At 71.4% G+C, this 907167-nt stretch carries 847 protein-coding genes, 19 tRNA genes, 3 rRNA genes, 1 other RNA gene and 17 pseudogenes; 412 read left to right on the top strand and 475 right to left on the bottom strand.

Features of this window, described 5'->3' with window-relative positions:
* Window positions 1–239 precede the first annotated feature (239 nt).
* The 8 genes from fahA to OIE75_RS22085 all read left to right on the top strand — a co-directional run bounded on the left by fahA (window position 240) and on the right by OIE75_RS22085 (window position 9735).
* Complete coding sequence (gene fahA / locus OIE75_RS22120) at window positions 240–1466, top strand: fumarylacetoacetase (RefSeq protein WP_329471924.1); 1227 nt, start codon at window positions 240–242, stop codon at window positions 1464–1466.
* Window positions 1467–1682: 216 nt separating this feature from the next.
* On the top strand, window positions 1683–2621 hold the full coding sequence (locus OIE75_RS22115; protein WP_307014463.1) for a M56 family metallopeptidase: 939 nt from the start codon (window positions 1683–1685) through the stop codon (window positions 2619–2621).
* Window positions 2622–2870: 249 nt separating this feature from the next.
* Window positions 2871–3659: a GntR family transcriptional regulator gene (locus OIE75_RS22110; protein WP_307014462.1), complete on the top strand. Its 789-nt coding sequence runs from the start codon at window positions 2871–2873 to the stop codon at window positions 3657–3659.
* 34 nt (window positions 3660–3693) lie between these two features.
* Window positions 3694–3921, top strand: a complete 228-nt coding sequence (locus tag OIE75_RS22105) for a 4Fe-4S dicluster domain-containing protein (RefSeq protein WP_030145386.1) — start codon at window positions 3694–3696, stop codon at window positions 3919–3921.
* Between the two features lie 13 nt (window positions 3922–3934).
* A complete protein-coding gene (locus OIE75_RS22100; RefSeq protein ID WP_329471922.1) occupies window positions 3935–5302 on the top strand; it encodes an ABC transporter substrate-binding protein in 1368 nt (455 codons plus the stop codon).
* Window positions 5299–6183: an ABC transporter permease gene (locus tag OIE75_RS22095; protein ID WP_329471921.1), complete on the top strand. Its 885-nt coding sequence runs from the start codon at window positions 5299–5301 to the stop codon at window positions 6181–6183. Before OIE75_RS22100 ends, OIE75_RS22095 begins: the two co-directional genes overlap by 4 nt.
* Window positions 6161–6994 (top strand): ABC transporter ATP-binding protein, encoded by an 834-nt coding sequence (locus OIE75_RS22090; RefSeq protein WP_329471920.1) that lies wholly within the window; start codon window positions 6161–6163, stop codon window positions 6992–6994. Before OIE75_RS22095 ends, OIE75_RS22090 begins: the two co-directional genes overlap by 23 nt.
* 11 nt (window positions 6995–7005) lie before the next feature.
* The gene (locus OIE75_RS22085; RefSeq protein WP_443078383.1) at window positions 7006–9735 is read left to right on the top strand and encodes a fumarate reductase/succinate dehydrogenase flavoprotein subunit; all 2730 of its coding nucleotides are present in this window, start codon (window positions 7006–7008) and stop codon (window positions 9733–9735) included.
* A 62-nt stretch (window positions 9736–9797) separates the two neighbouring features.
* On the opposite strand, the gene recQ is transcribed toward OIE75_RS22085, so the two are convergent.
* Complete coding sequence (recQ, locus tag OIE75_RS22080; protein WP_443078382.1) at window positions 9798–11795, bottom strand: DNA helicase RecQ; 1998 nt, start codon at window positions 11793–11795, stop codon at window positions 9798–9800.
* A 232-nt stretch (window positions 11796–12027) separates the two neighbouring features.
* On the opposite strand from recQ, the gene OIE75_RS22075 reads away from it, so the two are divergent.
* Window positions 12028–12627, top strand: coding sequence for a Uma2 family endonuclease (locus OIE75_RS22075; protein WP_329471918.1), 600 nt, complete (start codon window positions 12028–12030; stop codon window positions 12625–12627).
* A 76-nt stretch (window positions 12628–12703) separates the two neighbouring features.
* Here the strand turns inward: OIE75_RS22075 and nuoN are convergent, their stop codons facing one another.
* From nuoN to OIE75_RS22005, 14 genes are read right to left on the bottom strand one after another with little or no spacing between them, the layout of a single operon-like run.
* Entirely contained in the window at window positions 12704–14359 is a 1656-nt protein-coding gene (nuoN, locus tag OIE75_RS22070; protein ID WP_307014454.1) for an NADH-quinone oxidoreductase subunit NuoN, read from the bottom strand.
* Complete coding sequence (locus OIE75_RS22065; protein WP_122615678.1) at window positions 14356–15927, bottom strand: NADH-quinone oxidoreductase subunit M; 1572 nt, start codon at window positions 15925–15927, stop codon at window positions 14356–14358. Before OIE75_RS22065 ends, nuoN begins: the two co-directional genes overlap by 4 nt.
* A gap of 5 nt (window positions 15928–15932) precedes the next feature.
* The gene (gene nuoL, locus OIE75_RS22060) at window positions 15933–17897 is read right to left on the bottom strand and encodes an NADH-quinone oxidoreductase subunit L (protein WP_329471917.1); all 1965 of its coding nucleotides are present in this window, start codon (window positions 17895–17897) and stop codon (window positions 15933–15935) included.
* Window positions 17898–17911: 14 nt separating this feature from the next.
* Window positions 17912–18211, bottom strand: coding sequence for an NADH-quinone oxidoreductase subunit NuoK (gene nuoK, locus OIE75_RS22055; RefSeq protein WP_329471916.1), 300 nt, complete (start codon window positions 18209–18211; stop codon window positions 17912–17914).
* Window positions 18208–19065 carry an NADH-quinone oxidoreductase subunit J gene (locus OIE75_RS22050; protein WP_307014452.1) on the bottom strand — a complete coding sequence of 286 codons (858 nt, stop codon included), beginning with the start codon at window positions 19063–19065 and terminating at the stop codon, window positions 18208–18210. Before OIE75_RS22050 ends, nuoK begins: the two co-directional genes overlap by 4 nt.
* Entirely contained in the window at window positions 19062–19703 is a 642-nt protein-coding gene (nuoI, locus tag OIE75_RS22045) for an NADH-quinone oxidoreductase subunit NuoI (protein WP_307014451.1), read from the bottom strand. The genes OIE75_RS22050 and nuoI overlap by 4 nt, the downstream gene beginning before the upstream one ends.
* Complete coding sequence (gene nuoH / locus OIE75_RS22040; RefSeq protein ID WP_329471915.1) at window positions 19696–21072, bottom strand: NADH-quinone oxidoreductase subunit NuoH; 1377 nt, start codon at window positions 21070–21072, stop codon at window positions 19696–19698. Before nuoH ends, nuoI begins: the two co-directional genes overlap by 8 nt.
* Window positions 21069–23573: an NADH-quinone oxidoreductase subunit G gene (locus tag OIE75_RS22035; protein WP_329471914.1), complete on the bottom strand. Its 2505-nt coding sequence runs from the start codon at window positions 23571–23573 to the stop codon at window positions 21069–21071. Before OIE75_RS22035 ends, nuoH begins: the two co-directional genes overlap by 4 nt.
* Window positions 23570–24922, bottom strand: coding sequence for an NADH-quinone oxidoreductase subunit NuoF (gene nuoF, locus OIE75_RS22030; protein WP_206328600.1), 1353 nt, complete (start codon window positions 24920–24922; stop codon window positions 23570–23572). Before nuoF ends, OIE75_RS22035 begins: the two co-directional genes overlap by 4 nt.
* Window positions 24919–25791 carry an NADH-quinone oxidoreductase subunit NuoE gene (gene nuoE / locus OIE75_RS22025; protein ID WP_329471913.1) on the bottom strand — a complete coding sequence of 291 codons (873 nt, stop codon included), beginning with the start codon at window positions 25789–25791 and terminating at the stop codon, window positions 24919–24921. The genes nuoF and nuoE overlap by 4 nt, the downstream gene beginning before the upstream one ends.
* Window positions 25788–27110: an NADH-quinone oxidoreductase subunit D gene (locus OIE75_RS22020; protein ID WP_307014444.1), complete on the bottom strand. Its 1323-nt coding sequence runs from the start codon at window positions 27108–27110 to the stop codon at window positions 25788–25790. Before OIE75_RS22020 ends, nuoE begins: the two co-directional genes overlap by 4 nt.
* A complete protein-coding gene (locus tag OIE75_RS22015) occupies window positions 27107–27862 on the bottom strand; it encodes an NADH-quinone oxidoreductase subunit C (protein WP_329471912.1) in 756 nt (251 codons plus the stop codon). Before OIE75_RS22015 ends, OIE75_RS22020 begins: the two co-directional genes overlap by 4 nt.
* A complete protein-coding gene (locus OIE75_RS22010) occupies window positions 27859–28413 on the bottom strand; it encodes a NuoB/complex I 20 kDa subunit family protein (protein ID WP_018528252.1) in 555 nt (184 codons plus the stop codon). The genes OIE75_RS22015 and OIE75_RS22010 overlap by 4 nt, the downstream gene beginning before the upstream one ends.
* Before the next feature lie 12 nt (window positions 28414–28425).
* Window positions 28426–28785 (bottom strand): NADH-quinone oxidoreductase subunit A, encoded by a 360-nt coding sequence (locus OIE75_RS22005; protein WP_003974383.1) that lies wholly within the window; start codon window positions 28783–28785, stop codon window positions 28426–28428.
* Window positions 28786–29529: 744 nt separating this feature from the next.
* Here OIE75_RS22005 and OIE75_RS22000 point away from each other — a divergent pair.
* Complete coding sequence (locus OIE75_RS22000; RefSeq protein WP_122615668.1) at window positions 29530–30357, top strand: C40 family peptidase; 828 nt, start codon at window positions 29530–29532, stop codon at window positions 30355–30357.
* Window positions 30358–30876: 519 nt separating this feature from the next.
* Complete coding sequence (def, locus tag OIE75_RS21995) at window positions 30877–31515, top strand: peptide deformylase (protein ID WP_307014442.1); 639 nt, start codon at window positions 30877–30879, stop codon at window positions 31513–31515.
* On the opposite strand, the gene OIE75_RS21990 is transcribed toward def, so the two are convergent.
* A complete protein-coding gene (locus tag OIE75_RS21990) occupies window positions 31516–32850 on the bottom strand; it encodes a geranylgeranyl reductase family protein (protein WP_307014441.1) in 1335 nt (444 codons plus the stop codon).
* 47 nt (window positions 32851–32897) lie between these two features.
* Here OIE75_RS21990 and OIE75_RS21985 point away from each other — a divergent pair, with 47 nt between their 5' ends.
* Window positions 32898–33413, top strand: a complete 516-nt coding sequence (locus OIE75_RS21985; RefSeq protein WP_307014440.1) for a GNAT family N-acetyltransferase — start codon at window positions 32898–32900, stop codon at window positions 33411–33413.
* A gap of 93 nt (window positions 33414–33506) precedes the next feature.
* Window positions 33507–33887: a PASTA domain-containing protein gene (locus OIE75_RS21980; protein ID WP_307014439.1), complete on the top strand. Its 381-nt coding sequence runs from the start codon at window positions 33507–33509 to the stop codon at window positions 33885–33887.
* Here the strand turns inward: OIE75_RS21980 and OIE75_RS21975 are convergent.
* From OIE75_RS21975 to OIE75_RS21955, 5 genes are all read right to left on the bottom strand, one after another.
* Window positions 33874–34569, bottom strand: a complete 696-nt coding sequence (locus OIE75_RS21975) for a demethylmenaquinone methyltransferase (protein ID WP_329471911.1) — start codon at window positions 34567–34569, stop codon at window positions 33874–33876. The genes OIE75_RS21980 and OIE75_RS21975 overlap by 14 nt on opposite strands.
* A 30-nt stretch (window positions 34570–34599) precedes the next feature.
* Window positions 34600–35199 (bottom strand): imidazolonepropionase-like domain-containing protein, encoded by a 600-nt coding sequence (locus OIE75_RS21970; protein ID WP_329471910.1) that lies wholly within the window; start codon window positions 35197–35199, stop codon window positions 34600–34602.
* Window positions 35200–35206: 7 nt separating this feature from the next.
* Window positions 35207–36406 (bottom strand): cyclic dehypoxanthinyl futalosine synthase, encoded by a 1200-nt coding sequence (gene mqnC, locus OIE75_RS21965; RefSeq protein WP_122615659.1) that lies wholly within the window; start codon window positions 36404–36406, stop codon window positions 35207–35209.
* A 78-nt stretch (window positions 36407–36484) separates the two neighbouring features.
* Window positions 36485–37222, bottom strand: coding sequence for a prepilin peptidase (locus tag OIE75_RS21960; RefSeq protein WP_329471909.1), 738 nt, complete (start codon window positions 37220–37222; stop codon window positions 36485–36487).
* A 35-nt stretch (window positions 37223–37257) separates the two neighbouring features.
* Window positions 37258–40272 (bottom strand): BTAD domain-containing putative transcriptional regulator, encoded by a 3015-nt coding sequence (locus tag OIE75_RS21955; RefSeq protein WP_329471907.1) that lies wholly within the window; start codon window positions 40270–40272, stop codon window positions 37258–37260.
* 300 nt (window positions 40273–40572) lie between these two features.
* Between OIE75_RS21955 and OIE75_RS21950 the strand changes: the two genes are divergently transcribed.
* Window positions 40573–41211 (top strand): hypothetical protein, encoded by a 639-nt coding sequence (locus tag OIE75_RS21950; protein WP_329471906.1) that lies wholly within the window; start codon window positions 40573–40575, stop codon window positions 41209–41211.
* Window positions 41208–42293 (top strand): hypothetical protein, encoded by a 1086-nt coding sequence (locus tag OIE75_RS21945; protein WP_329471905.1) that lies wholly within the window; start codon window positions 41208–41210, stop codon window positions 42291–42293. Before OIE75_RS21950 ends, OIE75_RS21945 begins: the two co-directional genes overlap by 4 nt.
* Here OIE75_RS21945 and OIE75_RS21940 read toward each other — a convergent pair.
* The 3 genes from OIE75_RS21940 to OIE75_RS21930 are packed head-to-tail and all read right to left on the bottom strand — an operon-like array spanning window position 42283 to window position 43889.
* Complete coding sequence (locus tag OIE75_RS21940) at window positions 42283–42528, bottom strand: hypothetical protein (protein WP_307014428.1); 246 nt, start codon at window positions 42526–42528, stop codon at window positions 42283–42285. The two genes, OIE75_RS21945 and OIE75_RS21940, sit on opposite strands and share 11 nt — an antisense overlap.
* Window positions 42528–43430: a hypothetical protein gene (locus tag OIE75_RS21935; protein ID WP_307014427.1), complete on the bottom strand. Its 903-nt coding sequence runs from the start codon at window positions 43428–43430 to the stop codon at window positions 42528–42530. Before OIE75_RS21935 ends, OIE75_RS21940 begins: the two co-directional genes overlap by 1 nt.
* 33 nt (window positions 43431–43463) lie before the next feature.
* A complete protein-coding gene (locus OIE75_RS21930; protein ID WP_307014426.1) occupies window positions 43464–43889 on the bottom strand; it encodes an ATP-binding protein in 426 nt (141 codons plus the stop codon).
* Between the two features lie 216 nt (window positions 43890–44105).
* Between OIE75_RS21930 and OIE75_RS21925 the strand changes: the two genes are divergently transcribed.
* From OIE75_RS21925 to OIE75_RS21900, 6 genes are all read left to right on the top strand, one after another.
* The gene (locus tag OIE75_RS21925; protein ID WP_329471903.1) at window positions 44106–44957 is read left to right on the top strand and encodes a helix-turn-helix domain-containing protein; all 852 of its coding nucleotides are present in this window, start codon (window positions 44106–44108) and stop codon (window positions 44955–44957) included.
* Window positions 44954–45157, top strand: coding sequence for a DUF397 domain-containing protein (locus OIE75_RS21920; protein WP_329471902.1), 204 nt, complete (start codon window positions 44954–44956; stop codon window positions 45155–45157). The genes OIE75_RS21925 and OIE75_RS21920 overlap by 4 nt, the downstream gene beginning before the upstream one ends.
* Before the next feature lie 75 nt (window positions 45158–45232).
* On the top strand, window positions 45233–46771 hold the full coding sequence (locus OIE75_RS21915) for a putative T7SS-secreted protein (RefSeq protein WP_329471900.1): 1539 nt from the start codon (window positions 45233–45235) through the stop codon (window positions 46769–46771).
* Window positions 46772–46773: 2 nt separating this feature from the next.
* Window positions 46774–47094: a hypothetical protein gene (locus OIE75_RS21910; protein ID WP_329471898.1), complete on the top strand. Its 321-nt coding sequence runs from the start codon at window positions 46774–46776 to the stop codon at window positions 47092–47094.
* A gap of 29 nt (window positions 47095–47123) precedes the next feature.
* Entirely contained in the window at window positions 47124–47750 is a 627-nt protein-coding gene (locus tag OIE75_RS21905; protein ID WP_329471897.1) for a hypothetical protein, read from the top strand.
* 25 nt (window positions 47751–47775) lie between these two features.
* Entirely contained in the window at window positions 47776–48108 is a 333-nt protein-coding gene (locus OIE75_RS21900; RefSeq protein ID WP_329471896.1) for a hypothetical protein, read from the top strand.
* Window positions 48109–48121: 13 nt separating this feature from the next.
* Here the strand turns inward: OIE75_RS21900 and OIE75_RS21895 are convergent, their stop codons facing one another.
* The 14 genes from OIE75_RS21895 to OIE75_RS21830 form a co-directional block, all read right to left on the bottom strand.
* Complete coding sequence (locus OIE75_RS21895; protein WP_329471895.1) at window positions 48122–48727, bottom strand: hypothetical protein; 606 nt, start codon at window positions 48725–48727, stop codon at window positions 48122–48124.
* Window positions 48724–49335, bottom strand: coding sequence for a hypothetical protein (locus OIE75_RS21890; protein ID WP_329471894.1), 612 nt, complete (start codon window positions 49333–49335; stop codon window positions 48724–48726). The genes OIE75_RS21895 and OIE75_RS21890 overlap by 4 nt, the downstream gene beginning before the upstream one ends.
* Window positions 49332–50666, bottom strand: coding sequence for a hypothetical protein (locus tag OIE75_RS21885; protein ID WP_329471893.1), 1335 nt, complete (start codon window positions 50664–50666; stop codon window positions 49332–49334). The genes OIE75_RS21890 and OIE75_RS21885 overlap by 4 nt, the downstream gene beginning before the upstream one ends.
* Window positions 50663–52087, bottom strand: coding sequence for a putative T7SS-secreted protein (locus OIE75_RS21880; protein WP_329471892.1), 1425 nt, complete (start codon window positions 52085–52087; stop codon window positions 50663–50665). Before OIE75_RS21880 ends, OIE75_RS21885 begins: the two co-directional genes overlap by 4 nt.
* A complete protein-coding gene (locus OIE75_RS21875) occupies window positions 52084–52410 on the bottom strand; it encodes a hypothetical protein (protein WP_329471891.1) in 327 nt (108 codons plus the stop codon). Before OIE75_RS21875 ends, OIE75_RS21880 begins: the two co-directional genes overlap by 4 nt.
* Before the next feature lie 47 nt (window positions 52411–52457).
* Complete coding sequence (locus OIE75_RS21870; protein ID WP_307014408.1) at window positions 52458–52919, bottom strand: TadE/TadG family type IV pilus assembly protein; 462 nt, start codon at window positions 52917–52919, stop codon at window positions 52458–52460.
* Window positions 52916–53347: a TadE/TadG family type IV pilus assembly protein gene (locus tag OIE75_RS21865; protein ID WP_329471890.1), complete on the bottom strand. Its 432-nt coding sequence runs from the start codon at window positions 53345–53347 to the stop codon at window positions 52916–52918. The genes OIE75_RS21870 and OIE75_RS21865 overlap by 4 nt, the downstream gene beginning before the upstream one ends.
* Window positions 53348–53854: a TadE family protein gene (locus tag OIE75_RS21860; protein ID WP_329471889.1), complete on the bottom strand. Its 507-nt coding sequence runs from the start codon at window positions 53852–53854 to the stop codon at window positions 53348–53350.
* Between the two features lie 55 nt (window positions 53855–53909).
* On the bottom strand, window positions 53910–54170 hold the full coding sequence (locus tag OIE75_RS21855; RefSeq protein ID WP_031035077.1) for a hypothetical protein: 261 nt from the start codon (window positions 54168–54170) through the stop codon (window positions 53910–53912).
* 65 nt (window positions 54171–54235) lie between these two features.
* On the bottom strand, window positions 54236–55156 hold the full coding sequence (locus tag OIE75_RS21850; RefSeq protein ID WP_161326767.1) for a type II secretion system F family protein: 921 nt from the start codon (window positions 55154–55156) through the stop codon (window positions 54236–54238).
* Window positions 55153–56163 (bottom strand): type II secretion system F family protein, encoded by a 1011-nt coding sequence (locus OIE75_RS21845; protein ID WP_307018065.1) that lies wholly within the window; start codon window positions 56161–56163, stop codon window positions 55153–55155. The genes OIE75_RS21850 and OIE75_RS21845 overlap by 4 nt, the downstream gene beginning before the upstream one ends.
* 49 nt (window positions 56164–56212) lie before the next feature.
* Complete coding sequence (locus OIE75_RS21840; RefSeq protein WP_161326768.1) at window positions 56213–57520, bottom strand: CpaF family protein; 1308 nt, start codon at window positions 57518–57520, stop codon at window positions 56213–56215.
* On the bottom strand, window positions 57517–58392 hold the full coding sequence (locus OIE75_RS21835) for a hypothetical protein (protein ID WP_307014405.1): 876 nt from the start codon (window positions 58390–58392) through the stop codon (window positions 57517–57519). Before OIE75_RS21835 ends, OIE75_RS21840 begins: the two co-directional genes overlap by 4 nt.
* 15 nt (window positions 58393–58407) lie before the next feature.
* Complete coding sequence (locus tag OIE75_RS21830) at window positions 58408–59127, bottom strand: hypothetical protein (RefSeq protein WP_329471888.1); 720 nt, start codon at window positions 59125–59127, stop codon at window positions 58408–58410.
* Between the two features lie 499 nt (window positions 59128–59626).
* Between OIE75_RS21830 and OIE75_RS21825 the strand changes: the two genes are divergently transcribed.
* Window positions 59627–60523: a hypothetical protein gene (locus OIE75_RS21825; protein WP_307014402.1), complete on the top strand. Its 897-nt coding sequence runs from the start codon at window positions 59627–59629 to the stop codon at window positions 60521–60523.
* Between the two features lie 62 nt (window positions 60524–60585).
* Window positions 60586–61329: a hypothetical protein gene (locus tag OIE75_RS21820; RefSeq protein ID WP_329471887.1), complete on the top strand. Its 744-nt coding sequence runs from the start codon at window positions 60586–60588 to the stop codon at window positions 61327–61329.
* Between the two features lie 669 nt (window positions 61330–61998).
* Here the strand turns inward: OIE75_RS21820 and OIE75_RS21815 are convergent.
* The gene (locus tag OIE75_RS21815) at window positions 61999–62598 is read right to left on the bottom strand and encodes a hypothetical protein (RefSeq protein ID WP_329471886.1); all 600 of its coding nucleotides are present in this window, start codon (window positions 62596–62598) and stop codon (window positions 61999–62001) included.
* A 250-nt stretch (window positions 62599–62848) separates the two neighbouring features.
* Here OIE75_RS21815 and OIE75_RS21810 point away from each other — a divergent pair, with 250 nt between their 5' ends.
* From OIE75_RS21810 to OIE75_RS21750, 13 genes are all read left to right on the top strand, one after another.
* Entirely contained in the window at window positions 62849–63505 is a 657-nt protein-coding gene (locus OIE75_RS21810; protein ID WP_329471885.1) for a hypothetical protein, read from the top strand.
* Window positions 63493–64536 (top strand): hypothetical protein, encoded by a 1044-nt coding sequence (locus OIE75_RS21805; RefSeq protein ID WP_329471884.1) that lies wholly within the window; start codon window positions 63493–63495, stop codon window positions 64534–64536. The genes OIE75_RS21810 and OIE75_RS21805 overlap by 13 nt, the downstream gene beginning before the upstream one ends.
* 40 nt (window positions 64537–64576) lie before the next feature.
* Complete coding sequence (locus OIE75_RS21800; protein WP_329471883.1) at window positions 64577–64876, top strand: hypothetical protein; 300 nt, start codon at window positions 64577–64579, stop codon at window positions 64874–64876.
* Between the two features lie 4 nt (window positions 64877–64880).
* Window positions 64881–66236, top strand: a complete 1356-nt coding sequence (locus OIE75_RS21795) for a hypothetical protein (RefSeq protein WP_329471882.1) — start codon at window positions 64881–64883, stop codon at window positions 66234–66236.
* A gap of 9 nt (window positions 66237–66245) precedes the next feature.
* Window positions 66246–66659 (top strand): hypothetical protein, encoded by a 414-nt coding sequence (locus OIE75_RS21790; protein ID WP_329471881.1) that lies wholly within the window; start codon window positions 66246–66248, stop codon window positions 66657–66659.
* A complete protein-coding gene (locus tag OIE75_RS21785) occupies window positions 66646–67278 on the top strand; it encodes a hypothetical protein (RefSeq protein WP_329471880.1) in 633 nt (210 codons plus the stop codon). The genes OIE75_RS21790 and OIE75_RS21785 overlap by 14 nt, the downstream gene beginning before the upstream one ends.
* A 39-nt stretch (window positions 67279–67317) precedes the next feature.
* Entirely contained in the window at window positions 67318–67959 is a 642-nt protein-coding gene (locus OIE75_RS21780; RefSeq protein WP_329471879.1) for a hypothetical protein, read from the top strand.
* A gap of 134 nt (window positions 67960–68093) precedes the next feature.
* Complete coding sequence (locus OIE75_RS21775; protein ID WP_329471878.1) at window positions 68094–68399, top strand: hypothetical protein; 306 nt, start codon at window positions 68094–68096, stop codon at window positions 68397–68399.
* A gap of 2 nt (window positions 68400–68401) precedes the next feature.
* On the top strand, window positions 68402–69622 hold the full coding sequence (locus OIE75_RS21770) for an enoyl-CoA hydratase/isomerase family protein (protein ID WP_329471877.1): 1221 nt from the start codon (window positions 68402–68404) through the stop codon (window positions 69620–69622).
* Between the two features lie 54 nt (window positions 69623–69676).
* Window positions 69677–70591, top strand: coding sequence for a hypothetical protein (locus OIE75_RS21765; protein ID WP_329471876.1), 915 nt, complete (start codon window positions 69677–69679; stop codon window positions 70589–70591).
* 181 nt (window positions 70592–70772) lie between these two features.
* Window positions 70773–71339: a hypothetical protein gene (locus tag OIE75_RS21760; protein WP_329471875.1), complete on the top strand. Its 567-nt coding sequence runs from the start codon at window positions 70773–70775 to the stop codon at window positions 71337–71339.
* Between the two features lie 72 nt (window positions 71340–71411).
* On the top strand, window positions 71412–71864 hold the full coding sequence (locus OIE75_RS21755; protein ID WP_329471874.1) for a hypothetical protein: 453 nt from the start codon (window positions 71412–71414) through the stop codon (window positions 71862–71864).
* 15 nt (window positions 71865–71879) lie between these two features.
* The gene (locus OIE75_RS21750; RefSeq protein WP_329471873.1) at window positions 71880–72560 is read left to right on the top strand and encodes a hypothetical protein; all 681 of its coding nucleotides are present in this window, start codon (window positions 71880–71882) and stop codon (window positions 72558–72560) included.
* Between the two features lie 36 nt (window positions 72561–72596).
* Here OIE75_RS21750 and OIE75_RS21745 read toward each other — a convergent pair whose 3' ends face one another.
* Window positions 72597–72899 (bottom strand): WXG100 family type VII secretion target, encoded by a 303-nt coding sequence (locus OIE75_RS21745; protein ID WP_234958084.1) that lies wholly within the window; start codon window positions 72897–72899, stop codon window positions 72597–72599.
* A gap of 286 nt (window positions 72900–73185) precedes the next feature.
* Between OIE75_RS21745 and OIE75_RS21740 the strand changes: the two genes are divergently transcribed.
* A complete protein-coding gene (locus OIE75_RS21740; RefSeq protein WP_329471872.1) occupies window positions 73186–77760 on the top strand; it encodes an FtsK/SpoIIIE domain-containing protein in 4575 nt (1524 codons plus the stop codon).
* A 44-nt stretch (window positions 77761–77804) separates the two neighbouring features.
* Here OIE75_RS21740 and OIE75_RS21735 read toward each other — a convergent pair whose 3' ends face one another.
* Window positions 77805–79559 carry a serine/threonine-protein kinase gene (locus OIE75_RS21735; protein WP_329471871.1) on the bottom strand — a complete coding sequence of 585 codons (1755 nt, stop codon included), beginning with the start codon at window positions 79557–79559 and terminating at the stop codon, window positions 77805–77807.
* Between the two features lie 84 nt (window positions 79560–79643).
* Window positions 79644–80492: a menaquinone biosynthetic enzyme MqnA/MqnD family protein gene (locus OIE75_RS21730; protein WP_122615625.1), complete on the bottom strand. Its 849-nt coding sequence runs from the start codon at window positions 80490–80492 to the stop codon at window positions 79644–79646.
* Window positions 80493–80783: 291 nt separating this feature from the next.
* Here OIE75_RS21730 and OIE75_RS21725 point away from each other — a divergent pair, with 291 nt between their 5' ends.
* Window positions 80784–80987, top strand: a complete 204-nt coding sequence (locus tag OIE75_RS21725) for a cold-shock protein (protein ID WP_003974443.1) — start codon at window positions 80784–80786, stop codon at window positions 80985–80987.
* A gap of 105 nt (window positions 80988–81092) precedes the next feature.
* Window positions 81093–81734 (top strand): class I SAM-dependent methyltransferase, encoded by a 642-nt coding sequence (locus OIE75_RS21720; RefSeq protein WP_329471869.1) that lies wholly within the window; start codon window positions 81093–81095, stop codon window positions 81732–81734.
* Between the two features lie 295 nt (window positions 81735–82029).
* Here OIE75_RS21720 and OIE75_RS21715 read toward each other — a convergent pair whose 3' ends face one another.
* Together OIE75_RS21715 and OIE75_RS21710 are read right to left on the bottom strand one after the other, a co-directional pair.
* The gene (locus OIE75_RS21715) at window positions 82030–83958 is read right to left on the bottom strand and encodes an AMP-dependent synthetase/ligase (protein ID WP_329471868.1); all 1929 of its coding nucleotides are present in this window, start codon (window positions 83956–83958) and stop codon (window positions 82030–82032) included.
* 223 nt (window positions 83959–84181) lie between these two features.
* Entirely contained in the window at window positions 84182–85468 is a 1287-nt protein-coding gene (locus OIE75_RS21710) for an acetyl-CoA C-acetyltransferase (protein WP_307014367.1), read from the bottom strand.
* 98 nt (window positions 85469–85566) lie between these two features.
* On the opposite strand from OIE75_RS21710, the gene OIE75_RS21705 reads away from it, so the two are divergent.
* Both OIE75_RS21705 and OIE75_RS21700 read left to right on the top strand, forming a co-directional pair.
* Window positions 85567–86868: a 3-oxoacyl-ACP reductase gene (locus OIE75_RS21705; protein WP_307014365.1), complete on the top strand. Its 1302-nt coding sequence runs from the start codon at window positions 85567–85569 to the stop codon at window positions 86866–86868.
* Complete coding sequence (locus OIE75_RS21700) at window positions 86868–87767, top strand: MaoC/PaaZ C-terminal domain-containing protein (RefSeq protein WP_329471867.1); 900 nt, start codon at window positions 86868–86870, stop codon at window positions 87765–87767. Before OIE75_RS21705 ends, OIE75_RS21700 begins: the two co-directional genes overlap by 1 nt.
* Here OIE75_RS21700 and OIE75_RS21695 read toward each other — a convergent pair.
* The 10 genes from OIE75_RS21695 to OIE75_RS21650 form a co-directional block, all read right to left on the bottom strand.
* A complete protein-coding gene (locus OIE75_RS21695) occupies window positions 87752–88429 on the bottom strand; it encodes a TetR/AcrR family transcriptional regulator (RefSeq protein ID WP_329471866.1) in 678 nt (225 codons plus the stop codon). The genes OIE75_RS21700 and OIE75_RS21695 overlap by 16 nt on opposite strands.
* 140 nt (window positions 88430–88569) lie before the next feature.
* Window positions 88570–89910 carry a dicarboxylate/amino acid:cation symporter gene (locus OIE75_RS21690; protein ID WP_307014359.1) on the bottom strand — a complete coding sequence of 447 codons (1341 nt, stop codon included), beginning with the start codon at window positions 89908–89910 and terminating at the stop codon, window positions 88570–88572.
* Between the two features lie 72 nt (window positions 89911–89982).
* Window positions 89983–90084: a putative leader peptide gene (locus OIE75_RS21685; protein ID WP_312023977.1), complete on the bottom strand. Its 102-nt coding sequence runs from the start codon at window positions 90082–90084 to the stop codon at window positions 89983–89985.
* 141 nt (window positions 90085–90225) lie between these two features.
* Window positions 90226–90537 carry a DUF4229 domain-containing protein gene (locus OIE75_RS21680; RefSeq protein ID WP_307014358.1) on the bottom strand — a complete coding sequence of 104 codons (312 nt, stop codon included), beginning with the start codon at window positions 90535–90537 and terminating at the stop codon, window positions 90226–90228.
* Window positions 90538–90619: 82 nt separating this feature from the next.
* On the bottom strand, window positions 90620–91144 hold the full coding sequence (locus OIE75_RS21675; protein ID WP_307014356.1) for a GNAT family N-acetyltransferase: 525 nt from the start codon (window positions 91142–91144) through the stop codon (window positions 90620–90622).
* Window positions 91145–91336: 192 nt separating this feature from the next.
* Complete coding sequence (gene mqnE, locus OIE75_RS21670) at window positions 91337–92500, bottom strand: aminofutalosine synthase MqnE (RefSeq protein WP_307014355.1); 1164 nt, start codon at window positions 92498–92500, stop codon at window positions 91337–91339.
* 60 nt (window positions 92501–92560) lie between these two features.
* Window positions 92561–93016, bottom strand: coding sequence for an Lrp/AsnC family transcriptional regulator (locus OIE75_RS21665; RefSeq protein ID WP_064729209.1), 456 nt, complete (start codon window positions 93014–93016; stop codon window positions 92561–92563).
* A gap of 105 nt (window positions 93017–93121) precedes the next feature.
* Window positions 93122–93778: a UbiX family flavin prenyltransferase gene (locus OIE75_RS21660; RefSeq protein ID WP_329474031.1), complete on the bottom strand. Its 657-nt coding sequence runs from the start codon at window positions 93776–93778 to the stop codon at window positions 93122–93124.
* Between the two features lie 55 nt (window positions 93779–93833).
* Window positions 93834–94739 (bottom strand): menaquinone biosynthesis prenyltransferase MqnP, encoded by a 906-nt coding sequence (mqnP, locus tag OIE75_RS21655; protein ID WP_307014351.1) that lies wholly within the window; start codon window positions 94737–94739, stop codon window positions 93834–93836.
* The gene (locus OIE75_RS21650) at window positions 94736–96193 is read right to left on the bottom strand and encodes a menaquinone biosynthesis decarboxylase (protein ID WP_234958097.1); all 1458 of its coding nucleotides are present in this window, start codon (window positions 96191–96193) and stop codon (window positions 94736–94738) included. Before OIE75_RS21650 ends, mqnP begins: the two co-directional genes overlap by 4 nt.
* Before the next feature lie 86 nt (window positions 96194–96279).
* Here OIE75_RS21650 and OIE75_RS21645 point away from each other — a divergent pair, with 86 nt between their 5' ends.
* Window positions 96280–96681 (top strand): PLD nuclease N-terminal domain-containing protein, encoded by a 402-nt coding sequence (locus tag OIE75_RS21645; protein WP_329474030.1) that lies wholly within the window; start codon window positions 96280–96282, stop codon window positions 96679–96681.
* An 18-nt stretch (window positions 96682–96699) separates the two neighbouring features.
* Here OIE75_RS21645 and OIE75_RS21640 read toward each other — a convergent pair whose 3' ends face one another.
* From OIE75_RS21640 to OIE75_RS21630, 3 genes are all read right to left on the bottom strand, one after another.
* On the bottom strand, window positions 96700–98520 hold the full coding sequence (locus tag OIE75_RS21640; RefSeq protein WP_329471864.1) for a serine/threonine-protein kinase: 1821 nt from the start codon (window positions 98518–98520) through the stop codon (window positions 96700–96702).
* Window positions 98521–98619: 99 nt separating this feature from the next.
* Window positions 98620–100368, bottom strand: a complete 1749-nt coding sequence (locus OIE75_RS21635; RefSeq protein ID WP_329471863.1) for a protein kinase domain-containing protein — start codon at window positions 100366–100368, stop codon at window positions 98620–98622.
* Window positions 100369–100425: 57 nt separating this feature from the next.
* Window positions 100426–100833 (bottom strand): VOC family protein, encoded by a 408-nt coding sequence (locus OIE75_RS21630; RefSeq protein ID WP_329471861.1) that lies wholly within the window; start codon window positions 100831–100833, stop codon window positions 100426–100428.
* Between the two features lie 133 nt (window positions 100834–100966).
* On the opposite strand from OIE75_RS21630, the gene OIE75_RS21625 reads away from it, so the two are divergent.
* The gene (locus tag OIE75_RS21625; RefSeq protein ID WP_329471860.1) at window positions 100967–102004 is read left to right on the top strand and encodes a helix-turn-helix transcriptional regulator; all 1038 of its coding nucleotides are present in this window, start codon (window positions 100967–100969) and stop codon (window positions 102002–102004) included.
* Between the two features lie 14 nt (window positions 102005–102018).
* On the opposite strand, the gene OIE75_RS21620 is transcribed toward OIE75_RS21625, so the two are convergent.
* A complete protein-coding gene (locus OIE75_RS21620) occupies window positions 102019–102381 on the bottom strand; it encodes a DoxX family protein (RefSeq protein ID WP_307014344.1) in 363 nt (120 codons plus the stop codon).
* The gene (locus OIE75_RS21615; protein WP_329471858.1) at window positions 102378–102944 is read right to left on the bottom strand and encodes a cupin domain-containing protein; all 567 of its coding nucleotides are present in this window, start codon (window positions 102942–102944) and stop codon (window positions 102378–102380) included. Before OIE75_RS21615 ends, OIE75_RS21620 begins: the two co-directional genes overlap by 4 nt.
* An 80-nt stretch (window positions 102945–103024) precedes the next feature.
* On the opposite strand from OIE75_RS21615, the gene OIE75_RS21610 reads away from it, so the two are divergent.
* Window positions 103025–103903 (top strand): LysR family transcriptional regulator, encoded by an 879-nt coding sequence (locus OIE75_RS21610; protein ID WP_329471857.1) that lies wholly within the window; start codon window positions 103025–103027, stop codon window positions 103901–103903.
* Here the strand turns inward: OIE75_RS21610 and OIE75_RS21605 are convergent.
* Complete coding sequence (locus tag OIE75_RS21605; RefSeq protein ID WP_329471856.1) at window positions 103900–105756, bottom strand: serine/threonine-protein kinase; 1857 nt, start codon at window positions 105754–105756, stop codon at window positions 103900–103902. The two genes, OIE75_RS21610 and OIE75_RS21605, sit on opposite strands and share 4 nt — an antisense overlap.
* 199 nt (window positions 105757–105955) lie before the next feature.
* On the opposite strand from OIE75_RS21605, the gene OIE75_RS21600 reads away from it, so the two are divergent.
* The 3 genes from OIE75_RS21600 to OIE75_RS21590 all read left to right on the top strand — a co-directional run bounded on the left by OIE75_RS21600 (window position 105956) and on the right by OIE75_RS21590 (window position 109158).
* Entirely contained in the window at window positions 105956–106558 is a 603-nt protein-coding gene (locus OIE75_RS21600; protein ID WP_307014336.1) for a TetR/AcrR family transcriptional regulator, read from the top strand.
* A 232-nt stretch (window positions 106559–106790) separates the two neighbouring features.
* Window positions 106791–107693, top strand: coding sequence for an alpha/beta fold hydrolase (locus tag OIE75_RS21595; RefSeq protein ID WP_329471855.1), 903 nt, complete (start codon window positions 106791–106793; stop codon window positions 107691–107693).
* Window positions 107694–107886: 193 nt separating this feature from the next.
* The gene (locus OIE75_RS21590) at window positions 107887–109158 is read left to right on the top strand and encodes a hypothetical protein (protein ID WP_329471854.1); all 1272 of its coding nucleotides are present in this window, start codon (window positions 107887–107889) and stop codon (window positions 109156–109158) included.
* On the opposite strand, the gene OIE75_RS21585 is transcribed toward OIE75_RS21590, so the two are convergent.
* Complete coding sequence (locus OIE75_RS21585) at window positions 109127–109264, bottom strand: hypothetical protein (RefSeq protein ID WP_329471853.1); 138 nt, start codon at window positions 109262–109264, stop codon at window positions 109127–109129. The two genes, OIE75_RS21590 and OIE75_RS21585, sit on opposite strands and share 32 nt — an antisense overlap.
* A 147-nt stretch (window positions 109265–109411) precedes the next feature.
* Here OIE75_RS21585 and OIE75_RS21580 point away from each other — a divergent pair, with 147 nt between their 5' ends.
* Entirely contained in the window at window positions 109412–110845 is a 1434-nt protein-coding gene (locus OIE75_RS21580; protein WP_307014332.1) for a condensation domain-containing protein, read from the top strand.
* A 96-nt stretch (window positions 110846–110941) separates the two neighbouring features.
* The gene (locus OIE75_RS21575; RefSeq protein ID WP_329471852.1) at window positions 110942–111916 is read left to right on the top strand and encodes an SDR family NAD(P)-dependent oxidoreductase; all 975 of its coding nucleotides are present in this window, start codon (window positions 110942–110944) and stop codon (window positions 111914–111916) included.
* On the opposite strand, the gene ccsB is transcribed toward OIE75_RS21575, so the two are convergent.
* From ccsB to hemL, 7 genes are all read right to left on the bottom strand, one after another.
* Window positions 111898–113022 carry a c-type cytochrome biogenesis protein CcsB gene (gene ccsB, locus OIE75_RS21570; RefSeq protein WP_329471850.1) on the bottom strand — a complete coding sequence of 375 codons (1125 nt, stop codon included), beginning with the start codon at window positions 113020–113022 and terminating at the stop codon, window positions 111898–111900. The two genes, OIE75_RS21575 and ccsB, sit on opposite strands and share 19 nt — an antisense overlap.
* Entirely contained in the window at window positions 113019–114737 is a 1719-nt protein-coding gene (gene resB, locus OIE75_RS21565) for a cytochrome c biogenesis protein ResB (RefSeq protein WP_307014327.1), read from the bottom strand. The genes ccsB and resB overlap by 4 nt, the downstream gene beginning before the upstream one ends.
* A 3-nt stretch (window positions 114738–114740) precedes the next feature.
* The gene (locus tag OIE75_RS21560) at window positions 114741–115511 is read right to left on the bottom strand and encodes a cytochrome c biogenesis CcdA family protein (RefSeq protein ID WP_307014326.1); all 771 of its coding nucleotides are present in this window, start codon (window positions 115509–115511) and stop codon (window positions 114741–114743) included.
* 1 nt (window position 115512) lies between these two features.
* Complete coding sequence (locus OIE75_RS21555; protein WP_307014325.1) at window positions 115513–116193, bottom strand: TlpA family protein disulfide reductase; 681 nt, start codon at window positions 116191–116193, stop codon at window positions 115513–115515.
* A 66-nt stretch (window positions 116194–116259) separates the two neighbouring features.
* Window positions 116260–117558: a hypothetical protein gene (locus OIE75_RS21550; protein WP_307014323.1), complete on the bottom strand. Its 1299-nt coding sequence runs from the start codon at window positions 117556–117558 to the stop codon at window positions 116260–116262.
* A gap of 122 nt (window positions 117559–117680) precedes the next feature.
* Window positions 117681–118370, bottom strand: coding sequence for a histidine phosphatase family protein (locus OIE75_RS21545; RefSeq protein WP_307014321.1), 690 nt, complete (start codon window positions 118368–118370; stop codon window positions 117681–117683).
* Window positions 118367–119683, bottom strand: coding sequence for a glutamate-1-semialdehyde 2,1-aminomutase (hemL, locus tag OIE75_RS21540; protein WP_329471849.1), 1317 nt, complete (start codon window positions 119681–119683; stop codon window positions 118367–118369). Before hemL ends, OIE75_RS21545 begins: the two co-directional genes overlap by 4 nt.
* 351 nt (window positions 119684–120034) lie before the next feature.
* Here hemL and OIE75_RS21535 point away from each other — a divergent pair, with 351 nt between their 5' ends.
* A complete protein-coding gene (locus OIE75_RS21535) occupies window positions 120035–120661 on the top strand; it encodes a hypothetical protein (RefSeq protein WP_307014318.1) in 627 nt (208 codons plus the stop codon).
* A gap of 47 nt (window positions 120662–120708) precedes the next feature.
* Here OIE75_RS21535 and OIE75_RS21530 read toward each other — a convergent pair.
* Window positions 120709–120813 (bottom strand): annotated as a pseudogene (locus OIE75_RS21530) (flavoprotein); the annotation flags it as partial.
* A 264-nt stretch (window positions 120814–121077) separates the two neighbouring features.
* Between OIE75_RS21530 and OIE75_RS21525 the strand changes: the two are divergent.
* Window positions 121078–122280 (top strand): alpha/beta hydrolase family protein, encoded by a 1203-nt coding sequence (locus OIE75_RS21525; RefSeq protein WP_443078449.1) that lies wholly within the window; start codon window positions 121078–121080, stop codon window positions 122278–122280.
* An 85-nt stretch (window positions 122281–122365) separates the two neighbouring features.
* Here the strand turns inward: OIE75_RS21525 and OIE75_RS21520 are convergent, their stop codons facing one another.
* Both OIE75_RS21520 and OIE75_RS21515 read right to left on the bottom strand, forming a co-directional pair.
* A complete protein-coding gene (locus OIE75_RS21520; RefSeq protein ID WP_307014289.1) occupies window positions 122366–123187 on the bottom strand; it encodes an SDR family NAD(P)-dependent oxidoreductase in 822 nt (273 codons plus the stop codon).
* Window positions 123188–123376: 189 nt separating this feature from the next.
* Window positions 123377–124882 carry a SulP family inorganic anion transporter gene (locus OIE75_RS21515; RefSeq protein ID WP_329471847.1) on the bottom strand — a complete coding sequence of 502 codons (1506 nt, stop codon included), beginning with the start codon at window positions 124880–124882 and terminating at the stop codon, window positions 123377–123379.
* Window positions 124883–125140: 258 nt separating this feature from the next.
* On the opposite strand from OIE75_RS21515, the gene OIE75_RS21510 reads away from it, so the two are divergent.
* The gene (locus tag OIE75_RS21510; RefSeq protein WP_307014281.1) at window positions 125141–125638 is read left to right on the top strand and encodes a MerR family transcriptional regulator; all 498 of its coding nucleotides are present in this window, start codon (window positions 125141–125143) and stop codon (window positions 125636–125638) included.
* Between the two features lie 79 nt (window positions 125639–125717).
* On the top strand, window positions 125718–126947 hold the full coding sequence (locus tag OIE75_RS21505; protein WP_329471846.1) for a cation:proton antiporter: 1230 nt from the start codon (window positions 125718–125720) through the stop codon (window positions 126945–126947).
* Window positions 126948–127013: 66 nt separating this feature from the next.
* Here OIE75_RS21505 and OIE75_RS21500 read toward each other — a convergent pair whose 3' ends face one another.
* Window positions 127014–127472 (bottom strand): DUF4396 domain-containing protein, encoded by a 459-nt coding sequence (locus OIE75_RS21500; protein ID WP_307014278.1) that lies wholly within the window; start codon window positions 127470–127472, stop codon window positions 127014–127016.
* A gap of 249 nt (window positions 127473–127721) precedes the next feature.
* On the opposite strand from OIE75_RS21500, the gene OIE75_RS21495 reads away from it, so the two are divergent.
* From OIE75_RS21495 to OIE75_RS21480, 4 genes are all read left to right on the top strand, one after another.
* Window positions 127722–128456: a hypothetical protein gene (locus tag OIE75_RS21495; RefSeq protein WP_329471845.1), complete on the top strand. Its 735-nt coding sequence runs from the start codon at window positions 127722–127724 to the stop codon at window positions 128454–128456.
* Between the two features lie 5 nt (window positions 128457–128461).
* Window positions 128462–130039, top strand: coding sequence for a hypothetical protein (locus OIE75_RS21490; protein ID WP_329471844.1), 1578 nt, complete (start codon window positions 128462–128464; stop codon window positions 130037–130039).
* Entirely contained in the window at window positions 130036–130764 is a 729-nt protein-coding gene (locus OIE75_RS21485) for a nucleotide-binding protein (protein ID WP_329471843.1), read from the top strand. The genes OIE75_RS21490 and OIE75_RS21485 overlap by 4 nt, the downstream gene beginning before the upstream one ends.
* 245 nt (window positions 130765–131009) lie before the next feature.
* Window positions 131010–132437: a macro domain-containing protein gene (locus tag OIE75_RS21480; RefSeq protein WP_329471842.1), complete on the top strand. Its 1428-nt coding sequence runs from the start codon at window positions 131010–131012 to the stop codon at window positions 132435–132437.
* Window positions 132438–132598: 161 nt separating this feature from the next.
* Here OIE75_RS21480 and OIE75_RS21475 read toward each other — a convergent pair whose 3' ends face one another.
* The 5 genes from OIE75_RS21475 to OIE75_RS21455 form a co-directional block, all read right to left on the bottom strand.
* Window positions 132599–134050 (bottom strand): sensor histidine kinase, encoded by a 1452-nt coding sequence (locus tag OIE75_RS21475; protein WP_329471841.1) that lies wholly within the window; start codon window positions 134048–134050, stop codon window positions 132599–132601.
* Window positions 134051–134791 carry a response regulator transcription factor gene (locus OIE75_RS21470; protein ID WP_329471840.1) on the bottom strand — a complete coding sequence of 247 codons (741 nt, stop codon included), beginning with the start codon at window positions 134789–134791 and terminating at the stop codon, window positions 134051–134053. It lies immediately after the preceding gene.
* A 71-nt stretch (window positions 134792–134862) separates the two neighbouring features.
* Entirely contained in the window at window positions 134863–135474 is a 612-nt protein-coding gene (locus OIE75_RS21465; protein ID WP_329471839.1) for an FMN reductase, read from the bottom strand.
* Window positions 135471–136610, bottom strand: coding sequence for an LLM class flavin-dependent oxidoreductase (locus tag OIE75_RS21460; RefSeq protein ID WP_329471838.1), 1140 nt, complete (start codon window positions 136608–136610; stop codon window positions 135471–135473). Before OIE75_RS21460 ends, OIE75_RS21465 begins: the two co-directional genes overlap by 4 nt.
* Window positions 136611–136695: 85 nt before the next feature.
* Window positions 136696–137286 (bottom strand): TIGR03086 family metal-binding protein, encoded by a 591-nt coding sequence (locus tag OIE75_RS21455; protein ID WP_329471837.1) that lies wholly within the window; start codon window positions 137284–137286, stop codon window positions 136696–136698.
* A gap of 79 nt (window positions 137287–137365) precedes the next feature.
* Between OIE75_RS21455 and OIE75_RS21450 the strand changes: the two genes are divergently transcribed.
* Genes OIE75_RS21450 through OIE75_RS21440 form a run of 3 tightly spaced genes read left to right on the top strand, consistent with a single transcriptional unit; the run spans window position 137366 to window position 139387 of the window.
* A complete protein-coding gene (locus OIE75_RS21450; RefSeq protein ID WP_307014263.1) occupies window positions 137366–138220 on the top strand; it encodes a helix-turn-helix domain-containing protein in 855 nt (284 codons plus the stop codon).
* Between the two features lie 5 nt (window positions 138221–138225).
* Window positions 138226–138564 (top strand): YnfA family protein, encoded by a 339-nt coding sequence (locus OIE75_RS21445; protein ID WP_125492924.1) that lies wholly within the window; start codon window positions 138226–138228, stop codon window positions 138562–138564.
* A 43-nt stretch (window positions 138565–138607) separates the two neighbouring features.
* Window positions 138608–139387 carry an SDR family NAD(P)-dependent oxidoreductase gene (locus OIE75_RS21440; RefSeq protein WP_307014260.1) on the top strand — a complete coding sequence of 260 codons (780 nt, stop codon included), beginning with the start codon at window positions 138608–138610 and terminating at the stop codon, window positions 139385–139387.
* A gap of 20 nt (window positions 139388–139407) precedes the next feature.
* Here the strand turns inward: OIE75_RS21440 and OIE75_RS21435 are convergent, their stop codons facing one another.
* Window positions 139408–140601, bottom strand: coding sequence for an RtcB family protein (locus OIE75_RS21435; RefSeq protein WP_329471836.1), 1194 nt, complete (start codon window positions 140599–140601; stop codon window positions 139408–139410).
* A 224-nt stretch (window positions 140602–140825) separates the two neighbouring features.
* Here OIE75_RS21435 and OIE75_RS21430 point away from each other — a divergent pair, with 224 nt between their 5' ends.
* From OIE75_RS21430 to OIE75_RS21410, 5 genes are all read left to right on the top strand, one after another.
* Window positions 140826–141686, top strand: coding sequence for a DUF3558 domain-containing protein (locus tag OIE75_RS21430; RefSeq protein ID WP_329471835.1), 861 nt, complete (start codon window positions 140826–140828; stop codon window positions 141684–141686).
* Between the two features lie 117 nt (window positions 141687–141803).
* Window positions 141804–142691 (top strand): DUF3558 family protein, encoded by an 888-nt coding sequence (locus OIE75_RS21425; protein ID WP_329471834.1) that lies wholly within the window; start codon window positions 141804–141806, stop codon window positions 142689–142691.
* 89 nt (window positions 142692–142780) lie between these two features.
* Window positions 142781–144088, top strand: coding sequence for a DUF2637 domain-containing protein (locus OIE75_RS21420; protein WP_329471833.1), 1308 nt, complete (start codon window positions 142781–142783; stop codon window positions 144086–144088).
* Between the two features lie 305 nt (window positions 144089–144393).
* Window positions 144394–147777: an ALF repeat-containing protein gene (locus OIE75_RS21415; RefSeq protein ID WP_307014253.1), complete on the top strand. Its 3384-nt coding sequence runs from the start codon at window positions 144394–144396 to the stop codon at window positions 147775–147777.
* A gap of 107 nt (window positions 147778–147884) precedes the next feature.
* Window positions 147885–148268, top strand: coding sequence for a hypothetical protein (locus OIE75_RS21410; RefSeq protein ID WP_307014251.1), 384 nt, complete (start codon window positions 147885–147887; stop codon window positions 148266–148268).
* 31 nt (window positions 148269–148299) lie between these two features.
* On the opposite strand, the gene lysS is transcribed toward OIE75_RS21410, so the two are convergent.
* Complete coding sequence (gene lysS / locus OIE75_RS21405) at window positions 148300–150042, bottom strand: lysine--tRNA ligase (protein ID WP_329471832.1); 1743 nt, start codon at window positions 150040–150042, stop codon at window positions 148300–148302.
* Window positions 150043–150211: 169 nt separating this feature from the next.
* Between lysS and argS the strand changes: the two genes are divergently transcribed.
* Window positions 150212–151969: an arginine--tRNA ligase gene (argS, locus tag OIE75_RS21400; protein WP_307014247.1), complete on the top strand. Its 1758-nt coding sequence runs from the start codon at window positions 150212–150214 to the stop codon at window positions 151967–151969.
* A 7-nt stretch (window positions 151970–151976) separates the two neighbouring features.
* Here the strand turns inward: argS and OIE75_RS21395 are convergent, their stop codons facing one another.
* The 3 genes from OIE75_RS21395 to OIE75_RS21385 all read right to left on the bottom strand — a co-directional run bounded on the left by OIE75_RS21395 (window position 151977) and on the right by OIE75_RS21385 (window position 155834).
* Window positions 151977–152942, bottom strand: coding sequence for a hypothetical protein (locus OIE75_RS21395; RefSeq protein WP_329471830.1), 966 nt, complete (start codon window positions 152940–152942; stop codon window positions 151977–151979).
* 182 nt (window positions 152943–153124) lie between these two features.
* Complete coding sequence (locus OIE75_RS21390) at window positions 153125–154360, bottom strand: aminotransferase-like domain-containing protein (protein WP_329471829.1); 1236 nt, start codon at window positions 154358–154360, stop codon at window positions 153125–153127.
* A 94-nt stretch (window positions 154361–154454) separates the two neighbouring features.
* Window positions 154455–155834 carry a helix-turn-helix domain-containing protein gene (locus tag OIE75_RS21385; protein ID WP_329471828.1) on the bottom strand — a complete coding sequence of 460 codons (1380 nt, stop codon included), beginning with the start codon at window positions 155832–155834 and terminating at the stop codon, window positions 154455–154457.
* A gap of 210 nt (window positions 155835–156044) precedes the next feature.
* On the opposite strand from OIE75_RS21385, the gene OIE75_RS21380 reads away from it, so the two are divergent.
* On the top strand, window positions 156045–156794 hold the full coding sequence (locus OIE75_RS21380) for a DUF4232 domain-containing protein (protein WP_329471827.1): 750 nt from the start codon (window positions 156045–156047) through the stop codon (window positions 156792–156794).
* Window positions 156795–156843: 49 nt separating this feature from the next.
* Here the strand turns inward: OIE75_RS21380 and hemB are convergent, their stop codons facing one another.
* Window positions 156844–157836: a porphobilinogen synthase gene (gene hemB, locus OIE75_RS21375; protein ID WP_307014239.1), complete on the bottom strand. Its 993-nt coding sequence runs from the start codon at window positions 157834–157836 to the stop codon at window positions 156844–156846.
* A gap of 101 nt (window positions 157837–157937) precedes the next feature.
* Between hemB and OIE75_RS21370 the strand changes: the two genes are divergently transcribed.
* Entirely contained in the window at window positions 157938–158396 is a 459-nt protein-coding gene (locus OIE75_RS21370; protein ID WP_307014237.1) for a MarR family winged helix-turn-helix transcriptional regulator, read from the top strand.
* Window positions 158397–158451: 55 nt separating this feature from the next.
* Window positions 158452–158871: an SRPBCC family protein gene (locus OIE75_RS21365; RefSeq protein ID WP_307014235.1), complete on the top strand. Its 420-nt coding sequence runs from the start codon at window positions 158452–158454 to the stop codon at window positions 158869–158871.
* Here OIE75_RS21365 and OIE75_RS21360 read toward each other — a convergent pair.
* Window positions 158868–159719 carry a nitroreductase/quinone reductase family protein gene (locus OIE75_RS21360; RefSeq protein WP_329471826.1) on the bottom strand — a complete coding sequence of 284 codons (852 nt, stop codon included), beginning with the start codon at window positions 159717–159719 and terminating at the stop codon, window positions 158868–158870. The genes OIE75_RS21365 and OIE75_RS21360 overlap by 4 nt on opposite strands.
* A 225-nt stretch (window positions 159720–159944) precedes the next feature.
* A complete protein-coding gene (locus tag OIE75_RS21355) occupies window positions 159945–160937 on the bottom strand; it encodes an NAD(P)-dependent alcohol dehydrogenase (protein WP_329471825.1) in 993 nt (330 codons plus the stop codon).
* 116 nt (window positions 160938–161053) lie between these two features.
* On the opposite strand from OIE75_RS21355, the gene OIE75_RS21350 reads away from it, so the two are divergent.
* Window positions 161054–161710, top strand: a complete 657-nt coding sequence (locus OIE75_RS21350) for a TetR/AcrR family transcriptional regulator (protein ID WP_329471824.1) — start codon at window positions 161054–161056, stop codon at window positions 161708–161710.
* A 16-nt stretch (window positions 161711–161726) separates the two neighbouring features.
* Here the strand turns inward: OIE75_RS21350 and OIE75_RS21345 are convergent, their stop codons facing one another.
* Complete coding sequence (locus tag OIE75_RS21345; RefSeq protein ID WP_329471823.1) at window positions 161727–162731, bottom strand: helix-turn-helix domain-containing protein; 1005 nt, start codon at window positions 162729–162731, stop codon at window positions 161727–161729.
* Window positions 162732–163370: 639 nt separating this feature from the next.
* On the opposite strand from OIE75_RS21345, the gene OIE75_RS21340 reads away from it, so the two are divergent.
* Window positions 163371–164936, top strand: a complete 1566-nt coding sequence (locus tag OIE75_RS21340) for an alpha/beta hydrolase (protein ID WP_329471822.1) — start codon at window positions 163371–163373, stop codon at window positions 164934–164936.
* Between the two features lie 150 nt (window positions 164937–165086).
* Here OIE75_RS21340 and OIE75_RS21335 read toward each other — a convergent pair whose 3' ends face one another.
* The 4 genes and pseudogenes from OIE75_RS21335 to OIE75_RS21320 all read right to left on the bottom strand — a co-directional run bounded on the left by OIE75_RS21335 (window position 165087) and on the right by OIE75_RS21320 (window position 166980).
* Window positions 165087–165227, bottom strand: a complete 141-nt coding sequence (locus OIE75_RS21335; protein ID WP_329474171.1) for a hypothetical protein — start codon at window positions 165225–165227, stop codon at window positions 165087–165089.
* Window positions 165228–165233: 6 nt separating this feature from the next.
* A pseudogene (locus OIE75_RS21330) lies at window positions 165234–165816 on the bottom strand (IS256 family transposase); the annotation flags it as partial.
* Window positions 165817–165938: 122 nt separating this feature from the next.
* Window positions 165939–166277: pseudogene (locus OIE75_RS21325) on the bottom strand (transposase); the annotation flags it as partial.
* Window positions 166278–166542: 265 nt separating this feature from the next.
* Window positions 166543–166980, bottom strand: coding sequence for an ATP-binding protein (locus OIE75_RS21320; protein WP_443078381.1), 438 nt, complete (start codon window positions 166978–166980; stop codon window positions 166543–166545).
* A 144-nt stretch (window positions 166981–167124) separates the two neighbouring features.
* Between OIE75_RS21320 and OIE75_RS21315 the strand changes: the two genes are divergently transcribed.
* Both OIE75_RS21315 and OIE75_RS21310 read left to right on the top strand, forming a co-directional pair.
* A complete protein-coding gene (locus OIE75_RS21315; protein WP_329471820.1) occupies window positions 167125–167958 on the top strand; it encodes a helix-turn-helix domain-containing protein in 834 nt (277 codons plus the stop codon).
* Window positions 167955–168134 (top strand): DUF397 domain-containing protein, encoded by a 180-nt coding sequence (locus OIE75_RS21310; RefSeq protein ID WP_329471819.1) that lies wholly within the window; start codon window positions 167955–167957, stop codon window positions 168132–168134. The genes OIE75_RS21315 and OIE75_RS21310 overlap by 4 nt, the downstream gene beginning before the upstream one ends.
* A gap of 46 nt (window positions 168135–168180) precedes the next feature.
* On the opposite strand, the gene OIE75_RS21305 is transcribed toward OIE75_RS21310, so the two are convergent.
* The 5 genes from OIE75_RS21305 to OIE75_RS21285 all read right to left on the bottom strand — a co-directional run bounded on the left by OIE75_RS21305 (window position 168181) and on the right by OIE75_RS21285 (window position 173914).
* Window positions 168181–169878 (bottom strand): bifunctional uroporphyrinogen-III C-methyltransferase/uroporphyrinogen-III synthase, encoded by a 1698-nt coding sequence (locus OIE75_RS21305; RefSeq protein ID WP_307014226.1) that lies wholly within the window; start codon window positions 169876–169878, stop codon window positions 168181–168183.
* Window positions 169875–170834 (bottom strand): hydroxymethylbilane synthase, encoded by a 960-nt coding sequence (hemC, locus tag OIE75_RS21300; RefSeq protein ID WP_307014224.1) that lies wholly within the window; start codon window positions 170832–170834, stop codon window positions 169875–169877. Before hemC ends, OIE75_RS21305 begins: the two co-directional genes overlap by 4 nt.
* The gene (locus tag OIE75_RS21295) at window positions 170831–172537 is read right to left on the bottom strand and encodes a glutamyl-tRNA reductase (RefSeq protein WP_307014223.1); all 1707 of its coding nucleotides are present in this window, start codon (window positions 172535–172537) and stop codon (window positions 170831–170833) included. The genes hemC and OIE75_RS21295 overlap by 4 nt, the downstream gene beginning before the upstream one ends.
* Window positions 172534–173298 carry a redox-sensing transcriptional repressor Rex gene (locus OIE75_RS21290; protein ID WP_125494775.1) on the bottom strand — a complete coding sequence of 255 codons (765 nt, stop codon included), beginning with the start codon at window positions 173296–173298 and terminating at the stop codon, window positions 172534–172536. The genes OIE75_RS21295 and OIE75_RS21290 overlap by 4 nt, the downstream gene beginning before the upstream one ends.
* A gap of 274 nt (window positions 173299–173572) precedes the next feature.
* Window positions 173573–173914 (bottom strand): glutaredoxin family protein, encoded by a 342-nt coding sequence (locus tag OIE75_RS21285; RefSeq protein WP_307014221.1) that lies wholly within the window; start codon window positions 173912–173914, stop codon window positions 173573–173575.
* 96 nt (window positions 173915–174010) lie between these two features.
* Here OIE75_RS21285 and OIE75_RS21280 point away from each other — a divergent pair, with 96 nt between their 5' ends.
* The 3 genes from OIE75_RS21280 to OIE75_RS21270 all read left to right on the top strand — a co-directional run bounded on the left by OIE75_RS21280 (window position 174011) and on the right by OIE75_RS21270 (window position 177533).
* Complete coding sequence (locus OIE75_RS21280; RefSeq protein ID WP_307014220.1) at window positions 174011–174940, top strand: HAD family hydrolase; 930 nt, start codon at window positions 174011–174013, stop codon at window positions 174938–174940.
* A gap of 312 nt (window positions 174941–175252) precedes the next feature.
* Window positions 175253–176056, top strand: coding sequence for an ECF subfamily RNA polymerase sigma factor, BldN family (locus tag OIE75_RS21275; RefSeq protein ID WP_122615548.1), 804 nt, complete (start codon window positions 175253–175255; stop codon window positions 176054–176056).
* Between the two features lie 232 nt (window positions 176057–176288).
* Entirely contained in the window at window positions 176289–177533 is a 1245-nt protein-coding gene (locus tag OIE75_RS21270) for a DUF5667 domain-containing protein (protein WP_329471818.1), read from the top strand.
* A 45-nt stretch (window positions 177534–177578) separates the two neighbouring features.
* Here the strand turns inward: OIE75_RS21270 and OIE75_RS21265 are convergent, their stop codons facing one another.
* The 12 genes from OIE75_RS21265 to OIE75_RS21210 all read right to left on the bottom strand — a co-directional run bounded on the left by OIE75_RS21265 (window position 177579) and on the right by OIE75_RS21210 (window position 190590).
* Entirely contained in the window at window positions 177579–178646 is a 1068-nt protein-coding gene (locus OIE75_RS21265; protein ID WP_329471817.1) for a lysophospholipid acyltransferase family protein, read from the bottom strand.
* A gap of 14 nt (window positions 178647–178660) precedes the next feature.
* On the bottom strand, window positions 178661–179722 hold the full coding sequence (locus OIE75_RS21260; protein ID WP_307014216.1) for an NAD-dependent epimerase/dehydratase family protein: 1062 nt from the start codon (window positions 179720–179722) through the stop codon (window positions 178661–178663).
* A gap of 221 nt (window positions 179723–179943) precedes the next feature.
* Window positions 179944–180042, bottom strand: a complete 99-nt coding sequence (locus OIE75_RS21255; RefSeq protein ID WP_003948845.1) for a 30S ribosomal protein bS22 — start codon at window positions 180040–180042, stop codon at window positions 179944–179946.
* Window positions 180043–180150: 108 nt separating this feature from the next.
* On the bottom strand, window positions 180151–180363 hold the full coding sequence (locus OIE75_RS21250) for a helix-turn-helix domain-containing protein (RefSeq protein WP_004984898.1): 213 nt from the start codon (window positions 180361–180363) through the stop codon (window positions 180151–180153).
* 129 nt (window positions 180364–180492) lie between these two features.
* A complete protein-coding gene (locus OIE75_RS21245) occupies window positions 180493–181308 on the bottom strand; it encodes a phosphatase (RefSeq protein ID WP_307014215.1) in 816 nt (271 codons plus the stop codon).
* 247 nt (window positions 181309–181555) lie between these two features.
* Window positions 181556–182728 carry an acetoin utilization protein AcuC gene (locus tag OIE75_RS21240; protein WP_329471816.1) on the bottom strand — a complete coding sequence of 391 codons (1173 nt, stop codon included), beginning with the start codon at window positions 182726–182728 and terminating at the stop codon, window positions 181556–181558.
* On the bottom strand, window positions 182679–183914 hold the full coding sequence (locus tag OIE75_RS21235; protein WP_307014212.1) for an MFS transporter: 1236 nt from the start codon (window positions 183912–183914) through the stop codon (window positions 182679–182681). Before OIE75_RS21235 ends, OIE75_RS21240 begins: the two co-directional genes overlap by 50 nt.
* Window positions 183915–183937: 23 nt before the next feature.
* Window positions 183938–184648, bottom strand: coding sequence for a VC0807 family protein (locus OIE75_RS21230; protein ID WP_329471815.1), 711 nt, complete (start codon window positions 184646–184648; stop codon window positions 183938–183940).
* Between the two features lie 68 nt (window positions 184649–184716).
* On the bottom strand, window positions 184717–185364 hold the full coding sequence (locus tag OIE75_RS21225; RefSeq protein ID WP_122615540.1) for an HAD family hydrolase: 648 nt from the start codon (window positions 185362–185364) through the stop codon (window positions 184717–184719).
* A gap of 63 nt (window positions 185365–185427) precedes the next feature.
* Window positions 185428–185544, bottom strand: a 5S ribosomal RNA gene (rrf, locus tag OIE75_RS21220).
* Between the two features lie 87 nt (window positions 185545–185631).
* A 23S ribosomal RNA gene (locus OIE75_RS21215) occupies window positions 185632–188753 on the bottom strand.
* 311 nt (window positions 188754–189064) lie between these two features.
* A 16S ribosomal RNA gene (locus OIE75_RS21210) occupies window positions 189065–190590 on the bottom strand.
* Together the 16S, 23S and 5S rRNA genes form the textbook arrangement of a ribosomal RNA operon.
* A gap of 821 nt (window positions 190591–191411) precedes the next feature.
* Between OIE75_RS21210 and trpS the strand changes: the two genes are divergently transcribed.
* Window positions 191412–192422, top strand: a complete 1011-nt coding sequence (gene trpS / locus OIE75_RS21205) for a tryptophan--tRNA ligase (protein WP_329471814.1) — start codon at window positions 191412–191414, stop codon at window positions 192420–192422.
* Here the strand turns inward: trpS and OIE75_RS21200 are convergent.
* Complete coding sequence (locus OIE75_RS21200) at window positions 192377–193381, bottom strand: GlxA family transcriptional regulator (protein WP_307014207.1); 1005 nt, start codon at window positions 193379–193381, stop codon at window positions 192377–192379. The genes trpS and OIE75_RS21200 overlap by 46 nt on opposite strands.
* A 74-nt stretch (window positions 193382–193455) precedes the next feature.
* On the opposite strand from OIE75_RS21200, the gene OIE75_RS21195 reads away from it, so the two are divergent.
* Entirely contained in the window at window positions 193456–194040 is a 585-nt protein-coding gene (locus OIE75_RS21195; RefSeq protein ID WP_307014206.1) for a cysteine hydrolase family protein, read from the top strand.
* A 5-nt stretch (window positions 194041–194045) separates the two neighbouring features.
* Here OIE75_RS21195 and proC read toward each other — a convergent pair whose 3' ends face one another.
* The 6 genes from proC to OIE75_RS21165 all read right to left on the bottom strand — a co-directional run bounded on the left by proC (window position 194046) and on the right by OIE75_RS21165 (window position 198426).
* Window positions 194046–194858, bottom strand: coding sequence for a pyrroline-5-carboxylate reductase (gene proC / locus OIE75_RS21190; RefSeq protein ID WP_114528673.1), 813 nt, complete (start codon window positions 194856–194858; stop codon window positions 194046–194048).
* Window positions 194859–195085: 227 nt separating this feature from the next.
* The gene (locus OIE75_RS21185) at window positions 195086–195877 is read right to left on the bottom strand and encodes an ABC transporter permease (RefSeq protein WP_329471813.1); all 792 of its coding nucleotides are present in this window, start codon (window positions 195875–195877) and stop codon (window positions 195086–195088) included.
* Window positions 195874–196686: an ABC transporter ATP-binding protein gene (locus OIE75_RS21180; protein WP_307014203.1), complete on the bottom strand. Its 813-nt coding sequence runs from the start codon at window positions 196684–196686 to the stop codon at window positions 195874–195876. Before OIE75_RS21180 ends, OIE75_RS21185 begins: the two co-directional genes overlap by 4 nt.
* A gap of 32 nt (window positions 196687–196718) precedes the next feature.
* Complete coding sequence (locus OIE75_RS21175) at window positions 196719–197516, bottom strand: class I SAM-dependent methyltransferase (RefSeq protein WP_307014201.1); 798 nt, start codon at window positions 197514–197516, stop codon at window positions 196719–196721.
* A gap of 24 nt (window positions 197517–197540) precedes the next feature.
* Complete coding sequence (locus OIE75_RS21170; RefSeq protein ID WP_329471812.1) at window positions 197541–198053, bottom strand: EamA/RhaT family transporter; 513 nt, start codon at window positions 198051–198053, stop codon at window positions 197541–197543.
* Window positions 198054–198096: 43 nt separating this feature from the next.
* Window positions 198097–198426 (bottom strand): SH3 domain-containing protein, encoded by a 330-nt coding sequence (locus OIE75_RS21165; RefSeq protein WP_307014199.1) that lies wholly within the window; start codon window positions 198424–198426, stop codon window positions 198097–198099.
* A 182-nt stretch (window positions 198427–198608) separates the two neighbouring features.
* On the opposite strand from OIE75_RS21165, the gene OIE75_RS21160 reads away from it, so the two are divergent.
* Entirely contained in the window at window positions 198609–200717 is a 2109-nt protein-coding gene (locus tag OIE75_RS21160) for a serine/threonine-protein kinase (RefSeq protein WP_329471811.1), read from the top strand.
* 18 nt (window positions 200718–200735) lie between these two features.
* Here the strand turns inward: OIE75_RS21160 and ilvD are convergent, their stop codons facing one another.
* From ilvD to OIE75_RS21140, 4 genes are all read right to left on the bottom strand, one after another.
* Window positions 200736–202589 carry a dihydroxy-acid dehydratase gene (gene ilvD, locus OIE75_RS21155; RefSeq protein WP_307014196.1) on the bottom strand — a complete coding sequence of 618 codons (1854 nt, stop codon included), beginning with the start codon at window positions 202587–202589 and terminating at the stop codon, window positions 200736–200738.
* A 121-nt stretch (window positions 202590–202710) separates the two neighbouring features.
* Window positions 202711–203322, bottom strand: a complete 612-nt coding sequence (locus OIE75_RS21150; RefSeq protein ID WP_307014195.1) for a TetR/AcrR family transcriptional regulator — start codon at window positions 203320–203322, stop codon at window positions 202711–202713.
* Window positions 203319–204164: a sugar phosphate isomerase/epimerase family protein gene (locus OIE75_RS21145; protein WP_307014194.1), complete on the bottom strand. Its 846-nt coding sequence runs from the start codon at window positions 204162–204164 to the stop codon at window positions 203319–203321. The genes OIE75_RS21150 and OIE75_RS21145 overlap by 4 nt, the downstream gene beginning before the upstream one ends.
* Before the next feature lie 154 nt (window positions 204165–204318).
* Window positions 204319–205251 carry a Ppx/GppA phosphatase family protein gene (locus OIE75_RS21140; protein ID WP_307014193.1) on the bottom strand — a complete coding sequence of 311 codons (933 nt, stop codon included), beginning with the start codon at window positions 205249–205251 and terminating at the stop codon, window positions 204319–204321.
* 71 nt (window positions 205252–205322) lie between these two features.
* Between OIE75_RS21140 and OIE75_RS21135 the strand changes: the two genes are divergently transcribed.
* Window positions 205323–206135 carry a hypothetical protein gene (locus tag OIE75_RS21135; RefSeq protein WP_307014192.1) on the top strand — a complete coding sequence of 271 codons (813 nt, stop codon included), beginning with the start codon at window positions 205323–205325 and terminating at the stop codon, window positions 206133–206135.
* 28 nt (window positions 206136–206163) lie between these two features.
* Here OIE75_RS21135 and OIE75_RS21130 read toward each other — a convergent pair whose 3' ends face one another.
* Window positions 206164–207921: a BACON domain-containing protein gene (locus tag OIE75_RS21130; protein ID WP_329471810.1), complete on the bottom strand. Its 1758-nt coding sequence runs from the start codon at window positions 207919–207921 to the stop codon at window positions 206164–206166.
* 175 nt (window positions 207922–208096) lie between these two features.
* Between OIE75_RS21130 and radA the strand changes: the two genes are divergently transcribed.
* Both radA and disA read left to right on the top strand, forming a co-directional pair.
* Complete coding sequence (radA, locus tag OIE75_RS21125) at window positions 208097–209506, top strand: DNA repair protein RadA (RefSeq protein ID WP_307014189.1); 1410 nt, start codon at window positions 208097–208099, stop codon at window positions 209504–209506.
* An 81-nt stretch (window positions 209507–209587) separates the two neighbouring features.
* Window positions 209588–210712 (top strand): DNA integrity scanning diadenylate cyclase DisA, encoded by a 1125-nt coding sequence (gene disA / locus OIE75_RS21120; RefSeq protein ID WP_307014187.1) that lies wholly within the window; start codon window positions 209588–209590, stop codon window positions 210710–210712.
* Window positions 210713–210761: 49 nt separating this feature from the next.
* Here disA and OIE75_RS21115 read toward each other — a convergent pair whose 3' ends face one another.
* Entirely contained in the window at window positions 210762–211604 is an 843-nt protein-coding gene (locus OIE75_RS21115) for a hypothetical protein (protein ID WP_329471809.1), read from the bottom strand.
* 175 nt (window positions 211605–211779) lie between these two features.
* On the opposite strand from OIE75_RS21115, the gene OIE75_RS21110 reads away from it, so the two are divergent.
* Entirely contained in the window at window positions 211780–212424 is a 645-nt protein-coding gene (locus OIE75_RS21110; RefSeq protein WP_307014183.1) for a phosphatase PAP2 family protein, read from the top strand.
* A 46-nt stretch (window positions 212425–212470) separates the two neighbouring features.
* On the opposite strand, the gene OIE75_RS21105 is transcribed toward OIE75_RS21110, so the two are convergent.
* Both OIE75_RS21105 and OIE75_RS21100 read right to left on the bottom strand, forming a co-directional pair.
* On the bottom strand, window positions 212471–213145 hold the full coding sequence (locus OIE75_RS21105; protein ID WP_307014182.1) for a response regulator transcription factor: 675 nt from the start codon (window positions 213143–213145) through the stop codon (window positions 212471–212473).
* Window positions 213142–214851: a sensor histidine kinase gene (locus tag OIE75_RS21100; RefSeq protein ID WP_329471808.1), complete on the bottom strand. Its 1710-nt coding sequence runs from the start codon at window positions 214849–214851 to the stop codon at window positions 213142–213144. The genes OIE75_RS21105 and OIE75_RS21100 overlap by 4 nt, the downstream gene beginning before the upstream one ends.
* A 118-nt stretch (window positions 214852–214969) precedes the next feature.
* Between OIE75_RS21100 and OIE75_RS21095 the strand changes: the two genes are divergently transcribed.
* The 5 genes from OIE75_RS21095 (at window position 214970) to cseC (ending at window position 219848) form a co-directional block, all read left to right on the top strand.
* Entirely contained in the window at window positions 214970–215902 is a 933-nt protein-coding gene (locus OIE75_RS21095; RefSeq protein ID WP_329471807.1) for an A/G-specific adenine glycosylase, read from the top strand.
* 309 nt (window positions 215903–216211) lie between these two features.
* Window positions 216212–216751: a SigE family RNA polymerase sigma factor gene (locus OIE75_RS21090; RefSeq protein ID WP_329471806.1), complete on the top strand. Its 540-nt coding sequence runs from the start codon at window positions 216212–216214 to the stop codon at window positions 216749–216751.
* Entirely contained in the window at window positions 216739–217404 is a 666-nt protein-coding gene (locus OIE75_RS21085) for a hypothetical protein (RefSeq protein ID WP_393568543.1), read from the top strand. Before OIE75_RS21090 ends, OIE75_RS21085 begins: the two co-directional genes overlap by 13 nt.
* Window positions 217405–217557: 153 nt before the next feature.
* Entirely contained in the window at window positions 217558–218262 is a 705-nt protein-coding gene (gene cseB, locus OIE75_RS21080) for a two-component system response regulator CseB (protein WP_161326591.1), read from the top strand.
* A 17-nt stretch (window positions 218263–218279) separates the two neighbouring features.
* Window positions 218280–219848, top strand: coding sequence for a two-component system sensor histidine kinase CseC (gene cseC, locus OIE75_RS21075; RefSeq protein WP_329471804.1), 1569 nt, complete (start codon window positions 218280–218282; stop codon window positions 219846–219848).
* Here the strand turns inward: cseC and OIE75_RS21070 are convergent.
* The 3 genes from OIE75_RS21070 to OIE75_RS21060 all read right to left on the bottom strand — a co-directional run bounded on the left by OIE75_RS21070 (window position 219845) and on the right by OIE75_RS21060 (window position 222603).
* Window positions 219845–220291 carry a VOC family protein gene (locus tag OIE75_RS21070; protein WP_307018055.1) on the bottom strand — a complete coding sequence of 149 codons (447 nt, stop codon included), beginning with the start codon at window positions 220289–220291 and terminating at the stop codon, window positions 219845–219847. The genes cseC and OIE75_RS21070 overlap by 4 nt on opposite strands.
* Before the next feature lie 62 nt (window positions 220292–220353).
* Window positions 220354–220764 carry a helix-turn-helix transcriptional regulator gene (locus tag OIE75_RS21065; RefSeq protein ID WP_329471803.1) on the bottom strand — a complete coding sequence of 137 codons (411 nt, stop codon included), beginning with the start codon at window positions 220762–220764 and terminating at the stop codon, window positions 220354–220356.
* A 240-nt stretch (window positions 220765–221004) separates the two neighbouring features.
* The gene (locus OIE75_RS21060; RefSeq protein WP_329471802.1) at window positions 221005–222603 is read right to left on the bottom strand and encodes an MDR family MFS transporter; all 1599 of its coding nucleotides are present in this window, start codon (window positions 222601–222603) and stop codon (window positions 221005–221007) included.
* A gap of 167 nt (window positions 222604–222770) precedes the next feature.
* Between OIE75_RS21060 and OIE75_RS21055 the strand changes: the two genes are divergently transcribed.
* The gene (locus OIE75_RS21055) at window positions 222771–223388 is read left to right on the top strand and encodes a TetR/AcrR family transcriptional regulator (protein ID WP_329471801.1); all 618 of its coding nucleotides are present in this window, start codon (window positions 222771–222773) and stop codon (window positions 223386–223388) included.
* 25 nt (window positions 223389–223413) lie between these two features.
* Here OIE75_RS21055 and OIE75_RS21050 read toward each other — a convergent pair whose 3' ends face one another.
* Complete coding sequence (locus tag OIE75_RS21050; protein WP_329471800.1) at window positions 223414–224091, bottom strand: M23 family metallopeptidase; 678 nt, start codon at window positions 224089–224091, stop codon at window positions 223414–223416.
* Window positions 224092–224491: 400 nt separating this feature from the next.
* Between OIE75_RS21050 and OIE75_RS21045 the strand changes: the two genes are divergently transcribed.
* The 4 genes from OIE75_RS21045 (at window position 224492) to OIE75_RS21030 (ending at window position 233537) form a co-directional block, all read left to right on the top strand.
* The gene (locus OIE75_RS21045; protein WP_329471799.1) at window positions 224492–227086 is read left to right on the top strand and encodes an NACHT domain-containing protein; all 2595 of its coding nucleotides are present in this window, start codon (window positions 224492–224494) and stop codon (window positions 227084–227086) included.
* Window positions 227087–227094: 8 nt separating this feature from the next.
* A complete protein-coding gene (locus tag OIE75_RS21040; RefSeq protein ID WP_329471798.1) occupies window positions 227095–229653 on the top strand; it encodes an NACHT domain-containing protein in 2559 nt (852 codons plus the stop codon).
* A 133-nt stretch (window positions 229654–229786) separates the two neighbouring features.
* Window positions 229787–230455: an HAD family acid phosphatase gene (locus OIE75_RS21035; protein WP_329471797.1), complete on the top strand. Its 669-nt coding sequence runs from the start codon at window positions 229787–229789 to the stop codon at window positions 230453–230455.
* 43 nt (window positions 230456–230498) lie between these two features.
* The gene (locus OIE75_RS21030) at window positions 230499–233537 is read left to right on the top strand and encodes an NACHT domain-containing protein (RefSeq protein ID WP_329471795.1); all 3039 of its coding nucleotides are present in this window, start codon (window positions 230499–230501) and stop codon (window positions 233535–233537) included.
* A 76-nt stretch (window positions 233538–233613) separates the two neighbouring features.
* On the opposite strand, the gene OIE75_RS21025 is transcribed toward OIE75_RS21030, so the two are convergent.
* Window positions 233614–236139 (bottom strand): ATP-dependent Clp protease ATP-binding subunit, encoded by a 2526-nt coding sequence (locus OIE75_RS21025; protein WP_122616868.1) that lies wholly within the window; start codon window positions 236137–236139, stop codon window positions 233614–233616.
* Window positions 236140–236569: 430 nt separating this feature from the next.
* Here OIE75_RS21025 and OIE75_RS21020 point away from each other — a divergent pair, with 430 nt between their 5' ends.
* Entirely contained in the window at window positions 236570–237229 is a 660-nt protein-coding gene (locus OIE75_RS21020) for an SCO3374 family protein (protein ID WP_329471794.1), read from the top strand.
* Between the two features lie 44 nt (window positions 237230–237273).
* Here OIE75_RS21020 and OIE75_RS21015 read toward each other — a convergent pair whose 3' ends face one another.
* The 10 genes from OIE75_RS21015 to OIE75_RS20970 form a co-directional block, all read right to left on the bottom strand.
* Window positions 237274–237609 (bottom strand): histone-like nucleoid-structuring protein Lsr2, encoded by a 336-nt coding sequence (locus OIE75_RS21015; RefSeq protein WP_064729127.1) that lies wholly within the window; start codon window positions 237607–237609, stop codon window positions 237274–237276.
* A 205-nt stretch (window positions 237610–237814) separates the two neighbouring features.
* Window positions 237815–238324 carry an amino-acid N-acetyltransferase gene (locus OIE75_RS21010; protein ID WP_122616866.1) on the bottom strand — a complete coding sequence of 170 codons (510 nt, stop codon included), beginning with the start codon at window positions 238322–238324 and terminating at the stop codon, window positions 237815–237817.
* Window positions 238325–238333: 9 nt separating this feature from the next.
* Window positions 238334–238732: a BlaI/MecI/CopY family transcriptional regulator gene (locus OIE75_RS21005; protein ID WP_122616865.1), complete on the bottom strand. Its 399-nt coding sequence runs from the start codon at window positions 238730–238732 to the stop codon at window positions 238334–238336.
* Window positions 238733–238865: 133 nt separating this feature from the next.
* On the bottom strand, window positions 238866–239045 hold the full coding sequence (locus tag OIE75_RS21000; protein WP_329471793.1) for a hypothetical protein: 180 nt from the start codon (window positions 239043–239045) through the stop codon (window positions 238866–238868).
* A 23-nt stretch (window positions 239046–239068) separates the two neighbouring features.
* Complete coding sequence (locus tag OIE75_RS20995; protein WP_329471792.1) at window positions 239069–239689, bottom strand: hypothetical protein; 621 nt, start codon at window positions 239687–239689, stop codon at window positions 239069–239071.
* A gap of 199 nt (window positions 239690–239888) precedes the next feature.
* Entirely contained in the window at window positions 239889–240686 is a 798-nt protein-coding gene (locus OIE75_RS20990) for a type III pantothenate kinase (protein ID WP_122616862.1), read from the bottom strand.
* Window positions 240687–240690: 4 nt separating this feature from the next.
* Entirely contained in the window at window positions 240691–241671 is a 981-nt protein-coding gene (gene nadC, locus OIE75_RS20985) for a carboxylating nicotinate-nucleotide diphosphorylase (RefSeq protein ID WP_329471791.1), read from the bottom strand.
* 5 nt (window positions 241672–241676) lie between these two features.
* Window positions 241677–243410: an L-aspartate oxidase gene (locus OIE75_RS20980; protein ID WP_329471790.1), complete on the bottom strand. Its 1734-nt coding sequence runs from the start codon at window positions 243408–243410 to the stop codon at window positions 241677–241679.
* The gene (gene panC, locus OIE75_RS20975) at window positions 243407–244408 is read right to left on the bottom strand and encodes a pantoate--beta-alanine ligase (RefSeq protein WP_329471789.1); all 1002 of its coding nucleotides are present in this window, start codon (window positions 244406–244408) and stop codon (window positions 243407–243409) included. The genes OIE75_RS20980 and panC overlap by 4 nt, the downstream gene beginning before the upstream one ends.
* Window positions 244405–245553, bottom strand: a complete 1149-nt coding sequence (locus OIE75_RS20970) for a Rossmann-like and DUF2520 domain-containing protein (protein ID WP_329471788.1) — start codon at window positions 245551–245553, stop codon at window positions 244405–244407. Before OIE75_RS20970 ends, panC begins: the two co-directional genes overlap by 4 nt.
* A gap of 190 nt (window positions 245554–245743) precedes the next feature.
* Between OIE75_RS20970 and OIE75_RS20965 the strand changes: the two genes are divergently transcribed.
* Window positions 245744–246931: a threonine aldolase family protein gene (locus OIE75_RS20965; protein ID WP_329471787.1), complete on the top strand. Its 1188-nt coding sequence runs from the start codon at window positions 245744–245746 to the stop codon at window positions 246929–246931.
* A 13-nt stretch (window positions 246932–246944) separates the two neighbouring features.
* On the opposite strand, the gene OIE75_RS20960 is transcribed toward OIE75_RS20965, so the two are convergent.
* A complete protein-coding gene (locus tag OIE75_RS20960; protein WP_307014150.1) occupies window positions 246945–247160 on the bottom strand; it encodes a hypothetical protein in 216 nt (71 codons plus the stop codon).
* A gap of 168 nt (window positions 247161–247328) precedes the next feature.
* Here OIE75_RS20960 and OIE75_RS20955 point away from each other — a divergent pair, with 168 nt between their 5' ends.
* The gene (locus OIE75_RS20955; RefSeq protein WP_307014148.1) at window positions 247329–248435 is read left to right on the top strand and encodes a DUF5937 family protein; all 1107 of its coding nucleotides are present in this window, start codon (window positions 247329–247331) and stop codon (window positions 248433–248435) included.
* A gap of 42 nt (window positions 248436–248477) precedes the next feature.
* Here the strand turns inward: OIE75_RS20955 and OIE75_RS20950 are convergent, their stop codons facing one another.
* From OIE75_RS20950 to OIE75_RS20940, 3 genes are read right to left on the bottom strand one after another with little or no spacing between them, the layout of a single operon-like run.
* Window positions 248478–249128, bottom strand: a complete 651-nt coding sequence (locus OIE75_RS20950) for an AAA family ATPase (protein ID WP_329471786.1) — start codon at window positions 249126–249128, stop codon at window positions 248478–248480.
* Between the two features lie 53 nt (window positions 249129–249181).
* Window positions 249182–249856 carry a response regulator gene (locus OIE75_RS20945; protein ID WP_122616854.1) on the bottom strand — a complete coding sequence of 225 codons (675 nt, stop codon included), beginning with the start codon at window positions 249854–249856 and terminating at the stop codon, window positions 249182–249184.
* A gap of 53 nt (window positions 249857–249909) precedes the next feature.
* A complete protein-coding gene (locus OIE75_RS20940; RefSeq protein WP_329471785.1) occupies window positions 249910–251115 on the bottom strand; it encodes a sensor histidine kinase in 1206 nt (401 codons plus the stop codon).
* Window positions 251116–251233: 118 nt separating this feature from the next.
* Between OIE75_RS20940 and OIE75_RS20935 the strand changes: the two genes are divergently transcribed.
* Window positions 251234–252322, top strand: a complete 1089-nt coding sequence (locus tag OIE75_RS20935; RefSeq protein ID WP_329471784.1) for an SAM-dependent methyltransferase — start codon at window positions 251234–251236, stop codon at window positions 252320–252322.
* Here OIE75_RS20935 and OIE75_RS20930 read toward each other — a convergent pair.
* Window positions 252287–253438: an NADH-quinone oxidoreductase subunit D gene (locus tag OIE75_RS20930; protein ID WP_329471783.1), complete on the bottom strand. Its 1152-nt coding sequence runs from the start codon at window positions 253436–253438 to the stop codon at window positions 252287–252289. The genes OIE75_RS20935 and OIE75_RS20930 overlap by 36 nt on opposite strands.
* Window positions 253439–253469: 31 nt before the next feature.
* On the opposite strand from OIE75_RS20930, the gene OIE75_RS20925 reads away from it, so the two are divergent.
* Together OIE75_RS20925 and OIE75_RS20920 are read left to right on the top strand one after the other, a co-directional pair.
* On the top strand, window positions 253470–253991 hold the full coding sequence (locus OIE75_RS20925; protein WP_307014143.1) for a PH domain-containing protein: 522 nt from the start codon (window positions 253470–253472) through the stop codon (window positions 253989–253991).
* Window positions 253988–255346: a PH domain-containing protein gene (locus OIE75_RS20920; RefSeq protein WP_373462989.1), complete on the top strand. Its 1359-nt coding sequence runs from the start codon at window positions 253988–253990 to the stop codon at window positions 255344–255346. The genes OIE75_RS20925 and OIE75_RS20920 overlap by 4 nt, the downstream gene beginning before the upstream one ends.
* Before the next feature lie 25 nt (window positions 255347–255371).
* Here the strand turns inward: OIE75_RS20920 and OIE75_RS20915 are convergent, their stop codons facing one another.
* The gene (locus OIE75_RS20915) at window positions 255372–256604 is read right to left on the bottom strand and encodes a hypothetical protein (protein ID WP_329471782.1); all 1233 of its coding nucleotides are present in this window, start codon (window positions 256602–256604) and stop codon (window positions 255372–255374) included.
* Window positions 256605–256732: 128 nt separating this feature from the next.
* A complete protein-coding gene (locus OIE75_RS20910) occupies window positions 256733–257863 on the bottom strand; it encodes an alpha/beta hydrolase (protein ID WP_329471781.1) in 1131 nt (376 codons plus the stop codon).
* A 180-nt stretch (window positions 257864–258043) separates the two neighbouring features.
* Between OIE75_RS20910 and OIE75_RS20905 the strand changes: the two genes are divergently transcribed.
* The 6 genes from OIE75_RS20905 (at window position 258044) to OIE75_RS20880 (ending at window position 263122) form a co-directional block, all read left to right on the top strand.
* Window positions 258044–259843: a phosphatidylglycerol lysyltransferase domain-containing protein gene (locus tag OIE75_RS20905; RefSeq protein ID WP_329471780.1), complete on the top strand. Its 1800-nt coding sequence runs from the start codon at window positions 258044–258046 to the stop codon at window positions 259841–259843.
* A 152-nt stretch (window positions 259844–259995) separates the two neighbouring features.
* A complete protein-coding gene (gene folP / locus OIE75_RS20900) occupies window positions 259996–260865 on the top strand; it encodes a dihydropteroate synthase (RefSeq protein WP_329471779.1) in 870 nt (289 codons plus the stop codon).
* Window positions 260862–261362: a nuclear transport factor 2 family protein gene (locus OIE75_RS20895; RefSeq protein ID WP_307014136.1), complete on the top strand. Its 501-nt coding sequence runs from the start codon at window positions 260862–260864 to the stop codon at window positions 261360–261362. The genes folP and OIE75_RS20895 overlap by 4 nt, the downstream gene beginning before the upstream one ends.
* 244 nt (window positions 261363–261606) lie before the next feature.
* The gene (gene folB, locus OIE75_RS20890; protein ID WP_307014135.1) at window positions 261607–261966 is read left to right on the top strand and encodes a dihydroneopterin aldolase; all 360 of its coding nucleotides are present in this window, start codon (window positions 261607–261609) and stop codon (window positions 261964–261966) included.
* Complete coding sequence (gene folK, locus OIE75_RS20885) at window positions 261963–262574, top strand: 2-amino-4-hydroxy-6-hydroxymethyldihydropteridine diphosphokinase (RefSeq protein WP_307014134.1); 612 nt, start codon at window positions 261963–261965, stop codon at window positions 262572–262574. The genes folB and folK overlap by 4 nt, the downstream gene beginning before the upstream one ends.
* Before the next feature lie 59 nt (window positions 262575–262633).
* Entirely contained in the window at window positions 262634–263122 is a 489-nt protein-coding gene (locus tag OIE75_RS20880) for a DUF3180 domain-containing protein (RefSeq protein ID WP_122616844.1), read from the top strand.
* Between the two features lie 367 nt (window positions 263123–263489).
* Here the strand turns inward: OIE75_RS20880 and folE are convergent, their stop codons facing one another.
* The 6 genes from folE to dacB all read right to left on the bottom strand — a co-directional run bounded on the left by folE (window position 263490) and on the right by dacB (window position 271104).
* Complete coding sequence (gene folE / locus OIE75_RS20875; RefSeq protein ID WP_161326147.1) at window positions 263490–264095, bottom strand: GTP cyclohydrolase I FolE; 606 nt, start codon at window positions 264093–264095, stop codon at window positions 263490–263492.
* Window positions 264096–264215: 120 nt separating this feature from the next.
* The gene (gene ftsH / locus OIE75_RS20870) at window positions 264216–266255 is read right to left on the bottom strand and encodes an ATP-dependent zinc metalloprotease FtsH (RefSeq protein ID WP_329471778.1); all 2040 of its coding nucleotides are present in this window, start codon (window positions 266253–266255) and stop codon (window positions 264216–264218) included.
* Window positions 266256–266449: 194 nt separating this feature from the next.
* A complete protein-coding gene (gene hpt, locus OIE75_RS20865) occupies window positions 266450–267010 on the bottom strand; it encodes a hypoxanthine phosphoribosyltransferase (RefSeq protein WP_307014132.1) in 561 nt (186 codons plus the stop codon).
* Between the two features lie 27 nt (window positions 267011–267037).
* Window positions 267038–268084 carry a tRNA lysidine(34) synthetase TilS gene (gene tilS / locus OIE75_RS20860; RefSeq protein ID WP_307014131.1) on the bottom strand — a complete coding sequence of 349 codons (1047 nt, stop codon included), beginning with the start codon at window positions 268082–268084 and terminating at the stop codon, window positions 267038–267040.
* Window positions 268085–268276: 192 nt separating this feature from the next.
* Window positions 268277–269404, bottom strand: coding sequence for a zinc-dependent metalloprotease (locus OIE75_RS20855; protein WP_329471777.1), 1128 nt, complete (start codon window positions 269402–269404; stop codon window positions 268277–268279).
* 101 nt (window positions 269405–269505) lie between these two features.
* On the bottom strand, window positions 269506–271104 hold the full coding sequence (dacB, locus tag OIE75_RS20850) for a D-alanyl-D-alanine carboxypeptidase/D-alanyl-D-alanine endopeptidase (RefSeq protein WP_329471776.1): 1599 nt from the start codon (window positions 271102–271104) through the stop codon (window positions 269506–269508).
* An 82-nt stretch (window positions 271105–271186) separates the two neighbouring features.
* Between dacB and OIE75_RS20845 the strand changes: the two genes are divergently transcribed.
* A complete protein-coding gene (locus OIE75_RS20845; protein ID WP_064731883.1) occupies window positions 271187–271678 on the top strand; it encodes an inorganic diphosphatase in 492 nt (163 codons plus the stop codon).
* Window positions 271679–271791: 113 nt separating this feature from the next.
* The gene (locus OIE75_RS20840; protein ID WP_329471775.1) at window positions 271792–273498 is read left to right on the top strand and encodes a threonine/serine ThrE exporter family protein; all 1707 of its coding nucleotides are present in this window, start codon (window positions 271792–271794) and stop codon (window positions 273496–273498) included.
* A gap of 118 nt (window positions 273499–273616) precedes the next feature.
* On the opposite strand, the gene OIE75_RS20835 is transcribed toward OIE75_RS20840, so the two are convergent.
* Complete coding sequence (locus OIE75_RS20835; protein WP_329471774.1) at window positions 273617–274423, bottom strand: DedA family protein; 807 nt, start codon at window positions 274421–274423, stop codon at window positions 273617–273619.
* Window positions 274424–274555: 132 nt separating this feature from the next.
* Here OIE75_RS20835 and OIE75_RS20830 point away from each other — a divergent pair.
* A pseudogene (locus OIE75_RS20830) lies at window positions 274556–274920 on the top strand (YbjQ family protein).
* A gap of 21 nt (window positions 274921–274941) precedes the next feature.
* On the opposite strand, the gene OIE75_RS20825 reads toward OIE75_RS20830, so the two are convergent.
* Window positions 274942–275703 carry a MerR family transcriptional regulator gene (locus tag OIE75_RS20825; protein ID WP_307014125.1) on the bottom strand — a complete coding sequence of 254 codons (762 nt, stop codon included), beginning with the start codon at window positions 275701–275703 and terminating at the stop codon, window positions 274942–274944.
* 99 nt (window positions 275704–275802) lie between these two features.
* On the opposite strand from OIE75_RS20825, the gene OIE75_RS20820 reads away from it, so the two are divergent.
* The gene (locus OIE75_RS20820) at window positions 275803–277224 is read left to right on the top strand and encodes a glutamate decarboxylase (RefSeq protein ID WP_329471773.1); all 1422 of its coding nucleotides are present in this window, start codon (window positions 275803–275805) and stop codon (window positions 277222–277224) included.
* A gap of 8 nt (window positions 277225–277232) precedes the next feature.
* Here OIE75_RS20820 and OIE75_RS20815 read toward each other — a convergent pair whose 3' ends face one another.
* From OIE75_RS20815 to OIE75_RS20795, 5 genes are all read right to left on the bottom strand, one after another.
* Window positions 277233–277991, bottom strand: coding sequence for an ABC transporter permease (locus tag OIE75_RS20815; protein ID WP_307018048.1), 759 nt, complete (start codon window positions 277989–277991; stop codon window positions 277233–277235).
* 29 nt (window positions 277992–278020) lie between these two features.
* The gene (locus tag OIE75_RS20810) at window positions 278021–278962 is read right to left on the bottom strand and encodes an ATP-binding cassette domain-containing protein (protein WP_329471772.1); all 942 of its coding nucleotides are present in this window, start codon (window positions 278960–278962) and stop codon (window positions 278021–278023) included.
* Between the two features lie 73 nt (window positions 278963–279035).
* Window positions 279036–279686, bottom strand: coding sequence for a PadR family transcriptional regulator (locus OIE75_RS20805; RefSeq protein ID WP_329471771.1), 651 nt, complete (start codon window positions 279684–279686; stop codon window positions 279036–279038).
* 33 nt (window positions 279687–279719) lie between these two features.
* A complete protein-coding gene (locus tag OIE75_RS20800) occupies window positions 279720–281180 on the bottom strand; it encodes an aldehyde dehydrogenase family protein (protein ID WP_307014121.1) in 1461 nt (486 codons plus the stop codon).
* A gap of 71 nt (window positions 281181–281251) precedes the next feature.
* The gene (locus OIE75_RS20795; RefSeq protein ID WP_122616934.1) at window positions 281252–282076 is read right to left on the bottom strand and encodes a helix-turn-helix domain-containing protein; all 825 of its coding nucleotides are present in this window, start codon (window positions 282074–282076) and stop codon (window positions 281252–281254) included.
* Between the two features lie 377 nt (window positions 282077–282453).
* Here OIE75_RS20795 and OIE75_RS20790 point away from each other — a divergent pair, with 377 nt between their 5' ends.
* Window positions 282454–282954 carry an ATP-binding protein gene (locus OIE75_RS20790; RefSeq protein WP_307014120.1) on the top strand — a complete coding sequence of 167 codons (501 nt, stop codon included), beginning with the start codon at window positions 282454–282456 and terminating at the stop codon, window positions 282952–282954.
* A gap of 74 nt (window positions 282955–283028) precedes the next feature.
* On the opposite strand, the gene OIE75_RS20785 is transcribed toward OIE75_RS20790, so the two are convergent.
* The 5 genes from OIE75_RS20785 to rpmG all read right to left on the bottom strand — a co-directional run bounded on the left by OIE75_RS20785 (window position 283029) and on the right by rpmG (window position 285542).
* A complete protein-coding gene (locus OIE75_RS20785; protein WP_122616831.1) occupies window positions 283029–283298 on the bottom strand; it encodes a DUF397 domain-containing protein in 270 nt (89 codons plus the stop codon).
* 307 nt (window positions 283299–283605) lie between these two features.
* Window positions 283606–283848, bottom strand: a complete 243-nt coding sequence (gene rpsR, locus OIE75_RS20780; protein WP_329471770.1) for a 30S ribosomal protein S18 — start codon at window positions 283846–283848, stop codon at window positions 283606–283608.
* Window positions 283849–283851: 3 nt separating this feature from the next.
* Window positions 283852–285123 carry a GTP-binding protein gene (locus tag OIE75_RS20775; protein ID WP_329471769.1) on the bottom strand — a complete coding sequence of 424 codons (1272 nt, stop codon included), beginning with the start codon at window positions 285121–285123 and terminating at the stop codon, window positions 283852–283854.
* Window positions 285120–285371 (bottom strand): type B 50S ribosomal protein L31, encoded by a 252-nt coding sequence (locus OIE75_RS20770; RefSeq protein ID WP_329471768.1) that lies wholly within the window; start codon window positions 285369–285371, stop codon window positions 285120–285122. The genes OIE75_RS20775 and OIE75_RS20770 overlap by 4 nt, the downstream gene beginning before the upstream one ends.
* Before the next feature lie 6 nt (window positions 285372–285377).
* The gene (gene rpmG, locus OIE75_RS20765) at window positions 285378–285542 is read right to left on the bottom strand and encodes a 50S ribosomal protein L33 (RefSeq protein WP_122616828.1); all 165 of its coding nucleotides are present in this window, start codon (window positions 285540–285542) and stop codon (window positions 285378–285380) included.
* 72 nt (window positions 285543–285614) lie between these two features.
* On the opposite strand from rpmG, the gene rpmB reads away from it, so the two are divergent.
* The 3 genes from rpmB to OIE75_RS20750 all read left to right on the top strand — a co-directional run bounded on the left by rpmB (window position 285615) and on the right by OIE75_RS20750 (window position 286843).
* Window positions 285615–285851: a 50S ribosomal protein L28 gene (gene rpmB / locus OIE75_RS20760; protein ID WP_307014117.1), complete on the top strand. Its 237-nt coding sequence runs from the start codon at window positions 285615–285617 to the stop codon at window positions 285849–285851.
* Window positions 285851–286156 carry a 30S ribosomal protein S14 gene (gene rpsN, locus OIE75_RS20755; protein ID WP_307014116.1) on the top strand — a complete coding sequence of 102 codons (306 nt, stop codon included), beginning with the start codon at window positions 285851–285853 and terminating at the stop codon, window positions 286154–286156. Before rpmB ends, rpsN begins: the two co-directional genes overlap by 1 nt.
* Before the next feature lie 81 nt (window positions 286157–286237).
* Window positions 286238–286843: a hypothetical protein gene (locus OIE75_RS20750; RefSeq protein WP_329471767.1), complete on the top strand. Its 606-nt coding sequence runs from the start codon at window positions 286238–286240 to the stop codon at window positions 286841–286843.
* A 24-nt stretch (window positions 286844–286867) separates the two neighbouring features.
* On the opposite strand, the gene OIE75_RS20745 is transcribed toward OIE75_RS20750, so the two are convergent.
* Window positions 286868–288007, bottom strand: a complete 1140-nt coding sequence (locus tag OIE75_RS20745) for a DUF2786 domain-containing protein (protein WP_329471766.1) — start codon at window positions 288005–288007, stop codon at window positions 286868–286870.
* 124 nt (window positions 288008–288131) lie between these two features.
* Between OIE75_RS20745 and OIE75_RS41460 the strand changes: the two are divergent.
* Window positions 288132–288269 (top strand): annotated as a pseudogene (locus OIE75_RS41460) (LysE family translocator); the annotation flags it as partial.
* Between the two features lie 221 nt (window positions 288270–288490).
* The gene (locus OIE75_RS20735; RefSeq protein ID WP_329471764.1) at window positions 288491–290182 is read left to right on the top strand and encodes a bifunctional 3'-5' exonuclease/DNA polymerase; all 1692 of its coding nucleotides are present in this window, start codon (window positions 288491–288493) and stop codon (window positions 290180–290182) included.
* A gap of 667 nt (window positions 290183–290849) precedes the next feature.
* On the opposite strand, the gene OIE75_RS20730 is transcribed toward OIE75_RS20735, so the two are convergent.
* Window positions 290850–292361 carry an alpha/beta hydrolase gene (locus OIE75_RS20730; RefSeq protein WP_329471763.1) on the bottom strand — a complete coding sequence of 504 codons (1512 nt, stop codon included), beginning with the start codon at window positions 292359–292361 and terminating at the stop codon, window positions 290850–290852.
* Between the two features lie 166 nt (window positions 292362–292527).
* On the opposite strand from OIE75_RS20730, the gene OIE75_RS20725 reads away from it, so the two are divergent.
* Window positions 292528–293277: a helix-turn-helix domain-containing protein gene (locus OIE75_RS20725; RefSeq protein ID WP_329471762.1), complete on the top strand. Its 750-nt coding sequence runs from the start codon at window positions 292528–292530 to the stop codon at window positions 293275–293277.
* Between the two features lie 219 nt (window positions 293278–293496).
* Here the strand turns inward: OIE75_RS20725 and OIE75_RS20720 are convergent, their stop codons facing one another.
* A complete protein-coding gene (locus OIE75_RS20720) occupies window positions 293497–294237 on the bottom strand; it encodes a MerR family transcriptional regulator (RefSeq protein ID WP_329471761.1) in 741 nt (246 codons plus the stop codon).
* A gap of 1763 nt (window positions 294238–296000) precedes the next feature.
* On the opposite strand from OIE75_RS20720, the gene OIE75_RS20715 reads away from it, so the two are divergent.
* From OIE75_RS20715 to OIE75_RS20685, 7 genes and pseudogenes are all read left to right on the top strand, one after another.
* Entirely contained in the window at window positions 296001–296651 is a 651-nt protein-coding gene (locus OIE75_RS20715; RefSeq protein ID WP_307014106.1) for a GOLPH3/VPS74 family protein, read from the top strand.
* Between the two features lie 70 nt (window positions 296652–296721).
* A complete protein-coding gene (locus OIE75_RS20710; RefSeq protein WP_329471760.1) occupies window positions 296722–297456 on the top strand; it encodes a DUF3159 domain-containing protein in 735 nt (244 codons plus the stop codon).
* A gap of 66 nt (window positions 297457–297522) precedes the next feature.
* Window positions 297523–298743, top strand: coding sequence for a phthiocerol/phthiodiolone dimycocerosyl transferase family protein (locus tag OIE75_RS20705; protein WP_329471759.1), 1221 nt, complete (start codon window positions 297523–297525; stop codon window positions 298741–298743).
* Between the two features lie 150 nt (window positions 298744–298893).
* On the top strand, window positions 298894–300336 hold the full coding sequence (locus OIE75_RS20700) for an FAD-binding oxidoreductase (protein WP_329471758.1): 1443 nt from the start codon (window positions 298894–298896) through the stop codon (window positions 300334–300336).
* Between the two features lie 1142 nt (window positions 300337–301478).
* Window positions 301479–302327, top strand: coding sequence for an oxidoreductase (locus OIE75_RS20695; RefSeq protein WP_329471757.1), 849 nt, complete (start codon window positions 301479–301481; stop codon window positions 302325–302327).
* Window positions 302327–302941: a TetR/AcrR family transcriptional regulator gene (locus tag OIE75_RS20690; protein WP_307014100.1), complete on the top strand. Its 615-nt coding sequence runs from the start codon at window positions 302327–302329 to the stop codon at window positions 302939–302941. Before OIE75_RS20695 ends, OIE75_RS20690 begins: the two co-directional genes overlap by 1 nt.
* A gap of 36 nt (window positions 302942–302977) precedes the next feature.
* Window positions 302978–303175: pseudogene (locus OIE75_RS20685) on the top strand (transposase); the annotation flags it as partial.
* Window positions 303176–303211: 36 nt separating this feature from the next.
* Here OIE75_RS20685 and OIE75_RS20680 read toward each other — a convergent pair.
* From OIE75_RS20680 to OIE75_RS20670, 3 genes and pseudogenes are all read right to left on the bottom strand, one after another.
* A pseudogene (locus OIE75_RS20680) lies at window positions 303212–303487 on the bottom strand (transposase); the annotation flags it as partial.
* 1 nt (window position 303488) lies between these two features.
* Complete coding sequence (locus OIE75_RS20675) at window positions 303489–304433, bottom strand: SDR family NAD(P)-dependent oxidoreductase (RefSeq protein WP_329471756.1); 945 nt, start codon at window positions 304431–304433, stop codon at window positions 303489–303491.
* Window positions 304434–304447: 14 nt separating this feature from the next.
* Window positions 304448–305353 carry an oxidoreductase gene (locus tag OIE75_RS20670; protein ID WP_329471755.1) on the bottom strand — a complete coding sequence of 302 codons (906 nt, stop codon included), beginning with the start codon at window positions 305351–305353 and terminating at the stop codon, window positions 304448–304450.
* A gap of 65 nt (window positions 305354–305418) precedes the next feature.
* Here OIE75_RS20670 and OIE75_RS20665 point away from each other — a divergent pair, with 65 nt between their 5' ends.
* On the top strand, window positions 305419–306036 hold the full coding sequence (locus tag OIE75_RS20665) for a TetR/AcrR family transcriptional regulator (protein WP_307014096.1): 618 nt from the start codon (window positions 305419–305421) through the stop codon (window positions 306034–306036).
* A 289-nt stretch (window positions 306037–306325) separates the two neighbouring features.
* On the opposite strand, the gene OIE75_RS20660 is transcribed toward OIE75_RS20665, so the two are convergent.
* The 4 genes from OIE75_RS20660 to OIE75_RS20645 form a co-directional block, all read right to left on the bottom strand.
* Window positions 306326–307516, bottom strand: a complete 1191-nt coding sequence (locus tag OIE75_RS20660; protein ID WP_443078380.1) for an ABC transporter permease — start codon at window positions 307514–307516, stop codon at window positions 306326–306328.
* A gap of 119 nt (window positions 307517–307635) precedes the next feature.
* On the bottom strand, window positions 307636–308325 hold the full coding sequence (locus tag OIE75_RS20655) for an ABC transporter ATP-binding protein (protein ID WP_307014095.1): 690 nt from the start codon (window positions 308323–308325) through the stop codon (window positions 307636–307638).
* Window positions 308322–309719 (bottom strand): peptidoglycan-binding protein, encoded by a 1398-nt coding sequence (locus tag OIE75_RS20650; protein ID WP_329471754.1) that lies wholly within the window; start codon window positions 309717–309719, stop codon window positions 308322–308324. Before OIE75_RS20650 ends, OIE75_RS20655 begins: the two co-directional genes overlap by 4 nt.
* 22 nt (window positions 309720–309741) lie before the next feature.
* Complete coding sequence (locus tag OIE75_RS20645; RefSeq protein ID WP_329471753.1) at window positions 309742–310392, bottom strand: hypothetical protein; 651 nt, start codon at window positions 310390–310392, stop codon at window positions 309742–309744.
* A 145-nt stretch (window positions 310393–310537) separates the two neighbouring features.
* On the opposite strand from OIE75_RS20645, the gene OIE75_RS20640 reads away from it, so the two are divergent.
* From OIE75_RS20640 to OIE75_RS20615, 6 genes are all read left to right on the top strand, one after another.
* Window positions 310538–311281: a response regulator transcription factor gene (locus OIE75_RS20640; protein WP_307014090.1), complete on the top strand. Its 744-nt coding sequence runs from the start codon at window positions 310538–310540 to the stop codon at window positions 311279–311281.
* Entirely contained in the window at window positions 311271–313055 is a 1785-nt protein-coding gene (locus OIE75_RS20635; RefSeq protein ID WP_443078379.1) for a sensor histidine kinase, read from the top strand. Before OIE75_RS20640 ends, OIE75_RS20635 begins: the two co-directional genes overlap by 11 nt.
* Window positions 313056–314205: 1150 nt before the next feature.
* On the top strand, window positions 314206–315498 hold the full coding sequence (locus OIE75_RS20630; RefSeq protein ID WP_329471751.1) for a helix-turn-helix domain-containing protein: 1293 nt from the start codon (window positions 314206–314208) through the stop codon (window positions 315496–315498).
* 60 nt (window positions 315499–315558) lie between these two features.
* Window positions 315559–316806 (top strand): restriction endonuclease-related protein, encoded by a 1248-nt coding sequence (locus OIE75_RS20625; protein ID WP_329471750.1) that lies wholly within the window; start codon window positions 315559–315561, stop codon window positions 316804–316806.
* Window positions 316803–320114: a hypothetical protein gene (locus tag OIE75_RS20620; protein ID WP_329471749.1), complete on the top strand. Its 3312-nt coding sequence runs from the start codon at window positions 316803–316805 to the stop codon at window positions 320112–320114. Before OIE75_RS20625 ends, OIE75_RS20620 begins: the two co-directional genes overlap by 4 nt.
* A 15-nt stretch (window positions 320115–320129) precedes the next feature.
* Window positions 320130–322949, top strand: coding sequence for an RNaseH domain-containing protein (locus OIE75_RS20615; RefSeq protein WP_329471748.1), 2820 nt, complete (start codon window positions 320130–320132; stop codon window positions 322947–322949).
* 147 nt (window positions 322950–323096) lie between these two features.
* Here OIE75_RS20615 and OIE75_RS20610 read toward each other — a convergent pair whose 3' ends face one another.
* On the bottom strand, window positions 323097–326177 hold the full coding sequence (locus OIE75_RS20610) for an N-6 DNA methylase (RefSeq protein WP_329471747.1): 3081 nt from the start codon (window positions 326175–326177) through the stop codon (window positions 323097–323099).
* Between the two features lie 224 nt (window positions 326178–326401).
* On the opposite strand from OIE75_RS20610, the gene OIE75_RS20605 reads away from it, so the two are divergent.
* Window positions 326402–326965 carry an HD domain-containing protein gene (locus tag OIE75_RS20605; RefSeq protein WP_329471746.1) on the top strand — a complete coding sequence of 188 codons (564 nt, stop codon included), beginning with the start codon at window positions 326402–326404 and terminating at the stop codon, window positions 326963–326965.
* Here OIE75_RS20605 and OIE75_RS20600 read toward each other — a convergent pair.
* Complete coding sequence (locus tag OIE75_RS20600; RefSeq protein WP_142199944.1) at window positions 326953–327420, bottom strand: NUDIX hydrolase; 468 nt, start codon at window positions 327418–327420, stop codon at window positions 326953–326955. The genes OIE75_RS20605 and OIE75_RS20600 overlap by 13 nt on opposite strands.
* Window positions 327407–328180 carry a helix-turn-helix domain-containing protein gene (locus OIE75_RS20595; RefSeq protein WP_186777808.1) on the bottom strand — a complete coding sequence of 258 codons (774 nt, stop codon included), beginning with the start codon at window positions 328178–328180 and terminating at the stop codon, window positions 327407–327409. Before OIE75_RS20595 ends, OIE75_RS20600 begins: the two co-directional genes overlap by 14 nt.
* 98 nt (window positions 328181–328278) lie before the next feature.
* On the opposite strand from OIE75_RS20595, the gene OIE75_RS20590 reads away from it, so the two are divergent.
* The 9 genes from OIE75_RS20590 (at window position 328279) to OIE75_RS20550 (ending at window position 334944) form a co-directional block, all read left to right on the top strand.
* Window positions 328279–329004, top strand: a complete 726-nt coding sequence (locus tag OIE75_RS20590) for an HAD family hydrolase (RefSeq protein WP_329471745.1) — start codon at window positions 328279–328281, stop codon at window positions 329002–329004.
* Window positions 329005–329076: 72 nt separating this feature from the next.
* Complete coding sequence (locus OIE75_RS20585; protein ID WP_329471744.1) at window positions 329077–329979, top strand: radical SAM protein; 903 nt, start codon at window positions 329077–329079, stop codon at window positions 329977–329979.
* Window positions 329972–330613, top strand: coding sequence for a hypothetical protein (locus OIE75_RS20580; RefSeq protein WP_329471743.1), 642 nt, complete (start codon window positions 329972–329974; stop codon window positions 330611–330613). The genes OIE75_RS20585 and OIE75_RS20580 overlap by 8 nt, the downstream gene beginning before the upstream one ends.
* Window positions 330531–331193, top strand: a complete 663-nt coding sequence (locus OIE75_RS20575) for a class I SAM-dependent methyltransferase (RefSeq protein WP_329471742.1) — start codon at window positions 330531–330533, stop codon at window positions 331191–331193. Before OIE75_RS20580 ends, OIE75_RS20575 begins: the two co-directional genes overlap by 83 nt.
* 12 nt (window positions 331194–331205) lie before the next feature.
* Entirely contained in the window at window positions 331206–331793 is a 588-nt protein-coding gene (locus tag OIE75_RS20570; RefSeq protein WP_329471740.1) for a class IV adenylate cyclase, read from the top strand.
* Between the two features lie 715 nt (window positions 331794–332508).
* The gene (locus tag OIE75_RS20565; protein ID WP_329471739.1) at window positions 332509–333462 is read left to right on the top strand and encodes an FAD-dependent oxidoreductase; all 954 of its coding nucleotides are present in this window, start codon (window positions 332509–332511) and stop codon (window positions 333460–333462) included.
* Window positions 333463–333746: 284 nt separating this feature from the next.
* A complete protein-coding gene (locus OIE75_RS20560) occupies window positions 333747–334322 on the top strand; it encodes a DUF6907 domain-containing protein (protein ID WP_443078378.1) in 576 nt (191 codons plus the stop codon).
* A complete protein-coding gene (locus tag OIE75_RS20555) occupies window positions 334319–334525 on the top strand; it encodes a hypothetical protein (RefSeq protein ID WP_329471737.1) in 207 nt (68 codons plus the stop codon). Before OIE75_RS20560 ends, OIE75_RS20555 begins: the two co-directional genes overlap by 4 nt.
* The gene (locus OIE75_RS20550) at window positions 334522–334944 is read left to right on the top strand and encodes a hypothetical protein (protein WP_329471736.1); all 423 of its coding nucleotides are present in this window, start codon (window positions 334522–334524) and stop codon (window positions 334942–334944) included. Before OIE75_RS20555 ends, OIE75_RS20550 begins: the two co-directional genes overlap by 4 nt.
* Window positions 334945–335080: 136 nt before the next feature.
* Here the strand turns inward: OIE75_RS20550 and OIE75_RS20545 are convergent, their stop codons facing one another.
* The 5 genes from OIE75_RS20545 to OIE75_RS20525 all read right to left on the bottom strand — a co-directional run bounded on the left by OIE75_RS20545 (window position 335081) and on the right by OIE75_RS20525 (window position 340735).
* Window positions 335081–336793 carry a relaxase/mobilization nuclease domain-containing protein gene (locus OIE75_RS20545; RefSeq protein ID WP_329471735.1) on the bottom strand — a complete coding sequence of 571 codons (1713 nt, stop codon included), beginning with the start codon at window positions 336791–336793 and terminating at the stop codon, window positions 335081–335083.
* Window positions 336790–337350, bottom strand: coding sequence for a MobC family plasmid mobilization relaxosome protein (locus OIE75_RS20540; RefSeq protein WP_329471734.1), 561 nt, complete (start codon window positions 337348–337350; stop codon window positions 336790–336792). Before OIE75_RS20540 ends, OIE75_RS20545 begins: the two co-directional genes overlap by 4 nt.
* 322 nt (window positions 337351–337672) lie before the next feature.
* Complete coding sequence (locus OIE75_RS20535) at window positions 337673–338524, bottom strand: DUF2637 domain-containing protein (protein ID WP_329471733.1); 852 nt, start codon at window positions 338522–338524, stop codon at window positions 337673–337675.
* A gap of 445 nt (window positions 338525–338969) precedes the next feature.
* A complete protein-coding gene (locus OIE75_RS20530; protein ID WP_329471732.1) occupies window positions 338970–340271 on the bottom strand; it encodes a DUF3631 domain-containing protein in 1302 nt (433 codons plus the stop codon).
* A 233-nt stretch (window positions 340272–340504) separates the two neighbouring features.
* On the bottom strand, window positions 340505–340735 hold the full coding sequence (locus OIE75_RS20525) for a hypothetical protein (RefSeq protein WP_030404206.1): 231 nt from the start codon (window positions 340733–340735) through the stop codon (window positions 340505–340507).
* 94 nt (window positions 340736–340829) lie between these two features.
* On the opposite strand from OIE75_RS20525, the gene OIE75_RS20520 reads away from it, so the two are divergent.
* Together OIE75_RS20520 and OIE75_RS20515 are read left to right on the top strand one after the other, a co-directional pair.
* Window positions 340830–341531: a helix-turn-helix domain-containing protein gene (locus OIE75_RS20520; RefSeq protein ID WP_329471731.1), complete on the top strand. Its 702-nt coding sequence runs from the start codon at window positions 340830–340832 to the stop codon at window positions 341529–341531.
* Window positions 341528–343186, top strand: a complete 1659-nt coding sequence (locus tag OIE75_RS20515) for a tyrosine-type recombinase/integrase (protein WP_329471730.1) — start codon at window positions 341528–341530, stop codon at window positions 343184–343186. Before OIE75_RS20520 ends, OIE75_RS20515 begins: the two co-directional genes overlap by 4 nt.
* Before the next feature lie 125 nt (window positions 343187–343311).
* Here OIE75_RS20515 and OIE75_RS20510 read toward each other — a convergent pair.
* The 11 genes from OIE75_RS20510 to bldG all read right to left on the bottom strand — a co-directional run bounded on the left by OIE75_RS20510 (window position 343312) and on the right by bldG (window position 359534).
* Window positions 343312–343388, bottom strand: a tRNA-Thr gene (locus OIE75_RS20510).
* A gap of 118 nt (window positions 343389–343506) precedes the next feature.
* Window positions 343507–345123, bottom strand: a complete 1617-nt coding sequence (locus OIE75_RS20505) for an alpha/beta hydrolase (protein ID WP_329471729.1) — start codon at window positions 345121–345123, stop codon at window positions 343507–343509.
* Window positions 345124–345228: 105 nt separating this feature from the next.
* Complete coding sequence (locus tag OIE75_RS20500; RefSeq protein WP_307014087.1) at window positions 345229–346434, bottom strand: DNA polymerase III subunit delta'; 1206 nt, start codon at window positions 346432–346434, stop codon at window positions 345229–345231.
* A 132-nt stretch (window positions 346435–346566) separates the two neighbouring features.
* A complete protein-coding gene (gene tmk, locus OIE75_RS20495; RefSeq protein WP_329471728.1) occupies window positions 346567–349908 on the bottom strand; it encodes a dTMP kinase in 3342 nt (1113 codons plus the stop codon).
* A 164-nt stretch (window positions 349909–350072) separates the two neighbouring features.
* Entirely contained in the window at window positions 350073–352916 is a 2844-nt protein-coding gene (gene topA, locus OIE75_RS20490) for a type I DNA topoisomerase (RefSeq protein ID WP_329471727.1), read from the bottom strand.
* A 270-nt stretch (window positions 352917–353186) separates the two neighbouring features.
* Complete coding sequence (locus tag OIE75_RS20485; protein ID WP_122616931.1) at window positions 353187–353384, bottom strand: hypothetical protein; 198 nt, start codon at window positions 353382–353384, stop codon at window positions 353187–353189.
* Window positions 353385–353588: 204 nt separating this feature from the next.
* Window positions 353589–355103, bottom strand: coding sequence for a class I SAM-dependent methyltransferase (locus tag OIE75_RS20480; RefSeq protein WP_329471726.1), 1515 nt, complete (start codon window positions 355101–355103; stop codon window positions 353589–353591).
* A 53-nt stretch (window positions 355104–355156) separates the two neighbouring features.
* Entirely contained in the window at window positions 355157–355747 is a 591-nt protein-coding gene (locus tag OIE75_RS20475; protein ID WP_307014080.1) for a small secreted protein, read from the bottom strand.
* 207 nt (window positions 355748–355954) lie between these two features.
* Window positions 355955–358360 carry a sodium-translocating pyrophosphatase gene (locus OIE75_RS20470; RefSeq protein WP_307014078.1) on the bottom strand — a complete coding sequence of 802 codons (2406 nt, stop codon included), beginning with the start codon at window positions 358358–358360 and terminating at the stop codon, window positions 355955–355957.
* Between the two features lie 295 nt (window positions 358361–358655).
* Window positions 358656–359087, bottom strand: coding sequence for an ATP-binding protein (locus OIE75_RS20465; RefSeq protein WP_307014076.1), 432 nt, complete (start codon window positions 359085–359087; stop codon window positions 358656–358658).
* A gap of 105 nt (window positions 359088–359192) precedes the next feature.
* Window positions 359193–359534, bottom strand: a complete 342-nt coding sequence (gene bldG / locus OIE75_RS20460) for an anti-sigma factor antagonist BldG (protein ID WP_003975386.1) — start codon at window positions 359532–359534, stop codon at window positions 359193–359195.
* Window positions 359535–359616: 82 nt separating this feature from the next.
* Here bldG and OIE75_RS20455 point away from each other — a divergent pair, with 82 nt between their 5' ends.
* Entirely contained in the window at window positions 359617–362157 is a 2541-nt protein-coding gene (locus OIE75_RS20455; protein ID WP_329471725.1) for a DEAD/DEAH box helicase, read from the top strand.
* 112 nt (window positions 362158–362269) lie between these two features.
* On the opposite strand, the pseudogene OIE75_RS41455 reads toward OIE75_RS20455, so the two are convergent.
* From OIE75_RS41455 to OIE75_RS20420, 7 genes and pseudogenes are all read right to left on the bottom strand, one after another.
* Window positions 362270–362467, bottom strand: a pseudogene (locus tag OIE75_RS41455) (Rv3654c family TadE-like protein); the annotation flags it as partial.
* A 65-nt stretch (window positions 362468–362532) separates the two neighbouring features.
* Window positions 362533–362862, bottom strand: coding sequence for a TadE family type IV pilus minor pilin (locus OIE75_RS20445; protein WP_393564643.1), 330 nt, complete (start codon window positions 362860–362862; stop codon window positions 362533–362535).
* 70 nt (window positions 362863–362932) lie between these two features.
* Entirely contained in the window at window positions 362933–363160 is a 228-nt protein-coding gene (locus OIE75_RS20440; protein WP_307018043.1) for a DUF4244 domain-containing protein, read from the bottom strand.
* Window positions 363161–363250: 90 nt separating this feature from the next.
* Entirely contained in the window at window positions 363251–364051 is an 801-nt protein-coding gene (locus tag OIE75_RS20435) for a type II secretion system F family protein (protein ID WP_329471723.1), read from the bottom strand.
* On the bottom strand, window positions 364048–364926 hold the full coding sequence (locus OIE75_RS20430; RefSeq protein WP_329471722.1) for a type II secretion system F family protein: 879 nt from the start codon (window positions 364924–364926) through the stop codon (window positions 364048–364050). Before OIE75_RS20430 ends, OIE75_RS20435 begins: the two co-directional genes overlap by 4 nt.
* A pseudogene (locus OIE75_RS20425) lies at window positions 364923–365603 on the bottom strand (ATPase, T2SS/T4P/T4SS family); the annotation flags it as partial. The pseudogene OIE75_RS20425 and the gene OIE75_RS20430, both read right to left, overlap by 4 nt.
* Window positions 365604–365685: 82 nt before the next feature.
* Entirely contained in the window at window positions 365686–366291 is a 606-nt protein-coding gene (locus OIE75_RS20420) for an HNH endonuclease signature motif containing protein (protein WP_329471721.1), read from the bottom strand.
* A 56-nt stretch (window positions 366292–366347) separates the two neighbouring features.
* On the opposite strand from OIE75_RS20420, the gene OIE75_RS20415 reads away from it, so the two are divergent.
* Entirely contained in the window at window positions 366348–367805 is a 1458-nt protein-coding gene (locus tag OIE75_RS20415) for a recombinase family protein (RefSeq protein WP_329471720.1), read from the top strand.
* Here the strand turns inward: OIE75_RS20415 and OIE75_RS20410 are convergent.
* Both OIE75_RS20410 and OIE75_RS20405 read right to left on the bottom strand, forming a co-directional pair.
* Complete coding sequence (locus OIE75_RS20410; RefSeq protein ID WP_329471719.1) at window positions 367802–368488, bottom strand: hypothetical protein; 687 nt, start codon at window positions 368486–368488, stop codon at window positions 367802–367804. The genes OIE75_RS20415 and OIE75_RS20410 overlap by 4 nt on opposite strands.
* Window positions 368485–368916, bottom strand: a complete 432-nt coding sequence (locus OIE75_RS20405) for a helix-turn-helix domain-containing protein (RefSeq protein ID WP_329471718.1) — start codon at window positions 368914–368916, stop codon at window positions 368485–368487. Before OIE75_RS20405 ends, OIE75_RS20410 begins: the two co-directional genes overlap by 4 nt.
* A gap of 177 nt (window positions 368917–369093) precedes the next feature.
* On the opposite strand from OIE75_RS20405, the gene OIE75_RS20400 reads away from it, so the two are divergent.
* The 48 genes from OIE75_RS20400 (at window position 369094) to OIE75_RS20165 (ending at window position 401013) form a co-directional block, all read left to right on the top strand.
* Window positions 369094–369372, top strand: coding sequence for a helix-turn-helix domain-containing protein (locus tag OIE75_RS20400; protein ID WP_329471717.1), 279 nt, complete (start codon window positions 369094–369096; stop codon window positions 369370–369372).
* A 14-nt stretch (window positions 369373–369386) separates the two neighbouring features.
* A complete protein-coding gene (locus OIE75_RS20395; protein ID WP_329471716.1) occupies window positions 369387–370076 on the top strand; it encodes a DUF6907 domain-containing protein in 690 nt (229 codons plus the stop codon).
* Entirely contained in the window at window positions 370073–370285 is a 213-nt protein-coding gene (locus OIE75_RS20390; protein WP_329471715.1) for a hypothetical protein, read from the top strand. The genes OIE75_RS20395 and OIE75_RS20390 overlap by 4 nt, the downstream gene beginning before the upstream one ends.
* Window positions 370282–370452, top strand: coding sequence for a hypothetical protein (locus OIE75_RS20385; protein ID WP_329471714.1), 171 nt, complete (start codon window positions 370282–370284; stop codon window positions 370450–370452). Before OIE75_RS20390 ends, OIE75_RS20385 begins: the two co-directional genes overlap by 4 nt.
* Window positions 370449–370694: a hypothetical protein gene (locus OIE75_RS20380; protein ID WP_329471713.1), complete on the top strand. Its 246-nt coding sequence runs from the start codon at window positions 370449–370451 to the stop codon at window positions 370692–370694. Before OIE75_RS20385 ends, OIE75_RS20380 begins: the two co-directional genes overlap by 4 nt.
* Before the next feature lie 82 nt (window positions 370695–370776).
* The gene (locus tag OIE75_RS20375; protein ID WP_329471712.1) at window positions 370777–371634 is read left to right on the top strand and encodes a toprim domain-containing protein; all 858 of its coding nucleotides are present in this window, start codon (window positions 370777–370779) and stop codon (window positions 371632–371634) included.
* The gene (locus OIE75_RS20370) at window positions 371589–373265 is read left to right on the top strand and encodes a YfjI family protein (protein WP_329471711.1); all 1677 of its coding nucleotides are present in this window, start codon (window positions 371589–371591) and stop codon (window positions 373263–373265) included. Before OIE75_RS20375 ends, OIE75_RS20370 begins: the two co-directional genes overlap by 46 nt.
* Window positions 373266–373307: 42 nt before the next feature.
* Window positions 373308–373526: a hypothetical protein gene (locus OIE75_RS20365; protein WP_329471710.1), complete on the top strand. Its 219-nt coding sequence runs from the start codon at window positions 373308–373310 to the stop codon at window positions 373524–373526.
* Window positions 373523–373831, top strand: a complete 309-nt coding sequence (locus OIE75_RS20360; protein ID WP_329471709.1) for a hypothetical protein — start codon at window positions 373523–373525, stop codon at window positions 373829–373831. Before OIE75_RS20365 ends, OIE75_RS20360 begins: the two co-directional genes overlap by 4 nt.
* A gap of 22 nt (window positions 373832–373853) precedes the next feature.
* Window positions 373854–374192, top strand: coding sequence for a DUF3846 domain-containing protein (locus OIE75_RS20355; protein ID WP_329471708.1), 339 nt, complete (start codon window positions 373854–373856; stop codon window positions 374190–374192).
* 101 nt (window positions 374193–374293) lie between these two features.
* On the top strand, window positions 374294–374797 hold the full coding sequence (locus OIE75_RS20350; RefSeq protein WP_329471707.1) for a single-stranded DNA-binding protein: 504 nt from the start codon (window positions 374294–374296) through the stop codon (window positions 374795–374797).
* A 13-nt stretch (window positions 374798–374810) separates the two neighbouring features.
* The gene (locus OIE75_RS20345; RefSeq protein WP_329471706.1) at window positions 374811–375017 is read left to right on the top strand and encodes a hypothetical protein; all 207 of its coding nucleotides are present in this window, start codon (window positions 374811–374813) and stop codon (window positions 375015–375017) included.
* Complete coding sequence (locus OIE75_RS20340; RefSeq protein ID WP_329471705.1) at window positions 375014–375406, top strand: hypothetical protein; 393 nt, start codon at window positions 375014–375016, stop codon at window positions 375404–375406. The genes OIE75_RS20345 and OIE75_RS20340 overlap by 4 nt, the downstream gene beginning before the upstream one ends.
* On the top strand, window positions 375403–376023 hold the full coding sequence (locus OIE75_RS20335) for a hypothetical protein (RefSeq protein WP_329471704.1): 621 nt from the start codon (window positions 375403–375405) through the stop codon (window positions 376021–376023). The genes OIE75_RS20340 and OIE75_RS20335 overlap by 4 nt, the downstream gene beginning before the upstream one ends.
* A gap of 41 nt (window positions 376024–376064) precedes the next feature.
* Window positions 376065–376298, top strand: coding sequence for a hypothetical protein (locus tag OIE75_RS20330; RefSeq protein ID WP_329471703.1), 234 nt, complete (start codon window positions 376065–376067; stop codon window positions 376296–376298).
* A gap of 95 nt (window positions 376299–376393) precedes the next feature.
* Window positions 376394–376555 carry a hypothetical protein gene (locus OIE75_RS20325; RefSeq protein ID WP_329471702.1) on the top strand — a complete coding sequence of 54 codons (162 nt, stop codon included), beginning with the start codon at window positions 376394–376396 and terminating at the stop codon, window positions 376553–376555.
* On the top strand, window positions 376552–377280 hold the full coding sequence (locus OIE75_RS20320; RefSeq protein ID WP_329471701.1) for a DUF6907 domain-containing protein: 729 nt from the start codon (window positions 376552–376554) through the stop codon (window positions 377278–377280). The genes OIE75_RS20325 and OIE75_RS20320 overlap by 4 nt, the downstream gene beginning before the upstream one ends.
* Entirely contained in the window at window positions 377277–377495 is a 219-nt protein-coding gene (locus tag OIE75_RS20315) for a hypothetical protein (RefSeq protein ID WP_329471700.1), read from the top strand. Before OIE75_RS20320 ends, OIE75_RS20315 begins: the two co-directional genes overlap by 4 nt.
* Window positions 377492–378589, top strand: a complete 1098-nt coding sequence (locus OIE75_RS20310; protein ID WP_329471699.1) for a conjugal transfer protein — start codon at window positions 377492–377494, stop codon at window positions 378587–378589. Before OIE75_RS20315 ends, OIE75_RS20310 begins: the two co-directional genes overlap by 4 nt.
* Window positions 378589–378777: a hypothetical protein gene (locus OIE75_RS20305; RefSeq protein ID WP_329474027.1), complete on the top strand. Its 189-nt coding sequence runs from the start codon at window positions 378589–378591 to the stop codon at window positions 378775–378777. The genes OIE75_RS20310 and OIE75_RS20305 overlap by 1 nt, the downstream gene beginning before the upstream one ends.
* The gene (locus tag OIE75_RS20300; RefSeq protein WP_443078448.1) at window positions 378774–379082 is read left to right on the top strand and encodes a FeoB-associated Cys-rich membrane protein; all 309 of its coding nucleotides are present in this window, start codon (window positions 378774–378776) and stop codon (window positions 379080–379082) included. Before OIE75_RS20305 ends, OIE75_RS20300 begins: the two co-directional genes overlap by 4 nt.
* 2 nt (window positions 379083–379084) lie before the next feature.
* Window positions 379085–379261, top strand: coding sequence for a DUF6257 family protein (locus OIE75_RS20295; protein WP_329471697.1), 177 nt, complete (start codon window positions 379085–379087; stop codon window positions 379259–379261).
* 85 nt (window positions 379262–379346) lie between these two features.
* The gene (locus tag OIE75_RS20290; protein WP_329471696.1) at window positions 379347–381539 is read left to right on the top strand and encodes an FtsK/SpoIIIE domain-containing protein; all 2193 of its coding nucleotides are present in this window, start codon (window positions 379347–379349) and stop codon (window positions 381537–381539) included.
* A gap of 123 nt (window positions 381540–381662) precedes the next feature.
* A complete protein-coding gene (locus OIE75_RS20285) occupies window positions 381663–381863 on the top strand; it encodes a hypothetical protein (protein ID WP_329471695.1) in 201 nt (66 codons plus the stop codon).
* A gap of 314 nt (window positions 381864–382177) precedes the next feature.
* Window positions 382178–382675 carry a hypothetical protein gene (locus OIE75_RS20280; RefSeq protein WP_329471694.1) on the top strand — a complete coding sequence of 166 codons (498 nt, stop codon included), beginning with the start codon at window positions 382178–382180 and terminating at the stop codon, window positions 382673–382675.
* 186 nt (window positions 382676–382861) lie between these two features.
* On the top strand, window positions 382862–383155 hold the full coding sequence (locus OIE75_RS20275; RefSeq protein ID WP_329471693.1) for an HNH endonuclease: 294 nt from the start codon (window positions 382862–382864) through the stop codon (window positions 383153–383155).
* A 10-nt stretch (window positions 383156–383165) separates the two neighbouring features.
* Entirely contained in the window at window positions 383166–383426 is a 261-nt protein-coding gene (locus OIE75_RS20270) for a hypothetical protein (RefSeq protein WP_329471692.1), read from the top strand.
* A gap of 158 nt (window positions 383427–383584) precedes the next feature.
* Window positions 383585–383860, top strand: coding sequence for a hypothetical protein (locus tag OIE75_RS20265; RefSeq protein WP_329471691.1), 276 nt, complete (start codon window positions 383585–383587; stop codon window positions 383858–383860).
* Entirely contained in the window at window positions 383823–385385 is a 1563-nt protein-coding gene (locus OIE75_RS20260) for a terminase large subunit domain-containing protein (protein ID WP_329471690.1), read from the top strand. Before OIE75_RS20265 ends, OIE75_RS20260 begins: the two co-directional genes overlap by 38 nt.
* Before the next feature lie 12 nt (window positions 385386–385397).
* Window positions 385398–386612, top strand: coding sequence for a phage portal protein (locus OIE75_RS20255; RefSeq protein WP_329471689.1), 1215 nt, complete (start codon window positions 385398–385400; stop codon window positions 386610–386612).
* Window positions 386609–387283, top strand: a complete 675-nt coding sequence (locus OIE75_RS20250) for an HK97 family phage prohead protease (RefSeq protein WP_329471688.1) — start codon at window positions 386609–386611, stop codon at window positions 387281–387283. The genes OIE75_RS20255 and OIE75_RS20250 overlap by 4 nt, the downstream gene beginning before the upstream one ends.
* Before the next feature lie 137 nt (window positions 387284–387420).
* Complete coding sequence (locus OIE75_RS20245; RefSeq protein WP_329471686.1) at window positions 387421–388812, top strand: phage major capsid protein; 1392 nt, start codon at window positions 387421–387423, stop codon at window positions 388810–388812.
* Between the two features lie 73 nt (window positions 388813–388885).
* A complete protein-coding gene (locus OIE75_RS20240; protein WP_329471685.1) occupies window positions 388886–389137 on the top strand; it encodes a hypothetical protein in 252 nt (83 codons plus the stop codon).
* 1 nt (window position 389138) lies between these two features.
* Entirely contained in the window at window positions 389139–389741 is a 603-nt protein-coding gene (locus OIE75_RS20235) for a phage gp6-like head-tail connector protein (RefSeq protein ID WP_329471684.1), read from the top strand.
* 11 nt (window positions 389742–389752) lie between these two features.
* Window positions 389753–390202, top strand: coding sequence for a hypothetical protein (locus OIE75_RS20230; RefSeq protein WP_329471683.1), 450 nt, complete (start codon window positions 389753–389755; stop codon window positions 390200–390202).
* Entirely contained in the window at window positions 390202–390402 is a 201-nt protein-coding gene (locus tag OIE75_RS20225) for a hypothetical protein (protein WP_329471682.1), read from the top strand. Before OIE75_RS20230 ends, OIE75_RS20225 begins: the two co-directional genes overlap by 1 nt.
* On the top strand, window positions 390395–391132 hold the full coding sequence (locus OIE75_RS20220) for a hypothetical protein (protein ID WP_329471681.1): 738 nt from the start codon (window positions 390395–390397) through the stop codon (window positions 391130–391132). The genes OIE75_RS20225 and OIE75_RS20220 overlap by 8 nt, the downstream gene beginning before the upstream one ends.
* 81 nt (window positions 391133–391213) lie before the next feature.
* Window positions 391214–391615 (top strand): phage tail tube protein, encoded by a 402-nt coding sequence (locus OIE75_RS20215; protein ID WP_329474025.1) that lies wholly within the window; start codon window positions 391214–391216, stop codon window positions 391613–391615.
* 8 nt (window positions 391616–391623) lie between these two features.
* Complete coding sequence (locus OIE75_RS20210) at window positions 391624–392130, top strand: hypothetical protein (RefSeq protein WP_329471680.1); 507 nt, start codon at window positions 391624–391626, stop codon at window positions 392128–392130.
* A 15-nt stretch (window positions 392131–392145) separates the two neighbouring features.
* A complete protein-coding gene (locus tag OIE75_RS20205; protein ID WP_329471679.1) occupies window positions 392146–392535 on the top strand; it encodes a hypothetical protein in 390 nt (129 codons plus the stop codon).
* A 173-nt stretch (window positions 392536–392708) separates the two neighbouring features.
* Window positions 392709–394988 (top strand): phage tail tape measure protein, encoded by a 2280-nt coding sequence (locus tag OIE75_RS20200; protein ID WP_329471678.1) that lies wholly within the window; start codon window positions 392709–392711, stop codon window positions 394986–394988.
* Window position 394989: 1 nt separating this feature from the next.
* Window positions 394990–398274: a carbohydrate binding domain-containing protein gene (locus OIE75_RS20195; protein ID WP_329471677.1), complete on the top strand. Its 3285-nt coding sequence runs from the start codon at window positions 394990–394992 to the stop codon at window positions 398272–398274.
* 9 nt (window positions 398275–398283) lie between these two features.
* Window positions 398284–398799 (top strand): hypothetical protein, encoded by a 516-nt coding sequence (locus OIE75_RS20190; RefSeq protein WP_329471676.1) that lies wholly within the window; start codon window positions 398284–398286, stop codon window positions 398797–398799.
* 11 nt (window positions 398800–398810) lie between these two features.
* Window positions 398811–399062, top strand: coding sequence for a hypothetical protein (locus OIE75_RS20185; RefSeq protein WP_329471675.1), 252 nt, complete (start codon window positions 398811–398813; stop codon window positions 399060–399062).
* Window positions 399063–399128: 66 nt separating this feature from the next.
* Window positions 399129–400040, top strand: coding sequence for an N-acetylmuramoyl-L-alanine amidase (locus OIE75_RS20180; RefSeq protein WP_329471674.1), 912 nt, complete (start codon window positions 399129–399131; stop codon window positions 400038–400040).
* A 15-nt stretch (window positions 400041–400055) separates the two neighbouring features.
* Entirely contained in the window at window positions 400056–400313 is a 258-nt protein-coding gene (locus OIE75_RS20175) for a hypothetical protein (protein ID WP_329471673.1), read from the top strand.
* Window positions 400313–400741, top strand: coding sequence for a hypothetical protein (locus OIE75_RS20170; protein WP_329471672.1), 429 nt, complete (start codon window positions 400313–400315; stop codon window positions 400739–400741). Before OIE75_RS20175 ends, OIE75_RS20170 begins: the two co-directional genes overlap by 1 nt.
* Window positions 400741–401013, top strand: a complete 273-nt coding sequence (locus OIE75_RS20165) for a hypothetical protein (protein ID WP_329471671.1) — start codon at window positions 400741–400743, stop codon at window positions 401011–401013. Before OIE75_RS20170 ends, OIE75_RS20165 begins: the two co-directional genes overlap by 1 nt.
* A 73-nt stretch (window positions 401014–401086) precedes the next feature.
* Here the strand turns inward: OIE75_RS20165 and OIE75_RS20160 are convergent, their stop codons facing one another.
* The gene (locus tag OIE75_RS20160) at window positions 401087–401341 is read right to left on the bottom strand and encodes a GntR family transcriptional regulator (RefSeq protein ID WP_329471670.1); all 255 of its coding nucleotides are present in this window, start codon (window positions 401339–401341) and stop codon (window positions 401087–401089) included.
* A gap of 156 nt (window positions 401342–401497) precedes the next feature.
* On the opposite strand from OIE75_RS20160, the gene OIE75_RS20155 reads away from it, so the two are divergent.
* Window positions 401498–401689 (top strand): hypothetical protein, encoded by a 192-nt coding sequence (locus OIE75_RS20155; RefSeq protein ID WP_329471669.1) that lies wholly within the window; start codon window positions 401498–401500, stop codon window positions 401687–401689.
* Window positions 401690–402315: 626 nt separating this feature from the next.
* On the opposite strand, the pseudogene OIE75_RS20150 reads toward OIE75_RS20155, so the two are convergent.
* Window positions 402316–402882 (bottom strand): annotated as a pseudogene (locus OIE75_RS20150) (ATPase, T2SS/T4P/T4SS family); the annotation flags it as partial.
* Window positions 402883–403094: 212 nt separating this feature from the next.
* Window positions 403095–404243: a septum site-determining protein Ssd gene (gene ssd / locus OIE75_RS20145; protein ID WP_307014027.1), complete on the bottom strand. Its 1149-nt coding sequence runs from the start codon at window positions 404241–404243 to the stop codon at window positions 403095–403097.
* A gap of 585 nt (window positions 404244–404828) precedes the next feature.
* On the opposite strand from ssd, the gene OIE75_RS20140 reads away from it, so the two are divergent.
* Window positions 404829–405674: an HAD family hydrolase gene (locus OIE75_RS20140; protein ID WP_329471668.1), complete on the top strand. Its 846-nt coding sequence runs from the start codon at window positions 404829–404831 to the stop codon at window positions 405672–405674.
* A 345-nt stretch (window positions 405675–406019) separates the two neighbouring features.
* Here OIE75_RS20140 and OIE75_RS20135 read toward each other — a convergent pair whose 3' ends face one another.
* Entirely contained in the window at window positions 406020–406844 is an 825-nt protein-coding gene (locus OIE75_RS20135; RefSeq protein WP_329471667.1) for an oxidoreductase, read from the bottom strand.
* A 111-nt stretch (window positions 406845–406955) separates the two neighbouring features.
* On the opposite strand from OIE75_RS20135, the gene OIE75_RS20130 reads away from it, so the two are divergent.
* Window positions 406956–407936: an ATP-binding protein gene (locus OIE75_RS20130; protein ID WP_329471666.1), complete on the top strand. Its 981-nt coding sequence runs from the start codon at window positions 406956–406958 to the stop codon at window positions 407934–407936.
* A 22-nt stretch (window positions 407937–407958) separates the two neighbouring features.
* Here the strand turns inward: OIE75_RS20130 and OIE75_RS20125 are convergent, their stop codons facing one another.
* Entirely contained in the window at window positions 407959–409239 is a 1281-nt protein-coding gene (locus tag OIE75_RS20125) for a polysaccharide deacetylase family protein (RefSeq protein ID WP_329471665.1), read from the bottom strand.
* Between the two features lie 318 nt (window positions 409240–409557).
* Here OIE75_RS20125 and OIE75_RS20120 point away from each other — a divergent pair, with 318 nt between their 5' ends.
* The 6 genes from OIE75_RS20120 (at window position 409558) to OIE75_RS20095 (ending at window position 417553) form a co-directional block, all read left to right on the top strand.
* Entirely contained in the window at window positions 409558–411927 is a 2370-nt protein-coding gene (locus tag OIE75_RS20120; RefSeq protein WP_307014018.1) for a bifunctional SulP family inorganic anion transporter/carbonic anhydrase, read from the top strand.
* 207 nt (window positions 411928–412134) lie between these two features.
* Window positions 412135–414090, top strand: coding sequence for an acetate--CoA ligase (acs, locus tag OIE75_RS20115; protein ID WP_307014015.1), 1956 nt, complete (start codon window positions 412135–412137; stop codon window positions 414088–414090).
* Between the two features lie 166 nt (window positions 414091–414256).
* Entirely contained in the window at window positions 414257–415681 is a 1425-nt protein-coding gene (nhaA, locus tag OIE75_RS20110) for a Na+/H+ antiporter NhaA (protein ID WP_307014013.1), read from the top strand.
* Between the two features lie 114 nt (window positions 415682–415795).
* Window positions 415796–416284 carry a phage holin family protein gene (locus tag OIE75_RS20105; RefSeq protein WP_053142649.1) on the top strand — a complete coding sequence of 163 codons (489 nt, stop codon included), beginning with the start codon at window positions 415796–415798 and terminating at the stop codon, window positions 416282–416284.
* Window positions 416281–417234, top strand: coding sequence for an alpha/beta fold hydrolase (locus OIE75_RS20100; RefSeq protein WP_443078377.1), 954 nt, complete (start codon window positions 416281–416283; stop codon window positions 417232–417234). The genes OIE75_RS20105 and OIE75_RS20100 overlap by 4 nt, the downstream gene beginning before the upstream one ends.
* A 127-nt stretch (window positions 417235–417361) precedes the next feature.
* Window positions 417362–417553 (top strand): hypothetical protein, encoded by a 192-nt coding sequence (locus tag OIE75_RS20095; protein WP_161328747.1) that lies wholly within the window; start codon window positions 417362–417364, stop codon window positions 417551–417553.
* A 16-nt stretch (window positions 417554–417569) separates the two neighbouring features.
* On the opposite strand, the gene OIE75_RS20090 is transcribed toward OIE75_RS20095, so the two are convergent.
* The 3 genes from OIE75_RS20090 to nth are packed head-to-tail and all read right to left on the bottom strand — an operon-like array spanning window position 417570 to window position 420552.
* Window positions 417570–418769, bottom strand: a complete 1200-nt coding sequence (locus tag OIE75_RS20090; protein WP_307014012.1) for a MarP family serine protease — start codon at window positions 418767–418769, stop codon at window positions 417570–417572.
* Between the two features lie 45 nt (window positions 418770–418814).
* Window positions 418815–419528: an NUDIX hydrolase gene (locus tag OIE75_RS20085; RefSeq protein WP_122616798.1), complete on the bottom strand. Its 714-nt coding sequence runs from the start codon at window positions 419526–419528 to the stop codon at window positions 418815–418817.
* Window positions 419529–419580: 52 nt separating this feature from the next.
* Window positions 419581–420552, bottom strand: a complete 972-nt coding sequence (gene nth / locus OIE75_RS20080) for an endonuclease III (RefSeq protein ID WP_443078376.1) — start codon at window positions 420550–420552, stop codon at window positions 419581–419583.
* A 369-nt stretch (window positions 420553–420921) separates the two neighbouring features.
* Between nth and OIE75_RS20075 the strand changes: the two genes are divergently transcribed.
* Window positions 420922–421596 carry a Crp/Fnr family transcriptional regulator gene (locus OIE75_RS20075; RefSeq protein WP_064729047.1) on the top strand — a complete coding sequence of 225 codons (675 nt, stop codon included), beginning with the start codon at window positions 420922–420924 and terminating at the stop codon, window positions 421594–421596.
* Window positions 421597–421602: 6 nt separating this feature from the next.
* On the opposite strand, the gene OIE75_RS20070 is transcribed toward OIE75_RS20075, so the two are convergent.
* From OIE75_RS20070 to OIE75_RS20050, 5 genes are all read right to left on the bottom strand, one after another.
* Entirely contained in the window at window positions 421603–422445 is an 843-nt protein-coding gene (locus OIE75_RS20070; RefSeq protein ID WP_329471663.1) for an MBL fold metallo-hydrolase, read from the bottom strand.
* Window positions 422442–423359, bottom strand: a complete 918-nt coding sequence (locus OIE75_RS20065) for an NUDIX hydrolase (RefSeq protein WP_329471662.1) — start codon at window positions 423357–423359, stop codon at window positions 422442–422444. Before OIE75_RS20065 ends, OIE75_RS20070 begins: the two co-directional genes overlap by 4 nt.
* Window positions 423360–423431: 72 nt before the next feature.
* On the bottom strand, window positions 423432–424502 hold the full coding sequence (locus OIE75_RS20060; RefSeq protein ID WP_329471661.1) for an alpha/beta fold hydrolase: 1071 nt from the start codon (window positions 424500–424502) through the stop codon (window positions 423432–423434).
* Window positions 424503–424693: 191 nt separating this feature from the next.
* Entirely contained in the window at window positions 424694–425161 is a 468-nt protein-coding gene (locus tag OIE75_RS20055; protein WP_122616794.1) for a RidA family protein, read from the bottom strand.
* Window positions 425158–425319, bottom strand: coding sequence for a DUF4177 domain-containing protein (locus OIE75_RS20050; protein WP_003975360.1), 162 nt, complete (start codon window positions 425317–425319; stop codon window positions 425158–425160). Before OIE75_RS20050 ends, OIE75_RS20055 begins: the two co-directional genes overlap by 4 nt.
* A 106-nt stretch (window positions 425320–425425) precedes the next feature.
* On the opposite strand from OIE75_RS20050, the gene OIE75_RS20045 reads away from it, so the two are divergent.
* Window positions 425426–426403 carry an ArsA family ATPase gene (locus OIE75_RS20045; protein WP_329471660.1) on the top strand — a complete coding sequence of 326 codons (978 nt, stop codon included), beginning with the start codon at window positions 425426–425428 and terminating at the stop codon, window positions 426401–426403.
* Entirely contained in the window at window positions 426400–427806 is a 1407-nt protein-coding gene (locus OIE75_RS20040) for an ArsA family ATPase (RefSeq protein ID WP_307014006.1), read from the top strand. The genes OIE75_RS20045 and OIE75_RS20040 overlap by 4 nt, the downstream gene beginning before the upstream one ends.
* Before the next feature lie 37 nt (window positions 427807–427843).
* On the opposite strand, the gene wblA is transcribed toward OIE75_RS20040, so the two are convergent.
* The gene (wblA, locus tag OIE75_RS20035; protein WP_064729040.1) at window positions 427844–428182 is read right to left on the bottom strand and encodes a transcriptional regulator WblA; all 339 of its coding nucleotides are present in this window, start codon (window positions 428180–428182) and stop codon (window positions 427844–427846) included.
* 460 nt (window positions 428183–428642) lie between these two features.
* Between wblA and OIE75_RS20030 the strand changes: the two genes are divergently transcribed.
* Window positions 428643–430931, top strand: coding sequence for a transglycosylase domain-containing protein (locus tag OIE75_RS20030; protein ID WP_329471659.1), 2289 nt, complete (start codon window positions 428643–428645; stop codon window positions 430929–430931).
* Between the two features lie 106 nt (window positions 430932–431037).
* On the opposite strand, the gene OIE75_RS20025 is transcribed toward OIE75_RS20030, so the two are convergent.
* Window positions 431038–431502, bottom strand: a complete 465-nt coding sequence (locus OIE75_RS20025; RefSeq protein ID WP_329471658.1) for a GatB/YqeY domain-containing protein — start codon at window positions 431500–431502, stop codon at window positions 431038–431040.
* A gap of 142 nt (window positions 431503–431644) precedes the next feature.
* Between OIE75_RS20025 and OIE75_RS20020 the strand changes: the two genes are divergently transcribed.
* The 10 genes from OIE75_RS20020 to OIE75_RS19975 all read left to right on the top strand — a co-directional run bounded on the left by OIE75_RS20020 (window position 431645) and on the right by OIE75_RS19975 (window position 440019).
* Complete coding sequence (locus tag OIE75_RS20020) at window positions 431645–432574, top strand: metallophosphoesterase (protein WP_307014001.1); 930 nt, start codon at window positions 431645–431647, stop codon at window positions 432572–432574.
* Between the two features lie 161 nt (window positions 432575–432735).
* The gene (locus OIE75_RS20015) at window positions 432736–433485 is read left to right on the top strand and encodes a Pr6Pr family membrane protein (RefSeq protein ID WP_329471657.1); all 750 of its coding nucleotides are present in this window, start codon (window positions 432736–432738) and stop codon (window positions 433483–433485) included.
* A gap of 67 nt (window positions 433486–433552) precedes the next feature.
* A tRNA-Pro gene (locus OIE75_RS20010) sits at window positions 433553–433626 on the top strand.
* Between the two features lie 242 nt (window positions 433627–433868).
* Complete coding sequence (locus OIE75_RS20005) at window positions 433869–434558, top strand: DUF488 family protein, N3 subclade (protein WP_329471655.1); 690 nt, start codon at window positions 433869–433871, stop codon at window positions 434556–434558.
* Between the two features lie 122 nt (window positions 434559–434680).
* Window positions 434681–435466, top strand: coding sequence for a hypothetical protein (locus tag OIE75_RS20000; RefSeq protein WP_329471654.1), 786 nt, complete (start codon window positions 434681–434683; stop codon window positions 435464–435466).
* 323 nt (window positions 435467–435789) lie between these two features.
* The gene (locus OIE75_RS19995) at window positions 435790–436377 is read left to right on the top strand and encodes a hypothetical protein (protein WP_329471653.1); all 588 of its coding nucleotides are present in this window, start codon (window positions 435790–435792) and stop codon (window positions 436375–436377) included.
* A gap of 122 nt (window positions 436378–436499) precedes the next feature.
* Window positions 436500–438302, top strand: a complete 1803-nt coding sequence (locus tag OIE75_RS19990) for a hypothetical protein (RefSeq protein WP_329471652.1) — start codon at window positions 436500–436502, stop codon at window positions 438300–438302.
* Between the two features lie 56 nt (window positions 438303–438358).
* Entirely contained in the window at window positions 438359–439255 is an 897-nt protein-coding gene (locus tag OIE75_RS19985) for a phosphorothioated DNA-binding restriction endonuclease (RefSeq protein WP_329471651.1), read from the top strand.
* Between the two features lie 63 nt (window positions 439256–439318).
* On the top strand, window positions 439319–439597 hold the full coding sequence (locus OIE75_RS19980; protein WP_329471650.1) for a CopG family transcriptional regulator: 279 nt from the start codon (window positions 439319–439321) through the stop codon (window positions 439595–439597).
* On the top strand, window positions 439594–440019 hold the full coding sequence (locus OIE75_RS19975) for a PIN domain-containing protein (RefSeq protein WP_329471649.1): 426 nt from the start codon (window positions 439594–439596) through the stop codon (window positions 440017–440019). Before OIE75_RS19980 ends, OIE75_RS19975 begins: the two co-directional genes overlap by 4 nt.
* A 402-nt stretch (window positions 440020–440421) precedes the next feature.
* Here OIE75_RS19975 and OIE75_RS19970 read toward each other — a convergent pair whose 3' ends face one another.
* From OIE75_RS19970 to OIE75_RS19955, 4 genes are all read right to left on the bottom strand, one after another.
* Window positions 440422–440874, bottom strand: coding sequence for a hypothetical protein (locus tag OIE75_RS19970; RefSeq protein WP_329471648.1), 453 nt, complete (start codon window positions 440872–440874; stop codon window positions 440422–440424).
* Window positions 440846–442375 carry a nuclease-related domain-containing protein gene (locus tag OIE75_RS19965; RefSeq protein ID WP_329471647.1) on the bottom strand — a complete coding sequence of 510 codons (1530 nt, stop codon included), beginning with the start codon at window positions 442373–442375 and terminating at the stop codon, window positions 440846–440848. The genes OIE75_RS19970 and OIE75_RS19965 overlap by 29 nt, the downstream gene beginning before the upstream one ends.
* 258 nt (window positions 442376–442633) lie before the next feature.
* A complete protein-coding gene (locus tag OIE75_RS19960; protein WP_329471646.1) occupies window positions 442634–443869 on the bottom strand; it encodes a cation:proton antiporter in 1236 nt (411 codons plus the stop codon).
* 129 nt (window positions 443870–443998) lie between these two features.
* On the bottom strand, window positions 443999–444280 hold the full coding sequence (locus OIE75_RS19955; protein WP_307013995.1) for a DUF3040 domain-containing protein: 282 nt from the start codon (window positions 444278–444280) through the stop codon (window positions 443999–444001).
* Window positions 444281–444571: 291 nt separating this feature from the next.
* Between OIE75_RS19955 and OIE75_RS19950 the strand changes: the two genes are divergently transcribed.
* On the top strand, window positions 444572–444880 hold the full coding sequence (locus OIE75_RS19950) for a zinc-ribbon domain-containing protein (protein WP_307013994.1): 309 nt from the start codon (window positions 444572–444574) through the stop codon (window positions 444878–444880).
* Window positions 444881–444926: 46 nt separating this feature from the next.
* On the opposite strand, the gene OIE75_RS19945 is transcribed toward OIE75_RS19950, so the two are convergent.
* Both OIE75_RS19945 and OIE75_RS19940 read right to left on the bottom strand, forming a co-directional pair.
* Window positions 444927–446474 carry a flotillin family protein gene (locus OIE75_RS19945; protein ID WP_307013992.1) on the bottom strand — a complete coding sequence of 516 codons (1548 nt, stop codon included), beginning with the start codon at window positions 446472–446474 and terminating at the stop codon, window positions 444927–444929.
* 77 nt (window positions 446475–446551) lie between these two features.
* Complete coding sequence (locus OIE75_RS19940) at window positions 446552–447061, bottom strand: hypothetical protein (protein ID WP_329471645.1); 510 nt, start codon at window positions 447059–447061, stop codon at window positions 446552–446554.
* 233 nt (window positions 447062–447294) lie between these two features.
* On the opposite strand from OIE75_RS19940, the gene OIE75_RS19935 reads away from it, so the two are divergent.
* Window positions 447295–449247, top strand: a complete 1953-nt coding sequence (locus tag OIE75_RS19935) for an NAD-binding protein (RefSeq protein ID WP_329474023.1) — start codon at window positions 447295–447297, stop codon at window positions 449245–449247.
* Window positions 449248–449386: 139 nt separating this feature from the next.
* Here the strand turns inward: OIE75_RS19935 and OIE75_RS19930 are convergent, their stop codons facing one another.
* Window positions 449387–451246: a S9 family peptidase gene (locus OIE75_RS19930; RefSeq protein ID WP_307013988.1), complete on the bottom strand. Its 1860-nt coding sequence runs from the start codon at window positions 451244–451246 to the stop codon at window positions 449387–449389.
* A 143-nt stretch (window positions 451247–451389) separates the two neighbouring features.
* Between OIE75_RS19930 and OIE75_RS19925 the strand changes: the two genes are divergently transcribed.
* Window positions 451390–452241: an SURF1 family protein gene (locus OIE75_RS19925; RefSeq protein ID WP_307013986.1), complete on the top strand. Its 852-nt coding sequence runs from the start codon at window positions 451390–451392 to the stop codon at window positions 452239–452241.
* 11 nt (window positions 452242–452252) lie between these two features.
* On the opposite strand, the gene OIE75_RS19920 is transcribed toward OIE75_RS19925, so the two are convergent.
* The 4 genes from OIE75_RS19920 to OIE75_RS19905 form a co-directional block, all read right to left on the bottom strand.
* Entirely contained in the window at window positions 452253–453482 is a 1230-nt protein-coding gene (locus OIE75_RS19920; protein ID WP_329471644.1) for a hypothetical protein, read from the bottom strand.
* On the bottom strand, window positions 453479–454054 hold the full coding sequence (locus OIE75_RS19915) for a SigE family RNA polymerase sigma factor (protein ID WP_161332525.1): 576 nt from the start codon (window positions 454052–454054) through the stop codon (window positions 453479–453481). Before OIE75_RS19915 ends, OIE75_RS19920 begins: the two co-directional genes overlap by 4 nt.
* A gap of 494 nt (window positions 454055–454548) precedes the next feature.
* Entirely contained in the window at window positions 454549–455616 is a 1068-nt protein-coding gene (locus OIE75_RS19910; RefSeq protein ID WP_122616779.1) for an aspartate-semialdehyde dehydrogenase, read from the bottom strand.
* Entirely contained in the window at window positions 455616–456893 is a 1278-nt protein-coding gene (locus tag OIE75_RS19905) for an aspartate kinase (RefSeq protein ID WP_122616778.1), read from the bottom strand. The genes OIE75_RS19910 and OIE75_RS19905 overlap by 1 nt, the downstream gene beginning before the upstream one ends.
* Before the next feature lie 302 nt (window positions 456894–457195).
* Between OIE75_RS19905 and OIE75_RS19900 the strand changes: the two genes are divergently transcribed.
* Complete coding sequence (locus OIE75_RS19900; protein WP_329471643.1) at window positions 457196–459430, top strand: FG-GAP repeat domain-containing protein; 2235 nt, start codon at window positions 457196–457198, stop codon at window positions 459428–459430.
* A 46-nt stretch (window positions 459431–459476) separates the two neighbouring features.
* On the opposite strand, the gene OIE75_RS19895 is transcribed toward OIE75_RS19900, so the two are convergent.
* The 10 genes from OIE75_RS19895 to OIE75_RS19850 form a co-directional block, all read right to left on the bottom strand.
* Window positions 459477–459866 (bottom strand): twitching motility protein PilT, encoded by a 390-nt coding sequence (locus OIE75_RS19895; RefSeq protein ID WP_329471642.1) that lies wholly within the window; start codon window positions 459864–459866, stop codon window positions 459477–459479.
* Window positions 459863–460114 (bottom strand): hypothetical protein, encoded by a 252-nt coding sequence (locus OIE75_RS19890; RefSeq protein ID WP_329471641.1) that lies wholly within the window; start codon window positions 460112–460114, stop codon window positions 459863–459865. Before OIE75_RS19890 ends, OIE75_RS19895 begins: the two co-directional genes overlap by 4 nt.
* A gap of 47 nt (window positions 460115–460161) precedes the next feature.
* Window positions 460162–461049 carry a hypothetical protein gene (locus tag OIE75_RS19885; RefSeq protein WP_329471640.1) on the bottom strand — a complete coding sequence of 296 codons (888 nt, stop codon included), beginning with the start codon at window positions 461047–461049 and terminating at the stop codon, window positions 460162–460164.
* Between the two features lie 286 nt (window positions 461050–461335).
* The gene (locus tag OIE75_RS19880; RefSeq protein ID WP_329471639.1) at window positions 461336–461521 is read right to left on the bottom strand and encodes a DUF397 domain-containing protein; all 186 of its coding nucleotides are present in this window, start codon (window positions 461519–461521) and stop codon (window positions 461336–461338) included.
* Entirely contained in the window at window positions 461518–462330 is an 813-nt protein-coding gene (locus OIE75_RS19875) for a DUF5753 domain-containing protein (protein WP_329471638.1), read from the bottom strand. Before OIE75_RS19875 ends, OIE75_RS19880 begins: the two co-directional genes overlap by 4 nt.
* 69 nt (window positions 462331–462399) lie before the next feature.
* Window positions 462400–462687 carry a hypothetical protein gene (locus tag OIE75_RS19870; protein WP_329471637.1) on the bottom strand — a complete coding sequence of 96 codons (288 nt, stop codon included), beginning with the start codon at window positions 462685–462687 and terminating at the stop codon, window positions 462400–462402.
* A gap of 107 nt (window positions 462688–462794) precedes the next feature.
* The gene (locus OIE75_RS19865; RefSeq protein WP_329471636.1) at window positions 462795–465185 is read right to left on the bottom strand and encodes an ATP-binding protein; all 2391 of its coding nucleotides are present in this window, start codon (window positions 465183–465185) and stop codon (window positions 462795–462797) included.
* A gap of 70 nt (window positions 465186–465255) precedes the next feature.
* Window positions 465256–465915: a DUF5063 domain-containing protein gene (locus OIE75_RS19860; protein ID WP_307013974.1), complete on the bottom strand. Its 660-nt coding sequence runs from the start codon at window positions 465913–465915 to the stop codon at window positions 465256–465258.
* Window positions 465908–466507: a recombination mediator RecR gene (gene recR, locus OIE75_RS19855; protein WP_122616772.1), complete on the bottom strand. Its 600-nt coding sequence runs from the start codon at window positions 466505–466507 to the stop codon at window positions 465908–465910. Before recR ends, OIE75_RS19860 begins: the two co-directional genes overlap by 8 nt.
* Before the next feature lie 73 nt (window positions 466508–466580).
* Window positions 466581–466925 carry a YbaB/EbfC family nucleoid-associated protein gene (locus tag OIE75_RS19850; protein ID WP_079163602.1) on the bottom strand — a complete coding sequence of 115 codons (345 nt, stop codon included), beginning with the start codon at window positions 466923–466925 and terminating at the stop codon, window positions 466581–466583.
* A 230-nt stretch (window positions 466926–467155) separates the two neighbouring features.
* On the opposite strand from OIE75_RS19850, the gene OIE75_RS19845 reads away from it, so the two are divergent.
* A complete protein-coding gene (locus OIE75_RS19845) occupies window positions 467156–467920 on the top strand; it encodes an SLATT domain-containing protein (protein ID WP_307018038.1) in 765 nt (254 codons plus the stop codon).
* Window positions 467921–468105: 185 nt separating this feature from the next.
* On the opposite strand, the gene OIE75_RS19840 is transcribed toward OIE75_RS19845, so the two are convergent.
* The gene (locus tag OIE75_RS19840; RefSeq protein WP_443078375.1) at window positions 468106–469938 is read right to left on the bottom strand and encodes a serine/threonine-protein kinase; all 1833 of its coding nucleotides are present in this window, start codon (window positions 469936–469938) and stop codon (window positions 468106–468108) included.
* Between the two features lie 197 nt (window positions 469939–470135).
* Here OIE75_RS19840 and OIE75_RS19835 point away from each other — a divergent pair, with 197 nt between their 5' ends.
* The 3 genes from OIE75_RS19835 (at window position 470136) to OIE75_RS19825 (ending at window position 473110) form a co-directional block, all read left to right on the top strand.
* Entirely contained in the window at window positions 470136–471491 is a 1356-nt protein-coding gene (locus OIE75_RS19835) for an aspartate aminotransferase family protein (protein WP_307013970.1), read from the top strand.
* Window positions 471492–471628: 137 nt separating this feature from the next.
* The gene (locus OIE75_RS19830) at window positions 471629–472363 is read left to right on the top strand and encodes a GntR family transcriptional regulator (RefSeq protein WP_307013968.1); all 735 of its coding nucleotides are present in this window, start codon (window positions 471629–471631) and stop codon (window positions 472361–472363) included.
* A 96-nt stretch (window positions 472364–472459) separates the two neighbouring features.
* Window positions 472460–473110, top strand: a complete 651-nt coding sequence (locus OIE75_RS19825) for a hypothetical protein (RefSeq protein ID WP_125495468.1) — start codon at window positions 472460–472462, stop codon at window positions 473108–473110.
* Between the two features lie 20 nt (window positions 473111–473130).
* Here OIE75_RS19825 and OIE75_RS19820 read toward each other — a convergent pair whose 3' ends face one another.
* From OIE75_RS19820 to OIE75_RS19800, 5 genes are all read right to left on the bottom strand, one after another.
* Window positions 473131–473421: a hypothetical protein gene (locus OIE75_RS19820; protein WP_307013964.1), complete on the bottom strand. Its 291-nt coding sequence runs from the start codon at window positions 473419–473421 to the stop codon at window positions 473131–473133.
* Between the two features lie 68 nt (window positions 473422–473489).
* Window positions 473490–474362, bottom strand: a complete 873-nt coding sequence (locus OIE75_RS19815; RefSeq protein WP_329471635.1) for a sigma-70 family RNA polymerase sigma factor — start codon at window positions 474360–474362, stop codon at window positions 473490–473492.
* 116 nt (window positions 474363–474478) lie between these two features.
* Window positions 474479–474676, bottom strand: a complete 198-nt coding sequence (locus tag OIE75_RS19810) for a hypothetical protein (RefSeq protein ID WP_307013959.1) — start codon at window positions 474674–474676, stop codon at window positions 474479–474481.
* Window positions 474677–474735: 59 nt separating this feature from the next.
* The gene (locus OIE75_RS19805) at window positions 474736–475257 is read right to left on the bottom strand and encodes a DUF3515 family protein (protein WP_329471634.1); all 522 of its coding nucleotides are present in this window, start codon (window positions 475255–475257) and stop codon (window positions 474736–474738) included.
* Window positions 475258–475323: 66 nt separating this feature from the next.
* Window positions 475324–476607: an adenylosuccinate synthase gene (locus OIE75_RS19800; RefSeq protein WP_329471633.1), complete on the bottom strand. Its 1284-nt coding sequence runs from the start codon at window positions 476605–476607 to the stop codon at window positions 475324–475326.
* A 185-nt stretch (window positions 476608–476792) separates the two neighbouring features.
* Here OIE75_RS19800 and OIE75_RS19795 point away from each other — a divergent pair, with 185 nt between their 5' ends.
* A complete protein-coding gene (locus tag OIE75_RS19795) occupies window positions 476793–477710 on the top strand; it encodes a diacylglycerol kinase family protein (protein WP_329471632.1) in 918 nt (305 codons plus the stop codon).
* A gap of 358 nt (window positions 477711–478068) precedes the next feature.
* On the opposite strand, the gene OIE75_RS19790 is transcribed toward OIE75_RS19795, so the two are convergent.
* Complete coding sequence (locus OIE75_RS19790; RefSeq protein WP_307013952.1) at window positions 478069–478575, bottom strand: GbsR/MarR family transcriptional regulator; 507 nt, start codon at window positions 478573–478575, stop codon at window positions 478069–478071.
* 73 nt (window positions 478576–478648) lie between these two features.
* Here OIE75_RS19790 and OIE75_RS19785 point away from each other — a divergent pair, with 73 nt between their 5' ends.
* Genes OIE75_RS19785 through OIE75_RS19775 form a run of 3 tightly spaced genes read left to right on the top strand, consistent with a single transcriptional unit; the run spans window position 478649 to window position 481483 of the window.
* Window positions 478649–479563, top strand: a complete 915-nt coding sequence (locus OIE75_RS19785) for an ABC transporter ATP-binding protein (protein WP_329471631.1) — start codon at window positions 478649–478651, stop codon at window positions 479561–479563.
* Window positions 479560–481167, top strand: coding sequence for an ABC transporter permease (locus tag OIE75_RS19780; protein WP_329471630.1), 1608 nt, complete (start codon window positions 479560–479562; stop codon window positions 481165–481167). Before OIE75_RS19785 ends, OIE75_RS19780 begins: the two co-directional genes overlap by 4 nt.
* A 46-nt stretch (window positions 481168–481213) precedes the next feature.
* On the top strand, window positions 481214–481483 hold the full coding sequence (locus OIE75_RS19775; RefSeq protein ID WP_307013947.1) for a hypothetical protein: 270 nt from the start codon (window positions 481214–481216) through the stop codon (window positions 481481–481483).
* Here OIE75_RS19775 and OIE75_RS19770 read toward each other — a convergent pair.
* From OIE75_RS19770 to OIE75_RS19670, 21 genes and pseudogenes are all read right to left on the bottom strand, one after another.
* Window positions 481466–482689, bottom strand: coding sequence for a cytochrome P450 (locus OIE75_RS19770; RefSeq protein ID WP_329471629.1), 1224 nt, complete (start codon window positions 482687–482689; stop codon window positions 481466–481468). The two genes, OIE75_RS19775 and OIE75_RS19770, sit on opposite strands and share 18 nt — an antisense overlap.
* Window positions 482690–482773: 84 nt before the next feature.
* Window positions 482774–483448 carry a response regulator gene (locus OIE75_RS19765; RefSeq protein ID WP_122616757.1) on the bottom strand — a complete coding sequence of 225 codons (675 nt, stop codon included), beginning with the start codon at window positions 483446–483448 and terminating at the stop codon, window positions 482774–482776.
* Window positions 483445–484788 (bottom strand): sensor histidine kinase, encoded by a 1344-nt coding sequence (locus tag OIE75_RS19760; RefSeq protein ID WP_307013941.1) that lies wholly within the window; start codon window positions 484786–484788, stop codon window positions 483445–483447. Before OIE75_RS19760 ends, OIE75_RS19765 begins: the two co-directional genes overlap by 4 nt.
* Window positions 484789–484901: 113 nt before the next feature.
* Window positions 484902–485588: a response regulator gene (locus OIE75_RS19755; RefSeq protein WP_307013939.1), complete on the bottom strand. Its 687-nt coding sequence runs from the start codon at window positions 485586–485588 to the stop codon at window positions 484902–484904.
* Window positions 485585–486979, bottom strand: a complete 1395-nt coding sequence (locus OIE75_RS19750) for a sensor histidine kinase (RefSeq protein WP_329471628.1) — start codon at window positions 486977–486979, stop codon at window positions 485585–485587. The genes OIE75_RS19755 and OIE75_RS19750 overlap by 4 nt, the downstream gene beginning before the upstream one ends.
* Window positions 486972–488210 carry an acyltransferase family protein gene (locus OIE75_RS19745; protein WP_329474021.1) on the bottom strand — a complete coding sequence of 413 codons (1239 nt, stop codon included), beginning with the start codon at window positions 488208–488210 and terminating at the stop codon, window positions 486972–486974. Before OIE75_RS19745 ends, OIE75_RS19750 begins: the two co-directional genes overlap by 8 nt.
* A 67-nt stretch (window positions 488211–488277) precedes the next feature.
* A complete protein-coding gene (locus OIE75_RS19740; protein WP_329471627.1) occupies window positions 488278–489264 on the bottom strand; it encodes an alpha/beta hydrolase in 987 nt (328 codons plus the stop codon).
* A 183-nt stretch (window positions 489265–489447) separates the two neighbouring features.
* Window positions 489448–490347, bottom strand: coding sequence for an alpha/beta hydrolase (locus OIE75_RS19735; RefSeq protein ID WP_307013931.1), 900 nt, complete (start codon window positions 490345–490347; stop codon window positions 489448–489450).
* A 226-nt stretch (window positions 490348–490573) separates the two neighbouring features.
* Window positions 490574–491788, bottom strand: a complete 1215-nt coding sequence (gene kynU / locus OIE75_RS19730; RefSeq protein WP_329471626.1) for a kynureninase — start codon at window positions 491786–491788, stop codon at window positions 490574–490576.
* Window positions 491781–492596 carry a tryptophan 2,3-dioxygenase family protein gene (locus OIE75_RS19725; RefSeq protein ID WP_329471625.1) on the bottom strand — a complete coding sequence of 272 codons (816 nt, stop codon included), beginning with the start codon at window positions 492594–492596 and terminating at the stop codon, window positions 491781–491783. Before OIE75_RS19725 ends, kynU begins: the two co-directional genes overlap by 8 nt.
* A gap of 145 nt (window positions 492597–492741) precedes the next feature.
* Window positions 492742–493155: a DUF3151 domain-containing protein gene (locus tag OIE75_RS19720; RefSeq protein ID WP_122616749.1), complete on the bottom strand. Its 414-nt coding sequence runs from the start codon at window positions 493153–493155 to the stop codon at window positions 492742–492744.
* Between the two features lie 536 nt (window positions 493156–493691).
* A complete protein-coding gene (locus OIE75_RS19715; RefSeq protein ID WP_307013926.1) occupies window positions 493692–495146 on the bottom strand; it encodes an MFS transporter in 1455 nt (484 codons plus the stop codon).
* A gap of 78 nt (window positions 495147–495224) precedes the next feature.
* The gene (gene fbaA / locus OIE75_RS19710) at window positions 495225–496256 is read right to left on the bottom strand and encodes a class II fructose-bisphosphate aldolase (protein WP_307013924.1); all 1032 of its coding nucleotides are present in this window, start codon (window positions 496254–496256) and stop codon (window positions 495225–495227) included.
* 133 nt (window positions 496257–496389) lie between these two features.
* The gene (pyrE, locus tag OIE75_RS19705) at window positions 496390–496938 is read right to left on the bottom strand and encodes an orotate phosphoribosyltransferase (protein ID WP_307013923.1); all 549 of its coding nucleotides are present in this window, start codon (window positions 496936–496938) and stop codon (window positions 496390–496392) included.
* 10 nt (window positions 496939–496948) lie between these two features.
* Complete coding sequence (locus OIE75_RS19700) at window positions 496949–497737, bottom strand: aldose epimerase family protein (RefSeq protein WP_329471624.1); 789 nt, start codon at window positions 497735–497737, stop codon at window positions 496949–496951.
* A 70-nt stretch (window positions 497738–497807) separates the two neighbouring features.
* Window positions 497808–498641, bottom strand: coding sequence for an SRPBCC domain-containing protein (locus OIE75_RS19695; protein ID WP_329471623.1), 834 nt, complete (start codon window positions 498639–498641; stop codon window positions 497808–497810).
* Between the two features lie 52 nt (window positions 498642–498693).
* Window positions 498694–499157: pseudogene (locus OIE75_RS19690) on the bottom strand (response regulator transcription factor); the annotation flags it as partial.
* Entirely contained in the window at window positions 499130–499372 is a 243-nt protein-coding gene (locus OIE75_RS19685) for a hypothetical protein (protein ID WP_329471622.1), read from the bottom strand. The gene OIE75_RS19685 and the pseudogene OIE75_RS19690, both read right to left, overlap by 28 nt.
* 265 nt (window positions 499373–499637) lie before the next feature.
* The gene (locus OIE75_RS19680; RefSeq protein WP_329471621.1) at window positions 499638–501293 is read right to left on the bottom strand and encodes a polyamine aminopropyltransferase; all 1656 of its coding nucleotides are present in this window, start codon (window positions 501291–501293) and stop codon (window positions 499638–499640) included.
* 135 nt (window positions 501294–501428) lie between these two features.
* Window positions 501429–501965, bottom strand: coding sequence for a DUF2617 family protein (locus tag OIE75_RS19675; RefSeq protein WP_329471620.1), 537 nt, complete (start codon window positions 501963–501965; stop codon window positions 501429–501431).
* Between the two features lie 397 nt (window positions 501966–502362).
* Window positions 502363–502650, bottom strand: coding sequence for a hypothetical protein (locus OIE75_RS19670; RefSeq protein WP_329471619.1), 288 nt, complete (start codon window positions 502648–502650; stop codon window positions 502363–502365).
* 183 nt (window positions 502651–502833) lie between these two features.
* On the opposite strand from OIE75_RS19670, the gene OIE75_RS19665 reads away from it, so the two are divergent.
* Complete coding sequence (locus OIE75_RS19665; RefSeq protein ID WP_329471618.1) at window positions 502834–504036, top strand: pyridoxal phosphate-dependent aminotransferase; 1203 nt, start codon at window positions 502834–502836, stop codon at window positions 504034–504036.
* A gap of 81 nt (window positions 504037–504117) precedes the next feature.
* Here the strand turns inward: OIE75_RS19665 and OIE75_RS19660 are convergent, their stop codons facing one another.
* Window positions 504118–504654, bottom strand: a complete 537-nt coding sequence (locus OIE75_RS19660; RefSeq protein ID WP_122616738.1) for a YbjN domain-containing protein — start codon at window positions 504652–504654, stop codon at window positions 504118–504120.
* 138 nt (window positions 504655–504792) lie between these two features.
* On the opposite strand from OIE75_RS19660, the gene OIE75_RS19655 reads away from it, so the two are divergent.
* Window positions 504793–505353 carry a hypothetical protein gene (locus OIE75_RS19655; protein ID WP_329471617.1) on the top strand — a complete coding sequence of 187 codons (561 nt, stop codon included), beginning with the start codon at window positions 504793–504795 and terminating at the stop codon, window positions 505351–505353.
* Between the two features lie 58 nt (window positions 505354–505411).
* Here the strand turns inward: OIE75_RS19655 and clpB are convergent, their stop codons facing one another.
* Entirely contained in the window at window positions 505412–508012 is a 2601-nt protein-coding gene (gene clpB, locus OIE75_RS19650) for an ATP-dependent chaperone ClpB (protein WP_307013910.1), read from the bottom strand.
* Window positions 508013–508309: 297 nt separating this feature from the next.
* Window positions 508310–508645 (bottom strand): hypothetical protein, encoded by a 336-nt coding sequence (locus OIE75_RS19645; protein ID WP_125494939.1) that lies wholly within the window; start codon window positions 508643–508645, stop codon window positions 508310–508312.
* A 315-nt stretch (window positions 508646–508960) separates the two neighbouring features.
* Here OIE75_RS19645 and OIE75_RS19640 point away from each other — a divergent pair, with 315 nt between their 5' ends.
* Both OIE75_RS19640 and OIE75_RS19635 read left to right on the top strand, forming a co-directional pair.
* Window positions 508961–509977: a helix-turn-helix transcriptional regulator gene (locus tag OIE75_RS19640; protein ID WP_307013908.1), complete on the top strand. Its 1017-nt coding sequence runs from the start codon at window positions 508961–508963 to the stop codon at window positions 509975–509977.
* Window positions 509967–510989, top strand: a complete 1023-nt coding sequence (locus OIE75_RS19635) for a helix-turn-helix transcriptional regulator (RefSeq protein WP_307013906.1) — start codon at window positions 509967–509969, stop codon at window positions 510987–510989. The genes OIE75_RS19640 and OIE75_RS19635 overlap by 11 nt, the downstream gene beginning before the upstream one ends.
* Here the strand turns inward: OIE75_RS19635 and OIE75_RS19630 are convergent.
* The 7 genes from OIE75_RS19630 to OIE75_RS19600 all read right to left on the bottom strand — a co-directional run bounded on the left by OIE75_RS19630 (window position 510952) and on the right by OIE75_RS19600 (window position 519049).
* Entirely contained in the window at window positions 510952–511989 is a 1038-nt protein-coding gene (locus tag OIE75_RS19630; RefSeq protein WP_307013904.1) for a helix-turn-helix transcriptional regulator, read from the bottom strand. The genes OIE75_RS19635 and OIE75_RS19630 overlap by 38 nt on opposite strands.
* Before the next feature lie 150 nt (window positions 511990–512139).
* Window positions 512140–513258, bottom strand: a complete 1119-nt coding sequence (locus OIE75_RS19625; RefSeq protein ID WP_307013903.1) for a sugar ABC transporter substrate-binding protein — start codon at window positions 513256–513258, stop codon at window positions 512140–512142.
* 253 nt (window positions 513259–513511) lie between these two features.
* Window positions 513512–513967 (bottom strand): heat shock protein transcriptional repressor HspR, encoded by a 456-nt coding sequence (locus OIE75_RS19620; protein ID WP_122616728.1) that lies wholly within the window; start codon window positions 513965–513967, stop codon window positions 513512–513514.
* A 5-nt stretch (window positions 513968–513972) separates the two neighbouring features.
* Window positions 513973–515169, bottom strand: a complete 1197-nt coding sequence (dnaJ, locus tag OIE75_RS19615) for a molecular chaperone DnaJ (RefSeq protein WP_307013902.1) — start codon at window positions 515167–515169, stop codon at window positions 513973–513975.
* Between the two features lie 30 nt (window positions 515170–515199).
* Window positions 515200–515877 (bottom strand): nucleotide exchange factor GrpE, encoded by a 678-nt coding sequence (grpE, locus tag OIE75_RS19610; protein ID WP_307013901.1) that lies wholly within the window; start codon window positions 515875–515877, stop codon window positions 515200–515202.
* Window positions 515874–517733, bottom strand: a complete 1860-nt coding sequence (gene dnaK / locus OIE75_RS19605) for a molecular chaperone DnaK (protein WP_122616724.1) — start codon at window positions 517731–517733, stop codon at window positions 515874–515876. Before dnaK ends, grpE begins: the two co-directional genes overlap by 4 nt.
* Before the next feature lie 95 nt (window positions 517734–517828).
* Window positions 517829–519049, bottom strand: a complete 1221-nt coding sequence (locus tag OIE75_RS19600) for an MraY family glycosyltransferase (RefSeq protein WP_329471616.1) — start codon at window positions 519047–519049, stop codon at window positions 517829–517831.
* 252 nt (window positions 519050–519301) lie between these two features.
* On the opposite strand from OIE75_RS19600, the gene OIE75_RS19595 reads away from it, so the two are divergent.
* From OIE75_RS19595 to OIE75_RS19585, 3 genes are all read left to right on the top strand, one after another.
* Window positions 519302–521584 carry a (Fe-S)-binding protein gene (locus OIE75_RS19595; RefSeq protein WP_329471615.1) on the top strand — a complete coding sequence of 761 codons (2283 nt, stop codon included), beginning with the start codon at window positions 519302–519304 and terminating at the stop codon, window positions 521582–521584.
* Between the two features lie 123 nt (window positions 521585–521707).
* Window positions 521708–523009 (top strand): FG-GAP repeat domain-containing protein, encoded by a 1302-nt coding sequence (locus tag OIE75_RS19590; protein ID WP_329471614.1) that lies wholly within the window; start codon window positions 521708–521710, stop codon window positions 523007–523009.
* A 71-nt stretch (window positions 523010–523080) separates the two neighbouring features.
* Window positions 523081–524088: a Yip1 family protein gene (locus OIE75_RS19585; protein WP_307013894.1), complete on the top strand. Its 1008-nt coding sequence runs from the start codon at window positions 523081–523083 to the stop codon at window positions 524086–524088.
* A gap of 84 nt (window positions 524089–524172) precedes the next feature.
* Here the strand turns inward: OIE75_RS19585 and OIE75_RS19580 are convergent, their stop codons facing one another.
* Window positions 524173–524670, bottom strand: coding sequence for a phosphoribosyltransferase (locus tag OIE75_RS19580; protein WP_307013893.1), 498 nt, complete (start codon window positions 524668–524670; stop codon window positions 524173–524175).
* Window positions 524671–524695: 25 nt separating this feature from the next.
* Entirely contained in the window at window positions 524696–525271 is a 576-nt protein-coding gene (gene dcd, locus OIE75_RS19575) for a dCTP deaminase (protein ID WP_064728971.1), read from the bottom strand.
* A 502-nt stretch (window positions 525272–525773) separates the two neighbouring features.
* Here dcd and OIE75_RS19570 point away from each other — a divergent pair.
* A tRNA-Gly gene (locus OIE75_RS19570) sits at window positions 525774–525847 on the top strand.
* Between the two features lie 118 nt (window positions 525848–525965).
* Here OIE75_RS19570 and OIE75_RS19565 read toward each other — a convergent pair.
* A pseudogene (locus OIE75_RS19565) lies at window positions 525966–526154 on the bottom strand (transposase); the annotation flags it as partial.
* A gap of 116 nt (window positions 526155–526270) precedes the next feature.
* On the opposite strand from OIE75_RS19565, the pseudogene OIE75_RS41450 reads away from it, so the two are divergent.
* The 4 genes and pseudogenes from OIE75_RS41450 to OIE75_RS19545 all read left to right on the top strand — a co-directional run.
* Window positions 526271–526615, top strand: a pseudogene (locus tag OIE75_RS41450) (TerC family protein); the annotation flags it as partial.
* A gap of 126 nt (window positions 526616–526741) precedes the next feature.
* On the top strand, window positions 526742–528466 hold the full coding sequence (locus tag OIE75_RS19555) for a SpoIIE family protein phosphatase (protein ID WP_329471613.1): 1725 nt from the start codon (window positions 526742–526744) through the stop codon (window positions 528464–528466).
* A gap of 393 nt (window positions 528467–528859) precedes the next feature.
* Window positions 528860–529315, top strand: coding sequence for a DUF5994 family protein (locus OIE75_RS19550; RefSeq protein WP_329471612.1), 456 nt, complete (start codon window positions 528860–528862; stop codon window positions 529313–529315).
* A 100-nt stretch (window positions 529316–529415) separates the two neighbouring features.
* A complete protein-coding gene (locus OIE75_RS19545; protein ID WP_329471610.1) occupies window positions 529416–530456 on the top strand; it encodes a fatty acid desaturase family protein in 1041 nt (346 codons plus the stop codon).
* On the opposite strand, the gene OIE75_RS19540 is transcribed toward OIE75_RS19545, so the two are convergent.
* Window positions 530453–530731, bottom strand: a complete 279-nt coding sequence (locus tag OIE75_RS19540) for a hypothetical protein (RefSeq protein WP_307013879.1) — start codon at window positions 530729–530731, stop codon at window positions 530453–530455. The genes OIE75_RS19545 and OIE75_RS19540 overlap by 4 nt on opposite strands.
* A gap of 5 nt (window positions 530732–530736) precedes the next feature.
* On the bottom strand, window positions 530737–531327 hold the full coding sequence (locus tag OIE75_RS19535) for a DUF5994 family protein (RefSeq protein WP_329471609.1): 591 nt from the start codon (window positions 531325–531327) through the stop codon (window positions 530737–530739).
* 310 nt (window positions 531328–531637) lie between these two features.
* Here OIE75_RS19535 and OIE75_RS19530 point away from each other — a divergent pair, with 310 nt between their 5' ends.
* Window positions 531638–532033, top strand: coding sequence for a DUF5994 family protein (locus OIE75_RS19530; protein ID WP_307013877.1), 396 nt, complete (start codon window positions 531638–531640; stop codon window positions 532031–532033).
* Here OIE75_RS19530 and OIE75_RS19525 read toward each other — a convergent pair.
* The 5 genes from OIE75_RS19525 to OIE75_RS19505 form a co-directional block, all read right to left on the bottom strand.
* The gene (locus OIE75_RS19525; RefSeq protein ID WP_329471608.1) at window positions 532001–532534 is read right to left on the bottom strand and encodes a DUF5994 family protein; all 534 of its coding nucleotides are present in this window, start codon (window positions 532532–532534) and stop codon (window positions 532001–532003) included. The genes OIE75_RS19530 and OIE75_RS19525 overlap by 33 nt on opposite strands.
* Before the next feature lie 335 nt (window positions 532535–532869).
* Window positions 532870–533301, bottom strand: a complete 432-nt coding sequence (locus OIE75_RS19520; RefSeq protein WP_329471607.1) for a DUF7144 family membrane protein — start codon at window positions 533299–533301, stop codon at window positions 532870–532872.
* 224 nt (window positions 533302–533525) lie between these two features.
* A complete protein-coding gene (locus tag OIE75_RS19515) occupies window positions 533526–534029 on the bottom strand; it encodes a GNAT family N-acetyltransferase (protein WP_329471606.1) in 504 nt (167 codons plus the stop codon).
* Window positions 534026–534388 (bottom strand): arsenate reductase/protein-tyrosine-phosphatase family protein, encoded by a 363-nt coding sequence (locus OIE75_RS19510; RefSeq protein ID WP_373463081.1) that lies wholly within the window; start codon window positions 534386–534388, stop codon window positions 534026–534028. The genes OIE75_RS19515 and OIE75_RS19510 overlap by 4 nt, the downstream gene beginning before the upstream one ends.
* A 63-nt stretch (window positions 534389–534451) precedes the next feature.
* On the bottom strand, window positions 534452–534859 hold the full coding sequence (locus OIE75_RS19505; RefSeq protein ID WP_307013870.1) for an ArsR/SmtB family transcription factor: 408 nt from the start codon (window positions 534857–534859) through the stop codon (window positions 534452–534454).
* A 79-nt stretch (window positions 534860–534938) separates the two neighbouring features.
* On the opposite strand from OIE75_RS19505, the gene OIE75_RS19500 reads away from it, so the two are divergent.
* A complete protein-coding gene (locus OIE75_RS19500) occupies window positions 534939–535409 on the top strand; it encodes an ArsI/CadI family heavy metal resistance metalloenzyme (protein ID WP_307013869.1) in 471 nt (156 codons plus the stop codon).
* Between the two features lie 189 nt (window positions 535410–535598).
* Here the strand turns inward: OIE75_RS19500 and OIE75_RS19495 are convergent, their stop codons facing one another.
* Window positions 535599–535847: an SCO4226 family nickel-binding protein gene (locus OIE75_RS19495; protein ID WP_329471605.1), complete on the bottom strand. Its 249-nt coding sequence runs from the start codon at window positions 535845–535847 to the stop codon at window positions 535599–535601.
* 110 nt (window positions 535848–535957) lie between these two features.
* A complete protein-coding gene (locus OIE75_RS19490; protein ID WP_329471604.1) occupies window positions 535958–536614 on the bottom strand; it encodes a redoxin domain-containing protein in 657 nt (218 codons plus the stop codon).
* A 484-nt stretch (window positions 536615–537098) separates the two neighbouring features.
* Here OIE75_RS19490 and OIE75_RS19485 point away from each other — a divergent pair, with 484 nt between their 5' ends.
* Both OIE75_RS19485 and OIE75_RS19480 read left to right on the top strand, forming a co-directional pair.
* The gene (locus tag OIE75_RS19485; RefSeq protein WP_443078374.1) at window positions 537099–537956 is read left to right on the top strand and encodes an alpha/beta fold hydrolase; all 858 of its coding nucleotides are present in this window, start codon (window positions 537099–537101) and stop codon (window positions 537954–537956) included.
* 13 nt (window positions 537957–537969) lie between these two features.
* Window positions 537970–539514 (top strand): fused MFS/spermidine synthase, encoded by a 1545-nt coding sequence (locus OIE75_RS19480; protein ID WP_443078373.1) that lies wholly within the window; start codon window positions 537970–537972, stop codon window positions 539512–539514.
* A 16-nt stretch (window positions 539515–539530) separates the two neighbouring features.
* Here OIE75_RS19480 and OIE75_RS19475 read toward each other — a convergent pair whose 3' ends face one another.
* The gene (locus OIE75_RS19475) at window positions 539531–540142 is read right to left on the bottom strand and encodes a DUF2848 family protein (RefSeq protein ID WP_329471602.1); all 612 of its coding nucleotides are present in this window, start codon (window positions 540140–540142) and stop codon (window positions 539531–539533) included.
* A gap of 2 nt (window positions 540143–540144) precedes the next feature.
* On the opposite strand from OIE75_RS19475, the gene OIE75_RS19470 reads away from it, so the two are divergent.
* Window positions 540145–540684 carry a hypothetical protein gene (locus tag OIE75_RS19470; RefSeq protein WP_329471601.1) on the top strand — a complete coding sequence of 180 codons (540 nt, stop codon included), beginning with the start codon at window positions 540145–540147 and terminating at the stop codon, window positions 540682–540684.
* 3 nt (window positions 540685–540687) lie between these two features.
* On the top strand, window positions 540688–541629 hold the full coding sequence (locus tag OIE75_RS19465) for an SRPBCC family protein (protein WP_329471600.1): 942 nt from the start codon (window positions 540688–540690) through the stop codon (window positions 541627–541629).
* A gap of 77 nt (window positions 541630–541706) precedes the next feature.
* Here OIE75_RS19465 and OIE75_RS19460 read toward each other — a convergent pair whose 3' ends face one another.
* Together OIE75_RS19460 and OIE75_RS19455 are read right to left on the bottom strand one after the other, a co-directional pair.
* Complete coding sequence (locus tag OIE75_RS19460; RefSeq protein WP_307018325.1) at window positions 541707–541979, bottom strand: hypothetical protein; 273 nt, start codon at window positions 541977–541979, stop codon at window positions 541707–541709.
* 51 nt (window positions 541980–542030) lie between these two features.
* Window positions 542031–542504 (bottom strand): Asp23/Gls24 family envelope stress response protein, encoded by a 474-nt coding sequence (locus OIE75_RS19455; RefSeq protein ID WP_373463080.1) that lies wholly within the window; start codon window positions 542502–542504, stop codon window positions 542031–542033.
* A 226-nt stretch (window positions 542505–542730) separates the two neighbouring features.
* Here OIE75_RS19455 and OIE75_RS19450 point away from each other — a divergent pair, with 226 nt between their 5' ends.
* The 6 genes from OIE75_RS19450 to OIE75_RS19425 all read left to right on the top strand — a co-directional run bounded on the left by OIE75_RS19450 (window position 542731) and on the right by OIE75_RS19425 (window position 546919).
* Window positions 542731–543288 (top strand): RNA polymerase sigma factor, encoded by a 558-nt coding sequence (locus OIE75_RS19450; RefSeq protein ID WP_307013860.1) that lies wholly within the window; start codon window positions 542731–542733, stop codon window positions 543286–543288.
* A complete protein-coding gene (locus tag OIE75_RS19445) occupies window positions 543279–543944 on the top strand; it encodes a hypothetical protein (RefSeq protein WP_307013858.1) in 666 nt (221 codons plus the stop codon). The genes OIE75_RS19450 and OIE75_RS19445 overlap by 10 nt, the downstream gene beginning before the upstream one ends.
* Window positions 543941–544351 (top strand): hypothetical protein, encoded by a 411-nt coding sequence (locus OIE75_RS19440; RefSeq protein WP_329471599.1) that lies wholly within the window; start codon window positions 543941–543943, stop codon window positions 544349–544351. Before OIE75_RS19445 ends, OIE75_RS19440 begins: the two co-directional genes overlap by 4 nt.
* 134 nt (window positions 544352–544485) lie before the next feature.
* Window positions 544486–545295, top strand: coding sequence for an alpha/beta fold hydrolase (locus OIE75_RS19435; RefSeq protein ID WP_329474019.1), 810 nt, complete (start codon window positions 544486–544488; stop codon window positions 545293–545295).
* Window positions 545295–546563 carry a PP2C family protein-serine/threonine phosphatase gene (locus tag OIE75_RS19430; RefSeq protein ID WP_329474018.1) on the top strand — a complete coding sequence of 423 codons (1269 nt, stop codon included), beginning with the start codon at window positions 545295–545297 and terminating at the stop codon, window positions 546561–546563. Before OIE75_RS19435 ends, OIE75_RS19430 begins: the two co-directional genes overlap by 1 nt.
* Entirely contained in the window at window positions 546560–546919 is a 360-nt protein-coding gene (locus tag OIE75_RS19425; protein WP_307013855.1) for an STAS domain-containing protein, read from the top strand. Before OIE75_RS19430 ends, OIE75_RS19425 begins: the two co-directional genes overlap by 4 nt.
* Window positions 546920–546932: 13 nt before the next feature.
* On the opposite strand, the gene OIE75_RS19420 is transcribed toward OIE75_RS19425, so the two are convergent.
* Both OIE75_RS19420 and OIE75_RS19415 read right to left on the bottom strand, forming a co-directional pair.
* Window positions 546933–548222 (bottom strand): LPXTG cell wall anchor domain-containing protein, encoded by a 1290-nt coding sequence (locus OIE75_RS19420; RefSeq protein ID WP_329471598.1) that lies wholly within the window; start codon window positions 548220–548222, stop codon window positions 546933–546935.
* 237 nt (window positions 548223–548459) lie between these two features.
* Window positions 548460–549029 (bottom strand): DM13 domain-containing protein, encoded by a 570-nt coding sequence (locus tag OIE75_RS19415; RefSeq protein ID WP_307013853.1) that lies wholly within the window; start codon window positions 549027–549029, stop codon window positions 548460–548462.
* 251 nt (window positions 549030–549280) lie between these two features.
* Between OIE75_RS19415 and OIE75_RS19410 the strand changes: the two genes are divergently transcribed.
* Both OIE75_RS19410 and OIE75_RS19405 read left to right on the top strand, forming a co-directional pair.
* A complete protein-coding gene (locus OIE75_RS19410) occupies window positions 549281–550054 on the top strand; it encodes a polysaccharide deacetylase family protein (RefSeq protein ID WP_329471597.1) in 774 nt (257 codons plus the stop codon).
* A complete protein-coding gene (locus OIE75_RS19405; protein ID WP_329471596.1) occupies window positions 550051–550857 on the top strand; it encodes a TetR/AcrR family transcriptional regulator in 807 nt (268 codons plus the stop codon). The genes OIE75_RS19410 and OIE75_RS19405 overlap by 4 nt, the downstream gene beginning before the upstream one ends.
* Here OIE75_RS19405 and OIE75_RS19400 read toward each other — a convergent pair.
* The 3 genes from OIE75_RS19400 to OIE75_RS19390 all read right to left on the bottom strand — a co-directional run bounded on the left by OIE75_RS19400 (window position 550823) and on the right by OIE75_RS19390 (window position 553935).
* A complete protein-coding gene (locus OIE75_RS19400) occupies window positions 550823–552013 on the bottom strand; it encodes an NAD(P)/FAD-dependent oxidoreductase (protein ID WP_329471595.1) in 1191 nt (396 codons plus the stop codon). The two genes, OIE75_RS19405 and OIE75_RS19400, sit on opposite strands and share 35 nt — an antisense overlap.
* Window positions 552014–552151: 138 nt before the next feature.
* Window positions 552152–553096 carry an RNA polymerase sigma factor SigJ gene (gene sigJ / locus OIE75_RS19395; protein ID WP_307013849.1) on the bottom strand — a complete coding sequence of 315 codons (945 nt, stop codon included), beginning with the start codon at window positions 553094–553096 and terminating at the stop codon, window positions 552152–552154.
* A 59-nt stretch (window positions 553097–553155) separates the two neighbouring features.
* Complete coding sequence (locus OIE75_RS19390) at window positions 553156–553935, bottom strand: Fpg/Nei family DNA glycosylase (protein ID WP_329471594.1); 780 nt, start codon at window positions 553933–553935, stop codon at window positions 553156–553158.
* 110 nt (window positions 553936–554045) lie between these two features.
* On the opposite strand from OIE75_RS19390, the gene OIE75_RS19385 reads away from it, so the two are divergent.
* The 5 genes and pseudogenes from OIE75_RS19385 (at window position 554046) to OIE75_RS19365 (ending at window position 557772) form a co-directional block, all read left to right on the top strand.
* Window positions 554046–554441, top strand: coding sequence for a TOBE domain-containing protein (locus OIE75_RS19385; RefSeq protein WP_125493920.1), 396 nt, complete (start codon window positions 554046–554048; stop codon window positions 554439–554441).
* A 26-nt stretch (window positions 554442–554467) separates the two neighbouring features.
* Window positions 554468–554860: pseudogene (locus tag OIE75_RS19380) on the top strand (TOBE domain-containing protein); the annotation flags it as partial.
* A 202-nt stretch (window positions 554861–555062) separates the two neighbouring features.
* Window positions 555063–555896: a molybdate ABC transporter substrate-binding protein gene (gene modA / locus OIE75_RS19375; protein ID WP_329471593.1), complete on the top strand. Its 834-nt coding sequence runs from the start codon at window positions 555063–555065 to the stop codon at window positions 555894–555896.
* Window positions 555893–556702: a molybdate ABC transporter permease subunit gene (gene modB, locus OIE75_RS19370; protein ID WP_329471592.1), complete on the top strand. Its 810-nt coding sequence runs from the start codon at window positions 555893–555895 to the stop codon at window positions 556700–556702. The genes modA and modB overlap by 4 nt, the downstream gene beginning before the upstream one ends.
* On the top strand, window positions 556699–557772 hold the full coding sequence (locus OIE75_RS19365) for an ABC transporter ATP-binding protein (RefSeq protein WP_329471591.1): 1074 nt from the start codon (window positions 556699–556701) through the stop codon (window positions 557770–557772). The genes modB and OIE75_RS19365 overlap by 4 nt, the downstream gene beginning before the upstream one ends.
* 11 nt (window positions 557773–557783) lie before the next feature.
* Here the strand turns inward: OIE75_RS19365 and OIE75_RS19360 are convergent, their stop codons facing one another.
* From OIE75_RS19360 to OIE75_RS19350, 3 genes and pseudogenes are all read right to left on the bottom strand, one after another.
* Window positions 557784–559136: a phosphatase PAP2 family protein gene (locus OIE75_RS19360; RefSeq protein ID WP_329471590.1), complete on the bottom strand. Its 1353-nt coding sequence runs from the start codon at window positions 559134–559136 to the stop codon at window positions 557784–557786.
* Between the two features lie 106 nt (window positions 559137–559242).
* Entirely contained in the window at window positions 559243–559857 is a 615-nt protein-coding gene (locus OIE75_RS19355; protein WP_307013843.1) for a glyoxalase, read from the bottom strand.
* 66 nt (window positions 559858–559923) lie between these two features.
* Window positions 559924–560097 (bottom strand): annotated as a pseudogene (locus OIE75_RS19350) (DNA-binding response regulator); the annotation flags it as partial.
* Between OIE75_RS19350 and OIE75_RS19345 the strand changes: the two are divergent.
* The 4 genes and pseudogenes from OIE75_RS19345 to OIE75_RS19330 form a co-directional block, all read left to right on the top strand.
* Window positions 560092–560310: pseudogene (locus OIE75_RS19345) on the top strand (aldo/keto reductase); the annotation flags it as partial. The pseudogenes OIE75_RS19350 and OIE75_RS19345 sit on opposite strands and share 6 nt — an antisense overlap.
* Window positions 560311–560507: 197 nt before the next feature.
* Window positions 560508–560711, top strand: coding sequence for a cold-shock protein (locus OIE75_RS19340; protein ID WP_019324834.1), 204 nt, complete (start codon window positions 560508–560510; stop codon window positions 560709–560711).
* A 220-nt stretch (window positions 560712–560931) separates the two neighbouring features.
* On the top strand, window positions 560932–562491 hold the full coding sequence (locus tag OIE75_RS19335) for a DEAD/DEAH box helicase (RefSeq protein ID WP_307013842.1): 1560 nt from the start codon (window positions 560932–560934) through the stop codon (window positions 562489–562491).
* 46 nt (window positions 562492–562537) lie between these two features.
* Complete coding sequence (locus OIE75_RS19330) at window positions 562538–562858, top strand: SCO5918 family protein (protein ID WP_307013841.1); 321 nt, start codon at window positions 562538–562540, stop codon at window positions 562856–562858.
* A 16-nt stretch (window positions 562859–562874) separates the two neighbouring features.
* Here OIE75_RS19330 and OIE75_RS19325 read toward each other — a convergent pair whose 3' ends face one another.
* Entirely contained in the window at window positions 562875–563228 is a 354-nt protein-coding gene (locus tag OIE75_RS19325) for a DUF952 domain-containing protein (protein ID WP_122616680.1), read from the bottom strand.
* Window positions 563229–563267: 39 nt separating this feature from the next.
* Here OIE75_RS19325 and OIE75_RS19320 point away from each other — a divergent pair, with 39 nt between their 5' ends.
* A complete protein-coding gene (locus tag OIE75_RS19320) occupies window positions 563268–563588 on the top strand; it encodes a hypothetical protein (RefSeq protein ID WP_307013839.1) in 321 nt (106 codons plus the stop codon).
* 90 nt (window positions 563589–563678) lie between these two features.
* Here the strand turns inward: OIE75_RS19320 and OIE75_RS19315 are convergent, their stop codons facing one another.
* Genes OIE75_RS19315 through OIE75_RS19305 form a run of 3 tightly spaced genes read right to left on the bottom strand, consistent with a single transcriptional unit; the run spans window position 563679 to window position 565233 of the window.
* A complete protein-coding gene (locus OIE75_RS19315; RefSeq protein WP_122616678.1) occupies window positions 563679–564170 on the bottom strand; it encodes an RNA polymerase sigma factor in 492 nt (163 codons plus the stop codon).
* 41 nt (window positions 564171–564211) lie between these two features.
* A complete protein-coding gene (locus OIE75_RS19310) occupies window positions 564212–564850 on the bottom strand; it encodes a class F sortase (RefSeq protein ID WP_307013838.1) in 639 nt (212 codons plus the stop codon).
* Entirely contained in the window at window positions 564847–565233 is a 387-nt protein-coding gene (locus OIE75_RS19305; RefSeq protein WP_329471589.1) for a sortase-dependent protein, read from the bottom strand. Before OIE75_RS19305 ends, OIE75_RS19310 begins: the two co-directional genes overlap by 4 nt.
* A gap of 183 nt (window positions 565234–565416) precedes the next feature.
* On the opposite strand from OIE75_RS19305, the gene OIE75_RS19300 reads away from it, so the two are divergent.
* Window positions 565417–566418 (top strand): NAD-dependent epimerase/dehydratase family protein, encoded by a 1002-nt coding sequence (locus OIE75_RS19300; protein ID WP_307013836.1) that lies wholly within the window; start codon window positions 565417–565419, stop codon window positions 566416–566418.
* A 9-nt stretch (window positions 566419–566427) separates the two neighbouring features.
* Here OIE75_RS19300 and OIE75_RS19295 read toward each other — a convergent pair whose 3' ends face one another.
* Complete coding sequence (locus OIE75_RS19295; protein ID WP_307013835.1) at window positions 566428–567540, bottom strand: sensor histidine kinase; 1113 nt, start codon at window positions 567538–567540, stop codon at window positions 566428–566430.
* Window position 567541: 1 nt separating this feature from the next.
* Window positions 567542–568315, bottom strand: coding sequence for a response regulator transcription factor (locus OIE75_RS19290; protein ID WP_307013834.1), 774 nt, complete (start codon window positions 568313–568315; stop codon window positions 567542–567544).
* Between the two features lie 114 nt (window positions 568316–568429).
* Here OIE75_RS19290 and OIE75_RS19285 point away from each other — a divergent pair, with 114 nt between their 5' ends.
* The 3 genes from OIE75_RS19285 to OIE75_RS19275 all read left to right on the top strand — a co-directional run bounded on the left by OIE75_RS19285 (window position 568430) and on the right by OIE75_RS19275 (window position 570823).
* Window positions 568430–569158, top strand: a complete 729-nt coding sequence (locus OIE75_RS19285) for a glycosyltransferase family 2 protein (RefSeq protein WP_329471588.1) — start codon at window positions 568430–568432, stop codon at window positions 569156–569158.
* Between the two features lie 5 nt (window positions 569159–569163).
* On the top strand, window positions 569164–569793 hold the full coding sequence (locus OIE75_RS19280) for a TIGR04282 family arsenosugar biosynthesis glycosyltransferase (RefSeq protein WP_307018029.1): 630 nt from the start codon (window positions 569164–569166) through the stop codon (window positions 569791–569793).
* A gap of 184 nt (window positions 569794–569977) precedes the next feature.
* Complete coding sequence (locus OIE75_RS19275) at window positions 569978–570823, top strand: methyltransferase domain-containing protein (protein ID WP_329471586.1); 846 nt, start codon at window positions 569978–569980, stop codon at window positions 570821–570823.
* Here the strand turns inward: OIE75_RS19275 and OIE75_RS19270 are convergent.
* Both OIE75_RS19270 and OIE75_RS19265 read right to left on the bottom strand, forming a co-directional pair.
* Window positions 570709–571212, bottom strand: a complete 504-nt coding sequence (locus tag OIE75_RS19270) for a hypothetical protein (protein ID WP_329471585.1) — start codon at window positions 571210–571212, stop codon at window positions 570709–570711. The genes OIE75_RS19275 and OIE75_RS19270 overlap by 115 nt on opposite strands.
* Window positions 571209–572447, bottom strand: coding sequence for a molybdopterin-dependent oxidoreductase (locus tag OIE75_RS19265; protein WP_329471584.1), 1239 nt, complete (start codon window positions 572445–572447; stop codon window positions 571209–571211). The genes OIE75_RS19270 and OIE75_RS19265 overlap by 4 nt, the downstream gene beginning before the upstream one ends.
* A gap of 113 nt (window positions 572448–572560) precedes the next feature.
* On the opposite strand from OIE75_RS19265, the gene OIE75_RS19260 reads away from it, so the two are divergent.
* Window positions 572561–573904, top strand: a complete 1344-nt coding sequence (locus tag OIE75_RS19260; protein WP_329471583.1) for a hypothetical protein — start codon at window positions 572561–572563, stop codon at window positions 573902–573904.
* A 169-nt stretch (window positions 573905–574073) separates the two neighbouring features.
* Here OIE75_RS19260 and OIE75_RS19255 read toward each other — a convergent pair whose 3' ends face one another.
* Complete coding sequence (locus OIE75_RS19255; protein WP_307013828.1) at window positions 574074–575324, bottom strand: sensor histidine kinase; 1251 nt, start codon at window positions 575322–575324, stop codon at window positions 574074–574076.
* Between the two features lie 193 nt (window positions 575325–575517).
* Between OIE75_RS19255 and OIE75_RS19250 the strand changes: the two genes are divergently transcribed.
* The 3 genes from OIE75_RS19250 to OIE75_RS19240 are packed head-to-tail and all read left to right on the top strand — an operon-like array spanning window position 575518 to window position 579037.
* Window positions 575518–575757 (top strand): hypothetical protein, encoded by a 240-nt coding sequence (locus OIE75_RS19250; protein WP_329471582.1) that lies wholly within the window; start codon window positions 575518–575520, stop codon window positions 575755–575757.
* Complete coding sequence (locus tag OIE75_RS19245; RefSeq protein ID WP_329471581.1) at window positions 575754–576509, top strand: ABC transporter ATP-binding protein; 756 nt, start codon at window positions 575754–575756, stop codon at window positions 576507–576509. Before OIE75_RS19250 ends, OIE75_RS19245 begins: the two co-directional genes overlap by 4 nt.
* Window positions 576510–576511: 2 nt before the next feature.
* Window positions 576512–579037 carry an FtsX-like permease family protein gene (locus tag OIE75_RS19240; protein ID WP_329471580.1) on the top strand — a complete coding sequence of 842 codons (2526 nt, stop codon included), beginning with the start codon at window positions 576512–576514 and terminating at the stop codon, window positions 579035–579037.
* Between the two features lie 72 nt (window positions 579038–579109).
* On the opposite strand, the gene OIE75_RS19235 is transcribed toward OIE75_RS19240, so the two are convergent.
* Window positions 579110–580132, bottom strand: coding sequence for a hemolysin family protein (locus OIE75_RS19235; protein WP_329471579.1), 1023 nt, complete (start codon window positions 580130–580132; stop codon window positions 579110–579112).
* Window positions 580129–581478: a hemolysin family protein gene (locus OIE75_RS19230; protein WP_307013823.1), complete on the bottom strand. Its 1350-nt coding sequence runs from the start codon at window positions 581476–581478 to the stop codon at window positions 580129–580131. Before OIE75_RS19230 ends, OIE75_RS19235 begins: the two co-directional genes overlap by 4 nt.
* A 326-nt stretch (window positions 581479–581804) precedes the next feature.
* On the opposite strand from OIE75_RS19230, the gene OIE75_RS19225 reads away from it, so the two are divergent.
* Entirely contained in the window at window positions 581805–582260 is a 456-nt protein-coding gene (locus tag OIE75_RS19225; RefSeq protein ID WP_307013822.1) for a tellurite resistance TerB family protein, read from the top strand.
* Between the two features lie 4 nt (window positions 582261–582264).
* Here the strand turns inward: OIE75_RS19225 and OIE75_RS19220 are convergent, their stop codons facing one another.
* Complete coding sequence (locus OIE75_RS19220) at window positions 582265–582960, bottom strand: TetR/AcrR family transcriptional regulator (RefSeq protein WP_329471578.1); 696 nt, start codon at window positions 582958–582960, stop codon at window positions 582265–582267.
* Window positions 582961–583086: 126 nt separating this feature from the next.
* Here OIE75_RS19220 and OIE75_RS19215 point away from each other — a divergent pair, with 126 nt between their 5' ends.
* Window positions 583087–584226 carry a cytochrome P450 family protein gene (locus OIE75_RS19215; RefSeq protein WP_329471577.1) on the top strand — a complete coding sequence of 380 codons (1140 nt, stop codon included), beginning with the start codon at window positions 583087–583089 and terminating at the stop codon, window positions 584224–584226.
* Between the two features lie 9 nt (window positions 584227–584235).
* Here the strand turns inward: OIE75_RS19215 and OIE75_RS19210 are convergent, their stop codons facing one another.
* Both OIE75_RS19210 and OIE75_RS19205 read right to left on the bottom strand, forming a co-directional pair.
* A complete protein-coding gene (locus OIE75_RS19210; protein ID WP_329471576.1) occupies window positions 584236–585879 on the bottom strand; it encodes a penicillin-binding transpeptidase domain-containing protein in 1644 nt (547 codons plus the stop codon).
* A gap of 166 nt (window positions 585880–586045) precedes the next feature.
* The gene (locus tag OIE75_RS19205; RefSeq protein ID WP_329471575.1) at window positions 586046–587044 is read right to left on the bottom strand and encodes an alpha/beta hydrolase family esterase; all 999 of its coding nucleotides are present in this window, start codon (window positions 587042–587044) and stop codon (window positions 586046–586048) included.
* A 115-nt stretch (window positions 587045–587159) separates the two neighbouring features.
* On the opposite strand from OIE75_RS19205, the gene OIE75_RS19200 reads away from it, so the two are divergent.
* The 6 genes from OIE75_RS19200 (at window position 587160) to OIE75_RS19175 (ending at window position 593271) form a co-directional block, all read left to right on the top strand.
* Window positions 587160–588092, top strand: coding sequence for a LysR family transcriptional regulator (locus tag OIE75_RS19200; RefSeq protein ID WP_277343294.1), 933 nt, complete (start codon window positions 587160–587162; stop codon window positions 588090–588092).
* A complete protein-coding gene (locus OIE75_RS19195; RefSeq protein WP_307013817.1) occupies window positions 588089–588967 on the top strand; it encodes a serine hydrolase in 879 nt (292 codons plus the stop codon). The genes OIE75_RS19200 and OIE75_RS19195 overlap by 4 nt, the downstream gene beginning before the upstream one ends.
* 70 nt (window positions 588968–589037) lie before the next feature.
* Window positions 589038–589406: a DUF6479 family protein gene (locus OIE75_RS19190; RefSeq protein WP_307013816.1), complete on the top strand. Its 369-nt coding sequence runs from the start codon at window positions 589038–589040 to the stop codon at window positions 589404–589406.
* A 235-nt stretch (window positions 589407–589641) separates the two neighbouring features.
* Window positions 589642–590622 carry a nucleoside hydrolase gene (locus tag OIE75_RS19185; protein ID WP_329471574.1) on the top strand — a complete coding sequence of 327 codons (981 nt, stop codon included), beginning with the start codon at window positions 589642–589644 and terminating at the stop codon, window positions 590620–590622.
* 90 nt (window positions 590623–590712) lie between these two features.
* Window positions 590713–592383 carry a glycoside hydrolase family 13 protein gene (locus OIE75_RS19180; RefSeq protein WP_329471573.1) on the top strand — a complete coding sequence of 557 codons (1671 nt, stop codon included), beginning with the start codon at window positions 590713–590715 and terminating at the stop codon, window positions 592381–592383.
* Between the two features lie 129 nt (window positions 592384–592512).
* Window positions 592513–593271 (top strand): hypothetical protein, encoded by a 759-nt coding sequence (locus OIE75_RS19175; RefSeq protein ID WP_329471572.1) that lies wholly within the window; start codon window positions 592513–592515, stop codon window positions 593269–593271.
* A 28-nt stretch (window positions 593272–593299) separates the two neighbouring features.
* Here the strand turns inward: OIE75_RS19175 and OIE75_RS19170 are convergent, their stop codons facing one another.
* Both OIE75_RS19170 and OIE75_RS19165 read right to left on the bottom strand, forming a co-directional pair.
* Window positions 593300–594010 (bottom strand): GAF and ANTAR domain-containing protein, encoded by a 711-nt coding sequence (locus OIE75_RS19170; RefSeq protein ID WP_329471571.1) that lies wholly within the window; start codon window positions 594008–594010, stop codon window positions 593300–593302.
* Window positions 594011–594096: 86 nt separating this feature from the next.
* Window positions 594097–595446 (bottom strand): helix-turn-helix domain-containing protein, encoded by a 1350-nt coding sequence (locus tag OIE75_RS19165; protein WP_329471570.1) that lies wholly within the window; start codon window positions 595444–595446, stop codon window positions 594097–594099.
* Between the two features lie 113 nt (window positions 595447–595559).
* On the opposite strand from OIE75_RS19165, the gene OIE75_RS19160 reads away from it, so the two are divergent.
* Window positions 595560–595736 (top strand): hypothetical protein, encoded by a 177-nt coding sequence (locus OIE75_RS19160; RefSeq protein WP_329471569.1) that lies wholly within the window; start codon window positions 595560–595562, stop codon window positions 595734–595736.
* Between the two features lie 562 nt (window positions 595737–596298).
* Here OIE75_RS19160 and OIE75_RS19155 read toward each other — a convergent pair.
* Together OIE75_RS19155 and OIE75_RS19150 are read right to left on the bottom strand one after the other, a co-directional pair.
* Window positions 596299–597396 (bottom strand): hypothetical protein, encoded by a 1098-nt coding sequence (locus tag OIE75_RS19155; RefSeq protein WP_307013809.1) that lies wholly within the window; start codon window positions 597394–597396, stop codon window positions 596299–596301.
* A 64-nt stretch (window positions 597397–597460) separates the two neighbouring features.
* The gene (locus OIE75_RS19150) at window positions 597461–598651 is read right to left on the bottom strand and encodes a PP2C family protein-serine/threonine phosphatase (protein WP_329471568.1); all 1191 of its coding nucleotides are present in this window, start codon (window positions 598649–598651) and stop codon (window positions 597461–597463) included.
* 116 nt (window positions 598652–598767) lie between these two features.
* On the opposite strand from OIE75_RS19150, the gene OIE75_RS19145 reads away from it, so the two are divergent.
* The 4 genes from OIE75_RS19145 to OIE75_RS19130 all read left to right on the top strand — a co-directional run bounded on the left by OIE75_RS19145 (window position 598768) and on the right by OIE75_RS19130 (window position 601661).
* The gene (locus tag OIE75_RS19145) at window positions 598768–599193 is read left to right on the top strand and encodes a hypothetical protein (RefSeq protein ID WP_307013807.1); all 426 of its coding nucleotides are present in this window, start codon (window positions 598768–598770) and stop codon (window positions 599191–599193) included.
* A 57-nt stretch (window positions 599194–599250) separates the two neighbouring features.
* Entirely contained in the window at window positions 599251–600165 is a 915-nt protein-coding gene (locus tag OIE75_RS19140) for a hypothetical protein (RefSeq protein ID WP_329471567.1), read from the top strand.
* Window positions 600166–600210: 45 nt separating this feature from the next.
* Window positions 600211–600564 carry an ADP-ribosylation/crystallin J1 gene (locus OIE75_RS19135; protein WP_329471566.1) on the top strand — a complete coding sequence of 118 codons (354 nt, stop codon included), beginning with the start codon at window positions 600211–600213 and terminating at the stop codon, window positions 600562–600564.
* A gap of 83 nt (window positions 600565–600647) precedes the next feature.
* Window positions 600648–601661: an endonuclease/exonuclease/phosphatase family protein gene (locus OIE75_RS19130; protein WP_329471565.1), complete on the top strand. Its 1014-nt coding sequence runs from the start codon at window positions 600648–600650 to the stop codon at window positions 601659–601661.
* A 31-nt stretch (window positions 601662–601692) separates the two neighbouring features.
* Here the strand turns inward: OIE75_RS19130 and OIE75_RS19125 are convergent, their stop codons facing one another.
* Window positions 601693–603771, bottom strand: a complete 2079-nt coding sequence (locus OIE75_RS19125; RefSeq protein ID WP_329471564.1) for a PhoX family protein — start codon at window positions 603769–603771, stop codon at window positions 601693–601695.
* Window positions 603772–604036: 265 nt separating this feature from the next.
* Here OIE75_RS19125 and OIE75_RS19120 point away from each other — a divergent pair, with 265 nt between their 5' ends.
* The 3 genes from OIE75_RS19120 to OIE75_RS19110 all read left to right on the top strand — a co-directional run bounded on the left by OIE75_RS19120 (window position 604037) and on the right by OIE75_RS19110 (window position 607574).
* Window positions 604037–605380 (top strand): VWA domain-containing protein, encoded by a 1344-nt coding sequence (locus OIE75_RS19120; RefSeq protein ID WP_329471563.1) that lies wholly within the window; start codon window positions 604037–604039, stop codon window positions 605378–605380.
* Window positions 605381–605489: 109 nt separating this feature from the next.
* The gene (gene metG / locus OIE75_RS19115) at window positions 605490–607106 is read left to right on the top strand and encodes a methionine--tRNA ligase (protein ID WP_307013802.1); all 1617 of its coding nucleotides are present in this window, start codon (window positions 605490–605492) and stop codon (window positions 607104–607106) included.
* Between the two features lie 102 nt (window positions 607107–607208).
* Window positions 607209–607574, top strand: coding sequence for a PH domain-containing protein (locus OIE75_RS19110; protein ID WP_064728890.1), 366 nt, complete (start codon window positions 607209–607211; stop codon window positions 607572–607574).
* A 9-nt stretch (window positions 607575–607583) separates the two neighbouring features.
* On the opposite strand, the gene OIE75_RS19105 is transcribed toward OIE75_RS19110, so the two are convergent.
* Both OIE75_RS19105 and OIE75_RS19100 read right to left on the bottom strand, forming a co-directional pair.
* Complete coding sequence (locus OIE75_RS19105; RefSeq protein WP_329471562.1) at window positions 607584–607796, bottom strand: DUF397 domain-containing protein; 213 nt, start codon at window positions 607794–607796, stop codon at window positions 607584–607586.
* On the bottom strand, window positions 607793–608668 hold the full coding sequence (locus OIE75_RS19100; protein WP_329471561.1) for a helix-turn-helix domain-containing protein: 876 nt from the start codon (window positions 608666–608668) through the stop codon (window positions 607793–607795). Before OIE75_RS19100 ends, OIE75_RS19105 begins: the two co-directional genes overlap by 4 nt.
* Window positions 608669–609054: 386 nt before the next feature.
* Here OIE75_RS19100 and OIE75_RS19095 point away from each other — a divergent pair, with 386 nt between their 5' ends.
* Window positions 609055–609936: a helix-turn-helix domain-containing protein gene (locus OIE75_RS19095; protein WP_307013799.1), complete on the top strand. Its 882-nt coding sequence runs from the start codon at window positions 609055–609057 to the stop codon at window positions 609934–609936.
* Between the two features lie 47 nt (window positions 609937–609983).
* Complete coding sequence (locus tag OIE75_RS19090; RefSeq protein ID WP_307013798.1) at window positions 609984–610589, top strand: Uma2 family endonuclease; 606 nt, start codon at window positions 609984–609986, stop codon at window positions 610587–610589.
* Window positions 610590–610653: 64 nt separating this feature from the next.
* On the opposite strand, the gene aspS is transcribed toward OIE75_RS19090, so the two are convergent.
* Window positions 610654–612417 carry an aspartate--tRNA ligase gene (gene aspS, locus OIE75_RS19085; RefSeq protein WP_329471560.1) on the bottom strand — a complete coding sequence of 588 codons (1764 nt, stop codon included), beginning with the start codon at window positions 612415–612417 and terminating at the stop codon, window positions 610654–610656.
* Between the two features lie 161 nt (window positions 612418–612578).
* Here aspS and OIE75_RS19080 point away from each other — a divergent pair, with 161 nt between their 5' ends.
* Window positions 612579–614729, top strand: coding sequence for a SpoIIE family protein phosphatase (locus tag OIE75_RS19080; RefSeq protein WP_307013796.1), 2151 nt, complete (start codon window positions 612579–612581; stop codon window positions 614727–614729).
* Here OIE75_RS19080 and OIE75_RS19075 read toward each other — a convergent pair.
* The 6 genes from OIE75_RS19075 to OIE75_RS19050 form a co-directional block, all read right to left on the bottom strand.
* Entirely contained in the window at window positions 614675–615745 is a 1071-nt protein-coding gene (locus OIE75_RS19075) for an AI-2E family transporter (protein WP_307013795.1), read from the bottom strand. The two genes, OIE75_RS19080 and OIE75_RS19075, sit on opposite strands and share 55 nt — an antisense overlap.
* Before the next feature lie 81 nt (window positions 615746–615826).
* Complete coding sequence (locus tag OIE75_RS19070) at window positions 615827–617302, bottom strand: glycosyltransferase family 39 protein (protein ID WP_329471559.1); 1476 nt, start codon at window positions 617300–617302, stop codon at window positions 615827–615829.
* Window positions 617299–617979, bottom strand: coding sequence for an ABC transporter ATP-binding protein (locus OIE75_RS19065; RefSeq protein WP_307013793.1), 681 nt, complete (start codon window positions 617977–617979; stop codon window positions 617299–617301). Before OIE75_RS19065 ends, OIE75_RS19070 begins: the two co-directional genes overlap by 4 nt.
* 43 nt (window positions 617980–618022) lie before the next feature.
* Entirely contained in the window at window positions 618023–620140 is a 2118-nt protein-coding gene (locus OIE75_RS19060; protein WP_329471558.1) for a bacteriocin-associated integral membrane family protein, read from the bottom strand.
* Between the two features lie 53 nt (window positions 620141–620193).
* Entirely contained in the window at window positions 620194–620487 is a 294-nt protein-coding gene (locus OIE75_RS19055) for a lactococcin 972 family bacteriocin (RefSeq protein ID WP_163015852.1), read from the bottom strand.
* A 121-nt stretch (window positions 620488–620608) separates the two neighbouring features.
* The gene (locus OIE75_RS19050; protein ID WP_329471557.1) at window positions 620609–620893 is read right to left on the bottom strand and encodes a hypothetical protein; all 285 of its coding nucleotides are present in this window, start codon (window positions 620891–620893) and stop codon (window positions 620609–620611) included.
* A gap of 270 nt (window positions 620894–621163) precedes the next feature.
* On the opposite strand from OIE75_RS19050, the gene OIE75_RS19045 reads away from it, so the two are divergent.
* Window positions 621164–621598, top strand: a complete 435-nt coding sequence (locus tag OIE75_RS19045) for an ankyrin repeat domain-containing protein (protein ID WP_329471556.1) — start codon at window positions 621164–621166, stop codon at window positions 621596–621598.
* A 38-nt stretch (window positions 621599–621636) separates the two neighbouring features.
* Here OIE75_RS19045 and OIE75_RS19040 read toward each other — a convergent pair whose 3' ends face one another.
* Complete coding sequence (locus OIE75_RS19040) at window positions 621637–622608, bottom strand: pirin family protein (protein ID WP_307013790.1); 972 nt, start codon at window positions 622606–622608, stop codon at window positions 621637–621639.
* 140 nt (window positions 622609–622748) lie between these two features.
* Window positions 622749–623219, bottom strand: a complete 471-nt coding sequence (locus OIE75_RS19035) for an SseB family protein (protein ID WP_122616633.1) — start codon at window positions 623217–623219, stop codon at window positions 622749–622751.
* Between the two features lie 172 nt (window positions 623220–623391).
* Here OIE75_RS19035 and OIE75_RS19030 point away from each other — a divergent pair, with 172 nt between their 5' ends.
* The 4 genes from OIE75_RS19030 (at window position 623392) to OIE75_RS19015 (ending at window position 627609) form a co-directional block, all read left to right on the top strand.
* Window positions 623392–625218 (top strand): acyl-CoA dehydrogenase, encoded by a 1827-nt coding sequence (locus OIE75_RS19030; protein ID WP_307013789.1) that lies wholly within the window; start codon window positions 623392–623394, stop codon window positions 625216–625218.
* Between the two features lie 127 nt (window positions 625219–625345).
* On the top strand, window positions 625346–626644 hold the full coding sequence (locus tag OIE75_RS19025) for a M18 family aminopeptidase (protein WP_329471555.1): 1299 nt from the start codon (window positions 625346–625348) through the stop codon (window positions 626642–626644).
* A gap of 121 nt (window positions 626645–626765) precedes the next feature.
* Window positions 626766–627014 (top strand): DUF6458 family protein, encoded by a 249-nt coding sequence (locus OIE75_RS19020; protein WP_064731862.1) that lies wholly within the window; start codon window positions 626766–626768, stop codon window positions 627012–627014.
* An 85-nt stretch (window positions 627015–627099) separates the two neighbouring features.
* Window positions 627100–627609: an LURP-one-related/scramblase family protein gene (locus OIE75_RS19015; RefSeq protein ID WP_307013787.1), complete on the top strand. Its 510-nt coding sequence runs from the start codon at window positions 627100–627102 to the stop codon at window positions 627607–627609.
* Between the two features lie 31 nt (window positions 627610–627640).
* Here OIE75_RS19015 and OIE75_RS19010 read toward each other — a convergent pair whose 3' ends face one another.
* Window positions 627641–628438 (bottom strand): carbon-nitrogen family hydrolase, encoded by a 798-nt coding sequence (locus OIE75_RS19010; protein WP_329471554.1) that lies wholly within the window; start codon window positions 628436–628438, stop codon window positions 627641–627643.
* 179 nt (window positions 628439–628617) lie between these two features.
* Here OIE75_RS19010 and OIE75_RS19005 point away from each other — a divergent pair, with 179 nt between their 5' ends.
* Window positions 628618–629442 carry a maleylpyruvate isomerase family mycothiol-dependent enzyme gene (locus tag OIE75_RS19005; RefSeq protein ID WP_307013785.1) on the top strand — a complete coding sequence of 275 codons (825 nt, stop codon included), beginning with the start codon at window positions 628618–628620 and terminating at the stop codon, window positions 629440–629442.
* Window positions 629443–629542: 100 nt separating this feature from the next.
* Here OIE75_RS19005 and OIE75_RS19000 read toward each other — a convergent pair whose 3' ends face one another.
* Both OIE75_RS19000 and OIE75_RS18995 read right to left on the bottom strand, forming a co-directional pair.
* Window positions 629543–630853 carry an MFS transporter gene (locus OIE75_RS19000; protein ID WP_329471553.1) on the bottom strand — a complete coding sequence of 437 codons (1311 nt, stop codon included), beginning with the start codon at window positions 630851–630853 and terminating at the stop codon, window positions 629543–629545.
* The gene (locus tag OIE75_RS18995; RefSeq protein ID WP_307013783.1) at window positions 630850–631500 is read right to left on the bottom strand and encodes a GntR family transcriptional regulator; all 651 of its coding nucleotides are present in this window, start codon (window positions 631498–631500) and stop codon (window positions 630850–630852) included. The genes OIE75_RS19000 and OIE75_RS18995 overlap by 4 nt, the downstream gene beginning before the upstream one ends.
* 206 nt (window positions 631501–631706) lie before the next feature.
* On the opposite strand from OIE75_RS18995, the gene OIE75_RS18990 reads away from it, so the two are divergent.
* Window positions 631707–632648 (top strand): D-alanyl-D-alanine carboxypeptidase family protein, encoded by a 942-nt coding sequence (locus OIE75_RS18990; protein ID WP_307013782.1) that lies wholly within the window; start codon window positions 631707–631709, stop codon window positions 632646–632648.
* A 51-nt stretch (window positions 632649–632699) separates the two neighbouring features.
* Here OIE75_RS18990 and OIE75_RS18985 read toward each other — a convergent pair whose 3' ends face one another.
* Genes OIE75_RS18985 through pdhA (OIE75_RS18975) form a run of 3 tightly spaced genes read right to left on the bottom strand, consistent with a single transcriptional unit; the run spans window position 632700 to window position 636355 of the window.
* Window positions 632700–634112, bottom strand: coding sequence for a dihydrolipoamide acetyltransferase family protein (locus tag OIE75_RS18985; RefSeq protein WP_329474017.1), 1413 nt, complete (start codon window positions 634110–634112; stop codon window positions 632700–632702).
* A gap of 19 nt (window positions 634113–634131) precedes the next feature.
* Entirely contained in the window at window positions 634132–635112 is a 981-nt protein-coding gene (locus OIE75_RS18980) for an alpha-ketoacid dehydrogenase subunit beta (protein WP_122616625.1), read from the bottom strand.
* 1 nt (window position 635113) lies between these two features.
* Complete coding sequence (pdhA, locus tag OIE75_RS18975; RefSeq protein WP_307013781.1) at window positions 635114–636355, bottom strand: pyruvate dehydrogenase (acetyl-transferring) E1 component subunit alpha; 1242 nt, start codon at window positions 636353–636355, stop codon at window positions 635114–635116.
* A 324-nt stretch (window positions 636356–636679) separates the two neighbouring features.
* Between pdhA (OIE75_RS18975) and OIE75_RS18970 the strand changes: the two genes are divergently transcribed.
* Window positions 636680–637336, top strand: coding sequence for a response regulator (locus tag OIE75_RS18970; RefSeq protein WP_307013780.1), 657 nt, complete (start codon window positions 636680–636682; stop codon window positions 637334–637336).
* Window positions 637337–637419: 83 nt separating this feature from the next.
* Complete coding sequence (locus tag OIE75_RS18965; RefSeq protein WP_307013779.1) at window positions 637420–637827, top strand: pyridoxamine 5'-phosphate oxidase family protein; 408 nt, start codon at window positions 637420–637422, stop codon at window positions 637825–637827.
* Between the two features lie 16 nt (window positions 637828–637843).
* Here OIE75_RS18965 and OIE75_RS18960 read toward each other — a convergent pair whose 3' ends face one another.
* On the bottom strand, window positions 637844–639451 hold the full coding sequence (locus tag OIE75_RS18960) for a protein kinase domain-containing protein (protein ID WP_307013778.1): 1608 nt from the start codon (window positions 639449–639451) through the stop codon (window positions 637844–637846).
* Window positions 639452–639799: 348 nt separating this feature from the next.
* Between OIE75_RS18960 and OIE75_RS18955 the strand changes: the two genes are divergently transcribed.
* Window positions 639800–641452 (top strand): Stk1 family PASTA domain-containing Ser/Thr kinase, encoded by a 1653-nt coding sequence (locus OIE75_RS18955; protein ID WP_307013777.1) that lies wholly within the window; start codon window positions 639800–639802, stop codon window positions 641450–641452.
* Between the two features lie 95 nt (window positions 641453–641547).
* Here the strand turns inward: OIE75_RS18955 and OIE75_RS18950 are convergent, their stop codons facing one another.
* The gene (locus OIE75_RS18950) at window positions 641548–642087 is read right to left on the bottom strand and encodes a bacterial proteasome activator family protein (protein WP_234956520.1); all 540 of its coding nucleotides are present in this window, start codon (window positions 642085–642087) and stop codon (window positions 641548–641550) included.
* Between the two features lie 161 nt (window positions 642088–642248).
* Here OIE75_RS18950 and OIE75_RS18945 point away from each other — a divergent pair, with 161 nt between their 5' ends.
* Window positions 642249–643016 (top strand): hypothetical protein, encoded by a 768-nt coding sequence (locus tag OIE75_RS18945; protein ID WP_329471552.1) that lies wholly within the window; start codon window positions 642249–642251, stop codon window positions 643014–643016.
* An 85-nt stretch (window positions 643017–643101) separates the two neighbouring features.
* Here the strand turns inward: OIE75_RS18945 and OIE75_RS18940 are convergent, their stop codons facing one another.
* Window positions 643102–644094 carry an NAD(P)H-quinone oxidoreductase gene (locus OIE75_RS18940; RefSeq protein ID WP_329471551.1) on the bottom strand — a complete coding sequence of 331 codons (993 nt, stop codon included), beginning with the start codon at window positions 644092–644094 and terminating at the stop codon, window positions 643102–643104.
* Window positions 644095–644256: 162 nt separating this feature from the next.
* On the opposite strand from OIE75_RS18940, the gene OIE75_RS18935 reads away from it, so the two are divergent.
* Window positions 644257–645285 (top strand): ATP-binding cassette domain-containing protein, encoded by a 1029-nt coding sequence (locus OIE75_RS18935; RefSeq protein ID WP_329471550.1) that lies wholly within the window; start codon window positions 644257–644259, stop codon window positions 645283–645285.
* Entirely contained in the window at window positions 645282–646130 is an 849-nt protein-coding gene (locus OIE75_RS18930; RefSeq protein ID WP_307013773.1) for an ABC transporter permease, read from the top strand. The genes OIE75_RS18935 and OIE75_RS18930 overlap by 4 nt, the downstream gene beginning before the upstream one ends.
* A gap of 5 nt (window positions 646131–646135) precedes the next feature.
* Here OIE75_RS18930 and OIE75_RS18925 read toward each other — a convergent pair whose 3' ends face one another.
* The 6 genes from OIE75_RS18925 to pdhA (OIE75_RS18900) all read right to left on the bottom strand — a co-directional run bounded on the left by OIE75_RS18925 (window position 646136) and on the right by pdhA (OIE75_RS18900) (window position 653423).
* Window positions 646136–647233, bottom strand: coding sequence for a potassium channel family protein (locus OIE75_RS18925; RefSeq protein WP_307013772.1), 1098 nt, complete (start codon window positions 647231–647233; stop codon window positions 646136–646138).
* On the bottom strand, window positions 647230–648699 hold the full coding sequence (locus tag OIE75_RS18920; RefSeq protein WP_329471549.1) for a molybdopterin molybdotransferase MoeA: 1470 nt from the start codon (window positions 648697–648699) through the stop codon (window positions 647230–647232). The genes OIE75_RS18925 and OIE75_RS18920 overlap by 4 nt, the downstream gene beginning before the upstream one ends.
* On the bottom strand, window positions 648699–649763 hold the full coding sequence (locus OIE75_RS18915) for an NTP transferase domain-containing protein (protein WP_443078372.1): 1065 nt from the start codon (window positions 649761–649763) through the stop codon (window positions 648699–648701). Before OIE75_RS18915 ends, OIE75_RS18920 begins: the two co-directional genes overlap by 1 nt.
* A gap of 80 nt (window positions 649764–649843) precedes the next feature.
* A complete protein-coding gene (locus tag OIE75_RS18910; RefSeq protein WP_329471548.1) occupies window positions 649844–651268 on the bottom strand; it encodes a dihydrolipoamide acetyltransferase family protein in 1425 nt (474 codons plus the stop codon).
* Window positions 651268–652272 carry an alpha-ketoacid dehydrogenase subunit beta gene (locus OIE75_RS18905; protein WP_329471547.1) on the bottom strand — a complete coding sequence of 335 codons (1005 nt, stop codon included), beginning with the start codon at window positions 652270–652272 and terminating at the stop codon, window positions 651268–651270. Before OIE75_RS18905 ends, OIE75_RS18910 begins: the two co-directional genes overlap by 1 nt.
* Complete coding sequence (gene pdhA, locus OIE75_RS18900; RefSeq protein ID WP_329471546.1) at window positions 652269–653423, bottom strand: pyruvate dehydrogenase (acetyl-transferring) E1 component subunit alpha; 1155 nt, start codon at window positions 653421–653423, stop codon at window positions 652269–652271. Before pdhA (OIE75_RS18900) ends, OIE75_RS18905 begins: the two co-directional genes overlap by 4 nt.
* Before the next feature lie 189 nt (window positions 653424–653612).
* On the opposite strand from pdhA (OIE75_RS18900), the gene OIE75_RS18895 reads away from it, so the two are divergent.
* On the top strand, window positions 653613–654113 hold the full coding sequence (locus OIE75_RS18895; protein ID WP_122616609.1) for an Lrp/AsnC family transcriptional regulator: 501 nt from the start codon (window positions 653613–653615) through the stop codon (window positions 654111–654113).
* A gap of 25 nt (window positions 654114–654138) precedes the next feature.
* On the opposite strand, the gene OIE75_RS18890 is transcribed toward OIE75_RS18895, so the two are convergent.
* Entirely contained in the window at window positions 654139–654741 is a 603-nt protein-coding gene (locus tag OIE75_RS18890) for a TetR/AcrR family transcriptional regulator (protein WP_329471545.1), read from the bottom strand.
* Window positions 654738–656255, bottom strand: a complete 1518-nt coding sequence (locus OIE75_RS18885; protein ID WP_329471544.1) for a 3-hydroxyacyl-CoA dehydrogenase — start codon at window positions 656253–656255, stop codon at window positions 654738–654740. The genes OIE75_RS18890 and OIE75_RS18885 overlap by 4 nt, the downstream gene beginning before the upstream one ends.
* A 183-nt stretch (window positions 656256–656438) precedes the next feature.
* On the opposite strand from OIE75_RS18885, the gene paaN reads away from it, so the two are divergent.
* Complete coding sequence (paaN, locus tag OIE75_RS18880) at window positions 656439–658130, top strand: phenylacetic acid degradation protein PaaN (protein ID WP_307013764.1); 1692 nt, start codon at window positions 656439–656441, stop codon at window positions 658128–658130.
* Here the strand turns inward: paaN and OIE75_RS18875 are convergent.
* The 6 genes from OIE75_RS18875 to OIE75_RS18850 form a co-directional block, all read right to left on the bottom strand.
* Complete coding sequence (locus OIE75_RS18875; protein WP_329471543.1) at window positions 658127–658888, bottom strand: TrmH family RNA methyltransferase; 762 nt, start codon at window positions 658886–658888, stop codon at window positions 658127–658129. The two genes, paaN and OIE75_RS18875, sit on opposite strands and share 4 nt — an antisense overlap.
* On the bottom strand, window positions 658885–660210 hold the full coding sequence (locus OIE75_RS18870) for an HTTM domain-containing protein (RefSeq protein WP_329471542.1): 1326 nt from the start codon (window positions 660208–660210) through the stop codon (window positions 658885–658887). The genes OIE75_RS18875 and OIE75_RS18870 overlap by 4 nt, the downstream gene beginning before the upstream one ends.
* Window positions 660207–661022 (bottom strand): DUF5819 family protein, encoded by an 816-nt coding sequence (locus OIE75_RS18865; protein ID WP_329471541.1) that lies wholly within the window; start codon window positions 661020–661022, stop codon window positions 660207–660209. Before OIE75_RS18865 ends, OIE75_RS18870 begins: the two co-directional genes overlap by 4 nt.
* A gap of 180 nt (window positions 661023–661202) precedes the next feature.
* The gene (locus OIE75_RS18860; RefSeq protein WP_307018025.1) at window positions 661203–661532 is read right to left on the bottom strand and encodes a rhodanese-like domain-containing protein; all 330 of its coding nucleotides are present in this window, start codon (window positions 661530–661532) and stop codon (window positions 661203–661205) included.
* A 59-nt stretch (window positions 661533–661591) separates the two neighbouring features.
* The gene (locus tag OIE75_RS18855; protein ID WP_329471540.1) at window positions 661592–662407 is read right to left on the bottom strand and encodes a hypothetical protein; all 816 of its coding nucleotides are present in this window, start codon (window positions 662405–662407) and stop codon (window positions 661592–661594) included.
* Window positions 662408–662633: 226 nt separating this feature from the next.
* Window positions 662634–664100, bottom strand: a complete 1467-nt coding sequence (locus tag OIE75_RS18850; protein ID WP_329471539.1) for a DUF2252 domain-containing protein — start codon at window positions 664098–664100, stop codon at window positions 662634–662636.
* A gap of 261 nt (window positions 664101–664361) precedes the next feature.
* Here OIE75_RS18850 and OIE75_RS18845 point away from each other — a divergent pair, with 261 nt between their 5' ends.
* The gene (locus tag OIE75_RS18845; protein WP_307013758.1) at window positions 664362–665222 is read left to right on the top strand and encodes a carbohydrate-binding protein; all 861 of its coding nucleotides are present in this window, start codon (window positions 664362–664364) and stop codon (window positions 665220–665222) included.
* Between the two features lie 97 nt (window positions 665223–665319).
* On the opposite strand, the gene OIE75_RS18840 is transcribed toward OIE75_RS18845, so the two are convergent.
* Window positions 665320–665406: transfer RNA gene (locus OIE75_RS18840), tRNA-Leu, on the bottom strand.
* Window positions 665407–665924: 518 nt separating this feature from the next.
* Here OIE75_RS18840 and OIE75_RS18835 point away from each other — a divergent pair.
* The 6 genes from OIE75_RS18835 (at window position 665925) to pknB (ending at window position 674163) form a co-directional block, all read left to right on the top strand.
* Window positions 665925–666809 carry an FhaA domain-containing protein gene (locus OIE75_RS18835; protein WP_307013757.1) on the top strand — a complete coding sequence of 295 codons (885 nt, stop codon included), beginning with the start codon at window positions 665925–665927 and terminating at the stop codon, window positions 666807–666809.
* 10 nt (window positions 666810–666819) lie between these two features.
* Complete coding sequence (gene fhaB / locus OIE75_RS18830; RefSeq protein ID WP_122616597.1) at window positions 666820–667338, top strand: antibiotic biosynthesis regulator FhaB; 519 nt, start codon at window positions 666820–666822, stop codon at window positions 667336–667338.
* A gap of 141 nt (window positions 667339–667479) precedes the next feature.
* Window positions 667480–669033: a Stp1/IreP family PP2C-type Ser/Thr phosphatase gene (locus OIE75_RS18825; protein ID WP_307018023.1), complete on the top strand. Its 1554-nt coding sequence runs from the start codon at window positions 667480–667482 to the stop codon at window positions 669031–669033.
* A 27-nt stretch (window positions 669034–669060) separates the two neighbouring features.
* The gene (locus tag OIE75_RS18820; protein WP_329471538.1) at window positions 669061–670497 is read left to right on the top strand and encodes an FtsW/RodA/SpoVE family cell cycle protein; all 1437 of its coding nucleotides are present in this window, start codon (window positions 669061–669063) and stop codon (window positions 670495–670497) included.
* Window positions 670494–671966, top strand: coding sequence for a peptidoglycan D,D-transpeptidase FtsI family protein (locus tag OIE75_RS18815; protein ID WP_329471537.1), 1473 nt, complete (start codon window positions 670494–670496; stop codon window positions 671964–671966). The genes OIE75_RS18820 and OIE75_RS18815 overlap by 4 nt, the downstream gene beginning before the upstream one ends.
* 190 nt (window positions 671967–672156) lie before the next feature.
* Window positions 672157–674163, top strand: a complete 2007-nt coding sequence (gene pknB, locus OIE75_RS18810; RefSeq protein WP_329471536.1) for a Stk1 family PASTA domain-containing Ser/Thr kinase — start codon at window positions 672157–672159, stop codon at window positions 674161–674163.
* A 90-nt stretch (window positions 674164–674253) separates the two neighbouring features.
* On the opposite strand, the gene OIE75_RS18805 is transcribed toward pknB, so the two are convergent.
* Genes OIE75_RS18805 through OIE75_RS18790 form a run of 4 tightly spaced genes read right to left on the bottom strand, consistent with a single transcriptional unit; the run spans window position 674254 to window position 678409 of the window.
* Window positions 674254–674925: a hypothetical protein gene (locus OIE75_RS18805; protein WP_329474015.1), complete on the bottom strand. Its 672-nt coding sequence runs from the start codon at window positions 674923–674925 to the stop codon at window positions 674254–674256.
* A gap of 2 nt (window positions 674926–674927) precedes the next feature.
* Window positions 674928–675461, bottom strand: coding sequence for a hypothetical protein (locus OIE75_RS18800; protein WP_329471535.1), 534 nt, complete (start codon window positions 675459–675461; stop codon window positions 674928–674930).
* Window positions 675462–675464: 3 nt separating this feature from the next.
* Window positions 675465–677915 carry a glycoside hydrolase domain-containing protein gene (locus tag OIE75_RS18795; protein WP_329471534.1) on the bottom strand — a complete coding sequence of 817 codons (2451 nt, stop codon included), beginning with the start codon at window positions 677913–677915 and terminating at the stop codon, window positions 675465–675467.
* Window positions 677916–677974: 59 nt separating this feature from the next.
* Window positions 677975–678409, bottom strand: a complete 435-nt coding sequence (locus OIE75_RS18790; protein ID WP_307013752.1) for a hypothetical protein — start codon at window positions 678407–678409, stop codon at window positions 677975–677977.
* Window positions 678410–678989: 580 nt separating this feature from the next.
* Between OIE75_RS18790 and OIE75_RS18785 the strand changes: the two genes are divergently transcribed.
* Entirely contained in the window at window positions 678990–679952 is a 963-nt protein-coding gene (locus tag OIE75_RS18785) for a restriction endonuclease (protein ID WP_329471533.1), read from the top strand.
* A gap of 91 nt (window positions 679953–680043) precedes the next feature.
* Here the strand turns inward: OIE75_RS18785 and OIE75_RS18780 are convergent, their stop codons facing one another.
* From OIE75_RS18780 to OIE75_RS18760, 5 genes are read right to left on the bottom strand one after another with little or no spacing between them, the layout of a single operon-like run.
* A complete protein-coding gene (locus OIE75_RS18780) occupies window positions 680044–680805 on the bottom strand; it encodes a class E sortase (protein WP_329471532.1) in 762 nt (253 codons plus the stop codon).
* 13 nt (window positions 680806–680818) lie between these two features.
* Window positions 680819–681880, bottom strand: a complete 1062-nt coding sequence (locus tag OIE75_RS18775; protein ID WP_329471531.1) for a class E sortase — start codon at window positions 681878–681880, stop codon at window positions 680819–680821.
* Window positions 681877–682515, bottom strand: coding sequence for an aminodeoxychorismate/anthranilate synthase component II (locus tag OIE75_RS18770; RefSeq protein ID WP_122616586.1), 639 nt, complete (start codon window positions 682513–682515; stop codon window positions 681877–681879). The genes OIE75_RS18775 and OIE75_RS18770 overlap by 4 nt, the downstream gene beginning before the upstream one ends.
* Window positions 682512–682709: a hypothetical protein gene (locus OIE75_RS18765; RefSeq protein ID WP_206328638.1), complete on the bottom strand. Its 198-nt coding sequence runs from the start codon at window positions 682707–682709 to the stop codon at window positions 682512–682514. The genes OIE75_RS18770 and OIE75_RS18765 overlap by 4 nt, the downstream gene beginning before the upstream one ends.
* Window positions 682710–682754: 45 nt before the next feature.
* Window positions 682755–683534 carry a DUF881 domain-containing protein gene (locus tag OIE75_RS18760; RefSeq protein ID WP_307013748.1) on the bottom strand — a complete coding sequence of 260 codons (780 nt, stop codon included), beginning with the start codon at window positions 683532–683534 and terminating at the stop codon, window positions 682755–682757.
* A 151-nt stretch (window positions 683535–683685) separates the two neighbouring features.
* Between OIE75_RS18760 and crgA the strand changes: the two genes are divergently transcribed.
* Window positions 683686–683940 (top strand): cell division protein CrgA, encoded by a 255-nt coding sequence (gene crgA, locus OIE75_RS18755; protein ID WP_122616583.1) that lies wholly within the window; start codon window positions 683686–683688, stop codon window positions 683938–683940.
* 242 nt (window positions 683941–684182) lie between these two features.
* Here the strand turns inward: crgA and OIE75_RS18750 are convergent, their stop codons facing one another.
* Window positions 684183–685070, bottom strand: a complete 888-nt coding sequence (locus OIE75_RS18750; protein WP_329471530.1) for a rhomboid family intramembrane serine protease — start codon at window positions 685068–685070, stop codon at window positions 684183–684185.
* 104 nt (window positions 685071–685174) lie between these two features.
* Window positions 685175–685708, bottom strand: coding sequence for a peptidylprolyl isomerase (locus OIE75_RS18745; protein ID WP_307013746.1), 534 nt, complete (start codon window positions 685706–685708; stop codon window positions 685175–685177).
* A gap of 319 nt (window positions 685709–686027) precedes the next feature.
* On the opposite strand from OIE75_RS18745, the gene OIE75_RS18740 reads away from it, so the two are divergent.
* Entirely contained in the window at window positions 686028–686729 is a 702-nt protein-coding gene (locus tag OIE75_RS18740) for a DUF5324 family protein (RefSeq protein ID WP_307013745.1), read from the top strand.
* An 83-nt stretch (window positions 686730–686812) separates the two neighbouring features.
* Here the strand turns inward: OIE75_RS18740 and OIE75_RS18735 are convergent, their stop codons facing one another.
* The 3 genes from OIE75_RS18735 to OIE75_RS18725 all read right to left on the bottom strand — a co-directional run bounded on the left by OIE75_RS18735 (window position 686813) and on the right by OIE75_RS18725 (window position 689746).
* The gene (locus OIE75_RS18735; RefSeq protein WP_122616579.1) at window positions 686813–687589 is read right to left on the bottom strand and encodes an isoprenyl transferase; all 777 of its coding nucleotides are present in this window, start codon (window positions 687587–687589) and stop codon (window positions 686813–686815) included.
* A gap of 385 nt (window positions 687590–687974) precedes the next feature.
* The gene (locus tag OIE75_RS18730) at window positions 687975–689051 is read right to left on the bottom strand and encodes an endonuclease/exonuclease/phosphatase family protein (protein WP_329471529.1); all 1077 of its coding nucleotides are present in this window, start codon (window positions 689049–689051) and stop codon (window positions 687975–687977) included.
* A gap of 53 nt (window positions 689052–689104) precedes the next feature.
* Complete coding sequence (locus OIE75_RS18725; protein WP_329471528.1) at window positions 689105–689746, bottom strand: M15 family metallopeptidase; 642 nt, start codon at window positions 689744–689746, stop codon at window positions 689105–689107.
* Between the two features lie 86 nt (window positions 689747–689832).
* Here OIE75_RS18725 and OIE75_RS18720 point away from each other — a divergent pair, with 86 nt between their 5' ends.
* Both OIE75_RS18720 and OIE75_RS18715 read left to right on the top strand, forming a co-directional pair.
* Window positions 689833–690528, top strand: a complete 696-nt coding sequence (locus OIE75_RS18720; protein WP_329471527.1) for a response regulator transcription factor — start codon at window positions 689833–689835, stop codon at window positions 690526–690528.
* On the top strand, window positions 690521–691588 hold the full coding sequence (locus OIE75_RS18715) for a sensor histidine kinase (RefSeq protein ID WP_329471526.1): 1068 nt from the start codon (window positions 690521–690523) through the stop codon (window positions 691586–691588). The genes OIE75_RS18720 and OIE75_RS18715 overlap by 8 nt, the downstream gene beginning before the upstream one ends.
* A 90-nt stretch (window positions 691589–691678) precedes the next feature.
* Here the strand turns inward: OIE75_RS18715 and OIE75_RS18710 are convergent.
* Window positions 691679–691751 (bottom strand) — tRNA-Ala (locus OIE75_RS18710).
* Window positions 691752–691930: 179 nt separating this feature from the next.
* On the opposite strand from OIE75_RS18710, the gene OIE75_RS18705 reads away from it, so the two are divergent.
* Window positions 691931–692479 (top strand): helix-turn-helix domain-containing protein, encoded by a 549-nt coding sequence (locus tag OIE75_RS18705; RefSeq protein ID WP_114528355.1) that lies wholly within the window; start codon window positions 691931–691933, stop codon window positions 692477–692479.
* Between the two features lie 75 nt (window positions 692480–692554).
* Window positions 692555–694009, top strand: a complete 1455-nt coding sequence (locus OIE75_RS18700) for a serine/threonine-protein kinase (protein WP_329471525.1) — start codon at window positions 692555–692557, stop codon at window positions 694007–694009.
* Window positions 694010–694022: 13 nt separating this feature from the next.
* Here OIE75_RS18700 and OIE75_RS18695 read toward each other — a convergent pair whose 3' ends face one another.
* Together OIE75_RS18695 and OIE75_RS18690 are read right to left on the bottom strand one after the other, a co-directional pair.
* Entirely contained in the window at window positions 694023–695537 is a 1515-nt protein-coding gene (locus OIE75_RS18695; RefSeq protein WP_443078371.1) for a hypothetical protein, read from the bottom strand.
* Window positions 695538–695645: 108 nt separating this feature from the next.
* A complete protein-coding gene (locus tag OIE75_RS18690; protein ID WP_003999697.1) occupies window positions 695646–695774 on the bottom strand; it encodes a DLW-39 family protein in 129 nt (42 codons plus the stop codon).
* 339 nt (window positions 695775–696113) lie between these two features.
* Here OIE75_RS18690 and OIE75_RS18685 point away from each other — a divergent pair, with 339 nt between their 5' ends.
* Together OIE75_RS18685 and OIE75_RS18680 are read left to right on the top strand one after the other, a co-directional pair.
* Window positions 696114–696485 carry a DUF6344 domain-containing protein gene (locus OIE75_RS18685; protein ID WP_122616571.1) on the top strand — a complete coding sequence of 124 codons (372 nt, stop codon included), beginning with the start codon at window positions 696114–696116 and terminating at the stop codon, window positions 696483–696485.
* A gap of 311 nt (window positions 696486–696796) precedes the next feature.
* On the top strand, window positions 696797–697585 hold the full coding sequence (locus OIE75_RS18680) for a glycosyltransferase family 2 protein (RefSeq protein WP_329471523.1): 789 nt from the start codon (window positions 696797–696799) through the stop codon (window positions 697583–697585).
* A 40-nt stretch (window positions 697586–697625) separates the two neighbouring features.
* On the opposite strand, the gene OIE75_RS18675 is transcribed toward OIE75_RS18680, so the two are convergent.
* Window positions 697626–698501 carry an FkbM family methyltransferase gene (locus OIE75_RS18675; RefSeq protein WP_329474014.1) on the bottom strand — a complete coding sequence of 292 codons (876 nt, stop codon included), beginning with the start codon at window positions 698499–698501 and terminating at the stop codon, window positions 697626–697628.
* A 74-nt stretch (window positions 698502–698575) separates the two neighbouring features.
* Entirely contained in the window at window positions 698576–698767 is a 192-nt protein-coding gene (locus OIE75_RS18670) for a ferredoxin (RefSeq protein ID WP_122616570.1), read from the bottom strand.
* A 451-nt stretch (window positions 698768–699218) separates the two neighbouring features.
* Between OIE75_RS18670 and OIE75_RS18665 the strand changes: the two genes are divergently transcribed.
* Entirely contained in the window at window positions 699219–703295 is a 4077-nt protein-coding gene (locus OIE75_RS18665; protein WP_329471522.1) for an nSTAND1 domain-containing NTPase, read from the top strand.
* Between the two features lie 202 nt (window positions 703296–703497).
* Here OIE75_RS18665 and OIE75_RS18660 read toward each other — a convergent pair.
* The 9 genes from OIE75_RS18660 to dnaA all read right to left on the bottom strand — a co-directional run bounded on the left by OIE75_RS18660 (window position 703498) and on the right by dnaA (window position 716340).
* A tRNA-Ile gene (locus OIE75_RS18660) sits at window positions 703498–703574 on the bottom strand.
* A gap of 100 nt (window positions 703575–703674) precedes the next feature.
* Window positions 703675–704391, bottom strand: coding sequence for a DUF3566 domain-containing protein (locus OIE75_RS18655; protein ID WP_307013735.1), 717 nt, complete (start codon window positions 704389–704391; stop codon window positions 703675–703677).
* A gap of 18 nt (window positions 704392–704409) precedes the next feature.
* The gene (gyrA, locus tag OIE75_RS18650) at window positions 704410–707004 is read right to left on the bottom strand and encodes a DNA gyrase subunit A (RefSeq protein ID WP_307013734.1); all 2595 of its coding nucleotides are present in this window, start codon (window positions 707002–707004) and stop codon (window positions 704410–704412) included.
* 42 nt (window positions 707005–707046) lie between these two features.
* Entirely contained in the window at window positions 707047–709107 is a 2061-nt protein-coding gene (gyrB, locus tag OIE75_RS18645) for a DNA topoisomerase (ATP-hydrolyzing) subunit B (RefSeq protein ID WP_307013733.1), read from the bottom strand.
* A gap of 455 nt (window positions 709108–709562) precedes the next feature.
* A complete protein-coding gene (locus tag OIE75_RS18640; RefSeq protein ID WP_307013732.1) occupies window positions 709563–710126 on the bottom strand; it encodes a DUF721 domain-containing protein in 564 nt (187 codons plus the stop codon).
* On the bottom strand, window positions 710123–711244 hold the full coding sequence (gene recF, locus OIE75_RS18635) for a DNA replication/repair protein RecF (RefSeq protein ID WP_122616565.1): 1122 nt from the start codon (window positions 711242–711244) through the stop codon (window positions 710123–710125). The genes OIE75_RS18640 and recF overlap by 4 nt, the downstream gene beginning before the upstream one ends.
* Window positions 711245–711276: 32 nt before the next feature.
* The gene (gene gnd / locus OIE75_RS18630; RefSeq protein WP_307013730.1) at window positions 711277–712152 is read right to left on the bottom strand and encodes a phosphogluconate dehydrogenase (NAD(+)-dependent, decarboxylating); all 876 of its coding nucleotides are present in this window, start codon (window positions 712150–712152) and stop codon (window positions 711277–711279) included.
* Between the two features lie 196 nt (window positions 712153–712348).
* Window positions 712349–713479: a DNA polymerase III subunit beta gene (gene dnaN, locus OIE75_RS18625; RefSeq protein ID WP_329471520.1), complete on the bottom strand. Its 1131-nt coding sequence runs from the start codon at window positions 713477–713479 to the stop codon at window positions 712349–712351.
* Window positions 713480–714369: 890 nt separating this feature from the next.
* Window positions 714370–716340 (bottom strand): chromosomal replication initiator protein DnaA, encoded by a 1971-nt coding sequence (gene dnaA / locus OIE75_RS18620; protein ID WP_329471518.1) that lies wholly within the window; start codon window positions 716338–716340, stop codon window positions 714370–714372.
* A 376-nt stretch (window positions 716341–716716) separates the two neighbouring features.
* Here dnaA and rpmH point away from each other — a divergent pair, with 376 nt between their 5' ends.
* From rpmH to OIE75_RS18575, 9 genes are all read left to right on the top strand, one after another.
* Window positions 716717–716854 (top strand): 50S ribosomal protein L34, encoded by a 138-nt coding sequence (rpmH, locus tag OIE75_RS18615; protein WP_064728817.1) that lies wholly within the window; start codon window positions 716717–716719, stop codon window positions 716852–716854.
* A 21-nt stretch (window positions 716855–716875) separates the two neighbouring features.
* Window positions 716876–717247, top strand: coding sequence for a ribonuclease P protein component (rnpA, locus tag OIE75_RS18610; RefSeq protein WP_122616561.1), 372 nt, complete (start codon window positions 716876–716878; stop codon window positions 717245–717247).
* Window positions 717244–717618, top strand: coding sequence for a membrane protein insertion efficiency factor YidD (yidD, locus tag OIE75_RS18605; RefSeq protein ID WP_125491288.1), 375 nt, complete (start codon window positions 717244–717246; stop codon window positions 717616–717618). The genes rnpA and yidD overlap by 4 nt, the downstream gene beginning before the upstream one ends.
* Before the next feature lie 3 nt (window positions 717619–717621).
* Window positions 717622–718920 (top strand): membrane protein insertase YidC, encoded by a 1299-nt coding sequence (yidC, locus tag OIE75_RS18600; RefSeq protein WP_307013727.1) that lies wholly within the window; start codon window positions 717622–717624, stop codon window positions 718918–718920.
* 15 nt (window positions 718921–718935) lie between these two features.
* A complete protein-coding gene (locus tag OIE75_RS18595) occupies window positions 718936–719448 on the top strand; it encodes a Jag family protein (protein ID WP_307013726.1) in 513 nt (170 codons plus the stop codon).
* Window positions 719449–719573: 125 nt separating this feature from the next.
* Window positions 719574–720293 carry a 16S rRNA (guanine(527)-N(7))-methyltransferase RsmG gene (rsmG, locus tag OIE75_RS18590; RefSeq protein WP_234956468.1) on the top strand — a complete coding sequence of 240 codons (720 nt, stop codon included), beginning with the start codon at window positions 719574–719576 and terminating at the stop codon, window positions 720291–720293.
* 265 nt (window positions 720294–720558) lie between these two features.
* Window positions 720559–721632, top strand: coding sequence for a ParA family protein (locus OIE75_RS18585; protein WP_163015882.1), 1074 nt, complete (start codon window positions 720559–720561; stop codon window positions 721630–721632).
* On the top strand, window positions 721629–722729 hold the full coding sequence (locus OIE75_RS18580; RefSeq protein ID WP_307013725.1) for a ParB/RepB/Spo0J family partition protein: 1101 nt from the start codon (window positions 721629–721631) through the stop codon (window positions 722727–722729). The genes OIE75_RS18585 and OIE75_RS18580 overlap by 4 nt, the downstream gene beginning before the upstream one ends.
* Before the next feature lie 298 nt (window positions 722730–723027).
* Entirely contained in the window at window positions 723028–723645 is a 618-nt protein-coding gene (locus tag OIE75_RS18575; protein ID WP_122616555.1) for a GNAT family N-acetyltransferase, read from the top strand.
* Window positions 723646–723726: 81 nt separating this feature from the next.
* Here the strand turns inward: OIE75_RS18575 and trxA are convergent, their stop codons facing one another.
* The 7 genes from trxA to OIE75_RS18540 form a co-directional block, all read right to left on the bottom strand.
* Complete coding sequence (gene trxA / locus OIE75_RS18570; RefSeq protein WP_122616554.1) at window positions 723727–724059, bottom strand: thioredoxin; 333 nt, start codon at window positions 724057–724059, stop codon at window positions 723727–723729.
* 37 nt (window positions 724060–724096) lie between these two features.
* Window positions 724097–725065, bottom strand: a complete 969-nt coding sequence (gene trxB / locus OIE75_RS18565; protein ID WP_307013724.1) for a thioredoxin-disulfide reductase — start codon at window positions 725063–725065, stop codon at window positions 724097–724099.
* 161 nt (window positions 725066–725226) lie between these two features.
* Complete coding sequence (locus tag OIE75_RS18560) at window positions 725227–726144, bottom strand: anti-sigma factor family protein (protein WP_307013723.1); 918 nt, start codon at window positions 726142–726144, stop codon at window positions 725227–725229.
* Complete coding sequence (gene sigM, locus OIE75_RS18555) at window positions 726141–726875, bottom strand: RNA polymerase sigma factor SigM (protein WP_329471515.1); 735 nt, start codon at window positions 726873–726875, stop codon at window positions 726141–726143. Before sigM ends, OIE75_RS18560 begins: the two co-directional genes overlap by 4 nt.
* 28 nt (window positions 726876–726903) lie before the next feature.
* Entirely contained in the window at window positions 726904–728595 is a 1692-nt protein-coding gene (locus OIE75_RS18550) for a serine/threonine protein kinase (protein WP_329471514.1), read from the bottom strand.
* Between the two features lie 139 nt (window positions 728596–728734).
* On the bottom strand, window positions 728735–731254 hold the full coding sequence (murJ, locus tag OIE75_RS18545) for a murein biosynthesis integral membrane protein MurJ (RefSeq protein ID WP_329471513.1): 2520 nt from the start codon (window positions 731252–731254) through the stop codon (window positions 728735–728737).
* Between the two features lie 44 nt (window positions 731255–731298).
* The gene (locus tag OIE75_RS18540) at window positions 731299–733695 is read right to left on the bottom strand and encodes a DUF6049 family protein (RefSeq protein ID WP_329471512.1); all 2397 of its coding nucleotides are present in this window, start codon (window positions 733693–733695) and stop codon (window positions 731299–731301) included.
* A 225-nt stretch (window positions 733696–733920) separates the two neighbouring features.
* On the opposite strand from OIE75_RS18540, the gene OIE75_RS18535 reads away from it, so the two are divergent.
* Entirely contained in the window at window positions 733921–735372 is a 1452-nt protein-coding gene (locus tag OIE75_RS18535) for a CCA tRNA nucleotidyltransferase (RefSeq protein ID WP_329471511.1), read from the top strand.
* A 139-nt stretch (window positions 735373–735511) separates the two neighbouring features.
* On the opposite strand, the gene OIE75_RS18530 is transcribed toward OIE75_RS18535, so the two are convergent.
* The 4 genes from OIE75_RS18530 to OIE75_RS18515 all read right to left on the bottom strand — a co-directional run bounded on the left by OIE75_RS18530 (window position 735512) and on the right by OIE75_RS18515 (window position 739290).
* Window positions 735512–736021, bottom strand: a complete 510-nt coding sequence (locus tag OIE75_RS18530; RefSeq protein ID WP_307013717.1) for an LppU/SCO3897 family protein — start codon at window positions 736019–736021, stop codon at window positions 735512–735514.
* Window positions 736022–736144: 123 nt separating this feature from the next.
* The gene (locus OIE75_RS18525) at window positions 736145–737407 is read right to left on the bottom strand and encodes an MFS transporter (RefSeq protein WP_307013716.1); all 1263 of its coding nucleotides are present in this window, start codon (window positions 737405–737407) and stop codon (window positions 736145–736147) included.
* Window positions 737408–737485: 78 nt separating this feature from the next.
* The gene (locus tag OIE75_RS18520; protein ID WP_307013715.1) at window positions 737486–738568 is read right to left on the bottom strand and encodes an inositol-3-phosphate synthase; all 1083 of its coding nucleotides are present in this window, start codon (window positions 738566–738568) and stop codon (window positions 737486–737488) included.
* Window positions 738569–738612: 44 nt separating this feature from the next.
* Window positions 738613–739290, bottom strand: a complete 678-nt coding sequence (locus OIE75_RS18515; RefSeq protein WP_307013714.1) for a PadR family transcriptional regulator — start codon at window positions 739288–739290, stop codon at window positions 738613–738615.
* Window positions 739291–739915: 625 nt separating this feature from the next.
* Here OIE75_RS18515 and OIE75_RS18510 point away from each other — a divergent pair.
* A complete protein-coding gene (locus OIE75_RS18510) occupies window positions 739916–742279 on the top strand; it encodes a transglycosylase domain-containing protein (protein ID WP_329471510.1) in 2364 nt (787 codons plus the stop codon).
* 130 nt (window positions 742280–742409) lie between these two features.
* Complete coding sequence (locus OIE75_RS18505) at window positions 742410–743918, top strand: glycosyltransferase family 87 protein (RefSeq protein ID WP_329471509.1); 1509 nt, start codon at window positions 742410–742412, stop codon at window positions 743916–743918.
* A 78-nt stretch (window positions 743919–743996) separates the two neighbouring features.
* Here the strand turns inward: OIE75_RS18505 and OIE75_RS18500 are convergent, their stop codons facing one another.
* The 3 genes from OIE75_RS18500 to OIE75_RS18490 form a co-directional block, all read right to left on the bottom strand.
* Window positions 743997–745028: an alanine racemase gene (locus tag OIE75_RS18500; protein ID WP_064728797.1), complete on the bottom strand. Its 1032-nt coding sequence runs from the start codon at window positions 745026–745028 to the stop codon at window positions 743997–743999.
* Window positions 745029–745088: 60 nt separating this feature from the next.
* Window positions 745089–746210, bottom strand: coding sequence for a peptidoglycan bridge formation glycyltransferase FemX (gene femX, locus OIE75_RS18495; protein WP_064728796.1), 1122 nt, complete (start codon window positions 746208–746210; stop codon window positions 745089–745091).
* 136 nt (window positions 746211–746346) lie between these two features.
* Window positions 746347–746652 (bottom strand): hypothetical protein, encoded by a 306-nt coding sequence (locus OIE75_RS18490; RefSeq protein WP_307013712.1) that lies wholly within the window; start codon window positions 746650–746652, stop codon window positions 746347–746349.
* 278 nt (window positions 746653–746930) lie between these two features.
* Here OIE75_RS18490 and rpsF point away from each other — a divergent pair, with 278 nt between their 5' ends.
* From rpsF to rplI, 4 genes are all read left to right on the top strand, one after another.
* The gene (rpsF, locus tag OIE75_RS18485) at window positions 746931–747221 is read left to right on the top strand and encodes a 30S ribosomal protein S6 (protein WP_003975025.1); all 291 of its coding nucleotides are present in this window, start codon (window positions 746931–746933) and stop codon (window positions 747219–747221) included.
* A 79-nt stretch (window positions 747222–747300) separates the two neighbouring features.
* On the top strand, window positions 747301–747900 hold the full coding sequence (locus tag OIE75_RS18480; RefSeq protein WP_122616540.1) for a single-stranded DNA-binding protein: 600 nt from the start codon (window positions 747301–747303) through the stop codon (window positions 747898–747900).
* A 44-nt stretch (window positions 747901–747944) separates the two neighbouring features.
* Entirely contained in the window at window positions 747945–748181 is a 237-nt protein-coding gene (gene rpsR, locus OIE75_RS18475) for a 30S ribosomal protein S18 (protein ID WP_003949403.1), read from the top strand.
* An 18-nt stretch (window positions 748182–748199) separates the two neighbouring features.
* Window positions 748200–748646: a 50S ribosomal protein L9 gene (rplI, locus tag OIE75_RS18470; RefSeq protein WP_007388913.1), complete on the top strand. Its 447-nt coding sequence runs from the start codon at window positions 748200–748202 to the stop codon at window positions 748644–748646.
* 92 nt (window positions 748647–748738) lie between these two features.
* On the opposite strand, the gene OIE75_RS18465 is transcribed toward rplI, so the two are convergent.
* Window positions 748739–750076: an MATE family efflux transporter gene (locus tag OIE75_RS18465; RefSeq protein WP_329471508.1), complete on the bottom strand. Its 1338-nt coding sequence runs from the start codon at window positions 750074–750076 to the stop codon at window positions 748739–748741.
* A 460-nt stretch (window positions 750077–750536) separates the two neighbouring features.
* Between OIE75_RS18465 and dnaB the strand changes: the two genes are divergently transcribed.
* Window positions 750537–752015, top strand: a complete 1479-nt coding sequence (dnaB, locus tag OIE75_RS18460; RefSeq protein ID WP_307013710.1) for a replicative DNA helicase — start codon at window positions 750537–750539, stop codon at window positions 752013–752015.
* Window positions 752016–752026: 11 nt separating this feature from the next.
* Here dnaB and OIE75_RS18455 read toward each other — a convergent pair.
* Window positions 752027–753141: pseudogene (locus OIE75_RS18455) on the bottom strand (FAD-dependent oxidoreductase).
* 75 nt (window positions 753142–753216) lie between these two features.
* Between OIE75_RS18455 and OIE75_RS18450 the strand changes: the two are divergent.
* Together OIE75_RS18450 and OIE75_RS18445 are read left to right on the top strand one after the other, a co-directional pair.
* Window positions 753217–753897, top strand: a complete 681-nt coding sequence (locus tag OIE75_RS18450) for a TetR/AcrR family transcriptional regulator (protein ID WP_307013708.1) — start codon at window positions 753217–753219, stop codon at window positions 753895–753897.
* Window positions 753898–753978: 81 nt separating this feature from the next.
* Window positions 753979–755364, top strand: a complete 1386-nt coding sequence (locus OIE75_RS18445; RefSeq protein ID WP_329471507.1) for a serine hydrolase domain-containing protein — start codon at window positions 753979–753981, stop codon at window positions 755362–755364.
* Between the two features lie 80 nt (window positions 755365–755444).
* Here the strand turns inward: OIE75_RS18445 and OIE75_RS18440 are convergent, their stop codons facing one another.
* Together OIE75_RS18440 and OIE75_RS18435 are read right to left on the bottom strand one after the other, a co-directional pair.
* Complete coding sequence (locus OIE75_RS18440; protein ID WP_307013706.1) at window positions 755445–755897, bottom strand: GNAT family N-acetyltransferase; 453 nt, start codon at window positions 755895–755897, stop codon at window positions 755445–755447.
* Between the two features lie 39 nt (window positions 755898–755936).
* On the bottom strand, window positions 755937–756401 hold the full coding sequence (locus tag OIE75_RS18435; RefSeq protein WP_307013705.1) for a MarR family winged helix-turn-helix transcriptional regulator: 465 nt from the start codon (window positions 756399–756401) through the stop codon (window positions 755937–755939).
* 139 nt (window positions 756402–756540) lie between these two features.
* Between OIE75_RS18435 and OIE75_RS18430 the strand changes: the two genes are divergently transcribed.
* Both OIE75_RS18430 and OIE75_RS18425 read left to right on the top strand, forming a co-directional pair.
* Window positions 756541–757743, top strand: coding sequence for an MFS transporter (locus OIE75_RS18430; RefSeq protein WP_329471506.1), 1203 nt, complete (start codon window positions 756541–756543; stop codon window positions 757741–757743).
* A gap of 194 nt (window positions 757744–757937) precedes the next feature.
* Window positions 757938–758357 carry a GlcG/HbpS family heme-binding protein gene (locus tag OIE75_RS18425; RefSeq protein WP_329471505.1) on the top strand — a complete coding sequence of 140 codons (420 nt, stop codon included), beginning with the start codon at window positions 757938–757940 and terminating at the stop codon, window positions 758355–758357.
* Between the two features lie 24 nt (window positions 758358–758381).
* Here the strand turns inward: OIE75_RS18425 and OIE75_RS18420 are convergent, their stop codons facing one another.
* From OIE75_RS18420 to OIE75_RS18395, 6 genes are all read right to left on the bottom strand, one after another.
* A complete protein-coding gene (locus OIE75_RS18420) occupies window positions 758382–759248 on the bottom strand; it encodes a GNAT family N-acetyltransferase (RefSeq protein WP_307013702.1) in 867 nt (288 codons plus the stop codon).
* An 88-nt stretch (window positions 759249–759336) separates the two neighbouring features.
* On the bottom strand, window positions 759337–759819 hold the full coding sequence (locus tag OIE75_RS18415) for an NUDIX domain-containing protein (RefSeq protein WP_122616530.1): 483 nt from the start codon (window positions 759817–759819) through the stop codon (window positions 759337–759339).
* A 70-nt stretch (window positions 759820–759889) separates the two neighbouring features.
* Window positions 759890–760795 (bottom strand): LysR family transcriptional regulator, encoded by a 906-nt coding sequence (locus OIE75_RS18410; protein ID WP_329471504.1) that lies wholly within the window; start codon window positions 760793–760795, stop codon window positions 759890–759892.
* Window positions 760796–761001: 206 nt separating this feature from the next.
* Window positions 761002–762180, bottom strand: coding sequence for a cystathionine gamma-lyase (locus OIE75_RS18405; RefSeq protein ID WP_329471503.1), 1179 nt, complete (start codon window positions 762178–762180; stop codon window positions 761002–761004).
* A complete protein-coding gene (locus OIE75_RS18400; protein ID WP_161329460.1) occupies window positions 762177–762671 on the bottom strand; it encodes a low molecular weight protein-tyrosine-phosphatase in 495 nt (164 codons plus the stop codon). The genes OIE75_RS18405 and OIE75_RS18400 overlap by 4 nt, the downstream gene beginning before the upstream one ends.
* Window positions 762668–763054 (bottom strand): phage holin family protein, encoded by a 387-nt coding sequence (locus OIE75_RS18395; protein WP_125491320.1) that lies wholly within the window; start codon window positions 763052–763054, stop codon window positions 762668–762670. The genes OIE75_RS18400 and OIE75_RS18395 overlap by 4 nt, the downstream gene beginning before the upstream one ends.
* Before the next feature lie 59 nt (window positions 763055–763113).
* Between OIE75_RS18395 and OIE75_RS18390 the strand changes: the two genes are divergently transcribed.
* The 4 genes from OIE75_RS18390 to OIE75_RS18375 all read left to right on the top strand — a co-directional run bounded on the left by OIE75_RS18390 (window position 763114) and on the right by OIE75_RS18375 (window position 765394).
* Window positions 763114–763431: a cupin domain-containing protein gene (locus OIE75_RS18390; RefSeq protein WP_114528306.1), complete on the top strand. Its 318-nt coding sequence runs from the start codon at window positions 763114–763116 to the stop codon at window positions 763429–763431.
* A 175-nt stretch (window positions 763432–763606) separates the two neighbouring features.
* Window positions 763607–763819 (top strand): DUF5326 family protein, encoded by a 213-nt coding sequence (locus OIE75_RS18385; RefSeq protein WP_007388908.1) that lies wholly within the window; start codon window positions 763607–763609, stop codon window positions 763817–763819.
* Window positions 763820–764123: 304 nt separating this feature from the next.
* Complete coding sequence (locus tag OIE75_RS18380; protein WP_329474013.1) at window positions 764124–764858, top strand: IclR family transcriptional regulator; 735 nt, start codon at window positions 764124–764126, stop codon at window positions 764856–764858.
* Between the two features lie 98 nt (window positions 764859–764956).
* Complete coding sequence (locus tag OIE75_RS18375; RefSeq protein WP_064728775.1) at window positions 764957–765394, top strand: SsgA family sporulation/cell division regulator; 438 nt, start codon at window positions 764957–764959, stop codon at window positions 765392–765394.
* Between the two features lie 48 nt (window positions 765395–765442).
* Here OIE75_RS18375 and OIE75_RS18370 read toward each other — a convergent pair whose 3' ends face one another.
* Window positions 765443–766987 (bottom strand): YibE/F family protein, encoded by a 1545-nt coding sequence (locus tag OIE75_RS18370; protein ID WP_329471502.1) that lies wholly within the window; start codon window positions 766985–766987, stop codon window positions 765443–765445.
* 253 nt (window positions 766988–767240) lie between these two features.
* Between OIE75_RS18370 and thiC the strand changes: the two genes are divergently transcribed.
* A complete protein-coding gene (thiC, locus tag OIE75_RS18365; protein WP_329471501.1) occupies window positions 767241–769034 on the top strand; it encodes a phosphomethylpyrimidine synthase ThiC in 1794 nt (597 codons plus the stop codon).
* 89 nt (window positions 769035–769123) lie between these two features.
* Window positions 769124–770524: a VWA domain-containing protein gene (locus OIE75_RS18360; RefSeq protein WP_329471500.1), complete on the top strand. Its 1401-nt coding sequence runs from the start codon at window positions 769124–769126 to the stop codon at window positions 770522–770524.
* 24 nt (window positions 770525–770548) lie between these two features.
* Here the strand turns inward: OIE75_RS18360 and OIE75_RS18355 are convergent, their stop codons facing one another.
* The 3 genes from OIE75_RS18355 to OIE75_RS18345 form a co-directional block, all read right to left on the bottom strand.
* Complete coding sequence (locus OIE75_RS18355; RefSeq protein ID WP_329471499.1) at window positions 770549–771418, bottom strand: hypothetical protein; 870 nt, start codon at window positions 771416–771418, stop codon at window positions 770549–770551.
* 182 nt (window positions 771419–771600) lie between these two features.
* A complete protein-coding gene (locus tag OIE75_RS18350; protein WP_329471498.1) occupies window positions 771601–772707 on the bottom strand; it encodes a metallophosphoesterase in 1107 nt (368 codons plus the stop codon).
* Between the two features lie 309 nt (window positions 772708–773016).
* Window positions 773017–774129, bottom strand: coding sequence for a LacI family DNA-binding transcriptional regulator (locus OIE75_RS18345; RefSeq protein ID WP_307013695.1), 1113 nt, complete (start codon window positions 774127–774129; stop codon window positions 773017–773019).
* Between the two features lie 401 nt (window positions 774130–774530).
* Here OIE75_RS18345 and hisC point away from each other — a divergent pair, with 401 nt between their 5' ends.
* The gene (gene hisC / locus OIE75_RS18340; protein ID WP_307013694.1) at window positions 774531–775610 is read left to right on the top strand and encodes a histidinol-phosphate transaminase; all 1080 of its coding nucleotides are present in this window, start codon (window positions 774531–774533) and stop codon (window positions 775608–775610) included.
* Window positions 775611–775653: 43 nt separating this feature from the next.
* On the opposite strand, the gene OIE75_RS18335 is transcribed toward hisC, so the two are convergent.
* On the bottom strand, window positions 775654–776028 hold the full coding sequence (locus OIE75_RS18335; RefSeq protein ID WP_329471497.1) for a cyclophilin-like fold protein: 375 nt from the start codon (window positions 776026–776028) through the stop codon (window positions 775654–775656).
* 210 nt (window positions 776029–776238) lie between these two features.
* Here OIE75_RS18335 and OIE75_RS18330 point away from each other — a divergent pair, with 210 nt between their 5' ends.
* From OIE75_RS18330 to OIE75_RS18310, 5 genes are all read left to right on the top strand, one after another.
* On the top strand, window positions 776239–777744 hold the full coding sequence (locus tag OIE75_RS18330; RefSeq protein ID WP_307013692.1) for a cytochrome ubiquinol oxidase subunit I: 1506 nt from the start codon (window positions 776239–776241) through the stop codon (window positions 777742–777744).
* A 20-nt stretch (window positions 777745–777764) separates the two neighbouring features.
* A complete protein-coding gene (cydB, locus tag OIE75_RS18325) occupies window positions 777765–778769 on the top strand; it encodes a cytochrome d ubiquinol oxidase subunit II (RefSeq protein ID WP_307013691.1) in 1005 nt (334 codons plus the stop codon).
* Window positions 778770–778791: 22 nt separating this feature from the next.
* Complete coding sequence (gene cydD / locus OIE75_RS18320; RefSeq protein ID WP_329471496.1) at window positions 778792–782295, top strand: thiol reductant ABC exporter subunit CydD; 3504 nt, start codon at window positions 778792–778794, stop codon at window positions 782293–782295.
* Window positions 782296–782397: 102 nt separating this feature from the next.
* Window positions 782398–784080: a sensor histidine kinase gene (locus OIE75_RS18315; RefSeq protein WP_329471495.1), complete on the top strand. Its 1683-nt coding sequence runs from the start codon at window positions 782398–782400 to the stop codon at window positions 784078–784080.
* A gap of 122 nt (window positions 784081–784202) precedes the next feature.
* Window positions 784203–785249 carry a M23 family metallopeptidase gene (locus OIE75_RS18310; protein ID WP_329471494.1) on the top strand — a complete coding sequence of 349 codons (1047 nt, stop codon included), beginning with the start codon at window positions 784203–784205 and terminating at the stop codon, window positions 785247–785249.
* A 19-nt stretch (window positions 785250–785268) separates the two neighbouring features.
* Here the strand turns inward: OIE75_RS18310 and OIE75_RS18305 are convergent, their stop codons facing one another.
* From OIE75_RS18305 to OIE75_RS18285, 5 genes are all read right to left on the bottom strand, one after another.
* Window positions 785269–786156, bottom strand: a complete 888-nt coding sequence (locus tag OIE75_RS18305; RefSeq protein ID WP_329471493.1) for a Cof-type HAD-IIB family hydrolase — start codon at window positions 786154–786156, stop codon at window positions 785269–785271.
* A gap of 48 nt (window positions 786157–786204) precedes the next feature.
* On the bottom strand, window positions 786205–787110 hold the full coding sequence (locus tag OIE75_RS18300) for an LLM class flavin-dependent oxidoreductase (protein WP_329471492.1): 906 nt from the start codon (window positions 787108–787110) through the stop codon (window positions 786205–786207).
* Window positions 787111–787181: 71 nt separating this feature from the next.
* Entirely contained in the window at window positions 787182–787769 is a 588-nt protein-coding gene (locus OIE75_RS18295) for an RNA 2'-phosphotransferase (protein ID WP_329471491.1), read from the bottom strand.
* A 110-nt stretch (window positions 787770–787879) separates the two neighbouring features.
* Window positions 787880–789634, bottom strand: a complete 1755-nt coding sequence (locus OIE75_RS18290; RefSeq protein WP_329471490.1) for an SDR family oxidoreductase — start codon at window positions 789632–789634, stop codon at window positions 787880–787882.
* Window positions 789631–790473 (bottom strand): M24 family metallopeptidase, encoded by an 843-nt coding sequence (locus tag OIE75_RS18285; RefSeq protein WP_329471489.1) that lies wholly within the window; start codon window positions 790471–790473, stop codon window positions 789631–789633. The genes OIE75_RS18290 and OIE75_RS18285 overlap by 4 nt, the downstream gene beginning before the upstream one ends.
* Window positions 790474–790721: 248 nt before the next feature.
* Here OIE75_RS18285 and OIE75_RS18280 point away from each other — a divergent pair, with 248 nt between their 5' ends.
* The 5 genes from OIE75_RS18280 (at window position 790722) to OIE75_RS18260 (ending at window position 794627) form a co-directional block, all read left to right on the top strand.
* Complete coding sequence (locus OIE75_RS18280; RefSeq protein ID WP_307018013.1) at window positions 790722–791684, top strand: ABC transporter ATP-binding protein; 963 nt, start codon at window positions 790722–790724, stop codon at window positions 791682–791684.
* Complete coding sequence (locus OIE75_RS18275; RefSeq protein WP_125491852.1) at window positions 791674–792582, top strand: ABC transporter permease; 909 nt, start codon at window positions 791674–791676, stop codon at window positions 792580–792582. Before OIE75_RS18280 ends, OIE75_RS18275 begins: the two co-directional genes overlap by 11 nt.
* Window positions 792579–793490: an ABC transporter ATP-binding protein gene (locus tag OIE75_RS18270; protein ID WP_122616505.1), complete on the top strand. Its 912-nt coding sequence runs from the start codon at window positions 792579–792581 to the stop codon at window positions 793488–793490. Before OIE75_RS18275 ends, OIE75_RS18270 begins: the two co-directional genes overlap by 4 nt.
* An 11-nt stretch (window positions 793491–793501) precedes the next feature.
* Window positions 793502–794221 (top strand): ABC transporter permease subunit, encoded by a 720-nt coding sequence (locus OIE75_RS18265; protein WP_307013682.1) that lies wholly within the window; start codon window positions 793502–793504, stop codon window positions 794219–794221.
* Window positions 794222–794336: 115 nt separating this feature from the next.
* Entirely contained in the window at window positions 794337–794627 is a 291-nt protein-coding gene (locus OIE75_RS18260; RefSeq protein WP_329471488.1) for an SGM_3592 family protein, read from the top strand.
* A gap of 181 nt (window positions 794628–794808) precedes the next feature.
* Here OIE75_RS18260 and OIE75_RS18255 read toward each other — a convergent pair whose 3' ends face one another.
* The 9 genes from OIE75_RS18255 to OIE75_RS18215 all read right to left on the bottom strand — a co-directional run bounded on the left by OIE75_RS18255 (window position 794809) and on the right by OIE75_RS18215 (window position 804952).
* Window positions 794809–795651, bottom strand: coding sequence for an HAD family hydrolase (locus tag OIE75_RS18255; protein WP_307013680.1), 843 nt, complete (start codon window positions 795649–795651; stop codon window positions 794809–794811).
* Window positions 795648–796925, bottom strand: a complete 1278-nt coding sequence (serS, locus tag OIE75_RS18250) for a serine--tRNA ligase (RefSeq protein WP_125491856.1) — start codon at window positions 796923–796925, stop codon at window positions 795648–795650. Before serS ends, OIE75_RS18255 begins: the two co-directional genes overlap by 4 nt.
* A 532-nt stretch (window positions 796926–797457) precedes the next feature.
* The gene (pheA, locus tag OIE75_RS18245; RefSeq protein WP_122616501.1) at window positions 797458–798390 is read right to left on the bottom strand and encodes a prephenate dehydratase; all 933 of its coding nucleotides are present in this window, start codon (window positions 798388–798390) and stop codon (window positions 797458–797460) included.
* 94 nt (window positions 798391–798484) lie between these two features.
* A complete protein-coding gene (gene efeB, locus OIE75_RS18240; RefSeq protein ID WP_329471487.1) occupies window positions 798485–799768 on the bottom strand; it encodes an iron uptake transporter deferrochelatase/peroxidase subunit in 1284 nt (427 codons plus the stop codon).
* A gap of 8 nt (window positions 799769–799776) precedes the next feature.
* Entirely contained in the window at window positions 799777–801897 is a 2121-nt protein-coding gene (locus OIE75_RS18235) for a copper resistance CopC/CopD family protein (protein WP_329471486.1), read from the bottom strand.
* Between the two features lie 24 nt (window positions 801898–801921).
* Complete coding sequence (locus OIE75_RS18230) at window positions 801922–802422, bottom strand: copper chaperone PCu(A)C (RefSeq protein WP_329471485.1); 501 nt, start codon at window positions 802420–802422, stop codon at window positions 801922–801924.
* Window positions 802419–803069 (bottom strand): SCO family protein, encoded by a 651-nt coding sequence (locus OIE75_RS18225; RefSeq protein ID WP_307013675.1) that lies wholly within the window; start codon window positions 803067–803069, stop codon window positions 802419–802421. Before OIE75_RS18225 ends, OIE75_RS18230 begins: the two co-directional genes overlap by 4 nt.
* Window positions 803070–803193: 124 nt before the next feature.
* Window positions 803194–803955 carry a YcnI family copper-binding membrane protein gene (locus OIE75_RS18220; RefSeq protein WP_307018011.1) on the bottom strand — a complete coding sequence of 254 codons (762 nt, stop codon included), beginning with the start codon at window positions 803953–803955 and terminating at the stop codon, window positions 803194–803196.
* Window positions 803956–804106: 151 nt separating this feature from the next.
* The gene (locus OIE75_RS18215) at window positions 804107–804952 is read right to left on the bottom strand and encodes a hypothetical protein (protein ID WP_307013674.1); all 846 of its coding nucleotides are present in this window, start codon (window positions 804950–804952) and stop codon (window positions 804107–804109) included.
* A gap of 233 nt (window positions 804953–805185) precedes the next feature.
* Here OIE75_RS18215 and OIE75_RS18210 point away from each other — a divergent pair, with 233 nt between their 5' ends.
* Entirely contained in the window at window positions 805186–805650 is a 465-nt protein-coding gene (locus tag OIE75_RS18210) for an ATP-binding protein (protein ID WP_307013673.1), read from the top strand.
* Between the two features lie 68 nt (window positions 805651–805718).
* Here OIE75_RS18210 and OIE75_RS18205 read toward each other — a convergent pair whose 3' ends face one another.
* Both OIE75_RS18205 and OIE75_RS18200 read right to left on the bottom strand, forming a co-directional pair.
* A complete protein-coding gene (locus OIE75_RS18205; protein ID WP_307013672.1) occupies window positions 805719–807221 on the bottom strand; it encodes an aminopeptidase P family protein in 1503 nt (500 codons plus the stop codon).
* A 132-nt stretch (window positions 807222–807353) separates the two neighbouring features.
* Window positions 807354–808790: a PP2C family protein-serine/threonine phosphatase gene (locus OIE75_RS18200; protein WP_307013671.1), complete on the bottom strand. Its 1437-nt coding sequence runs from the start codon at window positions 808788–808790 to the stop codon at window positions 807354–807356.
* A 684-nt stretch (window positions 808791–809474) separates the two neighbouring features.
* Here OIE75_RS18200 and OIE75_RS18195 point away from each other — a divergent pair.
* On the top strand, window positions 809475–810140 hold the full coding sequence (locus OIE75_RS18195; protein ID WP_307013670.1) for a bifunctional DNA primase/polymerase: 666 nt from the start codon (window positions 809475–809477) through the stop codon (window positions 810138–810140).
* A 55-nt stretch (window positions 810141–810195) separates the two neighbouring features.
* Window positions 810196–810954 carry a hypothetical protein gene (locus tag OIE75_RS18190; protein ID WP_329471484.1) on the top strand — a complete coding sequence of 253 codons (759 nt, stop codon included), beginning with the start codon at window positions 810196–810198 and terminating at the stop codon, window positions 810952–810954.
* A gap of 243 nt (window positions 810955–811197) precedes the next feature.
* Here OIE75_RS18190 and OIE75_RS18185 read toward each other — a convergent pair whose 3' ends face one another.
* The 3 genes from OIE75_RS18185 to OIE75_RS18175 form a co-directional block, all read right to left on the bottom strand.
* Window positions 811198–812163 (bottom strand): DUF5926 family protein, encoded by a 966-nt coding sequence (locus OIE75_RS18185; protein ID WP_307013668.1) that lies wholly within the window; start codon window positions 812161–812163, stop codon window positions 811198–811200.
* Window positions 812164–812504: 341 nt separating this feature from the next.
* Window positions 812505–813143: an ATP-binding protein gene (locus OIE75_RS18180; protein ID WP_329471483.1), complete on the bottom strand. Its 639-nt coding sequence runs from the start codon at window positions 813141–813143 to the stop codon at window positions 812505–812507.
* Window positions 813144–813281: 138 nt separating this feature from the next.
* The gene (locus tag OIE75_RS18175) at window positions 813282–814109 is read right to left on the bottom strand and encodes a glycerophosphodiester phosphodiesterase (RefSeq protein ID WP_307013666.1); all 828 of its coding nucleotides are present in this window, start codon (window positions 814107–814109) and stop codon (window positions 813282–813284) included.
* A gap of 262 nt (window positions 814110–814371) precedes the next feature.
* Between OIE75_RS18175 and OIE75_RS18170 the strand changes: the two genes are divergently transcribed.
* Entirely contained in the window at window positions 814372–815880 is a 1509-nt protein-coding gene (locus OIE75_RS18170) for a S1C family serine protease (protein ID WP_329471482.1), read from the top strand.
* A 59-nt stretch (window positions 815881–815939) separates the two neighbouring features.
* Window positions 815940–816026, top strand: a tRNA-Ser gene (locus tag OIE75_RS18165).
* A 228-nt stretch (window positions 816027–816254) separates the two neighbouring features.
* Here the strand turns inward: OIE75_RS18165 and OIE75_RS18160 are convergent.
* From OIE75_RS18160 to OIE75_RS18150, 3 genes are all read right to left on the bottom strand, one after another.
* A complete protein-coding gene (locus OIE75_RS18160) occupies window positions 816255–816380 on the bottom strand; it encodes a hypothetical protein (RefSeq protein WP_329471481.1) in 126 nt (41 codons plus the stop codon).
* Window positions 816381–816491: 111 nt separating this feature from the next.
* The gene (locus tag OIE75_RS18155) at window positions 816492–816956 is read right to left on the bottom strand and encodes a hypothetical protein (RefSeq protein ID WP_307013663.1); all 465 of its coding nucleotides are present in this window, start codon (window positions 816954–816956) and stop codon (window positions 816492–816494) included.
* A gap of 30 nt (window positions 816957–816986) precedes the next feature.
* On the bottom strand, window positions 816987–817859 hold the full coding sequence (locus OIE75_RS18150) for a bifunctional DNA primase/polymerase (protein WP_329471480.1): 873 nt from the start codon (window positions 817857–817859) through the stop codon (window positions 816987–816989).
* A gap of 367 nt (window positions 817860–818226) precedes the next feature.
* Between OIE75_RS18150 and OIE75_RS18145 the strand changes: the two genes are divergently transcribed.
* From OIE75_RS18145 to OIE75_RS18135, 3 genes are all read left to right on the top strand, one after another.
* The gene (locus tag OIE75_RS18145; RefSeq protein WP_125495747.1) at window positions 818227–818553 is read left to right on the top strand and encodes a hypothetical protein; all 327 of its coding nucleotides are present in this window, start codon (window positions 818227–818229) and stop codon (window positions 818551–818553) included.
* Between the two features lie 327 nt (window positions 818554–818880).
* Window positions 818881–819453 (top strand): SigE family RNA polymerase sigma factor, encoded by a 573-nt coding sequence (locus tag OIE75_RS18140; RefSeq protein WP_163015842.1) that lies wholly within the window; start codon window positions 818881–818883, stop codon window positions 819451–819453.
* 146 nt (window positions 819454–819599) lie between these two features.
* Entirely contained in the window at window positions 819600–821276 is a 1677-nt protein-coding gene (locus OIE75_RS18135) for a long-chain fatty acid--CoA ligase (RefSeq protein WP_329471479.1), read from the top strand.
* A 140-nt stretch (window positions 821277–821416) separates the two neighbouring features.
* Here OIE75_RS18135 and OIE75_RS18130 read toward each other — a convergent pair whose 3' ends face one another.
* On the bottom strand, window positions 821417–822682 hold the full coding sequence (locus OIE75_RS18130; protein ID WP_329471478.1) for an MFS transporter: 1266 nt from the start codon (window positions 822680–822682) through the stop codon (window positions 821417–821419).
* Window positions 822683–822819: 137 nt separating this feature from the next.
* Between OIE75_RS18130 and OIE75_RS18125 the strand changes: the two genes are divergently transcribed.
* A complete protein-coding gene (locus tag OIE75_RS18125; protein WP_307013659.1) occupies window positions 822820–823398 on the top strand; it encodes a TetR family transcriptional regulator in 579 nt (192 codons plus the stop codon).
* 18 nt (window positions 823399–823416) lie between these two features.
* On the opposite strand, the gene OIE75_RS18120 is transcribed toward OIE75_RS18125, so the two are convergent.
* Together OIE75_RS18120 and OIE75_RS18115 are read right to left on the bottom strand one after the other, a co-directional pair.
* The gene (locus OIE75_RS18120) at window positions 823417–827700 is read right to left on the bottom strand and encodes a PAS domain-containing protein (RefSeq protein ID WP_329471477.1); all 4284 of its coding nucleotides are present in this window, start codon (window positions 827698–827700) and stop codon (window positions 823417–823419) included.
* A gap of 200 nt (window positions 827701–827900) precedes the next feature.
* Complete coding sequence (locus OIE75_RS18115) at window positions 827901–828380, bottom strand: SSI family serine proteinase inhibitor (RefSeq protein ID WP_329471476.1); 480 nt, start codon at window positions 828378–828380, stop codon at window positions 827901–827903.
* Window positions 828381–828560: 180 nt separating this feature from the next.
* Between OIE75_RS18115 and OIE75_RS18110 the strand changes: the two genes are divergently transcribed.
* The 3 genes from OIE75_RS18110 (at window position 828561) to OIE75_RS18100 (ending at window position 830565) form a co-directional block, all read left to right on the top strand.
* Window positions 828561–828651 (top strand) — tRNA-Ser (locus tag OIE75_RS18110).
* 203 nt (window positions 828652–828854) lie between these two features.
* A tRNA-Arg gene (locus tag OIE75_RS18105) sits at window positions 828855–828927 on the top strand.
* 150 nt (window positions 828928–829077) lie between these two features.
* Entirely contained in the window at window positions 829078–830565 is a 1488-nt protein-coding gene (locus OIE75_RS18100) for a peptidoglycan D,D-transpeptidase FtsI family protein (protein ID WP_329471475.1), read from the top strand.
* Window positions 830566–830599: 34 nt separating this feature from the next.
* Here the strand turns inward: OIE75_RS18100 and OIE75_RS18095 are convergent, their stop codons facing one another.
* Window positions 830600–830959, bottom strand: coding sequence for a winged helix-turn-helix transcriptional regulator (locus tag OIE75_RS18095; RefSeq protein ID WP_307013651.1), 360 nt, complete (start codon window positions 830957–830959; stop codon window positions 830600–830602).
* Between the two features lie 46 nt (window positions 830960–831005).
* On the opposite strand from OIE75_RS18095, the gene OIE75_RS18090 reads away from it, so the two are divergent.
* The 8 genes from OIE75_RS18090 (at window position 831006) to OIE75_RS18055 (ending at window position 841187) form a co-directional block, all read left to right on the top strand.
* Window positions 831006–831887 carry a DUF2797 domain-containing protein gene (locus tag OIE75_RS18090; protein ID WP_307013648.1) on the top strand — a complete coding sequence of 294 codons (882 nt, stop codon included), beginning with the start codon at window positions 831006–831008 and terminating at the stop codon, window positions 831885–831887.
* Window positions 831888–831928: 41 nt separating this feature from the next.
* Window positions 831929–832819 carry an amidohydrolase family protein gene (locus tag OIE75_RS18085; RefSeq protein WP_307013647.1) on the top strand — a complete coding sequence of 297 codons (891 nt, stop codon included), beginning with the start codon at window positions 831929–831931 and terminating at the stop codon, window positions 832817–832819.
* A gap of 74 nt (window positions 832820–832893) precedes the next feature.
* The gene (locus OIE75_RS18080; RefSeq protein WP_329471474.1) at window positions 832894–833634 is read left to right on the top strand and encodes a response regulator transcription factor; all 741 of its coding nucleotides are present in this window, start codon (window positions 832894–832896) and stop codon (window positions 833632–833634) included.
* Window positions 833631–835178, top strand: coding sequence for a sensor histidine kinase (locus OIE75_RS18075; RefSeq protein WP_329471473.1), 1548 nt, complete (start codon window positions 833631–833633; stop codon window positions 835176–835178). Before OIE75_RS18080 ends, OIE75_RS18075 begins: the two co-directional genes overlap by 4 nt.
* A 14-nt stretch (window positions 835179–835192) precedes the next feature.
* Window positions 835193–836557, top strand: coding sequence for a bifunctional glycosyltransferase family 2/GtrA family protein (locus tag OIE75_RS18070; RefSeq protein WP_329471472.1), 1365 nt, complete (start codon window positions 835193–835195; stop codon window positions 836555–836557).
* Window positions 836554–838737 (top strand): ArnT family glycosyltransferase, encoded by a 2184-nt coding sequence (locus tag OIE75_RS18065; RefSeq protein ID WP_329471471.1) that lies wholly within the window; start codon window positions 836554–836556, stop codon window positions 838735–838737. The genes OIE75_RS18070 and OIE75_RS18065 overlap by 4 nt, the downstream gene beginning before the upstream one ends.
* Before the next feature lie 79 nt (window positions 838738–838816).
* Window positions 838817–840307 (top strand): MFS transporter, encoded by a 1491-nt coding sequence (locus tag OIE75_RS18060; protein WP_307013639.1) that lies wholly within the window; start codon window positions 838817–838819, stop codon window positions 840305–840307.
* Window positions 840308–840428: 121 nt separating this feature from the next.
* Window positions 840429–841187 carry a TetR/AcrR family transcriptional regulator gene (locus OIE75_RS18055; protein ID WP_329471470.1) on the top strand — a complete coding sequence of 253 codons (759 nt, stop codon included), beginning with the start codon at window positions 840429–840431 and terminating at the stop codon, window positions 841185–841187.
* Window positions 841188–841218: 31 nt separating this feature from the next.
* Here OIE75_RS18055 and OIE75_RS18050 read toward each other — a convergent pair whose 3' ends face one another.
* Both OIE75_RS18050 and OIE75_RS18045 read right to left on the bottom strand, forming a co-directional pair.
* Window positions 841219–841689 (bottom strand): PPOX class F420-dependent oxidoreductase, encoded by a 471-nt coding sequence (locus OIE75_RS18050; RefSeq protein ID WP_122616469.1) that lies wholly within the window; start codon window positions 841687–841689, stop codon window positions 841219–841221.
* 72 nt (window positions 841690–841761) lie between these two features.
* Complete coding sequence (locus OIE75_RS18045) at window positions 841762–842142, bottom strand: STAS domain-containing protein (RefSeq protein WP_307013634.1); 381 nt, start codon at window positions 842140–842142, stop codon at window positions 841762–841764.
* Window positions 842143–842359: 217 nt separating this feature from the next.
* Here OIE75_RS18045 and OIE75_RS18040 point away from each other — a divergent pair, with 217 nt between their 5' ends.
* Window positions 842360–843109 (top strand): ANTAR domain-containing protein, encoded by a 750-nt coding sequence (locus OIE75_RS18040; RefSeq protein WP_307013633.1) that lies wholly within the window; start codon window positions 842360–842362, stop codon window positions 843107–843109.
* Between the two features lie 18 nt (window positions 843110–843127).
* Complete coding sequence (locus OIE75_RS18035) at window positions 843128–843829, top strand: GAF and ANTAR domain-containing protein (RefSeq protein ID WP_329471469.1); 702 nt, start codon at window positions 843128–843130, stop codon at window positions 843827–843829.
* On the opposite strand, the gene OIE75_RS18030 is transcribed toward OIE75_RS18035, so the two are convergent.
* The 3 genes from OIE75_RS18030 to OIE75_RS18020 form a co-directional block, all read right to left on the bottom strand.
* Entirely contained in the window at window positions 843812–844633 is an 822-nt protein-coding gene (locus OIE75_RS18030) for a YceI family protein (protein ID WP_329471468.1), read from the bottom strand. The two genes, OIE75_RS18035 and OIE75_RS18030, sit on opposite strands and share 18 nt — an antisense overlap.
* Window positions 844634–844742: 109 nt before the next feature.
* On the bottom strand, window positions 844743–847313 hold the full coding sequence (locus OIE75_RS18025) for an MFS transporter (protein WP_329471467.1): 2571 nt from the start codon (window positions 847311–847313) through the stop codon (window positions 844743–844745).
* 13 nt (window positions 847314–847326) lie between these two features.
* The gene (locus tag OIE75_RS18020) at window positions 847327–847827 is read right to left on the bottom strand and encodes a MarR family winged helix-turn-helix transcriptional regulator (protein ID WP_307013627.1); all 501 of its coding nucleotides are present in this window, start codon (window positions 847825–847827) and stop codon (window positions 847327–847329) included.
* Window positions 847828–848034: 207 nt separating this feature from the next.
* Here OIE75_RS18020 and OIE75_RS18015 point away from each other — a divergent pair, with 207 nt between their 5' ends.
* Window positions 848035–848232, top strand: coding sequence for a hypothetical protein (locus OIE75_RS18015; RefSeq protein WP_163015840.1), 198 nt, complete (start codon window positions 848035–848037; stop codon window positions 848230–848232).
* A 990-nt stretch (window positions 848233–849222) separates the two neighbouring features.
* On the opposite strand, the gene OIE75_RS18010 is transcribed toward OIE75_RS18015, so the two are convergent.
* The 8 genes from OIE75_RS18010 to OIE75_RS17975 all read right to left on the bottom strand — a co-directional run bounded on the left by OIE75_RS18010 (window position 849223) and on the right by OIE75_RS17975 (window position 853796).
* Window positions 849223–850143 (bottom strand): RNA polymerase sigma factor SigF, encoded by a 921-nt coding sequence (locus tag OIE75_RS18010; RefSeq protein ID WP_329471466.1) that lies wholly within the window; start codon window positions 850141–850143, stop codon window positions 849223–849225.
* A gap of 292 nt (window positions 850144–850435) precedes the next feature.
* Entirely contained in the window at window positions 850436–851299 is an 864-nt protein-coding gene (locus OIE75_RS18005) for an RNA polymerase sigma factor SigF (RefSeq protein WP_307013624.1), read from the bottom strand.
* Between the two features lie 214 nt (window positions 851300–851513).
* Window positions 851514–851807 (bottom strand): Dabb family protein, encoded by a 294-nt coding sequence (locus OIE75_RS18000; protein ID WP_329471465.1) that lies wholly within the window; start codon window positions 851805–851807, stop codon window positions 851514–851516.
* A complete protein-coding gene (locus OIE75_RS17995) occupies window positions 851807–851983 on the bottom strand; it encodes a hypothetical protein (protein ID WP_052836888.1) in 177 nt (58 codons plus the stop codon). Before OIE75_RS17995 ends, OIE75_RS18000 begins: the two co-directional genes overlap by 1 nt.
* Before the next feature lie 89 nt (window positions 851984–852072).
* Window positions 852073–852157 (bottom strand) — tRNA-Ser (locus OIE75_RS17990).
* Between the two features lie 66 nt (window positions 852158–852223).
* Complete coding sequence (gene tadA / locus OIE75_RS17985) at window positions 852224–852655, bottom strand: tRNA adenosine(34) deaminase TadA (RefSeq protein WP_307018009.1); 432 nt, start codon at window positions 852653–852655, stop codon at window positions 852224–852226.
* A gap of 74 nt (window positions 852656–852729) precedes the next feature.
* A complete protein-coding gene (locus tag OIE75_RS17980) occupies window positions 852730–853272 on the bottom strand; it encodes a tRNA adenosine deaminase-associated protein (RefSeq protein ID WP_307018007.1) in 543 nt (180 codons plus the stop codon).
* A 299-nt stretch (window positions 853273–853571) separates the two neighbouring features.
* On the bottom strand, window positions 853572–853796 hold the full coding sequence (locus OIE75_RS17975) for a DUF4461 domain-containing protein (protein WP_161329154.1): 225 nt from the start codon (window positions 853794–853796) through the stop codon (window positions 853572–853574).
* 139 nt (window positions 853797–853935) lie between these two features.
* Here OIE75_RS17975 and upp point away from each other — a divergent pair, with 139 nt between their 5' ends.
* Window positions 853936–854571, top strand: a complete 636-nt coding sequence (gene upp / locus OIE75_RS17970) for a uracil phosphoribosyltransferase (protein WP_031036926.1) — start codon at window positions 853936–853938, stop codon at window positions 854569–854571.
* Window positions 854572–854682: 111 nt separating this feature from the next.
* Here the strand turns inward: upp and OIE75_RS17965 are convergent, their stop codons facing one another.
* The 8 genes from OIE75_RS17965 to OIE75_RS17930 form a co-directional block, all read right to left on the bottom strand.
* Window positions 854683–855300, bottom strand: a complete 618-nt coding sequence (locus OIE75_RS17965) for a LytR C-terminal domain-containing protein (protein ID WP_329474012.1) — start codon at window positions 855298–855300, stop codon at window positions 854683–854685.
* Between the two features lie 110 nt (window positions 855301–855410).
* Window positions 855411–855707, bottom strand: a complete 297-nt coding sequence (locus OIE75_RS17960) for a type II toxin-antitoxin system VapB family antitoxin (RefSeq protein ID WP_003999914.1) — start codon at window positions 855705–855707, stop codon at window positions 855411–855413.
* 74 nt (window positions 855708–855781) lie between these two features.
* Entirely contained in the window at window positions 855782–856549 is a 768-nt protein-coding gene (locus OIE75_RS17955) for an IS5-like element IS1373 family transposase (protein WP_329474011.1), read from the bottom strand.
* Between the two features lie 153 nt (window positions 856550–856702).
* On the bottom strand, window positions 856703–856837 hold the full coding sequence (locus OIE75_RS17950) for a hypothetical protein (RefSeq protein WP_260474341.1): 135 nt from the start codon (window positions 856835–856837) through the stop codon (window positions 856703–856705).
* Window positions 856838–856889: 52 nt separating this feature from the next.
* Entirely contained in the window at window positions 856890–857213 is a 324-nt protein-coding gene (locus tag OIE75_RS17945; RefSeq protein WP_307013621.1) for a hypothetical protein, read from the bottom strand.
* Between the two features lie 82 nt (window positions 857214–857295).
* Complete coding sequence (locus tag OIE75_RS17940) at window positions 857296–857973, bottom strand: HdeD family acid-resistance protein (RefSeq protein WP_329471464.1); 678 nt, start codon at window positions 857971–857973, stop codon at window positions 857296–857298.
* Between the two features lie 307 nt (window positions 857974–858280).
* On the bottom strand, window positions 858281–858871 hold the full coding sequence (locus tag OIE75_RS17935) for an HhH-GPD-type base excision DNA repair protein (RefSeq protein WP_329471463.1): 591 nt from the start codon (window positions 858869–858871) through the stop codon (window positions 858281–858283).
* A 24-nt stretch (window positions 858872–858895) separates the two neighbouring features.
* Window positions 858896–859621 carry a siderophore-interacting protein gene (locus tag OIE75_RS17930; protein WP_307013615.1) on the bottom strand — a complete coding sequence of 242 codons (726 nt, stop codon included), beginning with the start codon at window positions 859619–859621 and terminating at the stop codon, window positions 858896–858898.
* Window positions 859622–859704: 83 nt separating this feature from the next.
* Here OIE75_RS17930 and OIE75_RS17925 point away from each other — a divergent pair, with 83 nt between their 5' ends.
* From OIE75_RS17925 to OIE75_RS17905, 5 genes are all read left to right on the top strand, one after another.
* Window positions 859705–861834, top strand: coding sequence for a penicillin acylase family protein (locus OIE75_RS17925; protein ID WP_329471462.1), 2130 nt, complete (start codon window positions 859705–859707; stop codon window positions 861832–861834).
* Window positions 861827–862447, top strand: a complete 621-nt coding sequence (locus OIE75_RS17920; protein ID WP_329471461.1) for a GNAT family N-acetyltransferase — start codon at window positions 861827–861829, stop codon at window positions 862445–862447. Before OIE75_RS17925 ends, OIE75_RS17920 begins: the two co-directional genes overlap by 8 nt.
* The gene (locus tag OIE75_RS17915) at window positions 862444–862935 is read left to right on the top strand and encodes a cupin domain-containing protein (RefSeq protein ID WP_307013610.1); all 492 of its coding nucleotides are present in this window, start codon (window positions 862444–862446) and stop codon (window positions 862933–862935) included. Before OIE75_RS17920 ends, OIE75_RS17915 begins: the two co-directional genes overlap by 4 nt.
* Window positions 862932–863708: an SDR family NAD(P)-dependent oxidoreductase gene (locus tag OIE75_RS17910; protein WP_329471460.1), complete on the top strand. Its 777-nt coding sequence runs from the start codon at window positions 862932–862934 to the stop codon at window positions 863706–863708. The genes OIE75_RS17915 and OIE75_RS17910 overlap by 4 nt, the downstream gene beginning before the upstream one ends.
* A gap of 204 nt (window positions 863709–863912) precedes the next feature.
* Complete coding sequence (locus tag OIE75_RS17905) at window positions 863913–865691, top strand: copper resistance CopC/CopD family protein (RefSeq protein WP_329471459.1); 1779 nt, start codon at window positions 863913–863915, stop codon at window positions 865689–865691.
* A gap of 88 nt (window positions 865692–865779) precedes the next feature.
* Here the strand turns inward: OIE75_RS17905 and OIE75_RS17900 are convergent.
* Window positions 865780–865867 (bottom strand) — tRNA-Ser (locus OIE75_RS17900).
* A 74-nt stretch (window positions 865868–865941) separates the two neighbouring features.
* Here OIE75_RS17900 and ffs point away from each other — a divergent pair.
* The 6 genes from ffs (at window position 865942) to OIE75_RS17870 (ending at window position 874548) form a co-directional block, all read left to right on the top strand.
* Window positions 865942–866036: signal recognition particle sRNA small type (gene ffs / locus OIE75_RS17895), an RNA gene on the top strand.
* A gap of 47 nt (window positions 866037–866083) precedes the next feature.
* Complete coding sequence (locus OIE75_RS17890; protein WP_329471458.1) at window positions 866084–868387, top strand: DNA polymerase III subunit gamma and tau; 2304 nt, start codon at window positions 866084–866086, stop codon at window positions 868385–868387.
* A 120-nt stretch (window positions 868388–868507) separates the two neighbouring features.
* Entirely contained in the window at window positions 868508–869761 is a 1254-nt protein-coding gene (gene purD / locus OIE75_RS17885; RefSeq protein ID WP_329471457.1) for a phosphoribosylamine--glycine ligase, read from the top strand.
* A 306-nt stretch (window positions 869762–870067) separates the two neighbouring features.
* The gene (locus tag OIE75_RS17880; RefSeq protein WP_329471456.1) at window positions 870068–871924 is read left to right on the top strand and encodes a hypothetical protein; all 1857 of its coding nucleotides are present in this window, start codon (window positions 870068–870070) and stop codon (window positions 871922–871924) included.
* 175 nt (window positions 871925–872099) lie between these two features.
* The gene (locus tag OIE75_RS17875; RefSeq protein ID WP_329471455.1) at window positions 872100–873560 is read left to right on the top strand and encodes a N,N-dimethylformamidase beta subunit family domain-containing protein; all 1461 of its coding nucleotides are present in this window, start codon (window positions 872100–872102) and stop codon (window positions 873558–873560) included.
* A gap of 88 nt (window positions 873561–873648) precedes the next feature.
* Window positions 873649–874548, top strand: coding sequence for a phosphoribosylaminoimidazolesuccinocarboxamide synthase (locus OIE75_RS17870; protein ID WP_329471454.1), 900 nt, complete (start codon window positions 873649–873651; stop codon window positions 874546–874548).
* 60 nt (window positions 874549–874608) lie between these two features.
* Here the strand turns inward: OIE75_RS17870 and OIE75_RS17865 are convergent.
* From OIE75_RS17865 to OIE75_RS17830, 8 genes are all read right to left on the bottom strand, one after another.
* A tRNA-Gly gene (locus OIE75_RS17865) sits at window positions 874609–874681 on the bottom strand.
* A 23-nt stretch (window positions 874682–874704) separates the two neighbouring features.
* Window positions 874705–875319: a response regulator transcription factor gene (locus OIE75_RS17860; RefSeq protein WP_163015893.1), complete on the bottom strand. Its 615-nt coding sequence runs from the start codon at window positions 875317–875319 to the stop codon at window positions 874705–874707.
* Entirely contained in the window at window positions 875316–876584 is a 1269-nt protein-coding gene (locus tag OIE75_RS17855; protein WP_329474010.1) for a sensor histidine kinase, read from the bottom strand. Before OIE75_RS17855 ends, OIE75_RS17860 begins: the two co-directional genes overlap by 4 nt.
* A 47-nt stretch (window positions 876585–876631) precedes the next feature.
* Entirely contained in the window at window positions 876632–877444 is an 813-nt protein-coding gene (locus tag OIE75_RS17850) for an ABC transporter permease (protein WP_307013570.1), read from the bottom strand.
* Window positions 877441–878433 (bottom strand): ABC transporter ATP-binding protein, encoded by a 993-nt coding sequence (locus OIE75_RS17845; protein ID WP_307013568.1) that lies wholly within the window; start codon window positions 878431–878433, stop codon window positions 877441–877443. The genes OIE75_RS17850 and OIE75_RS17845 overlap by 4 nt, the downstream gene beginning before the upstream one ends.
* A gap of 143 nt (window positions 878434–878576) precedes the next feature.
* Window positions 878577–878649, bottom strand: a tRNA-Gly gene (locus OIE75_RS17840).
* Between the two features lie 80 nt (window positions 878650–878729).
* A tRNA-Gly gene (locus OIE75_RS17835) sits at window positions 878730–878801 on the bottom strand.
* 127 nt (window positions 878802–878928) lie between these two features.
* Window positions 878929–879246 carry a histone-like nucleoid-structuring protein Lsr2 gene (locus tag OIE75_RS17830; protein ID WP_064728688.1) on the bottom strand — a complete coding sequence of 106 codons (318 nt, stop codon included), beginning with the start codon at window positions 879244–879246 and terminating at the stop codon, window positions 878929–878931.
* Between the two features lie 340 nt (window positions 879247–879586).
* On the opposite strand from OIE75_RS17830, the gene purS reads away from it, so the two are divergent.
* Genes purS through purL form a run of 3 tightly spaced genes read left to right on the top strand, consistent with a single transcriptional unit; the run spans window position 879587 to window position 882815 of the window.
* Window positions 879587–879859, top strand: a complete 273-nt coding sequence (purS, locus tag OIE75_RS17825; protein ID WP_064728687.1) for a phosphoribosylformylglycinamidine synthase subunit PurS — start codon at window positions 879587–879589, stop codon at window positions 879857–879859.
* Window positions 879856–880560: a phosphoribosylformylglycinamidine synthase subunit PurQ gene (gene purQ / locus OIE75_RS17820; RefSeq protein ID WP_307013566.1), complete on the top strand. Its 705-nt coding sequence runs from the start codon at window positions 879856–879858 to the stop codon at window positions 880558–880560. Before purS ends, purQ begins: the two co-directional genes overlap by 4 nt.
* On the top strand, window positions 880557–882815 hold the full coding sequence (gene purL, locus OIE75_RS17815; protein ID WP_307013564.1) for a phosphoribosylformylglycinamidine synthase subunit PurL: 2259 nt from the start codon (window positions 880557–880559) through the stop codon (window positions 882813–882815). The genes purQ and purL overlap by 4 nt, the downstream gene beginning before the upstream one ends.
* A gap of 60 nt (window positions 882816–882875) precedes the next feature.
* Here the strand turns inward: purL and OIE75_RS17810 are convergent, their stop codons facing one another.
* Window positions 882876–883460, bottom strand: a complete 585-nt coding sequence (locus tag OIE75_RS17810; RefSeq protein WP_307013562.1) for a Uma2 family endonuclease — start codon at window positions 883458–883460, stop codon at window positions 882876–882878.
* Between the two features lie 148 nt (window positions 883461–883608).
* Between OIE75_RS17810 and OIE75_RS17805 the strand changes: the two genes are divergently transcribed.
* From OIE75_RS17805 to purM, 6 genes are all read left to right on the top strand, one after another.
* A complete protein-coding gene (locus tag OIE75_RS17805; RefSeq protein WP_329471453.1) occupies window positions 883609–884091 on the top strand; it encodes an ArsR/SmtB family transcription factor in 483 nt (160 codons plus the stop codon).
* 28 nt (window positions 884092–884119) lie between these two features.
* The gene (locus OIE75_RS17800) at window positions 884120–884953 is read left to right on the top strand and encodes a M23 family metallopeptidase (RefSeq protein WP_329471452.1); all 834 of its coding nucleotides are present in this window, start codon (window positions 884120–884122) and stop codon (window positions 884951–884953) included.
* Between the two features lie 9 nt (window positions 884954–884962).
* Window positions 884963–885760, top strand: coding sequence for a maleylpyruvate isomerase family mycothiol-dependent enzyme (locus OIE75_RS17795; RefSeq protein WP_329471451.1), 798 nt, complete (start codon window positions 884963–884965; stop codon window positions 885758–885760).
* Between the two features lie 62 nt (window positions 885761–885822).
* Window positions 885823–886611 carry an META domain-containing protein gene (locus tag OIE75_RS17790; RefSeq protein WP_329471450.1) on the top strand — a complete coding sequence of 263 codons (789 nt, stop codon included), beginning with the start codon at window positions 885823–885825 and terminating at the stop codon, window positions 886609–886611.
* A gap of 62 nt (window positions 886612–886673) precedes the next feature.
* Window positions 886674–888200, top strand: coding sequence for an amidophosphoribosyltransferase (gene purF, locus OIE75_RS17785; protein ID WP_329471449.1), 1527 nt, complete (start codon window positions 886674–886676; stop codon window positions 888198–888200).
* Window positions 888201–888247: 47 nt separating this feature from the next.
* On the top strand, window positions 888248–889330 hold the full coding sequence (gene purM / locus OIE75_RS17780) for a phosphoribosylformylglycinamidine cyclo-ligase (RefSeq protein WP_307013556.1): 1083 nt from the start codon (window positions 888248–888250) through the stop codon (window positions 889328–889330).
* Between the two features lie 69 nt (window positions 889331–889399).
* Here purM and OIE75_RS17775 read toward each other — a convergent pair whose 3' ends face one another.
* Window positions 889400–889654 carry a DUF3073 domain-containing protein gene (locus OIE75_RS17775; protein WP_122616965.1) on the bottom strand — a complete coding sequence of 85 codons (255 nt, stop codon included), beginning with the start codon at window positions 889652–889654 and terminating at the stop codon, window positions 889400–889402.
* A gap of 319 nt (window positions 889655–889973) precedes the next feature.
* Window positions 889974–891068: a Leu/Phe/Val dehydrogenase gene (locus OIE75_RS17770; protein WP_122616966.1), complete on the bottom strand. Its 1095-nt coding sequence runs from the start codon at window positions 891066–891068 to the stop codon at window positions 889974–889976.
* A gap of 220 nt (window positions 891069–891288) precedes the next feature.
* On the opposite strand from OIE75_RS17770, the gene OIE75_RS17765 reads away from it, so the two are divergent.
* Window positions 891289–892140, top strand: a complete 852-nt coding sequence (locus OIE75_RS17765) for a hypothetical protein (protein WP_329471448.1) — start codon at window positions 891289–891291, stop codon at window positions 892138–892140.
* A 532-nt stretch (window positions 892141–892672) separates the two neighbouring features.
* Window positions 892673–892879: a developmental transcriptional regulator BldC gene (gene bldC / locus OIE75_RS17760; protein ID WP_003949541.1), complete on the top strand. Its 207-nt coding sequence runs from the start codon at window positions 892673–892675 to the stop codon at window positions 892877–892879.
* Window positions 892880–893310: 431 nt separating this feature from the next.
* On the opposite strand, the gene OIE75_RS17755 is transcribed toward bldC, so the two are convergent.
* From OIE75_RS17755 to OIE75_RS17725, 7 genes are all read right to left on the bottom strand, one after another.
* Window positions 893311–893505, bottom strand: a complete 195-nt coding sequence (locus OIE75_RS17755; protein WP_307013551.1) for a DUF6274 family protein — start codon at window positions 893503–893505, stop codon at window positions 893311–893313.
* Window positions 893506–893731: 226 nt separating this feature from the next.
* Window positions 893732–893806: transfer RNA gene (locus OIE75_RS17750), tRNA-Asp, on the bottom strand.
* 107 nt (window positions 893807–893913) lie between these two features.
* Window positions 893914–897858 carry an ATP-dependent RNA helicase HrpA gene (gene hrpA, locus OIE75_RS17745; protein ID WP_329471447.1) on the bottom strand — a complete coding sequence of 1315 codons (3945 nt, stop codon included), beginning with the start codon at window positions 897856–897858 and terminating at the stop codon, window positions 893914–893916.
* A 119-nt stretch (window positions 897859–897977) separates the two neighbouring features.
* Window positions 897978–898051: transfer RNA gene (locus OIE75_RS17740), tRNA-Phe, on the bottom strand.
* A gap of 24 nt (window positions 898052–898075) precedes the next feature.
* Window positions 898076–898150: transfer RNA gene (locus tag OIE75_RS17735), tRNA-Asp, on the bottom strand.
* 34 nt (window positions 898151–898184) lie between these two features.
* Window positions 898185–898257 (bottom strand) — tRNA-Glu (locus OIE75_RS17730).
* A gap of 80 nt (window positions 898258–898337) precedes the next feature.
* Complete coding sequence (locus tag OIE75_RS17725; protein WP_307013548.1) at window positions 898338–899900, bottom strand: metallophosphoesterase family protein; 1563 nt, start codon at window positions 899898–899900, stop codon at window positions 898338–898340.
* Between the two features lie 71 nt (window positions 899901–899971).
* On the opposite strand from OIE75_RS17725, the gene OIE75_RS17720 reads away from it, so the two are divergent.
* The 5 genes from OIE75_RS17720 to OIE75_RS17700 all read left to right on the top strand — a co-directional run bounded on the left by OIE75_RS17720 (window position 899972) and on the right by OIE75_RS17700 (window position 905231).
* Window positions 899972–900322: a metallopeptidase family protein gene (locus OIE75_RS17720; RefSeq protein WP_064728673.1), complete on the top strand. Its 351-nt coding sequence runs from the start codon at window positions 899972–899974 to the stop codon at window positions 900320–900322.
* 136 nt (window positions 900323–900458) lie between these two features.
* Window positions 900459–901007 carry a hypothetical protein gene (locus OIE75_RS17715; protein ID WP_329471446.1) on the top strand — a complete coding sequence of 183 codons (549 nt, stop codon included), beginning with the start codon at window positions 900459–900461 and terminating at the stop codon, window positions 901005–901007.
* A gap of 235 nt (window positions 901008–901242) precedes the next feature.
* Entirely contained in the window at window positions 901243–903390 is a 2148-nt protein-coding gene (locus OIE75_RS17710; protein WP_307013544.1) for a DEAD/DEAH box helicase, read from the top strand.
* 116 nt (window positions 903391–903506) lie between these two features.
* Complete coding sequence (locus tag OIE75_RS17705; protein ID WP_329471445.1) at window positions 903507–905042, top strand: amino acid permease; 1536 nt, start codon at window positions 903507–903509, stop codon at window positions 905040–905042.
* Between the two features lie 116 nt (window positions 905043–905158).
* Window positions 905159–905231 (top strand) — tRNA-Lys (locus OIE75_RS17700).
* Between the two features lie 60 nt (window positions 905232–905291).
* On the opposite strand, the gene OIE75_RS17695 is transcribed toward OIE75_RS17700, so the two are convergent.
* The gene (locus OIE75_RS17695) at window positions 905292–906071 is read right to left on the bottom strand and encodes an NAD(P)H-dependent oxidoreductase (RefSeq protein WP_307013540.1); all 780 of its coding nucleotides are present in this window, start codon (window positions 906069–906071) and stop codon (window positions 905292–905294) included.
* Window positions 906072–906210: 139 nt separating this feature from the next.
* Between OIE75_RS17695 and OIE75_RS17690 the strand changes: the two genes are divergently transcribed.
* A complete protein-coding gene (locus OIE75_RS17690; protein ID WP_307013537.1) occupies window positions 906211–907065 on the top strand; it encodes a helix-turn-helix transcriptional regulator in 855 nt (284 codons plus the stop codon).
* Window positions 907066–907167: the final 102 nt, after the last annotated feature.

The raw sequence follows: 907167 nt of genomic DNA, 5'->3' as shown, positions 1-907167 counted from the left end.
TCCCGTCCCACGGTCACTTCCCGCCTCTCGCGCACCGGCGCGCGGGCCGCTCCGCGCACGTCGGCCCGCCTGCGCACGCCCTCGTCCCCCACATGGAGCCACCTCCCGCCGCACTGCCCAAGACCGCCGTGTCACCCGTAACGTGTGGCCAGTCCACGCACCACGCGGCGCACACCCGCCACGTGGCGCACACGGCGCGCACGGCGCACATGGCGAGCACGAAAGCGAGGCAGCACCCGATGCCCCCCTTCGATGTCCCCGAGGGCGACCCCTTCGGCCCGCACAACCTTCCGTACGGCGTGTTCTCGATCCCCGGCACGCAGGAGCGGACGGTGGGCGTCCGCCTCGGCGACCACGTCCTCGACGCCGGCGCGGCGGCCCACGCGCTCGGATCGCCGTACGCCTCCCTGCTCGCGCGGCCCACCCTCAACCCGCTGCTGGCGGCCGGTCGCACGGCCTGGTCCGACGTGCGGCGCGCGCTGACGGCCTGGGTGACGGTGCCCTCCCACCGCGAGACGCTGGAACCCCTCTTCCACCCGCTGTCGTCGGTGACCCTGCACCTGCCGTTCGAGGTCGCGGACTACGTCGACTTCTACGCCTCCGAGAACCACGCCCGCAACGTCGGCCAGATCTTCCGCCCCGACGCCGCCGACTCCCTCACCCCGAACTGGAAGCACCTCCCGATCGGCTACCACGGCCGCTCCGGCACGGTGTTCGTCTCGGGCACCGACGTCGTACGCCCGTCCGGGCAGCGCAAGGCACCGGCCGACGCCGCGCCCGTCTTCGGCCCGTCCGTCCGCCTCGACATCGAGGCCGAGGTCGGGTTCGTGGTGGGGGTGCCGTCCGAACCGGGCGCCCCGGTCGCACTCGGCGACTTCCGCGAGCACGTCTTCGGGCTCTGCCTGCTCAACGACTGGTCCGCGCGGGACGTCCAGGCCTGGGAGTACGTCCCCCTCGGCCCGTTCCTCGGCAAGTCCTTCGCCACCTCGGTGTCGGCGTGGATCACGCCGCTGGACGCCCTGGAGGAGGCGCGGGTGGCGCCCCCCGCGCGCACGCACGAGCTGCTGCCCTACCTGGACGACACGGCCGACGACCACGCCGAGCCCGGCGGCTACGACCTGCGGATCACCGTCGCGGTCAACGGTCACGTCGTCTCCGAGCCGCCGTTCTCCACCATGTACTGGACGGCCGCCCAGCAGTTGGCCCACATGACCGTCAACGGCGCCTCACTGCGCACCGGCGACCTCTACGGCTCGGGCACGGTGAGCGGACCCGGCGAACGGGAACGCGGGTCGCTGCTGGAGCTGACCTGGAACGGCCGCGACGCGCTGGAACTCCCCGACGGCAAGCGGACGTTCCTGGAGGACGGGGACATGGTGACCCTGTCGGCGTGGGCACCGGGTCCGGACGGGATCCGGGTGGGTCTGGGCGAGGTGACGGGACGCGTGGTCGGACGGAGGGTCTGAGGGCCGGGCAGCGGAGGCCCTCTGAGGGCCGGGCAGCAGCGGGCCTGAGGGCGGGCAGCGGCGGGGATCCCGGATCCGGTGGCCGCCGACACCTGACTCCCACCGCCCGACAGCGGCATACTGGCGTCGGGCGGTGTGCGCGTCACCCCGCCCCGCGTTCAAGCCCCGCCCTGCCAGAGCCGCCCGTCCTCTCGACCAGGATCCGGAGCCAGTGGCATGACCGTCTGCCTGCTCCTGCTGTTCGCCGTCGCCGTGACCGCCGCGGTGCCGGTGCCGCGCGCGCTGACCCGGTCCGCGTGGCCCGAGCGGGACCCCGTGGTCGCACTGTGGGTGTGGCAGTGCCTGGTCGCCACCGTCCTGCTGTGCTGTCTGACGGCCCTGACCCTCGGTGCCACCGCCGTCTTCGGCACCGTCCGCGCCCAGCTCTTCGCACCGGCGCCGCCCGCGGTGACCGCCGCGTACAACCTCTCCGCCGGGCCGGCCTGGGCGGCCGTCCTCACCCTGCTGCTGGCCGCCGGCGCCGCCTGGACGACCGCGATGCTGGGCCGCGAACTCGTCGAGGCCCGCAGGCGGCGCGCCCGGTCCCGCGCGCACCTGCGCGAGCGCGCCCCCGACCTGCCCGCCGGGCTCCCCGCCGCCCGCGGGCCGCTGCTGGTCCTGGAGGACGAGTACCCGGACGCCTGGTGGCTGCCGGGCAGTCCGGCCCAGCTGATCGTCACCACGGGCGCCCTGCACCGCCTCACCGACCACCAGCTCGACGCCGTGCTCACCCACGAGCGCGGCCACGCCCGGGCCCGCCACGACTGGCTGCTGCACCTGTCCACCGCGCTGGCCACCGGCTTCCCGCGCGTCCCGCTCTTCGCCCACTTCTGCGACCAGACGCATCGCCTGGTCGAACTGTCCGCCGACGACACCGCCTCCCGTCGCTGCGGCCACCTGACCACGGCGCTGGCCCTGATCGAGCTGAACCAGCACCGCGGCGTCCTGTCCTGCGCCTCCAGCCACCGCCTCCTGGGCGAACGAGTCGACCGCCTCCTGGAACCCCCGCCCCGCCTGACCCCACGCCACCGCGCCCTGACCACGGCAACGGCCGCGCTGGTGCCCCTCGTCCCCCTCTTGATCACCTTCGCGCCGGGTCTGACGGCGTTGGCGTAGATCCCCCCCCAGCTGCGGGCAGTCGTGCCGCTGGGGCGGCACCCGTCCCAAAGAGAGCGGCACCCCGCAACGCCGGGCCGCGACACCCACCCCCTGCCCACAACGGCGCCGGGCAACTCCGCGAAACCTGTGGCAGAAGTCCGCCCACCCTCCCAGAAACCCCAGCTCATCCCCCCAACCGGCGGAGCCCCCGGTGGCGCAACAATCCAGCAACACCACTAACCCCACCGGATAGGTATGGTTCCAGCCATGCCGCCCACCGACCGCATCCGCGACCACGCCGGCCAGGGCGCGACCACCGTCGCCGCCCACCGCGCGCGCCGCCGGTTGCGCGCCGACCGGGCCCGTCAGCTCGCCGACCTGCTCCGCCGCCAACTCCTGGACGACGCCTTCCCCGACGGCACACTCCCCCACGAGGACGCCCTGGCCGTCGACTACGGCGCCACCCGCAACACCGTCCGCCAAGCCCTGGACCTGCTGCGCGCCGAGGGCCTCGTGGCCCGCCGGCCCGGCATCGGCACCGTGGTCGTGGCCCGCAAGTTCGCCCACGGGCTCGACCGCCTGATGGGCCTCGCGGAGACCCTGCACGAACAGGGCCGCGTCACCAACGAGGTCCGCACCACGGTCCCCGTGCCGGCCCCCGCCCCGGTCGCCGAACGCCTCCGCGTACCGCCCGGCGCCGACGTCCTCTACATCGAGCGTCTGCGCCGCCTGGGCGGCGTCCCCCTCTCCCTCGACCTCACCTACCTGCCCCTCGACATCGGTACCGCCCTGCTCGGCGCCGACCTGGAGAACACCGACGTCTTCCGCCTCCTGGAATCCGTCACCGGCCTGCCACTCGGCCACGCCGACATCACCCTGGAGGCGGTGACCGCGGACGCGCACACCGCCGCCGTGCTGGAGGCGCCGCGCGGCACCGCCGTCCTCATGCTGGAACGGCTCACCCACCTCGCCGACGGCCGCCCCGTGGACCTGGAGTTCGTCCGCTTCCGCGGCGATCGCATCGCGATGAGCGGGTTGCTGCACCGGTCCCTCTGAACATCCCTTCCGCGCACCCTCCCTGGAGACAGCCATGCCCTTGGCGCCCCAGCGGGCCGACGTGCCCGTGACCATCGACGAGTCGAAGTGCATCGAAGGCTGCACCCTCTGCGTGGACATGTGCCCGCTGGACTCCCTCGCCATCGACGAGCGCAACGGCAAGGCCTACATGCACGTCGACGAGTGCTGGTACTGCGGCCCGTGCGCCGCCCGCTGCCCCACCGGGGCGGTCACGGTCAACATGCCCTACCTGCTCCGGTGAGAGGCCGACTCCCATGAAACCGAAACGCGCCGCGTTTCCCGCCACCGCGTCCGCGGCCGCCGTGGCCCTGCTCCTCTCCCTCACCGCCTGCGGCGGCGACGCGTCGGCCGGCGGGGACGGCTCCGCGGTCACCGTGACCGTCGGCTACCAGTCCCGGACGATCAACACGGTCACCGCCGGCACCCTGCTCCGCTCCCTCGGCCACTTCGAGCGGCAGCTCAACGCCCTCGGCGACGGCGTCACCTACAAGGTGGACTGGCAGGACTACGCCACCGGCGCCCCCATCACCGCCCAGATGACCGCCGGGAAGATCGACATAGGCTCGATGGGCGACTTCCCGCTGCTCATCAACGCGGCCCGCGGCAAGCAGCTCGGCAAGCCCACCCGCCTGGTCTCGGTCACCGGCTACAACCTCCGCGGCGGCCTCAACACCATCGTGACCGCACCCGGGTCCTCGCTCACCTCCCTGAAGGACCTCAAGGGCAAGAAGGTCTCGACGAGCGTCGGCTCGGCCGCCGACGGCACGCTCGTACGAGCCCTGCAACGCGCCGGCCTCGACCCCGCCGAGGACATCGAGAAACTCAACCAGCAGCCCGCGGTGGGCGCCTCGGCCCTCTCCTCGGGCAGCGCGGACGCCCTGTCCCAGTTCGTCGCGTGGCCCGGCCTGCTCACCCACCAGGGCAAGGCGAAGGCCCTGTACGACGGTGCGCGGCTCGACCTGCCCACCTTCCACGGCGTCACCGCCCGCGAGGACTTCGCCAAGCAGCGCCCCGCCGTACTGGAGGCGTTCCTGAGGGCCCAGGCGCAGGCGACCGACTATCTCGACGCCCACCCGGTGGCCGCCGCCGAGAAGGTCGCCAAGGCCACCGGCCTGCCCGCCGAGGCCGTCTACCTCTACAACGGCGCCCAGGGCATCGCCACCTTCGACCCGGCGATCAAGCCCCAGCTCGTCGCGGCCCTCAAGAAGGACGTGTCGATCCTCCGGGACGCGAAGCTCACCGGCGACGTGGACGTGGACGCCTTCGTCGACGACCGGTACGTCAAGAAGGCGCTCGGTCCTGCCGCGTACGCCGATCGGCTCGCCGCCGGGCCCCCGAAGCCGGCCGGGGAGGCCTGGCCGAAGGGAGCGGGCAAGACCCTCTCCTTCACCTCCCCCGGCGCCCTGCTGAAGCACGTGGCCGCCCACCGCGACGAGGTGCGCGCCGCCTACGTCCCCGACGCCACCACCGGCACCCCGTGGTTCGCCGACCAGTCGGTGTGGGTGGCCGACGGCACCGAACTGCTGCCCTTCCTCGCCCCGGAGACCGCGCGGGAGTACGTCGCCGACCACGGCGGGGCCCGCGTCGTCACGTACGCCGAGGCGCTGGAGCGGGCGTCGTGATCCGGTACGCGCTGCGCGTCGTCTCGCTCGCCGCCGCCCTCGGTCTCTGGCAGCTGCTGACCAGCCGGGACGTCGACCTGTGGCTGCGCTTCTCGCAGTTCCCCACCGTCACCGACGTGGCCCACGCCTTCGCCGACCGGCTGGCGGGACCCGACTACTGGACGGACCTCACCGACAGCCTCACCCGCATCGTCAGCGGCTTCCTTCTCGCCGCCGTCCTGGGCGTGGCCACCGGCGTGCTCGTGGCCCGCTCGCGACTTGCCGAGGACCTGCTCGGCCCGGTGCTGGAGGTGATCCGCCCCGTCCCCGCGATCGCCCTCGTCCCCGTGGCGATCCTCCTCTTCCCCTCCAACGAGCAGGGCATCGTCTTCATCACCGGCACCGCCGCCTTCTTCCCGGTGCTGGTCTCCACCCGGCACGCGGTCCGCGCGCTCGCGCCGACGTGGGAGGAGGCGGTCCGCACCATGGGCGGCGGCCGGTGGCGGGTGCTCGCCTCGGTGGTCCTGCCGGGCGCCCTGCCCGGCGTGTTCGGCGGTCTGTCGGTCGGCATCGGCGTCTCGTGGATCTGCGTGATCTCCGCCGAGATGATCTCCGGCCAGTACGGCGTCGGCTACCGCACCTGGCAGGACTACACCGTCGTCGACTACCCGGGCGTCTTCGTCGGCATGGTCACCATCGGCGTACTCGGCTGGCTCACCTCCACCGCCGTCGAACTGCTGGGCCGCCGCCTGACCCACTGGCTGCCCCGCACGGCGTACGTCCCCGCCGCCCGGCCGAGGTCCGTACGGCGGGCCGGCGCGGCACCCTCGTCCGCGGACACCGCCGTGCCCACGAGCACCGAACCCGAGGAGGCACGCGATGAGCACCTCGTCCGAGACTGAGGCCGGGACCGACACCGAGGCCGGGACGGCGACCGGAACCGGGACCGGCACGAAGACCGCCCCCGGGACCCGAACCCCGCGCGGCACCCGGCTCACCCTCCGCGACGCCACCCTCGGCCGCCCCGGCGCCACCGCGCTGACCGGCGTGGACGTCGGCGTCTCCCCCGGCGAGATCCTCACGGTGGTCGGCCCCTCCGGCTGCGGCAAGTCGACCCTGCTGCGCACCCTGGCCGGGCTGCTGCCCCCACTGGCCGGGACGGCGGAACAGGACGGGCACCTGATCACCGGCCCGGGAGCGGACCGCGCGCTGGTCTTCCAGGAGGACGCCCTCCTGCCCTGGCGCACCCTGCGCGCCAACGTCGAACTCCCCCTCGCCATCCAGGGCCTGCCCCGCGCCGAACGCCGGGACCAGGCGGCGTCCTGGCTGGACCGCGTCGGGCTCACCGCGCAGGCACGGCAGTTGCCGCACCGCGTCTCCGGGGGGCAGCGCCAGCGCGCCCAGTTGGCCCGCGCGCTGGCCGGGCACCCCCGCGCGGTCCTGATGGACGAACCCTTCGGCGCCCTCGACGCCCAGACCCGCGCCGGCATGCAGGACCTGCTGGTGGAGGTGTTGTGCGGCACCGGCGCCACCGTCGTCTTCGTCACCCACGACGTGGACGAGGCCCTGTTCCTCGGCGACCGGGTGGCCCTGCTCGGCGCCGGCCGCCTCACCGCCGTACGCGACGTGCCCCGGCCCCGGGAGCGTGCCGCGCACGACGATCCGGCACGGGTGGCGCTGCGGCGCGACGTACTGACATCCCTCGGCACCTGAAAGGCCCTCTGGTGGAGATCCCCGCGCTCACCGACGCCGAAGAACTCACCTGCGACGTCCTCGTCATCGGTGGCGGTACCGCCGGCACGATGGCCGCGCTGACCGCGGCCGAGCACGGCGCGGACGTCCTGCTCCTGGAGAAGGCCCACGTCCGGCACTCCGGCGCCCTCGCCATGGGGATGGACGGCGTCAACAACGCGGTCGTCCCCGGCCGTGCCGAACCCGACGACTACGTCGCCGAGATCACCCGCGCCAACGACGGCATCGTCGACCAGTCCACCGTCCGCCAGACCGCCACGCGCGGCTTCGCCATGGTCCAGCGGCTGGAGTCGTACGGGGTGAAGTTCGAGAAGGACGAGCACGGCGACTACGCGGTCCGGCAAGTGCACCGGTCCGGCTCCTACGTGCTGCCGATGCCCGAGGGCAAGGACGTCAAGAAGGTCCTGTACCGGCAGTTGCGGCGGCGCGAGATGCGCGAGCGGATCCGCATCGAGAACCGCGTGATGCCGGTGCGGGTCCTGACGGCGGAGGGCCGGGCGGTGGGCGCGGCCGGGTTCAACACCCGCACGGGCACGTTCGTGACCGTCCGCGCGGGCGCCGTGATCCTGGCGACCGGAGCCGCAGGACGGCTCGGCCTGCCCGCGTCCGGCTACCTCTACGGCACCTACGAGAACCCCACCAACGCCGGTGACGGCTACGCCATGGCCTACCACGCGGGCGCCGAACTGACCGGCATCGAGTGCTTCCAGATCAACCCGCTGATCAAGGACTACAACGGCCCAGCCTGCGCCTACGTCGCCAACCCCTTCGGCGGCTACCAGGTCAACCGGCACGGCGAGCGCTTCGTCGACTCCGACTACTGGTCGGGCCAGATGATGGCCGAGTTCGCCGCGGAGGTGGCCGGCGACCGGGGGCCGGTGTACCTGAAGCTCAGCCATCTCCCGGAGGAGTCCGTCTCCGCGCTGGAGTCGATCCTGCACTCGACCGAACGCCCGACGCGCGGCACCTTTCACGCGGGCCGCGGGCACGACTACCGCACCCACGACGTCGAGATGCACATCTCCGAGATCGGCCTGTGCGGCGGCCACTCCGCCTCGGGGGTACGGGTGGACGACCACGCCCGCACCACGGTCCCACGCCTCTACGCCGCCGGCGACCTGGCCTGCGTGCCGCACAACTACATGATCGGCGCGTTCGTCTTCGGCGACCTGGCGGGCGCGGACGCGTCGCGATACACGGCGTACTCGGGCGAACTGCCGTCCGACCAGCTGCGTGAGGCGCACGAGCTGGTCTACCGCCCGCTGCGCAACCCCGACGGCCCGCCGCAGCCCCAGGTCGAGTACAAGCTGCGCCGCTTCGTCAACGACTACGTGGCCCCGCCGAAGTCCGGCGCCCGGCTGTCGCTCGCCCTGGAGTCCTTCGAGCGGATGCGGGCGGACATCGCGGCGATGGGCGCGCGTACCCCGCACGAGCTGATGCGCTGCGCCGAGGTCTCCTTCATCCGCGACTGCGCGGAGATGGCCGCCCGGGCCTCGCTGGCCCGCACCGAGTCCCGCTGGGGTCTCTACCACGAGCGCGTGGACATCCCGGAGCGCGACGACGACGCCTGGTTCCACCATCTCGATCTGCACAAGTCCCCCTCCGGTGCGATGGAGTTCACGGCCCGTCCCGTGGCTCCGTATCTGGTGCCGGTCGACGACTTCACGCCGGTCGGCGGTGTCTCCCGGCACCTCGGCGAGGTGCACCCGGAGCAGGTGGCGACGGCCGGCCCGCGCGACGCGGCGCCCCGCGCCACGGGGACGCCACCCACGGGCCCCGGCGACGAGCGCGGAGGCGGCTCCGCCGAGCCCACCGCCACGACCTCCCCCCGCCTCCTCGAACTGCTCGCCCTCGCCGACGACGAACCCGAACTGCCCGCCCTCCGGCCCTACCTGTCCGATCCCGAACCCGCGGTACGGCGCACGGCGGTCACCGTGCTCACCGAGACCACCCCCGTCGGCACCGGTCCCGTCCTGGCCGCCGCCCTGTCCGACGCGGACGGCGAGGTGCGCGCCGCGGCCGCGGCCTCGCTGCGCGAACTGGCCGACACGCTGGCGCCCGAACCGGCCCTGGGCGAACCCCTGGTGCGGGCGCTGGCCGAGGTCGACCCGGTGGTCCGCGCCACCGCCCTCGACCTGCTGCGCATTCTGCGGCTGGGCGAGACCGGCACCTTCACCGCGTACCTCGGCGACCCGGACCCCTCGGTGCGCATCGAGGCGGTGCGCGGACTGGTGTCCCTGGACGCGGCGGGGTCGCTCTCCCCGGCGGCGGAGGATCCGTCCCGCGAGGTCCGGGTCACCGTCGCCAAGGCGCTGGGGACGCTGCGGGCGCCCACCGGTGCCGGCGGTGCGCTCGACCGGCTCACCGAGGACCCCGACGCCCTGGTCCGCGGCGCGGCCTTCGCGGCCCTGGCCCGGACGGGCTGCCCGGTGCCGCTGGCGGAGCGGGCGGTCGCCGCGCTGTCCGACCCCGCCTGGCAGGTCCGGGCCGGAGCGGCCGGCGCTCTGTCCGCGGCGGTCCCGGGCGGGGCGGTCCCCGTCCTGGCCAAGGCCCTCGCCGATCCGAACGCCGACGTGCGCAAGGCCGCGGTCCTGGCCCTGACCCGGCACGCCGACGGCACGCCGGACGCCAGGTCGGCCCTCGCCACGGCGACCAGCGACAGCGACGCCGACGTCAGGGCGTACGCGGCCCGGGCCCTGTGACGCCGAGGACCGGCCGGGACGTCCGGCGCCCGGCCGCGTCCCCTATGGCCAGATCCAGTCTTCTATATCCAGTCCTCGGGCTCCGGCTCGGGCTCGGTGTCGGGCCACTCGTCCGGGCCGGGCCCGGTGTCGCCGCCGGCGGCGGGAGCCGCCTGCGCCGCCCCCGCGAGTCCCGCGAGCACGGCGACCACTCCCTCCCCGTAGGTCGCGAGCTTCTTCTCACCGACGCCACTGATGCCGCCGAGCTGCCCGACGGTGGTGGGCCATACCGTGGCGATCTCCCTGAGCGTGGCGTCGTGGAAGATCACGTAGGCCGGGACACCCTGCTCGCGGGCCTGCTCGGCCCGCCAGGCGCGCAGCGCCTCGAACGCCGGCTGAAGCTCCTCGGGCAGCTCGGCCGCGGCGGCCTTGGCCTTGCGCTCGCCGCGGGCGGCCGTCCCGCGTGCCGCCGCAGGCTTCTTGGGCTCCTTGCGCAGCGGCACCTCGCGCTCCCGCCGCAGCACCGCCCCGCTGTCGTCGGTCAGCACCAGCGTGCCGTACTCCCCCTCCACGGCGAGCAGTCCCTGGGCGAGGAGCTGCCGGGCGACGCCCCGCCACTCGCTCTCCGCGAGATCCTCGCCGATGCCGAACACGGAGAGCTGGTCGTGGTCGAACTGGATCACCTTGGCCGTGCGCTTGCCCAGCAGGATGTCGATGATCTGCCCGGCGCCGAACTTCTGCCCGCGCTCCCGCTTCAGCCGCACCACCGTGGACAGCACCTTCTGCGCCGCCACCGTGCCGTCCCAGGTCTCCGGAGGGGTGAGGCAGGTGTCGCAGTTGCCGCAGCCGGACGCGTCCGGGTCCTGGCCGAAGTAGGCGAGGAGCTGGCCGCGGCGGCAGCGGACGGTCTCGCACAGCGCGAGCATGGAGTCCAGGTGGGACTGGGCCCGACGGCGGAAGGCCTCGTCGCCCTCGCCGGACTGGATCAGCTTGCGCTGCTGAATGACGTCGTTGAGTCCGTACGCCATCCACGCGGTCGACGGCAGTCCGTCGCGGCCGGCGCGGCCGGTCTCCTGGTAGTAGCCCTCGACCGACTTGGGCAGGTCCAGGTGGGCGACGAAGCGCACGTCCGGCTTGTCGATGCCCATGCCGAAGGCGATCGTGGCCACGACCACCAGGCCCTCCTCCCGCAGGAACCGGGACTGGTGCGCCGCGCGGGTGCCCGCGTCCAGGCCCGCGTGGTACGGCACCGCCTCCACGCCGTTGCGGGACAGGAACTCGGCGGTCTTCTCGACGGAGTTGCGCGAGAGGCAGTACACGATGCCCGCGTCGCCCGCGTGCTCCTCGCGCAGGAAGCTCAGCAACTGCTTCTTGGGGTCCGTCTTCGGCACGATCCGGTACTGGATGTTGGGCCGGTCGAAGCTGGCCACGAAGTGCCGCGCCGTCGGCATGTTCAGCCGCTCGGTCAGCTCGCGGTGGGTCGCGTGCGTGGCCGTCGCCGTGAGCGCGAGGCGGGGGACGTCAGGCCAGCGCTCGCCGAGCAGCGACAGGGCGAGGTAGTCGGGCCGGAAGTCGTGGCCCCACTGCGAGACACAGTGGGCCTCGTCGATGGCGAAGAGCGAGATCTTGCCGCGGGAGAGCAGGTCGAGGGTGCCCTCCAGACGCAGCCGCTCGGGCGCCAGGTAGATCAGGTCCAGCTCGCCGGCGAGGAACTCGGCCTCCACCATGCGCCGCTCGTCGAAGTCCTGCGTGGAGTTCATGAAGCCGGCCCGCACGCCGAGCGCCCGCAGCGCGTCCACCTGGTCCTGCATCAGCGCGATGAGCGGCGAGACCACGACGCCGGTGCCGGGCCTGACCAGGGCCGGAATCTGATAGCACAGCGACTTTCCGGCGCCGGTCGGCATGAGCACGACGGCGTCGCCGCCCGCGACCACGTGGTCGACGACCTCTTCCTGCTCGCCGCGAAAGGCCTCGTACCCGAAGACCCGGTGCAACGTGGCCAGCGCCTCGCTGCCCCCGTCGGCCACGCGCCTCGCCTCTGCCGCCTCTGCCATCTCGCCGATCACACCCGTCCCGCCCATCGTCCCGTCCCCCGTACGTCCTGCCTCGCCCGTCTGGTCTGTCTGGTCCGCCCTGCCCCGACCACTGCCTCAACGATAGGGGGCGGCGCCGACAGGCCCGAAGTTATCCACAGGGTGCCTGTTGCCGCCCGCGTCAAGGACACGATGACCGTTCACACGTTCGCAGGAGACGCGCCCGATTCCGGCGGATAGTCTGATTGCACCCGCGAGACTCCGTCCCATGGGAGCACTGATGAGCGTCGCACCGAAGGCGTCCACGCCCGACTGGCCGGTCCCGCCGGAGGGCGGCTGGACCGCCGACGACCTGGACCGGCTTCCGAACCTGCCTCCGCACACGGAGCTGATCGACGGGAGCCTCGTCTTCGTGAGTCCGCAGACCCTTTTCCACTCACGCGCTGTCGACTTTTTCAACTGGCAGCTTCAGTCCCTCGCCCCGGCGGAGTTCGAGGTCATTCGAGAGTTCACCATCGACATCGACCGGCAGAACCGGCCCGAACCGGACGTCATCGTCGTGCGCGGCGACGTGGTCGACGACCCGCAACAGACCCGCTACCCCGCCGAGGCCGTCACCCTGGCCATCGAGGTCGTCTCCGCCGAATCCGTCTCCCGCGACCGCGAGACCAAGCCCCTCAAGTACGCCCGCGCCGGCATCGCCCACTACTGGCGGGTGGAGAACGAGAAGGGGCTCGCCGTCGTCCACGCCTTCGAGCTGGAGCCCGCGACCGGCGCCTACACCAGTGTGGGCATCTTCCGTGAGCGCATGAAGCTGAGCGCCCCGTTCCCGATGGACCTGGACCTCACCGCCATCAAGGCACGCCGCGGCGGCGAGTAGCCCCCGCACACACGACGGCGGCCCGGCACCCCCGAGGGGGTGCCGGGCCGCCGTCTCAAGCACGGCAGGCGCCGCGTCAGCGCACGAACACCCCCGCCTGGCCGGCAAGGTCCAGGAAGTACTGCGGTGCCACGCCGAGTACCACCGTGACCGCGACTCCGACGCCGATCGCCGTCATCGTCAGCGGTGACGGGACCGCCACCGTCGGCCCCTCGGGCCGCGGCTCGCTGAAGAACATCAGGACGATCACGCGGATGTAGAAGAACGCCGCGATCGCCGACGAGATCACGCCGATGACCACCAGCGGGGCCGCGCCACCCTCCGCCGCCGCCTTGAACACGGCGAACTTGCCGGCGAACCCGGAGGTCAGCGGGATGCCCGCGAAGGCCAGCAGGAAGATCGCGAACACCGCCGCCACCAGCGGTGACCTGCGGCCGAGCCCGGCCCACTTGGACAGGTGCGTCGCCTCGCCGCCCGCGTCGCGCACCAGCGTCACCACGGCGAAGGCGCCGATCGTGACGAAGGAGTACGCGGCCAGGTAGAAGAGGACGGACGAGATGCCGTCCGGCGTGGTCGCGATGACACCGGCGAGGATGAAGCCCGCGTGCGCGATCGACGAGTACGCCAGCAGCCGCTTGATGTCGGTCTGCGTGATCGCGACGATCGCGCCGCCCAGCATGGTGACGATCGCCACGGCCCACATCACCGGCCGCCAGTCCCAGCGCAGGCCGGGCAGGACGACGTAGAGGATGCGCAGCAGCGCGCCGAAGGCGGCCACCTTGGTCGCCGACGCCATGAAGCCGGTCACCGGCGTCGGCGCGCCCTGGTACACGTCCGGCGTCCACATGTGGAACGGCACCGCGCCCACCTTGAACAGCAGGCCCATGACGATCAGCGCGGAGCCGACGAGGAGCAGCGCGTCGTTGCCCATGGTGTCGGCGAGTGCCGGGGTGACGTTCTGCACGGTGCCGTCGACGACCTGGGCGATCGTGCCGTACGACATGGAGCCCGCGTAGCCGTAGAGCAGGGCGATGCCGAAGAGGGTGAACGCGGAGGCGAAGGCGCCGAGGAGGAAGTACTTGACCGCCGCCTCCTGCGACATGAGCCGCTTGCGGCGGGCCAGCGCGCAGAGCAGGTACAGCGGGAGGGAGAAGACCTCCAGGGCGACGAAGAGCGTCAGCAGGTCGTTGGCGGCCGGGAAGACCAGCATGCCGGCGACCGCGAAGAGCAGGAGCGGGAACACCTCCGTGGTGGTGAAGCCCGCCTTGACCGCCTTCTGCTCGCTCTCGCTGCCCGGTACGGCCGCGGCCTGCGCGGCGAAGGAGTCGACGCGGTTGCCGTGCGTCTCCGGGTCGAGCCGCCGCTCGGCGAAGGTGAACAGGCCGACCAGCGCCACCAGCAGGATCGTGCCCTGCAGGAAGAGGGCCGGTCCGTCGACGGCGATGGCGCCCATCGCCGCGATGCCCGCCTTGGTCGTGCCGTATCCGCCCGCCGCGAGCGCGACGACCGCGGCGAAGGCGGCGACCAGCGCGACGGCCGACACGAACATCTGCACGTAGTAGCGGGCCCTGCGCGGCACGAAGGCCTCGACCAGGATTCCGATGATCGCCGCGCCGACGATGATGAGGGTGGGCGCGAGCTGCCCGTACTCGATCTTCGGCGCGTCGATCTTGGCGATCGGGTCGGCCGCCGCCGCCGTTGTCCACAGGCTGTGGACGGCTGTTGCGCTCACTTGGCCGCCTCCACCTCAGGCTGGGGGTCCTTCTTGTGTACGTCGGACATGGTCTGCTCCACCGCGGGGTTGACGATGTCCGTGACGGGCTTCGGGAAGACGCCCAGGAAGATCAGCAGCGCGACCAGCGGCGCCACCACGACCAGCTCACGTACCCGCAGGTCGGGCATCGCGGAGACCTCCGGCTTCACCGGGCCCGTCATCGTCCGCTGGTAGAGGACCAGGGTGTAGAGCGCGGCGAGGACGATGCCGAAGGTGGCGATGATGCCGATCACGGGATAGCGCGTGAACGTGCCGACCAGGACCAGGAACTCACTGATGAAGGGCGCGAGGCCCGGCAGGGAGAGGGTCGCGAGGCCGCCGATCAGGAAGGTGCCGGCGAGTACCGGCGCCACCTTCTGCACCCCGCCGTAGTCGGCGATGAGCCGCGAGCCGCGCCGGGAGATCAGGAAGCCGGCGATCAGCATCAGCACCGCGGTCGAGATGCCGTGGTTGACCATGTACAGCGTCGCGCCGGACTGGCCCTGGCTGGTCATCGCGAAGATGCCCATGATGATGAAGCCGAAGTGCGAGATCGACGCGTACGCGATCAGCCGCTTGATGTCGCGCTGGCCGACCGCGAGCAGCGCGCCGTAGATGATGCTGACGACCGCCAGGACCAGGATGACCGGCGTCGCCCACTTGCTCGCCTCCGGGAAGAGCTGGAGGCAGAAGCGGAGCATCGCGAAGGTGCCGACCTTGTCGACGACCGCCGTGATGAGCACCGCCACCGGGGCCGTCGACTCCTGCATGGCGTTGGGCAGCCAGGTGTGCAGCGGCCACAGCGGCGCCTTCACCGCGAAGGCGAAGAAGAAGCCGAGGAAGAGCCAGCGCTCAGTGCTGGTCGCCATGTCCAGCTCGCCGCTGGCCCGCGCCTGGGCGATCTCCGTCAGCGAGAAGTTCCCGGCGACCACGTAGAGCCCGATCACCGCGGCCAGCATGATCAGACCGCCGGCCAGGTTGTAGAGGAGGAACTTCACCGCGGCGTACGACCGCTGCGTCGCCGCCGTCTTCTCGCCGTGCTCGTGGGCCCGGTCCCCGAAGCCGCCGATGAGGAAGTACATCGGGATGAGCATGGCTTCGAAGAAGATGTAGAAGAGGAAGACGTCGGTGGCCTCGAACGAGATGATCACCATCGCCTCGACGGCCAGGATCAGGGCGAAGAAGCCCTGCGTCGGCCGCCACCGGCTGCTGCCGGTCTCCAGCGGGTCGGCGTCGTGCCAGCCCGCGAGGATGATGAACGGGATCAGCAGCGCGGTCAGCGCGATCAGCGCCACCGCGATGCCGTCCACGCCCAGTTCGTACCGGACGCCGAAGTCCGCGATCCAGGAGTGCGACTCGGTGAGCTGGTAGCGGTCGCCGCCGGGGTCGAAGCGGACCAGGACCGCGATCGCCAGCGCGAGCGTGCCCAGCGAGACCAGCAGCGCCAGCCACTTGGCCGCCGTGCGTTTCGCGGCCGGCACGGCGGCCGTGGCGATCGCCCCGACGGCCGGGAGGGCCGCCGTGACTGTCAGCAGGGGAAAGGACATCGGTATCAGACCGCCCTCATCAGCAGGGTCGCGGCGACGAGGACCGCCGCACCGCCGAACATCGAGACCGCGTAACTGCGCGCGAACCCGTTCTGCAGCTTGCGCATCCGCCCGGACAGGCCGCCGACCGAGGCCGCCGTGCCGTTGACGACCCCGTCGACCAGGGTGTGGTCGACGTACACCAGGGAGCGCGTGAGGTGCTCGCCGCCGCGGACCAGGACGACGTGGTTGAAGTCGTCCTGGAGCAGGTCGCGCCGGGCGGCCCGGGTGAGCAGCGACCCGCGCGGGGCGACGGCCGGGACGGGACGGCGCCCGTACTGCGCCCAGGCGACCGCGACACCGATCACCATCACGGCGACCGTGGAGACGGTGACCGTCAGGGCGCTGATCGGCGCGTGTCCGTGGTCGTGCCCGGTGATGGGCTCCAGCCAGTGCACGAACCGGTCACCGATGCTGAAGAACGCGCCGCCGAACACCGAGCCGACGGCCAGCACGATCATCGGGATCGTCATGAGCTTCGGCGACTCGTGCGGGTGCGGAGGCGTGTACTCGCCGCGGGTCTCGGCCGCCGGCTCCACGTCGGAGGCGGCGGGCGACGGCGTCGGCGCCTTGCGCCAGCGCTCCTCGCCGAAGAACGTCATCAGCATCACGCGCGTCATGTAGTACGCCGTGATGGCCGCGCCGAGCAGGGCGACGCCGCCGAGGATCCAGCCCTCGGTGCCGCCCTTGGCGAACGCCGACTCGATGATCTTGTCCTTGGAGAAGAAGCCGGACAGTCCCGGGAAGCCGATGATCGCCAGATAGCCGAGGCCGAAGGTGACGAAGGTGACCGGCATGTACTTGCGCAGTCCGCCGTAGCGGCGCATGTCGACCTCGTCGTTCATGCCGTGCATGACGGAACCCGCGCCGAGGAACAGCCCGGCCTTGAAGAAGCCGTGCGTCACCAGGTGCATGATCGCGAAGACGTAGCCGATGGGGCCGAGTCCGGCGGCCAGCACCATGTAGCCGATCTGCGACATGGTCGAACCGGCCAGCGCCTTCTTGATGTCGTCCTTGGCACAACCGACGATCGCACCGAAGAGCAGCGTGACCGCGCCCACGATGGCGACCACCAGCTGGGCGTCGGGCGCGCCGTTGAAGATCGCGCCGGAGCGGACGATCAGGTAGACGCCCGCGGTCACCATGGTCGCGGCGTGGATGAGGGCCGAGACCGGGGTCGGGCCCTCCATCGCGTCCCCGAGCCAGGACTGGAGCGGTACCTGGGCGGACTTGCCGCAGGCGGCGAGCAGCAGCATCAGGGCGATCGCGGTGAGCTTGCCCTCGCCGGCCGAGCCCGCGAGCCCGGCCTCCCCCTCGCCGCCGAGCACCGGCCCGAAGGCGAAGGTGCCGAACCACAGGAACATCAGCATGATCGCGATGGACAGGCCCATGTCGCCGACGCGGTTGACCAGGAAGGCCTTCTTCGCGGCGGTGGCGGCACTGGGCTTGTGCTGCCAGAAGCCGATCAGCAGGTAGGAGGCGAGTCCGACGCCCTCCCAGCCGACGTACAGCAGCAGGTAGTTGTCGGCGAGGACGAGCAGCAGCATCGCCGCGAGGAACAGGTTGAGGTAGCCGAAGAAGCGGCGGCGGCGCTCGTCGTGCTCCATGTAGGAGACGGAGTACAGGTGGATCAGTGAGCCGACGCCGGTGATCAGCAGGACGAACGTCATCGACAGCTGGTCGAGCCGGAAGGCGACGTCGGCCTGGAAGCCCTCCACCGGGATCCAGCTGAACAGGTGCTGTGTCAGGGTGCGGTCCTCGGCGCCGCTGCCGAGCATGTCGGCGAAGAGGACGACGCCGATCACGAAGGACGCGGCCGCCAGCAGCGTGCCGATCCAGTGGCCGACGGCGTCGAGCCGGCGTCCGCCGCACAGCAGAACCGCAGCTCCGAGCAAGGGCGCCGCGACAAGCAGCGCAATCAAATTCTCCACGATTCAGCGACCCCTCACAGCTTCATCAGGCTGGCGCCGTCGACCGAGGCCGAGTGGCGGGAACGGAACAGGGACACGATGATCGCGAGCCCGACGACGACCTCCGCGGCGGCGACGACCATCGTGAAGAAGGCGATGATCTGGCCGTCGAGGTTGCCGTGCATGCGGGAGAAGGCGACGAACGCGAGGTTGCAGGCGTTGAGCATCAGCTCGATGCACATGAAGACCACGATCGCGTTGCGCCGGATCAGGACGCCGGTGGCGCCGATCGTGAACAACAGGGCCGCGAGGTACAGGTAGTTGACGGGGTTCACTTCGACGCCTCCTCGGACCGCTTGGAGTTGTCCGGCCCGGCCGCGCCACGCTCCAGGCGCTCCTCGGCCCGTTGCTCCAGGGCCTTCAGGTCGCCCAGCGCCTGGGTCGACACGTCGCGGATCTGGCCCCGCTCGCGCAGCGTCTTGCTGACGGTCAGCTCGGACGGGGTGCCGTCGGGCAGGAGGCCCGCGATGTCGACCGCGTTGTGCCGGGCGTACACGCCGGGTGCCGGGAGCGGTGGCAGGTGCTTGCCCTCGCGGACGCGGCGCTCGGCCAGCTCGCGCTGGGTCGCCGCGCGTTCGGTGCGCTCGCGGTGGGTGAGCACCATGGCGCCGACGGCGGCCGTGATGAGCAGTGCGCCGGTGATCTCGAAGGCGAAGACGTACTTGGTGAAGATGAGGGACGCGATGCCCTCCACGTTTCCGTTCGCGTTCGCCTGGGCGAGGCCGGTGGTCTCCTGCAGCGAGGCGTTGCCGATGCCGGCGATCAGCAGGATGCCGAAGCCGAGCCCGGACACCAGGGCCAGCCAGCGCTGGCCCTTGATGGTCTCCTTCAGGGAGTCCGCCGCGGTGACGCCGACGAGCATCACCACGAACAGGAACAGCATCATGACCGCGCCGGTGTAGACGACGATCTGCACGATGCCGAGGAAGTAGGCGCCGTTGGCGAGGTAGAACACCGCCAGGACGATCATGGTTCCGGCGAGGCAGAGCGCGCTGTGCACGGCCTTCCGCATGAAGACGGTGCACAGGGCGCCGATCACCGCGACCGTGCCGAGGATCCAGAACTGGACGGCCTCTCCGGTGGAGGTGCCGGCGGAGAGGGTCGCCGCGGCGGCGAGCTGCGCGCTCATCGGCGGATCACCTTCTCCGACGCCGGTTCGGTCCCGCCGAAGGTCGAGTCGCCCTCCTGGACGACCTCGCCCTCGGAGTGCGCGACCTGCTGCTCGGTGCCTGGGGCCGCCTCGGTCACCAGGCCCCGGTAGTAGTCCTGCTCGTCCGTGCCCGGGTAGATGGCGTGGGGCGAGTCGACCATGCCCTCCTCCAGGCCGGCCAGCAGCTGGTCCTTGGTGAAGATGAGGTTGGCGCGGCTGGAGTCGGCCAGTTCGAACTCGTTGGTCATCGTCAGCGCGCGCGTGGGGCACGCCTCGATGCACAGGCCGCACAGGATGCAGCGGGCGTAGTTGATCTGGTAGACGCGGCCGTACCGCTCGCCCGGCGAGTAGCGCTCCTCGTCGGTGTTGTCCGCGCCCTCCACGTAGATGGCGTCCGCGGGGCAGGCCCAGGCGCACAGTTCGCACCCGACGCACTTCTCCAGGCCGTCCGGATGGCGGTTGAGCTGGTGCCGTCCGTGGAAGCGCGGAGCGGTGGTCTTCTGCTGCTCCGGGTACTGCTCGGTCAGCCGCTTCTTGAACATGGCCTTGAAGGTCACGCCGAAGCCGGCCACGGGGTTCTGGAAACCGGGGTTGGTCTCCTTGGGTTCCTCAGCCATCGGACGCCTCCTTTCCATCCGTAGATCCGCCCGCAGGTCCGTCACTCTGAGTATCGGGCCCGCCACTGACAATCAGCTCCCGCTCTCGGCGCGGGCGGCGTCGTGGCACCGGCGGCAACTCCTGTCCGGGCATCGGCGGTACGGGGAATCCGCCGGCCATCGGGTCGAAGGCGGCGGGCTCCTCGGCGGGCTCCTCGGCCCGCTTGCCCTTGTCGCGGAAGATGTCCACGGCGAAGGACAACAGCAGCAGGGCCAGGACGCCGCCGCCGACGTAGAGGGCGATGTCGGTGAAGTCGTAGTTCTCGTTGCGCAGGGCCCGCACGGTCGCGACCAGCATGAGCCAGACCAGGGAGACCGGGATGAGGACCTTCCAGCCGAGCTTCATCAACTGGTCGTAGCGGACGCGCGGGAGCGTGCCGCGCAGCCAGATGAAGAAGAACAGCAGCAACTGGACCTTGACGACGAACCAGAGCAGCGGCCACCAGCCGTGGTTGGCGCCCTCCCAGAAGGTGCTGACCGGCCACGGGGCCCGCCAGCCGCCCAGGAACAGCGTGGTGGCGACCGCCGAGACGGTCACCATGTTCACGTACTCGGCGAGCATGAACATCGCGAACTTGATCGACGAGTACTCGGTGTTGAAGCCGCCCACCAGGTCGCCCTCGGACTCCGGCATGTCGAAGGGGGCGCGGTTGGTCTCGCCGATCATCGTGACGACGTAGAGGATGAAGGAGACCGGCAGCAGCACGATGTACCAGCGGTCGCCCTGCTGCGCGACGATCTCCGACGTGGACATCGAGCCGGAGTAGAGGAAGACCGAGGCGAACGCGGCGCCCATCGCGATCTCGTAGGAGATCATCTGCGCGCAGGACCGCAGCCCGCCGAGGAGCGGGTACGTCGATCCCGAGCTCCAGCCCGCCAGCACGATGCCGTAGATGCCGACCGAGGCGACCGCCAGGATGAACAGCATGGCGATCGGCAGGTCGGTGAGCTGCATCGCGGTGCGGTGGCCGAAGATCGAGACCTCGTTGCCGGCCGGGCCGAAGGGGATCACGGCGATCGCCATGAAGGCCGGGATGGCCGCGACGATCGGCGCGAGGACGTACACCGCCTTGTCGGCGCGCTTGACGATCAGGTCTTCCTTGAGCATCAGCTTGATGCCGTCGGCGAGCGACTGGAGCATGCCCCAGGGGCCGTGCCGGTTCGGTCCGATGCGCAGCTGCATCCAGGCGACGACCTTGCGCTCCCACACGATGGAGAACAGCACGGTCACCATCAGGAAGGCGAAGCAGAACACCGCCTTGATGACGACCAGCCACCAGGGGTCGGTGCCGAACATCGAGAGGTCTTCAGCGGCGAGGTACGGGCTCATGCCTCCACCTCCTTGGGGGCCTCGCCGGCGGACGTCGCCGGACCGATGCGGACGAGGGACCCGGGCAGCACCCCGGCGTCGGAGGCGACGCCCGTGCCGGCCGAGTTCAGCGGGAGCCAGACCACCCGGTCGGGCATCTCGGTGACCTGGAGCGGGAGGGCGACGGCCCCGGCGGGTCCGGTCACGGCCAGCAGGTCGCCGTCCTTGACGCCGGCCTCCGCGGCCGTGGCGGCCGACACGCGCGCGTGTGCGGCGTGCCGGGTGCCGGCCAGCGCCTCGTCGCCCACCTGGAGCAGGCCCTGGTCGAGCAGCAGCCGGTGCCCGGCCAGGACGGCCTCACCGGCGGCCGGTCGCGGCAGCGCGCTCGCGGTCTGCAGCGGCTCGCCGGCCCGCGGCCCGTCCCAGGCGCCGAGCCGGTCGATCTCCGCGCGTGTGGTGCGCAGATCCGGCAGGCCGAGGTGGACGTCCATGGCGTCGGCCAGCATCTGCAGGACGCGGCCGTCGCTGGGCGCGAGGCGGCGGGTCATCTGGTCGGGCTTGAGCGCGGCCTCGAAGAAGCGCACCCGGCCCTCCCAGTTGAGGAAGGTGCCCGGCTTCTCGGCGACCGCGGCGACGGGCAGGACCACGTCGGCGCGTTCGGTGACCTCACTGGGCCGCAGCTCCAGCGACACCACGAAACCGGCCTCGTCGAGCGCCGCACGCGCGCGTGCCGGGTCGGGCAGGTCGGCGACCTCCACGCCCGCCACCAGCAGCGCCTGGAGTTCGCCCCGGGCCGCGGCCTCGACGATCTCGCCGGTGTCCCGGCCGAAGCGGTGCGGGAGGTCGGCCAGGCCCCAGACCGCGGCGACCTCCTCACGCGCGCGCGGGTCGGTCGCCGGGCGGCCGCCGGGCAGCAGCGACGGCAGCGCACCCGCCTCGATCGCGCCGCGCTCCCCGGCCCGGCGCGGGATCCACACCAGCCGGGCGCCGGTCGCGGCGGCGGTCCGTACGGCGGAGGTCAGACCCCCGGCCACGGAGGCCAGCCGTTCGCCGACGACGATCACGGAGCCCTCGGCGCGCAGCGCCTCGGCCGCCTGGCTGCCGCCGTCCTCCAGTCCGACGCCGCTCGCAAGGGCGTCCAGCCACTCGGTCTCGGTGCCGGGAGCGGCGGGCAGCAGCGTGCCACCGGCCTTCTCCAGGCCCCGGGTGGCGTGCGTGGCCAGCGAGAAGACCTTCTGCCCGTGCCCCCGCCAGGCCTTGCGCAGCCGCAGGAAGACGCCGGGCGCCTCCTCCTCGGCCTCGAACCCGACCAGCAGGACGGCGGGCGCCTTCTCCAGCGAGGTGTAGGTGACGCCCGTACCGTCCAGGTCGCGACCGCGTCCGGCGATCCGGGCGGCCAGGAAGTCGGTCTCCTCGGCGCTGTGCACGCGCGCGCGGAAGTCGATGTCGTTGGTGTCGAGCGCCACGCGCGCGAACTTGCTGTACGTGTACGCGTCCTCGACGGTGAGCCGGCCACCGGTCAGCACACCGGTGCGGCCCCTGGAGGCGAGCAGTCCCTGCGCGGCGATCTGCAGGGCCTCCGGCCACGAGGCCGGCTCCAGGTCGCCCTCCGCGTTGCGCACCAGGGGCGTGGTCAGCCGGTCCCGCTGCTGCGCGTACCGGAACCCGAAGCGCCCCTTGTCGCAGATCCACTCCTCGTTGACCTCGGGCTCGTTGGCCGCGAGGCGCCGCATGACCTTGCCGCGCCGGTGGTCGGTGCGGGTCGCGCAGCCGCCGGAGCAGTGCTCGCAGACCGACGGCGAGGAGATCAGGTCGAAGGGGCGGGAGCGGAACCGGTAGGCCGCCGAGGTGAGCGCGCCGACCGGGCAGATCTGGATGGTGTTGCCGGAGAAGTACGACTCGAAGGGGTCGCCCTCGCCGGTACCGACCTGCTGGAGCGCGCCCCGCTCGATCAGCTCGATCATCGGGTCGCCGGCGATCTGGTTGGAGAACCGGGTGCAGCGGGCGCAGAGCACGCAGCGCTCCCGGTCGAGCAGCACCTGCGTGGAGATGGGCACGGGCTTCTCGTACGTCCGCTTCTTGCCCTCGAAGCGGGACTCGGACTGGCCGTGCGACATCGCCTGGTTCTGCAGCGGGCACTCGCCGCCCTTGTCGCAGACCGGGCAGTCCAGCGGGTGGTTGATGAGCAGCAGCTCCATCACCCCGTGCTGGGCCTTCTCGGCGACGGGCGAGGTGAGCTGCGTCTTGACCACCATGCCGTCGGTGCAGGTGATGGTGCAGGACGCCATGGGCTTGCGCTGGCCCTCGACCTCGACGATGCACTGCCGGCAGGCGCCGGCCGGGTCGAGGAGGGGGTGGTCGCAGAAGCGCGGGATCTCGATGCCGAGCTGTTCGGCGGCCCGGATGACCAGGGTGCCCTTGGGCACGCTGATCTCGGCGCCGTCGATCGTGAGCGACACGAGGTCCTCGGGCGGGACCGCAGCCTCTCCTCCGCCGGAGGGAGCGCTGGTGGTCACAGTCATGCGTTCACCTCCGTACGGTGGTCGGCCCAGGCCGTCGACTTGGCCGGGTCGAAGGGGCAGCCGCGGCCCGTGATGTGCTGCTCGTACTCCTCGCGGAAGTACTTGAGCGAGGAGAAGATCGGCGAGGCGGCGCCGTCGCCGAGGGCGCAGAACGACTTGCCGTTGATGTTGTCGGCGATGTCGTTCAGCTTGTCGAGGTCGGACATCACGCCCTTGCCGGCCTCGATGTCGCGCAGCAACTGCACGAGCCAGTACGTGCCCTCACGGCAGGGGGTGCACTTGCCGCAGGACTCGTGGGCGTAGAACTCGGTCCAGCGGGTGACGGCGCGCACGACGCAGGTCGTCTCGTCGAAGCACTGGAGCGCCTTGGTGCCGAGCATGGAACCCGCGGCGCCCACTCCCTCGTAGTCGAGGGGGACGTCGAGGTGCTCGTCGGTGAACATCGGCGTCGAGGAGCCGCCCGGTGTCCAGAACTTCAGCCGGTGGCCGGGCCGCATGCCGCCGCTCATGTCGAGGAGCTGGCGCAGCGTGATGCCGAGCGGGGCCTCGTACTGGCCGGGGCCCGCCACGTGGCCGCTGAGCGAGTACAGCGTGAAGCCCGGGGACTTCTCGCTGCCCATCGACCTGAACCACTCCTTGCCCTTGTTGAGGATCGCGGGAACGGAAGCGATCGACTCGACGTTGTTCACCACAGTCGGGCACGCGTAGAGGCCCGCGACGGCGGGGAAGGGGGGACGGAGCCGCGGTTGACCCCGGCGGCCTTCGAGCGAGTCGAGCAGTGCGGTCTCCTCACCGCAGATGTACGCGCCCGCGCCCGCGTGCACGGTGATGTCGAGGTCGAGTCCGCTGCCCAGGATGTTCTCGCCGAGGAAGCCGGCCGCGTAGGCCTCGCGCACGGCCTCGTGCAACCGCCGCAGTACGGGGACGACTTCACCACGCAGGTAGATGAAGGCGTGCGACGACCTGATGGCGTAGCACGCGATGATCATGCCCTCGATGAGGCTGTGCGGGTTCGCGAAGAGGAGCGGGATGTCCTTGCAGGTCCCCGGCTCCGATTCGTCGGCGTTGACAACAAGATAGTGAGGCTTGCCGTCACCCTGGGGGATGAACTGCCACTTCATCCCCGTCGGGAAACCGGCGCCGCCGCGTCCACGCAGGCCGGACTCCTTGACGTACGCGATCAGGTCGTCCGGTGCCATCGCCAGGGCCTTGCGGAGCCCCTCGTACCCTTCGTGCCTCCGGTAGACGTCCAGAGTCCAGGACTCGTCCTCGTCCCAGAAGGCCGACAGCACGGGTGCGAGCAGCTTCTCCGGGCTGCTGCCCTTGATCTCGGCTGCCACGGTCATCACTCCCCCTCCTCGGCGGTAGGCCCTGCCGGGTTGGCCGGGTCGGACGCCGCGGTGTCCTGCGGCGCGTCGTGCGAGCTGAGGTGTTCCGTCGGTGACGGCTCGTGCACGTCCCGGTCCGGCGCGGCGTCGTGCGGCCCGCCGTCCCGCGGGTGCACCACGCGCGCGGCGGACGTCTCGCCCTTGGCCAGCTTCAGGCCGGCCAGGGAGGCGGGGCCCGCGCTGCCGCCGGCCGCGACGGCGCCGTCCCGCTCGTCGGGGAAGCCCGCCAGGATCCGGGCGGTCTCCTTGAAGGTGCACAGCGGCGCGCCGCGCGTGGGCGTCACCTGCCGCCCCGCGCGCAGGTCGTCGACGAGGGCACGGGCGCTCGCCGGGGTCTGGTCGTCGAAGAACTCCCAGTTGACCATCACGACCGGTGCGAAGTCGCAAGCCGCGTTGCACTCGATGTGCTCCAGGGTGACCTTGCCGTCCTCGGTGGTCTCGCCGTTGCCGACGCCCAGGTGTTCCTGGAGGGACTCGAAGATGGCGTCGCCGCCCATGACCGCGCACAGCGTGTTGGTGCAGACGCCGACCTGGTAGTCGCCGTTCGGCCGGCGCCGGTACATGGAGTAGAAGGTGGCGACCGCGGTGACCTCGGCGGTGGTGAGGCCCAGCACGTCCGCGCAGAACCGCATCCCGGTGCGCGTGACGTACCCCTCCTCCGCCTGCACGAGGTGCAGCAGCGGCAGGAGGGCGGACCGGGAGTCCGGGTAGCGGGCGACGATCTCGCGCGCGTCGGTCTCCAGCCGGGACCGGACGTCGTCCGGGTAGGCGGGCGCGGGCAGTTCCGGCATGCCCAGGCTGACGCCCCGCTCCGAAGAAGAGGTGGTCACCGGTCGACGCCTCCCATCACGGGGTCGAGGGACGCCACGGCGACGATGACGTCGGCGACCTGGCCGCCCTCGCACATCGCCGCCATGGCCTGAAGGTTGGTGAAGGACGGGTCGCGGAAGTGGACCCGGAAGGGGCGGGTGCCGCCGTCGGAGACGACGTGCACCCCGAGCTCGCCCTTGGGCGACTCGACCGCCGCGTAGGTCTGGCCCGGCGGCACGCGGAAGCCCTCGGTGACCAGCTTGAAGTGGTGGATCAGGGCCTCCATGGAGGTGCCCATGATCTTCTTGATGTGGTCGAGGGAGTTACCCAGTCCGTCCGGTCCCAGGGCGAGCTGGGCCGGCCAGGCGATCTTCTTGTCGCCGACCATGACGGGGCCGGGCTGGAGCCGGTCCAGGCACTGCTCGACGATCCGGAGCGACTGGCGCATCTCCTCCAGCCGGATCAGGAAGCGCCCGTAGGCGTCGCAGGTGTCGGCGGTCGGCACGTCGAAGTCGTACGTCTCGTAGCCGCAGTAGGGCTGGGTCTTGCGCAGGTCGTGCGGCAGGCCGGTGGACCTGAGGACCGGGCCGGTGGCGCCGAGGGCCATGCAGCCGGCCAGGTCGAGGTAGCCGACGTCCTGCATGCGGCCCTTGAAGATGGGGTTCCCGGTGGCGAGCTTGTCGTACTCCGGGAGGTTCTTCTTCATCTTCTTCACGAACTCGCGGATGTGGTCCACCGCGCCGGGCGGCAGGTCCTGGGCGAGTCCGCCCGGTCGGATGTACGCGTGGTTCATCCGGAGGCCGGTGATCAGCTCGTAGATGTCGAGAATCAGTTCACGATCACGGAAGCCGTAGATCATGATCGTGGTGGCGCCGAGTTCCATGCCGCCGGTGGCGATGCACACCAGGTGTGAGGAGAGCCGGTTCAGCTCCATCAGGAGGACCCGGATGATCGTGGCCCGGTCGGGGATCTGGTCCTCGATGCCGAGGAGCTTCTCGACGCCGAGGCAGTACGCCGTCTCGTTGAAGAACGACGTCAGGTAGTCCATGCGCGTCACGAACGTGGTGCCCTGCGTCCAGGTCCGGTACTCGAGGTTCTTCTCGATGCCGGTGTGCAGGTAGCCGATGCCGCAGCGGGCCTCGGTGACCGTCTCGCCGTCGATCTCCAGGATGAGCCGGAGCACTCCGTGGGTGGACGGGTGCTGGGGGCCCATGTTGACGATGATGCGCTCGTCGTCGGTGCGGGCCGCGGTCTCGACGACCTCGTCCCAGTCACCGCCGGTGACCGTGTAGACGGTGCCCTCTGTGGTCTCCCTGGGGGAGGCGTGTGAAGTGCTCACGAGTACGACCTCCGCTGGTCCGGAGCCGGGATCTGGGCGCCCTTGTACTCGACGGGGATGCCGCCGAGGGGATAGTCCTTGCGCTGCGGAAAGCCCTGCCAGTCGTCCGGCATCATGATCCGCGTCAGGGCCGGGTGATCGTCGAAGACGATGCCGAAGAAGTCGTAGGTCTCCCGCTCGTGCCAGTCGTTCGTCGGGTAGACGGAGACCAGTGACGGAATGTGCGGGTCGGCGTCGGGGGCGCTGACTTCGAGGCGGATCAGCCGGTTGTGGGTGATCGAGCGCAGGTGGTAGACGGCGTGCAGCTCGCGGCCCTTGTCGTGCGGGTAGTGCACGCCGCTGACGCCGGTGCACAGCTCGAAGCGCAGGGCCGGGTCGTCGCGCAGGGTGCGGGCGACGCGGACCAGGTGCTCGCGCTCGATGTGGAAGGTCAGCTCGTCGCGGTCGACGACCGTCTTCCCGATGGCGTTGTCGGGCAGGAGTCCCTGCTCCTCCAGCGCGCCCTCGAGTTCGTCGGCGACCTCGTCGAACCAGCCGCCGTAGGGCCTGCTCGCCGGTCCGGGGAGGCGGACGGAGCGGACCAGGCCGCCGTAGCCGGAGGTGTCGCCGCCGTTGTTGGCGCCGAACATGCCGCGCTGGACGCGGATCTCCTCGCCGCCCTGGCCGCGCTGGCCCGGCAGGTTCTCCGCGGAGAGGTCCTTCTCGGGGTTCACCCCGTTCGCGTCACCCGGGGTGTTGTTGGCGTCGCTCACCGCAGCAGCCCCTTCATCTCGATCGTGGGCAGGGCCTTGAGCGCCGCTTCCTCCGCCTCGCGGGCCGCTTCCTCCGCGTTGACCCCGAGCTTGGAGCTCTGGATCTTCTGGTGGAGCTTGAGGATGGCGTCCATCAGCATCTCGGGCCGCGGGGGGCAGCCGGGGAGATAGATGTCGACCGGGACGATGTGGTCGACGCCCTGGACGATGGCGTAGTTGTTGAACATGCCGCCCGAGGAGGCGCAGACCCCCATGGAGATCACCCATTTCGGGTTCGGCATCTGGTCGTAGACCTGCCGCAGCACCGGCGCCATCTTCTGGCTGACCCGGCCCGCGACGATCATCAGGTCCGCCTGCCGCGGCGAGCCGCGGAAGACCTCCATGCCGAAGCGCGCCAGGTCGTAGCGGCCGGCGCCGGTGGTCATCATCTCGATGGCACAGCAGGCGAGGCCGAACGTGGCGGGGAAGACGGACGACTTGCGCACCCAGCCCGCGGCCTGCTCGACGGTGGTCAGCAGGAAACCGCTCGGCAGTTTTTCTTCGAGTCCCATGTCAAAGGCCCCTCAGTCCCATTCCAGGCCGCCGCGCCGCCATACGTACGCGTACGCGACGAAGACGGTGAGCACGAAGAGCAGCATCTCCACGAGCCCGAAAATCCCCAGGGCGTCGAAGGTGACGGCCCAGGGGTAGAGGAAGACGATCTCGATATCGAAGATGATGAAGAGCATCGCCGTCAGGTAGTACTTGATGGGGAAGCGCCCGCCGCCGGCCGGCGTGGGGGTCGGCTCGATGCCGCACTCGTAGGCCTCGAGCTTCGCCCGGTTGTACCGCTTCGGACCGATCAGCGTGGCCATGACCACGGAGAAGATCGCAAAGCCTGCCCCGAGGGCTCCCAGTACGAGGATGGGCGCATACGCGTTCACCGCTCCTCGCTCCTCTCAGTCGGCACTGACTGCTGGCGGTTGCACTGGACTCACAGCCGCCCCAACAGCCCCACGAGCCCCGCTCGTCCCGGCGAAGATCGCGAACATGTGAAGCAGGTCACAAGCCCAACTGCCTCGCATCCTATGCCCGCCGCTCTGTGATCTGCGACACGGGGTATTGCACAAGCTTTGTGATCTCCACCACCTGACGAACGATCATGAAGTCGGATGAGCGGTGATCTTCACACAAGAAGCGTTCAGCTGATCACCAGAGGTGACATTTTCGATCGTCGTCGCTGGCCAGGGCGGGTCACCGAGGGGCGTCTCCATATCAAGATGCTTCCCTTGCATGCAAATTGGCGCTGGACGAAGTGGCTTGATATAGGACGCGTTCACACGTCGGAGGGAGGGGCGGGGTGCGATGTGGACACGTGCACGCGTTCACGAGCACTCGGGCGCGCCGAGACGCAGGCGCCGGGGTAACCGTTCCGTGACCTGTGCCACATTCATGAGAGGCCCATGAGAACCGGGCTTGGCCAACTGAACCAACCAGTGGTAGGTGCGGGGCAATTCGGGCGTAATGATCAAAGACCGTGATCACAGCCCTGATATGGGCCGTCCGCAATGTCCGTTACGGCGTCAATAAAGAGCGACACGCCCGACGTTCGGAGGCTCGATTGAACAACTGTGGCGCAGCCCACGTTTCTTGAAGGTATGGAGGAGCTACTGATACCGGTTGTCCCTATGTCCCACACCGCTCACATACGCAGCCACCGGAAGCCCCGCCGCAGCGCGTCGAAGATCGCGATGCGGGCCGGAGTTGCCGGTGGCGTCCTCAGCACCCTGGCAGTCGCCGGTGCGTCGGGGTCGGCCAACGCGGCCGAACCGGTGACGCAGACCCTCGAACTGCCCACCCTGACGGCCGACCTGGCCGCTCAGGTCGCCCAGTCCGCCGACGTCACGCAGCAGGCGGCGTCGAGCTACGAGCTGCGTGCCGAGCGTGACGCGGCTGCCGCCAAGGCCGCCAAGCAGGCCAAGGCCGACCTCGCCGACGCCAAGAAGAAGGCCGCGGAGGCCAAGAAGAAGGCCGAGGAGGCCGAGCGCAAGGAGGCCGCCGAGCGCGCCGCCCGCAGCGCCGAGCGCACCACCCTCAGCGCCTCCGCGGACACCGGTACGTCCAGCAGCTCCGACAGCGGCACCAGCACGTCCACCGCGACCGGTTCGGCCGCCGCGGTCGTCGCCTTCGCGCAGGCGCAGGTCGGCAAGGCGTACGTCTCCGGCGCCACCGGCCCGTCCGCCTACGACTGCTCCGGTCTCGTGCAGGCCGCCTTCAAGCAGGTCGGCGTCAGCCTCCCCCGGGTCTCCCAGGACCAGTCGACCGCCGGCACCCAGGTCGGCCTCGACAACCTCCAGCCGGGCGACATCCTGTACTGGGGTGGCGCGGGCAGCGCGTACCACGTGGGCATCTACGTCGGCGACGGCATGTTCGTCGGCGCGCAGAACTCCTCCACGGGCGTCGTCCAGAAGACGCTCGACTACGACCCGCCGAGCGGCGCGGTCCGCGTGCTGTAGCACTCGGGCGCATCCGCAGGAAGGGCCGCAGCCGCTCGGGGGCTGCGGCCCTTCGCCACGTCCCGGCGTCCCTCACGTCCCCCTCGGCGCCCGCCGCCACGCGCCGGCTCGCCACCCCGCCCACCCGGGCCCGCCGACCCGCTCGGCGCCCCGTCGCCCTCCTGCGGCCCGCCCCCGGCGTTCCATCCCCCCGTAGCGCCCCACCGCCCCCGGGGCTCCCGTCGCCTTCCCGCGCCCCCGACGCCCCCGGTCTCGCGCCATTCCCGGCCACTCTCGCCGCCCCGTGGCGCCTCACCGCCCCCTGGCCACCCCGTCGCCCTCCCGCGTCCCCGACGCCCCGCGACGTCCCGCACGCCCCCGGCCACTCACGCCCCCTCTGCCCACGCACGCGCGCACCCACGCGCCCGCGCACCATCGGCCCCCGCCCGGATCACGCGCGGCCCCGCCGCGCCTCCTGGCATGCTCGGGCGCGGGTCGGCGATCCCGTCGATCCGTTCACGAGTCGGAGGAGAGAACGTCATGCCGAGTGTGTTCGTACAGGGGCGGCCCGCCGCCGCGTATCCGCCGCTCGCGCCCGAGGCCCGGCGCGGGTCGGTGCGGCGCGTGACCGAGGTCGGTGAGGAGGTGCTGCACAAACCCTGCCGGGACGTCACCGAGTTCGGTCCCGACCTGGCCGCGCTCATCGACGACATGTTCCGCACGATGTACGTCGCCGAAGGGGCGGGACTGGCGGCCAATCAGGTCGGGGTCGCGCTGCGGCTGTTCGTCTACGACTGCCCGGACGACGACGGTGTCCGACATGTCGGACACATCGTGAACCCGGTCCTCGAGCCCCTGGACCCGGCCGACCGGCGGCTGCTCGACGAGGGCGAGGGATGCCTGTCGGTGCCGGGCGCCGTCATGGCCGTACCGCGGCCCGACCGGGCCGTCGTGCGGGGTCTCGACAAGGACGGGGAGCCGCTGCTCGTCGAGGGCACCGGCTACTTCGCGCGCTGCCTCGCCCACGAGACCGACCACGTGAACGGGCAGGTGTACCTGGACCGGCTCTCCGCGCGGGAGCGGAAGGCCGCGCTGCGGCAGTCGGCGGACCGGCGCGCGGAGGTCTTCGCGCGCCGGGACACCAACGCCCGCGCCCTCGACGAGGGACCCGAGGGCTGATCACGCCTTGGGCGCGACCTTGCTCAGTCCGTTGATGATGCGGTCCATCGCGTCGCCGCCCGTCGGGTCCGTCAGGTTGGCGAGCATCTTGAGGGTGAACTTCATCAGGACGGGGTGGGTGAGGCCGCGCTGGGCCGCGATCTGCATGACCTTCGGGTTGCCGATGAGCTTCACGAAGGCGCGGCCCAGCGTGTAGTAGCCGCCGTAGGTGTCCTTCAGGACGCGCGGGTAGCGCTGGAGGGCGATCTCCCGCTGGGCCGGCGTGGCCCGCGCGTGCGCCTGCACGATGACGTCGGCGGCGATCTGGGCGGACTCCATGGCGTAGGCGATGCCCTCGCCGTTGAAGGGGTTCACCAGGCCGCCGGCGTCGCCGACCAGGAGCAGGCCCTTGGTGTAGTGGGGCTGGCGGTTGAAGGCCATGGGCAGGGCGGCGCCGCGGATCGGGCCGGTCATGTTGTCCGGGGTGTAGCCCCAGTCCTCGGGCATGGACGCGCACCAGGCCTTGAGGATCTCGCGCCAGTCGAGGTCCTTGAAGGAGGCGGAGGTGTTCAGGACGCCCAGGCCGACGTTGGAGGTGCCGTCGCCCATGCCGAAGATCCAGCCGTAGCCGGGCAGCAGGCGGTCCTGGGGACCGCGGCGGTCCCACAGTTCCAGCCAGGACTCCAGGTAGTCGTCGTCGTGGCGGGGCGAGGTGAAGTACGTGCGGACCGCGACGCCCATGGGGCGGTCCTCGCGGCGGTGCAGGCCCATCGCCAGGGACAGCCGCGTCGAGTTGCCGTCGGCGGCCACGACCAGCGGCGCGTGGAAGGTGACCTCGCGCTTCTCCTCGCCCAGCTTGGCGTGCACGCCGGTGATGCGGCCGGTGCGGTCGTCGACGACGGGGGCGCCGACGTTGCAGCGCTCGTACAGGCGGGCGCCGGCCTTCTGGGCCTGCCGGGCGAGCTGCTCGTCGAAGTCGTCGCGCTTGCGGACGAGTCCGTAGTCCGGGAAGGAGGCCAGATCCGGCCAGTCCAGCTGGAGGCGGGAGCCGCCGCCGATGATGCGCAGGCCCTTGTTGCGCAGCCAGCCGGCCTCCTCGGAGATGTCGATGCCCATGGCGACGAGCTGCTTGACCGCGCGCGGGGTCAGTCCGTCGCCGCAGACCTTCTCCCGGGGGAAGGCGGTCTTCTCCAGCAGGAGGACGTCGAGCCCAGCCTTGGCCAGGTGGTACGCGGCCGTGGAGCCGGCTGGCCCCGCGCCCACGACGATCACATCGGCGGTGTTTTCGGAGAGGGGCTCGGTCACGGCGGGATCTCCCCAGAGTTCGAAATCTGCGTGCCGACGGGCACTGGACATGGGCAGTCTATTCAGCGTCACCGATCACCCGGCTGAAGGGCTGCCCAGTGAACCGAGCTGTGCCCGTTGTACGGTTGCGCGTCCCCACCGACGAGGACGCCGTCGCCTGGCACCGGATCTTCGCCGATCCGGACGTCATGGAGTTCCACGGCGGCCGCGCGGCGGAACTGTCCGTCTACGAGGAGCTGACCGCGCGCCAGCGCCGGCACGACGCCGAGCACGGCTTCTGCCTGTGGTCCATGGTGGACGAGTCCGAGCAGGTCATAGGCTTCACCGGCGCCCAGCCGTGGCCGGGCGACTGGGGCCCCAAGGGCGAGATCGAGATCGGCTGGCGGCTCGGGCGGGCGCACTGGGGCAAGGGGTACGTCACGGAGGCGGCCCGGCAGACGCTGGAGCGGGTGCGCGGGGCGGGCGTGGCGGAGGTGGTCGCGATGGTCAACGCGCGCAACGCCCGGTCCATCGCGGTCACGGAACGGCTGGGCATGCGGCTCGCCGAGGTCTTCACCATCCCCGGCTCCGACAGGCAGGGCCACTGCTACCGCCTCGCCCTCCACGGGGCGTGACGCAGTGTAATCGACTGTCACAGAAAGCCACTTGGCGCTTCCGGGCGGTGCGCGGCGGAGCTACGCTGCCGGGTACCGCTGGGGGTGACGTCCGTGCGCCTGGTACCCGAGAAACCCGATGTCCACGTACCGCGCCTGGTCGGCCTGATGGCCGTGGACGCGCGGGAGACGGCACGCGCGTGGGGCCTGTCCCTGTACGCGTCGGACCGGCCCGATGTGCGACTCGCCGTCGTCGACCACGTCGTACGACAGTTTCCGCAGCCCGGGGCGCGGGTGCCGCGGGAGTCGACGGTGTACGTGTGGTTCGACTTCGGGGAGGGCGAGGGCGGCGGGGGCAGCCGCGAGCCACGGGTGCCGCGGCCGCCGCTGGGCGGGCTCCGGCGGGAGCTGGCCGAACCGGACGTCGAACCGGGCGAACCGGGCGGGACGCCGCCCCGCCCCGCGCCCTACTGCGCGGCCCTCAGCTCGCCTTGAAGCCCCGGTGCAGCGCCACCACGCCGCCGGTCAGGTTCCGCCACGCCACCTTCGACCAGCCCGCCTCGCCCAGCCGCCGGGCGAGCGCCGGCTGGTCGGGCCAGGCGCGGATCGACTCGGCGAGGTAGACGTACGCGTCCGGGTTGGACGACACCGCGCGGGCCACCGGCGGCAGGGCGCGCATCAGGTACTCGGTGTAGACGGTCCGGAACGGCGTCCAGGTCGGGTGCGAGAACTCGCAGATGACCACCCGCCCGCCGGGCCGCGTCACCCGGTACATCTCGCGCAGCGCCGCGTCCGTGTCCTGCACGTTGCGCAGCCCGAAGGAGATGGTGACGGCGTCGAAGACGTCGTCGGCGAACGGCAGCCGCGTCGCGTCGCCCGCGGTGAACGGCAGCCACGAGTGCCGCTCCTTGCCCACCTGGAGCATGCCGAGGGAGAAGTCGCAGGGGACGACGTACGCGCCGGTGCGGGCGAAGGGCAGTGACGAGGTCGCCGTACCGGCCGCGAGGTCCAGGACCTTCTGCGCGGGGCGGGCGTCGACGGCGTCGGCGACCTCCTTGCGCCACGCCCGGTCCTGGCCGAGCGACAGCACGGCGTTCGTCAGGTCGTACCGTCGCGCGACGTGGTCGAACATCGAGGCGACTTCGTGCGGCTGCTTGTTCAGGCTGGCTCGGGTCACCGGGTCATTGTCGCAGGCGGCTCCGGCCGGCTACGCGCGCCGGTACACCAGACGGCCGCCCACGACGGTGGCCACGCACGTCGAGGCGCCCTCCCGCACGAGCGCGGCCCGGTCGGGCACGTCGAACACTGCGAACCGCGCGGGCTTCCCGGCGCCGAGACCCGGCAGCAGCACCAGGGGCACCGGGGAGAAGGCGGCGGGCCCGGGCAGCGTGGCCGGCCGCCCCGCCAAGGCGAGTCCCGGCCTGCGCACCGCGTCCAGGGCCGCGCGCTCGCGCAGTTCACCGGCGACCGCCACCGTGCCGTGCGCCAGCATGCGCTGCACACCGCGGCGTGCGCTGGCGCCCCGCGCGGAGGAGGAGCTGTCGAGCAGGGCCCGCGCGCGCTCCCCGAACAGCGGCTCGGTGCCGAGCCGGTCCGCCTCGCGCGGGTCGGGGTGGTAGGCCTGCTCCAGCAGCTCCGGACCGTACGGGTTGAGCAGGCCGGGCGTCAGGATGCCGGGCCAGCGCCGCAGCCGCGCGTCCGGGTGTGCGGCGGCCAGTTCCTCGTACGGGCCGACGGCGGCGATGTGCGCGCCGTCGACGAGAACGGCCGCCTCGGGCGTGGCCTCGGCGACGTGGATCGTCAGCACGGTGACCTCAGTTGGGCGCGAGCAGCTTCAGTTCGGGGTGGGCGGTGCCGCCCTCGATCGCCGTGGACGAGATGTGGGAGACCACGCGCTCGTCGACGGGGTCGTTGGCCGGGTCGTCGTGCACGACCAGGTGCTCGTAGGTCGTGGCGCGCTGCGCGGGGACGCGGCCCGCCTTGCGGATCAAGTCGATGATCTCCAGCCGGTTGGAGCGGTGCTTGGCGCCGGCCGACGACACCACGTTCTCCTCCAGCATGATCGACCCGAGATCGTCGGCGCCGTAGTGCAGGGAGAGCTGGCCGACCTCCTTGCCGGTGGTCAGCCACGAGCCCTGGATGTGGGCGACGTTGTCCATGAAGAGGCGGGCGATGGCGATCATCCGCAGGTACTCGAAGAGCGTGGCCTGGGTGCGGCCCTTCAGGTGGTTGTTCTCGGGCTGGTAGGTGTACGGGATGAAGGCGCGGAAGCCTCCGGTGCGGTCCTGGACGTCCCGGATCATGCGCAGGTGCTCGATGCGCTCGGCGTTGGTCTCGCCGGTGCCCATCAGCATCGTGGACGTCGACTCCACGCCGAGGCCGTGCGCGATCTCCATGATCTCCAGCCAGCGCTCGCCGGACTCCTTGAGGGGCGCGATCGCCTTGCGGGGGCGCTCGGGGAGCAGTTCGGCACCGGCGCCGGCGAAGGAGTCGAGCCCGGCGGTGTGGATGCGCTGGATCGCCTCCTCCACGGAGACCTTCGAGATCCGCGCCATGTGCTCGACCTCGCTCGCCCCCAGGCTGTGGATGACGAGCTGCGGGAACTCCGCCTTGATGGCCGCGAAGTGCTTCTCGTAGTACTCCACGCCGTAGTCCGGGTGGTGGCCGCCCTGGAACATGATCTGCGTGCCGCCCAGCTCGACGGTCTCCGCGCAGCGGCGCAGGATGTCGTCGAGGTCGCGGCTCCAGCCCTTCTTGGTGTCCTTGGGGGCCGCGTAGAAGGCGCAGAACTTGCACGCCGTGACGCACACGTTCGTGTAGTTGATGTTGCGCTCGATGATGTACGTGGCGATGTGCTCGGTACCGGCGTACCTGCGCCTGCGTACGGCGTCGGCGGCGGCGCCCAGCGCGTGCAGCGGGGCGTCGCGGTAGAGGTCGAGCGCCTCTTCGGGGGTGATCCGCCCACCGGCGGCGGCGCGGTCGAGGATGGGCTGAAGGTCGGCCTTCTCGGTCACCGGCGTCCCTTTCGCAAGGTTCGTAAGGGTTGTGGACAGACCTGACCAGCGTACGCCAGGGCCTTCGGGCATCCGCGCTCAGGCCGCGTAGGCCCCGGCCAGTACGCCGAGGAAGGCGCCCGCGATCAGGAACGGACCGAACGGGATGGCCGTCTTGCGGCCCGCGCGGCGTGCGACGAGGAGGGCGCCGCCGTAGAACGCGCCGAGCAGGAACCCGGCGAAGGTGCCCAGCATCAGGGTGGGCCAGCCGTACCAGCCGAGGACGGCTCCCGCGGTGAGGGCCAGCTTCACGTCGCCGAAGCCCATGCCGGCCGGGTTGATGAGGAACAGGACGAGGTAGCCGGCGCCGAGGGCGAGGGCGCCCAGCAGGGCGGTCGTCCACTCCCCCGCGTGCTCGGGCACCAGCGCGGCGAGGCCCAGGAGGGCGACGGCGGCGCCGGCCAGCGGCAGGGTGAGGGGGTCGGGCAGCCGCCGTACCCGGAGGTCGACGACGGCCAGCAGCACGCCGGGCGGCGCGAGCAGCAGCCAGACGGCCAGCTCGGGCCGGGTGCCGGTGGCGGCGGCGAGGGCGGCGCAGACGAGCGCGGTGACGAGGGCGAGGGACACCGCGCGGTGGCCGTAGGACGGCTCGTCGGCCGGGCACTGCCCGCACCGGGCCCGCCCCAGCCAGCCGCGCACCGGATGCTCCTGCGGACACCGCTCCCGCCATGCCTCCCCCGACGGGGCGGAGAAGCGGTAGGCGGCCCGGGGCAGCAGCGCGCCCGTCGCCGCGCCCCAGAGCGCGGCGACGAGGACGACCAGGAGGTCGAGGTCCATACCGATGTCCGTCCGGACCACGCCGGTCGCCCGGATCAGCCCGCTGCCGCGACGCCGTCGCGCCAGGTCGGCAGCAGTTCGTCGAGCAGCGCCTCGGTGCGCGGCGGCAGACCGCGCGCCCCGCTGCGGCCGATGAGGTCGGCGGCGAGGGCGCGCAGGCGGTCGGCGTCCTCGGTGGCGTGCGTGGCGCGGAGCAGCTCGTGCCACAGGCGCTCGTCGGCCGGGGCGGTGCGCAGCGCGGCGTTCAGCGCCTCGATGGCCTTCTCCGCGCGGCCCCGCTCCAGGTGGAACTCGGAGAGCGCGAGCCCGGTGTCCGCGACCAGCAGCGGCAGCTGGGCGTCGATGATCTCGTGGGTCAGCCAGCGGTAACGGCCCTCGGGACGGTCGGCGAGCAGCGGCCCGCGCACCAGCACCAGCGCGTCGGTGAGCAGCCGGCCGCGCACCTGGCGGCTGTCGACACCGCGGCCCTGCGTGGCCTCGTAGTAGAGGGAGCGCAGGACGTCGAGGTCGGAGACGACGGACTTGGCGAGGGTGAGCCGCCCGGTGGCGTCGGTGCCGAGCCGCGGCGTGCCGTCGGGGTCGGTGCCCAGCCAGGCCCGCAACCGCTCGAGGAGCGCGTCGCGCACGTCCTCCGTCACACCGCGCGGCCAGAGCGCGGAGGCCAGCACGCGCGGGTGGACGCCCTCGCGGTGCAGCAGGAGCAGCGCAAGCGCCTCGTGGAGCTGGGCGCTGCGGTCGCCGTCGGGGGCGTCCAGGCCGATGATCTCGTACGACCCGACGAGGCGCGCGTACACCGCGGGCCGCCCCTGCTCGCTGATGTCGACGAGGAACGGCGGCGTGTTGCCCGGTCCGCCGGGCCCGCGCTCGGGGTCGGCGTCGGTGAACAGCTCGACCACGGCCCGCTGCTGCGCGGCCGGCAGCAACTGGGCCTCCAGCTCGAGCCCGAGGAGCGGGGCGAGCAGCTTCCCGTCCCCGGTGATCTCCATCTCCCAGGCGGCGCCGGGCAGGTCGGTGCCCTCGGTGCCGACGAGGTAGCCGATGCCGAGACGGCCGGCGTCGGCGGCGAGTTCGGCGAGCCGCAGGGCGTCCTCGTCGGACGGCTGCGCGGCGAGCAGGACGAGGTGCGGTGCCCAACGCGTGTGCTGGGCGGGCCCGGTACGGCCGGTGAGTACGGAGTCGTGCCCGGCGGCGCCGAGCGCGCCGCGCCGCTGCCGGGTCTCGGCGGACATGGTCTCGAAGAGGTCCTCGAAGCCGTCGAGGTGCCGTATCCGGTTGGGCGCGAGCGGGGTGAGGTCGTCCCCGAACCCGACCAGGGTGATGGTCATACGGTCCGACCATCCGTTGGTGGCCAGTTCGGCGGCGACCGACGCGAACACGGCGGCTCGGTCGGCCTCGGCACCGCTCAGCGAGACGAGGCCGGGCACGGCCTCCAGGTTGAGCAGCAGCCGGGAGTCGTCCATGGTGCCGAGGCTGACGAGACCCGGGTACGGGGCCGCCGTCTCGGCGTCCTCGTACCGCTCGGCGTCGGCGCGGGCCAGCATCCAGAAGGTCTGGTCCTGCCCGACCTGCCAGGGCGTCGGCGGCTTCCCGGCCGGCTGGGCCAGTTGCAGGTGGAGGTCGCCGTTGCCGCCCATCCAGGCCGCGTAGACGACGGGCAGGGGGCGCGACTCGGCGGCGAGGGAGGCGGCGAGCCCGCGCAGCGAACGGTCCAGCAGGCGTACGCCGTCGGGGTCGGCGCCGACCAGCAGCGCGTCCTGCGCGTCCTGGGCGTCGCCGGTCGGGGTGGGCGGCTCCATGCCGCGCCGTCCGCCGACGGCTCCGAGCGCCGAGTGCCACAGCGCCTGCCGGCGCCGGCGGCCGAGGGCGCCGAGCAGACCGGCGGCGAGCAGCGGGGCGGCGAGCAGGGCCTCGGGGAGCCCGAAGGAGCGCCCGGACTCCTCGGCGGCGGGGGTGGCGTGCTGCCCGCCGGTGGCGGGGCCGGGTGCCGGGGTCGCCGGGGTGACGGGCGTCGCGGGGGTGGGCGCGGGCCGCTGCTCGGGGAGCGAGACGTGGGCGTCCCCGCCTCCCTGGGCTCCGCCACCTCCCTGGGCGTGGTCGCCGCCCGTCCGCGCGTAGTCGCTGATTTGCTGCTGCACCTGCTCCGAGACGTTCGGCGCCTCGTCGGGCATCTCGACCAGCTCGCCGCCGCGGGCGTCGCCGGGCATCTCCATGATCCAGCCGGGCCGGATGAGGGACGCCTCGGACAGCTTGGACCCGTCGGGCTGCACGCGGTCCTTGTTGAGCTCGAAGATCTCCTTGTACCGGCGTCCGTCGCCGAGGTGCCGGTCGGCGACCTCCCAGAGGGAGTCGTGGTGACGCCCCTCGGGCGGCTGGATCCGGTAGTACTTCGTGTCGCCGCTCGCGGCCGACGCTGCCCCGCCGTCGGCACGGGCCGCGGCCTGGCCCGCCTGTCCGGCCTGCTCGGCGAGGGCGTTCGCGGTGGAGGCGGCCTGCTCCTGCTGCTGGGCGAAGAGTCCAGGCGTCTGCTGGGCGGCGGCGACCGCCGGCTTCTGGTTCCCCTCCAGGCTCTGGCCGAGCTGCGACAGGCCCGGTGTGAGGCTCGCCGCGGTGGCGCCGACGAGGAGCAGGGCGGCAACGAGCTGCCGGGCCAGCAGCTGGCTGGGCCCGGATCCCGGCACCCGCCCCGGCACCCCTACGCCGGACAGCGCGGCCTTGACCTCGACGAGCACGCAGGCGGTGAACTGGGCCCAGGCGAGCCAGACGATGACGGTGAGGATGCGCAGGAAGGTCTGCACGGTGATCTCGCGCTGGAGCCAGTCGAGGCCGGGCGCCCCGTCGGGCAGCGGCCAGCCGACCGTCACGGCCAGCGCGAGCGGCACCCCGACGACCAGCGCGAGCAGCACGGCGAAGGCGAGGAACGCCTTGACGAAGTCCCCGAACGACCGCCGCCGCACCCGCACCGGCTGAGGCGTGCGGTTCCTCGGCGCCGCCGGGGCAGCCGAGGGAGCCGTCGAGCTGCTGGAGGAGCTTGAGGTGCGGCGTCGCGGCATGGGCGGAGTCCTGGGTCGTGGTCGTGGGCGGCGAGGCCCGCCGGGGCGTTGGTATGAGGGGTGTGCTGAGCCTACAGAGATCTTATGGACTGCCGCTGACAGCGTCGAAGGCCCTGCGGAAGAGGGAGGAACAACTTCCGCCCGCTCCGCACCCTTTGCGCCCTTTCGCCGCACGCCTCTTCACATCCCCCACACAACCCCCCGAAACCGGTCAGGCCCCCTGCACGGCCCACTGATAGCTTCGTTCCCTGTCGCAACGCCTTACCCAGGGGGAACACCGTGGCCCGCAGAGCCCTCACCATGACCACCGCCGCCGCCTTCACCGCGACGGCAGCCCTGCTCCTGACCGCGTGCGGCGGGGGCGAGGAGCCTTCGCCGGAGGACATCAAGGGGGCGGGGGGCGGGAGTCCTTCGGCTTCTGCTTCGGCGTCGGGCGGGGCGGATGTAAAGCGGCCGGATGTCAGCCTGCCGAGCGATCTGAAGGTCGACTTCGACCTCGCCCAGCCGTCCGAGGACAGTCATGCGGCGGCCCTCGACAACGCGAAGAACTACATCCTGGCGCTGAACCACGGCATCACCGCTCAGGCCCCGGAGGACCCGGCGTACCGGTTCTACTCACTCGGCAATGCCGCGAAGTACGCCAGGACACAGATCCAGGCCTGGGTGGATGACGAATGGACCGCCACCGGCACGGACAGCTACTACAAGTCCCGCACCGATGATGTCGGCGAGTCCGGTGGTGTGCTCGTCACGATGTGCCGGGACCAGAGCAAGTTCTTCGGCAAGAACGTCAAGACCGAAAAGGTGAAGCACACCGAGCCGAGCCTCAACGACTACCAGGAGTTCCGCCTCCTGATGAAGCCTCCGCAGGCGTCCCAGAAGATCTGGAAGGTCCTGCAGGTCGAGGTGGAAGGGCGCGTGAAGGAGTGCAGGCGATGACGCCGAGGCGCCTCGCACTGCGCTGGGCGTCGGCCCTGGCCGTCGCGGCCGTCCTGTGGCCCGCCGGCACGGCCCACGCGGCGGGGCCGGAGGACAACACCAATGTGCCGCCTGCCGAGGAGCCGAGCGGCAACACAACCGGTAACGGAACGCTGTCGGCTTCGGTGTCCCACATCAAGGTCACCTACCCGGGTGGCGGCGACGGTGGAGGCAAGCAGGGCAACCTCGGCTCGGTGGACCCCAACTGGAAGCCGCCGGCCTGTTGGTACGAGCCTGTCTTCACTCCTGCCCAACTCAAGAAGTTCGTGGAGACGGACGGCGGTGGCGATGTCGGCATCCACGAGTCCTGGTGGGGCAAGGAGCTGTGGACCGACCACTACCGGGACGAGAAGCCGGCCGACAACTTCGATCTCGACTCGCCCACGAACAGCTCGGCCGACGGATACAAGGACTACAACCTCGGCAAGGACGGCCACTTCTGGCGCGGGGTCGCTCCTGACGACTCCGATCCCGACTCCTGGGACTGTGGCCGCATCATGTTCTGGGTCGACGCGGGTCAGCTCCCGAACGACCCGAACACTCCCACCCCGAAGACACTCGCCGAGTACGCCTACGACAAGGTCAAGGTGCCCGAGACTCGGGTGGAGCTGAAACCCGAGGGCCGTTCAACGGTCAACCTGCCCACGTGGGTCTGGCTGGACAAGGGCACCTTCAAGGACGTCAAGGTCCGCGCCGAACTGCCCAACACCGGCCTGTGGGCGGAAACGACCGCCAAGCCGGTCGCCCTCCACCTGGAACCCGGCACGGACGACGCCGAGACCTTCCCGGCCTCCGGCGACTGCGAGATCAACGCCGACGGCTCCATCGGAACGCCGTACGCGAAGGGCAAGGCCGACGAGACCCCGCCCTGCGGCATCCGCTACCTCCGCGCCTCGGACGGGCAGCCGTACCAGCTCAAGGCGTCGATCACCTGGGACATCTCCTGGCAGGGCACGGGCGGCGCCACGGGCGACCTGCCGGACGGCACCTTCGAGACGACGCAGGACATGGACGTGCAGGAGATCCAGTCCATCAACCGCTGAACAGATCCTCGGCCCGCTCCACAGTCAGCGCACGTCGCGCCCAGATTTCGAGCTGGTCGAGGTCCCAGCTGTCGATCACACGCTCCCTCAGGGCGAAGCACACCGGGATGCCCCGCCATTCGAGAATGCGGAGCGTCATCAGGGCGCGCTCCTCGATCCGGCCCTCCACCCGGCCTTCCTCACGCACCTGCAAAGCCACGGGATTGTCGAAGAAGTAGCGGATCTCCCTGGGCATCAGCCACGCCCTTCCGTGAACAGATCTTCCGCGCACGCGACCTGGACCGCACGCTGGGACCAGATCTTGAGCTGCTCCAGATCGGCGCAGGCAAGCACCCGCTCCCGCACGGCATCGGACACCGGGATGCCCCGCCACTCCAGAATCTCCAACGTGATCTCGGAACGTTCCTCGGCCCGCCCCTCTACACGCCCCTCCACACGGCCCTCCTCACGGACCTTCTCGGCCACCGGGTTGTTGAAGAAGTAGCGGATCTCCGACATCAGGTCCCTCCAGATCTCCTTGGCCCGGGAATCAGCCAGGCACGACTCGATGAGCTGTCCGAACACCGCGGCGCTGTCGCCGTCGACGGTCCGCAGAGCGAAAGCCAACGGTTCCAGTATGGCGACGGCCTGTGCGCCTCGCCCGTGTGTCATGGCCGACAGAACGGCAAGCGGGACGTCCCTCTCGGCCTCCCGCTCACTCGCGATCACCGGCACGTTGTCCGGGCCGATCACCAACGGTCGCACCGTCAGCGACTCCCAACCGGGCAAACCCCGTCGGATGGGCTGCGCCGCCCAGCGCGCCGTCGTACTGTTCTGCGTGATCACGACGAGTACCGGCTCACAGCGGTACTTCTCGTACAGATACGCGAGGTAGTACGGCCAGCTGCCACGCTTCCTCTCGTCCTTCTTCCCCTGCGCCTCGACGACGAGGAGGTAGGCACCTTCGTCCGTCTCCACCCGCATCAGCGTGTCCACGCGCCGTTCGACGGGTTCGATCTCCGTGACGTCGGCGTTCAGGACCGCGAAGTCATGCGGCTCCGGGAAAGGAACGCGCAACACCTTCTGGAACGCCCGCGTCAGCAGCGCCGGGTCCTTCTGAAAGACCCGGTGCAGCGCCTCGTGCGACGAGCCGACCATCAGCTCTCCCTCCTGTACGACGTGATCAACGCGCTACGCCGCGACGAGGTCACACCACACGTACTTGCCCCGGTTCCCGCCCCTGGCCAGCGGCTGCCACCCCCACAGGTCCGCGCACGCCCGCACCAGCGCGAGCCCGCGCCCCTCCTCCGCCTCCGTGAGCGCGTCCAGCTTCCCGGGCGGCTCCGGCGGTCCCGGATCGGCGTCCCACGCCCCGATCCGGAGCACGCCGGCCGCCCAGCGCACGCGCAGCGCGGCGGGCCCCTTGGTGTGCCGTACGGCGTTGGAGACCAGCTCCGTGGCCAGCAGTTCGGCGGTGTCCACGAGTCGGATGAGGCCGTGCATGGTGAGGATCAGACGGAGGGTGCGGCGGCAGACGGTGACGGCGCGTGGGTCGTTCGGGATGTACAGGGTGTACTCCCAGGGGGTGGCCGGGTCGACAGGATCGGTTTCGGGCATGCGTGAACTCCTGGAGAGTTGGGGGGCGTCGACCGGTGGCATCGCCGCTCGTCAGGGCAGGACGAAGCGGTGCACTTCCGGCGCTCGTCAACGTCACACGGTGTGCGCGACGTCACCGACGGTATTTCCTAGTTTTAGGAAGGTGCAAGCCGTTGCCGTATTCTGCCCCTCGAACGAGCTACGCGACTGGGACAGTTGAAGCCAGGAGGCGTCGGGTTGCCGCCGAAGAGACATCTCACGGCCCGCAGGGTGCGACTGGGCACTGAACTGCGCAAACTCCGCGAGGCAATGGGCATGAAGGCCCGAGAGGCCGCCGAGTTGCTTGGCGCCGACTCGGTCCAGATGAGCCAGATCGAGTCCGGGGTGGCCGGAGTGAGCGCGAAACGCGTACGTCGGCTCGCGGCCCACTACGCCTGCACGGACGAAAGCCTGATCGAGGCACTCGAGGCCATGGCCACCGACCGCACCCGTGGATGGTGGGAGGAGTACCGGGGCGTGCTTCCCCCGGTGTTCCTGGACACGGCCGAGGTCGAGCACCATGCGACGGCGCTGCGCGAGATTGTGATCACGCACGTACCCGGCCTGCTCCAGACCCCCGACTACGCCCGCGCGGTCTACACGTACATGATGCCGGGCCTGCCCGACAGCGAGCTGCTCCCCCGCGTGGAGCACCGGATGCGGCGGCGCTCGGTGATCGAGGGCGACAAGCCGACTCCTTACGACACGATCGTTCACGAATTCGCACTCAGGGTCCGCGTGGCCGACCGTCCGGTGGCACACGCTCAGCTTCGTCAAATCCTCGCGCAGATCGAGGACGGTCACGCGAACGTACGGGTGATTCCAGTCGATCAAGACGGCTTCGCCGGCGCCGAGGCGTCGATGATGCAAGCCTGCGGCCCCGTGCCCCAGCTGGATACCGCACTCCGCGACTCCCCCACCGGCACCGCCTTCATCGATGCGGAACCACAACTGAACCAGCTTCGAACACTGTTCCGTAAGGTGGAGCAGGCGTCGCTGAGCCCCACGGCGTCGCGAGACTTCATCCACCGGCTGACGAAGGAACTATGAGGCGATCCACGACCGAAACTCCGCACTGGCGAAAGTCGTCGTTCTCCGGCGGCGGCGACGGCAACACCTGCGTGGAGATCGCCCCTTTGCGCAGCCGCGTGTTGATACGCGACTCCAAGAGCCCCACCCACGGCACCGTGACCGTCCCGCTCGCATCCTTCACCGCACTCGTGCGAAGCCTCAAGACACCGGCCACCTGACCCCCGAGAACACGTGCGCTAAGTTCATACGCGCGTTCTGAACACCACGCATCGCACGTGTACGGGGAGAACACGGTGTCGCACAGGCCCACGGACTGGCACGTACTCGACCTGGAGAGCGACCCGACGCCGGGCGACCCGCAACGCATACGCAAACTCGCCGGCACCCTGCACGACTTCGCCGACGACGTGGGCGACGTACTGCGTGATCTCAAGGGCATCGCCAAGGAGGAGGAGATCCTCTCCTGGGCGGGCAAGACCGCGGCCGTGTTCGCGGAGGAGTTCGCGGATGCCCCGAAGAAGCTGCGCAAGCTGAGGAAGTCGTACAACCTTGCGGGCGACGCGCTGACGTCGTTCTGGCCCGACCTTCAGGACGCCCAGGACAAGGCCGACAAGGCGCTGCGCGACGGCCGCAAGGCACGTGAGGAACTCACCACCGCCCAGACGGCGTTGACCGGCGCCGACGACTGGGTCCGCAGGGCGACGGAGAAGACCGACTCGTACGACCCCGCCAAGAGCGGCGGCAAGGACGTCCCCAAGCCGGACGAGGCCGACGTCCGCCGCGCGACCCGCGACGCCCAGCACGCGAAGGCCCGCCAGGCGGCGGCGGAGCGGAACGTCGAGAGCGCGCAGACCGCGCTGGACGCGGCCAAGAAGCTCGCCGGTCAGGCCAAGGGTCTGCGCGAGGACGCCGCCCGCCGAACCGTGACCAAGCTCCGGGAAGCCTCCGACGCCGGAATTCCGAACCGGCACTGGTGGGAGGAGATCGGCGACTGGGTCACCGACAACTGGGACGAGATCGTCACCATATGCAAGTGGGTCGTGACGATCGTCGGCATCATCGTGATGATCGTCGGTGGCCCGCTGGGGTGGCTGGTCTTCGCGGCGGCGCTCGTCGTGATGGCGGACACGATAAGAAAAGTCATCAAGGGCGAGGCAGGCTGGGGTGATCTCCTATGGGCTGCCCTGGACTGCATACCTGCCACGAAGGGCTTCACCAGCCTCGCCAAGCTCGGCAAGCTGTGGAAGGCGGGCGGGCTCAAGGCACTCGGCGCCGGATTCATGGGCGGGATCGGCGGCGGCCTCAAGAATTTGGCGGCCTCACTCCGGGGAATGCGCGATGGAGTCACGCGGCTGGTACAAGTCGAGCGTCTCCTACAAACGGGAGGATCCCTGCGTCGCGTACGTGGCGACGTGGACTTCGTCACCGACTGGGCGGATGAAGCATACGATGTAATCCGTGGTTCCGACGACATCGACAACATCGCCAGGACTGCGGCCGATCACGGGTTCTCCCGATCCGAGGTCGAACAGATCAAGAATCATCTCTTTCACGAGGAGCATCTCCTCGACAGCTATGGCGACGCCTACACGGCCAGATTCGACGCCAATCCACGTATCGCAGAGGCTTGGCAGCGACTCGACAGCGGCAATCCGCACCCTGCCGACATCGATCTCCTGCGGCACGAGCTACACGAGTCCAACTACATGCGGGACACCGGAAACCAGAGCTACAGCACTGCCCACAAGGCCACGATCGACGCTGGCTACACTTGGGACCAAGCAGCCGCAGCGCGTGACGGTCACGGGCGACCGGTCGGAGTAGGAGAATGACGATGGCTCACTCTTTCCAACTGAAGCTGACGTCAGATGGAACGTCTCCGCATCTCTACCGGGCGTTTGTCGACGGCACCACGGAAGCCTTCCTCATCCTGAACGAGGAGTCTGCAACCGTGGACCTCGCAGATCGGGATGGAAATATCTCGGGTGGCATGCAGTTGTCGATTCCGGGCGGTCAGTTCAAGCTCGCGGGCGAGAACCCGGCCGGATCCACTTCGCTCACGGTGGAGGACTTCAAATTGCTGGCGGCACACCTCGTCTCCCAGTGGCGGAAGCAAGGTAAGGCACCGGCTGACATCCGGAAGTTCTTTTCCTGATCCATCACCGTTCCAGCAGAAGAGCACTCATGACCTCAAAGGCAAGTCCGCCAGACGGATTCTCTCTCTCCGTCCCGGATACGTGGTGGGAGTTCGATATCCGCCCAGAAGGCCGCGAAGCGACCATTCGCAGACTCGTCGACGAGCGCTCACGGATGTTTCCCGAGCTGGCACCGTACCGGGCCGATCTGACCACGATGCTCCGCAAGATGGCCAACGACGCACACGAGTCAGGCGCTCAGTACATGGGGTGCATGGCGGAGAACTTCGAAGCCGTACCCCTGTCCGCGACCGTCACGGTGTCCACCGTCGGGGCCAAGAGCGACCATGGCGCCTCCCTCTCCACCGACCCCCGCGCCATCGCCGAGAGCCTGCGCACCATCACCCCCCGCCGCGAGGGCGACGCCTGGCGGAAGGTGACGACCGTCGACATCCCGGATGTCGGGCCGGCCGCCCGGACGTACGGCGTCGAGGACGTGCCCGTCGCGCAGGGCGACAGTCGTACCCTTCGTATGGTGCTGACGCAGACGTACATCCCGGTGCCGGGAACCACCGACCAGGTCGTGCTCGTCTCCGGGGCCAGCCCGGTGCTGGATCTCGCGGAGGCGTTCCACGACGTCTTCGACGCTGTGACCGGCACGTTCCGGTTCGTCTGACCCGACCGCAGAGAGGACTTCGCGCATGGCCAAGAGCGACCTCGCGATCCCGCTGACCGAGCTGGAGGACTACGGGCGCCAGTTGCGGTCGCTCAAGACCCGACTGAACCACACGAAGAAGCTCTTCGAGTCGTACAAGGACGACATCGGCGACGGCAGCGTGAATGACGCCCTCGGCGACTTCGAGTCGAACTGGGAGGACGGCCGTGAGGACATCTCCCAGCAGCTCGACGCGCTCGGCGACATGTCGGACGCTGTCGTCCGCGAGTTCAAGAAGCTCGACGACGAGCTGACCAAGCAGGTCAACAAGGCCGTGAAGACGGAGGACAAGCGGGGCGGGAAGGGCGGCGGCAAGTAGGCCGGCCCGGGCGTCACAGGTGGAGGGTCTGGGCGATGGCGTCCACGACGGCCTCCAGCGGTTCGTCCAGCACCGGCTCCGTCCAGGACGCCAGCAGGGTGACGGCAGCGTCCGCCGTGGCCGGGCGGACTCCGTAGAACAGGGTGCGCACCACGGGGCGCGGGCCGAGGAGGCGCTTCTTCTCCTCGATCAGGTTCTGCCGGATGCGCACCGCGTCGCCGAGCGGCAGCCGGAGTTGGCGGACGTCCGGCTCGCCGAAGTCTCGCGCCGACATGTGCTGCGTGAGCAACTCGAGGGTGACCTCGGGGAAGGTGCCGTCCGGACGGATCGCGTCGAGTTCGAGAACGGCCGCGACGGTGTGATGGCCGCTGATGTACCAGCCGAACGCGCCCAGCGGCTCACGCGTACGGCTGTCCGCCGCGGCACGCCTCAGGTCGCGGGCCAGGAGCCGGGTGCTGCCCTTCTCCCCGTCGCGCTCGTACCGTTCGGCGAGGTCGGCCGCCTGGTGCTTCGCCCAGTAGTCCAGGTCCAGCGTCCCGGCGACGGGGAACGGCACCCAGTCCTCCGAGCACTCCAGGCCCAGGTTCGAGAGGTCGTCGGCGGTCACGGCAGTGGTCACTCCGTCCAGGTCAGTGAACCGGCGATGGCGTCGAAGAGGCCGGCCATGGCATCGGCGATCGGTTCCAGGGGCGTGGAGAAAGTGAGCAGGAGGAAAGCCGCCGTGCCGGGCACGGGCACGTGGTATTCCACGGAGACGGAGGCGTGCTCGGCGCTCGCGTCGCTGTCCGCAGAGGGCTGCTGTGTGCGTCTGCGCACGCGTACGGCGACGCCGGCGGCCAGTTCCTCGACACTCACCTCCGGTGTCTCTCCCGGCTCGGCCTCCGCTGCCAGGGCTCGGGCCAGGTCCTCGGGCGGCAGCGGCTCGGCATGGCGCAGCGGTGCCAGCGTGACCAGCAGCGAGGCGGGCACGGTGAAGGGGCCCGCCTCCTGGAGACTGAGGTAGAGCTCGATGCCCCCGCTGCGATACGCCTTGGCGGCGCGGCGTTGCAGGTCCGAGCGCAACTCCTCCTTGAGATGCGGTGCGTTGTCGATGCCGTGGAACTGGCGCTCCACCAAGGCGTCGACGGACCTGTTCCGCATGTCGGGGTCGAGCAGGATCCGGAACCAGCCGTCGGGCAGCAGCAGACGGTAGTCGGCGGGGGCCGTGTCGTTCTCGGTGGGCGTCATCCGGAAGCCTCCCTGGATGTCTGTTGCGACCTAAGTGGCCGAAGCGGCCTGTCGAGCCGGAGGCGGCCGTCCAGTTGGTGGGCGGCGTACGGTGCGGCCTGAAGGACCAGGCCGAGGGCCCCCATCAGCACCGCCGCCAGTGACGCCTCGGGGTGCTCATCGGAGATCCCCAGTCCCTGCACCACGGAGAAGGCCGACGCGAAGGCCATGACGGCCGTCGACGAGACGCCGGCGATGGTGCCGGGGAAGCGCGATACGCGGCGGGCCGCACGGGGCGACTCCGGGAGCATCCGCGGGCCCAGGACAGGCCCTTTGGGCCAGTGCGTCTTCGGGCCCAGGCGGCGTTCGGACACCGTCAGCCCGGCGGCGCGGCGCAGCCGGGACCAGCCCTCGGCGCCCGACTCGCCGACGAACCAGAGGTCCCACGGGAGCACGGCCCGCACCTGTTCCCCCGGGCCCCGCACCTCCACCCCGAGCGGGGTGCCGGTGTGGGCGTTCACCCGGGCCAGGCTTCGCACGGCGTGCGGCCCGGTCAGCGGGAACCAGTACTCCTGCCCGCCCAGGTCCCGCAGGACGAGATCCGCGTCCTGCACGCGCAGTTCCGTCTCCCGGCGGAACCTGACGGTCGCACCGCACCCCGGTGCGGGCGACGGGGCGACGCGCTCGCGGACGACTGGAGCGTGCCGGTCGCGGTGCAGCGCCGTCCAGGCGCGCAGGGCGAGCCGGGTGAGCGGGGCCGCGAACGCGGCGGACGCCAGGAGGAGTACGGCCCACAGCGGGGCGGTGCCGGAGAAGACGAGGAACGTGAACGCGGCGAACCAGGTGACCCCGGCGGCGGCGCGGACCGCCCAGTACCAGAGCGGGAAGTCGCCACCCGGCCCGAGCCAGATGCCCCCGCCCGACGCCACCAGCGGATCGTTTCTGTCCCGGACCACGTGCAGGGGAATGCCGGCCGCTTTGAGCAGCGAGGCCACACCCGAGCGTCCGAGAAGGTGCTCGCCCTGAACGAATCGTTTGGGCAGCACCGGAGACTCGGGCAGCCACTGCTCCACGTCGAGTCGGGCGATCGGACCACCGTCCCGGTCCTGCAGCTGCAGTTCTCCCCAGGAGCCGGGGATCGGGGGCCCCATACGCTCCTTGTCCGCACCGGGAACGTCCACGAAGACGGCCCGTGCGATGCCCGTACCGCCCACCGGAAGGCGCCGGGTACGGCGACGGGTGCGCAGCACCAGCTCGCCGTCCTCGGCGAACAGCCGGGACACCCGGCAGCGTTCCAGTCCCGGACCGCGTGAGCCGGCCGGGCGGAGCGCGGGCTCGGGGGGCAGCGTCATCCCGTGGCCCCTTCGTACAGGGACGTGACCGCGCCGTAGGCGCCCTCGGAACCGGCGGCGACACCCGTGGCCGTGGCACCGGCCCACACATTGGTCTGGCCGGAGAAGTTGTTCAGGGCGCTGCTGACCGCCGGCATCTGCGTCGCCGCGGGTGCGATGCCGTCGAGGTCGGCGGCCGCCCTGGCCAGGTCGGGATCGAGGGTGCCCGCCGAACGGGGCGCGGCCATGCCCTGGAGACCCTCGCGCCAGCCCTGCCTGGAGAACGCGTTGCCGATGGACTTCACGCCGTCGACGCTGTCGCGGTACAGGGAGACGGGACTGAACCCCTCCTTCAGGTTGCTCCAGGTGGGCAGCTTCCCCTTGGGCATCGCGGCCATCGCCCGTGCGGCGTCCTTGCCGCGGATGGCGCCCTGCGCACCCCGATTGGCGAGGTTCCATGCCTTGTTGGTCTTCATTCCGGAGGCCACGGCGTTCTTGTAGAGGTTGCTCCGCGCGAGCGTCTTGCTGCCTGCCGCGACGCCCTTGGCACCCGCCATCGCCGCGCGTCCGAGGCCGAAGGTGGCGACGCCGACGGCGTCCAGGATCACCGACTTCCAGCTGCCCTCACCTCCGAGCGCCAGCACCAGGTCGGTCGCGAGGGCGACGACGCTGGCCAGCAGGGCAACGGCGTTGGCGACGACGGCGATGGCCTGGCCGATGACCGGGATCCAGCCCAGGGCGAGCGCCGCCACGCCTGCCCACAACGCGATTCGGCCCGCCCATTTGGAGATCTGGGTGAGCCAGCCGGCGTTCTCGTGGACCCAGTTCTTGAACTTGTCCGTCCAGCCGTCCTTGAGACCGTCGTTCTCGATGACGTCGTGGATCGCGTCCGCCGCCCGGCTCGCGGCGGCGTCGCGGACCTCCTTGGCGGCGCGCAGTGCCTCCTTGGCCGCGGACAGCGCCGACGAGGCGTTCTCCTGCTGCTCCTTGTACTTCTTGGTGTCGGGATCGTCCTTGGGTACGTCCTCGGGCTGCCCGTCCAGTGACCGCTGCGCGGCGCGGTCGTCCTCGTCGGCGGCCTCGGCGTCGTGCAACGCCTTGTCGGCCATCTGCTGAGCCCGGTGCAGCTCCGAGGCGTACTCCGTGCTGCACACCCCGTCCACGACGCGCGTACCGAGCGCGTCGGCGGCCTCGTCGTACCGCTTGAACGCCTTGCGGAGCTTGTCACCGGCGCCCTCGGCCGCTCCGCGGAACTCGGTGGCCGCCTTGCCCTTCCAGTTCTCGACGGAGGCCAGTTCCTTGATCTCCCGGGCCTCCTTCTCGATGGCCTCGGCGGTCTTGCGCAACTGCCGGCCGAGCCGGGCCACCTCCTCGGGATCGCCGGGTATCGGGTCGGAGGTCTCGTCGAGCACCGCCCAGCGGTGGGCTGCGGGACGCGTCACCTGCCCGCCTCCTTCTTGCCGCTCTTCGCCTTCCGGTCCGCGCGGCGCAGCGCCTCCGCCAGCTCGTGGTCGATCTTGTCGTACGCGTCCGCCGCGCCCTTGGTGACCCCGTGCAGCTTCTCCAGCTCGTCCGTCAGCTGTCTGCGGTGGATCTTCCAGTTGCTGCCGAACTTCTCGAAGGCATCGAGGATCTTCTCCGACCCGATCTCGCCGACGCCGTACCCCTCCGCTGGATTGGCCCGTTCGGCGAACGTTCCCCGGATTCGGCTCAGAGCCCGGGCGCACTCCCGGATCCGGTCGATGTCGGCTTCCTGGTCACCCATGCTCTCCTCCTCCACGCAACGTCAGCGCCCGCCACCGCGGTTCCGGGTCACCCCACCTCGTTCTCCGCCACCGCCTGCCCGTGGACCACCACGTCGCCGCCGTAGAACATGCCGGTGAAGACCGGGGAGTACGTGAGCTGGACCTCGACCTCGACCTGGGCCGCGTCGGCCGTGACGCAGTATGTCGCGGCGATGTCCGCGCCGGTCATGTCCATCTCCGTGGCGAAGGCCTTGACCCGGGCGTCGCAGTTCTCGTAGTTGATGGGGGCGGGGCCGCCCACGTCGTCGTAGAGGGCCTCGCGGTCGATGTCCTGGGCGGCGTAGCGCGCGGCCTGTTCGGCGATGTCCGCGGCGCGTTCGCGCTTCGAGATGGACATGCCGCCGTCGATGACGAAGGCGGAGAGGGAGAGGAAGACCAGGGCGAAGATGATGACCGCGCCGGCGCCCGAGCCGCGGTCGTCCAGGTGCGCGCGCCGGGCGGCGAGCCACTCGCGTACGGGAGATCTCACGCGGTCCTCCGGTACGGGTCCAGCGGGGAGCTGAAGGTCGCCGAGAGGGTCGTCGGGACGTTCAGGCCGATCGAGGCCAGGCCGCGCACCTCGCAGCTCACCTCGACCGTGAAGAGGGTGTCCGGTTCGAAGCCGGCGCTCTTCTGGACGACCGAGACGGGGCCGGAGCAGACGTCCGTGAGGTTGGACTCCGCCGCCTTCCTGGCCTCCGCGATGGCCGTGCCGTGGTCCTTCTGGATCGAGCCCGCGCGGGCGGCGTCCCTCGCCGCGCCGTCGAGCGCGCCCCGGCCGTCGACCAACTGGCCGAAGGCGACCAGGACCAGGATGAAGAGGATCATCACCGGGGCGAGGATGACCACCTCGATGGTGGACAGGCCCTCGTCCGTCCCGGGCCGGCGGCGGCTCCGCGTGATGCGGGAGAGGTTCATCTAGTTCTCGCCCTCCTGCACGAAGCGTTCCACCGGGCCCATCGACTGCGCGTGCACCGTCAGGTCGAGGCCCGGGAACACCGTCGGGATGCGCGCCGTGATCTCCACGCCCACCGTGTCCTGTTCCGGCTGGAGCAGCTTCACGTCCGGGGACAGGACCAGCTGCGGGCCGAGTTGGCGGATGTAGCTGTCGACGACGTCCTGGGCCTCGCCGCGCCAGCCGCCGGGCTGGGCGTCGGCCGTCGCGCGGGCCTTGCGCGCGCCCGCCTGGGCCGCCGCCTGCGCCACGTGGTCGGCGAAGAAGTACAGCCCGAACTGCACCGTCGCGAAGATCATGAAAAACAGCACCGGCGTGAGCAGCACGAACTCGATCGCGGTCATGCCGGAGTCGTCGCCGCGGGTGGCCGCGGCGTCCCGCGCGGTCTCCACCCTGCGGCGCACCCGTCTGCGTACGCCCCCCAAGGCGCCGCCGAGCACGCCGCGTACGCCGCGCGCGGCACCCGGCATCCCCGTCCCCGTCCGTCCCGTCACATCGTCCCCGTCAGCGCCGTACCTCGGCCGGTCAGCAGGTCTTGCCCGCGTCCGCGCCCTTGATGCAGTCGCCGACCTTGTTGGCGCCGTCGCTGAGCGCGGCGTTGATGATGGCGGCCACCACGCCGACGATCGCGACGACGACCGCGGAGATGATGACCCACTCGACCGCGGAGGCGCCGCGGTCCAGCTCGCCGGAGCGGGCGCGGTCCACGCGGGCCCGCAGGAAGGTGATCAGGAAGTCCACGGGCACGATGCCCGTCGTGCCGGTGCGGAAGTTCCGTCCGTTCATGGTGAGTTCTGTCCTCTCGTGTCAGTTCTGGGGGCGAAGCGGCTCGGAGTGGCCTGCGGCTGGCGTCACACCTGGAACACCCGCATCGCCGCGGGATAGATCAGGAACACCAGGAACCCGGCGCACAGCAGGAGCTGCGCCACGAGCATCGACTGGGACTTCTCGCCCGCGCTGCCCTCGATCTCGGACAGTTCGCGGTGGCGCATGGTCTCCGCGCGGGAGGCCAGGGACTCCCGGACCTTCGCGCCGTCGTCCGCCACCAGGGCGAGCGAGGCGGAGAGGTCCTTGAGTTCCTCGACGCCCAGGTCCTCGCCGAGCTGGCCCAGCGCCTGCCACTGGCTGATGCCGGTGATGCGCGCGTCGGCCAGGGCGTTGCGGATGCGGTGGGTCGCCCAGCCGTCCGACACCTCCGCCGCCGCCATCAGGGCCTCGGGCAGACCGCGTCCGCCGGCCAGGCTCATGGAGACCAGGTCCAGGTACGCGCCGATGACGCGCCTCAGGTCACGGCGCTTCTCCGCGGCGTCCCTGCGTACCTCCAGGTCGGGGAGGAAGAAGAAGAGCGCCGCGCAGAGCAGGGCCAGCCAGACCGGGATGATCGGACTGTCGCCGAAGCCCAGCGTCCATACGATCGCGAACAGGAACGGGCCGAAGAACAGACCGCCCGCCGCCAGCAGCGCCTTCGTCGCCAGGAACTTCTCCCAGCTGCGGTCCAGCACCGCCAGGTCCGCGCGCAGCGAGCGCTGCTCCCAGCCCTGCTGGAGGTACAGCTCGGCGACGCGTGCGCCGACCTGGGCCCGCAGCGAGCCGAGGCGGCTGGTGTCCTGCGCCGCCCGCGACGACCCGTACGCCGCCCCGCGCGCCCGCATCGCGTCGATCCGGGCGACCTGCTGGATCGGGCTGCGTCTGCTCGGCATCAGTGCGCGGACCAGGGCGTAGATGCCCAGGCCGATGACGGCGCCGACCAGGACCGGCATGGTCAGGTTCATCGTCGTACCCCCTCGTCCCCAGACGCCTGCGACGGCTGTGCCGGTTGCGGCAGTCGCTGCGCGGGCTGACCCGGCTGGCCCGGCGGACCGGAGTTGCCCTGCTGACCCGGGGTGCGCGGGCGCACGAACTGCACATCCGAGCCGTCCCGGACCAGGAAGCGCTCCGGCGTCTCGATGGTCGACAGCTTGCGCAGCCACCAGAAGCCCAGCGCGAACAGCCCGCACACGCAGGCCAGCACCAGCTGGCCGACGGGCGAACCGTACGGCTCGACGAAGTCACGGTTGAAGACGGACAGGCCGAGGACGAACAGCACCGACACCGCGACGACGATCTGCACCGAGCGGCGGGTCGACGCGCGCTGCGCCATCACGCGCTGGCGCATGTCGACCTCCTCGCGGGCCGACTTGGCGAGCGCGCCGAGGACTTGCCGCAGACCGGGGCCGCGCAGCCGGGCGTTGAGAATCAGCGCCGCGACGATGATGTCGGCGGACGCGTCGTTGATCTCGTCGGCCAGGTGCTGGAGCGCGTCGGGCAGCGGGGTGCGGGAGCGCAGCCGGTCGACCAGGGAGTCCAGGTGGGGGCGGAGTACGGGCGCGGCGGCGCGGGCGGAGGCCGGGATGGCCTGCTCCAGGCCGACGGCGCCCGCGATGGTGTCGCGCAGAGACTCGGTCCAGGAGGCGAGCGCCTCCACCCGCTTCATGGCGGCGCGTTCCTCGGCGGCGCCGCCGAAGAGGCGGTCCCAGAAGAAGACGAGGACGCCGGCCGCGATGCCCAGCACCGCCCAGCGGGTGAGCAGCAGGACGACGAGGCCGACGATGGCCGCGAGGGAGCCGCGCCGGCCCGCCCAGCGGATGAGTTCGTTGGCCCGCTCGCTCGCCTGCCGCTTCTCGTGCTCGGGCTTGACGGGAAGTCCGCGTACGGCGACGAGGAACAGGGCGAGGCCGCCGCCGACGGCGACTCCGCACCCGATCGAGTAGAGGACCGTGGTGGAGAACAGGCCGCCCATGGAGCCGAGCGAGTCGAGGGCCGCGAGGGTGTTCATCTCCATCTCCGCGTCACCCCCACGTTCCGTTGGGCCGGTAGCCGTAGGCGATGAGTTCCTCCAGGCAGGCTATGGGTGCATGCGGTACGACCTGGCCGTCGGGCGCCTCGGCGAACACCTCGCTGGACAGCACGCGGCCGTCGACGCCGTTCACCTCGCGGACCGAGGTGACCACGCGCTGGAGGCGGCCGCCGCTCTGGAAGTTGTTGCGCCGCTGGATGAAGACGACGAAGTTCACCGCGCCGGCCACCAGCATCTGGCTGGCCTCGATCGGCAGCCGCTCCGACGCCTGGAGGGCGTACGTGGAGATGCGGTTGAAGACCTCGTGCGAGCTGTTGGCGTGGATCGTGGAGAGAGAGCCGTCGTTGCCTTGCGACATCGCGTTCAGCATGGTCACGATCTCGTCGCCGAGCACCTCGCCGACGATGACGCGGGAGGGGTTCATACGGAGGCTGCGGCGGACCAGTTCCGCCATGCTGATGGTGCCCTGGCCCTCGGAGTTGGGCAGCCGTTCCTCGAACGCGACCACGTTGGGGTGCAGGTCGGGGAAGGTGTCGAGGCCGAGTTCCAGCGCGCGCTCCACCGTGATCAGCCGCTCGTGCGGCGGGATCTCGTTGGCGAGGGCGCGCAGCAGCGTCGTCTTTCCGGCGTTGGTCGCGCCCGCGATCATGATGTTCTTGCGGGCGCGGACCGCGCAGGCCAGGAAGTGGCCCAGCTCGGGGGCGAGGGTGCCGTTGCCGACCAGGTCGGAGATGAAGACCTTGCCCATGCGGGCGCGGCGGATGGAGAGCGCGGGGCGCCGGGCGACGTCCATGACCGCCGACAGACGCGAACCGTCGGGCAGCCGCAGGTCGAGCTGGGGATTGGCAGAGTCGAAGGGGCGGGACGACAGACCGGAGTAGGCGCCGAGGATCTGGATGAGCTCGATGAGTTCCTCGTCGGTCTCGGCGACCGGCTCGCCGCGCGCCTCGCGTCCGTCGGAGTAGCCGACGAAGACGTGGTCGCAGCCGTTGATGTCGATGTTCTCGACCTCGGGGTCGTCGAGCAGCGGCTGGAGCCGCCCGACGCCGAACAGCGCGGCGTGCACGGCGGCGGCGTACGCCTCCTCCGTCTCCGCGTCCAGCGGCGTACGCCCGGCGTTGATCTCGGCGCGGGCGTACTCCTCCAGGATCTGGGCTATGACCGCGCGCGCGTAGTGCCGTTCGTCCTCGGTGGACATCGGCGTGACGCCGGCGGCCTGGTCCTGGCGGCGCTGCTCGGCGATGCGGTCGCCGGCGTCCTGCCGGAACCGCTTGACCAACGAGTGGTCGACAGCGGTCATCGGCCGGCCCCCGCGTGGCCGGACATGCCGGTGCCGGCGGGTCCGGCGGGTCCGGTGGGTCCGGTGGGCATCGACCAGGCGGCGCCGAACTGCTGGTACAGGTCCGACGTGACCTTGCGGGCCGAGCGGATGAGCAGCGACTTCTCCAGCCGCCCACGCCTGCGCCCGGCCAACTGGTCCGCTCCCGCCGGGTCGTCGGCGATCGTGCCGACCACGCGCGCGCCGGTCTGGGCGTGCACGAGCATGTCGTTGACCTGGCCGGACAGCTTGGCGGCGTTGTTCGTGTCGGCGACGAGGACGACACCGATCAGCGGCATACCGGCGTTCGCGGCGCCGCGCGGGCCGCCGTGCAGCTTGTTGGACAGGGCGGCGGCGCGGTCGCGCACGCGGGCGATGGCCTCCGGCTCGGTACGGGAGATGAGGAGGACGAGCGCGGCGTGCGGGAACAGCTCCGACACCGGGGTGTCGCCGCTGACGCGCCCGCAGTCGGCGATGACGTCGGCGGGCGCGTTCGGGGAGTCGGCGAGGGAGGCGAAGGCCCGGCCGAGGGTGGGCCACAGGCCCGCGAGCCCGGCGGCCTGCTCGGAGATGCCGAGCCCGACGAGGACTTCGAGGCCGCCGCTCAGGGGCTGTACGTGGTCCCAGAGCTGGTCGGGTACGAGGCCGCGGCGCGCGGTGGCGGCGATCGACAGCATGCCGGTGTTCGGGTTCAGCGGACCGCCGTGCGCGGCGGCGGACCGGTACACCAGGTCACCGCCGGCCGGGTCGGTCTCGGCCAGCAGGACACGGCGCGGCCAGACCGCCGCGAGGGCGACGGCCGCGGTGGTGACGCCGGGGGAACCCTTGTCGGCGGCCAGTGCGATGAGGGCCATGGGATGGGGCCCCTTCTACTTGCCGGGGACGCGCACGACGGCGACCTCGCCGGCGGCGGCGGCCGAGGCGAGGGCTGCGGCGTCGGCCTCGTCGACCAGGAGGGTGAGGGACTTGCTGCCGGTGCTCACGGTGGAGTCGCTGTCCTCGGAAACGCCGTTCACACGGGCGTCCGGCACGATCGCTCCACCGGAGGCGGACGACGACGCGTCGTTGTCGGAGGAGTCGGAGTTGTTGCTGGAGCCGTTGGCTCCGACACGGTAGGCGGCGACGACGTCACCCGACTTGATGCCCGCCGGGTACTGCCCCTCCTTCAGGGCGACACCGACGGAGGCCTTGCCCGCGGGAATCTGCTCCTGCTTTGCGAACATCTGCCCCATCACGACCGTGTCCTTGTAGATCGTGGACTTGGCCTTGAGGTCCTTGAGTGCTTCCAGCTGCGTCCACTGGATGTAGTTGATGCTGTCGTCGGCGGCCACCATCACGGACTCGACGTTGTTGCCCACGGACTCGCCGGCCTGGATGTCGGAGGTCACCCTGACGACCTCCACCCGGTCCCCGGCCCGCAGCACGAGCATCGTGGCCCCCAGCGCACCCACCAGAATCAGCAGCACCGCCAACGCGGCGAGCGCCGGTTTGCGCTCGCGAGGAGGGCTGGGAAGCCGGTCACCGACCGACGGCTGAGCCGGAGCCGCGGAACGCCCCGCGCCCGCCCCCGTACGCTCCTGGATCTTCACGCAACCGCTCCCCGTACGACCAAGAAATTGTCTGCCACGTTCACACCCGAGCCAGGACGACCCAAGTACGCAGAATCATCTGCACATTCGGACAGTCCACCCGCGCCCACCCGACCGGTGACGCCCCGGGACATCCCCTCACACACCCGTCCTACCTGGGCGAATGACCAGCAGTGAGGCGGGTGTCAAGCCATCGCACCGTATCAGCCGCACATAAGCCCCTCAAGGCGTCCCCGCCCCCCGTACCGCCACCCCACCCACCGTTACTCATCTGCAACTTCGCACCCACGGAACCCCCTTGAGTACCGCGCGGCGAACGGCACTCCAACTGTGCACGCGCGAATCCACGAGCGGTACCGCCGGGCACCGTCCGCGTGCTCTTCGTCACGGTGCGCCCATCAGGCCTGCACGATTCACTCACGAGGGAGCGGACCGGACATGCCATGATCTTCGCTCGGATCAGTGACGGGGCGAGCACGGAGAGATCACGGGGGCATCGATGGACCTTCTTCCAGTGAACGGCGCGGCGTTGGCCGCGGACCCGCGGGCCGCGGAGGCGATAGGCGCCGTGAGCGCCCGGCACGGGGTCGACTACATGGACGACGGCGCGGTGAGCGCGTTGCTCGCGGAGCGGCGGCGGGCGATGGAAGGGGAGCGTCGGCACCCGTCCGCATGGCTCGGGATCCTCGCGCTGACTGTGGGCCTGCTCCTGCCGTTCGTCGCTTCGACGATCCGCACGCTGAGCGAACACCGCCTGATCGCGGTACTGGCCGCCTCGGGGTGCCTCGTCGTGGTCGGCACCGCCCTGGTCGTGTACGCGTACACCCGCTGGAGGCGCGCGCTGAACCACCCCACGCTGGCCGGCTACCGCGAGACCCTGGGCATCGCCCGCGCACACGGCATCCCACTGACGCACATCCCGCCGTGGCTGGTGGGCAAATCGTCGCCCGAGGGCGGGAAGGGGGTTGCGCCGATCCCGTCGTATCCACCGGTCGAGCCATCCGGCGAGGCCGACCAGCTACGGCAGGCGGACGGCCTCGTCCTCGCGACCCCCGCCCCCGTCGCCGTACCGCCGAAGCCCGCCGCCGTGTCGGAGTACGAGTGGCGGGTCAACGAGGGCGGTTGGCACACCGAGGCGGGCTGCCTGCTGCTCCTCCTCGGCGGTGGCGGCGCCGCCTATGCCGCGACGTCGAGTGAGCCGGGCGGCTACGCCGCGCTCATCCTCGTGCCCGTCGCCCTGTACGCCTGGCTGGCCGGCAGCCGCCAGGGCAACGAGAAGGAGCGCCTGCGACAGGAGGCGCTGACCTACGTACGGGCGATCGCGGACGCGCAGGCGGCCGGCGCCCGGGTGCCGGAACTCTCCTTCGAACTGCGGAAGCTGGTGGACGAGGCCTAGCCGCCGACCTGCCGCCACGAGCCCTCATCTCTTCCTCCCCTCCCCTCACCAAGGAGCCCCTGATGAACCGCGCCACGAAGACCGCCCTCGCCACCCTGACCCTGCTCTCCCTCGCCGCGCTCACGGCGTGTGGTGGGGACTCCGGTTCGGGCGGGGACTTGGCGGGAAAGCCGTCGGCGACCGCTTCGCAGGAGAAGCAGGCGTCACCTGCGGAACGGCTCAAGCAACTGGTGATCACCAAGGCGGACCTCTCCGGCATGGAGGTCTCCGACGCGGATGTGTCGAACTCCGACTACAGCGAGTACGCCTTCGCCAAGTCCCAGCAGGAGGTCACCGTCGAGAAGCCCGTCTGTGCCCCGCTGGCCTACGCCATGAACCAACTTCCCCTCGGCGAACCGCAGGCCGACCTCACGCGTTCCGTCTCCGAAGGCCTCAACAAGCCGTACACGTACGTGCTGCTCGCGACGTACGAGTCGGGGCGGGCCAAGTCCACCATGACCGACCTGTCCATGGCAGTGGACGCATGCGCCGGCGGCTTCACGGCCAAGGCGAACGGCAACACGAGCACGTACGACTCCGTCACCGCCGAGAAGCCCGTGGCGGAGGCTGGTGAGGAATCCCTCGCATTCCGGTCGACGCTGACGTTCCGGGGCGTCACGCACAGCGTGCACACCCAGGCCGCACGCAGCGGTGACGTGCTCGCCGTGTACTTCTCGGTCGACGGAGCGGCCATCGCAAACGCGAGGCCGAGCGACGCGCAACTGTCGCCGACCGTGGTGAAGGCGCAGAACGCGAAGCTGGCGTGACGGTGTGAGGCCGTTGGCCCTCTTCTTCGCTCGGCGCCGACGGTGCTGCTCGGGGCGGGTTTGCTGCGTCGCCGGTGGCGGGGGGCGCGGGTCGGCGCGGGCTGGGCCCTCCTGGCGGGCTGCTAGCTGTCAGCGCCAGCAGGGCCCAGCGCCGGCCCCAGCCCCACCCCGGGCCGCGCGGCTCTTCCCCTTGCCCTTTTTCCACAACTTCCGCATACGCTCCCGCTCCCGCGCACGGCGCTCCTCGCTGCGAGCACGGCCGGCCCGGTACCGGAGATGTACGCGCAACCAGGCTCGTAGGAGCGGCAGTTCCTGCCCCGAAGGCCGCTGATCAGAAAGATGAACGGCGCCAGCGCGGCAGCCCAGCACACGCCACGGGCCACGACGCGCGCCGCGCGTGGCAGCCTGCCCGTACGGGCCGCGCCGGGGCCCTCGAACCGGCTCGACACCGCCCCGGCCCACCCGACCAGGCTGAGCAGCCCCAGAACGCCCCCGACTGCCCAGGAGCCACCGGGCAGGTCGTACAGCACCGGCGCGACGTGACGCGGGAACCACCGCGTACCCCGACGCCAAGGACCAGCAGCGCCCCGCCCACCACGAGGTACAGCAACAGTCCGACCACGTCCCGCCCCCGGATGCGACCGTGGCTCCTCTCTCGCCCCCCCCCGGTCAAACCCCCTCATACTCCCGATCCCACCTGCTCTGCCGCACGCCACCCCACGTCCCCATCACGACCGCAGCCCCGAAGAGCACCGCGAGCAAACCTCCGTTGGAACTGCTGTCCCTGTCCGCGGTCGGGCCGGCGATGCCTTCAGGGTCGTACCGGACGCGCGTCTCGTCGCCCTTCTCCACCCAGTCCTCGCAGCCGTCGCCCTCCGAGAGCGAGAGCGACGTCTCCTGCCCGTCGACGGAGCGCAGGTCGCAGTGGTTGGTGCCGCTGTCGTCCATGTCGACGACCACGGCTTCGGTCCGAAGGCCCCGGTCCGCCAGGGCTTCCTGAGCACCGGCGCCGGTCCCCAGGAAGCCCATGGCGACACCGGTGATCACAGGAACGATGAGCTGCCAGGCGACCTTCCTCTTCTTGCGCGGCACTCGCCGCAACGCGAGTACCGGGACCAATAGCGTCGCCAGTGGGAGCACGAAGACGGCAAGCAGCAGCCCTGTCGCCCGCGCGACGGCAGGGAGCGGCACGACGGGTCCCAGCCAGGAGAGCCCCAACGAGCCGCCGGCGCACACCAGACTGAACAGCAGCCAACGGCCCCAGTCCACACGCCACCACACGGGCCCGCCGCCGGTGCGGGGTATGTCGTCTGCCCCGTGCCCCCAGCCCCTCAACCGCACCTCGCGTGTCCGATATCACTCTAACGAGCGTGTCATGGCCACGCGGCCGCTTCCTCCAGGCGCCCTTTACGCCCGGCATTGCCCCTCTCCTCAGGGAAGCTCGCTCTGGCGAAACCAACAACCCCCCGACTACCGTCAGACCTCTTGACCGAATCTTTGTCTCACGGGGGAGCTCACTGTGAAGCGCCGTTCTTTGCCCGTTGCCACCGCGCTCGCTGCAACGGCAGCGCTGCTTCTGACGGCCTGCGGCGGCGGGGACGACAAGGCCGACGACAGTGACAAGATCGCGGGAGCGGACACCGGGGGCTCACCGTCGGCCACGGCGCCGAGCGCCGCCGCGTCGGACTCCGCCGACCGCCCGGACGTCACGCTGCCGAAGGACGTCAAGGACGTCTTCGAGAAGTGGGAGACGGGCGACGCGACCAAGGACGCCGTCCTCGCCGACGCGGCACGGGCGCAGACGGCGATGAACGACGCCATCGTGCAGGGCAGGACGGACACGGCGGGTCTGACCTTCTACTACGAGGGCAAGGCGCTGACCACGTCCGTGAAGTGGGTGCAGAAGTGGCTGGACGCCGGAATCACGTACACCGGCACCACCCGGTACTTCGATCCCAAGGTTGAACTCTTCGACGCGAAGTCCGCGGGCGTCTCGTTCTGCGCCGACGAGACGAAGGCCTACAACAAGGAGCGAAAGACCGGAAAGGTCGACAAGTCTCCGGCCACGAGCGATTCCTACGTGCTGTACAACACCCGGCTGGAGAAGAACGACCAGGGCGTCTGGCGTACGACGGACGGCACTTCTGTACGGGGGAGCGAGACATGCGTGCAGTGAGAAAGGCCCGGCTCGTGACGGCGACGGGGGTGCTGGCCGCCACGTGCGTGCTCGCCACGGCCGGCACCGCGGTCGGCAAGGACCCCGGCGGCTCCCAGTTCGACGTCGAGGGCACCAACGACAAGGACAAGGGTCGGACTCTCGAGTCACGGATCGTCTTCACCGGTTCGACCGGAGGGGGCGGCAAGGAGGGCTCGGGGGGATTCACCCCCGCCGAGGACTGGAGCCCACCGGCCTGCTGGTACGAGCCGAAGTGGACTCCGGACGAGTTCGCCGACGAGTTCCGCGAACGCTGGGACATACCCCACGCGAGTGGAGTGGGCGAGGCCTATCGGCTCTCCCAGGACCACTACATCAACGGGGAGCCCTACAAGGACTTCAACAAGGAGGAAGCCGGCAAGGGGATCTGGTGGGACTCGGTCCGCGACGACGACCGCGCCGAAGCGGGTGACCCGGCCGCCTTCGCCTGCGACACCGAGACGTTCTGGGTCGAGAACGGGGAAGCCCCCGAGGTCGAGAACGCCGTGACCCCGGAGATCCTCGCCCAGCTCGCCTACGCCAGGATCAAGGTCCCCGACACCGCGGTCACCCTCGCCCCGGGAGGCACGACGAAGGTCAACCTGCCGACGTGGGCCTGGCTCGACCGGGCCAAGTTCGACGAGGTGTCCGTCACCGCGTCGCTCGACGTGGGCGGCGTGAACATCCAGGCGACCACCACCGCCACCCCGGTCTCCCTCAAGCTGGAGCCGGGCACGCCGGACGCCGAGACCTACCCCGCCTCAGGAGAGTGCGCGATCAACGACGACGGTTCGATCGGCGAGCCCTACACGAAGGGCAAGGCCGACCGGACCCCGCCCTGCGGCATCAAGTACCTCCGCAGCTCCGGAGACGGCTCGTTCGACCTCCAGGCGACGGTCACGTGGGAGGTCGCCTGGACGGGCTCGGGAGGAGCGGGCGGCGATCTGCCCGACGGGACGTTCGGGAACGGCCAGGAGGTCGTCGTACAGGAGATCCAGGCGGTCAACCGTTGAAAGCAGAACAGCGAGAGCGCATGCGAGGGGAAGGGCCACTGTGGGCGACCCGGATCTGACGGTCGACTACGACTTCCTCGCGGACTGTGAGCGCAAGCTCGGCCAGCTCAAGAAGACGTTCGAGGACATCGAGAACCGCCGCGACGACATGAAGGAGCACTGGGGCTCCGGTCTCATCGCCGGGGCCATGGAGGACTTCGTCGACAACTGGGACGACTACCGCACCAGGCTCATCGAGTCCATCGAATCGGTCGGCAAGCTCGTGGCCGGCAGCAAGAAGGCCTTCGAGGACCTCGACAAGCAGCTGGCCGAGGCCAACAAGAAGAAGCAGAAGAAGTGACGCCGTGACACCGACATCCAAGCGCCGTCCGGTGGACTGGCAGCCGCTGTGCGCATCCGATCCCGTTCCCGGCGATCCGGAGGAGATCCGTTCCGAGGTCAAGCACATGGTCTCGGTGGCCAAGAAGCTCCGGGACCAGGCCAAGAACCTCAAGGCGATCAGCGACGACGAGACCCTCAAGGGCAAGTACGTAAAGACCTTGCGCGACGAGTCATCCACGCTGGAGAAGCACATGCGGGAGGTGGCCGGACGGTACGAGCGGGTGCACGGCCACCTGACCAAGTGGTCGAACGAACTGGAGGACTTCCAGAGCGACGCCGACAAGCTCCTGCGCCAAGCCAAGGAGAAGCAGGCTGAGGTCGAGGCCGACAAGGCCAAGAAGGACGCCCCGGAGGACAAGGACGTCTCGCAGGGGTCCCCCAGCGGCGCCAGTCCCTTCGACGACCCCCTTCAGCCGTACCGAAGGACCCTGGACTCCCTCACCGGCAACCGGACCACTCGCGCCAACCACTACGCCGGGAAGATCCGCGACGAGATCGACGACGTGATCGAGGACTCGTGGTGGGACGACGTCAAGGGCTGGGTCCACGATCACGCGGACGGAATCAAGGCCTTCATCGATGTTCTCGGCTGGGTCGCGACAGCGGCAGGCTTCCTGGCGCTCGCCATTCCCGGCTTGAACTTGCTTGTCCTCGGCATCGCGGCGCTGACGATCGGGCTCAGACTCCTGCTGGTGGCATCAGGCGACGCCACCTGGACAGATGTCATCTTCGACGTCGTGGGTGGGCTCCTCGTCGTGGGCGGCCTCGGGGCGGCCGCGAAGCTCGCCAGCGGCGCCAAGGCCACCGTGGGCGCTGCTCAGGGCGCCCGGACCGCCGGCCTGCGGCAAGGGCTCAGGGGCGTCAAGAGCACCCTGGACGACACCGGACGGTTGATGACCAAATTGCCGGAAGGGCCGGGGCGGCAGGCCCTCGGAGCGGCCCGTAACGCGATGCGTAAGTCCATCTCTCAGAACGTCGGACTGGTCGCCAAGGGGCCCCTGAGGGTCAGCCCGTTGTCGACGCTGGTGCACCTCGGCGACAAGGAGATGGCCGGCATGGCGAAAATGCTGCAGGCGAACAAGGCTGCCTTCCCGGCGGCCGCGGGGGCTGCGGCGGATAAGGCGTACAAGTCCTATCAGGCAGGCCTCGGCGTCGCCTGGACCGGCATGGGGATGGACGTCGTGGACAAGACGCTGGGCAAGAGCGACCTGACAAGCTGGACCAAGGAGGAGTTCGGAACCGGCGAGAAGCCGTACAACGCGGCGTACTCAGACTGGAAGGACAACACCCTGAAGCCCGCCGCCGACACCCACTGGTGAGGAATGACCATGGACCTGAACTCGGCGCAACGCATTACCGAGGCCGAAGCCGCCCGCACCGGGCTCGGTACCGGCCCCAACCGTCGGCTCCGGCTGACGCTGATCATCGGAATGCCACTATTCCTCCCGGTGTTGGGGATTATGATCCTGGTGCCGAAGTCAATGATGAATGGCGTGCTCTACGTTTATGAGGCCGGAATCATCGGCTGCCTCCTGCACTACGTCTGGGTCTTCGCGAAGTACCCCCGTCACGCGAGCCGTCCGCCCTACCTCACCCGGGACCTCGCCATGGGCGGCGGCTTCTTCCTGCCCTCGCTCTTCTTCGGTTTCTGGCCGGGCATGATCGCCGCCCCGGCGTGGGCGCTTTTCGTAGGCGTTACCTATGCCGTGGAAGTGACACGGGGGCGCAATGACCACCGCTGAGCACCGCCGGCCCCCGAACGGTTTCAACCTGGTGCCGCCCCCCGGCTGGGACGTGATTCCGCTGCACACGGGCACCAAGGAAGCGATGGACCACATCGTCCGCAAGGCCGTCGCACAACTGCCCGTGGGCTTCCCCAAGGACGACATTCCGAAGGCACGGCTGAAGCTCACCCAGGAGATGAAGAAGGTCGTCCGCCGGGCCAGGGCCAAGGGGGGAATGACCCTCTACCTCCCCACCGAACGCGTTCATGGCGTCGCATTGCCCGTTTCGATCGTGGCCTCCGAGCCGATCGAGATTCCGCGCATCAGGCCCGACAGCGGCCCGGAAGCGGTCCTGGCCGCGCTCGCCTCCGTGACTCCGGGTGCCGAGACGCGGACGCTCGACGACACCGCGGCCCTGCGCTCGGAGCGAGATGTACCCGCCGACCCGGCCAAGGGCGTCGATGTCGCTCACCGCCAGGTCGAGTACTTCGTTCCGGTCCCGGACAGCGCCCTCGATCAGTACCTCGCCTTCTCCTTCAGCGCCCTGATCGCGCCCGGCTCGGATCTCGCCTTCTATGACACCCTCGTGGAATTGTTCGATGCCGTGATGGGCACCTTCCGCTGGAGCTACGCCTGAAGGCCCTCTCTGTCGCGCCCCCGAAGAAAGAGAGCAGTCATGTCCGAAGGCACCCTGTGGAGCAGCGATCTCGGCGCCCCGCTCCACATCGACACGGATGCCAACCCCGACCTCTGGGGCTATTTTCACCTCCAGATCGACAAGAAAAATTTCAAGGAATGGCTGGACCTGCACCTGACCGGCCTGGCCGCCATCCACGACATCGAACTCACCCGCAAACTACGCCGCTTCCACAAGAGCTTCTACGAGCAGTTGATCGTCACGCTCCGGGACAAGCTTCAGGCCGAAGAGGCGTTCATCTACCATCCCGTTCCGCTGACCTACATGCCACTGGTGATGCACGCCACCCGCCTCCACTGCGAGTCCCCTGACCCGGCCTCCTGCGAGGGAGCCACCGCGTTCACGGTGCCGCACCCGGAGATCCCTGAGTGGCAGCAGCGAACCGGCAGCATTCCGTTCGCCTCTCCGTACCTGGGCGCGGACGGGGTCCGGGTCACCCGCTCCTACCCCGCGGACAGCACCCTCATGATGACCGCCGTCACGTACCACTGGCACACCCCGCCCGGCCTCCCCGACGTCGTACTCCGCGGGCACCACGACGATCCGGAAGTGATCGCCGCGGCCATGGAACCCCTGGACGACTTCGCGCGAACGCTGCGGCTTCCCGGGGCGGCTCATTGACCGGCCCCGATGGATACGCCCTTCGGCCTCCCGCGGCGAATCGCCGCCCAGCTCGTACCCAGTGGCGGAACCGGCCCCGTGATCGATACGGTCAGTGAGCTTGCCCCCAACGCCCACAGGGACCGGAGTGCCGTATGAGTGACCTGACTCTCGACGACACCATCTTCCAGCACCTGAAGGAGACGTTCGGCTCCATCAGCGACCGCATGGAGGCCACCCGCCGTACCCTGCGCGGCGCCGATGCATCAGCGGTCGGAGAGGCGAGCCTCGTCGAGGACGTGCAGGACTTCGCCGACGAGTGGGGCTACGGCATCAAGCAGCTCGGCAAGCACACGCAGGGCGCCGTGAAGATGATCAACCACATCGGCGACACCTTCGGCAAGCTCGACCTGGACCTCGCCGAGTCGCTCAAGGCCGCCAAGGCGAAGAAGGGCAAGTAGACGTGGCCGGCACGCGTCCCGCGTTCCCGAACATAGGCTGGGACCCGACTCCCGGAGACGTCGAGGACACTCGCGAGCTCGCCAAGAAGCTCGGCAGTCTCGCCAGTGACCTGGGCACGGCGGTGAAGGAACTCGAACGCATCGAGTGCGGCGCCTGGAAGGGCAAGACCGCTATCGCCTTCACCGAGTACATCGGCGAAGACGTCACCCCGCTCATCCGCAAGAGCTTCGAGTCCTTCGACAAGGCCTCCCGTGCGCTGCATCGCTGGTCCAACGAGCTGAAGGACTTCCAGGACGAGGCCAACCGGCTCGAGAAGTCCGCCGGGACCAAACTCGACGAGAAGGCCGACGCCGAGGCGAAGGCCGACGGCAAGGGAAGTAAGGAACTCGGCGAGGCGTCCAGCGCCGTCGACGGCGTCATCCAGAAGGTCCACGACCTCGAGGAGCGCTTCAAGGAGGCCGCTCGCCGTATCGGCAAGGAGCTGGACAAGGCCGGTGACATCGCCCCCAACGAGCCCGGCTTCTGGGACAAGCTCGGCAAGGGCATAGCCGACGCCTGGGATGCCACCGGCGACTGGCTGAAGGAGCACGCGGATCTGATCAAGGCGATCGGCGACGTGCTCAGCGACATCACGGCGGTCCTGGGCATGCTGGCCATCGTGACCCTTCCGTTCCCGCCCCTATCGGCGATCTTCGGCACGGCCGCGCTGATCGGCGCCGGGCTGTCCCTGGCAACGCACGGCGTGGCGAAGGCGGCAGGTGCCGACGTCAGCTGGGCACAACTCGGCCTCGACGCCGTGGGCCTGCTGCCGGGCATCGGCATGTTCGGCAAGGGGGTCAAGGTGGTGGGAGCGGGCAAGGCGGCCGCCACCGCGAGCAAGCTGGGCAAGGGCTTCGAGGCCACCAGTGTGGGAAGAGCGCGCGTCTTGCTGTCCTTCGGCGGGGAGTCCACCCACTTGCAGGGCGGGCTGGGCAAGGCGGGCCTGGTGAAGATCGGTGGCTTCTCCGACGAGGTGTACGAGGTGGCGCACTCGACGAGCGGCCTCATGTCGCGGATGGGCGGTCTCTCCGTCGCCGGATACCACCAGGGACAATTGATCGGGACCAAGGGCGCGAACTTCATCCCAGGAGTGAACCTCGAACCGTTCAGTGCGGCGGGAATGGCTTTGGACGCCGGGCTCAAGGTCGCGCCGAAGATCTATGGACATGTGACCGCCGACTGACTCGCTGTAGGAGAACACCATTCTCACGTTCGCCGCGGAGGAGGAATGACGCCCATGAACCTCTGGCTCCCCCCAGCCGGTGAGACTCTCCTCGCTCGCGCTCCGGTTACGTTCGCCTCCGGTGCGGCCATGCGCGTCAAAGGAATGCGCTGGTTCCGCGACACAGAACGCAGGGATATTCAGGGCCAGTTGGCAGGCTGGCCTGAGGGGCCGACCTACACGGCCCGGTCGGCGCCGGGGGCGAGCGGGCTGAACGCCCTCAAGGGCACGGCGATCGCCGCGGGAACCCTGGTGTGGGGCGCGCTCTCCTCGCAGGGAGGTGGCGTCGGTGGTCCGGCAGGCCGTACCGGTGCTGATAAGTCTCACGATCACTCGGACGAGGTCGAGGACTTCCCCGTCATCTGGGCCGCCCCGGACACGACTGCTCGCACCCTGCCCTGGCGGCTGGATCCGGACCGGTCTCCTCCGGCGCACTACCGCACCCACGCGGTGATCACCGACCTCCGACTGGTGATCGTGGGCTTTCCGTACGTGAAGGGGAATGACTCCCTCATCAACGACGAATTCCTGTGGGACACCTCTCGGTCCACCATCGCGAGCGTCGAGTTGCGTGACTTCAAGACCGACCACGACGTCAAGATCGTGTTTACGGACGGTTCCTGGACCCGGCTCGGCAGCGTGAAAAGGGAGAGGCTGACTCGGTACCTTGTCGAACCGCTTGATTTCATCCCGTTGGACTCACTCGCATCAGCTCAGCGGGAGACCGCGGAGCGATTCGCCTCCGCGCAAGCACCGGATGCCCAGCCGCCCCTCGTCAAGCAGAACCCCTGCGGTTGCTTTCGGGTCGAAGTGCTGGCTCCCAGCACGGTCGACCCCTTCTTTGGGCACCCCGGTCGGCACACGGTGATGAATTCGGCCGGTGTCGAACTCAAGCTGACCGAGTACCACCCGGACGACTTCCTGACCTGACGCCCGCCGCGCCCTGGATGAGAACGGCCGACAACGCCTTATGAGCTCCGCAACGCCCCCTCCGCACGCCATCCCCGCAACAGCGGGCCTTCCACCCCTCTGGTTCATCGCTCCGGAGGGGTTCTTCGCCCTCCCCATCGCCGCCACCCCCGAGGAGCGTTTGGAGGGCGCCTCGGCATTCGTGCGCGAGCTGTACTCACGCGGCGACGAGGAGACTTGGGGCCCTGCCGCCCCGTACTACGCGGGGATCGCGGAGATGATGGGAGCCTCCGGTCTCTCCTACGCCGCCATGGGATTGTTCTCCACCGCTGAGGAAGACGGCACGTCGCATGGCGAGGTGCAGCGGTACGAACCTGCCGACGGTGTCGCGCAGTGCGCTTTCACCGTGGGGATCATCCCCACGGACCAAGCCGGCGCCGACACCGATGTCGTGGCCCAAGGCATACTCGCGGTCCTCACCGGTGACCCGTACAACAACGCCATCTGGGTCGATCTCCCCTGCGGTCCCGCCGTCTCATCCATCACACTGCGCGAATACACACTCAGCCCGGAGATGGCAGCGAACCCGGAGGAAACAAAGCTGCTCACCGGCCAGATCCAGGTGCACGTCCCGTTCCCGACCGGACCGTACACCGCGGTGTTCACCCTCTACACGGCCTCCATGGACCACTGGACGGAGATCTACCGCCTGATGTCAGCCGTTCTCCAAACGCTCTCTTTTCATGATCCGGCCGACGACCACGGCTGAGGCGAGCTGCTCGTCACGCTGGTATTCGTCGTCGTACGCCCCGAGGAGGCCCTCGGGCTCACCGTCGCGGCGGTGCTCGCGCTGGCGGTTCTGGTGCTGGGCCTGCCCAGGGCCCTCCTTATGCGCCGCCGGGAGCGCGCCGAACCGCGTGCCGCCGCCGACGGTCTGGCCTCGGCCTTCAGCGCCGGGGCTGTGCCGCTTCCCGTGCGCTACGGGCTGGCCGAGGCGGACACCGCGGGGGCGGGCGAGGCGGGCCCCAGGGGTTGGGACGCCGGGCCGTCGCGCGCGGGTGCTCTGGCGGTCGGGCGGGAAACGCTGCGGTTGCGGGGTGCGGACGGAGCAGCCCTCGATCTACCGCTCGACGACGTCGCGGGCGTGGCGCTCGTGCCCAGCGGTGTGGCGTGGGTGGCCAACACGGTGGACGTGCTGCTCAACTCCGGGGCAGGGATCGAGTGTCGGTCTCCAGAAGCGGTAGCCATCATGGACGCGTTCGGCCGTGCCGGTGTGCACGTACTTGAGTCTTAGGTGAGAGGAGCCGACGTGGCGTCCAGGAGCGACCAGCGCGCGGCAGCGGAGCGTCTCGGAGTGCACGCCGAGGCGAGTGAGTGGTGCACGATCGACAAGATCCCCCAGCCTCCCGCGGACGTACTCCAGGCCGCTGGAAATCCCCCGCTCCGGCCGGGAAGACTGCGGCCCCTGGGCATGGTCGGTGCGGCGCTCGCCGTGCTGTTCGCGCCGCTCGTCATGCTGTTGTCCCTTCTGTCCGATGCGGAGGAAGCGCTGAAGCGGGCCCTCGCCACGAAGGCCGAGAAGGAGCGGCTGCGGGCCAAGGACGCCGACGACAAGCGCCGGGACGCCCTCGTCGCCGAGCGCGGGCTGGACGGGGTCTTCGACGGGAACTGGGACGGCGACGCAGGCCGGTTCCTGCTGGGCTGGTACGGCCGGTCCCCTCACCCTGAGCGGCTCGTCCTCGCGGTGGACGACGGGATCGTTCTGGCGGCTCCGCCGCGACGCGTCTCCGTCGGGAAGGAGAAGCACATGCGGGTCGTCGCCCGCCTCTCCGCCTCCGAGGCCGTCCTCGTCGACCCGTTCAACGGTGAGTTCGACACCCGAATCGTCCTGATCCGCTTCCGGGACCGCTCCTGGCTGCGCCTGGGGACGGTCGAGCCGCGCAGTGCGCTGCACAGGTACCTTCTCCGCCAGCCCCTCGCCGACAGCTGACCCGCCCGGCGTACCGGGCGGGTCGCCGTGTCGGGGCTACTTGCTCCGCGCCTGCTTCGCCAGTTCCTCGTCGATCTGCTCGAACTTGTCCGCGGCCGTGGTCAGGTAGTCGCCCATGCCGTCGAGGCCGTCGAGCGTGTCCTTCGCGCCCTTGGTGAACTCGTCGAAGTTGTCGTCGAAGGCCTTCGAGGAGGACTTCGTGACATAGCCCGACTCGACCAGGTTCGCGATGTACTTGCGGAGGCCGTCGAGCTTCTCCTGGAGCTTTTCCTTCTCCTTCACGACATGCTTGGCCGCATCCCGCATGTCCTGGTATGTGATGTCAAGGTCTTTGGCCATGAAGCCGCTTCCTCTCACAACGCCGCAGGGCCAACCCCCGTGGCTCCTTCTTTGCGGATCGAACCGGCGCACCGGTCAGACCGGTCGTATGTCACGACCGGTGTGATCGTCCGCTCTTGAGGCAGCAGCTTACGGGTGAGGCCGTTGGTGTCACATCCCTGCGTTGCCTTCGGGAACGTCCGGTCACCTCCCTGTTGCCGGACCGCGACACCCAGCGGATATCGTCGCCTGGACTGTGAGCCGTGGTGTGGAAGCGGCTCCAGGGGCTCGCCTGGGGAGGACAAGCGTGCGACTGACCCTGACCGTCGTCGACCCGTTCGGCGGTGGCACCGCCGACGTCGTGCTCGACGCCGATCCAGAGTCCACCGTGGGGGACATCGCCGAGGAGCTGGCCAAGCAGGTCGGCGTCGCGGGAGCGCAGGTCATCCCCATCGGGCAGCAGCGTCAGGCGCCGGCGAGCGGCGCGCCGCTCGTCTACGTCGACGGGTACGCCGTCGATCCATCCGCCACCGTGGTCGGCTCGCCGCTGCGCGAGGGCGCCGTCGTCTCCCTCCAGGATCCGTCCGGGTGTCTGCCCGGAGAGCCCACCGGGCTGGTGGAGTTGCGGATCGTCGGCGGGCCGGGGGCCGGGTTCGTGCACCGGCTCGGCGTCGGGAAGTACGACATCGGCAGCGGAGCGGCGTCGTACGTCCGGATCGACGATCCCGAGGTCGACTCGCGCGCCCTCACCCTCTCCGTGTCCACCGACGGCACCTGCAAGGTCGCCGTGCACGCCGAGAAGGAAGAGGTCACCCTCGACGGCGAGTCCATGAAGGACCGGGACGGTGACGAGTGGCCGCTCGGCGCGCAGATAGCCGTCGGCAACTCGCTCGTCGAACTGGCCCGGTACTCGCCTCCCAACGCCGCTCTGAAGTGGTCCGAGGACGGGGTGGGGCTGGACTACAACCGGCCGCCGCGGCTGCGTCCGCCGGAGCGGCAGACGAACTTCCGGCTGCCCTCGCCGCCCCGCGAGTACGAGGCACGGCCGCTGCCCTGGCTGATGGCGCTGACCCCGCTGGTGGGTGCGGTGGTGGCCGTGGCGGTCTTCGGGCGCTGGTACTACCTGATCATGGCGGGTCTCAGCCCCATCCTGCTCTTCGCCAACTACTTCAACGACAAGAAGCACGGGCGCAAGTCCCACGCCAAGCAGGTCAAGGAGTACGAGGAGCAGAAGGCCCGGATCGAGAAGGACGCGCAGGACGCGCTCGTCACCGAGCGGACCGACCGGCGGCACGCCATTCCCGATCCGGCGGTCGTGCTGTCCGTCGGGACGGGGCCGCGGACGCGGTTGTGGGAGCGGCGGCGGACCGACCGTGACCATCTCCTGCTGCGCTTCGGCACCGGGCAACTGCCCTCCGAGGTCGTCCTCGACGACCCCGAGCAGGACGACCACCGCCGCCAGGTCACCTGGAAGATCGAGGACGCGCCCGTCGCGCTCTCCCTGCGTTCCCTCGGCGTCATCGGCGTCGCGGGCCCCGGGGACTCCGCCCGGTCGCTCGGACGCTGGGCGGTCGCGCAGACGGCCGCGCTGCACAGCCCCATGGACGTGCAGTTCTACGTGCTGAGTGAGAACTCGGCGCAGCCCGGGTGGGACTGGGTGCGCTGGCTGCCGCACTCCCGGCCCTCCGGCGGTCAGGACGTCAACGTCCTCATCGGGACCGACGCCGAGACCGTCGGCGCCCGCATCGGCGAGCTGACGCAGATCCTCGACGCCCGCAAGAAGGCCGCCGAGCAGAAGGGCGGCGGCGGGCCGGGGACGAGCTTCAGCGACCCGGACATCGTCGTCGTCTGGGACGGGTCGCGTCGGCTGCGGTCCCTGCCGGGTGTCGTGCGGCTGCTGCGTGAGGGGCCGGCGGTGTCGATGTTCGCCGTGTGCCTCGACTCCGAGGAGCGGTTCCTGCCGGGCGAGTGCCAGGCGTTCGTCGTCGCCGAGCCCAAGGCGGAGGACCCGGAGCGGCAGGAGAGCGGACCGCAGGCCGCCGCCCAGCAGACGCCCGGTGGGTTCCCGTCGTTCCAGGCCTGGCACGGCAACGCGGCCGCCGAGCCCGAACAGCGGGCCCGCACAGAGAAGTTGCGGCTGCGGGTCGAGGAGGCCGGGGTCGAGCGGATCACGGACGTGCGGCCCGACTTCGTCACGCCCGCGTGGTGTCTGCGGCTGACGCGCTCGCTGTCCGCGCTGCGCGACATCAGCGGCGAGACCGAGGACTCCGCGCTGCCCGGCGCCAGCCGGCTGCTCGACGTGCTCCAGCTGGAGCCGCCGACATCCGACGCGATCAGCGCGCGGTGGCGGATGGGCGGGCAGTCGACGATGGCCGTCATCGGTGAGTCGTACGACGGTCCCTTCGGCATCGACATGCGCAAGGACGGACCGCACGGCCTGATCGCCGGTACGACCGGTTCCGGTAAGTCCGAGCTGCTGCAGACGATCGTGGCCGCGCTGGCCGTCGCGAACACGCCCGAGAACATGACCTTCGTCCTCGTCGACTACAAGGGCGGGTCCGCGTTCAAGGACTGCGTGAAGCTGCCGCACACCGTCGGCATGGTCACCGACCTCGACGCCCACCTCGTGGAGCGGGCCCTGGAGTCGCTGGGCGCCGAGCTGAAGCGGCGGGAGCACATCCTCGCCGCCGCCGACGCCAAGGACATCGAGGACTACCAGGATCTGGTCAGGAGAGATCCCTCGCACGCTCCGGTGCCGCGGCTGCTCATCGTCATCGACGAGTTCGCGTCCATGGTGCGGGACCTGCCCGACTTCGTCACCGGTCTCGTGAACATCGCCCAGCGAGGGCGTTCCCTCGGCATCCACCTGCTGCTCGCCACCCAGCGGCCCAGCGGTGTCGTCTCCCCCGAGATCCGCGCCAACACCAACCTCCGCATCGCGCTGCGCGTGACCGACGGCGGCGAGTCGAGCGACGTCATCGACTCGCCGGAGGCGGGGCACATCTCCAAGAACACCCCGGGCCGCGCCTACGTGCGCCTCGGTCACTCCTCCCTGGTCCCCTTCCAGTCGGGCCGCGTGGGTGGCCGTCGGCCCGGCGCCGCGGACCCGGCCGCGCTCGCCCCCTGGGTCGGCGCGCTGGGCTGGGAGGACCTGGGCCGGGCCGCGCTGACCAAGCCGAAGGCCGAGTCGCGCGAGGACGACGAGATCACCGACCTCAAGGTGCTCGTGGACGCGGTACGCGACGCGAACCGGTCGATGGGCATCCCCGCCCAGCACAGCCCCTGGCTGCCGGCGCTGGACGAGATGCTGCTGCTGGACGCCATCGAGGTCCCGGTCCTCGCCGGCGCCGCCCCGGGCAAGCTGCCACCGGCCCCGTACGGCATCGAGGACCTGCCCTCCGACCAGGCCCGCCGCCCGGTCGTCGTCGACTTCGCGACCTTCGGGCACCTGATGATCGGCGGCGCCCCGCGCAGCGGCCGCTCCCAGGTGCTGCGGACCATCGCGGGCTCGCTGGCCCGCACCCACTCCACCGCCGACGTCCACCTCTACGGCATCGACTGCGGCAACGGCGCCCTCAACGCGCTGACCCGGCTGCCGCACTGCGGCGCGGTCGTCAGCCGCAACCAGACCGAGCGGGTGGTCCGGCTCGTCAACCGGCTCAAGGGGGAGATGGACCGCCGCCAGAACCTGCTGGCCGACAAGGGCTTCGCCGACATCGGCGAGCAGCGGGCCGCGGTGACCGAGGACGAGCGGCTGCCGCACATCGTCGTGCTCCTCGACCGCTGGGAGGGCTGGGTGCCGACCCTCGGCGAGGTGGACCACGGGGCGCTGACCGACGAGTTGCAGACGATGATGCGCGAGGGCGCGAGCATCGGCATCCACCTGGTCCTGACCGGTGACCGCACCCTCCTCGTGGGCCGCATCGCGACCCTCACCGAGGACAAGTACGGTCTGCGCCTCGCCGACCGCAGCGACTTCGCCTCGCTCGGCATCCCGGCCCGCAAGGTCCCCGAGGAGATCCCGCCGGGCCGCGCGTTCCGCAACGAGGCGGGTACGGAGACGCAGTTCGCGCTGCTCTCCGAGGACACCACCGGTCAGGGCCAGGCGGCGGCGATCACCGCGATCGGCGAGGCCGCGGCGGCGCGCGACGCCGAAGTGCCGCGCGCCCGCCGCCCGTTCCGCGTCGACAGCCTGCCCAGCCGGATCACCTTCCCCGAGGCCTGGGAGCTGCGCGACCCGGAGGCGTCCCGCTCCAAGCTGTGGGCGCTGATCGGCATCGGCGGCGACGAGATCGTCGGCTTCGGCCCCGATCTCGCCGACGGCGTACCGTCGTTCGTCATCGCGGGACCCGCCAAGTCCGGCCGCTCCACCGTCCTGATGAACGTCGCCCAGTCGCTCCTCGCCCAGGGCACCCGCCTGGTCGTCGCCGCGCCCCGCCAGTCGCCGATGCGTCAACTGGACGGCGCGGACGGCGTACTGAAGGTCTTCACCGGCGACGACATCGACGAGGACGAGTTCGAGGAGCTGATCGACCAGGCCAGCCTGGAGGAGCCGATCGCCGTCCTGATCGACGACGGCGAGATCCTGGAGGACTGCGACGCCGAGAGCCAGATGAAGAAGATCGTCTCCCGGGGCGCCGAACGCGGCCTCGCCCTCGTCATCGCCGGTGACGAGGAGGACGTGTGCAGCGGCTTCTCCGGCTGGCAGGTCGACGCCAAGAAGGCCCGCCGCGGCATCCTGCTCTCCCCGCAGGAGTCCTCCAGCGGCGACCTCATCGGCCTGCGTGTCTCCCGCGCCATGGTCGGCGGCCCGGTGGCGCCGGGCAAGGGCATGCTGCACCTCGGCGACGGGGAGCTGCGCACGGTGGTGGTACCGGGTTGAGCGGCGGCCCGGCCGCGGCGCCGGGACGCGGAGGGCGGACGCGGTTACCCGACCTTCGACAACCGCGCCTTCGGCCGCCCCGAGTCCTCGCTGTCGGACTCGTACCGGAGGTCGTCGCCGACCGGGGTGAGGAGCACGGTGTGGCGGGCCTGGTTGCAGACGTCGCGGTTGCCCTCGGCGCCCACGGCGCTCGCGACGACCTGCTTCTCGGTCACCTTCTTCAGGGTCAGTACGTCGTCGCAGGTGCCGCCGAAGAGGTCGGTGTGGCGCAGGGTGCCCAGCCGGGCGCCGACCGCGGCCTCGCGGACGGTCAGGCGGAAGGTGCCGAGGGGCAGGTTGCCCTCGACCGCGACGGCCTGGCCCTCCCAGGTGCCCAGGTAGCGGCCGGGGACGGGCCGGCCGCCCCCGTCGGAACCGGGCTCCGACGGCGCGGTCGCCGACGGGTTGCGGCCGCCGTCGTCGGCGTTGTCGTCGCTGCCGCCGCCCGGCAGCAGTTCGAGGACGAAGACCGATCCGACCGTCACCGCGGCCATCGCACCGGCCACCGCGAGGGCCACCGTGCAGCTGATCCGGCGGCCGCGCCGCCCCTCGCCCTCCCGGGTGGAGGTGGCCGCGACGGAGACGGACAGCTTGCCGGGTGCGGGAGACGGAGGGCGGTCACCGTCGCGCGGCCCCGGCACGTTCGCCGCCGGGGCCGAAGGCGCCACCGTCGGCGTGGGCATCACCGGCGCCGGCCCGAAGACGCCGGGGTCCGCCGCGCCGCCGTCCGCGCCCGCCGCACCGCCGCTCGCACCCGCCGCACCGCCGCTCGCGTCCCCCGCACCGCCGCTCGCGTCCGGCGCTCCGACCGACGGGCTGCTGAAGCCGACGGGCCCCGACACCGGCCCCGGCTTCGACGCGTCCGCCGCCTCCAGGTTCAGCAGCTGTACGGCGCTCCGGCTGACCCGCTCCACCAGCGCCCCGGGCAGCCAGCCGCCGGTCACCAGGCGGGCCGCGCCCTCGGGGGCCAGGCGCCGGGCGACCTCGACGGGGGCCGGGCGGGCGGCCGGGTCCTTGGCCAGGCAGGCCGCGACCAGGTCACGCAGGTCCCCGTCCAGGTCGTCGAGCCGCGGCTCCTCGTGGACGACCTTGTAGAGCAGCGCGGCCGAGGAGTCCCCCGGGAAGGGCGGCGTGCCCGTCGCCGCGAACGCGAGGACGGCACCCAGCGAGAACACGTCCGCCGCGCCCGTCACGCCCTTGCCGAGGATCTGCTCGGGCGACATGTAGCCGGGCGAGCCGACCGAGACGCCGGTCGAGGTCAGGGAGGCGGTGCCGTCGGTCGCCCGGGCGATGCCGAAGTCGATCAGGAGGGGGCCGTCGAGGGTGAGGAGGACGTTGGAGGGCTTCACGTCCCGGTGGACGAGGCCCAGTTCGTGCACCGCGGTCAGCGCCTCGCCCAGGCCCGCGCCGAGCGCCCGTACCGAGTGGACGGGCAGCGGGCCGCCGTCCGCGACGGCCGCCGTGAGGGACGGACCGGCGGCGTAGGCCGTGGCGACCCACGGCACCCGGGCCTCGGGGTCCGCGTCCAGTACGGGCGCGGTCCAGGCGCCGCCGACCCTGCGCGCGGCGTCCACCTCGCGCCGGAACCGGGCCCGGAACTCCTCGTCCAGCGCGAAGTGCGGGTGCACGATCTTGACGGCGACCGTGCGGCCACCGGCGCTGCGGCCCAGGTAGACCCGGCCCATGCCGCCGGACCCCAGCCGGCCGAGCAGCCGGTAGGGCCCCACGGCGGTGGGCTCGTCGACTTCGAGCGGCCGCATGGCGTCCACCCCTCCCCCGTCAGCAGGTACGCCAGTCCCTGGGAGCAGGGTAGTGGGCGGCCCCCGCGCGGGGTCCGGCGCGGATCAGGGGCGCAGCAGCTCCACGTTCACGTCCGCCGGGAAGCCCGTGGTGGGACCGACCCGGCGGGCGAACTCGGTGACCGCCTCCAGCTGCGGGGCGCCGAAGCGGAAGTCGAGGGTGGTGAAGTACTTCGCGAGGGTCTCCTCGTCGAAGGCCTCCCAGCGGGCCGCCTGCTCGGCGACCTTGTCGACCTCCTCCAGGGAGAGGTTGCGGGAGGCGAGGAACGCCTCGTGCACCTTGCGGGTGAGCACCGGCTCCCGCTCCGCGTAGTCCCGGCGCGCCGCCCAGACCGCGAAGACGAACGGCAGGCCGGTCCACTCCTTCCACAGCGCGCCGAGGTCGTGCACGTCGAGGCCGTAGCGCGGGCCGTCGATCATGTTGGCGCGCAGGGCCGCGTCACCGATCAGGACGGCCGCGTCCGCCTCCTGCATCATCAGGCTCAGGTCGGGCGGGCACGTGTAGTAGTCGGGCTGGACGCCGAAGCGCTCGGCGAGCAGGAGCTGGGCGAGGCGTACGGAGGTGCGCGAGGTCGAGCCGAGGGCGACCCGGGCACCGTCCAGGCGGTCCAGCGGGACCTGCGAGACGATCACGCAGGACATCACCGGTCCGTCGCACCCGACAGCGATGTCGGGGAAGGCGACGAGGTCGTCGGCGTTCTTGAGGAATTCGACCAGGGTGACGGGGCCGATGTCGAGATCACCGCGCACCAGCTGCTCGCTGAGCTTCTCCGGGGTGTCCTTCGTCAGCTCGAAGTCGAGGAGCGTGCCTGTTCTCGCGAGCCCCCAGTACAGGGGCAGGCAGTTCAGGAACTGGATGTGGCCGACGCGCGGCCGGGTGCGAGAATTGTCCACATCGCGAGGCTAGACCTCCCCCCGGATCCGTCCGCCGCCGCCCCCCGGCGTCAGCCGAACGGCGGAGGTGTTCAAACGTCCGGGTGAAGTGATCTTGACCTCTGTTGCGCTGGGGTGGCCGCGTGCTAGGCTCACAGCAAGTTGCAGTTTGGTTTCCCTTGCAGTACAGAGCCTGCGGAGCATGTGACCGCGGGCTCTCGTCGTTCTCAGACGTATGCAGTTGTGCGGAATTTCCGTCTTCACATTTGCTGGTTCTGGAGCAGGGCAACCCTTTGGGCCCAAGGAGGGCTTATGGCTACCGGAACCGTGAAGTGGTTCAACGCCGAAAAGGGCTTTGGTTTCATCGCCCAGGAAGGCGGCGGCCCGGACGTCTTCGTCCACTACTCCGCGATCAACGCTCAGGGATTCCGTTCCCTCGAGGAGAACCAGCAGGTGTCCTTCGACGTCACGCAGGGTCCGAAGGGCCCGCAGGCGGAGAACGTCACTCCTGTCTGATTGACAGCAGTACCCAAGGAGCCCCGCGCCGTCTCGGCGACGGGGCTCCTGCCCTTTCCCGGGCCGACCGGGGCGGCTGTCAGTGCCCGCCACTAGGGTCCCGCCATGACTGACGCCGCCTTCGTGACCACCACCCGGACGTTCTACGACGCCATCGCCGAGGACTACGCGGACCACCACCGCTCCACCGGCGCCGGCACCGCGCTCGACCGCGCCCTCATGGCCGCCTTCGCCGAGCTGGTGGGGCCGGACGGGCAGGTGGCCGACCTCGGCTGCGGGCCCGGTCGTGTCACCGCACACCTCGCCTCGCTGGGCCTGCGGGTCTTCGGCCTGGACCTGTCCGCGTCCATGCTCGCGATCGCGCGCCGGGAGAACCCGGGGCTGCGGTTCGAGCAGGGTTCGATGCTGGAGCTGGACCTGCCCGACGGCGCCCTCGCGGGGGCCGTCTCCTGGTACTCGTCGATCCACACCCCGGCCGAGCGGCTGCCGGACCTCTTCGGGGAGATCCGGCGCGTGCTGGCCCCGGGCGGGCATCTGCTGCTCGGCTTCCAGGTCGGCGACGAGCCGAGCCTGCTCGACCGCCCGTTCGGCCGCCCGGTCGCCCTGGAGTTCGAGCGGCGGCAGCCGGAGGCGATGGCCGGGCTGCTGGAGCGGGCCGGGTTCACCGTGCTGTCGCGGACCGTGCGCGTACAGGAGGCGGACACCTCCGCGAAGGTCCCGCAGGCCTGCCTGATCGCCCGCCGCTAGGGCCCGTCCGGCGGGTCAGGTCGCAGGAAAGTGGCGGCGCCTGATCAGCGCAGGTGAGCGGGGGCTGGTGCGTCCAGCTGCAAGGCGGAGGAGGGCGACAACGCGATGGGGATCCCCCCGCGCATGGGGATCCCCCCCCCGCGCATGGGGGTCCCCCCGCTCGAGCGAAGCCGAGCGTGGGGGAGAAGCCGAGCGTGGGGGAGTTGGCAACCGACGGCAACGCCGCAGAGGGGCGGGCCAGACCCCGCGTCTGCGGCATGATCCGCCATGACAGGCCCTAGGGCGGACGCGCGGCCTACGTGTCGTACAGCCCCTCCACCGCGCCCGCGAAGTCCCGCATGATCACCTCTCGGCGCAGCTTCATCGAGGGGGTCAGGTGGCCCTCCCACTCCGTGAAGTCCCTCGGCAGGACGGCGAAGCGGCGGATGGACTCCGGGCGGGAGACCAGCTTGTTGGCCTCGTCGACCGCGCGCTGGAGGACCGCCAGGACCTCCTCGTCGTCGGTGAGCAGCTCCGGCGGCACCGGGTGCTTGCCGTTCATGCGGCGCCAGTGGGTCACACCGTCGGGGTCGAGGGTGAACAGGGCGGAGACGTAGGGGCGGCGGTCGCCCAGGACGATGCACTGGGAGATGAGGGGGTGGGAGCGCAGCCAGTTCTCCAGCGGGGCGGGGGCCACGCTCTTGCCGCCCGCGGTGATCAGCAGTTCCTTCTTGCGGCCGGTGATCGTCAGGTAGCCCTCGTCGTCCAGGCTGCCGATGTCGCCGGTGGCGAACCAGCCGTCGGGCGCGGCCGGGACGACGCCACCCGCCTGGGGGTCCCAGTAGCCGTGCAGGACCTGCTCGCCGGCGACGAGGATCTCGCCGTCGGCGGCGATGCGGACACGGGTGCCGGGCAGCGGCCAGCCGACCGTGCCGAGGCGCGGCTTGAGCGGGGGCGTGACGGTGGCCGCGGCCGTGGTCTCGGTGAGGCCGTAGCCCTCGAAGATCTCGATGCCGGCGCCGGCGTAGAAGGCGGCGAGGCGGCGGCCGAGCGGGGAGCCGCCGCAGACGGCGTACTTGACCTGGCCGCCCATGGCGCCCCGGATCTTGCGGTAGACGAGGGGGTCGTAGAAGGCGCGGGCGGTCTTCAGGCCGCGGCCGGGGCCGCCGCCCGTGCCGGTCTGGTGGGCCTCCCGGGCCTCGCCGTAGCGCACGGCCACCGAGGCGGCGCGGTCGAAGGCGGAGGCCCGGCCGCCGGACTCGGCCTTGGCGCGGGCGCTGTTGTAGATCTTCTCCAGCATGTACGGGATGGTCAGCAGGCAGGTCGGGCGGAAGGCGGCGAGGTCGGGGAGCAGGTCCTCCGGCTTCAGGCTCGGGGCGTGGCCGAGGCGGACCCGGGCGCGGACGCAGGCGACGGCGACCATGCGGCCGAAGACGTGGGACATCGGCAGGAAGAGCAGGATCGAGGGCTCCTCGCCGGTCTCCGCCTTGAAGACGGGGTAGAGCAGCTCGATCGCGTTGTCCACCTCGGCGAAGAAGTTGCCGTGGGTGAGCACACAGCCCTTGGGGCGGCCGGTGGTGCCGGAGGTGTAGATGAGGGTGGCGAGGGTGCTGGGACCCAGCATGCCGCGCCGTACCTCGACCTCCGCGTCCGGCACCCGCGCGCCCAGCTCCGCCAGCCGCTCCACGTGTCCCTTCTCCATGACCCACAGGTGCTGGAGATCGGGGATGCGGTCCAGCTCGGGGCCGAGGGCCGCGGCCTGCGCGGTGGTCTCGGTGACGAGGGTGACCGCGCCGGAGTCCTGGAGGATCCAGCGGGTCTGGAAGAGGGAGGAGGTCGGGTAGACGGGGACGGTGACCAGGCCGGCCGCCCACGCGGCGAAGTCCAGCAGTGTCCACTCGTACGTCGTCCGCGCCATGATCGCGATGCGGTCGCCCGGCATCAGGCCCTCCGCGATCATGCCCTTGGCCACGGCGTGCACCTGGTCGGCGAAGTCCGCCGCCGTCACGTCGGACCAGTCGCCGTCCGCGGAGCGGCGGCTGAGGACGACCTGGCCGGGGACGGCCGCCGCGTTGTCGAAGGGCAGGTCGGCGAGGGACCCGCGGCGCACCGGCGGGGCGAACGGCGGTACGTAGGCCTCCCGTACGGCGCCGTCCAGCCGCCGCGTCTCGGGCGCCACCAGGGTGGGGCCGGGCGAGTCGGCGTAGGCGGCGGATGCGGCGAAGGAGGGAAGCGGGGTGGACACGGGCGGCTCCTGGGACGTGCAGCGGCGACACCGCTCTGCGGTCGGTGCTCTGCTGCATGACGTACGTGCCTCGCGCGCCGAGGCGTTCATCGCCGGTACCGGGCAGACGGGGTTACCGGCGGTCAGTCTCGGGATCGTACGGGGCTCGCGTGGGGAGTTGGTGCGTGTTCGGGGATGGTCCGGCGCCGGGGGTGTGCAGTCTCGGGGGTTACCTGCGGGTAGGTCACGTTCGTTCAAGAATGGCCGTCACGCCCTGGCCGCCCGCCGCGCAGACCGAGATCAGTCCGCGCCCCGGGCCCTCCCGTTCGGCGAGCAGGGTGGCCAGGGTCGCCACGACGCGGGCGCCGGTCGCGGCGAAGGGGTGGCCGGTGGCGAGGGAGGAGCCGGCCGCGTTCAGCCGGGCCCGGTCGACCGGGGCCAGCCCGCGTTTCTCCCAGGCCGCCAGCGTGGCCAGCACCTGGGACGCGAACGCCTCGTGGATCTCGACGAGGTCGAAGTCCTCGATGCCCAGCCCCGCGCGCTCCAGCATGCGCGGGACCGCGTACGCCGGGGCCATCAGCAGCCCGTCCTCGCCGCCGGCCGCGTCGCCGCCGACGAAGTCCACGGCCGCCGTCTCGTACGCCGTCAGATACGCCAGCGGTTCGAGACCCCGGGCCTCGGCCCACTCCTCGCTCGCCAGCAGCACGGTGGCCGCACCGTCGGTCAGCGGCGTGGAGTTGCCCGCCGTCATGGTCGGTTCGGCGCCGGAGAGTCCGAACACGGGCTTCAGCGCGGCCAGTTTCTCCACCGTCGAGCCCGGACGCAGGTTCTGGTCGCGGGCCAGGCCGCGGAAGGGGACCACGAGGTCCCGGAAGAGGCCGCGTTCGTAGGCGGCCGCCAGTCGCCGGTGGCTGGTCGCGGCGAGTTCGTCCTGGTCCTCGCGGGCGATGCCCCAGGCCCGGGCGGTGACCGCGGCGTGCTCGCCCATCGACAGGCCGGTGCGCGGCTCGGCGTTGCGCGGGATGTCGGGAACCAGGTGGCCGGGGCGGATCTTCGCCAGCGCCTTCGCCCGGCCGCCGAGGGACTTCGCGCGGCGGGCCTCCAACAGGATGCGGCGCAGGCGGTCGTTGACGCCGAGCGGGGCGTCGCTCGCCGTGTCCGCGCCGCCCGCGATCGCCGACTCGGTCTGCCCGAGGGCGATCTTGTTGGCGGCGGCGATCACGGCCTGGAGCCCGGTGCCGCAGGCCTGCTGGATGTCGTACGCGGGGGTGCGCGGGTCGAGCGCCGAGCCGAGGAGCGTCTCCCGGGCCAGGTTGAAGTCGCGGCTGTGCTTGAGGACCGCGCCGGCCACGAACTCGCCGACGGCGCCGGGCTCCTGGAGGCCGTAGCGGGCGACCAGGCCGTCGAGGGCCGCGGTGAGCATCTCCTGGTTGGACGCGGTGGCGTAGGGCCCGTCGGAGCGGGCGAAGGGGACGCGGGCGCCGCCGATGACCGCGACGCGGCGCGTGGACTGCGCTGCCAGAGGGCTCATCTCGACCTGCTCCTCACCCGTGACGTAGGCTTACCTCCGGTAACCTTACTCCAGAGTAAGCACATGTGGATATGACCGAGGGCTTGGGGAGACAGGACATGGCCGACCGCTATCTCAGCTTCACCGGCACCGCGCCCGGCCGCTTCCTCACCCGGCGGCTGGGGCTGCCGCAACCCGCCGCGCTGGAACGCGGCGCGTTCTCCGGCGGCCTGCTGCACCTCACCGCCGGCAAGACCGACCTCGACCTCGCGCCCGCCCTCGCCCGCACCGGCCTCGGCCCGGACGCCACCGGACGCCCCGCCGCCGTCGTCCTCGACGCCACCGGAGTCCGGGACGTCGACGCGCTCGCCGAGGTGCACGCCGCGCTGCACCCCGTCGTACGGTCCGTCGCGACGAGCGGACGGGTGGTGGTGCTCGGCACGCCGCCCGACCCGGCCGACCACCACCAGGCCGCCGCCCAGCAGGCGCTGGAGGGCTTCACCCGCTCGCTCGGCAAGGAGATCGGGCGGGGCAGGACGGTCAACCTCGTCCGGCTCACCGACGCCGCCCGCGCCGACGCCGCCGAGTCCACCCTCCGCTTCCTCCTCTCCCCCGCCTCCGCCTACGTCAGCGGCCAAGTGGTCGAGGTGGGGCCCGCCTCCGGGACGGCCGCCCCGGACGACTGGGAACTGCCGCTGGCCGGACGCACCGCGCTCGTCACCGGCGCCGCCCGCGGGATCGGCGCCGCCGTCGCCCGGACACTGGCCGGACAGGGCGCCCAGGTCGTCGTCCTCGACGTACCGCAGGCCGAGGACGAGGCACGCCGGGCCGCGGAACGCCTCGGCGGCACCGCCCTCGCGCTCGACATCACGGCCGGCGACGCGGGCGAGCGCATCGCCGCCGCCGTGCCCGGCGGGCTCGACGTCCTCGTCCACAACGCCGGGATCACCCGCGACCGGCGCCTGGCCAACATGCCCGCCGACCGCTGGAGTTCCGTCCTCGACGTCAACCTCGCGAGCGTCCTGCGCACCACGGACGCGCTGCTCGCCGCGGGCGCGGTCAACCGGGGCGGGCGGATCGTGGCGACGGCCTCCATCGCCGGGCTCGCGGGCAACGCGGGCCAGACCAACTACGGCGCCAGCAAGGCGGGGATCGTCGGCCTGGTCCGCTCGCTCGCGCCGCGCGCGCTGGCCGGGCACGGGGTGACGGTGAACGCGGTGGCGCCGGGATTCATCGAGACGAGGATGACCGCGGCCGTCCCGCTCTTCATCCGCGAGGCGGGCCGGCGCATGAACTCCCTCGCCCAGGGCGGCCTGCCGGACGACGTCGCCCAGACCACCGCCTGGCTCGCCCACCCGGCCTCCGGCGCGGTCAACGGCCAGGTCGTCCGGGTCTGCGGCCAGAGCCTGCTGGGGGCGTGATGACCACCGCGAACCCCACGACCACCACCCTGACCGGGCCGCCCGCCCTCGCGCCGCTGCTCGCCCGCGGTGCCCTGCTGTCGCCCCTCAAGCGGCCCCGCCCGGACGCGGACTTCCCCCGCACCCGGCTGGTCCTGCCCGGCCTGCGCGTGGACCTGGCGCGGCTGGCGGCGTACGAGCGGGTGTGCGGCTTTCCCACCGGGGCGGACGCGCTTCCGGTGACGTATCCGCACGTCCTGGGCTTCCCGTCGGCCATGCGCCTGATGAGCGGCCGGGACTTCCCGCTCCCGCTGCTCGGGCTCGTCCACACGTCGATCGCCCTCACCCGGTACGCCGCCATGCCCGCGACCGCCGCGTACGAACTCATCACGTACGTCGAGGGCCTGGCACCGCACCGCCGCGGCACCGAGGCCACGGTGGCGACGGAGGTGCGGGCCGACGGGGAGGTGGTGTGGGAGTCACGCAGCACGTACCTGGCCCGGCACCGGAGTGCGAAGCCCTCCGGCCCGGAACACGGGCCGCCCACGCCGGCCTCCGACCCCGGGATCGCGCCCCACCCCGCGCCTCTGCCCACCCGCCGCGAGTGGCGCCTCGCCGGTGACGTCGGACGGCGCTACGGTGCCGCCTCCGGGGACCGCAACCCCATCCACCTCCACCCCCTCACCGCTCGCCTCTTCGGCTTCCCCCGGGCCATCGCGCACGGCATGTGGACCGTGGCCCGCTGTCTCGCCGAGCACGGGACACCGGACGCGGCGGCGGTGCGGGCGGAGTTCCGGGCGCCCGTGCTGCTGCCGGGGACCGTGTCGTACGGGGCCGAGGGAGGCCGGTTCGAGCTGCGCGGTGACTCGGGGCGACGGCTGCACCTGTCCGGCGAGGCGGGGCCCTACCCGGCGGCCTGAGCCAGCGGCTCCGGTCCGGCGTCCTCGGGCTCGGACCAGGGGCGGCCCGCCATCAGGTCGCCCAGGCCCGCCCAGGCGAAGTTCATCAGGGTCGCCGCCGCCTGCCTCGCGGTGACGCCCTCGGTGGCGCCCGCCCAGTCGGCGAGCGACTCGGCCGCGCCTACCAGCGCCTCGGCGAGCCCCGCGACCTCGCCCTCGGGCAGATGCGGATCGCGGTGCGCGTCCCGCGCCGCCGCCGCGATGAGCTGCGTCACGAACGCGACGATCTCCTCGCGCATCGCCGCCACCTCGGCCGCGAACCGCTCACCGTGGGTACGGGCGTGCAGATGCAGCACCCGCCACGCGTCCGGGTACCGCGCGGTGTGCGTGAAGAACGCCCGCAGCCCCGACCACAGTTGCCCGTCCGCGGACAGCCCCGGACGCACGCCGGCCCGGACCGCCTCGGCGAGGGCCCGGGCCTCGCGCCGGATGCACGCGGTGAACAGGTCGTCCTTCGAGTTCAGGTACAGGTACACCAGCGGCTTGGAGACACCCGCCAGTTCGGCGATCTCGTCCATCGACGCCGCCATGTACCCGCGCTGTCCGAAGACGCGCACGGCGGCGTCCAGCATCTGCTGCTCACGCACCGCACGCGGCATCCGCTTGGTCTTCCCGGCACCCATGCGCATCAGCGTACGGTCCGCGCGGCGGTGATCAGGACGCCACCGCCGCGCGCTCGGCGCGGTCGAGCTCGCACGGCACGACAGAAGACGCCCCGCGCCGGGTGCCGGCGCGGGGCGTCTTCTGTCGGGTCGGCCGGTGCTCAGGCGGCGGCCGGGACCGGCTCCGGGGCCTGCTTCTCGCGCTCCGGCTCGTCGATCGGCGAGGCGTGCGCCTCGTCGTAGGCCTTGCGGTCGAGGATGCCCTCGCGGGCCGAGACGATGACCGGGATCAGCGCCTGTCCGGCGACGTTCGTCGCGGTGCGCATCATGTCCAGGATCGGGTCGATGGCGAGGAGCAGGCCGACGCCCTCCATGGGCAGGCCCAGGGTGGAGAGGGTCAGCGTCAGCATGACCGTCGCGCCGGTGAGGCCCGCCGTGGCGGCGGAGCCGACCACCGAGACGAAGGCGATCAGCAGGTAGTCGCCGATGCCGAGCTGGATGTCGAAGATCTGCGCGACGAAGATCGCGGCGATCGCCGGGTAGATCGCGGCGCAGCCGTCCATCTTGGTCGTCGCGCCGAACGGCACGGCGAAGGACGCGTACTCCTTCGGGACGCCGAGGCGCTCGGTGACCTTCTGGGTCAGCGGCATGGTGCCGACCGAGGAGCGGGAGACGAAGGCCAGCTGGATCGCGGGCCAGGCGCCCTTGAAGAACTGGATCGGGCTGGCCTTGGCGACGGTGGCGAGCAGCGTCGGGTAGACCACGAACATCACGATGGCGCAGCCGACGTAGATGTCGGCGGTGAAGGTGGCGTACTTGCCGATCAGGTCCCAGCCGTAGGTGGCGATGGCGTTGCCGATGAGGCCGACGGTGCCGAGCGGGGCGAGGCGGATGACCCACCACAGGGCCTTCTGGAGGAGTTCGAGGATCGACTCGCTCAGGTTCAGGATCGGCTGGGCCTTCTCGCCGAGCTGGAGGGCGGCGATGCCGGCGACGGCGGCCATGAAGACGATCTGCAGGACGTTCAGCTCGGTGAAGGGCGTGATGACGTCGGTGGGCACGATGCCGGTCAGGAAGTCGATCCAGGAACCGGTGTGCTCGGGCTTGGCGCCGTCCGCCGGGGTGAGGCCGGTGCCGGCGCCCGGGTTGGTGACCAGGCCGATGACGAGACCGATGGCCACCGCGATCAGCGAGGTGATCATGAACCAGAGGAGGGTGCGGGACGCCAGGCGGGCCGCGTTGTTGACCTTCCGCAGGTTGGTGATCGACACCAGGATCGCGAAGAAGACGAGCGGTGCGACGGCCAGCTTCAGCAGGCCGATGAAGGTGTCACCGACCTTCTCCAGGGTGGTGACCAGCCAGGATATGTCCTGGCTGCGGGCCAGCCAGCCGAGCAGGACGCCGAGCACGAGGCCGGCGAGTATCTGGGCCCAGAAGGGCACCTTGAAGTACTTCGTGACCGAGGACACGGAAGACTTTGAAGTCTCTGAAGACACGGACATGCTCCGTAGGGGGACGGGACGCGGGGACGGACGCGCTGGACTGACGTGGAGAACGACGGATGGGGGAGAACGTCAGGGGCGACAGTTCGCGGACGCGCACCGACAGAGGTCCACGTGCAGGCGCGCCACGAGCCCGAGGCTCGGCGGTGTGGCGGGCGCGGCTGCTTGCTTCATGCACACGACTTTAACACCCATGCTTTGGGACACTCAAAGCCTATCTTTGAGAGGCTGGAGTCCACTATCGCCCGCAAAACGCAAAGCGCCCCGGTTTCCTGTGAATCAGGAAACCGGGGCGTGCGCGTGGTGTGACGGACGTTACGAGGTCTGCTCCCGCGTCCGCGCCTGCGCCCGTGCGGAGTCGTCGGCGAGGTCCTCCTGACCGCGGTTGGCCTCCAGGTTGGCCTTCATGCGGTCCACTCGGCCGACGACCTGCACGGAGGCCCGGTCCCGCTCCTTGCGCAGCGCGACGTAGCTGATGGGGGCCGAGATCAGCAGGGCGAGCAGGACGACCCACATGCCGTTGGAGTCACCGAGGCCGCGCGGGAGCGCGCCGGCGTAGACGAGGCCCCAGACGACCACGAGGCAGGCCACGAAGATCCCGAGCCGCATCAGCGTGTACCGGAGCATCTCAATCCACTCTTCCGTTTCTGGCACAAGAGGCACTGTCCAGTGAAGCATGCCGGGGTGGACGTCCCGCAGGGGGGTGGAGTCAGGTCAGCGGCAGGAGGAGGAAGATGTCGTCGCGGTCGTCGCCCGGGGCCACCCGTATCGCGCCGGGCACCCGGCCGACCTCCTTGTAGCCGCAGGACTCGTAGAACCGCTCCAGGCCGAGGCCGCCGCGGCAGGTGAGGCGTATCGCCTCGATGCCGTCGACGGTGCGGGCCGCGTCCGCGGCGGCGGTCATCAGGTCCCGGCCGTAGCCCCGGCCCTGGTGGCGCGGGTGGACCATCACCGTGTAGAGCCACAGCCAGTGGCCCATCAGCCGGTGCGTGTTCAGGGCGAGGAACGCGGTGGCGGCCACCTGCCCCTCCGCGTCGCGTCCGACGAGGAGGCGGGTGCGGCCCTCGGCCATGCCGGTCAGGTGTTTGAGCAGTTCGGGACGGATGTCCTCCCGCGTCACCGGCGGCACGAAGCCCACGGAACCGCCGGCGTTGGTGACGTCGGTCCACAGGTCGAGTACGCCGTCGCGGAGGTCGGGGGTGACGGGCGGATCGAAGGCGAAGGTAAGGGACACGGGGCCATGGTAGCCATTACCGGCAGGTGCGGGTCGAGTGTGGTTGCTCGCGCCCACGCGGCCGAGCCGCACATCGATACAGTCCCGCGCCCCTTTCAGGGGCGTCCAGTGCACGTCCCTCAAGGGGCGCGGGGAACTGCGCGACCAGCCACCCACGCACCCGCACCCGCACCCGAAAGTCAGCCGGAGACGTCACACCCGCATCGGCTGCGGCGACTCCCTGCGCTGTGCGTCCGGGCCCTCGAACTCGCGGATGATCTCGTAACGCGTGTTCCGCTCCACCGGCCGGAACCCCGCGTCGCGGATCAGGTCGAGCAGATCCTCCCGCGTCAGCTTGTTCGGCGTGCCGAAGTCGTCCGCGTCGTGGGTGATCTTGTACTCGACCACCGAGCCGTCCATGTCGTCCGCGCCGTGCTGGAGGGCGAGCTGGGCCGTCTGGACGCCGTGCATGACCCAGAAGACCTTGACGTGCGGGACGTTGTCGAAGAGGAGACGCGAGACGGCGAAGGTCTTCAGGGCCTCCGCGCCGGTCGCCATCTGCGTGCGCGCCTGGAGCCGGTTGCGGACCTTGCCGTCCTTCATGTCGACGAAGTCGTGCTGGTAGCGCAGCGGGATGAAGACCTGGAAGCCGCCGGTCTCGTCCTGGAGTTCGCGCAGGCGCAGCACGTGGTCCACGCGGTGGCGCGGTTCCTCGATGTGGCCGTAGAGCATGGTGCACGGGGTCTTCAGACCCTTCTCGTGCGCCAGGCGGTGGATGCGCGACCAGTCCTCCCAGTGGGTGCGGTGGTCGACGATGTGCTGCCGCACCTCCCAGTCGAAGATCTCCGCGCCACCGCCGGTCAGCGACTCCAGACCGGCGTCGATCAGCTCGTCGAGGATGTCGGAGGCGGACATCCCGGAGATGGTCTCGAAGTGGTGGATCTCGGTGGCGGTGAAGGCCTTGAGCGAGACGTCCGGCAGGGCGGCCTTCAACTCCCGCAGGGAGCGCGGGTAGTAGCGCCAGGGCAGGTTCGGGTGCAGGCCGTTGACGATGTGCAGCTCGGTGAGGTTCTCGCCCTCCATCGCCTTGGCGAGCTTCACCGCCTCCTCGATGCGCATCGTGTACGCGTCCTTCTCCCCCGGCTTGCGCTGGAAGGAGCAGTACGCGCAGGAGGCGGTGCACACGTTGGTCATGTTGAGGTGGCGGTTGACGTTGAAGTGGACGACGTCGCCGTTCTTCCGCGTCCGCACCTCGTGCGCGAGGCCGCCGAGCCAGGCGAGATCGTCCGACTCGTACAGCGCGATGCCGTCCTCGCGGGTCAGCCGCTCCCCGGAGCGGACCTTCTGCTCCAGCTCCCGCTTGAGCCCGGCGTCCATGCGATACCTCTTTCTGAGACAGACTCGTAAACCGTACGCCCCTGGTGCCGGGCCCCGGTGTCAGACCTCTTCGGGCAGCTCGCCCACCCGGTTCTCCCACTTCGTGGAGAGCACGATGGTGGTGCGGGTGCGGGAGACGCCCTTGGTACCCGAGAGGCGGCGGATGATGCTCTCCAGGCCGTCCACGTCGGTGGCCCGCACCTTGAGCATGTAGGAGTCGTCGCCGGCGATGAACCAGCAGTCCTCGATCTCGCTCAGGTCCTTCAGCCGCTGCGCCACGTCCTCGTGGTCGGCGGCGTCGGAGAGCGAGATGCCGATCAGGGCGATGACGCCGAGTCCGAGCGAGGCGGAGTCCACGGTCGCCCGGTAGCCGGTGATGACGCCGGCCGCCTCCAGCCGGTTGATGCGGTCGGTGACGCTGGGTCCCGACAGTCCGACGAGGCGCCCCAGCTCCGCGTAGGAGGCCCGGCCGTTCTCCCTCAGGGCCTGGATGAGCTGCCTGTCCACCGCGTCCATGCGATCGAAGCCTTCCACTGAAGAAAAGTGAAGAAATCTGCGAGTTCTGCGAGTTCTGAGAGTTCTGAGGATGTGGATTACAAAAGCTGTGGGGGGAGGTCGTGCTCAGGTGGTGGGGCGGGCCCCGCCGAGGTCGCCGCGCCAGCGGCGGTAGAGGTCGTGCGGGACGCCCGCCGCGTCGAGGACGCGTCCGGCGACGAAGTCCACGAGGTCCTGGATGTGCGTCGCCCCGGCGTAGAAGGCGGGGGACGCGGGCACCACGGCCGCGCCGGCGTCGTCCAGGGTCACCAGGTGGCGCAGGGTCCGGCCGTCCAGCGGGGTCTCGCGCACGGCCACGACCAGCTTGCGCCGCTCCTTCAGGGTCACGCTCGCCGACCGCTGGAGCAGGTCCTTCGACAGCCCCAGCGCCACTCCGGCCACGCACGCCGTCGACGCGGGCACGATCAGCATGCCCCTCGTCCGGTACGACCCCGAGGAGGGCCCGGCCGCGAGGTCGCCGGCGCTCCAGTGCCGCACCCGGTCGTCGCCGAGGTCGACCTCGAAGGTGCCGGGCTTGCCGTCGGCTCCGCGGGCCAGCCATTCGCGCAGGTCGTGCTGCCAGTGGGCGTCGCGGAAGGAGATGCCGGTCTCGTCGAGCAGGGTGAGTCGCGAGGCCCGGCTGACGACCAGGTCGACGCTCTCGCCGGCGGCGAGCAGCGCGCGCAGCACGGCGGCGGCGTAGGGGGTACCGGATGCTCCGGAGACCCCCACGATCCAAGGCACGCGCTGCGTCTGTCCTGGGTTCATGATGTCGAGCCTAGTCGCAGGCTCAGGGTTTTCAGACCGTGAGGCCCCGCACCAGCAGATCAAGCAGCGCGCACACGAACAGGGCGATGCCGATGAAGCCGTTGACGCTGAAGAACGCCCTGTTGAGGCGGGTCAGGTCGGTGGGCCGGACGATGGTGTGCTCGTAGACGAAGGCGCCCGCGACGATCAGCAGGCCGAGCCAGAAGAGGACACCGGCGTCGGTGGCGAGGGCGTACCAGACGAAGAGTGCGGTGGTCACCGTGTGGCAGGCGCGGGCCCCCCAGACGGCCGCCGGGACGCCGAAGCGGGCCGGGACCGACTTCACGCCGACCTCGCGGTCCGTCTCGACGTCCTGGCAGGCGTAGATCAGGTCGAAGCCGCCGATCCAGATGCCGACCGCGAGGCCGAGGATCACCGCGTCCCAGGACCAGCTGCCGGTGACGGCGAGCCAGCCGCCGATCGGGCCCATCGCCTGGGCGAGGCCGAGGATGGCCTGCGGGAAGTTCGTGAACCGCTTGCCGTACGGGTAGACCACCATCGGGATCACCGCGATGGGGGCGAGCGCGAGGCAGAGCGGGTTGAGCAGGGCCGCCGCGCCCAGGAAGACGACCAGGGCGATGAGCGCGCCGGTCCAGGCGTGCCGGACCGACATCGCGCCGGTGACCAGTTCGCGGTGGGCGGTGCGCGGGTTGCGGGCGTCGATCTCGCGGTCGATGATCCGGTTGACCGCCATCGCGAAGGTGCGCAGGCCGACCATGGCGACGGTGACCAGGAGCAGCCGGCCCCAGTGGATGTTCTCGTCCCACTCGTACATCGCGGTCAGGGCGGCGATGTAGGCGAAGGGCAGGGCGAAGACCGAGTGCTCGATCATCACCAGGCGCAGGAACGCCTTGGTGCGCCCCGGCTGATGCGGCAGCGCGGCGGATGCCGACGTCACAGTCCGTACTCCTTCCAGCGGCGGTCGACCTTCGCCGCCGTATCCGGGTCGGACAGCACCATGTCCGGCCAGCCCCCGTCGCGCGTGTAGCCCTCCTCGGGCAGCTTCCGCGTCGCGTCGATGCCCGCCTTGCCGCCCCAGAACTGCTGGTAGGAGGCGTGGTCGAGGTGGTCGACCGGGCCCTCCACGACGGTCAGGTCGCGCCCGTAGTCGGTGTTGCCGAGCGCGCGCCAGGCGACCTCGTGCAGGTCGTGGACGTCGCAGTCGGAGTCCACGACCACGATCAGCTTGGTCAGGGACATCATGTGGGCGCCCCAGATGGCGTGCATGACCTTCTGGGCGTGCTTGGGGTACTTCTTGTCGATCGAGACGATCGCGCAGTTGTGGAAGCCGCCGGCCTCGGGGAGGTGGTAGTCCACGATGTCCGGGACGATGATCTTGAGGAGCGGGAGGAAGAAGCGTTCCGTCGCCCGTCCCAGCGGGCCGTCCTCCGTCGGCGGGCGGCCGACCACGATCGACTGGAGGAGCGGGCGCTTCCGCATCGTCACGCAGTCGATCTTCAGGGCGGGGAAGGGCTCCTGCGGGGTGTAGAAGCCGGTGTGGTCGCCGAAGGGGCCCTCGGGGAGCATCTCGCCGGGCTCCAGCCAGCCCTCGATGACGACCTCGGCCTGCGCGGGGACCTGGAGCGGGACCGTCTTGCAGTCGACCATCTCGACCCGCTTGCCCTGCAGGAACCCGGCGAACAGGTACTCGTCGATGTCGCCGGGGAGCGGGGCGGTGGAGGCGTAGGTCACGGCGGGCGGGCAGCCGAAGGCGATGGCGACCGGCAGGCGCTCGCCGCGCCGGGCGGCCACCTGGTAGTGGTTCCGGCTGTCCTTGTGGATCTGCCAGTGCATGCCGATGGTGCGCTTGTCGTGGCGCTGGAGCCGGTACAGGCCCAGGTTCCGGATGCCCGTCTCCGGGTCCTTGGTGTGGGTGAGGCCCAGGTTGAAGAAGGAGCCGCCGTCGTCCGGCCAGGTGAAGAGGGCGGGGAGCCGGTCGAGGTCGACGTCGTCGCCGGTGAGGACGGTCTCCTGGACGGGCGCGCTGCCCGGCTTCACCTTCTTCGGCGGCACGTGCGTCATCGTGCCGAGCTTCCCGAACGCCTCGCGCATCCCGACGAAGCCCTGCGGCAGCTCGGGACGGAGCAGGCCGCCGATCTTGTCGGAGATGTCGGAGTACGACTTGAGCCCGAGGGCCTTGAGCAGACGGCGGTCGGTACCGAAGACGTTCATCGCGAGGGGCATGTCGGAGCCCTTCACGTTCTCGAAGAGGAGGGCGGGGCCGCCGGCCTTGTTCACCCGGTCGACGATCTCCCCGACTTCCAGGTACGGGTCCACCTCGGCCTTGATGCGCTTGAGGTCGCCCTCGCGCTCCAGCGCCCTGAGCAGGGAGCGAAGATCGTCGTAAGCCATGCCGTCCAGTATCCCCGAGCCGCTACCCTGGCCCTGTACCTGGGGTCGTGACGCGTCCCCACCCCCCGCTTCCGCTGGAGACGCCCATGCTCCGGGTGCTGATGTTCCTCGTGCCACTGGCCCTGAGCGTCTACGCGTTCATCGACTGCATCAGCACGAAGGACGCCGACATCCGCCACATGCCCAAGCCGCTGTGGGCGATCCTCGTGCTGGTGTTCCCGCTGGTCGGGTCCATCTCCTGGATCATCGCCGGCAAGAAGCGGCAGCCGGCGGGAGCGTCGCCCCGGGCGGGCGGCGGCCGGCGGCAGTGGGTCGCGCCGGACGACAACCCGGACTTCCTGAAGTCCCTGGGGAAGGAGCCGGACAACGGCCCGGCCGAGGACGAGGCCCGCGACACGGACGGGGACACGGACGGGGACGGGGACGGCGGCAAGGACCGGGACTCCGACAAGGACGACAGGCCGGACGGCGGGCGCGGCGGGAAGTAACCCGTCACGCCCCGCGCCTCACCCCCGGGTCCAGCGCTGGAGCGCCGAGCCGTCGCAGGTCTGCATCATGAGCATGCCGCTCACCGTCGACTCCTCCATGCACCTGCCGGTGTTGGTGGCGACGACGGAGTCGCCCGGGCCCAGGCGCCACTCCTGACCACTCTGCGAGCTGCAGAAACCGCTGTGGAGGGCGCCGTAGCTGCTCAGGCAGTTGCCGGTCGCCCTGTGGACGATCCGGTAGGTGCCGGAGGACGTCCCGCGCAGGTCCCAGACGGCGGCGTCGTCGGTACAGGAGCCGGGGCGGACGCCGCCCTGCGACCCGGTGACGCAGTGCCCGGTCGATCCGTTGCGCAGGACGGTGCCGTCCGTGGACGGGGCGTCGGCCCCGGTGTCGTCGCCCGAGGAGGAACCGCCGCCCCCGCCGGCGCCACTGCCGCTGTCGCCCGCGCCGGCGGCGTCACCGCGCGAGCCGGTACCCGAGTCGCCGTCGCCCTTCGCGCCGGCGTTGCCGTTGTCCGCGCCGGGGCCCGCTCCGGGTGCGGTCCCCGACTCCTTCGCACCGGGCTCCGGCTTCTTCGAGGAGGACGCGGCGGTGGAGGGCGAGGGCTTCGCGGATCCGTCGGCGGCCGTACCCGACGGGGACCTGGTGGCGGTGGCCGTGACGGACGAGGAGGGACCCTTGGGCCCCGCGGCGTCGCTGGAGTCGGTGACGTAGGGCAGGAGTTGGAAGGCGAGGGTGCCGCCCGCCACGACGACCACGACGGGGACGAACACGGGCAGGATGCGGCGGCGGCGCTCCTTGCGGGGTGTCACCGCCTCCGGCTCCTTCTCCGGCTTCCCTTCGGGCTCCTTCTCCGCCTCCGTCGTCCGCCCCTGCGGTGTCAGGGGCACCGTGAGCACACTGGGGTCGGGCGTACGTGCGGCGAAGGCGGCCCGCTCGGCCAGCCGTTCGGTGATCACCGCGGGCCACAACGGTGCGGCCGACGGGGCGTGGAGCGCGGCGCGTTCGACCAGCTCGGCGGCGGTCGGCCGGCCCTCGTGGTCCTTGTCGAGGCAGGCCGCGACGACATCGGCGAGTTCGGGGTCCAGCTCGCGCAGCGGCTGGAGGTCGGGCTCCTCGTGCACGATGCGGTACAGCACGGCGTGCCCGGACTCGTCTCCGAAGGGCGGCCGGCCCGAGGCGGCATACGCGATCACCGAGCCCAGCGCGAACACGTCCACGACGCCGCTCGACGCCCGTTTTCCGGAGGCCTGTTCGGGCGACATGTAGGCGGGCGTGCCCACCACCATGCCGGTCCTGGTCAACTGGCTCTGGTCGGCGGCCCTGGCCACGCCGAAGTCGATGAGGGTGAGGCCGTCGAGGGTGAGCATCGCGTTGGACGGCTTGAGGTCGCGGTGGACCATGTCCAGGGCGTGCACCGCCGCCAGTCCGGTGGCGGCGTCCTTGAGCAGGAGCCACAGCGCCGCCGGGGGCAGGGGCCCGTGCAGGTCGACGGCCTCGCGCAGGGTGATGCCGGGCACGTAGGCGGTGGCGAACCACGGCGGCCGGGCGTCCCGGTCACCCGCGAGCAGCGGCGCGGTGGCCCCGGCGGGCAGCCGGGCGAGGTTGTCCAGCTCGTGTCCGAAACGGCGCAGGAAGTCCTTGTCCTCGCCGGCGACCGAGGTCAGGACCTGCTTGACGGCCGCGTACCGGCCCTCGTGGACGCCGAGGTAGACGCGGCCCATGCCGCCCGCCCCGAGCCGGCCCAGCAGCGGGACCGGTCCGATCCGGCGCGGGTCGTCGTCCTCCAACGGCTCGGCGCCACTGCCCGTGATGCCGACTCCGGCTTCCCCGCTCAACTCTCCCCCGTCCGTTCACCGGTTCATTGAGAGCTACATCTTTAGCATGGGGCGCCAACTGGAGGTGCACGGAACGATGGTGAGAACGCATCAGTCCCGTCACACGAGCTTCCCGACCTCGCCCGGGGGCAGCGCACGGTCGAAGGCGCGTACGTCCCGGACGGTGCCGGGGAAGTAGTCGGCGGGCGTTCCGTCGTAGGACGCCCGGCCGATCATGAAGGCGCCGGTGGCGGGGGACGCGCCGGTGTCGTCGATCTCCGCCTCCAGGACGCCGTTGACGTACAGGCGGAGCTTGCGGGTCCGGCCGTCGCAGACTCCGGTCAGGTGGGTCCAGACGCCGGCGGCCGGTGCGGTGCGGCCGACGGCGCGCAGGCCGGGACGGGAGAAGGCCCAGCCGCCGTCCTCGTGGGCGTACTGGAGGTAGAAGCCGCTGGCGGTGTCGCTGTCCTGGCTGACGGCGGTGGCGAAGGTGCCCGGTACGGCGGTCAGGCGGACCCAGGCCGCGACGGTGAAGCTCCGGCCCTCGCCGGTCTCCAGGACCGGCCCGTCGGTGACGATCTGGCTGCCGGTGCCGTCGAAGGCGGCCCCGCCCTCGCCGGCCTGCCACGTGACGCCGGTCGCCGTGCCGTCGTGTCCGCCCGCCGTGTCCCGCGCGATCCCGCCGTCGGCCTCGTCGAGGGGCCAGAGCCCGACCGGGCCCGGGGGCAGCGGGGTGGTGGTGGAGGGCGAGGGGGCCGGCGCGGAGTCGTCCGAGGCGGCGGGCCGGTTGAGCCAGAACCCGGTGCCCACGCCGAGCGCGGCGACCGCGCCCGCGCCGGAGAGCAGGAAGGCCCGTCGGCTGCGGCGGCCACCGCCACCGGCCCCCGTGGGGCGCGCGCCCGCCGGTGCGGGCGGTGGCGGGGGCGTGGTGTCGACGCGGGTGTGCGGGTGCGCCACCGGCGTCCCGGGAGGCGGGACGACCATGGTGGGTACCGCGTCCGCGCGGGTCGGACGGGCCGCCGGCGTCCACTGGCGGGCGTGCGGCAGGGCCGTCGCGCTCTCGCCGCCCAGCGGGCCGATCCGGGCGAGGATCTCGCGCGGGGTGGGACGGCGGGCCGGGTCCTTGGCGAGGCAGTCGGCGATCAGGGCGCGCACGGCCGGGTCGGTCACCGCGTCCACGTCGGGGGCGTTGTGCACCACGCGGTAGAGCAGCGCGGGGGTGGGGCCGCCGCCGAAGGGGTTGGCGCCGGTCGCCGCGAAGGCCAGCACCGCGCCCAGGCAGAACACGTCGCTGGCCGAGGTGACCTCGTGGCCGTTGACCTGCTCGGGGGACATGAACCCCGGGGAGCCCGCCATGTGCCCGGTGCCGGTGATGGAGTCGGCGTCGACGCTGCGGACGATGCCGAAGTCGATGACGCGCGGCCCGTCCTCGGCGAGGAGGACGTTGGAGGGCTTGAGGTCGCGGTGGACGAGGTGCGCCGCGTGGATCGACACCAGGGCCTCGGCCAGCCCGGCCGCCAGCGCGAGCACCGCCCGCGGGTCGAAGGGCCCCTGCTCGGCGACCGCGCGCTCCAGGGAAGGCCCGGCGATGTAGCTGGTGACCAGCCAGGGCAGGGGCGCGTCCGGGTCGGCGTCGACGACCGGCGCGGTGAAGGCGCCGCTGACCATCCGGGCGGCCTGGACCTCGCGGCGGAAGCGGTCGCGGAACTCGGGCCTGCGCAGCAGCTCGGCGTGGACCACCTTGACCGCGACCAGCCGTCCGCCCGGAGAACGCCCGAGGAAGACCCGGCCCATGCCGCCCACACCCAGCCGGCTCAGCAACCGGTACTCCCCCACGGAGCGCGGGTCGTCCGGCTCCAGCGCTGACACAGATACCTCCCGGCGTGCGATCTTGGCCCCCGTCGCCGGTCCAGCATAGGAGGGCCGTCAGCGGGCGGAGCCGGCGAACTTCCCGATGGCGGCCGGGGTCACCGGGGTGAAGAGGTTGACCAGATTGCCGTCCGGGTCGCGGAAGAGGAGCGCGCGGTTGCCCCAGGGCATCGTCGTGGGTTCCTTGACGAACTCCGTGACGAGGCCCGCCAGATTCCGGTGCACGGCGTCCACGTCGTCGACGAGGAACTCGATGATGACGCTCCGGTTGTCCGCCGGGCGGGCGGAGCCGGGGGCGAAGAGCGGGACGGTACGGGTGCTGCCGATCGCGAGGGTGCCGGAGGCGGTGCGCAGTTCGGCGAAGTCCTCGGTGGACCAGTCCGCGCGCACGCCGGTGACGCGCTCGTAGAAGTCGACGAGGTGGGCGACGTCGTGCGTGATGACGCGGAGAGAGACGAGGTTCATGGGGGCCTCCTGGCCGATCGTTGCTTGCGACTCGCTGCGCGCGAACTCGCTGCTTGCGACTCGCTGCGCGCGTCCTCACGCTAGGAGCAATACCGGACACAATCCGGCTGGTATCGGCGGCAGACTTGCGGGCATGTCCCGTCCCGTGTCGCGCGTCCTCACCCTGCTCGAACTCCTCCAGGCGGGAGGCGTCCGGACCGTCGCCGACCTCGCCGCACGGCTCGGCGTCGCCGAGCGCACGGTGCGCCGGTACGTCGACCACCTGATCGACCTCGACGTCCCCGTGGAGTCGGTGCGCGGCCGCTACGGCGGCTACCGGCTCGCCCCCGGCCACCGCCTGCCGCCGCTCATGCTGACCGACGACGAGGCACTGGCCGTGCTGCTGGGCCTGGTCTCCGGGCGGCGGACCGGCCTCACCGCGGCGGCGGGCACGGCGGGCGAGACGGCGTCGGCGAAGATCCGGCGGGTGCTGCCGGAGCGCCTGCGCCGCCGCCTGGACGCCGTACTGGACTCCGTCGCCTTCACGGCCCCGCCGGCCGAGTCGGCCGCCCCGGAGACCGCGGTCCTGCTCACGGTCGCCGACGCGGTACGCCATCACCGGCCGGTGGCGATCCGGTACACCGGTGGCCGGGGCGGGGACGGCGAACGCACGCTGTACCCGTACGGGCTCGTCGCGCACGCCGGCCGGTGGTACGTGACCGGACGGGACCTCTCGGTCGGTGCCGACCGGACGTTCCGGCTGGACCGCGTCGCCGGGGTGCGGACCCTGCCCGGAATCTTCGAGCCGCCGGCCGGTCCCGACCCGGCGGAGCGGGTCCTGACGGCACTGGCCACCGCCCCCTACCGGCACGCGGTGACGGTGTGGGTCCAGGGGACGGCCGAGGAGCTCCGCACCCGGTTGCCGGGCAGCGTGGCGATCGTGGGGGCGCAGGCGCCGGGGCCCGGCGGGGTGAGCGACGGGGCCGGTGCCGAGGCCCCCCGTGCGGAGACGGAGCCGCTGACCTGGTCGCGGGTCGAGATGCGGGCCGAGCGGCTCGACTGGCTGCCCGGTGTGCTCGCCTCACTGGACCGCCCGTTCGCCGTCGAGCGGCCGGACGAACTGCGGGATCTCGTCGCGGACTTCGCCGACCGGCTCATGGACTCGGCCCGGCGCACACCACCCCAGGGCTGAGTCGCCCCGCCCCGTCACAGCCAGGTCGTGGCGAGCCATACGGTGACGGCCGCGGTGGCGAGCAGGGTGAGGTTGAGGGCGACCTCGCGGTCCCCGAGCCGCAGGTGCACCCCGGTCGCGCCGATCTGCAGGACCACGAAGCCGACCGCCGCGGCCGGGGCGAGCCAGGGCGCGACGCCGGTCAGCGGAGGGAGCACCAGTCCGGCCGCGCCGAGCAGTTCGGCCAGTCCGACGGCCCGGACGACCGGCATCGGCACGCTGTCGACCCAGGCCATCATCGGCCGGAGGCCGTCCTGGTCGCGGATCACCTTCAGCGCGCCCCCGTAGAGGTAGAAGGCGGCGAGCAGACCGGCGGCGATCCAGTACGCGACGTTCACGACCCGGTCCCCCGGGCGAAGCCGGCGAAGTCGGCGGCGGGTTCGGTCGCGTACCGGCTCATGGTCCGGACGCCGTCCTGCGGGGTCGGGTGGCGCCCGTCGGCGTACAGGTCCCGCAGGTCCCGGAAGTACTGGACGTACAGGTCCGGTGTGAAGGTGCTGAGCATGACGGCCGGTTCGTCGGTGACGTTGGCGAAGGTGTGCGGTGCGCCGGGCGGGACCATCACGAACGTGCCCGCCGTGGCGTCGTGGTCCTCGTCCCCGACGGTGAAGCGCACGGTGCCGGAGATGACGTAGAAGCCCTCGTCGTGCCGGGCGTGACGGTGCTGCGGCGGTCCGGGGGTGTGCGGGGCGAGTACGGACTCGGCCATGCCGAGGCGGTGCCCGGTGCGGGTGCCGTCCTCCAGGACGCGCATCCGGGTGGTGCCCAGGACGAGGGTCTCCCCGTCGTCGGGGCCGACCACCGACACGGCGGGGTCCCGGCCCGGCTCGGTTTCCGGTTCGGCGTCCGGTGCGGCGTCCGGTTCGCTGTCGGGCACTCTGGTCTGCGGTTCTCCGGTCATGCCCCGATTCCACCGCCGGGTGACGTGGACCGTCCAAGACCTGTTCCGCGCCCTCGATACCGTACGGGTATCGTCGCAGGATGGAGCTACGTACGCTGCGCTACTTCGTGGCGGTCGCCGAGGAACTCCACTTCGGCCGGGCGGCCGTCCGGCTGCGCATGAGCCAGCCGCCGCTGAGCCGGGCGGTCAAGGGCCTGGAGACGGAGCTGGGCGCCACGCTCCTCCACCGGACCTCCGCCGGCGTCACGCTCACCGACGCGGGGGCGGTGCTGCTCGACGAGGCGCGCGGGCTGCTCGACCGGGCCGACCGGGTCCGCGCACGCGTGGCCGCCGCGGCCGGCGACGCCACCCTCACCGTCGGCATCCTCGGGGACAGCACCGACCCGGACGTGGTCCGGCTGGCCGACGCCTACCGCCGCCGCCATCCCCACGTCGAGGTCACCGTCCGGGAGACCGACCTGACCGACCCCACCTGCGGGCTGCACGCGGGCCTGGTCGACGTGGCGCTGACCCGCGGCCCCTTCGACCGGACCGGCCTGACCACGTACGAGCTGCGCGCCGACCCGGTGGGGGCGCTGCTGCGCGCCGACGACCCCCTCGCCCACCGCGCCGCCCTGGCCCCGGGCGACTTGGCCGACCGCCGCTGGTTCCGCTTCCCGGAGGGCACCGACCCCGAGTGGCAGACGTACTGGAACGGCGGGGAGGTGCGGCCCGGTCCGGTGGTGCGCACCGTGCGGGAATGCCGGCAGGCCGTGCTCTGGAACGGCACGGTCGGGATGACCCTCGTCGGCCACGAGCCCGGTGAGGGGCTCACCGTGGTGCCGCTGACCGGGCTGCCGCCGAGCCGCGTCCTGGTGGCCTGGCGCGAGGCCGGCCACCAGAGCCCGCTGATCCGCTCCTTCGTCCGGACGACGGTGGCCGCGTACGACGCCCGCCGCGGACCGTCGGACGGCTCCTAGCTCCGCGTCCATTTCTGGGACGCCGCGCCGGACCCGCAGGTCTGGGTGTCGACGCCCGGGCCGAAGGCCAGGTCGAGGCAGCCTCCGCTGAAGACGCTCCGGAGCGTGGAGCCGGACCCGGTCCGCCACAGGAGCGCGGTGCTGTCGGTGGCGCAGTCACCGGTGAAGACGGCCTGGTCCTTCATGTTGGCGCTCAGGCAGGAGCCCGACTTGTTGACCACCTTGACCGCGCCGTTCCCGGCGCCGCGGAAGGTCCAGTGGGCGGCCATGTCCGTGCAGAACCCGGTGTCGGCCCTGTTGAGGACCTGGATGAGGCACTTGCCCTCCTCGCCGTTCTCGAGGCCGAAGTAGCCGGAGGCGGGCGGGTCCTGGTCCGTGTCACCGGACCCGGATCCGGCCGACCCGTTCGAGCCCGCCGAACCACCGGAGTCGCCGGAGCCGCCCGAGCCGCCGGAATCACCCGCGCTGCCGGAGCCGCCCGAGCCGCTTGAACCGCCCGAGCCGTCCGTGTCGTCGGCGCCCTCCGCACCGCCGCCGCTGCCGGTACCGGCGGTCGCGCCGGAACGGCCCTCTTCCGCCCCCGCTCCCCCTCCGTCGCGCCCCTCGCCCCCGGGCGAGGCGGACGCCGACGGCGACGCCGACGTGCTGGGCGTCGGGCTCTCCTTCCCCGGCTTCGAAGCCGCGGGATCGGCCGGCGACGAGGCGGAGGCCGGGGCGGAGGAGGCCGGACCGGTGCCCGCCTCCGCGCCCGAGTCGGTGGCGTGGGGCAGGAGTTGGATGGCGACGGTGCTCGCGGCGCCGACCACGACCGGGATCACGGCGAACAGGACGCGCGTACGGCGTCGGCGCTCACGCCGCTCCGGCTCGGGGGCGGCGGCGGCGGGCGGCACGACGGGCACCTCGGCGGGCACCTCCGCGGGCAGGTCCGCCGCGTCCGGGACCGTCTCGGCGAAGGCGGCGCGCCGGGTCAGGTGCCCGGTGACGGACTCCGGCCACAGCGGCGGCGTGAACGGCCCGTGCCGGTCGGCGATCCCGACCAGTTCGGCGGCGGTCGGCCGCCCCTCGTGATCCTTGTCCAGGCAGGCGGCGACCACGTCGGCGAGGTCCGGGTCCAGCTCGCGTACGGCGCCGAGGTCGGGTTCCTCGTGCACGATCCGGTAGAGCACGGCGTGCCCGGACTCCTCGCCGAAGGGCGGCCGGCCGCTCGCCGCGTAGGCGAGGACGGAGCCGAGCGCGAACACGTCGACGGCACCGGACGAACTTCTGGCCCCCGACGCCTGTTCGGGCGACATGTAGGCGGGCGTGCCGACCACCATGCCGGTGCGGGTGAGCCGGCTCTGCTCGGCGGCGCGGGCCACCCCGAAGTCGATGAGGGTGAGGCCGTCGAGGGTGAGCATCACGTTGGACGGCTTGAGGTCCCGGTGCACCATGTCCATCGCGTGCACCGCCGCCAGCCCCGAGGCGGCCTCGCGGAGCAGCAGCCACAGCGCGTCGGCGGGCAGCGGGCCCCCGTGGACGTCGATCGCCTCGTTCAGGGTGAGCCCCGGGACGTAGGCGGTGGCGAACCACGGCGGACTGGCGGTGCGGTCGCCCGCGAGGAGCGGCGCGGTCGCCTGTGCGGGTAAGCGCGCGAGGTTGTCCAGCTCGTGTCCGAAGCGGCGCAGGAAGTCCTTGTCCTCGGCGACGATCGAGGGCAGCAGTTGTTTGACGGCGGCGTACCGCCCCTCGTGGACGCCGAGGTAGACGCGGCCCATGCCGCCCGCGCCGAGGCGTCCGATCAGCGGGATCGGCCCGATCCGCCGCGGGTCCTCGTCCTCCAGTGGCTCGGCACCGCTGCCGTCCAGCTCCAACACGCCTGCCCCGCCTCCCCGTTGCCCTGCCGACCGCGGACCCGCGGCCCACCCGCTCCCCTCCTGGATCCGGGCGGACGCGCGCGTCCGACGTGGGACAGTCTGAGCCAGGAGCACGTAGAATTGGAAGTGATTTCTAGAAACTGATTCTAGAAACCATCGAGAACCAGCCCCCAGCACGCACGACGAGAACGGCCTGTCCATGAGCCCCAAGCAGCACCGCGGTGAGGTCACCTCCGACCGGCTCCTGGACGCCGCGCTGCGCCTCTACACGGAGTCGGGCGAACAGGGCGTCACCGTCACCGCCGTCACCCGGACCAGCGGCGTCAGCCTCGGCAGCCTGTACCACCACTTCGGCAGCCTGGACGGCCTGCTCACGGCCCTCACGGAACGCTGGACGGGCAGGCTGATGGGGCAGTTGGTCACCGCGCTGATCGCCACGGAGGGCGCACGGGGCGGGATCCGGGCGGTGGTGGAGGCGTATCTCGCCTTCGTCCGCGACCACCCGGGTGCGGCCCTGCTCCTCCACTCCCCCTACGCCGACGAGCGCATGATGCCCCGGGCGCAGGAGACGCGGGAGGCGCAGGCGCCGGCAGTGTCGGCGTTCGCCGCGTGGGCCCAGCCGCACATCGCCTCCGGTGAACTGGCCCCGCTGCCCCAGCCCGTGCTGGAGTCCCTGGTCCTGGGCCCGGTCGTGGCCGTCGCCCGCCGCCACGTCGCCGGCATCAGGGACCTGGACCTGGAGGAGGCGGCGCGGGTGCTGCCGGACCGGATCTGGCGCTCGATCAGCGCGGGCGGGGAGTAGACGGGGCGCCTTGTCCCCCGGGGGAGCTACACGCAGGTGTCCACCGCGGGGTGACGATCGCGGACGGCCCCGTCCATAGAGTCTTCACCAGTCGCCGAGCACGACAGGCCGAACCGAGGCCGACGGAGGCTGACCGAGGCCGACGGAAGTCGCCGGAAGTCGCCGGAGGCCGACGGCCAAAGCCCCCCACTCACACGCTGCCCTACCCCCACCATGCCTGCTGGAGGCCCTCATGTTCCGCACCCTCGCCAAGGCCACCGCCGCCATCGCCGTGGTCTGCACCGTCGCAGGTGCGGGACTCGTCCTCGACGAGGAGTACGCCAACGCCACCACCGACACCGAGACGTCCTCGACGGGTGCCACCTTCACCGGCACCAAGAAGCTCCGCGTCGACGGCCACACGGTCAACGTCTCCTGCTCGGGCACCGCCGACGGCGCGGACCAGCCCCTGGTGATGCTGATGGCCGGCGGCGGCGAGGGCCTGGAGAACATGGCCCCCCTCCAGAAGGCGGTGAGCAGGACGAACCGCGTCTGCTCCTACGACCGCCTCGGCGAGGGCGCCAGCGACAAGCCCGCCCCGGGCACCCCGCAGACCATGGACGACACCGGCAGGCTCCTCACCAAGGTCCTCGACCGCCTCGCCGGCAACCGGCCCGTCGTCCTGGCCGGACACTCCCTCGGCGGCTACATCGCCGCCCGCTACACCCCTCACCACACCGACCGCGTCAAGGGCCTCGTCCTCCTCGACGCCACCATCCCCCACCTCACCCGCGACATGAACCGCACCATCCCCGCCGACGCCACCGGCATCCCCGCCCAGGTCCGCGCCGGCGCCCTCGCCGCCAACGAGGGCCAGAACCCTGAGCAGTTCGTCATCGCCGACGGCAGGGTCCGCTCCGCGGGCCGCATCCCCGTCGAGATCCTCAAGCACGAGTCCCAGTACGCCGAGGTCCCCCAGTACGGCCCCGCCCTGGAGCGCATGTGGGCCAAGGGCCAGCACGAATGGCGCGCCCTCTCCACCCGCAGCCACCTCACCACCGCCAAGGGCGCCGGCCACTACATCCACACCGACCGCCCCGACCTCGCCCTCAAGGCCGTCAAGAAGGTCACCCGCCGGGCAGCACATCAGCGCTGACCCTCGGACCGGCCCCGGGCCGTGGCCTCCCCTGCCACGGCCCGGGGCCTTCGACGTGTCGTGGTTCTGGCAGCCGAAAGGGCCCTCCGTTGCCTGCATACGTCCTTGGCGTCGCGCCCGGACCCCGCCAGGCTGTCAGCGAGAACCGCCGAGGCGGGGATCAGATGGTTCAGGGGGATCAGGGGGGATCCGAATGAAGCACGTACCGTTCTTCCGGTGGGTGGTCACACTGGGACTGGTGCTGATCGGCTGCTCGGTGGGCGTATATCTGACGACACCGGACTACCCCGACCGGAAACAGGTCGACCTGACCGTCCTGAGCGAGGCACCCGACGGGACGTGCACGGTCCGATGGACGGATCCGTTCGAACTCGCCGAGCACACGGGGCCGTACCGGTGCGACCCGTACCGGCCTGCCACGTTCAAGGCGCCGAACTACGAACCGGGCACCGATCTGGGCTGGGACGTCGGTCACGTCCTCGCCGAGGGCGCGCAGAAGGGCGAGCTCTACTCACTCGACGAGGACGAGGACATCGAGGCGTCCATCGCCCTGTCCGACCAGTTGCTGGGGATCGGCCTGCTTCCGACGATCATCGGCCTCGTCGGCGGCAACACCCGCTCGCTGGCCCGTCTGATCGGCGTGCGCCCGGCGGTCGTCCGCAAGGGGGAACGGCTGCGTGAGAGGGCGGTTCAGGTCGCGCAGGACCACACGCGGGCCGAGGAGGCGGTGCGCACCGCGTGGGCGCCACTGCACGAGGACCTGGTGGAGAAGCGCCTGGACAGAATCCCGGTCGCCAGGCTCCGAGGGGCGACGAGAACGCGTCTGCCCGTCAGGCTCTTGGAGCGGAACGGCATCCACAGCGTTCGGGACGTGCTCGATGCGGGGGCCTGGGAAGTGGCGTACGTCGGCGGGCTGGGTCGGCAAGAGGCCGAGCGGGTGTGGGAAGCCGCCCGGCTCATGTCCGAGCGGGTGAGCCGGGACACGACGGTACGCCTCGACGCGGACCGGCCCGACGCCCGAACCGCGGCCCTGCTCAACGCTCTCCAAGTACTGGTGGAGGCGGGGCCCCAGGCACGGAGCGCGGCGCACACCGCAGACCTGCTGGCCGGGGAGCTGCGCAGGGCCTTGGCCGGCGCGGCACCCGCCGCCGGGTGGCGGAAGATGCTCGCCGCGGGACGTGCGGAACGCCGGTACGTCCCGATGGCCGTGTCCGAACTGCGCAGGCTGCTGGCCGAGGCGGAGCGGGACGGAATGGCCGAGCGGTTCGCGCAGGCGTCGGTCGACCTCCTGCGAGGCGCCGACGGCGACCCGGCCGGCCTCTCCGCCCGCATCGACTTCGACACCCGGCCCGCGGACTACTACGAGGCCCTGGCTCAGGTGGTGGACACGACGGAGGGGACGGTACCCATCCCGCCCGACCCCCAGCGACGGCTCAAGTCCGTACTGCGCTCATCACGTCGTTGAGGACGTCACTCAACTCCCACAGCGACGGCTGCGCCCGGCACGCGAAGGCGAAGCCGTGCGCAAGGGTGCCGTCGTCCCGGTAGCCGTCCGTCCCCAGAAGCGACATGTCGAGCATTATGACCTCACTCGGGTGATCGTACGGTCGTTCGAAAGGCCATCCGTTCCGTTGAACCGTGGCGACACGGCCGGTGTGCGGTCGTAAAAACGGCATTCCCTTGGTCGGGTCTGTTACATCTGCGAACGGAGACCCCTCGTGCGAATGACCGACATCCACCGCTGCGAGATCCGGCCCGGGCGCCTCGTCGAGTGGACGCTCAGTGCCAGGACGCTCGACATCGCGGCGGCGCTCCCCGAGGACGCGCGACCACCCGCCTATATCCAGGAGTCGCACATCCGCACGGCCCGGTCGGTGCGCGAGGACGGGCTGTTCGTGCCGACCTGGCTCGGTACGGCCTTCGACATCCCCGGCCCGGTCGACCTCGACGTGCTCCAGGAGGCGCTGCGCGCCTGGACCCTGCGGCACGAGACCCTGCGCAGCGGTTTCCGGTGGGGCGGCGAGAGCGGTGACGACATGCGGCGGTTCACCCTCGACGCCGATGCCGTGTCCCTGCACCGCGAGGACGTCGGCGACTTCCCGGACGCGACCGTCCTCGCCCGCCACCTCCAGGACCGCTTCGACCGGGTCGCGGACGCGCTGCGCTGGCCCAACCTCATCTACACGGCGGTCGTCCGCGAGGACGGCGTCAGCGTCTACATGGCCTTCGACCACAGCAACGTCGACGCGTACTCGATCTATCGGATCCCCGCCGAGGTGGGCGAGTTGTACGCGGCCGGCGTCGCGGGCCGGACCGTGCCGCGGTCCCGCGTCGGCTCCTACGTCGACTTCTGCGAGGCCGAGCGGGCCGACGCGGACCGGATCGACGGCACCCACGACATCGTCGCCCGCTGGCGGGAGTTCATCCGGCGGTGCGACGGCCGGCTGCCGTCCTTCCCCGTCGACCTCGGGGTCGAGCCGGGCGCCACCCTGCCCGAACAGCACATGCTGCGCGAGCCGTTGGTGGACGCGGACGACGCCGCCGCCTTCGAGGCGTACTGCCGCCCGTACGGCGGCAGCCTGGTCGGTGTGCTCGCCGCGACCGCACTGATCGTCCACGAGATCGGCGGCGAGCCCGTCTACCGCACCGTCGTCCCCTTCCACACCCGCTCCCGGTCCCAGTGGTCGGAGTCCGTCGGCTGGTACGTGGGCGGCGCCCCGATCGAGGTCCCGGTGGACCGGGCGCACGACTTCCCGAGCGCCCTGCGCACCGTGCGGGCCGAACTCCAGGCCAACCGGCGGCTGTCCCGCATGCCGATCGACCGGGTGCTGCGCCTGCTCGGCACGGACTTCCGGCCGACCTCGCCCGACCTGTACTCGATCGTCTCGTACGTCGACGCCCGCGACGTCCCCGGCGCCGGCCACTGGCCGGACCAGTCGGCGTACGCCCTGCTCCGGGTCTCGTACGGCGACCAGGTGTGCGCGTGGGTCACCCGGCTCCCCGAGGGCCTCTGGTTCGCCAGCCGCTACCCGGACACCGACGTGGCGCACAAGAACCTGCGGCTGTACGTCGAACGCCTGCGGGACGTCATCACAGGCGTGGCCCGCTCTCCGGCGGCGACGGTGAACGGGCCGCACGGTCACGTGGTGTAGGAGATCTGTCGGCGGCGTGTCGGTCGCGCATGTGACCTTGGCGGAGTCGGCGTCACCACCCGGTGCCGCCGCCCGAGCACAAGGAGTCCGCCCCTCATGTCTTCCACACCCCAGAACCGACCGTGGGACGTTCACCGGCCGCCGCCCGCCACGGGACGCACCTTCCTCGTCACCGGAGGCAATGCCGGCATCGGCTACTTCGTCGCGGAGCAACTGGCCGCCACCGGAGCCGTCGTGGTGCTCGGCAGCCGTGATCCCGGGAAGGCCGGCGCCGCCGCCGACTCGATCCGTTCGCGTGTCCCCGACGCCCGGGTGCGGCACCTCCGGCTGGACCTCGCCGACCTGCCGTCGCTGGAGTCCGCGGTGGAGCGGCTGGACGTGGACCGCCTCGACGCCGTCGTCCACAACGCGGGGGTCGCGCTGGACGACCCGCCCCGGCGGGAGACCGGGGACGGGCACGAGCTGATGTTCGGGACCAATCACCTCGGCCACTTCGCGCTGACCCGGTGGCTGGCCCCGCTGCTGACCGCCGCCCCGGCCGCCCGGATCGTGACCGTGGGGAGCTTCGCGGCACGGTCGGAACGGCTCGACGTGGACGACCTGGAGTCCACCGACGACTACCGGCCGGCGCGCGCCTACGGCCGGTCCAAGCTGGCCCAGATGGCCTTCGGCTTCGCACTCGACCGGCGTCTACGGGCGGTCGGCAGCACCGTCTCCAGCGTGGTGGCCCATCCCGGCGGCGCGCTGGACTCCCTCACGCCCGACCGTCCGCCGGTCCACACCAGGTCCGCCGGGGAACGGCTGCGCGGCCTGCCCGCCGCGCTGCTGGTGCAGGGCAAGGACGCCGGCGCGTGGCCGATCGTACGGGCCGTCCTCGACCCGCACGTGGAGGGCGGGCAACTGTGGGGACCGAGGGTCTTCGGACTGCGCGGCACCCCGCGCTCCGAACCCGTCCCGGCCCACATGTCCGACGCCGCCGTGGCGGCCCGGCTGTGGGCCGCCTCCTGCGACCTGACCGGTGTGGAGCCCGGTCTGGGCTTGGGGCTCCTGGCTCAGAAGCCCACCGACTGAAGGGCGCCCAGGCCCACGTCCGCGTACGAGTGCTTGCCGGAGACGAAGATGTTGACGCCGTAGTAGTTGAACAGCCAGCAGCCGAAGGCGATCAGGGCCAGGTAGGCGGCCTTGCGGCCCTTCCAGCCGGCGGTGGCGCGGGCGTGCAGGTAGCAGGCGTAGGCGACCCAGGTGATGAAGGACCAGGTCTCCTTGGGGTCCCAGCCCCAGTAGCGGCCCCAGGCGTCGCCCGCCCAGATCGCGCCCGCGATGATCGTGAACGTCCACAGCGGGAAGACGGCGGCGTTGACGCGGTAGGCGAACTTGTCGAGGGAGGCGGCGGAGGGCAGCCGGTCCAGGACCGAGTTGGCGAAGCGGCCGGGGGTGCCGCCGGAGGCGAGCTTGTTCTCGAACGAGTCCTTGAAGAGGTACAGGATCGTGGAGACCGCGCCGACGTAGAAGACCGCGCCGCAGAAGATCGCCGTGGAGACGTGGATGTACAGCCAGTACGAGTGCAGGGCCGGGACGAGCTGGTCGCTGGCGGTGTAGAGGACCGTGACGGCGAGGCCGAGGTCGAGCAGGACCGTGGTGATCAGGGGCAGGCCCAGCCAGCGGACGTTCTTCTTCAGGGCGAGCAGCGCCAGGTACACGCCGGTGGCGACCGTCGTGAACGTGATGTTGAACTCGTACATGTTGCCCCACGGCGCCCGCTGCACGGACAGGGCGCGGGTGAGGACGCCGCCCGCCTCGATCGCGAAGGCGAGGAGGGTGAGCGAGATGGCGATCCGGCCGTACAGGTCGCCCTCCTCGGTGCCGCCGTGCGCGCCGGGACCGTCGGGCACGTCACGGGAGCCGGAGGCGGCGCGGACGACGACCTCGGGGCGCTCCAGAACGGCGGTGCCGCCGGCCTTGTTCACGGTGACGGCCGGACCGGCCTTCGCCTTGGCGGCCGTGGTCTCGTTGGTGGCGGTGAGCGCGGCGGCGGTACGGCCGACCTTGCTGCGGCTGCCGAAGAGCCACTCGGCGATGTACGCGAAGAAGGCCAGGGTGTAGACGGCCATCGACGAGTAGATCAGCGTGTTGCTGACGTTCGCGAGATTCTCGTTGGTCGCGGCGGCGAGATTCACTTCTCAGCCCCTTCGGCAGGTACGGCGTGGGTGTCGGGGGAATCGGGGGTGTCGTCGTCGTTCTTCGGCGCGTCCGGTGCCCGGTCGTACAGGATCCCCGCCAGGTCGCCCAGTTCCTCGGGGACCTTCGCGGACTCGCTGCGGCCGAGGCCCGCCATCTCCACGACCGTGACGCCGTCGGCGCCGCGCACGGCCCGTACCCAGACGCGGCGGCGCTGGATGAACAGGGAGCCCGCCAGGCCGAGGATGGCGACGACGGCGCCGCCGAGCGCCCAGCCGCTGCCGGGCTGCTGCGTGACCTGGAAGCCGGCCCACTCGTGGATGCCGTTGAAGGTGACCGAGCCGGCGCCGTTCGGGAGGGTCATGGTCTCGCCGACCTTCAGCTGCTTCTTGAACAGCTTGCCGTCGGAGCCCTTGAACTCCTTCAGGTTGGTCTTGTCGAGCTGGTAGATGCTCTGCGGGAAGCCCGCGTCGACACCGAGGTCGCCGTGGTAGGCGGAGAGCGCGAGCATCGGGTTGATCAGCGCCGGGAAGGTGGAGAGCATCGTGCTGCCCTTGCCGCCGTACGTCGGCAGGAAGAACGCGTTGAAGCCGAGCTGCTCCTTCTCGCCCTTCGCGTTGCGGTAGCCGTCCATGACCTTGATGGCGCCGGAGGACGTGACGTTGGAGTCCAGCGGCAGCAGGGCCACGGCCTGCTTGTCCATCACGACGTCGCCCTTGGCGTCCTTGACGGTGACGACGGGCGCGTAGCCGTGGCTGACGAGGTAGACCTTGGAGCCCTCGATCTCCAGCGGCTTGTTGACCTTGATGGTCTTGGTCTTCTCGGCGCCGTCGGCGCCCTCGCTGTACGTGACGTGGGCCTCGTAGATCCGCGGGGTGCCGCGGTTGGGGCCGGTCGGCTCGTAGGTGCCGCGGAAGTTCTTCAGGGAGAAGCTGAACGGGTCTAGCTGGTCCTGGTCGAAGAGGTTCCCGGACTTGAAGTCGTCGTACTGGGTGAGGGTGTTGGCGAAGCCGTCGCCCTCCAGGATCAGCTTGTTGCCCTCGTACTTGAACAGCTGGCCCCACGCGAAGGCGATCAGCATCACGATCAGCGCGATGTGGAAGGCGAGGTTGCCGACCTCCCTCAGGTACCCCTTCTCGGCCGCGACGGCGTCGCCGACGGCGTGCGCGCGGAAGCGGCGCTTCTTCAGCAGCGTCAGCGCGGCCTCGCGGACCTCCTCGGGCTCGGCCCCGGTGCGCCAGCCGGTGTAGGCGGGCAGCCGGTCCAGGCGGCGGGGGGCGCCCGGCGGGCGGCCGCGGAGCTGGCCGACGAACTGCCAGGTGCGCGGGACGATGCAGCCGATGAGGGAGACGAACAGCAGGATGTAGATCGCGGAGAACCACACCGAGCTGTAGACGTGGAAGAGGCCGAGCTTGTCGTAGACCGGCGCGAGGACGTCGTGGTTCTGGCGGAACTCCTCGACCTTCATCGCGTCGACGCCGTCCTGCGGGATCAGCGACCCGGGGATCGCGCCCAGCGACAGCAGCAGGAGCAGCAGCAGCGCGACGCGCATCGAGGTGAGCTGGCGCCAGAACCAGCGGACCCAGCCGATCACGCCGAGCGAGGGGAGGTTCGGGGCCTCCTCCTTCGGCGCGGTGGAGAGCTGGGAGCCGGCGGCGCCGAGGTCCCCTTCCTCGGTGGCTGTCGGGGTCTCGCCCGTTGTCGTCTTGCTCATCGGTCAGATCCCCACAGTGAAGCCGTTGGACCAGGTCTGCATGGACTGCACGATGCTGTCCCACGCGCCGGTGACCAGCAGCAGGCCGGTCGCGATCATCATGACGCCGCCCACGCGCATCACCCAGACATAGTGCCGCTTGATCCAGCCGAAGGCGCCGAGCGCCTTGCGGAAGGCGACCGCGGCGAGGACGAAGGGGACGCCGAGGCCGAGGCAGTAGGCGACGGTCAGTATCGCGCCGCGGCCGGCGGTGCCCTGGTCGGCGGAGAGCGCGAGTACGGAGGCGAGGGTCGGGCCGATGCAGGGGGTCCAGCCGATGCCGAACAGGGCGCCGAGTACCGGGGCGCCGACCAGGCCGTTCACGGGCTTCTTGTGGAAGCGGAACTCGCGCTGGGTGAGCCAGGGCATCAGGCCCATGAAGAAGACGCCCATGAGGATCATGAAGACGCCCAGCACCTTGCTCAGCACGCCCCGGTTCTCCTGGAGCGTGTCGCCGAAGTAGCCGAACAGCGCCCCGCTGGAGACGAAGACGGCGGTGAAGCCGAGGACGAAGAGGGAGGCGCCGGCCACCATCCGGCCGCGCCGGGCCTCGCCGAGGTCGGTGCCGGTGACCCCGGTCACGTAGGAGAGGTAGCCGGGGACCAGGGGCAGCACGCAGGGCGAGAAGAAGGAGACGAGGCCGCCGAGCAGGGCGATGGGGAGGGCCACGAGGAGGGCGCCGTTGAGCACCGTGCCGTTGTAGCCCTCGGCGGCCAGCGTGGTCACTGCGGACACGTCACTTCTCCGACTTGCCGGAGCCGGCGGATCCGTCGGTGAGGAACGGGTCGAGCATCTTGCGCAGCTTCTCCTCGCTGAGCGCCTGGAGCGTGCGCGCGGCGACCTTGCCCTCCCGGTCGATGACGAGCGTCGAGGGGATGGCCTGCGGGTTGAGGGTGCCCTTCTCGAAGCGGAGCATCAGCTTGCCGGTCGGGTCGTACAGGCTCGGGTAGGTGATCCCGTAGTCCTTCTCGAAGGCGCGGGCCGGACCGGTGGAGGTGTCGCGGGTGTTGATGCCGACGAACTGGACGCCCTGGTCCTTGGTGTCCTTGTAGACCGTCTCGAGGTTCTTGGCCTCGGCGCGGCAGGGCCCGCACCAGGAGCCCCAGACATTGAGGACGACGATCTTGCCCTTGAAGTCGGCGACGTCGACCTGTCCGCCGTCGACGGTCTTGCCGGACAGCTCGGGGGCGTCGGCGCGCTCACCCTTCTTGGCGGTGGCGATGCCGTCCGAGCCGGTGATGAAGCCCGTCTGGCCGCCGCCGCCCGAGGTGCCGCCGGAGCTGCACGCGGACACGAGCAGCGCCGCGGCGGCCGTGCCGACGGCGAGGACGGCGCGGCTGACGGCGCGGCCACGGACGCGGTCGGCGGTGCGGTTCGTGCGGTTCGAGCGCAGGGGGGCGCGGCTGGCGGCACTCATGTGAAAAGTTTCGCATGTCCGTTCCGAGGATCTTGCGCACCCCCCTCACGGCCGGAAACCCGCATTTCAGGCGGCGTTCGAGGGCGCTCCCGAGGTGGCCGGCGCGTCCTTGAGGAGGGCGTTCCAGCCACCGGCCGGCCGCTGCCCCACCTCGACGGTGCGCAGCTTGGCCAGCACCTCCGGCTTCTGCACGTCCATCCAGTCGGTGAACTGGCGGAAGGAGACGAGCCGGATGTCCTCGCCCTTCTCCTTCTCCCGCGCGACGTGCTTGAGGACGTTCTCGACGGCGTCCATGTAGATGCCGCCGTTCCACTCCTCGAAGTGGTTGCCTATGAAGAAGGGTGCCCGGTTCGTCTCGTACGCCCGCTTGAAGCCGGATATGTACGCGTTCGTGGCCTGTTCTCGCCAGCCCGGGTAGTTGTGGGCGGGGGCCTTGGTCGAGTTGACCGACTGGTTGGCGAGGATGTTGTAGTCCATCGAGAGGACCTCGAAGGAGTGCCCGGGGAACGGTATCTGCTGCAGCGGGAAGTCCCAGACGCCGTCCTTCTTCGCCGGCCACACCTGACGGCCGCCGGGCGAGGAGGCGTCGTAGCGCCAGCCCAGCTCGCGGGCGGTGGGCAGCAGGTTGTCCTGGCCGAGCAGACAGGGCGTGCGGCCGCCGACGAGTTCCTTGTCGTAGTCGAAGGGCAGGGACGGCAGGTCGGTCCAGCCGCTGTTGGTCCTCCACTCCTTGACGAAGGACTTGGCCTGGTCGATCTCGCTGCGCCACTGCGCGGACGTCCAGTTGCCGACCGAGCCGCCGCCACCGCAGAAGTGGCCGTTGAAGTGGGTGCCTATCTCGTGGCCGTCCAGCCAGGCCCGGTGGACGTTCTTCAGCGTGTCCTTGATGTGGGCGTCGGTGAGGTAGCCGATGTCGGAGGCGCCGCGCGGGTTGTTCGGCGGGTCGTAGAGGCGCTTCTTCGACTCGGGCAGCAGGTACAGGCCCGAGAGGAAGAACGTCATGTGCGCGCCGTGCTCCTGCGCGAGGTCGAGGAAGCGCGGGAAGAGCCCGTTGCCGACCTCGCCGGCGCCGTCCCAGGAGAACACGACGAACTGCGGGGGCGTCTGGCCGGGCTCCAACGGCACCGGCGCGTCCGGCTGGTGCGGCTGCTTGCCGGTGTACGACGTGGAGCCGTCGCCGATCGGCTTCGCCGGGGCCTCGCTGCTGCCGGAGGGCGAGGGCTTCCCGGAGTCACCGGCCTGGTGCGAGCCGGCCGACGACTGGTGGGAACCGGAGCCGCAGCCCGCGAGCCCGACGGCCGCCGCGGCGCCGGCGCCGAGTCCGAGCATCCCCCTGCGGGTGAGAGTGCGGTTGGAAGTGCGCATCGCAACCTCGTTCGTCGCGTCCTTGGGTGGTCACTGGGCAAGAGGACGCGACGAACGAGCGGGTTCCGGAAATTTGTGCGGGTTCGGTAACAGGTGCCACAGCCCGCGGGGTCGTACGACTGTCAGGCGCCGTACGCCTTGCCCTGCCCCTTGACGGGCTTGGCGCCCGCGAGGAGGTGGGCCGGGACGAGGTCGCGGGCGGGTTCGGTGTAGCCGACGGAGACGATGTGGTCGCCCCGGTACGTGAACGTGGTCAGGGACGCCAGCGTGCACTGCCGCCTGCGCGGGTCGTGCCACAGCCGCCGCCGCTCGACGTACGAGCGCAGGATCCAGATCGGCAGCTGGTGGCTGACGATCACGGCCTCGTGGCCGCGGGCCTTGTCGCGGGCCGCGTCCAGCGCGCCCTTCATCCGGACGACCTGGTCGACGTACGGCTCGCCCCAGGACGGCCGGAACGGGTTGACCACGTGCTTCCAGTTGCCGGGCCGGCGCAGGGCGCCGTCCCCGATGCCGAAGGTCTTGCCCTGGAAGACGTTGCCGGCCTCGATGAGGCGCGCGTCGGTGTCGAGGTCGACGCCGTGCGACTTGGCGATCGGGGTCGCCGTCTCCTGCGCCCGCTCCAGCGGGGAGGCCACGACGTACGTCACGTCGCGGGGGGCGAGGTGCTCGGCCACCCGGTCGGCCATGCGCCGGCCCAGCTCGGAGAGGTGGTAGCCGGGCAGCCGTCCGTAGAGGACGCCGGTGGGGTTCTCGACCTCGCCGTGCCGCATCACGTGGACGACGGTCAGCTCCGCCTTGTCGTCGTTGCTCATGCCGTCGCCTCCGCGGCCGCGCGGGCCGCCGCCGGGAGGGCGTCGGCGATGCGCTGGACGGCCCGCTCGTCGTGGGCGGTGGAGACGAACCAGGACTCGAAGGAGGACGGCGGCAGGTAGACGCCGTTCGCGAGGAGTGAGTGGAAGAACGCGGTGAACCGGAAGGACTCCTGCGTCTTCGCGTCCTCGTAGTCGGTGACCGGCCGGTCGGTGAAGAACACGGAGAACATGTTGGAGGCGTTCTGCAGCGTGTGCGCGACGCCTTCCTTGCTCAGCGCCTCGGTGACGAGCCCCTGGATCCGCTGCGACACGGCGTTGACCGTCTCGTACGCCGCGTCGTCGAGGAGCCGCAGCTGGGCGAGGCCGGCGGCGGTGGCGACGGGGTTTCCGGAGAGGGTGCCGGCCTGGTAGACGGGGCCGGCCGGGGCGAGGTGCGCCATGACGTCGGCGCGCCCGCCGAAGGCCGCGGCGGGGAACCCGCCGCCCATGACCTTCCCGAAGGTCATGAGGTCGGGGACGACCCCCTCCACGCCGTACCAACCCGCGCGGCTGGTCCGGAACCCGGTCATGACCTCGTCGGACACGAACAGCGCGCCGTTCGCGGCGCAGGCGTCCTTCAGCCCCTGGTTGAACCCGGGCAGCGGGGGCACGACGCCCATGTTGCCGGGGGACGCCTCGGTGATCACGCAGGCGATCTCGCCGGGGTGCGCGGCGAAGGCGGCGTGCACGGCCTCCAGGTCGTTGTACGGCAGCACGATCGTGTCGCTCGCCTGGGCGCCGGTGACGCCGGGGGTGTCGGGGAGCGCGAAGGTGGCGACGCCGGAGCCGGCGGCGGCCAGCAGCGAGTCGACGTGACCGTGGTAACACCCGGCGAACTTGATCACCTTGGTGCGGCGCGTGAACCCGCGGGCGAGCCGGATGGCCGACATGGTCGCCTCGGTCCCGCTGGAGACCAGCCGCACCTCCTCCAGCGGCGCGACCCGCTCGACCATCGCCTCGGCGAGGGCGACCTCGCCCTCGGCGGGCGTGCCGAACGACGTGCCGCGCGCGACCGCCTCCTGCACGGCGGCGATCACCTCGGGGTGGGCGTGCCCGAGGATCATCGGGCCCCAGGAGCAGACGAGGTCGACGTACTCGCGCCCGTCCGCGTCGGTCAGGTACGGCCCGGTGCCGGACACCATGAACCGCGGCGTGCCGCCGACCGCACGGAAGGCGCGCACCGGGGAGTTCACGCCGCCGGGTGTGACGGCCGCCGCGCGGTCGAACAGAGCCTGCGAGGCCGGTGCTTCGTATGGATATGCCAGTTCGCTCATGACCTGCGACTTCTCCGACCTTCTCGACCTTCTCCGACGTATCGGACTCTGCGTGGCCCCCACCCGGGCCATGCGCGGGCCCTGATCGGTCCCGGCCCGGCCTCTGGTTGCCCAGGGTGACCTTGACAAGGGTAGACAACCGCCCCGATCGCCGTGCCGTCTGCCAGACTGGAGCCCGTCCACGCAGCTCAATGAGGCGGCGCGGGCGCGGCTGCCGACCGTCCTGCGGACTCGTGACGGACAGATGTTTCACCGCACGTTTCGGCGAGCGGCCGTGGGGGAGGTCACTGACACGATGATCGGGTTGCGCGGCGGGGGCCACGCGTCCTAGAAAAGCAGTCGGGTGGAGATATGCATCGCGGTGGCGGACTGGGCGAGGGGACCGACGACCTGGGTCCTCGACGTGCCCGGCGGGGAAGGCACCGACGCGAGGCGGAGGAAGCGTCCGAAGCACGTCAGACACACGGCACACCGAGCGAGCCCGACCGGGACGCACGGCGCGCCGACCGGCCGGGGGCGGAGAGCAGGAATGGTGGTCGGGTGGGGGTGACCTACAAGTACTTCGGCGCGCCCGACGGCGCGACCGCGGCCCGCGTCCCGATCTCGATGCGCCCCGAGGAACTCGGCGGTGACGAGCTCGGGATGAACGGCATGTTCACCAAGATCAAGCCGGAGACCATGGCCGCCATGGTCCTCACCGGCATCGAGGGCGTGCCCCTGCACAAGGTCCCCCCGCTGGAGCTGGTCGTCCTCCACCCCGACTACGCGGTGGTGAAACTCCCGATGACCGTCGTCGACCCCCTGCGCGGCATCGGCGAGGAAGCGGTCGGCGCGGCCGCCTTCATCTGGTCGACGGTCCCGGACCGGGGCGGGCCGCGGGACGCGTTCAACGTGTACCAGTTGCTGCACGAGTGGCAGGACTTCAGCCATCGGCTGCATGAGGCGGGGCATCAGCCGTACTGCTTGGTGTGGCCCTGAGCTGGGGTTTCCCGCGGACTGGGCGGGGTTTTCGGGTCCCGCCCTCGTCACGGTAGGAACAGCCTGGGGGCAAGCAGCTCCAGCACCTCCTCCCAGCGGTAGCGGTCGGCCCCGCCGCCCGCCCCCGGCCGGTGAGGCTCGTAGGAGCCGATCCGTCCTCACCCTGCACCTGGCATGCACAAACTGAGGTTGGTAAGGCCCCCGCGCTCGCGGGGAGGGATCACGCCGGCGGCGACCAGGGCTCGCTTCCAGGGGCCCATGTTGAAGACGCTGCGATCGCCCGGCACCGGGTGGAGCGGAAAGATCCTGGCTGGGCATGAGACCTGACGGTGACCCGCCTCCTCCTGCAGAGGTACACCCAACTACCCCTGCTGATCGATGAGTTCGAACTGCAGGGCGGCCTACCGTCCGGTGTTGTGAACATCATCCGCCGCACCACCGCTGTCACCCTGCTCGGCCTCTCGCTGACGCTCGCGCTCCAGGGCCCGGGCGCCGCCGCCCCCGCGCAGACGTCCGCGTTCTCCGCCTGGAACAGGGCGGAGTCGGAGATCTCGCTGCCGCGACCCGCGGGACGGTACCCGGTGGGGCGGCAGACGCTGCACCTCTCGGATCACCGGCGCCGTGATCCGTGGGTGCCCTCGGCCCACAGGGAGCTGATGGTGTCGATGCACTATCCAGCCCGTGCCGGAAGGAGCGCTCCGGCGGCCTACATGACGGAGGAGGAGGCCAGGCTGCTGCTGGAGGCGCGCGGCCTGGCCGGTGTCGTGCCCGCCGCGACCGTCAGCGGTGTGCGCACCCACGCGCGCGTCGACGCCCGCCCGGCGTACGGCCGTTTCCCGCTGGTACTGCTGTCCCCGGGCTTCTCGATGCCACGCAGCACGCTCACCACCCTGGCGAACGACCTGGCGAGCCGCGGGTACGTCGTCGCCGCCGTGGACCACGCCCACGAGTCCGTCGGCACGTCCTTCCCGGGCGGACGGGTGCTCACCTGCCTGGCGTGCGAGCAGGTCGCCACGGACGAGGATCGGGCGCAGGTGGTCGTGAACCGGGCGCGGGACCTCTCCTTCGTGCTCGACCGGTTGTCGACGCTTCGGGCGCCGTCGGGCACGTTCCACGGGCAGCAGAGCCTCCCGTACGCGCGCATGGTGGACATGCGACGGATCGGGGCGGCCGGTCACTCCATCGGTGGCGCGGCCGCCGCCGCGGTGATGCTGCGGGACGAACGGGTGCGGGCAGGCGTGAATCTGGACGGCAACTTCTTCGCCCCGTCCGCCGGGGCGGGTCTGGACGGGCGCCCGTTCATGATGACGGGCGCCTCCGCCACCCACAGCCCGGGGAGTCCGGAGAGCGACTGGCGGGATGCCTGGACCCGCTTGGACGGCTGGAAGCGCTGGCTGACGGTTGCCGGGGCCGAGCACTTCGCCTTCACGGACCTGCCGGTCCTGGCCCACCGACTGGGCCTGTCCGACCCCGCGGCGCCACTCCCGGGTGACCGCTCATGGCAGCTCACGCGCGACTACACGGCCGCTTTCCTCGACACGCACCTGCGCGGCCTGGCACGCCCCTTGCTGGACGGCCCCTCGGCCGATCGACCAGAGGTCACGTTTCCTCGGGTGTGACAGCACTCGCACAGGGTCTCCCTCCTCGCGGATGACCGGCCCGCCCACTCCCGGGCGGGGCCGGCAACTCCGCGGGCGAACCCGATCAGCCTGGAGCGACACGGCTGAGGTGCTCCCAGGACCGGTACAGCTCCGCTTGGGCCCGGTCCATCTCCAAGACGTGATCGAAGGACTGGCCGCCGACGATGAGCCGTCGGGGCGGATCCGGCAGTGCGGCCAGCTTCATGATGACCGGGGCGGCGGTGTCCGGCTCCGGGGCGACGGCATCGCCCCACATCGCCTCCATCTCGGTGCGCAGGGGCCGATACTGCGCCAGGGGTTCGGTGTTCGTGGTGCCTGCCGTGAACAGGCCGGTGTTGTAGCCGCCCATCTGCACGATGGTGACCTTGATGCCGAACCCTTCGACCTCCATCGCGAGTGCCTCGCTCACGGAGTCCAGTGCGGCCTTGCCCGCACCGTAGTAGCCGACGGTGGCCATGCCGCCGCCGCTGCCCATCGAGGTGACCTGGAGCAGCCGCCCGCCGCCCTGGGCACGCAGGTGGGGAAGGACCGCTTGGGCCACCCACACGGCGCCGAAGAAGTTCACATCCATATGTGCCCTGATCTGCTCCTCCGTGGCCTCCTCCACCATGCCGTAGAGCATCGCGCCCGCGTTGTTGACGACGACGTCCAGCCTGCCGAAGGCGGCCACCGCCTGCTCCACCGCGTCGAACACCACCCGGCGGTCGGCGACGTCCAAGGGGAGCGGGACCAGATGGCCGGGGTACTTCTCGGTCAGTTCCTCCAGGGGCCGGACGTCGCGGGCGGCAGCCACCACGCGGTCGCCGTCCGCCAGGGCGGCCTCGGTGAAAGCTCGTCCCAGGCCGCGGGATGCGCCGGTGATGAGCCAGACCCTTGCATCCGTCATGATGCGTCCCCTCAAGTAAATAAAACGATCCGTCTCGGTTCGTTTGGAGCGTAGGACATCGGAGCGAGGCGGTGCCGCTGATCGCCATCCGCACCCGGAAGGCGGGCGGAAGCGCGGGGGCCGCGACGACGACCAGGAGCCGGTGAAGACGACCGTCTGACCGCGCAGACGGTCCGGCCCCGTCCCGCGTCAGTGGCCGCCCGTCAGTTCACCCGTGAGCCTGCCGTGCAGGTCGGCGCTCGGGTCGTTCAGGCCGGTGATCTCCACGGTCTTGCCGCGCCGGGCGTACCGGGCCTCGACGGCGTCCAGGGCGGCCACCGAGGAGGCGTCCCAGACGTGGGCGGCGGAGAGGTCGATGACGACCCTGTCGGGGTCGCCCGCGTAGTCGAAGCGGTGGACGAGGTCGTTGGAGGACGCGAAGAACAGCTCACCCGTGACGGCGTAGACGACCTGGCTCCCGTCGGGGTCGGTGACGGCGGTGACGTGGGCGAGGTGGGCCACGCGCCGGGCGAAGACCACCATGGCCGTGACCGTGCCGACGACGACGCCGATCGCGAGGTTGTGCGTCGCGACCACGACGATCACGGTGAGGACCATGACGGCGATCTCCCCGGCGGGCATCCGCCTGAGCGTCTTCGGCGAGACGGAGTGCCAGTCGAAGGTGCCGAACGCGACCATGACCATGACGGCGACCAGGGCGGCCATGGGGATGTCGGAGACGACCGGGCCGAAGACGACGCACAGCACCATCAGGAAGGCGCCCGCGAGGAAGGTCGAGAGGCGGGTGCGGGCGCCGGACACCTTCACGTTGATCATCGTCTGGCCGATCATCGCGCAGCCGCCCATGCCGCCGAAGAAGCCGGTGACGATGTTGGCGACGCCCTGGCCGATGGACTCGCGGGTCTTGGAGGAGCGGGTGTCGGTGATGTCGTCGACCAGCTGGGCGGTCATCAACGACTCCATCAGGCCGACCAGCGCCATGGCGAGGGCGTAGGGGGCGATGGTGATCAGGGTGTCCAGGGTGAAGGGCACGTCCGGCAGGCCGGGCACCGGGAGCGAGGAGGGCAGTTCGCCCCTGTCCCCGACGGTGGGCACGGCGATCCCGGCGGCGACGGTGATCACGGTGAGGATCACGATGGAGGCCAGGGGCGCCGGGACGACCCGGGTGACCCTCGGGAAGAACACCATCAGTGCGAGCCCGCCGATGATCAGGGGGTAGACCGGCCAGGGCACGTCGCGCATCTCCGGCACCTGCGCCATGAAGATCAGGATCGCGAGGGCGTTGACGAAGCCGGTCATGACCGAGCGGGGGACGAACCGCATCAGCTTGGCGACGCCCAGCGCGCCGAGGGCGATCTGGAAGACGCCGGCCAGGATGACGGTGGCGACCAGGTAGCCGAGGCCGTGCTCGCGGTTCACGGGGGCGATGACCAGGGCGACCGCACCGGTCGCCGCGGAGATCATCGCGCGGCGGCCGCCGACGATCGAGATCGTGACGGCCATCGTGAACGAGGCGAACAGCCCGATCGCCGGATCGACCCCGGCGATGATCGAGAAGGAGATCGCCTCCGGGATCAGGGCCAGCGCGACGACCAGCCCGCCGAGGACCTCGGTGCGCCAGACCTTCGGGTCGTTCAGCCAGTCGGGCTTGAGGGCGCGCAGCCGCGCGGCGGGGCTGACAACAGCAGAAGACAAGGAGATGCGTACCTGTCGTACTCGGGCACACCCCGTGCGGGGCGGGGTGCACGGGAAGGCGTGCGGAGCCGGGCGGCTGCGAGAATCAGCTCTTCGCCGGGGGCGTCATCGGTCCCGGGAGCGGGCGGTGGCGGAGCGGCCGGGCCGCCCTCGCCGACCACAACTCTACCCTGACGTTAGAGTAGAGATGGGCGGGGTTCGCGGGCGAGGTCCGGGCGGGCGCCGCCCTCCATGACACGAAGGGCCAGGTCACAGGGCGTGGACGACAGGCACATGCAGATCGGTGAAGTCGCCGAGCGGACCGAGCTGTCCCTGCGCACCATCCGGCACTACGAGGACACCGGACTGGTCATCCCCTCCGCCCGCTCCCAGGGCGGCTTCCGTCTCTACACCGAGCAGGACGTCGCCCGGCTCATGGTCATCCGCCGGATGAAGCCGCTCGGCTTCACCCTGGACCAGATGCGCGACCTGCTCTCCGCCACCGACCGCCTGGACAGCGGCGACCCGCTGGAGGCGGGTGAGCGCGAGGCGCTGGTGGACCGCGTCCGCGGGTACGAACAGGCGGCCACCGAGCAGGTCGGGAAGCTGCGCGTCCAGCTGCGCCGTGCCGAGGACTTCGCCGCCACCCTCCGAGGACGCCTCCCGGAGTCCGCTCCCCCGGCCGCGGAGATCCCGGCCGCGGAGATTCCGGCGGCGGAGGTCCCGGCGGCGGAGGTCCCTCCGACGGAGAACCCTCCGACGGAGTACGTGCGGTAGTCCGCGCCCGCCCCCCGGGTGAGGGTGGCAGCGGGCCGCCGCGTACGGCCGGCCTCCGCACTCCGCCGGTGAGGGAGACATGACCCATCCGGGCACGCTCGTGCTGATCATGGGCATCGCCGTGCTGGCCCCGCTGCTCGTGTACGTCACCGGGCGGCGGGTGCGGGTACCGCTGGTGATCTTCGAGATCGGGCTGGGGATCCTGGTCGGGCCGGACGTGCTCGGGTGGGCGCGGCCCGACGAGGTCGTCGACACGCTCGCCGATCTGGGGCTGTCGATGCTGATCTTCCTGGCCGGGTACGAGATCGACTTCGCGGCGGTGCGCGGGGACACCCTGCGCCGCTCCGTGCGGTCCTGGCTGCTGTCGCTGGTCCTCGGGATCGGCCTGGCCCTTCTGATCAGCGGTGGGGACGTGTTCGAGGCGTTCGTCATCGGTACCGCGCTGACCAGTACGGCGCTCGGCACCGTACTGCCGATGCTGCGGGACCGCGGGGAGCTGCGCGGGCGGTTCGGGACGGTGGTGTCGGCGTTCGGGGCGGTGGGCGAGTTCGGGCCCGTGGTCGCCGTGGCGCTGCTGCTCAGCGGGCGCCGGCCGGCCGAGTCGGCCGCGCTGCTGGCCGCGTTCGGGGCGATCACGGCCCTCGCCGTCTTCTGGGCGCTGCGTCCGCGGCCGCCCTGGTTCGGCCGGCTGACCGAACGGACCCTGCACAGCAGCGCCCAGTTCGCCGTGCGGTTCGTGATGCTGCTGCTGGCCTGCATGCTGGGCCTCGCCGAGGTCTTCGGGCTCGACGTGCTGCTGGGTGCCTTCGCGGCCGGGGTCCTCACCCGCCTGGTCCTGCACCGGGCGGCGCCCGACAGCAGCGGGGAGGTCCTCGGCAAGGTGGAGGCCATGGGGTTCGGCTTCCTCGTGCCGCTGTTCTACGTCGTCACCGGCATCGAGTTCGACCTGGACGCGCTGCTCCACGACCCGGGCGCGCTGCTGCTCGTACCGGGATTCCTGCTGCTGGTCCTGCTGGTGCGTGGCCTACCGGTGTATGTGCTGGCCCCGAAGGACCTCGGGCGGCCGGACCGGGCCGCGCTGGCCCTGTTCGCGTCCACGTGTCTGCCCCTGGTCGTGGCGATCACGACCATCGGGGTGGACCAGCGGCTCATCGGCTCCGACGAGGCGGCTTCCCTGGTCGGCGCCGCGATGATCTCCGTACTGCTGCTTCCGCTGTTGGCGATGCGGCTGCGCCGGGCGGGGGCGGACAGGGCTGGGCGGACGGGGCGGGCGCGGGCCGGGGCGCCCGACGACTCCGAGACGTGGTGACGAGACCGGCCGCGCCGTGAGGGACGCGGCCGGCCTGCGACGCGCCGGCGGACGGGCCAGGGCGGCTCAGTGGTGGGCGTGGGCGTGCGCGACGGCGTGCCCCTTGCCGCGGCCGATCATCCACTTGTTGACCGGCGTGGTGAGCACGAAGGCGACGGCGAGCCCGCCGAGCAGGGCGCCCCAGAACAGGCCGTCCGACAGCTGGGCGTCCATGGCGCCCGGCGTGAGGGCGATGATCCCGTTGTCGACCAGCTCCATCACCGCGATGGAGACGGTGTCGGCGGCCAGCGCGACCTTGACCGCGGACCTGAGGTCGAGGCCGGCCCGCACCACCGAGAACAGGGTGAAGGAGTAGCCGAAGAGGAACGCGAGCGCGATCGCCAGCGCCATGGTCGGTGCGTTTCCCCAGGCCAGGGCGGTGCCGATGACCATGCCGAGGATCTCGCCGACGGCACAGCCGGTCAGGCAGTGCAGCGTCGCCCTGGCGGCGGTCCCCCAGGACGCGTGGTGGGCCATGTGATCCATGGCGTTCTCCCCTTCCTCGGCGTATCCCGGTCACTTGAGCCAACTATACCCCCAGGGGGTATATTCCCTCCAGGTCGGAGCGCTCGCCTCCCCCATACCGGAAGCCGATCGGAAGCGCATCGGAACGCCAGAAATCTGGATCCGGAAGCGCCGGCCCTGATCGGATCGGTCGATGCACAAGGCACATCGGCCCATTCGGGGCGCGTGCCGTATCCGCCCGTCCGGATACCGGCGGCAATGAGGTGACAGATGAGTAATACCCGCGTTCCGCCCGGCGCCCGTGGTTCCTACCCGGCGCCGAGCCTCGCACTCACGCCCGGCCAGGTACGCCACCAGGCCCTGACCGTCATCGCGATCCCGTTCGTCCTCATAGTCGTGCTGGCCGTCGTGCTCGCGACGGCCGGCCGCGACGACGGGGCCCCCGCCACCGACGACTTCTACGGCAGCGGAGCGCTGCCCGACTGGGGTTCCGGCACCTCGGACGACGGGACCTCCGAAAGCGACACCTACGACGACGGCACGTACGACGACGGCACCAACCCCGACGGCTCCGGCGGCACGACCGGCGACGACACCGGCCTGTGGGGCGACGGCACGACCGACGAGCCGTACGACCCGTACGGCGACGGCACGGACGGCACCGCCACCGACGACCCGACGGACGACCCCTCCGACGACTCCGCCCTCACCGGCGAGGACGGGCCGGAGGCGACGGTGACCGCGTACTTCGAGGCCATCAACAACCGCGACTTCGCGACCGCCTGGGAGCTGGGCGGCAAGAACCTCGACCCGGACTACGACCACTTCGTCGCCGGCTTCGAGACGACCGACCGCGACGACGTCACCGTGGACTCGACGACCGGCGACGAGGTGTCGGTCACCGTCGTGGCCTGGAACACCGACGGCACGTCGGCCACCTTCGAGGGCACCTACACGGTGAGCGACGGCGTCATCACCGCCGCGGACATGCGGGAAGGGAACTGAGGACCATGACCACCCACGCCGCCCCGCCCCCGCCGGACGCGACCAGCAACGTGACCCGCCTGCTCTGCGCCGGCACCTACCTCGACCCCGTCTACCGCAAGGCGGTGATCCGGGAGCTGCTGACCCACTCCTACCGGATGGTGGCCCCCTCCTACGGCTACGACGCCGCACCCGTGCTCGCGCACGCCCTCGCCGCCCACAACCTGCGCCGCAACCAGCTGGCCGCCCTCGGCGCGGGCACCGCCGTCGTCGTACTGCTGTTCGCCACGGGGCTGCTGAGCGGCCTAGGTGCGGCGCTGCTGTTCTTCTGGGTCGCCTGGGCCACGATGTTCCTGCGCCGCCTGGCCATCCTCCAGACCCTCGCCGAGCACCTCGCGCCGGCGGCGGAGGGCCGCCCGGGATTCGACGGCGCCTACCCGATGACCTCGCGCTTCACCCCGGAGCTGGTCGGCAAGATCAACCGGCAGCAGGCCTCCGACACGGTCTACTACGGCGGCTACAAGCCGTTCGTCGGTGCCGGGAGCTCCATCCGCCGCTGGGCCAACGCCGAGCTGCTGCTGGGCGCTCCGACGTCCCGCAACGGTGTGCTCACCGGCCCGGCCTCCCTGCTCAACGGGCACTTCCCCGCCCAGCACGGCCCGGTCGACGGCGCGGGTGACCACGCCCCGGCCGAGCGCAAGCCGATCATCCCGTTCACCGTCGAGGACATCACCGGGCGCGTCAGCGAGCAGATGCTCTCCGAACTGCGCGACAAGCCCGCGCCCAGCGACCGGGTCCAGCTGCTCTCCGTCGACCGGCGCAGGTTCACCAAGGCGGTCCGGACGGCCGAGGGCAGCGACTCCGTCGCCGTACTCCTGGACGTGCCCGACCCCGAGGTCGGCGACGAGCACTGGCGGGAGGACTACGACGCCCGGCGCGAGTACCTGTGCATCCGCATCGGCGCCTGGCAGCAGGAGCTGGTCACCTCGGTGTTCATCGGCTTCGACATCAAGGGCAGCACCCTGCACACCGAGTTCTACACCTACGTGCTCGGTCCCGTGCCGGAGAGCTTCCACCTCGCCGACCGGCTGCCCGCCGCCATCGACGGCCGGCTCATGCTGCGCATCGCGTGGGACGTGACCCGCAGCGCGCCCGGCGAACTGCTGCGCCTGGTCTTCAACCCGCTGCGCGAGCGGCTGCCCAGCCGCTTCGGCACCGACACCGTACGCACCCTGGTGGGCCAGCCCAACGACACCAGCGAGTTCCGGCTCGGCCGCTACGCGCTCACCTCCGTGGACTGCGGCGCGCTCACCAGCGTCCGCGAACTCGCGCCCGGCAACGACTTCCACCACTTCTTCCAGGAGTCGGACGCGATCAAGTACATCCAGATCATCGAGCGCCACCTGCTCCAGATCGTCGGTGACTTCCTGCGCGACCACGACGTCGACACCCGCGAGCACGAAGCGAACCAGACCAACATCCTCCAGCAGAACTTCGGGGCCAACAGCACCAACAACTTCGGCGGCAACCAGAGCGTCGGCAACAACGGCACCCAGACCTTCGGCAACAACTCCGGCATCACCAGGGAGGCACGACCGGCATGAGCGCCCAGAAGTTCCAAGGCAACGACTTCGGCCAGGGCAGCACCAACAACTTCGGGGGCAATCAGAGCGTCGGCAACGGCGGCACCCAGACGTTCGGCGACAACTCCCCGGTGCAGGCCGCACCGTCCGGGCCGCCGTACGCCGACGGCGTCCGGCGCAACGCGGTGCCGATGCCCTCGGACGCCGACCGGGCCCGGAGCGTCTTCGTCGTGCACGGCCGGGACGACCAGGTGCGGCGGGAGATGTTCGAGCTGCTGCGCCGGCTCGACCTGCGCCCCAAGGAGTGGGAGGACCTGGTCAGAGCGACCGGCCACGCGTCCCCCTTCCTCGGTGACGTGGTCGCCGGCGCCCCGGCGCAGGCCCAGGCGGCGCTCGTGCTGCTCACCCCGGACGACGTCGTCAGCCTCCACCGGGACCTGCGGGGCCACAACGAGCCGGAGTACGAGACCCGGCCCGTGTGCCAGCCGCGCCCGAACGTGCTGATCGAGCTGGGCATGGTGCTGATGGCGTACCCCGAGCGCACCCTGATCGTCGAGGTGGGCGGCCTGCGGCCGATCGCCGACATCGCGGGGCGCAACGTCATCCGGTTCGACGGCTCCGGGACGGCACTCGGCAAGATCGTGGAACGGCTGAAGCTGGCGGGCTGCACGGTCAACGACACCGGTTCGGACTGGCGCCACACCTACCCGTTCCAGCACCTGTCCGCCTACCACCGCCGGCCGTAGCCCGGCGGATCCGCGCGCCGTTCGGGGGACCGGCGCAGGCGGCCCCCGGGACACGTCCCGCACGTCGGAACGCGTCCCGGGGGCCGACCCTTGCCCGCCGCCATCCTCAGTCGGATCCACCCGGTCCGGTGCGCCACCCGAACCGCCCGAATCCCCAACTCCCCCAAACGGACAATTGATACGCTGCCGAAACCTCCCCCGTGACCACTCGGCGGAAGAGGGCGAAACGAGTGGAGACCACTTGTATGGCGCGCATCCGTGTGAGGGTCCTGGGCCCGGCAGGTCTCGAAGTCGACGGCGAACCGGCCCGGTTGACGCCGTTGACGACACGGTTGCTGGTCCGGCTGGTGGCGGCGGAGGGAGAGTCCGTACCGGTCCGCACGCTGCACCGCGACGTGTGGGCGGTGGGCGGCGAGCAGCCGCACCAGTCCGGGCGGCACCGCAACGAGGTGCAGAAGCGCGTCCTCGAACTGCGCCGCGCCCTCGACCCCGCCCAGAACGGTGACGGCGCCCGGGTGCTGCGCACCGAACAGCTGCTGGCCGCACCGGCGCCCGAGACCGCGTACCGGCTGGTGCTCACGCCCGAGCAGCTGGACTGCGCGGAGTTCACCGACCTGGTCAACGCGGCGCTGCTCGCGGCGCCCGCGTCGGCCGCCGACCGGCTGGCGGCGGCGCTGGCCCTGGTCCGCGGCCGTCCCCTGGCCGAGGCGGGCGACGAGGACTTCGCCCGGCCGCTGGTCCGACGGCTGCTCGCGCTGCGCGAGACGGCCCGCCGCCAGCTGATCCGCAGCCGGATGGACCTGGGCCGGCACGACCTCGCCCTGCCGGTCGCCCAGCAGATGGCCCGGGAGCGGCCGGACGACCAGGACGTCGCCGAGCTGCTCGGCTCGCTGCGGGCGCGGCTGCGGGAGCGGCACGGGCAGGAACTGCTGCGTCAGCCCGTCCCCGGCGCCGGAGACCTGGTCGTGGTGCGCGGCGACCTGTTCGACCAGGAGGACGCCAATCTGGTGGTCGGGTTCACCGACACCTTCGACACCGCCACCGAACAGGACCTGGTGATCAGCCGGGACAGCGTGCAGGGGCAGCTGGTGCAGCGGCTGTTCGGCGGCGAGCGCAAGCTCCTCGACGACCGGATCCAGGCCGGGCTGCGGGGACTGACCCCGCTGCGCACGGAGCGGCCCCAGGACAAGCCGCGCGGCCGCCGGGTCCGCTATCCGCTCGGCACCACCGTGCCGCTCACGGTGGACGGCCGCCGGGTCTTCGCCGTGGCCTACTCCCGGCTCGGCAACGACCTCGTCGCCCGCTCCGGACCGGCCGACCTGCGGGCGAGCCTGGACACCCTCTGGCCGGCCGTCGCCCGGTACGGCATGTACAAGCCGGTCGCGATCCCCCTGATCGGCTCCGGCCTCGCCCGGATCGTCGAACTCGACCGCACCCAGCTGCTCTTCATGATCGTCGAGAGCTTCGCCGCGCACTGCCGCCGGGAGCCGGCCACCGCCCCCGAACTGCGCGTCGTGATCCGCCCGGCCGACCTCGAACGCACCGACCTGTCCGCCCTCGGCACCTTTCTGCGCACCTGGGGCCTGGCGGGCACCGACGTCGGCGCCGGCACCGGGACCCGCGACACCGGTGCCGGCGCCGGCGACAGCGGTGGGGCCCAGGGCCACCGGTGACGTCGGCATGGGCCCAGCGCACCAGCGCGCCCGCTTCCGGCACCAGCGGCGATCCGCTTCCGAAGCGCTTCCGGCGCCGTGGGCCCAGGGCCTGTCCGGCGGATCGGGTCGCAGGAGAGCCGCAGCGCCCCACCGGCATGATCCGCCGGAGGGGCACCTAGCTAGGGGTGCCGGTCCGCCCGCCCCGCCGCGTCCTCCGCGCCGCCCGCCGACGACGGGACCACGGTGAAGCCGATCACCGTGCCGCCGCCGTCCCGCCGGTACGCGAACGGGGCGCCCCCGTGGGCCAGGGCGACCTCGCGCACGATGGACAGGCCGAGGCCCGAACCGGGCCGGGAGCGGGCGTCGGCGGCGCGGTAGAAGCGGTCGAAGACGCGGGTCAGGTCGGCGTCGGCGATGCCGGGGCCGCGGTCGAGGACCTCGACGCGGATCGGGCCCGGCCGGGCGGGTCCGGCGACGGCCACCTCGATGGGGCCGGTGCCGTCCGGGTCGAACTTCGCCGCGTTCTCGACCAGGTTGGAGAGCGCGCGGGTCAGCATCGCGGGCCGCCCGTCGGCCGTGGTCTCGCCGCGGACACGTACGTCGATCTCGCGGCCGGTGCGGCGCCGGGCCAGCGCCGCCACGTCGTACGCGAGGTCCGCCAGGTCGACCGGCTGCGGGGGCTCGCCCGCGGACTGGCCGGCCGCCAGCTCGACCAGTTCGTTGACCAGGTCGGTCAGCTCCCGGGCCTCCTGGCCCAGGTCGGCGACGAGTTCCTCCCGGGCGGCGGGCGGCAGTTCGTCGATCCGGCGCAGCAGCGAGATGTTGGTCCGCAGCGAGGTCAGCGGCGTCCGCAGCTCGTGCCCGGCGTCCTGGACCAGGCGCCGCTGGTCCTCCTCCGACTGGGCGAGGCGGCCCAGCATCAGGTCGAAGGCGCGGCCGAGGCGCCCCACCTCGTCGGGTCCGGTGACCGGGACCGGGACGCCGAGCCGGCGGGTGCGGGCGACGTTCTCGGCGGCGGAGGTGAGGACCACCAGACGCCGGGTGATGCGCCGGGCCAGCCACCAGCCGGACAGGCCCGCGGCGAGCACCACCGCCGCCATCAGGACCAGCGTCCGCCGCTGCAGGGCGCGCAGCAGGTCCTCGGTGTCGCTGAACTCCTGCGCCACCTGCACCGCGCCCCGGCCGCCGCCGAGGGAGACGGTCGCCACCCGGAAGACGTCGGTGCCGACGTCGACGTCGTCGTGCTGGACCACCCGCCCGGCCTCGGCGGCACCGGCGGCCCGCCGGTCGGCGCCGGTCACCGGCAGCCGGGGCTCGGCCGGGTCCAGGACGGCGCCGTCCGGCCCGAGGACCTGCACGTCGGTGCGGGCGGGGCGCACGATGTCGTGGCCGGGCGCGGAGGAGGAGAAGTCGCCCGGCGACAGCCGCAGCCGGCGCACCTCGGCCCGCAGGTCCCGCGCGGCCTGTTCGAAGACGGACTCCTGGTCCACCCGGACCAGCCGGGCCGCCGCGTTGTAGGACAGCCCTCCGACGAGGACCGTGACGACGGCGGTGATCGTCGCGAAGGACACCGCGAAGGTGGTCCGCAGCGACAGCAGCCGGGGCCGGCGCCCGAGCGGGGAGGCGCCCACTCAGTCGGTCCGCAGGACGTAACCCACGCCGCGCACGGTCTGGATCAGCTGCGGGGCGCCCGGCTGGTCGAGCTTGCGGCGCAGATAGCCGACGTAGACGGCGAGGTTCTTGGAGCCGGGACCGAAGTCGTAGCCCCAGATGCGGTCGTAGATCGTGGAGTGGTCGAGCACGGTGCCCGCGTTGCGGACCAGCAGTTCGAGGAGTTCGAACTCGGTGCGGGTCAGTTCCAGCTCGCGTCCGTCGCGCCAGGCGCGGCGGGCCCGCGGGTCCATGCGCAGGCCGGCGGCCTCCGGGTACCGGTCGTCCGGCGTCTCCTCGGGCGCCGCGGTCCGGTCGTCGGTGTCGTACTCCGCGCGCTCGGCGGGGTCCGCGCGGTCCGTGCGGCGCAGCAGGGCGCGCAGGCGGGCGAAGACCTCCTCGACGTCGAAGGGCTTCACCACGTAGTCGTCGGCGCCCGCGTCCAGGCCCGCGATGCGGTCGGCGGTCTCCACCAGCGCGGTCAGCATCAGGATGGGGGTGGTGTCACCCTCGGCGCGCAGCTCCCGGCAGACCTGGAGGCCGTCGATGCCCGGCATCATCACGTCCAGCACCAGGACGTCGGGCCGGCCGCGGTGGGCCCGCGCCAGCGCCTCGACGCCGTCGGCGACCGCGGTGACCCGGTACCCCTCCAGGGTGAGGGCGCGCTCCAGGGCGTGCCGGATGGCGCGGTCGTCTTCGGCGAGCAGAACAGTCCGGGGCACCCGTCCAGTCTGCCAAGACCGGCGGTGCCCCGGCCGGACGGGCCCGGCTTCCGCCCGGGACCGCCCGGATCTCACCCGGCGGGCCGCAGCGCGGCGAGGCGCTGCTCGAAGGGCACGACCTCCTCGTAGGAGTCGCGCCGGGGCCCCGGGCGGGCGGCCGAGGACAGGCCCGTCATCAGCGCGGCCAGCTCGCCCGCGGCCCGCGCGGTCCGGCCGTCGAGCCCTTCGGCGCCCCAGTCCTCGGAGGCGGCGTACACCCCGGTGGGGACGACGACGGCCTTCAGGTACGCGAACAGCGGACGCAGGGCGTGGTCGAGGACCAGCGAGTGCCGGGCCGTACCGCCGGTCGCGCCGATCAGCACCGGCTTCCCGGCGAGGGCGTCCTCGTCGGTGACGCTCAGCGCGTCGAAGAACGACTTGAACAGCCCGCTGTACGACGCCGAGAACACCGGCGTGACCACGATCAGCCCGTCGGCCTCCGCGACCGCGGCGAACGCGTCGGCCAGCGGCGGCGCGGGGAAACCGCTGGTGAAGGTGTGCGCGATCTCCACGGCGAGGTCGCGCAGTTCGATCACCCGGACCTCCGCCGACGTCTGCCCGGCGGTGGCGGCGGCCAGCCGGTCGGCCAGCAGCCGGGTGGACGACGGGACGCTCAGTCCCGCCGAGACGACGACGAGCCTCATGCCCGTACTCCTTCCTCGCGGACGTCCTTGGGGGCGTCCTTGCGGGCGTCCTTGGGGGCGTCCTTGCGGGCGGCGGCCAGCAGGGACGCGTGGGTCGGCGCGTCCGGCACGTCCGCCGGACGGTCCTTGGCGAACTCCTTCCGCAGCACCGGTACGACCTCCTCGCCGAGCAGGTCGAGCTGCTCCAGGACGGTCTTCAGGGGCAGGCCGGCGTGGTCCATCAGGAACAGCTGGCGCTGGTAGTCGCCGGCGTAGTCGCGGAAGGCCAGCGTCTTCTCGATCACCTGCTGCGGCGAGCCGACCGTGAGCGGCGTCTGCTCGGTGAACTCCTCCAGGGACGGGCCGTGCCCGTACACGGGCGCCACGTCGAAGTACGGTCGGAACTCCCGCACCGCGTCCTGGCTGTTCCTGCGCATGAACACCTGCCCGCCGAGGCCGACGACGGCCTGCTCGGGGGTGCCGTGCCCGTAGTGGGCGTAGCGGGCCCGGTACAGCTCGACCATGCGCTTGGTGTGCTCGGCGGGCCAGAAGATGTTGTTGTGGAAGAAGCCGTCGCCGTAGTACGCGGCCTGCTCGGCGATCTCCGGCGAGCGGATGGAGCCGTGCCAGACGAAGGGCGCGACGCCGTCCAGCGGCCGGGGCGTGGACGTGAACCCCTGGAGCGGCGTGCGGAACTTCCCCTCCCAGTCCACGGTGTCCTCGCGCCACAGACGGTGGAGCAGGGCGTAGTTCTCGACGGCGAGGTTGATGCCCTGCCGGATGTCCTGGCCGAACCACGGGTAGACGGGCCCGGTGTTCCCGCGCCCCATCATCAGGTCCACCCGGCCGTCGGCCAGGTGCTGGAGCATCGCGAAGTCCTCGGCGATCTTCACCGGGTCGTTGGTGGTGATGAGGGTGGTGGAGGTGGAGAGGACCAGCCGCTCGGTGCGGGCCGCGATGTAGCCGAGCATGGTCGTGGGCGACGAGGGGACGAACGGCGGGTTGTGGTGCTCGCCGGTCGCGAACACGTCGAGCCCGACCTCCTCGGCCTTCAGCGCGATGGCGACCATGGCCTTGATCCGCTCACGCTCGGTCGGCGTACGGCCCGTGGTCGGGTCGGGCGTGACGTCGCCGACGCTGAAAATGCCGAACTGCATGGTCGCTCAACCTCCAGTTTGTTGACTCTTCAACTATACCCGGAGAACGGAGAACGACCAGGGACTATTCCCCCGTGCGGAACCCTCACCGCCAGTACGGATCCCTCCCCGTCCGCGCGAGCAGCCGCTCGAACCCCGACGCGCCCTCGGCCGGCTCGACCGGCACCCCGAACATGCCCATCTCCCTGGCCGTGGGCGCCAGCTCCGCCACCGCGCCCGCCAGCTCCGCCACGACCGCCTCGTCGGCGCCCGGATACTCCTGGCCCGTCGCCCGCGCCAGGTCCCACACGTGCACGGTCAGATCGAGCAGCGCCATCGAGCCGACCAGCCGCGCGGGCATGTCCATCCCGCCGGTCGTCCCCTCCTCGGCACCCGGCGCCGACCAGGCCGCCACCAACCGGTCCGCCTCGGCCACCAGCCGCTCACGCCACTCGGGGCTCCCGGCGACCCGGTCCGGGGTCTCACCGAAGTCCGACGCCTCCTTCCGGGCCAGCCGCTGGAACTGCTCGACCACCTGGAAGAGGTGATCGACCAGCGACTTCACGTCGTACTCGGCGCAGGGCGTGGGAGCGCCGAGCGCCGCGTCCGAAACACCCCGCACCACCGGGACGGCCCGCTCACGCGCCATGGCCAGCAGCTCACCGATGCCGTACGTCTTCACACTGTTCGTGTCCATGCTCCGACCGTAGGGACGTCGGGGGCCGCCCTTCTTGAAGAAACGCGACACCCGGGGGAGCGCGACGTACGATCCGGCCATGGAGGCACCCCGCCACGACACCCGCGGGATCGTCGACCCGACCGCGCTGCTCCACCGCGTGCGATTCCGCCGGCACGCGCCCGCCGAGCCGCTGCGCCGGTACGTCGAGTGGTACTGGCTCATCGACTGGGACCTGCCCGCCCCCTACGCCTCCCACGTCGTACCCCACCCCTGCGTCAACCTCACCTTCCAGTGGGACGAGGACGAGGGCCCGCCCTACGCCGAGGTCACCGGCGTCGCCCTCGGCCTGTACACCCGGAAGCTGACCGGACGGGGCCGGGTCTGCGGGGCGAAATTCCGGCCCGGCGGCTTCCGGCCGTACACCCCCCGGACACCGGTGTCGCGATGGACGGGGCGCGCCCTGCCCGCCCGGGAGGTGTTCCCCCAGGTGACGGACGCCACGGCCGACGCCGTCGTCGCCCCCGCCGACGACCGGGACCGGGTGGCCGCCCTCGACACCTTCCTGCTCACCCTGGACTGCGCCCCGGACCCGCAGGCCGACCACGCCGTGGACCTCGTCGACCGCATCCGCTCCGACCGCGCGGTGCGCCGCGTCGACGACTTCGCCCGGGCGGAGGGACTGTCGGTGCGGGCCCTGCAGCGGCTCTTCTCGACCCAGGTCGGCGTCAGCCCGAAGTGGGTCATCCTCCGGTACCGCATCCACGAGGCCCTGGAACGCGCCGGCACCCGCACCGGCATCGACTGGGCCGCCCTCGCCGCCGAGCTCGGCTACGCCGACCAGGCCCATCTGGTGCGCGACTTCACGGCGACGGTCGGGGTGCCGCCGACGGCGTACGCGGCGGAGACGGATCCGGCCGGCCCCGGAGACGCGGACGGCGGCATGCGAAGCTGACCGCCATGGTCATTCTCCGCTCGGCCGCCCTCTTCGTCGTCGCCGCCCTCTTCGAGATCGGCGGTGCCTGGCTGGTCTGGCAGGGGGTGCGCGAGCAGCGCGGCTGGCTCTGGGCGGCCGGCGGGGTCCTCGCGCTCGGCGCGTACGGCTTCGTCGCGACCTTCCAGCCCGACGCCCACTTCGGCCGCATCCTCGCCGCGTACGGGGGCATCTTCGTGGCCGGCTCGATCCTGTGGGGCGTGGTCGCCGACGGCTACCGCCCCGACCGGTGGGACATCACCGGCGCGCTGGTCTGCCTGGCCGGAATGGCCGTGATCATGTGGGCGCCCCGCAACGGCGGCTGACTACTCTGGACGGCGACGTCCAGCACCGATCAAGGAGCAGCCCATGGCCACCGCAGCCGCCCCGTCCGCCGCCTCGCGCATCGCCGTCGTCACCGGTGCGAGCAGCGGCATCGGCGCCGCCACGGCCCGGCAGCTCGCCGCGGCGGGTTACCGGGTCGTCCTCACCGCCCGCCGCAAGGACCGCATCGAGGCGCTCGCCGAGGAGATCCAGGCCGCCGGGCACCAGGCCACGGCGTACCCCCTGGACGTCACCGACCGCGCGGCCGTCGACGAGTTCGCCACGGCCTTCAAGACGATCGGCGTCCTGGTCAACAACGCCGGCGGCGCGCTCGGCGCCGACCCGGTGGCCACCGGCGACCCGGAGGACTGGCGCCGGATGTACGAGACGAACGTCCTCGGCACCCTCAACCTCACCCAGGCCCTGCTCCCCAAGCTGGAGGCGAGCGGGGACGGCACGGTGGTCGTCGTCTCCTCGACCGCCGGGTTCGCCACCTACGAGGGTGGCGCGGGCTACGTCGCCGCGAAGCACGCCGAACACGTCCTCGCCGAGACACTGCGCCTGGAGATCGTCGGCCGCCCGGTCCGCGTCGTCGAGATCGCGCCCGGCATGGTGAAGACCGACGAGTTCGCCCTGACACGCTTCGCCGGCGACCAGGACAAGGCGGCCAAGGTCTACCAGGGCGTCGCCGCCCCCCTGACCGCCGACGACGTCGCCGACACCATCACCTGGGCGATCACCCGCCCCGCCCACGTCAACATCGACCTCCTGGTGGTCCGCCCCCGCGCCCAGGCCTCCAACACGAAGGTGCACCGGGAGGCGTAGGGCCGGGGCGGACCGGCCGGTCAGCCCTTCACGCAGACGACCTGCTTCAGCTTCGCCACGACCTCCACGAGGTCGCGCTGCTGGTCGATGACCTGGTCGATCGGCTTGTAGGCGCCCGGGATCTCGTCCACCACGCCCGAGTCCTTGCGGCACTCCACGCCCCGCGTCTGCTCCTCCAGGTCCTTGGTGGAGAAGCGCCGCTTGGCCGCGTTGCGGCTCATGCGCCGGCCCGCGCCGTGGGAGGCGGAGTTGAAGGACTTGTCGTTCCCGAGGCCCTTCACGATGTACGAACCCGTGCCCATGGAACCGGGGATGATCCCGTAGTCCCCGGAACCCGCGCGGATCGCGCCCTTGCGGGTCACCAGCAGGTCCATCCCGTCGTACCGCTCCTCCGCCACGTAGTTGTGGTGGCAGGAGATCTCCGGCTCGAAGACCGGCTTGGCCTTCTTGAACTCCTTGCGGACCACGTCCTTGAAGAGCGCCATCATCAGGGTGCGGTTGTACTTCGCGTACTCCTGCGCCCAGAACAGGTCGTTGCGGTACGCCGCCATCTGCGGGGTGTCCGCGACGAACACCGCGAGGTCGCGGTCGATCAGGCCCTGGTTGTGCGGGAGCCCCTGGGCGACGCCGATGTGGTGCTCGGCGAGTTCCTTGCCGATGTTGCGGGAGCCGGAGTGCAGCATGAGCCAGACAGAACCGGTCGTATCCGTGCAGAACTCGATGAAATGGTTGCCGGATCCGAGCGTTCCCATCTGCTTCCCGGCCCGCTCGTGACGGAACTTGACCGCCTCCGCGACCCCGTCGAACCGCCCCCAGAAGTCGTCCCACCCGCTCGTCGCGAGCCCGTGGAAGCGCCCCGGCTCGACGGGGCTGTCGTGCATCCCCCGCCCCACCGGAATCGCCTGCTCGATCTTCGAGCGGAGGCGGGACAGGTCGCCGGGCAGGTCGTTCGCCGTCAGGGACGTCTTGACCGCCGACATTCCGCAGCCGATGTCGACGCCCACCGCCGCCGGGCACACCGCGCCCCGCATCGCGATCACGGAGCCGACCGTCGCGCCCTTGCCGTAGTGCACGTCCGGCATGACCGCCAGGCCCTTGATCCACGGCAGGGTCGAGACGTTGCGCAGTTGCTGCAGCGCGCCCTCCTCGACCGTCGCCGGGTCGGTCCACATCCGGATCGGCACCTTCGCGCCCGGCATCTCCACGTACGACATATCGTCCTCATTCCCCCGGAAACAAACAGAAGTATCGAAGCGCAAAAACCGGAGCCAATGGCAGTCAAAAGGACAACTGACCGGCGTTCACGGCAGCGCGTGCGATACACATTGTCTCCAGGGGGCGCCCCCGTGCGGCAAGCGATTAACCAGCGGGGACACTGGAGTCCCGAAGCGATCCGAGCGTCCCGAACCACAGCCACCCAGGCGAGAGGAGCCGCACCGTGCAGCGGAAGGCCTACGTACCCGGCGTCGCCGCCTGCCTGGCGGTGGTGCTGGCCGGCTGCACCGGCGGCTCCGGCGACGGCGCCACGTCGGACGACTCCAACCCGGGCCGGCCGGGCGTCACCACCGAGGCCGCCGAACCGGGCAAGTACCGGACCCTGCCGGAGCCGTGCGGCGCGGTCGGCGACAAGACCCTCGACTCGCTGCTGCCCGGCATCGAGGAGATCCCGGACGAGGCGCAGCGCGACAAGGCGTACAAGGGGGAGCCGACGCTCGCGTACGACACCGACCGCAAGGTCGGCTGCCGCTGGAAGGTCGAGTCGGCGGAGGCCACCAACCACCTCTTCGTCGACTTCGAGCGCGTGGTGTCGTACGACAACGCCGTGAGCGACGACAGCCAGGCCGAACAGCTCTTCGCCAAGCAGGTGGAGGCCGCGGACCTGCCCGAGCCGGTCGCCTCCGAGTCGGCGTCCTCGCCTTCCTCCTCGTCCTCTTCCGCGCCCGGGTCGGGGTCCCCGTCCGGCGCCTCGTCGTCCGGCTCGCCCGCCGCCACGCCCTCGGGCTCCGCGCCGTCCGGTGACGCCTCGTCGGGCCCCTCCGGCAGTGCCACGCCCACCGATCTGCAGCCCCGGCTCCTCGACGACCTGGGCGACGAGGGGTACGTCGACGACGAGCTGAGCGACTCCGGTTCCACCGCGAAACAGCGCACCGTGACTGTGGCGTTCCGCACGTCGAACGTCATGGTGACCATCGAGTACGCGGAGCAGTCGGCGACGCTCGGAGTCGTGCCGGACAGCGAGGAAATGCAGGACATGGCCCGGAAACTGGCCTCCCAGCTGGCGGATTCGCTCGGCGGTTGAGCCCCGTCCGGTCGCCGGCGCGTGCGCGCGCGGTGCGCCCGAAGCGGGTCCGCACGATTTCTTCACCGCGTACGGTGGCTCCTCGGACCCGTTCCGACCGCAGGAACCACGAGCGTCATGAGTGAAGGAACCATGCAGCTACGAGCCCAGCGTGACCAGCGAGACAAGCGAGAGCAGCGAGAGCGGAAAGCGTCGCGGCTGACCCGCGTCGTCGTCTGCGCGGCCGCCGTCCCCGCCGTGCTGGTGGTGGCCGGCTGCTCCTCGGACTCCGGCTCCGGCGACGGGAAGGACAAGGCCGCCGCCGAGAAGTCCGCCGCGTCCAATTCCGCGAGCCCCTCCCCGACGGTGCGGGCGGCGGCGTACGCGAAGCTTCCGGAGCCGTGCTCGGTGCTGTCGAAGAAGTCGCTGGAGGACCTGGTCCCGAAGGGCGACTCCGGCAAGGAGGGCGCCTCCAACGACACCGCCACCCGGGTCAGCTGCTCGTGGGACAGCCTCGACGACAACGGCGTGAAGGGCTCCCAGTTCCGCTGGCTGAGCGTGTCGATGCTGCGCTTCGAGTCGGACGAGACGCGCGGCGCGGGCGACGAGCTGGCGCACGACTACTACACGAAGCAGCTCAAGGACGCGCAGAGCGCCGAGGGTGCCAAGAGCCTCAAGACCGCGCCGGTCTCCGGCACGGGTGACGAGGCCTCGGTCGTGCGCTACGACCTGAAGAAGAAGGAAGGCACCTTCAAGCAGCAGACGGTCGTGGCGCGCGTGGAGAACGTGGTCGTCACCCTCGACTACAACGGCGCGGGTCTGGCCGGCGAGAAGACGCCGGACACGGACGACCTGGTGAAGGACGCGCAGAAGGCGGCCAAGGAGGCGGTGGCCGCGGTGACGAAGGCCAACGGCAGCGGGTCGGGCGCCTCTGCCTCGCCGTCGAAGAAGCCCTCCTCGAAGGCGTCGACGCCGTCGTCGAAGGCGTCGAAGCCGTCGTCGAAGGCGTCGTCGAAGTCGGACTGAGGGACCGTAACGACCCACCGGCCACCCGTTCCCCGTACACATGTGCCACTCTGTTGCGCGCAACAACAGGCACTGGGAGGGGAGTACGGGTGGCCGCGCCACTACAGCTGACCCGGACGCATCGCGTTCTCATCGGCATGGTCGTCTTCGGCGCCGTCATCATCGCCGGGATCGGCTTCGCGGGTTCCTATGCGGCGGTGCGGGAACTGGCGCTGAAGAAGGGCTTCGGGAACTTCAGCTACGTCTTCCCGATCGGCATCGACGCGGGCATCTGCGTGCTGCTCGCCCTCGACCTGCTGCTGACCTGGATCCGCATCCCCTTCCCGCTGCTGCGCCAGACGGCGTGGCTGCTGACGGCGGCGACGATCGCGTTCAACGGCGCGGCGGCCTGGCCGGACCCGCTGGGTGTCGGCATGCACGGCGTGATCCCGATCCTGTTCGTGGTGTCCGTCGAGGCCGCCCGGCACGCGATCGGCCGGATCGCCGACATCACCGCCGACAAGCACATGGAGGGCGTCCGCCTCACCCGGTGGTTGCTCTCCCCGGTGCCGACGTTCCTGCTGTGGCGCCGGATGAAGCTGTGGGAGCTGCGCTCCTACGAGCAGGTCATCAAGCTGGAGCAGGAGCGGCTGGTCTACCAGGCCCGGCTGCGTTCCCGGTTCGGCCGCTCCTGGCGCCGCAAGGCGCCCGTCGAGTCCCTGATGCCGCTGCGCCTGGCCCGCTACGGCGTCCCGCTCGCGCAGACCGCTCCGGCGGGTCTGGCGGCGGCGGGCATCGAACCGGCCCTGCTGCCGCCGGCGCCGCGGCCCGAGGAGGCCACTGAGGGCGCCGGGGCCCCGCCTTCGCCGCCTTCGCTGCGCAAGGCCGAGCCGGACGCGGAGCGGCGTCCCGAGCTGACGGACGGCCGGGAGCCGGAGCCGGCGTGGCAGGAGCCGGAGCCCGAGCCGGACCAGAACCAGTGGCTGCACGCCCGGGATCCGCAGTCCGTCGAGTACCGCGGTGGCTACGACCCCGCGTACGACCCGGACGAGCAGTACGCGCAGTGGTACGCGGAACAGCAGCAGGCGGACGAGTACCGGCAGCAGTTCGAGGAGCCGCCGCCCGTCCAGGAGCCCTCTCCGGAGGACACGGGCAGCTTCCCCATACCGGTGGGGCCGCACCGCACCCGTGAGCTGGGTGAGGGGGGCGGCAGCCCGCAGGCGGAGCCGGACGAGGACGCGTACTACCAGGTCTTCAAGCAGTCGATCAGCGGCAGCGGTTACCCGACGCCGCGGGAGTTCGGCTACAACATCGAGGCGACGTACGGGGTTTCCGTGCTGGACGCGGATGCCAAGCGGATGGTCATGCGTTTCCAGGAACGCCACACGGCGGAACTCGAGGACGAGCACATCGCGTAGCGCGGGCACCCCTTCGAGAATTCCATGCATTCCCGCAATTCGACTTCCCTTCTCATCAAATACATCTCTCCATGAGATGTCCACACCGCCAACCACCCCAAAAGGGGCGCGAGTTGAACAGAGCGTGTGACTCCGATCACCAGGGCGGAAGGTTGTAACCGCAAGTGTGAAGAGATGGTGATGGTCGATCCATCGTCTTTCCGGGATCAATTGACGGCGCATCAGAAATGTGAATTGCTAAGCGATTGCATCATGAATGATTCCGCCGAGTGCCGTACGGCACTTACCTGGAGGACGAAATCCCTATGGAGACAGCGTTCTGGAGCCGACGGCGCCTGCTCGGCACCCTCGCCGCCGTCACGGCCGTCGCCGCCACGCCCGGCGTCCTGGTCGCGCCGGCCCGCGCCGGGGCCGCCACGGCGGCGGCGGACGAGCCGCCCACACCGTTCGAGCTGCCGGACACCGATCGGGCGAAGGTCGTCAGGGCCTGGCTGACCGGCGGCAGGGCCACCAAGGCCGCCGCGGCGGACGCGATGTACGGCACGGACGCGGACATACGGACGTTCCTCGGCACGACGCTCGCCACGGTGACGGCGGAGGACAACCGCGTCGCCGTGGCCGCCTACCTCGCGAGATCCGGCGTCGGGCTGCGGCGCGAGGCGTCCGCGGCGCTGGACGGCGGCGACGGCGCGGTGGCGTCCTTCCTCGACGGCGGCTTCAGACCCGGCCTGCTCGAAGACCTTCAGGTGTCCACGGCCACGGTCTCCGCCACCGGCGGCAAGGCGGTCAGGCGCGAGGCGTCCGCCGCCCTGGACGCGGGCACCGAGCAGGACCTCGCGGCGTTCCTGTCCGAGGGCCGCTTCACGGCCCGTGAGGAGGACATGCGGGTCGAGGTCGCCACGATGCTGACCTCCGGCGGCGCGGAGGTGCGCAAGTACGCGGACCGCGCGATGAGCGGCAGCCGCCAGGAGGTGGAGTGGTTCCTGGACACCGGGCAGCACATCGCGCGCGCCCGCGACCAGGAAACCGCGAAGATCGAGGAACTCGTCGCCGTCGTGGAACGCGAGGGCAAGCGGGCCCAGGCGGAGACCGACCTCGCCGTCGAGGCGTCGGAGCGGGCCAAGACCGCCGCGGAGAAGGCGAAGCAGGCGGCCGAGAAGGCCGCCGCCGAGGCCGCGGCGGCCAAGGACGACGTGGCGAAGTCCGGTGCGGCGGCCCGCAAGGCCGCGAGCGCCGCCAAGGGCGCCGCGAAGGCCGCCCGCAGCGCCATCAGCGCCTCCCAGACCGCCGTCACCGCCTCACGCCGCGCCTCGTTCGCCGCGGCCGCCGCCGCACAGGCCGCCGCCACCGCGGGCAACGCGGCGGCGCGCGCGTACAACGCGGCCATCGCCGCATCCAAGGACGCCGGCAAGGCCGACGCGGCGAAGAACGCGGCCATCGCGGCGCGCAACGGCGCCGCACGGGCCCGTACCGCCGCCAAGGCCGCCGACTACGCGGCCACCGCGGCCTCCCAGGCGGCCGGGGCCGGCTCCGCCGCCGCGTCCGCCGCCCGCAACGCGGCCTCCGCCGCCAGCTCCGCGGCCCAGGCCGCCTCCGCGGCGGGCGCCGCCCAGTCCGAGGCCGCCGAGGCCCAGCGCCAGGCCGCGATCGCGAACAGCGCCGCCAACCGCGCCACCAACGCGGCCTCCACCGCACAGGCCCTGGCCAACAAGGCCGCGTCCGCAGCGCGCACCGCACGCGACGCCGCCAACTCCGCCGCGGCACACGCCGACAAGGCCGCCGACGCGGCCGAGGAGGCGGTGAAGTACGCGGGTCAGGCCATCGACTACGCCAACAAGTCCACCGCGCACGCGGCCGAGGCGATCAAGGCCGCCGAGACCGCGACCAAGGCCGTCGAGGACGCGAAGGCGGTCGAGGAGGCGGCCCGGGCCGCGGAGACGGCGCGCCTGGAGGAGGACAAGAAGGACGGCCTGGAGGAAGCCAGGCTGCTCGCCCAGTGGGAGGCCGAGGACCGGGCCGCGCAGGCCGACCGGCGCACCCAGGACGAGCAGATCTCCCAGGACCTCAAGGACCGGATCGCGAGCGCCGAGCAGGCGCTGGCCGCCGGAGACCTGGCACTGGCCGCGACCCTGGGCCGCAAGGCGGCCGTCGGCATGGCCGCCTCGCAGGGCGCCTGGGCCCGCGAGGCCGCCCAGTTCGCGCTGGCCGGCACGGACGCGGACGTGCACGCCTGGATCGACGCAGACCGGGCGATCGCCGAGGACCAGGACGACCGGGAGACCGCGCTGCACGTCGCGGAGGTGTCCTCGGCCACCGTCGGAGACGCCGTGCACGCGGCCCTGACGAGCGACCTGGCCGACGCCGTGAAGACGTTCCTGACCGACGGACTGATCACCGCCTCCGCCGAGGACAGCCGGGTCAGCATCGCCTCGATCCTGTCCACCAAGCCCGGTCCGGCCGTCACCGCCGCGGCCAACGCCGCCCTGGACGCCAACACCCCCGAGGCGCTGCGGGCCTTCTTCGACCGGGACTACGCCGAGGCGGTCCGGGACGACGACGGCGTCGCCACCGCCGCGCTGCTCACCTCCGGCGGCATGTACACCAAGGCGTACGCGGAGGTCGCCCTGGAGGGTCCGACGTGGATGCGCCGGAACTTCATCACCCTCGTCCAGCACAAGGCGGCCCAGCTCGACCACGACTCGGCCACGCACATCGCGGCGGTCCGGGGCGCGATCGCCGCCGCCGCGAAGATCGCCTACAAGGCGCAGGAGGACGCGCAGCTCGCGTCGAAGGCGGCCGCGGAGGCGCGCAACGCGGCGGACCAGGCCAAGGAGTGGGCGGACAAGGCGCTCGCCTCCGCCAAGCAGGCGGACACCTACGCGGCGCAGGCCGACCAGAACGCCGACGACGCGGACAAGTCCGCCGCGGCCGCGCAGGCGTCCGCGAACCGGGCGAAGGCGGCGGCGGCGACCGCCCGCAAGGCCGGCCGTTCGGCCAACTACTCGGCGAACCGGGCGATCGACTCGGCGCGCAGCGCCATGCGCTCCTCCTACAGCGCCCAGGCGTCGGCGAACAGCGCGCGCCAGTCCGCGATCGCCGCGGGCAAGGACGCGCAGGAGGCGGCGGCGGCGGCCACCGATGCCCGCCGCATCGTCACCCAGAAGCGCAGGGCGGAGGCCGCGGAGGCGGCCCGCAAGGCGGCCGAGGCGGCGCGCAGGGCCAAGGAGGAGGGGCGCAACCCCGCCGACAGCCCTACGCACGACAAGACCAACTCGGGCGGCTCCGCGGGCGACAAGGACGAGTGGTGGAACGACGCCCAGTTCTACGCGGACGCGTTCAACTGGATCAGCATCGGTTCCGGGTTCCTCGCCGCGGGCGCCGCCTTCATCGCGCCGTGGACCGGCCCGTTCGCTCCGGCCGTCGCCGCGGCGGCGGGGGTGCTCGGCTGGGTCTCCCTGGGCTCGGCCGCGCTCAGCACCCTGTTCACGGGCATCGAGCACGGCTTCGGCAGCTCCGAGTTCGCGGGGTCCCTGGTCGGCACGAGCCTGGGGCTGCTCACGTTCGGCCAGTCCAAGTGGATCGGGGCCACCCTGGAGGGCGTGGTGTCGCCGGTCGCCAAGCGGGTCACGCAGCTCGGCAGCGACATCATCTCGCCCATCACCGGTACGCTGAGTTCCCTTTTCGGGTGATCACGGGTTCCGGGTGATCACAGGATGACCGCAGACCGCTGATCCGACCGGGGTCGGGTACCGGGCCGCCGAGGCCGGTGCCCGACCCCGGGCAGGGGGACTCCACCATGCTCACGTCCGTACCCGTCGTCTGGCTGGCGCTGCTGGCCGTGGCCGCCACCGCGCTGTCCAGCTGGCTGCTGGGCAGCTGGATCCCGTTCCGGAAGTTCCGCATCGCCTACCCGGTGACCATGGTCACCGGCGGCGTCCTGCTGGTCGTCGTCTGCCGTCTGAACGGCTTCGGCCTGAGCGAGGCGCTCGTCATGTACGCCTGCGCCCACATCGGCCTGACCCTCGGCATGCTTCCGCAGCGCAAGCTGTTCCGTGAGGTGCTGGAGCGGTGGCGCCGGGGCGAGGCGACGGACCACCTCACGCCCCCGCGCCGCCACCTGGCCTTCCTCGCCGTCAGCGTGGTCGGCGTCCTCTTCGCGGGCTTCGCCCTGACCCGCTGACCCACCGACCCGCCGACGGCGCGGCAGGACCTCAGTCGCCGAGCAGGGTCCGCACCCGCTCCTGCCCCACCGCGAGCAGCAGCGTGGGCAGCCGCGGGCCGGTGTCGCGGCCCACGAGCAGGTGGTAGAGCAGCGCGAAGAACGTCCGCTGGGCGGTCTTGATCTCCGGCGGCAGTTCCTTGGGGGTGGCGTCCGCCGGGAATCCGGCCTGGACCTTGGGCACGCCGTACACGAGGTGGGTGAGCCCGTCCAGGGACCACTGGCCGGCCAGCCCGTCGAGGAGCAGCCGCAGCGACTGCCGGCTCGGCTCGTCGAGCGACTTCAGCAGCTCGGCGTCGGGCTCCTCGCGCACGATGGTGCGCTGGTCGGCGGGGACGTGGTTGTTGATCCACGCCTCGGCCTTGTCGTAGCGCGGCCGGGCCTCCGCCAGCGTCGCCAGCGGGTCGGCCGGGTCCAGCTCGCTGAGGATGCGCAGTGCCTGGTCCTCGTGCCCGGCGGTGATGTCGGCCACCGAGGCGAGCGTGCGGTACGGCAGCGGCCTGGGCGTCCTCGGCAGCTCACCGGTGGCCGTGCCCACGGCACGCGCGTGCGCGGCGGCGTCGGCGGGCAGCGCGCTGCCGTCGGCGACCTTGGCGTCGAGGCGGTCCCACTCGTCGTAGAGCCGCTGGATCTCCTGGTCGAAGGCGATCTTGAAGGACTGGTTCGGGCGGCGGCGGGCGTACAGCCAGCGCAGCAGCTGCGGCTCCATGATCTTGAGCGCGTCGGCCGGGGTGGGCACCCCGCCCTTCGACGACGACATCTTCGCCATGCCGCTGATGCCGACGAACGCGTACATCGGCCCGATCGGCTGCTCGCCGCCGAAGATCCCGACGATCTGCCCGCCGACCTGGAAGGACGACCCGGGCGAGGAGTGGTCGACGCCGCTGGGCTCGAAGACGACGCCCTCGTACGCCCAGCGCATCGGCCAGTCGACCTTCCACACCAGCTTGCCGCGGTTGAACTCGCTGAGCCGGACCGTCTCGGAGAAGCCGCACGCGGTGCAGGCGTACGTCAGCTCGGTCGAGTCGTCGTCGTACGCCGTGACCGTGGTCAGGTCCTTCTCGCAGTTGCCGCAGTACGGCTTGTACGGGAAGTACCCGGCGGAGCCCTGGCTGCCGTCGTCCTCGGCGGCGGCGCCGGAGCCCTCGGCGGCCTCCAGCTCGGCCTCGTCGACGGGCTTCTGCGACTTCTTGCCCGCGGTCTTCGGCTTGGTCCGGTACTGGGCGAGGATCGCGTCGATGTCCCGCCGGTGCTTCAGGGCGTGCAGGATCTGCTCGCGGTAGACCCCGGAGGTGTACTGCGCGGTCTGGCTGATCCCGTCGAACTCCACGCCCATCTCGGCGAGCGACTCGACCATCGCGGCCTTGAAGTGCTCGGCCCAGTTCGGGTACGGGGAGCCCTTCGGGGCGGGGACGGAGGTGAGCGGCTTGCCGATGTGCTCGGCCCAGGACTCGTCGACGCCCGCGATCCCGGCGGGGACCTTGCGGTAGCGGTCGTAGTCGTCCCAGGAGATCAGGTGCCGGACCTCGTGCCCGCGGCGGCGCACCTCGTCGCCGACCAGGTGCGGGGTCATGACCTCGCGGAGGTTGCCCAGGTGGATGGGTCCCGACGGGGAGAGCCCGGACGCGACGACCACAGGTTTGCCCGGGGCACGGCGCTCCGACTCGGCGATGACCTCGTCCGCGAAACGGGAGACCCAGTCGGTGGTCTCTGTGCTCTGAGCCACGATCGGCACGTCCTCTTTCCCGAAGTTTGCTGAATTTCTGCTCGGCCGGCCGGTACGTCGCACGGCTGACCGTTCCATTCTCCCAGCCCGGCCCGCATCCGCGAAAACCGCTTTTCACCGCGTGGGATACTCGGCTTCTGTACTACTCCACGAACCCGAGCAGAACGGCAGCCACTCCATGGCCTCGGTCACGTCCCTCAGCGACTCCGTCCAGCAGCATCTCGCGTCCGCCCTCACGGCCACCCGGCCGGAGGCCGCCGGCGTGGACCCGCTGCTGCGACGTAGCGACCGGGCGGACTACCAGGCCAACGGCATCCTCGCGCTGGCCAAGAAGGCCAAGGCGAACCCGCGGGAGCTGGCCACCGAGGTCGTCGCGCACATCACCACCGGCGACCTGATCAAGGACGTCGAGGTCTCCGGCCCCGGCTTCCTGAACATCACCGTCGGCGACCGGGCGATCACCGAGAACCTGGCCGCGCGGTACGCGGACGGCGAGCGCCTCGGTGTGCCGCTGAAGAAGGACGCCGGCGTCACGGTCGTCGACTACGCCCAGCCGAACGTGGCGAAGGAGATGCACGTCGGCCACCTGCGCTCCGCGGTCATCGGCGACGCCCTGCGCGGCATGCTCGACTTCACCGGCGAGAGGACGATCGGCCGGCACCACATCGGCGACTGGGGCACCCAGTTCGGCATGCTCATCCAGTACCTGTTCGAGCACCCCGGCGAGCTGGCCCCGGCCGAAGAGGTCGACGGCGAGCAGGCCATGTCGAACCTGAACCGGGTGTACAAGGCGTCGCGTGCCGTCTTCGACGCGGACGAGGAGTTCAAGGAGCGGGCCCGCAAGCGGGTCGTCGCCCTCCAGTCCGGCGACAAGGAGACGCTCGAACTGTGGCAGCAGTTCGTCGACGAGTCGAAGGTCTACTTCTACTCCGTCTTCGAGAAGCTCGACATGGAGATCCGCGACGAGGAGATCGTCGGCGAGTCCGCGTACAACGAGGGCATGCCCGAGACCGCCCGCATCCTGGAGGAGACGGGCGTCGCGGTGCGCTCCGAGGGCGCGCTCGTGGTGTTCTTCGACGAGATCCGCGGCAAGGACGACCAGCCGGTCCCGCTGATCGTCCAGAAGGCCGACGGCGGCTTCGGCTACGCGGCCTCCGACCTGACCGCGATCCGCAACCGCGTCCAGGACCTGGACGCCACCACGCTGCTGTACGTCGTCGACGTACGCCAGTCGCTCCACTTCAAGATGGTCTTCGAGACCGCCCGCCGGGCCGGCTGGCTCGGCGACGAGGTCACCGCGCACAACATGGGCTACGGCACGGTGCTCGGCGCGGACGGCAAGCCCTTCAAGACGCGTGCGGGCGAGACCGTGCGCCTGGAGGACCTGCTGGACGAGGCGGTGCAGCGGGCGGCCGAGGTCGTGCGGGAGAAGGCGCGGGACCTCACCGAGGACGAGATCCAGGAGCGGGCCGCCCAGGTCGGCATCGGCGCCGTGAAGTACGCGGACCTGTCGACGTCGCCGAGCCGCGACTACAAGTTCGACCTGGACCAGATGGTCTCGCTCAACGGCGACACCAGCGTGTACCTCCAGTACGCCTACGCCCGGATCCGGTCCATCCTCCGCAAGGCCGGCGAGGTCCGCCCGGCGGCCCACCCGGAGCTGGAGCTGCACGCGGCGGAGCGGGCGCTGGGCCTGCACCTGGACGCGTTCGGCGACACGGTCTTCGAGGCGGCCGCGGAGTACGCCCCGCACAAGCTGACGGCGTACCTGTACCAGGTGGCCTCGCTGTTCACGTCGTTCTACGACAAGTGCCCGGTCCTGAAGGCCGAGACGCCGCAGCAGGTCGAGAACCGCCTCTTCCTGTGCGACGTCACGGCCCGCACCCTGCACCAGGGCATGGCCCTGCTGGGGATCCGGACGCCCGAGCGTCTCTGACGACGGGTCAGGCGTAGTAGCGGATCGTTCCGCGCAGCGCGGCGTCGCCACCTTCACAGTGCTGGACGAAGGTGGCGGCGAACGCCTCGACGGCACCGGCCTCGTCGCGTGCCAGGCCGGTGATGGTCAGGCTGCCGGTGACGGTGTTGCAGGCGCGCCCGTTGCCCGCGACGGAGAACCCTGCCACGCCCTCGCCGGCGGTGTTGGCGACGGGGTAGGTGCGCCCGGCCTCGAACCGGGTGCCGGTGGGCGGCGTCATGAGCGCCGAGTAGTACTCGCGCTTGCCCTCCACGTTGTACTGGAGCCCCTCGCCGCCGGCCCAGGGGCGCAGGCCGAAGGTGCTGGTGGCGCCCGTGTGCGTACCGCTCGCGCCCCTGGCTATCCAGTCGTCGGGGTCGCTGGAGTACGAGTAGGACAGCGGGAGGGCATGGAACTTGACCTGGCCCCTGAGCGCGGGCGCGGTGGCGCTGTCGCACCGCTGGACGTAGCTCGCGTCCAGGACGGAGATGGCACCCGTGTCGTCCGTCTCGATCTGGTTGACCGAGAACTGGCCCCACACCTCGTTGCAGCCCCGCCCGTCACCCGACACGTCGAGCCCCGGTGAGCGGCCGGTGCGGAACGACGCCCGCTCCGCGTTCCGGTAGACGCCCGGCCGCAGCTTCTCCCCCTTGGGCGCGGCGAGTTCGACGTCCCACCAGGTGATGTCCTCCTCGCTCTCCACCCAGACCCGGAAGCGCACGTACTCCGCGTCCCCGCCGGCCGTGATGGTCGCCGTCGCGGGCGTGTAGGCGGCCTTGGCGCCCTGCCCGATGTAGTCACCGGCCTCGCTGTTGTGGCTGTACCTCGTGACGGCAGCCGGTGTGCCGGCGGCAGCCGCGGCGGGTGCGGACAGGCCGGCCGTCAGGCCGATGGTCGCGGTCAGGCTCGCGAGCGCGCCGAGCAGGGCGCGTCGCCATCCGGTGCGGGTACGCACGGATGCCTCCCCCTTCGTGAGACGGGCGCCGAGTCAGCGCCCGAACTGGTGTCGCACAACGACCAGTTGGCTATCCACCGTTACCTCACACAAACCACTGGAAGCGCACATTCCCCATCCGTACCCGACAGTCCGTACCCGACAGAGGGTCAGCCGAGCAGCCGCAGACCCTCCGGCGCGTTCTACGCCCCCGCGGAGGCACCGGCGCCCCGCAGCCCCGCCCCCAGCCTCCGCAGCCCGTCCGCGATCTCGTCCGGCGTCTGCGTGACGAAGCACAGCCGCAGGGTGGCACGGTCGGGGGCGCCCGCGTGGAAGGGGGCGCCGGGGACGTACGCCACGTCGTGCCGGACCACCTCGGGCAGCAGGGCGGTGGTGTCGTACCCCTCGGGCAGGCGTGCCCAAAGGAACATGCCGCCCTCGGGACGGGTCCACACCGACCCCGCCGGGAGCGCGTCCGCGAGGCCCGCGAGCATGGCGTCCCGGCGGGCACCGTAGGCGGCGGCGACGTGCGCGACGTGCGCGTCCAGGTCGCGGTCGGCCAGGTACCGGGCCGCGGCGAGCTGGTTGACGGTCGGGGTGTGCAGGTCGGCGGCCTGTTTGGCGACCGCGCAGGCCCGGAGCAGATCGGCGGGCGCCCGCAGCCAGCCCAGGCGCAGGCCGGGTGCCATGACCTTGGAGAAGGAGCCGAGCAGCACGGTCCGGTCCCGGGCCCCGGCGCGGGAGGCGATCCACGGCACCCGCTCGCCCTCGAAGCGCAGCTCCCCGTACGGGTCGTCCTCGACGATCCACAGGCCGCACCGCCCGGCGACCTCGGCGACGGCGTCCCGGCGGGCGGCGGTCATGGTGCGCCCGGTGGGGTTCTGGAAGGTGGGGACCGTGTAGAGCAGCTTGGGGCGCTCGCGCACCACCAGCTCCTCCAGCGCGGCGGGGTCGATCCCGTCCTCGTCGCCGGGGACGGCGACGACCCGGGCGCCCGCGAAGCCGAAGGCCTGGAGCGCGGCCAGGTAGCAGGGGCTCTCGACCAGGACGGTGTCGCCGGGTTCGAGCAGGGCCGTGGCGAGGAGCGACAGAGCCTGCTGCGAGCCGGTGGTGACGAGGATGTCCTGGGCGTCGGTGGCCAGTCCGCGCACCGACGTACGGGCGGCGAGCGCGGCCCGCAGGGAGGGCTCGCCCTCGGTGGTGGAGTACTGGAGGGCCCGCGCGGGAGTCTCCGCGAGGACGTCCCGGTACGCGGCGGCGATGCCCTCCGCGTCGAACAGCTCGGGCGCCGGCAGCCCGCCCGCGAAGTTGATCACCTCGGGGCGGGCGGTGACGGCGAGGATGTCCCGTACGGGCGAACCGCCGATCGACCGGGCCCGCGCGGCGAGCGGGGGCAGGGGGGCGGCGGTGTCGGCAGGCGCGGTCTCGGTCAGGGTCATGCCCGCAGCCTAGAGAAGTACGTGCCGCCTACAAGTTCCTTTCCGTGATGCGGACACGCGTGCGGCCTCGCGGCGGACAGGGCGTCACCCGGTGTCAGTCGCCCTCCACGAACTCCCACGCGTCACTGCCGAGGGGGTACGCGTAGTACGAGCTGTCCCGGGAGGCGCTGGTGCGGAACGGCTTGCCGTGGTCGTCGACGCGGGTCGTGCCGTGCCGGCCGCCGCTGGACCACTCCAGCTCCAGGTACCAGCTGACGTTCTGGCCGCTGGTGTGCGCGTTGACGTGGAAGACCTCGGGGTCGGACTCGCTGACGCTGTACGGGAAGTCCCGCTGGCCCCCGATCGGCGTCGCCAGCGGGGTGCCCAGGTCGAGGGAGACGTCGAAGGCCGTGACGTTCACCTGGCCGCCGCAGCCGTTGCCCATCACGTACTGGTTCCAGTCCAGCGCCGGTCCGGTGTCCACCACCCGGACGTGCAGGTCCTCCAGGACCACCGTCTCCGGGCCGGTGCCCTGCACGGTGAGAACGGTCATCTGCCGGTTCGCGGAGACCGCGTTGAGGGGGGTGGCCCAGCCGACGGCGTCCTGCTGCGGGGGCGGCTTCGGCACGTTCTTCGGGCTGCGGTCGACCAGGAAGGCGTGGTCGCAGGGCACGTCCCAGTAGTACGGGGTGGTCGACACGGTCAGCGCGGGGCCGTTGGCGGGTGCCTCCCGGCTCGGCGACGCGGTACCCGGACGGGAGGGGGACGCGGAGGGGGAAGCGGCCGGGGAGCCCGAGGGGGAGCCGGACGGGGACGCGGAGGCGCTCGGGGTGGCGGATCCGGTGGCCGTCCCGGACGCCGAGGCGGAGCTCCGCGCGACGGCGCCGGCCCGACCGTGCCCCGTACCGTCGTCCGTGCCCGGTACGAGGTTCGCCACGAGCGCGACGGCGGCGCTGACGGCCACGACGCCGGACGCGGCGTAGAGCGCGGCGCGCGGGACCCGGCGGCGGGACGGGGCCTGCTCCGCGCTTCCGACGGCTTCGCCGGGCTCCCCGGGCGGCTCCCCGGGCTCCCCGGACTTCCCGAACTCCTCGGACTCCCCGGGCTCCTCGGCGCCCCCGGCGGCCTCGGTCCTCCCGGCCGCCTCTGCCCCCTCGGCCGCCTCTGCCGCCTCTGCCCCCTCTGCCGCCTCGGCCGCCTCGGCCGCCTCGGCCGCCTCCGTGCCCTCGGCCTCCCCGCTCTCCTCCTTCTTCACGCCGCGCAGCGCGTCAGCGCGGATCCAGCGGCGGTGGAGTTCGAGCAGTTCCTCGGGGGTCGCCCGGCACACGCGGGCGAGGCGTTCGACGGAGGCGAACTCGACCGGCACCACCTCTCCGCTGACGTACCGGTGCAGGGTCGAGCCGCTCATGTGCAGCCGCTTGCCCAGTGCCCCGTAGCTGAGCCCGGACCGCTCCTTCAACTCCCGCAGCAGTCCAGCGAAGTCGTCCCCCGCCACCGTTCCACCCTCTCTCGCATCCCCGTGCCGCGTCCCAGAGGGACGTTGTTCCCGCAGGTCAGAGCGTTCCGGGCGTCCCACCGTCCCGTATGCTCCGCGGTCTCTGGCGGCCGGGACGGACCCGACCGCAAGCTGTGGTCATCCAAGCAGCCGCTCCCGGCGAACGGTCGAGCGGCTCACCTCAGTAACCAGATTCACAGGGGGACCTCCATGTCCGCACGCACCACTCGCACCCGCCTGTTCGCCGCCACCACGGTGGCGCTGGCCGCGCTCTCCCTGACGGCCTGTGAGGGCGACGGCGTCGACTCCGGCGCCCCGGCCCCGGCCGCCAACACCTCCGTGGCCGGGAACACCAACCAGCCGTCCGCCAAGGGCGGCTCGGGCGACGCGAAGGAGGACACCGCCCAGGCGCCGAACTCCGGGAACGGCGGCGGCTCGGGTTCCGCCGCGGGCTCGGGTTCCGCCGCGGGCTCGGGCGCCGGCTCGGGCTCGGGCGCCGGCGCGGGCTCGGGCGCCGGCGCGGGCGCGGGCGAAGACCAGTCCGACCCGGGCCTGCCCGGCAAGTGCTCCGCCTCCGACGTGCGGATCACCGCGGCGAACGCGCCCCGCCCGATCAACCACCTGCTGCTGACCGCGACCAACACCGGCTCGAAGACCTGCGCGCTGCCCGAGTACCCGGCGGCCCGGTTCGGCGAGGCCCAGTCGGTGCCGCCCGTCGCGGAGTCCAGCAAGCCTCAGTCGCTGACGACGCTGGCCCCCGGCGAGTCCGGCTACGCGGGCGTGCGGCTGTCGTCCGGCGACGGCAGCGGCGAGGGCGGCTACGACACGCAGACCCTCACCATCCCCTTCGAGGACGGCTCCATCGCCCGGGTCACGCTGCCCTCGGACGGCGTGTTCGTCGACAGCGCCCTGACGGTCACGTACTGGCAGACCAGCGCCGCGAACGCGCTCGAGTACTGAAGGGGTCCGCGCACCCGCACGCCGTGCGTGCGGGGCCGGCACCGGTCGGTCAGCGCAGTGTGCGAGCGGCCTCGGTCGCCCAGTAGGTCAGGATGTTGCGGGCGCCCGCCCGCTTGATCCCGGTGAGCGACTCCAGGATGGCCCGGTCGCGGTCGATCCAGCCCTTCTCGGCGGCGGCCTCGATCATCGAGTACTCGCCGGAGATCTGGTAGGCGGCGACGGGCACGTCCGAGACCTCGGCGACCTTGGCGAGGATGTCGAGGTAGGGGCCGGCCGGCTTGACCATCACCATGTCGGCGCCCTCCTCGAGGTCCAGCGCCAGCTCGCGCATCGCGTCCCGCGCGTTGGCGGCGTCCTGCTGGTAGGTCTTGCGGTCCCCCTCCAGCGAGGATCCGACGGCCTCGCGGAAGGGCCCGTAGAAGGCGGAGGCGTACTTCACGGTGTACGCGAGGACGGCGACGTCCTCCCGCCCGATCTGGTCCAGCGCGTCCCGGACGACGCCGATCTGGCCGTCCATCATCCCGCTGGGGCCGACCACATGGGCGCCCGCGTCGGCCTGGACCTGGGCCATCTCGGCGTACCGCTCCAGGGTGGCGTCGTTGTCGACCCGCCCCTCGGCGTCGAGCACACCGCAGTGCCCGTGGTCGGTGAACTCGTCCAGGCAGAGGTCGGACATGACGAGCAGGTCGTCGCCGACCTCGGCCCGCACGTCACGCAGCGCGACCTGGAGGATCCCGTCCGGATCCGTCCCCGTCGTCCCGACGGCGTCCTTCTTCTCCTCCTCCGGCACGCCGAACAGCATGATCCCGGAGATCCCGGCCTCGACCGCCTCGGCGGCGGCCTTCTTGAGGGTGTCCCGGGTGTGCTGGACGACCCCGGGCATCGCGGTGACCGGCACCGGCTCCCGCACGCCCTCGCGCACGAAGGCGGGGAGGATGAAGTCTGCGGGGTGGAGCCGGGTCTCGGCGACCATCCGACGCATCACGGGGGTGGTCCGCAGCCGCCGGGGCCGGGTGCCGGGAAAGGATCCGTACGTCGTCATGGCTCCTACGCTACGCCCGCCCCACCCGTGCCTTTGCCGACGGGGAGTCGGACCGGGAAGCCCTTGACCTCAACCAAACTTCAGCTTCTACGGTCGGCCCCATGGACTACTCGCACAGCGACACCGAACTGATCCAGCAGCCCATCGGCTACTGGAGCTGGGCCGCCTACAAGGCAGTCGTCACCCGCACCCAGGCGGCCCTCGCCGAGATCGGCACGACCCAACCCCAGTGGTGGGTCCTCGCCCAGGTCGCCGGCGCCGGCACCCCGAAGACCCGCGACGAGATCTCCCGCCTCCTGCGGAACTACCTCGACGCGGGCCCGGAGCTGATGGAGTCGGAGATCGACGCGACCGTCACCCGGGGCTGGATCACCCAGTCCCCCGACGGCCGGCTCACCCTCACCCCCGAGGGCGGCGCCTTCCACGCGAAGGCCGCCGCCCTCCAGCGCGACCTGTGGACGGAGCGCCACGCCGGGATCTCCGACGAGGAGTACCTGACCACCGTGAAGGTGCTCCAGCGCTTCATCCACAACACGGGCGGCAAGGCCTGGCACCACTAGGGCCTGTCCGATTCGTTCAAGAAAGGGCGCGGGGCGGCCCACTACCGTCGCTGCCATGAACGGCACAGGCAGGACAGACAGGCAATCGCGCCACCTCGGCATCCACATCGACCGCACCGTCGACGAGGTCTACGCCTACGCCTCGGACCCGGCCAACCTGCCCGCCTGGGCGCACGGGCTGGGCGGGTCCATGGAGCAGGTCGACGGCCGCTGGTTCGCCGCCTCCTCCCCCATGGGCCGGGTCGAGGTCGCCTTCGTCCCCCGCAACGACCTGGGCGTCCTCGACCACCACGTCACGCTGCCCTCCGGGGAGACCGTCCACAACCCGGTGCGGGTGATCGCCGACGGCACCGGCAGCGAGGTGGTCTTCACCGTCCGCCGGCAGCCGGGGACCGGCGACGCCGCCTTCGAGCGCGACGCCACCACGGTCGCCGCCGACCTGGCCCGCCTCAAGGAAGTGCTGGAGTCCCTCTAGGGCGCGACCGGCGGCCACGGCACCTCGGCCAACAGCGGGAGCAGCACCTCCTCCTCGTAGTCGAGGTGCGCGTTCAGCTGTGCGGACATCTCCGCCAGCTCGGCGCGGAAGCGCCGGGGGTCGGCGCCGGCGATGTCGGCCAGCAGGGCCGCCAGCTCGCCCTGGACGCGGGCGACCGTACGGTGCTCGTCGGCGAGGCGGTCGAAGACGTCGGCCAGGTGGGGGTGGTGGTGGGCGATCCCCGGGAACAGGTGCCCGTCCTCGCTCGCGTGATGGAACTCCAGCGCCTGGCAGAAGGCGAGGCAGCGCTGCCTGATCTGGAGCCCGAGCCCGGGCGGCGCACCGGCCGCCGCCGGGGACGCGAAGTGGGCCTCGACCTCGGCCCCCACCTGCCGCAACTGCCCCCGCAGCCAGGTGTGCACCTCCAGAAGTTTGTCGGCGAGGCTACGGACCTCTTCCGGCGCCTCCCACCCCTCGGGCTCGGCCCGCTCCAGCACGACCACCGGCAGCGGCCTCGCGGTCCGGGCCTGGTGGTCGCCGTAACCGGGCGCCCTCCGTACGACGTAGGCGAACAGCTCCTCGCGCCGGGCCCCCTCGGCGGGCACGGCGAGGGCTTCGAACGACCGGGAGCCGATCTCGACGCCGACGACGGGATGGGCGAGCAGGTTGTGGTACCAGCCGGGATGGCGTGGCGAACCGAGGTGGGAGGCGACGACCAGAAGGGCGCCGCCGTGGCGGACGTAGCCGAGCGTGGTGATGCGCGGACGCCCCGTCCGGGCGCCGGTGGTGGTGAGCAGGAGCAGGTTCCCGTCCTCGTGCGTGACGGGCTGCTGGAATGACGTGGGCATACGGTTCTCGGGTCTCCGGGAAAGTGCGAGAGGGACGACGACGTGCTCAGGGGCTACGTCGTGTCAGGGCGCGGAGTAGGAACGCATCACGGACCCTTGGGGTGAAGGGCGCTCGCCCGATCGCCGGCCGGCCCACTGCTCTTTGACCGGCGCCACGCGGCACCACCCTCATTACACGCACCCGCCCGCAGCCTGTCAACGCACCTCCAGGCGCTTCCGGTTGCCCTAGGCGACCCGGACGACGTGCTTGCCGCGCACCCCACCGGCCTCCAGAGCCCGGTGGGCGTCGGCGACACGGTCGAGCGGGTGGACGGTGTCCACGACGGGCACGAGGTCGCCGTGGTCCACGAGGCGCGTGACCTCGGCCAGCAGCGCGCTGTCGGGATTGCCGCTGAAGGCGCGGATACGGCCCCTGCCGTGCACGGCGGACGCGAGAACGCCGGCGATCCCCGCGAGCGGCCGGTCGAAGTCGATGGTGACGGCGACCATGCGCCCGCCCGGCGCGAGCAGGCGGCGGACGCGGGACTGCTCGGTACCGACGGTATCGAGGACGACGTCGAACCGCCCGAGCGCGGGCAGGGCGGTCGTCCGGTGGTCCAGCGCGTCGTCGGCACCCAGGCCGCGCACGAAGTCGAGGTTCCTCCCGCCCGCGAGCGCGACGACGTGCGCCCCGAGGAGCCTGCCGACCTGCACGGCGACGCTGCCCACGCCCCCGCTCCCGCCCCGCACCAGCAGCCGCTCACCGGGTTGCAGACCGGCCTTGTCGCGCAGCGCGGTCACCGCCGTGGTCGCGCCCGCGAGCAGCGAGACGGCCTCCTCCGGGGTGAGGTTTTCCGGCGCGGACGCGATCCGCCGAGGACTGACGGCGACGTACTCGGCCATGGCACCGGTACTGCGCCCCAGCAGCCCCCACACCCGTTCCCCCTCCCTCACCCCGGAGACGGACGACCCGACCCGGGCCACCTCCCCCGCGAAGTCGATGCCGCACGCCTTGGGGAAGGCCCGGCCGGTCACGAGCCGCACCTTGCCGGTCCGGTCCAGCAGATCCCCGCCGTTGACCCCGGCGGCGCGCACCCGCACCAGCACCTCGCCGGGAGGGACGGCCGGCACCGGCCGCCGGCCGACGTAGAGCACGTCCGGAGGCCCGAAACGGTCGAAGAGAACCGCGTTCATCTCACTCGTGATCTCGCTGGTGATCTCGCTGGTGATCTCGCTCATGGTCTCGTCCCAAGGTCGCGTTCGGGGAGCGCGGAGGCGAGGCCCGCGCCCGCTGCTACGCTCACGCTAGGCACGTAAGTGGACGACACCGTCCACTTGCCGGGAAGTGAGAAACAATGCCTGATCAGACCTCTCACAAGCCGTCCCTGCGCACGGACGCCCGCCGCAACCGCGAGCGCGTCCTGGAGGCCGCGCGCGAGGTGTTCGCGGCCCAGGGCGTCGACGCCCCCATGAGCGCGGTCGCCCGCCGGGCCGGTGTCGGCGTCGCCACCCTCTACCGCCGCTTCCCCACCCGCTCCGCACTGGTCTCGGCCGCCTTCGCCGAACAGCTCAGCGTGTGCGCGGCGGCCTTCGAGGAGGCCATGGCCGACCCCAGCCCGGGGCACGGCCTGTACACCCTCCTGGAGCAGGTGTGCACCACGCTGGTCACCGACCGCGGCTTCGACACGGTGTTCATGGCGGGGTTCCCCGAGGCCCTCGACCACGCCGAGGAACGCGCCTGCGCCGAGGAGCGCCTGTCCCGGCTGATCGAGCGCGCCCGCGAGGCCGGACAGCTCCGCGAGGACTTCGACCCGGCCGACATCCCCCTGCTCCTCCTGGCGGTGAACGGCCTGGCCTGCCAACCCCCCGACGTGGCCCTCCCCGCCGCCCGCCGCCTCCTCGCCTACCTCTTCCAGGCCTTCCAGGCCCACCCGCCGTCCCGCCCCGGGCAGCTGCCGCCCGCGGCGGCGATGGACCTGGCCGGGGTGCACCGGCCAGCGGGACACCCGTAGCCGTGGGTAGGGCGGCTCAGGCTGCCAGAGGTGCGTTGGCGTCCATGGGCAAGTCGGACCGGCAGTCGCGGCAGCGACCGGGTTGCGCGGCCCGGAAGGCCCGCTCACAACCGTCGCAGGTCTGAAAGGGGTCGGGCCCGCTCGCGACAGCGGTCGGGCGCGGTGACGGTGTCGGGACGGCCGGAAGAGGCGGAGGCAGCATTTCGCTCAGCCGATACGCGAGCACACCAGCCGCACGCCTCATGTCCACAGGCAGGTCGAAGGTCAGGACACGATGGATGACATCGGCCGTAGCCCCACGTTCGAACCAGCGGATGACACGCGGAACCAGAGTACTGACGTCTCGGGAAGAGAGGGTGAGGCGGTCGTCGGTACGGCGCAGTCCCGTCAGGAGAGCGACGGCCTTGTCGTGGTGCCGGGACCTCCGCGGCAGGGAAGGAACCGCCGCCGCCGCGCTTCTGGGCATCTCCGGGGCGACGGCAGGCCGCACCCTTGCGGCCACGGGCTCACCGCACCGAATCGGCGTCCGAGCCGACTCCTGGGCTTGGTCACCCTCCGGTGAGGGTTCGTGCGCTCCTTCTGACGAGCGGGGAGCCGCATCCCCGCCCTCCCGCACCACCGCCACAACGCGTCGACGTACGACGGGCGAGACCGCCCGCTCGGGCGTGTGGTGAGCGTACGTACGCGTGACCAGACGCCCCGCCTCCGAACGCTCACGCAACCGCTCGAGATAGCCGTGCTCCTCCAACTCCCGCAGCCCGGAACCGATGCGCTCACGCCCCTCCGGGAAGCGCTCGGCAAGCGACCGGATGTCGACGAGCGCACCCTCCGGCAGCGACAGGATGTGCGTGGCCAGCCCGATCGCGGTCAGCGACAGCTGACGGTGCTGGGCGAGGTGATTACCGATGACGACGTACTGACCCGACTGGTACGTGCGTACGTGGGTGACACCGGAGGGGGTGGTGGACCGGCGAACGCCCTGACTCGGACGCGCTGCAGCGTTAGTCTTCTGCTCAGCCATGGGGAAGGGTCTGCTTCCTTGTTGGTCAGGCCCTCGCCCTGGGATTGCCGTCCCGGCGGGGGCCGATGCATGTGCGTGGGATATTCCAGAGGCATGAACCCGCCTCATGCAGAGACTGCACGCAGCGCCGACCCCCGCGCCACCCATTCGGCCGCTTTTCACCCGCCCGTGTGATCGACGCGGGTTTGGTTGGTTGGGTGGGTAATTTCCCAGGGTTCTTAGGTCTTTTACCGCCCGAAGCCCCGGCCCACGCGCCACCGAGTCCCGCCTTCCCGGGCTCCACTGTCGCGCCCGCCGGGAGCCGGCCCCGGGCGGGTCATCGGACAAGCACTTACGAGTGGTTGGCACGCACCAGAAGGCTGTCGGCCGGATGGCGTCCCGCTTGTGTGGTGTAGGCGATCTCCGCGTCTGAGTGCGCCAGTTCTGCTCCCTTGGGTGCACCGTCTGCCGGTAACTGCTCCCTCTCTGTGTAGCTCAGCGAGTCGTGCGCGCTGTCATCGCTCCCCCATTACATCCGTCACTCGCACCGCTGACGGACGTCACTCGTCACGGCCCCGGCGCCTGGGGATCATGGATTTCTAGGTAACCCCCTTGGCGAGCGGGAGGCCGTTCTCGCGCACTCGCCGTTTAAGGAGAAGCATGCGTACCCGTGCCCGCGTCCATCGAACAGCAGCGGTCGGTGTGACGCTGCTGCTGGTGGGAATGCTCGGTGCCTGCACGTCGTCGAGCGCGGACAAGTCGTCGCAGGAGACCTCGCAGGAGCTGCGGCGCTTCTACGAACAGGAGCTGACCTTCGAGCCGTGCGAGCCCTATGCGAGCAACGAGACCGATGCGGAGCTGTTCGCGAACGACCAGTTCGAGTGCGCCCGCATGGAGGCGCCAATGGACTATGAGGACCCGGGTGGCGAGACGGTGTCGATCGCGCTGTTGCGGGTGCCGGCGAAGGGCGGGGAGCCGGTCGGGTCGTTAATGACCAATCCGGGCGGCCCGGGATACGCGGGCATGAGCTTCGCCCCGCTGATCGCTGCGATGGCGCCCGACAGCCCGGTCCTGGAACAGTTCGACCTGATCGGCATCGACCCGCGCGGCGTCGGCGCGTCCACCCCCACGCTGGACTGCTACACCGAGGCCGAACGCGAGAACGACGAGATGTCGGAGAAGACGACCAACGTCGCGAGCTGGACAGAGGAGGAGACGCGGCAGTGGATGCAGCAGTGCGCCGAGCGCACCGGGAGTGAGGAGTTCCTTTCCAACGTGGGCACCCGCGACGCCGCGCGTGACATGGACGTGCTGCGGGCGGTGCTGGGCGACGACAAGCTGAGCTACTTCGGCGCGAGTTACGGCACACGGCTGGGAGCGGTCTACGCCGAGATGTTCCCCGAGAACGTCCGCGCGCTCGTTCTCGACGGGCCGATGGACCCCTACGCGGGCACCATGGAGCGGCGTAAGCAGCAGTACACCGGCGTGCAGCGCTCGTTCGAGCTGATGGGCGCTTCGTGCACGGAAATGCCGGACTGCCCGCTCGGTTCCGACCCCGAGGCGGTGACCCAACGGTTCCAGGAGATCGTCCAGCCCCTGATCGACGAGCCGGTCCCGGCCGGGGACGGGCGAGTCCTCAGCTTCTCCGACGCGATCGATGGGGTCGTCGCCGGCCTGTACTCGGAGGCGAGCTGGCCCACGATCATCAAGGGCATCCGCGAGGTGCAGAGCGGACGCGGCGACGCCCTGATCGGACTGCATGACGCCTACTACCAGCGGTATGCCGACGGCACTTACAGCAATGCCCTCGAAGCCACCGAGGTCATCAACTGCCTGGACGAGGAACGGCACACCCCGGAACAGGAGTCGAAGCTCAGGCGCACGATGACCAAGATCGCCCCTTTCCTCGACACCGGCCGGCCGCTGGACGACACCCGGAACATGTGTGAGGCGTGGCCCGTGGAGCCGACCCTGGGCTATCCCTACGCCACGGACATCAAGGGCCTGCCCGACACGTTGACCGTCGCTGTCACCGGCGACCCCGTGGCCCCGTACGAGGAAGGTACCCACCTGGCCGAGGCGCTGGAAGGCAGCCTGCTCACCGTCGAGGGCGAGCAGCACGGCGCCGCCCTGATCGCCGGCAATACCTGCGTCGACGACGCCGTCGCCGACTACCTCGTGAACCTCACCTCCCCGCCCGCGAACGCCCGCTGCACCTTCGAATGACCCGGTTCCGCACCGGCCGGTGCGGAACCGTGGCGGTCAGACGATGCCGCCGTCCCCACCTGCACGGCACCTTCGAACACGCCCGAATAGTCGTTTTATTATTGTTTGTACATTTTGGTTCGGTCATGCCTCTTGCTGTGGTGTAGGCGATCAGTCGTCTGACGCGGCTGGTAGGACGGTCGGGGTGTCGGCGTAGAGGGCGTCCATGCTCTCGTTGGAGAGGTAGCGGCGAGGGAAGGCGATCCATTCGTCGTGGAGTTCGGCGAGGACCGCGGTGGCGAGGCGGATCACGGCGGTCGGGTTCGGGAAGACCTGGACGACGTCGGTGCGGCGTTTGATCTCCCGGTTCAGCCGCTCCAGCGGGTTCGTCGACTGGATCTTCTACCAGTGCTGGTGGGGAAAGTCCGCGAACGCGGTCAGGTCTTCCTTGGCCTCCAGCAGCATCTCTCTGAGCTTCGGGAACTGCCGGCCGAGCATGTCGGCGACGGTGTCGAGCTGGGTGCGGACGGCGTCCGCGGTGGGCTGGGCGAAGACGGTGCGGATCGTCGCGGCGACCATCTCCGCCGAGCCTTTCGGGATCACGGCGAAGACGTTGCGGACGAAGTGGACCCGGCAGCGCTGCCGGGCGGCGCCGAGCATGACCTTGCGGATCGCTTTGACCAGACCGCTGTGGCTGTCGGAGATGACCAGGCGGACGCCGTTCAGGCCGCGAGAAGGCTTGGGTCTCGCTGTCGCCGACCATGACGCCGACGACTTCGCGGCCGCCGTCCTGGGTGACGCCGGTGGCGATGACGATCGCCTGGGAGACGATGCGGTGGTCGACGCGGGCCTTGACGTAGGTGGCCTCGAGGAACAGGTAGGGGAAGCGGGTGTGGTCCAGCGGCCGGGACCTGAAGGCGTCCAGCTGTTCGTCGAGCTCAGCGCAGATTCGGGAGACCTCACCTTCGATATCCCGGTGTCGGAGCCGAGGGCTTTGACGAGGGCGTCGACGGAGCGGGTGGAGACGCCGTGGACGTATGCCTCCATGATGACCGCGTAGAGGGCTTGGTCGATGCGCCGGCGGCGTTCGAGGAGGCTGGGGAAGAAGCTTCCGGCCCGTAGTTTCGGGATGGCGAGTTCCAGGTCACCGGCCTGTGTGGTCACTGTCTTCTCGCGGTGGCCGTTGCGCCAGTTGGGGCGGGTGTCGGTGTGTTCGCCCCACTCGGCGCCGATCTTTGTGGTGGCCTCGGCCTCGATCAGTTCCTGCAGCAACCTTTCGGCGACTTCGCGGACGAGTTGAAGACCATCGGCCGAACGTAGTGACTCAAGCAGGCGAAGTAGGTCATGCTGGGACAAGGCCACCGTGCACCCCCTGGGGTCGAACTGCCCGTTCACTCCGAACAGTTGCACGGGGGACTGTCGGTTGAGCAGGGAGCAGACACCGGCAGACGGTGCACCCGAGGGAGCAGAACCCGCACACTCAACCGCGGAGACCGCCTACACCACACAGCGGGACGCCATCGTCGGCCGAGTGCGGACCACGACCGCCCGGCATCACCTCGACGCTGATCCGTGAGGTGTCACCCTCGCCATCCTGGCTTGCGCGCTGGGACCATGGGTCGCTTTGTCAGGGTGCAACGTCCAGCTCGGCCCATACGGTCTTGGACGGCACCGGCCCGCACCGAACGCCCCAGCGGTCCGTCAGTTCCTCCACGAGAAGCAGCCCGTACCCAGACTCCGCGTCCGCGGTAGCCCGAGGGCGGACCGGCAGCCGGTCACCGCGGGTGTCGGTCACCTCGATACGGAGGGTGCCCGGCGGGATGACGGAGAGCGCGAGCCGGAAGCTCCGGCCGGGGACACGGCCGTGCAAGGCGGCGTTCGTCGCGAGTTCGGCCACGATCAGCCGGGCCGGATCCAACGGCAGCTCCCACGCGAGCAGTTTCTCGGTCGCGAGCAGCCGGGCAAGCCGTGCGCCACGACGCGTAGCCGACAGCGGCACCGAGAACTGGTGCAACGGAACGCGCTGGGTGGAGATCCCTTGACTCATGTCACCCAGCGTGTTCATGCATGCATAACCTGTGAAGACAGGTGGCCCGTGCGGTCGGCGTCTGTCCGTGGAGCGTCCGGTTCCGTCCGGGCTGCCCGGGGTGACCGGTCGCGGAGGTCGAAGGTTGGTCCGGGGAACGGCGCGCGGCGGGAGGGCGGCGGCATGAGCGAGTGGGAAGCGGGGCCGGACGACGAAGAGGCCGGGGCGGTGATGCGGACCGTCGTACGGCAACTGAAGCTGTGGCGCGAGTCGGCCGGCCTCACCCAGGCGGAGTTCGGGGTGGCCATCGGGTACGGGGAGGAACTGGTCTCGTCGGTCGAGCGGGGGCGGCGGATTCCTCGGCCGGAGTACCTGGAACGTGCGGATGAGGCGCTGGGTGCGGGCGGGAAGATCGCGGCGCTCAAGCAGGATGTGGCGGAGGTCCGGTACCCGAAGAAGGTACGGGACTTGAAGAAGCTGGAAGCGGGTGCAGTAGAGCTGTGCGCGTACAACAACTCTGTCGTTCACGGGTTGTTGCAGACCGAGGGGTATGCACGGGCAGTGCTCAGCGCCCGCCGCCCGCCCTTCACCACCGACCAGTTGGAGCAGCAGGTGGCGGCCCGCGTAGCCCGCCAGGAGATCGTCACCGACACAACGGCCCAGTCCGTCTTCAGTTTTGTCCAGTGCGAGTCGACGCTTCGTCGGCCCATCGGAGGCAAGATGGTGATGCGCGGGCAACTCGAACGGCTACTGCGGGTCTCCGAGTTCTACAACGTCGATCTCCAGGTGCTGCCCCTGAGCCGCGAGGAGAACTCAGGGCTCGACGGCTCGTTCAGGTTGCTCAGACTCGGGGACGGCACCACCGTCGGTCATGTCGAGGTGGCGCACATCAGCCGCGTGATCGCGGAGCCGAAAGAGGTGCAGCTCCTGGACATTCAGTATGGAATCATCCGGGCACAGGCTCTCAGCCCTCGGGAGTCGGTGGCCCTCGTCGAGAAAGTACTTGGAGAGACATGAAGCTGGAGTGGATAAAAAGCAGTTACAGCACGTCCAGCGGCCCCGACTGCGTCGAGGTGGCCACCCCGGACGAGAGTCACGTCCTCGTCCGCGACTCCAAGAACCCCGCAGGCCCCCGCCTCGACCTTACGTCGGTCGCCTGGGCGGTCTTCCTGCCGTACGTCGCCGGGCGCTGACGGAACGAACACTGCGGGGCGCCCCCAGGGGACGCCCCGCCTCACCTCACGTCGAAGACCGCCGTCTGCGCGCCCCCGGCCGCCGTTCGCTCGGCCGGGTCACCGGATCGCCCGCCTCCACGGCCGCCGCGCGGCGCCGGGTGCCGAAGTCGGCCAGGGCCTCCGCCAGCTTCAGCACCGACGGCTCCGGAGCCATGACGTCGACCCGCAGGCCGTGCTCCTCGGCCGTCTTGGCCGTCGCCGGACCGATACACGCGATCACCGTGACGTTGTGCGGCTTGCCCGCGATGCCGACCAGGTTGCGGACCGTGGACGACGACGTGAAGAGCACCGCGTCGAAGCCGCCGCCCTTGATCGCCTCCCGGGTGGTGGCCGGCGGCGGCGAGGCGCGCACCGTGCGGTAGGCCGTGACGTCGTCGACCTCCCAGCCCAGCTCGATCAGCCCGGCGACCAGGGTCTCCGTGGCGATGTCGGCACGGGGGAGGAACACGCGGTCGATGGGGTCGAAGACCGGGTCGTAGGGGGGCCAGTCCTCCAGGAGACCGGCCGCCGACTGCTCGCCGCTCGGCACCAGGTCCGGCTTCACGCCGAAGGCGATCAGGGCGTTGGCCGTCTGCTCGCCCACCGCGGCGACCTTGATCCCGGCGAAGGCGCGGGCGTCGAGCCCGTACTCCTCGAACTTCTCCCGGACCGCCTTCACCGCGTTGACCGAGGTGAACGCGATCCACTCGTAGCGGCCCGTGACCAGGCCCTTGACCGCCCGCTCCATCTGCTGCGGGGTGCGCGGCGGCTCCACCGCGATGGTCGGGACCTCGTGCGGCACGGCGCCGTAGGACGTCAGCTGGTCGGAGAGCGACGCCGCCTGCTCCTTCGTCCGCGGCACGAGGACCTTCCAGCCGAACAGCGGCTTGGACTCGAACCAGGACAACTGGTCGCGCCGGGCGGCGGCCGAACGCTCGCCGACCACGGCTATCACCGGGCGGCCACCGTCCGGGGACGGCAGCACCTTCGCCTGCTTCAGCGTCTGCGCGACCGTGCCCAGCGTCGCGGTCCAGGTGCGCTGCCTGGTCGTCGTGCCGGCGATCGTCACCGTCAGCGGCGTGTCCGGCTTGCGGCCCGCCGACACCAGCTCGCCGGCGGCCGCGGCCACCGAGTCCAGCGTCGTCGAGACCACGACCGTGCCGTCCGAGGCGCCGACCTCGGTCCAGCAGCGGCCGGACGCCGTACGGGCGTCCACGAACCGCACGTCGGCGCCCTCGGCGTCACGCAGCGGCACACCGGCGTACGCGGGCACGCCGACGGCGTTCGCGATACCGGGGACCACCTCGAAGGGCACCCCGGCCGCGGCGCACGCCAGCATCTCCTCGGCGGCGTACGCGTCGAGCCCGGGGTCCCCGGTCACCGCACGCACGACCCGCCTGCCGCCCCTCGCGGCCTCCATGACAAGATGTGCGGCATCCCGCACAGCGGGGACGCCCGAGGTCGTTGACGCCCCGTCAACTACCTTCAGTTGGGGCGCGCCTGTGCCCGGATCCGACGGATCGGCATCCGTGTGCACTTCGGACACGCCCTGCCGCGCATGCGTACGTACGACGTCGAGCACCTCGTGCTCGGCGACGAGGACGTCCGCGTGCGCCAGCGCCTCCACGGCGCGCAGAGTCAGCAGTCCCGGATCTCCGGGTCCGGCACCGAGGAAGGTGACGTGCCCGTGCTCCGGACCGGCGGGAAAGGCGGTGGGGCTCAATGTGCTCGCTCCCCCATCAGACCGGCCGCGCCCTGGGCGAGCATCTCGGTGGCGAGTTCGCGACCGAGCGCCAGCGCCGCCTCGTGCGTCTCGGGCACGGGACCGGTGGTGGACAGCTGCACCAGCGTCGAGCCGTCGGTCGTGCCGACGACGCCGCGCAGGCGCATCTCCTTGACAGTCTGCCCGTCGGCCAGAAGGTCGGCCAAGGCGCCCACAGGGGCGCTGCAGCCGGCCTCCAGGGCGGCGAGCAGTGACCGCTCGGCCGTTACGGCGACCCGCGTGAACGGGTCGTCGAGTTCGCCGAGCGCGGCGATCAGCGAGGCGTTGTCCGCCGTGCACTCGATCGCCAGTGCCCCCTGGCCGGGGGCGGGCAGAACCGTGTCGACCGACAGGAAGTCGGTCACCTCGTCGCTGCGGCCCACCCGGTTCAGTCCGGCGGCGGCCAGCACGACGGCGTCCAGCTCCCCGCTGCGGACGTATCCGATGCGGGTGTCGACGTTGCCCCGGATCGGGACCGTCTCGATCTCCATCCCGTGGGTACGGGCGTACGCGTTGAGCTGCGCCATGCGGCGCGGCGCGCCGGTGCCTATGCGCGCCCCGCGCGGGAGGTCGGTCAGCTTGCGCGCGTCCCGGGCGACGACCACGTCCCGCGGGTCCTCGCGCTCCGGTACGGCGGCCACCACCAGGCCCTCGTGCTGCGCGGTGGGGAGGTCCTTGAGCGAGTGAACCGCGAAGTCCACCTCGCCCCGCAGCAGCGCGTCGCGCAGCGCGGCGACGAACACGCCCGTGCCGCCGATCTGCGCCAGCTGCTCCCGCGAGACGTCCCCGTACGTGGTGATCTCGACCAGCTCAACGGGCCGACCGGTCACCTGGCTCACGGCGTCCGCCACCTGCCCGGACTGGGCCATGGCGAGCTTGCTCCGCCTCGTCCCCAGCCTCAGTGCCTTCTCAGTCATGCCGGCCCTCGGTTCTTCTCAGTGCTGTTCTCGGCGCGGGAGACGGAGGCCACCGTCTCCTGGTCGAGGTCGAACAGGGTGCGCAGCGCGTCCGCGTACCCGGCGCCGCCGGGCTCGGCCGCGAGCTGCTTGACCCGTACCGTCGGCGCGTGCAGCAGCTTGTCCACCACTCGCTTGACGGTCTGGGTGATCTCGGCGCGGTGCTTGCCGTCGAGGCCGGGCAGCCGCCCCTCGAGGCGGGCGATCTCACCGGCCACCACCTCGGCGGCCATGCTGCGCAGCGCGACCACGGTGGGCGTGATGTGCGCGGCGCGCTGGGCGGCGCCGAAGGCCGCGACCTCGTCGGCGACGATACGGCGGACCATGTCGACGTCGGCGGCCATCGGAGCGTCGGCGGAGGCGTCGGCGAGGGACTCGATGTCGACCAGGCGCACCCCGGCCAGCCGGTGCACGGCGGCGTCGATGTCGCGCGGCATGGCGAGGTCGAGGAGGAAGAGCACGGGCTGCGGGCGCGGTACCTCGGCGACCGGCTCGGGCCGGCGGCGCTCGGGGATCCGGCCGACGCTCGCGGCGGTCGCGGCGAGCGCGCCGATCAGCTCGGCGTCCGCCTCAGGACCCGGCCGACCGGTCTCGCGCGGCCGGTCCACCGCCGCGCCGCCCGCGGCCCAGGCCCCGTGCTGCTCCAGCGTCGCCGCGTCCATCCCGGCCACGGCGGCCTCGCCCATGACGGAGAAGCCGGTCGGCACGGTGGACAGGTCCAGCGGGCAGTTCTCGTCGGCGGCGGCACCCGGGGACGGCAGCGGCGCGGCGGCGGCCTCCGGCTCGTCCCGTACGCCGTCGGCCTCGGCGGCGGGGGCGCCGGTACGGCCTTCCACCGTCGCGGCGACGGAGTCGGCCGTGAGGACGAGACCGGTCGCGCCGGTGCAGGAGACGGCCACGTCGGCACGTGTCAGCTCGAACGGCACCGAGTCCATCGGTACCGCGCGGGCCAGCACGTCCGTGTCGTCGCCCTCGGAGAGGATCTGTGCGAGGCGCTCGGCGCGCTCGAAGGTGCGGTTGGCGACCACGATCTCGGCGACCCCGGCCCGGGCCAGCGTCGCGGCGGCCAGCGACGACATCGAACCGGCGCCGATGACCAGGGCCTTCTTGCCCTTCGCCCAGGTCTGCGGGTCGGCCCCCGCGGAGAGCTGCTCCAGGCCGAAGGTGACCAGGGACTGCCCGGCGCGGTCGATGCCCGTCTCGGAGTGGGCGCGCTTGCCGACCCTGAGCGCCTGCTGGAACAGGTCGTTCAGGAGCCGTCCGGCGGTGTGCAGGTCCTGGGCGCGGGCCAGGGAGTCCTTTATCTGGCCGAGGATCTGCCCCTCGCCGACCACCATCGAGTCGAGCCCGCAGGCCACCGAGAACAGGTGGTGGACGGCGCGGTCCTCGTAGTGCACGTAGAGATGGGGAGTGAGCTCCTCCAGGCCGACCCCGCTGTGCTGGGCGAGCAGCGTCGACAGCTCGGCGACACCGGCGTGGAACTTGTCCACGTCGGCGTACAGCTCGATGCGGTTGCAGGTGGCCAGCACCGCGGCCTCGGTGGCCGGTTCGGCGGCGACCGTGTCCTGCAACAGCTTGAGCTGCGCGTCCTCACCGAGCGACGCCCGCTCCAGGACGCTGACGGGGGCGCTGCGGTGGCTCAGCCCGACGACGAGGAGACTCATGCCGGCATCACGGCGGGTACGTCCCCGTCGGGTCCCTGCTCGGTGGGGCGCTGCTTGCGGGCGACGGAGGGCGGTGCGACGCCGTCGGCCGCGGCCTCCTCGCCGGCCTTGCGCTGCTCGTGGAAGGCGAGGATCTGCAGCTCGATGGAGAGGTCGACCTTGCGCACGTCGACGCCCTCGGGGACGTTCAGCACGGTCGGCGCGAAGTTCAGGATGGAGGTGACACCGGCGGCCACGAGCCGGTCGCAGACCTGCTGGGCGGCGCCGGCGGGGGTCGCGATCACGCCGATCGACACACCGTCGTCCTCGATGATCTTCTCCAGCTCGTCCGTGTGCTGCACCGGGATGCCGGCCACGGGCTTTCCGGCCATCCCCGGATCGGCGTCGATGAGCGCGGCGACCCGGAATCCGCGGGAGGCGAACCCGCCGTAGTTGGCGAGGGCGGCACCGAGGTTACCGATTCCGACGATCACAACCGGCCAGTCCTGGGTGAGGCCGAGTTCACGGGAGATCTGGTAGACGAGATACTCGACGTCGTACCCGACGCCCCGGGTCCCGTAGGAGCCGAGGTAGGAGAAGTCCTTGCGGAGCTTCGCGGAGTTGACCCCGGCCGCGGCCGCCAGCTCCTCGGAGGAGACCGTGGGCACCGAACGCTCGGAGAGCGCGGTGAGGGCGCGGAGGTACAGCGGAAGCCTGGCGACGGTGGCCTCGGGAATCCCTCGGCTGCGGGTCGCCGGTCGGTGTGTTCGGCCAGTTGCCACGGTGCTCCTGCGGGTAGAGCGGGGCTGTAGGCGGTCATACGTCCCTACATGACCGCCCCGTCGAATGCAGGCTATGTCTTTGTGAACGCGTGCACAAAGATGGTGTCCGATTTGCCCGGCCAACGTGACCGGGGTCACGCGCCCCCGGCGCACACGACGGGAACCGGCGCACACGCACCCTCGTTCCTCACTCATCGGGGGCAAAGCCGTACACGCTCCTCACGATCAACGCCCCCGAGACCTGGTCACCATCGATCCTAAGCGACCATACGGACTACTTGGACTGGTCGGTCAGTGCCTTGCGCAGCCGTTCCTCGTTCACACGCCAGAAGGTGTGCTGCCTGCCGTCGACCAGGACGACCGGAATCTGCTCCCAGTACTGGTCGTGCAGTTGGCGGTCCTGGGTGATGTCCTTCCCCTCCCAGGGGACACCCAGGTCGGCGCAGACCTTCTCCACGACGAGCTGTGCGTCATCACACAGATGACAGCCGGGTTTGCGGATGAGGGTGACGAGATGGTTCTCGGAATGCTCAGGGGACTGGGCGGAGTGCGGGGCCCCCGGGGTCTGCGGGGCCTGCGCGGGCTTTCGGCGGAAGAGGGGACTCATGCCGGCCATTCTCCCGCGCCCTTTAACGACCCGGTCGACCAGAGTTCACAGCCTGCGAACCTCTCGACTCCGAAGCCTCCGAACAAACTGGCTATGCTCACGGACATGGCCGCTCTCGGATGGCTCTCTCCCCGTAGGCGCTCCGCCACGGCGCGGAGCGTGTTGGCAGGCGAGGCTTCGGCGGAGGCAGCCCGCAAGTCCGCGCGGTCCGCACCGGAGACCGCGCCCGACTCCGGCGCGGAACCGGAGTTCCCGGTCCACGGCGACGACCGCGCGGCGGCCTTCTTCGACCTCGACAACACCGTGATGCAGGGCGCCGCGATCTTCCACTTCGGCCGTGGCCTGTACAAGCGGAAGTTCTTCGAGACCCGCGACCTCGCCCGGTTCGCCTGGCAGCAGGCGTACTTCCGGCTGGCCGGGCTCGAGGACCCGGAGCACATGCAGGACGCCCGCGACTCCGCGCTGTCGATCGTCAAGGGCCACCGCGTCTCCGAGCTGAAGTCGATCGGCGAGGAGATCTACGACGAGTACATGGCCGAGCGGATCTGGCCCGGCACCCGCGCCCTCGCCCAGGCCCACCTCGACGCCGGACAGAAGGTCTGGCTGGTCACGGCGGCCCCGGTGGAGATCGCCCAGGTGATCGCCCGCCGCCTCGGCCTGACCGGCGCGCTCGGCACGGTGGCCGAGTCCATCGGCGGCGTCTACACCGGCAAGCTGGTCGGCGAGCCCCTGCACGGCCCGGCGAAGGCCGAGGCGGTACGGGCGCTGGCCACGGCGGAGCACCTGGACCTGTCCCGCTGCGCCGCCTACAGCGACTCGCACAACGACATCCCGATGCTGTCGCTGGTCGGACACCCGTACGCGATCAACCCCGACTCCAAGCTGCGCAAGCACGCCCGGGAGCTGGAGTGGCGCCTGCGCGACTACCGCACCGGCCGCAAGGCGGCGAAGGTCGGCATCCCCGCGGCCGCGGGCGTCGGCGCGGTGGCGGGCGGCACCGCGGCGGCCATCGCGCTGCACCGCCGCCGCCGCTGACCCAAGCCATGTGACGTACCCGCGGGACACCCTCTCCAGTCCCGGTTCCTCACACTTCCTCACATCGGCCACAACACGCTCTGTAGCAACAAGGAACCCGAACTGTTTCGGTCATTTACTGATCACTTTGCCGCAACTGATCGAGCGTCAATCGGGCACAGAAGCGACGTAATCGATGATTTGAGCAACTGGGCGTAGCAGTGCCTGCACGAAGCGTTATTCTCCTCAGACGCATTCCGGTACCCCACCTTCGCTACGACGGGTGACAGGTTCCGAACTGCACGTGATGGAAGCTCTGCCTCTGGGAGTCCCGTGTACCCACACGTCGGGGTTGACGCCTCGGGCCTGGCTACGCTGCGCGCAACGGTCAAATCAGCCCAAGACCTGTTGCGCGGCTTCGTCCCCACCGCGTATGCCGTCCCCGCCGTCTCCGCCCTCGCCGCCGCCGCCGCGCCCGCCGGTCCGTGCTACGCACTGGCCGAAGGGAGCGCCGCCGTCGGCAGACGCGCGCGGTCGTCCTCGTCCGGGACCGCCGCCACCACCCACCGCCGCCCCGCCGCGGACAGCGACAGCGCCCGCATGATGGACCTGGTCGAACGGGCCCAGGCCGGTGAGGCCGACGCCTTCGGCCGGCTCTACGACCAGTACAGCGACACCGTCTACCGCTACATCTACTACCGCGTGGGCGGCAAGGCGACCGCCGAGGACCTCACCAGCGAGACCTTTCTGCGGGCCCTGCGTCGCATCGGCACCTTCACCTGGCAGGGCCGTGACTTCGGCGCCTGGCTGGTGACCATCGCCCGCAACCTCGTCGCCGACCACTTCAAGTCCAGCCGCTTCCGGCTGGAGGTCACCACCGGCGAGATGCTCGACGCCAACGAGGTCGAGCGGTCCCCCGAGGACTCGGTCCTCGAATCGCTCTCCAACGCCGCCCTGCTGGAGGCGGTACGACGACTCAACCCGCAGCAGCAGGAGTGCGTCACGCTGCGTTTCCTCCAGGGTCTCTCGGTCGCCGAGACCGCCCGTGTCATGGGCAAGAACGAGGGCGCCATCAAGACGCTCCAGTACCGCGCCGTGCGCACCCTCGCCCGGCTGCTCCCGGACGACGCCCGCTGACCCTCCGCGTTTTCCAAATCACCATCGGTGAAAGTCGGTTGGGACAGCGGTCCGATCATCCACCGTCCGTAACCCATGTGCCGCGCCGCTCGTTGTGCGGGATGCAGGCTCCCTGTGGTCACTCCCCGGCCGACGCCGATCACCCGATCGGATGGTTCCGATCGGGGTGTGCAACCCTCAGGACCCCCTGGGGAGTCGACCGTCATGACGAGAGCGAGAGGAGGTGCCGCCAGTGATCGCGAACGTATCGGCACACCGGCGGGCGAACGCCTTCGCCCAGGCTCTGGAGGAGCAGTCCGATCCCGGGGCGGCCGAGCAGCCCGGAGGACCGGCGCCCGCCGGGGCCACCGCGGATCCGACCGAGCAGGGTCATCTGGTGACCCTCGCGCAGGGTCTGGAGACGCTGCCCCGGCCGCAGCTGGATCCCGAGGTCAAGGTCGTCCAGCGGGCCCAGCTGGTGGCCGCGTTCGAGGCCATGCTGCAGGAGGGCACCGTGGGCGGTGGGGCGAGGGACACGCCGGTCCCGGAGCAACGCCGGGCGCGCGGCAGCCACCGGGCGGCCCCGCTGAGCAGGTTCCGTCCCCGTTCGCGGCTGGCCAAGGGCCTCACCGCGGGCGGACTGAGCGTGAGCGTGGCCGCGGGAGCCTTCGGCGGAGTCGCCGCCGCCAGTTCGGACGCCCTGCCCGGCGACTCGCTGTACGGCCTCAAGCGCGGCATAGAGGACTTCCGCCTCGGCCTGGCCGACGGGAACGACGAGCGTGGCCGCGCCTACCTGGACCGGGCGTCGACCCGGCTCGGCGAGGCCCGACGGCTGATGGAGCGCGGCCGCAGCGGCCCCCTCGACCACGAGTCGCTCAACGAGATCCGCCGTGCCCTCTCCGGCATGCAGCACGACGCCTCCGAGGGACACCGGCTGCTCAGCGCGGCCTACGCCCACGACCCCGACTCGCTGGCCCCCATGCAGGCCCTCTCCTCCTTCTCCCGTTCCCACCGGGAGTCCTGGGGAGCGCTGCGCGAGCGGCTGCCCGTGCAGCTGGGGGACGTCAGTGAGCAGGTGTCGTCGGTGTTCGACGCCATAGACGACGACGTGGCCCCGCTGCAGTCCATGCTGCCCCGGCCACCCTCCAAGGACGAGGACCGCGGCACCGGCGGCCGTCCGGGCGGCTCCGGCCCGGCGACCACGGACAAGCCCGGCACCGACCGCTCGTCGGCCCCCGACACCGGCGACTCCGGCACGTCCGACCGCGGCCGCACCGACAGCCGGGGTCCCAGCGAGTCGTCCGACTCCGGGCGCGAGGACGACGGACTCCTCGGTGGCGGCACCGGCGGCCTGCTCGACCCGCCCAAGGAGGACACCCGCCCCGCCTCCCCGTCGACGGGCGACGACACCCTGCCCACCGAGCCGGACGTCACCCTCCCGCCGCTCCTCCCGGGCCTCCTGCCCGGCCTGGGCATCGAGGCGGAGGACGCGGACTGACACGAGTGGGGTGCTCCCTGAAAACAGGGGGCACCCCACCGCCGCTCAGAAGAACACCGACCGCCGCTGCACGAGCAGTTTGTAGAGCGTGTGCTGGATCTGCTCCCTGACCTGGTCCGTCAGGTTGAACATCAGCATCGGATCCTCCGCCGCCTCCGGCGCGTATCCGTCCGTCGGGATCGGCTCGCCGAACTGGATCGTCCACTTCGTCGGCAGCGGGACCGCGCCCAACGGGCCCAGCCAGGGGAACGTCGGCGTGAGCGGGAAGTACGGGAAGCCCAGCAGCCGCGCCAGGGTCTTGGAGTTGCCGATCATCGGGTAGATCTCCTCCGCCCCGACGACCGAGCACGGAATGATCGGCGCCCCCTGCCGCAGGGCCGTGGAGACGAAACCGCCCCGCCCGAACCGCTGCAGCTTGTAGCGCTCGCCGAACGGCTTGCCGATGCCCTTGAAGCCCTCCGGCATCACCCCGACCAGCTCGCCCTGCGCCAGCAGCCGTTCGGCGTCCTCCGCGCAGGCCAGCGTGTGCCCGAGTTTCCGCGCCAGCTCGTTGACCACCGGCAGCACGAACACCAGGTCCGCCGCCAGCAGCCGCAGATGCCGGTCCGCCGGATGGTGGTCGTGCACGGCGACCTGCATCATCAGCCCGTCCAGCGGCAACGTCCCTGAGTGGTTGGCGACGATCAGCGCACCGCCCTCGGCCGGGATGTTCTCGACGCCCTTCACCTCGACCCGGAAGTACTTCTCGTACACCGGCCGCAGCAGCGACATCAGCACCTGGTCGGTCAGTTCGGCGTCGTACCCGAAGTCGTCGACCTCGTAGTCCCCGGTGAGACGGCGACGCAGGAAGGCCAGCCCACCCGCGATCCGCTGCTCCAGACCGCCGTCCGCGTCCTCCGGCTCCACGGGGACGTCGCCGTCCTGCTCCGCGGCCCCCCGCACGGGCAGTGGCTGCACCTCCCGCACCGGCGCCGGCTCCCCCGTGCCCTTGCGTCGGCTTCCCGCACCGCGGCGCCGCGCCGGACGCGGTACCGCGTTACCGCCGCTCGCACCCCCCGCACCGCTCCCCCGCGACCGGTCGTCGTCGAACGGAATGACCTTGGCGTCCGCCATTGTTGATGCGCTCCTCAGTTGGCGCTCTGGGTCGGAAGGTGGCCGTTGCCCCGCCGGGACAACTCCGCGATCCGGTCGACGGCCCCCGCGAGGACCTCCGGCGGCAGCAGCCCGGCACCGCGGCTGCGCGCGAAGTCCGCGAACGCTCCGGCCGTCGTGTACTTCGGCCGAAAACCCAGCGTCTCGCGCATCTGCGTGGTGTCCACCACCCGCCCGTGGGTGAGCAGCCGGATCTGCTCGGGGGAGAAGTCCGTCATCCCCAGCGTACGCACGAGCGTGCCCGCCCAGGTGACCGCCGGCAGCAGCAGCGGCACCGTGGGGCGCCCCAGCCGCCGCGAGCACTGGGACAGCAGCAGCACGCCGTCGCCGGCGATGTTGAAGGTCCCGCTGTTCAGCGTGGACCGCCGCGGCTCGTGCGAGGAGATCCGCAGCACCTCGATCACGTCGTCCTCGTGCACGAACTGCAGCCGGGGGTCGTACCCGAACACCGTCGGCAGCACCGGCAGCCCGAGGTACGAGGCGAGCGGCGTACCCGCGTCCGGGCCGAGGATGTTGGCGAACCGCAGCACGGTCACCGACACGTCGGGCCGACGGCGCGCGAAGCCCCGCACATACCCCTCGACCTCGACCGCGTCCTTGGCGAAGCCGCCGCTGGGCAGGGACTTGGGCGCGGTGGTCTCGGTGCAGACGGCCGGGTCGCGCGGCGCGGACCCGTAGACGTTCGTACTGGACTTCACCACCAGGCGCTGCACGGTCGGCGACTTCTGGCAGGCCCCGAGCAGCTGCATCGTGCCGATGACGTTGGTCTCCTTGACCGACGTACGGCTGCCGCTGACCAGCGGCGTGCCCGTGACGTCCATGTGCACGACCGTGTCGGCACCCGTCTCGGCCAGCACCCGCCCGATCGCCGACTGCCGGATGTCGGCCTGCACGAAGTCCGCGCCGCCCAGATGGTGCTCCGGCGGGACGGCGTCCACGCCCACGACCCGGTCCACGTCGGGATCACGCTGGATACGCCGGACGAACCGGCCCCCGAGTTGCCGGGCCACTCCGGTCACGAGCACGACCTTGCCCAAGATCAGCGCCTTTCTTCCGCCCTACTGCGTACCCTGCCGCCTTCCCCGCCCGCCGGCCAACTTAGCCGGTCGGTGTTGCGCTGTGATGACCGCCGGATGCAGCAGGTGACGAGAATTCGCGGTCCCGCCCCGCGCCGGATCCCCCGGATACCGGCATACGGCTGTGGCCCCCCACCGGATGCGGTGGAGGGCCACAGGACACGCTGACGGCGCAGCGTCGCTTACTTCTTGTTGCGACGCTGAACGCGCGTGCGCTTCAGCAGCTTGCGGTGCTTCTTCTTGGCCATCCGCTTGCGCCGCTTCTTGATAACAGAGCCCACGACTACCCTCGCTCACTTCTCATCACTCGGTTGGTGAGCGCCATGGGCCCACACGACCTACGAGGGGCCAGCCTACCCGCCCGAGCGCTGAGGTCGTAATCGAGGCCGTCAGGCCGTTTCCACCCCCACGTAACTCTCGCGGAGGTACTCGTGAACCGCTTGCTCCGGGACGCGGAACGACCGTCCCACCCGGATCGCGGGCAGATGACCGCTGTGCACCAACCGGTACACGGTCATCTTGGACACGCGCATCACCGAGGCGACTTCCGCCACGGTAAGGAACTGAACCTCGTTCAGAGGCCTTTCGCCAGCTGCAGCCATGACACACCTGAACCTTCCGCACTCGACGGCCACCGGCTTCCCCTTCCGGTGACTCTTCGTCGCTGCGTGCTCACTCCCCAATGTAGGGGCGGGTGATGCGAATGGGGAAGAGGTGCACCCATCGCTTCCCTACCGTGACAGACACGCCCGATTGAGTACGTAGCGGGTGAGCGGTCTGTAGTACTCGGAGCGCACAGCGTCATCAAGTGGAACGACGACGGATACGAACCCCTCGGCCTCCCCGACGAAGAGCGCGGGATCGTCCGTGTCGGCCGGCCCGATGGCCTCGAACCCCAGCTGACCTGCTCCGCAGACCCACCCGTGATCCCCGATCACCAGCTCGGGCAGCGGCCCGCCCGCCTCGGCCGCAGCGGCCAGCGCGGTACGAACCGGGAGCGGCGAGTGGGTGTGTGCGCCCGGCTCACCACCGGCGCGACCACCGCCGTCCCCTCGCAGCAACGCGACGCCCCGGACGTAGTCGAGGCGGTACGTGCGTAGACCGAACCGGGTCGTTATGTCGACACAGCGACCCTGCGCCGGGGTGAGGACAGTACATCCCGCCGCCGACAACGCCTCGGCCAAGGCGACGTAGAAACCGAGCAGTCGATGCGGATGCCCCGTGCCGAGGAGGACCGGGGCACGACGCTGAGCGACGGCGGCGAGCCTGCCCGCGAAGGCGTCCAGCGCCGCGAGGGTCCGCTCGGGGTCGATCACGTCCTGGCCCGAAGTATCCCGCGGATCGGCCGAGACCCCACACCTCTCCGCCATCAACGCGACCAGCTCCCGGTGCCCCCAGTCCCGCACCGGATCGATCCCGATCAGCACCCGGGGATCCCGCGCGGCGAACAACCGGTAACTCCGCAGACTCACCTCCCGGGCAGTCGCCACCACCCCGGCAAGCCGCACCTCCACCAGATGAGCCCGCAGAGCCCCACGCGTCAGCACCCCCCGATGCTGCCGGGTCCGGCCCCCTCCAGGCGGCAAAACCGGGCAACCGACGCACGGACGGCGTAACCCCGCAGCCTTCCTGCTGCGGGCAATCGTGCCTCCCCCAGTGGCTGAACGGCCTGAGGTGCCCCCAGGGGCGGCACGGGTGGGCGCAGCGGCACCCGGCCGGCGCCGGCCCGCGACACCCACCCCCGGCCCACGCCCACGCCCACGCCGGATCACCGAACCGCGCGTCGACCAGACGTCACGCCAACAACCCCCGCAACGGAAACACCGCCCGCCGAGCCGCCACCACCGCCTGATCCAGCCGGTCCGCGGGGTCGTACCCCTCCTCCCACGAGGCCCACCCCACCGGCCACCGCCCATCGGTCATCCGCATCGGCCCCAGCTGCCGCGTCCGCGCGAACACCTCCTGCCGCCACCCCTCGGGAATCACCGTCTCCGGCTCCACCGGCCGCCCCGCCGCGATCCCCACCAGGTGCGCCCACGACCGGGGCACCACGTCCACCACGGCGTACCCGCCCCCGCCGAGCGCCACCCACCGCCCCTCGGCGTACTCGTGCGCCAGCTCGTGACAGGCCACCTGCACCGCCCGCTGCGCGTCCAGCGACACCGCGAGATGCGCCAGCGGATCCTCGAAGTGCGTGTCCGCCCCGTGCTGCGTCACCAGCACCTGCGGCCGGAAGTCCGCGAGCACCTCCGGCACCACCGCGTGGAACGCCCGCACCCATCCCGCGTCCCCGGTCCCCGCCGGCAGGGCGATGTTCACCGCCGACCCCTCGGCGCACTCCGCGCCCGTCTCCTCGGGCCACCCGGTCTGCGGGAACAGCGTCCGCGGATGCTCGTGCAGCGACACCGTCAGAACCCGCGGGTCCTCCCAGAACGCCGCCTGCACCCCGTCCCCGTGGTGCACGTCCACATCGACGTACGCGACCCGCTCGGCCCCCAGCTCCAGCAGCCGCGCGATCGCCAGCGCCGCGTCGTTGTACACGCAGAACCCGGAGGCCGCGCCCGGCATCGCGTGGTGCAGCCCGCCCGCGAAGTTCACCGCGTGCAGCGCCTGACCGCGCCAGACCGCCTCCGCCGCCCCCACCGACTGCCCGGCGATCAGCGCCGACACCTCGTGCATCCGCGCGAAGGCAGGGTCGTCGACGGTCCCCAGCCCGTACGACCCGTCCGCCGCGCCCGGATCCACCGACGCCGCCTTCACCGCGTCGATGTAGTCCTGCCGGTGCACGAGCCGCAGCGTCGACTCGCCGGCCGCCCGCGCCGCGACGACCTCCACCTCCCGGTCGATCCCGAGGGCGCCGACCAGACTTCGCGTCAGGGCCAGCCGGACCGGATCCATCGGATGCTCCGGCCCGAAGTCATAGCCCGTTACTGCCTCGTCCCACATCAGCTGTGCGCGGCCGCTCATGCCCGCCACCGTATCGGTCCGGTTGAGTCTCGAACGACCGGGCGTACACGACCGTCACCAGCACCAACACCATCGGTACGAGCATCGCCCCGCGGTAGCTCCAGGCGTCGCCGAGCGCTCCCACCAACGGCGAACCGATCAGGAAGCCGACGTAGTTGAACACGTTGAGCCGCGCCACCGCCGCGTCCGACGCCCCGGGACCGTCCTTCTCGGTGGCGAGCCGCCCCGCCGCGGCGAACGTCTGCGGTACCAGCACGCACAACCCCAGCCCCAGCAGCGTGAACCCGAGCATCCCCACCCAGGCCCCCGGCGCCCCCGCCACCACCGCGAACCCCACCGCCGCGACGACCGCCCCGCTCCGCACCACCGCAACGGCCCCGAACCGCCGCACCCCGAAGTCCCCGACCGCCCGCCCGACCAGCGTGGTCACCATGTACACGTTGTAGGGCACCGTCGCGAGCTGCTCCGAACTCCCCAGCACGTCCTGGAGGTACTTCGCACTCCAGTTGGAGACGGTCGAGTCACCGATGTACGCGAACGACATCACCAGACACAGCGGCAGCAGCAGCTTGAACCCGACCCCCGCACCGCCCCCACCCGGCCCGGCCGCCCGCGCCGCCCCACTCCGGTCCCCGTCGACGTACCAGCGGCTCCCCACCAGCGCCGCCGGCAACAACAGGACGACGACCGGCAGATACGACACCCACAGCGCCAGATCCCAGTGCGCCCCCACCCACGCCAGCGAGGCCCCGAGAATCCCGCCCAGGCTGTACGCAGCGTGGAACCCGAGCATGATGCTGCGCCCGTACGCCCGTTGCAGACTCACGCCGAGCATGTTCATCGACGCGTCCAGCGCTCCCACGGCCAGCCCGAAGACGCCGAGCGCCACGGCCAGCACCACCATCCGGTCCCCCGCCCCGACGCCGAGCAGGGACAGCAGCACCACCGGCTGGGACCAGCGCAGCACCCGGCTCGGCCGCACCCGGCGCACCAGACGCTCGGTCGCCACACTCCCGGCGCCGGCCAGGATCGGCACCGCGGCGAGGAACACCGGCAGCAGCGCGTCGGAGACGCCGTACCGGTCCTGAATGGCCGGAATCCGGGTGACCAGCAGGGCGAAGGCGACGCCCTGGGCGAAGAAGCCGAACGCGAGCGAAGCCCTACCGCGCCGCAGCACATCAGTCATGGCGGCGAGCGTAGGGCCCCGGCCTACCCGTGGGTAGATCCAGCCAAAGATGAATTCTCCTCAGCTTCACGGACGTTGGCGCCGATCATGTGGGTCATCGGACCGGCCCCGAGCGCACCGCTGACCACGAAGGCCAACAGCATCGTGACGATCATGACGACCGTCCCGAGCCAGACCATCGTGTCCACCGAGAACGAGTAGACCCCCACGATCCGCAGCGCACACTCACCGACGAAGGCGGCCCCCCACACCCCGGTGAACAGCCGCTCCGCCCGCCGGAACGCCCGCGACTCCCGCCGCAGCCGCATCCACGCCGCCTCCCGGTCCGCGTCCCCCTTGACCAGCCACGGCTTGAGGGTCCCCGTCATCATCGGCCGCCCCACGAGCACCGACCCCAGCATCACGAACCCGACCAAGCTGGCCACCGCGCTGTCCTTGACCAGCAGCAGGCGGGCGTCACCCGTCTCGAAGCTGAGCAGCAGACCGACGATATTGGCCAGGAGGATGAGCAGCGGGAGCGCGTTCACGTCCCGCTGCTTCAGCACACCCCACCCGGTGCGCAGGACGGGCACCACGGTGCTCCAGCCGAGCGCGGCGACCGCACTCATCCCGAACACGCCCTTGAGCAGGTAGTACGACCCGATGGGCACCCCCACGTCCAGGAAGAGCGACACGAAGGTACGACGCTTGCCCCGAGGCTGCTGTTCCGTGCCCGTGCCCGTGTTCGTCGTCATGCCCATATCATCGGGCCTGGGCGCGGGCCCCGGTAGAAACAACCGTCCAGTGCTCCGCAGGACAAATGTCAGCTCGCCAACAGGTCGGCCAGCTCACCCATGTCACCGAACAGCCGCCCGGCTCCGGTCAGCTTCGAGGCCGGCGTCATCGCGGTGAACCCGTACACGTCCATCCCGGCGGCGACGGCGGCGCGCACGCCCAGTGGGCTGTCCTCGATCACGACGCACCGCCCCGGCGCCACTCCCATCCGCTCCGCCGCGTGCAGGAACAGATCCGGCGCCGGCTTCCCCCGCCCCACGTCCTGCGAACTGAAGATCCGCTCGTCGTCGAACCACCGGTCCAGCCCGGTCTTCCGGTGCCCGACCCTGATCCGCTCATGACTCCCGGACGAGGCCACGCAGTACGCCACCCCGTCCGCGGCGAGCTTCTCCAGCACTCCGACGGCCCCGGGCACGGGCTCCAGTTCACGCTCGAACGCGGCGAAGACCCGCTCGTGGAACACGTCGTCGAAGTCCTCCGGCAGCCGCCGACCCGTCCGCTCCAGGATGAGCTCATGGATCCGGTGCATCGCGGAGCCCATGTAGTCCCGAATGGAGTCGTCGTACGACGTCGGGTGGCCCAGCTCCGTCAGATAGCCGGCCAGCAGCCGATTGGAGATCGGCTCACTGTCGACGAGGACGCCGTCGTTGTCGAAGATAACCAGGTCGTAGCGCATAGAAAGACCCTAAACGCAGAAAGCCCCGCACCGTTCCCGGTGCGGGGCTTTCATACAATGATTGTTCGGCGGCGTCCTACTCTCCCACAGGGTCCCCCCTGCAGTACCATCGGCGCTGTAAGGCTTAGCTTCCGGGTTCGGAATGTAACCGGGCGTTTCCCCTACGCTATGACCACCGAAACACTATGAAACAGACAACCAGCCGCCCCTGTGACCGGGGGCGGGTTGTTCGTGGTTTCAGAACCAACACAGTGGACGCGAGCAACTGAGGACAAGCCCTCGGCCTATTAGTACCGGTCACCTCCACACCTTGCGGTGCTTCCAGATCCGGCCTATCAACCCAGTCGTCTACTGGGAGCCTTAACCCCTCAAGGGGGTGGGAGTCCTCATCTCGAAGCAGGCTTCCCGCTTAGATGCTTTCAGCGGTTATCCCTCCCGAACGTAGCCAACCAGCCATGCCCTTGGCAGGACAACTGGCACACCAGAGGTTCGTCCGTCCCGGTCCTCTCGTACTAGGGACAGCCCTTCTCAAGACTCCTACGCGCACAGCGGATAGGGACCGAACTGTCTCACGACGTTCTAAACCCAGCTCGCGTACCGCTTTAATGGGCGAACAGCCCAACCCTTGGGACCGACTCCAGCCCCAGGATGCGACGAGCCGACATCGAGGTGCCAAACCATCCCGTCGATATGGACTCTTGGGGAAGATCAGCCTGTTATCCCCGGGGTACCTTTTATCCGTTGAGCGACGGCGCTTCCACAAGCCACCGCCGGATCACTAGTCCCGACTTTCGTCCCTGCTCGACCCGTCGGTCTCACAGTCAAGCTCCCTTGTGCACTTACACTCAACACCTGATTGCCAACCAGGCTGAGGGAACCTTTGGGCGCCTCCGTTACTCTTTAGGAGGCAACCGCCCCAGTTAAACTACCCATCAGACACTGTCCCTGATCCGGATCACGGACCCAGGTTAGACATCCAGCACGACCAGACTGGTATTTCAACGACGACTCCACCCACACTGGCGTGTGAGCTTCAAAGTCTCCCAGCTATCCTACACAAGCCGAACCGAACACCAATATCAAACTGTAGTAAAGGTCCCGGGGTCTTTCCGTCCTGCTGCGCGAAACGAGCATCTTTACTCGTAGTGCAATTTCACCGGGCCTATGGTTGAGACAGTCGAGAAGTCGTTACGCCATTCGTGCAGGTCGGAACTTACCCGACAAGGAATTTCGCTACCTTAGGATGGTTATAGTTACCACCGCCGTTTACTGGCGCTTAAGTTCTCAGCTTCGCCCCACCGAAATGGAGCTAACCGGTCCCCTTAACGTTCCAGCACCGGGCAGGCGTCAGTCCGTATACATCGCCTTACGGCTTCGCACGGACCTGTGTTTTTAGTAAACAGTCGCTTCTCGCTGGTCTCTGCGGCCACCCCCAGCTCGGAGTGCAAGACTCGTCACCGGATGTGGCCCCCTTCTCCCGAAGTTACGGGGGCATTTTGCCGAGTTCCTTAACCATAGTTCACCCGAACGCCTCGGTATTCTCTACCTGACCACCTGAGTCGGTTTAGGGTACGGGCCGCCATGAAACTCGCTAGAGGCTTTTCTCGACAGCATAGGATCATCCACTTCACCACAATCGGCTCGGCATCAGGTCTCAGCCGTATGCAAGGCGGATTTACCTACCTTGCGGCCTACACCCTTACCCCGGGACAACCACCGCCCGGGATGGACTACCTTCCTGCGTCACCCCATCACTCACCTACTAACCGCTTGGTTCGGCGGCTCCACCACTCCCCTCAACTCCGAAGAGATCAGGGCGGCTTCACGGCCTTAGCATCACGATGCTCGATGTTTGACGCTTCACAGCGGGTACCGGAATATCAACCGGTTATCCATCGACTACGCCTGTCGGCCTCGCCTTAGGTCCCGACTTACCCTGGGCAGATCAGCTTGACCCAGGAACCCTTAGTCAATCGGCGCAAACGTTTCTCACGTTTGTATCGCTACTCATGCCTGCATTCTCACTCGTGAACCGTCCACAACTCGCTTCCGCGGCTGCTTCACCCGGCACACGACGCTCCCCTACCCATCCATACAGGCGTTGGCCCTATTGTATGAATGACACGACTTCGGCGGTACGCTTGAGCCCCGCTACATTGTCGGCGCGGAATCACTAGACCAGTGAGCTATTACGCACTCTTTCAAGGGTGGCTGCTTCTAAGCCAACCTCCTGGTTGTCTGTGCGACTCCACATCCTTTCCCACTTAGCGTACGCTTAGGGGCCTTAGTCGATGCTCTGGGCTGTTTCCCTCTCGACCATGGAGCTTATCCCCCACAGTCTCACTGCCGCGCTCTCACTTACCGGCATTCGGAGTTTGGCTAAGGTCAGTAACCCGGTAGGGCCCATCGCCTATCCAGTGCTCTACCTCCGGCAAGAAACACACGACGCTGCACCTAAATGCATTTCGGGGAGAACCAGCTATCACGGAGTTTGATTGGCCTTTCACCCCTAACCACAGGTCATCCCCCAGGTTTTCAACCCTGGTGGGTTCGGTCCTCCACGAAGTCTTACCTCCGCTTCAACCTGCCCATGGCTAGATCACTCCGCTTCGGGTCTTGAGCGTGCTACTGAATCGCCCTGTTCGGACTCGCTTTCGCTACGGCTTCCCCACTCGGGTTAACCTCGCAACACACCGCAAACTCGCAGGCTCATTCTTCAAAAGGCACGCAGTCACGAGACACCAAGCAAGCTTGATGTCCGACGCTCCCACGGCTTGTAGGCACACGGTTTCAGGTACTATTTCACTCCGCTCCCGCGGTACTTTTCACCATTCCCTCACGGTACTATCCGCTATCGGTCACCAGGGAATATTTAGGCTTAGCGGGTGGTCCCGCCAGATTCACACGGGATTTCTCGGGCCCCGTGCTACTTGGGTGTCTCTCAAACGAGCCGCTGATGTTTCGACTACGGGGGTCTTACCCTCTACGCCGGACCTTTCGCATGTCCTTCGCCTACATCAACGGTTTCTGACTCGTCCCACGGCCGGCAGACCGTGGAAGAGAGATCCCACAACCCCGCACACGCAACCCCTGCCGGGTCTCACACGTATACGGTTTGGCCTCATCCGGTTTCGCTCGCCACTACTCCCGGAATCACGGTTGTTTTCTCTTCCTGCGGGTACTGAGATGTTTCACTTCCCCGCGTTCCCTCCACACTGCCTATGTGTTCAGCAGCGGGTGACAGCCCATGACGACTGCCGGGTTTCCCCATTCGGAAACCCCCGGATCAAAGCCTGGTTGACGACTCCCCGGGGACTATCGTGGCCTCCCACGTCCTTCATCGGTTCCTGGTGCCAAGGCATCCACCGTGCGCCCTTAAAAACTTGGCCACAGATGCTCGCGTCCACTGTGCAGTTCTCAAACAACGACCAACCACCCATCACCCCGGGACGAATCCCGAGTGCACTGGGGCCGGCACCGAAGACCCAGCCATACGGCCGTGCCCTCAGATACCCAACAGCGTGCCCGGCCAAGTCCCGTCCGGTGATCGTGCGTTCCACGCTCCGAAGAGCAGTACTGGCAGCCACCGGCCCGAAACCGGACCGAATAGTCAACGTTCCACCCATGAGCAACCAGTGCGAGACATTCGCTCGCATGCTGGCCTCTGACCAGCCAGAGGCTGGTAAGAAGTGCTCCTTAGAAAGGAGGTGATCCAGCCGCACCTTCCGGTACGGCTACCTTGTTACGACTTCGTCCCAATCGCCAGTCCCACCTTCGACAGCTCCCTCCCACAAGGGGTTGGGCCACCGGCTTCGGGTGTTACCGACTTTCGTGACGTGACGGGCGGTGTGTACAAGGCCCGGGAACGTATTCACCGCAGCAATGCTGATCTGCGATTACTAGCGACTCCGACTTCATGGGGTCGAGTTGCAGACCCCAATCCGAACTGAGACCGGCTTTTTGAGATTCGCTCCACCTTGCGGTATCGCAGCTCATTGTACCGGCCATTGTAGCACGTGTGCAGCCCAAGACATAAGGGGCATGATGACTTGACGTCGTCCCCACCTTCCTCCGAGTTGACCCCGGCGGTCTCCCGTGAGTCCCCAGCACCACAAGGGCCTGCTGGCAACACGGGACAAGGGTTGCGCTCGTTGCGGGACTTAACCCAACATCTCACGACACGAGCTGACGACAGCCATGCACCACCTGTACACCGACCACAAGGGGGCGACCATCTCTGGCCGTTTCCGGTGTATGTCAAGCCTTGGTAAGGTTCTTCGCGTTGCGTCGAATTAAGCCACATGCTCCGCCGCTTGTGCGGGCCCCCGTCAATTCCTTTGAGTTTTAGCCTTGCGGCCGTACTCCCCAGGCGGGGCACTTAATGCGTTAGCTGCGGCACGGACAACGTGGAATGTTGCCCACACCTAGTGCCCACCGTTTACGGCGTGGACTACCAGGGTATCTAATCCTGTTCGCTCCCCACGCTTTCGCTCCTCAGCGTCAGTATCGGCCCAGAGATCCGCCTTCGCCACCGGTGTTCCTCCTGATATCTGCGCATTTCACCGCTACACCAGGAATTCCGATCTCCCCTACCGAACTCTAGCCTGCCCGTATCGACTGCAGACCCGGGGTTAAGCCCCGGGCTTTCACAATCGACGTGACAAGCCGCCTACGAGCTCTTTACGCCCAATAATTCCGGACAACGCTTGCGCCCTACGTATTACCGCGGCTGCTGGCACGTAGTTAGCCGGCGCTTCTTCTGCAGGTACCGTCACTTTCGCTTCTTCCCTGCTGAAAGAGGTTTACAACCCGAAGGCCGTCATCCCTCACGCGGCGTCGCTGCATCAGGCTTTCGCCCATTGTGCAATATTCCCCACTGCTGCCTCCCGTAGGAGTCTGGGCCGTGTCTCAGTCCCAGTGTGGCCGGTCGCCCTCTCAGGCCGGCTACCCGTCGTCGCCTTGGTGAGCCATTACCTCACCAACTAGCTGATAGGCCGCGGGCTCATCCTGCACCGCCGGAGCTTTCGACCCTCACAGATGCCTGCGAGGTTCAGTATCCGGTATTAGACCCCGTTTCCAGGGCTTGTCCCAGAGTGCAGGGCAGATTGCCCACGTGTTACTCACCCGTTCGCCACTAATCCCCACCGAAGTGGTTCATCGTTCGACTTGCATGTGTTAAGCACGCCGCCAGCGTTCGTCCTGAGCCAGGATCAAACTCTCCGTGAATGTTTACCCGTAATCGGGTGACACCACGAGAGCGGAACGGTCGAAGGAATAATCCGACCGTCCACAGCGTCCTCGCTGTGTGTATTTCAAAGGAACCTCAACCTGAACCGGATGAACCGATCAGGCCGGAGGTATCAACATATCTGGCGTTGACTTTTGGCACGCTGTTGAGTTCTCAAGGAACGGACGCTTCCTTTGTACTCACCCTCTCGGGCTTTCCTCCGGGCGCTTCCCTTCGGTCTTGCGTTTCCGACTCTATCAGATCTTTCCGATCCGATTTCCTCGGTGCTTTCCAGGTTCCCGCTTTCGCGTTTCCCTTTCCGGCGGTTCCGACTCTATCAGATCCTTTCGGGCTCTGATTCCCCGTCAGAGGGGGTTGTCTTCCCGGCCCTCGGGCCGTTCCGACGAGGTGAGACTCTAGCGGATTCCCCGGCTCCCGAGCCAATCGGGGGCCGCGTCCTTTCGAACGTGGATTCCTCATTCCGTAAATACACGCACCGACAGAGCGACTGTTCGTCGAAGAGTGATGGGTACTTGCGGAATCGCTGTCCGGGGACCGACCGGGGTCGGCGCTCACGTCGGACAACTCGGAGCACACTACGAGTGCGGGTGGGCCGTGTCAAATCCGGGTCGGGGCGGCAGTCGTGGGCGTACTGTGGGGCCCATGACGACGCGTACGTGTAGCCAGCTCTGGTGGGCCGCCTGACGGCGGCCGTAGTCACGTATGCACTCAACGGCCGCCGCTTCGGCGGCCGTTCTCGTATCTCCCTCCAGGAGGGGCGGCCGGCGGGTGGCGGCGGCCCTGACCAGGAGGTGGAGAGATGACGAGGGTCTTCAGTGGGGTCAAGCCGACGGGGCACCTGACGCTGGGGAACTACCTGGGAGCCATGCGGCAGTGGGCCGCGGTGGACCAGCACCGGTCCGACGCGCTGTTCTGCGTCGTGGACCTGCACGCGCTGACCGTGGACCACGATCCGGCGCGGGTGCGCAGACTGAGCCGGCAGGCGGCCTCGCTGTTGCTGGCGGCGGGGCTGGACCCCGGCCTGTGCACCGTGTTCGTACAGAGTCACGTGGACGAGCACGCCCGGCTGTCGTACGTACTGGAGTGCGTCGCGACCGACGGGGAGATGCGGCGGATGATCCAGTACAAGGAGAAGGCCGCGCGGGAGCGGGAGCGGGGCGGGAGTGTGCGGCTGTCACTGCTGACGTATCCCGTGCTGATGGCGGCGGACATCCTGGCGTACGGGACGGACGAGGTGCCGGTCGGGCACGACCAGACGCAGCACGTGGAGCTGGCGCGGGATCTCGCGGTGCGGTTCAACCAGCGGTACGGGCACACGTTCGTGGTGCCACGGGCCACGAATCCGGCGGTGGCGGCCCGGGTGATGAATCTGCAGGAGCCGGCCTCGAAGATGGGGAAGAGCGACGACGTCGGGCCCGGGATCGTCTATCTGCTGGACGAGGCGGACGTGGTGCGGAAGAAGGTCATGCGGGCGGTGACCGACAGCGGGCGCGAGGTCGTGTACGACCGGGAGGAGCGGCCGGGGCTCGCGAACCTGCTGGAGATCCTCGCCGCCTGCGTGGGTGGCGAACCGGCGGAGCTGGCTGAGGCGTACGACTCGTACGGCGCGCTGAAGAAGGACACCGCGGAGGCCGTGGTCGAGGTGCTGCGGCCCGTGCAGCGGCGGCATCAGGAGCTGTGCGCGGATCCCGGTTACGTCGAGGGTGTGCTGCGGGAGGGCGCGGAGAAGGCGCGGGGCATGGCCCGGCCGACCGTGGACGCGGCCTACCGGGCGATCGGGCTGTTGCCGCCCGTGAACGCGGACCGGTAGGCGCGGGGGCTGGTGGCGAGGCGCGATGCGAAGTGCTGGCGCATCGTGACCTCGCTGCCGAAGCCCGCCCGGCGGGCGACCTCGGGCATGGGCAGGTCGGTGCGTTCGAGGAGTCGCTGGGCGGCGGCGACGCGCTGGCCGAGGAGCCAGCGCAGGGGGGTGGTGCCGGTCTCGGCCGTGAAGTGACGGGCGAAGGAGCGGGGGGACATGTCGGCGCGGGCGGCCAGGTCGGCGACCGTGAGCGGCTCGTGGAGGTGGCGCAGGGCGTGTTCGCGGACGGCGGCGAGGGTGTCGGCGTCACGGTCGGCCCGGGGTGTGGGCCGCTCGATGAACTGGGCCTGGGTGCCGGTGCGGAACGGGGCGGTGACCATCGAGCGGGCGATGGTGGCGGCGGCTTCGGCGCCGTGGGCCAGGCGGACCAGGTGGAGGCAGAGGTCGATGCCGGCCGCCGTGCCGGCGGCGGTCCAGATGTTGTCGTCCTCGATGAAGAGGGCGTCGGGGACCACGGTGACACGGGGGTGGTGGGTCCGCAGGAGGTCGATCAGCCGCCAGTGGGTGATGGCGCGGCGGCCGTCGAGCAGGCCGGCCTGGGCGAGGGTGAAGGCGCCGCCGCACAGGGCGGCGACGGTGGTGCCGCGGGCATGGGCACGGCGGAGGGCGTCGAGGACGGGGGCGGGCGCCGGGGTGAGGTGGTCGTCGAGGCCCGGGACCACGACGAGGTCGGCGCGGTCCAGCCAGCCGAGGGCGCGGTCGGGGTGGAGGGCGAGGCCGCCGCGCATCGGGACCGGGTTCGCGCGGTCGGCGGCGACCCGGCGCAGGTCGAAGGCGGGGGCGCCGCGGTCGGTGCGGTCGGTGCCCCAGACCTCGGTGATGACGGAGACGTCGAAGGCCCGGATGCCGGGGAAGGCCACGAGGGCTACGCGGTAGGGCCGGGCCGGTGCCGCGGATTCGGGCGCCATGAGTGGCAGTAAATCATCGATCGGTGGCTTTTCGACCTCTGGGGAAGAGTGCTGCCCGACGGCACGATCGGGGCATGGACATCGCTCAGAACGCAGCACTGGTCGTCGTGGACGTACAGCAGGGATTCGAGGAGGTCGGCTACTGGGGTACGCGCAACAATCCGTCGGCGGACGACAACATCGCCGCGCTCATCGACGGGTGGCAGGCGAGCGGGCGGCCGGTCGTGTTCGTGCGGCACGACTCGGTCACGCCCGGGTCGCCGTTGCGGGCCGGGTACGAGGGCAACGGGTTCAAGGAGTACGTCGAGCGGCGGCGCGGCAAGGGCGGCGGGGCCGAGCTGCTGGTGACGAAGAGTGTGAACTCGGCGTTCCTCGGGGCGCCGGACCTGGGGGTCTGGCTGCGGGACGCGGGGATCTCGCAGATCGTGGTGGCCGGGATCCAGACGAACATGTGCGTCGAGACGACGGCACGGATGGGCGGGAACCTCGGGTACGAGGTCGTGGTCGCCTTCGACGCGACGTACACCTTCGGTCTCGAGGGGCCCTTCGGCTGGCGGCAGAGCGCGGACGAGCTGGCGCGGGCGACGGCGGTATCGCTGCACGGGGGCGGGTTCGCGCGGGTGGTGACGACCGAGGAGGTGCTGCGCGCGGCGAAGTGAGCCCGTCAGTCCTTGGTGCCGGAGGCCAGCTCGCGGCTGCGGTCGCGGGCCGCCTCCAGGGCGGCGATGAGGGCGGCGCGGACGCCGTGGCTCTCCAGTTCGCGGATGGCGTTGATGGTGGTGCCGGCGGGGGACGTGACGTTCTCGCGGAGTTTGACCGGGTGCTCGCCGCTGTCGCGGAGCATCTTCGCGGCTCCGATCGCGGACTGGACGATCAGGTCGTGGGCCTTGTCGCGGGGCAGGCCGAGGAGGATGCCGGCGTCGGTCATGGCTTCGACCAGGTAGAAGAAGTACGCCGGGCCGGAGCCGGAGAGGGCGGTGCAGGCGTCCTGCTGGGACTCGGGGACGCGGAGGGTCTTGCCCACGGCGCCGAAGATCTCCTCCGCGTGGGCGAGGTGGCCGGCGGTGGCGTGGGTGCCGGCGGAGATGACGGACATGGCCTCGTCGACGAGGGCCGGGGTGTTCGTCATGACGCGGACCACGGGGGTGCCGGTGGCGAGGCGCTCCTCGAAGAAGCTGGTCGGCACGCCCGCCGCGCCGCTGATGACCAGGCGGTCGGCGGGGACGTGCGGGGCGAGTTCGTCGAGGAGCGTGCCCATGTCCTGCGGCTTGACCGTGAGGATGAGGGTGTCGGCGGTCTTGGCGGCCTCGGCGTTGGTGACGGGGGTGACTCCGTAGCGGGTGCGGAGTTCGTCGGCGCGCTCCTGGCGGCGGGCGGTGACCAGGAGGTCGGCGGGTGACCAGCCGGCTCCGATCATGCCGCTGAGCAGGGCTTCGCCGATCTTGCCGGTGCCGAGGACTGCGACTTTCTGGGTCATGGCTTTCGGTGCCTTCCGGGGTGCCCGCTGTGGTGCGTCGTCCGGTGTCATCCTCGCACTCACGGCGGCGGGCCGGGCGCCGCGTCCAGTCCGCGGGACGTCGGTGGTGGGGTCCGTCGAGTGGTTTTCGCCCCCGCCGCCCCTTCCCGTCCCGTCCCTGGGGGCTGCGCCCCCGGACCCCGCTTTCGGCCCTGACGGCCTCGTCCTCAAACGCCGGACGGGCCGACCTATGCCGTTCGGCGTTTCAAGGTTGCCGCTCCCAGTGCCAGGACCAGGAGGGCGCAGCCCGCGACGATCAGGGCGTCGCGTACGAAGGCCGCGGTCATGTCGGTGTGGCGGAGGACCTCGTTCATGCCGTCGACCGCGTAGGACATGGGCAGGACGTCGGAGATGGCCTCCAGGGCGGGGTGCATGTTGTCGCGCGGGGTGAAGAGGCCGCAGAGGAGGAGCTGGGGGAAGATCACCGCCGGCATGAACTGCACCGCCTGGAACTCGGAGGCCGCGAAGGCCGAGACGAAGAGGCCGAGTGCGGTGCCCAGGAGGGCGTCGAGCAGGGCCACGAGGAGGAGCAGCCAGGGGCTGCCCGTGACGTCCAGGCCGAGGAACCAGACCGCGAGGCCGGTCGCGAGGGCCGACTGGACGATGGCGAGGGTGCCGAAGGCGAGGGCGTAGCCGGCGATGAGGTCGGCCTTGCCGAGCGGCATGGCGAGGAGGCGTTCGAGAGTGCCGGAGGTGCGCTCGCGCAGGGTGGCGATGGACGTCACCAGGAACATCGTGATCAGCGGGAAGATCCCGAGGAGTGAGGCGCCGATGTTGTCGAAGGTGCGCGGGCTGCCGTCGAAGACGTAGCGCAGCAGGAACAGCATCACGCAGGGGATCAGGAGCAGGAGCGCGATGGTGCGGGGGTCGTGGCCGAGCTGGCGCAGGACGCGGGTGCCGGTGGCGGTGGTGCGGGTGAGGCTCAGGGCGCGGGTGGGGGCCGGGGTGAGGGTGGGCGCGGGGGCGGCGGAGGTGGTCACGGGGTGGTCTCCTTCGTGCGGGCGGCCGTCGTGGCCTCGTCGACCAGGTGCAGGAAGGCTTCCTCGACGGTCTCGGAGCCGGTGCGGGCGCGCAGGGCGTCGGGGGTGTCGTCGGCGAGGATCCGGCCCTCGCGCATGAGGAGGAGGCGGTGGCAGCGCTCGGCCTCGTCCATCACGTGGGAGGAGACGAGGAGGGTGGTGCCGCGGTCGGCGGCGAGGGAGTGGAAGAGGGCCCACAGGTCGCGGCGGAGGACGGGGTCGAGGCCGACCGTCGGTTCGTCGAGGACCAGGAGTTCGGGGGCGCCGAGCAGGGCGACGGCGAGGGAGACGCGGCTGCGCTGGCCGCCGGAGAGGTTGCCGGCGAGGGCGTCGGCGTGTGCGGTGAGGTCGACCTCGGCGACGACGCGGGTGACGTCGTCGCGGCGGCGGTCGGCCAGGGCGCGGCCGGGGGCGAGGATCGCGGCGAAGTAGTCGAGGTTCTGGCGGACGGTCAGGTCGTCGAAGACGGACGGGGCCTGGGTGACGTAGCCGATGCGGGTGCGCAGGGCGGGGTGGCCGGCCGGGCGGCCCAGGACGTCGAGGGTGCCGGTCGCCCTGGCCTGGGTGCCGGCGATGGCGCGCATGAGGGTCGACTTGCCGCAGCCGGAGGGGCCGAGGAGGCCGGTGATCCGGCCGCGCGGGACGGTGAAGCCGAGGGCGCGCAGGACGGTGCGGGGGCCGCGGGCGACGGTGAGGTGCTCGGCGTGGACGGCGGGCGGGGCGGGGTCGCCGCCTTCCGTTCCGGGTGGCCGGGAGGCATAATTCATCATGCGATGAATACTCCTCCCGGTCGCCCGTGCCGTCAAGCCGCCGGGGTCTTCGCGAGGAGGAGCAGGACGTCGTAGGTCTCCTCGACGGTCCCGTCCGGGAAGGCGGCCAGGAGGTGGCGGCGTTCCTCGGCGAGGAAGGCCGCGCTGCGTGCGGCGCCGTGGGTCAGGAAGACCGAGTGGCTGCCGAGGTTGGCCAGGTGGGTGTCGAGGGGGACGCGGCGGCTCCAGCGGATCTCGCGGCGGGCGAAGCCGAGGCTGTCGGTGGGGTCGGCGGCGCGGGCGTCGACGTTGCGTTTCTCGGCGGAGACGTCGATGTCGAAGTGGCTCTCGATGCGTCGGGCGGCGGCCCTGATCCACGGGACGTCGAGGGCGTCCGTGTTCCACCAGAGCGCGAGCGCGCCGCCCGGGCGCAGCACGCGCAGCGCCTCCGGGATGGCCAGGACGGGGTCGGTCCAGTGCCAGGCCTGGGCGTAGGTGAGGAAGTCGGCGTGGTGGTCGGCGAGGGGCAGGGCGTTGCCGTTGCCCCGGACGATCGGCACGTCGGGGAGGGTGCGGCGGAACTCGGCGGCCATGCCGGCGCCGGGCTCCACGGCGGTCACGTCGGCGCCGCGCGCGTGCAGGAGGGCGGTGGCGATGCCCGTACCGGCGCCGACGTCCACGACGCGGGAGCCCTTCAGGGGGCGGCCGGCCAGCTCCTCCAGGGCGTCGAGGAGGGCGGGCGGGTACGAGGGGCGGTTCGCGGCGTACTGGGCCGCGGCGGCGTTGAAGGAGTGGGCGCGGACGCCGCGGTCGGACGGGGTGGCTTCCCCGGGGGGCACGGGTGTCGTCATACGGCCATGGTGGCCGCGTTCCCGCTACCTGCGGCGGCGCTTCTTCGGGTTGCCCGAGCGGCGGGTAGTGCGCTTCTCGTACTCCGTGCGGGCCTTCTCGTACTCCTCGCGGTGCAGTTTCTCGCCGGGGGCCTCGGCGAGGGTGCGGAAGAAGTAGGCGAGGAGGGAGCCGACGAAGCCGATGGCCAGCAGGCCGCGCATCTGGGCCTGGCGGTCGGGGTCGGGACGGCCGGTGAAGCCGGACCAGGTGTGGCGGAAGGCCAGGGCGCTGCAGATCGCGAACATCACGACCATCAGCAGCGAGACGAAGCTGCCGATGTCGGCGATCCGGAGGCCGTCGTAGGCGATGCGGAGCACGAAGCAGGCGGCGGCCGCCGCGGCGAGGGAGCCCACGGCCAGGCCCGCCCGCCGGGCGCCGTAGCCGCCGTCGTGGTTCACCCAGGTCGTGCCGTAGAACCGGAGGGGTTCGGGGCGGGGGCCGGGCGTGGAGCCCGCGGGGGTCTCCGGGATGCCGTTCTTGCCGTTCTCTGCGCTCACGGGTCGATTATGGCGCCGGGGGTGCCGCGGGCTCCGGGTGGGATCAGCAGCGCGGGGCGACGTACCCGTCGCTGCCGGTGCGCACGTAGGTGTCGGAGACGTACTGGCCGCCGCCGATGCAGTCCCAGATGTTCGAGGTGCCGTACGGGCCGGAGACCCGGGTGCCGGGTGTCTGGCAGCTGATCGAGACGTCGGCGCCCTCGGGCAGGACCCGCACGATCGCGTAGCCGGTGCCCGGTCCGCCGCGGACGTTCAGCCGGTAGCCCGGTGCGACCGGGTAGCTGCGCCGGGCCGCGGCCGTCGTGGTCACGGCGCCCAGGGCCGCCTTCTCGTCCTCGCCGTCCCCTACGGCCGGAATTTGGTCGACAGACATGGAAATCCTCCCCCGTTGTGCCCCACGACGTTCATGGGGCCCCGTTGATACCCCAAGAACAAGCCATGAAACACCAGTTCGCAACTCGCACACGCGGGGCGGCCCGCCGCCTCTGTCCCGTACGCCCCATCGACTAGGCTCCGAGCGTCGCGCGCGCGAACGAACAGCACGGGGGTGGATCCATGGCGCCGCAGCGGAACGCCGGAGCGGGCGCGGAAGCGGAACTTCCGGAGTACGCCGGTCACTACCTGTTGGAGTCGTGCCTCGGCTCCGGCGGCATGGGCATCGTCCACCTGGCCCGCGGCACCTCCGGGATGCGGGTCGCGGTGAAGGTCGTACACGCCTCGTATGCCAAGGATCCCGAGTTCAGAGGTCGTTTCCGGCAGGAGGTGGCGGCGGCCCGGCGGGTCAGCGGAGCCTTCACGGCGCCGGTCGTGGACGCCGATCCGGAGGCCGGACGGCCCTGGATGGCCACGCTCTACATCCCCGGGCCCACGCTCTCCGAGCAGGTGAAGCGGAACGGGCCCATGGACGAGGCCCAGTTGCGCCGGCTGATGGCCGGGCTCGCCGAGGCACTGCGGGACATCCACCGGGTCGGCGTCGTGCACCGGGACCTGAAACCGAGCAACGTGCTGCTCGCCGAGGACGGCCCGAAGGTCATCGACTTCGGCATCTCCCGGCCGAAGGACAGCGAACTGCGCACCGAGACCGGCAAGTTGATCGGGACGCCGCCGTTCATGGCGCCCGAGCAGTTCCGGCGGCCCCGGGACGTGGGGCCCGCGGCCGACGTGTTCGCCCTCGGGTCGCTGATGGTGCACGCGGCGACCGGGCGGGGGCCCTTCGACTCCGACAGTCCGTACGTCGTCGCCTATCAGGTCGTGCACGACGAGCCCGACCTGACCGGCGTACCGGAGACGCTGGCGCCGCTGGTGCTGCGGTGTCTCGCCAAGGAGCCCGAGGACCGGCCCACGCCGGACGAGCTGATGCGGCAGTTGCGGTCGGTGTCGGCGGAGTACGACACGCAGGTCTTCATACCGGCGCAGCGGGAGGCGAGGCCGCAGGCCCCGGCGCCCGCCGAGGCACCGGACGCTCCCGCCGAGCCGGCCGTGCGGCGGCTGGGGAAGCGGGCGGCGCTGGTGGCCGGTGCGCTCTGCCTCACCGTGCTCGGCGGGCTCGTCTCGGTCCAGGTGTTCGGCGACGGCGACCCCGCGCCCAGGACGCCTGCCGCACAGAGCGCGCCGGGTGCCTTCGGCGCGTGGGAGACGGCGTCCGCCGGGAGGAGCGGTGGCATGCCCCAGTGCTCGTACGCGGAGCGGCGGCTGCTGTGCGCGCGGCCCGGCCTGGTCTTCGCCGTCGATCCGGCCGACGGCGGCATCCTGTGGCGGCACGCCGTCGAGGAGACCGTGCGCAGCGAACCGCCGGTCCTGTCGGGCGGGCTCGTGCAGCCCGAGGTCGGTCTGCTGGGCCGCCCGCTGGAGGCGCTCGACCCGGCCACCGGCGAGCCGGCGTGGGAGGAGGACATGCCCGCCTACGACGGACTGCGGTGCGTCGGCGACATGCTCCTGCTCACCCGCGCCGACGGGATGGTCACCGGCGTGGACGGCGCCTCCGGGCGGACCCGTTGGTCGCACCGGATCCCCGGTCAGTCCGTGCCGTACTTCACCTCGTTTACCGGGGAGCGGCGGCCGGCGGCGTACGCGACGAGCGAGTCGGCGGACGGGAACCGCACCCGGGTCACCGCGGTGGACCCGGCGAGCGGGGACGTGCGGTGGGAAGCGGAGCTGGAGGGCACGCTGGCGCTCGTGGGCGCGGCGGAGGGGTCCGTGTACCTCGTCCCCGAAGAAGCGACCCACGGCGACGCGAGGGCCGTGGTCCGCTACACACCCGCCACCGGGGAGACCCGCCGGGTGGACCTGCCGATACCGGTCGAGCAGGCGGCGGTCGGCGTGCACGGGGACACCGTCCACCTCGCGGGCGCGGGCGGTTCGGTGGTGGCCGTCGACATGGCGGCCGGGAAGCAGAAGTGGCGGCTGGAGACCGGGGTGAGCCGGAGTTCGGCACCCGTCTCCGACGGTCGGCACGTGTACGTCACCGCGCCCGACGGGCGGCTCCTCGGTGTCGACGCCCGCAACGGCAAGCTCCTCGGTCAGACCCGGACGCGGCTCGGCGACGAGTCCGACCGGGTCCCGGCCTCGCTGCCCGCGCCGCTGGTCGCGGGCGGGCACGTCTACGCCGCCGCGCCCGACGGGACCGTGTTCGGCGTGGACGGGCGGGACCCCGCCGCCTGGTGAGCGGGGTCCCGGACGGGGTCAGCCCAGCTTGGACACGTCGCGGACCGCGCCCTTGTCCGCGCTGGTCGCCATCGCGGCGTACGCCCTGAGGGCCGCGGAGACCTTGCGGTCGCGGTTCTTCGGGGCGTACACGCCGTTCAGGGCCTGGTCGCGGCGGGCCAGTTCGGCGTCGTCCACGAGCAGCTCGATGGAGCGGTTCGGGATGTCGATGCGGACGCGGTCGCCGTCCTCGACGAGGGCGATCGTGCCGCCGGCCGCCGCCTCCGGGGAGGCGTGGCCGATGGACAGGCCCGAGGTGCCGCCGGAGAAGCGGCCGTCGGTGACCAGGGCGCAGGCCTTGCCGAGGCCGCGGCCCTTCAGGTACGAGGTCGGGTAGAGCATCTCCTGCATGCCGGGGCCGCCCTTGGGGCCCTCGTAGCGGATGACGACGACGTCGCCCTCCTTGACCTGCTGGGTGAGGATCTTCTCGACGGCCTCCTCCTGCGACTCGCAGACCACCGCCGGTCCCTCGAAGGTCCAGATCGACTCGTCGACGCCCGCCGTCTTCACCACGCAGCCGTCCACGGCGAGGTTGCCGCGCAGCACCGCCAGGCCGCCGTCCTTGGAGTAGGCGTGCTCGACGGAGCGGATGCAGCCGCCCTCGGCGTCCTCGTCCAGGGAGTCCCAGCGCTCGGACTGGGAGAAGGCCTCGGCGGAGCGCTTGCAGCCGGGGGCCGCGTGCCACAGTTCCAGGGCCTCCTGCGAGGGGGAGCCGCCGCGCACGTCCCAGGTCTTCAGCCAGTCGGCCAGGGAGGGGCTGTGCACGGAGTGGACGTCCTCGTTGAGCAGGCCGCCGCGGTGCAGCTCGCCGAGGAGGGCGGGGATGCCGCCCGCGCGGTGCACGTCCTCCATGTAGTAGGTGCGGTCCTTGGCGACGTTGGGCGCGACCTTGGCCAGGCAGGGGACGCTGCGCGAGAGGGCGTCCATCTCGGCGAGGCCGTAGGAGACCTCCGCCTCCTGGGCGGCGGCCAGCAGGTGCAGGATCGTGTTGGTGGAGCCGCCCATCGCGATGTCCAGCGCCATGGCGTTCCCGAAGGCCGCGGGGGTGGCGATGTTGCGCGGCAGGACCGAGTCGTCGTCCTGCTCGTAGTAGCGGCGGGTCAGGTCGAGGACCGTGCGGGCGGCGTTCTCGTAGAGCGCCTTGCGAGCGGTGTGGGTGGCCAGGACCGAGCCGTTGCCGGGGAGGGAGAGGCCGATGGCCTCGGTCAGGCAGTTCATCGAGTTGGCGGTGAACATGCCGGAGCAGGAGCCGCAGGTCGGACAGGCGTTCTCCTCGATCCGGAGGATGTCCTCGTCGGAGATCTTGTCGTTGACCGCCTCCGACATCGCGTCGACCAGGTCCAGCGTGCGGACCGTGCCGTCCACCAGGGTGGCGCGGCCGGACTCCATCGGGCCACCGGAGACGAAGACCGTCGGGATGTTCAGGCGCAGCGCCGCGTTGAGCATGCCCGGGGTGATCTTGTCGCAGTTGGAGATGCAGATCAGGGCGTCGGCGCAGTGGGCCTCGACCATGTACTCCACGCTGTCCGCGATCAGGTCGCGGGAGGGGAGGGAGTAGAGCATGCCGCCGTGGCCCATGGCGATGCCGTCGTCCACGGCGATCGTGTTGAACTCGCGCGGGATGCCGCCGGCCGCGACGACCGCCTCGCTGACGATGCGGCCGACCGGGGCGAGGTGCGTGTGGCCCGGCACGAACTCCGTGAAGCTGTTGGCGACGGCGATGATCGGCTTCCGCCCGATGTCCGCGCCGGGTACACCGGAGGCACGCATAAGGGCGCGGGCGCCCGCCATGTTGCGGCCGTGGGTGACTGTGCGGGACCTCAGTTCGGGCATCGTCGCTCGCTCCTTCGGAGAGTTATGACTGCGGTCGAGCGTACGCCCGTCATCCAGGGGTCGGGACAGGGTGTCCGAAATGCGGGACGCCCGTCTCGCGCGCGGTGTCCCGTGCGTGACCTCAGGGACCCGTGAGGTGGCCCTGTACGACCGGGGCGAGCCGCTCGACGATCTGCTCCGGGTCGGCGGAGGCCAGCGGCTCCACCTTGATCACGTAGCGGAGCATCGCGCAGCCGACCAGCTGGGCGGCGGCCAGCTCGACGCGGAGTTCCGCGTCCGGGGCGTCCAGGCGGGCGGCGACGCGCTGCATCACCTGTGTGGCGATCAGCCGGCGGAAGACGGCGGCGGCGGTGTCGTTGTTCACCGCGGAGCGGACGATGGCCAGCACCGGCTTGCGGGTCGTGGGGTTCTCCCAGACGCCGATGATGAAGCGGGTGAGCTGCTCGCCCACCCGGTCGAGGGGAGCGTCGACGATCGCGGCCGGTGCCTCCAGGGCGGGCGCGAAGGCGACCTCGATCGCCGCCTCGAAGATCTGCTCCTTGGTCCCGAAGTAGTGGTGGACGAGGGCCGCGTCCACACCGGCCGCCTTGGCGATGCCCCTTACGGACGTCTTCTCGTAGCCGTGCTCCGAGAACTCCTCGCGGGCCGTGCTGAGGATGCGGTCGCGGGTGCCGGCGGACTCCGTGCGCGGCGGGCGGCCGCGGCGGCGGGTGGTCCCGCCGGTCCCGCTCACCGGCGGTGCGCCTTCGTCGCGGAGGCCGGCGACGCCGACGCCAGGTGCAGGCGCGCGAAGGCCAGGGCCTCGGCGAGATCGGCCTCACGTTCGGCACCTGACATCGCGCGCCGGGTGTTGACCTCGATGACGACATGCCCGTCGAAGCCGGTGTCCGCGAGCCCTTCCAGCAGCTCGGCGCAGGGCTGGTCGCCCCGGCCGGGGACCAGGTGCTCGTCCTTGGCGGAGCCCTTGCCGTCGGCGAGGTGGACGTGGCCCAGGCGGTCGCCCATGCGGCCGACCATGTCGAGGGCGTCGGTGCGGGAGGTCGAGGCGTGGCTGAGGTCGATCGTGAAGTGGCGGTAGTCGTCCTTCGTCACGTCCCAGTCGGGGGCGTACGCCTGCATCTCGCGGTCGCGGTAGCGCCAGGGGTACATGTTCTCGACGGCGAAGCGGACGTCCGTCTCGTCCGCCATCCGCCAGATGCCGCTGACGAAGTCCCGCGCGTACTGGCGCTGCCAGCGGAACGGCGGGTGGACCACCACGGTGCTCGCGCCGAGCCGCTCGGCGGCCGCGCGGGCGCGCTGGAGCTTGACCCAGGGGTCGGTGGACCAGACGCGCTGGGTGATGAGCAGGCACGGCGCGTGCACGGCCAGTATCGGCACGCGGTGGTAGTCGCTGAGTCTGCGCAGCGCGTCGATGTCCTGGCTGACCGGATCCGTCCAGACCATCACCTCGACGCCGTCGTAGCCGAGGCGTGCGGCGATCTCGAAGGCCGTCGCCGTCGACTCCGGGTAGACGGATGCCGTCGACAGGGCGACCTTCGCGTCCGGGATTCGGACTGCGTCCCTGGGTTTTGCCACGGGGGTCAGGTTACGGGGTGTGGGTCGGAGGGTGTCGTCCGCCCAATCGCCGTTGTGGTGAGTGCCATGGGGCGGGTGCGGGAGCGCTGTGGTTGCCCGGGCCCACGCGGCGGAACCGCGCATCGATACGGCCCCGCGCCCCTCGGTGGGCGCGCTACGCCTGGACCATGTGGTCCAGGCGGCGGAGGATCACGCCCTCCCGCAGGGCCCACGGGCAGATTTCCAGGTTCTCCACGCGGAAGAGGTCCATCGCCGCCTCGGCGACCAGAGCGCCGGCCAGGAGCTGGTTCGCGCGGCCCTCGGAGACGCCGGGGAGTTCGGCGCGCTCGGCGGCGGTCATGGCGGCCAGGCGGGGGACCCATGCCTCCAGGGAGGCGCGTTTCAGCTCGCGCTGGACGTAGAGGCCCTCGGCGGAGCGGGCGGCGCCCGCGATGCGGGCCAGCTGCCGGAAGGTCTTGGACGTGGCGACCACGTGGTCGGGCGTGCCGGAGCGGCTGAACTCGCCGACCGTCCGGGCGATCTCCGTACGGACGTGGCGGCGCAGCGCCCTGACGGCGTCCGGTTCGGGCGGGTCGCCGGGCAGCCAGCCGGCCGTGAGGCGGCCCGCGCCCAGCGGCAGCGACGCGGCCGTGTCCGGCTCCTCGTCCATGCCGTAGGCGATCTCCAGGGAGCCGCCGCCGATGTCCAGGACCAGCAGCTTGCCCGCGGACCAGCCGAACCAGCGGCGGACGGCGAGGAAGGTGAGCCGCGCCTCCTCCGCGCCGCTGAGCACCGTCAGCTCGACGCCGGTCTCGGCCCGCACCCGGGCGAGGACGTCGTCGGCGTTGGTCGCCTCGCGCACGGCGGAGGTGGCGAACGGGAGGGTCTCCTCGACGCCCTTGTCCTCGGCCGCCTGAAGCGCGTCGAGGACGACCGCGACCAGCTTGTCGACGCCTTCGGGGCCGATGGCGCCGTCCTCGTCGAGGAGCTGGGCGAGGCGGAGATCCACCTTGTGCGAGTGGGCGGGCAGGGGGCGGGCGCCGGGGTGCGCGTCCACCACCAGCAGGTGCACCGTGTTCGAACCCACGTCGAGGACACCGAGTCTCATGTACGGAACGCTACTGCCAGCGGGGCGGGCGGCGGTGCCGTCATCCGCCTCCGGCGTCTTACCCTGGAGCCGTGCCAAAGACGAAAAAGGCGAAGGCTGAGAAGTCGGCCAAGAAGGACAAGAGGCGCGTAATGGGCGACGAGAAGGGCCTTGACTTCGCCCGGGCGTGGGTGGAGTTCCCCGATCCGGCGGACGACGAGCAGGTCTTCCGGTGCGACCTGACATGGCTGACCTCCCGCTGGAACTGCATCTTCGGCAGCGGCTGCCAGGGCATCCAGGCGGGCCGCGCGGACGACGGGTGCTGCTCGCTGGGCGCGCACTTCTCCGACGAGGACGACGAGCGGCGGGTCGCCGAGCACGTGGCGCGGCTCACGCCAGACATCTGGCAGCACCACGCCGAGGGCACGCGGGACGGCTGGACCTCCGAGGACGACGAGGGCTCCCGGCAGACCCGTCCCTTCCAGGGCTCGTGCATCTTCCAGAACCGGCCCGGTTTCGCCGGGGGCGCGGGCTGCTCGCTGCACATCCTGGCCCTGAAGGAGGGGCGGGAGCCGCTGGAGACCAAGCCGGACGTGTGCTGGCAGCTGCCGGTGCGGCGGACGTACGAGTGGATCGACCGGCCCGACGACACGCGCGTGCTCCAGGTGTCGATCGGTGAGTACGACCGGCGCGGCTGGGGTCCCGGCGGGCACGACCTGCACTGGTGGTGCACCTCGGCGACCTCGGCGCACGGCGCGGGCGACCCGGTGTACGTCTCGTACCGGCCCGAGCTGATCGAGCTGATGGGCAAGGCGGGGTACGACCGGCTGGTCGAGCTGTGCGAGGAGCGGCTGGCCTCGCAGTTGCCGCTGGTGGCGCCGCATCCGGCGGATCCCGCTCGCTGAGTGCCGCGTACGCCGCGCCTTCCCCGTCCTAGGAGGTGGACGGGCCCGGTTCGCCGGTGTCGCTCGGCAGGGGGGAGGAGCCGGTGCCGCCCGTCGGGGACGGGCCGGTCGGCGTCGGGTCCGGGTCGGGCGGTGTCGGTGACGGGTCCTCGGTGGGCGTCGGGTCCGGGTCGGGCTGCGACGTCGACGGCGACGGGTCCGGGTCCGGGTCCGGGTCGGACGGGGACGGCGAGTGGTCCGGGGTGCTGGGGCGCGGGCGCGGGCCCGGGCGGGAGGGGCCGGGCGCGGTGCCGTACCCCTCGATCGAGACGACCGCGCCGGCGGGCGACACCGCCACGCGGGCGACCCAGTGGCCGGACGGCTCGCGCAGGTGGTCGACGTACACCCGGATCGTGCGGGACTCGCCGGGGCGCAGGGTGCCGGAGGACTGGCTCAGGTAGAGCCAGGACGCGCCGGCGGAGGCGGACCAGCGGACCGGGGCGTCGCCGGTCGCGGTCAGGGTGACCAGCGTGGTGTCGCCGTCGTGGCCGGCCGTCACGCTCAGCGCGCTCTTCTCGCCCGCGCCGGAGACGCTGACGACCTCCACGGAGACGTCGGCCTCGCCGTTCTTGCCGAAGCCGGTGCCGGGGGTGGTGCTGGCGTTGCCCGCGTTCTCGTAGCCGCCGCCGGTGGCGTCGCCGTCCAGGCCGTCGGGGCCCCGTGCCTCGCTGGCGCTGGACGAGCGGCCGTCCTCGCCCTCCACGACGGGGGTGCCGCGGTAGGCCGCCCACAGGGCGAGCACGGGCGCCGCGACGACGGTGGCGACGACGGTGGTGGTGACGGCACGCGCGCGCAGCCGGTCCCGGCGGGCGGCGCGGTCCTTGGGGTCCATGGGGAAGCCGCGGCGGTCGAAGCGAGGGGCGGCGGTCCGGGCTCGCGGGACGTGCGCCATGGCGCTCCGCAGCGCGGTGCGGGGGGCCTCCAGGACGGGGAGTTCGGCCGGAGTGACGCTGGTGCCGGGCCAGCGGCCGGGGATCGCGCGTTCCGCCGTGCGGCGGCAGCGGGGGCAGTCGTCCACGTGCCGGACCAGTTCGCGGCGCAGGGCGGCGCTGAGCACGTACCGGTTGTCGCCGGTGAGGCGGGCCACGCCGGCGCAGGTGCCGGTCTCCACGACGGCCAGGGCGGCGCGGGTGCGTTCGACCTCGCAGGCGGCGGAGGCGAGGAGTTCCCGGGTGGCGGCCAGGTCCATGCCGAGGACCGCGGCGACCTCGTGGGGGGCCAGGCGGTGCCGGACGGCGAGTTCCAGGGCCTCACGCTGCTCGGGGGTGGTGCCGGCGGCCTCCGGCCAGGCGAGCTGGGCGAGTTCGCCGCGGTGGCGTTGCCGGGTCTTGTCGTCGGGGGTGTCGGTGGCCGTCGCTTCGGTGGCGGTGTCGCTCGTGCCGGCGCTGGTGGGGCGGCCTGCCGCATGACTGCTCTGACGTTTCTGCTTGGCCTCGGTCAGCCTGCGGAGGCAGGCCCAGCGGGCCAGGGCGTACAGCCACGCCCTGCGGTCCTGGGCGGAACCGGGGCCGCGGTTGCCGCGGCGTTGGGCGAGCGCCAGGACGTCGCCCAGGGCGGCGGTCGCGGCGGTGTGGTCGCAGAGCACGGACAGGCAGTACGTGAACAGGCCGTCCAGATACGCGTCGTACGCGGCGTGGCGCGCCGGCGGTCGCTGCGCCAGGGAACGCGCCGCCGCGCGGTCACGCGCCTCCCGGTGCGCTCGGTGTGCGCCGGTCGTGCGGGTCGTGGTCTCCGGACTGCTCCTCATCACTCGGCGACCGTAGGGGGCTGTGGGTGGCGCGAACTGGCGCGTTGGGCACTTTTAATCCGTACGGGTGAAACGATCCCTCATAAGGGGACAGGAGGCGGTTGTTCCGGAGGGCGGGGTGCCTCCGGAACCGCGCCCGCGCCGGGGTGTCAGTGGGGGCCGTTACGGTTCGTGCATGGCTGCTCGTGCGAAGTCCACCAAGGAACGGCCGTCCTTCCGCTGCACCGAGTGCGGCTGGCAGACGGCCAAATGGCTCGGTCGCTGTCCCGAGTGCCAGGCCTGGGGCACCGTCGAGGAGTACGGCGCGCCCGCCGTGCGGACGACGTCGCCGGGGCGCGTGACCACCTCCGCGGTGCCGATCGGGGAGGTCGACGGGCGGCAGGCGACCGCGCGGTCGACGGGTGTGCCGGAGCTGGACCGGGTGCTGGGCGGCGGGCTGGTGCCCGGTGCCGTGGTGCTGGTCGCGGGTGAGCCCGGGGTCGGGAAGTCCACCCTGCTGCTGGACGTGGCGGCCAAGTCCGCGAGCGACGAGCACCGGACGCTGTACGTCACGGGTGAGGAGTCGGCGAGTCAGGTGCGGCTGCGGGCCGACCGGATCGACGCGATCGACGATCACCTCTACCTCGCCGCCGAGACCGATCTCTCGACGGTGCTCGGGCATCTGGACGCGGTCAAGCCGTCCCTGTTGATCCTGGACTCCGTGCAGACCGTCGCCTCTCCCGAGATCGACGGCGCTCCCGGCGGCATGGCGCAGGTGCGGGAGGTGGCGGGCGCCCTGATCCGCGCCTCCAAGGAGCGCGGGATGTCCACCCTGCTCGTGGGGCACGTCACCAAGGACGGCGCCATCGCCGGGCCGCGGCTGCTGGAGCACCTGGTGGACGTGGTGCTCCACTTCGAGGGTGACCGGCATGCGCGGCTGCGGCTGGTGCGGGGCGTCAAGAACCGGTACGGGACGACCGACGAGGTCGGCTGCTTCGAACTGCACGACGAGGGGATCACCGGGCTCGCCGACCCCAGCGGGCTGTTCCTCACCCGGCGTGCCGAACCCGTGCCGGGTACGTGTCTGACCGTCACCCTGGAGGGCCGCCGGCCGCTGGTGGCCGAGGTGCAGGCGCTGACCGTGGATTCCCAGATTCCGTCGCCCCGGCGTACGACCTCGGGGCTCGAGACGTCCCGGGTGTCCATGATGCTGGCGGTGCTGGAGCAGCGTGGTCGGATCAGTGCGCTGGGGAAGAGGGACATCTACAGCGCGACCGTGGGCGGGGTGAAACTGTCCGAGCCGGCCGCCGACCTCGCCGTCGCGCTCGCGCTGGCCAGCGCGGCCAGTGACACTCCGCTGCCCAAGAACCTCGTCGCGATCGGTGAGGTCGGCCTCGCCGGAGAGGTGAGACGGGTCACGGGCGTGCAGCGCCGGCTCTCCGAGGCGCACCGGCTGGGCTTCACGCACGCCCTGGTACCGAGCGACCCCGGCAGGGTTCCCGACGGCATGAAGGTCCTGGAAGTCGCGGACATAGGGGACGCCCTGCGGGTGCTTCCGCGCTCGCGTCGGCGAGACGCCCCACGGGAGGAGGAGGACCGCCGGTAGACTTTGCCCTGGTCTCGCCCGTCCGTACGACCGAGTGTGCGACACGGGCGCACCAGAAGAACCTGCGACCGGAGGAGTGCAGTGGCAGCCAACGACCGGGCAGCAGCTCCCGGAAAGTCCGGTGGGAGTGCCGGTGCCGATGGCCTGATGCGCGCCTCGCTGAGCGCCGTGGCGCCCGGCACGCTGCTGCGGGACGGCCTGGAACGGGTCCTTCGCGGCAACACCGGCGGTCTGATGGTGCTGGGTTCGGACAAGACCGTCGAGTCGATGTGTACGGGCGGCTTCGTACTGGACGTCGAGTTCACGGCGACCCGGCTGCGCGAGCTGTGCAAGCTCGACGGCGGGATCGTGCTCTCCTCGGACCTGTCGAAGATCCTTCGGGCGGGCGTGCAGCTGCTGCCCGACCCGACCATTCCGACCGAGGAGACCGGTACCCGGCACCGTACGGCGGACCGGGTCAGCAAGCAGGTCGGCTTCCCCGTCGTGTCCGTTTCGCAGTCCATGCGGCTCATCGCCCTCTACGTCGACGGGCAGCGACGCGTGCTGGAGGACTCCGCGGCGATCCTGTCCCGGGCCAACCAGGCGCTCGCCACCCTGGAGCGCTACAAGCTCCGGCTCGACGAGGTCGCCGGCACGCTCTCCGCGCTGGAGATCGAGGACCTGGTGACCGTCCGGGACGTGTCTGCGGTCGCCCAGCGGCTGGAGATGGTGCGCCGGATCGCCACCGAGATCGCCGAGTACGTGGTGGAGCTGGGCACGGACGGACGGCTGCTGGCGCTTCAGCTGGACGAGTTGATCGCCGGCGTGGAGCCGGAGCGCGAGCTGGTCGTACGGGACTACGTGCCCGAGCCGACCGCCAAGCGGTCCCGCACGGTCGACGAGGCGCTCGCCGAGCTGGACAAGCTCGGCCATGCCGAGCTGCTCGAACTGTCCACGGTGGCCCGGGCGCTGGGCTACACCGGGTCTCCCGAGACGCTGGACTCGGCGGTGTCGCCGCGCGGGTTCCGGCTGCTGGCGAAGGTGCCGCGGCTGCCGGGCGCGATCATCGACCGGCTGGTGGAGCACTTCGGCGGCCTGCAGAAGCTGCTCGCCGCCAGCGTGGACGACCTCCAGACGGTGGACGGCGTCGGCGAGGCGCGGGCGCGCAGCGTGCGTGAGGGGCTGTCGCGGCTCGCGGAGTCGTCGATCCTCGAGCGTTACGTCTGAGGGCGTTACGTCTGAGGGCGTTACGCCTGATCGGGGCGTCGGCCTCGCTTCAGTCGCTCTTCAGCACGAAGGACGTCCGGACCTTCTCGAAACCGGGCGCCTTGGCCTCCACCAGGTACGTCCCCGCCTTGGCCGAGCCCGCCGGGGGCGTACCGCACTCGGGGGCGCTCGGCTTGCGGTCCCACTTCACGGTGTAGGTGATGCCGCTGTTCGCGGCCACCCGGTACTGGAGGCTGGCCTTGCTCTTGTCCTCGACGCAGTCGTCCGAGGCCCAGTAGACGTCGTCGCCGCTGGCCGGGGTGATGGTGAACACCGCGTGTTCGGGGCCCAGGTCGACCTTGCAGTCGCCGCCGGAGGTGTTCCGCGCGGTCAGTTCGAAGGCGGGGGTCTGTCCGGGCGTGTAGCTGTTGCGGACGCTGCGCAGGCTGAACTTCACCGCGCCCGGGGTGCAGTTGGGCAGGGCGGAACCGCCCGGCAACGCGTCTCCCGCGCCGACGCCCGTCGCCGCGCCGCCCCCGGCTCCCCCGCCACCGGCGCTGCCGGGGTTGCCGGCGTCCTCGCCGGAACCGGCGCCCTCGCCCGAGCCGTCCTCGCCGCCGCCGGAACCCGAACCCGACCCCGTACCACCGGAGTCCGCGCTTCCCGACTCGTCGCGGCCGCCCGGGGCCTCACTGATCGCGGGCCCGGACCCCGAGGGTCCCGGAGTGATCGACGGGGCCGGATTCTTGCCGTCGGCGCCGTCGTCGCGCCCCTTGCCGCCGCCTCCGCCGCCGGAGACCACGATCCACGTGATCAGCAACGCCAACAGGGCGAACAGGGACAGCAGTACGGCCCTCCGTCGCCAGTAGATGGAGGAGGGAAGCGGCCCGACCGGATTGCGCAGAGATCCCACGGCGCAAACTGTACGAGAGATCCGCGCGTTCCCCTGTCCCACCCGCCGTTCAGGCCCGCAACTTTTACGGATCATCATCCCGGAGACCGACCCCGCCCCCCTGCCGATCGTCAGGTGTCGGACGTGTCGATCGCAGGGTGTGACCGTTTCAAGCAGCCGCCTACCGTCCGTGAGCATGACCTTCGAGGATGACGATCTCTACCGCGACATCACCGGCTTCGCCCAGGACACCCCGACGTGGGTCCAGCACACGGCGGAGGTGGGGACGGAGGCGGGAATCCTGGTGTTCGGCGCGCTGTTCGTCGTCGCCTGGTGGCGGTCGCGGCGCGGCGACCCACGGGCGTTCGCGATCGCGGTACTTGCACCTGTGGCCACGGCTGTCGCGTATGTGTGCAGTGAACTGCTCAAGTCCGTTGTGGAGGAGGAGCGTCCGTGCCGGGCGGTCGCCGGGGCGGTGCCCTCGCTGGCGGAGTGCCCGCCGACCGGTGACTGGTCCTTCCCGAGCAACCACGCGACGATCGCGGGCGGCGCGGCCGTCGCCCTGGCCCTGGTGCGGTGGACCGCGGTCCGGGTGACGGCGCCGCTCGCCCTGCTCATGGCCTTCTCCCGCGTCTTCGTCGGCGTCCACTACCCGCACGACGTCGTCGCCGGGCTGCTGCTCGGCGCGGTCGTCGCCGCCGTGGCCGTACGGCTCGGCATACGGCCGGCGACGCGGCTGGCCGAGGCGATGCGGGGCTCGTCGGCGCCGGTGGTGCGGTGGCTGACCGGGCCGGGGGCCGTGGCGCCGGGCGCGTACGTCGCTTCGCACCGGCGCCGTTGACGGGCGGACGGGCGGCGGGCGGACGGGCGGCGGGCGGCGGGCGGGCCTACGCGTCGTCCGCCTCGACCAGTCCCGCCTCGTAGGCCACGATCGCGGCCCGGACCCGGTTGCGTACCTCCAGCCGGTCCAGGACCGCGCTCACGTACGCCTTCACCGTGCCTTCGACCAGATGCAGCCGGGCCGCGATCTCCGGGTTGGAGAGACCGGCGCCGACGAGGCCGAGGACCTCGCGTTCCCGGGGGCTGAGCCGGGCCACGCGGGCGCGGGCGTGCTCCTCGCGGGCGAGCCGGCCGCTGCCACCGCCGCGGCCGAGGTCCTCCACGACGTACCGGGCGACCTTCGGGGAGAGGAAGGCGGCGCCCTCCGCCACGGCCCGTACGCCGGCCATCAGTTCGTACGGGTCGCCGGACTTGAGCAGGAAGCCGGTGGCTCCCGCGGCCAGCGCGCGGGCCACGTAGGTCTGTTCGGAGAACGTGGTCAGCATGGCGACGGCGGTGCCGGGGGCGGTGCGTACGATCTCCTCGGCCGCCGTGAGGCCGTCCAGGCGGGGCATGCGGATGTCCAGGAGGGCCACGTCGGGGCGGTGCGCGCGGACCAGTTCGACCGCCTCGCGGCCGTCGCCCGCCTCCGCGACGACCTCGCTCTCGCCGCCGCTCGCCAGGATGGCGCTCACCCCCGCGCGGACCATCGCCTCGTCGTCGGCCAGCAGGACCCGGATCACCGTGCGGACTCCTCTTGTCGGTGCGTGTCGGCTTGTCGGTGCGTGCCGGCGCGTTCGCTGTCGACCCCGGGGACGACGTCCTTCGTGAGGAGCCGCCGCCGGTCGTCGAAGCAGAGCCGGAAGTGGTCGATGGAGACGAGGAGTTCGCCGCTCGCCCGGTAGTAGCGGCACTCGGCGTCCGGCGGCGGCGCGGGGGCGCGGTCGGTGGGCGGGTCGTGTGCCTCGCGGTCCGGCAGTACGGGGGCGATCTCGTCGTAGGCGGTTCCCGGGCGCAACTGCGCGTAGGCGCTCGGAGTGAGGACCGAGCGGGTCTCGGTGTAGGCGTACCAGGCGAAGGCCGCACCGACCAGGACCAGGCCGGCACCGGCGGCGGCGCCCAGGCCCAGGGCGACGCGGCGGCGGGCGCGCGCGAAGGGGGCCGTGGGTGAGGGGGCGAGGGGGGCGGCGAGGGTCGGCCCGGCCGGGACGTGGGCCCGGACGCGGAAGCCGTCGCCGTGCGGGGCCGCCGTGAAGTCGCCGCCGGCCGAGGTGACGGCGGCGCGCAGCCCCAGCAGGCCCGAGCCGCCCGCGGAGGGGGAACCGGGGCCGGTGGCGGCGGCGTTGGTGACGGTCACCGTCGTTCCGGAGCCCTGGTCGGTGACCGCCACGACGACGGGGGCGCCGGGCGCGTGCCGGGCCGCGTTGGTCAGCGCCTCGCGCACGATCCGGTGGAGCAGCCGGTCGGCGAGGCCGCCGGGTTCGGCGGCCGGTACGGGGCCGTGCCGTGGTTCCCAGCGCACGGGGAGTCCCGACTCGGCGGCGCGGGCGACGAGTTCCTCGACGGTCTCGCCGGGCGGGGTGAGCGGGAGGGGTTCGTCGTCCTCGCGCAGGACGCCGATGATGCGGTGCAGGTGGTCGGTGGCGTCGGCGGCGGCGACCCGCAGTTCGGCCGCGGCGTCGCGGTGGCCGGTGCCGAGGCCGGGGGCGACCTGGAGGGCGGCGGCGCGCAGCGCGAGCAGGCTCAGCTCGTGGCCGAGGGAGTCGTGCATGTCCTGCGCGATCCGGGCCCGTTCGCGCAGTCTCGCCCGCTCCTCCGCGTGCCGTTGCTCGTCCTCAAGACGGGCCGCCCGGAGCCAGCCGGCCTCGGCGAGCGCCCGGCTCTGCCGCCAGTAGCGTCCGCCCAGCCAGGGGAGGACACAGCCGAAGAGCAGGGTGCCGGTCAGGACCAGCGCCTCGGGCGCCGGGTCCACTCCGACCAGCGCGATCCGCGCCGCGCCGACGACGCCGGTGCCGGTGAGGACGGCCACCGCCGGGTGCGGCCGCGGGGCGCGCAGGCCGAGCAGCAGGGCGAGGGTCGCGAGCGCGGGGCCGTAGGAGACGCTGAACAGTGCCGGGGCGCCGGCCAGGCCCAGGGCCGCCGTCAGCGCGAACGCGGCGAGCGGCCGGCGCCGGGCGAGCGCGGCGGCCACCGCGAGCACGCCCAGCCCGGCCAGCTGCTGCCAGAGGGGGCGCGGCTCGTTGAGGCCGATCCGGTCGGCGGTGACCGCGGGGAGGGCGAGGGCGCACCAGAACAGCACACCGCGACCGACGGGGGCGAGCCGTGCGGAGCGCGAGCCGGGGGCGCGCGAGCCAGGCGTGAAGGGGGCGCGCGGCTGCGCGCCCGCCGGGGTGCCGGCGACTCCGGCGGCGGATATCCCGACGTCGGCGGCCGGGCTCGTACCTTCCATGGGCCGACGCTACAAGCGGCGGGCGGGGCGGCGCCCCTGCCGATCGTCAGGTGTCGTGGACGCGACGGGGTGGCGGTGCACCCGTGGGGTGGTCTCGTCGTGGCAGGATCGGAGGGTCATGACTGCGCCCACGAAGTCCTCGCACAGCGGCCCCTCCGACCCCGCCGCCGCCTTGTCCGGCGTGCCGTTGCACGCCCCCGTCATCGACTGGTTCGCCGAGCACGCCCGCGACCTGCCGTGGCGGCGCCCGGAGGCCGGCGCGTGGGGCGTGATGGTCAGTGAGTTCATGCTCCAGCAGACGCCGGTGAGCCGCGTCCAGCCCGTCTACGAGCAGTGGCTGGCGCGCTGGCCGCGCCCCGCCGACCTCGCCGCCGAGGCGCCCGGCGAGGCGGTCCGCGCCTGGGGCCGGCTCGGCTACCCGCGCCGCGCCCTGCGGCTGCACGGTGCCGCCGCGGCCATAACGGAACGGCACGGCGGCGACGTACCGGCGGACCACGCCCAGTTGCTGGCGCTGCCCGGCATCGGCGAGTACACGGCCGCCGCGGTCGCCTCCTTCGCCTACGGCCAGCGGCACCCCGTGCTGGACACCAACGTCCGCCGGGTGTTCGCCCGCGCGGTCACCGGCGTGCAGTACCCGCCGAACGCCACCACCGCCGCCGAGCGGAAGCTGGCGCGCGCGCTGCTGCCGGAGCAGGAGACGAGGGCCGCCCGGTGGGCCGCCGCCTCCATGGAACTGGGCGCGCTGGTCTGCACGGCGAAGAACGAGTCGTGCCAGCGCTGCCCGATCGCCGGGCAGTGCGCCTGGCGGCTGGCCGGCAAGCCCGCGCACGACGGACCGCCGCGCCGCGGCCAGACCTACGCGGGCACCGACCGGCAGGTGCGCGGCCGGCTGCTCGCGGTGCTGCGGGAGGCGTCCGGGCCGGTGCCGCAGTCGGCGCTCGACCAGGTGTGGCACGAGCCGGTCCAGCGGGCCCGCGCCCTGGACGGCCTGGTGTCCGACGGTCTGGTGGAGCCGCTGGCGGACGGGCTGTACCGGCTGCCGCTGAGCTGACGGACAGCGGGGCCACAGGGGCGGCGGTGCCGGTGTCACAGAAACACCAGCCCCGTCGGCCCCGGTTACAGCCCTGGTAACGGACAAATCGCCACTTGTCTCCATCAAGTGGCGCGCCGCTTTACCCGGTTCCTACTTCCGTTACACAACCGACGGACAGCCGAGTGTTCGTCGCAGGCTGCTCCGCACAGCGCCGTGACAACGCTTCCCTACCTTCGTTTCTGTGCCCGGCGGGCACGGCAGGACCAGGGATCACAGGCAGTGGGCCGGCGGTGACCACACCGGCGGAGTACGGGGATCGGAAGGCGGTTGACCATGGGCGAGGTGCTCGAGTTCGAGGAGTACGTCCGGACGCGGCAGGACGCGCTGCTGCGCAGTGCCCGGCGTCTGGTCCCGGATCCGGTCGACGCCCAGGACCTGCTGCAGACCGCGCTGGCGCGGACGTACCGCCGCTGGTCGACCATCGAGGACAAGCGGCTGGCCGACGCCTACCTGCGCCGGGTCATGATCAACACGCGGACCGAGTGGTGGCGGGCGCGGAAGCTGGAGGAGGTGCCGACCGAGCAGCTCCCCGAGTCCTGCGTGGACGACTCCACCGAGCAGCACGCGGACCGCGCCCTGCTGATGGACGTCATGAAGGTGCTCGCCCCGAAGCAGCGCAGCGTCGTGGTGCTGCGACACTGGGAGCAGATGTCCACGGAGGAGACCGCCGCCGCCCTCGGCATGTCGGCCGGCACGGTCAAGAGCACGCTGCACCGAGCGCTCGCCCGGCTCCGCGAGGAGCTGGTCACCCGCGATCTGGACGCACGGGCGCTGGAGCGTGAGGAGCGGGAGCGTTGCGCGGCCTGACCGTCGGTCGATCACCCGGGGAGACCCGGAGGGGCACGCAGGCGACGAGTGCGGCGGTGGCCGTGTTCGTCGCCCTCGGCGTGTGTCTGTCCGGCTGCGCGGCCGGCGGCACCGGCACCCGCGACGAGGGCGCGGCCCACGCGGACGCGGTGGGCGGCGCCGCCTCCTCCTCGCCGGCCGCCTCCCCCTCCAAGGTCCCCGACCGGGTGGACGCGGTGCGGCTGGTCAAGTCGGACCCCAAGGTCTCCGAAGAGGTCAAGCACGAGCTGAAGCCGTGCGTCGCCGACGAGTACCCCGTCGACGTGTCGTACGGCGAGCTGACCGGCGGCACGGCGGAGGACGTCGTCGTCAACGTCCTGACGTGCGGTGACGCGGTGGGTGTGGGCAGTTACGTGTACCGCGAGCGGGACGGCGCGTACCAGAATGTGTTCCGGACGGAGGAGCCTCCGGTCTACGCGGAGATCGACCGCGGCGACCTGGTGGTGACCAAGCAGGTGTACGAGCGGGGCGACCCGGTGTCCAGTCCGTCCGGCGAGAACGTGATCACGTACCGCTGGGCGTCGGGCCGGTTCGCCGAGCAGTACCGCACCCACAACGACTACAGCAACGCCGCGGGCAACGCACCGACTCCGGTCCCGGACGCGGACGGCTGAGGCGGGCGGGCGTGAACCGATCGGGCGGCTCGCCGCGATGACCGGGTGAACGCGCTGCGCGGCCCGGGCGTCCGTCCCAGTGGGCGTCCGTGACCGCACCCGCGTCCGGCGACCGCCCCCGACCCCATCACAACGAGGACTGAGAGCACCGGGATGGCAGACCAGACCCACGTCCTGTTCGTCGAGGACGACGACGTCATCCGCGAGGCCACCCAGCTCGCCCTGGAGCGGGACGGCTTCGCGGTCACCGCGATGCCCGACGGGCTGTCCGGCCTGGAGTCCTTCCGGACCGACCGGCCCGACATCGCGCTGCTCGACGTCATGGTGCCGGGGCTCGACGGGGTGAGCCTGTGCCGCCGGATCCGGGACGAGTCCACGGTGCCGGTGATCATGCTGTCGGCGCGGGCGGACTCCATCGACGTCGTCCTGGGTCTGGAGGCCGGTGCCGACGACTACGTCACCAAGCCGTTCGACGGGGCCGTGCTGGTCGCCCGGATCCGGGCGGTGCTGCGGCGCTTCGGCCACGCCGGCGGCGGGGACCGGGGGGACGCGGCGGACCACGCGGACACCGGGGGCGTGCTCACCTTCGGCGAGTTGGAGGTGGACACCGAGGGTATGGAGGTGCGCCGGGCCGGACGGCCGGTGGCGCTCACGCCGACGGAGATGCGGCTGCTGCTGGAGTTCTCCTCGGCGCCGGGGACGGTGCTCTCGCGCGACAAGCTGCTGGAACGGGTCTGGGACTACGGCTGGGGCGGGGACACCCGCGTCGTCGACGTGCACGTGCAGCGGCTGCGCACCAAGATCGGCCAGGACCGGATCGAGACGGTCCGCGGCTTCGGCTACAAGTTGAAGGCCTGAGGCGAGGACACAGGGATATGCGGGGGTTCTTCCGACGCCGGACCGCCTCGCCTGCGGGGCGCGCGGACGGCCGCACGGGGCCGGACACTGGTACGAGACCGGAGAGCGGTACGCGCGGTCCGGGTCCGCACGGGCCGGGTTCGAACGGGCCGGGTTCGAACGGCCGACGTCCGGACGGGCCGGGCTCGCACGGCCCGCGTCCGCACGGGCCGGGCTCGCGCGGCCCGCGTCCGGACGGCACACGTCCGCGCGGCCTGCGCGCGCGTGGCATCCGCACCGGGCTGCGCTGGAAGCTCAGCGCGGCGATCGCCCTGGTCGGCGCGCTGGTGGCGGTCGTCCTGAGCCTGGTCGTGCACAACGCGGCCCGGGTGTCGATGCTGGACAACGCCCGTGACCTCGCGGACGACCGGATCCTGATCGCCCAGCGCAACTACGAGCTGTCGGGGCGGCAGAACTTCCCCAACGCCAAGATCGACGATCCCGAGCTGCCGGTGGAGCTGCGCCGCAGGGTGGAGGCCGGGCAGCGGGCGACGTACGTCACCGAGCGGGACGACGGGGTGACGGACATCTGGGCCGCGGTGCCGCTCAAGGACGGGCACGTGATGTCCCTGCACTCCGGTTTCACCGACCGCAGCGCGGACATCCTCACCGATCTCGACCAGGCCCTCGTCATCGGCTCCATCGCGGTGGTCCTCGGCGGCAGCGCGCTCGGGGTGCTCATCGGGCGCCAGCTGTCGCGGCGGCTGCGGGACGCGGCGGCGGCCGCCAACCAGGTCGCCAACGGGGAGCCGGACGTGCGCGTCCGGGACGCCATCGGCGGGGTCGTCCGGGACGAGACCGACGACCTCGCGAGCGCGGTGGACGCGATGGCGGACGCGTTGCAGAAGCGGCTGGAGGCCGAGCGGCGGGTCACCGCGGACATCGCGCACGAGCTGCGCACCCCGGTGACCGGGCTGCTCACCGCCGCCGAGCTGCTGCCGCCGGGCCGGCCGACCGAGCTGGTCCTGGACCGGGCGAAGGCGATGCGCACCCTCGTCGAGGACGTCCTGGAGGTGGCCCGGCTCGACGGGGCCTCGGAGCGGGCCGAACTCCAGGACCTGATGCTGGGCGACTTCGTGACCCGGCGGGTGGCGGCGAAGGACCCGGCCGTGGAGGTGCGGGTGATCCACGAGTCGGCGGTCACCACCGACCCGCGCCGCCTGGAGCGGGTGCTGTTCAACCTGCTCGCCAACGCCGCCCGGCACGGCCGCTCGCCCGTCGAGGTCAGCGTCGAGGGCCGGGTGATCCGGGTCCGCGACCACGGGCCGGGCTTCCCCGAGGACCTGCTCGCCGAGGGCCCGAGCCGCTTCCGCACCGGCAGCACGGACCGGGCCGGGCGCGGGCACGGGCTCGGCCTGACCATCGCGGCCGGCCAGGCCCGGGTCCTGGGCGCCCGCCTCACCTTCCGCAACGTCCGCCCCGCCGGGGCCCCCGACCACGTCCCGGCGGAGGGCGCGGTCGCGGTGCTGTGGCTGCCGGAGCACGCGCCGACGAATACGGGGAGCTATCCGATGCTGCCGGACCGGGCGACCCCCGGCCCCGGCTAACAGGCGAAGTCCTGGTCCAGGTCGAGGCCGCCCTCGCGGGGCTGGGTGAAGGAGAACCAGTTGCCGGAGTCGTCCCGGAAGAGCGCCTCGGTGCCGTACGGGCGCTCCTGCGGCTCCTGGAGGAATTCCACCCCGCGGTCCTTGAGCCTCTTGTAGTCGCCGTGGATGTCGTCGGTGGTCAGCACGCCGGCGCCGAGCGCGCCCTTGGCCACCAGCTTCCGGATCATCTCGGCGGACTCGGGGTCCATCGCCGGGCCGTTCGGGAGCATCAGGGTCAGCTCCACGTCCGGCTGGTTCGGCGAGCCGACGGTGAGCCAGCGCATGCCGCCCTCGCCCATGGTCATGTCGGTGCGGACCTCGAGGCCCAGCTTCTCGGTGTAGAACTGCTTGGCCCGCTCCTGGTCGAGGACCCAGACGGTCGAGATGGCGAGGCCCTTGATCATGGCGTGCTCCTGCTGTTTCGTGGCCGGTTTCGCTTGCTCTGCCACGGTAGGCAGCATCGTCCTCAGCCCGCTTCTCCGGAATTGCGGCGCACCCCGCCCGCCCAGTGCATGACGTAGCAGCCCGGTATCAGGGCGGTCCCCCGGCCCACGTGCCTGGTCCGGTACTCGCTCGGGGGCAGCCCGGTCCTGGCCTTGAACCGGCTGGAGAAAGTGCCCAGGCTGCTGAAGCCGACCAGGTGGCAGATCTCGGTCACGGACAGGTTGGCGGTGCGCAGCATGTCCTCGGCGCGCTCGATGCGGCGGCGGGTGAGGTACTGGCCGGGTGTCTCGCCGTACGCCTCCTTGAAGGCGCGCAGGAAGTGGTACCGCGAGTACCCGGCGTGGGCCGCGACCGCGTCCAGGTCCAGTGCCGGGTCGGCCCAGTCGCGGTCCATGGCGTCCTTCGCCAGCCGCAGCTGCCGCAGCTTGTCCATGGGCCGATGGTGGCACGGGGCACCGACATCGGCGGGCCCGCGCGGGCGCCGCGCACTGGCCGGCTGGAGCGTCCCGACCGGCGCGGCATCGACGTGCTCACCGCGGACGGCGGCGAGTACCTCTCCTTCGCGCCGGTCACAGCGCGCAAGGGGTGCGCACCGCCGGGTACGGCGAAGACCCCCGGGGGCGGTGCCACCCGGAGGTCTTGGCGGAAGGCCGCGGATTCGGCCTCCGTGCGGTCAGACCGTCTCGGTCACCGGCGCCTTCGCCGTCTTCCCGTCGTCGCCGTCGGCCGGGGCGTCGGCCGGCTGCGGGCCCGCGCCCTTCAGCGGGACCTCCTTCACGAAGACCGCCGCGACCAGTGCGAGGACCGCCACCACGGCGCCGAGCAGGAACGCGCCGTGGGTGCCCGAGGACACCGCGTGCTGGTAGGCGTCGCGGGCGGCCTCCGGCAGCTTGGCCAGGCTCGCCGCGTCCAGTTGCGCCGACTGCTCCGTCACCTTGGAGCCCAGCGCCCCGGCCCGCTCCGCCATCACGTCCTGGACGCGGTGGTTGAACAGGGCGCCCATGATCGCGACGCCGAAGGAGGAGCCGAGGGTGCGGAAGAGGGTGGTGGACGAGGACGCGACGCCCATGTCCTTCATCTCCACGCTGTTCTGCGCCACCAGCATCGTGATCTGCATCAGGCAGCCCATGCCGAGACCGACGACGGCCATGTACAGGCCGGAGGTGAAGCGGGTGGTGTCGGTGTCCATCAGGGAGAGCAGGAACAGGCCCACCGTCATCAGCGCGCCGCCCAGCACCGGGAAGATCTTGTAGCGGCCGGTGTTGGTGGTGACCCGCCCCGCCACCATCGACGTGACGAGCATCGCGCCCAGCATCGGCAGGAGCAGCAGCCCGGAGTTGGTCGCGGAGGCGCCCTGCACCGACTGCTGGTACAGCGGCAGGAAGAGGGTGGCGCCGAACATCACGAAGCCGACGATGAAGCCGATGATCGACATCAGCGTGAAGTTGCGGCTGCGGAAGATGTGCAGCGGCACGATCGGCTCGGCCGCCCTGGTCTGCCAGAACACGAACCCGACCAGCGCGGCGACGCCGATGCCGATCAGCTCCATGATCCGCGCGGAGGTCCAGGCGTACTCGGTGCCGCCCCAGGTGGTCACGAGCACGATGGCCGTGATGCCGATGGTCAGCAGCGCGGCGCCCAGGTAGTCGATCCGTGCCTGGCTGCGCTTCTTCGGCAGGTGCAGGACGGCGCTGACGGCCACCAGGGCGACCGCGCCGAGCGGCAGGTTGATGTAGAAGGACCAGCGCCAGCCCCAGTGGTCGGTGATGGTGCCGCCGACCAGTGGTCCGCCGATCATCGCCAGCGCCATGACGCCGGCCATCATGCCCTGGTACTTGCCGCGCTCCCGCGGCGGTATGAGGTCGCCGATGATGGCCATGACGCCGACCATCAGACCGCCGGCGCCCAGGCCCTGGACGGCGCGGAAGCCGATGAGCTGGCCCATGTCCTGGGCCATGCCGCTGAGCGCGGAGCCCACCAGGAAGATCACGATCGAGGTCATGAACGAGCCCTTGCGCCCGTACAGGTCGCCGAGCTTGCCCCACAGCGGGGTCGAGGCCGCGGTCGCGAGGGTGTAGGCGGTGACCACCCAGGACAGGTGCTCCAGGCCGCCCAGCTCGCCCACGATCGTCGGCATCGCGGTGCCGATGATCATGTTGTCGAGCATCGCGAGCATCATCGCGATCATGAGAGCGAGCAGGACCACCCGCACGCTCCTCGGCTGCTTGCCGGCACCGGCCTCACCGGTCCCCGCCTGTGGTATCTCCGCCATCGCTCCCACTTCCCCCAGCTACCGCTGTCTTCCGGTCCCACTTACTTGCCGCCCGGCAAGTTGACTGCACTCGGGAAGGTAGTCGCGTAACTAGCCGGTCGTCAAGTAAGTTTTTCGGAAAGGGCGCGGAACGGGCAGAGTGCGCTGAACAGGAGGTGCGCGGGAGAATGGGCGGCACGATGAACGGCACCAGGCAGCAGCGACGCCGCGGGGACACCCGCCAGCGCATCCAGGACGTGGCCCTCGGTCTCTTCGCCGAGCAGGGGTACGAGAAGACCTCGCTGCGCGAGATCGCCGAGACCCTGGACGTCACCAAGGCCGCGCTGTACTACCACTTCAAGACCAAGGAAGAGATCCTGGTCAGCATCTTCGAGGACCTCTCGCGACCGCTGGAGGACCTGATCGCCTGGGGGCGGGAGCAGCCGCACACCCTGGAGACGAAGCAGGAGATCATCCGCCGCTACAGCGAGGCGCTGTCGGGTGCGGCGCCGCTCTTCCGCTTCATGCAGGAGAACCAGGCGACCGTACGGGACCTGCGCATCGGCGAGCTGTTCAAGACCCGCATGTTCGGCCTGCGCGACATCCTCATCGACCCGGAAGCGGACCTGGTCGACCAGGTCCGCTGTGTGAGTGCGCTGTTCACGCTGCACGCCGGGATGTTCGTACTCCGGGACCTCGAAGGCGACCCCGAGGAACAGCGCGCTGCCGTTCTCGAGGTCGCCACGGACCTGGTGACCCAGGCGCACCGGGGAGCCGAGGGCTCCGGATCCGGGCCCGGGTCCTAGCCGGTCCCCGTCGGACGGGTCACCGTCAGACGGTCACGCCCTTGTCCCGCAGGAACGAGACCGGGTCGACGGCCGAACCGTAGTTGGCGGTCGTACGGATCTCGAAGTGCAGGTGCGGGCCGCTGGAGTTACCGGTGTTGCCGGACTTGGCGATCGACTGGCCGGTCTTCACGACCTGGCCTATCTTCACGTTCACCTTGGACAGGTGGGCGTACTGGGAGTACGTGCCGTTGCCGTGCTTGATGACGATCGCGTTGCCGTAGGCGGGGCCGTCACCGGCGCCGTTGCCGCCGGCCTTGACCACGGTGCCGCCGTGCGTGGCGACGACGTTGGTGCCGATCGGCACGGCGAAGTCCTGGCCGCTGTGCTTGCTCGCCCACATGCCGCCGTTCTGGGCGAAGCTGGCGCTGAGCTTGTACTTCTTCACCGGGTCCACCCAGGAGGCGGCCTTCTTCTTGGTGGCCGTCTTCTTGGCGGTGGCCTGCTTGGCGCTCGCCTGCTCGGCCTTCGCCGCCTTGGCCTGCGCCGCGGCCTGGGCCTCGACGGCGCTCGCCGTGGTGGAGGAGGTGGAGGCCGCCGTGGTGCCGGTGGCGGCCGCGACCCCGGCTCCCAGTGCGACCGAGGCTCCGAGGCCGGCGGCCATCACCGCGGCGCGGGTGCGAAGGGTCGTACGGGAAGAACGGGACGTGACACGCGGAAACATTCGAACCTCATGGGGACGGGTACAGAGGAAAGCCCCTCCGAGCGAGACGCACAGGGCGCTCGTCGGCCGGGCTCAACCTTGGTAACCCGGCGGACCCGAACCGCACAAAGGTGTGACCTACGACCTTATTTAGTACTTGAGCGCGATACTTCACGACTCTTGACAGAGCAGCCATTCCGGACAAAACCAGCTCAGGCGCCCGGCGGCCGCCAACCGGCGCGGACCGTTATGTCCGGTTTCGTAGTTCTCGCGGCTTCCACTATTCCCCGTAGTAAAGGACCAAGGGCCTGTGCGCCATGTCACCGGCGACCGTGATCGATAGGCCGGTGAATGTGACCGGGGCTACTCCCGGTCCGCTTAACCCGCCACCTGCACAAGGGCGTTCACCTAGGCTCGCAACATGGTCGACGTCACAGCAGTGGGGGCACGTGTCGCGTCCAGCGCGGTCGCTCCGCTCGTCCGCAAGCTGTTCGTACGGGACGGGCCCGGGGCGGGGCTGGTGGACCGGCCGGTGCGGATATCGGCGCTGGTGTCGTTCCGGGGCGAGAAGCGGACCGTCACCCCCAAGGACGTCGACCGGATCGCCCAGGAACTGGTCCGCCGGGCGCTGGCGGCGGCCGGGCCCGGCGAGGAACCCGTCGGGGCCGGCGAGGCGAGTGCCGTCAAGGACGCCCTGGCCCGCACCCTCGCCCGGCTCGGCGAGATCACCGTCGAGGACTACGAGGCCGTCGGGCTCGGACCGGAGCGCTTCGCCCGCGCGCTGCGCACGGACGTGCCGCTGGCGCCGTACGGGCTGAGCGAGGGCGGCCTGCTGCTCTACGAGCGGCTGCTGCACACCGCCGCGCTGCACATCCTGAACTTCCTCACCCAGCGCTCCACCTTTGTGGCCCGGCAGCAGACCGTGCAGACCCGGCAGCTCGCCCGGCTCGTCCAGGGCGTCGACGTCCTGCTGGAACGGCTGCCGTCCCAGTCGGCCGAGGACGCCGGGTTCGAGGAGCGTTACGCGGATCACGTCACCGCCCGCTACGGCACCCTCACCATCTACGGGCTGGACGCCGGTACCCGGGAGTGGCCGCTGGACACGGCGTACCTGAGCCTGGAGGCGACCCGGCCGCAGGCGGGGCGGGACGGGCGCCGGGACACCGCCCACCCGACCGTGGCCGCCGAGCAGGTCCTCGCCGGACAGGACCAGGTCTTCCTGCGCGGCGTCGCCGGATCAGGCAAGACGACCCTGGTGCAGTGGCTCGCGGTGACCACGGCGAGCCGCGTCTACGACCACGGGCTGACCCACCTCATCGGGCGGGTGCCGTTCGTGCTGCCGATGCGCCGGATCGTGCGGCCCGGGGCCGAGCTGCCCTTTCCCGGCGACTTCCTGCGGGCCGTCGGCTGTCCCGTCGCCGGGGAGCAGCCGCCGGGGTGGGTGGAGCGGGTCCTGCGCGCGCAGCGCGGGGTGCTGCTGGTCGACGGCATCGACGAGATCGCCGGTGAGCGCCGCGCCGCCGCCCGGCGCTGGCTGCGGGAGCTGGTGCGGGCCTTCCCCGGCAACCTGTGGCTGGTCACCTCGCGCCCCTCGGCCGTACCGGAGGAGTGGCTGGCCGCCGAGGGTTTCGGCGAGCGCGTGCTGGCCCGGATGTCGCAGGACGACGTCGCCACCTTCGTACGGCGCTGGCACCGCGCGGCCGGCGCCGAGGCGTCGGTCGGCGAGGCGCTGCTGCGGTCGGTGCGGACCACCTCGGAGCTGAACCGGCTGGCCACCAACCCACTCATGTGCGGGATGCTCTGCGCCCTGCACCGCGACCGGCGCGGCTTCCTGCCGCAGGACCGCAGGTCCCTGTACGAGGCCGCGCTGACCATGCTCCTCGAACGCCGGGACCGGGAGCGTGAGCTGCACGACCCCGACGGGATCCGGCTGGCGTACGCGATCCAGGTGCAGCTGCTGCAGAAGCTGGCGTGGTGGCTGATCCGCAACAGCCGCCTGGAGATGGACCGGGCCGAGGCGCTCCAGCTCATCGGCGGCGCGCTGCCCGCGCTCGGCCTGGACGGGGCCGGTGAGGAGGACGTCTTCCGCGCCCTGCTGCTGCGCTCCGGGCTGCTGCGCGAACCCGCCGAGGGGAGGGTGGACTTCCTCCACCGCACCTTCCAGGACTACCTGGGCGCCCGGCTGGCCGTGCAGGACCTGGACTTCGGCCTGCTGGTCAACCACGCTGACGACGACGCGTGGGAGGACGTCATCCTGCTCGCCGTCGCGCACGCCCGGCCCAAGGAGGCGGAGCACATACTGCGCCGGCTGACCGAGGAGGGCACACCGCGCGGCACCCTGCTGGCGGCGGCCGGGCTGCGGTACGCGGCCGAGGTGGAGCCCGGGACACGGCGGCTGGTGGAGGAGCAACTGGGCGCCCTCGTCCCGCCGTCCACCTTCGAGCTGGCCGGGGAGATCGCGCGCCGGGGCGGCGACCTGGTGCTCGCGCTGCTCCCGGGCCCGGAGGGCGTCGACGACCTCACCGCCGCCATCGTGGTCGGCACCGCCGTGGAGGTGGGCAGCGAGGCAGCGCTGCACTTCCTGACCCGCTTCCGGGACCATCCCGGCCGGGACGTCCAGGTGATCCTGGCCGACTCCTGGCACCGCTTCGACCGGGACCGGTACGCCCGCGACATCCTCGCGCACCTGCGCGAGCAGTGGCCCGTCCAGGTGTCCACCCTCGACGATCTGCGCGCGCTGCGCGCGCTCGGCGGCTGGGAGCAGATCGTGGTGCGCGGCGCGTACCGGATCGAGGACCTGACCGCGCTGATCGTGCCGGAGCGCCTCACGTACCTGGCGCTGGAGGCTCCGCACCCGGTCGAGGGCCTGGCCTGGCTGTCGGCCTTCCCCGTGCTGGACACCGTCCACGTGGCGGCCGGCGACGCGGACGCGGCCGTGGCACGGGAGCTGCCGGCCGGCCTGGAGATCACCTGGGAGTCCGACCGGCAGCCGTCCCCCATCCACCACCAGGGGTAGCCCACAGCATGGATACCGTCGTCCACACCCCGTCCGACCTCGCCGCGCCCCTCGTCCGCAGAATCTTCCGCGTCCCCGACCGGCCGCCGGTGGGGCCCGAACCGGTGCCCGCCCTCACCACCTGGCAGGGACCCGCGGACGACGTCCACCGCACCGCCGCCGACCTGGTGCACCTCGCCGCCGAACGGCACACCGCGCCCACCGCCGAACTGGCCCCGGTCGTCGACGTCCTGGCCCGCACCCTGCTCGCCATCGCCCGGGTCGACGTCACCGACGCCGACGCGGTCCGGATGGGCCCGCAGGACTACGCGCGGCGGCTGCGGGGCGCGGTGCAGGGCGCGGACCGCGAACTGTCTCCGGACGCCGCCTGGTTCCACGACGCGCTGCTCGTCTCGGTCTGCCTGCACGTCCTGCACCATCTGGTACGCCGCTCCCCCTACATCCAGCGGCAACTGCCGGGCCGGGCCAGCCGGATCGCGCAGCTGGTCGACCTGGGGGACGCCGAGGCGGCGGCCCGGCAGCCCGAACGGTCCGAGGAGGACGCCGCGTTCGAGGCCGAGTACGCGCAGTGGGTGGCCCGGCGGCATGGCTGGCTGACCATCGTGGGCGTGGACTTCCCCAACGCGCCCGACCGTTGGCCGCTGGAGGAGACCTACCTGAGCCTCGAGGCGGAGGAACGCAGCGGCGCCGCGGGCGTCACGGGCGACGAGCAGCGCACGGTGCTGCTCGCGGACCGGGCCCTGGAGGACCACGAGCGGGTGCTGCTGCGCGGCGGCGCGGGCTCGGGCAAGACGACCCTGGTGCAGTGGCTGGCCGTGGCCGCCGCCCGGCAGGGCACCCGGGTCCCCTTCGTACTGCCCGTACGCCGCTTCGCCCGCGAGGGGTTCCCGGCGCCGGACGACTTCCTGCACGCGGTGCGGCACCCGCTCGCCGACCGGGCGCCGGAGGGCTGGGTGGTGCGCACCCTGCTCGCCGGGCGGGCGCTGCTGCTGGTCGACGGCATCGACGAGGCGCCCGAGAAGGCGCGCGGTGAACTGCGCGACCGGCTCAGGCGGCTGCTGCGCGTCTTCTCCGGCAACGGCTGCCTGGTCACCTCCCGCCCCTCCGCCGTGTCGGAGGGCTGGCTCTCGGGCGGCGGGCTGGCCGAGGAGGACTTCGTCGAGCTGGCCCTCGCGCCCATGTCGCGGGACCAGGTGACGCGGTTCGTCCGGGACTGGCACTCGGCGGCCCGGCTGGACGAGCGGGACAGGGCCCCGGGGCCCCGGGAGCGCGGCACGCTGGACGAGTACGAGCAGCGGCTCCTGCACTCCGTACGGATCTACCGCGAGCTGCGCCAGCTCGCCACCAACCCCCTGATGTGCGGCCTGATATGCGCCCTGAACCGGGACCGGGCCGGCTCCCTCCCGAGCGGCCGCAAAGAGCTGTACGACGCCGCCCTGGAGATGCTGCTGCAGCGCCGCGACCCCGAACGGGACGTGCTGTACGCCGATGACGTGCGGCTCCAGCAGAGCACCCGGGAGCGGCTGCTCCAGAAGCTGGCGCACGCGATGCTGGAGGAGGACGCCTCGGAGCTGACCGCCGAGCGGGCGGTCGGCATCCTGGACGCCGCGCTGCCCGCGATGCCCGCCGCCCGCGCCCAGGGCGACGGCGCGAAGATCTTCCGGCATCTGCTGCACCGCACCGGCCTGCTGCGCGAACGCTCCGGCGAGTCGGTCGACTTCGTGCACCGCACCTTCCAGGACTACCTGGCGGCGAAGGAGATCGTGGCGCGCGGCCGGTTCCCCACGCTGGTGGACCACGCCCACCAGGCCGAGTGGGAGGAGGTCATCCGGATGTCCGCCGCGCATGCCCGCCCCGAGGAGTGCGCGCAGTTCCTGGAGCGGCTGCTCGCCCCCGCGCCCGGGCTGCGCCGCCCGCAGATCAATCACCGCAGGCTGATGGCCGCGGCCTGCCTGGAGCACGTCACCGAACTCGACCCGGCCGTCCAGCAGCTCGTCCACGACCGGACGAAGAACCTGGTCCGCCCGACCACCGAGCTGGCCGCGCGCGGTCTCGGCTGGGTCGGCCCCATCGTCCTGGAGCTGCTGCCCGACCCGGGGCAGGTCCCCGACGACCGGCAGGCGCTGCTGCTCGCGCTCACCGCGACCCGGGTCGAGGACGACGCGGCCATCGACTACCTGGCCCGCCTCCGGTCCCGTTCCGCCCTGCCGGTACGCACCGAACTCGCCCGGGGCTGGAGGAACTTCGACACCGAGCGGTACGCCCAGGAGATCATCGCCCACCTGGACCCGGACGGCCTGTACTTCCCGGTCGCCGACACCGCCGAGCTGGCGGCGCTGCGCGCTCTCGGCGGGCGGGCGCGCATCCAGGTGGCCGGCGTGATGCGCGCGGAGGAGCTGACGGAGGGTCTGCTGCCCGACCGGCTGACCCACCTGTGGCTCAACGCGGAGCTGCCGGACACGGACGTCTCCTGGCTCTCCCACTTCCCGCAACTGCGGGTCCTGCGGGTCAATCCGCGGCTCCCACGGGTACGAAACGTGCCCGACGGGGTGGAGATCACCGCGTAGTCGCAGCTCAGGACCCTGACTACTGCTCAGTAACCCAATCGTTGCCGTCCGGCCACTTGCTGGGGCAAGCATGCACGCGACAACTTTGGTGCCGTCAGGCATCCGCGCAGGCATGAGAGGAATCCAACCCCCCATGACCGAACAGACCGGACAGACCAGACAGACCCGGCGTACCTGGAAGCAGGCCGTCGGCACCGTGGCCGTCACCGCGGCGGCGCTCACCGTGGCGGTCACACCCGCCGGCGCCGCGACGCCCGAGGCGCCGGCCTCCGCCGTTTCGACCGCCGCCGTGACGAGTGCCGCCGCGGACGTCGACTACGACACCTGGCAGCGGGACTGCCGGGCCGTGATGGACGGCGCCCTGCCCTATCTCAAGGAGCGGATCGGCGACGCCCGGCCCGGCGAGAAGCAGGCGATCGTCCTCGACATCGACAACACCGCCCTGGAGACCGACTTCGGCTTCAGCTACCCGCAGCCCGCCAACCGGCCCGTCCTGGAAGCCGCCCGGTACGCCCAGGAGCGCGGCGTCGCACTGTTCTTCGTCACCGCCCGGCCGGGCATCATCGAACTGCCCACCGAGTGGAACCTCGCGCACGCCGGCTACGACTCCTCCGGCCTGCACGTGCGCGGCTTCCTCGACCTGTTCCGGGACGTAGCCGAGTACAAGACCGAGCAGCGGGCGAAGATCGAGTCGAAGGGCTACACGATCATCGCGAACATCGGCAACAGCGCCACCGACCTGTCGGGCGGGCACGCCGAGAAGACGTTCAAGCTGCCCGACTACGACGGCCAGTTGTCCTGACGCCGGATAGGCTCCCCTGGTCGACCGACCAGGGGAGCCTCAGGTGGAACCGACCGTACTCGGCGGGAAGTTGGCGTCCAGCCTGGTCGCCCCGCTGGTGAAGAAGCTCTTCGTGACCGGCGGCCCCGGCGCCGCACTGGTCGACCGGCCGGTCCGGCTGACCCGCCTGGTGTCCTTCAGGGGCGAGCAGCGCACCCTCGGCGAGAAGGAGGTGCGCGGGCTCGCGGGGCGACTGGTCGCCGACGCCCTGGACTCCCCCGGCGAACGCCCCTTCCCGCGCGACGAGGCGACCGCCGTCGCCGACGCCCTGGCCGCGCGGCTGCTGGCCCTCGGCGACCTGGACATGGACGACGTCCAGGCGGTGCGGCTGGGGCACCGGGAACTGGCCGCCCGGCTGCGGACCGCCGCCGGGCCCTGGGACGGCCTCTCCGCCGACGCGGGCCACTTCCTCGACTCGGCGACGGAGTGGGCCTGCCTGCACATCCTGGAGTTCTTCACCCGGCGCTCCACGTTCGTCGCCCGGACGCTGGTGGAGCAGACCCGCGGCCAGGCGGAGCTGATCGCCAAGGTCGACGAGCTGATCACCCGCGTCCCGCGCCCGGACGCCCGGGACACGGCGTTCGAGCGCCGGTATCTGCCGTACGCGGCCGAGCAGTACAACCACATCACCATCTACGGCATCGACCTGCGCGACTCCCCCGACAGGTGGCCGCTGGAGGTCGCCTACCTGAGCCTGGAGGCGACCGGCGACGAGGAGCGCACCGCCCTGCCGGGCGAGCGCGCCGAACCGGAGCACACCGTCCGCCTCGCCGCCGAGCACGCCCTGCGCACCCACGACCGCGTGCTGCTGCGCGGCGACGCCGGCTCCGGCAAGACGACCCTGGTGCAGTGGCTGGCGGTCACCGCCGCCCGGGACGGCGACCGGGTCCCGTACGTCCTGCCGTTGCGCACCCTCGTCCGGGCGGGCACGCTCCCGGCGCCCACCGCCTTCCTCACGGCCGTGGGATGCCCGCTCACCCCGCCCGAGGGCTGGGCCGAGCGGGTGCTGACGGCCGGCCGGGGCCTGGTCCTCGTCGACGGCCTGGACGAGATCCCCGCCGCCGAACGGCACCGCACCCGCGACTGGCTCCTCGCCCTGATCCGCGCCTACCCCGGCAACCGCTGGCTGCTCACCTCCCGCCCCAGCGCCGTACGCCCCGACTGGCTGGCCGGGGAGGGCTTCCGGGAGCTGGCCCTGACCCCGATGCGCCGGGCCGACGTCACGACCTTCGTGCGCCGCTGGCACACGGCCGCGCGCGCCCCCGAGTACGAGGCCCTGCTGCTCGACTCCCTGCACACCAAGCGCGACCTGGCCCGCCTCGCCACCAACCCCCTGATGTGCGGCCTGATCTGCGCCCTGCACCGGGAACGGCGGGGCTATCTCCCCACCGGCCGCAAGGAGTTGTACGACGCCGCCCTCACCATGCTGCTCGCCCGGCGGGACCGGGAGCGGGGCATGGAGGCCGTGGACCTGGGCGAGGAGGCCCAACTGGAGCTGCTCCAGCGGCTCGCGTACGCGCTGGTGCTGAGCGGGCGCACGGAGATGGACGTCGCCACGGCCGAGTCCATCGTGGAGCGCGCGCTGCCGTCGGTCGCCTCGGCGGCGGGACGGGGCGACGCGGCGACGGTCCTGCGGGAACTGCTGCTCCGCAGCGGCCTGCTCCGCCGTCCCACCGAGGGCACCCTGGACTTCGTCCACCGCACCTTCCAGGACTACCTGGGCGCCCGGTACGCGGTCGAGGAGGGCCACCTGGACGTCATCGCGGGCCATGCGGCCGACCCCCACTGGGAGGACGTGATCCGCATGGCGGTGGCCCACGCCCGCCCCGGTGAGCGGGCGGTCCTGCTGCGCCGGCTGCTCGCGGCGGACACCCCGCGCCTCACGCTGCTGGCCCTTGCCTGCCTGGAGTACGCCACCGCGCTGGACCCGACGGTGCGCGCGGAGGTGGAGGCCCGGGCGGGGACGCTGATTCCGCCGGGTTCGACGGAGGAGGCGAAGGCCCTCGCGGAGGCGGGTCCGCTGGTGCTGGAGCTGCTGCCGGGCCCGGAGGGGCTGTCGGACGCGGAGGCGCACGGGGTGACGGTGACGGCCTCGCTGCTGGCGGCGCACGAGCCGGCCGGCGCCCTGGCGGTGCTGCGCAGGTTCCGGGGCCACCCCTCACTCGACGTGCGGCGGCAGCTGGTCGGGACCTGGGACCGCTTCGAGCCGCGGGAGTACGCGACGGAGGTGCTGGACCACCTGGACCGGACGGCCCTCTTCCTGACCTGCCGGACCAAGGCCCAGCGCGAGGCGCTGCCCGCGATGGGACCGTGGACCCACCTCACGTTCCTCGGGGACCACCCGATCACCGGGATCACCGGGATCACCGACTGCGTGACGGAGCCGGGGGCGGTCGAGGAGCTGCAGCTCGTCAACAACACCGAGGTGACCGAGCTGGGTGACCTCTCGGCCTTCGCGTCCCTGCGGCTCCTGCTGGTCGACTGCCGGTCGGTCCGGGACCTGGGACCGCTCACCGCGCTGTCGCTCACGGCCCTGCTGATCAGCCGGACCGCCGCCGATCTCACCGGCCTCTCGGACCTGGCCTCGATCACCCATCTGACCGTGGCGCACCGGCTCCCCGGCACGCGGCTGACGGACTCCCTCCCCGCGGCCGCGCCCCTGAAGTACCTCTACCTCGGCGAGGACGCCGTCGCCGGTACCGGCCTTCGGGGTCTTTCCCACTGGGAGACGCTGCAAGCCCTGTACCTGTCCCCGAGCACGCGCCTCACCGCCGAGGACTGGGCGGAGATCCGGCGACTGCCGCAGCTCACCATCCTGTACCTGCACAGCTCCCTGTTCCCCGACAGCATCCGGACGATGCCCACGCTCCCGGGCGTCGACGACCTCAACCTCATCGCCCTGGACGGGGGCGAGGACGTCTCGGTCCTCGCGCCCCGCCTCCCCGACGTGCGCACGGTCGCACTCCAGGCCGCCCCCGGCGCCCGGCTCGACGGCGCGCGCCTCGCCACGCTCTTCCCCGACGCCGAGGTGACCCTGGAGTGAGGGCACCGGCATGACGAAAGGGGCTGCCCGGGACCGAAGTCCCGGGCAGCCCCTTTCTCGGCTCACCCCCGGAGGGCTAGGCCTCCTTGCTCAGGTTCGGCCCCGCGCCGCCGGCCGCCTGCTCGATCGGCGGGACGTCGGGCAGTGCCGACTTCTCCTCGCCGCGGAACGTGAAGGTCTGGGACTCGCCCTCGCCCTCCGTGTCCACGACCACGATGTGGCCCGGGCGCAGCTCGCCGAAGAGGATCTTCTCCGACAGCGTGTCCTCGACCTCGCGCTGGATCGTGCGACGCAGCGGCCGCGCGCCCAGCACCGGGTCGTAGCCCTTCTTGGACAGCAGCTCCTTGGCGGACTGGGAGAGCTCGATGCCCATGTCCCGGTCCTTGAGGCGCTCGTCGACCTTGCCGATCATCAGGTCGACGATCCGCAGGATGTCGTCCTGGCTGAGCTGCGGGAAGACGACCACGTCGTCGACGCGGTTGAGGAACTCGGGCCGGAAGTGCTGCTTCAGCTCGTCCTGGACCTTGTTCTTCATGCGCTCGTAGTTGGTCTTCTTGTCACCCGCGGCGGCGAAGCCGAGGTTGAAGCCCTTGGAGATGTCCCGCGTGCCGAGGTTGGTCGTCATGATGATGACCGTGTTCTTGAAGTCCACGACCCGGCCCTGGGAGTCGGTCAGGCGACCGTCCTCCAGGATCTGCAGCAGCGAGTTGAAGATGTCCGGGTGGGCCTTCTCGACCTCGTCGAAGAGGACGACGGAGAACGGCTTGCGGCGGACCTTCTCGGTCAGCTGGCCGCCCTCTTCGTAGCCCACGTAACCGGGGGGCGAACCGAAGAGACGCGACACCGTGTGCTTCTCGCTGAACTCCGACATGTCGAGGGAGATCAGCGCGTCCTCGTCACCGAAGAGGAACTCCGCGAGCGCCTTGGACAGCTCGGTCTTACCGACACCGGACGGACCGGCGAAGATGAACGAGCCACCCGGACGCTTCGGGTCCTTCAGACCGGCACGGGTACGGCGGATCGCCTTGGAGAGCGCCTTGACGGCGTCGACCTGGCCGATGACCCGCTTGTGGAGCTCGTCCTCCATGCGCAGTAGGCGCGAGGACTCCTCCTCCGTGAGCTTGAAGACCGGGATGCCGGTGGCGGTCGCGAGGACCTCGGCGATCAGCTCGCCGTCGACCTCGGCGACGACGTCCATGTCGCCGGCCTTCCACTCCTTCTCCCGCTTGGCCTTCGCGGCGAGGAGCTGCTTCTCCTTGTCGCGCAGGGACGCGGCCTTCTCGAAGTCCTGCGAGTCGATCGCGGACTCCTTGTCGCGGCGGACGCCGGCGATCTTCTCGTCGAACTCGCGCAGGTCCGGCGGCGCGGTCATCCGGCGGATCCGCATCCGGGAGCCGGCCTCGTCGATCAGGTCGATCGCCTTGTCCGGGAGGAAGCGGTCCGAGATGTAGCGGTCGGCGAGCGTGGCCGCCTGCACCAGGGCCTCGTCCGTGATCGAGACGCGGTGGTGCGCCTCGTACCGGTCACGGAGACCCTTGAGAATCTCGATCGTGTGCGGCAGCGACGGCTCCGCGACCTGGATGGGCTGGAAGCGGCGCTCCAGGGCCGCGTCCTTCTCCAGGTGCTTGCGGTACTCGTCCAGCGTGGTCGCACCGATGGTCTGCAGCTCACCGCGGGCCAGCATCGGCTTCAGGATCGACGCGGCGTCGATGGCGCCCTCGGCGGCACCCGCACCGACCAGCGTGTGCAGCTCGTCGATGAACAGGATGATGTCGCCGCGCGTGCGGATCTCCTTGAGCACCTTCTTCAGGCGCTCCTCGAAGTCACCGCGGTAGCGGGAGCCGGCCACCAGCGCGCCGAGGTCCAGGGTGTAGAGGTGCTTGTCCTTGAGGGTCTCGGGCACCTCGCCCTTGACGATGGCCTGCGCGAGGCCCTCGACGACGGCGGTCTTGCCGACGCCGGGCTCACCGATGAGCACCGGGTTGTTCTTGGTACGGCGGGACAGCACCTGCATGACCCGCTCGATCTCCTTCTCGCGCCCGATGACCGGGTCGAGCTTGGACTCGCGAGCGGCCTGGGTGAGGTTCCGGCCGAACTGGTCGAGAACCAGGGACGTGGAGGGCGTGCCCTCCGCAGGACCGCCGGCGGTGGCGGTCTCCTTGCCCTGGTAACCGGAGAGCAGCTGGATGACCTGCTGCCGCACCCGGTTGAGATCGGCGCCCAGCTTGACCAGGACCTGGGCGGCGACGCCCTCGCCCTCACGGATCAGGCCGAGCAGGATGTGCTCCGTGCCGATGTAGTTGTGACCCAGCTGGAGGGCCTCGCGGAGCGACAGCTCCAGGACCTTCTTGGCACGGGGGGTGAAGGGAATGTGACCCGACGGGGCCTGCTGGCCCTGCCCGATGATCTCCTCCACCTGCTGGCGGACCGCCTCGAGCGAAATCCCGAGGCTCTCAAGGGCCTTGGCGGCGACACCCTCACCCTCGTGGATCAGGCCCAGGAGGATGTGCTCGGTGCCGATGTAGTTGTGGTTGAGCATCCGGGCTTCTTCCTGAGCCAGGACGACAACCCGCCGCGCGCGGTCGGTGAACCTCTCGAACATCGTTAATCGCTCCTCAGAGCGGTCAGGCAGTAAGGGGAACTTCCCCTCCCTGTCCTTCCGCAGCTTAGTCCCGCAAGCGGGGACCGCTCATTCCAACTGCCGACACCGTCGATGGCCTCCTGACCCCTGACGCCGACATCTGCCACAACCCGATGGTGCGAGACGATGTTCCCGCAGGCCAGGCACTTACCCCACTCGCCAGTACGCCGATGGCGAACGCGAGACGGCCCGGGCTGCGTGTCGCCCCCTCCCACTAGGGATGTCTTACCCGCTGGGACTGACACTCCATGCCGCGTGCACCGGTTCCCTCCGCTACGGGCGAACAACCTTGCACCTCCCCGCACCCCCGCACGCCCCCATCGCCAGCACCCTGAGCAACAGCCTCGGTACCCAGCGTAACTTCAGCGTACTTTCGACCGTTGCGCTTGGCATGGTTGGCGCCCTGCCCCCGGTACCCGTCGTCCCTCCGGCCGCTCCCGGCCCTCCGGTCCCACCCGTTCCCCCGGCTCCCGCCGCGGTGCCGCCACCGCGTCGGTCGCTCGAGGCGGGCGGCGCGCGAGGGGAAGGGGCGCGGTGGGAAGGGGTGCGGTCCTGGTACGAGGACGTGCTCGGGTGGCCGACGGTGCCCGGAGTTCCGCCCCGGCTGCGCGTGGGCGTCCGCTTCGACGTCCTGGACGTCCCGGGCGAGGCCGGTCGCGCGGCGCTGGAGCGGCTCGGACCGACGGGCCCGGTGGCGGTCCAGGGCGAGCGGATGCTGCTGCTCGTGGCGGCGGGCGGCGCGGAGGAGGTGCCGGGGCTGCTGGAGTGGCTGGAGTGGGGGTCGCTGCCGCTCGATCTGACCGCGGTGGGCACGGGCGGCCTCGTGGACGCGCCCCTCGCGCCCGCCACCGGGCCGGGGTCCGGCCCTGACGGGCCGCGGGGGGCCGCCTTCTGGCTGCGGCCCCCGGAGCCGGGATGCGAGGTCGAGACCTCGCTGCCGACGCTGTCGGTCCTCGGGGACACCAAAAGCGCCCCGGATCTCGCACGGCTCGTCCGCACCCTGGCTACGCAGTGCCACCGGGTCCGGCTCGGCGCCGGGCGCGGCCGGTGACGGTGACGCGGGCGACGGCGCGGGCGGTGTCGCGGGCCGGGTGATCAGCCGTTGGCCTTCTCGTACGCCTCGCGGATGATCGCGGGAACACGACCGCGGTCGTTGACCTCGTAACCGTTCTCCTTCGCCCAGGCGCGGATCGCCGCGGTGTCCTGGCTGCCACCGGAAGAGGCGCGCGCCTTGCCGCGACCGCCCGAGGCACGGCCCCCGGTACGGCGGCCACCCTTGACGTAGGCGTCGAGAAGACCACGGAGCTTGTCCGCGTTGGCAGTGGTGAGATCGATCTCGTACGTCTTGCCGTCGAGTGCGAACGTCACGGTCTCGTCTGCCTCGCCGCCGTCGAGGTCATCGACAAGAAGGACCTGAACCTTCTGTGCCACCGGATTTCCTTTCATCGATAACGTGAGGGCCGGAGGTCCGTCGGCGTCCGCCGTATCGCCGTCCCTTGTTATATGCAGTACTGCACTACGCCGGAAAGCAAACCGCTTTTGCCGGAAAAACACAAACCCCCGACGGAGACCGGCAGCCCGACTCCGGGCCGGAAACATACGCGTTTCGGACATAGGGTCTGGCACTGTCCGGCGATCACAGATGCAGAAGCATCCGACTGTTACCCAAGGTGTTCGGTTTCACTCGTTCGAGACCGAGGAACTCCGCAACGCCCTCGTCATAGGAACGCAGCAGCTCCGCGTAGACATCGGTGTCGACCGGCGTCTCCCCGATCTCCACGAAGCCGTGCTTGACGAAGAAGTCCACTTCGAAGGTCAGACAGAAAACACGGCGAACACCGAGCCAGCGCGCCGTGTCCAGCAACTTCTCCAGCAAGTGATGTCCCACGCCGGCGCCCTTCAGGCCCGGCTTCACCGCGAGAGTGCGCACTTCCGCGAGGTCTTCCCACATCACGTGCAGGGCACCGCAGCCGACCACCTCGGCGTTGTCGTCCCGTTCCGCGACCCAGAACTCCTGGATGCTCTCGTAAAGCGTCACCATCGCTTTGTCGAGCAGGATACGGTCGCGGACGTACGCGTCGAGGAGCCGGCGTACGTCCGGGACATCCCTGGTACGGGCCCGCCGGACGGTGATGGCATTTGACATGTGGGGACGCTATCGCTCGCCGCCGTCCGGTACGGAGCCGGGGTTGGGCGCGGGGGTTTCGGGTCCCTGCACGATGCGGATGGCGTCTCTGAGGGCCTGCCGCTGTTCCTCGCTCATCATGCCGAAGAAGGCGATGAGGGCGGCGGCGGGGTTGTCGCTCTGCGACCACGCGTCGTTCATCAGCGCGGCGGCGTAGGCGGCGCGGGTGGAGACCGCCTCATATCGATAGGCCCGGCCTTCCGACTCGCGGCGGACCCAGCCCTTCTGATGGAGATTGTCCAAAACGGTCATCACGGTGGTGTACGCGATGGACCGTTCCTGTTGGAGGTCTTCCAGGACTTCTCGAACGGTCACGGGGCGGTTCCACTTCCACACCCTCGTCATGACCGCGTCTTCGAGTTCTCCCAATGGGCGAGGCACGCTCCGAACGATAGTGGGAGATCTCGCCGATCGCGTGCTGGACGTGCAGTTTTGCTGGCAAACGGGCACGGAAAGGGCGTACGGCTCCCGTGGTCGTGCGGGAGCCGTACGCGCGGTGAGGTCAGCCTTCGGCGTGGGAGGACTGCTGCCGGGCGCCCTCCGCCCGGGCGAGGGCGGCGTCCACGGCCGCGTCCTCCTTGGCCTTGTTGGCGCCGCCCTGGGTCTTCACGATCACCCGGATCAAGCCGATGAAGAACACGGCCATGACGGCCGGGGGCAGGAGCGCGGAGACGTAGTCCATGGACCCAGGGTAGCCAGGGGGCGTCAGCCGGCCGCGAGGTGGTGCCGTGAGCCGGGGGCGGGCGGGGCCGGCTTGCGGCGGGGGAAGACCTCGCCGGGGGTCGGGACGGGGCGTTTCGGGGTGGCGGGGGCCGGGGCCGGTCGGGGGGCCGGCTTCTGGGCGGGCTTCTGGGCGGGCTTGTCGGGCTGCTGGCCGCCGGGGAGGGCGTGCAGGTGGGTGCGGGCGGCGGGGAGCCTGACGGTGGGGGCGGTGGGGGCGGTGGGGGCGGTGGGGGGCGCCGGGGGTGCGCAGCGGGTCAACAGCGCGGCCGCGGTGGGGTTGCCGCGCAGGGCGCCGAGGGCGGCGAGGTCGTCCGCATGGGGGCGGTGGCCGGCGCCCAGGGCCTCGTCCAGCAGTGCGAGGTAGCCGCTGGCGGTACCGGGGAGGGCGGCGCGGTACCGGGCGAGGTCGGCCACCAGGAAGGCGCGTAGCCGGGCGCTCTCCCGCATCGCCTCGTCGAGCGACTCTGCGAGGCGGAGGCAGTCCTGGGCCTCCTCCGCCGAGACGGGACTGGGGTTCAGGGCACGGGCGAGAGCGCGCCGGAGCACACACAGCTCCTGAGCACCGAACGCCATGCCGCCGCGGGTTCCGTAGGGCGTGGGCATGTGGTGACGATACGCGCTAATCAGACAAACTCGGCATAGGGGACGGGTGTGGCGCGGCGGGATGCCACAGCCTCCGTAGCCGCGGGAGATGCGCCTCCCCCAGTGCCTGAACGGCCTGGGAGGTATCCCCAGGGGCGGCACGGGTGGGCGCGGCGGCATCCGGCCGGCGCCGGGCCGCGTCACCCACCCCCGGGCGCCCCTACAGGCGGGACACGTTGCGTTCGTACACCAGGCGGAGGCCGATCAGGGTCAGCCAGGGCTCGTGCTCGTCGATGACCGTGGCCTCGCCCAGCACCATCGGCGCGAGTCCGCCCGTCGCGATGACCGTGACGTCCTCGGGGTCGTCGGCCAGTTCGCGGGCCATGCGGTTGACGACGCCGTCCACCTGACCCGCGAAGCCGTAGACGATGCCCGACTGCATCGCCTCCACCGTGTTCTTGCCGATCACACTGCGCGGGCGGGCCACCTCGATCTTGCGGAGCTGGGCGCCCTTCACACCGAGCGCCTCGACCGAGATCTCGATGCCGGGGGCGATGACCCCGCCGACGTACTCCCCGCGCGCGCTGACCGCGTCGAACGTCGTCGCCGTACCGAAGTCCACGACGACCGCCGGGCCGCCGTACAGCTCGACGGCCGCGACGGCGTTGATGATGCGGTCGGCGCCGACCTCCTTGGGGTGGTCGGTAAGGATGGGGACGCCGGTCTTGACGCCCGGTTCGACCAGGACCGCGGGGACGTCGCCGTAGTAGCGGCGGGTGACCTCGCGCAGTTCGTGCAGGACCGAGGGGACCGTCGCGCAGATGGCGATGCCGTCGATGCCGTCGCCCAGCTCGTCGCCGAGGAGCGGGTGCATGCCCATCAGGCCCTGGAGGAGGACCGCCAGCTCGTCGGCCGTGCGGCGCGAGTCCGTGGAGATGCGCCAGTGCTCGACGATGTCCTCGCCGTCGAAGAGGCCCAGGACGGTGTGCGTGTTGCCTACGTCGATCGTCAGCAGCATGGCCCTACTCCGCCGCTCGCAGGTCCAGGCCGATGTCCAGGATCGGGGAGCTGTGGGTGAGGGCGCCCACGGCCAGGTAGTCGACGCCCGTGTCGGCGTACGCCTTGGCGTTGGTGAGGGTCAGGCGGCCCGAGGCCTCCAGGGCCGCCCGGCCGGCCACCAGGGCGACCGCCTCCTCGCACTCGGACGGGGTGAAGTTGTCCAGCAGGATCAGGTCGGCGCCCGCGTCCAGCACCTCGCGGAGCTGGTGCAGGGTGTCGACCTCGACCTCGATGGGGACCTCGGGGAAGCGTTCGCGGACGGCCTGGAAGGCCTGCGCGACGCCGCCCGCGGCCACCACGTGGTTGTCCTTGACCAGGGCCGCGTCCGACAGGGACATGCGGTGGTTGACACCGCCGCCGCAGCGGACGGCGAACTTCTCGAGGCCGCGCAGGCCGGGCGTCGTCTTGCGGGTGTCGCGGACCTCGGCCTTCGTGCCGTCCAGCGCGTCCGCCCACGCGCGCGTGGCCGTCGCGATGCCCGACATGCGGCACAGGAGGTTCAGCGCGCTGCGTTCGGCGGTGAGGATGTCGCGGGTGCGGGTGGTGACGGAGAGGAGCTTCTGTCCGGGCTCCACGCGGTCGCCGTCCTCGACGTGGCGTTCCACCTCGAACTCGTCCGTGCAGACGACCGAGAGGACCGCCTCGGCGACCCTGAGGCCCGCCACCGTGCCCGCCTCCCGCGCGGTGAAGTCGCCGGTGGCCACGGCCTCCTCGGGGATGGTCGCGACCGTCGTCACGTCCACGCCGCCCGCCAGGTCCTCCTGGACGGCGAGGTTCGCGATGTCCTCGACCTCCACCGGGTCCAGTCCGGAGTCCAGCAGGAGCGCCGCGAGGGCGGGGTCGAGGCCGCACTCCAGGTACGCGTCTTCGTCGGTTTCCGCGCCGCAGGCGCAGCCGTCGCCGCAGCCTCCGGACGAGGCGAGGGGAAGGTCGGGGGTGTTCACTGCTCTCACTGCTCCTGGGGACGCTGCGTCGGCCGGCGGCCGTGGACGGTCGGGGGGAATTCTGGCGTGTCCGTGGTGTGCACGGCGAGGGTGCGGTCCGGGTTCAGGCGTACGACGATGTGGCGGGCCCAGGCGGTGTCGTCGCGGTCCGGGTGGTCCTCGCGCCAGTGGCAGCCGCGCGTCTCCTCGCGCCGGGCCGCGGCGGCCACCAGGACGCGGGCCACGCACATGAGGTTGGTGGCCTCCCAGGTGTCGACGCCGGGCTCGGACGTCTTGCCGTGGTCCCGCAGGGCCTCGCGGGCCTCGGTGTGGAGGTGGTGCAGCCGGTCGGCGGCCCGGGTGAGGGAGTCCGCCGAGCGCAGGACGCCCGCGCCCTCGGTCATGATCCGCTGGATGGCGAGGCGGGACTCCGCGGGGAGCAGGGGGTGCGCCGGGTGGGCGGGGTGCGGGAGCGGGGCGGGCACGCGCGCGTGGAGGACGTCGTCCGCCTGGCCCGCCGCGATGTCGGTCGCGATGCGCTCGGCGTAGACCAGCCCTTCGAGGAGGGAGTTGGAGGCGAGGCGGTTGGCGCCGTGCACGCCGGTGCAGGCGACCTCGCCGCACGCGTAGAGGCCGGGGACCGTGGTGCGGCCCGCGGCGTCGGTGCGGACGCCGCCGGAGGCGTAGTGGGCGGCCGGGGCGACCGGGATCGGCTCGGTGACCGGGTCGATGCCGTGCGACCGGCAGGCGGCGAGGATCGTGGGGAAGCGGCTCTCCCACATGTCTGCCCCGAAGTGCCGGGCGTCCAGGTACATGTGCTCGGCGTCGCGCTCCAGCATGCGGCGCAGGATGCCCTTGGCGACGATGTCCCGGGGTGCGAGTTCCGCGAGTTCGTGCTGCCCCTCCATGAAGCGCACGCCGTCCGCGTCCACCAGGTGGGCGCCCTCACCGCGTACCGCCTCCGAGACCAGGGGCTGCTGGCCCTCCGCGTCCGGGCCGAGGAAGAGGACCGTGGGGTGGAACTGGACGAATTCGAGGTCGCTCACCTCGGCGCCCGCGCGGAGGGCGAGCGCGACGCCGTCGCCGGTCGAGACGGACGGGTTGGTCGTCGCCGAGAAGACCTGGCCCATGCCGCCGGTCGCCAGGACCACCGCGGGGGCGTGCACGGCCCCCACGCCGTCGTGCTGGCCCTCGCCCATCACGTGCAGGGTGACGCCCGCGGTGCGGCCCTCGGCGTCCGTGAGGAGGTCGAGCACCAGGGCGTTCTCGACGGTGCGCAGTCCACGCGCGCGTACCGCCTCGACCAGGGCGCGGGAGATCTCCGCGCCGGTGGCGTCGCCGCCGGCGTGCGCGATGCGGCGGCGGTGGTGACCGCCCTCCCGGGTGAGGGCCAGGCCGCCCTCGGTGGACTCGTCGAAGTGCGCGCCGGTCTCGATGAGGCGGCGTACGGCGTCGGGGCCCTCGGTGACCAGGATGCGGACCGCCTCCGGGTCGCACAGGCCCGCCCCGGCGACCAGGGTGTCGTCCAGGTGCTGCCCGGGGGTGTCGCCCTCGCCGAGGGCCGCGGCGATGCCGCCCTGGGCCCAGCGGGTGGAGCCGTCGTCGAGGCGGGCCTTGGTGACCACCACCGTGCGCAGTCCCGCCGCCTCGCAGCGCAGGGCCGCGGTGAGGCCCGCCACGCCGGAGCCGACGACCACCACGTCCGCGTCGAGGGCCCAGCCGGGTGCGGGGGCGTGCAGACGTATGCCTGTGCTGGTCACGAGGCGGCTCCGAAGGTGAGGGGGACGTTGTCGATCAGCCGGGTCGCGCCGACCCGGGCGGCGACGGCGAGGACGGCCTCGCCGGTGTGGTCGTCGTCGATCTCGGTGAAGTCGGCGGGGTCGACGAGGGCGAGGTAGTCCAGCTCCAGCGGCGGGGTGGCGCGGGCGGCGTCGTCCAGGACCAGGCGGGCGGCGGCCCGGACGGCCGTGGCGCTGCGCGGGGCGGACGTGGCGACGGCGTGGGCGTCGGCCGCCGCGCGGGACTCGCCCAGGGCGCTGAGGGCCTCGGCGCGGGCCTGGGTGGCCGGGACCTCGCGGGCACGCGCGCACAGCGCCTCCTGGGCGGCGTGCCGGTCCAGGCCCGCGAAGAGCGCCTGGGAGAGCGCGAGGGCCGTGCGGCGCTCCGGGGCGGAGAGGTAGCGGTTGCGGCTGGACAGGGCCAGGCCGTCCTCCTCGCGCACCGTGGGGACGCCGATGATCTCCACGCCGAAGTTGAGGTCGCGGACCATGCGGCGGATCAGCGCGAGCTGCTGGGCGTCCTTCTGGCCGTAGAGGGCCAGGTCCGGGCGGGTGAGGTGGAGCAGCTTGGCGACGACGGTGAGCATGCCGTCGAAGTGGCCGGGGCGGGAGGCGCCCTCCAGGCGTTCGCCCATCGGGCCCGCGGCGACGCGCACCTGGGGTTCGCCGCCGGGGTAGACCTCGTCGACGGAGGGGGCGAAGACGGCGTCCGCGCCCGCCCGCGCGGCGATCTCCAGGTCGGCGTCCAGGGTGCGCGGGTAGCGGTCCAGGTCCTCGCCTGCGCCGAACTGGAGCGGGTTGACGAAGACGGTGGCGACGACCTCGCCGTCCGGGCCGGCCAGGTCGCGCGCCGTGCGGATCAGGGTGGCGTGGCCCTCGTGCAGGGCGCCCATGGTCATCACGACGGCCCGGCGGCCGCGCCGCACACGCGCGTGGAGTTCGTCGGCGGTGCGCAGCAGGACGGGCGGGGTGGGGGTCATCGGGCGTCTCCCTCGGGGCCCTCGGGGCCGCTGGGTCCCTCGGGGCGGTCGGGGCCGGTGGGTCCCTCGTCGGGGCCGGTGGGTCCGTCGGGGCGGCCGGGCCCGGTGGGTCGTTCGGGGCCGGTGGGTTCTCCTCGGCCGTCGGAGCCGGCGGGTCCCTCGCGGCCGTCGGAGCCGGCGGGTCCCCCGGAGCGGTCAGAGCGGTCAGGCCCGGTCGGTCCCGCGGGGCCGTTGGGGCCCGGCCTTCCTTCGGCGAGTACCCCGAGCAGGTCCTCGGCCAGTTCGGCCTTCAGCAGCCCGTGGGCCAGCGCGCGGTCGGCCGTCGCGCGGGCCATCGCCAGGTAGCCGGCCACGGCCTGCGGCGCGTGCTCGCGCAGCTCCACGATGTGCGCGGCGACCGTGCCCGCGTCCCCGCGCGCGACGGGGCCGGTGAGGGCCGCGTCGCCGGAGCGCAGGGCGTTGTCGAGGGAGGCGCCCAGCAGGGGTCCGAGCATCCGGTCGGGGGCCGCCACGCCGGCCGTGCGCAGCAGCTCCATGGACTGGGCGACCAGGGTGACCAGGTGGTTGGCGCCCAGGGCGAGCGCCGCGTGGTAGAGCGGGCGCCGGTCCTCGGCAATCCACTCCGGCTCGCCGCCCATCTCGATGACCAGGGCCTCGGCGGCCAGCCGCAGCTCCTCGGGAGCGGTGACGCCGAAGGAGCAGCCGGCCAGCCGCTGGACGTCCACGGGAGTGCCGGTGAAGGTCATCGCCGGGTGCAGGGCGAGCGGCAGGGCGCCGGCCCGCAGCGCGGGGTCCAGGACCCTCGCGCCGTACCGTCCGGAGGTGTGCACCAGCAGTTGGCCCGGGCGCACGGCACCGGTCTCGGCGAGGCCGCTCACCAGGCCGGGCAGGGCGTCGTCGGGGACGGTCAGCAGGACCAGTTCGGCGCGCTGCAGGACCTCGGCTGGCGCCATGAGGGGCACGTCGGGAAGGAGTGCGGCGGCGCGCCGCCGGGAGGCGTCGGAGACCCCGGAGACGGCCACCGGGCGGTGCCCGGCGAGCTGGAGGGACGCGGCCAGCGCGGGGCCCACGCGTCCGGCGCCGACAACGCCTACGGTGAGCCGCGCGGGGCGGTCCTTGGGGTCTGGCTGTGGGGTTGTGTTCACGCGACGACGGCCTTCCCGTTCCAGTCCGCTCGGGGTACCGGACGATTTCTCGTCATGTTAACGCGATTGGTTCGGGCGGCGTTCGGTTGTCCACAGGCTGTGGGTTTCCACCCGCGCCCGCCGGCCGCGGCTCGCGGCGGTGCGCAAAACCCGGATGCCACCGCGCGGTGCCGCCCGGCATGATCCCGGCATGACTGACACCGTGGAGGAAAGTGGCGGACCGGCCGGGCAGGCGGCGCCCCCGGCGGAGCGGAACCGGCGGACGCGGGAGCGGCGGCTCGCCGTCCAGCGAACCGCCCGCCGGGTGCTGAACCGCCCCGGCCACCTGTACACCGTCCGCGAACGGCTGGCGCTGCTCGACGACGTCCAGGACCTCTACGACCTGGACGAGCCGGTGGACATGTACGGCAACGGCGTCGTCGAGGCCCTGGAGGAGCGGACCGCCCTGCTGCTCGGCCTCGAGGCCGCCGCCTTCTTCCCGACGGGCACGATGGCCCAGCAGGTGGCCCTGCGCTGCTGGGCCGGCCGCACCGGCGACCCGGCGGTCGCCCTGCACGGGCTCAGCCATCCCGAGGTGCACGAGCGGAACGCGTTCAGCCGGGTCAGCGGTCTGCGACCGGTGCGGGTGACCGGTGAACCCCGGCTGCCGACCGCGGCGGAGGTGCGCGACTTCGAGGAGCCCTTCGGGGCGCTGATGCTGGAGCTGCCCCTGAGGGACGCCGGTTACGTGCTGCCCACCTGGGAGGAGCTGACCGAGGTCGTCGCCGCGGCGCGGGAGCGGGACGCGGTGGTCCACTTCGACGGCGCCCGGCTGTGGGAGACCACCGTGCACTTCGGCCGGCCACTGCCGGAGATCGCGGGCCTCGCGGACAGCGTCTACGTGTCGTTCTACAAGTCGCTCGGCGGCTTCGGGGGCGCCGCGCTCGCCGGTCCGCGCACGCTGGTGGAGGAGGCGCGCGCCTGGCGGCACCGCTACGGTGGCGCCCTGTTCCAGCAGTTCCCCACCGCCCTGTCGGCGCTGGCGGGACTGGAGCGGACGCTGCCGCGACTGCCCGGACAGGTCGCGCACGCGCGCGTGGTGGCCGCCGCGCTGCGCGAGGGGTTCGCGGCGGCCGGCGTCCCTTGGGCGCGCGTGCAGCCCGAGGTTCCGCACACCCACGAGTTCCGGGTCTGGCTGCCGTACGACGCCGAAGTCCTGGGCGAGGCCGCGCTCCGGCAGGGCGAGGAGACCGGCGTCCTGCTGTTCGCCGGGGCCTGGGACCCCGCCGGGCCCGGGATCTCCGTCGCGGAGGTCGGCGTGGGGGCGGCCGGCCTGGAGTGGACGCCCGACGACGTGCGGGCGGCGGTCGCTGACTTCGTGGCCGCGCTGGAGGACTGAGCGGCGGTGCGGGTCAGCCCAGGGCGCGCGGCCGCCGGGACCGCCACCCGCGCAGCGCGCGCCGGAGGCGACCGCGGGCGGGGCGGCCGGCGAGCACGGCCCGGAACCGGCGGCGTTCGTGCCACTCGCGCACGACCCGCACGTCGTGGGTGCCGGGCGCGGGCGGGGCGGGCTCGCCGAGCCGCCGGGCGCGGTAGGTGTCGAGGAGGTACTGCTGCGTGATGCTCATGGCGGATCGCCTTCTCCCGGTGACGGGTCGCAGACATGGCGGTGGGAAGGGGCTCCGCGGCTGCCCCGGTGACCCCAGCCTGCTCCGGTCCCGCCCCGCCGTCGCGCCGATTGACGACCGCGGTCAATCGGCGGCGGAGTTGTCAGTGGCGGCGTGCACCATGGGGGCATGAGCGTGCGCATCGACATCGCGGGGCTGCGGCCGGAGAGGGTCTCCGTCGTGCCCTCCCCCCTGGCCGAGCTGGGCATGGCGCTGCACGCGCTGTCCGAGCCGGGGCACCACCCCGGTCTGCAGGGCTGGGCGACGGGCGTGACCGCCCGGCTCGACTCGCATCTGGCCGACCGGATGTGCGAGGCGGACTTCCTGTGGCGGACCACCTTCTCGGACCTGTTCATGCCGTTCGCCGGGGTGCCGGGCCGCAGCACGCTGCCCGGCACCACCCTCGCCGAGGACCTCGACCTGCTGGACAAGCTGTCCGACGAGCAGTTCGTGGACGCGGCCCTGGAGTTCACCTGCGCGCTGCCGTACAGCACCGGCGGGGTCTCCGCGCTCGCCGACGCCGAGGTGCGCCGGCGCGCCCTGGACCTGGCCGCCGCGCGGGGCCCGCAGCAGCTGCGTTTCAGCGAGCGGCTGCTGGTCGACCCGCCCCGGATCCGGGGCTGGCTGCGGCAGTTCGCGCACGACTGCGACGAGGCGTTCTTCGCGGAGGCCTGGTCCCGGCTGCACCACCAGCTCGCGGCGGACGCGCGGCTCAAGACGGACCTGCTGCGCCGCAAGGGCCTCGCCGAGGCGCTGGCCGCCGTCTCCCCGGCGGTGACGCTGGACGAGGGCGCCGCGCGGATCACGGTCGACAAGCTGGGCGACGGCCGCTCCGCGACGGCGGACGGCGGCCTGCTGCTCGTCCCGACCAGCCTGGGCTGGCCGCACCTGATGGTCCTGCACCGGCACGGCTGGCAGCCGGTGCTGCACTACCCGGTCGGCTCCCCGGAGATGGCCTCGCCGCCCTCGGTCGAGCAGCTCACGCTGCGGATGACCGCGCTGTCCCACCCCGTCCGGATGCGGATCTGCCGGTATCTGGCCCGCAGCGAGTACACCACCGGCGAGCTGGCACAGGTGCACGGCATGACGGCCCCCGAGATATCCCGGCACCTGGGCGTGCTGAAGAAGGCGGGGCTGATCACCACCCGCCGCCGCGGCCGGTACGTGCTGCACCAGCTGGACGTGACGGTGGTGGCCCGGCTGGGCAGCGACTTCCTGGAGGGGATACTCCGGTAGCCCGGCGCCGGGCGGCGGTGCACCGGCGGTGCGCGCGGACGGTCAGTCGGCCCGGATGTGCCGGATCCCGACGCCCGCCTGCCTGATCCGGGTGCGCAGCGCGCCCTCGTTGTTGGGCCTCAGGGTGAGTCCCGCCAGCACGGCGATCCGGTCGGCGGTCTTCGGCACGGTCGTGTGGTCCGTCCACAGGTGCTCGGCGAACTCCGCCTCGGCCAGCCGCTCCAGGCAGTGGTCGAGCCGGCCCTCGGCCCAGGTGTCGCGACGGGGCCCGGGACGCTTCCCACGGGCGTACCCGGCGTACTTGACGTACCCGATCAGGTGGCCGAGGCCGCGCTCGCGCAGCCGCCGCAGCACGGTCTCGCGCTCGGCGAGGAGGGTGAAGTGGCGTACGTCGTGGCCCAGTTCGCCCAGGCGGCCCACGGTCTCGGCGAAGTACCCGGAGTCGGTGACCGTCATCGGGGCGATCACCACCCCGTCGTGCTTCGTGAGCGCCAGGTCGAGGACCTCGACCACGCCCTGCCGCCAGGAGGCCAGATCCTGGAAGTCCCCCCGCAGTTCGGGCGGCAGCGTGCGGCGCAGCCCGAAGCCCACGTGCTCGGGGTCGCAGACGACGCTGCCCGGCAGCCGCCGATGTATCTCGTGCGCGGTCTGTGTCTTGCCGCCCCCGAAGGGGCCGTTGATCCACAGGAGCATGCGCAGACCCTACCGACGCGGGCGCACCGGCGGAGCCCCGTGCGCCGGTCCCCTCAGCCCTGTCCGCCGCCGGCCCGCACCAGCCCGGTCTCGTAGGCGAGCACCACGACCTGCACCCGGTCGCGCAGGTTCAGCTTGGTCAGGATGCGGCCCACGTGCGTCTTCACGGTCGCCTCCGACAGCACGAGGCGCGCCGCGATCTCCCCGTTGGACATGCCCTGCGCGACCAGCACCATGACCTCGCGCTCCCGGTCGGTGAGCCGATGGAGCTCCTTGTGCCGGGGCTCCTGGCCGGTGGCCGGCAGCATCGGCGCGAACCGGTCGAGGAGCCGGCGGGTGGTGGAGGGGGCGACGACCGCGTCGCCGCTGTGCACGGAGCGGATGGCGGCGAGCAGTTCGCCGGGCGGCACGTCCTTGAGCATGAAGCCGGAGGCGCCCGCCTTCAGCGCCGAGAAGGCGTACTCGTCGAGGTCGAAGGTGGTCAGGATCAGCACCTTGGGCGCGTCGGGGTCCACGCAGATCCGGGCGGTGGTCTCCACGCCGTCGAGCTTGGGCATCCGGACGTCCATGAGGACGACGTCCACGGCGGTCGAGCGCAGCACCTGGAGGGCCTCGACGCCGTCCCCCGCCTCCGCGACGACCTCCATGTCCGGCTGGGCCGCCAGCACCATCCGGAACCCGGTGCGCAGCAGCACCTGGTCGTCGACGAGCATTACGCGGATCGCCATCGGGGCCTCTTCCTTACAGGTGTCAACGCGGTACGTGCGTGCGGGGGCGGTCGTCAGTGTGCGGGTCTGAGCGGCAGCAGCGCACTGATGCGGAATCCTCCGCCCGGTCGCGGCCCCGCGTCCAGGGTCCCGCCGACCATGCCGATCCGCTCGCGCATCCCGATCAGGCCGTGGCCCTGGCCGTCGAAGCCGCCCTCCTCGTACAGCTCGTGCGGGGCGCCCTTGCCGTCGTCCTCGATGAGCAGCCCGAGTCCGTCGTCGAAGTAGACCAGGCGCACGCTCGCGCCCGCGTTGGGCCCGCCGTGCTTGCGCGTGTTGGTCAGCGCCTCCTGCACGATGCGGTACGCGGTCAGCTCGACGCCGCTGGGCAGCTGCCGCGGGGTGCCCTCGACCTTGAAGTCGACCGGCAGCCCGGAGGTCCTGCAGTGCTCGACGAGGTCCTCGATCTGCTGGACGTCGGGCTGCGGGACGTACTCGCCGGCCTCCTGGTGCTCGCCGGTGCGCAGCACGCCGAGCAGGCGGCGCATCTCGGCGAGCGCCTGCCGGCCGGTGGAGGAGATGGTCTCCAGGGCCTTCTTCGCCTGGTCGGGGGCCGCGTCCAGGACGTAGGCGGCGCCGTCGGCCTGGACCACCATGACGGACACGTTGTGCGCGACGACGTCGTGCAGCTCGCGGGCGATCCGGGCGCGTTCGGCGGCGACGGCGACCTTGGCCTGCGCCTCGCGCTCCTTCTCCAGCCGGGCGGCCCGCTCCTCCAGCTGCGCGAAGTAGGCGCGGCGGGTGCGGATGGAGTCGCCGAGCACCCAGGCGAGCGCGAAGGGCACCGCCTGGAAGACCGTTATGGCGATGTTGCTCCCTATCCCCAGCTCGTCGTCGGCCCAGCGCAGCTGGGCGAAGGGCGCGGCGCACAGCCCCACGGCGAGAGCGGTGCGGGAGGCCCAGCGGGCGCCGGTCGCGGCGACCGTGTAGACGATCACGAGGAAGGCGAAGTCGGACGGCATCGTGGAGACGTCCAGCGCCAGCTGCCCCACGCCGAGTGCGACGGCCAGCAGCAGCATCTTCTCCGGCATCCGCTGGCGCAGCGCGATCACGACGCTCAGCAGCACGGCGAAGGGGACGATCAGCGCCATGAGGTGCGTGCCCTCGCCCGACGTCCCCGGACCCGACACGGACACCAGGGAGACCCCGAGGACGACGAGGGCCCAGAAACTGTCGACCCCTGTCGGGTGTCGGCGGAGGAAATCGTAGAGGCGCTGCACGTAACCCAGCGTAGGGAAGCGGAATAGGTGCAGGGGTCAACCGGAGGGTCGATCCGTATCCGCCGCGCGTACTCCGCAAGGTGGAGGCCCCGCTCCTCTGTGCCCCTAGCCTGGGCCTGTGACAGCAGGGACGACAGGGGCCGAAGAGGTTCCAGAGGCGCACGGCGGGTGGCGTGGCTGGAGGGAGGCCGCGCAAGAGGCCCTGTACGGGCCCGCGGGGTTCTACCGGGCCGGTCCGGAGGGTCCGGCCGGGCACTTTCGCACGTCCGTCCACGCGTCGCCGCTCTTCGCGGCGGCGGTGGCACGGCTGCTGTGCCGGGTCGACGAGGCCCTGGGCCGGCCCGCCCCGCTGGCCTTCGTTGACATGGCGGCCGGACGGGGCGAACTGGTCACCGGCGTGCTGGCCGCGCTGCCCGCCGCCGTGTCGGCCCGCACGCGCGCGTACGCCGTCGAGGTCGCCGGGCCTCCCGAGGGTCTCGACCACCGGATCGAGTGGCTCGCCGAGGCGCCGCGCGGCGTCACCGGGCTGCTGTTCGCCAACGAGTGGCTGGACAACGTGCCGGTGGAGGTGGCGGAGGTGGACGCCGCGGGCGTGGCGCGGCGGGTGCTGGTCCGCGGGGACGGGACGGAGCGGCTCGGCGAACCGGTGGCCGGGGCGGACGCCGCGTGGCTGGCGCGGTGGTGGCCGCTGCCCGGCGAGGAGGGGCTGCGGGCCGAGATCGGGCTGCCCCGGGACACCGCCTGGGCGTCGGCCGTGGCGTCGCTGGACGCGGGGCTCGCGGTGGCCGCCGACTACGCGCACACCGTGGGCTCCCGCCCGCCGTTCGGGACGCTCACCGGCTTCCGGGCGGGGCGGGAGACGCGGCCGGTGCCGGACGGGTCGTGCGACATCACCGCGCATGTCGCGCTGGACGCGTGTGCGTCGGCCCACGCCGCGAGGTGCGCTCCGGATCGCACGCCCCCGGATGCCCTCGTACGCCCCCAGCGCGAGGCCCTTCGCGCCCTCGGGCTCACGGGCGCACGCCCCCCGCTCGCGCTGGCCTCCACCGACCCGGCGGCCTACGTGCGCGCCCTGACGCGCGCCTCGCAGGCGGCCGAACTGCTCGCTCCGGGCGGTCTCGGTGACTTCGGGTGGCTGCTCCAGCCGGTGGGCGCTGTGGACGCCGCCGCGCTACTTGTCGATGTCGCCGACGACGAAGAACAGTGACCCGAGGATCGCCACCATTTCCGCGACCAGCGTGCCGGGCAGCAGCTCGGTCAGCGCCTGGATGTTGTTGAACGAGGCCGAGCGCAGCTTCAGCCGGTACGGCGTCTTCTCGCCCTTGCTGACGAGGTAGTAGCCGTTGATGCCGAGCGGGTTCTCGGTCCACGCGTACGTGTGGCCCTCGGGCGCCTTCAGCACCTTGGGGAGGCGCTGGTTGACCGGCCCGGGCGCCAGCTCGGCCAGACGGTCCAGGCAGGCGTCGGCGAGGTCGAGGGCGTTGTGCGTCTGCTCCAGGAGGACCTCGAAGCGGGCGAGGCAGTCCCCCTCGGTGCGGGTGACGACCTTGAGGGTGTCCTGGAGTTCGCCGTAGGCGAGGTACGGCTCGTCGCGCCGCAGGTCGAAGTCGACGCCGGAGGCGCGGGCGATCGGCCCGCTGACGCCGTAGGCGTGCACGGCCCCGGGCGTCAGGGCACCCACCCCGCGCGTGCGCCCGCGGAAGATCTCGTTGCCGAGCACCAGGTCGTCGAAGACGTCCATGCGCGAGCGCACGGCGGCGACGGCGGCACGCGCGCGGCCGGTCCAGCCCGCCGGAAGGTCCTCCTTGAGGCCGCCGACGCGGTTGAACATGTAGTGCATACGCCCGCCGGAGACCTCCTCCATGACGTTCTGGAGGACCTCCCGCTCCCGGAAGGCGTAGAAGACCGGGGTGATCCCGCCCAGCTCCAGGGGGTACGACCCCAGGAACATCAGGTGGTTGAGCACCCGGTTCAGCTCCGCGAGCAGCGTCCGCGTCCACACCGCGCGCGTGGGGACCTCCATGCCGAGCATCCGCTCCACGGCGAGGACGACGCCCAGTTCGTTGGAGAACGCCGACAGCCAGTCGTGGCGGTTGGCGAGCACGATGATCTGCCGGTAGTCGCGGGCCTCGAAGAGCTTCTCCGCGCCGCGGTGCATGTAGCCGATCACGGGCTCGGCGCTGGTGATGCGCTCGCCGTCCAGGACGAGCCTGAGCCGCAGCACGCCGTGCGTGGAGGGATGCTGGGGCCCGATGTTGAGCACCATGTCGGTGCTCTCCGCGGCGCCGCCGATCCCGACCATGGTCTCCGTCGTAGGAGTCATGAACACAGTCTCCCCTACGTACGCTGGCCTCATGGAGACGGGGAGCCCTGACGACGCGGGCACGGCGGGGGCGACGGAGGCGGTGCGGGACGAGCCGGTGTGGACCGGCCTGCCGCCAGGACTGCTGCGCATGAGGCGGCTGTTGCTGGTGGTGTGGCTGGGGCTGCTGACACTCGCCGCGGGGCTGCTGCCCGGCCTGTTCCTCGGTGCCCCGTGGGCGGCTCTGGCGCTGCCGCCGCTGGCCCTGCTGGCCTGGGGCTGGGTGATGCTGGAGCGCAACTGGCGCTCCTGGCGGTACGCCGAGCGCGCCGACGACCTGCTGATCAGCCGGGGCGTGCTGTGGCGGGAGGAGACCGTGGTGCCCTACGGCCGGATGCAGCTGGTCGAGGTCACCTCCGGGCCGGTCGAGCGGCACTTCGGCCTGGCCAGCGTGCAACTGCACACGGCCGCCGCCGCGACCGACGCGACCATCCCCGGCCTCGACCCGGCCGAGGCGGAACGCCTGCGCGACCGCCTCACCGAGCTGGGCGAGGCCCGATCGGCGGGGCTGTGACCACGCCCGGGGCCGGCGGCGGCACCCAGGCCGGCGAGCACGGCCCGCCCCCGGGAGCGGACGGCGTCACCGAGCGCCGCCTGCATCCCGTCACACCGCTGCGCCGCGCGTGGGCACCGGTCGCCGTGATCGTCGGCTGGGCGGTGCACGACCCCGACCAGGCGCAGCGCCAGCTGACCCGGCTGACCACGACCCACCTCCTCATCGGCCTCGCCGTACTGATCCCGGCCGCCGGCCTCTACGGCTTCCTGACCTGGTGGTTCACCCACTACGCGGTGACCGACACGGAGCTGCGCATCCGCACCGGGCTGCTGTTCCGCCGTACCGCGCACATCCGCCTTGAACGCATCCAGGCCATCGACGTCACCCAGCCGCTGCTGGCCCGGGTCGCGGGGGTCGCCAAGCTCAAACTCGACGTCATAGGCACCGGCAAGAAGGACGAACTCGCCTTCCTGGGCGCCGGTGACGCCCGGGCGCTGCGGGCCGAGCTGCTCGCCCGCGCGGCCGGCTTCGCCCCCGAGACCGCGCACGAGGTCGGTGAGGCCCCCGCCCGGCAGCTGCTGCGCGTGCCGCCCGGTGTGCTGGCCGTCTCGCTGCTGCTGACCGGCGCGACCTGGGGCACGCTGCTCGCCGCCGTGGTCGTACCGACGCTGCTGTGGCTGGCCACCCACAACCTGTGGACGGTGCTGGCGACCGCCATCCCCCTGGTGGGCGCCGCGGGCGCGAGCAGCGCGGGCCGGTTCGTCGGGGAGTACGACTGGACCGTGGCCGAGTCCCAGGACGGGCTCCGCATCGACCACGGCCTGCTGGACCGGGCCCACGAGACGGTGCCGCCGGGCCGGGTGCAGACCGTGCGGATCGTGGAGCCGCTGCTGTGGCGGCGGCGCCGCTGGGTGCGGGTGGAGCTGGACGTGGCCGGCTCGTCGAACTCCGTGCTGCTGCCGGTCGCCCCGCGCGCGATCGCCGAGTCGGTCGTCGCGCGGGTGCTGCCCGGGGTGACCGTGCCGGCGGCTCCGGACCTGTCACGTCCGCCGCGGCGCGCGGCGCGGTGCAGGCCGCTGTGGTGGCGCGGCTACGGCCTCGCCGTCACCGACGCGGTCTTCGCCGCCCGGTACGGACTGCTGCGGCGCAGCCTGGCGCTGGTGCCGCACGCCAAGGTGCAGAGCGTCCGCCTGACCCAGGGGCCCTGGCAGCGGGCGCTGCGGCTGGCGGACGTACGGGTGGACACGGGGGCGAACAGGACCGTGACCGCGCGGCTGCGGGACGCCGACGAGGCGGCGCGGCTGCTGGACAGCCAGGCGGAACGGTCCCGGACCGGACGCCGGGACGCGCCACCGGACCGCTGGATGGCCTGAGCCGCCCCGAGCCCGCCCCTCGGGCTCAGGACACCGCGCTGCGCAGCCCCTGCATGTCGATCTGCTCGGTCTCGTCGTGTTCCGTCAGGTCGATCACCTGGCCGACCCCGCGGGACTCCTCGCCGGCCGGCTTGAAGGCGGCCTCCGCCTCGGCCTTGTGCAGGGCGAGGGCCTCCTGGCCGACCACGTCGGCGAGATCCTCGTTCTGGACGGTCTCCAGGGCGGTGTCGGAGGGCCCCGCGCCGTCCCCGGGCTCCTTGGTGCCGAAGAAGTCGAAGCCGCCCTCGACCGACGGACGCCGCGTCGGAGCCGCGGGTACGACGGCCACGGCGGTCGGCACCGTGAAGTGACCGTCGGCCCGACGGGTGGACTGGGCGGGCGGAGCGGGCCGCTCGTCGGCCTGCGTCGCCGGAGCGGCGGGGGCGGTGCTCTCGTGCCCGTCGGCCGCCTCGGGCTGCCCCTGCGCCTCGTCCTCCTGGCCCGCCTCGGGCGCCGTCGCGCTCTCGCCACCGCCGCTGCCGCCGTCGTCACCGCCGTCGCCGTCGTCGCCGCCGTCCTCCTCGTCGGAGGGGTCGCCGCCGTCGTCCCGGTCGCCACCGTCCGGGCCGTTCGGCGCGTCCTCGTCGAAGCGCGCGAGGGCCGCGTTGGCCCGGAGGAACAGCCGCGAGCCCGCGGGGGAGAAAACGGCCGGCGCCTCGTCCCTCGCGGCCTCGCCCGTGTCCTCGGCGGCCGGGACACCGTCCTCGTCGGTCGCCTCCTCGGCCGGTGCCGGTCGTGCCGCCGGCAGCGCGGGCGCCGACGGCACCGCCTCTATCTCCAGCAGGCGGCGGCCCTCCAGCGCCGTGGCACGCTCGGTCTCCGCCGTGGCGTAGCGCCGCAGCAGCGAGGCGTGCTCGTTGCGCAGCCCCGCCAGCTCGGTGCGCTTGGCCCGCAGCCGGTGCTCCAGCTTGACGCGCAGTTCGCGCGACTCCTCCAGGTCGGACTCCAGTTCGGCGACCCGCTCCTCGTACCGCCACTCGTCGCTCGCCCGCGCGCGCGTGAGGTCGGCGACGCGCCTGCCCGCCTGTGCGTCCCAGTGCCGCATGACGACCGCGCCGACGACGGCCGTCACCGCGGCGGCCGCGGCCAGCACACGGAGGATCATGGTCTCGCTGAACACCCAGGGGCCGAGGGCGCAGACGACGGAGACGCCTGCGATCGCCGACGGAGGAAGCAGCCTGTGCAGAGGCGGGGAATGGCGGTGACGTCCACGTGGCATGGCCAGAAACTTACCGCGCGTAGGCGAATCTTGGCGCCCCGCCCCGTAAAAACACGGTCGTCTCCGACGTGTTCACACGGCACCGGGATTCCACAAGCCCGCCGAGGGGCGAATTACCTCAAGATCATTCACGCCGGGCGCCCACCCAGCCGCTGACCGAGCCACTCCAGCGTCGCGGGAATCTCCCGCCGCCAGGTATTGAAGTTGTGCCCGCCGCTTTCCAGGATGATCGAAGAGATCCGGGTCGGCTTCCTGCTCTTGACCCGCTCGATGAACTTCAGCGTGTCCTTGTAGTTCGTCTCGCCCGACCTGCTGCTGGTCACGAGCAGGGAAGTGTCCGGCGCGGGCCTGTTCTTGAGATACCACCACAGATTCGCGTGGTTCTCCCGTTCCCTGTCGCCCTGGAAGAGATCACCGGTGGTGGGGTCGTTCGGCGCGTCGTAGTACGCGGAGAGCCCGGCCCCGGCGCCGAATACCTCGGGATGGTGCACGGCGAGTTTCAGCGCGCAGTAGCCGCCCGTCGAGTTGCCGACGACACCCCAGCTCCCGCGCCCCTCGGCCACGCGGTAGTGGGCGCCCACCGCCTCGGGAAGATCCTTCGCGAAGAACGTCTCCGTCCGGGGGCCGCCCGGCACGTCCACGCATTCCGTGTCCCGGGGCGGCGCGACCGTCGGCCGCAGCATCACCAGGATCATCGGCCGCATCCGTCCGGCCCGGGCCGACTCCAGTGCCGTGCGCGGATAGTGGAGCTTGTCCACCAGGGCCTCGGCGGTCCCCGGGTACCCGGTCAGGACGACGGCCGCGGGAAACGTACGGACGCGGTGCCGGGCCTGGAAGTACTCCGGCGGCAGATACACGTACGCGGGTGTCGCGATCCCCGTCGTACGCCCGACGACCTCGATCTCCTCGATCCGCCCGCCCGTCTCGGGCCTGCCCCCTCCCGCCTTCGTCACCCGTCTGTCCCCCACGACCCGCAGCGGCCCCGGGGAAGAACCGGCCGCGTGGTCCACGACCACGCCCCGGCCGTCCTCCCGGCCGAAGAGGTCGGCCCAGCTGCCGTAGAACCCGAAGGACTGGTTGGCCACCAGACCGACCGCCGCGAAGACGGCCAACTGGGTCGCGAACAGCAGGCCCACGCGCCCCAGCACCGCGCGTATGCCGCTGCGGGCCAGCCGCGGCCACAGCCACACCGTGCCGGCGAACAGCAGCACGCCGGCCAGTACCGCCAACGCCAGCACCTTGTCGCTCGTGAGACCCATGCCTTGGTACCTGCCTGCGCTTTCCGTGTGCCCGTTCGGGCAATCCGATCGAGGGGAGTGAACCTCTCCCTCCAAGACACCGTCCTAGAGGGCGCAATGTCGCCGGATGCCCGAAACGGGCCCGGATCCACGGTTACTCGCAGAACTACAGGTGCGATGTCTGTCAGGACAGATGAGGAAATGTCGGGTCGGGTTCCGGCAGGACCCACCCGCGTACGTCGACTGCCGCGCGGCCCTCGTCCGGAGAACGTGCCGCTCCTCGTCGGCCGCGCCTGCGCGCTCGTCGGCCTGCTGGACATCGCCGCCGGGGTCTTCCCGCGCTTCCGGCACAGCCGGATGCACGCCCTCGCCGAGGTACTGCCGGGCTCGTTCGGCCCGTTCGCAGCGGCCCTCTCCCTCAGCGCCGGCGTCCTGCTGCTCCTCCTCGCCCACGGCCTCAAACGCCGCAAGCGCCGGGCGTGGCGGGCCGCGGTGGCCCTCCTCCCGGTGGGCGCCGTCGCCCAGTTCGGCTACCGCCACTCGATCCTCGGCGTACTGATCTCCCTCGCGCTGCTCGCGCCCCTGCTGCGCCACCGCGACCAGTTCGCGGCCCTGCCCGACCCGCGCAGCCGCTGGCGGGCACTGGCCAACTTCGTCCTCATGGGGGCCGGTTCGCTCGCCCTCGGCCTCCTGATCGTCAACGCCCACCCGCACCGGATGATCGGCGCCCCGAGTCTGGCCGACCGCATCACCCACGTCCTGTACGGCCTGTTCGGCGTGGAGGGCCCGGTCGCCTACGCGGGCAACACCTCCTGGACGGTCGCCTTCTCCCTCGGCGCGCTCGGCCTGCTGACCGCCGTGACCACCATCTACCTGGCCTTCCGCCCCGAACACCCGGCGGCGCGCCTCACCGAGGAGGACGAGTCCCGCCTGCGCGCCCTCCTCGCCCGGCACGGCGGCCGCGACTCCCTCGGCCACTTCGCGCTCCGCCGCGACAAGGCGGTGGTCTTCTCCCCCAGCGGCAAGGCGGCCGTCACCTACCGCGTCGTCTCGGGCGTGATGCTGGCCAGTGGCGACCCGATCGGCGACGTCGAGGCGTGGCCGGGCGCGATCGAACGCTTCATGGACGAGGCGCGCGCCCACTCCTGGACACCGGCCGTGATGGGCTGTTCCGAGACCGGCGGTGAGGTGTGGACCCGCGAGACCGGGCTCGACGCGCTGGAACTGGGGGACGAGGCGGTGGTGGACGTCCCGGATTTCTCCCTCGCCGGCCGCGCGATGCGCAACGTACGCCAGATGGTCAAGCGCATCGAGCGGGCCGGTTACGAGACCCGGGTACGGCGCGTGGCTGACCTCCCCGACGCCGAACTGGACCGCGTCCGCCGCGCCGCGGACGCGTGGCGGGGCACCGACACCGAGCGCGGCTTCTCGATGGCCCTGGGCCGGGTCGGCGACCCGGCCGACGGCGACTGCCTGATCGCGACCGCGCACAAGCAGGACGCCGAGCCGGGCGAGTACGGCGATCTGAAGGCCGTCCTGCACTTCGTCCCGTGGGGCGGCGACGGGGTGTCCCTGGACCTCATGCGCCGCGACCGCGCGGCCGACCCCGGCATGAACGAGCTGCTGATCGTGGCCGCGCTCCAGGCGGCGCCGAAGCTGGGCATCGCGCGGGTCTCGCTGAACTTCGCGATGTTCCGCGCGGCGCTCGCGCGCGGCGAGAAGATCGGCGCGGGCCCGGTCCTGCGCGCCTGGCGCGGCCTGCTCGTGTTCCTGTCCCGCTGGTTCCAGATCGAGTCCCTGTACAAGTTCAACGCGAAGTTCCGCCCCCGCTGGGAGCCGCGCTTCGTGGTCTACCGCTCCTCGTCCGACCTCCCCCGCATCGGCTTCGCCGCGATGCAGGCCGAGGGCTTCGTCACCCTCACCCCACCCCTTCCCCCGTCCCTGCGCCGCCGCACAAGAGCCCGCCGCCCCTGCGCCCACGGGGACCCGCACGTGGCTTGACCGGGGTGGGTGTCGCGGGCCGGCGCCGGCCGGGGTGCCTCCCCCGCTCCCGTCTTCGCCCGAGCGGGGAGCCCCCACCGCGCTACGCGCACCCCACCCGACCGGCCACCGGCCGCCGCAGGCGTCCCACCCACTGGGCCTACGCTGAACACATGAGCAAGCAGACCGGCCCCCGCCGCCACCACCTGGCGGGCCTCACCGCATGGGACCGCTGCGCGGTCATGGGGGTCGTCAACGTGACCCCCGACTCCTTCTCCGACGGCGGTCGCTTCTTCGACACCACGGCCGCCATCAAGCGCGGCCTCGACCTGGTGGCCCAGGGCGCCGACCTCGTGGACGTCGGCGGCGAGTCCACCCGCCCCGGCGCCACCCGCGTCGACGAGGACGAGGAACTCCGCCGCGTGGTCCCCGTGGTCCGCGGCCTCGCCTCCGAGGGCGTCACGGTCTCCGTCGACACCATGCGCGCCTCGGTCGCCGCCCAGGCCCTCGCCTCGGGCGCCGCCCTCGTCAACGACGTCAGCGGCGGCCTGGCCGACCCCCGGATGATCCCGGTGGTCGCCGACGCCGCCGCCCCCTTCGTCGTCATGCACTGGCGCGGCCTCCTGGAGGCGGGCAACGTCAAGGGCGTCTACGAGGACGTGGTCACCGAGGTCGTCGACGAGCTGCGCGCACGCGTGGAGGCCGTCCTGGAGGGCGGCATCTCCCCCGACCGCGTCGTCGTCGACCCCGGCCTGGGCTTCTCCAAGGACGCCGAGCACGACCTGGTCCTCCTCGCCCACCTGGACCGCCTCCTGGGCCTCGGCCACCCCCTCCTCGTCGCCGCCTCCCGCAAACGGTTCCTCGGCCGCGTCCTCGCCGCCGGCCCCCAGGCCACCCCGCCCCCCGCGCGGGAGCGCGACGCGGCCACGGCCGCCGTCTCCGCCCTCGCCGCGCACGCCGGCGCGTGGGCCGTCCGCGTACACGAGGTCCGCGCCACGGCCGACGCCGTACGGGTCGCCCGCGCCGTCGAAGGAGCCCGGTGAACGCCCCGCACCTCGACGTCGAACAGGTCGAGTCCGCCAACACCGCCTTCTACGAGGCGCTGGAACAGGGCGATTTCGACAAGGTCTCCGCGTTCTGGCTCACCCCGTCCGACCTGGGAGTCGACGAGACGTACCACGACCCGGCCGACACCGGCGTGGTCTCCTGCGTGCACCCCGGCTGGCCGGTGCTCACCGGCCGCGGCGAGGTGCTCCGCTCCTACGCCCTGATCATGGCGAACACCGACTACATCCAGTTCTTCCTCACCGACGTCCACGTCTCCGTCACCGGCGACACCGCCCTGGTCACCTGTACCGAGAACATCCTCAGCGGCGGCCCCGCCCCGGACGGCGACGAGGAGCTGGGCCCGCTCGTCGGCCAGCTCGTGGTCGCCACGAACACGTTCCGGCGTACGCCCGCCGGCTGGAAGCTCTGGTCGCACCACGCCTCCCCCGTACTCGCGGAGACCGACGACGAGAGCGAGGACACACCTTCCTGACCGGAAGGGTCAAGAACGACAAGAAGTGGTTGGAATCACGGACCGCCGGGTATGGGCGGCTACCAACCCGTGATCCACCGGGACCGCCAGGGAAAACGCCGGGTGAAACCTCCCGGCCCCCGCCCGGTCCCACACCCCCCGTGGCCCGGCCCTGTAGGTGCTCGCGGGTAGATTCGACTGTGGCCGCCGTACCGCCCGCACGTGGTACGACCGGCCTCGACCGACGACTGCAGGAGTGATTCGCGTGGATCGTGTCGCGCTGCGCGGCCTCAAGGCCCGCGGGCACCACGGTGTGTTCCCCAAGGAACGCGAGGACGGCCAGACCTTCCTCGTCGACCTCGTCCTGGGCCTGGACACCCGGCCGGCCGCCGCCGACGACGACCTGGCGAAGACCGTGCACTACGGCATCGTGGCCGAGGAGGTCGTGGCCGTCGTGGAGGGCGAGCCCGTCAACCTCGTCGAGACGCTCGCCGAGCGCATCGCCCAGGTCTGTCTGAAGCACGAAGGGGTGCAGGAGGTCGAGGTCTGCGTCCACAAGCCGGACGCGCCGATCACCGTCCCCTTCGACGACGTGACCGTCACCATCATCCGGAGCCGTGTATGAGCGCCCCCTTCGCCAAGGGTCCCAGCGACCCGACCGTACAGCCGGTGCCCGCCTCCGTCATCGAGCAGGTCGACGCCGCGGACACGACGCTGTCCAACCCCAAGCGCGCCGTGATCGCACTCGGCGCCAACCTGGGCAACCGCCTGGAGACCCTCCAGGGCGCCATCGACGCCCTGGAGGACACGCCCGGCGTGCGCGTCAAAGGGGTGTCGCAGGTGTACGAGACGGAGCCGTGGGGCGTCGCCCCCGACAGCCAGCCGTCGTACTTCAACGCGGTCGTGGTCGTGAAGACCACCCTGCCCCCGTCCTCCCTGCTGGAGCGCGCGCACGCGGTCGAGGAGGCCTTCCACCGGGTCCGCGACGAGCACTGGGGCCCGCGCACCCTGGACGTCGACATCGTCGCCTACGCCGAGGTCGTCTCCGACGACCCGCAGCTCACCCTCCCCCACCCGCGTGCCCACGAACGCGCCTTCGTGCTCGCCCCCTGGCTCGACGTGGACCCCGAGGCCCGGCTGCCCGGAAAGGGCACCGTCGCCGACCTTCTGGACACCGTCACCCGCGACGGCGTCGCGCCCCGCGCCGACCTGGAACTCCGGCTGCCCGAGTAGTCGTTAAGGTCGACGAGATCACGACGACCGCTCAGGGACCGAAGGGACACCGGAACACCGTGAAAGAGCTGCGCATCAGGGTGCTGGCCGGCGTCTTCGTCGTCGCCGGTGTCCTGTCCTGGGCCGGCGCCCGCCTGTGGAACTCGGTGGGGACCCTGCCGAGCGTCCCCCTGGCCGCCCCGGTGGTCCTCGCCCTGATCGCGGTGATCCTGCTGGCCACGGCGCTCTCGCTCCGCGCCCGCCTCAAGGCGCAGCGGGAGCGCGTTCCGGGCGCCAAGGGCGTCGACCCGATGATGGCGGCCCGCGCGGTCGTCTTCGCCCAGGCCAGCGCCCTGGTGGCCGCCCTCGTCGCCGGTATGTACGGCGGTACGGGCGTCTTCCTGCTGGAGTACCTGGACATCCCGGCCCGCCGCGACCAGTCCATCTACGCCGGCCTCTCGGTGGTGGCGGGCATCGGCGTCATAGCGGCCGCGGTCTTCATGGAGCGGGTCTGCAAGCTCCCGGAGGACGAGGACGACGACCACCCGGGCGCGGCGACGGCGGCGTGACGCGCCTGGCTCACCAGGACTGACGGACCATGTGTCCGTTGACCAGGAATCCGGGGTGTGGGTCGAGCCGGTAGCTGTAGAGGGTGAACGCCTTGTTCACCGTGGTCCGCGGTCGCACCTCGTGGACCTGGGTCCAGCAGAACTCCCGCAGGTGCAGGGGGTGCCGTTCGGCTCGGAATGTACCTCGCGAAACCCAACTGTCGACCACCACAGAGACGGCAGCCCACTCGTACGCTCCGCGCCTGCACGCGCCCCTCGACAGCGTTCACCGTCTGCTTGCTGGGCAGGCCGTACCCCAACGCCATCCCCCTTGATCAGCGACTGACTCACTGATCAAGGGGGATACCGGGCACCACTGACAATCGGGTCAGCGCGCCAGTATCAGGCCCATGGCCTCGGCTCGGGTCGCAGCGTCCCGGAGCTGACCGCGCACCGCCGAGGTCGTGGTCTTGGCACCGGGCTTGCGAACCCCGCGTACCGACATGCACATGTGCTCGGCCTCGACGACGACGATCACACCACGGGCCTCCAGAATCTCCATAAGAGAGTCGGCGACTTGCGTGGTGAGTCGTTCCTGCACCTGCAGACGACGGGCGAAAACCTCAACCAGTCGCGCGAGCTTCGACAGGCCGGTGATCTTTCCGCTCTCCGCCGGAATGTACCCGATGTGCGCTACGCCATGAAACGGCAGCATGTGATGCTCGCACAGGCTGACGATTTCGATGTCCTTCACCAGGACCATCTCGTCGTGTCCGATGTCGAACGTCGTCGTCAGTACGTCCTCGGGCTCCTGCCCATGCCCGGCCAGGAGCTCCCGATACGCCCGCGCCACCCGCGCCGGCGTCTCCCGCAGGCCCTCGCGGTCCGGGTCCTCACCGACCGCGATGAGCAGTTCGCGTACGGCGTTCTCGGCACGCTTCTCGTCGAACTCGCCGATCTCGCCCTCGCCGTCCAACGTCACGGGGTCGGTCATCTGGTGCCTCGTTCCTGTGCGGTCCTGCGTTCGGCATGAAGAATGCCGCACCCCCCAAGGCTAGAACCTGGGGGGCGCGGCATACATTCCGGGCCTGGTGGGCCGTCGGGAGTGACCGGGTCAGCTCTCCGGACGGTCCTCCGGGGCGTGTTCCGGTGCCGGGGCGGGCTCCACCGTGGGGCTCTTGGTGGTGGAGATCGCCGCCGTCGCGCCGTTCGCTCCGTTCGTCAGGGCCAGCTCCTTGGGGGAGAGCACCGGCGGACGGGTCGAGGGCGTGCGGCGTGAGGAACCGGTCCAGGCGGGCCGGGCCGGACGCTTGACGATCTGGGCGAAGACCTCGGCGATCTCCTCCTTGCCCAGCGTCTCCTTCTCCAGCAGGGCGAGGACGAGGTTGTCGAGGACGTCGCGGTTCTCGACCAGGATCTCCCAGGCCTCGTTGTGCGCCGTCTCGATGAGCTTCTTGACCTCTTCGTCCACCAGCGCGGCGACCTCTTCCGAGTAGTCGCGCTGGTGGGCCATCTCACGCCCGAGGAACGGCTCGCTGTTGTCACCGCCGAACTTGATGGCACCGAGGCGCTCGGTCATGCCGTACTGCGTGACCATGGCACGGGCCACGCTGGTGGCCTTCTCGATGTCGTTGGCGGCGCCCGTCGTCGGGTCGTGGAAGACCAGTTCCTCGGCCGCGCGGCCGCCCAGCATGTAGGCGAGCTGGTCCAGCATCTCGTTGCGCGTGGTCGAGTACTTGTCCTCGTCCGGGAGCACCATCGTGTAACCGAGGGCCCGGCCTCTCGACAGGATCGTGATCTTGTGGACCGGGTCGGAGTTCGGTGAGGCCGCCGCGACCAGGGCGTGACCGCCCTCGTGGTACGCGGTGATCTTCTTCTCCTTGTCCGACATGATCCGGGTCCGCTTCTGCGGGCCCGCGACCACACGGTCGATCGCCTCGTCCAGCATCTGGTTGTCGACCAGCTTCTTGTCGCTGCGGGCCGTCAGCAGAGCGGCCTCGTTCAGCACGTTGGCCAGGTCGGCGCCGGTCATGCCGGGCGTACGGCGGGCGACGGCCGACAGGTCGACGTCGGGCGCGACCGGCTTGCCCTTCTGGTGGACCTTGAGGATCTCCAGCCGGCCCTGCATGTCCGGGCGGTCGACGGCGATCTGCCGGTCGAAGCGGCCGGGGCGCAGCAGCGCCGGGTCGAGGATGTCGGGCCGGTTGGTGGCGGCGATGAGGATCACGCCGCCCTTCACGTCGAAGCCGTCCATCTCGACGAGCAGCTGGTTCAGGGTCTGCTCGCGCTCGTCGTGGCCACCGCCGAGGCCGGCGCCGCGGTGGCGGCCGACCGCGTCGATCTCGTCGACGAAGACGATCGCCGGAGCGTTCGCCTTGGCCTGCTCGAACAGGTCACGCACTCGGGAGGCACCGACACCGACGAACATCTCGACGAAGTCGGAACCGGAGATCGAGTAGAACGGCACGCCCGCCTCGCCCGCGACGGCACGCGCGAGCAGGGTCTTGCCGGTGCCGGGCGGGCCGTACAGCAGCACGCCCTTGGGGATCTTGGCGCCGACGGCCTGGAACTTGGCCGGCTCCTGGAGGAACTCCTTGATCTCGTGGAGCTCCTCGACGGCCTCGTCCGAGCCGGCGACGTCGGAGAACGTCGTCTTGGGGGTGTCCTTGGTGATGAGCTTGGCCTTGGACTTGCCGAAGTTCATCACGCGGCTGCCGCCGCCCTGCATCTGATTCATCAGGAACAGGAAGACGACCACGATCAGGACGAACGGGAGCAGGGAGAGCAGAATGCCGACGAACGGGTTCTGCTTCGACGGCGACACCGTGTAGCCGTCGGAGATCTGCTTGTCCTGGTACTTGTTCTGCAGGGTGTTGGCGAGGGTCACGCCCTGGTCGCCGATGTAGCTCGCCTGGATCTTGGAGCTGCCCTCGACCTTTTGGCCGTCCTTGAGCTGGACCTTGATGGTCTGCTCGTCGCCGGTGGTCAGCTTGGCCGACTCGATCCTGTTGTCGTTGATCGCCTGGACGACCTGGCCCGTGTCCACCGTCTTGTAGCCGCCGGACGAGCCTACGACCTGCATCAACACGACCACGGCAAGGACGGCCAGCACGATCCACATGATTGGCCCACGGAAGTATCGCTTCACGTCCATCCACACGGAGCGGTGTCGCCCCGTCCCTCCTGCCATAGTGAGTTTGATAAGACAGTTCTTCTGACGGTACCCCAGCGCGGCGGCCCTCAGCCGCACGGGACCGCTGGCGTCCCGTCTGCATGCTCCAACGGCGCGGAGGCCTCCGGGGTTCCCGGTAGCCCCCCGATCGCCGTGCTGCCCGCCACCGGGGTGGGTCAGCCGCCGTAGACGTGGGGCGCGAGCGTACCGACGAACGGCAGGTTGCGGTACTTCTCGGCGTAATCGAGGCCATACCCCACGACGAACTCGTTGGGGATGTCGAAGCCGACCCATTCCACGTCGATGGCGACCTTCGCCGCGTCGGGCTTGCGCAGCAGCGTGCACACCTTGAGGGAGGCGGGCTCGCGCGAGCCGAGGTTGGAGATCAGCCAGGACAGGGTCAGGCCGGAGTCGATGATGTCCTCGACGATCAGGACGTGCTTGCCCTTGATGTCGGTGTCGAGGTCCTTGAGGATCCGCACCACGCCGGAGGACTGGGTGCCCGCGCCGTACGAGGACACGGCCATCCAGTCCATGGTGACGGGGGAGGACAGCGAGCGGGCGAGGTCGGCCATGACCATCACGGCGCCCTTGAGCACGCCCACGATGAGCAGGTCCTTGCCCGCGTACTCCGCGTCGATCTTCTCCGCCAGCTCGGCCAGCTTGGCGTCGATCTCTTCCTTGGTGATGAGTACCTTCTCGAGGTCGGCACCCATGTCGTTCGCGTCCACCCGCATCACTTTCGGTCGTCCAACCGGCCGTATTCAGCCTTGCCGAATCACCAGTCTGCCACCCTGCCGCTGGGCGACGACTTTGCCGGGGAGGTTGATGGCCCCCTGACCGCGCCAGCCGGTGATCAGCCGGTCGACTTCCTCGATGTGCCGGGCGAACAGGGCACCGGCGGGGGCGCCGGCCGCGATGGCGGCGCGGCGCAGGATCCGGCGGCGTACGGCGGGCGGCAGGGCGTAGAGCTTGGCGCACTCCAGCACGCCCGTGGCGTCGCGGACGCCCTCCTCGGCCTGGCGGGCCCAGGTGTCGAGGGCGTCGGCGTCGTCCCGGGAGAGCTGGGCGGTGCGGGCGAGGGCCTCGACGACGCCCTTGCCGAGGGCCTTCTCCAGGGCGGGCAGGCCCTCGTGGCGCAGTCGGGAGCGGGTGTACGCCGGGTCGGCGTTGTGCGGGTCGTCCCAGACCGGCAGGGACTGGACCATGCAGGCCTTGCGGGCGGTCTGCCGGTCGACCTGGAGGAAGGGGCGCCGGTAACGGCCGTCGGCCCCCGAGACCGCGGCCATCCCCGACAGGGAGCGGATGCCGGAGCCGCGGGCGAGGCCCAGCAGGACGGTCTCGGCCTGGTCGTCGCGGGTGTGGCCGAGCAGGACGGCGGCGGCGCCGTGGCGGGCCGCGGCGGCGTCCAGGGCGGCATAGCGTGCGTCGCGGGCGGCGGCTTCGGGGCCGCCCGCGCGGCCGACGCTGACGGCGATGGCCTCGACGGGGTCCAGGCCCAGTTCGCGCAGGCGCAGGACGACCTCTTCGGCGCGCAGGTCGGAGCCGTTCTGCAGGCCGTGGTCGACGGTGACGCCGCCGGCCCGGACGCCGAGCCGGGGGGCTTCGAAGGCGAGGGCGGAGGCGAGCGCCATGGAGTCGGCGCCGCCGGAGCAGGCCACGAGCACGAGCGGTGACGGCGGCCGCTCGGGTGTCGGTCCGGCGGCCGTCGCGGCGGGGACGCCGGCCGTGGTGTTCAGTTCGGTGAGGATGTCGTGGAGGACGCGGCGGACCGCCAGGCGTATCGCCGCGACCGCAGGATGGGGACCCATGTCCGGTGCCCTTCATGAAGTTTTCGGGGGGTGAGCCCGGGGTTCTGTCACGCAGAGTGTGTAGATGGTGACAGAAACGGGCCGTTCCCCGAGCATCGCACGCCTGTCGAGGGCTCACGGTCCCTCGGACGGGTGATTGGAGGGTCGTTCGCCTGCCGTCGGCCGGAATCGTTCACGCCGTTTGAGGAGGGCTCACGACTCCGGCTTGCGGTGCACCCGCGCGATCCAGTCCGCCGGTTTGGCGATCTCCGACTTGGTGGGGAGGGTGTTGGGCGACGTCCAGACGCGGTTGAAGCCGTCCATTCCGCACTCGTCGACCACGGCCCGTACGAAGCGCTCGCCGTCCCGGTACTGGCGGAGTTTGGCGTCCAGGCCGAGCAGCTTGCGCAGCGCCAGGTCGAGGCGGGAGGCGCCCTTGGCGCGGCGCTGCTGGAACTTCTCGCGGATCTCCGCGACGCTCGGCACGACCTCCGGGCCGACCCCGTCCATCACGAAGTCGGCGTGGCCCTCCAGCAGGGACATCACGGCGGTGAGGCGGCCGAGGACCTCCCGCTGGGCCGGGGTCTGCACCAGCTCCACCAGCGAGCGGCCACCGTCGTCCTCCTCCCCCTCGGGGCGGCCCCCGGCGAGGGTCTGGGCGGCCTCGCGGACCCGCTCCAGGACGGTCATGGGGTCGACGTCGGTCTCCGCCAGGAACGACTGGATTTCGCCCTCCAGGTGGTCGCGCAGCCAGGGCACGGCCGTGAACTGGGTGCGGTGCGTCTCCTCGTGCAGGCACACCCACAGGCGGAAGTCGTGCGGGTGGACGTCGAGTTCGCGTTCGACGTGCACGATGTTCGGCGCGACGAGGAGCAGCCGGCCGCCGCCGTCGGCACCGGCGGGGAGTTCCCGGGTGGCCGGGGCGAAGGTCTCGTACTGGCCGAGGACGCGGGAGGACAGGAACGACAGCAGCATGCCCAGTTCCACACCGGTGACCTTGCCGCCGACGGCGCCGAGGACCGCGTTGCCCGCGCCGTCGCCGCGCCGCTCCTGCAGCTTCTCCAGGAGGGGTTTGAGGATCTCGCGGAACCCGGCGACGTTCGCCCGGACCCAGCCGGGGCGGTCGACGACCAGGACGGGGGTGTCGTGGATCTCCTCGGTGGCCATACGGGTGTAACCCCGGACGTGTTCCTCGGAGGCCTTGGCATGGCGGCGGAGTTCCGCGACGACCGCCCTGGCCTCGTCGCGGCTCACCTCGGGGCCCGGCCGTACGAGCCGGGTCGCGGTCGCCACCGCGAGGTTCCAGTCGACCATGCCGGAATTTGCGCCGATGCTCGTCATGCGTCAACGGTACGGGAGCGCCGCCGTTGGGGGCAGGCTGTGCGGGGCGCAGGGGTGGGGGCCGTGCGCGTGGGCCGGCGCAGGATCCCGGCGAACCCCGGTCACCCGCAGCCGCAGGACGCCAGGCCCGTCGCCGCCCGGTCCAGGGTCGACTGGGCCGCCTGGGGGTCGGACGTCCCGTGCGCCATGAAGGCGAAGCCCAGCAGGCGGCCGTCGGCGGTGACGACGGTGCCGGCGAGGGTGTTCACGCCCGTCAGCGTGCCGGTCTTGGCGCGGACGACGCCCGCTGCGCCGTCCGAGTAACGACTGGCCAGGGTGCCGGTGAAGCCGGCCACGGGGAGGCCGGTGAGGACCGGGCGGAGCTGGGGGCGGGCCGGGTCGGCCGCCTCGGCGAGCAGGGCGGTGAGCAGGTCGGCGCTGACCAGGTCGGTGCGGTCCAGGCCGCTGCCGTCGCGGAGCGCGGCGCCGTCCACCGGCAGGCCGAGCCGCTTCAGCCGGTCCTTCATGGCGGCGGACGCCCCGTCGAAGTCGGCGGGCCTGCCGCCGGCCACGGCGGTGTGGCGGGCCAGGGCCTCGGCGAGGTCGTTGTCGCTGTTCGTCAGCATCCGCTCGACCAGGACGGACAGCGGCGGCGAGGACACCGTGGCGAGGGTGTCGGCGCGGTCGGTGGCCTTGGAGGGGCCGGGGGCCGAGGCGGTGATGCCGTGCTGCTTCAGGAACCCGGCGAAGGCGCGGGCCGCGTGGGCGGCCGGGTCGGCCTCGCGCTCGGCGGGTCCGCTGGTGGAGTCGTCCGTCCGGGCCTCGTCGGCCATCAGGGCGGTGACGCGGGCGAGGTTCTCGTTGACCCCGATCGGGTGCATTTCGTCACCGGCGTAGAGCGTCGTGTCGTACGACAGCGTCACCTTGCGCAGGTCCCGCTTCTTCAGGGCGGCTGCGGTCTTCTCGGCCAGGGCGCGCAGGCTGGCGAGGCCCTTGGCGTCCGCACGCGCGGTGAGCGTCGGGTCGCCGCCGCCGACCAGGACGACTTCGCCGGTGTCGGCCTCCAGGGCGGTGCGGGTGGTGAGGCGGTGGTCGGGGCCGAGGGCGGTGAGCGCGGCGACCGCGGTGGCGATCTTGGTGGTGGAGGCGGGCGTGAGGGGCACGTCGCCGCCGAGGCCGTACAGGCGCTTGCCGGTGGTGAGGTCGACGACCGACGCGGCGCGGTCGGTGCCGAGCGCCGGGTCGTCCAGGAGCGGCTTGAGGAGGTCCGCGAGGGCCTCGCCGCCCGGGGCCGCCTTGACGCCGCCCGGGGTGGTGGCGCCGCCGAGGCCGGCCAGCACGGCTCCGGCGCTGGGCGCGGGACGGGGCGTCCCGGCCGCGGTGCCGGAGCCGCCGGACCCGCGATCGTGATCTGCGCCACCCGTGTGCTCCAGTGCGACGGCCCGGTCCCGCTCGGCCGTACGCTGACCCGTGGAGTCCCAGGGGCCGGCGGCGGTCACCACACCGGCGGCGAGAGCCAGCCCGGCGGTGGCGGCACCGGCGGTGTACTGCCAGGTCTTCGGCCTCGTGATCCGGGCGAGCCGCGGTCCCGTGGCCCGCGTGAACCGCGCGATCCGCGGTCCGGCGGCCCGGCCGAGGCGCGCCAGACGGGGTCGTACGGCGCCCGCGGCCCGCACCAGGTGCGGCCTCGCGGACCGCCAAGGCCTCAGCTCTGGCACCATCACCAGCCCCTTTCGCGATCACACACCGGCGTGAGGGACACTTAACCACCAGAACTATGTACTGATCATGGAGGAGCGTCCGGTGGAGTTCGACGTCACGATCGAGATCCCGAAGGGTTCGCGGAACAAGTACGAGGTGGACCACGAGACCGGTCGTATCCGCCTGGACCGCCGCCTCTTCACCTCGACCGCCTACCCGACCGACTACGGCTTCGTGGAGAACACCCTCGGCGAGGACGGCGACCCGCTGGACGCGCTGGTCATCCTGGACGAGCCGACCTTCCCGGGCTGCCTCATCCGCTGCCGCGCGATCGGCATGTTCCGGATGACGGACGAGGCCGGCGGCGACGACAAGCTGCTGTGCGTGCCGTCGACCGACCCGCGCGTGGAGCACCTGCGGGACATCCACCACGTGTCGGAGTTCGACCGCCTGGAGATCCAGCACTTCTTCGAGGTCTACAAGGACCTGGAGCCCGGCAAGTCCGTCGAGGGCGCCAACTGGGTGGGCCGGACCGACGCCGAGATCGAGATCGAGCGGTCCTACAAGCGCTTCAAGGAGCAGGGCGGCCACTGAGCGGCTTCCCTCCCGTAACGGGCCGCACGCCACCCGCGTGCGGCCCGTTCGCGTGCGAGTGCGCATACTGAGATCAACAGGAGGGTGAGTACGTACCAGGGAGCGTTGCGCAGGTGACCGAGGAGGACCGCAAGCCGCAGTCGGACGAGGCCCACAGCGCCTTCCGGCAGCCGGGCGGGATCGCTGCGTCGATCGACGACGAGTCGTCGACGACGTCCGAGTTCGAGATCCCGCAGGGACTGGCCGTCCCGCGGCACACCGGCACGGAGTCCGAGACGACCTCGGAGTTCTCGCTGCCGGACGGCCTGGAGGCGCCCACGGCCACGCCCGCGGACGCCGAGGGGTCGGCGTTCACGACGCCGAGCACCTACCACGCGTGGACCGCGCCGACCGCGTTCACACCGGCGAGCGGATTCCCGGCGGTGAACCTGGCGGACGTGCCCTGGCAGGACCGGATGCGGGCCATGCTGCGCATGCCGGTGGCCGAGCGGCCCGCGCCCGAGCCCTCGCAGAAGCACGACGACGAGACCGGCCCCGCCGTGCCGCGCGTGCTCGACCTGACGCTGCGTATCGGGGAGCTGCTGCTGGCGGGCGGTGAGGGCGCCGAGGACGTGGAGGCGGCGATGTTCGCCGTCTGCCGGTCCTACGGCCTGGACCGCTGCGAGCCGAACGTCACCTTCACCCTGCTGTCGATCTCCCACCAGCCGTCCCTGGTCGAGGACCCGGTGACGGCGTCGCGGACGGTACGCCGCCGCGGCACCGACTACACCCGGCTCGCCGCCGTGTTCCAGCTGGTGGACGACCTCTCGGACCCGGAGACCAGCATCTCCCTGGAGGAGGCCTACCGGCGCCTCGCGGAGATCAGGCGCAACCGGCACCCGTACCCGACCTGGGTATTGAGCACGGCGAGCGGTCTGCTCGCGGGCGGGGCCTCACTGCTCGTCGGCGGTGACGCGATCGTGTTCTTCGCGGCGATGATCGGCGCGATTCTCGGAGACCGGCTGGCCTGGCTGTGCGCCGGGCGCGGGCTGCCGGAGTTCTACCAGTTCGCGGTGGCCGCGATGCCGCCGGCCGCGATCGGCATCGCGCTGACGCTGACCCACGTCGACGTGAAGGCGTCCGCGGTGATCACCGGTGGGCTGTTCGCGCTGCTGCCGGGGCGGGCGCTGGTCGCGGGTGTGCAGGACGGTCTGACCGGTTTCTACATCACCGCCGCGGCGCGCCTGCTGGAGGTCATGTACTTCTTCGTCAGCATCGTCGCCGGGGTGCTGGTGGTGCTGTACTTCGGCGTCCAGCTGGGGGCCAACCTCAACCCGGACGCCGAGCTGGGCACCGGCGACGACCCGTTCGTGCAGATCTTCGCCTCGATGCTGCTGTCGCTGGCCTTCGCGATCCTGCTCCAGCAGGAACGATCCACCGTGCTCGCGGTGACCCTGAACGGCGGCGTCGCCTGGTGCGTGTACGGCGCCATGCACTACGCCGGGGACATCTCGCCGGTGGCCTCCACGGCCGCCGCGGCGGGGCTGGTGGGTCTCTTCGGGCAGCTGATGTCCCGGTACCGGTTCGCGTCGGCGCTGCCGTACACGACCGCGGCGATCGGGCCGCTGCTGCCCGGTTCCGCGACGTACTTCGGGCTGCTGGCGATCGCCCAGAGCGAGGTCGACAACGGGCTGCTGTCGCTGTCCAAGGCGGTGGCGCTGGCGATGGCGATCGCGATCGGGGTGAACCTCGGTGGGGAGATCTCGCGGCTGTTCCTGAAGGTGCCGGGCGCGGCGAGTGCCGCGGGACGCCGGGCGGCCAAGCGGACGCGCGGGTTCTGACGCGGGGCGCCTACGGGGCGGATGGTGCTGTTCCCTGGCGGGCGCGGGTGCGTGGTGGCTTGTCGCGCCCACGCGGCGGAGCCGCACATCGATACGGCCCCGCGCCCCTTGGGTGGGTTCAGCGGCCCTGGTTGTACGGGTACTGGTCGTTGTAGTTCTGCGGGTACTGCTGGGCGTACGGCTGCTGGTACTGCTGGGGCTGCTCGTACGGGTCGACGCGGCGGAGCTGGGTCGTGGCGTCGTCCATGACCGGGTACTGGGGCTGCTGGTGCTGCTGGGGCGGCGTGGGGGCGGTCGCCGCGGCCTGCTTCTTCTTCCTGCGCTCGCGCAGGTACTCGACGGCGATCGGGACGACCGAGACGACGACGATCAGGACGAGGATCGGCTCGACGTTGGTGCGGATGAACTCGATCTGGCCGAGCCAGTAGCCCGCGAGGGTGACGCCGGTGCCCCAGGCCACGCCGCCGATGACGTTGTACGTGAGGAACGTGCGGTACTTCATGCGGCCGGCGCCCGCCACGATGGGCGCGAAGGTGCGCACGATCGGCACGAAGCGGGCCAGGACGATCGCCTTGGGGCCGTACTTCTCCATGAACTCGTGCGCCTTCTCCAGGTTCTCCTTCTTGAAGAGCTTGGAGTTGGGGCGGTTGAAGAGCTTGGGGCCGAGGAACTTGCCGATCATGTAGCCCACCTGGTCGCCGATGACGGCGGCCAGCACGATCAGGGCGCACACCAGCCACAGCGGCTGGCTGATGTACTCGCCCTGGGCGACGAAGAGGCCCGCGGTGAACAGCAGCGAGTCGCCGGGCAGGAACGCGAAGAGTCCGGACTCGGCGAAGACGATGAGCAGGATGCCCGGCAGAGCGAACGTCTCGATCAGGTAGTCCGGGCTGAGCCACTCGGGGCCGAGCGCAAGGGTGGTCACGGGATGTGGCTCCTGCTGCTGGGGGGAGGCGGGCTGGACCTGGCTGCCCAAACGTATAACGCAGCCGCGGTGTCCCAGGTTCCACCGGGTTCTCGGGGTGCACTTCGGCCTTCCGGGGGAAGCCGGGGAACCATGGGTATTGAAGAATACGGCGGCGGACAGAGTCCCCAGTCCGATGTGCTCGTCGTGACCACGAACGACCTGCCGGGCCACCGGGTCCAGGAGGTGCTGGGCGAGGTCTTCGGGCTGACCGTGCGCTCCCGGCACCTGGGGAGCCAGATCGGGGCCGGGCTGAAGTCGATGGTCGGCGGTGAGCTGCGCGGACTCACCAAGACGCTGGTCGAGACCCGCAACGAGGCGATGAGCGGCTGGTCGAGCAGGCACGCACGCGGGGGGCCAACGCGGTACTGGCCTTCCGCTTCGACGTGACCACGGCCGCTGACGTGGGCACCGAGGTGTGCGCGTACGGGACGGCGGTGGTCGTGGCCCGGGAGTGAGACCCGGGCCACGACCACCGCTCAGGGGGTGTGGCGGACGGCGTTCGCGAGGATCGCGTCGCGCATGTAGGCGGCGAGGCCCGGCCTGGCGGTGTCGATGTTCCGCGTGAACCGTTCGTCCGAGACGTACATCTCGCCCAGGCAGGTGTGCATCTCGTACCCGCAGTCGTAGTGGTTGCGGGCGATCCCCTGCCGGTGGTCCTCGGCCACGTCCATGGCCGCCTCGGAGTCGGCGGGCTCACCGGCGTCCATCAGGGCGACGAAGCGCCGGGTGAGGTCGTCGGCCTCGTCCTGGAGGCGCTGCCAGTCCTCCTTGGTGTACGAGGCGGTCTTCTCCTTCGACTGGCGGTAGGCGTCGGTGTGGCCCCAGCGTTCCTTGACCTCCTCCTCGTACTGGTCGGGGTCGAAGTCGCCGAAGACCTCGAACTTCTCCTCCGGCGTGAGGTTGATTCCCATGCTGCGTGCCTCCATGGCCTGCTCCACGGCCGCCGCCATCTTCTCCAGCCTCTCGATCCGGGCGGTCAGCAGCTCGTGCTGGCGGCGCAGGTGCGCGCGCGGGTCCGCGGCCGGGTCGTCGAGCAGGGCGGCGACCTCGTCGAGCGGGAAGCCGAGCTCTCGGTAGAACAGGATCTGCTGCAGCCGGTCGAGGTCGGCGTCGTTGTAGCGCCGGTGGCCCGCGTGGCTGCGCTCGCCGGGTACGAGCAGACCGATGTCGTCGTAGTGGTGCAGGGTGCGCACCGTCACCGCGGCGAAGCCCGCGACCTGTCCCACGGAGTAGCTCACTTCCGCTCCCTTCTCTGACGCCGTCCACGCTGCCGCCTCACGTGACGTGAGGTGCAAGTCCGGGTGCGGGGTCCCCGGGCCGGATCTACCGTCGGTTGCATGCCACTGCATCACGGGCCCCACCCGCCGCAGGACGACGACCGCGCCCGGCGCCGGCTCGCCGTGAACCCCTTCCACGGTCAGGCGAACCCGACCGGAGGTATGACCGAGGCACCGCCCACGCACCGCCTCCCCGCCGCCCCGCTGCCGCCGGAGAGCGCGTACCGGCTGGTCCACGACGAGCTGATGCTGGACGGCAACGCGCGGCTGAACCTGGCCACCTTCGTCACCACCTGGATGGAGCCGCAGGCCGGGGTGCTGATGAGCGAGTGCCGGGACAAGAACATGATCGACAAGGACGAGTACCCGCGCACCGCCGAGCTGGAGCGGCGCTGCGTGGCGATGCTCGCCGACCTGTGGCACGCACCCGACCCGTCGACGACCGTGGGCTGCTCGACGACCGGGTCGAGCGAGGCGTGCATGCTCGCCGGGATGGCGCTGAAGCGGCGCTGGGCGCTGCGCAACGCCGACCGGTATCCGGCGGCGCGGCCCAATCTGGTGATGGGCGTGAACGTCCAGGTCTGCTGGGACAAGTTCTGCAACTTCTGGGAGGTGGAGGCCCGGCAGGTGCCCATGGAGGGCGACCGCTTCCACCTCGATCCGCGGGCCGCCGCCGAGTTGTGCGACGAGAACACGATCGGTGTCGTCGGCGTCCTGGGCTCCACCTTCGACGGTTCCTACGAGCCGATCGCCGACCTGTGCGCCGCCCTGGACGCCCTCCAGGAGCGCACCGGCCTCGATGTGCCGGTGCACGTCGACGGGGCGTCGGGCGCCATGGTCGCGCCGTTCCTCGACGAGGACCTGGTATGGGACTTCCGGCTGCCGAGGGTCGCCTCGATCAACACCTCGGGGCACAAGTACGGGCTGGTGTACCCGGGCGTCGGCTGGGCGCTGTGGCGGGACTCGGCCGCGCTGCCCGAGGAGCTGGTGTTCCGCGTGAACTACCTGGGCGGCGACATGCCGACCTTCGCGCTGAACTTCTCCCGGCCCGGCGCGCAGGTGGTGGCGCAGTACTACACCTTCCTGCGGCTGGGCCGGGAGGGTTACCAGGCGGTGCAGCAGACCGCGCGGGACACCGCCCGCGGACTCGCCGAACGGATCGAGGCGCTCGGCGACTTCCGGCTGCTGACACGCGGCGACCAGTTGCCCGTGTTCGCCTTCACTACCGCCGACGACGTGACGGCGTACGACGTCTTCGACGTGTCGCGCCGGCTGCGGGAGAGCGGCTGGCTGGTGCCGGCGTACACCTTCCCGCCGCACCGCGAGGACCTGTCCGTACTGCGGGTGGTGTGCCGCAACGGCTTCTCCACCGACATGGCGGACCTGCTCCTCGCCGACCTGGAGCGACTCCTGCCGGAACTGCGCCGGCAGCCGCATCCCCTGAACCGGGACAAGGGCGCGGCCACCGGCTTCCACCACTAGGGGTGTCGTCACCGGCTGAGCCGCGCGAACCTCCGCACCGCCAGCGGGAAGAACACCACGAGCAGGGCCAGGGGCCAGGCGATCGCCGCCCACACGTGGCCGGACTCGCCGCCGGGGCCGCCGAACAGGTCGCGTACGGCGGTGGCGGTCTGGGACATCGGGTTCCACTGGACGACCGTGCCCAGCCAGCCGGGCATGGAGTCGGGCGTGGCGAAGGCGTTGGACAGGAAGCCGACCGGCCAGACCAGGATCTGCACCGCCTGCACCAGCTCCGGCTTGCCGGCCACCAGGGCCAGGAAGATGCCGATCCACAGCATGGCGAAGCGGAAGAGCAGGAGCAGGCCGACGGCGCCCAGGAAGGCGCCGGGGCCGCCGTGGGTCCGCCAGCCGAGCGCGTGGCCGACCACGATCAGGACCGTGAGTCCGAGGGCCGACTGGAGCATGTCGGCGGCGGAACGGCCCACCAGGACCGCGCCGTTGGTCATCGGCAGGGAGCGGAAGCGGTCGACGACACCCTTGTTGAGGTCCTGGGTGACGGCGATCATGGTGCCCTCCAGGCCGAACGCCATGGTGAGCGCCAGCATCCCGGGGACCAGGTAGTCGACGTACTCGCCGCTCACGCCCCGGCCGCCGCCGACCAGGTAGCCGAACATCAGCAGGAGCATGACCGGGAAGACCAGGTTGACGACCATGGTCACCGGCTGCCGCGCCCAGCGGGCCAGCTCCCGGCGGGTCATGGTCCAGGAGTCGGTCAGGGCGTAGGTCATGGGGTGGGGGTGCGGGACGGTGCTCGTGCTCACACGGCCTCCTTGGTGCGGTCGGTCAGGTGCAGGAACACCTCGTCCAGGGTGGGGCGGCGCAGCGCCACGTCCTCGGCCTCCAGACCGGCCTCCGCCAACGCCCGTACGACACCGGAGAGGGCCGTCATGCGGTCGGTGACCGGGGCGCTGAGCAGGCGGCGGTCGGGGTCGACGCGGACGCCGGTGAGGGGCAGCAGGGCGACGGCGGCGCCCAGTTGGCCGGCGTCGCGCAGGACGACGTCGACGCGGTCGCCGCCGATGGCGGCCTTCAGCTCGTCGGCCGTGCCGTCGGCGACGACCCGGCCGGCGTCGACGACGGAGATGCGGTCGGCGAGCTGGTCGGCCTCCTCCAGGTACTGGGTGGTGAGCAGGACCGTCGTACCGCCGCCGACCAGCGAGCGGACCGAGTCCCAGACCTCGGCCCGGCCGCGTGGGTCGAGGCCGGTGGTCGGCTCGTCCAGGAAGAGCACCTCCGGCTCGGTGATCAGGGACGCGGCCAGGTCCAGGCGCCGCCGCATGCCACCGCTGTAGGCGCTGACGGGCTTGCGTCCGGTGTCGGTCAGTTCGAAGCGCGCGAGCAGTTCGTCGGCACGCGCGCGTGCCCGCCGGGCGCCCAGGTGGTGGAGGCGGCCGAACATCTCCAGGTTCTGCCGGCCGCCCAGCTCCTCGTCGAGGGCCGCGTGCTGGCCGAGCAGGCCGATGCGCAGCCGTACGGCGTACGCCTGGGTGGCGACGTCGTGCCCCGCCACCTCGATCCGGCCCGCGTCGGGCCGGAGCAGGGTGGACAGGATGCGGACCAGCGTCGTCTTGCCCGCGCCGTTCGGGCCCAGCACGCCGTGCACCGTGCCGCGCGCGACGGTGAGGTCGAGTCCGTCCAGCGCGTCCTTCCTGCCGTACTTCTTGCGTGCCCCTTCGACGGTGATCGCCGCGTCGGCCACTGCCACTCCCCTCGCTAGCCAAATTTGACTACTCCGCCAAGGTAACGCGCCGCGCGAGGTTGGTCAAACTTGATTAGCGGGCGTCCCCGCCGTCTCCGTGGTGCGGCCGACCCGCCGCGAACGGGTTCTCCTCGCCCTCCGCCAGCACCCCGACGAACGGTTCGCCCTCGCCGGCGAAGGTGTACGCGCCACCCCGGACGCGTTCGATGAGCCCTCGGGTCCACTCGGCGCCGGTGTCGGCCGAGTGGACCCAGAAGTTCATGATCTCGCCGATGTGCCCGAGCTGCCCCGGGCCCTCCTCCGGCGTGTAGTACTCGGTGACGGCGCCCCGCCATTCCTCGATCTTCCGCACCCGTTCCTCCAACAGCGCGAGGGCCTCCTCGCGCGGGAGGTCGACCATGAAGCCGAGCGCCGCGGTGAGCACGTCCGGCCGCTGGTCGTAGGCGGTGAGGTACGCCCGCAGCAGGGTGAGGTACTCCTCGGTGCCCTGCTCGGTCACCTCGTACTCCACGCGCGGCGGCCCGCCCGCCGTGGACGGCGCGATCTCGTGCGCGAGCAGCAGCCCCTGCTTCGCCATCTGCTTCAACGCGTGATAGATCGAGCCGGGCTTGGCGTTGGACCACTCGTGCGCGCCCCAGTACTCCAGGTCGTTGCGCACTTGGTAGCCGTGGGCCCGCCCGTGCTGACGCACGGCGCCGAGCACGAGGAGACGGATCGCTGACATGGGGTCCAGATTAGGGCCCGGCCACCGGGGACGTCAGAACGGGAACCCGCTGCGGCCGTGCTGCACCGAGATCCACTTCTGGGTGGTGAAGGCGTCCAGCATCGTGTCGCCGTTGAGGCGGCCGACGCCCGAGTGCTTCTCGCCGCCGAAGGGCACGATCGGCTCGTCGTGCACGGTGCCGTCGTTCACGTGGAACATGCCGGTGTCGATCCGCTTGGCGAAGTTCACGCCCCGCTCGACGTCCGCCGTGTGCACGGCGCCGCTCAGCCCGTACGGGGTGTCGTTGACCAGGCGTACGGCCTCCTCCTCGCCGTCGAAGGGGACGAGGAAGGCGACCGGGCCGAAGACCTCCTGCCGCAGCAGCGCGGAGTCGGCGGGCAGGCCGGTCAGGACCGACGGCTCGACCAGGTTGTCCGTGACCGTGCCGTGCACCAGGGCGGTGGCCCCCTCGGCGAGCGCCTGCTCGACCACGCCGGAGACCGCGTCCGCCTGGGAGGAGTTGATCACCGGGCCGATGACGGTCGACGGATCGCGCGGGTCGCCGGTCTTGAGCGTGCGCACCTTGGCGACGAACTTCTCGGTGAACTCGTCGGCCACCGCGCGGTCGACCAGCACGCGGTTGGCCGCCATGCAGACCTGGCCCTGGTGCACGTACCGGCTGAAGACGGCGGCGTCGACCGCGTAGTCGACGTCCGCGTCGTCGAGGACCACCAGGGCGCTGTTGCCGCCGAGTTCGAGGACCGAGCGCTTGAAGTGCGCGGCGCAGACCGTGGCCACGTGGCGGCCGACCTTGTCCGAGCCGGTGAAGGAGATGACCTTGGGGACCGGGTGCTCGATGAAGGCGTCCCCGATCTCCGCTATGTCGGTGACGACGACGTTGAGCAGGCCGCCGGGGAGTCCCGCGTCCTCGAAGAGCTTCGCGACCAGGGTGCCGCCGACGATCGGCGTGTTCTGGTGCGGCTTGAGGACGACGCCGTTGCCCAGGGCGAGGGCCGGGGCGACCGACTTCAGCGAGAGCAGGAAGGGGAAGTTGAAGGGGCTGATGACGCCCACGACACCGACCGGCACCCGGTAGACGCGGTTCTCCTTGCCGTCGACCGGGGACGGGATGATCCGGCCCTCGGGACGCAGCGCCAGGTGGACCGCCTCGCGCAGGAACTCCTTGGCGAGGTGCAGTTCGAAGGCGGCCTTCAGACGGGTGCCGCCCAGCTCGGCGACGATCGCCTCGCTGATCTCCTCCTCGCGCTCCTCCACCAGGCGCAGCGCCTTCTCGAACACCCCGCGGCGCGCGTACGGGTTCGTCGCGGCCCACTGCTTCTGGGCGCGCTCGGCGGCCCGGTAGGCGGCGTCGACCTCGTCGGCCGTGGCTATGGTGACCGAGGCCAGCTTCTCGTTGTCGTACGGGTTGAAGTCGATGATGTCCCAGGATCCGGTGCCCGGGCGCCACTCGCCGTCGATGTACTGCTGGGCGAGGTCGGTGAAGTACGACGACATGTGATCCCTCAATCCCCTGAGCTGCCGCAGCCGGAGCGGGCCGCCTGAATGGGCGTCATCGTACTTATGTTTCAGGAGAGTTGGAGGAGCCCCCGGAGAAGGTCCCGGCTCTCGTCCGGACCCGGACTGTCCTGCTGGAGTTCCTTCAGCGCCGTCTCGTACTGCGTGACGTCCTCGTGCTTGTCGAGGTAGAGCGCGCTGGTGAGCTGCTCCAGGTAGACGACGTCCGAGAGGTCGGACTCGGGGAAGCTGAGGAGCGTGAACGCGCCACTCTCGCCGGAGTGCCCGCCGAAGCCGAACGGCATGATCTGGAGCCGCACATTGGGGCGTTCGGACATCTCGATCAGGTGCTGGAGCTGTCCGCGCATCACCTCGCGGTCACCGTAGGGACGGCGCAGGGCGGCCTCGTCCAGGACGATGTGGAATTCGGGCGCGTTCTCCGCGACGAGGTACTTCTGCCGCTCCAGGCGCAGCGCGACCCGCCGTTCGACGTCCGCCGCGCCGGCGCCCTTCATGCCGCGCCGGACCACCGCGCGGGCGTATTCCTCGGTCTGCAGCAGGCCGTGCACGAACTGCACCTCGTACACCCGGATCAGCGAGGCGGCGCCCTCCAGGCCCACGTAGGTGGGGAACCAGCTGGGCAGCACGTCGGAGTAGCTGTGCCACCAGCCCGCGACATTGGCCTCCTTGGCCAGCGAGAGCAGGGAGTTGCGCTCCTGCTCGTCCGTGATGCCGTACAGCGTCAGCAGGTCCTCGACGTCCCTCGTCTTGAAGCTCACCCGGCCCAGTTCCATCCGGCTGATCTTCGATTCGGAGGCGCGGATCGAGTAGCCCGCCGCCTCCCGCGTGATCCCCCGCGTCTCACGCAGCCGCCTGAGTTGTGATCCGAGCAGCATGCGCCGCACCACCGATCCGGGCTCTCCCGCGCTCACGTTCGCCAGCCTCCCCAACCGTCTTCAGGGGCCGAAGTCTGCCACTAAAACACTCCGAGCAGTACTCGTCCGGTTACGGAAACGGAATCGAGCCAAAGGAAACGCACAGGATCATGCAAGCGGTGATCCGAAACCGGTCGTCGCCAGAGATGAAGGGGAGGCGAAAATGACGGAAAAATTGCCCAACAAGCGGTACGGGCAGGTCCATTTCGGTCACGTGCACGTGCATCTGCCCTTGCATCTGCGGTACTCATCCGAAACCATGGTCCCGCACCACCGCGCCGCCTCGCTACGACCGCGAATTCTCGGGAGTGCCTCGCATGGGGACGAATGGATCGACCATGCTCGAGCCGTTACGGCAGGGCCTTCCGCCACTCGACCCCGCGGCCGTGTCCAACGCCGCCTCCTGCGCCCTCCCGCCGCGCTTCGAAGCGGTGCGCGAGGCCCGGAGATTCACCCGCAGAACACTGGACGGCTGGGACGCCGGCGAGCGCTTCGACGACATCTGCCTGGTGGTCTCCGAACTCGTCACCAACGCCCTGCGCCACGCGCTGCCGGCGGACACCCCCCGGCACGCAGAGCACAACGGCCCCGTCCGGCTGCACCTGATGCGCTGGACCGAGCGGCTGGTGTGCGCGGTGCGCGACCCCAGTCACGACAGTCCGGTGGCCCGCGAGACCGACGACTTCTCGGCCGAGTCGGGCCGCGGCCTCTTCCTCGTGGACTCCTTCAGCGACAGCTGGGGCTGGCACCCGCTCGCCGGGACGCTCAACGGCAAGGTCGTCTGGGCGCTGTTCCGGCTCCCCCGGCCCTGCGAGGGGACGGACCCGACCTACGGATGACGATGTGCCGCGACGCGTCGACGCGTCGCGGGTCTACGCGTGTCACCCCCCGAGGTGCCACGCGCCACCTCGGGTCAGCTCGTGACCAGGTGGTCGAACTCGCCGTCCTTGACGCCGAGCAGCATGGCCTCGATCTCGGCCCGCGTGTAGACGAGCGCGGGCCCGTCGGGAAAGCGGGAGTTGCGCACCGCGACGGCGCCGTCGGGCAGCCGCGCGAACTCCACGCACGACCCCTGCGAGTTGCTGTGCCGGCTCTTCTGCCAGGCTGCGTCGTGCAGCTGCGTGGCGGCCATGCCGTTGTACACGCCGGACACGCGGTCAACGTCGTACACGTCGTGGTCCACAGGTCGCTCCCCGGTGGTGCACTGGCTGATGTGGCCATTGATGCAGTGGTCAACTGATCCGGATCATAACCCCGTTCACGTGCTGATGCGTGAGCAAATGCACGTGCACGCGCGGTGTTCCCGCGGTTACAGCCTTGACGGCCGCTTTACCCGAAAGCCCTTGCTCTGATGGACGCCCGCTGCGGAGAAGACGTTCCCCGTTTGCCCCCGAATTCCTAGAACACGCAACTACATGCAACAGCGCCGGGAACCCGCCCGGCTGGGCGGACCCCCGGCGCGACGCCGGACGTGAGGGGTACGGCGCAGGTCAGCGCGGTGCGTACGGCAGCAGGGCCATCTCGCGCGCGTTCCTGATGGCCCTGGCCAGCCGCCGCTGCTGCTGGGACGTCACGCGGGTGACGCGGCGGCTGCGGATCTTGCCGCGGTCGGAGACGAACCTCCGCAGCAGGTCGGTGTCCTTGTAGTCGATGTACGTCACTCCGGCCTCGTCCAGCGGGTTGGGCCGCTTCCCGGCGGGCTTGCGGTCACTCTTGCGCGGGATCCGGGACATGGGTCAGACCTCCAGGAGGGTGTCGAAGCCGGACGGCAGCCGCTCCCATGCGGCCCGCCCGGCGGCGTACTCGGCGTCGGTCAGCAGGCAGGACTCCAGGAGCCGGTCCAGGCCGTCGCGGTCGAGGCCGGGAGAGGTGAAGACCAGGTGCTGGCAGCGGTCGCCGTGCTCGGGGTGCCAGTCCAGCGCGGCGGCGGCACGGCGCACCGGCGGGACCAGGTCCCAGGCGGCGTCGGGCAGCGAGGCGAGCCACGGCCCCGCCCCCTCCACGCACAGCGCCCCGCCCGCGGCGTCCCAGTGCAGCAGCGTGTCCGCCTTGTCGGCCAGCCAGAACCGGCCCCGGCTGCGGGCGGCGGCACAGGTCAGGTCCTCCAGCGCCGCGTACAGCCGGCCCGGGTGGAAGGGGCGGCGGCGGTGCCAGACCAGCGTGGTGACGCCGTGCGCGTCGGCCTCGGCGGGCAGCAGGGCGCAGGCCGGGTGCTGGGCGGCCGCCGCGGACTCCACGTCGAACCCGGCGAGGGCGGCGCGGGCCAGCTCGGAGGACGGGGCGGCGGAAGCGCTTCCGGGGGCGGCGGGGGCGCTTCCGGGGGCGGCGGGGGCGTTACCGGGGACGCCGCCGTGACCGCCTCCATGACCACCGCCCCGGCCGCCACCGGGCCCGACCGACACCCGGCGGGCCGTCGGATGAAGCTGGGCCAGCAGCTCGCGGTCCTCGTCGTCGGCCTCCGGCGAGCCGGGGAGCGAGTCGGCCAGGGCGAGGACCGGCGCGTACTCCAGCTGACGCGCGAAGGTGTCGGCGACGGTGCGCTGGTCGGTGGCCGCGGCGGCGAGGCCGCCCTCGGCGAGGTCGTCGCCGTTGCCCAGGTACGGCAGCACCAGCGCCGGGTCCACGGCGGTGATCACGCCGGTGACGGTGAAGCCGCCGGCCGTCACCACCTCCGCCATGGCCTTGGGCTCCACGGAGTCCCACAGCTCGACCACCGCCAGCGGGGTGCCCCCGGCGTCCGCCAGCCGGACCAGCTCGGGGACGAGGTCCTCGCGCAGGGCGCAGCAGGCACAGTCGTTGACGAGGGGCGCCTCGCCGGCGGAGAGGACGCCGGTGGCGTCCCGCACGGTCCGTACGACCGTGCCCGCGGCGGCCGTCGCCAGGTCGTGGTGGAGGACGACGCTGCCGGGTACGTCGGCCAGCAGCCGCGCCACGGTCGCCCGGCGGGCCTCGGCGTGCAGCCCGCCGACGATCACCACCGGCAGCGCCGGGCGGTCCGGGCCGCTCATGCCTCGCCCTTCCCGTACCGGCGCGCGAAGCGCTCCACGCGTCCGGCGGTGTCCAGGACGCGGGCGGTGCCCGTGTAGAAGGGGTGGCTGACGTTCGAGGTCTCGACGTCGACGACCGGGTAGGTCCGGCCGTCCTCCCACTCGACGGTGCGCTCGCTGGTCATCGTCGAGCGGGTGAGGAAGGCGTGGTTCGCCGCGCGGTCGCGGAAGACGACCGGGCGGTACTCGGGGTGGATTCCCTCGCGCATGACGGGTCAGCGCTCCTCTCGGAAGTCGACGTGCCGGCCGGCCACCGGGTCGTACTTGCGCAGGGTCAGCCGGTCCGGGTCGTTGCGGCGGTTCTTGCGGGTGACATAGGTGAAGCCGGTGCCGGCGGTGGACCGGAGCTTGACGACCGGACGGAGTTCGTTGCGTGCCATGCTGGTACCTTACTGAAAATGAATTCCATTAACAGTTACATCCGCCCCCTCTGAAGGAGAGGTACGTCACCCGTGTCCGCCCACTGCATGCTGACCGGCGCCGAACCCGGCTTCGGCAACCGCGTCTCCCACTCCCACCGGCGCACCTCGCGCCGCTTCGACCCCAACATCCAGAGCAAGCGGTACTGGCTGCCGAGCGAGCGCAGGCACGTACGGCTGCGGCTGAGCACGAAGGGGATCAGGACGGTCGACGCGATCGGCGTGGAGGCCGCCGTGGCCCGCATCCGCGCCCGGGGAGTGAAGGTCTGATGGCGAAGAAGAGCAAGATCGCGAAGAACGAGCAGCGGCGGGTGACCGTCGCGCGCCACGCGGCGCGCCGGGCCGAACTGAAGGAGGTCGTCCGGCGCCCGTCCTCGACCGAGGCCGAACGGCTCGCGGCCCAGCGGGAACTGCGCAGGCAGCCGCGCGACGCGAGCCCCACGCGGGTGCGCAACCGCGACCAGGTCGACGGACGCCCGCGTGGTTACCTCCGCATGTTCGGGCTGTCCCGGGTGAACCTGCGTGAGCAGGCGCACGCCGGACATCTGCCGGGGGTCCGCAAGTCGTCCTGGTAACTTGCGGCTGTCCTCAGGTCGTCCCGGGGTTGCGATGCCCTGGGGCCGGCCCGGCCGTCCGGCTACAGCTTGGAGCTTCCCGTGACGTTGGTGACTGCGGAGAGTACGGCGAGCACGACGCGTACGGATGACCTTCTGCCGCTGCCCCGCGCGCGGCACCCGCACGGGCGGCGCTCGCACGGGCCGGCGCGACGGTCCGTGCGGGCCGCGGCCGTGATCCTCGGACTGGTGGGCACGCTGGCGCTGACCGCGTGCACCGACGGCGGCTCCGACGACGGAGGTCCGGGCGGGGGCGGCGAGTCCTCGGCGGCGCCCGAGGCGTCCGCGAGCACGGACCCGAGTGGCGGCAGCGGCGGGTCGCCGTCCGACGCCGGGGAGTTGGAGGGGAGCTGGCTGGCCACCACCGACGGCCAGGCCGTCGCGCTGATGGTGACCGGCGGCAAGGCCGCCCTCTTCGCCACCGGCGGGACGGTGTGCAGCGGCACCGCCGGTGAGGACGCCGGCACCCGGATCGTCCGCCTCAAGTGCACCGACGGCAGCGACGACCGGTCGACCGGCACGGTCGGGTCGGTGGACGGCAAGTCCCTCAAGATGATCTGGGAGGGCGGTCTCGGCGAGGAGACGTACACCAAGTCGGAGGGCGGGTCGCTGCCGCCGGGCCTGCCGACGGAGGGCCTCGGCTCCTGAACCCGCGCCTACTCCGGTGGCCGCCTACCGCAGTGGCCGTCGGCGGCCGACCTCGGCGTGGTCGGCCGCGCGGGTGCCCTCCGTCCAGCCGGCCGCGTCACCGGCGCCGCGCAGCCGGGTCGTGGTCGTCTCGGGGAACATGCGCCCCAGCCGGTCGGTGACCGCGACGTCCCGGGAGGCGAGCACCGGCAGCAGGTCCACGTCCCCGGCCCTGCCGGCCTCGGCGGCGACGGCCTCGGCGGCGGCCCGCAAACGGGTGCCCGCGCGGTGGGCGTAGGCGGCGAGGAACGACTGGCGGAAGGTCTTGGTGCGCTTGCGTCCGCCCGCCCGCTGGGCCGCCTCCGCCCTGGTCATCGCGGCCTCGGCCTGCACCAGCAGTGAGGTGTGGAGGAGTTCGACGGCCTCCAGGTCGGCCTCGAAACCGACGACGGTGGAGAAGCCGAGGGACTCGTTCCACACCGCCCGGCAGTGGTTGGCGTCGGCCACCGCGTCCAGCAGCACCGCCTTGGCCTGCTCGTACGGCGCCTCGACGCCGATCCGGCAGGCGCCGGGGGCGTCCGGCGACGGCGCGTGTGCCGACAGCAGCGCCTCGTCGACGCTGTGCCGGGCCATCAGCTCCTGCGCCTTGGCGCTCAGCGCCTCCGCCTCCTCCGGATACCCGGTCGCCTCCGCCTTGGCGAGCAGCGCGCGGATGCGGGCGAGGGCGCGGGACTCGGGGCGGCTCTCCTGCCGGGGCCGCCCGGTCTCCCCCGCGTCGAGGGGCTCCAGCGTGGGCAGCCGCAGCAGCAGGCGGTACAGCTCCAGTACGGCGGTGGCGTGCGAGAAGCGGTCGGTGCGGGGCGGGGCGGTCCCGTCCGGTACGGCATCGAGCTGCGCCGCCCAGCGGGGGCCGCGCGGACGGTCGTGCGGCGCCTGCGCGCGGATCAGCGCCGCGACCAGCCGTACGTGTACGTCGTCCAGTTCGCGGCGGACGATGCGCACGAGGTCGGCGGGCTGCCAGCCGCGCCGCCAGGCCGTGGCCACGAACTCCTCGCCGCGCCGCGCCAGCTCCGCGTCCGCCGCCGGGTCGGCCGCGAGCAGCGAGGCGGCGGTGTCGAGGGCGTGCTCGGCGGTGTCGTACAGGGCGGCCTCGAAGGCGCGGTCGACGGTGCGGGACGTACTCACCCGGCGATCGTGCCATGCCGGAGGGGGCGGGTTTGGGGGTGGTGGTGGGGACGGGCGGCCCGGCTCGCCGCGATGCGGTCTCACTCCTCGGAATTCGACCGGTGCAGGACCCGGCGGGCCGAGCATGGCGGGCATGACTCTCTACGCGGCGTTCCTCGTCGCCGCCCTCGCGCTCTGTGTCACTCCGGGTCCCGACATGATGTTCATCGTGGCGATGGGCGGGAGGGGCGGCCCCACGGCGGGTGTGATGGCCGCGTTCGGGGGCCTCGTCGGCGGCGCGCGGCAGCTTCGCCGTCGCCGCCTCGCGGATCGCCGAGGGCCACGCCCTGTGCGGTGAGCGGTACGTCAAGGTACTGGCGCTCATGAAGACGGAAGACGACGGCGGGGAGGGAAAGGGCTGACGCCCGCGGTCGCAGCCGAAGGGGGTGACGCCGCCGCGATCGCCGCGGGGGCGTTGTCAGACCCTGCTGCGACACTCGCGACATGGCCGACCGGTGGGCACTCGCCGTGGCCGAGGACGGTGGCGTGGACGTCGCCCCCCTCGGCCCCGACGGGCTGCCCGCCGGACCGGTGCGGCGCGAGGCCGGCCCCGCCGAGGCGGTACGGGGCAGGCCGGAGGTCGCGCGCTGGGTGTGGCGGTCCACCGCCGAGGTCGCTCCGCGCCTGCTCGCCACGGGGGTGCGAGTCGAGCGGTGCTACGACATGGAGGTGGCCGAGACCCTGCTCCTCGGCCACGAGGGGCGGTACGGGGAGCCGCGCTCGGCCGCGGCGGCCCTGGCCCGGCTGCGCGGCGGCCCCGTACCGACCGATCCGCCGCAGCGCTCCGCCGAACCGGGCGCGCAGTCCCCGCTGTTCGAACCGCAGGGGGTCCACCTGCCCCTGGACGACCTGCTCGCCGTCTACGCCGAGCAGCAGCGCCGGCACGAGCGGACCGCCCACCCCGACCGGATGCGGCTGCTGACCGCGGCCGAGTCGGCGGGCATGCTGGTGGCGGCCGAGATGAACCACGCGGGGCTCCCCTGGCGGGCGGACGTGCACCGCGAGATCCTCCACGACCTGCTCGGCGAGCGGTACGCGGGCGGGGGCGAGCCGCGCCGCCTGGCCGAGCTGGCGGAGGAGGTGTCGGCGGCGTTCGGCCGCCGGGTGCGGCCCGACCTGCCCGCGGACGTGGTCAAGGCGTTCGGGCAGGCGGGCGTCAAGGTCGGCTCCACCCGCCGCTGGGAGCTGGAATCGCTCGACCACCCCGCCGTGAAGCCCTTGATCGAGTACAAGAGGCTGTACCGGATCTGGGTCGCGCACGGCTGGTCCTGGCTCCAGGACTGGGTGCGCGAGGGACGGTTCCGCCCCGAGTTCCTGGCCGGCGGCACCGTCACCGGACGCTGGGTGACCAACGGCGGGGGCGGGCTGCAGATCCCCAAGGTGATCCGGCGGGCCGTCGTCGCCGACCCCGGCTGGCGGCTGGTCGTCGCGGACGCCGACCAGATGGAGCCGAGGGTACTGGCGGCGATCTCCCGCGACCCCGGGCTGATGGAGGTGGCCGGCCGGGAGAGCGACCTCTACCAGTCGGTCTCCGACCGCGCCTTCTCCGGAGACCGCGAGCAGGCCAAACTCGCCGTGCTCGGCGCGGTGTACGGGCAGACCTCCGGCGACGGCCTGAAGAACCTCGCCGCGCTCCGACGCCGCTTCCCGAGGGCGGTGGCATACGTGGACGACGCGGCCCGCGCGGGCGAGGAGGGGCGGCTCGTGCGGACCTGGCTCGGCCGCACCTGCCCGCCGGCGGCCGGCGCGGCCGACGGCGCCGAGGAGGCGGGCCTGCCGCAGGACGACCCCACCGGCTCCCCCGACCGTCCGCACGAGTGGGTGCCGGGCTACGCCTCCACCGACGCCCGCGCACGGGGCCGCTTCGCCCGCAACTTCGTCGTGCAGGGCAGCGCCGCCGACTGGGCGCTGCTGCTGCTCGCCGCGTTGCGGCAGCACTGCGCGGACATGGCGGCCGAACTGGTCTTCTTCCAGCACGACGAGGTGATCGTGCACTGCCCCGAGGAGGAGGCCGACGCGGTCGTGGCGGCGATCCGGGAGTCGGCGGAGCTGGCGGGACGGCTGACGTTCGGGGCCACGCCGGTGCGGTTCCCGTTCACCACGGCGGTGGTGGAGTGCTACGGGGACGCGAAGTGAGCGCCTGCCCCTCGGACGCCGTCGAGGCACCGGCGTCCAGGCGTCGAGCCCGGCAGCCCACGCCGGGCGTCATCAACCTCCCCCTCGCCGGCCTCCGTTCCCCACTCCTCCCCGGAGCCTCATCCCTTCGCAAGGGGGCGGCACCCGTCCCGGACGACGCCAGGCTGCGCAGCAGCGGCCACACACCACGAAAAAGCCCAGCTCAGACACTGTCTGGGCGAGCTTCGACTGGAGCCGCCTTCGGGATTCGAATCCGAGACCTACGCGTTACGAGACCCTTTCCTACAACGCGCGGCCACCCGGCGCCTCCGTAGGACCCGCCCCTCGAAACGCATCGGAGCCCTGGTACCAATGGCGCCGGGCCTCCGATGCACTGCTTCACCATTCACCGGCCCTGGTCCCGCGTCGGAAGGGCGTACTGCTGACACTGCGAACCACTGCCGAGCTCTCATAGCGTCACTACGGCAGTCAGCCCCGTGGCCCGCCCTGTGTCTGCTCCGGCTTCCGGACCCCACTGCCGAATCTCTCGGCACGCGCGCCACAACTGACGCCGTTTGCCGAGGGAGGACTGGTACTGCGGACTGCGGTACTACTTGTAAACCGGCGTCGACGGGTACGCCGGACGGTGTCGGCGGCGGATGGGGTGCCGGCGGCGCGGGTCCGGTGGTCATTCCGCGCGGCAGAACGTGTCCTTCGTGGGCATCCTGCCCTCGACGAGGTAGCGGGTGGTGGTGTTCAACGCGCAGGAGTTCCTGCCCAGAACGTAGACTCCGTGCCCGCTGTCGTCGACGCTGACCAGCCGGGCGCGGTCACCGAACTTCTCGCGCAGCATCTTCCCGCCCACGTGCGGGGTCGATGCGTCCCTGCGGTTTTGCAGGAGCAGTACGTTGCGGGGGCCTTCGGTGTCGACCTCCACGGGCGGTTCGGCGGGGGCGTACGGCCAGAAGGCACAGGGTGTGATGTTGGCGGTGGCGGCGCCGTACAGCGGGTAGCGCTCACGGTCTTTGGCGACGCCCCGCCGGTAGGTGTCGACGTCCTTGGGCCACTCGACGTCGTTGCAGGTGACGGCAAGGAACACGGTCAGGGCGTTGTCGGTCGGCGATACCGGCGCGTCCGCCCCTTCCTGCCGCAGGGGCCGCAGACCGCGGACCGCAGCCTCGTCGCCTTCGAGCAGCGTCTGCCAGGTCTGCGCCAGCGCGGGGTACTGCGTCTGCTTGAACAGGTGGCCGAATGTCAGGAGCCGGAACAGGTTGCCGTCGATCCCCGCGATGGGAGCCTTGTCGAGCCTGCCGGCGATGGCGAGGTAGGACGCCCGGACCTGACTGGCTGTGCGGCCCAGTCCGTAGCTGTCGTGCCGACGGGCGGCCCACTTCGCGAAGTCCGGCAGGGTCTGCTCCATGCCGAGCGCGTATCGGCGCATGCCGTCCCGGTCGAGGTGGGTGTCTCCGATGTTGCTGTCGAGCACCATTCGGTCGGAGCGCTCGGGGAACATCGAGGCGTAGGCGGCGCCGAGTGCCGTGCCGTAGAAATAACCCAGGTAGCTGGTCTTCTCCTCGCCGAGCGCCGCACGGATGCGGTCCAGGTCGCGGGCGGTGTTCGCGGTGGTGAGGTGACGCAGCCGACCGCCGTCGTCGTTCTCCGCGCACTGCTTGGCTGCCTGCTCAGCGATCTTGGCCTGTGCGGTGACCGCGGCGTCGTCGACCGCGTAGGGCGGGATGTTGGAGTAGTAGGGGCTGTCTGTGGTGAAGCCACAGCCGACCGGTGTGGAATGACCGATCCCGCGCGTGTCCATGCCGATCAGGTCGTAGCGGTCGGTGACGCCGCTGGGCAGGCCCTGGGCCACCAGCAGCGCGGACAGCGCCAGCCCGGATCCGCCCGGGCCGCCCGGGTTGAGCATGAGGACGCCGCGCCTCTTGTCCGGGTCGGCGGCGGCCAGCCGCGAGACGGTGAGGTCGATCTGCTCGCCCTCCGGATGGGCGTGGTCCAGCGGCACGGGCACGGTGGCGCACTGCAGTACGGTCGGAGCGGCTTCTGCCACGACGTCGTCGGGGCACTGGCCCCACTTCACCTGAGGCGTTTTCGTCTCCTCGGCGGCGGCGGGCAGAGTGGTCATTGACGCGCCCAGGCCGATGACCGCCAGGAAGGCCAGGCTTCGGCCGACACTGCTTTGTCGTTTCATGTCCAGTCTCCGCATAACGGTGTGTGGGGCGTGGTCGCGACCATCCCACTCCCTGCCCCTGGGGCACGGTCAACCGGTGGCGGGCCGGAACCGACCGGAGTTGACCCTGCCCCAGGGGCAGGGTCTTCCATGGCGGCAGGGCTCGATCCTGGAGAGGGGGATCCTGGTGGCGTGGAGTACCCGTCAGCTGGCGGAACTCGCGGGGACGACGGCGAAGGCCGTCCGGCACTACCACGAGATCGGCCTGCTCGACGAGCCGGAACGGGCCTCCAACGGCTACAAGCGGTATGGCGCCAGCCATCTGGTGCGCCTGCTGCGTATCCGCAGACTGACCGACCTCGGCGTGGCCCTCGCGGATGTCCCTTCGGTCGAGAGCGGTGACGACAAGGCGCGGCAGATCCTCCGGGACCTGGACGCCGAACTCGCGGCGGACATCGAACGCCGGCACCGGATGCGGCGGGAAGTGGCTGCCATCATGGACAACCAGACCGCGCTCGACATGCCCCCTGAGCTCAAAACACTGGCCGACGACCTGCCCGAAACGCAGCGGGCCCTGCTGATGGCCTACTCCAGCATCCTCACACCGCAAGCGATGGCCGCCCTCCAGGAACAGCTTTCGGGACCTCGCGGCGACCTCGAAGCGGAGTTCGCGGCGCTCGACGAGGACGCTCCCGACGACGTCCGGCAGCGGATGGCCGAGCGCATGGCACCCGAAGTCCGCCGGCAGCACCGGGCCCACCCTGCTCTGGCTGACCTGGGGCTGGCCTCGCATCGGGAAAGGGCTGTTGCAGAGTCGGTCGCCGTGCACGCACTGGTCGAGTTCCACAACCGCGCCCACCTCGACGTGCTGCGGCGCGTCCACGCCATCCTCGTCGGGAACGATGCCTCAGGGAGCGAGAGCGACGGCCAGCGGTGAGGACGGCGCCGGGCAGGCGAATACCGCATCCGTGTCGTCTGCCCGGCGTCGCAACAACCTGCAAAAAGAAGGCAGTGGGCAGTGGACCGCACGGACTACGGCTCGCCGATGTTCAGGCAGTGAAGACCGTGGCAAGGACTCTTTCGTCTACTCGTCACACCATCGGACGCGCACCGGGCCCACTCACCGAGTCACGAAACGGCGCCCTGAGAGGAGCGGTCACCGTGGGGTATCCACATCGGACAGGAGCCCCTGGAGCCGCTTCATGACGTCCACCTGGGCTGGATTGTAGAGATCGCTGATGGCTTTGCCGATGGTGCGGGCGGTGTGCTGTCGGCCGCGCGGGGCGTCTGAAGCAAGGTCGCTGAGCCCGGGATGGCGAGCCCGGAGACCTCGGACGTAAGGCACGAGACGCTCGGCGAGACTCTGGCGGGTCGGTTCGTCTGCATCGGCGGGGAGCTCGTTGAGTTCGCGTGCCACCGGCTGCGGCTCCTGATGGAGCAAGTCGGCATAGGCGTCCATCCCTCTGGGCCCGAGGACCGTGCCGAGGACGGTGACGAATGAGCGGTCCGCGTCAGGAAGCTCGGCGGTCTTGTCCACGGAGGCGAAGCGGAGGGGAAGATCGCTCGCGGCGCGTCCGCGCAGGAGGGCGCCCACCTCCGCGCGGGCGTGCAGCAGGCGTTCGATGGTGGCGGCCAGCTCAGCGTCGAGAGCCCGCAGATCACGCGGATCGGGGTCCGAATCCGGGTAGTCGTCCATGTCCGCGATCTGGGAGAGGGAGAAGCCCAGAGCGGTGAGGCGCTTGATCCGGAGGAGCCGGACGAGGTGGCTGACGCCGTACTGCTTGTATCCGTTGGAGCGGCGCTCCGGCTCGTCGAGCAGACCGATGTCGTGGTAATGCCGTACGGCCCTGAGGCTGACGCCGGCCAGCTCCGCCATCTCCCGGGTGCTCCACGCCATGATCGACTTCTCCCCCACCGTCCGGTGCTGCCGACGCGGTCACGTCGTGCGACCCATTGAAAACCATGACGCAACGGTGGCCCGGCACAGGGGAGAGCGTGAGAGGGTTCGGTCCGCACACTCTCCGTGATGTACCGGGACCATCGAGGTTCAGAGAAGACCAGTGGCGGCGAGTGCCGGAGGGAAATACGGCACCCACTGGAGCCCCTCCCCGGATCAACGGGCAGCCGCACGAACCGTACGGCGGAAGCAGAGGCCTTCCCCCTCTGCCGACAGGACGTTCATGGTCCGCCCGCGCGACATCATCGCCGGGCCCCCGGACATGCTCATGGCCGCGCTGGTCATCTCTGTCCCAGTCGAGGACTCCGCGGCTGTCGAGGTGCTCGTCGAGCAGGTTGCCCCCGACCGGCCCGGTCCACACAAGGGACAAGGGGCATACATCAATCCGCTCTCGCGCCCCCGCCCTTCGGGAGAGACCGGTGCAGAGGGGTGCTTGGTCCGGTTCACGGCCGAGTCGGCCCGACGGGTGTTGCGGGACCGGCGGAGAGAACGTGGTCGACGGCGTCAACTCGTGTGTCGACAAAGCAGTTGACGCTGCTCTCCTCCACGGCACCCACCCCGCCGACAGTACCGTTTGCAAGACGGACACGCCCGCAACCACCCGCCCTCTTGTCCCTGCGAAGCGTTGAGTCACAGCCGGCCGTCACCCGCGCACGCACGGCATGACCGTAGAGCAGCGGATGGGCTTGCTCGCGGGCTGACTGATATTCAAGGCCACAGCTAAAGGGCCGCCCGCGATTCCCGCCGGGTGTGCGACGCTACGGCACCTCGTCGCTTTGCCGGAGCGTCCCCATACATCCAGCATGGGGACGCTCCTTCGCCTTGCCGTGCACCGCGCCTGGACGCCACGCGCTTGATCCACCGGGAGTCGCGGGACAGTCCTCAGGAATCCCATTCAAGGCCCCGCTCGCGCTTGATTCTGCACCGGCTCGGTGAACTGATGCGCTGCAAAAATGGGCAGAGAGTAAGTCCACCTTTCTCAACCGAGGCAGCCTCAGCCATGTAATCCACCGTGGCCGACGGCGCAGGTCAGAGAAGGCGGGAGGAAAACACGCGCCTTGCCCTCGTCGCCGCCCTGCTCACAGCACACCACCGCCTGGCCAGTCCAGGGGGAGATCGCCCCGTCAACAGCGACTCCGATTGCGCCAACGGCCTCTCCCACCAGTGCTACCGCACGTCCAGCACACCTTTCCCTGGCATCGACTCCAGCCTCCGCACCACCGCGACCCCCCGGCCCACCCCGGTGTGGGGGACAGGCCTAGCGGCACAACCAGGCTCCGCCGGGAGCCCGGCACGAGAACGGTCATAGCTGCGGGTCCTGTGCATCCCGCACGTCCTGTCGGGACGCCCCCCAGGCGCGAGGCGGCGCCGGTTACGCCTCTGTCACGACGGTGATCTCGGCGCGCACCATGCAATAGATCCCGAAATGTCCATTCCCCAGGGCATACAGAACTATGCCGTAACGTCACCAGTTTCACGGCTCGAACCGGAGGTAGGAGAACCGCTGAAAGGCACATCAGGGGCGAAGGCGTAGCGGTTACTCCCCGAGAGATGAGCGAACGCCAAAATCGTCCATCTAATCCTTGACAGGGATTCAAGGAAGGGAGGGTGCGACCGATGATCCTTTACCCTGCGCGCATTTCAATATCTTATCGGCGGTAGAAACTATTGCTCACTTCGGCCAGCACCAAGGGGAGTTCTGAATGCCCACGACTCTCGCTCAGAAGTTGTATCTACTCTGCTACACCGTCAAGAAGGAGAAGTTCCAGCTCGACAACATTCAGGGGCGCGGCCAGCTGCTGCGGGCCGGGGCGATGACCGAGTTGGCCCGCGAGGGTCTGCTGGACGCGACCGGGGGGAAGGTTCGGCGGCTTCCCGGTAATCCGCCGAAGGATCCGTTCACGGCCTCGGTCTGGTACGACCTGCCCGAGGACAAGTCCAAGGGCTGGCTGAAGTTCCTGCACAACAAGGCGCACACAGCCGAAACTCCGGTCCGCGACCAGCTGCTCGCCTCCGGGGATGTAGCCATCGAACGGCAGAAGAAGCTGGGGGTCGTGTCCACCAACAGGGTCACCGTGGTGCACCCGGACCTGGTGCACGCCCTGCAGGACCGGGTGCGCGCGATGGTGCTCGACGGCGCTGGCGCCGACGGCCTGACGGACGAACTGGCGATGGCCGTCCTGGCGGTCGAGCTGGAGCTCACCTCCGTGTGGAGCAAGGAAGACCGCCGCATCCACAAGTCCGCCCTGAAGGCGCAAGCGGCGCGGTTCGACGCGTTCGTCCCCGGACTGCGCAAGGCGCTGCGCGACTCCTATCTCGCGAGCCGGGCCGTTGGAGGCGGCTGGAGCGCCTGAACCGCACCACGACCGCGACGAGAGATACCCGAGAGACGCTGCAAGCGCAGCACGTGACCAGGAGTGATCGATGACCCGACTCGAAGGCGAGCACGCCCCCTCCCCAACTCACGACCGGGGCAACGCAAGCCCACCGCCCCCCGCCCCGGGTTCGCCCATGCTCGAGTCCATGGGCGGCACCGCGGGCTTCGTCTACTCGACCGTCCCGGTCGTGGTGTTCGTGATCGCACTCGCCTTGCTGTCGACGAAGGCAGCCGTGATCGCGGCGGTAGCAACCGGTGCGGTACTCACCGTGGCCCGGCTGGTGCGCGGGGAACGTCTTCTCGCCGCCTCGGGCAGCCTGACCGGCGTTCTGGTCGCGGCAGGAATCGTCGCGCTCACCGGCTCCGCCAAGGACTTCTTCCTGCTGGGCATCTGGGTGGCCTTCGCAGGATTCCTCGCCACCTTCGGTTCGGTCCTCCTTCGTCGCCCCCTGACCGGTGTGGCGTGGAACCTCCTGCACGGGGGCGCGCACGCCTGGCGCAGGGACCGTCAGGTTCTGCGGGCACACGACATAGCCACGCTCGCAGTGGCGAGCGTCCTCGGCGCCCGGTTCGTGGTGAAGCAGTGGCTCTACGTGCACGACGCCACGGGCTGGCTCGCCTTCGCGAAGATCGCCATGGGCACCCCCCTCACCGTGGTCGCCGCGCTGGGTGTCGCCTGGGCCTTCCGTGCAACGTCCAAACGTCTGGTGGACAGCCGGCCGGGCCCGACCACCGCTCAGCAAGAGGCCGAACTCCCCCCTCGTCAGGATGCGTCCAGGTAGCGAGCAGTCACATCACCTCAGCGAGGAAGGGGTCTCATGTCGGTCGGCCACACGCAAACGGAGCCGGTGAGGGAACTCGGAGCCTTCGAGCGGACCATCGATCTCTACATGCGCCGAAACCCTGTCCAGTTCTCCCTGGTCGCCGAGATCGACCGCAAGGTCTCCGAGCAGACGCTGGCGCGGGCGCTGCAGAAGGTGCAGGCACAGCACCCGCTGCTCCGCGTCTCGGTCGACCGCCGAGCCCCCCAGGCCCGGTACCGCTGGGCAGAGGGCCCGGTCAGGATCGAAACCGCCGCCGAGGGAACGCCCTGGCAGGCGGTCGTCGCCGGTGAACAGACACGCCCCATCGCGCCGGAGCCCGGCCCGCTCATGCGGACCGTACTGATTCCCGCGGAAACCGGCAGCGACATCGTGCTGACCTTCGCTCACCAGATCACCGACGGCACCGGTGGCATGCGGGTGGTGGCGGACCTCGTCGCCGCCCTCGACGGCGACGATGAGTGCGGCCGGTCGACCCCGGGGCAGGATGTGCCACCCTCCCAAGAGGCCCTCCTGCAGGCCCTCGACGCGGCATCGCCTCCCGTAGGACCGCCCCAGGATGAGCTGGTGAACTCGCCCGGCGAGCTGACCCGGTTCTCGGGACGGGCACCGCACGTCTCCGCTTTGGCCCTGCAACGCGGTCTGACCGCACGGCTGGTGGCCCGCTGCCGCGCGGAGGGCGTGTCCGTGCACGCCGCCCTGTGCGCTGCCGCCGGCACGGTCCTCCACCGCGCGGGCCGCACCCGGGTGACGGTGCTGAGCCCCGTCGACCTGCGCCGTGCCGCGGGTCTGCCCGACGCCGTCGCTAACCGCTTTGCGGGAGCGCGGACAGTCAGCGAGGCATCCCAGGCCGAAGATTTCTGGAAACTGGCCCAGCACCATCACCAGGCTCTGGAGCACCAGCGGACACCCGGGTTGCTCAAGGCCGGTGCGCAGGCGCTGGCCCAGCAGCCGCCGACCACCCCCGAGGAGGCCGAGGCGATGATGACCGCTGTCACCGCCGCCGACATCCAGATCACCAATCTCGGGTTGGTCGAGGCGCCTGCACACGGTCGCGCCCGTCTCACCGCTCTGTGGGGGCCGGCGCAGACCACCCAACTGACCGGTGAGCACGTCCTGGGTGTCGCCACCTGCGGGGGACGCCTACGCATGACGGAGCTGACCCACGACCCCCTCGCCGTTCTGCTGCCCGACATGGCCACCGTCCTCGCCCAGCAGTGCACCGAACCCGACGCGCCCTCCTCCTGATGTGTTCAGGGCACCGAGCACCGTCCCCGACACACCGCCGGTTCGCAACGCCCTCGCCGAACCGGCAGAGCGCTGCCGAACCGACCCGGCCACCGCATCCACACCGCTCCCTCGACAGCCGCAACCGATGAGTGACACACAGGAGTGACCGTGCAGTCCCCTACCGACGCCGATGCCCGCGAAACGGTCAGCACCGCCTTCCTGGCTGAGCTGAAGTCCCAGATTCCGGCAGGCCGTGTGCTTACCGGCGGACCGGAGTACACGCGAGCCGTTGCGTTGTTCAACGCAGCGGTCGATGTCCGTCCTTCGGTCGTCGTGCGGTGCGCGAGCACCGCTGACGTGCAGGCGGGAGTACGCGCTTCTCGCACCCATGGAGTGCCGCTCTCCGTGCGTGGCGGGGGCCACGACTTCTGGGGCCGGGCGTTCCGTCCCGGTGGGCTGGTTCTCGATCTGACCGACATGAGGGACGTGCAGGTCGACGTCGACCACCGTTACGCGACGGTGGGCGGCGGGGCTCTCTCCTCCGACGTCGTCTCGGCCGCCGAGCGGGCGGGCCTGACCGCCGTCACCGGAACGGCGGGCTCCGTCGGCATGGTCGGCCTCACGCTCGGCGGCGGGTACGGCCCCCTCCTGGGCCAATTCGGCCTGGCAGCCGACAACCTGCTCGGCGCCGAGATCGTCCTGGCCGACGGTTCACGAGTGAACACCGACGCCGAACACCACCCGGACCTCTTCTGGGCGTTGCGCGGCGGCGGCGGCAACTTCGGCGTCGTGACCTCGGCACGGATCCGCCTACACGCCGTACCGACCGTGATCTCGGGAACCATCCTGTACCCGATCGACCACAGCGCCGGCCTTCTGGACGACCTCGGTGGGATCCTTCAGGACAGTCCCGACGAGCTGACGGTAGACGTGGGGTTCCTTCCCGGCCCGGACGGCAAGCCGACGGTGTACGTCGCGCCGACCTGGTCGGGGGATCCGGAAGTGGGGAACGCCGAGAACGGGCCGGTACGCACCCTGGCCAGACTCGGTACACCCGTGCTCGCGGAGGTCGGACCGGTCGCCCGTTCCGCAACGCTGGCAGCGACGGACGCCATGTTCCCACCCGGACGCATGGGCGCGATCCGCACACGGACCGTCCAGAGCGTCACGGGCTCCATCGCAACCCTCCTGGACCGAGCCGCCCGGGAGTTCACCTCACCGTTCTCCGCGATCGTGTGGCACCAGTTCCACGGTGCAGCCACCCGTCCACCTCTCGGCTCCACAGCTTTCGGCCGACGCGAACCACACCTCATGGTCGAGCTGATCTCCATGTGGGAGAACGGCGAGGACAAGGAGCACACGGGCAGTGGCGACGGCAGGTCCTCGCACCTGCGCTGGCTGGAAGAGACTCACGCAGCCCTGGAACCGTTTGCCCTGCCGGGCGGCTATGTGAACTTCCTGGGGCCGGAGACTCCCGACCAGGTAGCGAACTCCTACGGGCCGAACACCGAACGCCTGCTCGCCGTGAAGTCCGCAGTCGACCCGGACTCCGTATTCACCGCTACACCACTCCCCTCGGACACCGTCGACAGCGGATTCCCGCGCGCGTGAGGTGAAGGAGACATCGGCGCCCCTGGTCAACGGCAGCGACGTCTCCCCTCCTCCTGCTGATCGACGCCCGAGCCCGCTGACGCCCCGGAAGGGCATCGCGGCCGCTGTGCCTCGTTCCCTTCCGGGGCTGCGCGCGGCGTACGGCCGGAGCACGACAAGCCGTCGCAAGCAGAACAGTTGCGTCGGAAGGGGCGCGTCGCTCGACCAAGCGGGTAAGCCGTGTCCTGCGCTGGGACAGCTTGTCTGTCGCGCCCGCCCGGAAAGTCGTGTCGCCGGGCACGTACCCGCGGGCACCCCGGCGAGGGCGGACCTCTTTCATAGTGGTCCGCCCTCGTTCTTTCTACTGGCCCGCAGCTGCTTGCGCGTTCCTCAGGGCATTGCGGTCTGGCGACCGAAGGGCTGAACTGCACCAGAACAGCAGGTCAGAGCCTTGCCGGAGCTCACAGGCGACAGCGGCGCTGGCCGGCAGCCTCCGCCGCGGCAGCAGGACCACCACGCCCACCGCCTCGTACACCATGAGCGATACCCAGGCCGGCACGGAGGTGTCCACGTACGGCTGCGACAACAGCGCCGGCACAAGCGTCAATACGACCAGCCCGGCATCGGCACCCACCGGGGCCACCTGCCGTCCCTCACTCTCATCCGTCCGACACTACGACCTCGCACACAGGCCCTCATCACTCCAATGAGCCACTTCGCGTCACCTCGCAGAACCCACCGAGCAGCGACGACGCCGAAAGCCAGTTCCGAACGTTCACGGCCGTCCGGTGGTCAATCCCGCTAAGGACCGCCCACCTGCCGACAGGCATCCACCACGACGCCGAGGACCTGTGCGCCACTCGCCCGGTGAGCCGCGAGGAGGCTGCCCAACTGGCGCAACTCGCACGTGGGCCGAGTCGCCGCCAAAAGACCCTCCCCGTGCGGAAGATCGGATCCTATCCGTCGCCAAACCCGGTCGACAGCCTGAGTGCTGGATCTTGACGGCGCCGATCCGGGCGATGCGCGGCACGTGAATGACCTTGGGAACCCACCCCATCCCGCGAGCCTCGCCATAATCGACGTAGTAATGAAAAAAATCTACACTGTGTAGACTTTTGCTGGAGGGAGCGATCCGGCTCCTCGCAAGACTTGCTGGAGGAACAGTGCAGAAGCAGAACTGGCTCATCACCGGCGTGAGCACGGGCCTGGGGCGCGCTTTCGCGCAAGCCGCCCTGGCTGCCGGGCACACCGTGGTCGGCACCGTCCGCTCCGAGAAAGACCTGCGGGCCTTCGAGGAACTCAGGCCCGGGCACGCTCACGGCCGCATCCTCGACGTGACGGACGGTGACGCCGTCCTTGACGTGGTTACGGAGGTCGAGCGCAGCGTCGGTTCCCTGGACGTCGTCGTCGCCAACGCCGGATACGGCCTGGAAGGAACCTTCGAGGAAACCCCGCTGGCCGAGGTGCGGCGGCAGTTCGAGGTCAACGTGTTCGGGGCCGTGGCCACCCTGCAGGCGGCGCTGCCCCACATGCGCGCACGTCGCCGCGGACACCTGATGGCCGTCACTTCCATGGGCGGGCTCATGGCCGTGCCCGGCATGTCCGCCTACTGCGGCAGCAAGTTCGCCCTGGAAGGCATCCTCGAGGCCCTGGGCAAGGAAGTCGCGCAGTTCGGCATCCACGTGACAGCGATCGAGCCCGGGTCCTTCCGCACCGACTGGGCCGGACGGTCCATGACACGCGCCGCGCGGACCATCGACGACTACAACGAGCTGTTCGCCCCCATCCGCGAAGCGCGGCAGAAGGCCAGCGGCAACCAGCTGGGCAATCCGGCCAAGGCGGGGGACGCCCTCGTCCACATCGCTTCGCTCGAGCGCCCGCCGGCCCACCTCGTCTTGGGCTCCGACGCGCTGCGACTGGTCACCGCCGCGCGCATGGCCGTGGACGAGGACATCCGCGCGTGGGAGACGCTCTCGCGTACGACCGACTTCGCCGAGGGCGCTCAGCTGTGATGCCCAGCCGACCTCCCGCGCGCGGCCGTCGTACCAACGAGCGCAAGGGGGATGTCCGGGAGCGGGCCATCCTCGACACCTGCGAGGCCCTGCTGGCGCACAAGGGATACGACGCCATGACCGTCGGCGACGTGGCCCAGGGCGCCGGCATCACACGTGGTGCCCTGTACTTCTACTTCGGCTCCAAGCAAGAAGTGGTCACGGCACTCGTCGCCCGGACCGTAGAGCACCTGTGGGAACGGTCCCGGGCCACCGCGCAGACGGACGAGCCACGCCAGGCCATCGCGGCGGCCATGCAGCGCACGGTCGAGCTGTGGAACGAGCACGGCCTGGTCATGCGCACGGCGATCGACCTGTCGCTCACCGTGCCGGAGATCGGCGAGCTGTGGAAGCACACTGCTGACCTGTTCATCGCGGCCATCACCGCTGTCCTGGAGCGGGCCGGCATTCAGGCCGGCACCCGACCAGACCAAGCCTCAGCAATGGCACGTGCCCTGTGCTGGATGATCGAGCGGACCTTTTACCACGCCTCACAGGAATCCCGCGAGAACCTTCAGGAGGCGTCGGAGACATGCGAACACATCTGGTTGATCAGCGCCGGTCTGATCACCTGAGGTCCTGACACCGGCTGGTGAGTACGTGCCGAGCAACCGACGCCCGAGTGGAGGACGCGCCGCGCGGTCCGCTCCGGAGCAGAGGGCACGATCAACGTGTTCGCCCACACACACGGCATGCGGCGTTGCCGCTACCGGGAAAAGGGAAAGGCACGCATTCAGCACGCGCTAGCCTCCATCTTTCCTGACGGTCCGCCGACGGAGTCGGTGGACCGTTTTCATGCCGTGGGCTGAGCCTGCGCAGGCCGAAGACTTGAGGGAATTGGCTGGTCAGCCAGGGCCGGGCCGCTGGGTGAGCCGGTCGAGAGCTGCGGTGATGTGACCGGGCCAAGGCCGGGCCAGGCGGAGGATCCGCCGACGGCCGGTGGTCACGAGCTGTCCGGCCGCGGTGAACAAGCGGAGCCGCAGTCGGCGGGGCTCCCAGAGTCTGGCCTTGCCCGTCAGCGCGAGCATCGACATCCAGGCCAGCAGGTCGAGAGCGATCTGCACGATCTCCAGCCAGATCCGGTTCTGGTCCATGCGATGCAGAGGCAGGTTGCGCAGGCCGTCATGAAGGACTCCCTGCGGACTCGGGTGCGGGCGTGGATGCGGTTTTCGGTTTCCGGGGCCGATGGCTCATGGTGAGGATGGCGTCCATCAGCCGGGCCGGCAGGAATCGGGTGAGGGGGATGATGAAGGCGGCGTCCGTGCCGAGGGTGTACCGGGCGCGCGCACGGGGCGTGGTCGCGACCCTGGCGATCTTGGCCCCCGCCTTCGCCGCCGGTAGGGCGCGTTCGAGGAAGGCTGTGTTGGACGCCACCGTCGCGTTGATGAGGTGGCTGTAGAGATGCTGGTGTTCGGCGCTCATCGCGGCGGCGAGTTCGAGGGAGAGGTCACCGCTGCGGGCGGCCATCTCGGTCCGGACACCGCCGGGCTGGACGACGACCACCTGCACGCCGTGCGCCGAGACCTCGCGGCGCAGGGAGTCGCTGGCCGCTTCGAGGGCGAACTTGGTTCCCGCGTACGCCCCGAAGACGGGCAGTGCGGCCACTCCGCCCACCGAGCTGATGTTGACGATTCTGCCCCGGCTCCGCCGCAGGAAGGGCAGGAGCTCCTGGATGACGGCGATGTGTCCGAAGAGATTCACCTCGAACTGCTCGCGCCACAGAGCGAGGGGGAGCACCTCGACGGGGGCGTTGATCTCGATCCCCGCGTTGTTGACCAGGACGCGCAGGGCGCGCCGCTCGGGGTCGTCGGCGATCCGCCGGGCCAAGGCCCCGATGTGTTCCGGGACGGTGATGTCCAGGGTGACCGGTTCGATGCCGTCGGCCCGGACTGCGTCCGCCTCGCTGTCGGTGCGTACCCCGGCGAGAACGTGGTAGCCCATCGAGGCGAGGGCACGGGCCGTCGCCGCTCCGATGCCCGACGAGGCGCCGGAGACGACGGCGAGCTCGTCGGCCTTCCGAGGGTTCTTCCGCTGGTCTTTCCGCGAGTCTCCGGGTGGACGGATCACAGGGGTGGGTCCTTTCACGAGGCGGGGGTCGCGAGCGCGTCCAGGGGGAAGCGCGTGCCGGTCAGGTCCTCCGACACCTCCCACAGCCGCCGTGCCGCCGAGCCGTCACGCGCTCGGGCGGACCGTCCGACCAGCGTCGGTGCGCCGCGCACGCCCCAGAGCCGGCCGGGGCCGGCATAGCTGTCGCCCGGAAGGTCCGCGGTGGCGGCGTACAGGGTGGGCAGGGCGCCCTCCTCGGCACTTTGGGCGACGAGCCCGACCAGGAACTTCTCGACGCGAAAGCCGAGGGAGGGCTTCCTCTCCGCTCTCATGAGGCTCGTCGAGGAGATGCCGGGATGCGCGGCCGTGGAGATGACGGGTGACCCCGCGCGGGTGAGTCTGCGCTGGAGTTCGGCGGCGAACAGGAGGTTGGCCAGCTTGGACTGCGCATAGGCGGCGTTGGGACGGTAGGGCCTGCGCTGCCACTGGAGGTCGGTGAAGTCCAGGGTGCCGATCCGGTGCCCGAGGGAGGCCACCGTGACGACCCTCTCCCTGATACGCGGGAGGAGCAGGTTCGTCAGGGCGAAGTGGCCCAGGTGGTTGGTCCCGAACTGCAACTCGAATCCGTCCGCGGTCCGGGAGAGCGGCCCCAGGGAGAGACCCGCATTGTTGACCAGCAGATCGACCTGACCGGGGAGGCCGCGGGCGAAGGCCCGCACGGAGGAGAGGTCGGCGAGATCGAGGGTGCGGACCTGGACCGGGCCCGCCATGGTCGCCGCCGCCGCGTCCCCCTTCTCCGGATCGCGTACGGCCAGGACCACCCGCGCTCCACGCTCGGCGAGGGCACGGGCCGTGACGAGCCCGATCCCGCTGTTCGAGCCGGTGACGACGGCGGTGCGGCCGGTCAGGTCGGGCAGGTCGGCGAGAGAGAATCTGGACATACCGCGAGAGTAGGCATTGCCAACATTGTTGTCAATGAAAACATCTGGTTGGGTAGGCTGCTCCCATGCCTGACACCACCGAGCGGCGGCCCTACCACCACGGGAATCTCCGCACGGACCTGCTCGTCGCGGCCGAGCGCAGCCTGAGGACGCATGGGGCCGAGCAGCTCTCCCTGCGAGACCTGGCACGGGACGTCGGCGTGAGTCACGCGGCGCCTCGACGTCACTTCGCGGACCGCCGCGCGCTGCTCGACGCCCTCGCCGAGTCGGGCTTCATGCGCCTGGGCGCGGAGCTGCGGGCCGCGGTGGACGAGATCGGCGACGAGAGTGACCTGCCTGCCCGTCTGCACGCGTTCGCGTCGGCCTACGTTCGGTTCGCGACCGACAATGCCGCGCTGACCGGGCTGATGAACTCCAGCAAGCACCGCCCGGGGGCGACCGCGGTCGCCGAGGCCGCCGCAGGCGCGTTCGGCCAGATCAGCGACCTGATCGACGAGGGTCAGGAGCGCGGCGAGCTGGAGGGGGACGACCCGGAGGAGATCGGACTCATCCTCTACGCAACCGTCCTGGGGATCACCACCATGCTCAACAGCGGCATGATCGAGCCCGCGCGGCTCGAAGGCCTCGTGTGCACCGCGGTGACACAGTTCCTGCGAGGCGCCCGCCCGGCGGAGCCGCGCTGACCGACATGGACTCCTGACCTTGCTCGACGGCCGGGTGCAGCCTGGTGGTGAATCCGCCGCGCAAGCGTCCCAGTCGGTGATCGCGAGGCGCGCTCCCGCTAAAACACCGCCGGGCGGTTCGCTCTGCACGGCACACGGTCGGCCTGCGCCATCGGCGGAACAGATCGCAGAACCGGCCCCACGGACCGTACTCGACCGTGGTTCGGGAAACAGTCCACCGGAACGACCCGCCGGGGCCGGTGGCCCGCATCAGGCCCGCCCGCAAGTCGCTCGGGCGTCCGCGGTTCGTTCATGCCGAGGCCAGCGCCTCTGTCGGGGGGAGCCGGGCCGCACGGACCGAGGGATAGACCCCGGCCACCATGCCGACCGCCACGGCACCGAGGCAGCCGGCTACGACCGAGGGCAGGGGGATGACGGACGGCCAGCCCTGACAGGTCGCGTAGCCGACGGCGGCGAGCACGCCGAGCGCTGTCCCGGCGAGGGCGCCGAGCAGCGAAAGCGCCACCGACTCGGTGAAGAACTGAACCCGTACATGACCCCGGGTCGCACCCAGCGCTCGACGGAGCCCGATCTCGCTGCGGCGCTCCAGAACCGAGATGACCATGGTGTTCGCCACGCCTATCCCGCCGACCAGCAGGGCGACACCGGCCAGCCCGAGGAAGAGCGAGGAGAAGGAGTCCTGCGTTGCGCGCTTGGCGGCCAGGGCATCGGACGGCCGACTGACCTGAACCTGTCCCGGCTGGTGCGGGAACACGGTGGCGGGCAGTACCTTCCGTACGTCTTCGAGGTGTTCCTCCCCCGCTTTGATGTAGATCACCGTGGGGTTCCCTTTGAACCGCAGTGTCTTCTTGGCGGCGGTCCATCCCGTCAGTACGGCGACGTCGAGCTCTTCGGCCAGGGGTACGGAGCGGAGGATACCGACGACGGTGAACCATGATCTGCCGATCCGTATCTCCGGAGCCGGCTCGTCCGCGGGGATCTCCCCGATACCGAGACGGCTGGCCGCCTGGTAACCCAGGACCGCGGTGGGGAACTGTTCGTCAGCCTTGCTGAAGAACCTTCCCGACAGCACCGTGCCTCCCACGACGTCCAGGAGATCCCGCCGGGCAGCCAGAACGCTCAGTCCCGCGCTGGAGAAGTCCTCCCCGGAGGTGAGATCGGAACGCTGCACCTCTGTATTGGTGTTGGCCACCGCGCTCACCCCGGTGACCGGCCCGATACGGCGCGCCATGGCGACCGACTCCTCGGGCAGCGGGATCGGCTTGGACTCTCCGGGGACCGGCTGTACCCGGAGCATGTTGGAGCCCAATGCCGATATTTCTTCGATCAACGCCCGGTGGCTGGAGGCCGGGATCGCCGTCACTATCACCATCGTGGCAACACCGATGGAGATGCCGAGCGCGGACAGCATGGCGCGCATCTTGCGGGTCCGCAGGCCGAGCATGCCCAGACTCAGCAGATCAGGAAAGGCCAGCCGCACGGGCTTGACGCTGCTCGTGGCGGACCTGCGTGAGCGCGGGGACGGGGCACTTGAGCGCTGGGTGGAGAACGTTTCGGAGCGGGGGCGCCTGGAGCGGGAGTGTTTGGAGCGGGTGGCTGTCATGTGAGGCTCTCGGTCAGTGCGGTGTCCGCGACTTTGCGCCCGTCGCGCATATGGATCCTGCGCGGCAGTTGGTCGGCGATGTCCCGGTCGTGGGTGATGAGCGCGATCGTGGTGCCTGCCGCGTTGAGTTCGGTCAACAGGGCGAGCGCCGCCTCGCCGTTCGCCGTGTCGAGCGCACCGGTCGGCTCGTCGGCGAGGACGAGGGCCGGCTCGTGCACGACTGCGCGGGCTATGGCAACCCGCTGGCGCTCTCCCCCGGAGAGCTGGTGCGGGAGATGGTCGGCGCGGTGCGCGAGACCGACACGGGCCAGGGCTTCTACGGCCATCCTCTTGCGGTACTTGCGCGGCACGCCGGCATACAGCAGACCGGTCGCCACGTTCTCCGTCGCCGTGAGTCCGTCCGTCAGATGGAAATGCTGGAAGACGAAGCCCAGGCGGCGCCCGCGCAGGGCGGACAGTTCGCGGTCGGAGAGCTCCGCCACGTCACAGCCCTCGATGATCACACTGCCCCCGGTCGGCGGGGCCAGTGTGCCCATGATGTTGAGCAGGGTGGACTTGCCCGAGCCGGAAGGGCCGAGGATCGCCAGCAACTCGCCCTGTGCGACGGACAGGGATACACAGTCGAGGGCTCGTACCTCGGGCGGGTAGACAACGCTCGCCTCCAGAACGCTGATGACCTCGGTCATGCGGTGGCTTCCACCTTCATGCCCTCGGCGATGTCCTCGCCGCTGATCTCGACCAGTCCCCGGGCGAACATGCCCGTGTCCACCGGAACGAGCCGTCCCCCGGCGGAACGCCCCTCAGCGGAACGGCCTTCGGCCAGACGCACCGCGTAGCCTCCCTCGCGCAGAGCGAGCAGCGCCCCGACCGGGACGGCGAGTACGCCCTTCTTGGCCTCGCCCTCGAACCTCACCTGCACGGGAGCGGCGTCGATACCTTTAACGGCTTCGGCATCGTCGACCGAGACGGTGACATTGATCTTGGTTACTCCCGCACCGCTCTCTCCTTCCTGGTCTGCCTTGATGGTCGTACCGATCGTGGCGACCTCGCCCGCGGTTTCGGTCCCGTCCGGAAGCAGCACGGTGACCTTCTGACCCGCCTTGACGGTCCCGAGGTCGAGCGTCTCCACCGGAATGCGCACGGACTTGGTGGTGGCGGAGACCGACAGCAAGTCGTTCGCCGCCGCGTCCCCCGTCTGGGCGGAAACCTCCGAGACACGGACCGCTGAGCGTGTCACCACCACATCGGAGCTCTCCAGAACCCCGGTCGGCTCGATATCGACGGACTTCTGCCAGCGCTTGATCGCGGACATCAGGCCCTCGGTGAGCACACCGTCGCCCTCCTTGACCGTGATCTGCCGGGCGGGCACGGGCGACTGGCCCTCCCCCGTCTGGTCTTCGGCCGGGCTGCCGGCTCCGGTCTCCCGGTCGGCATCGTCGCCCTGAGCCGACGGGGGCGGGCCGGAGCTCGGCTCGGCGGTCTCCTGATCCGTTCCGGCCGCTGCCGAAGGACCGGCGTCCGCCGACGTCTGCTGATCCACTGGTGCCCGCTGCTGGACGACGGTGCCCGGAGCCGGCTGTTGCCCGATGTCGTAACCGACGGCCTTCAGGTTGTCGGCCACGACCCGTATGTCACGGCCGACACTGCCCGGAGTGTCGAGCCTGCGGTACAGGGGGGTACTGCCGTAGAAGACCACGGTGGGACGCTCGTCGACGCGATACAGCTGCTCACCGCGTGCGACGGTCGCACCCTGTTTCGGAAGCCAGGTCACCACCCCTTCGCCGACACCCCGGATGGTGCGTACGGAGTCGTAGCCGAGCGTGCCCTCCATCTCCCTGACCCCGGACATATCCGTCTTGGCCACCGCAACCCGCCGGATCTTCGGACCAGCCTCGGGCCCGGGGGTCTTTCCATCACCGCCCGCCCACAGCAACCCGGCTCCCGCTCCTGCCGCCAGGAGCACGGCGACGATACTGAGAACTGCCGCCTTCTTCCGGCCGCGTGCCGTCGGCCCAGGGAGGTCCGCCTCATTGTTACGGACCTCCTCGCTTTCCTCTTGAACGGCCACGCGCAGCGGCATCGTCTCGGCAGGATCGCGGTCACTATTCACTGAACGCCTCGATCATGCATTCCTGGCTGATCTGATCAGCGTTTCTGGGCGGCGTCGTGCCCGCTTTGAAGTTCCAACCCTCACCATCAGGAAGGGGATCCACTTTGAGCCCCTTCTTATTCATGCAACCGATCCAATCAGCATAGTCACTCATGTAATTGGGGTTCTTTTTCGGGTCCGTCTCCGGGGGCTGAAGAGGCTTCTTCCCCAGGCATTTCTTCTCCGCCTCAGGATGGTCTACTGCCATGTTCCCGTTAGGCCATGCCAGAAGTTCAGGGTCACCCCCATCCAATTTTGACCCCATCTTTCCCACCTTCACCCCATGCTCCTTCAAGCACCGAAAATATCCTTGACTCATCCGCACCTCTTCGACCGCCGAAGTGTCCATCCGGAGCTGAGGACGACCGGCCTCTGGATCATCTACCTTCGCGTCCGCGCCATCCCCACTCCCCGATTCCGCCTTCCCTGCTGCTCCGGTGGACCGATCGACGGAATCGACACCTGGTTCGTCGTTCCCACCGGAGCCGGAGCCGGAGCAACCCGCAAGCAGCATCACCGCCATCACAGCGCCCGAAATAATCCAGAGCTTTTCCCACGAAAGGCGCAACGAACGGAAGCCGGTACCGCCCATAACTGTTCTCATGCAGCACAGCCTGGCATGGCATTGTCAGGAAAATATTAACGCTCGCGTGCGAGCCGGCCCTTAGCACGCAATTGTCAAGAAGTTGTCAGGGAAACGATCTGCTGCCGACACTTCCATCCCTGCACCACAGGTTTATGATCTGGCCATGTCCACATACGTGCTGGTGGCGGAAGACGATCGGAAGCAGGCGGAGCTGATCCGCCGCTACCTTGCGCACAACGGCTATACGGTGACCGTCGCACACGACGGCGTGACGGCGCTCAGGGAAGCCACCCGCCGACCACCGGACCTCCTCGTCCTCGACTGGATGCTCCCCGGCCTGGACGGACTGGAGATATGCCGACGACTACGGGGGGCCGGCGAGTTGCCCATCCTCATGCTCACCGCCCGCTCCACCGAGGACGACCTTCTTCGAGGCCTGGATCTCGGAGCGGATGACTACATGACAAAACCCTTCAGGCCGCGCGAACTGGTCGCACGCATCCGCACACTGCTGCGCCGCAGCCACCACACGGTCCGTCCGGCCTCCGTAGCCGCCGTATCTCCTGCGGCCCCTGCGGCGTCCGGGAACCGAGCAGTTCTCACGGTCGGCCGACTGACCGTGAATGCGGCTCAGCACCAGGTATTCGTCCACGATCGCCCGGTGAACTGCACCCCTGGCGAATTCCGGATACTCAGCACGATGGCCGCCTCTCCCGATCGGGTCTTCACCAGATCCCAACTGCTGGACTGCCTGACGGACCACGGCAGAACCGTCTCCGAACGCACCGTGGACGTACACATACTGAACCTGCGGAAGAAGATCGAGACCTCACCCCGCAGACCCCAGCACCTACTCACGGTCCACGGCATCGGATACAAACTGGCCAGCGGCGACCATGGCGCCTGAAGTGCCGCTGCGCAACAGCCTGCTACTCCGCCTCCTGATCGCCTCCTTTGCGATCTCCCTGGTCTCCATCGCCGCCACGGCCTGGCTCACGGCACGTAGCACCACGCTCGCCATCAAGCAGGAACGGGGCCAGATCCTCGCGGACGACGCCACCATCCAGAACACGCTCGAAGGCTTCGCGGCCGTGCACCGGAACTGGGACGAGGCCGAACACACCGTCCAGGAGCTCGCCCGCAGAACCGGGCGCGGCATCGTCATCACCACGCGGGCACGCGAGGTCATCACCGCCTCCGACCGGGCGGACGTCGACCGGCTGCCCCTCAACGCGAGCGCCGTCATCGATCCTCTGCACCTCAGTCCGCCTCCGGCCCAGGGCGCCGGCCCGTCGGAGCAGGTCTCCCGAATCGACCCACGGGCGGTCGGCCCCTACCTACTTCCCACAGCGGAACGGAAGAAGCTGAGGCAACTCGCCCATCAGGAGGCCTCCTGTTTCTACGACACCCAGGGGCTGCGCACGCAGATAGTCGAGGAACCGAGCGGCAGGCCCGCCATCCGGGCTCTCCGCTCCGGAGCGGTCACCCTTCAGACCTGCGCGACCAAGGAACTGCTCGCTCCCACCCCGACCGAGGCGAAGGCTCTCACCGAACTCACCGCGCTCGTCCGAACCTGCGCCGAACGCAACCGCATACACATCGAAGAACCCCTGACCATCGATAGGCAGTTCCGGTTGGGCCAGGCCGGCTTCGAGCAAGGCGCCTCCGCCCTCGACGATTGCGTGGAGGAGGGTCGACGCGAACAGCTGGCGCCCCATGTCGCCCCGGCTGCACTGCTGTTCGTCACCAGCCCCGCCCAGTCGGCCACTCCCGTTTTCGATCTGTCCAGGGCCGGAACCCTGCGCGTACTGGGAACCACCAGCCTCATCCTCACCGTGACCATCACCATCACCGCCGTCATCGCGATCCGGCTCATACGTCCGTTGCGGACGTTGACCAAAGCAGCCCGCGCCCCCTCGGGCCAGCACCTCCGGATCCCCATCACCACCAAGGACGAGATCGGCTATCTGGCCGCGGCCCTCAACGAGCTCTCGGAACGGCGCGAACGCACCGACGAACAGCGCAGGGTCATGGTCAGCGACATCGCGCACGAGCTGCGGACCCCGCTCAGCAACATACGCGGCTGGCTGGACGCAGCCCAGGACGGTCTGGCAGATCCGGACTCGTCGCTCGTGGCCTCGCTCCAGGAGGAAGCGGGCCTGTTGCAGCACATCATCGACGACCTCCAAGTGCTCGCTGCGGCCGACGCCGGCTCCCTGCGCCTCAACTTCCGCAAGCTGAACCTGCGGGAGCTGGCCGAACAGTCACTCGACGCCCACCAAACAGCCGCGCAGGCAGGCCGAGTCGCACTGACCGGCTACTTCACAGACGATCTCACCATCGAAGGCGACCCCGTCCGCCTACGCCAGGTACTGGGCAACCTCCTGTCGAACGCGATACGCCACACACCGCCGAACGGCTCCATCACAGTCAGCGCCTATCGGGTGAAAGGCGGCGTCGAGCTCCACGTCGCCGACACCGGCGGCGGCATCCAACCTGACGATCTTCCCCGGATATTCGACCGCTTCTGGCGAGCCGAACAGTCCCGCAGCAGGAATACCGGGGGCAGCGGTCTCGGACTCTCCATAGTCAGACACCTCGTGCAAGCGCACGGCGGAGAGGTAACCGTGGTGAGCAGCCCAGGCACGGAAACCGTGTTCACAGTTCGGCTTCCGAACTGATCATCCGCAAGGTGCCTCCCCCCTCCCTCCCCTGCGTTGCAGGGTCCTTTTCTGATCGAGGGGACAAAGCCGACCAGTTCTCAGATGGAGGAGGCGACCGCACCTCGGGACGCTGACGCCAGCGCACCTTGATATTGACGCCGAGGTCTCAGTACTGGCGGCGCGCTGTCCGTTCGGCGCAGGCTCGGAGACATGGCGCAACACACCCCAGTCAGCAAGGTGCGATCCTCGGTGTCGGCATCAGGGACAGGATCAGCCAGACTGTGCCGACCATATGGTTCGACATCCATCGATGACACGAGTTGAGAACCCGGCCCCACGCCAGGCGGCCCGGCTCGTAGTGGTCCGCCCCTGCTCTCGCTACTGGCCCACGCCCGCCTGCGCCTTCCTCCGGGTATGTGCGGCCTGACGAGCACGCTCTCGGCATAACGACCGAAGCCGAGCAGCAGGCTGCTGGTCGATCAGCGTCAGACAGCTGCTATTTCAGAGCTCTTCCCTATGTCGGACCAGCACAGGAAGTGCTCCGGCCGGGCGCTTCCCAGCAGGCATCCGAAGCCTCCCCCTCCTCTCCTCGGAAGGCGTACCTTCCCCTTCCCTGCCGCCGAGCACGCCTGTCCACCGGCTGTCCACCATCTGTCCACCGGAGCAAGCGACCAAGCAGTCACCGAAGGATTGGACTGCACCAGAACAGCAGGTCAGAGCCTTGCCGGAGCTCATAGGCGGCAGCAAAGCGAAGCTCGCGACCTACGCATCACGGCCAGAGCCGAACTGTGCCCGACTTATCTCGTTCCAAAGGTCATCAGAAACAAGAAACCCCAGGTCAGAAGCCTGACCTGGGGTTTACCGCTGAGCCGCCTTCGGGATTCGAACCCGAGACCTACGCATTACGAGGGCCTGCAAGATCGTGACAGCGGGTGTCGCCAGCCGCCGTCAGATCCTTTTGTCGCAGGTCAGCAAAGTGGTGCCGGATCCGCTCGTGCTGCTCCTTCCACCACATGCCGCCCCGTCCGCTCACGCATCGCTCACGTAGATTCCAGGCTGTAGCTCAGCAAGGAGCACCTGCAGAGTCGATCACAGGGAACCCACGGACCGGGTCGGTCACAGGCTGGCGAAGCATCCGTTCGCAGTCGACGGCGGTAGGTCCATTGCCATGAAGTCTTCATTGCAGTTTCATGGAGAGATGCCCTTGCCTGTTCGCGTGATAACTCCCAGCCGCCTCGTGGCGCTGCGGGAGCGTGCGGGGATGTCGAAGGCTGAACTTGCCCGGCGAATCGGGGTCTCGACACGCATGGTGTTCTTCTACGAGCAGGGGCGACACACGCCCACTCCGCAGCGGCTACAGAGGATGGCGGCGGCGCTGCACTGCGATGTGGAGGAGCTCACTGGGGTTCGCCGTGGCGAAGAGGGGCTCGTCGACCTGAGATTCACTGCTGGGCTGACGCTCGATCAGGCGGTGGAGATGCTCCGTCGGATGCCCGTCGGGCGCGACCTGTGCCTGTCGGCGCCTAGGCTCTCCGCCTTGGAACAGGGGCGCCCCATGGTGGGGCGGAATTGGCGTGATCGCGACGTGGTGGGGCGATTTCCCGCCGCGCTCGCCAAGATTTATGGCGTGCCTGTGCGCATGGTCGTAGACGCTTGGATGCGTTCCCGTCCAAATGAATCGGCGCCCGTACGTCCGAGGCGTCAGCCACAGAGGCGTTCGAGCGACTCGGCCGAGGTTGCCTGGCGATCGTTGAACGAACGGCAGCAGGTCTACCTCGGTGAGATCCTGCGGGACGAGCGCATGACGGAGACGGAAATGTGGATGCGCCGAACGCATCATCTGCCCGTGCCTCGCCCAGCGGAGTGGCGCAAGCTTCCCCTCGCTCTCCACGCGCCAGCGGATGTCGTGGGCTACACGCGGCTGCAGGAACGCTTGCGGCGCAATGGAGTCCACGACCCTGGAGCCGGCGCAACGCTGCACGCTTTGGCACGCCGAGGACTCCTGGTGACCAGCACTGATGTGGTGCATCACGCTGAAGCTGGCGAGGTGACCAGGGTTCGGGTGGAGATGACGAGGCGGGGCAGGGCAGCCGCCCGCGCTGGACTGGGCGAGCGCGCGAAGCAGCAGCCGGACATGCCTCTGCTGTCTGAGTGGCTGTGGGGCGTCATGGCCCGGGTGGCCGAGGCGGGCCCGGAAGGGCTGGAGCGGGATGCACTGTCTGGCCGGGCTCCGTTCTATCTGGGCGTCGGCTACAAGAACCGGTCTGCAGGGCGGCCGAGCCGGGGATTCATCGACGATGTGCCGGTAGTTGCCGACGACGGGAGTCACGTCGTCGGATACCGGTGGAAGCTGACCCCGGTCGGGCTGCGGCACGCAGTTGAGTACTTGGACGAGTACCGCCGTCGGTATCCGCAGGTTGATACCACGGGCGTCGCGGCGCTCGCTGGCGAACACTCATAATCCGTCTCTTCCGTACGACGCCCGACGAATTGTCAGTGGCAGCTCTTACCCTCTGGGCTCATGAGGAACGCGACGAACAATGGCGTTCGGCCGACCGATGAGCTATGGGTGAAGTCCCTGGTGGCACGCTCGGTGTTGCGTGCGGCCAACGCGATGACGGCGCCCGGCGTGAGTCCTTCCGCTCGCCTCGGGGTCTTGATGGAGTGCCACGGCGCGCTGCTGGCGGCGCGCGGACCGGGCAGTGAGCTGTCTTTTGCGGACTTCCGGCGTCAGGTGCGCGGTGATCCCTCCCGGCTCTTGCCCGAAGGTGTCCCTGGGTGGGACGTCGACGAACTGCGCGCGGTCGATGCCGACGGGCACGTGACGGAGGACGCCTTCGATATCGCCGCGGAGCAGCGCCTGGTGCTCCGCATCCTGCAGAAGGGCGGCCGAGGTGCCGGCCTGCTCAGTGGGCAGGACCTGGACGACGAGGTTGCGCAGGAAACGGCCTTCGCCCAGTTGTGCAAGGCGGGTAATCAGAAGGTCTACGAGAGCGGACGTACCGATCTGATCCGCTACCCGGCGGGCCCGGTGAGCGAGCTGAGTGAACTGAGGCTGCCTCCGATGGTCGCGGATCTGTACGAGGACATCCCCTATGCCTCGAGGTACCGGGACTGGTGGTTCGCGTGCCCCGTATGCCGGTGGCCGATGCGCGTCGCACTGCGTCGTGAGGCGGGGCAGCAGATCGGGGTGGTCGCCTGCTGGCACACGCCGCACCAGGAAATGGGCGCCACGTATCGCTTCCGCCCGGTCGAGGGGATTGTTCCGCCCGAGCTACTGCCGGGGCCGCCTCCGCCTCCCCCGGACGAGCGGGAAGCAGTCCTCTGGCCCGACCTGGAGTACGTCCCGGAGGCGAAACCCGTGGAGGGGCATAAGGCTCTGGTGCGGGGTGTGTGGCGGTACACCTGCGTCCCCGGGCTGGCGGAGCTGGCGCTGCGGGACCGGTTGGTCGAACGTGGCCTCAAGGTGGAGCTGTGGCCCGCCCTGGACGCCTACGACCTGTGTGTACACGTCGGGCGCAAGCGGGCGCGGAAGAAGGAGCCTGTGCGCGTGGACGTGAAGGACTACACCTCGGGCACCGCGCTCGCGCAACTGATCCACGCACAGGAAGGCGATAGCGGGGGAGCAGAGTGGCTGGTGGTTCCAGACCAGCGCGCCAGCCAGGTGCACCTGCTGTCGGGAGTGGGGGCGAAGTACGGGCTGAAGGTAGCCACGGCGTCCGAGTTCGGCGAGATGGTCTGCGAGCGTTCGGGGGTGGCCTGGTCGTGAGCGAGCCATCCGTGGAACAAACAGCCCTGTGCGCCTCACTCGCACTGGCTGCCTACTACTTCCCTGCCACGTCCGTGGACAACGATGCGCCCGCTGCCCCCTTCCGGAAGGCGGCCTTCCTGCTGTCCGGCCAGTTCCGGGCCTGGGACCGTTGGCCGGAGCTGACGAGCGAAGAACGCCGACGCATCGTCGACGTGTACCGCACCGCCCCCAGCAAGTTCGGCGACGTACGCAACTTCACTCCCGCCGCCCGCGCACTGCTCACAGCCCTCGGTGACGAGGACCCTGGTGAGCCCCAGAAGCTGCTCACTTTCGAACCCGCAGGTGGAGACCCGCTCACTGCCGAGGCAGCCATCCCCCGGGTCGGCGGTGACCTGCTGGCCTACGTCGATCGGCAGATCGCCCGGTATCGGCGGCCCAGCGCGCGGGTGAAGCCCCCTGAGTTCGCCGGCCCCGGAGTCTGGAAGACGGGGGAGATCAGCGTGCGGGGCGTCGGGCAGGTACATGGCCAGCTGACGATCCCCACGTATCCCGGCTTCACCGAGGCGTTCGGCCACGACCGCCTGCCGCACATCGCCACCGCACCCCCGCTGGACAACCTCCGTATCCCTACGGAGGACCTGCTCGAACTGGCGGCGCAGATCGAGAGCGGTGAGCCGGAGGAGAAGCGGTACCTCCACGCGGTCCTCAAGGGCCTGTTCTCCGTCCTGCAGACGTCCGACTCCATCAGCCCACAGGAAGCGCTGCGGATGACGGCCGGCGGCCTGGAGATCTTCCACGCGCCAACCGGGACGGGCAAGAGCGTCTTGGTGCGCGTCCTGGCCGCATGGTTCGCCCAGCAGGGCCACCGGGTGGCCATCGTGCTGCCCGACATCAAGGCGTGCCTGGCCATCACCCGCAAGATCCGGTCCGACCTGCGCGTCCTGCAGGGCCTCGGCGTCATCAAGCACGAGACCGGCTGTGCGCACCTGATGTCGTCATCAGGCATGCACGAGCGCGCGCACAAGCTGGCCCGTCTCATCGACGAGGACCCGCAGGCACCGGGAGAGTGGGGAGAGAGCGGCGAACGGGACGTGGATCCGCTCTCCTACGGGTGCGCCCAGCGACCACTGCTGGAGTCCAACGCCGACTATCCGCCCGGCCGTGAGCCTTGCCTGTCCCTGTACCGGCAGAACTTGGGTGCGTCCGCCTGTCCCTGGATTCCCACCTGCGGCAAGTTTGCCCCCGTATACGAAGCCTGTTCGGCGCACGTGGTCGTGACGAATCACTTCGCCTTTCTCCAGGGCAACCTGCGCATCGGCGTGAACCTTGACGGGCGCCCCGTTCAGGGGGTGAGCGTTGCCGAATTCGCGTTGCGCACCTGCCACGCCGTCCTCGTCGACGAGGTCGACCAGTTCCAGTCGAGGGCGGTGGATCGATGCGCCGGCGAGGTCGTCCTGCACTCACGCAGGCACTGGACGGCGGCCCCGCAGGAGATGGACACGGACGCGAAGCGGCTGCCGATCTCGGCCGAGGCCGACCTGCTGCCGTCGGTCGGCCAGGTACGTCTGATGGCGGAGTTCCTGCTGCTCGCCGTATGCAGCAACGCGCTGCGTCTGGATGTCAGGGAGGACGAGCGCGCGGAGAATCGTGTGCCGGACCGCACCGGGCTGCGCTGGCACCTGGCCCGTGGCCGTGACCGGCAGCTGATCCGTCTGCTCTGGCCGGACCTGGCCACCTCCGGGGAGACTGATCTTCCAGCCGACCTCGCTCGACGCCTCCAGGGCCTCATGCCCGCCCGCTACCTGCAGCCACGCGCCACGGAGAGCGATCCGACGGAGGTGGGGTGGGACGAGATGCGCCGCGCTCTGGAGGCGCTGGTGGCCCCGCGTGGCCAACAACTGCTCGACGCTGTGAAGCTCGATCTGCACCGGCTGCTGGAGTCACGGGTGAAGGACCCGCACCAGCGTGCCCAGGCGGTGAACCTGCTCGTCACCCGGGCGACCCTGACCGAGCTGGACGAGGCGCTCTCCGAACTGCGCACCTGCGTGCAGCACTACCGCCCCTCCGGCCTTCGCTCCGCGCAGCGGATCGCCGAGACGCTCAGCCCGAGTGCCGTCTCGGCCGTCCTCCCGCTTGGCCTGTTGGGGCGCTCAATCACGGGATATCGCGTAACCGGCCTGGACAAGAGGGAGAGCGACGCCGAACTTGTCGCGCAGAGCATCGCGGGCGACCCGCACACCTTCACCGCCGAGCTGGGCGGTCTTGTCTCGCTGTGCCTGGCTGGGGTCGAGCGTCCCGTCATGGGCCTGTCCGCCACGGCGTACTTTCCCCAGGCGGTACGCGAGCACGTCCACGCGCCCGTGCGCTGGTGGATGACTGATGCCCAGGCCCGTTCGATCCGCGCTCGACGCCACCGTATCGAGTACGGCGAGGGTCACCCCATGTACGGCGAGCCGATCAAGATCTCGGGCCAGCATCCGAGCCGCAAGAAGGGCGCCTTGATCGAGCTCGGCACGGAGCTGTACGACCAGTACATCTACCGAGAGCTGGAGCGACAGCGTGCCAAGGACAAGGACCGCGCGCACGTCCTGGTCGTGGCCAACTCCTACCAGCAGTGTGCCTGGCTGGCCCGAGGCATCGCCCAGGCCGGCACCTACCGCGAAGGGCTTTGCGTGGCCGTGCGGGACGGCGACCGGCACAGCCCCGACCCCGACCTACCTCGGGAGAACATCGCCACTCGCCTCACGGCCGAGCAGTTCGAGGACTTCCCGCAGTACGGCAACGTCCTGGTCGTCCCCCTGGCCCTGATCGCCCGCGGTCTGAACATCGTGGTCGGTATCCGTTCCGCCGTGCGCTCGGTCTACCTCTGCGTCCGGCCCTTGGCGCTGTTCGCCGAACCCGCGGAGATGTACGCCAGTGTCAACGCCGCCGGGCTGCACGCACTCCCAGAGGGCGGCACCGCCAACCCCGACGACGCGTGGGAGAAGGCACGCACCGCCGCATGGCAACGGCTCGAACTGATCCTGCGCGCGACACCCCAGTTCACCTCCATGCCCAAGTCGCTCCAGGAGGAGGTTGTCGCGGGTGTCGTCGTCGACCTGATCCAGCTGGCCGGACGGGCCCGTCGTGGTGGTACCGAGGCCGTCCTGCACCTGGTCGACTACGCCTTCCACGAGGACACCTGGAGCTCCGACCTGGAAACCGTCCTGCGTCGCATCCACGAGCAGTGGCCGCCGGCGGTGAAGCGGCAGATGAACGACCTGTACGGGGAAGCCCTCAATGCCTTCCTGTCCTACGCGGGCATCGACCCGACCCTCACCCACTGAAAAGAGAAGAGACGAGTGAACGACCAGAACCTCGAGCCGGGCAAGTACCTGCACACACTGGCTTACCGCTGCACTCCCGCTCTGGTGGGCGACGCGACGGTTCACGTGCGCCAGCTGGACACGGAGACGGCCAAGCTGTGGGCCACCTTCACCGCTCAGTGCAGGAAGCGCTTCGGCAAGGAGGAGGCCCAAGCTCCGTACACCATCGCCACGACCGTGCTCCAGGTGATCACTGGCGGGTATGTGTACTTCGAGCCCAAGGGCGCGGCGCCGTTCCTGGTATCCCGGCAGCCGATCGACAGCGATCTGCTGTGCAAAGCCTTCACCCTGACGTACGGCCTCGCCCTCGGTGAACAGGTAGAGGTGATCGACCTGAGGCAGCCGCCCGCTCTCGCGGTGCGCATCGCGAGGACTCCGGAGCAGGAATTCGCTCTGGGGGAGCACTTGGCGGGGGCCAAGGGAGCACAACCGGATGCCCCTAACTGGCTCTACAAGAGCGTGGGGTGGGGGCTGGCAGAGCGTCTCGCAGCCGTTCCCTTCCAGCTCTCCAACGGCCGAGAGATCACACTGCGTCCCGATATCACCGGTGGCCTGGTGGCGTTGGACGATCCCTGGGAGAACGAGAGCGGCGGTCGCTACGCCGTGTGCCGAACGGCGGTGCGTCTCAAGACCCTGCCGAACGTGCAGCATCCCGTGCTGCTCTTGGACGCGCGCGTCTCCCGCATCTCGTCCTCGCTGATCTTCAGCTCCACAGCACTTGCCGTCCAGCCCGGAGAGGGCCGCCCGATCCTGGAAGTCAAGCTCAACGGGCGCGGCGGCACAAAGACGATCCCGCGGCAGACCCTGCAAGCGCTCGGCCGACTGGAGATGGACTACTCGATTCTGCAGTCCATCGCCAAGCGTTCCGAGCGCGAGCAGAAGCTTCGCGAGCGGGCCAGGGCTTTCAAGGAGAAGCTTCAGTTCCCCCGCGAGCACCCGGGCCAGATCTGGCCCATCCCCGCGAAGAACTACCAACACCCCATCGGAACGGGCGTGGGCATGCACCACCTGAGGCTCCTGCGTGCTCACGCAGACGCTGTCTTCGGCGATGATGCCCAGCGGCTGTCCCTGCGCCAGTCCGCGATGACCCTGCCGCGACGCCCCACCGACCCTGAAAAGGTCTCGGCCCAGGAGTATAAGCGCCGCAAGGAGGAGCGCGAGCGCACCGGCAGCAAGGAGCCACTGCGCCCGCGGGGCAGCCTCTTCCCGTCAGCAGAGTCGCTCTGCGTCTCCGTCGCCGAGGCCGGCTTCAAGAAGCTCCGCATCGCTTGCCTGTGGTATCGGGACGAGACCCGGCAGCGCATGCTGCAGACGTTCTGCCACGCGTTCGAACTCAGCCCCGTCGGCCTTGACACCCAGGAGGGCGTCGAGCTCGACCTCTACCAGGGCCGCATCACAGCCGCCTTCCATTACGTGCCGGACTTCCTGCGGCCGGGTCGCGGGCGGGACCGGGCAGAAGCGCTGGGGGCTGTGAGCGCCTCGCTCAGGCCCCGTGACGGTGTCCTGATCGGCGCGTGGTGCGAGACCGAATTGCCGCACGCCGATGACTTCCCTGGCATCGACACTCGTGACCTGGACGATCTGGATGCCAAGCCGCAGACGAAGGCGATCCTGGCTCGCCTCGACGTTTCGTCGCAGTACCTGATGGGCCGCGGAAAGGAAGGTGTCATCGAGCCGCCCCGCGAAGATCACCCGGCGCAGATGGCTCTGCTCGACCTGTACCGCTCCCTCGGCATCACTGACGAGCGGATCTCCAATGCTCTTCAGGGCACGAGCGGATTCCCGGTCGACCGGCTGGCCCATGTCGGCGTGCATGTACGACAGCAGAACCGACGCTACGGCGAGAAGGGCGAACCCAAGATCGTCATTACGGCCACCGCGTTGGTCCCGCCCCAGTCCCCGGAAGGGGCATGGTCCCTACTCGGCTGGAGTTCCACGGCACCGGTATGGCGGCCGTACCGCTCGGCTCAGAACGCCTTCCACACCCACCCATATCCCGAACCTTCCGCGGAGACCACGAGTTATCGGCAGAAGTGGGACGGTGCAGCCGATATGGTGGAGCGCGCCCTCGGCGACCTCACCGACGAGCTGGACGGCTTGCCCTACACAGTCACCGTGGACGCGCAGTCCGCGCGACGCATGTGGGACGGCTTGCAGAACCTTCGCCTCGGCGAACATCTCGCGCAGGCAGGAACTGACGGCAACCGCAGCCGATACCAGCTCCCCGGAGCACGCCTCGGCCAGGACGCCCCGCTGGCCGTCATCCGCCTCAACACGGACGACGAAGAAGTGCCACAGCCCGTCAGCGTCACCCACCTGGGCAAGAAGGACGGCGCCGAACCCGCTGAGAAGGACACCTCGACGCTGCTCTTCGAAGTCGACACGGACTTCGGAACGCCAGTATGGCTGCTGTGCAATGTGCCTCGCGCCTACGACGGCAGCGGCGCCGGCCGACTGGGCTCCAAGCGAACCCGGTGGGAGGCGGAGAAATCCGTGCAGTCAGAGGACCGGTCGAAGCGCCGCAAAGGCGAGATGCCGCAGAACTTCTACGCCATGACCGCCACCGAGATCCTCCCCATCGGGGGCCCGTCAGACGGGGCGCGTGAGGCGCTAGCGGCCATGACCGCACGCCTGTGCCACCAGACGCTGTTCTGGTCCGACCGCGCCCGCTATCCGGTGTCGCTGCATGCGGCACGGCAAATGGACCTTGACCATCCGCAGTACCGGCGTGAGGCAGTCGATGCGGAGCCAGGGACTGGAGACGGAGAAGGAGCGGAGGCAGGAGCCGCAGATTAGAGGGGTCGGCGTTGGGTGCCGCTTAACATCACCGTCCGCGCCACCCTGTCGGTGATCGGTGGGCATGACGGGGTCCAATCCGCGGACCGTCCCTTCCCCGCCTCCAGAGGCGGGGAAGGGAACCGACCGATTGAAGCGCAGGGCTTCTCAGCCGAGTAGTTCAGTGACCAGTTGATCCAGTTCCTCGGCGTCGGGGGAGCTGAGAAGGAAGTCGCGCAGGGTCCGACGGATCTGGATGTAGCTCTTGCCGTCTTCGAACTTCAGCTCCGCGATCCGCTGATGCTCGGCCTCACCAATCTCAGCGATTCGTGCGTGCTTGGCGTCAGCCGGATCGAAGTCCGGGATGGGTAGCTCCCAGACGGCTTTGTCGATGTCCCGTTCGTCCTTGCCGTAGGACATGAGTGGACGCACGACTTCAGTGGTGTAGGCCGAGTTCAATACCGCCAGCAGGTACATGCCCTCCTCGCGAGTGGCGACAGTTCCCCAGTACAACTTGTGATCGATGATCGCATTCGGATCGTCCACCAGCGCTGCGGTGACGTACATGGCAGCCTTCGCGTACACCACCCGGAGGGGAGCACCGGGGAGCTGATCAGTCAGCTTCTTTCTGAAGTTGAGTTGCTCGATCAAGGAAAGTCGTTCGCTGGAGCGGTTGTCATCCCAGAGTCGTTCGGCGTCTCGCCACCACTTCGCCAGGTCCGGATAGCGATCGAGGTGGTCATGCTCACCGTCCATGAGGGTATTCGCCCCCTCGATGGGCAGGACTACCTTGTCTGCGCCCATGACCCGATAGGGAACGACGTGCTCTCCGAGCAGGACGGGCCGGACAAACTCCTTCTCCACCGATCCTTCCCGGTCGGGAAGTTCCTTCCAGGGTTTCTTCTCCAAAGCGCTGCGCTGTGAACGGACCGAGACTCGGCCGCCGCCGAGACCGAGCGGGCTGGCAGCCTGTTCCTTGACGAAGAAGAGCACCTTGGGGACAACGATAGCCCCTTGCGCAAAACGGTCCCGGTACGGCGAGTTGATCAGCCCTTCCTTTGGGTAACGCAACTCACCCGACTTCCGCGTGATCCAGCCCTTGGCGCGTTCCCAATGAGCCGCACTCTTGGCGATCTTTCCGGTCCAGATCTCGGTTGCCTTGGGCAACGCAACGGCATTGTTGCCCTGCTGACCGATGGCGAGAGGGCGGCGGCGGCCAAAAATGACGGCGGCAGCGCGAGGGAAGAAGTGAGGACGTAGCCGGCGCAAATCCCAGGAACCGGTGAAGTTGACCTTGACGGGGTGGTCGGGATCAGTCCATTCTCCGCTGCGGAAACCGGTCCAGTAGGGGCGATCCAGCACGGGATTGGGGACGACGAAGGCAAAAGAACCGCCCTCCCGTAGGTACTGCTGGACAGCGCGAGCGATAAACAGACCAGAAAGGTCCTGGTGGGTGGCGACCTCAAAACCCTTCCACAGACCGCGGGCCTGCATCATGTCTTTGAAGGTCTTCTGCATGTCGCCTGGCATGTGCCTGTAGGACAGCCAGGGCGGATTGCCGACGAGAATGTCAACACGGTTCTCAGCACGGGAAAGCCACATAGGGCGAGCCAAGTTGCGTACGTAATAGGACCAGATGTGGTTGCGCCCCTCGTCAACCAGGTCGCACAGGACGCGGAAGTTGTCTGTCAGCTCTTCACGGTCGTCTGCGTTAGAGATCCCATGCCGATTGAAGAGCGCAACGAGAGAGGGCAGCTTTCCTTTAACCCGGTACGGGTCGGCGGCCTTGTCGGCGAGCTCGTTCACGATCGCGTCGAAGCGGCCGGCGTCGCGCAGCAAGTCTTCGGAGAAGCGCAGTTCGTTAGTGAAAAGCTGGTTCCCTGTGCCGGTCTGGATGACGAGGTGGCCGTGGTCGATGAGGTCGGTGCGCTGGTCCCACTGGAGGCTGTCTCCCAGGTAGACAGGGACGTTTATCGGGCCGCGCTCCTCAGAGGTAAGCGTCTCGCGGCCGATGGCGAGGAGGTACGTGACGCGGGCCAGCGCCACAGCAACCGGGTGGAGGTCGATGCCGGCGACATGGTCATGGAGCCCATCCAGCGCCTCTCGCAGCGGCAGCCCGATGTCCCGTGCGGCTGCCAGATAGCGGCGGACGCCGTGGAAGAGAAACGTGCCGGAACCACACGACGGGTCCATGATCCGCAGGTTCAGCGGATCGGGGACTGCCTCGGTCACCGTCGCTTCCGCCAGCCAGTCTGGCGTGTAGTACTCTCCTTGCTTTTTACGGGTCTCGGCGGCGATCACCGACTCGTACAGAACCTTCAGTACGTCGTGCTCGACCCTCGACCAGTCGAAGCCGGCGAGGCGACGAGACAAGTCTTGAATGAACCCCTCGCCGCCCTCAATCTCCAGCGGCCAGCCGAAGAAGTCCGACTCGACAACACCCGAGATCCGCGCCTGGGTGAACAGCTGACCGTTGACCAAGGAAGCGGGCGGGGTGTCCTTCACGGGGATGCCCATCACCGCGTGGGCGATGATCGAGGCGGTATTCACGAGGAGCGTGTGCTCGATGAACAGATCGTCGCTGTCCTCGAACTGGGCGCCCAGTGCACTGCGCAGCAACCGAGACCACAGGTCGCGCTTCAGCTGAACGGTCGGCAGACTCTTGTTCTCCTCGTACAGCGCAGCCAGAACCGCCTTGTCGATGGAGTGTGCGACGCTGTCCGCTCCGAGGCGGGTTGCAATGGCATCTGGTGTAGGTGCGGCACCCTCGGACGTTGCTAGGACGCCTTCGAGCCACCGGACCAAGTCCAGCGACCTGACGTTGCGCTCCCGGGCATCGAAATGGTTGACCTCATTCAGCTCGTTGTTGACCAGCGTGTAGGCGCGCCAGTCCGCGCCGTCAGTGAGGATCCCGACGTGCCGCCGCTCGCGCTGCTCTGTTCGGGCACGCACATACTTCGCTAGCTGCGCGACCGCGTCCTTGCGGATCTTTGGGCGGCTGATGTCCTTCTTGACCTCGATGACGGTCGCGCCCATCTCAATATCGATGCGGTGACCGGTGCCACCGCCCACCTGCGCTTCCAGCACGGGTGTGAGGAGATCCTGCTCGCCGAGGTTGAGGTCCGCATCCAGCAGAAACTGGCGGATGTCCGCCTGCAGTGTCGCTTCGGCTCGGACAGCCTTGCGCTCGACGACCCGATTGAACACGGTTTCGAGCGCGGTCGGCGAAGGCGGGACGGAGAGCGTCACGGCGAGAGCTCCAAGAGCATCAGAACGGATAGGACAAACGAGGGGACGTTCGGTCCCGTCGACCATTGTCATCCAGGCATGCCTGCTGGCACAGCCCTACTCGCGCGCCAGGCTCTCGTCCCTGGTCTTTCCTCCAGTCCGCGCCTGTCGAGACCGCTTCGAACCGCCGAGCGTCGCCCCCCGGTGAGGCTTGAGTGAGAAGCGTCCGGGGCACAGAGCACGCCATGGATGACTTGTTCGGTGAGTGGGCAGTGCAGACAGCGGAAGCCGAACTCAGCGGTCCGCTTCCACGGCGGTGGACACATACACAAGGCGTGGCTACTCGCGCTGTTGAAGTGCGTCAGGTTCTCGGCGGAGATGCTGGCCTGCTCCTTGCCGCCGCAACGCTTCATGACGTCGGGTACGCGCCTCGCCTGGCGATCACGGGATTCCATCCACTTGACGGAGCGCGCTTCCTCCGAGACGAGCACGGTGCCGACGAGAGGCTGACGCGGCTGGTGGCGAACCATTCGTTCGCACTGCTGGAGGCGGAGGAGCGCGGGTTGCAGGAGGAGCTGATGCAGGAGTTCCCACTGCTGGAGGAGCCGTTGCTGGTGGACGCCCTCGTGTACTGCGACATGACGACGACGCCCGATGGCGGTCGGACGACCGCGCGGGAGCGGGTTACGGAGATCGTCGACCGCTACGGCGCGGACAGCGTGGTCGGTCGGTTCATCCGGCGGGCGGCGCCGGAGATCTTCTCCTCTGTCGAGAGGATCGAGGCCGCTCTGGCGGCTCAGCCGAGGTAGGGATAAGTGCCGGCGAGATAATCGCCGATCTGCTGGCGCATACTCGGGTGGATGTCGTACTGGTCCAGGTCTGCGGGCTGGACGAAGCGGACGCCGTCGGCCTCGTCGTTGATTGTGGGCTCACCGCCGACAGGGCGGCCGATGTAGGTGTTCTCGTACTGCTGGCGGATCTCGCCGTCGGTGTAGGCGACGATGTGGTTCGGGTTGGTGTAGACGCCGAGGAAGCCGGTGATCTCCGCGATGATGCCGGTCTCCTCCAGGCACTCGCGGACCGCACACTGGGCCGCGGTCTCGCCGATGTCCTGGGCTCCGCCGGGGAGTGCCCACTGTCCGGTATCGCGGCGGCGCTGGAGGAGGATGGCGCCCGTCTCGTCGGCGACGAGCAGGTTGCTGGCCGGGATAAGGGTGTTCGCTTTCGGCGCGGCCGGGTCGTTGTAGTACTCAGTCCTGCCCATGGTCGGCGGTCCTCTCCTGGTCGGGTGCCCATGGCCGTGCGGCGGCCCAGACGGCGTCGAAGCTCTGAGCGTAGTTGTCGAACCACCCCATGCCGTCGGCTCTCCTGAGGTGGAGGAGGGGGTTGGCGCTGGCCGGCTGCCCCCAGATGTGGGGATTGACGAGGAGGTCGTCGTCGTAGCGGAACATGGACGTGTAGAGCGTGGTGTCATGCAGACGCACCGCGCACCCGGCCTCGCCCAGCAGGGGGCGGTAGTACGTCAGCGAGGCGCGGATCTTGGCGGCGAGTGTGTCGCCGATTCCCTCTTCGCGGCCCCGGACGGCGACCGCCTGTCCGTCGGGGTCACCGAAGCACAGGCGGACCCGGACGCCCTCGGCGGCGCGTTCGGAGAGCATCTTGGCGACGTGCGGGTTGGACTGTGCGAAGAACGTGCCGGAGAAGACGAGGACGCTGATCTCCTGCCGGGCCTCCCGCAGCAGCGAGAGCCATACGTCCCGCGGCACGCTGGCTCGGTTCTGGTAGGTGCCGACCAGTTCGGTGCCTAATCCGTCGCGGGGTGGACCGGGCCGCTTGGAGGGCGTCGGCCAGAGGAAGGTCTCCTCCACGCGCAGATGACCGGCCACGCGAAAGCGATGCCGCGCGTGAGGAACCCGTCCTCCCAGCCACCGGCTCACTGTCTTGGGGTCGACCTCGCAGATCTCGGCGAGCGCGTCGGGTGAGACCCCGCGTTGGGCGAGCACGGTATGCAGTCGGTCGTTCACAGAAACCATGCAAGCGGTGCAACGCGTGATCGCGCAAGGACGTTGTGGGACGTTGTCGCGGAATCACGGTGCTGCCGATGGCTGCTTACGCTGGCGGCATGGAGCTCATCGTCCTGTGGGACATCGACCACACCCTCATCGAGAACGCGGGGGTGAGCAAGGAGATCTACGCCGCCGCCTTCTCGGAGCTTGCGGGGTTTGAGCCGTCGGAGCCAGCACGCACCGAGGGGCGTACGGACCGACTGATCATGCGCGACATGTTCGTTCGGGACGGGCTGCCCGTACCCGACTGGCCCGGCATCGAGGCCGCCCTCGAACGGGCAGGAAGTGAGCGCCGGGACGCGCTGCGTTCGCGCGGATGGGCCCTGCCAGGAGCCCATGAAGCGCTGAAGGTCGCCTCGGCACGGAGCGGCTGGGTCTCCTCTGTCCTGACCGGCAACATCGCGGCCAACGCCCGCGTGAAGCTCTCCGCGTTCGGCCTCGACTCCTTGCTGGACCTGCCGGTGGGCGCCTACGGAGCGGACGCCGATCTCCGCTCCGATCTGGTCGCGGTCGCCCGCGAGCGAGTGCAGCGGCTTCGTGGCATCCGGGTCGACACGCCCATCGTCCTGGTCGGGGACACCCCTCGTGATGTGGAGGCTGCCCTGGCCACGGGGTGCGGGATCGTCGCCGTCGCCTCCGGTCTGCACGATCACGCGGAACTCGCAGCGGCCGGCGCCCCCGAGGTCCTTCAGGACCTGGCAGACGCCAAGCGCCTTCTAAGCGTCCTGGAGTCGCTCGCAGGTGACGGAAAACGTCCCAGGACGTCCTCGGGCCGTCCCTGAACGCGGTGACGAGGTCCCCGGGCAGACAGCCAGGATCGGGTTCCCGAAAGGCAGCCAGCCGAAGGAGCCCAAGTGATCAGGGAAGTCACCGGGATCAGGAAGATCCGGATGCTGTACCTGCAGCTGCTCTACCGCTGCAACTTCACGTGCCTGCACTGCTTCCACGGCAAGCGGCTTCAGTACGCGGACGCCTTTACCGCCGACGAAGCCAGTCGCCTCCTCACCCTGATGCGGGACGAGTACGGCACGGAGGAAGTCACCCTGCTCGGCGGGGAGCCCTTCGTCCACCGGGACCTCCCGCAGGTCGTCCGCCACGCCAAGGAGGAACTGGGCCAGCGCGTCGAGATCTGCACCAACGGGTACCGGATCGAGCGCCGCCTGACAGAGATCGCGCCGCACCTGGACCTCCTCAGGGTGTCCCTGGAGGGCGTCGGATCGACCAACGACGGCATCCGCAGGCACGGCAGCTACCAGAGTGCCCTCGACGCACTGAGCCTGGCACGGGACCTCGGAGTTCCGACCGGTGCGACCATGACCGTGACTTCACGAAACATCGGTGAGGTACTCGCCCTCGCCGGCATCCTGGCCCGACTCGGGGTCCAGCAACTCAAGCTCCACCACCTGCGGCCCGTAGGCAACGCCGCCAACCACCCCGAGCTACTGGTCACCGAGCCTGCCGCCTACGGCCGGCTCCGCGAAGAGCTCGCGGCGGCCGACCTACCCCTGGAAGTGATCGTCGACGAGGACCTCTCCGAGCACGGCGCCCCACAGCTCTGCGCCCCGACCGGCGGGCCCCGCGAGATCGACCGCATCGAGGCCGACCCGCGTGGTGCCCTGACCATGTCCTGCAAGGCCGTGGGCAAGGACTCTCACGCCTTCTGGTACGAGAAGAGCGCTGGCCGCATCGTCCACCAGCCCTCGCCCGCGGACGAGCTCACGCTCGCGGTGCCGGACGTGGTGTACGCCCGTGCCTGACCACCCGCGATTCGAGAGCCTGGAGGGCTTACGGGGCACCGGCAAGTCGACCGTCGCCCCGATGCTCGCCGCCGCCCGGCAAGCCGTCCTCGTCCCGACCGTGCCCGCCCTGTACCAGCCCCTCAGGGCGGCCGTGGACCAGCGGACCAACGCCGACGCGCGGATGTGCCTCTACCTCTCCGCGCTGTTCACCGCGGCCGAGGAAATTCAGAGCCACCTCGACGCCGGCGTCCCCGTGGTCGTCGAGAGCTACTTCGCCCGGTGCCTCGCCACCCACCAGGCCATGGGGGCTCGGCTCGGCGTCACGCTGCCGCGCCGGCTCCCGACACCGGTCACGTACTACCTCGTCTGCGGCGACGACGAACGCCGCCGTCGTCTGGCCGCCCGGGACAAGCCAGCGACGCAGTGGGACGCACTGATCGAAACCGTCCCGGACCAGGTGGCCGACGCCTACGCCTCGTTCCCGATGCGCCGCATCGACACCACGGGGCGCAGCCCCGAAGAGGTCCTCCGTGTGATCACAGAAACCGACAGGCAAGGAGCGAACTCCCATGCAGACCCAGAGCCTGTGGGAGCACACCCTCACCTTCTTCCCCCAGTTCCTCAGCACACTGCGCGAGCGAGTCGCCCCTGACGCCACCGTCGCGGTCGTCGGCGCGAGCGACGGCAAGTTCGTCCTGCCGCTGGCCGCCGCCGGCTACCACGTGGTCGCCATCGAACGCGACGCGCTCGCCCTGCACGGAGGCGAGGTACGCCTTCCGGGTGACAGCGAGGCCCACGCGATGGGCCTGATCGACCGGCTGAAGCTCGAAGAACTCCATTCCCGTGTCCACGTGGTTGAGGACGACTTCCTCGAGGGCAAGCCCCTGGGCGTGCAGTGCGAGGCAATCTGGACGAGCTGCTCGTGGCACTACAGTGCCAACCACCACCGCCCGCTCGCCGAGTTCGTCCACCGCATGCAACGCCTGGTCCGCCCGGGCGGTGTGTTCGGTGCGGAGTTCATGATGCCCGTCGAAAGACGCCACCACATGACCGAGCACTACACCTCCCCCGAGCGCCTGCTCCCTCACTTCATCGGTGACTGGGAAATCCTGCTCACCCTGCGCACGAACGAGTTCACGGAACGGGCCCACGTCGGCCAGCCTGAGGACCACACCCACCGCATGGGCCTGCTCATGGCAGCCCGAACGTCCCCCTTCACCGACCACTTCTGAGAGAAGGACCCCATGGATCACGAGTACGAGGCGAAGTTCCTGGCCGTCGACGCCACCGGCCTCCAGGCCAAGCTGACCGCCCTCGGAGCCGTCCAGGCGTTCCCCCGCACCCTCCTCACCCGCAAGATCTTCGAGAACGACTCCCTCGACGGCGGGGCCTGGGTCCGCCTTCGGGACGAAGGCACCCGATCGACCCTCACGCTCAAGCAAGTCACCGACGCCACCACGATCGACGGCACCAAGGAAATCGAGACCGAAGTATCCGACCTGCACGCCATGGCCGACATCCTGCGCCGGGTCGGCCTCACCGAAGTGCGCTACCAGGAGAACTACCGCGAGGAGTGGCGCCTGGGCGAGGTCGCCTTCGACTTCGACACCTGGCCCGACCTCCCCACCTTCCTGGAGATCGAGGGGCCCGACGAGGCATCGGTCCGGCAGGCCGCCGCGCTGCTGAACCTCGACTACTCCGAAGCCCGATTCGGCAGCGTCGACGAGATCTACAAGAGCGAGGCCGGCCGCGACATCCTCGCCGAGCCCACCCTCCTGTTCTCCGACGCCGAGAAGCAGGAGGACGCTTCCTCGGCGGTCCGAAACCACTGACCAGGGAAGCGGACAAACCATGCTCACGGAAGCCGCATTACGGCACAGGGTGATCCCCGGGATAGCCGAGTTCGCACGCGGTGGACTACCCGCACCAGCGGCCACGGACGACGGCAACGAATGGGTCGACGGGCCCTGCTGGCTCTACTGCGGACAGCGGTGGACTCGCGTCCTGTGGATCGGCCCCGCCCGTGTCGCGGGCGCCCAGGCACCGATGTACGCATGCGGACCCTGCATCCGAGCACTCCAGGAAAGGGTCTGGCAATCCCTCCTCAGCAAGGACTGCCCGGGCCGCTCCACCCAGCCGAGCGAAGACTCTGTGGTGGGACAACCGACGGCTGGCCGGAGGCCGGGCAAGCACCGAGGCCAGAGCAGGTTCCTCCGCAGAGGTTAGCTCCCGCCCTGGTCGCAGGCGCCCGCCGTCCCCCGCGGTGTGAGCGCTGGCGGCTAGGGCGGGTCACGGCGTCCGGGCCTTCCCCAAGACGAAGGCCCGAACGCTTCCCTCTGCCTGCGGTGCCAGCGACTCGGATCGGACAGAGCGGCGGCTCAGTCTGCGGAGAGCGCGGGGGATGACCGAGATCGTTGACGACGCCACGGGTGGTGTGCCAGCGGGCGGCTTCGGCTCGCGGGATGTGGGCAGGATTGCGCCCGATGTGCTGGGCGCGCCCCGCTGACACGCCGCGTCGACGTCACCGGGGCCGTTACGGTCAGGATCATGGCCGCAGGGGAACGTGTTGTTGTTGTCGGGGCTGGGGTGGCAGGGCTCACCACCGCCGTCGTTCTCGCCGAGGCCGGCGTCTCGGTGCATGTCTTCGCCGAGGAGGTGCCGGGCGTCACCTCGCTGGCGGCCGGGGCGATGTGGGGTCCGTACCTGGTCGAACCGAGGGACAAGGTCAACCAGTGGGGACAACGGTCGCTGGAAATCTTCCGTGAGCTGGCCGAGGATCCGGCCACGGGCGTCCGGCTCACCAGCGGCATCGAGGCATCCCGCACGGCCGAGGCGCCACCAGACTGGGCGACCGCCCTGCCCGGCTTCCGGCCGTGTGGGCCAGCTGAACTACCGGCCGGTTTCTCGGCCGGCTACCGGTTCACCGTGCCGCTGATCGACATGCCCACCTACCTCGACTACCTCCTGCATCGGTTTGATGCCGCTGGGGGAACAGTCGAGCGGCGACGACTGGCCTCACTCTCGGACGCCGGCCCGGCCACCGTGATCGTCAACTGTACGGGCCTCGGTGCCAAGGATCTACTCCCTGACCCTGACCTGCGGCCCATCCGCGGCCAGCACGTCGTCGTCACCAACCCAGGGTTGACCGAGTTCTTTTCCGAGGACACCGGCCTCTCACCGGACCTGCTGTGCTTCTACCCACACGGCGACACCGTCGTCCTGGGCGGCACGGCCATCGACGGTGAAGGTGGCCAAGCCTCCGACGACAGGGCGGCGGCCAGCATCCTGGCCCGCTGCGCCGAGGTCGAACCCCGTCTCACCACCGCCAACGTTCTGGAGCATCGGATCGGTACCCGGCCCACCCGGGCTACGGTCCGGGTGGGCGCTGACCGGCGGGAGGACGGCGCCTTGGTCGTGCACAACTATGGGCACGGGGGCACTGGCGTCACGCTGTCATGGGGTTGTGCCGGGGAAGCTTATGAGCTGCTCGCAAGCGAGTGAGGCCACGAGGAGGTTGACGTCTCGCCTGAGACGTAAGCGATCCCGGTCGCTCCTGCAGGCCCTGGCCGAGGAGGTACCCAGTGAGTCACCCCGCCAACTGAAACGGCGCATTCTACGCACCAGTTGCCTCGAGAAGACCTGGTCCGTGCCTGGACCCCTCGAACGGGACAGCTTCCTCGACCCCGTTCGGCAGGGCGCGTATCACCAAAGGGAGGGCCCCGGCCGGTGGGTTCAACACCGGAGGTGAGGCCAAAGCCCGGCTCCCGTAACAGAGGAGACAAAGCATGGAAAACACGCCAACGACCACCAGCGGCAACGGTCACGAGGGCCACATCAGCCAGCCTCTCGGGAGCGCTGGCCGGGCTGCCCGGCTTCAGCCCGTCCCCACAGCCCCGGCCGACAGCGAGCCCGCCGTGGGAGGGGCCCCTGTCCAGCGGGCATTCACCTTCACCACCGTCACAGGTGAAAATGTGACCGTGGCCTGCATGCCCGGTTGCACAGTCGACCATAGGGCAGACAGCAACACGCCCACACACCCGCACGACATCTACTGCAGCATCCCCGGCACAGCCGACGAGCTGCCCCTCTATGGCCCGCTGTGCAACACGCGGGGCCCGGAGGACTTCCGCTTCCTCAACTGGCAGATCGAGTCCTACCCCTTCTCGGCACGGCCAGCGGAGAGGCTGCCCTTCGTGGCCATTGAGGTCTTCGATGACCACTACATCGAGTACCTCGAACCGGACACACTGCAGGTGATCATCGGCCGCCTGCAGAAGCGGGTCGATTCCCTGCGCGAGGCCCACGCCCAGCTCGTCAACGTCCGCACCGAGTACGTCAACCTTCCGGGGGTGGCAGCATGAAGGCCACGTCCGTCACCGAACGCGCCATCGCCGAGGTGGAAGCGTTCCGTACCAAGATGCAGGAAATCGGCTCGTGCCCCCCTGCCGTGGAGAAGTTCGCCGACGAGGTGATCGTCCGCATCATCGTCTGCGAATCCCCGAGGGCCGCCGTCGAAGCGGCGATGCGTAACGTCCTCAGCGAGTCGACGGAGGTGACGGTATGACGACGTTGACCACGCGTGCTGGCTTCGACGCCTTCCGCGACCGCATGCGCGACCACTTCGGGCGGCTGCCCGACGGGCTTGGCAGCCAGCACCTCCACATCGAACAGGCCCCGCTCGGCCCGGATGAGTACTTCAATCACCGGCTCGACAACGGCGGCCACCACATCGTCTACGACCCACGGCAGACCAGCGGGCTCATGGTGCGCCAGTTCCTCGGTATCTACGCGACCTTCACCGAGGACTCGATCCGCGAGGGCGTCCGCGACGCCTACTACAAGGAAGACGTGGCGGGCGTTCGGGAAATTTTGGAGATCGTCCTCAGCGAGATCGACCGCACCCAGGATTCTGCGGGTGTGATGGGCTGGCTACGGGAGCTGCTGCAACAGGCCCGCACGAAAACCAAGCCAACGGCCGCGTGAGGACGACCGCGAAGACCGCGGTGGTCGGGGGTGTGCGGTTCCTGGACAGCCCCGGCCGCGCCGCCCGGCCCGCATCTGACGGCAAGCCTCTCAGGGAAAAGTGCGCGGACCGGGCTTGATGGCTGAGCCAGCGCCCTCACCGCCGTGGGCGGTTGTTCGGGTGCACGGACACCAATGGCGAGGCGGGCTGTGTCCCATCCAGTGCGGGTCCAAGCGCGGATAGCCGCATGGTGGTCCGTCGGCGGGCGGCTTCGGCTCGGAGGTTCGGCGCCGGGTTGCGGCTCGTGTGCTGGATGCGTGTGATCAGGACCCGTGCGGGTTGGCGGGCGGTGGTGAGTTCACGTTGGGCGGCGGCTTCCTTGAGGAGCTGGTGGGGCTCGTGGCCGCCGGCTTCGGCATCGGCGAGGACGGCGGCGAGGGCGGGCCAGGCGGGATCGCTGAGAATGCGGTCGGCGTGGTTGGGGATGGCGGCGCAGACGTCGTGGACGAGGGTCCGGCGAGCCTGCTCGCTCGGTTGACGGGTGGCGAGGCCGTCGAGAACAGGTGTGAGGGCCTGATCGGCTGCCACCTGAACGTGGTGAAGGGCCTGGCAGGCGGCTTCGGTCTGGTGAGCGTGGCTCTTCGCGTCGTGCCAGTGGGCGGCGAGGACCGTAGCCCAAACGAGGGCGGCGAGCAGGGTGGCCAGGACGCTTGCGTCGGGACCGGTGGCGGTGTGGGCGATGTCGCGGGCGGCAGTGCGCAGGGTGTGGGCGGCCTGGTTCTCGGCGCGGATCTGGGAGCGCTGGGCACGGGCGAAAGCTCGTGACGCGGCTCGGAGTTCGGCCTGGAGGTGGGCGGGGGCTTTCTGGGCAGTCGCTTCGATGAGTTCGCCGAGCGCGGTGATGTGGGCCTGGGCATGAGTGTCGTCGGCCATGTCGGTGCGGAGGGTGTCGAGGGCGTCGGTGGCCTGGTGCCAGGGGGTGGCAGGTTGGTCGCGGCGGGCGGTGGGGTGCTCCTCCAGCACGGTGGTTTCGAGGCGGGCCTTGAGTTTGGGAAGCGTGAGGTCGGGGGCGATCTTTCCACCAGGGTGGAAGATCTGTTCGCCGTCGTTGTTGAGGTCGCCCGGTCGGCCGACGGCGTAGCCGAGGAGGTCTCCGGACGGTCCGCGGCGGGGTTTGACCGCGATGTTGTCTGCTTCGAGGTAGGCGAGAAGTTCCTCGGCGCTGCTGGCGTGGGGAATGGCGGCACGGATGCGGTCCTGGAGCCAGTCGCGGCTGGTCTGTTCCCAGCCGAGCCGTTCGGCCTTGTGCATCTCGGCCTGGGTGGACCGGCGTCCGGCCGTGAGGTCGCCCTTCTTCAGCTGGCGCAGGCCGTAGTCCTTCTCGATCTGGCGGCAGGCGTCGCCGACGCGGACGCCGCTGTCGTGGAGCCTGGGGCGGCGGCCGTCTTCGCGGACGGTGGTGGCGAGGATGTGGATGTGGTCGTCGGCGTGGCGTACGGCGATCCAACGGCAGCCGAGGTCGTCTCCGGCGGGGGCGATGTCGGCGGCTTCGACGATCCGCTGGGCTATCTTGGCCCACTCGGCGTCCGAGAGGCGACTGTCTTCGGGGGCTGCGCGGACGGGGCAGTGCCAGACGTGGTCGGTGACCTTCTTGCCGAACTCGCTGTTCCGGAGCTGGACAGGCTCGTCAAGGTGGCGGGCGAGCTGGGTGAGGGTGGCGTCCTCGTCGCGGCCAGGGTCGGGCATGCCGAGCATGGCAAAGCTGGCGACGATGTGCGGGTCGGTGTGCTCGTCGTGACGGCCGGGGCCGTAGAGGTAGGCGAGTAGGCCACGGGTGTTGGACCCGGCCGGTTTGATGGCGGCGATCACGCGGCCTGGTCCTTCCTGTCACCAGCGGGTTCACGCAGGGCCTCGGCGATCAGCTCCAGCAGGCGGTCCAGTTCGTCGAGACGGTGACGGATGTCGGGCGGAGTCAGGTCGCTGTTGAGGGCGCGGGCGATCTGGTTGACGTTGACGCCGATGCGGTTGAGCTCGCGCAGCACCTGGGCGCGGAACATATGAGTGCGGCGGCGGTCTTCGGACAGCGGCAGGTTCGCCGTGAACCGGCCGCTGATGAAGGCGAGGACGATGTCGGCGGCGAAACCGGACTCCCCCTTGTAGCCGTGCTCGGCGGCGGCCTCCTGGAGCCTGACGTGCTCGTCGCTGGTGAACCGCATTGGACCGACACGGATGGTCCGCTTCGTGCCGGTGAAACGACGGATCGCTGGCTGGACGCTCTGCACGTCTCGCTCAACGGCCGCCGGGGTGGCTGCGGGCTCGGGGCGGAGAATCTGCTGCTGGGCAGCGTGCAGAGTGTCCGGGTCGGGGCCGCCCTCGGCGCCGACCCCCTGGTCCGGCGCCCCCTGGCGTCGGGCCGTCTCCGCCACCCCCGGGGCGGAGACCCCCGAAGACCGGCCTTGAGTCGGACTCGGGGTACTACTGGCTCCGCCAGGGGCCGTCCGTCCGAACGCCCGCCGTAGACGTCCCAGCAGCGTCAGGGAATGCGACGACACAGGTGTCTCATCATGGGTGTCTTCAGGCGGGTGCTCGTCGTGCGTCAAGGAAGATGCTCCAGGTACGGCTGGCAGGCGGGGGCGAGGATGCCTGCCCGGCGGTGGTCGTCGTGTTGTCCACAGGTGTGGAAATCTGCGGGGCGGCTGGCGGAGCTCGGGTGACCGGAAGGGTTCCGGTCACCCGAGCACATGGCAGTCAGCGCCTGGAGACCTCGATCCCGGCGGCTTCGAGTTCCGGCCGAAGCAGTTCCATCACCTCGGTCTGCCGCTCACTGCCGATCGTCAGGTCCCGGTCCTTCACTGCCGCTCGGAGCAGGCCGCGCGTGAGTTTGCCGTGCTGGTGACCGGCGGCCCGGCCGATATCCGCCAGCTCCGCGATGGTCGCCTTCGCCGGACGGCCACCGCTCGGTCTGCCCTCCGGAACCTGTGCCGCGGGTTCCGTCCGCTCACCGCCGGCGGCTCGTGAACCGGCAGGAGCGGCGTCTGGCAGGTGGCTGTGACTGAAGTCGCCGACCGCTTGCTCCGGCGTCTGTACGGAACCGGTGTTCGGGGAGTCGTCGGACGGCGCGACGAGCTGGTGGATCTGTCGCATGAGGACACCGAAGGCGACCATCGCGGCGGCCGGAGGGACGGCGGCGACCACGTAGTCGAGGAACGGGACAGGGTGTGCGTTGCCCGTGCCGCTGACCCCGGCGACGTTCAGCGCTATGGAGCCGACCGATCCGACGGCGGTCACGGCGATCGCCCACGGGTCCGTGACGCGGCGCAGTGCCGCGCGCAGCATGAGCAGTTCGCCCGCGACGATGAACGCGTCCAGGGTGGCAGGCCAGGCCCAGCGGCGAATGGGCGACGCTCCGAGCCCGTGCTGGCCGGCGACGTCAGCCAGGTGCGCGTAGGAGAGCCAGAACGCTCCGGCGGTCAGGGCGACGATGACGATGCCGGCCGCGCCGAGCGCGAACTGCTCGGCGTCAGCCTTCCTTTTCGGTCGCCCTTCGCTGGGGACGTCATCGTGCGGCTGTGGGGCTTGCGTGAGGGGCGGAGTGGTCAAGCGGAAGGCTCCTGGGGGTAGCGGTGTGCGGCGTCTTTGCCGTCTCGGCCGTTGCACGTGCAGGTCATGGCGGGACGGCAGCTCTCCTGATGTGCCGTCCCGGCGGGTGCTGGCGTCTTGTCCCGAGTCGGGACAGATGTGCGGCGTTCTTGTCCCGACTCGGGACAAGAAAGGCGCCGTCGGGGCGGGCTTGCTTGGGTCGGTGTGTCCCGTGAAGGGACGGCTGCGCAGCACCGTCCGTCCCAATAGGCAAGGCTGTGAGCTGCGGCGATACGGCATGGACGCCTGGGACGTGGCAAGACGGATCTCGGCAGCGTCTCCGGCGGGCAGCACTCCTGGAAACGCCTGCGTTGCCGTCTTGCCCCTGGCTGACGTCTTGCCGGTGTGCTGTCTGACCTGCGAGATCACGGCAGGGACGGCAAGTACGGCAACCAGGAGGCGCGGATCAGCTCTCGCCGCGGCGGGCGTCGACTGGGTGGACGGCCGGACAGTACCGCCGCCACGCGTCGAGGAACTTGTGGCGCATGTAGCCCTTGCGCTGAGTCCGGTCGGCCATGCGTACATTGCCGGGCCGGATGTCGTAGTCGCGCAGCATTGCGCCGAGTTCGCGGGCGGTCAGGCCGTAGCGGCCTCGCTCTCCCCACGGGGCTTCGGCGTCCGCGTTCAGGTAGTGCAGAAGATCCTCGGTGGAGAGGCTGTCCGCCTCCCTCTGGGCGAAGAAGACCCGACGGATGTCGGCGAGGATGCGCGCCCCGCTGGGGTGGTCCTCTTCTGCCGCCACTTCGGCGGCGACCATCCGCGCGCAGGCGATCCGCGCCAGCCGGGGCCAGCGGCCGCCCGCCAGGTCGGCGACGATCACCAAGGGCTCCCACGTGTCGGCGGCGCGGTCTTCGACCGGCATGTCCGGCTCCAGGTTCGCGGCGTCTTCCAGCAGCGGCCTGGCCAGTGCGTGGATGCGGTCGCGCAGCTCGTGCAGGGCGGGGATGTCCCGGCGGGAGCGGAAGGGCTTGACCTTCTCGCCCTCGGCCCGGCGCCGCATGCGGATGACCACCGACCGGTCCATGACCGTGTCGGGCAGGTCCCCGATTCCCGCGATGGCCGCCATCGCGAAGGTGGCGAACTTGTGCGGGGTGTGGTCGTTGCCGACGACCCGGGTGACGTACCGGCCGCGCTGATGGCCGGCGTTGAGCAGGCCGCGCGTCTCCTCGTTCTTCTCCGCGACCTTGGGGCCGAAGATGGTGTCGGCCTCGTCCACCAGCAACGTCGGCGGCTCGTCCTCGTGGATCGAGCGGAAGATGGCCGCCGGTGTGGTGTTGATGGTGAGCATGGGCTCGTGGACCGTCTCGGTCAGCACGTCCAGCAACCGCGACTTGCCGCAGCGCTTCGCCGGCCCCACCACTGCCAACCGAGGGGCGTGCTGCCACGCCGGCTGGAGATGTGTCGCTGCCACCCACAGAGTGATCGCGTCCAGTGCCTCAGAGGAGGGCGGGATCACGAACCGGGCTATCTGCGAGCGCAGCTCGTCCAGAGCCTTCGAGCTGACCGTCGGCTCCGCGTCGGGCATGGCCTCCAGGCCGATCGCCGGGTCCGCCTCGTTGGCGCTGTCATCGTCCGTACCGTCGCTCGGGTCCACCCTGCCGTCGGCCTGCGCGGGACTCAGGTGGGCGCCGGGCCGGCCGGGGATGGCTGTGGCGGGCCAAGCCGCTCGTACGGGGGCGGAATAGGACTCGGAGTTCTCGGGTTGCACTGGGCGGCTCCTCGTCTGGCGGTTTCGGGTTTGCACACCCCTGCCGCCGGGTCGGTTCTCACGGGATTGCTGGGGAGTCTCGGGGCCTCCGGCGTTGCACCGCCGGAGGCTGCCTCTCTGCTCGCGGGTCTCTCGGCACCGCGAGCGACCACGGACAGTACGTCCACGCCGTGCCACAGTCCAGCGTTTCTGTGTCAGCTCAGCGCAGAACCATCTGCTACGCGTCAGGCGCTTCACGCTGCCAGCCCCAGCAGGGCCAACAAGTCTGCGGTCACCACTCGGTAGGCGTTTCCGAGACGGAGCACCTTGCACGGGTACTGGCCGCGCTTGGCCAGCTCGTACCCCTTGCTCCGGCCCAGTCCCAGCGCCCGGTTTCCCGTCTCCAGGTCAACGGCTGCGGGGAGCTCAAGGAGCTCCTCGCGGCTCATCCCCTTCGCTCGGCCGGCCTCTTCGTTCTCGCGCATGCGTGCTCCATCCATGACTGAGCCCACGGCGAACGCGCCCATCGCGTCCGTCTCCAGGTCTTGGAATCAACGCTAAGCGAGCTACTGTGTCTAAATGACACAGCGCCGTAGCGATCCTGGATCCAAGAAGGTCGACGACGAGGACGACGTCCCGGAGTGGGTGGATCGGGTAATGGCCACCGTGGCCGCCGAAGTCCGCAGACGACGGAAGGAACTGGGTTGGAGTGCACAGGACTTGGCCGACAAGTGCGAGGAGATCGGCCACCCGATCCCACGCAACGTCATCGCCAACATGGAGTCCGGACGCCGCTCCAACCTGCCCTTGGTCGACGTCATCGTCTTGGCCGAAGCCCTGAACACCCCGCCCATCTGCCTCGTCTACCCGGTCGGCTACGTCGACGACGTGCAGCGACTCCCGCTTCAGCACCCCACCACTTCGCTGGACGCGCTGCGCCGCTTCACCGGGGAGGAGACCGACCTCGGCACGGACGACGACATGCTCCGCTACTTCCGCGCCCACCACGCCGCCGAGGAGCAACTACGGAAGGCGCGCCGCGACGAGGACCACGCGCGCTACCACGCCGAGACCGCCCCGAACGCCGACCGTAAAGCCGAGGCCCTCCGCTCTCAGGCCCGTGCCGCCGAGGCGGCCGACGACGCCGCCAGCCACCTGCGCAGAATCCGCGCGTTCATCCGGGAAGAGGGCGTCACTCCCCCGTCCCTGTGGCCAGACGTGGCCACCGCGATCGACTCATCCGGGAGCGATCCCGAGACCACCGAGGAGAATGATCTTTGAAGGGCTCCACCTACCGCCGCTGCTCCTGTCGCGACCCGAAGACCGGCAAGGAACTCGGCACCTCCTGCCCCAAGCGCAACAGCAGGAACCACTGCACCTACTCCGTACGCCAGGAGCTCTCGCCCCGCGAGGACGGCAGTCGGCGCTCCTTCGCCCGAGGCGGGTACAGCAGCCTCAAGGCGGCCCAGGCCGACCTCGACCACGTGCGCGCCCTCCTCGGGCTGGCCGAATCGGACGACCCGGAGGGCACCGAACTCATCGCCGAGATGCTGGCCGAGGTCAGCCGCGAACGGTCGCCTCTGCCCGAGGTCGAGGAGACGAGGCGGCGTCTCCACTCCGGCCAGGACCTCATCGGCAGCTTGACCGTGGCCGAGTGGCTCGACCGGTGGCTGGCTGGCAAGCGCATACGCAAGTCCGGCCTCAACCGCTACGAGACCGACATCCGCGTGCACCTGAAGCCTCACATCGGGAACCGCCGCCTGGACCGGCTCCGCGTGAGCCACCTCAGCGAGATGTTCACCGACATCCGCGACGCGAACGCCCAGATCCTGGAGGACAACGCTCAACGGCGCGCCGCACTCGACGAGCTGGCGACCATACCGTGGAAGGGCGGGGAGAATCGCGCCCGCCGGAAGACGATGAAGATCGCGATCGATGAGATGCCGCCCTTCCGCCGCGTCACCGGCCCCGCCACGCGCCAGCACGTCAAGGCCACCCTCCGCGCGGCCCTGAACGACGCGATCGGGCAGCAGATCATCACCTTCAACCCCGCCGCCCACGTCGAGATCGATCCCGTGCGCAAGCCGAAGGCGCTCGTGTGGACGGACGAGCGGGTCGCCAAGTGGGAGCAGACGGGCGAGAAGCCGTCGCCGGTGATGGTCTGGACGCCGCAGCAGACAGGAGCGTTCCTCGACTTCGTCGCCGAAGACCGGCTGTACGCGATGTGGCACCTGATCGCCTTCCGTGGCCTTCGCCGTGGCGAGGCGTGCGGGCAGCCGTGGTCGGAGACGAACCTCGACACGCACGCCCTGACCGTCTCCTCCCAACTCGTGCAGGACGGCTGGGGGGTCGAGGCGTCCGATCCCAAGACGGACAGCGGGTATCGCGTGGTCGCCCTCGACGACGACACCGTGGACGTTCTGAAGCGGCACCGTGCGCGGCAGGAGGCCGACCGCCAGGAGTGGGGCACCGCCTGGGTCGAGACGGGGAACGTCTTCACCCAGGAGGACGGGTCCTGGCTCCACCCGGGCAAGGTGACCGATCTCTTCGAGCGTCTCGTCGCCGCATCCGGACTTCCGCCGATCCGTCTGCACGACCTCCGCCACGGCGCCGCCACCCTGATGCTCGCCGCTGACATCGACATCAAGATCGTGTCGGACACCCTCGGTCACAGTGATACCCGGATCACTCGGGACATCTACCAGAGCGTCCTGCCCCAGGTCGGCAGGAGCGCCGCCGAGGCGACCGCGAAGCTGGTCCCCCTTCAGCGCAAGGCCGAGGCCGAGAAGGCGGCACGGAAGGCCGCGAAGAAGGAGAAGGCCAAGAAGGCTGCGGCCAAGAACGCCGGCAAGGCGAAGGGCGGCAAGCCGAAGACCAAGGCGAACGCCCCAGGCAAGGGCACCAAGAAGCCCAAGCGCGGCAAGTCCCAGAAGTAGGTTCCCGGGCGGCTCCGCTCACGCATCGCTCACGCAGGCAAAGTCACGGCAACCCGGCCGTGAGACCCGTCACGCCCCGAGCAACAGAAAACCCCAGGTCACGGGCTATGTGACCTGGGGTTTAATGGAGCCGCCTTCGGGATTCGAACCCGAGACCTACGCATTACGAGTGCGTTGCTCTGGCCATCTGAGCTAAGGCGGCTTGTGCTGGGCACCATGGTGCGATCAGCGACGTCGGTAAGTCTACACAGTTTCCGGGGGTGCTCCGTACCCGCCCCGGAGGCCAGGGTTCCGAGGCGGATGGGGTGGCGGAGGGGTCGCTACGAGCAGCGCTTGCCGTCCTCGGGGGCGGTGCCGCGGAGCAGGTACGTGTCGATCGCGGAGTCGATGCAGGTGCTGCCGCGGCCGTACGCGGTGTGGCCGTCTCCCTCGTAGGTGAGGAGGCGCCCGGAGGAGAGCTGGTCGGCCAGGGCCTCGGCCCAGCGGTAGGGGGTGGCCGGGTCGCGGGTGGTGCCGACCACGACGATCGGGGTGGCACCGGCGGCCTCGATGCGGTGCGGCTCGCCCGATGCCTGCACCGGCCAGTACGTGCAGTTCAGGGAGGCCCAGGCCAGGCCCTCGCCAAAGACGGGGGACGCCTTCTCGAAGTCGGGGAGGGCGTCGCGGACCTCGTCGGGCGAGGAGAAGGCGGCGGGGAGGTCGAGGCAGTTCACGGCGGCGTTCGCGAACATCAGGTTGCTGTAGGCGCCGTCGGACTCGCGCTCGTAGTAGCTGTCGGACAGGGCGAGCAGACCGGCGCCGTCGTTCTCCTTCATCGCCGAGGTCAGCGACTTGCGCAGCTGCTGCCAGGCGCCCTCGTCGTACATCGCCGCGATCACGCCGGTGGTGGCCAGGGACTCGGTGAGCTTGCGGCCGTCGGCGTCGCCGGCGGGGATCGGCCTGGCGTCCAGGTCGTCGAAGAACGCCGTGAGGTTCTTGCCGACCTGGCCGGGGGTGGTGTCCCGGTCGCCGAGGGGGCAGTCGGCACGGCGCACGCAGTCCTTCGCGAAGGACTGGAAGGCGGTCTCGAAGCCCGCCGTCTGTTCCAGGTTCAGCCGGCGGGCGGGCAGGGACGGGTCCATCGCGCCGTCCAGGACCAGGCGCCCGGCCCGGTCCGGGAAGAGTCCGGCGTACGTCGCACCGAGGAGCGTGCCGTACGAGGCTCCGACATAGGTCAGCTTGTCGTCGCCCAGCACCGCGCGCAGGACGTCCATGTCGCGGGCGGCCTCGACCGTCGAGACGTGGCGCAGCAGCTTCGGCGCGTCCGCCCCGCAGCCCTCGGCGAACTCCTTGTACGCGTCGACCAGCTCGTCCGTCTCGTCCTGGTCGTCCGGGGTGACGTCGGTCCGCGTGTACGCGTCCATCTCGCGGCCGTCCAGGCACTCGATGGGCTCGCTGCGGGCCACGCCACGCGGATCGACCGCCACCATGTCGTACTGGGCGCGGACCTTTTCCGGGTAGCCGATGCCCGCGTACTGCTGGAGGTAGCCGATGGCCGAGCCGCCCGGTCCGCCCGGGTTGACCAGAAGGGAGCCGAGGCGCTTGCCGGGGCCGGTGGCCTTCTTGCGGGCCACCGCGAGGCGGACGTCGCCCTCGGCCGGTTTCGCGTAGTCGAGCGGGGCCTTCATGGTCGCGCACTGGAAGCCGGGGACACCGCAGTCGCGCCAGCCGAGCTTCTGCTCGTAGTACGGCGACAGCTCGGCGGGCGTGGCCTTCGGCAGCGGGGCCAGGGACGCCGTCGCCGCCTCCGTCGCCCCTGCCGCCTCCGCCGCCGGACCGGCGGACGTCGACGCGCCCCCCGCCGAGCAGGCGGTGGCGAGCAGCGCGGCGGCGAGGAACGTGGCTCGGATCCGGTTGCCGCCGATGCGGGTCCTGCGGTGAGTGCGCCTTGTGTGCATTCAGCGAGCGTAACTCTCCGCGACGACACTGATGCGGTGCGTGGATCGCGTGCCTCGTTCGTGTTACCCCGTCAAGCGGATGCGGCGCCAGGACGGCGGCCGGGCTCAGCCCGCTCTGAGCGCCATCGTCATCGCCTCCACCGCCAGCAGCGGCGGCACATTGCGGTCCAGGGCGTCACCGCAGGCGGCGATCGCCTCGATGCGGCGGAGGGTCGCTTCGGGTGAGCTGCCGTGGGCCAGCCGGTCCAGGGCGTCCTGCGCGTCGGCGTTGGCGATCGCCACGCGGGAGCCGAGCTGGAGGGCGAGGACGTCGCGGTAGAAGGCGGTGAGGTCGGTCAGGGCGAGGTCGAGGCTGTTGCGTTGCGTGCGCGTTCTGCGGCGCTTCTGGTCGGCCTCCAGATCCTTGATCACGCCTGCCGTGCCGCGTGGCAGGCGGCCGCCCTGGGCCGCGCCCAGCGCCGCCTTCAGCTCCTCGGTCTCCTTGGTCTCGATCTCCTCGGCGAGCTGCTTGGCGTCCTCCGCCGCCGCGTCCACCAGTTCCTGGGCCGCCCGGAGCGCGCCGCCGACGTCCTCGACCCGCAGCGGCATCTTCAGCACGGCGGCGCGGCGCTCCCGGGCGGCCGGGTCGGTGGCCAGGCGCCGGGCGTGCTCGACGTGGCCCTGGGTGGCACGGGCCGCCGCGGCGGCGAGGTCCGGTTCGATGCCCTCCCGGCGTACGAGCATGTCGGCGACGGCGTCCACCGACGGTGTGCGCAGATTCAGGTGGCGGCAGCGGGAGCGGATGGTGGGCAGAACGTCCTCGATGGACGGGGCGCACAGCATCCAGACGGTCCGCGGGGCGGGCTCCTCGACGGCCTTCAGGACGGCGTTGGCCGACTTCTCGTTCAGCCGCTCGGCGTCCTCGACGAGGATGATCTGCCAGCGGCCGTTCGCCGGCGAGGTGAACGACTTGCGGACCGTGTCCCGCATGTCCCGCACCAGGATCTCTGCGCCCACCGCGCTCACCGTGCTGACGTCCGCGTGGGTGCCGAGGAGTGCCGTGTGGCAGCCGTCGCAGAAGCCGCAGCCGGGTACGCCCCCGAGGGCGCGGTCGGGGCTCACGCACTGGAGCGCGGCGGCGAAGGCCCGCGCCGTCTGTGTGACTCCCGCGCCGGGCGGGCCGGTGAACAGCCAGGCGTGCGTCATGCTCGACGCCTCCGGCAGCGGGCCCGCCGCCGCGGCGGCGGTGACGAAGGCGTCGGCGTCCCGGGCAGCGGTGGTGAGCTGCTCGCTCACCTTCGCCTGCCCGACGAGGTCGTCCCACACGGTCATGGGTCACGCCGTCCTTCCGTCACGCTCCGCCGTCGCACCGCGCCGCACCCGTCCGCGTCGCGCCTTCCATTGTGCGGGGCGGCACTGACAACGAGGCCGGGCCCCGCGACCGACGGACCCGGGCCCCGGTACTCAGCGGCGTCCGCGGCCCTTGCCCCGGCGGCCACCGTCTCCGTCCCGGCCCTCGTCGCCCCGGCCGTCCTCGTCCTCGCGCGGCCCGAGCAGTTCGTCCGCCAGGGTCGGCAGGTCGTCGAGCGGCGTCTCCTCGGCCCAGTCGGAACGGCGCCGGCGGGGCGGCGCCTGGTCCGGGTCGATCTGAGGCAGCTCGCGCGTACGGTCCCGTGCCTCGGCCTCCCGGGTGCGGTCGACGGAACCGTCACCGGGGCCGTCCTCGCGGAAGTAGCCAGGCGGGACCCGGTCGGCGGGGTCGTCGCCGCGTACGGGCGGCAGCACCGCCGTCTCGTCCGCGGCGCCCGGCGTCACCGGGGGCAGGACCGCCGTCTCGTCGACGTCCCGCGGCTCCACGGCCGGCAGCACCGTCGTCTCGTCCGACGAACCGGCCGGCTCGGGCGGCTTGGGCAGCTCGGCCGTCACCTCGGACTCGGACTCCCGGGACCCGGACGCCGCGGATGCTCCGGACGACCCGTCGGCCCGGGATCCGTGTCCCGATCCGTCCTCGGTGTCGCCGTCCCGCGTGTCCCGCACCGGCCGCAGGACGGCCGTGTCCTCCACGGGGCCGCCGGAGGCGTTCGTCGGCGTCACCACCGGCGTCGGCACGGTCGCGGCGTCCGCAGCAGGGGCCGCGGTCCGCTTGGGCCGGGGCGCGTCGGCAGCGGGCGGCGCCGACGCCTTCGGGCCCGCGGAGGCTGCGGCAGCCGCCGCCTCCGCCGCCCGGCGCGCCTCCTCGGCCCGCAGCAGGGCCTCCTCGGCCTTGCGCTGCTTCTCCAGCCGCCGGGCCTCTGCCTCGGCGTGCAGCCGGGCCTCCTCCTCGGCCTGCTTGCGGCGGCGCTCCTCCTCGGCGCGCAGCCGCGCCTCCTCCTCGGCGCGTGCCTTCTCCTCGGCGAGCAGCCGTACCCGCTCCTCCTCGGCCTTCCGGCTCGCTTCCTCGGCCCGGAGCCGGGCCTCCTCCGCCTGCCGCTCGGCCTCGCGCCGCTGCGCCTCCTCCAGCTCGCGCCGCTTGCGCTCCTCCTCCTCGGCGCGCAGCCGCTCCAGCTGTTCGAGGCGCTCGCGCTCCAGGCGCTCCTCCTCGGCCTTGCGCGCGGCCTCTTCCTCGGCCTTGCGGCGGGCCTCCTCCTCGGCCTTGCGGCGCGCCTCCTCCCGGGCCTTGATCTCGGCCTCGGACAGCGGCAGCACCTGGTCGAGCCGGTGGCGTACGACGGTGCCGACGGCCTCGGGCTCCTGGCCCGCGTCGACGACGAGGTAGCGCCCGGGGTCGGCGGCGGCGAGGGTGAGGAAACCGGAGCGGACACGCGCGTGGAACTCCGCGGGCTCCGACTCCAGCCGGTCCGGCGCCTCGGTGAACCGCTCGCGCGCGGTCTCCGGGGAGACGTCCAGCAGGACGGTCAGGTGCGGTACGAGCCCGTTGGTGGCCCAGCGGTTGATGCGGGCGATCTCGGTCGGCGACAGGTCGCGTCCGGCGCCCTGGTAGGCGACCGAGGAGTCGATGTACCGGTCGGAGATGACCACGGCGCCGCGCTCCAGCGCGGGCCGCACCACGGTGTCGACGTGCTCCGCGCGGTCGGCGGCGTACAGCAGCGCCTCCGCGCGGTGCGACAGGCCGGCGCTGGAGACGTCGAGCAGGATGGAGCGCAGGCGCTTGCCCACCGGGGTCGCCCCCGGCTCGCGCGTGAGCACGACTTCGTGCCCCTTGCCCCGGATCCACTCGGCGAGGGCCTCGGCCTGGGTGGACTTCCCGGCGCCGTCGCCGCCCTCCAGGGCGATGAAGAAGCCGCCCGTCGCGGGCGTCGGCACCGGGTCGTCGCCGCCGAGCAGCGCGTCCCGCAGGTCGTGCCGGAGCGGAACGCCGGACCGGTCGTCGACCTTGGCCAGCACCAGCGCGGCCATCGGAAGCAGCAGCGCGCCGACCAGCATCAGGACGAACGCGGCGCCCCCGTGCGCGAAGACGAACTTGCCGCTCTCCAGGCGGTGCGGGCCGATCGCCGCGGCGACCACGGGCGCGACGACCGCGCCGAGGGCCACGCAGACCCGGACGACCGCGTGCAGGTGCTCGGTCGTGCGGGCCCGGCGGCCGTCCTCGGTCTCCTGGTCGAGCAGCGCGTGCCCGGTGTTCGCGGTCACGCCCGCGCCGACACCGGCCAGCACGAGGAGCAGCAGCACGGTGGTGTCGTCCGGGACCAGCCCGGCGGCCAGCAGGGCGACGCCCGCGAAGGCGATCGCCAGCGCGAGCAGGCGGCGGCGCGACAGGGATGGCAGCAGGGCCGGGGCCGTACGGATGCCGACGACGACTCCGCCGGTGAGCGCGCCCACCATCAGCCCGTACAGCACGGGGCCGCCGCCCAGGTCCTTGGCGTGCAGCACCGCCACGGCGACCACGGCGGCCACGACGGCGGCGACCGCCGCGCAGGCGAAGACCAGCAGGGGCAGGACGCCGGTGCGGCCCTTGTCGACGCCGGTGCCGCTCTTGGGACGGCGCAGACCCTCCAGCGGCGACCGCGCGCGCGGGGTGCGGACGCCGGGCAGCTCCAGGAAGGTCACCACGGACAGGGACGCGGCGAAGAGACCGGCCGCGACGTACGAGGCGAGCGCCGCCTGGTGCTCGGCGAACCAGTCGATACCGGCGCCCAGCAGGTTGTTCACCAGTGCCGCGACGACCAGTACGGCACCGGCGAGGGGGATCGCGACGAAGCCCGTACGCAGCGACAGGCGGCGCAGCGTGTCCATGTGGTCGGGCAGCGGCCGTACGGTCGCGCCCTCCAGGGGCGGCGCCGGCAGCAGCGCGGGGGCCGCGCTCTCGCGGCACACCGTCCAGAAGCGCTCGGCGACGCCGGTCACGAAGGCGGTCACCAGGAGAACGGCCAGGGCGTTGTCCGGCGTCCAGTCGATCCACAGGGGGGCGACGATCAGCAGGGCGGCCCGCAGGCCGTCGGCGCCGACCATGGTCCAGCGGCGGTCGAGCGGGCCGTCCTGCGAAGTGAGTGAGGTGAGGGGCCCCAGCAGGACGGCGCCGAAGAGCAGCGTCGCCAGGATGCGGACGCCGAAGACGGTCGCCACTGCGAACGCCACGCCCCGGTAGCCCCCGCCGAAGGAGCCCGCGCCGATCGCGGCCTGGACGGCGAGGAGGACCAGCACCAGCAGGGCGAGGATGTCGCCGACACCCCCCACGAGCTGTGCGCTCCACAAACGCCGCAGCTGCGGCCGGCGCAGCAGGGCGCGGACGGCGCGCTCGCGGGAGTCCGCGACCAGGGCGTCGTCCGGGGCGGGGTGAGGGGCCGTTGGTTGCTCGGCTCGCGTCATGCGTTCAGCCTATCGGTCGCCGCCGACAGTCCGGCATGCCCGGCGGCACGTACGAACGCCCCGGCATCCGAATGATGCCGGGGCGTTCGTTTTGCGAAGGTGCGCGCGGTCCAACCCGTCCGCCCGCGGTGCTCTCCCGGTCCGCTCCCGGTTCCGAGCCGGGCTCAGTCCTCCGACGCCCGCGAGGCGGTCGCCTTCTTGGTGACCGTCTTCTTCGCGGTGCTCTTGGCGGCGGTGGTCTTCTTGGCGGCCGTGGTCTTCGCCGCGGCCGTCTTCTTGGTCGCCGCCGCCTTCTTGGCCGGGGCCTTCTTGGCGGCCGTCTTCTTGGTGGCCTTCTTCGCCGTCTTCTTGGCGGGCCCCTTGGCGCGCTTCTCGGCGAGCAGCTCGTAGCCGCGCTCCGGCGTGATCTCCTCGACGCTGTCGCCGGAGCGCAGGGTCGCGTTGGTCTCGCCGTCGGTGACGTACGCGCCGAAGCGGCCGTCCTTGACCACGACCGGCTTCTCGCTGACCGGGTCGGTGCCCAGCTCCTTCAGCGGCGGCTTGGCCGCGGCCCGGCCACGCTGCTTGGGCTGGGCGTAGATCGCCAGCGCCTCCTCCAGCGTGATCGTGAAGAGCTGCTCCTCGGCCTGGAGGGACCGCGAGTCGGTGCCCTTCTTCAGGTAGGGCCCGTAGCGGCCGTTCTGCGCGGTGATCTCGACGCCCTCGGCGTCGGCACCGACGACGCGCGGCAGCGACATGAGCTTCAGGGCGTCGTCCAGCGTGACGGTGTCCAGCGCCATCGACTTGAACAGCGAGGCCGTCCGCGGCTTCACGGCGTTCTTGCCGGTCTTCGGGGTGCCCTCGGGGAGCACCTCGGTGACGTACGGGCCGTAGCGGCCGTCCTTGGCGACGATGGTGTGGCCGGTGGCCGGGTCGGCGCCCAGCTCGAAGTCGCCGCTCGGCTTGGCGAGCAGTTCCTCCGACAGCTCGACGGACAGCTCGTCCGGTGCCAGGTCCTCGGGGACGTCGGCGCGCTGGTGGTTCTCGGAGTCCTTCTCGCCGCGCTCGATGTAGGGGCCGTAGCGCCCGACGCGCAGCACGATGTCGTTGCCGACGGGGAAGGAGGACACCTCGCGGGCGTCGATCGCGCCGAGGTCGGTGACCAGTTCCTTGAGGCCGCCGAGGTGGTCGCCGTCGCCGTTGCCGGCCTCGGCCGCGCCGCCGGTCCCGCTGCCCTCGCCGAAGTAGAAGCGCCGCAGCCACGGCACCGCCTGCGCCTCGCCGCGCGCGATGGCGTCGAGGTCGTCCTCCATCTTGGCGGTGAAGTCGTAGTCGACGAGCCGACCGAAGTGCTTCTCCAGGAGGTTGACCACGGCGAAGGAGAGGAAGGACGGGACGAGTGCCGTGCCCTTCTTGAAGACGTAGCCGCGGTCCAGGATGGTGCCGATGATCGACGCGTACGTCGACGGGCGGCCGATCTCGCGCTCTTCCAGCTCCTTGACCAGCGACGCCTCGGTGTAGCGGGCCGGGGGCTTGGTGGCGTGGCCGTCGACCGTGATCTCCTCGGCCGTCAGCGCGTCGCCCTGGGCGACCTGCGGCAGCCGGCGCTCGCGGTCGTCCAGCTCGGCGTTCGGGTCGTCGGCACCCTCGACGTAGGCCTTGAGGAAGCCGTGGAACGTGATGGTCTTGCCGGACGCGCTGAACTCGACGTCGCGCCCGTCGGAGGCCGCGCCCCCGATCTTCACGGTGACGCTGTTGCCGGTCGCGTCCTTCATCTGGGAGGCGACGGTCCGCTTCCAGATCAGCTCGTACAGCTTGAACTGGTCGCCGGTCAGCCCGGTCTCGGCGGGCGTGCGGAAACGATCACCCGAGGGACGGATCGCCTCGTGCGCCTCCTGGGCGTTCTTGACCTTGCCGGCGTACGTGCGCGGCTGGGGCGGCAGGTAGTCGGCGCCGTACAGCTGCGTGACCTGGGCGCGGGCGGCGGAGACCGCCGTGTCGCTCAGGGTCGTCGAGTCCGTACGCATGTAGGTGATGTAGCCGTTCTCGTACAGCTTCTGGGCGATCTGCATGGTCGCCTTGGCGCCGAAGCCGAGCTTGCGGCTCGCCTCCTGCTGGAGGGTCGTCGTACGGAACGGGGCGTACGGCGAGCGGCGGTACGGCTTGGACTCGACCGAGCGGACGGCGAAGCGCGTGTTCTCCAGGGCGGCGGCGAGCGCGCGGGCGTTCGCCTCGTCGAGGTGGAGGGTGTTGGCGCTCTTGAGCTGCCCCAGGGAGTCGAAGTCGCGGCCCTGCGCGACACGCCGACCGTCGACCGTCTGGAGGCGGGCGACCAGCGACGACGGGTCGGAGGCGTCGCCCGCGCGGCCGGTGGCGAAGGTGCCGGTGAGGTCCCAGTACTCGGCGGAGCGGAACGCGATGCGCTCGCGTTCCCGCTCGACGACGAGGCGGGTGGCGACGGACTGGACGCGGCCCGCCGACAGCTTCGGCATGACCTTCTTCCACAGGACCGGCGAGACCTCGTAGCCGTAGAGGCGGTCGAGGATGCGGCGGGTCTCCTGGGCGTCGACCAGCTTCTGGTTGAGCTGGCGCGGGTTGGCCACGGCGGCCCGGATCGCGTCCTTGGTGATCTCGTGGAACACCATGCGCTTGACGGGGATCTTCGGCTTGAGGACTTCCTGGAGGTGCCAGGCGATGGCCTCGCCCTCGCGGTCCTCATCGGTGGCGAGGAAGAGCTCGTCGGAGTCCTTCAGCAGGTCCTTGAGCTTCCTGACCTGCGCCTTTTTGTCGGCGTTGACCACATAGATCGGCTGGAAGTCGTGTTCGACGTCCACACCGAGGCGGCGGACCTCACCGGTGTACTTCTCGGGCACCTCGGCGGCGCCGCTGGGAAGGTCGCGAATGTGCCCGACGCTCGCCTCGACGACGTAGCCAGGGCCGAGATAGCCCTTGATCGTCTTCGCCTTGGCAGGCGACTCGACGATGACGAGTCGGCGGCCGCCGTTCGCGGTCTCGCTGGTCGGGGACAACTTCGCTCTTCTCTCCGGTCGACGCTGGGCCTCCCCGGGCCGTGGTCCCCGGGGTCGGGTCGTACTGCGTTTCGGTCGTGACGCTGCGGAGTGTGACGGTACCTCCCGCCCCCGTGTCAAACGGGAAAAGCCCGCAACGGCCACTCGAACGGTAACCCGACGAACCCTGTTCCTGCCGCCCGGAGTGGTCACGGGCCCCGATCCGGATATCCGGAGCGCGATCCCCCGATTACGCGGGGGAGAGTGCGGCAGGGGACCGGAACCGGCCTCTCACACGTGCGACAGGCACCATGCCCCGAGGGCCAGCGCGACCACGGCGGCCACGCTCGCGGCGGTCGCCGATGCGACGGGGCTCACACCGTGCGCGACGGGTCGGCCGTGCCGCACCCGCGTCGTGGTCCACACCAGCAGACCGGCCCCGAACAGGGCGAACACCAATCCCGCGAAGATCGCCGGCCCGCTCTCCATGGTCTCCGTGCCCCTTTCCTCCAGCCCGCGCGTGTGCAGCATCGGGGACGCTGTCACGCGTGGGCGGCGGTCAGGCGAACCCGAGGTGAACGGGGAGCCGACGGGCTGCCGGCCACCGCGCGTGGCTCGTTCTTCCCGTTCGGCGACGGGGGCCGGGACCGGTGAGACATGTCTCTGGAAGACACGTCTCCGCGTGGCATGTCTCTACGCCGGTTCGAGGAAGCCCTGCTCCACCAGCAGCCGGATCTGGGCGGGCGTGCGGTCGCGCAGCGCCACCGGGTCCTCGCCGACCAGCTGGGCGATGGCGTCCAGGATGCGGCCCGCGCTCATGGTGCCGTCGCAGACGCCGGCGAAACCGGCGCCGACCGTGTCGACCCGGGTGGCCCGGCGCATGCCGCGGTTCTGGCGCAGGACGACGTGCTCCGGGTCCTCGGCGCCGGGCAGCCCGACCTGCTCCTGGACGACCTCGCCGGCCAGCGTGAAGTGCGCTTCGAGCAGGGCGGCGTCGTCGTGGGCGCGGAGGTAGTCGACGCGGTCGAAGTGCGCGCGCACCGTCTCGCCGAGCGGCTGCTCGATCGGGTGCGGCCACTCCTCGGCGACGACCGAGGGCTCGGCGGCCCCGGTCCGGCGCAGCGTGATCCAGCCGAAGCCGACGGCCTTGACCTTGCGCGCCTCGAACTCGTCCAGCCACGCGTCGTACCGCGCCTGGTACTCGCCCGCGTCACCGCGGTGGTCGCCCGCGTCCCTGAGCCACAGCTCGGCGTACTGCGTGATGTCCTGCACCTCGCGCTGCACGATCCAGGCGTCGCAGCCGCGCGGCACCCAGGAGCGCAGCCGGTCCGTCCAGTCCTCTCCCTCCACGTGCTGCCAGTTGGCGAGGAAGTGCGCGAACCCGCCCGGGTTCAGCCGCTCCCCCGTCTCCTGAACGAGCCGGCGGCACAGATCGTCCCCGCCCATGCCGCCGTCGCGGTAGGTGAGGCGGGCGCCGGGCGAGATCACGAAGGGCGGGTTGGAGACGATCAGGTCGTACGTCGCGTCCTCGTCGACCGGCTCGTACAGCGAGCCCTCGCGCAGCTCGGCGGCCGGGGCCCCGGACAGGGCGAGCGTGAGCGCGGTGATGTGCAGCGCGCGCGGGTTGACGTCGGTCGCGGTCACGCGCGTGGCGTGCGCGGCGGCGTGCAGTGCCTGGATGCCGGAGCCGGTGCCGAGGTCGAGGGCGGCGGAGACGGGCGTGCGCACGGTGAGGCCCGCGAGGGTCGTGGAGGCGCCGCCGACGCCGAGGACGACGCCCTGGGCGTGGTTGCCGATGCCTCTGGCGCCGCCGACCGCGCAGCCCAGGTCGGAGACGATGAACCAGTCCTCGCCGCCGGGTCCGCCGTAGGGCCGTACGTCCACGGTGGCCGCCACCTCGTCGTCCGCCCGGACCAGCCAGCCGGTCTCCAGGCAGGCGTCGACGGGCAGAACGTCCGTCACGCGCGCGTGGGGCACGGGTTGCTGGAGCAGGAACAGCCGGACGAGCAGCTCGAGCGGCGTGTCGCCGCGGGTGGCCCGGAGCGCGGGCACGGTCTCGCTGCGCGACAGTGCCGCGTAGGCGGGGGCGCCGAGCAGCTCCAGCAGTCCGTCGGCGGTGAAGGAGGCCCCGAGCAGGGCGTCCCGCAGCCGGGCGGTGACGTCGGGGCGGTCGGCGGAGGGCAGGGGGGACAGGCTGGCGTTACTCACACCCCCATTGTGGCCCCGCTCTCCGCCCTCCGCCCCGTGTCCGCCCGGGAGGATCAGCCCGCCGTGGCCGACGGTGTCACGGAAGCCGCCTTGCAGCTCTCCTGCTTCGCCATCGCCTGGCCGACCTCACCCTCCTCCAGGGTCTTCAGCGCGTCGCTGCCGCTCTTGCTGAGCTTGTTCAGCTCGGTGGCGATGTCCTTGAGGCCGTCGGCGAACTTCGCCTGGTCCTTGGTGTCGAGGTCCTCCACCTGCTTCCTGAGGGAGGCGTACGACGTGGAGAGGCCGTTCAGCTCGGTGACCGCGTCCTTCTGCTTCTTCTCGCCGTCCTCGACGTCCGGAGCGCCGGCCTTCTGGACGGTGGCGCCCATCGCCTTGTAGGCGTCGGACATGTCCTGGAACGCCTTCGCGTCGGTCTTCTGGACCTCCGCCGGAGTGCTGTTGTCCGAGGTCTCCTTCTGGATCGCCGCGTTGGCCGCCTCGATCTTCTTGGCCTGCGGCTGCACGCCGTCGCAGACGTCCTTCGCCCAGGAGTTCAGCTTCTCGTTGTCGTCGCTGCCACCGCATCCCGTCAGCGCCAGTGCCAGTACCGCACCGCCGGACAGTGCGACCGCGAGCTTCTTGTTCACCGGTTTGGTCCCTTCCATGGCTCTCGGCCCCGGAACATACACGCCGGATGGAGGACATCAGCCGGACGAACATCCGTTAAGACCGTATTGCAGCCATTTGCACCAAGAGAGAGAAGGGTCACGGCGAAGGAAGCGCACGGACAAGGGCCGGGCGGACGACGCGCCAACACGCGCCGTCCGCCCGGCCCTTGAGCTGCACCTCCTACGAGGGCTCCGCGCCGGCCGCTACGAAACCACGGCCGGATCGGCCGACTTGGGCTCGTGGCCGGCGTTGTCTTCGTCACCCATCGCGATCCCACGCCGCTTGGACACGTAGACCGCCCCCGCGATGACAAGGAACGCGAGGACCGCGATCACCACCCGCACGCCGATGCTCTCGTCGGCGCCGTAGGAGAACTTGATGACGGCGGGCGCGATGAGCAGCGCCACCAGGTTCATGACCTTCAGCAGCGGGTTGATGGCCGGTCCCGCGGTGTCCTTGAACGGGTCGCCGACCGTGTCGCCGATCACGGTGGCGGCGTGGGCCTCGCTGCCCTTGCCGCCGTGGTGGCCGTCCTCGACGAGCTTCTTGGCGTTGTCCCAGGCGCCGCCGGAGTTGGCGAGGAACACCGCCATCAGCGTGCCCGCGCCGATGGCGCCCGCGAGGAACGCGCCGAGCGCGCCCACGCCGAGCGTGAACCCGATGAAGATCGGCGCCAGCACGGCGAGCAGTCCGGGCGTGGCGAGTTCCCGCAGGGCGTCCCTGGTGCAGATGTCGACGACCTTGCCGTACTCCGGTTTTTCGCTGTAGTCCATGATTCCGGGCCGCTCCCGGAACTGCCGCCGCACCTCGTAGACCACCGCGCCCGCCGACCGCGACACCGCGTTGATCGCCAGCCCCGAGAAGAGGAAGACGACCGCCGCGCCCGCGATGAGCCCGACGAGGTTGTTGGGCTGCGAGATGTCCATCATCAGGCTCATCGGCGCGCCCTCGCCGCTGAGTTTCTCGCCCACGTCCGCCGCGCCCGTGGTGATGGCGTCGCGGTACGACCCGAACAGGGCCGCCGCCGCGAGGACCGCGGTGGCGATGGCGATGCCCTTGGTGATGGCCTTCGTGGTGTTGCCGACGGCGTCCAGGTCGGTGAGCACCTGGGCGCCGGCACCCTCGACGTCGCCGGACATCTCGGCGATGCCCTGCGCGTTGTCGGAGACCGGGCCGAAGGTGTCCATGGCGACGATCACACCGACCGTGGTGAGCAGACCGGTGCCGGCCAGCGCCACCGCGAACAGCGCCAGCATGATCGAGGCGCCGCCCAGCAGGAACGCCCCGTAGACGCCGAGGCCGATCAACAGGGCGGTGTATACGGCGGATTCGAGACCGAGGGAGATACCGGCGAGGACGACGGTGGCGGGACCGGTGAGCGAGGTCCTGCCGATGTCCCTGACGGGGCGCCTGGTGGTCTCGGTGAAGTAGCCGGTGAGCTGCTGGATCAGGGCGGCGAGCACGATGCCGATGGCCACCGCGACCAGCGCGAGGATCCGCGGGTCACCACTCTTGCCCGCGATCGCCGCGTCGGTGACGCCGTCCAGCTCCGAGTACTTCCCGGGCAGATAGACGAAGACGGCCACCGCGACCAGGACGAGCGAGATCACCGCGGAGATGAAGAAGCCCCGGTTGATCGCGCTCATGCCACTGCGGTCGGAGCGCCGGGGCGCCACCGCGAAGATGCCGATCATGGCGGTGACCACACCGATCGCCGGCACCAGCAGCGGGAACGCCAGCCCGGAGTCGCCGAAGGCCACCTTGCCGAGGATCAGCGCGGCCACCAGGGTGACGGCGTAGGACTCGAAGAGGTCGGCGGCCATGCCCGCGCAGTCGCCGACGTTGTCGCCCACGTTGTCGGCGATGGTCGCGGCATTGCGCGGATCGTCCTCCGGAATGCCCTGTTCGACCTTGCCGACCAGGTCGGCGCCGACGTCGGCGGCCTTGGTGAAGATGCCGCCGCCGACCCGCATGAACATCGCGATCAGCGCGGCGCCGAGACCGAAGCCCTCCAGGACCTTCGGCGCGTCGGCCGCGTACACGAGCACCACGCAGCAGGCGCCCAGCAGGCCGAGCCCCACCGTGAACATGCCGACCACACCGCCGGTGCGAAAAGCGATCTTCGTCGCCTTGTGCGAGACGAGAGTGAGATCCTTTTCCGGTTCGCCCGGGGCCGGGGTCGCTTCCCGCGCCGCCGCGGCGACGCGCACATTGCTGCGCACGGCGAGCCACATGCCGATATAGCCGGTGGCCGCCGAGAACGCCGCGCCGATCAGGAAGAAGATCGATCTCCCGGCTCGTTGATTCCAGTCGTCCGCGGGCAGCAGCATGAGCAGAAAGAACACGACGACGGCGAATACGCCGAGCGTGCGAAGCTGCCTGGCCAGATAGGCGTTCGCGCCTTCCTGGACGGCCGCCGCGATCTCTTTCATGCTCTCGGTGCCCTCGTCCGCCGCGAGCACCTGGCGCACCAGGATGCCCGCGAGCACCAGGGCGGCCAGTGCGACGAGGGCGATGACCGCGATCAGGACACGGTTTCCGTCGGTGAGCACGGCGGCCGCGAGGGTCGAGGGGTCGCCCAACTGATGAGGGTTGGAAAGCTCCGCCATTCGTCCTCCTTGACGCTTGGGCTGAGCTCAAGATGTGGACGGGATTGTAGGTACCGGAAGCTGATCAAAACAGTGCACGACAAAAGGAAATGACCTGTCAACCACAAGGAGCCGAGAAGTAGTAATGCCCTTCCCGCATTAACATCTCGGTTTCCTGTCGTGATCCATTTACCGCGTCATTGATCGTGAATGAATTCACTTGGCGTCCGCACGGCACCACTGTAGATCCGCGCATGACGAAGGGCCCTACGAGGTAGGGCCCTTCGAGTGACACGGGTGGGTGAGGCGGGAGCGGTCAGACCGGCGGCAGCACCGCCGGCGCGGTCGGCCAGGTCATGCGGATCAGTCCGCCGTCCTCACCGGCCTTGACCTCCACGTCGTCGACGAGTCCGCTGATGACCGCGAGACCCATCTCGTCCTCCTCGGCCTCCGGTTCGTCGGCCCCGGAACCCGAGGTCCGGTCACCGGGGACCGCGTGCGGCGCCTCGTCACCGACCTCGATGGAGAACTGCTTCTCCTCCTCGATCAGCGACACCTTGACCGGCGCCGTGATGCCGACGTGCTGATGCAGGCCCACAGCCCGCGTGCATGCCTCACCGACGGCGAGCCTGACCTCGTCGAGGACGGCCTCGTCCACTCCGGCCCTGCGTGCCACGGCGGCCGCCACCAGACGTGCGGTACGGACATGCTCGGGCAGCGCGCTGAAGCGGAGTTCAACGGTGGCCATGCATCCCCCTCGGAACTACGGGCGTGCTTTCGAGGGTCCGGGCCGCCGACGGCCCGGACCCCCCTCGTTCTCACCGTCCCGGGCCCGCGGGCCCGGGACCGGTCGTCAGTCGGTGGCCGCCACCGCTTCCTCGACCGAGGTGTGAATGGGGAACACCTTGGTGAGGCCGGTGATACGGAAGATCTTGAGAATGCGCTCCTGGTTGCAGACCAGGCGCAGCGAGCCCTCATGGGCACGCACCCGCTTCAGTCCGCCGACCAGCACGCCGAGCCCCGTGGAGTCGAGGAAGTCCACGCCCTCCATGTCGACGACGAGGTGGAAACTCCCGTCGTTCACGAGCTCGACCAGCTGCTCACGCAGCTTGGGCGCGGTGTATACGTCAATTTCGCCACCGACCTCGACGACCGTACGATCGCCGACGGTACGGGTCGACAGGGACAGGTCCACGGATCCTCCAGCACCTTGCTATCGAGCGGTCGTCCATCGGGACACCTCGGCTTGAAGCCCCCAGGACGGTACGCCAGCCGCGATGGCATTCAATCACTTACCGGCAGGCGTGCACGACGCCTTGCTCCCATTGTCCGTCACGCCAGTGACAGACTCGGTGCCGATGGCCAAGAATCACCGACCCGATCGACCCCCGGCGGAGCCCGGCTCCCGGCCGGAACCAGGCACGGTCCTGGACCGGCTCGCCGCGGGACCGAGTCGGGCTGCGCGCATCACTCATACGGAGCACTTGCCCCCGCGTGCGGGCCGTCATGCCGTCTGGCCGGACCGGATTCGGCCGGAGGTCGTCGCCGCCGTGCAGGCCGCGGGTATCGAACATCCGTGGGCCCACCAGGCACGTGTCGCCGAGCACGCCCTGGACGGCGACTCCGTGGTGGTCGCCACCGGCACGGCCTCCGGCAAGTCGCTGGCCTATCTGGTGCCGGTGCTGTCGACGCTCCTGGACGGCTCCGAGGCCCCCAACGGACGCGGCGCCACCACCCTCTACCTGGCCCCGACCAAGGCACTCGCGGCCGATCAGTGCCGGTCGGTGAAGGAACTTTCACAACCTCTCGGCACGGCCGTCCGCGCCGCGGTCTACGACGGCGACACGCCGTTCGAGGAACGCGAGTGGATCCGCCAGTACGGCACCTACGTGCTGACCAACCCGGACATGCTGCACCGCGGCATCCTGCCGTCCCACCCCCGCTGGTCCTCCTTCCTGAAGTCGTTGAAGTACGTCGTCATCGACGAGTGCCACACCTACCGCGGCGTCTTCGGCTCCCACGTCGCGCAGGTGCTGCGCAGGCTGCGCCGACTGTGCGCCCGCTACGGCGCGTCGCCCGTGTTCCTGCTCGCCTCCGCCACGGCCGCCGAGCCGTCGGTGGCGGCCCGCCGGCTCACCGGGCTCCCGGTCGTCGAGGTCGCGGACGACGCCTCACCGCGCGGTGAACTGGTGTTCGCCCTCTGGGAGCCGCCGCTGACCGAGCTGGAGGGCGAGAAGGGCGCCCCGGTGCGCCGCACGGCCACCGCCGAGGCCGCCGACCTGCTCACCGACCTCACCGTCCAGGGCATGCGGTCGATCACCTTCGTGCGGTCCCGGCGCGGCGCCGAGCTGATCTCGGTGATCGCCCAGGAGCGCCTCGCCGAGGTCGACCGCTCCCTGACCCGGCGCGTGGCGGCGTACCGCGGCGGCTACCTCCCCGAGGAACGCCGCGCTCTCGAGCGCGCCCTGCACTCCGGCGAACTCCTGGGGCTCGCGGCGACGAACGCCCTCGAACTCGGCCTCGACATCTCCGGCCTGGACGCCGTGGTGATCGCGGGGTACCCGGGCACGCGGGCGTCGCTGTGGCAGCAGGCGGGCCGGGCGGGTCGCGCGGGTCAGGGGGCCCTGGCGGTGCTGGTCGCCCGGGACGACCCGCTGGACACCTTCCTCGTCCACCACCCCGAGGCGCTGTTCGACCAGCCCGTCGAGTCGACCGTCCTCGATCCCGACAACCCCTACGTACTCGCCCCCCATCTGTGCGCGGCGGCGGCCGAGCTGCCCCTGACGGAGGAGGACCTGAAGCTCTTCGGCCCCGCCTGCGAGGAACTGCTGCCCCAGCTGGAGGCGGCCAAGCTGCTCCGCCGGCGGACCCGGGCCTGGCACTGGACACGCCGGGAGCGGGCCGCCGACCTGAGGGACATCCGCGGGGAGGGCGGACGTCCGGTCCAGGTCGTCGAGGCCGGCACGGGGCGGCTGCTGGGCACGGTGGACGCCGGTGCCGCCCACACCAGCGTCCACGAGGGCGCCGTCCACCTCCACCAGGGGCGCACCTATCTCGTCCGCTCCCTCGACCTGGAGGACTCCGTCGCGCTGGTGGAACAGGCCACCCCCGCCTACTCGACGGTCGCCCGCGACACGACGGCGATCTCGATCCTGGAGACCGACATCGAGGTCCCCTGGGGCGACGGGCGTCTGTGCTACGGCTCCGTCGAGGTCACCAACCAAGTGGTCTCCTTCCTGCGCCGGCGCCTCATCACCGGCGAGGTCCTGGGCGAGACTAAGCTCGACCTCCCTCCTCGGACGCTGCGCACGCGCGCGGTGTGGTGGACGGTCACCGAGGACCAGCTCGACGCGGCCCGGATCAACCCGGAGATCCTCGGCGGCGCCCTGCACGCCGCCGAGCACGCCTCCATCGGCATGCTGCCGCTGTTCGCGACCTGCGACCGCTGGGACATCGGCGGAGTGTCGGTCCCGTTGCACCCGGATACGCTGCTCCCCACCGTCTTCGTGTACGACGGCCACCCCGGCGGCGCGGGTTTCGCCGAGCGCGCCTTCCGCACGGCCCGCGAATGGCTCACGGCCACCCGGGAGGCCATCGCCTCCTGCGAGTGCGACGCCGGCTGCCCGTCCTGCATCCAGTCCCCCAAGTGCGGCAACGGCAACGATCCGTTGCACAAGCGGGGGGCGGTGCGGCTGCTCACGGTGCTGCTGCGGGGCGCGGAGGCGGCGGCAGCGGCGGTGGAGGCAGAACGGCCTCGGACGGGGCAGGTGGAACAGACGGAACAGACGGAACAGGCTGAAGCGGAGCAGGCTCAGTAGGCAGGGGTTCGGCGGGACGGGGTTCGGCGGGCTGACGCCCGCTGGGCAGGCCCGGGCCCGCCCTCGCACGGACCTCCGCCGCGAACGGGCCCCGGCCCGACGCCGCCGACACGTCCGACACCTGCCCGGTCAGCGCGCAGCGCACCAACCGCGCGCCCTGGGCCCGCGCGACCCGGTCGGCCTCGGCACACGCCGCCGAGCCGCCCCGGGCCCAGTGGTCCGCCGCCGCCAGCGCCGCCAGATCGGCTCCCCCGGCGGCGCGGTGCCGGGCCACCACCGCCTGTCCCAGGGTCAGCACGATGCCGAACACCAGGCACAGGACGGCGACGGCGCCCACACTCCAGACGGTGGCGGAACCCTCGTCGCGAGCGCGCCTCACGGCTCCGCCCCCACCGCTCGCTCGGCCGACGCCACGGCTTCCTCCCGTACCTCGAAGGGGAGGCCGTGCAACGCCGGTGGCGCGGCCACCACGACCACACGGACCAGGCCCGCCTCCCGGGCGACCGTGACGCGTGCCCCGCGCGGCGCCGCCTCCCGGGCGAGCTCGACGACCGCGCCGTCCGGGTCCTGGCGTGCCGCCGCGCGTGCGCCCGTGCGGGCCGCGTCCACGCACTGGATCTGGGCGGCCACCACCAGCAGCCCCCACACCAGCGCCATGGCGAACACCACCAACACCGGCAGCACCACGGCCGTCTCGGCGGTCACGAACCCTCCGTCCGAACGGCGGCCGCACCCCCGGCGGGCTCCCGGCACGGCCTCCGTCCCGGCCGTCCGCTCACATCCGCGCATCGAGCGCCCGCTTCACGATGCCCTGCAACTCGGCGCTGACCGTACCGCTCGTCACGACCTTGTAGAGGACCACGGCGAAGGCCACCGCCGCGACGATCCCCATCGCGTACTCCGACGTGACCATGCCCGCGTCCCGCCGCGCGCCCCGTCGCCGCAACGCCGTCCGTGCTCCGCACACCAGGGCACTCAGCCGTGCCCGTACCGCCTGATACATCTCAACCCCCATGAGGTTCGGTCCCGTTGTTCACTCGCTCGTCCTTCTGGTCACTCGCTCTCCGGCTCCCCGCAGGTACACCCCGTTCCGTCAGCGACCACCTCCTCCGTCCCCCAGCACACCGCCGGCCAGCCCGATGACGACCGGCAGCACGCCCACCGCGATGAAGGCGGGCAGGAAGCACAGCCCCACCGGCGCGGTGACCATGACGGCCGCCCGGCGGGCCCGAGCCGTCGTGGTGCGGGCCCAGTCGGCGCGGGCCTGGGCGGCGAGCCGGGCGGCCGGACCTGCCGCGGGCAGTCCCGACACGTCGGCCCGTTCCAGCAGCCGCGCCAGTGGACCGGCGCCCGGGATCTCGGCCAACCCGCGCCAGGCACCGTCCGGTTCACCGCCGAGTCGCACCTCCGCGGCGCCACGCCCCAACGCCTCCCCCACGGGCCCGTCCAAGGCGTCCCCCACCGCCCGCGCGGCGGTCACCGGACTCGCGCCCGCCGCGACACAGGCCGCCAGCAGATCGGCTGCCAAGGGAAGTTGACGCGCAGCCTGTGCGGCGGTGACCCCCGCCTCGGACGTACCGGCGGCCGAACATCGGGAGCGTCGCCGCCACAGCAACGCCGCGCCCGCCAGTCCCACCACGGCACCAGCGGCACCCCCGACCACGACCCAGCCGGCACACACCGTGCCCAGCAGCGGCAGCCACGCGCGAGCGACGGCCCGCACCTCCTCGGTGCGTCGTGGGGCCGCGGGGGCCGGGACCTGCGCCAGCAGCCCCGTGAGCCGCCTGTGCAGCGTCCGCTCGCGCCGCGCGGCTCCGAGCACCCGCACCGGCCAGACGACCGCCGCCAGAGCCCCCACCAGTACCCCCAGCCTGTGGACGACGTCCCCGCTCACGAGACCGCCTCCGCTCCGCGCACGATCCGCGTCACCCACCACACGCCCAGGCCCTCCAGCAGCCCGCCGGCCAGCAGGCAGCCGAGCCCTGCTCCGGTGTGCAGCAGCACGTGCAGCGGATCGGAGCCGAGGGCGACGCCGAGCAGGAGACCGAGGACCGGCAGGCCCGCGAGCATCACCGCCGTGGCCCGGGCGCCCGCCAACTGGGCGCGCAGGTCGGAGCGCTGATCCCGTTCTGCACGCAACGCGCCCTCCAGCCGGTCGAGTCCGGCGGCCAGCCCCGCCCCTTGGTCGACGGCGACCCGCCAGCAGGCGGCGAGACCCCTCAGCCCCTCGGCGCCCGGCTGTCGCGCCGCCGCCGCGAGCGCCGCGGGAACGTCGCCGCCGAACCGGGCCGCCGCCAGCACGGCGGCCTGCGCGTCCCCCAGCCCGCCGGAGTCACGCTCGGCGCACAACAGCGCCTCACCGGGCTGCCGACCCGCCCGCACCTCCCCGGCGAGCGCGCCGCAGAGCGCGAGCACCGCGTCCTGCCGGCGCTCCCGGGCCCGCCTCGCGTCGCCGGCCAGCCGCGTCCGCCGCAGTACCGGCACCCCGGCCGCTCCCGCGAGCAGCGGCAGCACCGAGGCGCCCAGCAGCGCCAGCACCAGCCCCGCGGCCGGCGCCCACCACTCGAACCCCAGCCGGCCGCGGGCCCGCCACAGCCACTCCGTCACCCGGCGCACCGAGGGCGGTCCGGCCCCGCCCTTCCCCCCTTCCGCCAGCACCGCCCGCGCGCGTCGTACCCCGGAGTGCCATCCGCCCGCCAGCCAGGCGGCGCTCCCCAGGCACGCCAGGGCCACACCCGTCGACAGCTCGCCCGTTCCGGTCACCGTCATCGCTCGTCTCCCGTCCTGAGGGCTCGCCCGCCGAGCCCGTCCAGCTCGTCGGGCCCCCCGACTCCGTCGAGCCCTCCGAGACCGTCAAGTCCCTGGAGCCCTCCGAGCCCTTCGCCGCGCAGCAGCTCCCGCAGCCGCTCCCAACCGCGTTCGGCCACGAAGGCCGCCGTGCCCCACCGCAGAGCCGGTACCGTCCGCACCAGCCCCGACGGATCGCGCTCCAGTACGTGCACCTCGGCGATCCGGCGCCTGCCGGTCCGGTCACGGACCAGGTGCAGGACGACCGAGAGGGCGGCGGCGAGCTGGCTGTGCAGGGCCGCGCGGTCCAGGCCGGCCGCCGTGCCGAGCGCCTCCAGCCGGGCCGGTACGTCGGCGGCGGCGTTGGCGTGCACCGTCCCGCACCCGCCTTCGTGACCGGTGTTCAACGCCGCGAGCAGATGGACCACTTCGGGGCCGCGCACCTCGCCCACGACCAGCCGGTCCGGGCGCATTCGCAGCGCCTGCCGGACCAGGTCCTCAAGGGTGACCAGGCCCGCGGCCTCCTGGTTGGCGGGTCTGGTCTCCAGGCGGACGACGTGCGGGTGATCCGGCCGCAGTTCCGCCGAGTCCTCGGCCAGCACGATGCGCTCGTCCGGTCCGACGAGCCCGAGCAGCGCGCTCAGGAGCGTCGTCTTCCCGAACTCGGGACAATGACGCCTCTACTGGTGCACACTCAGGACATGAAGAGCACTCCAACGGGGGGGCGCCCGGACGCGCGCCCTACCTGACGTGCTTCCACCTCCGCAGCTTGACGATGTCGTTGATGGACTGGGGCGTCACCCCGTACTCCCGGGCCAGCGAGGCCTGAGGTTCTCCCTGCGCCGCGCGCGCCCTGATGGCCCGGACTGCGGCCGCCGTCAGCTTGGCGTGCCCGTTCGCCTCGCCTTTGGCGTCACCTCGGCGCAGGCGCCCTTTGTCGACCTTGTCCCGGGCGTTCGCCAGGGCATCGCCGAGGAAGAGGTGTTCGGGGCGCACACACAGCGGGGTGTCGCACCGGTGGAGGACGTGCTGCCCCTCAGGGATGGGGCCACTGGCCAGCTCCCAGGAATGGCGGTGAGCGCGCACGCTGCGGGTCCGGCCATCGACCTTGACGCTGAAGCTGCCGTAGCCGCTGTGGCCGAACTGGCTGGCAGTCCAAAGCCAGCACGTCTCGGTCTTCCGGACCTTCGCCCAGAACGACGCCTCGGGTCCGTCCAGGTTGTGAGTGCGCACCGGAGTCGTAGCGCCAGGGTCACCTGTCCGCTTCCAGCGGGAGTAGTGCGTCTGGCACCAGCCGCGCGCCACGGCCGCGCCTTCACAGGTCTCGATAGAGCACGTCTTCTGCATGCTTCATTGTACAGTCCATCCCCCGTGAACGTAGGTGAGTGATGACAGTCCGAGCCGTGATCTATTGCAGAATTTCGCAGGACCGCACGGGCGCCGGCCTTGGCGTCGACCGGCAGCGCGAAGACTGCGAAGCCCTCGCCGAGCGGAACGGCTGGGAAGTCGTCGAGGTGTACGTCGACAACGACGTGTCCGCGTACCGCAAGGGCAAGAAGCGGCCCCGGTACACGCAGATGCTCGCCGACCTCGACGATGGCAAGGCGACCGTCGTCATCGTCTGGCACACCGACCGCCTCCACCGCTCCGTCACGGAGCTGGAGGGGTACATCGACATGTGCGAGAAGCGCGGCGTGACCACCCACACCGTCCAGGCCGGCGAGCTGGACCTCGCCTCCCCCACGGGCCGGATGGTCGCGCGGATGCTCGGCAACGTCGCCCGCTACGAGTCCGAGCACAAGGGCCACCGCGTGGCCCGCGCCCGGCAGCAGAAGGCGATGGCCGGGGAGTGGGCGGGCGGCATCCGCCCCTTCGGCTGGGGCGTCCCCACCGGCGAGCGGAAGAAGAGCGTCGACCGGAAGACCGGCGAGGAGACCGAAGTCCCCGAGCTGGACATGACCAAGGTCGTACCCGACGAGGCCGAAGCGCTGCGCTTCTGGGTGGACGAGATCCTGTCCGGGGCGTCGCTCCGGTCGCTGGTGAAGTGGTGCGCCGACAAAGGCGTCGTGACCACCCGCGGGAACCCCGTCACGCACGTCGAGCTGCGGGACATGCTGATGCGCCCGAGGAACGCCGGCATCGCCGTCTACAAGGGCGAGGAGGTTGGCCGCGGCAAGTGGGAGCCGATCGTCGACGAGGCGAAGCACAGGGCCGTCGTGGCTGTCCTGAAGGACCCCGCCCGCCGGACGACGCCCGGGGCGGCGCCGAAGTGGCTGGGATCGCTGCTGTACCGGTGCGGCCGTGGGGACTGCACGGGGTACGTGACCGTCACCCAGTCCGGCGGCCGGCGATACCCCAGCTACAAGTGCCCGACCGGGCACGGCGGCGGCCGGCGCGCCGAGGTCGTGGACCAGTACGTCGAGGACACGATCGTCGAGCGGCTGGAGAGGCCGGACGCGCACGAGCTGCTGGAGCCCGCGCCGGAGGGCGTGAACGTGGCCGCGCTCCAGGCGGAGGGCGAGCAGATCCGCATGCGGCTGCGGAACCTGGCGGGGAAGTACGGTGCGGGCGAGATGGGCGACATGGAGTACGCCATCGCCTCCGACGCCGCCCGCGGCCAGCTGGAGGGCGTCACGCGGCAGCTGGCGCGCGCGGCGACCGCGGATCCGCTGGCCGGCCTGATCGGGGCACCGGACGTGCGCGCCGCGTGGAAGGCGCTCGAGCTGGATCGCAAGCGGGCGGCGCTGCGGGAACTGGTCGAGGTGACACTGAAAACCCCCCGGCCGGGGCGAATGCCCGACGGGGGGTACTTCGACTACGAGGCCGTCGTGTTCACGTGGAAGCGGACGAGCGCGGCCTAGGCTGACTCCTCAACGACCCTTAGGTGGCGGAAGGATTTGGCCGGGACGACGATCCCGCGCTCTCCGTGCTCCACCCCTTTTTCATACGCTCTCAGGATGCGTTCTTGGGCGTCTTCTTCGACGTCCGCGAGTTTGCTCAGGTAGTCGGCTTGCGTCAGCTTCACTTCCAGCTGCTTCGCCGTCATGTCCATTCGCCAGGCGGCGGCCTCGAGTAGATCCGCTTCTACAGAGGCGACGGCGATGTCCAGCCTCTGGCGTACATCGCGGGCTTCCTGCTCGAGGCGCCGCTGGAGTAGTAGTCGCTCTAGCTCCACTTTCTCAGCCCTCAGCGCCGCGTTCTGCGCCCGGATGAATTCAATCTGGGCAGCCTTCTGCGCAAGAATCAGCTCGTTCTGCGCGCGCAACAGCTCCAGTTGGCGAACTCTTGCTTCGCTCCTGAGAGTCTGGCGCTTGGCCCTGAGGAGCCCTATCCACGCGTAAAGGACAGGGGCCCAGCACCCTCCTTCACAGGCTGCCGTCGCAGCAAGCCCGATAAGGGCCGGCAGCCACCCTCCTCCACCGAACAGGGCGTAGAGCGCGCAGAGGGCCGTGCCCGCAGCGGCAACATTTCGGGTCCAGAAGAAAATGCCGATCAACAGGTGTCCGGCGTCGCCGCCCTCGCCTGACTCATCCTCTTGCCTCACGCGCTCCTCCTTGAAGCATGCCCTTCTGGTTCGACCAGTGCTCTCGTCATCGCCACGAACGCCTCGATCTTCTCTGGCGAGGTGATGCCCAAGCTGCGGGCGACCTCCCTGGGGTCGATCACTTGAGGAGGGCTGGGCGGGCGGGGAGTCAGGGCGCTTTCGGAGATCACGCCCGCCCGGACCAGCATGGTTCCGACTTCAACGCCGAGAGCACCGGCAAGAGACTCGAAGAACTTGGGGTCAGGGATGGTCTGGCCGGCCAGCATTCTGCTGACGCTGGCGTGGGACATGCCCGACTTCTCGGCGAGGGCCTTCTTGCCTCCGCCTCGGGGGTTGTCGATGTCGTAGCCGGCGGCGCGAGCCGCTGCTGTTACGTACTCCCCGAACTTCTGGGCCCGCGTGGGGGCGGGGTCTCCCTCGGTTGTCATACGTACACGCTAGCAAGCAAGTACTTGCGCCGCTAGAAGCACTCGAGGAAGCACGACGTGTCACAGGGGCGCAACGGGGCGCACGCAAGCCACTAGCTTCCTTGCGAGAACGCTACGGGGTGCGTAACGTACTTCCTAGCACGGACGTACATAGTCCGTTCGAGCAAGGAGACATCCATGTCCGACTACCGCCTTCAGGTCGAGCGACTGCGCTCGGCAGCGGCGGCTCAGGGCGACCACAGCAGCTACGCCATCTCCAAGCGCACCGGCGTTGCCCAGTCCACGCTCTCCCGCCTCCGTCGCGGTATCGCCCAGCCGGCCACCGCAACTCTGCTCGTCCTGGCCGCCGCTTACGGGGTCAGCGTCGACGAACTGATCGAGCGCGAAAACGACGACGCCCCGGGGGTCGAGCCCGGGGCGCCTGTCGAGCCAGTCAGCACATCCACCAGCCAGTAGAAGTGAGCAAGCTCATGGCCGCAACGGTACAGCCCGCGACGTCAACGGCGACGTCTGCACTCCAGGACCAGTGCATCTCCACTGTCCTCAACGTCGAGACGATGACGGACCTCGACACCGGCCAGCAGGATCTGCTGCTCAGCACGGACGCCAACCACGGTGACCTTCAGGTGGCCACCGCGGACGACGTGCTTAAGGCGGCGGACGCTGCCCGCGCCCAGATCAGCCGCAGCACCAGGCTCGCCCTCGCCTACGAGGCCGCCACCCAGCCGGCGCCCACCGCGAAGCCCGCCTGGACGATCGCCGACCAGGACACCGGCCTGCCCCTCAACGTCACCTGTATGGCCGGATGCAACACGGCCCACTGGGAGCGGAACCGGGGCGTCGACCGCGCCGACGAAATCAACTGCACCCAGTACGACCGGGCCAACACCGTCTACCTGCCGGTCAGCTGCGGCAGCAACGACGGCGAGGACTGGAACTTCCTCAGCGTGGAGATCACGTCCAGGCCGGTCCACCCGGATCCGGCTAAGCGGATCCCCGCCGCGGACGTCGAGGTCACCGAGGACCACTACATCACCGATCTCGACCCCGACGGCCTCGCCGTCGTCATCGACAAGATCGAGCAGCGCGTCGCCGCTATGCGCGTCCGGCACGCCGAACTCGTCCGCGCCCGCAACGAGTACCTCGGGCGGCAGGCGTGACGACGCCGGACAGCACGCCGGCAGCCGGGGGTGTAGCTACGCCCCCGGCCCGCCCGGTCCGCTTCGAGGACCCGGCCCGGAACGCCGCCTACTGGGAGCGCGTCGAGCGCAACGCGGCCGCGGCGCCGCCGCTCACCGTCGAACAGATCGCCACCCTGCGAGGGATCTTCGCGCCCGCCTCCCGCGCCGCGACCCGGGAGGCGGCGTGAAGCGCCGTCCCGCCTGCGACCTGCCGCTGCACCCGCACGGCCTGACCCGCGCCCGGCTGTTCCCGTGCGGGTGGCGCTGCGGCAAGCACACCCCCAACGCCCTGAAGGGCCTGCCCGAGGTCCCCGCCGGTCCCGGCTGGCCCATCCACCACAAGGAGGCGCCGTGAACGAGCGCAGCGTCGGCCAGTGGCCTGTCGACCGGCCGGCCGGCCTCGGCGGCGACGCCGACGACCAGTACGTGCAGCGTGCCTCCGAGCGCGCCCTGCACGAGATGGTCTTCGACTCCATCCGGTACGACCTCGAGCAGCAGCCCAGCCCGCTGACCGTGATCACCGCCGCACGGACGTGGTGCAACCGCATCACCGCCGCCGCCGACGAGATCGCCCAGGCCAAGCGCAAGGCCGCATGACCGCGGGCGGGCGCCGACACTCCCCCGGCGCGCCCGCCCGCACCACGAACCACCTGATCCAGCTCGTAGAAGAGAGCAGTTCGTGACCGACGCAATCGCCTACAACAGGCTCGCTGACCTCATCAGCAGCCGTGGCGAGCCCGCGCGCTACCAGGGCGGCGTGCTCCGTACCCGCGGTATCTGCCACGACGGTGACGCCCCCGACACAGTCGCCATCAAGCGCACCGCCGAGGGCGTCGCCGTCTACTGCCACAAGTGCCTGGGCAACGAGGACTTCCTGACCGAGATCGGCTGGACTCTCGCCGACCTCTTCGACAGGCCCCTCGAGCGCAATGACGACCGGCCGGCCGACGACACCTGGATCCCGTGCCAGCGCCACGGCCACAAGCGGGTCGCCCAGTACATCTACCGCGACGCCAACGGCCGTACCGTCCACGGCGTCACCCGGTGCGACGCCAAGGACTTCGCGCAGTGGCGACCCGATCCGACCACCAAGTCCGGGCGCCGCTGGTCCCTCAACGACGAGCACGGCAACCGGCTCGTGCCGCTGGTTCCGTACCGACTGCCCGAGCTGCTCGCCGCAAAGGAAGCCGACCGCGTGATCTGGATCGCCGAGGGCGAGAAGGACGTCCACGCTCTCGTCGACCACGGCCTGGTCGCCACCTGCAACGCGGGCGGCAGCGGCAAGTGGACCGCCGAGCACGCCCAGTACCTCGAAGGCGCCGACGTCACCATCGTCGCCGACCGCGACGCCAAGGGGCGCGAGCACGCCACCGCCGTCGTCGAGTCGCTGCGCAACCTGGCGCACTCCGTGTACGTCGTCCAGGCCCGTACCGGCAAGGACGCCGCCGACCACTTCGCCGCCGGCCACACCGACTCCGAGTTCAACCAGGTATGGGCGCCGGTCCCGTGCCCTGGCGATCCGGCGGTGACCCAGTGAACGCAGGACCTCAGTGGGCGGACGACGTGGCCCCGGGTGGGGATTCCGTCATTTCTGTCAGGCACCTCCCGGGGGGATGGGATGAGCCCATTTCCATTGACCGCCCCAAGCTCACCCCGTTCCCCACCCATCTCCTGGGCCCCGAGTTGAGCGCTGTCGTCGACGCTGTCACCGACCAGGTGCAGGTCGCGCCCGACATCCCGGCCATGATCTCGCTCGCCGCCATTTCGACGGCTGTCGGCGGGCGTGCGCAGATCAAGATCCGGCCCGGCTGGTCGGAGGCATCCTCCGTCTGGACAGCAACCGTGGCGGGGGCGGGCGAACGGAAGAGCGCCGCCGAAGGTCCGTTCAGCGACGCGCTCCGGCAGATCGAGAAGCACCTCCGCGAGGAGGCTGTGCCGGAGATCGAGGAGGCCGAGCAGGCCCTGAAGGTCGCGCAAGCCCGCCTCGACGACGCCGAGAAGGCCGCGATCAAGGCTAAGCCGGACACGTTCAAGCTGAAGATGGACGAGGCGAAGCTCGCCCGGCGGACGCTCGCCGACCTGGGGCCCGTTCCCTCCCTGCCGCGGCTGCTGTTCGGTGACATCACACCGGCAGCGATGCCGCAGAAGGCGTCCCAGCAGGACGGTCGCATGGCCGTCATCCACTCGGAAGGCACCCTGCTGAAGCAGATGGGCGGCCTCTACAACAGCGGTGCCTCCGACACCGGATTCGCTCTCGACGCCTACGACGGCAAGGCCATGCCCGTCGACCGCATCGGCCGTGACTCCATCGAGATGGAGAGCGCCCACCTGGCGGTCGGCCTGCTCATCCAGCCCGTGATCCTCGAGCAGTTGGGGCGCAAGAAGGACGACGAGATGCTGCACAACGGATTCGTGCAGCGCTTCCTGTACAGCTTCCCGCCGTCCCGACTGGGCTACCAAGACCCCCGCGCATCCGTCGCCATCCCCGAGGAGTTGCTGACGGACCTCGAGCAGCGGCTACAGGCGCTCGTCAACACGCTGTGGAAGAGCCCGCTGGTGCGCGTGGTCACCTTCACCGAAGAGGCCAGCGAAGCCATGTACGTCTTCCAGGAGAGCCTCCAGGAGCGGCTGCGGCGCGGCGGCGACCTCCACCAGATGGCTTCCTGGGCCAGCAAGCTCCCCGGGAAGATCGCGCGGGTCGCCGGCCTGCTCGCCCTGTACGCCGACGTTCAGGCCAGGCACGTCACCGTCGAGCAGTTCGAGGCGGCCAAGGCGCTCGCCCCGTACTTCGTTCAGCACGCCCGTCTCTGCCTCGATCTGATGGGCGCGAACCGGGAGGGGCAGCTCACCCCGGCGCGGGACGTCCTGGAGTGGCTGCGGCGGCGCAAGCCGGACCAGATCACCCAGCCGTTCAGCGTTCGGGATGCCCAGCGCGGCGTCGACGGCAACGCCTGGGGCCCGGATGGCGTGACCGCTGAAACCGTTCAGGACGCGATCCGCGTGCTGATTGACCGCGGTTGGGCTCTACCTGTCCCCGAGGAGCCCCGTGCAGAGGGACAGCGAGGGCGACGCCCCTCGCCCAAATTCCTCCCACACCCCCTCATCTGGGACAAGTCATGGCGAAAAGAAGAAGAAGAAGGTTCAGATACACACCTAAGGAGTGCCTGACAGAAATGACAGAAAGCCAGGCACCCCGCCCAGGCGGCACCCGTGAACGTCGATGACGTCGTGGCGGAGAAGATCGCCGCCGCCCGCCGCCGGATCGAAGCCGCCAAGGCCCGCCGCGCCGCCCTCAACGCCGCCCGACAGCGAGGCCTCGCCCACCGCCACGCCGCCAAGCTCCGCCGCCAAGCTTCCGTCGGCCCGACCGACGGAACTGTGGGGGACACCCTGTCCCCCACAAACGACACCACCGAGGAGACCCCGTGATCACAGAGACCGTCATCGCCCTGGGCGACGACCGCGACACCACGTACACCGTGCAGACCACCGGCATCGACGTCGGCGCGTGCACCGCCGAACACGGCGCCTGCGGCAAGCGCGGCGTCCTCTCCGTCCGCAACGGCATCTCGCAGCAGCGGCCCGCCGAATCCAGCGCCGTCGTGATCACCCTGTGCGCCGACCACCAGGACGCCGCGCCCCGCATGCACGCCGCCTGGGTGGCCGACGCCCGCAAGCTCCAGGATCCCGCCAGGCGCGCCGAGTTCCTCGCCAGCGCCGGCGTCACCCGCTGACCCGCACGCGTAAGGAGCCCTCATGCAGCACGACGCCATCCTCGTCACCGAGGACCGCGACATCGTCCTCCTCAACCTGCCCGCCACCCCTGAGAACTTCGCCGAATACGCAGCCGCGGTCCTCCGCTGCTCCGACATCGAGGCCTTCGACCTCACCACCGGCGTCGTCCTCTGGCTCGACGAGGACGGCCGCGACCGGTGGGGCTACAACGCCATCGTCGACAACCTCGTCAACCGGTACGGCCACACCAACAGCCTGCACGGCCCCGTCCTGATCACCGGATACGGGAGCCACGTCAACCCCCTCACGCCCTGGGACGCCGACCGCATCCTCCGGGAACTGAGCGACATCACCGGCTGACCCGCACGACAGCGGCCGGCCCGCGGGAACCGGGCCGGCCACCCGCCCAGCATCTCAGCCGTGACCGTAACGGTCACGGCTCGACCCCGAAGGAGTTCGCCATGGCAGGCGAGACCGTGATCACCGTCGTCGGCAATCTGGTCGACGACCCCGAGCTGCGCTTCACCCCGTCCGGTGCGGCCGTCGCGAAGTTCCGCATTGCGTCCACCCCGCGCACCTTCAACAAGACGACGAACGCTTGGGAGGACGGGGAGGCCCTGTTCCTCACCTGCTCGGTGTGGAGGCAGGCCGCCGAGCACGTCGCCGAGTCCCTCCAGCGCGGCCACCGCGTCATCGTCCAGGGCCGGCTGAAGCAGCGCAGCTACGAGGACCGCGAGCAGGTCAAGCGCACCGTCTACGAGCTGGACGTCGACGAGGTCGGCCCGTCCCTCACCTTCGCCACCGCCAAGGTCACCAAGGCCAGCGGCGGCGGCAGCCGTGGGGGAACGCCCACGGATGACGGCTGGGCCGGCGCGAAGCCCGCCAACGGCCAGCAGCAGGGCAGCGGCTGGGGCAGCACCCCGCCCGCGCAGGGCGCCCCGGCCACCGACGAACCCCCCTTCTGATCAAGGAGTCACCGTGACACCGAACGAGATCCAGATCCTGATCGTCGGCGTCGTCCTGGGCGGGACGGCCGCGAACACCGTCCAGGCGTGGCTGGCCGGCCGGGAGGCGCACCGCGGCGCCACCGAGGCCGAGGCCGCGCTGAAGCGCGCGGTCGGCGACCGCTACCTGAACAGCTTCCGCCAGTACCAGATCGACCAGCTGTGTGAGGCTCGGTCGTGACCGCCGACGACGAGAAAGGGTCCGGTCTGGTCCGGACCCCTGGCGCCGCGCAGGTGCTCGCCGCAGCCGTGGCCGAGCTGCGGTCGGTGCCGCCCGGCGATCCCGTGGCGGTGGCCGGTGGCGCCATCCCGGCCAGGGTCGCCGAGCCGCTCGCCGCCTGGCTGGAGACCGCCCACGACTACGTCGCGCGGTCCCACCCGGACCTGGCGCTGGCGTCCCCGTTCCGGCGGGGCGCCGTCGACCTGGCCCACGCCCTGCTCCGGACCCGCCATCACCCCCTGGACGTGTACGCGTCGGCCGAGGCCGGCATGCCCGCGACCTGTGCCGTATGCGGGCCGATGCGGTGGCCCTGCCCGCCCGTCAACACCAGCTACGAGGAGACGCCTTGACCGCATGCGAGCTGTGCGGCGCCGACGCGGGCGGCCGGTACCTGTGCGAGCGGCACATCGTCCGCCTGACCGCGCAGCTGGCCGACCTGCCGACCCTGTACGACGAGGTCGCCGAGTGCCTGGTGCCCCGCCGGTCCGGGCCCGCCGAGTTCGTCACGGCGAGCACGGCCGGCCCCCGGTCACCGCTCGACGAGTCCGTCCTCGACGAGGTGAACACCGCGCGGGCCGCCGAGGTGATCCACCTGTGGCGTACCGACGTGCAGCGCGTCCGCTGGCCTCACCACGGCGGGCCGCCGCCGGCCGACCTCGCCCCGGACTGCCGCTGGCTCGCGATGGAGCTGGAGTGGATCGCCGAGCACTACCCGGCAGCCGGCGAGTTGGCGCGGGAGGTGCGGGAGCTGGAGCTGGCCGCTCGCTCGATCGTCGGCGACCCGGCGCCGCGCGCGCAGCGGCTGGGGACGTGCGTTGCCGCGGACACGGACGGCGTGGTGTGCGGCGCGGTCATCTCCCGGCTACCAGGCCAGGCCAGGGTGAAGTGCCGGTGGTGCGGTTACGCCTACGAGACCGAGCGGGACTGGCTGATGCTCCTGCACTTCCAGCCGGAGGAAGCAGCGTGAAGAGCTTGCATCTAACCCCGGGTTGGATTAGCGTAGCGGTGATGGAACCGAGACCCTGGCGGGAACGGATCCACGACGAGGACGCGCTGTTGCAGCAGCTCACCGGCCTCGTCACCGAAGCCGCCGACCGCCGCGCCGAGGCCCTACTCGAAGGAGTAGCCGACCTCGGCACCATCGCCGACGTCGCCCGCGACCTCGGCCTCAGCTGGAACGCCGTCGACAAGGCGATCAAGAAGTACGAGCGCCGGAAGACTGGCGGCACCACAACCGAATAGACAGCGAGGACCGGGCAGCAGCTCGGGGGTTGCAGCCCCCGGCGCGCGCGCCACCCGGCCCTCTACCGAACATCCTGATCAGAGCAGGAGTCGGCATGACCGATATTGCCATGCCCGCGGTCCGCCGCGGCACCACCCCGACCCGCCGGCTCATCGCCGCGGGCATCATCCGCCGGAACCCGGGCCGCACCCTCACCGTGCGCGTCACCGCGGCCGGAGTCACCGGCACCATCGCCAAGACCGGCGGTGCCCGATGAGCGCAGTCCCGCCCGTCTTCGGGCCCACCGAGATCGTCGGCGACGACCAGGCCGACAACCTCGCCATCGTCCAGATCGCCCTCCCGCTGTCCCGTGAGCAGCTGCGCACCGCCCTCGCCATCGGCCACGCCCAGATGGGCGGCGAACCCCCGCTCGCCGACATGGACGTCCTCGACGTCCGCCGCGAGATCGAGGGCTACCTCGGCGCAGCCTCCGTCATCGACCTGCACCGGGAAGCCTCCGTCGTCGCCGAGCGGATCACCCCCGAGCACGCGGCCGAACTCGACGCCGCGATCGACCGCGCCTACACCCGGCGCCCGGCCGCCCCGCGCACCCCGCAGGACCCCCGGTACAGCCAGGGATCCGTCACCCTCCAGACCCTCGACCAGGGCGAGGTCACCGTGCCCGAACCCGCCTGGTGCGTCGGCCACGACGACGAGCTGGTCGGCTACCTCGCCGACCTCACCCACAACGGGCCCTCCACCACCGCCGGCGCCGTCACCGCCCGGTACGGCCGCATCCCCGTCCTCGAAGCCAACATCACCCACGCACCGCACGCCGACAAGCAGCGGGAGCAGGCGCCGCTGCTGTCCATCCGCGTCGACGTCGACGCCAACGTCGCCCCCGAGGACGCCCGGCACATCGCCCAGGCCCTCCGCGTCGCCGCCGTCCGCCTCGACCGGGCCATCACCGGCCTCGACCACCTGCGAGGTGAGCAGCGATGACCACCGCCTACGACCCGCTGCACGACCCGGCCAAGACGCCCGTGGTCTTCGCCAGCCTCGACGTAGAACTCGCCGTCACCCGGCAGATCCTCGATGAGACCGCCAGCCTGAACATCCACGACGACCACGACATGCGGACCGCGGCGTTCGCCCTCAACTGCCGCCTGCGCGTCCTGCTCGCCACGATCGAGGCAGAGCGGGGTGAGCAGCGATGAGGAAGCTCACCGGGTGGCAGATCGCCGTCCTGGTCGTCGCCGCCGTCCTCATGGTCGCCGTCGGCGCCGCCGGCGGCTGGGGCACCTACACCAACGCCGTCACCGAGTTCCACCGGCAGGCCACGGCCGCGGGCGTCGTCGCCGCCGGCGAGGGCCTCACCCTGATCCTGGCCCTGGTCATGCTGCTGCGGACCATGCTCGGCCAGTCCTCCCCGGGTGTCGTCCGGCTCGGTATGTGGCTCGCCCCCGTCTCCGCCGCGTGCATCGGCGTCACGATCGCCGAGACGGCCCGGGAGGCCGCGGTGTACGCGGTCACCCCGCTGGCCATGTCCGGCGCCGCCGAGGGCCTGGGCTTCGTCGCCCGGTCGGTGGTCGTCTTCACCACCGGCGTGGACGCCGAGACCCAGCGCCGCAACGCCGACGTCGCCCGCCAGATCGCCCACCACCGGGCCGTCGCCAACGGGCACCCCGACGCGCGGAAGCAGAAATCGGCGGTGCGTCGCTACTGGCGGCTGGCCCGGCACGTCGGCGTCGGTGACGCCGAGCTGGGCGCCGGTCTCGTCGAGGTGCAACGCCACCGTGTGAAGGACGGAGCCGATGCGGCCCTCGCATCCATGTACGACGCCCCGGTGGTTGAGAGGTCCCAGAAGGACCCCGCAACGCCCCGGCCGGTGTCCGCGACCGAGGCCCTGCGCGCCCACTTCGCCGGCATGGACCCGGATGATGCGATCCGCCTCGCGCATGATGCGCGGCCTGATGCGGCCCCCGCCGAACTCGCCCACCTCCTCGGCACCTACGACATCCACGTCGACGCCGTAGCCGTCGCCCTGGTCCTCGGCCGCAAGCCCGCCGAGTACGAAGTCGAACGCGATGATGCGGATGATGCGCAGCAGGTCAACGCCCTGCCGCGCGGCGCGAAGACCGCAGCTATCCGGGAGGCCGCATCATCCCTCGGCGATGATGCGCGCGCCTCCGACATCGTCCGCGCGGTCGCCGACCGGCACCGGATCTCAGTCGACGAGGCCTACGTCCGCACCGTCCTCTCGCGCAAGCCGAAGGCCAAGCGGGACCCCGGGAACGGGGGCTACGCGTGATGATGCGCATCATCTTCGGCGCCCTCCTCGGCCTCCTCGTCGCCTTCCCGGCCCTGGGCGCGATCCTCCTCGCCATCGCCGGCACCGCCGCCGTGGCCGCCGCCTCCTACCCGCCGCTGCTCGCCGCCGCCCTGGGCGTCTGGGCCTGGCCCCGCATCTCCCGCACCGTCCGGGGGTGGACGTCGTGAGTGACGCCCTGGAGAAGGCGGAAGCCGCCGCCCGCGAGGCCGCGCAGAACAGTGTCGACGTCGCGCAGATCGTCGCTGCCGTCCTCGCCACCCAGCAGGCCGCCCAGCCGCAGCCGGTCACCCCGGCCCCGGCCGTCCGGTCCGAGTTCGACGCCAAGAAGTGGCTGACGATCGGGTTCCTCGGCATCGCCGGGGGCCTGGTCGCCGCCCTGTTCGCCGTCGCCGTCGCTATCGGCGCCGTGTCCGTCGCGATCCTCGCCCTGGTCCTCCGGTCCATGTGGCGCGACTACCAGAAGGGCAAGTGACCATGGCCGACGACATCAAGTCCAGCGACCTCACGTTCGGCGAGAAGGCTCGCATCGGAACGCTGATCGCCCGCATGGCCAAGCGTGGCATGGCAGGCCCCAACGTCGACATCAGTGACCTCAAGAGGCGCGTCGAGCGCATCGAGCGTCAGGCCGCCAAGCGCAAGAACGGCAAGTAGCTCAACCCCGGGGCGGCGTCCTACCGCCAAGCAGCCGCCGCCCCGGGCCCCGGACCGCCCAACAGAACGACCGGAGAGCATCATCATGACGGAAACCCTCACCCCGCCCGTAGTCAACGGCCACGCCAACCCGCAGGTGAGCCTGCTCAAGTTCGCCCCCGAGCCCCCCGGCGACGACAACCACGAGGGCGAGGCCGTCGACCGGCCGGACAACCCCCTCGCCGACTGGCTCACCGTCCCCGACGTGCCGATCCTCCCCACCTGGGCGCGGTCCGCCGCCAGCCTCAAGGCCAACACCGCCGCCCTCGGCCGGCTCTGCCTGTGGCACGCCCGCTACCACCTGCTGCGGGCACCCAAGTACGCCCTCCGTACCGCGTGGCTGGCCACCAAGGGCCTGTGGCGTGCTGTGCGCGGCCTGTGGCCCACCCTCACCGCCCACGACCAGACCGCCCCCGTAAAAGCCCTGCGCGCGCAGGTCAAGGCCAAGCCCGAAGACGTCGAGACCGCCGCCCGCTACGCCCTCGCCCACCGGCAGCGCACCATCACCCGCCGCTGGAGGTGGGGCGCCGCCGCAACCGCCGTCGCCGCAACCGCCGTCGGCTGGTACCTCGCCCCGCTGCCCGTCCAGGCCGGCATGGTCGCCGCCGCCGCGCTCCCCCTCGCCTACCTCGGCCGCGGCGACGACGTGCAGCTCCTCGACAACCCCACACCGCCCCTGCGCATCGACATGTCCGCGCAGCAGCTCAACGACGCCCTGCGCGCCGCCGGCCTGCTCAAGCAGGGCAAGGGCGACGACGAAGGCCCCCGCATCACCTGCGTCATGGGGCCCGTCCGCGACGGCAACGGCTGGGCCGTCATCTTCGACCTGCCCAAGGGCGGCGGGAAGACCGCCGCCGACGTCCTCGCCAAGCGAACCGCCATCGCCGCCGAACTCGGCGTCGACGAAATCCAGGTCATCGCCGCCCGCGTCCGCGCGGCCGCCGGCGGCAACGCCGGACGCGTCTCCATGTGGGTCGCCGACGATGACCCCTACCTCGGCGACCCGAACCCGTCGCCGCTGGTCAAGGCCGAGAAGTTCTCCGTGTGGGAACCGATCCCCTTCGGGCAGGACGCCCGCGGCAACCGCATCACCGTGCCGATCATGTGGCAGTCCCTGTTCTTCGGCGGCCTCCCCCGCCGCGGAAAGACGTTCACCCAGCGCCTCATGACCGCCGCCGGCCTCCTCGACCCCTACGTCCGGCACTACGTCGCCGACGGCAAGGGCGGCGCCGACTGGATGCCCATGAAGGCCGTCGCCCACCGCCTCGTCATGGGCGCCGAGGACGACGCCGTGGAAGCCCTCAAGGCCATGCTCAAGGAGCTGCTCGCCGAGATGGAACGCCGGTTCGTGCTGCTGCGCGGCCTGCCCGTCTCCGTCTGCCCCGAGGGCAAGCTCACCCCGGCCATCGTCGAGAAGTACAACCTGCCCGTCATCTTCGTCACGATCGACGAACTCCAGGAGTACTTCACCGCGATGGAGCGCGACGACCGCGAGCAGGTCATCAACGACCTGTGCCGCATCGCCCGCCGCGGCCCGGCCGCCGGGTTCATCTCCAACTTCGCCTCCCAGCGACCCGACGCCGACTCCGTGCCCACCAAGCTCCGGGAGATCATCACCCTGCGGTACTGCACGCAGGTCGTCGACCAGACCAGCTCGGACATGGTCCTCGGCAAGGGCAAGGCCGCGCAGGGTGCCGACGCCTCCGTCCTCTCCGAAGACCACCGGGGCACCGGCGTGCTGGTCACCGGGCCCGCCAGCTTCGTCACCGTCCGCGCCGACTTCCTGCCCGGCCCCGGCTTCGCCGAGCTGTGCCAGCGCGGCCGTGCCCTGCGCATCACCCACAAGCAGCTCACCGGCGACGCGGTCGGCGACGTCACCGCCGCCGCCGACCAGGCGGGCCTGTCCATCGCCCCTGTCCTGTCCGACTGCCTCGACGTCATGCGGCACACCGACCGCATGCATACCGCCGACCTCCTCGATCGCCTCGTCAACGTCGACGAGGACCGGTACGGAGACTGGGACGCCGAGCAGCTGGCCGCCGAGCTGGAAGCCGCGGGCGTCGACCGCACCACCAAGCAGGTCAAAGTCGGCGGCATCAACCGGGCCGGCTACCGCAGGGCCGACCTTGAGGCCGCGGTGCCCGCCGAACTGCTCCTCGCGGCACGGCGGGTAGAGGGGGAGCCCACTACGCCCCCCGCTACGGAGACCCCTTCCGGAGACTCTCCGGACAGCGCCTGATGTAGAGGGGCCCCGCTACCCCGGTAGTGGGGCCCGTAGAGGCCAGCGACCTGCACGGTAGTGCCCGTAGAGGGGTGAAGGATCACCCCCTGATCCACAGCCTCAGGGGGCATCATGGAGGGCATGGAGTCGCAGAACATCCGCCCCGGCTACGTCACCGCCCACCAAGCCGCCAGGCTCCTCGACAGCAGCCTCGGAGGCGTGCGCAACCTCGTCTACCGAGGCCGCCTCACCCGCGCCGGCGGCACCGAACGACAGCCCTGGTACCGCCTCGAAGACGTCACCGCCATCCTCCTCGAACGCCGCACACGCAGCGCTGCTTGACCGCAGGTCAGAAGCTGTGTGACGATCCGGGTGTACAACTGTGCCCCGAAACAGGCACCAAAGGCAGCCCCGGCTTCTGAGCCGGAGGCACGGAGGTCCGACGCCACAGCCGCGACCGGCATCGGCCAAGCTTCGCCCCGGTACTCAAACGCTCGTCGCGGAGCGGCCGGGGCTCTTCAATCTCACGACGAAGCCCCGACCGCATGGGTTCCCGGTCGGGGCTTCGTCGTGTCACAGCCACATCACTGCACCTTCACGGCGCCTCCACATGCTCGATGATGGCCCCGCCAGCATCAGCCATCCCTGGGGGACCCATGCACGCCCGCGCCACAACCGCCGCAGCCCTCGCCGCCCTCGCCCTCGCGCTCACCGCGTGCAGCAGCAACAGCGACGACACCAGCGCACCTCCGGCCCCGTCAAAGAGCCCGGCCGCCGCGACCACCAACGCCCCGGCCGCCGGCAACTACGAGACCGCGCAGGACATCGCCGACGCACTCGCAGGCGCAGGCTTCACCGTCACCAAGCTCCGGGAAGAAACCGACCCCAGCTACATCAGCAAGGTCGGCGGCACCGCCTACAAGTTCACCGTCACCGACCAGAGCAAGCCGGCCGGGCAGGCGGGCATCAACATGTTCCCCAACCCGCAGGCCTTGGACGGATGGGTCGTCCTGTCCAAGCAGTTCGGCGGCGTCGCAGTCACCCGAGACGCGTGGGCGATCACCCTGCCGACGCGCGACGAGGCCGCTCTCGCCGACAGCAAGCGCATGGCACCGAAGATCGCCGAAGCGCTGGATGGCACCGTGCAGCAGTAGCCGCCACGAACACCCGAGGCCCTGCCCGCCGGCGGGGCCTCCGTCATGCCCAGACCTGGAGGCAACCATGGGCGAGACCTGGCCCACGCTCCTGATCGCCTTCATCCCCGTCGGCCTGGCCGCCCTCTTCGCCTACGGCTGGAACGCCATCGAGGACGCCCTCAAGCAGCGCCGCAAGGACTGACCGTGGCCACCGACCGCAGCGAGCTGGTCTCCTACGAGTTCCGCAAGCTCCGCGCCCAAGTCCTCGCCGAGTCCGACGTGTGCATCGTCTGCGGCCACGGCCACGCCACCGCCGTCGACCACATCCAGCCCGTCAGCAAGGGCGGCGCCCGCAAGGACCCCGACAACCTCGCCCCGATCCACGGCAACCGCGGCTGTCCCGTCTGCCTCCGCAAGTGCAACAACGAGAAGGGCGACAAACCCCTCGCCGCCGTCACCCAACTGGTCACCTCGGTCGACTGGTTCGCTGGACCGTAGGAGGAACGCCTTGACCGCCCACATCCAACAGCCTTGGGCCCCCGACCATCACCTGTATCTCCTCGCCCGCACCGAATCGCGCCCCGCACCCACCGGCACGAACGGCGAACAGTGGATGGAGTACCGGCACACCGGCAAGGTCACCATCGTCTGTGCCTGCGGCTACAACACCGGCCTGGTGGACGCCCCCACCGGCCTCGACTACGAGGCCCTCGCCGCCGAGCACGCATCGACCATGGGCCCCTTCACCCGGCTCGGACGAACCGGCTGAACGCCGCATCGGCGCAGGTCAGAGTGGTGATCGAAGCTGATCCGATCTGAGATCGTCCAAGATTTTTTGAGATCGGACATATCGCAACCCCGCGCCCCCCTGTCATTTTTCTCTCCCCGGGCTGATTACGCCGGATGATCATGGAAGGGGGTGGCGCCGTGGGCACCGTCGAGGACGCCGTGCGCAGCGACGTCGAGCAGCTCGGCGACCTGGTCGGCGTCGAGCCGTCCCTGACGGAACTGGCCTACGCGCTGGCCGGCCGGATCGACGCCGCCCGAACCGGCGAGTGCAAGACGTGCGGCGAGCCGGTCGCCCAAGACGATCGGCTCCTTCCTCAACTGGCCCGCGAGCTACGCCAGACGCTCGCCCAGATCTTGGAGGGGCGGGCGCCGGACGATGACGACGACCTCGGAGACCTGGGCTCCCCCGACTGAGTTCGCCGAGGATCTGTACGAGCGGTACGGGCTCACGTGCCCGCCGCGCTGGGGGACGCCACGGCACCCGGACCGTCCGTCGCTCGGGCCGAAGCTGTGGAAGGTCATGGCCAAGCTCGGCGCCCCGCCGATGCCCTGGCAGAAGTACGTCAGCGACGTCGCCCTGGAGCTGGACCCGGGCACCGGCCTGTTCGCTCACCGGGAGATCGGCCTGTCCGTCTCCCGTCAGCAGGGCAAGACGGAGCTGACCCTGGGGGCGCAGGTTCACCGGGCAATGGCCTGGCCTCGGCAGAACATCGTGTACGCGGCGCAGACCCGGGGCATGGCGCGGCAGCGCTGGGAGGACGAGTTTTGGGAGAAGATCTCCAGCTCCGACCTCGCCCGGTACGCGCGGATCCGGAAGAGCAACGGCAACGAGGCCATCCTGTTCCCCGGCAAGCGCAGCCGGATGGGCATCACGGCCAACACCGAGAAGGCCGGCCACGGCCCGCCGCTCGACCTCGGGTTCATCGACGAGGCGTTCGCCCACGAAGACGACCGGCTGGAGCAGGCGTTCTCCCCGGCGATGCTGACGCGGGCCATGGCCCAGCTGTGGTGGGCATCGGCCGGCGGCACGACCAAGAGCGTGTGGCTCAACAAGAAGCGGGAGAAGGGCCGCGAACTGATCGAGGCCCTGTTCGAGGCGCTCGCCGAGGACGCCGCAGCCGCGCGGCCGCGGGCTGCGTACTTCGAGTGGTACGCCCCGGAGGACATGGACCGGGCGGACCCGGCGACGTGGCGAGCGACGCTGCCCGCGCTCGGCTACACGGTGACCGAGGAGATCATCGCGGCCGAGCTGGAGAAGATGGACCCGGCCGAGTTCGACCGGGCCTATCTGAACCGGACCAGGAAGCCGACGCCACCGACCGACCCGAACGTGCCCAAGGCGAAGTGGACGGGCCTGACCGACGCCGACAGCAAGCCGGTCGCGGACAGCGTGGCGCTGGCCATCGACGTCTCGCAGGACCGCGCCCATGCCTCCATCGCCGCGGCCTCGCTGCGGCCGGACGGCCGGGTGCACGTGGAGGTCGTGGCCCGGCGGCCGGGGACGGCGTGGGTGGTTCCTGCCGTGACCAAGCTGCACAAGCTGTGGAAGCCGGTGGCCGTCGCGGTGGCCTCGTCGGGGGCGCCGGCCGGTTCCCTCATCGACGACCTGGCGGCCGCGGGCATCGAGTCCCCGGAGGACAAGGCCAACCCGCAGCGCGGCGACCTCGCGGTGATGCGGGCTGGGGACATCACGGAGGCGTGCGGCCAGTTGGCCGACGCCATGAACCAGGGCACGCTCCGGCACCTGGACCAGGTACCGCTGACGGCCGCCGTGAACGGGGCGCGGACGAGGCGCAACGGGGATGCCTGGCAACTGGACCGGACCGCGTCGCTGGTGGACATCAGCCCGCTGTGCGCGGTGACCTTCGCGCGGTGGGCGCTGCTGATCCGCGGGCCGCACGTCATCGAGGACTACGACATCGCGGACTCGTTCGCGTGAGGGGAGGCGGACGTGGGCGCCTGGTCCAAGCTGAAGGGCGCGTTCACCCGCGAGGCTCAGATCTCCTCTGCGGAGGATCTGCTGACGCAGGGGCGCGAGCGGCGTAGCGGGAGGGTGCACGTCACCAACGACAGCGCGCTCCGCAACGCGGCGGTGTGGGCGTGCCTGCGGCTGCGGGCAGACCTGGTGTCGTCGTTCCCGATCGACGTCTACCGGTACGTCAACGGCATCCAGGTGGAGGTCCCCAAGCCTCCCGTCCTGGTGGCGCCGGGCGGGACCGAGGTCGGCATGCGCGAGTGGATGTACTCCACCGAGTTCGACCTGGACCGTGCGGGCAACACCTTCGGCATCATCACCGAACGGTCGGGGGTGATCGGCCCGGACGGGCGGGGCCTGCCCGGCCGGATCGATCTCGTCGAGCTGGGCTCGGTCAGTGTCCGGGGCCGGGGGCGGACGATCACGAAGTACATCATCGACGGCCACGAGTACGAGCCGTGGGACGTCTGGCACGAGCGGCAGTACACCGTGGCGGGGATGCCGCTCGGTCTGTCGCCGGTGGCGTATGCGGCGTGGACGATCGAGGAGTCCCTGTCCGCGCAGCAGTTCGCGCGGGACTGGTTCGCCGGCGGCGCGGTGCCGCTGGCCGAGCTGAAGAACAACACGAAGACCGTGGACAAGGACGGCGCGCGGATCGCCCGCGAGAACTTCCGGGCCGCGGTCGACAGCTCGGGCCTGTTCGTGCACGGCATGGACTGGGAGTACAAGCCGATCCAGGCCGTGGCCTCGCAGTCGTCGTTCCTCGAGGCCCGGCAGTACGGAGCGGGGGACATCGCCAGGTTCTTCGGCTGCCCCGGCGACCTGATCGACGTGGCCGTGTCGGGGAGCAGCATCACCTACGCGAGCATGACGCAGCGCAACCTCCAATTCCTGATCATGCACTTGGGTCCGGCGGTGGGCCGCCGCGAGGACGCCTTCAGCCGGCGCCTGGTGTCCGGCCCCCGGTTCGTGAAGCTCAACACCGACGCGCTGCTGCGGATGGACCCGGAGGCCCGGGCCCGCACCATCGGCGCACGGATCACCAACCGCACGCTGGCCCCCTCCGAGGCCCGCGCCCTGGAGAACCTCCCGCCGTTCACCGACGACCAGCTCGCCGAGTTCGACCGGCTGTTCGGCCAGCGCTCCGTGCCTACCCCGCCCACCAACGCCGTACCGGGAGCATCGTCATGACCACACCCGCGCTCGCCGCCGCGGCGGCCGAGAGGGCGCAGCAGACCGTCCAGCGCGCCGACCGCCCCTCGCAGCGACGCTGCGCCGAGCACGCCTCCGCCCGGGCCACCGTCCGCGCCACCCTGTCCGGCGTCCAGGTCCGCGAGTCCGGTGACGCCGGAACCCTGGAGTTCGTCGGCCAGGCCAGCGTGTACGAGCAGGCCTACGAGATGTGGGACATGTTCGGCCCGTACACCGAGATCGTCACCGAGGGCGCTGGCGCCGACTCCCTGGCGCGCGCCGACCTGGACGTCCCTCTCGTCCTCGGCCACGACCAGCTGCGCCGCATGGCCCGCACCACGACCGGCACGCTGTTCCTCACGGAGAGCGCCACCGGCCTGGACGTGCGCGCACCGGCCCTGGACCCGGCGGACTACGACGTCGCGTACATCGCGCCGAAGTTGCGCGCCGGCCTCGTCGACGAGATGTCCTTCGCGTTCCGCATCGAGTCGGGCCAGTGGTCCCCGGACTACACCGAGTACCGGATCAACCGGTACGACATCCACCGCGGGGACGTCGCGATCGTCGGCTACGGCGCCAACCCCTACACCGGCGCGAGCATGCGCCAGCGCGCGGCCGCACCGGTGACGAACCGGGCCCGGGCGCTGGTCGACATCGCGCTCGCCCGCTGACCCCTGAAGCTTCCCGCCGTCCGGCGGGAGTTCTGCCCTGCGCTCTGCGCGCACGAGCCCACCCGGCGCCAAGGCCTCGGGTGGCCGTCTGACCTGGACACGGGGCGCCTGAATCACGACGACGAAAGGACGACGAGATGACTCTCGCCGAGCTGATCGCCCAGGCGCGCACCGCCCTGGACACGGCGATCAACGCACGACAGCAGGAGCAGGACGCGCTGATGGCGCTGCGCTCCGACGAGAGCCTGACTGAGGAGCAGGCCCGCGCGCAGATCGAGCGGCGCGACACGGCCGACGCCGAGGTCACCCGCCGCCAGGAGGCCCTCGCCGGCCTGGAGGCCGAGCAGGCCCGCGAGGAGGAGCTGGCGCAGCTCCAGGCCCGCACCGTGCCGGCCGCCACCCGCGCCCCGGCCTACGACCGGGTACACCGGGTCGGCGCCGAGGAGCGGACCTATCGGCCCGACCAGGACCGGCGCGGCGCCCAGTTCCAGCAGGACGTGGCCGCCGCGTTCCTCGGCGACTACGAGGCGCGCGACCGACTCTCCCGCCACATGCAGGAGGAGCGGACCGAGCGCGGCGACCAGCTCCAGCGCGCGGTCGGCACCGGCGCGTTCGCCGGCCTGGTGGTGCCGCAGTACCTGACCGACATGTACGCGCCGCTCGCCCGGACCAACCGGCCGTTCGCCGACGCGTGCCGCCGTCACACCCTGCCGCGGACCGGCATGACGGTGGAGATCTCCCGGGTCACCACCGGCTCCAGCGTCGACAACCAGTCGTTGGAGAACGGCTCGGTGGCCGAGCAGGACATGGACGACACGGCCCTGTCCGTGCCGGTCCGTACCGCGGCCGGCCAGCAGACCGCCTCCCGGCAGTCCATCGAGCGCGGCGCCGGCGTTGAGGACGTGATCCTGGACGACCTCTTCCGCGCCTACGGCAGCCGCCTGGACACGACCATGCTCAACGCGGCGACGGTGGGTCTGTCGAACGTGGCGACCGCGGTCGCCTACACCGACGCGACGCCGACCACGGCCGAGCTGTACCCGAAGGTGATCGAGGGACTGGCCGGGGTGGAGGGCGCGCTGCTGGACCAGGCGTCCGGCGACAACCTCGCGGTCATGCACTCCCGGCGCTGGTACTGGATGCAGAACGCCATGGGCACCTCGTATCCGCTGATCACTCAGCCGGGTGTCGTCGCCCAGACCCTCGGCGCGAACTACGCCGAGGCCTACGGGCGCGGCGTGCGCGGCATCCTGCCCAACGGCACCCCCGTGATCGTGGACAACAACATCGCGGTCAACCTCGGCGCGGGCACCAACGAAGACGAGATCTTCCTGGTGGACCGGCAGGAGTGCCACCTGTGGGAGGACCCGGACGCGCCCATGTACATCCGGGCCGAGCAGCCCAAGGCTGCCAACCTCGGTGTCCTGCTGGTCGTGTACGGCTACTACGCGTTCACGTTCCAGCGGCAGCCGCACGCCCGCAAGATCGGCGGGACCGGCCTGATCACGCCCACGTTCACCGGGGCCTGACCCCTGGCGGGCGGGCCGCTACGACTCCGGCGGCCCGCCCGTTCCCCGCCTGCTCCCCACCCTGGAGGAAGAGATGAGCGAGTCCCAGTCCGAGGACACGATGGTCGCGGCCCTGCTGCGCGAGCGCGAGGGCCTGGTGCAGCGCGGCCTGGACGACCGCGTGAAGCAGGTTGACGAGCAGCTGCGGCTGCGCGGCCACAAGGAACCCAGCCGCGAACAGCAGAAGCCGGCCGACGTCCCCGCCGCCCCCGTGCTGAAGACCGAGGCCGAGCAGCGGGCCGAGCCGCCCAAGGGCCGCCGCCAGCAGCCCAAGAGCGAGAGCTGACGTGGCCCGGGAGTACGTCACGGCGGCCGACCTCAAGGCCCAGCTCGGTATCGACCTTGACGACACTGCCAAGGACGTCCGGGCCGAGCGCGCGGTGAAGGCCGCCTCGCGCGCCATCGACCGGGCCACCGGCCGCGCGGGGCACGGCTTCTGGCTGGACGAGGCGCCGACCGCCCGCAGCTACCGGCTGGACGGGCGCATCGTCTGCGAGGGCGACGGCGACGTGCTCCTGGTCGACGAGATCGGCGACACCAGCGGCCTGCTGGTGGAGGCCAGCTCGGGCGACTCCTGGTCGACCATCACCGGCTGGGAGGCGCGCCCCGACAACGCCCTGGCCGACGGGAAGCCGGTCGACAGCCTTCTGCGCCTGGGCTCCACGTGGGGGCTGGCCTCCACCCGTATCCGAGTCACCGCGCGGTTCGGCTGGCCGGCCGTCCCGGACGACATCGCGGAGGCCGCGATGATCCAGGCGTCCCGGCTGTTCAAGCGCGCTGACTCGCCCGAGGGCGTCATGGGCTCCGCCGAGTGGGGCGTGGTCCGGCTGTCCCGCCGCGACCCCGACGTGTGGAACCTGATCGAGCCCTACGTCTTGCCCGGCTTCTGAGGGGAGGCACCGTGCAGATCTCCGCCGTCCGTGACGCGATCGCTGCCGCTGCCGCCGCCGTCACCCTGCCCGCCGGGACGGGCAAGCTGAAGTGCACCGGCTACGTCCCGGACGCAGTCCTCGCCCCGTGCTTCTTCGTCGGCGAAGTCGAGGTCAACTTCGACAAGGCCATGGGCCGCAAGCTCGACGAGCTGTTGTTCACGTGCCGCGTGCTGGCCGGCCGCCAGGACGACCGTTCCTCGCAGCGCCTCGTCGACGCGCTGCTGTCCGGGTCGGGCCCGTCGTCGCTCAAGGCCGCGATCGAGAACGCCCGCGGCGCCCCCGGCGAGATGGCCCTCGGGGGCCTGGCCGACGACATCCACGTCCAGCGCGTGCAGGGCTACCGCTGGTTCGAGCACGCGGGCTCCACGTACATCGGCGCCGAACTGGTGCTCAAGGTCATCGGAGACGGGAGTACCTGATGAAGATCCGGATCCTGGTGGGCGGGCCCGACGGCGCGGTCCTGCATGACCGGCCCTGGCCCGCCGAGGGCAGCGAGATCGGCGACCTGCCCACCACTGTCGCCGCCCACCTAGTGGCCTCCGGCGTCGCCGAGGAAGTCACCGCCGCCCCACCGCCCGCCCGGCGCAAGAGCAGGAAGGGGGAGGGCGACGATGCCTAAGACCGTCCTGACCAACGTCCGCTGTTTCGCGGTCGGCCTGGACCTGACCAGCAACTCCAACAAGGTGGAGCTGACCGGTGAGGTCGACGCGAAGGAGACCACGAACTACGGCTCCGACGGCTACAAGGAGGTCATCGGCGGCCTCGGCTCGGCGGAGATCTCCGGCGAGGGCCAGTGGGAGGCGGGCGACGACACGAAGGTCGATGACGCTTCTTGGTCGCAGCTCGGCGGCGTCGGCCCCTGGTCGGTGAGCGCCAACCACAGCGCGACCGTGGGCGGCCTGGCCTACTTCACCCGGGCGATGCGCGCCGACTACACCCTGCTCGCCGAGGTCGGCGAGGTCGCCCCCTGGACGTCCACCGCAAAGAGCAGCTGGCCGCTGGTGCGCGGCCAGTTCGCCCACCCGCCCGGCACGATCCGTACCGCGACCGGCACCGGGAGCGGACTCCAGCTTGGCGCGGTCCCAGCGAGCAAGCGGATGTTCGCGGCCCTGCACGTCCTGTCCGCCGCCGGCACCACGCCGTCCGTCACCGCGCGGGTGGAGTCGGCCGCGGACAACACCTTCGCCAGCCCCACCACCCGGCTCACGTTCGCCGCAGCCACCGCCCCGGGCGGGCAGATCCTGCGCACCGACGGCACTGCCATCGCCCACACGTGGTGGCGCCTGGCGTGGACCATCACCGGCACCACGCCCAGCTTCCTGTTCGCCGCTGCTCTCGGCATCGGCTGACCAACCCACCCTCACGGCCCGGCCCCAACCTGGGGGGCGGGCCTTCCGTCATGCCAGAAAGGGAGGCCGGCCGTGCCGAAGATGGTGCTGACCGCCGAGTTCCTGTCCATCAACTCCAACGACCTGTCCGAGTTCACGCGCAAGGCGGAACTCACGGTCGAGGTCGAGGAGAAGGACGTCACCAACTACAAGTCGCTGGGCTGGAAGGAAGTCGTCGGCGGGCTGAAGTCCGGTGAGCTGGGCTGCGAGTTCCTCCAGGACTTCGCCGCCACGAAGCTCGACGCGATCATGTGGCCGCTGCTGGGCACGGTCGTGCCGTTCGTGGTCCGCGCCGACCAGGCCGCGGTGGGCACCAGCAACCCCTCCTACAGCGGCAGCATCCTCATCAACGGCTGGAACCCGATCACCGGGTCGGTCGGCGACGAGGCCACCGTGTCGCTGGGCTTCCCCACCTCCGGCGCCGTTACCCGCGCCACCACGTAGGGGCTGCTGTGGCGGACACGTCGCGGCTGCACCTGGAGCTGACCGCTACGAACCTGCGGAACATCTCCAACGCGCTCCGTGCCGAGGAAGACGGCAAGGAGCTGCGGAAGGAACTCACGAAGAACATGCGTGAGGCCCTCAAGCCGGGGGCCTCGCAGGCCAAGAGCGCGATCATGTCGATGGCCTCGACGACGCCGCACTCCGGCCCGGCCCTCAAGACCGCGATCGCCAGGAAGATCCGGCCGGAGGTCCGTATCACGGGCAAGTTCCCCGGCGCCAAGATCAAGGCGTTCAAGACGAAGAACCTGCGGAACTTCCCCAACGCGCCGAAACGCACCAACAGGGCCAGCGGCTGGCGGCACCCGGTCTACGGCAACCGCGAGGTGTGGGTGCAGCAGACCGGCAAGGTCAAGTGGTTCGACCACGCGTTCGAGGGCCAGGACGCCCACTACAAGCGGCAGGTCCAGTTCGCCCTGGCGGACATGGTCAACCGCATCGCATCCCGCTCCAACTGACCGAAGGAGGCCCCCGTGCGGGTCACGTACAACCCGGAAGACGGCGCCGAGCAGGTCTTCGACTACAACCCGAACAAGCTCCTGTCGGCCGAGCGGGAGGCCCTGGAGAAGCGCACCGGGCGGGCGTTCAAGGACTTCGCCATGGGCGTCCTCAAGGGCGACTCCCTGTGTCGGCGGGCGCTGCTGCACGTCCTGCTCAAGCGCCAGCACCCGACGATCAGCTTCGACGACGTCGACTTCTGCTGGGACGAACTCACCATCGAGATGACCAAGGGTGAGATCGACCTCGCGGTGGAGCGGCTGCGGGAGAAGAACGGCGACGAGGACATGATCGAGGCCATGCTCAAGGGCCACGACGAGGCGCCGGAGGACGAGGGAAAAGCCCGGCTGCCGTTCGCCGTCTGAACCACCTCGGCAACGCGGCTCACCTGCTGCACCTCACCCCGCGGGACTGGGACCTGCTCACGGTCGAGGAGACGGACCATCTCCTGGCCTGGCTGGACGAGTACCTCGCGCAGATGGAGAAAGCCCGCCAGCAGTCCAAGCGGCGGTGACACCCCTACCGGAGGGAGGCCGCCGTGTCGGACACCAGCCTCGTGTTCTCGCTGTCCGCCCGGGACGAGACCGGGCCCGGGATGCGTTCGGCCCGGGACACGGTGGAGACCGAGACGGACGGGATGGCGGATGCCGCCGCCCAGAACGGCTCGAAGATGGGCACGGCCCTCGCCGCCGCGGGCGCCGCCGCGGGCGCCCTGGCGGGGGCCGCGCTGATGTCTACGTTCGCTCAGGCGATGGACGTCTCCGAGGCGACCACTCGCCTGGAGGCGCAGCTGGCGAACACGACCGCCGACGTCGGCGCCGCCACCGACGCCATGACCAACGTGTTCACCGACGGCTGGGGCGAGTCCGCTACCGAGGTCGGCGACGCGATCAAGTCCGTCACGCTCAACATGGACGAGTTCACCGGGGACCAGCAGGGCCTGGAGGACATGACCAAGAAGACCCTCGGACTCGCGAAGGCCTTCGACCAGGACCTCAACAAGGCCACCGCGGCCGCCGGACAGCTGGTCAAGACCGGCCTCGCCGACGACTTCGACGAGGCCATGGACCTCATCGCCGCGGGCCTCTCCAGCACCGCGAACAAGAGCGACGACCTCTTGGACACGCTCAACGAGTACAGCACCCTGTTCCGTCGCGTGGGCCTGGACGGCCAGACGGCCATGGGTCTGATCAGCCAGGGCCTGGAGGCCGGCGCGCGGGACTCCGACGCCATCGCGGACGCCATCGGCATCTTCTCCGAGATGGCCCTGGCCGGCGGCGAGAAGGTCAACGAGGCGTTCGGGTCGATCGGCCTGAACGGCGAGGACATCGGCCGGCGCATGCGCGCGGGCGGCGACGAGGCCACGTCCGCGCTGCAGGACACCATGGACGCCCTCAGGGACACCGACAACGCCACCACCCGCCTGGGTGCCGCGCAAGTCCTGTTCGGCGACCTCGCCAACACGCAGGCCGACGCCCTGTACGCGCTGGACCCGGCATCCGCCGCGGCCGCCGGCGGGTTCGAGGACGTCGCGGGCGCCGCGGACAAGGTCGTCGACAAGCTCGAGGACAGCCCCGCGATGAAGATGGAGGCGTTCAAGCGGACCGTCCAGCAGAACATCATCGACTTCCTCGGCGGCGTCGTCCTGCCCGCCGTGACGAACTTCAAGGACAAGTTCGGCAGCGAGATCAATGCCGCCTGGGAGGCCGCCGGACAGGGCGGCACCGAGGGCATCGACCGCATCCTCGACTTCGTGTTCGTCCTCGGGCAGCGTCTCGGCGAGCGCATCGTCACCGACCTCGTCCCCCGGGCCATCGAGGGCCTCAAGGGCGCGGGGCAGCGCGTCGCCGAGTGGGCCATGGCCAACCCCCTGGAAGTCCTCCAGGCCGTGGCCATCGCCGGCGCGATCCTGCTCGCCATGGCCGCGCTGCCCGCCCTGGTCGCCGTCGGCATCTCCGCCGTCGGCATCTCCCTCATGGTCGGGTTCGTCTCCAGCCTCATCGACGCCCTGGTGACCAACGTGCCCCGCTGGTGGAACAGCTTCACCGGCTGGGTCGGCGACATGGCCGACCGGGCCCCGGCGGTCTTCAACGCCATCGGCGCCCGGGTCGGCGGCTGGTTCTCCGGCCTGTGGTCCAACTACATCGCCGGACCCGTCAGCCGCCAGTGGAACAGCTTTATCGGCAGCGTGCAGGGCCTGCCCAACCGCGCCTGGAACGCCCTGGGCGGCCTCGGGAACTCCGTCCGCAGGCGTGGCTGGGACGCCTTCCAGTCGATGAAGGACGCCGCCGTCGACCGGGCCGCGTCCCTCGTCTCATGGGCCCGGGGCCTGCCCGGCAGTCTGGCGGGCGCCCTCGGCAACCAGGGCTGGCGCATGTACAACGCGGGCCTGGACTTCGTGTACGGCATCTGGGACGGCATCAGCGCGGCGGGCGGCTGGTTGTGGTCGATGGTCTCCAACTTCGCCAGCGACTACATCGTGGACCCGGTGAAGGACTTCCTGCACATCGGGTCCCCCTCGAAGCTGGCGGCCGATGAGATCGGCCGCTGGATTCCCGCCGGCATCGCTATGGGCGCCGAGGACAACGCCGGCGTGGTCGACGAGGCCATGCGCAGCATCGTCGACCCGTCCGCCTACCAGCCCGCGGCCTCGCAGATGGGCGTGGCACCCGCGTCCGCCGGGAACCTCGGCGCGGCGCAGGCCCAGGTGAAGGTGCTGTTCGAGTTCGTCGGCGGCAGCAGGGCCTTCCGCGAGTTCTTCCAGGAGTCCGTCCGCACCCAGGCGGGCGGCAGCGTCGTCAAGTTCGCGGAGGGGTGAGATGCCGCAGCTGCCACCGCCCGTGTGGGCTGAGCTGTTCCACAGCGGAGCCTGGAGTGACGTCACCGAGGACGTGCGCGTGACCACGTCCCCGGTGTCCGTGACCCGGGGCCAGTCCTCCGAGTCGTCCTCGTCGCAGCCCACCGCCTGCACCTGCGACCTCGACAGCCGCGACAACCTGTACGCCCCCCGCAACCCCGTCAGCCCGCTGTACGGGAAGATCGGCCGCAACACGCCCTTCCGCTGGGGGTACACGGTCGGCGGCCCGTGGGCGGTGCTGCCCGGCAACGTCTCCTGGTCGGCCCTGTTCGTCAACGAGCACAGCCAGCTGGACGTCACCGGGGACTTCGACCTGCGCCTGGACCTGGCCCTGGAGAACTGGTCCCAGTCGCAGATGCTGGCCCTGCGCTACGTCACCTCCAACGGCGACAACCGGTGCTGGGCCCTGGAGATCCTCGACGGCTTCCCCACGTTCCTGTGGTCGCCGGACGGCACGTTCGCCAGCCGCATCTCGCAGGCCGCGACCGAGCAGGTCGAGGCGCACAACGGGCAGCGCCTGGCGCTGCGCGTCACCCTGGTCCGCAACAACGGATCGGGCCGCTACGAGCTGCGTTTCTACACCGGCCGCACCGTCGACGACGAGGATTGGAACCTGCTCGGCGCCCCGATCATCGGCGCCAGCACCACGCAGGTCCACCCTGGCACCGCCTACATGGAGTTCGGCGGCGGCTTCAACTTCAACACGGACCCGGCCGGCGGCGCGCTGAGCATGATGCGGGGCAAGGCTTACGCCCTCAAGCTCCTCGACACCGGAACCGTCAAGGTCAACATGAGCACCGCGGTGTCCGCGCAGCCGGGCGGTGGGGCGTTCACCGACTCCTCCGGCCTCGACTGGAACCTTGGCGGCGGCACGACCCTGACCAACCGGCACATCCGCATGTCCGGCGAGGTCCCCGCCTGGCCCCCGACACGGGACCTGTCCGGCCAGGACAACTACGTGTCCATCGCCCCGTCGGGGATCCTGCGCCGGATGGGCGCCGGCACCAAGCCGCAGGACTCCGCACTGCGCCGGTTCATCAAGACCCTGTCCCCGCTGGAGTGCTGGCCGCTCACGGACGGCCCGGACTCCAAGGCCGCGAAGTCCATGGTCGGCGGCCGCGACATGGTGCAGCCCTACCAGGCGGGCACCGTGGCCCCCGAGTGGGGCGGCGGCCGGCTGGCCGACTGGGTGGAGCCGGTCATCGCCGCGAAGGCCGAGACCATCGGCGGCCTCCAGGCGTCCGTGCGCCGGGTGTCCAGCGTCGGCGCCAGCTGGAGCGTGGACCTGTTCCTGTCCGGCGGCGGCGCCCCCGCCTCCGGCCAGTTCGTCATCACGGACACCGGCGCGGGCACGGACGCCGACAACCAGGTCAACATCCAGATCGTGTTCAGCGGCAACCTCGACCAGCTCACCCTGATCCGCAACAGCTACGGCTCCGACTCGTCCAGCTCCTCGTTCCTCGCCAACGTCACCGGGGTGGGGATCTACGACGAGCGGCCGCACCACATGCGCCTCACCGTCGAGCCCGGCGCCACCTCGTTTTGGACGCTGTACATCGACGGCCAGTTCAAGCAGGCCGGGAGCCTCACGGGCATCCGGATGAAACCGGTGGGGCGGATCCTGCTGGGGTGGGGGTTCGCCACGGTCTCCGGCGCCACGGCCACGGACCGGTCGTTCGGGTACCTCACCTACTGGAACTCCAGCGGCCCGTCCGCGGCCCGCATGTGGGACGCCTACATGGGCTATCAGGGCGAGCGCGCCGGTGTCCGCATCGAGCGGCTTGCCTCGGAGTCCGGGTACGTCGCCACGGTCGCCGGTGAAGCCGTCTACCAGCAGCGCATGGGGATCCAGGACCGGGCCCAGCTGGTCGACCTGCTCGAGGAGGCGTCCCGCACGAACTTCGGGTACCTCCTGGAGGCCCGCGACCGGGCCGAGGTCATCCACCGCGGGCAGTCCACGCTGTGGAACCAGACTCCGGCCCTCACCCTGGACTACGCGGCGGGCCTGATCGGGGCCCCGTTCAAGCCGGTCGACGACGACAAGCTGACCGAGAACGACGTCAGCGTGAAGCGGCAGTACGGCAGCGTGCCCGGCCGGCAGGTCCTGGAGACGGGTGAGCTGTCCGTCCTGGACCCGCCCAACGGGGTCGGCCGCTACGACCACGAGTACACCTACAGCCTGTACAACGACGACCAGGCCGACCAGGTCGCGCGGATGCGGCTGCACCTGGGCACCTATGCCGGCGTCCGCTACACCCGTCTGACGCTGAACCTGGCGAACGACCGGGTGTTCGCGATGATCGACGCGATCCTCCGTATCGACGTCGGGGACAAGATCCGGCTGACGAACCTGCCCGCCGATCACGGGCCGGATGCCGTGGACGTCCTCGTGCAGGGCTACGAGGAGACCGCCGGCCCCGACGGCTGGACGATCACTTTCAACTGCGCGCCGGGCGAGCCGTGGACGACCGGCAACGCCAGCGACTACCGGCGCGGCCACGCCGACACCGGCGGCAGCCAGCTGACCGCGGGCATCAACGCCACCGCGACCAGCGTGCAGCTCACGAACACGGGTGAGCGGGCATGGACCAGCGACCCGTTCGACATGCCGTTCGATCTGCGGGTGGGAGGTGAGGTCCTCACCGTCACCGCCCCGGGCGCCCTGGTCAACCGTGCGGCGAACCCGTTCACGGACACCAATGCGACCGGCTGGAGTGCCGAGAGCGGCGCCGCCAGCTCGTCAACGGCCGTCGTGCACCCCGACCCGCACGCCCGCGGCTCACTGCTCCTCACGCCCGCCGGGGGCGCCGCGTTCGCGGGCCTGCTCGGCGACCTGTCCGGCGTGGGGACCGTCACCCCCGGCGCCAGCTACATCATCTCCGCCTGGGTGTACTCCCGGAACGGGTGGAGCGACGTCCGCCCGTCCATCTACTGGTACGACAGCGGCGGCGGGTTCCTGTCCACCAGCGCCGCCGGAGCCCTCGCGGTCCCGGCGGGGCAGTGGACGTTCCTCCAGGAGACGTTCACCGCACCCGCCTCCGCCAGCCAGGCCAAGGCACGGCTGCGGCACGGCAACACGCCCGCTGCCACGGACCTGCTGTACGCGTGGGCGGTCCGCATCACCTCGGCGACCGCCGGCACCGGCCCGCAGACGTTCACGGTCGTCCGCTCCGTCAACGGCATCAGCAAGAGCCACGCCGCGGGCGCCGACGTCCGCCTGGCCCAACCCAACTACGCGGCTCTGTAGGAGGCGACGATGACGAACTGGCTGGCGGGGATGCGAACGACCGCGGACCGCCTGTACGACACCGACCTGATCGGCCGCCTGGTGTTCCTCGCCAACCGGGGCACCAACCAGTCGATCTCCTCGGGCGCCGACAGCGTCTCCAACGCCTTGCAGTGGGACGAGGTCACCCTCGACCTTCTCGGCGGCTGGAGCGCCGGCCAGCCCACCCGCTGGACCTGCCCGAGGGCGGGATGGTGGACGTTCCAGGGCGCAGTGGGTTTCAACAGCTCGACCAGCGGCACGGTCCGCGAGTGCTGCTGGTACGTCAACGGCGGCCTGATTTCCATGGGCCGCTCCCGGCCGATGGTCACGGTGCCCACCGCCACCACCTTGACCGTGGACGCCCGCTCCGTGCCCCGACTGATGGCCGTGGGCGACTACGTCCAGCTCATCGCCGCGCACAACAGCTCCTCTCCGGCCGCACTGGACACGGCCACCGGCTCGTTCCGCCCGTACATCACCATCACCTACTCCGGCCCTCCGTAAGGGAGCTCCGCATGGCAGAGATCAACGACGGCTACCTGCCCAACCAGGCCACCGGCAACGTGTACGTCTTCGACGAGGAGCGCTCACCGAGGCTGAACATCAATGTGGCCATCACTGCCGAGGTCGGCGAGCACCCGGCCGAGGCCGCGGCCGCCGTCGCCGCGGGCGTCGCCGCCATCCAGGACTCCCTGGAGGAGTCGTTCCCCGGCATCACGGCCCGGTCCAATCCGACAGTCCTCATCGGCGTCAGGCAGATCGTCTAGCGCTGGCCCTTCGCCCATCCGCCCCGCGCCACGCTGGCCCGGGGCTTTCGCATGTCTGGAGGCCTCGTGGCCACACCCCTGTCCGCAGGATCGTTCCTCTCCGCGCTGGAGAACGAGGGCCTGGTCGTCGTCGAGGTCGGCGACTGGCGCGACCACAACCGCAACTCCAAGGGCCCGTGGGGTCCCGTCAACGGTGTGATGATCCACCACACCGTCACCAAGGGCAGCGCCAGGACGGTGGACATCTGCCGCAAGGGCTACTCGGGTCTGCCCGGCCCGCTTTGCCACGGCGTGATCACCAAGGACGGCCGTGTGCACCTGGTCGGCTACGGCCGCGCGAACCATGCCGGGCTCGGGGACGATGACGTGCTGCGCGCGGTCATCGCCGAGGCCAAGCCGCCCGCCGACGACGAGGCGAACACCGACGGGAACCGGCACTTCTACGGCTTCGAGTGCGAGAACCTCGGCGACGGCCGCGACCCGTGGCCGGACGCACAGGTCGAGGCCATCGTCCGCGTCGGCACCGCGATCTGCCGCGCGCACGGCTGGGGCGCCCGCAGCCTGCTGCGGCACCTGGACTGGCAGCCCGGAAAGGTCGACCCGCGCGGCCTCGACTGGGACGACGTCCTCGCCCGCGTCGCCAAGCGCCTCGGCGTCAAGCCGCCGACCACGAGCCTGCCCGCCCCGCAGAAGCCTGTCGTCGACCTTTCCAGGCTGGTCGCCGCCGCCCGCTCCAACCCGAAATCGTCCGGCCAGCCGGTCACCTACGCCGGCGTGCGGACTGTCGAGGCCGCCCTCGTCGACGAGGGCCTGCTCGCCAAGACGTACAGCGATGGCCACTACGGCACGACCACGATCACGGCCTACGCCGCGTGGCAGCGCCGCCTCGGCTACAGCGGCAAGGACGCCGACGGCATCCCCGGCCGCACCTCCCTTGACCGCCTTGGCGACCGCCACGGCTTCAACGTCACCTCCTGATCAGGAAGGGCCCACATGTCCGAGATCAACTTGCCCAGCACCGACACGGTCGTGAAGACGGCCAGCACCTACGCCCGCGACCTGCTGGAGCGCGTCATCACCACGTTCCTCCAGGCGTTCATCGGCGGCGTCGCCGTGACCACACCCCTGGACGGCAGCATGTGGTACGCCGCCCTGGCCGGCGGCGTCGGCGCCGTCCTCGCCCTAGCCAAGGGGCTGCTCGCCAGAGTCCGGGACGTCACCAACTCGGCGAGCCTCGCCAAGGGCGTCTGATGCGCGGCGCGGTGGCGCGGCAGGCGTTCTCCCGCCGCCGCGCCTTCCTCGTCACCGTCGGCACCGGCTGGGCCCTCTACGGAGGGCTCGGCATCATCAACCGGCCCCGGTACGGCACCAGCCGCGGCCTCGCCGACGTCACCCGCTACGTGCCCATGGACGCGCTCGGCTGGATGTGGGTGGCCTGCGGCCTGGCCGCCGCGCTCGCGGGCGTCCTCGTGAACTGTCCCCGTGTTCAGGCCCTCGGCTACAGCGCGCTCGCTGTCCCGGCCGGCCTGTGGGCGGGCGCGTTCTCGGCGGCGGCCGCAGGCCCGTACAGCGAGGCCATCGGCAGCGCGTGCGGGTGGGGGGCGTTCACGATCGGTGTGGTGCTGGTGTCCGGGATGGACGACCCGCCCCCGCCGCACCTGAGAAAGAAGGTTCGCTGATGGACGTGGGGGCACTGGTCGGCGGCGCCGTCGCCCTGGTGGTGGGTCTGCTGTCGTGGACCCAGAGCCGAGCGACGAACCGGCGCTCGGACTTCAAGGAGATCACCGACCAGCTACGGCAGGATCTCGACGCGGAGCGCACGCAGCGGAAGCTGCTCACCTCCTACGTCGTCGACCTGTGGCGCTGGGCAAAGCTAGTCGGCCCGGACACCCCGGCGGGCCCCGCTCCCGAGCCCCCGCAGGAACTCGACCTCACACCCTGGCGACAGTGACCGCGGCCCCGCTCTCCCACTGGGAGGGCGGGGCCGCTTTCGTGCGTCCAGGGGTACGCACCAGTGCGTACCCCTACGACTCGCCAGGGAGTGCGATCACGTACACGCCCTTGCCCTGCACGCCCTGCACCAGGCCTTCTTCGGCGAGAACCTCGAGCGCCGTCTTGATCGTTCGACGTGATACGACGCCGCCCGTCTCGACTTCCAGCTCGGACTGGGAGGGAAGGCGCCGACCGACGGGGATCTCCCCGCCGCGGATGCGGTCGCGCAGCACGTTGGCCAGCTGCACGTACAGCGGCGTCATCGCGTCCCGGTCCAGCTCGATCATGCCGCGACCGTAAGAGCACATCTCGTCATGACATAGACCTGCCTACCTCGTCAGAGGACGTACCAAGACGTACTAAGTTGGCGTACAGTCCAAGGCCATGAAGAACCCCCGCGGCCTGGCAGGGCCCGGGGGTACGGCCGACTTGGTGGAGTCGACATGGACGAGAGTACGCAGAAGGAAGCCCCCACGGACACCCCCGCGGATTACGGCTACTGCTCATGGCACGACCGCTTCTCAGAAGGCGTCCGGCGCATCCAGCTCACCGAGGCAGGCAGCGGAGGCAAGGTGCATTACGCCTGCCCGCAGTGCGTCCACATCTTCAAGCTCACCCCTTACGAGGACCAGTGAGCCCGGCCCTGCCCGACGCGGCCCTACTGCCCCGCCCCGTCTACTCCGGGTGGGCCTGCGTGCACTGCGGCGAATCCCTTGCTGCAGGTGGCGCCCCCGCCGGTCGCGCTCACGGGCGCATTGGCGCCGTCCGCATGGACGTCGACGTCTACCAGTGCATGCCCGGCCGAGGCTGCGCCGCCACCGACCCCACGCCGACCACGGAGGGATGCCGCCGATGAAACCGGGCCACGAGATGGGCTACTGCTGGGTGACTTTCGGCAAGAGGCAACTGCACTGCTGCCGTCCGCCCGGCCATGCGGACGATGACGGCAAGGGCGGGCACTGGACGCCCTACGGCGGCGGCCCACAGACGGTCCACTCCCGGCTCACAGGACGCCGGCCGAGCCGGTAGCGGACCCCCGCGGCCCGCCTCCGTACCCCGTCGGAGGCGGGCCGCGATGGCCCCGGACAGCGACCTCAACCGCTGTCCGGGGCCGTTTTTCGTGCTCACCTTGGATTCGAAGGCTCGTCCACAGGCTGTAGATTTGGGCCGCATAACCGCAGGTCAGGGGCATGGATCCTCATTGGTGAGGACCCCTTGAAGCGAGATCCTTTTAGAGGCGTCACAGTACAGCCTTGGGGTTGCCGCTGCCCGTGCCTCCGCTGACGAGGAACGACAGCCGGGCCCGCAACAGGGCGCGCAGCACACGGTCCCCGCCCGGCGGCACGGTGCCCGCCGCCGCCAGCTCGTCGAGCGTGAACGCGCGTGGGCGCACCACCCGCAGCGACAGGCAGGTGCAGCCGACGGCGACCGGTGGCAGCACCGCGTGCAGCCGGGTGCCGTCGGGCAGCCGGGCGTCCACCCACGGCCGGGCGTCGTCGAGCCGTCGTCCGGCGACGGTGGCGAGGCGCTGGGCGAGCCGCCGTACCGCCCCGGCGTCCGGGAAGGAGACCGGCGTGAGTTCCAGACCGCCGCCCCGGTCGACCCAGACCCGGTCCGGCGCGGAGACCAGCACGTCGGTCACCGACGGGTCGGCGAGCAGCGGTTCCAGTGGCCCGCTGCCGACCAGTTCCGACCTGAGCCGGGCCGCGGTGCCGAGGATCTCGGCGTCTCCGAGCACCCGCCCCTGTTCGCGCAGAGCCTGCGCCACGCGCGCGGGTGTCGGCTCCGCCCCGCTCTCGGCCAGCCACCTCCGCACCCCGTCGAGCATCCCGGGAGCGGGAGCCGATCCCTGAGACCCACCCGCGACCGAACCGGCCGACCGGACCGGACCGGCCCCACCCGAGGGCGTCCGGGAGGCCCAGCCGGGGACGACTCCGGGAGTCCGCCCCCTCGGCGTCCCGGGACCGCGCCCTCCGGACCCCCCGTCCACCGCGCCCCCTCCCCCGCCCAGCTCCCCCGCGAGAACCGAACCCACCGCGCTCACACCACACCCCCCGTCTCCACCAGCGCCCGGTCCCAGAACTCCCGGCAGAAGCGCGCCAGGGACCCGCGGGCGGACGTGCCCGGTGGGCGTCGGCTCTCCGTGGCACGCAGCAGTCCCGACTCGACCGGCACCTCGCCGGCCAGGGGCAGTCCGAGCAGCCGGGCCACCTCGCGGTCGTCGAGTCCGGAGGCGTACGGCCCGCGTACCGCGACGCGGAGGTCACGCAGGACCATGCCGACCGCGGTGGCCACCCGGCCGGCCGCCGCGACGGCCCGCAGCTCCGCGGGGACGACGAGGAGCCCGACGTCGAGCTGGGCGAGGACCTCCGCGACGCCGTCGTCGATCCGGCGCGGCAGGTCGACGACGACCGTGCCGCTCCTGCGCCGGGCCGCGGCGAGCACCGCGCGGACGGCCTGTGCCGGTACCGCGACGCAGTCGCCCCGGTCCCAGCTGAGCACCCGCAGCCCATGCAGCTCCGGCAGCGACTCCTCCAGGGCGCCGCCCCCGACGCGTCCGCGCGAGGCGGCGAACGCGGGCCACCTCAGCCCGTCGGCGGTCTCACCGCCGAGGAGGACGTCCAGACCGCCGCCCAGCGGATCGGCGTCCACCAGCAGGCTGCGCATCCCCTCCCGTGCGGAGGTGACGGCGAGCGCGCAGGCCAGCGTCGACGCGCCCGCGCCGCCCCGGCCGCCGATGACGCCGACGGTGAGGGCCGGCCTGCCGACGCCCTCGGTGACGTCGGCGATGCGGTCGACCAGCCACTGCTCGCCGTCGGGCAGCATCAGCACGTGGTCGGCGCCGATCTCGACGGCCCGCTGCCAGACCCCCGAGTCGTCCTGGTCGCGGCCGACGAGGACCACGCCCCGCCTCCGCACTGCTCCGCGCACGCGCCGCGCGGCGTCGTCTCCGACGATCACGAGTGGCGCGGCCTCCCAGCCCCCGAGGTGTCCGGACCTACCGCCCCCGGTCCCCCCGGGCGCCCCCGACACCGCCGGCAGCGAGTGGTGCACCTCCGGTGTGGCGTCGGCCGCGGCGCACAGGCGCAGCAGATCGTCGAGGAGTTCGGTGTCCTCGGTGACAATCAGCGGCCCGCCGCGCCGCCCTCCCGCGGTGGGCGGCGGATCGTGCGTGATGTTTCCGGCCATGGTTCGCTTCCCCCTTCGATTCGCGGCCGTGTGAAGAACCGGAAAGCGGTCCCCGCATGAACGGCCGACATGGCGCGTCCGGCAAAGAGATCCGGCCGTGGAAGTCGGCGCGGCCCGGACGCATGGGAATCACGGTGCGGCGAACGCGGAAATAGTGTGGATCTTGGTCCAAAACTGTGGACAGGTTGACGGTTGTGAATATCGCCGTCACTCAAACCGGTGAGCCCTGCCGGGCCTCCCGCACTCCCGCCCACACTCCGTCCGCACCGCCTCCGCACCTCGTGCGCGCCTTCCACAGAGCAGCCCGTCAACTACACTGAGTAGCCGATCATGGACATGACAGAAGAGTCTCCGTGCGTCGCCTCGACACGGAGACCGGAACAGGACGAGAGCCTGAAAACCCACCCGGACATGCGACGACCCCCGCCGGGGGGGAGAGCGGGGGTCGTCTCCACGGCCGACTCGGGGGGGGAGGAGTCGGACCGGGTTAGCACGGTCGCGAACGATCCGTGACTTCCATGGTGTACCCGAGAGCCTTCTCAGGCAAACCCACACGCCCCACCTTACGCCGAATGGGCTGCACCTATGCTCAAGGTCGTGGAAAACCACTCCTTGCGCCACTCCATGCCCCGCACAGCGGCCTTCTTTGACCTGGACAAGACGGTCATTGCGAAGTCGAGCACGCTGACGTTCAGCAAGTCGTTCTACCAAGGCGGACTGATCAACCGCAGGGCTGTGCTGCGTACCGCATATGCCCAGTTCGTCTTCCTCGCCGGAGGGGCCGACCACGACCAGATGGAGCGGATGCGGGAGTACCTGTCCGCACTGTGCCGGGGCTGGAACGTCCAGTTGGTCAAGGAGCTGGTCGCCGAGACTCTGCACGACCTGATCGACCCGATCATCTACGACGAGGCCGCCTCCCTGATCGAGGAGCACCACACCGCCGGCCGCGACGTCGTGATCGTCTCCACGTCGGGCGCCGAGGTCGTCGAACCGATCGGTGAACTGCTGGGCGCGGACCGGGTGGTGGCGACCCGCATGATCGTGGGCGACGACGGCTGCTTCACCGGCGAGGTGGAGTACTACGCGTACGGGCCCACGAAGGCGGCGGCGATCCGGGAGCTGGCCTTGTCGGAGGGCTACGACCTGTCCCGCTGCCACGCCTACAGCGACTCGGCGACCGACCTGCCGATGCTGGAGGCCGTCGGCCACCCCCACGCGGTGAACCCGGACCGGGCGCTGCGCCGCGAGGCTCTCGCGCGCGGGTGGCCGATTCTCGACTTCAACCGGCCGGTGCGGCTCAAGCAGCGGATCCGGGGGTTCTCCGTGCCGCCCCGCCCGGCCCTGGTGGCCGCCGCCGCGGTCGGTGCGGCGGCCGCCACCGCGGGCCTCGTCTGGTACGCGAGCCGGCGGAGGTCCGCGGCAGCCTGACGGCACGCCGGGCCGGCAGGGCCCTTTCCCCCGCGTATGAGCGCCAAAGTAAAGAAGTGCGGTGACCACTTCCGCTTGCTCGGGGGCAGGAGTACAAAGGAATCAACGGCCCGCGAGACCAAGGACATCCGAAAGGATCACCTTAGAGAACGCATTTGGCCCCACGGACCGAGCATGGCCACTGGGCACCCACGCGACGTCGACCCGTCGATTACGGGCCAGCCGCACCAGGTGACGGGCAAAGTACCCGGCCTGATGGGCAACACATCGAGGACGCTTGGTACCCCGGTGGACATGCCAGCGGCGGTACGAGCCCTCGTACCGCCGCATTTCTCTGCCCGGCGCCTACGCCGCCCCGCGCTGGAGCGCCTCGCACACCGCCGTCGACTCGCGCGCGCCCAGCGTCACCGCCCTGCCGCAGTGGGCGATCCAGGCGGCCATGCCCTCGGGAGTCCCTGAGACGTAGCCGTCGAGCGCCGCCAGGTAGGGCGCGCGCCCCAGTTCGGCGTAGCCGACCTCGGCCGGGCAGACCGACTTGGGGTCGAGGCCGCTGCCGACCAGGACGATGCGCTCGGCCGCGCGCGCGACCAGCCCGTTGTGGGAGGTGAAGGGCCGCAGGGCCAGGAGTTCGCCGTGCACGACGGCGGCCGTCACCAGCGCCGGCGCGGAGCCGCCCGCCGTGACCAGCGCGGCGAGCCCGTCCAGCCGGCCGTGCGCCTCCCCGGCGCCGGGCAGCGGCAGTTCGACGAGCGGTTCGTCCACCGGCTCGCCCTCCTGGCGGGGCCGTCCCACCTGGTCCACCTTGTCGGCGGCCGCGACCAGATGCAGCCGGGCCAGCACCCGCAGCGGCGACTGACGCCAAATGGAGAGCAGCTGCCCCGCCTCGGCGGTCAGCCGCAGGGCCGCGCCCACCGCGCGCGCCTCGGCGTCACCGCTGAAGTCGGTCCGCCTGCGGACCTCCTCCAGGGCCCAGTCCGCCCCGGACAGCGCGGCCGAGCCCCGGGCGCCGCGCAGGGCCGCCTCGGAGGTGATCTCGTTGCTGCGGCGCCGCATGATCCGGTGGCCGTAGACGCGGTCCACGGCCTTGCGTACGGACTCCACGGACTCGGCCACGCCGGGCAGTGCGCCCAGGGCCGCGAGCGGATCGGCGGTCGCGCCTGTCGTACTCATGAGTACGACCCTACGCATCCAGGCGCCGCGCCCCACGAATGAGTGGTCTTCTTCACGTATTACCGGCCCCGTGTGCCACGTACAGCTATCAAGCCACTACTCTTGGTGAACATGAAAATTGCTTTCGTTGGGAAGGGCGGCAGCGGCAAGACCACCCTGTCCTCTCTGTTCGTCCGCCATCTCGCCGCCGACGGCGCACCCGTCGTCGCGATCGACGCCGACATCAACCAGCACCTCGGGGCCGCGCTGGGCCTCGACGAGGCGGAGTCGGCCGGGCTGCCCGCGATGGGCGCGCACCTGCCGCTGATCAAGGACCATCTGCGCGGCACCAATCCGCGCATCCCCTCCGCCGAGAAGATGATCAAGACGACGCCGCCCGGCGAGGGCTCGCGCCTGCTGCGGGTACGCGAGGACAACCCGGTGTACGACGCCTGCGCCCGGCCGGTGGAGCTCGACGGCGGGGCCGTCCGCCTGATGGTCACGGGCCCCTTCACCGACGCCGACCTGGGAGTCGCCTGCTACCACTCCAAGACGGGAGCGGTGGAGCTGTGCCTGAACCACCTGGTCGACGGCCGCGACGAGTACGTCGTGGTCGACATGACCGCCGGCTCCGACTCGTTCGCCTCCGGCATGTTCACCCGCTTCGACATCACGTTCCTCGTCGCCGAGCCGACCCGGAAGGGCGTCTCCGTCTACCGCCAGTACAAGGAGTACGCCCGCGACTTCGGCGTCACCCTGAAGGTCGTCGGCAACAAGGTGCAGGGGCCGGACGACCTCGACTTCCTGCGCGAACAGGTCGGCGACGACCTGCTGGTGACCGTCGGGCACTCGGACTGGGTGCGCGCCATGGAGAAGGGCCGCCCGCCCCGGTTCGACCTCCTGGAGGACGTCAACGACCGTGCGCTGCGCGCCTTGCGCACGGCCGTGGACGAGACGTACGAGTCGCGGGACTGGGAGCGCTACACGCGCCAGATGGTCCACTTCCACCTGAAGAACGCCCAGAGCTGGGGCAACGAGCGCACCGGGACCGACCTGGCGGCGCAGGTCGACCCCGGCTTCGTGCTCGGCGAGGAGGTCGCCGCCCCCGCGTGACCCCCGCGCGGGGGCCGTCGCGCTACTGCTTGGCGGCCGGTGCCCCGGGGACGCCCTTCGGTGCCGGTGCGGGCGCGGCCGACAGGAAGGGCGTCCAGCCCTTCGCGGGGGCCTCGCCGACGCCGAGGGTGCGCAGCTTCTTCAGGACCTTCGGGTCCTGTGCGTCCAGCCAGTCCGCGAGCTGCCGGAAGGAGACGCAGCGCACCTCCTTCTCGTTGCACACCTGCTCGATGGTCTCCTCGATGGCGCGCATGTAGGTGCCGCCGTTCCAGGACTCGAAGTGGTTGCCGATGATCAGGGGCGCGCGGTTGCCGTCGTAGGCCCGCTGGAAGCCCTGGAGCAGGCTGTCACGCATCTGGTCGCCCCAGAACTCCCGCTTGGCGGGGTCCCCCTGGGTGGTGGTCCCCGACTGGTTGACCATGTAGTTGTAGTCCATGGTGAGCTGCTCGTAGGAGTGGCCGGGGAACGGCACGAGCTGCATCGAAAGGTCCCACAGGCCCTGCTTCTTGGCCGGCCAGACCTGGTTGTTGACGCCGCTGCTGTCGTAGCGGAAGCCCATCTCGCTCGCGGCCCTCACGAAGTTCTTCTGACCCTCCAGGCACGGGGTGCGGGCGCCGATCAGCTCCTTGTCGTAGTCGAACGGAAGGGGCGACGCGTTGTCCGTCCCGGTGTTGGTCTTCCAGGACTTGACGAACTGCTTGGCCTGGCTGATCTCGTCCTTCCACTCCTCGACCGACCACTCGCCGACGCCGCCGCCGGCGCCGCAGAAGTGCCCGTTGAAGTGGGTGCCGATCTCGTTGCCCTCCAGCCACGCCATACGCAACTGCTCGACGGTGTCGGCGATGCCCTGCTCGTCGTTGAAGCCGATGTCGGAACGGCCCGGGGAATGCTGCGGTGGCCTGTACAGGTCCCGCTTCTCCTTCGGCAGCAGATACACGCCGCTCAGGAAGTACGTCATCGTGGCGTTGTTCTCCTTGGCCACTTCACGGAAGTGGGAGAACAATTTCTGACTGTCCTCGCCCGCGCCGTCCCACGAGAAGACCACGAACTGCGGTGGTTTCTGGCCGGGCTTGAGCCGTTCGGGGCGCGGCAGGTGCGGCTGCGTCCCGGTGTACGCGGTGGAACCGTCGCCGATCAGGCGGACCGCGTTCTTCGGCGCCGGGGCGGCTTCCCCCTTTTCCCTCTGCGAGCCATGTGTCCCTTCGCCGGAACCGCTGCCGCTGTCGAGCGCGCAACCGGCGAGCGCGGAGGCGCAGACCGCCGCGACCACGGTGCACGCGGCCATCCTGTGGGTGGTGGCCATGTTCCGCCCACCTTCTTCCTTCTCTCGGGCCAACGCCGACGAGGCGATGTCGGGTGCTGAGCCGGGCCGTGCCGTCAGCGCCGTCAAGGTGACACGGAAATGAGAAGGAATTAGTACGACAAGCCGATGAAATAACCGGTTCACTCGGGCGAGCGCCCCATTACTCCATTTGCGCGAAAAGCCTATGCCTTTTCTTTACCCTGAATTACGCTCTGTTTACTGAGCGCAATCACCGAGCGCTCTGGCATCCCGCCGCTGTACGCCGTGACCCACGGCCGCATGACCGCGACCGCGCAGCCCCGGAGGAGACGGGAAGAAATGTCAGCCTGCGTCCCCGCCCACGCCGATCCGGCCCGTACCGAGCACGTCCACCCACCGCACAGCCCGCCGCCCCGCGGCCCCCGGCGCTTCCGCGTCGCGGGCGCCGACGTGTCGGCCGCCATCGCGGTCTTCCTGATCGCCCTGCCCCTCTCCCTGGGCATCGCCCTCGCCACCGGCGCCCCCCTCCAGGCCGGCCTCGTCGCGGCCGCGGTGGGCGGCATCGTCGCCGGGCGGATCGGCGGCTGCCCACTCCAGGTCAGCGGCCCCGCCGCCGGCCTCACCGTGGTCACCGCCGACCTCATCCAGCAGTACGGATGGCGCACGACCTGCGCCATCACCGTCGTCGCCGGCCTCGCCCAACTGGGCCTCGGCTGCCTGCGCGTGGCCCGTTCGGCTCTCGCGGTGAGCCCCGCCATCGTGCACGGCATGCTCGCCGGCATCGGCGTCACCATCGCCGTCGCCCAGCTGCACATCGTCCTCGGCGGCACCCCGCAGAGTTCCGTGCCCGACAACCTGGTCGCGCTCCCCGCGCAACTGGCGAACCTGCGCCCCGCCGACGTGGCGGTGAGCGTGCTGACGCTGACCCTTCTGACGTTCTGGCCCCGCGTGCCGGGCCGGGCCGGGCGGCTCCTGGGCAAGTTGCCCGCCGCCCTGGTCGCCGTCGCGGGCGCCACCGCGGTCGCCGCCTTCGCCGGGCTCCGCCTGCCCAAGGTCGACCTGCCGTCCTGGAGCAGTCACGCGCTGGCGACGCTGCCCGACGGTCCGGTGCTCGGGCTGGTCGCGGCCGTCCTCACCACCACGCTGGTGTGCAGTGTGCAGTCGCTGCTCGGCGCGGTCGCCGTGGACAAGCTGGTCGCCGCCCGGCCGGGGCTCACCGGCCACGTGAAGCGCTCCAACCTCGACCGCGAGCTGCTCGGACAGGGCGCCGCCAACATCGTCTCCGGATCGCTCGGCGGACTGCCCATCGCCGGCGTGGCCGTGCGCAGTTCCGCGAACGTGGCGGCGGGCGCCGTCAGCCGGAACTCCACGATGCTGCACGGCGTTCTCGTAGTGATCGCCGCGCTCCTGCTGGTCCCCGCCCTGGAGCTCATCCCGCTCGCCTCGCTCGCCTCCCTGGTCATGGCCGTCGGCCTCAAGATGGTCTCGCTGAACCACATCCGCACGGTGACCCGCCACCGTGAGGTGCTGGTCTACGCGGTCACCACCACCGGTGTGGTGTTCCTCGGCGTCCTGGAGGGCGTCGCCCTGGGCATCGCCGTCGCCGTCGCCGTGGCCCTGCACCGGCTCACCCGCATGCGCATCACCCACGACGAGATCGAGGGGGTCCACCATGTCCACGTGCGGGGCCAGTTGACGTTCCTCGCGGTGCCCCGGCTCAGCCGGATCCTGCACCAGGTGCCGCACGGATCGACCGCCGTCGTGGAGCTGGACGGGTCGTTCATGGACCACGCGGCGTTCGAGACGCTGCAGGACTGGCAGAGGACGCACACCGCGCAGGGCGGCTCCGTCGACATCACCGGCCGCCGTCCCGGCACCCGCATCTCCGAACCGGCGGACAGGGACAACTGCCGCTGCCGCCCCTGGACCGCCTGGCGCAACCATCAGTGCGAACGGCCGCCCACCGCGCCCCCTCCCGGCGGCGGCCGGCCGGATGCCGGCGGCCTCACCGGCGACGCCGCCGACACGGCGCCCGGTGCGGCCGACGGACGCGAACTCGCGCGCGGCATCAGCGCCTTCCAGCGCAACACCGCCCCCCTGTTCCGCGGCGAGCTGGCCCGGCTGGCCCGGGAGGGACAGCAGCCCTCCCAGCTCTTCCTGACCTGCGCCGATTCCCGGGTGGTCACATCGATGATCACCTCCAGCGGCCCCGGCGACCTCTTCGTCGTACGCAATGTGGGCAACTTCGTACCGCTGCCCAGCGACGAGGGCGACGACTCGGTGGCCGCCGCGATCGAGTACGCGGTGGACGTGCTGAAGGTGCGGTCCATCACCGTGTGCGGGCACTCCGGGTGCGGGGCCATGCAGACGCTGCTCAGCGCCGAGCCCGGCGGCAGACAGACGCCACTCAAGAGGTGGCTGCGGCACGGGCTGCCGAGTCTGGAGCGCCTGCCCGAGGACGACGGCACCCGGCCCCGGCTCGCGGGACGCGGGTCCGCCGACGCGGCCGAGCAGCTCTGCCTGGCCAACGTGGTCCAGCAGTTGGAGCACCTGCGCGCCCATGAGTCGGTGTCCCGGGCCCTGGGCGCCGGCGATCTGGAACTGCACGGCATGTACTTCCACGTCGGCGAGGCCCAGTCCTACCTGCTCGCCGAGGGCGACGGGGAGGCCGTGTTCGAGCGGGTGCTGGAGACGGACCTGACCGTCTGACCGCCCGCGGGGTGTGACGGGCGTTACTGAGGCTGAACTCGGCACCGCCCGCGTCCGTGGGTACGGGTGACCAGGGCCGCGAAGCTAACGCGGCAAAGGAACACGACAGGTCTAAACCAATTGCCCGTCGGCCCTTGTCACCGGCCCCCCGGGTCTGATGAGCTGTGGCCTGGGACACAACGGACAACCCTGAGAAAGGGAGATGTCGTGAGCAACGAATCCTTGGCCAACCTGCTCAAGGAAGAACGCAGGTTCGCACCCCCTGCCGACCTGGCCGCGAACGCCAACGTCACGGCAGAGGCGTACGAACGGGCCAAGGCAGACAGGCTCGGCTTCTGGGCCGAGCAGGCCCGCCGGCTGACCTGGGCCGAGGAGCCGACCGAGACGCTCGACTGGTCGAATCCGCCGTTCGCCAAGTGGTTCCAGGACGGCAAGCTCAACGTCGCCTACAACTGCGTCGACCGGCACGTGGAGGCCGGTCACGGCGACCGCGTCGCCATCCACTTCGAGGGCGAGCCCGGCGACAGCCGCGCCGTCACCTACGCCGAACTGAAGGACGAGGTCTCCAAGGCCGCCAACGCCCTCCTTGAGCTGGGCGTGCAGAAGGGCGACCGGGTCGCGGTCTACATGCCGATGATCCCGGAGACGGCGATCGCCATGCTGGCCTGCGCCCGGATCGGCGCCGCCCACTCGGTGGTCTTCGGCGGCTTCTCCTCCGACGCCCTCGCCACCCGTATCCGGGACGCCGACGCCAAGGTCGTCATCACCTCCGACGGCGGCTACCGGCGCGGCAAACCGTCCGCGCTCAAGCCGGCCGTCGACGAGGCCGCCGAGCGGGCCGGCATCGTCGAGCACGTGCTCGTCGTCCGCCGCACCGGGCAGGACGTCGCCTGGGACGACTCCCGCGACAAGTGGTGGCACGAGACGGTCGACCGGCAGTCGGCCGAGCACACGCCGGAGGCGTTCGACGCCGAGCACCCGCTGTTCATCCTCTACACGTCCGGTACGACGGGTAAGCCCAAGGGCATCCTGCACACCTCCGGCGGCTACCTCACCCAGACGGCGTACACGCACTGGGCGGTCTTCGACCTGAAGCCGGAGACCGACGTCTACTGGTGCACCGCCGACGTCGGCTGGGTCACCGGCCACTCCTACATCGTCTACGGTCCGCTGGCCAACGGCGCGACGCAGGTCATGTACGAGGGCACCCCGGACACCCCGCACCAGGGCCGGTTCTGGGAGATCGTGCAGAAGTACGGCGTGACGGTCCTCTACACCGCGCCCACCGCGATCCGGACGTTCATGAAGTGGGGCGACGACATCCCCGCCAAGTTCGACCTGTCCTCCCTGCGCGTCCTCGGCTCGGTCGGTGAGCCGATCAACCCCGAGGCGTGGGTCTGGTACCGCAAGAACATCGGCGCGGACGCGACCCCGGTCGTGGACACCTGGTGGCAGACCGAGACCGGCGCGATGATGATCACACCGCTGCCCGGCGTCACCGAGGCCAAGCCCGGCTCCGCCCAGCGCGCACTGCCCGGCATCTCCGCCACCGTCGTCGACGACGAGGCCAACGAGGTGCCGAACGGCGGGGGCGGCTACCTGGTCCTCACCGAGCCGTGGCCGTCGATGCTGCGCACCATCTGGGGCGACGACCAGCGGTTCATCGACACGTACTGGTCGCGCTTCGAGGGCAAGTACTTCGCGGGCGACGGCGCCAAGAAGGACGACGACGGCGACATCTGGCTCCTCGGCCGGGTCGACGACGTGATGCTCGTCTCCGGCCACAACATCTCCACCACCGAGGTCGAGTCGGCCCTCGTCTCCCACCCCTCGGTCGCCGAGGCAGCCGTGGTCGGCGCGGCCGACGAGACGACCGGGCAGGCCATCGTGGCCTTCGTGATCCTGCGCGGCACCGCGGCGGAGTCCGAGGACCTGGTCGCCGAGCTGCGCAACCACGTCGGCACCGCGCTCGGCCCGATCGCCAAGCCCAAGCGGATCCTGCCGGTGGCCGAGCTGCCGAAGACCCGCTCCGGCAAGATCATGCGGCGCCTGCTGCGGGACGTGGCGGAGAACCGCCAGCTCGGAGACGTCACCACCCTGACCGACTCCACCGTCATGGATCTCATCCAGACGAAGCTCCCCGCGGCACCCAGCGAGGACTGAACCCCCTGCTCCGAGGGCACCCGGCGACGACCCGCCGGGTGCCCTTTCCGTTTGTCGTATGGGTAGGGTGAGAAACGCGTAAGAGACCCAACAAGATCCTCATGGTGCGCCGGGAAGTCTGGTCGGCAAGTGTGTCAGTGCTGCCCACAGACCGGAGGTCTTCCCCGTGACCGCGCCCCGCACCCCCCGCAAAGCCTTCGGACGCCTGTCCCTCCCGGAGCGGAACTACGTCGCGGAGGCGTTGCGCACCGAGACCGTCGGCGGTGTGCTGCTGCTGGTCGCCGCGGTCGCCGCACTGGTGTGGACGAACATACCGGCGCTGCACGACAGCTACGAGAGCGTCAGCGACTTCCACTTCGGCCCCGCGGCCATCGGCCTGGACCTCTCCGTCGCGCACTGGGCCGCCGACGGGCTCCTCGCGATCTTCTTCTTCGTCGCCGGCATCGAGCTCAAGCGCGAACTCGTCGCCGGTGACCTCAAGGACCCCAAGGCCGCCGCCCTCCCCGTGGTGGCCGCCCTGTGCGGCATGGCCGTACCGGCCCTCGTCTACACCGTCACCGCCACCACGGGCGGCGGTTCCCTGGCCGGCTGGGCCGTGCCCACCGCCACCGACATCGCCTTCGCGCTCGCGGTGCTCGCGGTCATCGGCACGTCCCTGCCGAGTGCCCTGCGCGCGTTCCTGCTGACGCTCGCGGTCGTCGACGACCTGTTCGCGATCCTGATCATCGCGGTCTTCTTCACCTCCGACCTGAACTTCGCCGCACTGGGCGGCGCGGTCGTCGGCCTCGGCGTCTTCTGGCTGCTGCTGCGCAAGGACGTGCGCGGCTGGTACGTGTACGTCCCGCTCGGCCTCGTGATCTGGGGGCTGATGTACAACAGCGGCATCCACGCCACCATCGCCGGTGTCGCGATGGGCCTGATGCTGCGCTGCCACCGGCGCGAGGGCGAGGAGCACGCGCCGGGCGAGCACATCGAGCACCTGGTGCGCCCGCTGTCGGCGGGCCTGGCCGTGCCGCTGTTCGCGCTGTTCAGCGCGGGTGTGTCCATCTCGGGTGGAGCGCTCGCCGACGTGTTCACCAGGCCGGAGACCCTCGGTGTGGTGCTGGGCCTCGTGATCGGCAAGACAGTCGGCATCTTCGGCGGCACCTGGCTGACCGCGCGCTTCACCAAGGCCTCGCTCAGCGACGACCTCGAATGGGCCGACGTGTTCGCGGTGGCGACGCTGGCCGGCATCGGGTTCACCGTCTCGCTGCTCATCGGCGAGCTGGCCTTCGAGGGCGACGCGGCGCTGACCGACGAGGTGAAGGCCGCCGTCCTCACCGGCTCGCTGATCGCGGCGGCCCTGGCGACGGTGCTGCTGAAGGTACGGAACGCCAAGTACCGCGGGATGGTGGCCAACGAGGAGCGCGACGACGACCTCAGCGGCGTCCCGGACATCTACGAGGAGGACGACCCCGCCTACCACCTGCGCGTGGCCGCGATCTACGAGAAGAAGGCCGCCGAGCACCGCCGGATCGCCGAGGAGATGGAGGCCGCACGGCTTGCCGAAGTGAAGGGCGGGGCAGGCGATGAGGGCGGCGGTCCGGCATGATCTGACGAGACGGTACAAAAGACGGGACCGTTCGCGCTCGGACCGGACGCATCGGGGCCGAGGACGACGTCACGAAACCGTACGCAGATGAGCCAGCAGAAGAGGGAGACCGCGATGAGCGCACCCGACGGCAGCCCGGTCGGCACCGAACGCAGCATCGGCCAGCTGTTCGCCTCGGCGACCACCGAATTGTCGGCGCTCGTGCACGACGAGATCGCGCTGGCCAAGGCGCAGCTGAGGCAGGACGTCAAGCGCGGGGCGACGAGCGGCGGCGCGTTCTCCGCGGCCGGAGCCGTCCTCCTGTTCTCGCTGCCGATGCTGAGCTTCGCGCTCGCCTACGGCATCCGGACCTGGAGCGGCTGGAACATGGCCGTCTGCTTCCTGCTGTCCTTCGCGGCGAACGTCCTCGTCGCGGCCCTCCTCGCGCTGATCGGCATCGTCTTCGCGAAGAAGGCCAAGAAGGGCAAGGGCCCGCAGAAGGTCGCCGCCTCGGTGAAGCAGTCGGCGGGCGTCCTGCAGAACGCCAAGCCGCACCCGCGTCCGGAGCTGCCCGCGGACCGGTCCCCCGAAGCCATCGAGGCTGTGGCACGCTCGTCCTCATGAGCGGCTCCACCACCCCTTCGGGCCAGCCCCCCACTTCGGTTGTCCGGCCGGCCATGCCCGGCGGCCACGAGGTGATCCACCGGGACGTCGCGGCCAACGGCGCCCGTTTCCACATCGCCGAGCTGGGCGACGGGCCGCTGGTGCTGCTGCTGCACGGTTTCCCCCAGTTCTGGTGGACGTGGCGGCACCAGCTCGTGGCGCTCGCCGACGCGGGATTCCGCGCGGTCGCCATGGACCTGCGCGGCGTCGGCGGCAGCGACCGCACCCCGCGCGGCTACGACCCCGCCGGCCTGGCCCTGGACATCACCGGGGTGGTCCGCTCGCTCGGCGAGCCGGACGCCGCGCTCGTCGGCCACGACCTGGGCGGCTATCTGGCCTGGACGGCCGCCGCGATGCGGCCCAAGCTGGTGCGGCGGCTCGCGGTCTCCTCGATGCCCCACCCCCGGCGCTGGCGCTCGGCCATGCTCGGAGACATACGGCAGAGTCGGGCGGGCTCCTACATCTGGGGCTTCCAGCGCCCGTGGGTGCCGGAGCGTCAACTCACCGCGGACGACGGCGCGCTGGTCGGCCGGCTGCTCCACGACTGGTCGGGGCCGCGGCTGCTGGACGAGGAGGCGGTGACGGCGTACCGGCGCGCGATGTGTGTCCCCTCCACGGCGCACTGCTCCGTCGAGCCGTACCGCTGGCTGGTGCGCTCGCTGGCCCGTCCGGACGGCATCCAGTTCTACCGCCGGATGAAGCGGCCGGTGCGCGTGCCGACCCTGCACCTGCACGGTTCGCTCGACCCCGTGATGCGGACGCGGAGCGCGGCCGGGTCCGGGCAGTACGTCGAAGCGCCGTACCGCTGGCGGCTGTTCGACGGTCTCGGGCACTTCCCTCACGAGGAGGATCCGGTCGCGTTCTCGACCGAACTGATCAACTGGCTGAAGGATCCCGAACCCGATCGGTGACGGAACGAACGCATCCCGTATCCGAACCAGAACGCTTGTCCTATGAACGGCCACTTGCCTCGCGCATAGGCCAATTGGGCGCCCGCCGAGCGGTTATCGACCTTGGGTCGGGGGCACACGTCCCGGTATGGGCTGGACGCACGACTACAACGACGTAGCACGCGACGGCCGCTCCACGAGCGGCATGAACATCCACCGAGGAGGCGGCACCCCGCAACTGGCGGGTGCGGACCCGCGAGTGGGCATCCCCCTCATCCTGCGCCGCCGGGCCCGCTGGGTCTCGGTACGACTGCGCCACCAGCGCGGCTCGCAGGTGTAGATCTCCCGCGTGGCCCCTAGAGCGCGCAGCTGTCGCTGTCCACCTGCTGGTTGGCGGCGCGGCCCTCGCTGATGTCCTCGCGGATCTCGTCCACGGTGAGCGCGTAGCCGGTGTCGGGGTCGTCCAGGGACTTGGCGAAGACCACGCCGTAGACCTCGCCCTCGGGCGTCAGCAGGGGGCCACCGGAGTTTCCCTGACGGACGGTCGCGTACAGCGAGTAGACGTCGCGGCCGACGGTGTCGCGGTGGTAGATGTCCGGGCCGTTGGCGGTGATGCGCCCGCGGATCCGGGCGGCACGGACGTCGTACGCGCCGTTCTCCGGGAAGCCCGCGACGATCGCGCCGTCGTCGCGGCTCGCGTCCTCGTCCGTGAACCGCAGGGCGGGCGCGTCCAGTTCCGGCACGTCGAGTACGGCGATGTCGCGCCGCCAGTCGTAGAGGACGACCGTCGCGTCGTACTTCCTGCCCTCGCCGCCTATCTGCACGGTGGGCTCGTCGACGCCGCCCACCACATGGGCGTTGGTCATGACCCGGCGGTCGCCGAAGACGAAGCCGGTGCCCTCCAGGACCTTGCCGCAGTCGGGGGCGGTGCCCATGACCTTGACGATGGACCGCTTGGCGCGGTCGGCGACGGGGCTGTTCGCCAGCGCCGGGTCGGGCGGCTGCGTGTCGGGGATCGACTCGTTGGCGAACGGGCTGAAGACCTGCGGGAAGCCGTTCTGTTCAAGGGCCGACGTGAAGCTCTCGAACCAGCTGTCGGCCCCCGCGGGCAGCACTTCCTGCATACCCCCGAGCACCGTGGACTGCCGTACCTCCTTGCCGACCGTCGGCATCGTGGTCCGGGCCAGGGCGGAACCGATCAGCCAGGCGACCAGGAGCATGGCGACGACGTTGACCAGGGCGCCGCCGGTCGCGTCCAGGGCGCGGGCCGGGGACCAGGTGATGTACCGGCGCAGCTTGTTGCCCAGATGCGTGGTGAGGGCCTGGCCGACGGAGGCGCACAGGATGATGACGACGACCGCGACGACGGCGGCGGTCGTGCTCACCTCCGCGTTGTCCGTCAGTACGTCCCAGACGACCGGCAGCAGATACACGGCGACGAGACCGCCTCCGAGGAAGCCGGTCACCGACAGGATGCCGACGACAAAGCCCTGGCGGAACCCGACGATCGCGAACCAGACGGCGGCCAGCAGCAACAGGATGTCCAGCACGTTCACTGATTCAGGCCTCGCCTTGTCGTCTTCGGTACGCAGGCCACCCTGTCATGCGCGCCAGTCCAGCGGGACCTGCTTGTCCCGGTCCCAGGGCCGCTCCCAGCCCGCGAAGTGCAGCAACCGGTCGATGACGCCGGCGGTGAAGCCCCACACGAGCGCCGATTCGACCAGGAATGCCGGGCCCCGGTGTCCGCTGGGATGGACGGTGGTCACCCGGTTGGCCGGGTCCGTGAGATCCGCCACGGGGACGGTGAAGACCCGTGCGGTCTCGTTGGGATCGACGACGCCGACCGGGGAGGGCTCGCGCCACCAGCCCAGCACCGGGGTGACGACGAAGCCGCTGACCGGGATGTAGAGCTTGGGCAGGGCGCCGAAGAGCTGCACACCGGACGGGTCGAGCCCGGTCTCCTCCTCGGCCTCGCGCAGGGCGGCCCGCAGCGGCCCGTCGCCCCGCGGATCACCGTCCTCGGGGTCGAGGGAGCCGCCCGGGAAGGCCGGCTGGCCGGGGTGGGAACGCAGGGAACCGGCCCGCTCCATGAGCAGCAGCTCGGGGCCTCGGCCGGCCCGGCCCGCGCCGTCCCCGAAGAGGATCAGCACGGCGGACTGGCGGCCGGCACCGTCCGCGGGCGGCAGGAAGCGGCTCAGCTGCGTGGGCCGCACCGTCTCGACGGCCCGCACCACCGGGTCCAGCCAGTCCGGCAGACCCTCCTTGCTGAGCATCGCGCCCCGCGCGTGGCCCTGCGTGTCGCTCGCCCGTGTCATCCACACCCCCGTCCTGCCGACTCCAACGCCCGACGCCCCCGGGATCGTTCCGTCACCCGGACCCCAGCGGCGGTGCCGCCTTCCCGCCCGCGTCCAGATAGGCCCGCGGGGGGTTCAGCCGCTGGCCGGGGAAGCCGCCCTTCTCGTACTTCAGCAGCTTCTTCGCCTTCTCCGGGTCCGTCTCGCCCTCGCCGTACGCCGGGCAGAGCGGGGCGATGGGGCAGGCGCCGCAGGCGGGCTTGCGGGCGTGGCAGATGCGGCGGCCGTGCCAGATCACGTGGTGCGAGAGGTCCGTCCAGTCGCTCTTCGGGAAGAGCGCGCCGACGGCGGCCTCGATCTTGTCCGGGTCGGTCTCCTCGGTCCACTGCCAGCGGCGCACCAGGCGCTGGAAGTGCGTGTCCACGGTGATGCCGGGGCGGCCGAAGGCGTTGCCGAGCACGACGAAGGCGGTCTTGCGGCCCACACCGGGCAGTTTGACCAGGTCTTCGAGCCGGCCGGGGACCTCGCCGCCGAAGTCCTCCGCCAGGGCCTTCGACAGCCCTATGACCGACTTGGTCTTGGCCCGGAAGAATCCGGTCGGGCGCAGGATCTCCTCGACCTCCTCGGGGTTGGCGGCGGCCAGGTCCTCGGGGGTGGGGTACTTGGCGAAGAGCGCGGGGGTGGTCTGGTTGACCCGCAGGTCGGTGGTCTGGGCGGACAGCACCGTGGCCACGACCAGCTGGAACGGGTTCTCGAAGTCCAGCTCCGGGTGGGCGTACGGGTAGACCTCGGCCAGCTCGCGGTTGATCCGGCGGGCCCGGCGGACCAGGGCGGTGCGCGACTCGCCGCGCGGCGGCTTCGCGGCGACGGTCTTCGCCGGGGCGACGCCCTTTACGGCGGCGGAGGCCTTCTGGGGGGCGACGGCGGGCTTCTTGGCGGGCGCCTGCTTCTTGGCGGGCGCCTGTTGCTTGGCGGGCGCCTGTTGCTTGGCCTTGGCGGGTGCGGCCTTCTTCGCGGGCGCGGTCTTCTTCGCGGCCTTCTTCACGGCACCCTTCTCCGCGGTCACCCTCTTGGCAGGCGCCGCCCTCTTTGTCGCTTTAGCCGTTTCCCTACCGCCATCGGGGCCCTGTTCGCCCACAGCGGAATCGCGACGTTCACTCACCCGTGCAGCCCCCTCGGCCTGTGCTCTCACCGGCGATTTGGACACCCGGCCAGCCTACGGCCCGGCACCGACATCCGCCCCGGACCCCGAAGATCGACGTCCAATCGGACCCCTGCCGCATACCCCGGGACACCAGTACGGCATCCTTGTGACAGATCACACTGTTTGGACTGTCCGGCAAAATGGGCACCACGGACCCCTGGTACACCGGGGGAACAAGATCCTCTGAGCCGGTCGACAAGGAGAGAACTCGTGGACGACGTTCTGCGGCGCAACCCGCTCTTCGCGGCGCTCGACGACGAGCAATCCGCGGAGCTCCGCGCCTCCATGAGTGAGGTGACCCTCGCCCGCGGCGACACCCTGTTCCACGAGGGGGACCCCGGAGACCGCCTCTACGTGGTCACGGAAGGCAAGGTCAAGCTCCACCGCACGTCCCCCGACGGACGCGAGAACATGCTGGCCGTGGTCGGTCCCAGCGAGCTGATCGGCGAGCTGTCGCTCTTCGACCCGGGCCCGCGCACCGCCACCGGCACCGCGCTGACCGAGGTCAAGCTGCTGGCCCTGGGTCACGGCGACCTCCAGCCCTGGCTGAACGTCCGCCCCGAGGTGGCCACGGCGCTGCTGCGCGCCGTCGCACGCCGCCTGCGGAAGACCAACGACGCCATGTCGGACCTGGTCTTCTCGGACGTCCCCGGCCGCGTCGCCCGCGCCCTGCTGGACCTCTCCCGCCGCTTCGGCGTGCAGTCCGAGGAGGGCATCCACGTCGTGCACGACCTGACGCAGGAGGAGCTGGCCCAGCTGGTCGGCGCGTCCCGGGAGACGGTCAACAAGGCGCTGGCGGACTTCGCGGGGCGCGGCTGGCTCCGCCTGGAGGCCCGCGCGGTGATCCTGCTGGACGTGGAGCGGCTCGCCAAGCGCTCCCGCTGACCCGCCCTAGCCGAGTGGCTGGATGAGCCCGTGCTCGTCCAGGTACTCGAGCTGCGCCCGCACCGAGAGTTCCGCCGCCGGCCACAGGGACCGGTCGACGTCCGCGTACACGTGGGCGACGACCTCGCCCGGCGTCCGGTGACCGTTCTCCACCGCCGTCTCGACCTGGGCGAGGCGGTGGGCGCGGTGCGCGAGGTAGAACTCCACGGCTCCCTGGGCGTCCTCCAGGACCGGCCCGTGGCCCGGCAGCACCGTGTGCACCCCGTCGTCGGCCGTGAGCGACCTGAGCCGGCGCAGCGAGTCCAGGTAGTCCCCGAGACGGCCGTCCGGGTGGGCCACCACCGTCGTACCGCGCCCCAGGATCGTGTCGCCCGTCAGGACCGAGCGGTCGGCCGGGAGATGGAAGCACAGCGAGTCGGCCGTGTGCCCGGGTGTCGGTACGACCCTCAGCTCCAGGCCCCCGACGCCGATCACGTCGCCCGCCGCCAGCCCCTCGTCGCCCAGCCGCAGGGCCGGGTCCAGCGCCCGGACGTTCGTGCCCGTCAGCTCCGCGAAGCGCGCGGCGCCCTCCGCGTGGTCCGGGTGACCGTGCGTCAGGAGGGTCAGCGCGACGCGCTTGCCCGCGCGCGCGGCCGTGTCGACGACGTTCCGCAGGTGGACGTCGTCCAGCGGGCCCGGGTCGACCACGGCGGCCAGGTCGGAGTCGGGTTCGGCGAGGATCCAGGTATTCGTGCCGTCCAGCGTCATGGCGGAGGGATTGGGCGCCAGGACGTTCACCGCGCGTGCGGTGGCCGCTCCCGAGAGGACGCCGCCCCTCGGCTGGCCGGGCAGTGCTGCTGCGTCCGTCATGCGGTGGCTCCCCCGGTCGGGTCGGCAGGCGTCGCGGGCGTCGGCGCCGTACTCGGCACGTGCTTGGTGAACTCCTCGTGCCCCGGCCAGGAGAGGACCACCTCGTCGCCCTCCAGCCGCGCCCGCGCGAGCACCGGGGTCATGTCGCGGCCCGGCGCCGACGCCAGCGCCTCGGCCGCCGTACCGCAGGCCGCGAGCCCGCGCAGGGTCGCGACGGTCGGCGGCATCATCAGCAGCTCGCCCTTGTCGTACCCGGCCGTCGCCTCCGCCGGCGTGATCCACACCGTGCGGTCGGCCTCCGTGGAGGCGTTGCGGGTGCGCTGCCCCTCGGGGAGCACGGCCACGAAGAACCAGGTGTCGTAGCGCCGGGACTCGAACTCCGGGGTGATCCAGCGGGCCCAGGCGCCCAGCAGGTCGGAGCGCAGGACGAGGCCGCGGCGGTCCAGGAACTCCGCGAAGGACAGCTCACGGGCGACCAGGGCGGCGCGGTCCGCCTCCCAGTCGGCGCCGGTCGTGTCGCCGACCACGGAGTCGCCGGTCGGGCCGGCGAGCAGGACGCCCGCCTCCTCGTACGTCTCCCGTACGGCCGCGCAGACGATCGCCTGGGCGCCCGCCGCGTCGACGCCGAGCCGATCCGCCCACCACGCGCGCGTGGGGCCCGCCCAGCCGATGGCGCGGTCGTCGTCGCGCGGGTCGACGCCGCCGCCCGGGTAGGCGTACGCGCCCCCGGCGAACGCCATGGAGGTGCGTCGGCGGAGCATGTGGACGGCCGTACCGGCGCCGGTGTCCCTGAGGAGCATGACCGTGGCCGCGCGTTTCGGGGCGACCGGGGTGAGGGTGCCGGCCGCCAGCGCGCGGATGCGGTCCGGCCACTCCGGTGGGTACCACTGCCCGTTCGCCTGCGGATTCGCCATGGCCGGAGGCTATCCGGTGACGGGCGGATGTTCGAGTGGTCCCAGGAGTGGGACGGACGTCAGGGACGGACGTCAGCCGGGGAGGCCGGCCAGCCACTCGGTGAGCAGCCGGTTCGTCTCGTCGGGGCGCTCCTGCTGGAGCCAGTGCCCGCAGCCGTCCAGCAGGTGCGAGGCGCTGAGACCCGGCAGGGTCGTGGGGTACGCCTCGATCGCGTCGGACAGCCAGGTCGTGGAGGCGTCCAGGGCGCCGCCGAGGAACAGGGCGGGCTGGGTGACCGGGGCGCCCGCGTGTCCCGCCAGGTCGGCCCAGTCGCGGTCCATGTTCCGGTAGCGGTTGAGGGCGCCGGTCAGGCCGGTGCGCTCGAACTCCGCCGCGTAGACGTCCAGCTCCTCCTCGGTCAGCCAGGAGGGCAGCCGCCCGGCGGCCGGGAACCGGTCGCGCAGCCTGCCTCCGGGGGCGACGAAGTGCGGGTCCGGGGCCTCGGGCGGGGGCATGGTGTCGGCGGAGAAGGCGGCGGAGAAGCCGGCCAGCCAGCCGCGCACGTCGGGCTCGATCTCCGCCTCGGCGCGCCCGGGCTCCTGGAAGTAGGAGACGTAGAACTCCTGCCCGGCGAAGGGACCGGAGGGCCCGCTCATCCCCGCGAAGACGTCGCTGGGCCGCGGGCCGCCCGGCGGCGTGTACGGCACGCTCAGCAGACCCACCGCGCGGAACACGTCGGGCCGCAGCAGCGCGGAGTGCGCGGCGACGTTCGCGCCCCAGTCGTGGCCGACGACGACGGCGGAGCGCTCTCCCAGGGCCTCCACGACGGCGACGTTGTCCGCCACCAGGTCCAGCATCCGGTACGCGTCGACCGCGTCCGGCCGCGAGGAGCGCCCGTAGCCGCGTACGTCGATCGCGACGGCCCGGAAACCGGCGGCGGCCAGCGCGGGCAGCTGGCGGCGCCAGGAGTACCAGGACTCGGGGAAACCGTGGACGAGCAGGACCAAGGGCCCGCTGCCCTGCTCCACCAGGTGGATCCGCCCCGCGGGCGAAGGCACCAGACGGTGAACGGGCTGAACGGCCTGATCCGGTTGGACGGCCTGATCCGGCTGAACGGCCCGATCCGGCTGAACGGTCTGATCGGTCACGGACGACTGCGGCATGACTCCTCCTGGCGCATGGAACGACCGGCGCCGTACGAGCCGGAGGGCCGGCCTCCCGCCGGCCCCGCCCCGCCCGGGGCACCGACACCGATCGTGCGGGCCACCAGGGCGAGGCGCCGAGGATTGTTGCCGGGTCGGCAACAAACCCGATGTCCCGCACAGCGCCCTTGGCGGCCCGCGGCCGCCGGCTGCTACGCCTGGACCAGTTCCACCTGGATCTCGACCTCGACCGGGGCGTCCAGGGGGAGGACCGCCACGCCGACCGCGCTGCGGGCGTGGACGCCCTTGTCACCCAGGGCCGCGCCGAGCAGTTCGCTGGCGCCGTTGATCACGCCGGGCTGGCCGGTGAAGTCGGACGCGGAGGCCACGAAGCCGACGACCTTCACCACGCGTGCGATGCGGTCGAGGTCACCGGCGACGGACTTCACGGCGGCCAGGGCGTTCAGCGCGCAGGTGCGGGCGAGTTCCTTGGCCTCCTCGGCGGTGACCTCCGCACCCACCTTGCCGGTGACCGGAAGCGTGCCCTCCACCATCGGCAGCTGGCCCGAGGTGTAGACGTACGGCCCGGACTGCACGGCCGGCTGGTAGGCGGCCAGCGGGGGCACCACCTCGGGCAGCGTCAGGCCGAGCTCGGCCAGCTTCGCCTCGACGGCGCTCATGCCTGCTTCTCCCGCTTCAGGTAGGCGACGAGCTGCTCGGGATTGTTCGGCCCGGGCACGACCTGGACGAGCTCCCAGCCGTCCTCGCCCCAGGTGTCCAGAATCTGCTTCGTGGCATGGACGAGCAGCGGCACGGTTGCGTATTCCCACTTGGTCATACGGCCGACTCTAGCCGTTGCCCGGGGCCCCTCCGCGGGCCGACCACGGCGACGTTGTCCACAGCCTCCGGCGTACTCCGCGCGCGGACTGGTTACGCTCGAATACGTGAGCAGGCTCCAGGTCGTCAGCGGCAAGGGCGGAACCGGTAAGACCACGGTGGCCGCCGCCCTCGCGCTGGCCCTCGCCACCGAGGGGAAGCGCACGCTTCTCGTCGAGGTCGAGGGCCGCCAGGGCATCGCGCAGCTCTTCGAGACGGAGGCGCTGCCCTATGAGGAGCGGAAGATCGCCGTCGCTCCAGGGGGCGGGGAGGTGTACGCCCTCGCCATAGACGCCGAACTGGCGTTGTTGGACTACCTCCAGATGTTCTACAAGCTGGGCAGCGCCGGCCGGGCCCTGAAGAAGCTCGGCGCGATCGACTTCGCGACCACCATCGCGCCGGGAGTCAGGGACGTTCTCCTGACCGGCAAGGCGTGCGAGGCGGTCCGGCGCAAGGACAAAAGCGGACGATTCGTCTACGACTACGTCATCATGGACGCCCCGCCGACCGGCCGCATCACCCGGTTCCTCAACGTGAACGACGAGGTGGCGGGCCTCGCGAAGGTCGGCCCGATACACAATCAGGCGCAGGCCGTGATGCGGGTGCTGAAGTCGCGGGAGACCGCCGTGCACCTGGTGACGCTGCTGGAGGAGATGCCCGTCCAGGAGACCGCCGACGGCATCGCCGAGCTGCGCGCGGCTCGTCTCCCGGTGGGCCGGGTCGTCGTCAACATGGTCCGGCCCGAGGTGCTGGACGCCACCGACCTGGACCTCGTACGGAGCACCCCGCGCGGGGCGCTGGCACGGTCCCTGTCCGGAGCCGGCCTCGGCGGGGCGCGGCGCGGCGGGCATGCCGAGCGGCTGGTGGACCCGTTGCTCGCGCAGGCCGACGAGTACGCCGAGCGGTACGCGCTGGAGCAGGAGCAGCGGTCCGTCCTGACCGACCTCGACCTGCCGCTGCACGAGCTGCCACTGCTCGCCGAGGGCATGGACCTCGCGGGCCTGTACGAACTCGCCACCGAGCTGCGGAAGCAGGGGATCGCATGAGTCCGGACCCGGCCGCCCGGCCCCAGGAGGGCGCGCGGCGCCTCTCCCCCGCGCGCGTGCTCGACGTCGACCCGCTGCTGGAGGACCCGAAGACCCGCATCGTCGTGTGCTGCGGCGCGGGCGGGGTCGGCAAGACGACCACCGCGGCGGCCCTGGGCCTGCGCGCGGCCGAGCGGGGCCGCAAGGTGGTCGTCCTGACCATCGACCCGGCCCGGCGGCTCGCCCAGTCGATGGGCATCGACTCGCTGGACAACACGCCGCGCCGGGTGAAGGGCGTCGACGACTCGGCGGGCGGTGAGCTGCACGCCATGATGCTCGACATGAAGCGCACCTTCGACGAGATCGTCGAGGCGCACGCGGATCCCGAGCGGGCGGCGGCGATCCTGGGCAACCCCTTCTACGCGTCACTCTCGGCGGGCTTCGCGGGCACGCAGGAGTACATGGCGATGGAGAAGCTGGGGCAGCTGCGGGCGAGGGACGAGTGGGACCTCATCGTCGTCGACACGCCGCCGTCCCGTTCGGCACTGGACTTCCTCGACGCTCCCAAGCGCCTCGGTTCCTTCCTGGACGGCAAGCTGATCCGCGTCCTGCTGGCCCCCGCGAAGGTCGGCGGCCGGGCCGGCATGAAGTTCCTCAACGTCGGCATGTCGATGATGACCGGCGTCTTGGGGAAGGTGCTGGGCGGGCAGTTCCTGAAGGACGTGCAGACCTTCGTGGCGGCGATGGACTCCATGTTCGGCGGGTTCCGTACGCGCGCGGACGCGACGTACAAGCTGCTCCAGGCGCCCGGCACGGCGTTCCTGGTGGTCGCGGCCCCGGAGCGGGACGCGCTGCGCGAGGCCGCGTACTTCGTGGAGCGCCTGGCGGCCGAGGACATGCCGCTGGCCGGCCTGGTGCTCAACAGGGTCCACGGCAGCGGCGCCGACCGGCTGTCCGCCGAGCGGGCGCTCGCCGCCGCGGAAAATCTTGAGGATCCCCGCATTGTGGATCAGGGCGGCGGGAAAGCTGGAATTCGTAACTCTCCCGACACGTACGGAAGTTCAGACACCCACGAGGGCGACGTACCGGACGCGGCGACGCCGGACGCAGCGCCGCCGGATACAGACACACAGGGCGCAGGCACGCAGGACGCAGGCCCGCAGGACCCGGACACGCCGGACGCGGACACGCCGGAGCGGTCGGTGGACCAGCTGGCCTCGGGCCTGCTGAGGCTGCATGCGGACCGGATGCATCTGCTCGCCCGCGAGCAGCGCACGCGCGACCGCTTCACCGCGCGTCATCCCGAGGTGGCGGTCACCGAAGTGGCCGCGCTACCCGGTGACGTGCACGACCTCGCGGGCCTGCGGGACATCGGGGTCCGTCTCGCGACGGTCCACCCCGAGCTGCCGGAGACGGACCTCTGACTCCGACCCGGGCGTCCGAGGACCCCGGAGCGGCGGCTCAGCCCACGGCCATGTAGTTCTCGTACACCTCGTCGTCGTCGAGAGGCAGGATGCCGGCCCCCCGCTCGTACTCCGTCCGCGCCGTCTCCAACAGCCGGCGCCAGGACGTCACGGTGGGCCGCCTGCGCAGCAGTGCGCGGCGCTCCCGCTCCGTCATGCCTCCCCACACGCCGAACTCGACGCGGTTGTCCAGCGCGTCGGCCAGGCACTCGGTCCGCACCGGGCACCCGGTGCACACCGCCTTGGCCCTGTTCTGCGCTGCTCCCTGAACGAACAGTTCGTCCGGATCGGTAGTGCGGCAGGCGGCCTGCGCACTCCAGTCGGTTACCCAGCCCATACCGGCGCCGTCCTCTCCCGAATCGAGGCTCCCCCACGGCGGCAGCGGCATATTCACCGCCGCCAGTTGAGGACGTTACGGAAGGTGGGCACAGCGCAACACCCCCTTCGGGCCCAATCTTGAATGGCCCGAACGGACTATGGGTAAGCGGCAGATCACCCGGGGGAGTGAGCTGGCGACATGCGCGACGATCCCGACATTCGGGTCATCTCTCTTGCGCCACAACGGACACCGATTGACACACAAGGCGGATTCGGACACGTAATCCACACGCCGTGGCACGCGCCGCCACACACCAACACGCCCCCCAATGGGGGCCCTCAGAAAAAAACCGAGCGGATCCGGAACGATTCGGGGTCGCCGGACGTATTGATACGTGGCCGCACTGCTGTGACAGTTGAGTGCAGCTTAGGCCAAGGCATATACGCGTGTCCGGCGAATGAGAACGTAGGCTGCCTCCATGCCAAAGAAGCGCTCGGGCGGAGGTCTGTCGCCAACGCAGCAGGCCGCCAAGTTCCTCGGTGTCAGTGTGCTCGCGGGAGCGGTGCTGGCCGGCATCGCGCTGCCCGCCGTAGGCGCGCTGGGGCTCGCGGCCAAGGGGTCGGTGGAGGGCTTCGACGCCCTCCCGGCCAACCTGAAGACTCCCCCGCTGAGCCAGCGCACCGCCATCCTCGATGCCGAGGGCGGCACCATCGCCACGGTCTACTCGCGCGACCGCACGGTGGTCGACCTCAAGGACATCTCGCCGTACATGCAGAAGGCGATCGTCGCGATCGAGGACTCGCGCTTCTACCAGCACGGCGCGATCGACCTCAAGGGCGTCCTGCGCGCGCTCAACAAGAACGCGCGCAGCGGTGAGGTCTCCGAGGGCGCGTCCACCCTCACGCAGCAGTACGTCAAGAACGTCTTCGTGGAGGAGGCCGGCGACGACCCGACGAAGGTCGCCCAGGCCACCCAGCAGACCCTCGGCCGCAAGATCCAGGAGCTGAAGCTCGCGATCCAGGTCGAGGAGGAGCTGGGCAAGAAGAAGATCCTCGAGAACTACCTGAACATCACCTTCTTCGGCCAGCAGGCGTACGGCGTCGAGGCCGCCGCCCAGCGCTACTTCTCCAAGTCCGCCAAGGACCTCAACGTCCAGGAGTCCGCCCTCCTGGCCGGCATCGTCCAGTCGCCCAGCCGGTACGACCCGGTCAACGACGAGGCCGAGGCCACCAAGCGGCGCAACACCGTCCTGACGCGGATGGCCCAGGTCGGCGACATCTCCCAGGCGGAGGCCGACAAGGCGAAGAAGGCCCCGCTCGGGCTGAAGATCAGCCGGCCCAAGAACGGCTGCATCACGGCCGTGAAGAACGCCAGCTTCTTCTGCGACTACGTGCGCGAGGTCTTCCTCAGCGACAAGGTCTTCGGCAAGACCCGCAAGGACCGGGCCAAGATCTGGAACCAGGGCGGCCTGACCATCCGTACGACGATGGACCCGCAGGCCCAGGAATCGGTCCAGCAGTCGCTCAAGGACCACGTCAACAAGTCGGACTCGGTCGCCGCGGCGAGCACGCTGGTCGAGCCGGGCACCGGCAAGATCGTCGCGATGGGCCAGTCGAAGCCGTACGGCTACGGCAAGAACGAGACCGAGTACAACTACTCGGTCGACGCGGCCTACGGCGGCTCCAACTACGGCTTCCCGACGGGTTCGACGTTCAAGCCCTTCCTGGCGGCCGCGGCGCTGGAGCAGAACGTACCGCCGACGAAGGAGTACTCGTCGCCGTACGACATGGACTACCCGAGCCCCATCCAGACCTGTGACAAGCCCTGGATCAACGACTCGAGCTACCGCGTGGAGAACGAGAACGAGTCGGAGGTCGGTCCGTACCGCCTGAAGGAGGCGATGGCCAAGTCGGTCAACACCTACTTCGTGCAGATGCTCGCCGACATCGGCCTGTGCCCGGTGTCCGAGATGGCGGACAAGCTCAACGTCCACCAGGGCAACGGCGACAAGCTCCCGCAGAACCCCTCCGCCCTCGCCCTCGGCTCGGTCGGTATGTCCCCGCTGACCATGGCGAGCGCCTACGCGACCTTCGCCTCGCGCGGCATGTACTGCACGCCGGTCGCCATCGAGTCGATCACGCAGAAGGTCGGCAACAAGCAGACGTCGCTCGAGGTGCCGAAGTCCACGTGCTCCCGGGCCATGACCGAGAAGACCGCGGACAGCGTGAACACGCTGCTGCAGGGTGTGGTCGACTCCGGTACGGGTAAGGAGGCCGGCCTCAGCGACCGCGCCAACGCGGGCAAGACCGGTACGACCGACGAGCGGAAGAACGCCTGGTTCGTCGGCTACACGCCGAACATGTCGGGCGCCGTCTGGGTCGGCAGCGCCACCCAGAAGGTCGAGATGAAGAACATCACGATCGGCGGTGTCTACCACCCGCTCGTCTTCGGTGGCGCGGTTCCCGGTCCCATCTGGAAGGACGCCATGACCGGCGCCCTGGCCGGCAAGGACTCCCCCTCCTTCAACCTCGTCGACATCCCGGACGGCGAGAAGGACAAGGACAAGGGCCGCGACGAAGGGGCCGAGGACCCGGGCCAGGACGACGGGAACAACGGCGACGACGGCTTCATCGGCGGCCTGATCGACGGCGGCACCGGCAACGGCGGGTCGGACAACGGCGGCGGCAACGGCAACGGCGGCGGGGACGGCGGCTTCCCCGGGAACCTGATCCAGGGGCCGGGGAACGGGCCGGGCGGACGCGACTGAGACCGCACGCGTACGAGTGAGGGCGCCCTCCGCTTTTCGCGGAGGGCGCCCTCACTCGTTACGGGGTGGGGTTCAGCCCGGCGGCTGCCCGGGGGACGGGTACGGCTCAGACGGCGAGCGTCCTCTTGACCGCGGCGGCGACCCGGCCGCCCTCGGCCAGCCCGGCGACCTTCGGGTTGACGATCTTCATGACGGCGCCCATGGCCCGCGGCCCCTCGGCACCGCCCGCCTTCGCCTCCTCGACGGCCTGCGCGACGATCGCGTTCAGCTCGTCGTCCGACAGCTGCTTCGGCAGGTACGCGGCGAGCACCTCGCCCTCCGCCTTCTCCCGCTCGGCGCTCTCGGCGCGACCCCCCTGCGCGAAGGCCTCGGCGGCCTCCCGGCGCTTCTTCGCCTCGCGGGTGATCACCTTCTGCACCTCGTCGTCGGAGAGCTCCCGCTTCTCCTTCCCCGCGACCTCCTCCTTGGTGATCGCGGCGAGCGTCAGCCGGAGCGTCGAGGAGCGCAGCTCGTCACGCTCCTTGATCGCGGCGTTGAGGTCGGCGTGCAGCTTCGACTTGAGCGTGGTCATGGACCTGATTGTCGCAGGTACGGCCGGACGATCGCCCGCCGATTTTCCCGAGTGCCGGTCGGTCCGAGGACCCGCGGGCGGATCAGCGTGGCCGCCGTCCCCGTGGTCGGCCCCTCGCCCCCGCTTCTGACACGATGGACGTATGCGCGCGCGATACGGAGTGCCCCTGGGAATCACGGCGGTTGGCGCCGCCGGTCTGGTCTACGCGGCGGGGATCGAACCCCGCTCGTTCCGCCTCCGACGGGTCACGGTCCCCGTCCTGCCCGCCGGCATGGGCCCGCTGCGCGTGCTCCAGGTCTCCGACATCCACATGGTCGGCGGCCAGCGCAAGAAGCAGCGCTGGCTGCGCTCCCTGGCCGGCCTGCGCCCCGACTTCGTGATCAACACGGGCGACAACCTGTCCGACCCGGCGGGCGTCCCCGAGGTCCTGGACGCCCTGGGCCCGCTGATGGAGTTCCCGGGCGCCTACGTCTTCGGCTCCAACGACTACTACGGCCCCAAGCTCCGCAATCCCGGCCGGTACCTGACCGAGAAGCTCCAGGGCCGTCACGGCCTCAACGGCAACCCGCCCGCCGTGGGCGTCGTCCACAACCCGTGGGAGGGCCTGCGCGACGGCTTCGACGCCGCGGGCTGGCAGAACCTCACGAACACGCGCGGCACGCTCAAGATCGAGGGCATGTCCGTCGAGCTGACCGGCCTCGACGACCCGCACATCAAGCGCGACCGGTACGCGGAGGTCGCGGGCGGCCCGTCCGGCACGGCGGACTTCTCGATGGGCGTGGTGCACGCGCCGTACCTGCGCGTCCTGGACGCCTACGCGGCGGACGACTACCCCCTGATCCTGGCCGGCCACACGCACGGGGGCCAGCTGTGCATCCCCTTCTACGGCGCGCTGGTCACCAACTGCGACCTGGACACGGACCGCGTGAAGGGCCTGTCCACGCACACGGCGGAGGGCCGTACGTCCTACCTCCACGTCTCCGCGGGCTGCGGCGCGAGCCGCTACACCCCGGTCCGCTTCTTCTGCCCACCGGAGGCGACGCTGCTGACGTTGGTGGCGCGGGGGCGGTAAGGGGGCGCGGCACGGGGAGGGCGGCGGGCCGGCGGGCCGGGTAACCCGCGTATCCCTGGTAACCCGGGTAACCCCGGTAACCCGGGTAACCCCGGTATCCCGGGTAACCCACACGGCCCACCCGCATAGCCCGATATGTCCGGTCTGCCTAGCGTGAGGCCATGACAGCCCCGATACCCAGGGACATCCCGGACCTCCCCCCGATCCCGGGTCACCGCGCCCTGCTGCCCACGGTCGTACCGGCGACGGCCGTCGTGACCCCCGTACGCCGCAGGCTGATCGCGGTCTTCCGCCTCCTCACCGCGCTGCTGGCGCTGACCGGAGTGACGATCGAGCTGCTCGTGGGCGGCCCGGTCCTGAAGACCCTGAGCCACTTCACGATCCAGAGTGGCCTCCTGCTGGCGCTGGTCATGATCGCGTCCGCCCGCTGCGCCTGGTCCGCCCACCACCCCCTGCCGGGCGCGGTGACGGGCGCGGCCCTGCTCTACGTCGCCACCGCCGGCCTGGTCCACCACCTGCTCCTGGCCAACGCGGCGAGCCCCTTCGTCGCACCGGACGGCGCCGGCGCGGGCTGGCAGACGGCCGCGACCCACATCCTGCACACGGCGGTCCCGGTCGCCGCGGCCCTGGACTGGCTCCTCCTCACCGTCCCCGGCCGCCTGCACCTGCGCCAGGCCCCCACGTGGCTCCTCTACCCCCTGGCCTACCTGGCCTTCACCCTGGCCCGCGGCGAGCTGCTGCTCCCCGGCACGCAGGACCGCTACCTCTACCCCTTCCTCGACGTCGACCAGCACGGCTTCAAGGGAGTCCTGGGCAACGCCCTCCTCGTCGGCCTGGCCCTCTACGCCCTGGCCGTCCTCCTCATCACCCTCGACCACATCCGCCCGAACCCACTCCGCCGACCCCGCTAAACCGGATTTCGTCTCCGGCCACCGGTGGGCTAAAGTAAACGACGTCGCCGCGACGAGCAGCGACGATCGGGGTGTGGCGCAGCTTGGTAGCGCGCTTCGTTCGGGACGAAGAGGTCGTGGGTTCAAATCCCGCCACCCCGACAGTGAAGTTCCAGGTCAGGGGCCTGATCCGCAGAGCGGGTCGGGCCCCTGAGTGGTTCCTGGAGATCGCTTGGGAGAAATCTGGGAGAAGATCTTGGTCGGCTTCTCCCAGGAGCAGTCTCCAGTGCCGCAGGAACAGCGGCGCCCGCGCGCCCGATGACCTGCGCATTCGCGAATCCCGGGCTCGTAGCTGACCAGTAATACCGTGCGGGCCGCCCCAACGGTCGTTAGGAACACCGCATATGGCAGGTCATCGCTCAGTCCCTTCTCACGACCGGGCCCGTGCGCTCGCCCAGCGGGTACGTGCGTTAAGGGAAGACCGTGGGTGGACGCGGGAACGGCTGGCGAAGGAGGCAGGCATCGCCGTCGGGACGCTGGGCCGCCTGGAGAGCGAGGGAGCGATCCAGCCAGGTTTCCTGACCGTTGGCGCAGTGGCCGAGGCTCTTGCGGTCTCTCTCGATGATCTGTTCCGGGCGACCCAGGTCGCGCCCGTCACGCCCGGTCTGTGGTCCGCCGGATACGAAGGGCGGGACATCGACTCGTTCGTCGCCGCGCTCGTCGACAGCCGCATCGGTGTCGTGGCGGATGTACGGCTCACGCCGATCAGCCGCAAGAAGGGCTTCAGCAAGACCCGCCTCGGAGATGCCCTGGCGGAGGCCGGTATTGAGTACACGCACCTGCGTGGCCTGGGCAATCCGAAGGACAACCGGGAGCCCTTCTGGGACGGCCGCCTCGAAGTAGGGCGGGCACGCTTCCGTGGCCTGCTGCAGTCCGAGGAGGCCCAGTCCGATCTTGACCGCCTCGCGGAGCACGCCCGGCAGTCGCGGGTGGCGGTGCTGTGCTTCGAGAAGGACGAGAGCCGCTGCCACCGGCAGGTCGTCCTGGAGACGGTTCGCAAGCGGGCCGCCGTGCCGGTAATTCCCCTGGCCTGACTTCGCCCCTTGCTCCTGCACGCGCTCTTGCCCGTAGCGCATGCCTCTCCTCCAATCAGCAGATCGGGAGATCTGTGGAGGGGGCAACCATGGGATCGGGGAGTCGACAGCGCGCACGGATCATGATCACGGTCAAGACCTATCCGGAACTGTCCGCGAGATACCACGAGACGAGTTGCGTGGCCGGCATACGGCTCGACCAGGGAACGCCCCAGCATGTGCGGCTCTTCCCGGTTCCGTTCCGGTTACTGAACGAAGAAAGCCAGTTCGCCAAGTACTCGATCGTCGAGGTCGACGTGCAGCGACACCATGGGGACCGCCGTCCCGAGAGCTTGCGCCCCAACCTGCAGACCCTCAAGGTCATCGAGCGCCTCGGGACAGCGGACGGCTGGCGCGAACGCTTCTCGCATGTTCAGCCCCTCGTGGCGCCGTCCCTGTGCTCCATAAAGCGGGACCAAGAGCTGCGAGGGACGTCGCTTGGTGTCTTCCGCCCAGATGAGTTCACCGGCTTCCGCTTCGCTCCTGCTGAGCCCTGGCCAGCTTCGAAGGCGGCCCTGGCAGATCAGTTGGATCTACTCGCGCAGGACCTTCGCCAACTGGAGTGGGTGCCACTTGAGTTCCGGTACAGCTTCCGATGCGCGGATCAGGAGTGCGGTGGTCACGACATGGGGCTGAGGGACTGGGAGGCGGGCGAGTCGTACCGCAAGTTCGTTCGTCACTACGGGAAGGACGGCGTGGAGGAGAAGCTTCGCGAGCGCTGGTTCGACCGGATGGTCACTCCGGAGAAGGCCGTGCACTGCTTCGTCGGGAACGTCGCGGCCCGCCCCAAGACGTTCCTGCTGCTGGGCCTGTTCTACCCGCGACGGGATATCGTCGAGAACTTCCAGGAGAGCCTGTTCGACCTGTGAGGGTGAGTACGCAGAATGGGGAACCCGTGGCCACCGTCCCCTGACCGAGGCCGTCGGCTCAACTGCCGCATGCCGGATGCGGCCTGCGGACCTGCCTAAATGTGAGCGTGCCATGCTGTCGTCAACGGAGCTTGGCCTGGCCTCAGTTGATCGTCAGGGGGAGCGGTGGCAAGGCGGGACCTTCGAACGCTGTTCAGCTCGAACGACCGGAGCATCTCCGCCAGTGAGGCGTTCACGAACCGGCAGGCACAGTGGCAGGCCGTAACGGCCGGCCTCGCCGAGCACATACGGCACGTGACCTGTGCGGACTTCGACTGGAGGACTTGGAAGCTCCCCGCTGCAACATCCTCGTGTTCCACGGTGTGGGCGGGATCGGCAAGTCCACGCTGTCCCGCAAGATCGAGGCATCGCTAGCCCGCAGCGAGCACCGCCCGGCGCAATGGGAATCGCCGTCCCACCCCGACGAGCGGACTCTGCCGGTCCGCATCGACCTTGCGCGCGCCGCGGGCATGGACTTCGAACGCGTCGTCCTCACCATCCGCCTTGCCGTCGCCGCGCTCGGCCGGCCGATGCCCGCCTTCGACCCCGCCTTGCGCCGCTACTGGGAGCACAACCACCCGGGCGAACCGATCGAGGACTACCTGCGCCGGGGCGGGCTGATGAGCCGCTTCAGCGCCGCTGCCACCCTGCCCCAACAGATGCAGTCCGCCCTCAGCGACGTCGCCCAGGCCCTGTTCTTGCCCGGCACCGTCGGCAGTGCACTCGGGCACGGGGCCGGAGCGTTCATCAAGGCATTACGCGAGCGGCGCCAGTCCGTGCGCGCCCTCGCCGGCTGTTCCCGCCTGGCCGACCTCCTGGAGGCCGAGCCCGACCTGGAGGCCCTCAGCTTCTACCCGCACCTTCTCGCCTAGGACCTGGCCCAGCTCCCAACCGACAAGAGCGCCCTGCCCGTGATCCTGCTGGACACCTTCGAGGACACCGGTGACCGCACGCACCGCGACTTCGAGCTCTGCTCCAACGCATCGTGTGGTTGATGCCCAACGCGTTCTTCATCGTCACCGGACGCAACCGCCTCCAGTGGGCGGAGACGAGCCTGGAGGGGCAGCTCGACTGGACTGGGCCGCACGCGTGGCCCGGTCTCGCAGCCGACACGGCACATGTGAGGCGACCTGTATCGGGCCGTCAGGTCCTGATCGGCGACTTCCCTCCCGAAGACTGCGAGGACTACCTGGTCCGCAGGCTGAGCCGCGACGGGCAGCCGCTGATCGACGAACCAGTTCGCCGGATCATCACCGAGCGCTCCCACGGGTTGCCTCTGTACCTGGACCTGTCGGTCATGCGCTACCTGGAACTCCGACGCGGCGGCAGGCAACCACAGGTCACCGACTTCGACCACGACTTCCCCGCCCTGATCGCCCGTACCCTCACCGACCTGACCGCCGATGAGCGCCACGTGCTCCGCTCGGTCAGCCTGCTCAGCGCTTTCTCTGTAACTCTGGCCACCCAAGCCGCAGGCATGGACCACGACGCGCCCGCCCTACGGCTGACCGAGCGCCCCTTCATCCGGGAGTCCTCTTCCGGTGTGTGGCCCTTCCATGTCCACGATCTGATCCGCTCCGCCATTCGCAGCGCGGACGACGGCAGTGACGACCGCTGGTCGGAGCAGGACTGGCGGCGCGCGGCCCAACGAGCCTTCCACGCACTGGAATCACAGTGGCGCCAGGACCTGCGACACGATCGCGTCGTCCTGGTCGGCTGTCTCCAGCAAGGGCTGCTCCTCGCACGGGACTTCCGTCTCGGTCTCGGCTGGCTCGCCGATACCGCATTCCAGTACGTAGGGGATTCCGTCTGGGAACCGCTGGCGCTTCCCGCCGTCGATGCCACGTCGTCAGGTGGCCTGCAGACTGCTGCAGATGCCCTGGTGGAAACGCTGAGCGCCATCGCCCGGCGCCAGCACGAGCACCGTGAACGCACGACCAGTCGGCTCTCGGCCGTCCTCGCCTCGGAGCTGCTCCCCGATGACCTGGTCGAACTGGCCATGTATTACCTGGCGAAGGCCCAGCGAGACCTCGGTCTGACCGACGATTCGCGTCGCGGGATGCAGCGCGTCGCCTCCGCCGACGGTCGGCTCGCTTCCGCGGCTCGGCGCGGCCTGGCACACCTGAGCCGACTGTCCGGAGACTTCCCGACCGCGGTCGAAGCCGCGGGGAGGCTGGGCTGGGAGGGTCGGCACCATCGGGTGCTGGGAGACGTGTGGTGGGTGCAGGGCGACATGGAGCGGGCGGTAGCCGCCTACCTGGCAGGCCGGAGCGAAGCCGAGGAGCACGGTGTGGTCGGCGAGACCGCCGTGGTGCAGGCGCATCTCGCCTTCGCCGTTTCCTTCTCCGATCCGCTTCGGGCCGATGACGAACTCGATCTGGCGGAACGGCTGTTGTCCCACCTCAGCCTGCGCTCCAGCGAGATGACCGCTCGCATCGCCGTGCTCGTACGCGATGCCGGGTTCGCCGCCGACTTGCCCGGCCGGGCGGCCGTGCTGCTCGCTGAAATCGGCGTCTCCGGCATTTCCTACGCGGCGGCGAAATTGCAGCTGGCCCTGTGCTTCAACCATGCCGTCCTCGACGCCCAGGACGACCTCGCCACCGCGATCATCCGCCTGCGCGAACTGACGCAGAGCAGCGACTACGCCCACTACGTCGACATCGCCCACTTCATGGCCGGCCTTCCGCTTCCCGAGCACACCGCGCGAGCACGGTGGATCGACGGAGAACAACAGACCCGCGAACGGTGGCGCCACCTGGTCACGACACGTCGCCATCACCTCACCACGACTCGTTAGGCTTTCCATACATGCGCAGATCGCTGGTCAACGAGGCGCGACTACGATCGCCGGTCATGGACTGGCTGGAGCGCACCGCGAAACTGAGGCAGTGGAGCAGAAACGGGACCCGCGCTCCGCACAAGCCGTTGCTGTTGCTGTACGCCCTCGGTCGGTTCCAGCAGGATGCCGACGACGAACTGCGGTACAGCGCGGTGGAGGAAGATCTGCAGCGACTGCTGACGGAGTACGGTCCGCCGAACAGGACGACTCCGGCCTACCCGTTCCACCACCTGGTGAGCGACGGCGTGTGGGAGGTGCGCACCGATCGCGGACCGGGCAGCCCCGGCAGCGGGGTGCGGGAGTTGCGGACCGCGGGGGCCGCGGGGCGGCTGTCGCCAGAACTGCGGGCGGCGCTGCGGCGTGAACCGGCTCTGCTCGGCCGGATGGCACGGGTCCTGCTCGACCTGCATTTCCCGCCTTCGCTCCACGGCGACCTGTGCGAATCCGTCGGTCTGGGGCTGGAGCCGGCGGAGACCGGACAGCTCTCGGCCGCCGTGCGGAGGCGGCGGGATCCGCGGATGCGGGAGCGAGTCCTGACGGCTTACGAGTACCGGTGCGCGTTCTGCGGCTACGACGGCAGGATCGGCGCGGTGCCGGTCGGGCTGGAGGCCGCACACGTGCGCTGGTGGGCGTTCGACGGCCCCGACGACGTCGACAACGGACTGTGTCTGTGTTCCCTTCACCACAAGCTCTTCGACAAGGGCGTCCTCGGTGTCGGCGAGAGCCACCGCATCCTGGTCTCCCAGCGCTTCGTCGGCCACAGCCCCGCCGCCCGCGAACACGTCATCGCGCTCGCCGACCGACCACTCGTCGGACCTCAGCCCGGCGCCCACCCCGTCGCCGCGATCCACCGTTCCTGGCACACCAGCCAGGTCTTCCACGGCAGCCCGCGCCCCGCCACGGCCACCTGACCGTCGAATCGTCGACCGCACCCCACTGGTAAGGAGTGCGGTACCAAGAGTATGGTCTCTTATATGGTGACGAAGAAGGTAACCGTGACGATCCCCGAGGATCTCCTGGACGAGATCCGCGCGGACGCGGCCGAGCGGGGCCTGTCGGCGTACGTCGCCGAGGCGCTGCGCTTCAAGCGCGACCGGGACCGGCTCCTGGAACTGGTCGACTGGCTGCAGGAAGAACACGGCCCCGTGACCGAGGACGAGCGTGTGGCAGCCCTCGACGAGCTGGAGGATCTCGACGCCGAACACGAGCGGCGCCGCGCCTCCGGACAACACAACGCCGGAGAGGCTGCGTGAAGAAGCGAGCCGGTGAGCACGGGCAGAGGCCGCTCCGTGTCTTCGTCCTGGACTGTGAAGCCCTCTCCCTGGCCGTGCGCGGTGATCGGAAGATGATCGCCTGGCTCGACCTCGCGGCGCGCGGGGAGGCCGAAGTGGTCACGTCGCCAATGACCCTGGTCGAGGCGTACGACGGCAGAACGACCGAACAGCGCTGGGACTGGGTACTGTCCCGGCTCCAGGTCGCCGACATCGGGAAGGACGAGGCCCGCCAGGCCCGCCGTCTCCTGGCCGACGCCGAGTTGCACGGCCACAAGTACGCGATCGACGCCGTGCTCGCCGTGATCGCGCGACAGCAGAAGGGACAGGTCACCGTTTTCACCTCGGACGTCGACGACCTGGAGAAGCTGGTCCCGGACACGATCGTCGTCAAGAAGGTGTGACCCGACCCGCGCCCCTCAAGGGCCCACAGCTGGGATGGCACCAGCCCGGGAGTGGGACATCCCGCACGGCTTCAAGCCCCGGATCCTGGCCAGGACAGACGCGTCAATCGCTCTACCTGACCGGGCTCTCATCACTCAGTGCCGCGTCAGCCTTCGCGACCTCGGACTCGGCGCGCTCCCGTGCGTCCTGCGCACAGTCTGCTGCCCTTCTGCTCACGGCCAGGAAACCGAAGAGCGCTGCCGTCAGGTGCCGTTGGTCTGCCAGCCGTTACTACCGGCGCCCTGGCTAAAGCTGTCGTGTGCGCAGGACCTCGAAGGTCCTGCGCACACGACGAAGCGCCCATGGAGACCAAGCCCCTTTGAGGCCCGTTCAGACGGCCGGAGGGATCCCTGCTGGGGCGCTCAGTTCATCCGCTTCAGGTCCCGGGCGCTCATGCCGAACAGCACATTCGGCTGAGCGTACTTGAAGGTGTAGCCGGCGACGAGAGCGGCGGCAATGAACTCGCCATTGGTGACGTACCTGCCGGTTGCCCGCTCCATCACGTGTTTCACGCTGTAGCTGCTGGCGGCAGGGGTCTTGATCGGCGTGACGTTCTCGCGCAGCCACTCGGCCGTCTCCATCACCATGGCCACGCCTCCGGCCAACTCCTCGCGGCCGGCGGCGAGGTCGGTCCGGCGCTGCTCGGCCGTCTTGCGAAGGGGGTCGAAAACGCCGATGCCGAAGGAGTTGAGCCGCGGATGCTGCTGCATCACCTCGGCCAAGGCAGCGATCTGTCGGCGGGCCACCAGATACGCCATTCCTGTGGCTGCCTGGTGGGCGTGAATCTCAGCCTTGCTGCGACGGTTCCTGGTCATCGTGTGCTCCATCGGACGGGACGCCCCACGTCCACCCCGCCGCGGATACTTGGATGACCTGGCGGAACGCTGCTGCGCGATTCGGGGAACCTTGTCTTCGCCGCCACGATGGACGTGGGCCACCATGACTCGGAGCGGGCATGCGCGATCTGCCATGCACAGCATATGCCCCAACCCAGCCCCGTCCCGACAATTCGGGGAGATCCGCCGCCGCCATACCAGGCACACCTCGCTCGACGCGGAGCGCCTCGTACGCCTCGTACAGAGCCCAGACGGCCTGCCTGTGCGGACGCCGCAAGCTCGCGCGACGGCGTCGGCGGGGCACGGTGGCGTATTCCTCGAAGGACGTGAGGCCGCGCCCCTTGATGACGTGGTCGATCTCCTCCTTCCAGTACCCCGGGGCCGGGTCGATCTCGGTCAGGCAGCTGTTGCGGCCGACGTGCTTCCAGGCGAGGCTGAAAGCGGTCTGAGCCTTTTCTCCGTGCAACCGGACGGGGACACCGCTGTCATGCAGGAACTCCTGGGCCCAGGAGTGCAGGCTTCGGAAGTCGACCCTGTCGGCCACGGCGGGAGACATGGTCCTGAGAAAGGTCGCCTGGACCCGCGGGAGGTTGTTGGCGAAGGTGACATACAGGAGCCGACCGGTAGTGCGCTGGGCCAGGTGTGCCGCACGGTGCAGGCCGACGACGGTCTTGCCCGTGCCGGCCGGGCCGCTGATCCGTGCAGGTCCGGCCCAGTTGCGGCGCACCAGGGCTATCTGGTCGGGGTGGAGGAAGGTCATCCACTGTTCGATCGGCGCCTGCAGCGCTTCTTCCAGAGCTGCCTCGCGGAGTCCTTCGAGGTCGAACAGCCCGTCGGACAACTCTTCTTGGGACTGCGCCTGAGACGATGACGGCGCCGTCTGCGTCACGGACGATCCCTCGTACTCGGGGAAGACCCGCTCCAGATGGTCGGCGATGGCACGTACGGATTCGGCGCGAAGTCGACTGCGCTCCGACAGCAGAGCGGGCCCGACCTCGTGCTCCCCCAGTAGCCGGATCCTGCCCAGCGCTGCATCTACGCGGTGCCCCGCGAAAACCATGAGGGGTTGGACCGCGACCGGGGACATCCCCAAGGATGCCACCGCCGACTCGGCCGCCTTCGTCACGGCCAGGAGCTTGGCCGCGTGCTCATCGACGGGATCGCGGCCGGCGCGGAGCTCCCCCTTCCAAGCCTGCGGTGCCGAGCGCCAGTTCTTGACGTCGAGAACGAACACACCACCGGGACCGATCAACAGCATGTCCACGTTGGCCGCTCGCGTTCCCGGCCACCTGCGGTCAACCAGTAACCGCCATCCACGCGCCGTCAGGACCAACAGCTGTGCGGCGACTCGACGTTCGCCCTCGCCGGCGGCTTCCCAACGGCGTGCCTGTCGCCGCGCCGTCTGCCACTGCTCCCTGAACAGCCGTTCCTGCCGCCGCGCTTCCTGCGCCCGCCGCGATGCCGATCCACCAGCCGCCATGCCACGCTCCCCTCGTACGCGGAGTAGTGAGCTTAAAACGATCAGCGACGGACAGGGCAGGGCGCACGGCTGACCCAGTGCATCACCACCGAATGACTTCGGCCATGCCGACTGACCAGCGACCGGCCGGCCGTTGCGCCGTTGCTGGGGATCGGGCTGCGCTACGACCGCCGGGCCGAAGTGGAGTTCCGGCCGGCCGACGGTGAGACGCTGATCGTGATCGGCGCCCGGGAGGGTGCAGCCCTCCCCGGGCCGGGCTCACGCGTTGGCGGGTGCCGACTCCGGGGGCGTCGTCGGCTCCGTGTCCGTGCTCGCGTCCGTGCGCGTCTCCGTAGTGCTCGTCCTCGCGACGATGACGCGGCGGGCCAGCGGCTCGGTGAAGCGGGCCGTGAGGGGGCCGAGTACGACCAGGATGAGGACGTACGCCGTCGCCAGCGGGCCGATGCGGGGCTCGACGGCCACCGCGAGGCCGGCGATGACGATGGAGAACTCGCCCCGGGCGACCAGCGTGCCGCCCGCCCGCCAGCGGCCCCCGCCCCGGATGCCGGCCCTGCGTGCCGCGTACCAGCCGGTGGCGACCTTCGTGAGCGTGGTGACGGCGGCCAGGAGCAGGGCGGAGAGCAGGACGGGCGGGATGTCGGCCGGGTCGGTGGACAGGCCGAAGAAGACGAAGAACACGGCCGCGAACAGGTCGCGCAAAGGGGTCAGGAGGCTGCTCGCGCCCTCGGCGACCTCGCCGGACAGGGCGATGCCCACGAGGAAGGCGCCGACCGCCGCCGAGACCTGGAGCTCCTGGGCGAGGCCCGCCACGAGCAGGGTCAGGCCGAGGACCACCAGCAGGAGCATCTCCGCGCTGTCCGAGGAGACCGCGCGGCTGATCAGCCGGCCGTGCCGGAGCGCCAGGTAGAGGACCGCGCCGACGGTGCCCAGGGAGATCAGCAGGGTGACGGCGCCGCCGGCCAGGCCGGCGCCCGCCAGCAGGGCCGTGAGGATCGGCAGGTAGACGGCCATCGCGAGATCCTCGATGACCAGAATGCCGAGCACAACGGGGGTCTCGCGGTTGCCGAGCCTGCCCAGGTCGCCGAGGACCTTGGCGATGACGCCGGACGAGGAGATCCAGGTGACGCCGGCGAGCGCCACGGCGGCCACCGGGCCCCAGCCCAGGATGAGCGCGGCTACGGCGCCGGGTACGGCGTTGAGGACGAAGTCGACCGCTCCGGAGGGGTATTGGGTCTTGAGGTTGGTGACCAGTTCGGAGGCGCTGTACTCCAGGCCGAGCAGGAGGAGCAGCAGGATGACGCCGATCTCCGCGCCCGTGGCGACGAACTCCTCGCTGGCCTGGAGGGGCAGGATGCCTCCGTGTCCGAAGGCGAGTCCGGCCAGCAGGTAGAGGGGGACGGGTGAGAAGCCCACCCGGCCCGCGAGGCGGCCCAGGAGCCCCAGAGCGAGGATGATCGCTCCCAGTTCGATCAGCATGGCGGTCGTGTGGTGCACGGGCGTCTGTCCTCCGGTCGGATGCGGATCGGTGGCGGCGTCTGTGCGCCTTCTCGGCCGAGGGCGCGCCGGGACACGACGTGCCCCGGGGGGAGCCGAGTGGGCCGGTATGAAGCAGAGCCGGTCGCGTCAGGCGTCGGACACGCTGTCGCGCTCGTACCGGTGCGGGTCGAGCAGTTCACCGGCCACGCCGGCGAAGACCAGGCCCGCGGCGATGAGCAGTCCGTGGGCCAGCACCAGGCCGGTGGCCAGCGCGCACAGCGCGGCGGCGAGCAGGAGCCAGGCCCGCCGGTACCGGTACTCGCGGGGGCGGCGCGGGCGGCCGTCGGCGAGGGCCCGCGCGAAGTGGGGGTCCTCGCGGTGCAGACGGGACGCGATCTCGCTGAGCTGGTGGTCGTCGGGCACGGGCACGTTGCCCCCCTTCGGCGTCGGTTCGGGCCCGGGGCCGGGGAGTCGACCCCAGCCTCGCCCGCGGCGGATGCCGGGCACCATCGGGATTGGTACCCAAATCCAGCGACGTCGGATGTGTAGGGAAACGTGCAGATCTTGTCGTGTCCATCGATTATCGAGCGACGTACTCCCGTACCGGCTCGGGGGACCTGCTGCGCCGGGAAGCCGCGGACGGCGGGTGACCTCCGTAGTCTGGGAGAAGATCTGCGTGTCCCGCGTGCTCGCGGGGGCCGACCCGGGAAGGACCGCATCGTGATCATCTTCGGCACCAAGGGATACCTCTACCAGCTCGCGATACTGACGCTCGTGTGCGGACAGTGCGGGAATCCCTCCGCGCACGCGCTCAGGAAGCGCGTCACGAAGTTCACGCTGTTCTTCGTGCCGCTGTTCCCCTTCTCCACGAAGTACGCGACGCAGTGCACCTTCTGCGGCGCCGAGCAGCAGGTGACCAGGGAGCAGGCGGAGCAGCTCCAGTCGCAGGGCGGCGTGGGCGGCCCCGGCGGCGGGCAGGGCGGGCAGCCGTACGGCGCCGCGCCGCAGCAGCCGTACCAGCAGCCCTGACCTGCGCCGTCGGGGGACGGCCGGCGGCCGACCCCCGCCCGCGCGGTCAGCCCGTGATCTCCACCTTGCCGTTGCGGGAGTCGGCGCGGGCCGCCTCCGGTGCGGCCGGGCCGGCCGCTTCGGTGGAGCCCTTCGCGGTGATGCCCTTCAGCAGGGACGCCAGGTCGACGCCGGTGGTGGAGCCCAGCAGTTCCATGCCCTGGGCGACGTTGTCGGCGACCGTGCGGGACAGGCGGCTCGCGCCGTCCGTCGAGATCACCGTCATCTTGTCCACGGCCGACAGCGGCTCGGACGCCTTCGCCACCACCTGCGGCAGCACCTCGACCAGCATCTGGAGCACGGCGGCGTCGCCGTACCGGTCGAAGGCGTCGGCCTTCTTCTGCATCGCCTCGGCTTCGGCCGCGCCCTTGGCGCCGATCGCGGCGGCCTCCGCGTCGCCCTCCAGCCGCACGGCCTCGGCGATCGCCGCACGCCGGGAGCGCTCGGCCTCACCCTGCTTGAGACCCTCGATGGCCTCCGCCTCGGCCAGCGCGCCACGCCGCTGCTTCTCGCCCTCACCGGTGAGCCGGGCCCGCTCGGCCTCCGCCTGCGCGGCGGCGATCCCGGCGGAACGCTCGGCCTCGGCCTGCTTCACCCGCGCCACCCGGCGGGCCTCCGCCTCTTGCTCGGCCTCGTACCGCTTGGCGTCCGCGGGCTTGCGCACCTCGGTGTCGAGCTGGCGGTCCTTCAGCGCGGCCTGCCGCTCGGCGACCTTCTCCTGCTCGGCGAGGATGTCCTGCTGCCGGGCCGCCTCGGCGAGCGGTCCCGCGGCGTTGGCCCGGGCGGACGCCTGGTCGGTCTCGGCCTTGATCTCGGCCTGCTTCAGGTAGAGCGTGCGCTGCGCGACCGCGATCTCCTCCTCGGCCTTCAGCCGCGCCTGCTCGGCCGCCCGCCGGGCCACGGCCTCGGCGATGTCGGCCTCCTGCCTGGCGCGGGCCGCCTCGGGACGGCCCAGGTCCTCCAGGTAGGAGCCCTCGGTGGTGATGTCCTGGATCTGGAAGGCGTCCAGGACCAGGCCCTGCCCGGACAGGCTCGCCTCCGCCTCCTCGGCCACCTGGCCCGCGAACGCGGCCCGGTCCCGGATGACGTCCTCGACCGACATCCGGCCGACGATCGCGCGCAGCGCGCCGGACAGCACCTCCTGCGTGAAGCCGACGATGCCGTCCTGCTGCATCAGGAACCGCTGCGCGGCGGCGCGGATCGCGTCCTCCGTGCCGCCGACCTTGACGATCGCGACGCCCTCCAGGTGGGCCTTCACCCCGCGCAGCGTCACCGCGCCGCGCACGGCGACCGGGATGTGCCGGGAGGAGAGGTCGAGCGTGAACCGCTGCTGCACGAACGGCACGACGAACACGCCGCCGCCGACCACGACCTTCTGGCCGCTGTTGTCGGTGAACACCCGGCCCGTCTCCGGGTCGGTGGACTTCTTGCCGCGGCGGCCGGTGACGATGAACGCCTCGCTCGGACCGGCCACCTTGTAGCGGCTGACCACGACGAGTGCGAGCAGCACCAGGAGTACGACGACTCCCAGCACCGCGATGACGACAGGACTCATGACAACGCCCCCGAATCACACAGAGATAGAGACAGAGAAGACAGAGATCGGAAGAGACAGAACGGAGATGGGGGTGGTCAGCGGTCCACCGGGCGGACCACGACGGACGTCCCCGTCGGCACCGCCTCGACCCACACCTCGGCGCCCCGCGCCACCGGCACCGCGCTGCGCGCCGCGCACTTCAACGGCTGGCCCGCGAGCCGCAGCAGCACCTCGCCGTAACCCTCCGCCGGGATGGCGGTCACGACCTTGCCGGATGTGCCGAGCAGGTCGTTCGTGCTGGGTGTGACGGCGGTCTGGTCGCGCATCAGCGCACGGCTGAAGCGGTACGTCAGCCAGGCGGCGCACACTCCCACGACCGCGCCGGCCGCGGCGGCCCCCGCCGGTCCGGTCCAGCCGGTGCCGAGGGCGATGGCGCCACCGAAGCCGGTCATCGCCACGAATCCGGCGACGACCGGCAGCGACAGCCACCCCTCCAGGACGCCGTCCAGCGCTCCGTCGAGCGCGCCTTCCAGCAGTCCGTCGAAGACCAGCGACAGGGCGAGCAGCACAACCCCCGTGATGCCGATTCCGAGAAACCAGGCCATGTGTGCCGTCCCCCTCCCACCCGTCGCTGAGCTCCGGTGAGAAGAATCCTCACATCCGGCGCCGGAGCGCGTCATTGCCGTGTTCCGGCAATCTTTATGCGTTCTTGATGCCGCCCTCGGCCTCTTCGGGCCCTCCGGGAACCGCGCCCGGCGCCTGTACTGTCCTTCTTCAAATGGGGACTCATACGGGGAGCGTTCCGAACCAGGTTCCGCAGGGCGACGCGTACGCGCACATGGTGGTGTGCGGTGACGACGGGCTGGCGCATCGCCTCGCCGCCGAACTGCGCGGCGTCTACCGCGAACAGGTCACCCTCGTCGTCCCGCCCTCCGGGCGCCGGGTGCGGCAGCCGGTGGTCGGACGGGCCCGGGCGGCCTCGGCGGCGCTGCTGGACATGGTCACCGCGGCCGTCAACCGGAGCGGCAACGGCGACCAGGGCGGCGCGGGCCGCGAAGGGGCGGGCCGTGAAGGGGCGGGCCGTGAAGGGGCGGGCCGTGAAGGCGGGGGCCGCGAACTGGAGGCCACCGAGCCGACCGAGGACGTGCTCGCCGACGCGGGCGTGGAGCGGGCCGGCGCGCTGGCGCTGGTGTACGACGACGACGAGACCAACATCCGCGCGGCCCTGACCGCCCGTCGGCTCAACCCACGGCTGCGGCTGGTGCTGCGCCTGTACAACCGGCGCCTGGGCCAGCACATCGAGGATCTCCTCGACCAGAGCGCCGCACTGGCGACCGGTGACGGGGACGCCACCGGGTCGGGCGCCGCCGAGTCCTCCACGACCGTGCTGTCCGACGCCGACACGGCCGCGCCCGCGCTGGCGGCCACCGCGCTCGTCGGCACCAGCAAGATCGTGGAGACCGACGGCCTGCTGCTGCGCGCGGTGGAACGGAACCCGCCCCTCCCAGGCCAGGTCGCCGACCCCGGACTGTGCACCCTCGCGCTGCTCTCCACGACGAGCAACGACCCTGCCGGGGCGGACGGTTCGGAGGACAGCGGCGAGGGTCCGCAGCTGCTGCCCGACGCGGCGGCGGTCCAGGCGGCGACCGGGCGCGGGACCGTGGCGCTGGAGCAGGTGTCGTACTCCGGACCGTCGCTGCCCGCCGGACGCGCGAGCGTGCCGCCGTTCGCCGAGCTGTTCTCGCGGCGGCTGCGGTGGTCGCTGGCCGGTCTGGCGGCGTGCGTGGTCGCGCTCGCCGTGGCGCTGATGGTGGTCACGGACGACCATCCGGTGCACGCGACGTACGTGACGCTGCTCGACCTGTTCTCCATCAACGAACCCGCCCACAACGCGGACATCGGCCGTCAGATCCTGCAACTTCTCTCCGGGTTCGTGGGGTTGCTGTTGCTTCCGGTGCTGCTGGCGGCCGTACTGGAGGCCCTGGGGACCTTCCGTACCGCTACCGCGTTGCGCAAGCCGCCGCGCGGGATCGGCGGACACGTCGTGCTGCTGGGTCTCGGCAAGATCGGCACACGGGTGCTGACGCGGCTGCGGGAGATGAACATCCCGGTGGTCTGCGTCGAGGCCGACCCCGAGGCGCGGGGGCTGGCGACCGCCCGGCGGCTGCGGGTGCCGGTGGTGCTGGGGGACGTGACGCAGGAGGGGGTGCTGGAGGCCGCGAAGATCCAGCGCGCGCACTCGCTGCTCGCGCTGACCAGTGTGGACACCACCAACCTGGAGGCGGTGCTGTACGGGCGGTCCGTGCGGTCGGGGCTGCGGGTGGTGCTGCGGCTGTACGACGACGACTTCGCGACCGCCGTGTACCGCACTCTGCGTGCCGCCCATCCCGGTGCGCTCACCCGGAGCCGGAGCGTGACGCATCTGGCGGCGCCGTCCTTCGCCGGGGCGATGATGGGGCGTCAGATTCTTGGGGCGATTCCCGTCGAGCGGCGGGTGCTGCTGTTCGCCGCGGTGGAGGTGGCGGGGCATCCGCAGCTGGAGGGCCGGACGGTCGGCGAGGCTTTCCGGGCGGGGGCGTGGCGGGTGCTGGCGCTGGAGGTGGCGGACGGGTCCGCCTCCGGCGAGGGTGAGGCGGACGAGGAGGGCGAGGCGCCTCGGGAGTCCCGGTTGGTGTGGGATCTGCCCGACACGTATGTCCTCCGGGGTGAGGATCGGGTGGTGCTGGCGGCCACGCGGCGGGGGCTGGCGGAGTTGCTGGGGCGGCGTACGCGGGAGCGGTCCCCCGGGTAGGCGGGCGGCGGCGTGGGGGTGGGCGGGAATGTGAGGGCTCGGCCCCGCAGCCCCGCCCAGGCGGCTCCGCCCCCTGGACCCCCGGCCTTTTGCCCACCCACCACCCGTCCCGGTCGGGAAAGAGGATCGAGCCGAGAGACTACGCGCCCTTCGGCAGGTGCCTCTCCGCGAAGTCCAGTTCCAGACGGACCTGCTTGATGCGTTCGTCGACGACCAGGGAGCCGTGGCCCGCGTCGTAGCGGTAGATCTCGTGGACGGCGCCGCGGGACTCCAGGCGCTTGACGTAGTTCTCGACCTGGCGGATCGGGCAGCGTGGGTCGTTGACCCCGGCCGAGATGTAGACGGGGGCCTTGACGTCGTCGACGTAGGTCAGCGGGGAGGACGCCTCGAAGCGCTCGGGGACCTCCTCGGGGGTGCCGCCCAGCAGGGTGCGGTCGAGGGCCTTCAGGCCCTCCATCTCGTCGTGGTACGCGGTGACGTAGTCGGCGACCGGGACGGCGGCGATGCCCAGGGTCCACGCCTCGGGCTGGGTGCCGATGCCGAGGAGCGTGAGGTACCCGCCCCAGGAGCCGCCGGTGAGGATGAGGCGGCCGGGGTCGGCGAGGCCGGAGGTGACCGCCCACTCGCGCACCGCCGCGATGTCCTCCAGCTCGATGAGCCCCACCCGGTGCTTGAGGGCGTCGGTCCAGGCGCGTCCGTACCCGGTGGAGCCTCGGTAGTTGACGCGGACGACCGCGTATCCGTGGTCCACCCAGGCGGCCGGGCCGGCGGCGAAGGAGTCGCTGTCGTGCCAGGTCGGGCCGCCGTGGATGTCGAAGACCGTCGGGAGCGGGCCGGTCGCGCCGGCGGGCTTCTGGACCAGGGCGTGGATGCGGCCGCCGGGGCCCTCCACCCACACGTCCTCCACCGGGACCGAGCGCGGCGACTTCATGCCGGGCGGGTCCAGGACGACACGGCCGCTGGTGGAGCGGACGGCCGAGGGCTCGGCGGCCGAGGACCACAGGTACTCCACGGTGCCGTCCGGGCGGGCCGTCGCCCCGGAGACGGTGCCCGCGGGCGTCTCGATCTCGGCCAGCTCGCGCTCGGCGAAGTCGTAGCGGAACAGCTCGCTGCGGGCCTCGAAGCCGTGCACGATCAGCAGGGCGCTGCCGTCCGGGAACCACTCGGCGCTGACGTCGCCCGGCAGCTCCAGGGCGAGGTCGGTCTGCTCCCCCGTCGCCACGTCCCACACCAGCGGCTCCCAGCGGCCCCGGCGCTGGTGCCCGATGAGCAGGCGGGTGTCGCCGTCGACCGGCGCGAAGCCCAGGACCTCCAGGCCCAGCTCCTCCTCGCCGCCCTCCGTGTCGTCCAGCTCGGCGACCGTCGTGCCGTCGGGGCGCAGCACGCGCAGCGCCGAGTGCATCGCGTCGCCGTGCTCGGTGTGCTCGATCGCGATCAGTGTGCCGTCGTGCGAGAGGTCGCCGACGCCCGCGGACTCGCGGTGCCGGTAGATCTCCGCGGGGGCGGCGCCGTCCCCGCGCGCGAGGTGGATGGTCGTACCCTCCTCGTCGGTGGAGCGGCCGACCACCGCCGTACGCCCGTCGCGGCCGAGGGCGAGGCCCGCCGGGTAGGAGGGGTCGAGGCCCGGCACGGCCGCCTCGTCCGCCCCGCCCGCGAAGGGCTGGCGGCGCCAGACGCCGAACTCGTCGCCGTCCTTGTCGTCGAACCACCAGATCCAGTCGCCGTCGGGCGAGAGCACGCCGTCCGTCGTGCCGTTGGGCCGGTCGGTGACCTGGCGCTGGTCACCGGACGAGCGGTCCCAGGCGTACAGCTCGTACGTCCCCGTCGCGTTCGACACGAACAGGGAGCGGTCCGGGGCGTCCTCGGCCCAGTCGGGAAGGGACACCCTGGGCGCCCGGAACCGCTTCTCCCACTCGGGCATCTGCTCGCCCTGCGTCTGCCGCTCGTCCGCCTCGTCCGACGACTTGTCCGACCGAACGGACCCGTTGCTCTCAGTCATGGCCCCATACTGCCCCGACCTGCCGACAACGCGCAGACGGGATCCCCAGCCTGTGGACAACCTCGCCCGTCCACCCGCCGGCCCGCACGTTTTCCACAGCCCCGAAGCAGGTGCGCACCGGCCCGCCCCGTACCGTGGAAGGCGTGTACCGGTTTCTGCTGACGCCCCGATGGTGGGGGATCAACGTCTTCGTCGTCCTGGCCATCCCCTTCTGCATCTTCATGGGTTCCTGGCAGCTGGGCCGCTTCGAGGACCGGGTGCAGGACCACGAGACCGCGGCCACCCAGCACGAGGAGGCCCGCCGGGACGCGCCCCGCCCGCTGGACGAGCTGCTGCCGCTGGACAAGTCCACGGTCGGCAAGCAGACCACCGTCACCGGCCGGTACGACGACCAGCTGCTCGTCCCCGAGCGGAAGCTGGACGACCGGGAGGGCTACTACGTCCTCACGCTGCTGCGCACCGACGACGGCCGCGCGCTGCCGGTCGTACGCGGCTGGCTGCCGGGCGCACCCGACCCGGCGAAGGTCCCGGCCCCGCCCGTCGGCGAGGTCACCGTCACGGGAGCCCTCCAGGCCCCGGAGTCCCCGGGCGGCAACGGCGTCAGCGGACGCTCCGGATGGCCCGCCGGGCAGACCGGCTCGATCAGCGCGGCGACACTGCTGAACCTCGTGCCGTACGACGTGTACGACGCGTGGATCACGCTGAACAGCGGCGACTCCGGGATGCGGGCCGTGCCCGTCAGCGCGCCGCAGAACAGCGGCCTCGACCTGAAGGCGTTCCAGAACCTCGGCTACACCGCCGAGTGGTTCGCCTTCGTGGGCTTCGTGATCTTCATGTGGTTCCGGCTGCTGCGCCGCGAGGTCGAACTCGCCCGGGACGCGCAGCTGGGGCTGACGGTGGAGGAGGCGCAGGACGCCGAGACCGCGGAGGCCGACGCCGAGACCGCCGGGGAAGAGAGCGAGCGGGCGGCGCGGCCCAGCCCGTCCAACGCCTGAGAAGGCGCCCCTTACGACTCCGTGCCCGCCAGCACACCCGTCCAGTACACCGTGCCCACGCACGCGTGGGACACCGTGGCCGTGGCCGAACCGGATCCGCCCTCGGGGGTGTAGGTCACCGACACGCTTCCGTCCGCCGGTCCGTCCTCGCTGAGCAGCTGGGTCGTGGGACCGGCCTCGGCGCCGCCCGTGGAGGTGCCGCCCGCGGCAGTCGTGTCCCCGGTGGGCGAGGGGTCCGGCGAGGGTCCGCCGGTGCTGCCCCCGGTGGTGCCGCCGGTGGTCGGACAGGTCTCCGAGGGCACCCAGGCGAACTGCACCTCGTACCCGGAGGCCGGCGCCAGGGTCACTGCCCCGGTCTCCAGGGACGGGTCGGGCAGTCCGGCCGCGGCGTCGCCCGCCACATGCCGTGCCGTGCCGATCCTGGAGGCGTCCGCCGCTCCCTGCGAGGCGGTGGACACGTTGCCGGGGCCGGTGACGGTACAGCCGTCCGAGGAGACGTTGGTGACCCGGAACGAGCCGTAGACCACGCCCGCGGAGTCGGGTTCGGCGATGCTGGCGACGGCCGGTCCGAGCTGCTTGGGCGCACACGCCGGAACGTCGGCGGCGACGCTGGGCGAGGGTTCGGTCCCGGGCGCGGAGCCCGTGGCCGCGCCGCTCTCCTTGCCGTCGGGCGTCTCCTTGGGGCCGGTTCGGTCCTTGTCCTCGCCGGGGCCCTCGGAACCGGCGACACCACTCTGGCCGCCGGCCGGGTCCTTGCCCTGGGAGGCGCCGCCCTGGGCCTGCGAGGCGTGGCCCGCGACGGACGGGTCGGCGCCCGGGCCGGTGGAGTTGGAGACGTGTACGAGAGCGGGGACCGCGGTGCCCAGGAAGAGGGCGGCGGCGGCCACTCCGACGGCGGCCTGGCGCTTGCGGGCCCGCCGGGCGGGTACCGCGCGGCGCAGGTGTTCCAGGGTGCCGTCGCTCGGTTCGACGTCCTGGACGGCCTGCTGCAGCATCCGGCGCAGCGCCGCCTCGTCGGCGTCGGGCCCGTCCTGCCCTCGCGGGTCGGGGCCCTGGTCGGCGGGGCCGTGGTTCACAGTTCCGTTCCCAGATTCGTGCGTGTGGTTCTGCTGATCCCGCCCGGCGGTCGCGTCCGCCGGGTTCGCCGCGGCCGGTCCGTCCGGCGCGGGCCCCTCCCGGGGAACGGACCCTTCCTGCGGCGCGCCCTCTTCCCGCGGAGCGTGCCCGTTGCCGTCACTCATGCCGGTGCCTCCATGGCCACCCTGAGCGCCGCGATGCCGCGTGAACCGTACGCCTTCACCGAGCCGAGGGATATGCCGAGCGTCTCGGCGACCTGTGCCTCGGTCATGTCGGCGAAGTAGCGCAGGACCAGGACCTCGCGCTGGCGGCGCTGGAGTCCCTTCATCGCCTTGATCAGGGAGTCGCGCTCCAACTGGTCGTAGGCGCCCTCCTCCGCGCTCGCCATGTCCGGCATCGGCTTGGAGAGCAGCTTGAGGCCCAGGATGCGGCGGCGCAGCGCCGAACGCGACAGGTTGACGACGGTCTGGCGCAGATAGGCCAGGGTCTTCTCCGGGTCGCGGACGCGTTTGCGCGCGGAGTGCACGCGGATGAAGGCCTCTTGGACGACGTCCTCGCAGGAGGCGGTGTCGTCGAGGAGCAGGGCCGCAAGGCCGAGCAGCGACCGGTAGTGCGCCCGGTACGTCTCGGTGAGGTGGTCGACGGTGGTACCCGCCGCCACCGTGTCGTCGGCGCCGTCGCGCTGGTTCGAGATGCGGGCCGGCCGCGCTGCTGGCATCGGCGCGATCACCGGCATGCCACCGGCCGGACCGGCCACACGGGGACGGACTGACCGGCCGGGGGCCCGCACAGCGGGGCCACGCGTCGATGCGGTGAATTCGAGTACCTCTGCCACGCCTGTTGGACACGCCGACCCCCGTGAGGGTTGTACGGGCCGGGCGTCACGTTCCCGTGTCGGTCCGGTCTGTCGGGCAGCCGCCCGGCTGACGGTGCGTCATACGCCCTCATCGTCCGCTCATCCCCTATGTCCCATGTGAACGAGCGTCCCCACGCCCGCCCTCGGCGTCCCCACGCCGACCCACGCGTCTCCGCGCCCCGAATGGGTGACCGCAAAGACGCTCCCCGCCTTCCGCACGGTTGCGGAGGGCGGGGAGGAAATCCTCTGACGGCACAGGTGCCGGGTACAAGTAGTCCGGACCAACTTCCGGATCACATCTCGTCCACGGATCCTACAAAGGAAACCCGCGGTGGCCAGGGCTTTTCGCCCCTTGGATGGGGCCTGATGGGGGTTCAGGCGAACTCGGCGGCCACCAGCTCCGCGATCTGCGCGGTGTTCAGCGCGGCGCCCTTGCGCAGATTGTCCCCGCAGACGAAGAGTTCCAGCGCCGTCGGGTCGTCCAGCGCCCGCCGTACCCGCCCCACCCAGGTGGGGTCGGTGCCGACCACGTCGGCGGGGGTGGGGAACTCCCCCGCGGCCGGGTTGTCGAAGAGGACGACGCCGGGCGCGGTGGCCAGGATCTCCCGGGCCCGGTCGACGGTGACCTCGCCCTCGAAACGGGCGTGCACGGTCAGGGAATGGGTGGTGACCACGGGAACCCGTACACACGTCACCGCCACCGGAAGCTGCGGCAGCCCGAGGATCTTGCGGGACTCGTCCCGCACCTTCATCTCCTCCGACGACCAGCCGTCCTCGCGCAGCGACCCGGCCCACGGTACGACGTTCAGCGCGACCGGCTCCGGGAACGGCCCGGTGTCGTCGCCGACGGCCCGCCGCACGTCACCGGGGTGCGTCCCCAGCTCGGTACCGGCCACCAGGGACAGCTGCCGGCGCAGCGTGTCCACGCCGTCCCGGCCCGCGCCGCTGACCGCCTGGTACGAGGAGACGACCAGCTCGCGCAGCCCGAACTCGGCGTGCAGCGCGCCCGTCGCCACGATCATGGAGAGGGTCGTGCAGTTGGGGTTGGCGACGATGCCGCGCGGCCGCATCCGCAGCGCGTGCGGGTTGACCTCGGGCACGACGAGCGGCACGTCCGGGTCCATCCGGAACGCGCCGGAGTTGTCGACCACCACCACGCCCTTGGCGGCGGCGATCGGCGCCCACTGCGCGGCGACCTCGTCGGGGACGTCGAACATGGCGACGTCGACGCCGTCGAAGGCCTCCTCGGTGAGCGCGACGACCTCGACCTCCTCACCGCGCACGGCCAGCTTGCGGCCGGCCGAGCGCGGCGAGGCGATCAGGCGGATGTCGCCCCAGACGTCCGCGTGCTGGGACAGGATGGTGAGCATGACCGTGCCGACGGCTCCGGTCGCGCCCACGACGGCGAGCGTGGGCCGCCCGTCCCGTGCGGTGACGGACATCAGCGGCCGGTGCCCCCGTAGACGACTGCCTCATCGCTGTCGGAGTCGAGACCGAAGGCGGAGTGCACGGCGCGCACGGCCTCGTTCACGTCGTCCTTGCGGGTGACGACCGAGATGCGGATCTCGGAGGTCGAGATCAGTTCGATGTTCACCCCGGCGTCGGAGAGCGCCGTGAAGAAGTCGGCGGTGACGCCCGGGTGGCTCTTCATACCCGCGCCGACCAGCGAGATCTTGCCGATCTGGTCGTCGTAGCGCAGCGAGTCGAAGCCGATGCCGGCGCGGTTCTTCTCCAGCGCGTCGATGGCCTTGCGGCCCTCGGACTTCGGCAGGGTGAAGGAGATGTCCGTCAACCCCGTGGAGGCGGCGGACACGTTCTGCACGACCATGTCGATGTTGACCTGGGCGTCCGCGATCGCCCGGAAGATCGCGGCGGCCTCGCCCGGCTTGTCCGGCACGCCGACGACCGTGACCTTGGCCTCCGAGGTGTCGTGTGCGACTCCGGAGATGAGGGCCTGCTCCACCTGCTTTTCCCCTTGCTTGATCGGCTCGCTGCTGACCCACGTGCCCTGGAGTCCGCTGAAGCTGGACCGGACGTGGATCGGGATGTTGTACCGGCGGGCGTACTCCACGCAGCGGTGGAGGAGCACCTTGGAACCGCTGGCCGCGAGCTCCAGCATGTCCTCGAAGGAGATCCAGTCGATCTTCTTCGCCTTGCTGACCACGCGCGGGTCGGCGGTGAACACGCCGTCGACGTCGGTGTAGATCTCGCAGACGTCCGCGTCGAGCGCGGCGGCGAGGGCCACGGCCGTCGTGTCGGACCCGCCACGCCCGAGCGTGGTGATGTCCTTGCTGTCCTGGCTGACGCCCTGGAAGCCGGCCACGATGGCGACGTTGCCCTCGTCCACCGAGGTCTTGATGCGCCCCGGGGTCACGTCGATGATCCGGGCCTTGTTGTGGACCGAGTCGGTGATGACTCCGGCCTGGCTGCCGGTGAACGACTGGGCCTCGTGGCCCAGGTTTTTGATCGCCATGGCCAGCAGCGCCATGGAGATACGCTCTCCGGCAGTCAGCAGCATGTCGAGTTCACGCCCGGCAGGGATCGGGGAAACCTGCTCGGCGAGATCGATCAGCTCGTCCGTCGTGTCGCCCATCGCGGAAACGACGGCGACCACCTGGTTGCCGTTCTTCTTCGCTTCCACGATCCGCTTGGCGACGCGCTTGATGCCCTCGGCATCGGCTACGGAGGAGCCTCCGTACTTCTGCACGACAAGGCCCACGTGCGCTCCTCGCTCAATCCGTCTCTTTCCGCACGTACGTATATGTACTGCGGTCGGCTCATTTTACCGAGCGTCCGGGTTTCGCCCCTGCGGTATCGCATGGTGAGACCCGGGTACTCGCTCAGGCTGGCTCATGCCCAACCGGAGGCGCGTCACTCGGGAAAGTGCGGCGTGTCACACGTTCACAAGTGTCTTTCCGTTCCGTAAAGCCCGCACCTGCGGGGCGCACAACCCTTGGGGCGGGTGGTGAGTCTGAGGGCTGTGGCGCGCCGGTGCGCCACGCCCCGGGGAGGATCACCACCTTGTCTCACGCACGATCGTCCAGACATCGGCTCGCGACCGCCGTCGCCGCCGTCCTCGCCGTCACCGCCGGGATCACCGGCGCAGCCGTCGCGGCTCCGGACGCTTTGTCTCCGGGCGGGACGGCTCGGGCCGCCGGGACGCAGGCCCAGCCGGCAGCCGAGTCCGTCATCGCGTTCCCGACCGGCCACAGGATCGTCGGAGCCACGGCTTCGGGCTACCTGACGCTGGACAGCGCGACGGGCGGCCACTCGTGGGTGCGGGCGTCGGACGGCGCCGTGTCCGACCTGCCCTCCTCGGCCTCCGTCCTGGCCACCGGGTACGGCGATCTGGCCGCCGTGCACTCAGATCTCGTCCACATCGAGCTGCGGGACCTGGCGACCGGCCAGGAGGTCTTCCGCCTCCCTCTCGATCATGCCGCCGGTGTCCGTTACGCGGGTGCCGCGGGCCAGGCGGTCTTCAGTACGGATTCCAGGGCCACGGAGGCCCCCGGCCTGCGCATGCACACCAGGGGCGCCGCGTCCGTCGCGGTGACCGGCCTCCCGGCCGACGCGAGCGGACTCAGCGTCCGGCCGGGCACGTCCGCCCACGCCCTTGTCACCTACAGCACCGGTGCGTCCGTGCGGTACTGGGGCCTGATCGACCTCGCGACCGGTGCCGTGACCGAAACCGGCCGGTCGACCCGGCCCGCGGGCACCGGGGACATCGCCGTCTCCGCCACGTACGTGGCCTGGGTCGACGGCGGTGGGGGCGAGATTCCGCCGAGCGTGGTGGTCCGTACCCGTGCCACCGGGGAGACCCAGCGGGTCCCGCTCATGACCGTGCGCACACCCCAGATCGAGATCGGGCTCCAGGGCGACCACCTCGTGTTCGGTGAGCGTTTCGGGCTCACCGCCGACTGGCCGAGCTCGCTCCACGCCCCGGTGGCCCACGACCTGAAGCGCAAGGTGGACACCAAGCTCCTGGACCACTTCACCTCCGCCGAGGCCTCCCCCGACGGCACGCTCTACCTCCGCGGCGGCACCGTCGCCGAAGGCGAGGGGCTCTACCGCTTCTCGCCCGGCGTGAACGGCGGGGAACCCACGACGACCCTCGTGGCGCGCACCGGAGAGCCGACGAAGCTCACCCTGGCCGGCCACAACGTCCCCGACGTTGTGGACCTCAGCCGCGACTCCGGCCTCTTCGATTTCCGGTGGACACTCTCCAGGAACAATGTGGAGGGGAGGGTGACCCTGCGCCACATCCGTACCCGCGAGACCACCACGGTGGGGATATCCGACACCTCGTCGCCGGATTTCGGCTTCGTCTGGTCGGGCGACCTCGGCTCCGAGCCGATCAGCGCCCCCAACGGCGACTACACGTGGGAGATCTCGGCCCGGCCGATCAACGGCATCGGCCCGGCGCTGACCGAGACCGGTACGTTCAGGGTCGTCCGCTCGGCCGCCGCGCCGCACGACTTCACCGACAACGGCAGCCCCGACCTCCTGGCACGGGACGCTTCGGGCCGCATGTGGCGCTCGGACTCCTACCTCGAACGCCTCGACGGGGAGGGCAAGCTGATCTCCGGCACCGACGTACTCGTCGGCGGCGGCTGGAACACCTACGACCGTACTGAGGCCACCGGTGACATCGGTGGCGCGGCCACCGGTGACCTCGTCGCCCGCGACAAGGAGGGCGTGCTCTGGCTCTACCTCGGCAACGGTGACGGCACCTTCGCCACCCGCAGCCGCGTCGGCGGAGGCTGGGGCGTCTACGACGAGATCGCCGCGGGAAGCGACGTCACCAACGACGGCAAGGCCGACCTGCTGGCCACCGACAAGGACGGCACCCTGTGGCTCTACAAGGGCACCGGTGACTGGCGCGCGCCCTTCGCCGGGCGGATCAAGGCGGGTACGGGCTACGGCGTCTACAACCAGATCACCGCGACGGGCGACATCGGCGGCGCCGAGACCGGGGACCTGATTGCCCGCGACACCTCCGGTGTCCTCTGGCTCCACCTCGGCAAGGGCGACGGCACCTTCGCCGCCCGCACCCGGATCGGCGGCGGCTGGGACGCGTACGGCGACACCGTGGGCATCGGCGACGCCAACCACGACGGGCACCCCGATCTGTACGCCGGCGGAACCTACGCCGAGCAGTACTTCTACCCGGGCACCGGCGACTGGCGCGCGCCCTTCGCGGGCCGCCAGGCCACCACCTTCTTCGCGACCCGGCCGGACCCCACGGCGCTTTCCTGACGCGTGCCGTCCGGCCCGGGCTCGCTTCCGGGCCGGACGGCGGCGCTCACGGGCACTCCACGTGGATCCGCTCCCGGCCCGCGCAGGCGGCCAGGGCGCGGATGTCGCCCAGGTCGTCCGTGAGGATGGGGGCGTCGTCGTAGGCGATGGAGGCGAGGACGACGGTGGCGTCGATGACGTCGGAGGTCTTGTTCCGGTGGCAGAGCACGGCTGCCGCCTTCGCCCCGGACTCCGTCAACGGAGTCACCCGGCAGCCGCTCAGCGTCCGGTGCAGCATCGCCGCCGAAGCACGCCCGTCCCAGCACTGCGCCAGCACACCCGCCGGGACCAGTGGGATGTGCCCGCCCAGCAGCAACGCCTTGTGGCGACCGAGAAACCGCCGGTCGTTCTTCGCGGCGGCGATCAGCGCGCCGCTGTCGTAGACCACGTGACTCATGCGGTGCGCCGTTCCTCACCGGATCGCCCGAAGAGGCCCGCCACCCGGGCGTCCGCCTCGGCCGTCTCCTCCTCGGAGAACGGCCCGTACTCCGTCTCGTAGTCCGCCATCGCCCGCAGGCCCGCGCGGATCAGGCGGCGGTCGTCCAGGTACTGCTCCAGGGCTCGGCTGATCACCGAGGAGATCTGCTCGTCCTCGGCGGCGGCGAACTGCCGCAGCGCCTTCCCGAGCTCGGCATCGATGCTCACGCTGAACTTCACCTTCTCTGCCATATTACGAATGCAATCCGGTCGCTTCAGGGGTTCCAGCGCCTGGGCACGCGGAGGAAGGTGTCGGGCACGAAGCGGGGCCCCTCCTCCGGCTCGCCGTCCGCGGCAAGGCACTCCTCGCAGACGCCGCGGTCGAGCTTCACGGTGCGTTCGTCCTGCTCACAGATCCCGCAGACCATGAGCACGCGGGTCACCTTGGCGCGGGGCGTGCGCTGCTTCGGGGGCATCTTCGACTCCAGTCGTCGGCGGGCGAGGCCGCCCGGGTTGCTGACAGTGGGTGGGAGCCCTTCGGTCAGGGCTCGGGTGATGTCCTTCGGCGTCGCACCGCGCGACAGCCACTCCTGGGCTAGGGGTTCGAGAGAGCCGCAGTCGCCGTCGCTGAGCGCCATACGCGGCTCGGCGGTGCGCAGTGCGCTGAGGGTGCGGTAGGCGACGCCGACCGGCTCGGATTCGGGTTCGGGGGCGGATTCCGGCCCGGACTCGGGCTCGGTCGCGTCCGGTACGGGGGCGGCCGTCGCCTCTTCGACCCGGGCCAGGCCCGGCTGGTGGTCCCAGGTCACGTCCTTGCCGTGCCGCTCCCGCGCGAACTCCGCCCACCACTCCGCCGACCTGCGCGTACGCGACCAGTACGTCCGCGTGACCCACCGCATGGTGTTGTCCTCGACGGTGATGTGTTCCTTGATCCAGCGCAAGTGGCCGGCCTGGGTGATGCGGCCCAGCGACGTGCGCACCGCCTGCTGGCCGTGGCGCGGATGCTCAGCGGCGAGCACCTTGTGGCCCATCGCGTGGCCGGTCTCCAGGTGGTCGACGAAGACCGCGATCTCGGCGTCCCGGGGGTTCAGGTGTGCGAAGTCCGGGTCTGCGACCGGGTTTTCGTCACCTGCGAGGCGTTTTCCGTAGCCCGGATTGGCCATGGGGTGGGACGAGGAGGGGAGGGCGGGACTAGGGTTGGCGTAAGCCACCATCGAAGGTTCCGTTCGATGCGTCGGTCAGGCCCCGGACTGGTGTTGGTAGCACCGCCGGGGCCGACATATTCACTGGGCGATTGCCGCGAACCTAGAGCCGTTTCACGCAACGGCGCAAGCCGATCACGCAACGTCACCCTTTCGAGGTATGGCGGCTCAACTCAGCTACAGAATTGGTTGGTTGGGAGTTTCAACCAGACCAGAAAACCCAGGGGAAGAGCTCGGGTCCCGGGGCTCAAGCTCCGGGCTGAACTGCGGCGATGAATGCCGACCAGGACGAGCGCGAGACCTGGAACTCGGGGCCGGAAGCGGCCGACTTGGAGTCGCGGATGTGGATGGCGTCGTCGTGGGCGACCTCGACGCAGTTCCCGCCCTCGTTGTCGCTGTAGCTCGATTTGAACCACTTCAACTGGTCACTCACGGCTGATCCACCATCCGCTCGATGAGGCGGGCCGTCTCGTCGGGGTCGAGGGCCCGCGTGCGGATCATGCTTAGCCGCTCGGTCACGCGGCTGACAACACCCGGATCGGCCGAAAGTTCGCTGGCAAACGCGCCTTCCATGAAGGCCAGCCGCTCGTGGTCCAAGCCCTCCAGGAGCACCATGGGGCCCATCAGCGCGTCACTGAAGGCACGCTCGAAGGGCAATACCTGCACCACCACGTTGCGCAGTCGCGAAACCTCCAGCAGGCGTTGCAGCTGCGCCTTGTCGGCCAAGGGGCTCCGCAGAACCGCCTCATAGAGCACGAAGCTCAGCCCTACCGGCGGCTTCCGGCCGGTGAGGATCGTCTGGCGCTCCATCCGGGCGGCGACCCGCTCCTCCACCGTCTCCTCGTCCAGGGGCGGGATGCGGTTGTCGATGAGCGCCTTCGCGTAGGTCCGCGTCTGCAACAGGCCCGGCACCAGTGCGACTTCGTACGTCCACAGGCTCGTCGCCTCACGCTCCCGCTCGATGAAGTCCACCGCCCGCGCGGAGTACCGCTCCCTGCGGACGTACTCCTTCGCCGCGCTCAGCATGCCCTGGGCGCCGCAGAGTTCGTCCGCGATGTCGAGGAGGCGGGGTGACGGCATCCGTACGCCGCGCTCCATGGACGAGATGGTCTCGGGGGCGTAGTTGGCGGCTGCCGCCAGGGCCTCGCGGCTGACGTTGGCGAGGGTGCGCCAGCGTCTGATCTGGTTGCCGCTGTAGCACCAGGCCGCGGGTGGCCGGGAGTTGTCGTTCGGTACCGGCACAGCGCCCACCTCCGGCTGGTCGTCGGCTACCGAGCGTAGCTTCGTCGTCGGCGGCGTGTGACCGTGACGTCAGTTTCCGGTGGAGGCCGAGCCGATGTCACCGCCTGCGGCGATCGATCCCCTGCCGGAGGCGTTCACGCCGCCGTTCGGGGGTGTGGACGAAGGGGGCGGTGTCGGGGAGGGCGGCGGCGGTGCGGTCGTACCGCCCGTGGACGCGGTACCGATGTTGCCGCCCGCGGCGATCGCGCCGTCGCCGGAGGCGGTGGTCCCGGGGGTGGGAGACGGGCTGGACGTACCTCCGAACTGGCCGAACAGGGCGAGAGCCAAGCCGGCCAGCCCGGCAATCGCGCCGGTCACGCTCGCAGCCTGGTCCGCGCGGCCCAAGTCCACGAAGGCGACCACCACAAGGGTGATCGCACCCGCCCCGCACAGTCCGACTCCACTCCAGAGCAGTGGCTTTGAGGTCATTTCGTTCCCTTCTCAGGATCAGCCTCCGTGGTCAATGCCTCAAGCAGGACCGCCTCCAGGGAATCGATCGCCCTGCGCCTCTCCTCACCGTCGCCAGTGGCAATGCCCTTCGTGAGATGGCGGAAGCCGGAGATCGCATCGGCACCGACGGCGGCGTCCTTTGTCGCCACGGACAGAGAGATCAGCAACATGCGCGCCAAGAAGCCCACGGAGGATCCAGCGCCCAGGTGACGATCGGCCTCCGCCGCGGCTTGCCGCCCGTGCAGCAGTGCGGCGGCGTGGTCGTCGGCGCCCATGTACATCTGTGCCAGATTGACGCGGGCCGTGATGGTGTCGCGATGTTCCCGTCCGAGCACCGCCTCGCAGTCGGCGAGGTAGCGCGTGGCCTCCGCAATCGACTCCGTGGCCCAGGCTCGCACCGCTGCGGGATCGAGTTCGTTCTGCAGACGCTCGATGGCGGCCCGGATGGCCGCCACGTTCAGGCCCGAGTCCGCGTCCAAGGTGGTGTACGCCGGAGCGGCGAACGACCTGCCCACCTTGCTCGTCAACTGGGCCCGCAGGGCGCGTGCGTCGAGCGTAAGCGGGTGTCGCGCACCCAGTGCCTGTACGCAGTCACGCATCAGCGGCTCCACGAGCCGCGCCACGGTGTCCAGGTCCCCCTGCCTCGCGACGATCATCAGCCCGCCCCATCGGGCCTCCAGTGTGTCGACGTGGTCCGGCCCCAGTACCCGCGCACGCATCTCCACGACGGCGTCGATGTTTCGCTGGGCCCGTCTGATGTCGCCTTCCTCAAGGTAGGAGGCGGTCAGCTCGTAGTGTGCGGTGATCGCATCAGGATGCTGTTTCCCCAAAACCCGTTCACACAAGGCGACATGGTGGAGCGCCTGTTCCACCGGGAGCGGCTCCATGCCCATCAGCCGGTTGCGCGCCACAAGGGACTGCGGATGATCGGCGCCGAGGAGCCGGCGAGTCCCGGACTCCCCCCGCCGGAGCAGTGCCGTCGCCCTGTCCGGCAAGTCCTGGTTGACGGCGAACTCCCCTGCTTCGCCGAACACCCGTGCCAGGGTCACGGTGCCCCCGTCCGGCGGGATGTGGGCCGCGAGCGCTTCCACATGCGGCAGCAGTGTGCGCCAGAGGGGCCAGTGGACAGGGTCCCGGCCATCGTCCGGTACCAATTCCGCCAGGCGCTCCGCAGCAAGGTCACGCGCGCCGGAGACGGCTTCCGCCTGGCGGTGCGGGTCCTCCGGGTCCGGTGTGCGGGAGACGGCCTGGACCAGGCGGTGGACGGAGAGGGTGGTCGTGCCGTGCAGGGTGACCATGCTGTGTGCCGACAGGCGGCCGATCGCGCCGCGTACGGCGGGCGGGGTGCCCAGGCCGTCCAGGAGGGAGCGCGGGATGTCGTCGGGCGCGAACCACGAGACGGTCAGGAGGATCGTGACGGCCAGCGGATCGTCGGCCAGACGGTCCAGGGTCACGTGCCAGACCCGGGCCACGGTGCGCTGCATGTCACCGCCTTCGACGGCGGCCGTGTACATGTCGGCCGGATACTCGGCGAGCAGGGCCAGGTACTCGTCGGCGGCGGTGCCGGTCTCCAGGCAGTAGGCCGCCGCCTGTTCGACCGCGAGCGGCAGACAGCCCAGCTCGGAACAGACGGCCGGTATGCCGTCCCCCGCGTCGGGGGCGATCCGGCCGAAGAGGTCGGCGGCCTCGTCGGGTTCCAGCGTGTCCAGGGAGATCCGCTCTGCCACGCCGTGCCAGCCCGTGGATCTTCTGCTGGTGATGAGGAAGCGGCCGGCCGGCACGGCGGCCAGCAGGGGTTTCACGTCGGCCGGATCGGCCACGTTGTCGAGGACGAGCAGCCAGTCCCTGTGGGTGGTGAGCCACTGGAGGGCCCAGTCGCGGAGCTGTCCCTGCTGCATGTAGCCCGCGAGGGCGGGCGCGACGGCGGTCGCCAGGGCGCAGAGCCCGGCGTCCAGCGTGGCCGGGCTGTCGCCCGACAGCCACCACACCGGCGAGTGCCGAGCGTGCTCCGAGGCCCAGTAGGCCGCCAGCGTGGACTTGCCGACGCCGCCCAGTCCGTGCACCACGTGCGCGAGCGGACCGTCCCCGGCTTCCGTCGCCGCCCGCAGCTGGTCCAGCTCCCGTGTCCTGCCCACGAACAACCGTGGACGCTCGGGAAGGTTGGTCAGGCCCTGAGGCGCTTCGACGTACGCCGCGAGCGGAACGCTGTCCGGCGCGACGGCGGCCAGGTGCGTGTGATGCTCGACGACGTTCTGCGTCCCGATCGCGCCCGGCGCCGTGACCGCCGTACCGATGTCCCGGCCCGCTGCGACCGATTCGTCCCCCGACGCGGCCACGTCCGGCCGCCGATCGATCCCACCACTCATACGTCACATCATGACGTCCCGGGCCCCAACCGTCAGGGGACTGCGCAGACTTGGGTCAGGACCGGTCCCGTTACTTGACCGGCCGCAGCCCCAGCGGCCCCGCGATCTCCTCCACCATGACCCGGCCGGCCTCCGTTTCCAGGGTTTCGTCGCCGAGGTCCTCGTCGGTGTCCAGGCCGTCGAGGGCGGCCAGGGGCTGGTTGAGGCGGACGTGGGCGACGACCGACTGGAGGGCGCGCAGGGTGGCGGAGGCGGTGGAGCCCCAGTTGGAGAAGTAGGAGAACTGCCACCACCACAGGGCCTCCGTGGTGCGGCCGGCCTTGTAGTGGACCATGCCGTGGCGGAGATCGGTGATGACGTCGGTGAGGTCGTCGGAGATGCGGGCCGGGACCGGGGCCTTGCGCGGCTCGTAGGGGTCGAAGACCTCGGAGTAGACGTCGATGGGGTCGAGGATGCGGGCGAGGTTCTCGCGGAGGTCGTCGACGTCGAGTTCCGGGCCCGGGTCGGGCTCGTAGCGCTCGTCGGGGACGATGTCCTCGTGGGCGCCCAGGCGGCCGCCGGCCAGCATGAGCTGGGAGACCTCCAGGAGGAGGAAGGGGACGGCCGAGTCCGGTTCGTCGCCCTTGGCCACTTCCGTGACCGCGACCAGGAAGCTTTCGATCTGGTCCGCGATCTGGACCGCGAAGTCGTCGGGGTTCTGGTCGGTCGCGTGCAGCGTGGCGTCAGACATCTAGGAGTCGTCTCCCCTCGAAGGCGCGGCCGAGGGTCACCTCGTCCGCGTATTCCAGATCCCCACCCACCGGGAGGCCGCTGGCCAGGCGGGTGACCTTGAGGCCCATCGGTTTGATCATGCGGGCGAGGTACGTGGCCGTGGCCTCGCCCTCCAGATTCGGGTCCGTGGCCAGGATCAGTTCCGTGACCGTGCCGTCCGCCAGGCGGGCCAGCAGTTCACGGATGCGGAGGTCGTCGGGGCCGACCCCGTCGATCGGGCTGATCGCGCCACCGAGCACGTGGTAGCGCCCGCGGAACTCACGGGTGCGCTCGATGGCGACGACGTCCTTCGGTTCCTCCACCACGCAGATCACGGCGGGGTCGCGCCGGGCGTCGCGGCAGATGTTGCACTGCTCCTCCTGCGCCACGTTCCCGCAGGTCGCGCAGAAGCGGACCTTGGCCTTCACTTCCATGAGGGCCTGGGCGAGCCGTCGTACGTCGGTCGGTTCCGCCTGGAGGACGTGGAAGGCGATCCGCTGCGCGCTCTTGGGCCCGACGCCGGGCAGGCGCCCGAGCTCGTCGATGAGGTCCTGGACCACGCCTTCGTACAACGGACTGCCGTCCTTCCTGAGGTTCCTGCACTACGTACGGTAGACGGCTTCCGCCGGTCTGAGAAAGGCGAACTCAGAAAGGCAGGCCGGGGATGCCGCTGCCGCCGCCCATGCCCTGGGCGAGGGGGCCGAGCTTCTCCTGCTGGAGGGTCTGCGCGTTCTCGTTGGCCGCCTGGACCGCGGCGACGACCAGGTCGGCGAGGGTCTCGGTGTCCTCCGGGTCCACCGCCTTCGGGTCGATCACGAGGCCGCGCAGCTCGCCGGAGCCGGTGACCGTCGCCTTCACCAGGCCGCCGCCCGCCTGGCCCTCGACCTCGGTCTGTGCCAGTTCCTCCTGGGCCCGGGCGAGGTCCTGCTGCATCTTCTGGGCCTGCTGGAGCAACTGCTGCATGTTGGGCTGGCCACCACCGGGGATCACGTTCAGCTCCTGTCACTACGGCTCGTCGCGGATTTTTCCCGTTCGGCACGAGCCTACGTGGTCCGGGGGGCCCTCGCCCCAGCACTCTTTCGGGTGATGTCGCCCCAGTCCTATACCTGATCACGGCCCTCTTCTGGGCGGCAAGACGGCGGAACCCACGGCTTCGCCACCCATTGGGCGGTAGGAAGGGTTCCGAGCAGGAGCGGACGGTGAGCAGTAGGGAGTGCCGGGTGGGTCAGCCGGAGAGGCAGCCCGAGGGGCCGCCGCAGGACGGGCGGGGCGAGCAGGGGGCGGCCGGGGCGCGGCCGGGCGACCTGGCCGGACGGGCGTTTCCGCTCGGCGACTGGGCGCTGCCCGCCGACCGGCTGGACGAGCTGTACCGGTGGGTGGAGAGGGGGGCGCTGGACACTGCGGCCTGGTATCTGGCCGACCGGGTGTGGAAGCGGCGGGGCGCCGTGCTGCTGCGGGGCGGGGCGGCGGTGGGGGCGGTCGCCGGGGCGGCGCTGCCGCTGCTCGACATGTCCGGGCTGGTGGGCGGGGCGGCCCCCTGGGGGTATCTCGCACTGCTGGTCGCGGTGGCCTGCGTGGCCGCGGACCGGTACTTCGGGGTCACGTCCGGGTGGATGCGGGACGTGGCCACGGCGCAGGCGGTGCAGCGGCGGCTCCAGGCGCTCCAGTTCGACTGGGCGTCGGAGAGCGTGCGGGAGGTGCTGGGGCCGGCGGACGGGACGGCCGGCGAGGCGGCCGAGCGGTGCCTGCTGGTCCTCCGGCGGTTCTCGGACGACGTGACGGAGCTGGTGCGGGCGGAGACGGCGGACTGGATGGTGGACTTCCGGTCCGGGGCGGCACCGCTGGGGCTGCAGTCGGGGGTGGGTGGCGGGATGGCGGGCGGCCGGCCCTCGGAGGCGGGGGTGGCCGGGCCGGGGCGGTTCTCGGCGCCTGCGAACGGGGCTCGGCCGAACATGCCTCGGCAGCGGCCGCCGGAGCCGCGGTGACGTGCCGCTGGGTTCGCGGTGACGTGGCGCTGGGTTCGCGCGTGAGGTTGGTGTGGTGAGGTCGGCCGGGGAGTGACCGGCGCTGTGGTGGGCCGGGGGTGGGTGTCGCGGGCCGGCGCTGGCCGGGTGCCGCTGCGCCCACCCGTGCCGCCCCAGCGGCACGACTGCCCGCAGCTGGGTGGGGGCTACTGGCGGGTGTACGTCAGGGTTTCGCCCGTGGCCGTGTTCGTGCGTTGCAGGGTGCCGTTCGGCAGGAGGGCGACCTCCGTGGGGGCGCCCGGGGTGCAGGTGGTGGACGGGCCCGTGGTCACCGTGGAGGGGCCGACCGTCACGGGGCCGTCGGGGCCCGGGGTGTCGGTCAGGTCGGCCTCGAAGACGCAGTGGTAGGTGCCGTTGCCCGCGGGGCCGTCGGCGACGAGGGACAGGACCGTGTCTCCCACCTCGCCCTGCCGGATGGTCAGCGTGCGGGTGTGGACGCCGGAGGCGTTGTCGATGGTGGTGGCCCACGTGCCCAGGTACGCCGTCGGGATCGTGCCGTCCCGGGTCGGCTGGTCCGCGTCGACGGTGGGAGCCGACCCGTCCGTGTTCCGGGACGCGGTGACCGTCGGCGTGGGCGTGGGACCGCCGTCGGCCCGGTCGTCGCCGCCCCCGCTCATCAGGGCGTAGACCGAGCCGCCGGCGCCTAGCGCGACGACCAGGGCGACGGCGATCAGCAGCGCGGTGGAGCGGCCGCTCCGGGGCGGGTCGTAGGGCGGGCCGTACGGCGGCGGGGGCCCGTAGGGCGGGGTCGGGCCGCCGCCGTACGGCTGCGGGTGGCCGGAGGGCGGGGTCGGGCCGCCGCCGCCGTACGGCTGCGGGTGGCCGGAGGGCGGCGGCGCGTTCCAGGCCGGGGCCGGGACGGCGTACCCGTGGGCGGGCGGGGGTGTGGTGGAGGGCGGGGTCTGGCCCGCGACCAGCGTGGGGAGGTGGTTCAGCGGGGCTCCCCCGCCTGCGCCGCCGCCCGGCTCGCGCGGTGGCGGGGGTCCCGCCACGGGGGTCTGCGGGAGCGGGGACGTGCCGCCCGGCGGCTCCGGGTTCTCCGTGTCCAGCAGCCGTACGGCGTGCCGGCCGAGCTGGGCGACCAGGGCGCCGGGCAGCCACGGGTCGCGGGAACGGCCGTCGGTGACCGTGTCCTGCGCGCCCGTGCGCTCCAGGACCTCGGCGAGGACGGGGCGCGCGGCGGGGTCCTTCTTCAGGCAGTCGCGCACCAGGTCGGCGATGCCCTCGGGCACACCGTCCAGGTCGGGCTCCTCCTGCGCGATGCGGAACATCAGGGCGTGCACGCCGCTGTTGGCGGTGCCGAAGGGCAGCGCGCCGGTGGCGGCGTAGGCGAGGACGGAGCCGAGGCAGAAGACGTCGCAGGCGGGCGTGATCCGGTCGCCGCGCACCTGCTCCGGCGCCATGAAACCGGGCGAGCCGACGAGCGCCCCGGTGCGGGTGAGTCCGCCGTCGGTGACCGTCTGGAGGGCCCGCGCGATGCCGAAGTCGATGACGCGGGGCCCGTCGATGGTGACGAGCACGTTGGACGGCTTGAGGTCGCGGTGGACGATCCCGGCGGCGTGGATGTCCTGGAGGGCGTGCGCGAGACCGGCTCCCAGGATGCGGACCGACCGCTCGGGCAGCGCGCCGTGGTCGTGCCCGACGACCTGCTGGAGGCTGGGGCCCGCCACGTACCCGGTGGCCAGCCACGGCACGGCGGCCTCGGTGTCGGCGTCCAGCACGGGTGCGGTCCAGTGGCCGCCGACCCGACGGGCGGCCGCGACCTCCTGCCGGAAGCGCTCCCGGAACTCCTCCAGCGCGGCCAGCTCCTCGCGGACCAGTTTCACGGCGACCGTGCGCCCCCGGTCCGAGCGGGCCAGATAGACGTGGCCCATACCGCCCGCGCCCAGCCGCCCCAGCAGCCGGTACGCCCCGATGCTCCCCCGGTGCCGAACGCCTGGGGGGACCCCCATCGGATCCCCGTCCCCCAGCTCGTGCATGTCGCCGCCGCCTTCCCCCCGAACGTGCGCAACAGAGCGAGGATAGTGCGGGCGCCCCCTCCGAGGAGGGGGTCTTGTCCGAGGGGGTCCTATCCGTGACCGGGGGCCCGCACGTCGACAACCTGTCGTGGAAAGCCCCGGACCGCAGACAGGACGCCGATTCCGTTTCCGCATCGCGGACATCTACGCTCGGCCGCATGACTCCTGAGCCACACCTCCAGGCCGGCGCCGCCGTGAAGGCCGCGGACCGCGCGCACGTCTTCCACTCCTGGTCCGCCCAGGAGCTCATCGACCCGCTCGCCGTCGCCGGCGCCGAGGGATCGTACTTCTGGGACTACGAGGGCAAGCGCTACCTCGACCTCGCCAGCGGACTCGTCTACACCAACATCGGCTACCAGCACCCCAAGGTCGTCGCCGCGATCCAGGAGCAGGCGGCGAGGATGACGACGTTCGCGCCCGCGTTCGCCGTCGAGGCGCGCTCGGAGGCGGCCCGGCTGATCGCCGAGCGGACGCCCGGCGACCTGGACAAGATCTTCTTCACCAACGGCGGCGCCGACGCCGTCGAGCACGCCGTGCGCATGGCGCGGCTGCACACCGGGCGGCCGAAGGTGCTGTCGGCCTACCGCTCGTACCACGGCGGCACCCAGCAGGCGATCAACCTCACCGGCGACCCGCGCCGCTGGGCCTCCGACAGCGGCACCGCGGGTGTCGTGCACTTCTGGGGCCCCTTCCTGTACCGCTCGCGCTTCTACGCCGAGACCGAGGAGCAGGAGTGCGCGCGGGCGCTGGAGCACCTGGAGACGACGATCGCCTTCGAGGGCCCGGCGTCCGTCGCCGCGATCGTCCTGGAGACGGTCCCGGGCACGGCGGGGATCATGATGCCGCCGGCCGGTTACCTCGCCGGGGTCCGCGAGATCTGCGACAAGTACGGCATCGTCTTCGTGCTGGACGAGGTCATGGCCGGGTTCGGGCGGACCGGTACGTGGTTCGCGGCCGACCTGTACGACGTCGTGCCCGACCTGATGACCTTCGCCAAGGGCGTGAACTCGGGGTACGTGCCGCTGGGCGGTGTCGCCATCTCCGCGAAGATCGCCGAGACGTTCGCCGAGCGCCCCTACCCGGGCGGCCTGACCTACTCCGGGCACCCGCTGGCCTGCGCCGCCGCCGTCGCCACGATCAACGTGATGGCGGAGGAGGGCATCGTCGAACACGCGGCGCGGCTCGGTGCCGAGGTCGTCGAGCCGGCCCTGCGGGAGCTGGCCGAACGGCACCCCAGCGTGGGCGACGTGCGCGGCACCGGCATGTTCTGGGCGCTGGACCTGGTGAAGAACCGGCAGACCCGGGAGCCCCTGGTGCCCTACAACGCGACCGGACAGGCGGCCACCCCGATGTCCGCGTTCGCCGCCTCCGCCAAGTCCCACGGCGTGTGGCCGTTCGTGAACATGAACCGCACGCACGTCGTGCCGCCGTGCAACATCTCGGAGGCCGAGCTGAAGGAGGGCCTGGAGGTCCTGGACACGGCGCTGTCCGTGGCGGACGAGTACACCGGGTAGCGACAGGAGTACACCGTGGAGTCCCTGCCCGCTTGCGGGCAGGGAGGGGGCGTCGGCGCGTATGGTGGCGTGCTCGTACACCGTAGACATGTGTGCGAGCCCGCACGCCCCGCCCGCGACGAGGAGACCGCCCGCCCATGCCCGGCCCCAGCGGCACCGGTGCCGTCACGCGCAGCACCCTGCGGCAGCAGATCGCCGACGCGCTCCGCGACGAGGTGCTGGCCGGCAGGCTCCAGCCGGGGCAGGAGTTCACCGTCAAGGAGATCGCCGAGCAGTACGGGGTGTCCGCGACGCCCGTGCGCGAGGCCCTGGTCGACCTGTCCGCACAGGGGCTCCTGGACGCCGACCACCACCGGGGCTTCCGGGTGCACGAGTACTCGGTCGACGACTTCCGCGGCATGGTCGAGGCCCGCAACCTGGTGACCGACGGGATGTTCCTGTCCCTCGCCGGGGACCTGGAGGCCGGCCCGGACCCGGACGACCCGCGCGTCGCCGCCGCCCTCGCCGGAGTGCGGCGCCGGGGCGAGGAGGCCCAGCGCGCCGCCGCGGCCGGCGAACTGACCGTCCTCATCGGCTACGACCTGCGGTTCTGGCGCGAGCTGGCCATCCTCTTCGGCAACGCCTACCTCTCCGACTTCCTGCACCGGCTGCGCGTGCAGTCCTGGGTGTGCACGGTGCAGCACCTGCGCCGGCTCAGCGAGCTGCGCGGCGCGCTGTGGTCCGGGCACACCGAGCTGGTCGACGCCCTCGCCCGCCGCGACGTGCCGGGCGCGCGGTCGCTGGTGCACGCGTACAACGCCCACTCGCTCGCGCTGATCGAACGGCTCGCCCGGGACGACCTGGGGACCGGGCGGGGGATGACCAACGGCTGAGGTGTCGTGGTCGGGCGCCAGATGGGTATGGGACCTGCACGCGACACGCACCGACTACCCTTTCCTGACCCGCTGTGCTGTGTGAGGAGTCCTCTTTTGGCCTGTGACCTGTGGCTGGTACCGCTCGTCGACGTCTTGTGCCACACGCCGGACAACCCGTTCGCCGAAGAACTCGCGCAATACGACAAGGTGCTCGCCGAGGCCGGGCTGCCGCCGGTGCCGGTGTACCAGTACATGCCGGGACTCACCGGCGAGGTCGGGCCGGTGGCAGGCTTCGACTACGACGCGCTGCACTTCCTGCGCCGGGCACACCTGCTCCAGGTGTGCGGGCTGCCGGTGACCCCGGTGGACGAACTCGGCGGTGACTACGAGCAGTTGCTGGAGATGTTCGAGTCGACGGCCCAGCAGTCGCACCTGGTCTGGCACTACGACCACGCGGGCGCCTACGTCCCGGTCGACTTCCCGCACCCGCTCGCCAACGACGAACTCCTCGCGGGCGGCGGCCCCTTGGGCTCCTCGCACGCCCTGCTGCGGGAGCTGGAGTCCGTCGCCCCGGCCCTCGGCATCGACCCCGCCAACCCCCCGGCGCCGCCGCAGCCGCCGCTCGCGCCGACGGAGCTGGAGGAGCCGGCCGTGCCCGCGCCCTACGACTCCAGTCCCTTCGCCCGGGAGCGACACGTGTGGCTGGGCCTGCACGCGGCGGCCACGCGGAGCCTGGCGCAGGGGTCGATGATCGTCTTCAGCTGACCGGGGCCGTCCGGCGCCGGTCAGCCGAGCTGGGAGAGGCCCTTGCGCAGATCGTCGGCGTTCATGATCGGAGACACCTCGACCTCGGCGTTCAGCTCGGTGAAGAACGGCTCGCCGGTGGACGGCAGCTCCGAGCTGTCCTGCATGTCGAAGACCATCAGGGCCGTCCGCCGACCGCCCAGGGGGCCGAAGTAGGCGGCCTCCGGCTTGACGTGGTCGAGCGTCCGGCTGATCAGCTCGGGCAGCTTTCCGCTGCGGAGCGCCTCGTTCGCCTTCTCCGTGTCCAGCGTCGCCTTGAGCAGCACGCGCATCGCACTCACCTTCTTCTACCGACGCGACGTGTACGAACCCAGCGTGCACGAACTCAGCGTGTACGCCCTCAGCTTACGCCCGTGATGTCCAGTTCGTTCAGGCGTTCCGGTTCCGCGATCACGTCGATGCCGGTGATGCGGTCGTCGTCCGCGAAGGTGAAGCGGAGGACCACGCCCAGCCGGCCGTGTGCGGCGGTCGCGATGCCGGCCAGGCCGTCGACGAGGACGACGGCGGCGGACCGCGCCCTGGCCATCGAGGCCATCGCTCCCCTGGCCACCGGCTCCATGCCGGACATGGTGACGGGCTCGGCCGTCGGGATGACCGCGGCGTCGGCGCGCAGGACGACGTCCGGGTGGAGCAGCGAGACCAGCGCGTCGAAGTCGCCGCCGCGGGTGGCCGCCAGGTAGGCGTCGACCGCGCGGCGCCGGCGGGGCGGGTCGGCGACCGGCGCGGGGACGCCCCGGACCCGGCGGCGGGCGCGGCTGGCCAGCTGGCGGGTGGCCGCGGGGGTCTTGTCGAGCATCTCGGCGATGTCGCCGAAGGGCACGTCGAACATGTCGTGCAGCACGAACGCGAGCCGTTCGGCGGGGCCCAGGGTGTCCAGGACGATCAGCAGCGCGATCCCGACGGAGTCGGCGAGCTGGGCCTCCTCCTCCGGATCGACCGGCCGGGGGCCGGACCGTGCGCCGGACCGGGGCCCGGGGAGCACGTCCTCCAGCGGCTCCTCGCGGCGGCCCGCGCGGGCGCGGAGCATGTTGAGGCAGACCCGGGCGACGACCGTGGTGAGCCAGCCTGAGGGGTTCGCCACGTCGGAGGTGTCCGTGCGGTCGGCGCGCAGCCAGGCGTCCTGGAGGGCGTCGTCGGCCTCGCCGAGGGAGCCGAGGATCCGGTACGCGACCGCTCGCAGCCGGGGCCGATCCAACTCGAACTGACGTGCCATGTCGTCGAATCGTCCGGGCACCGTACGGCTTCCCTCCCCGTCCCCGCGTCCTCGTGGGCGGGCCACCCCAGTGAACCACTCAGGCGTGCGCGCTCTGACGGCGGCCTCCCGCCTTCTCACCGCACCAGGGTGATCCCCGGCGGCCACAGCACGCCCTCGGCCAGCAGCAGCGAGGGGCCCAGGTGTACGGGGCACACGCGCAGCGGCGTGCGCAGATGCCGGGCGACCTCGAAGCGGACCGGGTCGCCGCAGTCGCCTGGCCCGGTGCCGCCGTACGGGCCCTGGCAGGAAGCGGCGATGTAGCGGTCGGTCATGCCCCAAATCCGACACCACCGACCGGGCCGGCGCCCGGCGGAGGGGGCCGAACGAAGGGCTACAGGACGTCGGCGTCGTCCAGGCCGATGCACTTGCGCTGCTGCGGGATCCACCGCACGGCGGGGTCGAGCGCGGTGAGGATGCCGCCCACCTCCTCGCGCGGGCCGTCGTACGTGAACTCCACGGCCGGCGAGCGGCCGTACGTCCGCAGCACGCTCACGCCGTCGCGCTTCAGCCGGTCCTCGTCCAGGACCCAGTCGACGCCGTCGACGGTGACGCAGAGGTTGATGTTCGGCGGCAGTTCCTCGGCGCCGCACCGGAAGACCGCCTTCTGGCCGCCCCAGGACGCGACCCCGTCGCCCAGGGCCCAGTCGCGGGAGGCGCCGGGTATGTCGTCCGGCAGGCGGGAGACGACCTTGTCGCACTTGGCGTCGTCCGCGTGCGGGGCGGCGGAGACGCGGTGGCCGTCGACGTAGAAGAGCCCGCCGGTCACGGCGACGACGGCGACGGTCAGCCAGATCCAGGTCCGGGTGGTGGGCTTTCGGCGCAGGGCGACGGGGAGGGGGTTGCCGATCCGCATGTTCCACTCGCTCCGTCGCCCTACGTCCGCGGATTCCCGCGGTCTCCTACAGCCGCCCACAGTCTCCTACAGGAACGACTTGACCTCGATCGTCTCGTCCCGGCCCGGGCCCACGCCGATCGCGGAGATCGGGGCGCCGGACATCTCCTCCAGCGCCTTCACGTACGCCTGGGCGTTCTTCGGCAGGTCGGAGAAGGACTTCGCCTTGGTGATGTCCTCGCTCCAGCCGGGCAGCGTCTCGTAGACCGGCTTCGCGTGGTGGAAGTCGGACTGCGAGTACGGCAGCTCCTCGACGCGCTTGCCGTCGATCTCGTACGCCACACAGACCGGGATCTGCTCCCAGCCGGTGAGGACGTCGAGCTTGGTGAGGAAGAAGTCGGTGAGGCCGTTGACGCGGGTGGCGTAGCGGGCGATCACCGCGTCGAACCAGCCGCAGCGCCGGTCGCGGCCGGTGGTGACGCCCCGCTCGCCGCCGATGCGGCGCAGGGCCTCGCCGTCCTCGTCGAACAGCTCGGTCGGGAAGGGACCGGCGCCGACGCGGGTCGTGTACGCCTTGAGGATGCCGATGACCCGGCTGATCTTCGTCGGGCCCACGCCGGCGCCGGTGCAGGCGCCGCCCGCGGTCGGGTTCGAGGAGGTGACGAAGGGGTACGTGCCGTGGTCGATGTCGAGCAGCGTGCCCTGGCCGCCCTCGAAGAGGACCACCTTGTCGTCGTCGAGGGCCTGGTTGAGGACCAGGACGGTGTCGGCGACGTACGGGGCGAGCTTGCCCGCGTAGCCCAGCAGCTCCTCGACGACCTGGCCGGTGGCGATCGCCCGGCGGTTGTAGAGCTTGGTGAGCATCTGGTTCTTGACGTCCAGCGCCGCCTCGACCTTCTGGGTGAGGATCGACTCGTCGTAGAGGTCCTGGACGCGGATGCCGACGCGGTTGATCTTGTCGGCGTAGGTCGGTCCGATGCCGCGGCCGGTGGTGCCGATCTTGCGCTTGCCGAGGAAGCGTTCCGTCACCTTGTCGACGGTCACGTTGTACGGCGTGATGATGTGCGCGTTTCCGCTGATCAGGAGCTTGGACGTGTCGACGCCGCGCTCGTTCAGCCCGCTCAGCTCGGAGAACAGGACCGACGGGTCGACAACGACACCGTTACCGATGACCGGCGTACAGCCGGGAGACAGGATTCCGGAAGGGAGCAGGTGAAGGGCGTACTTCTGATCGCCCACGACTACCGTGTGGCCGGCGTTGTTGCCGCCCTGGTAGCGCACCACATAGTCGACGGAACCACCGAGCAGGTCCGTCGCCTTTCCCTTGCCTTCGTCACCCCACTGAGCACCGAGCAGCACAAGTGCGGGCACGCGCGTACACCCCTTCCGGGCGGGGCATGTCCAAGGTCGAGGGAGTACGCGGCGGTCTTGAGCCACGTACACCGCGACCGTCGTTGGCCGCCAACCGTCGGACCGGATGCCCCGGAATAGACGAAGCCCCTGGCGCAATAGCGCAAGGGGCTCTTGCACAAAGATGCTACCCGAGGAAGCGAGGCATGGCCGAGGTGGCGACTTCCGTGAGCTCTTCCGCGAACTCCTCCGCGAGGCCCGACCAGCTTCTGGTGGTCGTCGATCCGCTCGCCCGGAGGGCCGACGGGGAGTCCGTCCGGATCGCGAAAGACGTGCTCAGCGCGGGTGCGGCGGGTACGAAGGTGTGTCTGCCGGACGGTCCGGAGGAGTTCGCGCGGGCGCTCGGACGGCGTGGTTCGCGGCGGCCCGTGGTGGTCGGCGACGACGGCGCGCTGCTGCGGGCGGTGGGCCTGCTGCACCGGCGGCGGGAGCTGGCGGGGTGCGCGCTGTCGGTGGTGCCGGTGGGGTCGGCGCTGGGCCTCGCCCGGTCCCTGGGGCTGCCCACCGGGGCGGTGGCGGCGGCCCGGGCCGTGCTGGACGGCGCGGAACGGCGCCTCGACCTGCTCGTCGACGACAGCGACGGCGTGGTGCTGGGGGCGGTGGGGATTCCGCCGGTGGGCGCGGGTGGGGCTCAGGAACGCCGCGAGGACGCGTACGCGGTGCGCGGGGAACCCGGGGTGGGCCGTCCCTGGCTGCGGACCTGCCAGTCGCTCGTGCGGACCCTCGCGTCCTCGCGTCCCGCCCGGGCCGCGGTGGTGCCGGGGGTGGCCGGGCCGGCCCGGCTGCGGGTCGAGATCGACGGGGAGACGCTGGTCGATCTCGATCAGCCGGTCGAGGCGGTGTCGCTGATACCGGGCCCTGCGGGGATGGCGGTGGTGGAGGTGCGTCCGGTGCCCGTGGGGGCGGAGTCGGCGGCGGTTCCGCTTACGGGGAGTGGGCGGACGGTGACGGTGTCGGGGGCGCACTTTCGCTATCGCGCGGATGCGGTGGTTTCGGGGCCGGTGCGGACGCGGACGTGGACGGTGCGGGAGGGGGCGTGGGGGTTGACGTTGCCGGTGGGGTAGACGCCTCGGCTTCGCCTTCGGCGTTCGTCGTTCCCACCCGCACCACCCGTGCGGCATTCGTTGTCGGGTGCGGGTGGCCCCGGTGGGGCGTCCTCGCCGTCGGCGGGGGGGCGGTGGTTCGGTGGGGCGTCCTCGCCGTCGGCGGGGGGGGGCGGTGGTTCGGTGGGGCGTCCTCGCCGTCGGCGGGGGGGCGGTGGTTCGGTGGGGCGTCCTCGCCGTCGGCGGGGGGGCGGTGGTTCGGTGGGGCGTCCTCGCCGTCGGCGGGGGGGCGGTGGTTCGGTGGGGCGTCCTCGCCGTCGGCGGGGGGGCGGTGGTTCGGTGGGGCGTTACGCCGTCGGCGGGTGGCGGTTCGGGCTGGTCAGGGGGTGCCGAAGACCTTTTCCCGGTGGACGCGCCAGCGTTCCATCATCGCGGCGATCTCGTCGTCGACGAACTCGAAGAACGCCAGCGTCTCCGACATGCGGCGGCCCGCCGGGGTCTCCGCGCCCAGGCTCGCGACGCCCTCGCGCAGGGCGCTCTCCCAGCGCTTGAGGATGGTTTCGCGGTTGGTGAGGGCCTCGTACCACTGGTTGCTGTGCACCCGGTACCGCTCCCGCCGGGAGCCGGGTTCGCGCTCGCGGGAGACCATGTGCTGCTGCGAGAGGTAGCGCACGGCGCCGGAGACGGCGGCCGGGCTGACCTGGAGGCTCTCGCCCAGTTCCGCCGAGGTCAGCGAGCCCGAGTCGGAGGCCAGCAGCGCGGCGAAGACCCGGGCCGGCATCCGCTGCATCCCCGCCTCGACGAGCTGGGCCGCGAAGCCTTCGACGAACTTCGACACCGCCTCGGGGTCGCGCCCCGCTCCCCCCGCCTCCGCTGCTTCGCTCATCCCTCGATCATCCCTCACATCCTGACGGTTTCTTAACTTCACAAATTTGTGAAACGAATGTACTTTCCAAATCATGACGAAGGCAATCAGTGTCTCCGGGCTCCACAAGTCGTTCGGGCGGACGCACGCCCTGGACGGGCTCGATCTGGAGGTCGAGACGGGCGAGGTGCACGGCTTCCTCGGACCCAACGGCGCCGGCAAGTCCACCACCATCCGCGTCCTGCTCGGCCTGCTGCGCGGCGACTCCGGCGCCGCCCAGGTGCTGGGCCGCGACCCGTGGACCGACGCCGTGGAGGCGCACCGGCGGATCGCCTACGTGCCCGGCGACGTGACCCTGTGGCGCAATCTCTCCGGCGGCGAGGTCATCGACCTCTACGGGCGGCTGCGCGGCGGCCTGGACAAGGCGCGCCGGGCGGAACTGGTCGAGCGGTTCGAGCTGGACCCGACCAAGAAGGGGCGCACGTACTCCAAGGGCAACCGGCAGAAGGTCGCGCTCGTCGCCGCCTTCGCCTCCGACGTCGACCTGCTGATCCTCGACGAACCCACCTCCGGACTCGACCCGTTGATGGAGGAGGTCTTCCAGCGGTGCGTGGCCGAGGAGCGCGAGCGCGGCCGGACGGTGCTGCTCTCCTCCCACATCCTGAGCGAGGTCGAGGAGCTGTGCGACCGCGTCAGCATCATCCGCAAGGGGCGGACCGTGGAGAGCGGCTCGCTCGCCGAGCTGCGCCACCTGACCCGCACCAGCGTGAGCGCCGAACTCGCGGGCGCCCCCGACGGGCTGGCCCACCTGCCCGGCGTGCACGACCTCGACGTCCAGGGCCACCGGGTCCGGCTCCAGGTCGACACCGACAAACTGGACGCCGTGCTCCGGTCGCTGAGCGAGTCGGGCGTGCGGTCGCTGACGTCGACGCCGCCCACGCTGGAGGAGCTGTTCCTGCGGCACTACCAGGCCGAGGACGCCGTCGGCGAGGAGGTGGCGGCGCGATGACCGCCACCGCCGCCCTCGGGGTACGGCCGGGCAGCTCGCGCCAACTGGCCGGCACCGGCACACTGCTGCGGTTCGCGCTGCGCCGGGACCGGGTGATGATCCCGGTCTGGGTCGCGGTGAACGCCCTCATGGTCCTGTCCATGCCGGGCACCATCGAGGGCCTGTACGGCACCGCCGCCGAACGCGCCGACCTGGTACGGCAGATGGAGACCAACTCCTCGCTGCGCGCCATGGTCGGTCCGCTCTTCGACGACAGCCTGGGCGCCCTCACCGCCTGGCGGGTCGGCGTGTACGCCGCCGCGCTCGCCGCCGTGACGAGCCTGCTCGTCGTCGTACGGCACACCCGCGACGAGGAGGAGAGCGGACGGCAGGAGGTCGTCGCCTCCGGCATGGTCGGCCGCCGCGCCTCGCTGACGGCGGCCCTGCTCACGGCGGCGGTCGCGAACGCCGCCCTCGGGCTGCTCGTGACCGCCGGACTGGCCGGACAGGGAGCGGCCGGCGCGGTGGCCTTCGGGCTGGGCGTCGCGGGTGTCGGGATGCTCTTCGCGACCATGGCGGCGATCGTCGCCCAGTTGACCGAGAGCGCGCGGCTGGCCCGGGGGCTGACGGCCGGGGTGCTGGGCGGGGCCTTCGTGCTGCGCGCCGCCGGTGACTCCGCGACGGTCGACGGTTCGTCGGTGCTGACGTGGCTGTCGCCGTTGGGGTGGCTGGAGAACCTGCGCCCCTTCGCCGGCGAACGGTGGTGGGTGCTGGCGCTGATCGCCTGCGCGGCGGTGGTGCAGGGCGCGGTGGCCTACGGGCTCGCCGGGCGCCGGGACCTGGGCATGAGCTTCCTGCCGACCCGGCCGGGGCCGGCCACCGGTCGCCTGGCGACGGCCGGTGCGCTGGCCTGGCGGCTGCAACGGGGCAGCGTCCTCGGCTGGAGCGTCGGCTTCCTCCTCGCCGGTCTCGTGTACGGCGGGATGACGGAGGGCGCGGCGGACCTGGTCGGGGACAACGAGCAGGCCCGCCGGGTCATCGAGCGGATGGGCGGGGAGGCCGGGATCACCGACGCGTTCGTGTCGGCGATGGTCGGGATGCTCGGGCTGGTCGCCGCGCTCTACGTCGTGGCGTCGGTACTGCGGCTCAGCGGCGAGGAGACGTCCGGGCGCGCGGAGCCGGTGCTCGCGGGCGCCGTGGGGCGGCTGCGGTGGGCGGCGGGACACCTCGTCGTCGCCTTCGGCGGCGCGGCGCTCATCATGCTGCTCGCCGGCGCCGGTTTCGCGGCCGGCTACGGGCGGGACGCCGGGGCGATCCTCGGCGCGTGCCTCGTGCAGCTGCCCGCGGTGTGGGTGATCGGCGGGACGGCGGTGCTGCTGCACGGGGTGCTGCCGCGGGGCGCGGTCGCCGCTTGGGGGATCGCGGGAGCGGTGCTGCTGCTCGGCTGGGTGGGACCGGCGCTGGACGTGCCGCAGGCGGTGCTGGACGTCTCGCCGTTCGGTCATCTGCCGAAGCTGCCGGGCGGGGAGATGAGCTGGTCACCGGTGCTGGTGCTGCTGGTGATCGCGGGGGTGCTGGTGGCGGCGGGGCTGGCGGGGCTGCGGAGGCGGGACGTGAGTACCTGAGCCGGTGCGGCGAACCGGAGGGCGGGCCTTCGGCGTCCTGACGGGCATGAAGCGAGATGCGGTGACGTGTGGTGGATGCGTGGTCTCGGCGGCGGGGGCCCTGGGGGCCTTGTGGCTGTGGGGAGCATCCGATCGCACGCAGCGGCATCTGGGCCGCAAGTTCGAGAACAACGGGCAGGACTTCGGCGCCGCCCTCGTGGAACTACCTCTCGTGGCGGTGGTCGGCGCGGTCCTGCCCGGCCTGGTGTGGGGGCTGGGCGCCTGGCTGCTCACGCGTCGGGGGCGTGGTCGCGAGCGCTCACAGGTGCACGGGTAGCCCCGTCAGGCCCCGCATCACGAAGTTCGGCCTCCGCTCCGGTTCCGCCGCGAGCCGCAGCGTCGGCGCCCGCTCCAGCAGGGACGTCATGGACGCCGCGAGCTCGATCCGGGCGAGCGGCGCGCCGATGCAGTAGTGGATGCCGGCGCTGAAGGAGATGTGCGGGTTGTCCCGGCGGGCGAGATCGAGGCGGTCCGGGTCGGCGAACACCGCCGGGTCGTGGTTGGCGGAGCCGAAGAGCAGCGCCACCTCGGCGCCGCGCGGGATCGTGGTCCCGTCGATCTCGATCTCGTCCAGCACCCAGCGCTCGAACATCTGGAGCGGGGTGTCGTAGCGCATCAGCTCCTCGACCGCGGTCGGGACGAGGGAGTGGTCGGCGCGCAGGGCCGCCAGCTGGTCCGGGTTCCGGAACAGGGCCAGCCAGCCGTTGGCCGTCGCGTTCACCGTGGCCTCGTGACCGGCGTTCAGGAGCAGCACGCAGGTCGAGATCATCTCCTGCTCGGTGAGGCGGTCGTCGTCCTCGTCGTGGGCCGCGATCAGACCGGAGACGAGGTCCTCGCCGGGTTCCTTGCGGCGGGCGGCGATCAGCCCGCGCAGGTAGTCCGAGAAGTCGAGCGAGGCACGGACCGCCCTCGCCGCGGTCTCCTCGGACGGGTTCAGCTCGTACATCCCGCAGATGTCCGCGGACCAGGGCCGCAAGGGGGCCCGGTCGGCCTCCGGGATGCCCAGCATCTCGGCGATCACCGCGACCGGCAGCGGCTCGGCCACGTCGGTGAGCAGATCGCCGCCGCCCGCCGCCACCACACCGGCGACCAGGTCGTCCGCCAGCGCGCGCACGTACGGCTTCAGCCGCTCCACCGTGCGCGGCGTGAACGCCTTCGACACCAGGCGCCGGATCCTGGTGTGGTCCGGCGGCTCCAGGTCGAGCATCCCGTGGTCGTTGAGCGTGTGGAAGGGTTCCTGCTCCGGCGGGGGCGGGGTGCGGCCGAACTCCTCGTGCGAGAACCGGTGCTGGTAGGTCCGGCCCAGCCGCCGGTCGCGCAGCAGCGCCGAGACGTCCGCGTGGTGCGGGACCAGCCACTGGTCGCTCGGCTCGTAGTAGTGCACCCGGCCCCGGTCCCTCAGCTCGGCGAAGGCGGGGTAGGGGTCGGCGACGAACGCGGGGTCCCACGGGTCGAAGCGTGCGGAGCTGTCGATGGCGGCCATGGACGGACGCTAGCCGGTGGCATCGACGCTGACCAGAGGCGGCCGGCCCGCCGCCGGCCCGCCGCTGCCCCTCGCGGCCAGCCCTCAGCCTGGCGTCACCAGCCGTGCCTCGTAGGCGAACACCGCCGCCTGGGTGCGGTCCCTGAGGCCCAGCTTCACCAGGATGCGGCTGACGTGCGTCTTGATCGTCGACTCGGCGACCACCAGGCGCTCGGCGATCTCCGAATTCGACAGGCCCTGCGCGATCAGCACCAGGACCTCCGTCTCCCGCTCGGTCAGGTCCCCGTAGGCAGCCTGCGCCGAGGGCATCAGGCGCGGGGCGTCGGAGAGTTTGGAGAACTCGGTGATCAGGCGCTTGGTGATCGAGGGCGCGAGCAGGGCCTCCCCGGCCGCGACCACCCGGACGCCGTCGGCGAGCTGGCGGGCGGAGGCGTCCTTGAGGAGGAAGCCGGAGGCGCCCGCGCGCAGCGCCTGGTACACGTACTCGTCGAGGTCGAAGGTGGTCAGCACCAGGACCTTCGACGTGCCGTCGGCGGCGACGATCTCCCGGGTCGCCTCGATGCCGTTCAGCTCCGGCATGCGGATGTCCATCAGGACGACGTCGGGTGCGAGTTCGCGGACGCGGTCGACCGCCTCCCGGCCGTTGACCGCCTCGCCGACGACCTCGATGTCCGGCATCGCGTTCAACAGGACCGAGAAGCCCTCGCGCACCATCATCTGGTCGTCCGCGATCAGTACCCGGATCGTGCGGCCGGTCATGCGTCACCCTCGCTCACCGCGGTGACCGGCAGGAACACCGCCACCTCGTAGCCCCCGTCGTCGGTCGGGCCGGCCGTCATCTCGCCGTTCAGCATCGACACCCGCTCGCGCATGCCGGTGACTCCGTGTCCGGCGCCGGGGGACGGCTTTACCAGGGTGTTCTGCGGGATGGCGGTGTTGACTATGCGCAGGCCCAGGCCGCCCAGGACGTAGGAGACCTCCACGCGGGCCGTCGCGCCGGGCGCGTGCCGCAGGGTGTTGCTCAGCGCCTCCTGCACGATCCGGTACGCCGACAGTTCCACGCCGGGCGGCAGCTCGCGCACCGCGCCGGTCACCGCCTTCTCCACGCCCAGGCCGGCCTCGCGGACGTTGGCGAGCAGGGCGTCCAGGTCGGTGAGCGTGGGCTGCGGGGCGTCCGGGGCCTCGTAGTCCTCGGCGCGGACGACACCGAGGACGCGGCGCAGCTCGGTGAGGGCGGCCACCGCGTTCTCCCGGATGGTGGCGAAGGCGCGCTCCAGCTCCTCCGGCGGATTCTCCACCCGGTAGGGCGCGGCCTCCGCCTGGATGGCGACCACCGACATGTGGTGGGCGACCACGTCGTGCAGCTCACGGGCGATGTTGGTGCGCTCCTCCAGCAGGGTGCGCCGGGACCGCTCGTGCGCGGTGACCGTCTGCTGGGCGGTCACCTGCTGCCGGGCGTCGCGGCGGATGTGCCAGAGCGAGATCGCGAGCAGGGCGAAGGCGGTGAGCACCAGCAGGGGTGCGGAGTTGCTGCCGTACTGGCCCGGGCCCCACAGGGACTCGTTGAAGAAGGCGTAGGCCGCGGTGATGACCCACATCCACACGGCGGTGCGCGGGCGGGTGCGTATCGCCACGATCACCAGCACGGCGGTGTGGCACATGAACGCCCCCGGCAGCCACGGCCAGTCCCCCCAGCTGCTGCCGAGCAGCGCCACCAGGGGCGTGGCCACCATGGACATCCAGAAGGCGCCGACCGGCCGGACCAGGGTGGCCAGCACCGGGAGCGCGCACACCAGCCCGCTCAGCAGGGTCCACTGGCTGCTGTAACCGCCCACCAGGCCGCCGTAGAAGCACAGCAGCGCCGCGCCGGCCACCGCCAGGTACGGGACGCGGGCCGCGTACGGCCGCATCCGTGCGGGCAGGCGGCGGACCCACGGGGCGTCCGGGGCCGTGCGGGACAGCGGGCGGTAGGCGAAGGCGTCGTGGAACAGGTCCTCGCGCAGGCCGCTCAGGGCGTCCTTGGCCAGCCGGTACTCGGGGCTGCGGGTCGCGCTCGCGTCGCCGGGAGGCGTGCTACCCGTCTGGGTCGTCTCGGTCACGTTGCCACGGTAGGCGGCGGCGGGAGGGGCCGTCGTCACCAGTGAGAGGGGTCCTTGGGCATCCGCCTCAGGTACTACGGGGGCCGGGGACGGTCCGCGCGCGTCCATCGGAGTCAGTACCCCGAGGGCCGCACGAGGCCCGACTCGTACGCGAACACGGCCGCCTGGGTGCGGTCCCTGAGCCCCAGTTTCACCAGGATGCGGCCCACATGGGTCTTCACCGTCTGCTCGGCGACGACCAGGCGCTGGGCGATCTCGGCGTTCGACAGGCCCTGTGCGATCAGGGCGAGCACCTCCGTCTCCCGCTCGGTCAGCTCACCCACGCGGGCCTTCAGCGGGGCGCGAGGCCGGTCGTCCAGCCGGGAGAACTCCGCGATCAGGCGGCGGGTGATGCCCGGCGCGAGCAGGGCGTCCCCGGACGCCACCACCCGGACCGCCTCGGCGAGCTGGTCGGCGGACGCGTCCTTCAGCAGGAACCCGGAGGCCCCGGCCCGCAGCGCCTCGTACACGTACTCGTCGAGGTCGAAGGTGGTCAGCACCAGCACCCTGATCTCCGGAGTCGCCCCGGTGATCAGGCGGGTGGCCTCGATGCCGCCCAGCTCGGGCATGCGGATGTCCATCAGGACGACGTCCGGGGCCTGCTCGGCGACCTTGGCGACGGCGTCCAGGCCGTCCACCGCCTGCCCGATCACCTCGATGTCCGGCTGGGTGTTGAGCAGCACGGTGAATCCCTGCCGGACCATCTGCTGGTCGTCGGCGATCAGGACACGGATCACGCGCCCGTCGCTGCTGGTCGTCATCGGGTCTCGTCCTCGGGGATGTGGTGGGCGGAGGGTTCGTCCGTGCCTGCGGGTTCGGCGGCGACCGCGGGTTCGGCGGCGTCGACCGGCAGGAACGCCGCCACCTGGTAGCCGCCGCCCGGCAGTGCGTGCGCGGTCAGGCTGCCGTCGAGCATCGCCACCCGCTCCCGCATGCCGAGCAGCCCGTGCCCCGCCCCCTGCGACGGCGCCGGCGCCCGCTTCGGGCGGGTGTTGGAGACCTCCACGCGCAGCCCGATCGGGAGGTGCGTGAGGTGGACCCGGGCGGTCGCGCCGGGTGCGTGCCGCAGGACGTTGCTGAGCGCCTCCTGGACGATCCTGTACGCCGACAGCTCCACGCCGGGCGGCAGGGGCCGACGCGTGCCGCTCGTCCCGGTGGTGACGGTCAGCCCGGCGGCCCTGGTGTTCTCCACCAGCGCGTCGAGCCGGTCGAGGGTGGGCTGCGGTGCGTGCGGCGCGGGATCGCCGCCCTCGGACGCCTCCAGTACGTCGGGGTGCTCGGAGCGCAGCACGCCCAGCACCCGGCGCAGCTCGGTGAGCGCCTCCAGCGCGTTCTGCCGGATGCCCGCGAGGTTCTCCCTCAGCTCGTCCGGCGGGTTCTCGACGAGGAGGGGGGCGACCTGGGCCTGGATGGATATCACCGACATGTGGTGGGCGACCACGTCGTGCAACTCGCGCGCGATGCGGCTGCGCTCCTCCAGCAGGGTGCGCCGGGCCCGCTCCTCGGCGGTGAGCGAGGTCTGCTGCGCGAGTTCCGAGCGTGCCTCGCGGCGGCCGCGCAGGGCGGTGCCGAGAACGACGACGACCGTGAACAGGATGACGGCGAGCATCCCGGTCGGCTGGAAGTTCGAGGCACCCACCACGCCCTGCACCAGGTAGGTGGTGAGCGCGGTCAGGGCCAGCGCCTCCAGGGACACCCGCGTACGCACCCGCAGGGCGAGCAGGAGCAGGACGAAGAGGTGGGCGATGAGCCCGGCGGCCGTCCAGGGCCAGGTGAACTCGTCCCCGTCCGCCACCATCTCGGCCCGCACGGCGAAGGCGCCCACCAGCATGCCCGCCATCGACAGCCACCACGCCGCGACCGGCCGCCACAGCGCCAGGACCATCGCACCGGCCTGCGCGAGAGCGATGACGAAGGCGAATCCGGGGTCGACCCCGCCGTTCTCACCGAGCTGGGCCGCGTCGCCGAGCAGCACGCCGAGGGCGGCCAGGCAGACGATCCCGTGCGGGAACCAGCGCAGCCACACCGACGGCGGCAGCGGATCCGGCCGCCAGGTCCACAGGTCGTCGTGGAGCACCCCCAGCACGCGTTCGACGCGGCCCCGGGCCGTCTGCCGTATCCCCCGTCGTGTCACGGGCCCCACCCTAGACATGACGTGCACCCGCCGTCCCGGTCCGGTCGTCCGGGCGGTGGGCCCGGACGATCTTGGAACGGCGCCGGGCGCCGCCGCGCTCGCAGGAGCGAAAGGCGGCCCAGCAGCCCGCCAGGACCAGCGCGAACACCGGGAGCCAGACGATCCGGGCCGCGACCCACTCCAGGTCGTCGGGGCGCGTGTGCAGGCCGGGCAGGCGGCCCAGGAGGAGGCTGCCGGCCGTGGTCGCCATCAGCGCCGTCTGGTGCCAGAGGAAGATCGTCATCGCGGAGAGGTTGACCAGGGCGACTGCCGCCCACGCCACCGGCCGCCGCATCGCGCGGCGCAGCCGGTCGCGCAGCAGCAGGGCGAGGCCGCACTGCGCCAGACCGAAGGTGACGGCGGCCAGGGTCGGCGGATTGAGGTTCGACACCGCGGCGCCCGGGACGCCCACCATCGAGGCCGGATAGCCCGCCCAGGCGACGAGCGCCGCGGTCGCCGCCGTACCCCCGGTGAGCAGGATCCAGCCGCTGCGGCGGCGGTCCAGTTCGCCACGGGTCCAGGCGGCGCCGAGGGTGAAGGGGACCAGCCAGCCGGCCGCGAGGTTGAGCCAGCCGAGCCAGGACGGGGCCCCGAAACCGAAGCGCAGCAGGTCGACGTGGAGGACGACGACCAGCGGCCACAGCGGGCTCAGCCGCGTCAGCAGCGGCGTCGCCGCCGTCAGCGCCGCGAAGACCAGCAGGAACCACATCGGGGACAGGGCCAGCTTCACCAGCGTGTGGACGGTGCCGAACTCCGCGCCGGTCAGGAGCAGCAGCGCGGCCGTCACCGTCCACAGGCAGAGGACGGCCAGGACCGGTCGGAACAGCCGGGAGAGGCGGGCGGACAGCCAGCGGCCGTAGGACTCGCCCCGGGCGCGGGCGGACGCGTAGCCACGGGTGGCGACATGGCCGCCGACCAGGAAGAACACGGCGAGGGTCTGGAAGGCCCAGGAGACCGGGGCCAGCCAGGGCATGTCCCCCAACGGGCTGGCCGCACGCAGGCTGTTGCCGTCGGCGACCAGGGCCGTCACCAGCCAGTGCCCGAGGACCACCCCGAGGATGGCGAAGGCACGCAGGGCGTCGACGGCCCGGTCCCTCGACGCGGGCGTGGCGGCGTCGATCCGGCCGGCGGAGCGGAACAGGCTCCGCCGGGCGGTACCGGGCCACCGGGAGGGGGCGTCCCACGTGGGGTTCGGCCGGGTCTCCGGCATCTCCAGCGTCGCTCGGAGCGCTCGGGGCGTCCGGTGGGCTCGGGGCGTCCGGACCGCTCGGGACACGTCAGTCATGGGTCACCTCCGTGGTCTCGCCCAGGGCGATCCGGGCCAGGTTCGTCAGGGAGAGGGAGCCGGGGTCGAAGTAGTCGCTGTGGCCGCCGTCGCCGGCGTCGAAGACCCGGGCGCCGAACTCCGGGGAGACCGGGTCGGTGCCGAAGCCGACGGTGGTGCCGAACAGCCCGGTGCTGAGGTGCGGAACGTGCTCCACCCAGTCGTCGTCGCCCCGCGCCGCCCAGATCCGGGCGCCGCTGCGCAGGCCGGCGGCCGTGTCGGCGCCGGTGCCCGGGCTGCCGAGCAGGGCGACGTCGGAGACGTCGAGGCCGTCGGCGGCGCGGGCGCAGACGACCGAGCCGTAGGAGTGGCAGAGGAGGGTGAGTCGGGTGCCGGGCCCGGTGATCCGGCGCAGGTCGGCGACGAGGACGCGCAGCTTCGGGGCCGCCCGCTCGGCGCGGCCGGTGGTGGCGACGGCGGTGCTGATCGTGCCCGGCGTCTCGTACCCCAGCCAGGCGACGACCGCGGTGCGGGTCCCGGCGGGCGCCTGCCCGACGAGCTGCCGGTGCAGCGCGACGGCGGCGGCGCGGAACCGGCCGTAGGTGTCGAGGCCGGTGTCGGAGCCCGGGACCAGGACGGCGACGCGGTCGGCCCGCGCCAGGTCGCCGAGTACCTCAGTGGCCAGTCCTGCGCCCCGGCCGTCGAAGGCGAGGAGGCGTCGGGACGGGTCGGCCATCGCACGGTCGGCCGCGGCACGGTGACGGTCGCCGTGGTCGGCGGCCATCCGGGACGCCTCGGCGGCGTTGGCCCGGTGGGCCGCGTACGTCTCGGCCAGTGTGGCGGCCGTCGGCGCCGGCGGCTCGGCGGGGAGCGGGGCCGGGATCCGGGGCTGCGCGGCACCGGAGAGCGGGAGGACCACGGCACCGGTGATGAGGGCCGCGCACACGGCACGGCGCCACCTGCCCGCATGCCGCCAACGTACCGCCGTACCGGGCCACATGGCCGCTCCCCTCCGGCACGCCCGCCCATCGGGCCCGCCTGCAAGGGAAGTTATGAATCGGGCCGGGTAACCCGCGTCCCGCCAGGGAACTCACCTGGCGGGTAGCTCTCAGGTACTACGGGTACGACGCGGACCACCGGGGCGCCGGAGCGCCGGAGCGCCGGACCGCCGGACTTACGGCCGTCACCACGCCAACTGCGCGATCTCCTCCGCCACCACCGCGCACGCGTCCGCCGCCGGGTCGATCAGCGGGAAGTGGCCGACGTCCTCCAGCAGGGTCACGCCCACCACCTCCCCCGCCTTCGCCGCCGCGTCGGCGTACGCGTCGGCGACCGCCTGCGGCACGTCCACGTCGGCCCGGCCCTGGACCAGGGTCGTCGCGATGCCGGTGGGCAGCAGCAGGGCGGGATCGGCGTAGGGACGGCGTTCGGCGAACAGGTCGCCCCCGCCCAGGAACTGACGCGCCGCTCCCCCGCACACCTCCAGCTTGTCGGCGACCTCGAAGTCCGCGATCGGCGCGAGCGCGACCACGCCCCGCAGCGGCGCCGGACGGTCGGTGCGCCACGGGGCGTCGGCGGGCAGCAGGTGCCGGGCCGCCGCCCACAGGGCGAGGTGCCCGCCGGCGGAGTGGCCGGTGAGCACCGTACGGCGCGCGTCGGCTCCCGGGAGGTGCCGCCGTACCAGCCCGGGCAGCGCGTCCAGCGCGGCGGCCACGTCGTCGAGGGTCTCGGGCCACCGCCCCGCCACGGGCCCGCCCGTACCGGCGTCACCGCCCTCCGCACCGCGCCGGTACTCCACACTCGCCACGGCGAAGCCCCGCTGTGCCAGGAACCCGGCGAACGGGCTGACATGGCGACGGTCGTACGGCGCCCGCCACGAGCCTCCGTGCAGGACCACCACGACGGGAGCGGCGTCGCCCGGCCCCACGGCGGCACGCGGCGTGTAGAAGTCGATCACCTGGTCGGGGTGGTCGCCGTACCCGGCCGTGCTGTCGGGGTCCACCGCCGGGTGCGCGAAAGCGGATTTCTCCTCCGCGGCGTTCCTCGCGGCAGCGGTGCCCGGTTCTGCGGCGGCGTCCGGCATGCTCAACCTCTCGGCGAAGGAACGGTGTTGGTGGACCGGATGAGTGGGAATCGGCCGTTGGCGGGACGTTATCAGGCCGATGACGTGCGCGGACATGGGGATGTGACGCTGGGTGAGGACCAAACGATTCGCTCGGCCCCCACCCTTCACCCGCGAGTGACGTCACCACTCCCGCGCGTCACTCCGGCGTCGCCACCGCACGTCACTCCGGCGTCGCCACCGCGCGTCACCCCAGCGTCCGCGCCAGCACCCGGGCCGCCCGCTCCACGTCCGCGAAGCCGACGTACAGCGGTGTGAAACCGAAGCGCAGGACGTCCGGGGCGCGGAAGTCGCCGACCACGCCACCCTCGATCAGCCGCTTCATGACCTCGCCCGCGTCGTCACAGCGCAGGGCGACCTGGCTGCCGCGCTCCGCGTGCGCGGCCGGGGTCACGGACTCCACCCGGCCGGCGGGGACGTACGCCCCGACGCAGCGCAGGAAGAAGTCCGTCAGCGCCAGCGACTTGGCCCGCACCGCCGCCACCGAGACACCGTCCGCGTCCCACACGTCCAGCGCCGCGTCCAGGGCGAGCAGGGAGAGGATGTCCGGCGTGCCGACCCTGCCCCGCACCGCTCCGGACGCCGGCGCGTACGCGGAGCGCATGCCGAACGGCTCGGCGTGCGAGTTCCAGCCCGGCAGCGGGGAGTCGAAGCGGGGCTGGAGGTCGCGGCGCACGTACAGGTAGGCGGGCGAACCGGGGCCGCCGTTGAGGTACTTGTAGGTGCAGCCGACCGCCAGGTCTACGCCGTGTTCGTCGAGCCCGACCGGCAGCGCGCCCGCGCTGTGGCACAGGTCCCAGACGGCGTACGCCCCGCACGCGTGCACCGCGCGGGTGAGCGCGGGCAGGTCGTGCAGCCGGCCGGTGCGGTAGTCGACGTGGTTGAGCAGGACGGCGGCGGTGCGGGCGCCGAGCGCGGAGGGCACCTCGGCCGGGGTGACCGGGCGCAGCGTGCAGCCCGTCATCCGTGCCGCCGACTCGGCGATGTACCCGTCCGTGGGGAAGGTGGTGGCGTCGACGAGGATCTCGTCCCGGCCCGCACCGCCCCCGTCGCCGCCGTCCTCCCGCGCCATGCGCACGGCGGCGACGAGCGCCTTGAAGACGTTCACGCTCGTGGAGTCGCCCACCACGATCTGCCCGGCCGCCGCGCCGACCAGCGGTGCGATCCGGTCGCCGATCCGCTCGGGCGCGGTCCACCAGCCGCTCTCCTCCCAGGAACGGATGCGCAGCTCGCCCCACTGGCGGCGGACGACGTCGTCCACGCGCGCGGGCACGTGCGCGGGGAGGGCGCCGAGCGAGTTGCCGTCCAGGTACGTCACGTCGTCGAGGACGAACCGGTCGCGCAGCGCGGCCAGCGGGTCGGCGACGTCCAGCTGCTCGGCCTCGCTCCTCGGCTCAGACATAGGACCGCGCCGTCCACAGCTCGGGGAACACGTTGCCGCGGGCCCGCTTCTCCAGCCAGGCCACCCCGGCGGAGCCGCCCGTACCGGTCTTCGAGCCCATCGCGCGGCGGGTGGCGACCAGGTGGTCGTTGCGCCAGCGCCAGACCAGTTCGGCGACGTCGGTGAGGGCCTCGCCGAGGCGGGCCAGCTCGCCGTTCTGGTCGCCCTTGTAGACGGCCGTCCAGGCGGCCTCCACCTCGGGTGCCGCCTCGTACTTCCGGGTGACGTCCCGCTTGAGCACGGCGTCCGGTATGTCGTACCCGCGCCGGTCGAGCAGCCGGACCACCTCGTCGTACACGCTCGGCTCGTGCAGCGCCTTCTCCAGTTCCGCGTGGACGCGCGGGGCGCCGCGGTGCGGGACGAGCATCGAGGCGGACTTCTCGCCGAGCAGGAACTCCATGCGGCGGTACATCGCCGACTGGAAGCCGGAGCCCTCGCCGAGGGCGGCCCGGTAGGAGTTGAACTGGGCCGGGGTGAGCTGCCCCAGGGGCGTCCAGGAGGCGTTCAGCGCCTCCAGCTCGCGTACCGAACGCTTGAGCGCGTCGGTCGCCACCGGGATCCGGTCCTCGCGCAGGGCGCGGGCGGCGGTCTCCCATTCGTGGACGATGACGGTGAACCACAGCTCCATGACCTGGGTCGTGACCAGGAAGACCATCTCTCCGGGATCGTCGGAGAGGGTGTGCTGGAGATGGGTGAGCACGTCCGCCTGGACATAGTCCTCGTACGGCGTGCTGCCCTCGAAGTCGAGATTCGGGGCTTCGTGGGACATCGCTGTCTCCTGATGTGCACGGGTAGCGGTCCGCCCTGCCGTTACCGGCACGGGGCCCCGGTCCCCAACGGCATCCTCCGCAATCGTCGCAGGAAACCGCAAGGCCCGCCCGCGCACGGCGGACGGGCCGGGGGTGTTCCTCGCTCTAGCCGAGCACCTCGGCCGCGGCGGGCGAGGAGTCCTTCAGGAACTGGGCGCAGCGCTCGTACTCCTCCTTCTCGCCGATCGCCTGGGCGGCGCGGGCGAGGGCGTGCAGGGCGCGCAGGAAGCCGCGGTTCGGCTCGTGCTCCCAGGGCACCGGGCCGTGCCCCTTCCAGCCGCTGCGGCGCAGGGCGTCCAGGCCGCGGTGGTAGCCCGTACGGGCGTACGCGTACGACTCCACGACGCTGCCCCGTTCGAACGCCTCGTCGGCCAGGCGGGCCCAGGCGAGCGAGGACGTCGGGTACTTCGCGGCGACGTCGGCGGGGGAGGTGCCGCCCGCCAGCAGCTCGCGGGGCCCGGGGTCGTCGGGAAGGTGGGTCGGGGGCGGTCCCCCGAGGAGGTTCTCGTGAATGGACATGGGACAAGTCTGCGGCATGTGTGTGAGGGGGTGCGCTGGCGGCCGCGGGTACGTTGGCGGCCGGGTGTGCGTTGGCGGCCGGGTGTGTGGTCGGCTGCGGGTGCGCTGGGGCTGGGCGCGCAGTTCCCCGCGCCCCTAGGGGCGTGATCCGGACGTCGGCACAAGGCGGCACCCCGCGCGGGCGGAACCCCCCGCGTCCGAGTGCGTCGTCAGCCGCAGGAGCGCCGTGGCTGGGCGCGCGGTTCCCCGCGCCCCTAGGGGCGTGATCCGGACGTCGGCACAAGGCGGCACCCCGCGCGGGCGGAACCCCCCGCGTCCGAGTGCGTCGTCAGCCGCAGGAGCGCCGTGGCTGGGCGCGCGGTTCCCCGCGCCCCTAGGGGCGTGATCCGGACGTCGGCACAAGGCGGCACCCCGCGCGGGCGGGACCCCCCGCATCCGGGTGCGTCGTCGGCCGCCGGTGCGCCGTGGCTGGGCGCGCGGTTCCACGCGCCCCTTAGGGCGTCGGCACGGGGCGGCAGCCGCACAGCGGTGTACGGCTACGTGCCGCGTTCGGCCTCCAGGGGTGGGGTCAGGATCGAGCCGTGGGTGCGGCATTCGGGGCGGCGGCAGTCCGGGGCCGGGCGGCGGACCGTCGTGAAGGCGATCGCGGAGCCCGCCACCAGGACGCCCGCGCAGATCAGCATCGCCGGGCCGAACGCGTCGTCGAAGGCGCGGGCCGACCGGTAGGCGTCCTCGCCCATGCCGGTGAGCAGCGGCAGCGCGGCCACCGCGACGAGCCCCGCCGCGCGGGCCGCCGCGTTGTTGATGCCGCTGGCCAGTCCGGCGCGCGCGGTCTCCACGGCGGCCAGCACGCTCGCCGTCAGCGGCGCGACCAGGGTGACCATGCCGAGGCCGAGCACCACCAGGGCGGGCAGTACGTCGGTGAGGTAGGAGGCGCCGGGTCCGACCCGCAGCATCAGCACCATCCCGGCGGCGCACAGCAGCGGCCCGACGGTGAGCTGGAGCCGGGGGCCGAGCCGCTCGGACAGCTCGCCGGAGCGAGCGGAGAGCAGCAGCATCAGGACGGTGGTCGGCAGCAGCGCCGTACCGGCGGCCAGCGCGGACCAGCCGACCACGACCTGGAGCTGGAGCGCGGCGAGGAAGAAGAAGCCGCCGAGGGCCGCGTACACGCACAGCGTGACCACGTTGATCGCGGTGAACTGGCGGGAGGCGAAGACGTCCAGCGGCATCATCGGGTCCGCGCGGCGGCCCTCGACGACCACGAAGGCCACCGCCACGGCCACGCCGGCCACCGCGCTGAGCGCCACCGCCCAGGACGCGCCGCGCGCCTCGATCAGCGCGTAGGTGAGCAGCGCGAGGGCCGCCGCGCCGAGGACCGCGCCGAGCACGTCGAAGCGCGCGTGGGCGCGCTGGTCCGAGGACTCCGGTACGTGCCGCAGCGCGATCGGCGCGCACAGCAGGGCCAGCGGAACGTTGAGCAGGAAAATCCAGCGCCAGCCCGCCCCGTCCACCAGCCAGCCCCCGAGGAACGGCCCCACCGCCGCGCCGACGCCCCCGAAGCCCGACCACAGGCCGACCGCGCGGCCCCGGTCGTCGGCGTGGAAGGAGGCCTGGATGAGGGCGAGGGAACCCGGCGTGAGCAGCGCACCGCCGATGCCCTGGAGGGCGCGGGCGGCGATCAGGACACCGGCGTTCGGCGCCACACCGCACAGCAGGGAGGCGCCCGCGAACCACAGCACCCCGATGACGAAGATCCGGCGGCGGCCGAACCGGTCGCCGAGCGCGCCGCCGAGCAGGATCAGCCCGGCCAGCGTGACCATGTACGCGTTGACGGTCCACTGGAGCGCGGCGAGGTCGGCGTCGAGGTCGCGCCCGATGCGGGGCAGCGCGACGTTGACGACGGTCGAGTCCAGCAGGGCCATGCTGGAGCCGAGGACGGTGGTCAGCAGGATCCACTTGCCTTGCGGTGAGGCCAGCCGGACGTCGGGCATGCCCCCAGGTATACAGCGAGCCCGGCGCCTTCGGCGCCGGGCTCGCTGCACGTCTCGCGGCCGGGTGGCCGCCGGGAACTACTTGATCTTCGTACCGGCGGACCGCAGGTGACCGCAGGCCTCGACGACGCGCGCGGCCATGCCGGCCTCGGCCAGCTTGCCCCAGGTGCGCGGGTCGTAGGTCTTCTTGTTGCCGACCTCGCCGTCGACCTTCAGGACACCGTCGTAGTTGCGGAACATGTGGTCGGCGACCGGACGCGTGAAGGCGTACTGGGTGTCCGTGTCGAGGTTCATCTTGACCACGCCGTTGTCCAGCGCGGTGGCGATCTCCTCGGCGGTGGAGCCGGAGCCGCCGTGGAAGACGAAGTCGAACGGCTTGCTGCCGGCCGGCTGCCCGTACTTCGCGGCGACGCCCTCGTTCAGCTCCTTGAGCAGGTCGGGGCGGAGCACGACGTTGCCCGGCTTGTAGACGCCGTGCACGTTGCCGAAGGAGGCGGCGAGGAGGTAGCGGCCCTTCTCGCCGAGACCCAGGGCCTCCGCGGTGCGCAGCGCGTCGTCGACCGTGGTGTAGAGGGAGTCGTTGATCTCGTGCGAGACGCCGTCCTCCTCACCGCCGGTCGGGGTGATCTCGACCTCCAGGATGATCCTGGCGGCGCGGGCGCGCTCCAGCAGCTCGGCGGCGATCGAGAGGTTGTCGGCCAGGGTCTCCGCGGAGCCGTCCCACATGTGGGACTGGAACAGCGGCTCGCGGCCGGCCTTGACGCGCTCCTCGGAGACGGCGATCAGGGGGCGGACGTACCCGTCGAGCTTGTCCTTCGGGCAGTGGTCGGTGTGCAGCGCGATGTTCACGTCGTACTTCGCGGCCACGATGTGGGCGAACTCGGCGAGGGCCACGGCGCCCGTCACCATGTCCTTGCTGTGCTGGCCGCCCAGGAACTCGGCACCGCCGGTGGAGATCTGGACGATCCCGTCGCTCTCCGCCTCGGCGAAACCGCGCAGGGCCGCGTGCAGCGTCTGGGAGGAGGTCACGTTGATGGCCGGGTAGGCGAACTTTCCTGCCTTCGCCCGGTCCAGCATCTCGTTGTAGACCTCGGGAGTTGCGATGGGCATCTGTCCGCTCCTTGTATGTGCGGGTGGGCTCGGCTGCTGCTTATGGCCCTGACCTAGGACTGGGGGGCGACGTCATCGTCGGCCCCATCCTTCCAGACGGACCGGGATTACCCGAGTGGACCTCCGGGCGGACTCAGTCCAGGCCCAGCTCGTCCTTGTCGTACGCGTACAGGTACGGCACTCCCGCGCCCTGCTCGATCTTCTCGGCGGCGCCCGTCGCGCGGTCGACGATGGTGGCGACGGCGACCACCTCGGCACCGGCCGCGCGCACGGCCTCGACGGCGGTGAGCGGGGAGCCGCCGGTGGTGGAGGTGTCCTCGACGACCAGGACGCGGCGGCCCGCGATGTCCGGGCCCTCCACCTGGCGCTGCAGCCCGTGCGCCTTGGCCGCCTTGCGGACCACGAACGCGTCCAGCCTGCGGCCCCGTGCGGCGGCGGCGTGCAGCATGCTCGCCGCGACCGGGTCGGCGCCCATGGTCAGCCCGCCCACCGCGTCGAACTCAAGGTCGTCGGTCAGCTCGAGCAGCACCTGCCCGACCAGCGGCGCGGCCTCGCCGTCCAGGGTGATGCGGCGCAGGTCGACGTAGTAGTCGGCCTCAAGACCCGAGGAGAGGGTCACCTTGCCGTGCACCACGGCCTTGTCCTTGATCTGCTGCAGCAGCGCCGCGCGTACGTCCGTCATGTACGCCAGCTTAAAGGCGCCGCCAGGCCCAGGTCGTCGTGGCCTCCAGCGGCTCCAGGGGCGTGACCAGGCGGGGGAGGGAGTTCAGGCCGTTGGGCGGCCCGGTCTGCGGCTCCACGCAGACGGCGGCCTCCTGCTCGTCGTACACCACGACCCAGTGCTCGCGGCTGGTCACCTTCAGCTCCAGCCGCTCCGGCCAGGTGAGGGTGACGTCGACGCCGTCCGGCATGCCGAAGCAGTCGTCCCAGGGGCCCGGCTTCGGGACGACACGGTTGCCGGTCGGCAGGTGGTCGTCACCGCGCTCCTCCTGCCAGGCGGGGTCGAAGCCGATCGCGACGTCCGCGCCGTCGAGGGTGCGGTTGAACCACGGGTGCCAGCCGACCTGCGCCGGGAAGGACGAGTCGTACGTCTCCACGGACATCGTCAGCGTCAGCGCGTCCTCGGTGAGGGCGATCACCTGGGTGACGCGGCCGGTGTAGGGCCAGGGGTCGGCCAGGTCGTACGTGATGACCGCCTCGTCCGCGGTGACACGCGCGGTGCGCCAGGCGGCGTCGCGCGCGGTGCCGTGGATGGCGTGCGGCGGGGAGTTGAGCGGCATCTGGTGGACGGCCGCGCCGTCCCGGAAGCGGCCGTCGCGGATCCGGCCGCACCAGGGGACCATCGGGAAGCAGCCGTAGCGCTCGCCCTGGCGGAGCAGTTCCGTACCGCCGACGCGGAGTCCGCCGATCCGGCCGCCGTTGCCCGGCAGCACGGTCGCCTCCGCGTCACCCGCGGTCAGCGTGATGGGTTCGTTACTCACGTCACGACCCTACTGGGGCGATCAAGGGCGCCCCGGTACGCGGGGTGGTACTCGGGGTCCGGGAGGACGCTCAGCGGCGCTTGCGCAGCGCGCGGCCCACGACGATCGCCCCGGCCACGACCACGGCCGCGGCGGGGGCGGCCCAGCGCAGGGGGGCGCCGGCGACGCCCGTCTGAGGTGCGGGGACGGGGGCGTACCGGCCGCGCGGCGGGGCGTGGTCCACCTCCTCGGCGCTGCGGCCGATCATCGTGCGGCGCGCGTGCGCGGCCTCGGCGGGGGGTTCGACCATGTCGGGGGTGGGGGTCTCCGGGGCGGCGGGGGCGGTGGGGGTGGCGGAGGGCTGCGGGGCGGCGGCTCGGCCCTCGTCCACCTCGTCCGTGTGGTCCGTGTCGTCCGTGTCGTCGGCCTCGTCCGCGTCCTCCGTGTCGAGGGACGGCGGCGGGACCTCGGTGTCGAAGACGGAGGCGGGCGGCCGCTCCTCGGCCGCCGCGGTGCCCAGGTTCGCCGCGAACCGGGTCAGCAGGCGGGCCGTGGCCGAGGTCACCGACTCCTCGGACAACTCCGTGACCCGCCCGTCCGCGCTGGCCGTCCCGGCGAAGACGACGGTGGCGCCGCCCTCGGCGTCCCGGACGGAGAGGGTCAGGGCGAGCGTGACCTCGCCGGTGCCGCGCGACTCGGTGGCGTCACCCTCGACGGCGTACGTGCCGTCCGGGCGCGCGGACAGGCGCAGCGAACCCCGGTAGGTGATGGAGTGGCTGCCGATACGCACCTTCAGCCGGCCCGCGACGGGCTCGGCGCCGGCGTCCTGCTGGAGCCCCGGAACCGCCCGGGCGACCCGGACGGGGTCGGCCAGCACGTCCCTGAGCCGCTCGGCCGGAACCGGAACGAACACCTCATGCTCCATGTCACGGCACCCTACCCAGCGGGCGCCCGGAGCACCCCCCGTCGGCCCAAAGTCACCCGGCGTCCCCCGCGCTCCCCGGCGTCAGCAGACCCGTCTCGTAGGCCACCACGACCGCCTGGGCCCGGCTGCTCAGGCGCAGCTTGGACATCGTGCGGTTGAGGTGGGTCTTCACCGTGGCCTCGCCGATGAACAGGCGGTCGGCGGCCTCGGCGTTGCTCAGTCACGGCCCACCAGGCCCAGCACCTCCGCCTCGCGCGAGGTCAGCGCCGCCGGCCCGGGCGGTGGAGCGGCGTCCGGCGGGCCCGTACGGGCCGGGTCCGACATCCGCGTGAACGCCTCCACCGGACGCCGGGTGACCGCGGGGGCGAACAGGGAGTCGCCGCCGTGCACCGCGGCCAGCAGCCGTTCGGGGCCCGCGTCCTTGAGCAGGAAGCCGGAGGCGCCGGCGCGCAGGGCGCCGTACACGTACTCGCCGAGGTCGAAGGTGGTCAGCCGACGACGGGCCAGTAGCCGAGGGTGACGTAGAGCGCCCAGCAGGCGTGGACGGCGAGGCAGGCGGTGACGGGGGCCCGGGTGCGCAGGGCGAGCGGGAGGGCCGGCAGGGCGACGAGCGACCAGGCGCGCGGATCGAGCGCGGGCCACCCCTGGGCGACGGCCTCGGTGCCGAGCAGGACGGCAACGGTCGTCAGCGCCGCGATCAGGCCGTCGGCCACCAGGGGATGCAGGCGCATTGCCGCAGCGCAGGTCCGCCGCCCGGTGCCGGCGTCCTCCTTTCGCGGTACCGCAGAAGTTGCAGGAACCGGCCGGCTGGCGCGGCGGGTCGGGTCCCGTCTCCACCCACGGCCCGGTTCCGCGATCGGCCGCGCGGCCCCAGGTTCTCGGTGCCGGCGATCCACAGGGGGGTGTGGCGGTCCGTCCGCGCCCGGGGGAGGAGGGCGGGCCGCCGCACGCGGCGTACCCGGGTCGTCCGTCCCGCCTCCGCGGCCCCGACGGCCTTCAGTACCGCGGATGCACCAAGGTCGACGGGGGGAGACCGGGGATCCGGGTGCGGGACGCGGCGCCGGCGTCCCGGGCGAGCGACCGGGGCGTGAGGGTGCGGGGGCGGGGGTCCTGTGCCGTGCCCGGACGCAGTGCGGGGGGCGTGCGGGCGGCCAGGAGGAAGCCCCAGTCGCGGGGGGCGCGGGGAGCGGCGGCCGTGCGGTCGGGGCCGGGCGTGAAGCCGGCGTCCCGGGCGGCGACGCGGTAGGCGACGGCCGGCAGTCCGGCCGCGCGGAGCGTCGCGTCCACCGTCCAGAAGGTCCGGGGCCGGGCGGCGGCCGGGCCCGCGTGCACCACCAGTCGCCCGTCGGGGGCGAGCACCCGCCGCAGCAGGCCGTAGAACTCCTGCGAGTACAGCTTGGTGCCGGCCGTGATGCCGGGGTCGGGCAGGTCCGAGATCACCACGTCGTACGTCGCGGAGGGCGTCGACCGCAGCCGCCGGAAGGCGTCCTCCGTCAGGACGTGGACGCGCGGGTCGCCGTAGGCGTGCTCGTTGAGGGTGGACAGGCCGGGGTCGTGCCGGGCCAGCCGGGCGAGCCCGGGGTCGAGTTCGAGGACGTCGACGCGCTGGACGCCGGGGCGCCGCAGTACCTCTCGCGCGGCGAAGCCGTCGCCGCCGCCGAGGATCAGCACGCGCGCGTGCGTGCCGCTCATCACCGGGTGCACCAGGGCCTCGTGGTAGCGCCGTTCGTCGCTGCCGCTGACCCTTGGCCGTCCGTCCAGGAACAGGCCGAGGGACCGGCCGTCGGTGCCCCCGGTGAGGACGACCTCCTGCACCCCGGTCCGGACGGCCACCCGGACGTCCTGGCCGTACACGGCCTGCCGGGCCGCCCGTTCGAAGTCGCCGGCGAGGACGGTGGCCGTGGCGAGGAGGGCGAGTACGAGGAGGTTGGCGGTCAGCAGCAGCCAGCGGGCCCGGCGCGTCAGGTCGCGCCGGAACAGACCGAGGACCAGGGCCGCGCCGACGACCGCGTTGACGGTGCCGGTGAGCAGCGCGCCGGTGAGCTGGCCGAGGAAGGGGAGCAGGACGAAGGGGAAGGCGAGGCCCCCGACGAGCGCGCCGACGTAGTCCGCGGCGAACAGGTCGGCGACGGCACCGCCCGCGTCCTGCCTGCGCACGCGCTGGATCAGCTCCATCAGCAGTGGCACCTCGGCGCCGATCAGCACACCGATGACGAGCGAGAAGGCGACCAGCAGGAAGCGCGGCCCGTCTGCCCACAGACCGCCCCAGCCGCCGGTCCAGGCGAAGACGGCGTAAAGGATCATCGCGCTGGAGCCGCCGACGAGGGCGAGGACCGCCTCGACCGCGCCGAAGCCGGCCGCGGCCAGCCGACGCAGCCGTTTGGCGGCGAGCGAGCCGAGGCCCATGGCGAAGACCATGACGGACAGGACGACGGACGCCTGGGTGACCGAGTCGCCGATCAGGTACGAGGCGAGGGCGACCAGTTCGAGTTCGTACACCAGCCCGCAGGCCGCGCAGACGAACACGCCCGCCAGGACCAGGAACCGCGCGAGGGCGGGCCGGACGGGCAGCCGCGCGGGCGCCTGCGGACCGCAGGGGCGGCCCCAGGACGGCGGAGAGCCGGGCGGGGCGGGCGCGTGCGGATCGATCACGGAGTGACGTTACGTCACTCCGCCACTGCGCTTCGTCACCCACACGTGTGAAACTCGCGTCGCGTTCGGCCCCACAGGTTTAGCCGGGAGCGGCCCGCCGGGCGGACCGCTCCCCGCCCGGCGGCGCCTCCCGGCTCACACCGCCGACGGCCTGAGCTGCGACGTCGGCACCCGGATGCCCACGCGGGTCCGGGTCGCCACCACCTGCCCGTCCTGCGGGTAGGCGTGCCAGGTGCGCCAGTGCACCTGCCCCTCGCACCGCTGGGCCAGCAGCGCGGTGAAGGCGTGCGGGCTGCCCGGGAAGACGCCGGCCAGACCGTGCGGATGGTCGGAGACGAGGGCCAGCAACTCCTGGGCGCGGCCGGCGAAGGAGCCCGGCGTCAGCACCTCCACCCGGGCGGCGAACTCGTACTCCCAGTCGCCCACCCGTTTGGCGACGCCGAGCGGCAGCGGGGTGCTGCTGCCGGGGATGCACGCCACCGTCTCGGAGCAGCTGCCCCGCTCCTCCTCGAGGAGCACTTGATGGGAGGCGCCGAGGAGTCTCAACTGCAGTTTCGCGTCAGTGAGTTCGACATCGAGAGAGGCGAGCGCGGGCAGCGGCTCGCGCCCCAGGGCCCAGGCCAGGTCTGCGGCGCGCGTGTCGGTGTAGGGGGTGTTCAGGGTCGTGAGCATGGATCGGCTCCGCAAGCACACAAGGAGAGGAAGGTGTGGGGCCAGCGCATCCCGGCCACTGCCGGCGATACGGCCCACTCAGCCCAGTCGGCCGGTCAGGAGGGGGGTCAACAGGTCGTCCGAGGAGCTGCGTTGGTGTTGGAGAGGGAATCACGAACTATGGCGCCGCCACAGCGTTTTTACCCAACTTCGTGGCGTTTCCATCCCTCAGGGGGCTCCACAGCTCAACTGTTCAACTACGGCGCGCGCCCGCCCGAACGAAGTGCGCCGGTGTGCGCAAGCGCCCGCCGGGCGTACTGCCCGACGGGCGCTCTTGGTGGGGCCGGGGCCCGGTCCCAGGTGGTGGGCCCCGTGGCGGGGATGCGGTTCCCCCTGGCTGGAGCTCAGCTGCCCCGTGTCAGCTGCCTCCACCGCATCCGCCGCCGCCCCCTCCTCCCCCGCAGGACGACCCGCCTCCGCAGGACGAGCCGCCACTGCAGGAGTGGCTTCCGTGGTGTCCGCCCGAGGACGAGCCACCGCCGCTGTCACCGGCCCACCAGCTGCCGCCGCTGCCGCTACCGCTGTCGCCCGTCCACCGCGTACGGCTGCCGCGCCGCGACCGGACGGTGCGGTCGGCCCGCCGGCCGACGACGATTCCCCTGATCACCAGGGCTGCGACCACGATCAGGATGATGACTGTGACCATGACTTCACCCTCCTTCCATTCCCGGGCGTACGCCCGGAAGGTCCCCCGAAGCAGTCCCCCGTCGGATGCCTCGCTCTGTCGGAATCTGTCGTGAAGCTCGTTGCGTGAACGGGAGATGCCCCTCGCCGCCGCGGCCCAAAGCAGAGTTGAGGAAGTCCAGAGCTTCGGCGCAGGATGACCGCCATGACCTCCATGAGCTCCAGCGCCCGCCCCCTTCTCAACCGCCGGCTGGCGGAGTTCGGAACGACGATCTTCGCCGAGATGTCCGCTCTGGCCGTGCGGACCGGCGCGATCAACCTGGGCCAGGGCTTCCCGGACACCGACGGCCCCGAGGAGGTCCGGGAGGCCGCCGTACGGGCCCTGCGCGACGGGCACGGCAACCAGTACCCGCCGGGCCCCGGCGTCCCCGAACTGCGGGCCGCCGTCGCCGGCCACCAGCAGCGGCGCTACGGCCTGTCCTTCGACCCGGACACCGAGGTCCTGGTCACGGCCGGTGCCACCGAGGCCATCGCCGCCTCCCTGCTGGCGCTGCTCGAGCCCGGCGACGAGGTGATCGCACTGGAGCCGTACTACGACTCGTACGCGGCCTGCATCGCGATGGCGGGCGGCACCCGTGTACCGGTGACCCTGCGCCCGCACACCAGCGACGAGGGTGCCGTCTTCCGCCTGGACCTCGACGAGCTGCGCGACGCGGTCACCGACCGCACCCGGCTGCTGCTGCTGAACACCCCGCACAACCCGACGGGCACGGTCCTGAACCGCGCCGAACTGGCCGCGATCGCCGAGCTGGCCGTGGAGCGGGACCTGCTGGTGGTGACCGACGAGGTGTACGAACACCTGGTCTTCGACACCGCCGAGCACATCCCGCTGGCGACCTTCCCGGGGATGCGCGAGCGCACGGTGAGCATCGGGTCGGCCGGCAAGACGTTCTCCTTCACCGGCTGGAAGGTCGGCTGGGTCACCGCGGCGCCGGCCCTGGTCACGGCGGTCCGCTCGGCCAAGCAGTACCTGACGTACGTGGCCTCCGGCCCCTTCCAGTACGCCGTCGCCGAGGCCCTGGCCCTGCCCGAGTCCTACTTCACCGCCTACCGGGAGGACATGCGGGCCAAGCGGGACCTGCTGGCCGCGGGTCTGGCGGAGGCGGGCTTCGGCGTGTTCCGGCCCGCCGGGACGTACTTCGTCACCACCGACATCCGCCCGCTGGGCGAGAGCGACGGCTTCGCCTTCTGCCGGGGCCTGCCGGAGCGCGCGGGTGTCGTCGCCGTCCCCAACGCGGTCTTCTACGACCACCGGGAGGCGGGCGCGCCCTACGTCCGGTTCGCCTTCTGCAAGCGGATTGCGGTGCTGGAGGAGGCGGTGGGGCGGCTCAAGACGCCGGCGGGGTGAGGCGTGGCGGGACGACGAGAGCCCGGCCCCGCGATACCGGGACCGGGCTCTCCTCGTACGGGCGGGACGAGGACCGGCGGACTACTCGCCGTCCTCGTCGGTCGGCTTCTCCGCCTCGTTGACCTCCTGCTCCAGGCCGAGCTGCTCCACGAGCCACCGGTCGAACTCGATGGCGGCCCGCACCCAGCTGACCGTCGAGGAGACGAAGTGCTCCAGGCTGACGCCCATGCCGATCAGCATCTGCGCCTCGCCGATGAGGCGGACGGTGCCGTCGTCGTGGGTGTGGGAGTACACCTTGGGCCACAGGGTGCGCCGGTTCCAGTCGTCGACCGACTCGAGCAGCTGCGGCTTCTCGTCGATCTGGTGGGGCCGGTCGTAGAACGTCCGCACCGAGAAGACCTGCTGGTCACCCTCACCGCGGAACATGAAGTACGTACGGAACTGCTCCCACGGCGCCGCGAGGTCGCCCTCGTCGTCGACGACGTACTTCAGCTCCATCTGTTCGAGGAGCTGCTTCACAAGATCCTGATCCGGGACGACGGGGCCCGCCGGTCCTTGGGGCTGCGGCTCGGGCTGCTTGCCCCCGAAGTTCGGAATCGAGGACGGGTCGATGGTCACCGTGAATTTCCCTTCGTACGGATCTGGCCATCCTCCCCCATGCGGGGAGGGGCGTGGCAAGCCCGCCGGGAGCCTGTCAGCCCTGGGCTGACATGATCCGGCCGGTCGGGTGGATGTTCGACGGACGGAGGCGGGGCAATGACGCGTACATCCAGGACGGGCGGGGGCCCACAGGGCGGGGCGGACGTACCGCGGGGGCGGACCCGGTGGTGGCGGGTGGCCGCTCTCGTGGCGGTGCCGGCGCTGATCCTGCTGCCCCTCCTCATCGCCTTCGTGGGCATCGTCTTCTCCGAGTCGGACGAACGCGACGAGGGCGGACGGGACGGGAGCGGGCGGGACGGGAGCGGGCGGACCGAAGAGCAGGTCCCCTGTTCCGAGGCGCTGGCGTTCGGCGGTGCCGTCCTGCCGGCCGGCGCGCGGCCCGCCGGTGCGTGCACGGTGCAGGGCTTCCAGGACATTCACTACAGCGCCGCCTTCCGCATGCCCCGCACGGGTGTCCAGGACTGGCTGATACACACCTATCCGGACGCTCCCGCGCCCGGCACCGAGTCCTGCGTGGGCGCCGAAGCCGACCTGTGTCTGGATCTGGGCCACGAGCAGGGGCTGCCCGGGGGCGTGGACGCGCACGCCGTGCGGGTGCGGGTGGTGCACGAGGACGCCGGGACGGCGCTGGTGCGGTTCACGGCGTTCACGATGTGACACACGGCGGCCCGCCACCCACCCGGGGTGACGGGCCGCCGACGCCTCCACGGCACGCTCAGAGGGTCTTGCCCTCCGTCGCCGGTCCCACGATCAGTTCGTCGCCGAACCGGTCCACGCGGACGGCGTCGCCGTCCTTGATCTCGCCGGACAGGATCTCCCGGGCCAGCCGGTCGCCGATCGCGGTCTGGACGAGGCGGCGCAGCGGGCGGGCGCCGTACGCCGGGTCGTTGCCCTCCTCCGCCAGCCAGGCCAGGGCCTCGTCGGTGACCTCCAGGGTGAGCCGGCGCTCGGCGAGGCGCCGGGACAGGCCCTCGATCTGGAGCCGCGCGATCCGGCCCAGCTCCTCCTTGCTCAGCGCCGAGAAGACCACGAGGTCGTCGAGCCGGTTGAGGAACTCCGGCTTGAACGAGCTGCGGACCACCTCCAGCACCTGCTGCTTCTTCTCCGCCTCGCCGGTGGTCGGGTCGACCAGGTACTGGCTGCCCAGGTTGGAGGTGAGGACCAGGATGGTGTTGCGGAAGTCGACGGTGCGGCCCTGCCCGTCGGTGAGACGCCCGTCGTCGAGCACCTGGAGCAGGATGTCGAAGACCTCGGGATGCGCCTTCTCCACCTCGTCCAGCAGCACGACGGTGTACGGCCGCCGCCGCACCGCCTCCGTGAGCTGGCCGCCCTCCTCGTACCCGACGTATCCGGGCGGCGCGCCCACGAGCCGGGCGACGCTGTGCTTCTCGCTGTACTCGCTCATGTCGATGCGGACCATGGCCCGCTCGTCGTCGAAGAGGAAGTCGGCGAGCGCCTTGGCCAGCTCGGTCTTGCCGACGCCGGTGGGGCCGAGGAAGAGGAACGACCCGGTCGGCCGGTCCGGGTCGGCGATCCCGGCCCTGCTCCGCCGTACGGCGTCGGACACAGCCCGTACGGCCTCGCCCTGCCCGATGAGCCGCTTGCCCAGCTCGTCCTCCATGCGCAGCAGCTTCTGCGTCTCGCCCTCGAGGAGCCGCCCGGCCGGGATGCCCGTCCAGGAGGCGACCACGTCGGCGATGTCGTCGGCGCCGACCTCCTCCTTGACCATGGTGTCCTTGGCGACCTCCTCCTCGGCCTCGGAGGCGGCCTCCAGGTCGCGCTCCAGGGTCGGGATCTCGCCGTACAGCAGCTTGCTGGCGGTGTCGAAGTCACCGTCGCGCTGGGCCCGTTCCGCCTGCCCGCGCAGTTCGTCGAGCTTCTCCTTCAGCTCGCCGACCCGGTTGAGGGACTTCTTCTCCTTCTCCCAGCGGGCGTTGAGGCCGCGCAGCTCCTCCTCCTTGTCGGCGAGGTCGCGGCGCAGCCGCTCCAGGCGCTCCAGGGAGGCGGCGTCGGTCTCCTTGCCGATCGCCAGCTCCTCCATCTTCAGCCGGTCGACGGCGCGCTGGAGTTCGTCGATCTCGACGGGCGAGGAGTCGATCTCCATGCGCAGCCGCGAGGCGGCCTCGTCGACGAGGTCGATGGCCTTGTCGGGCAGGAACCGGGAGGTGATGTACCGGTCGGACAGGCTCGCGGCGGCCACCAGGGCGCTGTCCGCGATCTGCACCTTGTGGTGGGCCTCGTAGCGCCCCTTGAGCCCGCGGAGGATGGCGATGGAGTCCTCGACGGTCGGCTCGGCGACGAGCACCTGCTGGAAACGGCGTTCCAGGGCGGGGTCCTTCTCGATCCGCTCCCGGTACTCGTCCAGCGTGGTGGCACCCACCATGCGCAGCTCACCGCGCGCCAGCATGGGCTTGAGCATGTTCCCGGCGTCCATGGCGGAGTCCCCGCCGGCCCCGGCACCCACGACGGTGTGCAACTCGTCGATGAAGGTGATGATCTGCCCGTCCGAGTCCTTGATCTCGGCGAGCACGGTCTTCAGCCGCTCCTCGAACTCACCCCGGTACTTGGCGCCGGCCACCATGGCGCCCAGGTCCAGCGCCACCAGCCGCTTCTCCTTCAGCGACTCGGGCACGTCCCCCTTGACGATCCGCTGGGCGAGCCCTTCCACGACGGCGGTCTTGCCGACACCGGGCTCGCCGATGAGGACGGGGTTGTTCTTGGTGCGCCGGCTGAGCACCTGCACGACCCGGCGGATCTCCTGATCGCGCCCGATGACGGGATCGAGCTTGCCCTCCCTGGCGGCTTCGGTGAAGTCGGTGCCGAACTTCTCCAGCGCCTTGTACTGACCCTCGGGGTCGGCGGTGGTCACGCGGCGTCCACCCCTCGCCTTGCGGAAGGCCTCCTGCAACTTCTTCGCACTGGCACCCTGCTCCTCCAGTACCTCACCGGTCGCGCCGCCCTTCGCGGCGATGCCGAGGAGCAGGTGCTCGGTGGAGAGGTACTCGTCCCCGAGTTCCTTGGCGCGTGCCTGGGCGTCGGCGACCACGGCGAGCATCTCACGGCTGGGTTGCGGCGGTGCGACCGTGGACCCGGTCACGCTGGGCAGCCCGCCGACGATGCGCTCGGCGCCGCTCCGTACGGCGGCCAGGTCGGCCTCGACGGCGGCGAGCAGGTCGGTGATGTTCTCGTTGTCCTGCCCCTGGAGCAGAGCCAGCAGCAGGTGGGCGGGGGTGAGGTCGGCGTTCCCCTCGGTCACGGCCCGGCTGCTGGCCGCGTTGATGGCGTCCCGGCTCCGGTTGGTCAGCTCGGCGTCCACGTTCTGGCTCTCCTCCGTGTCTCCATGTCTCCCAGTGCTGACTCACACAACGTACACAAAGTTGAGTCTATTTCACTCAAGGGGGGTCGGCCACGGGTTCCGTCGGGACATCCGGACGGAACCCGGGCGAGATCAGGACGTGATCCGACACGGGCAGGGGCTTTTCAGCCAGGCTCAGGAATCCGCGGTACCCGCACATACCCATACATACGACAGCGGCGTCACCGTGTTCAGGTCACGGTGACGCCGCTGCCGGGGGGAAGCACCTGAGCGATTTGTTACGACGGGGGAATCGCGTCAGGCACTGCGGGGGGTGGCCGAGATGGTCCTGATGTCGGAGACCTCCGGCGGCGCGAGCCGGTGGTCCCGCTGGTCCAGGTTCACAAAGATCATTCCGTACCGGATGGCACACCGCACGGGCTGCGGCGCCCCCCGAGGCCGCCGCAGGCACCGGTACGCACGCACATCGCCGTCCTCGTCCAACGTGACGACGACCGGCTCACCGAAGACGGTCACCATCAGGGAGTCACCGGGGTGGGGGATCGCGGTGACCAGGTCGATGAAGTGCCAGCCGGAGCGGTAGGCGGTGGCCATTTCTCGGCGGAAGGAGCGGTCGTCGGGTGGCGTCGTCATGTCAGGACCACGCACTGTCGTCAGTGAGAGCTTCTCCGGCCGGGGACGCGGTCACCGCTTCCACTGACCAGGCGCTGTCCGCTCGGTTGTCGCCCTTCGCCACGGAGAGGCCACTCAGAGTCCCGAAGGCCACAACGGCGGAGAAGGCGGCGACAAGCACCGAGCGAAGCATTCTCTTAGACATAGTCGGCTTCGTCCTCACTTGAAGGTCCCCTCTTCCCCCGTCGGATAAGACGATGGCTCATTCAGGCACGTCATGGCCACACAATCGGTGCATCATGTTCCTGCACGTTCAGGACCCTGGGGGGTGGAGATTTGACAACAAATCAGGCCAAAGCGACACATCCCCATGCAGTTACTGACCTGTGTGAGGAGGGTGCGCTCCTCTACGCGAACGCCCTGCGCACCGGACGTATTGCCCGCGCGGAGGCGGAACCCGTCCCCTGCCTGATGGAGTTCGCCCTCCTCCACCCCGATCCCGACGATGCCACCTGGCTCCTCCCGGTGTCGCCCGCCGTGGCACTCGCGCGACGGCTGAATCCGATCGAGCACGAGATATCCGAGCGCAGGCGGACGTCGATCGAGCTGGCCGCGGCCTTCGAACCCTTCATGGCGCTCAGCGCGCAGGGCGCGGCGCCGACGCACTCGATCACCGTGCTGGAGGGGCTCGACCGCATCAACGCCGCCCTCGACCTGGCCACGGATCAGTGCCTGATCGAGATGCTCACGGTCCAGCCGAGTGCCCGGCACCCCGAGCGCCGGCTCATCGAGGCACTGGAGCGAGACAGGACGCTCATCGAGCGGGGCGTGCGGATCCGCACCCTCTACCAGCACACAGCGCGGTACAGCCCGGAGCGCCTGGCCTACGTGGACCAGTTCCCGAACGGGAAGGCCGAGTACCGCACCATCGACGAACTCGTCGAACGCCTCATCATCTGCGACGAGACCGTGGCCTTCATCCCCATCCGGGACGACCGCCAGGTCGCCCTCGAAATCCGGCACCCGGGTCTCGTCCGCTACCTGATCAAGGTCTTCGAGTTCATCTGGGGCCGGGCCGTGCCGCTCACGGCCGGCGCACCCTACGAGACCGCCCCCGACGGCATCACGGACATCCAGCACTCCATAGCCAAGCTGCTGGTGGAAGGCCACGTCGACGAGGCCATCGCCCGCCGCCTCGGCATGAACGTCCGCACCTGCCGGGCCCACATAGCCAAACTGGCCTCCGTGCTGGGGAGCGGAAGCCGCGCGCAACTCGGTTACCTGATAGCCCAGTCGGGGATCCTGGAGCAGGATCAGCACGGCATCGCACAAGAGGCGGCCCATGACGGGTGAGGCGCGGGGCCCGCAGGGGAAACGGCGGGTGCTGTCCCACATCGAGCACGGTCCGGAAGAACTCTGTGCCGCGGGGACGGACCTCTACACGCAAGCCCTGCGTGAGGGCCGCGTGCCCACCCGGGAGGCCTCGGCGCTGCCCTGCCTCACGGACTACGGCCTGCTGCAACCGATCGTGGGCGACCTGGACTGGCTGGAGCCGGTCGCCCCCGCGGTCGCCCTGCACCGGATGCTGGACGCCTCGGCGCAGCGTGTCGCCAAGGAGCGGCGGCGGGAAGCCCGGCTGACCGCGACGTTCGAACCCCTCATGCTGGTGGACGGCCGGCGTACGGCCGGAGGGGACGCCGGGGCCGTACGCGTCCTCAATGGGGTCCCCCAGATCAACCAGGCCATCAGCGAGGCCATGTCGAACGCCACGCGCGAGCTGCTGTGCATACAGCCCAACGCCCACTACGGCGACCGCCGCGGACAGGTGGCCCAGACACTGTCCCTGAGCCGGGACCAGGACATGCTCGACCGCGGCGCCCGCATCCGCACGCTCTACCAGCACACACAGCGCCATCTGCCGATGGTCCGGGCCCGCTACGAGCAGTTGCGTGGAGACGCCGAGGCACGCTCTCTGGACGAGGTGACGGACCGCCTTATCGTCGTCGACCGCAAGGTCGCCTTCATCCCCGCCGACGCAGAGGCCACGCTGGCGTTGGAAGTCCGCCACCCCGCCCTCATCGCGTACTTCGTGACCACCTTCGAACGCCTGTGGCGCCTCGCCACGCCCATGCACCCGGAGGCCGCGCCACGCCCGTCGCTGGGCGGGATCACACCACGCCAGCGCACCATCGCGTCTCTGCTCGTCGAAGGCCACACCGACGCCGACATCGCCGAACGCCTCGGCATGAACATCCGCACCGCCCGCGTCCACATCGCCAAGCTCGCCGCCACCCTCGGCAGCGAGAGCCGGGCTCAGCTCGGGTATCTCATCGGGCAGTCGGGGATTCTTGACCGGGAAGGATGACGGGGGCGGGGACGCCCTGGGAGGTGCCGTCCAGGCCCGCCTGGGCTATGCGGACGCCCAGTTGGGTACGGCTCGCCGCGCCCAGGGTCTCCGAGAGGCGGGCGATGTGCGCGCGGGCCGTGCGGACGCTTATGCCCAGCCGCTCGGCGATCACCGCGTCCTGGTGGCCCTCCGCCAGCAGCGCCGCGATGGACTGCTCGCGGTGTGAGATGCCCTCGATGCCGGTGTCGGGGAGGGCGGCGGAGAGCGGGATGGCGAGGCGCCAGAGGCGTTCGAAGACCGTGACCAGGTAGGAGACCAGCGCGGGGTGGCGCAGCTCCAGGGCCATGGTGCGGTCGGTGTTGGCGGGGATGAAGGCGACCGTGCGGTCGAAGAGGATGAGACGGTCGATGACCTCGTCCAGCGTGCGGGCCTCCACCGCGTCGCCCATCAACTCGAGGTAGTTGAGCAAGCCCTGGCCGTGCCGGGCCACGTGCGTGTACAGGTCCCGCATCCGCACCCCGCGCCCGCGCAGCGCCAGCGCCCGGTGCAGCCCCTCCGACAGCTCCGCCTCACGCCGGATGCCGCCGGGCTGCACGGTCAGGACCTCCGTCGTGCACGCCTGCGTCGCCTCGTCCATCGCGGCCTGGATGCGGGCCAGCCCGTCGAGGACCCGGATCGCCGAACTCTCCGTCCCGGCGGAGGCGTGGATGAGCCGGCCGAGCCCCGCGTACCACTCGAAGGCCTCCACCGCCGAGCCCACCCGCCGCTGACTCGCGCTGACCTCGTCGTGGACCCCGCGCAGCAGCCGCGTCATGACCTCCTGCGGAGAGGTCGGCACCAGCCAGTCCATGTCGTCGGGGTCGGGGTGCAGCAGGGCCAGTTCGAGGAGGCAGGGGACCGGTTCGGCGTCCTGGCGCGGCACCCGGCCCCGCCGTACGGCCCGGGAGTACACGCGGTCCCCGGCCGCGCACAGCCGGTCGGCACCGTGCGGATGCTCCTCAGCCCCGTGCCCGGCCATCGCCCATCCCACCCCCGGTTCCGGCTCCTCCGCAGCGCAACTATGCGCGGCCGGGACCGGCTCCGCAACACGGCTCGACCGGGGACGCGGGAGGGAAAGTACCGGTTGCGCCGGGTATGACCGGGGCATGGAACCAGGACCGCACCGCGACTACTTCTTCAGCCCGATCTCCCCACAGGCATCCGCGTACTTAGCCGTGCAGATGTCGCTGACCTTGTAGAAGCCGTCCGCGACGACCGTCTCCTCGATGTTGCCCTGGGTGAGGGCGACGACGGGGACGAGCTGGGCGGGGATGCCCTTGTGGGTGGGACTGTCGACCTTGTCGCGGGCCAGTGCGTCGAACTGGATGTCCCGGCCCTGGACCCGCGCCACGGCCATCTCCGCGGCGTTCTCGGCCTCCTGCGGGTAGGACTTGTAGACACTCATGTACTGCTCGCCGGTGACGATCCGCTGCACCGCGGAGAGTTCCGCGTCCTGGCCGGTGATCGGCGGCAGGTCGGTGATGCCCGCGTCCTCCAGGGCCTTGATGATGCCCCCCGCCATGCCGTCGTTGGCGGAGTAGACGCCCGCGATGTTGTTCTTGCCGATCTTCTCGATCGCCTCGGTCATGTTCGCCATGGCGTTCTCCGGCTTCCAGTCCTTGGTGTCGAAGGACTGGGCGATCGTCACCTTGCCGTTCAGCTCGGTCATCGCGCCGGCCTTGAACTGCTTGGCGTTCGGGTCGGTGGGCGAGCCGTTCATCATGACGATCTTGTCGGAGCTGTCCGCGCCGCCGAGCGCGTCGAGGAGGGAGCGGCCCTGCACCTCGCCGACCAGCTCGTTGTCGAAGGAGATGTAGGCGTCGATCGGGCCCTCGGCCAGCCGGTCGTAGGCGATGACCGGGATGCCGGCGTCCTTGGCCTTCTGCACGCCGTCCCCGATGGACTGCGCGTCGACCGCGTCCAGCACGATCACGTCGACCTCGTCGTCGATCATCTGCTGCATCTGCTCGGCCTGCTTCGACGCGCTCGCCTCGGCGTTGGCGTACTTGACGTTGCCCGCGTCGTTCGTGAGCTCGCCGACCTTGGCCTTGAAGAAGGGGTAGTCGAACTGCTCGTAGCGCGTGTTCTCCTTCTCCGGCAGCAACAGGCCGACGGTGATGTCGTTGCCCTTGGTCGGGCTCGCCTCGCCACTGCTGTCCGAGGCGCCCAGGACGCCGCAGGAGGCCAGCGAGAACGTCATCAGGGACGCGGCCACGGATATGGCGGTACGACGGGCACGGCTGCTCACTGCGCTTACCTTCCGAACACACGGGTGCTGTCGGTGACCCAGGTGGGCCCTGGTGGTCCAGCTCCAGGTCCAGGTCCAGGTGACCCCGGTGACCCAGGTGACTCCTGGTGAAGGAAGCCAACGCTGTCTTCACCAAATCGTCAAGAAGTACTAGACCAATGAGACAGCACCGTTGTGAACAAGCCCCGGAGGTCCGACCGGACCTCCGGGGCTGTCGATGCCGTTCACCCTTGTGCCGTCTGCCGACCCGGGGTCAGTCCGAGGTCTGGCCATGGCGCTTGGGACGCCACACGACCAGGGCGCTGGTCTGCTGTACCTCTTGGTAAGGGACCAGGTCACGGCGGTACGACGCGTGCACCGCCGCCTCGCGCTGGCGCATCGCCGTCGCCGCCCCGTCGAGGGCGTCGGCCATCTCCGCCACCCGGGCCTGGAGCGCGGCGACCTGGTTCTCCAGTTCGATGATGCGCTTGATTCCGGCCAGGTTGATGCCCTCGTCCTGCGACAGCTGCTGCACCTGGCGGAGCAGCTCGATGTCGCGGGCCGAGTAGCGCCTGCCGCGCCCGGCCGTGCGGTCCGGGGAGACCAGGCCGAGGCGGTCGTACTGGCGCAGGGTCTGCGGGTGCAGACCGGAGAGCTGGGCCGCCACCGAGATGACGTAGACCGGGGTCTCCTCGGTCAGTTCATACGGGTTGCGTCGACGACCGTCCATCCCCATCAAGCTCCCTTCGCGGCCTGGAACAACTCCGCCCGCGGATCCTCGTCCGCGGTCGCCTCGCGATACGCCTCCAGCGCGTCACGAGCCTTCCCCGTCAGGTCCTTCGGAACACTCACCTCGACGGTGACCAGGAGGTCGCCCCGGCTGCCGTCCTTGCGGACCGCGCCCTTGCCGCGGGCCCGCATGGTGCGCCCGTTGGGCGTGCCCGGCGGAAGCTTCAGCGTGACGGGCGGACCGCCCAGGGTCGGCACCCGGACCTCGCCGCCGAGGGCCGCCTCGGCGTAGGTGACGGGGACGGTGACCGTGAGGTTGTCGCCCCGGCGGCCGAAGACGGAGTGCTCCTTGACGTGCACGACCACGTAGAGGTCGCCCGCCGGTCCGCCCCGCTCGCCCGGCGTGCCCTTGCCGCGCAGCCGGATGCGCTGCCCGTCCGACACCCCGGCCGGGATGCGGACCTGCATCGTCCGGGAGGACTTGGCGCGTCCGGAGCCCTTGCAGACGTCGCAGGGGTCCTCGGCGATCAGGCCGCGGCCCTTGCAGTCCGGGCACGGGTCGGTGAGCGAGAAGCCACCGCCCGAGCCCCGCGCGACCTGGCCGGTGCCGACGCAGGTCGGGCACACGCGCGGTGTGCCGTTCTTGTCGCCGGTGCCCGAACAGGCCTTGCAGGGCGCCTGCGAGGACATCCGCAGCGGCACCGTGGCGCCCTCGATGGCCTCCGTGAAGCTCAGCGTGACCTCGGACTCGATGTCCTGGCCGCGCCGCGGCTGGGTCCGCGTGCCGGTGCCGGGACCGCCGCCGGTGCGGTTGAACAGGCCACCGAAGACGTCCCCGAGGCCGCCGCCGAAGCCGCCGGCGCCCCCCTGGCCCCCGCCCTGGGCGCCGCCTCCGAAGAGGTCGCCCAAGTCGAAGTTGAAGGTGCCGCCGCCGCCCGCGCCCGGCCCCGGACGGAAACCGCCGTTGCCGAAGAGGGCGCGGGCCTCGTCGTACTCCTTGCGCTTCTTGGGGTCACCGAGGATGTCGTTGGCCTCGGAGATCTCCTTGAAGCGCTCCTCCGCCCTGACGTTCCCCTTGTTGGCGTCCGGGTGGTACTCGCGGGCGAGCTTCCGGTACGCCTTCTTGATCTCGGCCTCGGTGGCGTCCTTGGGGACGCCGAGGACCTTGTAGTAGTCCTTCTCGATGAAGTCCTTGGTGCTCATCCCCGACGTCCCTCCTTCCACACTTCAAGCTCAGCCCTCGTCCGGGCCACCGCTCTCCTTGTTCTCCGCCGAGTCGGAACCGTCCTGCGCCTCGGTGCTCTCCTCGGCCGGCTTGACGGTCTGCGCGCCGGGCTGCGGCTCGGCGACGGCCACCCGCGCGGGGCGGATGGTGCGCTCGCCGATCCGGTATCCCGGCTGCAGGATCGCCACGCAGGTCGTCTCGGTGACGTCCGGTGCGTAGGAGTGCATCAGGGCCTCGTGGATCGTCGGGTCGAAGGGCTCGCCCTCCTTGCCGAACTGCTGGAGGCCCATCTTGGCGATGACCGTCTCCAGCGACTCCGCGACGGACTTGAAGCCACCGACCAGCTCCCCGTGTTCCCGGGCGCGGCCGATGTCGTCCAGCATCGGGAGCAGTTCGGTCAGGAGGTTCGCGACGGCGACCTCCTTGACCGCGACGCGGTCCCGCTCCACGCGGCGGCGGTAGTTCTGGTACTCGGCCTGGAGCCGCTGGAGGTCCGCCGTGCGCTCGTTGAGCGCGGTGCGCACCTGGTCCAGCTGGGCCACCAGGCCCGCGTTCTCGCTCGCGTCCCCGGCCGGGGCCGCGCCCTCCTCCGAAGAGGGGGCGGCGGCCTTCGGCTCGGCGTCGTCAGGGCTGGCGCCGGAGGGGACGTCGGGCTTCTCGTCGAAGCCCGGGGTCTCCTCCGTCACGCGGCACCGTCCTTGCGCTCGTCGTCCACGATCTCGGCGTCGACGACGTCGTCGTCGGCCTTGTCGCCGTCACCGGCGGTGGCACCGGCGCCCGGGGCCTCGCCGCCGGCGGCCTGCGCGCCCTGGGCGTCGGCGTACATGGCCTGGCCCAGCTTCTGCGAGACGGCGGCGACCTTCTCCGTGGCGGTGCGGATCTCGGCGGTGTCCTCGCCCTTGAGCTTCTCCTTCAGCTCGGCGACGGACTCCTCGACCTCGGTCTTGATCTCGCCGGGGACCTTGTCCTCGTTGTCCTTGAGGAACTTCTCCGTCTGGTAGACGAGCTGCTCGCCCTGGTTGCGGGACTCGGCGGCCTCGCGGCGGGCGTGGTCCTCCTCCGCGTACTTCTCGGCCTCCTGGCGCATCCGGTCGACCTCGTCCTTCGGCAGCGAGGAGCCGCCGGTGACGGTCATCTTCTGCTCCTTGCCCGTGCCCAGGTCCTTCGCGGTCACGTGCATGATGCCGTTGGCGTCGATGTCGAAGGCGACCTCGATCTGCGGGACGCCGCGGGGCGCCGGCGGCAGACCGGTCAGCTCGAACATCCCGAGCTTCTTGTTGTACGCCGCGATCTCGCGCTCGCCCTGGTAGACCTGGATCTGCACGGAGGGCTGGTTGTCCTCGGCGGTGGTGAAGATCTCCGAACGCTTCGTCGGGATCGTCGTGTTCCGCTCGATCAGCTTGGTCATGATGCCGCCCTTGGTCTCGATACCGAGGGACAGCGGGGTGACGTCGAGGAGCAGGACGTCCTTGACCTCGCCCTTGAGGACACCGGCCTGAAGGGCGGCGCCGATGGCGACGACCTCGTCCGGGTTGACGCCCTTGTTGGCGTCCTTGCCGCCGGTCAGCTCCTTGACCAGCTCGGCGACGGCCGGCATACGGGTGGAGCCACCGACGAGAACGACGTGGTCGATCTCGGACAGCTGGATGCCGGCGTCCTTGATGACGTTGTGGAACGGCGTCTTGCAGCGCTCCAGCAGGTCGGCCGAGAGCTGCTGGAACTGCGCCCGGGTGAGCTTCTCGTCCAGGTGCAGCGGGCCCTCGGCGGAGGCCGTGATGTAGGGCAGGTTGATCGAGGTCTCGGTGGACGAGGACAGCTCGATCTTGGCCTTCTCGGCGGCCTCGCGGAGGCGCTGGAGGGCCATCTTGTCCTTGGACAGGTCCACGCCGTGGCCGGCCTGGAACTGCTTCACCAGGTAGTCGACGACACGCTGGTCCCAGTCGTCACCACCGAGGTGGTTGTCACCGTTGGTGGCCTTCACCTCGACGACGCCGTCGCCGATCTCCAGCAGCGAGACGTCGAAGGTGCCGCCACCGAGGTCGAAGACGAGGATGATCTGCTCGTCCTTGTCGAGGCCGTACGCCAGCGCGGCGGCGGTCGGCTCGTTGACGATGCGCAGGACGTTCAGGCCCGCGATCTCGCCGGCCTCCTTGGTGGCCTGGCGCTCGGCGTCGTTGAAGTACGCCGGGACGGTGATGACCGCGTCGGTCACCTTCTCGCCCAGGTAGGACTCGGCGTCCCGCTTCAGCTTCTGCAGCACGAAGGCGCTGATCTGCTGCGGGTTGAAGTCCTTGCCGTCCAGGTTGATCTTCCAGTCGGTGCCCATGTGGCGCTTGACCGACCGGATGGTCCTGTCGACGTTCGTGACCGCCTGACGCTTGGCCACCTCGCCGACCAGCACCTCACCGTTCTTGGCGAAGGCGACGACGGACGGCGTGGTCCTGGCGCCCTCGGCGTTGGTGATGACGGTGGGCTCGCCGCCCTCCAGAACGCTGACGACGGAATTAGTCGTGCCCAGGTCGATGCCGACCGCACGTGCCATGGTGAATAACCTCCAGCTGACTTGAGTGGAACAGGCTCAAGTGTGCATGACGGCCTTCGTGCGGTCAACAGAGGTGAGTCGAGCCGACTCAACTCTTATCCGTTCCTTACACGCAACGGCTCGCTGACCTGCGCTTCTTCCGTGCGTCTGGCCTGACGAACCGGGAAAATCGACCCCCGGGAGGATGCACCCCTAGGGGGTCCGATCACCTCGGGAGGCAGCTGGGACTCCGTACGCGGCCGCCGCACCCGCGCCTGCGGCCGACCGGACACCGGCCCCTCCGCCTGCCCCCGGACCCGGGGCCGACCGGACACCTGTCCCGGCACCCCTGCCGCCCCTGCCCCGCGCCGCGGCCCGTACACCCGCACCCGCAGCAGTCCGGCCAGCGCGGCGACCGCAGCGCCCGCCACCCACCACACCGCCGTCCCGTCCAGCCGCCCGGTGTGCACGAGCAGACCCACGAGCACCGCGCCGCACGATGCCCCGCCGACGACCACCGCGGCGCCCTGCGGCGTGAGCCCGAGCCGGCGCAGCCGGTGGGCGAGATGGTCGGGCCCGCCCCGCAGCGGCGGCCGCCCGGCCAGCCGGCGCGAGAGCAGGACGAGTACGACGTCCAGGCAGACCGGCGCGCTCAGCGCGAACAGCACCGCCATGCCGCTCGCGGGCGCGTACCCCTCGCGGGTGAACACGGCGCCCCCGGCCAGCAGGAACCCCGCGAAGAGCGCCCCGCACGCACCGAGCGCGATCCGTGCGGGATGCCAGTTGTGCAGCAGCAGTCCGGTCAGCGCGGCGGCCAGCGCGAGCAGCGCCACCGCCAGCCCGTCGCGCAGCTCCGCCGCGGCACAGGCGGCGACCCCGAAGGAGGTCACGACCCCCACCGTGCAGGCCACCCCGTCGGCGTGGTCGAGCCCCCGGAAGGCGGAGGCGATCAGCGTGATCCATCCCACGGCGAGCACCCCGGCCACCGGCCCCGTCTCGCCGTACGGCACGACGCACGCCGCCGCGACGGCCGTACCGGCGACCACCCAGCGCCGCCGCAGCCGCCAGAGGTCGGCGGCGAGACCGAGGACACCGACGGCGGACGCGCCCAGGAGCAGCCGGCCGGCCGCGGAGCCGAGCGGCACGACGCCGGTCCAGTCCCCGGCCCACGCGACCAGCGCGGTGACCAGGGCGACGGCCACCCCGCCGGAGAGCGGGACCGGCCGCCGGCGGCGCCGGTCGACGAGGGCGAGGGCGAGGGCGGGTGCGCGCAGCACCCCGGCGAGGAGAGCGGCGAGGAGAGCGGAGGCGGTGGCGGCGGCGATCCCGTAGAGCACGGGGATAAGCTATGCCGGATATCACGTTTTGATATGAATTGCCTTCCCACTACGGCGTGGCGCCGGGGCGGGCGGGCGGCCCGGCGACCGGGCCGGTGGCCGGCTCCGGGTCAGGGTTGCCTCAGCGACGCAGATCACCGCACGTCCGACTACAGTGCGGCGGAGGATCGGGGTAGTCTCGGACGGACTGAATAAGTTACCGCTTAGTAATATCGATCCCCTCGCAACCTCGCAGGCCCGAGGAGCCCCCAAATGCAACTCGCCGCGATCATCGTGTCGCTGGTCCTGATCGTGGTCGGCGTGGCACTGTTCGGCCGCGCCGTCCTGCAGATCGTCAACTACATGCGGCTCGGACAGCCGGTGCCGGCCGGCACGCGGACCGACGATCCCGCAGCGCGCACCGTCACCGTGGTCCGGGAGTTCCTCGGCCACACCCGGATGAACCGCTGGGGCATCGTCGGGGTGGCGCACTGGTTCGTGGCGGTGGGCTTCTTCTCCCTGCTCCTGACGATCGTCAACGCGGTCGGGCAGCTCTTCGAGGCGGACTGGATCCTGCCGGTCATCGGCGACTGGGCGCCGTACAACGTCTTCGTCGAGTTCATCGGCACCATGACGGTGCTCGGCATCCTCGTCCTGATCGTGATCCGCCAGCTGAGCCGGCCGGACAAGCCGGGCCGCAAGTCCCGCTTCGCCGGCTCCAACTTCGGCCAGGCGTACTTCGTCGAGGCCGTCATCCTCATCGTCGGCGTCTGCATCTTCATGCTGCACGCGCTGGAGGGCGCCCTCCACCACGTCGACGGCTACGAGGCGTCGTTCTTCATCTCGTACCCGGTCGTCTCCGCGCTCGGGAACCTGGACGTCTCCACCCTCCAGAACCTGGTCTACCTCTTCGCCGGCCTGAAGATCGCGACCTCGTTCATCTGGATGATCACCGTCGCCCTGAAGACCGACATGGGCGTCGCCTGGCACCGCTTCCTGGCCTTCCCGAACATCTGGTTCAAGCGGGACGCGAAGGGCGGCACCGCCCTCGGCGCCCTGCTGCCGATGACGTCGGGCGGCAAGCCGATCGACTTCACCGACCCCGGCGACGACGACACCTTCGGCGTCTCCCAGGTCGAGCAGTTCTCCTGGAAGGGCCTGCTGGACTTCTCCACCTGCACCGAGTGCGGCCGCTGCCAGTCGCAGTGCCCCGCGTGGAACACCGGAAAGCCGCTCTCCCCCAAGCTCCTGATCATGTCCCTGCGCGACCACGCGCACGCCAAGGCCCCCTACCTGCTGGCCGGCGGCGGCAAGACGATGGAGGGCGAGGAGAAGGCGTCCGAGGAGCAGCTCGCCTCGGTGCCCGCGGCCGCGCTCGCGGAGGCCGAGCGCCCGCTGATCGGCACCCTCGAAGAGAACGGCGTCATCGACCCGGACGTCCTGTGGTCCTGCACCACCTGCGGCGCCTGCGTCGAGCAGTGCCCGGTGGACATCGAGCACGTCGACCACATCGTCGACATGCGCCGCTACCAGGTCATGATCGAGTCGGCGTTCCCGTCCGAGGCGGGCACGATGCTCAAGAACCTGGAGAAGAAGGGCAACCCCTGGGGCCTGGCGAAGAAGCAGCGCCTGGAGTGGCTCAAGGAGCTGGACTTCGAGGTCCCGGTCGTCGGCAAGGACATCGAGGACCTCACCGAGGTCGAGTACCTCTACTGGGTCGGCTGCGCCGGCGCCCTGGAGGACCGCGCCAAGAAGACCACCAAGGCCTTCGCCGAGCTGCTGCACATCGCGGGCGTCAAGTTCGCGATCATGGGCGGCGACGAGAAGTGCACCGGTGACTCGGCACGGCGCCTGGGCAACGAGCCGCTGTTCCAGGAGCTGGGCATGGAGAACGTCATGTCCCTCAACGCCGCCTTCGGCGAGGAGATGGACGACGACGGCAAGGTCACCGAGGAATCGCGGAAGCCCAAGTCGGCGAAGAAGATCGTCGCCACCTGCCCGCACTGCCTCAACACCCTGGGCAACGAGTACCCGCAGCTCGGCGGCGACTACGAGGTCATCCACCACACCCAGCTGCTCCAGCACCTCGTCGACGAGGGCAAGCTGCTCCCGGTCACGCCGGTCGAGGGCATCATCACGTACCACGACCCGTGCTACCTGGGCCGGCACAACAAGATCTACACGCCGCCGCGCGAGATCATCGCCGCCGTCCCGGGCGTCCGCAACGAGGAGATGCACCGCCACAAGGAGCGCGGCTTCTGCTGCGGCGCCGGCGGCGCGCGGATGTGGATGGAGGAGCGGATCGGCAAGCGCATCAACAACGAGCGCGTCGACGAGGCCCTGTCCCTCAACCCGGACATCGTCTCCACCGCCTGCCCGTTCTGCCTCGTCATGCTGACCGACTCGGTCAACGGCAAGAAGAACGACGGCAAGGCGAAGGAGTCCATCCAGGTCGTCGACGTCGCCCAGCTGCTGCTCGACTCCGTGAAGACCCCGGCCGACCCGGCGGGCGAGCCGGAGGCCGAGAGCGAGCCGACGCCGGAGCCGGTGAAGTAACCCACCCGCCACACCCGCCGACACCCCCTGGTCCCGCCCGGACCCGGGGGTGTCGCCGTTCGTCGAACGCGTGCATCATTACCCGGTCGTTGTCAGTGGCACGGAATCGGACGGGCGGGGCGAATGGTGCGCGGACGAAGAGGCATCCGGGTCGGCACGGCGGCCGCCGGCTGCGCGCTGCTGCTCGCCGCCTGCGGCCGGGGCGGGCCGGCCCCAGCCGCCGACGACACCGGCCCCACCCCCGTACGGGCGGCACAGGCCCCCGCCACGCTGCCCGTACCACGGGGCGACGGCAGCGAGGTCCCCGACGACTTCAACGGCGACGGCCACCGCGACCTCGTCCTCGACGACCTGGTCAAGGCGCAGAGCCACGCCGACGACGCCGGAATCGGCCTCGTCTACGGCTCCGCGCGTGGACTGGTCCCGGGCGCCCGGCAGTTGCTCACCCCGGCCACGTTCGCGGCCCCCACGGACGGACAGACACCTGCCGTCTTCGAGGTGGAGGCGACCTGCGACCTCGACGGCGACGGCTTCACCGACCTGGTGGTCACCACCGACCCGCCCTACGACGGCCAGGGCCGCCCGCCGGTCCCCCTCCAGCTCCTCTTCGGCTCCCCGACCGGACCGGCCGCCCGCGCGGTCCCGCTGAACGTCCCCGACCAGGCCCGCTTCGGCAACGACTGGCCCGAGCGGCCGGTCTGCGGCGACTTCGACGGCGACGGCGCCGAGGACCTGGTCCTGCACGCCTCGGCCGGTCACCTCAGCTATCTGCGCGGCCCGTTCACCCGCAAGGGCGCCCCGCGGAAGGCCGGCGCGCCCGTCCTCTCCCCCGGCGAGGTGCCGACCGGCCCCGCCGCCGACGTGAACCGCGACGGGTACGACGACCTGGTCGTCCGCGCCTCCGCGGGCCCCGGCCCCGCGGCCCTGGTCCTCGGCGGCCCGGCGGGACCCACCCGCACCGGGGCCACCCTCCCCGCCGGCACCGACGTCGCCCTCGGCGCATTCGGGCGGGGCAAGGCGCTGGACGCGGCGGTGGGCGACGCGGACGGCACGGCCCTGCGCTTCGACCTGCCCACCCCCCGGCGGGGCACCCTCGACACCCCCGGCACCCGGCTCGACGCCGCCGACTTCGACGGCGACGGTCTGATGGAGCTGGTCACCGACGACTCCGGCGTACGCGTCCTGCCGGTCCGCGGAACGGGCCCGACGACGCGGGGCGCGGTCACGGTGGCGCCCGCCGCCGAGGGGACGACGCGGGTGCTGACGGCGGGCGACTTCGACGGCGACGGCCGGGCGGACCTGGTCCTGCGGACGTACCAGGGCGACACGAAGGACACGGTCGAGGTCCACCGGGGCGCGGCCGAGGGGCTGGTGACGACGGAGCCGGCGCCGACCTTCTCGACGTCGTACTTCCTGACCCCCTAGGGGCCGGGCCCACGAGTCCCCTGGTGAGGGCGCCCGCCCCCGCCACAGCCCCTCGGGGACACCCGTAAGGGATGTCACAGCTCGGCCGCAAAGGGTCCCCCGAATGGCCGGGCCCCGCACGTCACTCTCCGGGACCAGGTACGTTCGAAGGCGTGGCTGGATTCAGGATCGGACGCGGCCGGGACAACGGCGCTCCAAACACGCGACCGCAACGCCCACCGTACGGACAGCAGGCGCCCCAGGGACCGCCGTACGGCGGCCAGGCGGCGCCTCGGCAGCCGTACCCGCAGCAGCCGTACGGGGGTGGCGGACCGGGACCGGGCGGCTCCCCGTGGCCCCAGGCCCACGGCGGCGGCCACGGCGAGCCGGAGTACTTCGGCGACGGCGGCCACCACCCGGGCGGGCACGGCGGCCAGGCCCCGTACGACCCGTACGCCGCCAACAACCCGGGCCACACCCAGGCGTTCACGGTCGACGACCCCTACAACCAGGGCGACACCTACCGCGCCGGCTCCGCCCCGGCCCCCGGCCCGGTCGGCCCGCGCCTGCACTGGAAGGACCTGCTGAAGGGCGTCGTCCTCGCCCCCAACCAGACCTTCCTCCAGATGCGGGACTACGCGATGTGGGCCCCGGCGCTCATCGTGACGTTCCTCTACGGCCTGCTGGCGGTCTTCGGCTTCGACGGCGCCCGCGAGGAGGCGATCAACGCCACCCTGTCGAACGCGGTCCCGATCGTCCTGACGACCGCCGTGGCGATGGTCCTGAGCGCGTTCGTCCTGGGCGTGGTCACCCACACCCTGGCCCGCCAGCTCGGCGGCGACGGCGCGTGGCAGCCCACGGTCGGCCTCTCCATGCTGATCATGTCCATCACGGACGCCCCGCGCCTGGTCGTCGCCCTGTTCGCGGGCGGCGACGCGCCCTTCGTCCAGATCCTGGGCTGGGCCACCTGGATCGCGGCCGGCGCCCTGCTGACCCTGATGGTCACCCGCTCCCACGACCTGCCCTGGCCGAAGGCGCTGGGCGCGTCGGCGATCCAGCTGATCGCGCTGCTGTCGATCGTGAAGCTGGGCACGTTCTAGTCGCTCCGCCCGCATGCGTGAGGAGGGCCCCCGGCATCATGCCGGGGGCCCTCCTCACGCGCCGCACTCCTCCTCGACCGCCCGTCAGGCGTCGAGCACCTGCCCGGCCCGCCGGACGACCGGAGGTTCGACGGACCACGGGAAGTTGATCCACTCGTCGGTCCGCTTCCACACGTACTCGCACTGGACGAGCGAGTGCGACTTCTCATAGATCACCGCGCTGCGGACCTCGGCGACGGTGTCGAGGCAGAAGTCCCGCACCAGCTTGAGCGTCTTGCCGGTGTCGGCGACGTCGTCGGTGATCAGGACCTTCTTGTCGGAGAAGTCGATGACGTTGGGGACGGGCGCGAGCATGACGGGCATGTCGAGCGTGGTCCCGACCCCCGTGTAGAACTCCACGTTCACGAGGTGGATGTTCTTGCAGTCCAGCGCGTAGGCCAGCCCGCCCGCCACGAAGACCCCACCGCGGGCGATGGAGAGCACTATGTCCGGCTCGTACCCGTCGTCCGCGATCGTCTGAGCGAGTTCGCGCACGGCGACGCCGAACTGCTCGTAGGTCAGGTTCTCCCGAACATCACTCATGCGCGCGTCCTGCTCATACCTGGGTTCATACCTGGGTCCGATGGAAGTTGAGGAAGGAGCGGGAGGCGGTCGGCCCCCGCTGCCCCTGGTAACGGGACCCGTACCGCTCGCTCCCGTACGGGTGCTCGGCCGGTGAGGTGAGCCGGAACATGCAGAGCTGCCCGATCTTCATCCCCGGCCACAGCTTGATGGGCAGGGTCGCGAGGTTGCTCAGCTCGAGCGTCACGTGCCCGGAGAACCCCGGGTCGATGAACCCGGCGGTGGAGTGCGTGACGAGGCCGAGCCGCCCGAGCGAGCTCTTCCCCTCCAGCCGCGAGGCGAGATCATCGGGCAGCGAGACGACCTCGTACGTACTGGCCAGCACGAACTCGCCGGGATGCAGGATGAACGGCTCGTCGCCCTCCGGCTCCACGAGCCGGGTCAGATCCACCTGCTCCACGGAGGGGTCGATGTGCGGGTACCGGTGGTTCTCGAACACCCGGAAGTAGCGGTCGAGGCGCACGTCGATACTCGACGGCTGCACCATGGAGTCGTCGAACGGATCGATCCGCACCCGCCCGGAGTCGATCTCGGCCCGGATGTCCTTGTCTGAGAGAAGCACGCACCGAGGATACGCAAGGCGCGCGGAGCTGCGACAACCGCCGCCGCACCGCGCGCCCGATCCTGCCCTACCGCTGCTGCGAACCCACCGGCACGGCGCTCCTCAGCCGCGCACACCGCGGACATCGGACGAGCCTGCCGGGGCCGAGTCGCTCGGCCTGCTGCATCGGGAACGAGGCGGCGGTGAACACGTGCCCATCGGCACAGCGGACGACGGTGGTGCGCTCCATCAAGTCCTTCAAGTCCCTTCCCCAAGAGCCGCGTCTGGCTGTCTACCCTGACGACAAAAGCCACAGTACGGGATCAAAGAGACGACTCTCCAGGCGGCACTCCGCCCTCACGCACACCCTCTCCAACGCACCCACCGTACGCGCCAACTCGGCCCGCCCGCAGCCGCATCCCACCCCCCGGAACGACCAGCGGCCCCGCGGCGGGAACACCGGGGGCCGGCGATGGGGTAGAGTGAGCGAGCGTCCAGGCACCGACCGTGGTCGGCGTCTTACGCGGGTGTAGTTTAATGGTAGAACATCAGCTTCCCAAGCTGAGAGCGCGAGTTCGATTCTCGTCACCCGCTCCACTCTGAACCCCCAGGTCATCAGGCCGGGGGTTTCTTGTTGTCTAGTCCAATCGCAGGCTGGCGTGCCCTCCGCATGCCCTAAGAGGTCCTGACAAAGGCGTTGGACGTGGCGTTGGGTGATCAGGCAGACGGCGAGGCCGAGGAAGGCTTCGTGGATGTCGTCGCGTCGTTCCCAGCGGACGCGCAGGCGTCGGAAGCCGTGCAGCCGAGAAATGGTGCGTTCGACGACCCAGCGGAAGGTGCCCAGGCCGGTGCCGTGTGGCTGGCCGCGTTCGGCGATCGCCGGGCGAATGCCTCGCTCGCGCAGAAGTGGTGGCGGTCGGGATGCCACCGCATCGACGGCCGGGGTGCGCAGTATCCGACGGTTGGTGCCCAGTGCGGCGCCCAGGGTCGCTGTGACCGCGATGGCGACGATGCCCGGCAGACGGCGTGCCCGCCGTCCTGGCGGTCAGCGACGACGCCTTCATCGTCTACACCGGCAACGCCTTCGCCATCCTCGGCCTGCGGGCCCTGTACTTCATGCTCTCCGGGCTGCTCGACCGCTTCCACTGCCTCAGCAAGGGTCGCGCTGATCCTCGCCTTCATCGGCGTGAAACTGATCCTCCAGGCGTCCCACGAACTCTTCAGCAGCAGCATCCCGGAGATCCCGTGACCCGTCAGCCTCGCCGTCATCGTCACGGTCCTGACCGCGTCGTCGTCCTGAGCATCCGACGCCCCGGACCGGCCGGGGCAGCCCCACTCGCGGACAGACGCCGGGATGACGACTGATCCGTGTCCGGACACTCCTGGCAGGACGGTGGGCGTACCCGCGCGGTGTGCGCCGACTGCCCCGGTGCCGTGCGAGCAGGGCCGCGTCGGAGCACCATCGACGGGAAGGCAGCCTCTGGAGGGTCCGTGCGCGATGCGGTGGGTGATGTGGGGGCGTGGCCGGCGGACGAGCCGGGTTTCTGGCGGCGGGTCGTCGAGCGGCTGGGCACGGCGGTGCTGGTGCTGGACACAGCCGGACGCGTGATCGTCGCGAACCCGGCGGCCGAGCGGCTGCTGGGCCGCACCACCGCGGCGATGCGGGGCGCCGACGCACACGATCTGCTGCACCGGGACGCGGACGGCAACGAGGTGCCGCGGGACCGGTGCCCCCTGCTCCACACGCTGGCCGAGGGGAAGGGGGCTCAAGGGGAGGGCGGCACGTATCTGCGGGGTGACGGTCGCCTGCTGGCTGTCTCCTGGTCCGCGTCCCCCCTCACGGAGGACGGCTCCGTGCAAGGCATGGCACTGCTGTTCACGGATGCCACGGGGGACCGCCGCGTCCACCGGGAGCGAACGGCGCGCACGCGCGCCCTGGAGGACCTCAACGAGCGGCTGTCCCTGGTCGCGGAGATCACGGACGTCCTGGGACAGACCCTGGAGACCGACGAGGCGCTGGCCCGCCTGGTGCGCCTGCTCGTGCCCCGTCTGGCCGACTGGGCGGCGGTGGACCTGCGGACCGGTTCCGGCGAGGTCCACCGGGTGGCGGTGACCGGCCCGGAGGGGCGGGACGCCGGATTCCAAGGCCGGCGCGCACCCGCCCCGGGGGAAGCCGGTGAGGAGGAGGACTCGCCGCTGGGCCGTGCGCTGACCGGGGGCGAATCCGTACTCCAGGAGCGGGTGGCCGCCGTCACCGCGGCCACCGGACATCCTCCTCTGGCAGCTCTCCACAGTGGCTTCCTGGCGGCGGTGGGCGCGAGCTCCGCCGTCACGGTGCCGCTCGGCGCCCGGGACCGGATCACCGGGGCGCTGACGGTGGTGCGCACCGACCCGGCGCATCCCTTCGACGAAGCCGACCTGGCGGCAGTGGGTGACGTCGGCCGCCGGGTCGGCGTGGTCGTCGACAACACCCGCCGCTACGGCCGTCAGCGCGCCGTCGCCGAGGCCATGCAGCGCAACCTGCTCGCCCCGTTGCCCCGGCCCGGACACCTCCGGCTGGCCGCCCGCTACCAGCCCGCACCCGCGGGCTCGCAGGTCGGCGGGGACTGGTACGACGCCTTCATGCTGAAGGACGGCGCGCTCGCCCTGGTCATCGGTGACGTCGTGGGCCACGACCTGACCGCGGCGGCCGGCATGGCCCAACTGCACGGCATCCTGCGTTCACTGGCCTGGGACCACACGGGGCCCCCCGGAGCCGTCGTCGACCGCCTCGACGCCGCCATGCCGGTCATCACCACCGTCCCGCTGGCCACCCTGATCCTCGCCCGCGTCGAGGGCGACCCGGACACGGGACCCTGGACGCTCCGCTGGACCAGCGCGGGGCACCCGCCTCCGCTGATCCTCTCCCCGGACGGCACCGCGTGCTATCTGGAAGACGGCCAGGGACTGCTCCTCGGCACCGGACCCGTCGGCGGCGCGGGCCGACCGGACGCCACGCATCCCCTGAAGCCCGGCTCCACCCTGCTGCTGTACACGGACGGACTCGTCGAGACACCGGGCAGCGACCTGGACACGGGCCTGGAGGAGCTGCGCCGGCACGCTCTCGCGCTCGTCCACGAACCGCTGGACAGGCTGTGCGAAGACATGCTCGCCCACCTGCCGCCCGGCAGCACCGACGACGTGGCCCTGCTCGCCCTGCGCGTACCGCCGCCATGAGACGTGGTGGGCGTCGGTCCGGGCCGGTGCCGCGGAGGCGTCCACCGTTCCCACGGCACCGATGACCGGCTGTCACGCCGCCTTTACGCACCGGGGAGTAGGCTGACGAGACCGAGGGCATCAGGCACGCCGGTGGCGGACCGGCTCCACCCCGGTGTCCACCGGCGTTCGCCACGCGGGAGGGTCTCGCCCTCCACCCCGCACACGCCCGCCGACTCCCCTCCCGCGAACTCGCGGCGGTCGTCGGCGCTTTCCTCCGGCAAGAGCGGCCAGGCCCCCTCCAGCACCCGGATCCCACCGGCCACGTCCGGCGCCGCCCCGGCGGGGCAGGCGGGCCGCCGGCGCCGTGCCCCGCCGAACCGGCCGGCACCCAACTCGTCAGAGAGATCCCACGTGATCACCACAGTCCCCACCGCACCGTCCACCCTGCCCCCGCCCCTCGTCCGCCTGCGTCTCGCGCCACACGGCGCGCTGCCGCGCCGGATCGACGGGGTGTGGTGGCCGTACTCCCGCGATCTTCTGACACAGCTCCCGAAGATGCTTGCCGCGCTGCCGAGCGCGTGGGGCGACATCACCGGCGTCACCGTGTACGCCGCGGCCTGGTCGGCGGCGCCTGGGCGCATGTTCGTCGCCAACCAGGTCGTACGCCTGCACAAGGCTCCCGCGTCGCCGCACGCCCCGGACCGGGTCGTCCTGCTCTCCCCCGGGCTCGGCCGCTGGGACCTGCAGGTGATCCCGCCGGATGCGACGGAGGAAGCGGCCGCTCTCCTCACGGCCGCCGCCCTGGACGACCGGCGGCCCGGCGCCGACGGAGAAGCCCGGCGGGGAACCCGCGCCCCTCGGTGGTAGGACCCGCCGCAGGCACCTCCGTGTACGCGCCCGCTCCCCGCGTCCAACCCGCCCTGGGGCCGACCCGAGTCGGCCGCCCGCTTCTCAGAGAGACGTCCTCATGACCATGGCCACCACCCCCGCCACGCGCTCCGACACTCCCGGCAGCGACTTCGCCCGGCTGTCGAAGAAGATCGCGGATGCCGGACTGCTGGGGCGCCGCCCCGGCTACTACACGTTACGCATCACCGCGGTGACGGGGCTCTACGCCGCCGGATGGGCCGCGTTCGTCCTTGTCGGCGCCTCCTGGTGGACACTGGCGGTCGCCGCGTTCCTGGCCGTGATGTACGGGCAAGTCGCCCTCGTCGCCCATGACATGGCTCACCGGCAGGTGTTCCGCCGCCGCCGGGCCAGCGAGCTGTCCGGACGGATCGCCGGCGCGTCGATCGGCATGAGTTACGGCTGGTGGCAGGACAAGCACACCCGTCACCACGCCAACCCCAACACCGAGGACCTCGACCCCGACATCGGCCCCGACCTGCTCGTCTGGTCCCCGGACCAGGCCCGCGCCGCCACCGGACTGCCCCGCCTGCTCGGCCGCTGGCAGGCGTTCCTCTTCTTTCCCCTGCTCACGCTGGAGGGCTTCAACCTGCACGTGGCGAGCGGCAGGGCCGTGGCCGACCGCCGGCTCAAGCGCCGGGCGCTCGACGGAACACTGCTGCTCGCGCACTGCGCCGTCTACCTGACCGCCCTGTTCTGGGTCCTGCCGCCCGGAATGGCGATCGCCTTCCTCGCCGTCCACCAGTGCCTGTTCGGCGTCTACCTCGGTTCGGCCTTCGCACCCAACCACAAGGGGATGCCGATCCTGACGGCCGACGACCGCCCCGACTTCCTCCGCCGCCAGGTGCTCACCTCGCGCAACGTCAACGGCGGCCGGTTCACCGACCTGGCGCTCGGCGGCCTGAACCACCAGATCGAGCACCACCTGTTCCCGAGCATGCCCAGCCCTAACCTGCGCAAGGCCCGCGCCATCGTCCGGCGGTACTGCCGGGACCTGGGCGTGGACTACGCGGAGACGGGCCTGGTCGCCTCCTACCGGCTGGCGCTCACCAGCCTCCACGACGCGGGCGCCCCGCTCCGACGGACCCGCGTCCGCGCCTAGCGCGCCGAGACGCCGCCGTGGGTACGGCGTCCGGGGCGCAGCCGTCCACGTCCGCCGTACCGGGGGCCCCGGCGCTCGTCGGCGTCGTTCACGACGGGGGCCCGTCGGCGTGCGACCGGCCCGTCGTGGGTCTTCCGGTCCGGTGCGACGGCACCGCCGCGGCCGTAGTGGAAGGCGGCGCTTCTGTCCCCGTGCCGAGAGTCCAGCCGGTGGATGAGGAACGCGCCTGCCGCGATCACCGCCGGCAGCACGATCACCGTCACGAGGACGTCCACGGTCCTCACACCCTTTCCGGCCGGTCCTCCGGCGCGGCGACGGCGACTCGAAGCCACGGAGAAGTGACAAGAGCACCGGCTCCATGTCCTCCTTCGGACTCCCACACCGCTTCCCTGGTGCGGTCGGTCTCGGCGGTCGCCGTCAGACGCGCGGCATCCGCCAGCAGGCTGCTCGCGGTCGCTGTCCGGCGCGGGTCGCTCGCGGCGGCCATCAGCCAGGCGGCCGCGGCCGGAGGCGTCTGCGGGGGAACGACCAGCAAGTTCCAGCGGCCCACGTGGTAGGAGAGCAGCAGCAACTCGTGCTCGTCCTGCTCGAAGCGGAACCAGCCCACCTTCACCACATGCCCGGCGACAGACACCCTGCGCGGGACGACCGGCCACTGGGCGGGGTTCACCGTGACCCGGGTGATCCGCCCCCACAGCGGATCGAGAACGGACGCCAGGGCCGGCAGTTCGGCGGCGAGATCACGCGAGCGCGGCCACCAGGCGCCGTCCAGCAGGAGCGGTGCCGAACCCTCGGGAAAGAGCGACAGACGCACGGGAGACGTGGGAAGCCGGTCTTCAGACGTCGTCGGAGGAGAGACGGTCGCAGTCATGACGCGAACCCTGCCCCGGGCGGGCCTGAGCCGACCCGGCGTATTCGATCACCGAGGACGGCACAGACGCGAAATGTCCGCGCGCGGAGTGTCCTCGGTTCCCCCAGCCTACTCTTCACGGGCGCCCGAGCAGGCCGCGTGCCGGGTCAGTCCAGCCGATGGAGGCCGATGCCTCTTGCCGGGGCTCGTCGAGGAGTAGCCTGAGGACGTCGAGGGCTTTCGTGCACCGGCGCCGCCGGTCCCGTCCTCGGTCTCCCAACCACCGGGCGCTCCGTCGGTCGACGCAGGCCCGCAGTGAGGCTTTTTCCTCATGACCACCACTCAGCTCCGTCCGCACGCGGCACCGTTCCGACCACGTGCCGCGCGCCTCGTCCTTGGATCCGCCAGCCGTTTCGGCCGTCCGGACGGCGCCTGGTGGCCACGGACCCGCGACCTGGCACGAGAACTCGGCGAACTGGCCGACGTGATCGATCCGCTGTGGGGCCGGCTCACCCACGTGGCCGTCAATCCCCGCCACTGGCAGCCTGTCCCGCACGGCGTGGTCGTCGTCAACGGTCACGAGGTGGCGGTCGACCGTTTCGCCGAGGTGCTCAACCCGCACAGGATCCTGCTGCAGTCCTACACCGCGGGCCGTTGGGATCTCCTCGTGGTGCCGCCCCCGACGAGCGCGTCGTCAGCTGCCCGGCTCATGGCCGCCGTGGCGTAGAGCGGCTTGGGGGGCATGCCCCGGGCCCACACGTTCCGTGCCGGTGTCGATGAGGATCTGTTCCGCCGACGTCTGACTGCCGGCGCGCACGGCCGCGGCCATGGCCGCGCGGGCCGCGTCGGGCCCGGTGTGCGGCGGAACCACCAGCAGCGAGAAGAGATCGTTGCCGCCCCGGGTGACGAGGACGGTGTCGTCTCCTACCGGGAAGGAGTCGATGTGGACGACACGGCCGTCGATCGTCATCCGCGTCGGCAGTTCGTCCCAGGCGTCGGTGTCCAGGCCGACGCGCGTGATCGGCCCGAGGTACTCGGACAGCGCGGAGACGAGGCCAGGGAGTTCACCGGCGATGTCGCGGGAGCGGGGCCACCACGCCCCGTCGAGCGCGCCCTTCCGGTCATGGGTCGTCTCGAGCCGCACCACGGCGGTTCCCGGTCGAGGAACAGCCTGGTGCACGGCGTCGGGCAGGATCCTGGTCACCCGCGGGGAGCCGGAGTCGGACATCGCATTCGCCTGCCTACCGGGGACGGCAAACCGAGAGTCTCCTGGCTTCACGGTACTCCTCGGCCGACGACGGCCGCGAAGCCACGATTTTCCCTCACCCGCCTGCGAGCCGCCGGGGACCACGGGGAATTCGATCCCGACTTGGACCTGGACCTGGCCATGGACATCTTCTTAAGAAGGCCCAGGTCGTCGACCCGGGCCTTCTTGCTGTCCGCGACTATCGGTCGTCGCGTGCCAGATCCGTGCCGGAACGGTCGCGTCGAGGCCGGCGCACGTTGGGCGTGCGTGGGGTGCTCCCGTCCCGGGTGCCGGGGTGGGTGGTGGGTTGCGGGTATTCAACGACCGCCGTTGGTTCCGACGTGGAATCTCGTCAGGGCAAAGATGATGAAGAGGTCGATGGTCATCACGGGGATGGCCCACAGCGGGTAGTACGGGACGAACATGAACTGGGTGATCAGGCTGATCCCTGCCGCCACTGCGCCCGCCCCACGCGCCCAGCTCTGGTTTGTCACGACACCCATGCCGGCAACGACGAGTGCCAGGCCGACCACGATGTGGATCCAGCCCCAAGCTGTCAGGTCGAACCGATAGGCGTACTGGGACGCGGCGAACAGGTTGTCCCTCGCGATGCCGGACGCCCCCATGAGAATGCTGAGCGGCCCGCTGAGCATCATCACGGCGCCGGCGAAGAGAGACGCGCCGCTGAGCCTTTCGCTGTCGCCTGGCTCTCCGTGCCCTCGCCGTGTCTCCCTCGGAATCGTTGCCATGACCGCCACCTCCTGTACAGCACGGTCACCGACCCATACAGCCCGTGCGACGCCAGTAACGCTCCACTGACAGGATCACCGCGATCCTTCGAGACCGCGACTCCAGCCGTCTGTGCCGCACGTGAGAGCCGTCAAGTGCGGCGGCGATGTCCGACACCAATAGCCGGCACCGGCAGTACCGGACAGCGGCGGTCAACGCTGAGACCGAGCGGACCAGCCGTGGGTCAGACGGCTGGGCTTCTGCGTTCGATCAGTACGACGTCGCGCCAAACGCCACGGTGTCGGCCGATGCGCTCGCGCGTACCGACGATGCGGAAGCCCGTCTTGTGATGGAGGGCGAGGCTGGCGGTGTTCTCGGGGAAGATGCCGGATCGGATGGTCCAGATCCCGGCGGTCTCCGCCGACCTGATCAGCTCGCGGAGGAGTGCGGCGCCGATGCCCCGGCCGCGTGCCTCGGGGTGGACGTACACCGAGTGCTCGACGACGCCGACGTATGCGCATCGGTCGGAGACCGGTACGGCGGCGACCCAGCCGAGGGCCCGGCCCGTGGCGTCGAGGGCGACGTACCGGTGTTCCGGCAGCTTGGTGGCGTTGAACTCTTCCCAGCTGGGAGCGGTGGTCTCGAAGGTGGCGTTGCCCTCGTCGGTGCCGAGTCGGTAGATCTCCAGGACTTGGTGAGCGTGGTCGGCCGCCATCGCGGTGATGCGGTGGTCGCCGGCCGTGCTCATGCTCGGCCCACCGGAGCGATCTCGTCGACCAGGCCGCGGATGCGCTTCTCGATCTCGTCGCGGATCGGGCGGACCGCTTCGACCCCTTGCCCTGCCGGGTCGGGAAGCTCCCAGTCGAGGTAGCGCTTACCGGGGAAGACCGGGCAGGTGTCACCGCAGGCCATCGTGATCACGACGTCGGACGCCTGGACCGCCTCGGCCGTGAGCACCTTGGGTACCTCGGCCGCGATGTCGATGCCCACCTCCGCCATGGCCGCGACGACGGCCGGATTGACGCCGGCGGCGGGGGCGGAGCCGGCGGATCGGACCGAACCAAGCGGCCCAGGCCCAGCCCGACAGCCATGGCGGCAAGGATCCAGGCAGCGAGGTAGCGGTCCACGAAGGACAGACGCCCCGCTACGTGCCGATCAGGAGCGGGTTACTCACGAAGCAGCTCCGGCCGGCGCGCCGCGGTCGGGCAGAGGCTCGCCCATGGGGCGGGTCAGGATGCTCGCCAGTCGGTCGGTCATCTCCGGGACCAGCCAGTAGTAGACCCACGTGCCGCGCCGTTCGCAGTCGATGAGGCCTGCCTGCCGCAGCAGCTTCAGGTGATGCGAGATCGTCGGCTGGGACAGATCGAAAGCCGGGGTCAGGTCACAGACGCACACCTCACCGCCCGCCCGTGAGGCGATGATCGACAGCAGGCGCAGCCGCACCGGGTCACCCAGCGCCTTGAACACCTTCGCCGGCTCCAAGGCCTGGTCCTCGTCCAGGGGAGCAGTCAACAACCCGGGGCAGCAGGCCCCGGCCTCGTCGGTCCGGCCGAGCACCACCCACTCTTGATTCGACATGCCTCTATGTTGACATCCTTCGATTCAGAGCGCAATGTTGTATCGAAAGACATCGAAACAACGGAATGGGAGCCCTGCCATGTCCCGCGCACAGCTCGCCCTGCGTGTCAGTGACCTGGAAGCGTCGATCACCTTCTACTCGAAGCTGTTCGGCACCGAACCGGCCAAGCGGCGCGAGGGCTACGCCAACTTCGCCATCACCGAGCCCGCGCTCAAGCTCGTCCTCATCGAGGGCGAGCCCGGCGAGGAAACCCGACTGGACCACCTCGGCGTCGAGGTCGAGTCCACCGAGCAGGTCTCCGCGGCCACGACCCGCCTCAAGGACGCCGGCCTGGCCACCTTCGAGGAGAACGACACCTCCTGCTGCTACGCCCTCCAGGACAAGGTGTGGGTGCACGGCCCCGGCAAGGAGCCCTGGGAGGTCTACGTCGTGAAGGCCGACGCCGACACCCTCGACAAGGGCGCCGACCCCCACGCCACCGGCGACGGCTGCTGCGCGAGCCAGGCCGCCGAGGAGGCACCGAGCGCCGCGGGCTGTGCCTGCGGCTAGTCCCTGCGGGGAACGAGTGGAGCCGGGCCCCGGCCACCGTCGGGGCCTACTCGCGTCCGTGCGCCGTGCGACAGAGCGCGAGTTCGGTGCTCGACATCCGCTGCATGCAGAACCCCCGGTGAATGACCGGGGGTTGCCTGTTGTCCAGATCGGTGGGCGGGTACCGCACCACCGCTGTGCGCTGCCTGCCTACAGCATGAGTGACACCGGGTAGATCTCGTCGGCGGTGTGGCCCGCCCGCTCGTGGGTCCGCTGGACCGCTTCCGGCGAGGGCCCTTCGGACAGGCACCACACCGTGCCGGAATCCGGGTCTGCCCACGCCTGCTCGAAGTGCACGCCTTCGTCGCCTTCCACCGCCAGGTCGGCATTGTGGGCGGCCAGGAACTGATCGCTCGTGATCCCCTTCATGCCGTGGTGCACGTCAATGAACTTCGCCATCGCTCCCACTCCTCCGGTCCCGTGACGGCACCGGGAACCGGTAGCCGCCAGCCCCGCCCCCTCCCTCCATGCTGCACCTGCGGGTCGCGATGGGCGACTGCGGTCCCCTTTCAGTTTTCCGCCGCCACCCTCCGTACCACCGCCAGCGCCTCGCGCACCGCCCCCGGGATGTCCGTCACCGGAAAGCGGGCCAGGTGCACCACGCGTGCGCGGTCCACCACCAGCACCGCCCGCTTCAGTCGCAGCGTCTGCCCCGCACGGAACACGGGTAGCCGCAGAGCGGCGGCGAGGCGCAGGTCGACGTCCGAGAGCAGGGTGAAGGGGATGCCTTCCTCGACCGCGAACACCCTTTGCTCGTCCGGGCGTTGCGTGCTCACACCGCGCACCTCGGCGCCTGCCGCGCGGAAGTCGTCGTAGGCATCCCGGAACAGCCGGTTCTCCAGCGTGCAGCCGATGGCGACCGGGATGTCGGCCCAGCCGTCCGGCAACGGGCCCGGGCGGCCGGTCGCCGGGTAGCAGAAGAGGACGGTGGCCGCGGCCTCGGCCACCGGGTCCAGTGGGTCGCCGTCCCGGTGTCCCGGCAGTTCGAGGCCGGGCAGTCGCTCACCCAGCAGATCCGCCAGCCGCCGTGCCTCGGCGCTCTCCTCGTCGGCCGTGCCGCTCAGCGAGCCGTCGCCGAGCAGCCAGCGGTCCGCCCAGTCCTGCATCGCGAGCAGCATGGGCAGCAGCCCCCGCCCCCTCTGCGTCAGCCGGTACTCGTACCGCACCGGGCCGCTCTGACGGCGTCGGCCGGCTGATCCGCGAGGGCTGGACGTACGGGACGCGGCACCCGGTGATGCTGCCCTGCATGCTCTGGGCCACCGCCACCAACTTCGTCTGCGCCGCCCTGGTCGCCCTCACACCCCTGTACCTGGTCCGGGAAGCCGGACTGACCCCCGCACAACTCGGTTTGGTGCTGGCCATGGACGGAGTCCTGGGGCGCCCAGCCCCTCGGCGCCCTCACCGCGGGCCTGCTCGCCACGTACGTCGGGACGCACGCGGCCCTGTGGGCGGTGTGCGCCGCCGCGGTCCTGCCGCCGCTCCACCTGCTCACGTTCCCGGCGGGCCGCCGCCGGGACTTCGAGTGAAACCGGGCCCGGTTGTCGACCCCCTGGCCCCGGTCTCCCCACCGGTGCCGGGCAGAATCGCAGAGCCACCTTCACCCCGCCGACGATCGCCGTGCCGACGAGCGATGCCAGGGAGGCCCCACCGATGAGCCGCATGACCGTGGGCGACACCGCACTCCACTACGACGACCTCGGCTCCCCGGACGGGATGCCGGTCGTTCTGATCCACGGGCACCCGTTCAACCGCACGCTGTGGGCGCCCCAGGCCCGAGCTCTCGTCGCGGCCGGGCACCGGGTGGTCACTCCCGACCTGCGGGGGTACGGGGAGAGCGACGTGACGCCCGGAAAGGTGTTCCTCTCCGATCTCGCCGACGACATCGCCGCCCTCCTGGATCATCTGGACATCGAACGCGCGGTGGTCGGTGGCGTCTCCATGGGGGGCCAGATCGCCATGGAGTTCTGCCGCCACCACCTGGGGCGGGTACGGGCACTCGTCCTGTCCGACACGTCGGCCCCCGCCGAGACCGACGAGGGCAGGGCGTACCGCAACCGTCTGGCCGACCGACTGCTCGCCGAGGGCATGGCGGGCTACGCGGACGAGGTCATCGGCAAGATGCTCGCTTCCTACAACGTCGCCGCTCTCCCGGATGTGGCCGCACACGTTCTCGGCATGATGCGCGCCACCGATCCCCGTGGGGCCGCGGCGGCACTGCGCGGCCGCGCCGAACGTCCCGACTACCGCGACACCCTCGCCACCGTCGCGGTGCCGACACTGATCGTGGTCGGCGCGGACGACGTCTACACGCCCGTCACCGAGGCCGAGGCCATCGCCGGCCTCGTTCCGCACGCCGCGCTGAGCGTCATCGACGGCGCCGGGCACCTGCCGGGCGCCGAGCAGCCCGAGCGCTTCAACACCGTCTTGCTGGACTTCCTCCGGACGGCCGAGCCTGCCGGCACCGCCTCGCCGACCACTTCCTCACCGCTTCCGGACCAACCGGCGTGAATCGCGTGGGAAGATGTCGGTCGTGACCGATTCGTCGCCCTTGGTCGTCGCCGAAGGCAAGGCGCGCGTGCGTGGGTTGGGGGCCCGTGCCGCCGTCGCGCTCGTGTTCGGGTCGTCCGCCGCCGTGCTCGTGGTCGAGATCGTCGCCCTGCGGCTGCTGGCTCCCTATCTCGGGCTCACCCTCGAGACCAGCACCATGGTGATCGGCATCGCCCTCACGGCGATCGCCGTCGGGTCGTGGCTCGGGGGGAAGATCGCCGATCAGGTCGATCCCCGGCGGCTTCTCGGGCCCTCGCTCGGGGTGTCGGGGGCGGTCGTGGGGCTCACCCCCGCCGTGCTGCGCACCACCGCGGAGTGGGCGCCGACGGCGCTGCTGTTCATCGCGTCGCTGACCATCCTCGTGCCGGGCGCGCTGCTGTCCGCGGTGACGCCGATGGTGACGAAGCTGCGGCTCACCAGCCTCGCCGAGACCGGGACGGTCGTCGGACGGCTGTCGGGAGTCGGCACCGTCGGGGCCATCTTCGGGACCGTCCTCACCGGCTTCGTCCTCGTGTCGCGGTTGCCGGTCAGCGGCATCCTGATCGGGCTCGGCACGCTGCTGGTGGCCGGATCGGCGGTGGTCGAGTGGCGCACGCGCGGGTGGAGCGGTACGCCAGCCCTTGCCCTCGTGGTCGTCGCCGGGGGCCTCGCCACCGCGGTCGCGCCCGGGGGCTGCGACGCCGAGACCCGGTACCACTGCGCGCGGGTGGTCGCGGATCCCGAACGGGACAGCGGGCGCACGCTGGTCCTGGACGGTGTGCGGCACTCGTACGTCGACCTCGACGATCCGACGTTCCTGGAGTTCGCGTACGTGCGCGCCATCGCGTCCGTGGCCGACTCCGCGTTTCCCAAGGGTGAGCCGCTCGCCGCCCATCACCTGGGCGGTGGCGGGCTCACCCTTCCCCGGTACCTGGCCGCCACTCGGCCCGGGACGCGCAGCCTCGTATCCGAGATCGACAGCGGCGTCGTACGGATCGACCGGGAGCGTCTCGGTCTGCGTTCGGCCGCCGGTGTCGACGTACGCGCCGAGGACGGCAGGCTCGGTCTGCGGCGCCTGGACACGGGCAGTCGGGACCTCGTCGTCGGCGACGCCTTCGGGGGCGTCAGCGTGCCGTGGCACCTCACCACGGTGGAGGCGATGACCGACGTACGGCGGGTGCTGCGGGAGGGCGGGCTGTACGTCGCCAATCTCATCGACCACGGGGGACTGGACTTCGCGCGTGCCGAAGCCGCCACCCTCGGCGAGGTCTTCGAGCACGTCGCCCTCGTCGGCGAACCCGTCGACATCGGCCTCGCCCCGGGCACCGACCCCGACGGCGGCAACCTGGTCGTGCTCGCCTCCGACCGGCCCGTCGACCTGCGCGCGACGCAGCGGGCGCTCGACGCCCGGCGGACCGGCTGGAAGGTCGCCAGTGGTGACCGGCTCGCCTCCTGGACCGGCGACGCCCGACCGCTCACCGACGACTACGCACCCGTCGACCAGCTCCTCCAGCCGGCCGCCGCGCGGCGCGGGCCGTGACGCGAGGCCGGCGCGCTCAGCCGATGGGCGCCGGCATGGGCTGGACGTCGTACTGAAGGCGGATCGTGTCCCCGGTGGCGGGGGCGGCCAGCTCCACGGTCCAGCCGTCGGCGAACCGGTCGACGCCGGGGGGCATGGGGATGGTGCCGGAGATCAGGACGGTGCCGGGCGTGAGCCCGCCACGTGAGCGCGGCACGTCGATCCAGTAGGCGGGGGCGAGGAGTTCCGCCAGGGTGCCGTGCTGGATCTCCGTCGACGTGTCGCCGTGGGTGTCCCAGGCGCGCAGGGGGAGGTCGTCGAGGCGGGACTCCACGTCGGCCAGGCGCCAGGCGCGGCGGGCCAGGACGTCGGGACCGGCGTTCTTGCTCCAGGCCACGCCGTGCACCTCCAGGTCGCGGTCGGTGTGGTCGCAGGCGGCGGTCAGCAGCAGCTTCCTCGGCGTCCGCCACGACCAGCGCCCACTCCGCCTCGCCGGAGGTGTGCCCGTGCTGCGCCTGTACCCGGTCGGTCTGCGTTCCGGATCCCTCGGGAGATGCGGGCACGCGCAGGTGAGAGGAGGGTGGGAGGAAGGGGTGGCCGCCCGGCCGAGCCGGGGCGGCCGGATACCGCTGACCGCACTCGAGGCCATTCATGGAAACCGAAACGCAAGCCACTCTCGTCGCGGCCCTCGCGACCGGATACGCCCTGGGCCGCACCAAGAAGGGCAAACTCGCCATCGGAGTCGCCTCCGCACTCGCCGGCCAAGGGCTGCTGAGTCCCAGGGAGTTGATGACTCGGGCGCTGAGCAAGGCGTCCGAGAACCCGCAGACCGCGCAGTTGCTGGATCAGGTCCGCGGCGAGCTGATGGACTCCGCCCGCACCGCGCTGTCCGCGACCGCCGACCACCGCCTGGGCGCGCTGGCCACCTCGTTGCAGGAGCGCACCGAAGCCCTCCTGGGCCAACCCGACGGCGAGGACGAGGAGGAGGAAACGCAGGAGGACCAGGAGGACGAGGCGGAGGCGGAGGCGGAGGCGGCGCCGCCCCGACGGAGCCGGGCGAGGAAGAGCCCCGCGAAAAAGTCCGCGACCAGGACCGCACCCGCGAAGAAGGCTCCCGCCAAGAAGGCGCCCGCCGGGAAGAAGAAGGCCGCCGCCGGCAAGGCATCCGACCGCGGCAGCCGTAGGAGGTAGGCCATGGCCAAGACGGAGGAGAAGTCCACTCCAGCCGGCACCTCCGGCATGGACCAGCTCAAGGAGCAGCTGGCCGCGTTCGCCTCGGCGAAGGGCCAGCGGATGGCGGACAGGGCCGGGGAGAAGATCAGCGGCCTCGCGCAGGGTCTGGGGGACGTCGGAGACGGCAACAGCACCTTGCTCGACGTCGGCAAACGCGTACTCGGCGAAGGGCAGTCGCCGGTCAAGGCGTTCCTCGGCAAGAAGGCGGGGGACGTGAAGGACAAGGTGGTCGACACCGTGAAGGGCGCCTTCGGCGGCGGTGGCAAGGCGGGGAGCGTCAAGGTCACGAACATCGTCGAGGTGATCGACGTCGGCAAGCCGGTGCGCACCGTGTACGACCGCTGGACCCAGCTCGAGGAGTTCAGCTCCTTCACCAAGGGTGTCCAGAGCGTCTCGCAGTCGGACGAGGTCGAGAGCGACTGGAAGGCCAAGATCGCCTTCTCCAACCGCAGTTGGAAGGCCACCGTCCAGGAGCAGGTCCCCGACGAACGCATCGTCTGGAACTCCGAAGGGGGCAAGGGCACCACCCGCGGTGCCGTCAGCTTCCACGAACTGACTCCCGACCTCACGCGCGTCGTCGCCGTGGTCGAGTACTACCCGTCCGGCTTCTTCGAGAAGACCGGCAACATCTGGCGCGCGCAAGGACGTCGCCTGCGCCTCGACCTCAAGCACTTCCTGCGGTACGCCACGCTCTCCGACGACGAGGAACTGGAGGGCTGGCGCGGCGAGATCCGCGACGGCGAAGTGGTCCGCTCGCACGAGGAAGGTCTTGAGGACGACGAGAACGACGAGAACGACTCAGACGCCGATGCCGAGGACGATGCCGAGGACGAGGACGAGGAAGAAGAGGAGTACGACGACGGGGATGAGGACGAGGACGACGACGAAGAAGAAGGGCGCTAGACGCGACCGGGCCGGCGGCGTGTGCGCGCGTCGCCGGCCCCGTCTCACGGTGTCTCACGGTGTCTCACGATGAGGCATCACCGCACTCGCCGCGTGTGCCCGTACCCGGTTCCGTAGCCGGGCCCGCGGGCCGCCCGGTCCCCTTCGAAGCTCTCCCGGCGCCCATGGCCCTCCCGGCCCTCGCGCGGGCGCACGAAGTCGGAGACATGCGTCTCGCGGCCCGCCAGGTGGCCGACGACCAGCCCTGCCAGACCGAGGGCGGCGACCACCACGAACGCCGCGAACCCGCCGAAGTATCCGGCGAAGCCGAGTGCGAGACCGGTCAGGAGCCCCGTCGTGGTTGTGTTCATGGCTCGTTCCCCATTTCGTGTGCGGCTCCCCGTCGGGAGGGGCGGGGCGAGTCAGTCGACCCGCTGCCGGTTGCGGTCGCCCCCGTCCTCGTCCTCTTCATCCGCCCCCGGCAGGGCGACGTCGTTGACGTCGATGTTCACCTCCACCACCTCCAGGCCGGTCATGCGCTCCAGCGTCGCGATCACTTCGGCGCGCGTCTCCGCCGCGACCTCGGCGATCGGGTAGCCGTAGTCGGTGACCACGTCCAGGTCCACCGCCACCTGGCGTTCCCCGACCTCGACGCTCACGCCTCGGGTGACGCTCGTCCGGCCGCCGGGCATACGGTCGCGGACACCCCCGATGGCACGCGTCATGCCGGAGCCGAGGTGGTGGATGCCGGGGACCTCACGAGCCGCCATTCCGGCGATCTTCGCCGCCACGACGTCCGCGATCGTGGTCCGTCCCCCGGGCTCCGAGCCGGCGGCGCCGGTCCGCTTCTCGCCCTCCGGCGCACGGACGTCCTGCTTGGGGTCGTGCTGCGGCATGGTTCCCGGGGTCGGCCTGGCGCGGTCCGAGGCCGGGCTGTACGTCGTATGCGTCATGACGTCCTCCTGAGCGAGAGCGACGGTTCGGGGACACCTGGTCGGCACCCTTCATAGAGTTCGACACGAATGGGGCGAAATCGTCACACTTATCTGTGATCTGGCTCACGTATCCTGGGCTTGTGGCAGGACGCGCGCGAGCGCGTCACGTGGGAAGCGGACAGTGGATGTGGGGAGCGATCTCGACGAAGCGGACGACCGGGTTCTCGCGGTCCGCGCCTCCGAAGCCGACGAGGACGCCTTCGCGGTGCTCGTGCACCGGCACACCGCCCGGTTGCTCGCGCTGGCCTGCCACATGCTGGGCAGCCTCCCGGACGCCGAGGAGGTCGTGCAGGACGCCTTCGCCAGCGCCTGGAGGCGCCTTCCCGAGTTCCGGGGGGACGCCGCCTTCCACACGTGGATGTACCGCATCGTCACCAACCGCTGCCTCAACCTCCTCCGCGGGCGCACGCCCTCCCTTCCCCTGGACTCCGTCGCCGAGCCCTCGGCCCACGACGCGACCGGCGAACCGGAACGCAGTGCCGAGAACGCCGCGGCGGCTGCCGCACTGTCCCGCGCCCTCGGGGACCTGCCCGCCGGCCAACGCGCCTGCTGGATCCTCAGGGAGCTGCACGAACTCCACTACGAGGAGATCGCGCAGGTGCTGGGGGTGAGTGAACAGACCGTACGCGGCAGGCTCTTCCGGGCTCGGCGCACGCTCACGAAGGAGATGGCCCCATGGCGCTAGACCACCCCACCGCCACCTCCGCGTCCGGCCGGCCCGGCCCGGGTCACGGGAACACCGGCGAGGTTCGGTTCCCGGCCGACGAGCGACTGCCGTGCGCCCGCCTGCTGAGCGACGTATGGGAGCGGGCGCGCACCGGTCGCGATCGGGGCGACGCCCACACGGACGGGTGCGTGTACTGCCGGGACGCCGTCGAAGGGCTGACGGCGCTGGACCGCGCCACCGACGCGCTGCGCACGCGAGGGCCGAGCGCCCGCGCCCTCGTGGAGAGAATCGTCGCCGCCGTACGCGCGGAGGTACGACTCGGGCGGCTGCTGCCCCTGGACGATCCGACCGGAGAACTGCGCATCGCGGAGACCACCGCGGCCGGCGTCCTCCGCCGCGCCGCCGGACGGGTTCCGGGCGTGCTGGCCGCCAGCTGCCGGCTGGTCCCTGGCGCCGCGGGGACGGAGAACCGGGTGACCGTCGCCATGACCCTGTCCGTCACGCTCGACCAGCCCCTGCCCGGCAGGACGGAACAGGTGCGACGGGCCGTGGCCGACGCGGCGGCCCACGAGCTGGGCCTCGCCGTCGACGCGATCGACCTGCGGGTCTCGGCCGAGTGGGAGCGTCCGCACCCGACGGAAAGCCCCGCCTCGGGGCCAGGGGTGACACCATGACGGCCGTCGACCCGAGGAGCGTGGAACGGGCGGTCGCCCACGCCGCGTTGTCGGTCCCCGGAGTGGCCGGACTCCAGCCGGGCCTCGGCCGCTCACTGGCCGACGCGGCCCACGCGGCCCAGGGGCAGCATGCTCCCGGCACCGTCGCTCCGGCTCCGGGCGCCGGCGTCCGCGCCCGGTACGCGCGCGACAGCGGCGTCTGGCACGTCGAGGTCCGCTGCGTCCTCACCGAGGGCCGCCGCGCCCTCGAGACGGCCCGCGCGGTCCGCGCCCGCGCACGGGCGGCCTTACACGAGCAAGCCGTACACGCGGACACATCCCGGTACGGCACGGACGGCGGTGCGCATGCCGCCACGGGAGACTGCGTCGTCGCCGTCACGATCACGCGCATCGTGCGGGACACCTGATCGGCACCGGCACGGATCGGACCGGCCCGCCCACCGCTGAGGGCACTGGGCGTCGGCACCGATGACTCCCCCGTATCCGGGCCCCGTGCCGTTCCGTCGGGATGGCCGGCGGAAGGTCTGCGAGGATGGAAGACATGGACGTGCGGAGCAGGAACCACGTGACGGTGACCGGGCGGTCCGGCGCACCGGTGGTCATGCTGGCGCACGGGTTCGGGTGCGACCAGAACATGTGGCGTCTGGTGCTGCCGATGCTCGAACCTCATTTCACCGTCGTCCTCTTCGACCACGTGGGCTCCGGGAACTCGCAGGTGTCCGCGTGGAGCCCGGAGCGCTACGGCTCTCTGGACGGGTACGTCGACGACATCCTGGAGCTGTGCCGGGAGCTGGCCCTGGGTCCCGTCACGTTCGTGGGACATTCGGTGAGCGCGATGATGGGCGTGCTGGCCGCCGCGCGGGAGCCCGAGGCGTTCACCGGGCTCGTACTGCTCGCGCCCTCGCCCTGTTTCGTGGACGACCCGGACACCGGGTACGGGGGCGGCTTCAGTGCCCAGGACATCGATGAGCTGCTGGACTCCCTGGACGCGAACTATCTGGGCTGGTCGGGCGCCATGGCACCGGTGATCATGGGGAATCCCGAGCGGCCGGAGCTGGGTGAGGAGCTGACCAACAGCTTCTGCCGCACCGACCCGGACATCGCTCGGGTCTTCGCCCGGGTGACGTTCCTGTCCGACAACCGGCGGGACCTGGCCCGGGTGGGTGTTCCCACGCTGGTCGCCCAGAGCTCCAACGACGCGATCGCCCCGCCGGAGGTGGGCGCGTTCGTCCACGCGCAGATCCCGGAGAGCCGGCTGGTGACGCTGAACGCGACCGGGCACTGCCCCCAGCTCGCCGCCCCGCAGGAGACCGCCGCGGCCATCGCCGCGTTCGCGGAGGGCGCCGGATGATGTGCAGCACGGGGGACCAGGACGAGAGCAGGGACCCCGAGGAGGAACGGAATCCGGCCGACGAACGGGCGCGGTTCTCCGCCCTGCTGGAGGACAGCGCCGAGGACCTGTACGAGCATGCGCCCTGCGGCTACCTGTCCACGCTGCTGGACGGACAGATCGCGAAGGTCAACACCACCCTGCTGGACTGGCTGGGCTACGAGCGCCAGGATCTGGTCGGTCGCAAGCACTTCGCCGACCTGCTGACCGTCGGCGGCCGGCTCTACCACGAAACGCACTTCGCCCCGCTCCTGCGCATGCAGGGCGAGATCAAGGGCATCGCCCTGGAGCTGAAGGCCGCCGACGGCTCCCGGCTGCCCGTGATGGTCACCTCGACCGTGAAGACCGGCGACGACGGGCAGCCCCTGCTGATCCGCACCACCGTCTTCGACGCCCGCGACCGACGCGCGTACGAGACCGAGCTGCTGCGCGCCCGCAAGGAGGCCGACCTCGAACGCGACCGCCTCAAGAGCCTGAACGCCACGCTGCAGCAGACCCTGCTGCCCCCGACGCTGGTGAACATCCCGGGCCTGGACGTCTCCGCGCACTACCACATCGCCTCCGTCGACGAGGTCGGCGGCGACTTCTACGACCTCTTCCCCCTGGCGGCCGGCACCTGGGGGCTCTTCCTGGGGGACGTGTGCGGCAAGGGCGCCGCCGCGGCGGCCATCACTTCCCTGGCCCGCTACACCCTGCGCGCCGCCGCCGTCTACGACCCGGCGCCGACCACCGTCCTCGCCAACCTCAACACCGTCCTCAACCACGAGTACAACGGCACCGACCCCCGCTTCTGCACCGTCGTCTTCGGTCTGCTCACCCCGGACGAGGAGCGGGGCGGGTTTCACGTCACCCTGGCCAGCGGCGGGCACCCACCGGCCCTGCTGATGCGCTCCGACGGCACTGCCGACTACCTGCACACTCCGGGCGGCCAGCTCATCGGCATCCTGCCCGACGCCCACATCGTCGACACCACCGTCCACCTGGCCCCCGGCGACACCCTGCTCCTGCACACCGACGGCCTCACCGAAGCCCACACCGCCGCCAGCCGCGAGGAACGCTACGGTGACGACGCCCTCCTCGACTTCGGCCGCGACCTGGCTCCGACCACCGCGTCCGAGACCGTCGACGCGATCCGCGACCTGCTCGACACCTTCGGCACCGGCGTGGACGACGACACCGCCGTCCTGGCCATCCACGTGCCCCGGCCTCCCAGTGAAGAGCAGCAGTGACCGAGAATCTGACCGTCGACGTCCGCACCGGCACCACCGGAGCGGTCATCGAACTGGCAGGAGAACTGGACCATCACACCGCGCACGAGGTCCGCGCCGCGCTGCCGGGACTCGGACTGCGTCCGGGCCAGCAGCTCGTCCTGGACCTCGCGGGCCTCACGTTCTGCGACTCCAGCGGCCTCACCGTCCTGATCGCCGCCCGCAACCACGCGCTCGCCGCCGAGGCGTCCATCGCGCTGGCCGCCGTCCCCGAACGCGTCAGCCGCGTCTTCCGCGTCGTGGGCCTGGACCAGGTCTTCCCGACCCACCCCACCGCGCGGGAGGCCGAGGCCGCCTGGCGGACCCCGCCAGGCTGACCGTCGGCCGCTGTCAGGCGCCGGTGCTCTTGTTGCGGCGGCGGGTGATGATCACCGCGCCGGCGCCGAGGACGAGTGCCGCGCCGCCCGCCAGGGCGATCTTCGGCAGGGCGTCGTTCGAACCGGTCTGGGCGAGGGAGCCGGTGGTGGTGCTGGACGTGTTCACCGGGGTGGTGGAGGTGCCGCCCTGACCGGTGGGGCTGTTGGGGGCCGGCTTGTCCTTCGGGTCCTCGGGCTTGCCCGGGCCGCCGGCGTCGTCGCCCTTGGGCAGGATCTGGAAGCCGTAGTCGTCCAGGTCGGGGTAACCGCCGCAGGTGCCGTCGTCGTTGAGGTAGTCGGCGGTGACGTAGACCGAGCCCTGCCCGGCGAGGACGTCCGCGTCGACCTTCAGCCGCAGCTTGACGTCGACCGAGGCGTTCGCCTTGAGGGAGCCGATGGAGGCGCCGCCCAGCAGGTCGGCGTCGCGCCACTTCGGGTTGGCGGCGGTGGACCACTCCAGGTCGAGGTAGGAGTCCAGCTCCTTGTAGCCCTTGGTGTCGAAGCCGTGGGCGGACGCGAAGGGGTACACCTCGTCCATCGTGCTGCCGGTGCCGTTGGTGACGCGGAGGGTGAAGGTCTCCGTGGTGCCGCCGACGACCTTGTCCGGCAGTCCGCTGACGACTGCGGTGAGCTCGGGCGCGGGGACGCACTCGCCGGCCGGCTCCTCGCCCTCCTCGCCCTCGGCGTCGGAGAGCGCCTTCTCCGCGTCGTCCAGCTTCGTCTTGGCCTCGTCCCGCGCCTTCTGGAGGAGGTCGATCTTGCGGACCTGGGCGACACGTTCGTCGTCGTGGGCGGTCCGCGCCTCGGTGTGCGCGGTGTCGGCGGCGGTCTTGGCCTCGGCGGCCTCCGTGGCGGCGGTCTCGGCCTCGTCCAGCGCCGTCTGCGCCGCCGCCTTGTCCTCGTCGGTGGTGGCGGCGTCCAGCTCGGCCTGGGCGTCCACGACGGCCTGGTCGGCCTCGTCCTTGACCTTGGCGGCGTCCTCGGCGGCCTTCTCGGCCTCGATGAGCGCGGCCTTGGTCGGGTAGGTCTCCTCCTCCAAGCCCTCCTCGAGGAACTTGACGGCGTCGTTCACCGCGATGACGGCGGCGTCGTACTCCTTCTGCGCGCGTTCGACGGCCTGCTTCAGCTCTTCGATCGTCGGCTTCGCCTTCTGCGTCTGCGCGGCGGGCTTCTCGTCGGCGAAGGCGGGCGCCGACGACAGGAGGACGACCGGGGCGGTCACGGCGGCGGCGACGGCGGTCGCGAGAACACGGCGAATCTTCACATGGACCCCTGGTCGGGTGGCGAAAGGAAGCGAGGGGCGCCGCGCTCACGGAATCTTCACGCGACGCGACGCTCCGGCGATGGTATGGCCTGCTTGATCGAGGTCACAGGGGGTTTCCCGCGCCCATGCCGGAAAAGCCTCCACGACGTATGAACAAACGGCACTTACGGCACAGTTGCCTTCGTAGGCCGCACTTTCTGTGTGAGCCATGTCATCGTCGGTGGCCGCCACGCCGCTTCAGGCGCGGGCGAGTTCCGCCGCGCCGAAGGAGACGTCGAAGCGGTCGCACCAGATGCTGACGCTGCTGTAGCCGGCCGGGTCGATGTGGGTGGGCACGGTGTAGTTCTGGCTGCCCTTGTTGCCCTTGAGCTTGCCCAGGCCGATGTGCTTCCCGTCGTCGAAGACGTGCCAGCCGGCCCGGCCCTCCTCGACCGGTGCGTCGGTCAACAGGACGCGCAGGTCGGGGCCGTTGCTGGTGTCGAGGTCCTCCAGGCGCACCACGTGCGAGCCGTCGGCCAGCCGCACGAGTTCCACGGTGCCGGAGGTCGCGTGCTCGTGGCTGATCAGGTCGCCGCTCGCCAGGGTGACCGGCCCGGAAGCGGAGGGTGCGGCCGGCTTGTCGGACGACGGCCCCCGGGCAGGGGCGCGGGAGGCGTCAGCGGTCACGGGCAGCGCCTCGTTGACCGTCTCGTCCTGCCACAGCTTCCACGGCTGGAACCAGTACAGCCCGAGGCCGGCCGCGGCGACCGCCACCAGCAGCACGCCGCCAACCCACGGTCTGACCCTCGCGCTTCGTCCACGTCCCATGCCGTCCGCCTTCCGGAGAGAATGCCGCGTCGTTTCCGTATCGCCTCCATTCAACGGACGGAACGGCCGGGCCGCGCCGTTCGGCGGATGACGAAACCCTTACGTCCGCCGGCCCGTCGAGTTGTCCGAGAACTTCTCCGGGATTGTCCGTGATCCGTAACGGACGGATCCCGTGCCCGCCTTTCGTCGTCATGCCAGGTGGACCCGGGTCACCGAGGTTCGCCGGGGAACTGCGGGAAGGCGGGGCGGGCATGGCGCGGCACAGTGGTGGGCGGGGCTGGTACGGCAAGGTGGTCGGGGCCGCCCTCGGGGTGACGATGCTCGCCGTCGGTGCCTCGGTGTGGACCGCGCAGGCCGATGCCGTGGGCGGTTCGGCACCGAAGGCGTCCGCGTCGCCCGCGGCGGGCGGTGCGGTGAAGCCGGTCGACGTGACCATCGCGCACGCCTCGGACGCGGGGGCGCGCGGCGTGAACATCACCATCGACGACGGGCCCGACCCCGCGTGGACGCCTCAAGTGCTCGACCTGCTGGAGGAGTACGGGGTGAAGGCCACGTTCTGCGTGACGGGGACGCAGGCGCAGGCCCACCCCGACCTCGTGAAGAAGGTCGTCGCGGCCGGGCACCGGCTCTGCGACCACTCGGTGTCGCACGACACCTCCATGGACCGGAAGTCCGAGGCGTACCAGTCGAAGGAGATCCTCGACGCCGAGCGGATGATCATCAAGGCGTCGGGCGGCGTGCGGCCGATGTACTACCGCGCTCCCGGCGGCGCCTTCACCCCCTACAGCCGCAAGCTCGCCGCCTCCCACGGGATGCGCCCGCTGGGCTGGAACGTGGACACCAAGGACTTCGAGCGGCCGGGCACGGACGCCATCGTCGAGACCGTCCAGCGGGAGCTGGCCAACGGACCGACGCTCCTCTTCCACGACGCGGGCGGCGACCGTTCGCAGACCGTCGAGGCCCTGCGTCGCGTGCTTCCGTGGCTGGCGGAGCAGGGGTACGCGTTCGGGTTCCCCGTGCGTTGATCCCGGCCGGTCCGCGCGAGCGGACCTCAGAGGGCCGCGGCCGGTGCGGCCCGGCGCCCCCGCAGGCCGCCCGCGAAGAGGAGGGCCAGGCCGAGGCGGGCATCTCGCGCAGCACCCTGCTGCGCCGGCTGGGCGGCAACCGGCACGCCCTGGACGAGGCGGTCCGCGCCGCCGGTGTCGATCCCGGCGGGCAGCGGCCGGTGCGGGAACGGGCCCTGGAGGCCGGCGCCGCCCTCATCGGCGAGCGGGGGCTGTCCGCGCTCTCCCTCGAACGCGTCGCCGCGCAGGCCCAGTGCTCGGTGCACAGCCTGTACGCCGCGTTCGGCGGCCGGGACGAGTTGCTGCTGGCCGTCTTCGAGCGCTACAGCCCGATCCTCGACGTCGAGGCCGTGCTGGCGGCCCCGTCCGCGGATCTGCGCAGCACCGTGCGGACCGTGTACTCCCTCATGGCCGCCGCGCTGAGCCGTGAGCCACGGCTCCTGCCCGCCGTCTACGCCGAAGTGCTGGCCCGGCCGCACGACGACTCCGTACGGCCGATCACCGAGCAGTTCCTCCCGCGGATGTTCGCCGGCGTCGGCCGGTGGCTCACCGTCGAGATCGCGGCGGGGCGCATCCGTGACCTGCCGCTGCTGCTGCTCATGCAGCAGATGACCAGCCCGCTCATGATCCACTTCCTGATGCGGCCGACCACGGACCGGATGCCCCACTACTCCGTCCCGCCCGTCGAGGACGTCTGCGACACGTTCGCCGACGCGTTCCTGCGCGCCGTCACACCGCCGCGGGACGGACCTCCGCGCGCGTGACGGCACGGCGCCGGGCCGGTACGCCGAGGGTCGGGTTGGCGACGCCCCAGGCGGCGGCCTTGCAGACCAGCTCCTTGTAGACGGCGGCGAAGCGTCCGGTCAGGGCAGCCCGTACGGCGCGGTCGTCGGCGGTGACGTACTGGATCAGGCCCTCCCGGCGGCCCAGCGAGATGCACTGGTTGAAGTAGCGCAGCGGCGCGTTCGGGAGCTTGCCGCCGGTCAGGCGGGCCGCGATGGAGTCGGCGGCCTGCCAGGCGGTGGGGGTGCCCGAGGCGCACGACATCCGCAGCGGCTTGTCGCCGGGGCCCGCCGCCATGGCCGCGTCGCCGATGGCGTACACGTCCGGGTGGGAGACCGAGCGCATGGTCCCGTCGACCACGATCCGGCCCGTGTCGGTCACGTTCAGGGTGGTGGCCCGCGCGATGGGGTGGACGGCGAAGCCCGCGGTCCACAGGGTGACCGCGGCCGGGATGGTGGCGCCGTCGGCGGTGGCGACGTGGTCCGCCGCGACTTCGGTGACCGCGGCGTTCTCGTACGCCGTGATGCCGAGGGTGCCGAAGACCTTGCGCAGGTGGCGGCGGCCCTTGGGCGAGAGCCAGTCGCCCAGACCGCCGCGCGCCGCGAGGGACACGTCGAGGTCCGGGCGGGCCTCGGCGATCTCGGTGGCGGCCTCCAGGCCGGTCAGGCCGCCGCCGACGACGACCACGCTCTCTCCGGCGTCCAGCCCGGCCAGCCGCTCGCGCAGCCGGAGCGCTCCCGGGCGGCCGGCGATCTCGTGGGCGTACTCGGCGGTGCCGGGCACGCCCTGGTGGTTCCAGGCGCTGCCGAGGGCGTAGACGAGGGTGTCGTATTCCAACTCCCGGTCCTCGCCCGGGTGGTCCGGGTCGGTGACGGCGACCGTCCTGCGGTCCACGTCCACGCCGGTGACCTTGGCGAGCCGCACTTCGACACCGGTGTCCGCGAACATCTCGCGGAGCGAGCGGGGCCTGAGCTCCTGGCCGACGGCGAGCTGGTGCATCCGGACCCGTTCGACGAAGTCGGGCTCGGCGTTGACGAGGGTGATGGCGACATCCTCGCGGCGCAGTCGCTTCGCGAGGCGCCCGGCGGCGATGGCACCGGTGTATCCGGCGCCCAGGACGACGATGCGGTGCTGCATTTCCCTGCTCCTTGTCTCCGGTGTCCGACGGTCTCCGGGTTCCGGAGCCCTTCGGCGGGTTCGCCCCTTGAACCGGGCGGCCCGCCGTTTCCTGACAGGAGCAGGGTGTGATGCGCGTCACATGCGCACGGGCGGTGGTCAGAAGGCGTTGAACAGGGGTTCTCCGTGGTCGGTGGAGGCCCAGCGCCGCGTGGCGCGTTCGAGCTTGTCGGGGTTGACCTGGTTGCGGAACCCGGCGATGCCCTCGGGGGTGATCTCCAGGCACATGACGCCGATGACCCGGCCGTCCACGACCGCCACCACGGCGGGGTCGCCGTTCGCGGTGTCGGCGTAGACCCCGACGGTGCCGCCGGCCAGGGCCCGCTTGGCCTTGCCGGGCTTGAACAGGCCCCGCATGAACGTCGCCACCGCACGGGCGCCCTCGAACGCCTTGGCCCGGGCCGGGACCTTCCCGCCGCCGTCGCCGATCGACACGGCGTCCTGGGTGAGCAGGCGGACGAGCGGTTCGGTACGGCCGCTGGTGGCCGCCGCGAGGAACTCCTCGACGACCCGCCGGGCGGCGGCCTCGTCGATCTCGGTACGGGCCTTGCCCTCGGCGACGTGCTTCTTGGCGCGGTGGAGGATCTGCTGGCTGGCGGCCTCGGTGAGGTCGAGGATCCCGGCGATCTCCCGGTGCGTGTAGCCGAACGCCTCGCGCAGGACGTACACCGCGCGCTCGCCCGGCGACAGCCGCTCCAGCAGGGCGAGCACGGCGAAGGAGACCGACTCGCGCTGTTCGGCCGTGTCGGCCGGGCCGAGCATCGGGTCCCCGGCGAGCAGCGGCTCGGGCAGCCACTGACCGACGTAGGTCTCCCGCCGGGCGCGGGCCGAGGTGAGCTGGTTGAGGCAGAGGTTGGTGAGCACCTTCGTCAGCCAGGCCTCCGGGACCTCGACACGGCCGACGTCGGTGGCCTGCCAGCGCAGATACGTCTCCTGCACGGCGTCCTCGGCCTCGCTCGCGGAGCCGAGGAGGCGGTAGGCGATGGCTTCCAGACGGGGCCTGGACGCCTCGAACCGTTCCACGTCTTTCATGGTCAGGGCCATGGGCCGGATCTTAGGCGACAGGGCCCACCCGCCAGGGCGTGCGGACGGTCGGCGCCCCGTCACCCCTGGCAGCGCGGGCACCACACCGTGCCGCGGCCGCCCACGCGGGAGTGGCGCAGGTGGGTGCCGCAGCGGGGGCAGGTGGGGTCCGGGGTGTCGCGGTGGCCGGTGAGCCAGGAGGCGCGTGGTGGGACGCGGCCCGCGGGGACGGCCGAGCGCAGGGTGCGCCGCATGTGCGTGTGGAGGCGGCGGCGGTCGGACTCGGTGAGGCTGTTCGCCGAGCGGGTGGGGTGCAGGTGGGCGCGCCACAGGATCTCGTCGGCGAGCAGGTTGCCGAGGCCGGCGACGACGGACTGGTCGGTCAGCGCCGTCTTGACGCTGCCGCGCCGTGCGCCGAGCGCGGCCTCGAAGTGCTCCCGGTCGACCGTCAGCGCGTCCGGGCCCTGGTGGTCCAGGAGGCGGGCGACGTCGGACTCGTCGTGGGCCAGCCACAGGCCCCGGAGTTTGCGCTGGTCGCGGTAGCGGAGCCGGCGGTCTCGGGAGACCGTGAACAGGACCCGGTCGTGCGGGTGGGCGGGGTCGTCGGGGCGGCCGCAGAGCAGCAGGCCCGTCATGCCGAAGTGCAGCAGCACGGTGGGGCCGCCGGTGCGGGCGAGCAGCCACTTGCCGTGCCGTTCCGCCCGTGTGAAGCGCCGGCCCTCCAGCGCCTCGCGCAGCCCCCGGGCGCTCACTCCGTGCAGGACCCCGGTGTCGCGCACCTCGACACGCTGGACGGTCCGGCCCGTCGCGCAGGACGCGAGGACCTCGCGGAACCCCTCGACATCGGGCAGCTCCGGCACGCGGGCCTCCTCCCGGAACACGGGCCGCCTCGAACGGCCCCGCTCTCCCATGGTGCGCGCGCCGCGGGCTCCGTGCAGCACGCCGCCGCGGGTCGCCTATCTTGGCGCCCATGCAGGCATACACGATCGGCCAGGCGGCCCGGCTGCTCGGCGTCAGTCCGGACACCGCGCGGCGGTGGGCGGACGCGGGGCGGGTGACGACCCACCGCGACGAGGGCGGCAAGCGGCTCATCGACGGCAAGGACCTGGCCGCCTTCTCCGTGGAGCTGGCCCAGAGCGGCAGCGGCGAGGAGGACGCGTCCTGCACCTCGGTCCGCAACGCCTTCCCCGGCATCGTCACCGCGATCAAACTCGGTGACGTGGCGGCACAGGTCGAGATCCAGGCCGGCCCGCACCGGCTGGTGTCGCTGCTGACCCGGGAGGCCGTGGAGGAACTGGGCCTGGAGGTCGGGATGGAGGCCACCGCCCGGGTGAAGTCGACGAACGTGCACATCGACCGGGGTTGAGCGGGACGGGCCCCGGGGGTTCTCGCGTGCCGACGTACAGCACTGGCCAGGCCGCGCGCCCGTTGAGGGTGAGTCCGGAGACCGTGCGCCGGTGGGCCGACGCGGGGCGGCTGCCGATGGGGCGGGACGGCTCCGGGAACCGGGTGATCGACGGCGTGGGACTGGCGCGGTTCGTGCGGGAGCGGCTGGGAGCGGGCGGGCGACACCCCCGGGGTCCCGGCGTCGGCGCGCAACGCGTTCACCGGGACCGTCACCGCTTTACGGCCCGACGACGTGGCGGCACAGGTCGAGATCCAGGCCGGCCCGCACCGGATCGTGTCCCGGGTGACCCGGGAGGCGGTCGTAGACCCCGGTCTCGCGGTGGTGGGGGCACCGTCACCGCGCGGGTGACGTCGACGGACGTGCACGTCGAACTGCCGTGGCGGACGGCCCGCCGCCCGGCTCCATGCGGCACAGCAGGGCCGCCCGGCCGGGCGTCCCGTACAAACGCACATGCCATGCCAGAGATGGTTTGTTCCTGCTCATGCGAAGAGACAGGAGACTTCCGGCTGGCATCTGCGGCATTATCATCGGCGTAAGCGCAGTCGGCCCAGCACTATCAGCATCAGAGGGAGTGGACCCGTGACGACCCGTTCCGCGCGCCGGACCCGTCGCCCCGTGCAGGTGGTGGGGGCGACCGCCGCCGCGCTGCTGGCGCTGAGTGCCTGCTCCTCCGATTCCGACTCCGACGCGAGCCCCGGCTCGGGCTCCGGTGAGAAGTCCGGCGGTGCGGAGAAGCCCTCCGGGACGGTCAACGTCTTCGCCGCGGCCTCGCTCACCGAGAGCTTCACCGAGCTGGGCAAGGAGTTCGAGAAGCAGCACCCCGGCACCAAGGTCGTCTTCAACTTCGGCGGCAGCGACTCGCTCGCCGCGGGCATCACCAGCGGCGCCCCCGCCGACGTGTTCGCCTCCGCCAGCCCCAAGACCATGAAGGTCGTCACGGACGCCGACGCCGCCTCCGGGACGCCGGCCACCTTCGTCCGCAACCGGCTGGAGATCGCCACCCTGCCGGGCAACCCCGACGGGATCGCCTCCCTGAAGGACCTGACCGGGTCCGGCCTGAAGGTCGTCCTGTGCGACAAGTCGGTGCCGTGCGGGGCCGCCGCCGAGAAGGCGCTGGACGCGAGCAAGCTGAAGCTGACGCCCGTCTCCTACGAGGAGGACGTGAAGTCGGCGCTGAACAAGGTCGTGCTCAAGGAGGCCGACGCCGCCCTGGTCTACAAGACCGACGTGAAGGCCGCCGGTGACAAGGTGGAGGGCGTGGAGTTCCCCGAAGCCGCCGACGCCGTCAACGACTATCCGATCACCCTGCTCGAGGACGCACCCAACGCCGGGGTGGGCCAGGCGTTCATCGAGCTGGTGCGGTCCGCCGAGGGTCAGAAGGTGCTGACCGAGGCCGGGTTCACCGCACCGTGACCGCACCGCCCGGGAGAGCGCGGGTGAAGGGCGGGGCTCCCCTGCCTCTGCTCGTGCCCGCGCTGATCGGCCTCGCCTTCCTGGTGCTGCCGCTGACCGCCCTGCTGATCCGGGCCCCCTGGGCGAGCATGCCGGAGCTGCTGACCAGTGCCGAGGTGTGGCAGGCGCTGCGGCTGTCGCTGATCTGCGCCACGGCGGCGACCGTGGTGAGCATGGTGATCGGCGTGCCGCTGGCCTGGCTGCTGGCGCGGGTCGAGTTCCCCGGGCGCGGTCTCGTACGGGCCCTGGTGACGCTGCCGCTGGTGCTGCCGCCGGTGGTGGGCGGCGTGGCGCTGCTGATGGCGCTGGGCCGCAACGGGGTCGTGGGGCAGTGGCTGGACTCCTGGTTCGGGATCACCCTGCCGTTCACCACCACCGGCGTCGTCATCGCCGAGGCGTTCGTGGCGATGCCGTTCCTCGTCATCAGCGTCGAGGGCACCCTGCGCGCCGCCGACCCGCGCTACGAGGAGGCGGCCACCACCCTGGGCGCCTCCCGCTTCACCGCCTTCCGCCGGGTCACCCTGCCGCTGATCGCGCCCGGCATCGCCGCGGGCGCGGTGCTGGCCTGGGCCCGGGCACTCGGCGAGTTCGGGGCGACGATCACCTTCGCCGGGAACTTCCCCGGCCGCACCCAGACCATGCCGCTGGCCGTCTACCTCGCCCTGCAGAGCGATCCGGAGGCGGCCATCGCCCTCAGCCTGGTGCTGCTGGCCGTGTCCATCGCCGTACTCGCCGGACTGCGCGACCGCTGGATGACCGCCTCATGACCGGGAGTGAGAAGCGGACCGCGCCCCGCGCGGACGGGCTGGACGCGCGGCTCGTCGTCGACCGCGGGGACTTCCGTCTCGACGTGACGCTGACGGCCGCGCCCGGCGACGTGGTCGCCCTGCTCGGGCCCAACGGCGCGGGCAAGACCACCGCCCTGCGCGCGCTGGCCGGCCTCGTCCCGCTGTCCGACGGCCACCTCCGCCTCGACGGGGACGAGCTGGACCGTACGCCGCCGGAGTCCCGGCCCGTCGGCGTCGTCTTCCAGGACTACCTGCTCTTTCCCCACCTCACCGCGCTGGACAACGTGGCCTTCGGGCCGCGCTGCCACGGCGCCGGCAAGGCCGAGGCACGGGCCCGGGCGGCGGTCTGGCTCGACCGCATGGGCCTGGCCGAGCACAAGGGCGCAAAGCCTCGCCGGCTCTCCGGCGGCCAGGCCCAGCGGGTCGCGCTCGCCCGCGCCCTGGCCACCAGTCCCCGGCTGCTGCTCCTGGACGAGCCGCTCGCCGCCCTCGACGCCCGCACGCGCCTCGACGTCCGCGCCCAACTACGGCGTCACCTCGCCGACTTCGAGGCGGTGGCCGTGCTCGTCACGCACGACCCGCTGGACGCCATGGTCCTCGCCGACCACCTCGTCGTCGTGGAGGACGGCCGGGTCGTCCAGGAGGGCACCCCGTCGCACATCGCCCGCCACCCGCGCACCGACTACATCGCCCACCTGGTCGGCCTCAACCTCTACCGGGGGCGCGCCGAGGGGCACGCCGTACGTCTGGACGACGGGACGGCGATCACGACCACCGAGGAGCTGACCGGGCCGGTGTTCGTGGCGTTCCCGCCCAGCGCGGTCACCCTGCACCGGGACCGCCCCACCGGCTCCAGCGCCCGCAACCTGTGGCGCTGCGAGGTCGCCGGACTGGAGACCCACGGCGACCAGATCCGCGCCGACCTCACCGGCGAACTCCCCCTCGCCGCCGACCTGACCACGGTCGCCGCGGCCGAACTCGACCTGCACCCCGGCGCCACCGTCTGGGCCACGGTCAAGGCCACCCAGACCCACGCCTACCGCGCTTGACCGACGGGCCGTCAGGCCGCCTCCAGTTGGGGCTCCGGCTGCTGTGCCGGCGCTGTCGCGCCCGTCGGCTGCCATCCCCTCGTGGTCCGTACGTAGCCGTGGATCACCGAGGCCATCGCGAGCAGGAGGAGGGGGCCGAAGACCAGCGGGTGGCGGGCCATGTCCAGGGACAGATATCGGGTCGACGCGAGGATCGCGGCGAAGACGAGCGCGCCGTGGGCGACCAGTCGGACTCCCGCCCGGTCCCAGCCGCGGTCGAATGCGCGCAGGGCCGCCTCGACCGTGACGGCGAAGACCACACCGGCGACGAGGTCGATGCCGTAGTGATAGCCGAACCCCAGCGTCGCGCTGAGCGTGGCGACGAGCCAGAACGTTCCTGCGAAGCGCAGAACCCTCGGCCCCTTCCGGGAATGCAGGAAGATCACGGTGGCCCACGCCGTGTGCAGGCTGGGCATGCAGTTGCGCGGGGTGATCCCGTCGTACGTCACCGCGGCGGGCGCGCTGATCGGCGGCGGCGTGTCCGGCCACAGGGTGGCGACGGCCCACTGCTCACCGCCGGTGCCGAAGGCCCCGGTGCCGTAGGTGAAGATCGGTCCGACCACGGGGAAGATCATGTAGATACCCGGCCCGAGCAGGCCGATCACCAGGAAGGTGCGCACCAGGTGATGGCGCGGGAAGCGGCGCTCGGCGGCGACATGGCGCAGTTGGTAGAGCGCCACGACCACCGCGGCCACCGCGAGTTGGACGTAGACCCAGTCGAGGACGTGCTCGCCGACCGGGCCCGCGGCCCTGACCGCCCGGCCCACCAGCCAGGAGGGGCTGCCCAGCGCGTGATCGGCGACCGCGACGTACGGGTCCAGCACCTTCGGGTGGGTCTTCGCGGTGATCAGCAGCCAGGTGTCGCCGGTCTTGCGGCCGGCCACCAGCAGCAGACCGAGCCCGACCCCCTTCAGCAGCAGGACCCTCTCCCGGCCGGTGCGGCGCGTGACCGCGAGGACGCCGCAGCCGAGGACCACCCACAGCGCGCCGTTGCCGAAGGAGTGGCTGCCGGACACCGTGGCGCCCGCCGCCCAGCGCACCAGCGCGAAGACGAGGTCGACACCGACCGCGCAGGCGGCCGCCACGAAACGCTGACGCCGGGTCAGGACCACCATCGTCAGCGCCAGGCCGGCGTAGAGCAGCGGTCCCGAGACGGGGGCGAACACCACCTCTTTCGCCTGGTTGGTGATCGGCCCCGGGAGGCCGTAGCGGCGCGCGGCGATCTCCAGCGCGACGAGGAACGCGAGAGCCGCCACACCCGCCACGGCCCAGAGTCTTGCGCGCGGCTGACGCCAACGTATTCGCGAGGGTATCCGTGATGGCATGTATCTCAATCTTTATTCTGTTTGCGTCTTTTTACTGATTTGCGCAAATAACGACCTTTCGGCGACGGGAGGGTTACCAACCCGTCAGCCCAAGAAGACGAATGTATTACTGCGCGGGTTGCCAGGCGAAGCCGTCGGGGTCCTCGAACGGCGCGGTCTCCGCGGCGATGACGAGGCGGTGCGAGCCGCTGCCGTCGGCGTCGACGCCCGCGACCTTGGCGAGGCCGCGCCGCTTGTAGAGGGAGAGCTTGACCGTGCCCGGTTCGGTGGCGAACTCGACGTACTTGCTCCCGAAGCTCTTGCCGACGGCGAGCCCGCGCTCGACGTAGAACTGCTTGCTGGCCTTCACGTCCTCGACTCCGAGCAGGAGCACGATCTCGTCGAACTCGCGCGTGACCGGGCCGGTGTCCTTCTTCTTCGAGGTGGCGAGCTGCCAGATCGTGCCGTCCGGTGCCTGGACGACGCCGCCGTAGCCCCACAGGGACTTCGCCGCGGGCTTGACGACGGTGGCGCCGGCGTCCACGGCGGCGGCGAGCAGCGCGTCGACGTTGCCCGGCTGGGACACCACGAGGGACAGGGTGAAGCCGCGGAAGCCGGTCGTCGGGGAGTCGGAGGCGCCGACGCGGACCTGCTTCGGGTCCAGTCCGAAGGCGTCGGAGTAGAAGCGGGTGGCGGCCTCGGTGTCGGCCACTTCCAGGGTGATGGCGTCGATGGAGTTCATGTCCACGAAGGTATGGGCGGCGGGGTCGGCGATGCTTCTCGAAAACTGACCATGCTGCCGCGTGTCTCAGCCGCTCAGGCCGAGTTCACCCGCCCGCACCCCCGCCTGGAGGCGGGAGCCGGCGTCGAGGGCGTCGAGCAGTTCGGCGACCCGGCGCCGGTAGGTGCGCAGCGACATGCCCAGTTCGCGGGCGGCGGCCGCGTCGGTGGCGCCCGAGCCGAGGGCGCGCAGGACCCGCTGGGCGGCGGCCTCAGCGACCTCGGCGGGGCCCGGATCGCCGAGGTCGCGGCCCGGCACGGCGCCACCGTCCCGCAGATCGCCCCGGCCTGGCTGCTCGCGTCCTCCCCCGTCACCCTCGCCATCCCCGGCACGGGCTCCCTGTCCCATCTGGAGGAGAACACCGCCGCCGGGTCGGTCGTCCTCACCCCGCGGGATCTGGCCGACCTCGGCTGACCCCGGGCCACGCCCGGACGCCGGCCCGGGATCACAGGTGCGACGGGATTATCACGAGCGTCCACACGGTCACGGCGTGCTACTGTCGATGGAAGTTGCAGTTGTGGTTGCCTGAAGGTTTTTCCGACGGGGTGATCATCACGGCGACCGGCGCTCACACAGGGTGAACGCCGAGCACCGTACCGAAGGAGAAAAAAATGGCATCCGGCACCGTGAAGTGGTTCAACTCGGAAAAGGGCTTCGGCTTCATCGAGCAGGACGGCGGCGGCCCCGACGTCTTCGCCCACTACTCGAACATCGCCGCCCAGGGCTTCCGTGAGCTGCTCGAGGGCCAGAAGGTGACCTTCGACATCGCGCAGGGCCAGAAGGGCCCGACCGCCGAGAACATCGTGGTCGCCTGACCTCACGACGCAATCGCGTTACTTCGCAGTCGGGGCCCGCACCTTGGGTGCGGGCCCCCGCTCGCGTTTCTTTGTTTTTCTTCTCGTTTTCTTCTCCATTCTCCGGTCCCGCGCCCCGATGCGCCGACAGTGACCGGACCCGGCTCGTTCTTGCGATTCCCCGCGCCGTACCACCGCTGCGGGACTCCCTTGATACGTGCCGTATCGAGGAAGGTTCCGTATGGACCGCGCACGCACACGCACCAATGACCGCAGCCGCTCCGGCGGCGGCCCCCGCCGCCCCTCCCGGACGGCCGGCCGCTCCCAGAGCCCCGGCCGCCGTCCGGCCGCCGCTCCCCAGGGCGAGTTCGCGCCCCCGAAGACGATCACTCCGGCGCTGCCCGCCGTCGACTCGTTCGCCGAGCTCGACCTGCCGGAGCGCATGCTGGCCGCGCTGAGCGGCGAGGGCGTGAGCGTGCCGTTCCCGATCCAGGCGGCGACCCTGCCGAACTCGCTGGCCGGGCGCGACGTACTCGGCCGGGGCCGCACCGGCTCGGGCAAGACCCTCGCCTTCGGCCTCGCCCTGCTGGCCCGCACGGCCGGCCTGCGCGCCGAGCCGCGCAGGCCGCGCGCCCTGGTCCTCGTCCCCACCCGTGAGCTGGCCCAGCAGGTCACCGACGCGCTCGCCCCGTACGCCCGCGCCGTGGGCCTGCGGTCGGCCACCGTGGTCGGCGGCATGTCGATCGGCCGGCAGGCCAGTGCGCTGCGGGGCGGCGCCGAGGTCGTCGTGGCGACGCCGGGACGGCTCAAGGACCTCATCGACCGGGGCGACTGCCACCTCGGCGACGTCGGCATCACCGTGCTCGACGAGGCCGACCAGATGACCGACATGGGCTTCATGCCGCAGGTCACCGCCCTCCTCGACCAGGTGCGGCCGGACGGGCAGCGGATGCTGTTCTCCGCCACCCTGGACCGCAACGTCGACCGGCTGGTCCGCCGCTACCTGTCGGACCCGGTGGTCCACTCCGTCGACCCGTCGGCCGGCGCCGTCACCACGATGGAGCACCACGTGCTGCACGTGCACGAGGCGGACAAGCAGGCCACGACCGTCGAGATCGCGGCGCGCGACGGCCGGGTCATCATGTTCCTGGACACCAAGCACCGGGTGGACCGGCTGGTCAAGCACCTGCTGAAGAGCGGCGTGCGGGCGGCCGGGCTGCACGGCGGCAAGTCCCAGCCGCAGCGCACCCGCACCCTCGCCCAGTTCAAGGACGGGCACGTGACGGCGCTGGTGGCGACCAACGTCGCGGCCCGCGGCATCCACGTCGACAACCTCGACCTGGTCGTCAACGTGGACCCGCCCGGCGACCACAAGGACTACCTGCACCGCGGCGGCCGTACGGCCCGCGCCGGCGAGTCGGGCAGCGTCGTCACCCTGGTCACGCCCGACCAGCGGCGCGACATGACGCGGCTGATGATCTCGGCCGGCATCACCCCGCAGGTCACCCCGGTCCGCTCGGGCGAGGCGGAGCTGTCCCGCATCACCGGTGCGCAGGCTCCCTCCGGCGTCCCCGTCGTCATCACCGCACCGGTCGTGGAGCGCCCGCGGCGTGCCGCGTCCGGCACCGGCTCCTCGTCCCGCGGTCGGCGCGGCCGCTCCGGCCAGGCCCGCTCCGGCCAGGCCGCGTCCGTCCCGCAGACCCGCACCGGTCAGGGCCGCGGCGGCGGTCAGAGCCGCTCCGCCGGCGAAGCCCCGCGGCGCAGGCCGCGCCGCCAGTCCGCCGGTGGTTCGGCGGCCTAGACGAACCGCAAGCCCATCCGCTCCGTCCCCCCTTGTTGGAGGCATCATGCGCTGTGTCATCGCCCGGTACCCGTTCGACCTCACCAAGCAAGGGGTGCTGGACTCGATGAAGGGCGTCACGCCCCTGCCCGTCACGGGTGAGTCCGTGACCATCGGCCGCCGCCGCTACCCGGTCAAGCAGGTGGGCGAGGTCGTCACCCGGCAGGACAGCCGCGACTTCTCCGGCGCGGAGGTCACCCGGGCCATGACGCGCCTCGGCTTCACCTGCCACCCGGCTCCCGGTGCCGAGCCCGCCCCGGCGCCCGCCGCCACGCCGGTCCAGACCGCGTCGGCGATGCTCGGAGGACCGGCCCAGCCGCAGGAGTGAGGTCGGACCTCCTCCGTCAGGACAGTCCCGTGGCCCGGCCCGCGCCGTCCCAGCGCACCTCGCTCACGCGCCGGACGGCGTCGCGGTCGAGCGGGCCGAAGACGTGCGGGAAGAGGGTGCCCTCGGCGACCCCGGGCGGCGGTGCGGGCGCCGCCGCCTCCCACACGCACCGCGCGGTGAGCCGGTCCTCGTCGAGGAGCACCGCCAGCAGTGGACGGGGCGCGGCGCGGTAGTAGGCGTTGACGACGGCGAGCGTGGTCGCCTCGTCGGGCGAGCAGTGCACGAACCCGTCCTCGGCGAGGGAGGCGGGGGCGTAGGGCCGGCCGGGTTCGGCGTTCCACTCGGCGAGCGGTACCACGTGGTAGATCATCGTTCCGTTTTAACAGCCGGGCCGCCGGGCTCCGAGGGCGTGGGCACGGAGTCCGGGGCGGACGGCGGCGCGGACGCCGAGGGCGAGGGGGCCGACGGGGTCGGCGCGGTCCCGGTGGATGCGTCGGGGACCGGACTCGGCGCCTGTGAGGCGTCACGCGGCGGGGCCGGGGTCGGTGCGGTCGTCGCGGGCGGGTCGGCGGGGGCCGGGGCCAGCGGGGCCGTCGGACGCGGGGGCGGGGCGGGGGAGGCCCAGTTCAGCGGCAGCGCGATCAGGGCGGCGGCGGCAGCGGTCGCTGCGGCACCGGCGGCGGCACGCAGCAGACGCCGGCGGGAAGCGGCCTTGCGGATCGCCTCGTAGCGGCCGGGCGGCGGGCCCAGGTACGCGGTCTCCGGGCGGAGCACGACCAGCAGCGGATCGTCCTCGTCCCGTCCGGACCCGGGGTCGTCCTCAAGGCGTGTGGTCAAGGCTTCTCCTCAGATGGACGCGGAGCAGTTCGCGGGCCGCGTGGAGGTCGGCCTTGACGGTTCCTTCCTTGCGCCCGGTCAGCGCGGACACCTCCCGGATCGGCATGTCAGCGTAGTAGTGGAGCAGGATCGGCACCCGCAGTCGCTCCGGCAGGGACTGCACGAGCAGCCGTACCGAGGGGTCGGTCTGCTCGGGGTGCGGGCGTACGGCGACCTCCGCGGTGACCCGGCGCACGGCCCGGCGTTCGCGCTCCAGCTTGCGCCAGTGATCCCGGACGAGGTTGGCGGCGGTCACGTAGAGGAACCCGCGTGGCTCCTCCACGGACGTCCAGCGGGCCCAGAGCCGGGTGAACGCCTCCGAGGCGATCTCGTGGGCCGTCTCGTCGTCGTCGACGAGCCGGCGGCACCAGCCGGCGAGGCGCGGATACAGGGCGGCGAACAGCTCGGACGCCGCCCTGTCACGGGACCGTTTCAACGCTCTCCATGGTCGTGAGGGTATGCCGTGCGCACGGCCGGTCAGGAGGCCGCGGGACGCGTCGCGCTCAGCGCGGCGAAGACGATGACGTTGTCCCGGTACTCCTCGCCGACGCGCGGGCCACCGCAGGTGATGAGCCGCAACTCCGGCCGGTTCACGTCCCCGTAGACGTCGTCCGTCGGGAACTCGGCCTTCCGCACCGTCCGTACGGCGGTGACCGTGAACTCGGCCGCCGCGCCGTTCTCCAGGCGCGTCTCGATCCGGTCGCCCCGGTGCAGCCGCGCCAGGTGCCGGAAGACGCCGTCGCCGTGGGTGCCGACCGTGACGTGGCCGAGGAGGACCGACGGTCCCACCTGGCCCGGGGTCGGCGAGTGCCGGTACCAGCCCGCCCGGTCGTCGTCCGTGACGGGCGGGACCTGCACCGTGCCGTCCGCCGCGAGCCCCAGCCGCATCACCGGGGTGTCGACGCCGACGGCCGGGATGCGCAGGCCGACCGGCACCGAACGCTCCAGTGGACGCGCGGACTTGGCCCCGGGCGACGGAGGCGCGGTGGTGCCGGGGCGGTCGGACGCGGCCACGTCGTTCCCCGCGTTCCCCGCGTCCCCGGCGCCGCCGCCGCAGCCGGCGAGCAGCACGGCGAGCGCCGCGGCGGCGAGGGCGCGACCGGCAGGCCGGCTCATGCCCCGGTCGCCGCCCGCCGACGCCGTACGACGAAGAGGACCGCGCCGCCCGCGACGAGCACGGCACCGGCGCCCGCGCCGACCAGCCCCTCGTCGGTCCCGCCCGGCTCCGGGGTCGCGACGCCGGTGTCGGGGGCGCCCTCGGGCACGGCGGAGACCTGGCCGTCGGCCGGGGCGGGGGTGGGCGCCTCGTCCGCCGTGCCCGGCTCGCTGGGCGAGGGGGTCGCAGCCTTGGTCGGGGCCTCGCTCGGCACGGGGCTCGGGGTGCTCTGGGCCGGGACCTTGGTGGGCGCGGGGCTGGGGTCGTCGGCGAACGCGGGGGCGGTGCCGGCCAGTACGGCGGTGCAGGCCAGGGCCACGGCGCTGAGGATGGTGCGGCGCATCGGGTCGCTCTCTCTCGGTGGGGGGTGGTGAGGTGGATCGGACGGAGAGACGAGGCGGCGACCCGGCGGGTTGTAAAGGGATGGCAAAGTCGTGGTGGGGGCGGACGCATGCCCTTCTTACGGACCCGTGACGTGCCGCGCCGGACGCCCGGCGCGAGGGCCCCACGCCCCTAGCGTGGACGCATGCGCGTACTGGTCACCGGCCATGCCGGGTTCATCGGGTCCCATGTCGTGGCGGCACTGCGGGAGCACGGGCACGAGCCCGTCGGATACGACGTCCGCGAGGATCCCGCCGCCGACGTGCGCGACCCCTCGGCGGTCGCCAAGGCGCTCACCGGGGTGGACGCCGTGTGCCACCAGGCGGCGATGGTGGGGCTCGGCAACGGGTTCGCCGACGCGGCGGAGTACGTCTCGCGCAACGACCTCGGCACCGCCGTCCTGCTCGCCGCGATGGCGGAGGCGGGCGTGGGGCGGCTCGTGCTCGCCGGGTCGATGGTCGTGTACGGCGAGGGGCGCTACGAGTGCGCACGGCACGGCGTGGTGCGGCCCGGCCCGCGTGCCGTCGCCGACCTGGACGCGGGCCGGTTCGAGCCGCCGTGCCCGGTGTGCGGCGCGGCCCTGTCCCCGGGGCTGGTCGGCGAGGACGCGCCCACCGACCCGCGCAACGTGTACGCGACGACCAAGCTGGCCCAGGAGCATCTGGCCGCCGCCTGGGCGCGGTCGGCCGGCGCAACGGCGGTGTCGCTGCGCTACCACAACGTGTACGGCCCCGGGATGCCCCGCGACACCCCGTACGCCGGGGTCGCCTCCTTCTTCCGCTCCGCGCTCGCCCGCGGCGAGGCCCCCCGGGTCTTCGAGGACGGCGGCCAGCGCCGGGACTTCGTGCACGTACGGGACGTGGCCGCGGCCAACGTCGCGGCGCTGACGGCCGACCGCCCGTACGGCACGCTCACCGCCTACAACGCCGGCAGCGGCGACCCGCACACGGTGGGCGAGATGGCCACCGCCCTCGCCGAGGCGTACGGCGGCCCCGAACCGGTCGTCACCGGCGAGTACCGCCTGGGCGACGTACGCCACATCACCGCCGACTCCACCCGCCTGCGCACCGACCTGTCCTGGCACCCCCGGGTCGACTTCCGGGAGGGCATGCGGGAGTTCGCCCGGGCGGGTCTGCGGGGGGATTGACGTCGGGGCTCAGGCGTCGGCCAGGGGGAGGGTCACCTCGAAGCGGCAGCCGCCGGGGATGTTGTGGACCGTGGTGCGGCCGCGGTGGGCTTCCACGATGCCGCGGACGATGGCCAGGCCCAGACCCGCGCCGGCCGGAGGGGTACGGGCGTGGGTGCCGCGCCAGCCGGTGTCGAAGACGCGCGGCAGGTCGTCCTCGGGGATGCCGCCGCAGCCGTCGGAGACGGAGAGCACCACGCCCTCGGGCGAGGGTTCGGCGGCGACGGCGACCGTGCCGTCGGCGGGGGTGCGGCGGATGGCGTTGACCAGGAGGTTGCCGAGGACGCGGCTCATCTCCTTGCCGTCCACCTCGACCGGCACCGCCGCCACCGCGTCGCCCACCAGCCGTACGCCGTGCTCCCGCGCGAGCGGGTCCGCGCCCGCGAGGGCGTCGCCGACCAGGTCGTAGAGCGAGATCCGGGCGGGGGCGAGGGCGAGCGCACCGGCGTGGATGCGGGAGAGTTCGAACAGGTCGCCGACCATGTCGTTGAGGCGTTCCACCTCGGTGCGGATCTGGCGGAGGTAGCGGTCGGGGTCCGCGGCGACGCCGTCCTCCAGGGCCTCGGACATGGCCCGCAGGCCGGCCAGCGGCGTGCGCAGGTCGTGCGAGATCCAGGCGACCAGTTCGCGCCGGGAGGTCTCCAGGGCGCGCTCGCGTTCCCGGGACTCGGCGAGGCGGGCGCTGGTGGCGGCCAGTTCACGGCTGAGGGCGTCGAGTTCGGCGGTCGCCGGGACGGTGGGGGCCGCGTAGTCGCCGTCGTCGCCGAACGAGCGTGCGGCGGCGGTCAGTTCTCGGCTGCGGGCGACCACCCAGCGGCCCAGCAGCAGCGCGGTGGCCAGCGACACCACGGCCGCCATCGCCGCGACGGTGGTGACCACGGACAGGTCGTGCGGGGACAGGAACATCGCCCAGGCGACGGCGAGCGTGCCCGCGAGCATCGCGAGGACGGCGACCGCCGCCACCACCGCGAGCGACGCGGTCAGCGAGCGCCGCCGGATCAGCCGCAGCACGGCCGCGCCGGCCAGCCCGGTGACGGCGGCGCCGGCGAAGGCGTACAGGGCGATGAGGAGGGTGTCGTGCATGTCAGTCCGTCTCCCGCCCCGTCGGGTCGAAGCGGTAGCCCACGCCCCACACGGTCTGGATCAGCCGCGGCCGGGCCGGGTCGTCCTCGACCTTGCCGCGCAGCCGCCGCACGTGGACGGTGACGGTGGACAGGTCGCCGAAGTCCCAGCCCCACACCTCCCGCATCAGCTCCTCCCGGGCGAAGGCCCGCCCCGGGTGCCGCAGGAAGAAGGCCAGCAGGTCGAACTCGCGCAGGGTGAGGGCCAGCTCGGCGCCCTCCTTCGTGGCCCGCCGGGCGCCGGGGTCGACGGTGAGGCCGGCCGCGGACGGCGGCACCAGACCGGCGGCGGGCCGGGTACGGCGCAGTACCGACTCCACCCGCAGCACCAGTTCGCGGGGGCTGAACGGCTTGGTCACGTAGTCGTCCGCCCCGACCTCCAGGCCGAGGATGCGGTCGTCCTCGTCGCCGCGGGCGGTCAGCATGACGACCGGCACGGGGCCCGTGGCGCGCAGCCGTCGGCAGACCTCGAGACCGTCCATGCCGGGCAGCATCAGGTCCAGCACCACCAGGTCCGGCCGGTGCGCGGCGGCCCGGGTGAGCGCGGCCGGGCCGTCGTCGGCGCGGTCCACGACGTGCCCGGCGCGCTCCAGGTAGCCGGCGACGACCTCCGCGACCGTGGGGTCGTCGTCGACGACCAGGATCCGGGCGGGGACGGCGGGGGCCCCGGCGGGCGATCCGGCAGGGGCTGCGTCCGGGGACGCCTGTGCGGGGGCGGGCTCGTGCGGCTGCTGCATGCGCCCAGCCTCGCATCGCGCGCACGCGGACGACGTGCCCGAGGGCCGTCCGGGCCGCGACGTCCGTGTTTCGTAAGGAGCGGGAGTCCGTTTCACCCGATTTCGGCTCGTAGGGTGAGAGCCGTGACCACCTCGCCCGCTCCCGACGTCGACGTCGTACTCCCCTGTCTGGACGAGGCCGGTGCCCTGCCCTGGGTCCTGGCCCGCATCCCGGACGGCTGGCGCGCGCTCGTCGTCGACAACGGTTCCACCGACGGCTCGGCGGACGTCGCCCGCGCGCTCGGCGCCACGGTCGTGACCGAGCCGCGCCGCGGCTTCGGCGCCGCCTGCCACGCCGGGCTGACCGCCGCCACGGCCGACATCGTCTGCTTCTGCGACTGCGACGCCTCCCTCGACCCGGGCCTGCTGACGCCCTTCGTGCGCGAGATCCGGGACGGCACCGCCGACCTGGTGCTCGGCCGCCGACGACCGCGGGGGCGCGGCGCCTGGCCCCCGCACGCCCGGGCCGGGAACCTCGCGCTCGCCCGGATGTTGCGCCGCCGCACCGGCCTGCGGCTGCACGACCTCGGCCCGCTGCGCGCCGCCCGCCGCGAGGCGCTGCTCGGCCTCGGCCTCACCGACCGGCGCAGCGGCTACCCGCTCCAGATGGTGGTGCGGGCCGCCGACGCGGGCTGGCGGGTCACCGAGCACGACGTGCCGTACCTGCCCCGCACCGGGGCGTCGAAGGTCACCGGGACCTGGCGCGGTACCTGGCACGCGGTACGGGACATGCGCGGCGTGCTCGCCGAGCAACCGGAGCGCATGGTTCCGCGTGACGCGGCCCGCGAGGGGAACACACGGTGAGCATGATGAGCACCCTCCTCGTCATCGCGAAGGAGCCCCGCCCCGGCCGGGTCAAGACCCGCCTCACCCCGCCGTTCACCCCGCACGAGGCGGCCGCGCTGGCCGAGGCGTCCCTCGCCGACACCCTGCGCGCGGTCGCCGCGACGCCCGCCCGGCGCCGGGTGCTGGTCCTCGCCGGTGCCCCGGGGCCCTGGCTGCCGCCCGGCTTCGACGTCGTACCGCAGTGCGCGGGCGGCCTCGACGCACGGCTCGCGGACGCGTTCGCCGGGTGCGCGGGGCCCGCCCTGCTGATCGGGATGGACACCCCGCAGGTGACGCCGGAGCTGCTCGACGTCGACTTCGCGGGCTGCGACGCGTACTTCGGTCCGGCGGAGGACGGCGGCTTCTGGGCGCTGGGCCTGGCCCGCCCCGACCCGGCCCTGCTGCGGGGCGTGCCGATGTCGACGCCGGTGACGGGGGCCGCGCAGCGCGAGCGCCTGCTGGCGGCGGGACTGCGGGTACGGGACCTGCCGCCCCTGCGCGACGTCGACACCGCCGCCGACGCCCGGGCCGTCGCCGCACTGGCCCCGCACAGCCGTTTCGCCGCCCGGCTGGCGGAGTGCACGACGGGCGCGGACACGCGGGTGGGCCGATGAGCGGCCACGGGCGCGCGGGTGGGCACCCGATGAGCGGATCGACCCGCGAGGCGCCCCGCGCCGCCGAGAACGGACCGGCACTCCCACCGGCGGACCGGCCGCACGGCCGGTGCACGGCGGGTACGGCGGGCGCGGACGCGCGGGTGGGCCGATGAGCGGCCACGGGCGCTCGGGTGGGCGGCCGATGAGTGAGCCGGTGAGCGGGTCGGGCGACGGGGCGGATCGCGCCGTGGGGAACGGGCCGGTGGAGCGGCCGTCCGGCGACTGGGCGGCCGTCGGTCCCGGCCGCCTGGCGGAATCGGCGTTCCCCCTGGCGGGGCAGGCGCCCTGGGCCGTGTCCGATCCCTACGCCGCCGCGCTGCGGGCCGGTCGCGGGCCGTTGTTTCTGCGGCGTACCGACGGATGGCTGCTGCCGTTGGAGGTGGAGCGGTGGTGCGCCGGGGCCGACACCGTCGACCTGGAGGTGCTGGACCGGTGCGAGGGGGCCGTCCTCGACGTGGGCTGCGGACCCGGCCGGCTGGTCGCGGAACTCGCCGCCCGGGGCCGGACCGTCCTCGGCATCGACGTCAGCGAGGCCGCGGTGGCCCACACCGTGCGGTCCGGCGGCCAGTCGCTGCGGCGCTCCGTCTTCGAGCCGCTGCCCGGCGAGGGCCGCTGGGACACCGTGCTCCTCATGGACGGCAACGTCGGCATCGGCGGCGATCCCCGCGCCCTGCTCGACCGCGTCGCCGCCCTGCTCGCCCCCGGCGGCCTGCTGATCGCCGAGACCGCGCGGGTGGACGTCGACGAGCGCGCCCACGTGCAACTCGTCGACGTCACCGATGGCCACGCGTCCGGCAGCCCCTTCCCCTGGGCGCGGATCGGCACCCGCGCCCTGCTCGACCGCGCGGCCGCCGGGGGCTGGCGGACCGTCGCTCAGTGGACGTCGGGGGAACGCCCCTTCGTCGCGCTGCGCAGCGACCGCAGCGCCAGCAGCAGCGCCGAGCCGCCGAACAGCACGGCCGTGATCAGCAGCCAGCGGGCGAGGTAGCCGTCCGCCGACAGCCCGGTGACCCCCCGGTACCCCGCGTCGACCCGGCCGGCGATCAGCGGGAACCACACCAGCAGGAGCAGCCCGGAGAAGGCGGCCGGGACGCGCACGTACATCGCCCACCGACGGCGGTCGACCGCGCCGAGCGCGCCGGTGACCGCCCGGTCCGCCGCCGAGTACAGCGGCAGCAGCACCAGGTCGTGCAGCAGCGCCGCCCCCACGAACCACAGGGCCACGCCGAGCCAGTCGTCGGCGAGCAGCCGCACCCCCGCGTAGCCCGCGAGCGCGAAGGAGCAGGCCAGCAGGAGGATCTGGAGGGGGCTGCCGATCACGGCCCGGAGCCGGCCGCCCGGCCTGCCCGGCCCGCGTGACTCGCGTACACGGTTCATCCCAGGTCTCCGAACGTCATCCGGGCCACCCACTTGGTGTTCAGCACGCCGGGCGCGGCGGGCACGATGATCCGCGCCGGGTAGCCGTGGTCCGGGCTCAGCGCCTCGCCGTTGACGTACAGGGCGAGCAGGGAGCGCGGGTCGGCGACCTGGTTGGCGCGCAGGGCGCCGCTGCGGAAGGCGCCGCGCCGCTGGAGGGACTCGACGAACACGTCGGGCGGGTCGTCCTCGTGGCCTACGCGCGCGGCGAGGTCCCGCAGCCGCACCCCGCGCCACCACTGGTCGGACGTCGACCAGCCCTCGACGCAGGCGATGGGCAGGGCCTCGCTGTGCTGCTCCATGGCGAGCAGGTCGGCCCGGCTGAGCCGGACGGTCCCGGAGCGGCCCTTGAGAACGAGCCGCCAGGCGTCGTCGCGGGTCTCGGCCGGGACGATGCCGACGTGCGCGGCCGTCTTGTTGATCTGGAAGCCGTTGGGCCCGTTCCCCGGCTCGGGCCCGCCGTGCGGGGAGAGCACCGCCGTGGCCCGCAGCGGACTGTCGAAGCTGCGGCCCGCGTTCGTGGCGAACATCAGCAGCGAGCCGCCGCCGACGAACCACAGGGCACCGCGCCGCGAGACGGTGGGCGCGGCGGGCCGCGGGGACACCAGGTCGTCGCGCTCTTCGCGCATCGCCCGGAGGTTGCGCAGCGCCAGCGGCATCTTCAGCACGGCGTGCGCGAGGAACGCGGCGAAGAAGACCCACGCGCCGTAGAAGTGCAGCGGGTAGAAGGAGCCGGGGAAGAGGTAGTCCAACTGGATGTTGAGCACCCCGGTCACGAACTGGAACAGCGCGCCCCCGACCAGCAGCAGCAGCGAGATCCGCTCCAGCGCGTGCGCGACCGAGCGGGCCGGCGGCAGGGTGAACAGCCTCGGCACCACCGACCACAGCTTGGCCAGCAGCACCGGGATCAGGGTGAGCCCGAGGGTGACGTGGACACCCTGGGTGAGGCGGTACAGCCATGTGGGGTCGGTCGGCCACGCGAAGAGGTAGAAGCCGAGGAGCCCCTTGTCCGGGGTCTTGTCGTTGACCGGCGCCAGGTCGGGGTTGTAGGCGGCGTACGAGAGCAGGCCGGTCACGAACAGCACGGTGATGCCGACGAGCAGCACGATGCCGAGCATGGACGTGAACCGGGGGCCGCGCAGGGGGCTGCGCCAGAAGCCCGGGGAGGAGGGAAGCCGTGGGGCGAGGTCTCGCATGTCCCGACCGTAGGCAGCGGGAGGCCCCGAAAGCGGTGCACGACCCATGACGAAACGCTGACGTCCGCCGTGTGCGCCGTCCGACCCGCGATCCTCCGCCCTACGGTGCCGGTGTGACCCGCCTCCGCTCCGTCCCCCGCGACCTGTACGCCGCCGCGGCGGCCGTGCTGCTCGTGGCGGCCGCCATCCTGGTCGGCCGCCACGTGTACACCTACGACGACCTGATCGTCGGCTGGCCACCCCTGCTGGGCCGCTGGGACCCGCACCTGGGCCCCGGCACCCCGGCGGCCGTCCTGGTGGCGGCGGCGACCGTGGTGTACGGGCCGGCCGTCGCCGCCCGGCTGCCGTGGCGCGCGCTGCTCCCCGCGGCGTGGGGCGCGGCGATGGCGTGGACCTGGTCGCTGGCCCTGATCGACGGCTGGGAGCGGGGCGTCGCCGGGCGGCTGACCACCGGCCAGGAGTACCTGTCCGTCATCGACCGCTGGCGCGACATCCCAGCGACCCTGCGCGACTTCAACGGGCACATCCTGCTGCACTCCCCCGACAACTGGCCCGCCCACGTCGCCGGCCACCCGCCGGGAGCCACGCTCACCTACGTGCTGCTCGACCGGATCGGGCTGGGCGGCGGGGGCTGGGCCGGGGTCTGGACCATCACCGTGGGCGCGACGGCGTGCGTGGCGGTGCTGGTGGCGGTGCGGGCCCTGTGCGGCGAGCGGCTCGCCCGGCGGGCGGCGCCCTTCCTGGCGCTGGCACCGGCCGCGGTGTGGATGGGCACGTCCGCCGACGGCTACTTCGCGGCGGTCGCCGCGTGGGCCGTGGCGCTGCTGGCCCTCACGGTCACCGGACGCTCCCTGTGGTGGACGGCGGGCGCGGGGCTCCTCTCCGGACTGACCTTCTACCTCTCGTACGGCCTCACGCTCTTCGCCGTGATCGGGGCGGCGGTGCTGCTGCTCGGGCGGCGGGGGGTCCGCGAGCGCCCGGTGATGTTCGTGCCGCTGCTGGCGGGCACGGCGGTGGTGCCGGTCGTCTTCACCGTGATCGGCTTCGACTGGTGGGAGGCCTACCACCTGCTCGTCGAGCGGTACTACGAGGGCGCGGCCGGCGTCCGCCCCTACGCGTACTGGGTGTGGGCCAACCTCGCCTGCACGGTCCTCATCACGGGCCTGGCCACGGTGGCGGGGCTGCGGCGGGCGGGCGTCGTGCTGATCCGGCGGCGGGGCGAGGGGGACGCGCGGACGGAGGACCTCCGCCTCGCGTTCCTCGTGGCCGCCGCCCTGCTCGCCCTGCTGGTCGCCGACCTGTCCGGCATGAGCAAGGCGGAGACGGAGCGCATCTGGCTCCCCTTCGCCCTGTGGCTCCTGCCCGCGTGCGCGTTCCTCCCGCGCCCGCGGGCGTGGCTGACGGCACAGGCGGTCCTGGCCCTGCTCCTCAACCACCTGCTGGCGACCGGCTGGTAGGAGCGCGCCCGCATCCGCGCAGCGGGTCCGATCAGGGCCTCGCCTCCGCGCACGGCAGGCGGCAGCTGGACGGCCGGCCTGAGCCGGCCGGCGCCCTCGCCACGCACGGCGGACCTGAGCCGGACGGCGGGTCCGCCCGCCGCGGGCGCAGGGCAATCGGCCGGAGCGGTCAGCCGCCGCAGGGGAGGGTCACGGTCAGGACCGTGGGGCCGCCCCGTGGGCTGGTCAGGTCGAAGGTGCCGTCCAGGGCCGCGACGCGGCGGCGGATGCCGCTCAGGCCCGAGCCGTCGGTCTCGTCGGCGCCGCCGCGGCCGTCGTCGCCGACGACCACGCGCAGCCGGTCGCCGCGTACGCCGGCCGTGACCCAGGCCCGCCCGGCGCCGCTGTGCTTCGCGATGTTCGTCAGCGCCTCGGCCACCACGAAGTACGCCGTCGCCTCCACCGACGCCGCACACCGCCGGGGCACGTCCGCCTCGACCCGGCACGGCACCCCGCAGTCCGCCGCCAGCCCCGACAGCGCCCCCGCGAGCCCCCGGTCGGCCAGCACCGGCGGCAGGATGCCCCGCGCCACCGACCGCAGCTCCGCCAGCGCCTGCTCCGCCGCCGACTGGGCCCGCTCCAGCAGCTCGTCGGCACCCGCGGGATCACGCGCCGCCATCCGCCGGGCCGCGCCCACCAGCACCGTCACGGACACCAGCCGGTTCTGCGCGCCGTCGTGCAAGGACCGCTCGATGCGGCGCAGTTCCGTCGCGTGCGCGTCCAGCGCGGCCGCCCGCGTGGCGGTCAGTTCGGCCACCCGCAGCGTCAGGTCCGTGTCCGGGCCCGCCGCGAGCAGCCGCCGGGCCGGGGCGGCCTGGAGGCGCGCCATGCCCGGCCCCAGGCCCAGGAGGATCGCGGTCCAGCCCAGGCCCAGCAGGCCCACCGCGACGGCGCCCCACCAGGACTCGGCGGTCCCGATCCCGATCGACGTACTGGTGCCGCCCTCGGGCACCAGCCCCCACCACAGGGGAAAGGTGGTGTCCCGTACGGCACAGACGGGCAGCAGGAGACCGCACAGCCCGAGCAGAAAGCCCAGGGTGGCGTGCCGGACCAGCCAGCCCAGCTCGCGCCGGGTGGTGGCGTCGGGCAGCGCGGCCCGGAGCCGGGCGGGCGGCGGGTCGGGCGGGACGATCTCGGGGCCCCGGCGGGACAGGCGTTCGCGCTCCCGGCGGGCGAGCGCGTGCAGGGCGCGCAGCGCGACCGGCGCGAGCAGCAGGCCCACGCCCACCGGCGCGGTCACCGCGGCCACGGCCAGCAGCACCAGCACGCCGAGCGCCAGGAAGGCCGTACCGAGCCCGCCGACGAGCTGCCCGGTCGCCGCACCGGCGGCGCGCAGGGTTTGTACGGCGGCCTCCCGCACGGACGTGACCGGAACCGTCATCCGCCTGCCTCCCTCCGTGCGCCCCGACCGGGCGTGGCCGACCCTATGCCGCCGCACGGCCCGACGCCGGGTGCGGAGCCGGAAAGTACAGCCTGCTGTACCCCGGACCGGGTGGCCCACGGGATCGGCCCGAAGGGGCCCCCGTCCCTAGCGTCGAAGCCGACCGAGAGCGACGCCGACGGAGGCCACAGCCATGACGCAACCCCAGGACCCCTACCGACTGGGCACCACCCCGCCCCGCACCCCCGAGAGCACCGTTTCCCGCGGCGACGTCCTGCGCACCCTGCTGTGGGCCGTCGTCGTGCTCAGCGCGGTCACCAACATGGCCGCCTCCTACGGCGGTGCGCACACCTGGGTGCACCTGGCCTGCGGCGTGGTCACGGTGCTCGCGGCCGGCGCCCTCGTCGTGCGCGGTCTGCGGGGGCGGCGATGAGCGGCGCCCTCACGACCACGGCCACCGCGCGCCGGGCGCCCGCCATCGCGCTCGCGCACGTGGCCAGGGCCTACCCGGGCGGCGTACGGGCCCTCGACGACGTGTCGCTCACCGTGGAACACGGCACGTTCCTCGCCGTGATGGGTCCCTCGGGCTCCGGCAAGAGCACCCTGATGCACTGCGCGGCCGGACTGGACTCCCCCACGGCGGGCAGCGTCCGCATCGACGGCCTGGAGATCTCCGGGCTGAACGAGACCCGCCGCACCGAACTCCGCCGTGAGCGGGTCGGCTTCGTCTTCCAGGCGTACAACCTGATCCCCTCGCTCAGCGTCGAGGACAACATCACGCTCCCGCTGCGGCTGGCCGGCCGGCGCCCGGACCGGGAGTGGCTGCGCACCCTGACCGAGCGGGTGGGCCTGGCGGACCGGCTCGCGCACCGACCCGCCGAACTCTCCGGTGGCCAGCAGCAACGGGCCGCCGTCGTACGGGCGCTGGCGGCGAAGCCCGCCGTGGTGTTCGCGGACGAGCCGACCGGCGCGCTGGACCTGCGCAGCGCCCACCAGGTCCTGGACCTGCTGCGCGGACTCGTCGACGACCTGGGCCAGACCGTGGTGATGGTCACCCACGACCCGGCCGCGGCGGCCCGCGCCCACCGGGCGCTGGTGATGGCCGACGGCCGGGTGGTCGAGGCGCTGGAGCACCCGACGGCACCGCGATTGGCCGACCGCCTGGTCGCGTTGGGGGAGCGGTAGCCGTGCTGCGTCTCGCCCTGCGCATGGCCGCGCACCGGATCACCGCCCTGCTCGCCGTCGCGTGCGCGGTGCTGGGCGGCGCGGCCCTCCTGACCGCCACCGGCGTCCTCGCCGAGTCCGGGCTCCGTTCGCACCTGCCGCCCGGGCGGCTCGGCGGCGCGGACGTCGTGGTCGCCGCCGACCAGGAGTTCCACCCGGGCGGCGACCTCCCGATCGCGCTGCCCGAACGCGCCACGGTCCCGGGCGGGCTCGTCGCCCGGCTGGCCGCCCTGCCCGGCGTCACCGCGGCCGTCGGCGACATCGGCTTCCCGGCCGCGCTCGTCGACGCCGGCGGAGGGGTGGTCCCGGCGGACGAGGACCCCGGGACGGCGGGCCACGGCTGGTCCTCGACCACGCTGCTGGCCGGGCCGCGCGTCGAGGGCCGGGCACCGTCGGGCGCGGGCGAGGTCGCCGTGGGCGCGGGGGCGGGCCTCGCCGTGGGAGACACGGCCGAGGTCGTGGCGAACGGCCGCCCCGCCGCCGCCTACCGGGTCTCCGCCGTGGTCCACGCGCCGGACACCGGCGTGTACTTCGCGGACGGCACCGCCCTGCGGCTGGCCGGACGGGACGGCACCGGACCACGCGCCGGGACCGTCGACCTGGTCGGCCTGCGGGTCGAGTCCGGCGCCGGGGAACGGGTCGCCGCCGCAGTCCGGGACGAGGTGGCGGGCACCGGGCTGGAGGTCGTCACCGGCGCGGAGCGGGGCGAGGCGGTCGCCCCCGGCGTGGGTTCGGCGCGCTCGCTGCTGATCCTGCTCGCCGGGTCGCTCGCCGGGATCGTGCTGCTGATCACCGGGTTCGTCGTCGCGGGCGCCCTCGGCGTGACGATCGCCGGGCAGCGCCGGGACCTGGCGCTGATGCGGGCCGTCGGCGCCACGCCGCGGCAGATCCGCCGGCTCGCCGCCGCCCAGTCGACCGCGGTCGCGGCGGTGGCGCTGGTGCCGGGCGTCGCGCTGGGCTACCTGCTGGCGGACCGGTTCCGGGGGCTGCTGGCCGACCGCGGCGTCCTCCCCGGTGAACTCCCCCTCACCTTCGGCCCGTTGCCCGCACTGGCCACGCTGCTCCTGGTGGCGGCGGCCGTGCGGCTGTCCGCCCGGTGCGCGGCCTGGCGCACCTCCCGCAGACCGGCCACCGAGGCGGTCGCCGAGTCGCGCAGCGAGCCGCGTTCCCCGTCGCCCGGCCGGACGTACGCCGGTCTGCTGCTGATCCTCGGCGCGTGCGTGCTGTCGGCGGCGCCGCTGTGGTCCCGCACCGTCGTCGGAGCCTCGGCGACCTCCCTCGCGGGCATCGTCGCCGCGATCGGCCTGGCGCTGTCCGGCCCGGCCCTCGTGCGGAGGGCGGGCGGGGCGGTCGTACGGCGGCTGCGGCCCGGGGTCGCGGCGCCGACGTGGCTGGCGCTGTCCAACGTCCACGCCTACGCGCTGCGGCTGGCGGGCGTGGTCAGCCCGCTGGCGATGGCGGTCGTGTTCGTCCTGACGTACACCTTCGCGCAGACCACGGTGCTCGCCGCCACCTCGGACGACACCCGCGCCGGCACGGCCGCCCGGTACGAGGTGAGCGCCCCGGCCCTGGGCGGGGTGCCCGCCGGCACCCTGTCCGCCGTACGGGAGGTGCCCGGCGTACGGGCGGCGGCGCCGGTGCGCACGACCACGGTGGTGTGGGAGTACGAGGAGTTCGGCGAGCCGGCCGCCGAGTCGGCCCCGGCGACGGTCGTCGGGCCGGACGCCCGGCACGTCCTCGACCTCGGCGTGACGGACGGCGGCCTCGACCGGCTGACCGGGGCGACGGTCGCCGTCAGCGCGGAGGCCGCCCGCACCCGCGACGCCGGGCTCGGGAAGCGGGTCCGCCTCGTGCTCGGCGACGGGGCGCGCGTCGACGCCCGGGTCGTCGCCGTGTACGAGCGGGGGCTGGGGTTCGGACCGGTCGTCCTGTCCCGGCAACTGGCCGCCGGACACACCACGTCCGGCCTCGACCGGAGCGTCCTGGTCCGCACCGACGGCACGTCCCGGGCCGGGCAGGGGCTCGCCGCGCTGGCGGCCGGCCGCCCCGGCCTGACCGTGGCGGACACGGCCGCGGACGCCACCGGCGCGAAGGCCCCGCCCGAGGTGTGGGTCAACCTGGCGGTGATCGTGGTGCTCCTCGGCTACCTGCTGCTGAGCATCGCCAACAAGCTGGTCGCGGCCACCGCGCAGCGCCGCGCCGAGATCGCCGCCCTGCGGCTGGTCGGTACGACACCGCGGCAGATCCGCGCGATGATGCGCCGCGAGGCCGCGGTGATCGCCGCGTCGGCGCTGGTCTGCGGGCTGCTCCTGTCGGCCGCCCCGCTCGCCCTCCTGGGCCAGGGCTTCCTCGGCCGCCCGTGGCCGGCGGGTCCCGCCTGGCTGCTCCCCGCCGCCGCGGCCACGGTGATCGCGACGGCCTGGCTCACCGTCGAACTCCCCACCCGCCACGCCCTGCGCACACCTCCGGCGGAGGCGCTGCGGGCGTGAGCGGGTGGGGGCCCGGCCAGGGCCCGTTCGGGGGATCACGCCGCGGACGCGGGTGGGGCGGCCGCCGTCAGGTCACGTGCCCACCGGTGCCGGTCCGACCAGCTCCGTCAGGACGTCCTCCATCGTCACGAAGCCCAGGACGGCGCCCGTCTCGCCGGTGACCGCGGCGAGGTGGCTGTCCTCGGTGCGCAGCGCGGTGAGGGTGTCGTCGAGCGGGGTGTCGATGCGGACGCGGGTGACGCGGTGCAGGGCCGAGCGCGGGAACGGGCGGTCGCGGTCGGTGCGGCCCAGGGTGTCCTTGATGTGCAGGTAGCCCAGGACCGTACCGCCGGGGCCGGTGACCGGGAAGCGCGAGTAGCCCGCCTCGGCGGCCATGCGTTCCAGCTCGGCCGGGGTGACCGTGTGGGGGACCGTGCGCATCTTCTGCGACGGGACCAGGATCTCGCCGACCGGGCGGGTGCCCAGCTCCAGTGCGTCGCGCAGGCGCTCGCCGTCGGCCGGGGTGAGCAGCCCGGCCTCGCTGGCGTCGACCACCATGCGGGCCAGCTGGTCGTCCGTGAAGACGGCCTCGACCTCGTCCTTCGGCTCCACCCTGAGCAGCTTGAGCAGGGCGTTGGCGAAGGCGTTGATGCCGAAGACGAACGGCTTCAGGGCCCGGGTGAGGGCGACCAGCGCGGGACCGAGGAACAGGGCGGTGCTCGCCGGGGCGGCCAGCGCGATGTTCTTCGGGATCATCTCGCCGATCAGCATGTGCAGATACGTGGCGAGGGTCAGGGCGATCGCGAAGGCGACGGGGTGGACCAGCGCGTGCGGCATGTGGATCGCCTCGAACACCGGCTCCATCAGGTGCGCGATGGCCGGCTCCGCGACCGCGCCGAGCACCAGCGAGGAGACGGTGATGCCGAGCTGGGCCGTGGCCATCATCTGGGAGATGTGCTCCAGGCCCCACAGCGTCATCCGGGCGCGTTTGTCGCCCGCCTTCGCGCGCGGCTCGATCTGGCTGCGGCGCACCGAGATCAGGGCGAACTCGGCGCCCACGAAGAACGCGTTGGTCAGCAGCGTCAGCGCGCCGATGAAGAGCTGTACGGCGGTCATCGGGCCATCTCCCGCTGCTCGTGCTCCGGCTGCCCGCCCACCAGGGGCGCGGGCGCGATGACGCGGAGGCGGTCCGCGCGGTGGTGGTCGACGTCGAGGACGTCGAGGTGCCAGCCGTCCAGGTCGACGACGTCGCCCTTGACGGGGATGCGCGCGAGGTGGGTGGCGACCAGACCGGCCAGGGTCTCGTACGGCCCCTCCGGCGCGGTCAGGCCGATGCGCTCCAGGTGGTCCAGGCGCAGCGAGCCGTCGGCCTCCCAGGCCGCCCGGCCGTCCGCCCGCGCGGGGGCGGGCAGCAGGTCCGGTACCTCGACCGGGTCGTGCTCGTCGCGCACCTCGCCGACGACCTCTTCGACGATGTCCTCGACGGTGGCCACGCCCGCCGTACCGCCGTACTCGTCGATGACGACGGCCATGGTGCGGGCCCGGCGCATGCGCTCCAGGAGGCGGTCGGCGGGCAGGCTGTCCGGCACCAGGAGCGGCGCGGCGGCCAGCTCGGTGACGGGGGTGACCGCCCGGCGCTCCGGCTCCAGGGCCAGTACGTCGCGGATGTGGACGGTGCCGATGACCTCGTCCAGGCTGTCCCGGTAGACCGGGAAGCGGGACAGGCCGGTGGCGTGCGAGAGGTTGGCGGCGTCGGCCGCGGTGGCGTGGGCCTCCAGGGCCTTGACGTCCACGCGCGGGGTCATGACGTTCTCCGCGGTCAGCTCGCTCAGGTGCAGGGTGCGGACGAACAGCTCGGCCGAGTCCGCCTCCAGGGCGCCCTCGGCGGCCGAGTGCTGGGCGAGGGCGACCAGTTCCTCGGCGCTGCGGACGGACGCCAGCTCCTCGGCCGGTTCCAGGCCGAAGCGGCGCACGAAACGGTTCGCCGTGTTGTTCAGGTGCCGGATGAACGGGCCGAAGGCGGTGGTGAATCCGCGCTGCGGACCCGCGACGACCTTCGCGACGGCCATCGGGCGGGAGATCGCCCAGTTCTTGGGGACCAGCTCGCCGACGACCATCAGGACGACGGTGGAGAGCACCACACCGAGCAGGGTCGCCACCGTCGAGGCGGCGGCGCCCAGGCCGATCGCCGTCAGCGGGCCGCGCAGCAGCACCGCGATCGACGGCTCGGCCAGCATGCCGATGACCAGCGAGGTCACCGTGATGCCGAGCTGGGCGCCGGAGAGCTGAAGGGTCAGGGAACGTACGGCCTTCAGGGCTCCCTCGGCACCGCGCTCGCCGGACTCGGCGGCACGCTCCAGGTCACCGCGCTCGACGGTGGTGAGGGAGAACTCGGCCGCGACGAAGAGCGCGCAGGCCAGGGTGAGCAGGAGGGCCAGCAGGAGCAGCAGGACCTCGGTCACCGTGCCACCCCGCTTCCTTCACGCGCATACGGGGGCACTGGCGGGCCGGCCGTGGCACGGCCGGTACTGGGAGGCTCCATTACGGAACGGGACTCCTTAACGGGGTCGGCGGGCGCCGGTACCAGCCGGGCGCCCGAGGTTTTCCCTCACATGGTAAAGGACCTGCAAAGAGAAGGGGAGGGCTCACGCCCTGCGCTTCTACTCGCCTGTAGAGAACGGGCGCACGGTTCCGGTTGTTCCCCACGGCGCCGGAGCGGCGCGGGCGTGGGAGCCTGATAGCTTCTACAAGACTGTAGAAGCAAGACCCCGACCCGTACGGAGTTCTCATGGCCCTGTGGGACCGCTTCAAGGAGTCCGCGTCGCAGATGCAGACGCAGCTCGTGGCGAAGAAGAACGACCTCAAGAGCGGCGCCTTCCGCGACGCGAGCATGGCGATGTGCGCGCTGGTGGCGGCGGCCGACGGCACCGTCGACCCGTCGGAGCGGCAGCGGGTCGCCCAGCTGATCTCGGCCAACGAGGTGCTGCAGAACTTCCCCGCCGACGACCTGCGCCGCCGCTTCGAGGAGAACCTGGACAAGCTCACCGCCGACTTCGCCTTCGGCAAGGTCGGCATCCTCCAGGAGATCGCCAAGGCCAGGAAGAAGCCCGCCGAGGCGCGCGCCGTGGTGCAGATCGGCATCGTGATCGGCGGCGCCGACGGGGACTTCGACAAGGACGAGCGGGCGGTGGTGCGGGAGGCCTGCTACGCGCTGGACCTGCCGCCGCACGAGTTCGACCTCTGAGGTCTCACACGCCGGGGTCGCGTCCGCCCGGGCGGGTGCGGTGCGGGCCCAGCTCGCGCAGGACCTCGCCGAGGTCGGCGGCGGTGAGCGCGGGCACCGGCAGGGGCGGTGCGGCCGGCGCGGCCCGCAGGCCGGCGAGGAACAGGGCGAGCGGACGGCGCCAGGCGTCCGGCGTGGTCGCGGCGGTCAGCGCCGGGACCGCGCGGCCCAGCGCCGCGAGCCCGAACAGGACGTCCTCGGTGGTGACGTCGGCCCGCACGGCACCCTCGTCCCGGCAGCGGACCAGCAGCGCGTCCACGGTCCGGCGGTTGTGCTCGTGCACGGCCTCCAGACTGTCCACGCCCCGCAGATGCGTGGTCATCAGGTCGTTGGAGCCGCGGTCGGCGGCCAGGGCCGCGAAGACGACGGCCAGATAGCCGGTGAGGCCCGCCCATGCGTCCGGCGCCCGCCGGGCCCGCTCACCCGCCTCCATCGTGCCGGTCAGCGAGTTGCGGAACACGGCGTCCACGAGCGCGGCGCGGGTGGGGAAGTGGCGGTAGAGCGTCGCGTTGCCGACCCCCGCCCGGCGCGCGATCACGTCCAGCGGCGCGTCCAGCCCCTGCTCGGTGAACACCTCATGGGCCGCCTCCAGCAGAAGCTCCCGGTTGCGTCGCGCGTCGCGTCGCTGCCGGGGCGCTCCCTCACGTGCGCCGACGGTCATCCTCGCCCTCCGGATCGTACGAACCGGGGAGTGCTCCCCGGGCCCTCGGTGCCGATGCTATCGTCGGCCGGGTAAATGGGGAGCGCTCCCCGTTTGTTTGCCGTCCCCGGTGTCCCAGGAGGTCCCATGGCCGCTCCCACCCTCGACGAACTGGCCGCCCTCCGGGCCGCGGGCGCCGTCCACCGGGTGTCGGTGCCGGGGAGCGGGGAGAGCTGGCTGGTCGTCACGCGCGACGCGGCGCGGGCCGCGCTCACCGACCCGCGGCTGCGCAACGACATCCGGCACTCCGCGTCCTGGGACTCCGACGGCGGGCACGCCATCGGCCACAACATGCTCCAGAGCGACCCGCCGCAGCACACCCGCCTCCGCCACCTGGTGGCCGGCCACTTCACACCGGGCCGGATCGCCGCCCTGCGCCCCCGCGTGGAGCGCGTCGCGGGGGATCTGCTGGACGCGCTCCCGCGCCGGGGCACGGCGGACCTGGTCGCCCGGTACGCGCTGCCCCTTCCGGTGACGTTGATCTGCGAACTCCTCGGTGTGCCCGGGGCCGACCGCGAGGTCTTCCACACCTGGTCGAACGAGCTGGTCATGCCCACCTCGCCGGGGGCGGCGGAGGCCGCGGCCGGCGCGCTGACCGGCTGTCTCACCGACCTGACCGGCGCCAAGCGCGACGCCCCGGACGGCACCCTCCTCGGCGACCTGGCCGCCGCCGCGGACGCCGGGGATCTCACCGCCGAGGAACTGCTCGGCATGGCCTTCCTGATCCTGGTCGCCGGCCACGAGACGACGGTCAATCTGATCTCCGCGACCGTCCACAGCCTCCTCACCCACCCCGGCCAGCTCGACCGCCTGCGCGCCGAGCCGGACCTGGCCGGGGGAGCGGTGGAGGAGTCGCTGCGGTTCAACTCCCCCGTGCACGCCTCCGCGTTCCGTTTCGCGGCCGAGCCGCTGGAGCTGGCGGGCACACCGATCGCGGCCGGCGACCCGGTGCTCGTCTCCCTCGCCGCCGCCTCCCGCGATCCCGGCCACTTCCCCGACCCCGACCGCTTCGACATCGGCCGTGCGCCCCGCGGCCACCTCGGCTTCGGCCACGGCATCCACCACTGCCTGGGCGCCCCGCTGGCCCGGGTGGAGGCCACCGTCGCCGTACGCCTGCTCCTCGAGCGGTACCCCGCGCTCGCGTTCGCCACCGACCCGGTGACGCTCACCTGGCGCACGAGCACCCTGCTGCGGGGGCTGGCGGAACTGCCGCTGCGCCTGGGCTGACCGGGAGCGTCAGGACGGGTCCTCCGGTACGGCGGACAGCAGGCTGTGGACGACCGGTCCCGCCGAGCCGCCGCCGGTGACGCCCTCCTCGACGACCACGGCGACGGCCACGTTGCCGCGGTGGGCGACGAGCCAGCCGTTGTTGTCCTGGTCGTCGGAGACCTCGGCGGTGCCGGTCTTCGCGCCGACCTCGCCGGGCAGGTCGGCAAGGACGCGCGCGGTGCCGTCGGTGACGGTGTCCCGCATCAGCCCGCGCAGCTGGGTGACGACCTTGCCGGGCAGCGGCTCGGTGCGGGTGCCGTCCGTCTTCCCGGAGGTCCCGGTGGTGACGGACGGCTGGTGGAACTCGCCGGAGACCGCGGTCGCCGTCACCGACGCCATGATCAGGGGGTTGGCCTGGATCCGTCCCTGCCCGATCATCGACGCGGCCTTCTCGGTCTCGTCCTTGGGCACCGGCACCGAGCCGTCGTACGTCGGGATGCCCACGTGCCACTCCTGGCCGACGCCGAAGTAGGTGCGGGCGACCCGGCCCAGCTCCCCCTCGTCGAGCTTGCCGCGCAGGCTGATGAAGGCCGTGTTGCACGACTCCATGAAGTCCTTGCGGAACGTGGCGCCCGGGTGCTCCGACGTCTCGACGTTGTGGAACTCCTTCCCGACCGTCAGGTACTTGGGACAGTCCACGACGTCGTCGGGGGCGACCGCGCCCTTGAGCAGCAGGGCGCTGCTGGTGACGATCTTCCAGGTGGAGCCGGGCGCGTAGGTGCCGGAGGCGGCGCGGTTGAAGCCGCTGGAGGGGGAGTTGGCGAAGGCCAGGACCTCGCCGTTGTCGACGCGCAGGGCGACGAGCGCGGCGTTCTTGCCGTCGGCCTTCTCGAGGGCCTGCTCGGCGGCGGACTGCCAGGTGGCGTCCAGGGTGGTGCGCACGGGCCGGCCCGCCGTCGCCGGGTCGGGCTTCTTGCCGAAGAACGCCTCGGTGCGCACGGTCTCGCCGCTGGCGCGGTCGACCAGCTCGACCGCGCCGCGCGGACCACCGCCGCCCGAGTCGCCGGCGAGCCGGCCCAGGAGCGGTGCCAGGGAGGGGTACCGCGCGCCGTTGAGGGAGGTCCCCTCGCGGTCGGTGACCTTCGGCGGGGTGGTCTCGGCGCGCTCCAGCCGGAACTTCTCCGTGTCGCTCAGCCGCGGGTGCACCAGGGACAGCCGCCAGTCCACCTTCCAGGCGCCGTCCTGTTCACGCAGTGGCAGCTCCGACTCGTACGTCCAGGTGCCGAGGCCGCTGATCGGCATCCGGGCGGTGAACGGGACGCCGAGGGTGCCGTCCTCGGCCTCTTTCGCGTCCTTCGCAGCCGTCAGCGTCGGTTTCTCGATGTCGAGCCCGGCGGTGAAGCTCTGCAGCACCTCCTCGGCCGGGCCGGGTCTGGTGGTGCGGCCCGCCGCGTTCGGCAGGCGCCCGGCCGACCAGTCGGCGAGGAACGCGCGCGCCTGTTCCATCGCGGCGGGGTCCGGGCCGTCGTCGCCGCGCGCGAAGGGTCCGAGCCCGGCGGCGTAGGAGCCGCCCGCGGCGATCGCGAGCACGACCGCCACCGCGGCGACGGCCCGCACGCCGTTGCGGGGGCCGCGGCGGCGGGGGGAGGTGAGGTATGAGGCGTCGGGCATCGGAGGTTCCCTGTCTGTCGGGGCGGTGGGCCGGCCGGGTGGCGGGGTGGTGGCATCGGGGGGCTTCTGTTCGGTGCATCGGATCGGTACGTCGGCGGCGTCGGGCCGGCGGGCGCGTCGCGTGGCGTCGGGTCAGCGGCCAGGCGGCGCGTCGCGTGGCGTCGGGTCAGCGGTCCGAGGCGGTGAAGAAGTCGAGGATCGTGCCGGTGGCGTCCAGGTCCTTGCTGACGGGGCCGAACCCCTCGGGCGGAGGGGCCGTCGTCCCCGGCCAGGTGTGACCGGCGTCGTGGACGACGAGGAGCCGCACGGTGTCGGCGTCCGGGCCGTCTCGGCCGTCCTTCGGCCGCCAGACGGTCTCGTCGTAGCGCTTCCGCTCCCGCGTGACCGGCTCGCCCGCGCCCCCGGCGTCCGCGAACGCCTCCGCGGTGTCCCGTGCCGACAGGCTCGGCAGGATCGGTTCCTCGGGGTTCGGCGGCGGGGAGGGCAGGCCGGCCAGGGGCCGTACGGGGTCGTCGGCGCCGTAGACGACCAGGACCGGGACGGGCCCGGTGGGCTTCACCGCGCCGTCACCCGCGGCCAGCTGGCCGGAGACCGAGGCCGCACCCGCCAGCAGGCCGGGGCGTTCGGCGGCCATGCGCAGGGCCATCGAGCCGCCGTTGGAGAACCCGGCGACGTAGACCCGCCGCGGGTCGGCGTGCTCGGTGCCGACCAGGTGCTTGATCAGCGCCTCGGTGAACCGCACGTCGCGCCCGGGGTCGGGACGCTGCTCGGTCGCCTTCGCGCCCGCGCCCCAGCCCCGGTCGAGGCCCTCGGGGAAGGCGACGAGCATGCCGCGCTGCTGGGCGGCCCGTTGCAGCCTGCTCTTCTCCCGCAGGTCGGCGGCGCCCTCACCGCGGCCGTGGAAGGCGATGACGAGGGGCCTGCGGCCGTCGGCGGCGGGCCGGTGCAGGAGGTAGCGGCGGGTGTGGCCGTCCACCCGCAGCCGACCGGGGGCCTCCGGCGCCGCCGTGGCCGTACCGCCGGTGCCGGACGCGCCGCTCGCCGGCGGCGCGGCGTCCGGGCGGGAGGAGTCGGCCGAGCAGCCGGCCAGGGGGAGCACGAGGACGAGGGCGAGCGCACCGGGCCACCGGCGGAGGCGGGGTGCGAGGTCGCGGAAGGAGCGCATGTCCCGAGGAGAGCAACCCCGCCGGGCCCTTGTCCAAGATTCATATGGATGTCGGATCGATCAATCCCCGATATGATTACTGCTCGTGGACCTGGTGCGGCACCTGGAGTGCTTCGTGGCTGTTGCAGAAGAGTCACACTTCGGGCGTGCCGCCACCCGGCTGGGCATGGCCCAGCCGCCCCTGTCGCAGCGCATCCAGCGGCTGGAGAAGGAGTTGGGCGTCCGGCTCTTCGAGCGCACCAGCCGCCAGGTGACCATCACCGAGGCGGGCACGCTGCTGCTCGCCGAGGCCCGTGAACTGCTGGCCCGCGCCGAGTCCCTGCGGGCCACCGCGCGCCGGGTCCGCGACGGCGAGACCGGTCTGCTGCGCGCCGCCCTGTCCCCCGACATCTCCGGCGAGACCGTCGCCGCGCTGCTGGCGGACTTCCGGCGCCGACACGCGGGACTGGAGCTGGAGCTGCACGAGCTGTCCACCGCCCAGCAGCTCGCCGGGTTCGCCGCGCACGAGCTGGACGTCGGCCTGATCCACCACCCCTGCGACGTCGCCGGGCTGGAGCTGGGTCCGGTGCTCCGCCGCGACCTCGGCGTCCTGCTGCCGCGCGGCGCCCCCCAGGCGGACCGGGCGGAGGTGCCGCTCGCCGCCCTGACCGGCTACGACCTGGTCCTCTTCCCGCGCGCCGACGCGCCCGCGGTCTACGACGACCTGCTCACCTCGTGCGCCCGGGGCGGCTGGACGCCCGGTGCCGTACGGCACGGCCAGGGCGCCAGCTTCGTCCGCGGCCTGGTGCTGTCGTCCGGGGCCGTCGCCCTGTGCCCGCGCGACACCCGGCTGGTGACGCCCGGCGACCAGGACCTGGTCTGGCGCCCGCTGGCCGGGGCCGCGCCCGCCTGGCGGCACTCCGTGGCCTGGCCGAAGGGGCGCGGCGACGCCGCCGTCGGCGCCTTCACGGACGCGGCCACCCACGCCCTGCGCACCACGGCCGACGCCCACTCGGAGGCCCCCGCCCGGCCCCTGCACCTTCGCCCGGCATCGGAGTACTGGCTATGACCGACACCGCCACCGCGGCCCGGCTGGGCGCGGCCTTTGCCGAGGCCGGGGTCACCGGGTGGCTGCACGCCGTGGACGTGGACTCCGGTGCGCAGGTGGAGGCCGGTGCGGACCAGGCGGTGTGCACGGCGAGCGTCCACAAGGTGTGCGTGCTGGTGACGCTGCACGAGCAGGCGGCGGCCGGGATGCTCGACCTCGCCGAGCAGGTCGAGTGCCCGGCCGACGGGCGCACCCCGGGGCCCACCGGCCTGTCGGCGATGCTGGACCCGGTCCGGCTGTCGCTGCGCGACGCCGCCTTCTGGATGATGTCCGTCAGCGACAACACCGCCGCCGACCTGCTGCTGCGCCGGGTCGGTCTGGACGCCGTCAACCGGACCGCCGAGCGGCTCGGCCTGACCCGTACGCGGGCCGTGTACGGCTTCGGCGAGATGCTGGGCACCATGCGGGAGGACGCCGGGCCGGCCGGCGCCCAGGCCCTGGCCGACCCGCACGTCATCACCCGGCTGCGCGCCCTGGACCCCGCCCGCACCAACCGCAGCACCCCCCGGGACATGACCCGGCTGCTCACCGCGGTCTGGCGGGACGAGGCCTGCCCGCCCGAGTACGGCGCCGCCATGCGCCGGATCATGGGCCTCCAGGTCTGGCCGCACCGCCTGGCCTCGGGCTTCCCCTTCGACGACGTCCACGTGGCGGGCAAGACCGGCAGCCTGCCGACCCTGCGCAACGAGGTCGGCGTCGTCGAGTACCCCGACGGGGGCCGCTACGCCGTCGCGGTCTTCACCCGCACCGCCCACACCGCCGCCACCCTCCCGGCCGCGGACGCGGTCATCGGCACGGCGGCCCGGATCGCGGTGGACGCGCTGCGGGCGCCGTGAACCGCTGAGCCCGGAAGGCAAAAGGGGCATACCGGGCGCTTTATCCCATTCGGGGGTACATAATCGGAACATGAGTACGGCAACGTATGAACTGCTGGCCGCGCCCGACGCGGTCAACGTGACAGTGGCCTTCGTCATCGGACTGGTGGTCGCCGGCGCGCTCATCGGCGCCGTACGGATCGGCATGCGGGTCATGGACCGGGAGTCGGACCGCCCGCGCGCCGACGAGCAGCCCCACCTCCCCGCGGGCGGCGCCGTCCACGAGGAGCGGGAGATGCGGGAACCCGACGAGATCCCGCTGAACCAGGACGGCAGCCCACGGCTCATGCCCTACGAGCTGCACCACTCGGGCAGCCGCCGGGGCGAGGACCAGAGACGCCGCCGCTGGCTCCCCGGTTCCAGCGGAGCCTTCGGCAGCGGCGGCTCCGGGCACCACTGAGCGGTCCGGCGGCGGGCGGACCACCGGGCTGGTTACGGCGGAGCGGCCCAGGGCCGCGGGGACGCGACCGACCGCACCCGGAGCCACCCGGCACCCGCCCCTGGCGCCACCGCGCACCCAGCGACGGGCGGATCGCGGGGCGGGATGCGGCAGATCGGCCCCGGGCCGCGGGGACGTCGCCGAGCGCGCGTAGGGTCACCGGCACCGGCCCCCCGCAGCCCAAGGAGCCCCCGCCGTGACGACCGCCCCCGGCCAGCCGCAGCCCGTTCCCGTGATCATCGACTGCGACACCGGCGTCGACGACGCCCTCGCTCTGCTGCTGGCGGTCCGCCACCCCGGACTCGACCTGCGCGCGGTCACCTGCGTGGCCGGGAACACCGACGTGGCGGGCGTCGTACGGAACACCCTGACCGTGCTGGAGCAGGCCGGCGCCGCCGACATTCCCGTCGCCCGGGGCGCCGAGCGCCCGCTGATCGAGGGCGTGCGCACCGCCCGGCACGTGCACGGCCACGACGGCATGGGCGACCTCGGACTGCCCGCGCCCACCCGCACCGCCGCCGACGTGGACGCGGTGACCCTGCTGCGCCGGGAGATCCTCGCCTCCCCGCGCCCGGTCACCCTGATCCCCACCGCTCCGGCGACCAACATCGCGCTGCTGCTGCGCACCCACCCGGAGGTCACCGGGAACATCGAGCGGATCGTGTTCATGGGCGGCGCGGTGACCACCGGGAACGCGACGCCGGTCGCCGAGTTCAACGTCTGGCACGACCCGGAGGCCGCCGCGATCCTGCTCGGCGCCGGGGTGCCGATCACGATGTACGGCCTCGACGTCTTCCAGCGGGTGATCGTCCCGGGCCCGGACGTGCGCCGCCTGCGCGCGAGCGGCGAGCCCGGCACCCGGCTCGCCGGTGAGCTGCTCGCCCACCGCGGCCCCGCCACCGACGAGTCGGACCCCGGCGGCGGCCTCGGCGACGCGGGCGCGGTCTGCGCGGTGCTCGACCCGGCGGGCCTGACCACGCACCGGCTGCCCGTCGAGGTCTCCCTGGCCCCCGGTCCGGCCCGCGGGCAGACCGTCGTCGACCGCCGCGTCCGCCCCGGCGAGGCCGAACTCCATGACGGGACCCGCGAGCAGCCCCTGGTGGACGTGGCCCTGGACGTGGACGTGGACCGCTACGTGGAGCTGTATCTCTCGGCGGTCGAGCGCCGGACTCCGTAGCCCTCGGCGCGTCGCGGGCACGCGGGTTCGCTTTTCGGGTGATGTGGACAGATCTATTCGTGTCGCCCGCACGCTCGCGAAGGAGACCGCGTGACCGTACGCAGCACCGCCGCCAAGCCCGACCTGTCGTCCAAGGACCCCAACTGGTGGCGGCAGGCCGTCATCTACCAGGTCTACCCCCGCAGTTTCGCCGACGCCGACGGCGACGGGCTCGGTGACCTGCGCGGCATCACCCAGCGCCTGACCCACCTGGCCGCCCTGGGCGTCGACGCCCTGTGGCTCAGCCCGTTCTACCCCTCCGAACTCGCCGACGGCGGCTACGACGTCGACGACTACCGCGACGTCGACCCGCGCCTGGGCACCCTGGACGACTTCGACGCGATGGCCGCCGAGGCGCACCGGCTGGGCCTCAAGGTGATCGTCGACCTGGTCCCCAACCACACCTCGCACCGCCACGCCTGGTTCCTGGAAGCCCTGGAGGCGGGCCCCGGCTCCGCGGCCCGCGACCGCTACGTCTTCCGCGACGGCCGCGGCACACAGGGCGAACTCCCACCCACCGACTGGCAGTCGGTCTTCGGCGGCAGCGCCTGGAAACGGGTGCCCGACGGGCAGTGGTATCTGCACCTGTTCACCCCCGAACAGCCCGACCTGAACTGGGAGAACGAGCAGATCCGCGCCGACTTCCGCACCACGCTGAAGTTCTGGTCGGACCGGGGCGTCGACGGCTTCCGCGTCGACGTCGCGCACGCCCTGGTCAAGGACCTGGCCGAGCCGCTGCGGGACCTCGGCTCCCCCGAGCTGAGCGGCGAGGCGGCGCTCGCACAGTTCGCTCCGGGCACCCACCCGCTCTACGACCGCGACGACGTCCACGAGGTCTACCGCGACTGGCGCAAGATCTTCGACACCTACACCCCGCCCCGCATGGCGGTGGCCGAGGCGTGGGTCCCGGGCGCCCGGCGCGCGCTGTACGCCCGCCCGGACGAACTGGGCCAGGCCTTCAACTTCGAGTACCTCCAGGGCGGCTGGGACGCGGCGGAGCTGCGCGCGATCATCACCGGCTCGCTGGCCGACGCACACGCCGCCGGTGCCTCGGCGACCTGGGTGCTCTCCAACCACGACGTGGTCCGGCACGCCACCCGCCTGGTGCTGCCGCCGGGCACCGACACCGACGCCTGGCTGCTGTCCGGCGGCCACGCCCCGGCCGTCGACGCGGCGGCCGGACTGCGCCGGGCCCGCGCGGCGACGCTGCTCATGCTGGCGCTGCCCGGTTCGGCGTACGTCTACCAGGGCGAGGAGCTGGGGCTGCCCGAGGTGGCCGACCTGCCCACCGAAGTCCTCCAGGACCCGATCTGGGAGCAGACCGGACACGTCCGCAAGGGCCGCGACGGATGCCGGGTGCCGCTGCCGTGGACGACGGAGGGGCCGTCGCACGGCTTCGGCGCGGGCGCGGCGTGGCTGCCGCAGCCGCCGGTCTTCTCGGCGTACTCCGTCCAGGCCCAGGACGGGGTGGCGGACTCGACCCTGGAGCTGTACCGCACGGCGCTGCGCCTGCGCCGCAAGCTGCTCGACGGCGAGTCGCTGACCTGGTCCGACGACGTCCCGGCCGGGGTCCTGCAGTTCGACCGCACGGACCGCTGGCGCTGTGTCACCAACCTCACCGGTGCCACGGTCGACCTCCCGGCCGGCGAGGTACTGCTGAGCAGCAGCCCTCTGGACGACGGCCGCCTGGGCCCGGACACGACGGTCTGGCTGGGGCTGTAACCGCACACCCGCCCCGCCCCTCACCCGGACGGCCGCGCGCGCTGGTGACGGGGCGGGGACGGTGGTGGCCTGGGGGGTGCGGCCGGGCCCGGAGCGGCGCCGGCCGCACCGGCCCTCCAGGAGGCACCGATGCAGCACGCCCCCGCCGCCCGTCCCCCGCTCGCCGCCCTGCTGTCGGCGGTCCTGGCGCTCACGGCGGCCGCCTGTGCCGGCGGCGGGCGGACGGCGGAGCACCCCGCCACGCCCGCACCGACGGCCCCGGCCGCGCCGACACCGGCCGCCGTGCCGCCCGTGCTCACCGAGGGCCAGGCGCGGGCGGCCCTGATCACCGAGGACGACCTGGGGGAGACGTGGGAGCCGACGCGGGGCGCCGCGACCTGGCGGGACGAGCTGCTCAAGGCCACCGCCGAGCGGCCGGACTGCCGTCGCCTGCTGGACGTCCTGTACACCGAGGACCTCTTCGGCACCGCCACCGCACCGCGCGCCACGGCCGCCCTGGACGACACGGACGGCGGGGCCCAGCTGCACTACCGGGTCACCTCGCACCGCGCCGCCGACCTCGACCGGACACTGACCTGGCTCGGCACCCTGCCGGACAGCTGCGGACACTTCACGTCCCACGCCGCCCACGGCCCCGCCCGGGACGTCCGGGTCACCGCCGTGCCGCTGCCGGAGGCGGGCGAGGCCCGACAGGGCGTCCGGGTCACGCTGAACGCCGGGGAATCCGTCCTCACCGTGGACCTCGTCGCCGTCCGCGTGGGCGACGACGCCGCCAGCCTGACCATCGGCACCCTCACCGAACCGTCCGACGCCCCCACGTGGACAGCCACCGAAACGGGCGCCCAGCGCCTGGCGGAGGTCCGCCTACAGGGGCGGGCGCAGGTGTAGGCGGGTGCAGGGGAGGGCCGGCGGCGGTCTACGGGCCGGGGTCCGCGTCGTGGCCGAAGTGTCTGCGGTGGGTCAGTACCTCGCGGGCCACGGCTTGGGCCGTGCGGTCGCGGGCGAAGGCGTCGGCACGCAGCCGGGCCAGGGCCTCGTCGGCGCCGATGCGCAGCTGGGCCATGATCATGCCGACGGCCCGGTAGACCTCGTCGTGGTCGCCGGCCACCTCGTCCAGCCAGGCGTCCTGCCGGCGCGGCAGGACCATCAGGGCCACCGTGATGACCCCGGCCACCAGCCGCGCCGTGCGCAACTGCGGCGCGCTCAGCCCGCCGGGGGTGTCGCGGTAGAGGTCGAGGGTGCCCAGGCACGCCTCGTCGGTGCCCAGCGGCAGCGCGTAGACCGCCCGGACACCGACCGCCGTGGCCTGCTGGGCGAAGAACGGCCACCGCCCGGCCTCCGCGGCGGACGTCAGGTCGCAGGCGAGCACCGGCACACCCTCGTCGACGGCCGTCACACAGGGGCCGGTGCCCAGCGTGGCCTGGATCTCCGCCAGGTACGACGCCCGGGACCCGCTCGCGCACAGCCGCACCGGCACGCCCTCGCCGCGCAGCGACGCGCTCGCCCCGGTCACCGGCAGCAGCCGTACGGCCACCTCGCACATCCGGCCCGGCACCTCGGCCGGCGGGGTGTCCCGCACCTCCGCCGCGATCAGCTCGGCGGCCGAGGGTTCGTCGGTGGGCGGCATGCGCACCACTTCCTTCCCGTACGGCGGCCGAGGGCCGACTACCCGTGCCCGACCGGCGGAAACCGGCGGCCGGGATCCCGGCGCGACTACAGCGGCGGCTGGGCGGGCGCCGGTCCCAGCGTCGTCGTGCCCGGCGCGGTGCGGTGTCCCAGGCCGGTGCGGTACGCGTCGAGGGCCGCCTCCACGCGGCCGGTGCGGCGCAGCAGGTCGCCGAGGAGCCGGCACAGGTCGGCCAGGTCACCGGCCGCGCCCGCCCGCTCCAGCAGGCTCAGCGCGCGGACGTAGTGCTCCTCCGCGGCCTCGGTGTCCCGGGCGTCCTCGGCGATGATGCCGAGCAGCCGGTGCGCGCCCGCCGAGTGCACGGCCCCGCGCTCGGAGGAGAGGTCGTCCAGCACCCCGTGCAGCAGTTCGGCGGCCTCCTCGGACTTGCCGCGCCGGTGCAGTACGTCGGCCAGCTCGACGGCGACCTGGCTGCTGTAGAGGGCGGCACGGGTGGCGGAGAGCATGCTCAGCGCCTCGCGCATCTCCTCCTCGGCGCGCGGGAGTTCGCCGTTCTGGGCGTAGACGTACCCGCGCATCCAGTGGCAGTTGGCAAGCTCGGTGCGCAGATGCAGCGTGCGGTACAGCTCGGCGGCCTTGGCGAGCGACGCGTCCGCCTCGGCCAGGCGGCCCTCGGCGAGCAGGGTGCGGGCGACCGAACGGTGCATCCGGGCGACCAGCGTGGGGTCGCCGGCGCTGGGGGCGAGGGAGAGCGCCAGTTCGGCGGCCTGGGCGGCGCGCGCGTGGGCGCCCATGTCCATGTACGGGCCGATCGCGCTGGCGTAGAGCAGCAGCAGCGCGTCGGGGTCGTGCAGGCCGCCCCGGTTCAGCTCGTCGAGGGTGGACTCCAGGAGGTAGACGGCGTACCGCAGTTCACCGGCGAGGTAGTGCGCGACGGCGCGTCCGCGCAGGGCGGGCACCCGGCCGGGCAGCGGGGCGCCGGCGTCGGCGAGGCACCGCTCGGCCCGTTCGAAGTACTGTCGGCCGGCGGCCAGTTCGCCGGTCTCCAGGGCGCACTCGCCGAGCCCGAGCAGCGCGGCGGCGCGTTCCTCGGGCAGCTCGTGCGCCTCGGCCTCGGCGAGCAGCGCGGTGTACTGCCCGGCGGCCTGTTCCGCGCCCTCGGTGGCGAGGGTGCGCTGCGCCTCGGTGAGCCTGAGCCGCAGGTCGGTGGCGAGCCGTGCCGGACGCCCGGTGGCCAGCTCCTCGTAGCCGACGCCCAGCCGCTCGGCGAGGTGCCGCAGCGCGTCGTCGGAGGGGCGGACGCGGCCGGCCTCCAGGGTGGAGATGTAGGCGGGTGTGTACGCGGGTTCCGCGAGCTGGCGCTGGGTCATCCCGCGCTCGGCCCGCAGTCGTTGCACCCGGCGTCCGATGGCACCTCGGTCGTCACGGTCCCCCACTGCCAACTCCCCTTGAGGCTCTTGCCGTTCGACTCGGACGGCTCTAGGTTAAACCGCGTATTAAGCGTGCTTAACAGCGCTTGACACAATCCCCGGATCCCGCAGAGGACGCCGTGCCCGCACCCACCCGCACCGCCGAACGCTACGCCAGAGCCGTCGCCGCCGCCCTCGCCGCCGTGGCCTGCCTCCTGCTGGCCGCGAACGCCGGCCCGACGTCCACGGCCGGCTCCCCGGCCCCCGCCGGGGAGACCGCCCCGAAGCCGGCGGACGTGGCGTCCGTGAACCGCTGACGGACGTCCGGCAACCCCAGGGGCGCCGCACACCGCCCCGGCAGCCACGGACCGTGCCCGTCCACCGCTCCCCTCCGCGGCCGCGCGCCGATAGACGGATGGGTCAAGCCCGGACGGGGTCCGGGTCAGGGCGGGAGCCGGCGTGCGGGCACACCGCGACCGAGACACCGACCGGGAGGCTGCCACCGTCCAGCGGCAGGCGCTCCGCCGCCCCGCGCAGGACCCGAGAGACGCCCGGATGCCGGGTCTCCAGGAGAGCGCGGGCAACGACGCCGTCGCGGAATCGCTTACAAGGATCGGGCTTCCCGATCCGAGCACCGGCAAGCGCGTCGTGCTCCAGACGGTCCCGGACATCGACTACATCGAGGCCGGCGGGCAGAACCTGCGCTGGCACGAGAAGGACAGCGTGAAGGAACGCCAGAGCGAGCACGAGGTGCACCAGAAGATCGAGATCCCCGTCACGGCGCTCAAGGGCCGGCACACCCAGATCATCAACGGCATCCTGGAGACGGGCCGCCGCACCAGGGCCAAAGCCGGACGCGCTGAGGAGGTGTCGCCCCGCTCAGCCCTGGGTCTGCAACCGGCTCAGCTCGCGCCGCACGTGGTCCAGGGCGCCCTCGCGGCGCCCCGGTACGCGGCCGCGCAGCGCGGCGAGGGCCGCGCCCAGTTCCCGGGCCGGCACGGTGTCGCGCACCCGGCCCCACTGGTGGTGGGCCCGGTCGACGGCAGCCTCCACGGCGGGTGACTGCGGGGGCTGGCCGGCGCCGAGGCGGGCCTCCGCCACCGTCAGCCAGGCCCGGCAGCTGCGCACCGGGTCGCCCGCGAACATCGCCAGGTCGGCCCGGACCTCCGTCCAGTGCAGCGCCTCCTCGGAGGCCGGCCCGTACGCGTGCGCGGCGGCCCCCTCGTGCCGGGCGGCGAGGGCGTCCGCGTCCGGGTGCCGGCCGGCCTGCACGGCGGCGGCGATGACGGCGTGCGGGTCGCCCGCGGCCGGCCCCGGCCCCGTCAGCACCAGGTCCGCGCCGACCGCCGCGCCGCTGTCCGCCGCCTCGGCCGCCGTGCGGGCCAGCGCCTGCTGGTGCAACGCGTCGAGGGGCGGCCGGTGCCCGCTGCGCAGGATCGTGGCGAGGGCCCGCATGTACGTGGGGGCGGCCAGCGTGCGCCGCGCGGGCGGCGGCGCGACGCGACCGTATACGGCGTTGTTGCGCCCGCAGTCCAGCGCGTCCAGCGGATCCGGTGCGTTCGCCCGCAGCCACTGCCAGGTCTCCTGGTCGGCGTGCAGGTCGAGCAGCAGCGTCGTCGCACCGCTCGGCCGCAGCCGCAGCTCCTCGCGGATCCAGTGCCAGGGCAGGGCCGTGTAGCGGACGGTGGCCGGGGTGGTGCGGGCCAGGGCCAGGTGCGGCAGGCGCTGGCGCCGGTCCAGCTGGAGCTGCCCGACGACGTAGACGGTCAGCGGCCCCGGGGCGGCCGCCGCGGCGCGCAGCCGGGTGAGCACGGCCTGCGGCTCCAGCGGGTCGGCGAGTTCGACGACGTTCGCCGTGTCGGTGCCGGACAGCACGGCGGGCGGCACGGCCGCGAGCACGGGGAGCACGGAGGCGGCGTCCACCAGGCATCCCCTGCCCACCGGCGACGCCGCGAGCAGCAGCACGGTTCCGGGCATGTCCCCTCCCCCTGTCGATCACGTACGGCAGCACCGTAACCGCTGCGGCTGCAAAGCGGGGCGCTCAGGGCCACTTCGGGAGCCGCCCCACCCGCCGTACCGCGAAGACCGTGGTGTCGTCGGCCAGCCGCCCCCGGCAGTGCCGCAGCGTGCCGTCCCGCACCAGGTTCACCAGCCGCTGCGGCGCGGCGTTCGCGGGGTCGGCGGCGACGGCGCGGGTGACGGCCTCACCGTGCGGGAAGAACCGCCCGTGGAGATCGCGGGCCTCGGTGACCCCGTCGGTGACCAGCAGCAGCGCCTCGTCGTCGGCGAGCGTCACGCGGCTCACCGACATCAGGGGGCGGGAGATGAGATCGCTCATGCCCAGGGGCAGCCCGCTGGCGACCGGAAGGGCGCGTACGCCGCCGGGGCTGACCGCCAGGGGCGGCTCGTGGCCGAAGACGACGATCTCCACGGCGTCGGGCAGGTCGAGGCGGAAGCCCACCAGCACGGCCGTGGCGAACCGGTCGCCGTCGGATCGGCCGAGGGCCGCCGTGTGCGCCCGGTGGCGCAGCATGCGGATCTCCAGATGCCGGGCGACCACGGCGAGGTCCGGCTCGTGGTACGCGGCGTCCCGGAAGGTGCCGAGCAGCGCGGCGGCCGCGTCCACCGCGCCCAGGCCCTTGCCCTGCACGTCACCGAGGAGGACGCGGGTGCCGTGCGGCCCGGGCTGGATGTCGTAGAAGTCCCCGCCGACGCGGGCCTCGCTGTCCGCGGCGAGGTAGACGGCGGCGTGCTCCAGGCCGCCGAATCCCGTCGGGAGCGGGCGCAGCACGGTGCGGCGCGTGGTCTCCGCGATGTCCCGCATGTGCAGCATGCGCTGCTCGCCGCCGACCCGGACCGCGGCCACCACCACCGCGATCGCGCCGCCGATGACGACGAGCATCAAGCCGGGCAGCCCGGTCTCCTCCCGGTGCTTCCAGACCAGGTCGGCGAGGAGGTAGACGACCACCGCCAGCAACGAGAACACGGCCGTGGCCCGCACTCCGCAGATCGCGGCGGCGACACCGGGGACGAGGACGGTCCAGGAGATGATCTGGAACACGTCGGTGGTGACGTCGGCCAGGGCGATGCCGGCGAGCAGCGCCGCCGGGATCAGCCAGCCGACGCTGTGCCCGCGCACGCTGAGCAGTTCGTGCCGGGACACGACATCACCGCGGCCGGCCGCCTGGACCAGCCGTCCCCACTTCCACCGGCCACGCGCCGGCCTGCGCACGCGACCCCTCACAAGCAGCAAGCCAAACACGCCCCCCGGCGCCCCGCATCCTGACTTGCCGCCCGGCCCGCCCAGGTGTGCCCTGGAAGTCGGGGCGAGGCGAGAGGAGTGCTCCCATGGCTCACGCGGCACCGACACACACGCCGCCGGACGTCTTCGGCGCGCGGACCCACCTGCTGGCGAAATGGGCGATGCCGCTGGGCATCGCGCTGGTCTACGGCTACTGGGTCGCGTCCGTCCGCCGCCACGGCGGGCCCGTCACCGGCTGGAACCTGCTGGTCGGCTTCCTGAGCGTCCTCGTGTTCTTCGTGCTCTTCGTCGCGGTCCGCGCGGTGGCGGCGCGGCTGCCGCGGGAGGGGCACGCGGTGCTGTGGGGCGCGTTCGCGGGCAGCGCGCTGGGGTTCCTGTACTCCGGCAGCGGCGTGGCCATGTTCACGTCCATCCTGGTGTCCCTGCTGCTGGCGGCGGCGGTGGCGGCGTCGCTGTTCTACCGCTACTACACCCACGAGGACGCCGAGAAGGCGCGGACGGCGCGTACCTAGGGGCCATATGCAGTCACCCCGGTCGCCGCGGGTGGCTGCACGGGCTTGCCTGGGACGGTGGCCCCGCGACTCCGGAGCGGCCTGTCGGCCGTACTGATCTCGCTCGCCTGCCTGCTCGCACCGTGCGGCACGCTGGCGGGCTGGGTCACGTACGGGCTGGCCGACACCGGGCGGTACGTCGCGGCCATGGCGCCGCTCGCCGACGACCCGGACGTACGGGACACGGTCGCCGACACCCTGGGTGCCGGAGTGGCCGACGAGGTCGCGGCCGGCCCCGGCAACGGCGCCGTGCGGCTCTTCGTGCGGGACGCGGCCCGTTCCTTCGCCCGGACCGAAGCCTTCCGCGTGGGCTGGGACGCGGCCAACCGCGCCGTCCACGTCGCCGTGCTGCGCGCCCTGCGGGACAACCGGGCACGGGGCCGCCCGGTCACCGTCGACCTGGCGCCCGTCACCGCACGCGTACGGGAGCGGCTGGCCGAGGACCACGTGTCGTTCGCGCGGCGCATCCCGGTCCGGCACACCGCGGTCACCGTGCTCCCGGCCCACGAGGTGGACCGGCTCAGGAAGGGCTACCACGTGCTCGACGTCGCCGCCTTCTGGCTGCCGCTCGCGGCGGTCGTCTTCGCGCTCACCGGCATCGCGGTCGCCGCCTGCCGCCGCCACGCGCTCACGGCCGCCGGGATCGGCACCGCCCTGGGCGGGGCGCTGCTCGCCCTCGCCGTCGTACTCGGCCGCCGGCTCACCGTCGCCGACCTCCCCGGCCCGGTGGACGGCCCCGCCGCGGGCGCCGTGTACGACGCCCTCACCGAGACCCTGCGCACGGCCTCCTGGCTCCTCGTCGCCCTCGGCCTCACGGTGGCCCTGACCTCCTGGCTCACCGGCCGCCTCCGCCCCCTCCTGCACCGCCGCCGACCCCCCACACCACCCGCCGCGGATCCCACGGCCCCCGCGCCGACCCGTACGAGGCTCTGAAATCGCTTGGCGGCGCCCGCCCGCGGTCGGCTACCGTCACCGCTCATGCCCGAGACGACGACCCTGTGGCGCCCCACGGGCCCCGAGGAGCTGGCCCTGGTCGAGGCGGCCGGCTGGACGGCCTGGCCACCGCGCCTGCCCGAGCAGCCGATCTTCTACCCCGTCCTCAACGAGGACTACGCGGTCCGCATCGCCCGCGACTGGAACGTCCACGCCTCCGGCTCCGGCTACGTCACCCGCTTCGAGGTCGACACGGCCTTCCTGGAGCGCTACCCCGTGCGCCAGGCCGGCGGAGAGACGATCCTGGAGTTGTGGGTCCCGGCGGAGGAGTTGCCGGAGTTCAACCGGCACATCGTCGGCCGTATCCAGGTCGTGCGGGAGTTCCACGCACCGGCGTAGGGCCCGGCGCGCAACTTCCGGCCCCCGGCTTCCGTCTTTGAGGGAGGATTCGGGCATCGCATCCGCGAGCGAAGGGCCGGTACGTGGACACGGACACCGACACGGCGACCGGTGAGTGGACCGACTCCCCCGACCGGCCGGCCGGCCGCCGCACCGGACGGCGTTTCGGAGCCTGGTGCGCGGCGCTGCTCTTCGCCCTGGTGAGCGTCGTCGTCGGCTGCCGCGTCGCGGACACCGACGGCGTCACCCCCGTACCGCAGCTGCTCGCCTTCCTGCCCTGGCTGCTCCTGCCGACCGGCGCCGGACTGCTGCTGACGCTGCTCGCGCGGTGGTGGACCGGCGCGGTGTGGGGCGTCGCCCTGCTCGGCCTGCTGGCCTGGTTCATCGAGCCGTACGGCAAGTCCGTCGACCCCGCCGGACCGCCCCTCGCCGAGCTGCGGGTGATGACCTCGAACGTCGAGTTCGGCCAGGGCACCGACGCGCTCGTCGCGGCCGTCCGCGAGGAGAAGCCCGACCTGGTGTTCGTACAGGAGTGCGAATACACGTGCGACGCGGCACTGCGCCGCGACCTCGCCGCCGACTACCCCCACCGACAGGCGGTCGAGGGCGGCGGCTCCGAGGGGTCGGTCATCCTGAGCACCTACCCGCTCGAGGCCACCGCCGGCGTCCCCGCCACCATGGGCATGCCGGGCGCCGTCGCCGACGTGCGCGGCCACGCCGTACGGCTCCAGCTCGCCCACCCCATGCCGCCGCTGCCGGACCAGGTGGGCCTGTGGCGCGACGAGCTGGACGCGCTGCGGGACGCGGTCGCCGGGGACCGCTCCACGCCCGCCGTCGTGGCCGGGGACTTCAACGCCTCCCAGGACCACGCCGCCTTCCGCCGCATCCTCGACACGGGGCTGCGCGACGCCGCCCGGCTGGCCGGGGCCGACCGTACGGCCAGCTGGCCGGCCCGGACCGCCCCGGCGTTCGGCGTGCAGATCGACCACGTCCTCGTGTCGGAGGACTTCGCCGCGCGCGGCGCCCGGTTCCTGGACCTGGCCGACACCGACCACCGCGCGCTGGTCGTCGACCTCACGCTGCACGGGGCCGGCTGACACCGGCCCCGCACGGCGTGAACGGCGGGGATCAGACGCCGATGTCCTCGCCGTCCGCGCGCCACACCGCCACGACCGCCGGGCGCACGATCTTCCCCGGCCCGTCGGGCCAGGTGCTGGCGGGCTCCTCCACGGAGGCGCCGTCCACCTCGCCCGGGTGCTGCACGGCGACCAGCACACGCCGGTCCTGAATGAGCGGACCGCAGGTCTCCGCGCCGGTCGGCACGGTCAGGAACTGCTTCAGCTCGCCGCGCCGGTCACCCTTGGTCGCGACGCCGAAGAGGCCGTCGTGGGTGCCGAGCGCGTTGCCGTCGGTGGAGATCCACAGGTTGCCGTGGTCGTCGAAGGCCACGTTGTCCGGGCAGGAGATCGGGCTGACGCGGTCCTTCGGGAAGCCCGCGAAGTAGGTCGCCGGGTCCTCCGGGTCGCCCGCGACCAGGAACAGCGACCAGGCGAAGCTGGTGGCGTCGGCCCGGTTCCAGCGCTCGGTCAGCTCCAGGACGTGCCCGTGCTTGTTGGCGTTGCGCGGGTTGGCCTCGTCGGGCTTGGCGTTGGAGCCGACCCCGCGGTTGGAGTTGTTGGTGAGGGCGACGTACACCTTGCCGGTCGCCGGCGACGGCTCGATGTCCTCGGGCCGGTCCATCTTCGTCGCGCCGACCTTGTCCCCGGCGAGCCGCGTGAAGACGCACACCTCCTCGGCGCTCATGCCCTCGACGTGCGAGACGGCGCCGTCCTCGGTCGCGGTGACCAGCGGGATCCAGCGGCCGCTGCCGTCGAACTCGCCGTCGCGCGGCAGCTTGCCCGTCCCGTCGATCTCGATCGCCGGGGAGTCGCCGCTGAGCTTGGCGACGTACAGGGTGCCCTCGTCGAGCAGCGACAGGTTGTGCTCGCGCGCCGAGCGGCTGCTGCCGTGCCGCATCCGCTTGCTGCCGACGAACTTGTAGAAGTAGTCGAACCGCTCGTCGTCGCCGGTGTAGACGACCGGGCGGCCGTCCCAGGTCAGCCGCACGGTGGCGGCCTCGTGCTTGAAGCGGCCGAGGAGCGTGTGCTTGCGCGGCGTGGACTCGGGGTCGTACGGGTCCAGCTCGACGACGTACCCGAAGCGGTGCACCTCGTTCGGCTCCTGGGCGACGTCGAACCGCTTGTCGAACCGCTCCCACTTGCGCTCGGTGGCCCCGGTGCCGATGCCGTACCGCTTGTCCGTCGCGCGGCTGCTGTTGGCGAAGTACTGGTTGAAGTTCTCCTCGCCGTGCAGCGTCGTGCCCCACGGGGTGGTGCCGCCGGAGCAGTTGTTGAGGGTGCCGAGCACCTTGCGCCCGGACCGGTCGACGGAGGTCTTCACCAGGTCGGACCCGGCGGCGGGCCCGGTCAGCCGGAACTCGGTGGTGGCGGTGACCCGCCGGTTGAGCCGGTGCCGCGAGACGGGCGTCAGCCGCCCGCTCCTGCGCTCTTCCTCCACGGCGACGACGGACAGCCCGTGCGCGGCCCAGGCGATCTCGACCTGCTCGCGCGTCGGGTTCTCGGGGTCGTAGCCCCGGAACATGAGGATCTCGTCGGTGTACTCGTGGTTGGCGACGAGGACCTGCCGGTCGCGCTCGCCGTGCAGCGGCAGCAGCGCCAGGAAGTCGTTGTTGTACCCGAACTGACCGGCCTGGGCCTTGGCGGTCTGCTTCTCCGGGTCGAAGGCGGGCGCCCCGCGCAGAATGGGTTCACCCCAACGGATCACGACGTCCTGCCGGTAACCCTCCGGAACGGTGACGGTGTCGTCCGTGTTGGGTGCGACGGGCGTGAACCGCAGCCCGCGCGCACCCTGCGGTTTCGGGTGGTGCCCGTGCCCCCGGCCGGCCGCCGGCGCGGCCTGCGCCGACGGCGCCCCGGCCACGCCCACGGCCCCGGCACCCGCCGCGGCGACCGTGACGACGGCCGCGGCACGCATCATGGAACGGCGGCTGAGCGCACCGGCGATCACGTCACCGACGTACTCGTTGGAGCTGGTGTTGGGCACCTCGTGGAAGCAGGCGTCACCACACCGGAAACGACAGGTCATGGCGGACCGGCCGCCCGGGTGCGAACCGGACGGCGTCCCGATCAACGGCAGCAGCTTGCGCACAGTGTTCTCCCCTGAGAAGCCCTTGGATGCCCTTGGTGTCAGCGCGACCGTAGGTGCACATACGTGCGGGAGCCGGGCGCCGCGGTGAACGGCGGGTGAACCCGTGGCAGCCGGCGGGGAATTGCCGCGCCGTCTCGATCCCACCTTGACGCGCCCGTGCTTTCGTGGCAGACCCTGCACAAGATCACAAGTCGGGACCGCTAACCTTACGTGTCCGTCCTGGCCAGGGATTGACGGGCATCAACTCACCCGAAGGGTTGCGCACATGGGCATTCTCACTCTCCTGCGGAACGCGTTCGGCCGGTCACGCAAGGAACAGACCGCCCCTGCGGAGGGTGCGACGCAGGAGACGGCACCGCCGGTCACCGCGCCGGAGCCGAAGCTCCCGTCCCAGCCCACCGCACCCCCGAAGACCCCGGTCCAGCCGGAGTCCACCCAGGTCCCCGAGCCCCGCTCGGAATCCACCCCTGACGAACACGACCTCGTGAGGGCAGCCTTCACCAACGTCAACGTCCCGACGCCGACCCCGGAGCCGGAGCCGGAGCCCGCCCCGAAGGCGAAGGCAACCCCGGAGCCGGAGGCGAAGCCCGCCCCGAAGGCAGAGGCGACCCCGGAGCCGGAGCCCGCCCCGAAGGCAGAGGCGACCCCGGAGCCGGAGCCCGAACCGCAGGCGGAGCCGAAGCCCGAGCCGGAGGCGGAGGCGAAGCCCGAGCCCTCGACCGCCGCAGCCGCCGACGGCGAGGACGCCCCACAGGGGCCACCCGCACCCGACAACGAAAGCAGCACGGGTGGTGCGGGTGGGAACGAGGACTCCGAAGGCGAAGCCGAGGAGACCACGCGCCCCGAGCCGGAGGCCCCCGCCGAGGAGACCACGCGCCCCGAGCCGGAGGCCCCCGCCGAGGAGACCACGCGCCCCGAGCCGGAGGCCCCCGCCGAGGAGACCCCGAAGCCGGCGACGACAGCCGCCCGCCTCCGCACCCGCGCCCCCGCCCTCACCACCGCCTACAAGGCCGCCGCCACCACCCTCAAGACCCACAACCTCACCGGCACCCGCGCCAAGGTCCACCTCGTCCTGGACCGCTCCGCCTCCATGCGCCCGTACTTCAAGGACGGCTCCGCCCAGGCCCTCGCCGAGCAGACCCTCGCCCTCGCCGCCCACCTCGACCCCGAGGCCACGGTCCACGTCACGTTCTTCTCCACGGAGCTGGACGGCACCGGCGACCTCACCCTCACCGACCACGAGAACAAGATCGACGAGCTGCACGCAGCGCTCGGCCGTATGGGCCGCACCAGCTACCACGCCGCCGTCGAGGCCGTCCTCGCCCACCACGAGAAGGAAGCCCCCGGCACCCCCGCCCTGGTGGTCTTCCAGACCGACGGCGCCCCGGACGCCAAGACCCCGGCCACCCAGGCCCTCACGGACGCCGCCAAGAACCACCCGAACGTCCACTTCTCCTTCGTCGCCTTCGGCGACCCGGAGAACAAGGCCTTCGACTACCTCCGCAAGCTGAAGACGGGCAACACGTCCCACTTCCTCGCCGGCGAGACTCCCAAGGAGCTGACCGACGAGGAGCTGTACGAGGGCGTACTGGCCGACTGGCGCCCGTAGCCGCTGCCCCACCCGCCGGAGGGGTGGACGGGAGTACAACGAACACACCCCCGTCCACCCCCCGAAACGCGTGTGAGTCGATCTACGACGGACCAGTAGGATTTCGCCCATGGCGGCCACTGGAAACGAGAAGCAGGGGTCGAAGGCGTTCTACGTCTCGACCCCCATTTACTACGTCAACGACGCTCCTCACCTGGGCCACGCCTATACGACCGTCGCAGGCGACGTGCTCACCCGCTGGCACCGCCAGCGCGGCGAGAAGGTGTGGTACCTCACCGGCACGGACGAGCACGGTCAGAAGATCATGCGCACGGCCGAGGCGAACGGGGTCACCCCGCAGGCCTGGGCCGACAAGCTCGTCACCGAGGCCTGGAAGCCCCTGTGGGAGCACCTGGAGATCGCGAACGACGACTTCATCCGCACCACGCAGAAGCGGCACACCGACCGCGTCCAGGAGTTCGTGCAGGACCTGTACGACAAGGACGAGATCTACAAGGGCGGCTACGAGGGCCCGTACTGCGTCGGCTGCGAGGAGTACAAGCTCCCCGGCGAGCTGCTCGACGGCGAGGGCGAGTACGCGGGCCAGAAGCTCTGCCCGATCCACAAGAAGCCGGTGGAGATCCTCAGCGAGGAGAACTACTTCTTCAAGCTGAGCGAGTACAGCGAGAAGCTCCTGGCCCACTACGAGGCCAACCCGGGCTTCATCCAGCCCGAGTCCGCGCGCAACGAGGTTGTGAACTTCGTCCGCCAGGGCCTCCAGGACCTCTCCATCTCCCGCTCGACCTTCGACTGGGGCGTCCCGGTCCCCTGGGACGACAAGCACGTCATCTACGTGTGGGTCGACGCCCTGCTGAACTACGCCACCGCGGTCGGCTACAACGAGAACCCGGAGAAGTTCGAGGCCACCTTCCCCGCCGACGTGCACCTGGTCGGCAAGGACATCCTCCGCTTCCACGCGATCATCTGGCCGGCGATGCTGATGGCCCAGGGCCTCCCGCTGCCCGGGAAGATCGCCGCGAACGGCTGGCTGATGGTCGGCGGCGAGAAGATGAGCAAGTCCAACCTGACGGGCATCAAGCCGCAGGACCTGACCTCGCACTTCGGCGTGGACGCGTACCGCTGGTACTTCCTGCGCGCGATCGCGTTCGGCCAGGACGGCTCGTTCTCCTGGGAGGATTTCTCCGCCCGCTACACCAGCGAGCTGGCCAACGACTACGGCAACCTCGCCTCCCGCGTAGCGGCCATGATCGGCAAGTACTTCGGCGGCGAACTGCCGGCCGCGACGGCCGACGGGGACGCCGAGAGGGCCATCCACGACGGCCTGACCAAGGCGGTCACGGAGGCGGACCGCAAGATCGGCGAGGAGCTGGACTTCCAGGGCGGCATCCTGGCGGTCTTCGACTTCGTGAAGCAGGTCAACGGCTACATCACGGAGCAGGAGCCCTGGAAGGTCGCGAAGGACGATTCGCCGGAGGGCAGGGCCCGCCTGGCGACGATCCTCTACACGGCCGCGGAGTCGCTCCGCGCGGTGGCCGTCCTGCTGAACCCGATCATGCCGGACACCTCGCAGAAGCTCTGGGACTCCCTCGGCGCCGAAGCCCTCCTGGGCACCCTCGCGGACCAGAAGGTCCAGGACGCCGCGGACTGGGGCCGCCTGCCCGCCGGCGCGACGGTCACCAAGGGCGCGGTGCTCTTCCCCCGTCTCGAGGAGAAGCCGACCGCGTAACGCGCTCGCTACAGCCTGGGGCCCGGGAGGATCAGACCTTCTCCCGGGCCCCTCGCTTTGCGAAGATCGGTGCACTGCGAGTACACGAGGGGGGACCAGTCCATGGCACTGTTCGGCAACGCCCACAGCATCGACCCGGCCCAGGCGCAGCAGGAGTACGCGCGCCTGCTCGGCCAGGGTGAGCAGGTGTACGCCGCGTACCTGCTGATCCGCGACACCATCCTGTTCACCGACCGGCGCCTGATCCTGATCGACAAGCAGGGCATCACCGGCAAGAAGACGGAGTACCACTCGGTCCCGTACCGCAGCATCACGCACTTCGCGGTCGAGACGGCCGGCACCTTCGACCTCGACGCGGAACTGAAGATCTGGCTCTCCGGCTCCCAGGTCCCCATCCAGAAGACCTTCACCAAGGGCGTCGACATCTACGAGGTCCAGGCCATCCTGACCCAGTTCGTGGCCCGGTAGCCGAAGAGGTCAGCCCCCGGACGCGTACGCCACGAAGTCCGCCCACGCGTCCGCGTCGAGCGCGAGGCGCGGACCGGCGTCGCGGTACTTGGAGTCGCGGACGTGGGTGGTGCGGGGGGCTAGGGCGATCTCGACGCAGGAATCCCCGTCAGGACCACTGCTGTAACTGCTCTTGAACCACGCCAGTTCAGCGGCATCACCGGCGGGGGCCTTGCGGATCATGTTTCTCCCAGCAGTTGATCGATGAAGGCCAACGACTCCCCTGGTGGGAGAGCCTGCGCCCGGATGGTGCCATACCGCAGCTCAAGGATCCGGAGCTGTCGCAGGTCAGTGACGGGGCGGCCGTTGAACGCCCCCTCGGAGCGCCCCACAGCGGTGCCGTCCTCGAACTTCAGCAACTCGATCCTGCCGCTCATGCCGGGGTGCGCCGCACTGTCCATCGGCATCACCTGGAGCGTGACACTGCTCAACCTCCCCACCTCCAGCAGGCGTTCGAATTGCTGTCGCCGGACCATTGTGCCTCCGACCTTCCGCCGAAGCGTCCCCTCTTCCAGGACGAAGCTCAGCGCGGGTGCGGGAGACCTCTCGTAGACGGCCTGCCGAGCGACGCGGGCGGCGACCAGGCGCTCCAGATCCTCCGGGGTGTAGGCGGGCTGCCACGACCCAAGCAGCGCCCTGGCGTATTCCGGGGTCTGCAACAGACCCGCGACGTTGCTGTTCTCGTACACCCCGATCTCGACCGCCCGCGCCTCCATCTGCGCCAGATCCCGCACCTTCTTGGGATAGCGGACCTTGGCCACGTCCTCCCGCATCGCCGCGAGCAGCCCGCCCGCCCCGAGCACCTCGTCCGCCCGCTCCAGGTACTCCGGCCTGGGGATCCGCTTCCCGCCCTCGATCTTGTAGACGAGATCCTCGCCGTACCCCACGGCCCGGCCGAAGTCGCCTGCCCGCATCCCCACGGCCTCGCGCCGCAGCTTCAACTGCCGCCCCACCGTGGCGATCACCGCCACGCCCCACTCGTCGTCCGGGTCGACCTCCCACCCCGGCTCGTCAGCCTCGGTCCTGAGCTGCCGAACCTCGCCGTCCACCGACATGCGCGCCCCTCCGTCGTACTGCCCCGTACCAGCCACGCCCTACCCGTGAACGACGCCCCGACAAGCCTGGACACGCCCGGACAGATCCCACCCGGCCCACTCCCGCATCCACCGAAACCTGACGCCTCAAGCTCCGGTCCCACCTGCGACCCCTATGAACTACTCACTGGAGAGAAAGAACCCCACCAAGCCCCACCCCTCCCTCCCGTCGGGCCAGGTCACCCCCGCGAGTGAATATGCCCAACTGGGCTGGATATGCCACCGGTTGCCTGCTCCACTCTCAGCGACAGCAGCACACCGCAGACACCCCGGACATGCGACGGCCCCCGCCGGGACTGGCATCCCAATGCGAGGGCCTGACCACCGAAGAAGATCAAGGCTTCTCGATGGATACCGAAAACCCTAGTGCCCCCCTGCGCGCCCAGTCCCGTATCCCGCGCAAAAATCACCCCGCCGAAAAGCCGTTCGCCGGCGTCACCCACGACCACGTCCGCCACACCGAGAACTTCACGGTGGTCGGCAACGACCTGGTGCAGCACCCGGAGCTGTCGGGGCTCGCCATCGGACTGGCCTGCTACATCCAGTCCGTGCGGCCGGGCACCGCCGTCGACATCAAGACCCTTGCCGCCCGCTTCCCCGAAGGCCCCACGCGCATCGCCGCCGCGCTGAACGAACTCGAAGCCCACGGCTACCTGATCCGCAGCAGGGAGCGCACGGCCACCGGCCGCATCGTCACCCGCACCGTCTCCTGCAACAGGCCCGGCCACCGCAGCGCCACGCGGGACACGGCACCGCGCAGGCCCGCCCGGCGACGCACGGACCCCGACGAGGCCACGCCACGCAAGCGCCTCCCCGCCGTCCCGCAGCCCTCGTGCACCGCTCCCGCCCTCCTCCAGGCGGCGGCCGAAGTCCTCACCGGCCTGCGCCGCCGCGACCCCCGCCTCCTGCTGTCCGCCACGGACGCCGAACACCTGGCCCCGGGCGTCGCCGCCTGGCTCGAACGCGAGGTCACCCCGACCGCCGTACGCCACGCCCTGACCGCGAACCTGCCGGACGACGACCTGATCCGCCCGGCCGCCCTCCTCGCCCACCGCCTGACCGCCCGGTTGCCGCCCCCACCGCCGTTCAGGCCACCGGCCTCACCGGCCCACGAGCCCCGCCACCCACTCCAGACCTGCGACGCCTGCGACCGCGCCTTCCGGGCGCCCGAACCGGGCAGGTGCCGCGACTGCCGATCCGAGGTGCCCCCCGGAGGCCGCCTAGCATGAGAGCGACGATCCTTGCCCCTGGGCACAGACGACGAGGAGCGAGCGCCATGACCATCGCCCCGGACGACGCACGGCAGGGTGCATCCCACCTGTACAGGGTCATGCGCGACTTCGTGGAGTCCACGGACGGCACGCTCCCCGGCAAGTTCGAGATCACCAAAGAAGGAATCGTCCTCGACATGATGTCGCCCGTGCGGCCACACGAGCTCACCGCGCTCCGGCTCCGCAAACGCCTGGAGAAGGTCATGCCCGAGGAGATCGTGGCGCACACCGGCGAGCCCGACGTCGAGATGGAGCCGGAGGGGATCCTGCGCCGCCCCGACATCATGGTCATCGCCGAGGCGGACATGGAAGGAGAGGGGCCGTTCGACCCGCGTACGATCATCGCCGCCGTCGAGATCGTCTCCCGCTCCAATCCGGACAACGACTGGGTCACCAAGCTGCGCGACTACCCTCTGATCGGCATCCCGGTCTACGCGATCTTCGACCCCCGCACCGCGACCGGCGCCGTGCTCAGCGACATCCACGCCACTCCCGGCGGCCCCCGCTACGCCACCCGCAAGGATTTCGTCTACGGCGAGGACGTCACCATCGCCGAGTGGGCCATCTCGACCCACGACCTGCCGGTCTACCGCGACGAGGATCAGGCGTGACGACAGCGAAGGGCCCGGAACCGGCACACGGTTCCGGGCCCTTCGCCGGTAAGACTGTCGCCGCCTACTTCGGCTGCGGCTTGCGCACCGAAAGGTGCAGCTCCCTCAGCCGGGACTCGTCCAGCTCCGTCGGCGCGCCCATCATCAGGTCCTGGGCGTTGCCGTTGAGCGGGAAGGCGATGGTCTCGCGGATGTTGGGCTCGTCGGCCAGCAGCATCACGATGCGGTCGACGCCCGGGGCGATGCCGCCGTGCGGCGGGGCGCCGAAGCGGAAGGCGCGCAGCATGCCGGCGAACTCGCGCTCGACGGTCTCCGCGTCGTAGCCCGCGATCCCGAAGGCCTTGAGCATGATCTCCGGCTCGTGGTTCCGGATCGCGCCCGAGGACAGCTCCACGCCGTTGCAGACGATGTCGTACTGCCAGGCCAGGATGTCCAGCGGGTCCTGGTTCTCCAGCGCGTCCATGCCGCCCTGCGGCATCGAGAAGGGGTTGTGGGAGAAGTCGATCTTCCCCGTCTCCTCGTCCTTCTCGTACATCGGGAAGTCGACGATCCAGCAGAACCGGAAGACGTTCTCCTCGAAGTGCCCGGCGCGCTTGGCGGCCTCGACCCGCACCGCGCCCATGATCTTGGAGACCTCGTCGAACTCGCCAGCGCCGAAGAACACCGCGTGCCCGGCGGCCAGCGAGAGGCGCTTGGTCAGCTCGGCGACGTTCGCCTCGGTGAGGAACTTGGCGATCGGGCCGGTCAGCGAGCCGTCCTCGGCGACGCGGACCCAGGCCAGGCCCTTGGCGCCCTGCTCCACCGCGTAGTCGCCGAGCTGGTCGAAGAACTTGCGCGGCTGGCCGGAGACGTCCGGCACCGGCAGTGCGCGGACGTGCTTGCCGGCGAAGGCCTTGAACTCCGAGCCCTCGAAGACATCGGTGATGTCGACCAGCTCCAGCTGGGCCCGCAGGTCCGGCTTGTCGGAGCCGTACTTCAGCATCGCCTCGCGGAACGGGATGCGCGGGAACGGCGAGGTCACGTGCCGGCCGTTGCCGAACTCCTCGAACAGCTCCGTCATCAGCTGCTCGATCGGACGGAAGACGTCCTCCTGCTCGACGAAGCTCATCTCGACGTCGAGCTGGTAGAACTCGCCCGGCGAGCGGTCCGCGCGGGCGTCCTCGTCACGGAAGCAGGGCGCGATCTGGAAGTACCGGTCGAAGCCGGAGATCATCAGCAGCTGCTTGAACTGCTGCGGCGCCTGGGGCAGGGCGTAGAACCGGCCCGCGTGGAGGCGGGACGGGACGACGAAGTCGCGGGCGCCCTCGGGGGAGGTCGCGGTGAGGATCGGCGTCGCCATCTCGTTGAAGCCGAGGGCCACCATCTTGCTGCGGATCGAGGAGATGACCGACGTGCGCAGCATGATGTTGCGGTGCATGCGCTCGCGCCGCAGGTCGAGGAAGCGGTACTCCAGCCGCCGCTCCTCGTTGACCCCGTCCTCGGTGTTGATCGTGAAGGGCAGCGGCTGCGCGGCGCCGAGCAGCTCGACCTCGCCCACCTCGACCTCGACCTCGCCGGTGGGCAGGTCGGGGTTGATGTTGTCGGCACCGCGGGAGACGACCTTGCCGTCGACCCGAACGGTCGATTCCTTGGTCAGCTTGTCCAGGGCTTCGTACGCCTCGGTGCCCGGACGGGCGACGAGCTGCGTGATGCCGTGGTGATCGCGCAGATCGATGAAGAGGATGCCGCCCAGGTCGCGCCGATTGTGCAGCCAGCCACTCAGCCGGACGTCGGTACCGACGTCAGAGGAGCGGAGCTCGCCGCAGGTGTGGGACCTGTACCGATGCATCGTCGTTCATCCAGCCTTCGCGGATCGGGGATGGTGTTTCGCGTTTCACGTGAAACAACCCCAGCGTACCGGGCACCCAAGGCTGCCCTCCTCCCCTTTGACCGCCGGGGCCCCGCCGCGAGCGGTGGCAGCCTGCGAACACCTCTTCTTACAGTGGGCCCATGCGCACTGGTGAGCCCCTGCCCGACGTGGGGGACGTCCTGGCCGCCCTGGCGACCGGTCTGTGGCACTGGGACACCGCCACGGGTGAGGTCACGGTGGACGCGGAGGCCGCCCGCCTGCTGGGGCTGCCCCCGGAACGGGCGTGCCTCACCGAGGCACAGGTACGGGCCCGGCTGCATCCGGTCGACTGGAACGAGATCACCGGCGTGGTCCAGCTCGCCGTCGCGGAGGGCACCCTCGCCGAGGTCCGGATCCGGATCATGGACGAGCGGGGCCATGTCGTCCGCGTGGTCCGCAGCCGCTCCAAGCCCTCCTTCGACCCCCTGCGCAAGGCGTACGAGCTGACCGGCACCCTCCAGGAGGTCACCGAGCCCACCCCGGGCACCCCCGCCGGGCGCAGCGCGGTCACCGGCGACTGGCGCCGCTCGCGCGAGGCCTTCCTGCTGGACGCGGGAAGGGCCCTGGCCGAGGCGCGCTCCACGGAGGAGGTGCTGCGGGTCGCCGCGGCCCTGTCGATGCCGGGGTTCTCGCCGGACGGCCTCGCGGTCTTCGGGGTCTCCGGCGACCGCCTCACCGTCATCGGCCACCACGGGCAGCCCGAGAACGAGGTCAACCCGTTCGTGGACATGTCCCTGGACACCGACTACCCGGCCGCCGAGGTGGCCCGCACCGGCCGCGCCGTCTACCTCTCCTCCCCCCAGCAGTACCGGTCCCGCTACCCCATGACCTGGCCGCTCGCCGAGCGCCTCGGCCGCCGCTCCTGGGCCTACCTGCCGCTGACCGTGGCCGGCCGCACCATGGGCGCCTGGCTGGCGGCCTTCGCGTACCCGGTCACGTTCACCCCGGACGAGCGGTCCGTGCTGACCACCGTGGCGCGGATGCTGGCGCAGGCCCTGTCCCGGGCGGGCGCCGCCGAGACCCAGCGGGAGCTGACCGACGGGGTCCAGCGCGCCATGCTGCCCGTGCTGGGCCCGGAGATCCCCGGCATGGACATCGCCGCCCGCTACGTCCCCACCGGCGGCGGACTCCAGGTCGGCGGCGACTGGTACGACATGATCCCGCTGCCCGGCGAGCGCTTCGCCATCGTCATCGGCGACGTCCAGGGACACGACGTACGGGCGGCCGCGCTGATGGGCCAGCTGCGCATCGCGCTGCGCGCCTACGCCTCCGAGGGCCACCGCCCGGACGCGGTGCTCTCCCGCGCCTCGCACTTCTTCCACGGCCTGACCCAGTCCGACCAGGACCCCGGCGACCTGCGCTTCGCGACCTGCTACTACGCCGAGGTCGACCCCGCGACCGGCACCGTGGAGAGCGCCCGCGCCGGGCATCTGGACCCGGTCGTGCGCATGGCGGACGGGACGGCGCTGATCCTTGCCACGGCGGGCGGGCTCCCCCTCGGCATCGACCCGGACACCGACTACCCGACCACCCGGCTCGCCCTGGAGCCGGGGGACACCCTGATGCTGTGCACGGACGGCCTGGTGGAGACCGGCGGCCACGACCTGCAGACCGGCTGGCACCGCCTCCGGGTGGTCCTGGAGGACCACGAGGGCGGCCTGGAGGACCTCGCCGACGCCCTGGTCCAGGCCGTGCACGGCCCCTCCTCGCACCACACCACCGGTCCGCTGGCCGACCGGCGGGAGGACGACATCGCCCTGCTGCTGCTGTGCCGGCAGGGCGAGGGCTGCGGCTGCGGCGACAGCACCGTGGCCCGGCCGACGGTGCGCCGCACCATGCTCTCGGTCGCGCAGGCCGAGCCCGCCCGGATCGCCACCGCCCGGCAGCACCTGCGCGACCTGCTGCACGACTGGCCCGACGACGACCAGCGGGACGCCGCGGTGCTCCTGCTCTCCGAGATGCTGACCAACGTCCTGGTGCACACCGACACCGACGCCCTGCTGGTCGCCGAAGTGGCCGGCGAGCCCGGCGAACGGCGGATCCGGGTGGAGGTCACCGACAACGGCGACGACCTGCCGCACAAGCGGCGGCCGGGGGAGATGGCCTCCTCGGGCCGCGGCCTGATGCTGATCGAGCTGCTCGCCGACGCCTGGGGCGTCGCCCCGCGCGGCAAGGGCAAGAGCATCTGGTACGAGGTCTACGAGTCCGCGGACCCGGAGGACGGTCCCGCCGACGGCTCGGCGGCGGCGTAGCGCTTCTGCAGCTCGTGGACGATTCCGAACGCCGCCGCGGTCAGCGGTACGGCGAGGAGCAGCCCGAGGATGCCGGCCACCGACGCCCCCGCGGTCAGCGCGAGCAGCACGACCGCCGGGTGCATCTGGACGGTCCGGCTCTGGATCATCGGCTGGAGGACGTGCCCTTCGAGGACCTGCACGGCCAGGACCACCCCGAGGGCCCAGAGCGCGATGACGAACCCCCGGTCCGCCAGGGCGACCAGCACGGCGACGGTGCCGGAGATGAACGCCCCCAGATACGGGATGTAGGCGCCGACGAAGACCAGCGCGCCGAGCCCCACCGCGCCGGGGACGCGCAGGATCAGCAGCCCGACGGTGATGCAGAGCGCGTCGATGAGGGCGATGAGGGTGGTGCCGCGCATGAAACCCTCGACGGCCCCGAAGGCGCGCCGGCCCATCGCCTCGACGGTGTCGGCGGCGCCGGGCGGGGCGAGGGCGCGCACGGTGCCGACGGCCCGGTCGGAGTCGCGCAGGAAGAAGAAGACCAGCAGCAGGGCGAGTACGGCCATGGCCAGCATCTCGCCGACGACGCTGAGCCCGGTGACCACACCGGAGGCGGCCGTCCCGCCGAACTTGCCCAGCAGGTCACGTGCGTTGGACGCCAGGTCGTCCAGCGAGGTCCCGGCCGCCCCGAAGTGGTCGGCGATGCCCCGGGCCGCGTCCCGGACGGAGGCGACGATCTGGTCGCCGGTCTCGATGAGCGCGGACACCACGATGTACATGGCGCCGCCGACCACGGCGACGACGGCGACGCAGGTCAGCCCGGCCGCCAGCGAGCGCTGCACGTGCGCCTTGACCAGCCGTCGGTGCAGCGGTCTGAGCAGCGCGGTGCCGAGCAGCGCGAGCAGCGCCGGCGTCACCGCGGTGCGCAGCTCGACGCAGAGCCGGATCGCGACGTAGGCGACACCGCTGGCGAGCAGGATGACGGCGCACCAGGCGGCGAGCCGACGGACCGGGCCGGGAAGCAGCTGCACGTCCCCAGCCGATCACGCCCCGGGCGGGGTGTCCTGCGCGGACGGCCCGCCCGGGTGACACGGCGTCAGGACCGGCCGCTCTCAGACCGCGGCGCCCGCCGGCCGAAGCCGCTCGTACACGGTCAGACGCCGTCCGCGGACCTGCTCGTCCCCCGCCACGGTGAAGTACTCCTCCAGCACCGCGGTCTTCGCCTTGTCCCGCTCCGCCGAGAGCGGGCGGGCCACGCCGGGCGCGTCGGTGATCAACAGGATGCGCCGCTGCGCGAGCATCGCGGACCGTATGCCGGCCGGGTCGGCCTCCTCGCCCTTCAACGTCCGGGACTCCACGGGCGTCTTTCGCAGCGCGACGTCCCGCAGTCCCGCGAAGGCGTCGGGGGAGACCAGCGCGGTGTCGCGGCGGGCCGCCGGTATGAAGACCACCGCGTCGCCGGGCCGCTTCACCCTGCGTACGTCCGCCGCCGCCGCGAGGACGTCGTCGACCCGGCTGGCCGGGGACCGCTTGGCCAGCGCCTGCGGCAGCAGCGCGACCACGGCGGCGGTGACCACCACCGGCACGAGCCACGACGACGCTCTGGGGAACCGCGACCCGAGGGCCGCGGTGGCGACGCTCAGACCCGCCCCGATCAGCAGGGCCAGACCGAGCATGCTGAACAGGACGTAGCGGTCCAGGAACAGGGGACGGACCAGGGAGAGCGCGGCCAGGGCGAGTTGCGGCACCGCCAGCAGCGGCAGTCCGACGGCCGCCACCGACAGCCGTCCCGCCCTCTGCCGGCTCAGCAGGGCGCAGAGAGCGCCGATCGCCAGCAGGACGGCGGGGCCGATCATCATGTGCCAGGTCAGCGGCGGTATCCAGGAGACCTGGCCGGACTGCCGCCGGCTGAAGAGGATCAACGGCAGAACACCGGCCACGGCGACCGCCGAGGCCGCCGCCCAGCGTCTGAGGACGGCCTGCGTCGCCCGCGCCCACACCAGCGTCGCCGCGTGCGCGGGCAGGATCAGCAGCGACAGCCAGTTCAGCAGCCCGCACACCAGGAGCGCGGCGGCGTAGGCCGCCCAGTGCGGTGTCCGGCCGCGGCCCTGGAGCAGGGTCACCAGCAGCAGCGTCGAGAGGCCCGCTCCGGCCGTGATCAGCGCGTACGGGCGGCCCTCCTGCAGATAGAACTGCACGGCCGGGACCAGCCCCAGCGCCAGCCCGCCGACCAGGCCCGCCCGGACTCCGGCCAGCCGGTGCCCGATGACCGTCACACAGGCGGCCGCCACCGCCATGGCCAGCACGGAGGGCAGCCGCAGGGTCGTCGTGCCGGGCCCGAAGCACGTGAAGAGGCCGTGCATCAGCAGGTAGTAGAGACCGTGCACGACGTCGACCCGGCCCAGCATGTGCCCTATGTCGGCGGCCGACCGGAGGGCCACCTGCCAGGTCGCGGCCTCGTCCCGCCACACGCTGTCCTGCCGGGAGAGTCCCCACAGCCCGAGGGCGAGGGTCCACACGACCGGGATCGACCAGAGCGGCGGGCGCCGTCGGAGGAAGGCGACGGCGGCGGCTTTCAGGGGATTCATGACGCAGCGGACCGTTCAGCACCCCGAAGGTGGTGGTGCGCGTTCTCGTGGACGGCGAAGACGGAGTCGCACCGGTCACGGACACGGTCGTCGTGCGTGGCGATGACCACGGCGCATCCCGCGTCGCTCATTTCGCGGAGAACGTCGATGACGACGTCGGCGTTGGCGTGGTCGAGGGCGCCGGTCGGCTCGTCGGCCAGCACCAGGGAGGGTTCCTTGACGATGAGCCGGGCGAGCGCCACCCGCTGCTGTTCCCCGCCGCTGAGCCGGTGGACCTTCTCCTGCTCCCGGCCCGCCAGGCCGACGCGGTCCAGGGCGCCCGCGACACCGACGCCGGTGTGGGCCCGCCGGCCCCGCCGCTTCGTGCGCGCGACCTCCAGGTTGTCGGCGACGGTGGCGTTGTCGATCAGGGCGTAGTTCTGGAAGAGGTAGCCGAGGACGTCGCGGCGGAAGCGCCGGGCCTCCTGCCTGCCGAAGCGGGTGATGTCGACGCCGTCGTGGAGTATTCCGCCCGCGGTCGGCCGGTCGAGGAGGCCGAGGCAGTTGAGGAGGGTCGACTTGCCCGATCCGCTGGGGCCGGCGAGGGCCAGCATGCGGCCGCGGTCGATGTCGACGGTGACGTCGGACCACAGGGTGCGGCTGCCGAAGGTCTTCGCCAGTTTCACGATCTCGATCACAAAGGTGCTCCTGCCGGGTGGGGGGTTCTCGTCCGCGAGAGGCTCATGAGTCGGCCGCCCCCTCCTTGACGACGCGGCGGTGGAAGACGCCGAGTGCGATGAGCACGGCGCACACCTGGACGGCGACGAGACCGGCGATGGCGGCGAGGTCCGACGTGGTCGTCTCGACCGCCGGGAACGGAGCGGGGATGCCGCGGTCGGTGAACTCCGCCAGTTCCTGGTTCTGCCGCCAGGCCTGGACGGGAACCCAGCAGGCGAGGAACACGGCCAGAACCCCCTCCGAGGCGAGGACGAGCCGGTGGTTCGCCGTGAATCGCCAGCCGCTGACGTGCCGGGCGAAAACGGTCTGGGCACGTCGGCGCGCGTGGATCATGCAGACACCGACGCCGGTGATGACCAGGACGGCCACCGCCGCGGCGAGATTGAAGAGCTGCAGCCTGAATTCGTGCACCGCGTCCCGCAGTTTCAGCGCGGCGCTCTGTCCGACCGGACGCACGGAGGTGACGTAGGTCCCCAGTCCGTTCGGGTCCGCCGTGATCGCGCCCAGGGCGTCCTCCGGGTCGGGGAAGACGATGCCTTCCTGACTGGCGAACGCGGTGTAGGTGTCGTCGGAGAGGATCCGGGAGCCGTTGGGCACCACGACGAGAACCGGGTCGCGCACCAGGGACCGGTCGTCGTCCGGGCGGTGGGCCGTGTTGGGGCTCAGAGCGCCGGAGTTGTAGCCGAACAGGCGCTGACCGTCCTTCGCCCGCAGCGACGTCACCTCGAGCCCGCGCCGGACCTCGGGTGCGAGCCGCCCGAACATGTCGGGGAGCCCGGCGCGGATGTCCGCGGTGTGGCCGGCGAGGGAGTCGGGGACGATGAGCCGCACGCCGTGGGCGTCCGGGCCCCTCCCGTCCGGGGGCCGTGCCGAGTACCGGCGTCCGGCCGGGTCGAGGACCGGCTGCCGGGCGAGGAAGGTCTCGTTGACGACGAGCATCTCGCCCGGTGGGAGACGGACTTCGGAGGAGGCGTCCCGGAGGTCCCGGCGCCCGGCGACGACGATCTCGCCCGCGGTGTCGGACCGGCGCAGCCACCCGCCGACCTGGGCGATGACCTTCCTCTGCTCACCCACCAGGCTGCCGTTGAGGCGGATGGCGACGGCGTCGCCCGCCCGGGCGTAGGCGCTCCGGGTGTCCTGCCGCGCCATGACGTGCTGCCCGGCCAGGGCCACGTCCATGGCGACGGCGAGAGCGAGGAGCAGCGCCGGGACACGCACCAGGTAGGTGGCGACGAGCGCCGCCCGCCCCGGCAGTTCGCCCTTGAGGGCGCGTGGCAGCGCCACCTTGGAGATCAGGACGAGGGCGGCCGCGTGGGTGGCCAGGACCAGGAGAACCAGCGGTCCGGCCAGGGCGACGGCCACCGACGCGAACAGCCCCAGCCAGGCGAGACCGTTGTAGTAGCCGAGGAAGGCGAGTGTCACGGCCGCCACCGCGCAGACGGCGGCCGCCCAGAACCCCGCCAGTTGCCGGAGGTCACGCGCGAGGACGTCCCGGAGGGAATTGCCCTGGAGGCGCAGCACCCCGTACGCCTTGGCACTCAGCAGTACGCTCGCGCCGGTCGTCGCCGCCGCGGCGAGAGCCACGACCCAGAAGGTCCAGAAGAGGTCGTCGCCCGAGAAGAACAGGGCCAGTTCACCGGCCGAGAGCGGGTGCTGCACGCTCGCGCGCAGTCCGAGCCCGCTGAACTCGGCCACCAACGCGTCAGCGGCCTCGGACGGTCCGAACACGTAGTAGAAGCCTCGCGGATCCCGCTGCCCGATCTCGGCGAGGGGATGCACTCGCGTCTCGACGTGGGCGCTGAAGCCCGGGTACGCGTCACGCAGCCACGAAGCGGCGTCGGAACGCGGGGCGCCCGACGTCAGATAAAGGTGCCGAATTCCGTCGGGATTCCGGATGTCGGGGGCCTCACGAGCCACCGAGACCTCGTGTTCTTCCGAGAACTCGGCGATCTCGCGGCCCACCCGGGCACCGCTCACGGAATCGTCGGACTCGAACACCCAGACCTGGGCCGAATTTCCCAGTACCAGTTGCTCGTCCAGCCCCCGCACGAAGAGAAAGGCCATCATCGCGGAGGTGGCCAGCACGGCGGCATGGACGTATTTGATACCTCGGTGCAGCATCGGTCACCTGGGTCCGGGTATTCGATCAGTGAGCGGTGGCGTACGGCGGAATGTCAGCAGGACGCGTCGTAATGGGCACTGTTGGGGTGGATGCTCGACTTCTCCACCGAGGCCTTGGACCACTTCTTGTTGGCGGTGCAGCCGCTGTACGCCCAGCTCCTTCCGTGAACGGAGGAAGCGTGGTAATTGACGCTGTGGTAGAAGTTCGAGTAGGCGTAGTTCGCGCCCACGTCGTAGCTCCACCGGCCGCCACTGACGTCGACCGACTTGGCCAGCGCGGGGGTGGCGACGGCCATGACGATGGCACCGGCGGCGGCTGCGGCCTTGAGTCCGTTCTTCATACGCATGTGTCACTCACTTTCGTTCTTGCCTGCTGAAACGGGCATAGGTGTGCCTTGACGGGCATGGGTGTGCCCGGAGGGATGGGTGTGCCCTGACGGGCGGAAGAAGAGACCGGCCGGCCTCGGGTCAGAGCTGCTTGACCGACTTCTGGGTGCAGTGATTGGCGCGATAGCCGCGGGGCATCTGGTCGTTGGCGTTCTTCTTGGCCGCCTTCTTGGCGTCCGACGCCGTCTTTCCGGTGCCGTGCCCCTGCACGAACCCATGGGCGGTGTCATCCGAAATGCGCTTCTTGGTGCACTGGAAGTGCGCCGTCCAGCCCCGCGCCGCTTCGGCGGGAGCGGCGACGCTCAGTGGAATCACGACCGCCATGGCAGTGGTGAGGAGTGGGCCGATGACAAGCATTTTGCGCACGAGTGTTGATCCCCCTTGAATGTGTGGGGGCACACCGAATCCCGCCTTGGCCCGAAGGCCAATGCGGGATGTGAGTCTTGCTCTCGCCCCCGTGAAAGCCACTCGTCCCCGGTGGTCGGCCGGGTGAGTGGACGTGCCAGAAGTTACGCGGCGGGGACGGAGTTTATCCAGTCAATACGGAGTGACCATGATCACTGCACATTGATGGAACGCGCAGGACACCCGCTCCGGATGGCTCGCGCCACTTCGTCTCCGCTAACCTCCACACCCATGAAGCAGCGGCAGCAGAAGAAACTTTCCCGCCACCTCTTCGAAGCGATACTGCTGGGGGACGCCGCTCGTGTGCGGACGGTGCTGCGGGCCGGTGCCGACCCCGAGCGGGGCGACGGCGAGGGCACGCTCCCCCTGTACGAGGCGGCGGTGAGCGGCAGGACCGAGATCGTGCGGCTGCTGCTGGAGGCGGGCGCCTCTCCCGACACCGAGAGCAGCGGAGTCGGCGCGGAGGGCACCCCGTTGTGCGCGGCGGCGTGCTGGGGGCACGCGGAAACCGTGCGGGAACTGTTGGCGCACGGCGCCGATCCGGGGCTCCGGGAGGACCACGGAGCCGGCCGCTCCCCCCTGGACTGGGCGAACGACGGCCCCCACCCGGAGACCGCCGCGCTCCTGATCGCGGCGGGGGCGGCGCCCCGCACTAAAACCGTGTAGCAACCGCCCCCGGCCGGGCGCCGTCGGCGCCGGAGGACCTACAGACCGTCCTCGGTCATCCCGTGCACCGCCGGGACCGTCCCCAGCCGGCCCTTCTGGAAGTCCTCGAAGGCCTGCTGGAGCTCGTCGCGCGTGTTCATCACGAACGGCCCGTAGTGCGCCATCGGCTCCCGGATCGGCCGCCCGCCGAGCAGCACGACCTCCAGGTCCGGGGTGTGCGCGTCCTGCTTCTCGTCCGCCCGGACGGTCAGCGAACCGCCCGCCCCGAAGACCGCGGTCTGCCCGAGGCGCACCGGCCGCCGCTCGGCGCCCACGGAGCCGCGTCCCGCCAGCACGTAGGCCAGGCCGTTGAACTCCTCCCGCCAGGGCAGGGTGACCTCGGCGCCCGGGGCGAGCGTGGCGTGGACCATGGTGATCGGCGTGTGCGTGATCCCGGGGCCGTCGTGACCGTCCAGCTCACCGGCGATGACGCGCAGCAGCGCGCCGCCGTCGGGGGAGGTGAGCAGCTGGACGCTGCCACTGCGGATGTCCTGGTACCTCGGGGCCATCATCTTGTCCCGGGCCGGCAGGTTCACCCACAGCTGGAGCCCGTGGAAGAGGCCGCCGGACATCACCAGCTGCTCCGGCGGCGCCTCGATGTGCAGCAGTCCGGAGCCCGCCGTCATCCACTGGGTGTCGCCGTTGGTGATGGTGCCGCCACCGCCCTGGCTGTCCTGGTGGTCGAAGATCCCGTCGATGATGTAGGTGACGGTCTCGAAGCCGCGGTGCGGGTGCCAGGGCGTGCCCTTGGGCTCGCCGGGCGCGTACTCCACCTCGCCCATCTGGTCCATCATGATGAACGGGTCGAGATGGCGGTAGTTGATCCCGGCGAACGCGCGGCGCACCGGGAAGCCCTCCCCCTCGAAACCGCTGGGAGCGGTCGTGACGGTCAGTACGGGGCGTGCGACGGCGTCGGCGGACGCGGATACACGGGGCAGCGTCAACGGGTTCTCGACGGTCACTGCGGGCATGTCGGTACCTCCTCGGGTACGCCCACTTTAGTTGAGCGTTGAACTTCTTGCCACTCCAAACCACGAGAGCCCGGAGGGCATTCCCTCCGGGCTCGCTCCATGGCGGCGACGACGGCCGGCCGCCTGCGAAGCAATGGCGTCTAGCCGTACATCCGGCGCATCGCGAAATCGACCATCTGTTCGACGGCCTTCGCGTCGAAGACCATCCGGTGCTCGCCCTCCATGTCCAGGACGAAGCCGTAGCCGGTCGGCAGCAGGTCGATCACCTCCGCCCCGGTGATCACGAAGTACTTGGACTCCTTGCCCGCGTACCGGCGCAGTTCCTTCAGGCCGGTGAACATCGGGATCACCGGCTGCTGGGTGTTGTGCAGCGCGAGGAACCCGGGGTTGTCGCCGCGCGGGCAGTAGACCTTCGAGGTGGCGAAGATCTGCTGGAAGTCCTCGGCGGACATCTGACCGGTGGTGAAGGCGCGCACCGCGTCCGCGAGCGAGGGCGGGGACGGCTCGGGGTACAGCGGCGGCTGCTGCCCGTATCCGCCGGCCATCGGCTGCTGCGGCGGCGGGGCGTACTGCTGCTGCTGAGGACCCGCGGTCTGGTCGTAGCCGTACATGCCGCAAAGAGTAACGAGTAACGAGTCACAGATGGCCCGCTCGGGGTTGCTTCTTATTACCGACGGGTAGCATCATCGGTAGCAGGCTGAGCTACTGCTTGGTACGCGCAGTCGGTATGTGTACAGATGCGAGGAGTCAGTGCCTCGCCGATCTCTCAACGGAGCCGTCGCCATGGGGCACTACAAGCCGAATCTCCGGGACATCGAGTTCAACCTCTTCGAGGTGCTCGGCCGTGACAAGGTTTACGGCACCGGCCCGTTCGCGGAGATGGACACGGACACCGCCAAGAGCGTCCTGGAGGAGCTGACGCGCCTCTCGGAGAACGAGCTGGCCGAGTCCTTCGCCGACGCCGACCGCAACCCGCCGGTCTTCGACCCGGAGACCAACACCGCGCCGGTCCCGGCGTCCTTCAAGAAGAGCTACCAGGCCTTCATGGACTCCGAGTACTGGCGCCTGGGCCTGCCCGAGGAGATCGGCGGCACCACCGCGCCGCGCTCCCTGATCTGGGCCTACGCGGAGCTGATCCTCGGCGCCAACCCGGCCGTGTGGATGTACTCCTCCGGCCCGGCGTTCGCCGGCATCCTCTTCGAGGAGGGCAACGAGGTGCAGAAGCACATCGCCTCGTTCGCCGTCGAGAAGCAGTGGGGCTCCACCATGGTGCTCACCGAGCCGGACGCCGGCTCGGACGTCGGCGCCGGCCGCACCAAGGCGGTCCAGCAGGAGGACGGCTCCTGGCACATCGAGGGCGTGAAGCGCTTCATCACGTCCGGCGAGCACGACATGTCGGAGAACATCCTCCACTACGTCCTCGCCCGCCCCGAGGGCGCGGGCCCCGGCACCAAGGGCCTGTCCCTCTTCCTCGTCCCGAAGTACGAGTTCGACTTCGAGACCGGCGAGCTGGGCGAGCGCAACGGCGTCTACGCCACCAACGTCGAGCACAAGATGGGCCTGAAGGCCTCCAACACCTGCGAGATGACCTTCGGCGACCGCCACCCCGCCAAGGGCTGGCTGATCGGCGACAAGCACGACGGCATCCGCCAGATGTTCCGGATCATCGAGTTCGCCCGCATGATGGTCGGCACGAAGGCGATCTCCACCCTGTCGACGGGCTACCTGAACGCGCTGGAGTACGCCAAGGAGCGCGTCCAGGGCCCCGACCTGGCCAACTTCATGGACAAGTCGGCCCCCAAGGTCACCGTCACGCACCACCCGGACGTCCGCCGCTCGCTCATGACGCAGAAGGCGTACGCCGAGGGCATGCGCGCGCTGGTGATGTACACCGCGTCCGTGCAGGACGAGATCCAGGTCAAGGAGGCGAACGGCGAGGACGCCTCGACCGAGCACGCCCTCAACGACCTGCTCCTGCCGATCGTCAAGGGCTACGGCTCGGAGAAGGCCTACGAGCAGCTCGCGCAGTCGCTCCAGACCTTCGGCGGCTCCGGGTTCCTCCAGGAGTACCCGATCGAGCAGTACATCCGCGACGCCAAGATCGACACCCTGTACGAGGGCACCACGGCGATCCAGGGCCAGGACTACTTCTTCCGGAAGATCGTCCGCAACCAGGGCGCCGCGCTGAACTCGCTCGCCGAGGACATCAAGAAGTTCCTGGCGCTGGCCACCGGCGGCGAGGAGCTGTCCGGCGCCCGCGAGCACCTGGCCAAGGCGGCCGTCGAGCTGGAGGCCATCGTCGGCCTGATGCTCACCGACCTCGCCGCCACCGAGCAGGACGTCAAGAACATCTACAAGGTCGGGCTGAACACCACCCGCCTGCTGCTCGCCTCCGGCGACGTGGTCGTCGGCTACCTGCTCCTCAAGGGCGCCGCGGTGGCCGCCGAGAAGCTGCCGACCGCCTCCGCCCGGGACAAGGCCTTCTACACCGGCAAGATCGCCGCCGCGAAGTTCTTCGCCGCGAACGTCCTGCCCGGCCTGACCCTGGCCCGCAAGGTCGCCCAGGGCGTCGAGCTGGACCTGATGGAGCTGGACGAGGCCGCCTTCTAGGCACGGGGCCGCCTCCCCGGTCCGACCGGTACCGGGGAGTCCGGTCTCCACACTCCCCACACACCCTCACGAGGGCCCGCTCCCGGCAGACCGGGAGCGGGCCCTCGTACGTCGTTAAGGTGAACCCATGAGCGCACCGTCCCGCTTCGACCGCGGCCACACCGACGACCTGATGTCCTTCCTGGCGGCCAGCCCGACGCCGTACCACGCGGTGGCGACCGCCGCCGAGCGGCTGGAGAAGGCCGGATTCCGGCAGGTCGCCGAGACGGACGCGTGGGAGGGGGCCTCCGGCGGCAGGTACGTGCTGCGCGGCGGCGCGCTCGTGGCCTGGTACGTGCCGGAGGGCGCCGAGCCCCACACCCCCTTCCGCATCGTCGGCGCGCACACCGACTCCCCCAACCTGCGCGTCAAGCCGCGCCCGGACAGCGGGGCGCACGGCTGGCGCCAGGTCGCCGTGGAGGTCTACGGCGGTCCCCTGATGAACTCCTGGCTCGACCGCGACCTGGGCCTGGCCGGCCGGCTCTCGCTGCGCGACGGCTCCACCCGGCTGGTCAACATCGACCGCCCGCTGCTGCGCGTTCCGCAGCTCGCCATCCACATGGACCGCAACGTGTCCGCGGAGGGCCTCAAGCTCGACAAGCAGCGCCACCTCCAGCCCGTCTGGGGCCTCGGCGACTCCGTCCACGACGGCGACCTGATCGCCTTCCTGGAGGAGGAGACGGGTCTGACCCGCGGGGACGTCACCGGCTGGGACCTGATGACCCACTCCGTGGAGGCCCCCGCCTACCTGGGCCGTGACAACGAGCTGGTGGCCGGGCCGCGCATGGACAACCTCCTGTCGGTGCACGCCGGAACGGCCGCCCTGATCGCGGCCGCCGCCTCGGGGTCCGACCTCTCCTGCATCCCCGTACTCGCCGCCTTCGACCACGAGGAGACCGGCTCCCAGTCGGACACCGGCGCCGACGGCCCGCTGCTCGGCAGCGTCCTGGAGCGCTCGGTGTTCGCGCGCGGCGGCTCGTACGAGGACCGGGCGCGCGCCTTCGCCGGCACCGTCTGCCTGTCGTCCGACACGGGCCACGCCGTCCACCCCAACTACGCGGAGCGGCACGACCCGACGCACCACCCGCGCGTCAACGGCGGCCCCCTCCTCAAGGTGAACGTCAACAACCGCTACGCCACCGACGGTTCGGGCCGCGCGGTCTTCGCCGCCGCCTGCGAGAAGGCGGACGTCCCCTTCCAGACCTTCGTCTCCAACAACTCCATGCCGTGCGGCACCACCATCGGCCCGATCACCGCGGCACGGCACGGCATCAGCACCGTGGACATCGGCGTGGCGATCCTGTCGATGCACAGCGCCCGGGAGTTGTGCGGCGCCGACGACCCGCACCTGCTGGCCAACGCGCTGGTGGCGTTCCTCCGCCCGTAGGCCCTGTCGCGAAAACCCGGAACGGCGTTCCACGGCATGCGGGTTGACACCCGGGGTACCCGAACGGAACCGGATCGACCGGAAACCCGGATCCGACCGGCTCTACAGGGAGGCGACACTCATGGGCCTCGGCGGGTGCATCATCCTCATCGCCGTGGGAGCCATCCTCACGTTCGCGACCGACTGGGACATGCAGGGCGTCAACCTCGACCTGGTCGGGGTCATCTTCATGGTGGTCGGCCTGATCGGAGTCGCGACGTTCAGCAGCATCGCCCGGCGCAGGCGCGTCATGGTGCCGCCGACGACCCAGGTCGTCGAGGACCGCTCCCACCAGCCGCGTGACGGCTACAGCAACGGCTACGGCGCCTGACCGGTCGCACACCGCGCGCGGGCGTACTCATCCTGTCGGCCTACCGGCCGCGTTCCGCGGCGCCCGGCGGGGAAGCGGTCCGGACATGAGATTCCTCGTGTACGACCGGCTCCTCGGCATCGGTGACGACTACTGGATCGAGGACGACTCCGGCAACAAGGTGTACCTCGTCGACGGCAAGGCGATGCGGCTGCGGGACACCTGGGAGCTGAAGGACGCCCAGGGACGCGTGCTCATCGACATCCACCAGAAGATGCTCGCCCTGCGCGACACCATGGTGATCGAGCGGGCCGGCGAACCCCTGGCGCGGATCAAGCGGAAACGTCTCTCCCTGCTGCGCAACCACTACCGCGTCGCCCTGGCCGACGGCACCGAGCTGGACGTCAGTGGCAAGATCCTCGACCGGGAGTTCGCCGTCGAGTACGACGGCGAACTGCTGGCCGTCATCTCCCGCCGCCGGCTGACCCTCCGGGACACCTACGGCGTGGACGTCGTACGGGACGACGCGGACCCGGCGCTGCTGATCGCGCTGACCGTGTGCGTGATCCACCTGGCGGAGAAGGAGCGGGAGAAGGACGACGGCGAGGACGACTGAACGAGCGGGCCGGCCGGGGAAAGGGCGGCGGCTACCGCGGGTGCGGGGCCGCCGCCCCCATCACGCGGTCCTTCAGGGCCGGGAACTGCTCCCGGGTCGTCGCCACCTTCGCCGGGTCGAACTCCACCGTGAGGACCTCCTCGCCGGCCCCGGCCTCCGCCAGCACCTCGCCCCAGGGGTCGACCACGATCGAGTGACCGGCCTGCGGAACTCCGGCGTGCGTCCCGGCCGTTCCGCAGGCGAGGACGAACGCCTGGTTCTCCACCGCCCGTGCCTGGGCGAGGAGCGTCCAGTGGGCCCGGCGGCGCTCCGGCCAGCCCGCCGGGATCACGAGCGTCTCGGCCCCGGCGTCGACGAGCGAGCGGAAGAGTTCGGGGAAGCGCAGGTCGTAGCAGGTCGCCAGCCCGAGGCTGGTCTCCGGCAGACGGACCGTCACCGGCTCGCGCCCCGCGCCCATCAGCACGGCCTCGCCCTTGTCGAAGCCGAAGCGGTGGATCTTGCGGTAGGAGGCGGCCAGGTCGCCGGAGGGGGAGAAGACGAGCGAGGTGTTGTACAGCACTCCGTCCGGGCCCCGCTCGGGGACCGAACCCGCGTGCAGCCACACGCCCGTGTCGCTCGCCGCCTTGGCCATCGCCTCGTGCGTGGGGCCGGTCAGCGGCTCGGCCCGCGCCTCGAAGTCGTCGAAGGCGAACGCCCCGGTGGTCCACAGCTCCGGCAGCACCACGAGATCGGCGCCCGCCTGCTCCCGAACCAGAGCCGCCGCGCGCACTCGACGCGCTTCGGGCGTTTCGTCCTCATTCACAGCGATTTGAATCAAAGAGGCGCGCACACTACCACCGTCCTGGCGTTCGAGCCGTCCACACGGGCCTACGATCGTCACACGAAAGCACTGCCGGGGTGCCGCACAGCAGCGTAACTTAACGTCCCAAGACGCCCGCCGACCGCAACCACCGCCTGGCACCGCCGCCACCGCCCGCCCGTGTACCGACCGCCGAGGGGTCCCGTTCCGTGAGTCTGCATCCCACCCTCCAGCCCTACGCCGACGCCTGGACTCACTCCATCGAGGCGATATCCGAGCTGGTCCAGCCGCTTGCGGAAGCAGAGTGGAACCGCCGTACCCCCTGCCCGGGCTGGTCGGTGCGGGACGTCGTCTCCCACGTCCTGGGCCTGGACTCCGAGATGCTCGGCGACCCCCGCCCCATCCACACCCTGCCGCGCGACCTCTTCCACGTCACCAACGACCACCAGCGCTACACGGAGATGCAGGTCGACGTCCGCCGCCACCACACGGCCCCCGAGATGACCTCCGAGCTGGAGTACATGATCATCCGGCGCAACCGCCAGCTGCGGAACGAGTCGCGGGACCCGGGTACGAAGGTGCGCGGCCCGCTCTCCACCGAGCTGACCCTGGAGGAGGCGATGCGCCGGCACGCCTTCGCCGTGTGGGCGCACGAGCAGGACCTGCGCACCGCCCTCGGCCGCCCCGGCAACCTCGACTCCCCGGGCGCGCACGTCGCCCGTGACGTGCTGCTCGACGAGCTGCCGGCCGTCGTCGCCGAACGCGCGGACGCGCCGCGCAGCTCCGCCGTCGTCTTCGACGTGCACGGCCCGGTCGAGTTCCTGCGCACCATCCGCGTCGACATCCAGGGCCGCGGCACGCTGGAGACGGCGCCCGCGCTCGGCCCCGCGGCGACGCTGACCATGGACTGGGAGACGTACTTCCGCCTGGCCTGCGGCCGCGTGAGCCTCCAGGCGTCGGCGGACCGCATCAAGACGGAGGGCGACCCGGACCTGACGGACGCGATCCTGCGCCACTTCACCGTTACCGCGTAGCTGCGGGCAGTCGTGCCGCTGGGGCGGAACGGGTGGGCGCGGCGGCACCCCGTCACGCCGGGGTGCGAACCCACCCCCGCCCCCGCACGCGCCGGGGGACCTACGCGGGAACGTGCACCGTCTCCACCCGACTCGCGACCAACCGCTCGCTCTCCCTCCGAGCCGCCCGCTTCCGCAGCCGAAGAATCTGCGTGATCCCGAGCGCCTGCAACACGAAGACGGAAGAGAACGCGACGGCATAGTCGTCCCCCGTCGCATCCAGCAGCACCCCCACCGCGAACAACGTGGTCATCGACGCCACGAAACCCCCCATGTTCGTGATCCCGGACGCCGTCCCCTGCCGCTCCGGCGGATTCGCCGGACGCGCGAAGTCGAAGCCGATCATCGACGCCGGCCCGCACGCCCCGAGCACCGTGCACAGCACGACCAGCAGCCACATCGGCGCGTGGTCGGCCGGGTAGGCCAGCGTCACCGCCCACAGGACCGACGTCGCACCCACCGTGCCGAGCGCCAGCGGCAGCCGCGCCGCGTGGTGCCGGGCGATGATCTGGCCGTAGACCAGGCCGACGGTCATGTTGGACAGCACGACGAGGGTGAGCAGCGTGCCGGCCGTGGCCTGGGACAGCCCCTGCGCCTCGACCAGGAACGGCATGCCCCACAGCAGCAGGAAGACCATCGCCGGGAACTGGGTGGTGAAGTGCACCCACAGCCCCAGCCTCGTCCCCGGCTCCCGCCAGGACAGCGCGATCTGCCGCCGTACGTACGCGGCCCCCTGATGCGGCATCGGCTCCGGCTCGTGGCCCTCGGGGTGGTCCTTCAGGAAGAGCAGCAGCAGGACGAAGACCACCACACCGGCGAGCGCGCTGCCCGCGAACGCGGCCGTCCAGCCGACGCCGTGCAGCAGCCGGGCGAGGACGAGGGTGGAGACCAGGTTGCCCGCCATGCCGACGAGGCCGGCGAGCTGGGCGACCATCGGCCCCCGGCGGGCGGGGAACCAGCGGGTGCCCAGCCGCAGCACGCTGATGAAGGTCATCGCGTCGCCGCAGCCCAGCAGCGCCCGCGAGGCGAGCGCCGTCCCGTACGACGGTGAGAAGGCGAAGCCGAGCTGCCCGGCCGTGAACAGCACCACGCCGATGCCCAGCACCCGCTTGGTGCCGAGCCGGTCGACCAGCAGGCCGACGGGTATCTGCATACCGGCGTAGACCAGCAGCTGGAGGATGGAGAAGGTGGACAGCGCCGAGGCGTTGACGTGGAACCGGTCGGCGGCGTCGAGACCCGCGACCCCCAGCGACGTACGGAAGATGACGGCGACGAAGTAGACGGCGACGCCGATGCCCCAGACGGCCATCGCACGCCGGCCGCCCGGCGGATCGCCGGGCAGGCCGGGCCCGGCCGAGGCGGCCGTGCTCATCGGACCTCCCCCCGCGCCAGGTTCGAGAACCAGCCCACGTGGCGGCCGACGACGCCGACCGCCGCCTCCGCGTCCCCCGCACGCAGCGCGTCGAGGATCTCCTCGTGCTCGGTGAGGGTCTTGGCGATCCGGTCGGGATGCGAGTACATGACGGCGACGCCCATGCGCAGCTGGCGGTCGCGGAGCTGGTCGTAGAGGCGGGAGAGGATCTCGTTGCCGCCGCTGCGGACGATCTCGGCGTGGAAGCAGCGGTCGGTGACGGAGGCGGCGACGAAGTCCCCGGCGGCGGCCTGCTCCTTCTGCCGGGCGAGGAGTTCCTCCAGCCGTTCGACGAGGCCGGGCGGCGCGGGTACGGCCTTCCTGGCCGCGTGCTCCTCGACCAGCAGCCGGGTCTCCACCACGTCCGCGATCTCCTGGGCGGACACGGGCAGGACCAGGGCGCCCTTCTTCGGGTAGAGCCGGATCAGGCCCTCGGCCTCCAGCCGGAGCAGGGCCTCGCGCACCGGCGTGCGGGAGACGCCCACGGCCTCGGCCAGTTCGCCCTCGGTGAGCAGCGTCCCGCCCTCGTAGTGGCGCTCCAGGACACCCTGCTTGACGTGGGTGTAGACGCGGTCCGCCGCGGGGGGTTGCTTCACTGCCGTGGTCATGCCGACAGGATAGATACAACAGGGACGCAAGACGGGGCCGGTCCAGTATGCGGACTCCCGGTCACCTATCAGGGGGATCCCTCATCCCACCCCTGCCGCAGGGCAACCTTCCGTGCTATTCACGAGTCGCACAGGTGCGGCCCCATCCGCACTGACCACAACACGGCCGCGCCTCTGGGGAATTCACCACAATCGGGGTATTTGACTTGATAAACAGCATTCTGGGCAGCCGCACCCGCAGAGCCGCCGCCGTCACGCTGACCGGCGGCGTCGTCCTCGCGACCGGCGTCCTCGCCTCCGCACCCGCTCAGGCCGCCGAGCCCGAGTGGAAGGCCCACCGCGTGCGCACCGTCGCCGCCCCGGCGCCGTCGATCGCCGCCAAGGGCGGCTTCGTGATGAACGACGCCAACGGCGCCTCGCTGTACACCAAGGCCGCCGACACCAAGCGCTCCACCGGCTCCACGACCAAGATCATGACCGCCAAGGTCGTGCTCGCGCAGCCGAATCTGAACCTGGACGCCAAGGTCACGATCCAGATGGCGTACAGCGACTACATCGTGTCGAAGAACGCCTCCTCCGCCCGTCTGATCGTCGGCGACAAGGTGACGGTCCGGCAGCTGCTCTACGGGCTGATGCTGCCGTCCGGCTGCGACGCGGCGTACGCGCTGGCCGACAAGTTCGGCTCGGGCAGCACGCGGGCGGCCCGGGTGAAGTCGTTCATCGGCAAGATGAACTCCACCGCCAAGAGCCTCGGCCTGAAGAACACGCACTTCGACTCGTTCGACGGCATCGGCAACGGCAAGAACTACTCCACGCCGCGCGACCTGACGAAGCTCGCGAGCAACGCGATGAAGAGCTCGACCTTCCGCACGATCGTCAAGACCAAGAAGTACACGGCGAAGACGGTCACCAAGACGGGCGGCACCCGCACCATGGCGGCCTGGACCAACACCAACACGCTGCTGAGCAGTTACAGCGGCGCGATCGGCGTGAAGACGGGCTCGGGCCCGGAGGCCAAGTACTGCCTGGTCTTCGCGGCGACCCGGAAGGGCAAGACCGTCATCGGCACGGTCCTGACGTCCACGTCGTCCAACCAGCGCGCGACCGACGCCACCAAGCTCATGAACTACGGCTTCGGCAAGCTCTGACCGGACCGGGCCGCGCGTCCCGGGCGGGGACGCGCGGCCCTGTTCGTCCGGCTACGCCCAGCTGATCAACCGCTTCGGCTGCTCCAGGACCGCCGCCACGTCGGCGAGGACCTTGGAGCCCAGTTCGCCGTCGACCAGACGGTGGTCGAAGCTCAGGGCCAGGGTGGTCACCTGACGCGGCTTCACCTTGCCCTTGTGCACCCACGGCTGGAGCTTGATCGCGCCGACCGCGAGGATCGCGGACTCGCCGGGGTTGAGGATCGGTGTGCCCGTGTCGACGCCGAAGACGCCGACGTTGGTGATGGTCACCGTGCCGCCCTGCATGGCGCCGGGGCTGGTCCTGCCCTCCCTCGCCGTCGACACCAGCTCGCCCAGGGACCCCGCCAGCTGCGGGAGCGTCTGGGCGTGGGCGTCCTTGATGTTCGGGACGATCAGGCCCCGCGGGGTCGCGGCGGCGATGCCCAGGTTGACGTAGTGCTTGACCACGATCTCCTGCGCCGCCTCGTCCCAGGAGGCGTTGACGTCCGGGTTGCGCTTGATCGCGACCAGCAGGGCCTTGGCGATCAGGAGGAGCGGGTTCACGCGCAGGCCCGCGTACTCCTTGTCCTGCTTCAGCTCCTCGACCAGCTTCATCGTGCGCGTCACGTCGACCGTCACGAACTCGGTGACGTGCGGCGCGGTGAACGCCGAGCCGACCATCGCCGCCGCCGTCGCCTTGCGGACACCCTTGACCGGGATCCGGGTCTCGCGCGCGGTGTCGTGCGACGCCGGCGCCACCGGTGCCGGGGCGGCCGCCGCGGGGGCCGCCTGCGGCTCCGGCCGGGCCGGTGCGACGGCCGCGTGCACGTCCTCGCGGGTGATGATGCCGTCCGGGCCGGAGGGCACGACGGTCGTCAGGTCGACACCGAGGTCCTTGGCCAGCTTGCGCACCGGCGGCTTGGCCAGCGGGCGCTCGCCGGGGACCGGCGCGACGGCCGGCGCGTGGCCGTTGCCGTGGCCGTTCATCTCGGCCTGGATCGCGGCCGCCGCCGGGGCCTGCCGGTCGTCCGGGGGCTGGGCGCCCTTGCGGGGGCGGCGGCGGGTCGCGGAGGTGGAGACCCCGTACCCGACCAGGACCGGCTGGCGGCCCTCCGGCTTCTTCTCCTCCGCGTCGGCCGGCGCCTCCTCGGCCGCGGCCGGGGCCGCCTCCTGTACGGGGGCCTCGGCCGCCGCGCCGCCCACGGCGACCGCGATGATCGACGTGCCCACGTCGACGGTGGTGCCCTCGGGGAAGTGCAGCTCGCGGACCACGCCGTCGTAGGGGATGGGCAGCTCGACGGCGGCCTTGGCCGTCTCGACCTCGCACACCACCTGCCCGTCGGTGACCGTGTCACCGGGCTGTACGTACCACTTGAGGATCTCGGCCTCGGTGAGCCCCTCACCCACGTCGGGCATCTTGAACTCACGCACGGAGCTGTCCGTCATCGTCGTCACGCTCCCCTCCTCAGTACGCCAGCGAGCGGTCGACGGCATCGAGCACCCGGTCCAGGTCGGGCAGGTACTCCTCCTCCAGACGCGCCGGCGGGTACGGGGCGTGGTAGCCGCCGACCCGGAGCACCGGGGCCTCCAGGTGGTAGAAGCAGCGCTCCGTGATCCGGGCCGCGATCTCCGCGCCCGAGCCCAGGAACACCGGTGCCTCGTGGACCACGACCAGGCGGCGGGTCTTCTCCACCGACGCCTGGATCGTGTCGAAGTCGACCGGGGAGATGGACCGCAGGTCCACCACCTCCAGCGACCTGCCCTCCTCGGCCGCCGCGTCGGCGACCTCCTGGCAGAGCTTCACCATCGGGCCGTACGCGGCCAGCGTGAGGTCGCCGCCCTCGCGCACCACGCGCGCGGTGTGCAGCGGGCCCGGGATGGCCTCGCGGTTGACCTCGGCCTTGTCCCAGTAGCGCCGCTTGGGCTCGAAGTAGATCACCGGGTCGTCGCTCTGGATGGCCTGCTGCATCATCCAGTAGGCGTCCGCCGAATTCGACGGGGAGACCACCTTCAGGCCCGCCACGTGCGCGAACAGCGCCTCGGGGGACTCGGAGTGGTGCTCGACCGCGCCGATGCCGCCGCCGTAGGGGATGCGGATGACGATCGGCATCTTGACCTTGCCCAGCGAGCGTGCGTGCATCTTGGCCAGCTGGGTGACGATCTGGTCGTAGGCCGGGAAGACGAAACCGTCGAACTGGATCTCCACCACCGGCCTGTAGCCGCGCAGGGCCAGGCCGATGGCGGTGCCGACGATGCCGGACTCGGCCAGCGGGGTGTCGATCACCCGGTCCTCGCCGAAGTCCTTCTGGAGGCCGTCGGTCACCCGGAAGACGCCGCCGAGCTTGCCGACGTCCTCGCCCATGATCAGGACCTTGGGGTCCGAGTCCAGTGCGCGGCGCAGCGACTCGTTGATCGCCTTGGCCAGCGCCATCTTTTCCGCTGCCATGTCAGACCCCCTCTGCCTCGGCGAACGACGCCTGGTAGGCGGCGAACTGGGCTCGCTCCTCGTCGACGAGCGCGTGCCCGTCCGCGTACACGTTCTCGAAGATGGCGAACCGGTCCGGGTCCGGCATGGCACGGACCACTTCGCGCACTCGCTTGCCCAACGCCTCGCTCTCCGCCTCCAGTTCCCCGAAGAATCCCTCGTCCGCGTGGTTTGCGGCCTCCAGGAAGCGGCGAAGACGCAGGATCGGGTCCTTCGCCTCCCAGGCGGCACGCTCGTCGTCGTGCCGGTAGCGGGAGGGGTCGTCCGAGGTGGTGTGGGCGCCCATGCGGTACGTGTACGCCTCGATGAGCGCCGGGCCCTCGCCGCGCCGCGCCCGCTCCAGCGCCCAGCGGGTGACCGCGAGGCAGGCCAGCGCGTCGTTGCCGTCGACGCGGACGCCGGGGAAGCCGAAGCCCTGGGCACGCTGGTAGAGCGGCACGCGGGTCTGCTTCTCGTTGGACTCGGAGATCGCCCACTGGTTGTTCTGGCAGAAGAACACCACGGGGGCGTTGTAGACGGCGGCGAAGTTGAACGCCTCGCTGACGTCGCCCTGGCTGGAGGCGCCGTCGCCGAAGTAGGCGATCACGGCCGAGTCCGCGCCGTCCTTGGTGATGCCCATCGCGTAGCCCGTGGCGTGCAGCGCCTGCGAGCCGATCACGATGGTGTACAGGTGGAAGTTGTTGCCGTTGGGGTCCCAGCCGCCGTTGTTCACACCGCGGAACATGCCGAGGAGGTTGGTCGGGTCGACCCCGCGGCACCAGGCGACGCCGTGCTCGCGGTAGGTCGGGAAGACGTAGTCGTCCTCGCGGGTGGCCCGGCCGGAGCCGATCTGGGCGGCCTCCTGGCCGAGCAGCGAGGCCCACAGGCCCAGCTCGCCCTGGCGCTGCAGGGCGGTGGCCTCGGCGTCGAAGCGCCGGGTGAGCACCATGTCGCGGTACAGGCCGCGCAGCTCGTCGGGGGTGATGTCGGCGACGAACGAGGCGTACTCGGCGTACGGCGAGTTCTTGGCGGGCTCGACGCGCTCGCCCTCGGGGGTCAGCAGCTGCACCAGCTCCGTCTCGGAGCCTTTCTGAGCAGCGGTGCGGGTGGTGCGAGTGGTGCGTGCGGTGCGCTTGCCGGTGGTCTCGGCTTTGGTGCCGGTGGTGCCGGCCGCCTTGCTTCCGGCGCTGCGTCGCGGCTTGCGCGCGGCAGTGCTCTCGGTCACGTGTGCTCCTCCGTCGGTCCGGCCCCCGGGTTCGCCGGAAGCCAGTGCGGCTCACCTGTGTCCCGGCGGTCGCACGAGGGTGGGTGCGGCCCGATCGGGGGACAGGCGTGACAGGTGCCCCGGCGAGCGCCCTGCGAACTGCACGTTACCCAGTGCTCCACATTTCTGTGAAACCTCTCCTGACCTGCGTTTTTACTCGGATTTCCAAGTAAATCGGCGAAGTGCGGAAGTTGTCCTGGTCACAGCCTCGCAGGGGGCCGGAACAACGGCACGTTATCCCGGCCACCCCGGGCACGGGAAGAGTCGGTGTGTGACACTGACCGCGTGCGCGAAGACGGAAAAATCCGGGTATTCCTCCTCGACGACCACGAGGTGGTGCGCCGGGGGGTGCACGATCTGCTCTCGGGCGAGTCCGACATCGAGGTGGTCGGCGAGGCCGGCACGGTGGCCGAGGCCGCGGCCCGGGTCATGGCCACCCGTCCGGACGTGGCGGTGCTGGACGTCCGGCTGCCGGACGGCAGCGGCGTCGAGGTGTGCCGCGACATCCGCTCCCGGGACGAGTCCGTCCGCTGCCTCATGCTCACCTCCTTCGCCGACGACGAGGCCCTCTTCGACGCGATCATGGCGGGCGCCTCCGGGTACGTCCTCAAGGACATCCGGGGCGCCGAGCTGCTGAGCGCCGTACGCGGCGTGGCGGCCGGCAAGTCGCTGCTCGACCCCGCGGCCACCGCGCGGGTGCTGGAGCGGCTGCGCGACGGCGGCGCCAAGCCCGACGACCGGCTGGCCCGCCTGACCGACCAGGAGCGCCGCATCCTGGAGCTGATCGGCGAGGGGATGACCAACCGCGCGATCGGCGAGCGGCTGAACCTGGCGGAGAAGACGATCAAGAACTACGTGTCGAGTCTGCTGGCCAAGCTCGGGATGCAGCGGCGTTCCCAGGCGGCGGCCTTCGTGGCCCGGCTGGAGGCGGAGAGCCGCTGAGCCGCCCGAACCGGGACTTACGTCCCCTCCTGCCGGGGCGGGCGACTCTGTCGCCGCTGCCTCCGCTCGCGCACAGTGAGTGCATGCCCACCGACGCACAGCACGCCGTAGGTCTGCTCGCCCGCACCGCCTACGGCCGCGCCGCCACGACCATGCGCGCCCTGCCCTTCCTCGCCTTCGCGCGCCACATCGTGGCCGACGCCCGGGTCCTGCTGCGCATGCCGCGGAGCTGCGGCTACCACCAGGTCTGCGCCGGGAGCGTCGTCGCGTACGGCGCCGACAACCTGAGCACCGCCGGGCCCGGCGAGAGCCTGTGGACGGCTCAGGTGGTGGGCCGGTGCGAGGCGCACGAGCCGAGCGCCGCCGAGGTCGAGCGGTTCGGCCCCGCACCGCGCCGGGTGGACGGCGAGCCGTTCGACCCGGTGTACCTGCGAATCGAGCCGCAGTTCGGTTCGGTGCACGTCACGGAGGGCACCCTCGGCACCCTGTGAACCCGCGGCGGCCCGGTCAGCCGTTGTCCCCTTCGCCACCCGGGGCGCCGGTCCCGCCGCCGCCCTCGGTGCCGCCGGTCGGATCGCCGGTCGGGTCGCCCGTCGGCCCGGTCGGGTCCGTCGTCGGGTCGTCCGTGGGCGTCGTCGGATCGCCGGTCGGGTCGCCGGTGGGGTCGCCCGTCGGCTCCTCCGTCTGACTCTGGGAGGGCGTGTACGAGGGTGAGTACGACGGCGTCCAGTCGCCGCCGCCGGTGCCGCCCCCGCCGTTGTCCTGGTCCGTGCCCGGGTCGGTGTTCTCCTGCGTCTCCTCGTCGCTGGGCGACGGGCTGGGCGACTCGTCGCCGGTGCTCTCCGAGACGCTGGCGGACGGGCTCTTGTCCGTGTCGGTGCCGCCCTTGCCGTCATCGCCGTTGTTCAGGGCCAGCGCGACGCCGGCCGCGATGGCGATGACCGCGAGGACGGCCAGTATCCACAGCTTGCCGCGGCCGCTGCCCTTGTTGCCGTTGCCCTCGAAGCCGCCGTCGTCGCCCCCGCCGTAGCGGCCGGGCAGGATCGGCTGCGGGATCTGCTGGGTGCCCGACGCGCCGTGGCCGGCGTTCGGCATCACCGACGTGCCGGCGAGACCGGCCGCCGGCGTCTGCCGGCCGTCGTGCGCGGTGACCGGGCCGGTGTTCCAGGTACCGGTGTGGCTGCCCTGCTCGTAGAGCATCTGGAGCCCGTACTGGACCAGCCCGCGCATCTCCTCGGCCGTCTGGAACCGGTCGTCGGGCTCCTTGGCCAGGGAGCGCATCACGAGGCCGTCCAGCTCCGGCGGGGTGGCGTCGGAGACCTCGGACGGCGGCGTCGGGATGTCCTGGACGTGCTGGTAGACCACGGACAGCGGGGTCTCGCCGGTGAACGGCGGGCGCAGTGCGAGCAGTTCGTAGAGCAGGCAGCCGGTCGCGTACAGGTCGGAGCGGTGGTCCACGGCCTTGCCGAGGGCCTGCTCCGGGGAGAGGTACTGCGGGGTGCCCATGACCATGCCGGTCTGCGTCATCGTCGTGGACGCGCCGTGCAGGGCGCGTGCGATGCCGAAGTCCATCACCTTCACCGCGCCGTTGTTGGTGATGATGACGTTGGCAGGCTTGATGTCGCGGTGCACGATGCCGTGCTGGTGCGAGTAGGCGAGCGCCTCCAGGACACCGGAGACGATGATCAGCGCCTGCTCGGGGCCGGGCGCCTCGGCGTTCAGGAGGAGGTCGCGGATGGTGCGGCCCTCGACGATCTCCATCACGATGTACGGCACGGACTGGCCGCCGACGAAGTCCTCGCCGGAGTCGTACACGGCGACGATCGCGTGGTGGTTGAGGCCGGCCACCGACTGCGCCTCGCGTGTGAAGCGCGCCTTGGAGACCGGGTCCTCGGCCAGATCGGCACGGAGCAGCTTGACCGCCACGGTGCGGCCCAGGCGGACGTCCTCGGCGGCGAACACCTCGGCCATGCCACCCCGCCCGAGTCTGCGGGTCAGCCGGTACCGGCCGTCGCCGACCAGGCCGCCGTTGCCCCAGGTCTCCGGCGCGTCAGCCATACCGCCGCCATTCGCCTCGGGATCGGACGGGCCCTGGGCGCGCTGCTGCTGTGCCATCAGTCCTCGCCGTCGTTTCTGCCCGCGGTGCGCGCGGTGTTGTTACGGTCTCCGTCGGCCACGCTACAGGCTCCGCGGCGGCCTCCGGTCCGGGATGGGGGGCCGGGACCGGACATGAGACGGACCGGTCATGAAACCCTGGTTCCTTACTGTCGTGCAAATTCTGTGTACCGGCGGTACGGCGGCTGTAACGCTTCCGCGACGCTTCTTTCGCGTACGGTCACGGAACGGGCACCGCGCTTGACGTGTCAGTGCCCTCGGGCAGACTTGGCCGGGAATAGCACTTTCGATCACGAGCGCGCGGCCTGCTGCCACCGGCGCCGCGGCGCCTATGGGGGACGCAGAGACATGAGCCAGGACGCCGGACAGGGCCGGTACGCGGGGCGCGCGCTCGCCGGCGGCCGTTACCAGCTGCGCGACTTGCTCGGTGAGGGCGGTATGGCCTCCGTGCACCTGGCGTACGACTCGGTCCTCGACCGCCAGGTCGCGATCAAGACGCTCCACACCGAGCTGGGCCGGGAACAGGCCTTCCGCGAGCGCTTCCGCCGCGAGGCCCAGGCCGTGGCCAAGCTCACGCACACCAACATCGTCTCGGTCTTCGACACCGGCGAGGACGAGCTGGACTCCATGACGACGCCGTACATCGTCATGGAGTACGTCGAGGGCCGCCCGCTGGGCTCGGTGCTCGACGAGGACGTCCGGCAGCAGGGCGCGATGCCCGCCGACAAGGCGCTGAAGATCACCGCGGACGTGCTGGCGGCCCTGGAGATCAGCCACGAGATGGGCCTGGTCCACCGGGACATCAAGCCGGGCAACGTGATGATGACCAAGCGCGGCGTGGTCAAGGTCATGGACTTCGGCATCGCCCGCGCCATGCAGTCCGGCGTCACCTCGATGACGCAGACCGGCATGGTGGTCGGCACCCCGCAGTACCTCTCCCCCGAACAGGCCCTCGGCCGCGGCGTGGACGCCCGCTCCGACCTGTACTCGGTCGGCATCATGCTGTTCCAACTGGTCACCGGGCGACTGCCGTTCGACGCGGACTCGCCGCTGGCCATCGCGTACGCGCACGTGCAGGAGGAGCCGGTGGCCCCCTCCTCGGTCAACCGGTCGCTGCCCCCGGCGGTGGACGCGCTGGTGGCCCGCGCCCTGAAGAAGAACCCGAACGAACGCTTCCCGAGCGCCGAGGCCATGCGGGACGAGTGCCTGCGGGTGGCGCAGTCCTTCCACGCCGCCCCGCCGAGCATCGTGCCCGGCGCGGCCGCGGCGAGCGGCGCCGGTGTCGGCTCCGCGGTCTTCCCGCCGGTCGACCAGGGCACCCCGGCCCCCACCGGCCCCGTCCAGACGCCGTACCAGCCGACTCCGGCCCCGAACCCGTACGGCGGCCCGGCACCCGCCACGCACTCGCCCGCCGCCTACGGCTATCCGCAGCAGGGCGGCTACCAGACGCCCGCCCCCTACGGACAGCACGGGCAGCAGGGCGCGTCCACGCCGCCGCCGTACAACCTGACGCCGTCGGCCCCGGCCTCCGGCGGCGCGGGCGGGGGCAGGAACAACAAGCCGGTGATCATCGGCTCGATCGTGGTCGCCGTGGTGGCCGTCGGCGGACTGGTCGGCGCGCTGCTGATGAACGGCGGCGGCGGTGAGGACCCGGAGGGCGGCGGCTCCCCCAGCGCCTCCGTGTCGGCGTCGAAGGCGGCGGGCTACCGCGGGCCGGACAAGACGAAGACCATCGAGAAGGACGAGTGCACCGAGCCGGAGGAGTCGTACAACGACCCCGACAAGATCAAGGTGCCGGACTTCACGTTCAAGTACATCGGCTCGGTCAAGGAGTGCTTCAACGCCGCGGGCTGGCGGATGAAGGTCGTCGAGGTCGACGAGAACACGTACGGCGAGGGCTCGATCCGGGACCAGTTCCCGGCGGCCGGCACGGACGTCGACCCGGAGGACATGCCGGAGATCCAGCTCAAGGTCTCGACGGGCAACCCGGCCTCCGAGTGAGCGCGTGACACCGCGAAGGGCCCGGCAGCAGCTGCTGCCGGGCCCTTCGCGGTGTCGTGGGGGAGGCTCCCGCGGGTCGGGGGTCCCTCCAGAGGCTAGAGGTAGGGGCCGCCCGAGCGGCCGCCCGGCTGCGGGGGCTCCTCGCCGTCCGGGGCGACCCCCGGCGGCAGGGCGCGGCGCATCTGCTCCAGCTGGGCCCGCGCGGCCATCTGCTGGGCGAACAGCGTGGTCTGGATGCCGTGGAACAGGCCCTCCAGCCAGCCGACCAGCTGCGCCTGCGCGATCCGCAGCTCCGCGTCGGTCGGGGTCGCGCCGTCCGTGAAGGGCAGCGAGAGCCGCTCCAGCTCCTCGACCAGCTCCGGGGCCAGCCCGTCCTCCAGCTCCTTCACCGAGCTGGCGTGGATCTCCTTGAGCCGGGCCCGGCTCGCCTCGTCCAGGGGCGCGACGCGCACCTCCTCCAGCAGCTGCTTGATCATGCTGCCGATCCGCATGACCTTGGCCGGCTGCTCCACCTGCTCGGTCACCGGGACCTCCCGGGAGTCGTCGTCCCCGCCGCCGCCCAGCGCCATTCCGTCCTGGCCGACGACCAGGATCTGGGGGTTCTCCGGCGACCTGTCGTTCCTCGGCATCTCCATGCCGCCATTGTCTCGCACCGGTGCGTGGCGGCCGGGCGGTGCCCCCGCCCAAAGGTGCCGCACCGCGTTCGGCCCCGTCCGAAATGCCAGAATCGCTGCCTGGTGTGAGGCTTGTTCCGTCGATTTTCCACGACTGGTTACACCGGGAGGGGGTCACGGACGTGACTCCATGGCTGCGCACACTGCGAGCGACGGGACTGGTGGGAGCACTGGGGTTCGGCGCACTGGTGTCGCCCTACGGGGTGGGGGCGGCGCACGGCGTCGCCGGGTTCGCGGCGGTGGGGGCCGCCTTCACCCCGTCCCCCTCGCGGCCGGGGCACGGTGCGGTGCCGGGGGCGGCCGCGGACGCCCCGGACGGCGGGGACCAGGACGGGCGGGGCGGGCACGAACGTCCCGGGCAGTCCGGCGGGCACGAGCGCCCCGGCCCCCCGGAGCGCCCTGAGCGTCCCGAGGCCGGTCCCGCCGCGCCCTCCGCCGGGCAGACCCGGCCGGGGGGCGGCAGGGCGCACGGTTCCGCCACGCCCTCCACCGCGGCCTCGCCCTCGACGTCCGGCGCCTCGGCGCGTTCGGCGGCCCCCGCCGCCTCCACGGCCGAGCCGTCCCGGGCGGGGAGCGCGCCGGGCGAGGGAAGACAGAGGCCCGGCCGTGCCGGGGAGTGGAGGCCGGAGAAGGACCGCGCCCACGAGAACGCCGGCCGCAGGGCGTGGGGCGAACACGACGGCCCGGCCGAGGACCCGGCCACCGCCGAGCCGCCCGGCGAGGCCGCCCTGGTGCCCTCCGCCTCGCCGTCCCGGCCCCAGCCCGGGACCGGTACGCGGGCCGCCGCCACCGAACCCGTGCTGCGGGTGCTCCCCCTGGGCAGCGGCCTGGTCCTCATCGGCCTCGGCCTGGCCCTCGCCTTCGTGGGCCTGCGCCTGCGCCGGGGGTAGGCCGGCCCCATGGCGGACCACGGCTCGCCCGCCGGGCACGGAGCCGCGCCGCGGCCCTTCGGGCGAGCCGATCCGCCGGGGGGGCCTAGACCCCGGTGACCAGCAGCACCTTGCCGATGTGGCCGCTCTCCTCCACCACCCGGTGGCCGTCGGCGGCGTCGCTCATCGCCAGTTCGCGGTCGACGACCGGGCGTACGCGAGCACTACCGCCTTGGGCGAAGAGCGGCCAGACGTGCTCCCGTACGGCGGCCACGATGGCCGCCTTCTCCTCCGGCGGGCGGGCCCGCAGCGAGGTCGCGCTCACGGCGGCGCGCTTGGCGAGGAGCGTGCCGATGTCCAGCTCGCCCTTCCGGCCGCCCTGCATGCCGATGATCGCCAGCCGGCCGTTCACCGCGAGGGCCCGGACGTTGCGGTCCAGGTACTTGGCCCCCATGTTGTCGAGGATCACGTCGGCGCCCGCGCCGCCCGTCGCCTCCTTCAGCTCGGCGACGAAGTCCTGCTCCCGGTAGTTGACCAGGATGTCGGCGCCCAGCTCGGCGCAGCGCTCCAGCTTCTCCGGGGTGCCCGCCGTCACGGCGATGCGCGCGCCCACCGCCTTGGCGAGCTGGATCGCCATGGTGCCGATGCCGCTGGAGCCGCCGTGCACGAGGAGGGTCTCGCCGGGCCGCAGGTGGGCGACCATGAAGACGTTCGACCAGACGGTGCAGACCACCTCGGGCAGCGCCGCCGCCTCCTTGAGGCCGACGCCCTTGGGCACCGGCAGCAGCTGGCCGGACGGAACGACGACCTTCTCCGCGTAGCCGCCGCCCGAGAGCAGCGCGCACACCTCGTCGCCGACGGCCCAGCCGGACACGCCGGGCCCGAGCGCGGCGATCCGCCCGGAACACTCCAGGCCGGGGTACGGGGAGGCGCCGGGCGGGGGATCGTAGAACCCCTGGCGCTGCATGATGTCGGCGCGGTTGACGGCGCTGGCCGCCACCTCGACCAGGACCTCGCCGTCGCCGGGCACCGGGTCGGGAACCTCGGTCCAGACCAGCGCCTCGGGGCCGCCGGGTTCGGAAATCGTGATCGCATGCATGGGGCGACGCTACTCCTGTGGTCCCCCGTGCCCGGGTCCCCGGACCGAGCGCCCTGCGACTTTGGGACCGTCCCTCCGGAAATCCCTTCGCACGACCGATGAGTTTGCGCGACGGTAAAGGTCTCCCCATGCGTAGCCCAAGAAGGCGGAAGGACCACCAGCATGAGCACGCACACGTCCGGCCCCGCGATCGAGACCGCGGGACTGGTGAAGACGTTCGGTGAGACCCGGGCCGTGGACGGGGTGGACCTCTCGGTGCCCGCCGGCACGGTCTACGGCGTCCTCGGACCGAACGGCGCGGGCAAGACCACCACGGTGAAGATGCTCGCCACCCTGCTGCGGCCGGACGCCGGCCAGGCCCGGGTCTTCGGCCGTGACGTCGTACACGAGGCGGACGAGGTACGCAGCCGGGTGAGCCTCACCGGTCAGTACGCCTCCGTGGACGAGGACCTCACCGGCACCGAGAACCTGATCCTGCTGGGCCGCCTCCTCGGTCACGGCAAGGTGGCCGCACGGGAGCGGGGCGAGCAGTTGCTGGCGGCCTTCGGCCTGACGGACGCCGCGGCGAAGCAGGTCAAGCACTACTCCGGCGGTATGCGGCGGCGCATCGACATCGCCGCGTCCATCCTCAACACTCCCGACCTGCTCTTCCTGGACGAGCCGACCACCGGCCTCGACCCGCGCAGCCGCAACCAGGTGTGGGACATCGTGCGCGCGGTCGTGGCCCAGGGCACCACCGTGCTGCTGACCACGCAGTACCTGGACGAGGCCGACCAGCTGGCGTCCCGGATCGCCGTCATCGACCAGGGCAAGGTGATCGCCGAGGGCACCAAGGGCGAGCTGAAGGCGTCCGTCGGCGCCGGCTCCGTCCATCTGCGGCTGCGGGACGCCGAGGAGCGCCCGGAGGCCGAGCAGCTGCTGCGGAACCTGCTGGTCGCCGAGGTGCAGCTGGAGCCCGATCCGGTGGCACTGAGCGCGCGCCTCAGCGCGGCGGCCGGCGACACCGCCGCCGACCAGGCCGCCAAGGCGCTCGGTGAGCTGGCGCGGGCCGGCATCACCGTCGACAGCTTCTCCCTGGGACAGCCCAGCCTCGACGAGGTCTTCCTGGCGCTGACCGGACACGACACCGGCCGGAGCACCGGCCCCGACGCCGGCTCCGGCACCGAGAAGAAGGACGAGGTGGCGGCATGAGCACGGCCACGAGCCCCGAGGGCAAGGAGCTCTCCCCGGTCAGCGCCGAGTCCCTGGCGGCGCTGCTGGTGGCCAAGGAGCGCCCGCCCCGGCCCAGTGCCCTGTCCACGTCCGTGACGTTCGGCTGGCGCGCGATCCTCAAGATCAAGCACGTGCCGGAGCAGCTCTTCGACGTCACCGCCTTCCCGATCATGAACCTGTTGATGTTCACGTACCTCTTCGGCGGTGCGCTGGCGGGTTCACCCGGTGACTACATCCAGTTCGTCCTGCCGGGCATCCTCGTGATGTCGGTCGTGATGATCACGATGTACACCGGCATCTCGGTGAACGTCGACATCGAGAAGGGCGTCTTCGACCGCTTCCGTTCGCTGCCGATCTGGCGGCCCTCGGCGATGGTCGGCTACCTGCTCGGCGACGCGCTGCGCTACACCATCGCGTCCGTCGTGATGCTCGCGGTGGGTCTGCTGCTCGGCTACCGGCCCGACGGCGGGTTCGTCGGCGTGGTCGCCGGCATCGCGCTGCTTCTGGTCTTCTCGTTCGCCTTCTCGTGGATCTGGACGATGTTCGGGCTGATGCTGCGCACCGAGAAGTCGGTGATGAGCGTCAGCATGATGGTGATCTTCCCGCTCACCTTCCTGTCCAACGTCTTCGTCGACCCGAAGACCATGCCGGGCTGGCTCCAGGCCTTCGTCAACAACAGCCCGATCACCCACCTCGCGTCCGCGGTGCGCGGCCTGATGGCGGGCGAGTGGCCCGGCGTCGAGATCGCCTGGACGCTGGGCTGGGCGGGCGCGCTCCTGCTGGTCTTCGGCCCCGTCACGATGCGGCTCTACAACCGCAAGTAGCCGCGTCAGTCGCGGGGCAGCGGGCGGGCGTCGGGCGCCACTTGGGTGGTCGGCGTCGCCCGCACGATCGTGATCAGCCGGTCCGTCAGCTCCAGGCCGCCGACGGCCGCGTCGTCGTACCCCAGGACCCGGTGCCCCCGCAGGACGCTCACCACCAGGTCGCTCACCTCGCGCAGGTTCTTGCCCACCTCGGCCTTTATGACGGGCCGCTCGATGAGGTCGAGGCCGCTGCCCTGGCTGATCAGGTCCTCCATGACCATGCCGGCGGCGGGGCTGAGCACCGAGAGTCCGAGCAGCCGGCCCGCGGCGCTGGCGCTGGTGATCACGGCGTCGGCGCCGGACTGCTTCAGCAGCGGCGCGTTCTCCTCCTCGCGGACCGCGACCACGATCTTCGCGCCCCGGTTCATCTGCCGGGCCGTCAGCGTCACCAGCACGGCCGTGTCGTCCCGCTGGGTGGCGATGATGATCTGCTTCGCCCGGAACAGCTCGGCGCGGTTGAGGACGTCGCTGCGCGTCGCGTCGCCTATCACGCCCGCGTAGCCGTGCGCCGTCGCGGCCTCGATGGCCTTCCCGCTCGGGTCGACCACCACCACCTGCTCCTTGCGCAGGCCGGTCGCGCAGACGGTCTGGATCGCCGACCTCCCCTTGGTGCCGAAGCCGACGACGACGGTGTGATCGCGCAAGGTGGACCTCCAGCGGTTCAGGCGCCACTCCTCCCGAGTGCGCTCGGTGAGGGCTTCCAGCGTGGTGCCGACCAGGATGATCAGGAACATCACACGCAGGGGCGTGATGATGAAGATGTTGGTCAGCCGGGCGGCGTCGCTGACCGGGGTGATGTCGCCGTAGCCGGTGGTGGAGAGGGTGACGGTGGCGTAGTAGAAGGCGTCGAGAAGATCGACCGAGCCGTCGGAGTTGTCGTTGTAGCCGTCGGCGTCGGCGTAGACGATGAACGCCGTCGCGACCAGCACGACCAGGGCCATGGACAGCCGTTTGGCGACCTGGCGGATCGGGTGCTCCACCAGTTTCCTGGGGAGCTTCACCCGGTGGGTCACGAGGTGCTCGTCCGCTTGGCGGGCGATCGCGTCCTGGCCCGGAAGTTTCACGTGAAACACACTCCGATTCCGGCGGTGGCCCAGGGCAGGTCCAGCAACTCCGCCTCCTGACCCGACCGCGCTCCGCCCGGGGGTACGACGGCCAGCGCGTCGGCGGCCGCGATGCCGCGCAGCATGGCCGGGCCGTTGTAGTGCAGCGGCGCGGCGCCGTCCTCGCGCAGCACGACGGGGACGAGCCGGGTGTCGTAGGGGTGCCCGTGCACCGCGTCGCTCAGCGGCAGCGTGTACCGCTCGGGCGCCGGGCGGGCGGCGAGCGTGCGCAGCAGCGGCTCGGCGAGGGTGAGCAGTCCGGAGACGGCGGCCAGGGGATTGCCGGGCAGCCCGACGAGGTGCTGGTCGTCCTTGAGGCGGGCCAGCAGCATCGGGTGTCCCGGGCGCACCTTGACGCCGTCCACGAGGAGGTCGGCGCCGATCCGGCGCAGGATCGGGTGGACGTGGTCGACGGGCCCGGCGGCGGTACCGCCGGTCGTGACGATCAGGTCGGCGTCGCAGGTCGTGACGGCATGTTCCAGCGCTTCGGCGTCGTCGCCGATGCGGCGGACGGTGCGGACCTCGGCGCCCAGCGCGCGCAGCCAGTGCGGCAGCATCGGGCCGAGCGCGTCCCGGATCAGGCCGTCGTGCGGGAGGCCACCGGTGAGCAGTTCGTCGCCGAGGACGAGGACGTCGACGCGGGGGCGGGGGACCGTGGTGAGGGTGTCGTACCCGGCGGCCGCCGCGAGGCCCAGCACGGGCGGGGTCGCGAGGGTGCCGACGGGCAGCAACTGGTCGCCGCTGCGGCACTCCTGGCCGCGCGGGCGGATGTCCTGGCCGTGGACGACCTCGCGGGTGGGGTGGAGCCGGTCCCGGTCGTCGGTGCGGCCGTGCTCGGTGCGCAGTACGGCGGTGGTGTCCGGGGGGATGCGGGCGCCGGTGGCGATCCGGGCGGCCTCGCCGTCGGTGAGGGGCGCGGCCTCCGCGTGTCCGGCCAGGACGCCTTCGTCGCGCACGGTCCAGGGGCCCGGACCGGCGACGGCCCAGCCGTCCATCGCGGAGGTGTCGAAGGACGGCAGGTCGGTGAGGGCGGTCAGGGGCGCGGCCAGGGTGAGTCCGAGGGCCGCGTCGAGCGGCACGGAGACCGGCGTGCGGCGGGCGGCACGGGCGGCGGAGCGGGCGGCGCGCTCGGCGGCCGACCGGGCCTCGGGCCAGGGTGTCGCGTGGTGCTGGGACTTGGGGGAGTCGGAGGGCTCACGAGGCTCGACGGGGCCGCTCGAGGCGCCCTGACGGCCGCCGGTCGTGGCGCGGGCCGCCGCGTGGCCGGGGTCGCCGTGGGAAGGGCCGGGACGGCCGTGCGGGTGGCCGGGATCGCCGTGCGGAGGGCCGGGGTGGCCGTGCGGGCGGCCGGGGTTCTCCTTCACGAGGGCGAGCGCCTCCTCGACGTCGAGGTCTTCCTCGTCGGCCCAGGTGCCGGGGGAGGCCATCAGGCGTCCGGGCGGGCGTCGGTGGCCTCGTCCGCCCAGCGCTGGGCGAGGGCCGCGGCCTTGCGGGCGGCCTCGGCGACCGCCTCGGGACCTCCCCCGGCCCGCCCGGCGACGTAGCCGACGAGGAAGGTGGTCAGCGGCGCCGCGGGCCGGGCCACTCCGTGGGCGGCGTCACGCGCGAGGTCGAGCAGGAGGCCGGTGTCGACGTCGAGGTCGATGCCCAGCTCTTCCTTGGCTGCGGAGATCCATTCATCCAACACGTGACCATGCTCCCTGATGCGTGCCCTTGCGGTGGCGATGTCGTCCCAGGTGTCGCAGTCGAAGGAGGCGACGGCGTCGGGGACCCGGGCGAGCCGGAGGGCGCCGGTGAGACGGCGCAGGGGCATCCCCGTGAGATCCGGACGGTCGCCGGGGTCCTCCCGGCCCTCGCGGCCCGCCGGATCTGCCCGGCCGGCCCGGCCTTCGTCGCCCACGGGGTCTTCCCGGCCGGCCCGGTCTTCGCGATCGGCCCGGCCCCTGCGATCCGCCGGTGCCTCGCGGGCCTTCCGGCCTGCCCGGTCCCCAGCCATCGCAGCGAGTTCGCGACGTACGGCGGACGCGCGATAGGCCGCCACCAGGGGCTGGTCGCGGCCGTGGGCGTCGGTGAGCAGCACGCCGTCCGCCTCGCCCGCGGCGAGGGCCGACAGCAGCCGGGCGACGGTGGGTTCGCCCAGGAACGGCAGGTCGGCGGAGAGCACGACGACGAACTCGGCCGTGGTGTGCCGCAGTCCGGCCGCGAGGGCGGCGAGCGGTCCGCCACCCGGCGGGTCCTCGCGGGCCCAGGTCACCGGGCGGGCGGTGGGCCGCGGGCCGGCGACGACGACGGTGGTGCGCGCTCCGGCGCAGGCGGCGAGCACCCGGTCGAGGAGCGCACGCCCGCCCACGCGCAGGCCGGGTTTGTCGGCACCGCCGAGCCGCCGGGCGGCCCCGCCCGCGAGCACGACGGCGTCGTACCCGGCGGGGCCGGGGCCCGGCGCGGGGCCGGTGCCGGCGCCGGGATCGCCGGAGGGCTCGTACGCGGTCACCCCCCGAGTATGGGGCCCTGCGCGATCACAGGGAACGTGGGGGAGGCCGCGCAATCAGCGTCTGCGCGGCCGCACCCGCGTCACAGGGTGCGCAGCAGCACCGCCGGCTGTTCCACGCAGTCCGCCACGTACCGCAGGAAACCCCCCGCCGTGCCGCCGTCGCAGACCCGGTGGTCGAAGGTGAGCGACAGCTGGACGACCTGCCGCACCGCCAACTCGCCCTCGTGCACCCACGGCTTGGGGACGATGCGGCCGACGCCGAGCATCGCCGCCTCGGGGTGGTTGATGATCGGCGTGGAGCCGTCGACGCCGAACACGCCGTAGTTGTTCAACGTGAAGGTGCCACCGGTCAGCTCACCGGGCGTCAGCCGGCCCGCACGGGCCGCCTCGGTCAGCCGGGCGAACTCCGCGGTGAGCCCCTCGGCGTCCCGCGCGTGCGCGTCCCGGACGACCGGCACGACCAGCCCCCGGTCCGTCTGGGCGGCGAAGCCGAGGTGGACGTGGTCGAGTTGGACGACCTCCCGGGCCTGAGTGTCGACCGTGGAGTTCAGCTCCGGGAAGCGGGCCAGGGCGGCCGTGCAGATCCGGGCCAGCAGCGCGACGAGGGAGATCCTCGGGCCGCCCGACGCGTTCATCGCGGTGCGCGCCCGCATCAGCTCGGTCGCGTCGGCGTCCACCCAGCAGGTCGCGTCGGGGATCTCGCGCCGGCTGCGGGAGAGCTTGTCGGCGACGGCGCCGCGGACGCCCTTGAGGGGGGTGCGGATGCCGCCGGGGCGCGGCGCGGAGGACACGGGGGACCCGGCGAGCGGCGCGCTCGGCCCCTGGTCCGCCACACCCGGCTGGACCGCCGTACGGCCGCCCCGGGCGGTGGCGGCACGCAGCGCGTACTCCACGTCCGCCCGCAGGATCAGCCCGTCGGGGCCCGAGCCTGTCAGTTCGCGCAGGTCCACATCGTTCTGCCGGGCCAGCCTGCGGACCAGCGGGGAGATGACCGGGACGGGGCCCTCCGGCTCGGCGGTGCGGACGGGCCGCCCGTTCGCCGCCGCGCCGGCCTGCGGGGCGGCGGGCTCCGGACGCACCGGACGCACCCGGCGCCGCCGCGCCGGTGCCTCCGAGGTGCCGTAGCCGACCAGGACGTTGCCGGAACCCTCGGCCTTGGGCTGCTCGGCCCCGGTCGCCGCGGCCTTGGTCGTCTCGGCCCTCGCCGCCTCCGCGCCGCCCGTGCCCGGGTCCCGCTCCGGACCGCCGGGGGCGGCTTGCTCGCCCACGGCGACCGTCAGCAGCGGCGCGCCGACGGGCAGCTCCGAGCCCTCCTCGCCGAAGCGGGCGGTGACCACGCCGCCGTAGGGGCAGGGCACCTCGACCATCGCCTTGGCCGTCTCGACCTCGACGACCGGCTGGTCGACGGCGACGACCTCGCCGACCTCGACGAGCCAGCGCACGATCTCCGCCTCGGTGAGCCCCTCACCGAGGTCCGGGAGTTTGAACTCCAGCACCTGTGCCATCAGCTTTCGGCCTCCCACTGCAGGCGCCCCACGGCGTCCAGGATCCGGTCCACACCGGGCAGGTGGTGGCGTTCCAGCATCGGCGGCGGGTACGGGATGTCGAACCCGGCCACACGCAGCACCGGCGCCTCCAGGTGGTGGAAGCACCGCTCCGTGACCCGGGCCGCGATCTCCCCGCCCGGGCCCCCGAAGGAACCCGACTCGTGGACGACGACCGCGCGTCCCGTCCGCCGTACCGAAGCGCACACCGTCTCGTCGTCGAACGGCACCAGGGAGCGCAGATCGACGACTTCGAGGTCCCAGCCCTCGGCCCGGGCCGCCTCGGCCGCCTCCATGCAGACGGCCAGCGACGGCCCGTACGTGATGAGTGTGGCGCTCCGGCCGGAACGCCGCACCACCGCGCGGCCCACCGGTTCAACGGGCGTGGGCTCCTCGGGGTTCCAGGAGTCCTTCGACCAGTACAGGCGCTTGGGTTCGAGGAAGACCACCGGGTCGTCGGAGGCGATGGACGCGCGCAGCAGCCCGTACGCGTCGGCGACGGTCGCGGGCGTGACGACATGGAGCCCCGGAGTCGCCATGTAGTACGCCTCGGACGAGTCGCTGTGGTGCTCGACGCCGCCGATGCCGCCGCCGTAGGGGACGCGGATGGTCAGCGGCAGGGGCATCTTCCCGCGCGTGCGGTTGCGCATCTTGGTGACGTGGCTGACGACCTGCTCGAACGCCGGGTAGGCGAAGGCGTCGAACTGCATCTCCACGACCGGGCGCAGCCCGTACATCGCCATGCCGACGGCCGTGCCGAGGATGCCGGCCTCGGCGAGCGGGGTGTCCGTGCAGCGGTCCTCGCCGAACTCCTTCGCGAGGCCGTCCGTGACGCGGAAGACGCCGCCGAGGGTGCCCACGTCCTCGCCGAGGACGTGCACGGCCGGGTCGGCGGCCATGGCGTCGCGCAGCGCGCGGGTGAGGGCCTGCGCCATGGTGGCCGGCTTGGCGGCGACGGTGGTCATCGGTGCGTCCCTTCCGGCCCGGTCTCCGCCTCGGCCGCGGCTTCCAGCTCCGCGCGCAGCAGCGCCCGCTGCTCGCGCAGCTGCGGGGTGGGCTCGGCGTAGACGTGGGCGAACAGGTCCATCGGGTCCAGCTCCGGGTCCCGGTTCATCCGGGCGCGCAGGTCCGCGGCCATGGCCTCGGCGTCCTCGCGGGCCGCCAGGACGGCGTCCTCGTCGAGCAGGCCGCGGTCGGTCAGCTCCCGCGCCAGCAGCTCGATCGGGTCGTGCCGCCGCCAGGTCTCGACCTCGGCGTCGCCCCGGTAGCGCGTGGCGTCGTCGGCGTTGGTGTGCGCCTCGACGCGGTACGTCACCGCCTCCACCAGCGTGGGACCGCCGCCCTCGCGCGCGCGGCGCACGGCGTCGGAGAGGACCTCGTGCACGGCCACCGCGTCGTTGCCGTCGACCAGGCGGCCCGGCATCCCGTAGCCGACGGCCTTGTGGGCCAGCGACGGGGCGGCGGTCTGCTTGGCGAGCGGGACGGAGATCGCGAAGCCGTTGTTCTGCACCAGGAAGACGACGGGCGCCTGCCAGACGGCGGCGAAGTTCAGCGCCTCGTGGAAGTCGCCCTCGCTGGTGCCGCCGTCGCCGACCATGGCGAGCGCGACCACGTCGTCGCCCTTGAGCCGGGCGGCGTGCGCGAGGCCCACGGCGTGCGGCAGCTGGGTGGCCAGCGGCGTGGACAGCGGGGCGACCCGGTGCTCGTAGGAGTCGTAGCCGGTGTGCCAGTCGCCGCGCAGCAGGGTGAGGGCCTCGACGGGGTCGACGCCCCGGGCGACGACGGCGAGCGTGTCCCGGTAGCTGGGGAAGAGCCAGTCCCGCTCCTGGAGGGCCAGCGCGGCGGCGATCTCGCACGCCTCCTGGCCGGTGCTGGAGGGGTAGACGGCCAGTCGGCCCTGCTTGGTCAGCGCCGTCGCCTGCGCGTTGTACCGCCGGCCGTGGACCAGCCGGGCGTAGAGCGTGCGCAGCAGCTCGGGGTCGGCGTGCTCGGCCGCCTTCGTGCCGAGCACGCGGTACGGCTCGGCGTCGGGCAGCAGCGGCGCGGGGTCGGTACGGGGCTGCCAGGCGGGCGGCGGTGTGGGCCGGTACGCGCCCCGCTGCTCCATGACCGTCATGACGGCACCTCCTCGTGGGAGCGGCTGTCGGCTCGCCACGGGTGTGACGGGCCTCACCTACCGATTGTTCGGTCGCCGGCACATTTTGGCTACAGGCGGCCCCAGGCTGTGGACAAACGGTTCTCCACAGCCTGAGATGGACGCAGGACGTCCACGACAGGGAGGCGGGGGCAGGTGGCATCTGAACAAATGGCCGAGCGCCCGGAGGACGGCGGCCCCGAGGAGCCCGCTCCCCCGCCGCCCCCGCGCCCGCTGGACGCGATCGATCAGGACATCCTGCGCATGCTCCAGGCGGACGGCCGCGCCTCGATACGGTCGGTCGCCGAGCGGGTGCACGTCTCGCGCGCGAACGCCTACGCCCGCATCAACCGGCTCGTCGAGGACGGCGTCATCCGCGGCTTCGGAGCCCGCGTCGACCACGAACGCGCGGGGCACGGGACCTCGGCGTACATCACCCTGAAGATCGTCCAGAACTCCTGGCGCACGGTCCGGGCGCAGCTGCGGCAGTTGCCGGGGGCCTCGCACATCGCCCTGGTGGGCGGTGACTTCGACGTCCTCCTGCTGGTGCACACGCCGGACAACCGGGCCCTGCGCGAGCTGGTGCTCAGCCGCCTCCAGGCCATCCCGGAGGTGCTCAGCACCCGCACCCTGCTGGTGTTCGAGACCGAGGACCTGGAACCGCAGAGCTGACCGCGCGGGCGCCGGGCGACACGGCTCAGGACGGCTTGCGCAGCCCGCCGAAGACCAGCCGCGCCACCGCGTCGGCCACCTCGCGCTCGCCCGCGCCCGCCCGGCCGTCGGGACCCTCGGGGCGGTACCACTCCACGATCGAGTTGATCATGCCGAAGACCAGACGGGTCGCGAGCCGGACCTCCACGTCCGCGCGGACGTCCCCCTCGGCCGCCGCGGCCTTCAGCAGGGCGGCGACCCGGTGGTCGAACTCCCGCCGCCGCTCCAGCGCCCACCGCTCGGTGTCCGTGTTGCCGCGCACCCGCAGCAGCAGCGTCACGTAGGGCAGTTCGGCCATCAGCACCTCGACCATGCGGCGCACGACGTACTCCAGGCGCCCGGCGGCGGGCCCCACGCGCGCGTGCTCCTCGTCGAGGATCCCGAAGAGCTCGTCCAGCGCCCGGCTCACCGCTCGGCGCAGCAGCTCCTCCTTGCCCGTGACGTGGTGGTAGATCGACGACTTGGAGATCCCGGCGGCCTTGGAGAGGTGCTCCATGGAGGTGCCGTCGTAGCCGCGCTCGATGAAGACCTGCACGGCGACGGAGAGCAGCGTCTCGGGCGTGTACGTGTCGCGCCTGGCGGTGGTCATGAGGGGGTGCCCTCCTGCTTGTCGGCGGCGTACGCGTGGCGGTACAGCGCCAGGGACGGCGCGTACCGGCCCGTGGGGGCGCACTCGTGCAGGTTGCCGAGGACCGAGCAGGCCCAGTCGTCGCCGAGTCGACGGCTCCACTCCAGCGGCCCCAGCGGGTAGTTCACACCGAGGCGCATCGCGGTGTCGACGTCCTCCTCGGTCGCCACGCCCTTGGCGACCGCCTCCACCGCCAGGTCGACGATCCGCGCGACCGTGCGGGCGACGATCATGCCGGGGACGTCCCCGATGACGCTGACCTTCTTGCCGAGCGCCTGGAACAGGCCCGTGGCCTCGGCGACCGTGCGCGGGGAGGTGCTCTGCGCGGCGGAGAGGGCGACACGCGTCGCCGCGCGGTAGTCGAGCGCGAGGTCGAAGTAGACGACGTCCCGGAACTCCACCGAGGTCTGGCCGTCGGCGAGCACGAGCTGCCCGCCGCTGGGCAGGACCAGCCGCGTGCCGTTGTCCTCGGCCTCCTCGCGCACCTCGATGCCCGCCTCGCGGATCAGCGCGAGCACTTCGGCGGCCGGCCCCAGGTCGCCCTCGGCGACGACGTACGCGGGCGGGTCGGCCGGCTCGGCGGTGTGCGGCTCGGGCCGCTCCGCGCCGTCCCGGTAGTCGTACCAGCCCTGCCCGCTCTTGCGGCCGAGGCGCCCGGACTCGACCAGGCGGCGCTGGGCCAGCGACGGCGTGAACCGCACGTCCTGGAAGAACGCCCGCCACACGGAGTGCGTGACGGACTCGTTGACGTCCTGCCCGATGAGGTCGGTCAGCTCGAAGGCGCCCATGCGGAAGCCGCCCGACTCGCGCAGCACGGCGTCGACGGTGGCCGGGTCGGCTCCCTGGTCCTCGTACACGGCGAGGGCCTCGGCGTAGAAGGGCCGGGCGATGCGGTTGACGATGAACCCGGGGGTGTCGGCGCAGGCGACCGGGGTCTTGCCCCAGGCGCGGGCCGTCTCGTACGCGCGCGTGGCCGACGAGACGTCGGTGGCGAAGCCGGAGACGACCTCCACCAGCGGCAGCAGCGGCGCGGGGTTGAAGAAGTGCAGGCCGACGAAGCGGCCCGGGTTGCCGAGCCCGCCGGCGATGGCGGTGACGGACAGGGAGGAGGTGTTGGTGGCGAGCAGGCAGTCGTCGCCGACGACGTCCTCCAGCGCCTGGAACAGCTCCTGCTTGACGTCCAGCCGCTCCACGACGGCCTCGACGACCAGGGCGCAGTCGGCCAGGTCGGAGAGTGCCCCGGCGGGCTTCAGCCGGGCGCGGGCGGCGTCCCGCTCGGGGCCGGTGAGCCGTTCCTTCTCGACGAGCCGGTCGAGCCGGGCGCCGATCGCGTCTGCCGCCTCCCGGGCCCGGCCGGGGACGGCGTCGTACAGCCGCACGGGATGGCCCGCGACCAGCGCCACCTGGGCGATGCCCTGGCCCATGGTGCCGGTGCCGACGACGGCCACGGGGCTGCTGAGGTCGAGTGCTGTCATGTGCGCGATCCTCCCGCACGGGGTTTTCCACAGATGCGGCGGTCCCCCTTGTCCCGACCGATCGTTCGGTTACTCTAGCCGTGTCCGCCCGTTCCCGCCCAGGTTTCCCCCAGTCCACAGACTCGACGGAGAGTCGACGCGGCGTCGACGGCGAGTCCGTGGGAGACGAGGAGTTGGTCCCGCATGGCCGCCGAACTCACCGCACACCAGCTGATCGCCCAGCACCGGCCGACCCTGGACCTGGCGCTGGAGACGATCCGCACGCGCGCGTACTGGTCCCCCCACCCCGAGCACCCCAAGGCCTACGGGGAGAACGGCAGCCTGGACATGGCCGCGGGCAAGGCCGCCTTCGACGCCCTGCTCGGCACCCGCCTCGACCTCGGCCAGCCCGGCACCGACGACTGGGTCGGCGGCGAGGTCTCCCCGTACGGCGTCGAGCTGGGCGTCCAGTACCCGCACGCGGACCTCGACGTGCTGCTGCCCGCCATGAAGGCCGGACAGAAGGCGTGGCGGGACGCGGGCGCCGAGCTGCGCGCGATGGTCTGCCTGGAGATCCTCCGCCGGATCGGCGCACGGACCATGGAGTTCGCCCAGGCGGTCATGCACACCTCCGGACAGGCCTTCATGATGGCCTTCCAGGCGGGCGGCCCGCACGCCCAGGACCGCGGCATGGAGGCCGTGGCCTACGCGTACGTGGAGCAGGCCCGCACCCCCGACACCGCGGAGTGGACGAAGCCCCAGGGCAAGCGCGACCCGCTCGCGCTCACCAAGGGGTTCACGCCGGTGCCGCGGGGCATCGGCCTGGTCATCGGCTGCAACACCTTCCCGACGTGGAACGGCTACCCGGGCCTGTTCGCCTCCCTCGCCACCGGCAACGCGGTCCTGGTCAAGCCCCACCCCCGCGCGGTGCTGCCGCTCGCCCTCACCGTGCAGGTCGCCCGCGACGTGCTCGCCGAGGCCGGCTTCGACCCGAACCTGGTCGCGCTGGCCGCCGAGCGCCCCGGCGAGGGCATCGCCAAGACCCTGGCGACCCGACCCGAGATCCGGATCATCGACTACACCGGCTCCACCGCCTTCGGCGACTGGCTGGAGGCCAACGCCGGCCAGGCGCAGGTCTTCACCGAGAAGGCCGGGGTCAACACGGTGATCGTCGAGTCGACCGACGACTACCAGGGGATGCTCGCCAACCTGGCCTTCTCGCTGTCCCTGTACAGCGGCCAGATGTGCACCACCCCGCAGAACCTGCTGATCCCCCGCGACGGCATCCGCACCGACCAGGGCCCCAAGTCCTACGACGAGGTGACCGCCGACCTGGCGCGCGCCGTCGACGGCCTCCTCGGCGACGACGCCCGCGCGAACGCCCTGCTCGGCGCCATCGTCAACCCGGACGTCAAGGCCCGCCTGGAGGCCGCCGCCGGACTCGGCGAAGTTGCCCTGGCCTCCCGCGAGATCACCAACCCGGAGTTCCCGGACGCGGTCGTGCGCACCCCGGTGATCGTCAAGCTGGACGGCGCCAAGCCCGGCGACGAGGCCGTCTACACCAGCGAGTGCTTCGGCCCGGTCTCCTTCGCCGTCGCCGTCGACTCCGCCGCCGACGCCGTGGAGCTGCTGCGGCACAGCGTCCGGGAGAAGGGCGCGATGACGGTCGGCGCGTACACCACCGACCCGGAGTTCGAGGAGGCCGTGACGGAGGTCTGCCTGGACGAGGCCGCCCAGCTCTCCCTCAACCTCACGGGCGGGGTGTACGTCAACCAGACGGCCGCCTTCTCCGACTTCCACGGCTCCGGCGGCAACCCGGCGGCCAACGCGGCCCTGTGCGACGGCGCCTTCGTCGCCAACCGCTTCCGCGTGGTGGAGGTCCGCCGGCCCGCCTAGGCGACGTGCGGTGCGCCCCCGGTGGCGCTCCAGTGGTACAGCGTCATGGCCACACTGGTCGCGAGGTTGTAGCTGGAGACCTGGGGGCGCATCGGCAGCGCCACCAGTTGGTCGGCCCGGGCGCGCAGCTCCCGCGAAAGACCGCTGCGCTCGGAGCCGAACGCGAGCAGCGCGTCGTCCGGCGGCTGGAGCCCGCGGATGTCCTCGCCCTCGGGGTCCAGCGCGAAGACCGGCCCCGGCGGCAGCTCCGCCACCTCCAGCCGCTCCACGACCGTCGCGAAGTGCAGCCCGGCCCCGCCCCGCACCACCGTGGGGTGCCAGGGGTCGAGCGTGCCGGTGGTGACCACCCCGGTCGCCCCGAATCCGGCGGCCAGCCGGATCACCGCGCCCGCGTTGCCGAGGTTGCGCGGCTGGTCCAGCACCACCACCGGGGCCCGGCGGGGCCTGCGCGCCAGCGCCTCCAGACCGGCCGCCCGCGAGGGCCGTACCGCCAGGGCGGCCACCGCCGTGGGGTGCGGCCGCGCGACCAGCGACGCGTACGCCTCGTGCGGCACCTCGGCCAGCAGACCGTCCAGGGTGTCGCGCACGTCGGGCGCCAGCTCGTCGGCGAGGGTGAGGGCGGCCGCGCGGTCGGTGGTGACGGCCACCGGCACCCTGGCTCCGAACCGCAGCGCGTGCTTGAGCGCGTGGAAGCCGTCCAGCAGGACACACGGCCCGGCGTGCCGACGCCAGGCGGCCAACGGGTCGGGCTCGGTCATGCCTTGAAGCCTACGTGCGTCTGCTCGGAGCCCTCGGGTCCCTCGGGCCCCTCCCCGGAGCGCTTGTCCCCCTCGGGCCCCTCCCCGGAGCCCTCCTCGCCGGATCCGGCCCGCGGGCCCGGCACCGTGGCCGCACGGCCCGCCCCGCCCTTGCTCCCGCCTCCGCCGGGGAACCCGGCCGGCAGCCGGCCCAGCAGCCGCGCACGCGCGCGTGCCGCCCCGTCGCCCAGGCGGCGCAGGAACGAGGTCGGCAGGAACACCGCGTCGGCGGCGATCATCGCCAGCGAGAAGAACGGCAGCCCGAGCGTCACGGCGATCACCGCGTGCTCGGTCATCATGGCAGCCAGCAGCACGTTCTTGACCCGCCGGTTGAACAGGGTGAACGGGAAGGCGACCTGTACGGCGACCGTGCCGTAGGTGATGAGCATGACCATGGTGCCGTTGCCGGCCAGGGCGTCGGAGAGCGCGGGCCAGGGCGAGAAGTAGTCCAGGTGCAGGGGGTAGTAGACGGCCGTGCCGTCCTGCCAGCGCGAGCCCTGGATCTTGTACCAGCCGGCGGTCGCGTAGATCAGACACGCCTCGGCCATGATCACGAAGAGCGCGCCGTTGTGCACGATGTCGGTGACCACGTCCAGCAGGATCCGCGGCTGGCTGCCCTCGGCCGCGCGCCCGACGACCCAGCCGATGCCCTGTGCCACCCACACCGCCCACAGCAGCGTGGGGACGAACCAGTCGCCGTCCATGCCGCCCGCGAGCGTCACGGTGAGCAGGACGAAGCCGAACACGGACCACAGCAGCGGCCCGACCCGGTCCCGGACTCGCTCTCCACGCGCGCGTGCCTCGTCGCCGCGCCGCGCCCGGCGGGCGTCCAGCGACCAGACCCGGCCGCAGCGGGTGAGGACCAGGTAGATGCTCATCAGGTGCAGGACGTTGTCGCCGCCGTCGCCCATGAAGACGCTGCGGTTCTGCAGCGAGAGCACCCCGACCATGAACAGCACGGACATGGTCCGGGTGCGCCAGCCCAGCAGGAGCAGCACGCTGCTCAGCACGGCCAGCGCGTAGACGATCTCGAACCAGGCGGCCGAGTCGGACCACATCAGCGCCGTGAAGGCACCGTTGTCCGCGATCAGTTGCTCGGCGAGGTCGTGGCTCCAGGGGCTCTCGGGGCCGTACAGCTCGCTCCGGTGGGGGAGTTCGCGCAGCAGGAAGAGCAGCCACGTGGCGCTGAAGCCGATACGGATCACGGCCGTCTGGTACGGGCCGAGCGCGGCGCCGGTGACGCGGGCGATGGAGCGGGAGACCGAGAGGGCGATGCCGTTCACGCGGCACCCCCGTTCCTCGCGGCGCCGTCGGCCGCGCCGTCCTTCGGGCCCGTGCCGCCGGGCACCGTCCACCAGGGCAGCTCGCGGTAGGCCGGCCGGTCGGAGACCTTCTCACCGGTCCACGGCGGCGGCTCCACGTTGGTGGTCCGCGACCGGTACTGGACGCGCTCGACGGTCCCGCCCTCTCCGGCGGCGTCGTTCCGCTCCAGCCGCTGGACGGCGATGTGCCGCAGGTAGGTCTCGGAGAGGGTGCCCCGCATGCCCACCGGCCGGTTGTCGGAGTCATGGCTGGAGACGAAGAAGTCCCAGGCCCGGCGGAGTTCGTTCTGCTGGGTGTGGCTCGGCAGCGGATTGCCGTCGATGGCGCGGCCGTCCTCCGCGGACAGGTCGTACCAGCCGGTCGTGCGTATCTCGCCGGCCGCCGTGCTCACGTCGGCGCGGACCTGGACCGAGATGTTCTGCTGGAGCGGGTTGGGCGCGAAGAGCTTCCAGTTCTGTTCGAACTCCGGGAAGATCCACTCGTCCACCGCCTCGCCGTGCTGCTTGGTGAGGGTGTTGGACGGGGCCACGTGCAGGAACACCAGCCCTATGTGGGCGCAGACGGCGATCGCGACGACCGCGAGGGCGACCACGGCACCGACCTGGTAGCGCGGGGAGAGCGCGGCGACTCCGGTGCGGGGTGCCGCGGCCTGGGAGGCACCGGTGGTCCCGTCCGCCCCGCCGGTCTGTTCCGACGCGCCGTCGGACCCGACCGGGTCCTCCCGCCCGTCCCGCCCCTGCCGGGCGTCCGAGCCTGTGTCGTACGCTTCCATTCCGCCCCGTTCGGTCCCGATCCGTCCATCCGCCCGCGCACCGCGGGGCGCCCGCGCGGCACAGCCCGGCCGCCCGGCCACGTTCGAACGGGAACGGTACTCAGGACCGGCCGCCCGCACATCCCCCGGCGGACGGGCCGCACCGTGGCCGTCACCACATCCGCGGGATCACGGGACAGCCTAGAGAACGTGCCCCGGCTCGCCCTTCTCGTCCACGACCGGCCGGCCGGCCGCGGCCCACTCCTGCATGCCGCCGTCGACGTTCACGGCGTCGACGCCCTGCTGGACCAGGTACATGGTGACCTGCGCCGAACGCCCGCCGACGCGGCAGAGCACGTGGATCCTGCCGTCCTGCGGCGCGGCCTCGGCCAGCTCGCCGTACCGGGCCACGAACTCGCTGAGGGGAATGTGCAGCGCCCCGGCGGCGTGACCCGCCTGCCACTCGTCGTCCTCGCGGACGTCCAGCAGGAAGTCGCCGTCCTTGAGGTCTCCGACCCCGACCGTGGGCACACCAGCTCCGAAACTCATGCCCCAGACGCTACCCGAGCCGCCGCCCGGGTCCGTGCCGCTCAGTCCCGTCCGAGCGCCGCCGCCAGCTCCGCCTCGCGCTCCCGCACCTGGGTGGCGAGCTGCTCGGCGATCTCATCGAGGAGCCGGTCCGGGTCGTCCGGGGCCAGCCGCAGCATGGCGCCGATCGCGCTCTCCTCCAGCTCCTTGGCGAGCAGCGTCAGCATCTCCTTGCGCCGGTCCAGCCACTCCAGGCGGGCGTACAGCTCCTCGCCACGGCTGGGGCGCCGCTCGGGCACCGGCCCGGCGGCCCACTCCTCGGCCAGCTCACGCAGCTGAGCCGCGTCGCCGCGGGCGTAGGCGGCGTTGACGCGGGTGATGAACTCCTCGCGCCGGACCCGCTCGTCCTCCTCCTGGGCCAGGTCGGGGTGGGCCTTGCGGGCCAGCTCGCGGTAGAGCTTGCGGGCCTCCTCGCTCGGCCGCACCCGCTGCGGGGGCCGTACCGCCTGGTCCGTGAGCATCGCCTTGGCCTCCGGGAACAGCCCGTCCCCGTCCATCCAGCCGTTCAGCAGCTCCTCGACCCCGGGGATCGGCATCAGCCGGGCCCGGGCCTCGTCGGCCCGCTCCCGGTCGGCGGCGTCGCCGGTGCGCGCCGCCCTGGCCTCCAGGATCTGCGCCTCCAGCTCCTCCAGACGCGCGTACACCGGGCCGAGCCGCTGTTCGTGCAGCCGCGAGAAGTTCTCGACCTCCACCCGGAAGGTCTCCAGCGCGATCTCGTACTCGATGAGTGCCTGCTCGGCGGCCCGTACGGCCTGTTCCAGCCGTTCCTCGGGACGCGGCGCACCCCCCTGCTCGGGCTCAGCTTCCGGCGTCGTCACCCGTCCAGCCTAGGTCCTGTCGTCAACCTCCCGCCGTCCGCCCGGAGGGCGGGCCTCGCGGCGTCAGTGCGTGCTCTCGGCGTGCGGGGCCCTGATCCTCGTACTGGATGTACTTGGGTCAGGGCCCCGTGCGGCGAGAGTGCGTGCATGGCGTCGCGAGGCAGACGGGAGGCTGACGACAGGGGCTGGGCCACGATCGGGTCGCCCCAGCGGGCCGCGACGGCCCTCACGCCCCCAGCTCGGCCGCCACCCGCCCACTGCGTACCGCCGTGGCCAGTACGGCGTGGTCGGCCTCCGTCCGATCGGCGTAGGCCACGGCGAAGGCCGCCACCGCCTCGTCCAGCTCCTCGTTCTTGCCGCAGTAGCCCGCGACGGCCCGCGGGTCGGCGCTGTGCGCGTGGGCGCGGGCCAGCAGGGCGCCCGTCATGCGGCCGTAGTCGTCCAGCTGGTCGGCGGCCAGGGCCGTGGCGTCGACGCTGCCCTTGCGGTTGCGGAACTGCCGTACCTGGAACGGCCGCCCGTCGACCGTGGTCCAGCCCAGCAGCATGTCGCTGACCACCTGCATCCGCTTCTGCCCCATGACCACCCGGCGGCCCTCGTGCCCGGGCTCGGGGACGTCGAAGCCGGCCGTCGCCAGGTGGGGCAGCAGCGCGGACGGCCGGGCCTCCTTGACCTGGAGGACGAGCGGTTCGCCCCGGTGGTCCAGGAGCAGCGCGACGTACGACCGCGTGCCCACGCTGCCGGTGCCCACGACGCGGAACGCGACGTCGTGCACCGCGTACCGGGCCAGCAGCGGCAGCCGGTCCTCGGAGAGCGTGGCCAGGTACTGCTCCAGGGACGCCGCGACCGTCGCCGCCTCCGGGTCCGTCACCCGGCGCAGCACCGGCGGCGCCTCCACGAAGCGCCGCCCGCCGTCCTCGGTGGCCTCGGTCGACTTGGCCGCGAAACGCCCGCTGGTGTTGGCCCGCGCCTTCTCGGCCACCCGATCCAGGGTGCCGAGCAGGTCGTGGGCGTCGGTGTGGGAGACCAGTTCCTCGTCCGCGATGGCGTTCCAGGCGTCCAGCGCCGGAAGCCTGGACAGCAGCCGCATGGTGCGCCGGTAGGCACCCGTCGCGCCCTGGGCGGCCTCGCGGCAGGTGTCCTCGTCGGCGCCGGCCTCCCGGCCCGCGAGGACGAGCGACGCGGCGAGCCGCTTGAGGTCCCACTCCCAGGGGCCGTGGACCGTCTCGTCGAAGTCGTTGAGGTCGATGACCATGCCGCCGCGGGCGTCACCGTAGAGACCGAAGTTCGCCGCGTGCGCGTCGCCGCAGATCTGGGCGCCGATCCCGGTCATCGGCGTACGCGCCAGGTCGTACGCCATCAGGCCCGCCGACCCGCGCAGGAAGGCGAACGGCGTGGCCGCCATCCGCCCGGCCCGCAGCGGGGCGAGCCCGGGGATCCGGCCCCGGTTCGACTCCTCGACCGCGGCGAGCACGTCCGGGCGGCCGGCGTCCAGGTCGAGCGCGGCGTGCGCGGAGCGCGGGACGCGGGTGCGCACGGCCTTGCCCTCCGCCTTCGGCGAGCCCTCCGCGGGCCACCGCGCGAATCCCGGCACGACCGGCACCCGCACGGCCCCGTCCGACCCCTCCGCGCGCGCCCCCGGCACCACCCCGGTCGCCGACTCCGTGACCGCCCCCGCCGTCGCCCCGCTCATCCCGGCCGCCTTCCCCGTACTAGTCCGTCGCGCCACGCCTGCCGATACGCGCCCCGACCGTACCTCCGGCCGAACCGCCCGTACACGCTCCGGCCCACCGCTCGCATAACGCCGGGCAGAGGGCGGAACAGGAGGTGCCCGCGGCCCCGGGTGCGCGCCTACGGTTTCCAGCGCTCCCTGCCCCGGTCCCCGACGTCCCGGACGCCGCGCCTCCCGTCCGGCCGCCCCGGGGACCACCCACCGAGGAGACCGAGGAACCCCATGACCCCCGACGCCCCCACACCCCCCGACAACCCCGGCACCGGCACCGACCGCGCCCTCAGCCGCAAGGCACTCCTCAGGGCCGCGGTCGCCGCCGGCGCCGCCGTCCCGTTGCTCGCCACCGGCGGCATCGCGCTCGCCCGGGACGCCGCCCGCTCCTCCACCGGCCGCACGCTGACGCCGACCCCCTACTGCGACGACGGCGACGACCCGACGCCGGACCAGATGGAGGGCCCGTACTTCAGGCCGAACTCCCCGCGGCGCACCAGCCTGGTGACACCCGGCACCGTCGGCACCCCGCTGACCGTCGCCGGCTACGTCTTCGGACGGAACTGCGCCCCGCTGCCCGGCGTGCTCCTCGACTTCTGGCAGGCGGACAACGCCGGCGCCTACGACATGGCCGGATACGCGTTCCGCGGCCACCAGTTCACCGACGCCACCGGCGCCTTCACCCTGCGCACGATCGTCCCGGGCCTCTACCCGGGCCGCACCCGGCACCTCCACGTCAAGGCGCAGGCACCCGGCCAACCCGTGCTGACCACCCAGCTCTACTTCCCCGGCGAACCCCGCAACGCCACGGACGCGCTCTTCGACCCGGCGCTGCTGATGAACGTCCGCGCCGGGGGCGGCGGCAGGGAGGCCACCTTCGACTTCGTCCTGGACGTGGACGGCGGTCCCGGCCCCGACCCCACCGACCCGCCCACCGACCCGCCGAACGGCACCTGGGCACCCGGCCGCTCCTACACCGCGGGCGACCGCGTGACGTACGGCGGCCGCGCCTACCGCTGCCTCCAGGGGCACACCGCGACGACGGGCTGGGAGCCGCCCAACGTGCCGGCCCTGTGGCGCCCCGAGCCCTGAGACCTTCCTCACAGCAGGCCGCTCGCGGACCACTCCCCGCGTACCGCGACCGGGCATGCGAAAGCCCCCCAGGTCCGAGACCTGGGGGGCTTTCGACTGGTGCGCGAGGGGGGAGTTGAACCCCCACGCCCTTGCGGGCACTGGAACCTGAATCCAGCGCGTCTGCCTATTCCGCCACCCGCGCATTGGGTGTGTCCTCCGGTGCCCTGCCCTGCCTTTGCCTGCGGCCTGGCCCCTTCCGACACGAGAACATTAGCACGCTGCCAGGGGTGGATTCACATCCCTTCACGGCCGGGAGCAGGGCGCCCGCCCCGCTCCCGGGCACTCGTCTCGACCCGTAGCCGTTCACGTATCAACCTCGTACCGGTACGGCCCGTCTCCCCAGGAGCCGGTAGGGGTCCACGGTCAGGTGCGGGACACTGGTCTGCGGCCGCCTCTACGATCCTGGGCATGAGTACCCGAGGGAGCGCATCCCGAAGGTCCCCGGGAGTTCGAGGGACGGCTCCAGCGGGAACTCCGAGAGGCGTCGACACCCGTCGACCGGGCCGACAGGGGGAACCAGCCGATCGAGCGGCGCGTGGATACGATCAGTAAGCAGTACCAGGTGGACAGTGCACGGACGAGCGGTGCGCACACCGGCAGTACGCAAGGCAGCAGTACGCAAGGCAGTGGACAGGACGGCAGCGACGGAGGAGGTGCCCCATGGGAGTCCTGAAGAAGTTCGAGCAGCGTCTCGAAGGTCTGGTCAACGGCACCTTCGCGAAGGTGTTCAAGTCCGAGGTGCAGCCCGTGGAGATCGCGGGAGCGCTCCAGCGCGAATGCGACAACAACGCGACCATCTGGAACCGCGACCGCACCGTCGTACCCAATGACTTCATCGTGGAACTGAGCACGCCCGACTTCGAGCGGCTCAGCCCCTACTCGGGCCAGCTCGGCGACGAGCTGGCCGGCATGGTCCGCGACTACGCCAAGCAGCAGCGCTACACCTTCATGGGACCGATCAAGGTCCACCTGGAGAAGGCGGACGACCTCGACACCGGCCTGTACCGGGTGCGCAGCCGTACGCTCGCCTCCTCCAGCAGCCACCAGGGCGGCGGCCCGGCCCCGGCGGGCCCCGCCGCTCCCCCGGCGCCCGGCGGACGGCCCGGCGCCCCGGGCGGTGGCTACGGCTACCCGCCGGCCGCCGCACCCGCCGGCGCCCCGCCCATGCCGTCCGCGCCGCCGCCCGGCTCACGCCCCGGCGGTTACGGCTACCCGCAGCCCGCGGGCGGCCAGCAGCCACCGGCGGCACCCGCGTCCGGCGGACGCACCCGCCACTGGGTCGAGATCAACGGCAACCGCCACCAGATCTCCCGCGGAACCCTGGTCCTCGGCCGCAGCACCGAGGCCGATGTGCGAATCGACGACCCCGGCGTCTCCCGCCGGCACTGCGAGATCCGGACCGGAACGCCCTCGACGATCCAGGACCTCGGGTCCACGAACGGCATCGTGGTGGACGGGCAGCACACAACCCGCGCTACGCTCCGCGACGGCTCCCGCGTCGTCGTGGGCAGCACCACCGTTATCTACAGGCAAGCCGAAGGGTGATCCGGGGGCAATGTCAGAGCTGACCCTCACGGTCATGCGGCTGGGTTTTCTCGCCGTACTGTGGCTGTTCGTGATCGTGGCCGTGCAGGTCATCCGCAGCGACCTGTTCGGTACGCGGGTCACCCAGCGCGGAGCGCGGCGCGAAGCCGCCCGACCGCAGCAGGCCGCCGCGCGCCAGAACCAGGCGCCTCCGCCGCAGCGCCAGCAGTCCGGCGGCGGCCGCGGCCGCCGGGGCGCGCCCACCAAGCTGGTCGTGACGGAAGGCACTCTCACCGGCACCACCGTTGCCCTCCAGGGGCAGACCATCACGCTCGGCCGGGCACACGACTCGACGATCGTGCTGGACGACGACTACGCCTCCAGCCGCCATGCCAGGATCTACCCGGACCAGAACGGGCAGTGGATCGTCGAGGACCTGGGCTCCACCAACGGCACCTACCTGGACCGGTCCCGGCTGACGACGCCGACACCGATCGGGCCGGGTTCGCCGATCCGCATCGGCAAGACCGTCATCGAGCTGCGGAAGTAGTGCTACACCAATGAAAGAGCGCGAGCGGAGCGAGCACGCGGCGGCGGCCGGCACCCCGGGCCCCGGCGCGCTCCCGACCGGAGGGTGGGCAGTGTGGCTCGACACGACCGGCTGTACCCGGAGCCGACGGGCGAGGTGCGCATGAGTCTGTCACTGCGCTTCGCCGCCGGTTCGCACAAGGGCATGATCCGGGAGGGCAACGAGGACTCCGGCTACGCCGGTCCGCGCCTGCTCGCCATCGCCGACGGCATGGGCGGCCAGGCCGCCGGTGAGGTCGCCTCCTCCGAGGTGATCTCCACCATCGTCGCCCTCGACGACGACGTGCCCGGCTCCGACGTCCTCACCTCCCTCGGCGCCGCCGTGCAGCGCGCCAACGACCAGCTGCGGCAGATGGTCGAGGAGGACCCCGCCCTGGAGGGCATGGGCACCACGCTGACCGCGCTGCTGTGGACCGGCCAGCGCCTGGGCATGGTGCACGTCGGCGACTCGCGGGCCTACCTGCTGCGCGACGGCGTCCTCACGCAGATCACGCAGGACCACACCTGGGTGCAGCGCCTCGTCGACGAGGGACGGATCACCGAGGAGGAGGCGGGCACCCACCCGCAGCGCTCCCTGCTGATGCGCGCCCTCGGCAGCGGCGACCACGTCGAACCCGACCTGTCCATCCGCGAGGTGCGGGCCGGCGACCGTTACCTCATCTGCTCCGACGGGCTCTCCGGCGTCGTCTCCCACCAGACGATGGAGGACACCCTCGCCAGCTACCAGGGCCCCCAGGAGACCGTCCAGGAGCTGATCCAGCTCGCCCTGCGCGGCGGCGGCCCGGACAACATCACCGTCATCGTCGCCGACGTCCTCGACCTCGACACCGGCGACACCCTCGCCGGGCAGCTCTCCGACACCCCCGTGGTCGTCGGCGCCGTCGCCGAGAACCAGGCCCAGATGGGCGACAACGGCATCATGCAGACCCCGGCCGGCCGCGCCGCCGGCCTCGGCCGCCAGGGCGGACAGCACGGCGGGGGCGGCGAGTTCGGCCCGCCCGGCAGCGGCGACACCACCGGGTACGTCCCGGCGGGCGGCTTCGACGACTACGGCCCCGACGACTTCGTCAAGCCCCGCAAGGGCCGCCGCTGGCTGAAGAGATCCCTCTACACCGTGCTCGCCCTCGCCGTCATCGGCGGCGGCACGTACGGCGGCTGGCGCTGGACCCAGACCCAGTACTACGTCGGCACCAACGACGACCACGTCGCCCTGTACCGCGGCATCAGCCAGGACCTCGCCTGGGTCTCGCTCTCGAAGGTCCAGAAGGACCACCCCGAGATCGAACTCAAGTACCTGCCGCCCTACCAGCAGAAACTCGTCGAGGCCACCATCGCCGAAGGCGACCTGGCCGACGCGCGGGCGAAGATCGAGGAGCTGGCGGTTCAGGCCTCCGCCTGCAAGAAGCAGGCCGACCGGCGCTCCGCGGAGACCGAGGAGAACGCCAAGACGGGCGAGGGCGAGGCCGGCGGCACCACGGGAACCACCCCCGCCTCCTTCACGTCCAAGGCCTCACCGACACCCACCCCGTCGCCGAACGCGTCGGAGTCGCAGAAGGCACCCGAGTCGTCCCAGTCCCCGACCGCACCCACCCCAGGTTCCGGCCCGACCCTCTCGGAGGAAGAGCAGAAGGTCGTCTCGCTGTGCGGTAAGCAGTAGGCAAGCCGTGAGAGGCCCCGTCACACGATGAGCAGTTCTACCAACTCGACGACGCACCACACGTCCACGATCGGCGCCATCGGCGCCCCGAGCCGGCGCAACACCGAGCTGGCTCTGCTCGTGTTCGCCGTCCTCATCCCGGTCTTCGCCTACGCCAACGTGGGTCTGGCCATCAACGACGAGGTGCCCGCCGGCCTGCTGAGCTACGGCCTCGGCCTCGGCCTGCTGGCCGGCGTCGGGCACCTCGTCGTACGCAAGTTCGCGCCGTACTCGGACCCGCTGATGCTTCCGCTGGCCACCCTGCTCAACGGGCTCGGACTCGTCGCCATCTGGCGGCTGGACCAGTCCGAACTCCTCCAGGACATCGAGCAGGCCGGCACCGCCGCGCCCCGCCAGCTGATGTACACCGCGATGGGCATCGCCCTCTTCGTCGCGGTCATGATCTTCCTGAAGGACCACCGCGTCCTGCAGCGCTACACCTACATCTCCATGCTCGGCGCCCTGTTCCTGCTGCTGCTCCCGCTCGTACCGGGCCTGGGCAAGAACATCTACGGCGCCAAGATCTGGATCCAGGTCGGCTCCTTCTCCATCCAGCCGGGCGAGTTCGCCAAGATCGTCCTAGCGATCTTCTTCGCGGGCTACCTGATGGTGAAGCGGGACGCGCTGGCCCTCGCCAGCCGCCGCTTCATGGGCCTCTACCTGCCGCGCGGCCGCGACCTCGGCCCGATCCTCGTGGTGTGGATGGTCTCGATCCTCATCCTCGTCTTCGAGACCGACCTCGGCACCTCGCTGCTCTTCTTCGGCATGTTCGTGATCATGCTGTACGTCGCCACCGAGCGGACCAGCTGGATCGTCTTCGGCCTCCTGATGTCCGCCGTCGGCGCCGTCGGCGTCGCCAGCTTCGAGCCGCACATCCAGCAGCGTGTGGACGCCTGGCTCGACCCGATGAAGGAGTACACGCTCTCCCGCGCGGGCGTCGGCGGCCACTCCGAGCAGGCCATGCAGGCCCTGTGGGCCTTCGGCTCCGGCGGCACCCTCGGCACCGGCTGGGGCCAGGGCCACTCCGAGCTGATCCGCTTCGCCGCCAACTCCGACTTCATCCTCGCCACCTTCGGCGAGGAACTGGGCCTCGCGGGCCTCATGGCGCTGCTCCTGCTCTACGCCTTGATCGTCGAGCGCGGCGTGCGCACCGCCCTCGCCGCCCGGGACCCCTTCGGCAAGCTCCTCGCCATCGGCCTCTCCGGCGCCTTCGCACTCCAGGTCTTCGTCGTCGCCGGCGGTGTCATGGGCCTCATCCCGCTCACGGGTATGACCATGCCCTTCCTCGCCTACGGCGGCTCCTCCGTCATCGCCAACTGGGCACTGATCGGCATCCTGCTGCGCATCAGCGACACCGCGCGCAGACCGGCACCCGCCGCCCCCGCCAGCCCCGACGCCGAGATGACCCAGGTGGTCCGACCGTGAACAAGCCACTGCGCCGGATCGCGATCTTCTGCGGCCTCCTCGTCCTCACCCTGCTCATCCGGGACAACTGGCTCCAGTACGTCCAGGCCGACGACCTCAAGGAGGACGAGCACAACCGCCGGGTCGCCATCGAGCGGTACGCCAGCCCGCGCGGCGACATCATCGTCGACGGCAAGGCCATCACCGGACACGCCACCACCGAGGGCGACTTCAAGTACAAGCGGACCTACAAGGACGGCGCCATGTGGGCGCCCGTCACCGGGTACGTCTCCCAGGCCTACGGCGCCACCCAGCTCGAATCCATCGACGACGGCATCCTCACGGGCAACGACGACCGGCTGTTCTTCCGCAACACCCTCGACATGGTCACGGGCAAGAAGCGCGAGGGCGGCAACGTCGTCACCACCCTCAACAGCGCCGCCCAGAAGGCCGCCTACGACGGTCTGAAGAAGCAGGGCGCCAAGGGCGCCGTCGTCGCGCTCGAACCCTCCACCGGCAAGATCCTGTCGATGGCCTCGTACCCGTCGTACGACCCCACCTCGATCGCCGGCAGCAACGAGGCGGCCGGGGAGGCCTGGAACAAGCTCCAGAAGAAGAACAACCCCGACGACCCGATGCTCAACCGCGCGCTGCGCGAGGTCTACCCGCCCGGCTCCACCTTCAAGGTGGTCACCGCGGCGGCCGCCCTGGAGAACGAGAAGTACACCTCGGCGGACGACAAGACCGAGACCCCGCTGCCGTGGACCATGCCGGGCACCACGACCGAGCTGAAGAACGAGGGCGACCTCCCCTGCGAGAACGCCACGCTCCGCGAGGCGCTGCGGGTGTCCTGCAACACCGTCTTCGGCAAGATCGGCTCCGACCTCGGCAACCAGAAGATGCTGGAGGAGGCCAAGAAGTTCGGCTTCACCGAGGAGCAGTTCGTCCCGGTCCGCTCCAACCCCTCCGTCTTCTCCGACGACATGGCGCCCTCCGAGGTCGCGCTCTCCTCCATCGGCCAGTTCAACACCGCGGCGACCCCGCTGCAGATGGCCATGGTCACCTCGGCGATCGCCAACAACGGCACCCTGATGAAGCCGTACATGGTCGACGAACTCCAGGCCCCGAACCTCGACACCATCGAGAAGACCGACCCCGAGGAGATGAGCAAGCCGCTCTCCCCGGACAACGCCCAGGTCCTCCAGGACATGATGGAGACCGTCGTCCAGGACGGCACGGGAACCAACGCCCAGATCGACGGCGTCACCGTGGGCGGCAAGACCGGTACCGCACAGCACGGCGTCGACAACAAGGAGAACCCCTACGCCTGGTTCATCTCGTACGCCAAGGGCGAGGACGGCAGCGCGCCGGTCGCCGTGGCCGTGGTGATCGAGGACGAGAACGCCGTACGCGACGACATCTCCGGCGGCGGCCTCGCGGCACCGATCGCGAAGAACGTCATGGAGGCCGTCATCGACAGCAAGAAGTGACCACACCATGAACGGGACGTGACTCCTGTCACGTCCCCTTCACATCGGCGCACGTTGCGATACCGGTCCTGTATCGGCTGCCGGGCTTGGCCAAGGCCCACAGAGCGAGCCGGGTACCGTAGGCCGGACGGCAGCCTCCGACCGTACAAGCATGCCGGTCGGGACCGACGGAGAGGGCTGGTAGGTAGTTATGGAAGAGCCGCGTCGCCTCGGCGGCCGGTACGAGCTGGGCCCGGTGCTCGGCCGTGGTGGCATGGCGGAGGTTTACCACGCTCATGACACCCGGCTCGGACGCCAGGTGGCGGTGAAGACGCTGCGCGCGGACCTCGCGCGCGATCCGTCCTTCCAGGCCCGCTTCCGCCGGGAGGCCCAGTCTGCCGCCTCGCTCAACCATCCCGCGATCGTGGCGGTCTACGACACGGGCGAGGACTACATCGACGGGGTCTCCATCCCGTACATCGTCATGGAGTACGTCGACGGCTCCACGCTCCGTGAGCTGCTCCACTCCGGCCGCAAGCTGCTGCCGGAGCGGACGCTGGAGATGACCATCGGCATCCTCCAGGCGCTGGAGTACTCGCACCGGGCCGGCATCGTCCACCGCGACATCAAGCCCGCCAACGTCATGCTCACGCGCAACGGCCAGGTCAAGGTCATGGACTTCGGCATCGCCCGCGCGATGGGCGACTCCGGCATGACCATGACGCAGACCGCCGCGGTGATCGGCACCGCCCAGTACCTCTCCCCGGAGCAGGCCAAGGGCGAGCAGGTCGACGCGCGGTCCGACCTGTACTCCACGGGCTGTCTGCTCTACGAGCTGCTGACCGTGCGGCCGCCCTTCGTCGGCGACTCCCCGGTCGCCGTCGCGTACCAGCACGTGCGTGAGGAACCGCAGGCGCCGAGCGTCTTCGACCCCGAGATCACGCCCGAGATGGACGCGATCGTGCTGAAGGCGCTGGTCAAGGACCCCGACTACCGCTACCAGTCGGCCGACGAGATGCGGGCCGACATCGAGGCCTGCCTCGACGGCCAGCCCGTCGGCGCGACCGCCGCGATGGGCGCCATGGCCGCGGGGGGCTACGGGGCCTACCCCGACGACCAGCCGACCACCGCGCTGCGCTCGGACGGCGGCGGCGGTGCCACGACCATGCTGCCGCCCATGAACCCGGACGACGGCGGCTACGGCTACGACGACCGCCCCGACCGGCGCCGGCAGCAGCCGCGCAAGTCGAACACGTCCACGATCTTCCTGGTCCTGGCGGGCGTCCTCGTCCTCGTCGGCGCGATCCTGATCGGCAAGTACGCGTTCAGCGGCGACGGCGGGCCCGGCAACGACAAGGTCGACGTGCCCGGATTCATCGGGCAGACCAAGACGGACGCCCAGCAGCTGGCGGTCAACGCCGACCTTGAAGTGGCCTTCACGCAGAAGCCCTGCGAGGACCAGAAGAAGGGCAACATCTGCTCACAGGACCCCAGGCAGGGGACCTCGGTCGACAAGCAGTCCACCGTCAACCTGGTCGTCTCCACCGGCGCCCCGAAGGTCGCCGTGCCGAACGTCATCGACAAGGACGTCGACACGGCCACCGAGCAGCTCGAGAACAAGGGCTTCGAGGTCGAGACCAAGCAGACCGAGTCCTCCCAGGACGAGGGCACGGTCCTCAGCCAGGACCCGGACCCCGGCAGCGAGCTGGAGAAGGGCTCCACGGTGACCCTGGAGGTCGCCAAGGCCGAGGCGAAGGCCACGGTGCCAGACGTCGTCGGCCGCAGCTGCGACGAGGCCAAGGCCCAGATGCAGAACAACGACCTGGAAGCCACCTGCACCGACCAGCCGACCCAGGACCCGAACCAGGTCGACAAGGTGATCTCCACCACACCCGCGGCGAACCAGCAGGTCGACAAGGGCTCCAAGGTCACGATCGTCGTCGGCAAGGCCGTGGAGAAGAAGAAGGTGCCGGAGATCAAGCTCGGCACCCCGCTGCAGCAGGCCCAGCAGACCCTCCAGCAGGCCGGCTTCACCAACATCCAGGTGACCGGACCCAACGACGGCAACGCCGTGGTCATACAGCAGAACCCGCCGGCGGGCACCGAGGTCGACGACCCCGCCGCCACCCCGATCACCCTCACCACCGTGGGCGGCAACGGGGGCAACAACGGCGGTAACAACGGAGGCATCATCGGCGGCCTCCGCGGCGACGACTGACCCACGCCGCACCCGGCAACAAGGAGAGCCCCGGCCCCTCAGCGGAGGGACCGGGGCTCTCGTCGGCCCGGAGCGGAACCGGGCGCCGTTCTACGCCGAGCGCCGGGCGAAGGCGCGGGCCTTCTCGCGGCGTGCCGGGTCGAACGCGTCGGTCGCCCCGGCGCCCTCGTCGCCGGGACCCTTCCGCCAGCCCTCGATCTTGCGGGCGACACCCTTGAGCCGCGGATGCCCGGGCTTCACGGCGATCTCGAAGTGGGACTCCTTGACCGGCGTGAGATCGCCGCCCCAGGAGACGACGCCGTCCAGTTCGGCGAGGATGTCCCGCACCACGACCAGCTCGTTCGGGTACAGGCCGTCCCGCGCCCCGGCCGGATACGAGAGGGGCCGGACGGCGATCGCCGTACCGGACAGGTAGTTCGACTCGTACTCCTGCGCGACCCGGCGGTCGGCCGTCCACCCGTGGATCTCGCCGGCCCGCAGCTCGCCGATCTCGTAGTGGAAGCGGCGCGCGACGTGCAGCAGGACCACGGCGGCGTCACCGCCGGCGAGTCTCACCTTCTGGTCGCTGCCCTCGACGCCGAACGTCTCCGGGGCCTCCAGGAGCGGCCAGCCGTTGCCGCTGCGCTCCCCGGCCCAGGAACCGGCCGCACCGGCCGGCTCGGCCGCGACGGCCGCCGTGGCGGGCAGCAGCGAGGTCAGGGCCGCCGCACCCGCCACACCGGCCGTCGCCCCCACGAAGCGGCGCCTCGTCAGTTCGCCCATCATCATCTGTCTCTCCTTGGTCTCAGAGCGGTCGCCACCGCGGCGGCGAGGCAGAGCACACCGGCCGCCGCCAGCAGGACGAAGAACACAATGGCCGGATTGACCCAGGAGGGAACGAGGTCGAAGCTCTCGTTGCACTTGCTGTGCAGCGGGAACCAGCGGCTGAACTCTTCCGCGTGCGCTTCCCGGTAGGCGTCGTCGTAGCGGACGCCGTGACCGTGGACACAGGCCTCCTCGACGTCGAGTCCTCCGGAGAAGATCCCGGTCAGGTAGGCGGCCGCGAACCCGACGACACCGGCCGACAGACCGGCCACACCCAGTGACAGCCAGGTACGGGGCCGCGCCCACGCGCCCTCGCGGACGGCCCGGACGCCGCTACGGCCTCCGGCGACCATCCCGACGCACAGGATCCCCAGCACGACGGCGACAACGATGCCACCGGTGCCGAGCAGGAACAGCAGCGCGACGCCCATCACCGCCAGCCCGCCCAGGTAGGCGAGCCGCTCGGGCCGGAAGGTCTTGTTCCCCGGGGTCATCCGTCAGCCCTTGGCGGAACGCGCGGCAGCCCGGCCGCGGGCCGCCTTGAGGAACGCCTCGTGATTGGCCCGGTACTGCGCCGCCTTCTTCTTCTCCATGCCCATGCGGGCGAGAAGGGCGTCCACGAATCCCTGCTCGAAGTTCTGCAGCTTGTCGAAACCACCCGGAGCATTCTGGTACACGGCCGGCAGCACGGCGCCCTTGAGGCTGATCAGCTGCTTGCGGGCCGGGCCCAGGACCGTGTCGGAGGCGGTCAGGGCGTTGTGCGCGGACTGCTTGCAGTCGGTGGCGTTGCCCCAGCGCTGCGTGAAGTAGTCGTTGAAGCGGGTCAGGCCGCCGCCACCCTGCTGGTACAGCGCCTTGACGGCCTCGACGATCGTCTTGTTGCCGCGGACCGCGCGGGCGATCAGATAGCCGTCCGCGTCCTCGATGAGGTCGTTGAAGCCGAACGAGGACGACACCCCGGGGACGGCGAGCCTGGCGTGGCAGAAGGCGAGCGGGTCGGCGTACTCCGTCTCGGAGTTGCGCCAGTCCGACCAGAACGTCATCAGGTCGCCGGCCCAGCCGCCGACGTCACCGCCGTTGGCGCCCTGGCGGTCGGACGGCTGGTCCGTCAGCAGGTGCGCGTTGGCCGTGGCCATCATGTGCTCGGCGCCCAGGTCATAGCCGGTGAAGGGGTCCTTGAAGGACTTCCTGATGGACATGCCCTGCGCGTTGCAGTAGTCGACGAACCCCTGGTCGAACCCGCCGATGAGGTACCACCAGCCGATCTTGTTCAGGGTGTCCTTGTCGCCGTACTCGTAGTGGCGGATGTACTCCATCACGAGCTGGCTGCGCTTCTGACCGGTCGCCCCGTAGGAACCGGCCAGGTCGTACAGCTTCTGGACGTAGGCGATGAAGTCGTCGGCCGGTCCGGCCTGGTCGTTGACCGAGCCCACACCGCGGTCGAGACCCGAGATCACGTCGCGGTCCAGGTCGAAGGTGTCCGACCCGTTCTGGACCTTGAACTCCTTGATCTGGTTGAACGACCAGTTGCGCGGGATCGGGAAGCCGAGGTTGCCGGAGAAGCCCCAGGACATGCCGGAGACGAAGGAGTACCGGGCGAACGTCTTGTTGGTGACGTTGATGCAGACGTTGCGGGAGCCGTAGACGCCGTGGTTGTACTTCTTGCCCTTGCTGGCGAGCGCGGCCTGTACGCCGTGGAAGTAGACGATGATGCCCTTCGGAGAGCCGTCGATGGCCTCCTGGGTGGCGTCGTAGTCGACGGCGAAGTAGATCGTGGTGCCGGGGTTGAAGCCGTAACCGCTGGCCAGCTCGTGGGCGTTCAGACCGTGCTGGTACCCGTTGGCGTACGTGAAGTCGTCCAGCTCGCGGGCGTTGTCCTGGTAGATCGGGAAGACGCGCAGCCCGTGCGAGAAGATCGTGTCCAGCTCGCCCGGCTTGATCTCCTTGTCCAGGGTGGAACCCGGCGGATCGTAGATGTAGCGGCCCACGATCTCGTACTTGTTGTCCTTGAGCCACTTCGCGCGCGACGGGGTGATCTCGTAACGCGTGTCCGAACCCGTGGCGGGGCGGTCGGGGTCTCCCATGGAGACCAGGAGCTGCGACCAGGTCTGGAAGTCGCCGTCGCCGTTGACCTCCAGCTTGTTGAACTTCTGGAAGGCGCGGACCCATTCGGCGAGCTTGTCGTCGAAGGAGGAGCGCCAGGCGGTGGGGATCGCGTTGAGCTCGTCGTCGTAGGTGGGGGAGTTGAACACGCAGGCGGCGGAGAATATCTGCACCAGCGTGCCGGAATCGCCCTGTGCGACCGGGTGGGACCGCAGCCCCGCCTGGGTCGCGGGTCCGTAGTTCCCGTTCGGCGCGGCGATGCCCAGCTCGTACTGGAGTGCGACCATCAGGGACTTCTGGACGTCACGGGAGTAGATGCCGTCCGCGGGACCGATGCTGTAGGCGCTGCGGTCCCAGTAGCGCCCGTTGAGCCACCGCTGGATCCCCTGGACCTCCTCGCTGCCGCCCGCGACGACGACGTAGGCGTCCATGTTGAGGATGGCCTTGATGATCTTGACGTTGAGGACCCCGTCGCCCTCCGGGAGGCCCATGTTGGAGCGGAGCTCCTTGACGGCCTCCCGGGTGACGCCGGTGAACCACCCCTCGCTCTCCGGCTCGACGGCCCAGTAGCCCTTGCACCACATGCCGAACTGGATGCAGGCCAGCAGGTCGCGGTTCTCCTCCCAGCCGAACCCGATGTCGCCCAGGGCCTCGACGCGGGAGTAGGTTCCCGGGCCGAAGCTCGCGACGACCGGGCTGATGCCGAGTTCGTGCTGGAGCCCCATCGTGAGGCTGTACATGGTCGACCAGCCGGTACGGCCGTCTTCGGGGCAGCGCTGGTAGCCGGCGACACTGCCGTACTTCTCGTTGACCCACTTCTGGGCTCTGAGGACTTGCTGATCCATGCGGGATCCTCTCTGCGGGACGGGGAGGAGCTGGGACGTGCGGGTGGTCCGGGGGCGGATCAGCAGCGCGGGCCGTAGCTGCGCTTGCCGTTGATGAGCCAGGTGGTGTCCTTCTCGTTCCGCAGCATGTACGCGGCGGTGAAGCACCCGGTGTCGGTGATGCGGATCGGGCCCGCGTAGGTGGCGTAGTTGCCGTGGTCGGTGCCGCACCCGGACCCGCCGGTCTTGCCGGGACAGACGTTGAAGTACATCTCGTTCGCCCCGCCGGGCGTGCCGTTGTAGAAGACGACGCACAGGTAGCCGGTGCCGCCGGCGTACGCGACCATGTCACCGTCGTCGTTGCCGCTGTCGCCCGGGAGCCGGCCGTCGACGTAGGCGATGGTCTGGTACGGCCCGCCGCAGGGGTTGGACGCGGCCTGGGCGGGCGCCGCGCTGAGCGGCAGGAGGGCGGCGGCGAGGGCGAAGACGCCGGCGACCACGGACTTCTTGTTCATGCGGGAGTTCCTCTTGACATCGTTTTCGAGCATGGTTCGGGCATGGCGAAGCGGCTCCGGCAAACCGGAGCGGCTGCTTCAACAGGGCTGGACGGGGACCGGCGCGACTGGCCGCCGGTGGGTCACTGGACAGGAAGTCCCGGAGAAGACCGGCCGTGAGCGGTCGACACGTGTTCCACCGGAACAGCGTTCGCGGGGAGTTGGGGCGTGACGCGTCAGCGGCACGGCTCCGGCAAGGCCCTCGTAAGACGGGCGCGAAACGGCACGGAATACATGGACAACACTTCCCCCCAGGTGGTCAGCCCGGAGAGCACTTTATCCGACCGGCGGGACATGACAAAGGGCGAGGGCCGTCGACCTCGACCCCCGAAGAACGCCCTGACCTGCTGAGAAGTGAACCCGCGCAGTTCTGCCGGGCGAGCGACTGCATCGAACGTGTCTTCATATGTCACAACTCGTTAAGTCCGGTTGACCACATCATCCCAACAGGGAAGGCCGGGCAGTGATCAACGAGACGGCTCTACTGGAATCGCGGACCCTACGCAGCGGCGTCCTCGAACGCACGGACGTACTCGACCGAGTGAAGGCACTGTCCCTGCTGCCGGACGGCCTGCACGTGACTACGGCGATGGTGGCGGCGTACTTCCAAGTCACCGCCGAAGCCATCCGCCAGCTGACCAAGCGCAACCGTGAGGAACTCGGAGCCAACGGAATGACCGTGCTCCGAGGCGCTGAACTGCGGGAATTCGAGAGTGACAACATGTCACTCTCGCTGGCCAGTTATCCACAGGCGCGCCGGAACCTCACCATCTACTCCCGCCGTGCCGTCCTCAACATCGCCATGCTGCTCCGCGACAGCGAAGTCGCACGTCAGGTGCGTGTCTACCTTCTGGACATGGAGTACCTGGCACGCACACAGCCTGTGGACAACCCGGCCCCGACCGACACCAGCACCCAAGACGCCCGCATCGACCAGCGCATCACCCACATCCTCGGCCGGACCGTCGTACCGATGTTCAACGCCCTCATCGCCACGTCCGGCGAACACCGCCGCGAGCTCATCGAACTCCGCGGGGACATCGAGAACGTCGAGCGCAAGCTGTGCTGGCACCACAAACGCCTCGCGACCCTGGAAGGAGACAGCCCCGCCGACGACGTCAGGGCGAAACTCAACGCGATGACCTGGCGGGCGTTCGAGCACCACGTAGCCGACCTGCTGCGCCGGGACGGCTGCGTCGACGTCGTCGTACGGCAGGCCCGCACCGACCGCGGTATCGACATCACCGGCCGCACCGCCGACGGACGCACCGTCGCCGTCCAGTGCAAGAACAGGTCCGGCCGCTGGACCGTACCCAGCGCGGACATGCAGAAGTTCGCGGGCGCGGCACGCGCCATCGACCCCGTGGACGTCGCCCTGTTCGTCGCCACCTCCAACTTCAGCCACGAATCGGAGGCGATCGCCAAACTCAGCGGAGTCACCACCGTGAACCGCGAGGAGCTGGAAGCCTGGAGCGCCGGAGTGCTGCTCAAGGCGCTCCGGTAGGCCGCACGGCAAGAGGCCCGAAGCCGCAAAGAGAAGTTGCGGCTTCGGGCCTCCGTCATGTTAGAGGACTGACCTCCCGCGAGGAGGCCGGTCAGCGCAGTTCCTCCGGCGGCGTCCGCTCTCCGTCCACCTTCTCCGTGCGGACCAGCTCGCCCCAGACCACGTACCGGTACTTGCTCGTGTACACCGGGGTGCAGGTCGTCAGGGTGATGTAGTGGCCGGGCTTCTTCTTGCCGGACTCCTGGGGGACCGCCTCGAGGACCTCGACGTTGAACTTCGAGGTCTCCCGAAGGACGGCGTAGGTCTTGTAGACGTACCAGGTGTCCTTCGTCTCGAAGACGATCGGGTCGCCCTCGCCGATCTTGTCGATCTTGTGGAACTTCGCCCCGTGCCCGTCGCGGTGGGCCGCGAGCGAGAAGTTGCCCTCCTTGCCCGAGGTGGGCAGCGTCGCCTTCACCGGGTCCGTGTAGTAGCCGGCCACGCCGTCGTTGAGGATCTTCATCGACGTGCCCTTCTCCACCAGGATGTCGCCCTTGCCCATGGCCGGGACGTGCAGGAAGCCGATCCCCGCCCTGGTGTCCAGCGCCCCGGGACCGTCCGGACCGACCCGGTCCTCGGCCCAGTTGTCCCGCACCTTGTCGGCCTGCTTGTCCGCCGCGCGGTCGGCGACCACGTTCGTCCACCAAAGGGAGTAGACGACGAACAGGCCCAGCACCAGGCCCGCGGTGATGAGGAGTTCACCGAAGACGCTCACCGCGCGCGCGACGATCCGCCCGGGACCCCGCCCGCGCCCGCGCGCGGCGGCCCGCTCCCGCTGCTCCGAGTCGTGCTCCGTGTCGGTGGTCGCTGCCACTGGTCATCCGCCCTTAACTGACGAGCGCATCCGGCTTGCCCTTGCTGCGCGGCCGTTCCTCGACCATCTTGCCCCACACGATCATGCGGTACTTGCTGGTGAACTCCGGCGTGCAGGTCGTCAGGGTGATGTAGCGGCCGGGCTCCTTGAACCCCGACTGCTTCGGGACCGGGTCCAGCACGCTGACGTTGCTCGGCGACGTCACCGGCAGGATCGACGCCATCTTGTAGACGAAGTACTTGTCCTGCGTCTCCACGACGATCGGATCACCCGGCTTGAGCTTGTTGATGTACCGGAACGGCTCGCCGTGCGTGTTGCGGTGCCCCGCCAGGCCGAAGTTGCCCGTCTTCGCGTCCGGCATCGCCGTCTTCAGCGCGTCCTCCCCGTAGTGCCCGACCATCCCGCGGTCCAGCACCTTCTTGCTGTTGATGCCCTCCGCGATCGGCACCACGACGTCCAGATCGGGGATGTGCAGCAGCGCGAAGCCCTGACCCGGCTCGAAGGTCCCCGGGTTGCGCTTGCCGCTCGCCCAGTCGTCCTGGAGGTTGCTGGCCGCCTTGTCCGCCTGCGCGTGCGCCCGCACGTTCGTCCACCACAGCTGGTAGGTGACGAAGAGCAGCATCAGCACGCCGGTGGTGATGAAGACCTCACCGATCGCCCGGCTCGCGATCACCGCGGCGCCGGGCTTGCGGGCCCGGGCCTGACGGCGGGCCTCCACGCGCGACAGCGGCGCTGTCGCCTCCTCGGCCGACTCGGAGTCCGCCGACGCCCCGCGCGGCGCTCCACGGCGCCCGTGACGCCGTTTCGCGGCCTTCCTGCGGGCCGCCCGGCCGCCTGTCGGGGTCGCGGTCTCCACCGTCCGCTCCGGCGGCGGCTCGGGGATCCGCAGCGCCACCGTCTCGTCGTCGACCGGACCAGTAGGGCCGGTGGGGCCGGTGGGGCCGGTGGGACCCGCCGAGGTGAAGTCCTCCTGCCATCCGCCCCCGAACGCACCGGAATCCCCGTACGGCCGTCCGTACGAGGATCCCTGGTCACCGGCCGTGCCGGATTCGCGCTCGGGGCGCAGGGCGGTCACGCCGTGGCCCTGCCCACCACCGGGGCGAGCCCCGCCGACCTCGCCACCGCGTCCTGGTCGCCGCACTCCACCAGCCAGTTGGCCAGCATCCGGTGCCCGTGCTCGGTCAGCACCGACTCCGGGTGAAACTGCACGCCCTCGACGGGCAGTTCACGATGGCGCAGGCCCATCACGATGCCGTCGTGGGTGCGGGCCGTCACCTCCAGCTCGGCCGGCACCGTGCCCGGCTCCGCCGCCAGCGAGTGGTACCGCGTGGCGATGAAGGGGGAGGGCAGACCCGCGAAGACGCCCGTGCCCGTGTGCTCGACCGGCGAGGTCTTGCCGTGCAGCAGCTCCGGCGCCCGGTCCACCACACCGCCGTACGCCACCTGCATCGACTGCATGCCGAGGCAGACGCCGAAGACCGGGACACCCGTGGCGGCACAGTGCCGGACCATGTCGACGCAGACGCCCGCCTGCTCCGGCGCCCCCGGCCCGGGAGAGAGCAGCACGCCGTCGAAACCGTCCTGGGCGTGCGCCGTCGACACCTCGTCGTTGCGCAGCACCTCGCACTCGGCGCCCAGCTGGTACAGGTACTGGACCAGGTTGAAGACGAAGCTGTCGTAGTTGTCGACGACGAGGATGCGCGCGCTCACTGGTTGTCCACCGTCACATCGTTGAAGGGAAGCAGCGGTTCGGCCCACGGGAAGACGTACTGGAAGAGGACGTAGACCACGGCCACGACCAGCACGAGCGAGAGCAGAGCCCTCACCCACGCGTTCCCCGGCAGATGCCGCCAGATCCAGCCGTACATGCCGTCCCTTCCGTCGCACCGCGGCGCCAGGCTCACGCCGCACCGCACCAGACTAGCGGCGCGGGGCCCTCCGGAACGGCCTCACTCCACAGGCCGGGCATAGTGCAGGTCCGCCGTGCCCGAGTAGCCGGGCAGCGTCGCCCTCCCGTCCTCCTCGACCTTCCAGCCGAGTCCGTAGACGTTGACGTACACCATGTAGTTCTGGATCGCCGGCGACGCCGCCAGCGTCTCCTTGAGCCGCTCCGGATCACCGACCGCCTGGATCTTGTACGGCGGTGAGTAGACGCGGCCCTGCAGGATCAGGGTGTTGCCCACGCAGCGGACCGCGCTGGTGGAGATCAGCCGCTGGTCCATGACCTTGATCCCCTTGGCCCCGCCCTGCCACAGCGCGTTCACCACGGCCTGGAGGTCCTGCTGGTGGATCACCAGGTAGTCGGGCTGCGGCTCGGGGTAGCCCGGGAGCTTGGCGGTGGCGTCCGGCGGCGCGTCGTCGAGTGTGACGGAGATCGCCTCGCCGGTCAGCTTCTGCGTGCCCGCCTCCTCCTCCAGCGCGGCGAGCTCGTCGTCCTCCGACTTCGACCGTCCGTCGTCGCGCTCGGCGAGCGACTCGATGTCGTGCCGCAGGCCGGCGTTCGCCTCCTCCTGCTGCCCGTTCTCCTGGCTGCGCTCGTGGATGAGGTCGGACAACTTGAGCAAAGAGGCGTCCGTCCGGATATTGGTGCCCTTCGCGGTGTTGAAGCTGGTGAAGAAAATGAGTCCCGCGAGAGCGAAGACGGCTGCCGTGAGAACGCGCACGGGCCGGAAACGGCGCCGGCGGGCAGGGCTGGATCCCGTCCCGGGGGAGTCGGCAGAATTGCTCAACGTACCCTTATCTCCTTCGGCGCCACGGAAGGACTACGCTAACGGACGCCCGGGGGAGCGCTCAGAGTCCCCTTGTCCCCCGAACGCCGCTCCCGAGACCGACCCCCCGTTCCCTGCGCGGCCACGCAGCGCATCGACAGGAGAGACCCTCGTGCCGAAGTCACGTATCCGCAAGAAGGCCGACTACACGCCGCCGCCCGCCAAGCAGTCGACCAGCATCAAGCTGACCAGCCGCGGCTGGGTGGCACCCGTCATGCTGGCCATGTTCGTCATCGGCCTCGCCTGGATCGTCGTCTTCTACGTCACCGACGGTTCACTGCCGATCGACTCCCTGGGCAACTGGAACATCGTGGTGGGCTTCGGCTTCATCGCCGCCGGCTTCGGCGTCTCCACGCAGTGGAAGTAGCGCGGCATTAGCTCTGCCCAGGGCTATCCACGGAGTTATCCACAGGCGTTATCCACATGGGGAAAAGAAAGACGATCTGTGGATAACCTCTAGGGTGTTGACGCCGGTGTGACGGAAGTACCGGCATCCGAAAACATGTTCGCCCCCTGCCTGACCTGCGGAAACACTGGTCAGTGACAGGGGGCACACCTGTTCCCGCACACTGTGCACAAGATCCGACACCCACTGTGGAAAACGCATGCTCAGGTGAGCTGTGCGCTCCTCAACAGGGTCAGCCCCACGACGACCAGCAGGACCAGCGCACAGGCGCCGTACTGCACGAGGGTCCGCCGCTCGCGCGGTGCGTGGAGCATGGCGAAGCCGATCACACCGCCGGCGACGAGACCGCCGATGTGTGCCTGCCAGGCGATGTTGGCCCAGGTGAACGTGAAGACGAGGTTGATCGCCAGCAGGATGACGACCGGCCGCATGTCCGCGTTGAGGCGGCGGACGAGCGCGGCGGTGGCGCCGAAGAGGCCGAAGACCGCGCCGGAGGCACCGAGGGTCGCCGTGGTGGGCGAGGCCAGCAGATAGGTGACGGCGCTGCCGGCCAGGCCGGAGACGAGGTAGAGCGTGAGGTAGCGGGCTCTGCCCAGCGCGGCTTCCAGCGGGCCGCCGAGGAACCAGAGGCTGATCATGTTGAAGCCGATGTGCCAGATTTCCTCGTGCGTGAACATCGTGGTCACCAGGCGGTACCACTCGCCCTCCGCGACGCCCTCGGTCGGGACGAAGGGGGCGGGGGGCCAGCGTCCGATGAGCACCATGTCGCTGAGGAAGGACGACGGGAGCGCCTGTACGGCGATGAACACCGCCGCGTTGATCCCGATCAGGATCTTGGTGAGCAGGTGCGGGTCGGCGGCGACCGTGCCCCCGGCCAGGGTGCGGGGCCGGGAGGCGGCGGGCGCGGGGCCACCGCCCGTGCGGCCGGAGGCGCAGTCGGGGCAGTGGAAGCCGACGGACGCGTTGATCATGCAGTCCGTGCAGATGGGGCGTTCGCAGCGGGTGCAGCGGATGCCGGTCTCGCGGTCCGGGTGGCGATAGCAGCCGGGCAGGCTCTGGGCGTCCGGCGGGCCTGCTGCCGCGTGGTCCATGACTTCCCCTCGGTCGTCCCTGCGGGCGGTGTGCGCGCGTGCGCCGCCCCGCCCCTTTTTACGGATGGGCGGAGCGTTTGGTTCCTGCCCAGTGCGGGGGGAGGTCAGCCCTGGCGGGTTTCCACGACGACGGTCTCGATGACGACGTCGTTGACCGGGCGGTGCGTGCGCGGGTTGGTCTGCACCGCGGCGATGGTGTCCACGACCTTCTGACTGGCCGGGTCGGTGACCTCGCCGAAGATGGTGTGCTTGCGGTTCAGCCAGGTCGTCGGGGAGACGGTGACGAAGAACTGGGAGCCGTTGGTGCCGGGACCGGCGTTGGCCATGGCGAGCAGGTAGGGCTTGTCGAAGGCGAGGTCGGGGTGGAACTCGTCGGCGAACTGGTAGCCGGGGTCGCCGGTGCCGTTGCCGAGCGGGTCGCCGCCCTGGATCATGAAGCCGCTGAGGACCCGGTGGAAGACGGTGCCGTCGTAGAGCCTGTCCGTGGTCTTCGCGCCGGTGGCGGGGTGGGTCCACTCCCGCTCGCCTCGGGCGAGTTCGACGAAGTTCTTGACCGTCCTGGGTGCGTGGTTCGGGAGCAGCCGGATCTCGATGTCGCCTTGGCTGGTCTTGAGAGTGGCGTAGAGCTGCTCGGCCACGGGGTGCCTTCCGTCGTCTGGTGGTGCGCACCGATACTCCCACGGGCGAGGGCGCGTTCGGCGTTGATACGCCCGGGTCCGAGCGCGGGGAGCCGATCCGTGGCATTGTCGGGTACGGGCTCGCGTTGCCCGGTATTCACCCGTTGTTGAGCTTGTTCTGCTCTTGTCCGCAACTTCATCACCACTTGCCCCAGAGAGCCCGAGGGCATCGTCGGTGACCCGGATGGCCGCCCTCACATGCCTGGCTTTGCGTCCACAGGCATGATCCGTAAAAGGGTGGAAAGTCGAATTACCGTACGCCACCGAGGAGGAGGAACCCGTGACCCGCATCGACAGCGTGCGCGCCGCGACCGGTTCGGCGAAGGACAGCGTGCTGCACGCCGCGGAAGTGGTGGCGCCCTACGCCGACACGGCCAAGGACAGGGCCGCTCACTACGCACAGGAGGCGCGCGTACGGCTGGCGCCCAAGGTGTCGCAGGCCGCAGACCAGGCCCGCCACCAGTACGGGGCGCATGTCGCGCCGCGGCTGGAGCAGGCCCTTACGCATGTGCCGCCGAAGGTGGACGCCGCCGCGCAGGAGGCGGCCATCCGCACCCGTCTGGCCGCTCGGCAGGCGGCCGACTATTCACGGCCGAAGATCGAGCAGGCGGTGGCCGCGGCCGGTCCCGTGCGGGACGAGGCGACCGCGCGGGGTGCCGCCGCGTTGGCCGCGCTCCGGGGTCAGGTCACGGCGAAGGAGATCGAGAAGCTGACCCGCAAGCACCAGCGGCGTGCGAGGGCCGGCCGGATCGCCAGGGTCCTGGCGGTGGCGGGTCTCGTCGCGGGCGGCGCCTTCGCGGCCTGGAAGTGGTGGGACAAGCAGGCAAACCCGGACTGGCTGGTGGAGCCGCCGGAGGCGACGGAGGTGCCCGAGTCCGGGCGGCTGACGTCGGTGGACGGCACCGGTGAGGCGATTCTCGACCCCGAGGTGCAGGCCAAGCAGGCGCAGGAGGAGGCGGCGGAGGGCGACGAGCCCCGCTGATCCTTCTCCGGACCGGTATCGCCGTGGGGCGGAAGACCTTCGGGTCTTCCGCCCCACGGTGATGTTTCACGTGAAACGGCGGCTCAGCGGCCGTAGCGGCGTTCGCGCAGTGAGTAGGAGCGCAGGGCGCGCAGGAAGTCGATCTCGCGGAAGTCCGGCCAGTAGGTCTCGCAGAAGTGGACCTCGGCGTAGGCGGACTGCCAGAGCAGGAATCCGGAGAGGCGCTGCTCCCCGGAGGTGCGGATGATGAGGTCGGACTCGGACCGCGTCTTGGAGTACAGGTGCTTGGAGATGTGCTCCATGGTGAAGGTCTCGATGAACTCGTCGATGTCCCCGCCCTGCGAGCTGTGCTCGGTGAGGGCCGAGCGCACGGCGTCGACGATCTCGCGACGGCCTCCGTAGCCCACGGCGACGTCGACCTTGGTGCCGCCCTTGCGGCCCTGGGTGGCGGCGGTGGCGGTCTTGAGGCGGCCGGCGGACTCGGCGGGCAGCAGGTCCAGGGCGCCGACCGCTTCCACGCGCCAGGGGTTGCCGGGGGCGGCGAGCCGCTCGACGACTTCGGCGATGATGTCGATCAGCGGGTTCAGCTGGTCCTCGGGCCGGTGCAGGTTGTCGTCGGAGAGCATGAAGAGGGTGACGTGTTCGATCTGCGCGGAGTCGCACCAGCGCAGGAAGTCCAGCACCTTCGCTCCGCCGGCCCGGTAGCCCTCTCGCGGGTCGTCTATGCCCGACATCTTGGCCCAGCGGCGGTTGCCGTCGAGCATGATGCCGATGTGCTGGGGGCGTGGGCGTCCCTCCAACTCCTTGACCAGGCGCTTCATATACAGCGCGTCGAGAGCGGCCCGTACCTTCGCCCGCATGCTCTACCCCTTCCACCTCGTCGGTAGCGACCGGACGCCTCCGACGGCGATGAGCCACGTGGCACCGGCCCGCCGGGGTGTGGTGGTGGTGCCCTGTGGGGTGACGATATCAAGAGCAGACAGCACCTCCCGGGTGCCGAGCGGCGGCCGTCCGTGGGCCCGTTTCGGTCGGGCCGCGTGGGCCGCGCGGTCGTTTCGCGTGGTCAACTGGGCCTTTCCGTGCGGTCGTTGGTGATTGTCCGGATCGCGTGTCCACCGGCGGCCGAGGTGCGTGGGTGCGGTCGGTGAGGAACGTCTCCGCGCCACCTGTGCGCATATCGGGCGAAACCCCCCTCAGGGGGTGGCCCGGGTGCCGGGTCCCGGGCTGGCCACCTTACTGCCGCGTTCACCAGCTGAACCCCGCGGCCACCGGCAGGTGGTCGCTGCCCGTGGCCGGCAGTGTCCAGGCGCGGTCCGTCCCTACGCCCCTGACCAGGATCTGGTCGATGCGTACCACCGGGAAGCCGGCCGGATAGCTGAAGCCGAAACCGTCCCCGGCCTGCTCCTGGGCCGAGTCCATCCGCGAGGTGATGCCGTCGAGGGCGCCGTCGTCCACGGTGCCGTTCAGGTCGCCGAGCAGCACCATCCGCTCGTTCTCCTCGGCGGCGACGGCCTCGGCGAGCGCCTGCGCGTTGCGGTCGCGGCTGCCCGTCCAGAAGCCGGTGCGGGGCAGGAGGCGCACGGACCCCAGGTGGGCGACGTAGACCGCGAGCGGCCCCTGGTCCGTGGTCACCGTGGTGCGCAGGGCCCGGGTGGAGGCGAGCTTGACGTCGTCCGGCTTGGTCTCCGCCAGCGGCCCGTAGTCGATCCTGGTGTCGACCGGCGCGGTGCCGGACAGCGGCAGCCTGCTCCACAGTCCGACCGTGCCCTGCACCGTGTGGTGGGGGTAGGCGTCCGCGAGTTCCTTCTCGTAGGTGGCCCGGTCCCGCTCGGTCAGCTCTTCGAGGGCCAGCAGGTCCGCGCCGGAGGCGGCCAGGTCACGGGCGGTGCCGGCCGGGTCGGGGTTGGCGGCGCCGACGTTGTGGCTGACCACGGTGAGGTCGCTGTCGCCCGGGCGGGACTTGTCGGCGACCATGTCGCCGAAGAGGCTCGTCCACGCCACGCACGGAACCAGCAACGCGACGGTCGCGGTCGCGGAGCGCCGCAGCAGCGCCGCGACCAGGAGAACCGGTACGCCCAGGCCGAGCCACGGCAGGAAGGTCTCCACGAGGCTGCCGAGCCCGGCCCGGTCCGTGACCAGGGCGTGCAGCGGCATGAGCAGGCCGAGCAGCACCGCCAGGGCGGCGAGGACCCGGCCGCGTCGCCAGGGCCCCGGCCGGGAGAGGGCGCGGACCACCCGTCGCAGGGGCGCGCGCCTTCCGGAGCCGGTGTCCGGGCGGCCGGGTCCGCCCTGTCCGGTCGCCGCCGTGTCCACCTGCGTCATGGGCCGCCCTCGCTCACCGTGCGTGTCGCTCGTCTTCACATCGGATGCGCCGGTCATCGCTGCGTCCGCGGGTCCTGCGCGGGGTTGTCGTACATGGCCGGGCAGCCGTGCGCGGCGGCCTCGGGGCGCAGCTCGTAGTGCCAGGGCTCGTTGGCGTAGGTCTGGCAGAGTCCGTACGCGCTGCCGTTGCGGGAGAGCCAGGCGGTCGCGTCGGAGCCCTCGATGTCGACGGCGTCTCCCGACACGTGGGCGGAGGTCTCCGGAGTGGCCACCCACTTCGCGGCCTCCTCCTCGGAGCCGTACTGGTCGACGGCCTCGTCGAGGAGCCGTTTCTGGTAGTCCTCGGAGCGCCGGCCGCTGTTGACGCGGAACGCCTGGACGCCGTCGTCCTCGGCGTCCGTCGCCGCCCGTCGCAGGGCCGCGAGGAGCGCGGGCTCGAGCCGGGTCACGGCCGGGACGTCCGTGTCGAAGACGGTCGTGCCGTCGGGGACGACACCGTCCTCCTCGTCGATCACGCCGGGGGGCTCCGTGGGGCGTGCCTCACCCGATGACGCGGCCGGGGACATGGGCGGCGACGGGGACGCCAGCGCCTGGCAGCCGAGGGCGGCGATGATCAGGGCGGCCACCGGCAGGCCGATCTTGAGGACGTCGGTACGCCGGTGGGGCTTCTTGTGTGCGGATGCGTCGCGAGTCATGCCCACAGGTAAGGGAACGCGGTGTTGCCGCGGCGTACGCGGTTTTCGATACGCCGACGACATGCGCCGGCTCCTAGCATCGGAGCATGCGAGTGCTGATCGTCGAGGACGAGCCGTACATGGCGGAGGCCATCCGCGACGCACTGCGGCTGGCGGCGATCGCCGCCGACATCGCGGGGGACGGCGACACCGCTCTGAGGCTGCTCGGTGTGAACACGTACGACATCGCCGTCCTCGACCGGGACATCCCCGGCCCTTCCGGCGACGAGGTCGCCCGGCGCATCGTCGACTCCGGCAGCGGCATGCCGATCCTCATGCTCACCGCGGCCGCCCGGCTCGACGACAAGGCCTCCGGGTTCGAGCTGGGGGCCGACGACTACCTCACCAAGCCCTTCGAGCTGCGGGAGCTGGTGCTCCGGCTCCGGGCCCTCGACCGCAGGCGCGCGCACAGCCGGCCCCCGGTGCGGGAGATCGCGGGGCTGCGGCTCGACCCGTTCCGCAGGGAGGTGTACCGGGACGGCCGTTTCGTCGCGCTCACCAGGAAGCAGTTCGCGGTGCTCGACGTACTCGTCGCCGCCGAGGGCGGGGTGATCAGCGCCGAGGAGCTGCTGGAACGCGCGTGGGACGAGCACGCCGACCCGTTCACCAACGCCGTACGGATCACCGTGTCGGCGCTGCGCAAGCGGCTCGGGCAGCCCTGGATCATCGCCACCGTGCCGGGCGTCGGCTACCGCATCGACGTACGGCCGGACGCGGCGGACGAGGGAGCGGGCCGTGGATAGGGAGGGCGGGCCGAGCGTCCGGCTCAAGCTCACCCTCAGCTACACCGGCTTCCTGATGCTGGCCGGCGCCCTGATGCTCGCGGCCGGGTGGCTGTTCCTGACGCGGGTGTCGCACGTCGGGCTCGTCTTCCAGCCGGAGTACCAGCTCTCGGTCGCGCGGGACTTCGCTCCGATGGCGGCGGTCACGATGGCGTTCCTGCTGGTGTTCGGTCTCGCGGGAGGGTGGTTCCTGGCCGGCCGCATCCTCGCCCCGCTGAACCGCATCACGGAGGCCACCCGCACGGCGGCGGGCGGATCGCTCTCCCACCGCGTCCGGCTGCCGGGCCGTCAGGACGAGTTCCGCGAACTCGCCGACGCCTTCGACACCATGCTCGGCCGGCTCGAAGCGCACGTCGCCGAGCAGCGGAGATTCGCGGCCAACGCCTCGCACGAGCTGCGCACCCCGCTCGCGATCTCGAAGTCGCTGCTCGACGTGGCCCGCGCCGACCCGGACCGCGACACCGGTGAACTCGTGGACCGCCTGCACGCCGTCAACACCCGGGCGATCGACCTGACCGAGGCGCTGCTTCTGCTCAGCCGAGCCGAGCAGCGTTCCTTCGCGCGCGAGCGCGTCGACCTGTCGCTCCTGGCGGAAGAGGCGACCGAAACGCTCCTCCCCCTCGCGGAAGGGCGAGGCGTCACCCTCGAGACCCGCGGCGACCTCACGCCGACGACCGGCTCACCGTCGCTCCTGCTGCAGCTGACCATGAACCTGGTGCACAACGCGATCGTCCACAACCTGCCGGAACGGGGCACCGTCCACGTCACCACCGCCGTCCGCCGCAGGACGGTGGTGCTCACGGTCGAGAACACCGGCGACCGGGTCACCCCCGAGCTGGCCTCGACGCTCACCGAGCCGTTCCAGCGCGGCACCGAACGCGTCCACACCGATCACGCGGGCGTCGGCCTCGGCCTGGCCATCGTCAGCACCATCGCCCAGGCCCACGACGGCACCCTCACCCTGACCCCCCGTCCCACGGGCGGCCTCGGCGTCACGGTGGAACTGCCGGCGGCGCCCTGAGCCGCCGGACGACCGTGACGGCCAAGTGCCCGCGGCACGCGAAAAGCCCCTCCGAACCACGTTTCCGCAGTTCGGAGGGGCTTGCATAAGTGGAGCCTAGGGGAGTCGAACCCCTGACATCTGCCATGCAAAGACAGCGCTCTACCAACTGAGCTAAGGCCCCTCGGGAGGCGGCGTCGGTCGCTTCGGGCGGGCCGACGGTCACCGCGGACAAGAGTACCGGGTCGCGCCCCGGATCTCACAAATGATTGGGGCTCCCGGGGAACGACCACGCTCCGTAAGATGCTCGGCGTGGTTCGCTGGAGCGAACTGCGGTTCTTGGGGAAGCGATGGGGAGACGCAATGGACGCCGCACAGCAGGAAGCCACCGCGAGAGCGCGGGAACTGCAGCGGAACTGGTACGGGGAGCCGTTGGGGGCGCTCTTCCGTAGGCTCATCGACGATCTTGGTCTCAACCAGGCTCGTCTCGCGGGGGTACTGGGACTGTCCGCACCGATGCTCTCGCAGCTGATGAGCGGCCAGCGGGCGAAGATCGGCAATCCCGCGGTGGTGCAGCGGGTGCAGCTGCTGCAGGACCTGGCGGGGCAGGTCGCGGACGGCAGTGTGAGCGCGGCCGAGGCGACGGAGCGCATGGACGAGATCAAGAAGTCGCAGGGGGGTTCGGTGCTCAACAACACCACGCAGACGACGAGCAGTTCGGGTGCGCCCACGGTCAAGCGGGTGGTCCGCGAGATCCAGTCTCTGCTGCGCTCGGTGGCGGCCGCCGGGGACATCATCGACGCGGCGGACGCCCTGTCCTCCTCGCACCCGGAGCTGGCGGAGTTCCTGCGGGTGTACGGAGCGGGCCGCACCTCGGACGCGGTCGCGCACTACCAGTCCCACCAGAACTGATCCCGGGGTCCGGCCGCCACAGGGGGGTCGCGGCCGGACCCGGGAGTGGCGCGAGGGGAGGAGCGACACACAGCCATGGGTGAGGTCTTCGCCGGACGGTACGAGCTGGTCGACCCGATCGGCCGCGGCGGGGTCGGTGCCGTCTGGCGTGCCTGGGACCACCGCCGCCGACGGTATGTGGCCGCAAAGGTGCTCCAGCAGCGGGACGCGCACTCGCTGCTGCGGTTCGTCCGCGAGCAGGCGCTGCGCATCGATCATCCCCATGTACTCGCGCCCGCGAGCTGGGCCGCCGACGACGACCAGGTCCTGTTCACCATGGATCTGGTCACCGGCGGTTCCCTGGTCCACCTGATCGGGGACTACGGTCCGCTGCCGCCCGCCTTCGTGTGCACGCTGATCGACCAGCTCCTCGCGGGCCTCGCGGCGGTGCACGCCGAGGACGTGGTCCACCGGGACATCAAGCCCGCCAACCTGCTCCTCGAGGCCACCGGCACGGGCCGGCCCCGGCTCCGGCTGTCCGACTTCGGCATCGCGATGCGGCTGGGCGAGCCCCGGCTGACCGAGACCAACCTCGTGGTGGGGACGCCCGGTTATCTCGCGCCGGAGCAGATGATGGGCGCGGAGCCGGACTTCGCCGCGGACCTGTTCGCGGTCGGCCTGGTCGCCCTGTACCTGCTGGAGGGGGCCAAGCCGGACGCCAAGGCGCTGGTCCAGCACTTCGCCGAGCACGGGACACCGGCCGCGCCGCAGGGGATACCCGAGCCGCTGTGGCAGGTCGTCGCGACGCTGGTGCAGCCGGATCCACCGGCCCGGTTCCGTACGGCGACGGGGGCGCGCAAGGCGCTGGCCGCGGCGGCGGAGCTGCTGCCGGAGCCGGGACCCGACGACGAGCTGATCGAGATCTTCGACCAAGTCGGCCCGCTGCCCGCCGGGTTCGCCGCCGACGGTCCGCTGAAGCGGGCGTCCGGACTGGACGACGCACCGCCGGGAGACCCGTCGACGGACCCGCCGGGAGCCCCACGGACCGACCCACCGACCGACCCACCGACCGACCCGCGCCGCCCGTCCGCCCCGGTCACGCCCTCGTCCCCGGCGACGCGGACGCCTTCGAGACCCACGTCGCCGCCGGACTCCTCCACACCGTCGGCACCCCCCAAGTCGTCGCCCGCCATGTCGGAGACCGGCAGCTTCCACCTGCCTCCCCCGCAGCCGACCATCACCTCCGCCGCGAGGGACGGAGCGCCGACGCCCGTCCCGCACCCCGGCCAGTACCCGCCCGAGTACCCGCCGCCGTACGCCGCGCCGCCGCCCGCGCCGACCCTCGCGCCGTCTTTCACGCCGCCCCCGTGGCGGGCGCCCGACGACGCCCCCACCGCCTCGTACACCGCCCGCAATCCACAGGCCCCGGCGCAGCACCGGGCGACGCGACGGCGGCGCCGTCCAGGTCCCCCGGCGGCGGTGGCGGTGCCCGTGCTGCTCCTCGCGCTGGCCTGCTACGCGGTGGGTTTCTGGGCGCTGACCCGGATCTGAACCGGGCCGCGCCTCACCTCGCCCTGCGACGGGCCGCCGCGGTCCACACCGTCAGGCCCGCCAGCAGCAGGCTGCCGGTGCCGATGCCGCCCACGGCGACCGCCTTCATGGCGAGGCCGTCGTCGTCCGGGGAGCCGCTCTCCGGCGCCGCGGCCCGGTCCTGGGCCGAGACGGCGAAGAGACCCTCGGGCCGCGACTGCCCCGCGTAGCCGGGCCCGCTCCGCGCGGATCCCCTCAGTCCGACGCGGAGCGTCAGTCCGAAGGGCCCCTCGCCGAAGTCCTCGGCCACCTGCGCCGCCAGGTGCACGACGACGTAGTAGTCACCGGCGAAGCGCACCGCGCCGACCTGCCCGCTCGTGGCGTACCGGTTGGGATAGGCCACCGGCGGCAGGGCGGCCAGCCCGACGGTGACGGGGCGGCCGGTGTAGCCCTTGGCGGCGTCGTCGACCTCGCCGCGCACCGGGTTGTGCAGCGCCATGCGCAGGGCGCCGGTGGCGTAGCCGGAAGCCTCCCGGGCGCCGTCGAGTTCGGCGGTCGCGTGGATCTGGCGGCCCCAGTCCACCGGCACCTTGTAATAGAGGGTCTGTCCGGGCCGGATGTCGTCGCGCCAGGCGCCCGGTCCGAGGGGCGTGGCGTGGGCGAAGCCGTTGCCGCCCGTGCGGGGTTCCGGTTCACCGGGTACGGCCTCGGGCGAGGCGGAGTCCCAGGCTTCCGGCGCCTGGGTCGCACCCGTTCGGGCGGGGCGGGGTTCGGTGGCGACGGTGAGTTCCAGGTCCCAGTCCTCGGGCGGGGAGTCCTGGGGCCTGGCCCGCTCGACGGTGACGTAGTAGGTGCCGGGCTCCTGGCACCGGTTGCCGCCGGACTCGATCTCCCGCATGCCCCACGCGGTGACCGGGCGAGGGCTGTGCGCCGCGCCGAAGGTCGCGCTGTCGGAGGAGCAGGAGCCGCCCTCGGCGTCCTGTACGGAGACGCGGATGCCGTCGACGGCGGTGACCTCACCGGCGGAGCCGGGTACGGCGGTCACGGAGACGTAGGCGTCGGACGCGGCGTCGAGGGCGAGGCGGTAATAGAGGATGCCGTCGCGCGGAAGCGAGCTGCGGTACGTGGCCCCGGCCGTCAGCGCCGCGGCGTCCGAGGCGGCGTTCGCCCCCTCGATCCGCGGGGCGCCGTCGGCGAAGGCGTACCCCGGCCCGTCACCGGCCGCGAAGGCGGCACCGCCGGGCAGAGCGAGGGCCGTGGCGGTGGCGCCGGCGGTGGCCAGTACGGCGGTCACGACGGCCAGCCGCCGCACGGACGCCGCACGGCTCGCTTCCGCTGTACGGCTCGCGGGCCCGGTACGCGGTGCAGGTGCCGTACGCCGACGGGGCGCCCTCCGCCGTCCGGGCGCCGGCGCGGACGCGGGCGCGGCCGACTGCGGCTTCGCGCCCCCGGACCCGGCATGCCGCCAAGCCGTACACCACCGTCCCATGACCCGCCACCCCTCGCGCTCGCCGGCCCTCGCCGCCCGCCCCGAACGACCGTGCCCCATCCTGCCGCGTGCCCCGGCGCTCCCGCGCCCCCGCGTGGAGATCCGGGCAACAGAAAACCCCGACCGTTTGACGGCCGGGGTCTGCTCGGGACCGGATGTCGGTCGTACTCAGGAACCCGTGGGCACGGAGTCGGTCGCCTCCGTCCACAGATCCTGCTCGGCGCGATCCGCCTGGATCTGGCGGTACACGAGGAGCCCGCCGATGGCGGCCAGTGCGACCAGGAGAAGCTTCTTCACCGCGCGACCTCGTCTTTCCTTGACGTAGGGGACCTCTGGCGCCCGACTATACACACCGGCCGATACCGATCGGTGACCTGCGTCGGCGGTCAACTGCCGTGCGCCGAAGCCCTCCAGAAGCGGACGAACCCGTTCTGATCGGAGGGTGATCACACCCCTACGCGAGGTGACTTTTCGCCCGCCTCTCTCCCGTATTGGCAGCTTTTCCACCCTCTTGCGGCCATTCGGGTTGTGTTCATCTGAACATCGACGCGCCACGGGCGTAGGTCCACCACTTCGCGATCCGCATACACATCATGAGGAAAGTACGCAAATCGCCCAACCTGAAAGTGAGGGGTTATGGCCCGGAACAAGGTCATGACGCTGTGGACCACCATCGTCACCGCCTTCCTCGCGCTCTGCACGGCGCTCGGACTCATCACGACGACCGCCGCCGCGGCCGCGCCGCAGGCCGGAACGCACAGCAAGAGCGAGAGCGCCTCCCCCGAGGCGGCACCCGCGACGGCGGTCCCCTGGTCCTGGTCCCGGGCCGGCTCCCTGCCCCCCACGATGAAGCAGCGCATCCGCGCCGAGGCGCACGGCTCGGCCCCCAGTTGCCGGCACCGTCCGCTCAGCGACGCGACCGCCACGGCCACCGAGACCGCCACCGGCCTCCCCTGCGACGACACCGCGGGGTCACCGGCCCAGCACAGCGCGCCGCTCCAACGCTGAGCGGGCCGAGGCGGCGCCCGGTTCACACCGCGCCCGCCCCGCCCGACCCGACACAACGGCGATCTGCGTACCGCACCACACGCGAGAAACGGCCCGGCCGCTCGACAGAGCAGCCGGGCCGCCGCCATGTGCGGGCTCCCCTCATGTGCGGGCTCCCCTCATGTGTGGGCTCCCCTCGTGTGCGGGCTCCCCTCGTGTGTGGGCTCCCCTCGTGTGCGGGCTCGCCGTTCCGCCCGGCCCCCGCCCACCGGCGCCTCTTCGCGCGTCATAGCCTGTACGGCACTCCTGCGGAAAGGTGGTGAGTGCCGCCCGTGAGCCGGCGCATCGTCATCGTCACGGCCGTCCACGGCCCTTCGGCGCGCTACCTGCCGGAGGCCCACGCGTCGTTGGCCGCCCAGGAGTTGCCCGACGGCTGGGACTGGCGCTGGGTGATCCAGGAGGACGGCGTGACCCACGACGTCCGCCCGCACGTGCCCGACGACCCGCGCGTCGTCTTCCGCCAGGGCCGCGGGGATCGGCAGGCGGGCCCCGGTGTCGCCCGCACCATGGCCCTGGCCCACGCGGACGGGGAGTACGTGAAGGTCCTGGACGCCGACGACCGGCTCGCGCCGGGCACCCTGGCCCGCGACCTGACCGCGCTGGAGGCCGACCCCGGGCTCGGCTGGGCGACCTCACGGGCCCTGGACCTCCTGCCCGACGGCTCGACCACCGGTTTCCCGGGCGACCCCGCGCACGGACCGATCGAACGCGGCGCGGTGCTCGACTTCTGGCGGGCCAACGGATTCCGCGCCCAGGTCCATCCGGCGACGCTCCTCGTCCGGCGCGACCTGCTGCTCGCCCTCGGCGGCTGGATGGCCCTCCCGGCGTCCGAGGACACCGGCCTGCTGCTGGCCCTGAACTGCGTGAGCCGGGGGTGGTTCACCGAGGAGGTGGGCCTGCTCTACCGCAAGTGGGAGGGCCAGGTCACCGGCCAGGCGTCCCACGCGGACCCGGCCGAACGGGAGGCCCGGATGACGGTGGTGGAGGCCAGGGCGCGGGCCCTGGCGTCCTTCGGCTGGCACCCGCCGCACCGGACCCAGGGCGCGGACCTGCGGCGGTGACGGCGGTGAAGGCCGCCCGCCCCGCCGCTGTGACGGCAGCTCAGGGCAGCGTCTCGGCGTCCACCCGGGAGAAGACCAGATCGCTCTCCCCTACAACCGGCCCCCGCCAGCGGACCGGCACACCCGGCTCGCCGCGCAGCGCCGCGGGGTAGCTGCCGGGCGCGTAGTCGTTGGCCAGCCGGTAGACGTGGAATCCGGCGTCCCGCATCACCCCCAGCAGATCGTCGGCCGAGTCCCCCAGCAGCGCCATGCGTTCCGGTGTGACCTCGACACAGATATCCGCGTCGGGCCGCAGGTCACCCAGCACCGGCGCCAGACCGCGCACGACGCCGCCCTCCGCGCCCTCCACGTCGATCTTGATCACCCGGGCGCCGGCCAGCTCCGCCGGGTCGAGGAGTTCGGGCAGCGGCAGGGCCTCAGCCTCGAAGCCGGACTCCGCCGGGCCGTCGTACGGGACGATGCTGTTCGCGCCCGTGTTCCGTGAGCTGGCGAGTACGAAGTGCAGGGTCCTGCGGCGGTCGGACACGGCGGCGTTGAGCGCGCGGACGTTGTGGAGGCCGTTGAGCCGCGCGTGCCCCACCAGGCGGCGGTGCATGTCGGGGGAGGCCTCGATGGCGACCACGTGGCCCTCCTCGCCGACGAGTTGAGCCGCGAGCACGCTGAAGACCCCGATGTTCGCCCCGACGTCCACGAAGCCGTCCCCCGGGCGCAGTCGGCGCCGCAGCCACGCCGTCAGGTGCGGCTCCCAGGCGCCGAACAGGTACAGGTACCGCTGGATGAGGTCCCGCGTGTCCACGGCGAACAGGCCGCCGGAGCGCACCCGGACGACCCGGCGGCGGGGCCGCTCCCGCAGCCGCGCGTTCAGCCAGTGCGTGGTGAGCGCCGACTTCCCGAGAGTGCCGGGCGCGTGGCGCACGTAGCGGGCGGCGAGGGTGACCAGGGCCTGGGGCGCCGTCCCGGCACCGGACGCGCCCCGTTGCCCCCGCAGGCTCACTCGCCCGAGACGGTGATCGCCGCGGAGGGGCACCCCTCGATCGCCTCCCGCACCCGGTCCACGTCGACGTCGTACTCCCGCCCGGGTATCACGGCACCCAGACCGTCCACCTGCGTGAAGACGGACGGGGCCCGGTGGACACAGTCACCGGAGCCGTAGCACTGCTCGGGGTCGACGGAGATCCTCATACGCGCTCCAGCGGCGGTCGGCTTCGGAACCTTCACGACGTGCCTGCCCGCGGATCGAGGTGCCGAACCCGCCCGGCGCGCCCGTGTGTTGCTCCGGCGCCCGCGAAGTCGGACAGCACACGCGCCGGCATGGTTTGGCACCGGTCCCTCCCCTCGTGGGGACCGGTGCCGAACCATGCCGGCGGTGTCCTGCGGGTGGTACCGGAGCGGGTCGGGGAGGGCCGGGCCACCGAAAGCTGACCGAGAACGTGCGGCCTCGTGGGGTGGCACCGCGAACACCGAGCCGCTGACCTGTCAGGGTGCCTCGCGGCCGACTCGCCACTGCGACGGAATCCTGCCATCCGAGGTCGCCGCCGAGGAGGTTCCGGATCCGCGGAACCGAGGTAGCCGCAGGTCAGGCATATAGAGTGAGTTTTCCGGTCCGGACGTCCAAGTGCGGGGGAAGTAAGGAGTGGAGACCTTGAGTTTCGACTCAGGGGCACGAACGGCCTTCGCGGAACGCCTCGCACTGCTCTACAAGGAGGCGGGCAACCCCCCTCTGAAACGCGTGTCCGAGGCCGTCGTCCGGCTCCAGCGGGTCGACGAACGGGGCCGTCCCGTACGGGTCTCCGCCCAGCGGATCAGCGACTGGCGGCGGGCCAAGAACGTCCCCGCCCAGTTCCCCGCCCTCGCGGCCGTCCTGCACGTCCTCGTCCCGCTCGCGCGCCGGGCTCGTCCCGTACCGGTCTCCGCCGGGCTGTACGACCTGGTCCAGTGGCAGCGCCTGTGGGAGCGGGCGGTGGCCGACCCGACCGGCGAACGCACCGCGCCGTCCGCCGCGGACGAGGAACACCCCGCGGCCGAGCCCCAGGCACCCGGCGGGGTCTGCCCGTACCGGGGGCTGGCCGCCTATCGCCGGCAGGACGCCGACTGGTTCTTCGGGCGGGAACGGAGCACGCAGGCCCTGGTCGCCCAGCTCCGCGCGGCCGAGGACACGGGCGGCCTGGTCATGCTCGTGGGCGCCTCGGGAGCGGGGAAGTCCTCCCTGCTGAACGCCGGGCTCGTGCCCGCCCTGCGCGAGGGGACGCCGGGCGGCGGGACCGGTCCGCCGGGTGGGCCGGAGCCGAGGCAGGTGCTCCAGCTCGTGCCGGGCGTCGATCCGCTCGGGGAGCTGAGCCGCCGGATACCGCAACTGGAGCCGGTCGTCAGTGCCGTGCGCAGGACGGGGAAGCCGAGCGCTCCCCGGACCGAGGACGCCGTCAGGGCGGCCTTCGCCGCGTGGGCGGCGTCCGGCGGGGAGGCGAGGTCGGGGTCGGGGTCGGGGTCGGGGCCTGAGCATGAGCCTGAGCCGGAACCGCCGTCCGCGCGTCCCGTCGTCATCGTGGACCAGTTCGAGGAGACCTTCACCCTCTGCCCCGACGAGTCCGAGCGGCGCGCGTTCATCGCGCTGCTGCAGGCCGCCTGCGTGCCGGGCGGTCCGGGAGAGGCGGCGCCGGCCCTCGTGATGCTCGGCATCCGCGCCGACTTCTACGAGCACTGCCTGCGCCATCCCGAACTGGCCGACGCGCTCCAGCACCGGCACATGGTGCTCGGGCCGCTGACCACCGCGGAACTGCGCGAGGCGGTGACCGCACCGGCCAAGGCCGTCGGCATGGAACTCGAACCGGGCCTCGCCGAGCTGATCATCCGCGAGGTGAGCACCGACGGCCCGCACGGAACCCACGACGCGGGCGTGCTGCCGCTCCTCTCCCACGCCCTGCTCGCCACCTGGCAGCGGCGCAAGGCGGGCCGGCTGACGCTCGCCGGGTACCGCGCGGCGGGCGGCATCCAGGGCGCGGTGGCCGGAACCGCCGAACGGGCCTGGTCCGACCTGGACCCGGCGGCCCGCACGGCGGCGAGGCTGCTGCTGCTCAGGCTGGTCCGGCTGGGCGAGGACACCCAGGCGACCCGCAGACGCAGCACGCGGCGGCGGCTGGCGCAGGAGTCGAGGGACCCCGGCAAGACCGAGGAGTCCCTGGAGGCGCTGGTGCGGGCCCGGCTGGTGACCCTCGACGCGGAGGCCGTGGAGATCACCCACGAGGCGCTGCTGCACGCCTGGCCGCGGCTGCGCGACTGGATCGACGAGGACCGCGCCGGCAACCTGCTGCGCCAGCGGCTGGAGGAGGACGGCCGGGCCTGGGAGGAGTCGGACCGCGACACGTCACTGCTCTACCGGGGCTCCCGGCTGGAACAGGCCCGCGGCTGGGCGGACTCGGCCGGTGGCACCTTCCTGACCCGCAGCGCGGTCGATTTCCTGGCCGCCGCGAGCAGACTGCGCAGGCGCACCGTCCTGATCCGGCGCGCGGCGGTGTCGACGCTGGTCGTGCTCGCCCTGGTGGCCGTCGGTTCGGCCGTGATCGCCTGGCAGCAGCGCAATGACGCGGTGTTCGAGCAGGTGGTCGCCGAGGCGGACCGCGTCGAGGACACGGACCCGTCGCTGTCCGCCCAGCTCGACCTGGCGGCGCACCGCCTGCGGCCGGGCGACGAGGACGTGCGGAACCGGCTGATATCCATCGTGAACGCGCCGCTGGCCACCCCGCTCCTCGGGCACACCGGCGCCGTCTACCTGACCTCCTTCAGCCCCGACGGGCGGCTCCTGGCGACGGCCAGCTACGACCGGACCGTCCGGCTGTGGGACGTGTCGGACCCGGCCCGCCCGGAACAGCTGGGCCAGCCCCTCACCGGCCACAGGAGCTGGGTGAGCACCGCCGTCTTCAGCCCGGACGGCCGCACCCTGGCCAGCGCCTCCGACGACGGCACGATCCGGCTGTGGGACGTACGGGACCCGAGCCGTCCCCGTCCCCTCGGCGCACCCCTGACCGGCCACGGCGGCACCGTCTACCTGCTCGCCTTCAGCCCCGACGGACGCACCCTGGCCTCCGCCCACGACGACCACGCCGTGCGCCTGTGGAACGTGGCCGACCCGCGCCGGCCGCGGGCCCTGTCCACCCTGACCGGCGCGAAGGCGGCGGTGCGCTCGGTGACGTTCAGCCCCGACGGACGGACGCTGGCCGCCGGTGGGGACGACAACGCGGTCCGGCTCTGGGACGTGGCCGACCCGAACCGCCCGGAGCCGGTCGGCGCACCGCTGACCGGTCACGGCGCCCTGATCCACTCCGTGGCCTTCAGCCCCGACGGACACACCCTCGCCAGCGGGAGCGCGGACGACACCGTACGGCTCTGGGACGTGGCAGACCCGGACCGCGCGAGATCCGCGGGCGCTCCGCTCACCGGCCACACCGGTCCCATCTGGTCGGTGGCCTTCAGCCCCGACGGCGCCATGCTCGCCGCGAGCAGCGCGGACAGCACGGCGAGCCTGTGGAACGTCAGCGACCCGTCGTACCCGTCCCAGGTGGGCTTGCCCTTGGCCGGGAGCAGCGGCGAGATGTACGCCCTCGGCTTCAGCCCCGACGGGCGGACCCTCGCCACCGGCAGCGGCGACAGCAAGGTGCGCCTGTGGTCGCTGCCGACGTCGGACATGATCGGTAGGATCGGCGCCTTCCGCCGGGACGGGCACGTGCTGGCCACGGCGGCACGCGACGGCCGGGTCCGCCTGTGGGACGTGACGAACCCCGCCCGGCCGGTGTCACTGAGCGAGCCCTTCAGCCCGGGCGAGGGCGACATACGGTCGCTGGTGTTCTCCCCGGACGGCGACACCCTGGCGGTGCTCTCCGCGGGCGCGGTCCGTCTCTGGAACGTCGGCGACCCGGCCCACCCCACCGCCCACGGACCGCCGGTGGCGCTGCGCACCCGCTACGCGGGCCCCGACACCCTGGCGTTCAGCCCCGACGGCCGCACGCTGGCGACGGCCTACGACGACCGCACCGTCCAGCTGTGGAACACCGAGGACCCGTCCCACCCGCGCCGCCTGGGCCGGCCGCTGAGCGGCCACCGGGGATACGTCAACACCCTGGCCTTCAGCCCCGACGGGCGGACGCTCGCCAGCGGCGGCGCGGACGACACCGTACGGCTCTGGGACGTGAGCGACCCCGCGCACGCGACCGCCCGCGGTACGTCCCTCTCCGGGCATCTCGGGCCCGTCAACGCCCTCGCCTACAGCCCGGACGGCCACACCCTGGCCAGCGGCAGCGACGACGGCACGGTCCGCCTCTGGGCCGTTCCCGGCGGCGGCGAACCCGGCCGGGCCGAGTCGGCACTCGCCGGTCACACCGACTCGGTGGTGTCACTGACCTTCAGCCAGGACGGCGAGACCCTGGCCAGTGGCGCCAACGACAACACCGTCCGCCTCTGGAACGTCACGACGCCCGCGGAGGCCGCGCCCATCGGCCAGTCGATGAGCCCCAACGCCAAGGCGGGGAACGTCCTCTCCTTCAGCCCCGTGCGTCACATGCTGGGGGTGTCGAGCGGAACGGACACCGTCCGGCTCTGGAACCTCGGGGTGGACGACGCCATCGACCGCATCTGCTCGGCCACCCGGAACGTACTCACCGAGGAGAAGTGGAACGAGTACCTGCCGCGCCTGGACTACGAGCCGCCGTGCGACCGTTGACAACGTGATCCCGGTCACACCTCGGAGATCCGACCGACCAGTCGGCACCCATGACGCACCGGCCCTTGTTAGCCTTGGCCACAGCCCGACCGCTGGCGCATCCCCCGTCGCCAGCGGTCGGGCCTTCTCATACCCGGCGCCATCCCGAAGCCGCCCACCACACGAAAGACCCCCAGCCGATACCGACTGGGGGTCTTCTCGCTGGTGGGGCTAACAGGATTTGAACCTGTGGCCTCATCCTTATCAGGGATGCGCTCTAACCAACTGAGCTATAGCCCCGCCGCGCTCTGCGGTGTATGTCCCGCGCGCTGACTCCTGAAGATTAGCGCACGAGGAGGGCAGTCCCAAAATCGGTTGTCGCGGGGTCCCGGAGGGACGATCACTCGTCCTCGGCGAGCGTCAGCTCCACGCCTCCGACGAAGCCGGCGGACAGGTTGTAGATGAACGCGCCGAGCGTGGCCAGCGCCGTCGCGAGGACAACGTCTATGACGGCGATGACCGTGGCGAACAGCAGCACGTTGGGCAGCGACAGGAACGACTGCAGGTCGAAGCCGTTGGACTCGTTGGATCCGGTCGCCTCGGAGATCGTGCCGCCGACGGTGGAGAAGACGCCCATGGCGTCCATGACCATCCACAGCACGGCGGACGCGACGATCGTGCAGATGCCCAGCGCGATGGAGAGCAGGAAGCTGACCTTCATCACCGACCACGGGTCGGCCTTCGACACGCGCAGCCGCGCCTTGCGGACCCGCGGCGTGGTGCGCGCGCCGGTGCGCGGGCGGCGCACGGCGGACGCGTTGCCGCCCTGGGTCTGGTAGGCCTGCGGCGGGTGGTACGGCCCGCCTGGCTGCTGGGACTGCCGTTCCCCCGGCAGCGGCGAGGCCGCCTGCTGAGTCTGCTGGCCTCGGGTGTCCGTCACAGTTCCCCCCTGGGATCCATGCTTCTGCGACGTCTGCGAGTCGGTCGCGCCGTCGTCGATCTTGCGCAGCTGAGTCGTGTGCGGATCGGTCGCACGCGCGGCGGAGCCACGGCCGCCGCCGCCCGTTTCCGTACCCCTGGAGGTACCGGCCGACCCGGCGCCCGTGGCTCCGCTCACGATGACTCTCTCCTCGTGCTACTCGGCCGAGGGCGCCTCACCCTCGTCCGTGCCGGTGGTCTCGGGACCCTCGGCGGCCTCGTCGACGACGACATCGCCGTCGACCTCCTCCGCCTCGCGTCCCGCCTCGGCGTTGCGTGCGATGCCGACGACGGCATCGCGCTTGCCCAGATTGATCAGTTGAACGCCCATGGTGTCACGGCCGGTCTCCCTGACCCCGCTGACTCGCGTACGAATCACACCGCCCGAGAGTGTGATGGCGAGGATCTCGTCGTGCTCCTCGACCACCAGCGCGCCCACGAGCGACCCACGGTCCTCGACGATCTTGGCGGCCTTGATGCCGAGGCCGCCGCGACCCTGGACGCGGTACTCGTCGACGGAGGTCCGCTTCGCGTAACCGCCGTCGGTGGCAGTGAACACGAACGTACCGGCTCGAACAACATTCATCGAGAGCAGCTCGTCCCCTTCGCGGAAACTCATGCCCTTGACGCCCGAGGTCGCACGGCCCATCGGACGCAGCGTGTCGTCCGACGCGGTGAACCTGATCGACTGCGCCTTCTTGCTGATCAGCAGCAGATCGTCCTCGGCCGAGACCAGCTCGGCACCGATCAGTTCGTCGTCGGAACCGTCCGCCTGCTCGCGCAGATTGATGGCGATCACGCCACCCGAACGCGGCGAGTCGTAGTCCTTCAGGGACGTCTTCTTCACCAGGCCCGCCTTGGTGGCCAGGACCAGGTAGGGCACCGCCTCGTAGTCGCGGATCGCGCGGATCTGGGCGATCGTCTCGTCCGGCTGGAAGGCCAGCAGGTTCGCCACGTGCTGCCCGCGCGCGTCCCGGCCGGCGTCGGGCAGCTCGTAGGCCTTCACCCGGTAGACGCGGCCCTTGTTGGTGAAGAACAGCAGCCAGTGGTGGGTCGTGGACACGAAGAAGTGGTTGACGATGTCGTCTTCCTTGAGCTTCGTGCCCCGTACGCCCTTGCCGCCGCGCTTCTGCGCCCGGTAGTCGTCGGTCTTGGTGCGCTTGATGTAGCCGCCCCGGGTGACCGTGACGACGATGTCCTCCTCGGCGATCAGGTCCTCCATGGACATGTCGCCCTCGTACGGGATCAGCTTCGTCTTGCGGTCGTCGCCGTACTTCTCGACGAGCGCCGCCAGCTCCTCGCTGACGATGCCGCGCTGCCGGACCGGGGAGGACAGGATCTCGTTGTACTCGCGGATCTTGGCCTGGAGTTCGTCGTGCTCCTGGACGATCTTCTGGCGCTCCAGGGCCGCCAGGCGGCGCAGCTGCATCTCCAGGATCGCGTTGGCCTGGATCTCGTCGATCTCCAGGAGGCCCATCAGGCCGTGGCGGGCGATCTCGACGGTGTCGCTGCGCCGGATCAGCGCGATGACCTCGTCGATGGCGTCCAGGGCCTTCAGCAGGCCGCGCAGGATGTGCGCCCGCTCCTCCGCCTTGCGCAGCCGGAAGCGCGTACGGCGGACGATGACCTCGATCTGATGGTTCACCCAGTGGCGGATGAACGCGTCCAGGGAGAGGGTGCGCGGCACGCCGTCGACCAGGGCCAGCATGTTGGCGCCGAAGTTCGACTGCAGGTCGGTGTGCTTGTAGAGGTTGTTCAGGACGACCTTGGCGACCGCGTCCCGCTTCAGGACGATCACCAGGCGCTGGCCGGTGCGGGACGACGTCTCGTCGCGGACGTCGGCGATGCCGCCGATCTTGCCGTCCTTCACCAGGTCGGCGATCTTCTGCGCCAGGTTGTCGGGGTTGGTCTGGTACGGCAGCTCCGTGACCACCAGGCACTGGCGGTTCTGGATCTCCTCGACCTCGACGACCGCGCGCATGGTGATCGAACCACGCCCGGTGCGGTACGCCTCCTCGATCCCCCTGCGGCCCACCACCAGGGCGCCGGTCGGGAAGTCCGGGCCCTTGATGCGCTCGATCAGCGCGTCGAGCAGCTCCTCGTGCGAGGCCTCGAAGTTCTCCAGGTACCACTGGGCGCCCGCGGCGACCTCGCGCAGGTTGTGCGGCGGGATATTGGTCGCCATGCCGACCGCGATGCCGGCCGAGCCGTTGATCAGCAGGTTCGGGAAGCGGGCGGGCAGGACGGTCGGCTCCTGGGAGCGGCCGTCGTAGTTGTCCGTGAAGTCGACGGTCTCCTCGTCGATGTCGCGGACCATCTCCATCGACAGCGGCGCCATCTTGCACTCGGTGTAGCGCATGGCCGCCGCCGGGTCGTTGCCCGGCGAGCCGAAGTTGCCGTTGGAGTCGACCAGCGGCATCCGCATCGACCACGGCTGGGCGAGGCGCACCAGCGCGTCGTAGATGGAGCTGTCGCCGTGCGGGTGGTAGTTGCCCATGACGTCGCCGACGACGCGGGCGCACTTGTAGAAGCCGCGCTCGGGGCGGTAGCCGCCGTCGTACATCGCGTACAGCACCCGGCGGTGCACGGGCTTGAGGCCGTCACGGACGTCGGGCAGCGCGCGCGAGACGATGACGGACATCGCGTAGTCGAGGTACGAGCGCTGCATCTCCGTCTCGAGCCCGACGGGCTCGACACGCATCGCCAGGGCGTCACCCTCGGGCGTCGTCACAGGGGTGTTCTCGTCGGTCATTGCTGGTGAAGATCCTTCCTGGTGCGGTCAGCTGAGACCGACTCAGATGTCGAGGAAGCGGACGTCCTTGGCATTGCGCTGGATGAACGCGCGCCGGGCCTCGACGTCCTCGCCCATCAGCACCGAGAACAGGTCGTCGGCCTGTGCGGCGTCGTCGAGCGTGACCTGGCCGAGGACGCGGTGCTCCTGGTCCATGGTCGTGATGCGCAGCTCCTCGGCGTTCATCTCACCGAGACCCTTGAAGCGCTGCACGGAGTCCTCGCGGATGCGCTTGCCGGCCTGGCGGCCCATCTCGATCAGCGCGTCGCGCTCGCGGTCGGAGTACGCGTACTCGAAGTCGTCCCGGCCCCACTTGATCTTGTACAGCGGCGGGCGGGACAGGTACACGTGCCCGGACTCGACCAGCGGCCGCATGAAGCGGAACAGGAAGGTCAGCAGCAGGGTGTTGATGTGCTGGCCGTCGACGTCGGCGTCCGCCATCAGGATGATCTTGTGATAGCGGAGCTTCTCGATGTCGAAGTCCTCGTGCACACCGGTGCCGAACGCGGAGATCATCGCCTGGATCTCCTGGTTCTGCAGGATCCGGTCGATGCGCGCCTTCTCGACGTTGAGGATCTTGCCGCGGATCGGGAGGATCGCCTGGTACTGCGGGTTCCGGCCGGACTTGGCGGAACCGCCGGCGGAGTCGCCCTCGACGATGAAGATCTCGCACTTGGTCGGGTCGTTGGACTGGCAGTCGGACAGCTTGCCCGGCAGCGACGCCGTCTCCAGCAGACCCTTGCGGCGGGTCAGGTCACGGGCCTTGCGGGCCGCCACACGCGCGGTGGCCGCCTGGATGCCCTTGCGGATGATGTCCGCCGCCTCGTTCGGATTGCGGTCGAGCCAGTCGGCCAGGTGCTCGTAGACCACACGCTGCACGAAGGTCTTGACCTCCGTGTTGCCCAGCTTGGTCTTGGTCTGGCCCTCGAACTGCGGCTCTGCCAGCTTCACCGAGATGATCGCCGTCAGACCCTCGCGGATGTCGTCACCCGTGAGGTTGTCGTCCTTCTCGCGCAGCAGCCGCTTGTCGCGCGCGTACTTGTTGATGAGCGAGGTCAGCGCCGCACGGAAGCCCTCCTCGTGCGTACCGCCCTCGTGGGTGTGGATGATGTTGGCGAAGGAGTAGACACCCTCGGTGTAGCCGCCGTTCCACTGCATCGCGACCTCGAGGGACAGGTTGCGGTCCTTGTCCTCCGCCTCCAGGTCGATCACGGTGGGGTGCACCACTTCTCCCTTGCGGGAGTTGAGGTACTTCACGAAGTCGACGATGCCGCCCTCGTAGTAGTACGAGACGGTCTTGACCTCGTGCTTCTCGTCCTCGCCCGCCTCGTCGGCACCCGCCGTGGCCTTCGCCGACTCGCGCTCGTCGGTGAGGTTGATGCGCAGGCCCTTGTTGAGGAACGCCATCTCCTGGAAGCGCCGCGACAGCGTCTCGAAGGAGTACTCGGTGGTCTCGAAGATGTCCGGGTCGGCCCAGAAGGTGACCGTGGTACCGGAGTCCTCGACCGCCTCGTGCTGGGCGAGCGGCGCGGTGGGGACGCCCAGCTTGTAGTCCTGGGTCCAGCGGTAACCGTCGCACTTGATGTCGACGGACAGCCGGGACGACAGGGCGTTCACGACGGAGACACCGACGCCGTGCAGACCACCGGAGACCGCGTAGCCGCCGCCGCCGAACTTGCCGCCCGCGTGCAGCACCGTCAGGACGACCTCGACGGCCGGCTTCTTCTCCACGGGGTGGATACCCACCGGGATGCCACGCCCGTTGTCGACGACCCGCACACCGCCGTCGGCGAGGATCGTGACGTCGATCGTGTCCGCGTGGCCGGCCAGCGCCTCGTCGACGGAGTTGTCCACGACTTCCTGCACCAGGTGGTGCAGGCCGCGTTCACCCGTCGAGCCGATGTACATACCGGGTCGCTTGCGGACCGCGTCCAGACCCTCGAGCACGGTGATGGCACTGGCGTCGTACGAGGCGGAGGTCGCGCCGTTCGAAGTGCTCACCACGTCGTTCACGCCGGTGTCGGTGGACGGGTTGTTCTCGTTGGGGTTGCCGGAATCGGCCACGAAGCGCCCTTTCTGGCACAGCACGAGCCGGGCTCGTCGGCGGGTTGCCGGAGCGGCTGCGGCATGTTGCGTTGGTAAGCCTTGATCAGCGTTGCTCAGCTAGTCCCGAACGGTCCCCACGTTCGGGGCGGGATTCTCTCCCAGTCTACCGGTACCACTGACACTGATGGGGGTTTGCCGGTACCTGAGTCCGCATGTGCCGCCCTGAACCAGCCTCGCCCGACTCCCGATATGCGGAAGGGGGCCTCAAGAGGCTCACAACGGCACTCAGCGCTTCGAGGCGTCAACCCTTGGCTACTTGGGAGTCAGATCGTGATTCACGACCTGCCACAGGGGTACGCCTCAGCGGTCGCCGGCGGTTCACACCGATCATCGACGCCCAAATTTGTGAGGTACATCACCCATGTGTGACAGGGCGCCAGAGTGCCCGCCCGTCACCCGTGAAGCGCCCGCCCTCACCCGTAGGTGTCACCCGGACCCTGGCTGCCGGGCGCGCGCAACGGGCCGTAACGGCGCCCGGGGCCCCCCGAACCGCCGGGCCCCAGCACCTTGATCATCCGGACCGAGCCGTGCCCCAGGTCCTCGTTGAGCCGGGCCACCAGGGTCGGCGCCAGCAGCCGCAGGTTCGTCGCCCAGGCCGTCGAGTCGCAGCGCACCACCAGCACCCGCTCGTCCTCGTCGTACCGCTCCGGCACACAGTGCTTGGCCACGTCCTCGCCGACGATCTGCGGCCAGCGGCCCATCACGCCGCCCACCGCGGCCGGCGTCTCCCAGCCGCGCTCGGTGATCAGCCGGTTGATCGCCGACCCCAGCGCCATCGGGTCCCGCCCGTCGGCCCGCGCCCCGGACCGCAGACCGCCGCGCCGCGCCTGCTTCTTCTGCTGCGCCGCGTCCCCACGCGCGCGTGCCGCCTCCCGCGCCGCCCTGAGCGCCACGCGCGCGAGGTCGACGCCGGACGGTTCGGGCTTCCCTCCCCGAGGTCCGGGCTGCTCCTCCGGGACCGGTTCGCCGGTGCTCATACGCGCTCCACCGTGCCCTCCGCGACCGTGAACCGCGTCCCCGCCAGCACCTGCGGCACGTCGTCGTCGACCGCGGCCGTCACCAGCACCTGCTCGCCGGGCGCCACCAACTCGGCCAGCCGCTCCCGGCGCCGCGCGTCCAACTCGGCGAAGACGTCGTCCAGGACCAGGACGGGCTCGTTGCCCTCGGCCCGCAGCAGGTCGAACGAGGCCAGCCGCAGCGCCAGCGCGTACGACCAGGACTCGCCGTGGGAGGCGTACCCCTTGGCGGGCAGTGAACCGAGTTTGAGCAGCAGATCGTCCCGGTGCGGCCCCACCAGGGTGACGCCCCGCTCGATCTCCTGCTTGCGCGCCTCGGCGAGCGCGGCCATCAGCTGCTCGTACAGGTCCTCACGCGTGTGCGCCTCCCCCGGCGCCGACGGCTTGTACTCCAGGGCGACGGGGCCGCCGCCCGGGGCCAGCTGCTCGTACGCCTTGTCGGCCAGCGGCTGCACGGCGGCGATCAGGTCGAGGCGCTGGGCGAGCAGCTCGGCGCCCGCGCGCGCGAGGTGCTGGTCCCAGACGTCGAGCGTGGACAGGTCCATCGTGCGGCCGCCGTGCCGGCGGGCGAGCGCGGCCGACTTCAGCAGGGTGTTCCGCTGCTTGAGGACGCGGTCGTAGTCGGAGCGCACCCCCGCCATGCGCGGGGAGCGGGCGGTGATCAGCTCGTCCAGGAAGCGGCGCCGCTCCCCGGGGTCGCCCTTCACCAGCGCCAGGTCCTCGGGCGCGAACAGGACGGTGCGCACGATGCCGAGTACATCACGGGGCCTGACCTGCGAGGACCTGTTGATGCGGGCCCGGTTGGCCTTGCCCGGGTTCAGCTCCAGCTCGATCAGCTGCTGCCGGTCGCCCTGTCTGACCTGGGCGCGGATCACGGCGCGCTCGGCACCCATGCGCACCAGGGGCGCGTCGGAGGAGACCCGGTGGCTGCCGAGGGTGGCGAGGTAGCCGACCGCCTCGACCAGGTTCGTCTTGCCCTGCCCGTTCGGGCCGACGAAGGCGGTGACGCCCGGGTCCAGGGGCACCTCGACCCGGGCGTACGAACGGAAGTCGGCCAGCGACAAATGCGTGACGTGCATGGTCGTTCGCCGACCTCCCCAACTGGTGGTGCCTACTTCTTCTCGACCGCGTGGCCGCCGAACTGGTTGCGCAGCGCGGCGATCATCTTCATCTGCGGGGAGTCGTCCTGTCGGGACGCGAACCGCGCGAACAGCGACGCGGTGATCGCCGGCAGCGGCACCGCGTTGTCGATCGCGGCCTCCACAGTCCAGCGTCCCTCACCGGAGTCCTGTGCGTAACCCCGCAGGTCGCCGAGGTGCTCGTCCTCGTCGAGGGCGTTGACGGCCAGGTCCAGGAGCCAGGACCGGATCACCGTGCCCTCCTGCCAGGACCGGAAGACCTCGCGGACGTTCTCCACGGAGTCGACCTTCTCCAGCAGCTCCCAGCCCTCGGCGTAGGCCTGCATCATCGCGTACTCGATGCCGTTGTGGACCATCTTCGCGAAGTGGCCCGCGCCGACCTTGCCGGCGTGCACGGCACCGAAGTCGCCCTCCGGCTTGAGGGCGTCGAAGACCGGCTGCACCTTGGCGACGTTCTCCGCGTCGCCGCCGTACATCAGCGCGTAGCCGTTCTCCAGGCCCCACACGCCGCCGGAGACGCCGCAGTCGACGAAGCCTATGCCCTTGGCCGCCAGCTCCTCCGCGTGCCTCTCGTCGTCCGTCCAGCGCGAGTTGCCGCCGTCCACGACGACGTCGCCGGGCTCCAGCAGCTCGCCGAGCCGGTCGACGGTGGCCTGGGTGGCCTCACCGGCCGGGACCATGACCCAGACCACGCGCGGGGCGCTGAGCTTGCCCACAAGCTCTTCCAGACTGTGGACGTCGGCGAGGTCCGCATTGCGGTCGTATCCGACGACGGTGTGGCCCGCGCGGCGGATCCGCTCGCGCATGTTGCCGCCCATCTTGCCGAGGCCGACGAGACCGAGCTCCATCAGTTGCTTTCCTTAGGTGTGCGAGGTGGCAAGGCGGCACCTCCGTACCCGCCGGATGCGTGCCGCGGCACTTTCGTACCCGCGCCGAGCCTAAACCCGGACGCCCGTGCACAGCTGTGGGCATACGCGCTCAGACGTACGCCCCCACCTGCGGGTTTTCCTCACCCTGTGGACAACCGCCGACGGTGCGGACGGCTCAGCCGCTCAGCCGCACCGGCATGATCAGGTACTTGTAGGCCTCGTCCGCCTCGGCGTCCAGCGCGGGCTTGCCGCTGAGCAGCGCCGGTTTCGTGGACGTCGTGAAGGACAGCTGGGCGACCGGCGAGTCGATGGCGCTCAGGCCGTCCAGCAGGAAGGTCGGGTTGAAGGCGATCGAGATGTCGTCGCCGTCCAGCTGGGCGTCGACCCTTTCCACAGCCTGTGCGTCGTCACTGGACCCGGCCTCAAGGATGAGCACGCCCTGCTCGAAGCTGAGCCGCACCGGGGTGTTGCGCTCGGCGACCAGGGCCACGCGCTTGACGGCCTCCACGAAGGGGGCGGTCTCGATCACGGCGACGCTGTTGAACTCCGTCGGGAACAGCGTCTTGTACTTCGGGAGGTCGCCCTCCAGGAGACGCGTCGTCGTCCGGCGGCCGGCGCCCTCGAAACCGATCAGGCCCTCGCCCGCGCCCGAGCCGGACAGCGCCAGGATCACCTGGTCACCGCTGGTCAGCGCCTTGGCGGTGTCCTGGAGCGTCTTGGCGGGCACCAGGGCGACCGCGGAGACCTCCGGGTTCTCCGGCTTCCACAGGAACTCGCGGACCGCGAAGCGGTAGCGGTCGGTCGAGGCCAGCGTCACCGAGTCGCCCTCGATCTCGATGCGCACACCGGTGAGCACGGGCAGCGTGTCGTCGCGGCCCGCGGCGATCGCGACCTGCTGCACGGCCGCGGCGAAGACCTCGCCGGGGACCGTGCCCGTCGCCTCCGGCATCTGCGGCAGCGCCGGGTACTCCTCCACCGGCAGGGTGTGGAGGGTGAAGCGCGAGGAGCCGCAGACCACCGTCGCCCGTACACCGTCTGTGGAAATCTCCACCGGCCGGTTGGGAAGGGCGCGGGAGATGTCGGCGAGCAGGCGACCGGAGACGAGCACCGTGCCCTCCTCCTCGACCTCGGCCTCGACCGACACCCGCGCGGAGACCTCGTAGTCGAAGCTGGACAGGCTCAGCTGCCCCTCGCCGGCCTTCAGCAGCAGGCCGGCGAGGACCGGCGCCGGCGGACGGGCCGGGAGGCTGCGCGCCGCCCAGGCCACGGCCTCCGCGAGTACGTCGCGTTCCACCCGGATCTTCACTGTTGCCGCCTCCTGCTGTTGCCGGCGCTGCTCGCTCTGCCTGGCCTTCGTCGTCTGGGTCGGTGTCGTCGTTCCCCCCGGGACCAGAACACCGGGGACCAGTCTGACGCACCCCACTGACAGTAGGTGCCCTTCGGGGTCAAGTCGTGACGAGGGACGGTCGGGCTACCGGGAGCGAGTTGTGCACAGGACCCGCTTCGAAACGAATTCCGCTCTCTCTAAGGTCAGGAGTAGTAGTAGGGCCTGTGGATACCGTGGATAACCGCGTTTCCCCAGGTCAGAGCAGGAATTTTGTCCACTGGTCCTGTGGGTGGAGCCCGTGGACAACCGGGCGTATCTGTGGAGAACAGAAAGTTCTGCACACTCCGTGCACAGGGAGAGGCGACTTCTCCCCAACGCCGTCCCCAGGTTTACCCACGTTTCCCACAGCCCAACCCGGCACCCTGATGTGACGCCTTTCACTCGACGCGGTGACAGGGCGCGTCACGTTGCCGAACAGTGGACAGACATGTGGAGAAGCCCATGATCGTTGGGGACAACCGGCTCCAGCCTGTGGGTTGCCCGTGGACAACTCGATGCACAGCTTGTGGAACGTTTCGTCGTCCACAGCCTGTGGAGATCGTTCGTCCACGAATCCACAGGGAGCTGACCTGCCCTGATGATCCCTCAACAGCCCGGCCTGTGGACAGGATCGGGACAACTTCCCAGTCCCCAAGGTGTGGACGGAAGAAAGTGGCCCAATCTGTGGAGGACGGCCGTAACCCCGCAGGTAATCGAACAGCGGCTGGGACGGGCGTACGACCTCCAAGCACGACGCACCCGGCCCCCGGGCACACGAAAGGCGCCTCCGGAGTGTCCGGAGGCGCCTGTGGGGCCGGTGCCGGCAGCCGTCAGCCGTTCTTGATGCGGTTGGTCAGCTCGGTCACCTGGTTGTAGATGGAGCGCCGCTCCGCCATCAGATTGCGGATCTTGCGGTCGGCGTGCATCACCGTGGTGTGGTCCCGGCCGCCGAACAGGGCGCCGATCTTCGGCAGCGAGAGGTCCGTCAGCTCGCGGCACAGGTACATGGCGATCTGCCGGGCCGTCACCAGCGCGCGCCCGCGCGAGGTGCCGCACAGGTCCTCGACGGTGAGGCCGAAGTAGTCGGCGGTCGCGCCCATGATGGCCGTGGAGGTGATCTCGGGCGCGGAGTCCTCGCCGCCCGGGATCAGGTCCTTGAGGACGATCTCGGTCAGGCCCAGGTCGACCGGCTGCCGGTTGAGCGAGGCGAAGGCCGTCACCCGGATCAGCGCGCCCTCCAGCTCGCGGATGTTGCGCGAGATCCGGGAGGCGATGAACTCCAGTACCTCGGGCGGGGCGTTGAGCTGTTCCTGCACGGCCTTCTTGCGCAGGATCGCGATGCGCGTCTCCAGCTCGGGCGGCTGGACGTCGGTGGTCAGGCCCCACTCGAAGCGGTTGCGCAGCCGGTCCTCCAGGGTCACCAGCTGCCGGGGCGGCCGGTCGGAGGAGAGCACGATCTGCTTGTTGGCGTTGTGCAGCGTGTTGAAGGTGTGGAAGAACTCCTCCTGCGTCGACTCCTTGTCCGCCAGGAACTGGATGTCGTCGACGAGCAGGATGTCCATCTCGCGGTAGCGCTTGCGGAAGCTGTCGCCCTTGCCGTCGCGGATGGAGTTGATGAACTCGTTGGTGAACTCCTCGGAGCTCACGTAGCGCACGCGTGTGCCCGGGTAGAGGCTGCGCGCGTAGTGCCCGATGGCGTGCAGCAGGTGGGTCTTGCCCAGCCCCGACTCCCCGTAGATGAAGAGCGGGTTGTAGGCCTTCGCGGGCGCCTCGGCGACGGCGACGGCCGCCGCGTGGGCGAAGCGGTTGGAGGCGCCGATGACGAAGGTGTCGAAGAGGTACTTCGGGTTCAGGCGCGCGGTCGGCTCGCCCGGTCCGGTCGCCGGTGCCGGCTGTGCCGCGAGCGGACCGGGGGCGCCGGTGGTGGGACCGGGGCCGACGGGGCCGCCGCGGTGCACGCGTCCGGAGCCGGACGGGGGCTCGGGCAGGTCCCGGCGGGGGCCGCGCTGGTCGTATTCACCGCGCGGGGAGTCGTAGTCGCCCCGGGACTGCTCGTAGTCGCCACGGGGGGATTCGTAGTCGCCGCGGGGCTTGTCGTAGTCCCCGCGCGGTTGGTCGTAGTCGCCGCGCTGCTGGTCGTAGTCGCCGCGCGGGGAGTCGTACGGCGGGCGCTCCGGGGACTGCGGCCGGTAGTCCTGCTGGTACGCGTCGTGGGGGTACGGCGCCGGGTCCTGGCCGTACGGCTCCTGCGGCGGTGAGGCGTAGGGGTCCCGCTCCGGGAAGCCGAGGCGCTGCTGCTGCCAGCCGTAGTCGTCCTGCTGCGTCTGGCGCGGCCAGGAGCCGGGCTCGGGGCGCTGGTACTCCTGCGGATAGGCGGGCCGGGCGGTGGGCAGCTGGTCGGCGCGGTGGCGGCCGTATCCCTCGTACTCGTCGCGGCCCTGGCCGGGAGCGGGGAGCTCGGGCTCCTCGTAGCGGGGCTGGGGACGGCTCGGCGGCGTCTGCGGGGCGGGGCCGGCGGGCTCGCCCGCGGTGTCGTCGACGGTGATCGCGATGCGGATCGGGCGGCCGCACTCGCGGCTGAGGGTCTCGCTGACGACGGGGGCGAGACGGCCCTCCAGTACGCCCTTCGCGAATTCGTTCGGTACGGCGAGCAGGGCGGTGTCGGCGACCAGGGCGAGCGGCTGACAGCGCCGGATCCAGTGCTCGTCCTTCGACTCGACGCCCTGCCCGCGGCCTTCCCCGAGAAGTTGTTCCAGTACGCGTGGCCACACTGCGGCAAGATCGGCAGGTACGTCAGCCACAGGGCACGCTCTCTCACGAGTCCCTCGAAGGTGTGATTCGGGGACGGGTCGGGATGAAACTCGGATGGGGCAGGGATAAGGGAACGAATCGGAGTTCAGCCACGGTAGTCAGCGCGGCCGGTAGGGTTCAAGTTGTTGTCCCCAGCCTGTGGACAAGTGTCTCCCGGTCCCCGCTGGTTTGACCGAATGGCGCAGTCGCACGTACCGTAACCAGGTCGAGTTGTCGATGGCTGCTGCCGCCTGCCTCCGATGGGCACAGGTCACGTTCAAGGTGATCGAAAAGCGGTGCACTCGGGCGTAACGCGAGCTACTCGTGGGCGCACGGTGACAGCCAGGACGGCACCCCGCCAACCCCGATTCTTTCTGGAGCCCCCGAGTGAGCAAGCGCACCTTCCAGCCGAACAACCGCCGTCGCGCCAAGACCCACGGCTTCCGGCTGCGGATGCGTACCCGTGCCGGCCGCGCGATTCTCGCGACTCGCCGCAGCAAGGGTCGCACCCGTCTGTCCGCCTGATCCCGGTCAGGTCATGACATCGTGCTGCCCACCGAGAACCGGCTGAGGCGGCGCGAGGACTTCGCGACCGCGGTACGACGAGGACGCCGGGCCGGCCGCCCGGCCCTCGTCGTCCACCTTCGAAGCGGTGCCACGGACCCGCACGCGCCTGGGGAGAGCGCTCCCCCGACACGTGCGGGTTTCGTCGTGAGCAAAGCTGTAGGAGGCGCGGTGGTGCGCACCAAGGTGAAGCGCAGGCTTCGCCATCTGGTGCGCGACCGGATCCACCTGTTTCCCCCCGGTAGCCTGGTAGTCGTACGAGCGCTGCCCGGTGCGGGTGACGCCGACCATGCACAGCTGGCCCGAGACCTGGACGCCGCCCTGGAGCGGCTACTGGGAGGGGGCGCGCGATGAAGTACCCGCTACTGGCTCTGATCAAGCTCTACCAGTGGACGATCAGTCCGCTGCTGGGGCCGGTGTGCAAGTACTACCCGTCGTGCTCCCACTACGGCTACACGGCCATCGACCGGCACGGAGCCGTCAAGGGCACGGCGCTCACGGCATGGCGCATCCTGCGATGCAATCCGTGGTCGCTGGGCGGCGTGGACCATGTTCCGCCGCGCAAGCGTCCGCGGTGGCACGAAATGCTGCGTGACGCCTGGCGTGCACGTAAGGGCGGGCCCTCCGCCGCCGAACCGGCCACCGAAGGACGGACGGCTCCCACGAGCCCCTCCGGCCCCTCGGGCCCGGCCGCAGAGACCTCGCCCCATGCCCAAGGAGCATGATTAGTGGACACGATTGCCAGCCTGTTCAGCTTTATCACCTGGCCCGTCTCCTGGGTCATCGTCCAGTTCCACACGGTGTACGGGGCGATCTTCGGACCTGACACCGGATGGGCCTGGGGCCTGTCCATCGTGTCCCTGGTGGTCCTCATCCGCATCTGCCTGATCCCGCTCTTCGTGAAGCAGATCAAGGCGACGCGCGGTATGCAGACGCTCCAGCCGGAGATGAAGAAGATCCAGGAGCGCTACAAGAACGACAAGCAGCGTCAGTCCGAAGAGATGATGAAGCTGTACAAGGAGACGGGCACCAACCCGCTCTCCTCGTGCCTTCCCATCCTGGCGCAGTCCCCGTTCTTCTTCGCCCTGTACCACGTGCTCAACGGCATCGCGTCCGGTGACACCGTCGGTGCGGTCAACCAGAAGCTCCTGGAGAGCGCGCAGCAGGCCCACATCTTCGGTGCCCCGCTGGCCTCCAAGTTCTTCAGCAGCGAGAGCGAGGTCGCCGCCCTCAACGCCTCGCTGACCGACGTGCGGGTCGTCACCGCGATCATGATCGTGCTGATGTCCGCGTCGCAGTTCTTCACCCAGCGCCAGCTGATGACGAAGAACGTCGACACCACGGTGAAGACCCCGTTCATGCAGCAGCAGAAGATGCTGATGTACGTCTTCCCGGTCATGTTCGCCGTCTTCGGCGTGAACTTCCCCGTCGGTGTCCTCGTCTACTGGCTGACCACCAACGTGTGGACCATGGGCCAGCAGATGTACGTCATCCGCAACAACCCGACGCCGGGTTCCAAGGCCCAGGCCTCCTACCTGGAGCGGCTGCACAAGAGCGTCACCGAGCACGGCAAGACGCGCGGCCGGGGCGAGAGGGCCATCGTGAAGGCCATCGTCGCCAAGGGCCGGGACCGCAACGAGTTCGAGCGCAAGTTCATCAACGGCCTGAACAAGGCCGGTCTCGCCGCCCAGCCCGACGGCAACGTACTGAAGAACGAGGCCTCCGCGGCCGCCCAGAGCGAGGACGGCGCGCCCGGCGCCACCGCCACGCCCAAGCGGCAGCAGCCCAAGCGGCAGAGCAAGTCGCAGCGCCAGTCCGCCAAGCCGGGCGGAGAGGCCGAGGCGAAGACCTCGCTCACCAAGTCCGACGAGCCGGAGGACGGCAAGCAGGCCGCCAAGCCCGCCGATGCCGCCAAGAAGTCCGGACAGCAGAAGCCCGCCCAGCAGAAGGGCGGCGGCACCCGCAGCAAGGCCCAGTCCGGGCAGCGCAAGGGCCCGCAGCGGCCCAAGTCCCCGTCGAAGAAGTAAGAAGGAGTCCATCCCGTGACGGAAGGCACCACCTCCGCCGCTGCCGAGGGCGCAGACACCCTCTCCCGCCTCGAGCAGGAGGGCGAGATCGCCGCGGACTACCTGGAGGGCCTGCTCGACATCGCCGACCTCGACGGCGACATCGACATGGACGTCGAGGCAGACCGTGCCTCTGTCTCGATCATCAGCGACTCGAACAGTCGCGACATCCAGAAGCTGGTCGGCCGGGACGGTGAGGTGCTGGAGGCTCTGCAGGAGCTGACGCGCCTGGCCGTGCACCGGGACACCGGTGACCGCAGCCGACTGATGCTCGACATCGCCGGCTACCGGGCCCAGAAGCGCGCCGAGCTGTCCGAGCTGGGCGCCAAGGCCGCGGCCGAGGTCAGGAGCAGCGGCGAGTCCGTGCGGATGGAGCCGATGACCCCGTTCGAGCGCAAGGTCGTGCACGACGCGGTCAAGGCCGCAGGGCTGCGCAGCGAGTCCGAGGGCGAGGAGCCCGAGCGCTTCGTCGTCGTGCTTCCCGCCTGATCGGTTCTCTCGTTCTCCGGCCCCGTCTGTTGCGCAGGCGGGGCCGAGTTTTGTCAGCCTGATAGTTCTGGTGGTTCTGGCACCGGCGCCTGGTGCGCCGGGCGCCGTACGGAAGGACGGTCCCCGTGACGGAGGCAGCGGAGCTTCCCCCTGTACCCGAGCAGGCGCGTGTCGTGTTCGGCGATCGCTACGCGGACGCGGTCCGCTACGCGGAGCTGCTTGCCGAGGCGGGGGTGAAGCGCGGCCTGATCGGCCCGCGTGAGGTTCCCCGCCTGTGGGAGCGGCATCTGCTGAACTGTGCGGTGCTCTCGGAGGTCGTGCCCGAGGGTGTGACGGTGTGCGACGTCGGGTCGGGCGCCGGTCTGCCCGGGATCCCCCTGGCGCTGGTGCGGGACGACCTGAAGATCACTCTGCTGGAGCCGCTGTTGCGGCGCACGAATTTCCTGACCGAGGTCGTGGAGCTGCTGGGCCTGGACCATGTGACCGTCGTGCGCGGCCGGGCCGAGGAGGTCATGGGCAAGATGCCGCCGGTGCATGTGGTGACGGCTCGTGCCGTCGCCCCGCTCGACCGCCTCGCCACCTGGGGGATTCCCCTGCTGCGCCCGTACGGCGAGATGCTCGCGCTCAAGGGCGACACGGCGGAGGAGGAGCTGAAGGCGGCGGCCACCGCACTGAGCAAGCTGGGTGCCGAGAAGACATCCGTCCTTCAGGTGGGCGAGGGCGTCGTGGACCCCCTGTCCACCGTGGTGCGGGTCGAGGTCGGCGAGAGCCCCGGTGGTGTGCGCTTCGCCGCCAAACGAGCCAAGGCGGCCCGGACGGGGCGCACGCGTCGGCGTCGCGGCTGACCCGTCCTGGCGTCCGGCCGTACTCCACACAAGCTGCCAAACCTACGCATGCCGGAGTGTCGCGGGAGTTCGGCATCGCACGCTGTGCATCGTGTTTCACGTGAAACGTCGCTCACTGCTGCACGGCATCATCAGTCGCGGCCGCGCTGCGGCCGACCCCCGCGACCGAAAGCCTCTCGGGTCGCTCGGAGAGGGGGCGGAGTTGTCCACAGAGGTGGATTTCTCCACAGAACACCAGGCCTCACTGGTTCATGACCCCGAAGGCATGGGAGGCTCTGTTCATTGCGAGCCTGAAGTCGAGGAGAGTGAATCCTTGCGGTCCGACGCCAATATCGCGGGACCGATGACCGATCCGGTCCCCGGTCCCCGTACCGAGTCGATGGGAGCGGATGTTTCACGTGAAACACCGCCTCCGATGGACGACACTCCGATCGGTCGCGCTGCCCAACTGGCGGTGGAGGCTCTGGGGCGCGCCGGCGAAGGGCTGCCGCGACCCGAGCAGACCCGGGTCATGGTGGTCGCCAACCAGAAGGGCGGTGTGGGCAAGACGACGACGACCGTCAACCTTGCCGCCTCACTCGCCCTCCACGGTGCCAGAGTCCTGGTCGTCGACCTGGACCCGCAGGGCAACGCGTCCACCGCCCTGGGTATCGATCACCACGCCGACGTCCCCTCCATCTACGACGTACTCGTCGAGAGCCGACCGCTCTCGGAAGTGGTCCAGCCGGTCCCGGATGTCGAGGGTCTGTTCTGTGCGCCCGCCACGATCGATCTCGCCGGTGCCGAGATCGAACTGGTCTCTCTGGTCGCCCGGGAGAGCCGGCTCCAGAGGGCGATCGCCTCATACGAGCAGCCGCTGGACTACATCCTCATCGACTGCCCGCCCTCCCTCGGTCTGCTGACGGTCAATGCGCTTGTCGCAGGCCAGGAGGTGCTGATCCCGATCCAGTGCGAGTACTACGCGCTGGAAGGGCTGGGACAGCTCCTCCGCAATGTCGATCTGGTCCGAGGGCACCTCAACCCGACGCTGCATGTGTCGACCATCCTGCTCACCATGTACGACGGCCGGACGCGGCTCGCGTCCCAGGTCGCGGACGAGGTGCGCAGCCACTTCGGCGAAGAGGTGCTGCGGACGAGCATTCCCCGCTCGGTCCGTATCTCTGAGGCCCCGAGCTACGGGCAGACGGTACTGACCTACGATCCAGGATCGAGTGGAGCCCTCTCCTATCTGGAGGCGGCACGTGAGATGGCGCTGAAGGGCGTGGGCGTCCAGTACGAGGCGACGCACGCTCACCTCGGCGCACAGAATGACCCGAACATGGTGGAGGGGATCCAGTGAGTGAGCGACGGAGGGGGCTGGGCCGTGGTCTGGGCGCACTGATCCCCAACGCCCCGACGGAGAAGTCGGTGGCTTCGGCAGCGCTGGGGAATGCGGTCTCCGCTTCTCCGGGGACCATGCCGCTGCTGCCGAACGAGCGCGGGGTGGCCGCGGCGAAGGTGGCCACGCTGCCCCCTGTTTCACGTGAAACAGAGGAGCCGGCGGCATCCGGTGGCGCGGAGGGTCTCCGGGCACCCATGGGGGCGCACTTCGCCGAGGTCCCTCTCGACGCCATCACGCCGAACCCGAAGCAGCCGCGTAAGGACTTCGACGACGACGCGCTGGCCGAGCTGGTCACCTCCATCAGGGAGGTCGGGCTCCTCCAGCCGGTCGTCGTCCGGCCGATCGGTCAGGGCCGCTATGAGCTGATCATGGGCGAGCGTCGTTTTCGGGCCTGCCGCGAGCTTGAGCTGGAGGCCATCCCGGCGATCGTCCGGGCCACGGAGGACGAGAAGCTTCTCCTGGACGCCCTCCTGGAGAACCTGCACCGTGCCCAGCTGAACCCGCTGGAAGAGGCTTTCGCCTACGACCAGTTGCTGAAGGACTTCAACTGCACGCACGACCAGCTGGCCGACCGGATCGGGCGCTCCCGGCCTCAGGTCTCCAACACGCTGCGTCTGCTGAAGCTCTCGCCGAAGGTGCAGAACCGGGTGGCCGCGGGCGTGCTTTCCGCGGGGCATGCCCGGGCGCTGCTCTCCGTCGACGACCCGGAGGAGCAGGATCGCCTCGCGCACCGCATCGTGGCCGAAGGGCTCTCGGTGCGGTCGGTCGAGGAGATCGTGACCCTGATGGGTTCCCGGCCCCAGAAGCCGCAGCGTGCCAAGGGCCCGCGAGCCGGTTCCCTGGTCTCCCCGGCGCTGTCCGACCTGGCGACGCGGCTGTCCGACCGCTTCGAGACCCGAGTGAAGGTCGACCTGGGACAGAAGAAGGGCAAGATCACCGTGGAGTTCGCCTCCATGGACGACCTTGAGCGGATCCTCGGAAGCCTCGCCCCCGGTGAAGGTCCCGTGCTGCAGAAGGGGCTCCTGGACGACGAGGACGAAGACCTCGACTCCTGAAGCACAGGCCGCCAGGGCGGGCCGTGTCCGGTGCATACCGGAACACGGCCCGCCCTTTGCTTTGCGTCGGTGTCGGGACCGGCGCATCGTGGATACGATGCGATCGGGATGGGTCATCACCTGGCAATACCTCTGAGAGGAAGGCAGGGGCCATGCGCACGATGGGCCGCACCGGACTGGTGAGCGCGGGCTTGGGGCTGGGCGCGGTCGGTGGCTTCATCGGCAGCCTGCTCAGGGAACGGAGCGCTCTGACAGCCGCTCGTGACGCGGCAGGCGAAGGAAGCGAGGAACAGCCTTCATGGGGCGCCGGCTCGTACCGCTCACGCTGGACAACCTTCAGGACCTTCCCCAGGGCTGTCGCTCGTGCGTCTTCTGGGAACTGGATCCCGTCAGCGGCGAAGCCGCGGTAAAGGCCGGGACGCCCGCCCTGGAGAAGGAGTCCTGGATCTCCGCCGTGCTGCTGGACTGGGGATCGTGCGGCCGGGTGGTCTATGTCGACGATGTGCCGGTGGGCTTCGTTCTCTATGCCCCGCCGGCCTACGTGCCCCGCTCGACAGCGTTCCCCACCAGCCCCGTCTCGTCCGACGCGGTGCAGCTGATCACGGCGTTCGTGATGCCGGGCTACCAGGGACAAGGGCTCGGGCGCGTGATGGTCCAGACGGTCGCCAAGGATCTGCTGCGCCGGGGCTTCAAGGCGATCGAGGCCTTCGGGGACGCACGCTGGAAGGAGCCGGCCTGTGTCCTGCCCGCGGAGCATCTGCTGGCGGTGGGCTTCAAGACGGTCCGCCCCCACCCCCGCCATCCGCGGCTGAGGCTGGATCTGCGGTCCACGCTGTCCTGGAAGGAAGACGTGGAGTTGGCGCTGGACCGCCTGCTCGGAGCCGTTCAGAAGGAACCCGCGCTGCGTCCGTTGTAGCGGTGAGCCGGGACGAGGAAGTCGCCGTACACGAAGGGGCCGACCCATGCGGGTCGGCCCCTTCGTGTTTCACGTGAAACGTCAGTCGGCGATGAAGTCCTCGAGGTCGCGAACGATCGCAGCCTTCGGCTTGGCGCCGACGATGGTCTTAGCCACCTCGCCACCCTGGTAGACGTTCAGGGTCGGGATGGACATGACGCCGTACTTGGCGGCCGTACCCGGGTTCTCGTCGATGTTCAGCTTGACGATCTCGATCTTGTCGCCGTACTCGGCGGCGATCGCCTCGAGGGACGGCGCGATCTGGCGGCACGGACCGCACCAGGCGGCCCAGAAGTCCACCAGGACGGGCTTGTCGCTCTTGAGGACGTCCTGCTCGAAGGAGTCGTCGGTCACATGCTTCAGGGTGCCGGCCACGGCGGGCTCCTTAACTGGTTGGTGCGGGGATGGGGGGTCAGACGGCGGTCTTCTCGGGCTCCGCCTTGTCCTCGTCGCTGAGCGCGGCGAGGAAGCGCTCGGCGTCGAGAGCGGCGGAGCAGCCGGTGCCGGCCGCGGTGATCGCCTGGCGGTAGGTGTGGTCGACCACGTCACCGGCGCCGAAGACACCGGTCAGGTTGGTACGGGTCGACGGAGCCTCGACCTTCAGGTAGCCCTCCGGGTCCAGGTCGAGCTGGCCCTTGAAGAGCTCGGTGCGCGGGTCGTGGCCGATCGCGATGAACAGGCCAGTCACCGGCAGGTCCGAGAGTTCGCCGTTCTTCACATTGCGCAGCTTCAGGCCGGACAGCTTCTGGTCGCCCTGGACCTCCGCGACCTCGCTGTCCCAGACGAACGTGATCTTCGGGTCGGCGAAGGCGCGCTCCTGCATCGCCTTGGAGGCGCGCAGGGTGTCCCGGCGGTGGACGATCGTCACGGACTTGGCGAAGCGGGAGAGGAACGTGGCCTCCTCCATCGCGGTGTCACCACCGCCGATCACCGCGATGTCCTGGTCCTTGAAGAAGAACCCGTCACAGGTCGCGCACCAGGAGACGCCGCGTCCGGAGAGGGCGTCCTCGTTCGGCAGGCCGAGCTTGCGGTGCTGGGAGCCGGTGGTGATGATGACGGCCTTGGCCCGGTGGACCGTGCCCGCGGTGTCGGTGACGGTCTTGATCTCGCCCGACAGGTCGACGGCGACGACATCGTCCGGGATCAGCTCGGCGCCGAAGCGCTCGGCCTGGGCGCGCATGTTGTCCATGAGCTCGGGGCCCATGATGCCGTCCTGGAAGCCGGGGAAGTTCTCCACCTCGGTGGTGTTCATCAGTGCTCCGCCCGCGGTGACGGCTCCTTCGAACACCAGCGGCTTCAGCGAAGCACGCGCGGTGTACAGGGCCGCCGTGTAGCCGGCGGGCCCGGAGCCGATGATGATCACGTTTCGGACGTCGCTCACGGCTGCATTCCTCGTCTCTGGACTAGCTTCTTCGGGGCCGGGTGAAGCTGCACTCGGAACTCTCACCCCACCTAACGGATCCTACGGGGCGCGCATTCCCGCCGTGCCCGGGCACACGGGAACGGCGCCGGGGCGCGGGAAGGGAGAGAAGAGCCTGATCGCTACGAACGTGCGTAGGAGTGCTTCAAGAGGATCTGGGCCTTGCTGACGGCGGGCTCCCGCACGCACGACGAGTCGACGATGTAGGCGGTGACCCGCGAGTCGTTGGAGGCGTCGGGCAGGACCACGAGCAGGACGTCCTTGCCCTGGTAGACGCCCTTCTCCGTGGCGATCACGGCGTCGTCGCGGCCGATGCCCTTCTCGATGCACTCCGGGATCGTCGGCTGCTTGAAGACATGGTTCTCGGCACCGGTCTCGTTGCCGTTCTCGGACTCCGTGCCGAAGGTACGGGGGGTGCGCGGTCCGCTCTCGTTGGCCTGCCCGCCCGAGAGGAGGCCGGTGACCTTGTCCTGGAGCCTGCCCTCGGAGAAGGTGTCCGCCGGCGCCGACTGCTGTCCGTGGGCGGTGTCGTCCGATGGGCTCCCCCCGGTCAGGGAGGACACGACGACCGAACCGAGGCCGATGGCGGCTGCGGCGGCCACGGCGCCGAGTACGGCGATCCTGCGCCTGCCCCCACGCCGACGGTCCTTGCGGCCCGGGCCAGTGGAGGAGGGACGGGCATGCCCGGCGGGACGGTCGGCTGCCGCCGATGCCGAGGGTGGTGCCGATGTTTCACGTGAAACACGCGCGCTGTCGTCGCTGGACGCGGCTCCCCCTGTGGTGGCGTCCAGCGCCGCCTCGGCCGCCAGGGCGGCGTCGATGCGCTCGGCCACGTCGTCCGGCATCCGTTCCGGCTCCGGCAGGGCTCCGAGCAGCCCCTGGATCTCCTCCAGTGAGGCGTAGACGTCCGCGCAGAGGTCGCACCCCTCCAGATGCCGCCGTATGTCGGTCGTCCGGGTGGTCGGGAGGAGGCCTTCGGCGAGGTCGGAGATCTCCGCGACGTCCGGGTGCCCGGCCCTGTCTGTCGTCGACGACGTCACGCTCGTCCACCTCCGCCCTTCACTGCGGCTGAATCGCTCGGCCCGTTCTCCGGCGGACCCGCACGGTGCGGTTCCGCTGCCGGTGGGACGGATGTCCCCGGCGTCCGGTTCCGCTCGGTGCCGGACTTCCTGTCCTCGCCGCCCCCGCCGCTGCCCTCCGGGCGTAGATGGGAGAGCTGCGGCAGGAGTCTGGCTCTGCCCCGGGCGCACCTGCTCTTGATCGTGCCGGTCGGTACGTCGAGGATCCGGGCGGCTTCGGCGACGGGGTATCCCTGCATGTCCACCAGGACGAGGGCTGCTCGCTGGTCGGCCGGCAAGGTACCCAGGGCCTTCAGCAGCTGGCGGTGCAGGTCGTTGCGCTCGGCGGGGGCGGAGGCCGACTCGTGCGGCTCCAGGAGCTGCTCCAGGCGCTCGGTGTCGTCGACCGGGGAGGTCTTCCGGGAAGCGGCCTTGCGTGCCCGGTCGAGACAGGCGTTCACGGTGATCCGGTGCAGCCACGTCGTGACGGCCGCCTGTCCGCGGAAGGTGTGGGCGGCCCGGTAGGCGGAGACGAGCGCGTCCTGAACGGCGTCGGCCGCCTCCTCCCGGTCTCCCAGCGTCCGCAGAGCCACGGCCCAGAGCCGGTCGCGGTGACGACGGACGAGCTCACCGAAGGCTTCGGGGTCGCCGTCGACGTGGCGGGTGAGCAGATCCTGATCGCTCACCCCGTCGTACCCGGCGCCTTCCGCCATCGGATCCTCCCCCTTCGGGCAGATGTCGTCAGCTGGTCACCTTGATGTCGGCGACGCGGCCCCGGAACTGCCCGTCCGTCAGCGGCAGCTCGGTCAGCCAGACCAGTAGGTAGCGGGTCCGGAGGGCCTCGTCCGGCTTGAGGTCCACCGTTGTGCCGGAGCCACCGGCAACCTTCGTGTAACCCTTGAAGGACTGTGGTTCCGAGTCGGTGTCGCCGCCGGCCCGGAGCTCCACCGAGGTGTCCCCACCGAACGACACGGCCACCTTACCGACCTGCTGGACCTTGCCCAGATCGACGACGATGCCCACACCCGGCTTGAGCCGCCCGAAGTCGGCGCTCGCGTAGTGGCTTGTCTGCCAGTACGTGCTCGGGCTGCCGTCGTAGGCCTTGCTGACGTTCTCCGGGTACTCGGACCCGTCGTCGCCGAACGGGTCGAAGTCGTGCGCGCTCGCGATGGCGATCGGCCCACTGACCGGCTTCTTCGTGCTCTTGTCGTTGTCGCCGTCCGTCGTCTGCGTCTGGTTCTGGTCGTCGGACTTGCCGCCGCGCTCCATGAGCGCGTCCGCCAGCTGCCAGCTGCCCAGGCCGAGGGCGGCGATCAGCAGAGCGGAGACGCTCCACTTCAGCGCCTTGCCGGTACGGCTCTGCAGCGGGGGCGGCGGCGCCTGCACCGCCTGGGTGGCGCCGGGGCGCGGTGCCGGACGGCCGTACGCACCCTGCTGATAGGCGGTGCGCTGGTAGTCGGGCGGTGCGGTGTACGAGGGCTCCGGCGGGCGGATGCGGGGCATCTCGCCGATCGCCTTCACCAGCTCCTCCGGCGTGGTGCACGGGGCCTCGTGCCGGGAGGCGGTCGCGCCGTCGTTGGCGAGCGCCCGCATGGCCAGTTCGGACAGACCGCGGTGGACGCCCGCGCGGACCTGGTCCGGGGGGATCAGACCGATGTCCTTGGGCAGACCGGCCAGACCGTGGGCGTCGGTCTCGTACGGCCAGCGCTGGGTGAGCGTGGCGTACAGCAGGGCGCCGATGGCCTCCGTGTCGGTGCGCTGGGGGGACGCGGAACTGATGCCGCGCAGTGCGGCGTTGACAGCGAGGCCGCGGATCCGCCACTGCCCCGACGACGTACGCAGCACCGCGTTGGGGCTCAGCCGCAGATGGGCGAGGCCCTCACGGTGGGCGGCCGCCATGGCGGAGGACACCTGACTGACCATCTGGTAGGCGTCGTACACCTCCAGCGGGCCGGAGGCGAGGAGCGCGGTCAGCTCCGTGGCGTCGGGGAGCCACTCGTGGACGACGTAGACGAGATCGTTGTCCTCGACGGCGTCCAGCACCTGGACGAAGCGGGGATCGCCGAGCAGCGCGGAGGAGCGTGCCGCGGCCAGCACGGAGCGGGCCCGCGTGTGGTCGGTCGGCAGGATGTGGACTCCGACGGCGCGGCGGAGCTTCTCGTCGACGGCCCGCCAACTGCTGAAGCCGTCCAGACGGGTGACGCACTCCTCGAGGCGGTAGCGTCTGGCGAGCTTGTGCCCGCTGTGCAGTTCGGGAGGCGAGGCCTTGCCGGTTTCCTCGCTCGTGGGGGTCCCCTGTGCCTCGTCGCTGTCCGTGTCCCGCTCCCGGTTGTTGGCCACCCCGTCGGCCGTGGACTGGTCCGCCTGTGCGGTCAGCGGCTCATCACCGCTGTTGTCTGCCACGTCGACGGCAGCTGTGCTCCGTTCCGCCACCGTCGTTCCTGCCTCCCCATTCGATGCGCGTCGGCCGACTCCCGATGCGCGCGTCCGACGCCGAACCCAATTGTGCCCACAGTCCGGCGCTATGCACGACACACGGCGGCGGACGATGGTTGTGCGCCTACCCCGGGTCTCAGCGTCCCAGGCGTCCGCGCACCATGCCGACCAGAGAGTTGACCTCCTCGATGCGCATCCGGCGGGCGGCGACGAAGAAGACACCGAACAGCAGTAGCCCGCCGGCCAGCAGCGCGGCGAACGATCCCACGACACCCTGACCGAGCGACCTGGTGATGGCGTAGCAGGCCGCGCCACTGAGCAGGACGGCCGGGACGGACGCGATGCACAGCCGGGCATACGTCCGCAGCACCCGGGCGCCGTCGAGGTCGCCGCCGAGCCGCTTGCGCAGCCTGCGCCAGGCGATGCCCACACCGATCACGTAGGCCAGGCCGTAGGAGGCGGCCATGCCGACCACGGCCCAGCGCGCTGGCAGCAGGAGGAAACAGAGTCCCGAGGCGGCGGCGTTGACCACGGCCACGATGACCGTGTTGTAGAAGGGCGTCCGGGTGTCCTCGTAGGCGTAGAAGGCGCGCAGGACGACGTACTGGACGGAGTACGGGATGAGGCCGAGGCCGAAGGCCATCAGCATGTAGCCCATGTTGGTGGCCTCGCCGGTGCCCGAGGAACCGAACATGAGCGTGCACATCGGAATGCCGAGCGCGACGAATGCGAAGGACACAGGGACGATGGCGACGGCTGTGGTGCGCAGGCCCTGGGAGATGTCGTCCCGCACCGCTCCGCCGTCCTCCTCGGACGCCGAGCGGGAGATGCGGGGCAACAGGGCGGCCATCAGGGAGACGGTGATGATGGCCTGGGGCAGGCCCCAGATCAATTGCGCGTTCGCGTAGGCGGCGAAGCCGGTGCCGTCGACGGGCGAGGCCTTGCCGGCCGCGGTGGAGAGCTGAATGACGATCATGGCGCCGGCCTGGTTGGCGAGCACGAACAGGACCGTCCACTTGGCGAGGGTGACGGCCTTGCCGAGTCCGTGGCCCTTCCAGTCGAAGCGCGGGCGGAGCCGGAACCCCGTCTCTCGCAGGTAGGGGATCATGGCCAGGGACTGGACGACGAGGCCCAGCAGCACCCCGATACCGAGCAGCTTCTCGCCCTCCGGCGGGATGCTGGTGACCTTCATCCCCGAGTTCTCTGCGGTGCCGTAGACCCAGATGAACATCCCCAGGGTCACGATGATGACGATGTTGTTGAGGACCGGCGTCCACATCATCGCGCCGAACCTGCCGCGGGCGTTGAGGATCTGCCCCATCACCACATGGAGGCCCATGAAGAAGATCGACGGCAGGAAGTAGCGGACGAAGGTGATACCGACCTCGTTCGCGGCCGGGTCACTGGCGACAGGGTTGGACAGCAGCCGGATCAGCAGGGGTGCGGCGAAGACGGTGATCACGGTCAGGGCGCCCAGCGCCACCATGACGAGGGTCAGCAGACGGTTGGCGAAGGCCTCGCCACCGTCCTCGTCGTCCTTCATCGCCCTGACGAGCTGCGGTACGAAGACAGAGTTGAGGCCGCCGCCGACGGTGAGGATGTAGATCATCGTGGGCAGCTGGTAGGCGACCTGGAAGGTGTCTCCGAGCAACCCGACGCCCAGAGCCGAGACGATCAGCGCCGACCGGATGAACCCCGTCAGCCGCGACACCATCGTGCCCGCGGCCATCACGGCGCTCGACTTCAGGAGGCCACCCGCGCGACCGCCCTTCTTGGCCGCGCCGGCCGGAGCGGCCGCGGAAGCCGGCTCGGGCTCCACGAGGGGGGCCTCGGCCGCTTCCGGGGTCGGGGCGACCGCGTACTGGCCGGGAGCGGGTGGCGCGTGCTGCTCATGCCCCGGTGCCGGGCCGCCGTACTGGCCGGGTGCCGGAGGGTTTCCGTAGGGGCCGGTCCCTTGCGGGGCTCCGTACTGGGCCGGTCCCTGCGGGCCGCCGTACTGCGCCGGTCCCTGCGGGCCGCCGTACTGCGCCGGTCCCTGCGGGCCGCCGTACGGGGCCGGGCCCTGGGGGCCGCCGTACTGGGTGGGGCCCTCGGGGCCGCCGTACGGGGCCGGGCCCTGGGGAGCGCCGTACGGCCCCGGTGCCTGGGCGGGTGCGGGTACGCCGGCGTGGTCGTCGTACGAGGGGTGGCCGCCGCCCTGCTGCTGGTCGCGGAAGAGGTGCGCGAAGGCGTCCGGCTCGTGGCGTTGGTCACCGGCCTGGGTGACCAGGTCGTCCACGCCGACGAACTGGGTGGTCCGCGGGTCGTCGCCGTACGGCAGATACTGCGTCGGGCCCTCCGGTTCGGGGGCCGGGGTCTGCCCCCAGACGCGCGGGTCGGGGGCATGCGGCGACTGGGCGGGCTGGGAGTACAACGGCTGCTGCGGGTACGCGCCCGGCGGCGGCGGGGGGTGCGCGGCGCGGTCGTAGAGCGCCTCGGAGACCGGGTCCTGGGCGGAGAGGTCCTGTGCCCGGTAGGGATCCTGGTCGTAGGCGTCCTGGAGGTACATGTCCGCGGGCGGCTGCGGCGGCGTCTGACGGGGGTCCTGCGGCGGGCCCTCGGGGTGGCCCGAGCCGTCCGCGGACCGACCGCGGTCACCGTCGTACGGCGCGTTCATCGCTACCCCACCTCATCGTCCCGGGCCGACCGGCCACGACATCCTCAACGGTCCACTCTCTCACCCGTGCCGGACGGGTCCGTGCTTTCCGTTGCGGCGTTTGGTGTCGGGTCACTCGGCTGCTCGGGGTCGCCTGCCCGGGCCGGTGCCTCGGACTCCTTCTTGAGACGCCCCTCGGTGCCGTCCGGGTTCTCCGGTCCGTCTTCGGGGTCCTCGGGCGCCTCCGACCCGTCGGAACCGTTCTTCTCGGCGTCCCGGGCCGCGGCGCGCTTGCGCTGCGTGTACATCCGGAAGCCGGCGAGGACGAGCAGCAGGACACCGCCGCCGATGACGAGCATCACGGTGGCCGTGATCTCGGTGACCTTCACGTCGAAGGTGACGGGCTTGCCGTACTTGCGTCCGTCCATCGTGTACAGCTGGGCGATCACCGTCGCCCGGCCGTTGGCATTGGCGGACGTGGGGAACTTCACCGACTGGCTGTGGCCGCCGGAGACCGAGATCGGCTGCTCCTCGTACCGGTCGCCGTCGATCTCCAGGCGCGTCGGGTTGGTCGAGGTGAGCCGTAGAACCAGGGGCCCGACGTCCTGCACCAGGTTGTTCTGCACCGTCACCGGGATGGTGGCGCTGCGCCCGGAGAGCTTGGTCTCGGACTTGTCGATCAGTCTGACCCGGCCGGTGAGCCCGTCGAGGTAACGCTTCACGCCGTCGCGGAACGACTCCGCCTCGGTGGTCCGGCCCCGCCAGGACACGGACATCTCCCGGTTGAGGGCGCGTCCGAAGGGAGTCACCACGCGGGACGGGTTGGACAGGACGACCTGGAAGTTGTCGAGCGTGCCCTGGGTCCGGGCGATCTCCTCGAACGCCGACCGCGGCAGCTCGTTCTTGCGCAGTTCCGAGGGGTACGACGAGGTCCCCGGAACCTTCGTGGTGGCGTCCGGGTCCGGCTTGGCCCCCGCGGCGGCCCCCAGTTTCTGGGACTCGGACCAGGTGCTCCCCTGCAGCGCGCGCAGCGCCTCGGCCATCGCGCGTGCCTGGCTCCCGGACGGCATGCGCTGCGGTGCGATGACCACGCTGCGCTGCTTCCCGGTCTGGAGGCCCAGGCCCAGGCTCTGGGCGAGGAACCGCTGCACCGCCAGCGTGGACGAGGACGCCTTCGTCAGGTCGCCCTCGAACGCCGTGGACAGCCGGGCGTCCGCGACGACGGCCGTGGTGCCGCCGCCGACGGGGCGGGCGGCGGACGGCGTGTACGAGAGACCGTTGCTCTCCTGGAGGCTGTCGCTGCGGGCGATCACCTTGTCGGCGCCGGCGGAGGTCGCGACCTTGACGATCGACCGGTCGACGGCGCCGTCCACCGGCCAGGCGAACTCGGTGCTCGGCTTCACGTGGAGGATTGTCCCGACCGTGTCTTCGATCACGTCCGTGGCGCTTTTCAGCTGGCTCAGTGAGCCGGTGACGTCCGTGCCGTTGTGGGCCAGGGACGCCAGGTCGGGGTCGGCGAAGGGGAGGGCGACGACCTCCTTGTCGGCCACCGCGTCCTGCAAGTCGGCGAGCCACTGCTTGGCGACGTCCTGATGGGTTCCGGCGACGGTGTTCTCGCCGTCCCGGACGCGGTAGCTGCCGGTCATCGCGTCGACGGAGGCCAGCAGGTCCGGGTCGACCACCCAGGTGACGTCGAGATCCTTGCCCAGCGTCAGCATCTGGTTCAGCCGGCCGCCGGGGGAGATCTCCTTGGCCAGGTCGTCATTGAGGAGGACCGGGGTCTGCTCCTCGTTCGGCCCCGTCTCGGCGGCCATGTGCGTGGTGGAGATCAGCGGCCACAGGGCCGTCGTCTTCGTCTTGGTGTCGGCCCCACCGGGCTGCCACGGCAGGAAGGTCCGCTGGATGCCGAGGATCTGCTCCCACGGCTGTGCGGAGGTCTGCCCGGAGAGCGAGACGGCGAATTCGTAGACGCCGTCCTCGCCGAGGTTCAGGTCGTCGGCGGGCACGGAGATGTTGAAGTGCTCGGCCACGCCCGGGACCAGCTTGGAGAACTTCTCGGTGTATTTGTTCTCGATCTCCGGGGCGATGGACCCCTGGAGGTTGTCGCTCTCCTTGGCGATCGAGTCGACGGACGAGCGGGTGTCCACCTCGGGGCCCACGCGCAGGCCCACGTGGGCGTCGGTGACGGCCTGCTTGCCGTTGTTGGTGACGGTGCCGGACACGGTCACCGTGTCCCCGTCCGTGGGCGCCGAGGGGGTCAGCGAGTCGACGGCGACGGCCACCGGGCCCGAATCGCCGTCGGCCCGGGCGGACGGCTTGCCGTCGGCGTGTGCCGCGCCGGCCGTGGGCAGCTGGACCAGGCCGGCCAGCAGCGGCGCCCCGGCGAGCAGTGCCGTGGTGCGCCGGAGCCACCGGCGGGCAGGTGAGGGACTGGTCCCCTGGAAGTCTGCCGCCTCGGCCACGCGCTCGCCCGTCCCTCGTCGTGATCAGTGGTCGTCGGAATGTGCGTCCACGCATGGTAACGATGTGCGCGGAGAGGAAGTGCCGCGGCGTACGCCACAAGATCGCCTGCGGGGGCGGGCCGCCCCGTATGTGCGCCTATAAAGGGAGCGGGGCCGAACTGGGGGATTCGGGCCGCGATCAATGGGGGCGCCTGGCTCCGCCCGGGCCACGTACCCTGTTCTGTTGTGCCGAACGTCAACGAAGCCAGCCCCAGCGCCCTGAGCCCGGAGCCGTCCCCCGCGATGCGCGAACCACTGCGGGTCGCCCCCGTCGCCGACGAACTTGCCCGCCGTTTCCAGGAGGCCGGGTTCTCTCTCGCCCTGGTCGGCGGCTCGGTCCGGGACGCGTTGCTCGGCCGGCTCGGCAACGATCTGGACTTCACGACCGACGCCCGTCCCCAGGACGTACTGGCGATCGTGCGCCCCTGGGCGGACGCCGTCTGGGAGGTCGGGATCGCCTTCGGGACGGTCGGGGCGCAGAAGGACGGCTACCAGATCGAGGTGACGACCTACCGCTCCGAGGCGTACGACCGCACCTCGCGCAAGCCGGAGGTGTCCTACGGCGACTCCATCGAGGACGACCTCGTCCGGCGCGACTTCACGGTGAACGCGATGGCGGTCGCGCTTCCGGAGAAGGAGTTCATCGATCCGCACGGCGGGCTCGACGACCTCGCGGCGCGTGTGCTGCGCACTCCGGGCACTCCGGAGGACTCCTTCTCGGACGACCCGTTGCGGATGATGCGAGCCGCGCGCTTCGCGGCGCAGCTCGACTTCGAGGTCGCGCCCGAGGTGGTGGCCGCCATGAAGGACATGGCCGGCCGTATCGACATCGTCTCGGCCGAGCGGGTCCGGGAGGAGCTGAACAAGCTCGTCCTCTCCTCGCACCCCCGCAAGGGACTGACCCTGCTGGTGGAGAGCGGCCTCGCGGACCGGGTCCTGCCCGAGCTGCCGGCGCTGCGCCTGGAGCGTGACGAGCACCACCGGCACAAGGACGTCTACGACCACACGCTCATCGTCCTGGAGCAGGCGATGGCCCTGGAGAGCGAGGGTCCCGATCTGACCCTCCGCCTGGCCGCCCTGCTGCACGACATCGGCAAGCCCCGCACGCGCCGCTTCGAGAGCGACGGCCGGGTCTCCTTCCACCACCACGAGGTGGTCGGGGCCAAGATGACCAAGAAGCGCATGACCGCGCTCAAGTACTCCAACGACCTGGTGAAGGACGTCTCCCGCCTGGTCGAGCTGCACCTGCGCTTCCACGGCTACGGCACGGGCGAGTGGACGGATTCAGCGGTCCGCCGGTACGTCCGTGACGCCGGCCCGCTGCTCGACCGACTCCACAAGCTGACCCGGTCCGACTGCACGACCCGCAACAAGCGCAAGGCATCGGCTCTCGCACGCGCGTATGACGGCCTGGAGGACCGGATCGCCCAGCTCCAGCAGCAGGAGGAACTGGACGCGATCCGCCCCGACCTGGACGGCAACCAGATCATGGAGATCCTCGGAGTTCCCCCCGGCCCGGCCGTCGGCCAGGCCTACAAGCACCTGCTGGAACTCCGCCTGGAGAACGGCCCGATGGAGCACGACGCGGCGGTGGCTGCGCTCAAGGACTGGTGGGCGCAGCGCGTGGAATCCGCATGAGGAGAGGGCGCTACGTTTCACGTGAAACGTAGCGCCCTCTCCTCATGCGCTGCCGCTGTGCCGCCGTCGTGCTGCTTCGGGGCCATGTTTCACGTGAAACATGGCCCCGAAGCAGCAGTCGGGCTGTGCCCTGGATTTCTCAGGCCTCGCCGAGGCAGAGCAGGAACTCTTCTCCGTCGCCGGTCTCGGCGTAGAAGCCAGTGGCTCCATCGACCTTCCGGCACTCGGTCTCGGCGCTGATCGAGGTGAAGTGCCCCTTGACCTTCTTGAGGACCTTGCCCTCGGACTCCGAGGAGGAGCAGTCCACGACCTCCATGCGGTCCGAGGACGACGACGCGGACTTCAGGCAGTCACCCACGGCTGCCTGCTCGGCGTCGTCCCGGCTGGCGATGTACCCGCCCACCGCGACACCCACGACGATCACAGCGATGACGATGTTCTTGATCATCTTGAAGCTCGGCTTGCGGCGGGCCGGCTCCGGCGGGATCGGCGCGTACGGCGCGCCCTGCGGGGGGACGCCGGGCTGACCGGGCTGCTGCGGGAAGCCCTGCTGCCCCTGCGCGTAGGGGTTCTGTCCCTGGGGCTGCTGCGGAGCCTGCGGCTGGCCCTGGGCGAACGGGTTGCCCTGCGGCGGCGGCTGAGTGGTCACTGGGGGTCCCCCTGGAAAATAGGCACGTGTCGCGGACATGCCGCGAGATAAGACGCACGTAAGTTATCGGGTCCCACTGGCAAGTCCGCACTCCGGTAGGGCTCTGTGTCACTGATGTGACACTTACTGGCTCTCAAACCGGGCCATAGCCGCAGCAACCGCTCCGTAAATCACGGCAACCGTCAACACCAGCGGCACCGACCGGCCGTCCGCCGGCAGTATCAGCGCGGCCACCCCGGCGGCGCCGACGAAGGCGACGTTGAACAGCACGTCGTAGACGGAGAAGATCCTGCCGCGGAAGGAGTCGTCGACCGAGAACTGCACGACCGTGTCGGTCGCGATCTTCGCCCCCTGCGTAGTCAGGCCCAGCACGAACGCCGCCGCGAGCAGCGGCACCGTGGCGAACGGCAGGCCGAGTACCGGCACCAGCACCGTGGCCGCGGCCGCGCACACGGCCATCCAGCGGCCCGGCCCCAGCCGCCCCGCCGCCCAGGGGGTGACGACCGCGGCCGCGAAGAAGCCCGCCCCGGAGACACCGAGAGCCAGCCCCAGCAGGGCGAGCCCTTCCTCCGTGTCCGAGGCCAGGGCGTACCGGCACAGCATCAGCAGCATGACCAGCAGGGCGCCGTAGCAGAAGCGCATAAGGGTCATGCCCGCGAGCGCCCAGGCCGCCTCCCGGCGAGCGGGTGCGGCGAGGTGGCGTACCCCTGCCACCAGGTCGCGGGCGGTGCCGGCGAGCGCGGAGGCGACCCGCGGCGGGATGCGCCCGGGGTCGGGGCCCAGCAGCTCGACGGCGATGCGCAGCGAGGCGAGTGCCCCGCAGAGGTACAGGGCCGCGCCGAGCAGCACCACGGCCGCGTCGGAGTCCGCGATCACGAGGCGTACGACGAAGGCCAGGCCGCCGCCCGCCGTCGCGGCGAGGGTGCCGGCCGTCGGGGAGAGGGAGTTGGCGATCACCAGGCGCTCGGCGTCGACCACCCGGGGCAGCGCGGCGGACAGTCCCGCGAGGACGAAGCGGTTGACGGCGGTGACGCAGAGCGCGGAGACGTAGAAGAGCCAGTCCGGGACGGAGGCGATCATCAGTACCGCCGTCACCGAGGCCAGCACGGCGCGCAGCAGGTTGCCGTACAGGAAGACCTGGCGGCGGCGCCAGCGGTCCAGCAGGGCGCCCGCGAAGGGGCCCACCAGGGAGTAGGGGAGCAGCAGGACCGCCATCGCGGAGGCGACGGCGGCGGGCGAGGTCTGCTTCTCCGGGGAGAAGACGACGTAGGTGGCGAGCGCGACCTGGTAGACGCCGTCGGCGCCCTGGGAGAGCAGGCGCACGGCGAGCAGGCGCCGAAAGCCCTTCAGGCGCAGCAGGACGCGCAGGTCACGGACGACGGCCATGGGGCACAGCCTCACATACGGGAAAGGTCCCCGGGTCACGCGACCCGGGGACCTTCTGCGGAGCTGAGTCCTCGCGCGTCAGCGCTCGACCTCGCCCGCGATGAACTTCTCGACGTTGGTACGGGCCTCGTCGTCGAAGTACTGGACCGGCGGGGACTTCATGAAGTAGCTCGACGCCGACAGGATCGGGCCGCCGATGCCGCGGTCCTTGGCGATCTTCGCGGCGCGCAGGGCGTCGATGATGACACCCGCGGAGTTCGGGGAGTCCCAGACCTCGAGCTTGTACTCCAGGTTCAGCGGGACGTCGCCGAACGCGCGGCCCTCCAGGCGGACGTAGGCCCACTTGCGGTCGTCCAGCCACGCGACGTAGTCGGACGGGCCGATGTGCACGTTCTTCTCGCCGAGGTCCCGGTCGGGGATCTGCGAGGTGACGGCCTGCGTCTTGGAGATCTTCTTCGACTCGAGGCGGTCGCGCTCGAGCATGTTCTTGAAGTCCATGTTGCCGCCGACGTTCAGCTGCATCGTGCGGTCCAGGACGACGCCCCGGTCCTCGAACAGCTTCGCCATGACGCGGTGCGTGATGGTGGCGCCGACCTGCGACTTGATGTCGTCACCGACGATCGGGACACCGGCCTCGGTGAACTTGTCCGCCCACTCCTTGGTGCCGGCGATGAAGACCGGGAGGGCGTTGACGAAGGCGACCTTGGCGTCGATGGCGCACTGGGCGTAGTACTTCGCCGCGTCCTCGGAACCGACGGGCAGGTAGCAGACCAGGACGTCGACCTGCTTGTCCTTGAGGACCTTGACGATGTCGGCCGGCTCCTCGGCGGACTCCTCGATGGTCTCGCGGTAGTACTTGCCGAGACCGTCGAGCGTGTGGCCGCGCTGGACCTGGACGCCGCTGTTCGGCACGTCGCAGATCTTGATGGTGTTGTTCTCGGAGGCGCCGATGGCGTCCGCGAGATCCAGGCCGACCTTCTTGGCGTCCACGTCGAAGGCGGCGACGAACTCGATGTCGCGGACGTGGTAGTCGCCGAACTGGACGTGCATCAGGCCCGGGACCTTGGACTCCGCATCGGCGTCCTTGTAGTACTCGACGCCCTGAACCAGCGATGCGGCGCAGTTGCCCACACCGACGATGGCTACGCGAACCGAACCCATTCCGGTTGCTCCCTGTGTGTACGAGTGAGGCCCTGACTGGGCGCTCACGTGGCGGTGTCGCCGGGCGTATCCGGCAGGGGTTCGTCCCCCGGCCGGGGCAGGCCGCCCGTCGCTCCAGATGTCGTGTCCTGATGTGCGGTCCCCTCGGCGACGGGACCTCGCAGATCCCGCCCCGCCCGCTCGCTCTCGATGAGCTCGTTCAGCCAGCGCACCTCGCGCTCCACGGACTCCATTCCGTGGCGCTGCAGCTCAAGCGTGTAGTCGTCGAGCCGCTCCCGGGTGCGGGCCAGGGAGGCCCTCATCTTCTCCAGGCGCTCCTCCAGCCGGCTGCGCCGGCCCTCGAGCACGCGCATGCGTACGTCACGCGACGTCTGCCCGAAGAACGCGAAGCGAGCGGCGAACGTCTCGTCGTCGTACGCGTCCGGGCCCGTCTGTGAAAGGAGCTGCTCGAAATGTTCCTTACCGTCGGCCGTCAACCGGTAGACGATCTTGGCGCGACGTCCCGTGAGGGAGGCCGCGGCCTCGCCGATGTTCCCGGGTTCCTCGATCAACCAGCCGTTGGCGACCAGCGTCTTGAGGCAGGGATAGAGCGTCCCGTAGCTGAACGCCCGGAACACACCCAGTGATGTGTTGAGCCGTTTGCGCAGCTCATAGCCGTGCATGGGGGACTCGCGGAGCAGGCCGAGTACGGCGAACTCGAGGATGCCGGATCGCCGGCTCATCGTCGCCTCCTCTCGCCCTTATGCCGCTCTGATGTATCGAGTCGATACATCAGCACGATAGAACGAGGTTGCGCGTGCGACAAGAGCGGACGTGGTGAACGGGATCACATCAGGGTTTCATCGTGAGCAAGTTGCCTGATTTGAGGTGAACTTCGGGACTCGGGGGTTTTGGCGGTGCGTAGTCTGTGCGCCATGCAAACCACCGGGAACCGCGTGACGCACGGGGGCGTCCCTGTCCCTGGTGCAGTACGGGTGAATGCGGAAGGGGCCGCATCCGTACTTCGGGGGGACCGGAAACCAGCCGCCTTTTCCAGGTGCGCAAAGGTGCGCCTGCCCGAGGAGTAGTCGTTCGATGAGCGAGCACCGTCGCAAAGCGCCGCAGCCGCAGGGAGGCGGACGTGCCGCGGCCCGACGCGGTCAGTCCGGCTCGTCCTCCGGCCGCCGTGCGGCGCCGCGAGACGCCACAGGGTCTCCGTCCGGCTCGTACGGTCCGGAGAGCGAGGAACGTCAGTACGGCAGTCGGGCCGAAGCCCGGCGCGCGGCACAGCGGGGCGGTGGCCGCCGCAGAGCGGCCGAGCCGGGCCGCGGTGGCCGGCGTGCAGCTGCCGTGGCCGGCAAGAAGCGGATGATCGACTATCCGCGCTACGACCGGGACGGGTGGCGCCGCTGGGTGCCCTCCTGGAAGCTCGTCTCCGGGCTGTGCATCGGCTTCTTCGGCACGATGGTGGCCGCCGCGGGCATCGCCTACGCCATGGTGAGCGTCCCCGTCGTCGACGATTCGGCCACGGCGCAGAACAACGTCTACTACTGGGCCGACGGCAGCCGGATGGTCGCCACGGGTGGTGAGCGCAACCGGCAGAGCGTCGACCTCTCCCAGATCCCCAAGGAGATGCGCAACGCGATCATCTCCCAGGAGAACAAGACGTTCTACTCCGACAGCGGCATCGACCCCAAGGGCATCGCCCGCGCCGTGTTCAACATGGCCAAGGGCGGTGACACGCAGGGTGGCTCCACCATCACCCAGCAGTACGTCAAGAACGCGATGCTGAATGACCAGTCGCAGACGATCTCCCGCAAGGTGAAGGAGATCTTCGTCTCGATCAAGGTCGGCACCGATGTGTCCAAGGACGACATCCTCGAGGGCTACCTCAACTCCGCGTACTACGGCCGCGGCGCCTATGGCATCCAGGCCGCCTCACGGGCGTACTTCAATGTGGACGCCGTCGACCTGAACGCCGGGCAGTGTGCCTTCCTGTCGGCGGTCCTCAAGGGCGCCACGTACTACGACCCGGCGGGATCGACCTCGATCGACCCGGCGGCCACGCCCGAGGCCAACCAGGACCGTGCCAGGAACCAGATGCAGGACACCCTCGACAAGATGGTGGAGTACGGGCATCTGAGCCAGGCGGACCGGGCGAAGTACACCGATCTCCCCAAGTGGAAGAACCCGGAGTCGAACGCGCAGCTGGGCGGCCAGATCGGCTACCTCGTCAGGCTCGCGAAGTCCTCCGTGATCAAGAACACCGACGTGTCGGAGCAGCAGCTGGAGAAGGGTGGCTACTCGATCTACACGACCTTCGACAAGAAGAAGGTCGACGAGCTCGAGAAGGCCGTCCAGAAGGTCTACAAGAAGAACATCGACCCCAAGAAGCGCCCCGAGAAGGACACCCACGTCCAGTTCGGCGGGGCTTCGGTGAACCCCGAGACGGGTGCCATCGAGGCCATCTACGGCGGTGAGGACGCCACCAAGCACTTCACCAACAACGCCGACGTCACCGGCGCCCAGGTCGGTTCGACCTTCAAGCCGTACGTGCTCGCGGCGGCGATGAAGTGGGGCGTGCGTGATCCCGACGGCGCCGAGACCCAGCCCCAGGACGAGCGCACGGTCGTCTCCCCGAAGAGCCTGTACAGCGGGAAGAACAACCTCAAGATCAAGAACTACGACGGGTCGATCTGGCAGAACGAGAAGGGCGAGCAGTGGCGCCAGGAGAACGACGGCAAGGATTCCGTCGGTGAGGCGCCCGACTACAAGATCGACCTTCGTGAGGCCATGCGGGAGTCGGTCAACTCCGCGTTCGTCCAGCTCGGCATGGACGTCGGACTGGACAAGGTCAAGGAGTCCGCGGTCGACGCGGGACTCCTGGAGGACAGCCTGGCGGGAGCGGGTTACCCCTCGTTCTCCATCGGTGTCTCGGACCCGAGTGCCATCCGCATGGCGGGCTCGTACGCCACCTTCGCGGACAGCGGCAAGCAGCGTGATCCGTTCTCGGTCACCAAGGTGACGAACAAGGACGGCACGCTCTTCTCGCACAAGGTGGAGACCAAGCAGGCGTTCACCGCGAAGGTCGCGGACAACGTCACGGACGTCCTCAAGACCGTCGTCGAGGACGGCACGGGCACCAACGCCCAGCTCCAGGGCCGTGAGGTGGCGGGCAAGACCGGTACGACGGACGGCAACAAGTCGGCCTGGTTCGTCGGCTACACCCCGCAGCTGTCGACCGCGATCAGCATGTTCCGGTACCCGGACGACGAGACCATCAAGAACCGTTCGTTCCTGGAGATGTACGGAACGGGTGGCGAGGAGAAGATCCACGGTGCGTCCTTCCCGTCCGTGATCTGGCAGGACTACATGGAAGACGCGATGAAGGGCGAGAAGGTCGAGAAGTTCCCGAAGCCCGAGCCCATCGGCGAGGTCATCAACGACGCCCCGTCGCCGACCCCGACTCCCTCGCCCTCCGTGACGGAGGAGAAGCCGAGTCCGTCCCCGACGCCGTCGCCCAGCAAGACGGAGGTCACCCCCTCCCCCACGCCGACCGAGTCCTGCGGTCCCTTCGACTTCAACTGCGACGACGGGAACAACGGAAGCAACGGCAACGGCAACGGCGGCAACGATGCGGGAGGAACCGGCAACAGTCCATCGCCCTCGACATCACCCAGTGAAACGGGCGAAGAGGACGACGGCGGATTCATCCGGGGCCCGAACGGCTAGCGGTCAAAACGTCCGGCTTGACTGTTTCACGTGAAACACGGGGAACAGTCGCAAGTTTCACGTGAAACAGGGGCCGCCGCATCCATCAGGGTGCGGCGGCCCCCGCGTGTTCCCAGGTGCGTACGGCAGGATGTGCCCCATGCCCAGTGCAGAATCGACGCCAGCCAGCGTGCACGAGCCGGACCCGGTGCGGCCGACCAGGGAGGACACGGTCGCCGCGGCCGGCAGCGAGCTGATCGGCGGCCCCGTGGGCCGACGCGCCCTGCTCGGCAGGTCCTGGTGGACCCCCGTGCGCGTGATCGCACTCGTGGCGATCGGCATGTTCGCCCTCGGTCTGGTCCAGAAGGCACCCTGCTACAACGGGGCCTGGTTCTTCGGCGCCAGTTCCCAGTACACGCACGCGTGCTACTCGGACATTCCGCACCTCTACCAGGGGCGTGGCTTCGTCGACGGACTCGTGCCGTACTTCGACAAGCTCCCCGGCGACATGGAGTACCTGGAGTACCCCGTGCTGACCGGTGTGTTCATGGAGGTGGCGACCTGGCTCACGCCGGGCAGCGGCACCATCCAGGACCAGGAGCAGTGGTACTGGATGGTCAACGCCGGGATGCTCATGGCCTGCGCGGCCGTCATCGCGGTCTGCGTCACCCGTACGCACGCCCGGCGCCCCTGGGACGGTCTGCTCGTCGCCCTGGCGCCCGCCTTCGCGCTGACCGCCACCGTCAACTGGGACCTGCTGGCGGTCGCCCTGACGGCCGCCGCGATGCTGATGTGGTCACGGGAGCGCCCCGTGGCCTTCGGCGTGCTGCTGGGCCTCGCCACGGCCGCCAAGCTCTATCCCTTCCTGATTCTCGGCCCCCTGCTCGTCCTGTGCTGGCGCGCGGGTAGATGGCGGGAGTTCGGAAAGGCCCTGGGAGGCGCGGCCGGCGCCTGGCTCGTGGTCAACCTGCCGGTGATGCTGTTCGCCTTCGACGGCTGGTCGAAGTTCTACACGTTCAGCCAGGAACGCGGCGTGGACTTCGGTTCCTTCTGGCTGATCCTGGTCCAGAACACCGACAGCCCGCCCAGCACCGAGACCGTCAACACCCTTGCCACGCTGCTGATGCTGCTGTGCTGCGGCGCCGTCGCGGCGCTCACACTGACCGCACCCCGTCGTCCGCGGTTCGCCCAGCTCGCCTTCCTGATCGTGGCGGCCTTCATCCTCACCAACAAGGTCTACTCACCGCAGTACGTGCTGTGGCTGGTGCCGCTGGCCGCGCTGGCCCGGCCGAAGTGGCGGGACTTCCTGATCTGGCAGGCGTGCGAGGTGGCCTACTTCCTCGGCATCTGGATGTACCTCGCGTACACGACCAGCGGCGACGCCCACAAGGGCCTGCCCACGGACGGCTACCACTGGGCCATCGCCGTGCACCTGTTGGGAACGCTGTTCCTCTGCGTGATGGTGGTGCGCGACATCCTGATGCCGGACCGGGACCCGGTCCGGCGGACGGGTGACGACGACCCGTCGGGCGGCGTGCTCGACGGCGCCGAGGACGTCTTCGTCCTGGGCCCCGCCGCTCAGACCGATCAGCGCACGGCCCGCTTCGAGGGCCCACGGGTGGAGTGGGGTACGCGACGGCCGACCGGCAGTTCGCTCTGAGCGAACGCGTGCGGGACCGTACATGGAGAAGGGCCGTACACGGAAACGTCGTGTACGGCCCGTGCCTCGGCCGACGCGCTAGCGGTCGAGGATGCGGTCGAACTGCGTGGTGGTGTGCCGCAGATGGGCCACCAGCTCGTCGCCCACCGTGGGTTCCGCCGCGTCCGAGGGCACGAACAGGATCGACACCTGCATGTGCGGAGGCTCCGCGAACCAGCGCTGCTTGCCGCTCCAGACGAACGGCGAGAGATTGCGGTTGACCGTGGCGAGGCCGGCCCGGGCGACGCCCTTGGCCCGGGGCATGACGCCGTGCAGCGCCTTCGGAGCCTCCAGACCCACTCCGTGCGACGTACCGCCCGCCACGACCACCAGGAAGCCGTCCGAGGCGGCCTTCTGCTGCCGGTAGCCGAAGCGCTCGCCCTTGGCGACCCTCGTGACGTCCAGGACCGCACCGCGGTACTCGGTCGCCTCGTGGTCGCCGAGCCACAGCCGCGTGCCGATCCGGGCGCGGAACCGGGTCTGCGGGAACTGCTGCTGGAGCCGGGCCAGTTCATCGGCCTTGAGGTGGCTGACGAACATGGTGTGCAGCGGCAGTCGGGCCGCGCGCAGCCGGTCCATCCAGCCGATGACCTCCTCGACGGCGTCCGAGCCGTCGGTACGGTCGAGCGGCAGGTGGATGGCGAAGCCCTCCAGCCGGACGTTCTCTATGGCGGCGTGCAGCTGGGGGAGGTCCTGCTCGCTGATGCCGTGCCGCTTCATCGAGGACATCACCTCGATGACCACACGGGCGCCGACGAGGCCGTACACGCCGTCGATGGACGACACCGAGCGCACGACGCGGTCGGGCAGCGGAACGGGCTCCTCGCCGCGCCGGTACGGCGTCAGGACCAGCAGGTCACCACCGAAGAAGTCCTTGATCCGGGCGGCCTCGTAGGTGGTGCCCACGGCCAGTACGTCCGAGCCGAGCCGGGTCGCCTCCTCCGCCAGCCGCTCGTGCCCGAAGCCGTAGCCGTTGCCCTTGCAGACCGGGACCAGCCCGGGGAACTGCTCCTGCACGTGCTTGTGGTGCGCCCGCCAGCGCGCGGTGTCGACGTAGAGCGTGAGCGCCATGGCCGGACCTGGAACCTTTCTGGTGGCTGTCAGAGGTGCGGGATGAAGGGTGGGTGCGGGTCAGCGGCGCGACATGTAGATGTCGAGCGCCTTGTGGAGCAGCTTGTTCAGCGGGAAGTCCCACTCGCCGAGGTACTCGGCCGCCTGACCGCCCGTACCCACCTTGAACTGGATCAGACCGAAGAGGTGGTCGCTCTCGTCCAGGGAGTCGGAGATGCCGCGCAGGTCGTAGACGGTCGCACCGAGGGCGTAGGCGTCGCGGAGCATCGCCCACTGCATGGCGTTCGACGGCCGGACCTCGCGGCCGATGTTGTCGGAGGCGCCGTAGGAGTACCAGACGTGCCCGCCGACCACCAGCATCGTCGCCGCCGACAGGTTCACCCCGTTGTGCCGGGCGAAGTACAGCCGCATGCGGTTGGGGTCCTCGTTGTTGAGGGCCGCCCACATGCGCTGGAAGTACGACAGCGGACGCGGCCGGAAGTGGTCGCGCACGGCCGTGATCTCGTACAGGCGCTGCCACTCCTCCAGGTCGTGGTAGCCGCCCTGGACGACCTCGACGCCGGCCTTCTCGGCCTTCTTGATGTTGCGGCGCCAGAGCTGGTTGAAGTTCTTGTGGACCTCTTCCAGGGACCGGTTGGCCAGCGGCACCTGGAAGACGTAGCGGGGCTGCACGTCGCCGAAGCCGGCGCCGCCGTCCTCGCCCTGCTGCCAGCCCATGCGGCGCAGCTTGTCGGCCACCTCGAAGGCGCGCGGCTCGATGTGGTCGGCCTCTATGTCCCGCAGGCGCTTGACGTCGGGGTCCTGGATGCCCTTCTTGATGGACGTGGCGTCCCAGCGCCGGATGATCACCGGCGGGCCCATCTTCACCGAGAAGGCGCCCTGCTGCTTGAGGTGCGCCAGCATCGGCTCCATCCACTCCTGGAGGTTCGGCGCGAACCAGTTGATGACCGGGCCCTCGGGGAGGTAGGCGAGGTACCGCTTGATCTTGGGCAGCTGCCGGTACAGCACCAGACCCGCGCCGACCAGCTCACCCGTCCGGTCGTCGAACCAGCCGAGGTTCTCCGAGCGCCACTCGGCCTTGACGTCTGCCCATGCGGGGACCTGCATGTGACTGGCCGCCGGCAGGCTCTGGATGTAGGCCAGATGCTGCTCGCGGCTGATGGTCCTCAGGGTCAGGCTCATTCGGGGCGCTCCTCGGGCTGGTGTGTCCCCATGGGTACAGGGGCTCCGGCTCTCGCGCGAAGCCTACTGCGCCCTGTGAGCGCCCCGTCCGGCCCACGGCTGGAAGGCGTGGTCCGGCGGTCGGGCGGCGAACGGCTCAGCCGATGAGTCCGCCGTGGTAGATGCCGAAGAACAGTCCGGCGGCGGAAGCTCCGAGACCCAGCACCAGACCGAAGCGCTCCCGCGTCGTCTCGGAGACGTACTGGCCGTAGCCGCCGGTCAGGACGCCGAGCAGCCCCGCCCAGGACGTCAGGACGTGCAGTCCCCGGAAGCTCGCCGTGGCGAGGGCGAGCACCGCGAGCGCCAGGGTCGCGGCCAGCAGAGCGTGCTGGAGGGGATGCGGTTTGCCGTCGGTGGCCAGCAGGCCGGTCCGGGGCCTCGCCGGTCGCATGATCTGTGCCATGGGGAACCTCCTGCCGAAGGCAGTGTGTCGTCGCCCTATCACATCCGCTGGGTATCGATTGTGTCCCCTCCGGGCCGGATTTCAACCGCAAGCGCGCGGCCGGGTACTCTGTACCTTCTGCACTGGTGTCTGCTGCCTCCCACGGCCGGGCCGCCTCCCTGGAGGAGGTCCGATTGTCAGTGGGTCCTGGTTTACTCGTTGATACCGGTGCCAACGCATCGCAACCCTCCTGCCACGGAACGACCGTGGCCGCTGAGTCCAAAGGAGGTGGGTTCCACATGCGTCACTACGAGGTGATGGTCATCCTCGACCCCGATCTCGAGGAGCGTTCTGTCTCCCCGCTGATCGAGAACTTCCTCTCTGTCGTCCGTGACGGCGGCGGAAAGGTCGAGAAGGTCGACACCTGGGGCCGTCGTCGTCTCTCGTACGAGATCAAGAAGAAGCCCGAGGGCATCTACTCGGTCATCGACCTGCAGGCCGAGCCTGCGGTCGTCAAGGAGCTCGACCGCCAGATGAACCTGAACGAGTCGGTCCTCCGGACCAAGGTCCTCCGTCCCGAGATGCACTGAGCTTCCGCTCAGCTGATCCCGGGATCCGAGTAGCAGCAACCAAGCAGCCAGAGCAGCAAACCCGCCGAGAGGTACCCCCATGGCAGGCGAGACCGTCATCACGGTCGTCGGCAATCTTGTCGACGACCCCGAGCTGCGCTTCACCCCGTCCGGTGCGGCCGTCGCGAAGTTCCGTGTCGCGTCGACCCCCCGCACCTTCGACCGCCAGACCAACGAGTGGAAGGACGGCGAGAGCCTCTTCCTCACCTGCTCGGTCTGGCGTCAGGCGGCGGAGAACGTCGCCGAGTCGCTCCAGCGAGGCATGCGCGTCATCGTGCAGGGCCGGCTGAAGCAGCGGTCCTACGAGGACCGCGAGGGCGTCAAGCGCACGGTCTACGAACTGGACGTCGACGAGGTCGGTGCCAGCCTGCGCAGTGCCACGGCCAAGGTCACCAAGACCTCGGGCCAGGGCCGCGGTGGCCAGGGCGGTTACGGCGGCGGTGGCGGCCAGGGTGGCGGCGGCTGGGGCGGCGGCCCCGGTGGCGGCCAGCAGGGCGGCGGCGCTCCGGCCGACGACCCCTGGGCGACCGGCGCTCCCGCCGGTGGCCAGCAGGGCGGCGGCGGTCAGGGCGGAGGCTGGGGCGGTGGCTCCAGCGGCTCCGGCGGCGGTGGCGGCTACTCGGACGAGCCCCCCTTCTAGGGCGGGCTCCACCCCACACTTCTTGATCACACAGGAGAAACATCATGGCTAAGCCGCCTGTGCGCAAGCCGAAGAAGAAGGTCTGCGCGTTCTGCAAGGACAAGGTCACGTACGTGGACTACAAGGACACGAACATGCTGCGGAAGTTCATTTCCGACCGCGGCAAGATCCGTGCCCGCCGCGTGACCGGCAACTGCACCCAGCACCAGCGTGACGTCGCCACGGCCGTGAAGAACAGCCGTGAGATGGCGCTGCTGCCCTACACCTCCACCGCGCGATAAGGGAAGGGTGACCGAACAATGAAGATCATCCTCACCCACGAGGTCTCCGGCCTCGGTGCCGCGGGCGACGTCGTCGACGTCAAGGACGGTTACGCTCGCAACTACCTGATCCCGCGGAAGTTCGCGATCCGCTGGACCAAGGGTGGCGAGAAGGACGTCGAGCAGATTCGTCGCGCTCGCAAGATCCACGAGATCCAGACCATCGAGCAGGCCAACCAGGTGAAGGCCCAGCTCGAGGGTGTGAAGGTCCGTCTGGCCGTCCGCTCCGGCGACGCCGGTCGTCTCTTCGGTTCCGTTACCCCGGCCGACGTCGCCTCGGCGATCAAGGCTGCCGGTGGCCCCGAGGTCGACAAGCGCCGTATCGAGCTGGGCTCGCCGATCAAGACCCTGGGCGCTCACGAGACGTCCGTGCGTCTGCACCCCGAGGTTGACGCCAAGGTCAGCGTCGAGGTCGTCGCTGCCTGAGCGCTCTGCTCTCGCTGAAGCGATGTGAGAGGGGGCCGTATCTCCCGACCAGGAGATACGGCCCCCTCTTCATTGTGTTTCACGTGAAACGGTCACCGCGTCGCGCCCGTGACGATCCAGCGGCCCGACCTGGTGCGCAGCCACAGCGTCACCAGACGCATCGCCATCATCAGCGTCATGGCCGCCCACAGCACGGTGAGTCCTCCGCCGACGGCGGGTACGAGGAGGGCCGTGGGAGTGAAGACCGCCAGGGTCAACAGCATCGCCCAGGCCAGGTACGGGCCGTCACCCGCACCCATCAGGACACCGTCCAGGACGTAGACCACTCCGCAGATCGGCTGCGCGACGGCCACGATCACCAGAGCCGGCAGTGCGGCGTCCTTGACCGCGGAGTCACCGGTGAACAAGGGCAGAAACGCTGGGCGGGAGAGAACCACGAGCAGTCCGAGTACGACGCCGACCGCGACGCCCCACTCCACCATCCTGCGGCAGGCTTCGCGGGCACCCTGGGCGTCCCCGGCGCCCAGGTAGCGTCCGATGATGGCTTGCCCGGCGATGGCGATGGCATCGAGCGCGAAGGCCATCAGGCTCCACAGGGACAGGATGATCTGGTGGGCCGCGATGTCGGCGTCGCCGAGGCGGGCCGCCACGGCCGTCGCGATCATGAGAATCGCTCGCAGCGAGAGCGTGCGCACGAGCAGAGGCATCCCTGCCTGAGCGGATGCCCGGATGCCGGCGGCGTCCGGACGCAGGGACGCTCCGTGGCGTCGCGCCCCGCGCACCACGACCCACAGGTACACCGCGGCCATGCCGTACTGAGCGATGACGGTGCCCCAGGCGGAGCCCGCGATGCCGAGGCCGGCGCCGTAGACGAGCAGGACGTTGAGGACGGCGTTGGCGACGAAGCCGCCGACGGCCACGTAGAGCGGGGTCCGGGTGTTCTGGAGTCCGCGCAGGACACCGGTCGCGGCGAGCACGACGAGCATGGCGGGAATGCCGAGTGAGGAGATGCGCAGATAGGTGATGGCGTACGGGGCCGCCGTGTCGGAGGCGCCGAAGAGTCCCACGAGCGACGGGGCCGTGGGCAGTACGACGGCGATGACGGCGGCTCCGAGCAGCACCGCCAGCCAGATGCCGTCCATGCCCTGGCGGATCGCGGCTTGGAGGTCGCCCGCGCCCACGCGTCGGGACACGCCCGCCGTGGTGGCGTAGGCGAGGAAGACGAACACACTCACGGCCGTGGTGAGCAAGGCCGAGGCGATCCCGAGTCCGGCGAGTTGCGCGGTGCCGAGATGGCCGACGATCGCACTGTCGGCCATCACGAAAAGGGGCTCGGCGACGAGCGCGCCGAAGGCCGGGACGGCCAGCGCGACGATCTCTCGGTCGTGCCGGCGCCGGACGGTTCGGGGACGCGCGGGGGCCTGTGTCATGAGCACCAATCTAATCGTCCACAGGTAAGAGATGCAACGCTTTTGAGACCCTTACGCATCGTCTCACCCCGTGTACTTCTGGGCACCGTTCGAAGTGATCTTGAGCTGACCGGGCAAGTTTTTCTTCTGCACAGGCCGTGGACGGTGAAATGGCAGGTCAGGGCGGCTTCTGCGATCGGGGTGCAGGCTTGTTCACAGGGCTGTCCACCGGGTCGTGCACAGGTTTGGCGGAGTTCTCCACAGCATCTGGCCCGTCGTCCACATGGCCTGTGGATAACCAGATTGGCTGACGGTGCCGACCGGCCTACGGTGGTCCGGCGCCCGCTCCGTCCGTCGCCCTGTGAACCATCACAAAACCGACGCGCCAGAACCGGAGTTGGGCGTCTTTATTTGTCAGTGCCGTGCCGTAGAAATGAGGGGCACGGCGAGGTCCGCTCGGCGGACGGGAGGAGGTGGCTCGGTGAGCATTTCCGAGCCCTTGGACGACCCGTGGGCCGACAGCGGTCCCAGTGATCGTCTGCCTGCTTCCCGTCGGCGCGGTGACGGGGGCCGGGGCCGCGACGAGCAGCACGAGCGTGGCGCGGACAACGGCTCGTGGGACGGCGGCGGACCGTCGTTCGAGCGAGTCCCCCCGCAGGACCTGGACGCCGAACAGTCCGTCCTCGGCGGCATGCTCCTCTCCAAGGACGCCATCGCCGACGTCGTCGAGATCCTCAAGGGCCACGACTTCTACAAGCCCGCCCACGAGACGGTCTACCAGGCCATCCTCGACGTCTACGCCAAGGGCGAGCCGGCCGACCCCATCACGATCGCGGCCGAACTCACCAAACGCGGTGAGATCAACAAGGTCGGCGGCGCCTCGTATCTGCACACCCTCGTCCAGACCGTGCCGACGGCCGCGAACGCCGCCTACTACGCGGAGATCGTGCACGAGCGGGCCGTCCTGCGCCGCCTGGTGGAGGCCGGCACCCGGATCACGCAGATGGGGTACGCGGCCGACGACGACGTCGACGAGATCGTCAACCGCGCCCAGGCCGAGATCTACGCCGTCACCGAGCAGCGCACCAGCGAGGACTACCTGCCGCTCGGCGACATCATGGAGGGCGCGCTCGACGAGATCGAGGCGATCGGTTCGCGCAGCGGCGAGATGACCGGTGTGCCCACGGGCTTCACGGACTTCGACTCGCTGACCAACGGCCTGCACCCCGGTCAGATGATCGTCATCGCCGCCCGCCCCGCCATGGGCAAGTCGACGCTCGCGCTGGACTTCGCCCGCGCGGCGTCGATCAAGAACAATCTCCCGAGCGTCATCTTCTCGCTCGAAATGGGGCGCAACGAGATCGCGATGCGTCTGCTGTCCGCCGAGGCCCGCGTGGCGCTGCACCACATGCGGTCCGGCACGATGACGGACGACGACTGGACCCGCCTGGCCCGCCGGATGCCGGACGTCTCGGCGGCCCCGCTCTACATCGACGACTCCCCGAACCTGTCGATGATGGAGATCCGAGCCAAGTGCCGCCGTCTCAAGCAGCGCAACGACATCAGGCTCGTGGTCATCGACTATCTCCAGCTGATGCAGTCCGGCGGCTCCAAGCGCGCCGAGAGCCGTCAGCAGGAGGTCTCGGACATGTCCCGCAACCTCAAGCTCCTGGCCAAGGAGCTGGAGGTCCCGGTCATCGCGCTCTCCCAGCTGAACCGTGGTCCCGAGCAGCGCACCGACAAGAAGCCGATGGTCTCCGACCTGCGTGAGTCCGGTTCGATCGAGCAGGACGCCGACATGGTCATCCTGCTGCACCGCGAGGACGCCTACGAGAAGGAGTCCCCGCGTGCGGGCGAGGCCGACCTGATCGTGGCCAAGCACCGTAACGGCCCGACGGCGACGATCACGGTCGCCTTCCAGGGCCACTACTCGCGGTTCGTGGACATGGCGCAGACCTGAGCGCGGGTCCGTCAGCCCGGCTGGAAGAACGCGAGCATCTTCTGGGCGGCGTCCGGCGAGGTCAGCAGTTCGTGGATGCCGGCGGACATCCGGGCGGCGGCGCCGGTGCGTTCGAACATCTCGTGTTCGTACGGGCTGACGGCGGCGCCTACATCGTCCGGGCGCGCGGCCAGCGCGAGGCCGAGCAGGGCGCCGTCGAGCAGCGCCATGTTGGCGCCCTCTCCCACCGGCGGCATCAGGTGTGCGGCGTCGCCGAGCAGCGTGATGTCCGCCTCGACGGCCAGGTCAGGCCGACCGGGAGCGTGGTGATCGGCCGTGGCACGACCGTGTCGTCGCAGGCCGCGATCAGCGCGGTGAACCGCGCGTCCCAGCCGGGGAGCAGTTCGATCAGCCGGGCCCGGGCGGCGGGCGGGTCGTCGAACGGGATCCCGCTGGTGGCGAACCAGTCCTCGCCGGTGTTGTAGAAGCTGAGGCCGATACGGACACGGCCGTCGCCGTTGCGCTGCGCCGCCAGGGACAGACCGTCGCCGAGCACCCAGTAGTTGCCGCGCCCGACCATCGCCGCGAGGCCGGGATGCGTGCGGTCGATGTCGGGGATGCCGACCTCGACGATGTTCTGGCCGATGTGCGACGGACGGGCGTCGGTGAGCAGCGAGCGGACCCGGGACTGCGCGCCGTCCGCGCCGACCAGCAGGTCGTACGGTGCACTGCCGCCGTCGGCGAAGTGCAGCAGGCCGTGATCGGCGGTCCTGAACGCGTGCCCCCAGCGCACCGTGCCTTCGGGGAGCGAGTCCAGCAGCAGGTCGCGCAGAGCGGCGCGGTCCACCTCGGGCCGGTCGAGTGGGGCGTCGTCGGGTGTGTCCTCCTGGAGGAGCAGGGTGCCGTCCGGCTCCAGAAGGCGCATGTCCTGGCCTTCACCCCGGGCGATGGCGTGGAACTGGTCGATCAGACCGGCCTCGCGCAGCGCCCGCTGGCCGGAGTGGATGTCCAGCATGCCGCCCTGACCGCGCGCCACGCGTGACGGTTCACGCTCGTAGACGACCGCGTCCATGCCGTTCACGTGCAGCACGCGGGCGAGCGCGAGGCCGCCGAGACCGGCTCCGACGATGGCGATGGTGGGTGTCATGGTTGTCCCTCCCCTGTCCGATACACCGTACTGATCGATACACTGTATCGCCCCATGCGATGTACGGTTAGCGGCATGTTGGTGTGGGAGAGGCCGGAGCCGCCGGAACGACCCGTGCCGGCCCCGCTGAACCGGGAGAAGATCGTGCGGGCGGCGATCCGGCTGGCCGACGCGGACGGCCTGGAGGCGGTGTCGCTGCGCAAGGTCGCCACCGCGCTCGGCGTGGGGCCTATGCGGCTGTACGGCTACATCGCCGGCAAGGAGGAGTTGCTCGACCTGATGGTCGACGCGGTCTACGCCGAGATCCGGCCGGTCGGAGACAGCTGGCGGGAGGTGCTGCGGTCCCTTGCCGAGACGACTCGGCGGGCGGCTCACGAGCACGAATGGCTCGCCGACCTGCTCGGTGGGCGGCCGCAGCTCGGGCCGCACGCGTTGGCCAGGGGCGAGGCCGTGGTGGCCGCGCTGGACGGCGTCGACACGGACGCCGTGATGCCGGTGGTCACCGCGGTCGACGCCTACGTGATCGGAGCGGTGCGCCGGGAGATCGCCGACCGGCGTGCGGAGCGAGCCACCGGGATGGACGAGCGGCGTTGGCAGGCCTCGCTCGGACCCTATCTGGAACGGACCTTTGCCACGGGCCGATTCCCCGCGCTGGCCACGGTGGTGCGCGATGCCGCCCACCTGGACGCCGACGAGACCTTCCGGATGGGCCTGGACTTCCTGCTCGACGGCATCGAAGCCCGTATCTCGAGGTGACGCGCTCGCCGGGCAGGCCACGGGCCCGGGCCGCGACGTAATCGGCTCGACGTGGACCGCCCGGGAGGGTGGACTGGGGGCATGACGACACCTCAGGATGAGCTGCTTCCTGCCACCCGTCGGCAGTTGCTGCACCGGATCGCCGTGGCACAGGCCGAGGGACGCACGCCCTCGCTCGTGGCGGCGGTCGTCCGGGGCGGGCGGGCCGTGTGGCACGGTGCGCGGACCTCGGTCGACGGGCACGGCCCCGACGAGAACGTGCAGTACCGCATCGGCTCGATCACCAAGACGTTCACGGCTGTTCTCGTCCTGCGGCTGCGTGACGAGGGTCTGCTCGACCTCGGTGACCCTCTGGAGAAGCATCTGCCGGGTACCGGGGCGGGCGAGGCCACGATCGCCGAACTGCTGGCCCATTCGGGCGGACTGGCCGCCGAGTCGCCCGCGCCGTGGTGGGAGCGCACGCCGGGATCACTGCGGCCCGAGCTCGCCGACGTGCTGGGCAAGCGGCCGCTGCTGCACCCGGTGGGCCGCCGGCATCACTACTCCAACCCCGGCTACACCCTGCTCGGTGCGCTGGTCGAGGAGCTCCGCGGTGCCTCGTGGGAGGACGTGCTGCGGCGGGAGGTGCTGGAACCGCTGGGCCTGGAGCGCACGGCCACGCGCCCGAGCGCTCCGCACGCGGGTGGCTGGGCGGTGCATCCCTGGGCCGACGTGATGCTGCCCGAGCCGGCCGAGGATCTCGGCAGGATGGCCCCCGCCGGTCAACTCTGGTCCACCACCGGGGATCTGGCGCGGTTCGCCGTCTTTCTGACCATGGGGGACGACCGGGTCTTGTGCGCGGACACCGTCCGGGAGATGCGGGCCCCCGCCGCAGCGGTAGAGGCCGCGGACGTCGCGGACGGTGCGGCGTACGGCCTGGGACTGCAGATCCAGCACCGGGACGGGCGGCTGCTCGTGGGGCACTCCGGCTCCCTGCCGGGCTTCCTGGCCAACCTCACCATCGCCGTGGAGGACGACGTCGCCGCGGTGGTGCTGACCAACTGCACCTCCGGACCGCTGCTCGGCGGGGTGGGTGCCGACCTCGTGCGTATCGTCGCCGAGGCGGAACCCCGGATCCCCGAACCGTGGCGTCCGCTGCCGCAGGCGGACGCCTCCGTACTGGAGTTGGCCGGTCAGTGGTACTGGGGGACGCACGCCTTCGCCCTGCGGCTGACCTCCGACGGGGGAGTGTCGCTGGAGCCCCTGTCGGGTCAGGGCCGACGGTCGCGCTTCCGGGCCAACGATGACGGGACCTGGACGGGCCTGGAGGGCTACTACGCCGGGGAGCTGCTGCAGGCGGTACGGCGTACGGACGGAAGTGTGGACCACCTGGACCTGGGATCGTTCGTCTTCACTCGTCAGCCGTACGACGCGGGTTCCTCCGTGCCGGGCGGGGTGGACCCGGAGGGCTGGCGAGGGATCGGTTAGGCGTTGTCCAACGGCTGGGGGGCCTGTTTCACGTGAAACAGGCCCCCCAGCCGTTGAGCGCTCCCGGTGGAAGTGCTTGCTCACAGCTGGAGCTTGAACCCCGTGTGCGAGGACGAGAAGCCCAGACGCTCATAGAAGCGGTGAGCGTCGGTGCGGGTCCTGTCGGACGTGAGCTGCACCAGCTGGCATCCCTGCCGCCGGGACTCGTCGATCGCCCACTCGATGAGCTGTGTGCCCAGGCCGCTGCCGCGCTCGTCGGCATGGATGCGTACACCCTCGATGATCGACCGGGTGGCGCCACGCCGGGACAGGCCGGGGACGACCGTCAGCTGGAGGGTGCCGACGACACGGCTGTCGCGGACGGCGACGACCACGTGCTGGTTCGGATCGGCGTCGAGCCGTTCGAGCGCGGCCAGATACGGGTCCAGGTCGTCCGGTGACTCACGCTGGGCGCCCAAGGGGTCGTCGGCGAGCATCGCGACGACCGCCGGGATGTCCGCTGCGGTGGTCCGGCGTATTTCAAGATCTGCCATGACCGCACCCTAAGCCCGTGGGCCACGCTCCGAGTCGGGCTACGCGGGCACCGGTGCCTTGAGGGTCTCCACGGCCCGGACCAGCGGGGCCAGGTCGGGGTTGGCGGCTGCCTCGTCGAGGGCCTCGCGCAGCGCGGCGTCGTTGGTGGGCCGGGCCTCGTCCAGCAGCTTGAGGCCGGCCGCGGTGACGTTGGTGTAGATGCCGCGACGGTCCGTGGGGCACAGGTAGCGCTCGAGCAGCCCGCGGTCCTCGAGCCGGGTGACCAGGCGGGTCGTCGCGCTCTGGCTGAGTACGACGGCGTCGGCGACCTGCTTCATCTGCAGGTGCCCTCCGTCGCCGTCGTGCTGCCGGCTGAGCACGTCGAGCAGGGAGTACTCGCGCACGCTCAGGTCGTGCCCGGACTGCAGTGCGCGCTCGATGTGGGCCTCGATCCTCCCGTGCAGCAGGGAGAGTGCGCACCAGCCCTGGGAAAGGGCGGTGAGTGCGGGGTCCGTCGCTGTCATGTGGTTCCTCCGTCCCGGAGTGGCTGAGACCCAGGGTAGACCAGGTATGCAATAGTCTCCGTTTGCATATAGCCCGCGTACGCAACTATTGTGAACGCACGCAAAGCGCTCCTGCAATCGTCTGGGAAGGTACCCCTCCATGCCTCTCGCGCTTCTGGCCCTCGCGATCGGGGCCTTCGGTATCGGAACCACCGAATTCGTGATCATGGGCTTGCTGCCCGAGGTCGCGAGCGACTACGGGGTCTCCATCCCCACCGCCGGCTTCCTGGTGACCGGATACGCGCTCGGCGTGATGTTCGGCGCCCCGCTGATGACCGTCCTCGGCACCAAGGTCCCGCGCAAGCGGATGCTGATGCTGCTGATGGGCCTGTTCATCGTGGGCAACCTGCTCTCCGCCCTCGCCCCCGCCTTCTCCGTCATGCTGATCGGCCGCGTGGTCGCGTCCCTCGCCCACGGCGCCTTCTTCGGCATCGGCTCGGTCGTCGCGGCCGACCTGGTCGCCCCGCACAAGAAGGCCGGTGCCATCGCGATGATGTTCACCGGTCTGACCGTCGCCAATGTCGTCGGCGTCCCGCTGGGCACGCTCATCGGGCAGTCCGCCGGCTGGCGCGTCACCTTCGCCGTCGTCGCCGCGCTCGGCGTCGTGGGTCTGGCCGGTGTCGCCAAGCTGGTCCCCGACGTGCCCAAGCCCGAGGGCGTGCGGCTGCGGCACGAAATGGCCGCCTTCAAGAACATCCAGGTCCTGCTGGCGATGGCCATGACCGTCCTCGGCTTCGGCGGCGTCTTCGCGGCCATCACCTACATCGCCCCGATGATGACCCACGTCGCGGGGTTCGCGGACGGCTCCGTCACCTGGCTGCTGGTCCTCTTCGGCCTCGGCATGGTCGGCGGCAACATCGTCGGCGGCAAGTTCGCCGACCGCGCCCTGATGCCGATGCTGTACGTCTCCCTGGGCGCCCTGGCCGTCGTACTGGCCCTCTTCACCCTCACCGCACACGACAAGATCGCGTCGGCCGTGACCGTCTTCCTCATCGGCGCCCTGGGCTTCGCCACCGTGCCGCCGCTGCAGAAGCGCGTCCTGGACCACGCGCACGGCGCCCCGACGCTGGCCTCGGCCGTGAACATCGGCGCCTTCAACCTCGGCAACGCGCTCTCCGCCTGGCTCGGGGGCGTGGTCATCGGCGCCGGCTTCGGCTACACCGCCCCGAACTGGGTCGGGGCCGTGCTGGCCGCCGCCGCCCTGCTCCTCGCCGTCCTCTCGGCCGCGCTCGAACGGCGCGAGGGCACGCCCGCCGCGGGCTCCACGCCCGCTGAGCAGCGCACCGCAGCCGTCCACCACTGACCGCCCCGGGCCGTGGGGTGCGAGGCCAGGGCCGTCCCAGCACCCCACGGCCCACTCCGCCCCGGCGGCTCACCGAAGCACCGCACCAGGCGCACCACGCTCCGCAGCGCACCACCGGCGCTCTTCCGCACCGGCACCGCGCCGCCCCGCCACCCACGACCGCCCCCACCGGGCACCGATCAAGGAGTAACCCCATGAGCACCACCGCTGTCGCCCCGCTGACCATCGAGGACGCCGAATCCCTCGTCACCGCCGCCCACCGCGCCGCCGAGGCCGCCGGGGTGACCGTCAGCGTCACCGTCCTCGACGCGGGCGGTCACCTGCTCGCCTTCCGGCGCGACGACCGTGCCGTCCTGATCTCCGGCGAGACCAGCACCCGCAAGGCCTACACCGCGCTCCAGCTGAACGCCCCCACCGCCGACCTCGTCGACGCCGTTCAGCCCGGAGGGCTCTTCCACACCCTGCCCACGGCACTCGACCGCCCCCTGCTGTTCATCGCGGGCGGTGTGCCCGTGCACCGCGAGGGCCGGCTGATCGGCGCGATCGGAGTGGGCGGTGGCGCACCCGACCAGGATCACGGCTTCGCCTCCGCCGCCGTGCAGGTCCTCGCCTGACGGCAGGCGGTCAGGTCGCCCCGGTCAGCCCGCCGCCACCGTCAGCGGCGCGAACCGCCGGTTCCAGTCGCCGGGCAGTTCGGTGATGCCGTACGTCATCACGGCGTTCGGGGCGACCACCGCCAGGCCGCGCTCCCGCACCCAGGCCAGCAGTTCCTCGTGGCGCGCGTCGATGTCCGTGCGCAGCGGGCGGTCGGTGCGGGCGGCCAGGGAACCGATCAGCGCCTTCGCCGTCTCGGTGTCCCGGGCGATCAGCGGGCCCACGACGTGGGTGTCCATGTTCGGCCAGGCCGCGGCGTACCCGATGATCCGGCCGTCCTCCTCGGCGACCCGCAGCTGGTCCGCGAAGGCGGGCAGGCGCGTGACGACAGGGGTGCGGTCGGCGCCGAACACCTCCTCGTCGAGCCGGAGGATCGTGGTGAGGTCCTCGGCCGTGGCCGCCCGCGTGGCGATCCCGGGCTCGGGTCCCACCGGGGTGAAACGCCCGCGGACCATCTCCGCCCGGCCGGTGACCTTGAAACCGAGCTCCTCGTAGAGCGGCCGGCCGTACGGGGTCGCGTGCAGGGTCAGCGGGGTGGTGCCCAGTTCGGAGACGACATGGCGCATCAGCCTGCGGCCGACGCCCCGGCGGGCGTGGCGCTCGGCCACCAGCACCATGCCGATGGCGGCCAGGGAGGGCCGGCCGTGCGGACCGTACTCCGTGACCGTGCAGGCGGCGACGAGGCCGCCGCCGGGATCGTCGATGCCGTACCCCGTCCCGGCGGTGAGGAGGAACCCCCACTTGTGCTCCTCGCGCGGCCACCCCCGGTCCTCGGACAGGTCGGCGCAGGCGGTGAGATCGCGGAGCGTCAGACGGCGGATCGGAGCGGAGGCGGGGGAAGGTGTCGGCACGCAGGTCAGGCTGTCCGACAGCGGCCGTCCGCGTCCACCCCTTTCCGGGGGAACGGGCAAGCTTTTGGCCATGTCGTGGCTGAGCGGCTCAGCCGAGATCGGGGGCGTGCAGAGCCCGCACCCCTTCGATGTTGCCGTCCAGGTAGTGCCGCAGCGACAGCGGCACCAGGTGCACCGAAGCGATCCCGACCCGGGTGAAGGGCACCCGGACGATCTCGTACTCGCCGGCGGGCTCGTCGACCTCCGGGCCGTGCCGCAGGGCCGGGTCCATGGAGCCCAGATGGCAGACGAAGAAGTGCTGCACCTTCACGCCGGTCGCGCCGCCGTCCTCGCCGATGTGCTCCACCGTGTCCACGAAGCAGGGGACGACATCGGTGATCTTGGCGCCGAGTTCCTCGTACACCTCGCGGTGCAGTGCGTCCACCACGGTGGCGTCCTCGGGCTCGACCCCGCCCCCGGGCGTGACCCAGTAGGGATCGACGCCGGGCTTGGTGCGCTTGATCAGGATCAGGTGCTCGCGGTCCAGGAGAACGGCGCGAGCGGTGCGCTTGACCACGGGTCGGACGGTCATGGGAGAAATGTGGCCCGGTTGGTTCCACGTGAAACATTGCCGCGCACCCACGGCTCGCGAGCCCGTCGGTTCAGTTCCAGTCGGCCGCCGCGCGCAGCAGCCACTCATGGGCCCGGGCGATGTGCGGCATCGCCAACGTGCCGGTCCGCACCACCAGGAAGTACGTCCGCAGCGGTGGTACCGCCGGGTCGTGCAGTGCGACCACGTCGCCGCGCTCCAGCGCCGGTGCGCACAGATAGCGGGGCAGTACGGCGAGACCCGCGCCGGCGACCGTGCAGGCGAGAACGGCACGCAGATCGGGGGCGACGATCGTGCCGGGGGCGGCGGGTCGGGCGTCGAAGACGGACGCCCAGTAGCGGGCGACGAAGGGCAGCGACTCGTGCACCTCGACCACGGGTACGCGCTCCAGCGCGGGCGCGTCGGTGCTGTGGGGCTTGTCGATGCCCGCTCGCTCCGCCCAGCTCGGCGCGGCTACCAGGACGTGTTCCTCGTCGCAGAGCGGAGTCGCCGTGAGCAGCACACCCCGGGGACGCGCTGTGCCGATGGCCAGATCATGGTGTCCGGCGGACAGCCCCTCCAGGGTCTCCTCCGCGCTCCCGAACGAGGCGCGCAGCGCGAAGCCCTGTCCGTCCTCACCGGTGAGCTCGGTGAGGGCGGGCAGCGCCCGCGCGGCGGTGAACTCCGGCGGCCCGGCGAGGTGCAGGGTCCGCAGCGAGGAGTCGTCCTGGACACCGGTCTCGGCGATCTCCACGAGGGCGTCGAGATGAGGTGCGGCCTTGTGCGCGAGTTCGTCGCCGATGGTCGTCGGGGTCACGCCGCGGGCCTGGCGCAGGAACAGCGGGCGGCCGAGCTGGCGCTCCAGCGTGCGGATCTGCGAGGTCACGGCGGGCTGTGAGAGGCCGAGCAGGGCTGCCGCACGCGTGAAGGAACCGGCCCGGTGCACGGTGACGAAGGTGCGCAGCAAGGCCAGATCCACGGAATGCCCCCTCTTGCGAACGTCTCCGGCCCCCGGCGTGGCCAACTATAAATATGTCGATAGGTCGCTGTCGCTACTGTGATTGGACACTGACACAGAGTCAACTAGCCTTGGTCGCGCGGTTCTTCGCGCGCGGAACCGGAGGACGGTCCGAGCCACGAGGGGGGAGGCTCGGACCGTCCGTTGCACGGCCGTCGTACGGCGGTTCAGTCCGCGGTCTCGTCCAGTGCGCGCAGCAGATCGGCCACCAGGTCCTCGGGGTCCTCCGCGCCGACCGAGAGCCGCACGAAGCCCTCCGGCACCGCGTCGCCGCCCCAGCGCCCGCGCCGCTCGGCCGTGGACCGCACCCCGCCGAAGCTCGTCGCACCCTCCACCAGCCGCAGCGCGTCGAGAAAACGATCGGCACGTGCGCGCGTGGCCAGCGTGAAGGAGACGACGCATCCGTAGCGCAGCATCTGCTGCGAGGCGATCTTGTGCGAGGGGTCGTCGGGCAGCCCCGGGTACCGCAGACCGGTGACCTCGGGCCGCGCCCGGAGCGCCTCGGCGACCTGGAGCGCGGTGGCGTTCTGCCGGTCGACCCGCAGCTGGAGGGTGGCGATCGAACGGTGCGCCAGCCAGGCCTCCATGGGGCCGGGGATCGCGCCGACGATCTTGCGCCAGCGCCGTACGGCGGTCATCGCCTCGGCGTCGCGGCCCGCCACGTATCCGAGGAGGACGTCTCCGTGGCCGGTGAGCTGCTTGGTGCCGCTGGCGACGGAGAAGTCGGCGCCGAGCTCCAGCGGGCGCTGTCCGAGCGGTGTGGCGAGGGTGTTGTCGACGGCGACCAGGGCGCCGCGCGTGTGGGCCGCCTCGACGAGCCGTCGTACGTCGCACACGTCGAGACCGGGGTTGGACGGCGTCTCGATCCACAGGAGCTTCGCCCCGTCCAGGACGTCGAGCTGGGCGTCCCCGCCGGTCGGCGCGGTGCGCACCTCGATGCCGAACGCCTCCAGCTGGGCGCGGACCAGCGGCAGCACCTGGTAGCCGTCGCTGGGCAGCACGACCACGTCCCCGGCACGCAGCTGCGAGAAGAGCACCGACGAGATCGCGGCCATGCCGGAGGCGAACACGAGCGTCTCGACGCCCTCCCGCCCGGGCGACTCCAGCTCGCCGATGGCCCGCTCCAGGTGCGTCCAGGTCGGGTTCTCGTCGCGGCCGTAGGTGTACGGGCCGGTCGGCTCGCCGGGCAGATGGAAGTGGGCGGCGAACACCGGACCGGGCAGGGTCGGCTCGTGCTTGACGGGTTCGGGCAGCCCGGCCCGCACCGCGCGCGTGCCGTCGCCGCTGCCGGTGGGCGTCCCCGGCCCGTGCCCGCCGTGCTCGTCGTTCGTAGCGGAATCACTCATGCCGCCCGTCCCTCCACTTGCTCGCGTACCGCGGCGAGCAGTCCTCCGCTCGCCGCCTCCACCATCTCAAGGCACTCCTCGAAGCCGTCCGTGCCCCCGTAGTACGGATCCGGAACGTCCAGGTCACCGTCGTCGGCGGCCGGATCGTAGGAGCGCAGCAGGCGCACCTTGGCCGCGTCCTCCTCCGTGGGCGCCAGCCGGCGCAGGGCCCGCAGATGGCCGGCGTCGAGGGCGATCACGAGGTCGAGGCGGGAGAACCAGGACTGCTGGAACTGCCGGGCGGTGTGGCCGAGGTCGTACCCGTGCTCCGCCAGGACGGCCACGGTGCGCGGGTCGGCCCCGTCGCCCTCGTGCCAGCCGCCGGTGCCGGCGCTGTCGACCGTCACCAGGTCGTCGAGCCCGGCGTCCGCCACGCGCGCGTGGAAGACGGCCTCGGCCATCGGGGAACGGCAGATGTTGCCGGTGCACACGAAGCAGACGCGGTAGGTCATCGCGACCGGTCCCCGTCGGGCAGGAACGCGTTGAGGGCCCAGGAGACGATCGAGATGATCAGTCCGCCCAGGACGGCGGTCCAGAAACCGTCGACGTGGAAACTCACGTCGAGCTTGTCGGCCACCCATGAGGTGAGCAGCAGCATGAGCGCGTTGACGACCAGCGTGAACAGACCGAGGGTCAGGATGAAGAGGGGGAAGGTGAGCACCTGCACGATCGGCTTCACCACCATGTTCACCAGGCCGAACACCAGCGCCACCACGATCAGCGTGACGGCCTTCTCACCGGTGCTGCCCCCAGTCAGGGTGATCTTGTCGAGCAGCCATACGGCGACCGCGAGGGCGCCGGCGTTGGCGATCGTCTTGACTAGGAAATTCTTCATGTGTCTGATCGTGGCAGACGCGATCGGAAACGAACGGTGAGGCAGGGGCGGACGAGGCGATGAAGGCATTCCGGCTGGACGAACTGGAGGCGGAGCGCGCCGCCAACGACGGTGCCTACCTGCAGTTCCTGCGTGAGCGGAACATGTCGGTCGGCCTGTACGCCCTCGACGCGGGCACGTCCGATCCACAGAACCCGCACGCGCAGGACGAGGTGTACTTCGTGGTGAGCGGGCGAGCAGCGATCACCGTGGGCATGGAGACCACCCAGGTCGCCCGCGGCAGTGTCGTCTACGTCCCGGCCGGGGTCGCCCACAAGTTCCACCACATCAGTGAGGATCTGCGGGTTCTCGTGGTGTTCTCTCCGCCGGAGAGCTGAGTCCCCGCCCCGGGGTTCCCTAGGGGAACGGTCAGGGGGAGACAAGGGGTGCGTGCGCCCTGCGGGGGCCTTCGCGGCCCTAGCATCGGGTGCAGGACATCAGAGCATTCCCAGCGGGAGACCGGGCCCACGCAGGGTCCGGTCCTCGAACGGGTGGAAGGTAAGGACGAGGGCCATGCGAGAGATCTTCACGGGACTGCCGTGGTGGGTGAAGTGGATCGCGGTGCCGGTCATCGCCCTGGTCGTGTTCGGCGGGCTCATCGCCAGCGTGGTCGGGTTCGTGATCGGACTGCTGTTCAAGCTGCTGGTCTTCGTCGCGCTCGTCGGCGGACTGATCTACGTCGTGCGCAAGTTCATGTCGAGTTCGTCCTCGCGCAGCGACTGGTGAGAGCCGTGGGACAAGGGTGGCGGTAACGGGAACCACCGGTTCCCTCGGGCGAGGGAAGTTTCCCGGACGGGCCGTCGGCGGGCGGTGACCGGCGATTAGAGTCCGGAACTCCACGCGGGGGCGACCTCGCGAACGGCGCCCACCCCCACCCGTGTTCCCCGCACGGACGGCCTCCTCGCGTTCCCGGGAGTGAACCTTGGCCACGGCTGACACCGCATTCGCACCGCTGCACGCCCTGCCCGTGCAGCCCTACTCGACGCCACCACCCCCGCCCCCGTCCACCGACCCGCCCTCGGCGACCCTCATCGGCTCGGTACAGCGGGCGATGCGTCTCCTGGAGTGCGTCGCGGAACACGAGTACGGAGCCCCCGCCAAGCAGCTGGCCCGGGAGACCCGGCTGGCGCTCCCCACGGCGTACCACCTGTTGCGCACCCTGGTACACGAGGGCTATCTGCGCCGGGAGAAGGGGCTGTTCTTCCTCGGCGACGCCGCCGAGCGGCTGGGCGGCAGCGGGGCCGCGCAGAAACGTCGCAGCACGGTGGTCGACGCGCTCGCGCAGGTGCGCGACGCGATCGGCGCCCCCGTGTACTACGCCATGTACCGCGACGGCGAGATCGAGGTCATGTGCGTCTCCGACACCCCGGGCAACCCGGCGGTCGAGGAGTGGGCGGACTTCCGCGAGACCGGGCACGCGCACGCCGTCGGGCAGTGTCTGCTGTCGCAACTGGACGAGGACGCCCGCCGGGACCACCTGAACCGCTACTCGGTGCAGTCGCTCACGCCGTACACGGTCCGTGATGGCAATGCCCTGCTGAGACGCCTGGAGCGCATGCGGCGGACGTCTCCGGTGACCGAACGCCAGGCGTACGCCCTGGGGACGGTGTGCGCCGCGATCCCCATCACCGTCGGCACCACGGTGGCCACGATGGCCGTCTCCCTGCCCCTTCACCAGGCCGACCGGCTGCTGTCGGCCGCGGAGCGGCTGCAGGACGAGGTGGGGCGGCTCCTGGGGTCACTCGCGATCTCTATCAGTATCTGAAAACTCACTCCTTGTGATCTGGTGTGTACGTTGAGCAAGATGCCCTCAGTGTTAGAGGTTTGATTCCCGGACAGTCGACGGCGAATGACGGGTGTGCGATGGGCGAGTCCGTACAGGCAGAGGTCATGATGAGCTTTCTCGTTTCCGAGGAGCTCTCGTTCCGCATTCCGGTGGAGCTGCGCTACGCGACCTGTGATCCCTATGCCGTGCGGTTGACCTTCCATCTGCCCGGGGACGCCCCGGTGACCTGGGCCTTCGGCCGGGAGCTACTGGTCGACGGGGTGGGCCGGCCGTGCGGTGACGGGGACGTGCGCATCGCACCGGTCGAGCCGGAGCCGCTGGCCGAGGTGCTGATCCGCCTCCAGGTCGGCGGCGACCAGGCACTGTTCCGTTCCTCGGCGGCGCCCCTGGTGGCGTTCCTCGACCGCACCGACAAGCTGGTGCCCCTGGGGCAGGAGGGCGCGCTCGAGGACTTCGACACCCACCTCGACGAGGCGCTGGACCGCATTTTGGCGGAGGAGCAGAGCGCGGGCTGAACCGTTACGGCAGGCCCGGTGCGGGCGTAACGCTTCGCCCGGGGCGCGTCAGCGCTTGCGGCGACGGCCGCGTCCGCCGCGTACGGGGGCCGCGTCCCCGCCCGGCGTCGCCCCGCCGGACTGCGCTGCCGTCCGGTCGGCCGAGACGACGAGCGCGGCGAGGGCCGTGGTGACCGGCACGGACGCCACCAGGCCGATCGAGCCGACCAGGGTGCGCACGATCTCCTCCGCGACCAACTCACTGTTGGCGACCGTCCCCACCCCGCTCTGTGCGATCGAGAACAGCAGGAGCAGGGGCAGCGCGGCGCCCGCGTAGGCGAGCACGAGCGTGTTGACGACCGAGGCGATGTGGTCGCGGCCGATGCGGATGCCCGCGCGGTACAGCCCGCGCCAGCCCATCGTCGGGTTGGCCTCGTGCAGCTCCCAGACCGCCGACGTCTGGGTGACCGTCACGTCGTCGAGGACGCCGAGCGAACCGATGATGACGCCGGCGAGCAGCAGGCCGCTCATGTCGATCGACGGATACAGGCCGTGGATGAGGCCGGTGTTGTCGTCCGTGTTACCGGTCAGCGCCGCCCAGTCGATGAACAACGACCCGAGAACGCCGATCAGCAACAGGGAGATCAGCGTGCCCAGCACCGCCACGGACGTGCGCGCGGAAAGGCCATGACACAGATACAGCGCGATCAGCATGATGGCGCTGGACCCGATCACCGCGACGAGCAACGGGTTCGAACCCTGGAGGATCGCGGGGAGGATGAAGAAGTTCAGCAGCAGAAAGCTGATCGTCAGGGAGATCAGCGCCATCAGCCCCCGAAGCCTTCCGACGACCACCACGGCCAGCGCGAAGATGCCGGCGAGCAGGGCGAGGGGAAGCCGGCGGTTGACGTCGGTCACCGAGTACTGCAGGTCTCGCGGTGCGGAGGGCTCGTAGGCGACCACGACCTCCTGGCCCTCGTGCAACTGGCGCGACTGGTCCGGCTGCACGACCTCCTCGAACGTGCGGCCCTTGTCCTTGCCGCTGTCCACGCGGATCGTCGCCCGCTTGCACTCGCCGTTGGCCTGCTGCACGGCGGAGGAGCCCTCGGCGGTGGAGGTGTCGCCGGTGGGTGTGGAGCCCGAGGCGTTGACGGACTGGCAGCTCAGTTCCACCACCTTGGTCACGGTGGCCTGCTGCGTCTGCCGGTCGAAGCCGACGCCGGTGCGCTCGTGCGGCGGCGCGCCGCCCGGCCACAGGACGGCGAGCCCGACCAGGACCGCCGCGGTGAACGGGATCAGGATCGCGGCGATGACCTTCCGCAGATGCCGGGAGACGGGCGCCGCGGGGCCATGACTGTGCGAGTGCCCGTGACCTCCTCCGGCACCGTGACCTCCTCCGGCACCGTGACCTCCTCCGGCACCGTGACCTCCTCCGGCACCGTGCCCGCGACCTCCTCCTGCCCCGTGCCCGTGGCCGCCGCCCGCTCCGGGCCCGTGGCCGCCGCCACCGTGGCCGTGTCCGTGGTCGCCGGCTCCACGGACGGCGCCCTCTTCGGCGTGCGGTCCGCGGCGGGGATCGTGCGGCGGAAAGGAGGGATGCTGCGGTGTGGTCACCGACCGATCATCGCAAGAACAAGGAGGGCCCTCTGTTCACCGCGCCCGAATGGGCGTTAGCGTGGAGACACCTTTGTACACGCGGGAGCTCGGAGCACCGGGCTGAGAGGGCGCTGACCTCCGTCCCAGCGATGTTTCACGGGAAACGTCACCGAAGTCGAGTGATGTATCCCACGAAGCGTCGGCGGACGGAATCCGCTGCGTCGACCGCCGAACCTGTTACCGGGTAATGCCGGCGTAGGGAGTAGGTCTCATGACCATCAAGGACGCACGCACGCCTGCCTCCACGCAGAACTCCTCCCAGGAGGAGATCGCTGAGGCCGGGAAGTCCATCGGCTGGCACAAGGCATACGTCGAGGGCTCGCGCCCCGACCTGCGGGTGCCGGTCCGTCAGGTGCACCTCACCAACGGGCAGTCGGTCACGCTGTACGACACCTCCGGCCCGTACACCGATCCGCTCGTCGACACCGACGTCCGCAGGGGACTGGCGCCGCTTCGAGAGAACTGGATCATCGCCCGCGGCGACACCGAGGAGTACGCGGGCCGTCCCGTCCGTCCCGAGGACGACGGCATCAAGCACACGTCGCCGCGCGGCGGGCTGCGCAACCTCGACGCCGTCTTCCCCGGACGGCCGCGGCAGCCCCGCCGGGGCCGGGGCGGCACCGCGGTGACGCAGCTCGCGTATGCCCGCCGGGGCGAGATCACGCCCGAGATGGAGTACGTGGCCGTCCGGGAGAACGTCTCGCCGGAGGTCGTCCGCGAGGAGATCGCCGCGGGCCGTGCCGTACTGCCGGCCAACGTCAACCACCCCGAGATCGAGCCGATGATCATCGGCAAGCGTTTCCTGGTGAAGGTCAACGCCAACATCGGCAACTCGGCGGTGACGTCCTCCATCGAGGAGGAGGTCGACAAGATGACCTGGGCGACCCGGTGGGGCGCCGACACGGTCATGGACCTCTCCACCGGCCGCAACATCCACACCACCCGCGAGTGGGTCCTGCGCAACTCCCCCGTCCCCATCGGGACCGTGCCGCTCTACCAGGCCCTGGAAAAGGTCGACGGCCGGGCCGAGGAGCTGACCTGGGAGGTCTACAAGGACACCGTGATCGAACAGGCCGAGCAGGGTGTGGACTACATGACGGTCCACGCGGGAGTGCGCCTGGCCTACGTGCCGCTGACCGCGAACCGCAAGACCGGCATCGTCTCGCGCGGCGGCTCGATCATGGCGGCGTGGTGTCTGGCGCACCACAGGGAGTCGTTCCTGTACGAGAACTTCGAGGAACTCTGCGAGATCCTCGCCGCGTACGACGTCACGTACTCCCTCGGCGACGGCCTGCGGCCGGGCTCCATCGCGGACGCCAACGACGAGGCGCAGTTCGCCGAGTTGCGCACGCTCGGGGAACTCAACCGGACCGCCAAGCGTTTGAACGTGCAGACCATGATCGAGGGCCCGGGACACGTCCCGATGCACAAGATCAAGGAGAACATCGACCTTCAGCAGGAGATCTGCGATGAAGCTCCGTTCTATACGCTCGGCCCGCTGACCACGGACGTCGCGCCGGCGTACGACCACATCACCTCCGGCATCGGTGCCGCGATGATCGCCTGGTGGGGCACGGCCATGCTCTGCTACGTCACGCCCAAGGAGCACTTGGGCCTGCCCAACCGTGACGACGTCAAGACCGGCGTCATCACCTACAAGATCGCCGCCCATGCCGCCGACCTCGCCAAGGGTCACCCAGGTGCGCAGGAGTGGGACGACGCGCTGTCCGACGCCCGTTTCGAGTTCCGGTGGGAGGACCAGTTCAACCTGGCCCTCGACCCGGACACGGCACGGGAGTTCCACGACGAGACCCTGCCGGCCGAGCCCGCCAAGACGGCCCACTTCTGCTCGATGTGCGGGCCGAAGTTCTGTTCGATGAAGATCTCGCACGACATCCGCCGCGAACACGGGGGAAGCGCGGCCGAGATCGAGGAGGGCATGGCCCAGAAGTCGAAGGAGTTCGCGGCCGCCGGCAACCGCGTGTACCTGCCACTCGCGGACTGACCAGCCGAGTGCGTCACCGTGCGGTGGGGAGGGCGGACGGCCGGTCCGCCCTCTCCCCGCCGACGGGTCCGGCTCGGCAGACTGGGGGTATGACAGCCACCTCTCTGAGCAAGGGTGCCAACCTCGCCGTCGACTCCCCCGCAGTGCGGGTCGAACTCGTGTGGACCGCAGGGCCCGGCGTGCCCGACATCGACGTCTCCGCGCTGCTGCTCACCTCGGCCGGGCGGGTGCGGGACGACGGTGACCTGGTCTTCTACAACCAGCCCCGGCACGCCTCCGGCGCGGTGGGGCACCTGAGCAAGCGGACCGGCGCGCAGCCCGGGGCCACCGTCGACGCGGTGGAGGTGGACCTGGTCTCGGTGGAGCCGGCCGTCGACCGTATCGCGCTGTGCGCCTCGGCGGACGGCGGGACGTTCGGCAACGTGCCGGGGCTGTCGCTGCGGTTGCTGGACGCCGCCTCCGGCACCGAGCTGGCCCGGTTCGACATGACCGCCGGGACGGAGACCGCCTTGGTCGGCGGCGAGCTGTACCGGCGGCAGGGGAAGTGGAAGTTCCGCGCGGTCGGGCAGGGGTACGCCGCCGGACTCGCGGGGCTCGCCACCGACTTCGGCATCACCGTGGACGACGACGCTCCCCCGACACCGACACCGACACCGACACCGACGCCGACGCCGACGCCACCCCCTCAGCCCCTGTCCCCACCGCCGACCGCATCCGCCGGGCCGACGCGCCTCACCAAGGGCGAGGAACAGCTGCCCGTGGACATGCGCAAGCGGCTGTCCCTGCGCAAGGAGCAGGTCGCCGTCAGCCTGCGCAAGCACGGCGCGGTCGGCGTCACCGCGCGCGTCATCCTCGTACTGGACGCCTCCGGTTCCATGTCGTTCCTCTACTCCAAGGGCGTCGTGGCGGACGTCGTGGAGCGGATGGCCGCCGTCGCCGCACAGTTGGACGACGACGGCGAGATGCAGGCATGGACCTTCGCCTCGAATCCGGCACGCCTGCCCGACCTGCTCCTGGGCGAGCTGCCCGAGTGGCTGCGGCTGCACGTTCGCGTGGGGGAGATCAGCCTCTTCCGCCGCGGCCGGAAGAAGGGTCTGGACCCCCGGCAGGTCGACATGCGGGCGGTCGGGATCCAGAACGAGGAGCAGAAGGTGATCGCCCAGGTCCGTGCCTTCGTCCGGGAGAATCCGGCACCCGTTCCGACCCTGGTCCTGTTCTTCTCCGACGGCGGTGTGTACCGCGACGCCGAGATCGAGCGGGAGCTGCGGGAGGCGGTGGAGGAGCCGGTCTTCTGGCAGTTCGTGGGGCTGGGCCGGGCCAAGTACGGCGTGCTGGAGCGTTTCGACACCCTGACGGGCCGCCGCGTCGACAACGTCGGCTTCTTCGCCGTGGACGACATCGCCACCGTGCCGGACCCGGAGCTCTACGACCGCCTGCTGTCCGAGTTTCCGTCCTGGATCACGGCCGCCGGCCGGGCGGGCATCCTCTGACGCGTCGCCCGCCCGGACCGGTGGCTACTCGGGCCGGTGTTCCGGACCTCCGAAGTCCGGGCTGCTGTAGTCCGGGCTGGAGTAGCTCGGACGGTGACCGGTCTCGGTGCCGCCGTCGGGACTGGTGAACCCGGGCCGGCCGTATCCGAGGTGCGGCATGCGGCTGCTCGGGGCCTTCGGTCCCGTGCGGTGCAGTGCCGCAGTGCCCGGGTTACCCAGCGCCTCCTGCAGGAAGGGCAGGATGCCGCGTTCCAGCAGGGCGTCGTGCCAGGCGTCCCTGGCCCGGGCCACTTCCTCGTCGAGTACGCCGTAGGAGCCGGACTCGGCGGACGGCCGGTTGCGCAGCGCGGTGATCAGCAGCCCCACCGCGGCGACGAGGATCGCCACCGCGGTCACGGCGCCGAACATCCATCCCGTGGTGAGCATGGTCTGCGCGAAGGCCTGCCCCGGATCCAGCATCTTCAGGATGTAGCCGACGAGCAGGAAGATCGCCGCGGCGGTGCCGGCCAGGACGGGTGCCAGGACGGCGACGACGGCGACGGCCCCCGCACCGGTCGCCTCGGCCACCTCCCCCATGGTGGCGGCGAGTCCCACCGCGTTGCTGCCCTGCTCCTCGGAGCCGGACTCGCGCGTGGCGGGCGACGTGGCGGACGGCGCGGGATGGCGCAGTTCCTCGCGGGCCTTCACGTAGTGCTGGTACTCGGTGGTGGCCGCCGCCGTGATGAGGGCGGTCGCGTTGAGTGCCATGGTGCGCAGTTGTTCGGAGTTGAGCCGCTGTCCGACAGCGGCCAGTTCCGGGCGGTGTGGTGCGGAGCGCAGCGCCTCGTCGAGGATCCGCTCGTACTCTTGGCGGTCCTCGTTGGACAGGTGCTGCGGAACGCTGTTCATGTGCATCCCCCGATGCTCCGTAGGGCTTGGGGCTCGCATGCCAACGAGCCGTCGGGCAGAAACGGAGGGGAGCCTGCTACGGATAAGCCGATGGTAGAGCGGTGACGGTGGAGGGTGACAGGGGGTTTCCAGAAATTGGGTGCCGTCCCATACGGGTCCCGCCGTCGAAACGCTCGTCCGCCGAACGGTCAGTCGTCCAGCGGAAGTTGCTGGACCAGCAACTTTCCGGCCATGGTCACGCCGCCGTCCATCGCGATGGCCAGCCCGTCCGCGTAGACGTGGGGTCCCTCGACCGCCGTACGGGTGTCGTCCTCGCCGTCCTCGGAGCCGACCTCGCCCAGCAGGTAGGGGATGGGGCTGTGTCCGTGAACGATCCGGGTGCCGCCGTACGTATCCAGCAGTGAGCGCACGGCCTCGGCGCCGCCCTCGTCGCGGAAGGAGAAGCGCTTGGTGAACTTGCGGAACAGGTCCCAGACCTCTTCCGCGTCGTTACGGGTGAGGGTCTCGCGGACGGTGTCGTTGACCTCTTCGATGGAGCGGCCGTAGTCGAGGTAGGTGGTGGTGTCGGAGTGGACCAAGAGGTGGTCGTCGACCTCTTCGAGGGCGTCGAGGCGGGCCATCCACTGCAAGTGGTGATCCTGGAGACGGTCCATGTCGGTCTTCTGGCCGCCGTTCAGCAGCCAGGCCGCCTGGAAGGTGGCGGTGCCGGCGCCGGAGTTGACCGGCGTGTCGCCGAACCGCTTGGCGCCGAGCAGCAGCAGCTCGTGGTTGCCCATCAGCGCCTTGCAGTAGCCGCCGGCCGCGGCGGCCTCGGCGGACAGCCGCATCACCAGGTCGATGACGCCGATGCCGTCCGGGCCGCGGTCGGTGAAGTCGCCGAGGAACCACAGGCGTGAGGTGCCCGCGCACCACTTGCCGTCGGCGTCGACGAGGCCCTTCTCACGCAGCGCGGCGAGCAGCTCGTCGAGGTAGCCGTGCACGTCGCCCACGACGAAGAGCGGACCCTGGCCGGTGACGGCCTGCCCCACCTGGATCGGCTCGGGGTCGACGGGCACCTGAACCGTGTCACCCCGACGGATGACGGGCAGATCCCGTTGCGTGGGCGTGTACCCCTCCGGGTAGGGCTCCTCGGACCCCTCCTCCGAGGGCGGCGAGGGCTCGCCCGCCTGTGTGCCGGGGCCGGCATACGGAGCGGTCTCGTGGACGTAAGCGGGCACCCGGAAGTCGCGCACCGTCGCGGTCCGCTCCACCTCGGGTCCCTGACCGGCCCCCTGAGTCATTGACCCCTCCACCATCGCGCCGCATCTGCACCGCTTCGGACTGCCTGGTCGCAGCGGCCCGCGGTGTGTGGGCCCATCATAGGAATGCGGATCGCGCTGTGTGATGACCCAGGGGTGGTGAATCAGAACAGGACTCCGGTTCACCGCGGCTTTCGCCCCGATTGGGCCGGTCTTCGCCCGTCCATGAATGCCGTCCGGCCGTGTTGTGAGCGTGCCGGGTGTGGCGTTCGCCGCCTTCCGCGCGCCCTGTGCGCCGCCCCTTTGCGCCCCGTTTCGGACCGGGGCGCGACGTCGTACGCGCCGAGCGCGTGGACCGGCGCGCTCCTAGTCGCTCTCCGGTGATCGCGGCGGGCTGACCGTCGTCCGGGGCGGGCGGCGCTGCGAGGACGTGCGCACGATCAGTTCGGTCGGTATGACCTGCTCGACCGGCTGGTCCGCGTGCAGCCCCTCGATCGCGTCGATCAGCACCTGGATCACGGCCGTACCGATGCGGCGGGGTTTGAGCGAGAGGGTGGTGATGGGCGGCTCGGTGCTGGCGTACACGGTGGACTCGCTGCAGCAGACCAGCAGCAGGTCCTCGGGGACGCGCAGTCCGTAGCGGCGGGCGGCGGCGAGGAGGTCGGTCCCGTTCGGGTCGAACAGGCCGTAGACGGCGTCGGGCCGGTCGGGGCGGGCCAGCAGCCGGTCGGCGGCGACCGCGCCGGCGCACGGGTCGTGGGCGGGGTAGGCCTCGTAGACCGGGTCCTGCCCGACGCGCTCGCACCAGCGCAGGTAGGCGGTGGTCGACAGATGGGTGTACGTGTCCGTCGTGGTGCCGGTGAGCAGGCCGATCCTGCGGGCGCCGGCGTCGGCGAGGTGGTCGAGGATGCCGAGGACGGCCGCCTCGTGGTCGTTGTCCACCCACGCCGTGACGGGGAGCGTGCCGGCCGGGCGGCCGTCGGAGACGACCGGTAAGCCCTGGCGGACCAGTTCGGTGACGACCGGGTCGTGGTCCGAGGGGTCGATGACGACCGTCCCGTCGAGAGCGACGTTGGACCACACGTCGTGGCGGGAGGTCGCCGGGAGGATCACGAGGGCGTAGCCGCGGGCGAGCGCGGCGGAGGTGGCGGCGCGCGCCATCTCCGCGAAGTACGCGAACTCGGTGAAGGTGAAAGGTTCATCCCCGTACGTCGTCACGGTCAGGCCGATGAGTCCGGACTTGCCGGTGCGGAGCGTGCGGGCGGCGGCCGAGGGCCGGTAGCCCAGACGGTCGGCGACCTCGCGCACATGGCGCCGGGTGGCATCCGGGAGTCTGCCCTTGCCGTTGAGTGCGTCGGAGACGGTAGTGATGGATACTCCGGCGGCGGCGGCCACGTCCCTGATGCCCGCCCGGCCCGGCCGGCTGCCTCGACGTGAGGTTTCCGCGCGGCTCACCTGGTGCTTCCCTGCTGCTGTCATGGCGAGCCGATAGTAGGGCTCATGGGGTGGGGTAGGGCGGACGCATATGCACGCGTTGACAGTCACGTTTCTGCATGATCATTAACGCAGAACGGCCTTGGAAAGCAAGCTAGTTGGGCCCAGCCATGCCAGTACCTGGTGTGCCGACCAGTGAGGGCCTGCCATGGAGCGGATGTTGCGAAGAGGTCTCAACTCACCTGCACGGGTGATGCGCGCCACGGCGCGAGCCACCGGCGCGTAGATATATGTGCGGCGCGCCCCCCGAATCGTGCGCCTTCATACCCTGATGCCCCTGTTGCCAGTGTGACGGAGGAGGTCTGGCCTCACCTATACGCAGCGGCGGCGAATCCTCATAGGGTGAGAAGTATTCGATGCCGGTGGTGGTCATGAGGAGGACTGCGGTGAGCGAGACGAGCCCCAAGCTGCGCGCCGAGCTGGAGGGAATTCCCACCTACAAGCCGGGCAAGCCCGCCGCGGCCGACGGCCCGGTGGCCTACAAGCTGTCCTCCAACGAGAACCCCTATCCGCCCCTGCCGGGTGTCATGGAGTCGGTGACGGCCGCCGCCGCGTCCTTCAACCGGTACCCGGACATGGCCTGTACGTCCCTGATGAGCGAGCTGTCGGACCGCTTCGGTGTGCCCCTCACCCACCTGGCCACCGGCACCGGGTCGGTCGGCGTGGCGCAGCAGCTGATCCAGGCGACCTCGGGCCCGGGCGACGAGGTGATCTACGCCTGGCGCTCCTTCGAGGCGTACCCGATCATCACCCAGATCAGCGGCGCGACGTCCGTGAAGGTCCCGCTGACCCCGGGTGACGTGCACGACCTGGATGCGATGGCGGACGCGATCACCGACCGGACCCGGCTGATCTTCGTCTGCAACCCCAACAACCCGACCGGCACGGTGGTGCGGCGGGCCGAGCTGGAGCGCTTCCTCGACCGGGTGCCGAGCGATGTGCTGGTGGTACTGGACGAGGCCTACCGCGAGTTCATCCGCGACCCCGAGGTGCCGGACGGCGTCGAGATCTACCGGGGGCGGCCCAACGTCTGCGTCCTGCGCACCTTCTCCAAGGCGTACGGCCTCGCAGGGCTGCGGGTCGGGTTCGCGATCGCGCACGAGCCGGTGGCGGCGGCGCTGCGCAAGACCGCGGTGCCCTTCGGGGTGAGCCAGATCGCGCAGGAGGCGGCGATCGCCTCGCTGCGCGCCGAGGACGAGCTGATCGGCCGGGTCGGGTCGCTGGTGTGCGAGCGCACGCGCGTGGTCGACGCGTTGCGCGCACAGGGCTGGACGGTGCCGGAGACCCAGGCCAACTTCGTGTGGCTGCGGCTGGGGGAGAACACGGTCGCCTTCGCGAACGCGTGCGAGCAGGCCGGCGCGGTCGTCCGACCGTTCCCTGGCGAGGGTGTGCGGGTCACGGTCGGAGAGAGCGAGGCGAACGACATCTTCCTGAAGGTGTCGGAAGCGTTCCGCAAGGAGCTGTAGGTCAGAGGGATCCGCAGGTCAGGCGGCGGACCGGGATACGCCGTCAGGCGTCCACGCGCTCGACGCGTACCGGGTCGCCGTTGCGCACCGTGGCCAGGAGGCGCGGGTCGCCGTCGAGGCGGCCCATGACGTTGCACGGACTCGCGAGGCGGCACTCGTCGCCTCGCGAGATCGGTGTGGGTCCGTAGGGGAGGGCCAGGGCGTCCCCGTCGGTCCAGAAGGCGACCGTGCCCGGCTCGACGACCTCCCGGGCGTCCGTTTCACGTGAAACCGACACACCTGTGTCGAAGTACACCTCCTCGCCCCAGGTGTGGGCGGAGGCGGTGAGCGGCAGGGCCTTGAGAAGCGCCTGCGTGGTCGGGGTGTCGTCGAGTGCCGCGGTGAGGTGTCCCGCAGGCCAGGAGATCCGAATCTGCATGCGGCGGATTCAACAATATGTTGAAGTCCCTGCCAAGGGGTTGACGTCACAGGGGACCCCCCTTCCGGTGTCGAAAAGCGGTAGGTCATAATTGCTTGTGAATGTGAACGCGTTCACAAGCGTGTCCCGGTTGCGCCCGCGTTGGGTGTGACAAACACGTTCAAAACGCCGCTGACCACGGCGATGTGGCGAGGTAAGGAGAGTGACGACGTGGACATGGCTCTGGCGCCGGAGACCCTGGCGCGGTGGCAATTCGGCATCACGACCGTCTACCACTTCCTGTTCGTCCCGCTGACGATCTCACTGGCCGCCCTGACGGCCGGGCTGCAGACCGCATGGGTCCGCACGGAGAAGGAGAAGTACCTCAGGGCCACCAAGTTCTGGGGCAAGCTCTTCCTGATCAACATCGCCATGGGTGTCGTCACCGGCATCGTGCAGGAGTTCCAGTTCGGCATGAACTGGTCCGACTACTCGCGCTTCGTCGGTGACGTCTTCGGTGCCCCACTCGCCTTCGAGGCGCTGATCGCCTTCTTCTTCGAGTCCACCTTCATCGGTCTGTGGATCTTCGGCTGGGACAAGCTGCCCAAGAAGATCCACCTGGCCTGCATCTGGATGGTCTCGATCGGAACCCTGCTGTCGGCGTACTTCATCCTCGCGGCCAACTCCTGGATGCAGCACCCCGTCGGCTACCGGATCAACGAGGAGAAGGGCCGCGCCGAACTCACCGACTTCTGGCAGGTCCTCACCCAGAACACCACCCTCAACCAGGTCTTCCACAGCTTCTCGGCGGCCTTCCTGACGGGCGGTGCCTTCATGGTCGGCATCGCCGCCTTCCACCTGATGCGCAAGAAGCACATCCCGGTGATGCGGACCTCGCTGCGGCTCGGCCTGGTCACCCTGGCGGTCGGCGGCGTGCTCACCGCGGTCAGCGGCGACACCCTCGGCAAGGTCATGTACGAGCAGCAGCCGATGAAGATGGCCGCTGCCGAGGCCCTGTGGGACGGCGAGAAGCCGGCTCCCTTCTCGGTGTTCGCCTACGGGGACGTCGACAAGGGGCACAACAAGGTCGCCCTGGAGATCCCCGGACTGCTGTCCTTCCTGGCGCACAGCGACTTCGAGTCCTACGTGCCCGGCATCAACGACACCAACAAGGCCCTCCAGGAGAAGTACGGCCCCGGTGACTACAAGCCCATCGTCCCCGTCGCCTACTGGGGCTTCCGCTGGATGATCGGCTTCGGCATGGCCTCCTTCTCCCTCGGCCTGCTGGGCCTGTGGCTGACCCGTAAGAGGTTCCTGCTGCCCGCTCCGCTGCGCACCGGGGAGGACGAAGTGCCGCGACTGGTGCTGCTGAAGAAGCCGCTCGGGGCGAGGCTCACGCGCATGTACTGGCTGCTGGCGCTCTGGACGATGGCCTTCCCGCTGATCGCCAACTCCTGGGGCTGGATCTTCACCGAGATGGGCCGCCAGCCCTGGGTGGTCTACGGCGTGATGCAGACCCGGGACGCGGTCTCCCCCGGTGTCTCCACCACCGAGGTCATCATCTCGATGTCCGTCTTCACCCTGCTCTACGCCGTCCTGGCCGTCATCGAGGTCAAGCTGCTGGCGAAGTACGTCAAGGCGGGTCCGCCCGAGCTGACCGAGGCCGACCTCAACCCGCCCAAGAAGATCGGCGGCGACCTCCGTGACGCCGACAAGCCGATGGCCTTCTCGTACTAGGCCGAGGGAGCTGCACAGTCATGGAACTGCACGACGTCTGGTTCGTTCTGATCGCCGTCCTGTGGACCGGCTACTTCTTCCTGGAGGGCTTCGACTTCGGGGTCGGCGTGCTCACCAGACTGCTCGCCCGGAACCGGCCCGAGAAGCGGGTGCTGATCAACACCATCGGCCCCGTGTGGGACGGCAACGAGGTGTGGCTGCTCACCGCCGGCGGCGCCACCTTCGCCGCCTTCCCCGAGTGGTACGCCACGCTCTTCTCCGGCTTCTACCTTCCGCTGCTGGTCATCCTGGTCTGCCTGATCGTCCGGGGTGTCGCCTTCGAGTACCGCGTGAAGCGGCCCGAGGAGAACTGGCAGCGCAACTGGGAAACCGCGATCTTCTGGACCTCGCTGATCCCGGCGTTCCTGTGGGGCGTGGCCTTCGGCAACATCGTCCACGGGGTCAAGATCGACCGGGACCTGGAGTACGTCGGCACCGTCTGGGAGCTGCTCAACCCGTACGCGCTGCTGGGCGGACTGGTCACGTTGACCCTGTTCACCTTCCACGGAACGGTGTTCACCGCCCTCAAGACCGTCGGTGAGATCCGAGAGCGCGCGCGGGTCCTGGCGCTGCGGGTCGGGCTGGTCACGGCCGTGCTGGCCCTGGTCTTCCTGGTCTGGACGCAGGCTCACAGCGGGAACGGCAAGAGCCTGGTCGCCCTCGTGGTGGCCGTCGCCGCCCTGGTCGCGGCCCTGGTGGCGAACCAGGCCGGGCGGGAGGGCTGGTCGTTCGCGCTCTCCGGCGGCACCATCGTCGCCGCCGTGGCGATGCTCTTCCTGACGCTCTTCCCGAACGTCATGCCGTCCACGCTCAACCCGGACTGGAGCCTCACCGTCACCAACGCGTCCTCGAGCGCCTACACGCTGAAGATCATGACCTGGCTGGCCGTGATCGCCACACCGGTCGTCCTGCTCTACCAGGGCTGGACGTACTGGGTGTTCCGCAAGCGCATCGGCACCCAGCACCTCGCCGACGCCCAGCACTGAGTGGCCGGGAGGACTGTTTCACGTGAAACCCATCGATCCACGTCTTCTGCGGTACGCCCGCGCCACCCGGCTCTTCCTCACGGCCGTCGTCGTCCTGGGAGCCGTCGGGGCGGGACTGCTCGTCGCGCAGGCAATGCTCATCGCCGAGGTGGTGGTGGGCGCCTTCCAGCACTCCATGACCGCCGCCGAACTCCGCACTCCCCTGCTCCTGTTGGTCGCCGTGGCGTGTGGTCGCGCGCTGGTCGGCTGGCTCACCGAACTGGCCGCCCACCGCGCGAGCGCGGCGGTGAAGTCGGAGCTGCGGGGCCGGCTGCTGGAGCGGGCCACCGCGCTGGGCCCCGGCTGGCTGAGCGGACAGCGGACCGGCTCGCTGGTCGCCCTGGCCACCCGGGGCGTCGACGCCCTCGACGACTACTTCTCGCGCTATCTCCCGCAGTTGGGCCTCGCGGTGGTCGTACCCGTGGCGGTGCTGGCCCGCATCGTCACCGAGGACTGGGTCTCGGCGGCCATCATCGTCGGGACCCTGCCGCTCATCCCGGTCTTCATGGTGCTGATCGGCTGGGCCACCCAGTCCCGAATGGACCGCCAGTGGCGCCTGCTGTCCCGGCTGTCCGGGCACTTCCTGGACGTGGTCGCGGGACTGCCGACGCTGAAGGTCTTCGGACGGGCCAAGGCCCAGGCCGAGTCGATCAAGCGCATCACCGATGAGTACCGGCAGGCGACCATGCGGACGCTGCGGATCGCCTTCCTGTCGTCCTTCGCGCTGGAACTGCTCGCCACCCTGTCCGTGGCCCTCGTGGCGGTCACCATCGGCATGCGGCTCGTCCACGGGGACATGGCCCTGTACGACGGCCTGGTCGTCCTCGTCCTCGCGCCCGAGGCCTACCTGCCCCTGCGGCAGGTGGGGGCGCAGTACCACGCGGCCGCCGAGGGGCTCGCCGCCGCCGAGGAGATCTTCGAGGTCCTGGAACGGCCCGTACCGGCATCCGGGAACGCCCCGATTCCGGCCCACGGCGCCCTCGCCTTCGAGGACGTCACGGTCCGCTACCCCGGACGCTCCGTAGACGCCGTCACCAACGTGAGCCTCACCGTCGAGCCCGGGGAGACCGTCGCGCTCGTCGGCCCGAGCGGGGCGGGCAAGTCGACGCTGCTCAACGCCCTCCTCGGCTTCGTGACCCCGAGCGCGGGGCGGATCCGGATCGGCGGGACCGATCTCTCCTCGCTCGACCCGGCGCAGTGGCACGCCCAGGTCGCCTGGGTGCCGCAGCACCCGCACCTGTACGCCGGGACCATCGCGGAGAACGTACGCCTGGCCCGGCCCGACGCCGACGACCTCGCCGTATGCCGGGCGCTGCGGGACGCGGGCGCGCTGGAGTTCGTGGATGCGCTGCCCGACGGCACGGGGACCGTCCTCGGCGAGGACGGGACGGGGCTGTCCGCCGGGCAGCGGCAGCGGCTCGCGCTGGCCCGGGCGTTCCTCGCGGACCGGCCGGTGCTGCTGCTGGACGAGCCGACGGCGGCCCTGGACGGGGCCACCGAAGCCGAGGTCGTGGCCGCCGTGCGCAGGCTGGCGGAGGGGCGGACGGTGCTGCTGGTGGTGCACCGTCCGGCGCTGCTGGAGGTGGCCGACCGGGTGGTGCGGCTCGCGGAGCCGGCGCCCGCCGACCTGTCCGACGGCGCCCTTCCCGTACCGGACGGGCGTGGTGCCGAGGAGCCCGCCTCCGCTGTTCCCGTCGCTCCGGACGTCCCGGCGCCCGTGGTGGAGGCCCGGGGCGGTGTCCTCGCCAGGGTCCGTGCCATGTCCGCCGCCCGGCGCGGGCGGCTCGCCCTCGGGCTGCTGCTCGGCAGCCTGGCGCTGGGCAGTGCCGTGGGCCTGATGGCCACCTCCGGGTACCTCATCTCGCGGGCCTCCGAACAGCCGCCGGTGCTGTACCTGATGGTGGCCGTCACGGCGACGCGGGCCTTCGGGATCGGGCGGGCCGTGTTCCGCTACGCGGAGCGGCTCGTGACGCACGACGCCGTGCTGCGGATGCTGGCCGACACCCGGGTCGCCGTGTACCGGCGGCTGGAGCGGCTGGCGCCCGCGGGACTTCGCCGCACCCGCCGGGGCGACCTGCTGTCCCGGCTCGTCGCCGATGTCGACGCCCTTCAGGACTACTGGCTGCGATGGCTGTTGCCCGCCGGTGGCGCGGTCGTCGTCTCCGCCGCCTCGGTCGGGTTCACGGCCTGGCTGCTGCCGGAGGCCGGTGCGGTCCTCGCGGCCGGTCTGCTGGCGGCCGGTGCCGGCGTCCCGCTGGTGACCGGGGCGGTGGCCCGGCGGGCCGAGCGCAGGCTCGCCCCCGCGCGGGGCGTGCTGGCCACCCGGGTGGCCGACCTGCTGACCGGCACCGCGGAGCTGACCGTCGCCGGAGCCCTGCCCGGCCGGGCCGCGGAGGCACGCCGGGCCGACGGCACGCTCACCCGGATCGCCTCCCGCGCCGCCACCGCCACCGCGCTGGGCGACGGACTCACCGCGCTGATCTCCGGCCTGACCGTCGCGGGCGCCGCCCTCGTCGGCGCCCAGGCGGTGGCCGACGGCCGGCTCGCCGGCGTGGCCATGGCCGTCGTCGTCCTCACGCCGCTGGCCGCCTTCGAGGCCGTACTCGGGCTGCCGCTGGCCGTGCAGTACCGGCAGCGGGTGCGCAGGAGCGCCGAGCGCGTGTACGAGGTCCTCGACGCCCCCGAGCCGGTACGGGAGCCGGAGGCACCCCGGCAGGCTCCCTCCTCGCCGTTCCCGGTCGTCCTCAGGGGACTGGCCGCACGGCACGCCGGGCAGGACCGGGACGCCCTGGCGGGCCTGGACCTCACGCTCGCCGAGGGCCGCCGCGTCGCCGTGGTCGGGCCGTCCGGCTCCGGCAAGACCACGCTCGCCCAGACGCTGCTGCGCTTCCTCGACGCGGACGCCGGCTCCTACACGCTGGCCGGGGTGGACGCGTACGCCCTGGCCGGCGACGACGTGCGGCACCTCGTCGGGCTGTGCGCCCAGGACGCGCACCTCTTCGACAGCTCGGTGCGCGAGAACCTGCTGCTGGCCAGGAAGGACGCCACCGAGGGCGCACTGCGGGACGCGCTGGCCCGGGCCCGGCTGCTGGAGTGGGCCGACAGCCTGCCCGATGGCCTGGACACCCTGGTCGGTGCGCACGGTGCCAGGCTGTCCGGCGGCCAGCGGCAGCGGCTGGCCCTGGCCCGGGCGCTGCTCGCCGACTTCCCGGTCCTGGTGCTCGACGAGCCCGCCGAACACCTCGACCTGCCGACCGCGGACGCGCTCACCGCCGATCTGCTGGCCGCCACCGAGGGCCGGACGACCCTGCTGATCACGCACCGGCTGGCGGGCTTGCGGGCCGTGGACGAGGTGCTCGTGCTGGACCGGGGCCGGGTCGTGCAGCGGGGGACGTACGCGGAACTGGCGGCCGTGCCGGGCCCGCTGCGGGAGATGGCCGGGCGCGAGGCGGCGGCGGAGCTGCTGGTGCCAGAGACACGGCCGTAGGCGCGGTCACAGGCACGGGCGCGGGCACGGGTGTGAGCACGGTCAAGAAATTCTTCGGTAATCCGACTTTCCTGAACAAAAGGGTCTCATTAGGCTCGGGTCATGCACCCAGCGCCGCCCCCCGGCCCCCCGCCGCCCCGCGAGGGTGCCTCCGCCGAGCTCCTGGCCCGGGTGCCGAAACTGCTGGAGGCGATGCGCTCCGTCGGCAGTGGACTGGAGCTGCACTCCACGCTGAACCGGATCTGCGAGACGGCCGCCGACCTGGCGAACGCCCGGTACGCGGCCATCGGAGTCGTCGACGAGGACGGGGACGGACTCGCCGACTTCGTGCACCACGGCCTCGACGAGATGACCGTCCGGCGCGTCGGCCACCTCCCCGACGGCCGCAAAGGGCTGCTCGGCGCCCTCATGGTCGACCCCGAGCCGGTCCGGCTCACCGACCTGACCGAGGATCCGCGCGCGTGCGGCTTCCCCGAGAACCACCCTCCGATGCGGAGCTTCCTCGGGGTCCCCATCCGGGTGCAGGAGGAGGTCTTCGGCAACCTCTACCTGACCGACAAGCACACGGGCGAGCCGTTCAACGACTACGACCTCGCCATGGTCCGGGTCCTGGCCACCGAGGCCGGTATCGCCATCGGCAACGCGCGACTGTACGAGGCCGCACAGCAGCGGGAGCGGTGGATCGACGGGTCGGTCGCCGTCACCACGGCGCTGCTGTCCGGCGGTGACACCGACGACGCCCTCCAGACCGTCGCCGAGCAGGCCCGCCGGCTCTCCGGAGCGGCCGCCGGCATCGTGCTGCTGCCCGCCGACGGGGGCGGCCTGGAGATCGTGGCGGTCGCCGCACCGCACCGCACGAACGCCCTCGGCAAGGTCATTCCACCGGAGAACGGCATCGTCGCCGAACTCCTCGCCGGCCGTCCCGTGTTCGTGGACGACGCCGCCACCGACCCGCGTCTGGACGCCGGACCGGTGCGCGCCTACGGGCCGATCATGCTGCTGCCGCTGTGCCGGGACGGGCGTATCCTCGGCGGCCTCGTCATGCCCCGCGCCCGGGGGGAGCGCCCGTTCACGCGGACGGAGCGCGCGCTCGGCGACCAGTTCGCCGCGCAGGCCGCGCTGGCGCTGATGATGGCCGACGCCCAGCGCGACCGGGAACGGCTCGCCGTGTACGAGGACCGGGACCGCATCGCCCGGGACCTGCACGACCTCGTCATCCAGCGGCTGTTCGCGACGGGGATGATGCTGGAGAGCGCCCAGCGCAGGGCGGTGGCGCCCGAGGTGCGCGACGGCGTCGGCGGCGCAGTCGACGAACTCGACGTCACGATCCAGGAGATCCGCTCGGCGATCTTCGCCCTGCAGCAGCCCGCCGAGGCACCCGCGGGGCTGCGCACCCGCATGCTGCGCGAGATCACCATGGCCGCCGTACCGCTGGGCTTCACGCCCGCGCACCGCTTCGTCGGCCCGGTCGACACCGCCGTCGGCGAGCTGACCGGCAAGAATCTCATCGCCGCACTGCGCGAGACCCTGTCCAACGCCTTCCGGCACGCCCACGCCACCCGGATCGAGGTGGCCGTGGACGCGACGGCGACCCTGCCGGACGGGCGGCCCGGCGTGCGGCTGACCGTCGCGGACGACGGTGTCGGCATCCCCGAGGGCGGCCGGCGCAGCGGCCTGCACAATCTGGAGCGCCGCGCCGAGACGGTCGGCGGCACCAGTGGGCTCGGCCCGGGCATCGGGGCGGACGGCGGCGGCACGACGGTGTGGTGGGAGGCGCCGTACTGAACGCCGCCGGGGCGCCGTTGCCCCGGTTGCAGCAGCCGCGCTGCGCCGTGTGCAGCAACGGTTCCCCCACTCGTACGACGTGAAGGAGACCCGGCGGCCCCGCACGGTCCACGATCGCTGACATGCGCTCATCCCGCCGACATCCGCTGCTCGTTCCGGTGTTGCTGTGCGCGCTCGCCGTGCTCGCGGCCCGCCCCGCCGATGGCACGGAAGCCGGATCGGGTGCCGACCCGGGCCCGGAGGTGGCACGCCTGTACGAGGACGCGGCCAAAGCGACGCAGCGGTACGAGGAGGGGCGGCGCGCGGCCGAGGCCCAGCGGTCGAAGGCGCTGGCGTACGAGAAGCGGCTGGACGAGCAGCGGCAGAAGATCGACGCCATGCACGCGGACCTGGGCCGGATCGCCCGCGCCCAGTACCGCGGCGGCGGCGGCGGGCTCCCCCTGACCGCGCGGATGTTCCTCGCGGACGACCCGGACGAGCTGATGCGCGGTCAGCGGGCCTTCACCCGCGCGGACCTGGCGGTCAACAAGGCCATCGGCAAGAGTCTGCGGGCCGGGGCCCGGCTCGCCGCCGACGAGGCGAAGGCGCAGGCGGCCTGGCAGGCGCTGGAGAAGCGCAACGCCGACCTGGCGGCACTGAAGAGCGGGATCGAGGGCAAGCTGGAGGCGGCGCGTGCGCGGCTGGAGGGACGGGCGGACGCCTCCGTCGCGGCCGGCTCGTGCCCCGGCGCGGTCCGCCTCGACCAGCAGGACCTGCCCGTCGGCCGGCCCTGGGTGGCGCCGGTGGAGGCGTACGAGCTGTCGGCGTCCTTCGGCAGCGGCGGCTCGCGGTGGGCGCACCGGCACACCGGCCAGGACTTCGCGGTGCCGGTCGGGACGCCGGTGGGGTCGGTCGGTACGGGCCGGGTGGTGCAGGTGTCCTGCGGCGGCGCCTTCGGCATCCAGGTCGTCGTCCAGCACGCGGGCGGCTACTACACGCAGTACGCCCATCTCGCCTCGGTCGCCGTTGACCAGGGCGACCGGGTCCGTCCGGGTCAGTGGATCGGGCAGTCGGGCAGTACCGGCAACTCCACCGGACCGCACCTGCACTTCGAGGTACGGGTGACGCCGGAGATGGGCTCCGCACTGGACCCGGTGCCCTGGCTGTCGCAGCGTGGAGTGCCCCTCTGACCTGACGCGGGCCCGGCCGTCAGTCCAGGTCGGCCAGCAGCCGCTCGATGACGACCGCCACGCCGTCCTCGTTGTTGGCGACCGTCCGCCCCGACGCGGCGGCGATCACGTCCGGGTGCGCGTTGCCCATCGCGTACGACTGTCCCGCCCAGGTCAGCATCTCCACGTCGTTCGGCATGTCGCCGAAGGCGACGACCTCTTCGTGCGAGATGCCGCGTTCGGCACAGCACAGGGCGAGCGTGCTGGCTTTGGACACCTCCGGTCCGCTGATCTCCAGCAAGGCGCTGGGGCTGGAGCGCGTGACGTTGGCACGGTCGCCGATGGCGAGGCGGGCCACGGTGAGGAAGCCGTCGGGGTCCAGATCGGGGTGGAAGGCCAGGATCTTGAGGACCGGCTCGTCGGCGGCGCGGCCGCCGGGGGCCAGGATCTCCTCGGCGGGCAGGAGGTCGTCGGGCACCTCCATGTGCAGCTTCGGGTACGCGGGCTCCTGGTGGAAGCCGTACGTCTGCTCGACCGCGTACACCGTGCCGGGCGCGGCCTCGCGCAGCAGGCGTACGGCGTCCAGCGCGTTCTCCCGGGCCAGCTCCCGCACTTTCACGAAGCGGTGGGTGCCGGGGCCGCCGTGCAGGTCGACCACGGCGGCGCCGTTGCCGCAGATGGCGAGCCCGTGACCGTGGACGTGGGCGCTGACGACGTCCATCCAGCGGGCGGGGCGGCCGGTGACGAAGAAGACCTCGATGCCCGCCTTCTCCGCGGCGGCCAGTGCGGCGACCGTGCGCGGGGAGACCGACTTGTCGTCGCGCAGCAGCGTGCCGTCGAGGTCGGTGGCGATGAGCCGCGGGCGGGTGGCGGCGGCCGGGGGATCGGGCTGTCGGGTCGCTGAGGTCACCGGGTCATTGTCACGCACATGCGTGCACGCCCGTGCGGCGGTCCGCACATCTGTGAGCTATGGCTCTCAGTCCCTCAGCTGTGCCGGGGCCTCCATGGCGATCCGCTCGAAGATCTTCTCGTCGGCGGTGAAGTCCGAGTCGGCGATCGGCCAGTGGACGACCAGCTCGGTGAAGCCCAGATCGCGGTGGCGGCCGGCGAAGTCCACGAAGGCGTCGACGGACTCCAGCGGGCGGCTGCGGTCCGGAGTGAAGCCGGTGAGCAGGACCCGGTCCAGTTCGCCCACGTCGCGGCCGATCGCGGCGCAGGCGTCGGCCAGCTTGTCGCTCTGCTGCCGCAGGGCCCGGTCGGACTGCTCGGGAGTGCCGTTCTCGTAGAGCTTCGGGTCGCCGGTGGTCACCCAGGCCTGGCCGTACTGTGCCGCGAGCCGCAGCCCACGCGGACCGGTCGCGGCCACCGCGAACGGCAGCCGGGGCCGCTGCACACAACCGGGGATGTTGCGCGCCTCGTGGGCCGAGTAGAAGTCGCCCTCGTACGAGACGGCGTCCTCCGTCAGCAGCCGGTCGAGCAGGGGCAGGAACTCGCCGAACCGGTCGGCCCGCTCACGCGGCGTCCACGGCTCATGGCCGAGCGCGGTGGCGTCGAAGCCGGTGCCGCCTGCTCCTATGCCCAGGGTGATCCGGCCGCCGGAGATGTCGTCGAGGGAGATCAGTTCCTTGGCCAGCGTCACCGGGTGCCGGAAGTTCGGCGAGGTGACCAGGGTCCCCAGCCGCAGCCGTTCGGTGACCGCCGCGGCGGCGGTGAGCGTCGGCACGGCGCCGAACCACGGGCCGTCCCGGAAGCTCCGCCAGGACAGGTGGTCGTAGGTGTACGCGGTGTGGAAACCGAGCTGCTCGGCACGGGCCCAGGACGAACGTCCGCCTTCGTGCCAGCGGCGGTACGGAAGGATCACGGTGCTCAGACGCAGACTCATGCTCCCGAGCCTAAGCGGCCGGTCCTGTTTCACGTGAAACATCACCCGCTGTCACCACGCGCGACGCGGGGTCAGTGGCCGGAGGGGAAGCGCAGGTACTGCGGGGGAACGGTCCGCGTCAGCCAGACGCCGTTCGCGCTGACGTGGAAGACGTGGCCGTCGCGGTGCATGGCGGCGGTGTCCACCGAGAGGACGACCGGCCGGCCGCGGCGGGAACCGACCCGGGTGGCGGTCCGGCGGTCCGCCGAGAGGTGCACGTCGTGCCGGTTCATCGGCCGCAGTCCCTCGGCCCGGATCGCGTCCAGGTGACGGGCCACGGTCCCGTGGTAGAGGTGCGGCGGCGGGGTCGCCGCGGGCAGTCCGAGATCCACGTCGACGCTGTGCCCCTGGCTGGCGCGGATCCGGGTGCCCTCGACGGCGAAGCGCCTCTTGTCGTTCGTGGCCACCACGTGGTCGAGTTCTTCGCGGGTGAAGCGGAAGCCGTGCGCGGCCGCCGCGGCGATCAGCGTGTCGATCTCGGTCCAGCCGGCCTCGTCGAGGGTGAGCCCGATGCGCTCCGGCTCGTGGCGCAGATGCTTCGACAGGTACTTGGACACCTTGACGGTGCGTCTGTCGTCGGTGTGTTCGCTTCTGCGTTCGGGTCTGTGTTCGCGTTCCATGAAACCAGCCTGCCGAGAGAGACACGCTTCACGCGATCGATTTTGCCTCCGAGGTTTGATCCACAGCCAAGTCTGGTTATCCACAGGCTGGTTGGGCGTTCCTGTGGAAACTAGAGCGGTGGCTTCACCCGTGCGAGGCGCCGCAACACCCGTGGGGCGAAGCGGGACATGAGGTGTGCGCCGCGCGCCTCCGGCGTCACGGGGACGACGGCCCTGTTGTGCACGACGGCTTCCAGGACCGCGTCGGCCACCTTCTCCGGCGGGTAGTTGCGCATCCCGTACAACCGCGCACTGCGCTGCTGGCGCCGCCTCTCCTCGTCGGCGTCCACACCCGCGAAGCGCGCCGTCGAGGTGATGTTGGTGTTGACGAGGCCGGGGCAGATCGCCGTGACCCCGATCCCCTGCCCGGCCAGTTCGGCCCGCAGACACTCGCTCAGCATCAGCACGGCCGCCTTGGACGTGCTGTACGCGGGCAGGGCCCGGGAGGGCTGGAAGGCGGCCGCCGACGCGGTGTTGACGATGTGGCCGCCCTGCCCGCGTTCGGCCATCTGCCGGCCGAACAGGCGGCAGCCGTGGATCACGCCCCACAGGTTGACGTCGAGGACCCTCCGCCAGTCCTCCGCGGTGGTGTCGAAGAAGGAGCCCGACAGTCCGATCCCGGCGTTGTTCACCAGCACGTCCAGCACGCCGTACTCGGCGGCGACCTTGGCCGCCAGCTTCTCCATCGCCTGTTCGTCGGAGACGTCGACGGTCTCGGCCCAGGCGTCCGGCGCGCCGATCAGCCGGGACAGCTCCGCGGTGCGGGCGGCGGACTCGGCGTCCCGGTCGACGGCCACCACGCGCGCTCCGGCCTCGGCGAACGCGAACGCCGTCGCCCGCCCGATGCCGTTGCCCGCCCCGGTGACCAGCACCAGCTGTCCGCCGAACCGGTCGGCGTGCCTGCCCTTCGGCGCCGCCTCGGACCGTCCGTCCTCGGTGGAGGTGACGAACTCCGTGATCCAGTCCGCCAGCCGGTCCGGCCGGGTGCGCGGCACCCAGTGCTTGGCGGGCAGCGTGCGGCGGGTCAGCCGGGGCGCCCACTCCTCCAGCCCGTCGTAGAGCCGCTCCGACAGGAACGCGTCGCCGAGGGGCGTGATGAGCTGCACGGGCGCGTGCGCGTAGGCGTCGCGCGGGTGCCGCAGCCGGGGCCGGACATTGTCCCGGTACAGCCATGCCCCGTGCGCCGCGTCCGCCGGCAGGGACGCGGTCGGGTAGTCGCCACCGGGCACCTGCTCGACGCGCTCCAGGATGCGCGGCCAGCGCTTGCCGAGGGGGCCGCGCCAGGCCAGTTCGGGCAGCACGGGCGTGTGCAGCAGGTAGACGTACCAGGACTTGGCGCCCTGGCCGAGGAGCTGACCGACCCGGCGCGGGGTGGGGCGCCTGAGGCGCTTGTTGATCCAGTGCCCGAAGTGGTCGAGGGACGGCCCGGACATCGAGGTGAAGGAGGCGATGCGCCCCTCGGTGCGTCCGACCGTGACGAACTCCCAGGACTGCACCGAGCCCCAGTCGTGGCCCACCAGGTGCACGGGCCGGTCCGGGCTGACCGCGTCCGCCACCGCCATGAAGTCGTCCGTCAGCTTCTCCAGGGTGAACCCGCCGCGCAGCGGGCTCGGCGCCGAGGACCGGCCGTGACCCCGGACGTCGTAGAGCACCACGTGAAAACGGTCGGCGAGGCGGCCGGCGACCTCGGACCAGACCTCCTTGCTGTCCGGATAGCCGTGCACCAGGACGACCGTGGGCTGCCGCGAATCGCCCAGCTCGGCCACGCACAGCTCGACCCCGCCCGTGCGCACCCAGCGCTCCCGCGCTCCGTCCAGCACCGTCATTTCGCCTCCGCCCAGCGCCGCACGTGCGGCAGATCGTCGTCCAGCCAGAAGGCGCTCTCCGCGGGATCCGTGGAGTCGGTGACGACCAGGACCTCCTCGAACTTCGCGCCGGTACCCCGGAAACCGAGGTGGGGTTCGACCGCCCACAGCCCCGGGCGGGGCGGGTGGTCGGAGAAGCGGTAGGGCGACCACAGCGGGGACCAGCCCTCGCGGTGGCCGTGCAGCGCGTCTCCCGCCAGCCCCTTGAGCGACTGCGTGCCGAAGCCGAACAGGCGTGGCGACAGCCGCCGTTCGCGCACCCGGTCCACCTTGTGGGCGATGACGCCGAAGGGATAGGCGCGATGCCGGTTGGCATAGCCCTGACGGACCATGAGCCGGTCCACGTCCTCGTAGATCTCCCGCAGCGAACGGCGCTCGCGCACCTCGCGCAGGATCAGCTCGCGGTGTGCCGCCAGGTCGGCCGCCAGCCGGTGCTGGACCGGGTTGGGGCCGAGTGATCCGGAGTAGCCGATGTCGGCGGTGAAGCCCCGGTGCACCGGGGCCATGTCCAGGATGAAGGGCATCCCCGGCTCCAGTCGGCGGCCGGTGGGGAAGAACTGGAGCGGAACGCGGAAGTCCGTGAACGCCGTGCGGTCGCCGAACCAGGCGAAGGGCAGGTGGAACCAGTCCCGCACGCCCCGCTCCCGCAGCCACTCGCGCTGCATCCGGGCCGCCTCGCGCTCGGTCACCCCCGGCGTCAGCCGGGCCGCCACCGCCTCGGCGCACTCGTAGGCGAGACGCTGCACCTCCCGGAATCCCCGCAGCTCCGCACGGGGTTCCGCTGCCACTGCCGTCGCCATGCCACCCCGTTCCAGCCGTCCGGACGCGGTCCGCGCCGACGGTGCTACTCGCTCGTAACGTGACGCCGCCGAATCTCCCAGTTGTTAGACCCAACGTCAATAGGGTGGCCGTGCGGCCCTCCACCCCCGCTCCGTGGCTCTCAAGTACGGCATCCCCTACGGGCCCGTACTACTCGAGTCTGACTCCAAGACGGCTCTGCGGTCTGACGACCTCAGTGGCGCTCGTCACTACAGTCTTGGATGTGACTGTGATCGCGACCGAAAGCCTGAGCAAGCGGTTCCCCCGGGTGACCGCGCTCGACCGGCTCTCCGTGGATGTCGGACCCGGTGTGACCGGACTCGTCGGTGCCAACGGCGCCGGCAAGTCCACTCTGATCAAGATCCTTCTGGGTCTGTCTCCCGCCACCGAGGGCCGGGCCGAAGTGCTCGGACTCGATGTCGCCACCAAGGGCGCTGCCATCCGCGAGCGGGTCGGCTACATGCCGGAACACGACTGCCTGCCGCCCGACGTCTCGGCCACCGAGTTCGTCGTCCACATGGCGCGCATGTCCGGCCTGCCCCCCACCGCCGCGCGCGAGCGTACGGCCGACACCCTGCGCCACGTCGGCCTCTACGAGGAGCGCTACCGGCCCATAGGCGGCTACTCGACGGGCATGAAGCAGCGCGTGAAGCTCGCCCAGGCCCTGGTGCACGACCCCCAGCTGGTCTTCCTCGACGAGCCGACCAACGGCCTCGACCCGGTCGGCCGTGACGAGATGCTCGGCCTCATCCGCCGCATCCACACCGACTTCGGCATCTCCGTCCTGGTCACCTCACACCTGCTGGGCGAGTTGGAACGCACCTGCGACCACGTCGTCGTCGTGGACGGCGGCAAGCTGCTGCGCTCCAGCTCCACCACGGACTTCACGCAGAACACGACGACCCTCGCCATCGAGGTCACCGACACCGACGAACACCCCGACGGCACCCGCGCGGTGCGCGACGCGCTCGACGCGCGCGGAGTGACCGTCCAGGACGGCAGCGGCCTGCCCGGCGCCGGCCACGTGCTGCTGCTCACCGCCTCCGGCGAGGAGACCTACGACCTGGTCCGGGACGTCATCGCCGACCTCGGCCTCGGCCTGGTCCGGATGGAACAGCGCCGGCACCACATCTCGGAGGTCTTCAAGGACAGCGACGAAGCACGGAAGGAGGCGGTCGGCCATGGCAGCTGAACAGCCCACAGCCACGGTCCCGGGTGACCAGACCCGTATCCACAACATCGGCTACCGCAACTACGACGGCCCCCGCCTCGGCCGCGCCTACGCCCGCCGCTCGCTGTACTCGCAGTCCCTGCGCGGCGCCTACGGCCTCGGCCGTTCGGCCAAGTCCAAGGTGCTGCCGATGCTGTTGTTCGTGGTGATGTGCCTGCCCGCGGCCATCATGGTCGCCGTCGCCGTCGCGACCAAGGCGAACGACCTGCCCGTGGACTACACGCGCTACGCGATCGTCCTCCAGGCCGTCATCAGCCTGTACGTCGCCTCGCAGGCCCCCCAGTCCGTCTCGCGCGACCTGCGCTTCAAGACCGTGCCGCTGTACTTCTCCCGGCCGATCGAGACCTCCGACTACGTCCGCGCGAAGTACGCGGCGCTGTCCTCGGCCCTGTTCATCCTCACCGCCGCGCCCCTGCTGGTGCTCTACGTGGGCGCGCTGCTCGCCAAACTCGACTTCGCGGACCAGACCAAGGGGTTCGCACAGGGACTCGTCTCCGTGGCACTGCTCTCGCTGCTCTTCGCCGGTCTCGGTCTGGTCGTCGCCTCGGTCACCCCGCGCCGCGGCTTCGGCATCGCGGCCGTCATCGCCGTCCTGACCATCACCTACGGCGCGGTCTCCACGCTCCAGGCGATCGCCGACGTCCAGGGCAGCTCCGGGGCCGTCTCCTGGATCGGCCTGTTCTCGCCCATCACCCTCATCGACGGGGTGCAGTCCGCCTTCCTCGGCGCCACCTCGGCCTTCCCGGGCGGGGTCGGCCCGAGCAACGGCGAGGGCCTGGTCTTCGTCCTCGTCACCCTGGGCCTGATCGCCGGCACCTACGGCCTGCTGATGCGCCGCTACAAGAAGGTGGGACTGTGAGCACCCTCAGCATCGACCACGTCTCCCGCTGGTTCGGCAACGTGGTCGCCGTCAACGACATCACCATGACGATCGGCCCCGGCGTCACCGGCCTCCTCGGCCCCAACGGCGCGGGAAAGTCCACCCTCATCAACATGATGGGCGGCTTCCTCGCCCCCTCCACCGGCAGCGTCACCCTCGACGGCAGGCCGGTCTGGCGCAACGAGGCCATCTACAAGCACATCGGCATCGTCCCCGAGCGGGAGGCGATGTACGACTTCCTCACCGGCCGCGAGTTCGTCCTGGCCAACGCCGAACTGCACGGCCTGGGCGCCAAGGCGGCCCAGGAGGCGCTCTCCACCGTAGAGATGGAGTACGCGCAGGACCGCAAGATCGCCACGTACTCCAAGGGCATGCGGCAGCGCGTGAAAATGGCCTCCGCCCTCGTTCACCAGCCGTCCCTGCTCCTGCTCGACGAGCCGTTCAACGGTATGGACCCGCGCCAGCGCATGCAGCTTATGGACCTGCTGCGGCGCATGGGCGACGAGGGCCGCACCGTGCTGTTCTCCTCGCACATCCTCGAAGAGGTCGAACAGCTCGCCTGGCACATCGAGGTGATCGTCGCCGGACGCCACGCGGCCAGCGGCGACTTCCGCAAGATCCGCCGCCTGATGACCGACCGGCCGCACCGCTACCTGGTGCGCTCCAGCGACGACCGCGCTCTCGCGGCCGCGCTGATCGCCGACCCGTCCACGTCCGGCATCGAGGTCGACCTAGCCGAGGGCGCGCTCCGCGTCCAGGCCGTCGACTTCGGACGGTTCACGGCCCTGCTGCCCAAGGTCGCCCGCGACCACGGCATCCGACTGCTCACGGTCTCGCCGTCCGACGAGTCCCTCGAGTCCGTCTTCTCGTACCTCGTCGCGGCGTAGGAGGCCGAAGAATGTACGACCCCACAGTCGCCCGGCTCACCTACCGAGCCCTGCTCGGCCGCCGCCGGGCCCTCATCCTCGGCGTGCTGCCCCTGCTGCTGCTCGTCATCGCCGTCGCGGTGCGCGCGCTCGCCGGAGTCGACGACCAGACCGCGGCGGACGTGCTGGGCGGCTTCGCCCTGGCCACGATGGTGCCGATCATCGGCGTCATCGCCGGCACCGGTGCGATCGGTCCGGAGATCGACGACGGCTCGGTGGTGTACCTGCTGTCCAAGCCGATCAAACGGCCGACGATCATCTTCACCAAGCTGATCGTCGCCATAGCGGTGACGATGGTCTTCTCCGCCGTACCCACGTTCCTCGCCGGCCTGATCCTGAACGGCAACGGCCAGCAGATCGCCGTCGCCTACACGATCGCCGCGCTGGTCGCCTCCATCGCCTACGCCGCGCTCTTCCTGCTGCTGGGCACGGTGTCCCGGCACGCGGTGGTCTTCGGGCTCGTCTACGCCCTCGTGTGGGAGGCCCTGTTCGGCTCCCTGGTGCCGGGCGCCCGCACGCTGAGCGTCCAGCAGTGGTCCCTGGCGGTGGCCCAGAAGGTCGCCGACGGAAACCTGGTGACCTCCGACGTCGGCCTGCCGACCGCGACGGTGCTGCTGGTGGGCGTGACCGTCCTCGCCACCTGGTACGCGGGCCAGAAGCTGAGGTCGCTGACGCTCGCCGGAGAGGAGTGAGCGGGCCCCGCGCCGACGGGGCCTCGCCCTGACGGGCCCTTCACCCCGGCCCGGGCACACTGGGCCGGGAAGAGAACGGGGAACACACCGGGGACGCGGGGCTGGGAGGACCGGGATGGCGGGCCAGACACCTCAGCAGGACAGCCACGGACGGCCGCGGGACGGCGGCGAGGAAGCCACCAGGGGCGGCGCGGGACACGGCGCCGGTGACGACGGCTGGGACGGCCTCGTCCTGGACGAGGAGTTCGTGCGCGAGGCCGGCACGGCCGAGCCCTCGGCCCGCGCCAGGATGCTCGCCGCCCGCTGGCGCCGCGAGAAGCCGGAGCCGCAGCCGTGGCGCTCCGACGAGCCGCCCGCCGGTTGGTTCTTCAGCAAGGGCAGACGCCGCAGGTGGCGCCGGAGCTGACGCGGCGTATGTCCGCCTTTATTCAGTGGCGCCCGGCTTTCCGCGGCGGCATTGTGGTGGATGCACGAGGCCGGACGGCGCCGGCGCATCGGGCGGCCGCTTCGAGCACGCGGGATGCCCGCGTGGGCCGACCGACGGGGACGTCGGCGCCGTCCGGCTCGTGGGCTCCGTGCCGCGGGGGTCAGCCCGACAGGCGCTCCAGGACCACCGCGATGCCATCCTCGTCGTTCGAGGACGTGACCTCGTCGGCCACCGCCTTCAGCTCCTCGTGGGCGTTGGCCATCGCCACGCCGCGGGCGGCCCAGCCGAACATCGGGACGTCGTTGGGCATGTCGCCGAAGGCGATCGTGTCGGCCGCCTTCAACCCGAGCCGACGGGCCGCGAGCGACAGCCCGGTCGCCTTGGACAGGCCGAGGGGGAGCAGTTCGACGATGCCCGCGCCGGCCATGGTGACCGTGACGAAGCCGCCCGCGGTGCGCCGGGCCGCCTCGGCCAGTTCGTCGTCCGACAGGGTCGGATGCTGGATGTAGATCTTGTTCAGCGGCGCCGACCACAGGTCCGAGGCGTCGGTGAAAGGCACTGCCGGGAGATCGCCGCCGACCTCGTACCCCGGGCCGACCAGGACGTCGCCGTCCAGTCCGTCGCGGCTCGCCGCCAGGTACAGCGGACCGGTCTCCGCCTCGATCTTGGCCAGCGCCACCCCGGCCAGCTGGCGGTCCAGCGTGACCGAGGTCAGCAGCCGGTGCTCCCCGGCGTGGTAGACCTGCGCGCCCTGGCCGCAGACGGCCAGACCGTCGTAGCCGAGGTCGTCGAGTATGTGCCGGGTCCACGGGACCGCGCGGCCGGTCACCACGATGTGGGCGGCGCCCGCCGAGGTGGCGGCGGCGAGCGCGTCCCGGGTGCGCGACGAGATCGTGTCGTCGCCGCGCAGCAGCGTGCCGTCGAGATCGGTCGCGATCAGCCGGTACGGGAACGGCCCGGCTCCACCGGCGTCGGCGGCCGTGGCGGAGGCGGTGTCGCTCACTTGGTCACCGGCTCCAGGACCTCCCGGCCACCCAGGTACGGACGGAGCACCTCGGGCACGCGCACCGAGCCGTCCGCTTGCTGGTGGTTCTCCAGGATCGCCACGATCGTGCGCGGGACGGCGCACAGCGTGCCGTTGAGCGTGGCGAGCGGGCGCACCTTCCTGTCCTCGCGGACCCGGATCGACAGCCGGCGGGACTGGAACTCGGTGCAGTCCGAGGTCGAGGTCAGCTCGCGGTACTTGCCCTGGGTCGGGATCCACGCCTCGCAGTCGTACTTGCGCGCCGCCGAGGAGCCCAGGTCGGCCGAGGCCACGTCGATGACGCGGAACGGCAGCTCCAGCGACGTCAGCCACTGCTTCTCCCACTCCAGCAGGCGCTGGTGCTCGGCCTGCGAGTCCTCGGGGAGGACGTAGGAGAACATCTCGACCTTGTCGAACTGGTGCACGCGGAAGATGCCCCGGGTGTCCTTGCCGTGCGAGCCCGCCTCGCGGCGGAAGCAGGGCGAGAAGCCGGCGTAGCGCAGCGGCAGGCGGTCGGCGTCGAGGATCTCGTCCATGTGGTACGCGGCGAGGGGGACCTCGGAGGTGCCGACCAGGTACAGGTCGTCCTTGTCGAGGTGGTAGACGTCCTGGGCGGCCTGGCCGAGGAAGCCGGTGCCGGCCATCGACTGGGGGCGGACCAGCGCCGGTGTCAGCATCGGGGTGAAGCCCGCGGCCGTGGCCTGGGCGATCGCCGCGTTGACCAGGGCGAGCTCCAGGAGCGCGCCGACGCCGGTCAGGAAGTAGAAGCGCGAGCCGGAGACCTTGGCGCCGCGTTCGACGTCGATGGCGCCGAGCAGCTGGCCCAGCTCCAGGTGGTCGCGGGGCTCGAAGCCCTCGGCGGCGAAGTCGCGGTGCGTGCCGTGGGTCTCCAGCGTGACGAAGTCCTCCTCGCCGCCGACGGGTACGTCGGGGTGGACGAGGTTGCCGAGCCGCTGGAGCAGCTGCTGGGTCTCGGCGTCGGCCGCGTCGCGCTCGGCGTCGGCGGTCTTGACGTCGGTCTTCAGCTGTTCGGCGCGCTTCAGCAGCTCCGCCTTCTCGTCCCCGGAGGCCTTGCCGATGAGCTTGCCGAGGCCCTTCTGCTCGGCGCGCAGCTCGTCGAAGCGCACGCCGGACGACCTGCGTCGCTCGTCGGCGGACAGGAGGGAGTCGACGAGCGCGACGTCCTCTCCACGGGCGCGCTGAGAGGCGCGCACACGGTCGGGGTCCTCACGGAGCAGGCGAAGGTCAATCACGCGGTCAAGGCTACCGGTGTGCGGTGACGGGTCTCGACCCACTATTGCCGAACGCGCGTCTCACGATCCTTGCGACCAGTCAACGAAATGCTGCGGCATCCCTGGAACGAGGCACCTCGGGGACGACGGGTTGACCGGATTTCCTTGTGGGGAACGGGACTTGAGGCGGAACTGTCCACAGGGATCCACAGCCCGAAAAAGTTATCCACAGGCTGTGCGAAAGATCTGTGGACTCAGGGAAGTGATCATTCCCAATTTCTGGAGGCGGCCGGTCCAAACCCTCCATGCCTGCACTTTCGAGTGGAAACGGGGCACCCGGTGTCACTCCGGAGGATGGGGTGCAAGAAACAGGTGGACGAAGGGTGGCTTGGGCCTCTGTGGACGAATCGGGGGGCTGTAGGGGGATATGTCGACTGAATGCCGTTACGTTGTCGACTTGTCCCCAGGTCGAGAAGCAGACCTGTGGATAACTCCTGTGGATAACGAAGATCAGCAGGTAGGACCGGTCGGACGCGGCCGTCGGAACCGGCCGTCAGAACCGGCCGTCCTGGCAGCGCGCCACCCAGTCCGCGGCCGCGACGAACGCCTCGTCCGAGGTGCCCGGTAGCAGTGCGTCCACGTCCGCGACCCCGACCTCCGCGCGCGGGTACGAGCCCAGGTAGCGCACCTGGAGGCAGGTTCGCTTCAGGCCCATGAGCGCGTCGGCGACCCGGCGGTCGGAAATGTGCCCCTCCGCGTCGATGCAGAAGCAGTAGTTGCCGATGCCCGCGCCGGTGGGCCGGGACTGGAGCAGCATCAGGTTGATGCCCCGGGTGGCGAACTCGCCCAGCAGATCACGCAGGCCACCGGGGTGGTCGTCCCGCTGCCAGAGCACCACGGATGTCTTGTCCGCGCCGGTCGGGGCCGCGGGCCGGGCCGGACGGCCCACCAGCACGAAGCGCGTCTGTGCGTTCTCCGCGTCGTGGATGTCGGCCTCCAGCACCTCAAGACCGTAACGGGCCGCGGCGAACTCGCCGGCGAAGGCGGCGTCGTACCGCCCCTCCTGGACCAGTCGGGCGCCGTCCGCGTTCGACGCGGCGGACTCCCAGGCGACGTCCGGGAGGTGTGCCTTGAGCCAGTTGCGGACCTGGGGCTGGGCGGCCGGGTGGGCGGTGACCGTCTTGACGTCCGACAGCTTGGTGCCGGGCCGGACCAGCAGCGCGAAGGTGATGGACAGCAGCACCTCGCGGTAGATCATCAGCGGCTGGCCGGCGACCAGCTCGTCGAGGGTGGTGGTGATGCCGCCCTCGACGGAGTTCTCGATCGGCACGAAAGCGGCCTCGGCCTCGCCCGTGCGCACCGCGTCGAGCGCGGACTGGACCGAAACGTACGGGACCAGCTCCCGGGTCGCCGTCTCCGGAAGTGTGCGCAGGGCGACTTCGGTGAAGGTGCCTTCAGGGCCGAGATACGCGTAACTGGCTGGCATGACCTCACCCTAATGGGCCCGGGGAGACGCGGCTCACGTGTCTCATGCCGGCCCCTCGCGCGGGTGAGACCCGGTTGCTCCCGGGCCCGCCGGGTCACCCCTCCAGCAGCCGCTGGCCCACGTACTCGCCCTCCGCGGCCCCGCCCGGCACCGCGAACAGGCCGCTCGCCTCGTGCCGGATGAACTGCGACAGGGCGTCGCCCCGGTCCAGCTTGCGCTGCACGGGCACGAAGCCGCGCAGGGGGTCGGCCTGCCAGCAGATGAAGAGCAGGCCCGCGTCCGGGACACCGTCGGCGTCGAAGCCGTCGTGGTACGAGAAGGGGCGGCGGACCATGGCCGCGCCGCCGTTCTGGTCGGGCCGGGTGATGCGGGCGTGGGCGTTGATCGGGACGACGAGGTTCCCCGCCTTGTCCGTCTTCTCCAGGTCCATCTCGCTCGTCTCACCGCCCCCGGACAGCGGCGCCCCGTCCGACTTGCGGCGGCCGATGACGTCCTCCTGACCCTTGAGCGAGAGCTTCTCCCAGTCGTCGAGGAGCATGCGGATCCGGCGTACGACGGCGTAGGAGCCGTTCGCCATCCAGGCCCGGTCGTTCTTCCCCGGCTGTTCGGGGACGAAGATCCGCCGGTCGAAGTCGGCCTCGGACGGCTTCGGATTGCGGGTGCCGTCGACCTGTCCCATGAGGTTGCGGGCCGTCATCGGGCGGGCGGTGGCGCCCGGTGACCGGTTGAAGCCGTTCATCTGCCAGCGGACGCGGGCGGCGGCTCCGGCGTCCCGCTGGATGGCGCGCAGGGCGTGGAAGGCGACCAGGGCGTCGTCCGCTCCGATCTGCACCCACAGGTCGCCGTTGCTGCGGTTCTTGTCGAGGTGGTCGGAGGAGAAGTCGGGGAGCGGGTCGAGGGCGACCGGGCGTTGTCCGTCCAGGCCGGTGCGGCCGAAGAAGCTGTACCCGAAGCCGAAGGTGACGGTCAGCGAGGAGGGCCCCGAGTCCCGGGCGACGTCCGTGTCACGGGTTCCGGTCGGTTCGCCCGCCATCAGTCGGCGTGCTGTGTCGGACCAGCGGCGCAGGAGCGCGGCGGCCTCCTTGCGTCCGGCGCCGGCCGCCAGGTCGAAGGCGACGAGATGGCCGCAGGCCTGCATGGGGTCGGTGATGCCGGGCTGATGTTTCCCGTGAAACATCGCTCGCCCGCTGCCCAGCGAGGTGAGCGGGGCGGCCGCCGTGGAGGGGGCGGCGGCGTAGCCGGTGGCGCCGCCGGCCGCGCCGAGTACGAGCCCCGTGGCACCGGCGGTGCCGAGCAGCCGCCGACGCGAGATGCCCTCGCGGTCGGCGGTCTCCGCGGTCTCGGCGTTCGGGGCGTGAGGAGTGGACTGGTCAGACATGGTGCGGTTCAGCCGATCTGCGCGTTCTTGGAGACGGTCACCTGGTCGATGTCGGAGGTCCGCACGGTCACCGAGACTTCCCAGTCGCCGCCGATCGGGATCTGCACTCCGTTCGCCGACCAGTGGCCGGTGGTGATGTGGTCCGGGGCGACGGGCAGCGGCCCGATGTCCTTGGCCTCCTGGGTCAGAGCGACCTTCACCTCGGGGAGGTCGAAGGCGGTCCCGTCCGGGCGCTCGACGTAGAGGTGCATCTCGTTGGCGCCGACCCGGGCGGGGTCGAGCTCGACCCGTACGACGCCCTTGCCGTTCTGGGAGCCGGTGTCGAAGGGCATGTCCAGGGTCACCGCTCCGGTGGACGGTGCGGGCGTGGTGGCGGAGGAGGCGCCGGTGGCCTTGGCCTCCTGCTCCGTCCGGCCCGGCTCGGTCTGGGTCAGCACGGTGGTGACGGCCAGCAGGACGACGGCGACGCCCGCCTCGGCGAGCACGGAGCGGCGCAGTCCGAAACGGTTCGGGTCGGCGTCCCGCTGCCGCTTCTGCCGGGCGGCGTCCACGGCGGCGCGCTGCCGGGCGAGCTGAGCGGCACGCTGGGAGCCGCCGGAGCCGTTCGCGGACCCGGAACCCTTACCGCCTCCGGACCCCTTGCCACCCGCCTTGGCACCCGTACCGGCCCCCTTGGCACCGGCACCGGCCCCCTTGGCACCCCCGGAGCCCTCCGAGCCACCGGTCGCCTTGCCGGAGGCCGTCGCCTTGCCGGAGCCGGCCGTCTTCTCGGAACCCTTCGCCTTCTCGTTCCCGCGGCCGGACGACACACCCACCCGCTCCTTCTCCGCCTTCTCCCCCTTCCGGCCTTTCTCGCGCTTCTCCCCCTGCTCCCGCTGCCGGACCACGCCCGGGCTCGCGGTCCCCGCCAGCTGCGCCGTCCACCGGCGCGAGAGGTAGGCGATGCCGACCAGTACCGCGACGAGTCCGAGCTTGACGAGGAGCAGCTGTCCGTACCGCGTCTCGGTGAAGGCCGTCCAGGAGCCCAGCTGGCGCCAGGACTGGTAGGTACCGGTCACCACCAGCGCGACCACGCTGCCGAAGGCGACGCGCGAGAACCGGCGTACGGCGACGGCCGGGACCGGGGTGTCCGCGGGGCCGCGGTACAGCGCGACGAGGAGGGCGGTGAGTCCGCCGAACCAGGTGGCCACGGCGAGCAGGTGGACGATGTCGGCCGGCATGGCGAGGCCCGCCTGGAGGCCTACGGAGGCGTGCTCGGACATCGCCCAGGTCGCCGCGAGACCCGACGCGACGACGGCCCCGCCGACCGCGAGCCCGAAGGTGAGGTCCCTCTTCTCCTCGTCCTCCCGCTTGTCGTAGGCGCCGAAGAGTACGGCGACGAACAGAGCGGCGGCCGCGAGCAGCAGCAGCCGGGAGACCAGCGCCGCGCCGGTCTTGGTCTGCAGCACCTCGCCGAGCAGGTTCAGGTCGACGATGTCACCGGCCTTCCCGGAACCGGTGTAGGAGCCGCGCAGCAGCAGGAGCATGAGGGTGGCCGCGGTCAGCGCGAGCCACCCGGAGACGACGACCCGCTGGACGACGCGGAGCCCGGAGCCGCGCGGCCAGCAGGCCAGCACGAACGCGGCGCCGCCCACCAGCACGGCGAACCCGGCGTACGACACGTACCGGCCGAAGCCGTAGAGGGCGCCGACGAACCCGCCGCCCGCCTCCTGGGCGGAGGCGGAGACCGAGGTGTCGGACGGGGCTCCGACGGAGAAGGTGTAGGCGCCGGCGACGGGGTGGCTGTCGGCGGAGACCACCTGGTAGGTCACCGTGTAGGTGCCGTCGGGCAGCCCGGTGTGCAGCTTCACGGAGTACGTCGTGCCGCCCGTGCCGGACGGGCTGCCGTCGTCGACGCGCTTGCCCTTGGGGTCCAGGACGCGCAGCGAGTCGTCGTCCACGGAGACCGACTCGGAGAAGGTGAGCGACACCTGGGCCGGAGCCCGGTCGACCACCGCCCCCTGCTGGGGGTCGCTGCCGGTCAGGGCGGCGTGCGCGGAGGCCGGTCCGGCGCCGGCGAGCAGCGCGCAGGCCGCGGCCAGGAGCAGCAGCACCAGGGTCCGGAAGCGTGGGGCGATGGTCTGCGTCAAGGTGGTCCCTCCCTCGGTGTCCGGTCAGTTTCCGGTGTGTGCGGAGTGCTCGTTGGTGGGCTGGTAGGTGGCCGCCTTGACGGGCACCTTGACCGTGACGGGGTCGGACTGGGCGAAGTGCAGTTCGACGGTGACCGACTGGCCCTGCTTCGGCTGCTGCTTCAGCTTCTCGAACATCAGGTGGTTTCCGCCGCTCTTGAACACGAGTTGACCGTGTGCGGGGATCTTGAGGCGGTCCACCTCCTTCATCGTCCCGTCGACGGTCTCGTGCACGGTGACGTCGCCGGCCCCGCTGGTGACCGAGGTCAGTTCGTCGTCCGAGTCGCCCTCGTTGGTGATGGTGAGGAACCCGGCGGCCATCGAGGCGGAGACCGGCTGCGGTATGTAGGCGGCGCCGACCGAGAGTTCGGCCCCGGAGGCACCAGAGGCCGCGGCGCCGGAGTCCGCGTCGCCGCAGCCCGCGAGGGCCAGCGTGCCGATCACCGCGAGGGCGGCGAGGGCGGGGCGGGTGCCGCGGCCGCTCACGGGTTCTCTCCCTTGACGAGCTTGGGGAGGTCCTTGGTGTAGTCGTCGACCGTGGCGTCCTCGCCGTAGAGGACGTAGCCCGCGTCGGACTTCGGGGAGAAGGCGACGACCTGGGTGCCGTGGGTCGAGACGATCTTGCCGTTCTTGTCCTTGGTCGGCGGGTCGATCGAGATGCCGAGAGTGCGGGCGCCGGCCTGGATGGTGTCGAAGTCGCCGGTCAGGCCGACGATCTGCGGGTCGATGCCCTTGAGCCACTCGCCCAGCGCGGCCGGGGTGTCCCGTTCCGGGTCGGTGCTGACGAACACGACCCGGAGCTTGTCCTGCTCGGCCTGCGACAGCTGCTTCTTGGCCACGGCGATGTTGTTCATGGTCAGGGGGCAGACGTCGGGGCAGTGCGTGTAGCCGAAGTAGACCAGCGTGGGCCGTCCGGCGGTCTGCTCGCGGAAGTCGTACTTCTTGCCCTGGGTGTCGGTGAGGACGAGATCGGGCTTCTCGAAGGGTTTGTCGAGGACGGTGGCGGCCTGCTGGGCGGTGTCCTCGGAGACCACGGTGACCGGCTTGTCACTGTCGGCGCCGCTGCCGCAGGCGGACAGCGTCAGGGAGGCGGCGGCGAGCAGGGCCGCCGCGGCGAACGTCTTCTTGCGCATAGAAAAATGTCCCAGATGTGAGGTGCACCGGTGCGCGCCGAGGGCCGTCGGACCGACGGAACGGCGCGCACCGGACGTGAGGATGCGCCGACGGGGTGGCGTCGACGCACCGGCGCGGGCGTCGTTACGCCGACGCGCCGGAGTCGCGCCGGCGGCCCGCCAGCACGCCGTAGCCGACGCCCGCCGCGCCGACGACGATGCCGACGACGCCCAGGACCCGGGCGGTGGTGTCGCTGCCGTCACCGGAGCCGCCGTCCGCGGAGGCCTCGGCGGCGGTGTCCTTGGCGGCCGCTTCGGCGTCGTCCCCGGCCTTGTCGTCCGACGAGTCCGCCGCGCCGTGGGCGTCGTCCTCGGCGGCGGCCAGCTCCAGCACGGGCGCCGGGTTCTCGGGCTCCTCCTGGCCCTCCTGCGGCACCTCGATCCAGCGCACGACCTCCTTGTTGGAGTACGTCTGGATGGCCTTGAACACCAGCTCGTCGGCGTCCTCGGGCAGCGCGCCGATGGAGAGCGGGAACTTCTGGAAGTAACCGGGCTTGACGCCTTCACCGTCGGCGGTCCAGGTGACCTTGCTGACGACTTCGGTGAGCTGCTTGCCGTGCGACTCCAGCGGCTTGTCCAGCTTGGACTTGGTGACCTTCGCTTCCCAGCCGGGGACCGGCTGCGGCATGACGGACGCCAGCGGGTGTTCGGCGGGGAAGTTGATCTCCAGCTTGGTGGTGGAGGCGTTGTCCCGTTCGTTGGGGACCTTGAAGTTGACGGTCGCGTAGCCGCCCTTGGCGGCCGTTCCCTCCGGCTGCACGCTGACGTGCGCGAAGGCGGGGGCGGACAGGGCGAGGACGGCGATGCCGGAGACGGCGCAGGCGGCGGCGATACGGGAAGTCTTCAAAGCCTTCATGGACGGAGCACTCCGCTTCGAATGGGCACCGGTGTCTGCACCGGTGACGGGTGAGGAGAGGGATGCGCGCACGCGCGCGTGCCGCACGACGACGGCCCCCTCCGTACTCCCTGGGCGGAAGCGGGGTGGTGGACGTGTCGTGTCAGGCGGCGAGGGCGAACACGTCGCTCGGCGGGCCGCGCCTGATCACCGTGTGCTGGAGTGCGGTGGTACGGGGCCGCGGCGGCGCCAGCAGGGCGGGACGCGGCGGGCGCGGGCCCGTACCGGGGGCGCCGGCGAGCCCGGCGTGCAGGGCGCGCACCAGGGAGAGCGCCGCGCGCAGGGCGCGTACGAACGCTCCCTCTGCCACCGAGTGCGCCGAGTGCGCCGACAGTTCGACGAGCCGGGCCAATGCCAGGTCCCCGCGGCGCAGCAGCCAGCCGGCGGCCAGGGCCGCGAGGACGTGGCCGAGCAGCATCGGCAGGGACGGCAGCAGTGCGGCGGGGTCGCCGGCGCCGGCCAGCGCGTCGGCGGGATGGTGCGTGGCGACGGCGGAGGCGTCCGGTGCGACCCGGGCGTCGTCGAGGATCCGCTGGGCCTGGGCCGGGCTGATCGCCGCGGCCGTGGTCCCGCAGACCAGCCGTGCCGCCTGCTGGACCAGAGAGGCGTCGGACAGTCCGCCCGTCGCTCCGGCCCCGGCGGCCGTACCGGATGCGGTGACCGCGCTGGTGCCGTGCTGGCCCAGTCCGAACAGGACGTGCAGCGCGGTCTGTCCGACGGTGAGCAGCGCCACGATGCCGGGCAGCGAGCGCAGCCGGCCGGCGAGGGGCGCCGCGACCACGACCGCCCCGAGGAATCCGGCCCCCAGCGACCACAGCGGAACCGTGGCGCAGGAGGCGAGGGTGTGCCCCGCCGCGGCCAGCACGACGCAGACCGCGGCGAACACCGCGGCCCGCAGGACCCGGAGATCGTTCCCGGAGCGCGCCGTTGGCGGGTGGGGGGCAGTCATGGCGGGCTCATCATCGCACTGACGCCCCTCGCGCCGTACGGCAGGTCCACAAGATGCGGTACGCCCCGAAGTGAACCGGAAGATCACTCTCTGGTGGGAGCCGTGCCGCATACACCGGCGCACGACGGGGCCACATCCGCCAGATGAGCGGTGTCACGGCCCGGGCGTGCTTACACCGGGGTGTGAGGGGCAATACGTAACGGTATGTCGAGCCGCGGCCGGGAGGCTGGAGCATGAGCATCTGGTGGTCACTCCATTTGCGGCGCGAGGCTGCGAGCGTGCCCCTGGCCCGCCGCCTGCTGATCGGCACCATGGAGAGCGCGGGCGTCGACCCCGACATCTCCTTCGATCTCTCCGTCGCCCTGAGCGAGGCCTGCGCCAACGCCGTCGAGCACGGCGGGGACGACGGCGCGGGCGGCCCCACGGAGGCCTACCGGGTCACGGCCTACCTGGACGGCGAGCGCTGCCACATCGAGGTCTCCGACACCGGCCCCGGATTCCCCGCCGCCGCGCCGGGCCGGCCGGGGGGTGTGGGCCGCCCGGTCTCCGCGGACGCCGAGAGCGGTCGCGGCCTGTGTCTCATCCGGGAACTGGCGGACCACGTCCAGTTCGGCAACGAGCCGGGGCGTAACGGCGCCGTGGTGAGCTTCGACAAGATCCTCAAGTGGCGGGAGGACGCGCCGCTGGTGGCGGTCTGACCCGACGGCACGACGAGGCGTACGACGACGGCCGGGCACCGCGAAGGTGCCCGGCCGTCGTTCGTGCGTCAGCCCTTCAGCGCCGCCATCCACTCCTCGACCTCGTCCGACCGGCGCGGCAGCCCGGCGGACAGGTTCCGGTTGCCGTCCACGGTGACGAGGATGTCGTCCTCGATGCGGACGCCGATGCCCCGGTACTCCTCGGGCACGGTCAGGTCGTCGGCCTGGAAGTACAGACCCGGCTCGACGGTGAGCACCATGCCGGGCTCCAGGGTGCCGTCGACGTAGGACTCCACCCGCGCGGCGGCGCAGTCGTGCACGTCCATGCCGAGCATGTGACCGGTGCCGTGCAGCGTCCAGCGGCGCTGCAGGCCCAGCTCCAGCACCCGCTCGACCGGTCCCTCGACCAGGCCCCACTCGACCAGCCGCTCGGCCAGCACGCGCTGGGACGCGTCGTGGAAGTCGCGGTACTTGGCGCCCGGCTTCACGGCCGCGATCCCGGCCTCCTGGGCGTCGTACACCGCGTCGTAGATCTTCTTCTGCAGCTCGCTGTAGCGGCCGTTGATCGGCAGCGTGCGCGTGACGTCCGCCGTGTAGTACGTGTGCGTCTCCACGCCGGCGTCGAGCAGCAGCAGGTCGCCGGAGCGGACCGGGCCGTCGTTGCGGACCCAGTGCAGGGTGCAGGCGTGCGGGCCGGCGGCGCAGATGGAGCCGTAGCCGACGTCGTTGCCCTCCACGCGCGCGCGGAGGAAGAAGGTGCCCTCGATGTAGCGCTCGCTGGTCGCCTCCGCCTTGTCGAGGACCTTCACGACGTCCTCGAAGCCGCGCACGGTGGAGTCGACGGCCTTCTGCAGCTCGCCGATCTCGAACTCGTCCTTGACGAGGCGGGCCTCGGAGAGGAAGACGCGCAGTTCCTCGTCGCGCTCCGCGGTGACCTTGTCGGTGAGGGCGGCCTCGATGCCGGCGTCGTGGCCGCGCACGACGCGCACCGGGCCGGTGGCCTCGCGCAGGCTGTCCGGCAGCTCGCGGACGTCGGAGGCGGGGATGCCGTACAGCTTCCCGGCCTCGGTGAGGGAGTGGCGGCGGCCGACCCACAGCTCGCCCTGGCCGCTGAGCCAGAACTCGCCGTTCTCACGGTCGGAGCGGGGCAGGAGGTAGATCGTGGCGGTGTGGCCGTCGCCCCTGGGCTCCAGGACCAGGACGCCGTCCTCCGTCTGGTTCCCGGTCAGGTACGCGTACTCGACCGAGGCGCGGAAGGCGTACTCCGTGTCGTTCGACCGGGTCTTCAGGTTGCCCGCGGGGATCACCAGGCGCTCACCCGGGAAGCGGGCGGACAGCGCGGCGCGGCGGGTGGCGGTCTCGGCGGCCTGGGCGATGGGCTCCAGGTCGTACAGCTCCGTGTCGGCCCAGCCGGACTTCATGTTCTCGGCCAGCTCGTCGGACACGCCCGGGTACAGGCCGTTCTTGCGCTGCTTGACCGGCTCGTCGCCGTCCGCGTCAGCGGCGTCCTCAAGCACGGCCTCCGGGGTCTCCGGGATCTCCGGGTTCTCCTGGGTGAGCTCCTCCGCCACGGTCATCCTCCTCGATACGGCACTGGACCACCCCCATCGTACGGTCGTACGGAAGGGGGCCCAGGGGCGAAGGGCCTGTTACGGGGGGTCGCTACCGTCCGTTATCCGTGGTCTCCGAGGCGTAGGCGTCCGTTATTCGAACCGTACGGCCAGCAGGACGACGTCCTCCTCGGAGTCCGCGTCGGCCTTCCCGTCCGGCAGCACGGTGCGCAGGACGTGGTCGGCGACCGCGTCCGGGTCGTGGCGCGCGGCCCTCGGTACACCGGCGGCGGCCGCGTGCAGCCGGGCGAAGGCGCGGTCGGCCCGGTCCCCCGTGCGGTGCAGCAGCCCGTCCGTGTACAGCAGAACCGTCTCTCCCGCTTCGGCCTGCAGCTCCACGCTGGGCGCCTCCCAGCAGGCGAGCATGCCGAGCGGCGCCGAGACGGAGGTCTCGACGAACTCCGTGCGCCGTTCCCCGATCAGCAGCGGAGGGCTGTGCCCGGCGCCGGCCAGGGTGATCCGGCGCAGCGCGGGCTCGCAGTAGCCGAACAGCGCGGTGGCCGAACGGGCGGGCTCGGTCAGGCGCAGCAGCAGTTCCAGGTCGGACAGGACGGCGACCGGGTCCTCGCCCTCCATCACGGCGTACGCCCGCAGCGAGGCGCGCATCCGCCCCATCGCGGCGACCGCGCTGGGCCCGGCCCCGGTGACGGAGCCGACGGAGAGGCCGAGCGCGGCGTCCGGCAGCGGCAGCGCGTCGTACCAGTCGCCGCCGCCGAGCGGGCCGGTGCGGTGCCGGGCGGCGAGCTGGACGCCGGGCACCCGCGGCAGGCGGGAGGGCAGCAGCTCCTCGGCCATCGTCGCCATGCACGCGCGCGTGCGCTCGACCTCCAGGAGGCGGGTCAGGTGGGGCGCGGCGTACCGGACGTAGAGGCCGGCCAGGTGGCGCTGGTGCTCGTCCGGTTCGGCGGGTTCGTCGTAGAGCCACGCGGCGGCGCCGAGGCGTCCGGTGCCCTCGGCGGAGAGCGGGAGCGCGTAGCTGGCGGCGTAGCCGAGACGGGCGGCGACCTCCCGGTGGCGCGGGTCGAGGCCCTTCTCGGCCAGCAGGTCGGGCTCGGCGAACCCGTCCTCGTCGACCGGCAGCCCGTCCAGGATCCGCCCGTAGGACAGGGAGGTCCGGGGCACGGTCTCGATGTGGCCGAGGTCGGCACGGGCCAGCCCGAGGCCGATGGTGGTGTCCGGGCCGAGTCCGTCGGCCGGCTCCAGGGTGACGAGACCGCGCCGGGCGCCCACCAGGGCGGCACCGGCACGCAGCAACTCCTGGAGGCCGTCCGAGAGGGTGTCCGTACGGACCAGGCGTTCGGTCAGTTCGTGCAGGGTCGTGAGGTCCGAGACCCAGCCGGCCAGCCGGTCCTGGAGGAGGAGGCCCGGGGCGGAGCCTTTGCCGGGGGCGTCGTCGTCGGCGGCAGCGGCGGCAGCGGCGTCCGAGGTGTTCGGAGGGGCGGCCGGGGCAGCGGCGGGCGCGACAGTGTGTGCGGGGGACGGGACCGCTGAATCGATTCCGGCCACTTTCGGAGGGTGCGGGGCGTTCATGGTGTCCGGCCTTCCGACCGGCGCTTACTGCTCAAAAGCATCGCAAACCCCCATGTCATTCTGCGCCGCTAGCAGTGTCTCCACATGTACACGCACTCGTAAGGGGATGTCCAGCATTGTCCTGCCGGGATTCCTGGTGTCCGTGGGGTGCGAGCGGCCTCCTTCCGGAACTCTTGCGAAAAAGCTAGATTGGCTTGAAACTGCCCCAGAGGACGGCTTGTTGCGGTCGACTGGGGGTGCTTCACGGAGCGTCACAGCGGTCGTGATGGGTACGTACTCGGAGAAGGCCGGGGGTGGTTGGGGGCCACCCGGAACCTGGCGACGGACCCGGGCGTCCTATCCACCGACGACCGTGCCCCATCCTCCCGTGGCGGAGGCGGAGAGAAATACGCGGAACGGCAAACGCCAGACTTCGCCACCCCCGCGCCACGCCCATGCTTTTGCCAGACGCAGTGTGGACGGAACCGTCACGGACGCAGTCAGTGCTCGACCCACAGGGGTTTCCCCTGCCCTTGGCAGTGGTGTTCCCCGGCAGGGTGTCGCTCGGGGGAGCGCGCCCTGGTGTGGGGGTCGTCCCGCGGCACGGATGTGATGCGCCAACCAAGCTACGCACAGCGAATGCTCGACACATGGTGTGAGTGACCACGGTGTTGCCAGGCGTGCAACGGAAAGGAACGAGCGCTCATGCGCGAGATCCTCGGAAGGCGACGCAGGCTCTTGTCCCGGCACGACGACGGGCGGCCTGAGCTGATCGGCGCGGCCCTGACCTACGCGACGCAATGGCAGTGGCCCGTCCTCCCGGGCGTGGCGGCGGACCCGCAGGCGCGGACCCGCTGCGGCTGCCCCGATCCCGAGTGCACGGTGCCGGGCGCGCATCCCTTCGACCCCGGTCTCCTCGCGGCCACCACCGACGCGCGCATGGTGCGCTGGTGGTGGAGCAACCGGCCTTCCGCGCCGATCGTCCTGGCCACCGGCGGCGGCGCCCCGTGCGCGGTCTCGCTGCCCGCCCTGCCGGCCGCCCATGCTCTCGCCGCCCTCGACCGCGCCGGCCTGCGGGTCGGCCCGGTCGTCGCCTCGCCCGCCCGCTGGTCGCTGCTGGTGCGGCCCTACTCCATGGAGCAGCTGGGCGAGCTCCTCTACGCCAAGGACTTCGTCCCCGGATCCCTGCGTTTCCACGGCGACGGCGGCTATCTCGCGCTGCCGCCGTCCGAGACCGGAGGCGGCGCCGTCCGCTGGGAGCGGGCACCGCTGCCCGGCTCCGCCTCGCCCTGGGTGCCCGACGTGGAGGCCGTGGTGGACGCGGCCGTCGACGCCCTCACTCGTACGGGTGTGAGCGCGCCCGAGTTGTAGGGGTCTCCGGCGCGCACGGAGGGTCTGTCCGTCCTTCGTCGTTATCGTCCGGACCATGCCGCTTCATGCAGGGGAGCACCGTGCCGCCGCGCCGCGCCGCGACGGCCTGCACCGCGCCGGGCCGCGCCGCGGGGGGCCGGACCGCCGGCGCGTCCGTCTGTACGGCCTCGCCGGCGTCGTGGTCTGCGCGGTGGTGCTGCCGTTCGCCGTGGCGTCCGCGGGGCCGCCGCCCGAGCCCGGGCCGGACACCCCCGCGACCGTCCGGCTCCTCTCGCAGGGCGGTGACTCCAAGACGTCCGACGGCGCCGCCGGCGCCGCCGCGCCGAGTGGGGCCGCCTCTCCCCGTTCGCCGCTGCCGCCCGGTCCGGCCACGGCCGTGCGCTGCGGGCCCGAACTCACCTCGCCCGAAGGCGTCGAGGCGCAGACCTGCGTCCTGGCCCAGGGGCCGGAGACCTGGGCGCGGACCTACTACCGCAACGCCACCGGTGACCGGCTCGAAGCCGTGCTGAGCCTCATGGGGCCCGACGGGCGCAGCCTGCGGATGCGGTGCGCCGTGAACGCCGAGGACGCGCCGGGCACCTGCGAGACACCCCGGGAACGCACTCGGGGCGGATTGGCCGGATACACCGCGGTCGCGGAGTTCGCGAGCCGGGCCGGGTACGGGCCACTGCTGCTGCGCACCGGCAGCAACAGGGACACTGGACGCGACGCGGAGAGCCAGGATGACGCGGGCGCCGGGAGTAAGGGAAGCAACGCCTTCGTCGGCAACCCCGACCGCGGGAGAAGCAACTCACCTGCGGGAACGGGGAGTTGAGCGCCGGTCGCGGTGCGTGCGCGACCCGGGACATGGAAAGACCCGGTTGCTGGCGACGGGGGATGCACCAGCAACCGGGCTACTCGAACGGTAACAAGAGATCGGCTGTTAGCAAATTCGATCTCCTGTTTTCCGGTCACCGACTGGCTTGTCCGCGCCGTGAGTTGTGACCGGAGTCACCCACTCCACGGCGGGCGCTCCGGCTGACCGGTCGGTCAGCCGGGCCGGCCCGTGCGCTGCGCGTCAGCTGAGGGTCACCTGCCGGTTGGTCAAGCCGCCGCGCGCCCGGCGCTCGTCGTGGGTGAGCGGAGCGTCCGCGGCCAGGGCCTCGGCGAGCCGCTCACCGAACTCGGCGGCGGGCTTCTCGATGTCCTGCGCGGTGACCTCGCTCGGCAGGTCCCACACCGGCACGGTGAGCCCGTGGGCGCGGAAGGAGCCGACGAGGCGGGTGCCCTCGCCGAGCGACGACCGGCCGGCCGCGTGCAGCCGCGCGAGAGCGTCCAGAAGCCGCTCCTCCTCGTGCGGCATGACCCAGCGCAGGTGGTTCTTGTCCGGCGTCTCGCACCAGTACGCGGCGTCCACGCTCTGCAGCCGGACGGTGGGGATGGCCGCGGCATTGGCCCGCTCCAGGGAGGCGGTCACCTCCGGCGTGGCGTTCTCCGGGTCCGGCACCCAGAACTCGAAGCCCGTGTGCACCTCCGGCTCGAACGCACCCTCGGGTGCGAGCAGGTCCTGCAGCCGGGGACCCTCGGCCGGCGCGCGGCGGCCCTGCACCGGGGTGCCCGGCGCGGCCTCCAGCGCCTGCTGGAGGGTGTCGGCGAGGTCGCGGCTGATGTCGCCGGAAGCCGTGTCGTTCTGCAGGCCGAGCAGGACCGAGCCGTCGTCGCGGCGCAGGGCCGGCCAGGCCATCGGGAGCACCGTGGCCAGGGTGACGGAGGGGACGCCCTCGGGCAGGCCGTCCCGCAGGGTCAGCTCCACCGTGGCCGCCGGGACCAGCTCCCGCAGGGCCACCCAGTCGCACTCGCCGGGCAGCCCCTCGAAGGGGCGGTGCACCAGCGCGGTCGTGGCCTGCGCGGCCGCTCGGCCGTGGCACGCCTTGTAGCGGCGGCCGCTGCCGCAGGGGCAGGGTTCGCGGGCACCGACGACCGGGATCTCTCCGGCGGTGGCCTGTGGGCGCTTGGCCTTCGTCTGGGGTCGCTTCTTGGCCATCGTGGGTGTCTCCCGGTGGGCGGCTCATCTCGTACGGCGCGAGCCTAGCCGTTCGTGCGGGGACCGACGGGAACCTGTGGACAACGGGGCGTCTGTGGACAGGGGGTGGGAGGGGGTGGGGTGGGCCTGGATGGGTCCGGATGGCCCTGGGTGGGAATCGCGACGGGCGGCTGCGCGAAGCCCGGGGCCCCTGCGAGGCCCGACGACGGGAGTCGGCCCGGCCCGCGTCCCGGTCGCCGCCTCTGCGCCCACCATCTCCGAGCCCCCGGGCTTCCGCGCCACCGTGCCTCGCAGGGGCGAGAGGCACCGTGCCGAAGTCGGCGGGGTCAGCGCCGGCGGGGTCAGCCCGCCTCTTCGACGGCGTCCGCGAAGTCCAGGCCGGGGATCTCCGACACCGCCGGTGCCGCGATCCGGGTGGCGAAGTCGTCGCGCCGATGTCCGGCGTCCGGGTCGTGCACGTCGTCGTGGACGACGACCCAGACCGTGACCTCGCCGCGCGCGTCGTCCCGTACGCCCCAGTCGTCGGCGAGCGCGGTGATGATGTTCAGCCCGCGGCCGCCGTGCGCGGTGACCGAGGGGGTCGCCGGCGTCGGACGGGTCGGACCGCCGCCGTCCGTGACCTCCACGACCAGCCGGCCGCGCGGATCCACCTGCCAAGCGGCGCGCACGTCGCCGTCGCCGGCGAGGGCGTCGCCCAGCGGACGGCCGTGCTTGCACGCATTGCTCAAGAGTTCGGAAAGGACCAGTACGGCGTCGTCGATGACCGGTTCCGCCACACCGTCGCTGCGCAGTTGCTCGCGCATCCGGTGCCTTGCTCTCCCCACGCCCGCAGGGCCATGGGGAACGGCCATGCTCGACGACGTGGGCACTTCCTGTGCCACCACCAACGCCACCCCCGAGACCTCCTTCGCCCCACGCCACGGTGTGGATGCCCCTCTGGCCTGAACCGGAAACCGGCCCGTCCCCGCCCAGTGACGCATTCGACACGGTCGAACACGCACCGAACGCGCCGGAGCACTCCCTGTAATCACATGGCTGGATTTCGTCGGTGTGGCCGAGACCGGAGAATGCGGCAGACGGGCCGCCCGGTCAAGGCCTGTGGACGAATCGGTGCCCGATCAGCGCCCGAGGTGGTCCAGTACCGCGCGCGGCCGGTTGGTGATGATGGCGTCGACGCCCAGGTCAGCGCAGAGATCCACGTCGTCGGTGTCGTTCACGGTCCAGACGTGCACCTGGTGGCCGGCTCGCTTCAGGCGCTCGATGTAGGCGGGGTGGTTGCGCACGATCCGGATCGAGGGGCCCGCGATCCGGACACCCGCGGGCAGCCGCCCGTCGCGCAGCCTGGGTGAGACGAACTGCATCAGATAGACCGTCGGCAGCGTCGGCGAGGCGGCCCGCACCCGGTGCAGCGAACGGGCCGAGAAGCTCATCACGCGCACCGGGGAATCCGCGGCCGAGGCCGGGGAGTCGAGTCCGAACCGCTTCAGGAGCAGCAGCAGCCGCTCCTCCACCTGACCCGCCCACCGCGTGGGGTGCTTGGTCTCGATCGCCAGCTCAACCCGCCGTCCGGCGTCGGCCACCAGTTGGAGCAGCCGCTCCAGAGTCAGGACGGAGGTGTCCTCCCGGTCCTCGGGCCGGTGCTCCCAGTCCGGCTGCTCGTCGCGCGTGCGCCAGAACTCGCGGGTCCGGCGGGCCCCGAAGTCCAGCTCGGCCAGATCGGCGAGCTCCAGCGCGGACACCGCGCCCCGGCCGTTCGACGTACGGTTGACGCGCCAGTCGTGAACACAGACGAGATGACCGTCCGCCGTCAGGCGCACATCGCACTCGAGGGCGTCCGCCCCGTGCTCGATCGCCTTCCGGTAGGCGGCCAGGGTGTGCTCGGGGGCCTCCTCGGAGGCTCCACGGTGGGCGACGACCTGAATCCGGTGCTGGCGTGCGTGGGTCACCGCGTCATGGTGCCACCGCGGGCGGGTAGACGTGCCATCGGGTCGAATCGACAACGCGTCCGTTTAGTCTTGAATGCCCCATGTAAGGGACGGTCCAGGACGCACAGCAACCGCTTATGGTGCTCTGACGGCCCGTGGGAAAAGCTGATGGCATACAAAAAGGCCAGCACATCCGCATCGCGCCGACCGTGGACCACCGCGTGAGCGTGGCTGAGCGCGACCAGGGTGACCGACACACTGCCGTGGAACTAGGAGAGAAGCTGTGAGCACCGAGAACGAGGGCACCGCGGTACCCCCGGCCCCGTCCGCACCCCCCGTGCCGGTGGACGCTCCCGCTGCCTCCGCCCAGCCCCCTGCCCCGCAGCAGGCCTCGGCTCCCCCTCCCCAGGACCCGGCCGCCACTCCCCAGGCACCGCCCGCCGCCCCGCCCGCCCAGGCACCGGCCGCGGCAGCGCCCCAGGGCCACACGCCGCCCGACGCCTCCTGGCCCCCGCCCCCGCCGCCCGGCACCCCCTCGTACGGAGGCGGCGGCGACGGTGGCCACGCCGGGCACGGCGGTCACGGCGGGCATGGCTTCGGCCAAGGCTCGGGCGACGGTACGGGAGGCGGCGGCTGGGGAGCCTCGTACCAGCAGCCCCCCGCGCCCAAGCCGGGCCGCGGCCGAGGCGGCGTGCTCGCCGGAATCCTGGTCGCGGCGCTGGTCGCGGGCGGTCTGGGCGGCGGCCTCGGCTACACCCTGGCCAAGAACAACGACGACAGCGGCTCCACGACCGTCTCCGCGTCCGACACCGGCGGCTCCGTCAAGCGCGAGGCGGGCACGGTGGCCGGTGTGTCCAACAAGGCGCTCCCCAGCACGGTCACCATCCAGGCCGAGGGAAGCAACGGTGAGGGCGGCACCGGCACCGGCTTCGTCTTCGACAAGCAGGGTCACATCGTCACCAACAACCACGTGGTGGCGGAGGCGGTCGACGGGGGCAAGCTCAGCGCGACCTTCCCCGACGGCAAGAAGTACGACGCGAAGGTCGTCGGCAACGCGCAGGGTTACGACGTCGCGGTCATCAAGCTGGAGAACGCCCCGTCCGACCTGAACCCGCTCCCCCTCGGCGACTCCGACAAGGTGGCCGTCGGCGACTCGACGATCGCCATCGGCGCCCCCTTCGGCCTGTCCAACACGGTGACCACGGGCATCATCAGCGCCAAGAACCGCCCCGTGGCCTCCAGCGACGGCGGCGCGGACAGCAAGGCGTCCTACATGAGCGCCCTCCAGACCGACGCGTCGATCAACCCGGGCAACTCCGGCGGCCCGCTGCTGGACGCCCAGGGCAACGTCATCGGGATCAACTCCGCGATCCAGTCCACGAGCAACGGCGGCTTCGGCACCGGCCAGGCCGGCTCCATCGGCCTGGGCTTCGCGATCCCGGTCAACCAGGCGAAGTTCGTCGCCCAGCAGCTGATCAAGACCGGCAAGCCGGTCTACGCGAAGATCGGCGCCTCGGTCTCCCTGGAGGAGACGACGAACGGCGCGAAGCTCACCGAGCAGGGCGTGGGCGGCTCCGACCCCGTCGAGGCGGGCGGCCCCGCGGCCGACGCGGGCCTCAAGCCCGGTGACGTCATCACCAAGCTCGACGACCGGGTGATCGACAGCGGCCCGACCCTGATCGGCGAGATCTGGACCCACAAGCCCGGCGACGAGGTCACGGTCACGTACGAGCGCGGCGGTAAGCAGCAGACCACCGAACTCACCCTCGGCTCCAAGCTGGGCGACGACTGACCCACACCCCCGGACCGACCCGCTACCCTGGTCCCGCGCCACGATCACGACCGGCGCGGGGTGGGTTGCCCGAGCGGCCTAAGGGAACGGTCTTGAAAACCGTCGTGGCAGCGATGTCACCGTGGGTTCAAATCCCACACCCACCGCAGTGATACGGCCCCTGACCAGGCACGGCGGTCAGGGGCCGTTGGCGTGTGCGCTGCCCGGCCGAGCGCCGCCGGTGCCCGCGAGATCCCGGCCGATCGGGCGCAGCCGGGGCATGTCGTGACGGCTGCCGTCCGTGAAGCGAGCCATGTACGGATGGGTGTCTATTCGACTCCTCCGAATCCTTGCCCACGCGTGATTTGGCCCCTGCGACGCTTCCGCGGCTGCGGTCAGAGCTGATTGTCGGGCGGAAAGCCGTGGCGCGCCTGGAACGACTGCACCATCTCCGTGAGTGCGGCGTCCGTCTGCTCGTACCAGCAGCGGACCCACTCGGCCCGAAGCCGTTCATCAGCCACGATCGACCTCTTCGCACGCTCGGGCTCGCGGCCCGCACTCCGCGAGTCCGGAAGAACGTACAGCGGCGTTCACGCGGATCCGGCGGCCACTGAGGGGTCTTGGCGTGTTCCTCACGGTCGCACCTCGTGGTCCCGGGCCAGGCTGAGCCAGTCCAGGTCCCGTAACGCCTGGGTCGTGTCGTGGGGGTTCGGGATGTGCGGGGTGGGCTGGAACCAGAGGACGGTGAGGGTGGAGTGGTAGAGGAGGGGGTCGTTGGTGGGGTTCAGGGGTGGGGAGGAGAGGCGGGCCACGCAGGCGATTCGGGGGAGGAGCTCGACGGGGCCGTGGGGGCCCGCGTAGTGGTCGGGGTACTCGCGGGGTGGGGGGATCAGGTGTACCGGTGTGGTGGGGGACATGCGCTCGGCGGTGTGGAGGAGGGTCCTGATGCGCAGGTCGTTGACGGGGCGGCACGGGTAGGCGTCCAGCAGGGTGCCGTAGGTCGGGGTGAGGTGCAGTTCGGCCAGGTCGACGGTGCGGCCGGAGGACAGGGCGACCCGGGTCAGTGACGTGGTCGGCACTTTGGGGCGGTTGTGCATGGGGGTCTTTCGGTTCTTGTGCCGAGTGGGTCAGGGGCGGTGGCCGGTCATGCGGGCCGCCGAGGCGATGGTCGTGCGGGCCTCGCGTTCCGTCAGGCCGGTGGCCTGTGCGGCTTCCAGGAGGGGGCGGAGGAGGGCCGGGCCGATGCCGTTCTCGTAGGCGCGGCAGGCCGCCCAGAAGAGGCGGGTGTTGCGCTGGCCCTCGTGCGCGGCGAGGACGAAGTGGATGAGGCCCCGGCCGTCGGGGGTGGCGGGTGTGCCGGGAGTGGGGTGGGGGCGGGGTGGGGGGAGTAGGAGGCGGAGCAGGGTGGGTGGGCAGGGGGCGGGGGGCAGGTGGGACGTGCCGGGGGCGGTGGTGTAGACGCCGTGGCGGGTGCGGGAGCCGGGGCCGACCAGGTAGCCGCCCGCGCCTCGGATGTCGATGCCCGGAGCGAGGCGGCCGGCGGAGTTGGGGACCACGGCGTCGGGCGGGCCGGTGAGCCAGAGGTGGCGGCCGCCGCTGGGGGTCAGGACGACGACCGTGGGCGGGATCGTGAACAGGTGGCGCAGGGCCAGTTCGCGCAGGGCGGCCGAGGAGTCCGTCTCCGACTTCGTGTCCAGGTCGACGCCGACGAGGTGGTGCGGGGGCAGGCCGCAGGCGATGCCGTAGCCCGTGGCCCAGGGGGCGGCGGCGAAGAGCTCGCGGATGCGGGCCGGGTCGGTGGAGGCGTCGTGGACACCGTGACCGAAGCGGCCGCACTCGCCGTGGCAGGAGAGCGGTTCCGCCGGTGGGCCGGCGCGGTGCGGGGAGCGCAGGGCCGGGAGCTTCGTCCGGGACAGGGGGATGACCGCCAGTCCGCGTTCCGCGGCGGACAGGGCGTGTGCGAGGGCCAGCGTCGTGGCCTGCCGGTCGGTGGTGGCCATGGATCCATGTTCGTACGTATGTTCGAGAAAGGGAAGGGTGAGGGAGGGTGACGCGCCGGGGAAGGGGGTGGAGTTCGCGGATGTGGCGGAACGCTTCAGCTGTTGTCGGGCTTGGGGTGGGAGTGTCCGTGCCGCCCCGGGGTGAGCGGTGAAGACGGTCAAAGGGGTTTATCGACTTGTCCTCACGCTTGAGGGCGAATCGGGGCTTCCGGGGTGGTTCGTCGGGGATTCGGTGGGCAACTCTGATCACGCGACGTCGTGCACAACGTCGGGGTGGTCGGCCAACTGCCTTGGCAACAGCCGCAGTTCAGAGTGCTTCACGCAGCTTCACGCAGGCTCACGCAGCTTCAGTCCTGGAGGAACAAACATGGCAAGCATCCGTACCGCCCGTGTCGTCGCCGCCGTCGCCGCCCTTCCGCTCGCAGCCGCGCTCCTCGGTGGTGTGGCGGCGGCGGACAACGGTGCCTTCGCGGACGACGGATCGAGCGCGACCGCCGCCAGCGCCAACGCCGGCATCCTCGGCAGCGGTGTCGGCGGCAACAACAACGGCAACTCGTCCACCACGCAGCAGCAGGCCGTCGGCTCGGGGGCCTCGAACCAGAGCAACACCGCGCAGGTCGACGGCTCCGCGTTCACGGCGATCCAGCAGGGCAACGAGAACGTGGCCGTCACCTTCTCCCCGCTGTGGTGGTGAGCTGAGGTGCCGGCGCGGGAGCGCTGCCGCGCCGGCCCTCGATCGCTCGCGGGTGTGCTTCAAGGGGTCGCAGTGCGTCTGGGCGGTGGTGCTTCGGTGCCGCCGCCCAGGCGTTTCCCGTCGTCACCGGCCCGGGGTGGGGCCGGGCGGCCGCAGGGGCCCGGGGCCGCCCGCGGGGAAGCCCCCAAGGGGGAACCCGCAGTGTCCCTCCTCCTCTCGTCCACCTACAGGAGGTGCACCCGGCACCACCCCTACAACCTGAGGCGGACTCTGCTTCGGGACCTGCGGCCGATCCGCCGGACACCCCCTCGCTCATAGCGTGGAGCCATGACCACACCCGTCTGCACCAGCGCTTCCGAAGCCGCCACAGCCACGGCGCCAGCAAGGGCGCAGACCTTCCCGTACCCGTCGTTCTCGTCGTACGTGAAGGCACGCCAGCCGGTGCTGCTGCGTACCGCCCGGTCGCTCACCGCGAACCCGAGCGACGCGGAGGACCTGCTGCAGACCGCGCTCACCAAGACGTACGTCGCCTGGGAACGCATCGAGGACCACCGCGCCCTGGACGGCTACGTGCGCCGGGCCCTGCTGAACACCCGGACGTCGCAGTGGCGCAAGCGCAAGGTCGACGAATTCGCCTGCGACGAGCTGCCCGAGCCGGAGCCCGTGCCGGCCGGTGACGATCCGGCGGAGCGGCAGGCGCTGCACGACGCGATGTGGCGGGCGATCATGAAGCTGCCCGCCCGGCAGCGTGCGATGGTCGTCCTCAGGTACTACGAGGACCTCAGCGAGGCCCAGACGGCCGAAGTGCTCGGCGTTTCCGTGGGCACCGTGAAGTCGGCCGTCTCCCGAGCGCTCGGCAAACTCCGCGAGGACCCCGAGCTGGGGATTGTCAGGAAATGAGAGCCAACGGGGCCTTTGGGGGCGACCCCTCCGGGTGTCCCTCCGGACGTTCCTTGGGGAACCCGTACTGATCGATCACCCCGGAGTAGTGACATACCGCGCGGTATGTGCGCAGAATCAGCGCAACCCTTACCGCCGCGTAGGCAATGTCGCCCCGGGAGGACACCGTGCTGAGCACGATGCAGGACGTACCGCTGCTGATCTCGAGGATCCTGACCCACGGGTCGACGATCCACGGCAGCTCGCAGGTGACCACCTGGACCGGTGAGGACGAGCCGCACCGCCGCTCCTTCGCCGAGATCGGCGCCCGCGCCGCCCAGCTCGCGCACGCCCTGCGCGAGGACCTCGCGGTCGGCGACGACGAGCGTGTGGCGACTCTGGCCTGGAACAACGCCGAGCATGTCGAGGCATACTTCGCGATCCCCTCCATGGGCGCGGTCCTCCACACCCTCAATCTCCGCCTCCCGCCCGAGCAGCTGGCCTGGATCGTGAACCACGCCGCCGACCGCGTCGTGATCGCCAACGGTTCGCTGCTGCCGCTGCTCGCGCCGCTGCTGCCGCACCTGAAGACGGTCGAACACGTCGTCGTCACCGGCCCCGGCGACCGCTCCCTGCTGGAGGGGGCGTCGGCCCAGGTGCACGAGTACGAGGACCTGATCGCGGGGAAGCCGGTCACGTACGACTGGCCCGAGCTGGACGAGCGGGCCGCCGCCGCCATGTGCTACACCTCCGGCACCACCGGCGACCCCAAGGGCGTGGTCTACAGCCACCGCTCCATCTACCTGCACTCCATGCAGGTCAACATGGCCCAGTCGATGGGCCTGACCGACCAGGACACCTCGCTGGTCGTGGTCCCGCAGTTCCACGTCAACGCCTGGGGACTGCCGCACGCCACCTTCATGACCGGCGTGAACATGCTGATGCCGGACCGCTTCCTGCAGCCCGCCCCGCTCGCCGCGATGATCGAGGGCGAGCGGCCGACGCACGCCGCCGCCGTCCCCACCATCTGGCAGGGGCTGCTCGCGGAGCTGACCGCCAAGCCCCGCGACGTCTCCTCCCTCACGCAGGTCACCATCGGCGGCTCCGCCTGTCCCCCGTCCCTGATGGAGGCGTTCGACTCGCTCGGCATGCGGGTCTGCCACGCCTGGGGCATGACGGAGACCTCGCCGCTCGGCACCATCGCCCGGCCGCCGGCCCAGGCGATCGGCACGCCGGAGGAGTTCGCGTACCGCCTCACCCAGGGCCGTTTCCCGGCCGGCGTCGAGGCGCGGCTCACCGGTCCCGGCGGTGAGCGGCTGCCCTGGGACGGCGAGTCCGCCGGTGAGCTGGAGGTGCGCGGCAACTGGATCGCCGGGGCCTACTACAACGGGCCGGGTACCGAACCGCTGCGTCCCGACGACAAGTTCAGCGAGGACGGCTGGCTGAAGACGGGTGACGTCGGCACCATCTCCCCCGACGGCTTCCTGACCCTGACCGACCGGGCCAAGGACGTCATCAAGTCCGGCGGCGAGTGGATCTCGTCGGTCGAGCTGGAGAACGCCCTGATGTCCCACCCGGCCGTCGCCGAGGCCGCCGTGGTCGCCGTCCCGGACGACAAGTGGGGCGAGCGTCCGCTGGCCACCGTCGTCCTCAAGGAGGGCGCGAGCGTCGGCTTCGAGGAGCTGCGCGCCTTCCTCGCCGAGGACGGCAAGATCGCCAAATGGCAGCTGCCGGAGCGGTGGACGGTCATCGAGACGGTGCCGAAGACGAGCGTGGGCAAGTTCGACAAGAAGGTGCTGCGCAGGCAGTACGCCGAGGGTGGGCTGGACGTCACGCGGCTCTGACCGTAAGGCCGATGCCGGGCGACCCCGAGGGCGACCCCGAGGGCGACACCGGGGCCACCCCGAGAGCGACCCCGAGGGCGACCCCGGCGCCCACCGCCCGGCATCGGGGTCGCCACCCGTGCGGCGCCCGGCCCCCGCACTCACCTCCCCCGCACGACCGTCCCCATCCACCCCACCACCAGCCCCGCCCCCGCCACCGCGCAGACGCCGCCCCAGCCCCACTGGCCGAAGGCCGGTCCCGCCAGGGCCGAGGACAGGGCGCCGCCCGCGAAGCCGGAGACGACGTACGCCGTGTTGGCGGTGGCCGGGGCGGACGTGGTGGTCAGGGCGATGGTCTGGTTGGCGACGTGGGAGGCGACCAGCGCGGCGTGCACCAGGACCGCCGCCGCGCACAGGGCCGCCATCACCTGCCCGCCCAGCCAGAACAGCGGCACGGACACGGCGGCGACCAGATACGCGGACCGCACGACCTTCGCGGCGCCGAACCGGTCGACCAGGCCGCCCGCGAGCGGCGCGACCACGCTCGCCGCCAGCCCGAACAGGCCGAACAGCCCGGCCGCGGCGGTCGTCATGCCGTAGCCGTCGCCCCCCGCCAGGAGCAGCGCCAGGGAGGTCCACAGGGCGCTCCACGCGCCGTACATCCCCGCCTGGCGCACGCACGCGCGCCACAGGTCGGGCGAGTGGCGCAGTACGCCGGGCAGCGCGGCCAGGCCCGCGAACAGCGAGCCCTGCCGGCGCCGCCGCTCGGCCGGAAGTATGTACGCGGTCGCCAGGCCCAGGACCGCGGTCAGGACGGCGGCTCCCACGAACACCGCACGCCAGCCGAAGGCCTGCCCCGCCAGCCCGCCGAGCACGCGGGCCGCCACCACGCCGGTGAACAGGCCCGCGATGACGGCCGCGACATGACGGGCCCGGCGGTCGGCGGGGGCGCGTTCGGCGACCAGCGGGACCAGGAGCTGCGGGACGACGGTCGCGGCCGAGGCGACCAGGACGGCGGCCGCCAGCGCGCCGGTCCCGGCCGAGGCGGCGGCGGCCAGCAGGGCGGCGGTCGCGACCAGCGCGAGGACGGCGACCAGGCGGCGCCGGTTCACGCTGTCCCCGAGCGGGGCGAAGAAGAGCAGGCCGGCCGCGTACCCGAGCTGGGCGACGGAGGCGAGCCACGCCACCCCCGAGGGCGTCGAGCCCATGTCGTGGGCGATGAGGGGGAGCAGGGGCGCCGCCAGGTAGATGTTGGCGGCCGTCACGGCGGTGCAGAGGGCGATCAGGGGGAGGAAGAGCCGGGACGCGGCACCGACGGGCCGGGGCGGCGGCTCGGTCTCGGCGGACGCGGAGGCGGACGCGGAGGCGGGCACGGAGGCGGCCGCGGCTTCCACCGGTGCTGCGGCTCGGGACGGCGATGACGGCATGAGCGGAGCGACTCCTTCGAGCGCACACTAATAACCAACTGGTTGGTTGGACTGACGCGGCCGAGTCTGCGCCCGTCCCAGGGCCCCTGTCAACCAAATAGTTGGTTACCTGCTTCCCTCCGCATACCCTGTCCCCCATGGGAGCAAGGGACCCCGAGGCCACCAAGGCCCGGATCTTCGCGGCGGCGGTGGCCGAGTTCGCCCGGCACGGCATCGCCGGCGCGCGCATCGACCGCATCGCGGCCGAGGCCAAGGCGAACAAGCAGCTGATCTACGCCTACTACGGCAACAAGAACGAGCTGTTCGCGTCCGTCCTCGAGAAGAAGATGCTCGACCTGGCGGTCTCGGTCCCCGTCGACCCCGACGACATCGAGGGCTGGATCGACCGCCTGCTCGACTACCACACCGCCCACCCCGAGCTGCTGCGTCTGCTCTTCTGGGAGGGCATGGAGTACGGCACGGCCGAGCTGCCCCACGAGGCCGAACGCCAGGCCCACTACGCCCGCAAGGTCGCCGCCGTACGGGACGGCCAGGAACGCGGCGTGGTCACCGACGCCATCCCGGCGCCCGATCTCCTCTTCCTGCTGGTCGCGATGGCCAACTGGGCGATCGTCGTGCCCCAGATGAAGCGCATCCTGGTCGGCGGCGCGGACACCGACGCCGACCGCCTGCGCGCGTCGATCAAGGAGGCGGCGCGCCGGATCGTCGACCGGTAGCGCCCGGGCACCGCGGCGTCAGTTGGTCCCGATCCGCGAGAGCAGCTCGACGATCCGGCCCTGCACCTCGCCGCTGGTGGACCGCTCCGCCAGGAACAGCACCGTCTCGCCCGACGCCAGTCGCGGCAGGTCGGCCTGGTCGACGGCGGCGGTGTAGACGACCAGCGGGGTGCGGTTGAGCTGCCCGTTCGCGCGCAGCCAGCCGACGATCCCGGCGGAGCCCTCCTGACGCCGCTGCACCTGCATCAGGTCCATCACGACCAGGTTGGGCCGGAACTGCCCCGCCAGCGCCACCGCGTCGGCGTCGCTCGCCGCGCGCGCCACCTGCATCCCGCGCCGCTCCAGCGTCGAGGTCAGCGCCAGCGCGATCTCCGCGTGCTCCTCGATCAGCAGCACGCGCGGCGGGTGCTGCTCGGTGTCCCGGGGTGCGAGCGCCTTCAGCAGTACGGCCGGATCGGCGCCGTAGGCGGCGTCCCGCGAGGCCTGTCCGAGGCCGGCCGTGACCAGCACCGGCACCTCGGCGGCCACCGCCGCCTGCCGCAGCGACTGGAGCGCGGTGCGGGTGATCGGCCCGGTCAGCGGGTCCACGAACAGCGCGGCCGGGAACGCCGCGATCTGCGCGTCGACCTCCTCGCGCGAGTGCACGATCACCGGCCGGTAGCCGCGGTCGCTGAGCGCCTGCTGCGTGGAGACGTCCGGTGCCGGCCACACCAGCAGACGGCGCGGGTTGTCCAGCGGCTCCGGCGGCAGTTCGTCGTCCATCGGCTGGGGACGCGGCGAGTCCGCCACCTCCACGGCTCCGCCGGGCCCGTCCAGCGGCTCGGGTCCCTCGGCGGCGTCCTTGTCCGGCGCTCCTATGGCGTACGACCGTCCGGCACCCTCGGTGACCGGCGCGAGCCGCTGCTGTCCGCCGCCCAGCGAGGTCTGTTCCTGCCCTGGCGCCGGGGGCTGCGGCTGGGGCTGCTGCTTCGGCTGCGTGGTGGCGGTCGGCTGCTCGGTCGCCGGGTGCGGGCGCGCCGCCTGGTCCGTGCGCGGGTCGGGCGGCGTACCCAGCTTGCGGCGCCGACCCGGCTGCTGCGGCGCGGGGGCGGCCGCCGGCTGCTGCACCTGGACCGCCTGCCGGTTGAACGGCACACCCTGGCCCAGCGTCCGGACGCTGATCGACCGTCCCTGGGTCGAGTTCGGGTCCACGGGCGCCGACGTCTCGGCGGGCAGGGGCTGCGCCGCGCGGGGTGCGGGCGCGTTCTCGGGCGGCAGCGGCGTGCCCTGGCTCGGCGTGGAGCCGGGGACGCCCTGCGGGGGCGTCGGAGTGGTGCCGTCGGCCGGCACCGGGGCGCCCTCGGGCTGGGGCGCGGCGGTCGCGGGCCAGGGCTGCGGGGCGTCGGGTGCGGACGGGGCGTCGGGTACGCCCCGACCCGCGGGGTGCTGCGGCGGCACCGGGGCGTCCGGCACGGGCGGAGGGGCCTGCTCCGGGCCACCCTGCGCCGGCACCGGTGCCGCTTCGTCGGCGGGACGGGCGGCCCCGGCCCGACGGCGCCGCCCGGTGGGTGCGTCGGCCGGGTGCGGCTGGGGCGGCGTGTGGTCCTCGGCCTGGTCGGGCGGTGCGGCGTCGTGGCGGCCCTCGTCGAGCGGGGCGTCACCGGGGGCGGCCGGACCGGGCACCTGAGTCTGTGTCTGTGCCTGCGCGGTGGCCTGTGCCTGTGCCTGCGCCTGGGGAGCCTGGGCGTGCTCCGTGACCCGGCCCTGGGCCGGGACCTGCCCGACGTGACCGGCCGCCGGAGCGCCCTGCGCCGGGCCCTGCACCGGCCCCTGCCCCGTCGCCGCGTCGCCGTCGGCCGGCCGGTCCGCGTCGGCGGGCGGCAGGGCGAACACCTGACGCGGCGCCGCCTCCTGGGCGGCGGCCCGCTCGTTCGCGGAGGCCAGGGCACGCCGTCGGCGGCCGGTCGGCCGGTCGGCGTCCGCCGGGTCCGACTCGCCGGCCTGCGCGGGCAGCGCCGGGGGCAGCGCCTGCCGCTCACCGCCGTCCTGCCGGGTACGTCCTCCCGCGGGCGCGGGCACGCCCTGCGGCGGTACGGTCCCGCCCAGACCGGTGTTGGAGGCCGCGGCCCCGCCCCGGTCACCGGCCATGACGACGGCGCCCTCGGACACCCCCGCCTGCGTTCCCGGCGGCAACTCGGCGACGTCGGTGCCCACGGCCTCGGCGGGCCGCCCGCGCCGACGCCCGGTACCGCCGGACCCGGACCCGTCTCCCGCCGCCGCCTGTGCGGGCACCGGAAGGGGGGCCGAGGACGGGGCGCCCGGCGCCTGGGCGACGTTCCCCTGTGCGACCTGCTCCCGCTCGGCCTGTTCCGGCCCGGTCTGCTCCTGCGTCTGAGCCGCGCGCCGCCTGCGCCGCCCGGTCGGTGCGGTGCCCTCGCCCTCGGGCCCGCCCGGCTCCTCGCCGCCCGCGACCTCGCTCTCCAGGAACGCGTCCACGGAGGACGCCGCCCGCCGAGCGCGCCGCCGCCCGCCCCCGGCAGCCGGCTCGCGAACGGCGAGCGCGTTGTCCGCACCCGCGCCACCCTCGCCCCCGCCGCCCTGCGCCGGAATCCGTGCCGCCGCCGGATCCGCGGCCGGCGCCTGGGGCGCCACGGCCCCGGCCCCGCCTCCGATCGGCACCTCCAGCACGTACGCGCTGCCGCTCATGCCCGGCATCTCGTGCGTCTGGAGCACGCCGCCGTGCGCCCGCACGATCCCGCGCACGATCGGCTCGTGCACCGGGTCTCCCCCGGCGTACGGCCCGCGCACCTCGATGCGGACGACCGCGCCGCGCTGCGCCGCCGCGACCACGACGGTGTTGTCCAGGTAGCCGCCCGTCGCCGACACGGGCGAGTTGCCGGTGGCGTCGACACCCGCGACGTCCGCGACGAGGTGGGCCAGCGCGGTGGCCAGCAGCCGGACGTCGACCTCGGCCTCGATGGGCGGCGCGTGCACGGCGAACTGCACCCGCCCGGGACCGATCAGCTCCACGGCCCCGTCGACACCGGCGGCGACGACGGCGTCGAGCATCACCTTCGTACGGGCGACCTGCTCGCTGCCGACGTCGAGGCGCTGGTAGCCGAGGACGTTGTCGATGAGCGTGGTGATGCGGGAGTAACCGGCCGACAGGTGGTGCAGCACCTGGTTGGCCTCGGGCCACAGCTGCCCGGCGTCGTCCGAGGCCAGCGCTGCCAGTTCCCGGCGCAGTTCGTCCAGCGGCCCGCGCAGGGAGCCGCCGAGGAGGGTGAGCAACTGCTCGTGCCGGGCGGCGATCGCCTCGTACCGGTCCTTCTCCCGCTCGCCGAGCGCGGCGTAGCGGTCGGCGTCCGCGGCGATCTCCTCCGCGTGCTTCTCGCGCAGCTCCTCCAGCTCGGCCTCGTGCTGCCGGCGCAGCGCGGTCAGCTCGGCGGCGTGCTCCTCGGCGAGCCGCTCCAGTTCCTCGGCGTGCCGCTGCTCCGCCTCCTCGTGCTCCTTGGCCAGCGTCTCGTGGGGGCGGCGGTCGGTGAAGGTCATCACGGCGCCGACGAGCTGGTCGCCGTCCCGTACGGGCGCCGTCGTCAGGTCGACGGACACCTGGTCGCCGTTCTTGGCGAACAGCACCTGCCCGCGCACCCGGTGCTTGCGCCCGGAGCGCAGGGTGTCGGCGAGCGGGGACTCGTCGTACGGGAAGGGCGAGCCGTCGGCCCGCGAGTGCAGGACGAGGGTGTGCAGCTCACGGCCGCCGAGTTCGCCGGCCCGGTAGCCCAGTATCTGGGCGGCGGCCGGGTTGACGAGGACGATCCGCCCGTCGGTGTCGGTGCCCACGACGCCCTCGGAGGCGGCCCGCAGGATCATCTCGGTCTGGCGCTGCGAACGGGCCAGCTCGGCCTCGGTGTCGACGGTGCCGGAGAGGTCGCGGACGACGAGCATCAGCAGTTCGTCGCCGGTGTAGCCGTAGGTGTCGTAGGCCTGCTGGCCGGTCTCCAGGTTGGCGCTGGTGACCTCGACGGGGAACTCGGCGCCGTCGGTGCGCCGGGCGATCATCCGGGTCGGCTTGGTCCGCGCCCGCGGGTCGACGTGGTCGGGCCGCCGCATGGAGCCGGGGATCAGCCGCGAGTCGAACTGCGGGAGCAGGTCCAGCAGTCCGCGGCCCACCAGCGCGGTGCCCGGAGTCTCGAATGCCTCCAGCGCGATGGTGTTCGCGTTGACCACGGTGCCGTTGGCGTTGACCAGTACCAACGCGTCGGGCAGCGCGTCCAGTATGGCTGCGAGGCGAGCAGTGCCTCGGGATGGCCTGCTGCTCACGAGACGCTTCCCTCCTGTTACCGCACTTGCCGACCGCCTGGGCCATCTTGCCAACCGGCCCCCAGGGTGTCACGCGAGGGAGTCTAAGGGTTGGGCCCCGGCGGGCGGCGTGGGATGCGACGGAGGTCGCACGAGGAAGTGACGTAGAACGTGTGAGCGGTGACCGTCGGGCGGGCGCCCGCGACGGCGCTCCGCGCCCCTTACGACCGTCCCGCCGCCCCCGCCTCGGGCAGCAGCGGCACCATGCGGTTCCAGCGGGAGATCTCGCAGCCGTCGCGCCGGTCGTACGTCACGTCGACGGGGCGTCCGGCCCAGATGCCGGTGACGTGCGCGGTGGCCGGGCCGCCGTACTGCATGGTGCAGAGGCTGCCCTGCGGGACCGGGGCGAAGGTGTCCTGGCCCCAGCGGGTGTCGCGCTCGGCCACGGCACAGGCGCCCGCCGGGTCGGGGTGGCTGCCGCCGGCCGGGTGGCAGTACAGCTCGAACGTCCCGTCGGCGGCCGGACCGGCGTTCCGCACGGTGACGGTCAGGTGGTCACCGTGCGGGACAGCGGCGCCGGCGCCGGCATCGGTGCCGACGGCCGCGGCCGGGTGGGCGGCGGAGAGGGAGGCGAGGGACGCGAAGGACAGGGCGGCGGCGCCGAGGAGGCGGGCGGCGGGGATGCGGGAGACCTGGAACATGCCCTGCCCAACGCGCGGGCGCGCCGGACGTTGCGCGGCGGCCCGCCGACCGTGTCGTAAGGGCTTTGCCCTGCGGCCCGCCCGCCTAGTACCGTGGGGGTCGATTGGTGACAGCGCGCTCAACTGTGTCATCATCGGCACGCGCCACTCGCGCTCGCCCGCGAGATGGTGATGTTGTCTGGAGGCGTCGCCTAGTCCGGTCTATGGCGCCGCACTGCTAATGCGGTTTGGGTCTTAAAGCCCATCGAGGGTTCAAATCCCTCCGCCTCCGCACCGATCACCGAAGCCCCGGCCCTCTAGGCCGGGGCTTCGCTGTCGTCCGGGGTCGCACACCCCGCCCTGAAGGCCGTTTTCGCAGCTCACAACGGGTGCGGCCAATGGATTTCACATGGCGGCGGCAGTCATGTAATGTTCTTCCTGTCGCCGCGAGCGGGCCGGAAGGGCCGGGAGCGGCGGTAAAACTGAAGAACACAAGCACTCGTAGCTTAACGGATAGAGCATCTGACTACGGATCAGAAGGTTGCAGGTTCGAATCCTGCCGAGTGCACATCTTTCGAAGGCCCGTCGAATCGCCGACGGGCCTTCGGTGTTTTCCGGTCGGCGTGATCGTCTTTCGCAAGTGTGTCTAGGGTGTGCGCATGTTGCGAGGACGCATCTTCTTCATATCCGACCGGCCGAGCCTCGACGGAGGCACCCGGTGAACAAGCCGCTGAGGGCCGTGGCGATCTTCTGCGGGCTGCTGGTGCTCGGTCTGCTGATCCGGGCGAACTGGCTGCAGTACGTCCGTGCCCCGGAGCTCGCCTCCGACGACAAGAACCGACGGGTCCAGATCGAGCAGTTCGCCACCCCACGCGGCGACATCGTCGTCGGCGGCCGGGCCATCACCGGCTCCGCCGAGGTGAACGGCACCGACCTCAAGTTCAAGCGCACCTACACCAACGGGCCGATGTACGCGCCGGTGACGGGATACGCGTCGCAGGCCCAGGGCATGACGCTGCTGGAGAAGACCTACGACGGCATCCTCACCGGCAAGGACGACCGGCTGGCCTTCCAGCGGTTCGCCGACGTCGTCAGTGGTGAGGGACGGCGGGCCGGCTCGGTGGTCACCACCATCGACCCGAAGGCACAGAAGGCCGCCTGGGACGGGCTGACCGACCTGAAGGGCGCCCGGGGCGCCGTGGTCGCGCTGGACCCGCAGACGGGGAAGGTGCTGGCGCTGGTCTCGGCGCCCTCCTACGATCCGTCGAAGTTCGCGGGCAGCACCTTCAAGGAGTCCGACCGCTTCGTGGCGCTGGACAAGCAGAAGAACAAGCCGCTGGCCAACCGCGCGCTGCGCGAGACCTACCCGCCGGGCTCGACCTTCAAGATCCTCACCGCGGCCGCCGCCCTGGAGCACGGGGTCGTCACGGACGTCGACGCCCGCACGGACGCCGCCTCCCCCTACCAGCTGCCGCAGGCCAGCAACAAGATCGGCAGCGAGGCCGGCGACGCGGTCTGCAACAAGGCCTCGATGAAGACCGCCATGCAGTACTCCTGCAACAACGTCTTCCTGGACGCCGCCTCCAAGCTGGGGCAGGACAAGATGCGCGAGACGGCGCAGAAGTTCGGGTTCAACGAGAACGTCTACTCCGAGGACTTCGGCGACCTGCTCGCCTCCAAGAGCCTCTACCCGGAGGACCTCGACGCGCCGGGCACCGCGCTCACCGGCATGGGGCAGGGCAGCCTGACCAGTACGCCGATGCAGATGGCCATGGTCACCGCCGGGCTGGCCAACGACGGCAAGGTGATGCAGCCGTACATCGTCGACGAGGTCAAGGGACCGGATCTCGGCACGCTGGAGAAGACCGAGCCCAAGGTGATGAGCGAGGCCGTCTCCGCCGAGACCGCGCAGAAGGTCCAGGAGATGATGGAGTTCACCGCCAAGGAGGGCAGCGCCCGCCGCGCCCAGATCGAGGGCATCACGGTCGGCGGCAAGACCGGTACCGCGCAGCGCGGTGTCAACGTGAACGACGAGGTGCCCTACGGCTGGTTCGTCTCCTACGGCAAGAAGGACGACGGGTCCTCCGTCGCCGTGGCCGTCTTCATCGACCCGACCGACATGGACATCTCCCGTGAGGACATCTCCGGTGGCGGTCTCGGCGCGCCGATCGCCAAGAGCGTCATGAAGGCGGTCCTCCAGCAGTGACGCCGGAGGCGGTGGTTGCGGCGGCGGTGTTGGTTCAGGCTCCCGCGGCGTCGTACGCCTCGCGGGCCCGCTCGACCGCCGCCATCCGCCGCTCCGTCCACAGCGCCAGGTCCCTGACCTGCTCGGCGGCCTCGCGGCCGAGGGCGGTCAGGGAGTAGTCGACGCGGGGCGGGATGACCGGCTTGGCGTCCCGGTGGACCAGGCCGTCGCGCTCCAGGGTGCGCAGGGTCTGCGCCAGCATCTTCTCGCTGACGCTGCCGATCTCGCGGCGCAGCTCGCTGAAGCGGTAGGGGCGCTCCAGCAGCGCGATCAGGGCCAGCGTGCCCCAGCGGCTGGTGACGTGCTCCATGACCAGGCGCTCGGGGCACAGCGGGTCGATGTCTGCCATGTCCATACGGTACTTCCGCCGTTGTCAGTGGTGGCCTCTAGTCTCGACGGTGATGGCACAGGCATGGAAGTGCGCGGGGCTGCGCTGGACGGGTGAGGGTCCGGTGCTGACGTGGGCCGGGGGTCGGAGCAGTGCCCTGACCCGGGGGAGACGGGTGGCCTTCGCGGTCACCGAGGGGGGTGTCCGGAACTGCGTGGGAGCACGGGGGAACGCGTGCCCGGTGCGCGCCCCTGTGCCGGGGCGGAGCACGGGGGCGCGGTGCGAGGAGTGCGCGCGGCTGGACCGGGCGCACTCCGTGGCCGCCGACACCATCGCGGACGACCCGCGGCCGTACCGCGTCTACCTGGCCTGGTTCGGGCCCGGCCTGGTCAAGGTGGGGATCACCGCGCAGGCGCGGGGCCCGGCCCGGCTGCTGGAGCAGGGGGCCGTCTGCTTCAGCTGGCTGGGCCGCGGGCCCCTGATGGCCGCGCGCCGGACCGAGGAGTTGCTACGGGCGGCGCTGGGCGTCCCGGACCGGATTCCGTACGCCCACAAGCGGGCGGTGCGCGCCGCGCTGCCCGGGACGGAGGCGGAGCGGTCGGCCGAGATCGCGGAGCTGCACGCGCGGGCGGTGGCGCTCGGCGGCTGGCCGGAGTCGCTGACGCCGGAGCCGTTCCGGGGTGTGGACCACGCGGGCGTCTTCGGGATCGAGGGTCCGGACCGGTGCCCGGCCGCCGTGGGAGAGGTGGCCGAGCTGGTGGCCGGCGGGGCGATCGGGGGCGCGCTGGTGGCGGCCGCCGGGCCGGATCTGCATCTGGCGACGGAGCGCGGGGTCGTCGTCCTCGACACCCGGCTGATGACGGGGTGGGAGCTGGTGTCCGCCGGCGGGGAGCCCTGTGCCGTGCCGGTGCGTGAGTACAGGGAGGCGGCCGGGGTCCAGGACGAGCTGTTCTGAGACCCCTTGTCCGGCGGCGGGCCGGGCGCGATCGTGGCCCCATGAGTGATCACGAGGCCGGGCAGGTCCGGCGGTTCTGGGAGGGGCTCGGGCTGCCCGGGCTGGTCGACGTGCACACCCACTTCATGCCCGAGCGGGTGCTGGCCAAGGTCTGGGCCTACTTCGACGGCCTCGGCCCGCTGACCGGCGGATTCGAATGGCCGATCACCTACCGGCAGGAGGAGGGCGAACGCGCGGCGCTGCTGCGGGAGTTCGGCGTGCGGGCCTTCACGGCCATGCTGTACCCGCACAAGGCCGGGATGGCCGAGTGGCTGAACGGCTGGGCGGTGGACTTCGCCCGCCGCACACCCGACTGCCTGCACACCTCCACCCTCTTCCCCGAGCCGGGCGTCGAGGCGTACGTCCGGCGGGCCGTCGAGTCGGGGGCGCGGGTCTTCAAGGCGCACGTGCAGGTGGGGGCGTACGACCCGGCCGACGAACTCCTCGACGCGGCCTGGGGCGTGCTCGCGGAGGCGGGGGTCCCGGTCGTCGTCCACTGCGGGTCGGGGCCCGCGCCCGGCAAGCACACCGGGCCCGAGCCGATCGCCCGGGTGCTGGCCCGGCACCCCCGGCTGCGGCTGATCGTCGCGCACCTCGGGATGCCCGAGTACGAGGACTTCCTCGACCTCGCCGAGCGGTACGGCGAGGTGCGGCTGGACACGACCATGGCCTTCACCGACTTCAGCGAACGCCTCGCGCCCTTTCCCCGCCGGGCGCTGCCCAGGCTGGCGGACCTCGGCGACCGGATCCTGCTCGGGTCGGACTTTCCCAACGTCCCGTACCCCTACCTGCACCAGCTGCACGCCCTGGAGCGGCTGGACCTGGGGGACGCGTGGCTGCGGGGGGTGTGCCACGACAACGGGGCCCGGTTGTTCGGACTGGGGGAGGGCTGAGACGCGGCGGTTTCTCAGACAAATCACAGGTTGGGGAAAGGACGTTCTCAGAGCGCCCCGCCATCGTCTCCGGTATGACCACGACCTCGCCCCAGGGGCGCACCGAACTGCTGAGGTCGGACGGGAGCCCCGTCCGGGTGCTTGTGGTGGACGACGAGCAGTCCATCACCGAGCTGCTCTCCATGGCCCTGCGCTACGAGGGCTGGCAGATCCGCAGCGCCGGTGACGGCCACGGCGCCGTCCAGTCCGCGCGGGACTTCCGGCCCGACGCCGTCGTGCTGGACATGATGCTGCCCGACATGGACGGCCTGAGCGTGCTGGGGCGGCTGCGCCGCGACCTGCCGGACGTGCCGGTGCTGTTCCTGACCGCCAAGGACGCGGTCGAGGACCGGATCGCCGGGCTGACCGCCGGCGGGGACGACTACGTCACCAAGCCGTTCAGTCTGGAGGAGGTCGTCGCCCGGCTGCGCGGCCTGATCCGGCGCTCGGGCGCCGCCGACCGGCGTTCCGAGTCCGTCCTCGTCGTCGGCGACCTCACGCTGGACGAGGACAGCCACGAGGTCACCCGGGGCGGCGACGGCATCCACCTCACCGCCACCGAGTTCGAGCTGCTGCGGTTCCTGATGCGCAACCCGCGGCGCGTGCTGAGCAAGGCGCAGATCCTGGACCGCGTGTGGTCGTACGACTTCGGCGGTCAGGCCAACGTCGTCGAGCTGTACATCTCGTACCTGCGGCGGAAGATCGACGCCGGACGCGAGCCGATGATCCACACCCGGCGCGGAGCCGGTTACCTGATCAAGCCCGCCGTCTCATGAGCCGACGGCGACGACCGCGGCCGCGCACCCTGCGGACCCGGCTCGTCGTCGCGTCGGTGGCGCTGATCGCCGTGGTCTGCGCGGTGATCGGGACCGTGACGACGGTGGCGCTGCGCTCCCACCTGTACGAGCAGCTGGACAAGCAGGTGGACGAGGTCGCGATGCGGGTGTCCGGGTTCGGGCCGCCCGGCGACCGCCAGCCGGGCGTCGGGGTCCCTCAGCGGATGGACCTCGACGAGTTCGTCACCCGCGGACCGCAGCCCCGCGGCACGATCGTCGCCGAGGTCCGGGACGGTGCCGTCGTCGACGCCAAGTACGGCGAGAAGGACGACGACAGCACCAACTTCAGCGGCACCAGCCCGGTCGCCCTCACCGAGGCGGAGCGCGCCGCGCTGGCGTCCGTTCCCCGGGACGGCGACCGGCACACCGTCGAGATCGGCGACCTCGGCGACTACCGCGTGGAGTACAAGGACGGCTACTACGCCGCCGTTCCGACCTCCGAGGTCACCAGCACCGTCAACACCCTGATCCTGGTGGAGGCCAGCGTCACCGCCGCCGGTCTCATCGCCGCCTCCCTCGCCGGGACCGTCATCGTCGGCGTCGCCACCCGCCCCCTGCGCCGGGTCGCCGCCACCGCCGGCCGGGTCTCCGAACTCCCCCTCCACGCGGGCGAGGTGAACCTCGACGAACGCGTCCCGGAGTCCGAGTGCGACCCGCACACCGAGGTCGGCCGGGTCGGGTCCGCCCTCAACCGGATGCTCGACCACGTGCACGGGGCGCTGCACGCACGGCAGGAGAGCGAGACCCGGGTACGGCAGTTCGTCGCGGACGCCAGCCACGAGCTGCGCACCCCGCTGTCCTCCATCCGCGGGTACGCCGAACTCACCCGCAGGGGAGGCGAACGGGTAGGCCCCGACACCCGGCACGCCCTCGGCCGTATCGAGTCCGAGGCCGGGCGGATGACCCTCCTGGTCGAGGATCTGCTGCTGCTCGCCCGCCTGGACGCCGGGCGGCCGTTGCGGTTCGAGCGGACCGACCTCGTACCGCTGGTCGTGGACTCCGTCAGCGACGCCCGCGCGGCCGGGCTCGACCACAACTGGCGGCTCGATCTGCCCGAGGAACCGGCACCGGTCTCGGCGGACGCCGCCCGCCTCCAGCAGGTGCTGGTCAACCTCCTGGGCAACGCCCGCAACCACACCCCGCCCGGCACCACCGTCACCGCGCGCGTGCGGGCGAGCGGCGGGTGGCTGTGCGTGGCCGTCGAGGACAACGGGCCCGGGATCCCCGCGGAGTTGCTGCCGCACGTCTTCGAACGGTTCGCGCGGGGCGACTCCGCGCGCTCCCGGGCCACCGGCTCGACGGGGCTCGGGCTCGCCATCGTGCACGCCGTGACGACCGCGCACGGCGGCGGTGTGACGGTCACGAGCGTGCCGGGGCGGACGGTCTTCACCGTGCGTCTGCCCGCGTCGCCGGACCAGGCCGGCGACCGGGCGCACTCACAGGCGCGGCACAGCCTCACCACACGGGTGCGACAGGGGAGTTGAGCAGAGTCGGTCCCATGCGAACCGACTCTTCTCCCGGCTCCCTGCCGGCGCGGGAGCATCTCCCGGCCACAGGAGCCGGTACGCCTGTCCTGGACGTAGTGGTCCCCGTCTACAACGAGGAGAAGGACCTGCGGCCGTGCGTCCTGCGGCTGCACGAGCACCTCACCCGGACGTTCCCCTACGCCTTCCGCATCACCGTCGCGGACAACGCCTCCACCGACGCCACCGCGCACGTCGCGGCCCGGCTGGCGGCGGACCTCGTGGAGGTCAGGTCCGTCCGCCTTGAGCAGAAGGGCCGGGGCCGGGCCCTGCGGACCGTCTGGTCCGCCTCGGACGCCCCGGTCCTCGCCTACATGGACGTGGACCTCTCCACCGACCTCAACGCGCTGCTGCCCCTGGTGGCGCCGCTGATCTCCGGACACTCCGACCTCGCGATCGGCTCGCGGCTCGCCCGCAGCTCGCGGGTGGTGCGCGGCGCCAAGCGGGAGTTCATCTCCCGCACCTACAACCTCATCCTGCGCGGCTCCCTCCAGGCCCGCTTCTCCGACGCCCAGTGCGGCTTCAAGGCGATCCGCCGGGACGTCGCTCAGGTACTGCTGCCGCTGGTGGAGGACACCGGCTGGTTCTTCGACACCGAGATGCTGGTGCTCGCCGAGCGTGCCGGGTGCCGGATCCACGAGGTCCCGGTCGACTGGGTCGACGACCCCGACTCCACCGTGCACATCGTCCGGACCGCGACCGACGACCTCAAGGGCGTGTGGCGGGTCGGCAGGGCGCTGGCCACCGGATCGCTGCCGCTGGACCGGCTGGCCCGGCCCTTCGGTGACGACCCGCGCGACCGTGAGCTGACGGGCGTACCGCAGGGGCTGGCCCGGCAGCTCGTCGGGTTCTGCGTCGTGGGTGTCCTGTCCACCCTCTTCTACCTGCTCCTCTACAGCGGCTTCCGCGTCTTCGCCGGCTCCCAGGCCGCCAACGCGCTCGCCCTGCTGGTCTCGGCGGTCGCCAACACCGCCGCCAACCGGCGGCTGACCTTCGGGGTGCGGGGCCGGGGCGGTGCCGTGCGGCACCAGGCGCAGGGGCTGGTCGTCTTCGGTATCGGTCTCGCGCTGACCAGCGGCTCGCTCGCCGCCCTGAACGCGGCGACGACCGACCCGGACCACTCCACCGAGCTGGCGGTGCTGATCGCGGCCAACCTCGCGGCCACCGTCCTGCGCTTCCTGCTCTTCCGCGCCTGGGTGTTCCCGGAGACGCCGGCCACCGACGCCGGCCGTATACCGGAGCCCGGGGTTTCCGGTCAGTACCTCGTCTGGAGCGACGCGACCCAGCGCCTCCAGCCGGTCCACCCCGCCGCCGACACCGACCCGAGGGACGGACGATGACGACGCACTACGAACGGCCCGCGCCCGCGGGGGACACCCGGACCCCGGGCGTCGAGGACGGGGAGCCGCCGTCCCGCGCACCGTCCGCGCACCGCGGCACCCGCCGGTCCCGGCTGCACGGACTGTGGCGGGGCCGCCCCGAGGACCCCCGCTGGGTCCGCCCGGCCTTCCTCGGCCTGCTGCTGGCCACCGCGCTGCTCTACCTCCACAACCTGAGCGCCTCGGGCTACGCCAACTCCTTCTACTCGGCGGCCGTGCAGGCGGGCAGCGAGTCCTGGAAGGCGTTCTTCTTCGGCTCGCTCGACGCGGGCAACGCCATCACCGTCGACAAGCCCCCGGCCGCCCTGTGGCCGATGGCGCTGGCGGTGCGGATCTTCGGGCTCTCCTCCTGGTCGATCCTCGTCCCCGAGGTGCTGATGGGCGTCGGGACGGTCGCCGTCGTGTACGCGGCCGTGCGCCGCCGGTTCAGCCCCGCGGCCGGCCTGATCGCCGGTGCGGTGCTGGCGCTCACGCCGGTCGCCGCGCTGATGTTCCGCTTCAACAACCCGGACGCGCTGCTGTCCCTGCTGATGTCCGTCGCCTGCTACCTCGTCGTACGGGCGCTGGAGGACGGCCGGACCAAGTGGCTGGTGTGGGCGGGGGCCGCGATCGGCTTCGCGTTCCTGGCGAAGACCCTCCAGGCCTTCCTGATCCTGCCCGCGCTCGCCCTCGTCTACGGCGTCTGCGCGCCGGTGCGGCTGCGCAGGCGGCTCGGGCAGCTCGCGCTGGCGGCCCTCGCCATCGTCGTCTCCGGCGGCTGGTGGGTCGCGGTCGTGGAGCTGTGGCCCGCGTCGTCCCGCCCGTATGTCGGCGGCTCGCAGAACAACAGCTTCCTGGAGCTGACCTTCGGCTACAACGGCCTCGGCCGGCTCAACGGCGAGGAGACCGGCAGTGTCGGCGGCGGGGGCCCCGGTGGCGCGGGCGGCGGGATGTGGGGCGAGACCGGCTGGGACCGGATGTTCAACTCCGAGATAGGCGGCCAGATCTCCTGGCTGCTGCCGGCCGCCCTGATCCTGCTCGTCGCGGGCCTGGTCGCCACGCGCCGCGCGGGCCGCACGGACACCGCACGCGGGTCCCTCCTGGTCTGGGGCGGGTCGCTGCTGATGACCACGGCCGTCTTCAGCTACATGGCCGGCATCTTCCACCAGTACTACACGGTGGCCCTCGCGCCCTACCTGGCGGCCGTGGTCGGCATGGGCGCCGCGGCGCTGTGGGAGCGGCGGGAGCGGATCTGGGCCTCGCTCGCCCTCGCGGCGGCCGTCACGGCGACCGCGGCGTGGGGATACGTGCTGCTCAACCGCACGCCGGACTACCTGCCGTGGCTGAAGTGGCTGGTCCTGGTCGGAGGCCTGGTCGCCGCGCTCGGGCTGGTCTTCGCCGGGCGGCTGGGGCGCCGGATCGTCCTCGCGGTCGCCGGGCTGGGCCTCGTGGCGTCGCTGGCGGCGCCGACGGCGTACACGCTGAGCACCGTGCGGGAGGGGCACAGCGGCTCCATCGTCACGGCCGGTCCGTCCGGCGCGAGCATGATGGGCGGCCCGGGCGGTGGCCGGGGCGGCGATGGTTTCCCCGGCGGCGGGAACGCACCCGGGCAGGGGCAGGGCCAGGGCCAGGGCGGTCCCGGGGGCGGCGGTGGATTCCCCGGCGGCGGGGGCGGCACCGGTCCCGGTCAGAACCAGCAGGGCAACGGCACCCCCGGCACCGGCACAACCCCCAACGGCCGGACCGGCGAAGGCGGCCGCACGGGCGCCGACGGGACGGGCGGCGGCGCGGGCGGGCTGCTCAACGGCGCCCAGGTCGACTCCGAGGCCAAGAAGCTCCTGGAGACGGACGCCGGGGACTACACCTGGGCGGCCGCCGCGATCGGCTCCCAGAACGCCGCGAGCTACCAGCTCAGCACCGGCGACCCGGTGATGGCGATCGGCGGCTTCAACGGCACGGACCCGTCACCGACCCTGGCCCAGTTCAAGAAGTACGTGGCCGACGGCAGAATCCACTACTTCATCGGCGGCGGTGGCATGGGCGGCGGCATGGGAGGCGACTCCGGCACCGCGTCGCAGATCACCTCCTGGGTCGAGGCCAACTTCAAGGAGGTCACGGCCGGCTCGGCCACCTTCTACGACCTCACCCAGCCGACGAGCTGACCGGAGTACCGGCGGGAGCCCGCTCTGTTGCGCGGCGTTCAGCTGTACAGCGTATGGGAGTCCCTATACGCTGTACAGTATGACGACGTCCTCCCAGGAACAGAAGGCCGCTCCCACGGTCCAGGGCCACCCGCAGCGCTGGCTGATCCTCGGTGTCATCAGCCTCGCCCAGCTCACGGTGGTCCTGGACAACACCGTGCTCAACGTGGCCATCCCCTCGCTCACCGGCGAACTGGGCGCGGCCACCTCCGACATCCAGTGGATGATCAACGCCTACTCGCTGGTCCAGTCCGGCCTGCTGCTCACCGCGGGCAGCGCCGCCGACCGTTACGGCCGCAAGAAGATGCTCGCGACCGGCCTCGCCCTGTTCGGCCTGGGCTCGCTGGCCGCGGGGCTCGCGGAGACCACCGGCCAGCTGATCGCGGCACGGGCCGGGATGGGTGTCGGCGGCGCCCTGCTGCTGACCACCACGCTCGCCGTGGTCATGCAGATCTTCGCACCCGCCGAGCACGCGAAGGCCATCGGCATCTGGAGCGCGGTCAGCGCGCTCGGCTTCGCCTGCGGTCCGCTGATCGGCGGGTTCGTCCTCGACCACTTCTGGTGGGGCGCGATCTTCCTGATCAACCTGCCGGTCGTCGCCCTCGGTCTGGTCGCGGTCGTGACCCTGGTCCCCGAGTCGAAGGACCGGCGGGGCGACCGCCCCGATCTGCTCGGCGCCGTACTCTCCACGATCGGCATGGCCGCGCTCGTCTACGCGATCATCTCCGGCCCCGAGCACGGCTGGTCGTCGGGCAGGGTCCTGGCCACGGCCGCCGTCGCGGTGGGGGTGCTCGGTCTCTTCGCGTACTGGGAGAGCCGGGTCCCGTATCCGATGCTCGACCTCCAGTTCTTCCGCGACCTGCGGTTCACGGGCGCGGTGGCCGGTCTGGTGCTGATCACCTTCGGGATGGGCGGCGCGCTGTTCCTGCTGACCCAGCACCTCCAGTTCGTGCTCGGATACGGCCCGTTGGAGGCGGGGCTGCGCACGGCGCCGCTCGCCCTGACGGTGGTGCTGCTCAACTTCTCCGGCGTGGCGGCGAAGTGGCTGGCCCGGCTGGGCACGCCGGTGGCGGTGCTGCTGAGCATGGTGCTGATGGCGGCGGGCCTGGTGTGCATCGCCACGATGGCCGGGCAGGGCTACGCCGGCACGCTGCTGGGGCTGCTGCTGATCGGCGTGGGGTGCGCGCTCGGCAACCCGGCCATGGCACACGCCCTGATGAGCGCGATTCCGGCGGCCAAGGCCGGGGTCGGCGCGGGGGTGAACGGTACGTTGGCGGAGTTCGGCAACGGGCTGGGGGTGGCCGTGCTGGGGGCGGTGCTGAACTCGCGGTTCGCGGCGCTGGTGCCCGTCGCGGCGACGTCGTTGCCGGGCGCTCTGGCCACGGCGGAGGGCGAGGCGGAGCGGGAGCGGGTGATCGACGCGTACTCCTCCGGCCTCGAGAGCAGTCAGTTGGTGGGAGCGGTGGCCGTGCTGCTCGGTGGGGTGGTGGCGGCGGTGCTGCTGCGGCGGGCGGAGAAGCTGGCCGCCTGAGGGGCGGGGTGGCAGGGTAGTCGTGCGGCTGTCGGCCCGTCGTGGCTGGTCGCGCCGTTCCCCGCGCCCCTCATGGGGCGTGCGGCTGACCGGCGTTCGAAGAGTCGAGGAGAAGACGCGCATGGCGAAGGCAGGGCGGCAGGGGCCCCGGGCCAGTGTCTGGATGGCGGACGCGGAGCGCCGCGGCGGGCGGCGGGGTGGGCAGCCGTCGGGGCTGGACCGGGAGCGCATCACCGCGGCCACGGTCCGGCTGCTGGACGCCGAGGGACTGGCGGGCTTCTCCATGCGCCGCCTGGCCGCCGAGCTGAACGTCACCGCGATGTCCGTCTACTGGTACGTCGACACCAAGGACGAGCTGCTCGAACTCGCCCTGGACGCGGTCTTCGGCGAGCTGAGCCGTCCCGACCCGGAGGCCGGCCGGGACTGGCGCGCCCAGTTGCGCACGCTGGCCAGGGAGAACCGCGCCCTGCTGGTGCGTCACCCGTGGCTGGCCCCGCTGCTGGGCACGTACCTCAACATCGGGCCCCACTCGCTGGCGTTCTCCCGGGCCGTGCAGGCCGTCATGCGCGGCAGCGGCCTGCCAGAGCACCGGCTGACGGGGGCCATCTCCGCCGTCTTCCAGTTCGTCAACGGCTACGGCACCGTCGAGGGCCGCTTCCTCGCCCGGGCGGCGGACCGCGGCCGGAGCCCGGACGAGTACTTCCAGGACTCGATGGACGCGGCGACCGAGGTGCCCGACACCGCGGACGTCATCGGGGAGGCCCAGGAGATCATGGCGGCCCGCGGCGGCGGCACCGTCGCGGAGATGCTCGACCGGGACTTCGAGTTCGCGCTCGACCTGCTGGTCGCGGGCATCGAGGCGATGGTCGAACGCGGCTGACCCCGCGTCAGCCGTCGCCCGCCGGGCGCTCTCAGTCGTCCGCCGCCAGCCGCGCCGGGAAGCCGCCGGTCGCCACCGGCCCCCACCGCTCCGGCGTCACCCGGACGATCGACTTGCCCTGCCGGACCATGGCCTCCCGGTACTCGTCCCAGTCGGGGTGCTCGCCGGAGATGTTGCGGAAGTACTCCACCAACGGCTCCACGGAGTCGGGCGAGTCGATGACCTCCGCCGTGCCGTCGATCTGGACCCAGGGGCCGTTCCACTCGTCGCTGAGCACGAGGAGGCTGACCCGCGGGTCGCGGCGCGCGTTACGGGTCTTGGCCCGCTCCGGGTAGGTGGAGACGACGATCCGGCCGGAGTCGTCGACCCCGCAGGTCAGCGGCGACGCCTGGGGGCCGCCGTCGCCCCGCCGGGTGAGCAGGATCGCCCGGTGCCGGGGGCGGACGAAGTCCAGCAACTCGGCGAGGGAGACACGGGTGTTCGTCGCGATGTTCGGTGCCATACGACCAGCCTAGGCCGCCACGCCCCGGCGAGGGCCGGCCGTCCCGCCGGGCGGCGCGCCGTCGCGCAGGTCCTAAGCCCCTGTGACACTCCCCGCGCGCAACGCCTCCGCGAGGTTGTCGTGCACCGGGACGTCGCGGCGTAGGCCGGAGAGCTCCAGAACGCGGCTCGGTACGGTCTTCGGGGCGGCCACCACCCGTAGGCGGGCTTCGGTGGGGAGGTGGTGGCGTACCGCGGTGAGGAGGCGGACGCCCTGGGAGTCCATGAAGCGGGTCGCGGACAGGTCCAGGACGAGGAGGCGGAAGCCGGCGGACCGCTGGTCCACGGCGGCCATGATCAGCGGCAGCAGCCCCGAGGCGTTGCAGAAGTCGATCTCGCCGGGCATGTCGAGCACCACGCAGCCGGGTGGATCACACGGCTCGCGCCGCCCGCTGGGCGGGGGGAGGAAGGTCACAGCACTCACCTGACAGATGTCCGTCCGGTTTAAGGCCGGGCCGCTTCCTGACCCGCTGCCCATTCCACCACGCGGCCGGGCGGTACGGAAGGCGGCCGCCCGCTCCTTCGGCCGGGCGTCACCGGCACGCAACCAAGCAGCTAAAGTGCTGTTCGTCCTGTGCTCGCAGTCGGGAATGTGCTGCGGAGCTCTCCTGCGCACGGCCGTTTGGCCGGGCATGCCGAAGAGGTTCGTGGTGGTTGCGTCCGAATTTGCTGATTTGCCGCGTTTTCCGGTGGGCTTCGAGCTGGCCGAGTCCCTGACGGCGGCCGCACGCCACCTGCACGGGACGGGCACCCCCGAGGACACCATGAACGCCGCCGTCGAGCTGGCGGTGCGCCTGCTCCCCGACGCCGAACACGCGGGCATCTCGGAGATCCAGCGCGGCGGCCGGCTGCGCACCCTCGCCTGGACCGACGAGACCGTGCGGTTCGCCGCCGACCCCCGGCACGGAGGCCACACCCCGCACCCGGACTGGGAGCGCCTGTGGACCACGCCCGTGGTGCGGACGGCCGACAGCGAGGCCGACGGCGCCGCCACCGCCCTGTCCGGTCTCGGCCTGCGCTCGGCACTCTCGCTGCGGCTGCGCGCCGACCGGCGCCGCCTGACCGTGCTGACGGCGTACGCGCGTAAACCGCAGGCCTTCGACGAGGACGCCACCCGCATCGGACGGCTGTTCACCGCCCACGTCTCGCTCGCCCTGGACTCGGCGACGGTGCGCGAGCAGCTCACCGAGGCGATGCGCACCCGGGACCTGATCGGCCAGGCCACCGGCATCCTCATGGAGCGCCTGGACATCGACGCGGCCGGCGCCTTCGAGTCCCTGGTCAAGGCGTCCCAGCGGGAGAACGTGAAACTGCGCGACCTGGCCCGGCGCATCGTCGACGCGAACACGGGTCAGGGGGGAAGAGGCGTCAATGAGCGGTGACGGGACAGACGTAGGGGCATGACCTCGCAGACTCCCGACACCCTCGACCGGGCGCTGGCGCGCAGCCAGGGTCTCGACACCCTGCTGCGCGACGTGACCGACCGCGCGGTCGCGGAGGTGACCGGCGCCGCCGCCTGCTCCGTCACGGTGCGCCGGTCCGACCGGCTGATGACCCTGGCGGGCAGCACGGGTCTGCCCAGCGGCCTGGACCTGCGCCAGTACGAGAACGGCTCGGGCCCCTGTGTGGACGCCGCCGACACGCAGACCCCGCAGTACGCGGCCGACCTGGCGACCGAGACGCGCTGGCCCGCCTACACCGAGTACGCGCTGGGCACCGGCGTGCGCTGCGTGCTGGCGCTGCCGCTGCCCGTCGACGGCGAGCCGGACGCCGCGCTCAACCTCTACGGCCTCGAACCGGACTCCCTCGCCGACGGACGAGACGCCGCCCGCGCCTTCGTGGAGCGGACGGCGGCGGCCGTAAACGAGGCCCTGCGCATCGAACGGGAGCAGGCCTCGGCGGCCGACGTGCGCACCGCCCTGCTCTCCCGCAGCGTCATCGACCAGGCGGTCGGCATGGTCATGGCCCGGGAGCGGGTGGACGCCCACCAGGCCATGGAGCGGCTGCGCCGGGCCTCGCAGAACCGGAACGTCAAACTCCGGGATCTCTGCGCCGAACTGGTGGCCTGGGCGCCCCGCGACGGCTCAGACGGCCGGCAGTGACTCCCCCTGAACCGCCTGGATGTCCAGCTCGACCCTGAGGGTCGTCCCGATGGCGGCGATGCCGGCCTGGACGACCTGGTTGTAGTTCATGGCGAAGTCCTCGCGGCGCAGCTCGGTCGTCGCGCGGAACGCCGCCCGGGTGCCGCCCCAGGGGTCGGCGCCGGTGCCGAGGTAGGCGAGGTCCAGGTCGACCGGGCGGACGACGCCGTGCAGCCCCAGCTCGCCGTGGACGGTCCAGCGGTCGGCACCCGCCTCGGACACCCCGGTGGAGCGGTAGGTGATCTCCGGGAAGCGCTCGACGTCCAGGAAGTCCGGCGAGCGCAGGTGGGTGTCGCGCATGCCGTTGCCGGTGTCGATGGAGGCGGCCCGGATCACCGCCTCGACCCGGGACTTGGCGACGTCGTCCGGGGCGATCTCCACGAGGGCGGCGAAGTCGGTGAAGCGGCCCCGCACGCTGGAGATGCCGAGGTGCTGGGCGACGGCGGACACGGCGGAGTGCGCCGGGTCGACCGTCCACGGTCCGGGCGGCGGCAGTTCGGTGCCGCCGTGCCGGGCCAGCGTCACCGTGCCGACCTCGGCCCGGCCGCTCGCGGTGACGATCGCGCTGGACGCGGCGGGCGCGTAGCCGACCGCCGTGACGATGACGGTGTACGCCCCCGGCGCGAGCGGGGTGGCGTTCCGCACGGTGCCCTCGGTGTCCGCCTCGGCGCGCAGCACCTGAGTGCCGGTCATGTCGGTCACCGTGACGACCGCGTGCGACACGGCCCATCCGTCCCGCGTTCGGATCCTCGCGGTCAGTCCCATCCCGTTTTCTCCCTGTAAAGGCTCAGAAAGTGGTCGTAAAGAAGCCGGCCCGTGGTGGGCGGGCGCACCTCCGCTCAGAGCGCGCACGCCACCACGGGCCGGGGACTCGCTACTCGCCGGGGTGGGCGAGCTCGATGTCGTGGCCGTCGGCACCCTGGCCGGCGACCGTCAGGGCCGTCGCCACCGGCGGGTAGCCGGTCGCGATGACGGTGTACTCACCGGCGTCCAGGTCGGTGAAGGCGTACGCCCCGTCCGCGCCGGTGGTGGCCGTGCCGACCACGTTGCCCGCCGCGTCGACCAGGGTGACGCGGGCGTCGGCCAGCGCGCCGTGCGGCGCCCGGACGACGCCCTGGACCCGGGCTCCGGCCTGGAGGTCGACCTCGACCCGGGTGACCCCGGTGCCGCCGACCTCGACCGGCAGGGCGCGCGGCCGGTAGCCGACGGCGTTGACCGCGACGGTCACCGTGCCCGGCACCAGCTCGGCGAAGGAGAACTCGCCCTGCTCACCGGTGGCGGCGCTGGCCAGCAGGTCGCCGCGCACATCGGTCACGATCACCATGGCGTCCTTGACCGGCAGCCCGTTCTCCAGCGCCCGGACCAGACCGGTCAGGCCGCTGGTCCCGCTGAGCAGGATGTCGAAGGCGACCGGCTCGTCGTTGACGACGATGGTGGAGGCCTGCGGCTGGAAGCCGTCGGCGGAGGCGATCAGGACGTACGATCCCGCGCTCGGCGCGTCCAGCACGTAGGAGCCGTCGGCCTGGGCGACCGACCGGCCCAGCTGTCGGCCGGCCAGCGAGATCAGCGTGACGGCGGCCCGGGGGACCGGGGCGGACTCGGCGCCGCGGACGAAGCCGCGGACCGCGATGCCACCGGCGACGGACGCCGTCGGCTCACCGGAGCCGGTCGCCGTGGCGACGGCGCCGAGCCGCTGGGTGGCCGCACCTGCGGCGACCTGGGTATCCGAGACGGCCGACGGAGCGGCGGGTGCCGCCACGGCCGCCATCGCACCGGCCGGGACCGGCTCGTCGGCGACCCGGGTGGCCTCGGCGGGGGAGCCGGCCGTGGGCGGGGTGGCCTCGGCGGCGGCCTCCGCGGCCTGGGCGAGGGCGCCCGAGGTGCGCAGCGGGACCTCCTTGATGAACAGGGTCACCAGGAAGCCGAGCAGGGCGATCGGGGCGACGTACAGGAAGATGTCGGCGATGCCGTGCCCGTAGGCGCTCTCCAGCCATTCGCGGATGCCGTGGGGCAGCAGGTCCATGTCGGGGATGGCGCCGCTGCCGGAGGCCTTGGCGGCCGCCGCCTGCTCCTGCGGGCTGAGCTGCCCGATGGTGTCGGAGGCGTAGTGGCTGATCCGGGTCGACATGATGGAGCCGAGCACCGAGACGCCCACCGCGCCGCCGAGGGACCGGAAGAAGGTCACCGTGGAGGAGGCCGCGCCCAGGTCGCTCGGGGCCACCTGGTTCTGCGTGCAGAGCACCAGGTTCTGCATCATCATGCCGACGCCGAGACCCATCAGCGCCATGAAGATCGCGATGTGCCAGTACGCGGTGTCGTAGCGCATGGTGCTGAGCAGGCCCAGGCCCGCCGTGAGCAGCACGCCGCCGGCCAGCAGCCAGCGCTTCCACTTGCCGGTCTTGGTGATGACGATGCCGGAGACGGTCGACGAGATGAACAGGCCGCCGATCATCGGGATGGTCATGACGCCGGACATGGTCGGGGACTTGTCCCGGGCCAGCTGGAAGTACTGGCTGAAGTAGACGGTGCCCGCGAACATCGCGATGCCGACGAAGAGCGAGGCCAGCGAGGCCAGGGCGATCGTGCGGTTGCGGAACAGCCGCAGCGGGATGATCGGCTCGCTGGCCTTGGACTCGACGAGCAGGAAGAGCAGCGTCAGTACGACCGCGCCGCCGACCATGGCGCCGGTCTGCCAGGACATCCAGGAGTACTTGTCGTCGGCGAAGGTGACCCAGACGAGCAGCAGGGAGACGGCCGCCGTGACGAAGAAGGCGCCGGCCCAGTCGACCTTCACCTTCCGCTTGACCACGGGCAGGTGCAGCGTCTTCTGCAGCACGATCAGGGCGAGGATCGCGAAGGGCACGCCGACGTAGAGGCACCAGCGCCAGCCGAGCCAGCTGGTGTCGGTGATGACTCCGCCGAGCAGCGGACCGCCGACGGTGGCGACGGCGAAGGTCGCGCCCAGGTAGCCGGAGTAGCGTCCGCGCTCACGCGGGGCGATCATCGCGGCCATGATGATCTGCGCCAGGGCGGAGAGACCGCCGGCGCCCAGGCCCTGGATGGCCCGCGCGGTGATCAGCATCGCGGGGTTCTGCGCCAGACCGGCCACGACGGAGCCGATGACGAAGACGATCAGGGCTATCTGGACCAGGGCCTTCTTGCTGAAGAGGTCCGCGAGCTTGCCCCACAGGGGGGTCGAGGCGGTCATCGTCAGCAGCGAGGCGGTGACGACCCAGGTGTAGGCGCTCTGGCCGCCGCCGAGGTCGCCGATGATCTCGGGCAGCGCGTTGGTGACGATGGTCGAGGACAGAATGGCGCAGAACATGCCGAGCAGCAGCCCGGACAGCGCTTCCATGATCTGCCGGTGCGTCATCGGAGCGTCTCCGTTGGAGCCTCCCCCGTGCTTGGCATGAGCCCGCACACCGGCTGGTGTGGTCGTTGCCATGGACTTCCTTTGCTTACGTGGTGATCGCGGGTGTACGGGTGGACTGTTCGTCCCCGGACAGTGCGGGAGGCCGGACCGCGGGGGTCCGGCAGTCGTCGAAGCTGGCCCTGAGGCGGGCCATGAGCCGGGAGAGCTGACCGACCTCGTCGTCGGACCAGTCGCTCAGCCGGTGGGCGAGCAGCTGGGTGGTCCGCTCGGCGATGTCGTCGAGCTGGGCCTGGCCCTCGGGCGTCAGGCGCAAAATGCGCGAGCGCTTGTCGGCGGGGTCGGGGGAGCGTTCGATCCAGCCCCGGTCCGCGACGTGGGCGACATGGCGGCTGGTCACCGACATGTCCACGGCGAGCAGCTCGGCGAGCTTGCTCATGCGCATGTCCCCGTGCCGGCCGAGCAGTGTCATCACGGCGGCGGAACCCCCGGGGCAGTCGGCCGGCAGCAGCCGGCCCATCTCGCGCTTGACGGCGCCGAAGGCACTGAACTGACGGATCAGCTCCTCGTACTGCGCCCTCCCGGCCATGCGCGCACCTCCCGATTCGTTGCTTAGGGCAACGATAAGTTCCGTTGGTTGCTACAGGCAAACAAAAACGGTCGTTGCGCCATAAAAAGTTGGCAAAGGCAAGTATTACGAAAGTAAACACGCAGGTGGCGGCCCGTGGGCCGGGGCAAGGCCGGTCGGGAGCCCCGCACTTGGGCGGTACCCGCGGATTCGCTAGTGTCTCGGCCCATGGCTAACAACCAGGGCCCCCAGGGCACCAACGACCCCGCAGGCAGCACTCAGATGTTCCGCGCGTTCGTCGACGACGCCCCGCAGACCCGCCAGGCGGCCCCCGCCGCCTCCTCCGGGCCTCGCGTCGGTCTGATCGTCGGCATCGTCGCCGCCGTGATCGTCGTCGCGGCGGTGGCCTGGCTGGCGCTGGGCTAGACAGCACGAGGCTCGGCCCTCGGGCGGGCAGGTATCCCCACGGGCAGGGGCGCGGGGCTCGGCTGGCTCGGCGCGCCCGTGGCCTCTGCCTCCGGGTGGGCTCCGTATCCCCTCGGCCGGGCGTGGCTCGGTGCCGCCTCGACCTGGCGGCCGGCGTCCGGCGGCTCGGCGTGCCCGTGGTCCGGCGGCCCGGGCCGGACGGCTGGGTGTCCCGAGGCCCGGGGCCGGCATCCGGGCGGGGTCGGTGTCCCGTTGGCCCAGCGGGTCGGCGTTCGGGTGACCAGGTGGTCCGGCAGACCGGCATCCAGGTGGGCTCGGCATCCGCCCAGCCCAGCGGACCGACGTCCGGGGTGGCCCGGCGGGCTGCGACCTGGGCGGCTGGGTGTCCAGGTGGTCCGGCAGACCGGCATCCGGATGGGCTCGGTGTCCCCCCGGCCGAGTCCATCGGCATACGGAAGGCTCGGCACCCTCGTGGCCCGGTGGACAGTGGTCCGGGCGTCACCGCGGCTCGGCCGACCGGTGGCATGCCCAGGACCCCGCAGTCGGGCGGGCGGTCAACCCCCGGAACCGGTTCTGGCTGCCCACCCGGCGCAGCAACCGCCCTGAGTGGGACGGCCACCCGCGCCTGGGCGGGGAGCAGGCACCCGGCACGGCACCCGCGCCCGGCCGCAACGGGCACCCGGCACGGCACCCGCGCCCGGCCGCAACGGGCACCCGGCACGGCACCCGCGCCCGGCCGTAACGGGCACCCGGCACGGCACCCGCGCCCGGCCGTAACGGGCACCCGGCACAGCGCCCGCGCCCGGCCGTAACGGGCACCCGGCACAGCGCCCGCGCCCGGCCGTAACGGGCACCCGGCACAGCACCCGGCCGGGACAGGCACCTGGCACCCGGTACCGACACCCCGGCGCGCGACGGCGGTCGCCGTGGCACCCCCGAGGTGCCGCGGTGACCGCCGGGCCGTTGGCCAAGGCGCCGCAGGGCTGCCGCTCAGTCGGAGATGAGGCCCTCGCGCAGCTGCGACAGGGTGCGGGTGAGCAGCCGGGAGACGTGCATCTGCGAGATGCCGACCTCCTCGCCGATCTGCGACTGGGTCATGTTGGCGAAGAAGCGCAGCATGATGATCCGGCGCTCCCGGGGCGGCAGCTTGGCCAGCAGCGGCTTGAGGGACTCGCGGTACTCCACGCCCTCCAGCGCCGTGTCCTCGTAGCCCAGGCGGTCCGCCAGCGAGCCCTCGCCGCCGTCGTCCTCCGGGGCGGGGGAGTCCAGCGAGGAGGCGGTGTAGGCGTTGCCCACCGCGAGGCCGTCGACGACGTCCTCCTCGGACACGCCAAGGACGGTGGCCAGCTCGCCGACCGTCGGGGACCGGTCCAGCTTCTGGGACAGCTCGTCGCTGGCCTTCGTCAGCGCCAGCCGCAGCTCCTGGAGGCGGCGCGGGACGCGCACCGACCACGAGGTGTCGCGGAAGAACCGCTTGATCTCACCGACGACGGTGGGCATCGCGAACGTCGGGAACTCCACGCCCCGTTCGCAGTCGAAGCGGTCGATCGCCTTGATCAGGCCGATGGTGCCGACCTGGACGATGTCCTCCATCGGCTCGTTGCGGGAGCGGAAGCGCGCGGCGGCGTAACGCACCAGCGGGAGATTGAGCTCGATCAGGGTGTCCCGGACGTAGCCACGTTCCGGGCTGTCCTCGTCGAGGGCGGCGAGCCGCAGGAACAGGGAGCGGGACAGGGTGCGGGTGTCGATGGCCTCCGTGGCCGGAAGCGTCTGGGCCGGCACGGCGTCGAGGGTCGGAACGGCTTCGATGGCCTGGACGTCATCGACGGGGCCGAGCGCCTCGATCGTGTCGGGCGCGGTCTCGCTCTCCGCGAGCGCGAGCACCTTCGAGCTGCCCTGGTCTGCGGACATGCCACCCCCTTTGGGTCGCGGGACGGTCGCGGCACACGCTCCCACGCCGGGAACGCAGCCTTCACCTGAATACCGGAGCCGGGGCTCCGGCAAACGCGTCTCCGGCAGAATGTCACATGTCGGCAACGCGCTGTAGTGACATGTCGACATCCGAGACGCGAATACCCCCTGGAAACAGGGGGTCTGACGGGCTTTCAGCCCGATTGGGCCCGCAACGGCCCTGGTGAGCGATTCGCTCGTCCCGGTGATGCCTCGCTCGCGCTTTCGACCGTGCCCCGAGTCCGATCCGAGGCTACGCGTCGATCCGGTTCGCGGACCTCAATCGCTGGAAACTACGCGCCAGTAGCCGCGACACGTGCATCTGCGAGACTCCGAGTTCCGCGCTGATCTGCGACTGGGTGAGGTTGCTGTAGTAGCGCAGCAGCAGGATCCGCTGCTCCCGTTCCGGGAGCTGGACGAGCAGGTGCCGTACGAGATCGCGGTGTTCGACGCCGTCGAGGGCCGGGTCCTCGTAGCCGAGCCGGTCGAGCAGCCCGGGCAGCCCGTCGCCCTCCTGGGCGGCCTCCAGCGAGGTGGCGTGGTACGACCGTCCCGCCTCGATGCAGGACAGCACCTCGTCCTCGGTGATGCGCAGCCGCTCGGCGATCTCGGCGGTGGTCGGGGAGCGCCCGAAGGCGGTCGTCAGGTCCTCGGTGGCGCTGTTGACCTGCACCCACAGCTCGTGCAGCCGGCGCGGCACGTGCACCGTGCGGACGTTGTCGCGGAAGTACCGCTTGATCTCGCCGACGACGGTGGGCATCGCGAAGGTCGGGAACTGCACGCCCCGCTCCGGGTCGAAGCGGTCGATGGCGTTGATGAGCCCGATGGTGCCGACCTGGACGACGTCCTCCATCGGCTCGTTGCGGGAGCGGAAGCGGGCGGCGGCGTAGCGCACCAGCGGGAGGTTGGCCTCGATGAGCGCCGCGCGCACCCGGTCGTGCTCCGGCGTGCCCGGGGTGAGGCCCTTGAGTTCACCGAAGAGCACCTGGGTCAGGGCCCGGGTGTCGGCGCCCCGGCTGCGTGGGGGCGCGGGGGCCTCCGGTTCCTGGGGCTGGGCCTCGGTCGAGACCTGGGTAGGCGGTGCGGGCGGTGCTTGAGGCGCAGTACTGGCCGGCACGGTCAACTCCACCTCGTGATCAGTCAGCTCTTCCGTCAACTCATCCGTCAAAAGCGGTCATAGCATCACAAGACATGTCCACTGTGCGCAAGCACCGCATAACGCCGTGTTGAGTGAAAGCGGAACGGCCCCGCACCGGGCAGGTGCGGGGCCGGGGAGCGCGGGCCGGGGGCGCGGGCCGTACCGGAGCCCGTCCGTGGTGGAACCGGAAGCGCTAGAACTCGTAGTCGGCGATCACCCAGGTGGCGAACTCGCGCCAGAGCGCGACGCCGGCCTGGTGTGCCGGATGTTCGAGGTAGCGGGTGAGGGCGTCGGCGTCGTCCACGGCCGAGTTGATGGCGAAGTCGTACGCGATGGGCCGGTCGCTGATGTTCCAGGCGCACTCCCAGAAGCGCAGCTCCTCGATCTGGCTGCCGAGCGCCCGGAAGGCCTCGACGCCCTTCACGACGCGCGGGTCGTCGCGCTCGACGCCGTCGTTCAGCTTGAACAGCACGAGGTGGCGGATCATCACTCTCCTCCGTTGGCGGCCCAGGTCATGAAGTCGCCCACGGCGCCCGCCGCGTCGGATATGCCCTGGAAACCTATCTGGACGTAGTCGGCGGCCTTCGCCGGATCGGTGATGATCACGTACAGCACGAAGACCACGAGCACGTAGACGGCGATCTTCTTCGAGTTCACCGCCACCGCGGCCTCCCCTGTCCCTTTCGACGCACGACTTTCGGTCGAACATGATCGCACGAAGGGCCCCGTCTTTCGACGGGGCCCTTCAAGAGCGGTAGCGGAGGGATTTGAACCCTCGGTGACTTGCGCCACACTCGCTTTCGAGGCGAGCTCCTTCGGCCGCTCGGACACGCTACCGAGAGAGACCTTACAACAGAGTGCGGCCTGGTTTGAAATCGGTTGTGGACGCCCGGCACGGGGCCGTCAGCGGTCCCGGAAGAAGTCCGTGAGCAGCAGGGCGCAGTCGTCCGCGAGCACGCCCTCGACCACCTCGGGACGGTGGTTGAGCCGGCGGTCGCGCACGACGTCCCACAGGGAGCCGGCCGCGCCCGCCTTGTCGTCGCGCGCGCCGTAGACGACGCGGTCCACCCGGGACTGCACCAGCGCCCCCGCGCACATCGTGCACGGCTCCAGGGTGACGACGAGCGTGCAGCCGGCCAGCCGCCACTCACCGAGCACCGCGGCCGCCCGCCGGACGGCGAGCACCTCGGCGTGGGCCGTCGGGTCGCCGGTGGCCTCGCGTTCGTTGTGCCCGGCCGCCAGGACGGTCCGGCCGTCCGGCGCCAGCAGGACGGCGCCGACCGGGACGTCCCCGCCCCGCGCGGCCCGCCCGGCCTCGGCCAGGGCGAGCCGCATCGCGGTCCGCCACCGGTCGCGCACCGGGTCGGGCGGTACGGCGGGGTCCGTGTCGTGCTCCTGCTCCGGTCCGGTCAGCGGACGGTCTCCAGTACGTCGGAGGCGCCCAGCGCCTCGGCGATCTCTCCGACCGCGTCCCCGGACATCGAGCGCAGTTCCTTCTCGCTCACGCCGAGGTCGTCGAGGACCTCCGGGTCACCGACCGGGCCGTGCGGCACGGCCTCGCCGGCGCCGGCGGCACCGTCGGCGCCGCCCTCGGCCCCGGCCTCGTCGTCGTCGGACTCGCCGTCCTCGGTGCCGTCGAGGTCGAGGGCGTCGAGGTCGTCGTCACCGGGGTCCCGGCCGAGCAGCTCGTCGGTGAGCAGGATCTCGCCGTAGCTGCTGCGGGCGGCCGCGGCGGCGTCCGAGACGTAGATGCGCGGGTCCTCCTCGCCGTCCACCCGGACGACTCCGAACCACGCGTCCTCCTGCTCGATCAGCACGAGCACCGTGTCCTCGTCGGGTGAGGCCTCCCGGGCCAGGTCGGCCAGGTCCGACAGGGTCTCCACATCGTCGAGCTCCGTGTCGCTCGCTTCCCACCCGTCTTCGGTGCGCGCGAGCAGTGCGGCGAAGTACACCGTGACTCTCCCACTGGTCATAGGCGTGCCGGTTGGGGGTCCCCCCGGCGGAGGCTGTGGGCGGGGGACGGTGCTTCGAGCCCACCCACTCGGAATCGTGGCAGAAACAAGGCGCTGAGGGGACGTCTTCTGAGCCCTGTGTCCGGCGGTTTCGCCCGGCGCCCCGGGAAGTACGTACCCGGGAAGCCGCCCTGTCGCCGCCACGTGCGGATCGTACGCGGATTATTCCGGGTCCCCGCGTACGTCCGTTCCGACCGACGTCGGCGCGGCGCGCGATCTTCCCCGGCCGGGGCGGAAAGTCACCAGCGGAAGGTGCGCATGCGCATCGCGTGCCGCAGCCGGGCGACCTTGACGCGGCGCGGCTGCACGCGGTCCCGCAGCTCGCGGGCCTCCGCGAGGTCCCGTAGGAACTGGGCCCGGCGCCGTCGCCGCTCGGCCCCCCGATCCCGCTCCGTCTCCGTACCGCGTCGTGCCCCAGGCTCCTCGCCGCGGGCCGGCATGTCGTGGAAGTTCCGGTCAGGCACAGTCTCACCACCCAGTCTCCGTCCCTCCCACCTTCCCCCGCCCGGGCGGTTTGACTCCGGTGAATGAGTGGCGCGGAGGTCCGGTGGCTTGCCCGCCGCGGGGACGACGGCCCCACGGGGCCCGGTTACTGTGGGGGACATGCGTCTCCACGTCGTCGACCACCCCCTGGTCGCCCACAAGCTCACCACGCTGCGCGACCAGCGCACCGACTCCGCGACCTTCCGCCGCCTCGCCGACGAGCTGGTCACCCTGCTCGCCTACGAGGCCACGCGCGACGTGCGCACCGAACAGGTCGACATCCGCACGCCGGTCTCGCAGACCACGGGCGTCAAGCTCTCCCACCCGCGCCCGCTGGTGGTGCCGATCCTGCGGGCCGGCCTCGGCATGCTCGACGGCATGGTCCGGCTGCTGCCGACCGCGGAGGTGGGCTTCCTCGGCATGATCCGCAACGAGGAGACGCTCCAGGCCTCCACCTACGCGACCCGCATGCCGGAGGACCTGTCCGGTCGCCAGGTGTACGTCCTGGACCCGATGCTGGCCACCGGCGGCACCCTGGTCGCGTCGATCCGGGAGCTGATCAAGCGCGGCGCCGACGACGTGACGGCCGTGGTGCTGCTCGCGGCCCCCGAGGGTGTCGAGCTGATGGAGCGCGAGCTGGCCGGCACCCCGGTGACCGTGGTGACGGCCTCGGTGGACGAGCGTCTGAACGAGCAGGGCTACATCGTCCCGGGCCTCGGCGACGCGGGCGACCGCATGTACGGAGCGGCCGAGTAGCACCCGCGTGTACTGAGCGGCCGAGTACTACCCGCAAGGCCGCTCAGCAGCCACCCTCCAGGGCCGCTCAGCAGCCACCCTCCAGGGCCGCTCAGCAGACCTCAGGGCGGCTCAGCAGCTCTTCTTCTCCGCGGTGGGGGTCGGCTGCGGCGCGCTCAGCCGGGTCAGCGCCGCGTCGGCGGCCGCCGGCTTCGCCAGCCCCTTGAAGGCGTTGCCGATGATCAGGTCGACCTCGGCGCCCTTGCGGGCCGCTTCGACGCGCGGTTCGGCACCGGCCAACTGGGTGCCGAGCACGGTGAGCGAACTCTTCAGGGAGGCGGCCGGGCCGAGCAGGAGGCCCGTGCCGTCGACCTTCTTGTCGTACTCCTTGGGCGCGTTGCTCACGTCGCCGATGCGGAAGCCGCGCTTCTTCAGCTCGTCGGCGGTCTTCTGCGCGAGCCCGCCGCGGGTCGTCGCGTTGAGGACGTTGACGGTGACCTGACCGGGCTTCGGGAGCTTGGCCGCGGCGGGCGCGGCGCTCGTCCTCGCGGACGCGGTGACACACCCCGCGGCACCGGCCGCCGAGGCCTTGTCGCCGCCGGTGAAGACGTCCACGAGCTGGAGCGTGCCCCAGCCGAGCACGCCGAGGACGGTGACGCACGCGACGCCGAGGAACGCGAGCCTGCCGCGTCGCCGGGCCGGGCGCATCCGGGGGTACTTGTCCCCCGTGATCTTGTACTGGCCACCCATGCCGGGAGGAGTCAGCATGCTCATGGGCGCAGCGTAGTGCGCCGGGACGGCGATGCCTATTAGATGATCAGTAGACGTTCCGTGGTTCGCCGCAAGGCAACCCGAAAGGGTCAGTCGAGTTCGAGAACCCGCGCGTGCAGCACCTGCCGCTGCTGGAGCGCGGCGCGCACCGCGCGGTGCAGACCGTCCTCCAGATACAGATCGCCCTGCCACTTCACGACGTGCGCGAAGAGGTCGCCGTAGAAGGTGGAGTCCTCGGCGAGGAGGGTTTCCAGATCGAGCTGGCCCTTGGTCGTCACGAGCTGATCGAGGCGGACCGGACGCGGAGCGACGTCCGCCCACTGCCGGGTGCTTTCCCGGCCGTGGTCGGGGTACGGCCGGCCGTTTCCGATGCGCTTGAAGATCACACGGAAAGCCTACCGGCCCGGACGTTGCGGGCGCAGCCATGGCGCCCTAGAGGTTGTCCCGTATGGAGTGTGAGTTATCCAGTGAGGGCCAGGTTGTGCAGTCGGGCGATGCCGAGCATGGCCTGGTGAACTCCGTCGCCCTTGAGTCGGCAGTCCCGCAGGATCTTCCAGTTCTTCAACCGCGACAGGGCGTGTTCCACGCGCGCTCGTGCCCGGCGATGGACGGCGTTCTCTGCCTCCTGCGAGGGGCTGAGGTGGCTCTGGCCTCGTCGTTTGCGGTGCGGGATCAGGAGGCCGGTGCCTTGGTAGCCGCCGTCGGCAAGGGTCGGGGCGCCGCGGCAGGCCCGATCGATGCCGGACTCGGTGAAGGCCCGGCAGTCGTTGCGGCTGCCGGGCAGCGGGAGACCGATGGCCACGACCAGGCGGCTGTTGGCGTCGATGACGACCTGCAGATTGGTCGAGTACCGGTAGTTCTTGCTGGACGCGGCGACACTGCGGTCGCGGGTGGGCACCAGAGTGCCGTCGACGATGTAGACGGTGTCCTTGCGCGGCCGCCGCGCGGGCGAGATGGCCAGCAGCGGTGCGAGATGGTCCAAGATGCGGTCGGCAGCGGACTTCGAGACTCCGAACAACGGCGCCACCTGCCGCAACGTGAGGTTCGTGCGCCAGTACGTCGCCACCAGCAACACCCGGTCTTCGAGCGACAGCCGCCATGGCCGGCCACGCTGAACGTCGCCACCTCGGCGCCGTACCAGTGCCACCAGCCTCGCAAACTGCACCTCGGTCAGACCCGCAAACGGCTCGATCCACTTCGGATCATCTGCTGAGATCACCCCACCCATGCCCGACCAACGCACCAGCAGCACCACCGGTTACGGGACAACCTCTAGTGCGGCGCTGGAAATGACGCCGTAAAGGGGATCAATCGGGAAGGCGGGCGTGCCGCCGGCGACGGAGGCGGTCCCGAACCCGCCTCCACCGCCCGGTCCGTCGCCTCAGCCGCGGCTCCCTTCCCGCGTGGGGAGCGGCCGTTCGGCCGGAGCCTGCGGCGCGTGGCCGGACTTGGGGGTACTGCGGGCGGCCTCGGCACGCAGGAGGGCGCGCAGGACGGCGTAGGGGTCGTTGGGCATGACTGCTCCTGTCTCCGTGTACGGGATTCCGTGCTGCTGGAGCCCAGTCCCGTCAGCAGCGCAGAACCACGGAGCGCGTCCCGCGCGCGCGGGACGCGGGCGCGGTCGGAACAGAGGGTGCGCAGCGCGCACGGCGTGCCGCCCGCCGGACCACGGGCCGCTCCGGCCCGGCCCGCCGCTCACCGCGCACGGGAGCGCGCAGCGCGCTGTCGACCTGGTCGTACTCCCCCACCGTCCCGGCGGCCACCGTCGCGGTGGACACCGCCTCGGCCGTGGCGTGCGCGCAGGGCACGACCAGGGCGAGCAGCAGCACGAGCACCCGCAGCCAGGCGGTGCGCCCGGCGCGTGCGGTGACGGCGTGCGGTGCGGGGCTCACGTCACTCGTGTCCCCGCCCGGCGTACGCGGTCCATCGCGCCGGGTATGAGAACCGCCCGCTCGGCGTAGGCACGGGCGCCGTTCACAGCTCGTGCGGGGCCTGACGCGCGCGTCCGCGCAGCCGCAGCGAGGTGACGGTCTCGACGAGGCCGACGACGACCAGCCACCAGCCGCCGACCAGCATGAGGACGGAGGCCGACTCGACCGGCGAGTCGATCAGGACGATGCCGGCCACCACGGTGACGACACCGAGGAAGACGTGCCAGCCGCGCGCGGGCATCGCCGGGTCGTGCACGGCGGCCACGATCTGGGTGACGCCGCGGAACAGCCAGCCGATGCCGATCCACAGCGCGAGCAGCAGCACGGACTGGAGGGGCCCGCGGAAGCAGAACAGCCCCAGCAGGATCGACACGGCGCCGCTGATGAACGCCAGCACCCGCAGTGAGGTCGTCCGGTGCGTGCCGAAGGCGGCGGCCAGCTGGAGGATGCCGCTGACGACGAGATAGAGCCCGAAGAGCACGCCGGCGACGCGCAGCGAGGCGCTGGGCCACACGAGGACGAGCACACCGAGGACCAGTGAGGCGATGCCGGTGAACAGCACGGTCTGCCATGCGGCGCGGGACAGCAGTTGCAGGGGCCCCTCGAACGCGGGCTCAGGCTCGGACCGACCGCCGCCGGTGCCGCGCACACCGTGCCGCGCGTGCACCCCGCGATCGTCGTACGGCGTCCCTCCGGGAGGCCCACTCGGTGGCTCGGTCATGCTCCATGCTGGGAACGCCCCCGCCACTCCCGCCACTTGAGACGGTCCACGGGACTGACACGGCTACCTGCCCGGCGCACGTCTGCCCGCGGTGCCGGCGGAGAGCCGCGTACAGCGAGAAGGGGTCGTGTCGGGGGGTGTCCGCCCGCGGCGGTTGGCGCGACAACGAGCGTCGCTTCTGTGGCCGACCGATTCGCGCCGTTCCGAGGACGGACACCCCCCGGCGCGACCCCGACCCAGGACGCAGCACACCGCGCAACGCGCACCCCCGCCGAAGCAGCCACAGGCCGCCGCAGGCATCCCACCCCTACGTGCCGGCGGCCTTCGCCTTGGCCGCCGCCTTCATCTCCTGCTTGTGCGCCCGCACCTTCGTCAGCGACTCAGGCCCCGTGATGTCCGCGACGGAGCGAAACGCGTCCGCCTCCCCGTACGCACCGGCCGCCTCCCGCCACCCCTCGGGCCGTACGCCCAGCTGCTTGCCCAGCAGTGCCAGGAAGATCTGCGCCTTCTGCTTGCCGAACCCCGGCAGCTCCTGGAGCCGCTTCAGCAGCTCCGCCCCCGTCTCGATCCCCCGCCACACCCCCTCGGCGTCACCGTCGTACGTCTCCACGAGGTACCGGCACAGCTGCTGGATGCGCCCCGCCATCGATCCCGGGTACCGGTGCACGGCCGGCTTGTCGGAGAGCAGCGCCGCGAACCCCTCGGGGTCGTACGCCGCGATGTCGTGCGCGTCCAGGTCCTCCGCGCCCATGCGCCGCGCGATGGTCGACGGCCCCTTGAACGCCCACTCCATCGGCACTTGCTGGTCGAGCAGCATGCCGACGAGCGCGGCGAGGGGACTGCGGCCGAGGAGTTCGTCGGCCTCGGGGTCCTGGGCGAGGTGCAGTGTGACGTCCATGCCCCGATGATCGCGCGTACCGGCTCAGGACGCGCGCCAGTACCCCAGCGCGTTCACCCGCTGCTTGGGCAGCCCCAGCTCCTTACGGGCGTACGAGGCCAGCGCCCGCGTGGTCGCCGTGTCGCACGCGATCCAGACGTACGGCTCGTCCCCGGCACCCCGCACCAGCTCCGGCAGCTCCTCCTTCACCCGGGCCACCAGATGCGCCCCCGCGTCCCGGCGCGGCACCGCCCGCACCTCGTGCCGCCCGGGGTCCGTACGGAAGGGCAGCCCGTCCGCGTCCCCCTCGAACCAGATCGTCGCCGGCACCGGCCCCAGCGCGTCGAGCAGCGAGTTCAGCGCGGGCAGCGACGCCGGATCCGCGACGGCGAACACACGCGAGGGGGCGGGCTCCGGAAAGTCGAACCCGGTTCCCTGGACCGTCGCCTCGATGGTGTCCCCCGGCTTCGCCGCCCGCGCCCAGTCGCTCGCGCACCCCTCGTGCAGGGCGAACTCCATGCTGAAGGTGCCGGCCGCCGCGTCCGGGTCGACCAGCGTGTAGCCCCGCTGGTGCGGCTTGCCCGCGTTCTCGAACCACAGCCGCACCCACATCGTCGGGTGCACCCCGGTCGCCGCCAGCATGCCGCCGTCGGTCAGCCGCAGCCGCCGGAACTCCGGGGTCACGTCCTCCGCGTCCGTCACCGTGAACTCGAAGTCCTTCGCGCGCATCAGCTTGAGGACCGCGCCCTCCCAACCCCGCCCCTGCCCCATCGTTTCTTCACCCTTCACGTACTATTCGGCCACCACGGCAATACTTAGGTGAGCCTAACCTAAAGGAAAGTAGAGGCACAGGGGTGAGCGCCGAGACATACCGCGACGCCTGGGGGATCCCCCACCTGCGCGCGGACAGCGCGGACGAACTCGCCCGCGCCCAGGGCCGCGTGACCGCCCGGGACCGGGCCTGGCAGCTGGAGGTCGAACGGCACCGCGCCCAGGGCACCTCCGCGTCCTTCCTCGGCCCCGAGGCCCTCTCGTGGGACCGCCTCGCCCGGCGGGCACGCCTCGCCGACACCGCCCGCCGCTGCTACGCGGCCCTGGAGAAGAACGACCCGGAGACGGCCGCGTGGGTGCGGTCGTACGTCGACGGTGTGAACGAGGGCCTCGCCGAACCGGGAACCACCGCCGACACGGCCCGCCCCCACGCCCCCGAATTCACCCGCACCGGCCTCACCCCCGGCCGCTGGGAACCCTGGACCCCGCTCGCGGTCTGGCTCGCCACGCACATCCTCTTCGCCGGCTTCCCCGCCAAGCTCTGGCGCGAGCACATCACCACCCGTCTCGGCCCGGAGGCCGTCGCCCTCTTCGCCACCGACGGCCCGGGCACCGCCGGCAGCAACGGCTGGCTGGTCAGCGGCGACCGGACCACGACCGGGCACGCGATCATCGCGGGCGACCCGCACCGCTGGATCGAGGACCCCGGCGTCTACCAGCAGATCCACCTGTCCTGCCCGGAGTTCGACGTCGTCGGCCTCGCCGTCCCCGGCGTCCCCGGCATCGCCCACTTCGGCCACACCGGAACGGTCGCCTGGGCCATCACCAACGCGATGTCCGACTACCAGGACCTGTACCAGGAGCGACTGCGCCGCACCGGCGCCGGAGTCGAGGCCCTGGGTCCCGACGGCACCTGGCACCGCGCCGCCCGGCACACCGAACTGATCCGGGTCGCGGGGGAGCCGGGGGAGCCGGGGGAGAAGGCCGAGGAGACCGTAGAGGTGGAGGTCATCGAGACCGACCGTGGCCCGGTGATCGCCGGCGGCCCCGAGGGCCTCGACGACGGCACCCCGGCCGCCCTCAGCCTCCGCTACCCGCCCCGCGTCACCGCCGACCTCGGCTTCGGCGCCCTGCTGCCCCTGCTCCGCGCGCGCAGCGTCGCCGACGTGGACCGGGCCCTGGACGCGTGGGCGGAGCCGGTCAACGTGGTGCAGGCCGCCGACACCGAGGGCGGGCTGCTGCACCGGGTGGCCGGACGCGTACCGGTACGACCGGACGCCAACCGCCTCCGCCCGGTACCCGCCTGGGAGCCCGGCCACGAGTGGGACGGCTGGCACACCCCGCCCCGGGCCGGCCTCACCGACGGCGTCGCCGTGATGGCCAACCAGCGCGGCCCCGCCACCCCGCTCGGCATCGAGTTCGCCCCGCCGCACCGCGCCGACCGCATCACCGCCCTGCTCGCCACGGAGGAGCGCTGGTCGGCGGCGGACATGCCGGCCATCCACATGGACACCCACCTCGGGTCGGCCGCCGCCCTCCTCGACCTCCTCGCCACCCTGGACGGCCTGCCCCCCGAGGCCGCCGCCCTCCGCGACCGACTCCTGGCCTGGGACCGGCACATGGACGCCGACAGCGCCGACGCGGCCCGCTACGCCGCCGTGCGCACGGCCGTCGTACGGCGGCTGGCGGCGCACCCGGTCCTCGCCCCGGCGTCCGTGCCGCCCGCGTACCCCGAGGTGCTCCAGCCGTGGCTCGCGCTCGTGCCGCGCGTCGGACACGCCCTCGAGCACCTGCTGCGCGCGGAGGAGCTGTACGGCATCGACCGCGCCGCCGCCGTCCGCGCCGCGCTGGAGGAGGTCGCCGCGCGGCCCCCGGCCGGCACCTGGGGCGACACCCACCGCCTCGCCGCCTGGCGGGCGCTGCCGGACACCGCGTCCACCCCCGCACCCGGCCCGCGGCTCTCCGGCGACCACGACTGCGTCCTGTGCACGTCCCCCGTGCCCGGCGTCACCGACCGAGCCGCCCGCGGCCCCGCCGCCCGCTACGTCTGGGACCTGGCCGACCGGGGGAACAGCCGCTGGACGGTACCCCACGGCGCCTCCGGCACCCCCGGTTCGCCGCACCACCAGGACCAGCAACGCCTGTGGCTCGGCGGGGACCTCGCCCCCGTGATCACGGACTTCGGCCAGCTCACGAAGGAATCACATGCCTGACCCCCGCACACCCTCGTACGCCACCCGCACCCCCCTCCACGAGCAGCGCCTCGACGGCTTCGGCACCGTCCGCGTCCTCCCCCTCGACGCCGCCGAGGACGCCGACGTGATCCACCGCTGGGTGAGCGAGGAGCGTGCGGCGTTCTGGGGGATGACGGAACTGACGCGGGACCAGGTCGAGGCCGTCTACGCGCACATGGACGCCCTCGACACCCACCACGCCCACCTGGTCGTCAAGGACGGCGACCCGGTCGCCCTGCTCCAGACCTACGAGCCCGGGGCCGACCGGGTGAGCGAGTGCTACGACGTCGAGCCCGGCGACATCGGCGTCCACCTGCTGCTGGCCCCGGCCGGAGCGCAGGGCGCCCGGCCCGGCTGGACCGCCGCACTGGCCGGGGCCCTCATGGCGTACGTACTGCTGGGCCTGGACCGGACCCGGATCGTGGTCGACCCGGACATCGGCAACGAGAAGGCGATCGCCCGCTTCCTGAGGCAGGGCTTCACCGCCGGCCCCGCGGTCGTCCTGCCCGAGGTCGGCCTGCCGGACGTCCACCTGCCCGAGAAGAAGGCGCAACTCGCCTTCCTCCGTCGGGAGGTAGCGTTCCCGGCGTGACTTCGCCGCCCACCGCAGAGGACCTGATCGCGCACTACGGACTGGAGCCGATCCCCCGCGAGGGCGGCCTGTTCCGGCGTACCTGGGCAGGCCCCGAAGGCCCGGACGGACGCCCCGCGGGATCGGCCATCGTCGCCCTGCTCACCGCCCGCCCGGGCGACTTCTCCGCACTGCACCGCCTGCCCACCGACGAGGTCTGGCACTTCTACCTCGGCGATCCGCTGGAACTGCTGCTCCTCTCCCCCGACGGCGGCACGCGTACGGCCGTACTGGGACCGGACGTCCTGGGCGGCCAGCACGTGCAGTTCACGGTCCCCGCCGGCACCTGGACGGGCGCCGGCGTGGCGGCCGGCGGCGCGTGGACGCTCTTCGGGTGCACGATGGCGCCCGGATTCACCTACGGGGACTACGAGCACGGCGACGCGGCCGACCTCACGGCGCGCTATCCGGACCGGGCCGCGCGGATCGTGGAACTGTGCCGCCCATGAACCCGCACACGCGGCTCCTCGACGGTCAGGTGGCGCTCGTCACGGGCGCCGGCGGCTCCATCGGCCGCGGCATCGCGCTGCGGTTCGCCGAGGAGGGCGCGGCGGTCGCGCTGCACTGCCGTACGTCCCTCGCGGCGGCGCGGGAGACGGCCGGCCGCGTCCGGGAACGCGGCGGGAGCGCCACCGTCCTGCGGGCCGACCTCACCGACGAGGACGCCGCCCGGCGCCTGGTCGAGGAGGCCGCCGACTGGGGCGGCGGACGGCTGACGGCGCTGGTCAACAACGCGGGTGTGCAGCCGCTGCGGGACCTGCCCGGCATGACGGCCGCCGAGTGGCGTGCGGTCGTGGACACCAACCTCACCGGCGTCTTCGCCTGCACCCAGGCCGCGGCCGGGATCATGCGGGCCCAGGACGGCGGCGGCTCGGTCACCCACATCGCCTCCATCGAGGCGTCCGCCCCCGCGCCCGCCCACGCGCACTACAGCGCCTCCAAGGCGGCGGTGGTGATGCACGCCCGTTCGGCGGCCCTGGAGTACGGCCCGTGGGGCGTCAGGGTCAACTCCGTCTCGCCCGGCCTCATCGACCGCGAAGGGCTCGACGAGGCGTGGCCGGAGGGCGTACGGCGGTGGCGGCTGGCGGCGCCCACGGGACGGCTGGGGCGCCCGGAGGACGTGGGCGACGCGTGCGTGTTCCTCGCCTCGCGGCTGGCGTCCTGGATCACCGGCCACGACCTCGTGGTGGACGGCGGGGTGACGGCACGCCCGTCGTGGTGAGGATCCGCGGGGCGGGCGGGTGAGCGGGGCGGCCTCCGGGTCCGTACGTATCCCCGAGGCAGTGGGTCCCGACGACGGAGATGCGACGTGAGGTGTGTGGGCGGTGCACGCGCTGGAGCCCGAGGGCGGGGAGGCAGGCCGGACCGGCGGGCGGGAGGGGAGCACCGGGACCGCCGGCCGGACCGGGGAGGAGTCCGGCGGCTGGTGCTGCTGGGCGCCGTGCTGGTCCTGCTCCTCCTCGGCGGCGCGGGCCCCGCGTCCGCCCACGCCGCCCTCAGCTCCACCGACCCCGGCGACGGAACCGTCCTCCAGCGGGCCCCCGGCCACGTCACCCTGACCTTCAGCGAGTCCGTCGGCCTGCGCGACGACTCCTTCCGCGTCCTCGACCCCGGCGGCCACCGGGTGCGCACGCGGGAGGCCGGTCACGCCGACGGCCGCTCCGACACCGCCCGCGTCGGTCTGCCCGCCGAGCTGGGGGAGGGCACCTACACGGTGGCCTGGCGGGTGGTGTCGGCCGACAGCCACCCCATATCCGGTGCCTTCACCTTCTCGGTCGGCCGGCCCTCCACGACGACCGCGGCGGTGGACACGGGCCCCTCCGAGGACCCCCTGACCGCCACCCTCAACAAGGTCGCCCGCTACCTCTCCTACCTCGCCGCCGCCCTGCTCATCGGAATCGCGGCCTTCGTCGTCCTGTGCCGCCCGCCGGACTTCTCCGCACTGCGCCGCCCGCTGGTCGCCGGCTGGTGGACGCTGCTGGGCGCGACGCTCGCCCTGCTGGTGCTGCGCGCCCCGTACGAGGCGGGCACGGGACCGGCGGACGCCCTGGACGCGGGCGCCCTCGCCGACACCCTCACGACCCGCCCCGGCGGGCTGCTGCTGGCCAGGCTGGTGCTGCTCGCGCCGGTGGCGCTGTTCCTGGTGCGCGTGGGCCGCGCGGACCGCCACCGGGAGCGCCGCCCGCCGACCGCCGCCTCGGGCGCCGTACTCGCCCTCGCCCTCGCGTTGACCTGGGCCGCCGCCGAGCACGCCTCCGCCGGCATCCAGGTGCCGCTCGCGGTGACGTCCTTCGTGCTGCACCTGCTGGCCACGGCGGTCTGGCTCGGCGGCCTCGTCGCCCTGCTCGTGACCCTGCGCGCGGCGCCGGACGCCGCCACGGTCGCGCGCTTCTCGCGCGTCGCCCTGGTCTCCGTGACCGTCCTGGTCGCCACCGGCGTCTACCAGTCCTGGCGCGGCCTCGGCTCCTGGCAGGCGCTCACCGGGACGACGTACGGCAGGCTGCTGCTCGCCAAGGTGGCCCTGGTGACCGTACTGCTGGCCGCGGCGGCCGTGTCCCGGCGCTGGACGGCCGCACTGGCGACGGCCCGGACGCCGGTACGGCAACGGGAGCGCGAGCGGGCACCGGAACCGGTCCCGGCCGGCGGCCCACCCCCTCCGGCGCCGGCGCCCGTCGAACCTGCGCCGCCCGCCCCCGACGACCCCTCCACCGCCGCGGACGACCTCCGCCGCGGACTGCGCCGCTCCGTCCTGGCCGAGGCGGTCGTCGCCGCCGTCGTCCTTGTGGTCACGACCGTGCTCACCAGCACCCTGCCGGGCCGGGCGGCGGACGAGGCGGCGCGGGCCGTGCCGGCCGGCGGGGTGCTGCCCGCGTCCGTCACCACGATCCCCTTCGAGGTCGGCGGCTCCGGCCGCGGCACGGTCCAGATCACCCTGGACCCCGGCCGCACCGGCGACAACGCCGTACAGGCCGTGGTCTTCGGCCCCGACGGCGCCCTGGCCGCCGTACCCGAACTCCGCCTCTCCTTCACCCTCCCCGACAAGGACGTCGGCCCCATCGAAGCGCGACTCGTCGACCGGGGCGGCTACTGGAGCGCCAACACCCTCGCCCTCCCCCTCCCCGGCACCTGGACCATGCGCACGACGGTCCGCGTCTCGGAGATCGACCAGGTGAGCGCGGAGCGGCGGATCCGGATCGAACGATGACGGGCGGCCGGCCCGAGTGGCCGGCCACAAAGTCGAAGGGCCCCACCGCGAACGGTGGGGCCCTTCGACTTCGTGCCCGGTGAGGCACTGGCGGAGGATACGAGATTCGAACTCGTGAGGGGTTGCCCCCAACACGCTTTCCAAGCGTGCGCCCTAGGCCTCTAGGCGAATCCTCCGCCGAGAACATTACATGACGTGGAGGAGTGCTTGCGAACTCGTTCTGAGCGCCCCGCATCGGGTAACGTGTGGCCCAGCCCCTCACGCGGCGCTATCTGACTGAACTCCCCCAGGGCCGGAAGGCAGCAAGGGTAGGTTGGCTCTGGCGGGTGCGTGGGGGGCGTTCGCGTTCGCGGGCGGTCCGGTTGTCAGTGGACGCCTATAACCTCGTATGCGTGTCGTCTCTCGCGCTCTACCGCCGTTACCGCCCGGAGTCCTTCGCCGAGGTCATCGGGCAGGGGCATGTCACCGACCCGCTGCAGCAGGCGCTGCGGAACAACCGGGTCAATCACGCGTACCTGTTCAGCGGTCCGCGCGGATGCGGCAAGACGACCAGCGCCCGGATCCTGGCCCGCTGTCTGAACTGCGAGCAGGGCCCCACCCCGACCCCCTGCGGCGAGTGCCAGTCGTGCCAGGACCTCGCGAGGAACGGGCCGGGGTCCATCGACGTCATCGAGATCGACGCCGCCTCGCACGGAGGCGTGGACGACGCCCGCGACCTGCGCGAGAAGGCCTTCTTCGGGCCCGCCCGGAGCCGGTACAAGATCTACATCATCGACGAGGCCCACATGGTCTCCCCGCAGGGCTTCAACGCCCTGCTGAAGGTCGTCGAGGAGCCCCCGGAGCACCTCAAGTTCATCTTCGCGACGACCGAGCCCGAGAAGGTCATCGGGACCATCCGCTCGCGCACCCACCACTACCCCTTCCGCCTCGTGCCGCCCGGCACCCTGCGCGACTACCTCGCCGAGGTCTGCGGCAAGGAGCAGATCCCGGTCGCGGACGGGGTGCTGCCGCTGGTCGTCCGGGCCGGCGCGGGGTCCGTCCGTGACTCGATGTCCGTCATGGACCAGCTCCTCGCGGGCGCCGGCGCGGACGGTGTGACGTACGACATGACCACCGCCCTGCTCGGCTACACGGACGGCTCGCTGCTCGACTCCGTCGTCGAGGCGTTCGTCACAGGGGACGGCTCGGCCGCCTTCGGGGTCGTGGACCGGATCATCGAGGGCGGCAACGACCCGCGGCGCTTCGTCACCGACCTGCTGGAGCGCCTGCGCGACCTGGTGATCCTCTCCGCCGTGCCCGACGCGGCGGAGAAGGGGCTCATCGACGCCCCCGCCGACGTCATCGAGCGGATGCAGGCGCAGGCGCGGTCCTTCGGCGCCGCCGAGCTGAGCCGTGCCGCCGACATCGTCAACGAGGGGCTCACCGAGATGCGCGGCGCCCAGTCGCCCCGTCTCCAGCTGGAGCTGATCTGCGCGCGCGTGCTGCTGCCCGCCGCGTACGGCGACGAGCGGTCGGTGATGGCGCGCCTGGACCGGATCGAGCGCGGTGTGCAGTTCTCCGGGGGCGCGGGCGCTCCTGCCATGGGGTACGTGCCGGGGCCCGAGGCGCACAGCGGTGGCGGGGGCGCCGCCGCTCCGGTCGCGCCCGGCGGCGGGCCCGCGGCGGCCCGGGCGGCCGTACGGGCACCGGGTGGCGCGGCGGCTCCGACGACCGGTGCCGGTCCCGGGGAGGGCGAGGGCTCCCACGGTGGTGGGCAGCAGCCTCATGCCGCACCGGCACCGGCACCCGCTCCCGCCGCCGAACCCTCGGCTCCGGCTCCGACCTCTACTCCCACTCCCACTCCCGCCCCCGCCGCCGAGCCCGGCCCCGCCTCCACGCCGGGTGCCTGGCCGACCGCGGCCCCCGCCGGTGGCGGGCGACGGCCGGGAGGGTGGCCCACGGCGGCCCCGGCGGGCGGCGGACAGGCCCGGACATCGGCCGCTCCCGGCCCCGCCGCGCCTCCGCCCGCCGCTTCGGCGCCCGCACCGGCCGTCTCCACGCCGGCGCCCGCCTCCCCACCGCCGGGCGGAGGGGTCGACCCCCGATCGCTCTGGCCCAACATCCTGGAGGCGGTCAAGAACCGCCGCCGGTTCACCTGGATCCTGCTCAGCCAGAACGCCCAGGTGACCGGCTTCGACGGCACCTCCCTCCAGATCGGCTTCGTCAACGCCGGTGCTCGCGACAACTTCGTGAGCAGCGGCAGCGAGGACGTGCTGCGCCAGGCCCTGGCCGAGCAGTTCAACGTGCAGTGGAAGATCGACGCGGTCGTCGACCCCTCGGGCGGTTCGGCACCCCCGCCTCCCGCCGGGCCCTCGGGCGGTTCCGGCGGCGGGGGCGGGGGATTCGGCGGCGGAAGTGGCGGCGGTGGCGGTGGTGGTGGCGGTGGCTTCGGGGCCGGTGCGCCCGCCCCGCGGCCGTCGGCGCCCGCGCCCGCCGCCCCGTCGCCCGCCGCGCCCGCTCCGGACTCCGGCCGCTCCTCGGCCCCGTCCACCACACCCGCTCCCCGCCCGCCGGCGCCCGAGCCGCGCCAGGTCTCCCCCGAGGACGACATCCCCGAGGAGGACGACCCGGACCTCGACGAGTCCGCGCTCTCCGGCAGGGACCTGCTGGTACGGGAGCTGGGAGCGACGGTCGTCGAGGAGATCGCGCACGAGTAGGAGCGGAGGGCGCGGGTGCGTCACGCCGCGCTCGGCCTGGAGGAAGCCACAAGGCCGCGCCGCCCCGTCCTTCGGAAGCCCGCACAAGGGGCCCCGGTCCTTTCCCATTAGGCTGGCCCCGTGAAGGTCCTTGTCATCGGCGGCGGCGCCCGCGAACACGCCCTGTGCCGTTCCCTGTCCCTCGACCCCGACGTGACCGCGCTGCACTGCGCACCCGGCAACGCCGGTATCGCCGAGGTCGCCGAACTGCACCAGGTCGACGCCCTCGACGGCGCGGCCGTCACCGCGCTGGCCGGACGCCTCGGTGCCGAGCTGGTCGTGGTCGGCCCGGAGGCGCCCCTGGTCGCCGGGGTCGCCGACGCCGTGCGCGCGGCCGGCATCCCGGTCTTCGGCCCCTCCGGGGAGGCCGCCCGGCTGGAGGGCTCCAAGGCCTTCGCCAAGGACGTCATGGCAGGCGCCGGCGTCCCCACCGCCCGCTCGTACGTCTGCACCACCCCGGCCGAGGTCGACGCGGCCCTCGACGCCTTCGGCGCCCCCTACGTCGTCAAGGACGACGGGCTGGCCGCCGGCAAGGGCGTCGTCGTCACCGATGACATCGAGGCGGCCCGGGCGCACGCCGCGGCCTGTGACCGCGTCGTCATCGAGGAGTTCCTGGACGGCCCCGAGGTCTCCCTCTTCGCCGTCACCGACGGCGACAACGTCCGCCCGCTCCAGCCCGCCCAGGACTTCAAGCGCGCCCTCGACGGCGACGAGGGCCCCAACACCGGCGGCATGGGCGCCTACTCGCCGCTGCCGTGGGCCGACCCCAAGCTGGTCGACGAGGTCGTGGAGAGCGTGCTCCAGCCGACCGTCGACGAGATGCGCCGGCGCGGCACCCCGTTCTCCGGGCTCCTCTACGCCGGTCTGGCGATCACCTCGCGCGGCGTCCGCGTGATCGAGTTCAACGCCCGCTTCGGCGACCCCGAGACCCAGGTCGTGCTGGCCCGCCTGCGGACCCCGCTGGCCGGTCTCCTGATGGCCGCCGCCACCGGCAACCTCGCCGACCTGGAGCCGCTGCGCTGGAGCGACGACGCGGCCGTCACCGTGGTCGTGGCCTCCCACAACTACCCCGGCACCCCGCGCACCGGCGACCCGATCACCGGCCTCGCCGAGGTGGCCGACCAGGACGCCCCGCACGCCTACGTCCTGCACGCCGGCACCCGCGCCGAGGGCGACGCCGTCGTCAGTGCCGGTGGCCGCGTCCTGTCCGTCACGGCCACCGGCACGGACCTCACCGAGGCCCGCGACCGCGCCTACCGGGCCGTCGCCCGCATCGGCCTCGACGGCTCGCAGCACCGTACGGACATCGCCGCGAAGGCCGCCGCGGGCGCCTGACCGGCCCCGCGGGACCCGCCCGCGCACCGCAACCCCACAGGCCCCGGCTCCGTCCCCGGAACCGGGGCCTGATCCTTGCAATCCGTCATCCACCTTTCCCCAAAGCCATTCCATCGAGTGACCGATAGTCCATACGGCTGACGGGCACGAAGGCCCCAACTATGGTGCCGCGCAAGCGTTCCGGCACATGGCCCACCGACATTGCGATGTCAGTGGCGGGTGCCACAGTGGGGGAGTGGGCACCAGCAGACGAGCAGTGGACGAGCCAGGACAGACAGGACGTCGATGAGGGGGTGAGGTCCGGCCGTGACCGGTACCGGTGGTGAGGAGATGGGCGCGCGAGCCGCGCGTTCCCGGGCGTTGGCCGTGCTGCGCGTCCGCAGCCGCGCGCTGGCCGTCGCCCTGTTGCCCGCTGCCCTCGCCGTGATCCTGCTCGTGGGCGGCTCCACCGGGCGCCTGGTGGGCGCGGGCTGGGACGCCGCCCGCTGGGTCGTGTCCGTCCTCGCGGTGCTCGTGCTGGCGGCCGCGGCCGGAGTGGCCCTCGTCGTGGCCCGCTCCCGGCCCGCCGTCACCCCCACCGTCACCATCGCCGAGGAGTCGGCGCCGGACCTCTACCGGATGGTGCGCGACCTGGCCGACCGGCTCGACGTGCCCGCCCCCTCCGCGATAGCGCTCACGCCGGACTGCGACAGCTGGCTGGAGGACCGCACCCACCCGGCCCACGGACCGCCCGCCCGGGCGGCGGAGCGCGACGTCCCGGCCGTCCCGGGCGGCTCCGCCCGCCCCCGCGGCGCCTCCGCGCCCGTGCTCGTCATCGGCTCGCCCTTCCTGTGGTGGATGCGCGTGGGTGAGCTGCGCGCCGTCCTCGCCCCGGTCGTCGCCGGCACGGGACCCTCGGCGCACCCCGACATAGCCGCCGCCCGCCGTTTCATACGCGGCCTGGACGCCGCGGTGGCCGTGGCCTCGGCGGACCGGCGCAACCCGCTGTCCCGGGCGGCCTGCGCGGGCCTGGGCCGGGTGTCCCGGCTGCTGCTGCGCAGTTGCCGGGTGCACGCGGCCGAGATGGAGCGCGGCGTCGCGTCGGCGGCGGCCGAGCGTGCACAGGCTGTGGACTACGGGCTGCGGATCGTCGCCCAGGAGCAGGTCGGGCTCGCCTACGCGGGCTGGGACCGGCTGCTGACCCGGGTGGCGCTGCCCGCCTGGCGGATGGGCCGCTGGCCCGCCCGGCTGGACGTGGGGGTCGTCGCCGCCCTCACCGAGCTGTCCCGCCGCGACCGGCTGGCCGAGGGCTTCGCCTCGCGCCTGGGGGAGCGCCCCGCCTGCGACCTGCTGGAGGAGCCCGGCGCGATGGACGAGGCGGTCTCGCTGCTCACCGCGCGCCTCTTCCACGGCGGGCCCGAGACCGGTCCGGACTGGTCGCCGGTGGACTGGGACGAGTATCCCGAGGAGGTCGTGGACCGCACCTGGCGCACGGACGCGGCCCGCCTCCACCGCGTCCTGGACACCCTGGGCGTCCGCCGCGCCGCCGAGGGCGCCGCCCCGGGCACCGAGGGCCCGACCCTGGCCCGCGTCCTGGACCACCTGACGACGGGCACCGCGACGCCCGCCGACGCCCCCCGGCCCACCGGGGACGGGGACGCACCCTTCCCGGCGCCCGCCCAGGGCGGCCCGGAAACCGACCCGCACCCGGCGGCCACCGGCCCCGCCCACCCCGAGGACGACGACGACCTGGCGGGCACCACCACGCGCGGAGCCGCCCTCGCCGCCGGACTCAGTGCCCAGCTGGCCCGCGAGGAGGCCGCCGCACAGCCCACCGGAGCCGGCGCCGGAGCCGCCACCACCCCCTCGGCCGCCGTCGGACCCGACGCCGCCCTCTGGGACGACCGCGCGCTCCCCCTCTTCCCCCTGCAACCCCCGCGCACCGGCCGCGAGATCCTCACCGCGCACATCACCGCGATGGTGTGCTGCGCGGCGATGGACACCGCCGGCGCGGCCCCGGGCCTCGACTGGCTGGACGGGCCGTCGCTCCTGTTCGACGGAGCCCGCGCCGCCGACCTGGCCCCCAGCGTGCTCAGCCTGGTCGAGTCCGGCGACCCGGGCCCCCTGCGCGCCTGGATGACCGACCTGGGCATACGCCCGGAGAAGCCGGTGCGCCTGGTGTGACGCGCCCGGACGGACCGTCCCGCCGAATCGGACCCCCCAATTCCACTTACGGCCGCTTCGCGACGAACAGTGACCGCACGCGTGCGACATGTGATGTGCTGGGACCGAATCGAGCGCAGGGCAAGGGCGTTCGTCGTACGCATGACCACGGGGGCACGAGGGAGGGGGCGGTCCCATGGGGTCCGAGCAGATCCGCCGCTGGGAGTCGGGAGCACTCGCGCACGCCGTGACGGACCCCTTCGGACAGGGGCCCCTCCCGTGGCTGCGCGGCGGCGAGACGTACTTCGGCGACACCGGCCAGGTCGTCGCCTGGTACGCGGACCAGGACACCGTTCCCGCCCAGCGCGGCGGCCCGCGCGCCGCCGACGACGTCCGCCGCCAGATCAAGGGCTTCACCGCCACCGGCGCCGCCGCCCCCGGCGAGGCCGTCGACTTCCACATCACCGTCGACCCGCCGCAGCAGTTCAGCGTCGACGTCTACCGGATCGGCCACTACGGCGGCGACGGCGCCGCCAAGATCACCACCAGCCCCCGCCTGTCCGGCATGGTCCAGCCCCCGCCGCTCACCGCCGACCGCACGGTCTCCTGCCACCACTGGTGGCTCTCCTGGCGGCTCCAGATCCCGTCGTACTGGAGCATCGGCGCCTACGTCGCCGTCCTCACCACCGCCGACGGCCACCGCTCCCACGTCCCCTTCACGGTCCGCGACAGCCACCCGGCCGACCTGCTGCTCCTGCTGCCGGACATCACCTGGCAGGCGTACAACCTGTACCCGGAGGACGGCCGCACCGGCGCCAGCCTCTACCACGCCTGGGATGAGGAGGGCCGGCTGCTCGGCGAGGCGGACGCCGCCACGACCGTCTCCTTCGACCGGCCGTACGCGGGCGCGGGGCTGCCGCTGCACGTCGGCCACGCCTACGACTTCATCCGCTTCGCCGAGCGCTACGGCTACGACCTCGCCTACGCCGACGCCCGCGACCTGCACTCCGGCCGGATCGACCCGGCCCGCTACCGGGGCCTGGTCTTCCCCGGCCACGACGAGTACTGGTCCGCCGCCATGCGCCGCACCACGGAACTCGCCCGCGAGCGGGGCACGTCCCTGGTCTTCCTCTCCGCCAACACCATGTACTGGCAGGTGGAGCTGGCCCCGTCGCCGTCCGGCGCCCCGGACCGCCTGCTGACCTGCCGCAAGCGCCGGGGCCCGGGCCGGCCGACGCTGTGGCGGGAGATCGACCGCCCCGAGCAGCAACTGCTCGGCATCCAGTACGCGGGCCGCGTCCCCGAACCGCACCCGATGATCGTCCGCAACGCGGGCCACTGGCTCTGGGAAGCCACCGGCGCCCACGAGGGCGACCCGATCGAGGACCTGGTGGCGGGCGAGGCCGACCGCTACTTCCCGCGCACCGCGCTCCCCGCGCACGACGAGCGGGTCCTGCTCGCCCACTCCCCGTACACCGACGCGCACGGCGCCCGGCGCCACCAGGAGACCTCGCTGTACCGGGCCCCGTCGGGCGCCTGGGTCTTCGCGTCCGGGACGTTCGCGTGGTCCCCGGCCCTGGACCGCCCCGGCCACGTCGACCCACGCGTCCAGCGCGCCACCGCCAACCTCCTGGACCGCATCTGCAAACGCGACTGACCGCACACACGGGTACTGCCCCGCCCGTCGCCCTCCCCGCGACGTACGGGACAATCGACGTACTTGGACAGAACCACGGGGAGGAACCGTGTCCGGATTCGTTGAAAAGCCCGAGCCGATCCAGGTTCCGGGTCTGGTGCACCTGCACACCGGCAAGGTGCGCGAGCTGTACCGGAACGAGGCGGGCGACCTCGTGATGGTCGCCAGCGACCGCATCTCCGCCTACGACTGGGTGCTGCCGACCGAGATCCCGGACAAGGGCCAGGTCCTCACCCAGCTCTCCCTGTGGTGGTTCGACCAGCTCGCCGACCTGGCCCCCAACCACGTCCTGAGCACCGAGCTGCCCCCCGGCGCCCCCGCCGACTGGGAGGGCCGCGCCCTGGTCTGCAAGTCGCTGCGGATGGTCCCCGTGGAGTGCGTGGCCCGGGGCTACCTCACCGGCTCCGGGCTCGCGGAGTACGACCAGACCCGCACCGTCTGCGGCCTCGCCCTCCCCGAGGGCCTCGTCGACGGCTCGGAGCTGCCCGCCCCGATCTTCACCCCGGCCACCAAGGCCGAGGTCGGCGAGCACGACGAGAACGTCTCCTACGAGGAGGTCGCCCGCCAGGTCGGCGCGGACACCGCCGCCGCCCTGCGCCAGGCCACCCTCGCCGTCTACTCCCGCGCCCGCGACATCGCCCGCGAGCGCGGCATCGTCCTTGCGGACACCAAGTTCGAGTTCGGCTTCGACGGGGACGACCTGGTCCTCGCCGACGAGGTCCTCACCCCGGACTCGTCCCGGTTCTGGCCGGCCGACCAGTGGCAGCCGGGCCGCGCGCAGCCGTCGTACGACAAGCAGTTCGTGCGGGACTGGCTGACCTCGGCGGAGTCCGGCTGGGACCGCAGGAGCGAGCAGCCCCCGCCGCCGCTGCCGCAGCAGGTCGTGGACGCCACCCGCGCCAAGTACGTCGAGGCGTACGAACTCCTGACCGGCCTGAGCTGGTCGTAGCGGCCGCGGCCCCTCGGACACGAAGAAGCCCCCGGCCGGAGCCGGGGGCTTCTCACACGGAGCGAACGACGAGGTTCGAACTCGCGACCTCAACCTTGGCAAGGTTGCGCTCTACCAACTGAGCTACGTTCGCACTGCGCCGTGGCGCGTCAGCCACTATACCCAACCCCGCTCCCGTGCGAGGCGCACCGCCGCGTGCCGGTTCTCCGCCCCGAGCTTGCCGGCCGCCGACGACAGGTAGTTCCGCACGGTCCCCTCGGCGAGCGCGGCGCGCTCCGCGATCTCCGACACGGGCGCTCCGTCGGCGGCGTGTTCCAGTACTTCCGTCTCGCGCGCGGTCAGCGGCGAGTCCCCGGCGGAGATCGCGTCGGCGGCCAACTCCGGGTCGACGTAACGGTTTCCGGCGTGCACCGTGCGGATCAGCTCGGCGAGCCGCTGGGCGCTGGTCGTCTTGGGCACGAACCCGCGCACCCCCGCCGCGAGCGCCCGTTTCAGGTGGCCGGGCCGGCCGTGGCTGGTCACGATCAGCACCTTGCAGGCGGGCAGCTCGGCCCGCAGCGATGTGGCGACCTTCACACCGTCGGCGCCGGGCATCTGCAGATCCAGTACGGCGACGTCCGGCGCGTGGGCCCGCGCCATCGCCAGGGCCTCCGGACCGGTGGCAGCCTCGGCGACCACGACGAGGTCGTCCTCCAGGGAGAGCAGGGCGGCCAGGGCGCCGCGGATGAGGTGCTCGTCGTCGGCGAGCAGCACGCGCACGGGGTCCGTCACGACGCCACCTCCCGCGCGGCCGGGGTGTGCGGTGGCAGCGGCACCTCGGCCGTCACCCGGAACACGCCCTTGCGCACGGTCCCCGCCTCCAGCGTCCCGTCCACCACGGACAGCCGCTCCCGCAGCCCGGCCAGCCCGGAACCGCCGGTCCCGGCGGGCGCGTCCGCGTCCGCGTCCGCCGAGGGACCGGTGCCGTCCGGGACCCCGTCGTTCTCCACCGTCAGCACTACCCGCCCTTCCGGCATCCGCACGGCCACGGCCACCCTCTTGGCGTCCCCGTGCCGCAGTACGTTGGTGGTCGCCTCCCGCACCACCCAGCCCAGCGCGGACTGCACCTCGGCGGGCAGCCCGGCCGTATCACCGGTGACCTCCGCCACGATGCCCGCCGCCGAGAGCACGCCCCGGGCACCGGCCAGCTCGACCTCGAGGTCGACCTCCCGGTAGCCGCGTACGACGTCCCGGACCTCGCGCTGCGACTCCTGCGCGATGCGCTGCGCCTCGATCATCTGCTCCACCGCCTCCGGCCGCCCGCGCCGGGACAACTGGACGGCCAGTTCGCTCTTGAGCGCGATCACCGCCAGGTTCCTCCCCATCACGTCGTGCAGGTCCCGGCCGAACCGCAGCCTTTCCTCGGCCACCGCGAGCCGGGCCCGGGTCTCCTTGGCCTCGTCGAGCGCGTAGACCGCCTTGAGCAGCCAGACGGAGAACACCGCGGTGAAGGCGAGGAACGCCCCGCCCACCACCAGGGCGCACGCCGTGATCAGCGCGCTGAGCCAGGACAGACCCAGCGCGAAGGCCACGAGCCCCGCGCCGACCGAGAAGCCGACGACCAGCCCCATGACGCGCCGCCGCCGGTCGTGCGCACCGAGGGCCAGCACGCCGACGCCGAAGCCCTGCACTCCCACGAAGACACCGAGGGCCGCCGAGTCGACCTCCGCGCCCCGGGGCCCGTGCTCCACGAGAGCGATCGCGGCGATCGCGAGGAGGGCGGTGACCGCGCCGAGCGTCCACAGCCGCCGTACCGGCCACGGCCGGCGGCCGAGGGTCCAGTCCAGGGCTCGTGAAGCGGTCGCCATGCACACCGCGGCGTGCGCGACGACCATCAGGGACAGCGCGGTCGCGAGTCCCGGCCCCACCTGGCCGTAGGTCGCCAGGCCGATGCCGCCGATCTCGCACACCCCGAAGAAGTGGAACGACCACCGCGTGTACGTCTCCACCTTCTCCGGCGTGTTCTTCCGCCGCCACCATCCGCCTGGCCTGCGCATCCGCCCGCCGCTCCCGCTCATCCCGTACGTCTCGCCCGTCCCGTACGTCAGTGCCGTGGCTCCCAGCGGAACCACCGTCGTACAGCAAACACCGCGACCACGGTCCAGGCCACCGCCGTCACCACGGCGCCCAGCGCCTCGCCGCCCGACAGGTCGCCGGTCCAGCCGCCGCGCACCAGGGTGATCACCGGCGTCATCGGCAGCAGTTCGCAGACGGCGGCCAGGCGGTCGGGGAGCAGTTCCAGCGGCACGAACATGCCGGAGCCGAGCATCGAGACGAACATGAAGGGCAGCGGGGTGACCTGCGCGCTCTCCCCGGTCCTGGTGAAGCTCGCGCTGACCCCGGCGAGCGCGGCGCACAGCACGAGACCGAGCAGCAGTCCGAGGACGGAGAGGTGGACCGCGGACGGCGCGGACAGGTCGAGCAGCACGGCGCAGCCCACGGCGAGCAGCAGGGACTGCACGAGCCCGCTGAGCAGGGCGGGGGTCGCGGATCCGGCGAGGATCTCCCCGTCGCGCAGTTCGCCGGTGCGCAGCCGCTTGAGGACGAGTTCCTCGCGGCGGACGACGAAGACGCCGACGAGGGCCGAGTAGACGGCGAACAGCAGGGAGAAGCCGATGGCGGCGGGCAGGACCAGCGTGCCGGTGGTCAGTCCGGCCCCGGCGAGGTCCATCTCCTTGGCCGCCGACTTCACGCTGAACGGCAGCACCAGCGGCACGAACAGGGCGGCGAACAGGGTGCCCTTGTTCCGTCCGAGCAGGGTGAGTTCGGCGCGGGCGAGGGCGGTCATGCGCGTCCTCGGCGTGCTGACCGGGGTGTTCACGGCGGGTGCCGCGGCCCGGGTGCTGGTGGCGCTCATGTCGCGTACTCCTTCGTCGTCTCGGGAGCGGTTCCGTCGGGCGCCCCGTCGGCGGTCCTCGCGGACACCTCTTTGGCGATGCTCAGGAAGGCCTCTTCCAGGGAGGCCGAGCGGACGTCCAGGCGGCGCAGCTCCACTCCGGCCTGGCCGGCCCACACCAGCAGGTTGGTGGCCGCGCGCTGGAGTTCGCGGGTGCGCAGCCTCACCATCCGGCCCTCGACCTCGTGGCCCTCGATCCCCATGCCGTCGAGCGGGGGGAGGTCGCCGACGAAGTAGCCCGTGGGCAGTTCGAAGGAGATCCGGGACGGCTGTGCGGCGGTCACCTCGGCCGGAGTGCCGGTGGCGGCGATCCGGCCCTCGTGCATGATCGCGAGCCGGTCGGCGAGGTTCTCGGCCTCTTCGAGGTAGTGCGTGGTCAGCAGCACGGTCGTGCCCTGGTCGCGCAGGGCGCTCACCAACTCCCAGGTGTCCCGGCGGCCTTCGGCGTCCAGTCCGGTGCTGGGTTCGTCGAGGAAGAGCACCTCGGGGTCGCCGAGCAGCGCGAGCGCCAGGTCGAGCCGGCGTCGCTGGCCCCCGGAGAGCTGCTTCACGCGGGTGTCGGTCTTCGTCTCCAGGCCGACCAGGTCCAGGACCTCGGCCGGCGGGCGGGCGCCGCTCACGCACCCCGCCCACATGCGGGCCGTCTCGGCGACGGTCAGCTCGGAGGGGAAGCCGCCCTCCTGGAGCATGACCCCGGTGCGGGGGCGTACGGCGGCACGCTCGGTGTAGGGGTCGTGCCCGAGGACGCGTACCCGGCCGCCGGCGGGGGCGGCGAGCCCTTCCAGCAGTTCGACCGTCGAGGTCTTCCCGGCGCCGTTGGTACCCAGCAGCGCGAAGACCTCGCCGCGGCGCACGGAGAAGTCGATACCGCGCACGGCCTCGAACCCGCCCCCGTACACCCGCCGCAGGTCGGTGACCTCAATCACGTGTTCGTGTCCGTTGGTTTGCATGCTTCAAGCCTTCCGGGCATCCGGGCCGCGTAACAGTGCGGGCCGTCATCACCGGACATGACAAATGTCAGGGGTGGAGTCGCCGGGCGTCACCGGGCGCACGAAAAGACCCCGGTCCGTGGAGGACCGGGGTCTGATTCCCGAGCGGACGACGAGGCTCGAACTCGCGACCTCAACCTTGGCAAGGTTGCGCTCTACCAACTGAGCTACGTCCGCATTGCCGCCGACCGGCCTTCACCGATCGGTGCGAGCACCAGCCTACCTGATCCAATCGGGTCATCGGTACGGCGATGCAGAGCGGGTGACAGGAATTGCACACTGCGCCTTCCCCCTGGAAGGGGGATGTTCTACTACTGAACTACACCCGCATGTTCCGTGGGCCCGGCCCTTCGGCCTCGCCCCTCGGCGTGCTCCAGACTTTAGCTGATCACCCGGGGTGCCGCGCAAGTCGGTTGCCGCGAGGGGCGACTGAGCGGCCGTCGGCCGCCGCCGGGCTCACCGGGCCGCGGCGAACGCCTCGTAGACCTTCTTCGGGATCCGGCCCCGCGCGGGCACGTCCATCTTGTTGGCCTGGGCCCAGGCCCGGACCGCCGCCGGGTCCGGCGCGACCTCCGTCTGCCGGTACGCCTTGCCGGACCTCGACCGCTTGCGGCCGGCCGACACGTACGGCTCCAGGGCCTTGCGCAGTTTCCGGGCATTGGTTTCGTTCAGGTCGATCTCGTACATCCGGCCGTCCACACCGAAGGCGATCGTCTCCGCCGCTTCCGAGCCGTCGATGTCGTCAAAGAGAGTGACCACGACACGCTGCGCCACGAATATCGGTCCCTTCGTGCGGCATCTCCGCGATGACGTGCCAAGACGTCGCGATGATGCCGACTGTTCGCCTGTAATTGGGCAAAGTATCGGCTAATGACATTTCATTTGTACAGTGCCCGGCATTGCAATGGGAAGCTCGACTAAATCTCTTGGCGTGTCCGCCGCGCAATAGCTGTCCGGGGTCGATCCGGGATCTTTCCCGAAGCTTTTCTCGGGCGTCCCCCACCGATGCCCAATCGTGATCGGGCTCACGTAGTTTCCTCCAAGGCTACGCGCGTAGAAATTTTGTACGGGTAGTCTGAAGGGACCTGCTCAGCACCACACACCGGGAGTGCCAGTGGCACGCGTCGTAGTCGACGTCATGCTCAAGCCGGAGATCCTCGACCCCCAGGGCCAGGCGGTGCAGCGCGCACTGCCGCGGCTGGGTTTCGAAGGGATCTCGGACGTCCGCCAGGGAAAGCGATTCGAACTGGAAGTGGACGGGCCCGTCGACGACGCCGCCCTCGCCCGCATCCATGATCTTGCGGAATCCTTCCTCGCCAACACCGTGATCGAGGACTTCACCGTCAGGGTCGAGTCGGAAGACGCAGTCGCGGAGGCCGTGAAGTGACCGCTCGTATTGGCGTCGTCACTTTCCCCGGCAGTCTCGACGACAGGGACACGCAGCGCGCGATCCGCGTCGCCGGCGCCGAACCCGTCGCCCTCTGGCACAAGGACAAGGACCTCAAGCAGGTCGACGCCGTGGTGCTCTGCGGTGGTTTCTCTTACGGCGACTATCTGCGGGCCGGCGCCATCGCGCGTTTCTCGCCGGTGATGGACACCGTCATCGACCAGGCGAAGGCCGGTCTTCCGGTACTGGGCATCTGCAACGGCTTCCAGATCCTCACGGAGGCCCACCTGCTGCCCGGCGGCATGCTCGGCAACGACCACCTGCACTTCATCTGCCGCGACCAGAAGCTGCGGGTGGAGAACGCGAGCACGGCCTGGACCAGCGACTACACCGCCGGCCAGGAGATCCGCATCCCGCTGAAGAACATGGACGGGCGGTACGTCGCCGACCGGCGGACGCTGGACGAGCTGGAGGCCGAGGGGCGCGTCGCCTTCCGCTACGTGGTCCGCGGCGAAGCCGCCGACGGATACGGCAACCCGAACGGCTCGCTCAACGACATCGCCGGCATCACCAACGCCGCGGGCAACGTCGTCGGCCTCATGCCGCACCCCGAGCACGCCGTCGAGCCGCTGATCGGCACCGGCCGCACCGACGGCCTCCCGTTCTTCACCTCGATCCTCAAGAAGCTGGTCAACGCATGAGCCGGACGCCTCTGGACACGGTCGAGCACGCGACCGCGACCCCCGACGTCGAGCTGCCCTGGGCCGAGCTGGGCCTGAAGAAGGACGAGTACGAGCGGGTGGTGGAGATCCTCGGCCGCCGCCCGACCGGCGCGGAACTCGCCATGTACTCCGTCATGTGGTCCGAGCACTGCTCGTACAAGAGCAGCAAGGTCCACCTGCGCCAGTTCGGCGAGAAGGCCCCCCAGTCCGACGCGATGCTCGTCGGCATCGGCGAGAACGCCGGTGTCGTCGACGTCGGCCAGGGCTACGCGGTCACCTTCAAGGTCGAGTCGCACAACCACCCGTCGTACGTCGAGCCCTACCAGGGCGCCGCGACCGGCGTCGGCGGCATCGTGCGCGACATCATCGCGATGGGCGCGCGTCCCGTCGCCGTCGTGGACCCGCTCCGCTTCGGTGCCGCGGACCACCCCGACACCAAGCGCGTCCTGCCCGGCGTCGTCGCCGGCATCGGCGGCTACGGCAACTGCCTGGGCCTGCCCAATATCGGCGGCGAGGTCGTCTTCGACGCCTGCTACCAGGGCAACCCGCTGGTCAACGCCGGTGCCATCGGCGTCATGCGGCACGAGGACATCCACCTCGCCAAGGCATCCGGCGCGGGCAACAAGGTCATCCTGTACGGCGCCCGTACCGGCGGCGACGGCATCGGCGGCGCGTCGATCCTGGCCTCCGAGACCTTCGACGACGCCAAGCCGTCCAAGCGCCCGGCCGTCCAGGTCGGCGACCCCTTCCAGGAGAAGCTGCTCATCGAGTGCACCCTGGAGGCGTTCAAGGAGAAGCTGGTCGTCGGCATCCAGGACCTCGGCGCGGCCGGCCTGTCCTGCGCGACCAGCGAGCTGGCCTCCAACGGCTCCGGCGGCATGCGCGTGACGCTGGACGACGTGCCCCTGCGCGACTCGACCCTGTCTCCCGAGGAAATCCTCATGAGCGAGTCGCAGGAACGCATGTGCGCGGTCGTCGAGCCGGAGAAGGTCGACCGCTTCCTGGAGATCTGCGACAAGTGGGACGTCATCGCCACGGTGATCGGTGAGGTCACGGACGGCGACCGTCTGGAGATCTACTGGCACGGCGGCAAGATCGTCGACGTCGACCCGCGCACCGTCGCCCACGACGGCCCGGTCTACGAGCGTCCCTACGCCCGCCCCGAGTGGCAGGACGCCCTCCAGGCCGACGACGCGAACAAGCTGCCCCGGCCGCAGTCGTCCGACGAGCTGAAGGGCCAGGTCCTGAAGCTGGTCGGCTCGCCGAACCAGGCGTCCAAGCAGTGGATCACCCAGCAGTACGACCACTTCGTGCAGGGCAACACCGTCCTCGCCCAGCCCGAGGACTCGGGAATGATCCGCGTGGACGAGGAGTCCGGCCTCGGCGTCGCCATCGCCACCGACGGCAACGGCCGCTTCGCCAAGCTCGACCCGTACACGGGCGCCCAGCTGGCCCTCGCGGAGGCGTACCGGAACGTCGCGACGACCGGCGCCAAGCCGCTCGCGGTGTCCGACTGCCTGAACTTCGGTTCGCCGGAGGACCCCGCGGTCATGTGGCAGTTCGCGGAGGCCGTGCGCGGCCTGGCCGACGGCTGCCTGCAGCTCGGCACCCCGGTGACCGGCGGCAACGTCTCGCTCTACAACCAGACCGGCGAGGCGGCCATCCACCCGACCCCGGTCGTGGCGGTCCTCGGCGTCATCGACGACGTGGCCCGGCGCACGCCGGTCGCCTTCCAGGAGGACGGCCAGCTGCTGTACCTCCTCGGCGACACCCGTGAGGAGTTCGGCGGCTCGGCCTGGTCGCAGGTGGTCCACGACCACCTCGGCGGCCTGCCCCCGAAGGTCGACCTGGAGCGCGAGCGGCTGCTCGGCGAGATCCTGATCTCCGCCTCCCGCGACGGCATGATCGACTCCGCGCACGACCTGTCCGACGGCGGCCTGGTCCAGGCGGTCGTCGAGTCGGCCCTGCTCGGAGGCAGGGGCGCGCGTCTGGTCGTACCGGACGGGCTCGACGCGTTCACCTTCCTGTTCTCGGAGTCGGCGGGCCGCGCGGTCGTCGCCGTCCCGCGTTCCGAGGAGGTCCGCTTCAACGACATGTGCGGCGCGCGCGGCCTGCCCGTCACGCGCATCGGTGTCGTCGACGGCGACGCGGTGGAGGTCCAGGGCGAGTTCTCCCTCTCCCTGACCGACCTGCGCGAGGCCCACGAGGGGACGATCCCGGGGCTGCTGGCGTAGCCGTACGTCCTTGCGAGGCCGAGGTCCCGTCCGGTCGGTTCCGGGCGGGGCCTCGTCGTCTCAGCGCACGTAGTTCTTGAGGATCTCCGTGTCGAGTGTGATGTCGACGGGGTCGGGGAGGACCAACGCCTCACCGAACTTCGTGACGCGGGCGTCCCGGTATCCGCCGACCTGGCGGTCGGGGGAGCTGTGCACGGTGACGGTGCAACTGTCCCGGTCGATGAGCATGTACAAGGGGATCCCCGCCTGCCCGTACGCGGCCGGTTTCTCGTGCCGGTCCCGCCGATCCGTGTCGGAGTCGTACGAGGTGACCTCGACGACCATGAGCACTCCAGCCGGATCGGCCCATTCGCCATATCCCGCGAAGTGGGCCTCGGGCACCAGCACGGCGTCCGGCCGGGCCCTGCTCTCGCGGTACGCGTCGACGCGGAGGCCTCGCGCGTGGTAAAGGTCCAGGTCCGGCCTGGCCTGAATGCAGCGCTTGGCCAGCCAGGACACGATGGTGTCGTGATCCCCGTCGGTCACTTGTTTGACCCCGATCCGTCCGTCAATGAACTCCAACGTGACGGTCTCGGGAGCGGCGGAAGCGATCGTTTCGAACTCGTCCACCGACATCTGAGACGTGTGCTCGGCCATAACCGTCATGTTGCACTTCCTTCCAGGCGCGGACCAGTGTTTCCAGCGCCGTGGTCCGGCCGGAACGCCTTCCACGGTCAGGCACACGGACGAGTGACCCTTGCGTGAGATTACGTAGCTACGTAATGTCGTAGGAGTGGAGCAACTGGAACAACGCATGGCCGACCTCGAACGGCGCCTCGCCGTCCTGGAAGCCGCCGACCGGCGCGCCCCCGGCCCGAAGGAGGGGGACCTCTGGGCCCTGGATGGGCTGAAAGCGCAGCTCACCGAGTTGGGGGCGGCCGCCGGCGGCGTCCTGTTCACCGGCTCCGTCCGGCTGCCGACCGGTGAGCAGTACGCCTGGCAGCACGGAGCGCTCACCGAGGGACTGTTGGACGCCGACTGGGCCGAGTCCGCCGAGGTGTTCGCCGCGCTCGGTCATCCGGTACGGCTGCGGCTGCTGCGCGAGATCCTCGGCGGCCGGCGCACCGCGGCCGAACTGGCCGAGCTGGACGGCGTGGGCACGACCGGCCAGATCTACCACCACCTGCGCCAGCTCACCGGCGCCGGCTGGCTGCACGCCACCGGCCGGGGGCGCCACGAGGTGCCGCCGGGGCGGGTCGTACCGCTGCTGGTGGCGCTCTCGACGGCCCGGCACTGACCGGGAACACCGCGACCAAGGGGGAACCATGTCCGGACGCAAGCTCGCCATGACGGCCTTCCGCCTGTTGCAACTGGCCTTCGTCGGCGCGGTCGCGGCCAGTGTGCTCTTCGACCTCGACCACCCCTGGTGGTGGAACTTCCTGCCGCTGGCCCTGGCGTACGCCCTGATCACCGTGGTCAACCGCTGGGGCGGCGCCCCGGACGCCCCCGGCACCGCCCGCGAGCCCGTCGAGGTCGGCCCGCCCGTGACCGGCCGCTGGTCCGCGCTGAACAGCCCGGCCGACCGCACCCCGAGCCACGGCATCCACGCCTACGGGCAGACCTTCGCCATCGACCTCGTCGCCGAACCGGAGCCCGGCGCCCGCCCCGGCTTCCGCGTGCTGTGGCCGATCGCCCGCCGCAACCGCGACTTCCCGGCGTTCGGCGCCCCGCTGCTCGCGGTGGCCGACGGCACCGTCGTCCGGGTCTGCGACACCCAGCGCGACCACCTGAGCCGCAACTCGCTGCCCGCGCTGGTGTACCTGATGATCCTGGAAGGCTCCGTCCGCGAACTGGCCGGTGTCCGCCGCATCATCGGCAACCACGTCGTCATCGCCCTCGGCGACGGCACCCACGCCCTGTACGCCCACGTCCAGCGCGGCTCCCTGGCCGTCCGCGAGGGCGACCGGGTCACCGCCGGGCAGGTCCTCGGCCGCTGCGGCAACTCCGGCAACTCCACCGAGCCGCACGTCCACTTCCAGCTGATGGACGGCCCCGACCCGGACACCGCCCGAGGGGTCCCCTTCACCTGGCACGACATCGGCGTCCCGCGCAACGGCGAGGTCTTCGAGACCCCCTCACCGACCGGCGCATCCGCATAGGCTCGCCCCATGCCGCCCGCCAGAAGACGCCCCCGCGCCTACGACCCCGCCCGCACCCGTGCCGCCGTCCTCGCTCAGTTCGGGAACGTGCGGACGGCCGTCCGTGGCCTCACGGCCGAGCAGCTCGCGTTGCCGACCCGGCTCGGGGACTGGACCGTGCGGGAGCTGGTCGCGCACGTCGGGATGGCGCTGACCGCCGTGGACCGGCTGCTCGGCGAGCCCGAGCCCGCGCGGCAGGACGGGCGGCTGCCCGACTGGCCGTTCGCGATCGCCGCCGGCGCGGACGCCATCGCCGGTACCGCCCGGCGGCTGGCCGCCGACCACCCCGACCTCGACGCCCATCTCGCCGACGTCGAGCGGCGCTTCACCGAGCATCTCGACACCCACCCGGGCAGCCGGCTGCTCCCCACCAGCGCGGGCGCGCTGCCGCTCGCCGACTACGTCGTCACCCGCACCGTCGAACTCATCGTGCACACCGACGACCTCACCGCCGCCGTGCCCGGCCTCGACATCCCCCTCGACCGGCAGGCCCTGGCCGCCGCCACCCGGCTGCTCGCCGACGCGCTCGCGGTGAAGGCGCCCGGCGCCTCGACCGAGGTGCGGATCCCGCCGTACGCCGTCGTCCAGTGCGTCGAGGGCCCCCGGCACACCCGGGGCACCCCGCCCAACGTCGTCGAGACCGATCCGCTGACCTGGGTCCGGCTGGCCACCGGGCGGCTGACCTGGAAGGACGCCGTGGCCGACGCGAAGCTGAGCGCGAGCGGCGAGCGGGCCGACCTGGGTGAGCTGCTGCCCCTGCTCGGCTGACCGGGCGACGGCCGCCAGGAGAGCGAGGGGAACCGGATCCTCCAGTCCTCCGTCGAATCGCCATGTACAGGCAGAAGCAGCAGCGAAGGAAGACCCTGACCGTGGCGGCCGTCGCCGCGCTCGTCCCGCTCGCCGCGGCCTGCGGCAGCGAGAAGGCGGACGACGGCAGCGCCTCCGTAGGCGCCGGAAAGCCCATCACCGGCGTGCAGTGGAGCATCGACAGCGTCACCGTCGACGGCACCACCCACAAGGCACCGGACGAGGCACGGGTCCGGATCGACGACGCCGGCGGGGCGGAGGGCAGCACCGGCTGCAACACCTTCAGCGCGCGCGCCGACGTCAAGGGAGAACGCGTCCGGCTCAGCGACGCCATGTTCACCGAGAAGGCCTGCGACAAGACGCCCGTCGAGTTCGAGAAGTCCCTCGGCCGCGCCCTCACCACCGGCACGCTCACCACCGAGAGCGAGGGCGACGGCCTGACGTTCACCACCTCCGGGGGCGACACCGTCAAGCTCAGCCGGGCGAAGGACGCGTCCCTGTACGGCACCAGGTGGACCGTGACCAGCCCGGCCCAGCAGGACCGCGCCCACCTCACCTTCGACCCGGAGGCCAAGTCCGTCTCCGGCCGCCTCCCCTGCAACCGCGTCAACGCCAAGGCCACCGTCAGCGACGGGCGTATCACCGTCGGCGCCCCTTCCACGACCCGAATGATGTGCGAAGGCTCACTCATGGACGCCGAGAAGCGGATGCTGAGCTTCCTCAAGGGTCCGGTCGATTACCGGATCGATCAGGAAACCCTCACCCTGACCAGCGAAGACGGGACGACCGTGCGAGCCGTGGCCGATCGGTGATCCACTGGTGAGCCGAAATCCCAAATTCGGACCAGTGGTCGATCTCGCCTACACTCGATGGCGTGCCACGTGGTGACGGTCGACTCAATCACGATCTGCTTCCAGGCGAGAAGGGCCCCCAGGACGCATGCGGCGTCTTCGGTGTCTGGGCTCCTGGCGAAGAGGTCGCAAAGCTCTCCTACTTCGGGCTCTACGCCCTCCAGCATCGAGGCCAGGAATCCGCGGGTATCGCGGTAAGCAACGGTTCCCAGATCCTCGTCTTCAAGGACATGGGCCTGGTCTCCCAGGTCTTCGACGAGACCTCACTCGGTTCGCTCCAGGGTCACATCGCGGTCGGTCACGCCCGCTACTCGACCACCGGTGCCTCCGTGTGGGAGAACGCCCAGCCGACGTTCCGTGCCACCGCGCAGGGTTCCATCGCGCTGGGGCACAACGGCAACCTCGTCAACACCGCCCAACTCGCCGAGATGGTCGCCGACCTGCCCAAGCAGGAAGGCCGCTCCACCCGGGTCGCGGCGACCAACGACACCGACCTGGTCACGGCCCTGCTCGCCGGCCAGGTGGACGACGACGGCAAGCCGCTGACCATCGAGGAGGCGGCCGGCAAGGTGCTGCCCCAGGTGCGCGGCGCCTTCTCCCTCGTCTTCATGGACGAGCACACCCTCTACGCCGCCCGTGACCCGCAGGGCATCCGCCCGCTGGTCCTCGGGCGGCTGGAGCGCGGCTGGGTGGTCGCCTCCGAGTCCGCCGCCCTCGACATCTGCGGCGCCAGCTTCGTCCGGGAGATCGAGCCGGGCGAGTTCGTCGCCATCGACGAGAACGGCTTGCGCACTTCACGATTCGCGGACGCGAAGCCCAAGGGCTGTGTCTTCGAATACGTCTACCTGGCCCGTCCGGACACCGACATCGCCGGCCGCAACGTCTACCTCTCGCGCGTCGAGATGGGCCGCAAGCTGGCGAAGGAGGCCCCCGCCGACGCCGACCTGGTCATAGCGACCCCGGAGTCCGGCACGCCCGCCGCCATCGGGTACGCAGAGGCCTCCGGCATCCCCTTCGGCAACGGTCTGGTCAAGAACGCCTACGTCGGCCGCACCTTCATCCAGCCCTCGCAGACCATCCGCCAGCTGGGCATCCGCCTGAAGCTGAACCCCCTGAAGGAAGTCATCAAGGGCAAGCGGCTGGTCGTCGTGGACGACTCCATCGTCCGCGGCAACACCCAGCGGGCCCTGGTCCGCATGCTCCGTGAGGCCGGCGCCGCCGAGGTCCACATCCGGATCTCGTCCCCGCCGGTGAAGTGGCCCTGCTTCTTCGGCATCGACTTCGCGACCCGCGCCGAGCTCATCGCCAACGGCATGAGCGTCGAGGAGATCGGCACCTCCATGGGCGCCGACTCCCTCGCCTACATCTCCATCGACGGCATGATCGAGGCGACCACCATCGCCAAGCCGAACCTGTGCCGTGCCTGCTTCGACGGCGAATACCCGATGGAGCTCCCCGACCCCGAGCTGCTCGGCAAGCAGCTCCTGGAGACCGAGCTGGCCGCCGGGCCCGCCGGTACGGCCGCCGCCGACGCCATCCGTCGCCCGTAGCCGTCCGTCCGCAATACCTGCCGTACGACACGAAGGTTCTCATCGTCATGCCTGACACAACTGGTGCCAGCTACGCAGCGGCCTCTTACAAAACAGCAGGTGTCGACATCGAGGCGGGCGACCGCGCCGTCGAACTGATGAAGGAGTGGGTGAAGAAGACCCGCCGCCCCGAGGTCCTCGGCGGCATCGGCGGCTTCGCCGGCCTCTTCGACGCCTCCGCGCTCAAGAACTACGAGCGCCCCCTGCTCGCCTCCGCCACCGACGGCGTCGGCACGAAGGTCGACATCGCCCGCCGGCTGGGCGTCTACGACAGCATCGGCCACGACCTGGTCGCCATGGTCATGGACGACATCGTGGTGTGCGGCGCCGAGCCGCTCTTCATGACCGACTACATCTGCGTCGGCAAGGTCCACCCCGAGCGCGTCGCCGCGATCGTCAAGGGCATCGCCGAGGGCTGCGTCCTGGCCGGCTGTGCCCTGGTCGGCGGCGAGACGGCCGAGCACCCCGGCCTGCTCGGCGAGGACGACTTCGACGTCGCCGGCGCCGGTACGGGCGTCGTGGAGGCCGACCGGGTCCTCGGCGCGGATCGCATCCGTTCGGGTGACGCGGTGATCGCCATGGCGTCCTCCGGGCTTCACTCGAACGGGTACTCGCTCGTCCGGCACGTCCTGCTGAACGAGGGCGGCCTGGCGCTCGACGCCCACCTGGACGGTCTCGGCCGCACCCTCGGCGAGGAGCTGCTGGAGCCGACCAAGATCTACTCCCTGGACTGCCTGGCGCTCCTGCGCACCACCGAGGTGCACGCCTTCAGCCACGTCACCGGCGGTGGCCTCGCGGCCAACCTGGCCCGTGTGATCCCCGACGGACTGCACGCCGTCGTCGACCGCTCCACCTGGACCCCGGGCGCGATCTTCGACCTCGTCGGCCGCACCGGCCGGGTCGAGCGCCTGGAGCTGGAGAAGACCCTGAACATGGGCGTGGGCATGATCGCGATCGTGCCCGAGGAATCGGCGGACGTGGCCCTGGCGACCCTGTCCGACCGCGGCGTGGACGCCTGGGTGGCCGGCGAGATCACCGACCGCACGGACCACGAGACGGGCGCGGCGCTGGTGGGCGACTACGCCGGCTGAGATCCCGCGGGTAGCACAGAACCCGGCCGGTGACATACGTCACCGACCGGGAAAGTGCTCAGTACAAGGTCAAGCGCCGCGTCGCTGTTGGCCCGGGGACTGGCCGTCCTCGTCCTCGTCGTCGTCCTCATAGAGGTCGGCGTACTTGGCGTACACGTCATCGTCTTGCTCATCGTCCTCGAATTGCTCGCCATTCGGCGGTTGCGAATTCGACGGCGATGCGCCCAGCTCCTCGGCCAGGCGGGAGAGATCAGTCCCACCGCTGTTGTACTTCAGCTGGCGGGCGACCTTCGTCTGCTTGGCCTTGGCCCGGCCGCGCCCCATGGCTCGACCCCCTCAACGACGGGGCTCGACGGCCCCAGAGTCTTGACACGCGTTCATGGTCCGGAACGGGCTCTCCGTGGAGAGACCGGTCCGTAGGGCTTCCACGGTACCTGAGCCCACGCCCATACGGTACGTCGCCCGCAGCACGTGGCCATCCCCAGGACCTTCGAGGCGCCCCGTCCTCGCTGGTCAATGGCGATTTAACCACCTTTCGACGGTCGACCCGCCGGGATAAGTGAGAGTTCTCTCCAACTCCCCCCGACGGGTACCGGTCAAACCTGCGAGGGCCCTGCCCGATCACCGGAGGACCGCCGCGGGATCACCCCCGCAGGCGCGCCTCCGCCATCCGCTGCTCGGCGATCCGGTCGGCCGCGGCGGCCGGCGGAATACCGTCCTCATTCGCACGTGCGAATATGGCCAGCGTGGTGTCGAAGATCTTCGCCGCCTTCGCCTTGCACCGTTCGAAGTCGAAGCCGTGCAGCTCGTCGGCGACCTGGATGACACCGCCGGCGTTCACCACGTAGTCCGGCGCGTAGAGGATCCCGCGGTCGGCGAGGTCCTTCTCCACTCCGGGGTGGGCGAGCTGGTTGTTGGCGGCGCCGCACACCACCCGGGCGGTCAGCACCGGCACGGAGTCGTCGTCGAGCGCGCCCCCGAGCGCGCACGGTGCGTAGATGTCGAGGTTCTCCACCCGGATCAGCGCCTCGGTGTCGGCGACGGCGACCACCGAGGGGTGCCGCTCGGTGAGGGCCCGCACGACGTCCTTGCGCACGTCGGTGACGACCACGTGCGCGCCCTCGGCGAGCAGGTGCTCGACCAGGTGGTGGCCGACCTTGCCGACGCCCGCGATGCCGACGGTGCGGTCGCGCAGTGTCGGGTCGCCCCACAGGTGCTGGGCGGAGGCCCGCATGCCCTGGTAGACGCCGAAGGCGGTGAGCACGGAGGAGTCGCCGGCGCCGCCGTTCTCGGGGGAGCGCCCGGTGGTCCACTGGCACTCGCGGGCCACGACGTCCATGTCGGCCACGTAGGTGCCGACGTCGCACGCGGTGACGTACCGGCCGCCGAGCGAGGCGACGAACCGGCCGTAGGCGAGGAGCAGTTCCTCGCTCTTGATCTGCTCCGGGTCGCCGATGATCACGGCCTTGCCGCCGCCGTGGTCGAGACCGGCCATGGCGTTCTTGTACGACATCCCGCGCGCGAGGTTCAGCGCGTCGGCGACGGCGTCCGCCTCGTTCGCGTAGGGGTAGAAGCGGGTACCGCCGAGCGCGGGGCCCAGGGCGGTGTTGTGGAGGGCGATGACGGCCTTGAGGCCGCTGGCCCGGTCCTGGCAGAGCACGACTTGCTCATGACCCCCCTGGTCCGAGTGGAACAGGGTGTGCAGTACATCAGCAGGTGCGCCGGTTACGTCGGTCACGGTGGTGACTCCTGTGTAGGTTCGGCGGGTGGAGACCTGTCCCCGTGCGGGTGGCGGGGACTGTGGCACGAGATTAGAGCCTGACGGGGTCTCCCCGCCGCACCGTGCTCAGGATCACCACCGCACGGAGTACGGGCGTGCGACGATTTGCAGAGATTCCCGCGCGTTTGTGATCGGCTCCGGCAGGTTTTCGGTGCGGAGCGCGGGGGAGGGAGCAGGCGTGCCCAAGGTGTCCTCGGTGATCGTCCCCTACGCGGCGTACCTGCGCGTGTACGAACCGCTGGCCGCCTTCCGTGAGCCGGAGCGCGAGCACTGGGCCCGCTACGCCCGCCGCCCCGACCTCCCCTCCTACCAGGTGGAGCTGCGACGCTCCCTGGCCGACCTGCTGCCCACCCCGCCGGTGGCGGTGCCGGTGCACGAGAGCGCCGACGCCTTCGTGGCGGAGGTCGACGGAGTGGTCTGCGTCTGCCCCTGGCGGACCCGGCTGCGCGGGTGGCAGGCCCTGGGAGAACTGGCCGGGGACTACCCGGAGCCCGTCCTGGACGCCCTGATCCCCCCGGTCGTACGCCGTGAGACCACGCAGGACTACGAGCGCTGGCTGGAGCGCAACCCCGACGCCCGCCCCTGGATCCGTACCGCCACCTGGCAGGTGCCGATCAACTGGTTCGTGCTGGTCTCCGACGCGGAGCGGGAGTACGACAAGGGCGGCGACGACCAGGGGCCGACCGCGCCGGTACTGCGCTACCGGACGCCGATGGTGCAGGCCCGGCGGCGGGTGGCCCGGGGGCTGCGGGCCCTGAAGGAGGCCGTGGACGAGGGTCCGCTGATCGACGGGCTGATGGACGTCGGGCGCTGGCTGGAGGAGTTCCACCCGCGCTCCCTCGTGGAGCTGGACTACGGCGGGCTCGTGCACGCCGTGCCGGCCGGGGAGCTGGAGGACGACCACTCCGCGGCGGACGTGGCCGAGGGGATCGAGGCGCTGCGCGATGGCGACCCGGCCACCGCGGGGGAGGCGTACGGGCGGCTGGTGGAGCGCTGGCGGGCGGTCCGGGACCGGCGCTCGGCGAACTGACGTTTGACGTACCGCCCGTTTTGAGGTTTCGTCTTCCGATCCGACACCCGTCACGGATGTGCTGATGCCTTGTCAACAAGGGACGTAGGTCCCGATCCGGGCGTATGCGTCAAGCGTGACGGACCGCACGTACATCACTCTTGCGCCGCTTCCCCCTCCTCATGCCAAAATAGGACAAGGAGCCCGGGGAGGGCTCCTTCCGTCCTGTCGTGATGCACTGTGGGCGGAATCTCAGCATTGCACGCTTTGGGGGGTCTCGTGACTCCTGATCGCCCTGTGACTGATCGTCACAGCGGCGTGACTGTCCGCTATGGCATGGTCCATCGGCTTCCGTCGCTGATGAACACCTGGGAGGGCAATTCCATCGGTTTGGCCGACGCGGCTGGACAGATGGTGTAGTTGTAGTGCCGAGGACAAGCCGTTCGTCCTATAACCGACTCGACTCGCGTCCGCCATTTCGGGCAACGCGGGTCAAGGTGCAGAATTTAGAGGAATGAACCGAGAAGGTTCGGTTCTCCCGAGGAGGCCGCTCATGACCGCTCGCACCCCTGATGCCGAGCCGCTGCTGACCCCGGCTGAGGTCGCCACCATGTTCCGCGTCGACCCGAAGACGGTCACGCGCTGGGCGAAGGCCGGCAAGCTCACGTCGATCCGCACGCTCGGCGGGCATCGCCGCTACCGCGAAGCCGAGGTCCGCGCTCTGCTCGCGGGCATTCCGCAGCAGCGCAGCGAGGCCTGAAACAACTGAATAACCGGGCAAAACGGCAGGTCCCCCAACCTGTCGAGGCGCTCGGAACCACAGCTCCAAGCGACGCCGTTCCTGCCCCAACAGGGGTGCGTCGTTGATCGCGCTGGACTCCGCCGGGTCCAGCGCGATCTTTTTGTGTCCGGGCCTGTGCGCCGGAGTGAGGCGCGGGCGGGTTCTGTGGGCGGCCTTGTCGGAGTCTGGGGAGGGGTGTCGGATCGGCTGTGCGGGCACTGCGAGACCCAGTGCAATTGCACATATTAAATTGACCAGTTGTAGGAGAGCCATAAGTGCCACGGTTTCAAAAACTCATGCGGTGACACCCGTCACACGGCGCGGTGGTTGTTGGCCGCCCTGCCCGTGCGCTAGTGGAGGCACCGCTTCCAGGAGGTCTGCGTGGCAAGGGTGTTGGGATCCTCCGGGGATCACGCCACGGGCACGCTCTCGTCCTCGAGGCCCTCTTGACGTCCGGTCGGAGACTGTGGCCCCGGAGCGTCCAGCGCCTGGCGCAACAGCCGGTGGCAGATCGCGCAGTGGCGCGTCGCGTGACGGTACGACGACGCGGCCGACAGGTGCGCGCGGAGCAGGGCTCGCGTCTCGTGCCTGACCGATGCCGCCATACGCCACCTCCGGGGCCCTGCGCGGGACGTTCCCTGTCCTCTTGAAGTACCGACCGAATGTGACCCCGTCAAGGCCGGGAGAGGGGCGCCCAGGGCCTCTGGGGGCTGTGGGGCGAGACATGCCTGAAGGCACGAGAAGAGGCCGGCGCCACATGGTGCGGGCCTCGGGTGGGGCGCGGAACGAGAAGAAGGGCCCGCACCGATCGGTGCGGGCCCTTCTCTGTTGCGGTCCTGACGGGATTTGAACCCGCGGCCTCCACCTTGACAGGGTGGCGAGCACTCCAAACTGCTCCACAGGACCAGGTTTCGCGGCGCTTATTCTGCGTTGCGCTGCGAGAAGAGACTGTACAGGAGGGTTGCGCCCGGGTCGAACTCACCCTCCGCACAGGCCCCGTTACGGGCCGGGCGCTACGGTGCGAGCGCGTCGATCGCCTTCACGATCCGCTTGTCGGAGACCGGGTACGCCGTGCCCAGCGCGTGCGCGAAATAGCTGACCCGCAGCTCCTCGATCATCCAGCGGACCTCCCGCACCTGCTGCGGCACGGGCCGGCCCTGCGGCAGCTGCTCCAGCAGCCACGCGTACTCGTCCCGCATCTCGTGGACCTTCTCCATGCGCGATGTGTCCCGCTGCACACCGGTCGGCATCTGCTGAAGACGCCGGTCGGCGGCGACCAGGTAGCGCATCAGGTCCGGCAGCCGCCTGATCCCCGCCTCCGTGACGAAGCCGGGCTTCACCAGCGCGTCCAGCTGCCCCCGTACGTCCTGGAGGTTCGCCAGCAGCGCGGGGCTCCGTACGGACTTCAGGCGCCGCTCGCAGGCCTGCCAGGCCGCCAGCACCTGCTGTACCCGGCCCACCGTGCGGACGGTCGTGTCGACGATCTCCGAGCGGACCCGCTCGTAGAGCTTCCGGTAGGACTCCTCGTCCCACGCCGGGCCCCCGAAGTCCGCGATCAGCTTGTCCGCCGCGGCCGTCGCGCAGTCGTCGAACAGGGCCTGGATCGAACCGTGCGGGTTCGCGGAGAGATTCAGCTTCTGCTGGTTGGTCAGCCTCTCCGACGCGAACTTCGCGGGGTTGACCGGGATGTTGCGCAGGATCAGCCGGCGCGTGCCCTTCCACATCGCCTGCGCCTGCTCGGCCTCGGTGTCGAAGAGGCGCACGGAAACGGTGTCGCCGTCGTCGACCAGGGCCGGGTACGCCTTCACCGGCTGACCGGCCCGCCGCGTCTCGAAGACCCGCGACAGCGTCCCGATCGTCCAGTCCGTCAGCCCCGAACGCTCCACCGACTCACCGCCGCTGCGCTCCGCGGTGGCCGCCGCGGCCTGCGAGAGCGCCTTGCGTGCCTTCGGCCGCAGCCGGAGCTTCAGCGCCTCCAGGTCCTTGTCCTCGGCCAGCTTGCGGCGCCGCTCGTCGACGATCCGGAAGGTGATCCGCAGATGGTCGGGGACCTTGGCCCAGTCGAAGTCCTCCGCGTCGAACGGCACCCCCACCATGCGCTTCAACTCCCGCGCCATGGTCACCGTCAGTGGCTCCTGCAACGGCACCGACCGGTCCAGGAACGCCTGCGCGTAGTTCGGGGCCGGCACGTAGTGGCGCCGGATCGGCTTCGGCAGCGACCGGATCAGCTCCACGACCACCTGCTCCCGCAGCCCCGGGATCTGCCAGTCGAAGCCCTCGTCCGTGACCTGGTTGAGCACCTGGAGCGGCACGTGGACCGTGACGCCGTCGGCGTCCGCCCCCGGCTCGAACTGGTACGTCACCCGGAACTTCAGCGGGCCCTGCCGCCAGGAGTCCGGGTAGTCGTCCTTGGTGACCGCCCCGGCCTTCTCGTTGATGAGCATCTCGCGCTCGAAGTCGAGGAAGTCGGGCTGCTCGTGCCGCTTGTGCTTCCACCACGAGTCGAAGTGCGCACCCGAGACGACGTGTTCGGGCACCCGCTGGTCGTAGAAGTCGTACAGCGTCTCGTCGTCGACCAGGATGTCCCGGCGCCGCGCCCGGTGCTCCAGCTCCTCGACCTCGGTGAGCAGCCGGCGGTTGTCCGCGAAGAACTTGTGGTGCGTCCGCCAGTCGCCCTCCACCAGGGCGTTGCGGATGAACAGCTCGCGGCTGACCTCGGGGTCGATCCGCCCGTAGTTCACCTTGCGCTGCGCCACGATCGGCACGCCGTACAGCGTGACCTTCTCGTACGCCATCACCGCCGCCTGGTCCTTCTCCCAGTGCGGCTCGCTGTAGGTGTGCTTGAGGAGGTGGCCGGCGAGCGGCTCCACCCACTCCGGCTCGATCTTCGCGTTGACCCGGGCCCAGAGCCGGGAGGTCTCCACCAGCTCGGCGGACATCACGAACCGCGGGGGCTTCTTGAAGAGCGCCGACCCGGGGAAGATCGCGAACTTGGCGTTCCGGGCGCCCAGGTACTCGTTCTTCGCGCCCTCCTTGACGTCCTTCATGCCGACGTGGGAGAGGAGTCCGGCCAGCAGGGAGACGTGCACGCGGTCGTCGGGGGCGTCCTGCTCGTTGAGGTGGATGCCCATCTGCTTGGCGACCGTCCGGAGCTGCGTGTAGATGTCCTGCCACTCGCGGATCCGCAGGAAGTTGAGGTACTCCTGCTTGCACATGCGGCGGAAGGACGACGAACCCCGCTCCTTCTGCTGCTCGCGGACGTACCGCCACAGGTTGAGGAAGGCGAGGAAGTCGCTGGTCTCGTCCTTGAAACGGGCGTGCTGCTGGTCGGCCTGGGCCTGCTTCTCCGACGGCCGCTCCCGCGGGTCCTGGATGGACAGGGCGGCGGCTATCACCATGACCTCGCGGACGCAGCCGTTCTTGTCGGCCTCCAGCACCATCCGGGCCAGCCGCGGGTCCACGGGCAGCTGGGCCAGCTTGCGGCCGGTGTCGGTCAGCCGCTTGCGTACGTCCTTCTGCGCCGGGTCCAGAGCGCCCAGCTCCTGGAGGAGCTGCACGCCGTCGCGGATGTTGCGGTGGTCCGGCGGGTCGATGAAGGGGAACTTCTCGATGTCGCCGAGGCCCGCCGCGGTCATCTGGAGGATGACGGAGGCCAGGTTGGTCCGCAGGATCTCGGCGTCCGTGAACTCCGGGCGCGCCTCGAAGTCGTCCTCGCCGTAGAGCCTGATGCAGATGCCGTCGCTGGTCCGCCCGCAGCGTCCCTTGCGCTGGTTGGCGCTGGCCTGCGAGATCGGCTCGATCGGCAGCCGCTGGACCTTGGTGCGGTGGCTGTACCGCGAGATCCGGGCGAAGCCGGGGTCGATCACGTACTTGATGCCCGGCACGGTCAGCGAGGTCTCGGCGACGTTGGTGGCCAGAACGATCCTGCGCCCGGTGTGCTGCTGGAACACCCGGTGCTGCTCGGCGTGCGACAGCCGCGCGTACAGCGGCAGTACTTCCGTGAACCGGTACTTCTTCTTCTCCAGCGCGTCCGCCGTGTCCCGGATCTCCCGCTCACCGGAGAGGAAGACGAGGATGTCGCCCTTGCCCTCTCCCATCAGCTCCTCGACGGCGTCGGTGATGGCCGTGATCTGGTCCCGGTCGGCGTCGTCGCCGTCCTCCTCCAGCAGCGGCCGGTAGCGCACCTCCACCGGGTAGGTCCGTCCGCTGACCTCGACGATCGGCGCGTCACCGAAGTGGCGGGAGAAGCGCTCGGGGTCGATGGTCGCCGACGTGATGACGACCTTCAGGTCCGGCCGCTTGGGCAGCAACTGGGCGAGGTAGCCCAGCAGGAAGTCGATGTTGAGGGACCGCTCGTGGGCCTCGTCGATGATGATCGTGTCGTAGGCGCGCAGCTCGCGGTCGGTCTGGATCTCGGCGAGCAGGATGCCGTCCGTCATCAGCTTGATGAAGGTGGACTCCGGATTCACCTGGTCGGTGAACCGGACCTTCCAGCCGACCGTCTCCCCGAGCGGTGTGTCCAGCTCGTCCGCCACCCGCTCGGCGACGGTGCGCGCGGCGATCCGCCGGGGCTGGGTGTGCCCGATCATGCCGCGAACGCCACGGCCCAGCTCGACGCAGATCTTCGGGATCTGGGTGGTCTTGCCGGAGCCCGTCTCGCCCGCCACGATCACCACCTGGTGATCACGGATGGCGGCCGCGATCTCGTCCTTCTTCTGGCTGACCGGGAGCTGCTCGGGGTAGCTGACGACGGGCACCCGCGCCCGGCGCTCCCCGACGCGCTGCTCGGCCTTGGCCACCTCCGTCTCGATCTCGGCGAGAACGGCGGCGCGCGCCTCGGGCTTGCGGATCTTCCGCGCACCTTCGAGCCGCCGGCCGAGCCGGTGCGCGTCGCGCAGTGACAGCTCGGCCAGTCGGGGCGCGAGGGTACCGAGGGCGGGGGCGGGGTGCGTAGACATACGGGTTCCAGGATCTCATCCCCGGGAAAAACCTGGCGAACGATTTCCGTCCGGGCAGCGTCCGGGCACCTTCCGGGCAACACAGAACCCCCGTCGATGATCTCGACGGGGGTTGTATGTGGCTGGGGCCGGGGTCGAACCGGCGACCTATCGCTTTTCAGGCGATCGCTCGTACCAACTGAGCTACCCAGCCGCGAGGTTTCACGTGAAACCTCAGCGGTCCTGACGGGATTTGAACCCGCGGCCTCCACCTTGACAGGGTGGCGAGCACTCCAAACTGCTCCACAGGACCAAGCTTCGTACGACAGTGTCGCACATGTACTGCGTGCCCCCAACGGGATTCGAACCCGTGCTACCGCCTTGAAAGGGCGGCGTCCTAGGCCGCTAGACGATGAGGGCTATCGGCCCGCCTGGGCGCTTCGCAGCGCGTCGGGGACGTGAGAAGCATATGGGATGGCGGGAGGTATCGCCAAAACGGTTTACGAGGGGCTGGGGGAGGGGGTGGCGCCCGGCTGGTTCTCCTTGGGGAGGTGGCGGCTGACCTCGGCCGTCGTCAGGCCCAGACCGCCCAGCTTGATCTCGTCCCAGGCCTGGAGGCGCCGGGTGTCCCGGTCGAAGTAGAGGATGGACGCCTGGATCGGGTCGGGGTACTTGCCCTCGACCGCGCGCAGTCCGCTGCCGCCGGTGGAGCCCTCCACGCGCAGGCGGGTGCCGTACTTCATGACCTCCATGTCCTCGCGGTGGAGATGGCCGGCGAGGACCAGCGGCACCGCGCCGTCGACCTCGCGGGCGGCCGACGGTTCGTGGGCGATGGCGACGTCCACGGGGGTGCCGGCGGTGCTCTGGTCGCGCAGGGCGGAGGCCAGGCGGGCGCCGGCCAGTTCCTGGGAGGCCTCGGCGCCGTCCGACTTGGAGCGGTCGGGGGTGAACTGGGGGTCGCCGATGCCGGCGAAGCGCAGGCCCGCGACGTTCCGGGCCCGGCCGTCGTCGAGGACGTGCACGTTCTTCAGGCTCCGCAGATACTTCTGGGTCTCCCGGGAGTCATGGTTGCCGCGGACCCACACGTAGGGCGCGCCGAGGTCCTCGATCGGGTCGAGGAAGCCGTTCTCCGCGGCGGTGCCGTGGTCCATCGTGTCGCCGGAGTCGACGATCACGTTCACCTTGTACTGCTGCACCAGCGAGGCGATGATCTTCCAGCTCGCCGGGTTGAGGTGGATGTCGGACACGTGCAGGACGCGGATCGTGGTCGGGTCGGGCTGGTAGGCGGGGAGCGTGGAGGTGACGTCGTAGAGCTTGGTCACGTTGGTGACCAGGCGGGCCAGTTCCTTCTGGTAGACGTCGAACTCGGTCACGATGCTGCGCGCGTTGCCGACCAGGGAGGGCGCGGAGGAGAGCAGGCCGGAGAACCTGGGTTCCAGGACGGAGTCGGGGTTCCAGGTCGCGTAGGCGGTGCCGCCGGAGGCGACCAGGAGGGTGAGGGCGAGCCCGCCGGCGGTCAGGGCGCGCCGGGGGCGGCGGTAGACGGCGAGGCCGAGGGCGGTGGCGCCGGTGACGACGGCGACGCAGGAGCGGACGGCGAGGTCGAGGGTGCCGTGTTCGACGTCGCGGGCGACCTCGTCCTGGAGGCCGGAGAGGCGTTCGGGGTGGTCGACGAGGGCCTGGGCGCGGTCGGGGTCGAGCTGGTCGACGTTGACGTCGAGGCGGACCGGTGCGATGTGGCTGTCGAGCTGGAGGGCGCCCAGCGGGGAGACGTTGATCTTCGTGCCGCCGGTGGCGGACGGGCGCAGCGTCATCGTCGTGTTCATGGGGCCGACGGGGACGCGGACGTTGCCGACGACCAGCAGGCCGAGCCAGGCGCCGAGCAGGACGACGGCGACGAGGCCGACGGCGCGGGTCCAGGGCCGGGGGCGGGCGGCCAGCTCGGGTGTGGTGGTGGGCGTCCGGCGGGCGCGGAGCCGGCGGGCGAGGGCGCGCGGGGCGTTGCGGATGGAGTTCATCACCTGGGCCAGGGCGTGCGGGGCTGCGGCTGGGACGCGGGCCATTGGTCCCGTATGCCCATGGCCCCGGGCGGATATGCGGGTCGTACCGCAAGGTCGTACCCGACAATGGGTCTGTGCTGGAGATGACGCGCGAGGAGTTCGAGGAACTGGTCGCCGAGGCGCTGGACCGGATTCCGCCGGAGTTGACGCGGCTGATGGACAACGTCGCGGTGTTCGTCGAGGACGAGCCGCCGGCGGAGGATCCCGAGCTGCTCGGGCTGTACGAGGGGACGCCGCTGACGGAGCGCGGGGAGTGGTACGCGGGGGTGCTGCCGGACCGGATCACGATCTACCGGGGGCCGACGCTGCGGTTCTGCGAGACGCGCGAGGACGTGGTGGCGGAGACCGAGGTGACGGTGGTCCACGAGATCGCGCACCACTTCGGGATCGACGACGAGCGGTTGCACGCGCTCGGGTACGGGTGAGCGTCCACGGGTGCGGGTGAACGTCTGCGGGTACGGGTGACGCGCGCGGGTCAAGTCCGCCTCGCCGGGCGCGTGTCCTCTTGTGGGTGAAGGGAGTTGGGCACGGCGACTCCTTGAACCCCGGAGGTGGCCGCCCGTGCGCCCCTTGTACGTACCCGTCCGTCTGGCCGCCACGGCCATGGCCGTCGTCGCCGCGACCGGCTGCATGAGCGTCGGCGACGACCAGTCCGGAGGGGGCGTCAGGCCGTCGCACTCCGCCGGGGAGCGGGGCGGCGAGGCGCCCGAGGGCGGCCCCGCGGGCCCGGGCGGGAGCGCCGGACACGACGCGGCGGCCGGCGGCAAGGGGGACGGCAAGGACAAGCGGGCCAAGGGCGGGGGAAAGGGCGACGGCAAGGGGAAGGCCGGGGACGCGAAGGGGAAGGGCGGGTCCGCGTCCGAGCGGCCCAGGGAAGGCGAACCCGGGACCCCGCCGCCGAAGGGCGGGGGCGCCGGGCCGGGGCCCACCTGGACGCCGCCCGCGGAGCCCTCCCGGACCGTGGAGCCGGAGCCGACGCCGACCGAGCAGCCGCCGACGACCCCGACCCCGGAGCCGACGGTGGCGGAGCCCTCCTCGTCGGCGCACGAGCCGCCGGGGACCCAGCTCGCGCAGCGGGTACCGGCACCCGCGGCCGGTGCGCCGGCCTAGCCGCACCCCCTGGCTGACCTGGGCATTGCGGGCCGGTTTGCCTTCGGGGGTGTGAGGTGCGTATGGTGGTAGATCGTTTGATCCCATTTGCCCGGCGCCACCGCAGAGCGCGCCGTGTGGCGCGTTCTCTCCCCCTGCCGTGGTGGACCGCATTGAGGCGGTCGTATTGCGAATCGCGATTCACGGAGTTGACGGGCGCGTGCCGACGAGAGACTCCGGAAGGTTTCGCATTCGCATGTCCATCACCAGTACTGATCACGTCGTCGTGCCCGAGAACGCCGAGGGCGTGGAAGGTACGCCGGAGGCCGTGCAGGCCCCCGCGACCCCCGAAATCACCTTCGCCGACCTCGGTCTGCCCGAGGGCGTCGTGCGCAAGCTCGCGCAGAACGGCGTGACCACCCCCTTCCCGATCCAGGCCGCGACCATTCCGGACGCGCTGGCGGGCAAGGACATCCTCGGCCGGGGCCGCACCGGCTCCGGCAAGACCCTCTCCTTCGGTCTGCCGGCCCTGGCCACGCTGGCCGGCGGCCGCACCGAGAAGCACAAGCCGCGCGCCGTCATCCTGACGCCGACCCGTGAGCTGGCCATGCAGGTCGCCGACGCGCTCCAGCCGTACGGCGACGTCCTCGGCCTGAAGATGAAGGTCGTCTGCGGCGGTACGTCCATGGGTAACCAGATCTACGCCCTGGAGCGCGGCGTCGACGTCCTCGTCGCCACCCCGGGCCGCCTGCGCGACATCATCAACCGCGGCGCCTGCTCCCTGGAGAACGTGCAGATCGCCGTCCTCGACGAGGCCGACCAGATGTCGGACCTGGGCTTCCTGCCCGAGGTCACCGAGCTGCTCGACCAGGTCCCCGCGGGCGGCCAGCGCATGCTCTTCTCGGCCACGATGGAGAACGAGATCTCCACGCTGGTCAAGCGCTACCTGACCGACCCGGTCACGCACGAGGTCGACAGCGCCCAGGGCAACGTGACGACCATGTCGCACCACATCCTGGTCGTGAAGCCCAAGGACAAGGCCCCGGTCACCGCCGCGATCGCCTCCCGCAAGGGCCGCACGATCATCTTCGTCCGCACCCAGCTGGGCGCCGACCGCATCGCCGAGCAGCTCTGCGACTCCGGTGTGAAGGCCGACGCGCTGCACGGCGGCATGACGCAGGGCGCGCGCACCCGGGTCCTGGAGGACTTCAAGAAGGGTTACGTCAACGCGCTCGTCGCCACCGACGTCGCCGCGCGCGGCATCCACGTCGACGGCATCGACCTGGTCCTGAACGTGGACCCGGCCGGCGACCACAAGGACTACCTGCACCGCGCCGGCCGTACGGCCCGCGCCGGCCGCACCGGCACCGTGGTCTCGCTCTCCCTGCCGCACCAGCGCCGCCAGATCTTCCGGCTGATGGAGGACGCGGGCGTCGACGCCACGCGCCACATCATCCAGGGCGGCGCGGCCTTCGAGCCGGAGGTCGCCGAGATCACCGGGGCCCGGTCGATGACCGAGGTCCAGGCCGAGTCGGCGGGCAACGCCGCGCAGCAGGCCGAGCGCGAGGTCGCCCAGCTCACCAAGGAGCTGGAGCGGGCCCAGCGCCGCGCCACCGAGCTGCGCGAGGACGCGGACCGCCTGGTCGCCAGGGTCGCGCGGGAGCGGGGCGAGGACCCGGAGACGGTGCTGGCCGAGGTGGCCGCGGCCGCGACCGAGGTCTCGCTGCCCGAGCAGCCCGGCGCGCGCGACGTCGAGAAGGTGGAGAAGCCGGAGCGCGGCGCCTCGGCCGGCCGCGACCGCTTCGCCGACCGCGGCGACCGTGGTGACCGCCGCGATGACCGTGGTGGCCGTTCCTTCGAGCGTCGTGACGACCGCGGTGACCGTGGTGGTTTCCGCCGTGACGACCGCCGTGACGACCGTGGTGGCCGTTCCTTCGAGCGTCGTGACGACCGCGGTGACCGTGGTGGTTTCCGCCGTGACGACCGCCGCGATGACCGTGGTGGCCGTTCCTTCGAGCGTCGTGACGACCGCGGTGACCGTGGTGGTTTCCGCCGTGACGACCGCCGTGACGACCGTGGTGGCCGTTCCTTCGAGCGTCGTGACGACCGCGGTGACCGTGGTGGTTTCCGCCGTGACGACCGCCGTGACGACCGTGGTGGCCGTTCCTTCGAGCGTCGTGACGACCGCGGTGACCGTGGTGGTTTCCGCCGTGACGACCGCGGTGAGCGCGGCGGACACCGCGGCAGCGACCGCCCGTTCAACCGCGACCGCCAGGGCGACCGTCCCGGCTTCCGCTCCGGCGGCCACGACCGCCCGTACGGCCGCCGTGACGACCACCGCGGTTCGTCCGGTTCGTCCTTCGGCCGCCGTGACGACAAGCCCCGCTGGAAGCGCAACGGCTGACGCCTGAACGTCCGTACGCGCCGCGGCCCCTGCCCTGACGGGTGGGGGCCGCGGCGCTCTCGTTTCGGCCACGTGGTGACGCATGTCACGCCCGCCGCAAGGGAATTGCTGGGGTCATGACAGATGACGCCAAAGTGAGTGGGCTGTCGGACGAGGAACGGCTGGCCCAGCTCGGCTACACCCAGGTTCTGGCCCGCCGCATGTCGGCGTTCTCCAACTACGCGGTCTCCTTCACCATCATCTCGGTGCTCTCCGGCTGCCTGACGCTGTATCTCTTCGGCATGAACACGGGCGGCCCCGCCGTCATCACGTGGGGCTGGGTCGCCGTCGGTCTGATGACCCTCTTCGTCGGCCTGGCGATGGCCGAGATCTGCTCGGCGTACCCGACCTCGGCGGGCCTGTACTTCTGGGCGCACCGCCTGGCGCCGCCCCGTACTGCGGCGGCCTGGGCGTGGTTCACGGGCTGGTTCAACGTGCTGGGCCAGGTCGCGGTGACCGCCGGCATCGACTTCGGCGCCGCGTCCTTCCTGGGCGCGTACCTGAACCTGCAGTTCGACTTCGAGGTCACACCGGGCCGCACGATCCTCCTCTTCGCGGCCATCCTCGTCCTCCACGGCCTGCTGAACACCTTCGGCGTCCGCATCGTCGGCCTGCTGAACAGCGTCAGCGTCTGGTGGCACGTCCTCGGCGTCGCGGTCATCGTGGGCGCGCTGACCTTCGCCCCCGACCGGCACCAGTCGGCGTCGTTCGTCTTCGGCGAGTTCGTCAACAACACCGGCTGGGGCAGCGGCGTCTACGTCGTCCTGATCGGCCTGCTGATGGCCCAGTACACCTTCACCGGCTACGACGCCTCCGCCCACATGACGGAGGAGACGCACGACGCGTCCACGGCCGGCCCGAAGGGCATCGTCCGCTCCATCTGGACGTCGTGGATCGCCGGCTTCGTCCTCCTCCTCGGCTTCACCTTCGCCATCCAGTCCTACGAGGGCGCCCTCACCTCCCCGACCGGCGCGCCGCCCGCCCAGATCCTCCTGGACGCGCTCGGCGCCACCGCGGGCAAGCTGCTGCTCCTGGTCGTCATAGGGGCGCAGCTGTTCTGCGGGATGGCGTCGGTGACGGCGAACAGCCGCATGATCTACGCCTTCTCCCGCGACGGCGCGCTGCCCTTCTCCCACGTCTGGCACACCGTGAACCCGCGCACCCGCACGCCGGTCGCGGCGGTCTGGCTGGCGGCCCTGTCCGCGCTGGCCCTCGGCCTGCCGTACCTGATCAACGTCACGGCCTACGCGGCGGTGACGTCGATCGCCGTCATCGGCCTCTACATCGCGTACGTCATCCCGACCCTGCTGCGGGTCCGCAAGGGCGACGCCTTCGAGCGCGGGCCGTGGCATCTGGGCCGCTGGTCCCGGGCGGTCGGCGTGGTCGCGGTGGCGTGGGTCGGTGTCATCACGGTCCTGTTCATGCTGCCCCAGGTCTCCCCGGTCACCTGGGAGACCTTCAACTACGCGCCGATCGCGGTCCTGGTCGTCCTCGGCTTCGCGGCGACCTGGTGGCTGGCCTCGGCCCGCCACTGGTTCCTCGACCCCGACCACGCCCGCACCCGCGCCCGCGTGGCCGCCCGCGCGAACGCCCCCGAGCCGGTGGACCCGTAGCCCGGCGCACCCACCGCCCTCCGACGCGGCCGTGACCCCGATACCCGATCGGCGTCCCGGCCGCGTCGGGCTATGCTCGGTGTGGCAACATCACGCAGCACCGCGTGGTACCCCCTGGGCCCTTAGCTCAATTGGCAGAGCAGTGGACTTTTAATCCATTGGTTGTGGGTTCGAGTCCCACAGGGCCTACGCGTTGGACCCCAGCTCACAGCAGGACCGAGCTGGGGTCCTGTCCGTTTCGCACGGTGGTCACCCGCGCACGTGCAGCCCGAAACCGGTGCGGCCCGCGGGTTCCAGCCCCTCCTTCAGGTGCAGCGACGGGATCTCGTAGTCACCGGAGTTCTGCCGCCGGAACGCGATCGGCTCGGTCGACTCCAGCGTGAGCAGGCGCTGCTCCCACGCCTTGGCGACGTCCGGGTAGTCCTCGACGGTCATCCGGTCGACGCCGTACAGCACGAACGGCGGCAGCACCTCGATGCCGGGGTAGTAGAGGATGCCGTGGTGGATCGGGAACAGCAGGTCCTCGATGGGGCCGTTGACGCCGCGGGCGGCGTAATGCGGTTCCTGGCCGCCCACGGTCACCGACAGCATGGCCTTCCTGCCCGCGAGGGTGCCTTCGCCGTAGCGCTCGCCGTACTTGGTGTCGCTGTGCTCGCCGACGCCGTACGCGAAGCGGAAGGTGAACACCCGGTCCACCCAGCCCTTGAGGATCGCGGGCATCGAGTACCACCACAGCGGGAACTGGAAGACGATCGTGTCGGCCCACAGCAGCTTCTCCTGCTCGGCACGCACGTCCGGGGTGAGCGTCCCGCCCTCGAAGGCCCGGCCCGAGTCCCGGGCGACCTTCAGCGGACTCGAGGCTTCGGGGCCGTAGTCCGCGGCGTCGACGACCGCCTTCCAGCCCATCGCGTACAGATCGCTCACCCGTACCTCGTGCCCGGCGGCCTCCAGGGTGGACACCGCGAGGTCCTTCAGCGAGCCGTTGAGCGACTTCGGCTCCGGGTGGGCGTGGACGATCAGCGTCTTCACGGGGACTCCTTCGGATCGGATGCCTTCGATCCTGGACGCCGCGGCGCCCGGCGTTCAGGGACGCCCTGACCACCGGACGGGACTTCCTGGTATCAGCGGGACCACCTTCACGGACCCCACCCGTGGCCATACTGGGGGCATGGACGATCTCGCGGGTTTCCTCCGGACCCGGCGTTCCCGGGTCGACCCGGCGGCCGTCGGCATCCCCACCGACCGCCGCCGCCGGGTCGAAGGGCTGCGCCGCGAAGAGGTCGCGCACCTGTCCGGAGTCAGCGTCGACTACTACGTACGCCTGGAGCAGGGCCGCGCCACCCAGCCCTCCGAGCAGGTCCTCGACGCGCTCGCCCGCGTCCTCGGCCTCGACGAGACCGAACGCGGGCACCTCCACCGGCTCGCCCGGCAGCGCCGCCGCCGGGCGAAGGCACCGGCCTCCCGCGTCCGGCCGGAACTGCTGCGCGTCCTCGACCTGGTCGCCGACGCACCCGCGCTCATCATGAACCACCGCCTGGACGTGCTCGCCGGGAACCGCCTTGCCGGGCTCCTCTTCGGCCGGCCGCTGCCGGGCCTGAACACCGCCCGGCACATCTTCCTGGAGGAGGCCGAGCGGGGCCTCTACGCGGACTGGGAGAACTGCACCCTCGACGCGGTCGGGCACTTGCGCCTGGCCGCAGGCAAGTTCCCGGACGATCCCCGCCTGGCCTCGCTCATCGGCGAGTTGGCGATGGGCAGCGAGCGCTTCCGCCGCCTCTGGGCCCGCGCGGACGTCTGCGCCCGCACGCATGGACGCAAGGCATACCGGCACCCGCTGGTCGGACTGCTGGAACTGCACCAGGAGAACTTCGCGATGCCGGACGCGTCGGGCATGGAGCTGCTGGTGCTGTCCGCGGCCCCCGGCAGCCCCACCGAGGACGGGCTGCGCCTGCTCGCGGGCCTGGGCGCGGACGGCGACGACGCGCATCCTTCGGTGAACGCCCCCAGGTCCGCGAGTAACTGAACGACGCCGGCGTGGGACGGCTACCGTGACGGCGAGTACGGCCCCGGCGGGAACGGCCCGCGGGGCGGTTCCGCGACCGGGGCCGAAGCACGAAGGAGCACG

The organism is Streptomyces sp. NBC_01723, from assembly GCF_036246005.1.
In the GTDB taxonomy this organism is placed as follows: domain Bacteria; phylum Actinomycetota; class Actinomycetes; order Streptomycetales; family Streptomycetaceae; genus Streptomyces.
Note: the sequence above shows the minus strand (reverse complement) of the source record. Positions and strands in the feature narration are given on the sequence as shown.

Excerpts from the sequence above, each read along its gene's own strand:
- OIE75_RS20135 (WP_329471667.1), bottom strand. The coding sequence starts at position 406,844 with ATGAGTACGACAGGCGCGACCGCCGATCCGCTCGCGGCCCTGGGCGCA.
- folE (WP_161326147.1), bottom strand. The coding sequence starts at position 264,095 with ATGACCGACCCCGTGACGTTGGACGGCGAGGGCGAGATCGGCGAGTTC.
- paaN (WP_307013764.1), top strand. The coding sequence starts at position 656,439 with ATGGCCGCCGAACTCACCGCACACCAGCTGATCGCCCAGCACCGGCCG.
- OIE75_RS21705 (WP_307014365.1), top strand. The coding sequence starts at position 85,567 with ATGGCCGACCGCTATCTCAGCTTCACCGGCACCGCGCCCGGCCGCTTC.
- OIE75_RS21295 (WP_307014223.1), bottom strand. The coding sequence starts at position 172,537 with ATGAGTCTCCTCGTCGTCGGGCTGAGCCACCGCAGCGCCCCCGTCAGC.
- OIE75_RS21665 (WP_064729209.1), bottom strand. The coding sequence starts at position 93,016 with ATGGACGCGGTGGACAGGCAGCTCATCCAGGCCCTGAGGGAGAACGGC.
- OIE75_RS21265 (WP_329471817.1), bottom strand. The coding sequence starts at position 178,646 with ATGGCGGACGCCAAGGTCATTCCGTTCGACGACGACCGGTCGCGGGGG.
- hemL (WP_329471849.1), bottom strand. The coding sequence starts at position 119,683 with ATGAGCGAACTGGCATATCCATACGAAGCACCGGCCTCGCAGGCTCTG.
- OIE75_RS19620 (WP_122616728.1), bottom strand. The coding sequence starts at position 513,967 with ATGGACGGTCGTCGACGCAACCCGTATGAACTGACCGAGGAGACCCCG.
- OIE75_RS19645 (WP_125494939.1), bottom strand. The coding sequence starts at position 508,645 with ATGACGACGCCACCCGACGACCGCTCCTTCCGCCGAGAAATGGCCACC.
- OIE75_RS18850 (WP_329471539.1), bottom strand. The coding sequence starts at position 664,100 with ATGAGCGGGGCGACGGCGGGGGCGGTCACGGAGTCGGCGACCGGGGTG.
- OIE75_RS20965 (WP_329471787.1), top strand. The coding sequence starts at position 245,744 with ATGACTGACACCGTGGAGGAAAGTGGCGGACCGGCCGGGCAGGCGGCG.
- OIE75_RS20550 (WP_329471736.1), top strand. The coding sequence starts at position 334,522 with ATGACGACGTTGACCACGCGTGCTGGCTTCGACGCCTTCCGCGACCGC.
- OIE75_RS21000 (WP_329471793.1), bottom strand. The coding sequence starts at position 239,045 with ATGGACTACGTCTCCGCGCTCCTGCCCCCGGCCGTCATGGCCGTGTTC.
- OIE75_RS17710 (WP_307013544.1), top strand. The coding sequence starts at position 901,243 with ATGTCCATCACCAGTACTGATCACGTCGTCGTGCCCGAGAACGCCGAG.
- OIE75_RS21700 (WP_329471867.1), top strand. The coding sequence starts at position 86,868 with ATGACCACCGCGAACCCCACGACCACCACCCTGACCGGGCCGCCCGCC.
- OIE75_RS21415 (WP_307014253.1), top strand. The coding sequence starts at position 144,394 with ATGGAGACAGCGTTCTGGAGCCGACGGCGCCTGCTCGGCACCCTCGCC.
- pheA (WP_122616501.1), bottom strand. The coding sequence starts at position 798,390 with ATGCCAGCCAGTTACGCGTATCTCGGCCCTGAAGGCACCTTCACCGAA.
- OIE75_RS21310 (WP_329471819.1), top strand. The coding sequence starts at position 167,955 with ATGAAGCTGGAGTGGATAAAAAGCAGTTACAGCACGTCCAGCGGCCCC.
- OIE75_RS21010 (WP_122616866.1), bottom strand. The coding sequence starts at position 238,324 with ATGTCAAATGCCATCACCGTCCGGCGGGCCCGTACCAGGGATGTCCCG.
- OIE75_RS18820 (WP_329471538.1), top strand. The coding sequence starts at position 669,061 with ATGAGCAGTTCTACCAACTCGACGACGCACCACACGTCCACGATCGGC.
- OIE75_RS20720 (WP_329471761.1), bottom strand. The coding sequence starts at position 294,237 with ATGGCGTGGAGCACCCGGGAGATGGCGGAGCTGGCCGGCGTCAGCCTC.
- aspS (WP_329471560.1), bottom strand. The coding sequence starts at position 612,417 with ATGCATCGGTACAGGTCCCACACCTGCGGCGAGCTCCGCTCCTCTGAC.
- upp (WP_031036926.1), top strand. The coding sequence starts at position 853,936 with ATGCGTCTCCACGTCGTCGACCACCCCCTGGTCGCCCACAAGCTCACC.
- OIE75_RS18980 (WP_122616625.1), bottom strand. The coding sequence starts at position 635,112 with ATGGCAGCGGAAAAGATGGCGCTGGCCAAGGCGATCAACGAGTCGCTG.
- OIE75_RS19590 (WP_329471614.1), top strand. The coding sequence starts at position 521,708 with ATGGTGCGCGGACGAAGAGGCATCCGGGTCGGCACGGCGGCCGCCGGC.
- OIE75_RS19095 (WP_307013799.1), top strand. The coding sequence starts at position 609,055 with ATGGATACCGAAAACCCTAGTGCCCCCCTGCGCGCCCAGTCCCGTATC.
- OIE75_RS19520 (WP_329471607.1), bottom strand. The coding sequence starts at position 533,301 with ATGGCAACGATTCCGAGGGAGACACGGCGAGGGCACGGAGAGCCAGGC.
- OIE75_RS19025 (WP_329471555.1), top strand. The coding sequence starts at position 625,346 with ATGAGCGCACCGTCCCGCTTCGACCGCGGCCACACCGACGACCTGATG.
- rpsN (WP_307014116.1), top strand. The coding sequence starts at position 285,851 with ATGGCGAAGAAGAGCAAGATCGCGAAGAACGAGCAGCGGCGGGTGACC.
- OIE75_RS20000 (WP_329471654.1), top strand. The coding sequence starts at position 434,681 with ATGATCACGGTCAAGACCTATCCGGAACTGTCCGCGAGATACCACGAG.
- OIE75_RS21695 (WP_329471866.1), bottom strand. The coding sequence starts at position 88,429 with ATGGGTGCCGGGAAGACCAAGCGGATGCCGCGTGCGGTGCGTGAGCAG.
- OIE75_RS19445 (WP_307013858.1), top strand. The coding sequence starts at position 543,279 with ATGGCGCTAGACCACCCCACCGCCACCTCCGCGTCCGGCCGGCCCGGC.
- OIE75_RS20945 (WP_122616854.1), bottom strand. The coding sequence starts at position 249,856 with ATGGCGATCCGCGTAATGCTCGTCGACGACCAGGTGCTGCTGCGCACC.
- OIE75_RS21850 (WP_161326767.1), bottom strand. The coding sequence starts at position 55,156 with ATGAACCTGACCATGCCGGTCCTGGTCGGCGCCGTCATCGGCCTGGGC.
- OIE75_RS18135 (WP_329471479.1), top strand. The coding sequence starts at position 819,600 with ATGTCGCCCCGGGAGGACACCGTGCTGAGCACGATGCAGGACGTACCG.
- pdhA (WP_329471546.1), bottom strand. The coding sequence starts at position 653,423 with ATGACGGTCATGGAGCAGCGGGGCGCGTACCGGCCCACACCGCCGCCC.
- OIE75_RS18260 (WP_329471488.1), top strand. The coding sequence starts at position 794,337 with ATGGCGGGCCAGACACCTCAGCAGGACAGCCACGGACGGCCGCGGGAC.
- OIE75_RS19055 (WP_163015852.1), bottom strand. The coding sequence starts at position 620,487 with ATGCGTATGAAGAACGGACTCAAGGCCGCAGCCGCCGCCGGTGCCATC.
- OIE75_RS21940 (WP_307014428.1), bottom strand. The coding sequence starts at position 42,528 with ATGCCCAGGGAGATCCGCTACTTCTTCGACAATCCCGTGGCTTTGCAG.
- OIE75_RS19330 (WP_307013841.1), top strand. The coding sequence starts at position 562,538 with ATGCGCTGTGTCATCGCCCGGTACCCGTTCGACCTCACCAAGCAAGGG.
- OIE75_RS19325 (WP_122616680.1), bottom strand. The coding sequence starts at position 563,228 with ATGATCTACCACGTGGTACCGCTCGCCGAGTGGAACGCCGAACCCGGC.
- tmk (WP_329471728.1), bottom strand. The coding sequence starts at position 349,908 with ATGACGCGAGCCGAGCAACCAACGGCCCCTCACCCCGCCCCGGACGAC.
- OIE75_RS20625 (WP_329471750.1), top strand. The coding sequence starts at position 315,559 with ATGAGGAACGCGACGAACAATGGCGTTCGGCCGACCGATGAGCTATGG.
- OIE75_RS20790 (WP_307014120.1), top strand. The coding sequence starts at position 282,454 with ATGCTCGAGCCGTTACGGCAGGGCCTTCCGCCACTCGACCCCGCGGCC.
- OIE75_RS20735 (WP_329471764.1), top strand. The coding sequence starts at position 288,491 with ATGGCCGACCGGTGGGCACTCGCCGTGGCCGAGGACGGTGGCGTGGAC.
- OIE75_RS18195 (WP_307013670.1), top strand. The coding sequence starts at position 809,475 with ATGCGCGAGATCCTCGGAAGGCGACGCAGGCTCTTGTCCCGGCACGAC.
- OIE75_RS19360 (WP_329471590.1), bottom strand. The coding sequence starts at position 559,136 with ATGCCATCACGGATACCCTCGCGAATACGTTGGCGTCAGCCGCGCGCA.
- OIE75_RS18065 (WP_329471471.1), top strand. The coding sequence starts at position 836,554 with ATGACGACGCACTACGAACGGCCCGCGCCCGCGGGGGACACCCGGACC.
- OIE75_RS17690 (WP_307013537.1), top strand. The coding sequence starts at position 906,211 with ATGGACGATCTCGCGGGTTTCCTCCGGACCCGGCGTTCCCGGGTCGAC.
- OIE75_RS20305 (WP_329474027.1), top strand. The coding sequence starts at position 378,589 with ATGATGCGCATCATCTTCGGCGCCCTCCTCGGCCTCCTCGTCGCCTTC.
- OIE75_RS19430 (WP_329474018.1), top strand. The coding sequence starts at position 545,295 with ATGTGCAGCACGGGGGACCAGGACGAGAGCAGGGACCCCGAGGAGGAA.
- OIE75_RS19770 (WP_329471629.1), bottom strand. The coding sequence starts at position 482,689 with ATGGCCGCCATCGACAGCTCCGCACGCTTCGACCCGTGGGACCCCGCG.
- OIE75_RS20160 (WP_329471670.1), bottom strand. The coding sequence starts at position 401,341 with ATGATCGAGCTGGACCGGGACGCGATGACGCCGCTGTACGTGCAGCTG.
- OIE75_RS21645 (WP_329474030.1), top strand. The coding sequence starts at position 96,280 with ATGCTCCGGGTGCTGATGTTCCTCGTGCCACTGGCCCTGAGCGTCTAC.
- OIE75_RS19930 (WP_307013988.1), bottom strand. The coding sequence starts at position 451,246 with ATGACTGAGAGCAACGGGTCCGTTCGGTCGGACAAGTCGTCGGACGAG.
- OIE75_RS21630 (WP_329471861.1), bottom strand. The coding sequence starts at position 100,833 with ATGAACCTCGTCTCTCTCCGCGTCATCACGCACGACGTCGCCCACCTC.
- OIE75_RS21050 (WP_329471800.1), bottom strand. The coding sequence starts at position 224,091 with ATGTTTCCGCGTGTCACGTCCCGTTCTTCCCGTACGACCCTTCGCACC.
- OIE75_RS19720 (WP_122616749.1), bottom strand. The coding sequence starts at position 493,155 with ATGTCCATTCACGAGAACCTCCTCGGGGGACCGCCCCCGACCCACCTT.
- OIE75_RS21690 (WP_307014359.1), bottom strand. The coding sequence starts at position 89,910 with ATGTCCGTGTCTTCAGAGACTTCAAAGTCTTCCGTGTCCTCGGTCACG.
- OIE75_RS20670 (WP_329471755.1), bottom strand. The coding sequence starts at position 305,353 with ATGTCCAGATTCTCTCTCGCCGACCTGCCCGACCTGACCGGCCGCACC.
- OIE75_RS19175 (WP_329471572.1), top strand. The coding sequence starts at position 592,513 with ATGCAGCACGCCCCCGCCGCCCGTCCCCCGCTCGCCGCCCTGCTGTCG.
- OIE75_RS20645 (WP_329471753.1), bottom strand. The coding sequence starts at position 310,392 with ATGAGAACAGTTATGGGCGGTACCGGCTTCCGTTCGTTGCGCCTTTCG.
- OIE75_RS17855 (WP_329474010.1), bottom strand. The coding sequence starts at position 876,584 with ATGCGCAGGCCAGGCGGATGGTGGCGGCGGAAGAACACGCCGGAGAAG.
- OIE75_RS20570 (WP_329471740.1), top strand. The coding sequence starts at position 331,206 with ATGGATCACGAGTACGAGGCGAAGTTCCTGGCCGTCGACGCCACCGGC.
- OIE75_RS21825 (WP_307014402.1), top strand. The coding sequence starts at position 59,627 with ATGGACCTTCTTCCAGTGAACGGCGCGGCGTTGGCCGCGGACCCGCGG.
- OIE75_RS20295 (WP_329471697.1), top strand. The coding sequence starts at position 379,085 with ATGGCCGACGACATCAAGTCCAGCGACCTCACGTTCGGCGAGAAGGCT.
- OIE75_RS18960 (WP_307013778.1), bottom strand. The coding sequence starts at position 639,451 with ATGGCACAGCAGCAGCGCGCCCAGGGCCCGTCCGATCCCGAGGCGAAT.
- OIE75_RS21725 (WP_003974443.1), top strand. The coding sequence starts at position 80,784 with ATGGCTACCGGAACCGTGAAGTGGTTCAACGCCGAAAAGGGCTTTGGT.
- OIE75_RS18940 (WP_329471551.1), bottom strand. The coding sequence starts at position 644,094 with ATGCATGCGATCACGATTTCCGAACCCGGCGGCCCCGAGGCGCTGGTC.
- OIE75_RS19525 (WP_329471608.1), bottom strand. The coding sequence starts at position 532,534 with ATGTCCGACTCCGGCTCCCCGCGGGTGACCAGGATCCTGCCCGACGCC.
- OIE75_RS21225 (WP_122615540.1), bottom strand. The coding sequence starts at position 185,364 with ATGCGCTACGACCTGGTTATCTTCGACAACGACGGCGTCCTCGTCGAC.
- OIE75_RS20930 (WP_329471783.1), bottom strand. The coding sequence starts at position 253,438 with ATGACTCCTACGACGGAGACCATGGTCGGGATCGGCGGCGCCGCGGAG.
- OIE75_RS17800 (WP_329471452.1), top strand. The coding sequence starts at position 884,120 with ATGTCCGGACGCAAGCTCGCCATGACGGCCTTCCGCCTGTTGCAACTG.
- OIE75_RS18685 (WP_122616571.1), top strand. The coding sequence starts at position 696,114 with ATGGCCCGGAACAAGGTCATGACGCTGTGGACCACCATCGTCACCGCC.
- OIE75_RS19775 (WP_307013947.1), top strand. The coding sequence starts at position 481,214 with ATGAAGCGAGATGCGGTGACGTGTGGTGGATGCGTGGTCTCGGCGGCG.
- efeB (WP_329471487.1), bottom strand. The coding sequence starts at position 799,768 with ATGTCTGACCAGTCCACTCCTCACGCCCCGAACGCCGAGACCGCGGAG.
- OIE75_RS20395 (WP_329471716.1), top strand. The coding sequence starts at position 369,387 with ATGGCCGCAACGGTACAGCCCGCGACGTCAACGGCGACGTCTGCACTC.
- OIE75_RS20325 (WP_329471702.1), top strand. The coding sequence starts at position 376,394 with ATGACCGATATTGCCATGCCCGCGGTCCGCCGCGGCACCACCCCGACC.
- resB (WP_307014327.1), bottom strand. The coding sequence starts at position 114,737 with ATGAGCAAGACGACAACGGGCGAGACCCCGACAGCCACCGAGGAAGGG.
- sigM (WP_329471515.1), bottom strand. The coding sequence starts at position 726,875 with ATGGCGGAAGGCGCCGGGTACGACGGGGTGAGCGATCAGGATCTGCTC.
- OIE75_RS20420 (WP_329471721.1), bottom strand. The coding sequence starts at position 366,291 with ATGCAGAAGACGTGCTCTATCGAGACCTGTGAAGGCGCGGCCGTGGCG.
- OIE75_RS19505 (WP_307013870.1), bottom strand. The coding sequence starts at position 534,859 with ATGTCGAATCAAGAGTGGGTGGTGCTCGGCCGGACCGACGAGGCCGGG.
- OIE75_RS20370 (WP_329471711.1), top strand. The coding sequence starts at position 371,589 with ATGGGCGCCGGTCCCGTGCCCTGGCGATCCGGCGGTGACCCAGTGAAC.
- OIE75_RS18035 (WP_329471469.1), top strand. The coding sequence starts at position 843,128 with ATGACCTCGCAGACTCCCGACACCCTCGACCGGGCGCTGGCGCGCAGC.
- OIE75_RS20440 (WP_307018043.1), bottom strand. The coding sequence starts at position 363,160 with ATGTATCAGGCGGTACGGGCACGGCTGAGTGCCCTGGTGTGCGGAGCA.
- OIE75_RS21930 (WP_307014426.1), bottom strand. The coding sequence starts at position 43,889 with ATGCCCGAAACCGATCCTGTCGACCCGGCCACCCCCTGGGAGTACACC.
- OIE75_RS19820 (WP_307013964.1), bottom strand. The coding sequence starts at position 473,421 with ATGCGCGTGCTGCTCAAGGCGACGCTGGACACGGAGAAGGCGAACGAG.
- OIE75_RS21280 (WP_307014220.1), top strand. The coding sequence starts at position 174,011 with ATGGCCGCTCTCGGATGGCTCTCTCCCCGTAGGCGCTCCGCCACGGCG.
- OIE75_RS21600 (WP_307014336.1), top strand. The coding sequence starts at position 105,956 with ATGAGCCCCAAGCAGCACCGCGGTGAGGTCACCTCCGACCGGCTCCTG.
- OIE75_RS19465 (WP_329471600.1), top strand. The coding sequence starts at position 540,688 with ATGGCCAAGACGGAGGAGAAGTCCACTCCAGCCGGCACCTCCGGCATG.
- OIE75_RS21650 (WP_234958097.1), bottom strand. The coding sequence starts at position 96,193 with ATGGCTTACGACGATCTTCGCTCCCTGCTCAGGGCGCTGGAGCGCGAG.
- OIE75_RS19780 (WP_329471630.1), top strand. The coding sequence starts at position 479,560 with ATGACCGCCACCGCCGCCCTCGGGGTACGGCCGGGCAGCTCGCGCCAA.
- OIE75_RS22000 (WP_122615668.1), top strand. The coding sequence starts at position 29,530 with ATGTCCCACACCGCTCACATACGCAGCCACCGGAAGCCCCGCCGCAGC.
- argS (WP_307014247.1), top strand. The coding sequence starts at position 150,212 with ATGGCCTCGGTCACGTCCCTCAGCGACTCCGTCCAGCAGCATCTCGCG.
- OIE75_RS19500 (WP_307013869.1), top strand. The coding sequence starts at position 534,939 with ATGTCCCGCGCACAGCTCGCCCTGCGTGTCAGTGACCTGGAAGCGTCG.
- OIE75_RS19300 (WP_307013836.1), top strand. The coding sequence starts at position 565,417 with ATGCGCGTACTGGTCACCGGCCATGCCGGGTTCATCGGGTCCCATGTC.
- OIE75_RS19970 (WP_329471648.1), bottom strand. The coding sequence starts at position 440,874 with ATGACCAGGAACCGTCGCAGCAAGGCTGAGATTCACGCCCACCAGGCA.
- OIE75_RS19795 (WP_329471632.1), top strand. The coding sequence starts at position 476,793 with ATGGCCGAGGTGGCGACTTCCGTGAGCTCTTCCGCGAACTCCTCCGCG.
- OIE75_RS19045 (WP_329471556.1), top strand. The coding sequence starts at position 621,164 with ATGAAGCAGCGGCAGCAGAAGAAACTTTCCCGCCACCTCTTCGAAGCG.
- OIE75_RS21785 (WP_329471880.1), top strand. The coding sequence starts at position 66,646 with ATGACCACCGCTGAGCACCGCCGGCCCCCGAACGGTTTCAACCTGGTG.
- OIE75_RS20960 (WP_307014150.1), bottom strand. The coding sequence starts at position 247,160 with ATGAGCATCACGCAGCAGTACCTCCTCGACACCTACCGCGCCCGGCGG.
- OIE75_RS18125 (WP_307013659.1), top strand. The coding sequence starts at position 822,820 with ATGGGAGCAAGGGACCCCGAGGCCACCAAGGCCCGGATCTTCGCGGCG.
- OIE75_RS18465 (WP_329471508.1), bottom strand. The coding sequence starts at position 750,076 with ATGACACAGGCCCCCGCGCGTCCCCGAACCGTCCGGCGCCGGCACGAC.
- OIE75_RS18920 (WP_329471549.1), bottom strand. The coding sequence starts at position 648,699 with ATGGCCTCCCCCGGCACCTGGGCCGACGAGGAAGACCTCGACGTCGAG.
- OIE75_RS18190 (WP_329471484.1), top strand. The coding sequence starts at position 810,196 with ATGCCGCTTCATGCAGGGGAGCACCGTGCCGCCGCGCCGCGCCGCGAC.
- OIE75_RS19015 (WP_307013787.1), top strand. The coding sequence starts at position 627,100 with ATGAGATTCCTCGTGTACGACCGGCTCCTCGGCATCGGTGACGACTAC.
- OIE75_RS19765 (WP_122616757.1), bottom strand. The coding sequence starts at position 483,448 with ATGACCGGCCGCACGATCCGGGTACTGATCGCGGACGACCAGATGATG.
- OIE75_RS21285 (WP_307014221.1), bottom strand. The coding sequence starts at position 173,914 with ATGGCCGGCATGAGTCCCCTCTTCCGCCGAAAGCCCGCGCAGGCCCCG.
- OIE75_RS18845 (WP_307013758.1), top strand. The coding sequence starts at position 664,362 with ATGACCCCCGACGCCCCCACACCCCCCGACAACCCCGGCACCGGCACC.
- OIE75_RS20260 (WP_329471690.1), top strand. The coding sequence starts at position 383,823 with ATGACGACGACCTCGGAGACCTGGGCTCCCCCGACTGAGTTCGCCGAG.
- OIE75_RS17790 (WP_329471450.1), top strand. The coding sequence starts at position 885,823 with ATGTACAGGCAGAAGCAGCAGCGAAGGAAGACCCTGACCGTGGCGGCC.
- OIE75_RS19000 (WP_329471553.1), bottom strand. The coding sequence starts at position 630,853 with ATGAGCACGGCCGCCTCGGCCGGGCCCGGCCTGCCCGGCGATCCGCCG.
- OIE75_RS20690 (WP_307014100.1), top strand. The coding sequence starts at position 302,327 with ATGCCCAGCCGACCTCCCGCGCGCGGCCGTCGTACCAACGAGCGCAAG.
- OIE75_RS22010 (WP_018528252.1), bottom strand. The coding sequence starts at position 28,413 with ATGGGACTCGAAGAAAAACTGCCGAGCGGTTTCCTGCTGACCACCGTC.
- OIE75_RS19885 (WP_329471640.1), bottom strand. The coding sequence starts at position 461,049 with ATGGCCAATCCGGGCTACGGAAAACGCCTCGCAGGTGACGAAAACCCG.
- OIE75_RS20525 (WP_030404206.1), bottom strand. The coding sequence starts at position 340,735 with ATGCGCGAGAACGAAGAGGCCGGCCGAGCGAAGGGGATGAGCCGCGAG.
- mqnE (WP_307014355.1), bottom strand. The coding sequence starts at position 92,500 with ATGGACGCCGGGCTCAAGCGGGAGCTGGAGCAGAAGGTCCGCTCCGGG.
- OIE75_RS21355 (WP_329471825.1), bottom strand. The coding sequence starts at position 160,937 with ATGAGCGAGATCACCAGCGAGATCACCAGCGAGATCACGAGTGAGATG.
- OIE75_RS18080 (WP_329471474.1), top strand. The coding sequence starts at position 832,894 with ATGACCACGACCTCGCCCCAGGGGCGCACCGAACTGCTGAGGTCGGAC.
- OIE75_RS18315 (WP_329471495.1), top strand. The coding sequence starts at position 782,398 with ATGCACCCAGCGCCGCCCCCCGGCCCCCCGCCGCCCCGCGAGGGTGCC.
- OIE75_RS19120 (WP_329471563.1), top strand. The coding sequence starts at position 604,037 with ATGGGCATTCTCACTCTCCTGCGGAACGCGTTCGGCCGGTCACGCAAG.
- OIE75_RS18445 (WP_329471507.1), top strand. The coding sequence starts at position 753,979 with ATGACGACACCTCAGGATGAGCTGCTTCCTGCCACCCGTCGGCAGTTG.
- OIE75_RS21380 (WP_329471827.1), top strand. The coding sequence starts at position 156,045 with ATGTCCGCACGCACCACTCGCACCCGCCTGTTCGCCGCCACCACGGTG.
- OIE75_RS19670 (WP_329471619.1), bottom strand. The coding sequence starts at position 502,650 with ATGGTCACAGTCATCATCCTGATCGTGGTCGCAGCCCTGGTGATCAGG.
- OIE75_RS18375 (WP_064728775.1), top strand. The coding sequence starts at position 764,957 with ATGGGCGAGTCCGTACAGGCAGAGGTCATGATGAGCTTTCTCGTTTCC.
- OIE75_RS17910 (WP_329471460.1), top strand. The coding sequence starts at position 862,932 with ATGAACCCGCACACGCGGCTCCTCGACGGTCAGGTGGCGCTCGTCACG.
- OIE75_RS21460 (WP_329471838.1), bottom strand. The coding sequence starts at position 136,610 with ATGCAGTTCGGCATTTTCAGCGTCGGCGACGTCACGCCCGACCCGACC.
- OIE75_RS18905 (WP_329471547.1), bottom strand. The coding sequence starts at position 652,272 with ATGACCACCGTCGCCGCCAAGCCGGCCACCATGGCGCAGGCCCTCACC.
- OIE75_RS18935 (WP_329471550.1), top strand. The coding sequence starts at position 644,257 with ATGAGCACGCACACGTCCGGCCCCGCGATCGAGACCGCGGGACTGGTG.
- OIE75_RS18835 (WP_307013757.1), top strand. The coding sequence starts at position 665,925 with ATGGGAGTCCTGAAGAAGTTCGAGCAGCGTCTCGAAGGTCTGGTCAAC.
- tadA (WP_307018009.1), bottom strand. The coding sequence starts at position 852,655 with ATGCGGCTCGCCCTGGCCGAGGCCGGGCGGGCCGCGCGGGGCGGGGAC.
- OIE75_RS19385 (WP_125493920.1), top strand. The coding sequence starts at position 554,046 with ATGCAGGCATACACGATCGGCCAGGCGGCCCGGCTGCTCGGCGTCAGT.
- OIE75_RS19485 (WP_443078374.1), top strand. The coding sequence starts at position 537,099 with ATGAGCCGCATGACCGTGGGCGACACCGCACTCCACTACGACGACCTC.
- OIE75_RS19040 (WP_307013790.1), bottom strand. The coding sequence starts at position 622,608 with ATGCCCGCAGTGACCGTCGAGAACCCGTTGACGCTGCCCCGTGTATCC.
- OIE75_RS21055 (WP_329471801.1), top strand. The coding sequence starts at position 222,771 with ATGGGCGGCACGATGAACGGCACCAGGCAGCAGCGACGCCGCGGGGAC.
- OIE75_RS19135 (WP_329471566.1), top strand. The coding sequence starts at position 600,211 with ATGCCCGAGACGACGACCCTGTGGCGCCCCACGGGCCCCGAGGAGCTG.
- nuoH (WP_329471915.1), bottom strand. The coding sequence starts at position 21,072 with ATGAGCCCGTACCTCGCCGCTGAAGACCTCTCGATGTTCGGCACCGAC.
- OIE75_RS18355 (WP_329471499.1), bottom strand. The coding sequence starts at position 771,418 with ATGCACATGAACAGCGTTCCGCAGCACCTGTCCAACGAGGACCGCCAA.
- OIE75_RS18155 (WP_307013663.1), bottom strand. The coding sequence starts at position 816,956 with ATGCACAACCGCCCCAAAGTGCCGACCACGTCACTGACCCGGGTCGCC.
- OIE75_RS21250 (WP_004984898.1), bottom strand. The coding sequence starts at position 180,363 with ATGGCTGCAGCTGGCGAAAGGCCTCTGAACGAGGTTCAGTTCCTTACC.
- OIE75_RS18875 (WP_329471543.1), bottom strand. The coding sequence starts at position 658,888 with ATGACCGAGCCCGACCCGTTGGCCGCCTGGCGTCGGCACGCCGGGCCG.
- OIE75_RS20905 (WP_329471780.1), top strand. The coding sequence starts at position 258,044 with ATGTCGGGTCGGGTTCCGGCAGGACCCACCCGCGTACGTCGACTGCCG.
- OIE75_RS21095 (WP_329471807.1), top strand. The coding sequence starts at position 214,970 with ATGACTGCGCCCACGAAGTCCTCGCACAGCGGCCCCTCCGACCCCGCC.
- OIE75_RS18695 (WP_443078371.1), bottom strand. The coding sequence starts at position 695,537 with ATGGGGCACGGTCGTTCGGGGCGGGCGGCGAGGGCCGGCGAGCGCGAG.
- OIE75_RS19270 (WP_329471585.1), bottom strand. The coding sequence starts at position 571,212 with ATGAACCGTGTACGCGAGTCACGCGGGCCGGGCAGGCCGGGCGGCCGG.
- OIE75_RS21945 (WP_329471905.1), top strand. The coding sequence starts at position 41,208 with ATGACGCCGAGGCGCCTCGCACTGCGCTGGGCGTCGGCCCTGGCCGTC.
- OIE75_RS22105 (WP_030145386.1), top strand. The coding sequence starts at position 3,694 with ATGCCCTTGGCGCCCCAGCGGGCCGACGTGCCCGTGACCATCGACGAG.
- OIE75_RS18790 (WP_307013752.1), bottom strand. The coding sequence starts at position 678,409 with ATGAACAAGAAGTCCGTGGTCGCCGGCGTCTTCGCCCTCGCCGCCGCC.
- OIE75_RS21175 (WP_307014201.1), bottom strand. The coding sequence starts at position 197,516 with ATGACGACACCCGTGCCCCCCGGGGAAGCCACCCCGTCCGACCGCGGC.
- OIE75_RS18425 (WP_329471505.1), top strand. The coding sequence starts at position 757,938 with ATGAGCACCACCGCTGTCGCCCCGCTGACCATCGAGGACGCCGAATCC.
- OIE75_RS18150 (WP_329471480.1), bottom strand. The coding sequence starts at position 817,859 with ATGGCCACCACCGACCGGCAGGCCACGACGCTGGCCCTCGCACACGCC.
- OIE75_RS21370 (WP_307014237.1), top strand. The coding sequence starts at position 157,938 with ATGGACTACTCGCACAGCGACACCGAACTGATCCAGCAGCCCATCGGC.
- OIE75_RS21465 (WP_329471839.1), bottom strand. The coding sequence starts at position 135,474 with ATGAGGCTCGTCGTCGTCTCGGCGGGACTGAGCGTCCCGTCGTCCACC.
- panC (WP_329471789.1), bottom strand. The coding sequence starts at position 244,408 with ATGACCCCCACCCCGCCCGTCCTGCTGCGCACCGCCGACGAACTCCAC.
- OIE75_RS18885 (WP_329471544.1), bottom strand. The coding sequence starts at position 656,255 with ATGACAGCACTCGACCTCAGCAGCCCCGTGGCCGTCGTCGGCACCGGC.
- fhaB (WP_122616597.1), top strand. The coding sequence starts at position 666,820 with ATGTCAGAGCTGACCCTCACGGTCATGCGGCTGGGTTTTCTCGCCGTA.
- OIE75_RS21845 (WP_307018065.1), bottom strand. The coding sequence starts at position 56,163 with ATGGGCGGCCTGTTCTCCACCACGGTCCTCTACTCGATCGGGTGCGGA.
- OIE75_RS19785 (WP_329471631.1), top strand. The coding sequence starts at position 478,649 with ATGACGAAGGCAATCAGTGTCTCCGGGCTCCACAAGTCGTTCGGGCGG.
- OIE75_RS18575 (WP_122616555.1), top strand. The coding sequence starts at position 723,028 with ATGGGGCGCCGGCTCGTACCGCTCACGCTGGACAACCTTCAGGACCTT.
- OIE75_RS21935 (WP_307014427.1), bottom strand. The coding sequence starts at position 43,430 with ATGGTCGGCTCGTCGCACGAGGCGCTGCACCGGGTCTTTCAGAAGGAC.
- OIE75_RS18115 (WP_329471476.1), bottom strand. The coding sequence starts at position 828,380 with ATGTTCCAGGTCTCCCGCATCCCCGCCGCCCGCCTCCTCGGCGCCGCC.
- OIE75_RS18965 (WP_307013779.1), top strand. The coding sequence starts at position 637,420 with ATGCCCACCGACGCACAGCACGCCGTAGGTCTGCTCGCCCGCACCGCC.
- thiC (WP_329471501.1), top strand. The coding sequence starts at position 767,241 with ATGACCATCAAGGACGCACGCACGCCTGCCTCCACGCAGAACTCCTCC.
- OIE75_RS20805 (WP_329471771.1), bottom strand. The coding sequence starts at position 279,686 with ATGTCAGCGATCCGTCTCCTCGTGCTCGGCGCCGTGCGTCAGCACGGG.
- OIE75_RS19715 (WP_307013926.1), bottom strand. The coding sequence starts at position 495,146 with ATGCCCGACGTCCGGCTGGCCTCACCGCAAGGCAAGTGGATCCTGCTG.
- cydB (WP_307013691.1), top strand. The coding sequence starts at position 777,765 with ATGGAACTGCACGACGTCTGGTTCGTTCTGATCGCCGTCCTGTGGACC.
- OIE75_RS19305 (WP_329471589.1), bottom strand. The coding sequence starts at position 565,233 with ATGCGCCGCACCATCCTCAGCGCCGTGGCCCTGGCCTGCACCGCCGTA.
- OIE75_RS18335 (WP_329471497.1), bottom strand. The coding sequence starts at position 776,028 with ATGCAGATTCGGATCTCCTGGCCTGCGGGACACCTCACCGCGGCACTC.
- OIE75_RS17795 (WP_329471451.1), top strand. The coding sequence starts at position 884,963 with ATGCCGCCCGCCAGAAGACGCCCCCGCGCCTACGACCCCGCCCGCACC.
- OIE75_RS18450 (WP_307013708.1), top strand. The coding sequence starts at position 753,217 with ATGTTGGTGTGGGAGAGGCCGGAGCCGCCGGAACGACCCGTGCCGGCC.
- bldC (WP_003949541.1), top strand. The coding sequence starts at position 892,673 with ATGACCGCTCGCACCCCTGATGCCGAGCCGCTGCTGACCCCGGCTGAG.
- OIE75_RS20190 (WP_329471676.1), top strand. The coding sequence starts at position 398,284 with ATGACGAACTGGCTGGCGGGGATGCGAACGACCGCGGACCGCCTGTAC.
- OIE75_RS20640 (WP_307014090.1), top strand. The coding sequence starts at position 310,538 with ATGTCCACATACGTGCTGGTGGCGGAAGACGATCGGAAGCAGGCGGAG.
- OIE75_RS19035 (WP_122616633.1), bottom strand. The coding sequence starts at position 623,219 with ATGTACGGCTACGACCAGACCGCGGGTCCTCAGCAGCAGCAGTACGCC.
- OIE75_RS19840 (WP_443078375.1), bottom strand. The coding sequence starts at position 469,938 with ATGCACGAGCTGGGGGACGGGGATCCGATGGGGGTCCCCCCAGGCGTT.
- OIE75_RS19940 (WP_329471645.1), bottom strand. The coding sequence starts at position 447,061 with ATGGCCTGGTTTCTCGGAATCGGCATCACGGGGGTTGTGCTGCTCGCC.
- OIE75_RS20120 (WP_307014018.1), top strand. The coding sequence starts at position 409,558 with ATGTCAGCCTGCGTCCCCGCCCACGCCGATCCGGCCCGTACCGAGCAC.
- OIE75_RS19070 (WP_329471559.1), bottom strand. The coding sequence starts at position 617,302 with ATGAATCCCCTGAAAGCCGCCGCCGTCGCCTTCCTCCGACGGCGCCCG.
- OIE75_RS21955 (WP_329471907.1), bottom strand. The coding sequence starts at position 40,272 with ATGCCGCGACGCCGCACCTCAAGCTCCTCCAGCAGCTCGACGGCTCCC.
- OIE75_RS18050 (WP_122616469.1), bottom strand. The coding sequence starts at position 841,689 with ATGGCACCGAACATCGCGACGAACACCCGTGTCTCCCTCGCCGAGTTG.
- OIE75_RS19750 (WP_329471628.1), bottom strand. The coding sequence starts at position 486,979 with ATGTCTAGGGTGGGGCCCGTGACACGACGGGGGATACGGCAGACGGCC.
- OIE75_RS21680 (WP_307014358.1), bottom strand. The coding sequence starts at position 90,537 with ATGCTCCGGTACACGCTGATGCGGCTCGGGATCTTCGTGGCCTGCCTC.
- OIE75_RS20470 (WP_307014078.1), bottom strand. The coding sequence starts at position 358,360 with ATGGCGGAGCTTTCCAACCCTCATCAGTTGGGCGACCCCTCGACCCTC.
- OIE75_RS19400 (WP_329471595.1), bottom strand. The coding sequence starts at position 552,013 with ATGCAGCACCGCATCGTCGTCCTGGGCGCCGGATACACCGGTGCCATC.
- OIE75_RS20915 (WP_329471782.1), bottom strand. The coding sequence starts at position 256,604 with ATGCCACGTGGACGTCACCGCCATTCCCCGCCTCTGCACAGGCTGCTT.
- OIE75_RS18730 (WP_329471529.1), bottom strand. The coding sequence starts at position 689,051 with ATGACGCAGGTGGACACGGCGGCGACCGGACAGGGCGGACCCGGCCGC.
- OIE75_RS20795 (WP_122616934.1), bottom strand. The coding sequence starts at position 282,076 with ATGCTGCTCGGATCACAACTCAGGCGGCTGCGTGAGACGCGGGGGATC.
- OIE75_RS20710 (WP_329471760.1), top strand. The coding sequence starts at position 296,722 with ATGACCCGACTCGAAGGCGAGCACGCCCCCTCCCCAACTCACGACCGG.
- OIE75_RS18290 (WP_329471490.1), bottom strand. The coding sequence starts at position 789,634 with ATGACGGTGCTGGACGGAGCGCGGGAGCGCTGGGTGCGCACGGGCGGG.
- OIE75_RS19910 (WP_122616779.1), bottom strand. The coding sequence starts at position 455,616 with ATGTCCGTCACCGCACGGGACGGGCGGCCCACGCTCGCCGTCGTGGGC.
- OIE75_RS18440 (WP_307013706.1), bottom strand. The coding sequence starts at position 755,897 with ATGGCAGATCTTGAAATACGCCGGACCACCGCAGCGGACATCCCGGCG.
- OIE75_RS21805 (WP_329471884.1), top strand. The coding sequence starts at position 63,493 with ATGCGTGCAGTGAGAAAGGCCCGGCTCGTGACGGCGACGGGGGTGCTG.
- OIE75_RS20505 (WP_329471729.1), bottom strand. The coding sequence starts at position 345,123 with ATGCACACAAGGCGCACTCACCGCAGGACCCGCATCGGCGGCAACCGG.
- fahA (WP_329471924.1), top strand. The coding sequence starts at position 240 with ATGCCCCCCTTCGATGTCCCCGAGGGCGACCCCTTCGGCCCGCACAAC.
- OIE75_RS20245 (WP_329471686.1), top strand. The coding sequence starts at position 387,421 with ATGACTCTCGCCGAGCTGATCGCCCAGGCGCGCACCGCCCTGGACACG.
- OIE75_RS18480 (WP_122616540.1), top strand. The coding sequence starts at position 747,301 with ATGGCAGGCGAGACCGTCATCACGGTCGTCGGCAATCTTGTCGACGAC.
- OIE75_RS19745 (WP_329474021.1), bottom strand. The coding sequence starts at position 488,210 with ATGCCGGAGACCCGGCCGAACCCCACGTGGGACGCCCCCTCCCGGTGG.
- OIE75_RS19790 (WP_307013952.1), bottom strand. The coding sequence starts at position 478,575 with ATGAGCGAAGCAGCGGAGGCGGGGGGAGCGGGGCGCGACCCCGAGGCG.
- OIE75_RS21140 (WP_307014193.1), bottom strand. The coding sequence starts at position 205,251 with ATGAGACTCGGTGTCCTCGACGTGGGTTCGAACACGGTGCACCTGCTG.
- OIE75_RS20950 (WP_329471786.1), bottom strand. The coding sequence starts at position 249,128 with ATGCTCCTGTGGATCAACGGCCCCTTCGGGGGCGGCAAGACACAGACC.
- OIE75_RS18285 (WP_329471489.1), bottom strand. The coding sequence starts at position 790,473 with ATGGCGACGGCAGTGGCAGCGGAACCCCGTGCGGAGCTGCGGGGATTC.
- rpsR (WP_003949403.1), top strand. The coding sequence starts at position 747,945 with ATGGCTAAGCCGCCTGTGCGCAAGCCGAAGAAGAAGGTCTGCGCGTTC.
- OIE75_RS20065 (WP_329471662.1), bottom strand. The coding sequence starts at position 423,359 with ATGGCGAATCCGCAGGCGAACGGGCAGTGGTACCCACCGGAGTGGCCG.
- OIE75_RS21765 (WP_329471876.1), top strand. The coding sequence starts at position 69,677 with ATGAACCTCTGGCTCCCCCCAGCCGGTGAGACTCTCCTCGCTCGCGCT.
- recF (WP_122616565.1), bottom strand. The coding sequence starts at position 711,244 with ATGCACGTCACGCATTTGTCGCTGGCCGACTTCCGTTCGTACGCCCGG.
- OIE75_RS20520 (WP_329471731.1), top strand. The coding sequence starts at position 340,830 with ATGACACAGCGCCGTAGCGATCCTGGATCCAAGAAGGTCGACGACGAG.
- OIE75_RS20195 (WP_329471677.1), top strand. The coding sequence starts at position 394,990 with ATGCCGCAGCTGCCACCGCCCGTGTGGGCTGAGCTGTTCCACAGCGGA.
- OIE75_RS20175 (WP_329471673.1), top strand. The coding sequence starts at position 400,056 with ATGTCCGAGATCAACTTGCCCAGCACCGACACGGTCGTGAAGACGGCC.
- OIE75_RS18705 (WP_114528355.1), top strand. The coding sequence starts at position 691,931 with ATGGACGCCGCACAGCAGGAAGCCACCGCGAGAGCGCGGGAACTGCAG.
- OIE75_RS19810 (WP_307013959.1), bottom strand. The coding sequence starts at position 474,676 with ATGACCGACCGCTACATCGCCGCTTCCTGCCAGGGCCCGTACGGCGGC.
- OIE75_RS21535 (WP_307014318.1), top strand. The coding sequence starts at position 120,035 with ATGCATCGCGGTGGCGGACTGGGCGAGGGGACCGACGACCTGGGTCCT.
- OIE75_RS20355 (WP_329471708.1), top strand. The coding sequence starts at position 373,854 with ATGCAGCACGACGCCATCCTCGTCACCGAGGACCGCGACATCGTCCTC.
- OIE75_RS21860 (WP_329471889.1), bottom strand. The coding sequence starts at position 53,854 with ATGCCGGGTGCCGCGCGCGGCGTACGCGGCGTGCTCGGCGGCGCCTTG.
- OIE75_RS21545 (WP_307014321.1), bottom strand. The coding sequence starts at position 118,370 with ATGAGCAACGACGACAAGGCGGAGCTGACCGTCGTCCACGTGATGCGG.
- OIE75_RS21790 (WP_329471881.1), top strand. The coding sequence starts at position 66,246 with ATGGACCTGAACTCGGCGCAACGCATTACCGAGGCCGAAGCCGCCCGC.
- OIE75_RS20560 (WP_443078378.1), top strand. The coding sequence starts at position 333,747 with ATGGAAAACACGCCAACGACCACCAGCGGCAACGGTCACGAGGGCCAC.
- OIE75_RS20280 (WP_329471694.1), top strand. The coding sequence starts at position 382,178 with ATGCACGCCCGCGCCACAACCGCCGCAGCCCTCGCCGCCCTCGCCCTC.
- OIE75_RS22050 (WP_307014452.1), bottom strand. The coding sequence starts at position 19,065 with ATGAGCGCGCAGCTCGCCGCCGCGGCGACCCTCTCCGCCGGCACCTCC.
- OIE75_RS19515 (WP_329471606.1), bottom strand. The coding sequence starts at position 534,029 with ATGAGCACGGCCGGCGACCACCGCATCACCGCGATGGCGGCCGACCAC.
- OIE75_RS18435 (WP_307013705.1), bottom strand. The coding sequence starts at position 756,401 with ATGACAGCGACGGACCCCGCACTCACCGCCCTTTCCCAGGGCTGGTGC.
- OIE75_RS20800 (WP_307014121.1), bottom strand. The coding sequence starts at position 281,180 with ATGTCGTCGTACTTCACCGACCTCGCCCAGCAGTACATCGACGGCGAG.
- OIE75_RS19835 (WP_307013970.1), top strand. The coding sequence starts at position 470,136 with ATGACTCCTGAGCCACACCTCCAGGCCGGCGCCGCCGTGAAGGCCGCG.
- OIE75_RS19530 (WP_307013877.1), top strand. The coding sequence starts at position 531,638 with ATGACCACCACTCAGCTCCGTCCGCACGCGGCACCGTTCCGACCACGT.
- OIE75_RS18910 (WP_329471548.1), bottom strand. The coding sequence starts at position 651,268 with ATGGCACAGGTGCTGGAGTTCAAACTCCCGGACCTCGGTGAGGGGCTC.
- murJ (WP_329471513.1), bottom strand. The coding sequence starts at position 731,254 with ATGAACGCGCCGTACGACGGTGACCGCGGTCGGTCCGCGGACGGCTCG.
- OIE75_RS19280 (WP_307018029.1), top strand. The coding sequence starts at position 569,164 with ATGAGCACCCTCCTCGTCATCGCGAAGGAGCCCCGCCCCGGCCGGGTC.
- OIE75_RS19020 (WP_064731862.1), top strand. The coding sequence starts at position 626,766 with ATGGGCCTCGGCGGGTGCATCATCCTCATCGCCGTGGGAGCCATCCTC.
- OIE75_RS21910 (WP_329471898.1), top strand. The coding sequence starts at position 46,774 with ATGGCTCACTCTTTCCAACTGAAGCTGACGTCAGATGGAACGTCTCCG.
- radA (WP_307014189.1), top strand. The coding sequence starts at position 208,097 with ATGGCTGCTCGTGCGAAGTCCACCAAGGAACGGCCGTCCTTCCGCTGC.
- OIE75_RS19860 (WP_307013974.1), bottom strand. The coding sequence starts at position 465,915 with ATGTCTGACGCCACGCTGCACGCGACCGACCAGAACCCCGACGACTTC.
- OIE75_RS18030 (WP_329471468.1), bottom strand. The coding sequence starts at position 844,633 with ATGGGACTGACCGCGAGGATCCGAACGCGGGACGGATGGGCCGTGTCG.
- OIE75_RS20405 (WP_329471718.1), bottom strand. The coding sequence starts at position 368,916 with ATGACAACCGAGGGAGACCCCGCCCCCACGCGGGCCCAGAAGTTCGGG.
- OIE75_RS21100 (WP_329471808.1), bottom strand. The coding sequence starts at position 214,851 with ATGGAAGGTACGAGCCCGGCCGCCGACGTCGGGATATCCGCCGCCGGA.
- pyrE (WP_307013923.1), bottom strand. The coding sequence starts at position 496,938 with ATGACGGACGTACGCGCGGCGCTGCTGCAGCAGATCAAGGACAAGGCC.
- OIE75_RS21900 (WP_329471896.1), top strand. The coding sequence starts at position 47,776 with ATGGCCAAGAGCGACCTCGCGATCCCGCTGACCGAGCTGGAGGACTAC.
- OIE75_RS20775 (WP_329471769.1), bottom strand. The coding sequence starts at position 285,123 with ATGAGCGGCCCGGACCGCCCGGCGCTGCCGGTGGTGATCGTCGGCGGG.
- OIE75_RS18735 (WP_122616579.1), bottom strand. The coding sequence starts at position 687,589 with ATGCGGGCGAAGGTACGGGCCGCTCTCGACGCGCTGTATATGAAGCGC.
- OIE75_RS18350 (WP_329471498.1), bottom strand. The coding sequence starts at position 772,707 with ATGGTGGAGGGGTCAATGACTCAGGGGGCCGGTCAGGGACCCGAGGTG.
- OIE75_RS18020 (WP_307013627.1), bottom strand. The coding sequence starts at position 847,827 with ATGGCCGGGAGGGCGCAGTACGAGGAGCTGATCCGTCAGTTCAGTGCC.
- OIE75_RS17950 (WP_260474341.1), bottom strand. The coding sequence starts at position 856,837 with ATGCCCAACGACCCCTACGCCGTCCTGCGCGCCCTCCTGCGTGCCGAG.
- OIE75_RS18200 (WP_307013671.1), bottom strand. The coding sequence starts at position 808,790 with ATGAACGCCCCGCACCCTCCGAAAGTGGCCGGAATCGATTCAGCGGTC.
- OIE75_RS19225 (WP_307013822.1), top strand. The coding sequence starts at position 581,805 with ATGGCCCTGTGGGACCGCTTCAAGGAGTCCGCGTCGCAGATGCAGACG.
- OIE75_RS19250 (WP_329471582.1), top strand. The coding sequence starts at position 575,518 with ATGACGCAACCCCAGGACCCCTACCGACTGGGCACCACCCCGCCCCGC.
- OIE75_RS19030 (WP_307013789.1), top strand. The coding sequence starts at position 623,392 with ATGGGGCACTACAAGCCGAATCTCCGGGACATCGAGTTCAACCTCTTC.
- OIE75_RS19195 (WP_307013817.1), top strand. The coding sequence starts at position 588,089 with ATGACCGACACCGCCACCGCGGCCCGGCTGGGCGCGGCCTTTGCCGAG.
- OIE75_RS18930 (WP_307013773.1), top strand. The coding sequence starts at position 645,282 with ATGAGCACGGCCACGAGCCCCGAGGGCAAGGAGCTCTCCCCGGTCAGC.
- OIE75_RS19695 (WP_329471623.1), bottom strand. The coding sequence starts at position 498,641 with ATGGAGCATGAGGTGTTCGTTCCGGTTCCGGCCGAGCGGCTCAGGGAC.
- OIE75_RS21160 (WP_329471811.1), top strand. The coding sequence starts at position 198,609 with ATGGCGCCGCAGCGGAACGCCGGAGCGGGCGCGGAAGCGGAACTTCCG.
- OIE75_RS21440 (WP_307014260.1), top strand. The coding sequence starts at position 138,608 with ATGGCCACCGCAGCCGCCCCGTCCGCCGCCTCGCGCATCGCCGTCGTC.
- dacB (WP_329471776.1), bottom strand. The coding sequence starts at position 271,104 with ATGGTGCCAGAGCTGAGGCCTTGGCGGTCCGCGAGGCCGCACCTGGTG.
- OIE75_RS19945 (WP_307013992.1), bottom strand. The coding sequence starts at position 446,474 with ATGAGTCCTGTCGTCATCGCGGTGCTGGGAGTCGTCGTACTCCTGGTG.
- OIE75_RS19355 (WP_307013843.1), bottom strand. The coding sequence starts at position 559,857 with ATGAACTCCATCGACGCCATCACCCTGGAAGTGGCCGACACCGAGGCC.
- OIE75_RS18995 (WP_307013783.1), bottom strand. The coding sequence starts at position 631,500 with ATGACCACGGCAGTGAAGCAACCCCCCGCGGCGGACCGCGTCTACACC.
- OIE75_RS19655 (WP_329471617.1), top strand. The coding sequence starts at position 504,793 with ATGACGCGTACATCCAGGACGGGCGGGGGCCCACAGGGCGGGGCGGAC.
- OIE75_RS20555 (WP_329471737.1), top strand. The coding sequence starts at position 334,319 with ATGAAGGCCACGTCCGTCACCGAACGCGCCATCGCCGAGGTGGAAGCG.
- OIE75_RS21350 (WP_329471824.1), top strand. The coding sequence starts at position 161,054 with ATGCCTGATCAGACCTCTCACAAGCCGTCCCTGCGCACGGACGCCCGC.
- OIE75_RS19310 (WP_307013838.1), bottom strand. The coding sequence starts at position 564,850 with ATGAGCCGGCCTGCCGGTCGCGCCCTCGCCGCCGCGGCGCTCGCCGTG.
- OIE75_RS20590 (WP_329471745.1), top strand. The coding sequence starts at position 328,279 with ATGGAGCTCATCGTCCTGTGGGACATCGACCACACCCTCATCGAGAAC.
- OIE75_RS20455 (WP_329471725.1), top strand. The coding sequence starts at position 359,617 with ATGGCATTCAATCACTTACCGGCAGGCGTGCACGACGCCTTGCTCCCA.
- OIE75_RS19145 (WP_307013807.1), top strand. The coding sequence starts at position 598,768 with ATGGCTCACGCGGCACCGACACACACGCCGCCGGACGTCTTCGGCGCG.
- OIE75_RS18140 (WP_163015842.1), top strand. The coding sequence starts at position 818,881 with ATGACCACACCCGTCTGCACCAGCGCTTCCGAAGCCGCCACAGCCACG.
- OIE75_RS20820 (WP_329471773.1), top strand. The coding sequence starts at position 275,803 with ATGCCACTGCATCACGGGCCCCACCCGCCGCAGGACGACGACCGCGCC.
- OIE75_RS22090 (WP_329471920.1), top strand. The coding sequence starts at position 6,161 with ATGAGCACCTCGTCCGAGACTGAGGCCGGGACCGACACCGAGGCCGGG.
- proC (WP_114528673.1), bottom strand. The coding sequence starts at position 194,858 with ATGACCCAGAAAGTCGCAGTCCTCGGCACCGGCAAGATCGGCGAAGCC.
- OIE75_RS20140 (WP_329471668.1), top strand. The coding sequence starts at position 404,829 with ATGCTCAAGGTCGTGGAAAACCACTCCTTGCGCCACTCCATGCCCCGC.
- OIE75_RS19595 (WP_329471615.1), top strand. The coding sequence starts at position 519,302 with ATGCAACTCGCCGCGATCATCGTGTCGCTGGTCCTGATCGTGGTCGGC.
- OIE75_RS21045 (WP_329471799.1), top strand. The coding sequence starts at position 224,492 with ATGGTCGACGTCACAGCAGTGGGGGCACGTGTCGCGTCCAGCGCGGTC.
- OIE75_RS21855 (WP_031035077.1), bottom strand. The coding sequence starts at position 54,170 with ATGAACGGACGGAACTTCCGCACCGGCACGACGGGCATCGTGCCCGTG.
- OIE75_RS18055 (WP_329471470.1), top strand. The coding sequence starts at position 840,429 with ATGGCGAAGGCAGGGCGGCAGGGGCCCCGGGCCAGTGTCTGGATGGCG.
- OIE75_RS21025 (WP_122616868.1), bottom strand. The coding sequence starts at position 236,139 with ATGTTCGAGAGGTTCACCGACCGCGCGCGGCGGGTTGTCGTCCTGGCT.
- OIE75_RS21365 (WP_307014235.1), top strand. The coding sequence starts at position 158,452 with ATGAACGGCACAGGCAGGACAGACAGGCAATCGCGCCACCTCGGCATC.
- OIE75_RS20730 (WP_329471763.1), bottom strand. The coding sequence starts at position 292,361 with ATGAAACGACAAAGCAGTGTCGGCCGAAGCCTGGCCTTCCTGGCGGTC.
- OIE75_RS18000 (WP_329471465.1), bottom strand. The coding sequence starts at position 851,807 with ATGATCCGCCACCTCGTGCTGTTCAAGCTGAACGACGGCGTCGAGCGC.
- OIE75_RS20565 (WP_329471739.1), top strand. The coding sequence starts at position 332,509 with ATGGCCGCAGGGGAACGTGTTGTTGTTGTCGGGGCTGGGGTGGCAGGG.
- OIE75_RS19220 (WP_329471578.1), bottom strand. The coding sequence starts at position 582,960 with ATGACCGTCGGCGCACGTGAGGGAGCGCCCCGGCAGCGACGCGACGCG.
- OIE75_RS20310 (WP_329471699.1), top strand. The coding sequence starts at position 377,492 with ATGAGGAAGCTCACCGGGTGGCAGATCGCCGTCCTGGTCGTCGCCGCC.
- OIE75_RS18075 (WP_329471473.1), top strand. The coding sequence starts at position 833,631 with ATGAGCCGACGGCGACGACCGCGGCCGCGCACCCTGCGGACCCGGCTC.
- OIE75_RS18300 (WP_329471492.1), bottom strand. The coding sequence starts at position 787,110 with ATGAGTCTGCGTCTGAGCACCGTGATCCTTCCGTACCGCCGCTGGCAC.
- OIE75_RS22110 (WP_307014462.1), top strand. The coding sequence starts at position 2,871 with ATGCCGCCCACCGACCGCATCCGCGACCACGCCGGCCAGGGCGCGACC.
- OIE75_RS17965 (WP_329474012.1), bottom strand. The coding sequence starts at position 855,300 with ATGGGTGGCCAGTACAAGATCACGGGGGACAAGTACCCCCGGATGCGC.
- OIE75_RS18515 (WP_307013714.1), bottom strand. The coding sequence starts at position 739,290 with ATGAGCCGGCGATCCGGCATCCTCGAGTTCGCCGTACTCGGCCTGCTC.
- OIE75_RS18505 (WP_329471509.1), top strand. The coding sequence starts at position 742,410 with ATGTGCCCCATGCCCAGTGCAGAATCGACGCCAGCCAGCGTGCACGAG.
- OIE75_RS21390 (WP_329471829.1), bottom strand. The coding sequence starts at position 154,360 with ATGACCCTGACCGAGACCGCGCCTGCCGACACCGCCGCCCCCCTGCCC.
- OIE75_RS21875 (WP_329471891.1), bottom strand. The coding sequence starts at position 52,410 with ATGGGTGACCAGGAAGCCGACATCGACCGGATCCGGGAGTGCGCCCGG.
- rplI (WP_007388913.1), top strand. The coding sequence starts at position 748,200 with ATGAAGATCATCCTCACCCACGAGGTCTCCGGCCTCGGTGCCGCGGGC.
- OIE75_RS21485 (WP_329471843.1), top strand. The coding sequence starts at position 130,036 with ATGAGCGCCCAGAAGTTCCAAGGCAACGACTTCGGCCAGGGCAGCACC.
- OIE75_RS21520 (WP_307014289.1), bottom strand. The coding sequence starts at position 123,187 with ATGACGGATGCAAGGGTCTGGCTCATCACCGGCGCATCCCGCGGCCTG.
- OIE75_RS18400 (WP_161329460.1), bottom strand. The coding sequence starts at position 762,671 with ATGACCTACCGCGTCTGCTTCGTGTGCACCGGCAACATCTGCCGTTCC.
- purM (WP_307013556.1), top strand. The coding sequence starts at position 888,248 with ATGCCTGACACAACTGGTGCCAGCTACGCAGCGGCCTCTTACAAAACA.
- OIE75_RS19475 (WP_329471602.1), bottom strand. The coding sequence starts at position 540,142 with ATGGCCTCGAGTGCGGTCAGCGGTATCCGGCCGCCCCGGCTCGGCCGG.
- folP (WP_329471779.1), top strand. The coding sequence starts at position 259,996 with ATGAGCAAGCAGACCGGCCCCCGCCGCCACCACCTGGCGGGCCTCACC.
- OIE75_RS19920 (WP_329471644.1), bottom strand. The coding sequence starts at position 453,482 with ATGAGTGACGGCAACGGGCACGCTCCGCGGGAAGAGGGCGCGCCGCAG.
- OIE75_RS20350 (WP_329471707.1), top strand. The coding sequence starts at position 374,294 with ATGGCAGGCGAGACCGTGATCACCGTCGTCGGCAATCTGGTCGACGAC.
- OIE75_RS20465 (WP_307014076.1), bottom strand. The coding sequence starts at position 359,087 with ATGGCCACCGTTGAACTCCGCTTCAGCGCGCTGCCCGAGCATGTCCGT.
- OIE75_RS19205 (WP_329471575.1), bottom strand. The coding sequence starts at position 587,044 with ATGCGCTCCTTCCGCGACCTCGCACCCCGCCTCCGCCGGTGGCCCGGT.
- OIE75_RS18700 (WP_329471525.1), top strand. The coding sequence starts at position 692,555 with ATGGGTGAGGTCTTCGCCGGACGGTACGAGCTGGTCGACCCGATCGGC.
- OIE75_RS18500 (WP_064728797.1), bottom strand. The coding sequence starts at position 745,028 with ATGGCGCTCACGCTCTACGTCGACACCGCGCGCTGGCGGGCGCACCAC.
- OIE75_RS20170 (WP_329471672.1), top strand. The coding sequence starts at position 400,313 with ATGCGCGGCGCGGTGGCGCGGCAGGCGTTCTCCCGCCGCCGCGCCTTC.
- OIE75_RS20990 (WP_122616862.1), bottom strand. The coding sequence starts at position 240,686 with ATGCTGCTGACGATCGACGTAGGCAACACGCACACCGTCCTGGGCCTC.
- OIE75_RS19060 (WP_329471558.1), bottom strand. The coding sequence starts at position 620,140 with ATGCTGCACCGAGGTATCAAATACGTCCATGCCGCCGTGCTGGCCACC.
- rpsF (WP_003975025.1), top strand. The coding sequence starts at position 746,931 with ATGCGTCACTACGAGGTGATGGTCATCCTCGACCCCGATCTCGAGGAG.
- OIE75_RS18415 (WP_122616530.1), bottom strand. The coding sequence starts at position 759,819 with ATGACCGTCCGACCCGTGGTCAAGCGCACCGCTCGCGCCGTTCTCCTG.
- OIE75_RS18510 (WP_329471510.1), top strand. The coding sequence starts at position 739,916 with ATGATCGACTATCCGCGCTACGACCGGGACGGGTGGCGCCGCTGGGTG.
- OIE75_RS20315 (WP_329471700.1), top strand. The coding sequence starts at position 377,277 with ATGACCACCGCCTACGACCCGCTGCACGACCCGGCCAAGACGCCCGTG.
- OIE75_RS20320 (WP_329471701.1), top strand. The coding sequence starts at position 376,552 with ATGAGCGCAGTCCCGCCCGTCTTCGGGCCCACCGAGATCGTCGGCGAC.
- OIE75_RS21595 (WP_329471855.1), top strand. The coding sequence starts at position 106,791 with ATGTTCCGCACCCTCGCCAAGGCCACCGCCGCCATCGCCGTGGTCTGC.
- OIE75_RS19985 (WP_329471651.1), top strand. The coding sequence starts at position 438,359 with ATGGACTGGCTGGAGCGCACCGCGAAACTGAGGCAGTGGAGCAGAAAC.
- OIE75_RS17935 (WP_329471463.1), bottom strand. The coding sequence starts at position 858,871 with ATGGACGTCACACTGCACCTCGCCCAGGACCCCGAGGCCGACGAACTC.
- OIE75_RS19335 (WP_307013842.1), top strand. The coding sequence starts at position 560,932 with ATGGACCGCGCACGCACACGCACCAATGACCGCAGCCGCTCCGGCGGC.
- OIE75_RS21865 (WP_329471890.1), bottom strand. The coding sequence starts at position 53,347 with ATGAACCTCTCCCGCATCACGCGGAGCCGCCGCCGGCCCGGGACGGAC.
- OIE75_RS18985 (WP_329474017.1), bottom strand. The coding sequence starts at position 634,112 with ATGACGGACAGCTCCGTGCGTGAGTTCAAGATGCCCGACGTGGGTGAG.
- OIE75_RS19255 (WP_307013828.1), bottom strand. The coding sequence starts at position 575,324 with ATGACGGTTCCGGTCACGTCCGTGCGGGAGGCCGCCGTACAAACCCTG.
- OIE75_RS22100 (WP_329471922.1), top strand. The coding sequence starts at position 3,935 with ATGAAACCGAAACGCGCCGCGTTTCCCGCCACCGCGTCCGCGGCCGCC.
- OIE75_RS21455 (WP_329471837.1), bottom strand. The coding sequence starts at position 137,286 with ATGGACACGAACAGTGTGAAGACGTACGGCATCGGTGAGCTGCTGGCC.
- OIE75_RS18950 (WP_234956520.1), bottom strand. The coding sequence starts at position 642,087 with ATGGAGATGCCGAGGAACGACAGGTCGCCGGAGAACCCCCAGATCCTG.
- OIE75_RS18390 (WP_114528306.1), top strand. The coding sequence starts at position 763,114 with ATGAAGGCATTCCGGCTGGACGAACTGGAGGCGGAGCGCGCCGCCAAC.
- OIE75_RS21720 (WP_329471869.1), top strand. The coding sequence starts at position 81,093 with ATGACTGACGCCGCCTTCGTGACCACCACCCGGACGTTCTACGACGCC.
- OIE75_RS18010 (WP_329471466.1), bottom strand. The coding sequence starts at position 850,143 with ATGTCCGCAGACCAGGGCAGCTCGAAGGTGCTCGCGCTCGCGGAGAGC.
- OIE75_RS21320 (WP_443078381.1), bottom strand. The coding sequence starts at position 166,980 with ATGAACACGCTGGGTGACATGAGTCAAGGGATCTCCACCCAGCGCGTT.
- OIE75_RS20250 (WP_329471688.1), top strand. The coding sequence starts at position 386,609 with ATGACCACACCCGCGCTCGCCGCCGCGGCGGCCGAGAGGGCGCAGCAG.
- hrpA (WP_329471447.1), bottom strand. The coding sequence starts at position 897,858 with ATGTCTACGCACCCCGCCCCCGCCCTCGGTACCCTCGCGCCCCGACTG.
- OIE75_RS19460 (WP_307018325.1), bottom strand. The coding sequence starts at position 541,979 with ATGAACACAACCACGACGGGGCTCCTGACCGGTCTCGCACTCGGCTTC.
- OIE75_RS19805 (WP_329471634.1), bottom strand. The coding sequence starts at position 475,257 with ATGCGGATCGGCAACCCCCTCCCCGTCGCCCTGCGCCGAAAGCCCACC.
- OIE75_RS19815 (WP_329471635.1), bottom strand. The coding sequence starts at position 474,362 with ATGGCACGTCAGTTCGAGTTGGATCGGCCCCGGCTGCGAGCGGTCGCG.
- cseC (WP_329471804.1), top strand. The coding sequence starts at position 218,280 with ATGCGGGGGTTCTTCCGACGCCGGACCGCCTCGCCTGCGGGGCGCGCG.
- OIE75_RS17725 (WP_307013548.1), bottom strand. The coding sequence starts at position 899,900 with ATGGCCCGCGTCCCAGCCGCAGCCCCGCACGCCCTGGCCCAGGTGATG.
- OIE75_RS21625 (WP_329471860.1), top strand. The coding sequence starts at position 100,967 with ATGTCCCGTCCCGTGTCGCGCGTCCTCACCCTGCTCGAACTCCTCCAG.
- OIE75_RS20485 (WP_122616931.1), bottom strand. The coding sequence starts at position 353,384 with ATGGAGAGCGGGCCGGCGATCTTCGCGGGATTGGTGTTCGCCCTGTTC.
- OIE75_RS20910 (WP_329471781.1), bottom strand. The coding sequence starts at position 257,863 with ATGGGTCTCACGAGCGACAAGGTGCTGGCGTTGGCGGTACTGGCCGGC.
- OIE75_RS18490 (WP_307013712.1), bottom strand. The coding sequence starts at position 746,652 with ATGGCACAGATCATGCGACCGGCGAGGCCCCGGACCGGCCTGCTGGCC.
- def (WP_307014442.1), top strand. The coding sequence starts at position 30,877 with ATGCCGAGTGTGTTCGTACAGGGGCGGCCCGCCGCCGCGTATCCGCCG.
- femX (WP_064728796.1), bottom strand. The coding sequence starts at position 746,210 with ATGAGCCTGACCCTGAGGACCATCAGCCGCGAGCAGCATCTGGCCTAC.
- OIE75_RS21615 (WP_329471858.1), bottom strand. The coding sequence starts at position 102,944 with ATGACCGGAGAACCGCAGACCAGAGTGCCCGACAGCGAACCGGACGCC.
- OIE75_RS18310 (WP_329471494.1), top strand. The coding sequence starts at position 784,203 with ATGCGCTCATCCCGCCGACATCCGCTGCTCGTTCCGGTGTTGCTGTGC.
- hpt (WP_307014132.1), bottom strand. The coding sequence starts at position 267,010 with ATGCGGGTGGACGCGAACGACATGGGTGCCGACCTCGAGAAGGTACTC.
- OIE75_RS21340 (WP_329471822.1), top strand. The coding sequence starts at position 163,371 with ATGCGTACCCGTGCCCGCGTCCATCGAACAGCAGCGGTCGGTGTGACG.
- OIE75_RS18800 (WP_329471535.1), bottom strand. The coding sequence starts at position 675,461 with ATGACCCCGGGGAACAAGACCTTCCGGCCCGAGCGGCTCGCCTACCTG.
- OIE75_RS20630 (WP_329471751.1), top strand. The coding sequence starts at position 314,206 with ATGAAGTCTTCATTGCAGTTTCATGGAGAGATGCCCTTGCCTGTTCGC.
- OIE75_RS20575 (WP_329471742.1), top strand. The coding sequence starts at position 330,531 with ATGCAGACCCAGAGCCTGTGGGAGCACACCCTCACCTTCTTCCCCCAG.
- OIE75_RS21165 (WP_307014199.1), bottom strand. The coding sequence starts at position 198,426 with ATGTCTGTCGACCAAATTCCGGCCGTAGGGGACGGCGAGGACGAGAAG.
- OIE75_RS21820 (WP_329471887.1), top strand. The coding sequence starts at position 60,586 with ATGAACCGCGCCACGAAGACCGCCCTCGCCACCCTGACCCTGCTCTCC.
- OIE75_RS19685 (WP_329471622.1), bottom strand. The coding sequence starts at position 499,372 with ATGCGCCTGCATCCCCTGGTGGCCGACGGCCTGATCGCGGCGCTGACG.
- OIE75_RS17930 (WP_307013615.1), bottom strand. The coding sequence starts at position 859,621 with ATGGGGCAGGGGCGGGGTTGGGAGGGCGCGGTCCTCAAGCTGATGCGC.
- rpsR (WP_329471770.1), bottom strand. The coding sequence starts at position 283,848 with ATGTCCCGGATCCCGCGCAAGAGTGACCGCAAGCCCGCCGGGAAGCGG.
- rpmG (WP_122616828.1), bottom strand. The coding sequence starts at position 285,542 with ATGGCACGCAACGAACTCCGTCCGGTCGTCAAGCTCCGGTCCACCGCC.
- OIE75_RS21070 (WP_307018055.1), bottom strand. The coding sequence starts at position 220,291 with ATGATCAAGGGCCTCGCCATCTCGACCGTCTGGGTCCTCGACCAGGAG.
- OIE75_RS20060 (WP_329471661.1), bottom strand. The coding sequence starts at position 424,502 with ATGCCGCAGTCGTCCGTGACCGATCAGACCGTTCAGCCGGATCGGGCC.
- OIE75_RS20220 (WP_329471681.1), top strand. The coding sequence starts at position 390,395 with ATGCCTAAGACCGTCCTGACCAACGTCCGCTGTTTCGCGGTCGGCCTG.
- OIE75_RS19415 (WP_307013853.1), bottom strand. The coding sequence starts at position 549,029 with ATGGGACGTGGACGAAGCGCGAGGGTCAGACCGTGGGTTGGCGGCGTG.
- OIE75_RS18405 (WP_329471503.1), bottom strand. The coding sequence starts at position 762,180 with ATGAGTGATTCCGCTACGAACGACGAGCACGGCGGGCACGGGCCGGGG.
- OIE75_RS20400 (WP_329471717.1), top strand. The coding sequence starts at position 369,094 with ATGTCCGACTACCGCCTTCAGGTCGAGCGACTGCGCTCGGCAGCGGCG.
- OIE75_RS20925 (WP_307014143.1), top strand. The coding sequence starts at position 253,470 with ATGGAGACGGGGAGCCCTGACGACGCGGGCACGGCGGGGGCGACGGAG.
- folK (WP_307014134.1), top strand. The coding sequence starts at position 261,963 with ATGAGCGCCCCCTTCGCCAAGGGTCCCAGCGACCCGACCGTACAGCCG.
- OIE75_RS20005 (WP_329471655.1), top strand. The coding sequence starts at position 433,869 with ATGGCAGGTCATCGCTCAGTCCCTTCTCACGACCGGGCCCGTGCGCTC.
- OIE75_RS20030 (WP_329471659.1), top strand. The coding sequence starts at position 428,643 with ATGCCAAAGAAGCGCTCGGGCGGAGGTCTGTCGCCAACGCAGCAGGCC.
- OIE75_RS18640 (WP_307013732.1), bottom strand. The coding sequence starts at position 710,126 with ATGAGCACCGGCGAACCGGTCCCGGAGGAGCAGCCCGGACCTCGGGGA.
- OIE75_RS19915 (WP_161332525.1), bottom strand. The coding sequence starts at position 454,054 with ATGCCGGTGATCGCGCCGATGCCAGCAGCGCGGCCGGCCCGCATCTCG.
- OIE75_RS19630 (WP_307013904.1), bottom strand. The coding sequence starts at position 511,989 with ATGGCCGGGCACGGGGCTGAGGAGCATCCGCACGGTGCCGACCGGCTG.
- OIE75_RS19470 (WP_329471601.1), top strand. The coding sequence starts at position 540,145 with ATGGAAACCGAAACGCAAGCCACTCTCGTCGCGGCCCTCGCGACCGGA.
- OIE75_RS19585 (WP_307013894.1), top strand. The coding sequence starts at position 523,081 with ATGTCACAGCTCGGCCGCAAAGGGTCCCCCGAATGGCCGGGCCCCGCA.
- OIE75_RS21990 (WP_307014441.1), bottom strand. The coding sequence starts at position 32,850 with ATGTCCAGTGCCCGTCGGCACGCAGATTTCGAACTCTGGGGAGATCCC.
- OIE75_RS20605 (WP_329471746.1), top strand. The coding sequence starts at position 326,402 with ATGGATGACTTGTTCGGTGAGTGGGCAGTGCAGACAGCGGAAGCCGAA.
- OIE75_RS19235 (WP_329471579.1), bottom strand. The coding sequence starts at position 580,132 with ATGACCGCCGTACAGCTCTTCATCGGCGCGCTGACGCTGCTGACCAAC.
- OIE75_RS21450 (WP_307014263.1), top strand. The coding sequence starts at position 137,366 with ATGGAGGCACCCCGCCACGACACCCGCGGGATCGTCGACCCGACCGCG.
- OIE75_RS19210 (WP_329471576.1), bottom strand. The coding sequence starts at position 585,879 with ATGCCCGACGCCTCATACCTCACCTCCCCCCGCCGCCGCGGCCCCCGC.
- OIE75_RS18145 (WP_125495747.1), top strand. The coding sequence starts at position 818,227 with ATGGCAAGCATCCGTACCGCCCGTGTCGTCGCCGCCGTCGCCGCCCTT.
- OIE75_RS19090 (WP_307013798.1), top strand. The coding sequence starts at position 609,984 with ATGACCATCGCCCCGGACGACGCACGGCAGGGTGCATCCCACCTGTAC.
- OIE75_RS21065 (WP_329471803.1), bottom strand. The coding sequence starts at position 220,764 with ATGGACAAGCTGCGGCAGCTGCGGCTGGCGAAGGACGCCATGGACCGC.
- OIE75_RS19665 (WP_329471618.1), top strand. The coding sequence starts at position 502,834 with ATGACCTCCATGAGCTCCAGCGCCCGCCCCCTTCTCAACCGCCGGCTG.
- OIE75_RS19435 (WP_329474019.1), top strand. The coding sequence starts at position 544,486 with ATGGACGTGCGGAGCAGGAACCACGTGACGGTGACCGGGCGGTCCGGC.
- OIE75_RS21840 (WP_161326768.1), bottom strand. The coding sequence starts at position 57,520 with ATGACCGCTGTCGACCACTCGTTGGTCAAGCGGTTCCGGCAGGACGCC.
- OIE75_RS21890 (WP_329471894.1), bottom strand. The coding sequence starts at position 49,335 with ATGACGCCCACCGAGAACGACACGGCCCCCGCCGACTACCGTCTGCTG.
- OIE75_RS20285 (WP_329471695.1), top strand. The coding sequence starts at position 381,663 with ATGGAGTCGCAGAACATCCGCCCCGGCTACGTCACCGCCCACCAAGCC.
- OIE75_RS20165 (WP_329471671.1), top strand. The coding sequence starts at position 400,741 with ATGGACGTGGGGGCACTGGTCGGCGGCGCCGTCGCCCTGGTGGTGGGT.
- OIE75_RS18955 (WP_307013777.1), top strand. The coding sequence starts at position 639,800 with ATGAGCCAGGACGCCGGACAGGGCCGGTACGCGGGGCGCGCGCTCGCC.
- OIE75_RS17845 (WP_307013568.1), bottom strand. The coding sequence starts at position 878,433 with ATGCAAACCAACGGACACGAACACGTGATTGAGGTCACCGACCTGCGG.
- yidD (WP_125491288.1), top strand. The coding sequence starts at position 717,244 with ATGAAGTACCCGCTACTGGCTCTGATCAAGCTCTACCAGTGGACGATC.
- wblA (WP_064729040.1), bottom strand. The coding sequence starts at position 428,182 with ATGGGCTGGGTAACCGACTGGAGTGCGCAGGCCGCCTGCCGCACTACC.
- OIE75_RS19340 (WP_019324834.1), top strand. The coding sequence starts at position 560,508 with ATGGCATCCGGCACCGTGAAGTGGTTCAACTCGGAAAAGGGCTTCGGC.
- purL (WP_307013564.1), top strand. The coding sequence starts at position 880,557 with ATGAGCCGGACGCCTCTGGACACGGTCGAGCACGCGACCGCGACCCCC.
- OIE75_RS21920 (WP_329471902.1), top strand. The coding sequence starts at position 44,954 with ATGAGGCGATCCACGACCGAAACTCCGCACTGGCGAAAGTCGTCGTTC.
- OIE75_RS20050 (WP_003975360.1), bottom strand. The coding sequence starts at position 425,319 with ATGACCAAGTGGGAATACGCAACCGTGCCGCTGCTCGTCCATGCCACG.
- dnaJ (WP_307013902.1), bottom strand. The coding sequence starts at position 515,169 with ATGAGCACCAAGGACTTCATCGAGAAGGACTACTACAAGGTCCTCGGC.
- OIE75_RS18295 (WP_329471491.1), bottom strand. The coding sequence starts at position 787,769 with ATGGAACGCGAACACAGACCCGAACGCAGAAGCGAACACACCGACGAC.
- OIE75_RS21905 (WP_329471897.1), top strand. The coding sequence starts at position 47,124 with ATGACCTCAAAGGCAAGTCCGCCAGACGGATTCTCTCTCTCCGTCCCG.
- OIE75_RS20475 (WP_307014080.1), bottom strand. The coding sequence starts at position 355,747 with ATGGAAGGGACCAAACCGGTGAACAAGAAGCTCGCGGTCGCACTGTCC.
- nuoI (WP_307014451.1), bottom strand. The coding sequence starts at position 19,703 with ATGGCTGAGGAACCCAAGGAGACCAACCCCGGTTTCCAGAACCCCGTG.
- OIE75_RS18430 (WP_329471506.1), top strand. The coding sequence starts at position 756,541 with ATGCCTCTCGCGCTTCTGGCCCTCGCGATCGGGGCCTTCGGTATCGGA.
- OIE75_RS21410 (WP_307014251.1), top strand. The coding sequence starts at position 147,885 with ATGCTCACGTCCGTACCCGTCGTCTGGCTGGCGCTGCTGGCCGTGGCC.
- OIE75_RS18210 (WP_307013673.1), top strand. The coding sequence starts at position 805,186 with ATGAGCATCTGGTGGTCACTCCATTTGCGGCGCGAGGCTGCGAGCGTG.
- OIE75_RS19455 (WP_373463080.1), bottom strand. The coding sequence starts at position 542,504 with ATGCCGCAGCACGACCCCAAGCAGGACGTCCGTGCGCCGGAGGGCGAG.
- OIE75_RS18085 (WP_307013647.1), top strand. The coding sequence starts at position 831,929 with ATGAGTGATCACGAGGCCGGGCAGGTCCGGCGGTTCTGGGAGGGGCTC.
- OIE75_RS21835 (WP_307014405.1), bottom strand. The coding sequence starts at position 58,392 with ATGGCCCTCATCGCACTGGCCGCCGACAAGGGTTCCCCCGGCGTCACC.
- OIE75_RS20500 (WP_307014087.1), bottom strand. The coding sequence starts at position 346,434 with ATGACCGTGTGGGACGACCTCGTCGGGCAGGCGAAGGTGAGCGAGCAG.
- OIE75_RS20330 (WP_329471703.1), top strand. The coding sequence starts at position 376,065 with ATGGAACCGAGACCCTGGCGGGAACGGATCCACGACGAGGACGCGCTG.
- OIE75_RS19635 (WP_307013906.1), top strand. The coding sequence starts at position 509,967 with ATGACGGGTGAGGCGCGGGGCCCGCAGGGGAAACGGCGGGTGCTGTCC.
- OIE75_RS17920 (WP_329471461.1), top strand. The coding sequence starts at position 861,827 with ATGCCTGACCCCCGCACACCCTCGTACGCCACCCGCACCCCCCTCCAC.
- OIE75_RS21180 (WP_307014203.1), bottom strand. The coding sequence starts at position 196,686 with ATGATGAATTATGCCTCCCGGCCACCCGGAACGGAAGGCGGCGACCCC.
- OIE75_RS20995 (WP_329471792.1), bottom strand. The coding sequence starts at position 239,689 with ATGCCCACGCCCTACGGAACCCGCGGCGGCATGGCGTTCGGTGCTCAG.
- OIE75_RS18265 (WP_307013682.1), top strand. The coding sequence starts at position 793,502 with ATGTACGACCCCACAGTCGCCCGGCTCACCTACCGAGCCCTGCTCGGC.
- OIE75_RS20020 (WP_307014001.1), top strand. The coding sequence starts at position 431,645 with ATGCGCGCGCGATACGGAGTGCCCCTGGGAATCACGGCGGTTGGCGCC.
- OIE75_RS19495 (WP_329471605.1), bottom strand. The coding sequence starts at position 535,847 with ATGGCGAAGTTCATTGACGTGCACCACGGCATGAAGGGGATCACGAGC.
- OIE75_RS19170 (WP_329471571.1), bottom strand. The coding sequence starts at position 594,010 with ATGCCGCCCACCGACGAACCCTCGGCCGCCGAGCTGATCGCGGCGGAG.
- OIE75_RS20215 (WP_329474025.1), top strand. The coding sequence starts at position 391,214 with ATGGTGCTGACCGCCGAGTTCCTGTCCATCAACTCCAACGACCTGTCC.
- OIE75_RS20070 (WP_329471663.1), bottom strand. The coding sequence starts at position 422,445 with ATGACGGACGCAGCAGCACTGCCCGGCCAGCCGAGGGGCGGCGTCCTC.
- OIE75_RS19535 (WP_329471609.1), bottom strand. The coding sequence starts at position 531,327 with ATGACTGCGACCGTCTCTCCTCCGACGACGTCTGAAGACCGGCTTCCC.
- OIE75_RS18215 (WP_307013674.1), bottom strand. The coding sequence starts at position 804,952 with ATGACTGCCCCCCACCCGCCAACGGCGCGCTCCGGGAACGATCTCCGG.
- OIE75_RS20105 (WP_053142649.1), top strand. The coding sequence starts at position 415,796 with ATGAGCGCACCCGACGGCAGCCCGGTCGGCACCGAACGCAGCATCGGC.
- OIE75_RS18525 (WP_307013716.1), bottom strand. The coding sequence starts at position 737,407 with ATGGCCGTCGTCCGTGACCTGCGCGTCCTGCTGCGCCTGAAGGGCTTT.
- OIE75_RS20025 (WP_329471658.1), bottom strand. The coding sequence starts at position 431,502 with ATGACCACGCTCAAGTCGAAGCTGCACGCCGACCTCAACGCCGCGATC.
- OIE75_RS17940 (WP_329471464.1), bottom strand. The coding sequence starts at position 857,973 with ATGACCGAGCCACCGAGTGGGCCTCCCGGAGGGACGCCGTACGACGAT.
- OIE75_RS20430 (WP_329471722.1), bottom strand. The coding sequence starts at position 364,926 with ATGACGGTGACCGGAACGGGCGAGCTGTCGACGGGTGTGGCCCTGGCG.
- OIE75_RS21490 (WP_329471844.1), top strand. The coding sequence starts at position 128,462 with ATGACCACCCACGCCGCCCCGCCCCCGCCGGACGCGACCAGCAACGTG.
- OIE75_RS20955 (WP_307014148.1), top strand. The coding sequence starts at position 247,329 with ATGAGCGTGCGCATCGACATCGCGGGGCTGCGGCCGGAGAGGGTCTCC.
- OIE75_RS19215 (WP_329471577.1), top strand. The coding sequence starts at position 583,087 with ATGGCCGCTCCCACCCTCGACGAACTGGCCGCCCTCCGGGCCGCGGGC.
- OIE75_RS21360 (WP_329471826.1), bottom strand. The coding sequence starts at position 159,719 with ATGCCCACGTCATTCCAGCAGCCCGTCACGCACGAGGACGGGAACCTG.
- OIE75_RS21735 (WP_329471871.1), bottom strand. The coding sequence starts at position 79,559 with ATGCGGCCGCTCGAAGTCGACGAGCCCACCGCCGTGGGGCCCTACCGG.
- OIE75_RS19080 (WP_307013796.1), top strand. The coding sequence starts at position 612,579 with ATGCGCACTGGTGAGCCCCTGCCCGACGTGGGGGACGTCCTGGCCGCC.
- OIE75_RS21555 (WP_307014325.1), bottom strand. The coding sequence starts at position 116,193 with ATGAGTGCCGCCAGCCGCGCCCCCCTGCGCTCGAACCGCACGAACCGC.
- OIE75_RS21885 (WP_329471893.1), bottom strand. The coding sequence starts at position 50,666 with ATGACGCTGCCCCCCGAGCCCGCGCTCCGCCCGGCCGGCTCACGCGGT.
- OIE75_RS20650 (WP_329471754.1), bottom strand. The coding sequence starts at position 309,719 with ATGCCGCTGCGCGTGGCCGTTCAAGAGGAAAGCGAGGAGGTCCGTAAC.
- OIE75_RS21110 (WP_307014183.1), top strand. The coding sequence starts at position 211,780 with ATGACCTTCGAGGATGACGATCTCTACCGCGACATCACCGGCTTCGCC.
- OIE75_RS21200 (WP_307014207.1), bottom strand. The coding sequence starts at position 193,381 with ATGGCGCCCGAATCCGCGGCACCGGCCCGGCCCTACCGCGTAGCCCTC.
- OIE75_RS22115 (WP_307014463.1), top strand. The coding sequence starts at position 1,683 with ATGACCGTCTGCCTGCTCCTGCTGTTCGCCGTCGCCGTGACCGCCGCG.
- dnaK (WP_122616724.1), bottom strand. The coding sequence starts at position 517,733 with ATGGCACGTGCGGTCGGCATCGACCTGGGCACGACTAATTCCGTCGTC.
- OIE75_RS19580 (WP_307013893.1), bottom strand. The coding sequence starts at position 524,670 with ATGAGTGATGTTCGGGAGAACCTGACCTACGAGCAGTTCGGCGTCGCC.
- OIE75_RS21425 (WP_329471834.1), top strand. The coding sequence starts at position 141,804 with ATGAGTGAAGGAACCATGCAGCTACGAGCCCAGCGTGACCAGCGAGAC.
- ftsH (WP_329471778.1), bottom strand. The coding sequence starts at position 266,255 with ATGGACGTGAAGCGATACTTCCGTGGGCCAATCATGTGGATCGTGCTG.
- OIE75_RS21240 (WP_329471816.1), bottom strand. The coding sequence starts at position 182,728 with ATGAGCGGCCGCGCACAGCTGATGTGGGACGAGGCAGTAACGGGCTAT.
- OIE75_RS20055 (WP_122616794.1), bottom strand. The coding sequence starts at position 425,161 with ATGAGCGCCGTCGAGGCGAAGCTGGCCGAGCTCGGCCTGACGCTGCCC.
- OIE75_RS20155 (WP_329471669.1), top strand. The coding sequence starts at position 401,498 with ATGGACGAGAGTACGCAGAAGGAAGCCCCCACGGACACCCCCGCGGAT.
- OIE75_RS18090 (WP_307013648.1), top strand. The coding sequence starts at position 831,006 with ATGGCACAGGCATGGAAGTGCGCGGGGCTGCGCTGGACGGGTGAGGGT.
- ilvD (WP_307014196.1), bottom strand. The coding sequence starts at position 202,589 with ATGCCCGAACTGAGGTCCCGCACAGTCACCCACGGCCGCAACATGGCG.
- OIE75_RS18520 (WP_307013715.1), bottom strand. The coding sequence starts at position 738,568 with ATGGGTTCGGTTCGCGTAGCCATCGTCGGTGTGGGCAACTGCGCCGCA.
- kynU (WP_329471626.1), bottom strand. The coding sequence starts at position 491,788 with ATGTCTGAGCCGAGGAGCGAGGCCGAGCAGCTGGACGTCGCCGACCCG.
- OIE75_RS20085 (WP_122616798.1), bottom strand. The coding sequence starts at position 419,528 with ATGACACGGGCGAGCGACACGCAGGGCCACGCGCGGGGCGCGATGCTC.
- OIE75_RS19755 (WP_307013939.1), bottom strand. The coding sequence starts at position 485,588 with ATGACGACCAGCAGCGACGGGCGCGTGATCCGTGTCCTGATCGCCGAC.
- fbaA (WP_307013924.1), bottom strand. The coding sequence starts at position 496,256 with ATGCCCATCGCAACTCCCGAGGTCTACAACGAGATGCTGGACCGGGCG.
- OIE75_RS19735 (WP_307013931.1), bottom strand. The coding sequence starts at position 490,347 with ATGCCGGACGCCGCCGCAGAACCGGGCACCGCTGCCGCGAGGAACGCC.
- OIE75_RS20240 (WP_329471685.1), top strand. The coding sequence starts at position 388,886 with ATGAGCGAGTCCCAGTCCGAGGACACGATGGTCGCGGCCCTGCTGCGC.
- OIE75_RS21960 (WP_329471909.1), bottom strand. The coding sequence starts at position 37,222 with ATGGACCTCGACCTCCTGGTCGTCCTCGTCGCCGCGCTCTGGGGCGCG.
- OIE75_RS17805 (WP_329471453.1), top strand. The coding sequence starts at position 883,609 with ATGGCCGACCTCGAACGGCGCCTCGCCGTCCTGGAAGCCGCCGACCGG.
- OIE75_RS19245 (WP_329471581.1), top strand. The coding sequence starts at position 575,754 with ATGAGCGGCGCCCTCACGACCACGGCCACCGCGCGCCGGGCGCCCGCC.
- OIE75_RS21585 (WP_329471853.1), bottom strand. The coding sequence starts at position 109,264 with ATGTCGCTTCTGGGGACGGACGGCTACCGGGACGACGGCACCCTTGCG.
- OIE75_RS20655 (WP_307014095.1), bottom strand. The coding sequence starts at position 308,325 with ATGACCGAGGTCATCAGCGTTCTGGAGGCGAGCGTTGTCTACCCGCCC.
- OIE75_RS18585 (WP_163015882.1), top strand. The coding sequence starts at position 720,559 with ATGGGAGGCTCTGTTCATTGCGAGCCTGAAGTCGAGGAGAGTGAATCC.
- hemC (WP_307014224.1), bottom strand. The coding sequence starts at position 170,834 with ATGACTGAGAAGGCACTGAGGCTGGGGACGAGGCGGAGCAAGCTCGCC.
- OIE75_RS21775 (WP_329471878.1), top strand. The coding sequence starts at position 68,094 with ATGAGTGACCTGACTCTCGACGACACCATCTTCCAGCACCTGAAGGAG.
- OIE75_RS19410 (WP_329471597.1), top strand. The coding sequence starts at position 549,281 with ATGGCGCGGCACAGTGGTGGGCGGGGCTGGTACGGCAAGGTGGTCGGG.
- OIE75_RS19110 (WP_064728890.1), top strand. The coding sequence starts at position 607,209 with ATGGCACTGTTCGGCAACGCCCACAGCATCGACCCGGCCCAGGCGCAG.
- cseB (WP_161326591.1), top strand. The coding sequence starts at position 217,558 with ATGGCAGACCAGACCCACGTCCTGTTCGTCGAGGACGACGACGTCATC.
- OIE75_RS19265 (WP_329471584.1), bottom strand. The coding sequence starts at position 572,447 with ATGCGAGACCTCGCCCCACGGCTTCCCTCCTCCCCGGGCTTCTGGCGC.
- OIE75_RS20815 (WP_307018048.1), bottom strand. The coding sequence starts at position 277,991 with ATGACCTACGCCCTGACCGACTCCTGGACCATGACCCGCCGGGAGCTG.
- OIE75_RS17875 (WP_329471455.1), top strand. The coding sequence starts at position 872,100 with ATGGGGTCCGAGCAGATCCGCCGCTGGGAGTCGGGAGCACTCGCGCAC.
- OIE75_RS18750 (WP_329471530.1), bottom strand. The coding sequence starts at position 685,070 with ATGGACCACGCGGCAGCAGGCCCGCCGGACGCCCAGAGCCTGCCCGGC.
- OIE75_RS19105 (WP_329471562.1), bottom strand. The coding sequence starts at position 607,796 with ATGATCCGCAAGGCCCCCGCCGGTGATGCCGCTGAACTGGCGTGGTTC.
- OIE75_RS20665 (WP_307014096.1), top strand. The coding sequence starts at position 305,419 with ATGCCTGACACCACCGAGCGGCGGCCCTACCACCACGGGAATCTCCGC.
- OIE75_RS21710 (WP_307014367.1), bottom strand. The coding sequence starts at position 85,468 with ATGAGCCCTCTGGCAGCGCAGTCCACGCGCCGCGTCGCGGTCATCGGC.
- OIE75_RS17775 (WP_122616965.1), bottom strand. The coding sequence starts at position 889,654 with ATGGGGCGCGGCCGGGCCAAGGCCAAGCAGACGAAGGTCGCCCGCCAG.
- OIE75_RS22075 (WP_329471918.1), top strand. The coding sequence starts at position 12,028 with ATGAGCGTCGCACCGAAGGCGTCCACGCCCGACTGGCCGGTCCCGCCG.
- OIE75_RS19155 (WP_307013809.1), bottom strand. The coding sequence starts at position 597,396 with ATGCCCGGAACCGTGCTGCTGCTCGCGGCGTCGCCGGTGGGCAGGGGA.
- tilS (WP_307014131.1), bottom strand. The coding sequence starts at position 268,084 with ATGGGTCCCCATCCTGCGGTCGCGGCGATACGCCTGGCGGTCCGCCGC.
- OIE75_RS21315 (WP_329471820.1), top strand. The coding sequence starts at position 167,125 with ATGAGCGAGTGGGAAGCGGGGCCGGACGACGAAGAGGCCGGGGCGGTG.
- OIE75_RS18225 (WP_307013675.1), bottom strand. The coding sequence starts at position 803,069 with ATGCGCAAGAAGACGTTCGCCGCGGCGGCCCTGCTCGCCGCCGCCTCC.
- OIE75_RS21685 (WP_312023977.1), bottom strand. The coding sequence starts at position 90,084 with ATGAAGCAAGCAGCCGCGCCCGCCACACCGCCGAGCCTCGGGCTCGTG.
- OIE75_RS19545 (WP_329471610.1), top strand. The coding sequence starts at position 529,416 with ATGACCATGGCCACCACCCCCGCCACGCGCTCCGACACTCCCGGCAGC.
- OIE75_RS18040 (WP_307013633.1), top strand. The coding sequence starts at position 842,360 with ATGCCGAAGAGGTTCGTGGTGGTTGCGTCCGAATTTGCTGATTTGCCG.
- OIE75_RS18180 (WP_329471483.1), bottom strand. The coding sequence starts at position 813,143 with ATGCGTCACTGGGCGGGGACGGGCCGGTTTCCGGTTCAGGCCAGAGGG.
- OIE75_RS19365 (WP_329471591.1), top strand. The coding sequence starts at position 556,699 with ATGACCGGGAGTGAGAAGCGGACCGCGCCCCGCGCGGACGGGCTGGAC.
- OIE75_RS18670 (WP_122616570.1), bottom strand. The coding sequence starts at position 698,767 with ATGAGGATCTCCGTCGACCCCGAGCAGTGCTACGGCTCCGGTGACTGT.
- recQ (WP_443078382.1), bottom strand. The coding sequence starts at position 11,795 with ATGGGCGGGACGGGTGTGATCGGCGAGATGGCAGAGGCGGCAGAGGCG.
- OIE75_RS20125 (WP_329471665.1), bottom strand. The coding sequence starts at position 409,239 with ATGGCCACCACCCACAGGATGGCCGCGTGCACCGTGGTCGCGGCGGTC.
- OIE75_RS18805 (WP_329474015.1), bottom strand. The coding sequence starts at position 674,925 with ATGGGCGAACTGACGAGGCGCCGCTTCGTGGGGGCGACGGCCGGTGTG.
- OIE75_RS18275 (WP_125491852.1), top strand. The coding sequence starts at position 791,674 with ATGGCAGCTGAACAGCCCACAGCCACGGTCCCGGGTGACCAGACCCGT.
- OIE75_RS20130 (WP_329471666.1), top strand. The coding sequence starts at position 406,956 with ATGAAAATTGCTTTCGTTGGGAAGGGCGGCAGCGGCAAGACCACCCTG.
- OIE75_RS19480 (WP_443078373.1), top strand. The coding sequence starts at position 537,970 with ATGTCGGTCGTGACCGATTCGTCGCCCTTGGTCGTCGCCGAAGGCAAG.
- OIE75_RS21950 (WP_329471906.1), top strand. The coding sequence starts at position 40,573 with ATGACCACCGCCGCCGCCTTCACCGCGACGGCAGCCCTGCTCCTGACC.
- OIE75_RS21575 (WP_329471852.1), top strand. The coding sequence starts at position 110,942 with ATGTCTTCCACACCCCAGAACCGACCGTGGGACGTTCACCGGCCGCCG.
- OIE75_RS21745 (WP_234958084.1), bottom strand. The coding sequence starts at position 72,899 with ATGGCCAAAGACCTTGACATCACATACCAGGACATGCGGGATGCGGCC.
- OIE75_RS20715 (WP_307014106.1), top strand. The coding sequence starts at position 296,001 with ATGCCCACGACTCTCGCTCAGAAGTTGTATCTACTCTGCTACACCGTC.
- OIE75_RS21235 (WP_307014212.1), bottom strand. The coding sequence starts at position 183,914 with ATGACTGATGTGCTGCGGCGCGGTAGGGCTTCGCTCGCGTTCGGCTTC.
- OIE75_RS18095 (WP_307013651.1), bottom strand. The coding sequence starts at position 830,959 with ATGGACATGGCAGACATCGACCCGCTGTGCCCCGAGCGCCTGGTCATG.
- OIE75_RS21780 (WP_329471879.1), top strand. The coding sequence starts at position 67,318 with ATGTCCGAAGGCACCCTGTGGAGCAGCGATCTCGGCGCCCCGCTCCAC.
- OIE75_RS21495 (WP_329471845.1), top strand. The coding sequence starts at position 127,722 with ATGAGTAATACCCGCGTTCCGCCCGGCGCCCGTGGTTCCTACCCGGCG.
- OIE75_RS19990 (WP_329471652.1), top strand. The coding sequence starts at position 436,500 with ATGCCCAACGCGTTCTTCATCGTCACCGGACGCAACCGCCTCCAGTGG.
- OIE75_RS18795 (WP_329471534.1), bottom strand. The coding sequence starts at position 677,915 with ATGGATCAGCAAGTCCTCAGAGCCCAGAAGTGGGTCAACGAGAAGTAC.
- OIE75_RS20225 (WP_329471682.1), top strand. The coding sequence starts at position 390,202 with ATGAAGATCCGGATCCTGGTGGGCGGGCCCGACGGCGCGGTCCTGCAT.
- OIE75_RS21195 (WP_307014206.1), top strand. The coding sequence starts at position 193,456 with ATGGACATCGCTCAGAACGCAGCACTGGTCGTCGTGGACGTACAGCAG.
- OIE75_RS19895 (WP_329471642.1), bottom strand. The coding sequence starts at position 459,866 with ATGAGTCACGTGGTCTACGACAGCGGCGCGCTGATCGCCGCCGCGAAG.
- OIE75_RS18060 (WP_307013639.1), top strand. The coding sequence starts at position 838,817 with ATGACGACGTCCTCCCAGGAACAGAAGGCCGCTCCCACGGTCCAGGGC.
- OIE75_RS19740 (WP_329471627.1), bottom strand. The coding sequence starts at position 489,264 with ATGTGGCCCGGTACGGCGGTACGTTGGCGGCATGCGGGCAGGTGGCGC.
- OIE75_RS18895 (WP_122616609.1), top strand. The coding sequence starts at position 653,613 with ATGGCCGAGCGCCCGGAGGACGGCGGCCCCGAGGAGCCCGCTCCCCCG.
- OIE75_RS18345 (WP_307013695.1), bottom strand. The coding sequence starts at position 774,129 with ATGACAGCAGCAGGGAAGCACCAGGTGAGCCGCGCGGAAACCTCACGT.
- OIE75_RS21345 (WP_329471823.1), bottom strand. The coding sequence starts at position 162,731 with ATGGCTGAGCAGAAGACTAACGCTGCAGCGCGTCCGAGTCAGGGCGTT.
- OIE75_RS18025 (WP_329471467.1), bottom strand. The coding sequence starts at position 847,313 with ATGGCAACGACCACACCAGCCGGTGTGCGGGCTCATGCCAAGCACGGG.
- OIE75_RS21040 (WP_329471798.1), top strand. The coding sequence starts at position 227,095 with ATGGATACCGTCGTCCACACCCCGTCCGACCTCGCCGCGCCCCTCGTC.
- OIE75_RS20770 (WP_329471768.1), bottom strand. The coding sequence starts at position 285,371 with ATGCGCGAGGGAATCCACCCCGAGTACCGCCCGGTCGTCTTCCGCGAC.
- OIE75_RS20015 (WP_329471657.1), top strand. The coding sequence starts at position 432,736 with ATGACAGCCCCGATACCCAGGGACATCCCGGACCTCCCCCCGATCCCG.
- OIE75_RS18720 (WP_329471527.1), top strand. The coding sequence starts at position 689,833 with ATGCGAGTGCTGATCGTCGAGGACGAGCCGTACATGGCGGAGGCCATC.
- OIE75_RS19725 (WP_329471625.1), bottom strand. The coding sequence starts at position 492,596 with ATGTCCCACGAAGCCCCGAATCTCGACTTCGAGGGCAGCACGCCGTAC.
- OIE75_RS19675 (WP_329471620.1), bottom strand. The coding sequence starts at position 501,965 with ATGCTCACGACCCTGAACACCCCCTACACCGACACGCGCGCCGCAGAC.
- OIE75_RS22035 (WP_329471914.1), bottom strand. The coding sequence starts at position 23,573 with ATGACTGTGACCACCAGCGCTCCCTCCGGCGGAGGAGAGGCTGCGGTC.
- OIE75_RS19290 (WP_307013834.1), bottom strand. The coding sequence starts at position 568,315 with ATGCAGCAGCCGCACGAGCCCGCCCCCGCACAGGCGTCCCCGGACGCA.
- OIE75_RS17850 (WP_307013570.1), bottom strand. The coding sequence starts at position 877,444 with ATGAGCGCCACCAGCACCCGGGCCGCGGCACCCGCCGTGAACACCCCG.
- OIE75_RS19830 (WP_307013968.1), top strand. The coding sequence starts at position 471,629 with ATGCCCGGCCCCAGCGGCACCGGTGCCGTCACGCGCAGCACCCTGCGG.
- OIE75_RS17810 (WP_307013562.1), bottom strand. The coding sequence starts at position 883,460 with ATGACGGTTATGGCCGAGCACACGTCTCAGATGTCGGTGGACGAGTTC.
- OIE75_RS18385 (WP_007388908.1), top strand. The coding sequence starts at position 763,607 with ATGCGAGAGATCTTCACGGGACTGCCGTGGTGGGTGAAGTGGATCGCG.
- OIE75_RS18395 (WP_125491320.1), bottom strand. The coding sequence starts at position 763,054 with ATGAAGAATTTCCTAGTCAAGACGATCGCCAACGCCGGCGCCCTCGCG.
- OIE75_RS21130 (WP_329471810.1), bottom strand. The coding sequence starts at position 207,921 with ATGAGGAGCAGTCCGGAGACCACGACCCGCACGACCGGCGCACACCGA.
- OIE75_RS19440 (WP_329471599.1), top strand. The coding sequence starts at position 543,941 with ATGACGGCCGTCGACCCGAGGAGCGTGGAACGGGCGGTCGCCCACGCC.
- OIE75_RS18890 (WP_329471545.1), bottom strand. The coding sequence starts at position 654,741 with ATGACCACCGCCAGGCGCGACACGTACACGCCCGAGACGCTGCTCTCC.
- OIE75_RS21610 (WP_329471857.1), top strand. The coding sequence starts at position 103,025 with ATGGAGCTACGTACGCTGCGCTACTTCGTGGCGGTCGCCGAGGAACTC.
- sigJ (WP_307013849.1), bottom strand. The coding sequence starts at position 553,096 with ATGGCCCTGACCATGAAAGACGTGGAACGGTTCGAGGCGTCCAGGCCC.
- OIE75_RS19865 (WP_329471636.1), bottom strand. The coding sequence starts at position 465,185 with ATGAGTGGTGGGATCGATCGGCGGCCGGACGTGGCCGCGTCGGGGGAC.
- metG (WP_307013802.1), top strand. The coding sequence starts at position 605,490 with ATGGCGGCCACTGGAAACGAGAAGCAGGGGTCGAAGGCGTTCTACGTC.
- OIE75_RS20185 (WP_329471675.1), top strand. The coding sequence starts at position 398,811 with ATGGCAGAGATCAACGACGGCTACCTGCCCAACCAGGCCACCGGCAAC.
- ssd (WP_307014027.1), bottom strand. The coding sequence starts at position 404,243 with ATGGCCGGAAACATCACGCACGATCCGCCGCCCACCGCGGGAGGGCGG.
- OIE75_RS21505 (WP_329471846.1), top strand. The coding sequence starts at position 125,718 with ATGACCCATCCGGGCACGCTCGTGCTGATCATGGGCATCGCCGTGCTG.
- OIE75_RS18360 (WP_329471500.1), top strand. The coding sequence starts at position 769,124 with ATGACAGCCACCTCTCTGAGCAAGGGTGCCAACCTCGCCGTCGACTCC.
- OIE75_RS19980 (WP_329471650.1), top strand. The coding sequence starts at position 439,319 with ATGGTGACGAAGAAGGTAACCGTGACGATCCCCGAGGATCTCCTGGAC.
- OIE75_RS21035 (WP_329471797.1), top strand. The coding sequence starts at position 229,787 with ATGACCGAACAGACCGGACAGACCAGACAGACCCGGCGTACCTGGAAG.
- OIE75_RS19100 (WP_329471561.1), bottom strand. The coding sequence starts at position 608,668 with ATGTCGGTGGACGGCGAGGTTCGGCAGCTCAGGACCGAGGCTGACGAG.
- OIE75_RS17755 (WP_307013551.1), bottom strand. The coding sequence starts at position 893,505 with ATGGCGGCATCGGTCAGGCACGAGACGCGAGCCCTGCTCCGCGCGCAC.
- OIE75_RS19190 (WP_307013816.1), top strand. The coding sequence starts at position 589,038 with ATGAGTACGGCAACGTATGAACTGCTGGCCGCGCCCGACGCGGTCAAC.
- OIE75_RS21435 (WP_329471836.1), bottom strand. The coding sequence starts at position 140,601 with ATGTCGTACGTGGAGATGCCGGGCGCGAAGGTGCCGATCCGGATGTGG.
- OIE75_RS20635 (WP_443078379.1), top strand. The coding sequence starts at position 311,271 with ATGGCGCCTGAAGTGCCGCTGCGCAACAGCCTGCTACTCCGCCTCCTG.
- OIE75_RS22065 (WP_122615678.1), bottom strand. The coding sequence starts at position 15,927 with ATGTCCTTTCCCCTGCTGACAGTCACGGCGGCCCTCCCGGCCGTCGGG.
- OIE75_RS18865 (WP_329471541.1), bottom strand. The coding sequence starts at position 661,022 with ATGGAAGCGTACGACACAGGCTCGGACGCCCGGCAGGGGCGGGACGGG.
- OIE75_RS18015 (WP_163015840.1), top strand. The coding sequence starts at position 848,035 with ATGGCTAACAACCAGGGCCCCCAGGGCACCAACGACCCCGCAGGCAGC.
- OIE75_RS18070 (WP_329471472.1), top strand. The coding sequence starts at position 835,193 with ATGCGAACCGACTCTTCTCCCGGCTCCCTGCCGGCGCGGGAGCATCTC.
- OIE75_RS18825 (WP_307018023.1), top strand. The coding sequence starts at position 667,480 with ATGAGTCTGTCACTGCGCTTCGCCGCCGGTTCGCACAAGGGCATGATC.
- OIE75_RS21500 (WP_307014278.1), bottom strand. The coding sequence starts at position 127,472 with ATGGATCACATGGCCCACCACGCGTCCTGGGGGACCGCCGCCAGGGCG.
- OIE75_RS21550 (WP_307014323.1), bottom strand. The coding sequence starts at position 117,558 with ATGCGCACTTCCAACCGCACTCTCACCCGCAGGGGGATGCTCGGACTC.
- gyrA (WP_307013734.1), bottom strand. The coding sequence starts at position 707,004 with ATGACCGACGAGAACACCCCTGTGACGACGCCCGAGGGTGACGCCCTG.
- trpS (WP_329471814.1), top strand. The coding sequence starts at position 191,412 with ATGACGAGGGTCTTCAGTGGGGTCAAGCCGACGGGGCACCTGACGCTG.
- OIE75_RS18130 (WP_329471478.1), bottom strand. The coding sequence starts at position 822,682 with ATGCCGTCATCGCCGTCCCGAGCCGCAGCACCGGTGGAAGCCGCGGCC.
- OIE75_RS20040 (WP_307014006.1), top strand. The coding sequence starts at position 426,400 with ATGAGTCCGGACCCGGCCGCCCGGCCCCAGGAGGGCGCGCGGCGCCTC.
- gnd (WP_307013730.1), bottom strand. The coding sequence starts at position 712,152 with ATGGAGCTCGGTCTCGTCGGCCTCGGCAAGATGGGCGGCAACATGCGC.
- OIE75_RS20095 (WP_161328747.1), top strand. The coding sequence starts at position 417,362 with ATGGGCTGGACGCACGACTACAACGACGTAGCACGCGACGGCCGCTCC.
- OIE75_RS19935 (WP_329474023.1), top strand. The coding sequence starts at position 447,295 with ATGGTGGTGTGCGGTGACGACGGGCTGGCGCATCGCCTCGCCGCCGAA.
- OIE75_RS19275 (WP_329471586.1), top strand. The coding sequence starts at position 569,978 with ATGAGTGAGCCGGTGAGCGGGTCGGGCGACGGGGCGGATCGCGCCGTG.
- OIE75_RS18185 (WP_307013668.1), bottom strand. The coding sequence starts at position 812,163 with ATGGCCAAGAAGCGACCCCAGACGAAGGCCAAGCGCCCACAGGCCACC.
- OIE75_RS21060 (WP_329471802.1), bottom strand. The coding sequence starts at position 222,603 with ATGGCGGAGATACCACAGGCGGGGACCGGTGAGGCCGGTGCCGGCAAG.
- OIE75_RS17955 (WP_329474011.1), bottom strand. The coding sequence starts at position 856,549 with ATGGGTGGGGTGATCTCAGCAGATGATCCGAAGTGGATCGAGCCGTTT.
- OIE75_RS19295 (WP_307013835.1), bottom strand. The coding sequence starts at position 567,540 with ATGCACGACACCCTCCTCATCGCCCTGTACGCCTTCGCCGGCGCCGCC.
- OIE75_RS21590 (WP_329471854.1), top strand. The coding sequence starts at position 107,887 with ATGAAGCACGTACCGTTCTTCCGGTGGGTGGTCACACTGGGACTGGTG.
- OIE75_RS19965 (WP_329471647.1), bottom strand. The coding sequence starts at position 442,375 with ATGGCGGCTGGTGGATCGGCATCGCGGCGGGCGCAGGAAGCGCGGCGG.
- OIE75_RS20855 (WP_329471777.1), bottom strand. The coding sequence starts at position 269,404 with ATGACGAGCATCGGCGCAAATTCCGGCATGGTCGACTGGAACCTCGCG.
- pknB (WP_329471536.1), top strand. The coding sequence starts at position 672,157 with ATGGAAGAGCCGCGTCGCCTCGGCGGCCGGTACGAGCTGGGCCCGGTG.
- OIE75_RS20100 (WP_443078377.1), top strand. The coding sequence starts at position 416,281 with ATGAGCGGCTCCACCACCCCTTCGGGCCAGCCCCCCACTTCGGTTGTC.
- OIE75_RS21020 (WP_329471794.1), top strand. The coding sequence starts at position 236,570 with ATGGTTGGCGCCCTGCCCCCGGTACCCGTCGTCCCTCCGGCCGCTCCC.
- OIE75_RS18725 (WP_329471528.1), bottom strand. The coding sequence starts at position 689,746 with ATGACTCGCGACGCATCCGCACACAAGAAGCCCCACCGGCGTACCGAC.
- OIE75_RS21445 (WP_125492924.1), top strand. The coding sequence starts at position 138,226 with ATGGTCATTCTCCGCTCGGCCGCCCTCTTCGTCGTCGCCGCCCTCTTC.
- OIE75_RS21480 (WP_329471842.1), top strand. The coding sequence starts at position 131,010 with ATGGCGCGCATCCGTGTGAGGGTCCTGGGCCCGGCAGGTCTCGAAGTC.
- OIE75_RS21230 (WP_329471815.1), bottom strand. The coding sequence starts at position 184,648 with ATGACGACGAACACGGGCACGGGCACGGAACAGCAGCCTCGGGGCAAG.
- OIE75_RS20600 (WP_142199944.1), bottom strand. The coding sequence starts at position 327,420 with ATGGGCAGGACTGAGTACTACAACGACCCGGCCGCGCCGAAAGCGAAC.
- OIE75_RS20290 (WP_329471696.1), top strand. The coding sequence starts at position 379,347 with ATGACGGAAACCCTCACCCCGCCCGTAGTCAACGGCCACGCCAACCCG.
- OIE75_RS17705 (WP_329471445.1), top strand. The coding sequence starts at position 903,507 with ATGACAGATGACGCCAAAGTGAGTGGGCTGTCGGACGAGGAACGGCTG.
- hemB (WP_307014239.1), bottom strand. The coding sequence starts at position 157,836 with ATGACGACGTACGGATCCTTTCCCGGCACCCGGCCCCGGCGGCTGCGG.